This window comes from Bacillus sp. FSL R5-0576, assembly GCF_038004765.1.
Lineage (GTDB): Bacteria > Bacillota > Bacilli > Bacillales > Bacillaceae > Bacillus > Bacillus subtilis.
Map to the genome: position 1 here is coordinate 939,972 of NZ_JBBORU010000001.1, position 922,746 is coordinate 1,862,717.

Genomic DNA, 922,746 nt, shown 5'->3' on the forward strand with positions numbered 1-922,746 from the left:
ACAAGCTTCATCACGTAAACGCACAGCTTCAAGGCGGACACCCGGAGGAACTTGAACTGGCAGATTCCAATACGCTTTCTGAATTGAAAGATAAGCAATTTGTTGAAAATGAAAGAAAAGAGCGGCTGACTGAGGAGATCGAGCGGCTCCGCAGCCAAATCGCACTGCTCTCAGTCAAACAGGAACAATTAGAGGCCTCGGGATTGGTGTCAGACCTCAAGCTTCAAACCGAAATGCAAAAAGAACGTGTAAAAGAAACGGCTAAAAAATGGGCCTCGATACAAATGATCAAACAGGTGATCAGAAACAAATTGGAGCGGCATAAAAAAATCGAGCTTCCGCGCCTTCTAGAGACGGCAGGAGAATTCTTCCGCCCTCTGACTGACGGAAACTACCAAACCATTTATTTTTCCGAAACGGATGATTCGATCATGGTTATGCATCGCGATGGAACTGTCTATCATGCGGAAGAGCTGTCACAAGGGACCTGTGAACAGCTGTATACAGCGATCCGATTTGCTTTGGCCGTTACGCGCCAGGATGGGTCAAAGCTTCCGTTCCAGCTTGACGACAGTTTTGTTCATTTTGATCAGGAAAGGCTGAAACGTGTATTACATGTTCTGTATGATTTATCTGAAGGCGGTAGGCAGATTTTGTATTTTACATGCCATGAGCACGTAAAAGATGCATTTCATAGCAGCCAAATCATCCATTTGGTGTCATAAAAGAGGTTCTATAGCTGAAAATCGGTATGTGATATACTGGTATTATGTAAGATACGGAGGGAGCTTTAATAGAATGGCTAAAGGGATTATGCTACATGAGGTTGGCGAACAGGTGGACCAGTATCTATTGATTAAATCCTCGACGAAAGGGATTGCAAGCAATGGAAAACCGTTTTTGACGCTGATGCTGCAAGACCAGTCAGGCGATATTGAAGCGAAGCTGTGGGATGCCAAGCAAAGTGATGAAGTGACCTATGCGCCGCAGACGATTGTCAAGGTCGTCGGCGATGTTCACCATTATCGCGGACGCACCCAGCTGAAGCTGAGAAATATCAGACCGGTAAGCGAGCAAGAAAACGTCAATATTGATGATTTTTTAGAAACCGCGCCGATTCCGAAAAATGAAATGATGGACACCATCACTCAATATATATTTGAAATGAAAAATCCGAATATCCAGCGAATCACAAGGTTTTTGGTTAAAAAACACGAAGCTGAGTTTATGGATTATCCGGCGGCTACGAAAAACCACCATGAGTTTGTCTCAGGTTTGGCGTATCATGTTGTCTCTATGCTGAACCTGGCGAAAGCAATAGCAGATTTATATCCGTCTCTTGATCGTGATCTGCTTTATGCCGGTGTCATCCTGCATGATCTTGGAAAAGTGAAGGAGCTGTCCGGCCCTGTTTCCACTTCGTACACGGTTGAAGGCAATTTGCTCGGCCATATTTCAATCATGGTGACAGAGCTTTCAAAAGCGGCTGAGGAGCTTCAAATCGATTCTGAAGAGGTGTTAATTCTTCAGCATTTGATTTTGAGTCACCACGGCAAAGCAGAATGGGGCAGCCCGAAACCGCCGATGGTGAAAGAAGCGGAAATTCTTCACTATATAGACAATCTGGATGCAAAAATGAATATGATGGACAGAGCGCTTGAGCGCGTGAAGCCTGGCGAGTATACTGAACGTGTATTTGCACTGGAAAACCGTTCCTTTTATAAACCGACATTTCATAAATAACTTAAAAAGGACTGATGCTGACATATTCAGCTCAGTCCTTTTTGATGCGTCTTTCCCGCACATAACTCGTCTCATTCCCGCATATGGTTAAGAATAAAGAATCTATGCAAAGGGGGAGGAGCCCGTGTTATTTTTTCCATGGTGGGTGTATCTTTGTATTGTAGGCATTATTTTCAGCGCATATAAACTTGTGGCGGCAGCCAAAGAGGAAGAAAAAGTAGACCAGGCTTTTATTGAAAAAGAAGGGCAGATTTATATGGAGAGGATGGAAAAGGAGCGAGAACGCCGCAGTTCTCAGCAGCATGAAGAAGAAAATCAAAACCATTCCATCGCATAAAAAAAGCTGTGCGGCTCAATGAGCCTGCACAGCTTTTTTATTATTTGGAACTGCTTGAAGATGAAGAAGTGCTGTTGCTTGTTGAAGATGTATTAAATGTGTCTTTCAGATCTTTATCTTTTACTTCGATGTCAGCCTTCTTCATGACTTTTTGAACAGCTTCCTGAACGGCATTGCTGTCATTTAGTTTTTGTTCAAGCACTTCAGATTTCAGTTCTTTTTTCATATCATCGTATTTGCCGCGTTCTTCTGTCTTTTTAATGATATGGTAGCCGTATTGCGTTTTGACAGGGTCACTGACTTCACCTGTTTTTAATTTGAATGCAGCTTTGCTGAATGTTTCGTCCATTTGGCCTTCTTTTGCAAACCAGCCTAGATCTCCGCCTTGTGAAGCAGAGCTGTCTGTTGAGTATTCTTTCGCAAGGTCTTCAAACTTCTCGCCTTTTTTCAGCTTTTTCTCTACTTCTTCAGCTGTCTTTTTATCAGCGACAAGGATGTGGCTTGCACGGATTTTGCCTTTTAAGCCTTCCCAGTACTCTTTGATATCGGCGTCTGTTACTTTGATGTTATCTTTAGCCGCTTTTTGTGTCAGCAATTCATATTTTACTTGTTCTTTTAGGTAATCCTTGCCATATTGCTTTTCGAGGGCAGTATATTGATCGCCAAGCTGCGTTTTGTATTCTTTCAGCTTGTTGTCAATTTCTTTATCCGAAACTTTATACTTCTTGTCCAATACTTTTTCTTGCACTAGCTGTGTCAGTACGCTTGCGCCAGCTGTTTTCTTCATGTTTGTGTAAAGCTCGCCTTTTGTGACATCGCCTGCGTCTGTTTTTGCGATGACTTCTTTGTCGCCGCTGCTGCAAGCACTGAGAGCGAGGATGCTTGTAGCAGTGATAGCTGCTATTGCGATTTTCTTCATTGTTTTCAAACACTCCTAATCATTCCAAATTAAATTACCTATGCGTATCATAACATATTGTGGCTTTCTGTAAAAAGATTTTAAATAAAGGGCATTCGTCTAGTCAAACTTTTGCTGATGACATACTTATATATTGATCAAGAAAAGGAGGTATGTAACATGAGCGGAGGATACTCTAACGGATTCGCGTTGCTCGTAGTACTGTTCATTTTGCTTATCATCGTAGGTGCAGCTTACATCTACTAAGCAGCCCGAGGATCGCTTGCAACATAAGCGATCCTTTATTTTCACTAGCGCCTAATCGTTTCAAACATGAATTGCATAACATGTAATTGGTAAATAAAGCTTATTACAGGAGGTGCTTTTTAAGATGGGTGAAGTATTTGCAGGCGGATTCGCTTTATTGGTTGTGTTATTTATTTTATTGATTATCATCGGCGCTTCTTGGCTGTACTAATCAACATAAAAAGCATAGCTGCTTAATCAGCAGCTATGCTTTCTTTCGTATTTACACTGTAAAGGAGATCTCCACAAACGAAGAGATCAGTAAAATTAATATAGATACATTAATAAATCGGAATACCTTATCTTGCCGCTCTTCAGGAATCTCTCTGACAAGGCATAATGTATTGGTGAGCCTGTTTATGAAATATAAAATAAACACGGCAGCCACGATAAAATAGAATAAAATGATGGGAGATTCCCCCTCTCTCTGAACTGTCCCATATTACATTACCAAATATTTATTAAAAAAGATAGAATGCAAATTGAAAAATCGCCATCAGCACCAGGGTTTGACTACTTTTCAACAAGAATATCCAAGCCGTCTGCTTCCTGATCAATAAAAGCGGTTTTCGGTGCTTTTACCAGCTTGAGAGCCAGCAGGAAATCAGGCAGACAGTAGCCGGCGTGAATGCCCGAGATCATGCAGAAATAATGAGCATGATTCGGAAATGCCAGTGCTGCGTAAAACAATACCGGTGTAATTAGCAAGAACGGGCTTACTAGTGAAATGAGCATTGTTGTTTTTGGTATACGTTTCCATGTGCGCATGCGCAATATGTAAAACTTTTTTTCTATTTTTCTTTTTTTGCAGATGATTGGCAGGACATGGATGACTTTATGTACAAATAAAATAACGACGAGCAAACCGCCGAATAAAGATACATATTCATCGCTTAAGCTTGTGCCAGGCCGCAGCAGCTCAAAAGCTAAAAAGGTAGATATAAAAACCAAAATCATAAAACATACAGCAGTTAATATTATGCGAACGGCGCCATAATCCTTCATGAGATTTATGGTCTTCCAGCAATTCATCAAAGTCATCCTTCCATACATCTTGAATAGAATCTCAAAATAATTTACTCCTCCCAAGAGAAAAAATCAATGCTTTTTTAAGAAAAAATATCATCCGGCAGGTATTTTTTTGAAACAAGCAAACAAACTGCGAAATATGGGGTTAGAACTTTCTTCTCAGTGAATTATCAGCTAAAATAAGATTAAAGATAGAAAGAAGTGGTGTGGATGGATTCGATGGATCATCGCATTGAGCGATTAGAATATTACATACAATTATTAGTGAAAACAGTAGATATGGACAGGTACCCCTTCTATGCGCTTCTCATTGATAAAGGGCTGAGCAAGGAAGAAGGGGAAGCGGTTATGAGGATATGCGATGAATTGTCGGAAGAGCTGGCAACACAAAAAGCGCAAGGATTTGTAACCTTTGATAAGCTCCTTGCGCTTTTTGCCGGACAGCTGAATGAAAAATTAGATGTTCATGAAACGATTTTTGCCCTGTATGAGCAGGGGCTTTATCAAGAGCTGATGGAAGTCTTTATCGACATCATGAAGCATTTTGATTAACTGTTTACAGGTTCAAGCTCTTCAGCCGGTTCATCCGCCGCACTGTCCTTTGCTTTTTTCTTCAGTTTTCCGTTTACGCTTTCAAAGTCATTGTCAATATTGGTGAGTGACGTTTCGAAAATTTCCATAAAATCATCGCCGTAGATATGGCGTATCATACACATCATTTCTGCCACTTCAGGAAATTTTCCGAATAAATGATACAAAGGCTGTGACCCTTTAAAAACAGCGTTGCGTGTCGGATCAAATTCCTCAAGCAAGCTCCAGAATACCTCGGTACCTTCCTCAGTCAATTGGACATATGTGTTCCGTTTATCATTCAGCCGTTTGGAGAACCTTAAATATCCCCGTTCTTCCAGCTTTTTTGAAAAGTTGAATGCGGTTGATACGTGCATGACCCCGAACTTCGCGATTTCAGAAATGGAAGCTCCATTCAATTGATACGCAATCCATAAAATATGATGCTCATTAATATTCAGGTCATACGGTTTGAGCCATTGCTGCCAATCCTTCTCGATTGATTTCCAAAGAGCCTTGCTAAGCTGAGCCATTTTCTGGGTGAAGACTAGAGCTTCTTTCACATCATAGGGCGGTTCCACTCGATTCATTACGTCACCTGCTTCTCTTTTTCTTTTTCTCTATTATGCCAATAAAATAAAGATTAATAAAGATGAAAATGTAAGAATTTTTTAATAAATTCACAAACCATTGCGACGAAAGGGTTTTTCGGCCAAAAAAAATACGGGTCCAATTTTGGCCCGCATTTTTTTCTTTTGAATAGGATATTAGTTTTGTAAGGTTTTCTCCAGCTGTCTGATTTTCTCTTCGATATCGGCAATTTCTTTTTGCAGATCCTGCTGGTGAGGCTTGATCTCTTCCTGCCATTTTTTAATTGACGTTTGGAGCTCGCCGCCCACGTCTTTAATAACATCCGTGCTTTCTTTTGCCGCTTTGATCAGCTGGTCTTTTAATGCAAGCCCGTCTGACTTTAAGCGTTTGATTGTTTCTTCAAAAGAATCATAATTGGTTTTCATTTTTTCACGCAGCTGCTTTCCTGAGGAAGGTGCAGTAAGAAGAACCGCTGCTCCTCCGATGATGCCGCCTACGAATAGTCCTGTTAATAGAGAACGTCCGCTCGCCATTACAATCACCCCGTCTTTTTCTTCAAAATAGGATTCATTCAGCATTTTTCATTTTTGTTGAAATCCTGAACTTCTATACATAGCTTGCTTTATTTTAGCATATTTTTTAAGTGAAAAGGAGGGAGAAGGTTGTCTGTCTTTTTGATTGTATTATCCTGCATCACACTTGCCTTCGCTTCAGGCGCTGTTTACTATATCAGACTTCTCAGCCAGGCTGCTTCTTATCCGCCCAAGAGGGTTATCCGGCAGAAAGCGCTTGTTTGTTCAACCGGAACCGCCTTTACACTATGTCTTATCTTTTTCACAAAACTCCTCGCTTAAAACATGCTGACATGCTGCGGGCGCTCTGTTCAAAAAAACCTCTCCCGGAAGCGGAAGAGGTTTTGTGTGACAATTATTTAGCAGCTTCCATAAAGCTTGAACGCCTTAAAATGGTTTGCACAATCGGATAAATAATGATCATTGAGATTGTATTCAGCACAGCGGCCGGCAGAACAACAGCCGCGAACAATGCAGCGAAACCGCCAGGCAAACCGACGATCAATAAAGCTGACGATAGAAACACAATTCCTGATAAGATGGTCCCGATCACTGTCAGCACAGCGGCTGCACCTGTTTTTCGGCTCTTTCTGAACAAGAGAAACAGGGAGAAGAACAGAAACGCTGATACGGGTTTATCAATGATGTTAGGGATCTGTCCGGCTGGAAACGCGGTTGTAAGCGCGGAAATGATTCCGGTCACAATCCCGATGACGAGTACATTTTGCACCCGCGGGAACAGCAGAATGCCCATGAACATCATGATCAGCATCATATCTGGTTTCATGCCGCCTAAAAAGGGCGGAATAATGGAATGAAGCGCTGCGCCGATTGCGGCAAACAGAGCCATAATGACTAACTCTTTTGTTTTCATAACTATGCTCTCCTCTGCTAAGCTTTTTGCCCTCCAATAATATGCTCATCATTTATTGCGAAGGCTTTACAGAATGTATTATGCAAACAGTATACCAAACGGACGGTTTGCATAGCCAGACTTTTTACTCATTTTCCTGCTGGAATTTCTTCATGAACGCAGCTAATTTTTCACAGTCTTCGAGAGAGACCGCGTTATAAATAGAAGCGCGGCAGCCTCCAACCGAACGGTGTCCGCCAAGGCCGATCATCTTCGCATCTTTTGCTTTCTGGACGAATGTTTTCGTTAATTCGTCATCCCGAAGCGTGAAGGTGACATTCATGCGTGAGCGGCTGTCCTTTCTGGCATGTCCTTTATAGAAGCCGTTGCTTTCATCAATACAGCTGTAGAGAACCTGCGCTTTTTGTTCATTGCGCTGTTCAACAGCTTCCACACCGCCGTTTTCCTTGAGCCATTCCAGAACGAGGCTCAGCATATAAATCGCAAATGTCGGCGGAGTGTTGTAGAGTGAATCCGCTTTGACATGTGTGGAATATTTCAGGATTTTTGGGACGTTCGCATTTTCATTTTTCAGCCAGTTTTTTTTCATAATGACTACAGTCACGCCGGAAGGGCCGAGGTTCTTTTGGGCGCCTCCGTAGATCACATCAAATTTGGACACATCGATTTTTCTGCTTAAAATATCGCTGGACATGTCGGCTACGAGCGGAATAGGAGAATTCGGAAACTCCTGCCACTGAGTGCCGAAAATTGTATTGTTGGATGTGATATGTAAATATGCGCCGTCTTTTACATCCGTAAGGTCAACCTCAGGAATATAGCTGTAATTGTCTGTTTCACTTGTAGCGGTGATAGACGTGTTCCCGAACAATTTCGTTTCTGCCAGTGCTTTTTCAGACCAAGCGCCTGTCATGACAAAATGTGCGGTTTTTTCAGGTGTTAAAAAGTTCATCGGAAGCATTGAGAATTGAAGGCTTGCCCCGCCTTGAAGAAACAAGATATCGTAATCTTCCGGAATGCCCATCAGTTCGATTAAGAGGCTTTTCGCTTTTTGGTGCACCGCTTCATACTCTTTGCTGCGGTGGGAAAGCTCCATAACAGACATGCCGGATTCGTTAAAATCAATAAATTCTTTCTGTGCTTTTTGCAGAACTTCCAGTGGAAGCGCTGCAGGACCTGCGTTAAAATTCGTTGTACGTTCCATTATGATCTCTCCCTGTTTTCCACGTTAATGTATAAAATAATACAATTATCCTATCACAAAAATTCAGTTTTTTGATAAAAAATTAGAATTATCAAAAGAAATTGACGGATGTTTGCGAAATGTTCACAAAATAAAATAACCTCATCTTATGATGAGGCCAGGCGTTTTGCGATAGAGGAAGAGATGTTCTGCAGATCCTCCGGTTTATAATCATCAGCATGCGTTTTCCAAACCGCTCCGAATCCATCTCCTTTTCCGTAGCGAGGGATAATATGCATATGGTAGTGGAACACAGATTGTCCAGCTTTTTCGCCGTTATTGTTCAGCGTATTTAAGCCGATCGGTTCAAATTCATCCCGGATAGCGCGGGCGATTTTTGGAACAGCATGGAAATATTGTTTTGCTAATTCATCTGTAAATTCATATACATTCTCAATATGTGTTTTCGGAATGACAAGCGTATGGCCTTTTGTCACTTGGCTGATATCAAGAAAGGCAAGTACATGTTCATCTTCATACACCTTCGCGGATGGAATGTCGCCGGCAATAATTTTACAAAAGATACAATTCTCTGCACAATGCATGAGGGTTCCTCCTTATGAAATTGTTTAGTATGTATACATTCATCGTACCACAGAAATGCAGAAAATAGAAAACAGGATGAACGGCGAGCGTTCACCCTGAATGCAGAGGAAGAGCTTATATGAAGAAAATGTGTTATGCCTTTGGTAAGCACCTCATTTGTCAATAAAATGAAGACTTGTTTAATGCCTAACGATTCCTGCGATAAACACCTCATTTGACAATGCTTCATACATGAAGAATTCATCAATTCAGTGAAGAGAAATGGTTTGAGCATTGGACATGTTTATTTTCTATCCAACTGTTTCTAAGACGTCTTTGACAAACACCTCATTTTTCAGTTGATATGCTTTTCCTCTACAACTATTATGATGTCCAGAACCTGTCTCTTTATGACAGCAAATTCATCATTTGTTAAAAGGGAATTGTTTCAAATCAGGCCTTGTTTTTGGTACTATGAAGAAAAACACTATAAGGGGAGAAACTATGTCTCTGCTATCGGTAAAAGACTTGACCGGCGGATATACAAGGAATCCGGTTTTAAAAAGCGTATCATTCACCCTTGAACCGAATCAAATTGTCGGCTTAATCGGGCTGAATGGTGCTGGTAAAAGTACAACAATCAGACATATCATCGGGCTGATGGACCCGCATAAAGGTTCAATCGAATTAAACGGTAAAACGTTTGCTGAGGATCCGGAAGGCTACCGTTCACAATTTACCTATATACCTGAAACACCTGTTTTATACGAAGAATTGACGCTGATGGAGCATCTTGAACTAACAGCCATGGCATATGGACTGTCAAAAGAAACGATGGAGAAAAGGCTGCCTCCGCTTTTAAAGGAATTCCGAATGGAAAAGAGGCTGAAGTGGTTCCCGGCCCATTTTTCTAAAGGAATGAAGCAGAAGGTTATGATTATGTGCGCATTTTTGGCAGAGCCTGCGCTCTACATTATTGATGAGCCTTTTCTAGGGCTTGATCCGCTTGCCATTAACGCGCTGCTTGAACGGATGAATGAAGCGAAAAAAGGCGGGGCGAGCGTGCTGATGTCAACACACATTTTGGCAACGGCAGAACGCTATTGCGATTCGTTTATTATTTTACATAACGGCGAGGTGCGGGCGCGCGGCACGCTGTCAGAGCTCAGAGAGCAGTTTGGAATGAAGGACGCGGCGCTGGACGATTTGTATCTTGAGCTTACAAAGGAAGACGCTGGCCATGAATAATATGCTTGATATTTGGCAGTCGCGGCTGCAGGAGCATATCAAAGAAACAAGAACATACATGAAATATATGCTCAACGATCACCTCGTCATTGTTTTGATTTTTTTTCTAGCGGGCGCTGCAAGCTGGTACAGCAAATGGATACGGGACATTCCCGCTCACTTTCCGTCCTTTTGGGTGATGGCCGTGCTGTTTTCGCTCGTGTTGACAAGCTCTTATGTGCGAACGCTTTTGAAGGAGGCTGACCTTGTTTTCTTATTGCCTCTTGAAGCAAAAATGGAGCCTTACTTGAAGCAGGCGTTTGTCTACAGCTATGTGTCTCAGCTGTTTCCGCTTATTGCGCTGAGTATCGTTGCGATGCCGCTTTATTTCGAAGTCACACCGGGGGCTTCGCTCGTATCGTATGCCGCGGTCTTTGTCCAACTGTTGCTGCTGAAAGCGTGGAATCAGGTAATGGAATGGCGCATGACTTTCCAAAACGACCGCAGCATGAAACGGATGGATGTCATCATTCGCTTTGCGGCGAATACACTCGTTCTTTATTTTGTTTTCCAATCTGTTTATATGTATGCGCTTCTCGTCTATGTCATTATGGCTGTTCTTTATCTGTATATGTCTTCCGCAGCAAAACAAAAAACATTTAAATGGGAGAGCCATATTGAGTCCGAATTGAGACGAAAGCAGCGTTTCTATCGGATTGCCAACCTGTTTACTGATGTGCCGCATTTGCGAAAGCAAGCCAAACGCAGAGCTTATCTCGACTTTTTGCTGCGGCTCGTGCCGTTTGAACAGCGCAAAACATTTGCCTATATGTTCACCCGCGCCTTTTTGCGTTCGAGTGATTATTTGGGCATTCTTGTCAGATTAACGATCGTTTTCGCGCTGATCATTATGTATATCTCAGCCAGCCCGCTGATTGCCGCGGTTTTGACTGTGTTTGCCATTTTCATTACGGGCATTCAGCTTCTGCCGCTCTTCGGCCACTTTGACCATCTGGCGCTTCAAGAGCTGTACCCTGTGAAAAAAGAAACAAAGCTGAAAAGCTATTTCTCTCTATTAAAAACTGCACTTAGTATTCAAGCGATGCTGATGTCTGTTGCATCTGCCTATGCAGCCGGCTTGACCGGTTTTCTGTACGCGCTGATCGGTTCTGCCGTTCTGATTTTTGTTGTTTTGCCTGCTTATATGACAACCAGGCTGAAAAAGCACGGAAAGCTGTGAACTGAAAAGAGGTAATCAAATGACAGATAATCAGCTGCTGATGCAGGAAGCTTTGGAATGGAAAATGCATTTTTTGCGAAAGGATTCCATGTTTGAACGCTTTTCGAAGCGTGTCCAGACGAAGGTGAATGAACGGATTCCTGAAAAAATCCATACGGTCGTCACCGAGAGTGTGAGAAAAATGGTAGAAGCGACAATGGCCGGCTCCAATATCATCACTTATAAAAAGGATACAAGTGCACTGTCGCTCAGTGAAAAAAATGAATTGGCGAAAAAAACGATTGTTTCTTATCAGAAAGTGGCAGCTGCTGAGGGAGTCGGCACCGGAGCGGGCGGCATTTTTTTAGGCATTGCTGATTTTCCGCTGCTGCTTTCAATTAAGATGAAGTGTTTATTTACCTTGTCTTCCATTTACGGCTTTAATGTCAAGGATGCACAAGAAAGGATGTTTTTGCTGCTCGTGTTTCAGCTTGCGTTTTCGAGTGATGATGGCCGTAAATCGCTTTTTTCTGTCATCGAAAATTGGGAGACGGAGAAAAAGAGCATCGACTGGAGAGTGTTCCAGCAGGAATATCGCGATTATATCGACGTCGTGAAGCTTTTTCAGCTTTTGCCGGGCGTAGGAGCGGCAGTCGGCGGAATTGCCAATTATAAGCTGCTTGCTCAGCTTGGAGAAACGGCAAGACATGTTTTTCATCTGAGGATATTAAAGGAAACAGCCGGAGAATAAACACTCCGGCTGTTTTTTTATAGCTGATGATAGGTGATCGCAGCGCCGGCAAGGACCTTGGCCGCTGTCAGCATGGCTTTTTCGTTGATATCAAATTTCGGATGGTGGTGGGAATAAACTCGGTCTGGCTGTTCGGGAGCGGCACCTGTAAAGAAAAAAGTGCCTTTCACGTTTTGTAGGTAATAAGCAAAATCCTCGCCGCCCATTTGCGGTTCACCGTCAATGACCTGCTGAACGCCCTCGGTATTCTTTGCGGTGCTCACCAAGTGGCTCGTTTCTGCAGGATGGTTCACAACCGCCGGATAACCCTGTTCATAGGTGTACTCATAGGACGCGCCGTGCATGCTGCATATTCCTTTTACAACTGCTTCAATTTCTTTCTCCAGAATGTCCCGGACATTTTCATCAAAAGAACGCGCTGTGCCGATGAGTACTGCTTGGTCTGCGATGACATTAAACGGATTGTCGGCGATGAAGGAGCCTGTCGAAATGACGGCGGATTGAATCGGATTGACTTTGCGGCTGACAATGTGCTGCAAAGAGGTAACGATTTGAGAACCGATTAGGACGGCGTCTTTAGTATCATGCGGATGAGCGCCGTGGCCGCCCTTTCCGAAGACTTTAATCGTAAATCGGTCCGCCGCCGCCATTACGGCGCCGGGGCGGCAAAGAATAGTTCCGAGCGGCTCAGTTGCCCAAAGATGAGTGCCGAATATCACATCCGCGTTTTCGAGACAGCCGTCATCAATCATTGGCTTTGCGCCTCCCGGATAATATTCTTCTGCATGCTGGTGGATCATCACAAATGTTCCCTTCAGTTCATGTCTGTTTTGGTGAAGGACCTTGGCCACTGCGAGAAGAGCTGCGGTGTGGCCGTCGTGGCCGCATGCATGCATGACACCAGGCACTTTGGAGGCGTAAGGGACATCTTTTTCATCTTGAATGGGGAGAGCGTCAAAGTCGGCCCTCAAAGCGACTGTAGGGCTGGGTTCGCTTCCTTCTATATATGCTAAAACCCCTCTGCCGCCAACGTTTGTGCGGATTGGGACTCCTAACGATTCATAATAGGAAGCAATAAATGCGGCGGTTTTTTCTTCTTGAAATGAGAGCTCAGGATACATATGAAAATGGCGCCTGATCTCAACCATTTCTTCAAAACAGCCCTCGAGCTGTTTGTTTATCTCTTTCTGCAGTGTGGATATGGACAAAGCCGCTTCCCCCTTTTCTATGCTTTTCCATGATTGTATAGAAAAAGTCTGAATATTTCAACTCATGCTGTTTCAAAGCATCATCACAGCTGCGAGGGTTGTCACCAAAAGGCCAATCGCGACGGGAATGAAGTTTTTTCTGGCAAGCTCAAAAGGATCAACTTTGCAAATGGCCGCGGCGGGAATCAACGCCCATGGGACCAGTGTGCCTCCGCCCACCCAGATGGCAGAGATTTGTCCGAGCGCGGTCAGAACGGCGGGATCGGCATGGAGAGCGGACGAAAAGAGCTTTGCGATGGAGCCGGCGAGAGAAATGCCAGAAAATCCTGAGCCGTCAAGGCCTGTTATGGCTCCAGCGGCAGTTAATGCAGCGGTGGCAAGCTCCTTTGACATAGGCATCATATGGGATAAAGCAATGCCGAGATCGTTGACAATGCCGTGGGAACCTTTAGGGAGTGAAGTGCCCAGTATGCTCTCATAGCCTGAGTCGCCAAGATAAAAGAAAGCGGCAATCGGGATGACGGGGCCGAAAACCTTAAAACCGAACTTAAATCCGTCAATAAAATAGCCGGTGATTTTTTCAAGCCCTTTATGCTTATACACGAAAAAATGAACGGTAAGGAGGATACAGATTGCAGACCCGCCAATTAACGCGGTGGCATCATTTCCTTGTAGGTTAAACAAGAGCATGCAGGCAATATCTGCAAGAAAGGCAAGCGGAATCAAAAAAGCCAGTATGGACCGCAGGCGTTTTGGCAAGTACAGCGAGTTGTCTTGTTCACCGGAAAGAACGGGGGAAAAAGAAGCTGGAGGCTCCTGTTTTTTGCGTTCGCGCTGAATCATGATAAAGGCAGCGGTTGTTGTTGTCACACCCATAATCAGCACAAGCGGAATGCTGGCCGAGACGACATCACCGACTGGAATGCCTGCTGCATCCGCAGTCAGCTTTGGCGCCGCTTGAATGACAAAGTCTCCTGACAGGGCAAAACCGTGTCCGAATAAGTTCATGGCCATAGCCGCGGCAAGAGGCGTCAAACCGGCACGTGCGGCTGCGGGGAGCAGGACGGCGCCGATCAAAGCGACACCTGGAGAAGGCCAGAAGAAGAGAGAAATGGCGAACATCAGGCCTCCAATCAGCCAATAGGCAGTCACAGGCCCTCTCACAAGGCTTGCAAAGGGAGAAATCATCGCTTCATTTATCCCTGTTTTTGTTAACAAATCACTCATCGAAACGATAAAGCAAATGATGAAAATCGTGGGCAGCAGTTCGCCGGCCGCATAGATAAAGCTGTGGAATAAACTGCTGACAGAAGCTGAAAGTGAATGGCTGGCCCATAGCGATATGATAAAAATGCCGAATAGAGAAATAAATGTCGTGTCTTTTCTCAGCAGCATAAATAGGATAATTGCTCCGATAAAAAACACATACAGAACATGGACAGACAAAATCCCGACTTCCATCATCGATCACTCCTTCCGCTTACAGATTATTCATAGGCGGGCGGAAGGTGCCGGGACAGAGGGGAGGGTTATGATGGAAGATGAACATTGATCTGTTTCAGCTGCTCAATCAGATGATGCCTTAATACTCTATTCGCTTTTTGCAGATGTTTTGGGAAGCATTCAGGAGAAAAAATGATGCACAATTCAGCAAACCAGTTTTTTCTATAGGCGATGATGCTTTCCGATGGTTCTAAATATGAACCATCCTCGTGCTGCATCTCGTAATCAGCAAATTCGAACTGAAAACCGCAGCACGGGCAGATTTCATGAGAATGATTGCCTTCATGATCATATGGCGGTTCAGCCAATCCCTTAAACCCGCAGACTGGGCAAGTATGCTTCATTTTGCTTTCCTCCCAATAAAATAAGCTGCCGGACATGCCGGCAGCTATTCGACAGCGAAATATGTGGTGACATAGGAAGGCCGGGAGAAGATCGACGTTGTGTCAATTCCGGCAGATGTATCGCGTTTTTTGTGGGCTTCTTTGTAAGAACCGGACTGCTGCCAGTCTTGAAAGGCGCTTTCCGTTTCCCACAAGGTCAGAATGACATAGGTGTCACTGTCAAGCGGACGGAGCACTCGAATTGCTTCAAAGCCAGGCTCATTTTCGACTTTTCCCGCTCTGTTTTTAAATCTGTTTTCAAACAGCGGACGCCCTTCCTGAGTGACGGCAATATTGTTCAATACTGCAAAACCGGGATGCTTGATCTCTCCGACTTGGTCAATGACTTCATAAGCGTGTGGTGCCTGGAAAACGGTTTCTCCGTTTGTTTCATGAATCAAAATGGCGTTTTCCTGCCCCTGCATCAAAAGGATATTTTCTGAGGGATACTTTTCTACGATTGTTTTTAAAAAATCGGCTGTCCCATATGTAATATAAACCTTCATATCAGCCACCTCCTGCTTGCTAGTATATCAAAACAATGGTATAAGTTTCTATTGGCGAGTGCTTCGAACATAATTCCAAACAATTTTTCCCATACTACCTTTAGAAAGGCGAGGTGAGTTCATGTTTAAGATAAAGAAAAAGAAACTTTTTATACCTATCATTATTTTAGTGTTAACTGCTTTTCTCGCTTTAATAGGATATATTTCAATTATTTTTCTCGGCCATTATGTCATAGATGAAAAAAAGCTTATTCTTCATGCTTCTTCAAAAATTGTTGATCAAAACGGAGATGAGGTTGCAAGCCTGTATACAGAAAATCGCGAGCCGGTCTCGATCAATGAGATTCCAAAGCAGGTCAGAGAAGCGTTTATCGCTGTTGAGGATAAAAGATTCTATGAGCATCACGGCATTGATGCAAAATCTGTCGGAAGGGCAGTGTATCGCGATATATTAGCAGGCGGAAAGGTGGAAGGCGGAAGCACAATCACCCAGCAGCTTGCCAAAAATATTTTTCTGACACATGACAAAACGTTTCTAAGAAAAACAAAAGAAGTGATCATTGCGATTAATCTTGAACGGGATTACAGCAAGGACAAGCTGCTTGAAATGTATTTAAACCAGCTTTACTTCGGACATGGGGTTTACGGCATACAAGCGGCGTCCCACTATTATTTTAATAAAGAAGTAAAAGATTTGACTGTATCTGAAGGCGCTGTTTTGGCCGCTATTCCGAAGGCGCCTTCTACGTACTCTCCGATTTTGCATCCTGATAAAAATAAGGAGCGGCGTGATACAATTCTAGGTATGATGAATGACCAAGGCTATATTAGTGCGAAAGAGGCTGTCACCGCGCAGGGCCGGACGCTTGGATTGCACGTGAAGAAACAGTCGGAAACACCTTGGTTTGACAGCTACATTGACCTTGTGATCAAAGAGGCGGAAGACAAGTATTCCATTTCCGGAGAGCAGCTTCTTCAAGGAGGATATACGATCAAGGTGCCGCTCGATTCGAAGCTGCAGAAGACGGCTTACCAGGTGATGAAAGAGGGAAGCTATTATCCCGGAACAGATCAGAATGCCGAGGGAAGCGCGGTCTTTATTAATAACAAGACAGGCGGTGTAGAAGCGGCCATCGGCGGAAGGGATTACACATCCAAAGGATATAACCGTGTCACAGCTGTCCGCCAGCCGGGTTCCACATTTAAGCCGCTTGCCGTATACGGACCGGCGATGCAGGAAAAGAAATTTAAGCCGTATTCTCTATTGAAGGATGAGTTGCAGTCCTACGGAGATTATACGCCGAAAAACTACGACAGCCGGTATGAGGGCGAAGTCACTATGTCTGACGCCATTACGTACAGCAAAAACGCGCCGGCTGTCTGGACGCTGAATGAGATCGGCGTTGAAACAGGAAAATCTTATTTGAAAGCAAACGGCATTGATATCCCTGATGAAGGCCTTGCTCTTGCTCTAGGCGGCTTGGAAAAAGGCGTTTCACCGCTCCAGCTTGCGGGAGCATTTCATACATTTGCCGCGAACGGAACGTATACTGAACCCTTCTTTATCTCAAGCATAATAGATGAAGACGGAGAAACAATAGCCGATCATAAAGAAGAAGGAAAGCGGGTATTCAGCAAGCAGACGTCTTGGTATATGACGAGAATGCTGCAGCAGGTAGTCAAAAAGGGAACGGCTACGTCCGGCACCTATCACGGCGACCTGGCGGGAAAAACAGGTTCTACATCTTATACAGGCGTCTCCGGCGCGACAAAGGACGCCTGGTTTGCAGGCTATACGCCGAAAATAACCGGGGCAGTCTGGATGGGCTATGACAAAACGGATCAAAGCCATTATTTGAAAGCCGGGAGCTCATACCCGACGCGGCTGTTTAAGGATATTTTGACACAGGCAGGAGAAACCGGTCATGTGTTCACAAAGCCTAAAAACGTTAAAGAACTGGAAAGCCCGATTGAGCTGAAGCCGGTCAAAACACTCACAGCCGATTACACATTTAAAGCAGCGGGGCTCTTTACTATTGAATTAAAGTGGGACGCTCAAGAGGATGATCGGGCCGTATACAGAATTTATGTAAACAAGGACGGCAAGGAGACGCTTCTTGATTCGGTTGAAGGGAAGGGAAGCTATGAAATTCCTTATGCCAACTTATTTTCGGGCGCGTCTTATAAAATTGTGCCTTATAATACACAGACAAAAAGAGAAGGGGAAGGAACCGATTACGTTCAGCCAAAATTGTTTTCCTCTTAATGGAATTCGGCGATTTTTTGAACTTTGAGCTACATTTCTATACCATTTGCCTAAAACAAGGTATAGTGTAATAAGTCAAGAAATACGAACGTATGGTTGCCGTATGAAAGGTGGAAATCAGATGAGTAAACGAGAAACGTTTAACGAGACGTTTTTAAAAGCTGCGCGGGGAGAAAAAGCGGATCACACGCCTGTGTGGTATATGAGGCAAGCAGGGCGCTCACAGCCGGAATACCGCAAGCTGAAGGAAAAGTACGGATTGTTTGAGATCACACATCAGCCCGAACTTTGTGCGTATGTCACAAGACTGCCGGTTGAGCAATACGGAGTCGATGCTGCAATCCTTTATAAAGATATCATGACGCCGCTGCCGTCAATCGGTGTGGATGTTGAAATCAAAAACGGGATCGGTCCTGTGATTGATCAGCCAATCCGGTCTCTGGCGGACATTGAAAAACTCGGCCAAATTGATCCGGAACAGGACGTGCCGTACGTGCTTGAGACAATTAAACTGCTTGTCAATGAGCAGCTGAACGTCCCGCTCATCGGTTTCTCAGGTGCTCCTTTTACGCTTGCAAGCTATATGATCGAAGGCGGCCCGTCGAAAAACTACAATAAAACAAAAGCCTTCATGTACAGCATGCCGGATGCATGGAATCTGCTGATGTCCAAGCTTGCCGACATGATCATCGTGTACGTGAAAGCGCAGATTAAGGCAGGCGCAAAAGCGATTCAAATCTTTGATTCGTGGGTCGGCGCATTGAATCAGGCAGATTACAGAACATACATTAAACCCGTAATGAACCGGATTTTTTCAGAGCTCGCAAAGGAGAATGTGCCGCTGATCATGTTTGGCGTCGGCGCGAGTCATCTCGCAAATGATTGGCATGACCTTCCTCTCGATGTTGTCGGGCTTGACTGGAGACTCGGCATTGATGAAGCCAGATCAAAAGGAATCACTAAAACAGTGCAGGGCAACCTGGACCCGTCCATTTTGCTTGCGCCATGGGAAGTCATTGAGAAGAAAACGAAGGAAATACTTGATCAGGGTATGAAATCAGACGGCTTCATTTTCAATCTTGGCCATGGGGTATTTCCTGATGTCAGTCCCGAGGTTTTGAAAAAACTGACAGCGTTTGTCCATGAATATTCACAAAACAAAAAAATGGGTCAATATTCCTAAGCATATCTTTTGGTATCTTAATGATATCCTGTCAAAATGTTTGTATCAGATCATTAAAGAGGGTGTAAACAGTGAGTAGAAAGAAAATGGGGCTTCTCGTTATGGCGTACGGCACGCCTTATAAGGAAGAAGATATTGAACGTTATTATACACATATCAGAAGAGGCAGAAAGCCTGAACCTGAAATGCTTCAAGATTTGAAAGACAGATACGAAGCGATTGGCGGCATTTCACCGCTTGCCAAAATCACAGAAGAGCAGGCGCATAATCTGGAACAGCACTTGAATGAAATTCAGGATGAGATTACGTTTAAAGCGTATATCGGACTGAAGCATATCGAGCCGTTTATTGAAGACGCCGTAGCAGAGATGCATAAGGATGGCATTACAGAAGCAGTCAGCATCGTGCTGGCGCCGCATTTCTCCACGTTCAGCGTTCAGTCCTACAACAAACGTGCCAAAGAAGAGGCTGAAAAACTTGGCGGCTTAACGATTACGTCAGTTGAAAGCTGGTACGATGAACCGAAGTTCGTGACATATTGGGTTGACCGAGTGAAGGAAACATATGCGTCAATGCCTGAGGATGAAAGAGAAAACGCGATGCTCATCGTATCCGCACACAGCCTGCCGGAAAAAATCAAAGAATTTGGAGACCCGTACCCGGACCAGCTGCATGAATCGGCGAAATTGATTGCTGAAGGCGCAGGCGTTTCCGAATATGCTGTCGGCTGGCAAAGTGAAGGGAACACGCCTGATCCTTGGCTCGGACCCGATGTTCAGGATTTAACACGTGATTTATTCGAACAAAAAGGCTATCAAGCATTTGTATATGTTCCTGTTGGATTTGTCGCGGATCACTTAGAAGTGCTTTATGATAATGATTATGAATGCAAAGTGGTTACTGCCGATATCGGCGCAAGCTATTACCGGCCGGAAATGCCAAATGCCAAGCCTGAATTTATTGATGCTTTGGCAACAGTCGTATTAAAAAAATTAGGACGTTAAAGAAGGCGATGAACATGAGTGACGGCAAAAAACATGTAGTCATCATCGGCGGCGGCATTACCGGTTTAGCCGCCGCCTTCTATATGGAAAAAGAAATCAAAGAAAAGAATCTGCCGCTTGAGCTGACACTTGTTGAGGCAAGTCCGAGAGTCGGCGGGAAAATCCAGACTGTCAAGAAAGACGGCTATATCATCGAAAGAGGGCCAGACTCATTTCTGGAACGAAAGAAAAGCGCCCCGCAGCTTGTTAAAGACTTAGGTCTTGAGCATTTGCTTGTCAACAATGCGACCGGACAATCCTATGTGCTTGTAAACCGCACCCTGCATCCAATGCCGAAGGGCGCTGTAATGGGGATACCGACAAAAATTGCGCCGTTTGTTTCTACGGGTCTGTTTTCTTTGTCTGGGAAGGCGAGAGCTGCTATGGATTTCATCCTGCCTGCAAGCAAAACAAAGGATGATCAGTCATTGGGAGAATTCTTCCGCAGACGTGTCGGAGATGAAGTGGTCGAGAACTTAATCGAGCCGCTTCTATCAGGGATCTACGCAGGCGACATTGACAAGCTCAGCCTGATGTCGACATTCCCGCAATTTTACCAGACGGAACAAAAGCATAGAAGCCTGATTCTCGGCATGAAAAAAACAAGGCCTCAAGGCTCAGGCCAGCAGCTGACGGCAAAAAAACAAGGGCAGTTCCAGACTCTGTCAACCGGTTTGCAGACCCTTGTAGAAGAGATCGAAAAGCAGTTAAAGCTGACGAAGGTGTATAAAGGCACAAAAGTGACCAAACTCAGCCGTGGCGGCTCTGGCTATTCGCTCGAACTGGATAACGGCGTCACACTTGATGCTGATTCAGTAATTGTGACTGCTCCGCATAAAGCGGCTGCGGGAATGCTTTCTGAGCTTCCTGCCATTTCTCATTTGAAAAATATGCACTCCACATCCGTGGCAAACGTCGCTTTAGGTTTCCCTGAAGGCTCCGTCCAAATGGAGCATGAGGGCACGGGTTTTGTCATTTCAAGAAACAGTGACTTTGCGATCACAGCCTGTACGTGGACGAATAAAAAATGGCCGCACGCAGCGCCGGAAGGCAAAACGCTGCTTCGGGCATATGTTGGAAAAGCCGGAGACGAATCCATTGTCGATCTATCAGATAATGACATTATCAACATTGTGTTAGAAGACTTAAAGAAAGTCATGAACATAAACGGCGTGCCGGAAATGACATGTGTCACCCGATGGCATGAAAGCATGCCGCAGTACCATGTCGGCCATAAGCAGCGTATCAAGGAGCTGCGTGAAGCACTTGCATCTGCATATCCAGGTGTTTATATGACAGGCGCTTCTTTCGAAGGTGTCGGCATTCCCGACTGCATTGATCAAGGAAAAGCTGCCGTGTCTGACGCGCTTACCTATTTATTCAGCTAAAACCTCCGCTTTATCGCGGAGGTTTTTTTGATGTGCAATGGCAATATTGTGTAAAAAAATGATTGAATTGAACAGCAGGTTATGATACATTTGCATATGTACTTAATGACTAAAATGTTCAAACGGTCAGTTTCGAGGTGAATACAATGTCAATAGATCGAAAAAAGCTCATTTTGGAGGCGGCTACAAAGTCTTTCACGCAGTTCGGGTATAAAGCGACGACAATGGATCTTGTCGCAAAACTTGCGAACGTGGGGAAGGGAACCATTTATACTTTTTTCAAAAACAAAGAAGAGCTGTTTGACGAGATTTTCACTACTTTATTAAAGGAAATGAAGCAAAAAGCGGATGAAGCGATGGAGCCGAACCTTCCGTTCCATGAAAATGTGCACAGAGCGCTGTTTGCCATTCTGGAGTTCAGGAAAACACATCAGCTGACGATTAAAATTTTCCAAGAGAATGCCGAGATTGGTACAATGGCAGTTCAGGAAGTGATCCAGAAAATGGAGCGAGCCATACTGTCTTATATCAAAAGCAAGATTGAAGACGGGATCAAAAGCGGCGCAATCAAGCCGTGCGACCCTGAACTGACAGCCTTTGTGATGCTGAAGCTTTATATCGCGCTCATTTTTGACTGGGAAAAACAACACCCCCCGCTTGATAAAGAGACAATTGCGGGACTGCTTGAATTGTATGTTGTCAAAGGATTGTCAGCGAACTAGATAATCCTTTCTCTTTGCAAGAAAATGACCATTTTTCATGATGAGTCAGTTTTAGAATGGAGGCATCAGGATGAACACAATACGAAGTCAGTGGAAAGACATCGTAACAAGTAAAAAATTATTGATTCCCATCATCGCCATTTTGTTTGTCCCGCTTATTTACAGCGGCGTATTCTTAAAGGCTTATTGGGACCCGTACGGCACAGTTGACCAGCTGCCTGTCGTTGTCGTCAACCAAGACAAGGGAGCAACGTATGAAGGAGAAAAACTTCAAATCGGTGATGATCTGGTCAAAGAATTAAAGGATAATAACAACTTTGATTGGCATTTTTCCAATGATCTCGACCAATCGTTAAAGGACTTATTGAATCAAAAATATTATTTAGTTGTCGAGATTCCTGAGGATTTTTCTAAGAATGCCAGCACTGTATTAGACAAAAATCCGAAAAAATTGGATCTGAAATACCACACAAATGCAGGTTCTAACTATGTAGGGGCAACGATCGGCGAAAAAGCGATTGATAAACTGAAAGCCTCTGTTTCAAAAGAAGTGACCGAGCAATATACGAAAGTTATTTTTGATAACTTTAAAGATATCGCAAAAGGTTTGAGCGACGCGAGCAGCGGCGCGAAAAAAATTGATGACGGCACAAAGGATGCGAAAAACGGAAGCGCCCAGCTGAAAGAAAATCTGGCGAAGCTGAAGGAAAGCACCGCTACCATCAGTGACAAAACAGCGCAGCTTGCAGATGGAGCGGCTCAGGTGACGAGCGGCATCCAATCGCTTGACAGCTCGCTCGGTAAATTCCAGGACAGCAGCAACCAGATTTATGATAAATCTGGCCAGCTTGCAGCAGGATCAGGCAAGATAACGGGCAAGCTGAATGAACTGAATGCCGGCCTTCAAAAGGTGCAGCAGGGCTTGCCTAATCTGACAAACGGGCTGGATCAGCTCAACAGTAAAGCGCAAGAAGGTTCTGAGAAAGCAGCAAAAGCGGAAAAACTTATAAATGCGCTCGATTTAACGAAGCTTGAAACAGCTGTGAATAACCTCGAAAAGTCAGAAACAGCGATGAATGAATTTAAAAAACAGCTGTCTGACTTTGAAAACAGCTTAAAAAACCGTGATCAGGCATTTAAAAATATCATCAACTCCAGTGATTTCTTAACAGCGGAGCAAAAGAGCCAGCTGATCAGCTCTGTTGAAAAGCAGCTTCCGAAAGTTGATGCGCCTGATTTTGATGAAATTTTAAGTGGGCTTCCTGCAGCTGATCAGCTGCCTGACATCGCAACGATAAAAAGCTCATTGGAAGACGTGAAAGCGCAGGTTGCCCAGGTGAAGGCATTGCCGGAAGCTACCTCTAAGCTTTATAACGGTGCAAAAGCCACTCAAGACGCGATTGACAAATTAACTGCTGGATCTGAGAAGATATACAATGGTTCACAGCAGCTGACAGAAAACCAAAATAAACTGACAGCGGGTATCGGTGAATATAATAAGCAGTTCGCAAAAGCAAAAGCGGGCTCAGAGCAATTGGTGACAGGAAGCAGCCAAGTATCCGGCGGATTGTTTAAGCTGTTAGACGGGTCTAAACAGGTCCAAAGCGGATCATCAAAACTGGCAGACGGATCTGCATCACTTGATACAGGTTTAGGCAAGCTATTGGACGGCACAGGAGAGCTGTCTAGTAAGCTGAAGGATGCGGCTGACCAAACAGGAGATATCGATGCTGATGATCAAACATATGGCATGTTTGCGGATCCAGTTAAAACCAAAGATGATGCCATTCATTCCGTTCCTAACTACGGTACAGGGCTGACACCTTATATCCTGTCAATGGGCTTATATGTCGGCGGCATCATGCTGACGGTTGTCTTCCCGCTGAAGGAAGCGTCGGGACGTCCGAGAAACGGTTTTGAGTGGTTCTTCAGCAAATTCAATGTCATGATGCTTGTAGGAATCATTCAATCATTGATTGTGGCGACGGTTCTTCTATTGGGAATTGGTCTCGAGGTAGAGAGCACGTGGAGATTTTACGTGTTTACGATCATTACGAGTCTAGCTTTTCTAGCGATAATTCAATTTTTGGCTACAACGATGGGCAACCCGGGACGATTTATCGCAGTCATTATTTTAGTGCTGCAGCTGGGAGCGAGCGGAGGAACCTTCCCGCTTGAATTGCTTCCGCATTTCTATCAGGTCATCCATGGCGCATTGCCGATGACCTACAGCATTAACGGATTCAGAGCAGTCATTTCAAACGGTGACTTTGGCTACATGTGGCAGATGGCCGGCGTCTTAATCGGCATCGCCCTCGTCATGATTGCACTAAGCATTACTTACTTTACAATGTTAAGCCGGAAGGAAGAAACATCAGAAGAACAGCCGGCTTCATAAAGAAAAAGAACTTGTTTCCTTGGAAACAAGTTCTTTTTTTGTTACATTCCCCATTTAATAAGCAATCCTGTATAGGTTAATCCGCCGCCAAACCCGAAAAGCAAAACGATTTGATCTTTTTTCAGCTTCCCGGCTTTCACTGCGAGATCAAGCGCCAAAACAATTGAAACCGAAGATGTGTTTCCGTAGTGCTCAACACTAGTGAGCGTTTTTTCAATCGGGAACGGTGTTTTTTCACAAATTGACTCGATCATGCGCAAGTTCGCGCTGTGAGGAACAAACCAATCGAGATCATCAGAGCTGAGTCCTACTTTATGTAAAAGCCGTTCAAATTCGCCAGGGACAGTTCTTGCGGCCCATTTATATACCTCGCGTCCATTTTGCACCATTTTTCCAGAACCGACAAGCTGCACACCGTTTATTTCATTTCGCAGTCCGGCACGATACAAAATATCGCCGCCGTTCCCGCTTGTTCCTTGTACAGACGCAAGAAATCCCGGCGTTTCTTCATCTCGTTCTACTAACAGCGCACCCGCGGCATCGCCGAACAGTACGCATGTCGTTCGATCGGTATAATCGGTTACCTTTGATAACGTCTCTCCGGCGATGACGAGAATTTTTTGATGAAGGCCAGATGTGATCAATCCATTTGCCAAATGGAGGCCGTATGTCAGCCCGGCGCATGTCGCATTAATATCCAGCGCGCCGGTGCTTTCCCAGCCGAAATATTCCTGTACGCGGCATGCCGTACTCGGAAAGGCGTAATCGGATGTGGTTGTGGCAACGAGGATCATATCGACATCATCAAGTGTTCCTTTATAACGGCTCTTGAGATTCTTCACCGCTTCGATGCATAAATCAGAGGTAAATTGATGTTCATCCGCAATCCGGCGTTCTCTCATTCCTGTGCGCTGAACGATCCATTCATCAGAGGTATCAACGATCTTTTCTAAATCTGCATTGGTTAAGCGTCTGCTCGGCGCATAGGTGCCGATAGCTGTAATTTTTGCTTTTGACATATGAATCACTCCTTATGGTCAGATTATAACACTAGATATTAGTATCTGGTACTAAAAAGAAGGTTTTTTTACAAAAAAAGAGAAGTGTAGAATAGGGAATCTATGAAAAAGAAAAAGGAGGCTGAAAAATGGTCAGTCAAGAAGCAGTAGTCTTTTTGGCATTATCCGGGGCTATTGCGTTTCTGTTGCCAATCGGGCTGATTGTATGGTTTAAGCGAAAGTATGGCGCCTCGCTTAAAGTGTTTTTTATTGGCGCTCTCACGTTTTTTGTCTTCGCACAGCTGCTGGAAGGCGGCGTTCATGTTTATGTACTGCAAGTGAATGAAATGACGAAAGAAGCGATGCAACATCCATTATGGTATGGCATTTACGGCTGCTTGATGGCGGGAATTTTTGAGGAGTGCGGAAGGTATATGATGATGCGATTTTTTATGAAGCGCCATCATACTTGGGCAGATGGTCTGGCTTTCGGGGCAGGCCATGGCGGGCTTGAAGCCATCCTGATTACAGGCTTGTCCTCTATCTCACTTATTGTATATGCATTTGCTATCAATAGCGGGACGTTTGAACAGCTTTTGGTCAATGGCGACATCAAACAGGCGCTTTTGCCGATACAAGAGCAGCTGCTGCATACTCCTTCGTATGAATGGATGCTGGGCGGAATAGAAAGAATCAGTGCCATTGCCGTCCAAATTGGTCTGTCTCTGCTTGTTTTGTACGCGGTTAAAAACCGCCGGCCGCTGTTTTTGTTGTATTCTATTCTTTTACATGCACTGTTTAATGTACCGGCGGTTTTATATCAAAGAGGAATCATAGAGCATGCTGCTGCTGTTGAAATCATTGTTGCTCTTATAGCGGCTTTATCAGTTTATTGGATTGTAAAAGCAAAAAGGGTGTTTCAATAAAAGGTCCAAGCAGCAGCAATGCCCGCTTGGAAAAATGTGAATGGAAATATTCATTAAGCATGGGTTATCAGAATATTTCTGATTCAGTCTTTAGCAATGACAGCAAGAATGTCTGTGTTTTTTACAAGAGAAACAATGGTGTTTCTTTTTCTTCTTCTCGCAAGGGTCATGGCATTCTTTCTTTTTCTTGCAATGGTCGTGGAAATCTTTATCGAACCACTCGTCAAAGAACCAAAAATCATCGAACCAATCGTGACAACGACATTTCTGTTCATGTGAATGACGACAGCACATAGAAATCCCTCCTCTTCCCATGCTCTCTACAGCATATGAGAGATTGATAGGAAAAGATTGGACGGGTCCCTCGGGAAAAGAGTATATTTTAAGTAGAAAATAAAAGGAGGAATGCCCTATGACGTCCGTACGTAAAACGATGGAGCTCATTAAAGAACTTGTATCGATCCCAAGCCCGACAGGAAATACATATGAGGTGATCAATTATATTGAAAGCCTTTTAAAAGAATGGAAGGTAGAAACGGTTCGGAACCACAAGGGCGGCTTAATTGCAACGCTTCCAGGACGCGACACATCCCGGCATCGCATGCTGACAGCGCACGTTGACACCCTCGGCGCTATGGTGAAGGAGATTAAAGCGGACGGCCGGCTGAAAATCGACTTAATCGGCGGGTTCCGCTACAACTCGATTGAGGGGGAGTATTGCCAAATTGAAACCGCCTCGGGAAAAACGTACACAGGCACCATTTTAATGCATCAAACGTCTGTGCACGTATACAAAGACGCGGGAAAGGCTGAGCGGAATCAAGAGAATATGGAGATCCGCCTAGATGAACCAGTTCACTGCCGGAAAGATACGGAGGAGCTGGGCATTGGTGTCGGAGATTTTGTGTCGTTTGATCCCCGTGTCGAGATCACATCAAGCGGATTTATTAAATCGCGCCATTTGGATGACAAAGCAAGCGTCGCCTTATTGCTCCGCTTAATTCATGAAATTCAAACAGAAGACATTGAGCTGCCGTATACAACCCATTTTCTTATTTCCAATAATGAAGAAATCGGTTACGGCGGGAATTCGAATATTCCTCCTGAAACAGTTGAATATTTGGCGGTTGATATGGGGGCTATCGGTGACGGGCAGGCGACTGATGAATATTCAGTATCAATCTGTGTGAAGGATGCGAGCGGGCCGTATCATTATCAGCTCAGAAAGCATTTAGTTCAATTAGCCGAGAAGCATCATATCGACTATAAGCTTGATATATATCCGTACTACGGGTCTGATGCGTCAGCAGCGATCAAATCCGGGCATGATATTGTGCATGGCCTCATAGGGCCGGGAATTGACGCTTCCCATGCATTTGAACGCACCCATAAATCATCTCTTCGCCATACCGCTAAGCTTCTGTATTACTATGTACAGTCACCAATGGTATAAGGGGGAGGACCAATGAAGATTTATAAGCTGAAAAGCACATTCGGCTGGGAAGGTGATGACGGGTTGGGAGAACAGCTGATTCAGCAGATCCTTGCCGGAGAAAAAACCGCCACGTGCGCGCCGAAATCATTGTATTCAAAAGATGAATTGAGGGACGTTTATCAAACAGCGGGTCAGCTTGTTACCGTTTATGATAAACATGACAATCCAAGATGCAATATAAAAGTAACAGATGTCTTTGAAACCACCTTTGGTGCGCCTGATATGAGGTTAGTCAAAGGAGAGGGCAATGGAGACCGAATTGAGGAGTTTCAAGAGGATCATCGGATGGCATGGGCGGAACTGATCCAAAGCGGTGAACTGGAGCTGAATGAGGATACTGTTTTGATTACAGAGCTGTTTGTGCTTGTTAAAGATTAAAAAAAGCCTGCGGGGCAAGAACCCCGCAGGCTTTTCATTAACCAGAAATGGTTGCGTTTTGTTCTGTTTTCGATTGGGACATAACAGTTTCTGCTTTCGCAGGATTAAACATGCCTTCCCATTTAGACATCACAACGGCAGCAAGCGCGTTACCAGTCAGGTTGACAACTGTACGTGCCATATCCATGATGCGGTCTACGCCGGCAATAAAGGCAAGTCCTTCAGCCGGAACGCCGATGGTGCCAAGCGTTGCAAGCAAGACAACAAAAGAAGTACCAGGCACGGCAGCCATCCCTTTGGATGTCACCATTAAGACGAGCACAAGCGTAATTTGGTGCCAAATCGTCAAATCAATGCCATATACCTGTGCTAAAAAGAGTGCGGCAATAGATTGATAGAGAACGGAACCGTCTAAGTTAAACGTGTAACCGATCGGAATGACAAATGAAACAATGCCTTTTGGACATCCGATTTTCTCCATTTTTTCCATGATGCGCGGAAGAACCGTTTCAGAGCTGGACGTACTGAACGCCAGTAAGATTTCGTCCTTCATGTAAGCAAGGAACTTGAAGATGCTGATGCCGGCAATTTTTGCGACAATCCCGAAAATAACAATTAAGAAGAAAGCAAGCGCGACATAAACCAATCCGACGAGCTTTCCGAGAGAGATAAGAGAACCGAGTCCGAATTTAGACACAGTCACTCCGATAAGAGCGAAAACGCCGAATGGCGCCACTTTCATCACAAGGTTTACAACGTGGAACATGGCATGGGATACACCTTCAAAAAAGGCTAATACAGGCTTGCCTCTTTCACCGATCGCGGAAATACCCAATGCAAATAGTACTGTAAAGCAGATGATGGCTAGAAGATCCCCTTCGACCAATGACTGGAAGAAGTTTGTCGGCACAATATGGAGGAACGTTTCCGCCACTGATTTATTACTTTGTTCTTTTTCAGTTTCAACATATTGACTGATGTCCGATTTTTGAGCTTCGTGTATATTAACTCCTGTACCCGGATGGAAGATGTTTGCAAGGGCTAGTCCGAGAATAATGGCAAAAGTCGTGATGATCTCGAAGTACAGAATCGTTCTGAAGCCTAATTTACCGACTTGCTTTCCATTTCCTGCACCGGCTACACCGATGATTAAGCTGGAGACAACAATAGGAATCACTATCATTTTGATTAAGCGTAAAAAGAGATCCCCGATTGGCTGCAGGTAAGTAGGCAATGCTGGGTTGCCATACCAAATGACGCCAACAATGACACCTAGAATAAGTCCAACGAATATTTGTGTGGCTAATCCAAACTTAATTCTTTTCATAGATTACCTCCCAAAAAACAAAGTATCAACATATATCATGAATAGACATATATTTAATCTCACTATTAGATCAAATTATAATAGATAAGAAATCAATTCGTCTATAGTAAATTATATTTCGAAAATAAAGAATATTCAATGACATTATGATAATCACCAGAATTATCTAAAAACAGGTGAGCTTTGACCTAACCTGACTATTATTTCAAAATTAAGAGATATGTGAAAAAATAAGAAAATCCCACGCGTAAGGCGCGGGATTTTCGCTCATTACAAATCGTTTACTTTTATACAGTCATTGCAGATATTACCATAGCACTCATGCTGCTCTTCTATCTTTTTTCCGCATTCCGCACACTTTTTCGAAGGCAGGTTTCTAAAAAATTCTGTGATTTTCCCCAGCATAACCAATCCCTCTTTCCCCTTTGTAGTGATTTCATTGTAATATAACAGATTGCAAAAATCAATAACTGTTTTGATACAATGTTTAAAACATGCTTTTTTCAAGAAAAATGGGTATATTGAAGGAGGATCAATTTTTTTGAAAAGATAGGAGGACATTATGAAAGTTACAGTTATCGGATGCTATGGCGGTTTTCCGGCCGCAAATGAAGCGACGTCAGGCTATTTGTTTCAGTCAGGTGATTACTCTCTGCTTGTTGATTGCGGCAGTGCCGTTTTGTCTAAGCTGTTCGGATATGTGCCGGCGGAAAAGCTGGATGCGGTCGTTCTGTCTCATTATCACCATGACCATATCGCTGATATCGGGCCGCTGCAATTTGCCAAGCAAGTCGGTTCGTTTCTCGGCAAAGGAGAGCATACGCTTCCGATTTACGGACATGATGCTGATATAGAACAGTTTCAAAAGCTTACATATAAAACACATACAAAAGGGATCGCCTATCAGCCGGATCAGCCGCTGACTGCCGGTCCGTTTACGATCACCTTTTTAAAAACGATTCATCCGGTGACGTGCTATGCCATGCGGATTACTGACGGCAGCCACACTGTCGTTTATACTGCTGATTCCAGCTATCAGGATTCATTTATACCGTTTTCGAAAGATGCTGATTTATTGATCTCGGAATGCAATTTTTATGCCGATCAAGACGGAACAAGTGCAGGCCATATGAACAGCCTGGAAGCCGGGCGCATTGCAAAAGAAGCGGGAGCGGGAGAACTGCTGCTGACACATTTGCCGCATTTTGGCGTGCATGACAATCTTCGCAAAGAAGCGAAAACCGTTTTTAACGGTGAAGTGAATATTGCGAAATCAGGTTTTGTGTGGGAAGGATAAAGGAGGAGCACCATGTTATTTATAGACAATCAAAATATCAATGATCCGCGGATCAATCTTGCTATCGAGGAGTACTGTGTCAAGCATTTAGACCCTGAACAGCAATATTTGCTCTTTTATGTGAATCAACCGTCTATTATCATTGGGAAAAACCAAAATACAATAGAAGAAATCAATACAAAATATGTTGAGGAAAACGGGATTATCGTCGTCCGCCGTTTATCAGGCGGGGGCGCTGTGTACCATGATCTGGGGAACTTGAACTTCAGCTTTATTACCAAGGATGACGGGGACAGCTTTCATAACTTTAAAAAATTCACTGAGCCGGTGATTCAGGCGTTACATCAGCTTGGAGTTGAAGCCGAATTAAGCGGCCGGAACGACATTGTAGTGGATGGCCGGAAAATATCCGGAAACGCTCAGTTTGCAACGAAAGGCCGTATTTTCAGCCACGGCACCCTCATGTTTGATTCAGCCATTGATCATGTTGTATCAGCATTAAAGGTGAAAAAGGATAAAATTGAATCAAAAGGCATCAAATCGATCAGAAGCCGAGTAGCAAACATCAGTGAGTTTCTCGATGATAAAATGACCACCGAAGAATTCCGCAGCCATTTGCTTCGCCATATTTTTAACACAAACGACATTGGAAACGTGCCGGAGTATAAGCTGACGGAAAAAGATTGGGAGACCATTCATCAAATTTCGAAAGAGCGCTATCAGAATTGGGATTGGAACTACGGCCGCTCGCCGAAATTTAACCTTAATCATTCGAAACGTTATCCGGTTGGATCGATCGATTTGCGCCTAGAGGTCAAGAAAGGCAAAATCGAGGACTGCAAAATCTTCGGAGATTTCTTCGGTGTCGGTGATGTATCTGAAATTGAAAACCTGCTGGTCGGAAAACAATACGAACGCAGCGTCATCGCTGATGTGCTCGAAGGTGTGAATCTCAAGCATTACTTTGGGAACATTACGAAAGAGGATTTCCTTGATCTGATTTATTAAGGCAAAACACATCGTTTGAAAGAGCGGTTGTGTTTTTGAAATAATGGAGGCAGGAGGGATTCACATGAAAGTGTTTTTAATCGGAGCGAACGGACAAATCGGGCAAAGACTTGTCTCTTTATTCCAAGATAATCCTGATCATTCCATCAGAGCGATGGTCAGAAAAGAAGAACAGAAAGCGTCTCTTGAAGCTGCCGGTGCAGAAGCTGTGCTTGCGAATCTGGAGGGCAGCCCGGAAGAAATCGCCGCTGCGGCAAAAGGCTGTGACGCGATCATTTTCACAGCCGGTTCCGGCGGCAGCACAGGCTATGATAAAACGCTGCTGGTGGATCTTGATGGAGCGGCAAAAGCCATTGAAGCTGCGGACATTGCCGGAATCAAACGGTTTATTATGGTCAGCGCCCTGCAAGCCCATCACCGTGAAAATTGGAATGAGGCACTCAAGCCTTATTATGTGGCCAAGCATTATGCTGATAAAATTCTGGAAGCGAGCGGTTTAACCTATACGATTATCCGTCCGGGAGGCCTTCGCAATGAGCCTGGAACGGGAACTGTTTCAGCAGCGAAGGATCTGGAGCGGGGATTTATTTCCCGTGATGACGTGGCAAAAGCGGTCATTGCCTCTTTAGATGAGAAGAATACGGAAAATCGGGCCTTTGATCTGACAGAAGGAGATACGCCGATTGCCGAAGCATTGAAGAAACTATGACAGTACTGACACTCAGGGCTTTTTGCTCTTGAGTGTTTTTTTCTGTTTCTCTATAATGGAGGAGAAAGCTTGGCTTCAATAATGAATGACTATTCATTCACTTTAAGGGGTGGGAGAATGAATCTTGTTTCAAAATTGGAAGAAACAGCATCTGAGAAGCCCGACAGCATCGCATGCAGGTTTAAAGATCACATGATGACGTATCAAGAGCTGAATGAATATATTCAGCGATTTGCGGACGGCCTTCAGGAAGCCGGTATGGAGAAAGGGGACCATTTAGCTTTGCTGCTTGGCAATTCGCCTGATTTTATCATCGCGTTTTTTGGCGCTTTAAAAGCTGGGATCGTAGTTGTTCCCATCAATCCGTTGTACACGCCGACAGAAATTGGTTATATGCTGACAAATGGCGATGTAAAGGCAATCGTGGGCGTTAGCCAGCTTTTGCCGCTTTATGAGAGCATGCATGAATCGCTGCCAAAGGTTGAGCTCGTCATTTTATGCCAGACGGGGGAGGCCGAGCCGGAAGCTGCGGACCCAGAGGTCAGGATGAAAATGACAACGTTTGCAAAAATATTGCGGCCGACATCTGCCGCTAAACAAAACCAAGAACCTGTACCTGATGATACCGCGGTTATTTTATATACGTCAGGAACGACTGGAAAACCGAAAGGCGCGATGCTGACACATCAGAATTTGTACAGCAATGCCAACGATGTCGCAGGCTATTTGGGAATGGATGAGAGGGACAATGTGGTCTGCGCTCTTCCCATGTTTCACGTGTTTTGTTTAACCGTCTGTATGAATGCACCGCTGATGAGCGGCGCAACTGTATTGATTGAGCCTCAATTCAGTCCGGCATCTGTTTTTAAGCTTGTTAAGCAGCAGCAGGCGACCATTTTTGCCGGTGTGCCTACAATGTATAACTACTTGTTTCAGCATGAAAACGGAAAGAAAGATGATTTTTCTTCGATCCGGCTGTGCATTTCGGGAGGCGCGTCCATGCCAGTCGCGTTGCTGACGGCGTTTGAAGAAAAATTCGGTGTTACCATTTTGGAAGGCTACGGGCTCTCGGAAGCATCACCCGTCACGTGCTTTAACCCGTTTGACAGGGGCAGAAAGCCGGGCTCCATCGGGACAAGTATCTTACATGTCGAAAACAAGGTCGTAGATCCACTCGGACGCGAGCTGCCCGCTCACCAGGTCGGCGAATTGATCGTGAAAGGCCCCAATGTGATGAAGGGCTATTATAAAATGCCGATGGAAACAGAGCATGCATTAAAAGACGGGTGGCTTTATACGGGGGACTTGGCAAGACGGGATGAGGACGGCTATTTTTACATTGTTGACCGGAAAAAAGACATGATCATTGTAGGAGGATACAATGTGTATCCGCGGGAGGTGGAGGAGGTGCTGTACAGCCATCCGGACGTCAAGGAGGCGGTTGTCATCGGCGTGCCGGACCCCCAAAGCGGGGAAGCGGTAAAGGGATATGTAGTGCCGAAACGCTCTGGGGTAACAGAGGAGGACATCATGCAGCACTGCGAAAAGCATCTGGCAAAATACAAGCGGCCTGCCGCCATTACGTTTCTTGACGATATTCCGAAAAATGCGACGGGGAAAATGCTCAGACGGGCACTGAGAGATATTTTGCCCCAATAAAACGAAAAAGCGAAGCGGTTAGCTTCGCTTTTTCATTTTCAATCCTTTGCTTCTTTTTTAATAATATTTAGCAGCGCCTTTGTATCATTTTTGCTCAATTTGTAGTATGTGCCATCCTTCGAAAAAACGGCTTGCTGGCTGCCGTCAATCCATAGTCTGAATGAGTCATACCGGTCTTTATGAAACTTGATTGTCCCTTCGTAATCAGGGGCTGATGTTTTTTCTGTCTTCACCTGTTTTCCCTGATTCATAATATCCAGCATATCTTTGACGTGCTGTCTTTTTTCAATCTCGATATCTTCCTGGCCGCTTGAAGACAGTGTGATCAAATCCGCGTCTACCGATTGATACACATCGCCTGATCGGCTGTAAAGATAAAAAAATGCTATAAACACAAGACCGATTACCACGATGGCTGCCACTATTTTTTTCATTTGCATCACTCCAAACATTGTTAGTTTTCCCAGCGATCGGGTTTTCCATGCTTAAAAGGATGGAAAAGTGCGGAACACAGCTTGGTTCTAAGAATTTGAATTTATGATTACAATAGAAGTAACGGGTTGATGTGAGGAGTGAGGCGTTATGCGCAAGTGGATTGCGGCAGCAGGACTTGCTTACGTGCTGTACGGGCTGTTTTTTTATTGGTATTTTTTCCTGTCGGGTGATTCTGCAATACCGGAAGCCGTGAAAGGGACGCAGGCTGATCCGGCTTCTTTCATGAAGCCGTCTGAGTTGGCAGTGGCCGAGCAGTATTCGAATGTCAAGAATTTTTTATTTTTTATCGGGGTACCACTTGATTGGTTTCTGTTTTTTGTTCTGCTGGTCAGCGGTGTTTCAAAGAAAATCAAGAAATGGATGGAAGCGGCCGTGCCTTTTCGCTTTTTGCAGACCGTTGGTTTTGTGTTTGTGCTTTCGCTGATTACAACATTGGTGACGCTGCCTTTAGATTGGATAGGCTATCAAGTATCGCTTGACTATAACATTTCCACACAGACTACGGCCAGCTGGGCTAAGGATCAGGTTATCAGCTTTTGGATCAGCTTTCCAATCTTTACGCTTTGCGTTCTCGTATTTTATTGGCTGATCAAAAGGCATGAAAAAAAATGGTGGTTATACGCCTGGCTGTTAACAGTGCCGTTTTCGCTGTTTCTGTTTTTTATTCAGCCGGTCATTATCGATCCTTTATACAATGATTTTTATCCGCTGAAAAACAAAGAGCTTGAAAGCAAAATTTTAGAGCTGGCAGATGAAGCCAATATTCCGGCTGACCATGTATATGAAGTGAACATGTCAGAAAAAACAAATGCGCTGAATGCCTATGTTACAGGAATCGGGGCCAACAAACGGATTGTATTGTGGGATACGACGCTGAACAAACTTGACGATTCAGAAATTCTGTTTATTATGGGCCACGAAATGGGCCATTATGTCATGAAGCACGTTTACATCGGTCTGGCTGGCTATTTGCTCGTGTCGCTCGCCGGATTTTATGTCATTGATAAGCTTTACAAGCGGACGGTTCGCCTAACCCGCAGCATGTTTCATTTAGAAGGGCGGCATGATCTTGCGGCACTTCCGCTGTTATTGCTTTTGTTTTCTGTTTTGAGCTTTGCGGTGACGCCTTTTTCTAATGCTGTCTCGCGTTATCAGGAGAATAAGGCTGACCAGTATGGGATCGAGTTGACAGAGAACAGAGAAGCCGCTGTTAAAACGTTTCAGGATTTGGCCGTGACGGGGCTGAGCCAGGTTGATCCTCCGGTGCTTGTGAAGATTTTCAGAGGCAGCCATCCGTCGATCATGGAACGGATTCAACATGCGGAAAAAGAAGAGAATGCGCCGGAACATCAGGATGCTGACAAATAAAAAGAAGCAGGTATGGAGGAACCTGCTTCTTTTTACTATTATTGTGCAGCTGCTTGTACGTTGATTAACCCTTTTCCATAGTAGAAAGAGTTTCCAAGATATGTTGCAGTGCTTTCTAAACGATCACGGACTTGCGCGTTTGTCCAAGTCGGGTGCTTAGAAAGAATTAACGCTGCTGCTCCGGCAACGTGAGGAGTCGCCATGGACGTGCCGTTGTAAGCACCGTAAGTGCCTCCAGGAAGTGTGCTTTGGATGGATACGCCAGGAGCCATCACATCAAGCTCGGAACCTGCGCTTGAGAATGAAGCTCTTTGGTTGCTGCTGTTTACCGCACCTACCGCAATAGTAGAAGGATATTTTGCAGGGTAGCCGACTGTGCTTGAGCTTCCGGACGAACCTTCGTTTCCGGCAGCAGCAGCAACGACGATACCGCTGGAAACGGCTTTATCAACGACTGTTTTCAGCGCTGTAGAACCAGTAGGTCCGCCAAGGCTCATGTTGATAACATCCATATTGTTGGAAATGGCCCACTCAATGCCGTTAATAATCCAGCTATATTGGCCGCTTCCTGTTGAATCAAGCACTTTTACTGCATATAATGATGCGCTTGGCGCTACGCCCAGAACACCGATTGAGTTATTAAGAGCGGCAATCGTACCGGCTACATGCGTACCGTGAGAACTGCCGTCCTGGTATGGGTTTGTTTCAGAAGGTACGAAGCTTGCTCCGCCTCTGACGTTTAAGTCAGGATGAGAAGAGTCAATTCCGCTGTCAATAACAGCTACTTTTACGTTAGAGCCTGTATAGCCTTGAGAGTGAAGAGCCGGCGCTTTAATTTGAGAAATGCCATAAGGAACAGATTGCGCATATTCATGTGCAATATGATCTTCTTCCACATATGCAACGCTCGGATCTTTTTTCAATTCTTTTACAGCTTTTTCATCCAATGTTGCTGCGGCCGCGTTAACATACTTAAATTGCTTTTGAACCTTTCCGCCTTTTTCAGAAATAACATCCTTTTTCTTGGCGGAACTCATGGCACTCATTGTCTGCTTAAATCCGACAATATATTTCTTTTCTGTACTGCTTTTTCCGGCAGCCTGCGCAGACATGTTGCTGAACGCCATCGTAAAGATTAACGTTAACGCAAACAACAAGCTGATCCACAATTTTTTGCTTCTCACTCTTTACCCTCTCCTTTTAAAAAATTCAGAGTAGACTTACTTAAAAGACTATTCTGTGAATTTATTGTAATAGATGGAATAATATTTTAGTAGACCCATTTTTTTGAGATGATTTTATCTCTATTTAGGTATATCATCTCTCGCTATTTCCGTAGAGACTCGAAATAACTATTTTCATACAGAAAAGAACGAAAATAGACATGAGTAAATGTTCATTATGCTGAAATGTCATGCTTTTTTAGGTTAAATGCTCCTGAGTCCCTGCAAATTCCTGTCGAAAAAATTCGTTCAAATGACCTGCATATGCTTCCGTGAGAACAATGGATATTATCGTGATATTTTTTCAAAGCATGATGATAAAAGTATTCTGAAAAATAAACTTTACAGAAAAGGGATAGAATAAAAAAATTATTGAGAGGGAGGAAGAAATGAGATGAACATTCGCCAAGCAAAGACATCAGATGCAGCAGCCCTCGCGCCGCTGTTTAACCAATATCGGGAATTTTATAGACAGGCATCCGATTTGCAAGGGGCGGAGGCTTTTTTGAAAGCTCGTTTGAAAAATCACGAGTCTGTTATTTTGATAGCAGAAGAAAATGGAGAATTCATAGGCTTTACCCAGCTCTATCCAACGTTTTCTTCTGTGTCAATGAAAAGGATCTACATATTAAATGACTTATTTGTCGTTCCTCATGCGCGTACAAAGGGAGCCGGCGGCCGGCTGCTTTCTGCCGCAAAGGATTATGCAGAGGAAAACGGGGCAAAATGTTTAACGCTTCAGACTGAGCACCACAACCGGAAGGCAAGAAGCTTGTATGAGCAAAACGGCTATGAAGAGGATACCGGATTTGTCCATTATTCTCTCAATGTGCCGGCGAAGTGAAAGCTGTGGCTTGATGATTTGGTTTTTTGAACGTTCTTCGGTTACGATATAAATGAAAAGGAGTGTGCCGAATGTCAACGTTATTTCAAGCATTGCAGGCTGAAAAAAATGCCGATGATGTTTCAGTCCATGTGAAAACCATATCAACAGAGGATTTGCCGAAGGATGGTGTCCTGATTAAAGTTGCTTATTCCGGCATCAATTACAAAGATGGTCTGGCCGGAAAAGCAGGAGGCAATATTGTCAGAGAGTATCCGCTTATTTTAGGCATCGATGCTGCGGGTACGGTCGTCTCTTCCAATGATCCGCGTTTTGCGGAGGGGGATGAGGTGATCGCGACAAGCTATGAGCTCGGTGTCTCACGTGATGGCGGATTAAGTGAATACGCTTCGGTGCCTGGTGACTGGCTGGTGCCTTTGCCACAGAATCTTTCGTTAAAAGAAGCGATGGTGTACGGAACGGCGGGATTTACTGCGGCGTTATCAGTGCATCGGCTTGAACAGAACGGTCTGTCTCCGGAAAAAGGCAGCGTGCTAGTTACAGGAGCAACCGGCGGAGTCGGCGGAATTGCGGTATCGATGCTGAACAAGCGGGGCTATGATGTTGTGGCAAGCACCGGAAACCGGGAGGCGGCTGATTATTTGAAACAGCTCGGTGCAAGCGAAGTAATTAGCAGGGAAGATGTCTATGACGGAACGCTTAAGGCGCTGTCCAAGCAGCAATGGCAGGGAGCGGTTGATCCAGTCGGCGGAAAACAGCTTGCCTCGCTTTTAAGCAAAATTCAATACGGCGGATCTGTCGCAGTGAGCGGCTTAACCGGCGGAGGAGAAGTTCCGGCAACGGTGTATCCTTTTATTCTTCGCGGAGTAAGCCTGCTCGGAATCGATTCAGTATACTGTCCGATGGACGTCAGAGCCGCTGTTTGGGAGCGCATGTCTTCTGATCTCAAGCCTGATCAGCTGCTGACCATCGTGGACAGGGAAGTATCATTGGAAGAAACGCCGGGTGCGTTAAAAGATATTTTGCAAAATCGCATTCAAGGAAGAGTGATTGTGAAGCTTTAACAGGATCAGCTTGCAGAGAATGTTATTTTTCTGCAAGCTTTTTTGTGGACAGGATGATCAGCTGCTGAACTGCTGTGTCGCGAAACAAGATTTTCATGTAAGCGGAACTTTCTCTTCTCATTTAAAAAATAATTGGTGATAATGATTCTCATTCCGTGTTATACTACTCTTGGACATCTTAACCATAGAAACTACCAACAGGAGAGACTGGAACATATGAAAAAAACACTGATTATTCTTACAGTTTTACTTCTTTCTGTCTTAACGGCTGCTTGCTCGTCTTCAAGCGGCAATCAAAACAGTAAAGAACATAAAGTGGCGGTAACACATGATTTAGGGAAGACAAATGTGCCCGAGCATCCGAAGCGGGTTGTTGTTCTTGAGCTTGGTTTTATTGATACACTGCTTGATCTCGGCATTACGCCTGTCGGGGTTGCCGATGACAACAAAGCGAAGCAGCTGATCAACAAGGATGTGCTGAAGAAAATTGACGGCTACACATCTGTCGGCACTCGCTCACAGCCAAGCATGGAAAAGATTGCTTCATTAAAACCCGATTTAATTATTGCTGACACGACCCGGCATAAGAAGGTGTACGATCAGCTGAAAAAAATAGCGCCGACGATTGCGCTTAATAATTTAAATGCTGATTATCAGGATACAATTGACGCTTCGCTTACGATTGCAAAAGCAGTCGGCAAGGAGAAGGAAATGGAGAAAAAGCTGACGGCGCATGAAGAAAAGCTTAGCGAGACAAAGCAGAAAATCAGCGCGAACAGCCAGTCCGTGCTTTTGATCGGAAATACAAATGATACGATAATGGCCAGGGATGAAAACTTCTTTACATCGAGACTTTTAACACAGGTCGGCTATCGATATGCAATCAGTACGTCAGGCAATAGCGATTCAAGCAATGGCGGCGACTCTGTGAATATGAAAATGACACTGGAGCAGCTGCTGAAAACAGATCCGGATGTGATCATCCTGATGACAGGAAAAACAGATGACCTCGACGCCGACGGTAAACGCCCGATCGAAAAGAATGTCCTTTGGAAAAAACTGAAGGCAGTGAAAAACGGGCATGTATACCACGTGGACCGTGCGGTGTGGTCTTTGCGCCGCAGTGTAGACGGGGCGAATGCCATTTTGGACGAGCTTCAAAAAGAGATGCCGGCTGCTAAGAAATAAAAGAAAAGACAGGCAAACGCCTGTCTTTTTCTTATTTGATAAAGCCGGATAAGTGGCTGTTGATATTATAGTCTTTTATCCGCCATTTTTCTTCTGCAAATTCAATGTTGCTGAGGCAAGCGTTGACGAGGCGCGTGCTTTGAAGCTCCGGGTCACCGCCCGATATTTCCGTCAGCAGTGCGTGAATTGCCGCACCGTGCGCCACGATCAGTACCTTCTGGTTTGGGTACGCCTGGTTCACTTTTGCCAAACCGCCCATCAGCCTGTCAGTGAGTTCTTCTAACGTTTCCATATTCGGATAGATGTTATCCGGATAGCGCTTTGTCCGTTCCTCCAGCGGCATGCCCTCCGCGTCGCCGTAATCGCGTTCCTTAAAATCATCCATCTCGACAATCGGAAGATGCAAATATTCATTAATAATTTCCGCGGTTCTTTTCGCTCTTTTCAGCGGGCTCGTCACAATAATATCCCAAGAAAAGTCCTTTACATATTCTCCGGTTTCTCTTGCTTGGCGTTCACCTGTTGCGTTTAGCGGAATATCGGTTTTTCCTTGGCATTTTTGCTGCAGGTTCCAATCGGTTTCTCCATGTCTTACTAAGCAAACGGCTGTCATAAAATCCCCTTCCTGACTTTATTCATATCGCTATTATACTAAATCGAAAGCGTGCATCCTATAAAAAAGCCTATGCAAGAACTTCAAATAATAAAGCCAGCCCAATTCCGCCGCCGCTTCCGATGGCTGCAACAGCATATTGACAGTCTGTCCGTCTTTTCGCTTCATAAAACAATCTGGTTACCAGAGCTGCACCTGATGCACCGTATGGATGGCCAAGAGCTAATGCGCCGCCGCGCACATTGATTTTTGAAAAGGGAATGCCGAGTTCTTGCGAGCAGACACAAATTTTGACGGCAAAGGCTTCGTTGATTTCAAATAAACCGATATCATCAGGTGTTACATCGTGTGTATGTAAGAGATTACGGATCGCATCAACCGGTGCCGCGGGCGGATAGTTGGGGTGAATCCCGCTGACTGCGCTGCCGATAAACCGGAGCACAGGCTTAAGTCCCAGGGCTGCCGCTTTTTCTTCTTCCATTACTAAAAGAGCCGCTGCTCCGTCTGCTATGCCGCTGCTGTTGGCTGCTGTGACTGTTCCGGAGCTGGTGTCGAAAACCGGCTTTGCGCGGGGAATAATCGCTTTTATCGGACGTGTTTTCAAAAATGCTTCGTCTGTCTCCAATTCCCCGAGAGGAACAATTTCTTCACGGTAAAATCCTCCATCATGCGCGTTCCTGCTGCGTTGATGGCTGAGAAGCGCGTACTCATCCTGCATGTTTCTGCTGATGGAATAGCGTGCTGCCGTATATTCTGCTGCGATGCCCATGTCGGGATCGCCGATGGCATCTGGAGAAAAGCGGGCCCGTTCTGAAAAAGGGGATTGGCTGCTGCTTTCTGAGCCGCCCGCGATATACACCGTGCCGGCTCCCGCTTGAATAAGGCTGCAGGCATAGCGCACAGCTTCAAGGCCGGAGCCGCACTGTCTGTCAATTGTCATTCCGGGAACCGATAAAGGCAGTCCGGCTTGAAGGGCTGACAGTCTGGCGAGGTTGCCGCCTCTGCCGGTAGCATTTCCGAGAATAACCTCGTCAATTTGATCCTCTAGCTTTCGGCTGAGACAGCGGATGATGGGAGCCGCCAAATCCTCCGGCAGGAAGGGCTTCAGCAGTCCGTTTTGATTTCCAAAGATCGTTCGCTTTGCATCAACAATAACCGCATTCAATTATACTGTACACCCTCTTCCAGCCATTTTTTCACGCTGGAACGGGCAATTTTTCCGCTGCTCGTTTCCGGCAAGCTGTCTGCAAACACCCATTTTTTCGGGATTTTGTAGGAGGCTAATTTCTGTTTACACCAGACTTTCAGTGTTCTGGCATTAGCGTTTCCAAGAATGACAGCTACAGCGATTTCTCCCCAATACTCGTCGGGAATTCCAACGACAGCCACGTTTTCAACCTCTGGGCAGGCGAGAAGCACACGTTCAATTTCTTCTGGGAAAATATTTAATCCTCCGTACACGATCATCCCGTTTTCTCTTCCTGATATGTATAGAAAGCCATCCTCATCAACATAGCCCATATCATCCACTGTTATCCATTCATCTGGTGTGCTGCCGTTAACATAGCCGGAAAAACGCATCGGGCTTTTGACAAATATTTTTCCGATTTCCCCTGGCTGGCAGCGTTCTCCTCCAGCGTTGCGGATTTCGATCCGGACATTATGAAAAGGGCGGCCCGCTGAATGAGGCTTCCGTTTGCTGTCTTCCGGTGAAGAAAACGTAACAAAACTTAGCTCTGATGTGCCGTAAAAATCGTACAGCTTGAGATGAGGCCATGCAGCGGCAAGCTTCTCCTTGGATTCTGCCGGCCAGTCTGCGCCGGATGAAATGATTTTGACGGGACTGTCGGGAAAACCCTCAATCCTTGTGAGGGCGTCTGTCATCGTCGGTACGGTATAGAGAACGCTGATGGATTCACGGCACAGCCATTCCTTCGCTTTGGCAGGAGAAAACTTTTTCAGCAAACAAACGGTTCCTCCGAGAAACAAAGTGCTGACAGCCCCATATAGGAAGTGAGAGGACATTAACGTTCCGGGAATCAGAACCTTATCATCTGATGAAATCGAAAAATCTGTTCCTGTACAGGTAAAGCTCTCTATCCATGAGCGGTGAGATCGCGTAAAGGCCTTCGGTTTTCCTGTCGAGCCCGACGTAAATCCCATATAAAAAGGGTGCTCCGGATCAATGGTAGGCAAGGGATCAGCGGCTGCTTCAGAAATATCTGCCATACAGTTATCCAGCAATACAACAGGTGTCTGGCTATCTGTCAGTTTGTTTTTAAAAAAGGCTAAAGTAACCACAAGATCTGCATTGCTTATGGACAGCCGCTCCTTACATTCAGCCGGGCTCCAGCGTGTGTCGATGGGAATGGCTGTGCATCCAGCCGCTGCGGCTCCGGCAAACAGCTGTAAAAACGCCAGACTATTTGGGAGCAGGATCGCCACACGATTCGGCAAGCTCGGCTGTGACCTCAGCCAATTTGCGGTTTGAAAGACAAGACGAGCCCAATCCTGGTACGTGATTTGCTCCGATTCAGTCTGGATCGCCACACGCCCGGGCGATGTTTCGGCGGTAGATGAATAGGTATGAGTAATTGTCATGTAGTGTCATCCTCCTTTTGTAAACATCGTATCAGAAAGAGACAAGGCTTGAGTGATTTTTATCGCCAGAAATGCAGATGCAGCCGCTTTTATCAAATCACCAGGCACATATGCAAGGCTCATGAAGGCGGCCTGTGACAAATCAATATGCATGATAAAAGCTTGTACCGGTATACCAAGCAGATAAATAAAGATGATGCCGAATACGATATGAGTGAAAAAGAGACGCAATACTGTCACCTTCCGCAGCCTGTTAGCGGCTAAACTGATCAGCCATGAAGCGAGGGGATAAGCAATCAAAAAGCCTGCGCTCGGTCCGAAAAACACACCAAAACCGCCTCGTCCGCCGGGCAACAGCGGCGCTCCGAAGGCGACGAGCAGCAAAAAGACAAGCTGGCTTAAGAAAGCAGACTTTGGCCTGAGGATACTGCCTGCCAACATGACACCAAGCGTTTGCAATGTAATCGGAACGGGTGTAAAGGATAAGAAGAGAGGGGGCATAAAGCCGAGCACTGCCATCAGTGCGGTGAAAATCGCAATATGCATCATGTCGATTAATTTCAGCATGTGAAATCCTCCAAACAGTAATCAAATATGGTTATACAATAAATGCAGGTAATTATCATGTCAACCAATTTTTAATTTTGGTTTACATAATGAACACAGAAAAACCGGCCGTATGGCAGACCGGTTTTTGATGGTTATTCTTCTGTCAGGATGACAAGCGAATCAACGGAAGCGGCCACATGGGAAACGGCGCGGCTGACTTCCTGAAGCCCTCCAAGAAAGGCTTGCAGATCGACGTCGATTTTTCCTGATTGCTCTTTGCTGATTTTCATGCTGTGGACGATTTCATCGAATAAGCGGTTAATTTGCGTCATTTTTTCTTTACTTTCGCTGACTAGCTCATTTACGTCTTTGATATGCTTCGATACAATGTTGATTTGTGTATTCGTATTGTTCACAAGCTCAGAAACAGTAGAGACGGTTTTTTTCGTGTCCTCAGAAAGCTTCCGCACTTCATTTGCCACGACAGCAAAGCCTTTGCCGTGTTCTCCGGCGCGGGCGGATTCAATAGATGCATTGAGCGAGAGAAGGTTTGTTTGTTCAGCTATGCCTGTGACGATGCCGAAGATTTTTTCAATTTGCTGCGCGATTTCATCCAGCTTGACCATTTCTTTTTCGATTTGGACAAGGCTTGTGTCAATTTTGTTCATCTGTTTTTGCTGGACTTCTAGCTCTTTTTTTCCGCCGATCGACTTTTCTTCAACAGTGCTGGATGTTACAGTACCGGCTTTGGATGCTTGAGAAATGCCTTCAGATTTGTCCACAAGCTCTTGAACTGACCTGCTTGTTTCTGAAAACAGATTGGCAATCGATCCAGAGGTTTCTTGAATTTTCTGATGAAGAAGGTTTTTCTTTTCTTCTTGTTCATCACGGGTCTGGTTGTACTCGCTTTGAAACGCTTCAAGGACAAGCTGCTGTTCTAAGTTCAAGATTTTTGTTGTTGCTTTAATGGCTTTTAGCAGTTCTTGCTGATTTGTAATAGACGCTTCATAAATGTCAATCATTGACAAAAGAAGCTCTTGAAACGCACCCATATACCATTTTGGCAAAAGGCCGATTTTTAAATGGATGGAGGCGATTCGGTTACGCTTTTCAATGAATTCATCATCGATAACGCCTGCAAACATTTCCTGAATATGCCGTTTTAACGTTTGTTTTAAGCGGTCAACTGAGCTGTGATCATTAATGATATCCATCAATGAGCTTTCATGGTCAAGGTTTTTATAAAACGCATCGACGATGTATACGATATTTTCTTGAATGAGTGGCTGAAGCTGCTCTAACACGTAAAGCTCAGCATCTCCCAACCTGACCATTTTGAGCTGTTTTTTGACATCTGCATGTTTGTTTGTGAGCTGAATGCGGTTTTTTTGCTGTCCGTTTGAATCTGAAAAGTAAGCTGTTTCTTGTTTTCTGTCTTTTTTAAATAACAATACAATGATCCCCCTTGGGAAAAATATAATTTTTACTTTTTGGCTTTTTAAGCCTTTTTCTTTTTTATCGGCCAAGGGAAACATGAATGAAGCTGCAGATGAAAAATATTTGAAAAACCGTTCATTAAAATGAACGGTTTAATCGAGATCTATTTGTTTTAATGGTTTAATGGCCGGACCCTCTACAACTTCGCCAGATGGCTTAAAGCGTGATCCGTGGCACGGACAATCCCACGTATGCTCACTGTCGTTCCACTCGACCTCGCAGCCTAAATGGGTACAAGTCGTATCAACGAGATGGAGGCAGCCTGTCTCATCCCGAAATGCTCCCGCTCGCCTGCCGTTTATGGTGACGGCTTTCCCTTCTCCTGGCGAAATGTCTTCAAATTGGACATCAGGCTTTTCAAGCTTTCCTTTAATCAAATGCTTGGCGACATCGGCATTGTAGGAAATCACTTTCTGCAACCCGGGATTCAGATGGAAACGGGACGGAGTGAAAATGCTTTCGTATGGATTGTCTTTTTTCTCCACAAGGTCTGACAATAGAGTGGCTGCGACTGCTGAGGACGTCATGCCCCATTTTTTGAACCCGGTCGCTACTAGAATATTGTCCTCATTTTCCGACATCGGCCCGATAAACGGGATTTTGTCGATCGTCACTAGATCTTGGGTGGACCAATAATATGGAATGCTTTCGATGCCGATGGTGCTTTCGGCCAGTTGTCTTAGTGTTTCATAATGTGTAGACATGTCTTTTCCCTGGCCTGTTTTATGGCTTACTCCGCTGAAGAGAATCAGCTTTTCACCGTTTACAACCGTATAGCGGAGCGCCACTGACGGCTGATCGATACTCAAATACATGCCCTCGGGATACTCGATCTTCGGCTTGATGGCAAGGACATAAGATCTGTCGGAGTACATTCTCGCAGCATATAATCCGCCTCCGTCATAAAAAGGGAAGTGGGAACAGCATATGATAAAGCGGCTCTTAATGGCGTGCCGGCTTTTTGTTACCACTTCGGGCCTTTCGCCTTTTTTGATATCAAGCGCAACGGTCTCTTCATAAATTCGGCCGCCTTTTTGAACAATTTGCTCCAGAAGCGCTTTTAAGTATTGAAGCGGGTGAAATTGAGCTTGATTCTTCATGACAAGCGCCAGCTTAGAACCTAAGGGAATTGGAAGGTCCTTGATAAGGTCTCTTTCAATTCCGAGCTTTGTGTATGCCTCATGCTCGGTGCGGATTTTTTGAACAGCGTTTTCATTTGCCGTATAAAGATATGCGTCTTGCTCGATCCATTCGCAATCAATTTGATGTTCATCCACAATGCCTTTTATGTAATCAATTGCGTTTTGGTTTGCTTCATAATAAAGCCTCGCATGGTTTAATCCGAAATGGCGGATAAATTCGTCGTATATCATGTCGTGCTGTGCGGTAACTTTAGCAGTTGTATGCGCAGTGGTTCCGTTAAGAACCTGATTTGCTTCAATCAAAACGACACGGAAGCCTCTCTTCGTAAGTTCATATGCCGTTGTGATTCCCGTAATCCCGCCTCCGATAATGGTGATGTCACATTCAGTGTCCTCTTGAAGCGCAGGAAAAGAAGGCAGGTCAGTTGATGTTTTCCAGTATGTTTCAGGTGCTTCCTTTGCAAAATGTTGATTAGCCAAGCCGTTATACCTCCAATCAGATTTATTCTTAATTTTTCCATATTCTATCTTTTCATACATAGGAAGCAGGCATTGTTCATAACATAATAAGGTTGAAAAGGAGTGATTTCATTGGCGAATCAAAAAAAGAAAACATTACCGCCTCAGCACCAGAACCAGCAGCCTGGTTTTGAATATCTGATGGACCCGCGTCCGGTTTTTGATAAGCCGAAGAAAGCGAAAAAATTAGAGGGCAAAACCGCTATTATTACTGGAGGAGACAGCGGAATTGGACGCGCTGTATCAGTGTTATTCGCAAAAGAAGGGGCTAATGTGGTCATTGTGTATTTGAATGAACATCAGGACGCCGAGGAAACAAAGCAGTATGTAGAAAAGGAAGGGGTAAAATGCCTGCTGATTGCAGGAGATGTCGGGGATGAAGCGTTTTGCAATGATGTGGTCGGGCAGGCAAGCCAAGTGTTTCCATCTATTGATATATTGGTTAACAATGCAGCTGAGCAGCATGTCCAGCCCAGCATTGAAAAAATCACCAGCCACCAGCTGATCAGAACCTTCCAAACAAACATTTTTTCCATGTTTTACTTAACAAAGGCAGTGCTGCCTCATTTAAAAAAAGGGAGCTCTATTATTAATACCGCTTCTATTACCGCCTATAAAGGCAATAAAACGCTGATCGATTATTCAGCGACAAAAGGCGCGATCGTTACGTTTACAAGGTCCCTTTCCCAATCGCTTGTTCAGCAGGGCATACGGGTCAATGCAGTGGCACCGGGTCCCATTTGGACACCGCTTATCCCGGCCAGCTTTGCCGCAAAAGACGTGGAAGTGTTTGGTTCAGACGTGCCGATGGAACGCCCGGGACAGCCGGTCGAAGTGGCGCCAAGCTATCTATACCTTGCCAGCGACGATTCCACATACGTCACAGGACAGACGATTCACGTCAATGGCGGAACAATTGTGAACGGATAATAAAAAGCCAATCCTTGAAGGATTGGCTTATTCGCTCTGCTTGAGCGCTGCATATTCTTTAGAGAGCGTAAGAAACGCATCTTTATCTTTTTCGTCCAAGGCTTTGTTAATTTGGTCCGTCAGCATGGCAAGCCGACGGTTATACAAGGATTCATCGAGCACCATTTGAATGTAAATATCCGTCATTGTGACATCGAATTCTTTTGTTTTTTGCGTGTTGCGGGACTTCATGAGCTCAGTGTACGATTTTTTCTCTTTCATAAAGAATCCCCCCAATGCCTTTTTTATAGTATATGGATAACGGTCGAAAAAATCAATAAATTTTTATAATTTTTAGACAACTAATACTTGGCAATCTATCGACATATCCTGCAAAATGCCGTAAACCGGAAAGTCTTATGAAAGTAAAATCGGTTTATTACTAGTAATTTAGTACCATTAAATATCATTAAAAGATGATTTTATCTTAAATGTTAAAAAAACCTGTCGTTTTATAAAAACAGATGATAGATTATTAGTATAAATTTTGCAGAAAAAGGATGGAGGCCATAATATGAGTCAGAAAACAGACGCACCTTTAGAATCGTATGAAGTGAACGGCGCAACAATTGCAGTGCTGCCAGAAGAAATAGACGGCAAAATCTGTTCCAAAATTATTGAAAAAGATTGCGTGTTTTATGTCAACATGAAGCCGCTGCAAATTGTCGACAGAAGCTGCCGATTTTTTGGATCAAGCTATGCGGGAAGAAAAGCAGGAACTTATGAAGTGACAAAAATTTCACACAAGCCGCCAATCATGGTGGACCCTTCGAACCAAATCTTTTTATTCCCTACACTTTCTTCGACAAGACCCCAATGCGGCTGGATTTCCCATGTGCATGTAAAAGAATTCAAAGCGACTGAATTCGACGATACGGAAGTGACGTTTTCCAATGGGAAAACGATGGAGCTGCCGATCTCTTATAATTCGTTCGAGAACCAGGTATATCGAACAGCGTGGCTTAGAACCAAATTCCAAGACAGAATCGACCACCGCGTGCCGAAAAGGCAGGAATTTATGCTGTACCCGAAGGAAGAGCGGACGAAGATGATTTATGATTTTATTTTGCGTGAGCTCGGGGAGCGGTATTAGAAAATAGAAAGGAGCTGACCCACAGGGCAGCTCCTTTCATAAACCTATGCCGTCGGAATTCCTCCGGTGATTCCATATACCTGAGATGTCACATAGCTTGAATTCTCTGAAGCCAGAAATACATAAACATCGGCCAATTCCACTGGCTGTCCAGCGCGATTTAATGGAGCTGGCGGCGTGGCTTGTCCGAATTTCGGGATGTTTTCCGTCGGCTGTCCGCCGGAAATTTGCAGCGGTGTCCAAATTGGTCCGGGCGCAACTGAATTTACTCTGATGCCTTTGGAAGCAAGCTGTTTTCCCAGTCCGACGGTAAAGCCGATAATGGCGTTTTTCGTTGCTGCGTAATCTAACAGCATCGGGCTTGGATTATAGCCTTCAACTGAGGTAGTTGTGATAATTGAAGCTCCCTCCGGCAAATACGGAAGCGCCGCTTTTACAACCCAGTAAAGGGAAAAGACGTTCACTTCAAATGTTTTATAGATTTGTTCAGTAGGCAGATCTTCGATGTTTTCGACCGCTTGCTGTTTGCCTGCAACGAGCGCTAGCACATCAAGTCCGCCTAGTTCGTGATGCGACTGTTTGACTAGATCTTGGCAAAAGGATTCGTCGCTCAAGTCTCCGGGGATCAGCACTGCTTTTCGGCCTTCTGCTTCAATCAGCTCTTTTACCTCTTCAGCATCTGGCTGTTCCTCGGGCAAGTAGTTAATGGCCACATCGGCACCTTCTCTGGCATAAGCAATCGCGGCAGCGCGGCCGATACCGGAATCGCCGCCCGTGACAAGCGCTTTTCGACCCGTTAGTTTACCTGATCCTTTGTAGCTTTTTTCTCCGCAATCAGGGACAGGCTTCATGTTCTTTTGCAGGCCTGGCGGTTCTTGATATTGTTCGGGAAATTCATCATGAAAAAATGCTTTTATAGGATTCGTAAGATTTGAATCAGACATCAGCAACGCTCCTTTTCTGTTTGGTGTACATTCGTATGTGTACCCCTGAGCATAAGGAGAAAAACATGTTTTGGCAGTTTGAACACTGAAGGACCAAAGAAAACAAGAAAAAACAAACCCTTCTTCCATATTTATCTTGTCAAATAAGACTATATGAATTATGATAAATTCGAGCTATAAATCAACTAAATATTGGGTATTGGGGAGTGAATCGTCATGAAAAAAGCGGCGGCGGTTTTGCTGTCACTCGGTCTCGTTTTCGGTTTTTCATACGGAGCTGACCATGTGGCGGAAGCCAAAACAAAGGTGAAGGTCTATAAGAACTGCAAGGAGCTAAACAAAGTATACAAAGGCGGAGTGGCCCGCACATCGAAGGTGAAAAACAAAGGCGGAAAAACGAAGTACAAGCCTTACGTCTCTAAGGCGCTTTATGATGCCAATAAAAATAAAGACCGCGATAAAGATCTTATCGCCTGTGAACGTTAAACAAGAAAAAGCAATCTGATGACCAGATTGCTTTTTCTATTGCTTAGGCCGCTTGATCGGCCGCAGCGCTTTTCGCCTTCCTTGTCATAAGGCTGACTGCCATCATGACCGTGATATTCAAAAGCAGGGCAACGATGCCTACATTCAAGTCTTTTGCGGCTTGCGGCAGAGCCGGAAATAAAGTGCCGATCGTCGTTTCCGTCATTGTAATATAAGTAACTGCTCCGACACCTGCAATAATGCCGGCGAAGGCTCCTTGCTTTGTCACCATATTATGCTTGAACAGGCTGAACAAAAGGGCGGGGAATAGCTGTGTGACAAGGCTGTAGCCCATCAAAAGCAACGTAACGATGGTATTCCCGCCTTTGAAGGTAAAATACACCGAAATCAACGCAATCACCGGCACTAAAAACTTAGCAAGAGCCGATACCTGTTGTTCTGTCGTGCGGGGCGCAATTACCTTGTACACATTTTTTGCAAACAGCGTGGAGGCGGACATTAAGATCATAGACCCTGGCACAAGTGCTGTCAGCAGTCCGGCAGCACCGATAATTCCGACAAACCAAGGGTCAAATGCTTGCAGAGACAGTTTCAAAAGCGACAAATCCCCGTCTGCGCCTTTCAGATCTGGAACTTGCAGGATAGCCGCGAAGCCGACGAAAAGGACGAAGAGCAGGACCAGCTGGTACAAAGGCATGATGATGGCGTTTTTACGAAACACTTTTGGGTTTTCGGCTGAATACGAAGCGGAAAACGTGTGAGGCCACATGTAAAAACCAAGCGCTGTCAAGAGTACGGTTGAACTGAACCAGGCCACACTTTGTCCCGATTCGGGGAGCGTAAGAAAGCCAGGCTTTGCCGTTTCAATCTGCTGAAACATGTCTTGAAATCCGCCGTAGTAATGAATTGGCAAATACACACCTAAAAACAGAACGACAACCAGAATCATGATGTCCTTCACAACCGATATCCAGGCAGACCCGTGAATGCCTGAAACCATAACATAAACCGTGATGGAAACAGCGCCGATCCAGATGGCAGCGGTCGGGGTGATTTTGCCGTACGAGGTTTCCGATACAATCAGCCCGAGGCCTTTCAGCTGCAGTACAAGATAGGGAATGAGTGCGGCGATGCCGACCAGTGAAACGAGAATGCCAAGCAGCGGACTGTTGTATTTTTTTGTGAAAAAATCAGACTGCGACATCAGTTTATGCTGTTTCGCGTACGTCCAAACTGCTGGAAGAAGCCAGTAAGAAAGGATGTAGGCCAGACATCCGTAGGCGATGATATAAAAGGCTGGACCGCCTTTTCCGTAGGCCCAGCCGCTGCCGCCGAGAAACGTAAAAGTAGTATAAATTTCGCCTGCCATCAAAAGGAAGACGAAAACAGTTCCGAAGCCGCGCCCTCCGACCGTCCACTGCTCCAGGTTCATGTCTTTTCCTTTTTGGGCGCGTATACCGAGAAAAATACTCAAGAGCAGGACACCGAAGATGATGATGAGAGCTGCATTCATTCTGCTTCCTCCTTTTTATTTTCCTTGTCGAGGACATACACAATCGCCATCAGCGCAGAGGTCAAAAGAGCCCACATCACAATATAGGCAAGAATAAACGGCATGCCGAACACATAGGGGGTCACCTTATTTGCAAAAGGGATGCCGAGTAAGATTCCGATAAAGGGCAAAGCGGCAAGAACGTGAATCAGTTTCATAGAATCCTCCTTCTATTTAGGATTGGGGTGTACAAGCCTAAGCGTAATGAAAATGATGTCGCAGATATGGCAGCACATGTCACTTTTTAGGGTGAAAGGCTGTGGTTCGAATTATAAATAAATTTATTTTGTTTGTATAGTGTGAATTGTCTGAAATTAATGATCTGAATCGCCCGAAGAGGGAACGGGCAGTATGATTCAAAAGGCTCGGAGTCTGTCTGGGGCAAATAGATAGTATGTTAATAATTCGCTGACCTGCTCACGGATTCGCGGATTAAAATAGCGATGGTTTTCTTCATAACCGTCGATGACAAATGTATAGAGTGTAAAGGCCTCATCGCGTTCCGTCTCGCGGATTGCAATTTTTCTTTTCCTCAGTTCTTTTCTGACCTCCATCAAATCCTTTTGTGCTATTTTTAATGATTCGCTGATAAGCTGTTTATAAGGATGCTTCAATTTTAATGTGCTTTCTTCAATTCCGGCGAGATCACGGTTAAAAATCGTAATGGCCATGGGCAAAAAGAGAGCCCGTTCAATTAAATCGTATATTTCCTCCTGCAGATTTGGCATGTTGACTCCTTCTTTCTAAGGGAACGTTTGTTCTATTTGTATTCTATATCGGCTGGTGAAATGTTTCAAGACAGAAAAAATCACCAAAACTTTTTAGTTTTCTGCTGATAATGTGTAGAATAAGGATAGACAAACCCGGTAAGGAGTATAAATGTTGGAGCATTTTTTATCCTATTTGACACAAGAACATTTAACTGAATTATTTCAAAGCTATAGGGCTTTCGGTCCGCTCATTGCTGTGCTGCTGCCTTTAATTGAAGCATTTCTCCCGTTTTTGCCGCTGATCGTGTTTGTGGTGGCGAATACGAACTCGTTTGGCTTGTGGGAAGGATTCATCCTGTCCTGGGCGGGATCAACTGCTGGTTCCATTCTCGTCTTTTTGATTGTCCGTCAATACGGACAGAGAAAATTGCTTGGATTTATCCGCAGTCATCCGTCTGTCAGAAAGCTGATGTTATGGGTGGAAAGGCACGGCTTCGGTCCCATGTTTCTTCTGCTTTGTTTTCCATTTACACCGTCAGCCGCAGTGAATGTTGTTGCTGGTTTGTCAAGGATCGGAACGCGGCCGTTTATTTTGGCGGCAGCCTCGGGGAAGCTTGTCATGATTTTTATGATCAGCTTCATCGGATATGATCTGCACGCGCTGATTACACAGCCGATTCGAACGGTCATCGCCGTATTGGTGATCACTGTCTTATGGTATGTCGGCAAAAAGGTGGAGCGGTATCTGTATGTAAGAGCCAGTCAGCGTGAGCATGATGGAGGGAGACAGTAACATGAAAAAACGGTTTTGGTTTCTTGCCGGTGTAGTGTCCGTTGTTCTCGCCATTCAGGTTAAAAATGCTGTCTTTATTGATTACAAGGTAGAAGGCGTCAGTATGAACCCGACCTTCCAGGAAGGAAACGAATTGTTGGTCAATAAATTTTCGCATCGATTTAAAACCATCCATCGTTTTGACATCGTCCTTTTTAAAGGCCCTGATCATAAAGTGCTGATTAAACGGGTAATCGGCTTGCCCGGTGAAACGATCAAATATAAAGATGATCAGCTGTATGTGAACGGAAAGCAGGTTGCTGAGCCATTTTTGAAGCATTTGAAATCTGTTTCTGCCGGCAGCCATGTAACGGGTGATTTTTCTTTGAAAGATGTGACGGGAACAAGCAAGGTGCCGAAAGGAAAATATTTTGTCGTTGGAGATAATCGCATATACAGCTTCGACAGCCGGCATTTTGGTCCGATAAGAGAAAAAAATATTGTCGGTGTGATTTCTGATGCCGAATAAAAAGACGCTAATTGAAGAGGCGTCTTTTTGTATGCCGTTTGGAAAAATGTGTTGAAGAAAAATTTGTAAGGAGCTATAATCAATATTGTTACGCGCGTAACAAAAAAACGGTTGTTTTATGATTATGGGTTGTTTTTATTAGATTTTGTTCGTTTTGTATGAAACAAAAGGAGTGGTGAATGATGATGAAATATGAAGCAGTGATTATAGGAGGAGGGCCGGTCGGATTTATGCTGGCTTCTGAGCTTGCGATGGCCGGAGTAGGAACATGTGTGATTGAACGGCTTGAAAAACCTGTTCCGCATTCCAAGGCGTTGACGCTGCATCCCCGAACGCTGGAGCTTCTTGAGATGAGAGGGATTTTAGAGCGGTTCGTATCCAAGGGAAGCAAGATACCTTCCGGACATTTTTCAATGCTGGATACCCGTCTGGATTTTTCAGGCTTGGATACGAGCTGTCCTTACACGCTTTTGCTCCCGCAGTCAAAAACAGAAAAGCTGCTTGAAGATCATGCACGAAGCCTGGGAACAGAGGTGTTTCGGGGTGCAGAGGCGCTGGCGGTTACGCAAAACGGGGAAGAGGTCCAAACAATTTTTAAGGATCGGGACGGCAGTGTACGGACAATCACAAGCAAGTTTGCCATTGGTGCAGATGGCGCCGGAAGTACCGTCCGGAAACAGGCGAAAATTGAGTTTCCGGGAACAGACAGCACTGTCACCGCTGCGCTTGGGGATGTGGCGCTCCTTTCTCCGCCGCCGTCAGGCGTGCTGTCCCTTTGCACAAAAGAGGGCGGTGTTATGATTGTTCCGTTATCTCCAGACCGATACCGTGTCGTTGTGATCAGTCCTTATCGCACGCAAACGCCGAAAGATGTGCCTGTGACTGAGGAAGAGCTGAAAGCTGACCTCCTGCGAATTTGCGGAACTGACTTCGGTTTAACCGACCCTTCGTGGATGTCGCGGTTCGGGAACGCCGCGCGCCAAGCGAAACGGTATCGGGACGGCAGAATCTTTCTTGCGGGTGATGCCGCGCATATTCATTTTCCAGCGGGCGGGCAAGGACTGAATGTCGGCCTTCAGGATGCAATGAACCTCGGGTGGAAACTGGCGGCGGCCATCAAAGGCTCTGCGCCTTCGTGGCTTTTGGACAGCTACCATGACGAGCGGCATCCGGCAGCGGAAGGGCTCCTCAGAAACACGGAGGCGCAGACAAAGCTGATCGATTTCACTCAAGCAGGTCTCCATTTGCGAAGCATGATGTCGGAGCTGCTGGCCTTCCCTGATGTGAATCGATATGTAGCAGGGCAAATTTCTGCACTCGATGTCAGATATGAAGCTGATCGTACCATGCCGCCGAATCGTTTGAACGGGGCAAGGCTCCCTGACATGGAGCTGATTCTTTCCGACGGCAGTTCGGAATGGCTGTACAGTTTTCTCCAAAACGGGACATTCGTTTTGCTGTCATTGAGGCAGGAAGCTGATGATCATATCGAAGTGAATGGCTTACGTTCGGTAACCGTCTCGCTTGCAGAACCGAATGAAAAGTTGCGGGATGTGCATACCATATTGATTCGTCCCGATGGACATGTAGCCTGGGCGGTGGATGCATCAGCGCCCGATTGTGCCGAGGTGATTCAAAAAGGGATCAGACGCTGGTTTTCCGTCACCAGCCGAGTATAATTCAATTCGATTGTTTCATCTGTAACAAAACGGTATGATAGAAGAAACAATCGAATGAAAAAGGATGGAAGACTCGATGAACACAGATCATACGAAACGCAATCTTTTTGAATTGTATGCGGAGCTCATACATCAGCAGGAGAAATGGGAGGGGCTTATTAAAGTCTTTTTATCTGACGAATTGAGGAAGCTGGATGTAGAGCACGGGAGTAAATCTCAATTGACGATGACAGAAATTCATGTTCTATCCTGTGTCGGGGACAATGAACCAATTAATGTCACGTCGATAGCAGAAAAAATGAATACGACAAAAGCGACTGTATCACGCATCAGCACAAAATTGCTCGGCGCAGGCTTCCTTCACAGAACACAGCTCAGCGATAATAAAAAGGAGGTCTACTTCCGATTGACGCCTGCTGGAAAAAAGCTGCACAGTTTGCACAAATATTATCATCAGAAGGCTGAACAGCGTTTTCTGTCATTTTTTGACCGCTATACCGAGGAAGAGATTCTTTTTGCGGAACGGCTGTTTCGGGATCTGGTGACAAAATGGTATCCGTCGTCAGAAGAAATTGAAGGGGGGCTTCCTAGCATTTTTAAATAAAAAAACACGCACTGCGGTGCGTGTTTTTCACGTTTCTTCTTTCTTTTTCAAGATTGTAACGTAAATCAGATTTCCTCCGACTAAAATCATAAGCGGCAGTCCAGGGGAGCCGGATGTCACCAAATTATAAATCAGCCAGATTCCTAAACATATTCCATAATATAAGTGCATTGCCTTCTCGGGATTGTCGCGCAGCAAACTTCCTTTAATAATCTTTTTCATCATATCGCCCCTATAAATTTTAGGATTTCCCTTTAGTTTACATGCATCTTCGGTTCATCTCAAAATTTGCTCTTTGGCTTTTGATGCTCTCAAAATATTTCGAGGGAATTTTAGAATTATTTTTTTACAGATATGTTTTCTGATAGCTCTGCCCACTTCTATCATCTACTATCTCCCTTGCTAAAACACTGTTTTCTCCATATAAACAAGGAAAGACCTTCTGTAGCAAGCCACCTATTTAGTCCTTTTATTTCCTCTTGGGAGGAATGTCTCACTTTCTATTTCGGCTAATACTCCCATAGAATCAACAAATGTAATACTTGTTTCATTTTCACGCATAAGAATTTTCGTACCCCCACTTAATAGACCCTGTCATTTCTCAGCTAAGTCTGTTGTTAACTTGCCAATATCTTCTGCAGAGATGCCGTACCATCCAACAATTCGTTATGAATCAACCTATTCTGAAATTGGTCAGAGATCTCTAGAATACCCAAGTAACTTGTGATTTTACTTTCTAATAATTGGAACCACTGATCTTTTTCACTCAATGTATCTTCTATATATATAAATTTGTACATGTATTTACCTCAATTCATTCATTTGTTTTATTTTTATTTGAAAAGTAAAAAGAGGACATTAAGTCCTCTTCTTACTTACGATATGTCTATTAGTATCTTTCATTTACACGTGTTTTTGATGCTTTGTTTTCAAATGAAATAGGGTCTTCTGTTTTAGTTCTCCTAATCTTTACAGAAATACCTACTAGAATGACCGCCATAGTTGTAAATATTCCCATGGTTAATAAGATCGTATCCTGATTTAAACTCCATCCAATTAAGAAAGAGATGATCGCTCCTCCGAAACTTGCCGAAGCAATAAATAAACTTGTAACTTCGTCAACGTACTTCTGAATAATGATTGATGCTAGTGTTAAAGCAATGGGAAATATGCCCGCTATACTTAGGCCAATCAAAAATGTACCACTCAATTGAAGTAATGGGTTACTTATATAAGAGAAAGCAATCAACAAAACAATTAAACAACTACAGCTAAAAAGGAGGTATTTAGAAAAATCAAGCCTTCTACTTACGAAACCAATCAATATTCTTCCTATGATGATCCCTACCCAGAAAAAGGAGACACTTATAAGACTAATTTGTTCATTGTCTTGGTTTATCATGATTGAAGGTAAAAAGTTGGCAAAATTTGTTTCAATTCCAGCATATAGGAAAGCGAAAAATACAAAAAAGCCTAATTGCTTTGATTTTTTTCTATCTCCTATAAAGTATTGAAATGCTCCTCCATCTGGAAAGGTCACTTGTTGGTTAGCATTCTTAGCGTACTCTCGGTTCTTAGACAAGAAAATTAACCACCCTACGAATAGGACGAATAAAAAGGTGAATATACAGTAATACGGTAAAAACCAGTTATTGATATCTATGAAGGAATTAATTAATAATGGGAAAGATAAAGCGCCTAATCCAAAGAGAACTTCCAGCTTACTCATTTTTTCTGCATTACTTTCGAAATTAGCAATAACAAATGAACCAACTGTCGTTTCTAATGTGCCTGCCCCATATCCTAAGAGAAAAGCCATTACAACAATATAATACCAATCCTTAGTTAGAAAAAAGATACTTAACGCTACAAGCATTATTGTCAAAGCTAAAGTAAGTGTCCTAAAATGACTGTATTTCTTAATCATTAACGGTGCGATTAATACTCCGCTTAGAAATCCGGTAAACTGAAAGAAGATTATGACCGAAATATCATCTGTTGTCTTGTTAAAAGCCTCTAATAGAAATGGTGTCAAACTCCCTGTTGATATATGGATAATACCTACTGTAAAAAAGAAAGCATATCCGAATAAATATGTCCCTCTTAACATTCATTACACCCCTATATGAAAAAGCAGGAAAGTAAATTCCTGCTTTTTTAGTAACTTCTCTCTTTGAAATACTAGTTGACTGCTGAAACAGACATTGGTTGAGAGTTGCTGTCTTTCTCAAAGAACATTTCTAACACTTCCTGAGATCTAAAACCATCACTAAAAGAAGGGATCTCAACCCAATCATTCTGAGTTGATGCAATCCAATTGATTAACTCGCTTCTAAAAGAATCAGCCCATCCATAAAACTCGTTTGGCGGATCGTTTAATAGGCTTTGCGGTACTGGGCAGTCTACCACGTTCAAGCCATCTATGAGCTTGTAAACGTGAGGATTACCTGTGTGGTATTTAAACTCTTTTTTGTGTCCAACTACCTCAATGCTAAAACCACAGTCTTCAGGTGCAGAACATTTTGATGTGATGATATTTACAAATACCTTGTTCTTCAGCTGGCCATAAATTTCTGCATAGTCATCTACTAGTACCTGTTTATCCTCTTTTGTTTTTACATTTGTGTTCATCTTTGCCCTTACTGATTCTGTGATGAAATCACTCTCAAACAAATACCATACCATGTCGATAAGGTGAATACCCAGATCCCCCAATGAACCACTCGTCTTCCTACTGTTAGCGTCATCTCTCCAAGTAAATTTCTTGCGTCTAAGTGCACTATTTTTCTTGAAGTGTACTTTTATGGACAGGATGTTACCTAGTTCATTATTGATAATTAAGCTTTTTAAGATATTTACGTAAGATAAATATCTATAATTAAATCCCATACTGGCTCTTACGCTCAACCTTTCAGCAGTATCTTTCATTATGCTTGCTTCTTCAAGAGAAATAGCCATAGGCTTTTCACACAAAACATGCTTATGTTTTCCTAATGCTTGCAAAGCATGTTCTTTATGGCAAAAGTTTGGTGATGCTACAATTAAACCTTCTGAGGCATCAATTAGTTCATCTACGTTTTCAAATGACTTCCCGCCGAAAGTTTTCACAAAGCTTTCCGCATTTTGTTGATTTATGTCATATACCCCTACTAACTCTGCATTTTTTATTGTAGATAAAGCAGTTGCATGCGCTCTTGCAATACCACCTGCACCTATGATGCCGATCTTCTTCATTTTTATTTCCTCCTCATGATCCAATTAATTTTTTTAAGGTATTAGTAATTCCTTTTGAGTACTCACTATCAGTTATAAGGTGGTGCAAGTTTTTGGCTTCCTGTGTTGCATTTTTGAGCAGATATCCATTCCCTACTGTCTGTAGCATACGAACATCATTTCCACTATCCCCAAATGCGATAGCTCTTTCGGTATTTAGGTTGTATTTCTCTAACATAAACGTTACAATTTCATTCTTTCCTGTCCCTGTGGGGATAAAATCTACATCATAGCTGTCTTCTGGATCGCCTGCTAAGGGATTACACCGATTTATATTTACTGAAACGCCGTATTCCTCGCAGATTTTTTCAATTGCTAATAGGTTTTTCTTGTCGTTTATTTCATCTTGTTCCTGATAGTAGAAGTTATGCTTATACCGTGACTTTCCTAATTGAGTTTGAGGATTCAAAAGAATGTTATGATTTTCATGTAGCTGTTTCACAAGTTTTTCAACCTTTTCTTTACTAAACCCATCATTTATGCGACTGTTCCACTTATTATCTTGCTGACCGAAGTTATGCTCTGAAAAGTACGTAATTTCAGTTCCAAGATCACTAGCTATAAAATGCGGAAAATATCTAAATTTTCCTCGTCCCATTTTATCGATAATAGATTCTATACTGCTCCCAGTAACCCATCCGATTATTAGTTCCCCATCTTTACTTTTTTGTTCTAGATAGTCTTCGAGTTCATAAATGTCTTGTTGTTTTTGTTCGTCGATTGTATGCGGAAAATACGTTTCATCAAAATCACAAAAAACAATATACTGAGGATGTTCAACCGTGGATAACGTTTTATACTCCGATTTCTTGCTTAATAACATGAAACAGTCCCTCCATTACTCTGTCTTGTTCTTCTAAAGTAAATGACGGATATAAAGGCAAATGCAGTACCTGACTATGAGCCTTTTCCGTATGAACCAATTGGAGTCCTGCATACTTGTCCTGTACTAAAGGAGTTTTTTGCATATGAGACAGTATTGGATAATATACATCTGTTTGAACACCAAAATCTTCATTTAATTTAGTCATGATATCTGCTCTATCTTCTGTTCTCACCTTAATAGGAAACAGATGCCATACATGATCTTCACTTAATTCTGGTAATTCAATAAAGCCTTTATTCTGCAACTCTGCTAATTGGGTAATGTATCTATCCGCCAAGAACAGTCTTTTGAAGTTGTTTAATGAAAGGTACTTCATTCTCTCTAAACCAATTGCTGCCTGTAAATTGTCCATTTTTGAATTAAATCCAAAATTGATGACTTTCTTATTTTTCACATTTACTTCAAAACCATGATAACTAAATTGAATGCATTTTTTAGCGAGTTCTTCATTATCAGTTGCTATTGCCCCAGCCTTGCCACATACACCAAAATTCTTATAGGGATTAAAACTTAATGTAGTGATGTCTGCATACTTTCCTAAGTCTGTCAGTCCAATTCCTTGGCAGGCATCTTCAATTACTTTCAATTTATAACGATTTGCGATTTGTCGGATATGCTGCATGTCTGAATGTTTTCCGTATAAATGCACAGGTAGAATAAACTTTGTATAAGGAGTTATTGCTTCTTCAATTTTGTCAGGATCGATGCAGAATGTTTGTGGGTTAATATCTACATAGATAGGAACGCCTCCCAAAGCTAACACAGCATTTTCAGTAGCTGAAAAGCTATTAGCCGGCATGATAACTTCATCCCCTGGGTTTAACCCTAAAGCCAATAAACCTATCATAATAGCATCGGTTCCACTGCTGGTTGCAATTACATACCTTTTATGTAAATATGTAGATAAAACTTTTTCGAATTGCTCTAAATAGGGACCACTCGTAAATTTTCCAGTTGGCAAAACTTCAGTTAATGTATTTAAGATATCTTCCACTTCATCATTGGTTATTAATCTGTCTACAGGCAAAAAAGGGACTTTACTGATTTCACGATTTTTTTGATAGTTGAAAAGATCATGTTCAATATCTATCTTTTCCTTTAATACTTGTTTCCACTGCTCGTTTACAATACTGTCTTCAATAACAAGTTCTTTTCCTTGTACGTCACCTTTTAAGTGTTTTAATAGTGACATGTTTTCTTTGCTTTTACCTGAAATCTTAACCTGTTTTTGCATGAACAGTACCTCCAATGATTTTATAATCTAAAAATTTATTACAAATTTATCCTAATTTCTGAAATCGGTAACATGTCAACAACTTTTTTAAGGAAGGGAAAATATGCCTACAATTGATGAAATAGCAAAATTATGCAATGTGTCTAAAACCACAGTGTCAAGAGTATTGAATAATCATCCTTATGTGTCGAAAGAAAAAAGAGATATGATCTTAAAGGCTATTAACGAACTTGACTACACTCCCAATTATTTAGCTCGGAATTTTAGGAGAAATAAGACACAAACGATAGCTTTATCGGTTCCGAGTATCGACCATCCATTTTTTGCTCAATTAATAAAAGGGGTCTCTCATGAAGCACTGTTTAAGAATTACAAGGTAATTGTATTTCAGACCTTTTATGACAAACAGACAGAGCTAGAATTATTAGAGTTATTGAAACATAAAGAAGTGGATGGTATTATTCTTGGAACTTTAGAAAATGAATGGGATCAGATATCCCCTTTCTTAAAGTATGGTCCTATCTTATTATGTAATGAATATCATCACTCAGCGGACATCACGATAATTGGGTATGATGAATTTGAAGCTACATACATGGGGGTAGTACATTTAATTGAAAGAGGGCATAAAAAAATTGGGTTTTGTTTTGATACTCCATATAGCGAAGCTCAATGTCAGAGGAAAGAGGGTTACTTGAAAGCTTTACAAGATTACAATTTACATCATAGAAGCGAATGGATATTCGGCGAAATGTTTAATATTGAGGATGGCTTTCGTGTTTTTCATAAGATAAAGGATCTAAAGGACAGACCCTCAGCAATATTTACAGGAAATGATCAAGTCGCCGCAGGGATTATTAAACAGGCGATGAAAAATGGCTTTAAAGTTCCAGAAGACTTAGCTGTAATTGGTTTTGACAACCAATTGATCTGCCAAGTTGTTACTCCGACCATAACAACAATTGATATTCCCGTAATAGAATTAGGCCAACAGGCTGTGTTGAAAATCATCGAGTCCATTTCGGGTAATGCCTCTTTAAACAGAAGAATTATTAAACTGCCAACAAAGCTTATTATAAGAGAATCAACGTAACGATAGATTTCCCTTTATCATTTTATATCTTTATATAAGAAAAAGAGGTTATTCATTTTAACCTCTTTTTCAATAGTAAGTCGTCAATTATTTCTTTCATTTCACCCTCTGGCAGCACTCACTTCAAATCTGATCCATTAACAACGAAATATCCACTTATATTTCCCCATCTCGATGGTTTGCGAATTAAAAGTTCTTGAACCCTTTTTTCAACTAGGCATTACTGCCGCTGATCGAGCTCTTTTTGTCTTTTTTTTCACCATGAAGATGGTGAAGCAGGCGATAAAACGGCGGCAGCAGGGCAATAACCAGAATGACGCGAATGACCTGAACCGCAACGACAAAGGTGGAATCAGCATGTAAGGTAACTGACGTCGTCGCCATCTCTGCAATCCCGCCGGGCGCAAATGCCAGAACAGAAGTGATGAGCGAAATTCCTGTCAGCTCGGAAACGATCACGGCGCTCAAAAACATTGCTGCGATCAAACCGACGGACGAGACAAACCCGACGATGATAATACGGGTGACGCCGGCAAACATGCTTTTGTACATCTTAGAGCCGATCGTTGCCCCGAGAAATACTTGTGATACATGGTTAGCTTGTGACGGCCACCATGCCGTCATGTCGTGCCCTGTCACCGCAGCTCCGCCAACATGTACAATTGCTACACCGAGCATGCTGCCGAGCAGCCATGGAGCTGGAAATTTTAAAAATTTCGCAGCTTTGCAAGCTCCCCAGGCAGCGAGAATAAGAATGACGGTCCACAAAACGGGAGCGAGCCTAAAATCTGTCGTTGCAGAAGAAATCGTCTCTGCTGCGGCACTTGCGGTACGATCTTGTTTTGTATAGATCAGAATGACTAAAAACGGAATGGAAAGCACCACGAGCAGCACACGCATCATTTGAACGAGGCTGACTATAGCGGTATTGGCGCCTACTTCCTGTGCGATGCTCGGCATGGCGGAAAGTCCGCCGGGAGCGGTGCCGACAAAGCTAGTCATCATATCCGTTTTGCTGAAACGCCAAAGCACATATCCTGACAGCATAGCCAGCAGGATAGACAATATCAGCATAACGCCGACTGAAAACCAATGGTCTTTGAGAACAGAGAGAACGGATAAATTCAGCTTTTGGCCCAATTCGATGCCGAGGATCATCTGCCCGAGGGCGAGCCATCGTCGGTTAATTCCTTTTTGGTCTGGTGCCATCATCAGCCATGCCGGCCGTATCATGGCGAGGCAGCAGGCGACAATCAGTGTTCCGATCATCCATCCAATTGATATTCCGGTTAATGAAAGAATAAACCCCCCGGCTGCACTGATTGCGATAAACCATAGATCTTTGAGGAGATTTTCGTCTTTCTTCAATGTAAAACCCTTCTTCCTTTTTCACGTAACACTCCAATTGTTCACGTAGTGAATGTATTTATTACTATAGTATATTTTTGTTGATAAAGAAATTATGAATTATTTTCTATAAGCGATTCACTTTTCTTATGACCTTGTGTTCGAGCTTTTCTATTGTGTAAGTCAGAGATAAACCCGCTGTCAGCAGACACACGGCAAGAGCGTAAAAAATCACTTCTCCGCCAAATGATGTCAGGATCAGCCCGCCTGCCAGCGGTCCGATTGAGCGGGATATATCCCAATGCAGACCATAGACAGCATAAAACCGGCCCAGCAAATGAGGCGGCGCCAATTTCGATATGAAGGTCTGGATGTGGGTTAGCCCGATGCTTTCGCCAACCGTCATCACCGCTGCCGTCACTAAAAGCATTGTCAGGGAGGTTGAGCATGCAAAACCGGCAGCCGCAAGGGAGTAGCAAATATAAGTAATGAAGAGGATCGTTTTCATTGAAAGCTTTTCGGTCCCTTTGACAAGAGGTACTTGGAGAACACAGCTGAATAAAGCTTTTGCTGCTGAATAGATGGTCAGCATGGACAGATAATCAGAAAACATGTTTTTGCTGAACAGCCTGTATGTTGTTTCTGTTTGTGCATATAACATGCTGATGGGGAGAGAAAGCAGCAAAAGAAGCAGGACAGGCCTGTATATCGTAAAGCTCGCGGACATTTTCGGGGTAACAGCTGGGTGTAGCGGCTTTGTCTCAGGCAGTTTCAGTGCAGCGATCAGAAAGTAGATAAACAATGCTGCGGCATCTAATGCGAATATCCACACGGGGTTATGATTGTACAGCAGCATCCCCACTAGCGGCCCTGCCGTCAGTCCCGCCGAATAGATCGCATTGATGACCGCAAACACTTCCGAACGTCTGCTTTCCGGCGTGCTTTCGGCGATTTGGGCGCGGGAAGCGGGAATGTACAACGATCTTCCGATGCCATTCATGACATAGAGAATAGCGAAAACATACGCATGCTCAGCAAATACAAACCCTGTCATTGCCGCTGATTGAAGAAGCAATGCGGTCAAAATCGCTGTGCGCCGCCCAATCCGGTCCGCCGCCTTTCCTGCAGCGAGCGTCAGGAAAATATCAGCAAATGGCTGAAGGCTGATGATCAGCATTGGCATCATGATACTGCCGTTTAATTGTTCATGCAGATACAGCACCATAAAAGGTCCCATCATTGCACCTGTCAGGCTTGTCAGCAATTCGCCGAAAAAGCGGAGCCGAACGGGAGCGGTATATCTCGATTTTATAGAGTGAAAACTGGTCAACATGTGATCGCCGCCTTTCGCTGTTTGATATAGTAGTAGTGTATAGAAGGGGCGGCGGCCCAAAAAGTGAAGAAAAGAAGAGATAAAAGTTCCCCTTTTGTCGGGAGGTGCGGGGATTGAAGCTGATAGAGCACTACGTGGCGCTTGTAAAAACAGGCTGCGCCGAGTATGGGCAAATGAACGAAATGACGCTCACTGAGATTGCTAACTGTTTATTTTGTACAGAAAGAAATGCAAAGCTCATTTTACATAAGCTGGAGAACAACAATTGGATTATCCGGGAAAGCGGGGCGGGGCGCGGCCGTAAATCTAAAATCGCGTTTCTTCGGAGGCCTGAGGAATTGCTTCTTCAAACTGCCAAGGAATATACCATGTCAGGAAAGCTTAAAAAGGCAAAGGAGCTGCTTCAGCAGTATCAGTCCGTGTTTCCAGGGCTTCAAAACGAATATAACATGTGGCTTTCAGAGGTGTTCGGATTTGTGACGGAGACGGGCGAGAATGGGACGAAGGATGTTCTGCGGCTGTTCATCTCGCCTGAATCTGTCAGCAGTTTGGATCCATGCCAAATATTTTTGCGGTCTGAGGGCCATTTCGTCAAACAGATATTTGATACACTCTTGACGTTTGATTCGGATATACAGGAGCTGAAGCCTCATTTGGTTCATGGATGGGAAGAGGTCGAAAAAAAACAATGGAGATTTTTTCTTCGAAAAGGTGTGTCATTTCATAATGGACAGCCGCTGACATCGCGGGACGTTGCGTTTACGTTTTAGCGCTTTTTGGAACTGGGTGACAACCCGTATAAATGGCTTCTGCACGGAGTGAAACAAGTCTTAGAAAAGGGCCCTTATTGTGTGGAGCTCATACTCGATAAGCCGAATGCGCTTTTGCCGTATGCTCTTTGTGATGAACGGCTGTCCATACTGCCGGCAGAACAGGGCGGCGGGAAAAATGGAACAGGGCCTTTTCAGGTGAATCAGCAACACAGCGGGATGCTTGTGCTTGAAGCCAATGAGCGCTACTTCAAGGGACGCCCCTATTTGGATCGCGTTGAGTTTGTGTTTTCTGAGCAAGCCGGAGAGATGAACGGTTTTACCATTCAAGAAAAACAAACATGTCCTGAGCAGCAAACTGTTTTTGATGAGCGGCATGTTCAGTATTTGTCGCTTAATCTGAAAAAGAAGGGGCCTCTTCAGCACCGAAGCTTTAGAAAAGCGCTCCGGCTGCTGATTTCCTCTGAACGGCTCGTTCGTGAAGCGGGAGGGCACCGAAGAATCCCGGTTACGTCCTTTTTGCATCCGAGTCCTTTTGAGTGGGAGGGCGTTTCGCCATCTGAATTGTTGAAGAAAAGCGGATACGAGGGCGAAACAATCGTGCTTTATACCTTTTCGGAAACGGATCATCGTGAGGACGCCGAATGGATTCAAAATATTTGCGCCCAGCACGGTATCAGGCTTACACTTCAATTCTGTGATTCTGCTGATCTGCGACGGCCGGAAATCGTGCAGATGGCGGATATCATTCATGACAGTGCGACGTTTTATCAAGACAGCGAGCTTGGTTTTCTGCATTTGCTGCTGTCGGAGAACAGTTTCTTGTATCAGCATCTATCTGAAAAGCTGACACAGATATGCTCAGGAATGACGGAGCAGATGTTTTCCATGCCTGACCGCTGTTCGAGAATCGACATCCTGCGTGACATTGACCGGCAGATGATACAGGAGCTGAATGCGATTCCGCTGTATCAAAATGTGCTCCAGGTGACATCAAGTAAAAATGTAAAAGGCCTGGTGCTTGATGAAGAGGGATGGATTGATTTGTACTCCGTATGGCTGTCCAAATAAAAAGAGGGTTCTTTTTTGAACCCTCATTTTTACGCTGCCATGCTGCGGCATTGTTCAGCACAGGCGAAGCAGGCTTTCGCACATGCTTGGCAATGATCATGATCGTGCTTTCCGCATTCAGTGCCGCATGCTTCACAAATATCGGCGCAAAGTGCACAAATTTCTTTCATAAACGGGCTGTCCGTTTGCATGGCTTTGACCGCCAGCGCGCAAATATCCGCGCATTCCCTGTCAAGCCGGATGCATCCGCTGAGATGATGCTGCATGCTTTCTTCCAAGCATTTAGTAAAACAATGATTGCAAGCCTTCATACAATCGATGCAAGCCTCAATACAAGCTTCAGAATATTGCTCCATGGTTGATTCCCCCTGTATGACAGTATATGGTTTTATGTTTCCCGGCTGCATTTGAAAAAAACAGGGGAGTGTGTTTTTAGCTGAGGTGATATGTACATATACCCTGAACGGGTATATCTAACGTTCCATCAGATAGTATAGGAACCAGACAGCGTGATTTTGTTCATCACGTGCTGCGCGTGTAAAGACGCCTTTCGCTTTTAAGTTTGACGTTTCCTCGGCCGCACGCAAGTAAAAGTCGACGGTTTCTTGTTCATCTTTAAAAGCGGCGTCCAGTCCTCTTGTGAAATTGTCCGGGCATTCTTCCGTTTGTTTCGGCATGATGTGTTTGCCGGTAATTGAACCATACAGTGTGGAAAATTCACGGAGGTGGCGAATCTCGTCACGCCTGATTTCTTCAATCTGTTTTCTGACCTCATCGCTGTGGGCGAGTTCGGCAAGCTTGCGGTAGCATTGAATTGCACTGAATTCTCCGTTGATGGCCTTCTGCAAATTCCGAATCAAAACAGGATCTTCCCTGTATGGCACCGGATAGGGATAATAGCTGTAATGCAAGGGGATTCAACTCCATTCTTAGGAATTGGGCTTCTGTAAAAGTATATGTTGGGCAGGGAGAGATGTGCGGAGATAATCAGCTTTTTATATGTGAAAAGGCCGTTTTTACCAATAGATCAGATTGGTCATTTTCGTCAACATTCGATAAAATATATAGAGATAAAAAGAGAGGGGTCTTCTAATTTGGGAGCAGAGTTTTTAGTAGGCAGGTCCGGGAGTGGAAAAACGAAGCTGATCATCAATAGCATTCAGGATGAATTGCGCCGGGCTCCATTCGGGAAGCCGATCATTTTTCTAGTCCCGGATCAAATGACGTTTTTAATGGAATACGAGCTTGCTAAAACGCCAGATATGGGCGGGATGATACGCGCTCAAGTGTTCAGTTTTTCACGATTGGCCTGGCGCGTCCTCCAGCATACGGGAGGAATGAGCAGGCCGTTTCTGACGAGCACCGGCGTACAAATGCTCCTGCGGAAGCTCATTGAGGAGCATAAACAGGAGTTCAAAGTCTATCAAAAAGCGAGTGACAAAAGCGGGTTTACCGCACAGGTTGAGCGGATGCTGACAGAGTTTAAGCGCTATTGTCTGGAACCGGAGGATATCCGCCGGATGGCGGAAAGCGGAACGGCTTCCGAGTATCGCGGAGAACGTGTTTTATCTGAAAAGCTCCATGACTTATCAATTCTGTATCAGCAAATGGAAAAAAGCCTCGCAGACCAATATCTTCATTCTGAGGATTATTTGACATTGCTGGCAGAGCATATCCCGCTTGCGGAAGATATAAAAGGCGCCCATATCTATGTGGATGGCTTTTATCAGTTTACACCGCAGGAATTCAGGGTGTTGGAGCAGCTTATGGTTCATGCGGAGCATATCACGTTTTCGCTCACAGCGGACAAGCCGTCATATGAGCGGGAGCCGCATGAACTGGAATTGTTCAGAATGACGGGGAAAACCTATTACCGCCTGCATCAGAAGGCGAAGGAACTGAATCTGGACATTACGTATAAAGAGCTGAGCGGGACTGAGCGGCATACAAAGACGCCGGAATTGGCGCATCTAGAGGCACAGTATGAAGCGCGTCCGGCCGTTCCATACGCAGAAAAACAAGAAGCCCTTACTGTGATGCAGGCCGCAAACAGACGAGCTGAGCTGGAAGGCATTGCCCGGGAAATTCACGCCCTAGTCAGAGAGAAGGGATATCGCTATAAGGATGTAGCAATTCTTGCGCGCCAGCCGGAAGACTACAAGGATATGGTGAAGGAAGTTTTCGCAGATTACGAGATTCCTTATTTCATTGACGGAAAAGCATCTATGCTGAACCATCCGTTAATTGAATTTATCCGGTCAAGCCTTGATGTTCTGAAAGGGAATTGGCGTTATGAAGCGGTGTTTCGCTGCGTGAAAACCGAACTGCTATTCCCGCTCAATGAACCGAAGGCCAAAGTGAGAGAACAGGTCGATCAGCTCGAAAATTACTGTATCGCCTATGGTATTAAAGGCGACCGCTGGACAAAGGGCGATCGTTTCCAATACAGGCGTTTTGTGTCATTGGATGATGATTTTGCACAGACTGATCAGGAAATCGAAATGGAAAACATGTTGAATGACACCCACGATTGGATTGTTCCGCCGCTTTTTCAGCTTCAAAAACGCATGAAAAAAGCGAAGACGGTTCAAGAGAAGGCAGAGGCGCTCTATCGTTATTTAGAAGAGACAGATGTGCCGCTGAAGCTGGATCAGGAAAGGCAGCGTGCTGAGGATGACGGCAGAATCATTGAAGCGCAGCAGCATCAGCAGGCGTGGGACGCAGTCATTCAGCTGCTTGAGGAGTTTGTTGAAATGATGGGAGATGATGAGATTTCTCTTGATTTGTTTCAGCAAATGATAGAAGCCGGCGCGGAGTCGCTTACATTTTCTCTTATTCCGCCTGCGCTTGACCAGGTGTTTGTCGGCAATATGGATTTGTCCAGAATGTATGGCACCTCCTGCACCTTTGTGCTCGGGGCAAACGACGGCGTTCTGCCGGCACGCCCTGATGAAAATGGGGTCCTGTCGGATGATGACCGGGAATGGCTGAAAACGATTGGGGTTGAGCTATCCTCAGGCGGACGGGAGCGTTTGCTTGATGAACATTTCCTCATCTACATGGCGTTTTCAAGTCCGTCTGACCGGCTTTACGTATCGTATCCGATTGCTGATGCAGAAGGAAAAACGCTTTTGCCGTCGATGATCGTTAAGCGGCTGGAAGAACTGTTTCCATATCATAAGGAGCGCCTGTTAACAAATGAACCTGAACAGGTCAGCGATGAGGAACAGCTGATGTATGTCGTGAATAAAAGCGTGGCACAGTCCTTTACCGCGAGCCAGCTCAGGTTATGGACTCGGGAATACGACATCAGCGACGTCTGGTGGAGCACGTACAATGTGCTGATGAGTGAGCCGGACAAGCTGCAATCGAAAAAGCTGTTCTCAAGCCTGTTTTTCCGGAATGAAGTGAAGCAGCTTGAACGCAGCGTGTCGAGACAGCTCTATGGTGAACGCATTCAGGGCAGTGTCTCAAGAATGGAAACCTTTAACGCATGCCCGTTTTCCCATTTTGCGTCACACGGGCTGCATCTGAAGGAACGGCAATTCTTCAAGCTTGAAGCACCGGATATCGGCCAGCTGTTTCATTCCAGCTTAAAGCTGATTTCAGACAGGCTGCGTGAGAAAAAGCTGGATTGGCGCGATTTAACGAAAGAGCAATGCGAGCTGTTTTCCTATGATGCGGTAGAGCGGCTGGCACCGAAACTGCAAAAGGAAATTCTGCTCAGCTCAAACCGGCATTATTATGTGAAGGAAAAACTGCAAAAAATTGTGACACGTGTATCCGGCATTTTAAGCGAGCATGCGAAAGCGAGCGGATTCGTACCGATCGGGCTTGAACTGGGCTTTGGAGGAAAAGGGCCGCTTCCGCCGCTGACCTTTCAACTGAAAAACGGCTGTACGATGGAACTCGTCGGGCGAATTGACCGTGTTGATAAGGCTGAAAGCTCAAAAGGCCTGCTCCTCAGGATTGTCGATTATAAATCAAGCGACAAAGGCCTTGACTTAGCGGAAGTATATTACGGATTGGCACTGCAAATGCTGACGTACCTTGATTTATCGATTACACATTCAGCTGACTGGCTCGGGATGAGGGCGACGCCTGCCGGAGTGCTGTATTTCCATATTCATGACCCGATGATTCAATCTAATCTCCCGCTTGGGCTTGACGAGATTGAACAGGAGATCTTTAAGAAATTTAAAATGAAGGGCTTGCTCCTCGGTGATCAGGAAGTGGTTCGCCTCATGGATACAACCCTTCAAGAGGGACGTTCAAATATCATAAACGCCGGCTTGAAAAAAGACGGATCTCTTAGATCAGACTCGGCCGCAGTCGGTGAAAAGGAATTTGATCTTTTGACAAAGCATGTGCGCCGCACCTTCCAGGAAGCGGGCGAACAAATCACCGACGGACGCGTATCCATTGAGCCTTACAAAATGAAGAACAAGACGCCGTGCACATACTGTGCGTTCAAATCAGTATGCCAATTTGATGAATCACTGGAAGAAAACGAGTATCGCCCATTAAAGGCTGAAAAGGACAAGACGATACTTGAGTGGATAAAAAAGGAGGCGGATGGCAATGAACATTCCTAAACCGGCAGACAGCACATGGACATATGACCAATGGAATGCCATTGTTTCAACCGGCCAGGATATTCTTGTGGCAGCGGCTGCGGGCTCTGGTAAAACCGCTGTGCTCGTTGAACGAATGATTCGGAAAATCACCGCGGAGGAAAACCCAATAGATGTAGACCGTCTTCTCGTTGTGACATTTACAAACGCCTCAGCGGCAGAGATGAAGCACCGAATCGCAGAAGCCTTGGAAAAAGAGCTTGTACAGCGCCCCGGCTCGCTGCATATCAGACGCCAGCTTTCTCTTTTGAACCGGGCCAGCATTTCGACGCTCCATTCCTTTTGCCTGCAAGTGCTGAAGAAATATTACTACTTGATCGATCTTGACCCGGGCTTTCGGATAGCTGATCAGACGGAAGGTGAGCTACTGGGGGATGAAGTGCTTGACGAGCTGTTTGAAGACGAATACGCAAAGGGCGAAAAGGCGTTTTTTGAGCTTGTTGATCGCTATACGACAGACCGGCATGATCTGGATCTGCAATTTCTCGTTAAACAGGTGTACGAGTATTCCCGATCCCATCCCAACCCGGAGGCGTGGCTGGAAAGTTTTGTTCATTTGTATGATGTATCAGAAAAGAGCGCCATCGAGGAGCTGCCGTTTTATCAATATGTCAAAGAAGATATTGCAATGGTGCTTAACGGGGCGAAGGAAAAGCTCTTGCGCGCGCTTGAGCTGACGAAAGCGCCGGGCGGCCCGGCGCCGCGTGCTGACAATTTTCTTGATGATCTTGCGCAGATTGATGAACTGATTCAGCATCAGGATGATTTCATTGAACTATATAAGCGGGTGCCCGCCGTCTCTTTTAAGCGTGCCAAAGCAGTAAAAGGGGATGAGTTCGATCCAGCGCTCCTTGATGAGGCGACAGATTTGAGAAACGGCGCAAAAAAACTGCTTGAAAAGCTCAAAACCGACTACTTCACGCGAAGTCCTGAACAGCACTTGAAAAGCCTAGCCGAGATGAAGCCTGTCATTGAAACGCTCGTACAGCTTGTCATCAGCTATGGAAAACGATTCGAAGCTGCGAAACAGGAAAAATCAATCATCGATTTTTCTGATTTGGAGCATTACTGTTTAGCGATTTTGACAGCTGAGAATGACAAAGGTGAACGTGAGCCGAGCGAGGCTGCAAGGTTTTATCAGGAACAGTTTCATGAGGTGCTCGTTGACGAATATCAGGATACCAACCTCGTGCAGGAATCGATTCTGCAGCTCGTCACAAGCGGGCCGGAGGAGACTGGTAACCTGTTTATGGTAGGAGATGTCAAACAGTCGATTTATCGATTCAGGCTTGCGGAGCCGCTTCTTTTCCTCTCTAAATACAAACGGTTTACAGAGAGCGGAGAAGGCACGGGGCGGAAAATCGATTTGAATAAAAATTTCCGAAGCCGGGCTGATATTTTAGACAGCACAAACTTTTTATTTAAACAGCTGATGGGCGGCAAAATCGGTGAGGTCGATTATGACGAGCAGGCTGAGCTGAAGCTTGGTGCAGCGTATCCGGACAATGAAGAGACGGAAACAGAGCTGCTGCTGATCGACAACGCAGAAGATACGGATGCAAGCGAGGAAGCAGAAGAGCTTGAAACGGTGCAGTTTGAGGCAAAAGCCATCGCTAAGGAAATTCGCAAGCTGATTTCATCGCCATTTAAGGTGTATGACGGAAAAAAGAAAACACATCGCAATATTCAATACCGAGATATCGTGATTTTGCTCCGTTCGATGCCGTGGGCTCCGCAAATCATGGAGGAGCTGAGAGCACAGGGCATACCTGTTTACGCCAATTTAACGTCAGGCTATTTTGAAGCGGTCGAAGTCGCCGTCGCGCTTTCTGTGCTGAAGGTGATTGATAATCCGTATCAGGATATACCGCTTGCCTCTGTGCTGCGCTCACCGATTGTCGGAGCAGATGAAAACGAGCTGTCTTTGATCCGGCTTGAAAATAAAAAAGCGCCGTACTATGAGGCGATGAAAGACTACCTGGCTGCTGGTGACCGGAACGATGAGCTTTATCAAAAGCTAAATACGTTTTACGGACATCTGCAAAAATGGCGCGCGTTTTCGAAAAACCACTCAGTATCTGAGCTGATTTGGGAAGTGTACCGCGACACCAAATATATGGATTATGTCGGCGGGATGCCGGGCGGAAAACAGCGCCAGGCCAATTTGCGTGTTCTTTATGATAGGGCGCGTCAATATGAATCAACGGCATTTCGCGGCTTGTTCCGTTTCCTGCGGTTTATCGAACGCATGCAGGAGCGGGGCGATGATCTTGGTACGGCGAGAGCGCTCAGCGAGCAGGAGGATGTTGTCCGCTTAATGACGATCCACAGCAGCAAAGGGCTCGAATTTCCAGTCGTGTTTGCAGCGGGTCTCGGCCGGAATTTCAACATGATGGATTTAAATAAATCGTACCTGCTGGACAAGGAGCTCGGGTTCGGCACGAAGTATATTCATCCGCAATTACGCATCAGCTATCCGACACTTCCGCTCATTGCGATGAAGAAAAAAATGCGCAGGGAGCTGCTGTCAGAGGAATTGCGTGTTCTCTATGTTGCATTAACGAGAGCGAAGGAAAAGCTGTTTCTGATTGGCTCATGTAAGGATCATCAGAAACAGCTTGCAAAATGGCAGGCATCCGCGTCCCAAACTGATTGGCTTCTGCCAGAATTTGACCGCTATCAGGCGAAAACGTATCTAGATTTCATCGGGCCGGCTCTTGCCAGGCACAGAGACTTGGAGGATTTGGCTGGTGTGCCAGCACACGCTGACATCTCAGATCACCCGGCTCGTTTTGCCGTTCAAATGATCCATTCCTATGATTTGCTTGATGATGATCTGGAAGAAAGAATGGAAGAAAAAAGCGAGCGCCTAGAAGCGATCCGCCGAGGTGAACCAGTTCCCGGCTCGTTTGCGTTTGATGAAAAAGCCCGCGAGCAGCTGAGCTGGACATACCCGCATCACGAGGTGACGCAAATTCGGACAAAGCAATCGGTTTCTGAGATCAAAAGAAAAAGAGAGTACGAGGATGAATACAGCGGCAGGGCCCCTGTAAAGCCGGCTGATGGAAGCATTCTGTACAGACGTCCCGCTTTTATGATGAAAAAAGGCCTGACAGCGGCAGAGAAAGGGACTGCCATGCATACGGTTATGCAGCATATCCCGCTGTCACATGTGCCGTCGATAGAAGAAGCTGAGCAGACGGTTCATAGGCTTTATGAAAAAGAGCTTCTCACTGAAGAACAAAAAGACGCTATTGATATAGAAGAAATCGTGCAATTTTTCCATACAGAAATCGGCGGACAGCTGATCGGTGCTAAGTGGAAGGACCGGGAAATACCATTCAGCTTAGCGCTTCCGGCCAAGGAGATCTATCCTGATGCACAGGAGGCAGATGAGCCGCTTTTAGTGCAGGGTATCATTGACTGTCTCTATGAAACTGAGGACGGATTATATCTATTGGATTATAAGTCGGACCGGATTGAGGGCAAATTCCAGCATGGATTTGAAGGAGCGGTCCCGATCTTGAAGAAACGATATGAAACGCAAATTCAGCTGTACACGAAGGCAGTGGAGCAAATTGCAAAAACAAAGGTAAAGGGATGTGCGCTTTATTTCTTTGACGGAGGGCACATTCTGACATTATAGCGAGATCCATAAGCTCCGGAATTTCAGGCGGAGCGGGTCTCGTTTTCTATATAAAAGAGAGGTGAAAGCATTTGCGGATTTTACATACGGCTGACTGGCATCTTGGAAAAACGCTTGAAGGAAGAAGCAGGCTTAGTGAACAGGCCGATGTGCTGGATGAAATGAATACGATTGTAAAGGATGAGCAGATCGATGCCATTGTAATGGCGGGGGATGCATTTGACACCGTAAACCCGCCGGCTTTAGCCGAGCAGCTGTTTTATGAAAGCCTGTCTGCGCTTAGCGACAGAGGAAAGCGCCCGATCGTAGTCATTGCCGGAAACCACGATAATCCTGACCGTTTGTCAGCCGCTTCACCGCTGACACATGAAAACGGCATTCATTTAATCGGTTATCCGACAACAGAGCCGATTCATATTGAAGTGCCTTCAGCAGGAGAGCTTTTGGCGGTTGGAGCGCTGGCGTACCCATCTGAAGCGCGGTTAAATGAAGTGCTATCCGATACGTTTGATGAAAAGCTGCTCCGTGATCATTATGACGTGAAAATCAGGCAGGCGTTTGAACATATGACAAGCCGGTTCCGGAACGATGCAGTGAAGATTGCCGCAAGCCATATTTATGTGGCAGGCGGAAACCAAACCGATTCAGAGCGGCCGATTGAAGTCGGCGGTGCATACACGGTGGCTGCTGAAAGCCTGCCGGCAGATGCCGCTTACGTGGCGCTTGGCCATTTGCATCGCCCGCAAACGATCAAGCGGGCGCGGACGCTTGCGCGTTATTCAGGATCTCCGCTCGCCTACAGCTTTTCTGAAGCGGGCTACGCAAAATCAGTGACGATTGTGGACGCAAAGCCTGGGGAAGAGGCCACTTGGCAAGAGGTGTTATTATCAAGCGGCAAGCCCCTTGTGAAGTGGAAAGCGGCAAATGGATTAAGTGAGGTGTACAGCTGGCTGGATGAAGGCAGAGATCAGAATGCTTGGATTGACCTGGAAATCCGTGTCACAGACCAGCTGTCACTTGAAGAGATTCACAGGCTGCGGAAGGCGCACCCAGGCTTTATCCATATCAGGCCGGTTTTTGAAGAACAGAACAAAGACCGGGAACGGATCGAGGTTAAACATGTCTCAATCGAGGACCGCTTTAAGAAATTTTATGAAAAACAAACTGGCGGTGCGGTGCCGGATGAAGAAATGGTGAAGCTGTTTTTAGAGCTTGCATCAGGCGTTGAAGAGGAGGATGCGAAATGAAGCCGATCGCTTTAAGCATTAAGGGGCTCCACAGCTTTAGAGAGGAGCAGACGATAGATTTTGAAGGCCTTTCCGGTGCCGGTGTTTTCGGCATTTTCGGCCCGACAGGAAGCGGTAAATCCTCTATACTCGACGCAATGACGCTTGCTTTATACGGAAAGGTGGAACGGGCGGCGAATAATACGCACGGTATCTTAAACCAGGCGGAAGATACGCTGTCTGTTTCCTTTACCTTTGCGCTTCAGACGAATCACCAAATCTCATACAAAGTCGAGCGTGTGTTTAAGAGAACGGATGAAATGAAGGTAAAAACGGCACTTTGCCGCTTCATCGAAATCAAGGATGAGCATACCGTACTGGCTGATAAAGCCAGCGAAGTGAATAAAAGAGTTGAGGAGCTCTTGGGGCTGACGATCGACGATTTTACGAGAGCGGTGGTGCTGCCCCAAGGGAAGTTTGCTGAATTTCTGTCTTTAAAAGGAGCAGAGCGCAGGCATATGCTTCAGCGTTTATTTAATTTGGAGCAATATGGAGACAGGCTTGTGAAAAAGCTGAGACGGCAGGCGCAGGAAGCCAATGCGAGAAAAAATGAAATGCTTGCTGAACAGTCCGGTCTTGGTGAGGCGAGTTCAGAGGCAGTTGAGCAGGCTGAAAAGGCTCTCGAACAAGCGGAAGCCCGGCTGGAAGCGATGAGGAAGAACCGTGATCAGGCGAAGGAGCGGTTTACAGAGCATCAGGAGATATGGAATGTCCAAAAGGAAAAATCCGCTTATGAAGAAGAGGAAAAACGTCTCGCAGAAGAACAGCCGCATATAGACAGCATGCAAAAACGCCTGCTGGAAGCAGAAACAGCAGCAGCCCTTAAGCCCTATGCGGACCGGTACGCAGAAGCGATCCAGCATGAGGAGCAAGCTGAAAAGGAACAAACGCTAGCCCAAAAGGATTTAGCAGACCGGACAGCTTTCTTTCAGCAAAAACATGAAGAGTATGAAGCGTGGCGCCAGCATAAAAGCGAGAAAGAGCCTGAGCTTTTATCCAAACAGGAACAGCTTTCACGCTTGCAGGAAATCGAAATCAAACTGAGTGAGGCCAAGCAAGAGGAAGAGCGCAAAAAGGCTGACCTCCGGCAGAAAGAAGAGGCTCTTCAATCTGTCATGAATGAATTGGAGACCGTAACAGACCGCCTGACACGAGGGCAAAACAGACAGACAGAATTGAAGCAGCAGCTCAAATCCCTGCAGGTGACATCCGATGAGCGAAAAAGCTGCCAGCAGGCCGCAGAAATGGCATTGCGCATCAGACAAACCGAGGAGCAAATCAAAAAAGAGAAAAAACGAAGTGACGAATTGAACCTCGTGCTTCAGAAGATCAATGAAGAGAAGAATACACTCGTTCAAAAGACGGAAGCGGAAGAAAACAACATCATTCAGGCATATGAGGCAGTTCAAACTGTGTACCATTTGGTGTGCGAAACGGAACGCTCATTAACACGTATGACGGAAGAGACTAGAAAGAGCCAACACACGCTTCACTTACAGCGTGAAAAAGCAAGGGTGGCACTGCTGACAAAAGAGTTAGCCCAAAAGCTGACTGCCGGTAAGCCTTGCCCGGTATGCGGTTCAACCGATCATGATCCATCTGCCTCAGTACATGAAACATATGAAGCCGACAGCCATCTTGAAGAGGACATTAAACAGACAGATGTATTATTGACGGAAGCTGCAGCTCTCAGCCAGGAGATTCTTTCAGCCAAAATTACGCTTGAAGAACAGTCCGCGCGCTTTATTGAACAGTGTCCGTTTTTGCAGACAATTCAAGCGCAGAACCTTGAAGCGGCAGCTTCCTTCGAACATCAGCCGGTGTATGAAGCATTTGAAACTGCCAAATTTGAATGGAAACGAATCAAGCAGGACATTCTTTCTGTTAAGACACGAATGGCACAAATGATCGGCGCCTATCAGGAGTCTTTAAAAAAGGCCGAGCAGCTTAATGAAAAAATCGGTTTTGAAAAAAGAGAAGCTGACCGTATTGAAAGCATCATCACCGAGCTTCAATCCTCAATGGACAGCAGTCTGAACATGTTTAAAGAAGCATTTCAGAATCAATCTGTGGACGAAGCAGAAAAATGGCAGCAAGCCATTGAAGAAAAGGACCGGGCTGCAGAAGAATGTGAAAAACGAATTGAGAAGAGTATCGCGTTTCTTGCTGAGCATGAAGCACAAAAGGAAAAACTGCGGGAATCGAGACACCGGCTTGAGCGGGAAAAGCTGGAGCTTCATTATGCGGCTGAACGCATAAAGAGCGTGATAGCTGATTATGAGCACGAACTCGGAGATTATGCAAAAGGAGATTCGATTCAAATCAAACTCCGCTCTGTCCAGCAGGATCTAAAGCTGTTAAAGGAAAAAGAACAATCTTTATATGAAGAACTGCAAAGTGCCCAAATGAAGCTCAACCAGGCGAAAAGCCGCGCTTCTGCAAGCGAGCTCACTCTTCAAGAGGCGAAGGGCAGATTGGAAAAAGCAAAAGCTGCTTGGCTTGAGCATACAAAAAACACCTCCATTACCCGGACTGAGGAGGTTGAACAAAGTCTCATCCCAGCTGATGAACTTGAAAAGATGAAAACCGGCATAGACCAGTTTATGGATAAACTGAAGCAAAATGCTGCAAACTTAAAACGAGTAGCAGAGATACTTGCCGGCAGAGCATTATCAGAGAGCGAATGGAACGAAACCGTTGCAGCATTACAAAAAGCTGAGGACGCATTTGGCGCTGCTATAGAGGAAAAAGGCGCGGCAGCAAAAGCACTGGCTGTCATTCGCGACCATCATAAACGGTTTAATGAAATTGAAGCTGAACTGAAAAAATGGCAGACGCATATCGACAGGCTGGACAAGCTGCAAGCTGTGTTTAAAGGCAATACCTTCGTCGAATTTTTAGCTGAGGAGCAGCTTGAAAGCGTTGCGAGGGACGCCTCAGCAAGACTCAGTATGCTGACAAGACAGCGCTATGCCATCGAAGTGGATTCAGAAGGCGGCTTCGTGATGCGGGATGACGCGAATGGAGGCGTAAGACGCCCGGTTTCCAGTTTGTCTGGAGGAGAGACCTTCCTCACCTCGCTTTCACTTGCTCTTGCGCTGTCTGCGCAGATCCAGCTTCGCGGGGAATACCCGCTTCAGTTCTTTTTCTTAGATGAAGGCTTCGGCACACTGGATCAAGATCTGCTTGATACGGTTGTCACGGCCTTGGAAAAACTTCAGTCAGACAATCTGGCTGTCGGTGTCATCAGCCATGTGCAGGAGCTGCGTGCACGGCTTCCGAAAAAGCTGATCGTCCATCCGGCTGAACCGAGCGGCCGCGGTACGCGGGTATCACTTGAGTTGATGTAAGGGAGGAGCGGATATGGCAAAGCAGACTGCCGGAATATGTGAGCTGTGCGGCCGGAGCGATGTCCAGCTGACAGAGCATCATCTCACACCGAAAGAGGAAGGCGGAGCGTTTTTGCCGACAGCGATGCTCTGTATTCCTTGCCATAAACAGATTCATGCCTTATATACCAATCAAGAGCTCGCTTTACGTTTAAACGGAATGGCTGAACTCAGAAGCGATCCAGAGCTTGCCCGGTTTGTCAAATGGATCAGAAAACAGCCGCCTGAGAAGCTGATCAAAACAAAGAAATCAAATGAACGAAAAAAGAAAAAATGACTAAAAAGCAGCCCTCTCTTTGCAGAGCGGCTGCTTTTATCCGTTTCCAACCATATCCTGATCGTTGACATCGGGGTCTATATAATTTGTCGCGTTGACTGCATTATTTAATAGAAGGAAATCTCCCGTGTTTCCTGCTCCCGAACCGAGCGCAGATTTTGAAGAGCTTTTCGGAGAAAGGTAAAAGGAATCACCAAAGTTTACGACTCCGCCCGATATGGAATTGATAGCTATAGGCCCGACAATTGCTGGCATAAACGACACCCTTTATCGAAGTCTCTGTTTATTATATGTTCTTGGCGGGCGATTGTGAGCGCGGAGACTGAATCTGTCTGATATGTTTGATTCTCGCATCACCGCGGATAAGCGAAGCTGAACCAGCATGTAAAACAGAAGAGGCGGAAACCCCTTGAATTTTGATGCTGCGAACATAAATAGCCGGCACCTCGTGGCAAAATGCGCTTTGTACACCTGTTTCGCGAATCGGCTTCACTGCCTGCTGCTGAAAGATTTGGTACTCCTTTTTGTTAAATGAGCCTTCATTATTGTAAAACGTGGACCGAGAACGCTGAACAGCAAATACTTTTACACTCATATCGATTTCATTTGTGTCGCCAACTTGAAACACACTTGCGATCCCGAGGGAATTAAACTTAACTAGTCTGATGCGTGATATGCGTTTAAGCATTATTCTGGCGCAATCGGAGCAAACGGCCCGATGATAAGAGATTCAGGCGGTGTATCAAAAATAGAAGACAGGTAGATGGATTCAGTGTCTCCGATGTGGAAAACGGAGGAACTGGACACACCGTTCATCCGGATGTCCCCGACTTCCAAGCTGCGGTTGATGACTGTAAAGATCATGCTTGCTCATCTCCTTTCATTTCTGATGGAATATGCTCCAGAAAGTGTTCTACAGCGCGGATGACATCACGCTTCACATGTTCAGCGATATGTTCTGCATATTGTGCAGGCGGTGTATTTTCTTCTTTTTTGATATGGGACATATAATAGTGAATCCGGCTGTCCATTTGTTTTCTGATGTCTTCAATAACATGGTGTCTGTTTGTATCGTCAAGTCTGCTGTCATATTGGTTTTCAAGCTGTTCCAAAATATCTGGGATTTCCTCAGTTAAGTACATGTCGACATTCTGGCGGATCTGCTGCATGAGCTGAGCGCTCTCTTCCTGCTGCATCATCCCGATTTGCGGTGTCGACTGGCTGACTTCAAAGTTTTGGACGCTGTTCGGGTCAGTCGGATTTAAGCCGATATTCAAAGTCCCGTCGAGCCTTTCGATTTTCAGCTGATCAAATTTATACTCCACACGCTCAATGGTAGTGGCCGGCCGCTGTTTCATCGTATTCATTTCAGTTTGAATCTCTTTCAGCTGACGTTCGAGCTGCTGAATGTGAATCGCCTGCTGCTGAACGAAGGAATTCAAGTTTTGCAGGTAAGAGGAAACAGATTGATCATACATGTTCTTCACCTCTTTCATATGATTAACGGCCAGGAGGCTGGAGCGGGACCAATGAACCTGTGTCGGGCTCCTGCAGCTGGAGCGGTTGCCCTGAGCCATAAACTTCTGGTGCCGGTTCTACATAACTCCCTGTATTATACAAATTTGACAGTGACTTGATTGATCCGGCGCTCCCGATTTGCAGAATGGAGGAATTACTGATTGATTCCAGCCGGAGATAGTTGATTTGAATGGTTTGATTAATATAGAAGTTCATGTGCCTCACTCCTTTTACGCATTGGCCACGATCGGCTGATCAACCGCATCATTGTCATACACATTCGTCGCGTTTTGATAATTCATCACCTTGAGGCTGTCGCCGGTATTAAAGCTGCCAGCACCGGCAAACGTTCTGACCTGAGCCTGAGGAGAAATCGTAATGCAGTCCCCGATGTGAACGACTCCGCTCGTACCAATCGCATTAATTTTAAACGCTCCGACAATGGCCGGCATACGAGCACATCCTTTGTTGAAAAATTAAAAAAAGACAGGTAAAGTGAAATAACAATTCTGATTTCAATTGGGCTATTCACGATAGCTTATGACAAACGCACATATGTGTGAGAGAAATTTAAAGGGGACATATCGGCTCTTGATGAAAGCGTTTTATTTTTTCGGGCCGTTATGTTTAAACATGGCAAAAGAGGATGTTGGGTATAAATTGAGCGGAAATGCGGCGAAGGATGCCGCTATCCGCCTATGGTGATTTTTGTTTATTTCTTTGGTGTTTTTGCGTGTAGAATGCTTTTTGGAGTATGTCGTGCTGCGGTATTCGATTTTTGGGCGGGCACATTCTCGCCCTGAGGTATATCCCAGAAGTGCTGAGCAAAAAGCGGAGTTACATGTGGTGTATTCTAAGTGTTATAGAAAATGATTTACATACGGGAGTTTTCAAGATATCTCCCAAAAATCATTTCTTCTTTAATCCGGGTATTCAGCAGGATATCCAGCTCTTGGCTGCATTGAATCGTTTCTTTTGAATTCATGCCATATTTTTGTGCGGTTTCAATTAGTGTGATCCTCATTTCTTCAATTTTACTGTTCATTACGCTATCTCCAATTCTAGATTTTATTTTGATATAAATACAGGATATCGTTAGTATAACCTATTTTGGCTCAAAAGGTTGCCTTTCGTCAATTTGACTAAAAAAGCGACAATTTTTGCTGCGGCCTTTTTTAATGGAGAAAGGACTAAAGTCTTGCTAAGTGTGCTTGCAAAAAGTCCTGCCGTTCCTCAATTTCTCTAAGTATGTTTGTCTGCTCCTTTTCGATCTGAAAGGGGCTTTTTTTGATAAAAGGATCATCAGCAGCACTTTGACAAATGTCAAGGTGCCATTCGTTGATGAGAGGAGATAATCGTTCAATAGTAAACGACCGCTTCAGCACGTTTTTCATTAATGTGTGATATTGCGACCGGAAGGCGGGAATGGATAGAAGCCTTGACGAAAGCGTCTTTCCTTTTGTCAGAAGCGGGTCTTCGTCATACCATTCTTGTACGGCAAGCGATCTTGTCTCTATCGGGGAAACGTAAAGCCGGCCGGATTCGTTTAAACAAAATGTGTAGTAAAAGCCTTGATTGGTGCAGGCGTTGCCGATCAGCCACAAAAAAAACAGCTTGACATCCAGATACAATTTAATCCTTTCAGCCAATTCGTCATCTCCGGCTGTGCGGATCAGTATGAAAAATTCATGTAAGAATGCCGAGGAATCACTGTTAAAAAGGGACAACGGAACCCTTGGATCGGCCGTCTTCACTCCGTAACTCGTTTTACTGGCTGGCTGATGGTTCTTGATGTTCAAATAAATGCCTTCAGGCTGGCCATTGATGGTCAGAAAGCTGTACGAGGCAGCGGGAGCAGGTACGCCGATCTGGTCAAAAAAACAATAGGCGAGTCTGCGCCGCATCAGGGACGGATCATCCTGTTCTGCATTCAAAAAAAGTGTCCTTTCACCAAGCAGAGACTTTTCCCAGCTGATTTCGTAGGATGCCTTTTCCGCTCTGTCACGCTGTGTGAGAAGAATGGGAGAAACAGATCGATCTGTTACGAAAAGCCCCTTGGCAGTACCTTTCCTTTTCAGCTGCTCCCGATGAAAAAATAAATGCACGCGCTCCATATTCTTTCCTCCTTCTCAAAACGACATTTGTATGATATGTAGAGCAAGCCCGTCCTGAAACGAAATGAAAACGGAATTGAGAAAAAGGGATTTCAGCATTCGACAGAGAATACATGAAGGAGCATTCTGATTTAAAAGATGATGGAGGAATAACATGAAATTTGCGACAGGGGAACTTTACAACCGAATGTTTGTCGGCCTGATCATTGACGATGAGAAAATTATGGATTTGCAAAAGGCTGAAAAAAAACTGTTTGAACTTGAGACGATTCCAGGATCGCTGATTGAATGTATCGCAGAAGGGGATAAATTCGTTGCGCATGCAAGGCAGCTGGCCGAGTGGGCAAAGAAACCGAATGATGAGCTGGGATCATTTATGTATTCATTATCTGAGGTGAAGCTCCATGCACCCATTCCGAAGCCATCAAAAAATATCATCTGCATCGGCAAAAACTACCGGGATCACGCGATTGAAATGGGGAGCGAGGCTGATATTCCGGAGCATCCGATGGTATTTACAAAATCGCCGGTAACGGTTACGGGGCATGGTGATATCGTAAAGAGCCATGAAGAGGTTACCTCTCAGCTTGATTATGAGGGAGAACTTGCTGTCGTGATCGGAAAAAGCGGGACTCGCATTTCAAAAGAAGATGCATATGACCATGTTTTCGGATATACGATTGTGAATGATATCACGGCGCGTGATCTGCAAAAAAGGCATAAGCAGTTTTTTATCGGAAAAAGCTTGGATACGACATGTCCGATGGGGCCCGTGCTTGTACATAAATCATCTATTCAGGAGCCAGAGCGCCTCAAGGTTGAAACAAGAGTCAACGGCGAGCTGCGCCAATCCGGTTCGGCAAGCGATATGATCTTTTCCATTCCGGAATTAATTGAAACCCTCTCAAAGGGGATGACGCTTGAAGCGGGCGACATTATTGCCACCGGTACGCCGTCTGGTGTCGGCAAGGGGTTTACGCCTCCAAAATTCTTGCGGTCAGGTGACAAAATTGATATTACAATTGATCCGATCGGAACGCTGTCAAACCAAATTGGCTGAATAAAACTGGAGGGCGGACCCGGACCCGCCCGTTTTTTCTGATAATCATCTTTGTGACAGAGGACAAGTTCATGGTACTATAAGTGGGGTAATTTATCTGATAGGGGGAACATATATGACACACCTACATATTACGACATGGGTGGTAGCGCTGATTCTGCTTTTCGTCAGCTACTCGCTGTATTCGTCAGGAAGTGCAAAGGGCGCAAAAATCACTCATATGATTCTGCGGTTATTCTATATCCTTATTATTTTGACAGGAGCTGAGCTGTTTGTCCGTTTCGCCAACTGGAACGGAGAATACGCCGGCAAAATGATTCTGGGCATTATCACCATCGGCTTGATGGAAATGCTCCTCATCCGCAAGAAAAAAGAAAAATCAACAGGAGGCCTGTGGGTCGGCTTCGTCATTGTCCTTTTGCTGACAGTGCTGCTCGGTCTGCATCTGCCAATTGGTTTTCAATTGTTTTAATAGAAAAACCTATGAACCCGGCTCATTGATAGAGTTGGGTTTTTTTATATTTATCCCCTTATATTCCAAATCATTTAAAATAACCTTAAAATTCCCTGTAAGCGGTATCTCGTCCTTTGAAATTATGATACCTTCAAGGAGATTCATTATTTTGCAGGAGGGATAACATGAAACGCAGAAAATTCAGCTCGTTTGTGGCGGCAGTGCTTATTTTTGCACTGATTTTCAGCCTTTTTTCTCCGGGAACCAAAGCTGCAGCGGCCGGCGCGATCGATCAGGCGGCTGCTCTGGAAAACGGCAAAGAGCAGACAGGCGCCATGAAGGAGCCGGAACAGGTGAAATGGTACAAAGTGACCCCGGGAGCAACGGATATTCAGAAACACTCACATATGGCACTGACCGTAAAGAGTGATTCAGTACTGAATGTATCTGTATATCCAAGTAAGGAAAAAGCGCTTAAAGATGAAACGTTTGAGATGTACCGTTCTTTCACAGCGGAGGATGGAAAAAGCGAAGTCATTTTTCCATACGCGTGGAGCGGCCCTTACTATGTAAAAGTTGAATACCTCGGAGAAGAAGAACCAGAGGACGGCGGAACAACAGAAGCAGTTGCAGAAGCCAAGTATACGATCGGGTATAAAGGCACCAAAAAACAGCCGTCAGATTTAGAAGAGGAAGAAGCTTGCCCGGTTGAAATGAGTGTCGATCAGAAGAAATCAGGAAAAGGCATCCTGGATAAATTGAGAGCGATTCGTGATGAGCAGCTGAGCCAAACAGCAGAAGGCAAAGAACTGACAAGCCTTTATTACAAAGCAGCACCGTTTATCGTTGCAAAGCTCGCACTCAATAAAACAGCAAGAAATGAAATCTATCAGGATCTTGTGACATTAAAGCCGTTATTTGACGATGTGTCAGAAAACGGAGCATCATCTTCGTATAAGATCACTGAAAAGGATCAAAAAGCGATCAACCGGCTATATGATAAAGCTTTACAATCAGTCCCGTCATTCCTTAAAGAGGAGATAAAGAAACAAGCGGACCGACTAAATATGAAGCAGCTGCAAGGCAAAACAGCCGGAGCCATTTTAACAGAAAACAATATTGCAGCAAAAAGTGAAGTTCAGACAACAAAGGTTATTTTCAAGGTGAAGGACAATAAAAGCCTCTCATCCGTACATAATGAAATGAAGGGCTTTTCTGCAAGCGCGCAATCGAAAAAAGACATATCTAATGTGAAAAAGGCAAAGAAACTGTTTGACAATCTGTATTCATTTGAACTTCCGAAAGACGAGAAACAGAACGGCGCATATACGGCAAGCGCCAAAAGGGTCAAAAGCGCTGCTGCGACACTATCCAAGATGTCCAATGTAGAGTTTGCGGAACCCGTGCAGGAATACAAAAGCCTGGCAAACGATATTCAGTACCCTTATCAATGGCCGCTTAAAAACAACGGTGAAAACGGCGGTGTCAAAAACGCGGATGTGAAATATGAGCCTGCCAACACATTGCTGTCCAAACGCAAGCTTAACGATACACTCATTGCAGTAGTAGACACAGGCGTAGACAGCACGCTTGCTGATTTAAAAGGAAAAGTAAGAACAGATCTCGGACACAATTTTGTCGGACGAAATAACAATGCAATGGATGATCAGGGGCATGGGACGCATGTCGCAGGCATTATTGCGGCCCAAAGCGATAACGGCTATTCAATGACTGGATTGAATGCCAAAGCAAAAATCATCCCTGTAAAAGTGCTTGATTCCGCAGGTTCCGGAGATACTGAACAAATTGCTCTCGGCATCAAATATGCTGCTGACAAAGGAGCAAAGGTGATTAATTTAAGTTTAGGCGGAGGCTACAGCCGCGTGCTTGAATTTGCTTTGAAGTACGCGGCTGACAAAAATGTTTTGATTGCCGCAGCCAGCGGGAATGATGGAGAAAATGCCTTATCTTATCCTGCATCTTCTAAATATGTGATGTCAGTCGGCGCAACGAACCGCATGGATATGACCGCTGATTTCTCTAACTATGGAAAAGGTCTGGACATCTCTGCTCCAGGGTCTGATATCCCGAGCTTAGTGCCGAACGGAAATGTCACGTACATGAGCGGAACGTCTATGGCGACGCCGTATGCTGCCGCTGCTGCAGGATTGCTGTTTGCTCAAAATCCTAAGCTGAAAAGAACAGAAGTTGAGGATATGTTGAAAAAGACGGCAGATGATATTTCCTTTGAAAGTGTCGATGGCGGAGAAGAAGAGTTGTATGACGATTATGGCGATCCGATTGAAATTCCGAAGACACCTGGTGTAGACTGGCATTCAGGCTACGGGCGGCTGAATGTCATGAAGGCTGTCAGCGCAGCTGATTTACAGCTTAAGGTCAACAAGCTGGAAAGCACTCAAACAGCTGTCAGAGGGAACGCGAAGGAAGGCACACTTATCGAGGTGATGAACGGCAAAAAGAAACTCGGCAGCGCCAAAGCCGGAAAAGACAATGCGTTCAAGGTTAATATCGCGACTCAAAAACAGGATCAAGTACTGTATGTGAAAGCAACAAAAGGCGATGCGAAAACATCGTATAAAGTTGTTGTCGTCAAAGGAAAACCTTCCGGCACACCGAAAGTAAACGCGGTGAAAACGAAGGATACGGCAGTAAAAGGGAAGGCAAACAGCAAAGCGATGATCAGAGTGAAAAACAAATCAAAGAAGGTCATTGCTTCTGCCAAAGCTGACGCAAAAGGAACGTTTTCGGTGAAAATCAAAAAACAAAAAGCCGGAACGGTGCTGTACGTCACGGCTGCGGATACGGATAAAAAAGAAAGCAAGGAAGCAAAAGTTGTTGTTGAAAAGTAACCAAAAAGCGGTGCTCGATGCACCGCTTTTTTATTTGCGCCCCCGTTGGACTGCTGAATACATAATGGATCGCTTTCCGTTTGAAGCCGTCCATTCAAAACGGTCTCCTGTCCCTTCGCTGCTGTAGTGATGCTGCATCGCGCATTGTGCGGTGTCATTTGAAAAGTGATAAAAGGACACACCCTGCCCCGCCGAAGTATTCGAAAAGACTCCTTTATTATAAGAAAAGACGCAATCGAATACCGATAAGCCGAAGCTGTGCAAGTGCTGTAGAAATGCGAGAAAGGTTTCGTCGTCAAGCGAATCCAAAAGCGCCATGAGCGGCCGCTTGACTGATTTCTCATAGCGGATGCGTTCTCCGCCGGAAAGGGGGATGTTTTCTGCACCGCATGCCAAAACCAACTTGTCCTGAAAGCCGGCTTGCTCCCACTTTCCTTTATGATGGATCCAGATTGGGCTGTGTTGGAGACTGTCCGCCAGCAGTATATCACCTTCTCCGTTTTCGATTAAACAGATGCCGTCTTCGATGAGGATGGTGCCGTATTCCCATTTTCGTTCCCCTGTATATATCAATTGTTTCCGTTTCATCCATGCTGTCTCCTTTTTCTTCATTCCTCTCTTTTCTTTCCAATTCAAGCCTGTCCCATACAACTCTTTTATGGACAAATCAACTATCTGCCTATAGATGCATAAACTTACTAAGGTGCTGAAAGAAACGAAATTGTTACGAAAGAAACGGGATTGGAGCTGATGTCACATGTGTGGAATTACGGGTTGGGTCGATTTTAAAAAGCAGCTCGTCCAGGAAAAACAAACGATGGACAGAATGACAGACACTCTTTCCAAACGAGGGCCTGATGATTCAAACGTTTGGGGGGAGCACCATGTTTTATTCGGACATAAAAGACTTGCGGTTGTTGATATTGAAGGCGGACGCCAGCCGATGGCGTGTACCTATAAAGGGGATACGTACACCATTATTTACAATGGCGAGCTTTATAACACGGAAGATTTGCGCAAAGAATTGCGGGCGCGGGGCCATCAATTCGAGCGTACGTCAGATACCGAGGTGCTTCTGCACAGCTACATCGAGTGGCAGGAAGACTGTGTCGACCATCTCAATGGCATATTCGCTTTCGCTGTGTGGGATGAAAAGCGTAATCTGCTGTTTGCCGCGAGAGACCGTCTCGGCGTAAAGCCGTTTTTTTACACGAAGGAAGGCTCTTCATTTCTCTTCGGGTCGGAAATCAAAGCAATCCTCGCGCACCCTGATATAAAAGCGCGAGTGGACAGAACGGGACTTTCTGAAATTTTCGGTCTTGGACCGTCCAGAACCCCGGGCACTGGCATATTTAAAGGTATAAAAGAAATCCGCCCGGCTCACGCGCTGACATTTTCCAAAGACGGGCTTAATATTTGGCGTTATTGGAATGTTGAAAGCGAAAGACATACGGACAGTTTTGATGACACGGTTGCCAATGTCAGATCATTGTTTCAAGACGCTGTGACACGGCAGCTTGTGTCGGATGTGCCGGTTTGTACGTTCCTATCAGGCGGTCTGGACTCAAGCGCAATTACAGCGATTGCGGCGGGCCATTTTGAAAAGGAAGGAAAAGCACCGCTTCATACTTATTCGATTGATTACGAAGAGAACGATAAATTTTTTCAAGCAAGCGCTTTTCAGCCGAATGATGACGGACCATGGATTGAAAAAATGACAGAGGCTTTCGGCACGACGCACCACAAATGCGTCATCAGCCAAAAGGATCTCGTTGATCACTTGGAGGAAGCTGTACTGGTCAAAGACTTGCCGGGAATGGCGGATGTCGACTCATCCCTGCTGTGGTTTTGCCGGGAAATCAAAAAGGACTTTGTCGTCAGCCTATCGGGAGAGTGCGCGGATGAGATTTTCGGCGGGTACCCGTGGTTCCATACGGCAGATGTTGAGTCTGGCTTTCCATGGATGAGATCAACGGAGGAGCGGATCAAGCTGCTTTCTGACTCATGGCAGAAAAAATTGAATCTGAAAGAATACGTAAATGCCAAATATGAAGAAACCTTGGCAGAAACGCCATTATTAGATGGTGAAACGGGTGTGGATAAAGCAAGAAGACAGCTGTTCTATTTAAATATGCTTTGGTTTATGACGAACCTTTTGGATCGGAAGGATCGCATGAGCATGGGGGCGAGCCTGGAAGTGCGGGTGCCGTTCGCCGATCACCGGCTTGTGGAATATGTTTGGAATATTCCGTGGGAAATGAAAATGCATGATAACCGGGAAAAAGGCATTTTGCGCAAAGCGCTTGAGGGCATTTTGCCTGATGACATTCTGTATCGCAAAAAAAGCCCGTATCCGAAAACACACCATCCGGAATATACAAAAGGCGTCAGCGAATGGCTGAAAACGATCAGAAGCCAAAAGGACTCCGTGCTCCATACCTTGCTGGACAGAAAACAATTAGATCAGCTTTTAGAAACGGAAGGCTCCTCCTTCAAGGTGCCGTGGTTCGGGCAGCTCATGAAGGGGCCTCAGCTGATCGCCCATCTTGCTCAAATTCATACATGGTTTGAAGCGTATCGCATTGATATTGATGAAGGATAAAGAAAAAGCCGATTCTGCTCAAAGGAATCGGCTTTTTCTTCATATACAATTGCGAGAAAACATAATAGACTTGAAGAAGCAGTGATACATAGGAGTGAAAAGAAATGAAAGAGATAATAGAAGCCTATCAGCAATGCGGCCAGATCGTCAGCGCCCGCGAACCAGCCTGTTACAAAGCATTTTCGTTTCTTCCTCTGAAGCAAAGGCAGGCAGCTTGGGCGGTTATGGCGTTTTGCCATACGGCAGCCAATGCGGATGAGAAGGCGTTATCTGCCATTAAAGCTGAGGCGGAAGATGTTTTTTCCGGTACGTATAACGGGAATCATTTTTTGTGGAAGGCTTTCGGCCATGCCTACCAGACATTTACACTGGACAGCGAGCCATTCCGTGAGTTCATTGCCGCACAGAAAGCGGAAGATAAACCGTTTGGAAACCTTGATGAATTGCTCATGCACGCATACCAGACAGGCGGGGCAGCCGGATTGATGCTGCTCCCGATTATGGCGCGCCGGCATCAGAAACAGCTGACACTTGCAGCCGGTTCTCTCGGTTTAGCGATTCAGCTGATTCGGATTCTGAGAGATATCGGCACTGGCCAACAGCAAAAAAGCCGTATCCCTCGGGAAGTGATGCAGCAACTTGGATATACAGAGGACGACCTTCAAAAGGGCGTCGTGAATAAGGCGTTCACAATGACGTGGGAGTATATCGCTTTTGAAGCAGAAGCCTACCTTGAAGAGTGTCAGGATGCCTTGCCGCTATTTCCGCAGTATTCTCAAAAACCGGTGAAAGCCGCTCTTCTTTTGCACCGGGCTGTTTTAGAAAAAATCCGGGCGAAGCAGCACGATGTATTTCAACATCACTTCGCTCTCACAGAGACCGAAGTGAAGCAGATTCTCTCTGATATCTAAAAAAACACCCGGTCTTGATTGAGCCGGGTGTTACGCCATACCTTTTTGAATCCAGATACGTGAGCGCCATCTTCTGTACATTAAGATTCCCCGGACCCATTCATCCGCGATAAAAGAAATCCAAATGCCGGCAAGACCGAAACCGAGGTGGATGCCGAAAAGATAAGCAAGCGGGAGACCGATGCCCCACATTGAAATCATTGCCATGTAAACCGGGAATTTCGCATCCCCCGCGGCCCGCAGAGAGTTAATGATAATGACATTAAACGAGCGGCCTGGTTCAAGGATAATGGTCATGGCAATCAATAGGCTTGCAGTTGCTATAATGTCAGGGCTTTGTGTGAAGAGTCCGATCAGGTCTTTTGAAAAGATCGTCATCAAAACAGAGGTAGCCGCAGCAATTCCGAGTGCCCAATATAAGCTCTTCATGCAGCGCTCATAAGCGGCATCAAATTGTTTGCCGCCGATATAACGGCCGATTAAGATTTGTGTACCCTGGCTGATCGCAGTGCCGAACAGCAAAATAAACATCGTAATATTTTGCGTATACACTTTTGTTGTCAACGCCTGCGCGCCCATGATGGCGATAAAATACGTGACAATCATTTGCGAAAGGTTGTATGAAAGCTGCTCTCCCGCAGAAGGAATGCCGATTTTCAGCAGCTTGCGCAAATGCTCTTTATGCATATGAAAGACTTTTTTCAGCGACATCTTCAGCTGAATGCGTTTGTTGACAATCACAATCATCGCGATTAATCCGATGACGCGGGCGATAGATGTGGACATGGCCACACCGGCAACGCCGAGAACAGGAAAGCCGAACAAACCGAAAATCACAACAAAGTTTCCGGCAATGTTTAAAATGTTCATGCCGATAGTGACAAACATTGTATCTTTTGTGTAGCCGTAGCTTTTTAAGATCGCGCTGAATGTCATGATTAAAGCCTGAATAAAGGACAGACCTCCGACAACTTGTAAAAAGACTTTCGCATCAGGCATCAGTGCGTCTGATAATCCCATCATATGAAGCAGAGGGACAGCCGCGAAAAAGACGACGGCGCTGATGGCCAGGCTGATGAAGAAGTTGGCGCCGATTGACACATAAGCGACTTCCATGGCTTCTTTCTTTTGCCGTGAGCCTAGAAATTGTGAAATGATAACGGTCGTTCCTGTTGCGATAAAGCTGAACATCACGATAATTAAATTTAAAATCTGGTTGCTGACGCCGACTGCTGCCACGCTGTTATCCGAGTATTGGCTGAGCATCAGTGTATCGGCATTACCCATAAACATATATAATGAGACCTCAATAAAGATCGGCCAAGTAAGCGAAAATAATGAGAACGTTTTGTCAGCGGGTTTTTTCAAAGCAGTTGATTTGAAGACAGCTTGTTTCATAGTGTCTAACCCCTTTCGTAAATAAAATCAACGTTTTAAAGTGTACCTCCATTTCCTTATAATAAAAAGGGATAGAAACGATACTTCTTGTAAAAATCCGACTTAAAAAGGAGGATGATTCAAATGCCTCGCATCCTGTTTACAGTCCCGCCTTTTCCGGTATTTATCGCAGCCGGGGAAGGGGTTTTTAAAAAAGGAGAAACCCATGTGAAACGTGTATTCTCCGTGTTTGATCTGATATATGTCAAACAGGGAACGTTATATATAACGGAAAATGAAACATCGTTTTCTGTTGAAGGCGGCGAGTACATCTTGCTTTCTCCCGGTCTTGAACACTACGGGACGAAGGGCAGTGATGAAGCAACCTCCTACTATTGGCTTCACTTCGATGAACATCGTTATGAATTTACGACAAAGGGAGGCAGCAACTGGTCTGAGCTTCAGCAGGAAAAAGGGAGCTTCGAAGAGCCGGCCCGCTACGGATTGGCCTTGCCGAGAAAAGGCAAGGTGCAGCGCCCGCAGTTTATGGCGCAGCAGTTTGAAAAGCTGATCGATTACTCCGCGGAAAACTCTGATTTGCCGCTCAGAAAGCAAATCTTATTTGAGGAGCTGATGCTGCATCTTCAAAAAGAAGCGTTCCAAATACCGTCTGCGAAAGAGCGGGTAGCCTGGGAGGCGGCCCGGTACTTACAGGAGCACTATAAGGAAAAGACGACAATCAAGGATCTGTCGCTCGCCCTTCACTATCATCAGGATTATGTGAGCCGCTGCATGCAGCAGGTGCTCGGCGTAACTCCGGCACAATACACGAACCGGGTGAGAATGACGGAAGCGAAGCGTCTTTTATCCTCTACAAATGATAAAATGGGCGTTATTGCGGAAACGGTCGGAATGGAAGATCCGACATACTTTTCAAAACTCTTTAAGCAGATAGAAGGCATTTCACCAATTGAATACCGGAAAATTGTCAGCCGGAAAGTTCAATAACCAGACGAGGGATGAACATGAAAACAACAATTTACGATGTGGCAAAGGCGGCGGGTGTCTCGATCACAACTGTGTCGCGTGTGATAAACAATACGGGGAGAATCAGCGATAAAACACGGCAGAAGGTCATGAATGTCATGAATGAAATGGCATACACGCCCAATGTCCACGCCGCGGCGTTAACGGGAAAACGAACGAATATGATCGCTCTTGTGGCGCCTGATATTTCAAATCCGTTTTACGGCGAACTGGCTAAAAGCATTGAGGAAAGAGCGGATGAACTCGGTTTTCAAATGTTGATTTGCAGCACCGATTACGATCCGAAAAAAGAAACAAAGTATTTTTCTGTGCTGAAGCAGAAAAAGGTGGATGGCATTATTTTTGCAACAGGGATTGAAAGCCATGACAGTATGTCTGCTTTGGAGGAAATCGCCAGTGAACAAATTCCGATTGCCATGATTTCTCAGGATAAGCCGCTTCTTCCGATGGATATTGTTGTGATAGATGACGTTCGTGGCGGATATGGGGCTGCCAAGCATCTTCTGTCACTCGGCCATACGAACATCGCCTGCATTATCGGAGACGGGTCAACGACAGGCGAAAAAAATAGAATCAAAGGCTTCCGTCAGGCGATGGAGGAAGCGGGCGTGCCCATTGATGAATCACTTATCATCCAGACGCGATTTTCCTTGGAAAGCGGCAAGGAAGAAGCGGGAAAATTGCTCGACAGGAACGCTCCGACTGCTATTTTTGCCTTCAACGACGTATTGGCTTGTGCCGCCATACAAGCTGCGAGAATAAGAGGCATAAAAGTGCCGGATGATCTTTCTATCATTGGTTTTGATAATACGATACTCGCAGAAATGGCGGCTCCGCCCCTGACAACCGTAGCCCAGCCGATAAAAGAGATGGGGAGGAGCGTCATCGAACTGCTGGCAGAAGCAATAGAGGGAAAACGAAAGGCGAAACAAAAAATAGTGCTCCCGCCTGAACTTGTAGTCAGACATTCTACATCACCGCTCAACACATGAGCCCGCTAATGAGCGGGTTTTTTCATTATGACAGTTGAAGCCAAAAAACATATTGCGTGTAAACCAAAGGCAGTGTAAAATGAAACCATCTTTTGAGAAAGCGCTTGCGCAAAATGGTAAAGCGGATAGAACCGCTGTTTTTTTAGCTGTTAAGAGAAAGCGCTTTCTCGAAGCGATCCTGAAATGAGATAAAGGAGAGGATGGGACGTGGAACATCAAGTAAGATGTGCAGTATTGGGATTAGGAAGGCTCGGTTATTATCATGCGAAAAATCTCGTCACCAGTGTGCCGGGGGCAAAGCTGGTTAGTGTCGGTGATCCGTTAAAAGGGAGAGCAGAGCAGGTTGCCAGAGAATTCGGTATCGAAAAATGGTCAGAGGACCCGTATGAAGTGTTAGAAGATCCCGGCATTGATGCTGTCATTATCGTAACGCCGACAAGCACACATGGTGATATGATCATCAAAGCAGCCGAGAACGGCAAACAGATCTTCGTTGAAAAACCGCTGACATTAAGCCTTGAGGAATCAAGAGCAGTTTCTGAAAAAGTGAAAGAGACAGGTGTCATCTGCCAAGTCGGCTTTATGAGACGATTCGATCCCGCATACGCAGATGCCAAACGGCGGATCGACGCTGGAGAAATCGGCAAACCTATCTATTATAAAGGCTTTACGCGCGACCAAGGCGCGCCTCCCGCAGAATTTATCAAACACAGCGGTGGAATTTTTATCGACTGTTCCATCCATGATTATGATATTGCCCGTTATTTGCTAGGGGCGGAAATCACTTCTGTTTCAGGACACGGCAGGATTCTGAACAATCCGTTTATGGAGCAGTATGGCGATGTGGATCAGGCGCTGACGTATATTGAATTTGACTCCGGCGCAGCGGGGGACGTCGAGGCAAGCAGAACCTCTCCATACGGACATGACATCCGGGCGGAGGTTATCGGGACAGAGGGCAGTATTTTCATAGGGACATTGAGACATCAACATGTGACCATCCTATCGGCTAAAGGGAGCAGTTTTGATATCATTCCAGACTTTCAAACTCGTTTTCATGAAGCCTACTGCTTGGAGCTTCAGCATTTCGCCGAGTGTGTCCGGAATGGAAAAACACCGATTGTGACTGATATTGATGCGACGATCAATTTAGAAGTGGGTATCGCCGCAACCAATTCCTTTCGAAGCGGCAGGCCGGTACAGCTAGATGTGAAGCGCGCTTATACAGGTATGTAAAAGCTAATATGTTGCATTTGAGGCTTTCCGCAAAAAAAAGCAAGGACATTTTAGCCCTTGCTTTCTCTTTTCTCATATAAATAGTACATATAATCAGTAGGTATGCCTGAATGGCCCAGCTGTCTCAGCATGGCGGTTACGTTCCCTCTATGGTAAGTCCCGTGATTGACGACATGCAGGATGGTGTCTGCATAGGTTGATTCCAGTGTACCTAGTTTCGGATGCTGCATTGTGAAGGTCTGTTCTAAGTCCGTCTGGCGGCTGAAGAAATCATGATACTGTGACTCCAGCTCGGCAGCGTGCTGTTTAATCGCTGCCATATTACCTTGCGCGGACTCTAATTTGCCTGCGCTGTCTATAATCTCTTGGTAGGCCACTCCAGAAAGAACATTGAGCCAAATGTAGTCAGCCCTGCACATATGAAGCAGCACGTCGCTGACAGAAGGAAATACGCTCTTTACTTCTTGATAGGCAGTTTCCTCCGGCAGGTTTTCGATATGGGTAAATATTTTCTTGTTTGCCCAAGAATGATAGTCATAAAACTGTTTTGCATCAGTCATCAGTATGCCTCCTTTTCTAAGAAATTCGTTTTTTTCATTTGTTTCTCCTTCAATTGCAAAAGAGTGATACCCCAAAATATCCTGCCGCTGCCCACATTACCGCTGCAGAGCATTTGTTTACGATCAGCATAATCCTGCCGCTCGTATCTATCGTCTGAAACAACCGGCCCGCTATTGCAAGGCTGATAAACCAAATCCAAGACACAGCGATGCAGGCGGCCATAAAGAGCCATTTCTCAAGCCCCGAATATTGAAGAGAGCTCGTGCCGATGACGCCGATCGTGTCCAGAATGGCATGCGGGTTTAAAAGAGAAACAGCGGCCGCAAACGCAACTTGCTTTTTTGGTGTGAACGTATGTTTCTCATTTTGGCTTGTGTTCGGACGGCTGTTCCAAGTCACCCAGCCCATATAGAGCAAAAATAAAAATCCGCCGGCCATCATGACTGTCTCAAACACAGGCAGCTCCTGCACAATGACAGATACGCCCGCAACGGCTAATATGATTAACAGGGTATCGCAGACTGAAGCACTGATGACAGCTGGGAGAGCCCGCCAAATATGCTTTTGCCACGCGCCTTGCTGAAAAATAAACACATTCTGCACTCCCAGCGGCAAAATTAAGCCAAACGCGAGCACAATTCCGTGAATGATTGCATTCATGCTGAAAAAGCTCCCTTCACATTTTTTTCAATCATAAGAGAGATTGTCACTAAAGTCTCCAGCCATTTGGTTGGGTTAGGAACCAGCCAAATGTATAATGTGTAAAAAAGGGGGGCATGACCTTGTCTCAATGGCAGCCAAGCCGAAAGTCGGATGTTCCGCTGCATCGGCAGATCGAACAATATATGAAAGACAAGATTCTTCACGGAGAGTGGGCTGTAGGGACGAAAATCCCCTCACAGAGAACGCTGGCCGACATGTTTCAAGTCAACCGCAGCACAGTCACAGCAGCCATAGATGAACTCATGTCTCAAGGCTTGTTAGAGGGAAGAAGAGGCGGCGGTACGAAGGTTGTAAACAGTACTTGGAGCGTGCTGGCGGCTGAGCCTCCGCTTGATTGGAGCGATTACGTCCGTTCGGGCATTCATCGCCCCAATTCTTCCATCATCCAAGCTATTAATCAGAACGAACCAAGAGCGGATATCATCAGATTAGGAACAGGAGAACTATCACCGGATCTGCTGCCTGCTGACACAATGAGCCGGATGTTTCAGCAAATCAATCCGGGCGCCCTGTCTTTAGGATATGAGCAGCCGAAAGGAAATCGTCAGCTGCGGGGGGCAGTGGCCGACCATTTAAAAGGAAAGAAGATCCATGTGTCACCGTCTGCAATTTTAATTGTGTCCGGTGCACTTCAGGCACTTCAGCTCATCTCAATTGGACTTTTAAAACGAGATTCTGTCATTTTGACGGAGAAGCCGTCCTACCTTCAATCCTTGCATGTATTTCAATCAGCGGGGATGCGGCTTCGCGGCTTGCCGATGGATGGTGAAGGGGTCAAAGCGGGGCTTGTTTCTTCTTATCGAAAACAATATGGAGGACAGCTGCTTTACACGATTCCGTCGTTTCATAATCCGACAGGCACAGTCATGTCAGAGCAGCGAAGGAAAGAGATCATCAGCCTGTCAAGAAAAGAGCAGCTGCCCATCATTGAGGATGATGCGTACGGTGATTTATGGTTTGAAGAAAAATCGCCGCAGCCGTTGAAAGCAATGGATCATGAGGGCAATATTCTGTATCTGGGCACGTTTTCAAAAACGGTTAGCCCCGGTCTGCGAATCGGCTGGCTTGCCGGTCCGGAGCCGGTTATTGAAAGGCTGGCGGACATTAAAATGCAGACAGACTACGGATCAAGCGGCCTGTCCCAGTGGGCGGCTGCCGAGTGGCTGTCACAGGGATATTATGAAGAGCATCTGACTTGGGTACGCAGGAAGCTTAAAGAAAGGAGAGACGCCGCCGTTCATTTTCTCGAGCGGTATGCCGGGGACATTGCCACGTGGCGGATTCCCGCAGGCGGCTTTTATATTTGGGTGACATTTCACAAAAACCTGCCTGTCAGCCGTTTCTTTTATGGATTGCTGAAACGGCAGGTGCTTGTGAATCCCGGCTACATTTATGACGGTGAAGACCGAAACAGCATCAGGCTGTCATATTCCTATGCATCTCTTGGAGATTTGGAAACTGGCATTAAAGCGGCAGCTGAAACAGCACGCCGCCTGATGATGTCCTAGGCTTTGGTTATACGATGACAGCTCCCAGTGCCCTGGCGAAGGCAATCGCGTGCTCAGGTGCGATTTTGCAGCCTTTCAATTTGTCGAGGGAGACATGAAGCTGTTCAAAACGGCACGTGCTGATGTCCATGTTTTGAAGGGACGTGCCGGTAAAGCTGGCGCCTTCCAATTCGCACCTGTCAAAGTGTGTCTGCTGGAGCACCGTATTGCTGCATTCACTTTGCATAAGAGCACAGTGATCAAATCGAACTTGTTTCATATTTGAGTACGAAAATGAGCTGAAATGTCCGTGGCATTCCTCGAATGAAACATTCCGCAGCGTTGCTTCCGCCACATTCATTCCAACCATTTTTGACTGCTTAACTGAAGTTCTGTGAATGACAGCCCCGCTGAAATCGGCGTTTGATAAATCGCATTTTTCAAAGATCACATCGGTCAGTTCAATATGCCGAAAAGACACATCGATAAAGACGACATTTCTGAATACCGTTTTTTCCACACAGAGTCTTTCGATATCTTCGCCGCAGATGGTACAATCTTCAAACAAATGCATGCTGATTACATCATCCTGCGTCACGGCATCATGAAAATCTGCGGTTTGCAGGTTTTCCGGTATGTTCGGTTTTTGAATTGCGATTTTATTCATGTGATGACATCCTTTGCTGCCCGAAAAACAGAGGCTTCCGGGTTCAATTTAATAGATCGTTAAGGAAATTGATACATATAGTAAATCGTGAAGAGCCTTTTCTTGGTACAGCAGCCCGCTTGTTTTGTAAGCATAAATGGAAAGCTTCCTATACGTCAAGGCGTTTACAGGCCGAAAAAGCCAAAGGGAACAGGAGGAATGCAGAATGGGGCATTACGTCAAAACCGAGGAGCATGTGACACTGTTTGTAGAGGATATTGGACATGGAAGGCCGATCATCTTTTTGCACGGGTGGCCGTTGAATCATAAGATGTTTGAATATCAAATGAATGAGCTTCCGAAAAGGGGATTTCGTTTTATCGGCGTTGATTTGCGGGGATATGGGCAATCTGACCGCCCTTGGGAAGGCTACGATTATGACACGATGGCCGATGATGTGAAAGCAGTCCTTTATACGCTGCAGCTTGAGAATGCGATTCTTGCCGGTTTTTCAATGGGCGGCGCCATTGCAATCCGTTATATGGCAAGGCATGAAGGAGCCGATGTTGATAAGCTGATTTTACTGTCTGCAGCGGCCCCCGCGTTTACAAAACGCCCGGGTTATCCGTATGGGATGAGGAAGCAGGATATTGACGATATGATTGAATTGTTCAAAGCTGATCGGCCCAAAACACTGGCTGATTTAGGGGAACAGTTTTTTGAGAAAAAAGTGTCTCCAGAGCTTAGGCAGTGGTTTCTCAATCTGATGCTGGAGGCTTCCTCCTACGGGACGATCCACTCGGGCATCGCATTAAGAGACGAAGATCTCAGAAAGGAACTTGCTGCAATCAAGGTGCCGACGCTGATCCTGCACGGGAGAAAGGATAAAATTGCGCCGTTTGATTTTGCGAAAGAATTGAAGCGCGGTATCAAACAGTCGGAATTGGTTCCGTTTGCAAACAGCGGGCACGGAGCATTTTATGAGGAAAAAGAGAAGATCAACAGTTTAATTGCGCAGTTCTCCAACTCATAAGAAAAAACCCGACATTGATCGGGTTTTTTATATAATTCCTCTGTTTTGCAGTGCGTTAATGATGAGATCAGCTCCATCGGAAATAGAGGTCTGGTCTGACTCAATGATGAAATCGGGTGAAAGCGGCGCTTCATACGGAGAATCGATCCCGGTGAAATGTTTGATCTCTCCGTTTCGCGCTTTTTTATAAAGCCCTTTTGGATCGCGCTGTTCACAAACATGCAGCGGGCACTTCACATAAATTTCGAAGAACTCACCTTTAGGAAAGAGTGCTCTAACCATGTCCCGATCCTCTCTGAATGGAGAAATAAAAGCCGTTAAAATCATTTGCCCGCTGTCGACAAACAGCTTCGCCACTTCTCCGATCCGGCGGATGTTTTCAATCCTGTCACCAGTCTGAAATCCAAGGTCTTTGTTTAAGCCGTGGCGGATATTATCACCGTCAAGCACGTAGCTCTGAATGCCCTTGCGGTAAAGCTTTTCATCGACAGCATTGGCCAGCACCGATTTTCCGGAGCCGGACAAACCTGTAAACCAAAGGACGCAGCTTTTGTGTCCGTTTAAGGACTGTCTGTCAGACTTTGAGATGGCAGCGGGATGCCAAATGATGTTCGGATTGTGTGTCATTGCAATTCCCCGCTGTTTTGCTTGATGGCAACAGGCTGTTGGTGAAGTCCCTTGATCAGCACGGCTGCGACCTCAGGGCGGCTGAATTCTTTAGGCGGCTTTTTGCCTTGGCGGAGAAGCTCTCTCACTTTTGTGCCTGATAAGTGGATGTGGTCTCTCGGGCTGTGCGGACATGTTTTGGAGGTGCCCATGTTTCCGCATTTTCGGCAATAAAAGCTGTGCTCAAAAAACAGCGGCTTGATGCCCAGCTCTTCCTCTGTGAATGATTGAAAAATATTTTGGGCGTCGTATGTTCCATAGTAGCTGCCGACACCCGCGTGATCACGGCCTACAATAAAATGGGTGCAACCGTAATTTTTTCGGACGAGCGCATGGAAAATCGCTTCCCGCGGACCTGCATAACGCATGGCGGCAGGGAAAACCGATAACATGACACGATCCTTTGGATAATAGTGATTAAGCAAAGCCTGGTAGCTCTCCATTCTGATATCGCTTGGGATATCGTCTGACTTTGTTTCTCCGACAAGCGGGTGAAGCAGCAGACCGTCGACCGTTTCTAACGCTGTTTTTTGAATGTATTCATGCGCTCTGTGAACAGGGTTCCTGGTTTGAAAGCCGACAATCGTTTTCCAGCCGAGCTTTTGAAAGGCCGCTCTTGTTTCTGCGGGCGTTGCATAAAACTGTTCGAAAGATTTGTCAGGCAGGCGGCTGACCGTGATAGGCCCTCCGATATAGTAATCCGGGCGCGCCAGCAATTTTTTTACGCCTGGGTGGGCAGGATCGTTTGTTTTAAAAACAGACAGTGCTTCTTGTGTTTTATCAGGCTGGTATATATCGGTGACTGTGATCATGCCGTAGGTAACACCGTCTTTCACAAGCTTGACGTGATCTCCGGCAGACAGCTGTCTTGCTGTTTTTTCTCCGACAGGCAGCGTAATCGGCAGGCTCCACGGCAAGCCGTTTGCCAGCCTCATTTCCTTCACAACACGATGATAATCTTTTTCTCCCAAAAAACCTGTTAACGGGCTGTAGCCGCCGATCGCAATAAGCTCCAGGTCGCTCAGTGCAAGCTGATCCAGCTCAGCTTGGCACGCGCACCCTTCAAAACGGCATGCGTGATCACAGCGGTTGATTAATACCCCTCCGTGGGGTTCGTTTCCATTCAACGTGTTCAACCTCCATTTATACGTTTCCTTGTTTTCTTTGCTGCAGTTAATGAAAGTTTGACATCAGCGCCTCAACATCATTTCGACTCTCATAGCCAGAACCTGCCGTCCGCTATTCTTGATGCAGGCCGCATTCTGTTTTCTCCCGTCCGGCCCATCTTCCAGCCCTCTCATCGTTCGGGTCCGGGGAAGGCAATGTACACATTTCACAGCCTATGCTCGGGTAATGTTGATCGTGCAGTTTGTTATAAGGCAAATTGTGCAGGCGGATGTACGTCCAAACGTCATCCCATGTCCAGTGGATGAGCGGGCAAATTTTGATGAGCGCAAACTTCTGGTCCAGGTTTACGTATTGAATATGCTTTCTCGTTGGCGACTGCTCCCGGCGCAGTCCTGAAATCCAAGCTGTCATGCCGGACAGGTGCTTTTTGAGCGGTTCGATTTTCCGCAATTGGCAGCAGAGGTTCGGGTTATGCTTCCACAGCTCTCCTCCGTACTTCGTCCCCTGTTCTGTTAAGCTCAGCTCGGGTTCGAGCATCTGAATTGCAAATCCCGGATATCGCTCTTTGACGGTCTCGATCAGCTCATATGTTTCCTGAAAATGAAGCCCGGTATCCAAAAAGATGATGTGTGCATTTTTGTTGATTTTTGATATTAAGTCGAGAAGCACCATTCCTTCTGCGCCAAAGCTGCAGGCGTACACAATCTTTTCTCCGTACGTTCGGTAAGCCCATTTCAACACATCGAGCTCATCGATCAATTGATCCGTTATCTGTTTGGACAGCATGTCGTTCCATGTGTCATATGTGATGGTTTCGTTCAATGTTTTCCCCCCGTTTGCATCTGCTTTTTTTATCTATTGATCGAGTTATAGGCAGACTATTCATTTTTTGCATAAAGGTTCAGGGTTTTTAGGGGCTGCGCCCGCCTAAAATGAGGTGCGGAACCATTAAGAGCCCGGCTGAATATGCTTTTTAGCAAAATGGTTTTATGCCCAAGGAGAGGTAGTATGCCGATTGCCATTTATCAGGGGCATCATCATTCGCTTGCCCCGGCTGATATTAACATCGTCATTGATGTCATCAGAGCCTTTACGGTCGCCCATTATGCGTTTATCGGCGGGGCGAAAGAGATTTTGTTGGTCCGGACAGCTGATGAAGCCTTTGCGCTGAAAGACGTCTATCCGGATTATGTATTGACGGGAGAGGAAAAGGGGGTCGGTATCAGCGGATTTGATTTAGATAATTCTCCAAAGCGCATGGCTGTGCAGAATATGGCGGATAAAAGCCTGATCCAGAAAACAACAAACGGCGTCACAGCAGCATTGGGGGCGCTGAACGCAAAGCATCTGTTCGTAACTGGATTTACCAATGCCAAAACAACGGCACAGCATGTGAAAAAGCTCGCCGCAAACGATTGTGTCATAAACATTGTGGCTTCCCATCCATCCGGTGATGACGATATGGCGTGTGCGGAGTATATCAAAGGCATCATTGAAGGGACAAATGCGGTAACGGCTGCGGAGGCGATTGAAAGAATAAAACGCTCTTCTGTTGCGGAGAAGTTTTTTGACAGCCGCCAGCCATTGTTTGATCCGGAAGACATCGTTTACTGTACAAAAGAACTGACGGGCGATTTCGTGATGAAAGTGAAACAAGATGGAGAAGTTCCAACGATAGAGAGGGTCATAATATGAATGATTTTTCACTAGAATTGCCAGTGAGAACAAACAAGCCGAGAGAAACCGGACAGTCCATTTTAATTGATAACGGCTATCCCTTGCAATTTTTCAAAGATGTCATAGCCGGAGCGTCCGACTATATTGATTTTGTGAAATTCGGCTGGGGCACCTCATTACTTACGAAAGATCTTGAAGAAAAAATCAGCACACTGAAAGAACATGACATTACATTTTTCTTTGGCGGCACACTGTTCGAAAAGTACGTAAGCCAGAAAAAAGTGAATGAATTTCATCGGTACTGCACCTATTTCGGCTGTGAATATATTGAGATTTCAAACGGTACGCTCCCGATGACAAATAAAGAGAAAGCGGCTTACATTGCTGATTTTTCTGATGAATTTCTTGTGCTCAGTGAGGTGGGCAGCAAGGATGCGGAATTAGCAAGCCGGCAAAGCTCTGAGGAATGGCTTGAATATATCGTTGAGGATATGGAAGCGGGCGCGGAAAAAGTGATTACAGAAGCCAGAGAAAGCGGAACGGGAGGGATCTGTTCCAGCAGCGGCGATGTCAGGTTTCAAATTGTTGACGATATCATTTCCTCGGATATTGATATCAACAGGCTGATTTTTGAAGCGCCTAACAAAATGCTTCAGCAAGGGTTTATTCAAAAAATCGGGCCGAATGTGAATCTGGCCAATATTCCATTTCATGATGCCATCGCGTTGGAAACGCTGCGTTTAGGGCTAAGATCCGATACCTTTTTTCTGTAAAACAGCGGCTGCGGGGCTCTCGTCGTGAAGAGAGCCTCTGCCTATTATTTTTTATGGCGGTACATAGGCGTGAGATAGGGAAGTGAGGTCAGACGGATGTTGTAGATGAAGTCGATGACTCTTGTCGATATCACTTGGCATATCAGGGCTTGAATGACAATGCCCCAGTCAATAATAGACGCGGTGACCATAAAAATGATGCAATTCATGATGAGCAGGATCGTACCAGGATTCCCGCCGCGGTAGATAGAAATCATCAGAGCAAGGGCTCCGAATCCTCCGTTCGAAATTTTATATTTGTATAAAAGTCCGATGCCGAGTCCCAATAACACTGCGCCGCTTGCCAGATCAAGCCACAGATTAGATGTGATATCCGGAAAAACCGCATCAAAGATCAATACCGAGACAGAGGTGACGGTGATAGAAGCGAGGGTGCCGGTGAATGTTCTCATCTCCAGCCATTTTAAAGCGGTAAAAAGCATTGATACATTCACAGCCCACACTGAAAATCCGTGGGGGATTTGAAACAGATAATGCAATAGCACCGCAATACCTGCTGCACCGCCTGTCGGAATATCATGCGGAAATAAAAACAAGGACATGCCGAGTCCTTGTAGTACGCCGCCTACGACAATCATAAACGTAAGTTTTGCTTTCATCAGCAGTTCAGCCATTAAGTCATTTGCTCCTTTATGAAAAGACTTGTCCGCTGTTTTCATTTTATGAGGCTGTCCATGATTTATGTCTCAAAATAAAGAAATGGCCCAGCTTAATATGCTGAGCCATCCCACTTGTAGCGATTGACGATCTCCTTATTGATCTCTGTTCCAATGCCTTTTCCTTTCGGGATATGGACCATTCCTTTTGAAGGCTGCAGGCTGACGAGATCTGTAAAAGGATTCTCCATGACGTCCCACTCGATCGGTTCAATGTGATCGTTCTTCATTTTAGACCATGGGGGCAGACAGGCTTGTGCAAATAAAGCATAGAGCCGTGAGAGCGATCCGTCATATGCATGGGCGGATGCTCTGACGCCAAAATAACGCGCGAGCTGGAGGCAGTCCCGAAACTCATCAATTCCGTTGACATGCATGACATCGGGCTGAATGATATCCAAACAGCGCTGTGAAAGAAGAGGCACATATTGCGCCGGGCCTTTCATATTTTCTCCGCCGGCAACAGGAACAGACAAACGGCTTCGAAGCATAGCGTAATCCTGCGGCTGATCAAAGGGCAAAGGCTCCTCAAGCCAGCCAATGTTCGTCCATTCGGAGAAATAGCGCTCCCATTTAAAAGCCGCAGCGGCATCGTAGCTTTGGTTTGCGTCCAGAATCATCGTAATGGAGCTGCCTGCTGTATGCTGCAGCGCATTGATGTGCCGGACATCCTCCTTGAATGAAGTCCCGCCAATTTTGACTTTGATTTGCTCAAAACCTTTTTTCAACTGGGCTTCAACATTGGAGACTGAGCGGCTGATCCATTGCGGGGAGTCTGAGTACGATTGAAAAGACGCGTACACAGGAATCTCCTCTCTGTATCGCCCGCCCCATAATTCGCAAACCGAACAATCCGCAGCTTTGGCTGCAATCTCTGTCAGCGCCATGCTTACAGCGGAGGCCGCCCGCTGGTGCCATTTTTGAATCGTGCGCACTAATGACAGGCGGCTGCCAGCCTGTTTTCCTAATAGAAACGGGATGATCCGCTTCGTAAAACCGACATGGAGAGCAGGGAGCCAATCAACGCATTCTCCCCAGCCGTCTATCCCGCTTTCGGTGATAATCCTGATGAGATAACAAGTCCGATATCGTTTAAACCCATTGGCATCTCCATATGGCTTTTCTAATCGGTGAAATAGCGGAAAGGTTTCAATCCGTACAATTTTCACACTGGGTGCTACCTTTCCTCAGCGGGCTGTAGCCGATTTCCAGCCATTTTAGTGTCTTCTTTTTCTTTTGTTTCTTCATTGTTTTGCTTCACATGGATGAGCATCATCACAAGAATCCCGACAACGAGAGTCAATCCCGCGATGCTTAAAAACATGCCGGGTCTGGACCATTGCATCAGGCGGCCGAAAATCGGAGGACCGATCGCTACCCCTAAGAAACGTACAGAGCCGTACAGCGAGGTGACAAATCCCCGTCTTTCCTTGCCGACAGCCCCGGTAATAAAACTGTTCACACAAGGAAGGACAAGACCTGAGCCTATGCTGCTCAGTACAAGAACACTGATAAAAAGGACAAGATTTTCAATGAATGACAGTGCCGCGTAGGATACGGTCATGAACGCCAATCCAAGTACGATCAGCTTTTTCATTAACGATTGCTTTTGCCCGATTTTGCTTCCTGTTGTATAGGACGTCACACACATAACCAAAAGCGGGATCGCTAAAATCAAGCCTTTTTTCACGCCGTCGGTGTCGTATGTTTTTTCAAGAACATCTGAGAGATAAAACAGGATGCCGAATAAAGTAAACAAACAGGTCGCACCGGCTAAATAAGCGGTAAACAGCCATCTGCCTTCATGTTTAAAGACACTTAACAGCCCTTTTGCATATTTTCCGATTGGTGGCGGTTCTTTTTCCTTTTTCTTTTCTTTAATAAAAATCCAAGTCAGTACGATCGAAATGATACAAAACACAGGAAAGGCAAAAAACGCGCCATACCAGACAAGCAGGGCGATCAGCGAGCCAATGATCGGCGATAGCACTTTCCCCATGCCGTTTGAAGCTTCAACAAGGCCGAGCACCTTGCTCTCCTGGGCGCCTTTAAACAGATCTCCCGTCAGTGCCATGGCAATTGGGCCGGTTCCGGCTGCCCCGATTCCCTGTAACGCTCGTCCTGCCATGACCCAAGGATAGGCATTGTCAAAAAAACCTGCCGCAAACCCGGCTAACAAACCGCCGGCACCATACAAAATTAAGCAGGGAATAATGATGACTTTCCTTGAGAATCGGTCTGCGAGATAACCGACAATCGGAATCGCAAATGCTGCAATCAAGGAAAATACTGTGATCACGAGACTGACTTGAAATTGTGATAAATGAAGTTCAGATTTCATTTTTGGCAAAATCGGAATAAGCATCGAGTTTCCTAGGGTTAATATTAAAGGGATTGAACCGATTGCTACAATCGTCATTCCATTATTTTGTTTTGATGATTCCATCTCAGAGCACACTCCTTTTCTTCTGCTTAGAATGTCCCTGATGGCTTCGTTTATTCAGCGATCAGACAGCAAAAAACCGAACAGAAGATACCTGTTCGGGAAAAAAGAGGGTTAACCGAGAGCCTGTGAAATCAAAGCATATAAGTGTCCATTTTGAATAGGCGCTTTTTTCTGATAGAACAAAAGCGGAGGTTCATCATCTTTATGAAATCCCATTTCTATCAGGCTGTCATGCAGAGACGTGTGTTCACTCGGTATATCGATTCGCATCGGCCCTTGTTTGCCGGCCGCCAGCCTGTTAATTATTTGTGCTGCAACATCTGATGATGGAGCGATGATGGGGCCGAATTTCAAATTGGCCGGTGTCTGTACAGAAAGTCCGTAGCCAATTAGCTGTCCGTCCTGATTTCGGGCGATGATACATTCGCATGAAGCAGAAATAAGCTGCTGCAAAAGGTTTGATCGATCTCCGCCAAAGGCAGCCAGATCCGCCGCGGTTAAGTCGTGAAAGTCTTGTTCTCTAAAGGATGTCAGTTCAGCATCAAGCTTTTTTGTATAAGGTTGAAAACTGTGACAGCTGTACTTTCGCACTGAACCAGCCGTATGAAAACCTGCTTTTTCATAAAGCGGCAAACCTTCTTTTGTGGCGCAAAGCCTGATGGCGGTGTTTTCATCCGTTTGGGTGATACAGGCGTTTACCATACGCCGGCCGAGACCGAGCCGTTGATATTCCTTGTCAACGATAACGAGGCCGATAGAAGCAAGACTGCCAAACAAAAACAAGCCGATGCAGGAAATAATATCACCGCTGACATTTTGATAGCCGAAAAAGCGTCCTTGCTGGACAAGCAGTGCCAGCTCTTGTTCGCCGTAATCCGGCCACCCGGCTTGCCTGCAAAGCCGCAATAAGCCGGAAACATGTTCTTCATGAAGCTCAATCAGCTCATCCACTACATCCATAAGATCACCTGCTTGTTCCTAGTGTTTTGTACATGACAATATGAGTGCCTATGCCGGGAATCTCAAACGGTTCGCCGAGTTCTTCCCACCCAAGTTTTGAATAGTAGCCTTTCACATGGCTTCTGGCATTGCACCAGACCGCCTGAACGCCGTTCTCCGCCAGTTTCTCTTCCGCGTGTTTGATCAGCGTGCTCCCGCCTTTTTGATCGCGATATCCTTCAAGCGTTGCCATGCCTCTCAGCCGATATGCTGGGGATTCTGTTATTAATGGCTGAATTTGCGGGGAAAAAGAGGCGATGCTGATCAGCTTTCCTTCAAAAAACGCGCCGAGATGAAAGGAGCCTTTTGCATGATCCTCTTCATATTTGCATTGTTCAATGGATTGATGGGGACGCAGAATACGGTGCCGGATTTCATATGTATCTTCCGCGGAAATGGTTTTGACTTCGAGCATAATGTTCCTCCTCATGACTGTTTTTCTATATCGTAACACGAATCCCGTTGAAAAAGACCGCCCGATTGGATCAGACAGTCTTTTAAGGGATTAATGCAAAAAGATATTTTGGCGCTGCTCATCTTTTTGCTGAATATATGAAGTAAGCTCAGCGGTTAAGTCAGATCTGAGGAAAGGCGTTATCAAGTAGATGCCGTTAAACAGCTCGCATGCCGTATCCAGCAGGGAGCGTGCAATCGCAAGGCCTTCCGCCTTTTGTTTTTCTTTATCTTCACCGGCACGGGCCATTTTTTCGCGAATCGTATCAGACAGCTTAATGCCGGGAATTTCATTATGGATGAATTCGGCATTCCGGCTGCTTGTCAGCGGCATGATGCCGATATAGACCGGCGTCTTCAGATGTTTTGTTTCGTTATGGATATCGACAAGCTGCTGCTCGGAATAGACAGGCTGAGAAACAAAATAATCTGCGCCGCAATCTATTTTTTTCTCAAGCCGTTTTACCGCTTTATCCAGATGGCGGACGTTAGGATTAAATGCGGCGGCAACTGAGAAATTCGTTTTCTTGCCGAGCGGTTTTCCAGATAGAGACAGACCTTCATTGAATTGTTTGATCAGCCTGATTAAATCAAAAGATGTTAAATCATATACAGACGTCGCACCAGGAAAATCCCCGATTTTAGAAGGGTCACCTGTAATCGCAAGCACGTCATTCAGCCCTAACGTATCAAGGCCCATTAAATGTGACTGTAAGCCGATAATGTTACGGTCACGGCAAGTAATATGGACAAGGGAACGCATATCGAGCTGCTGCTTGACAAGGGCGCCGCAGGCAACATTGCTGATCCGCGGGGTCGCCAGAGAATTGTCGGCGAGTGTCAGGGCATCGATTCCCGCTTCTTTTAATTCAGCAGCCGCCGATAGAAATTTGTCAAAGCTTAGTTTTTTCGGCGGGTCCAGTTCTACGATAATAGAGCGTTTTTTCGCCGCGATCTCATCCAGGCCGGGCTCGGTTCGCTCGTGATGAACAGAAATGAATTCTTTTGCCCGGGTTTTGACTTCTTTTTCCGTAATCGGAGCCAGCCCGCCAACCGCTTCCGCCATCGCCCTGATGTGATTCGGTGTTGTGCCGCAGCAGCCGCCGATAATCCGCGCGCCTTGCTTACGGAATTCTGACGCGCTGTTTTGAAAATACGTGTCGTCTGTTTCATAGACGAGCCGTCCCTCTTCAAGCGAAGGAAGACTGCTGTTCGGATAAACGGATAAGAATACGTCATCAAAAATCGGCACTTCGCTGAGCGCTTCAATCATGTGATAAGGGCCGAGGCGGCAGTTAATGCCGACAATATCAGCTCCGAGATCCGCAATCGAGCGCAATGCGTCAGAAAGCGGTGTTCCGTCCTGCAATACGCCTTGCTCGTGCATGGAGACATTGAGCATAATCGGAAGATCAGTCTCTTTGCGCGCGATTTTCAGCACTTCACGGGCTTCTTCCAAATCATAATACGTTTCTAACAGCAAGCCATCCGGCTCTTCATGCAGCAGCAGGTACAGCTGCTCGCGGAAGCTGCGCTTAATTTCGTCAAGACTGTACGCGTTTTTATTAAATGTGCGTATGCCGCCCATCGTTCCAAGCACGTATGCATCGCCTGCTGAAGCCCGTGCGATCTTTACGGCCTCCTGATTCATTTTTTTGATGTCATCCTCAAGCCCGTGTCTGGATAATTTAATATAGTTGGCCCCGTACGTATTCGTTTGAATAATGTTGGCTCCCGCTTCAACGTACGCTTTATGTATGCGCTGAATTTCCTCCGGCTTTGAAATATTGAGCTCCTCAAAACACCTGTCAATGCCATAGGAGTAGAGGAGCGTCCCCATGGCGCCGTCACCGATTAACACCTGTCTTTGCAAATCTTCTAAAAGTCCCATTGTCTGCCTCCTTTATTCACATCAGCAAGGAAAAAAGAGAAATAAAAAAAGTCCTCTTAAGAAGAAGACTTTGTCAGTGATTTTGTCTCTTCTTATCTTCCAAGCTGTTCGAGCTTGCTGGATTTAGCACCTTGGTCATGGCTGATCGCCATTACACCGGTTGCTGAAGCTTCGTCGGGCCAGTCCCTCTGCTTCTCTTGATAAGAACGGATATGAAATTTTCGTGTCAGAAAGTGCCAAAAGATACCTGGCGTTTTTCCCTTTCTCCAAATTTACCGAAAATAAAGACAATAATCAATAGGAATCAGAAAATTTATCTGAAATTTATAAATTGAACGTCAACTGGCAAATCTGCTCCCCGCACAGCTGAGATAATCTGCTGCAGGTCATCTTTGTTTTTTCCGGTGACACGCACTTGATCATCCTGCACCTGAGACTTTACTTTCAGTCCGGAGTTTTTGATGATTGTATTGATTTTTTTTGCGTTGTCCTTGTCGATGCCTTGAACAAGCTTTGCACGCTGGCGTACCGTTCCGCCTGACGCGTTTTCAACCTTGCCGTAATCAATGTTTTTTGTCGGAACGTTTCGTTTAATCAATTTGCTGACCAGCACATCTTTCAGCTGGCTTAATTTGAATTCGTCATCGGAAACGAGGACCAGCTCCTCTTTATCTAAAGAAATGTCGCTTTTGCTGCCTTTAAAGTCATATCGGGTACTGATTTCCTTCAGTGCGATTTGGATTGCGTTTTGCACTTCAGGCAATTCCACCTTGGATACAATATCAAATGAACTTTCTTTTGCCATATGAAAACCTCCATAACATTTAACTTATGTGTTGATTATAGTAGAATAAAGAGAAACTTCCAACAGAACAAAGAATCAATTTGTGATGATTGGAAAAAATGTTAACAAAATCCGCAGAGATTAAGCGGAACAGGAAGGACGATAGCATGAGACCAGGGCAGCAATTAACCTTGAGTATAGATCACCAAACCGACTTCGGTTACTTTTTAACCGATGGGGAAGATACGATTCTCTTACATAACAGTGAAATGACTGAGGATATCGAGGACAGAGACGAAGTAGAAGTCTTTATATACGTCGACCAGCAGGAAAGGCTTGCGGCCACGATGAAAATTCCGGTCATCAGCGCGGATGAATATGGCTGGGTTGAAGTGGTGGATAAAGTGGAAGATATGGGCGTTTTCGTTGATGTCGGTTTATCGAAGGACGCACTAGTCGCAACTGAGCATTTGCCGCCGTACGAAGATGTCTGGCCGCAAAAAGGGGACAAACTTTACTGTATGCTGAAGGTGACGAACCGGGGGCGCATGTTTGCGAAACCAGCGCCGGAAGATATCATCAGCGAACTGTTTACCGACGCTTCAGAAGATCTGATGAATAAAGAGCTGACAGGTACGGTGTACAGGCTAATCGCATCGGGTTCATTCGTGATCACGGATGACGGTATCCGCTGTTTTATTCACCCGTCAGAAAGAAAAGAGGAGCCAAGACTGGGTTCAAGAGTCACAGGCCGGGTGATTCAAGTGAAAGAAGACGGTTCAGTCAACTTGTCGCTGCTTCCGAGAAAACAGGATGCAATGTCTGTTGATGCTGAGTGCATTCTAACGTATATGAGAACGAGAAACGGTGCCATGCCGTACAGTGACAAAAGCCAGCCTGACGATATCAGAGAACGTTTTAATATGAGCAAAGCCGCCTTTAAACGCGCACTGGGCCATTTGATGAAAAACGGAAAAGTGTATCAGGAAAATGGATGGACATACGAGAAAAAATAGCATGAAAACGGCTCGCCTGCAGCAGACTGCGGAGCGAGCCGTTTTTTTATGTCTAGTTTAATTCATCAACCAGCGTTCTGATTGCCATTTCGCGATCCACATTGTCTGAAATCGCAATCGGCGTAATATCAATGGCGAGAATGATCAGAATCAGGGCACCTGCTGCAGCAACATAAGAAACATAATAGAAATAGTTAGCGGTATCAACAGTGTTGACAAGCTCGGCCTGAACTCTGGATGTATCATCCTTGGAAGCGGCGATTTCCTTTGCTGCTTCTACTTTTTCTTCAACGATTTGACCTGCTTTTTTCAGCAGTTCATCCACTTTCAATGCATCTTTGCTGTAAACAGCTTTCTTCAGGTTATCAAAAAAGTCAGCATCCTCTTTTTTAATATCAGCGACAACCTGATTGGCAAAAGCCTTTGCCTGTTTTGTGTTGAGTTTGTCTGTCATCGCTTTATTAAAGACCTCTGGAAGCTGTTTGCCAACTTCCCCTTGGGCAAACACAAAGCCTTTAAAAATTTCCTCACCTGAATACTCAAGCTGCTTTGCCTGTGCCACACTTTCTTGCTGCTTCACCAAAAACACAGTCGTCACCAATACAACCGACAAAAATACTAGAAACGCCTTCTTCAAACTGAAACCTCTCCCTTCTTGTGTTTTTTATTCCACAACAGTCTGCGAATATATGTAAATTGAATCGTGGAATCGATAGGAGTGAGATACAATATCAAAATGCCGGCCATGATAATGGAAAAACTGATAAGGCCTAGCATGATTGCAAAAATCTCATGCATAAAAACAGCGATGATCAAAATCAATCTCCAATGCTTCTTCGGCGCAAACAACGCCGCGAAGATGACAATTTGAACCAGCAGCGTCCCCCATGTCGGAATCACCACGAACGGACTTGTTACCATTGGCTTCGTTAACGCCTGAAAAAAGCCGTTGAAGCCAATGGTTTTTTCCTGGGCGAAATAATAGACGGCCGTTCCGTCCACCCATTCCTGCTGAGACAGCTTAGCGACGGTAGAGTGAAAATAAAGCACCGCCACTTGGATTCTGATCACAGAATAAGAAATAAAAGCTGTTATTTTTCCAAGTGTTCTTTTGCCCTCTATAGGTCTCGTGCTCCAATGCCATTTTCTCGGATCGGTCAGCGTGATGGGAAGCAATAAAAAGGTCATGACGGCTGCTGCCTGCTCGCCTCCGTCGATGACGATCAGCGATGACTGCAGGCTGTAACTGACATACCAATGCAGAACCCCGGTGATTCTGGGGCGCCAGCCAATGACAACAAGCACCAGAATGGCAATGCAGACCCATCTGAAAAGATTTAACATCATATAGTTATTTTCGCCGAGGCAAAAGAGACTGAGATTCATTTTACAAGCTGGATAGCTGCTGATCCCGCTGGCTGGCTTCATAATGAGGCTCGGGTGATTGATGAGCAGCGTCAGCAGGCTGGATAGCGCAATGATGCTTCGCGCGAGGCCGTATACATTTGTCCACGGGTTTCTTTCGTCCCATCTGGTGATGGTCTGTTTTATGTTTTCGAGCATGAGATCACAACCTTGACTATGCTTTTTACCTGATAAGACGAAGGGGTGTATTTAGAATAGCTCCAAGGAACAATATCCTCTTTCGTCAAATAGTAGCTGCCACAAAGCAGCGGGCGGGGAGCGGGTGTTTTTAATTGCACGGTTTTGGCTTTGCTTTTGCATGCGCCGAGGTCCTTTTCTTTACATGCTGTCCACTGTTCCTTGCCGACTTGGCTGTAGATCACGCCCATTTCAACGCCTTGTGACCGCCCATACCGATACAGGCCGAATAGGTTGTCAGCCCTCATATTGGGCCATCTGACCTTGGCGCTGGCATTTTCAGCCTCATATAAGCCGATTGCAGTATCACGCGGATTTTTGCTGAAAAAGCCCCAGCCCTGAGGGAGGATGCTGGACATGAGAAATTTGGAGTCCTTTGTCAGCGGAATCGGGGTTGTCCCCAAGCTGCCAATAATAGAAAACAGAAATAGCGAACCCCAAAGGATTGAAAAAATGACAAAAAATGATATCGATTTCTGCATTCGACTGCTCCTTTTAACCTGAAGAATCGTTTTTACACTTTTCATAATATAAAAACATTTATGTGATAAAAAGGTTAAAAAGTATGAGAAATTCCATTTTTGTTAAAAGAAAAAACAGGACATTTTACACTGCTATATGTGATTGATATATAGTGTTTTTTTCGATATATTTAAACCATGAAAACGAATCAAGTTAATGACCGCTGGATTGTTCAATTTCGAAAAGGGATTTTCGAGCTGGCCATCCTATCCCTACTGCGTTCTAAACCGATGTACGGTTATGAGCTGACGTCATCCTTAAAAACCACCTCGGCGCTGGCTATTTCAGAGGGAGCGATTTATCCGATTCTGAAACGTATGACCGAGAAGGGATGGATCGAATTTTTTTGGGAAGATTCACTGGACGGCCCGAAAAGAAAGTATTACAAAATGACGCAAAAAGGAGAAGAAATGTTAAAAGAACGGCTGGAGAAATACCTGGAAACCCATCAAGCCTTACTGTCTTTATCGGGGGATTTGCTATGAATGGACAGCTTATCATTGACCGATACATGGAGGAACTAAATGCAGAGCTGGCGAATATGCCTGATGTAGAGAGAGAAAACGCTATCGACGAATTAAAGGGGCATATCACCGCTTTCGTTCAAGACAGAATCAAAGCCGGCCTTAGTGAAGAGGAACTGCAGGAAGCTGTTGAATCTGAATTTTCTCATCCGAAGGAGCTTGCCGAATTGATGATGGGTGATGGGGGAGAGACGAAAAGGAGGAGGTCTTTATTGGGCAAAAGCTGGATTTCGGTCCTTCTCATTGTCACGATTATCGCCCTGCCGCTGCTGCCGTCCGACTTCAGACATCTGCCGCTGGCTGTTTATTTAATGGTGCTCGCCGGATATGTATGGAAGCGGAAAAAATTGATGATGTTTGCAGGTGTCAGAAAAAACAAAATGCGCTCTCAAAAGGAGATTGTCAAGATTTCGCGAGTCGGTGCGGTTTATCTGCTGTTTTTAGCAGTGCTGCTTCTTTTGAGCCCGTTCCTCAATGCGCTTGTCGTCCTGCTGCTAATTGCAGTAAGCTGCGCCGCTTTTTTTCTTTTTCTTAACATCAAGTAATCTTGTAGGAGGCTGTAAGATGGAAATCAGCATCAATTATCTATTAATTGTCATCGCGCTTTTATTCTTTGTGGTTGCCTATTTTGTCGGAATCAAAAAACAAACCTGGATGCTGGCTGGGTTTAACGAGGCGCGTATACGGGATAAAGACCGGCTGGCCAGAATAGCAGGCTACTTTTTCTTGAATTCCGGTTTGTTCATTTTGCTGAATAGTTTTATCTCATTTCAAGGTCAGGAGCAGCTCATACCTCCGCTTATACTGGCATATGGAGCAGGGGTTATTATTTATGTCAATAAAAAATTAGTAGAGTAGGAAAAGAAGGGCAGAGCGAAATATCTCTGCCCTTCTTTTTTGGGAAAATAAGAACGAAGCACCACATACAAGTTTTTGTATTTTTGATAGGATGAAGAAAAATGGTAGATTCCAAAATAGGAAGGATGTGGTGTTTTGCGCAACCTGACCAAGACATCTCTATTACTGGCCGGCTTATGCACGGCGGCCCAAATGGTTTTTGTAACACATGCCTCAGCTGATCAAAGCATCAAATACGACCATACGTATCAAACCCCTTCATACATCATCGAAAAGTCACCGCAGAAGCCGATACAAAACACAACCCAGAAAGAATCGCTATTTTCCTATCTTGACAAGCATCAAACGCAGTTTAAGCTCAAAGGGAATGCGAACAGCCATTTTCGCGTTTCGAAAACCATAAAGGATCCAAAGACAAAACAAACGTTTTTTAAATTAACGGAGGTTTACAAAGGAATTCCGATTTACGGCTTTGAACAAGCGGTCGCGATAAAGGAAAACAAACAAGTGAAAAGTTTCTTTGGAAAGGTGCATCCGCAAATCAAGGACGTCTCCATCACACCGTCTATTTCTGAGAAAAAAGCAATACATGCAGCAAGGCGTGAGCTCGAGGCTTCCATTGGAAAAATCGAATATCTTGATGGGGAACCAAAAGGCGAATTATATATCTATCCACACGACGGTGAATATGATCTCGCCTACCTTGTCAGACTCTCGACATCTGAACCTGAGCCTGGCTATTGGCATTATTTCATCGATGCCAAAAACGGAAAGGTCATTGAGTCCTTTAATGCCATTCATGAAGCGGCAGGTACAGGAATCGGCGTGTCAGGTGATGAAAAAAGCTTTGACGTCACAGAACAAAATGGGCGCTTTTATTTGGCTGACGAAACAAGGGGAAAAGGGATCAATACGTTTGACGCGAAGAACCTGAACGAAACCTTGTTTACGCTTTTGTCTCAACTGATCGGGTATACGGGCAAAGAAATAGTCAGCGGCACGTCCGTATTTAATGAACCTGCGGCTGTAGACGCACACGCAAATGCGCAAGCCGTTTACGATTATTACAGCAAGACATTTGGCCGTGATTCTTTTGATCAAAACGGAGCAAGGATTACGTCTACCGTGCATGTCGGCAAACAATGGAACAATGCTGCGTGGAACGGTGTCCAGATGGTATACGGGGATGGAGACGGTTCGAAATTTAATCCGCTGTCTGGATCGCTCGACATTGTCGCGCATGAAATCACACACGCAGTCACACAGTATTCCGCCGGTCTTTTATATCAAGGAGAACCCGGTGCATTAAATGAGTCCATTTCTGACATTATGGGCGCGATGGCTGACCGTGATGATTGGGAGATCGGCGAAGATGTCTATACTCCGGATATTGCAGGAGATTCATTGCGGTCATTGGAGGACCCATCTAAGCAGGGAAATCCAGATCATTACTCGAACCGCTACACAGGAACAGAGGATTATGGCGGAGTCCATATCAATTCGTCCATTCACAATAAAACAGCTTATCTTCTTGCAGAAGGAGGCGTGCACCACGATGTACAGGTTGAAGGGATTGGGCGTGAAGCAAGTGAACAAATTTACTATCGGGCTTTAACATATTATGTAACGGCATCTACAGATTTCAGCATGATGAAGCAAGCGGCGATTGAAGCTGCCAATGATTTATACGGTGAAGGCTCGAAGCAATCAGCTTCAGTCGAAAAGGCGTATGAGGCTGTCGGCATTCTATGAGCAAGCAAAAACAGTCAGGACACAGAGTCTGACTGTTTTTGTTTGCTCATTTTCTTAAAAAGAATATCGCCAATGTACCTGGGCCAGCATGCGAGCCGATTGCTGAACTGATTGGATGCATAATGATTTCTTTCGGCTTGAACGCTTCCTCAATCAGGTGTTTCATGTCCGTGGCTTTTTCTTTGTTCGCGGCGTAGCTGATCCCGACGGTTTGATTGCTCCAATCATCCCCGCGCTCTTTCATAAGCTCGATGATCCGTTTGAAAAGTTTCTTCTGTCCGCGAATTTTTTCCAGAGGCACAAGCTTGCCGTCCTCCATCTGAAGCAGCGGTTTAATATTCAACAGGCCGCCGACAAAAGCGGACGTTTTGGATATCCGGCCGCCCCTCGCGAGATATGTTAAATCATCAACGGTAAAAATGTGTTCAAGCTGGCTGCAAAAGTTCTTTACAGACGTTTCAATTTCTTGTATTGTATTCCCGTTGATACAGAGATCGGCAGCATGCCGGACAGCCAGACCGTATCCTAATGAAGCGCATTTGGAATCAATGACCCGCAAATCGAAATCGGGGAATTCCTCCTTCACTTCATTGGCGATCATTACAGCTGTCTGATACGTGCCGGAGAGACCTGAGGAAAAGGCAATGTAAAGAGCGGGATCACCTGTTTCGGCATATTGCAAAAACACATTTTTAATCGTTTGCGGTGAGGCTTGGGACGTCTTAGGCGTTTCTCCATTTTGCATCGCTTCAAATATTTGATCCGCTTGAATTGTGACTGCATCTTCGAATTCTTTATCGCCGAGAGAAACCCTGAGTGGAATAAAGCCAATGCCTTTTTCTTCAAAATAAGAACGAGGCAAATCAGTGGCGCTGTCAGCGATGAGATGAACTGTCATATTGCTTCCCTTCTTTCCGTTATCGCTCGTTATCATGAGAGTTAAGCCAACTATATCATATTAATTTGCCAAAATCGTGTTCAAATATTTGTTTTAAGGGAAAACATAATAAAGAAGAAAGAGCGGAGGAACATGCCATGGTACTAGATCAAACAAAAAAATTACTCATCGTCATCATCGGCGCTTTACTCAATGCTGCCGGGCTGAACTTATTTTTGATACCTGCAGATGTATATGCCAGCGGATTTACAGGTGTTGCCCAGCTTTTATCAAGCGTCGTTGATCAATATGCCCCCTTTTACATATCGACGGGAACGCTCTTGTTCCTCTTAAACATTCCGGTCGGTATTTTAGGATGGCTGAAGGTCGGCAAATCGTTTACAGTGTACAGCATTTTAAGTGTCGCACTCACTACTCTGTTTATGGGGATCCTGCCGGAAACAAGCCTGTCACATGACATTTTGCTGAACGCGGTGTTCGGCGGCGTCATTTCAGCAGTCGGTATCGGCTTAACATTAAAATACGGAGCTTCGACAGGCGGGCTTGATATCGTCGCCATGGTGCTTGCAAAGTGGAAGGATAAACCCGTCGGCACGTATTTCTTCATTCTGAACGGGATTATCATCTTGACGGCAGGATTATTGCAAGGTTGGGAGAAAGCATTATATACCCTGGTTACGCTGTATGTGACAACAAGGGTGATCGACGCCATTCACACTCGCCACATGAAGCTCACGGCAATGATCGTGACGAAAAAGGCGGACGAAATCAAGGAAGCCATTTACGGAAAAATGGTGCGCGGCATCACAACTGTTCCGGCAAAAGGAGCTTTTACGAACGAACAGAAAGAAATGATGATTATCGTCATCACGAGGTATGAACTGTACGATTTAGAAAAGATCGTCAAAGAAGTTGATCCGAAAGCATTTACGAACATTGTTCAAACGACAGGGATTTTTGGTTTCTTTAGAAAAGACTGACGAAAGCAGGTGGAAGTCGTGAAACGGCTGCTTGTGATGCTCCTCCCCGTGCTGCTTTTGATAGGCTGCGGGAAAGATGAGCAGACAGAACCCGATAAGGAGGTATCAGGCGGAATGGAGAATCAAGAGGTTGTTTTATCTATTGACGCAATTCAGGAGCCTGAACAAATCAAGTTTAACATGTCGCTGAAGAACCAAAGCGAACGTGCTATTGAGTTTCAATTCAGCACAGGGCAAAAATTTGAACTTGTCGTGTATGATTCTGAGCACAAAGAAAGATACCGTTATTCGAAAGACAAAATGTTTACGCAGGCTTTTCAAAACCTGACGCTTGAATCTGGAGAAACATATGATTTCTCTGATGTGTGGAAGGAAGTCCCGGAGCCCGGAACCTATGAGGTAAAGGTGACATTTAAGGGCAGGGCGGAAAATCTCAAGCAGGTTCAGGCTGTTCAGCAGTTTGAAGTCAAATAAGAGGCTATGGCGAGTCGCCATAGCCTTTTTTTATTGGAGTTTGTCCAGCTGATTTTGAAATTGATGCAGCTGTTGACGTTCCGCATCTGTCGAATTGGCATACGCAGAAGATACAGCATTTTTGGCTCTCAGAATCGCTTGCTCCTGATCGCCTTCCTCAAAGCCGTTTGTCACCATGACCGCCTGTTGAACAAATGATTTTGCCTGCTGAAACAGTTCATTTCTCATTTAATATTCAACCTGGCTTTCGGCCGAGTCTCGTGCCGCGGCATGCTGGTGAGCTTCTTCTAAAGTAGACCGATATGGAAATCTTGCGGCGTGTAGCCCGATGGAGTCTTTACCCTGCTGAATAAACCTTCTGGATTTGCTTCGTTTACCCATTTTGAGACTGCCCCCTTCCATACTTTGACGAGATGAGTCGTCTTCAATAGTATGGTGGGGCAAAGTAAGGTTTATGAGTGGGAAAAATTAATACGGACCTTCTTTAAAGTGAGAAATATTCTTTCAAAAACCTTGCAACGCCGTCCTCTTCATTTGTAGCCGTTGTTCGGTTGGCAATCTGCTTGACCGCGTCAATTCCATTTCCCATTGCAACGCCGCAGCCTGCAAATTCAAGCATTTCCAAATCGTTATCCTCATCCCCGAAAGCAATGATCCGCTCCCTCGGCACGCCGTAATAATCGCTGATTTTCTGAAGGCCGACCGCTTTATTCATGCCGCTTTTGATAATTTCAATGACATGCCACGGTGCAGCCCATCTTCTATGGTCGATTACCTCGGCATGCACATCTGATAAATATGAGCGTATTGCCGGCACATCCTCTTCTTTTGCATGTATGAGTACAGACGTCACATCTTCACCAAGATTTTCCCGCAAGTCTCCGACCGTTACATTTGTTGTGTTCATGTTAAAGGCATCTATCAGGTGCTCATCATGGTAATGAAAGTATACGTCGTCAATCACTTCAGCAAGCACGTTATGTACGTTGTAGCTCTCGCTGATATCCACGAGCTGTTTGACAACATCAAGCGGCAGTGACGTATGATACCGTCCCCATCTGTCGTCTTGCGGATGATGGACAAATGCTCCGTTAAAATTGACAATTGGCGTTGTCAACTCCATCTGCTGGTAGTACATGGAACTTGAACGATACGGACGGCCTGTTGAGATGCAGACATAATGCCCGTCATCTTTTAGGCGCTGTATCGTATGAAGGGTGTTTTCAGATATGGTTTTATCATCCTTTAATAATGTTCCATCTAAATCTAATGCGATTAAATAGGGTTTTGTCTCCATGAAAAGCTCCTTTAACCTTAGATTTTGCTTGTTTTGCCTTACTTACAGTGTAGCTTTTTACCATCTTTATTGTCTACATGTTACACTTATGATTATGGTTATCCTAAGGAGGGGCACATTGTGATACAAATTGAGAATCAAACCGTTTCCGGTATTCCGTTTTTACATATTGTAAAGGAAGAGAACAGGCACCGCGCTGTTCCTCTCGTGATCTTTATACATGGTTTTACAAGCGCGAAGGAACACAACCTTCATATTGCTTATCTGCTTGCGGAGAAGGGTTTTAGAGCCGTTCTGCCGGAGGCTTTGCACCATGGGGAACGGGGAGAAGAAATGGCTGTCGAAGAGCTGGCGGGGCATTTTTGGGATATCGTCCTTAACGAGATTGAAGAGATCGGCGTACTTAAAAACCATTTTGAAAAAGAGGGCCTGATAGACGGCGGCCGCATCGGTCTCGCAGGCACGTCAATGGGCGGCATCACAACGCTTGGCGCTTTGACTGCATATGATTGGATAAAAGCCGGCGTCAGCCTGATGGGAAGCCCCAATTACGTGGAGCTGTTTCAGCAGCAGATTGACCATATTCAATCTCAGGGCATTGAAATCGATGTGCCGGAAGAGAAGGTACAGGTGCTGATGAAACGTCTCGAATTGCGGGATCTCAGCCTTCAGCCGGAGAAACTGCAACAGCGCCCGCTTTTATTTTGGCACGGCGCAAAAGATAAGGTCGTGCCTTACGCGCCGACCCGGAAATTTTATGACACGATCAAATCCCATTACAGCGAGCAGCCGGAACGCCTGCAATTTATCGGAGATGAAAACGCTGACCATAAAGTCCCGCGGGCAGCTGTGTTAAAAACGATTGAATGGTTTGAAACGTACTTATAAAGCACGAAGTTATTAACAAGGGCTGAATTTACGTTATACTGTAGAAAAAAGGAGTGAGGGAACGTGGAAGAAGCATTAAAAGAAAACATCATGGGCGCCCTAGAACAGGTTGTCGATCCTGAGCTTGGCGTTGATATCGTGAACCTTGGTTTGGTATACGATGTTGACATGGATGAAGACGGCTTAACGCACGTGACGATGACACTGACATCAATGGGATGCCCTTTAGCGCCGATTATCGTGGATGAGGTGAAAAAAGCATTAGCGGACCTTCCTGAAGTGAAAGACACAGAGGTTCACATTGTATGGAATCCGCCTTGGACTAGGGATAAAATGTCCAGATACGCAAAAATTGCGCTTGGCATTCAATAAAACAAAAGAGGACAGCCTGACATGTGAGGCTGTCCTTTTTTACAGCTGAAAGGAGTGAAAGGAAATGATGTACCTGCTGGCAGTTTTATGCCCGCCGCTTGCTGTTTTGTTTTCGGGAAAACCGTTTCAGGCCTTGCTGAATCTCATATTGACCTGTATCTTTTGGCTGCCGGGCGCGATTCACGCCTGCTTTATCGTCGCCGACCGCCGTGCCGAAAAACGGGCAAGAAGATAATTTGGAAAAATGAGGACGCAGTCATGGTATAATGGTCATAAAAACAGCAGGGAGAGCACTATGAAAAAGAAATTGCTTGCATTCGCGCTTTGTACTGGCGCGTATGCGGCCCTGTTTGCGTACTCTGTGAACTCAGAGCAAAAAACAGCCACAAGCGAGATGACGGATGTCAGCCGCCTGATGCCTGTAAAAATAAAGCAGACAGTGAAAGGGCAGGAAGAGGAAACGCTCATTGACACAGTCAAAGAGGCAAATCGAAAAAACATAAAAATTTCAATCGCCGGGGCCCAGCACTCCATGGGCGGCCATACATATTATGAGGACGGCATCGTTCTCGACATGACGGGCTACAACAAAATCCTGTCACTCGATCAAGAGAAGAAAACCATCAGGGTGCAAAGCGGTGCAACGTGGAATGATATCCAGAAATACGTGAATCCATACGGACTCGCGGTAAAAGTCATGCAGTCACAAAACATTTTTACAATCGGCGGATCTCTCAGCGCAAATGCACACGGGCGTGATATTCGCTACGGCTCGCTGATTGATACAGTCAAATCATTCCGGCTTTTAAAAGCTGACGGGACGATTATCACTGTCACTCCAAAAGATGATTTGTTTACGGCGGTCATCGGAGGGTACGGCCTTTTTGGCGTGATTCTTGATGTAACGCTTGAGCTGACAGATGATGAGCTGTATGTCATGAAGACAGAAAAAATGAATTACAGCACATACGCAGACTATTTTTCAAAGCATGTAAAAGGAAATCCAGATGTCCGAATGCACCTGGCGCGAATTTCAACAGCGAAAAAAGGATTTCTGAAAGACATGTATGTCACAAATTACGTATTGGCTGATCATCAGGATCAACTGCCATCATACAGCGATCTCAAAGAAGATGAGTATACGGGAGCCACAAAGTTTGCACTCGGTTTGTCAAGACGGTATGAATGGGGCAGGAATTGGCTGTGGGACACACAGCAATCCTATTTCCTGAGCCAAAACGGCACAGAGATTTCACGCAATAACGTCATGCGGTCCGAATCAAAGTTTCTTGAGTATGAAAACAATGACAACACAGATGTTTTGCAAGAATACTTTGTGCCCGTGAAGGAGTATGGGTCCTATATTGATGACCTGAGACAAACGCTGTCGGACGAAGATCTGAACTTGCTGAACATTACGATCCGCTACGTGCAGAAAAATGAAAAGGCCGACCTTTCCTATGCGAAGGACGATATGTTTTCGCTCGTGCTATTAATAAACGAGGGCTTTTCAAAAGAAGACCAGGCAGATACTGCCCGAATCATCAGGCGCATGACAGACGTTGCCATCAAGCACGGCGGCAGCTATTATCTGCCTTATATGACCTACCAGACAAAAGAGCAAATGAGACAGGCATATCCGAAAAGTGAAGCGTTTTTTCAGAAAAAACGAACCTATGACCCGGATGAGCGCTTTATGAATTACTTTTATCAGAGGTATAAATAATGGGGAAAAACAAATTAAAATGGCTGACATTATCACAAAGCAGCGTGTTTTTCGCAAGCAGCTTAATCTTTCCGTTTTATATTCTGTTTGTGAAAAATATCGGCTCAAGCTACACACAGTTCGGTTTTTCCTACGGATTGTTCGGGTTGAGCGGAGCGCTCATTTACCCGCTCCTCGGACGGCTGTCTGAAAGGTTTGACAGCCGTTATTTTCTGCTTCTGAACTCGTGGGGGATGGCTGTTCTGCTTTTATATGTCCCGCATATCGGAAGCGTCGTTCAAGTGTACATCGTCCAAGTGCTGTTAGGGCTCTTTGGAGCGATGCAAAAGCATGGAGAAAAAGTGCTGATCGCTAATTTTACAGACAGCGGAGAGCGTGGAAAGAAGATTGGAAATTACCATTTTTGGACAGCTGTCTTTTCAGCAGCAGCCATTATGCTCGGGGGCTTTCTCGCTGACTTTTTTACAGTGCAAATGATTTTTTATGCAAGCTCTATTCTATATTTTTTGAGTGGATTGATGATGATGAAAACAGGCTGACGCGGTCAGCCTGTTTTTTTATGCGGCTGAAATGCGGCGCCGCATCAACGTTTTTGTGCTGAAGTCATGCTGATTTTTTTGAGCGGAATTTCCATTGAACAGAAAATTTATAAATGAATAAAAATATTAAATATACGATTGAATTAATTTTTATTCATGTTATAATGTTAAATAATTTCACAAAGACCAAGAGGGTGAACTTGTTTTGAAAATAGGAATTGTAGGTGCTACAGGATATGGAGGCACCGAACTTGTCAGGATTCTTTCGCAACATCCTCATGCAGAGGAATGCATACTTTATTCATCCAGCGGAGAAGGGAATGTCTATAGCGAGGGTTATCCTCATCTTACCGGCTTAGCGGATCAGCAGCTGAAGCCGATTGATATGAATACGATCAAACACGAAATAGATATCATGTTTCTCGCTGCGCCGCCCGGAGTATCAAGTGAATTGACTCCAAAGCTGGCAGACGCGGGAATTCCGGTTATTGATCTGTCAGGTGATCTGAGGATACAAGAACCGGCTGAATATGAAAAATGGTATAAACGGACAGCGGCACCGAAGGCGGTGATTCAAGAGGCGGTATACGGTCTGGCAGAACTGAATCAACAGCAAATTCAACAGGCGAAACTCATTGCCAATCCAGGCTGTTTTCCAACAGCTGTTTTGCTTGGCCTCGCGCCATTGGCTCAAAAGAAACTGCTCGATGAATCTTTCGTTATCGTTGACGCGAAGACGGGTGTTTCCGGAGCGGGAAGAAAAGCATCCATGGGAACCCATTTTTCTGAGCTGAACGACAATTTTAAAATTTACAAAGTCAATGAACATCAGCACACGCCGGAAATTGAGCAGGCGCTGAATGAATGGCAGCCAGGTCTCGGGCCCATTACATTTTCGGCTCACTTGGTTCCGATGACAAGGGGCATCATGGCGACGATGTATACCAGATTAACCTGTGATCTATCCGCAGATGGCCTGCATGATTTATATTCGGAATTTTACCAAGATTCATATTTTGTGAGAGTGAGGCCAAAAGGTCAGTACCCGCAAACGAAAGAAGTGTACGGCAGCAATTTCTGTGATATCGCCGTGACCCTCGATGAGAGAACGAACAGAGTCACGATCGTCTCGGTAATCGATAATTTAATGAAGGGTGCCGCCGGTCAGGCAGTGCAAAACTTTAATTTGATGAATGGCTGGAATGAAGAAACTGGACTCACCATCACGCCAATTTATCCATAGAACGGGAGAGAATCGAACCATGATTCAGTTAAGTGAAGATCAAATTGTAAAAGTAACAGGTGATGTATCCTCGCCAAAAGGGTTTCAGGCAAAGGGTGTGCATTGCGGGCTGCGCTACTCGAAAAAAGACCTCGGCGTCATTATCAGCGAGACACCGGCTGTGAGTGCAGCAGTTTATACCCAAAGCCACTTTCAGGCTGCTCCGATCAAAGTGACACAAGACAGCTTAAAGCACGGACCGACACTGAAAGCCGTCATCGTCAACAGCGCCATTGCCAACGCCTGCACGGGAGAACAGGGCCTAAAGGACGCATACACAATGCGGGAGAGCTTTGCTTCACAGCTTGGCATTGAGCCGGAGCTTGTCGCTGTTTCATCAACGGGTGTCATCGGCGAGCATTTAGACATGGAAAAAATCCACGCGGGGATCGAGCTGCTGAAAGAAACACCTGCGGGATCAGGCGATTTTGAGGAAGCGATCTTAACAACAGATACGGTGATTAAGCAGACGTGCTATGAGCTGGCAATCGGCGGCAAAACAGTCACGATCGGCGGAGCGGCCAAAGGCTCAGGGATGATACATCCGAACATGGCCACGATGCTGGGATTTGTGACAACTGACGCGGCAATTGAAGAAAAAGCGCTGCAAAAGGCGCTTCGGGAAATCACTGACGTTTCATTTAACCAAATCACAGTTGACGGAGAAACATCCACGAACGATATGGTATTAGTTATGGCGAATGGCTGCGCCGAAAACGAGTGCCTGACAGAAGACCATCCAGACTGGCCGGTCTTTAAAAAAGCGCTCTTGCTCACTTGTGAGGATCTGGCTAAAGAGATTGCCAGAGACGGAGAAGGCGCGACAAAACTAATTGAAGCCCAAGTGCAGGGAGCGAAAAACAATCTTGATGCAAACGTCATTGCCAAAAAGATTGTCGGCTCAAATCTTGTAAAAACGGCAGTATACGGAACAGATGCCAACTGGGGGCGGATCATCGGAGCCATTGGACACTCCGCAGCACAGGTGACGGCAGAAGAAGTAGAGGTTTATCTTGGCGGCCAATGCCTGTTTAAGAATAACGAACCTCAGCCATTCTCTGAATCTATCGCCAAGGAATACCTTGAAGAAGATGAAATCACCATTGTCATCAAGATGGATGAAGGGGACGGAAACGGGAGAGCGTGGGGCTGTGACCTGACCTATGACTATATCAAAATTAACGCGAGCTATCGCACGTAATAAAGGGGAGCGAAATGAAGAAAACAATCGTTTTTAAATGCGGGGGAAGTGTCATCCGTGAGCTGTCGGAGGAATTTTTTCAAAATCTGAAAGAGCTGATGGCATCAGGCTGGAAGCTGGCGATCGTACATGGCGGGGGACCGGAAATCACAAATATGCTGAAACGGTTAAATATCAAGACAGAGTTTTCGGGCGGACAGAGGAAAACAACGAAGCCGGTGCTGGAAGTGGCGGAAATGGTTTTATCCGGTTCTGTCAATAAATTTTTCGTTGCTGAGCTTGCCAAACACGGACTGCGAGCCGCAGGCATTTCTGGTAAGGATGGAGGTCTTTTGGAGGCTGATTATCTAGATCCGGAAACATACGGAGAAGTGGGAGAAATCAAAAAAGTCGATGCGTCCATGGTGAACGCGCTGATGGAAAATGGCATCATCCCCGTTATTGCGCCGCTGTCTATGACAAGCGACTGCAAAACGCTGAATGTAAATGCTGATCTGGCTGCTTCAGCAGTCGCCGGAGCGCTTGAAGCCGATAAGCTGATGTTCGTCACGGATGTCGATGGAATCATGAAGGAAAAGCAACGTCTGGACGTCCTGACCCCTAAGGAGATTCAGATGCTGATCAAGCAGGAAGTGATCACCGGAGGGATGATCCCGAAGGTCAATTCAGCCTTGTCAGCTTTATCAGATCAGGTGTCTGAAGTCATGATCGTAAACGGAAAAGGTTCATTCTTCGCAGAACAAACCTTTCAAGGGACAAAAATCGTCAAAGCAAAGGAGGCTGTTTCATGAGCAGCTTGTTTCAAACCTACGGCCGTTGGGATATTGACATCAAAAAAGCAAAGGGAACGTACGTTGAGGATCAAAACGGCAAATCATACCTTGATTTCATTCAGGGGATTGCGGTATCAAATCTAGGACACTGCCATGAAGCGGTGACAGAAGCAGTCAAAAAACAGCTTGACAGCGTATGGCACGTATCCAACCTGTTTCAAAACAGTCTCCAAGAGCAAGCAGCGCAGAAGCTGGCAGCGCATAGTGCAGGAGATCTTGTCTTTTTCTGCAACAGCGGCGCAGAGGCGAATGAAGGTGCGATAAAGCTTGCCCGAAAAGCAACTGGAAAAACAAAAATCATCACTTTTCTTCAGTCGTTCCATGGCCGCACGTATGCAGGGATGGCTGCGACCGGACAGGATAAAATCAAAACAGGCTTCGGCCCGATGCTTGAAGGCTTTCACTACCTGCCATACAATGATCCTTCTGCTTTTAAAGCTCTTGGGGAGGAAGGCGATATTGCCGCGGTGATGCTTGAAACAGTGCAGGGAGAAGGAGGAGTCAATCCGGCGAGTGCTGAATTTTTATCAGCCGTACAGTCGTTTTGCAAGGAAAAGCAAGCCCTTCTCATCATTGATGAAATCCAGACCGGCATCGGACGGACGGGAAAAGGCTTCGCATATGAGCACTTCGGACTCTCACCGGATATCATCACAGTCGCCAAAGGATTGGGAAACGGCTTTCCGGTCGGCGCTGTCATCGGAAAAAAACAGCTTGGAGAAGCGTTTACCCCTGGTTCTCACGGAACGACTTTCGGAGGAAACATGCTGGCGATGGCTGCTGTGAATGCCACATTGCAAATTGTATTCCAGCCTGACTTTTTGCAAGAGGCTGCTGACAAAGGAGCGTTTTTAAAAGGACAGCTTGAGGCAGAGCTAAAGAGCCCTTTTGTTAAACAAATCCGAGGTAAAGGATTAATGCTTGGAATTGAGTGTGATGGCCCGGTTGCTGACATTATTGCTGAATTGCAGACATTAGGCTTGCTTGTATTGCCGGCCGGCCCGAACGTGATTCGGCTGCTGCCGCCGCTCACCGTGACTAAGGATGAAATAGCAGAAGCCGTCAGCAAGCTGAAACAGGCAATCGCTCATCATTCCGCTGTAAACCAGTGATTTTTTTTCGATATAAAGGCATAAAAATTCATTTTTATAATTAATTATTCATCAAGAGGTGGGCTGTTAGATGGAAGGTTATTTAGTGTTAGAAGATGGGACATCGTTCAGCGGCGAGCTGGACGGCCATGAAAACTGTACGGGAGAAGCTGTTTTTTTCACAGGAATGACAGGCTACCAAGAAGTGCTGACAGATCCATCATATAAGGGACAGATTATTGTATTTACCTACCCGCTGATTGGCAACTACGGCATAAATGAAAAGGATTTTGAAAGCAAGAAACCGCAAGTAAAAGCCGCAGTTGTCTATGAGGCGTGTGATCACTTTTCTCATTATGAAGCGGTATACAGCCTCAAGGAGTATTTACAGAAATGGAACATTCCGCTGTTAACCCATGTTGATACGAGGGCTGTCGTGAAGAAAATCCGGGCAAACGGGACGATGGGTGCGTCAGTTACAGCCTCTAAAGAAGGAGCTGAGATTGCCCTTCAACCAGAGAATGTGGCAGAGCAGGCTTCAGCCCAGGAAATCAGCACATTTGGTGACGGGAATAAACATATCGCTCTCATTGATTTTGGCTATAAAAAGTCAATCGCATCATCACTTGTCAAAAGAGGCTGCAAGGTTACCGTGGTGCCATACCAGCAAATGGAGGCCGTATACAACATCAAACCCGATGGCATTGTGCTATCGAACGGACCTGGAGATCCGAAAGCAATCCATCCATATTTAGGAAAGATCAAAAGCATCATCAGCCGCTTTCCGACTCTAGGCATTTGTCTCGGACATCAGCTGATCGCGCTCGCGTTTGGAGGGAATACTTTTAAGCTGCCATTCGGGCACAGGGGAGCTAATCATACGGTCATCGACCGTGAGACGAAACGGGTCTTTATGACAAGCCAAAACCACAGCTATGTGGTTGATGAACAGTCGATTAATGAAGAAGAGCTCACCATCAGGTTTCATCATGTCAATGATACGTCAGTTGAAGGGCTTGCCCATAAAAAACTGCCTGTCATGAGTGTTCAATTCCACCCGGAAGCCCATCCCGGACCTGCGGAAAGCGAATGGATTTTTGATGATTATCTAAAGAATGTGATACCAGCAAGGAGAGAAATCGCGCATGCCTAAAGACACCAGTATTTCAAGCATATTAGTAATCGGCTCAGGCCCGATCATCATCGGGCAGGCGGCAGAATTTGATTATTCAGGCACTCAAGGGTGCATCGCGCTGAAGGAGGAGGGCTATCGGGTCATTCTCGTCAACAGCAATCCGGCGACAATTATGACTGATGAAGCCTTCGCTGATGAAATTTATTTTGAGCCTCTGACAGCAGAAAGCCTGACAGCCATCATTAAGAAAGAACGGCCTGATGGGCTTCTTGCCAATTTAGGCGGTCAGACAGCGTTGAATTTAGCGGTGGAGCTTGAAGAAACGGGTGTTTTAAAAGAGCACGGCGTCAAGCTCCTCGGCACATCCGTTGAAACGATACAAAAAGGAGAGGACCGGGAAAAATTCCGTTCGTTAATGAATGAATTAAAACAGCCCGTGCCGGAGAGTGAAATTGTTGATAACGAGGCCGATGCCCTCCATTTTGCGGAATCCATCGGTTTTCCTGTTATTATCAGACCGGCTTACACATTAGGCGGAAAGGGCGGAGGAATCGCCCCTGATAAAGAAGCCTTTACAGCTATGATTAAGCAGGCGCTATTAGCAAGCCCGATCAATCAATGCCTTGTCGAAAAAAGCATTGCCGGCTTTAAAGAAATTGAATATGAAGTCATGCGTGACAGCAATAACACATGCATTACCGTCTGCAATATGGAAAATATCGATCCGGTCGGCGTGCATACAGGTGACTCTATTGTTGTGGCGCCGTCACAAACATTGACAGACGAAGACTATCAAATGCTGCGGACAGCAAGTCTGACGATCATCTCAGCACTCGATGTTGTAGGCGGCTGCAACATTCAATTCGCGCTTGATCCATTCAGCAAGCAATATTACGTCATTGAAGTGAATCCGCGTGTAAGCCGGTCATCGGCTCTCGCATCTAAAGCGACCGGTTATCCGATTGCGAAGATGGCCGCGAAACTGGCAGTCGGATACACCCTTGACGAGCTGAAAAATCCGCTCACAGGCTCGACTTACGCAAGCTTTGAACCGGCACTGGACTATGTGATCGTCAAATTTCCGCGCTGGCCGTTTGATAAATTCAAAAACGCAGACCGCAAGCTTGGCACAAAAATGAAAGCCACCGGTGAAGTGATGGCGATTGAACGGAATTTAGAAGCGGCGATACAAAAGGCAGCCGTGTCGCTTGAATTAAAAAATATCGGGACACACCTTCCAGAGCTCAGCGGGTTGTCAATTGATACGCTATGGGATTTGGCAATCACTCCGGATGACCGCAGATTTTTCGTTGTCATGGAGCTGTTGAGCCGCAGCGTCTCGATTGATGACATCCATGAAAAAACAAAAATTGATCCGTTTTTCCTTCATACCTTTGACAACATCATCAAATTGGAAAACCGCCTGATGGAAGCAGGGAGCGATCTCTCTTTTGAATTATTGAAGAAAGCAAAGGAAAAGGGATTCTCAGACGCAACGATTGCCTCGCTGATCGGCAAAACAGAAGAAGAGGTGCGCGCGCTTCGCAAGGAGATGGGCATTACGCCTTCCTTTAAAATCGTAGATACATGCGCAGCAGAGTTTGATGCGAAAACAAACTATTTTTACTCCACATATTTCGGAGAGACCGATGGAGACATCAGCCGCAAAGAGAAAAAACGCGCGCTCATTATCGGATCAGGCCCGATTCGGATCGGCCAAGGCGTTGAATTTGATTATAGTGCTGTTCACGGTGTGCTGACACTGCAAGAGCTTGGGTTCGAAACCATCATGATTAACAATAACCCGGAAACGGTCAGCACAGATTATGAAATTGCGGATCGCCTGTATTTTGAACCGATGACAACGGAGCATATTGTAAACGTTGCGGAGCAGGAAAATATTGATTTTGCAATTGTGCAATTCGGCGGCCAAACTGCAATCAATGCTGCTGAAGCGCTCGAAAAAGCCGGCATTACTCTTCTTGGCACATCATTTCAAACGCTCGACGTGCTAGAGGATCGGGATCAATTCTATCAGCTTCTTGACGAGCTGGGATTGAAGCACGCAAAAGGAGAAATTGCTTATACAAAAGAAGAAGCCGCTTCAAAAGCGAGTGAGATCGGCTATCCGGTGTTAATCCGCCCATCTTACGTTATCGGCGGAATGGGCATGATCATTGTTGACTCGCAAGACCAGCTTACTCAGCTGCTGAATGATGAGGACAGCATGCCATACCCGATTTTGATTGATCAGTATGTGTCTGGAAAGGAAGTCGAAATTGATTTGATTTCCGACGGCGAGGATGTCTTTATCCCGACATATACCGAGCATATTGAACGGGCAGGTGTCCATTCAGGGGACAGCTTTGCCATTCTTCCCGGACCGTCCATCACGAGCGGGCTGCAGCAGGGCATGAAAGATGCGGCACAAAAAATTGCCCGAAAACTTTCATTTAAAGGCATCATGAACATTCAATTTGTGATCGACAATGGAAACATACTCGTTCTTGAAGTGAATCCGAGAGCGAGCCGCACGGTTCCTGTCGTCAGCAAAGTAATGGGCGTTCCGATGATTCCGCTCGCCACACGTCTGCTAGCGGGAGCGTCCTTAAAAGATCTAAATCCGGCAGTTCAAAATCATCATGGAGTTGCCGTGAAGTTCCCTGTTTTTTCTTCTCATGCGATCCAGGATGTGGATGTCAAGCTTGGGCCGGAAATGAAATCAACGGGAGAAGGCATGTGTGTCGCATATGATTCTAACAGCGCCTTGAAAAAAATCTATACAAGAGTCTGGAGTCAAAAAGGAAGCATTTATTTGCAAAACGTTCCGGAAGATGTGAGGGAGTTAGCAGAAAACGCAGGTTTTACAATTCATGAAGGGGCATTTGCCTCTTGGATGGAACAGGAAGGGAAATCGCTCCACATCAATCTGAGCGGTTCTGAAGAAGCACGCAAAGAACGTTTGGAAGCCATGACGCACGGCATCCCCGTCTTTACAGAAGAAGAAACCGTGCGGGCGTTTTTACAAAGCGGTTCAGGCCATCCGCAGCCTGTATCTCTCAAAGACCTCTATAAAAAGGAAGTGGCAACATGCACACAGTGACGCAAACCAGTTTATACGGAAAAGATTTATTAACGTTAAAGGACCTTAGTGAAGAGGATATAAACGCCTTGCTCGCAGAAGCCGGTGAGCTGAAACAAAACAAAATTCAGCCTATATTCCATGGCAAAACCTTGGCGATGATTTTTGAAAAATCATCAACGCGGACACGTGTTTCATTTGAAGCGGGCATGGCGCAGCTTGGCGGGAACGCCCTCTTTCTAAGCCAGAAAGATCTGCAGCTGGGGCGCGGTGAGACTGTCGCTGATACGGCAAAAGTGCTGTCAGGCTATGTGGATGCCATCATGATCCGGACCTTTGAACATGAAAAGGTGGAGGAACTTGCCAAAGAAGCTGACATTCCGGTGATCAATGGACTTACTGATAAATACCACCCATGCCAGGCGCTGGCGGATCTCTTGACGATTAAGGAGATAAAAGGGAAGCTTAATGGCGTAAAAGTCGCATACATCGGTGACGGAAATAACGTGGCGCACTCCTTGATGATCGGCTGCGCGAAAATGGGCTGTGATATCTCAATCGCTTCGCCAAAGGGATATGAAGTGTTAGATGAAGCAGCTGAAGCGGCAAAAACATATGCACTTCAATCCGGCTCTTCTATCACGCTGACAGATGATCCGATTGAAGCTGTAAAAGACGCAGACGTGATTTATTCTGATGTGTTTACAAGCATGGGGCAGGAAGCGGAAGAGCAAGAACGTCTTGCTGTCTTTGCGCCTTATCAGGTGAATGCGGCGCTTGTCAGCCATGCCAAGCCTGACTATACATTTTTACATTGTCTCCCTGCGCATCGTGAGGAAGAAGTGACTGCGGAGATTATTGACGGGCCGAACTCTGCAGTGTTCCAGCAGGCGGAAAACCGTCTTCATGTGCAAAAAGCACTGCTGAAGGCCATTTTATACAAAGGGGAATCATCAAAAAACTGCTGAGCCAAACTCAGCAGTTTTTTTGATGGCAACATATTCACAGCCGCTTAGGCGCATACTACAGCAAAAAGGAAAAGGAGGAAAAACAGTGGGACAGCAGCACCAATTCCGGCCCGGACAGAAAGCGCCTAATAACGGTGTCTACGTAGAAATCGGCGAGACAGGGAGCATGGTTAAAAACCCTCAAAAGGTCCATCTGTCAGCAGGGGAAATGTTCCCCGAAACATCAAACCACAACCGGCTGTGGACTTACAAAAGAAAGCCGTGACCACTAAAAAACCCAAAACAATAAATGTTTTGGGTTTTTTGGCTTTTTAATGCTGGCTTGCATTTTTGTTCATAGGCATGATTTCTGCTAAAACCATGATTAAGACATACAGTACAACAGCAATGACAGATGATGTTTTGAAATTATACGTAACGCTGTTCATGCTTGCAACCAAGTAGCATGCCATATGTGATAAAAGGAACGTCCAAATAAAGGCAATAATATATCGCACGTTTCCACCTCGTCCTTCTCATTCTATTCTAAAAGTTATCATACCATACAAAAAGCGAAGGGGGAATCCAATTTTAGCAGAAAGTGAGGTGACAAAAGAGTCTGATTCGTCACACTTTAATGGTAAAATATAAAAAACGTCAATCAGTATAATAGCCAAAAATGTAAAAGGCTAGGACTTTACCTTATTCGTTTCTTTTCTATTTACATAAGATAGCGTGAGATGAAGTGTGAAAGGAGGCGGGCAAGCGATGGGAATAACGGAAAGATACTTTCAACTGGGAACGGAGCATAATGTCATTCATCTGCCCTATCGCCCGAACGGCTTCGGCATCTTTATCTTGGGGGACAGAACCCACTTTGTCGGACATGATTCAAGCTTTTGGCAGCAGCATTACGGCAGAAATCAGCTTCTGAGCATGTTGATGAATGAAGGATATACTCTTTTTAACAGCAATCTGTTCGGAAGGCATTGGGGGGCGGAAAAAGCAGTCACCTATGCCAAACAGCTGATACATTCTGTGCTGAAGCAGGAAATCCTCAATCCGAAGATTCATATTTTAGCAGAAGGCATGGGTGCTCTCGTGGCCGATGAACTGCTTCGTTTTTCCCCGGATCATATCCGCTCAGCCGCAATGTTGAATCCTTGTCTCGATCTTCAGGCACATTATGAATCGGAAAAAGAAAATAAATTTTTCTATAAGCAATTTTTGAAAGAAGTATCGAAAAGCTACGGAATTTCTGAAAAAGAAGCGGAAGCGCTTCGTTATAAAACAATTCAAAGCTACCCGAGCGGCGTACCGGTTCATATATGGCAGCGTATGACCGGATCTCCATATCCCTACAGTGTACATGCAGAAGTTTTCAAGGAAAAACAGCAAAAGCAAGGCTCACCGGTCGACATGACATTTCATTTATTTGAGCATCCAAGCAGAATTTATGCATCAATTTGCAAATTCTTTCACAGTCATGAAAAAGAATTATAGAGAATATAATGACAACAGCCTTCTCTTTTGCGGAGGCTGTTTTGTTTTGGGAAATGAAAAACCGGAAGGGCGGCAGATGCAATGGAATCAACGCTGATTGTAGGTGCGGACGAATTTTTCGGCCTTTCATTATGTGAGCGAATGATGGATGAAGGCATACATGTTGACGTTGTTCTGGCGGAAACAGAAGATAAAATGAGACAAATGTACTTAGAAGAAAGACTCATGTGGCTTGGGAGAAATGAACTCTTTCGCCAGCTTGAACACATTGGAGACCAAAATTATGATACAATTTGTATCCAGTTCGGAAGTTTTTTGCCTTTAGACCAATGTGATTCTCCTTATATTTTAGTATATGAAGAAGACCGAAAAGAATGGGAAAAACGTGAAAAAACAGGCTCGGAAAAAACCGTGATCCTGCCGAAAATGTATGGGCCATGGAAAGAAGAAACAGAGGAAGACGGCTATTACACAAACGACGTCGCTGACGAGTTGCTGAGATTCCTGTTAGAACCAAGCCGTCATAGCAAAGATCAGCTTTTTGAATTGCAAGTCACAGAGAAAATCTCAAAAGAAGAAGCAAAAACAAAAATTATCGAGTGGAAAAGACAATTTTCATCAATTTTCGACAAATATTAAGAAAAACCTTCCATGTTTCGAGTTTTCTAGATACAATAAACGTATAAAAATAAACATGTTATAGCTTGTCAAAAGGAGTTGAACATGACTTGATCACAAGGCTTGTCATGATCTTTTCTGTCCTCCTTTTATTGAGTGGATGTGGACAAACTCCGTTCAAAGGAAAAATTGAGAAGGTCGGCATGCTCTTTCCTGATACGATTAATGACCTCGTATGGGGCACAAAAGGGTATAAAGGATTACTGAATATACAATCCAAATACAATGTGGACGTCTATTATAAAGAAGGCGTTAAAACAGAAGAAGATATCATAAATGCGATTGAGGATTTTCATAAGAGGGGCGTCAATCTGCTCTACGGCCATGGGAGTGAATATGCTGAGGTGTTTAACTTGGTCGGCGAAGATTATCCAGATATGGAATTCGTCATTTCCAATGCGAAAGCGAAAGCTGATAATGTAACGAGTGTCCATTTTAGCGGGGAAGCAATGGGCTTTTTTGGAGGAATGACTGCTGCCCATATGTCGAAAACGAATCAGGTCGGTGTAATTGCCTCCTTTACGTGGCAGCCTGAGGTTGATGGTTTTATCAAAGGGGCCAAGTATGAAAATCCGGATATAGAGGTAAATACGAAATATACGGATCATTGGGATGATGATACAACAGCAGTAAAGCTTTATCAGAAAATGAAGAACGAAGGCGCGGATGTTGTGTATCCCGCCGGAGACGGGTATAATGTTCCTGTTATTCAGCAAATCAAAAAAGACGGTCTTTATGCCATTGGCTACGTCACAGATCAATCGGATCTGGGCGAGAATACCGTATTAACCAGCACGGTGCAAAATGTGGACAAGGCCTATGAAATCATTGCTGAACAATTTAATAAAGGCACCCTTGAGGGCGGCGATCATTACTACGACCTGAATACGGGAGTCGTTGAGATGGGAACATTCAGCCCGCTCGTCGACAAAGACTTTCAGCAAAGAATCGCCAAGCTGATCAAAACATACAACAAAACAGGCGAGCTGCCAAAAAACGAATAATGGAGTGACGTCACATGCAGCACGAAAAATCACTTGAATTCTTGCAAATTGCCATGAAATATCTCCCTGAAGCGAAAGAACAGCTTGAGAAATCAGGCATTGAGCTCTCAATGGAGGCCATCCAGCCGTTTATGAATCTATTTACAACGGTAATGGCGGAAGCTTATGAGCTTGGCAAGTCTGACGCTAAATCTGAAACAGAATAAGAAGAAGCCACTTTTTTGAAAGTGGCTTTTCACATGATTTTCTTTTTAATAGCGGAGAGCATGGGCGCAAGCTCCTTTAAAGCGGGCTTGATTTGATCAAGAGAGTTCATAATTGAACCGATTTGGTCCATAATATGCATGTAATGAATCGTCTCTTCGTCGTTTGTCTGAGAAACCTGAGAAACCTCCTCTTGCTGTTCCTCCTTCTCTTCTGTTGGTTTTGCTGCATCGCCGAACATCATTCTTGAAAACACATCCAACTGCATACGCCTCCTTTCCATATACCATACTCTATGAGTAAGATGAACTGATAGTTTAGACGAATATATTGCCATGTGAAAAAAAATAGGATAGAATTAGTACCTGATACTAATAATTGATCACAACCTGATTGATCTTCTAAATTTAAGATATAAAGGAGTCTTCCCTTATGAAAGCTGGAATACTTGGTGTTGGACGTTACATTCCTGAGAAGGTTTTAACAAATCATGATCTTGAAAAAATGGTTGAAACTTCTGACGAGTGGATTCGTACAAGAACAGGAATAGAAGAAAGAAGAATCGCAGCAGATGATGTGTTTTCATCACATATGGCTGTTGCAGCAGCGAAAAATGCGCTGGAACAAGCTGAAGTGGCTGCTGAGGATCTGGATATGATCTTGGTTGCAACTGTTACACCTGATCAGTCATTTCCTACGGTCTCTTGTATGATTCAAGAACAGCTCGGCGCGAAGAAAGCGTGTGCTATGGATATCAGCGCGGCTTGTGCGGGCTTCATGTACGGGGTTGTAACCGGTAAACAATTTATTGAATCCGGAACCTACAAGCATGTTCTAGTTGTCGGTGTAGAGAAGCTCTCAAGCATTACCGATTGGGAAGACCGCAATACAGCCGTTCTGTTTGGAGACGGAGCAGGCGCTGCGGTAGTCGGGCCAGTCAGTGATGACAGAGGAATCCTTTCATTTGAACTAGGAGCCGACGGCACAGGCGGTCAGCACTTGTATCTGAATGAAAAACGACATACAATCATGAATGGACGAGAAGTTTTCAAATTTGCAGTCCGTCAAATGGGAGAATCATGCGTAAATGTCATTGAAAAAGCCGGACTTTCAAAAGAGGATGTCGACTTTTTGATTCCGCATCAGGCGAACATCCGTATCATGGAAGCTGCTCGCGAGCGTTTAGAGCTTCCTGTCGAAAAGATGTCTAAAACTGTTCATAAATATGGAAATACTTCTGCCGCATCCATTCCGATCTCTCTTGTAGAAGAATTAGAAGCCGGTAAAATCAAAGACGGCGATGTGGTCGTTATGGTAGGGTTCGGCGGAGGACTAACATGGGGCGCCATTGCAATCCGCTGGGGCCGATAAAAAAAGGTGAGGTGCACACAAGATGACTAAAAAAAGAGTAGTTGTTACAGGACTTGGAGCATTATCTCCACTTGGCAACGACGTCGATACAAGTTGGAATAACGCAATCAACGGTGTGTCCGGAATCGGTCCGATCACTCGTGTTGACGCTGAAGAATATCCGGCAAAAGTTGCCGCTGAATTAAAAGATTTTAATGTTGAAGATTATATGGATAAAAAAGAAGCCAGAAAAATGGACCGCTTTACACAATATGCGGTTGTGGCTGCGAAAATGGCGGTTGAAGACGCAGATCTTAACATTACCGATGAGATCGCACCGAGAGTCGGTGTTTGGGTAGGCTCCGGTATCGGAGGACTTGAAACACTAGAGTCTCAATTTGAAATCTTCTTAACAAAAGGTCCAAGACGGGTAAGCCCGTTTTTCGTGCCAATGATGATTCCTGACATGGCGACAGGCCAGATTTCTATTGCATTAGGAGCAAAAGGGGTGAACTCTTGTACGGTTACAGCATGTGCTACAGGAACGAACTCCATCGGTGACGCGTTTAAGGTTATTCAGCGCGGTGATGCAGACGTGATGGTCACAGGCGGAACAGAAGCGCCGCTGACAAGAATGTCATTCGCCGGCTTTAGTGCCAACAAAGCGCTGTCTACTAATCCAGATCCGAAAACAGCGAGCCGCCCGTTCGATAAAAACCGTGATGGTTTTGTCATGGGGGAAGGTGCAGGGATTATCGTTCTTGAAGAACTTGAACATGCCCTGGCCCGCGGCGCTAAAATTTACGGAGAAATTGTCGGCTACGGTTCAACCGGAGACGCTTATCATATCACAGCGCCGGCCCAAGACGGTGAAGGCGGAGCGAGAGCGATGCAAGAAGCCATTAAAGATGCAGGCATTGCACCTGAAGAAATTGATTACATCAATGCTCACGGGACAAGCACATATTACAACGACAAATACGAAACAATGGCGATTAAGACTGTTTTTGGCGAGCATGCGCATAAACTTGCGGTAAGCTCTACAAAATCGATGACAGGCCACCTCTTAGGAGCAGCCGGCGGTATTGAAGCCATTTTCTCTATCCTGGCCATTAAAGAAGGCGTGATTCCGCCGACAATCAATATTCAAACGCCTGACGAAGAATGCGATTTGGATTATGTGCCTGATGAAGCCCGCAGACAGGAACTTAATTATGTTCTCAGCAACTCATTAGGATTCGGCGGACACAACGCAACATTAATCTTTAAGAAATATCAATCATAATCAAGCCAAACCGGCTGCCCTTAAAGGGTAGCCGGTTTTTTTTGTGTGCATAGGATTAAAAGAGGAGGCGATCACATGAGTGTAGAACAAACATATAGCTGGCTCAGGAAGGCTGATTCAATAGATGATTTGGCGCATTATATTATCCCGCTTTTTTCAGGTGCGGAGAAAAAGAACTGGAAGGGCATTCTAGGGCATCTTCAGCATCATGGGATGTTTAAAAACATAAAAGAGGGTATTCAGACTGTTTCCAAGCTGAAGGAAAAAGGTTTTTACGGACATATCCAAAAGGAAGAACAGTACCTCAAAAACAAATGGCAAGGTCCTGATGTACCAATTGTCACGCTGCCGGTTGATGAACGAAACAGGAGAATCCGTTTAGAATTCGGATCAAAATCAGGACTCGCCTTTCAAGACAAAATGTTCCTTTTTCTTTCGTCAGATTTAGATTTTGGGTCAGTATCTGCCCTTATGACGCATGAGTATCATCACGTTTGCCGGTTAGGTCATCTGACAAAAGAGGAAAAGGATGTCACATTACTTGATACAATCATCATGGAAGGGCTGGCGGAATATGCTGTTTATGAGAGGTTCGGCCGAAGTCAAACGGCTGAGTGGACGACTTGGTATACACCGGAGCAGCTTCAGGCTTTATATGAAAAAAAGATTGCGCCCCATCAGGATATCAAACGGGATAATCGATTATTTCCCCAGCTGTTATTCGGCAAAGGATATCAGCCAAAAATGCTTGGATACGCAGTTGGATTCAATATTGTAAAAAAATATTTAACTGCCAGCAAGGCAAGCACCGCAGACGGGCTGTCCATTCCTGCTGAAACCTTTTTGGATGCAATGCTTTAAAAGGATAAAATAATGGAATTTCATTAATAATATTACATTTATCCTAAAAAATTCTTGATTTTGCAAAATGATTGTAATAATATACAACTATAAAATTTTTCGATAATTCAATATTATTTATTATTTCTGAATAAAGGGATTGCTTTCTCTTGAAAACGTTTGACAACAAGAGGGGGGAAAGGGGAGCTAGCATGAGCACACTTTTAGAAGTGAATAATTTAAAGACTTATTTTTTCAGGAAAAAGGAGCCGATCCCTGCGGTTGACGGAGTCGATTTTCACATCAGCAAAGGCGAAACCGTCGCGCTTGTAGGTGAATCGGGCTCCGGAAAAAGCATTACTTCTTTATCAATTATGGGCCTCGTCCAAAGCTCAGGCGGAAAAATCATGGACGGCTCTATTAAACTCGAAGACAAAGACCTCACCTCATTCACTGAAAACGATTATTGCAAAATCCGCGGTAACGAAGTATCCATGATCTTTCAGGAACCAATGACCTCCCTTAATCCGGTGTTAACAATCGGAGAACAAATTACCGAAGTGCTGATTTACCATAAAAACATGAAGAAAAAAGAAGCCCGTCAACGAGCTGTTGAACTCTTGCAGATGGTCGGTTTCTCCCGGGCGGAGCAAATTATGAAGGAGTACCCGCATCGGCTGTCCGGCGGTATGAGACAGAGGGTGATGATTGCCATCGCACTGAGCTGTAATCCTAAACTGCTGATTGCCGATGAACCAACGACAGCGCTGGATGTGACAATACAAGCCCAGGTGCTGGAACTCATGAAAGATCTCTGTCAGAAGTTCAATACATCGATTCTTCTCATCACACACGACTTAGGTGTCGTGTCTGAAGCTGCCGATAGAGTAATTGTCATGTACTGCGGACAAGTCGTAGAAAATGCTACCGTTGATGACTTATTTTTAGAACCGCTTCATCCGTATACAGAAGGCCTGCTTACGTCAATTCCTGTTATAGATGGAGAGATTGATAAATTAAATGCGATTAAAGGCAGTGTGCCTACACCGGATAATCTGCCGCCGGGGTGCCGTTTTGCCCCAAGGTGCCCGAAAGCTATGGATAAGTGCTGGACAAATCAGCCTTCGCTTTTGACACACAAAAGCGGAAGAACGGTGAGATGCTTTTTATATGAGGAAGAGGGTGCCGAACAATCATGACAGCAGCTAATCAAGAAACAATCTTAGAGCTTCGTGACGTAAAAAAATACTTTCCGATCCGGTCAGGCCTTTTTCAAAGAAAAGTCGGTGATGTAAAAGCGGTGGATGGTGTTTCATTTTCGTTAAAAAAAGGAGAAACACTCGGAATCGTTGGAGAGTCGGGCTGCGGAAAATCGACTGCCGGCAGAACGATGATCAGACTGTACAAACCGACAGAGGGCCAAATTCTTTTTAAAGGGCAGGATATTTCCAATCTGTCAGAGGAGAAGCTGCGGAAGAGTGTCCGCAAAAATATTCAAATGGTTTTCCAAGATCCATTTGCTTCGTTAAACCCGAGAAAGACCCTGCGTTCCATCATAAAGGAGCCGTTTAATACGCACAACATGTATACCATGCGTGAACGAAACGAAAAAGTTGAAGAGCTGCTTGCAAGAGTAGGGCTTCACCCGTCGTTTGCCAGCCGTTATCCCCATGAGTTTTCAGGCGGCCAGCGTCAGCGGATCGGCATTGCCAGAGCACTCACTTTGAATCCAGAGCTGATCATTGCAGATGAGCCGGTTTCCGCACTTGATGTATCCATTCAGGCCCAAGTGATTAACTTGATGGAGGAATTACAGGAAGAATTTAATCTTACGTATCTATTTATCTCTCATGATCTGAGTGTCGTACGCCATATCAGCGACAGAGTCGGAGTAATGTATCTTGGCAAAATGATGGAGCTGACCGGCAAGCATGAGCTTTATGACAACCCGCTTCACCCATATACCCAAGCGCTTTTATCCTCCGTTCCAGTTACAAGAAAAAGAGGATCTGTCAAACGTGAACGCATTGTCCTGAAGGGAGAACTGCCTAGTCCGGCCAACCCGCCAAAAGGCTGCGTATTCCACACAAGATGTCCTGTTGCAAAACCGATATGCAAGGAACAAATACCAGAATTTAAAGAAGCTGCTCCCAGCCACTTTGTGGCTTGTCACCTTTATAGCTAATGTTGCCCGCACAGCTTTGAGAGGGGGTATGCACACTACATAAACAACAGCTGAGAAGAACGAACATTTCAAGAGGGGGAATATCTAATGAAAAGACGGAAAACCGCACTGATGATGCTAAGTGTATTGATGGTTCTGGCCATCTTTTTATCAGCCTGCTCGGGATCAAAATCAAGCAACAGCAGCGAGAAAAAATCAGCAGGCAAACCGCAGCAAGGCGGGGATTTGGTTGTTGGTTCAATCGGAGAACCCACACTTTTTAACTCTCTGTATTCTACGGATGACGCAAGTACGGATATTGAAAATATGCTGTACAGCTTTTTAACGAAAACGGATGAAAAACTAAATGTGAAATTGTCACTCGCTGAAAGCATTAAAGAATTAGACGGCGGCCTTGCATATGATGTGAAAATTAAAAAAGGCGTTAAGTTTCATGACGGAAAAGAACTGACTGCAGACGACGTCGTATTTACGTACAGTGTCCCTTTAAGCAAAGATTACAAGGGAGAACGCGGTTCAACATATGAAATGCTGAAATCCGTAGAAAAAAAAGGCGATTACGAAGTCTTGTTTAAGCTGAAATATAAAGACGGTAATTTCTACAACAATGCGTTAGACAGCACAGCTATTCTGCCGAAACATATTCTCGGTAATGTTCCGATTGCCGATTTAGAAGAAAATGAGTTTAACAGAAAGAAACCAATCGGTTCAGGACCATTTAAGTTTAAGGAATGGAAGCAGGGCCAATATATTAAGCTCGAAGCGAATGATGATTACTTTGAAGGAAGACCGTATTTAGATACTGTGACGTATAAAGTCATTCCTGACGCAAATGCTGCCGTTGCTCAGCTGCAGGCAGGCGATATTAATTTCTTTAATGTGCCCGCCACTGACTACAAAACGGCTGAAAAATTCAACAACCTAAAAATCGTTACTGATTTGGCATTAAGTTATGTGTACATCGGGTGGAATGAAAAAAATGAATTATTCAAGGATAAAGAGGTTCGTCAAGCGCTGACAACCGCTCTTGACCGCGAGTCAATCGTCAGCCAAGTATTAGATGGAGACGGCGAGGTAGCTTACATTCCGGAAAGCCCTTTATCTTGGAACTATCCTAAAGATATAGATGTTCCGAAATTTGAGTACAACGAGAAAAAAGCGAAACAGATGCTTGCAGAAGCCGGCTGGAAAGATACGAACGGTGACGGCATTCTGGATAAAGACGGAAAGAAATTCTCGTTTACCCTTAAAACGAACCAAGGAAACAAAGTCCGTGAAGACATCGCTGTCGTCGTTCAGGAACAGCTGAAAAAAATCGGCATTGAAGTGAAAACCCAGATCGTTGAATGGAGCGCTCTCGTTGAACAAATGAATCCTCCGAATTGGGATTTTGATGCAATGGTCATGGGATGGAGTTTATCCACATTCCCGGATCAATATGATATTTTCCATTCAAGCCAGATTAAAAAGGGTTTGAACTACGTTTGGTATAAAAATGCCGAAGCGGATAAACTCATGAAAGATGCAAAATCAATCAGTGACAGAAAGCAGTATTCAAAAGAATATGAGCAAATCTATCAAAAAATTGCGGAAGATCAGCCATATACGTTCTTGTATTATCCTAACAACCATATGGCAATGCCGGAAAATCTTGAAGGATACAAATATCATCCGAAACGTGATTTGTATAATATTGAAAAATGGTGGCTTGCAAAATAAATTTCCCTTAAAGGGGAGGGAGAGCGTTTTCTCCCTCTTCTGTTTTTAATAAGGAAAGTAAAGGGGGACAAGTATATGGCTGCATATATTATCAGAAGAACCTTAATGTCTATCCCGATTTTATTGGGAATTACGATTTTATCATTTGTTATCATGAAAGCCGCGCCCGGAGATCCGATGACATTAATGATGGACCCGAAAATCAGCCAGGCTGACAGAGAGCAGTTTATTGAAAAATACGGTCTGAATGATCCTCAGTACGTTCAATATTTAAAGTGGCTAGGCAACATGGTGCAGGGTGATTTCGGAACGTCTATTGTCAGAAAAGGAACGCCTGTTTCAGAATTGATTATGGCAAGACTACCCAATACGCTCCTGCTGATGCTGGTTTCAACGATTTTGGCTCTTATGATTTCTATTCCGTTCGGTGTCCTGTCGGCAAAGCGGCCGTATTCAAAAATCGACTATGGCATTACATTTACCTCGTTTATAGGCCTGGCTATTCCAAACTTTTGGTTTGGATTAATTTTGATTATGGTGTTATCTGTAAATCTCGGCTGGTTTCCAACCGGGGGTGTCGAGACGCTGAATACCGAATTCAATATATTTGACCGGATTCATCATTTAATTCTGCCTGCATTCGTTCTAGCTACAGCTGACATGGCCGGACTGACGAGATACACGAGATCCAATATGCTTGATGTATTAAATCAAGATTATATTCGCACAGCAAGAGCAAAAGGATTTAAAGAGAACAGAGTGCTATTTAAACATGGATTGAGGAATGCATTATTACCCGTCATTACAATTTTCGGTTTGATGATTCCTTCATTTATCGGCGGATCTGTCGTTGTCGAACAAATTTTCACTTGGCCGGGATTAGGAAAGCTGTTTGTCGATTCAGCATTCCAGCGCGATTATCCGGTTATCATGGCAATGACTGTGATCTCGGCGGTTCTTGTCGTTGTCGGAAACCTCATTGCAGACATCCTTTACTCGATTGTTGATCCGCGGATCGAATATTAAAAGGAGGGAAACAGAGATGTCAGAGCTGCAAACAACTCCCTCGCCGGAGATCAGGCTGAAAGAAAATATTTCGAAAAAGCCAGAAACAATGACAAAGATTTTCTGGGAAAAATTCTCGAAAAACAAACTGGCCATTTTAGGTGCCGTTATTCTTTTTATCATTATTATGTCTGCTGTTTTCGCCCCTTTAATTGCACCTTATCCCCAAGAGCAGCAAAGCCTGCTTGATAAATATAAGGCGCCGGGCCTTGAACATCTGATGGGAACGGATAAATTTGGACGTGATATTTTCAGCCGGATCCTATATGGAGCGCGTGTCTCTTTATTGGTTGGATTTGCGTCCGTAGTCGGTTCGATTTTGATCGGAACTGTTTTAGGAGCATTAGCCGGATATTTCAGAGGAATAGTGGATGCTGTCATTATGCGTGTAGTTGACATTGTGTTATCCATTCCTGATATTTTCTTGTTGATCACGCTGGTCACCATCTTCAAGCCGGGTGTGGACAAACTGATTTTAATTTTCTGTCTCACAGGATGGACCACAACAGCACGATTAGTAAGGGGAGAATTCTTGTCGCTCCGTTCAAGGGAATATGTTCTTGCTGCTAAAACAATTGGAACAAAAACGCACAAAATTATTTTTTCTCATATCCTGCCCAATGCGTTAGGACCGATTATTGTGTCAGCTACGCTGAAAGTAGGGTCTGTTATTCTAGCTGAATCGGCGCTAAGCTACTTGGGCTTTGGAATCCAGCCGCCAATCGCTAGCTGGGGGAACATGCTTCAAGACGCACAGAATTTCACAGTAATGGTTCAAGCATGGTGGTACCCGTTATTTCCCGGGCTATTTATTTTAATGACCGTTTTATGCTTCAACTTTGTCGGTGATGGCCTGCGGGATGCGCTTGACCCGAAAAATATTAAATAAAAATGAATATCATATCTGTGATAAAATATCACCAAATCAGAAAAAAAGCAGGTCTCCTTTTGTTAGAAAATATACAAAGAGATCTGCTTTTTGCGATTCTTACATAAAACTAGTGATTCCAGATTTCCTCAATCTCTTTGGAATAATTTCTCTATCCCTTGCCTATACTGTGGACAACAGTTTTTATAAAAGTGAGGGGTTAGAGATGTTATTTCTTCATGATGTGTGGGTCAATTGGTTTGAAGGGGAAGAAAATGGCTACAATGTATGCCACTTTCACGAATGGCGCAAGGAAGATACGGTTGAGCTTTTGGATCAGGTGCCGCTGTTAAGGGTGCCGTCAGTACTGTTTCATTACATAGAAAACGATTTGTCAGAGCTTCCGAAAGGTTTGCTTGAAGACGTACATCAGAAATCGTACATTCGGAAAAATCATGAGCGGACAAAGCTTGAGTATTGTTTTGTCGTAACAGACGGAATCGGCATTTTAGCTGTCGACACGATCGGCTACACGATCCCTGTCAGAAAAAGCCGTCTGATCCCAAGACAGGAGCAGCTCGTTTATGAAATGGTAAAAGATGTAGAGCCTGAAACATATGAATTTGAGCCAAAGAAGCTGGAATCCTCCAAGGAATATCACATCTTATCATTAGCACCAGAACATGTCAGAGGACTGACAAGAAAAGAACGGCAAATTAAGCAGCTGATGTTTATGGCGCTTGACCAATTAAAAGGGCTGAAAAACCGGGCGGAAATTGGCTACTGGTACACAGAGTGGAATCCGCATATGTATGAACAAATCAAAAGGATGAGCTTTGAAGAGATTTGGGACATGCTGTATAACGAAACAATTGAAGGCTGGTCGGACAAACACCTAGCTTTTTGCGAAAACCTAATAAAAGGACAGCCTTTTTTCGAAAAGTTATGGGAAATGGAAAACGAATCAAAGGTCAACTGAAAAAAACCGCTCTTTGCAAAGAGCGGTTTTTTGATTAGCGTCTTTTTCTTCCAAGACCCATGGCATTCTCCATTTTTTTCAGCATTTTGTTTGCTGTCCGATTCGCTCGTTCCGCGCCTTCATCAAGAATCCGGTCTAATTCTTCAGATTCTACCAGCTCGTAATAGCGGTCCTGGATCGGTTTTAATGCGTTCACCACGACTTCTGCCAAATCACCTTTAAACTCGCCGTAGCCTTTTCCTTCGTATTTTGCTTCAAGCTCTTCAATTGTCGTATTGCCGAGGATTGAATAAATTGTAAGAAGGTTGGAAACGCCCGGTTTGTTTTCCTTATCAAATTTCACAATGCCTTCAGAATCTGTCACAGCGCTTTTGATTTTCTTTTCAAGAAGCTTCGGTTCATCCAGCAGGGTAATATAAGCTTTCTGATTCGGATCAGATTTGCTCATTTTCTTCAGCGGATCATTCAGAGACATGATACGTGCACCGACTTTTGGAATTTTCACTTCCGGAATCGTAAAGATGTCGTTGTATTTTTTGTTGAAGCGTTCTGCAAGATTCCGCGTCAGCTCAAGGTGCTGCTTTTGATCCTCGCCGACAGGTACAAGATCCGTTCCGTACAGCAGAATATCAGCGGCCATCAGCGGCGGATACGTTAACAGGCCGGAGACGACAGCTTCATTGCCTTTGGATTTGTCCTTAAATTGAGTCATCCGCTCAAGCTCGCCGATATATGCGACACACTGCATCATCCATCCGGCCTGCGCATGCGCGGGGACCTCTGACTGAATAAACAATGTTGCTTTTTCTGGATCAAGTCCGACAGCTAAGTAAAGCGCCGCGAGATTGCGGATATTCTTTCTAAGCTCAAGCCGGTCTTGAGGAACGGTTATCGCATGCTGATCGACGATGCAAAAATAGCTGTTATAATCATGCTGCAGCTCGACAAACTGCTTCATTGCACCGATATAGTTGCCGAGCGTCACTGAGCCGCTTGGCTGAATGCCTGAAAAAATCGTTTGTTTCATGAAAACATCAACCTCATTTCTTAAAACATAATAAAAAAGGCTCATTCTTCCCCTGTAAAAAAGGGACGAATGAACCGTGGTACCACCCTGATTATTCCATTAAAATGAAATCACTCTGACGTTTGTAACGGAGACTGCTCCGGCTGAGCCTACTTTTTTCCAGTTCGGTCAGCTGCTCCAAAGTCCATTCCACATTGCCCGTTATCTGCTCTCAGCACCGCAGACTCTCTTCAAACAGGTGAAATGTGTACTACTCTTTTTCATAGCAAGCTTTTCTTTTGATTGCTTCATTATAAATCAATTATAACCAATTGTCATCATGAAAAAACATTCTTTTTTCCAGTAAAATTGTAATAATATAAATAACACGGGTGCTGTAAAATCCTTAAATGATAACTGCTATCATCGTAAAAACAGGCAGATATTATATGTAAAAAGCAATATGGGCAGAAAACACATGAAAAAGTTTTTAATCAATTTATGCTTTAAATGGTAGAAGGATATTATGTTCATGGAAGAAAAACTAACGAAGTTTAAATATTTTAAATTGATAAAATAATATTGCAATAAATTATTTGTTTCATTATAATGAACTTGTTCACTCTATTGTTACAGCTTTTTTACAAAAATAATCAGAAAAGACGGAACAGAATAAAAGTTGTGGAAACTCAGGTTCATTTGTCTGATATTTCTGAGGATTTAGCCGTAAGGAGCTGAAAATTATTATTAGGGGGTTTGCGAATATGAAAAAACGTTGGTCGATTGTCACGTTGATGCTCATTTTCACTCTCGTGCTGAGCGCGTGCGGCTTTAGCGGCAGCGGATCAAACGGTGAGGGGAAAAAGGACAGTAAAGGAAAGACGACACTTAACATTAATATTAAAACTGAGCCGTTTTCCTTACATCCGGGATTGGCAAATGATTCAGTATCAGGCGGTGTCATCCGTCAGACTTTTGAAGGATTGACACGTATCAATGCAGATGGTGAGCCTGAAGAAGGCATGGCTTCTAAAATTGAAACGAGCAAGGACGGAAAGACATATACATTTACCATTCGTGATGGTGTGAAATGGTCTAATGGAGACCCTGTAACAGCACAAGATTTTGAATATGCTTGGAAATGGGCGCTTGATCCTAATAACGAATCGCAATACGCTTACCAGCTCTACTACATAAAAGGTGCTGAAGCGGCGAATACCGGCAAAGGCAGCCTAGATGATGTGGCAGTAAAAGCTGTGAATGACAAAACGCTGAAGGTTGAATTAAATAACCCGACGCCATATTTCACTGAATTAACTGCGTTCTATACGTATATGCCGATCAACAAGAAAATTGCAGAGAAAAATAAAAAGTGGAATACAAATGCCGGAGATGATTATGTATCAAACGGGCCGTTCAAAATGACGGCATGGAAACACAGCGGCTCTATTACTCTCGAAAAAAATGACCAGTATTGGGATAAAGACAAAGTCAAACTGAAGAAAATTGATATGGTTATGATCAACAATAACAATACGGAACTGAAAAAATTCCAAGCTGGCGAACTTGATTGGGCCGGTATGCCGCTCGGACAGCTTCCGACAGAATCCCTGCCGACCCTGAAAAAAGACGGTTCTTTACATGTTGAGCCGATTGCAGGTGTGTATTGGTACAAATTCAACACTGAAGCTAAGCCATTAGACAACGTAAATATCCGTAAAGCTTTAACATATTCGCTTGACCGTCAGTCGATTGTTAAAAACGTTACGCAAGGAGAACAAATCCCGGCAATGGCTGCAGTGCCGCCTACAATGAAGGGATTTGAGGATAACAAAGAAGGATACTTCAAAGACAATGATGTCAAAACAGCAAAAGAATACCTTGATAAAGGCCTAAAAGAAATGGGCTTAAGCAAGGCATCTGATTTGCCAAAAATCAAATTGTCTTACAACACTGATGACGCACACGCGAAAATCGCTCAAGCAGTACAAGAAATGTGGAAGAAAAATTTAGGCGTTGATGTTGAGCTTGATAACTCAGAGTGGAATGTCTATATTGATAAGCTCCACAGCCAAGATTATCAAATCGGCCGTATGGGCTGGCTCGGCGACTTCAATGATCCTATCAACTTCCTTGAATTGTTCCGCGACAAAAACGGAGGAAATAACGATACAGGCTGGGAAAATCCAGAATTCAAAAAGCTTCTGAATCAGTCACAAACTGAAACAGATAAAACAAAACGTGCAGAGCTGCTGAAAAAAGCAGAAGGTATTTTCATTGATGAAATGCCGGTTGCCCCAATCTATTTCTATACTGATACTTGGGTACAGGATGAAAACCTAAAAGGTGTTATCATGCCAGGTACTGGTGAGGTTTATTTCAGAAACGCATATTTTAAATAAAGCTACGTCTGAAAATAAAAGACCTCAAGGTATATGGGGAGAAAAGCCCCATATACCTTTCTTACTGATGGAGTATAAAAATGTAAAAACCATGGAGGTGTTCCCCCTTGCTAAAATATATCGGAAGACGTTTAGTCTATATGATTATCACACTATTTGTGATTGTAACTGTGACATTCTTCTTAATGCAAGCAGCACCGGGCGGGCCATTTTCAGGTGAGAAAAAGCTTCCGCCTGAAATTGAAGCAAATTTAAATGCGCATTATGGCTTGGACAAGCCGCTGTTTGTACAATATGTCAGTTATTTGAAATCAGTTGCAATGTGGGATTTCGGACCGTCATTTAAATATAAAGGTCAGAGTGTTAACGACCTGATCAGTTCAGGTTTCCCCGTTTCATTTACTCTTGGAGCAGAAGCTATTCTCCTCGCTTTAGCGTTAGGTGTATTGTTTGGGGTCATTGCAGCCCTTTACCATAATAAGTGGCAGGATTATACCGTCGCGATTTTAACGATATTTGGTATTTCGGTTCCGAGCTTTATCATGGCGGCTGTTCTGCAATATGTGTTCTCCATGAAGCTTGGGCTGTTTCCGGTCGCGGGGTGGGATTCCTGGGCATACACCTTTTTGCCTTCAATCGCACTTGCTTCCATGCCGATGGCGTTTATTGCCAGACTTTCCCGTTCAAGCATGATCGAAGTGTTAAACAGTGATTATATCCGCACAGCGAAAGCGAAAGGGCTGTCCCGCCCAGCGGTTACAGTGCGGCACGCCATTCGAAACGCGCTTTTGCCGGTTGTTACATATATGGGCCCGATGGCCGCACAGGTCTTAACGGGGAGCTTCATTATTGAAACCATTTTTGGGATTCCGGGGCTTGGTGCACACTTCGTCAACAGTATTACAAACCGTGATTATACGGTCATTATGGGTGTAACGGTGTTCTTCAGTGTCATCTTGCTATTGTGTGTATTAATCGTAGATGTGTTATACGGCATTATTGATCCAAGAATCAAGCTTTCCAAAGCAAAGAAAGGAGCCTAGGCCATGCAGAACATTCCAAAAAACATGTTTGAACCAGCCGCAGCGAATGCCGGCGATGCAGAAAAAATAAGTAAAAAGAGCCTTTCCCTCTGGAAAGATGCGATGCTTCGCTTCCGCAGCAATAAGCTTGCAATGGTCGGGCTTATCATTATCGTACTTATTATCCTTATGGCAATTTTTGCGCCGATGTTCTCAAGGTATGATTATTCAACTACTAATCTCTTAAATGCGGATAAGCCGCCTTCAAAAGATCACTGGTTCGGAACAGATGATCTTGGACGAGACATTTTCGTCCGTACATGGGTAGGGGCTCGAATCTCAATCTTTATCGGTGTTGCAGCTGCTATTCTCGATTTGCTGATCGGCGTCATTTGGGGGAGCATTTCAGGCTTCCGCGGAGGCAGAACGGACGAAATCATGATGCGTATCGCTGATATCCTTTGGGCAGTTCCTTCATTATTAATGGTTATCTTACTGATGGTTGTTCTTCCGAAAGGTCTATTTACGATTATTATTGCCATGACGATTACAGGCTGGATTAATATGGCCAGAATCGTGCGCGGACAAGTGCTGCAGCTGAAGAATCAGGAGTATGTGCTTGCTTCACAGACACTGGGTGCAAAAACATCCCGTCTTCTGTTTAAACATATCGTGCCAAACGCGATGGGTTCTATTTTGGTCACGATGACACTGACAGTTCCTACTGCGATTTTCACAGAAGCCTTTTTAAGCTATTTGGGACTTGGTGTTCCGGCTCCGCTGGCAAGCTGGGGAACGATGGCTTCTGACGGATTGCCTGCATTGACCTATTATCCGTGGCGTTTATTCTTCCCTGCCGGATTTATCTGCATTACAATGTTTGGTTTCAACGTTGTCGGCGACGGATTAAGAGACGCATTGGATCCTAAGTTACGTAAATAAGGGAGTGATACGGGTGACACGCCTATTAGAAGTAAAAGATTTAGCAATTTCATTTAAAACATATGGCGGAGAGGTCCAGGCGATCCGCGGAGTGAATTTCCATCTGGATAAAGGGGAGACGCTGGCCATTGTTGGAGAATCAGGTTCCGGAAAAAGTGTAACCTCTCAGGCAATTATGAAGCTGATTCCAATGCCTCCGGGTTATTTCAAACGCGGTGAGATCCTGTTTGAAGGAAAGGATCTGGTGCCGCTGTCCGAAAAAGAAATGCAAAATGTCCGGGGAAAAGAGATCGGCATGATATTCCAAGATCCGATGACCTCTTTAAATCCAACGATGAAGGTCGGTAAACAAATTACGGAAGTGCTTTTTAAACACGAAAAGATCTCGAAGGAAGCGGCTAAAAAACGCGCGGTTGAACTGCTGGAATTAGTCGGTATCCCAATGCCGGAAAAGCGGGTGAACCAATTTCCGCACGAATTTTCAGGCGGGATGAGACAGAGGGTTGTCATTGCCATGGCGCTTGCAGCGAATCCGAAGCTTCTGATCGCCGATGAGCCGACAACTGCTCTTGATGTAACGATTCAAGCGCAAATTTTGGAATTAATGAAGGATTTGCAAAAGAAAATTGACACGTCCATCATCTTTATCACACACGATCTTGGTGTTGTGGCTAACGTTGCTGACCGGGTCGCTGTCATGTACGCGGGACAGATTGTAGAAACCGGTACGGTAGACGAAATCTTCTACGATCCGAGACATCCGTACACTTGGGGGCTTCTTGCATCCATGCCGACACTGGAAAGTTCAGGAGAGGAAGAGCTGACTGCCATTCCGGGCACACCGCCTGATTTGACAAACCCGCCAAAAGGAGATGCTTTTGCCCTGCGGAGCCCTTATGCGATGAAAATCGATTTTGAACAGGAGCCGCCAATGTTTAAGGTATCTGATACTCATTATGTCAAATCGTGGCTGCTTCATCCCGACGCGCCAAAGGTAGAGCCGCCAGAAGCGGTAAAAGCGAAAATGCGTAAACTGGCAAACACGTTTGAAAAACCTGTCTTAGTGAGAGAAGGTGAATGAATTGACTGAAAAACTATTAGAAATCAAACATTTAAAACAGCACTTTGTCACGCCGAGGGGAACGGTTAAGGCTGTAGATGATTTATCATTTGATATCTATAAAGGTGAAACATTAGGGCTGGTTGGTGAATCTGGCTGCGGTAAATCGACAACAGGCCGAAGCATTATCCGGCTGTACGAAGCAACCGATGGTGAGGTGCTGTTTAACGGTGAAAATGTGCACGGGAGAAAATCGCGGAAAAAGCTGCTGGAATTCAACCGCAAAATGCAGATGATTTTCCAAGACCCCTATGCATCCCTAAATCCGAGAATGACAGTTGCTGATATTATTGCTGAAGGCCTTGATATTCATAAGCTGGCGAAAACGAAAAAAGAGCGGATGCAGCGAGTTCATGAACTATTGGAAACAGTTGGTTTAAACAAGGAACACGCGAACCGCTATCCGCATGAATTTTCCGGCGGCCAGCGCCAAAGAATCGGGATTGCCAGAGCTCTTGCTGTTGATCCGGAATTCATTATCGCGGATGAGCCGATTTCCGCTTTGGATGTATCCATTCAAGCGCAGGTCGTGAATTTAATGAAAGAACTGCAAAAAGAAAAAGGGCTCACATACCTGTTTATTGCCCACGATTTATCGATGGTCAAATACATCAGTGACCGCATTGGCGTCATGTATTTCGGGAAACTGGTTGAGCTTGCGCCGGCAGATGAGCTGTATGAGAATCCGCTTCACCCGTATACAAAATCATTGCTTTCTGCGATTCCGCTTCCTGATCCGGACTATGAGAGAAATCGCGTTCGCCAGAAATATGATCCGTCTGTCCATCAATTAAAGGATGGGGAAACGATGGAATTCCGTGAAGTCAAACCGGGACATTTTGTGATGTGCACGGAAGCCGAATTTAAAGCTTTTTCATGATTTATCAATCCTTCAAGAGAAATCTCTTGAAGGATTTTTTTACGGCATCATAGAAAGTGAGAATGATGACATTTACAATTAGAGGAAAAAAGCGGAGGCGAAATACAATTCAATTTCTGCATAACAAAAATGTTTTTGCGCTATTGCTGTCTCAATCTCTTCAATCTTTAGCAGGAGTCCTCGTCACAATCGTTTTAATGGTCCGGGTCTATCAAATGACTGACTCCGTTTTTTTAGCAAGCCTTATTTTATCGTTCATGTCGTTTGCGAGTATAGCAGCAAGCTTTTGCGTCTCTCCGGTGCTTCGCATTCTCGGTTTTAAAAAGGTGCTTGCGGGAGCGAATCTGCTGAGAGCGGTCTTTACAATCCTGATGGCATACAGCGTCACTCATCACGGACAGGCATTCTTTTGGATTACGCTGCTGTTTGTGTTCTGTTTTTCCTTCGCGGGCGCTTTTTTTCAGCCGGCAAGATTTGCGCTGCTGCCGATTATTGTTCCAAAGAAGCAATATGTAAAAGCGAATGGTGTAATCTCCCTCTCGAATCAATTGTTCTTAACAGCAGGCTGGGGCCTTGGAGGCCTTCTGACGTACGCCGTCCCTTTTGAACCCGTTGTCGGCGCTGCCATTTGCCTGTTTGTTCTATCGGGAGCTTCCATCAGTGTGCTGCATGTAAATGAAGAAGAGGCTGTAGGAACTGCTGAAACAGCATCTGCCAGAAGTATATGGAAGGATTTAATGATCATCCCTATTGTAAGAGACATTACTGTAATGGACATGATAGAAGCTTTGGCGGGTTCCGTATGGTCATCTGCTATTCTCCTCGCATTTACTGCGGCTGTTTTGCACGAAACAGAGGTGTGGTGGGGGATGTTTAACGCTTCCTATTTTATAGGCGCAATTGTCGGCAGTGTGGTTGCCATTCGTTTTTCTTCTTTTTTTGAGCGGAATATGGGCTATGCCATTATGTTCAGCTCGCTTGTAATGTCGGCGCTGACCCTTTTGTTTTCATTTTCTCCAGTCCCATTTTTATGCGCTCTGGCTTGTGCTGCAATGGGGCCTTTTTATCAGGTGCGTGATATTTGCCAGGAAACCATGCTGCAGGAGGTTATTCCCGAGCAGAAACGAATCGGAATCATGGCTGCAAAAAATGCGATTTTGACTCCTTGGTCAGGCGTCACCTACTCCATTATGGGGCTAGTGGCTGATGCTGCTGGTGCGAAAATAGCTTTTATCGCGGCTGCTGCATTATATATCATGACATTTCTGATTGCACTGGCGCAGCCCCGCCTGGTTCATTACAGGCGGGAAAATCGAGTTCAATGAGAAACAATTCAAAATGAACGGAGCAGATGGCTCGGTTTTTGCTGAAAAAAAATGAAACCATGGAGGAAGTTCGCACGTCTTTATAGATGTAAGGCTGTTTAAACAAGAAGAAATGGGGTATATCTAAAAGTATGAAGACAACGAACTCATAAGGAGCAAATCAATGAACTGGTATGAAAAGCTTAGCGAGTACTTTCCAATTGAAGAAATGAAATCAAAAGCGCATATGGAAGCTCTTCTGAAAGAGCGAAGCGATATTTATCATAAAGATGAAGGCAAACATCATATTTTAATGTTTGCGGAATTCGATTCTTTTATCTTCGTTGATTATCTGTATGTGTCTAAGGATGCAAGAGGGCAGGGGCTTGGCGGCAAATTGATCGCGAAGCTGAAAAAGAAAAATAAGCCCATATTGCTCGAGGTGGAACCTGTGGATGAAGATGATACTGATACAGAAAAACGCCTGAGGTTTTATCAAAGAGAGCATTTCAAGCATGCTCAGTCAATTGGGTACCGGCGCCGGTCATTGGCTACGAATGAAGTAAACAAGATGGAGATTCTGTACTGGTCACCAAAAACAGAATCAGAAGAAGAAATTCTTGAAGCCATGAAACAGACATATGAAAACATTCATACTTATAAAGACGAGAAATGGTACGGGGAATCGTACGAAAAAACGGATGAAGTCCTGAAACTCATTGATGAAGAAAAACAAAAAAATATTTTCGATCAGTTAAGCTAATTGAGAATTAGAACATATCATGAACATTAAAAATTTGCTGGATTGACACATTTTTTTCTTAGGATACTGTTCACACTTACTTTTTTATAGTATAATACCTGTAAAGATTCCTTTTTTAGAGTAATTTCAATTTAAGAATAAAATAGATGTTCATCCTACTAATTAGAGGAGTGAAGATGAATGGTTACACTATACACATCACCAAGCTGTACTTCATGCAGAAAGGCGAGAGCGTGGCTCGAGGAGCACGATATTCCATTTGTAGAAAGAAATATTTTCTCTGAACCTTTATCAATTGATGAAATAAAACAAATTCTTCGAATGACTGAGGATGGTACAGATGAAATCATCTCAACCCGTTCAAAAGTATTCCAAAAACTGAATGTGAACGTTGAATCTATGCCGCTGCAAGATTTGTACCGCTTGATCAACGAGCATCCAGGGTTGCTTCGCCGTCCGATCATCATTGACGAAAAACGTTTGCAGGTCGGATATAACGAAGACGAAATCAGACGTTTCCTGCCAAGAAAAGTTCGCTCTTTCCAATTAAGAGAAGCACAGCGTTTGGCAAACTAATAGATCGTATCATCAAAAGAAGGCTGAGTCATCAGCCTTCTTTTTTAGATAGTTGACAAAATCCTAAAACGGTTTTTTGTTTTAGGATTTTGTTACCTTTTCAGTTCAGCGTGATTGAAAACCTTTGAAGTCTAGGAAGGCCGAGCATTGGAGCACAACGAATATGTTTATTCGTGAGCACCGACGCGCAGGTCTGACAAGGAATGCAAAGGTTTGTCGACACGCTGAAAGAAGGCTGAGTCATCAGCCTTCTTTTATTTTTCAACCTGCTGGTAATAAATGCTCGCAAGGATGACAAACGCAACCGTCAAAATGGGGAGGAGCGTTTCAACTGTGCCGTGCTGCGCCATAAAAAGAGACAGCTTTTTGTCTCTGACAATCATTTCTCCGCCAGTATAAGCAAGCAGCCCGCTTCCCGCGTAAATCAGAAGCGGTATTTTCTCTAGTGCAATATGGATGAGTTTGCTGCCCCAAATAATAACCGGAACCGATACACACAAACCTATAACAACGAGAGAAAACTCACCGTGTGAAGCTCCCGCAACTGCGATGACGTTGTCCAGCGACATAAAGAGATCTGCAAGCACAATCGTTCGTATCGCTCTCCACAGGGAGGTGCTGCTTTTAATGTGTTTCGTGTCTTTTTTTTCAATCAGCAGCTGATATCCTAAATACAGCAGGAAAATTCCGCCGGCGCACTGCAAGAACGGAATGTTCAAAAGATATACAGCTGCACTTGTTAATCCGATTCTCATGGCAACGGCAATAAATGTTCCGAGAATAATGGCTTGCTGTCTTTGCTTGTCCGGCAAATGTCTGCTGGCCATGGCAATGACAACCGCATTATCTCCGCCGAGGATCAGGTCAATCCCAACAATGACAAGCAGAGAAATCAGATAGTCATGCTCCATGAAGCGGCACCTCGCTTTCAGTCCTTCGCTTGTACTACTACTATATGAGACAGGTCGTATTTTATGATATCAGCCGCCTGAACTGCCGTTTTTTAGGCAAAGGTGCATTTTTATTTCTTTTGTGACTGTTTTATCATAAAATAGAAATACAAAGGAATTCACACTGGCCTTGGTTAAGGTTAAGATGTGGACGGAATGGGTAAAGTGTAGTAAAGTACAATTAATCGGGAGCTTAGATGTCCCTTCAACATCTTATATAGAAGGGAAGGTTGGCAAATGGAAATTGAAAGAATTAACGAGCATACAGTAAAATTTTATATGTCTTACGGAGATATTGAAGATCGCGGTTTTGACAGAGAAGAAATTTGGTATAACCGTGAGCGCAGTGAAGAACTATTCTGGGAAGTCATGGATGAAGTTCATGAAGAAGAGGAATTCGCTGTGGAAGGCCCACTTTGGATTCAAGTTCAGGCACTGGACAAAGGATTAGAAATCATCGTCACAAAAGCCCAGCTTTCCAAAGACGGACAAAAGCTCGAACTGCCGATTCCTGAGGATAAAAAGCAAGAACCAGCATCTGAGGATCTTGACGCCTTGCTGGATGATTTCCAGAAAGAAGAGCAAGCCGTCAATCAGGAAGAGAAGGAGCAAAAGCTTCAATTTGTCTTGCGATTTGGCGATTTTGAGGATGTTATTTCTCTATCTAAATTGAACGTTAACGGAAGCAAAACGACTTTATATTCGTTTGAGAACCGATATTATTTATATGTAGATTTTTGCAATATGACTGATGAAGAGGTTGAAAATCAGCTAAGCATCCTGCTGGAGTACGCAACTGAATCCTCAATCAGCATACACCGTCTTGAAGAGTACGGCAAGCTGATTATTTCAGAGCATGCTCTAGAAACGATAAAAAAACACTTTGCATCATAGCAAACCGATTTCCTTCCGGAAATCGGTTTTTTTTATGCACGAAAATGCCATTTTAGAGATGTGAAAAATCAAAAACATATAGACAAGCAGAAAATACAGCGAACAGGAGTTGATCATCTTTTCCAGAAAGTATACTTCATCTGGAAAGGAGAGATGACAATTGTTTAGTGCTGTGACTGAAGACGGCCAACTGTTTCACCTTCTAGGCGCTCAGCAAAACCAGAAATTAAAGCGGAGACGGTTCTTCTGTCCGGTATGCGGGGGAGAGCTAGCTGTGAAGCTCGGACTTCAAAAAGCGCCGCATTTTGCCCATAAACAGAACAAGTCCTGCTCCATAGACATCGAACCGGAAAGCGCCTACCACTTAGAAGGAAAAAGACAGCTGTATGTATGGCTGAAAACACAACGGGCTTCACCAATATTGGAGCCGTATATAAGGACAATCAACCAAAGACCGGACGTCATGGCAAGGATCAAGGAGCATATGCTTGCTGTTGAATATCAATGCGCCACTATCGCTCCAGATGTCTTTCAAAAGCGGACAGAGGGCTTCAAACAAGAAGGAATCATCCCGCAGTGGATTATGGGATACAGCCGCTTAAAACGGACTGCTTCGTCCTTTTATCAGCTTTCAGCTTTTCATTGGCAGTTTATCAATGCAAGTCCATACAGAGAGCTGATATGTTATTGTCCTGAAAGGCGTTCTTTTCTCCGGCTCAGCCACATCATTCCATTCTACACAAACCATTCTTATTCCTCAGTCCAAACGATCCCTATCCATCGGGCAGGTGCAGACGATCTTTTTTTCACTGAACCGAAACCCTCAATTCAATATTCAGGCTGGACGAAAGCGATTCACCGTTTTCGCCATAAACCCCATCGGTTTAACTCAAAGGAAACAAATCGCCTTAGGCTGCTGTTTTATGAGAAGCGGCAGACGCCTTTTTCTTTTCTGCCGACTGAAGTGTTTGTTCCTGTTAGAAAAGGGGCAGTTTTTAAGAGTCCGGTTTTTGTGTGGCAGGGGTTTCTTTATTTGTTTATGACGGATCTTGGAGATAAACGTGCGCCAATTCGTTTTTCAGCCGTTTTGCAGCAGTGCAAACTGCACATTCATAATAAGAACATTGCACTCAGGTTCGAATGCAGCGAAGAGTGTCTTTCAGAAGCGGTTAAACAGTATATTGATTTTTTGTGCAAGAAGGGATTTTTAAGGGAGACTCAGAAAGAAGTATATGTACTGAATCAGCCTGAAGGCGGCATACACTCAATGCAGGATCTCATAGAAAGAGACCGCAGCTGTTTTATAGAATGAGTTTGTCTTATTTGGCTCACCCTAAGACAAAGGTGGTGGGCAGGCTGTGAAAGGCACAAAAGGAAAGGTTTTTCGTGTTTTTACTGCTTTTTTGGCATTCGTTCTCTTCATTACTGCATATGATTTGACAAAAGGCAGTGAAAAACCGGAAGATATTCACAACACAAGTTTATTGAGAAACAGCTGTTTTTTCAATTGGCTTGAATCAAAGAAGACGAGGGGGATCACCATGGCTGAGGAAAAAAAAGCAAACCAACTGCCTGACAGAAGTGAGGTAAAGGCAGAAGACACATGGAGACTTGAGGATATTTTTCCTAGTGATGAGGCCTGGAATAAAGAATTTCAAGCTGTAAAAGAATTAATTCCGAATTTATCTAAGTATAAAGGAAAGCTGGCAGATTCAGCTGATCATTTATACGAGGCTCTTACGTATCAAGATAAAGTGATGGAGCGGCTGGGTAGGCTGTACACATATGCGCATATGCGCTCTGACCAGGATACTGGGAACTCCTTTTACCAGGGGCTGAATGACAAGGCGGGAAACCTGTATACACAGGCCGCAAGCGCGACAGCTTATTTGGTTCCGGAGATTTTATCCATAGAAGAAGACAAACTGCAGCAGTTCATTCTTGAAAAAGAAGAATTGAAGCTGTACTCTCATGCGATTGAGGAGATTACAAAGGAACGTCCGCATGTGCTGAGCGAGAAGGAAGAAGCGCTGCTTGCTGAAGCCTCCGAGGTACTGGGGTCATCTTCAAATACATTCAGCGTGTTAAATAACGCAGATATTACGTTTCCGTCCATTAAAGACGAAGATGGGAATGAGAAACAGATCACTCACGGCAACTTTATTAATTTCTTGGAAAGTGAAAACCGTGAAGTCCGCAAAAATGCGTTTGACGCAGTGTATAAAACGTACGGACAATATAAAAACACAATGGCCACGACGCTTAGCGGCACTGTGAAAAAGGACAACTTCTACGCGAGAGTGAAAAAGTACAAGTCCGCGCGTGAGGCTGCGCTTTCTAACAACAGTATTCCTGAGGAAGTATACGATAACCTTGTTAAGACGATTAATAAGCATTTGCCGCTCCTGCACCGCTATATTGCGCTAAGAAAGAAAGTGCTTGAGCTTGATGAAGTGCATATCTATGACCTGTATACACCGCTTGTGAAAGATGCTGGGATGAAGGTGACATACGAGGAAGCCAAAGATTACATGCTGAAAGGCCTCGCACCATTAGGGGAAGAATATGCCTCTATCCTAAAAGAAGGCCTGGAAAACCGCTGGGTGGACGTTTACGAAAATAAAGGCAAACGCAATGGGGCTTATTCATCAGGAGCTTACGGCACGAATCCGTATATTTTGATGAACTGGCATAATAACGTGAATAATCTCTTTACGCTCGTGCACGAGTTTGGACATTCCGTACACAGCTACTATACGAGAAAGCACCAGCCTTATCCATACGGCAATTACAGCATCTTTGTCGCGGAAGTTGCCTCTACGACAAATGAAGCGCTCCTTGGCGAATATTTGCTGAACAATTTAGAGGATGAAAAACAGCGCTTATATATTCTCAACCATATGCTTGAGGGCTTCAGGGGAACGGTCTTCAGACAAACGATGTTCGCTGAATTTGAACATCTGATCCATACAAAGGCGCAAGAAGGCGAGCCGCTTACACCTGAGCTTCTGACAAATGTCTATTACGACCTGAATAAAAAGTATTTTGGAGACGGCATGGTGATTGATAAGGAAATCGGCCTTGAATGGTCGCGTATTCCGCACTTCTATTACAATTACTATGTGTATCAGTATGCGACAGGGTACAGCGCTGCCCAAGCATTAAGCAGCCAGATTTTGAAGGAAGGAAAGCCGGCGGTTGACCGTTATATTGACTTCCTGAAAGCGGGAAGCTCACAATACCCGATTGATGTCCTGAAAAAAGCGGGTGTTGATATGACGTCTCCAGAGCCAATCGAAGCCGCGTGCAAAATGTTTGAAGAAAAACTTGATGAAATGGAAGAGCTGCTGATGAAAGTCAAGCAGTCTTAAAAAAGTAAGCCTGTGCGGAAATGACGCACAGGCTTTTTTAAAACCCTTTAAAGGTTTTCCGGTGATTCAAGCGGTAGAGGGTAAACAAAATAGACAGAAACAGCAGAGGAGAGGTAATATAAAGCGGCAGCATATGCATCATGCCTAAGATATTCAGACAGAAAAAAACGGCAATGCACACAATTGAGATCAAAGTAGACATCATGGCGATCCTCCTCGTCCTTTTTCCTTATAAGGATATGAGTGAATGCACTTCGTTATGTTTTGTGACAAAAATATGAACATTAAGCATAGAGGTTGTCAAAAGTCGACATCTTTTGTTATCATAAGGATGTGAAATTGATCACAAACAAACATTACCCCTTTGTTTGACCGTGAAAAATTTCTCCCATCCCCTTTGTTGTCGTTAAGACATATGAAACCGCGCTTATCCCGGCGCGGTTTCTTTAGCGTTAAAATTAGAACGTATGTTTGGTTCAGGGCGTAAAAAAACAGCCTCAAGCATATGCACGCCTGCGGCTATTTTTCACATGATTGATATTCATCAGAATAAGTGCTGAGAGACTTCCAAAACATTCCGTGTTTGGCTTCCACTTTGGCAACCTTTTTAGCAAACGCCAGTTTTTTCATTTCTTTTTCTACCTCTTCCAAGCTCAGGTCATATACAAGAGCAATTTCCTTCGAGGCAACGAAGCGGAAATATTCAATAAAACATTCTAAAGGCGGTGTTTCCGACGGCTTCGGCTCGTCGCCAAGCATCTCAAATAAAATTTCTTCATATACATCATATGAGTAGCTGCCAGGAACTTTAAGCCCTTCATCCTCATGCTGCGTATTAAAAAACGTCAGTGTCGGATTAACAGAAACATCCATCTCAGCAGCAATTTTCATGTCACATTGAAGCGCCTTGACCGCGCTTTGAGAATGCAGATCTTTTTTGAATTCTTCAAGATCGAGACTTGTATTTTCAGCAATCTCCAAAAGCACGTTTTCATCCGTAATATTTTTCTTTGAAACAAATAGGCTCTCCTGCATATTTCTGAGAAATTGCATGCCGGCTTTTCGTCCTTGCAATTCGGCTGCTTTAAAAGCGAGAGCAGCCATATAAGGCGATGAAAGCGGCTGTTCCTGTTCGAACCAGACATTGCCGTCACATGACATGCCAGAGCGGCTCGCGATCTTTTCCCATGCTTCTGCGAGAAGATGCTTTTTTCGCTTTTTATTTAAAGCGGTAAGGCTTGCGGAAGCGATAATGCGTAAGGTGAAAAAACGTCCGTATCTGATTTTCAGCTTTTTGATGACGGGCTCTAAGGACCAGCATTCAGGACATAAAGGGTCTACAAACATATAAATTTCAAGCGGTTTTTTTGGATGACCGTGGCAATGGGCGAAGTATAGCTCATGCTGATAGTTTGTCAAGATGATCGATCCTCCGCTTCCGTTTGATTCACCATATGCCTTGCTGTCAACTCCAGCCGGCCAAACAAAAACTCACGAATTTCGCCCTCCAGCCCTACATGGTCCATTGCGTCCTTCATACAGCTGAGCCACGCATCAGCTCTCTCGTTTGTAATTGGAAAGGGAAGATGCCTTGCTCTGAGCATAGGATGGCCGTGTTCCTCAGTATAAAGAGGAGGCCCGCCTAAATACTGAGTTAAGAATTGCTTCTGTTTCCTGGCGGTTTCTGTCAAATCGCTTGGAAAAATCGGCTTCAGCAAAGGATGAGACGCGACACGCTCATAAAAAGTATCAACAAGTTGCGATAGAAGTTCCTCTCCAATCGCTTCATAAGGTGCGTTAAACGATTGTCCCATGTTGACTACTCCTTTAAATATGGCTAATAGGAATCATAAATCCTATTGCAAAAAGTAATTTTCTGTATTTCATTGTTTCATCTAGGTTTATTTTAGCAACAAGGCATCATTTCTACAAACAAACTGCCTTTTTTGCGTATGATGACTCATTTCGGCTGACAGCCGGGGTTTGTATTTCATATCATATCACATAAAAATCAGGAATGCGTAAGATTTCACTTCGCAAAAAAACCAGAGGGGAAGCCCTCTGGTTACGCGTAATAAGCTGAAGTTATTTTTTTTACATAGTTTTGCGTTTCTTGAAAAGGAGGAATGCCTCCGTATCGGTCAACATTCCCCGGTCCGGCGTTGTAAGCCGCTAATGCCATAGACACATTGCCGTCGTATTTATCCAGCATTTGTTTTAAATATTTCGTTCCGCCTTCCACATTTTGTTGTGGATCAAGCGGATTGGAAACGCCAAGTGAGCTTGCTGTTGACGGCATCAGCTGCATGAGGCCCATCGCACCTGCTCCGCTGACCGCTTTTGCATTAAAGCCTGATTCTTGTTTGATGACGGCACGGATCAGTTTTTCATCAACGCCATATTTATCAGCGGCTTTTTTAATCGCACTGTCAATAGAGAAGTTACCCGAACTAATCTGATTTGCTTCGTGTTTGTTTGAAGCTGAATCTGCAGCAGCTGTTTTAGTGCTTTCTGCCGCTTTTGTGATTGAACCTGAATTGCTGCTCGTATATGAGTTAAGCCCATACGCTGAAAGCAGTGACGGCGCTGTTGTATTCGCGTTGTTCAGCATGCTGAGCGGGCTTGGCGATGAAGAAGGTGCTGATTGCTGAGATGCCAGACCGTTTGTATATTGGCTGAGCAAAGAACTGAAACTTGAAAGCGGGCTTTCCGTATTCTGAGTGTCCGAGCTGCTGCGTGCATTAGATATGGACTGTAATGCCTGAAGCTGAAGTAATGCTGCCCAATTCGTTACATTCACGATGTCATTCCACCTTATATAGACTTTCGTTTTTCTTCATAAAAACGCAGAATTTTATTTTTGGTTTCGCGCTGAGGAATGCTGAATTGCTGAAGCAGCTTTTCGAAGGCTTGTCTGCCCTCATGCCAATCCGCCGCCTCAAATTCAATTTCATAGTCCTCTTTATTTAAATATCGGCTGTGGTCTAAAACTATTAAGCCTTTTTCTGTTTCTTTTTCCGCACGGTTTGTTGCTAAAGATCCAAAGTATTGAATGGCATCCGTATCGATCTGAAGCTTGTGCAGCTGGTCCTTCACAGGGCCCTCGGGAACTGAAAATCCAGCGAGATCTGATACCTCTGAAAGCTGCTGGTGCGTTTCCAGAAGCCCCACATCAGCCGGCTCCTTTAATGTAAGGACATACTTTCCGTTTTTTCTGCGGATACGAAGCGCAGCATGTTTTTGTTTCAGCGCGAAGCTGTCTGTATCAAAATAATGATTCTTTTGATCTGTAAAATCTTTTTCTGTCAGCTGGAGTGCCGCTGCTATGTTTTTGAATTCTTGTTTGGTCAGCATGTTTTTAAATTCGATTTCAATTTCTTGGCTCATGATGCTCTTCCTTTCCGCCCTGTAAATCTTATTTTTACTATTATCTCTTTAGATGTTAGGTTTATCAATATCGAGCTCGATATGATAAAATGAATCTGTACTTTGTTTAAAAAAGGAGAGCATTATGCAAAACAGAATCGAAATTTTGAATGCAACATTATCGGATGATCAGCTTCGCCTTGCCTGTCAGACAGAAGGAAACGAAGCGGAACGCAAGCCGTCAGGTCAAATGCTTGTTGATTCTGACCACTTTGCTTTTGTATACATACTTGAATTAGCTGATTCTTTTGAATATGTCATTATAAAGGAACATGTATGGCCGGAACTGAAGCAGGCCCATGCACAAAAAATACCGGTTGTTTTAGAGGCAGGAAACCAAACAATTGAACTGGCAGGCCTGCATGAGGAGCTGGAATATCTTTTAGAAAATATAAAAGATAATGCAAACTATGGAGAAGAAATGGAAGAAAAAGTGAAACGCGTGTTTTTATAGAAACTGGTTCGGAATTGGGGGATGTATGATGGATGACAAACAATGGGAGCGTTTTTTAGTGCCGTACCGCCAGGCTGTCGAAGAGTTGAAAGTGAAGCTCAAGGGGATCCGCACACTATATGAATACGAGGACGACCATTCACCGATCGAATTTGTGACCGGACGCGTCAAGCCTGTGGCGAGCATACTTGAAAAAGCGAGACGGAAAAGCATACCGCTGCATGAAATTGAAACCATGCAGGACATTGCTGGCCTTAGAATCATGTGCCAATTTGTCGATGACATCCAAATCGTAAAAGAGATGCTTTTTGCCAGAAAAGATTTCACCGTTGTGGATCAGAGGGATTATATTGCGGAACATAAAGAGAGCGGATACCGGTCATACCATCTAGTTGTGCTGTACCCTTTGCAGACGGTATCCGGAGAAAAGCATGTTCTCGTGGAAATACAGATCCGTACACTGGCGATGAATTTTTGGGCGACCATTGAACATTCATTGAATTATAAATACAGCGGAAACATTCCTGAAAAAGTAAAACTAAGGCTTCAGCGCGCTTCTGAAGCGGCTTCCCGGCTTGATGAAGAGATGTCGGAGATCAGGGGTGAAGTACAGGAAGCTCAAGCTGCCTTTTCAAGAAAGAAAAAAGGAAGCGAGCAACAATAGGTAAAGGGGGAGAAGAGCATGAAATTTGCCGTATCATCAAAAGGAGATCAAGTTTCTGATACGCTGAAAAGCAAAATACAGGCGTATTTATTGGATTTTGATATGGAACTGGATGAAAATGAACCGGAAATCGTTATTTCAGTCGGAGGCGACGGAACGCTTTTGTATGCTTTTCACAGATACAGCGACCGCTTGGACAAAACAGCATTTGTCGGCGTTCACACAGGTCATCTGGGTTTTTATGCCGACTGGGTTCCTCATGAAATTGAAAAACTTGTTCTTGCCATCGCGAAAACGCCGTATCATACAGTCGAATATCCGCTTCTCGAAGTCATTGTGACCTATCACGAAAACGAGCGGGAAGAAAGATACTTAGCTTTGAATGAATGTACGATTAAAAGCATCGAAGGAAGCCTTGTTGCTGATGTGGAAATCAAAGGGCAGCTCTTTGAAACCTTCCGGGGCGACGGCCTCTGCCTGTCAACTCCATCAGGCAGCACAGCCTACAATAAGGCGCTGGGCGGAGCGATTATCCATCCGTCTATCAGGGCGATCCAGCTTGCGGAAATGGCTTCTATTAATAACCGCGTGTTCCGTACGGTCGGGTCACCTCTGCTTCTCCCATCCCATCATGATTGCATGATTAAGCCGAGAAACGAAGTTGACTTTCAAGTGACGATTGACCATTTAACCCTTCTCCATAAAGATGTAAAGTCGATCCGCTGCCAGGTTGCATCCGAAAAAGTGCGGTTTGCGAGATTCCGTCCGTTTCCATTTTGGAAAAGAGTCCAGGATTCGTTTATTGGAAAAGGTGAATAGAAAGAGGACATATCGTGGAGCATTTTTTTATCAGAAAGAACATTACTTCCGCTGAGGACGGGATGACTGTAAAAGAATATGCCGGTGAACTGGGAATTTCGAAACGTCTGCTGACCGATATTAAGTTTGGCGGGGGCGACCTGCAGATTAACGGTGAGCATGTGACGGTCAAATACGTTTTGAAAGAGGGAGATCTTCTTATCGTGAAGTTTCCTGAGGAGCAGGTGAGCGAGACGCTGTTGGCAGAGCCTGTTCCGCTCGATATCCTTTATGAGGATGAACATGTGCTTGTGATAAACAAGCAGCCGTATGTGTCATCAATCCCTTCGAGAGAGCACCCCTCCGGCAGCATTGCTAATGGAATTATTGATCATTATCAAACAACCGGAGTGAGGGCGACAGTTCATCTTGTCACCCGGTTAGACCGGGATACATCAGGTGTCATGCTTGTTGCCAAGCATCGATTTGCCCACTCCATTTTATCGTCTGCGCAAAAAAACGGCCTTGTGAAACGCCGGTATGCGGCAGTGGTTCACGGGCGGATGGCACAGATGGAGGGAACAGTCGATGCTCCGATTGGCAGACATCCTGACAGTATAATTGAACGGACGGTAACGCCAGACGGCCAGAAGGCTGTTACGCATTTTTACGTCACATGTGCAAATGACGATATGACCTCGGTGACGTTGCAGCTTGAGACTGGACGAACCCATCAAATTCGTGTTCATATGAGTTATCTCGGGCACCCGTTGTGCGGCGATACACTGTACGGCGGAACGAGACAGGAAATTGGCCGGCAGGCTCTGCACAGCGAGCATCTTTCGTTTATCCATCCGCTGACACAGGAGAACATGACGTTTCATGCTCCACTGCCTCAGGATATGAGAAAACTGATAAAAGGAGAGAATCATTGATTCTCTCCTTTTTTATATGGGGCGAAATCTTGATTCGTCGTAAGGCAGGGAGCTTGGAACAGAGACGGTTTCTATTTCTGGAAAGCGAAAGCCTGTCAGTTGATTTCCGAACACGCAGCCTGTATCAATGTTGATGGTGCGATTGACCTTCCGAGGCTCTTTCACAGGTGTATGACCGTATACCACCCAAGCCTTTCCGTTATAGGCTGCCGCCCAATCACGTCTGACGGGTCTGCCGTCCGGATATGTTTCACCCGTCACGTCACCGTAAAGCACAAAGTCCTTCACTCTCCGGGTATATTTGCCGATATCGTCAGCTCTTATGCCAGCATGGGCGACAACTAATTCTCCATTATGTAAGATGTCGTAAAGCGGCGCTGTTTCGTACAGCTTCATAAACTGTTCGCTGACTGATTTTCTCTCATCTTTAGAAAGTTCCTCAAGCTCTGCCGCTGTTGTTTCGAGACCATGCATCACTTTTACCGGATTTCCTTTTAAGTAACGATATAATTTATTGCAATGGTTTCCCGGGACATAACGCACAGCGCCTTTTTCGTAAGCGCCGGCTACAAATCGGATGACCTCTATCGATTTGGGCCCTCTGTCAGTTAAATCTCCGGCAAAAACAAGCACCCTGCCTTCTTCATGGACAGGTACTCCATTTTTGATTGTATAGCCAAGCTTTTGGATTAATGCAGTCATTTCGTCATAGCAGCCATGAATATCGCTGATGATATCGTAAGCCATGCGGTATCCTCCTTACCGATTGTTTTATTTATTATGAAGCAAAGTGTTGTGAGTCATCACAAGCTTTTATGTGCAAATTATAGAAGAAGAATCATTTTCTAAACAGGATTAAGACCTTATCACTTTATTTTTCATCATCACCCTTGTTAAAATCGCGTTATGTTTTTTAAAAATGAGGTTTTGTTCTCTGAGTGAGAACTAGCATAACCCTGACTTAAAAAGGAGGTTCTGATTATGGCGCATACATCTGTCGCATCATTAGTTGTTGTACTTATCGTTGCATTTTTGACACCCATCCTTTTGCATCGGTTTAAACTCAGCATCCCGGTTGTTGTTGCTGAAATCATTATGGGGCTGATTATTGGGAAAAGCGGCCTTAATTTAGTTGTGGAGGGTGACACCTGGCTCCAAACACTCTCTATGCTCGGATTTATCTTTTTGATGTTTTTAAGCGGGCTTGAAATTGATTTTTCGTCGTTTGAGAAAGGAAAGAAAAAGCAGTTCCTGCCGAATGGCAAGGAAGCGCCGAATACGTTTGCTGCGGCATCTGTTATTTTCGTCGGTATTTTTATTTTATCATTGCTCTTGTCCTATGGGTTCGTCTTGGCCGGATTTATCCAAAATGCATTTTTGATGACCCTGATTATTTCAACGATTTCATTAGGCGTTGTCGTTCCAACATTAAAAGAAGAACGGATCATGAATTCGAATATCGGGCAGATTATTTTGCTTGTTGCTGTTATTGCTGATTTGGCCACGATGATTCTTCTTGCTGTTTTTTCTTCTTTATACGGAGAGGACAGCGGAAACATGTGGCTCCTGATGATTCTGTTTGCAGCCGGAGTGGTGCTTTACTTTTTCGGCCGGGTCTTTAAACATCGCTCTTTTGTGCAGTCCATGTCAAAAGGGACGATCCAGATCGGGACGCGTGCCATTTTTACGTTAATTATTGTACTCGTTGCCCTGTCTGAATCACTTGGGGCGGAAAATATTCTCGGCGCTTTCTTAGCGGGGGTTCTCGTTTCCCTGCTTTCGCCAAACAAAGAACTTGTTCAGCAGCTGGATTCATTTGGTTATGGGTTCTTAATACCGATTTTCTTCGTGATGGTCGGTGTGAAGCTGGATATTTGGACTCTTTTCCAGGATAAAACAATTTTAATCATGATTCCGCTCCTGCTGCTGGCGCTGTTAGTCAGCAAAATCATTCCTGTCATGTACCTAAAGAAGTGGTATGATAACCGAACCATTTTCGCGTCTGGCTTCTTGCTGACATCTACGCTTTCGCTCGTGATTGCCGCTGCAACAATCGGCCAGCAGCTTCACGTGATCAGCGCAAATATGTCAGGAGCGCTCATTTTAGTAGCCGTCATTGCAAGTATTTTTACGCCGATCTGTTTTAAAAAATTATACAAACGGGAAGAGCAGCCGGAGGAGAAAAAGACGATTACGTTCATTGGCGCCAATCAAATGACTTTGCCTGTTACACTCGAATTGCCAGAGGAAGAGTATGACGTGCGTGTTGTACACGTCTATCAAGAGAATGCGGAGGAAAAGCTGTCAGAATCAGTGTTTGCTGTTGAAACAATTTCTGACTATGAACACGAGACGCTTGAATCACTCGGCATTTTTGAAACGGATATCCTCGTTGTGGCGACAGGAAATGAAGATATGAATGCAGACATTGCTTTACTTGCAAAAGAAAAAGGCACAGAAAGAGTCATTGCAAGCGTAGGATCACCGGAGCATGAAGCAGTTCTGAAGGAGCAGGGAATCAGCATCTTTTCTATTCTGCTGTCGACAAAAACGCTGCTTCGCGCACTGATTGAAGCCCCTGGCGTCATGAAGCTGCTCACGAACCAGGAGTCTTCGCTGTATCAAATTAATATGGAGAACAGTAAATACGACGGTGTGATTTTACGGGAATTCCCTTTAACAGGTGACGTCATCTTTGTCAGGATCTTCAGAGGTGTGGACAGCATCGTTCCTCATGGGGATACAAGGCTGAAACTTGGAGACCGTTTAATTGTCACCGGATCTCGGGGATACGTAACGGATCTTAAGAAAACATTGGAAGGATAAATCTTGACCAAATAAGGATTCGTGTTAATATAGAGGTGCAGAACAATTCAATATGTATTCGTTTAACCACTAGGGGTGTCCTTCATAAGGGCTGAGATAAAAGTGTGACTTTTAGACCCTCATAACTTGAACAGGTTCAGACCTGCGTAGGGAAGTGGAGCGGTATTTGTGTTATTTTACTATGCCAATTCCAAACCACTTTTCCTTGCGGGAAAGTGGTTTTTTTATTTTCAGAGGGGGAATGATTTGTGAAGTTTTCAGAAGAATGCCGCAGCGCAGCCGCAGAATGGTGGGAGGGGAGCTTTGTCCATCCGTTCGTTCAAGGAATCGGTGACGGAACGCTTCCGATTGACCGTTTTAAATACTACGTACTTCAAGATTCCTATTATTTAACGCATTTTGCAAAGGTGCAGTCATTTGGCGCAGCTTATGCGAAGGACCTTTTTACAACGGGGCGGATGGCAAGCCATGCCCAAGGTACATATGAGGCGGAAATGGCGCTTCATCGCGAGTTTGCCGAGCTGTTGGAAATCAGCGAGGAAGAGCGTAAGGCGTTTAAGCCGTCTCCTACAGCGTACTCTTATACATCCCATATGTACCGTTCGGTTTTGAGCGGGAATTTCGCAGAAATCTTAGCGGCCCTGCTGCCATGCTACTGGCTTTATTACGAGGTTGGTGAGAAATTGCTGCATTGCGATCCTGGGCATCCGATTTATCAAAAGTGGATTGGGACGTACGGCGGTGACTGGTTTAGACAACAGGTCGAGGAGCAAATCAACCGCTTTGATGAGCTGGCGGAAAACAGCACGGAGGAAGTACGTGCCAAGATGAAAGAGAATTTTGTCATCTCCAGCTACTATGAATATCAATTTTGGGGAATGGCCTATCGAAAAGAAGGCTGGTCTGACAGCGCCATAAAAGAGGTGGAGGAATGTGGAGCTTCACGCCATAACGGATGACAGCAAGCCGGTAGAAGAGCTAGCGAGAATCATCATTACGATTCAGAATGAAGTTGATTTTATTCATATTCGGGAACGTTCAAAATCGGCGGCGGATATTTTGAAACTGCTCGAGCTTATTTTTGAAGGCGGTATAGATAAACGAAAACTGGTGATGAACGGGCGCGTGGATATTGCGCTTTTCTCTACTATTCACCGCGTGCAGCTGCCAAGCGGCAGCTTTTCACCGAAGCAGGTCAGAGCCAGATTTCCACACCTTCATATCGGGAGATCGGTGCATTCACTGGAGGAAGCGGTTCAAGCAGAAAAGGAAGACGCGGACTACGTGCTGTTCGGCCATGTGTTTGAAACGGATTGCAAAAAGGGTCTTGAAGGCAGAGGAGTATCTTTGCTGTCAGATATCAAACAGCGGATTTCCATCCCGGTTATAGCCATCGGGGGGATGACGCCGGACAGGTTAAGAGACGTAAAACAAGCAGGGGCAGACGGCATTGCTGTTATGTCAGGAATTTTCTCTTCCGCTGAACCTTTGGAAGCAGCCAGACGATATTCCCGCAAGCTAAAGGAGATGCGCTATGAAAAGGCATTATGAAGCAGTGGTGATTGGAGGCGGAATTATCGGTTCCGCAATTGCTTATTATTTGGCAAAGGAAAACAAAAACACCGCATTGTTTGAAAGCGGAACAATGGGCGGCAGAACGACAAGTGCCGCTGCCGGAATGCTGGGCGCCCATGCCGAATGCGAGGAACGTGACGCGTTTTTTGATTTCGCCATGCACAGCCAGCGTCTGTACAAAGGTCTTGGAGAAGAGCTTTATGCATTATCCGGTGTGGATATCAGGCAGCATAACGGCGGTATGTTTAAGCTTGCATTTTCTGAAGAAGATGTGCTGCAGCTGAGACAGATGGACGATTTGGACTCTGTCAGCTGGTATTCAAAAGAAGAGGTGTTAGAAAAAGAGCCGTATGCGTCTGGTGACATCTTTGGTGCATCTTTTATTCAGGATGATGTGCATGTGGAGCCTTATTTTGTTTGCAAGGCATATGTGAAAGCAGCAAAAATGCTTGGGGCGGAGATTTTTGAGCATACGCCCGTCCTGCATGTCGAACGTGACGGTGAAGCCCTGTCCATCAAGACCCCTAGCGGAGACGTATGGGCTAATCATGTTGTCGTTGCCAGCGGGGTGTGGAGCGGAATGTTTTTTAAACAGCTTGGACTGAACAATGCTTTTCTCCCTGTAAAAGGGGAGTGCCTGTCCGTTTGGAATGATGATATCCCGCTGACAAAAACGCTTTACCATGATCACTGCTATATCGTACCGAGAAAAAGCGGCAAACTGGTTGTCGGCGCGACAATGAAGCCGGGGGACTGGAGTGAAACACCGGATCTTGGCGGATTGGAATCCGTTATGAAAAAAGCAAAAACGATGCTGCCGGCTATACAGAATATGAAGGTGGATCGTTTTTGGGCGGGACTCCGTCCGGGAACAAAGGATGGAAAACCGTACATCGGCAGACATCCTGAGGACAGCCGTATTTTATTTGCGGCTGGCCATTTCAGAAATGGGATCCTGCTTGCTCCCGCAACGGGCGCTTTGATCAGTGATCTCATCATGAATAAAGAGGTCAACCAAGACTGGCTGCACGCATTCCGAATTGATCGCAAGGAGGCGGTTCAGATATGATGCTACAGCTGAACGGTAAAGACGTGAAGTGGGAAAAAGACACAGGTACAATTCAAGACCTGCTGGCGTCGTATCAGCTTGAAAATAAAATCGTTATCGTGGAAAGAAATAAAGAAATAATCGGGAAAGAACGCTATCACGAGGTTGAGCTTTGTGATCGTGATGTCATTGAAATTGTCCATTTTGTAGGAGGCGGATGAGCATGTTAACAATTGGCGGAAAATCATTTCAATCAAGATTGCTGCTGGGCACGGGGAAATACCCATCGTTTGACATTCAAAAGGAAGCAGTAGCTGTTTCTGAGTCTGATATTTTAACATTTGCTGTAAGGAGAATGAACATCTTTGAAGCATCTCAGCCAAATTTTCTGGAACAGCTTGATTTATCCAAATATACGCTTTTGCCGAATACAGCGGGCGCCAGCACTGCTGAAGAAGCGGTTCGGATTGCAAGGCTGGCGAAAGCGTCAGGCCTTTGTGACATGATTAAAGTTGAAGTCATCGGATGCAGCCGTTCCTTGCTGCCTGACCCTGTTGAGACATTAAAAGCGTCTGAACAGCTTCTTGAAGAAGGCTTTATTGTGCTCCCGTACACGTCGGATGACGTTGTGCTGGCGAGAAAGCTGGAAGAGCTCGGCGTTCATGCCATCATGCCGGGTGCATCTCCGATTGGATCAGGACAAGGAATCTTAAATCCTTTGAATCTGTCGTTTATTATTGAACAGGCGAAAGTGCCGGTCATCGTGGATGCTGGAATCGGCTCGCCTAAAGATGCGGCATACGCAATGGAGCTTGGAGCAGATGGCGTACTGCTCAATACGGCTGTATCGGGAGCTGACGATCCTGTGAAAATGGCTCGTGCCATGAAGCTCGCGGTGGAAGCAGGACGCCTTTCTTATGAGGCGGGCCGAATCCCGCTTAAGCAATACGGAACGGCAAGCAGTCCGGGAGAAGGTCTTCCTGTATGACGGGCAGGTATTCAAGGCAGGAGCTGTTTGCTCCGATCGGCCCATCCGGCCAGAAAAAATTGAAAGAAGCGCGCGCCGTGATTATCGGCGCCGGCGCGCTCGGAACAGCCAGTGCAGAAATGCTGGTGAGAGCGGGAGTCGGCTCTCTGAAAATTGCCGACAGAGATTATGTTGAATGGAGCAACCTCCAGCGCCAGCAGCTTTATACAGAAGATGATGTCAAAAAAGAAATGCCGAAAGCAGCCGCTGCGGAGCGCCGTCTCCGTTCGATTAACAGCGATGTTGATGTGACCGGCCTTGTCATGGATGTGACAGCAGAAAATATCTTCGAGCTGATTAGGGATGCATCGATTATTGTGGATGCGGCTGATAATTTTGAAACCCGCCTGATCGTAAATGATGCTGCGGTAAAGGAAGAGATTCCTTTTCTTTACGGTGCCTGTGTAGGGAGCTACGGCCTCACCTTTACCGTGGTGCCGGGTTCTACTCCTTGCCTGCATTGCTTGCTCGATACACTTCCGATTGGCGGAGCAACATGTGACACAGCCGGCATCATCAGTCCGGCTGTTTTGCAGGTAGCAGTCTTTCAGGTAACAGATGCACTGAAGCTGCTGACGGGAGAGGAGTGCGAGCCGATGCTGCGCTCCTTTGATTTATGGAAAAATGAGCGGTCAGAAGTGAGAGCAGCCAGTCTCAAACATGACGCATGCCCAAGCTGCGGCACAAAGGATTTTCCGTTTTTGTCATATGAAAATCAAACAAAAGCGGCTGTATTGTGCGGCAGGAACACGGTGCAGATCAGATCATCTATTACGAAAGAAGCGGATCTTGAAGCGCTTGCCGCTCAGCTGAGGCAGGCCGGGCTTGAAGTAGCTGCGAACCCGTATTTAATTTCCTGCCGCTCGGATGATATGAAAATGGTGTTGTTCCGGGACGGCAGAGCTTTGATCCATGGAACAAATGATATTGCCCGGGCAAAATCCATTTATCATAAATGGATTGGGTAATAAAAGGAGTGTAGTGTAATGAGTATATATAAAGCATTGACAATCGCCGGATCAGATTCAGGCGGCGGCGCAGGGATACAGGCTGATATTAAAACCTTTCAAGAGCTTGATGTATTCGGAATGTCTGCGATTACGGCGGTAACCGCTCAAAATACGCTTGGCGTTCATGGGGTGCATCCGCTGACTGTAGAGACGTTGAGACAGCAAATTGACGCTGTTGCTGAGGATTTGAGACCGGATGCAGTTAAGACGGGAATGCTCTGGAATGCCGACATGATTGAAGAAGTGGCAAGAAAAATTGACGAGTACGGATTCAATCGTGTAATTGTTGATCCGGTTATGATCGCAAAGGGCGGGGCATCCTTGCTGCGTGATGAGTCAGTTGCCACCTTAAAGGAGTTGCTCATTCCAAGAAGCTACGCGATTACGCCGAATGTCCCGGAAGCAGAAACGCTGACAGGAATGACAATCAGCTCGCTGGATGACCGGAAAAAAGCAGCAGAGCAGCTCGTCAAGATGGGTGCGCAGCATGTCATTATCAAAGGCGGGCACCAGCCTGAGGACAATCACATTACTGACCTTCTTTTTGATGGCAGCATGTTTATGCAAATCACCCATCCTTATATCAATACGAAGCATACGCATGGCACAGGCTGCACCTTTGCTGCGGCTTTAACGGCCCAAACGGCTAAAGGAGACAGCATCCATCAGGCATTTGAGGTTGCGGCCAACTTTGTCCGTGAAGCGGTGGAAAATACGCTCGGCATCGGATCGGGACACGGGCCGACAAACCATTTCGCTTTTAAACGAAACAGCTTAAATACAAGCCGATGAGATCACCAGCTGATGGTGATCTCTTTTGCGTTTGCTACGGTATGCGCTTTTCATCTGGACAAGGTTATGATATGATAGGAATTAAGATCAGGTACTAATACTATGTCTTTATTAAATATAGGAGGCTTTATACATATGAATTTTTCACTTGAAGGCCGCAACATTGTTGTGATGGGGGTAGCCAACAAACGCAGCATCGCCTGGGGCATTGCGCGTTCTTTACATGAAGCGGGTGCACGTTTGATTTTCACATACGCTGGTGAACGCCTGGAGAAATCCGTTCACGAGCTTGCCGGAACATTAGACCGCAACGATTCCATCATCCTCCCTTGCGATGTTACAAACGACGCAGAAATCGAAACTTGCTTCGCAAGCATTAAGGAGCAGGTCGGTGTAATCCACGGTATCGCGCATTGTATCGCGTTTGCCAACAAAGAAGAGCTTGTCGGCGAATACTTAAACACAAATCGTGACGGCTTCCTTTTGGCTCATAACATCAGCTCATATTCTCTGACTGCTGTTGTCAAAGCGGCACGTCCGATGATGACTGAAGGCGGAAGCATTGTCACTTTGACGTACCTTGGCGGAGAGCTTGTGATGCCAAACTACAACGTCATGGGTGTAGCAAAAGCTTCTCTTGATGCAAGTGTGAAATATTTAGCTGCTGACTTAGGAAAAGAAAATATCCGCGTCAACAGCATTTCTGCCGGCCCGATCAGAACATTATCTGCTAAAGGCATCAGCGATTTCAACTCTATCTTAAAAGACATCGAAGAGCGTGCACCGCTTCGCCGCACGACAACACCTGAAGAAGTGGGCGATACAGCTGCGTTCTTGTTCAGCGATATGTCCCGCGGGATTACAGGTGAAAATCTTCACGTTGATTCAGGTTTCCATATCACTGCCCGCTAAGCAGGATCTATATCAAGCAATCCCGAATAGGGATTGCTTTTTTATTTCTTCTGATTTTCAGCTTTCTGTCATATAGATAGAATATGACACAATCGGAGGGATGAAGATGTCTAATAAGAAAAGAAACGCGGATAAAAAACCGCTCATGTATATTGTTCAGCCGGATTATGCAGAAACTACAAGGTCATCCATGCAGGAGATTGTCATCAAAAGAAAGGCCGACAAACCCGCTCCGCCAAAAGCTGAGGAAAAGCCGGCTTACCATGAGAAGCAGCAGGAGGAAGCCGTGGCACAGGATGTCCTGCAAGAAGACCAAAAGCCTGCAGCCGAACCAGTGAGTCAGCAAATACAAGAGGTGAGAGAGCCAGAGAACATAAAAAGCCAAGAGGAACAGAAAGCAGAGCCGCAGGCCGTAGAAGAAACCGTTGAACACGAGCCCCCGAAAGCAGAAAAAAAGGAAGAGCCTGCACTTGAGGCCCGGAAGCCTGAGAAAGAACCGGAAGCTGTCCATAGTGCCGATAAAGCGGAGGAAAAAGCACCTCCGGCACGAAAAGTGAAAAAACCGATGAGCAAGATGACGATCCACGAAAAAATTGATTTTTTAACAAAGCTGCCTCATAACATGCCGAGAGCGCTTTGTTTGATTGAAGCCAATGGAAGAACGTACAGGGGCGTAATTGTCGGAAGAAGAAATGATTCCGTCCTGCTTCGAACAACAGGAAACGGAGCCCCAACCGAACTGGCAATCGATGATATTACCTCTTTGCACCCGCTCGGTTTTTAACGAAAAAGAAAAAAGCTGCCCGGCTGATGTTGCCGGACAGCTTTTTTACATAGAGAAAAGCCTGCAGGCCTGCAAGCTTTTCCAGCTTATGATTAATGATGATGTGTACGATTGATTAATCGAGGATTTAAGCAGTTGATTGCGCAGAAGCAGTCTAAGTCAACTTCAATACAGTAGTTCGTTTTTTCGAGTCGGAACACTTCACACACCGTATCTTTATCGGTGAAGTCCAAAATGTGTTTGTGTTCGTCAAATGCGATTAATAATGACAGTGTTGCGCAGCTTCCATGCACTCTTTCAACCCTGAAAAATACTGTATTAAAGCAAGGGCCGTTATCGAGTTCGCCGACATTTCCGAAGGCGACTAATGGCGTTGATTTTGATGTAAATATTGCAAAAGGCACTGTGTCGCCTAACGAATGGCTTACAGATAAAAGCTTAGAGTGGCAGCCGGTCGGGCAGTCTTCTTCAACAGCGTTTTGCAGATCTTCAATATTTTCTACAGCTTCACGCACGCAGCTTGATGTTTTCTGGCTCATATTATCCCTCCTGCCTTATAAATTTGAGACTGGCGAAATGATGGAGAGTCAGCTGCCTCACGCTGGAAGCAGCTGAATGATTTGCACCTGTAATAGAGTTTGGAAGGGGATTCCTCTTTACAAGTGTTTATCCATTGTGATGATGCTTTTTATCTTTATGAGGCGATGTTCTGTCAACTAGCTCTGGTGACAGGCACTGAATCGCGCAGAAGCATCCGAGATCGACTTCAATGCAGAAATCTGTTTTTTCTAGCCCGAAGAAATCCGGGTCGCAAGGGTGGCAAACACTTAAGGTATCGCCTTTGACATCGACCGGGCGTAAAATAGAAAGTGTTGCACAGCAATCGCATAATTTTTCGACGCGGAAGAAAATGGATTCAAAGCATTGCATATCATCCACAAATCCCCCTACGTTTCCGAATGTGGAGAACAATCCGCCTTTTTTATCAAAAACGAGAAACGGAATTGTGTCTTTTCCAGCAATCGTAGGGTTTAAAAGGTTGGTATAGCAGCCAGTCGGACACTGTTCTTCAACTGCCTCCTGCTCTGCTAAAATCTTTTCCACTGCATCGCATACACAGTTCTCATGCCGGCCATGGGTTTTTCCGCAGCTCATTGATTTCAGCTCCTTCTTTATAGGGTATTTGACTTTAGTCCTTAACAACATATGTACCCGTGCCCCACTTGGTGTGGGTGAACGTCTATATATTCATCATATGCTTGGAAAATAAGAAAAAGCAGAGCGTTTTTAGCTCTGCTTTTAGGTTCTAGAGGACAAGAGTGATAACTAGGATGGCTACGAGTGTATTTGTTGCTGTAGAGATAAGGGTTGCGATATCGGCATCTACTGTTGTGACGTTTACGCCGCGGGAACATTCGATGAGAAGTTTTTGGCGATTTACTTGTTTGTTGGCTGTAAGCTGTAACAAATCTTGTGCGACTAATTCGGCAATTACGCCGTCTGCAATTGATGTCAGAGTTGCCGTTACGACAGCGGCATTAAGTGCTGTTACAACTGATGTTACGGCTTGAACGTCTGTAGATGTAACATTGATGTCACAAGAATCTCTAATAATAATCGTTTCATCTGATACTTGTTTGTTGAGATTTGCTTGAGCTAGATCTTGGTCGATGAAGGCGTTGTCGTTGCCAAAAAAACCATTGCCATTACAGCAAACGTCGCAATGACATTTTCTTTCGTGTTTTTCTTTATCTTTCTCTTTGTCATCTAACGGATGGTCACAGTCAGGATCAAGTGCAACCCAAGAATATGGTCTGCTTTCCATATCTATTCCTCCTTTTCTTTTACTGTTATTAAATGAGCGAGCCTCTTATTTTGACTGAGTCATATATCCTGATGAAGAACCCTATTTTTTTTTATGATTGGCTAATTGTTATCGTTTTTCCGTCTTTGTCTGATCTGTTCAATGAGCTGCTCTCTGCGGCTTAGCGGTTTTGTGTTTTGCTCTTGCACGGCTGCTTCTTCTTTTTTCTTCTTTTGGTTTTCTATTAGCGCTTGTGATTTAGCTTGTAAGTCTTTTACAAGATTTAAGAGCATTTCTTTTTCTTCGTCTGATACTTTTTTCATTTTGTCTTTCGTGACACCATGTTTAGAAAATATATTTTGGACCAGCATTTTCGTCATTGGATCAACTTCTGGAAGCTTTGCAAGCTCTTCTTTGAATTTATCGTTATCTGACATTTGTTTTCACCTCGTCTTTTAAGTTTGTGAAAAAGAAAGGGTTAAAGGACGTCAAGTTCACTAAGAATGCTGTTTAACACCTGAAGCAAGATTTGTACAAAGGTTATTATCTCGTCGGCAGACAAAGTAATTTTGATGTTGCGGCTGTTGATAATTTTAATGATGGTTCTTTTTTTGATTTGTGAGCTATCGAGAATAAGAATTTCACTTGCCACTGCGTCAGCCAAATCCTCGTCGGCGATGACGAGCTGAGTCGCCACGATAATCATGGTTGTCACAAAGGCTTGTATAGAAAGGGCAGCTGTTATATGTGACGTGTCAATTGTGATATTTTCGCAATCAATCACTTCGATCTGCTGTTCGAATTCGCTTGATAATTGCTCAAATATTGCAGGGTGCAGGGATTCGACTTTTTCTTCAAATGACATAACCTTCACTCCTTTCTTATCCATACTCTATATAATGCAAATGGGGTGCAGAGCGGAATAATAAAAATAACCAATTTTCTGCCGGACAAGATACAATTCATGAAGAATAGGGTTTTCGCATATATGTGAAGGGATCATGATTGGCAAAGGAGTGAACGAGTGGTTATAAATGGGCTGACAATAGTTCTTCTATCGCTTGCGGTCTTTCGGCTCGCCCGCCTGCTTGTGTTTGACACGATTATGGCGCCGCTTCGCAGTCTGTTTCATGAAGAGAAGGAAGAAAAGGATGCGGACGGGAATATTCAAACCTATATCGTGATTAAAGGAACCGGTGTCAGGGCGTTTATTGGTGAATTGCTGAGCTGCTATTGGTGCACAGGCGTGTGGTGCGCCGGCTTTTTGATTTTATGCCAGGCGTTGATCCCGCAAGCGGCGCAGTGGCTGATTTTACTTTTGGCGATCGCCGGCCTTGCCGGCATCATAGAAACGCTCGTATCAAAATGGCTGCAAGAATAAGGCGTTACCACCAGCAACTTTCTGTCAGAATACGCATAAAGTAGCATATATGACATAAGGAAAGGAAGGGGACAAAAATGAATCAACATAATAAACCTTCCCAAAAATCTCCATATACAGATTCATCGTATCAATCAAAAAAGATAAAAAAGAAAGGCTGCGGGTGCGGAAATAAAAAGAAAAAGCCTCAATAGCCTGGCAAAGAAACCGGAGAACTCCGGTTTTTTGTTTTTTTAACGGGGCGGCCTCGCTCAGCATATATCATAAGCGGGGGGATAAAAGTGAATGAGTTTGAAAAATGGATAGAAGGAAGATATGAACCACACGAACAAAAGCAAAAAGAGTATGAAGACACGATGGGCCGTATCAGAAAAGACTTGGATGCATTTGATAAAGCCGGTCTGGAATTTGAAGATGAGATTGAAGAGCTGGCTGAAAAAACGGAGGCCTTACTTAAAAAACATCAAGCTCAATATGATCAATCGTAAATCCGCAAACGCCCTATGCGAATATCCAAGCCGATCCAAGCAGCTCACATAGTGTATAGAGAGTAAAGGAGGTGCTTATCTATGGGCTTTGGATACGGATTCGGCGGCGGCTACGGCGGCGGCTGTTATGGCGGTTATGCTGGCGGTTACGGCGGCGGCTATGGTTCAACATTTGTTTTGTTGGTCGTATTATTCATTCTCCTCATCATCGTAGGTGCATCTTTCTTTTAAGATGTATTGAGGAAGTACGGGTTATAACCCGTGCTTCCTTGCCTTGTGTTTATTTTTAAAAATGTTGGAAAAGCACATTGTATTATGTGCATTCATACAATACCGTATTACTCCGCCAAAAGGAGGCGCATTATGGATAATCAATTTTTTAAGAACATCGAAAAGAAAACAGGTGTGAAGATGCAGGATGTAATGAATCTTGCCGGATCACTCCAAAACGCTAATTTTAAAGATGAAAATACAGTGCGCAGTGTGATTAACCGCGTAGCGCAGATGGCAAACAGACGCGTGCCAAAAGAATTAGAAGATAAAATTGTGGAATCTATTACAAGCGGAAAAGAAAAGCTTGATTTTGGCACGATTTCTAAAATGATGGATAATAAATAAGTGGATGGCCTGGCTGACTCACTGCAGCGGGCCTTTTTTTACAGTAAAAACCCGGCAGTAATCTGCCGGGCTGTTAATGATGCAAGGGCTGTCTTGCTTTCTGTAGCAGGGGATACAAAAATCTTGAGCGGTTGGCTGTTTTGCCGCGCCTGTTAGCGGGGCAAGACAAATATAAATGCTGTTTCGCCCGGGTCATGGCTACATATAAAAGGCGTCTTTCCTCCTCAAGAGCGGCTTCGTCTCCTTTTCTTGCCGTTTCTAATGAGAAATCGTGCGGAATCGAGCCGTCTACAGTGCCTAACACGTAGACTGTTTTGAATTCAAGGCCTTTTGACCGGTGAATGGTCATCAGCTGAACGCCATGTTCATCCGTTCTGTTTTTCTCAGCGGCCCTCATATGGTCTACGTGGGCAAGAAAGTCAGGAATCGTTTTGAACTTCTTGGCGACAACCTTGATGTCGCGCAGGTCATCGGAACCTTTTTCCAGCTTGTTGCCCTCATTGCCCCGCTTTTTTAAATACTCGGAGAAGCCCATTTTTCCTTCTGCAAAGGTGATGGCTTCTACGGGTTTCATTGTGCGGAGGCTTGCGAAAAACGGTACGATTTTCTTGATTTTGTCCAGCTGGAATGGCTTCAGATCAGGCAATTTGGCCAGCGCTTTGATCATGGTACAGTCCTCTGTAATCGAGAGCGCCTTCAGCGTATTCAAAGCGGACTGTTTTAAAAACAAGGCGGGAAGCAAGTGTTTAATCGCCTCGGTGTCATCCTCATTTTGGCTGGCATACAAGTAGGCGAGAATCTGGCGGACGATCCGTCTGCTATAAAACGATTGGACGCCGCGGTCAGCTGTATACGGAATTGATGATTGATGAAGCCTTTCATAAATAGCACGGCCTCCGCTGTTTGTGCGGTAAAGAACCGCAAAGTCATCTGGACTGGCTCCATTTTGAATTTTTTCTTTGATATCGGAAACGACCATTGTGGCTTCTTCCTCTTCATCATAAGGATAAAACAGCACAGGGACCTGAATGTCATCGCGGGCCGCTTCAAGCGTTTTGGCATATCTGTTTTTGTTCTTTTTCACGACGATATCAGCACTAGAGACGATCGGGTGCGTAGACCTGTAGTTCGCAGTTAAATAGATCGTCTTCGCTCCCGGATAATCCTTTTGAAAATCAAGAATGAAAGACGGATTGCTTCCGCGAAACGCGTAGATGGACTGGTCATCGTCTCCGACACAGCACAGGTTTTGCTCCGGGCTGGCGAGCATTTGCATGATTTTGTATTGAACCGGGTTAATGTCCTGAAACTCATCAATTAAGATATACGTAAACCGAGATTGATATTGTTCCAGAAGGTCAGGCCGCTCGATAAACAATTCATAGCAGGCTGAAGCCATGTCATCAAAATCAAATTGGCTGTGTTCTTTTTTCTGGCGTTCATAATGTTCATATAAACGATAAACTTGTTTTTCCCACTCATCTTTTAGAGGGATGCGTTCATTTGGGACATAAGTGTTTTTCCAAAAACCGATCTGCTGCAGGGCTTGGTCAACTGGGAATTCTTTCTCATCGATGCCCTCTTCATAGAGTGCTTTTTTGATATATTGTTCCCGCTGCCACTCCATTTTCAGCAGATGCTCACCGTTCCATTTAGCAGAATTAGAGTGATACAAGATCTTATAAAACAGACTGTGGAATGTTCCTGTCACAAGTCTTCTGACTTTTGCCGGCTGTAATCCGTACTGGTTGGCCATACGCTCTTTCATTTCAGCGACAGCTTTTGTTGTAAAGGTGACAAGCAGCATATTTTCAGGCGGTATGCCTAAGTGTTCGATCATGTGGGCGGCACGGGCTGTCAGCACCCGTGTTTTTCCGCTCCCCGCACCTGCAAGCACAAGCAGCGGGCCCTCTGTTTCCGTGACAGCTTTCAGCTGATCCGTGTTTAAACCGACAGACGGAAAAAGGCTCGTATCGGGTTTTATTGTTTTTGGCACAAATGGTGTTCCTGGTTTAATGCTTCTAGGACGGTGCCATTCCGTAACAGCTGGGGACGGGTCAGCGGCGATCGCTTTTCCCTTGGGTAAACGAATGACACCAGATTCCTGATCGTCTTCTTTTTTTTCCTCTTTAGAGGGCTTCGGTTCGCACGCCTCCTCACATGCCGGAAAATCGCCTGGCTGGCGATGGATAAACTCTGGCGGATCGGCGATGTTAAGCCGTAACAAAACGGGCTTTCCGCAATGAGAACAAAATAAATGTCCTTTTATTCCCTCTTCAAAGAGGAATTGATAATGTTCTCTCGAATATGTATGTAAATGTATGATTCTATCATTCAGTCGGGCGCATTTCAAAAAGGGGTCCTCCCAATCAAAAGGTGTTCATTACAGACAATGACTATCATATCAAAAGAAATGTGTTTCAAAAAGTAAGTTTAAGGGAAAAGAGACAGCAGAGGGGTGGGTATTGTATGATATATGCAGGTCAAATTCAGAACCAGCAATACGCTCAATATGCTAATAGAACGATTGGACATAAGCAGGATTATGCCGGAACCGAAAAAATCAGCTATGTCCCGTTTCAGCGGGTATACAAAGAACTGGAAAAGCAGCAGGAGAATCAAACGGCCGCTGAAAGAAAAGTAAACGAGATGAAACGTAAGCGCTCTCTTTATAAGAGGTTGCGAGAAAAAGGAATGGGCACATATATTAATCGATATGTATAAAAAACCGTTCATACCAGAGAACGGTTTTTTATATGCGAAAAAAATCCGGATCTCAAAAGATCCGGATGCGTTCAGTCCTTCATCATTTGTAAGTGCGGAATGCCGGCATCGAGGAATTCTTTTTCAGAAAGCATGCGATACCCGTGTTTCTTGTAAAACGGCACAGCCTGTGTTTGCGCGTTTAAAATGAAACCGGAAGCGCCTCCGTCTGCCGCGGCTTTTTCGAGCGCTTTCATAATGATGCCGCCGACACCGGCTGAGCGGTGGCTTTTCAGTACGCAAATCCGCTCTAACTTGCCGTAGCCGTCCTTCATGCGCCATCTTCCGGCACCGACAGGCTTTTCACCGTCATACACGACGATATGCTCTGACTCATTTTCAAGTTCGTCAATTTCTTCTTCAGCAGGCACGTTTTGTTCTTTGACAAAGACTTCTTCTCTTACATAGAATGCATCTTTCAATTGTTCTTCATTTTTTGCGATAACTGCTTTCAAACATTATTCTCCTCTGCCTAGCAAGAAGGTTTCATATACTGTCCACGATCCGTTTTCCAGCTGGTAAAGCAAGTGGAAACGGTCAACGATTTCTTCATGCGACACTTCCTGCATTTTTAATTGTCCCAGCACATCTGAATGCTCATCGTCGGAAAGATTTTGGCCGACCGTCACATGCGGAACGAAATTATATTCCTGTTCTCCTGCCAACACACCGGTGTATAGCTTTTCATTGAGTGTTTTTAACTCTTCCGTCGGTTCTGCTTTGATGTAAATGACATTATTGACAGGCGCAAATGAGCTGTATTTTGTCATTTTGAGAACGAGTGGGTGGGACTCTTTTGCGATGTTTCTTAAATGTGATACGAGCTGATCCGCTTTCTCCTCCGCGCATTCAAAGGATGCTCTCAGCGTCAAATGGGGCGGGATCAGAGAGTAGCTTGGGTCATAGCGCTTTCTGTAAGAGTTTGCAAGGTCTTGGAGCTTTTTTGATGGAAATAAAACGATTCCGTATTTCATATTATGTCCCTCCTGGAAATAAAGTATGATAGAGTGTTAAAGCATTTTTTTCAGCGCCGGGGTGATGAGCGGCTGCCAGTATGTCCATTTGTGGTCTCCGTCAAATGGCTCAAAATAATAATCGGAAAGCTTCTTCTCCAGCAGCTGTTTCAGCTCCTGGTTCGGTTCTGTAAAGTCCAGAATGTTCCCGTCTGTCGTGTGGACGTCAGTTTCTTTTGTTCCAATTTGGTGATAAATAGAGAGGTGTTTGATATCATCTGACTGATTCACGGCTTCTAGTATATGTTTGTCAACATAGGGAGACTGCATGATGATGTTGCCAAACATATTCGGATAATCAAGCGCTGTCATAAGTGATACGGTCGCTCCGAGCGAATCACCGATCAGGGTTCGGCCATAACCGATCTGATAGGTTGGATACTCATCATCTGCAAAAGGAACGAGCTCATGGGCGATGAACCGTTTATACGCCGAAAATTTTGAACCCTCCGGATGATAGGTGTTTCTGCGCTCTTTTACATCCTTATAGGGAACACCGATAATAATGCACCGGTCTATTTCGTGTTTCGACAGCAATTCCTCAACCTGTCTGCCGATTCTCCCCAGCCTGAAATAATCGTGGCCGTCCTGCGCGATAATGACATGGTATTTATAAAGCGGGGAGTAGTTGGACGGCAGATAAACAAGCAAGGTCATTTCCTCGTTAAGCTCTTTTGAAAAGAATTTCTTTTCTTGCACTGTGCCGTTTTTCGGTGCCATAAAAACATTCCTCCAGGACATCACTATACTTTCTTGCATTTTCAATTATTGTACCATGAATTATTAGAAATTTCTCTCTTTAAACGGTTCGGAACACGAAGAAAAAAGTGTTGAAATAAACTGTGAATTGCGCTAATATAAAACAATCAGAAAATTGAAATCGATATTTCTTATCGTGAGAGGTGGAGGGACTGGCCCTTAGAAACCTCAGCAACCGGCTTGTTTTGCATGTGCAAAGCGCCAAGGTGCTAAATCCAGCAAGCGTTTTTTATGCTTGGAAGATAAGAAGAAGCGTTAAACCCCTTCTTCTTATGAAGAAGGGGTTTTTATTTTGAAAAGGGAAGGTGTCAGCTATATGTCACAGCACGTTGAAACGAAATTAGCCCAAATTGGGAACCGTAGCGATGAAGTCACGGGAACAGTGAGTGCTCCTATTTATTTATCAACAGCATACCGCCACAGAGGGATCGGAGAATCTACCGGATTTGATTATGTCCGCACAAAAAATCCGACACGCCAGCTTGTTGAGGACGCCATCGCTAACTTAGAAAACGGCGCGAGAGGGCTTGCCTTTAGTTCGGGAATGGCTGCTATCCAAACGATTATGGCGCTGTTTAAAAGCGGAGATGAATTGATCGTTTCATCGGACCTATATGGCGGCACGTACCGTTTATTTGAAAATGAATGGAAAAAATACGGATTGACTTTTCATTATGATGATTTCAGCGATGAGGACTGTTTACGCTCTAAGATTACGCCGAATACAAAAGCGGTGTTTGTGGAAACGCCGACAAACCCCCTCATGCAGGAGGCGGACATTGAACATATTGCCCGGATTACAAAGGAGCACGGTCTTCTGCTGATCGTAGATAATACATTTTATACACCGGTCTTGCAGCGGCCGCTTGAGCTGGGAGCTGACATTGTCATTCACAGCGCAACCAAGTATTTAGGCGGGCATAACGATCTGCTTGCTGGACTTGTCGTGGTGAAGGATGAGCAGCTTGGAGAGGAAATGTTTCAGCATCAAAATGCGATCGGCGCCGTCCTGCCGCCATTTGATTCGTGGCTTCTGATGAGAGGAATGAAGACGCTGAGCCTCAGAATGCGTCAGCATCAGGCAAACGCGCAGGAGCTTGCGGCGTTTTTAGAAGAGCAGGAAGAAATTTCGGATGTGCTGTATCCCGGAAAAGGCGGCATGCTGTCCTTCCGTCTGCAAAAAGAAGAATGGGTCAATCCGTTTTTAAAAGCACTGAAGACCATTTGTTTTGCAGAAAGCCTCGGCGGGGTGGAAAGCTTTATTACATACCCTGCGACCCAGACGCACATGGATATTCCTGAAGAGATCCGCATCGCAAACGGGGTGTGCAATCGGTTGCTGCGCTTTTCTGTCGGAATTGAATATGCGGAAGATTTAAAAGAGGATCTAAAACAGGCATTATGTCAGGTCAAAGAGGGAGCTGTTTCATTTGAGTAAACATAATTGGACGCTGGAAACCCAGCTCGTGCACAATCCATTTAAAACAGACGGCGGAACCGGGGCGGTCAGTGTACCGATTCAGCACGCCTCGACTTTTCACCAATCTTCATTTGAAGAGTTCGGGGCATATGATTACAGCCGCTCTGGCACGCCGACAAGAACAGCTCTTGAAGAAACAATTGCCGCACTGGAAGGCGGAACAAGAGGATTTGCTTTCAGTTCAGGCATGGCTGCCATCTCAACAGCATTTTTACTGCTGTCACAGGGTGATCACGTTCTTGTGACAGAAGATGTATACGGCGGAACCTTCCGTATGGTGACAGAGGTGCTGACTCGGTTTGGCATTGAGCATACGTTTGTCGACATGACGGATCGTAGTGAAGTGGCGCGGAGCATCAAGCCGAACACAAAGGTCATTTATATGGAGACGCCATCAAATCCGACACTTGGGATTACGGATATTAAAGCAGTTGTTCAGCTTGCAAAAGAAAACGGCTGCCTGACCTTTCTGGACAATACATTCATGACGCCGGCACTGCAGCGTCCGCTTGATCTCGGCGTGGATATTGTACTTCACAGCGCGACAAAATTCTTAAGCGGACACAGCGATGTGCTCTCAGGTTTAGCTGCTGTCAAAGATGAAGAGCTTGGGAAGCAGCTGTATAAGCTGCAAAACGCGTTCGGCGCCGTCCTTGGCGTGCAAGATTGCTGGCTCGTGCTGCGCGGCTTAAAAACGTTGCAGGTCCGTTTAGAAAAAGCGAGCCAAACAGCGCAGCGGCTTGCGGAATTTTTCCAGAAGCATCCGGCGGTCAAGCGCGTGTATTATCCGGGACTGGCTGATCATCCCGGCGCTGAAACCCATAAAAGCCAGTCAACGGGAGCGGGCGCCGTGCTATCTTTTGAGCTTGAAAGCAAAGAGGCCGTTAAGAAGTTAGTCGAGAATGTGTCACTGCCGGTCTTCGCTGTCAGCCTTGGCGCCGTGGAATCGATTTTGTCCTATCCGGCAACGATGTCTCACGCGGCAATGCCTAAGGAAGAGCGTGAAAAACGCGGTATCACTGATGGCCTGCTCCGTCTGAGTGTGGGCGTCGAACATGCAGACGATTTAGAACACGATTTCGAACAAGCGCTGAAAGAAATTGCTCCAGTTGCGGTTCGTTAAAAAAGAAGCCGGGGATGGCCCGGCTTCTTTTATTATTGTTCGTCATCAGGATTCAGAATCGCGAGGACTTGATGATCCTCCCAAACGCCATTAATTTTCACATTTTTTCGGGCGATGCCTTCTTTATGAAATCCCGCTTTTTCTAAAACACGCATGGACCCGAGATTACGGGGCATCACACCGGCTTCAATCCGATGCAGTTTCAATTCGTGGAACGCATAATCAACAACCAATCTGACTGCCTCTGTCATAATGCCCTTTCCATTATGGGCTTTGTCTAAAAAATACCCGATGAACGCAGTTTGCAGCGCGCCACGGATGATTTGAAAGAGCGAAACCGTCCCGATTAATCTATCGTCTGACGCTGTAAAGATGCCAAAATGATATTCTTCATCTTTCTCAAGTCTTTCCTGATACTCGGTTATTCGTTTTCTTTGCCCCTCAACCGTATAGTAATCGTCTGCGCGTATCATAGAAAACTGTTCGAAAAAATCCCGATTTTCGCTTTGCAGCCGCAAATTTTCTTCGGCATCCTTTCCTTCTAAAGGTCTAACATAAATGGTTTTTCCTTTTAACATACAGTGATCTCTCCGTTCTCATGTCAGCATTCCTCTTACATTATTCTCAGGGAAATACAAATATCCTTTTTATAAGAAGGAAGAAAACCAATTTCCAATAAAAGTGCCAACATAGTTGCCGATTAAGTAGCCGAGCGTACCGACAAGCATGATCGGGGCGACAAGCTCCCGCCATCCCTTGGCAATTGCCATCGCAGCCGCAGTCGTCGGTCCCCCGACAGTAGCGTTGACGGCGAGCAGAATTTCTTCAAGCCGCACGCGGAACAATTTTCCGGCAGCTAAGGAAACTGCTAAATTGCTGATCGCAATGATAAACACGAATAATAGAATAAGAGGCGCATTCGTGACGATTAAGCGGAGATCTGCAGGAATGCCGATCACCACAAAAAACAAATAAATCAAAAAGGTTCCAAGTTCCTGAGATCCATTGAGCCTTTCAAAAAAACGCGGGAAAAGAAAAATGATAAGAACAGTTAAAGACGTAAGCACCAGGTACTGATCGCCAAGCGTACCGGTCAGCAGGGGATGAGAAAAAATGCTTTTAAAATAACCGGAAACCTTCATACTAACCGCAACAAGTGCGAAAGCGGCACCGGCATTAAAAGCGATATCCTTTAAGGAAATATCCTTCCGTTTCCAATAGCTTTCAGCACTGTTTCCGCTGTTTTCATCGGCTTTTACCTTCTCTTCAAACGGCATGGCATAATGCCGCTGAAACCATTTGAGTGCAGGAATGCTGATTAAAATAAAAAACAAAAGCGCCATCATAAAATTATCAGCCACAACGGTAGCCGACACATATTCACCAGGCGTCTCAAATTTTGCCGCCATCGCCGCAAAGTTGACCCCGCCGCCGATATAAGAGGCGCTGATCATCCCGCCGATTTTATCGAGATAAGGAATATGCTGTTTGAGAAGAAAAAAAGCTAGAATGCTCCCAAGGACAGTGCCAGCGGAGCTAATCAGAAAAATAAACAGCAAACGCCTGCTTTCCTTAAAAATTTGCCGAACATTGATCTGAAACAATAAAAGTGGTATCGCCAGCGGCACCACATAAGACCACACAGTATCATACACAGGCGACTCAACAGGAAGCACTCCTACATTTGTAAACACCATAGCACCTGCCAGCGCGATAATAGCACCCGACACAGCGGACGCCCACTTAAAGCGCTGCTCCAGCCCGATGCTCACTGCCGCCCACACCGCAATAAACCCCCACAATACCCATGCATCATCAGAAGAAATCAAAGAATGCAAAACCCCATCACCTCTATTGTTAGAAAATTAAGACATATTATAATAGCCGGGGAACGGAACAGCAAGTCCAAAAAAAGTTTTTCTAAAAAAGCAGTTGACGAATAGAAGGGAAGGATATATAATAGAACTTGTCAGAAAGACAACAACATACCCAGCAACACATACATATCATGATTCCGTAGCTCAGCTGGGAGAGCGCTACCTTGACAGGGTAGAGGTCGCTGGTTCGAGCCCAGTCGGAATCATAGCTTAAACCCTTGCGTAGCAAGGGTTTTTTACTTTGCTTATTTATTGATTTTGTCATCATTCATCGAGTTGGGGACGAATTGGGGACGAAATTAATTTTTTGAGCTGATTTTGAAGGGGAATTCAAAATCAACTCTGTTTTTGTGTTAGGTTTCTAGGATCAAACTGGTTAAAGTGTTTTACTGTGCTATTTTCGAGTTTCTCGATAACGTGACCATAAATATCACTAGTTGTTCGAGCACTGGCATGTCCAGCTCTTCTTGAATAGCACTGAGACTTTCGCCAGCTTCCATAAGGAGCGCCACCATAGTATGCCGCAAGTCATGAAGACGAACATCTTTTAGGCCGTACTATTTTTTAATTTTAGTCCATTTTGCGGTAGGGGTTGTATAGTAGTAAGGTTTTCCTTTACCACTGTGAAATACATATTGATGTTCTCCGCCTTCCCAGGCATCGCCAAGCAACAATTTTTCCACTTGTTTCCTAAAAAGACAATCAAGCGCTTAAGTAATTATATCTTCAATATCCAATTATCTATTCTATCGTCTCTTTCCATATTAAAATCAACTCTAAAAACTCATCAGTTTCTATAATACTTTCAAAAGGCTCATCAACCCGGCAATGATGCTCAGCTATTGTCATGTTTTTCTTAATTATTATACTTGTAGCATTCAACGTAATTTCAAAGTCTTCATAATCTCCTGTTAAAACCTTCTTAACGTATCCAATATACTCGTCTGCTTCCTCTTTTGTTGAAATATCCTCAAAAACGTCCGAGAAAACAGTTAATTTTTCCGGTAGTATTATTCTTGTGATACCAAATGGATCTTTTTTAAATTCATATGAATATCTCATCTTGTTTTTCACCTTCTATGCTATTTATTATACAAAGGATAAGCAGTGGCTATTGAACCATCCTTATTTAAGAACATTTCTATTTTAATTCCTGTTGAATTTTCACCTATAAACTTATTAGCACCTATCTTTTTTTTATTTTGATACGCTTCATCAATAGCCTTTAACACATCTACACGATTCCATTCCTTCGGAAAAAAACTAGATTTGGCTATTTTTCTCTTCCCACTGATTTCAACATTGGCTTCATAGACACCATTTTTATTGGTGTTTTCTCGGATCCAGGTATAATTTTTCCACCCATCATACTTTCATGATGATATCCAACCGCTTTACCGCGTCTATTAATTCACCATGGTAAATGTGTTTTATCGTTCCCGTATTATATTTACCCGTATCCTTATTGTTAGAACGTTCAGATCTTCTGAGAACACTCTCTTTTTTATCTTCTGCAATGCTTTTTAGCAGCGGAATATTTTTCACGTTAATGGTTTTCTCAGCATCTTGAAGGATTCCTTCTAATGCAGGAGTATATCGGTTAACAGGAGATTTGACAAACTGTTTTACGGACTGACCACCTTTCAATAACAGAAGACTTCCGCCCAAATAAGTAACATAGTGCAGCCGTGTGTATGCATCCCCGTGTATCATTTTTGTATTCCAATTATCCTTCAATGTGTCAACCATACTTTGAAAGGCAGCTTGATAGTCGTATTCCAAAACGGTATCCAGCACTTTTTGAGGATCCTTGTTTAAGTTATCAATTGTCCAACTGATATTCCATCCGAATTGAATAGCTCCTTCACCGGTATCCTTAGCAAGATCGTATAAACCAACAATCGCACCTTTAGCGCTATCACCTATGATTTGCAACACTTCTTTTCCGTTATTCATGAAAGCTTTACGCTGTTCAAGGAATAAAACAAATTCAAGCTGTTCAGGGGTAAGATTCTCATATCCGACTTTCTTGGCAATTTTTAAGTATTCGTCCGGATCCGTCACTCCGTCAGCTAGCTTCTTCTTTAGCTCTTTGATTTCTCGTTCTTTCGCTTCATCTTTCTTGATCTTCAAATAAGCTTCAGTCTGTTTCTCGATATCGCCTTTTTTCTTATGTATATCACTTTCTCGATAAGCTTTGGTATTGTAATGGATTGGTGTAGCATTCTTGCCTTTGCCTGTGGATTCCTCAAGTTTTTGGAAGTCTTTCTTGATGAATTGCTCGTTTGGCTCTGACTGGGCATATTCAGTAACAAGTGCTTCGTCCACACTACCTAGTTTGTCGACTGTTTTTTTGCGTTTGTCCTCTGCATCTGCAAGTTCGTCTTTAAAGTCTTCAGTTGAAAACAGATCAAGCGGAAGGATATCGTCGATATTATGTAAGATATCTTTCATGGCTTTCTTTTGTTCAGACATAATAGATTTTGATTTTGTGTAGGCGTTAGCCAGCTCGTGTTCTAAGAAGGATTCTTCTATATAAGCATCAGATAAGCTGGCGTCCTCTAGAGTGCCTGAAATGCTTGTCAAGAAAGCAATTTTCATATCAAGTAAGTCAATCCAATTGTCAGCTACACCTGCATGGTCTTGATAAAATGCTTTAATGTTGTCGGCGCCTTTGCCGGAAAACTCACTGTCATCTAAATCAGCTACAGCTTTAAAAGCCTTTTTTAGATTGACCATCTGACTTCTTAATTCTTTGTATTCCTTTGCACGTCTATCTGCTTCTGAAAGCAGTGATTTGGCTTCAAATACTTTCATGATCATATCCTTTCGTTTGAATAGCTCCAACAAGATTTTACCATGGGAAAATGAAGAAATAGACAGCGATATAATTCAAAAGTGTGGAATGAATAATTTGATCTGTGTCAATTTACCTATTCGGATTATTTGTTTGGAAACTAATGACGCAGTAAGACGATTCCAGTTGATGAATGGTTTAAATCCTAATGGCATTTATGGCCCGAAAACTAAAGCGAAGCTCGAATCCCTTCTTAAATAAAAAAGCCCTTCCCGATTGGGAGGGCTTTTTCTCTTATTTAATAGATACGTGATGTGTATACCAGTTTCCGGTTGCAGTGAATCGTAATTCCATATGGCCGTGGCGGTTACCTCCATACTTTACAAACGTGTAATCAGAATTGGCGATTGCATCCTTAGCCGTTTTGTCAATGTTTGCAATTTTTTTGGAAGTAATTTTACCATTCCAGCCAGCAAAACCTGAAGCGGATGCACTTGGCGGACTTTCCCACTTTGTTATTTTCTTTCCATATTCGTATGAATAGTTGTCACTTACTCGAATATCATATAATTTTATCCCTGTAAACTTTACAGCGTAATATCCACTTGCAGTTTTATTTTGGGTGGCCTGTGTTGTTATCTTTTCCAATCCCATATCTGTACTGACGCCCATTTCCACAGTGAAACCATTACCGAGATCAATTTCTTGATATGGATGATCTTTGCTGACATGCATACTGTTTAAAGCCTTATTCACTTCTTTAACAGTTGGGATTTTCTCAGATGAAAGGGTTCTCAAGTTTTTTTGTTTTGTTACCTCGTAAAAGGTCGCCTTATCAATAATCAGATCAGAATTCTTGTCCACTTTTTCGGCAGCATTTGCGCTTTGGAGACTAAACAGAGATGAAAAACTCAAAGCTAGGGCAAAAACCACACCCACAAGTAACTTTTTCATTTTATCCCTCCTTAATGTTTTCGTCCCCATCTTATCCCGGTGTATAATATTGGTAAAAGAGACAAAAGTAACAAATGATGCTATTGATTAAAGTATTAGGCTTGGAAGGAAAGGGAAGATCGAAAAGTAAATGAATGGTTTTACCCATTTAAACAACCATATATCAGGTGTATATTGGATTGTAGGGGAGGGATATCATGGTCAAGATTATATTGGCATTTGTTTATCTATTTGGCTTCGTTGTGTTGAGCAATTGGGCTTTCGACGGAATATTTTCAGAGAGCTATTTCTCGCCGATCGGTTTCCTTTGGTCTATTTTATTTACATTTTTCACAGGGGTTTATACCGGCTTGCCTTTAATCTACAAAAAGTTTACTCAATCAAGCCGTTTGACTTTGAAAAGTAAAAAGCCAATTTATTTCACTATCGGTACAGCTGTTATTCTCTTTGGGCTTTATTTTCTCAAAAACGAAATCGCCCCCTATTTTATGCTATGTGGCTATTTTTTAACTCTGGCATCAGGTATAGCCCTGACCATCTTATTACAGCCCAAAACCAACAACTGTAAAACAGTATAACCAACAAGAATTAATTAAAAGCCCGTCGTTTTTTAGGCGGGCTTTATACAAATTTAATCAAAAAGGAATATTTTTAATCAGAAACTTATGTAAGAAAACCCTATAAAATAGGGTTTGGGAATAAAACGTCTGTTCGTGTCAGAACATAATCTCTACCTTGTGACAGGGTAGAGATCCCTGGTTCGAGCCCAGTCGGAATCATAGCTTAAACCCTTGCTGCGCAAGGGTTTTTTACTTTTTATAGGGGCTGTCGGTTTATTAATGCAGTATATGATTTAAATGAAAACTCAGGAATAATATTGAGTTGAGAAGATAAAATAAAAACCCCATTTCTAAAGTCCAAAATGGGGTTATTTCTTAATATCATATTAAGTTGCTGCTCTATCTGCGACCTTATAAGTGGACTGCTCAGAAAGAGCGTATGAAGCGCTGGATACTCCAACAATGCCAAGCAAGAGCGCTAAACAAATTGCAATTTTACATTTTTTCATTTAAATGTTTCCCCCTTTGAATTTGTTTACGTGCTTCAATTGCCATTTGATAAAAATCGACCGCATCATGTCTGTCTTCTTTGTTGGTCAAAAAATCAGCAACAGCAACAGCGTATTCTTCCATATCACCATAAAGGTTTTTCTCTTTGAAGAACTTGAACACTTCTCTAAGTGTTTGTAAGTCAAATGATAAATAAAGACCTTTAACCAGTTTTAATTTCTCGGTTACTTCCTGGTTGTTGTGTCGGGCAGCAACCTTCTGACCTTCCTGGTATAATTCTAACGCAGCCTTTAAATCATTCTTCTTTGCTTTGACATACGCCAGATTAAAAATCGCTTTGGACTCATAAATGTGCTTTCGATTCTTATGAATTTCATAGGCGATTTGAAAATGTTTCTCAGCATTGTCAAGTTCTTCAAGATTATTATAACATAATCCCACATTAAAATGAGCTGAACCAATTAAATGTTGTTCCCCTATTTTTATAGCATCATTTAAGGCTTTTTCAGCTGTTTCTAAAGCGTCCTCATAACACATTTTATCTAGCCAGTTCCCAAAGATAACAAACTGACATTGAACCATTTCCTTGCCATATGTAAGGTTCCCCTGAGCATCTTTTTGCTCTTTAAATATAGAGTATGCTCGCTGGGCATAATTCATTGAAAAATGAGTCTCTTTCATATAGTAATAGACTTCTGACATTTTGAAATAGAACTCTGCCTTATCTGTATTTGCGTTCTTATCTAATAAATCAAGATATTTTTCGGCTTCGCGATAATATGTTAAAGCAATAACTAAATCTCTCGTTCTAAAATGATACATGCCGGTAAAAAAATGATAAAAGAACTCTATTGTATTGGTGAGGGATGCACTCGAAGTCGTCTAATGATTTATAAATGGCATCTATCTTTTTCAAGAAAATGTTATAATGAAAAGCCATAAAATGATAGGAGGGGGAATTTCGATGCATTACATAACGGCATGTTTAAAAATCATCAGTGATAAAGACCTTAATGAGATAATGAAGGAATTCAAAAAACTTGAGGAAGAAACGAACAAAGAAGAGGGGTGTATTACATTCCATGCTTATCCGCTTGAGCCATCAGAACGTAAAATAATGCTTTGGGAGATTTGGGAAAACGAAGAAGCTGTGAAAACCCATTTCACGAAAAAACACACAATAGACGTTCAAAAACAAGAATTAACGGAAGTAGAATGGTTAATGAAAAGCAATGTGAATGATTGAAAGGCTCTTTAAAAAAAAGACATTCAATGACTTAGAATCAGCCACTTGTGATTAAGTAGTAAATTGTTGTCCAACTCTTATTTTTTTCTATTTAATATTTTTTGAGACGAAAATGTTTTTTTGAGCTGATTTTGAAATGTATTCAAAGTCAGCTCTGTTTGATTTAAAGGATTATATTCTTTGGATAACTTGTTACCATCATAATGGAGATACTCCGTATAAATTGGAGGTTAAAATAATGAGTCATTCTCAAGAAAAAATTGCACTAATTACAGGAGCAAGCAGTCAAGGGGATATTGGTACGGCTATTTGTCGTAAGTTAGCCTCACAGGGTATACATATCTTCTTTACTCACTGGAATTCTGATACGGCCTGGATAGAAGAATTTCAACAAGAAATTTTACGTATGGGTGTCCGCTGTGAGGCAATGAAAATTGATTTATCAGATGCACATGCTGCATTCACAATACATGAAAAAATTTCAGATAAATTAGGATATCCTTCCATCCTTATTAATAATGCAGCTCATTCCGCAAGTGATAATTATGTATCGTTAGATGCTAAATCACTTGATGAGCATTATGCGGTTAATATGAGATCGAATTTTCTTCTTTGTGTTGAATTCGCCCGTCGGTTTAAAAAATCTAATTTAATATCAGGAAGAATCATCAATATGACATCAGGGCAGGATTTAGGTCCTTTGCCTGGGGAGTTAGCGTATGCAGCTACTAAAGGAGCTATTTCTGCCTTTACTAGGTCGTTATCACAAGAACTTGCACCATTGGGCATCACTGTTAACGCCGTAAACCCAGGTCCAACAGATTCTACATGGATGACAGATGAAATAAGAAATTTTCTTTCACCTAAATTTCCAATGGGGCGTATTGGCACACCAGATGATGCAGCACGAATGATTGCTTTTCTTGCAAGTGATGAGGCTGAATGGATAACTGGACAAATTATTCATTCAGAAGGTGGATTTATTCGGGGCTAAGCTACTGAAACACAATATACACCAATGTATGATGTATTCCCAAAACTAAATCTAAACTTGAAGCGCAATTGAAATAAAATAAGGTCCCTTCTCTTTTTAGAGGGGGACCTTATTTTATTCATGCATGTTTTGCATCCAGAAAATCTGGCGGATAAGAGATTAATAAACCGTTACATATACTTTTCCGAATACTGCAGTACCTTTAAACAAAGTAATCGTGGCTTTCCCTTTTGATTTAGCCGTCACTAAACCATTTTGATCGACTTCAGCAACTTTTTGGTTATCAGTCCAATAACGAGTAGCTGAATTATTTTTAACAGAATAGGTTTCTCCAACTTTTAGAGGTAAATTATAGTCTTGAATCTTGATAACATGTGTAGGTGAAATAGAAATGTTCTTTACTTCAGTAGGTGTGGAGTTTATTTCATGAGCTGAAGCTACCCCGCTGACCGACAGAGCTAACGCAGAAATCGATAAAGCAGAAACAACAGTTTTTTTGAAATTCATTTTGAAACACTCCTTTAAAGTTTTTTGTCTTGCACTATAACAATTCAATAAAAGTAATTATTTTCCTTGTAAATAAATGTTAATAATATGTGAACGATCAATTGATTTGAGCTAAGAATATTGTGTGCGCTGCACAGAGTTTGTATTTATGATTGAAAATTGCTGAGAGAGAATGGCCATCCTTAAAATGTTAATAGCACACATTTGAAGGGTATTAGTTTGTTGAGCGTGTGGGAATTTTGTTACCTGCACTTTATCCCCGAAGATACCAAATCATTTTTCTTCATCATGTTCTTACTTTCGTACTCATACATTAGAAAATCTTCGTTCTAAATAGGTGAAGAATTGGAGTATTTTTATGAATTTCTGCTGAATATACATTACATAGCAAACTCAAAGAGTATAAAAATCGCTTTTTTCCGGAAGCTTCGGTAAAAAACAAAACTTTTGTCTCTATGATTTTATTTTATAATGTAAACGGTTTCTTATATATTATACTTATACTATCAATTTGCTCAAGTAGATACTGACAGGAAGGATAGAAAAACAGATGGAATACATAAATACAAGACAAAAAGAGATTTTGTATCTGTTGTTATCTGAACCTGATGACTATTTAGTTGTGCAAGATTTCGCAGATAGGGTACAGTGTTCTGAAAAAACAATCCGGAATGATTTGAAAGTGATCGAGGATTATCTCAATGAGCATTCTCATGCACAGCTTATTCGAAAACCAGGGTTGGGCGTTTATTTACATATAGAAGAACAGGAGAGGACCTGGCTAAGCCAACAATTACATACTGATCATTTTTCTTCTAGGCAGCGGACCGATGAAGAAAGAATGCTGCACATTGCTTATGATTTATTAATGAATCCGAAGCCTGTTTCCGCAAAAGAAATTGCCGCTCGGCATTTTGTCAATCGATCTTCCATTAAAAAGGATTTATACGCAGTAGAAGAGTGGCTGAAGCGTTTTGATCTCACGCTCGTTTCTAGGCAGCGGCTTGGATTAAAGGTTGAAGGGAACGAAAGAAATAAAAGAAAGGCATTGGCAAGAATATCTGATTTGATTCACAATACAGAGTTTACGAGCCAATTTATTAAAAGTAAGTTTTTACATTATGAAGTAGATTTTGTGACGAGAGAAATCAAATCATTACAAAAAAAGCATTCTCTCTATTTCACAGATGAATCGTTTGAGAGTTTGCTGCTGCATACATTATTAATGGTCCGCCGGATCAAAATGAAGCAGCCGATCTCGTTGTCCCCGAAAGAAATGGCGGCAGTAAAAAAGAAGAAAGAATATCAATGGACATTTGCTTGTTTGCAACGGCTCGAACCGGTTTTTGCAATCCGTTTTCCAGAAGAAGAAGCCGTGTATTTAACATTACATATATTGGGCGGTAAAGTTCGTTATCCATTACAGAAAGAAGAAAACTTTGAAAATGCTGTGCTTCCTAAGGTTGTAGAGCATTTAATCAATCGTGTTTCAGAGCTGAAAATGATGGATTTTCATAAAGACCTGGATTTGATCAATGGTTTGAACATTCATCTCAATACAGTGTTACAGCGGCTGAGCTACGATCTTTCAGTATCAAATCCTATGCTGAATGATATTAAAAAGATGTATCCTTATTTGTTTCATCTTATCATTGACGTTTTGGAAGACATCAATCAAACATTTGATCTTCATATTCCTGAGGAAGAGGCAGCATATTTGACACTGCATTTTCAAGCAGCCATCGAACGGATGCAGTGCAGCAGCGAGGCACATAAAAAGGCGATCGTCGTCTGCCACATGGGAATTGGGATGTCCCAATTGCTGCGGACGAAAATTGAACGGAAATATCACCAAATCGCTGTAATGGCTTGTATTGCAAAGGCCGATTTAAAGGATTATATCAAAAAGCATGAGGATATCGATCTTGTCATATCCACCATTGCGCTGGAGAATATAACGGCCCCCCATATTGTTGTGTCTCCGCTGTTAGAGCCTGGCGAAGAGAAGAAATTAAGTGCATTTATACGTCAGCTGGGCGAACCACACCGCCAAAAACAAAAAACGTTTCAGATGCTGAACAATACGACTCCTTTTTTGGTTTTTTTGCAGCAGGAGGCGGAGCATCGCTACAAGTTAATTGAACAGCTGGCGACAGCTTTGTTTGAGAAAGGCTATGTTGAAAAGGACTATGCGGTTCATGCGGTGATGAGGGAAAAAATGTCGGCGACAAATATTGGGTCAGGCATTGCCATTCCTCATGCGAACGCTAAATTTATTAAACAATCAGCAATCGCGATTGCCACATTAAAGGAGCCGCTTGAATGGGGAAATGAAAAAGTTTCGCTTGTCTTTATGCTGGCTGTCAAACACGAGGATCAAACCATGACAAAGCAGCTGTTTAGCGAGCTCTCATATCTTAGCGAGCAGCCGGCCTTTGTCCAAAAGCTGACGAAAGAAACCAATGTCATGTCATTTTTATCTCATTTGGATTATTAAAAAGCAGGGATTATTCCTTGCTTTTTTTTGTTATAGGGAAAAATGCCTTTATTTCCGGAACCTATGGTAAAAAAAGCGATTTTTAAGTGCTGATTTCGGTATACAGTTGAGACAAGATCTGATTATTCACACTTTAAAGGAGGTTTCCTATGAAACTGTTAGCGATTACTTCTTGTCCGAACGGAATCGCCCATACGTATATGGCAGCGGAAAATCTGCAAAAAGCTGCTGACAGAATGGGCGTCAGCATCAAAGTTGAGACCCAGGGGGGAATTGGTGTCGAAAATAAGCTAACCGAAGAGGAAATTCGCGAAGCGGACGCAATCATTATTGCTGCAGACCGCTCGGTAAACAAAGACCGGTTTATAGGCAAAAAACTGCTATCTGTCGGGGTACAGGACGGCATCCGCAAACCGGAAGAATTGATTCAAACCGCTCTTAACGGGGATATGCCGGTCTATCGTTCCGCTGCAAAATCGGAATCTGGCAATCACCAGGAGAAGAAGCAAAATCCTATTTACCGTCATTTAATGAACGGCGTTTCATTTATGGTTCCTTTCATTGTCGTCGGTGGATTATTGATAGCGGTTGCATTAACGCTTGGAGGGGAGAAAACACCTAAAGGCTTAGTTATTCCGGATGACTCCTTCTGGAAAACGATTGAACAGATCGGCAGTGCTTCATTTTCATTTATGATTCCGATTTTAGCCGGCTATATCGCCTATAGCATCGCTGATAAACCGGGGCTTGTGCCAGGGATGATCGGCGGTTATATTGCGGCGACTGGAAGTTTTTATGACAGCGCAAGCGGCGCCGGATTCCTCGGGGGGATTATTGCCGGGTTTTTGGCCGGATATGCTGCACTTTGGATAAAAAAATTAAAAGTTCCAAAAGCAATCCAGCCAATTATGCCGATTATTATTATTCCGGTGTTTGCATCACTGATTGTAGGTTTAGCGTTTGTGTTTTTGATCGGCGCGCCTGTAGCTCAAATTTTCGCCTCTTTAACAGTTTGGCTGGCGGGGATGAAAGGCTCGAGCTCGATCCTTCTGGCATTGATTTTAGGTGCGATGATCTCATTTGATATGGGCGGTCCCGTAAATAAGGTCGCATTTCTGTTTGGATCGGCAATGATTGGAGAAGGAAATTATGAAATTATGGGACCAATTGCTGTCGCCATTTGTATCCCGCCGATTGGCCTTGGTGTTGCAACGTTTTTAGGAAAAAGAAAATTCGAGACATCCCAAAGAGAAATGGGGAAAGCGGCATTTACGATGGGACTCTTCGGTATTACTGAAGGAGCGATTCCATTTGCGGCGCAGGACCCTCTGCGCGTCATTCCAAGTATTATGGCAGGCTCAATGACAGGTTCTGTGATAGCCATGATTGGCAATGTGGGAGACAGAGTGGCGCACGGCGGACCTATCGTTGCAGTGCTTGGCGCAGTTGATCATGTCTTGATGTTTTTTATTGCTGTGATTGCAGGATCTCTTGTCACTGCTCTGTTCGTCAATGTACTAAAAAAGGATATTACGGCGTCTCCTGTGCTCAGTGAAACTGCACCGCCCTCCGCGCCAAGTGAAGCTGCGGCAGCAAATGAAATAAAGCAGCCAATCCAAAGCCAAAAAGCTGAGATGTCGGAATTTAAAAAACTGACAGACATTATCAGCCCGGAATTAATTGAACCAAATTTATCGGGGGAAACGAGGGATGACATCATAGATGAATTGATTCAGAAATTGTCCCGAAGAGGTGCGCTGCTTTCAGAGAGCGGGTTTAAACAAGCCATTTTGAATCGTGAACAACAGGGAACAACGGCGATTGGCATGAATATCGCGATTCCGCACGGAAAGTCTGAGGCGGTCAGGGAGCCGAGTGTTGCCTTTGGGATCAAACGATCAGGCGTTGATTGGAATAGCCTGGATGGATCAGAAGCTAAATTAATCTTTATGATTGCTGTACCGAAAGAGAGCGGGGGAAACCAGCATCTCAAAATACTGCAGATGCTATCTCGAAAGCTAATGGATGACAATTATAGGGAGCGGCTGCTCTCCGTGCAAACAACAGAAGAAGCCTACAAGCTGCTAGAAGAAATCGAATAAAGCGGGGGATTTTCATGACGACTGAACCGTTATTTTTCAAGCCTGTTTTCAAAGAAAGAATTTGGGGCGGGACCGCTTTAGCTGATTTTGGCTATACCATTCCATCACAACGAACAGGAGAGTGCTGGGCTTTTGCCGCGCATCAAAATGGTCAAAGCGTTGTTCAAAACGGAATGTATAAGGGGTTCACGCTCAGCGAATTATGGGAACATCACAGACATTTATTCGGACAGCTTGAAGGGGACCGTTTCCCTCTGCTTACAAAAATATTAGATGCTGACCAGGACTTATCTGTTCAGGTGCATCCGAATGATGAATATGCCAACATACATGAAAACGGTGAGCTTGGAAAAACAGAATGCTGGTACATTATTGATTGCCAAAAAGATGCCGAGATTATTTATGGCCACAATGCAACAACAAAGGAAGAACTAACTACCATGATAGAGCGTGGAGAATGGGATGAGCTCTTGCGCCGTGTAAAGGTAAAGCCGGGGGATTTTTTCTATGTGCCAAGCGGTACTGTTCATGCGATTGGAAAAGGAATTCTTGCTTTGGAGACGCAGCAGAATTCAGACACAACCTACAGATTATATGATTATGACCGAAAAGATGCAGAAGGCAAGCTACGCGAGCTTCATCTGAAAAAGAGTATCGAAGTGATAGAGGTCCCGTCTATTCCAGAGCGGCAAACAGTTCACCATGAACAAATTGAGGATTTGCTTACAACGACATTAGTTGAATGCGCTTACTTTTCGGTGGGGAAATGGAACTTATCAGGATCAGCAAGCTTAAAGCAGCAAAAACCATTCCTTCTTATCAGTGTGATTGAAGGGGAGGGCCGTATGATCTCTGGTGAGTATGTCTATCCCTTCAAAAAAGGAGATCATATGTTTCTGCCTCACGGTCTTGGAGAATTTAAACTCAAAGGATATGCAGAATGTATCGTCTCCCATCTGTAACATGGCAGGGCTTGAGAAATAAATTTGCGAGTGAAGACGCCTATTCTCCAGCAATGATCTAACTAAAATAAGAGTTTAATAGTTGGAGAAGAAATGTTACACTCTTTTCTGTATATGGTAAAGAATGAAAAAACACGATTCGGTTGGTAGTCCGGATGCATGATTGATCATGTCAGTAACCTTCCCCTCCTCGGGATGTCCATCATTCTTTAATATCTTTTATGAGGAGGGAATCGTTATGAAATTAACGGTTTACTATGATGGTCAGTTTTGGGTAGGCGTTGTTGAAGTTGTGAACAATGGAAAGCTAAGAGCCTTTCGTCATCTTTTTGGCACAGAGCCGAGGGATTCTGAAGTATTAGAGTTTGTTCATAACCAACTCCTGAATATGTTGGCCCAAGCTGAGCAGGAAGGAGTTTGTTTACAAGGCAGACGTCAAAAAAAGATCAATCCAAAAAGATTGCAGCGCCAGGTTTCAAAAGAGTTGAAAAACGCCGGAGTAGCTTCTAAAGCTCAAGAGGCGATAAAGCTAGAGCTTGAAGCAAGAAAGCAAGAGAAAAAACAAATAATGAAAGAACAACGAGAACATGTAAAAGAGCAAAGGTATATGCTCAAAAAGCAAAAAGCGAAAAAGAAGCACAGAGGTAAATAATCCAAACAAAAGCAGGCGCAGTGCCTGCTTTTGTAATTAAGGACTCTACTTCGTAACATATATCCAATGTTTATAATCCGCTGATTTATGATCCAATATAAACCCTAACTTCTCCAAGGTTTTTTGTGAGCCTAGATTATCATGTTCACATCTTGCGGTGATCCGGGATACTGTTTCTTGGCTTAATGCCCAGTTTATTAGTTTTTGGGCGGCTTCCACACAATAACCTTTGCGGCGATGACTTTTATTTGTTGCAAAACCGATTTCAATCATGCCATTTTCGTCTGGGTCACCTAAAAATCCAGTTCCCCCAACAATTTCATGACTGTCCTTCTTTACAATAATCCATGAATCAAATCCTTTTGTTCCATTGTTTTTGACTAAAATCTCGCGGAAATAAGGTATCGCTTCAAAAAAATCAGAATTTGGCCATTCACCATTTGTTTCATAACCTAAGTCTTTGATAGCCTGATGATCTTGTTTAGACGCGGCGTCAAGAAGGGGAATATCAATCGTTTTTAAACGTAATCGATTCGTTTCAAGGAGAACCATATATCTAATCCTCTTTTCTTTTTACTGGGAATAATGATAACATATAACAATTTTCTCTGATACCTTGGCAGTAGAGAAAGATGAAAAAATTGAGGGGGATTGAAAGAGTGACAGGTGAGAGTTTGCCCAGCCCAAAAACGGGTAGGAAAATGCTGATGTTAATGTGTCCCTACCCGTTTTTCTGTTCCTGAATGCAGGGTTTCTGATAACATGTTGTGCTACCTTTTCGCAATCAAATAAAGCGATATGGCTCTTTGGGTTTGCACAGGATTATGAATGATAATGACCCATTGGTTTCTTCGTCTTGGAAAGCTTGCTACCGCATACAATGGAGCAGTATCGCGCGGAGTGAACCCACCATTTATCACGTTGATATCTCTTCCTTCTAGATGACAAACTAAGTATTCACCTGGATTGATGACCTGTTGGTTCGTCCATGCGTAAGAATAAAAGCCGTCTCTAAGATCTTCGGTGGAAGATGGGGGGACAAAGCCATCCACAGTCAATGTGATTTCTCTTCTTCGCTGTCTTTCTGAAAAGTCTGGACTTCTTTGAGGGTTATGAGTATGTGAAAAGTAAGGAATTAACGCAGGGCCATAAAAGTAATGATACAAAGCAACCACTCCTTTATTTTCCATTCATACAAATTGTATGTGGGAGTTATTTGTTCATTCCTGTTTTGTTCCATGTAGACTAATAATGGGCTATAGGTGTCCAAGGTAATCAATTTGTCCTTTCGTTGTTCAATGCTAGTAACCTTGAAAATGCAGGTTAGGATGATAGAATTTACATATTACTGCAAGAAGTTAGACATACATCATTTTGATAGTGGGTGAAAACGATGGCGAAAAAAATGGCAAAAACAAATGCGGTTCGTCTGATAGAACAGCAGAACATCTCTTATGAGTTATTAGGGTATAAAACAGACGGCCAGCCTGTAGATGGCATCTCTGTTTCGGAAAAAATCGGTTATCCTGTGAAATATGTATATAAAACGTTGGTTGCAGCAGCAGGAACAAATCATTATTATGTCTTTGTTGTACCCGTTGCAGAAGAGTTAGATGTAAAAAAGGCAGCAAAGGTGACAGGGGAAAAGAAAATAGAAATGATTGCAATGAAGGAGCTATTAGCGGTAACAGGCTATCTTCGCGGCGGCTGCTCGCCAATTGGCATGAAAAAATTGTTCCCGACCTATATTGATGCATCTGCAGAAACGCTTGATTTTATCATTGTCAGTGCAGGGAAAATCGGTATGCAGCTAAAGTTGGCGCCACAAGATTTAGCCAAATCATGTGATGCCGCATTTGCAAAAATTGTATAGATGCAGATATAGGGGAAACGAAAAAGCTTAGTCATATCGATTAAGCTTTTTCCGTATCTCTTTCAAATATGATTTCAAAATAAGCAGCTGCCCCATACCCATCTATACTGGGAGCGAAAATCTGAACGAATCTCCAGCCTCTTTTCGCATAATCATGGATGATTTGCTGGTAGTCTTCTTTAGGCCTTCTTCTCATCGTGCTCAGCTCAACTCTTACGAATTCATATTCTTTCATTGTTTGATCCCTCCTATTAAGGTATACGCATAATTGAGCAAGAAGTTCCGAAAACCTAGGTTAAGGTCCGAAAGTATATTTCGCTCACTAAACAAATACATTTATGCCAGATGCCTGCATGCATCTGGGAAGAGTTAAGGGGCTATAAAAACGAATTTTACCGGGTCAGCAGTTCAAATAAATCTCTTGCTTATTGCATTTGACTGAGTATATAAGTAAAAAAAGAGCGGCCAGAACATATAAGAAGGAGATGATCATTAACGCACTCATAACAGGGTAGTGTTTAGCGGAGTAGATGAAAAAATCAAGCTGTGAAATTTGTTTGGGGCTGCTGACGGCATCAATTCCATTTAGCAGTTTTGAGAGTTTAGCAGTATAGTTCCAATCAAATCGATCTGAAACAAGCTCGCTTCCTTGATACCAATTAACAGCAGCTAAAAACAGAAATATCATAATAGAAAATCCAAGCTGAACAACTAAAAATATTCCCTTCACTTTTATATGACCTCCAAATCTATGAATATGGGAAAATCAAACAATATATTACCACCGTATGGGTTATTCTTGCAATTTCACTTTCATACAACTCAAACGCAAGTCTATTTTTTTGTTTGTTTTTGGCTTATAATACCTGATGATGGAAAAAGAATGCGGGTTTATAGATTAGAGAAACAAATGTATTTCTTAGCATTTTTTATTTGTGGAGAGAGTATAGAAGCATTCGATTAGATCTGCTTTTTCACAGAAACGGTTTTCATCTGTTTGCCTGAGCTTTACAATTGGCTGGCAGAAAAACAATGATTTCTTTCAATCAAAACATGCAACGATGCGACACATTTTATATCTTGATGACTTATCTCATTGCCTTTAAGTCATCCTATCGAGAAAGCGATGGTATTTTATGAACAAAGAAACCCTAAAAAACATACTCATGATTTTTTCAATATGCGCAACCCTCCGAGAAACCGATGGTATGCGCATAGCTGATAGCTGGATTTTGAGTGAGATTATACGATTTTTGATTTGCATGGCTGTGTTTTTTGCCGTGACATTTCTATTAGATGCTGTTTTTCCAAACAAAAAAGAGTCACATTAATGTGTGGCTCTTTTTGCATCATCTGATCAGAAACATCATAAATGAATCGATCATCATGATGAAGAACAGCAAGCAAAAATAAATAAGCGAGTAGACAAACATATCCTTTGCCCACTTCACGTCATCGTCTGTTTTGAATCCCTTGATGCTTTTTTTGATCCATATGCCTCCGAGAACCAAGGCGGCTAAGAAATAAAATGGGCTTATATGGCCGGTGCCGAGAGAGAAAGGGAATAATAGCGTGACCGGCACCAGGACGGCAATATATTGCATCATTTTTATTTTTGTTACATGGTTGCCTTTGACTACTGGCAAGAGCGGAACGCCAGCGGCACGATATTCTTCTTTGCGTCTTATCCCAATCGCCCAAAAATGCGGCGGCTGCCACAGAAACATAATCGTGTACAACAGCACTGCTGTCATACTGAAGTCACCGGTTACGGCACAATACCCCATCAATGGCGGCGCAGCTCCTGGGAAGCTCCCGACAAATGTGCTCCACACAGACGTTCGTTTCACCCATACCGTATAGATGATCGCATAAAAAATAAAGGCGGCCAGTCCGAGAAAGGCCGTTAATGGATTGAGGGAATAAAGCATGGCAAGACCTGTGATTCCTAAAACAGATCCATATGTTAAGATCATGGCTGGCGGCATTTTCCCTGTGACCGAGGCCCTGCTGCGAGTGCGTGCCATTTTTGCGTCCATATGCCGATCAAAATAGTTGTTATAGACAGTGCCGGAAGCCATCACAAACGCGGTTCCCAACATTGCTGTCACCATTGTCATCAAAAAAGCCATTCCGGTTAACGTTTTTTCTGCGCTTGCAAACGCGATCCAAAACCCGCCGAAGGCTGCTATCGAGTTTGATATGATAATGCCGGGTTTTGCAAGTTTGATAAAATCGTAAATGGTTACCCGGTTCGAAGCTTTTATGTATTTTGTTTCAGATATGGCTGCAGAATCCCTTGTATTCTCCAAAAATAGACGCCTCCCCCAAAACTGCATGCTTTTGTTATCGTAACAAGAGGGAGACGGAATCACAATTATTTCCTATATTTGTCATGATATTGTCATTTTTAAAATAAAAAAATGGGGAGCTGGACTGCCCCCATTTTGATATGCGGCGACTAGTAACCGTAACCTCCGCCATATCCTCCGCCATAACCGCCGCCGTAACCGTACCAAGGGTAGTAAGGCGGTCTCGGGCGCGGGTAGTAATAAGGCGGGCGCGGATAAAACGGGTAGAACGGATAATACGGTCTTGGATAATAAGGCGGATAAAATGGCGGTCTCGGACGCGGATAATAATAAGGCTGTCTTTCATCATAAGGGGTAATTTGTTCAAATGGCTGTTCATTCAAAGGGTAATCCAAGAGGAAAACCTCCCTAGCTTTTTTTATTCCTTTTACTATATTCTTGATGCTTAAGTTGGGTGTATGTACATTCATGAAACTCGGTTTTTTTTATGATGAAATTCCTTAAAAAGGATTGACATGAACTTCTAAATCTCATAGTATTACAAATGTGAAATAAATGTTACTACAATGTTACAAAATCATTTCTAAATAGATACAGTTCCAACTGATGAAGAGTAAATCGAAATGGCTACGAAAGAAGGAGTTTTTGTTGTTGGCAAAAAGAATCAAATGGTTTCATGTATTAATAGCAGTTGTATGTGTGGTGGGCCTTATCGGCTTTTTCCATAATCATTCATTGAAAAAAGAAACGGTCATGAATAAAGTAAGAACTGATTCTCAATATGGGAATGTTGAGATCGCAACGCTTGTGAATGACGGGAAAACTTTTAATTACGCGGTTAACTATCCCGTTTTCAAAAATGAAAAAATGGATTCGGCATTAAAAAGATTCGCAGAAAAAGAGGTTCGTCAATTTCAAAAGGAAACAAAAGACGTTGACCAAGAGCATACGACAAAACGCAACGAATTAAATGTTGATTATAAAATTGTCCATTATGCCAAACAGACAGTGGCGATTGTATTTAATGAATATAAATACATCGGCGGGGCACACGGGCAAACCGTGAAAAAAACGTTTAACTATGATTTTAGTAAACAAGCGTTTCTTTCCATTGATGATATTTTCAAAGAGGACGCTGACTACTTACATAAGCTTTCGTTAATCGCTTATCACGAACTGAAAAAGAATAAGGACATTGCAGCGGACGATGCACTGTTAAAGGAAGGGACGGCTCCGAAAAAAGAAAATTTCAGCCGCTTTGCCATCAAGGAGGATTATATCGAACTTTACTTTGACACATATCAGGTTGCAGCAGGCTATCTTGGAGAGCAATCGATTGCCATTAAGAAAAGTCTTTTGAAAGACATTCTGAAAGAACAATATATTGATAAAGCAAAAAATAAAAATAAAATCAAAGAACAAAAGCCGAAGCATGAAGTGATTTCTTTACCCAAAGAGGAAACGGTTGATCCAAATCAAAAAGTCATTGCGCTTACTTTCGACGACGGCCCGAATCCTGCGACAACAAATCAGATTCTAGACTCCTTGAAGAAATATAAGGGTCATGCCACGTTTTTTGTTTTGGGGAGCAGGGTTCAATATTATCCGGAAACGCTAATAAGAATGCTGAAAGAAGGAAATGAGGTGGGGAACCATTCATGGAGCCATCCGCTTCTCACAAGGCTTTCAGTGAAAGAAGCGTTAAAGCAGATCAATGATACGCAAGACATCATTGAAAAAATAAGCGGATACCGTCCGACGCTTGTAAGACCCCCATACGGCGGCATTAATGATGAACTGCGGAGTCAAATGAAAATGGATGTTGCGTTATGGGATGTTGACCCGGAAGATTGGAAAGACCGTAACAAAAAAACAATTGTTGACCGTGTCATGAATCAGGCGGGAGATGGAAGAACCATTTTGATTCACGATATTTACCGCACCTCTGCTGATGCGGCCGATGAAATTATGAAAAAGCTCACCGATCAAGGCTATCAATTGGTGACAGTTTCTCAGCTTGAAGAGGTTAAAAAACAAAGAGAAGCGAAATAAATTAAAAAAGGCTGTCCGTACGGACAGCCTTTTTTCTATTTAATAAGAGCCTGTGGTGGCCCAAACATTTAAGTTTGGCCCTGAATACTTGCCGAAAGCGTAAGAAGTCCTTGGATCTAAATCATATACCATCGGTGTATAGCAAGACTTTTGGCCGGCCACCGCTTTTCCATTGCCGCCTGCAGAATCACAATTATATCTCTTGCCGTCCGTGTTTCGGGTAATCTCCGCATTTGCTTCAAAGCCAGACGTCAATGTATTATTCATCGTGATTTTTGCCCAAGCCGTTTTACATGTACTGCTGAATTTAAGCTCGACTACTCCGATGACTTGATTGCTTGCATTCACTAAGTTTGAGGATTTTTTTGTAGAGCCGCTGGACGCACAATCATTGTAATAAGGGCTTTTTCCATCGTAGGCATGGGTTTCCGCATTGGCGGGTACACCTTTGACGGCAAAAACAAATACTACTGCGAATAACACCAATGAAGCCTTCGTAAACAGTCTTTTCATATCCTTTATGACCTCCTTAATATGGCAAACAATAAATCATACGGAGGAACAATCAAAACATGCATGCTTTTTTGTGAACAATAAAGGCGGCCGGGAGGATGGAGTTATTGGCCGCCTTTGGTGTGAGGTTAAGCTTTTACATCAATGGTTTGTCCGAGAGTCGGATGCTGAATCATCTTTAAGGTTTGATCGGCATTTTGCTGGGCGGTGTCCAGCATTTTTTTCGTTAAAGCGATATTAACATTCTGGGCAAGGGATGCTTGATGCATTGCAACTGATAAAGCAGGAATATCCATCGTTCCACCTCCTATGTCTTACCTATCGGCGGCTTTGTATCATTTTACAGTGAAAAATGGCTTAATTTCTCCTGTTGACCCTTACGCTAGAGCATACCGTATGTTTTTGACAAGGAGGGATCAGGATGAATCTTGTAATGGAAAAGACCTTTGAGCAATACGAAAAGCTGTTTTCAATGGAAGAACAGAAAAGAGAAGATGAATTTCGGTATACGATGATGAGGCCGTTTGAAAAGATGTGGACCGCCATCCAAGTTCCGCTGAAAGCGAAGGAGCCAAACGGCTATGATGTGATCATGGCTGCGAAAATGCTGGGCTATTTGGATGTCCGTGATGCTGAAAGCGGGCAGAAAGCACTGCAAATACTGAAAGAATCACATGTTTCAGAGACAGCTGAGTCTGCACTTCGGCAATGCATATTTTTTGCTGAGCGCGAACAGCTGCGGGTGAATGCAGAGGAGATCAAATTCGGCCTTTATATCGCTGATCCAAATAAACTTCAGCTGCAAAAAGGCTACTGCGGGTTTGGCGGGATACCGGGCTTTATTCATGTATGGATTGATCCGAACCGTTATAACCTGCCAAGGATTCCTTCAATTATTGCTCATGAGTTTCATCATAATGTGCGGTTTTCGTATATAGATTTTCATCATGGCTCTGTAAGTGTCGGGGATTATCTTGTGATTGAAGGATTGGCGGAATCATTCGCCAGAGAGCTGTTTGGCACGGAACGATTGGGCCCTTGGGTAACTCGTTTTGATCATGAGGATTTGCAATATTCCATTGATGTGATTAATGAGGTGCTGGATGTGAAAGGATTTTCGGAAGTCAGCCGTTATATGTTTGGTGATCCAATTGCTAACGACCAAGGCTTTAAGCCTGCAGGTTTATCGGCTTTTGCGGGTTATGCAGTTGGCTATCATGCCGTTCAGTCATTTATGAATCAACATCATATCACGATAAGCGAGGCCACGCGTTTGGATGCGAAGACCATTCTTTCTCAGTGCGGATTGTTTTCCAAATGAAAAAAAGCGTCACATACAGCGGCGCTTTTTGATTCCCAAAACCAGCAGTTCTATGGCGGCACAGGCGGCAATTCCGATTGTATATGCTTCGATATCGCTCCATAAAAAACCGTACCCCAGTACAAGTCCGCCAAGAGAAGTATCCCTAATCTGATCGATCCATTCGGCATGATAGAGCTGGCTGAATTCAATGACAAAACAGAAAGAAAGACTGATAATGCCCGTTATCATTGTCTTCAGCTTCCGAAATAGAAATCCGCATCCCGTAAAGATCATGGCGGCCCACAACGAGTCCCCAAGATAAGTATTGAGGGTATCAGGAAGAACCCTGGAGTATGCTCTGGATCCAAGCCCCAGCCCAATGATCAGTAAGGTGAAAACTGCATATATCCAACGATTTCGCTTCATTGCGAATTGATACCCCGTCTCTGCTTCATCTCCCTGTATTGTAAGGAATATAGCTTTTATTTGTCCACTAAAAAAGCGGCTGAATAGCCGCATAGGGTGTTTATTTTGCTTTTAGGTTTACATGGTCGGCTGTCTGATCCGTGCCTATTACAAAATGGAGTTCATAGCGGCCTGTATCATATACATAATCGATTTCATCGGTAAACGGGACGGTTAACACCCGATTTGCTGGCCCTAATTGCTTCTGCAGCACTTCCGGCGTAACTCCGCCTAAATTCAGCTGCCGTTCCACACCGGTTCCAAAGTAGCGGATTTCTGAAATTGTCATGTCTTTATGATAGGAAAATCCGTAGCCCGGCTGTCCCATATTCCAGTGATATAAATCAAATCGATTGTCTCCCCCGACTGGTCTTTCCGGTTCCCCAAACGCAGCGTGGACATCCCCTTTTGTGCTTTTGTTAATGGTAAGGCCTTGCGCCTGCTGAGGCATTTCCCCTTTGTAGGCGGTGTTGTAAAGGTTTTTGACGAGCTCAGTGGCTGATTGGTTTGTATTTTCATAGAGTGTATTTGTTTGAGCTGCGGCCTTTGCCGGTGCTGAAAAGGACGCAGCCCCAAAGCCGGTAAAACAGCTTGTTACTGCTGCCGCAGCGGTAATAGCAGACATTGTCTTTTTCATGTTGATCCCTCCTTATTGATCTACCATCCCGTTTCCCGGTGTTAGTGCAATAAAACATGTGAGTGCGCTTTGTATGTTTTATTGAGTTGTTGTAAGGGAACTGAAATAGGTAATTCGGTATATAAAGCAAGAAAGGGGAATGGAGATGCCTGGCAAGAAAAAAATCACAATAAACGGCGTTGAAATGGAAGCGTCCGAGGAACAGACGGTGCTGCAGCTTTTGAATAACAGCTCGATTGAAGTGCCGCAAGTTTGCTATCATCCAAGCTTAGGGCCGATTGAAACATGTGATACGTGCATCGTCAGCATCAATGGTGAGCTGAAGAGGTCGTGCTCCGCTGAATTAAAGGATGGGGATATCATTGATACGCTCTCACCTGACGTGAAAAAAGCGCAGGTCATCGGGATGGACAAGATTTTATATAATCATGAGCTTTATTGTACAGTTTGCGATTACAACAATGGGGGATGCGAAATACATAATACGGTGAAGGAAATGAAAATCAATCACCAAAGCATTCCGTTTGATCACAAGCCATACCATAAGGATGAATCCCATCCGTTTTATCGGTATGATCCAGATCAATGTATATTGTGCGGACGCTGTGTTGAAGCATGCCAGGACGTTCAGGTAACTGAAACGCTGACCATTGACTGGGAGCGGAAACGCCCGCGCGTCATTTGGGATAACGACGTGCCGATCAATGAGTCGTCATGTGTGTCATGCGGCCATTGTTCAACGGTCTGTCCGTGCAACGCGATGATGGAAAAAGGAATGGAAGGGGAAGCCGGATATTTAACAGGCATCAATAACGAAACGCTGCGACCGATGATCGAGATCACGAAAGGCGTAGAGACAGGCTACGGCTCGATTCTCGCGATTTCTGATATGGAATCTGCTATGTTCGATGAACGAATCAAAAAAACGAAAACCGTCTGCACGTATTGCGGCGTCGGCTGCAGCTTTGATGTCTGGACAAAGGGCAGAGACATTCTGAAAGTAGAGCCACAGGAGGAAGCGCCAGCCAACGGCATTTCTACTTGTGTGAAAGGCAAGTTCGGCTGGGATTTCGTTAACAGCGAAGAACGCCTGACAAAGCCGCTGATCCGTGAAGGTGACCATTTCCGTGAAGCAGAGTGGGAGGAGGCGTTATCGCTGATCGCCAGCAAGTTCACGGAATTAAAAGAGGCGTTTGGCCCGGATTCTCTCGCTTTTATTACATCTTCTAAATGTACAAATGAAGAATCCTATCTTATGCAAAAGCTGGCCAGAGGGGTCATTGGCACAAATAATGTGGACAACTGCTCTCGCTATTGCCAATCTCCTGCGACTGCCGGCCTGTTCCGGACAGTCGGCTATGGCGGTGATTCAGGATCAATTACAGATATCGCGCAAGCGGACCTTGTTTTGATTATCGGTTCGAACACGTCTGAGTCGCATCCAGTCTTATCCACTCGCATTAAACGGGCTCATAAGCTAAGAGGGCAGAAAGTGATCGTCGCCGATATCAGAAAACACGAAATGGCAGAACGCTCCGATTTATTTGTCCAGCCGCGTGCCGGATCGGATATCGTCTGGCTGAATGCGATCGCCAAATATTTAATAGAAAACGGCAAGGCCGATGAACGATTTTTGAGAGAAAGAGTGAACGGACGAAATGAATATGTAAAAAGCCTCGCGCCGTACACACTTGAATATGCTGAGGAGAAAACCGGGATTGATCGAGAAACCCTTATCCAAATGGCAGAGATGATCGGGCAAGCTGACAGTGTGTGCGCATTGTGGGCGATGGGCGTGACACAGCACATTGGAGGAAGCGACACGAGCACGGCGATCTCTAATCTGCTGCTTGTGACAGGAAACTACGGAAAACCGGGAGCAGGTTCTTACCCATTGCGCGGCCATAATAACGTGCAGGGAGCAAGTGACTTCGGAAGCATGCCTGACAGAATGCCGGGCTATGAAAAAGTGACGGACGAACAAGTCCGCCAAAAATACGAGCGGGCGTGGGGCGTGCCGCTGCCGAAGGAGCCGGGTATGACCAACCACGAAATGATTGAAAAAATCCATTCCGGACAGCTGAAAGCGATGTATGTAAAAGGTGAAGAAATGGGCCTGGTGGATTCCAACATCAATCATGTACACACCGCATATGAAAAGCTTGATTTCTTTGTGGTGCAGGACATTTTCCTTTCACGTACAGCGGAGTTTGCTGATGTGGTTCTTCCTGCGAGCCCAAGCCTTGAAAAAGAAGGAACCTTTACAAACACAGAACGCCGGATTCAACGTTTGTATCAGGTGTTTGAACCGCTGGGCGAATCAAAGCCGGATTGGCAGATTATTATGGAGGTTGCCAATAAGCTTGGCGCCGGCTGGCACTATGAGCATCCTGCAGACATTATGGAGAAAGCAGCCAAGCTGTCGCCGTTTTATGCCGGTGTCACCTATGAACGTCTTGAGGGCTATAATTCCCTGCAATGGCCTGTAAACGCTGATGGAAAGGATTCGCCTTTACTCTTTACAGAGCGCTTCCCTTTCCCGGACGGCAAGGCCATTCTCTACCCTGTCCAGTGGACAGAGCCTAAGGAATTCGGTGAGGAATATGATATCCATGTCAACAATGGGCGGCTCTTGGAGCACTTCCACGAAGGGAACCTGACTTACAAATCAAAAGGGATTTCGGAGAAAACACCGGAAGTGTTCTTAGAAATTTCTCCTGAGCTTGCGGCAGAACGAGGGATTCAGGGCGGAACCCTCGTCAGACTCACATCGCCTTTCGGAAATGTCAAAGTGAAGTGCCTGATTACTGATCGAGTCAAAGGGAAGGAAGTATATCTGCCAATGAACGATTCAGGGGAAGCGGCGATCAACCTGTTAACAGGCAGCCATGCCGATAAGGATACCGATACGCCTGCTTACAAAGAAACATCGGCCAAGATGGAAATTTTGAAGCACGACGGAATCAGCCCGCTGCCTAAGATCAACCACCGCAACGGCAATCCGCAGCCGCAAATCGGTGTGCAGGTTCAAAAGAAATGGGCGCGGAAGGATTATATTTTCCCTGGTGACGCCGTGAAAAGGGGGATGGGCCATAATGGCTAAAGCGATTAAACAAATCCAGAAAATCGAGGTAACCGAGGAGGATCAGCGAAAGCGTGATTTACGGGAAATTGAAGATGCTCTAGTTGATCACAAAGAAGCGATTCTCGAAACCTTGCATATGCTGGGCCATATGAACGAGCGCGGTGTCCTGCCGTTGCTCCGCGGCCTTTTTGGCCAAGGGGATAAAGTTCTTGATATCCTGGTGAAAAAGGCAGATACAGAGGAAACAGCCAATACGCTGAAAAATCTGCTTCTTCTGTTTGGAACACTCGGCATGCTGGACGTGAAGGAGCTGGAGCCTCTCATTTTGAAAGTGAATGCGGGTGTGGCAAGCGCTGTAGAGCAGAAAAACAGCGAAGAAAAGACAGGTTATTTTGATATTATCCGCTCGCTAAAAGACCCGGAAATCAATAAATCAATTACACTGCTCTTTTCCTTTTTAAAAGGAATGGGACAAGATACAAAGGAGCTGGAACGCACGACGCAGCCTCCGGAACACCAAAAACATCATCAGGAACCCCGAGAGAAAAGAGGAATGAACAAGCGAGATTGACCTCCCACCCGAGCCGGCTTCAGCCAGCTCGGGTTTTTTTATGAGGTGAGTCTTAGGAACTAGGATGAAATATCTAATTCAGAAACAAGACAAAGTAGCTTTGATTTTGGAAAAATGAAATGACAGCATAGGCCCGTCCAGTATTTTTTCAGTAGAGGATAGATATCTATATCATTGGCTGACCTATAATATGACTGGAAATGATAGAGTAATTTGTTACTTTGTTCTCTGTTAAGAAAAGGAAAAGCGTGATTATAATAGAAAACGATTACTTTAGATGGAGGAACAGCAATGAAAAAAGCATTATTCATTTTGTTTGTGCTAGCGATTGGCTTTGCGCTTTCTGCGTGCAGCAAGTCAAGTGATGCGTCAGCTGAGCAAAAGACAGCAAAGAAAGAAGCAACAGCAACGGAAAAGAAAACAGAGGAAAAAAACGAAACCAAAACGGACGAAAAGGTGCATAAAGTAGGCGAAACTTTTAAAGCTTCCAGCACAAATTTCTCGGTCAATAAAGTATATACGACGGCAGAACAAGGTGAATATAAGGCGAAAATAGGAGATAAAGAAAAAACAATAAATCAAAAGGAAGAATTTTTAATAGCTGAGGTATCGATCGAAAATACAAGTGACAAGCCTTTCAATTATACGAGTGGCGGTTTTGAATTGAAAGACAGCAAGGATGAATCGATCAGAGCAAACATAGTATCTACTGCTGACCTGAAAACAAGCCTAAAATCAGGGAAGTTAGCCTCGGGTAAAAAGGTATCAGGCACAGTCAGTTTTGTGATTCCAAAAGGAGAAAAAAACCTTACTCTATCATATAATCCATCATTTTTAAATTTTGAAACAGAGGATATTACATATTTGGTAAAATTGAATTAAGGTATCTTTTGAGCATGTCACCGGAAGATCGGAACATGCTTTTTTTATTTCAAAGAGACTTATGGTATAAAATGGTAGTGAGGTGATCGATTATGCAAACCAAATGGCTGGAACGGGCACAGCGGATTCGGGCGATCGCCCAGGCGGGGCTTGCTTTTTCCAAGGATGTGTACGACAGGGAGAGGTACGAAGAGCTAATGAAGCTTAGCGCGGAAATGATGGCGGATTACTCACAGACGGACATTGAAGTTATCACTGATTTATGGAAAAGGGAGAGCGGCTATCCGACACCGAAAGCGGATGTTCGCGGCGCAGTATTCCGAGAGAATCAGATTTTGCTTGTCCGGGAGAAGCATGATGAGCTGTGGTCGCTGCCGGGTGGATTTTGCGAGATTGGTTTATCGCCAGCTGAAAACGTCGTCAAGGAAATCAAAGAAGAGTCGGGGTACGATACAGAGCCGTCTCGATTGCTGGCCGTGCTAGACAGCCATAAACACTCTCATCCCCCTCAGCCTTATCACTATTATAAAATCTTCATCGCATGCAGCATGACGGGCGGGCAGGGGGAAACAGGGATCGAGACGAATCATGCCGCTTTTTTTCCGGAAGACAGACTCCCGCCGCTTTCTCCTAAACGAAACACCCCCTCACAGCTTAGCATGCTGTTTGACTTTTTGCGCCATCCGGACAAGAAAACGATATTTGACTAAAAAATAAAGAGCCTATGGGCTCTTTATTTTTTATAATGTAATGTGTTTTTCGTTGGCGAGTTTCAGAAGGGTCAAAATAGAATCGGCTTGTTTATGGCCGAGTTTTTGCTTTAATTTGTTTTCTTCAACTAATCGGCTGCCATAAATTTTGACAGAGGCTTTGTCGACGACAGTATGCCAGTTTTCCTGTTTTTTTCCCTCAACAAGCGGTTTTTCATGTCTCTCAGAAAAAGAGAATACAAACAGTACGAATGCAAGTGAAAGTAGGATGCCGACAACTTGTTTTTTGTAATCAGTCTGTGCTGCCACGTTGTTCTCTCCTTCACCTTTTACCTTCTATTTAATCATAGAATCAGCTTATTTTACATAATGGGAAAGTCATTTTTGGAGTTAGTGCATTTGGTTGAAAACAGAGGCGTTTTTTGAGCGGAGCGGTGCAATTGAATCCATATTGGATTTGCGTGCTTATGCCTAAGGTCACGTTGTGAGCCAAAACAGCAGTGCAGAATAGAAAAAAATTGAAAGATTATGGTAAGATGAACGAAATTCGAGGGGGAATATATGATGCCTGCATCGAACATCGTGATAGCCTGCCTGCTGTTATCAATTTGCTTATATGTGGTAGTCCCTCTCTTTTTCGAAAGCGGGAGGTGAAGTGGAACATTCATTGCTGAATTCTTTCAAGGGAGTGACCATAATGAGTGTGTTAAACCGCCGGCAAGCCTTGCAGCGAGCGCTGCTCAATGGGAAAAACAAACAGGATGCGTATCATCCGTTTCCATGGTACGAATCGATGAGAAAGGATGCGCCTGTTTCCTTCGATGAAGAAAACCAAGTGTGGAGCGTTTTTCTTTATGATGATGTCAAAAAAGTTGTTGGGGATAAAGAGCTGTTTTCCAGTTACATGCCGCAGCAGACAAGCTCTATTGGAAATTCCATCATTAACATGGACCCGCCGAAGCATACAAAAATCCGTTCAGTCGTGAATAAAGCCTTCACTCCGCGCGTGATGAAGCAATGGGAACCGAGAATTCAAGAAATCACAGATGAACTGATTCAAAAATGTCAGGGGCGCAGTGAGTTTGACCTTGTTCACGATTTTTCATACCCGCTTCCGGTTATTGTGATATCTGAGCTGCTGGGAGTGCCTTCAGCGCATATGGATCAGTTTAAAGCATGGTCTGATCTTCTGGTCAGTACACCGAAGGATAAAAGTGAAGAAGCTGAAAAAGCCTTTTTGGAAGAACGAGATAAGTGTGAGGAAGAACTGGCTGCGTTTTTTGCCGGCATCATAGAAGAAAAGCGAAACAAACCGGCACAGGATATTATTTCTATTTTAGTGGAAGCGGAAGAAACAGGCGAGAAGCTGTCCGGTGAAGAGCTGATTCCGTTTTGCACGCTGCTGCTGGTGGCCGGAAATGAAACCACTACAAACCTGATTTCAAATGCGATGTACAGCATATTAGAAACGCCAGGCGTTTACGAGGAACTGCGCAGCCATCCTGAACTGATGCCTCAGGCAGTGGAGGAAGCCTTGCGTTTCAGAGCGCCCGCCCCGGTTTTGAGGCGCATTGCCAAGCGGGATACGGAGATCGGGGGGCACCTGATTAAAGAAGGTGATATGGTTTTGGCGTTTGTGGCATCGGCAAATCGTGATGAAGCGAAGTTTGACAGGCCGCACATGTTTGATATCCGCCGCCATCCCAACCCGCATATTGCGTTTGGCCATGGCATCCATTTTTGCCTTGGGGCTCCGCTTGCCCGTCTTGAAGCAAATATCGCGTTAACGTCTTTGATTTCTGCTTTTCCTCATATGGAGTGCGTCAGTATCACTCCGATTGAAAACAGTGTGATATACGGATTAAAGAGCTTCCGTGTGAAAATGTAATAGATAAGGAGACTGGAGATTCATGAAAAAGTACCATATTTCGATGATCAATATCCCGGCATACGGACATGTCAATCCTACGCTTGCTTTAGTAGAGAAGCTTTGTGAGAAAGGGCACCGTGTCACGTACGCGACGACTGAGGAGTTTGCGCCCGCTGTTCAGCAAGCCGGTGGAGAAGCATTGCTCTATCATACATCCTTGAATATTGATCCTAAGCAAATCAGGGAGATGATGGAAAAGAATGACGCGCCCCTCAGCCTTTTGAAAGAATCACTCAGCATTCTGCCGCAGCTTGAGGAGTTATATAAGGGTGATCAGCCTGATCTGATCATCTATGACTTTGTTGCGCTGGCTGGTAAATTGTTTGCTGAAAAGCTTAATGTTCCGGTCATTAAGCTCTGTTCGTCATATGCCCAAAATGAATCCTTTCAGTTAGGAAATGAAGACATGCTGAAAAAAATAAGAGAAGCAGAGGCTGAATTTAAAGCCTACTTGGAGCAAGAGAAGTTGCCGGCTGTTTCATTTGAACAGTTAGCTGTGCCGGAAGCATTAAATATTGTCTTTATGCCGAAGTCTTTTCAGATTCAGCATGAGACGTTCGATGACCGTTTCTGTTTTGTCGGCCCCTCTCTCGGAGAACGGAAGGAAAAAGAAAGCTTGTTGATTGACAAGGATGATCGCCCGCTTATGCTGATTTCTTTGGGTACGGCGTTTAACGCATGGCCGGAATTTTACAAGATGTGCATCAAGGCATTTCGGGATTCTTCATGGCAAGTGATCATGTCGGTTGGGAAAACGATTGATCCAGAAAGCTTGGAGGATATTCCTGCTAACTTTACCATTCGCCAAAGTGTGCCGCAGCTTGAGGTGTTAGAGAAAGCTGATTTGTTCATCTCTCATGGCGGGATGAACAGTACGATGGAAGCGATGAACGCAGGTGTGCCGCTTGTCGTCATTCCGCAAATGTACGAGCAAGAGCTCACTGCAAATCGGGTTGATGAATTAGGCCTTGGCGTTTATTTGCCGAAAGAGGAAGTGAATGTTTCCAGCCTGCAGGAAGCGGTTCAGGCTGTATCCAGTGATCAAGAGTTGCTCAGCCGCGTCAAGAATATGCAAAAGGATGTAAAAGAAGCTGGCGGAGCGGAGCGTGCGGCAGCTGAGATTGAAGCGTTTATGAAAAAATCCGCTGTCCCGCAGTAAAAACATAAAAACCGAAATCAATTTGATTTCGGTTTTCTGTTTAAATATTTTTTTTCATCCCGCATCTCCGGCATTCTCTAAGAAATTTTCCGCCTTTTACAGAGCTTTTGAACAGTGTGTAATCACAGTTGTCGCAGCGCCCGCTGCGGGCGTCCGGATATTCATTGAATTCGTAAACAATCGATGTATCGTAGCCTTTTGTTTCATATTCTTCTTTTTTTGTTTCCATGTCGATCCTCCGTTACAAGACGTGTCTGCTGTTTATCTTACAGCAAGCTTCCGGCGTATTCAATGGATTTTAGGAGTTTGGGTTTATCTTGATTTCTCCCTTGGTTTGCGCCAAAATAGCTTTAATAAGCTTGTATACATAAAAAGCCTATGCAAAGAGGAGAGGAAACGGGTATGGGAAAAGGGTTACTTGGAAAACGCGTGGCAATCGGTGGCTCACGAAAAACGGAAGAAATCAGTACAATCATTGAAAAACAGGGCGGAATACCTGTCATCCGGCCTCTCCAAGGTACAGTTTACTTAGCAGAGAAGCAGGTGGAGCCGGATTTGCGGACGTTTGCGGAAGAAAAAGCTGACTGGGTCATTTTCACGACAGGCATCGGGCTGGAGACTCTTGTCGATATGGCAGAGAAAATTGGACTGAAAGATGAGTTTCTGCAGGCCATTTGCCAAGCGAAAGCGGCATGCCGGGGATACAAAACGCTGTCTGCGCTGAAAAAGCTTGGAATCACACCGGAAGCTTCGGATGAAGACGGGACAACAAGAGGCTTAATCCGTTCTTTGGAGCCTCACGACTTTTCAGGAAAAACAGTCCTGGTGCAGCTTCATGGCGAAAAAGCGTCGGCTCTCATGGCATTTCTTGAAGAAAAAGGCGCGTCTGTCCTGCCGATTCTGCCTTATCAGCACATCCCGCCGGAGGAGGAAACGGTGGAGCGATTATGCCGAGAGCTGATGAACGGTGAGATCGATGCCGTTTGTTTTACAACGGCCATTCAGGTTCGTTCCCTGTTTGATTTTGCTAAGGGGCGAGGTTATATCAATGAAGTGAAGAAGGTATTCGAAGAACGCGCCATCGCAGCTGCTGTCGGAAAAGTGACTGCTGAAGCACTGCGGGAAGAGGGCATTACGAGACTGCTTGCGCCAGAGATTGAGCGGATGGGTGCAATGATTGTTGAGCTGGCCAAGTATTATGAAGAAAAGGAATAACAAGTACAAAAAGCCGCTTTTCCCTCGGAAAGCGGCTTTTGTCTGTCATTCATTCTGCTTCAGCTGCTGATGAACGGTGAATAATGATGGGTATGTCAGCACGCTTAAGATTACACAAGTCAGCGCGGCTGAGGCCATCGTTGTAAACACGATTAAGAGCTGAAAGCGTACTGCCTGAATCGGGTCCGCGCCGGCTAGAATCTGGCCAGTCATCATGCCGGGAAGCTGGACAAGACCCAGTGTTTTCTGGCTTTCGAGCGTCGGGATCATACTCATTTTCATCGCTGAGGTAAGAATGCGCTGTATGGATTGCTTCGGTGTGCCGCCAAGTGACAATATTAATTGAATTTCTTCTTTGCGAACGCCGACTTCTGAGTTAAGCCGGTTTAGAAACAAACTTGAGAGCACCATCGAATTTCCGATGACCATCCCGCTGATCGGAATGACATATCGTGCCGTAAGCGGAATGATATGAAGAGACAGCAGAATTCCCTGCGTCACAATTTCTACGATTGCTAACGCGGCAAACACCCTCCAAAACGAACCGATAGTATTTTTCTTTCGCTTGATGACATTTTGCGCCGCCACCGCGAGCATTAACAGCACCATCAGCAGGATAAAAACAGGGTGGTCTCCGCGAAAAATCAGCGACAAAACATAACCGATGATAAGCAGCTGCACCGCGGCCCGGATGGTGGCGATGATCATGTCTTTTTCTACACCGGCTTTAAAGGATTTTGATAAAAACAAGGCGATCAAAACAAAGATCATCGTTAAAGAGAGAGAAAGGTAATCCATTACCGAGTGCCTCCCTTCAAAAATTCTTTCGCTGCTTCATGCTGCGGAGCGGAGAAAAATGTTTCGGTTTCAGCGATTTCAAGCAGCCGGCCATCTGCCATAAACCAAATGGTATCGGCTATTCGTTTTGCCTGCTCCATATTATGAGTGACCCACATGACTGTCCATTTTTTCTCTTGATGCTGACGTTTGATCAGTTCTTCAATCTCAAGAGCAGAAACCGGGTCCAAGGCCGATGTGATTTCGTCCAACAATAGAATGGAGGAAGGATTTGAGAGCGTTCTGGCCAGTGACAGTCTTTGCCGCTGCCCGCCCGATAAGTCTCTGGCGCTTCTGTCTAACAGCTCTGGCGGCAGCCCTGCAAGAGAAGCCAGCTTTTCAGGAGAGTACAGCTGGGATTGATGCAGCCTTTGTACAAGACTTAAATTGTCACGCACTGTCCCGTCGAGCACGGGAGCCGATTGAAACGCGAGGGCTGCCGTTCGCCTCAGCTCATTGACATTCCATTCTCTGACTTCCTTTCCATATATGTTGACTTCGCCGCTGTCAGGCGTTCTCATTAAATTACACATAGAAAGGAGGGTGCTTTTGCCTGAGCCGGAAGGGCCTAAAACGGCTACGATTGCGCCCTGTTGAATGTCTCCGGTGACATCCTGCAGCACATCATAGGTTTGTCCATCTTGTTTATAGCTTTTTCTGACTGATCTGAAGGAGATGGCTGGTATGTTTTGTGTTTGATCGTTTGCTTCCATTACAATAATCACCTTTCAATATAAGTAGGCTGACATTATATTTAACTATAACGTGAAACAGATTCCTTTTGGTAGCACAAATAAAGGAGAACAGGCTTTCACCCATTCTCCTGCAGATGCTACGCAGTCAGATTTGACTGTGCTTTCTTTTTCGGTTTTCTCGGCTGTGAAGCGAAGGTATGTAACATCATCCCTGCTATTATAATGAATAAACCGGCAAATGATAAAAGAGATGGGAAAACGCCTGACAGCAGAACAATTTCACCAAGCAGCGCGAAAATCACTTCACCGGATTGAGTGGCTTCAACAGCTGCGAGTTTTTGAGGATTGTCTCTTACCATATCAGTGGCCCAGAAAAATAAAATCGTCGCAATGATGCCTGAGCTGATGGCAACGATAAGGATTGAACGGTTTGACTTGCTGTGGAAGGCCATCTGACCACCAGCCGTAAGCTGCTAATATAAGCCAGAATGGAAGGCTTGCCAATGTCATTCCAAGCACGCGCTGAAATGTATCAAGCCGGCCTCCGTATTCTTCGAGCATTCTCCTGTTTCCTAACGGATAGGCAAAAGCCGCAATGACAACCGGCAGCACACTGAAAAGAAGAGTGAAGCCAATATTCCGATAACGATAGCTTTCATGATATCCCTCATTCTGGCATTATTTTTTTATACTATACAATTCGGTATCATGCAGATCAATGGAATCATGAGAAAAACATCATGTTTTGAGAACCGCTATGTGTGGAAGACAAAAAAGGGAGGTGAAATTGATGGAAAAAGAGACACAGACATACTTCTTTCCGGATGACGGCAGGATTCCGAATCACCCTGATTTTCCGCTCGTGGTGTATCAAAACGCGCTTAAGGACACCGGACTGGCAGAGCGGATCGTCATCCGGCATGGCTGGTCAAACAGCTGGTCAGGGAGTGTTTTTCCATACCATCATTATCACAGCAATACGCATGAAGTCCTGATTGCCCTTAGGGGAGAGGCTGTGATTCAGTTTGGGGGAGAAAAAGGGGCTGCCATCCCTTTCAAATCAGGCGACGCAGTCGTGATTCCAGCCGGAGTCGGACATAAAAAGCTCAGCTCAAGCCCCGATTTTACTGTCCTTGGCGCCTATCCCGGTGGCGTTCAGTATGATATGAAGACGGGGAAACCGAATGAGCGGGAGGAAGCGCTCAAACAGATTAAGCAGGCGGCGTTGCCGGCGAATGATCCGATCACAGGAAAAAGAGAGCCTCTATTGGAAATATGGGTAAAGTGAAGGGGAGAAATTGCTGGATTGTCAATAACTAGTGCCGCAGAAACGATATGACATGAGCTCCATATAAATTAATTTCATAATCGAAGCAATTCACGTTCAAATTTTGTTCAAAAAGTGTTATCATATAGAAGGTAATCGAATTGGAGTTTTTTGTGTTTGCTATTTTCAGAGAGAGTAAAGGATTTTGACTTATTCAATTGTTTATTTTTAGATAAAAATAATACTGAATATGGCAAGATGAAAAACTGGGTAGTAAACATTTATTTTTGTAAATGATTGTGCACGAATTCACAATCCTTATTCTTATGCCTTAAAAGCGTGAGACAGGGAGAGGCACTACCCTTTCCAAAAAAATCAGCAAACTGCTTATAGTAAAGGAGAATTGGATATGCCAGAAACAATCGATCAAACAAATGCGTCTGTCAGCCAAAGCCAGCAAGATCTTATTGATCAGCTATTAAAGCCAGAAGTTCAAGAATCATTGACTGTTTTAGTTGACCAGCTTCCGAAGCTGACTGAGTTAGTGAATATTTTAACGAAGTCTTATGATTTCGCTCAGTCTGTAGCGACTGACGAAGTGTTAAAGAGCGACACAGTCGGTGCGATCACTGAAATTCTCGAGCCTGTAAAAGAAACAGCGAAAGAAGTAGCTGCGACTGCGATCGAAGCAAAAGACCGCGCGGAAGCAAGCAACGAAACAATTGGACTTTTCGGCCTTCTTCGCATGCTGAAAGATCCTCAAGCTCAAAAGCTGTTCCGTTTTGCTAACAGCTACCTTGAAGTCATGAACGAACGCGAAAACCAAAAATAATCTCAGATTCAAATTGATATAAAGGACGGAGGATATACGATGTCAAAACATATTGTCATTCTAGGCGCTGGTTATGGCGGAGTTCTTTCTGCTCTAACAGTTCGCAAACATTACACAAAAGAACAAGCACGCGTGACAGTGGTAAACAAATACCCTACTCACCAAATCATTACGGAATTACACCGCCTTGCTGCAGGCAACGTGTCTGAAAAAGCGGTTGCAATGCCATTAGAAAAACTTTTCAAAGGCAAAGACATTGATCTTAAAATTGCGGAAGTAAGCTCTTTCTCTGTTGATAAAAAAGAAGTTGTGCTTGCTGACGGTTCTACATTAACTTACGATGCGCTTGTTGTAGGTCTTGGTTCTGTAACGGCTTACTTCGGCATCCCAGGTCTTGAAGAAAACAGCATGGTATTGAAATCTGCTGCTGATGCGAACAAAGTCTTTCAACATGTTGAAGATCGTGTGCGCGAGTACTCTAAAACGAAAAACGAAGCAGATGCAACAATCCTTATCGGCGGCGGCGGCTTAACAGGTGTTGAGCTTGTTGGTGAGCTTGCTGACATCATGCCGAACCTTGCGAAAAAATACGGCGTGGACCATAAAGAAATCAAATTGAAACTTGTTGAAGCAGGTCCGAAAATCCTTCCTGTTCTTCCGGATGATCTTATCGAGCGTGCGACTGCAAGCCTTGAAAAACGCGGCGTTGAGTTCTTAACAGGTCTTCCTGTTACAAATGTAGAAGGAAACGTAATTGATCTGAAAGACGGATCTAAAGTTGTTGCCAACACATTTGTTTGGACTGGCGGCGTACAAGGTAACCCATTAGTCGGTGAATCAGGTCTAGAAGTGAACCGCGGACGCGCGACTGTAAATGACTTCCTGCAATCTACATCTCATGAAGATGTATTCGTTGCTGGAGACAGCGCAGTTTACTTCGGTGCAGACGGCCGTCCATACCCGCCAACTGCACAAATCGCATGGCAAATGGGTGAGCTGATCGGTTACAACCTATTCGCTTACCTGGAAGGCAAAACGCTTGAAACATTCAAGCCAGTAAACTCTGGTACACTTGCAAGCCTTGGACGCAAAGACGCGGTTGCCATCATTGGTGCAAATTCTACACCGCTTAAAGGTCTTCCTGCTTCCTTGATGAAAGAAGCAAGTAACGTACGCTACTTAACACACATTAAAGGACTTTTCAGCCTGGCTTACTAATCCTTTTTATGAATTTGACATTGCCAAAAGCGTTCCTTTCCGGGTGCTTTCTGGCAATGTCTTTTTTTGTTTATATGCTAACGTTAACATTTCATTTTCAAAAAAGAGATTGATCCCAGAGGAATATAAAGGTAAAATAGATACAAATCAAAATGTTAACGTTAACATTTTGAAATAGAATGAAAGACGGTGAGGACATGGAACCCTTCATGGGCGAAAACTTTTTATTGAAAAATGAAACCGCTGTCAGCCTCTATCATAATTATGCGAAAGACATGCCAATTATTGATTACCACTGCCACTTAAGTCCGAAAGAAATCTATGAAAATAAGACATTTCAAAACATCACGGAAGCCTGGCTGTATGGTGACCATTATAAATGGCGCATCATGAGAGCCAATGGAATTGAGGAGACATACATCACCGGAGATGCGCCTGATGAGGAGAAATTTATGGCTTGGGCGAAAACCGTGCCGATGGCGATTGGCAATCCACTCTACAATTGGACTCACTTAGAATTGCAGCGTTTTTTTGGCATTTATGAGATTTTAAACGAGAAGTCCGGGCCGGCTATATGGAAACGGACAAATGAACTGCTCAAAGGGGAGGGCTTCGGGGCAAGGGATTTAATCGTGAAATCAAATGTAAAGGTTGTGTGCACCACGGATGACCCTGTCGATTCTCTTGAATACCATCTATTATTAAGAGAAGACAAAGACTTTCCTGTCAGCGTGCTGCCTGGATTTCGGCCGGATAAAGGACTTGAGATCAATCGTGAAGGCTTTACTGAGTGGGTGCAGGCGCTTGAAGATGCCGCCGCCATATCCATTACAACCTATGGTGAGTTTTTAAAGGCGTTGGAAAAACGAGTGCGATTCTTCCACTCAGCCGGCGGCAGAGTTTCTGATCACGCGATAGATTCAATGGTATTTGCCGAAACAACAAAAGAAGAAGCTGGACGGATTTTTTCTGACAGATTACAAGGAACAGAGGTTTCTTATGAAGATGAGAAGAAATTTAAGACATATACGCTTCAGTTTCTTTGCGGTTTGTATGCGGAGCTCGATTGGGCGATGCAGTTTCATATCAACGCTTTAAGAAACACAAATACAAAAATGATGAAAAGGCTCGGACCTGATACAGGCTATGATTCAATGAACGATGAAGAAATTGCCAAGCCTTTATACAAGCTGCTGAACTCAGTTGAGATGAAGAACCAGCTGCCGAAAACGATTTTATATTCACTGAATCCAAATGATAACTATGTCATCGCCAGCTTGATCAACAGTTTTCAGGACAGTATTACCCCGGGAAAAATACAATTCGGCACAGCCTGGTGGTTTAACGATACTAAAGACGGGATGCTCGATCAAATGAAAGCGTTATCAAATGTTGGCCTTTTCAGCCGTTTTATCGGCATGCTCACCGATTCCAGAAGCTTTCTTTCGTATACGCGTCACGAATATTTCAGGCGGATCGTCTGCAATTTGATTGGAGAATGGGTGGAAAACGGCGAAGTGCCGCGCGATATGGAACTTCTGGGAAGCATCGTTCAGGGGATTTGCTATGACAATGCGAAACACTACTTTCAATTTCAAGAAGAGAAAGCAAACGTGTAACAAAGTATCCGCTCAGTATCCCTGAGCGGATCACTATCCGAAAATTCTTAAGACACAGAGGTGGAACATGCGAACTGAACTGGCAAATAAGGTTGTGTCGGTCGAAACGGAAAAAAGGCTTTCATTGAAAGAGAAAATGTCCTATGGTTTTGGTGATTTTGGCAATGGTTTTATGTTTGATCTCGGCCAGATTTATTTATTGAAGTATTTCACTGATGTAGCGGGAATCCCCGCTGCGATGGCCGGCGGCATTTTTTTAGTCAGTAAGCTGTTTGCAGCGATAACAGATCCAATTGTCGGCTCATCAATCGATTATCGCAAAAACATCGGCAAACGGGGGAAATTCAGGCCTTATCTATTAATCGGCAGCATCGTGCTTGCGGTGCTTACTGTTCTTATTTTTCTGTCTCCCAATGTATCAACGACCGGAAAACTGATTTATGCATATGCATCCTATATGATTTGGGGCATCGGCTATTCGTTTGTGAATATTCCGTACGGCTCATTAGGGGCAGCGATGACTCAAAATTCTGAGGACCGGACCTCCATTTCGACGTTCCGCCAAATCGGATCACTTGGCGCCTTGTTTATCACAAGTGTTGCCGTGATGCCGCTGCTCATCAAGTTTGATAATCCGAAGGTCGGCTACCCGGTGGTCATGGGCTTGTTCGCTGCACTCGGTGTGCTTTGGTTTTATATTTGCTACCGCAACTGCAAAGAGCGCATTGTCATATCGGAAGCACCCAAAGAAAAATTAACACTCTCATCTGTCGTCAAAACATTTATTACAAATAAACCGCTGTTAACCCTTGTCCTGATGACGGTTTTTTCAATTTCCGCATACAACATTAAATCCGCCATGCTCGTCTATTTCGCACAATATAACCTGGGCAATGTTGAATTAATGGCTTATATGAACTTCATAATTATCGGTTCTTCCTTTTTGGGCGTCGTATTCCTTCCAAAGCTCGTCAAGATGTTTGGAAAGAAACGAACGGCAATGATCGGCTTCGGCATCAGTGTGGCCGCGGATCTGATCAACTTTATGCTTCCATCTAACGTTTATGTGTTTACAATTCTCGCCAGTATCGCCTTTATTGGAATCAGTATCCCAAATGGCATCACGTGGGCTCTTGTCTCCGATATTATCGACTATGGCGAATGGAAATCCGGTGAACGGAAGGAAGCAACGACATATTCACTTTTCAATTTCTCCAGAAAGCTTGCTCAATCTTTGTCTGGCTTTCTCTCGGGGATCGGTTTGGGGATTATCGGCTATGTTCCGAATGCAGTCCAGACAGCACAGGCGCTGATTGGCATCAAAGCGCTGCTTCTTCTGTATCCGGCCATTGCTTTGGCATTAGCGATGATCATTATCGGCTTTCTTTATAAACTCACAGACCAGCAGCATGCTCAGATCGTTCAGGATCTTCATCAAAAGTACTGACAATATAATATAAAGAATATTTAAAATAATTTGTAAATAAAATGTGTTTGTAGGGGTTTCGCTAGGGGAGTGCCCAAAAAACTGAAAAGGAAGGAGGCACTTGTTTGAAAACGATAACAATTGCAGCTGAAGAAGCAAAGGGACTCGTTCGACAAAAGCTGGCCGGTGCCGGTTTGAATGAACGAGATGCTGAAAAAGTAGCAGATGTTCTCGTGCACGCTGATTTGCGCAATGTACATTCGCATGGCGTGCTGCGCACAGAACACTATGTGAACAGGCTTTTAGCGGGAGGGATCAATCCTGGGGCACAGCCTGTTTTTAAAGAAACGGGGCCTGTGACCGGGGTGCTTGACGGAGACGATGGTTTCGGTCATGTGAATTGCGACATGGCGATGGACCATGCAATTGACATGGCGAAGAAAAAAGGAGTCGGCATGGTCACGGCCGTAAACAGCAGCCATTGCGGAGCGCTAAGCTATTTTGTGCAAAAAGCGGCTGACGAAAAGCTGCTCGGAATGGCAATGACGCATACAGACAGTATCGTTGTCCCGTTTGGGGGGAGGACTCCTTTTTTAGGGACAAACCCGATTGCTTACGGTGTTCCGGCTAAGCATAAAAAACCGTTTATCCTAGATATGGCGACATCCAAAGTGGCTTTTGGGAAGATTCTGCAGGCCCGTGAAGAGGGCAAAGAAATTCCTGAAGGATGGGGAGTCGATGAAAACGGAGAAGCAGTAACTGATCCTGACAAGGTCGTCTCACTTTCAACATTCGGCGGCCCGAAAGGCTATGGACTATCGATTGTGGTGGATGTATTTTCAGGATTGCTGGCGGGCGCGGCTTTTGGCCCTCATATTGCCAAAATGTACAGCGGCCTTGATCAAAAAAGAAAGCTGGGGCATTACGTTTGCGCGATCAATCCAGCCTTTTTTACTGACTGGGATACGTTTTTAGAGCAGATGGATGCCATGATTGATGAACTGCAGCAATCACCGCCGGCTGTTGGATTCGAAAGAGTGTATGTGCCCGGCGAGATCGAGCAGCTGCATGAAGTAAGAAATAAGAAAAACGGAATTTCTATCGCCCGGAGCGTGTATGAATTCTTAAAAAGCAGGTGAGTAAAATGAAAGCGGTTCAAGTGCGAAAAGCGTATGATCTGGTGACAGCGGAGGTGAAGAAGCCAGTTCTTTCAAAGGATGATGAAGTGCTCGTGAAAGTCAAGCGAGTCGGCATTTGCGGTTCAGACATGCACATTTATCATGGAACGAATCCGCTCGCTACCCTCCCGAGAGTTATCGGACACGAGGTAACTGGACAAGTGGAGGCAGTTGGTGCGAATGTACAGAGCCTAAAACCCGGTGATCATGTGGTGATTGAGCCGATTTCTTATTGCGGATCGTGCTATGCCTGCCGCAAAGGGCGGCCGAATGTTTGCGCCAAGCTTTCTGTATTTGGCGTACATGAGGACGGAGGCATGCGGGAATATATTGTGCTTCCGGAAAGGCAGCTTCACGCGGTCTCAAAGGACTTGCCTTGGGAGGAAGCAGTCATGGCCGAGCCTTATACGATAGGCGCCCAGGCAGTGTGGAGAGGCCAGGTGGAAAAAGGTGATACCGTCTTGATCCAGGGAGCGGGGCCCATCGGGATCTGTGTGTTAAAAATGGCAAAGCTGGCGGGCGCTGCTGTCATGATGACTGACTTGAACAACGAGCGGCTGGCATTTGCGAAAGAAAACGGCGCCGATGCTGTTGTAAATGTCCAAGCAGAAAATGTTGCCGAGCGGGTCCTTGAATGGACTGGGAATGAAGGAGCAAACGTGGTCATTGATGCTGTTTGCCTGCCGGAGACATTTGCGCTTTCAATTGAGGCCGTATCACCGGCGGGACATGTGGTTGTGCTTGGATTTGATGAAAGAGCGGCTCAGATTTCTCAGCTGCCGATTACAAAAAAAGAAGTCACGATAACCGGATCCCGATTGCAGACCAATCAGTTTCCAAAAGTAGTAGAGCTTTTGAATAGAGGCCAGTTAGTGCATAACGGGCTGGTGACCCATACATTTTCAGTTGATGACGTTCATCATGCATTTCAGTTTATTAAGGAGCATCCAGATCAGGTGCGGAAAGCCGTCATCACGTTTGATTAAATGACTGAATCCGGAGGTGCGAGCATGAATATGACATTCCGATGGTATGGACGAGGCAACGATACAGTCACACTTGAACACGTGAAGCAAATTCCCGGTGTCAAAGGCATCGTTTGGGCTCTCCATCAAAAGCCCGTCGGCGACGTGTGGGAAAAAGAAGAAATCAGAGCCGAGACTGAATATATTCAATCCTATGGTTTTCATGCTGAAGTTGTAGAAAGCGTGAATGTTCACGAAGCGATTAAACTTGGGAACGAAGAACGCGGCCGGTATATTGAAAACTACAAGCAAACGATCCGCAACCTTGCCGGATTTGGCGTGAAAGTGATCTGCTATAATTTTATGCCGGTTTTTGACTGGACACGCACGGACATGTTCAAGCCGCTAGAAGATGGATCGACCGCTCTGTTTTTTGAAAAGGCCAAGGTGGAAAGCCTTGATCCTCAAGAGCTGATTCGGACGGTGGAGGAAGCATCCGACATGACGCTGCCGGGGTGGGAGCCCGAAAAATTGGCTCGGATCAAAGAGCTTTTTGCTGCCTACAGAACGGTCGATGAAGAAAAGTTATGGGACAATTTATCATTCTTTTTGCAGGAAATTCTTCCTGTTGCTGAGGCCTATGGTGTTCAAATGGCCATTCATCCGGATGACCCGCCGTGGTCGATTTTCGGACTGCCGCGCATTATCACAGGAGAGGCAAGCTATAAGAAGCTGCGGGCGATATCAGATTCACCGTCTAATTGTATCACCCTTTGTACAGGTTCAATGGGAGCCAATCCCGCTAACGACATGGTGGAGATCGCTAAAACGTATGCCGGCATCGCTCCATTTTCACATATTCGCAATGTGAAAATTTATGAGAATGGCGATTTTATTGAAACATCTCATTTAACAAAGGATGGTTCGATCAACATTCAAGGCGTGATGGAAGAACTGCATAAGCAGGATTACGAAGGATATGTCAGACCGGATCATGGGCGCCATCTTTGGGGCGAGCAATGCCGCCCGGGATATGGCTTATACGATCGGGCACTTGGCATCATGTATTTGAACGGGCTGTGGGACGCCTATGGAGTAATGGCAAAAAAAGAGGTGGGCGTATGATCCCGCTGCATGAGAACCTGGCTGGTAAAACGGCTGTCATCACTGGCGGCAGCGGCGTGCTTTGCTCTGCGATGGCCCGGGAGCTAGCCCGTCATGGCATGAAGGTGGCGATATTGAATCGGACGGCTGAAAAAGGCCAAGCGGTCGTGAAGGAGATAACGGCGGCTGGCGGCACAGCGTGCGCTGTTGCTACGGATGTGCTGGACAGGATGTCACTGGAACGGGCAAAGGAAGACATCCTTGGCCAATTTGGCGCTGTTGATCTGTTAATTAACGGGGCTGGCGGCAATCATCCTGACGCGATAACCGATGTGGAGACATATGAAGAAGCGGGAGAAGGCCAATCTTTTTTTGATATGGATGAGAGGGGCTTTCTAACTGTATTCTCCACCAATTTCACCGGTGCGTTTCTGGCCTCGCAAGTGTTTGGAAAAGAGCTGCTGAAAGCCGATTCACCGGCGATCATCAACCTTTCTTCCATGAGTGCTTATTCACCTATGACGAAGGTTCCGGCATACAGTGCCGCGAAAGCATCCATCAATAATTTTACGATGTGGATGGCTGTTCATTTTGCTGAAACCGGGCTGCGGGTCAATGCGATTGCCCCAGGCTTCTTTCTGACAAAACAAAATCATGATCTGCTGATCAACCAAGACGGAACGTTCACCAGCCGATCTCACAAAATTATTGCGGGAACACCGATGAAGCGCTTCGGAAAACCCGAGGATTTGCTCGGTACGCTTCTTTGGCTGGCGGATGAATCCTATTCCGGTTTTGTCACTGGGATCACCGTTCCTGTCGATGGAGGATTTATGGCTTATTCAGGTGTGTAACGAAAGCGGTGCAACAGAAACTGAACCAACATAGGGGTGAGGTTGAGATGTTTTCAAAAGATAAGCTTCCCGTTATCCTTTTTTTGTTCCTGGCAGGGGTGATTAATTACCTGGATCGCTCGGCGCTTTCCATTGCAGCTCCTTTTATTCAGGATGATCTCACATTGTCTGCCACGCAAATGGGCTTGATTTTCAGCAGTTTTTCGATTGGTTATGCGATTTTTAACTTTCTTGGGGGCGTGGCATCCGACCGCTATGGGGCAAAGCTGACCTTGTTTGTCGCGATGGTTGTTTGGTCGCTGTTTAGCGGAGCAGTCGCCCTCGCTTTTGGCTTTGTCAGCCTGCTGATTATACGCATTCTCTTCGGAATGGGAGAAGGCCCGCTTTCGGCGACCATCAACAAAATGGTGAACAACTGGTTCCCGCCGACCCAGCGGGCGTCTGTTATCGGTGTAACCAACAGCGGCACGCCGCTCGGGGGAGCCATTTCCGGCCCGATAGTCGGCATGATCGCAGTGGCGTTCAGCTGGAAGGTATCCTTCGTTCTCATTATGATTATTGGATTGATATGGGCAGTGCTCTGGTTCAAGTTTGTCAAAGAAAAGCCGCAAGAGACGATCAAGGAAGCACCGGCAATAAAAGCAGAAACGTCTCCCGGAGAAAAAATTCCGCTCACCTTTTACCTGAAGCAAAAAACGGTCCTGTTCACGGCGTTCGCTTTTTTCGCTTACAACTACATCCTCTTCTTCTTTTTGACGTGGTTTCCGAGCTATCTTGTCGACGAGCGGGGATTAAGTGTTGAATCGATGAGTGTCATCACGGTCATACCGTGGATTTTAGGATTTATCGGGCTGGCTGCAGGGGGATTTGTTTCTGACTATGTGTACAAAAAAACGGCCCGAAAAGGTGTGCTGTTCTCGCGCAAGGTTGTGCTTGTCACGTGTTTGTTTTCATCAGCTGTCCTGATTGGTTTTGCCGGGCTTGTGGCAACGACTGCGGGGGCTGTCACTCTTGTCGCTCTGTCAGTGTTCTTTCTTTATTTGACCGGTGCTATCTATTGGGCTGTCATTCAAGATGTGGTTGATCAAAACAATGTCGGTTCTGTTGGCGGCTTCATGCATTTCCTCGCCAACACGGCAGGAATTATCGGCCCGGCTTTAACCGGATTTATTGTTGACCAAACAGGCACGTTTTCTGGAGCATTTTTGCTTGCCGGAGGGCTGGCTGTCTTCGCTTCACTTGCTGTGATTCGTTTTGTCCGTCCAATCATCGGCAAGACAGCGGGAACAGAAGCGGAAAACCCTGTGTCTTATTAATCTGGAAATACAGTGGGAGAGGCGGTATGTTTGATGATACAATATACAGTAAATAATCGCAGCCGGTATGATAAGGAAGGGAATTAGATGGTAACCATAAAAGATATCGCAAAACTCGCAAACGTATCCCACACAACCGTTTCCAGAGCACTCAACAACAGCCCTTACATCAAAGAACATACGAAGAAAAAAATATTAGAGCTAGCAGAGCAGCTCAACTATACACCAAATGTAAATGCGAAAAGTCTGGCGATGCAAAAGTCGCATACGATCGGGCTTTTCTTTACAAGCATTACAAACGGAACCTCACACAGCTTCTTTGCAGACACAATCAAAGGCGTCAATCAAGCCATAAGTGAGGATTACAATCTGTATGTGCGCGGCATTGATGATCTGAAAAACTATGACTCCGTTACACCGATGAGATATGACGGCATCATTTTAATGAGCCAAAGTGACATTGATAATTCTTTTATTTACCATATTCGCGAAAAAAACATTCCGCTTGTCGTGCTGAATCGTGATATTGATGATCGCACCATCACGAATATTTTGTCCAATGACAAGGAAGGCTCTCAAGAAGCTGTAGAATACTTCATTCAGTCCGGACATCAAGACATCGCCATCATCGAGGGGATCGAAGGCTTTAAATCCTCTCAGCAGCGAAAGGAAGGCTACTTATCTGCACTGATTCAACATCATATTCCGATCAAGCATGAATACAGTGTCAAAGGACAGTACGATATGGAAAGCGGCTTTCAAGCGATGGAGCGGCTGCTGGCACTGCCGAATCCTCCAACCGCTGTTTTTTGTTCGAATGATGACATGGCAATCGGAGCGATGAATGCGATATTCGCAAAGGGCCTGCGCGTCCCTGATGATATTTCGGTGATCGGGTTTGATGATATTGGGTTTTCACAGTACATCACGCCAAGGCTTTCAACAGTAAAGCGCCCAGTGGAGAAAATCAGCGTGCTTGGCGCGCAAAAACTCTTGTCTCTGATCAGCAAGCCCGAAACAAAAGCAGAAAAAATCTTGGAAAACACAGAATTTATGGTGCGTGATTCAGTCAGACGATTGACGACGTGATGTCCCGTTTTTCAGCGGGCATTCTTTATACAGAAAAATGTTAACGTGTGCATAAAAAGAGGGAGGCAATAAGGGTGCAGAAGCTGAATAAAAATGTGTACGATCACTATACTCAGTATCCAGAAAAAATTCTCCAATTCGGAGAAGGAAACTTTCTTCGGGGATTTATCGATTGGCAGATTGATCAATTGAATCAACACACTGATTTTAATGGGAGTGTGGCGGTTGTTCAGCCAAGGGGTTCAGAAAAAATCAAACGATTAAATGAGCAAGATGGATTATATACGCTTTTTTTACAAGGAATGAAAGATGGAGAAGCGGTAAACGAGCATATGATTATCAACTCAATCAGCCGGGGAATTGACCTGTTTTCTGATTATGAAGCATACAAAGAATTGGCATCAAGCGAAGAGCTTCGGTTTATCATCTCCAACACCACTGAGGCTGGGATTGTATGTGATGAAAAAGATCGTTTAGAGGATAGGCCGCAAAAAACATTCCCTGGGAAATTAACTGCATTTCTCTACTTCCGCTATCAGGCTTTTAAAGGAGATCAGACAAAAGGGTGTGTCCTAATCCCATGTGAGCTGATCGAGAAGAACGGTGAAAAGCTGAAGGAAACGGTTATTCATTATGCAGGTCTGTGGAAGCTTGAGGAAGGATTTACACAGTGGATTCATGAGGCCAATACGTTTTGTAATAGTTTAGTAGACCGGATTGTTCCGGGTTTTCCCGTCGACAGCATTGATGAGATCACGGCAGATCTTGGCTATCAGGATGATTTGATAGTTGTGGGAGAGCAATATTATTTATGGGTTATCGAGGGGCCTGATTGGATTGGAAAAGAACTTCCCTTTGCGGCTGCAGGGCTGCATACAAAGATCGTCAGCGACCTCACCCCATACCGGACTAAAAAAGTAAGAATTTTAAATGGCGCTCATACAGCAATGACGCCAGTGGCTTTATTATACGGCTTGAAGACTGTTAGGGATGCAGTGGAGCATCCGGAAGTGGGGCGATTTATAAGAGAGCTGATTGATGACGAAATTCTTCCTGTTTTAAAAATGGAAGGTCTTTCTCAGTATGCTGACGATGTGCTGAACCGTTTTAAAAACCCGTATATTAAGCATTACCTGGAAAGCATTGCATTGAACGCCATTTCCAAATTCAAAACGAGAAACCTGCCGACTCTTAAGGAATATGCTGAACAAAAGGGACAGCTTCCTGAACGCTTGGTGTTTTCTTTCAGCGCTCTTCTGTATTTTTATCATAATAATGAGACATTGCAGGATGATCCGGCAGTGCTTCAATTTTTCAAAGAGGTTTGGTGTCAGGAGGATGACGACATGCTTCGGATTGCATCAAGAGTGTTAGGCGAACAGCGGCTGTGGGGGGCAGATCTCAATGAGATACCGAAGCTGACTGATAGAGTCGCTGTTTACTTGAATCATATTCATGAGCTGGGCATGCAGAGGGCTCTTGAACAATACTGCATACAAGGGGGAGAGGTACGTTGAAGTCGTTTATAAAGATTCATAAGCAAGATAATGTCCTTCTCGCTCTGCGGGATATTCAAAAGGGAGAGAGGCTGTATGCGGACGGCGTGTCGCTTGAAGTAAAGGATGATATAAAAAGAGGCCACAAGATTGCATTGCAGCCTATTAAAGAAAATGACAGCATCATCAAGTACGGGTTTCCAATTGGGCATGCAACACAAGATATCTCGATCGGAGAGCATATTCATGTCCATAATACGAAAACAAACCTGTCTGATATCCAATCATACAGCTATACACCGAGATTTGATGAAAATCCGTATTCTAATGAGAACCGGACGTTTAAAGGTTTTAGAAGAGAAAACGGAGATGCGGGTGTACGGAATGAATTGTGGATTGTCCCAACTGTCGGCTGTGTCAATGGAATAGCAGAAAAAATGCTGCAGCGTTTTGTCAGAGAAACAGGGGATATCACTCCATTTGATAACGTACTGGTGTTAAAGCATCAATACGGATGCTCGCAGCTTGGCGACGATCATGAAAATACGAAGCAAATCCTGCTGAATGCTATTCGCCATCCAAATGCCGGCGGCGTCTTGGTGTTAGGGCTTGGCTGTGAAAACAATGAGCTGGCAAGAATGAAGGAAGCACTGCAAGATGTGAACTTGAAGCGGGTGAAGTTTCTGGAATCCCAGTCGGTGACCGACGAAATGGAGGCAGGCGTTGCTTTGCTGAAGGAAATTCATGAAGCGGCCAAAGGAGATAAGAGAGAAGACATTCCGCTGTCTGAACTGAAGATCGGGCTGAAATGCGGAGGTTCGGACGGTTTTTCCGGCATAACCGCAAACCCGCTGCTTGGACGTTTTTCAGATTATCTCATTGCACAGGGAGGGAGTACTGTGCTGACGGAAGTACCGGAAATGTTCGGAGCAGAAACCATCCTGATGCAGCGGTCTGCCAATGAAGAAGTGTTTCATAAGATAGTCGATTTAATCAATGATTTCAAACAATACTTTATTAAACATGATCAGCCGGTGTACGAAAATCCCTCACCGGGCAACAAAGCGGGCGGCATTTCTACACTTGAGGATAAATCGCTGGGCTGTACGCAAAAAGCGGGGATTTCTCCTGTCACGGATGTCTTGAAATACGGTGAAGTGCTCAAGACAAAAGGACTGACGCTTTTGAGCGCGCCAGGCAATGATTTGATCGCCTCCTCCGCATTGGCTGCTGCCGGCTGTCAAATTGTCCTCTTTACAACGGGAAGAGGCACGCCGTTTGGCACCTTTGTCCCGACGGTGAAAGTAGCGACAAACACCGAGCTGTATGAGGCGAAGCCGCATTGGATTGATTTTAACGCAGGCCTTTTAGCAGAGGATGATGTTCATGAGGAATATGTGCTGCGTGAGTTTATCCACTATATGATTGAGGTGGCAAGCGGCCAGCTTGTGAACCATGAAAAAAATGATTTCAGAGAACTCGCCATTTTTAAATCGGGTGTGACGCTATAATAAGAAAAGGCTATCCTTCAAGCGGATAGCCTTCTTCATTAAATCAATTTTAAACCGCTGACTAAAATAATGGACGCCATAATAAATTGCAGTGGACGCGGGGAGAATCGAGGCGAAAGATGGCTTCCGATCAGCACGCCGGGAATTGAACCAATGAGCAGATTAGCTGCCAGCATGTAATCCACGCTTCCGAAGCTTGCGTTCAAAATGCCTGCTGCCGTAACAAGAAGAAATGCATGCGCGATATCGGTTCCGACAATCTGTGACGCTTTCATGTTAAATAAGTAAATCATGGCGATTGCAAATAATGAGCCGGAACCGATTGATGTTAATCCGACGATAAACCCAAACACAACACCAATAAGAATTGTCAGCGCCCTCTTATTTTCAAGCGGCATCAGCTGCCAGCGGTTGGGGCGAAGTTTTCTGTCCAAAAACAAACGAACGATGATTGAAATGGCAACCAGCGTTAACACATATCCTAGAGCGTGCTTAATAATTTCTTCCTGATGCTGGTGAAAGGCGGGGAACAAATGCAATATGCCAATGGCTAGCGAAGCACTCGGAATACTGCCGATGGCCAAGTATTTTACCAATTTAAAGTTAATCGTTTTCTGCCGCCAATGGGAGGCAACGCCAAACAGCTTTGTGATCGAGTTATATACAAGATCTGTACCGACCGCGATGGAAGGATTAATTCCAAGCACAATTAAAAGGGGAGTTAATAAGGCCGCTCCACCTACTCCCGTCAATCCGACTAAGGCTCCGACAAACAAACCCATCAATATGATGCTTACACTCATGATAAAGGCCTCCTGAAAACCCGACTATTTTTATCAGATTATATATGATTAGGACGCGTTAATCAATTAAATTTTTTGAATTTTTGCACGTCAGCTGCTTGGAATTTTGGTATGCTCAATATCTCTATTCATTTGCCCTATAATGAGTGTCTGGACGAAATCGAGAAGTACTAAAGGCGCAAAAAAAAGATACCTCTTAACAGGTATCTTTTTTCTTGTTTACGCTACATGCGCTGCTGATAGAAAGGAAGCTCAGTGTGGCCCATTTCCCGCACATACACGAACAGGTTGCCTTTATGGTGAATTTCATGCTCCATTGCAAGCTGAAGCAGCGCGCGGCCTGTGACTTTTCTGCCGAAAGCGGATGTCAGATCAATTTCTCTGTCCAGCTGCTCTTCAGTCAGCTGTTCAAGGATAGCGGCCGTTTTTTCTGTATATGTTTTTGCCAGAACATTGAGATCTGTTTCTGTTTCTTCCTGCTTGTTTTGAAATGGTGAGGCATTGCCTTCCTTAATGACATTTGCGAACAAGTGGAAAGACGTAAGAATGTGTTTGACCAGCTCTTCTGCTGACATTGATGTTTCTGCCGGTTTGTAGCTGTAATGGTCTTTGCTGATTTTTTCGGCAAGCTCATTGGTCACGTTTCGATGGGATAAAAAATGGCTGACAATTTGATTGGATTGGCTCATTATGATCTCCTCCATATGTAAAAATAAATGGTGCAATGAAATCCTATATCAACGGTTATGAATTCACAAGTAATATGCTGTGGGATGAAACAAAATGCTATGTCAATCGTATATATAACGTTCACAAAACATGAAATGGAGTATAAACATGACTAATATACCTTTCATTTATCAGTACGAAGAAAAAGAGAATGAAAGAGCTGCGGCGGGCTACGGCACTTTCGGTTACCTTATCACACGGATTGAAGAAACGCTTTATGATCAATACGGTGTATTCTATGAGCTCTATGCCAGTGATGATCCAAATACGGAATACTGGGAGCTTCTTGTAGAAGATGTCCGCAGCGGTTCATTGGAGCCTGAGCATGTGGCATATATATTTGAAAAGCTTGAAAAGAAAACCTTTGCTTACGATGAAGATGAGAAAGAACCGGATTATACCGTCCATAAGTCTATAAGAAACAGTGTATACGCATATCCTGAAAAGGGAGTTGCTTTTGCCAGAATTCCATATTTTCAAGATGGGAGCATTATGAGTTTTGATTGTCTGTTTGCGGTTAACGATGAAAAGATGCGTGCATTTCTGGAGGGAGTCAGACCGCGTCTTTGGGAAAAAAGCAAGCGAAAAGTGACCGTGTTTACGGATGGAGATGGAGGGACTTCAAGAGAGCAGGAAGCCATTGTCAGAGAGGTTCAGCGGAGTCAAGTCATCATGAATCCGCTATTGAAAAAGGAGATATACAGATCAATTGATCAGTTTTTTCATAGTGATAAATCGTTTTATCAAACATATGACATCCCTTACAAGCGCGGCATTCTGTTATATGGACCTCCTGGAAACGGAAAGACGACGTTAGTGAAGTCGATCGCAGGCAGTATCGATGCACCTGTTGCTTATTGGCAAATTACTGAATTTACGTCGAGCGAGACAATAGAAGAAGTCTTTCAGGCAGCGAGACGCCTCGCTCCTGCAGTTCTGGTCATCGAGGATATAGATTCGATGCCGGAAGATGTGCGGTCCTTTTTTCTCAATACGCTGGACGGCGCGACATCAAAAGAGGGGCTATTTCTCATCGGTACGACAAACTATCCCGAAGAGATCGATCCAGGTTTGATGAATCGTGCAGGGCGATTTGACCGTGCCTATGAAATCGGGCTTCCGGATGAAGAGCTGCGGCTGGAATATATGAAAATGAGAGGCTTTGGCATCTTTTTGAGTGAAGGAGAAATAAAAAACGCCGCAAAACTTACAGAAGGCTTTTCCTTTGCACAGCTGGGAGAATTATATGTATCTTCAGCCCTTCAATGGCACCAAGAAGGGAATCATCATATTGAAACCATGGTGAAAGACATGACAGGAGAGCAAAGAAAAAGCCAGCGGGGAAGCTGGATGGAAAGAAACAAAGTCGGTTTTCACTAAAAGAAAGCACGGGTGTTTGAAAAACCCGTGCTTTTTTGTTGCGGTTAGCCGAAATTCGACAATTGCGGTTATTTTGCGTTCTTCTTTTTCTTGCAAATATGATAAAATATGACATATCTCGGGTAATTCAAAAAGGGGGGATTAATTGAGGATGAAGCAGACGATTCCGTCCTCTTATGTCGGGCTTAAAATTAATGAATGGTATACTCATATCCGGCAGTTCCACGTCGCTGAAGCCGAACGGGTCAAGCTCGAAGTAGAAAGAGAAATTGAGGATATGGAAGAAGACCAAGATTTGCTGCTGTATTATTCTTTAATGGAGTTCAGGCATCGTGTCATGCTGGATTACATTAAGCCTTTTGGAGAGGACACGTCGCAGCTAGAGTTTTCAGAATTATTAGAAGACATCGAAGGGAATCAGTACAAGCTGACAGGGCTTCTCGAATATTACTTTAATTTTTTTCGAGGAATGTATGAATTTAAGCAGAAAATGTTTGTCAGTGCCATGATGTACTATAAACGGGCAGAAAAGAATCTTGCCCTCGTCTCGGATGATATTGAGAAAGCCGAGTTTGCTTTTAAAATGGCCGAGATTTTTTACAATTTAAAACAAACCTATGTTTCGATGAGCTACGCCGTTCAGGCATTAGAAACATACCAAATGTATGAAACGTACACCGTCCGCAGAATCCAATGTGAATTCGTTATTGCAGGTAATTATGATGATATGCAGTATCCAGAAAGAGCATTGCCCCACTTAGAACTGGCTTTAGATCTTGCAAAGAAAGAAGGCAATCCCCGCCTGATCAGTTCCGCCCTATATAATCTCGGAAACTGCTATGAGAAAATGGGTGAACTGCAAAAGGCAGCCGAATACTTTGAGAAATCTGTTTCTATTTGCAAGTCGGAAAAGTTCGATAATCTTCCGCATTCTATCTACTCTTTAACACAAGTTCTGTATAAACAAAAAAATGACGCCGAAGCGCAAAAAAAGTATCGTGAAGGATTGGAAATCGCCCGTCAATACAGTGATGAATTATTTGTGGAGCTTTTTCAATTTTTACATGCGTTATACGGAAAAAACATTGACACAGAATCGGTCTCACACACCTTTCAATTTCTTGAAGAACATATGCTGTATCCTTATATTGAAGAGCTGGCGCATGATGCTGCCCAATTCTATATAGAAAACGGACAGCCCGAAAAAGCACTTTCATTTTATGAGAAAATGGTGCACGCACAAAAACAAATCCAGAGAGGAGATTGTTTATATGAAATCTAAATGGATGTCAGGTTTGTTGCTCGTTGCGGTCGGGTTCAGCTTTACTCAGGTGATGGTTCATGCAGGTGAAACAGCAAACACAGAAGGGAAAACATTTCATATTGCGGCACGCAATCAAACATGATGCATAAAAAAGACCCTTAAGGGTCTTTTTTATTTCTTCAGCTTCCATTCTTTTATCGTCAGCTCAGGAGATCCACTTGCCACCAGCGGATCCGCATGCCCGATTTCCGCTGCCTCTTCCAGTGAACCTGCTTCGATGACATACGCTCCGCCTGTGGCGTCGCTGAATGGTCCAAACATTTTTAAACGCTTTTCTGCCTGTAAACGATCCAGAAATTCATAGTGCCCAGCCACATGCTCCTGATTAAATTTCTCCGTTCTCATTGTCAGCATTAAATATGTATACATATTCAGACCCTCCATGAACTTCAGTTTAACACATTTATCCATATTACGGTGATAGATGATATGAGCTTTTCGTCCTACGAATGCCACCTATTTATGAAAAAAGAAAAGGAGAGATGATAGGTGAGCATTCCAGTAAAGAAAAATTTGGTTTCTGAGGCGAAATACGCGTTGAAGTGTCCGAATGCAATGTCCGCTGAATACATTACCATTCACAACACGGCAAACGATGCGTCAGCGGCCAATGAAATCAGCTATATGATCGGGAACACAAGCTCGACAAGCTTTCATTTTGCGGTCGATGATCAAGAGGTGATTCAAGGTCTGCCGCTTAACCGAAACGCCTGGCACACAGGTGACGGCACAAACGGTCCGGGAAACCGCAAATCAATTGGCGTTGAGATTTGCTACAGCAAATCGGGAGGCCCGAAGTATGAGGCAGCTGAAGCCTTGGCGATTTCATTTGTAGCACAGCTTTTGAAGGAGCGCGGCTGGGGCATCGATCGGGTGAGAAAGCACCAGGACTGGAACGGAAAGTATTGCCCGCACCGCATTTTATCAGAGGGGCGCTGGGATCAAGTGAAGGCGGCAATTGAAAAGGAATTAAACGGGGGCGTATCAGCTAAAAAAGCTGCAGTCTCTTCTTCAGCGTCTGAATATCATGTGAAAAAAGGCGACACATTGTCAGGGATTGCCGCATCACACGGAGTCAGTGTGAAAACGCTGCAAAGCATCAATCATATCACTGACCCGAACCACATCAAAATCGGACAGGTGATCAAACTGCCTCAGACGGCATCTGCTTCTAAAAGCCATGCCGCATCCTCATATCCGCTCCCATCCGGCGTGATCAAAGTGACAAGCCCGCTGACGCAAGGGACAAAAGTAAAGCAGGTGCAGACTGCTTTAGCCGCTCTTTATTTTTATCCTGATAAAGGAGCGAAAAATCACGGCGTTGACGGCGTTTATGGCCCGAAAACAGCTAATGCAGTGAAACGTTTTCAGTCTGTCAGCGGTTTAACGGCTGATGGGATTTACGGTCCGAAAACGAAAGCGAAGATGGAGGAAAAGCTGTAAATGAAAAGACGGAAGCTGTGAAGCTTCCGTCTTTTCGCCTTACATACAAACTGCGGCAAGCACCTTTTGAATATCATAAATGCTTTCATCTTTTTTAAACTGCTTTGAGACAGCGGGAAGTTCCGCGCCGGAGATCCAAATTTTCAGCTCTGAATCAAGGTCAAAGCGGCCGGCAGTTTCCACGCTGAATCTGGAAATGCTTTTGTACGGAATCGATTGAAATTCCGTTTTCTTGCCTGTAATTCCCTGTTTATCTACAAGGATAAGCCGCTTGTCAGTAAAGACAATCAAATCGCGAACCAGCTTAAACGCGGCTTCAACCTTCTCACCCTCAAGTAAAATATGGGCAAGCTCTTCTTTCACAGCTGCCGTTGACAGTGTTGATGCATTGCCGAGTAATCCATCAATAAACCCCATCATATACCTCCTCTGCGTATTCTATCAAATCATACTATAAAAAAGGTTTTCATTCATAGATGAGTAGAGTAAACTGGTGCTGACTGGTAAAGGGGGGCGTTCAAGATGGAAGATATGTATGACAGCTTTGCGGCCCTTTCTGCTTCTGAGTCGGAGTACCGGATTATTTATGAGGAGAAAAACGGAAGTGAGCTTATCGTCCTCGGTCCTCACGGCGGCAGAATTGAGCCTGGCGTCAGTGAACTGGTGCGGGCATTTTCGGATCGATGTTCCATCTATTTGTTTGAGGGTCTAAAGCAGCGAAACAACCGTTCCTTGCATCTCACTAGCATTCGTTTTGATGAGCCGCTGGCTTTAGAAAAAGTGAATGACCACCATTACGCATTAGCGTTTCACGGGTATTATGATCCGAAAATCCCGCATACATTGGTCGGCGGGGCGGATCGTAAAAAAGCCAAGCTCATTTGTGAGCGTCTGAATGAAGCGGGTTTCAGCGCCGAGCTCACTAATGAGAAAGACCGCCTGGCAGGTGTACACCCAAGCAATATTGTCAATCGGACGAAAAGAGAAATGGGACTGCAATTGGAGGTAAGCACGGCACAGCGAAACGCGCTATTCCGCAATTTTGGGTGCCGTGATAAAAGCTACATACAAAACGATTTGTTTGATCGATATGTGGAAGCCGTCAAGCTTGGCTTTTATAAATAAAACTAGACGGGACCTGCACGGTGGGCCTATTCCTTCATACGCTGGGGTTGTGCGAAAGTGTGGGGAGGAATGATTCATGTTTTATCATATAAAAGAGCTTCAATATCAAGCAAAGCCAGCTCATCCTGATCCGGTTTATGCGAAAAAACTTCAAGAGGTGCTCGGCGGCCAATTCGGTGAAATTAGCGTCATGATGCAGTATTTGTTTCAAGGGTTTAACTGCAGGGCGGATGCTAAGTATAAAGATTTGTTATATGATGTGGGGACCGAAGAGATTGGGCACGTAGAAATGCTGGCAACGATGATTTCCAGACTTCTGGACAATGCACCCGCGGATGTACAGGAGGATGCTTATAAAAGCAATCCCGCTATTGCAGCAGTCATGTCAGGTATGAATCCTCAGCACGCGATTGTGTCCGGATTGGGGGCGATGGCATCAGATAGTGAGGGCTATCCGTGGAATGCAAAATACATTATCTCAAGCGGAAACCTGCTGGCCGATTTTCGCGCTAACTTAAATGCGGAGGCCCAAGGACGCCTTCAGGTGACACGGCTTTATGCCATGACCGATGATCCAGGGGTAAGAGATATGCTGTCATTTTTGATTGCAAGGGATACCTATCATCAAAATATGTGGTACGCGGCCATTAAAGAGCTGGAGGAAAGAGAACGGGATATTGTCGTCCCGACGACGTTTCCGCGTGAGCTCGAAAAGCAGGAAGTCTCCTATGACCTGTTTAACTTTTCCAGGGGAGATGAAAGCTCGCAAGGAAGATGGGCACATGGGGAAGCCTTTGACGGCCGGGGTGAATTCAGGTATATCCCGGCTCCGATTGCGTTCGCATCTGCGCCTCATCTTAAACCGGCGCCCATGTGGCTGCATAATACAGTTCCCCCAATGTCGAAATGTTAGGTTCTCTTCTGGGCTGAGGAATATATCCTCAGCCCTTATTTGATCAGATGTTTTTACCAATATGATATAACGCTTTTTCCTCAGCGACCTGCAAGTGCTGCTGATCGCCTTCCTCGTACGCATGTGGCCGCTTGTGAGATAATAAATAAGCGAGCCGCTTCTGAAATTGAATACCTGCTTTACGCCGTTCAAACATGTCAAGCCTTTTATCAGCAAATTCCTTTGTTACCCGGAATACCGCCGCAATTGTGGCGAGTGCCTGGCTTCTCCATTGCGGCAGTTCCATCTGCAACAGCATAAAGGTTGGCACACAGAAGTGGTACATAAATTGATTTGCCTGGAATTCCTGAAGCTCTCTGAAGAGCTTGTTCATCTGAAAATGATTGCCTGCATGCTTTAACACGTGGCACAGCTCATGGCCAAAATCCTCCCATTGCTCTTCCCGTGACTTTTTTTGGTTCAATACGATACTGTACATGCCGTCGTATTTCACCATCATGCTCCCCATATCCTCAAAATGCACCCAAATATCCAGATCCTTTGCGATTTTCAGCATGTCAATGTGATGAGGGGATGTGATGCCCAGCCGGCCGTATAAATTTTTAACGTATTCCTCCAGATGTGATAAGTAATCGCCCAATTGAATACTCCCTTTCGAACATTTGTTCTGTTTTTAGCGAGAAAGAAAAGCCCGTATAGGACTGGAAAGTAGTGTAGAAATCTTTCCCTTTTCTTTAAAAAATAAACACTTTTTTCTTTATATCGGTCTACTTTTTATATGTTTTAGAGAACAGAGAACGATTTATTTATTTTTCGGTTTGCGGTTTTTCTCTTTTTCTTTTAAATAGTTGATAAATTCGATGGCCTGCTGTTTGCTTTCTGGGGAAAAATCCTGCATATCGCGGTATGCAAGCTGCAGGTCCGGATCTGAGAACACATCGTCATCGGATTTTTTGTCTTTTCCCGTTAATAAGTAATCAGTCGTTACTTGAAAGTAATCAGCCAGCTTTTGGAGTGTGTCGTAATCAGGTTCGCTTCGCCCATTTTCATAGTGGGAATATCGTGCCCGTGACACACCGATGTGTGATGCGATTTCTTCCTGTGTCCTTTTCCCTCTGAGACTCTTCAATCTGCCGCCTATCATACTATGACCTCTCTTTTTTAAACTCCCTAAGTTACTTATGATTATAGATACAATATGTATCAAAATAAAGTTATGATAAAAAAAGTATCAAAAATAACTTGATGATACAGAACGTATCGTTTATACTTGGTAACAGCTGATACAAAATGTATCAAAAAAAGATCAGGAGAGTGATCACATGTATCCGATCCAAATCGTTTTTAGTGAAAATCCCATAGATCAGCGCCATCTCGGACAATCCGGCGGCACCATTTCGTTTACCGCATGCGGCCTTCCGGTGTTTCACTTTGAAACGCAGGAACAGTTTCAAGCATACATGATGTTAAAAGGAGAAGCGGCGTCCAATGAAAAACGATAAAAGCTATCCTTTTCCGACGTATTCAGGGTTATTGAATTCAGAACATTATGACAAAATTGGCCCGGCGCTATGGCTGTTTCTCTGGTTTATCAGCTCAACAACAAAAGAAATCGAAAAAGACGGCGTAAGCTGGGGCATCGTACTCGGCCATAAGCCGTTAAAAGCGAGAGAAATGGCGGCAGTCTTCGGCGTAAGTGAAAAAACCGTCAGAAGATGGCTGGAGCTTCTCGAAAACCATGATTACATAAAGGCCGTCCGTGCGCCATACGGACTGATGATTTCGCTCAAGCATTCCAAAAAATTCAGCTTCAGATCGGACAATACTGTACACGGGAGTCTAAAAGAACGGCCATTTTCGCCGCAGACACCGGACACAAACGACCGTACAGATATAGATAAAACAAACAAATATACTGCTGCTGATGATGCAGTGGATCACATTGCGAAGCGGTTTACACAATTACGGTCGGCTCAAGAAGGACGCACCGTGTATCCTTCCTCAAGAGATTATCAAGCCATCGCCCGCATTGTTGCCATCGGCGTTCCTGTCACGCAAACAATCAAATGGCTTGAAGAATGCTTTCAGGCTTTTGAAAACCGGCGGACCGCCGCTTCTGAAACAATCAAGGCTTTTCGCTACTGCTCGAAATTCATTGAAGATCGATTTTTCGCGCAGCAAGCCAAAAAGACTGCTGCAATTCAGCATGAGAGGATGAAAAAACATGACAAAACGAACAATCGAACAGATTTTGGACGAGCTGAGAAGAGGGAGACGTCCATTACTGGCGGACAAACCGGCCGAATCAGACGCAAGCAGGTATGATTGCCTGCGCTGCAAGGATCAGGGAGGTTATCTCGTCAGGCAGAATGGCCTGGAAGTCTGGACGATGTGCAGCTGCATAGCAGAACGGAAAGTGAAGAGGCTGCTGGGTGCAAGTGAGATTACCCACGCTTTCAGACAGCTCGGCTTCAAGGAATTCCGCACGGAGGGAAAGCCGCAGGCCATAAAAGACGCATTTGAGTGTACAAAAGAGTATGTTGCCGATTATGAACAAATCAAGGATTGCCGAAAAAACAGCATTGCTCTTTTAGGACAGCCTGGATCAGGGAAAACACACCTTTTGACTGCCGCTGCCAACGAATTAATGAGAACATGCTATGTGCCTGTCATTTATTTTCCGTTTGTGGAGGGCTTTACTGATCTGAAAAATGATTTTGCCCTATTAGAAGCGAAGCTGAACCGGATGAAGCAGGCGGATGTGCTGTTCATAGATGACCTGTTTAAACCGGTTAACGGCAAACCCCGCGCTACAGATTGGCAATTAGAGCAAATGTATTCGGTACTCAACTATCGCTACTTAAATCATAAACCGATTTTGCTTTCGAGCGAGCTGACAATTGAAGCACTTGTACGGGTCGATGAAGCGCTCGGCACGAGAATCTATGAGATGTGCAGTGACTATTTAGTGATTATCAAAGGAGCAGCCTACGAGCTTAACCATAGATTGGAGGGCGTCAGATAATGTGCAAGCTTTGTCAAACAAAGAAAGTCATTGTGGAACATACCGGTATTGGAGTCGTTTTTCATCCATGTCCGAACTGCCGGTCCGGCACTGACTTAACGCCTGTCATTCAAAAGCTGGAGCAAATGCTGACAGCGGGAAAAGCGAGGCTGAATATCTATGATTAAACAGCTGACTGCACTAATCGCTTTGCTGTTTCGGGCAAAGCGAACAGAAAAAAACATTGAACAATGGTATAAGGACGACGGGAAGTGAAAGTGTTGGCAAAGACAAAACAGGCAGAGAAAAGCCCTGCGCCGTGGCGTGCTGTCCCGTGCGGGGATACGAAACCGATCTATATTTATTCAGCTTACAGTGAAGAAGAAAAAGAAAGATTCCCATATTCAAACGGACGGCTGATTGCCGCTGTATTTGACCTTAGCTCTTATTCGCAAAAAAGCAATGCCGCTTTGATGGCCGCTGCGCCTGAATTGCTGGAAGCGTCTAAAGCAGCACTTGATTTTCTGAAAGGGAATTCTGTTCATTCAAAGGAGCGCATCATTCAGCTATTAGAAAAAGCTGAAGCAAGCGCTGCACCGAAAAGGGGAGGAAATAAAACATGATTCATCCTAAAAAACTGCTGCATATCGATTCCGTCACGCTTAAGAGCCAGCTGGAGGACGGGAAAATCCGTGTCATTATTGTGGATGGCATCAAGCAAGAAGCATGGATCACAGAAGCGCCCGAGCATGGAAAAACGCTCGTCGAAACAAGAAAGGGCGACCTTGCCCGAGTGGAATTTGAAATCGGCTACAAATTAAATTAAAGCGAAAACAGAATACGTCCAAGACGGAAAGCCTGCGGACACTGATCAACTGCACAGCATTTGTGCGTTGATTGGTGTCCGTTTTTTATTTGCCAAAAATGAGGAGGATCATAGAATGCAAGACTTACTATTTGAATATAAACGAACGCTCAAACAAACAAGAAACCAATATAAACCGCTCGCTGAGACAGATGAATCCGTGCTCTCAGCTGAAGAGCTGAAGGATAAAAAAATCATTAGAAATATGATTACTGATCTTGAATATGTAACAGAATGGCTTGAAAAAGGAAGGCAGCCCGGCATCAGACGGGCGATTGACCGGCGTGATGCTTACCAGCGGCTGATGATCAAGGACCCGAGAATCATCGAATCATTTTCCAGCGCTATGATGTTTGAGCCGGACGGACAGGTATCAGAAGAAGACAGAGATAGAATTCGAGAAGCATTAGCCCTGTTAACGGACAGAGAAAAGGAAATGTTTTTGCTGCATAAGGTAGAATGTTTTTCTTATGAACGGATCGCCGATCTTCTCGGCGTGAAAAAATCGACAGTGCAAACGACGATCAAACGGGCAATCGTAAAGATGCAAAGACAGCAGGAAGACATGAATCGATCACTTGCATGAAAGCTTGTCATACGTTTGCCACCTATAAGTGAATAGCATGACACATAAGCGGCTGGCTGATCAGCCGCTTTTATGAATAGACAACCATGCTGGAGGTGGCGGTGATGCCGTAGCATGAAAACACAACTTCGCGAACAAGCATTAGCAATCTATCAACAACATCAAGGAAAGATCACAAATCGGGCGATTGCGGACACAATCGGTGTTTCCGCGAAAACAATCGGCATCTGGAAAAAACAAGACAAATGGAAAGAGGCGCTGTTTTCTGCGTCCAAAAACGAACAAAAACAGCGCCCTATAGACAACGATGAATTAAATGAACGCCAGCGGCTGTTTTGCCTGTATTACGTCAAAAGCTTCAATGCCACACAGTCAGCAATCAAAGCGGGCTATTCTCCTGACAGCGCTCATGTGACGGGCAGCCGGCTCTTAAAAAACGAAAAGGTTGCTGCTGAAATCAGACGCATTAAAAAAGAAATGGTCAATGAAATGTTTATTGAAGCGATGGACGTGCTGCAGGTTTATATCAAGATCGCGTTTGCGGATATTACGGACTATGTGACCTTCGGAAAAAAAGAGGTTCAGGCTGTCGGGAAATCAGGTCCGCTGTTTGATGAAGATGATAACCCGATTATGAAGGAAATCAGCTTTGTCGATGTCAAAGACTCCGGGCTCGTTGATGGCACCATTGTAACGGAAGCAAAGCTTGGCAAAGAAGGCATTGCCATCAAGCTTGCAGATAAAATGAAGGCGCTTGAGAAGCTATCCTTATATTTTGATTTGTTTCCAGATCAATTTAAACAAAAAATAGAAAATGAGAAATTGAAGCTTGCCAAACAAAAAGCGGAGAAAACAGATGACAGCCAAGAGCCGATTGAAATTATGATCAAACGAAAAGAGCGCAAGTCATGATTGTAAAAGAAATCAACCCACATTTCGAAGATTACGTGTTCAATTGGGAGCAGACGTACCAGTTTCTTGTCGGCGGCTACGGCTCATCCAAAAGCTATCATACCGCATTGAAAATCGTGCTAAAGCTGCTGAAGGAAAAACGGACGGCCCTTGTGATCCGGGAGGTGTTCGATACCCATCGGGATTCGACCTTCGCCTTGTTTCAAGAGGTGATCGAAGAGCTCGGTCTCACAAAGGCCGTGGCATCTCTTTCTTCCCCGCTGCAGCTGCGATTTCACAATGGCAGCCGGATCATGTTCAAAGGAATGGACAATCCGGCAAAATTAAAATCGGTTCATAACATTTCATTAATATGGATTGAAGAGTGCTCAGAGGTGAAGTATGAGGGGTTCAAGGAGTTAATCGGACGTCTTCGCCATCCTGAGCTAAAGCTTCATATGATCTGTACCACCAATCCCGTCGGCACCTCCAATTGGACGTATAGGCATTTTTTTCGGGATGAACGCAAGAAACGGTTTGTGCTGGATGACAGCGAACTTTACGAAAAGCGGACGATTGTAAAGGGAGATACGTATTACCATCATTCCACCGCTAACGACAATCTTTTTCTCCCGGAAAGCTATCTGAAACAGCTTGACGGACTCAAAGAGTATGATCCCGACCTGTACCGGATTGCCCGCAAAGGACGATTCGGCGTCAACGGGATCAGGGTGCTGCCGCAGTTCGAGGTACTCCCGCATGATCAAGTGAAAAAATGTATCGCAGCCATCAGCAAGCCAATCTTTCGTACAGGCATGGATTTTGGATTCGAGGAATCCTATAATGCCGTCGTCCGGCTTGCTGTAGATCCTGAAAAAAAATACCTCTACATTTATTGGGAGTATTATCAAAATAAAATGACAGATGATAGGACGGCTGAGGAGCTGCGTGAGTTTATTGAGACACAGGAATTGATCAAAGCCGACTCGGCTGAGCCGAAAAGCATCCAATATTTCCGCCAGCAGGGCTTTCGGATGGTTGGAGCCAGAAAGTTTCCCGGCTCCAGGCTTCAATATACCAAAAAGGTAAAACGGTTCAAAAAAATCTTCTGTTCGGACCGCTGTGAAAATGTCATCTATGAGCTCAAGACACTTACGTATGCCAAAGATAAAAACGGAGCTCTGATTGAGGATGAATTCACAATTGACCCGCATACGCTTTCTGCCATTTGGTATGCGCTTGATGATTATGAGGTTGCTGATATGAAAGAGACAGCACACAAACGAATCCGGCCGAACCGAGAAAGGAGGAGGTCATAAATCATGCACAATCAAACAGTCAGAGCAACTGTATTTAAAGCCAATGCCGCCGCTCCTCAGACAAAGCAAATCTATGAAGATGACTTTTCTGAGCTGTACGGAGAGGACATTATCGCTCCGCCCTACAATATCATCGAGCTCAAAACCATTGCCGAATACTCGACCATTCTTCAGCAATGCATTGATGCGTACAGAGTGAATATTACAGGCTTTGGATTCGATGTTGAGTACACATTTGATGTCAACGCAAGTGATGTCGATCAGGCAAAAAAGAAAAGAGCGGAAAAAGACTGGGCCAGACTCGAAGCCTTTTATAAATGTCTTCACTTTGATGAATCAGCTGAAATGATTTTAGGCTATGCCATCGAAGACAGAGAAAAAACAGGCAACGGATTTATGGAAGTGCTTCGCGACGGGGCGGGAAAACCTGCCGGCATCGAATATTTAGATGTGAAATATATGCGTGTATGCGGAGCTGGCGAGCCTGTTGAGGTCTCATTTATATATGAAGAAAACGGGAAAATGAAAAGGATCAAAAGGCAAAAACGCTTCCGAAAATATGTGCAGATGATTAATGGAAAGAAAGTATTTTTTAAAGAATACGGCGATCCGCGAAAAATGGATATGCGTACAGGTGAATATGTAAACACATTGGCAGAGAAGTATCAAGCAAATGAAGCCATTCACCTCAAAATCGGAAGCGGCGTATACGGTGTACCCCGCTGGATCGGCAATATTGTCAATTTATACGGAGCCCGAAAAGCAGAAGAGCTCAATTTTATGTATTTTAAGCAGGGGCGTCACGTCCCCGCTGCGATTACAGTGGAAAACGGGATGCTGTCTGAAGCTTCTTACCGGGAGCTGCAGGAATACATGAATGATCTTGAAGGCGTGGAAAACGCCCATAAATTTCTCCTGATCGAAGCGGAAGGAATCGCAAAAGAAAAGGATCTCCACGGAGGCGAGGATATTACGCCGGTTTCCGTGGAAATCAAATCCTTGGCGGAAATTCTCCAAAACGACGCCTTGTTTCTTGAATACGATGAAAAAAGCAGAAATAAGCTGCGTTCCGCGTTCCGCCTCCCGCCGCTGTATACAGGCGAGGCCCAGGAATACAACCGGGCGACAGCGGATACCGCTAGAAAAATTACGGAGGAGCAGGTCTTTCAGCCGGAGCGAAAAACGCTCGTGAATAAACTGAACACGCTGCTTTTGCCGGAGCTGAATATCCATGACGTCAGGCTGACATTAAAAGGACCGGACTTTCGTGATCCGCTTGAGATTGCGAAGGTGCTCGGTCCCTTTATTACAGCCGGAGCAGTCTCGCCGAATGATTTACGCGACCTTGCCGGACGGGTGCTTGGCAAAACACTTGAGGAGTGGCCGGAGGACATTTATAAACGGCCTGCAGGACAGGATGCGGAAAAGACAAACCTGACTGCGCTCATGCAGGAGCTGAAAGAAAGCATCGAAGATATCAAAACGTCCTGAAGGGAGGTGAATCAAGCAGGTGGCGCGAGAATTAAGAAATGCCAAAATCAGCTTTGTCAGTTATGTGGACAAGGCGGCTAACCAGACAGAATTTTTCTTTACGAAGTCAGCCGAACCTCCGTCATTTGAAAAAAAGGTTCGGCTGTTTACAAAAAGTGAGCAGGATGAACAAAAGCTCGTGTACGGAATCGTGTATGAGCCTGATGTTCCTGATGCCCACGGCGATTTTATGACCGCCGAGGAAATTGAAAAAGCAGCGCACGGTTTTCTCGCGGAGGCACGGGAAATTGATATCAATCACAGCTTTGAGGGCGGAACCGGCGTCGTGGTCGAGTCCTATGTGGCGCCCGATGATTTTATGATCGGGTCAAAGCGGATTACAAAGGGCTCATGGGTGCTCGTGACAAGAGCGTCTGACGAGGTGTGGGAACAGATTAAGGCTGGAATCATCACCGGCTACAGCATGGCGGGCACTGCAGATGTGTATGAAGAAGAACCGGTCGAAAAAGCAGGGTTCTTCAGTGTATTCAAGCAAATGCTTGCTGACAAAACAGGGAAGGAGACTGAAGAAATGAGAAAAGAAGACATGAGAGAATCATTCGAGCATGCGCTTTACCCTCTGCTCAAACGGCTTGAGCGGATTGAAAAAAACACAGACACGGAGGAAAAGCCGGAGCAGACGGGTGATGACGAGCGTCTGAAAAAGCTCGTTGAAGACATGCTTGCCCCGCTGATCGAACGCATCGAGGCTTTGGAAAAAGCGCGAGGCGCGTCTAAGCAGACAGCGGACGATACGGGCGGCAATACAGAGCAAGTCAAAAAATCAATCTGGAGCGGACTGCTGTAAAACCAGTCAAGGAGGAGGAAATCAATTGAGAAATCAAGAGATCATTCGGAAAGCGGAAATGTCGCTTTCTGCTTTAAAAAGCGGCGGGCTTATGAACCCTTCGCAAGCATCGGCTTTTATCCGCATGGTGCAAAACACGCCGACCATTTTCAGTGAATCCCGCGTGATTCAAATGGAAAACGATTCGCAAAAATTTGAAAAAATCGGCTTCGGCCAGCGTATTCTGCGGGCTGCGCAAGAAGGAAAAGCACTGTCAAACGACGAGCTGACAGTTCCAACGACAAGCACGGTCCAATTGAACACGAAGGAAGTCATTGCGGAAATTAACATTACGTATGACACACTCGAAAACAATATTGAAAAAGACGGCCTGCAGCAGACGATCATGCAGATTTTAGCAGAGCGCGCAGCAGTTGATATTGAAGAGCTGATTGTAAACGGCGATACAGCATCAGCTGATCCGTATCTGGCGCAGCTGGACGGTATCCGCAAACAAGCGGTGTCCCACATCGTTGACATGAATGGTGAAGAACTGTCCAGAGCGACATTCAAGAAAGGCTTAAAGGCTGTTCCGCCAAAATATTTGCGCATCCCTCAGGAATTCAGATTCTATACGTCGCACGGCTTAGAAGTTGAATGGAAGGACCGCGTGGCGGACCGCCAGACAAACCTTGGGGACCAGGCTGTTCAGGGCGGTTTGTCCACAGCATTCGGCGTGCCGGTCAAAGGGGTATCCAATATTCAGCCGTACACAGTCGGTGAGGGAGACGCGCAATATGACGCTTCTGATATCATTCTCACACATCCGAAAAATATCATTCTCGGCTTCTCCCGCAATATCCGAATTGAAGTCGACAAAGACATCCGCTCCCGTAAATTCATTATTGTCTTAACGGCCAAGCTGGACAGCAAGTTCGAGGAAGAGGATGCCTGCGCGAAATTAATTAACGTAAAAGAATAATAGAAACGAGGTGGTCAGCTCATGCTCATTGAACCGACTGACGTAGCCTCCTATTCGGTCTATGATCGGGTGAAAAACAGGCCGGAAGAGCTGCTGGCGCAGGATATCATCGAGGCGGAGGCAGAAGCGGTTCTCATCACGGGCCACCGCTTTGAAGACAGCTTGTATGATCCGCTGCCCGGCAAGGTGAAGTTGGCTTTGCTTAAGCTTGCCCAGTATTTTGCGCTTGTCAACAGCGATGAATCTGCCTCATCAAGCTATCAGTCTGAGAAAATGGGGGATTATTCCTACACGGTTTCCGGAGAAGGCGGGATTCAGCGGCCTGAGGTGTATCATTTGCTCGAAGAGTTTATCAAGCCGGGCTACGTCCCTGAATCCTCCAGACTGAAGGTGAGATCTTTATGAGCTACAAGCAGATGCTCATTCACCGTTGCGACATTTATCATGAAGCAGCGCAAGCGCCGTCTGCAGGCCGATTTGGGATTCCGGCAGACAGGCTGCAGCCGGTGATTTCATATCCGGAGACACCCGATGAACAAGATGTCCCTTGTTATTTTACCGAAAAAACGCAGCAGCTGATTCAGGAGGAGCCGGATCAAACTGTATATCATAGCTTTCTCGTCCATTTTCCGTTGTCAGCGGACATCCGCGTGAACGATAAAATCATTTGGGAGAATCATAAATATATACTAAAGCTGCCGAAAAGGATCAGACATCATCATTGGGAGGTCATCGCAGTCAGGGATGAAAGCTTATGAAAATAGCGGGATTGAAACAGCTGAACACGGCATTAAAAGAAGCGGCTTCAGGCGGTTTTTCCAGACAGGCGTCCCGGTGGCTTGAGGAGTGCGGGCAAGATTTTCTGGAGATCGTCCAATCTGAACTCATCAGCGCACAAACGATTGATACAGAAAAACTGCTCAGTTCCTTTGAGAAAGGCGCAGAGGACAATCTCTGGATTGTGCAAAGCGGCGGGCTTTCGCTTGAGGTGGGGACACAGCTTGATTACGCCTCATTTCTTAATGACGGCCATTGGACGTCAAAACAAGATGTGAGATGGGTGCCGGGGCGTTTTCAAGGCTCACGGTTTATTTATGATCCAGCGGCTTCAACGGGAATGGCGCTCAAGAGAAAATGGATACCGGGCACGAGCTACTGGGATCATGCACTGCTTTTATATGAACAGCTGTTTGAAAAATCGCTGGAAAGCAAACTGCGCCAGTGGCTGAAGAAGCTGTAAAGGAGGAGCAGGATGAACAGTGAAACAGGATCGATCATGGCGTTTTTGTACAGCCGGTGGTCTGTTCCCATTTATGAACGCGAGCTTCCTGATCACTTTCAGGTGCCGTCGTTATACGTCCCGCCACCATCTGTTTTCGAGGAAACAGATACGGTCTCCACATTTAAAAAAACCTACAGTCTCAATGTAAAACTGTTTCATCTGGACTCCGTTCAGGCGCTGGATGAAGCGGACAGGCTCGCGGATGCCATAAGAGAAGCGAGAAATATGATTCCGCTGCTGAGTGAATCCGGCGAGAAGACGGGGGATATGGTTCGCATCTCCCAAATCGAGACAAGAGTAGGAGACAGGGGCGAGGCGGCCATGGTGATCAGGTGGAGCAGCCGATATTATTATCACAAAATAGAACAGCCTGTCTTACAGGATATCGACATGAACAGCGGGGTGAAATAAACGGTGTCAAAGGACAAACAACAGAAGAAGGCTGTACATACAAAGAGCCGGGAAGCTCTATTTGATACAGCGGATTTGATTAAGCACGCGAAGGAACTGTTCGGCGTTAAGCCGGATATTCTTCAGGGGGCTTTATTTGGCGTGGATCAACCACGTATGACGAAATCAGAAGCCAACCAATTGATTCAAACATTTCTAACCAAGGAGGTCATGTCATCATGAATGGCGGAACATTTACAACAGGCAAAGAAAAAGAACGTGCAGGCATTTATTTTAACTTTAAAACGACGGCACAGGAGCGGGTATCACTCAGTGAACGGGGAACAGTCGCACTTCCGGTCGCATCAAGCTGGGGCGAAGCGAAAACGTTCGTCTCCATTTCCAGCGTTGAAGACCTGAACAAAAAAGTGGGTCTCAGCATTGATGACCCGTCTTTATTGCTGCTGCGTGAAGCGAAGAAAAATGCGAAAACGGTATTGATGTACCGTCTAACCGAAGGTGTCCGAGCGTCTGCTGATATTGCTGAAGGCGTCAAAGCAACTGCAGTATATGGCGGAACAAAAGGAAATGACATTATCATCCGCATCAATCAAAATGTGCTGGATGCTAATTCTTTCGATGTGACAACATATATGGACGAATCAGAGGTTGATAAACAGACTGTCAAAAAGGCTGAAGAATTAACAGCTAACGGCTATGTCACTTTTACCGGAACAGGCGATCTTTCTTCAACGATTCCTCTCACTGGATCAGAAGGAGACACTGCAGCTGAGACGCTGAATGCATCCGCGGGAATCCGTTTATCTGGCGGTACGGATAAAGCCCCTGTCAACTCTGACTATACAGATTTCTTAGCCGCGGCTGAAACGGAGAGCTTTGATGTGATTGCATTGCCTGTTGCAGAAGGTGACCAGTTGAAGGCGACGTTTGCTGCTTTCATTAAACGCCTTCGCGACGGCCAAGGACAAAAAGTGCAAGGCGTCACAGCCAATTATGCTGGTGATTATGAAGGCATAATCAACGTAACAGAGGGTGTGCTGCTTGAAGATGGCACGGAAGTTACACCGGACAAAGCAACAGCTTGGGTAGCTGGAGCGAGTGCAGGAGCAACCTTTAACCAATCACTCACATTTGTAGAGTACGAAGGCGCCGTTGATGTGTTACACCGCCTCGACCACGATACGATTGTTGAACGTCTGGGCAAAGGTGAATTTTTATTCACATTCGACGCCCGCGATAAATCCGTCAGTGTAGAAAAGGACATTAACTCACTCGTGACGTTCACAGCTGAGAAAAACAAGAAATTTGCGAAAAACAAAATCGTTCGTGTCCTGGATGCTGTGAATAATGATTTAACACGCGAGCTGAAAGCCTTAATTAAATCAAGAAAAGGCAGCGGAAGCGATATCCCGGCATCTGAAGACGGACTGCAGTATGTAAAAACGATGATCACGCAATACATGACAACACTTCAGGATGCAGGCGGCATCACTGGCTTTGATTCCGATGAAGATATCACAATTTCAATGAATGAAGATCGTGACGGCTTCTTGATTGACCTGGCTGTACAGCCTGTCGATGCAGCAGAAAAATTCTACTTTAATGTGGAGGTAAACTAATATGGCATTAAAAGCACAAAACACAATCTCAGGAAAAGAAGGCCGCTTATTTCTCGATGGTGAGGAAATGGCGCACATCAAAACATTTGAAGCAAACGTTGAGAAAAACAAATCCGAAGTCAACATTATGGGCCGCCGCATGACAGGCCATAAAACAACAGGGGCAAACGGAACTGGAACAGCAACGTTTTATAAAGTCACATCAAAATTCGTGATCCTGATGATGGACTATGTCAAAAAAGGCAGCGACCCATACTTCACACTCCAAGCCGTGCTGGATGATCAATCCTCAGGCCGGGGCACAGAGCGAGTCACGCTGTACGACGTCAACTTTGACTCTGCCAAAATCGCAAGCCTTGATGTCGATTCAGAAGCGTTAGAGGAAGAAGTTCCATTTACATTCGAAGACTTCGACGTCCCTGAAAAGCTGTCTGACACGTTTTAATAAAAGGCGCATACGCAGACCTTTCTCAGAAAGGTCTGTTTTTTTACAGGATCAAACTAAACAATAGACAAGGGAGTTTTTTACATGAGCGAGAAGAACGAAAACGTATATGATCTTTCCTTTTTTATGCCGGGAAAAACAATTGAAGCTGAGGAAATCAAAGTGCCAATCTCAAAGCGTTTTGTTGATAAAAAAGGGAACATCGTGCCATTTATTTTTAAAGCGATCACGACGGAGCGCATTGATGAATTGGAGAAAGAAACAACAACGTATAAAAATGTCAAAGGCAGAGGCCGTGTAAAAGATTTAGACAGCCAACGCTTTTATGCCCGAATCGCAGTTGAATCAACCGTTTATCCGGACTTCCGTTCAAAAGAGCTTCGAGAAGCTTACAAAACGGCTGACCCGGTAGAAGTTGCGAAACGCGTGCTCTCAGTTGGAGGCGAGTATGCGAACTGGTTAAACAAAGCGATTGAGATTAATGGATTTGAAGATGAATTAGAGGATCTGGAAGAAGAAGCAAAAAACTAATCAAGGATGGGCATAAAGAAGCCGTGTATCTCTACTATGCGATGCACGAGCTTCACTATTCCCCATCAGATTTATTGGCGCTCTACGAAGCGCCCAGAAACTATAAAGCGCTGTTGTATGGAATGATCGGATATAAGCTCGATCTCCTTGAAAAACAAGCAAAGAAAGGAGGGGCATCGTAATTGGCAAAGCTGACAGCAAGGTTTGAAATGGAAGACCGTGTAAGTAAAAAGTTAAGAAAGATCCAGAATGAGTTTAGAGCACTTGAAAAGTATAGAAAAATGGTGCAGCGAAAAAGCGCTATTGATGTTCGAAAAGAAAGCAAAACTGTATTAAGGACAATTGATCGCATACAAAAATCATTAAAGAAAAAGCTTGGCGCCCAAATGATCTCCATTTCAACTGAGGATAAAGCCAGCAGTGTCATTCAGCAGGTTAATGTTCAATTGCAGAGATTGCCGTCATCTGTATCTATAAAAATAGATGCTAGTGACCAAGCAACCGAAAAGTTTGAACGATTAAGAGAGCTCGTGGCAGGTTTTAAAGGCTTTACGATTATGCTGAGTGCAGAAGATCAAGTGTTGCCGGCTGTGCAAAAAATACAGCGCTATATGGAAACTGCACTTAAAAATGGTTACTCTGTTACGATACGCGTGATTGATCACGTCATGAAAACAGTCGGTCGTATTTCTGCTGGTATTGATGCCTTAACAGGAAAAGACAACAAACTTGAGCTCGCTATTAATGACAGGGTGTCAAATAAGCTGGATTCATTGCAGAAAAGAATTGACAGCATGGGAAGCTCAGGTCCCTCCGAGAAAGGAGCGCCTTCATCAGGAGGAAATACAGGAGATATTGCGAGCATGTTTGATCCAGAAACGATTTTGACAGCACTGGACAAATTTGCTGCTTCTTTCATGGAAAAGGTGGATGAAATCGCCACAAAGTTCAGCCCGGAAACAATCTTAACAGAGCTGGATAAATTTACGACATCGTTCATGAATAAGGTGGATGAAGTCGCCACAAAGTTTAGTCCAGAGACAATTTTGTCGCAGCTGGATAAGTTCACAACATCGTTCATGAGTAAAGTGGACGCAATTGCAACGAAGTTCAGTCCAGAAACGATTCTGGCACAGTTGGATAAGTTTACAACATCGTTCATGAGTAAAGTGGACGGAATTGCGACGAAATTCAGTCCAGAAACGATTTTGTCACAGCTGGATAAATTTACAACATCGTTCATGAATAAAGTGGACGCAATTGCAACGAAGTTCAGTCCAGAAACGATTCTGGCACAGTTGGATAAGTTTACAACATCGTTCATGAGTAAAGTGGACGGAATTGCGACGAAATTCAGTCCAGAAACGATTTTGTCACAGCTGGATAAATTCACAACATCGTTCATGAGTAAAGTGGATGCAATCGCAAGTAAATTCAGTCCAGAAACGATTTTGTCGCAGCTGGATAAATTCACAACATCGTTCATGAGTAAAGTGGACGCAATTGCGACGAAATTCAGTCCAGAAACGATTTTGTCCCAGCTGGATAAATTCACAACATCGTTCATGAGTAAAGTGGATGCAATCGCAAGTAAATTCAGTCCAGAAACGATTTTTAAGCAGCTTGACAAGTTTACAGATTCCTTTATGAAAAAAGTGGATGCAACCGCAAGTAAATTCAGTCCAGAAGCGATTTTTAAGCAGCTTGACAAGTTTACAGATTCCTTTATGAAAAAAGTGGATGAAATCGCAAGCAAATTCAGTCCAGAAGCGATTTTTAAGCAGCTTGATAAGTTTACAGATTCCTTCATGAAAAAAGTGGATGATATCGTAAGTAAATTCAGCCCGGAAACAATCTTTAACGAGCTTGACAAGTTTACAGATTCCTTCATGAAAAAAGTGGACGATGTCGTAAGTAAATTCAGCCCGGAAACGATTTTAAACGAGCTTGACAAGTTTACAGATTCCTTTATGAAAAAAGCAGATGATGTCGCCAGCAAATTCAGTCCAGACGCCATTATTACTAAAGCGGAAGACTTTGTAACAAATATTGTTGACAAAATTTTAGAGAAATTTAATTTCCTGAACCCGGATAAAATCGCTAATAAAGCAGAAAAGTTTGTTGATAACATTGTTTCAAAAATCGCCAAGAAATTCGAGAAATTCAGCCCTGATAAAATTATTGAAAAAGTGGGAGAGTTTTTTGAAAAAATTATAAAAGGCATTGCTGAGAAGCTGGGGAATCTGGATATTGGCGGGTTGTTTGGCGGCAAATCCAGCGGAAGCAAAGGCAAACAAAAAGCTTCAAAAGCCAATACAAAGAACTCAACTTCTAACAATTCAAACCGCACTAAAAAACCTTCTATGAACCAAAAATCTTCAGGTTCAAAATCGAAAAAGTCAGGCGGCAAATGGGGCGGGGCTTGTGGTTGCTGCTGTGCCGGAATCAGTACAGGCAAAAGCAAAAAAGTCAAAAATAGAAACGGTTCATCAACAAAAGGGAATAAAACAAATCCTGTGAATACACCTAAATCTGCTAAAGGAGCAGCAGGCAAAGGTTTTTCAGGCCTTCTGAAAACATTGGGTGAATCAAAAGGCTTAAAAGGCGGACTAAAGGGCTTAAAAGGAGCTGCAAAAGGAATACCGGGATTAGGCGAAATACTGTCCCTTACTGACTTAGCCGGTATCAATAAGAATAATGCTGGTGAAAAAGTAGGTTCAGCCGGCGGAGGTTTAGCAGGAGCCGCTGCAGGAGCGGCTATTGGAAGCGTTGTGCCGGGAGTCGGGACTGCTATTGGCGGTGTTGTAGGAGGAATTGCCGGTACTTTCGGCGGTGAAAGTTTAGGTAAGGCAATTGATGCCGGCGCTCTAGAAGATACATGGAACAGCATTACAGAGGGTGCGCAAAATGCCTGGTCAGCCATTCAGGATACTTGGGGAACTGTATCAACATGGTTTATGGATAATGTCTGGACGCCAGTGTCAACCGCAGTTGTGGGTGTAGCAACAAGCATATGGTCCAACATCGTGAATGCTTGGACAACGATCCAAACGATATTCAGTACTGTATCAACATGGTTTATGGACAATGTCTGGACGCCGGTTTCATCAGCAGTTGTGGGTGTAGCAACAGCAATATGGTCTAAAATCGTAAATGCATGGACGACAATTAAAAATGTGTTCAGTACAGTTGCTTCATGGTTTATGAGTAATGTGTGGGGGCCAGTCAAATCAGCTGTAATAGGAGCGGCAACTACAATCTGGGATAAAATGACCGGTGCTTGGAATAAGATTAAGAGTGTTTTCAGTACGGTATCGGGATGGTTCATGGATACAGTTTGGAACCCGGTCAAAAATACAGTCTCAGATGTAGGTAAGGGAATCTCAGATGCTTTCAAAAAAGCGATAGACACCGTTAAGAACATTTGGAAAGGCCTGAGCGGCTGGTTTAAAAAGAATATTCAAGAACCTCTTACAAAGGTGGGAGAAGCGATTTCAGATGCTTTTTCTAAAGCGTTCGGCTGGGTGAAGCAAATCTGGGATAAAGCTGGCGGCGTAGCTAGTAAAGTAATTAATTTTGTAACCGGCGGCGGTGATCCGAATAAAGGTAAGGATCCGGATAAAAATGCCACAGGCGGCTACATCACCAAACCAACCATCTCGTGGATCGGTGAAGCCGGCAAGGAATTCGTTATCCCGGTTGATAACAACCGAGGCCGGGGGAAGATGCTTCTTTCACAAGCGGCGTCTAAGCTGGGTATGCAAGTTGTAGACGACATGGGAGCAGCTTCGTCTTCTGGCGGAAGTCCAGCATCTGTTTCAGGAGGAGCAGCTGTCAGTCCTCTATCAGGCTCAGCCTCCCCAGCAATGAACACTGCAAATCTTACAGGCCAAGCGTCCACACTCGGACAGCAATTTTCAGAAGGCTTTGGTAAAGGCATCAGCGATCAGCCGGTCAAAATGGAAGACTGGAAAAAGAAAAACATCAATACGCCATTTACACAAATGATTTCTGCTTCACCAAATTACGGTAAACAAATGGTAAGCGGGTATGCCAAGGGTCAAAACGGCACTGCAACCGGAACGGACGGCTTTTTGCAATCAAAAGTTAAAACGCCGTACCAAGCCACTGTGAACAAATCGTCTTCATGGGGCACAGGAACGGTCAAAGGCTTTGCGCAAGGACAAAACTCAACCCAAACAGGGACTGCACAGTATGTGAGTACACATGTTGACAAACCGTTCCTGCGTTCAAAAGACACATCGAACAGCTGGGGTTCAGGCATGATCGGAAACTTTGTGACAGGCATGAATTCTAAATCCAGTGAAGTAAAACAAGCGGCAAAGGATATGGCCAAGAGAGTGGAGCAGGCTTTCCGTGAGGAATTAGATATCCATTCACCTTCCCGTGTCATGATGAGCTTGGGGCGTTTTGCTTCAATTGGTGTTGTCAAAGGCCTTGGCTCAGTAGATGTAAAGAAATATGCTGAAAAACAAGCCGGATCACTGGCGGCTGCCTATTCCGGAATGGGAGCCATGGGCGGGAACGTAAAACAGTGGATTATGGCCGCTCTCATGGCCACCAAGACACCAATGAGCTGGCTTCCGGGTCTCTTGACGATTGCGCAGCATGAATCCGGAGGCAATCCGAACGCAATCAACCTGTGGGACAGCAACGCAAAAGCGGGGCATCCGTCACAAGGGCTGATGCAGACGATCCCAAGCACTTTTAATGACCATAAAGCACCGGGTATGGGTAACATTAAAAACCCGATTCACAACGCAGCTGCTGCGATCGGCTACATTAAAAGCAGATATGGATCAATCAACAATGTGCCGGGTATTAAAAGCCTGAATCATGGCGGACCGTATGTCGGTTACGCAAACGGCGGGCTGATTACAAAAGAACAAATTGCCCGTGTCGGAGAAGGAAACAAGCGGGAATGGATCATTCCGGAGGAGCGAGGCATCCGCGGCCGCTACCTCCTTCAGAGAGCTGCGCAAGCTCTTGGTATGGAAGTGACAGATCCGTCTCAATCCCAGCAGTCTGAGCTTTCTTCAGGACAAGTTTCAGCAGTTACATCCGGTACACGGCAAACGATACAAACAGCCGGAACGAAAGAAATAAAGATTGAGTTTAACGGCGATCAGCATTTCCATAATGGACAGGATGCTGATGGCCTGGTTGCGAAAATCAAGCAGGCATTACTTGATGAATTACAAAATGACATTAACACCGGAACAAAGGGGGTCGTGGCTTTTGACTAAGTCTATCTATGAATTTTGGATATCACAGGGGAAAGAAAAGCTGCGATTCCCTGTTCTTCCTGAAGCGATTGATATAGCGAATAGTGTACAAAATGACTCAGTAAAGATAACGGGATTGGGTGAACTAACGTTTATTGAAGAACCCGGAGCAAAAGAAATTTCATTTTCTTCTTTTTTTCCAAAAAAGTATACGCCGATAGCTGAATATCAAAATCTCCCGTCTCCGGAAAATGCCATTGCGAAAATTGAAAAATGGATGAAGGCAAAAAAGCCTGTTCAATTTTTAATTACGGGAACAAAAATCAATATGACATGCAGTATTGAAAGCCTTAAATATAGTGAGGGAGACAATGAAATAGGAGATCGGGATTTTGATATTGTATTAAAAGAATACAAAACCGCTTCCCCGCGGAAAATCAAGCAGAAGAAAAAAACAAAGGCAAAACGTCCGTCGAAGGCTGCGCCGAAGACGTACACAGTGAAAAAGGGAGACACGCTATGGGACATTGCAGGCAGATTTTACGGGAACAGTACTCAATGGCGCAAAATTTGGAACGCCAATAAAACAGCAATGATCAAACGAAGCAAACGGAACATCAGGCAGCCGGGCCACTGGATTTTTCCCGGCCAAAAATTAAAGATACCGCAATGAAACAGGTGATGTATGATGATAGAACTGTTCGTCATTAAAGACACAGAGTGGCTTGAGCTGGTTGCAGAAAGCGTATCGCTTGAAGGCCATCGTTATCAGGCGCCGCGCTCCATTGAAGCGACCATCGTCACCAAACAGGGCGACCAGACGTATTACAGTGTCTCAGAAGGAGATACGGTCTTGTTTAAATGGAAGGGAAAAGAGCTTTTTCGGGGCATTGTTTTTGCAAGAACCCCGGACGAGCATACGCTTGCCTTCAGCGCTTATGACATGCTTCAATACCTGGTCAAAAACCAGGATATGTACGTGTTTTCCAATCAGCGGGCCGACCAGATCATCAGAAGGATTGCTAGTGACTTCCAGATACCGACAACCTCGATCGCAAACACAGGCCATACGATCAAAAGTCTTGTCATTAAAAATGATACGACATTGTATGACATCATATTAAAAGCGCTGAAACAGACGAAAAGCCAGACAGGACGACATTACCAGCTGTATTCGGAAAAAGGAAAGCTCGGTCTGCGCGCTTGGCCAGATCCGTCAGAGGTATGGGTGCTTGAAACGGGCGTCAATATCACGGGCTACCAATACAGCACTTCTATAAACGACACTGCTACTCGGGTGGTGCTTCGCCGGCAGAAGGACAATAAGACATATAAAGCCTCTGCCAAGGACAGTTCAGGCTTAAATAAATACGGTGTGCTTCAATATACGGAAACGGTCACAGATGACATCAACCAGGCACAGCTTCAGCAGCGGGCAGATGTACGGCTTGCTGAAAAAAAGGGCGTGAAAAAAGAACTGAAAAATATTCAGGCAGTGGGCATCCCGGAAGTGCAGAGCGGCTTGCCTGTCTATATTTCTATTCCGGAGGCCGGCATCAAGAAAACCTATTGGGTAGATACGGACCGGCACGAATTTAAAGGAACGAAACATACGATGACGATCGATGTTGTCGAAAAGAATACGATGCCGGAAGGAGTTTCCTGATGAGATTAAGTGAGGCTATAAAACATTTGGCAGTCGGCGCAGTTGACGCTGAGTCTCCGGTAGAACTGCTCCCGGCTGAAGTCGTTTCGGTTTCTCCTGTGGAAATCAAATTAAAAGAAAACAGCAAACTGATCATACCGGAAGACGCCATCATTATCCCAAAACGAATGCAGTCCGGAGGAGACGATGCACTCGAGCCGGGGGATCGCCTCATGACCGCGGCTCTGACTGGCGGGCAATCGTTTTTTATTTTAGATAAGGTATAGACAAAACCGCTTCAGTACGAAGGGGTTTTTATTTAGCATGTAAAAGGAGTGGGCATCATGGCCCTGACACCAGAAGTGGAGTTTGAAGATATTGAAGTTGAGAGCGAAGTCATTGAAACCTCGCAAACGTACAAAATAGATTTTGAAAACGGAAGAATTACGAATGAGCTGATTACCGGGCTTGAAGCGATCAGGCAGTTCGTGTATATCGCCTTACAGACAGAACGCTATGCATATTCCATATACAGCCATAATGTCGGAAACGAGCTTCAGGACGTGCTGACAGATCATGAGACGACTGATGCGTATAAAAAGATGGAGATTCCGAGACTGATAGAAGAGGCGCTGGTTTATGATGACCGGATATCGGCTGTAACAGATTTTGAGATTGAAAAACAAGGCGACGCGTTTCATGTGTCCTTCGTGGTGGAGACGGATGAAGGAACGCTTGAGATTGAGGAGGTGATTGGCGAAGATGTTTGAAGATCAGACTTTTGAAGCGATTATGGAGCGTATGCTGAACAGCATTTCCGCAGATATTGACACAAGAGAAGGCAGCGTCATTTATAATGCGTTAGCCCCGGCGGCGGCCGAGCTTGCGAAGTCTTATATATGGCTGGATACTGTACTTGAGCTCGTTTTTTCTGATACCGCACAAGGCGAATTTTTAGACAGGCGTGCAGCGGAAGCGGGAATTGAACGGACAGCCGCGACAAAGGCGGTCAGAGCGGGAGAGTTTACATCTGGAGTTACTATTCCTGTCGGCTCCCGCTTTTACGTGGATAATCTTTATTTTCAATATACGGCAGACGGGACGCTCATCTGTGAAACACCTGGTGAAGCGGGAAACGCCAATCTGACCGGACGCAATTTACTGTCATTGGATACCATTCCCGGTTTAGAAACGGCCATTGTCAAAGAAATCCTGATTCCGGGGCGCGAGGAAGAGGGAGATGACAGCTTGCGAGAACGGTATTTTACAAGGGTTCGGCGTGAGGCCGTCAGTGCCAATAAAATGCATTATAAAGAGTGGGCTGAGGAAGTGGACGGTGTGGGAAAGGCAAAGATCTTCCCGCTTTGGAACGGTGAAGGCACGGTCAAAATTGTCGTCACCAATGCGAATCTTGAGCCCGCTTCTCCTATTTTAATTCAAAAAGTGAAAGATTATATCGACCCTGAACCAGGACAGGGAGAGGGACAGGCGCCAATCGGAGCCGTTGTCACGGTGGAAAGCGCGGTCTGGAAGGAAGTTGAGATTTCTGCCGAAGTGCTGCCGGAGATCAATCACTCAATTGATGAAGTGAAGTCGGAAATTGAGGAAGGCGTTTTAAACCTCTTTAAAAAAATGGCGTTTGAAGACAACGTTATCCGCCTTTCTCAAATTAACAATATCGTCTATAATTCACCATCAGTCAGTGACTACTCCAATATTCAAATCAACGGCACGTCTGAAAATCTGGTGCTGAGCAACGTGGAAATTCCTAAGCTTGGGCAGGTGAAGATCATTGAGCAAACAAGATGACATGCGAGCTTATCTGCCGCCGTTTCTCACCAGCCTTAAAGAAATGGCCGAGCTGCTGAAAGCGGAAGCGCCTGAGTTTGATAAACAAAATGACAGCATATTTGATCTGACGGATCAGTTATTCGTACCGACGGCGACTTGGGGGCTCAGCCGCTGGGAAAAAATTTTAAACGTCCCGCGGGAATCAGGCGACACTGATGAGATCAGACGATTGCGGCTCATTTCCAAAATGTCGAACATCCCGCCAATCACATACAGGGCCATTGAGCAGGCGGTAAACCGTTTCTTGAAAAACCCGTCTGCACAGGTCCGCCTGCTTCCCGGCGAATACCGATTTAACGTCGATATCAATGTTGATGACCTCCAGCACATGAATGAGCTGATCGAAGCGATAGAAAACATGAAACCCGCTCATTTGGCGTATACGCTCAGAGGCGGATTGAATGAGACGCTGCAAATCAAAGATACAGTCATCCTGAATCACCGCAGATACCGAACGGCCAGTGAGCTCAAGGTCGGTTATTCTGTCACTCTTAACAACAATGAGGTGGTTTTAACTTGATTTCAACCATATACAGAGAACGCACAGCGGCTGATCTAAAAAGCAGAATCGATCACGTGCTGCTCAACGGCCAAAAAACAGAAATAGTAGAGCTCGCCATTGACGGTGCGACCGTCACCGTTCTGACAAAACGTGAGGAAGACATTAAGCATATCGAAACGGTACAAATTTTTGACGAGCTGGGCAACATCATCACAGAGAGAAAGACTGACCTGGACGTCAGCGAAAACAGAACACTTGATTTCAGATTTACTTTTGAGGTGGTGTAAACATGACATACGAAGAAAAAACAGACTGGCTTCCGGACGACCCCATCAACGAAGATGACGTCAACCGCTGGGAAAAAGGCATAAAAGACGCCCACACAGACATGGCTGCCCACAAAAACGACATGAACAACCCCCACAACACAACAAAGGCGCAAATCGGGCTGGGGAATGTGGATAATGTGCAGCAGGCGGCGAAGAAGGATTTTGACAAGCATGAGCAAGATCAGGTGCGGCATGTTACAGAGGAAGAGCGAGAGAAATGGAATGGGGGTCAGTTATCGAAGATTACAAAAGATGATGGCTCAGTCTTTATCAACATAGACAATGGACAAGATTTTAACAAAGCAGCTGCTGAGCAAAGGAAGTCATTTACTTTTCACACAGAAAATACAGGAGTGAATACACCTCCACAATCAACGAAAGGCATTTATTTATACTTTTCCGAAAACGACGGGGAAGCGATTGCTATGACAAATGACGGGGGAATTTGGAGAAAAACATTAACGAGCGGAGTGTGGTCCGAATGGGTATCATTCGAGACAGAAGCAGGATCTAAGAGTAAGTCTGAACAGGCTGAGGAAAATGCTAAAAATTATATAGACAAACATATTGGTAATAGCAACATTCATATCACTAATGATGAACGTGTGAAATGGAATGGTGCTCAACTCAAAAAATTGACCAAAGATAATGGTAGAAGAACTAGGGTACCTGATGGGACAGATATTCTATCATTATCAACCGGTTTTTATTATGCATTAGGTAAAAATATAGTAAACAACCCAGTTGAAGGAGATAATGCTTGGTATAACTATGATGTCATAGAGGGGGAGAGCAGCAGAAAAACAATTGTTGCTTACCAAAGCTATGAAGTGACCATGTGGATCGGAATGGTTCATACTGACGGTGAGTTCAGAGGATGGAAGCGGCTGATTACTTCAGAAGAATTAAAAAGTGAAAATATCAATAAAATTGCTGATGAGTCACTGTATCAAGATGCAGCATATTCAGGTAACAATTATCCAATCGGTATTACCACCGTCAGTATTCTCCAAGGGTCTACAGGTTATCCCTATGAATTTGGTGAAGTGCTGAATATAAAATCGAGCATATATCGATTTGCACAGTTTTTCTTTTATGCCGGAAACGCAGGTCAAAAGAAAATATTTATTCGTCACTGGTATGATAGCACAGGCTGGACTGAGTTTATTACGATCCCTTCATCAGATGAACTAGAAACTGTTTTAAATACAGCAAAGCTTTATACGGACAGTCATGCTAATAACACGGAAATCCATGTCACGCAGAACGATAAAACTAAGTGGAATAACAGTCAGATTTTCAAATTGACTCAAGATGATGGAACGTTGGGAAAATTCTACAATGAAGATTTAAATAATATAATTAAAACAGGATTTTATTATATTTATTCTTCTACGACTGAATTAAATGCTCCTATTAATAGAAATGGGTATTTGCTTGTATATAATGTTGGTACCTATCCGTATCAAGAATTTACTACTTATTCGGGAGAAACAGCTTCTATTCCAGACAATAGAAGAAAATTTATCCGAAATAAAAAGCAAGATTCAGAAGAATGGACTCCGTGGATGGAGATTGAAAATTCACAAGGAGCACAGGCAAAAGCAGACAAAGCTTTAGCTGATGCTAAAACCTATGTAGATACAAATTATACAAATCAAAAATTAACCAAACTTTCAGGCTCTGATGCAATAACAGATGCTAGAACTGGAGGGGATGAGTATCCTCAGGGATTAACTTTAATAGATATTGGTCAAGGAAATAATACCGGTTACCCGCTTCGTTACGGCTTCGTGAAAAATGAGAAACACAGTGATTTTAGATTTGTTCAATATTTTTATGGCACTGGAAATGAATCTGGCAGTTACATTGATAGTACTGGTACATGGATAAGGCATTGGTGGAGTGGGTCAGGCTGGACAGCTTGGCATAAAATTTCTGGATTTGCTCATGCAAATATAGGAACTACAGGCATACAGTATTTGGATAAAAAAGCCCACACAAAAATTCAATTTAACCGCAAAAGAAAAGATAGTCACAATGCATTTGATACAAAAAATAGTAGATTCGTTGCTCCTAATGATGGAATGTTTTTAGTAGGAGTGGGGCTGTATATGATAAATACACCGGCTTACATCAATTTTCATCTGAAACTCTATCTAAATGGATCATTGTATAAACCAATTGACCATAAGAGAGGGGACTTTGTTGATAAGCAAAATGAAATGTACCTTGGATTAAATGGTAATGTAACCGTTCCTATGAACAAAGGTGACTATATAGAGATCTATTGTTATTGCAATTATAGCGGTGATGATAGAAGAGGTGTATCCGATTTTAACGAACTATACAACTATATAGACGTCCAAGAACTTGGAGGACTTAACTATCCTACAGTATAAGATAGGAGGCAAAATGATGATCGCAGAAGCAATCATGTTTAAATACCCCAGTGCAGACCCAACAAGAGATTTTATCGTTCAGAATGACGGGGAAGGGTCTTATATAGCTGAATGGAATCTGCGCTCGCCCATCCCAACACAAAAAGAACTCGAAACCTGGTGGGAAGAGCTGCAAAAAAATCCGCCGTACGAGCCGCCTGATCAGGTGGAGCTTCTCGCTCAAGAATTGTCACAAGAAAAGCTGGCACGCAAGCAGCTTGAAGAGCTGAACAAAACTTTGGGAAGCGAGTTGTCAGATATAAAGCTATCATTACTTTCCTTGAAAGGAGATCTTGCCGAATGAATTATTGGGTGCTAGCCCTTTATTATGAGTGGGCGACAGCAGATATGGTAAAACAAGCATTAGCATATAAAGACTGTTCAATTGAGGAGCTGGCAGAGGGTGTGAACAAAAAGCTGATCACAGCTGACCAGTATAAAGAAATTACCGGTAAAGCCATGTAAGGCTTTTTTATTTTGCCTGTTTTTAGATCAAAGGAGGATGAAGATGGTGAAGTATCAATATGAATTTCCTCTCGATAAGGCTGGAAAAGCCGGCGCTGTAAAGCCCTATCGAGGAGGAAAAAATGATTTTGTGACACCTGTTTCGAATTTGTCAGGCGTAGCGGAGATTTTAACAAATGCTGCTTTAAAGGCGACTGAGGCATACAGTCAGCTCGGGCAGGACAGGCTTGGCGCAGTTCTGATTTCGAAAGTGAAGGGCTGGGCGTATGCAGATCGTGAAGGTACGCTCTTTATAGAAGAAAGCGACAACAACAATGTTTGGACAACGACAGCAGCAGTTAATGTCGCAGCAGGCGTCCTGACAGCGACGGACTGGGTATATCTTTCTAAACGCTATTACCGTTTCCGCTATGTGAACGGGAATCTTCAGCAATCTGAGTTTGTATTATACCAATCAGTCGGTGCGGGTGAGATGGATGTGCGTGTCAATGAAAAAACGCCTTTACAGATTGACTTTGCGGAGAATCAAACACACGATGGACGGCTGAAAGTCGAGGCTCGCAAAACATTTGACTTTGTCTTTCATGAAAATGCAGAGTCCGCCGGCGAGGGGGCTGCTTTACCTGTTGACGGTGCCGCGCATTTACTCGTTGAAGTCTACGGCACAGCAGAAATGAGCGAAGTCAAATTTTGGGGCAAATCGGTGTCAGGACAGAAACTGCCGATCAGAGGCGTGAAAACTGATGATGCTACCACTGCCTCCAGTACATTAGGAAAAGCTGAGGCATGGGCCTTTGATATTAAAGGGTTTAAGGAGATCATCATGGAGATTATCAGTATCACCGGCGGTACTCTTTCGGTAAAAGGGACCGCGGTTTCATAATAGTCTCGGCCCTCGGAAGGGAGGTGATCTGCATGTGAAGGAGGAGTGAGAGATGCAGCAAGAGGCAGACGTGAATGTGTTTCAGCAGGATTTAGCAGACATGAAAGGCGAGCACAAAGCACTTGAGCAGAGGGTTTCCGCATTAGAACGCGTGTCTGACCGGCAAGACCAGCAAATCATGACGCTGAACGAAAAATTAAACAAAATTGAAGAAAACACCACGTGGATTAAACGCACCATCACAGGTGCCATCATTACAGCAGTGTCTACAGGCATCATTGGCGGAGCCATCGCCATTATGTACAGCCTGCTGCAGCATTAAAGGGGGATTTTTATGAACACGTTTGACAAGGGCACGGTCATCAGGACGGTGCTTCTTTTAATTGCTTTAATCAACCAGACCATGCTGATGCTCGGCAAATCACCATTGGACATTCAGGAGGAGCAGGTCAATCAGCTCGCTGACGCTCTTTATTCAGCCGGTTCCATCGCATTTACAATTGGAACGACACTTGCCGCTTGGTTTAAAAACAACTATGTAACAGAAAAAGGGAAAAAACAGCGCGACTTGTTAAGGGACAATAATCTGACGAAATAAGGAGAGATGAAAATGGTTAACATTATTCAAGACTTTATTCCGGTTGGCGCAAATAACCGTCCAGGCTACGCAATGACGCCGCTTTACATTACGGTGCACAATACAGCGAATACTGCAGTAGGAGCGGATGCTGCGGCCCATGCCCGCTATTTGAAAAATCCTGATACGACGACAAGCTGGCATTTTACAGTTGATGATACAGAAATTTATCAGCATCTGCCTTTGAATGAAAACGGCTGGCATGCGGGAGACGGAAATGGCAGCGGCAACCGGGCTTCTATCGGAATTGAAATTTGCGAAAATGCTGATGGAGATTTTGCAAAAGCAACAGCAAATGCCCAGTGGCTCATCAAAACATTAATGGCTGAACATAATATCAGTCTCGCCAATGTCGTCCCTCATAAGTATTGGTCAGGGAAGGAATGTCCGCGAAAATTATTAGATACGTGGGATTCGTTCAAAGCAGGAATTGGGGGAGGCGGCAGCCAAACTTACGTCGTGAAACAGGGCGACACACTTACATCCATAGCGAGAGCATTTGGTGTTACGGTTGCTCAGCTGCAAGAGTGGAACAATATCGAAGACCCGAATCTTATTCGCGTTGGTCAAGTATTAATTGTAAGTGCTCCATCGTCCGCTGAAGAACCCGAGCTCTATCCGCTCCCTGATGGTATCATTCAATTGACAACACCTTATACCTCAGGAGAACACGTCTTTCAGGTGCAACGAGCACTTGCGGCTCTGTATTTTTACCCTGATAAAGGCGCTGTTAACAACGGAATTGACGGCGTTTACGGACCGAAAACAGCTGACGCAGTTGCCCGTTTTCAGTCTGTTAACGGTTTAACTGCTGACGGTATCTACGGGCCTCCGACGAAAGCGAAGATCGCAGCGCAATTAAGCTGATCAAAGACCATAAAAATCCCGGAGCCGCTCCGGGATTTATTTTTTCTTCTTCAACTTTTTAATAATTCCAGCACTGCGCTCCCTCACCCGAAGCGAGTACCCGGAAAGCCCAAACCTTCCGTAATCAACAAACTTCACACGCCTCACCAATTTTTTCACTGTATCACCTGACATTATCCTCTGTTTGTATTTATTATATGTAATCCTTTAAGAAAAGGAATAAGGACAAGAGCTTTTTCCCTTGTCCTTTTAGTGTGATCATGCTTTTTTTCGTTTATACTCGTCAATCAGCCGTTCGTTTTCTTTGAAGATTCTTGCTGTATGCGGACTGACTTGATAGCTTGCGACACTGGTGGTTGAACGTTTTTTCAGGATTTTAAACGGCTTCGCCGCTCTGGGCTCGCATCTGTTTTGAAACGCACGTTCCATTATCCTTCACCTTCCTCCTCAATTGGCAGCACCAAATCATATATGCTCGTTAATGACGTAAATAGCAAATAATCAAATTCCGTGACAATGCTGTCAGACGTCAGCTTGATGACATAGTTCTGTGTCTCGATGGTAAAAGGGATGAGAACCACTTTTCCGTATTGGTCGTAATAAACATCCTTTCGATCGAGCCGTGTTTGTACATCTGCCGGATCATCCATATGCTCGGTTAACCGGTCTTTATCAGCCTGTGTCGAATAGTGGCAAAGAGAAGCCGTTAAGTTCATTTTATCAGCATAGGTTTTCAGCAGCTTATCAATACCTTCAGCATAAGCATCTATACTTCCATAATAAACATGGATCGGTTCGTTTTTCAATAGGTATTGGTATGTTTTCAGCCGATTGAGATACATGTGGAGCATTTCGTTGTTTTCTTCAAGAATTTCTCTTGTGTCTGTTTCAAGCTCGCTGCCGGCCAGTTTTTTGACGTATGCACTTAAGAAGATAAAAGCATCAATCAAAGCAAAACTGACTGCGACAATGAGATACCGTTCCCAGTGGGTAAATAGGGAAGTGGGCTCATATGTCCAGTATACCATAGCACCCAGAACAAACAGCAAATACCAAGTTTTCCGGATGGCGGACATTTTTTCTTTGACCTTCGCTTCGAAACGCCACGTGGCATACACGTATAACCCCAGTCCGGCCACGATGCACCAGACCATGATCTGAAAGAATAAAACCATATTCGAATCCCTCACATCTGAAATAGGTTCTGCTTATTGTATTCGAGAGATCCGGATGGTTTTCCTGTTCCATCAAAAAAACCGCTCCTTTGACAGAAGCGGTGTGACATTAAAATATCATATTTAAAATAAAGTAGGCGATGGCACCAAGTGTCGCTGAAATCGGAAGCGTGATGACCCATGTAATGAGCATTCGCTTGGCCGTACCCCAGTTTACGCCTTTTACCCGGTGTGACGCACCGACGCCAAGAATTGATGAAGAAATGACGTGGGTTGTACTGACCGGCAAATGAATAAATGTGGCGCCGAAAATAATGGCTGCTCCGGTTAAGTCAGCGGAAACACCGTTTACCGGGCGGATTTTCATGATCTTTCCGCCAACGGTTTTGATGATTTTCCAGCCGCCGATTGATGTTCCGAGACCCATGGCTGTCGCGCAGGCGAATTGCACCCAGGTAGGAATATCATTAGCAGAAGTATGTAAATTCGCTGTGATGAGAGCCATTGTGATAATTCCCATTGCTTTTTGCGCATCGTTTGTTCCGTGTGTATACGATTGCAGGGCAGCTGTTACAATCTGCACTCTGCGGAATTGCTTATTCGTTTTCGCCAAGTTGCTGTCTTTGAAAATCAGCTTAACGATGCTATAAAGAATAAAACCAAGGACAAAGGCAATAATTGGTGATAGAATCAGTGCTTCAATGATTTTAATGAAGCCCTTATAGTTTAACGCTGCAAATCCGGCTGCCGCAATGGCTGCACCGGCAATAGCGCCGATGATGGCATGGGATGAGCTGCTTGGGATACCGTAGTACCATGTGATAAGGTTCCAGGCAATTGCAGCGAGTAGCGCAGCCAAAATGACAACAGAGCCATTTTCCAGCGTATAAGGATCTACGATGTCTTTCGTAATGGTTTTGGCAACACCTGTAAACGTCATTGCTCCGACAAAGTTCATCACAGCAGCCAATATAATGGCATGGCGTGGTTTTAACGCTTTTGTTGATACCGAAGTCGCAATTGCGTTTGCCGTATCATGAAACCCGTTGATGAAATCAAACGCCAGAGCACAAATGACTATTAGTATCGTTAATATTAATAGAATATCCATTTTTACCCCTCGTTACGCGTTTTTCATAATGATGGTTTCAAGATTATTGGCAACACTTTGACAAGAGTCGGCGATTTCTTCAAGCGTTTCGTATATTTCACGATATTGAATGACTTTGATTGGATCTGTTTCATTTCCGAAAAGATTCTTTAATGATTTTCTGTGCAAGTTGTCACAACTGTGCTCATATTCTTTAATTTTGATTGCGTGAGGCTGAATATCTTTTAAGCGATTTTCTGCCAGCAGCTCGATCGTAATCAAAATCTCTTTCGCACATTCTCTGATATATCCGCTGAATTTATCAATATGCTCGTCTGATGAAGTAATTGAGAAAATCTCCATCATGGCAGAGAAATGTTCGATTCCGTCAAGCACATCATCCAAGCTGTTTGTCAGCTGAAGGATATCTTCGCGCTCAATAGGAGTGATGAACGCTTTGTTAAGCTCTTTAATCATGACATGAACATGATTGTCACCTTTTGTTTCATATTCCTTTAACGTATCTGCAAATTCTTTAAGAGTCGTTTGGTTAGTGACCTTAAAATTCACAAAATATTCTGCAGTTTCGTCTATGTTCTTTGCAATTTCTGTTAAAAGGAGTGAGAACTTATCTTTTTTTCTTCTTATCATTAAAAACCCTCCATAGTTTGAATGAACAATGCACACATCAAATTATTATATAGCCTTTTGTCGAAAAAAAACAGGTAAAGTCGAAAAAAACGTATCTTGACTTTTTTGATAAATCGTGTCTCCTTATTTTGACCTACTTCGCTTTAAAAAAACGACCCAAGTTTGCAAAAACTTTCTGCTTAACGTAAAAAGTATATCAAAAGTTGTGTTTTTCCTGTCAACTTTTATCTTCTGTTTCACCAAAAAACGGTTCCCTAAACAAGGGAACCGTTTTATCAGCTTGCTTTTCGTTTTTTCATCCCGTAATAGACAGGCAGTCCGGCAAGGCCGATGAGGATGGATAATCCGCAGCTCATTGTATCTGTAATGAGTGTGCTGCCTAACACAAAGAAGGAGCCCGCGATTGCCAGAATTGGCATAAATGGATAAAGCGGAACACTGTAGGCGCGCTTTTCTCCCTTTGCTCGCTTGCGGAGAATAAACACTGCAAAAAAGGCCATCACATAAAAAATGTAGATCATGAAAATGGAGATTTCTGAGAGCTTATCAGGGTTGCTGATCAGCATCATAATCAAAGCCAAAGCAATTTGAAAAGAAATCGCAATCCATGGTGTGCGGAACGACGGGTGTACATGTGACAGTTTTTCAGCAAATGGAAGCTGTTTGCGTTCCGCCATTGCAAATGAAACACGCGGGAAAGAAAGCACCTTTCCATTTAAGCACCCAAAGATGCTGACGATAATCCCTACACTGATCAGCTTTCCGCCAATTGAACCGAACAGCATGGTTGCAGCGGTGCTTGTCGCATTTTCACCAAGCGTGACAATTTCGTTCGCTGACAGGATGTGAAGCAATGCAAAATTAATGAAAATATAGATCGCCGTTACAATTAATAATCCGCCCGTCATAGCGCGTGGCAGCAGCTTTTCGGGATTTTTCATTTCTCCGCCGAGAGCGGCAAGGAGAATCCATCCGTCATAAGCAAACAACGTAGCTAAAATAGCCGCCCCGAAGTTCATATCAGAAATGCTTTCGTTTACTGCTGTGAAGATGTGCTGATCGCCTTTCCAAAGGCCAAAGATGATGATGCAGGCAATCGGAATCAGTTTTCCGATCGTTGTCAGCGTTTGGACAAAACCGCCGTATTTTGTACCGATAATATTAATGACGCATAAAAAGAGAACTGCTATAATTCCAATGACTTTTGATAGTCCAGATCCCCAGCCGAAAAGATTCGCCATTAAAGATCCAAAATATAAACCCAGCGCGCCGATAATCGCCGGGCCGTAAATGATAATCTGCACCCAGCCGCACAAAAATCCCCAAAACTCGCCGTACACTTCTTCAAGGTACGTATAAAGCCCGCCGGTTTTTGGAATCTGCGTTCCGATTTCCGCGATTGTCAAACCGCCCGCCAGTGTTAAAATACCGCCTAACAGCCAGGCGAAAAGCGCCGTTTTTGAATCACCTGAATAAGCAAGCACAGCGCCGGGCTTCATAAAAACACCAGAACCGATAATGGTTCCGATGACAAGAGTAAGGGCAAACAAGAGGCCTATCTCTTTTTTCAAACCGTTGTCTTCAGTATGCATGTCCTTAACCTCCTATGATGTTGAAGCTTCATGTTGAAGAATCTATTTTTTCATATTGTAAACCCTATTTTAGAAAAGTGAAATAAAATAAATTTTCTGATTTTCGAAATTTGCTTTGTGTACAGCAAATAAAACTGTAAAAACGCCTGTTTTAACAATCTATAAACGAATAAACTTCGTGATTTTTATTTATAAAGTTCGTGTTTTATGTATTAGGATTTTAGCCGGTACAGAGGGGAGGTGAGAATTCAGAAAATGAACGAACCTTCGGTGAAGCTGATATGTTGACTTTCTCATGCGAATAAAATACTTTGTTATTAGAACAATAAATATACAATTATGATATGATATCTCGAAATCGAGATAAAATAACCTGGAGGGACACATATGAAAGTTAACGGCATTCACCACGTATCGGCATTAACGGCCGACGCACAAAAAAACTTGGATTTCTATAAGAAAGTATTAGGATTAAAGCTCGTGAAAAAATCCGTCAATCAGGATGAACCGACAATGTACCATCTGTTCTACGGAGATGAAGTGGCAAACCCGGGAACTGAGCTGACGTTTTTCGAGATTCCCCGCATTGCACCGTTTCATGCGGGAACAAACAGTATTTCTTCTATTGGATTGCGCGTTCCAAGCACAGAAGCCCTGCATTACTGGAAAGAACGTTTTGAAGAGCAGCAAGTAACGCACAGCGGTATATCCAAAAGAGCTGGACGTGACATATTGGCATTTCAAGATCATGAAGGGCAGCGACTTGTGCTGACTGCTGATGAGGAAGGAAAAGGATATGGCCTGCCTGTTAAACAGAGCGGCATTCCGGAAGAATTTTCGTTTCGCGGGTTAGGGCCGATTGAACTGACTGTGCCATATGCTGAACCAACCTTACACGTATTAACGAATATTCTTGGATTTACAGAAATCAGCCGTGAACCAGTCGAAGGGCAAGGAACCGCCGTTATTCTGGAATCAGGAGAAGGCGGTGCTGCAACGGAAATCCATTTAATAGAAAGAAACGATCTTCCGCGCGAGCGTCAAGGCAAAGGAAGTGTTCACCACGTCGCATTTCGGGTAAGAGATGAAGAAGAACTTGCCGGGTGGCACCGGATCATTAGCCGGGAAGGCTTTAGCAATTCCGGCATTGTGGAGCGCTACTATTTCAAGGCGCTGTATTTCAGAGAACCGAACGGCATTTTGTTCGAGTTATCAACAGACGGACCGGGCTTTATGGTAGATGAGAATCTTGATGAGCTTGGCCAAACGATCGCTCTTCCGCCGTATCTTGAGCATCGAAGAGCTGAAATTGAAGCGAAATTGAAACCGATCCAATAAATTGTGATTCATTTGCCTTCCGGCGCGGCCGGAGGGCTTTTTTTATTACCATAATTAATTTTGACCTAAACAGCATGCCTTATTAGGGAGGAAATATCAGATGCTGATTGGGAGAAATGGCTTGAAACCCTTTGCAAATATGGGTGATTGGTATGGAATGGCCTCGGCAAAAATATTGTCTTTGTTTATTAATAGTTTATTCATATTTGCTTGTTACACTATTTCCAAGTTAGACAAAAAGGAGTGAAAAATAAGTGGAAAAGAAAAAACGCGAGCTGGATATTTTCCTCATCCTCATTTTGCTCGCATCTGCATTCTTAAATATCTATAACATCTGGAATGATGATACGGTGAATCCTTATTACACCGCTGCAGTCACAAGTATGATGCAAAGCTTTCATAATTTTTTCTATGCCTCATTCGACGCGGCGGGGTTTATAACGGTTGATAAACCGCCCATTACGTTCCAGATACAAACCATCAGCGCACTTATATTCGGTATGCACGGCTGGAGCGTCATCCTGCCTCAGGCACTTGCTGGTGTAGGTTCTGTCCTTTTAATGTATCTGTTAATAAAACCGACATTCGGTAAGACAGCAGCAAGAATTGCCTCTTTCATCATGGCATGTACACCGATTGCTGTAGCTGTAGCACGTACAAACAATGTTGATGCATTACTGGTATTTTTCTTATTGCTTGCTACATGGCTTCTCTTTAAAGCGATCAGAAAAGGAAAGCTGATCTGGCTGTTAGCAGCATTTTTCGTTGTTGGAGTAGGTTTCAATACAAAAATGCTGCAGGCTTACATGATTTTACCGGCTTTCTTATTGTTCTATCTGATTGCGGCAAACGCCACAATCAAGAAAAAAATCGTTTCATTGGTAAGTGCGTTAGCCGTATTAGCAGCCGTTTCGTTATCGTGGCCGCTCATTGTCGACAATATCCCTGCAAGCAAGCGGCCTTATATCGGAAGCAGCCAAACCAACTCTGTTTTGGAATTGGCTTTCGGCTATAACGGAATCCAGCGGCTGACAGGCCAAAATTCAGGCGGCGGCCAGGGTGCGCCAAACAAAGACGCTTCAAAAGAAATGTCTTCTTCTGATAACACTCAAGCACCGCCTAATCAGTCATCAAGCAGCAGCTCATCAAATGATGACAAATCTTCAAATGGCAATATGGCGGCGCCTCCATCCAATGGCCAAATGCCAAGCGGCGGTCAAGGAGGCCCTCCAAGCGGCGGAGATGGCGGCCAAGGCGGACCTGGCGGAGACGGAGGGAAAGGCGGTACAGGAACCGGTTCGAAAATGCAATCAGGTTCAGGGATGTTTGGAACGGGAACACCTGGTCCACTGCGGCTTTTCCAAACAGAGTTATCTGATCAAATCAGCTGGCTTCTGCCATTTGCGATATTTGGAATCGCAGGCTTACTGATCGCAGGCGCGAGAGAAAGAAGAAGATTATCTATAGAGCAGAAGGAAACGGTGTTCTGGGTTGCGTGGCTTGTACCGATTGCCGGATTCTTCAGTGTCGCAGAATTTTTCCATCATTATTATCTCATCATGCTGGCACCGCCGATTGCGGCTCTTGTCGGTGCGGGGTGGGTTGCTCTTGTTCATCTGTACCGCAATCAGACAGGCTGGAAAGCATGGCTTCTGCCGGGAGCAATTATTGCGACAACTGGATTTGAATTGTTTATTCTCAGAAACTACAACGATCAAATCGGTGTTGGATGGAGTATCGGGGTAGGTGTTATCGGCGCGTTGTCAGCGATTGCTTTGCTGCTGTTTAAACAGCGCCAAAAACCGTTCAGTTATTATGTTTCACTTGCAGCTCTCCTCGCATTGCTGGTGATGCCGATTTATTGGGCAAGTACGCCACTTCTGTACGGAGGCAACAGCTCACTGCCTGAAACAGGCCCTCAGCTCGCATCAATGAGCGGAAAAGGCATGGGAATGTCTGATGCGACTGTAAATGAAAAACTGATCAAATATCTAGAGGAGAATAACTCCGGAGCTGAATACCTATTCGCCACAACCGATTCGAACACAGCGGCACCATATATCATTAAAACGAAAAAAGCTGTCATGGCTATTGGCGGATACAGCGGTTCTGACCCGGCAATCACACTGACTCAATTCAAAAAACTTGTAAAAGAAGGAAAAGTGAAATACTTCTTGGCTTCTGGAATGGGAAGAGGCGGAAACAATGACATTGTTGAATGGGTTGAGAAAAATGGAAAAGAAGTAGCATCAGAAAAATGGCAATCAAGTTCTGATCAAAAAACAGGAAATACTGATTCGACTGATACATCAAGCAGCAAGGCTTCAGGTGAAAACGGCAAAATGGGCGGACCTGGCGGAATGAATCAGTCAGCAACATTATACGAACTACATGCTGATGAATAGGAGGCAAAAACATGAGCAGACATATTCAATATTCAATTGTTGTACCTGTGTATAACGAAGAGCTTGTCATTCATGAAACCTATCAGCGCTTAAAAGAGGTCATGGATCAAACGAAGGAAAACTACGAGCTGCTTTTTGTCAACGATGGCAGCAAAGACCGCAGTATTGAGATTTTAAGAGAGCACAGCCTGATCGATCCGAGAGTGAAAATTATTGATTTTTCAAGGAATTTTGGACACCAGATCGCCATTACGGCGGGTATGGATTATGCACAGGGGAATGCAATCGTCGTCATTGACGCCGATTTGCAGGACCCTCCTGAACTGATTTTAGATATGATTGAAAAGTGGAAGGAAGGCTATGAGGTCGTGTACGCCGTGCGGACTAAACGAAAAGGGGAAACCTTTTTCAAAAAACAAACCGCGGCTATGTTTTACCGGCTTCTCAGCGGTATGACAGATATTGATATCCCGATTGATACGGGGGATTTTCGTCTCATGGACAGAAAAGTCTGTGATGAAATGAAGAGATTAAAAGAAAAAAATCCATTTGTCAGAGGGCTAGTCAGCTGGGTGGGCTTTAAACAGACAGCGGTCGAGTATGTACGTGATGAAAGGCTTGCCGGAGAAACAAAGTACCCGCTCAAGAAAATGCTGAAGCTGTCAATGGACGGCATCACGACATTTTCACATAAACCGCTGAAGCTGGCAAGCTATGCGGGGATTTTAATGTCAGGTGCTGGATTTCTGTATATGTTTATCGTGCTGTATCTGAAGCTATTCACAGACAGCACGATTACCGGCTGGTCATCACTTATTGTGATCCAGCTCCTGTTCAGCGGCATTGTCCTTCTGATTTTGGGCGTGATCGGCGAATATATCGGCAGAATCTACGATGAAGCCAAAGACAGGCCGCTTTACATCGTCCAAAAATCGTATGGAATTGAAAATAAAAGACTCTATAGAGACCAGCATATGTCATAACCTCAAACCCCCTGTCCGTAATGGACAGGGGGTTTTTATGCTCTGAGCACGATCTAAAGCAAAAGATGCTGATAGATATATGGAAATTGGGTAAAGAAGAGATTGTGAGCTTGTACTGCGGTTCAGTCATGCTGAAATAAAAACAGAAAAACTTAAAGATTTCGTCCTCGGCTTTGCTGCATGTCAGCTGTTATATTGGAGGGCTTTTAAGAAACGCATGATTAGAGCCGTACCAGTTATGTTTAATAGAATACTGGTACCCAATACAATTCCCCACGTCAACGTCGATTCAGAGAGAAGAAAGCTCAGCAAAAGAAAAGCCAATCCTGCGCAGATCATACCCAGTCCCCACGGTTTGCATGTTCATGCCTCCTAGCAAACGATGTTTCTAGCATCTGATGTGAATGATGTCAATCTGTATGATATACGGATATCTCGTCAGAAAGTTTCATAGAACAATTAGGTCTTTTATCTAATAAAAAGCCTCAGACCGCTTTTACGGCCTGAGGCATTATGTCTTACGAAGTTTTCTCTTCTTTTTGATCCAGTTTAATTTTTTTCGTCATTTCTTTGCCGTTTCGGAGAATTTTCACTTCAACGGTATCACCGATCTTTGCGTCTTTATATAAGATATTGCGCAATTCACTGCCTGTATCAATTTCTTTACCTTTTAGGCCGATGATAATATCCTCCGCTTTTAATCCGGCCTTTTCAGCAGGAGAGCCTGAAGCGACCTCACGGATGTAAACACCTTTATTCAGCTGGCTGCCGAACAGGCCGAGTGTGCCTTCTTGGTAATTTTGCGGCACTTGCTCTAGATCAAGCATGCTGACACCGATATATGGACGTTCAATTTGTCCTTTAGACAGCAATTCTTCAGCAATCGGTTTTACGTCATTGCTTGGAATGGCGAATCCGATACCCTCAACATCATCCTCACTGATTTTCATACTGTTAATGCCGACAATTTTGCCGTCTGTATTTAACAAAGGACCGCCGCTGTTACCTGGATTAATTGCTGCGTCTGTCTGAATGACGTTAATGCTCGTTTCGCCGGCTGATGTAGACATTGAAACCGTTCTGTCCACGCCGCTTACAATTCCTTGTGTTACTGTGCGGGACAGATCTTTTCCAAGCGGATCCCCAATCGCAATAACGGTCTCGCCTGTTCTGAGATCAGATGAATCACCGAAGTTTGCCACTTTTGTGACGTGGTCATCACTGATTTGGAGGACGGCTAAATCAGTTAACGAGTCACTGCCTACCAGCTTTGCAGTAACCTCAGTGCCGTCATATAAAGATACCTTCAGTGATGATGCCCCTTCTACGACGTGGTTATTTGTAATGATATAAGCCTTGCCATTCTCTTTTTTGAAAATGACACCTGACCCTGAACCGCTTTCTGTATCTTCGCTGGAATCAGAAGAACTAGAGCCGAACAAAGAGCTGTTTGATTGTGCCTGAAGATTTGTAATACCGACAATCGCTGGTGAAAGGTCTTCTACCATATCTGAGATTTTAGAAGAGTCCTCGCTCTTGAATGCAGATGAGCTGCTTGAGCTTGATGAGCTTTTTTTAGATTCAGAGGAGGTGCTTGTTGCTGTAACAGATTGCGTTTGCTGCTGGCTGGATGATTGTTTTGCAGTGTCCTGAGAATCATGGTCGCCAAGCGGTGTAAACGTGTAAATGCCAAGGGCGAGACTGCCGCCGATCACTCCGCCAAGCAACGGTCTGAACCATCCGAATCCTCGTTTTTTCTTCTCCTGATCATGAATGACATTGCGGGCCGAGTAGGAGGCGCTCTGATTGTTCTCTTTCGTTAAAAAGACCTCATTCTCATTACCTTTCGTTCTGTTTTCATCACGATAGTTATCCATCATGTTCACTCCGTTTCTCTATTTTCACATGTCTATTTATATTGATAGGTTTATGACTTGAGTTTATCATAAACAAAAACTGTGGGATAAAAATGAAAAGATTATGGGAAATTGTGAAAAAGTGCGGAAAACGGTACACTTCATATTGTATATGAAAGGACTGAGTCGATGGAACAGATTGGATTGATTGGATATGGCAGCATGGCGGATATGATCGCCAGACAGCTGTTGAAACATGAACAAATAAAAGAGAATGAGCTATTTATTGAGACGAGAACGAAGGGGGAGCGGCTGCGGGCACTCATGTCAGATTATCCAAACGTATCGGCTGATCCGTTGGAGAATTGGGCAAATACGTGCCAATTGATTTTGATATGCGTCCCGCCGCTCCATGTCATCGAAACAATGCGCCGTCTGCACCCATATGTGAACAGAAATACTCACATCGTATCCATAGCTGCCGGTGTGCCGCTGCGTCTTTTGGAGGCAGAAACAGAAGCCGGTGTATCACGTGTTATTCCTGCCATTACGTCCGAAGCAGAAGCTGGCATCTCACTTGTCGTTCACAGTGAAGCACTGGCTGCGGAGAAGAAAGAGCATCTGAATGAATTGTTATCGGTTTTCAGCCGTGTTCGAGAAATTAAAGAATCGAATGTTGATGCGGCCAGCAATTTAACGAGCTCGGCACCGGGATTCATAGCTGCAATCTTTGAAGAGCTGGCACTGTCTGCCGTCAGAAACAGCAGCCTGTCCAAAGAAGAAGCCTTTGATTTTCTGATTCATTCGCTATACGGAACTGGCAAGGTGCTGATCGAAAAAAATATGTCTTTCGAGGAGACGCTGGAACGTGTCGCAACCAAAGGCGGAATAACGGGAGAGGGAGCTGAGGTGATACGCGCCTCTGTGCCGGACGTTTTTGATGAGGTGTTTGAAAGAACCCTGAAAAAATATGAACTGCTTACAGAACAGGTTGGTAAACAGACATGAATCCTTGAAAGAGGATTCTTTTTTTATCACTGAATGATTGAGATTTTTCCCAGTTATATTGCATTTTTCCTCTTTTTTTAATATAATCTGTTAGAATATTCATAATTTAGTAAAAAAGGAGGAGCGTTATGAAATTGTACATGTCAGTAGATATGGAAGGTATTTCGGGTCTTCCGGACGATACCTTTGTGGATTCCGGCAAGCGGAATTATGAACGCGGACGGCTTATCATGACTGAAGAAGCAAACTACTGTATTGCTGAAGCGTTTAACAGCGGGTGTACCGAGGTGCTGGTCAATGACAGTCATTCGAAGATGAATAATCTGATGGTTGAAAAGCTTCACCCTGAAGCAGACTTGATTTCTGGTGACGTCAAACCATTTTCAATGGTGGAGGGACTGGATGATACGTTTACAGGCGCTTTGTTTCTCGGTTATCATGCGAGAGCCTCGACTCCTGGTGTCATGTCACACAGCATGATTTTCGGCGTCCGTCATTTTTACATAAACGATCGGCCTGTCGGTGAGCTTGGATTAAATGCATACGTTGCCGGTTATTATGATGTCCCGGTATTAATGGTAGCCGGGGATGACCGGGCGGCGAAGGAAGCAGAAGAGCTTATCCCGAACGTGACGACAGCCGCAGTCAAACAAACCATTTCAAGATCCGCAGTGAAGTGCTTGTCGCCTGCGAAAGCCGGACGGCTGTTGACAGAAAAAACCGCATTTGCCCTGCAAAACAAGGACAAAGTCAAGCCGCTCACACCGCCTGACAGGCCAGTTCTGAGCATTGAATTCGCCAATTATGGCCAAGCAGAATGGGCGAATCTGATGCCGGGAACGGAAATCAAGACGGGAACTACAACCGTTCAATTTCAGGCGAAGGACATGCTTGAAGCCTATCAGGCGATGCTTGTCATGACTGAGCTTGCGATGCGGACATCATTCTGCTAAAGGGGTGTTTTAGGCTTTGGCGCGATACATGATAAAGCGTTTTTGGGCAATGGCAGCTACGATTTTGGTGATTACCACCCTGACTTTTGTTCTCATGAAGGTCATTCCCGGATCTCCTTTTAACGAGGAGAGAGGCACAAATGAAGCCGTTCAAAAAAATCTCGAAGCCTACTATCACTTAGACGATCCTCTCATTTTCCAATACATTTTCTACTTAAAATCCATCATTACATTCGATTTCGGACCTTCAATTAAAAAACCGTCGGACAGCGTAAATGATATGCTGGAACGCGGATTTCCCGTTTCCTTTGAGCTTGGGATGACAGCGATTGTCATTGCTGTGATTTCTGGGCTGGTGCTGGGCGTAATCGCTGCACTCCGCCGCAATGGGTTTTTGGACTACGCCGCGATGAGTCTTGCAGTACTCGGCATCTCCATCCCGAATTTTATTCTGGCAACATTGCTCATTCAGCAATTTGCTGTCAATCTCAAACTATTTCCCGCTGCGACATGGACGAGTCCGATTCATATGGTGCTTCCGACCGCAGCGCTTGCTGTAGGGCCAATGGCGATCATTGCCAGGCTGACACGGTCGAGCATGGTCGAAGTTCTGACACAGGATTATATCCGCACAGCAAAAGCAAAAGGGCTTTCTCCGTTCAAAATTATCGTAAAACACGCACTCAGAAATGCACTCATGCCCGTCATTACCGTCCTGGGCACACTCGTCGCCAGCATCTTAACAGGAAGCTTTGTCATTGAAAAAATCTTTGCCATTCCGGGAATGGGAAAATATTTTGTTGAAAGCATTAATCAGCGGGACTACCCCGTGATTATGGGAACGACCGTTTTTTACAGCGTCATTCTGATTATCATGCTGTTTTTGGTCGATTTGGCCTACGGTCTCTTAGACCCGCGCATTAAACTGCATAAGAAAGGGTGAAGCGTGTGAATCTCCCTGTACAAACGGATGAACGCCAGCCAGAACAGCACAATCAGGTGCCTGATGAGTGGTTTGTCTCGAATCAGGAAAAAAATCGGGAAGCCGATTCGGTCAAGCGGCCGAGTTTGTCATACACGCAGGATGCCTGGAGGAGGCTGAAAAAAAATAAATTAGCGATGGCCGGACTCTTTATTCTTTTATTTCTTTTTGTCATGGCAGTTATCGGGCCCTTTTTATCGCCCCATAGTGTCGTACGCCAATCGCTGACAGAACAAAATCTTCCGCCCTCAGCCGATCATTGGTTCGGCACCGATGAACTCGGCCGGGATGTGTTTACCCGAACATGGTATGGCGCGAGAATCTCGTTGTTTGTCGGCGTGATGGCAGCACTGATTGATTTTTTGATCGGTGTCATTTACGGAGGCGTTGCCGGCTATAAAGGCGGCAGGATTGACAGCATTATGATGCGGATTATCGAAGTGCTGTACGGGCTGCCGTACCTGCTTGTTGTCATTTTGCTGATGGTGCTCATGGGGCCGGGACTGGGCACTATTATTGTGGCGCTTACTGTGACCGGGTGGGTCGGCATGGCGAGAATTGTAAGAGGCCAGGTGCTTCAGATTAAAAATTATGAATATGTACTCGCCTCGAAAACCTTTGGCGCGAAAACCTTTCGCATCATCCGGAAGAATTTGCTGCCGAATACTATGGGAGCGATCATCGTACAAATGACATTAACCGTACCTGCCGCCATATTCGCAGAATCATTTTTAAGCTTTCTCGGCCTCGGCATACAGGCTCCGTTTGCAAGTTGGGGCGTGATGGCGAATGACGGCCTGCCTACGATTTTATCTGGGCATTGGTGGCGCCTGTTTTTTCCGGCCTTTTTCATATCTCTGACGATGTACGCGTTTAATGTGCTGGGGGACGGATTGCAGGATGCGCTTGACCCTAAGCTGAGGAGGTAGCTGTATGAAAAAAGTTCTGTCAGTCCAAAATCTGCACGTGTCTTTTACGACTTACGGCGGGACGGTTCAGGCGGTCAGAGGGGTGAGCTTTGATTTGTATAAAGGAGAAACCTTTGCGATCGTCGGCGAATCCGGCTGCGGCAAAAGCGTTACCTCCCAAAGCATCATGGGCCTGCTTCCGCCTTATTCGGCGAAGGTGACAGACGGCAGCATTCTATTTAAAAACAAAGACCTTTGCCGTCTCTCTGACAAAGAAATGAGAGGTATAAGGGGAGCCGACATTTCTATGATTTTTCAAGACCCGATGACGGCGTTAAACCCTACGCTGACTGTCGGCGACCAGCTGGGGGAAGCGCTATTGCGCCACAAAAAAATGAGCAAAAAAGCGGCACGGAAAGAGGTGCTTTCCATGCTGTCATTGGTTGGTATTCCAGATCCCGAAGAGCGCCTAAAGCAATATCCCCACCAATTCAGCGGCGGTATGAGACAGCGGATTGTCATTGCGATGGCGCTGATTTGCGAGCCTGATATCTTAATTGCGGATGAACCGACCACCGCCCTGGATGTAACCATTCAGGCACAGATTTTAGAGCTGTTTAAAGAGATTCAGAGAAAAACGAATGTGTCTGTCATTCTGATTACGCACGATTTAGGGGTTGTTGCCCAGGTAGCTGACAGAGTCGCAGTCATGTATGCCGGGAAAATGGCGGAAATCGGCACAAGAAAAGATATTTTTTATCAGCCGCAGCACCCATATACAAAAGGCCTGCTGGGCTCTGTCCCGCGGCTGGATTTAGATGGCGCTGAGCTGACCCCGATTGACGGAACGCCGCCGGATTTATTTTCGCCTCCGCCGGGCTGCCCGTTTGCCGCTCGGTGTCCGAACAGGATGGTTGTGTGTGACAGGGTGTACCCGGGCCAGACGATCAGATCTGACTCGCACACCGTCAACTGCTGGCTGCAGGATCAACGAGCAGAGCATGCGGTGCTGTCAGGAGATGCGAAGGATTGAACATGAAAAGGGGGAAGAGGATGAAACGAGTGAAAAAGCTATGGGGCATGGGTCTTGCATTAGGACTTTCGTTTGCGCTGATGGGGTGCACAGCTAATGAACAGGCCGGAAAAGAAGGCAGTCATGATAAGGCAAAAACCAGCGGAGAAAAGGTGCTGTATGTAAATAATGAAAATGAACCGACTTCATTCGATCCGCCGATCGGCTTTAATAATGTGTCATGGCAGCCGTTAAATAACATCATGGAGGGGCTGACGCGTCTTGGCAAAGATCATGAGCCCGAGCCGGCAATGGCGGAGAAATGGTCTATTTCGAAAGATAATAAAACTTACACATTTACGATTCGGGAAAATGCGAAATGGACAAACGGAGATCCTGTAACAGCCGGAGACTTCGAATACGCGTGGAAGCGGATGCTTGATCCGAAAAAAGGCGCTTCATCGGCATTCCTAGGTTATTTTATTGAAGGCGGCGAAGCATATAACAGCGGGAAAGGGAAAAAAGACGATGTGAAGGTGACGGCAAAGGATGATCGAACCCTTGAAGTTACACTGGAAGCACCGCAAAAATATTTCCTGAGCGTTGTGTCCAATCCCGCGTATTTTCCGGTAAATGAAAAGGTCGATAAAGACAATCCAAAGTGGTTTGCTGAGGCAGATACATTTGTCGGAAACGGCCCGTTTAAGCTGACGGAATGGAAGCATGATGACAGCATCACAATGGAGAAAAGCGACACGTATTGGGATAAAGATACAGTGAAGCTTGATAAGGTGAAATGGGCGATGGTCAGTGACAGAAATACAGATTACCAGATGTTTCAATCAGGGGAACTTGATACCGCTTATGTCCCTGCTGAGCTGAGTGATCAGCTGCTTGATCAGGATAACGTCAATATTGTTGACCAGGCGGGTCTCTATTTCTATCGATTTAATGTCACCATGAAGCCGTTTCAAAATGAAAACATCAGAAAAGCCTTTGCGATGGCTGTGGATCAAGAGGAAATTGTAAAGTACGTCACGAAAAATAATGAAAAACCGGCGCGCGCCTTTGTATCGCCTGGATTTACACAGCCTGACGGCAAAGATTTCCGTGAAGCAGGCGGAGACCTGATCAAGCCTAACGAAAGCAAAGCGAAGCAGCTGCTCGAAAAGGGCATGAAGGAAGAAAACTATAATAAGCTTCCTGCGATCACGCTTACTTACAGCACAAAGCCGGAGCATAAAAAGATTGCCGAAGCTATTCAGCAAAAATTGAAAAATAGCCTTGGAGTCGATGTGAAGCTGGCCAATATGGAATGGAACGTATTTTTAGAGGATCAAAAAGCGCTGAAATTCCAATTCTCTCAAAGCTCATTTTTGCCTGATTATGCGGACCCTATCAGTTTTCTGGAAGCCTTCCAAGCGGGAAATTCGATGAACCGCACAGGCTGGGCCAATAAAGAATACGATCAGCTGATCAAAAAGGCAAAAAATGAAGCCGATGAAAAAACACGGTTCTCTCTTATGCATCAAGCTGAAAAGCTACTCATCGATGAAGCGCCGATCATTCCGGTTTATTTTTATAATCAGGTTCACCTGCAAAATGAACAAGTGAAGGGAATTGTCCGTCACCCTGTCGGCTATATCGATTTAAAATGGGCAGATAAAAACTGATGGAGGTGATTGAGGAAATACTGCTTCTTTATGCGAAGGAGCGGTATTTTTTCTCTTTCTTGCACGTATACGTAGGGTGCAGAGCAAATGAAAGGAGTGTTTTCGTTGAATTACAAGCCGAAAGCGCTGAAAAAGGGTGATACAGTCGGAGTGATCGCGCCTGCAAGTCCGCCGGATCCAAAAAAGCTTGACACCGCGCTTTTATTTTTAGAAGAGCTCGGTCTTCAGGTTAAGTTGGGCAAGGCACTGAAAAACCAGCACGGCTATTTAGCGGGACAGGATGATGAGCGGCTGGCGGATCTCCATGAGATGTTCAGAGACGATGAGGTAAAAGCAGTGTTGTGCGCATGCGGGGGTTTTGGGACAGGACGTATCGCCGCGGGCATTGATTTCAGCTTGATCCGCAAACACCCTAAAATCTTTTGGGGATACAGCGATATTACGTTTTTACATACTGCCATTCATCAAAACACAGGTCTTGTCACTTTCCATGGCCCGATGCTCAGCACGGATATTGGCCTTGACGACGTTCACCCGCTGACAAAAGCGTCATATAAGCAGCTCTTCCAGGAGACGGAATTCACCTATGCAGAAGAGCTTTCTCCGCTGACCGAGCTTGTTCCTGGAAAAGCGGAAGGCGAGCTTGTCGGGGGAAATCTGTCTTTGCTGACGTCTACACTGGGCACGCCATTTGAAATTGATACGAGAGGAAAGCTTTTGTTTATTGAAGATATTGACGAGGAGCCTTATCAAATCGACCGAATGCTGAATCAGTTGAAAATGGCGGGGAAGCTGACGGACGCGGCCGGAATTCTAGTTTGTGATTTTCACAATTGTATCCCGGTGAAGCGAGAGAAGTCTCTCTCGCTTGAGCAGGTGCTGGAAGACTATATTATTTCTGCGGGCAGGCCTGCTCTGAGAGGATTTAAAATCGGCCACTGCTCGCCAAGTATTGCCGTTCCGATCGGTGCGAAAGCTGCTATGAATACAGCAGAAAAAACAGTCGTAATAGAGGCGGGCGTTTCAGAAGGGGCGCTGAAGACATGAAAATCATTCGAATCGAAACAAGCCGAATCGCCGTTCCGCTGACAAAGCCATTTAAAACCGCGCTTCGCACTGTGTATACGGCTGAATCAGTCATAGTAAGGATTACTTATGACAGCGGTGCAGTCGGATGGGGAGAGGCACCCCCGACGTTAGTGATTACAGGAGACAGCATGGATAGCATTGAAAGTGCCATTCACAATGTTTTGAAACCGGCATTGCTTGGAAAAAGCCTGTCCGGCTGTGAGGCCGTTCTGCACGACATCCAGCATCTTCTTACAGGAAATATGAGCGCGAAGGCTGCTGTAGAAATGGCGCTATACGACGGCTGGGCGCAGATGTGCGGGCTGCCGCTTTATCAAATGCTTGGCGGATATCGAGATACGCTGGAAACAGATTATACCGTCAGTGTCAACTCACCTGAAGAGATGGCAGCTGATGCCGAGAATTATCTCAAACAAGGCTTTCAAACGCTGAAAATAAAGGTCGGAAAAGATGATATTGCAACAGATATCGCCCGTATCCAGGAAATCAGAAAACGTGTCGGATCAGCTGTGAAACTGCGTTTAGACGCTAATCAGGGGTGGAGGCCGAAGGAAGCGGTAACTGCCATTCGGAAAATGGAGGATGCGGGTCTAGGCATTGAGCTTGTCGAGCAGCCTGTCCATAAAGATGATCTCGCTGGGCTTAAAAAGGTGACAGATGCAACAGATACGCCGATTATGGCTGATGAAAGTGTTTTTACACCGCGGCAGGCGTTCGAAGTTCTGCAAACCCGGAGCGCAGACTTGATCAATATTAAATTGATGAAAGCGGGCGGCATCAGCGGAGCAGAGAAAATTAATGCCATGGCGGAAGCCTGCGGGGTGGAGTGTATGGTCGGCAGCATGATCGAAACGAAGCTGGGCATTACGGCCGCGGCGCATTTTGCGGCAAGCAAGAGAAACATCACGCGCTTTGATTTTGACGCGCCGCTGATGCTGAAAACAGATGTATTCAAAGGCGGCATAACATATCGCGGCAGCACGATTTCGATGCCTGGCAAACCGGGCCTCGGAATCATCGGGGCTGCGCTTTTGAAAGGGGAAAAAGAGCAATGATGCACACTGTCATATCAGCAGTGGCCAACATCTGGACAGCGCCTGATTCACCTCGTCCGTCTGATCAATTCATGCTTCAACCGACTGTAATGATCAGAGACTGGCTCGAGCGCATGACGTATGATGAACGGCTTGGATTATGTACAGACAATGTAATCCAAACTCAGGTTCTCTTTGGCGAAAAGGTACTTGTGACGGCGGAACAGGGGGAATGGGTTTCTGTGATCGTGCCTAGCCAGCCATCCCGAAAGGATCCGCGCGGATACCCGGGCTGGATGAAAAAGTACCAGCTGGAAAAAACAAAGCCCATCCATACACAACACGATGTGATGATCAGCAAACCTGCTGCCTTTTTGTACAGAAGCAATGGGGAAAAGGAGATCGAATTAAGCTTTTTGACGGTTCTCCACCTCATTGCAAAAGAAAACGGATATTTTAAGGTTTCGACCGTTTTTGGGGAAAGGTTTGTGAGGCAAAGTGATGCAGTGCCTGTCAGCCAACAGAAAGGGACTGCTGAAGACATCATTCAAACGGGTGCGTTTTTTCTTGGCCTTCCCTACCTGTGGGGAGGGATCAGCGGGTTTGGGTTTGATTGCTCCGGGTTTATGTACAGTATATTTAAGGCCAATGGATACCGCATCCCCCGTGATGCGGGAGATCAGGCTAAGGCGGGGAAGGATGTCCCGCTTGATGATATGAAGGCTGGTGACCTGCTGTTTTTTGCTTATGAGGAAGGAAAAGGAGCGATTCATCACGTCGGTCTCTCTGTTGGCGGCGGGAAAATGCTTCATTCTCCAAAGACGGGAAAATCAATCGAAATCCTTACATTAAAAGAAACAATCTATGAAAAAGAACTTTGTGCGGTGCGCCGCTGTTTTTCAGAATAAGGAGGGAGACAAATGACGCCACTGCCTTTGTTAGAGGTCAGCAAGCTAAAAATGCATTTTGACGCAGGGAAAAAGCGGACAGTCAAAGCCGTCGACGGGGTTACCTTTCAGATTCGTGAAGGAGAAACGTTCGGGCTAGTCGGGGAATCAGGGTGCGGGAAATCAACCTTGGGGAGAGTGCTGATGCGCCTCTATCAGCCTACAGAAGGAAGTGTGGTATACCGCGGCACAAATCTTCATGTACTAAGTGAAAAAGAGCAGTTTGCCTTCAACCGCAAACTGCAGATGATTTTTCAGGACCCCTATGCTTCATTGAACCCGCGCATGACCGTTCGAGAAATTATTTTGGAGCCGATGGAGATTCACAATCTCTACAATACCCATAAAGCGCGGCTTCTCGTCGTGGACGAGCTCCTTGAGGCAGTTGGGCTTCACTCCGATTTTGGCAGCCGTTATCCGCATGAATTCAGCGGCGGGCAAAGACAGAGAATCGGGATTGCGAGAGCACTGTCGCTGAATCCTGAATTTATCGTGGCGGACGAACCGATTTCTGCTCTTGATGTCTCGGTTCAAGCGCAGGTGGTCAATCTGCTGAAGCGGCTTCAAAAAGAAAAAGGGCTCACATTTTTATTTATTGCCCACGATCTTTCGATGGTGAAGCATATCAGTGACAGGATCGGTGTCATGTACTTAGGGCACATGATGGAAATTACAGAGAGCGGCACTTTGTATCGTGAGCCGCTACATCCCTATACAAAGGCGCTTTTATCCTCGATTCCGATTCCGGATCCCGAATTGGAGGACAAGCGTGAGCGTATTCTCTTGAAAGGGGAGCTGCCGAGCCCAGTCAATCCGCCGAGCGGCTGCGTGTTTCGGACCCGTTGCCCGGAGGCGATGCCTGAATGCGGGGAATCCCGTCCCCAGCTTCAAGAAATCGAACCCGGCCGCTTTGTCGCTTGCCATTTGTATCGAACTGCTGAAACGAAGGAAAAAGTGAGATAAATAAAAAGAGTGGCTCCTTTTTACTAGAGCCACTCCATTTGATTATACTTGATGTAAAAACTTTACACAAACCGGGTAAGGGACAGAAACCGTTGATGGGAGGAGTGTCAATCGGCCGGTTTCTTTGTCTCTTTCAAACAAGACAAGGTTGCCTGTTTCTTCATTTGAAGCAACGAGGAACCCTTCCGTTGGGTCAAATACAAAGTCACGAGGCCAGTTTCCTTCTGTCGACACTCTTTCTACGAAGGCCAGCTCTCCTGAATATTGATTCACTTCAAATACGGCGATACTGTCATGGCCGCGGTTTGCGACATAAACAAAACGTCCGTCCTGCGTGACATGAATTGCGCTTCCCTGGCTGTTATCTGTAAAATCATCAGGGATGGCAGAAACGACTTGGATTTCTCTAAATTCGCCGGCTGTCGGGTTGTATTCAAGCGCAATCACTTCATTGCTTAATTCTGTCATGACATAAGCGTATTTTTCTTTCGGATGAAAAGCGATATGGCGAGGTCCTGCACCGGGAGCGAAGGAATGGCTTCCGGATTCAGTCAATACGCCGTCTTTCATCTTATAGGTGTACAGCTTATCTATACCTAAATCAACCGCTACCACATAATTGTGTTCAGGTGTGAACCCCGCGTAGTGTGTATGCGGTTTTTCTTGTCTTTCGTGCGGCCCTCTTCCTGTGTGAGCGGCCTCTGAAACAGGTGATTGCAAACTGCCGTCTTCCTGAACCGGAAAAACGTGTACCTTCCCGCTGTGATAATTGGCAGTCAGTACGAATTGATTTTGATCATCAACGCTTACGTGGCATGGCGAAGGGCCATCAATTAACTGATGATTCAGAAATGTCAATTCGCCGCTGTTTTTATCGATTTGATAGGCAGCAACTCCGCCTTGGCCGTCTGCTTTTTCGATGGAGTAAAGGATGGTGTTGTTTTTATTCGGCGCCACATATGTCGGGTTGCCCAGCTTAGCGGCCAGCTTTGGCTCGCTCAATGCTTTTTTCTCAGTATCAAGCTCAAATGAATAAATTCCTTCGCTTCCGCCTTTTGTATATGTTCCCACATATCCTATGTATTTTGTCATGCGATTTCCCCCTTAAAAATGATGTCACCTCTATATTAACGTATCTTGCTAAAATAAGCTGTTCAAAACATGAAAAAGGGGAAGATTCTTCAATCGCCTCGAATCAGCGGCATTGTGCAGCACCTGAAGGAGCCGCCCGATTTAATAATTTCTGACAGGTCAATTTCGATAATGTGATAGCCTCTTTTCGATAGCTGTTGATTGACATGGCGGTTGCCAGGGAGACTGATGATCGTTTTTTTTTCGATTGAAAGGACGTTGGTGCCAAGCGTAAATTGTTCGTCCTCGGGCACCTCAATAAGATCATAACGTTTTGCCAGCATATCGGCTGCCTTTGGCTCAATGGCTTGTGGATAAATTAACGCTTCGCTTTCAGATACAATGTTAAATACGCAGTCCAAATGCAAAAATTTTTCATGCAGCTTCACTGGAACGATCGTGTATTCAGGAAGTGCCTCTTCCAGCTGGCCGATAGCTGAAATGTCGGTGCGCTGGCTGATTCCGACATAGACAATGTCATCATCGATAATGACGTCTCCGCCTTCAATACTCGTATCAAGCATGCGGGTGTAAGAGATACCTTGGCTGTGAAAAAAATCTTTTATAACGGCTTCTTCTCCTTGGCGAATCGGTTCAGTCATGCTCGACAGAAAGGCTTTTTCTCCGATGACAAACCCTATATCCCTAGTAAAAACCTGTTCTGGGAGTCCGTCGCGAACGGGCAAAAGGACGACCTCAACGTTGTGTGACCTAAGTGCCTCCACTAAACGGCTGTGCTGGTCGTTGGCGGTTTTTACATGAATATTGTCATCTTCAAAATGTTTTTGTGTTTCGTTTATAACATCTTTTATGGTCATGTGCTCAGGTTTGCATAAGATCACTTTCTGAAGTGTGCCGTATTCCGTTCGGCATACTGTTTTGTGCTGAGTTTTCGGGATGGATACGTCCATTTGTTTTTCCTCCTAAAGTGTGAAGAATACATTTATTATTCCCTCATCATGAAAATCATTAAACCATTTTAAATTTTAGACAAATGGAAGAGAATATTGTTTAATAGGAGAATATAAGTGCATTTAGCTAAAAGATCAGACATCAAAGGGGAGAAAGGTATGGAAACACCGGAAACAAGATTTTGTAAAGAGTCAAAGGTTGTAAAAACCAGCAGGGTGTTCCCGCTTGACACGAACAACCATAATACGCTGTTTGGCGGAAAATTAATGAGCTACATCGATGACATTGCCTCTATTTCCGCGGCGCGCCATTGCAGACGTGAAACCGTAACGGCTTCAATGGATTCTGTAGATTTTTTAAAGCCGATCGGGCAAAAGGATTCTGTCTGCCTAGAGTCATATGTGACATGGGTCGGCACATCTTCTATGGAAGTATTTGTGAAAGTCATTAAGGAGCATTTGATGACTGGCGAACGGGAACTCGCTGCCACATCCTTTTTGACATTTGTCGCATTAGATTCAAATGGCAAGCCGGTGCCTGTGCCGAGAGTTGTACCGGAAACAGAAGAAGAAATCATGCTTCATAATACAGCAGTACAGCGCGCTAATGAACGAAAGAACCGCAAGAAACACAGCCAGGCGCTTGCAAATGCGCTCGGAACTGATAAACCTTGGTGACGTTAAACCCAAAACATAAGTTGTTTTGGGTTTTTTTGTACTTTTCAATGGTGATTATTACAATGGTTAGTCCGTTTTTGCTAGGGGATTCTATAAAAAAGTAACAAATGTCATGTTAAATTGATAATTTTGTGACAACTTTATTAAAGATTCATTTTAGATATATCTTTTATTCCTAAGATCATGTATTTTAAAGATATATTCTAAATACATCTTTTCGAAAGGATTGTTTATACAATGTTAGATAACAAAACAATCGAAATTATTAAAAGCACTGTACCCGTATTGCAACAGCATGGAGAAACAATCACTGGCCGTTTTTACGATCGGATGTTTCAAGACCATCCAGAGCTTTTGAACATTTTTAATCAAACAAACCAAAAGAAAAAAACACAGCGAACTGCACTGGCAAATGCCGTTATTGCAGCTGCGGCAAACATTGACCAATTAGGAAACATCATTCCGGTTGTCAAACAAATCGGCCACAAGCACCGCAGTATCGGAATTAAGCCTGAGCACTACCCAATCGTCGGTAAATATTTACTGATTGCGATTAAAGATGTATTGGGAGACGCTGCAACCCCTGACATTATGCAGGCATGGGAAAAAGCGTATGGAGTCATTGCTGACGCGTTCATCGGAATTGAAAAAGACATGTATGAACAGGCTGAAGAGCAAGCCGGCGGCTGGAAAGAGTATAAGCCATTCGTAATCGCAAAAAAAGAGCGGGAAAGCAAAGAAATTACATCCTTCTATTTGAAAACGGAAGACGGCAAGCCGTTACCTGAATTCCAAGCAGGGCAATATATCAGCATCAAAGTGCGGATTCCTGATTCTGAATATACGCATATCCGCCAGTACAGCCTGTCTGATATGCCGGGAAAAGACTATTATCGAATTTCCGTGAAGAAGGATGGTGTCGTGTCTTCCTACTTACACGATGGGCTGCAGGAGGGAGATTCAATAGAGATCAGCGCACCGGCAGGGGACTTTATTTTAGATCCTGCATCACAAAAAGATCTCGTTTTGATCAGTGCCGGAGTTGGCATTACACCAATGATCAGCATGCTGAAAACATCTGTTTCCAAACAGCCTGAACGGCAAATTCTGTTCATTCATGCGGCGAAAAACAGTGAATATCATGCATTGCGCCATGAGGTAGAAGAAGCAGCAAAACATTCTGCTGTTAAAACAGCATTTGTGTATCGCGAGCCGACAGAGGAAGACCGTGCAGGTGATCTGCATTTTCATGAAGGACAGATTGATCAGCAATTCCTCAAAGAACTGATTGCCAACACAGATGCGGATTACTATATTTGCGGTTCACCGTCGTTTATTACGGCAATGCATAAGCTTGTATCAGAGCTCGGATCAGCGCCGGAGTCTATCCATTACGAGCTATTCGGTCCGCAATTAAGTTTGGCGCAGTCCGTTTGAACACATACATGAAACTCTTCTCCTTTCAGAGAAGAGTTTTTTATTGAGATATAAGTAGGTAGACAAACGCCGGTTTCTACATCCGGACAATCACAGACCCGCCGCCATTTGTGCATACACGGTTTTGCTGTTCTTGCATTGTTCTCAGCAATTCATTGTTTACCTCAATCGCTCTAATTAGTTGCTCCATCCTTAGCTCCAAACCGGCCAGCCTGTCGATTGTTTGCTGCTGGTAGCCCGTGGGTTGGGAAGCCAATGGCAGCTCAAAGGGCCAAAGGGTATTCGACTTCTGATTTTTCATATTGCGTATTGCGCCTCCAATCGGTGTCACTTTCTATTATGTTATGTTCAGGCGAGGTGCACGTTCGCCTATTTAGACACTGATGCATAGAGGGCCTGCCAAGGGGCACAATAGGCTCAATATGACCAGCGGATGGAGGTAAAGATCGGTGTTATGGATGATATGGGTATTTTTACTGAAGCCAGTTATCGTATTTTCGATTGCATATATTTTATTTCGGCTTGCCGGTAAAAAAGCTGTGTCACAAATGAACAATTTTGATCTGCTTTTGACCTTCGCAATCGGAACCATTATCAGTGAGCCGATCCTTACATCCAAGCTGCCGATGTCAATTTATTATGCGGGTGCTTTTTTGGTGCTTTATCTTATCATGAGCAAGCTCTCTTTATCTAATAAATGGCGATGGCTCCTAGTCGTGAGCCCGACTGTCCTTATCCGGAACGGGGATATTGATGAACGCGGCCTTCGTAAAGAAAGGCTGACTGTTAATGAACTGCTCGGAAAGCTGAGGGAAAAGGGCTATGCCGACCCGGCTGACATTGATCTTGCTATCATTGAAGAAACGGGAGAAGTAAGCGTCATCCCGAAAGAGGAAGCGAGAGCGGTACAGGTGCGGGATTTGAATATGGAAGCTGAACGGAATTTTATCCCGATTCCGCTCATACTGGATGGCGAAATCCTTGATCATAATTTGAAATATCTCCAAAAAAACCGATCCTGGCTGTTTGAGAAGCTTGAGGAAAAAGGGTACAGCCCCAAACTGCTGTCTTCGATCACCTTAGGCACGATGAATGCGCGAGGTGATATATCCCTTGATTTAAATACCTCTAATGACCCGCAGCATGATCCTTACTTATATAAACCGGGAAATAACAATTAAGATGGCTCTCTCTTGTAATGAGAGCTTTTTTCTTTTTTAAAGGGAATTTTTGTTTGGTGTCAAATGTACCTAGTTAGGAGGGGAACTGAACATGAAGGACTTATCCATAAGAAACGACATGGCGCCAACGGTTAGTCTGCTGTATTCCGCAGTGGAAGAAAATAGTCTCCGTCTGGCTTCTATCGTAAGCCATATGACACACAGTGAACTTTACTATAAGGGGCGCTGCCAAACAAAAAACAGCACGGCTCAGCTTTTGCACCATATCACAAATGTTGATATCAGATGGGTCTGGCGTATCAAGGAAAATCGGATACCTAACCATATTGAACAGGCATACGGCCCCATGACAGATGAAAGCGGACGGCTGCCTGAACCGGTGAATCAGCCAGACTTAGATGAACTCCTGAAAAGACATCAGCATGTAGTAGACGAGCTGAAATCGGTATGCTTCACTTTAACTGAAAATGCTTTGAACCAGCCGCTTTCTTTCGAAGGTGACACCGCGACGATACGATGGGGAATTTGGCATATGGCAGATCATAACCGCTATCATCAGGCACATATTGAAGCTCTCAAAAAAGAATGGAAGCAGGATGTGGCGAAGTATGAACGCTAAAACGAAGCTTGTGACCGATCGAATTCGTTTGCGCTGTATGGAAGATCGGGATCAAGCCAATTTGTTTAGGCTGCTTTTTAATGATCCTGACGTCATGAAATATTATTCCGATTTAAAAGATAAGAGGCAAACCCGCGAGTGGATCAATTGGAACCAACGAAATGAAAAAGGGTACGGCGTTAGTCTGTGGATCGCCGAAGATAACCGGACAGGGGAGTTTTTGGGGCAATGCGGCATCGTTCCCCAGCAGATCGAAAATCAAACCGTAATGGAAATTGGCTATATGTTTGCCCGCCGCCACTGGGGGAACGGCTATGCGCAAGAAGCGGCTCGGGCCTGTCTGGACTATGGCTTTAACGAGCGGCAGTTCGGCAAAATGGCAGCTTTGATTGATCCGGGTAACAAAGCGTCCATACGGGTAGCGGAGAAAATCGGCATGCATTACAGCAAAACGACCAGAAAATGGAATAAACCGATCGCGGTATATGAAAGAAAATCTTACAATTGAAAGATAGAGCTGAGTTTAGTATCATGATATCATGTAAAGTTTTCTAGGGTTCCGCATGTCAATTGACATGGACTGGTCCGAGAGAAAACACGTACGCGTAAATAGAAGCGCGTATGCACACGGAGGGAAAAAAGCCCGGGAGAGTCAATCTCATGTGAGACGACTGTCCGGGGTTTTTTTGTTTTCGGAGAATCCTAATAGATAGAAAGGAATGACTCAAAATGAAATGGGGATTGGTCGTGCTTGCCGCTGTTTTCGAGGTTGTTTGGGTGATAGGCTTAAAGCACGCTGACTCAGCCTTAACATGGAGCGGCACTGCCATCGGCATCATATTCAGCTTTTACCTTCTAATAAAGGCGACTCACATTCTGCCTGTTGGTACCGTGTATGCCGTCTTTACCGGGCTCGGCACAGCGGGAACAGTACTTAGTGAAATCGTTCTGTTTCATGAACCGATTGGATGGCCGAAGCTATTGTTAATTGGCGTGCTCTTAATCGGTGTAATCGGGTTGAAGCTTGTGACACAGGATGAGACAGAGGAAAAAGGAGGCGAGGCATAATGCTGCACTGGATCAGTTTACTGTGCGCGGGCTGTTTAGAAATGGCCGGCGTGGCCCTTATGAATCAATATGCGAAAGAAAAAAGCGTGAAATGGGTGCTGTTGATCATTGTTGGTTTTGCCGCTTCATTTTCCTTGCTGTCGTACGCAATGGAAACCATTCCGATGGGAACGGCTTACGCGGTCTGGACAGGAATTGGCACCGCTGGCGGGGCGCTTGTCGGCATCCTCTTTTACAAGGAGCAGAAAGACGCCAAACGGATCTTCTTTATCGCGTTGATTTTATGCTCAGCGGTTGGTTTAAAAATTCTGTCATAAATTGATTTTTATCAAATCTTCAGTATAATGGATAAATAGTTTAGACTTACAAAGATAAGAGGGATTATTCATGAAATCATATATGACTCAGCGGTTGGACGAATACCGTGACGGAAATGAGGATAAAGGGCGGCTCTTGGTCAGCTGCCCCGATCAGCCGGGTATCGTCTCTGCAGTTTCTGCGTTTTTATTTGAACACGATGCCAATATTATAGAATCAAATCAATATACGACAGACCCTGAAGGCGGCCGGTTCTTCCTGAGAATCGAATTCGACTGCGCGGGCATTCGTGAGAAAAAAGCATCTCTTCAGGCGGCGTTTGCCTCTGTAGCGGAAAAATTCGACATGACATGGAGCTTAACTTTGGCAAGTGAATTGAAGCGTGTCGCCATTTTTGTTTCAAAGGAGCTTCATTGCCTGCATGAGCTGATTTGGGAATGGCAAACCGGCAACCTGATGGCGGAGATCGCTGTTGTCATCAGTAACCATGAGGAAGCGAGAGAGCTGGTTGAGCGCCTGAACATTCCATTCCACTATATGAAAGCGAACAAAGACATCAGAGCGGAAGTCGAAAAGAAGCAGCTTGAACTGCTGGAGCAGTACGATGTTGATGTCATCGTGCTTGCACGCTATATGCAGATTCTAACTCCTGATTTTGTTTCGGCTCATCCGAATCGCATCATCAATATCCACCATTCATTTCTGCCTGCTTTTATCGGTGCGAATCCGTACAAACGGGCTTACGAGCGCGGCGTGAAACTGATCGGTGCGACATCTCACTATGTGACAAACGATCTTGATGAAGGACCGATCATTGAACAGGATATTGAGCGTGTGGACCACCGCGATAATGCGGAAGCGCTGAAAAACATCGGAAGAACAATTGAGCGCAGCGTGCTTGCCCGTGCTGTGAAATGGCATTTGGAAGACCGTGTCATCGTTCATGAAAATAAAACAATCGTCTTTAACTAGACTGAAAGAGGCCCGCGCAAAGCGGGCTATTTTTGATGACAAAAAACCTTGACAAGTGTCTTTTTTCTTTGCATAATATAAAAAAATCATTGAGCGTTGAAGAGGATTAGTAAGCAGATCTTTCTGTGACAGAGAGCAAAATGAATCGCTGAAACATTTTGCCGCATGAAACCTGCCGAACCTGCCTTGGAGTCCTAGGGGGAAAACCTAGGCGCATAACCTGGCGTTACAGGAGAGCGGAGCGTGCACAAGCGCGTTCAATCAAGGTGGTACCACGGAAACCCATTTCGTCCTTATGAATCAGGATGAAATGGGTTTTTTTATTGTAGAAGAGCCGCGGAGGAGAATAAATGAAAAAACAAAGAATAGTAGTGAAAATAGGAAGCAGTTCGCTCACAAATAGCAAAGGAAGCATTGATGAGGCAAAAATCAGAGAGCATGTTCAGGCGATTTCCGTGTTAAAAAAAGCGGGGCATGAAATGATTCTGATTACCTCGGGTGCCGTAGCGGCGGGGTTTTCCAGCCTCGGATATCCGTCCCGTCCCGTTACCATCAAAGGAAAACAGGCGGCGGCCGCGGTCGGACAAACACTGTTAATGCAGCAATATATGAATCAATTTAAACAATACTCACTGACTCCGGGACAAATCCTTTTAACGAGAAATGATTTTTCGAAAAGAGAACGGTATCGAAACGCGTATGCTACGATAATGGAATTATTGGAACGCGGCGTCATTCCGATTATCAACGAGAACGATTCTACATCTGTTGAAGAATTGACATTCGGAGATAATGATATGCTTTCTGCGTTAGTCAGCGGATTGATTCACGCGGACCAGCTCATGATTCTCACCGACATTAACGGACTGTATGATGCCAATCCAAATGAAAATCCTGAGGCGAAACGATTTGATTATTTGCCGGAGATCACGCCTGAATTGCTTGGATATGCAGGTTCAGCCGGATCAAAGGTCGGAACCGGCGGAATGAAATCAAAGCTGTTAGCCGCACAAACCGCGCTGTCTCTGGGAGTGAAAGTATTCATTGGAACTGGCAGCGGAGAGCAAAAACTTGCGGACATTTTGGACGGCAGGGGAGACGGCACTTATATCGGAGACAAAGAACTATCTTCGGTTAACAACACAAGGCAGTGGATTCAGTTCCACTCGCCGATATCGGGAGAAATTATCATTGATGCGGGTGCCGAGGAGGCGATAATCCATAATGGAAGCAGCCTTTTGCCCGCTGGCGTTGTGGGTGTGAACGGAAGCTTTCCGAAAGGGGCGGTTGTGGAAGTCAGGGGACCGGGCGGCGTGATCGGCAAAGGCCAAACCCATTACTCCTCTGAGGAGATTATGGAAGCCAAAGGCAAACGCAGTGACGAACTTGATTTTGAGAAAACGTTTGAGGTTATTCATAGGAATGACTGGGTCAATGTAAACGACTAGGAGGCGGAAAAATGAGTGAAGTTTCTGTAAAAGCGAAGCTGGCGAAAGAAGCAGCAGCCGAAATGATCATGAAAACAACAGCCGAGAAGGATGAGGCGCTCAGCCTCATTGCAAACGGACTCCGCAAAGAACTTGATTTTCTCTTGGCGGAGAATGCAAAAGACATTGAGAACGGAAAAGAGAATGGTTTAACACCGGACATCATTGACCGTCTCACATTGGATGAGAAACGGATACGCGATATCGCGGACGCGGTGGAGCTCTTAATCGACTTAGCGGACCCGGTCGGCGACTCTCTTGAAACGATTGAAAAAGAAAACGGCCTGTTTATTGAAAAAATCCGTGTGCCGCTCGGTGTCGTAGGAATGATTTATGAGGCGAGGCCAAACGTCACAGTTGATGCAGCTACCCTTTGCCTGAAGACAGGGAACGCGGTTGTTCTGCGGGGAAGCTCCTCAGCCATCCATAGCAACAAAGCGCTCGTCAGTGTCATTCACAGAGCACTTGAGCAATCAGCGCTTCCGATTCACGCTGTGCAGCTGATTGAGGATACGAGCAGAGAGACAGCAAAAGAGCTCTTTACGTTAAATGATGGTTTAGACGTATTGATTCCGCGCGGAGGCAAGAAACTGATTGATCTCGTTGTGAGAGAATCAACAGTTCCTGTACTAGAAACGGGAGCAGGAAACTGCCACATATTCATTGACAAAACAGCCAAACCGCAAATGGCAGAAAAGGTTGTCGTAAATGCCAAAACGCAGCGCCCTTCTGTATGCAACGCGATTGAATCATTGCTGATTCACAAGGCTTGGGCGAGACAGCACGGGAAAGAATTGCTGGACCAGCTGGAAAACGCGGGAGTTGAAATTCGCGGTGATGAATTGGTATGTGAACTTCATCCTTCAAGCAAACAAGCATCAAAAGAAGATTGGGAAACCGAATTTTTAGCGCCTGTCCTCAGCGTAAAGACGGTTGAAAACGTCCGAGAAGCTGTAAAGCATATCCAACAATACGGCACCAATCATTCTGAAGCGATTTTAACTGAAAATGACAAAAACGCGGCATATTTTCAAACGGCTGTCGATGCTGCCGCTGTCTATCATAACGCGTCAACCCGCTTTACCGACGGCTTTGAATTCGGCTACGGAGCCGAAATCGGCATCAGCACGCAAAAGCTTCATGCAAGAGGACCGATGGGGCTTCCTGCACTGACTTCTACAAAATACATCATTAAAGGAACTGGGCAAATCCGTGAATAGCGGGGCAATGTTCAATGAAAAAGCTTATCTCGTAATGAGATAAGCTTTTTTATACGTGAAAAATTGACATACCAAAATTAATTGTGTACAATTTAATTGTATAAAATATATTGGGGGAATGAAAAATGAGTCAGCCATTATTTACAGCAACTGTTTCAGCGGTAGGAGGAAGAGAAGGAAAGGTCATTTCATCAGACCGCGTTCTTGAGCTTGATGTCGCAATGCCGGGGACACCGAGAGCCAAGAAATTAGAAAAAGCGACAAATCCAGAGCAGCTGTTTGCAGCAGGTTATGCAGCTTGCTTTGACAGCGCATTGCAGCTTGTCGCAAGAACAGAACGGGTAAAAGTAGAGACAGAGGTTACAGCGAATGTAAGCCTGTTAAAGGATGAAGCGGACCAGGGCTACAAGCTGGGTGTGACACTGCAGGTAAAAGGAGAAGGAGTCAGTGCATCAGAATTGGAGGCGCTTGTGAAAAAAGCGCACGGCGTCTGCCCGTATTCAAAAGCAACCTCCGGAAATATAGATGTGACACTTGAGGTTACTGAATAAATAAAAAGAGGATGCCTTGTACAAGGCATCCTCAATTTTTTTGATGAAGTGTTTCCAGCAATGTATATAGAGCGGACTTTAACTGTTTGAGATCCTCCCCAGACTGCTTTGAGAGCCCCAGAATTGTCTCTGGAATGTCAACCGCTTTTTCTTTTAATAACGCTCCGTCCTCTGTCAGGCTGATCAACACGGACCGCTCATCCTCTTCAGATCTTTTTCTCGTAATCAAACCCTGTTGTTCCATTCGTTTAAGCATCGGAGTGAGCGTCCCTGAATCTAAATACAGCTGTTCGCCCATTTTTTTGACAGTAAGCGTTTCATGTTCCCATAACAATAACAAAGCCAAATATTGGGGGTATGTTATATTCAGCTTATCAAGCAGCGGCTTGTATTGCTTTGTCATTTCCCGCGAACTCGCATATAGCAAAAAACAAAGCTGATTCTCCAATTTCATATGATCAAATTTATTTTCCATTTTGTTCACCAACTCTTTTTGTCATTCGATTCTATTGTATCTGAAAAACCTCACTTTTCCTATTCTCGGCAAACATAGCATGTTTAAAAAGATCAGAAAGGGAAATATAACAACTAGATACAAATAAGGAGGTTGGGAAATATGGCACTATTTACAGCAAAAGTAACCGCGCGAGGCGGACGGGCAGGACATATTACATCAGATGACGGTGTTCTTGATTTTGATATTGTCATGCCAAATGCCAAAAAAGAAGGACAAACCGGCACAAATCCGGAACAGCTCTTTGCGGCAGGGTATGCTGCATGCTTTGGCGGCGCGCTCGAACACGTAGCCAAAGAGCAGAATATCGAAATTGATTCGGAGATTGAAGGGCAGGTCAGCCTCATGAAGGATGAGAGCGACGGCGGCTTTAAAATCGGTGTCACACTTGTTGTGAACACGAAAGATTTAGATCGGGAAAAGGCACAAGAGCTTGTCAACGCCGCTCATGAATTCTGTCCTTACTCAAAAGCAACCAGAGGAAATGTTGATGTAAAACTAGAATTAAAATAATGACCGGCATCCTGAGTGTTCTCAGGATGTTTTTTGGTGTCGGAGCGGGTGTGATCTTTTCGAAGTCTGAGACATTTCTTATAAATGGATTTAGACTTATATCCATTATGAATTGACGCGGAACGGGGTAGGGGTGGGCACAGAAATTGATAAAACGTCAGAGAAGCGATCACAGCGTTTAAAGCCTGCAAAAGTTACAGATGAAGGGGGCGGCTGGCTCGGTGTCTGCCAAGCTGAATTCCGGCGCGCATAATTGCTGTTTTGTATTTGCACAGGGCATAGCGCTACTTGGAGAAATAACAAGGACCAGGCCGCGCATGCCTGATCCTTTTAATATTCTTTCTTATTGGCGAAGTTCCGCCATGCTTGAAAAGGGGATAAATGCTCTGTTAGTGTCACTTGATAAAAGGGGATCGTTCTTTCTTCATCAGGTTTATCAATTTCTTTATAAATGAATGAATCATCAAACCCGGCTTCGGCAGCGTCTGTGTGCTCAGCTGCATAGAAAACGGCTTTAGGCCGGGCCCAGTAGATAGCGCCCAAGCACATTGGGCATGGTTCACAGCTCGTATACAAAATGCAGTCATCAAGCTGGTATGCTCCTAGCACCTTACAGGCTTTTCGAATAGCTGTGACTTCCGCGTGGGCAGTCGGATCATTGCTTGTTGTGACGTTGTTCTGTCCCTCTGCAATAATGGCTCCGTCTTTCACGATAACGGCTCCAAAAGGCCCGCCGATTCCTGCATTCACTCCTTCACATGCGAGAGTGACAGCCCGTTTTAAGAACGTTTCATGATTCATCCCAATCCCTCCTGTCAATAGAGTGTTATTAGTATAGCCGAAAAAAATGCAAAGAACATTCTTAAAAAAGTGCAAAATAAACAAAGTAATTGGGGGATTTGCTAAAATAAGAAACTATTGTGGCTGTATTATAGAAAAAAACCATCTGCCAAATGCAGATGGTTTTTTCAAATTATACTAGCTGTGTCTGCTGTGCTCTTGCCTGTTTTGCAGCTTCAACCATGTTTTTCAATGCTGCAACCGTTTCTTCCTGCTGTCTTGTTTTCAATCCGCAGTCTGGATTTACCCAGAAGCGGTCAGTCGGACAGACGGCAAGCGCATCAACGATAATATTGTACATTTCTTCAGTTGACGGCACACGAGGGCTGTGAATGTCATATACACCAAGGCCAAGCCCTTTCAAATACGGGTGGTTTTTTAAGTAATCTAAAAATCCTCCGTGGCTTCTGCTATGTTCGATTGTAATCACATCGGCATCAAGATCATTGATTGTATCAACGATATCTTCGAAGTTGCTGTAGCACATATGTGTATGAATTTGTGTCTCGTTTTTCACGGAAGAAGTGGTTAATCTGAAAGCTTCTGCCGCCCAAGTCAAATACTCATCCCAATCGCGGGTTTTCAATGGAAGGCCTTCACGCAACGCTGGTTCATCGACTTGAATGATTTGAATGCCTGCGTCTTCAAGCGCTTTAACTTCTTTGCGAAGGGCAAGCCCGATTTGGAAGGCGATTTCTTTCCTCGAGATGTCGTTTCGAGGGAAAGACCAGTTTAAGATTGTAACCGGGCCCGTCAGCATTCCTTTTACATGCTTGGAAGTCAATGACTGTGCGTAGACTGTGTCTTTCACTGTCATCGGTTCAATAAATTCAACATCTCCGTAAATGACTGGCGGGCGGACACAGCGTGAGCCGTATGATTGAACCCAGGCATATTTAGTGAAGGCGAAACCGGCCAGCTTTTCACCGAAGTATTCGACCATGTCTGTCCGTTCAAATTCGCCGTGAACAAGGACATCAAGCTCCAATTCTTCCTGAATATCAATCCATCTTTTTGTTTCCGCATTGATAAAGTTTTGATACTGTTCATCGGACCACTCAGCTTTCCGCCATTTTTGGCGTGCGCTCCGCACTTCAGCAGACTGCGGGAAGCTGCCGATCGTTGTCGTCGGCAAAAGCGGAAGGCCGAGAGATTCATTTTGCAGGGCTAAACGTTCTTCAAACGGAATCGGGCGCTTGAAGTCTTTATCAGTTAATTGCTCAAGCTCTTTCTTTTGTTCAGAATTGGCGCCTGTTGCAAACTGTTTAAGCGCCTGGATATCAGCCTTAGCCTGCTGAATCTCTTCGCTGATCGCCGCTTTTCCTGATACTAAGCCTTCTTTCAAAGCTGTCAGCTCGGCCAGCTTTTCTTTTGCGTAGGATAATCCGTTCAATAGGTCTTTTTCCAAATGCTCATCAGGGTGTTTCGCTACCGGAACATGCAGCAGGCTGCTGGAAGGCTGAATCCACAGTTCATCAACTTTTGCAATGCTGAGAATATCAAGAACGGCATCGAGACGCTCTTCAAGGTCCGCTTTCCAAATGTTGCGTCCGTCGATAACACCGGCTGCCAGCACTTTGTCTGTCGGAAAGCCATGTGTTTTAAGCTGTTCCAGGTTTCTGCCTTTGTCGTGAACGAAATCAAGGCCAATACCCTGAACCGGGTAAGAGATCAGCTCTTCATAAGCATCAACAGAATCAAAATACGTCTGCAAAAGCACATTCAAGGATGAAAGCTCACTTGTAATGCTTTCAAATAATTCTTTTGCACCGCGGACATCTTCACTAGAGGCGGTAACGAGCGCCGGCTCATCGATTTGAACCCATTTTACGCCTTCTTCTTCAAGCTCTTTCAAAAGCTGTACATATAATGGCACAAGGCGTTTTTGGATCGCTTTTGCTTCAGACGGTTCATAGCCTTTAGCAAGCGTAACGAACGTATAAGGGCCGACAATCACAGGCTTTGTTTCCACACCGTATTCCTGTTTGATCCGGCGATAATCTTCGAGTTGTTTGTTTCTTGTCAGACGGAACTCAATGCTCTCGTCATATTCCGGAACGATGTAATGGTAATTTGTATTAAACCATTTTGTCATTTCACTAGATACGGCGTCTTTGATTCCGCGGGCGATAGCGAAGTATGTATCGGTAGCGTCAGTCAAATGTCTAAAACGTTTCGGAATCCAGTTGAAGCTGACTGCTGTGTCGAGTACATGGTCATACTGTGTGAAATCAGAAACAGGCACAACATCAATCTGCTGGTCAATTTGTGTTTTTACTGCGGATAAAAATAGTTCGTCGATTTGCTTCAAAAACGTATCTTTATCAGTACTGCTTTTCCAATACGCTTCAAGTGCTTTTTTCCATTCCCGGTTCAGTCCGATTCTCGGAAATCCTAAATTCGATGTTTTGATGGTTGTCATTGTTTCTCCTCCTTTATATGTAAAACACTCTCTTTAACCCGCGGATACAGGCTGCTAAGAGGTTTTCTCACAACAAAAAGCCTCTTTCCCATGAGAGAAAGAGGCTTTTCTACGTAAAACACTGCCTCTCTCATCTCTCAGACACAATCTGATGGAATTAGCACCGTGCCTTATGAGACATCAGTCTCGGCGCGAAAAGCAGTGCGCCCCATTTCACAATGGTATTACGGTCGGTTGCTGTTGGGGTCAAAAGGCCAATCCCTCGCCCAACTCTCGATAAGAGAAAATGTTATTAATTTTTTGAAAAGTTGAATCATTTGTTGGTAATCTTAACAGTAATTCAAATTCATTGTCAACATAGAATTTGAAATTTTTATTTATATGATGTGGTGTATATTATATAAGAAAAATAATCTTATAGGGTCAACAAATGTGATTGCTCTGCTTTTTCTGCGAGCTCATCAGGAGCTGTTAAATACAGGAATCCATTGCCTGCCAGCGTTTTTGCAATTTCAAGAGGAAGTGTCCTGCGGATTAGCTGTGCGAAAACTTCAGATTCAGAAAGCTTTCTTTGAAATGATTCTTCTTCATAGCTTTTGATTAAAGCAAGCGCTCCGCTGACATGAGGGGCAGCCATTGAAGTGCCGGTCAGCTTACCGTACTTCTTGTTGGGAAGGGTGGATAAGATATTTTCTCCTGGTGCCACAAGGTCAATCTCTTTATTCGCGTTAGAAAATTCTGATAATTCTCGCGCTACTGAAACAGATCCAACTGCAATGACTTCGTTATAAGCTGCGGGGTAGGAAAGCTCTTCTGTGCGTTCGTCGCCGTCACCCTCATTTCCCGCTGCACAAACGACAAGCACTCCGTTTTTGACTGCGTTTTTCACTGCTTCTTCCAGCTCTGGCACATCGCTTGGCCCTCCAAGGGACATTGAGATGATGTCGACTTTCTGTTCCACCGCGTAGTTGATGCCGTTGATTATCCATTCGTATTGTCCGCTGCCGTTCTCGCCGCCAAGAACCTTCACAATCAATAGGCTTGCCTCAGGCGCGACTCCGGCAATGCCTCCGTTTGAATCATTAGCTGCAATCGTTCCGGCGACGTGTGTGCCGTGTCCGTTGTAGTCGGAAATCGCATCTTCCTTGCCGCCGTCGTCATCCGTGAAGTTCTTTCCGCCGATGATTTGATTTTTTAAATCAGGGTGGCTTGTGTCGCAGCCCGTGTCTAATACAGCAACTTTAATATTTTTGCCTTTTACCCCTTTTGCCCACATTTCTGGCGCCTTAATCACTTTAATGCCCTCAGGAAGCTCGTTTACATCCATGATCTTCTCATTCGTCACATACGGGATCAAGCGGATTTCACCATTCATAAAAAAGCCCTCCTTTTTTATGCTTTCAAGTGGATTCAAGGGTGTTGCCTCATATTATATGAAAAAAGCAAGCGCTCGGACAGAGCCATTTGAAGCATTTTGAAAAAATAGGATACACACCAAAGAATTAGTAATCTTCAAAATATTGGATGGCTTCGGCGTGTATGACTGGGATTCAACTGTAAGTCAAGTTATAATAGTGTTGGGGAAAGGAGCAGTGTCATGAAACTGAATGAAAAATTATATGCATTTTTTTCAGAGCATGTGGAACAAATGGCCGAGGAATGGATTGAAACGATGGAGGAAAGTGATCCGAATTCGCTTTACGCCCTACATAATGCAACAGTAACGGAAGAATTGAAAGAGCAGGACAGAGAATTTTACCGGCATCTGAATTACATGTATGTTTTACCGGAAAAACAATTTCTCGAAGAGTTTCAAGAGTGGGTCATTGAGCTGACCAACGATCAAAAACATCTTGACACACCGGTTCAGTATGTCATTCGGGAGTTTATGAGAAACAGGAGATTATATACGAAGTATTTTGAGAAGTTCGCAGAAGAAAATGAGTCAGCGTTTGAACCGGGAGAGAAGCAAAAATGGGCAGATTTGATTGTAAAAGTATTTGATTTCACCATTTATACATTCGTTGATCACGCTGAAATGAATACCAAGCAGCAATTAAACGCCCAAAGAGAAATGATATTGGAATTAAGCTCACCTGTCATTACCCTGAGCAAATCAACAGCTCTGCTGCCGCTTGTCGGTGACATTGATACCGAACGGGCGAAGTTTATTCTGGAAAACACGCTTCAAGCTTGTGCGAAAAGACGTGTGGAGCATCTGTTAATCGATCTGTCAGGTGTTGTTGTGGTGGATACGATGGTGGCGCACCAGATCTTTAAATTGATTGAGGCGCTTAATCTGATCGGTGTCCGGTCAACCCTGTCAGGAATCAGGCCTGAAATTGCGCAAACTGCTGTACAGCTGGGGATTGACTTTTCGAATATTACCATTAAAACCAACCTTGCCCAAGCATTAAACTATCATCAATAAAAAAATCCGCTATCTGTGATAGCGGATTTTTTATGATGCGAAACATAAAGATACGAGAAAGGATCCCGCAAATAATAAGAGGACGAGGCAAAAGAACACCCAGTCGTGCCGGTTCACGCTCAATGTCCTGTAATATGTCCGGTTTCTGCTTCCAGTAAAACCTTTCGATTCCATCGCAAGCGCTGTCCGTTCCGCTTTTCTGATGGCGCTTGCCAATAGCGGTATGGTATATCGTTTTAACGCACTGATTTTCTTAATGATGCCGCTCTCCGCCGCTCCTCCTCTGATTTTATGAGCCTGCTGAATCAGCTGGATCTCATCCTTTAACAGCGGAAGAAAGCGAAAGCCTGCAATGACACCGTACGCGAGCTTTGGTGAGAGCCTGCACTGCTGGACAAGGCTCAGCATAAATAAAATCGGATCGGTTGTAAAAACAAACATCATCGATAAGGCGGAAAAGCATAAAATACGAAACCCAAGGGAGATGCCGACAGACACATTATCGCTGTTAATTGAGATAGGGCCTGCTTGAAACAAAAAATTATCCGGTGTTGTCGGCACCTTTCCAAAAACTGCGGCTGTCCACACGCACCCGAATGCTAAAATCAAAAACGGAATCGTAAACAACAACCATTTTTTCAATGGGATTCCGGCCGCCAGTAGAACGCCCGCAACGATGATGATATAAAAACATGCCGGAGTGTAAGGGTTGTAAATAAACGACAGCATGACGACACAACAAAAAACCGCCGCCGCTTTCACAGTCGGATTAATGAGATGTAACGGCTGCTTCATCACGCACCTCCTCTTGATATGCCATCCATTCATATAGAAGAGGAAGGGTGAGCTTTGCTTTTTGGACAAGCCCTGTTTCTTGAGAAAACAACTGCGCTGGAGATCCGTCAAAGGCCAGGCCCGTATCGTGAAGCACAAGCACGCTGTCAGCATACGAAGAGACTAGCTCCATATCGTGTGTAATCATAAGGACAGCGGTTCCCTCTGCCTTGATACGCTGAATCATTTCCATACATTCAGCCGCCGTGCGGGCATCCTGGCCAAAGGTTGGTTCGTCTAATAATAAAACCTTTACGTCATGCATGAGCATAGTAGCTACGCTCAGTCGCCGTTTTTGTCCTTGGCTGATCGCAAACGGATGATGATCAGCCAAATGCGCAAGACCAAAACGCTGCAGCAGGTGTTGCGCTTTTTTCTCAGTTTCAGCATTTGCTTTCTGGCCGAACAGAAGCTCATCATACACCGTATCGGTGACGAATTGATGCTCAGGGTTTTGAAAAACAAATCCCATCCGTTTACGCAATTCTTTTTCTTTATATTTCTGCAGCGGCTGGTCATAAAGAAGGATTTTGCCGCTTTGCGGTTTCATGAGACGGGCCAGAACTGATAAGAGCGTCGATTTTCCAGTGCCGTTCGGACCGACAAGCGCCGTTAAAGAGCCTCCGCGCAACGAAAAGCTGATGTCTTTGAAAATCGTCTGCTGTCCTCTCGCGAACGAAAGGCTGCTGACTTCAAGCACACTCTCCCCAGAAGGAGCTTCCTTCTTTTTGGCATGCCCGGCAGGAATAGGCTCTTTGAATAGCATTTCTTTTGATAAAGTAAACGGCATACTCAGCTTTTCCTGCAGATGACAGACCTTTGGAATGGCGATGCCCAATTTCTTTAGTGTCTCCGCTTCATGCTGAAATAGATTTTTCGTCAGGCCATCCAGCGCCTTTTTGCCTGATTTGTCGAGTACGATCGTTCTCTCAATCCAAGGCGCCCATTCATCAAGCTGGTGCTCAATGACGAGGAGGCTGAAACCTTTTTCCCGCTGAAGATCCTTCATCAGATGAACGAACTCCCGCGCTGAGAAAGGGTCTAAAAGAGAGGTCGGCTCATCTAAAATAATAAGCTCAGGCTCCATCGCCAAAATACAGGCGAGAGCCACTTTCTGCTTTTGTCCTCCTGAAAGGGTTGAGATCGTTTTTTCTTTTAAATGGGTAATGCGTAATTTTTCTAATACGGCGTTGATTTTCTCTGTCATTGCTTCTTTTGGAATTTGCAGATTTTCCAGCCCGAACGCAATTTCATCCTCTACCGTCAGCATGCAGAACTGCTGATCAGGATCCTGAAAAACGACCCCGGCATGCTGAGCAATCGTTTCGGAGGTTTCAGCATCTGTGACCGGCTTTTGAAATAGAAAGACATGTCCGGACTGAATGCCGTCGCAAGCCTCCGGATATAGACCGTTTAAACAAAGGGCGAGCGAGCTTTTACCGCATCCGCTCGGTCCTAATAATAAAACACATTCTCCTTTTTGAAGCTCAAACGAAATGTCTTGAAAAACCGGTTTCTCGTCTTCTTCATAAGAGAAGCTGAGCTGCTCAACCGTCAGAAGCTCATCAAAGGCTTGCATGTTCTGACGCCCGCTTCCGTTTCTTTTTCAGTTCCTTTCCGAGTGCCATTCCGTTTAACACACCTGTATAAGCGAGAGAATCGCTGACAGCTTTTCCGAGAAGCCCCGCCAAAAGCGCGCCGGAAATGAGGCGGATCACAAGCATAATGAGCAGATAACCTGGTGAATAGGCTGCATAGCCAGAAACAAAGAGATCATAGATAAAGCTGGCTACTGAAGACCCCATACCGGCCAGCATAAGGACAGGGAGAGAGTATGCTTTCCAGCGTGTTGCAAGAAATACAGCCTCAGCCCCGAGCCCTTGAACAATGCCAATGACGATGACCATCGGGCCAGACGGATTTCCCAGCAGGCACTCAACGAGAGCGGCAATGATTTCAGAAACGAGCGCCGCACCCGGTTTTTGAATCATGTACGCGGCGATCACAGAAACGATAAACCAAATGCCGTAAATCGGTTCATAGGCGATTGGCCCAAACATACCTGCAAGCACGTTTCCGAAATGTGTAAATAATAAATAAACAACGGCAAATACGATACTGATAACGGACATGATGACAATTTCTTTTACTTTCCAGCTTTTCATTTTATCCCTGCTTTCTGTTTTTTCTTGATGGACTGTTAGCCGAAAGATTCACAGTCATGGTGATGTGGTTTGTTTGCTGCTCAGCCATGCGGAAAACGGCTTCCAATGTGCTGAATACGTCATGCGCATCCCCGTCAAGCTCGCTCGCGTAATGGACACCCTGTACGAAAGTGCCTTGGGCTTTTGCAATGTCGACAGCCTTCATAATCAATCCCATATAATCCGGCTCGTTCATTGGATAAAGGGCAAATTGGCACGGCGCTTCCGCCTTCAAGCCTCGGACAGCATCTTCATTGACACGCTTATCACCTTTGGAAAGATATGTATCCCCCTGTGTGTCACCCGGGCATCCAATGGAAAACGTGCCGTTCATGACGATGTGTTGTTCGCTGTTTGCTGCATGAAGGTAAATGGCTTTTGCAGCATCGAATACATGATCAATCGATCCGCGTAACACCGTGCTGATATGGTCGGTTTTCGTCCATACCTTGGATGTATCTGTTTTTTTCAGCGCAGACTTGATCACACTGATAAAATCATCCGTCATCGGATATAAAGAGAAGCGAAAACCGGCGATTCTGCTTGTACCGCAAATATGCTCCATTTCTCCGACCTCCTGTTTTTTTGGTAAAATAAAAAACTGCATATCCTAAGGGAATATGCAGTCATAGATCGATTAAGCGCACAAAAAAATACACCATTCGGTCAACCTGCACTTCCCCACGCTGGTATTATCCAGATCGGGTCATAAGGGATCAAAGCGCGTTTCTTCCGCGCTTTATCTCAGCCAAAACAGCACCCCTAGTGCTTTCCGTATACAATTTTTTATTTTGACATCATAATAGATGATAAGAATCATTTTGTAAACAACGAAATCATTTTTTTCATATAGGGACGGGAGAGGATGATCAAATTTGGAAAAAGGACACATATTAATTGTGGAAGATGAAGAAAAAATCGCCAGGGTTCTTCAGCTTGAATTGGAATATGAAGGATACAGCGTCACCATCAAACACAATGGCACAGAAGGTCTGGATGCGGCAGCGAAAGGCGGGCATTCCTTGGTGCTTCTTGATGTCATGCTTCCGGGGCTTAGCGGACTGGAAGTGCTGCGCCGCTTGAGAAAAACGGATCCGCAGACACCGGTCATATTATTAACGGCGCGAGACAGTATTCCTGATAAGGTAACAGGTCTGGACATCGGTGCGAATGACTATGTCACCAAGCCGTTTGAAATCGAGGAATTGCTTGCGAGAATCAGGGCGGCGCTGCGGCAAAATGGAACAAAAACGGAAGATATCGGCACCTTTCTTACATATGACGATTTGCGGGTGAACGAAAAAACCCGTGAAGTGAGACGCGGAGACAAAGAGGTGGAATTAACGCCGCGGGAATTTGATCTACTCGTCTATATGCTAAAGCATCCGCAGCAAGTGCTGACACGGGAGCAAATTCTAAGCTCGGTATGGGGATTTGATTATATCGGTGATACAAATGTCGTGGACGTCTACATAAGATACATCAGAAAAAAACTGGACTATCCTTACGAAAAACAGCTGATCCATACGATTCGCGGGGTCGGCTATGCCATTAAGGGGTAAACGATGAAGCTGAAGACCAAGATTCATCTATACACATCAATATCACTGTTGATTTTATTAATTTTGGTGCATACCGCAGTCTATCTCATTTTTTCGTCTGCGCTGACATCAAAGGATGCATCCCGGCTTGCTGATGAGACGGATAACATTGCCGAAGCGCTGCGTGCCGCTGAAACAGAAGGAGTGGCTTTGCAGGATATGCTGCAGGCCTATCTTCCGGCAAATGGCATGGTGCGTGTAGTGAATGGTGATCAAAAAGCCGTTATGACGATCACAAAAGAAAAAGCCTATAAAGATTTTCCTCTCTCTTTTCATAGCGGAGAAACGGCAGATGTGAGGAAACATGACGGCAAGCTGTTTGCCGAGGCTGCTGTTCCGGTAATTTGGACCGATGGACAAGTGGTTTCTCTTCAGCTGGTTGAAAGGCTTGAGAACACAGAAGAGAGTCTGTTTCTGCTGAAAATCATCTTAATCGCTGCAAGTGCTGCTGTCTGCATTGCTTCTTTTTTTGCAGGCAGCTTGCTAGCCCGCCGAATCATCAATCCGATCAGACGATTAATGATCACAATGAAAGACATACAGCGAGACAAAAAATTTAAAACGATTTCTTTAGAAGGACAGTCCAACGATGAATTGTATCAAATGGGGCTGACATTTAATGAAATGGCAATGATGCTGAAGGAGCACTATGATAAACAGCAGCAATTTGTTCAAGATGCTTCACACGAATTGAAAACGCCGCTCACCATTATAGAAAGCTACAGCAGCCTGATGAAGCGGTGGGGGGCAAAAAAGCCGGAGGTGCTTGAGGAGTCGATAGAAGCCATTCACTCAGAAGCGGTGCATATGAAAAAACTGACCAATCAGCTTTTGGCGCTGGCCAAAAGTCATCAAGAGCTTGATCTTGATCTGAAAACAATCGATCTGATTGAAGCGGCGCGCGCGGTTATGCAAACGCTCCAGTCCGTTTATCAGCGTGACATATTTCTTGAAACAGATAAAGAGAGCCTGCTTGTAAAGGCTGATGAAGAACGCATCAAGCAGCTGTTGACCATTTTGCTTGATAATGCAATAAAGTATAGTGAAAAGCCTATTGAGATGTCAGCTGGAACGAGGAATGGACGGCCATTTTTATCAGTGAGGGATGAAGGCATCGGAATACCTGAGGAGCATATCCCGCATTTGTTCGAACGGTTCTACCGGGCAGATGAAGCACGAAACAGAAAAACAGGCGGAACGGGTTTAGGCCTTTCCATTGCCAAGCAAATCGCCGATGAGCATGGCATTGAGCTGTCTGTCAAAAGCAAGCCGGGACAAGGAACAGCTGTCACCATGCAATTCAGCGAACAGAATGGGGGAGGCCGATGACTAAAACAATAAAAACAGTATCTTTTGCCGCAGCAGCCATTTTAGTTGTCATCATCTGTACGTTTCTCATCATTCGGCAAACCCATGAGAACGTATTGTCAAAGGAGACTGTCGTAAAAAAAGTCGAATCCTCTTATGAAGGCAAGGTCACGAAAGCAACACAATCAAAGGATAAAAAAACATATGATATAACGCTTGAAAATCAAAAGGGAACTTACTTTGTAAAAGCAGACGCAATATCGGCTGACATTCTTTCAATGAATAGAGTAAAAGCAGTGAATCCATCTGCCATGACAGAAAAAGAAGCCGAGCATCTCGCGCTTGAGCGGGTGCCGGGAACCGTCAAAAAACAAACACGGCAAAGTCGAGTTGCCACTTATACCATACAAAAAGAAGATGGGAAAACATACGAAGTGAAGGTAGACATGCAGGCAAAAACAGTCTTGTCTGCCGATCAAATCAGCAGCAAAGATCAACAAAAAACGCCGATTACGAAAAAAGAAGCCAAAACAATTGCTGAGCGAGAAACGGGAGGAACAGCGGATGACGCAGATCTCGAAGAAAGTGAGGGCACTCTCATCTTTGAAGTGGACGTTGATCTTCCTGATAGCAAGGAAGCGACAGTGAAAATCAATGCCTACACAGGAAAGGTAGCTAACATTGTGTATGAAGACTGACGGTTTCTCATCAAATTCTCATCTTGCTCTCGTTTTCCTTTCATGTTGAGTGTGTAAACTGTACTCATACAAAACAAAGGAGGACTCACAAATGCTCAAGAAAAAATGGATGGTCGGTCTTTTAGCAGGGTGCCTAGCGGCCGGAGGATTCAGCTACAACGCGTTTGCCAAAGAAAACAATGAAAACAGACAGGCTTCTTCTAAGACGGATGCACTCACTGAACAAGAAGCAGAAGCAATTGCTAAAACAGTTGTTGACGGCACAGTAGAAGACATTGACAGAGACCTTTACAACGGCAAAGAAGTCTATGAAGTGGAGATTGAAAAAGAAGGTGAAGACTACGACGTTTATGTAGATATTCATACAAAACAAGCGCTTAATGACCCGTTAAAGGAGAAAGCAGAACAAGTCGCCATAACCAAAGAAGAAGCTGAAGAAATTGCTTTAAAGCAAACAGGTGGAACCGTAACAGAAAGTAAGCTTGACGAAGATGACGGTGCTTACATCTATGAAATGGAAATCCAAACGAAGCAAGGAACTGAGACAGAATTTGAAATTTCCGCAAAAGATGGACGCATTATCAAACAGGAGATAGATGACTAATCAAAACCCCCGCTGCAGCGGGGGTTTTTCATGATAAGAAACCTTCTTTTGGACAATCTAAGTAGAAAAGGAGGCGAAACGCATGGAAAAGAAAGAGGAGCAATACATCAATCAGGCTGAATATGTCCCTCATCCGACGAAGGAAGGAGAGTACGCCTTATTTCTTCATGAAACGTATCATTTGCTTTCTGAAGATGACGAGACACAAACAACAGAATAAGGGCTTTGGCCCTTGTTTTGTTCCGTAATTGTGATGTAAGCGCATTTATTACTTTTTTGAGTTGACACAGCTTGTTTTTTTCTGTAATCTCAGTGTGTCAATTCAATTAGGAACTTCGTTAGGTGAGGCTCCTGTATGGAGATACGCTGCTGCCCAAAAATGTCCAAAGACGCCAATGGGTCAACAGAAATCATCGACATAAGGTGATTTTTAATGCAGCTGGATGCTTGTCCTATGCCATACAGTGCTAAAGCTCTACGATTGAAGGCGCCCGCACGCTTTTTTTGCCGTGCTTCTTTCACCTTCAATCCCGAAGGCTTTTTTTATGCCTTTAAAACGAAACCAATCAAAGGAGGTGCGGAGTATGGATTCTCCCCATTCGAGTCAATCTGAAGAAGTACCCATATACTATGACAGCAAGACAATTGATTACACGATGAGGAGACGAACTGCCGCACCTTCTGGCGAGGCCGGCACGTCTCCGTAGAGGAGGTACGAGTCCCGATGGTTCAAAACATGACCTATGACGAACTCATTTTACGCATCATTATTTTACTGCGAGACGGGAAAATCAGGGATTTCAGAAGTGTTATTGATGAGCTTCAGCCCTATGACATGGCATTTATTTTTAAAGAAATGCCGGAAAAACACCGCGCCCGCTATTTATCTTATTTAACTGTAGACGATATCACTGATATGATCGGGGAGCTGGAACGCGAATTTCAGCTTGTCGTCTTAAATAAAGTCGGAAAAACAAAAGCAACACTGGCGATGAATAAAATGGACAACGATGACCTCGCTCAATTGCTTGAAGAAATGGACGAAGAACTGAAGGAACAGCTTTTGTCCAGCATGGAAGCGTCAGAATCAAAAGCTGTACAGCTCTTGATGAATTACCCGGCTGATTCAGCGGGACGCATGATGACAAACCGGTATGTGTGGATTCCTCAGCATTACACGGTAAAAGACGCGGTCGTCAAACTGAAAAGCTTCGCTGAAATAGCTGAATCGATCAACTACTTATATGTTATTAATGAAAGCAAACAGCTGGTTGGGGTTCTTTCCTACCGCGATTTGATTCTGGGTGAACCTGAAGAAAAGGTGCAGGATTTAATGTTTACCCGCGTCATATCAGCAGATGCTCTTCAGGACCAGGAAGAAGTTGCCCGCCTGATTGAACGTTACGATTTTTTGGCAATACCGGTTGTAGAAGAAAACAACGTGCTTGTCGGCATTGTGACGGTCGATGATATTATCGACGTCGTTATTCGGGAAGCTGATGAGGATTACGAAAAATTTGCCGCTTCCGGTAAAGACATCACCTTTGACACAAAAGCTTACGTGGCGGCATACCGGCGCCTGCCATGGCTGATTTTACTCTTGTTTATCGGACTGATTTCAGGAAGCATTATCAGCTATTTTGAAGACGCGCTGAAGCAGGTTGTCGCGCTTGCGTTTTTCATGCCGATGGTATCAGGGATGACAGGAAATACGGGAACACAATCTCTCGCGGTTGTCATCAGAGGTTTGTCTAAAGAAGAAATGAACAAAAAAACGATTGTGCGCCTGATCTTCCGGGAGTTCAGAACAAGCATTTTTATCGGAGCGGTTTGTTCTGTGCTGATTGCGATTGTCTCCATCATATGGCAGGGGAATGCGCTTTTGGGATTTGTTGTCGCCTCTTCACTGTTCTTAACCTTAATCATCGGCACGATGTCAGGAACGATTATCCCTATTATTTTACACAAACTGAAAGTAGACCCGGCAATTGCTTCTGGACCGCTGATTACAACGTTAAACGATATTTTATCTTTATTAATCTACTTTGGCATTGCCACTGCATTCATTCACTCTTTATAAACGTAAAAAGTCCGTCTCAACTGCGAGCCGGACTTTTATTATTTAACGGTTTTTGTACCGAAAGTGAGCATTAAGCTGCCCCTCCAGCATTTTTTTCCGCACTTGCGGATCGTTTTTTAACATCTGTTCTTTTTTGCGCATATCCTTTAAAATCTCTGCCGTCTGTACGCCGTCTTCACGTTTATTGGCGATATCCATCAGCCGCTCTACATCAGCAAAGGAGTATTTTCTTGTCCCCCTTGAAGAACGCTGCGGGTAAATGAGCTTTCGTTCCTCATAATACCTGATCTGTCTTACGGACAATCCTGTCAATTCACTCACAATTCCGATTGAAATCACTTTTTTGTCTTTATAAGAATGATCTTCTGTGGTCATTTTTCCACCCCTGGATGTCTTTTGATAATAGTATATAAAAAACAAAGAGAAAAAACCTGACGCTTGTCATATTTTCTAACATCAAATAGAAGATTTTTGAAAAAATACGGAAGAAAAATTAACAAGAATAATGCGTAACACCCAAGCGCGTTTTATCCTTTATGTAACGAATCAAACGAGGAGGAAGGATAATCATGGAGGAAGAAAAAGCGGTCTCACTGGCAAAAGAAATTATAGAGTTGGATATCAAGCGTGATGAAATGCTGGAGACGTTTATGCAGCTTGCCGGAGAACAGGCTTTTCAATTATTAAGATCGGTTCAAAACGGACAATACCGAAAATCTTCGTAAACATAAATTCTTTACATTAGATTCATACCACGTTCATTTAAAAAGAGTATCTTTTGTATAGGATACCTCAAAATGAAGGAGGACGCTATGAGTAATTTATTGAAATCCGCTTTAGAAAAAGAACGACGCCATTATTCTGAAAAACTCTATCAGATTGGGGTTTATAATAAAGAGGTCATGAACAAAATGACGATTTCTGAGCTTCGGAAAGAATACGCTTATTTCTTTCGAAGCATTACAAATCATAAAAATTATCCTTATACAAGATAATGTATAAGGATTTTTTTGCTTTTAGAAGGAATTTCTCGAATTATAGCGAATACGTATAGTAAGGGACTGAACTCTTATTATATGTAAGGGTTTTCATTATTTTTTTATAAAAATCCTATATACGAGGTAGATATGATGAGATTATCGTTTAACGAAGAAGAAGTTGAGCGTGCGATGAATTTGTACAGAGTTTTTGCAAGGGCTTTCAAAAGTGTGTCCGAACATAGTATCCGTGATAGCAAAGAGCACGGTTTTAATCCCACTGAATTTGCTGTACTGGAGCTCCTGTACACAAGAGGCCCGCAAAAATTACAGCAAATTGGGTCGAGACTTCTGCTTGTAAGCGGAAACGTCACATATGTTATTGACAAACTAGAAAGAAACGGGTTTTTAGTAAGGGAGCAGGACCCAAAAGATAAACGCTCTGTTTACGCACATTTAACTGACAAGGGAAATGAGTATTTGGATAAAATTTATCCGATTCATGCACTGCGTATTGCGAGAGCGTTTTCAGGTCTTTCGCCTGATGAACAGGACCAGCTGATCGTCCTGCTCAAGAAAGCAGGCATACACAGCCAGCATTTGCTGTTTCGTTAACTATTCTACACTCTCTATTTCAGGAGAGTGTTTTTTTGTTTCCATATGACTCTTTTTAAAACATCTTCAATCTTCCTATCAGACATTTCGCCAAGGTATCCATTGACGTGTTTTTTATACTCCTTCATCTGTTCGTTCGATTGAAAAAATACCGCGATATACTCTTCTGCTTTCTGCATGTCCCAGTTTCTCATATCTGTTACGAGCTTCCTTTCATGTAGAAGGTTTAAATTCATTTCCTCCTGTCCCGGCAGTGCATGATAAATAAATACCGGAAGCCGTTACTGTAAGCATTCACTGATGGTCACGCCTCCGGGTTTAGTCATGATGCCTGTCGCCTGTTCGTACAAACGGTTCATCTCTGCTTTGCTGTGAAGGTAAGGAATCGCCTCAATCAAGGGGTGGTGTAAACTTTTGACATAGGAGTAGAGCTTTTCGTTTCTGCCGCATAATATTTTGTATAAGATCTTTCCGCCTGGCGACAGTTCCTGCACCCATTTTAAAATCCCACCGACCCCCATACTGCCCCCTGTGATGATGATGGTATATGGCGGGTGGTGCTGCAAGGTATCTGCTGATTCCATTTCAAAATTTCGGTGAACTGGAATGCCGGTCAAGTATATGTTGTTCTGATCGATCCCCTCTGATATTAGCTGCTTCTTTACTTCCGTGCTCGGAACAAAATGGTAATCAATGTTCTTCCGTCCCCATAATTGATTCACGAAAAAATCAGTGTATACATTCACTACCGTCAGATTCGGATATTCAGGCTTTAGTCGGTTCAGCAGATAAGAAGGCAGCGCATGTGTGCAGAAGGCGATATCAGGCTGTTTTTCTTGGAGGATGTGCCTCATTTGCTGTGTGAACAGCCATTCGTACATGAAATAGCGTTTGTCATGCTGAAATTCTCCGCAGGCGAGGAGCCTGTAAATGCCGCTGTACGTTTTCGGGAAATATTGAATCCATTTTAAATAAGCCACGGAGGACAATTTTTCTAAACGGCTATACGCATGTGAAAAGATATCAATCTTTTCAGCTGCCAGCCCTTGAGACTCTAATTCAGCCTGCAATGCATCAGCCACATGATGATGGCCGGTGGAAATGCTTAAAAAAGGAAAAATGAGAATGTTTTTCATGACAGTCCTCCTAAAAAAATATGGCAACTATATTTTGAGGAGAACGTTCACAAAATATAAGGGTGTTTTTGATCATAAGGAAGGTGAAAAGATGAAAACTTGTTTCCTTTCCATATGGAGAGTGGTTGACCCGATTTATTTCTTTTTTTCAAGGCTAAGCTTGATTGACAACGATCAAAAAAGCGTTTTTCGAGTCAGGCTGACGAAGTATAAAGGACATCATGTCGTACTGAGCGATGGAACGCATATTAGAAAAAATGATGTGCTCGTTAAAATTCATCTGCACAATATTAAGCTGATAAGAGAACTGCAAAGCATTGAGAGCGCGGTCAGAAAAGGAATCATTATTTATCAGAAAGTATATCAATCGATGCCGCTTCTTCTTGACTATATCAACAATCATAAAAAAAGCGAGAAAATTAAAGGAATCATTGGGATTACAATGCTTGACAAAGGTGTGGAAAGGCTCGGCTTTGATGTGATCACCCCGGTGAACCCTTTTTACAGATGCTTTAAAAAAGTGTCCCATGTGCCGATTTTATATTTGACTTCAAAGCCTGTGAGCTTGCGGCATTTACCGAATTCATCCTATTTGTTTATCTCAAAAGAAAAGCTGCAGAAAACCTATCAAAAAAAAGACTGATGCCTCGGTCAGCACAGTCTTTTTTGATTAAATCTGATGAAATGTTACTTCAGGGCGGCTTCCGACACGGATATTTACGCCGGTTTGTCCCAAGCCCTCGCTGATATAAAATGGTTTATCGTAATGATAATGAAGGCCTTTAATCATGTTCATTCGCACGAGCTTGCCCATTTTCACCAAATGATACGGTTTTGGCCAGTGAATTTGCCCGCCGTGAAAATGCCCTGACAGCAGGTAATCATAATGAACATCTTTCATATCCAGAATAATATTTGGGTCATGTGTTAAGACAAGATGATAGCCATTTTCCAGACTTTGATAAGAGCCGGTGATATTACTCCGATTCGTACTGTAATCATCAATGCCGATAATATTGACTGGCCCTGCAGCCGTCTCGATTCGAACATGTTCATTTTGCAGCGTAATACAGCCGTTTTCCTCTAAAACTCGCTTTAATCTCCGAAAGTCCTCTTCTTTCAATACATAATCGTGGTTACCGAACACCGCGTACATTCCATATGCAGGCTTCAGCTTTTGCAAGGCGTTCAAGTAACCTGCCAGCTTCGGAATATTACGTTTCCGATCAAGAAAATCCCCGGTAAGAGCAATGATGTCCACAGGCTGATCTTTTGTTAAATGATACAGCTCCTCAGGTGAGACAGAAATGTTTTCCAAGTGAAGATCTGATAAATGAAGGATATTTAATTTTTTTCTGGCTGGAAGGCCGTCTTTTTGGTCGATTGAAATGGTGTTGACTTTCACATCTTTTGTATTGCGGTTCGCTTTATATAGAAATGGCACAAATACGAGTATGGCCAATGAAAGTAAGATTGTAAACAAAATATATCCCCTCCCTTCTATCAGTATAGTAAGTGATCAAGCCCTATGGATAGCGGGAATTAATGGGTAGAGACAGGCTGAAAAACGGATTGTCATATGATGAATGATTTGGAAGGGAAAAGGGATAATAAATTTTGACACATGAGGCAGAACATGCCGATGGAGTCAGAATAACAAATGGATGTGTAAGCAATGTTACGATTGATGAGACAACAAAAAAAAGAAACATATTATCTCTGGATCGCATTATTTCTTCTTTTATTGTATGTATCCCCGCTTTTTATTTTAAAGGAAGATGCCCATATCCGGGTCCACGATAATTTAGATTCCAACATCGCTTGGTACAAGGTTCTGGCCGATAGCGGAGAAATCGTCGGCAAGGTTGACGCTGCCATTCCCCAAATCATTAACGGGCTGCCCCGGGATGCCTTTGGCACCGAGTGGAGCGGAATTGTTTGGCTCCATGCTTTCTTTTCTTCCATGACCGCCTATGCAATAAGCCAGACGGTTACAAGAGTTGTCGCTTTTTTTGGAATGTATGTGCTGCTGAAGAAACATATAATCCCGGAACCAAAAGCGGCTTTCATCCGAATTGGCGTATCGCTTGCATTTGCCTTAACACCGTTCTGGCCTTCGGGAATGCTGAGTACGCTTGGGTACCCTTTGGCACTGTGGGCTTTTTTAAATATCCGAAAAGGGGATATCTCATGGAGAGAGTGGCTGACGCTGGGCTTGCTTCCTCTATACTCAAGCTTTGTTCTAGGCTTCTTCTTTTTCCTGACAGGGATGGCGTGTTTTTGGCTGTATGATGCCATTACAAATAGAAGATGGAATTTGATGTTCTTAGGCAGTATTGCATTTATGACGAGTATTTATCTTTTCGTTGAATATCGGCTTGTCTATTCGATGCTGTTTGAACACGCACCGATGCATCGTATCGAATTTATCTCATCCAGGCATGACGTTTGGCAGTCTCTTCGGCTATCCGTAAAAAACTTTGTCTATGGCCATAATCATGTGATGACCGTTCATACCGTTGTCATCCTCCCGATCCTGCTGGTCGTATTTGCTGCTCTGCTGTTCAAACGAAATCGGACAAAGCCAGAAAATGTTTATCTGTTTTTATGTGTGCTTAATTACGGGTTGTCATTATGGTATGCGTTTTGGTTCAACAAAATTTGGGCTGTTCCAAAGCAGAAATTTGCTTTTTTAGCAGAATTTAATTTTGCCCGTTTTCATTTTCTTCGGCCGCTTGTTATATACGTGAGCTTTGCGCTTGCTTTATATCTCATTTGGCGGATGGGGAAAGGATGGAAATGGCTTGTGTACGCCGCAGTCGCTGCACAGCTGATGGTGTTGGCGCCTTTTAATGAAGAATATACGTATGGCGTTCATTACAACGCGCCGACATTCAAGGAGTTTTATGCATCGGAACAATTCAAAGAGATTAAGGAATATATCGGACGTCCGCAAGATTCGTACAGGGTGGCGAGCATCGGACTGCATCCGTCTATCGCCCAATATAACGGGTTTTATACGTTAGATACGTATAACAATCTGTATCCGCTCTCATATAAATATGAATTTAGGAAAATCATCGAAAAAGAGCTGGAAAAAAATTCTCGGCTGAAACAATACTTTGATGAATGGGGCAGCCGCTGCTACCTTTTTGTCGATGAACTCGGTAAACGATATGATTTCAAAAAGAACTCGAAGAAAACGATCAACAACCTTCAATTAAATACAGATGTATTTAAAAAAATGGGCGGACGGTACATTTTTTCTTCAGTTCCGATCATGAATGCTGAACAAAACCATCTCGCGCTCGTAAAGACGTTTGACCATAAAGATTCCGCCTGGCGCATTTATTTATATGAAACAAGATAAGGAGGATATCGATTGAAACAGTCACAGCCAGTATTAACCATCGTCGTCCCGTGTTTCAATGAAGAGGAAGTGTTTCAAGAAACAAGCCGTCAGCTGACAGAGGTTGTAGATGATTTAATTGAAGAAAAATTAATTGCTGAAGACAGTAAAATTCTGTTTGTCGATGATGGCAGCAAAGACCGCACTTGGGCTTTGATTGCTATGGAGAGCATAAGAAACAAGAAGGTTACCGGCTTAAAATTAGCCTGCAATGTCGGCCACCAAAAAGCGCTTTTAGCCGGACTGCATAAAGCGAAGAATAGGTCAGACTGCGTCATTTCGATCGATGCTGATCTTCAGGACGACATCTCTGTGATCCGGGATTTTATGCTGAAATATCATGAGGGCTGCGAGATCGTTTACGGTGTACGCCGGAGCAGAAAAACCGATACCTTTTTCAAGCGCACGACCGCGTTAGGGTTTTATCGTCTCATGAATAAGCTTGGGATTAAATTAATTTATAATCATGCTGATTTTCGTTTAATGAATAAAAGGTCCCTCGAAGAGCTTGAGCGTTATCCGGAAGCGAATCTGTTTTTAAGAGGTATTGTCCCTATGATCGGCTTTAAATCGGCCGAAGTTTTGTATGACCGCAAGGAACGCTTTGCTGGCAAAACGAAATATCCGCTGAAAAAGATGCTATCCTTCGCTTTTAACGGGATTACTTCATTCAGTGTCGCACCAATTCGATTCTTTACGCTTTTAGGGTTTGTTTTGTTTTTCCTCAGCGCTGTGGCAGGGATTGGCGCGTTTATTCAAAAGCTGCTCGGCCATACGAATGCAGGCTGGGCGTCTCTCATCATATCCATTTGGTTTTTGGGCGGGTTGCAATTGATGGGAATTGGCATCATCGGAGAGTATATTGGAACGATTTTTTCTGAAGTGAAAAGACGGCCGAAATACGCGATTGATATTGATTTGTATAATGAGCAGCTGAGCCCGCTCCAGCGCCAGGAAAAAGAGCGGTTAGAAAAAAAGTACAGTTAAACGGAAAGAGCTGACTTCATTAGTCAGCTCTTTTTCTTTAACTGATGCAATATGGCGCTAAGCGGTTCGTCTTGCGGGTTGCGGTAAAAATCAAAAAATGGGCAGCCCTGCTTCTTAATTCGATCGATGACCGTATCAATTGTAAACAGAGCGGGTGTTAAAGATGATTGCACCTCATGCCAGTAGAGCGGGGCTGCGACAGTCCCAAGCTCATTTCCTCTCGTCGAATAGGGACAGATAATCGTTTTTCCTTCTGCGTGCTGCAAATAATCAAGATACAATTTGCCGTGTCTGTTTTTAATCAAGCGTTCAGTGGTAAAGAGCTCGGGAAATGCATTGGTGCAGTACTCTGCGATCAGCTGTGTAAATTGGCGTGTTTCTTCATACGTAAATGCCTCGGGAGACAAGGGAATATAAAGCTGGATGCCTTTGTTGCCGGACAGCTTCGGGTACGATGTGATGCCAAAGGAATCCAACAGCCGCTTCAGTTCATTTGCGGCCTGCACGGCCATAAGAAAGTCATCTCGCGAAGGAGGGTCTAAATCAATGACAATCTCAGCCGGACGCCTGCTTTTAATGGTTTGAAAAGGAACGTGAAACTCCAAAGCAAGCTGGTTGCAAAGCCATAGCAATGTAGACATATCCTCACAGACAATATGTTCATGGCTTCCATCATAGAAAGATTGAACAAAATCCGGCGCATAGTCCGGCTTGTTTTTTTGGAAAAATGATTCGCTCCTAGATCCATGCGGATAGCGGATGACGGTGACAGCCCGGTTTTTCAGAAATGGGAGCAGATAGTCACTGACTTCAATCATATACTGAATAAAATCTTCTTTTGTTTTTTTATTCTTTTCAAATATGATTTTATCTAGGCTTGTGAACTGGAGCTTTGGGTGAACCGGTTTGGAGTGTCGTATGACTTGCGCATACGTGCATTCGGTCCAGTCCATTTGGAATTCGAAACCGATAAACGATACCTCTCTTAATGTGCCTTGGAGAATTGTTAAGTATTGAACAGATGCACAAATCGAAGGTTCAAGACTAAATTCGCCTGAGGGTGTTTGATGTCCGTGCTGTTCCATAATCTCGCGTATAGCGCTTTTTTCCTCATCGCGCATTCCGTGCGAGACAGAGGCAATCGGTGTCATTATTCCGTTTTTTAACACAGATACCGTCAGAAACCCGTTGTTAGGGTTGAACCCTGTTATGCAAACATAAGCTTGTTTAAAGTTTTTATATTTGAGCCAATCGGACGACCGCTTCTTTTCAAGCCATTTGCTGTTTGTTTTCTTCGCTACAATTCCTTCTCCGTCATATTTTATTACCATCTCCCAGAGTTGATCAAAATGATCATAACAGGGAATGGATTGAATGGTTTCTTTTGCGTAAGGATCTGGAGATGCAGGAAGCTTTGCTGCGGATATGAGTTCACGCAGCGATTTTTTGCGGTCTAAATACGAAAGAAGCGTTACATCTTCTCCGCTTCGCTCTAACAAATCAAAGGCGAGAAAGCAGCACGGCCGCGCGTGTGCCGATTCCTGAATCTTGTCTGGCCTTTTCAAACGCCCCCGCACTTGAAGGTGTTCAAAATCTGCACGACAGGGATTCACCAAACATACGATTTCACCGTCAAGTGTCAGCGGAAGCTCTTTTTCTAGGTGCTGAAAGGCAGTTTTGGCGAATTGTGTGATTTCAGGGAAGGTGCTGCTGAGCTCCACACCATTTCTGCTGGTTAAGGTCACACCTGAAGAATAGATGCGGAGAATACAGCGGTACCCATCATATTTTACTTCGTAACGCCATTCTGCTCCGATTGGCGGTGACGAAGTTAAGACCGGCTGCATGGTAAACGCCATGCGCTATGATGTGCCGGAGGCTTTTTTTCTAGTTGTTTTTTGTTTTTTATCTCCGGCTCCTTTCGGTTCAGCGGCTTGTGCAGGTGCGGCAGCCGGTGTCTCCCGGTTCGGCCTTCTGGTTCTGTCGATGCTGGCTTGCAGAGCGCTTACCAGGTCAATGACATCTTCACGAGGTGGCGCTTTATCAGGAGTCACAGCCGTTTCTTTATTTTCTAGCTTGTCGTTGACTCTTTGCAGCAGCGCCTGTCGGTACGTGTCTTCATATTTCTCAGGCTCAAACTCAGCAGTCAGTTCATCTATTAATGTGATAGCAGTTTGCAGTTCCTTATCGTTTACATTCGATTGATCAGGTACACCTGGGACATGAGCGGCGCTTCTGACCTCATCGGGATAATGGATAGACTCCATGACGATACAATTTTCATAAACACGGAGAATCGCCAGCTGCTGCTTTGACCTGATTGTCATATTGGCGATACCGATCTTTCCGGTTGAGCGCAGCGCCTCACGCAGCAGGGTATAGGCCTTCGTCCCATTATCCCCGGGGCCGACAAAGTAGGAGCGGTTAAAATAAATCGGATCAATTTCCTGAAGCTGAACAAAGTCAACAATCTCAACTGCTTTCTCCTCATGCTCCTGTTTTAAGCTTTTTAAATCTTCGTCCGTCAGCACTACATATTTTCCTTTTACATATTCATATCCCTTCACAATTTCATCAGGACTAAGAGTTTTTTCGCAATTTGTGCAAACTTTCTCGTATTTGATTGGTGCGTGATCCTCTTTATGGAGGCTGCGCAGTTTAATATCTTTATCTTCTGTGGCCGCATATAGCTTGATGGGGATGTTTACTAATCCGAAGCTGATCGATCCCTTCCACATTGTATGCATATCGATAAACCCCTTTTTTTCTTTAGTGTGAAGAGAAGGATTACGATTCATGTGTAGTAACTTATGGGTGAAAAAAAGCCGGCGCTGTTATTGCGACGGCTGTTCAATAATGAATTGTTCGAATTGTTCCGGAGGTATTGGCCTGCTGAAAAAGAAGCCCTGTAAATGGTCGCAGCCTTTTTCAAAAAGAAGCTGCTTTTGAGCTGCATTTTCCACACCTTCGGCAATCACCTGCAAAGACAGCTGATGCCCCATGGCAATAATAGCTCCGGTAATTTGCTCTGATTTAGGATGGGTCTGAATATCGTCAATAAATGATTTGTCAATCTTCAGCCTGTGAATCGGGAAGTCCTTCAAATAGCTAAGAGAGCTGTGACCAGTACCGAAATCGTCAATACTGATTCTGATTCCTAATTCTGTTAGGGATGATAAAACCTTTTTGGAGTGATCGAGATTGTCCATTGTCATGCTTTCCGTCACCTCCACTTCAAGAAGCTGCGGGGGAAGCTGGTATTTATTAAGCGTATCCTTGATGAGGGGAATCAGATCTTTGGATTGGAACTGTCTGGCGGAAATATTAATGGCGACAGAAAGATCATAGCCTTTGTCATGCCAAATCCTTGCCTGCTTGCATGCTTCATCTATAATCCACTTTCCGATATCAATAATAAGTCCCGTTTCTTCTGCAACACCAATGAATTCTCCGGGCGGACGCAGCTGCCCGTCTGGTGTCACAAGGCGTATCAGTGCTTCTGCTCCTGTCATTTTTTGTTTTTTTACACTGAATTGCGGCTGATAATGCAACACAAATCTATCGTTTTCGATTGCTTCTCTGAGTACCATCTCTTGGTTAAGCTTGACGGTTTCTTTGTTGCCGATTGAAAAAGAATAGTATCTGTATTTGCTTTTGTTTCGTTCTTTAGCCGCATACATTGCCATATCAGCCTTTTTCATCAATTCAAGTCCATCCGTCCCGTCTTTTGGAGATATCGCAATCCCGATACTGACAGATGTGACAAGGATGTGATCTTGAATTTTGAAAGGTTTTTTGAATTTTTGGATAATTTTTCTTGCCAAAACATCTGCTTCGCCTGTTCCTGTATTGGCGTCTGTTAATATAATAATAAATTCATCACCGCCAAGACGGGCGATAAATCCGTTATCAGGGACTACAGATGACAGGCGTTTAGCTGCAAACTGAAGCAGTTGATCACCGACATTATGCCCTAATGCATCGTTAATCACTTTAAACCGGTTTAAGTCGAGAAAGAATACAACGGTGTTATAATGCAAGGAATGCTCGCGATTCAGCACCTTTGTTAGATGAGAGATGGCATGCCTTCTGTTAGGTAAGTCTGTAAGTGAATCATAATGAGCCATTCTATGGATTTCTTTTTCTGCTTTGTACTGCTTCGTCATGTCTTTGCAAATGACATAAATGCTGTCTAGTTCCTGATTGACCTCAACAGGTATAAGCGTAATATTTAAGTGGAACTGGCCTTTTTCAGTGATAAGATCGCTATCGCTGTTCATCGCTTGTTTATCTTTTTTAACTTGCTCAAAAAGGCGCTTAATCTTCTGTGATGTATAATTCCTCCAGTCATGCATGCTGAAGCCAAATTTGCTGATCATTTCCTCACCAGCGTGATTGGAAGATATTATGTCTCCTTCTAATGATAAAATAAAGATTGCATCAATATTGTGGACAATTAAAGACTGAAATCGTTGTTCGTTATCCTTTATGCGTTCGCTCTGTTTAATAAATTTTCGATCTGCATGGGAACTGAATAACAATAACGTTTGGATACAAAAAATAATTAAAGTAACAAAAATTGACCAATGAAACGTTTGCACCTCCATATGGCTTCCGGGCGGAGCCATGTTCTTATGGAAAGTTGCCGCAAGCATCCCTGTGTAGTGCATGCCCGAAATCCCAATACCCATTACAATTGAACTGACGACTTTATAGATTATAAGATGCTCAGAATGTTTTTTCACGGCCAAGTCAAAGAATATTTTTAACGAGACGAAAGAGGCTGCGATCGCAATGATAATTGAAACTGTAAATAAAATCGGTTCGTAAATAATCATTACCCGGGAAATGGCAGACATTCCGATATAGTGCATAGAAGCAATAGATGCGCCAAGCACAACTGATCCGATAAGCAGTCTGTAATATGTAAGAATGTGCCGGCTGACAAAATATAATGACACAAATGATCCCGAAACAGATGCGCCAATGGCTGCCATTAAAGGCATGAATTCATATTCCATCGGCATTTCCATATGGACGGCCATCATCCCTACAAAATGCATTGACCAAATACCGAATCCCATAATAAGTGAGCCGCCGATCAGCCAAATTTTACTTTTTAAGCCTGTGTTGATGGTGACTTTCCTGGAAAGTTCAAGGGAAATATACGAGGCGGTACAGGCAATTAGAATAGATAAACATATGAGCGTCGTATTATATGTAACGTGTATTTCCAAATGGAGATTCCCCCCGTATCGTGTGTTCCAGTCTTGTTGACTCTCTTTATTATCGGCTGCTTAACCGCAGAGTTTCAGCCTTCAAAACGATAGAAATACGAGGGAGATCTATTTTTAGTTCAACTGACCGTGAAAAATGTGTTAAAATCATCTTGACGTTTTCCGAAAAAACAAAAATGTATGATACATAAACATGAGACAAGGGAGTTGGTGGCTATCGAAGAGCTGGTTATGTCATGGATAGAAGCATTTAAAAGCTTATCTTATTTTGGAATATTTCTAGCGCTCAGCATTGAGTTTATTCCAGCCGAAGTCGTCTTGCCGCTTGCGGGCTATTGGGTATCTAAAGGCGATATGACACTTGCCGGCGTTGTTTTGGCAGGATCGCTTGGAGGAGTGGCCGGTCCGCTTACGCTGTATTGGATAGGCCGGTACGGAGGAAGGCCGTTTCTTGAACGTTTTGGGAAGTATCTCTTTATTAAACCTGAAGCGCTTGATAAGTCAGATAATTTTTTCAAAAAACATGGGGGCTTTGTCGCCTTCAGCGGCCGTTTCTTGCCTGGCATCAGGACATTGATTTCCATACCGTGCGGAATTGCAAAAATGAATGTTTGGGTGTTTTCGCTTTATACATTCATTGCTATGCTTCCGATTACATTTGTATATGTTTATCTCGGTGTGAAGCTCGGTGAAAATTGGAAGGAAGTCGGCTCTATTCTTGATCAATATATGCTTCCGATCGGGATAGCGATTTTGGCGCTGTTCCTGCTCTACTTACTGATGAAAAAGAGGAAGAAACGCACGCATTCCGAACAATTATCTGTATTTTTAAAAAATAAGCGTTGACAAATCATTGCGCTGCGCATATCATTGACGTATAAAATCATATTTCTTGAAATCCCAAAGGGGAGTAGCGTCCGGAATGTATTCCGGAAACAAAGTCGTCATTTCATGGATTGTATCCATCGGCTTTGTTGGCATGCCTGAATTCATGTCTAGCAAGACCTTTGCCTTATGTCGGCAAAGGTCTTTTTTGCATGGTCCGGCCGGCATAAGATCGGATGAAGAGAAAGAAAACAACTTTTTTGGGAGGGTATCGTTTATGGATGCAGCATTATTATTAGAGTATGGTTGGGTTCTTCTCGTCTTGATCGGGCTGGAAGGGATTTTAGCCGCCGATAACGCGCTGGTTATGGCGGTAATGGTAAAACATTTGCCGGAGGAAAAAAGAAAAAAAGCGTTATTTTATGGATTGGCAGGGGCTTTTGTTCTGCGATTTGGCTCTTTATTCGCCATTTCATTTTTGGTCAACGTATGGCAGGTTCAAGCGATTGGCGCGATCTATTTGCTGTATATCTCAGCAAGCCACTTATTGAAAAGATATGTATTTAAGAAAGAAGATACACATAAAGAGACGAAGCAAAGCGGTTTTTGGCCGACTGTTTTAAAAGTTGAACTGGCAGATATCGCGTTTGCTGTTGATTCCATCTTAGCAGCAGTAGCGCTGGCGGTTACACTTCCTGGGACATCACTCCCGAAGATCGGCGGACTTGACGGAGGACAATTTCTCGTCATTTTGGCCGGCGGTATCATCGGACTGGTGATCATGCGGTTTGCGGCTTCCATGTTTGTGAAGTTATTAAAGGAACGTCCAAGCCTAGAAACAGCAGCCTTTGTGATTGTCGGCTGGGTCGGAGTGAAGCTTGCTTTATATACGCTTGCCCATCGCGACATAGCGGTTGTTTCTGAGCACTTTATTCATTCTGGAACATGGAAGCTGATATTCTGGGGTGTCTTAGCAGCAATCGCGGTTTGCGGCTGGTTTATGTCAGGTGGGAAAAAACAGCCGGAGGGCGCACAAAACGAGCAAAAAAACAGCACCCGTGAACGGGCGTAATCTGAAAGACTCTGCTTAAAAGCAGAGTCTTTTTGTGTTTGAAGCGTTTTCATAAGCGAAATAAAATAACATTTTTATAACATCTTTGTTACAAAAAACACGCATAAAACCCCCTTAATTCTTTAGAAAGGCACGAAATCATGTATAGGACGTCAGAATGGTTTGTCATAATTGAGACATTGGAAATCAATATTTCTTTTTCTCCTTTGCGAATCCCTATCAAATTAGCTATCATTAATGAGTAGTTATAGGGAGGAACTGAGGTGAAACCAGTGCTTAGCCTTTTGTTTAAATTGGGAAAAAAGAAGCAAACACTTGAAAAAGCTGTTGAGAGTATACAAAAAGGCAATAAAGATCTGCAAAATGAATTAATACAGCAATATAAGCCATTTATCGCAAAGACGGTTTCATCCGTTTGTAAACGATATATAGATGAAAAAGACGATGAGTTCAGTATTGGACTGATCGCGTTTAATGAAGCTATAGAAAAATATTCACCTGAAAAAGGAAATTCTCTGCTCGCATTTGCTGAGCTTATTATAAAAAGAAAAGTCATTGATTACATTAGAAAAGAAGCCAGAAGCGCACAAAATATAAATATTGATTTACAGGAAGGAGACGATCAGGAGTCATCACAAAGCCTGATTGAAGCCGAGCTTTCCATTGATGAATACCGCCGTCAGATTGAACAGGAGCAGAGGCGGGAGGAAATCCTCTATTTTCAAAAGCAGCTCAAGGATTATGGTTTATCGTTTAAAGAACTGCTTGAAAATTCTCCAAAGCACACGGATGCAAGGCAAAACGCCATAAAGGTGGCAATGACGCTTGTTGAACATGAAGAATTGGCCGCTATCCTGTATACAAAGAAGCAGCTTCCGGTCAAACAGCTTGAACAGCTTGTCTCTGTAAGCCGAAAAACGATTGAGAGAAACAGAAAATATATTATTGCGATGTGTATTATCATTACGGGTGATTATATTTATTTAAAAGATTATCTTAAAGGGGTGCTGCACTCATGAGAAGAGGGATTATAGTAGAGAAAAATAAAAAATTCGTCACGTTGCTGACCCCTGACGGACAATTTTTAAAAGCCAAAAATGATCGACACAGCTATGAAATCGGTGAAGAAATCATGCTTCCGAGTGAAACACGCATGGGCAGAAGGGCCAGCTTTTTTGATTTTTTTAAACTGCGCCCTTTCAAAATGGGGATTTTTACGATGACTGCTATTATGCTTTTTATTTTTATAGTTCTCCCCGTTTTTTCTAATAATAAGGCCTATGCGTATATGACAATCGATATCAATCCAAGCGTCGAAATGGCGTTAAACAGCGATTATGAAGTGATTGAACTGACACCTCTAAACGATGAGGGACAGAAAGTCGTGAATGATATAGATGATTGGGAGAAGACTGATTTTAAAAAGGTGATTGACGATATTATAACCGACTGCAGTGAACACGGGTATGTAAAGAAGTCGAAAGAAATATTGATTTCCACTGTTTATGAAAACACAGAAGACAATACATATAAAAAGGCTGTGAAAAAACAGCTGAATGATGTGACTGAAAAATATAAAACGACATACCGCATGGAATCTCTCGAGTCAGATATGCAAACGAGGGAAAAAGCGAAGAAAGAAGGCGTCTCAACAGGCAGCTACATCAAATCAAATGAAAAGAATGACAATAAAGATTTAAAAGATGACTCCAGCAAACCATCCGGGGAAGAGGATCAAAAGAGTGATGAAAATGAGGCTGAAAACACCGATCAAACTGACACCCAGGACAGCAAGCAAGGAGATAATGAACAGCTGAATGATGCGGATTCCGGAGACCAGAAAGAAGATAAAGCGGATGACCAGATTGATGATAGTGACAAAGATAAAAAAATAAAGGAATCAGATGAAAACACAAATACCGAAAAAGATGGGGACCATGAGCAAACCCCAATACAAGATCCTCAAGATAAAGGAAATGAAAATAACGGCGCTGACAAGGGCCAAAGCCAATATCACAGAGACTGGAACAATGGTGAACAAGGCAAGAACCGTTCTTCGTCCAGAAGGGATAACGCTTCAGACCGACGTAATCCAAACGGCTACAGCAGTGATAATAATTCAGCTCAAAATGAAGATTCGCCGAGTGCCCCCGGCGAATAAAGACCTGAATTTATTTAGTTGTGCCATTTAATTGTGATTGTGCTTGCTGTACCAGCCGCTTTGTCATTTCTCCGCCTACAGAGCCGTTAGCGCGTGCGACTGTATCAGAACCAAGGTTCACACCGAATTCTTGAGCCACTTCGAGTTTAAATTGGTCTAGTGCCTGCTCCACCCCTGGAACAACGAGTTTATTTCTGCTCGCCATCTTTTTCATCTCCTTTTTCGATAAAGAAATTCTTAACGCGTATTTAGTTTGAAATATACGGGGTTTATTTATGCTGGCAATTGTTGTGGAGAAAAATAAAACCCCGGCCTCTGAGCCGGGGTGGCGCAGACTATAGAATGTCTGCTGTCATTTTATGTGCGGTTGCCTGAATATGGAATGTCAAAATGGAGAGGACTGTAATGGCGATAATCTGTCTGATTTTAAGCCATTGGCTGTCATTCAGTTCTTCAAAACGGTGACGGAGACGCTCTGTCTCCTGTTCGGCGATCTCCTGCAGATTTGATTCTTTCATGGAAGGAGTATCTTGGTGATGGATGGCATCAAGCACATATGCGCAGCTTTCATAATAAGCAATCGGGCTGATGACATCATCAGATCTGTCTGAGATTGTGTTAAAGGCCACTTTTAAAATAGCCCGTATGTGTTCAAAGTCATAAATGGATTTTAAATCACGTACAATTAAAAGAATAACTGCCTGTTCAATTGAGTATTTTTTGCCCAGCTCAGGGTGTCCGATCAGATCTTTGATATCACGCTTTACCCAGTTTTGAATCGCGGTTGACTTTAACGAAGTCAGCTCGCATAAGTTGCCAAGCTCTACGATTTCATTTGTAGACAGACCGTATTCTTTTTTCTGTTTTTTTCGTTCGTATCTTGTAAGAAATTCAGGAATTTCTAGATGATTGGCTGCTTTTTCTGCTGACATGTTCGCTGATTGGACGAGAATGTCGAGCGGGCTATGTTCTCCTTGTCCTTTTAGGGAATAGAGCAGCCGCACCATATCGGTTCGAGAGAGTTTAAAAATGTTCATTGTTCACCTCTTTAAACAATTTGACGCGGATATAGGTCTATGTATAAGTTCAAAATTCAAGCGTCAGCAAATTACATTAACATCATACGTCGAATTCCTTGCATTTTCAAATGGATGTTTTATAATTTAAATATACGAGTTCTTTTGAACTTAAAATAACGGAGGTTGTTATGGCGAAAAGAATTTTTCTGTTTATTCTAACGAATATTTTGGTGCTTACAACAATCGGGATCGTTTTGTCTGTTTTAAGCTCTGTTACAGGAGTCGGGACGTACTTTACAGCTGATGGCGGTATCGATCCAATGGCGCTTCTTGTGTTCAGTTTAGTCGTTGGATTTGTCGGTTCCTTTACGTCTTTTGCGATGTCCAGATGGATGGCAAAGACGATGATGGGCGTCAGAGTGCTGAATCCGAAAAAACACTCGCTCAGCTATGAGGAACAGCAATTGGTTGATCGTGTTCACAGATTAAGCCGCTCTGCCGGTTTAACGAAAATGCCGGAAGTCGGGATTTACCGTTCACCTGAAGTAAACGCGTTTGCGACTGGACCGTCAAAACGCCGTTCACTTGTCGCAGTATCGTCAGGGCTGCTGGATCAGATGGATGACGCAGCGGTTGAAGGTGTGCTTGCCCACGAGGTCGCGCATATCACAAATGGTGATATGGTAACAATGACGCTTTTACAAGGTATCGTGAATACCTTTGTCGTCTTTTTATCGCGTATCGCCGCTTGGATAGCAAGCCGTTTTGTCAAAGAAGATCTAGCGCCGATCGTTCATTTTATTGCAATGATTATTTTTCAGATTGTCTTTTCGATACTTGGCAGCCTGGTTGTGTTTGCGTATTCACGCCATCGTGAATTCCATGCTGACAGAGGAGGAGCGGATCTTGCCGGCAAGGACAAGATGATTCATGCGCTACGGACGCTTAAAAGCTATTCTTCCCGGATTATGGAAGACGATCAGACAGCTGTCCAAACGTTAAAGATTAATGGCAAGAAGCGCTCTTCACTTTTCTCTACTCACCCTGATTTAGATGAGCGAATCAGACGGCTGGAAGCTAAATAATACAAACACATTGTTCCTCTGAGAGAATTCTCAGAGGTTTTTTATTTTATCCATTGACTAAAATCATAAAAAAATAAGCAAGTTAAGAAAATGTTTCGTAAAAGCCTTTAAAAATGGACCTAATATCTTTAGAATAATTACCGTACTTAAAAAGAGAGGCAGAAGGATTTTACATGAGATTAAAGTTTGGAAAATTGATACAGGCCTTGTCACCGGCCCAGCTGATCGCATTATATTATTTTCTTGCTGTTACTGTGGCCGTTATATTGCTGAGTTTGCCGGCGGCCCATAAACCGGGGGCGGATTGGGCGTTTATTGATGCGCTTTTTACAGCTGTCAGTTCAGTCAGTGTAACGGGGCTGACGGTTGTTGATACAGCTGATACATTCAGCACAATAGGGATTTTTATATTAGCATTTGTTCTGCAATTTGGCGGAATCGGAATTATGACGCTCGGAACGTTCATTTGGCTGATCATGGGAAAACGAATCGGGCTGAAAGAACGGAAACTGATTATGGTTGATCAAAACCAATCCCAGTTTTCAGGAATTGTCAATCTGATGAAGCAAGTACTGTTTCTGATCTTGTGGATTGAATTTTTTGGCGGGCTGATACTCGGCACATATTTCTTAACCTACTATGACTCCTATCAGGAAGCTTATTTACACGGATTTTTTGCCAGTATCAGTGCAACGACAAACGGCGGATTTGATATTACCGGTAATTCGATGATTCCATTTCGCCACGATTATTTTGTGCAGTTTATTACAATGCTTTTAATTATATTTGGAGCGATTGGATTTCCCGTGCTTGTTGAAGTAAAGGATTTCCTGTTTTCAAAGCATCGGCGTTATCCATTTACGCTTTTTACAAAGATCACGACGATTACATTCGGCTCACTTGTCTTGTTTGGAGCCATTGGCATCTTTGCCCTGGAAGCAAACCATGCGTTCGCAGGAAAATCATGGCATGATATTTTGTTTTTGTCCCTGTTTCAATCAACGGCAACCCGAAGCGGGGGACTGGCAACAATCGATATCAGCCAATTATCAGATTCCACACTCTTTTTTATTTGTGCGCTGATGTTTATCGGAGCATCGCCAAGCTCAGTTGGGGGAGGCATACGGACAACGACTTTTGCTTTGAACCTTCTTGCGCTGTTTCATTTTGCCCGCGGCAATAAGGCCGTAAAGGTATTCAAACGGGAGCTTCACCCTGCTGACTTGATGAAGTCGCTTGTTGTCACGATGATGGCGATCCTGCTCGTTTTTGGCGCGACCCTCATTCTGACCATTACAGAAAAGCATTCCCTGCTGGAGCTTTTGTTTGAAGTGTGCTCGGCATTCGGTACAACCGGCCTGTCGCTTGGAATTACGGCAGATTTGAGCAGTGTTGGAAAATGTGTCATTATGATTGTCATGTTTATCGGGCGAATCGGCATCCTGACCTTCCTGTATCTGATCGGAAGAAAGGAAATTGAAGCGAATTATCACTATCCAAAGGAAAGAGTGATTATCGGATAGGCAAAACACCGCATATTTTGCGGTGTTTTTTGATTGCCAAAAAAAAGATGTGTGCCTCCTGTTCAGTTGGAGAACCTAACTTCGACAGGTGCAATTAACGCTCCTGCATCTTGAAGTGAGTAAAATGTCTGAAAACTGGCGAGGAGGATTCGTATGAAGCGTAAAGCTGAAGTGAATGAAGCCATTAAAAATAACAATACACCTACCGAGAGCATGGACCCCAATTCATATAAGACACAATATCATGACGACCCCAATTTTAGAGGGGCAAACCGCAATTCCAAACAGGGCCAGCAGGGAGGCATGTAATTGTGAAGAAAAACCGTCATAGCAGAGACATGCAAAATCATAAAAAGCCTATGAATAAAAAGGTGCTGGAGGAAGAATTCTCAAGTGAACTTGGGGATTACAATGCCGGAAAGATCATCGAAACGCTGGAAGTCACTAAGCCTGAAAAGAAAAAAGAAAAAAACAAAAATAAAAAACAACAATAAAAAAGACCTCTTAGGCGGCGTCCGCTTAAGAGGTGCTTTTCTATTTTAAATAAGCATTTTTGCCCGTTCCTCTGACAAATTGCAATAAGCTGGTCATCCTCAGCTCAATGAAGGGCTGAGCGACTGTCTTAACAAAGTTGCTGGAGAGGACTGATGTAAGGGCTGCTGTTAAAAGCAAGAGGATCACTAAGCTTTGATAGTCAGTAAGCCAATCCTCAAGCCCGACCTGCCGTAATGTTTTAATAATAAACCCGTGAAGCAGATACACGTAAAATGTCCGGGTTCCCCATCTGGTAAAGAAATACCGTTTTTGCGGAACAAGCGCTAAAAAGCTGAAGGTTGCCCCAAAGGCGAGTACATACCAGCCGATTCGGGATAGTCCGCTTACAAGGGTAACGTCTCCAAATGAAGAATACGGTTTTGAACCAAACAGAAAAGAATAGTCAAAATCGATGCCCCAGCAGATGACGAATACTGCGGAAAGCACTCCGAGCGCAATTTGTTTGCCGCGTTTTGATCTCAATAGATCAAAATGATGTTTATTTAAATAAAAACCGACAAGGAACATCGGTAAGAATACGAATGTCCGTGACAAGCTCAGCGTGCTGCTGACAAAGTCCAGATAACCGATCAGCACGGCGATTCCGCAGCTGACAAACAGCGCCCACTGCTTTGAAAGCTTTGAAAAAGGATATAGGAGCAGGTTCCAAAAGAATAAGCTTACAAGAAACCATAACGACCATTGCGGATCAATCGGGTTCACATTTGCCATGCTTTCATCTTGCATAATGTAATAAAAGACGGAATAAATGATTTGGAAAATCAAATACGGAATAATCAGCTTGACCGCCAGCTTTTTTACATATCCCGCCCGTTTAAAGCCTTTCGCGAAATAACCGGATACAAGAATAAATGCAGGCATATGGAATGTGTAAATGAACTTGTAGAGGTAGAGCATAAAATGATTATCATTAATAAAGGAACGAAGGATATGACCGAATACAACAAGGAATATCAATAAAAATTTTGCGTTATCGAAATAACTGTCCCGCGATTTACTCATAGCATCACCTTCTCTTTCATCAGTCACTAAGAGATTATTCCCTGCTGGTACATATTTTAAAATAAAAGATGAAAAAGGAATCTAAAAAAATGCTGATTGTTAGGTCGATGTAAAGTGACGGTAAGGATCGTAGAAAATGTCTTCGTAATGTAATGGCGCTGAAATTTTCTGAAATTTATAGGGCAAATGAAGGAAGTTCCCGCATTTTGTAGAAATATTGAGGGATAGGTTTTGAAGAAGGAGTGTACATGCATGGAAACTCTTGGTGTCCAGACAAACTCGGAGCTGCGAGAGGAACTGAATCGCCTCAAAGAAGAAAACGCGCGACTGAAAAAGGAATTGAATCAGCATCAAGTGATTGTCAACAATACGCTCGATGCTATTTTTATTTGTGATAACGAAATGCGGATTGTTCAGGCAAATGAAGCAACAGAAAGGATGCTTCAAGTTGACTCGGAAGATTTGAAAAAGCGTTCTGTTTTGGATTTTTTGTTTTCAATCCCAAAGGATGAACTGAATCTTTCCGTAAAGAAGTTTTTTAAAAAAGGCTTTCTGTGGAAGGAGGTTCCGGTCAGGCTTGATTGCGGGGCAACAAAATACATAGAGTTTCTGGCCAAAAGAGGCATTGGTGAGGATTTCTTTTTTGTTGTCATGAGGGACATATCTTCTAAGAAGATTCTGGAGCGGGAATTCTCTATGAATGAACAGCTTTTTAAGGACTTGTTTGACAGAGCAGTTGACGGAATCGTCCTGTTTGATAAAGATGGCGGTTTTATTGATGCCAATTTGTCCTTTTGTAAAAGCTTTGAAATCAATCATAATGAGCTGTCTCATTTATCGTTGTATGAGTTCATAGACAGCGGCTCACGAAAAGATTTCGACAATATCTGGAAGGCGCTCAACCGCAAGGGAAAAGCGAAGGGGGAGCTGCCTGTCAAGCTTCGTTCAGGAGTTCAAAAACTATTTGAATTCACGATTACATCAAACATCATCAGCGGTTTTTATATGTCCATTATGAGGGATATCACAGAGAAGCGGTCTATGGAGCTGCAGCTCTTTAAAAGTGAGGAGCGCTTCAGAGAAATCTTTGAAAATGCAATGGACGCCATCATCATCTGGTCGAATGACGGAAGAATCGTAAAAGCGAATCAATCAGCCTGTAAAATTTTTGAGCTGCCGATGAATTTGCTGTTGAAAAGAAAGCTGTGTGATTTTCTCGTTGACTCGCAGCAGAAATACAGCATAACGAAAAGGAAATACGCAAAATACGGAGAGATCAGAGAAGAGCTGCTGTTTCAAATGGGGAACGGGCAATTCAAAGAGCTTGAATTTACTTCAAAACGGACAATCCTTGAAAATCAGCATTTGACGATCTTAAGAAATGTAAGCGACAGAAAGCGGATGGAAAAGGAGCTTCGGGAAAGCGAGCTGAAATTCAGAAAAGTGTTCAACGGCTCAATGGACGGCAATGTATTGTTCGACAATCAATACAGGATCATCGACGCCAACCCATTAGCAAGCCATATTTTGGGACTGTCACATGAAGAGATCAAACAGCACAGCCTGTTAGATATTATTTCTGCTTATGAAATAGAAAATCTGGCATCACCAGCAAGGCAGATTAATTTTGATGAAATGGACAACGAAATTCCATTTTTGCTGAGCAGCGGTGATAACAGAAAACTCGAATTCTCATTTAAACGGAATATTATTCAAAATATGAACTTGGCTATCTTTAAAGACGTAACAGAGCGAAAAGAATTGGAGGAACGCCTGCGCAAATCAGATACCCTTCATGTTGTCGGCGAACTTGCAGCCGGCATTGCTCATGAAATCAGAAATCCGATGACTGCTCTTAAAGGCTTCATTCAGCTTCTGAAAGGGAGTGTCGAGGGAGACTACGCCCTTTACTTCAACGTGATCACCTCAGAACTAAAGCGCATCGAATCCATCATCACCGAATTCTTGATTTTAGCTAAGCCCCAGGCCATTATGTATGAGGAAAAACATGTTACCCAAATTATGAGGGACACGATAGACCTTCTAAATGCGCAAGCCAATCTCAGCAATGTACAAATGCAACTTGATTTAATTGACGACATTCCCCCGATTTACTGTGAACCGAATCAGCTGAAACAGGTTTTTATCAATATATTAAAAAACGCCATCGAAGTGATGCCTGACGGCGGAAATATTTTTGTAACGATAAAGGCATTGGATCAAGATCATGTTCTTATCTCCTTAAAAGACGAGGGAATCGGAATGACAGAAGATAAATTAAAGCGACTTGGTGAACCGTTTTATACGACAAAGGAACGGGGAACTGGACTCGGGCTTATGGTAAGCTATAAAATTATTGAAGAACATCAAGGCGAGATTATGGTAGAAAGTGAAGAAGGGAAGGGCACCGTTTTCCATATTACGCTTCCTGTCAGACAGAATGCTGAAGAAAGAAGGAATGATGAATGAACTACTATACGACAGCCGAAACGCCGCTCGGTGAACTTATCATTGCCGAAGAGGAGGACCGGATCACTCGTCTATTTCTCAGTCAGGAAGATTGGGTGGATTGGAAAGAAACGGTTCAGAATACTGAGCACAAGGAAACACCTAATCTTGCAGAAGCGAAACAACAGCTTCAAGAATATTTCGTAGGCGAAAGGAAGACATTCTCCCTGCCGCTCAGCCAAAAGGGCACTCCTTTTCAGCAAAAAGTGTGGCAGGCGCTGGAGAGGATTCCATATGGCGAATCCCGAAGCTATGCGGATATTGCCGCTGCGGTCGGCAGTCCGAAAGCGGTGCGCGCTGTCGGACAGGCTAATAAACGTAACGACCTGCCGATTTTTGTCCCGTGCCACAGAGTGATCGGCAAAAACCGTGCGTTAACAGGATACGCCGGAAGCAAAACGGAGATCAAAGCATTTTTGCTAAACATCGAGCGAATCTCCTATAAAGAAAAATAAAACATATGGCACGTTCCCTTTTTTTCACGGCCGACATATCATTTTATTAAGTTAAAAAAGTTGGTCTGATGAAAAAGGAGGACAAAGCAATTGAAGCCGAGCCGCTCTGAGAAACTTGCCGTTTTTGCCGAACTGTTTGTGAAACTGCATATCTTATCAAGCGCTCAAAAAGATGAAATCATCAATGTTAACAAAAAGAAACAAAAAAACCGCTGACTCGGCTCCAAATGAGCAAAGTCCGGCGGTTTTTTAATGCACCTTTTCTCCTCTAAACAGCTGTTCAATCTCTTCTTCATAGTTTCCGGTCATAATCCCTTTTTCTGTGATGATTCCTGAAATGAGATCATGAGGTGTAATGTCGAAAGCGGGATTAAAGACAGGCACATTGGATGGAGCGGTCCGAACTCCGGAAATCTGCCTGACTTCCTCGGGATCCCGTTCCTCTATCGGGATATCAGCGCCGCATTTGACCTTTGTATCAAATGTAGATAAAGGTGCGGCGACAAAAAACGGAATATCAAAGGCGTTTGCTAAAATAGCAAGACCGTATGTGCCGATTTTATTTGCCGTATCACCGTTCTTTGCAATTCGGTCGGCTCCGACGATAACAGCGGAAATTTGTTTTTCCTTCATCGTATGGGCGGCCATGCTGTCTGTGATCAGAGTGACATCAATGCCCCCCTGCATCAGCTCCCAAGCAGTAAGGCGTGAACCTTGCAGGACAGGCCTTGTTTCACAGGCATAAATGTGCAATCCCAAATCTTTTTGTTTGGCCAAGTAAAACGGAGCTAGCGCCGTTCCATAGCGGCTTGTCGCGATTGAGCCGGCATTGCAGATTGTCATGATCCTGTCGCCTTTTTTGAAAAGCTGCAGGGCGTTTTGGCCGATCAACCGGCACGTTTCCTCATCCTCGACCTGAATCTGAATGGCTTCATGGACAAGGTTTGTTTTTGCTTCATTTACGGAAATCGCGTTTTCGACCGAATGACTCAGTCTCTCAAGCGCCCATGACAAATTAATGGCGGTAGGCCGTGAACTGTTTAAATATTGTTTGATGTCTTCCAGTCTGCGGCGGAATTCCGTGACATTATCTGTTTCAATGTTTTTGGCAGCAAGCGCCAGTCCGAAGGCAGCCGTAATGCCGATCGCCGGAGCGCCCCTTACTTTGAGCGTGACAATCGCATCAAATACATCCTCTTTCGTCGTCAGCTCCAAATATTCCGTCTCATCAGGAAGCTTTTGCTGATTTAAAATGGTAATAGCTGTTTCTTTCCATTCAACAGAACGTGGAACAGCAAATGAATGGGTCATGAATGGATCATTCCTTTACAAGTAACTTAAATAATTCAATAACATCTGTTATCGTTTTGAATTCCGAACGTTTTTCGATAAAGGCTGTGCCGGTTTCGAGCGCCAGGCGTTTTCTGCCGATTCGTTTATCAAACGGCACGATCGTATCCAGGTCAGCTACATGGGCAAGGCCGATCGTGCGTCGTATCAGCTCACAGCCCGCAAATCCGATTGCTTCTTCAAAAATATGGCTGAGCGTATCAGTGAGGTAACCGTCGATGTTGGCGTAAACATCCAGACTGTCATTCTGCCAGGCTTCACTAAACGTCTCTTCAAACGTTTCCCAGACCTGGTTGACATGTTCATATAACGGCTCTCTGTCAGCCCCGTCACGGCTGAGTGCGTTCAAAAATAAGTTGGCGATAAATTGCCCTACATCAAAGCCGATCGGTCCGTAAAAAGCAAACTCAGGATCAATCACCTTTGTTTCGTGCTCACTTGCGAAAATGCTTCCTGTATGCAAATCACCATGAATCAACGTTTCTGCAGACGTTAAAAATGACTTTTTCAGCTTAGCGGCTTCGATTTTAACGCTGTCATTATTCCAAAGCTTTTCGACAAAAGGACGAAGCTCTTCTTCAAAATCATTTGTGTCATGGTCGAAGAAAGGATCTGTAAAAACAAGTCTTTCCGTAATGTCGCATAGCTCTGGATTTGTAAACTGTTTAACAAGCTGTTTTTTCACCTTAGGTTCAAGCGCGTAATCTGATGAGTAGAAAAGTGTTTTTCCTAAAAATTCACCGATGTGCTGCGACAGATGAGGATAGTTTTCACCCTCAATGAGTCCTTTTCTTGCGATCTTGAGGTGAGAGAGATCCTCCATGACGGTAACCGCCATTTCCGTATCAGAATAAAAAACTCTTGGAACCAGGTGAGGCACATGCTCGCCCTGACGGATGAGAGCGCTGCTTTCGATTCTTGCACGGTCGATTGTCAGCGGCCAGCTTTCTCCCACCACTTTTGCATACGGAACCGCCTGTTTAATGATCAATGCTCTGTCATGTTCTTGATCATAAATATGAAAAACGTAATTTAAGTTGCCGTCTCCGATCTCCTGGCATGTCAGCGTGCTTTTGCTTGGAAATAGGCCAAGCTTCACCGCCAACGCCACAGCGGAGCTTTCATTTAATGTTTCGTATAAAGGTGTTTTTGTGACTCCCATCATCATAACCTCCAATTATGTAATCACTTAATATGTGGCCGTAAAAAAGCCTCCTTCTCAGAGAGAAGGAGGCTTAACATCTATGTCCGCCTCTCTTATCTCTCAGATCAGATCTGAATGGAATTAGCACCGTGCCTTAAGAGACCAGCGTCTCGGCGCGAAAAAGATGCGCCCCATTTCACAATGGAATTACGGTCGGTTGCTGTTGGGGTCAAAAGGCCAAATCCCTCGCCCAACTCTCGATAAGAGAATATATTCACTTGTTTGACAATTCTAATTTATCAGTTGATGAACATGGTAACAGGTAATTTAGTTAGTTGTCAATATATTTTTTAATATAAATCTTTTCTGATATCATCGAAAACAGGAATGCTCTCCCGAACTTCTGCGCTTTCTTGAAGGTCGATTTCCGCTCGGACTATGCCTTCTTCCCGGCTGCCTTCAGCAAGTACACGCCCCCATGGATCAATAATTAGGCTATGTCCTGCAAATTCATTATCCGGATTTGAACCGGTACAATTGCAGGCTGCGACAAAGCATTGGTTTTCAATGGCCCGCGCAATAAGCAGGCTTTTCCAATGATCAAGGCGGGGAAGAGGCCATTCCGCAGAAATAAACAGCACGTTGGCGCCTTTTGTCGTATGTTTTCTGATCCATTCCGGAAAACGGATATCGTAACAGATCAATCCTGAGCTTTTGACGCCGTCAAGCTCAAAGTATCCGTCTTCGGAACCGGCTGATAAATACAGATGCTCATCCATCAGCTGAAAAAGATGGGCTTTTCTGTACTCTTTAATGATTTGCCCTTCCTTATCCGCGATGTACATTGTATTATAAACATCAGAATTCTTCCTGACAGCGACCGATCCGGCGACAATATGAACACCATGTTTTTTTGCCGTTTTCTTCAGCCAGCTCTGAGCGGAGCGGCCGTCTTCATCAGCGAGTTCATCAAGATTGGCCAGGTCATATCCGGTCGTCCATAATTCAGGCAGAACAAGAACATCAGCATGTTTGCTTTCTTTTTCGATGAAAAATTCAGCCTTTTTTATATTTTCCGAAGGTTTTCCGTATGAAATATCAAATTGAAGACAAGATATCGTCCATTTCATCTTTTTAACACCCCAAATTTTTCTTTACTTTTTTCATTTAACCATATATGATGATGGACTATCATTTCAAGATTTTTTTAGAAGGTGAGAATAGATGAAATTTGAACAGTCTCATGTATTGAAGGAATTGCCTAAACAATTCTTCGCTTCTCTGGTGCAGAAAGTGAACCGAAAGCTCGCAGAAGGACATGACGTTATCAATCTAGGACAGGGAAATCCAGATCAGCCGACTCCTGAACATATTGTCGAGGAGATGAAACGAGCTGTTGCTGATCCTGAGAATCATAAATATTCGTCTTTTCGCGGCTCATACCGTCTGAAGTCAGCGGCTGCTGCATTTTACAAAAGAGAGTACGGCATTGATCTGGATCCGGAAACCGAAGTCGCTGTATTATTCGGCGGAAAAGCCGGTCTTGTCGAGCTCCCGCAATGCTTGTTGAATCCCGGTGATACGATCTTAGTTCCCGATCCGGGTTATCCAGATTACTGGTCGGGTGTCACACTTGCAAAAGCAAAGATGGAAATGATGCCGCTCGTAAAGGACAGGGCGTTTCTCCCTGATTACAGCAGCATAACCGCTGAAGTAAGGGAACAGGCGAAATTGATGTATTTGAATTATCCGAATAATCCGACCGGAGCTGTTGCTACTTCCGAGTTCTTTGAAGATACCGTGCGTTTTGCGGCTGAAAACGGAATCTGCGTCGTTCATGATTTTGCTTACGGTGCTGTAGGATTTGACGGCTGCAAGCCTTTAAGCTTTTTGCAGACTGAAGGTGCGAAGGATATCGGCATTGAAATTTACACGCTGTCAAAAACGTATAATATGGCAGGATGGCGGGTTGGCTTTGCCGTCGGAAACGCTTCGGTCATTGAAGCGATCAATCTTTATCAAGACCATATGTTTGTCAGTCTTTTCAGAGCGACTCAGGAGGCTGCAGCAGAGGCACTGTTAGCCGATCAGACGTGTGTGGTAGAGCAAAATGCCAGGTATGAGAGCAGGAGAAACGCTTGGATCACGGCATGCCGGGAAATCGGCTGGGATGTAACAGCTCCCGCAGGTTCTTTTTTTGCATGGCTGCCTGTGCCTGAAGGCTATACTTCTGAGCAGTTCTCAGATCTTTTGCTGGAAAAAGCGAATGTGGCAGTTGCGGCTGGAAACGGCTTCGGTAAATATGGCGAGGGCTACGTCAGAGTCGGACTTTTAACAAGTGAAGAAAGACTTAAGGAAGCCGCTTATCGAATTGGCAAACTGAACCTGTTTACCCAAAAAAGCATTGACAAGACCCTATAACGATGGGATAATTCAAAATAATTTATAAAATCTATATTTTCTTATCAAGAGCAGGCAGAGGGACGAGCCCGATGAAGCCCGGCAACCGACTTATGAAGCACGGTGCTAATTCTTGCAGCTAGCGGCTGAGAGATAAGATTCGGACGAGAAACGAAACCTCTTTAGACGCGATTGCAGTTTGAAGAGGTTTTTTGATATGGATGAAAATGAAAGGAGCTCTGGCATGAGTGAGTTATTAGCGACATATCTCCTGACCGAACCGGGAGCCGATACAGAGAAGAAAGCAGAACAAATCGCAACAGGATTGACAGTAGGCTCCTGGACTGATCTGCCCCTTGTAAAACAGGAGCAAATGCAAAAGCATAAGGGGCGGGTGATAAAAGTTGAGGAGAGAGAGGGAACTGCTGCATCAGAAAAACAAGCGGTCATCACAATTGCCTATCCTGAAATCAATTTCTCTCAGGATATTCCGGCTTTGCTGACAACAGTGTTTGGCAAGCTGTCGCTGGACGGAAAAATCAAATTGATCGATCTTCACTTCTCTGAAGCATTTAAGCGTGCACTGCCGGGACCGAAGTTTGGCGTATACGGCATCCGGAAGCTGCTGGGAGAGTTTGAGAGACCGCTGTTAATGAGCATATTTAAAGGCGTAATCGGAAGGGACCTGAGTGATATTAAAGAACAGCTCCGGCAGCAGGCGCTTGGCGGAGTTGACTTGATTAAAGACGATGAAATTTTCTTTGAGACAGGTCTAGCGCCTTTTGAAACAAGAATTGCAGAAGGAAAGCAAATATTGAAAGAAACGTATGAGCAAACCGGACATAAAACGCTGTATGCGGTGAATTTGACCGGACGTACGGCTGATCTGAAAGACAAAGCTAGACGCGCCGCCGAGCTGGGAGCGGATGCGCTTTTGTTTAATGTCTTCGCTTACGGCTTGGACGTTATGCAAGGCCTTGCAGAAGATCCTGAAATCCCAGTTCCGATTATGGCGCATCCAGCAGTCAGCGGAGCGTTTACGTCTTCTCCGTTTTACGGTTTTTCTCACGCTCTTTTACTCGGAAAATTAAACCGATATTGCGGTGCTGACTTCAGCCTCTTTCCGTCTCCATATGGTTCGGTTGCGCTTCCAAGAGCAGACGCACTGGCGATTCATGAAGAATGTGTGAGAGAGGATGCTTTTAACCAAACATTTGCGGTTCCGTCAGCAGGCATTCATCCCGGCATGGTTCCGCTATTAATGCGTGATTTCGGCATAGACCACATTATTAACGCCGGAGGAGGCGTACATGGACATCCGAACGGTGCCCAAGGCGGAGGGCGAGCGTTCAGAGCCATTATTGATGCGGTCCTAGAGGCCCAGCCGATTGATGAAAAAGCCGAACAATGCAAGGATCTTAAGCTTGCGCTAGATAAATGGGGAAAGGTTGAAGCCGTATGACGACTCGAAAACCTTTTATTATTTGTGATTTTGACGGAACTATCACGATGAACGACAACATTATAAATATCATGAAAACATTTGCTCCCCCAGAGTGGGTGGCATTAAAAGACGGCGTACTTTCCAAAACGCTGTCGATCAAGGAAGGTGTCGGGCGGATGTTCGGCCTTCTGCCCAGCCGTTTAAAAGAAGAGATTACAAGTTTTGTATTAGAAGATGCAAAAATCAGGGAAGGCTTTCGGGAATTTGTAGCATTTATCAATGAGCACGAGATTCCGTTTTATGTTATAAGCGGTGGAATGGACTTCTTTGTATATCCTTTGCTTGAAGGCATTGTGGAGAAAGACCGCATTTATTGCAACCATGCTTCATTTGACAATGACTATATCCATATTGACTGGCCTCATTCCTGCAAGGGCACATGCAGCAATCAATGCGGGTGCTGTAAGCCGTCGGTCATCCATGAACTTTCTGAACCGAACCAATATATCATCATGATCGGTGATTCGGTTACAGATGTGGAGGCAGCAAAGCTGTCTGACCTATGCTTTGCAAGGGATTATTTATTAAACGAATGCCGGGAGCAAAACCTCAATCATCTTCCGTATCAAGATTTTTATGAGATCAGAAAGGAAATTGAGAATGTAAAGGAGGTACAGGAATGGCTGCAAAACAAGAACGCTGGCGAGAGCTCGCTGAAGTAAAAAGGGAATTGGCAGAGAGAGATTGGTTTCCGGCGACTAGCGGCAATCTGTCAATTAAGGTTACAGATGATCCTTTAACATTTCTCGTCACTGCAAGCGGAAAAGATAAACGCAAAGAGACGGTTGAAGATTTTCTGCTGGTTGATCAAAACGGAGAGCCTGCTGAAAGCGGGCATTCTCTGAAACCGTCAGCAGAAACGCTTTTGCATACACATTTGTACAATAAAACCAATGCCGGATGCTGCCTGCATGTCCATACGGTAAACAATAATGTGATTTCAGAGTTATACGGAGACCAAAAGAAAATCACATTCAAAGGCCAGGAAATTATAAAAGCACTCGGCTTGTGGGAAGAGAACGCAGAAGTGACCATTCCGATTATAGAAAATCCGGCACATATCCCGACGCTTGCGGCACTGTTTGCGGAAGAGATTTCAGAAGATTCAGGAGCTGTTCTGATCCGAAATCATGGTATTACGGCTTGGGGGAAAACAGCATTTGAGGCAAAAAGAGTGCTTGAAGCGTATGAATTTTTGTTCAGCTACCATTTGAAATTGAAAACACTCCAGCATCAGCTGGTTAAATAAAAGGAGGAATTGAAATGGCTACAATTCGAATTCATGATGAGGCAAATACAACGATTGAAAATCAAGAGGAAGTGGCAAGCTTTCTGGACAGTCAAGAGGTTATTTATGAGCAATGGGATATCACGAAGCTTCCGGAACATCTCTCAGAGAAATATGACCTGACAGAAGAAGAAAAACAGCAAATTCTTGATACCTTCGAAACTGAAATTAAAGATATCTCAACCCGCCGCGGCTATAAAGCCCAGGATGTTATTTCATTGTCAGACAGCAATCCGAAACTTGATGAACTGCTTGAAAACTTTAAAAGAGAGCATCACCATACAGACGATGAGGTTCGTTTTATTGTAAGCGGTCACGGTATTTTTGTCATTCAAGGCAAGGGCGGCACGTTTTTTGATGTCCGTTTAAACCCTGGAGATTTAATCTCTGTGCCTGAGAATATCCGCCATTACTTCACGCTTCAGGAGGACCGCAAAGTTGTCGCGGTGAGAATTTTTGTCACAACTGAAGGCTGGGTTCCGATTTATGAAAAAGACAGCGTGAATCAATAAGCATGAGAAAGCCCCGTTCATCGAACGGGGCTTTTTATATTTATTGCAAACGCCACTTTTCATACTGTGACAGTTCTTTTTTAATCAGTGTCCAAATCAAACTTAAAACAGCTGCATCGTCAATGAACCCAAGACCGAGGATTACGTCTGGAATGATATCGAGCGGCATGACGATATACAGGATTGCGGCAGTTAACAGCAAAAGTGTTTTAACCTGTGAACGAGGGTAGTCGCCATTTCGCCAATCGCGAAGCATCTGAAAAAAAGTAGTGATGTGCTGAATACATTTTTTTCGGTTTTTCCTTTTCAAAATTGCTTTTCCGCCTGCCGCTCCGAGCATAATTGCTTTCTTTTTCTTCATTGGGCATACCTCCTGCCTGGCGGCGTGTTTAAGATATTCTTCACCTGGGTATTGTTCTTCTAATCCTATCAATATATCTATTATACCTGAAAAATTAACTTATTTAATGAAAATATGTTTACAAATAAAGTATAATCTGTAATAATGCACAATAACCCAATCAAACTTGTTTCCTATTTCTTAGCGGCGAGGGGTGAAGTGAATGGGCGGTTCTTCTGAACAAGAAAGATTGTTGGTGTCTATTGATGAAAAAAGAAAGTTAATGATAGATGCCGCTAGAAAGCAGGGATTTACAGGGCATGACACGATCAGGCACAGTCAGGAGCTGGATTGTTTAATAAATGAATATCACCAGCTTATGCACGAAAACGAACATTCCCAAGGGATTCAAGGCCTTGTAAAGAAATTAGGCTTGTGGCCCCGCAGAGATGTTATGCCAGCATATGATGCAAATAAATAGCGGCCTATCAGATGCATATATAAAGAGAGAGCTTTTCGGAAGCGCTCTTTTTTTCTGGAAAAAATTCATATGAAAGAGGGAACTAATGAAAGAACTGGCGATTCTCATTACCGAAATGGTCAATCAATTTCATGATGCTTTTATTTCCTTATGCGGAATATTTGGCATTCATTTAACTGACAAAGAAATGCATTTTTGGGTGATCGGCATTTTTGGCATATTCTTTTTCGGCGTCACTCACGCTGTGTTTACATGGCTTTCTAAATGGAGTATGACAGCCTTGTCCTTTATCTATACCGTTACAGTCATCATTGTCATCGTATTTGCGATTGAGATTCAGCAAAAGGTGACGGGGAGAGGGAATATGGAGTTTTTAGATGCCACGGAAGGTATAAAGGGTTTTTTAGTATTTTTTATGTTTTTTTTGCTTTTGAAAATGCTGTTGCGTTTCATCAAAGTCCTTTTTTCTGGAAGACCAGCAAGCAAATCGAATGGCAATGCCCGATCACGAAGATAAAAAACCCTCCTGACATGGTCAGGGGGGCTATGAAGCGGATACGGGGAGGGTGATTGTCACCTCTGTGCCTCTTCGCACTTCACTTTCAATATGAATAGAGCCTCCGTACATCAGCACGATCCGTTTACAAACAACAAGGCCGAGCCCGGTTCCTTTTTCTTTAGAAGTAACAAAGGGAAGGAAGATGTGATCCAGCATTTCCTGAGAAATCCCTTCACCGTTATCCACAACTTTGATTATGGCTTTTTTATCTAAAGCTCCCAGGGAAATCGTTAGTTTGCCTCCTTCAGGCATTGACTCGAGGCCATTTTTTGCTACATTTAAAATCACTTGTTTAATATGATCTTTTGTACATTTTACGAGTAAGGGCTGCTCGGTTAAATACTGTAATTCGACTTCAACATTGTATAGATTGCCCTCAGAATAAATGATCGGCATAATCTCTCCGATAATGTCCTGAAGTGAGTTCAGCTCCCATTTTTCAGCTGTCGGCTTGCCGAGAACGAGAAACTCACTCACTATTTGATTGATGCGCTTTATCTCCTGTTCGATAATGGAGAAGTAAAGCTGATCTTCCTCACCTTTATATTTCTTTTGCAACAGCTGAATAAAGCCGCTTATCCCGGTGAGGGGGTTACGGATTTCATGGGCTGTGCTGGCAGCAAGCGTCCCGATCAGCTCTAATTTTTGCGCCTCGTTTTCTGAGCGCTCCAGCTGGGTCTGCCGCTTCAGCAAATAATACAGCACGAGAATAAAAAGGATATTCAGCAGAACAATAATACATGAAAGCGGAAGCACTAGGCTTTTCGTCAGTTCTTCTATTGTGACCGGGTTCGGATAGACTTTCATATTCCAGCTGATATCATCCAGATATCCGCTGACAGGTTTCTGATCCTCTGCATGAGAGGCTTGTCCGCTCGCAAAAATCATTTTCCCGTCTTGGTTTACAACTTCAATATAAACATCAGGGCTTAGTAAGTTAATGAGATTTTTCAAATAATCAATTTGAATAGCTGCGACAAGATAATCTGTCACATTACGTTTTGAGTCCAAAACAGGGACACAAATTGTGAAAATTGGCTGACCAGTAATTCTGCTCGAATAACTATCTGAAATGACTGTCTTTTTAGTTTCCTTTGCTTTTGTAAAAAAAGATCTGTCGGCCAGGTTTACTTTCGTTTTTAATTCGGTTGTGCTTGCGGTGACGTCTCCTTTGGCATTGAGAAAATAGAGACCGGAAAATCTCGGCTCTGAATCAAAGGTCTTTTCCAAAATTGACTGCATTTTCTTTATATCAACCGGTCTGTCGATGGCGATGGACAAGGAGGTCATTCTCGCCATTGTTTCTCCGATTAAATAATTGATTTTGTTGCGGTGAAGGTTTAGCAGGACACTTGCTTCTTGTTTATGTTCTGCAGCTATTGTATCTTTTTCTTTTTCATATACGAAAAAGCTGATGACGATTGCCGGAATCACGACCAGTATGATATAAAGTTTGACTCTCCCGCAGGCGCCTTTTAGTATTTTCAATTTGCATCGCTCCAACATACACCTGATTAGAGGTATTATATCATTGTTTCTTCTTCTTTAATAAGAAAAAATAACCAAAAAAATTAGAAAAAGATGTTGGCAAGCTTACATTTTAAAAAAGAAGAGAAATATTGGAAAGATTTTTATTGACATTTTGGTCTTTGTTTATTAATGTTTCTCTGTAACGGTTTCTAAAAGGATGATTGAGACATGACAGAAAAATCACTGAAGTTATTTATCGTGCTGTCGCGCGCGTATCGGTCTATTAACGATCATATGAATAAGCATATTCATAAGCATGGGCTGAATCCGACTGAATTTGCTGTGCTAGAGCTTTTGTACCATAAAGGCGATCAGCCGCTGCAGCAGATAGGAGATAAAATTCTCTTGGCTAGCGGGAGCATCACATACGTTGTAGATAAGCTGGAGCAAAAAGAACTTCTCATTCGGAAAGCGTCTCCTACAGACAGACGAGTGACATTTGCGCAAATTACTGAAAAAGGCATCGGTCTTTTGAACGATATTTTCCCTGATCACGCTGCTGAAATTGATGAAATGATCAGCGTATTAAGCGAAGAAGAGGTAGAGATGTGCACCGAAATGTTAAAAAGAGTAGGATTAAACGCAAAACAGTTTCATAATAAGTAAAAAAAGGAAGCCTGATATGTCACAAGGCTTCCTTTTTTGCTATTTTTCATTTGTTTCCGCTGCGCCTCTCGGCAAAATGAGAACTTCAACCCGCCGGTTTTTGCTTCGGCCTTCCGCAGTTTTATTGGAAGCCACCGGTTTATACTCGCCATAACCCTTGGCGCTGAACACTTTTGCATCGAGCTTGGGGTTTTCAATCAGGAGCCCCATAAAGTTTACCGCTCTCATGACGCTTAAATGCCAGTTTGATTGGAATTCAGAATTTTTAATTGGCATATTATCAGTATGTCCGCTGATAATGATATTTCTTGGCGGGTTAATCACAAGAAGATTTGAAATCTCTTTTGCAAGCGGCACATCTTCCTTACGGATGGTCGCTTTTCCAGAATCAAAGAAGATGCTGTCTTTAATCGTAATCAGAAGGCCTTCACTAGTCATCTTCGTCTCCAGCTGATGTTCCAGCTTTTTATCTTTGATGAACTTTTCCACCTGGCTCTTCACATTTTCAAGTTCTTCTTGATCAGCTGCTTTTTCTTTTTCTTTCTTGTTTTTCTCTTTCTCTTCTTTTTCCTTTTTCACTTCATCGATGCCGTCTGACTCGTTTTCAGGAGGAGTGACACTGGAGTAGTCCAGTACACCGGTGCCGCCTGTAAAAACTTCATTAAATGATTTTGAGAGCATTTGAAACTTAGCTGCGTCAATCGAGCTGCTCGCGTACAGCACAATAAACAATGCCAGGAGAAGAGTAAGGATGTCGGCGTAAGGAACGAGCCATGATTCATCAACGTGCTCGTCCTCATGCTTCTTCTTCTTTTTTCTCGCCATTTTGCGCCTCTCCTTGTTCTGCAAATTTCAAGCGGTCCTTCGCAGGAAGATACATTAAAAGCTTTTGTTCGATGACTTTCGGTGCTTGTCCTTCTAAAACGGATAAAACACCCTCAATCATGACCTCACGCAGTTTTACTTCTTGTTTTGATTTTCGTTTTAATTTATTTGCGAAAGGATGCCATAACACATACCCTGTAAAGATACCGAGAAGTGTGGCAACAAAGGCGGCACTGATGGCGTGTCCAAGCTCATCTGTATTGTCCATATGAGAGAGAGCGGCAATCAGCCCGATTACAGCGCCGAGTACTCCAAGTGTCGGGGCGTACGTTCCCGCTTGTGTAAAAATAGCGGCTCCGGCTTGGTGCCTGTCCTCCATTGCTTCGACTTCCTCTGTCATAATATCTCTGATAAATTCCGCGCTTTGCCCGTCAACAGCCATGCTGAGCCCGTTTTTCAAGAAAGCATCATCTACATCCTCAATGCTTGCTTCTAAAGCAAGCAGACCTTCGCGGCGTGCAAGCTGAGCCCATTCAGAGAACATAGGAATGAGTTCCTCTATTGTGAGCTGTTTATTTTCCTTAAATAACACTCGAAACAGCGCAGGCACTTTTTTAATTTCTTTTGTTGGGAACGCAATAACGACTGCTGAGATTGTCCCGGCGATAATAATTAAAATGGCAGCGGGGTTTGCAAGGGCGCTGAAACTGACGCCTTTCAGAACCATCCCGACGCTCAATGCTACAAAAGCAAGAATAATACCGATTAACGAAGTTTTATCCATAGTTTTCACCAAATCCTTTTTTACTAGCTTGTCTATGGTTAATATCGGTTTTGGTGCCCGGAACTTTAGGGACATTGTGAATTTGTTCATGAAATATTCAAGGAAGAGGCATAGAAGGGAGAAATAAACAAAAACGGGCTCTCCAAAATTGAAAAGCCCGGGGGTCTACTGAAATTGGCAGCTTTCTTGCAAGCTGTCCTTCAGATGGTATTCGTATAATAGTAGAAATACATATTCACTGTATATAAACATGTTCCATCCCTCCTTAAAAAAAGTGTAAAGGATGAAGGGAAGTAGCGCTTCAGGGAAAGGGACCGTATTTTCTAAGTCAAGAGTATGAAAGCATAAAAAAAGCGGCTTCCTTTAAGGAAACCGCTGATTGTTATTTCGCTCGCACTTTGATTTTATCATCTTCTAAAATCACGTGAAAACTTGTGATCTCGCCATTATCAAGCAGCAGATCGGTCATTTCATCCTCAACCCATTCTTGGATGGTTCTTCTAAGCGGACGTGCACCGAATGAAGGGTGGTAGCCCAGCTCAGCGATTTTTTCTTTCGCTTCATCTGTCACATTCAAGCTAATGCCCCGTTCAGCCAATGTTTCTTCAAGTTCTCCAAGAAGAAGGCTGACGATTTTGACAAGATGTTCTTTTTCCAATGAGCGGAACTCAATAATGCTGTCAAAACGGTTGAGGAACTCAGGTTTAAAGAACATGCTCAGTGAATCAATTAATGTTTGTTCTTCGATGACACTGTCATCTGATTGGAAACCGACTTTCGTTTGTTTCTCACCAGCACCCGCATTACTTGTCATGATGATCACTGTGTCTTTGAAGCTTACGGTTCTGCCTTGGCTGTCTGTCAGACGGCCATCCTCCATAATTTGCAGGAACATATGCTGAACGTCTGGGTGTGCTTTTTCAATCTCATCCAGCAACACAATGCTGTAAGGATTGCGGCGCACTTTCTCAGTTAATTGTCCAGCTTCCTCATGGCCGACATATCCAGGCGGTGAACCGATAATTTTAGATACGGCGTGTTTCTCCATGTATTCGCTCATATCGAGTCGGATAATAGCGTCTTTTGTGCCGAATAATTCATCTGCCAGTGTTTTAGAAAGCTCTGTTTTCCCTACGCCGGTAGGACCTACGAAGAGGAAGGAGCCGACTGGTCTGTTTTTGGATTTTAATCCGGCGCGGCTTCGTCTTACCGCTTTTGCCACTTTTTGAACAGCGGCTTCTTGTCCGATCACGCGTTCATGAAGTTTTGCTTCAAGCTCTTTCATTTTCGTTTGTTCGTCTGCCTGCAGTTTGCCGACAGGGATGCCTGTTTTTTGTTCAATAATTTCCTGAATGTGCTCAGCTTCCACAGTGACAGCGGTATGAGCGGAGGAGCTGTTCAGTTTTTTCTCCAATGCGAGTTCTTCATCACGGAGTTTTGCCGCCAGTTCGTAATTTTCTTCTTCCAGGGCTTTTGTTTTTTCGGCTTCAATTGCAGTTAAGCGTTCAGCGGCATCCTCATCATTCAGTTCATCAATTAACAGGTTGGCTTTTGAACCTGCTTCATCTAATAAATCAATTGCTTTATCCGGCAGGTGTCTGTCCTGAATGTAGCGGGATGATAAAGTGACACACGCTTTGATTGCTTCATCACTGAATGTTACGCTATGGTATGCCTCGTATTTGTCTTTAATCCCTTGCAGAATGAGGATAGCCTGTTCAATTGAAGGCTCCTGCACCATGACAGGCTGAAAACGTCTTTCCAGCGCGGCATCTTTTTCGATTTGACGATATTCTTTCAGTGTTGTCGCGCCAATGACTTGCAGTTCGCCTCTGGCTAGGGCCGGTTTGAGAATGTTGCCGGCGTCCATTGATCCTTCTGCAGAGCCTGCGCCGACGAGAAGGTGAATTTCATCAATGAACAGAATGACATTTTTTCGTTCCTTCAGCTCAGTGATCAGCTGTTTCATTCTCTCCTCAAATTGGCCTCTGATCCCTGTGTTTGCAACAAGGGATGCAACATCAAGCAAATATAGCTCTTTGTTTTTCAGTTTGTTTGGAACATCACCTTCAGCAATTTTTAAAGCGAGCCCTTCAGCGATGGCAGTTTTCCCTACACCCGGCTCACCAATAAGAACCGGATTGTTTTTGTTCCGGCGGTTTAGAATTTCGATCACTCGCGCCACTTCATCATCACGGCCGATGACGGGGTCAATGAGACCGGCTTTTGCACCGTTTGTAATATTTTGAGCCAGCTCATCAAGCAACCCTTTTTTTTCGCTTTGTTTTGCTGCGCTCTGTTCTTTCGGCTGGAATGCCTGTTCAAACGGAAATCCGAAAGATTGAGGACCCATACTCATTGAAGGTTTACGGGTCAGTTCGTTATAGCAAGTTTCACAAAGAACCATCTGTTTATGAACGGAATTTATTTGCATGTTAAGGCGAATCGTCGCCTCGTTTTGATGACAATGTTGACAACGCATTTGCCAAAACCTCCTTAATAATTTGATCATCTTTGACCAATGAAAGTGAATAAAAAGGTCTATTGGATTTGACCTTCTTTGACTATTAGTATACGGCAAACTTAACGGCATTCAAACCAATATGCTCAAAGCAGACTGAATATTTGACTATCTTTGACCAATTGATTTTTAAAAAAGGCCGGTTTGTTTGACCAACTTTGATTAATAGTATACTCTGACTATCTTTGACTTTCAAGTCTTATGCACAAAAATTTTTGATTTGTTACAAAGTAAAACATGTTTTCTTCGTCTTTTCAAGGAACTTGTCTCATAGGTTATAAAAAGGCATATATGGACAAAACTGCGGTTCGTTCGGAGGGAAGAAATGGAACAATCAAAAGGGTCTGCAAGTCAGCTTGCTTTTGTGTATGTCGGCACAGTAGTCGGAGCTGGATTTGCGACTGGGAGGGAAATTGTTGAGTTTTTTCTGAAGTTCGGCTGGTTCGGTTTATTCGGCATTCTCGTCAGCGGCGGAATGTTTACGTTACTGGGGGCCAAGCTGATGATCATTTCAAAGCGAATCAATGCCAAGTCATATCAAGAAATGAACATATTTTTGTTCGGGGCGACGGCTGGGCGGATTATCAATGTATTTATGCTGTTTGTTCTCCTTGGAGTTACATCTGTTATGCTTTCAGGGGCAGGGGCGCTTTTTGAGGAACAGCTGGGGATGTCCGCTCAGATTGGGATGCTCATTACAATCGGTCTGAGCTTAATTGTGATGACTAGAGGAGTAAAGGGCATTTTCGGTGTCAATGTGTTTGTTGTTCCTCTTTTAATCATCTTTTCAATGATTGTGGTGGCCGACTCTTTTATATTCAGCGAATCACGTAACGCAGCTCAGTGGGTCTGGCCACATCGCTGGGATTGGCTGTTATCAGCAGTTTCTTACGGGGCTTTAAATTTATCGCTTGCCCAAGCTGTTTTGGTTCCGCTGGCGAATGAAATGTCATCGGAGAAAGTGATAAAAAAAGGCGCTTTAATCGGAGGCACGATGCTGACGATTGTGCTGTCCGCGAGTTTTCTGTCTTTGTCGACTCTTCCGGATGTATTTTTGTATGATATACCGATGGCGCAAGTGGTTTATCTCTTTGCACGATCTGTCCATTTGATTTACTTACTCATTATTTTCGGAGAAGTGTTTACATCAGTTATCGGTAATCTATATGGATTAGAAAAACAAGTGCAAAGCTTTCTTCCAGTGAAAAGCAAATATATCTTTGCAGCCATTATGATCACGGCTTATATTACGAGCCAAATAGGGTACGGCAGGCTTATTTCAACGATTTATCCCTTGTTTGGCTATGTGAGCCTGGCCTTCATAGGCGCTTTGCTTTGCAAAAAAGCTCCTCGGCGGCGCAGTTTATAAATATATATAATGAAACGAACCGTCACTATAGAGCGATAATTGATCTAGGAACCGGGGACTGACTTTTTTATTGTCAAGAAAAACAACATTATGGTAAGATAGCAGAAGTGAAAAAATTGAAGAAAATCCGTGCGATATGCGGGAGAGGTTCTAGCTACACCCTCTATAAAAAACTAAGGACGAGCTGTATCCTTGGATACGGCCTTTTTTATGTTTTTCTAGAGCACCTTCCGAAAAAAGGTGTTTTTTTGCGTGAATTAGCTGTAGCGATATCTCTCGCCGACGTTTTTATTGCGGAGAAGGAGAGGAATCATGAAAAAAGAAAAAGCAATTGTCGTATTTAGCGGCGGTCAAGACAGCACAACATGCTTACTGTGGGCCTTAAAAGAATTCGAAGAAGTCGAAACGGTGACTTTTCATTATAATCAGCGACATTCGCAGGAAATTGAAGTGGCAAAATCCATTGCGGAAAAGCTTGGTGTGAAAAATCATTTGCTTGATATGTCACTTTTAAATCAGCTTGCACCGAATGCCCTGACTAGAAATGATATTGAGATAGAAGTAAAAGACGGAGAACTGCCATCCACATTCGTTCCAGGCCGCAATTTGGTTTTCTTATCCTTTGCGTCTATCCTGGCTTACCAAATTGGCGCGCGCCACATTATTACAGGAGTTTGCGAGACAGACTTCAGCGGTTATCCTGACTGCCGTGACGAATTCGTGAAATCTTGCAATGTCACGGTAAATCTGGCAATGGAGAAGCCGTTTGTGATCCACACGCCTCTCATGTGGCTCAATAAGGCGGAAACGTGGAAGCTTGCAGATGAGCTTGGCGCGCTGGATTTTGTGAAAAACAACACGCTGACATGCTATAACGGCATCATCGCAGACGGCTGCGGCGAATGTCCGGCATGTCACCTTCGTTCAAAAGGTTATGAAGAATATATGATGATGAAAGGAGAGCGTGCATAAATTGTTATCTCAAATTTATCCGCAGGCCCAGCATCCATATTCGTTTGAACTGAATAAGGACATGCATATCTCAGCCGCTCATTTTATCCCTCGGGAAAGTGCGGGAGCGTGCAGCAGGGTTCACGGGCATACGTATACCGTAAATATAACCGTTGCCGGCGACGAACTTGACGATTCAGGCTTTCTTGTCAATTTCAGCGTACTCAAAAAACTGGTGCACGGAAACTATGATCATACGCTATTAAATGATCATGAAGATTTTTCTCAGGATGACCGGTATTCGCTGCCGACAACTGAAGTCGTGGCGAAAACGATTTATGACAAGGTGCAGGCTTATTTAGACACTTTGGAGAATAAGCCGACCTGTGTACAGGTGTTTGTCCGTGAAACACCGACAAGCTACTGTGTCTACCGTCCGAAAAAGGGTGGTTTGAATGGCTAAAGGAATTCCTGTATTAGAAATTTTCGGCCCGACGATTCAAGGAGAAGGCATGGTGATTGGACAGAAAACGATGTTCGTCCGGACAGCCGGCTGCGATTATTCCTGCAGCTGGTGTGACTCCGCCTTCACTTGGGACGGGTCTGCTAAAAAAGATATTCGCTGGATGACGGCGGAGGAGATTTTTGCGGAGCTTAAGGACATTGGGGGAGACGCGTTTTCTCATGTAACGATCTCAGGCGGCAACCCGGCCCTGTTAAAACAGCTGGATGCTTTTATTGAACTGCTGAAGGAAAATAACATCCGTGCAGCGCTTGAAACTCAAGGGACCGTTTATCAGGATTGGTTTACGCTGATTGATGACCTGACAATTTCTCCAAAACCGCCAAGCTCAAAAATGGTAACGAACTTTCAAAAGCTTGACCACATTTTAACTTCACTTCAAGAGAATGATAGACAGCATGCTGTCAGCTTGAAGGTTGTCATCTTTAATGATGAAGATCTGGAATTTGCTAAAACTGTGCACAAGCGGTATCCGGGAATCCCGTTTTATTTACAAGTCGGAAATGATGACGTGCATACGACAGATGATCAGTCACTGATTGCACATTTGCTTGGAAAATATGAAGCGCTTGTTGATAAGGTAGCTGTCGATGCGGAGCTGAATCTCGTCAGAGTGCTCCCGCAGCTGCACACCCTGTTATGGGGCAACAAACGCGGAGTATAATAGAAAGGAAGATGAACATGACGACAAGAAAAGAATCAGAATTAGAAGGTGTAACATTGCTAGGCAATCAAGGTACAAATTATTTGTTCGAATATGCACCGGACGTGCTGGAATCCTTCCCGAATAAACATGTAAACCGTGATTACTTTGTAAAATTCAATTGCCCGGAATTCACATCTTTATGTCCTAAAACAGGCCAGCCTGACTTTGCGACAATCTACATCAGCTACATTCCTGATGAAAAAATGGTTGAAAGCAAATCATTAAAGCTGTATCTATTCAGCTTCAGAAACCATGGTGACTTCCACGAGGACTGCATGAATATCATCATGAATGACTTGATTGAATTAATGGACCCGCGCTACATCGAAGTATGGGGCAAATTCACGCCAAGAGGCGGAATTTCCATCGATCCGTACACAAACTACGGAAAACCTGGCACGAAATATGAGAAAATGGCCGAGTACCGCATGATGAATCATGATTTGTATCCGGAGACGATTGATAATCGTTAATTATTCCGTTGTGTGATACGGAGTGTGAAACGAAGTGGAGTCACAGTAAAATCCGAACATTCAGTGCTAATTTTCAGCGGAATTGTGACCGAGTCACAGCGAATTGTGACCGGAGTGTGACCCGCACTAAGCTCAATAAAAGTGGGAAAAGTCAAACCTGAAAATGGCTCTACTCATGGAAATTGTATTAAAAAGTGTCACCTGAGGTGCAACCTGAACTGTGACTTTTATGCAGTGAAAAATTGATAGTACAGAAGCAGATTAAGGCGTACAATTTGTACGTCTTTTCTTTTTTATCCGAATGAAAAAATGCCTATCTAGAGATCATAGGCATTAAATATTATTATCAATATCTTCATTTATTTTTTGGCTAAGTTTCTGAACCTTCTCTTTAACATTTGAAACAGCTCTTTTTTGAATTTCATCAAAGTTCTCCTGAATATAGTCGATGACACTTCTTATTAGAACTTCACTTTCAAAATTGAATATCTCATTTATTTCTGACTGTTCTTCATCTGTTAGGTGATGGTATTGAAGTTGTTTAGCATTTACTTCAGCAGCTACATCAATACTAACTTAGTTGTTCTGGTTGTACAATTTCATATTCACCTTCTGTATACTCTTGCTCTGCATAATGGCTTCCCCATTGACAGAGCTCCTGCAAGATAGGTTTAAGAGATTCTCCAAGTTCAGTGGATGAATATTCAACCTTCGGCGGTACTTGATTATACATCTTTCTGCTCACAAGTCCACTGGCTTCAAGCTCTCTAAGTGTTTGAATCAGCATTTTCTGAGTTATATTTGGGATAATGCGCTTTAATTCACTCGTTCTCTTTGGTCCATTCATTAAAAAGTATAATACAAGGCCTTTCCATTTTCCGCCAATAACTTCCTTTGTCACTTCAAACCCACAACTAAATTTTTTCATTGTCTAAAGCTCTCCATTCCACATTTATTACTTTTTAGTTACTATATCACAAAAAAGTGGGTACTTCCGATAATGTGCTTACTGAAGGATACTATATCTTGTAAGTTGTTCTTCAAGTACTTAAAGGTACTAGACATAAAATAAAATTAATTCTAAAGGAGTGTTAAGTATGGGTAAATTTGAAGGTAAAATAGCACTTGTAACGGGTGGAACAAGTGGGATTGGTCTTGCTACAGCACAAAAATTTGTAAACGAAGGTGCATATGTTTATATCACGGGACGTAGACAAAACGAACTTGATAAAGCTGTTAACCAAATTGGCAAGAACGTAACCGGTGTTCAAGGTGATATTTCTAAGCTTGAAGACTTAGACAAACTATATGACATTATAAAGCAGGAAAAAGGTAAGTTGGACATTCTTTTTGCTAATGCAGGCATCGGCAACTTCCTTCCATTAGGTGAAATTACTGAAGAGCAGGTTGATAGAACGTTCGACATTAACGTTAAAGGAACCATCTTTACTGTTCAAAAAGCGTTATCACTATTCCCGAACAAAGTAGGTTCTATTATTGTAACGGGCTCTACTGCTGGATCAATTGGCAACCCAGCGTTTAGTGTATATGGAGCATCTAAAGCAGCATTAAGAGCACTGGTTCGCAACTGGATTCTTGACCTAAAAGGTACTGAAATCCGTGTAAATGTGGTTAGTCCAGGAGGTATTCTTACACCTGCCTACGATGAGCTTTTTGGTGATGCACTTGAAGAAGTAATGGAAAATAGCAGAAATACTGTTCCAGCTGGAAAAGTTGGGACACCTGAAGAAGTAGCAAACGCTGTATCTTTCCTTGCTTCAGACGAAAGCAGTTACTTGACGGGTGTTGAATTGTTCGTAGATGGCGGGCTAGCACAGGTATAATTTCACTGCACAGAGATTACAAATAGTCCCCAAAAAAGGTTAATGGGGATTTACTTGAAGAAGTCGCATAAAAAAGTCGTTTTCCTTAAAGGACAGGGAATTCGACTTTTTTATGTTTGAATTTGATTAACGTTGTAAATTCGCATTTTCCTGGGGCTACCACTAAATGACCTGTAAAAAAGATTACTTTGTGAATAAATGTACTTAAAGTAACGGGGGCTCTTGACTTTTAATAAAAAATAATATCCCTGTCCTTGTATTCTAATACTTTTGAAAATATTTAAAGGAATCCTTATGTCCTGAATAACCACATAGGAAAATATGTTGTAGGTTGCTTTCTTTTTTTGGGGGGCATCCCACACAAGCTATCACGTGATCTCACACCTGAACGTTTTTTTATAGACTAGTACCGCGACAAGTTATATTACATATACATACCAATAAAGTAGACATTAAAAAGTGAAAGAGAGGATGGAAATGTGTGAAAATTCTTTTCCTTGAGAGTCATCCCATGTGGCTCTATGGTTTACCGAATGGGTTTAGGGAAGCAGGACATACCGTAATGATTTCCGGTCCTGTAAGTCGGGAAAATATCACTGAAATGATAGACGAATTTAAACCAGATCTAATAGTATCTATGGGATGGACACCAGAGCATTCAAGGGAAAAGCAGGCCTGGATTCGCAGCGCTACTAAAAAGGTGAATATCCCTCTCGTTTATTGGGCAACTGAAGACCCGCTGCACACTCAAAACTTTACTATCCCGTTAATTAAAAAGATGAAACCGGATTTTGTTTTCACGGTTACGCCTTCTCTGTGTAAAACTTATGAAAGCATGGGGATTAAAGCAGCTCACTTAGACTTTGCATTTCACGAAAGTATACATCACCAGATTAAACCATTAGCAAAATACAGTTGTGATATAGCGGTGGTGGCTAATGCTTACCCTAATTTTCTTGAAGAACATCCGGATGTGTTCCGTTCGTCCTCTTTAAAAACGCTTATTCGTCCTCTTATACGGAAAGGTATTCGTATTGATTTTTGGGGGAGAAACTGGGAAAAAATGAGTAAATATATAGGAAGAGAAATTCCCCGCAATTGGATCCATGGATACCTTGATTATACTGAAGCATATAAAGTTTACAGTTCAGCAAAAATCATTATCGGTTTGCAAAACTGTGAAAGCCAACTTACGCAACGCACCTATGAGATTCTTGGTTCCGGGGGGTTTTTATTGACATCGGCTACACCAGCAGTTCGAGGTAAATTCAAACCTGGCCGCGATCTCATCGTTTCTTCCTCCCCAAAAGAAACATTGGAAAAGGTTAAATACTATTTGAATCATGATAGCGAGAGAAAAAAGATTCAGATAAACGGTAAAAAGGCTGTAAAGAATGATTCCTATCGGCATAGAGCCGAGAGAATGCTTGAGGTGCTAAAAAGCAGAGGAATTATAAGAAACTTAGGGGAAACCATTCATTATGTAGATGTTCTCAAAGAAAAATACGTGATCCATCATGTTACTCCCGGTGAAACATTATCAATAATTTCCAGGAAGTATAACGTTTCCCTGCAGCAACTCATGGAGCTTAATCATTTCAAATCAGATCAAATATATGCTGGACAAATCATTAAGATTAGAGAGAAACTGTTTAGAAATATTAATAACAAATTTTTCTAAAGGAGAGTAATATGAATGAAGGGGAAAATACCAAAAATAAGAAATCAAGCGAATAAAGTAAAAAGAACGCCTCGTTATATGGAATTTCCAGTGACATACGAAGTATATCATGTGGAATCCGGCGATACATTATGGACGATTGCCAAATCCTTTAAAATTCCAGTACAACAACTTATGAATCTTAATAAGCTTTCTTCAGATAGAATTTATCCTGGACAAATTATAAAGATAAGAGAAAGATAATCTTTGAGGTTTCGGAAACGAATCAAATTGAAATGACAATCCTCATTTTTTTATTTGTGGGGAACTTGATATTTTTGGGGATGAAGGGGTTATGAGATGTTTCAAATGAGCTATTTCTATTCTGGATTAGGATGGGATTTTATTCAACACGTTGATCAAACGAACGGAGTATTAAATGTTGTGTCTCCTGATTTTTTCTATATCAGAAAAGATGGATCATTACTTCTCCGTTCAGCTAATCCCGATGTGATTAAAGCTCTTCATAGAAGAAAATTAAAAGTAGTTCCTTTTCTAAGCAATCATTGGGATCAGGATTTGGGACGATTTGCATTAATGAACCGAGTTCTTTTAGCTAAACAAATTTCTCATGCAATAGAAGAACTGGATTTGGACGGAGTTAATATCGATATAGAAAACCTTACAGAAAAAGATCGGAATCTATTTACAGATTTTATTAGATTAGTAAGGAAAAGTATTCCTAGACATAAAGAAGTATCAGTTGCAGTGGCGGCAAATCCTTTTGGCTGGACGAAGGGCTGGCACGGATCATATGATTACGAGTATTTAGCTAAATATGCAGATTATCTTATGGTTATGGCCTATGATGAAAGCCGTCTTGCTGGGCCTACCGCAAGTGTAGGATGGGTGGAAAAGTCCATTCAATATGTTCTGACCCAAAAAATCTCTCCTCAAAAACTAGTTTTAGGATTGCCATTCTATGGCCGCTGCTGGATGGAAGGCCAATCTGCCTCTCAAGCCATTCCCCTTTACCTTGTTGACTCCTTAGTAAAAAGGCATAGCGGGACAATTATTTTTGACACCAAGAGTCAATCTCCAAAAGCTATTTTTACTGTCAATCACAATAACAAGGGGCCGTTGCCTTCGGGAACATATACATTATGGTTTGAAAATGAACAGTCACTCAGAGCAAAAATAAAACTCGCTCAAAAATATAATCTGAAAGGTCTTGGCAGCTGGAGTCTTGGACAAGAAGATGTGTCAGTCTGGAATACAGTGTTTAAAAATATATAATGATTTATAGTTCAGAAAAAAATTCGAAGATAATTGCAATGAATCTCTAAATGGACATACTGAAAGGAGTTTATTACGGGTGCGGGTAAAACAGTGAGGGCATTCCATAGGCCCTTCTCCCGAAATGTTCTATACGAGGCATTACATTGGGCTTGAAATACACATTCAAACTTATGTTATAGTACGCATTTCAAGTAATTACGGATGTGTTGAATTTATTCTGCTTCCATGATTCAAGTCATACACATGCTACCTTGATAGCAGGATTATTGCGTTTCATTCAGAATTGTTCAGGATCGATATGGAAGCGCACGAATAACTAGAACTTTAAAAGCATACACTCATATACTTCCTGAATGGATGCTGGTTTATCTAAAAAACATGATGAGAATTGATTGACCGCTCTCATTAAAGGATGGGGAAATCCAAGGCGCCAAGGTACGCATGGTGAAACATGACTTGTTGATAATCGACCATATAGTTTCTCCTTAGAAATGAGGCGGTTTTTACATAAAAAAGACGAGCGAATCCGGGGGGGAATTCCACTCGCCGCTTTCTAATGAAAAGACGGGATGCTGGATGGCAGCTCGTCTGTTTTATTATAATTTAACGAACGTATGTTTGTAAAGATGTCTTTTCGAATGAATTGGTTCATATAACCGTTAAGAACAGATTCATTGTAAACATTCGCTAAGGTATGCTAAGATGCATGGACTATAAAGGAGTGATATGAAGTGAAGACATTGCGGTTAAACAATGTAACGTTAGAAATGGCTGCATATCAAGAGGAGAGCGAGCCGAAGCGAAAAATTGCATTTACCTTAAACGTTACGAGTGAGACTTACCATGATATCGCTGTCCTGTTGTATGAAAAAACGTTTAATGTCGAGGTTCCGGAACGCGATCTTGCCTTCCGGGGGGAAATGACAAATTATTCAACATCATTGACCAACCTGTACGAACCAGGGGCCGTCAGCGAGTTCTATATAGAAATAACGGAAATAGACAAAAACGCCGATTCATGATCGGTGTTTTTTATGTAAAAAAGCTGCCGGCCGGCAGCTTTTGAGAAAGCGAATTTCATATGTAAGGTGTTAAATTGTCCGTCTTGCAGTTTTTTGAATAAATGTGGAAATAAGGAGGTTTTAATAGGAGTCTCTGATGATCTTATAATTTTTATGATTAACAACTGTCAATGAATCTAACTCAAGATCCCGATAGTTATCCATGATCGTCACATCAACGATAACAGAATTCTCATTTACTTTTTCAACAACACCGGTTAATCCGTTTTTAAATTCAATGACATTCCCAACCTTAGCGATTTTCACAAGCTTCCTCTCCTTTAAACATAATAATGCCTTTTGAAAGTATTTTGCAGTATTTTCATTGAGAAGTAAAGCGATAAGGAGTTTTATCTCCCTTATGAATTGTTCTGTCGCTATAAAGATGATATATTGATTTTCGTCAATAGAAAGAAAAGGGGGGAATTTTTGTTGCGACCCGAAGAAATAACAGAAATGATTGAACAGCTGCGCACCGGCGCCATAAACGAACTGAGAGTCCAGAAAGAGCATTTTCTTGATTTCAGGGCCGTGTTATCTAAACAAGATGATTTTAAACATTTCCGAGGAATTGCCCAGCAAGGCGGAGATGTTATTTTTCAATACTTAGAACAGCCAAGAAGCTGAAGGTTTCTCATACGTGAGAAGCCTTTTTATCATATATGACAGAATACAAGCCTTTTATTACAGCTGTCTGTAACAGGTGTAAATAAAATGTAAAGTGTCAAAGATGGATAAACATGTTTTAATTTTACAATATTTATAGAATTTCAGACTGTTTTTTTGCCATTAAGCAGTGAGTCATCCTCTTTATTCCATCCTGATACCTCCTTGGGAGAGTTGGAAAATCTTTTTCCGTGAAAATGAATGGATCTCTTGTTAAGGTTATGAAGTGTTTTTTGGAGCACTTTAAGGAGGAAACTGTATGACAACGAAATTCACTGCTCTGGCTGTTTTTCTTCTTTGTTTCATGCCTGCAGCCAAAATTGAGCATACACAAGCTTCACTACTGAGCGCAAAGAAGACAAAACATGAAGAAGCGAAATGGCTTACACATATAGATCGAAATACGAATGAATCTTTCCCTTCACTGTCTGCTGATAAAGACAAGAAAATAAAACCGATTAAGCTATCAGCACACACTGAAAAGAAAGAGAAAGATAAACCGAACAAAACAAATGATGAGAAAGAAACATATACACAGTCTGAAAAAGAGTTGCTGTCCCGTCTCGTTCACGCAGAGGCCAAAGGAGAATCATATAAAGGCAAGGTCGCTGTAGCAAGCGTTGTACTGAACAGGACGGAGAAAAAAGGTTTTCCTGATACGATAAGAGGAGTTATTTATCAGAAAAACGCCTTTGAACCGGTCGCAAACGGGAGCATTAACCAAAAGCCTGATAAAGAATCGATTGAAGCTGCCGAAGAAGCGCTGTCCTCAAAAAATAGAGAAACAGATGCCATATTCTTTTATAATCCGAAAACAGCGTCAGATAATTGGATTCGTTCAAGAAAAATCGTAGAAAAAATCGGCAGACACGTTTTTGCCGTCTAAGCATAGAAGAGACAATTTGTCTCAGCTGTGCTTTTTTTCATATAAAGAGTAAAAATAAAATAATTTTTGAACTTGTCTCATATGATGTTGGTAGTACAAGAGACAAGGAGAGACATCATGAATCGATTTGTGAAAGGGATCATTCTTTTATCCATTGCCGCCTTTTTCGCTGAATGCCTTGAATTTGTCGTCAATATGATTTTGGCGCGGGAGCTTGGCGAGCATGGGATGGGGCTTTACATGAGTATTTTGCCCACGATCTTTTTAATTATTGTCATCGCGAGCCTGGAACTGCCGATATCCATTTCTAAATTCATTGCCGAGTCAAATCCTAAGCTTCATGAAAGCATGCTGAGGCACGCTTTCAGAATGACAGCCATTTTTACTGCTTTTTCTACTGCTGCCGCTAGTATTGCGCTTCCGTTTATTCCGGTATTTGATACATACCACCCGTTTATTAAAGGGATTGTCATCGGCTTAATTCCTGTTGTCGCCTTTACTTCAATCGCCAGGGGCTACTTTATGGGTGTGCAGAAAATGGGGAAGATCGCAATTGCCAATGTGCTGAAAAAAATCATCCAGCTCTTGTGCTTATTCCTCTTTTTTCAATGGTACTCATTTGAATTGGACATGGCCGTGCTGATTTCCTTGTTTGTTCTGGTCGTGAGTGATGTGGTCGTGCTTGTTTATTTATATTCACAATTTATCATGGCAAGGCGGGCGTTATCCGGCCAGCAGCACATTCATTTGCGCGGAAAGGATGTAAGGAAAAGACTGCTTGCTGTTTCAATTCCTACAACAGGACTGCGTATTTTTCATGCGGTTGTCAATGCAATTGAACCCTTTTTAGTAAAAGGAGCTCTTTTGGCTGCGGGTGTTGCCGGGACAGCGGCGATCGATCAATACGGAATGCTGGCAGGAGTGGCTGTGACGATAGGGTCGTTCCCTGCTTTTATTGCCCATTCGTTAATGGTCGTCATGATACCGAGTATTTCGGAAGCTTATGCACTTTCTCAGTATGACATCGTGTTAAAAAGGCTGAAGCAGTCGATTTTCATTACATTAGGTTACGGTATACCTGCCGTCTGGGTCATGTTCCAGTTTGCGGGACCTCTCACGCATTTGTTTTTTCACTCTCCTGAAGCGCAGTATTATTTGCAGCTGTTGTGGCCTTACTTTCTCTTTCATCTGTTTGTCATGCCGCTGCAGGCGTGCTTAATCGGGATGGGTTTTGTGAAAGAGGCTTTTTATCACAATGTATGGAGCCATATCGTTGCGCTAAGTATGATGTATGTACTGGGATCAATGGAGAATCTGCAAATGCTCGGGATTATCCTTGGAATGAACACTGGCATGATTCTTTTGACGAGCCTGCACTATGCCACGATCTGCAAAGCATTGAAGGTATCCGTATTCCTTACGGGAGGGACCAGAACGCCGCGAATTGAAGGATGATATAGGAACTGCAGGGGCAAGCTAATTGAAAAGCATGAAAGGAAGATTCCATGTTGACGAAGCGCTTGCTTACTATATACATTATGTTATTAGGGTTGATTGCATGGTTTCCAGGTGCGGCACAAGCTGAGGAAAAACAGCCTGCTGTTCCCGCTGTTTTTCTTATGAAAACGATAGAAGGGGAGGACATTTCGATTCCGAATAAAGGGCAAAAAACAATTCTCCATTTTTGGACGTCATGGTGTCCGCCCTGCAAAAAGGAGCTTCCCCAGTTTCAATCGTTTTATGATGCCCATCCATCTGACAGTGTAAAGCTGGTAACGGTGAATTTAGTGAATTCGGAACAAAATCAGCAAGTCGTTGAAGACTTTATTAAAGCAAACAAGCTGACGTTCCCGATTGTCCTTGACTCAAAAGGGGAATTGATGAAGGAGTATCATATCATTACGATCCCAACATCATTTTTGCTGAATGAAAAGGGAGAAATTGAAAAAACAAAAATTGGCCCGATGACGGCGGAACAACTGAAGGAATGGACGGAAGAATAGCTGAGAGCATAGACTCTCAGCTTTTTTCATATAGAGAAGAAGTGAATAAACATTAATGATAATTATTATCAAAAAGAAATTAAAATAATTATAATTGAAATTCTCTTCGTGCGTGCTATAATAAAGGAAGACATCAAGAAATAACTGACGATAAAGCTGCCTTTTGGGCAGCGATTTTGTTTTTATAAGAGAAATGAAGATGATTTACGTTCTCAATTAGAGAGGAGAATTCGATATGAATGAACAAGTTATCGTTCAACGCGACCCGCATGAGCCATTGAAAACAGACAAGAGGGAAAAAAACTGGGCACAGCACGCGGAGCTTATTGCAGCACTTGTATCAGGCGCTCTTATTTTGGCAGGCTGGCTCTTATCCGGATATCAGGTATTATCCATAATACTTTTCTTGCTGGCTTTTGTGATCGGCGGATTTGCTAAAGCAAAGGAAGGAATCGAAGAAACACTCGAATCCAAAACGCTGAATGTAGAACTTTTAATGATTTTCGCTGCCGTTGGTTCCGCCTTGATCGGATACTGGGCAGAGGGTGCTATTTTAATATTTATTTTTTCCTTAAGCGGAGCTTTAGAAACATACACGATGAATAAAAGCAGCAGAGATTTAACGTCTTTAATGCAGCTTGAGCCTGAAGAAGCGACATTGATGGTCAATGGTGAAACCAAAAGAGTTCCGGTTTCAGACTTGCAGGCCGGTGATATGATCGTGATCAAACCTGGAGAACGCGTAGCGGCAGACGGTATCATTGAATCGGGCTCGACAAGTCTTGACGAGTCGGCTTTAACAGGTGAATCAATGCCTGTAGAAAAAAACACAGGCGACACTGTATTCACAGGAACGGTGAATCGCAATGGCTCCTTGACTGTCCGTGTCACGAAAGCAAATGAAGATTCGTTATTCAGAAAAATTATCAAACTGGTTGAATCAGCGCAAAATAGTGTTTCACCCGCTCAGGCTTTCATCGAACGATTTGAAAATGCTTATGTGAAAGGTGTGCTAATTGCGGTGGCGCTCCTTTTATTCGTCCCGCACTTTGCGCTGGGCTGGAGCTGGAGTGAAACCTTCTACCGCGCAATGGTGTTTATGGTTGTCGCGTCACCTTGTGCGCTTGTCGCCTCTATTATGCCGGCGGCGCTGTCCCTGATTTCAAATGGCGCCCGCAACGGTATGCTTGTGAAAGGAAGCGTCTTTCTTGAACAGCTGGGCTCAGTGCAAATGATCGCCTTTGATAAAACCGGAACTGTAACAAAAGGCCAGCCTGCCGTAGAGACGATCAGAATAGCAGAAGGATTCAGTGAAGCGGAAGTTCTTGAGGCTGTCTATGCCATCGAAACGCAATCAAGCCATCCGCTCGCCCAAGCCATAACGGCGTACGCTGAAAGCCGCGGCGTGAATCAGTCCGGCTACATATCTATAGAAGAAACCTCAGGGTTTGGCGTTATGGCAGAAGTGTCGGGTGCGAAATGGAAGGTCGGTAAAGCAGGTTTTATCGGCGAGGAAATGGCAGCACAATTTATGAAACAAACAGCATCAGATGTCATTCAAAGCGGTCATACAATTGTATTTGTGAAAAAGGATGATCAAATAGCAGGCTGTATCGCACTGAAGGACCAAATCAGGCCTGAAGCAAAAGAGGTCATGGAAGAACTGAACCGACTTGGGATTAAAACGGCCATGCTGACAGGAGATCACGAAGACACGGCTCAAGCGATTGCCAAGGAAGCCGGCATGACAACTGTCGTGGCAGAATGCCTGCCTGACCAAAAAGTGAATGAAATCAAACGGTTAAAAGAAGAATTCGGAACGATTGCAATGGTGGGTGACGGAATCAATGATGCGCCGGCACTCAAAGCGGCGGATGTCGGCATTGCGATGGGCGGCGGAACAGATGTAGCACTTGAGACCGCTGATATGGTCCTCATGAAAAACGATTTGAAAAAGCTCGTAAACATGTGCCGCTTGTCTCGGAAAATGAACAGGATCATCAAACAAAATATCGTGTTTTCTCTAGCTGTAATCTGCCTGCTGATTTGTGCAAACTTTTTGCAGGCGATGGAATTGCCATTTGGCGTGATTGGTCATGAGGGCAGCACGATTTTAGTCATACTAAACGGTTTAAGACTCCTAAAATAAAACCAGCAGCCTAATCAGGCTGCTGGCTTTTTATGTATCAAGCTTTCCCTTCATTTTTGTCTTTATCAGATCTTTTCATAACTAGGATGAGAGCGAGGATGCAGCAAAGGAAACCCGCTGCACAGCCTATGATAGAGCTGTAATAATAAAAGCCCACCATCTTCATCCCGATAAAAGGAGCGGAAATTCCCAAAACCGTTAAGAGCATAACTGCTTTTCGTCTGAAAAAATTCATCAGCAAACGGAACAACCCCCCTGCGATTGAACGTTACTGTCAGTATACAGGAAGAGGAGCAGGAAATAAAATGCATTAGAAAATGAAGGCGTCGTGAAAGGCAAACACCGGTAAAACCTGTTACAATGGAAGACAGAACAATGCATTGCAAATGGCAGGGAGGAACAAGAAGTGAATAGAATACAACGCGTCTCTTCATGGCTGAAGGAAGCGGGGCATACTGCCGCATTTATTCATACGAAAGAAAATGTTTTTTACTTAACCGGTTTTTACACAGAGCCGCATGAAAGATTAATGGGGTTATTTATTTTTCAAGAAGAGGAGCCTTTCTTTGTTTGTCCAGGAATGGAAGCAGGACAGGCCCGCAACGCAGGCTGGAATCATGAAATCATTGGCTATGCGGATCACGAAAATCCGTGGGAGCTGATAGAGAAGGCTTTGAAAAAGCGAAATATCAGCATACATATGCTTGCGGTAGAAAAGGATTCAATCTCGCTGTCACGTGCAGAACAGCTGAAGCATGCGACGGGCGGGGCTCAATTTGTTTCAGCAGAAGAAACACTCAATCAATTTCGACTGATTAAAGATGACAATGAGATTCGTTTGCTGAAAGAGGCGGCAAAGCTTGCAGATTACGGTGTTGAAGTCGGCACAGCCGCTTTGCGTGAAGGCATCAGTGAAGTGGAAGTGCTCGCTCAAATTGAGTATGAGCTGAAGAAAAAAGGAATTCAGGGCATGTCTTTCTCTACAATGGTTTTATTCGGAGAAAAATCTGGCCAGCCTCATGGAAATCCTGGTACAGCCACGTTGAAAAAAGGTGATTTTGTTTTATTTGATCTCGGTGTTATTCTTGATGGCTATTGCTCTGATATTACAAGAACGTTTGCATACAAAACCATCAATCCGAAGCAGGAGGCCATTTACGAGACTGTGCTTCAAGCGGAAAAAGCCGCGATTGAGGCAAGCAAACCCGGTGTGAGAATCGGAGATCTGGATTTAACTGCCCGCGGAATCATTGAAAAAGCGGGATACGGTGATTATTTTCCTCACCGGCTTGGGCATGGACTCGGAATTTCTGTCCATGAGTATCCATCAATGAGCCAGGCCAACGATACACTGCTGCAGGAAGGCATGGTCTACACGATCGAACCGGGGATTTATGTGCCTGAGATCGGCGGCGTGCGCATTGAGGATGACGTTCACGTAACAAAGGACGGAGCAGTTGCTCTGACCCAATATCCAAAGGAATTAATCATACTGCCGTAATAGAAATAAAAAAGGACTTTGTTCTCGACATCGTCCTTTTTTATCTGCATTAAATAAAAAAATCATCAAATGTTCGAAAGGGTTTAATTTCATGTTTTTGGTTGAGAGGTTTTACAGCAAGACAGCTGCCACCGAGAACAGTGAGACATAACCCAATTAAAATGAAGAAACCCATGTGATCTTCTCCTTTCAGCTTAAAACACAAAAAGATATCTGGTACGTCCATATCATATTGTATGAAACGCATTCCAGATCAAGGGGATTTAGAAAGAAGGGAATCTATGGCTAATATTAAAGACATTGCAGAAAAAGCCGGTGTCTCTGTTACAACGGTTTCCCGAGTCATAAACAATCATCCATACGTCAGTGAAGACAAACGAAAAAGAGTGTTTGAGGCAATGGAATCATTGGAGTACACGAGAAATATTCACGCTGTACATTTGTCGAGAGGATTTTCAAACATGATTGGTGTTGTCTTGCCGACGGTTAATCTGCCATATTTTGCAGAGCTGATTGCAGGAATAGCCGACGCAGCCGCGGAATCCGGGGTTCACCTCTCTTTATTCCAAACAAACTATGAGGTACAAAAAGAAATCTTTGCGCTGTCCCAATTAAAGCAGCGCCAGGTTGACGGCCTGATTTTTTGCTCAAAGGCGCTTGCTGATGAGAAACTCATGGAATGGGAGGGCCCGATTTTGCTTTGCCAGAATTCAGATAATGCCCGCTTCCCAACCATCAGCATTCCTCATCGAGAAGCATTTCGGAACGGCTTGGACTATTTAATTGCCAAAGGGCACAAAAAAATAGCCATCTGTTTGGCAAGAAAAAAAGGCATGAACAGTCATTTTCGAATCAAAGCCTACAAAGAGGCATTGGAAGAGATCGGCGAGGCATTTCGTGAAGACTGGGTAATTGAGAAAGCGATTACAATCAATGATGGGAAGGCGCTTTTTCATAAATGGAATACGTGGAAGGAAAAGCCGACGGCTATTTTTGTTGCCAATGACCAAGTCTCAGCAGGGCTTTTTCTTGAAGCAAAGAACCAGCGGGTGTCAGTACCGGATGAGCTTGCAATCTTAAGCGTTGATAACCACGAAATCAGCCAAGCGCTTGGGATCACAACGATCGATATTCAGACAAGGGAAATGGGAAAGCAGGCATTTGCCATACTGGAAAAAAGAATTCAAGGACAGCCGATTGAAAGGAAAGTTCTGGATTACCGTCTCGTCGAAAGATCGACTGTTTAGTGAATGCATTGAAAAAAGGTTTGACGTGCATTCTGTTCGTTATGTACGATATGAGGTATTGAATGACAAAGGAGCTGAGGATCGTGAATGGGTCCTTCACAGTGAAAAAGGTACTGAATAATAACGTATTAATTGCTTCTCATCATAAATACAGCGAAGTCGTTTTAATCGGAAAAGGTATTGGTTTCGGAAAAAAACAAGATGATGTCATTGAAGATAAAGGCTACGATAAAATGTTCATTTTAAAAGACGAGAAGGAACAAAAGCAGTTTAAAAAGCTCCTTGACTATGTTGATGAAAAGCTCGTTGATATTTCAAACGATGTCATCTATCACATAAGCAATAGGACTAATCACTCATTAAATGAACATATTCACATTGCGTTGACAGACCATATCGCATTTGCGATCAAAAGGCAGCAGCAGGGATTTGATATGAAAAATCCATTTCTAATGGAGACTCAGTCACTATATCCTGAGGAGTACCAAATTGCCAAAGAAGTCATAGATATGATCAATGAAAAAGCGGGAATCTGCCTTCCGGAAGGGGAGATTGGTTTTATCGCTCTGCATATCCATTCAGCGTTGACAAACCGTCCGCTGTCCGAGGTCAATCAGCACTCTCAGCTCATGGCGCAGCTTGTCGAGGTGATTGAAGACTCATTTCAAATGAAAGTAAATAAGGAAAGTGTCAACTATTTGCGGCTGATCCGACATATCAGATTTACAATAGAAAGAATTAAAAAAGAAGAACCGACTAAAGAACCAGAAAAATTAATGTTGTTATTGAAAAATGAATATCCGCTATGCTACAATACAGCTTGGAAATTGATTAAAATCTTGCAGCAAACATTGAAGAAACCAGTTCATGAGGCGGAAGCGGTTTACCTAACGCTTCATCTGTACCGATTAACCAATAAAATTTCATAAATTCAGTTTATCCTTATAACGTGTTACTGATTCGATCAGGCATGAGTGATTGAGGGAAAAAAACGGGAAGTTCATTCTCGTTCTTTTGCGCACCCAATTTTGCTCATGCCTTTTTGTTGTGTAAAAGGGCAAATGTAAACGGTTAAACTGGAAGGCTTACGCCTGTGAATTCGTTGTCATGATTTTTAGCTGTAAGGTCAGACTAGTAAAAAGAGGAGGTCAATTCTTATGTTTAAAGCATTATTCGGCGTTCTTCAAAAAATTGGGCGTGCGCTTATGCTTCCAGTTGCGATCCTTCCGGCTGCGGGGATTTTGCTTGCGATCGGGAATGCGATGCAAAATAAGGACATGATTCAGGTCCTGCATTTCTTGAGCAATGACAATGTTCAGCTTGTAGCAGGTGTGATGGAAAGCGCTGGGCAGATTGTTTTCGATAACCTTCCGCTTCTTTTCGCAGTAGGTGTAGCCATCGGGCTTGCCAACGGTGATGGAGTTGCAGGGATTGCAGCAATTATCGGTTATCTTGTAATGAATGTATCCATGAGTGCGGTTCTTCTTGCAAACGGAACCATTCCTTCGGATTCAGTTGAAAGAGCCAAGTTCTTTACGGAAAACCATCCTGCATATGTAAACATGCTTGGTATACCTACCCTGGCGACAGGGGTGTTCGGCGGTATTATCGTCGGTGTGTTAGCTGCATTATTGTTTAACAGATTTTACACAATTGAACTGCCGCAATACCTTGGTTTCTTTGCGGGTAAACGTTTCGTTCCAATTGTTACGTCAATTTCTGCACTGATTCTGGGTCTTATTATGTTAGTGATCTGGCCTCCGATCCAGCATGGATTGAATGCCTTTTCAACAGGATTAGTGGAAGCGAATCCAACCCTTGCTGCATTTATCTTCGGGGTGATTGAACGTTCGCTTATCCCATTCGGATTGCACCACATTTTCTATTCGCCGTTCTGGTATGAATTCTTCAGCTATAAGAGTGCAGCAGGAGAAATCATCCGCGGGGATCAGCGTATCTTTATGGCGCAGATTAAAGACGGCGTACAGTTAACGGCAGGTACGTTCATGACAGGTAAATATCCATTTATGATGTTCGGTCTGCCTGCTGCGGCGCTTGCCATTTATCATGAAGCAAAACCGCAAAACAAAAAACTCGTTGCAGGTATTATGGGTTCAGCGGCCTTGACATCCTTCTTAACGGGGATCACAGAGCCATTGGAATTTTCTTTCTTATTCGTTGCTCCAGTCCTGTTTGCGATTCACTGTTTGTTTGCGGGACTTTCATTCATGGTCATGCAGCTGTTGAATGTTAAGATTGGTATGACATTCTCCGGCGGTTTAATTGACTACTTCCTATTCGGTATTTTACCGAACCGGACGGCATGGTGGCTTGTCATCCCTGTCGGCTTAGGGTTAGCGGTCATTTACTACTTCGGATTCCGATTTGCCATCCGCAAATTTAATCTGAAAACACCTGGACGCGAGGATGCTGCGGAAGAAACAGCAGCACCTGGGAAAACAGGTGAAGCAGGGGATCTTCCTTATGAGATTCTGCAGGCAATGGGTGACCAGGAAAACATCAAACACCTTGATGCTTGTATCACTCGTCTGCGTGTGACTGTAAACGATCAGAAAAAGGTTGATAAAGACCGTCTGAAACAGCTTGGCGCTTCCGGAGTGCTGGAAGTCGGCAACAACATTCAGGCTATTTTCGGACCGCGTTCTGACGGGTTAAAAACACAAATGCAAGACATTATTGCGGGACGCAAGCCTAGACCTGAACCGAAAACATCTGCTCAAGAGGAAGTAGGCCAGCAGGTTGAGGAAGTGATTGCAGAACCGCTGCAAAATGAAATCGGCGAGGAAGTTTTCGTTTCTCCGATTACCGGGGAAATTCACCCGATTACGGATGTTCCTGACCAAGTCTTCTCAGGAAAAATGATGGGTGACGGTTTTGCGATTCTCCCTTCTGAAGGAATTGTCGTATCACCGGTTCGCGGAAAAATTCTCAATGTGTTCCCGACGAAACATGCGATCGGCCTGCAATCCGACGGCGGAAGAGAAATTTTAATCCACTTTGGTATTGATACCGTCAGCCTGAAGGGCGAAGGATTTACGTCTTTCGTATCAGAAGGAGACCGCGTTGAGCCTGGACAAAAACTTCTTGAAGTTGATCTGGATGCAGTCAAACCGAATGTCCCATCTCTCATGACACCGATTGTATTTACAAACCTTGCTGAAGGAGAAACAGTCAGCATTAAAGCAAGCGGTTCAGTCAGCAGAGAACAAGAAGATATTGTGAAGATTGAAAAATAAGGGTGTTAGTACGCCGTGCTTGTCAGATGACAAGTACGGTTGTATGATATAATATTGTGAAGTAATTAAGCTTTAAGTTAAAAGGAGAATGATAAAAATGGCACAAAAAACATTTAAAGTAACTGCAGATTCTGGAATCCATGCTCGTCCTGCGACAGTTCTTGTACAAACTGCTAGCAAATACGACGCTGACGTTAATTTAGAATATAACGGCAAAACAGTTAACCTTAAATCTATTATGGGTGTTATGTCTTTAGGTATCGCTAAAGGCGCTGAGATCACAATCTCTGCTTCCGGAGCTGACGAAAACGATGCTCTTAACGCTTTAGAAGAAACAATGAAAAGCGAAGGACTCGGCGAGTAATGCAAGAATTAAAAGGGATTGGCGCTTCAGCCGGCATCGCGATTGCAAAAGCATACCGGCTTGAAGAGCCAGATTTAACGGTTGAAAAGAAAAACATCTCTGATTCTGAAGCGGAAGTAAGCCGTTTTGATGAAGCGATTGCACGTTCAAAAGAAGAGCTCGAAAAAATCAAAGAGCACGCTTTGAAAGAACTGGGTCAGGATAAAGCTGATATTTTTTCTGCTCACCTTTTAGTTCTCAGTGACCCTGAGCTTCTGAACCCTGTGAAAGAAAAAATCAGCACTGATTCAGTGAACGCTGAATTCGCTTTAAAAGAAACGTCTTCTATGTTCGTTACCATGTTTGAATCTATGGACAACGAATATATGAAAGAGCGTGCGGCAGATATCCGCGATGTAACAAAACGCGTAACCGGCCACCTGCTTGGCGTCGAAATTCCAAACCCAAGCATGATCTCAGAAGAGGTTATTATTGTAGCTGAAGACTTAACACCGTCTGACACAGCTCAATTAAACCGTGAGTTTGTAAAAGGATTCACTACTGATATCGGCGGACGCACATCTCACTCTGCCATCATGGCACGTTCTCTTGAGATTCCAGCAGTTGTTGGAACGAAAGCGGCTACAGGCACGATCCAAAACGGCGTGACTGTTATCGTTGACGGTATCAATGGCGATGTCATTATTGACCCATCTGCGGAAACTGTAAAAGAGTATGAAGAAAAACATAATGCTTATTTGGCTCAAAAAGCTGAGTGGGCGAAGCTTGTCAATGAACCGACTGTCTCAAAAGACGGACATCATGTAGAGCTTGCAGCGAACATCGGTACCCCTGATGATGTAAAAGGTGTTCTTGAAAACGGCGGAGAAGCAGTTGGCCTTTACCGTACAGAATTCCTTTACATGGGAAGAGATCAGCTGCCTACAGAAGATGAGCAGTTTGATGCTTACAAAACGGTTCTTGAGCGTATGGAAGGAAAATCAGTCGTCGTGCGGACACTTGATATCGGCGGAGACAAAGAGCTTCCTTACCTGCAGCTTCCTAAAGAAATGAACCCGTTCCTGGGATATAGAGCGATTCGTCTTTGCCTTGAAGAGCAAGAAATCTTCAGAACACAGCTTCGCGCGCTGCTTCGTGCAAGTACATACGGAAACTTGAAAATCATGTTCCCTATGATTGCGACAGTTAACGAATTCAAAGAAGCAAAAGCGATCCTTCTTGAAGAGAAAGAAAAGCTCGTAAAAGCGGGACAGGCTGTATCTGACGATATTGAAGTCGGAATGATGGTTGAGATTCCGTCAACTGCAGTCATCGCTGATCAGTTTGCTAAAGAGGTTGATTTCTTCAGTATCGGAACAAACGATTTGATCCAATACACAATGGCAGCTGACCGTATGAATGAACGTGTATCTTACCTGTATCAGCCATACAACCCGGCAATCCTTCGCTTAATTACACTGGTAATTGAAGCAGCACACAAAGAAGGAAAATGGGTTGGCATGTGCGGAGAAATGGCAGGAGACGAGATTGCGATTCCGATCCTTCTCGGCTTAGGCTTAGATGAGTTCTCAATGAGCGCAACGTCTATCCTTCCGGCAAGAACACAAATCAGCAAATTGTCTAAACAAGAAGCTGAGTCATTCAAAGAGAAAATCTTATCTATGAGCACGACAGAAGAAGTTGTCGCGTTCGTAAAAGAAACATTCAAGTAATGTACAAAAACCAGACGGCCTCCGGCCTGTCTGGTTTTTTTCATAAGTAAGGGTATAGAAGGACACAATAACATGGCTAGGAGGGATAGTATGTCAAACCAATTTAACGCAGGAGATACTGTTTATGTGATCTACAGAAATCCGCACGCCGCCAATGTAGCCCACATAAAGGAAGCCGAAATTGTGCACCATCCATACCATGAAGGCGAGCTTTCCCTGTTTATTTATGAAACCTATCATCCGTTCGCAGAGGACGATGCTGTGTTTGCAAGCTATGAAGAAGCTAAATCGCTTTACAAAGAACTCTTTGATATTGATCCGTATGAGTAACAAGGAAATCATTACAACTCATATCCTTTCCGCCTAGTGAGAAAAGTAACGTTAGTAAAGGAAAAGGATGTGGCATCATGCAGAACCCATTTGTTCCGCAGCTTGTATATATAGAACCGAGGGCGCTGGAATATCCACTAGGCCAAGAATTACAAGATAAATTTGAGAATATGGGCATTGAAATCAGAGAAACAACATCCCACAATCAGGTGCGTAATATTCCTGGGAAAAATCATCTTCAGCAATATCGCAATGCGAAATCAACTTTAGTTATCGGTGTCCGGAAAACATTAAAGTTTGATTCATCCAAACCCTCGGCCGAATATGCCATTCCGTTTGCAACAGGCTGCATGGGGCATTGTCATTACTGCTACCTGCAAACAACCATGGGATCAAAGCCGTATATCAGAACTTATGTAAACGTCGAAGAGATTTTGGATCAGGCAGATAAGTATATGAAGGAGCGCGCACCAGAGTTCACAAGGTTCGAAGCATCATGTACGTCAGACATTGTAGGAATTGATCATCTGACACACACGCTGAAGCGCGCCATTGAACATTTTGGCCAAAGTGATCTCGGAAAGCTCCGATTTGTAACGAAATTTCATCATGTCGATCACCTATTAGACGCAAAGCATAACGGGAAAACGAGATTCAGATTCAGTATTAATGCCGACTATGTGATTAAAAACTTTGAGCCGGGAACTTCACCTCTTGATAAGCGGATAGAAGCGGCAGTAAAAGTTGCAAAAGCAGGCTACCCGTTAGGCTTTATTGTTGCTCCGATATATATTCATGAAGGCTGGGAAGAAGGATACAGACATCTGTTTGAAAAGCTTGATGCTGCTTTGCCGCAGGACGTTAGACATGACATAACGTTTGAATTAATTCAACACCGTTTTACAAAACCGGCCAAACGAGTGATAGAGAAAAATTATCCGAAGACGAAGCTCGAATTAGATGAAGAAAAGCGCCGTTATAAATGGGGCCGTTACGGGATCGGAAAATATATTTATCAGAAAGATGAAGAGCATGCACTTCGAGAAGCACTTGAATCCTATATTGATACCTTTTTCCCTAACGCGAAAATTGAATATTTCACTTAAACGGGCTGTTGTGATCAACAGCTCTCTTTTTATAAAAAGGATTTTTCCATTCCATCAAAACGCCGTAATTCAATGATTCTTTATCCTCTACATAATTGCTGACTACACGAATAGGTGAACGCCCGCAACGGAGGAGAAAGGACAGCACAGGGTCGTTTTTCCTGCCTTCCATCACATCTTCAACGTACTGAACAGCGCTGATCTCGTGTGCGTATTTATGATATAAAGGAATGCGGCCGCCGCCGAGAAGGCGCTCCAGTCTCTTATCAACAGTCAGCTCATACATCGTATTCATCAGCCATTTTCCGATTCCAAGCTTTCGATAATGAGGAGAAACAGAAATATCCACTACATATAAAGTATTTCCATGAGGTTCATGGTTTTTAATCGATCCGTTGTCTGTTGCTTGTGCCCATGTATGATCAGGAGATTCAGGCTCAAATTGTACAATAAGAGCAGTCATGGAACCGATAATTCTGCCATTGATGAGCGCGCATAAAGCGCCTTCTGGAAAGGTTTTGATATAGCTGGCAAGCTGGTCCTCTGACCACAGCAATTCCTGGGGAAACGGAGGAGGGAAACATTCTTTTTGAAGAGAAATCAGCCTCTCGATGTCAGTCTCAGTGTAGTTTCTGATGGTCAGAGCCTCAAATTTTCTGCCGTCGTGCACATACATTTGTTTTAGTATGATCATCACTCTCCTTATGTTGTTTCATTATAACGAAGATTGAATTTTCAGTAAATATATTCCGGTTTTCTTATAATTTATTTTTTGATTATTCATTTTTCAAACGAAAGGGCCGATATAGAAATTAGGAGGGGATTGGTTTGTTTAAAAAACTTCACATGAAGATTGCTGTTTTTGTTTCGATTATGTTAATCGTCACAGTTGTTCTTTTAATGCTGTCTTCTTATTTGACGCTAAAACCGATGATTACAGAGGATGGGAAAAATACAACTCAAAACGTGACGCAGTCACTTGAACAAAATATTGCATTGCAATTAAAGAGTTATGCCATTTCGTTATCAAGATTGGCTAATGGGGAATTAACGCATACATTTATAACGAAACCAAGTAAAGAAGCTTCTCGGCTGTTTCACGATGACATTAAGCAAATCAAAGAAAACGATGATTATGTTGCGATGGCTTACATAGGCACCGCAAAAAAAGAAATGTTTACATATCCAAAAGCGGATTTCGCTGAGGATTATGATCCAACATCAAGACCATGGTATAAGCTTGCAGCTGAAACCCCGGATCAAGTTGTTTGGACGGAACCTTATAAAGATGTCGTGACAGGAGACATGATTGTTACTGCATCGAAAGCGATCTTAGACGGGCAAAAAGTGATAGGGGTTGCCAGCTATGACTTGAAACTCTCTGCTATCCAGAGTATGGTCAATAAACAAAAGGTGCCTTACAATGGATTTGCCTTTTTAGCTGATACGAGCGGCAATCTTTTAGCCCATCCGTCAAATCAAGGAAAAAATATATCAAAGGATCAAACACTGCAAACCATCGCATCCGAGAAACAAGGGATACAAGATGTGAATGGAAAAATGGTTGTGTACCAAACGATTGGCGAAACGGACTGGAAGGTCGGAACGCAATTTGATACCGATCAATTAATGTGGATTTCAGATAAAATGAATCGGGCAAATCTTTGGATATCATTGCTTGCGCTTATCATAACAATTATTCTCAGCTACTTCCTGGCCAAAACGATAACCGGTCCGATACAGCAGTTGATCGCAAAAACGAAAGCTGTTTCCGCAGGCGATTTAACAGTGCGCGCGGAATCAAAATCTAAGGATGAAGTCGGTATTTTAACAAGAGATTTCAATCTGATGGTTGAAAATATGAAGGAAATGGTTGAGCAAGTGAGACTCTCTTCAGGGAAAGTATCTGACACCTCTGAACAACTAACGGCTGTCTCTGCCGAAACAAATGAAACAAGCGGACAAATTGCAAAAGCGATTGAAGAAGTAGCCGCAGGGGCATCGGAACAGGCTTCTGAAGTTGAAACCATTAATGAAAAATCGGAAAGCTTGTCAACGAAAATCAGGCAAATCGCTGAGGAGGCAGGCGGAATTAAAGAACGCTCTAAATCGTCCGAGGATGCAAGCTATAAAGGACTTGACGCGCTCGGCCAGCTGCTGATGAAATCAAACGAAGCCAATATGGAAACGAAAAAGGTTGAAACGATGCTGCTGGATTTGGAAAATCAAACTAAGAATATTGAAGAAGTCGTTACAGCGATTTCAAACATATCTGATCAAACCAACTTGCTTGCCTTAAATGCCAGTATTGAGGCAGCCAGAGCCGGAGAAAGCGGGCGCGGTTTTGCCGTCGTAGCCGATGAAGTGCGGAAGTTAGCTGAGCAATCAGCCCTTTCTACAAAGCATATCAGCGAGACTGTGAAGCTTATCCAGCTTGAGACAAAAGAGGCCTCTCACGCAATGGTTGAGGCAAGCAGAATGAATGATGAACAAAATAGTGCCATTCACGAAACTGGAGAGGTATTAAATACGATAACTGCAGAAATGCAGTCACTGGTACAAGGTATTGATCACATTTACGCGGAAATTCAAAGAATGAGTGAAGAACAGCTTGCGATATCTGAAGCTATTCAAAGCATTTCAGCCATATCACAGGAATCAGCTGCCGCAGCAGAGGAAGTGAACGCATCAACCGATGAACAGCTTGTCACCCTTGATAAAGTCAAACACTCAACGGAAACACTAAAACATGCAAGCCAAGAGCTTATGAACACAATTGCAAAATTCACATTGTAATCCAATTACATCCCCAAACATCATTTGTTTTGGGGATTTTTTATTTTATAAGATGAATAGATATGGTAGTCTAGAAAATGAAGGAAAAATGATAAATTTTAACTAAAATCTAAACGAAACATCTGGGAGGAATGACCTTGAAAAAAACAATTGGTTTTATCGGTCTTGGAGTAATGGGAAAGAGCATGGCATCACATATTCTGAATGACGGCCACCCTGTTTTGGTGTACACCCGGACAAAAGAAAAAGCAGAAAGCATACTTCAAAAAGGCGCGATCTGGAAAGATACGGTCAAAGATCTTTCGAAAGAAGCGGATGTTATCATCACAATGGTCGGCTATCCCAGTGATGTTGAAGAAGTGTATTTCGGAAGCAATGGAATTATTGAAAACGCAAAAGAAGGCGCATATCTTATTGATATGACGACATCTAAGCCTTCGCTTGCGAAGAAGATTGCTGAAGCGGCCAAAGAAAAAGCATTGTTCGCTTTAGACGCTCCTGTTTCCGGTGGAGACGTCGGTGCACAAAACGGAACACTCGCGATTATGGTCGGTGGAGAAAAAGAAGCTTTTGAAGCCTGCATGCCGATTTTCTCTTTAATGGGAGAGAATATTCAGTATCAAGGACCGGCTGGAAGCGGACAGCATACCAAGATGTGCAATCAGATTGCAATTGCAGCCGGTATGATCGGTGTTGCTGAAGCGATGGCTTATGCTCAAAAATCAGGCCTAGAGCCGGAAAATGTTCTGAAAAGCATCACAACGGGCGCAGCCGGAAGCTGGTCATTGTCAAATCTTGCTCCCCGTATGCTGCAAGGCAACTTTGAACCGGGATTTTATGTGAAGCATTTTATTAAGGATATGGGAATTGCACTAGAGGAAGCAGAATTAATGGGGGAAGAAATGCCAGGCTTGTCGCTCGCAAAATCCTTATATGACAAGCTAGCTGCTCAAGGTGAAGAAAACAGCGGAACACAGAGTATATATAAGCTTTGGGTGAAATAAAAAGACTGCTTGTATCCTGCAGGCAACCATCAGGCTGTCGTGAAAATCTCGACAGCCTTTTTTTGGACTATAAGTGCGTAAAAGAGAAAAATACCACTTGTTTTAAATAATTGACAAAAAGGAGACAGTATTTTACTGTTGCCTTAACGAAAAACGAAAGGGTGAAAATAAGAACATGATTCTATAATTCTAGCTTTAAGAAAGAATCAATAGCTTAACCTATACATTCAACATCAGTGACTATTTTTCTGATGATCTGAATGGCTTATTTGTTTTGTTTATTGATTTATTCTCTGAGATAGGATTATGGGGTAATGTTCTTATTACTAAAGCGGCTTTGGAGTGAAGTCGATTTAGCATTGCCTCCTATCTCAGAAAAGTGAGTATAGGAGGCTTTTTTTGTAGATTATTATTGATGGGAGTATTGATATGAAGCTTGAACAGCAAGAAATAAATATTTTACATTCTGATTCTGGTCCATATGGGATAGCCATTTCACCCGAAGGAAAGGTATGGTTTACTCAACATAAAGCTAACAAGATCAGCTGTCTTGATAAGACGGGCCAAATTCAAGAGTATATTGTTCCGACACCTGATGCTGGAGTCATGTGTTTAACGGTGTCTTCAGAAGGTGATATTTGGTTTACAGAAAATAGGGCTAATAAGATAGGGAAACTGACAGCAAAACGGCAATTTATAGAATATCCATTGCCGCATCAACATTCAGCCCCATATGGGATTACGGAAGGTCCAGGCGGAGATACCTGGTTTACTGAGATGAATGGAAATCGTATAGGTAAATTGACATCAGAGGGCAAAATTCATGAATACGAACTGCCTAATGAAGGATCGTACCCTTCTTTTATTACGTTGGGTTCAGATCACTCACTTTGGTTCACTGAAAACCAGAATAATGCTATCGGCAAAATAACTGAATCAGGTGAGTTAACGGAGTTTCCAATTCCTACACCAGCAGCAGGACCAGTAGGCATTACAAAAGGGCATGATGATGCACTTTGGTTTGTAGAGATAATGGGTAATAAGATAGGTAAGATTACGGTTTCCGGTGAAATAACTGAATATGATATCCCTACACCAAATGCACGACCTCACGCTATCGCTGCAGGTGTAAAATCTGATTTATGGTTTACCGAATGGGGGGGAAATAAAATCGGAAGGCTGACAAGTGATCAAACAATTGAGGAATATACAATCAACACACCTCATGCTGAGCCTCATGGAATAGGATGCGATAATGATGGCACAGTTTGGTTTGCATTAGAATGTAACAAAATAGGGAAATTAAAATTAACTAAATAATGGGAAATGAGCTCCTTTGCACCTCATGCGAAACCCTAAGTTGCTCAACCTGACTCAAAAATTTCTCCTTTATTATAAAAAGTCAAATCTATCAATGGCATAAATCTATTGCAGCAGCTTTGCTATTGAAGGTGAAAGAAAAACGGATTTAGTGAACAAGTTCCCCTCACAGCCGGGTGAAGAAGACTGCCTTAACTTAACCTTGCTTGGCTGGGGGTCTGGCAGCTTTTTTCTGTTTCTCCATACATTTAGATGAATACAACAAAAAAGCTTGTAGAAAAAACATGGTTTTCTCTACAAGCTGAAGATTACCTGTATCGTACAGGGAATTTTTTTTGTTATTTTCCGATGAATTGTTGTGTCCAGATGCTTCCAGACTCAACGTAGCCAACACCGATGTGAGTAAAGTTAGGGTTTAGAATGTTTTTTCTGTGTCCTTCACTGTTCATCCAAGCTTTTACTACTTCTTCTGGTGTCTTTTGGCCCTTCGCAATGTTTTCACCTGCTGTTTTGTAGCTGATTCCGAAAGATTTCATCATATCAAACGGTGAGCCGTATGTTGGGCTTTGGTGATCAAAGTAGTTTTTGTCCTTCATATCCTGAGATTTTGCGCGTGCAGATTTGCTTAACGTTTCATCAATTTGAAGCGGCTTTAATCCTTGTTTTTGTCTTTCTGCATTTGTAAGTTCAACAACTTTTTTCTCATATGCACTTACAGATGAAGGTGCAGATGTTGTTGTGTTTGTTTTTTCAGCAGTTGCAGGTGCTTTAGAAGCAGTGTTTTGATCAGCAGCTGCTTTTTCAGTAGTCTTTTGTGCAGGTTTTGCCGTTTCTGTCTTTTGAACATCCTGAACTTTCACGTTAGATTGCTTCGCATGTTTTTGAAGAAGCTGCTTAATCTCTTTTTCGTTTGCAGCGTTTAACGTTTTGATATTTGTGTTAATATGCAGTTTTTTCACTGCATCGTTAAGTGACATGTTTTGTACTGTGTTCCCCGTTTTTACTGTAACCACAGGCTGGCAGGAGAGTTCTTTCGCTGATGCTTGCTGTACGCCCCCGAATGTGAATAAGCCAACCGCAGCGGCAGCAGATAAAATAAATGCTTTCTTCATTAGTTCGTAACCTCCTAGAGTTGTTTGTTTCTACAGAAAAATCATAACATAGCTTTTTTGTCATAAAGGTTCCAGCACTTTCCTTTGACAAATAGAGATTGTCATTTTCGTAAAGTAAATCCGTTGAATCACTAAGAATAAGGGAATCAGCGGTATATATGATTTTATCGTACCGTTACATATCTTCCTTTTTTTTGAACCGTTAGTTATATTTTAATGTGTTTTTATATTGACAGCTTTTTTTACTCCTTTTCGCTGTAACAACTATTACAAAGGTGTTACAATTAATCTCAGTATATGTAAATATATTGAATGATTTGAGAGGGGTAACCAGAAGTGACTGAAATAGGACGTGAACCAAAGAAAAAGAGCAAAGGAAACAGAGCAATCAGAATGAACCTTTTTTTCCTAGCTGTCTTTGTTCTATTCACTGCATTAATTTTTAAGCTCGGGGTTGTTCAAATTGTTGAAGGCGAACAGCATGAAGAAGACGCTGAGAAATCAAATGCAAAAACAGCTTACTATCCTGCGCCTCGCGGGAAGATGTACGACAGAAACCAGAAAGTTGCTGTCGACAACCAGAGCGTTCCAGAAATTGTGTATGTATCAACATCTAGCACAAAAACAGAAGATAAAATCAAAACAGCGAAGCGGCTTGCTTCTTTCATTCATATTGATACTGAATTTTTGAAGGAAAGGGATCTTCGTGATTACTGGATCGCAGCTCATCCGAAAAAAGCCGCCGCTCTGCTTAAGGAATCAGAAAGCAATCTGAAAGGAGACCAGGCTTACAAGCTTCAAATAGAGCGTGTTCCGGATCAAGAATTAAAGGCTATTCAGCAAGATGACGAAGAAATGGAAACTGCTGCGATATATACAAGGTTTTCAAGCGGAAATGCTTACGAACCTCAAATCGTAAAGGCAATGAATCCAAATAAGAGCAATAGCAATGGAAAAAACGGAGCGCTGCTTGATGAGAAGAAAAACTCCTCGCAAAGACCAAAAAATGACTTAACATATGATGAAATTTCCATTGTTTCTGAGCATTTAGAAGAACTTCCGGGAATCGATATCGTAAACGATTGGACACGAAAATATCCTTATGACAAAACCCTTTATTCTGTTTTCGGGGGCGTCACGACACCTGATCAGGGCCTGCTGAGCGACCGGAAAGATTTCTACTTAACAAGAGGCTATGCGAATAATGACAGGGTGGGAAAAAGTTATTTAGAGTATCAATATGAAGAATATTTAAATTCGCATAAAGAAAAAGTGGAATACGTAGAAGATAATAAAGGAAATGTCGTCAGCCAAAAAACCATTGATAAAGGCAGCAGGGGATACGATCTTCAGCTTGCTTTTGACATGGAGCTTCAGGCAAAGGTAGAAAAGATCATTGAAGAAGAAGTAAGAAACAGCCGTGCACGCGGAAATTACATGCTTGACAGAGCCTTTGCCGTGATGATGGACCCGAATAACGGCGATATTTTATCGATGGCAGGGAAAAAGATAGATTTAAAAACCAACAAAATTGAAGATTATGCGATAGGGGCATTTACCACCCAATATGAAATGGGATCAGCAGTAAAGGGGGCCACCGTGCTAGCCGGCTATCAGGACGGGATCCCGCATTATAAATATTTTGTTGATACACCTCTTTATTTAGCAGGATACGGTAACAAACCGAAGAAATCCTACATGAACATGGGAACCATCAATGAATTAACCGCTCTGCAAAAAAGTTCAAACGTATATATGTTTAATGTTGCCATGCACATTGCCGGTGTCACATACAAGCCGTATGGACCTCTTCCTGCTGACCAGAAGGATTTAAACAAAATGAGAAATTACTACAGCCAATTTGGCCTGGGAGTAAAGACAGGTATTGATCTTCCGCAGGAATCAGCCGGAATGCAAACTACACCTGATGCGGTAGGGGGGTTAATTTTAGACTTGGCCATTGGACAATACGATACATATACACCGCTTCAAATGGCACAGTACATCTCATCAATTGCCAATGGGGGCTACCGTGTTCAGCCAAGAATTGTTACAAGTATCCATGAGCCCAGCAAAAAAGAAGGCCTTGGGAAGACCATTGAACAAAGAAAGCCAAACATTCTCAACAAAATTAACAACTCAGAAAGTGACATTCAGCAGGTGAAGACCGGAATGAAGCTAGTTACCACTTCAGGGACAGCAAAAAATACGTTTACAGAAGATGTATCAGGGAAAACGGGAACAGCGGAAACATTTTACTACGGCACGAATCGCAACTGGTGGGGGGAAAAAACATACAATCTGACTTTTGTCGGCTATTACCCATCGAAAAATCCAAAAGTGGCTTTTAGTGTTGTTGTTCCATCAGTAAATGATGATGATAAGATCAATAAAATTATTGCCAAAAGAGCTATACACGCCTACGCAGAGCTCGAAAAAAAACACAGTAAAAAATAAAAAACAGGGTGCACAACGAAAAGATTGTGTGCCCTTTCTTTTATTCAAAAATTGACGTTCACCATAAGAATAGAAGGAGAATACTCATTTTCTAGCGAATCATACTAGGTAAAAGTCAATCTGTATATGTCGAAACACGATGATCATGCAAAGGAGGGATTCTGTGGAACAGGATACGCAGCATGTTAAACCACTTCAAACAAAAACCGATATTCATGCAGTCTTGGCCTCTAATGGACGCATCATTTATATATCTGCCAACTCCAAACTGCATTTGGGCTATCTCCAAGGAGAGATGATCGGATCATTCCTCAAAACGTTTCTGCATGAGGAAGACCAATTTTTGGTTGAAAGCTATTTTTATAATGAACATCATCTGATGCCGTGCACCTTTCGTTTTATTAAAAAAGATCATACGATTGTGTGGGTGGAGGCTGCGGTAGAAATTGTTACGACAAGAGCTGAGCGGACAGAACGGGAAATCATTTTGAAAATGAAGGTTCTTGAAGAAGAAACAGGCCATCAATCCCTAAACTGCGAAAAACATGAAATCGAACCTGCAAGCCCGGAATCGACTACATATATAACGGATGATTATGAACGGTTGGTTGAAAATCTCCCGAGTCCGCTATGCATCAGTGTCAAAGGCAAGATCGTCTATGTAAACAGCGCGATGCTTTCAATGCTGGGAGCAAAAAGCAAGGATGCTATTATTGGAAAATGGTCCTATGAATTTATTGAAGAAGAATATCATGATATCGTGAAAAACAGGATTATACGAATGCAAAAAGGAATGGAAGTCGGAATGATTGAACAGACGTGGAAAAGGCTTGATGGCACACCTGTTCATTTAGAAGTGAAAGCATCCCCGACCGTCTACAAAAACCAGCAGGCTGAGCTGCTGCTGCTGATCGATATCTCTTCAAGGAAAAAATTCCAAACCATCCTGCAAAAAAGCCGTGAACGATATCAGCTGCTGATTCAAAATTCCATTGATACCATTGCGGTGATTCACAATGGAAAATGGGTGTTTATGAATGAATCGGGAATTTCCCTGTTTGAAGCGGCTACCTATGAGGACTTAATTGGCAAAAACATATACGATCAGCTGCATCCTTGCGATCACGAGGATGTAAAAGAGAGAATCCAAAATATCGCCGAGCAAAAAACAGAATCTGAAATTGTCAAGCAATCCTGGTTCACCTTTCAGAACAGGGTCATCTATACGGAGATGGTCTGCATTCCGACGACCTTTTTTGGTGAAGCGGCCGTCCAGGTCATTCTTCGGGACATTTCAGAGAGAAAACAAACAGAAGAATTGATGCTGAAATCGGAAAAATTATCAATCGCAGGGCAGCTCGCGGCGGGAATCGCCCATGAGATCCGCAACCCTCTTACAGCGATCAAAGGATTTTTACAGCTGATGAAACCGACAATGGAAGGCAACGAACATTACTTTGATATTGTGTTTTCTGAACTCAGCCGTATCGAATTAATACTCAGTGAACTGCTCATGCTGGCGAAACCTCAGCAAAATGCTGTCAAAGAATATTTGAACTTGAAAAAATTAATTGGTGAGGTTTCAGCCCTGTTAGAAACGCAGGCGAATTTAAATGGCATTTTTATCAGAACAAGTTATGAAAAAGACAGCATTTATATAAACGGGGATCAAAACCAATTAAAGCAGGTATTCATTAATTTAATCAAAAATGCAGTTGAATCAATGCCTGATGGGGGAACAGTAGACATAATCATAACCGAAGATGAGCATTCTGTTCATGTTACTGTCAAAGACGAAGGGGAAGGTATACCTGAAAAGGTACTAAACCGGATTGGAGAGCCATTTTTAACAACAAAAGAAAAAGGTACGGGGCTTGGATTAATGGTGACATTTAATATCATTGAAAACCATCAGGGAGTTATACATGTGGACAGCCATCCTGAAAAAGGCACAGCGTTTAAAATTTCATTTCCAAAAAAATAAAACAACGGCTTAAACGCCGTTGTTTATCGTCTGCATGGCTTCACGTTTTTTTAATACAAATAATTCTAAACGGTCCAGGCCTTCTCTCAGCGTGTCCAGCGAGTACGCAAAAGACAATCTTACATATCCTTCACCATATGTTGAGAACGAGCTGCCCGGCACGAGTGCCACACCAGCGTCTTCCAAAAGAGCCATACTAAAATCAAATGAAGTCATTCCAAATGATTTAATAGAAGGGAAGATATAAAACGCACCGGACGGTTTAACTACGTCAAGTCCCATGGAAACAAGACGGTCATAAACATAGTCCAGACGTTTTTTGTATTGTTCTCTCATAATCAATGCGTCGTCAAAGCCGTTTGTGACAGCTTCAAGCGCGGCTTTTTGAGAAATGGATGAGGCGCACGACACATTGTATTGATGAACCTTTAAAATGTGCTTTGCAATGTCTTTCGGTGCGAATAAAAATCCAATTCTCCAACCGGTCATGCTGTGTGATTTTGACAAGCCGTTAATGACAATTGTTTGATCCCGCAAATGGTTTGCGATGGAGTAATGCGGTCTGTCATATGTTAATTCACTGTATATTTCATCAGACAATACGAAGACATTTCTGCCTTTTAAAAGGGCTGCGATGCTTTTCAGTTCTTCTTCAGATAAAGTCACGCCGGTAGGATTTGACGGATAAGGAAGCACGACACACTTGGTGTTGGGTGTCAGAGCATCTTCAATCAGCCGGGCGGTAAGCTTAAAGCCGTGTGACGTAGTATCAACAATGACAGGCTTGGCCCCGCACAAATTGATAATAGGTTCATAGCCCGGATAAATAGGCCCTGGCATAATGACTTCATCACCGGGAGATAAAATCGTCCGGAATGCAGCATCAATGGCTTGGCTTGCGCCTGTTGTGATGATAATTTCAGATTCAGCATCATAGTTGAAATCCGCTTTTTTCTTCATATAAAGCTGCACAGCTTGTCTCAGCTCCAGGTAGCCGGCATTCGGAGTATATGACGTCACGTTTTCATCAATGGCTTTTTTTGCGGCAGCTTTCACATGATGCGGTGTGAAAAAATCAGGCTGGCCGATTGTAAGTGAAATGACGTCTTCGTGTTGGGCTACAAGATTCGAGAATTTGCGTATTCCTGAAATTTCGATCTCTCTTGCTTTCGGATTCAGCAAATGTTCCATAATTCATCACCTTAACAAATATAATGAGTTTATCCTATTTTACCACTAGCTGATCATTTGTCACCTTTTTAACTGATATATTTCGATTGTATGCGCCTTTTTTCTAAACATACCTTTCTTTTCAGAAAAAAAGAAGACAACCAGCGATTTGATTGTCTTTATTGTATCATGTTCTATTATTGTTTATATGTGCCAATTTCATTAATAGCCATAATCAAAATGAAGGTCTTCGTGCCAAATCAGATACGGAGGATGCTCTTCTTGAAGGTCAGCTGATTCTTTCTTCATATTCAGGTAAGTTTCTTCACTGATATCCTCTAAAACAGTCATTTCGTTTTCTTTAAATATTACTAAGGTACCCATTATTTACACCCTTCTTTGGAAAAATCCTTGACTATTTTATCACTGTTAGTTGGAAAGTCAATGGTTATTAGGAAAAAAGTTTCTTTTTTGAGGAACGCGGCTTGTTGCCTTCGGAATTCGATTTTGAAGAGCTGCCATTCACTTTTTACAAATTACGCCGATATATACAGTACAATACTGAATGCGAATAGCGAGGGATTGAATTGTCGTTACAACAATACGAAATTTTATTGGATTCTGGTACAAATGAATTAGAAATTGTGAAGTTTGGCGTGGGTGAAAATGCTTTCGGAATTAACGTCATGAAGGTAAGAGAAATTATTCAGCCTGTCGAGGTGACATCAGTGCCTCACTCCCATCAGCATGTAGAAGGAATGATTAAACTCAGAGGAGAAATCCTCCCTGTGATCAGTCTCTTCTCATTTTTTGGAGTAGAGCCTGAAGGATCAAAAGATGAGAAATATATCGTGACTGAATTTAATAAACGGAAAATTGTTTTTCATGTCGGCTCTGTTTCTCAAATTCACAGAGTATCCTGGGAAGCGATTGAAAAGCCGACATCGTTAAATCAAGGAATGGAGCGGCACCTTACCGGGATTATTAAGCTCGAAGACCTGATGATCTTTTTGCCTGACTATGAAAAAATTATTTATGACATTGAATCAGATTCAGGTGTTGACACGTATAATATGCACACCGAGGGCTTCGATGAAAGAAGAACTGATAAAAAGCTAATCATTGTAGAGGACTCACCGCTTTTGATGCGCCTCTTGCAGGATGAATTAAAAGAAGCAGGGTACAACAATATCGCTTCGTTTGAAAATGGAAAAGAGGCATATGAATACATTATGAACCTTGCTGAAAACGAAACTGATTTATCAGAACAGATTGATATGATCATCACTGATATTGAAATGCCAAAAATGGACGGACACAGGCTCACAAAGCTGCTGAAGGAAAATCCGAAAAGCTCAGATGTGCCGGTTATGATTTTCTCATCGTTAATTACGGATGATCTGCGTCACCGCGGCGAAGTTGTAGGCGCAGATGAGCAAATCAGCAAGCCTGAGATCAGTGATTTGATTAAAAAAGTGGATACGTATGTTATTGAATAAATAAAAACAGCCGTTGCCAGAAAGAGGCACGGCTGTTTTTATTTTAAAAGTAACTCTCGCCAAGTTTTTTAAAGACCGGTTTATGGTAAGCTGGCTGCTGGCGATTTGGCACTAGCGGCTTTTCTTTCATGCCGACATATTCTTGCAATAGGTGTTTCGCTTTTGTTAAAGACATTTGAGCTTTAGGATTTCGGTACGATTGATTAAGTGTACCTAAATGCGGAAGATGTTCGAAGTCTTCTTTAGTTGGAGGCATGTGAAAATAGTAGTCTCCGATTGAGATAAGCACGTCCGATTGCTGTTGGCTGAACCTTGGATTTTTTGAAAAATGAAGCCCTATTTTCTTTCCTTTACCTTCTTTGACAAGCTTTTGCAAAGCCCGTTTTTTCAGCAGATATAGGTATTTAGGGTTGGGGGCGGTTTTTGCATGGCGGTTCACAGTGTAAACTGCTTTTGAAAGATTTTCTACGGTTGGCTGCAGATCTTTCGCATATGCATGGTCGTCCATTATTTCTCTCCTTTGCTCTTATCAATTTCTATATGTTTAGATTATACTTTTTTAAAGTTGAAATGCAAATATTGAATGTAAAAATGCGCTTTTTTCTAAGAAAAAAAGCGCATTTTTAACCTGCATTATACAGATCTTGCCTTCTTTTTCGGCTGTTCTTGAAATGCTTCCTGAACATTTACTTCCACAGCCTGAGCACTGTATTTTGGCAGTGCAATAAAATAAAAAATAAAAACGAGCAGGATAATAACACCCATGCCGTAATAAAGATAATCAATGTTTGAAACAAACTTAGGGAATAACAGTGCGACTAAGCCAAGTGTCAAAGACTGTGCAAACATCATAAAAGGGTCCTGCATGCCGCTTACACGTCCCATCAGTTTTGGATGAACAATTTTGGGCATCCACCCTCCGATTGCAATGTTGATCGGTCCGATGCACATTCCCAGTGCAAAAGCTGCCGCGTAATACACCCATAAAATATTGGTGTAGCCGAGGACGAAGATCAGCAAACCTGCAATGAAAATCGGTATCGACATTAAAAAGTGCGGCTTCACTTTTTTAGAGATGATCGTGCCGATTACGCTGCCCGCCAGCAGCCCAAACCCGAGTGCGATCGTAAATACAGACGTATGCCACTCATAACGGTCAGGCGCCAATCCATATTTCATTGTAAACATCGGCAATACGGCGAATCCTCCATTGACAAATCCAAAAATGAAGAAGCCAAAAATAAGAGATGCCAGCAATTTGTTTTTTAAAATATAGAGGATGCCTTCTCTAAAGTCATTTATTGAATCCTTAACAGAAGTCTTTCTCCAGCTGAATGCACCGTTTGGCTGTCGGGCTTCTTTTGGAATCCTGCAGCTGCGGATCAGCAGCCCGGAAATGATAAAGCTGACAAAATCAAGAATAATGGCGCCTTCAATACCGATGGTGTTGTACATAAACGCGCCTATACCGACTCCAAACACCATAAAAATGCTAAAAAGCATCTGATTAAGCCCTGCCGCTTTCGCATAATGCTCCTTCGGCAGAATGGCTTGTACCAAACTGTTTTCTGCCGGAAAGAAAAACTTTGTTACAGCGCTTCTGATAAATAAGATACAAAAAACAAGAGGAATATTGCCGGTAAATAAAGTGAAAAAAAGCACGACAGTCAGGCCTGCTCTGATCCAATCACAATTTTCTGCCACCTTTTTTCTGTCAAACCGGTCCGCGACGACTCCCACGATCAGAAATACAAATATGGTCGGAAGAGAATACATCAGCTCCGCCAAGGTCGTATATGAAGGCTGGCTGCTGAATCGGTCCAGCAAAAAAAAAGCAAAGGCCATGTTGCCTACTGTCGTGCCCATTTGAGAAGCGAGTGCTGCGAAAAATAGACGAACAAAATTACGATTTTTAAATATATCCATAAAAACGCTCCTTACCCTAAAGGTCCCACTTTATCATATTATAAACCGCCTGTTTTTGAAACAAATAAGAAAACATTACCGGTTAATCGTGACTCTTGTTCCGTTTGGCACAATTGAAGCAAGTTCGATCACGTCTTTGTTATGCATGCGAATGCAGCCTTTAGAAACAGCCTTACCAATCGAAGCGGGATTATTCGTCCCATGTATTCCGTAGTGCTGCTTTGAAAGGCTCAGCCAATAAGCGCCAAATGGGCCGCCGGGATTGCGCTGGCGGTTAATAATGTAAAACTCGCCAGTAGGCGTTTGCGTTAGTATTTTACCAACGGCGATGGGATAGGTTTTCATTACCCGATTATTTAGGAACAGCGTAAGGGTCTTCGCTCCGATTGAGACTGCGATATGATACGGAATTGTATAAGGGTCCGGCAGTCCGGGGATGACTATGGACTGTCCCGCAGTGAGCCCTGCCTGCAGTGACGGATTAGCCTGGAGTAATGCAGCCGTGCTGATTCTGAAATCAGCCGCGATGCTGTTCAGTGTATCACCTTGCTTCACCTGGTACGTAAGCAGTTTCCTCATCCTCCTTTTTTACTTATAAGTATTGATGAGGAGCCCATCCTGCTACATTAATTTGTGCTTTTTAAGGTGAAGACAGTGATTTCAGGCTTGGCCAGAAACCGCAAAGGCAGCCTGGTCATCCCGAGGCCTCGGTTTACGTAAATATGAGTGCTGCCCATTTGATACATTCCCTCTGTGTAGACTTTTCCATATGGAGGCGTAATAATCGGTCCGTAAAAAGGCAGCTGAATCTGGCCGCCGTGTGTATGACCGGAAAGCTGAAGGTTCACGGGATAATCTGTTGTTTTCAAGGCTGCATCAGGTTCATGGACGAGAAGAATGGAAAAAAGCCTGTCGCTCAGCCTTGAAAGGGTGCCTTCATAATCTGGGTTTCCCAGCATTAAGTCATCAAGCGAAGCAATCTCGATTTTGCTGCCATCTGCGAGTGACAATGTTTGATAGCCATTGCGATATACCGTGAAACCTCCGGCCGTCATCAGGCTTTTGTAAACGGCAGTTCCATAGCCTCCGTGATCATGATTGCCGTAAATACAAAGCTTGCCGAATGGAGCATTAAGCTTTCTCAATAATGGAATGACTGCCTGGTGGTGCTGGTACGTATCAGGATTATCAATAATATCACCTGTAAAAACAATGAGATCAGGTTTAGATTCATTAATTGTAAGAATGACAGTTTTTAAATCTTCGAGAGTAAAGTAATCACTCAAGTGTGCATCGCTGAACTGCACGATTTTAAAACCGTCAAATCCGTGCGGGATGAGAGAGCTTTTTATTGTGTGTTCGGTTGTCTCGATCATATGCGGCTCGAGATACCTGGCATAGCCATATCCCCCGCCGGCCGTTAAAGCCCCGGCAGCAAGAGCGCCGAACATTCCTTTTAGAAATTGTCTTCTGGACATCTTTTTCATTTCAAACCAACCTTTAATAGAGTTTTTCTATTATATCATCTGTATCTGATAAAAATCTCATATGAGCATGTGCTGACAGAGGCAGGGATATAATGATAGAATATTATTGAATGAATACTCATTCACAATTGGAGGGATAAACATGGAAAAAAAGGCTGTAATTATTACCGGCGGGTCAAGCGGCATGGGAAAAGCGATGGCAAAAAAACAGGCTGAATTAGGGTGGCACGTTATGGTGACAGGGAGGAACCATGAGGCACTTGAGGAAACAAAAAAAGAAATTCAGACCTTTGAGGGACAGGTCGCTTGTTTTCAAATGGATGTCCGTTCCGATTCCGCCGCTTCAGACATGATTAAAGAAGCGATAAAAGCCTTTGGCCGGCTTGACGCGCTGATTAACAACGCAGCCGGAAACTTTATTTGTCCGGCAGAAAAGCTGACGCCCAATGGATGGAAAGCCGTTATTGAGATTGTTTTAAACGGCACATTTTTTTGCAGCCAGGCAGCGGCAAGGCATTGGATTGACCAGAAGCAGCAGGGTGTCATTTTAAATATGGCAGCCACGTACGCTTGGGGAGCGGGAGCGGGGGTCGTTCATTCCGCTGCAGCCAAAGCGGGGGTATTGTCATTGACAAGAACGCTGGCCGTTGAATGGGGGAGCAAATACGGCATTCGCACAAACGCGATAGCCCCCGGACCGATTGAACGAACAGGTGGTGCGGAGAAGCTATTTGAATCGGAAAAAGCGATGGCCCGCACGATGAACAGTGTGCCGCTCGGCCGATTGGGCACACCGGAGGAAATCGCCGCTTTGGCAGCGTTTTTGCTTTCTGATGAAGCATCCTATATAAACGGGGATTGTATCACAATGGACGGAGGGCAATGGCTGAATCCTTATCCGTTTTAAAGAATATTAATCTTTGGATTCAATGTGGTATAATCAGACAAAGATAGAGAAGCAGGTGATAACATGTTGGATCCACTTGATATTTTAACGAACATTGATGATGTCCTTCCATATTACCAGGCGATTTTCAGTGCCGAGGAACAGAAGGTTGTCGGATATGAGGTGCTTGGACGAATTTTGGCAGATTCAGAAATCCAAAGTCTCGGACCCTTCTTTTTAGATGCAGGGATACCCGAAGAATATAAATTAGAGGTTGATAACAGAATTATCCGCCAGGCTCTTGACCGCTTTTTAGAGGCGGATTCTGATCTGCTGATTTTTATGAATCAGGATGCCAATCTGCTGATGTTGGATCATGGTGAAAGCTTTCTGGAGCTTCTGAAAGAATATGAAGCGAAGGGAATCGAACTCCACCGTTTTGTTCTTGAAATTACAGAGCACAATTTTGAAGGGGATATTGAGCAGCTCTACCATATGCTTGCATACTATCGTACATACGGAATTAAAATCGCAGTTGACAACATCGGAAAAGAAAGCAGCAACTTGGACCGAATCGCGCTGCTCTCACCAGATCTGTTAAAAATCGATTTGCAGGCGCTGAAAGTGTCACAGCCGTCACCGTCATATGAGCATGTGCTGTACAGCATATCTTTATTAGCAAGAAAAATCGGTGCGGCGCTGCTGTATGAAGACATTGAGGCGAACTTCCAGCTTCAGTACGCCTGGAGAAACGGAGGCCGCTATTTTCAGGGCTATTACTTAGTGTCTCCATCTGAAACGTTTCTAGAGAGAGATGTATTGAAACAAAGACTTAAAACTGAATTTCACCAATTTATCACACATGAGAAAAAGAAACTGGAGACCGTCTATGAGCACTCTGAACAGTTTTACAAACGAGTGCATCAGGCTGTGACCTCTTTGAGAAAAAACAATCTGTCTTCTGATGATGACTTTATTAAAAAGCTGGCGGAAGAGCTGACAGATTGCAGCTTCAGGATTTACATGTGTGATGAAGAAGGCGATCAGCTGACGGGAAATGTGTTTAAGCAAGACGGAGAATGGATTTATCAGCCGGAATATGCTGAAAAGAACTGGAGCTGGCGCCCTTATTTTCTGGAGAACATTATGAGAATGAGAAATCTCAGAAAAGGTTTTTTCAGTGATCTGTACAGTGATTTGGAAACAGGTGAAATGATCAGAACGTTTTCATATCCGATGGATGATCAGATGTATTTATTTATAGACTTGCCTTATTCTTATTTATATGAGCAGGACGGACTGATTTAACGGCTGAAAGGCCGTTTTTTTATGAAATGAAAAAAATATCAAAAAACGATTGACATTGATACTGAGAATCATTATCATTTAATTATAGAGAGAAGCTACTCTCTGTTCCCCAACCCCTCTATCAGATCAAGATCCGAAAAAACTTGGCGCTACCCCCGCCAAGTTTTTTATTTGTCAAAGCATAGGACAATCCAATGAAACAATAAACCTAACTAGTGGTAAATGTTTAACACGGGGAGAAACATTCAGTGCTGAACACCCCTGACACTGCTGCACGGGTAAGGAGGAAAATTCGTTCTGAAATGATTATTTATTTCAGTTCCGTTGTTTACCTCTATCCAGCATGACTCCCATTGATTATGGCCACGCGGGACTTCACCATAAAATTCAAAAGAAGGTTTTGACAAAATTGCAAAAAGGCATTCTTAATGCTGCCAAAGATTCGAAAAAAATTATAATTGTGTGCATGACATTCAAAAAAAGCCTCAAACTAAAGAAAAATAGTTTTTTTCACTTTTTTTCTTTGCTTAAATTCAGCAGTGAAAATGCCATCCTGTCCGACTTTATGGTATGATGCTCAATAGAACTTGTATTATAATAAATACTTGTTGATTTGAAGTTGCTTTTTGAAAGGAGTCTTTTTTTAGAATGTCACAATTAATGGGTATCATCACACGGCTGCAAAGTCTGCAAGAAACAGCGGAAGCGGCTAACGAGCCAATGCAGCGTTATTTCGAAGTGAATGGTGAGAAAATATGCAGTGTTAAATATTTCGAAAAAAATCAAACGTTTGAACTGACGGTTTTCCAAAAAGGTGAAAAACCTAACACATATCCGTTTGATAATATCGACATGGTTTCCATCGAAATCTTTGAACTTCTTCAGTAAGATTCCTGAAATAGGGGGAACAAGCTTCCGCCTTTGCAAAAGTAATCGAAATAAACGGTAAGGAACATACTTGTTTCATGGTTGTAAATCCTTGAAAAGGAGTGTCGTGATGGCTGATTCTTTTCTGTTTTATAATCTTTCAGAAGCACAGATGACCTTTCAAGATGTGATGGAACGGCTTAAAGCCTTTGTTCAAAAGGACCCCCGTTCTTCTTATGTGTTATCGATCGGAACCGATTCACAGGTTTACCGCGATTACACAAAGTTTATTACCGCATTGCATTTGCATCGTACAGGCAAGGGAGCTTGGGGCTGCTTGAAAAATCATACAGTCGACAGACCCATACATAGCCTTCGGGAGAAGATTTCGTTAGAAACGGCGTACAGCCAAGAAACGGCCGCTCATATTCTTGATGGACACTTAATGGATATTACCGATCTGCTCCTGCCCTTTACCGGTGAGGGGGCGGATCTTACCTTTGAAGTTCACTTGGATATTGGGAAAAAAGGGCTTACAAAAGATCTGATCCAAGAAATGACTGGACGTATTACCTCCATGGGGATTGAGGCCAAAATAAAGCCGGATTCATACACTGCCTTCAGCTATGCAAATCGTTTCACAAAATAATTTGGCTGAAAAAGCCAAGGTAAATGTCGAATTATGCGGTTGACGTTTGTTATCTGATTACTTATTCTAGCGGTAGAGCTGAAAGTAAGTTGTCTTGCTTTCAGAGGTATTCAGTATAAAACAGGGGGCCTGATTGCGAATGAGTCTTATCGGTGAACGATTTACAGAAGAAGAACAAAAACTTCTGCTGAATATCCTGATCAACCATGAGTATGCCATCGAGCTATTAAGCAGTGAGATCAACGATATAGAGACAGGGACCAAAAACGTTGACGGAACCACCTACAAAAAACTTGTAACGCTATACGACCGATTTCGATTTGAAAATTAATGGGACACCCTATAATTGATACTCCACAAAGAGTATCTTTTTTATTGAAAGGAAACTTTTCGACAAATACTGATAAAGTTTATATTATTGCAATATAGGGAATGTATTGATGATGAAAATGAAAAGGGGTCGAAAACATGATAAGCTTACAATCAGATCAACTTCTTGAGGCAACAGTCGGACAATTTATGATTGAGGCGGACAAAGTAGCGCACGTGCAAGTCGGAAATAACCTTGAGCACGCATTATTAGTATTGACAAAAACCGGATACACAGCCATCCCGGTTCTGGATCCTTCCTATCGTTTACATGGCTTAATCGGGACAAATATGATCATGAACAGTATTTTTGGACTTGAGCGAATTGAGTTTGAAAAGCTTGACCAAATCACTGTTGAGGAAGTCATGCTGACCGACATTCCGCGCCTTCATATCAATGATCCGATTATGAAGGGATTCGGCATGGTCATTAATAACGGATTTGTCTGTGTTGAAAATGACGAGCAGGTATTTGAAGGGATTTTTACGAGAAGAGTCGTTTTAAAGGAATTGAATAAGCATATACGCTCGTTGAATAAGTAGGCTGTACGGCCTATTTTTATTATATAGCCAGAGCGAAAAAAAGAAAGCGCATACATAATTTAAACGAGAATAGGGCTTGAATAAGAAACTAAGATTTTATTAGAATGGGAGATAAGAAAAACTTATTGATAACAAAAAGGAGGACGACATGCAGCTTCAAGAGCTTCATATGCTCGTAGTTTTAGCTGAGGAATTAAATATGAGAAAGGCGGCAGAACGGCTTTTTGTATCTCAGCCGGCTTTATCTCAGCGCTTACAAACCATTGAAAAGGCGTGGGGAACAAAAATCTTTTTAAGATCACAAAAAGGATTAACGGTAACGCCCGCCGGTGAGAAAATCATTCAGTTTGCGAATGATGTGACATTAGAGCAGGAAAGAATAAGAGAAAATATTGACGAGCTTGAAGGTGAAATTCACGGCACATTGAAGCTTGCCGTCGCCTCCATAATCGGTCAGCATTGGCTCCCTAAAGTCCTGAAGACGTATGTGGAAAAGTATCCGAATGCAAAGATCTCGCTCATAACCGGGTGGAGCAGCGAAATGCTGAAAAGCTTGTATGAGGATCAGGTTCATATCGGCATTATAAGAGGCAACCCTGAGTGGAAGGGGCGCAAAGATTACTTAATGACAGATCATCTGTATTTAGTGGATACTGAAATTTCCTGCATCGAAGATATTGCCCATACAGAACGGCCGTTTATCCAGTTTAAAAGTGACAGCACTTATTTTCAGGAAATTCAGCACTGGTGGCATCAAAAATTTAAAACGTCGCCGAAACAGACGATATTGGTTGATCAGATTGAAACGTGCAAACAGATGGCGCTGCACGGAATCGGTTATGCTATTTTGCCGTCTGTTACCCTTCAAAATGAAGATAAAGTGAATAAAATGCCTCTTTTAGACATGAAAGGGCATCCGATCGGTCGGGATACATGGTTATTAGGCTATGAGCCTGCCTTTGAACTGAAACAAGTTCAAGCTTTTGTACAAGTGATAAAGGATATGCTGGATCAGGAAAATCCATTTTAAAGACAGCGAGGTGCTGTCTTTTTTTTATTTATCTGTTGACAATGAAAATCATTATCATTTAAAGTGATACATATGATATTGAAAATCATTATCAATTAATGGGGTGATAACATGGCTAAAGCCTTGATTACATATGCCAGCATGTCAGGAAATACAGAAGACATTGCCTTCATAATAAAAGATACGCTTCAGGAATATGCGTTGGATATCGATTGTGTCGAGATAGACGATGCGGATGCGTCTTGTTTAACCTCCTATGATTATGTACTGATTGGCACCTATACGTGGGGGGACGGCGATTTGCCCTACGAAGCGGAGGATTTTTTCGAAGAGGTCAAACAGCTTCAGCTTAATGGTTTAAAAACAGCCTGCTTCGGGTCTGGCGATTATTCTTATCCAAAGTTTTGCGAAGCGGTGAATTTGTTCAATGCCATGCTGCAAGAGGCGGGAGCTGCTGTTTACCAGGAAACACTAAAAATTGAATTAGCGCCTGAAACAGATGAAGATGTGGAAAGCTGCCGAGCGTTTGCGAGAGGTTTTCTTGCATGGGCAGATTATATGAACAAGGAAAAAAGCCATGTTTCATAAAGGAGCAACTGCTGTTACGGCATCGGCGTTTTCTGGATATTTTGTGGCGGTACAAAGAGAAGGCATTTTTCATTATTCTTTGGAGCAGGGCTGGAGAAAGCTTTTTCGTTTGAAAAGTAAGATACACTGTATCAGCTACATAGGGCCTTACTTATTTGGCGTTGGTGAAAAGGGAACAGTCATTCGTTCGGCTGATGAAGGGAAAACCTGGACGATGTCGAGCTTTCCGACAAATGCAACAGTGTGGGCGATTACCGGCAGAAACAACGGGTTTGTCTGCGCCCACGGTAAGCATTGTATTTATGTATCGGATGATTTTGGTGTCTCATGGCGCGTAGCCAAACCTTTTGCCGAATTTCATAATCCCCCTGTTATCCGGTCGCTATGTCTTCACGGGGGCAATCTTTTTATTGGCACGCAAATACACGAATATTTTGGCGGCATTTGGGCTTACGACATTAAGCGTGACAATGTCCAAATTGTCAAAAAAGAAAAAAACCGGATGACGGCATCCATGCTCGTGTTCAATGAAAATTGGCTGGTGGCGGCGATGGGTTCTGTGAAAGGAAAGCACGGTGCTGTCACTGTACGGAATCTTTTGAATGGTGAAGAATTCATCATTCAATCCAGCATGATCAGAATAGAAGAATCATTTCTTGATCTTTCAGAGGATGATGGCATTATATATGTCACTACAACACAAGATGAAAATGGTTTTTCAAGAATTTACCAGGTTGATCTCGAAGCCCGATCGTTAAAATGGTTCGATACCATTAAGGGGCATGGATGGAGAGTGGCCAATCAGAAAGAGAATTTCTTTTGCGCAGGCTTGTATGAATGTAAATTTGTCCAGCCGTACGAAGTTTCAGCAATGATTCATTAGAGGAGGAACAAGGAATTGGCGAAGATTTTGCTCGTTTATGCAACAATGTCAGGCAACACTGAAGCAATGGCAGATTTGATTGAAAAGGGGCTTCAGGAGGCGGAAGCAGAAGTAGACCGTTTCGAAGCAATGGATATTGATGATGCCCAGCTGTTTACCGATTATGACCATATCATAATGGGAACCTACACATGGGGAGACGGAGATCTGCCTGATGAATTTTTAGATCTGGCTGAAGACATGGGGGAGATTGATTTTTCCGGAAAAACTTGCGCTGTATTCGGTTCCGGTGATACAGCATATGAATTTTTCTGCAGAGCGGTTGATACGCTAGAGGCAAAAATAAAAGAACGCGGTGGAGACATTGTGCTGCCTTCGGTAAAAATCGAAAATAATCCAGAAGGTGAAGAAGAGGAAGAATTAATAAACTTCGGGAGACAATTCGCAAAGAAAAGCGGGTGCGCTGTCTGATCACTAACTGGGAACTGCTAAAACGGCTGTTCCTTTTTTTCTTGTCTTTGTATCTTTCCTTTGATACAGTAATGAGGTAGAAAATCAGGAGGAGGACTATACATATGAAAATGATGGACGCAAATGAAATTATTTCATTTATTCAAAATAGTACAAAATCTACACCTGTAAAGGTTTACGTGAAAGGTGAGCTGGAAGGAATCAATTTCGGCGAATCTGCGAAAGCTTTTATCAACGGAAACACTGGTGTCGTTTTCGGTGAGTGGAGCGAAATCCAAACAGCAATCGAAGAAAACCAAAGCAAAATCGAAGACTATGTGGTTGAAAATGACCGCCGCAATTCTGCGATCCCAATGCTTGATCTTAAAAACATCAAAGCGCGTATCGAACCGGGCGCGATCATCCGCGACCAAGTTGAAATTGGTGATAACGCAGTCATCATGATGGGTGCTTCTATTAATATCGGTTCAGTCATCGGCGAAGGCACAATGATTGATATGAACGTTGTGCTTGGCGGACGAGCTACTGTCGGAAAAAACTGCCATATCGGCGCGGGTTCTGTACTTGCGGGCGTTATTGAGCCGCCATCCGCTAAACCGGTTGTGATTGAAGACGACGTCGTAATCGGCGCAAATGCTGTTGTGCTTGAAGGCGTAACAGTAGGTAAAGGAGCTGTTGTTGCTGCGGGAGCGATCGTGGTAAACGACGTTGAGCCATACACTGTCGTTGCAGGCACACCAGCTAAAAAAATCAAAGACATTGATGAAAAAACAAAAGGCAAAACTGAAATCAAGCAGGAATTACGCCAGCTGTAAGGAAAAGTTTGATAAAAAAGGCGTGGATAATATATCCACGCCTTATTCGTATAGGCAGGAGGAATAGAAATGAAGAAAGAGGAGCTCATCGCAATTCGCAGAGATCTGCATCGTATACCGGAGCTTGGATTTCAGGAGTTCAAAACCCAGCAGTATTTATTAAATGTCTTGGAACAATATCCGCAAGACAGAATTGAAATTGAGAAATGGCGAACAGGGCTTTTTGTAAAAGTGAACGGGACGGCGCCGGAAAAAATGCTGGCGTACAGAGCGGATATCGATGCGCTTTCTATAGAAGAGCAAACCGGTCTTCCATTCGCATCAGAGCATCACGGCAACATGCACGCCTGCGGTCACGATTTGCATATGACGATTGCACTCGGCATTATTGATCATTTTGTTCACCACCCAGTCAAACATGATTTGCTTTTTCTGTTTCAGCCGGCAGAGGAAGGGCCTGGCGGTGCGGAACCAATGCTTGAGAGCGATGTATTAAAAAAGTGGCAGCCTGATTTCATCACTGCGCTTCATATTGCTCCAGAGCTTCCGGTAGGCACCATTGCGACAAAAAGCGGCCTTCTATTTGCGAATACATCAGAGCTAGTCATCGATCTGGAAGGCAGAGGGGGACATGCGGCATATCCGCATTTGGCTGAGGATATGGTTGTAGCGGCAAGTACACTTGTCACTCAGCTGCAAACGATTATCTCTAGAAACACAGATCCGCTAGACAGTGCTGTTATTACAGTTGGTACCATTACCGGAGGCTCGGCACAAAATATCATTGCGGAAACGGCCCACCTGGAAGGCACAATCCGCACGCTTTCTGAAAAATCGATGAAACAGGTAAAGGAACGGATTGAAGATGTGGTGAAAGGAATCGAAATCGGATTCCGCTGCAAAGGAAAAGTGACATATCCGTCTGTCTATCACCAAGTTTACAATACGAGCGGATTAACAGAAGAATTTATGTCTTTTGTTGCTGAACATCAACTGGCGACAGTAATTGAAGCAAAAGAAGCAATGACTGGGGAGGATTTTGGCTATATGCTGAAAAAATATCCCGGCTTCATGTTCTGGCTCGGCGCTGATTCTGAACATGGGCTTCATCACGCTAAGCTGAATCCCGATGAAAATGCGATAGAAACAGCGGTTAATGTCATGACAGGTTATTTTTCTGTTTATGCCAATTAAGTACAAATGAAAGAATAAAATTCCATAAAATGAGCACTCTAGTAAACGGAGGTGTTCAAAAATGGCTAAAAAAATTGGAATTGAACAATCGTTATCAGATGTAGAAGCTGCTTTAAAAGAAAAAGGATATGACGTTGTAATGATGAAAAGCCCTGCTGACGCTCAAGGCTGTGACTGCTGTGTCGTAACAGGTCTTGATAATAATGTGCAAGGGATAGCCGATACGGTAACACAAGCACCTGTCATTACAGCTTCCGGGATGACGGCTGAAGAAATTTGCAGCGAAGTTGAAAGCAGAATTCAGTAATAAAAAAACCGAAGCAAAAAGCTTCGGTTCTTTTATTTATTCTGTTTCTTTAGGGAAAGCGCGGTCGAACGCGTTCTTTATTTCTTTTCTCAACACTCGTTCGACTCGCCACTGTTCCATATTTTCTGTTTTGGCAATGACCCTGATCACAATTTCAGAAGTCCCCAGTTCTTGAATCCCGATGACATTTGGGCCTTCTTTTATTTGTGGAAGAGCCGCTGCCGTCTCATCACAAACCTGCTGTAAAATATGAATCATTTCATCAATGTTTCTTTCAGCCGGCACTTTAATATCAACAAGAGCCTGCATGGTACCACGAGAATGATTACTCACGTTTGTGATGTTTCTGTTGGGGATGTAATGCAATGTTCCGTCAAAGCTGCGGATTTGAGTTGTTCTTAAGCCAACCTGCTCGACAATTCCGTCAAAGGTGGAAACGGTAATATAGTCTCCGACATCCAATTGTTTCTCAAGCAAAATAAAAAAACCTGTCACGATGTCACTGACAAGCCCTTGGGCGCCAAATCCGACAGCCAGGCCGACGATTCCTGCCCCCGCTAAAAGAGCGCTTGGATCATAATGAAACAAATCTAGAACCATGACGAAGAATATAAAAATCAAAGTATAAGCAAATATGTTAAGAGTCAGGCTTCGGAGCGTATGTGCACGTCCTATAGACAAGCTATTCTGCTCCTCGAATTTTGCAAACAGATGTTTAATGATTTTCATGCCTAATGATCGAACGATAAAATAGAGCAATATCATAATGGCGAGTTTAATGAGCAGAACACCGGCATTTGTAATCAGTCCCGCCCAATCATATTGTTTAATAAAGTCCATGTTGAGCTCCTTTTCTAATTGATGGCTGCACATTGAGGCTAGTTACCCTGTACATGACCATGTTAAACGTTTTATTCAAAAATGTCGAAGCCAAAGACATGCATGATTTGTTAAAAATTGACTCAGGAAATCTGCTTTTATATAATGGCATTGCAATATAACTAAAAATGGTTAATAACCCTTTATTTTCAAGCTATTTCGACTTTTAAGCCAAACAATAAATTGGAGGGATACATATGGCAGAACGTATGGTAGGTAAACAAGCTCCTCGTTTTGAAATGGAAGCAGTCCTTGCAAGCAAAGAATTCGGCAAAGTAAGTCTTGAGGAAAACATGAAAAACGACAAATGGACAGTGCTGTTCTTCTATCCAATGGACTTTACTTTTGTTTGTCCGACAGAAATTACAGCAATGTCCGACCGCTATGACGAGTTCGAAGATCTTGATGCAGAAGTCATCGGGGTTTCAACTGATACCATCCATACTCATTTAGCTTGGATCAATACAGACCGCAAAGAAAACGGTCTTGGCCAGCTGAAATACCCGCTTGCTGCTGATACAAACCATGAGGTATCCCGGGAATATGGCGTTTTAATCGAAGAAGAAGGTGTGGCTTTGCGCGGATTGTTTATTATTAATCCTGAAGGGGAGCTCCAATACCAAACTGTTTTCCATAACAACATTGGACGTGATGTTGATGAAACGCTTCGTGTTCTCCAGGCGCTGCAAACTGGCGGACTCTGTCCGGCTAACTGGAAACCAGGCCAAAAAACACTTTAATTCTTTCCAAGAACGAAAAGCGGTCTAGCATATTCGTTAGGCCTTTCTGTTAAATAGGAGGGAAAAGCAATGAAATTACGTCAGCCCATGCCGGAATTGACGGGAGAAAAAGCTTGGTTAAATGGTGAAGTGACGAGAGAGCAATTGATTGGGGAAAAGCCGACGCTTATTCATTTCTGGTCCATCAGCTGCCACTTGTGCAAAGAAGCGATGCCGCAAGTGAATGAATTTCGTGATAAATATAAAGATCAGCTGAATGTTGTAGCTGTGCATATGCCTCGTTCCGAAGATGATCTTGACCTTGGTAAAATTAAAGAAACAGCCGCTGAACACGATATCACTCAGCCGATTTTTGTTGACAGTGACCATGCTTTAACCGATGCATTTGAAAATGAATACGTACCTGCGTATTATGTGTTTGATAAAACAGGACAGCTCCGTCACTTCCAAGCCGGCGGGAGCGGTATGAAAATGCTTGAAAAACGTGTGAACCGCGTTCTGGCTGAAACGGAATAGGTATCTGACTAAATAGTATTTCCTAAAAACCTGATCACATCAGGTTTTTTATTTGTGCAAAAAGCAATGGAAGAAGAGTAAGAAGCTTATTTTTCCAAATTTGGGTATAGGAATTGATGATTTGTTTGATTGATACGCTAAAAAACACAGCTAATTTTTGATGTTTTTCCTCAATTTTAGATAAATCTCATATCTCGTAACTCGAAAATTGTAGATATTACACTAAATTTCTTTAAAGAAGTAAGTAAAATATATATTTTCAACATTATACCAAATAAACTAGAAAGACCCTTGACCCCTTGAGAACAAAGGACTCTTTTGAAAAATAAAACTTTTTCAGAAAATAAGGAATTTTTCATAGAGTAAATATAATAGTAAAATGCTAAAATAATAGTTGATAAAATTACTTTTGTAATCTAATATCTTAATTAAAGATGTTAATTTTGATAGGGGGTACATTGAGGAATGTTTAATGAAAGAGAAGCTTTGCGCTTGCGGTTAGAACAATTAAATGAAGCTGAAGTGAAAGTCATTCGTGAATATCAAATTGAACGTGATAAAATATACGCAAAATTAAGAGAGCTGGACAGAAATGGAAGCCCTTCCGAAATCAAAAAGGATTTCCGTTCTGAAAAAAAACCTGACTCTCTGCCGGTTCTCGCTGAGCTTGCGGCTCAGGAAATCAGAAGCTATCAGCCGCAATCACAGCAGCAGTCTGTTCAGCCTCAGCTTCAATCTATTTCCTCTCTTCCTGCCGGTATACCAGACGGAACAACACGAAGAAGAAGAGGAACGGCAAGACCGGGATCAAAAGCAGCTAAGCTGCGTGAAGCTGCTATTAAAACATTAAAACGCCACAACGCGGCGATTAAGAGCTCGGAGCTTCAAAAAGAGATTGAAAAAGAAAGCGGTCTTGAAATCCCTAATATGACAACGTTTATGCAAAGCTTAATTAAAATGTACCCGGAAGTGAAAAAGCCATATCGCGGGCAGTACATTTTAGAGGGTGAAATCGAATCTGCAGAATCAGCAAACGAGTAAATATAAAGAAAAACTGCTTGGCATCGCTCAAGCAGTTTTTTTATTGAGGTTTTTTCTGTGAAGGTTTGTTTTCTTTTTCAAGATTAAGCTTATACACCCACTTTTGATAAGGCTTTTCTTCAGCGGCTCTGTTTTTCAGCTCTTCGATTGTATGGCTCTTGGCCTGGTCTGATGATTGGGCGTGGGCAAGCTGTTTTTGAAGCACATGTATCTGTTTGGTGACATCTTCAAGGATGGTCTCTACATGATTTGGCTGCGCGTATACCGCTGGAGCTTCTTCTTCCGTTTTTTCTTTTTGTTTTGTGCCGCCATCAATATCGGCAAAATGAGAAGCAATCCAGGCATCGCTTTCATCAAGCTGCCGTTTATACGATATAATAGTTTCGTGAAATAATTTTTCTTTCGTTTTTTCTATGTCTAGCAGTCTTTCTTTCGTTTCTATGATTCGATCTTTCATATGATCAACTTCTATTTTAATATGTTTTAGCTGATATTCTTTTTCTACCATTTGCTCTTTTAGACGCCCGTTTTCGGCTTTTATCAATTCGGCTTGCTGTTTTGCCTGAAGCAGTGCATTTTGTTCCTGCTCAATTGAGGCTTGAAGTTCGCTGATCCGTTTATGAAGATTTTTATTTTCTTCTTCGATTTTGACTTTAGCAATATGAAGTTTATGTTTTTCTTCGATTTCGGCTCTGCGTTTATAGGTTTCAGCAGATAGAAGCTCCTGCAAAACAACGATTTTATCAAGCAGTTCAGCTCTTATTTGGTGCAGGGTTTGGCTGGTGTGGGAGGCATGTTTTTCTTTTGTTGACATATGTGTTAATTCGGCAGACAGCTGCTGGAGCTTTTCTTTCATATCGTTATTTTCTTTGAGCAGTTTGTTATTTTTCTGATGAAAGTAGCTTGCTTCAAGTTCAGAAATCAGCTTATGGCACCTTGAAAGCTCGGATTTTAAATAAAGGTTCTCCTGAGACACGTCGTGGAAAAAAGGACCTGATCTTTTCATTCGAACCATCTCCCTCATGATGTTAACACTACAATATGCAAATACTGAACAGCTATTCCTCTTTAATAAACAGACAAGCAGTAGCGTTGAGCCTTTGCTTTTGCTATGCTTTTAACGAAACTAGAGGTGAGATGATATGAAGGATGTAAACGTACTGCTGGCAGGGGGAGCCTCGCGGCGATTTGGAGAACCGAAGGCGTTTGTCAAATGGAAGGGCAGGATGCTTTACGAATGCGCTAAAGAGGCACTTGGAGAACAAACGGTTATCATCAGCCGTCCCGAATTTATTGATAGATTTCAAGAAAACGGTGAAAATGAAGTGTATCAAGATGCTAAGCCATTTCAAGGCATGGGGCCATTGGCTGGTATATATACCGCTTTTAAAAAGACAAACGGTGATCTTTATACTGTTCTTTCCTGTGACACACCGCTGATACAAAGAAGGACGATGCTGGAGCTCAAACGTCTGATGACTGCCGGTGCGGACGCGGTAGTCCCAATTTCAGACGGACAAGTGCAGCCATTGATTGCGATTTACCACAAACGTATCATGCCAGTTCTATACGATCAGCTTTCTGAGAAGAGGTTGAGAATATCAGATTTATTAGGCAGAATTTCGGTTTGTTACGTACAGGCTGAAAATATCGGAGCAAACCCGGCAGAGTTTATCAACATTAATACACGTGATGATTTTAGCTGTTTGGAAGAAAAATCGAACTCCCTCAAGCGGGACTGACGGGGCAATAACATGATAAGATGACATAAAAGATAAGGAGAACAGGTTTGATGGAGGAACGTTATTCACGGCAAATCAGATTTAAGCAAATTGGGGAAGAGGGCCAGAAAAGACTGGCAGACAGCCATGTGCTGATTGTCGGAGCGGGAGCGCTCGGCACTGCAGGAGCTGAAGGGCTTTCGAGAGCGGGAGTCGGTACGATTACCATTATTGACCGTGACTATGTGGAGTGGAGCAATCTTCAAAGGCAGCAGCTTTATACAGAAAGCGATGCCAAACTCCGCATGCCGAAAGCCATGGCTGCCAAAGAGCATCTATCAGCGATTAACAGCGAGATACATATTGAGGCGTATGTTACCGAAGGAACAGCCGAAACGCTTGAGCCGCTGATTGAAAAAGCAGATGTCGTGATTGACGCGACAGATAATTTTGAAACCCGCATGCTGATAAACGATCTTGCCCAGAAAACAAAGACACCTTGGGTCTATGGCGCCTGTGTAAGCAGCCAGGGAATGTTCATGACTGTCATTCCCGGAGAAACCCCTTGTCTGTCTTGTTTGTTTGATCAAATTCCTGTTGGCGGGGCGACGTGTGATACTGCCGGCATTATTCCGCCTGCTGTGCATATCGTTTCAGCATATCAGCAGGCTGAGGCATTTAAGCTGTTAACCGGCCAAATAGAAGCAATACAGCGGGGTTTTGTGACATTTGATGTCTGGAACAATTCGCATATGAAGATTAACGTTAATCATGTACGCCGTGAGGATTGCCCATCTTGCGGAGCAAATGCGGTATATCCTTATCTTCAGGATTGGAATACACCAAAAGCTGCTGTATTATGCGGCCGTGATACAGTGCAGGTAAGGTCAGAATCATTAAAAAGAATCCCGAAACAGGAACTCATTAAGCGGCTGAAAACAATCGGCAAGGTCGAGGCTAATGCGTTTTTGCTGCATATTTTTTACGAGGATTTCAGAATTGTCATTTTCAATGACGGACGGGCACTGGTGCATGGAACAAATGATGTGAAAGAAGCCAACTCCGTGTTGGCAAGAGTGATTGGACTGTAACAACAGGAGGGGTCAGAATGCTGGAGAAAAGAACACCGATACCGGTAGACGAGGCAGTTCGGCGTGTCTGCCATTTTCAAAAACAAGGTGAAACAGAATGGGTGGCGCTTGAAGACAGCCTTCATCGGTTTTTAGCCGAAGATATAACTGCGGATCACCACGTCCCTGCGTTTGACCGTTCGCCATACGATGGTTTTGCTGTCAGAGCGTGCGATACGGCATATGCATCACGTGAAAACCCAGTTCGGTTTGAAGTTATTGACCATATTGGAGCTGGGGCAGTATCTGAAAAAGAACTTGGCCCGTTTCAGGCCGTGCGGATTATGACTGGCGCGCAAATCCCTGAAGGGGCAGATGCAGTCGTCATGATTGAACTGACTCAAACCTTTGAGGAGAATGGGAAGTCATTTATGTCTTTAAAACGCCGCTTTCAGACGGGGGATAATATTTCAAAAACAGGTGAGGACGCTCAAAAAGGGAGTGTTTTACTGACAAAGGGTACCCGGGTGACACCAGGAGTGACGGCTCTTTTGGCAACATTCGGATACGCATCTGTGCCTGTCGTGAGAAAGCCTGTAGTCGGGATTATCGCAACCGGTACCGAATTGCTGAATGTCAGTGATCCGCTGGAACCGGGAAAAATCCGCAACAGCAATGCGAGTATGGTATATGCGCAAGCGATAGAAGCAGGCGCAACACCGCTTTATTTAGGGAAAATCTCTGATGAACTGGATAAAAGCTTTGCTGCAGTTAAAGAAGCGATGAAAAAGGTGGACTTCCTGATCACAACTGGCGGTGTGTCAGTCGGTGACTTTGACTTTTTGCCTGCGATCTATGAAAAACTCGGAGCGGACGTGCTGTTTAATAAAGTTGCCATGCGCCCGGGCAGCGTGACAACGGTGGCGCATGCAAACGATATGCTGCTGTTTGGCCTTTCAGGTAATCCTTCGGCATGCTATGTCGGTTTTGAACTGTTTGTCAAACCGATAATCCAGACATGGCTGCTCAATGAAACACCGCATTCGATTTGTGCGGAAGCTGTTTTGACCAAGGATTTTCCGAAGCCGAACCCATTTACCCGATTTGTTCGTGCGCTCGTGCACCATCAGGAAGGGAAGCTGTTGGCGACACCCGTCGGATTAGATAAGTCGAGCTCCGTCACATCACTTGCAGATGCCAATGCATTTATTATCCTGCCGGGCGGCACGCGAGGCTACGAAACTGGCAGAACGGTTCAAGTGCTGCTCATCAGAGAAGAGAATGGAAGTGAATGGCCTTGGTCCGTCCTTTCCCGATCGTCCAAGTTGTAGGATTTCAAAACAGCGGGAAAACAACGTTTATTGAGCGCATTCTTGAAAAAGCCTCTGAACAGGGAGTCTATTTGGGCTGCCTGAAGCATCATGGTCACGGCGGTGAACCGCAAGCGCTCACGGAAGGAAAAGACACGGACCGTTACAAGGCGGCAGGTGCTGATGTAACAGCGGTAGAAGGTGCTGGTGTGTTACAGCTGACTGCCCGCCGCAATTGGGATTTGGCACGGCTGATCGAGTTATACCAATTTCTCGAAACAGACTGTCTTCTGATTGAAGGCTTTAAAAAAGCCCCTTATCCTAAAGTGGTAATTCTAAGTGAAAAGGAAGATCTGGAAGCGCTGCAAGCAGTAAATATAATCGCCATCATCTATAGAAAAAAAGAGCATATGACAGAGCATCAGGGATTACCCGTTTTTCATGCGGATGATCCGGTTGCCGTGGATTTTGTGCTTTCACAGCTGAAGGAGGAATCTGCATAATGGAACGGTTTGAGATTACGAAAACACCCATTAATACTGAAGACATCATCAAAAAAGTGGAGAAACGGGAAGCAGGAGCCATTACGACATTTATTGGTACGGTTCGGGAATGGACAAACGGAAAAAGAACGGTTCGGCTTGAATATGAGGCATATGAACCGATGGCCGTGCAAATGCTTGCTCAAATCGGCGCTGAAATCGAAGAAAAATGGGAAGGTGCCTCAGCTGCGATCACGCACCGTATAGGTGTGCTCGATATCGGTGAAGCAGCGGTGGTGATTGCTGTATCTTCTCCCCATCGAAAAGCCGCATATGAAGCCAATGAGTATGCGATTGAACGCATTAAACAGATTGTGCCGATTTGGAAAAAAGAAATTTGGGAAGACGGTGAGCAATGGATCGGCGACCAGCTAGAAACAACAGCTTATCCGAACGGAAAACCAGACCTAAGCGAGGGAGAGCAGCATGATTAAAATTCTTTTATTTGCAGGGCTTGCTGAACAGGCCGGTACACAAGCAATAGAAATAGATATGGAACAAGCAACCACAGATGAAATAAAAGCGAGTCTAAAAGAACAATACGGTCTTGAATCTATTGATACGGCTATGATTGCCGTTAACGAAAGCTATGTAAAAGAAAATACCTCTGTATCTTCAGGTGACACGGTAGCCATCATATCGCCGGTCAGCGGGGGATGAAAACCGGACGGCATTTCAGCCGTCCGGTTTTTCTGTATTTCATTGGCATATCCCCAAGTATCCCCAGCATACAATGATTTTCTGTAAGCGTTTATTCTACATATGGTACTCCCTATAAAGTAAGAGACTCATTCCATAATTAGACTGAAATTTTGAAAAATAATAGAAATTTATTTCGGGTATCGATATAGTAAAGATGATAAATGTTGGAAAGGTGCTGGATATGGAGACATTTAAAAGATTAAAAATGTATTATTGGCCGTATAGAAAAGTGTTTATGTGGTCGCTTCTAGCCATGCTTTTGATGACTGCAATTACTGTCGTTTATCCGATTATCCTGCAAATTACGATTGATGAGATCGTGCTGGGACGGCAGTATCAGCTTGCGGCGTGGGTCAGCTTAGGATTTATTGCGGTAATGGTTTTGAAAGGAACGGCTACCTTTTTTCATCAGTATTTAGGTGATATGTTCGGGATCAAATCCGTTTATCGGCTGAGAAATGGTCTGTATGAAAAACTGCAGCGGCTTTCTTTTTCTTACTATGATAACGCGAAAACAGGAGATTTGATGTCCAGGCTGACTGCTGATGTTGAAGGGCTTCGTTTTTTCTTATCATACGGTCTCGCTGAGCTCATTCGATTCGGCCTGCTGGTAGCCATCAGCCTGTCGGTTATGTTTTACTATTCTGTTCCTCTCACGCTTGTGACAATAGCTGTTCTGCCATTTCTCGCGGTTGCGGTATACCGGTTTGACAAAAGAGTCCATCCCGCCTTCAGAGGCATCCGCAAATCGTTTGCGAAACTCAATACAAAAGTCCAGGAAAATATCAGCGGCATTAATACGGTTAAATCTCTTTCCAGGGAAGATTTTCAGATCAGCACTTTCAATAAAGCCAATGCAGAATACAGGGCGCAGTATTTACAAACATCATCCATCTGGTCTGCGTATTTCCCTTTAATGGAGTTCATTGGTAACATTTGTATTGTAGCTCTTCTCTCATACGGCGGTTACTTGGTTATGCAAAATCAGCTCAATCCCGGCGAGCTTGTTGCTTTCTTCAGCCTTGTCAATTATATGATGTGGCCCATTATGAACTTAGGTTTTGTCATCAATATGTTCTCTCAAGCAAAAGCGTCAGGGGAACGCCTGCTCGACATTCTGGAAAAAGAAGAAGACATTACAGATCATCCTCATGCTTTGCATAAACAAAAATTAACCGGAGATGTCCATTTCAAAAATGTTTCTCTTGCATACGGGAAAGAACAAACAAACGCGCTGTGCAATGTAAGCTTTGAGGCAAACAGCGGGAAGGTAATCGGACTGTTGGGCCCGACAGGTTCAGGCAAAAGCTCAGTGACACAGCTTCTCACCAGATTTTACAGTCCTGTTAGCGGAATGATTACCATTGATCACAAACCCATCACAGAGTATTCGTTAAAAACCCTTCGTTCCAATATCGGGGTCGTACTTCAAGAATCCTTCCTGTTTTCATCTACGATTAGATCAAATATTTCGTATGGGCGGCCGGATGCCTCAATGGAAGACGTCATCGAAGCGGCAAAAAGGGCGCAGGCTCATAACTTTATTATGGAGCTTCCTGATGGGTATGACACCATGCTGGGAGAGAGGGGAATGGGGCTTTCCGGCGGGCAGAAACAGCGAATTGCCATTGCGAGAGCCATTTGCTTGAACCCGAGCATTTTAATATTGGATGATGCCACAAGTGCAGTAGATATGCAAACGGAGCACAGCATACAGCTTGCCTTAAAAGAAGTCATGAAAAACCGCACAACCTTTATCGTCGCTCACCGCATTTCTTCACTGAAACACGCCGATGAAATTCTCGTTTTTAATAAAGGACGCATTCGTGAAAGGGGAACACATCATGAGCTTCTTGAAAAAGGCGGCTACTATAAAAAGATTTACGATTTGCAATACCGTGATGTCAAAATGATTAATGAGCCGCATGAGGTCGGATAGGGAGGGGCCAAATGAAACAAGCGAAAAAACAGGGGATTTTAGAGCGTTTCTATTACTCTTCAGATGAAATTATTGAAAAGCCGTTTAACTGGGCTCAAATGTGGCGGCTGCTGAGCTATGTCAAACCATATCGAAAAACAATTTTGCCGCTTTCTTTTCTCACCGTATTGATTGGCACTGCTGTGAAGCTTGTGATCCCCATTCTGATCGGCGTTTATGTTCTTGATCAAGCGATTACAGGGAGAAACTCGGAGCTGCTGATTCAGCTCATTTTTATTATTAGCGGTTTATATGTCCTCAATTACGCCGCCAATGTGTTAAGAATCAGGTGGATGAATCAGCTTGGCCAGCATGTCATTTACGATTTGCGACAGCATTTATTTACCCATGTGCAGCGCTTATCCCATCGATTTTTTGATCAGCGGTCGGCGGGATCGATCTTAGTCAGGATCATGAATGATATTAACTCTCTTCAGGAGCTCTTTACAAGCGGAGTCATCAATTTGTTGACCGACTTGCTGCTTCTGGCCGGCGTGATTATCATTTTGTTTACGCTGAGCCCTGAGCTGACTATAGCCATCATGGTGACATTGCCGATTATGTTTTTTATTTCAACAAGTCTCAGAAAAAAAATACGCCGATCCTGGCAAACGGTACGGCTGAAGCAATCGAAGCTCAACTCTCATCTAAATGAAAGCATTCAGGGCATCCGGGTCACACAGGCATTTACGCAGGAAGAAGAAAACATGGCGTATTTTGACGGTGTCAATCAGGAGAACTACGAATCATGGCGGGAAGCAACTAGAAAAAATGCCATGTTCCGTCCGCTGGTAGAAATGACGAATGCGATTGGGACGGCTGTCTTGATTTGGTATGGAGCCACACTCATCATGAATGAAACCATTACGATTGGCGTCTTCGTTTCTTTTGCTTTCTATCTGGGAATGTTTTGGGAACCAATTTCGAGACTGGGTCAGGTCTATAATCAGCTGTTAATGGGGATGGCATCATCAGAACGGATTTTTGAGTTTCTGGACGAACAGCCAAATGTCAAGGAGAAGCCGAATGCCATTCATAAGGAAAAGATAAATGGGGAGATCAGTTTTGAAGAGGTTGAATTTTCGTATGATGAAAAACGAAAAGCCCTTCACGCCGTTTCTTTCTCTATTCCTGCAGGCTCGACGCTTGCGCTTGTCGGGCATACAGGGAGCGGGAAGACGACGATTGCCAATTTAATCAGCCGATTTTATGATGCGACCGGAGGCACCATTAAAATAGACGGTATACCGATTAAGGATCTTTCCCTTGCCAGTCTGCGCTCTCAAATCAGCATTGTCCTGCAAGATACATTTATTTTCTCTGGGACCATCATGGAAAATATTCGTTTTGGAAGGCCAAATGCTTCGGATGAAGAGGTGATGAAAGCGTCCCAAGCGGTCGGAGCGGATGAGTTTATTTCCGATTTAGCGGAAGGATACGCAACAGAGGTGGAGGAAAGGGGCAGCGTACTGTCTGCCGGTCAGCGTCAGCTCATTTCCTTTGCAAGAGCATTGCTCGCCGATCCGGCTATTATCATCCTTGACGAAGCAACGGCAAGCATTGATACAGAGACAGAAGTGAAAATTCAGCAGGCCCTAAAAACGCTTCTGAAAGGGCGTACAGCAGTGATGATTGCTCACAGATTGTCTACGATCCGCGATGCCGACCGCATCATTGTTCTTGATCACGGCAAGAAAATAGAAGAAGGAAACCATGAGCAGCTGCTCGCTAAAGAAGGCGTTTATGCCGGACTTGTGAAAGCGCAATACAGCACAGCGATAGAATAATATGAAAAGCCTTCAGTATAAATTGAAGGTTTTTGGAAATTTATTAGAAAAACATGAAACTTTTTAATATCCTTCCCGTACTATTGGTTAGATATTCTCAAGGAGGTTTTGAAATGGAAACGAATGTAGAAAAAAACAGTGGAACGGCGGCTGAAAAGCCTTCACTTTTCGGAGTGATCACAAGTCCATCCGTTCAATTTGAAAGAATTAGAGAAAGGCCGGCTGTATGGGGACCGCTTTTGATTGTCGCAGCAATTATCATCGTCGGTGCTGTGCTGCAATCACTCGGTACGGATTATAGTGAGCTTTTGAAAAGCCAGGATACGCAAGGGCTATCAGCTGAACAAAAGGAGGCTGTCGCAACAATAACCAAATTTGGCGGAATGGCAGGCGCTATTATCGGCGGTATCGCAGCATTATTTATTGCCCCTCTTATTTATTGGCTCTGTGTAAAAGCATCAGGCGGTGTTACGACATATAAAAAAATGCTTTCTCTCGGTCTGTTTGTCTCTTTGATTAGCAGTCTCGGATTATTGGTTAATGGAATCGTTGCTTTTACGACTGACGTGAATCCTCTTTACAGCACGACGTCACTGGCAGGGATTATCCCATCTGACGGGGCTCTTGCCAGCGTGTTAAATACCTTTGAAATTTTCAGCATCTGGAGCTTTGTATTATTAGCAATCGGACTTCACAAAACGGGAGGCATCTCCAAAAAAGCCGGGTGGATTTCAGCAATCATTCTATTCGGAATTTTAGTTGTATTTTCGCTCTTTTCAGGTTTAATCAATTCTGTGGCGGGTGCATAGGCTCATGAAAAAAGTCTGGATCGGAATTGGAATCGCAGTTATAGTCGCTCTTTTTGTTGGAATCAATATATACCGGTCTGCCGCTCCAACAAGCGGCAGCGCCGGCAAGGAGATACAGACGGGGAGCGTTGAAGAAAATGAAATCTCATCAACGGTTATGGTTCCTGGCACGCTAAAATTTTCAAATGAACAGTATGTTTTTTATGAAGCGGATAAAGGGACATTAGAAGACATTAAAGTAAAGGAAGGTGATAAAGTTAAAAAGGGCACGCCTTTAGTCACCTATACAAATGAGCAGCTGAGCCTGGAAAAAGAACAGAACCAGTTAACGTCTGAATCCAACCGGCTTCAAATTGACCAAATTCAAGAAAAGTTAAAAGCCTTAGACAGCAAAGAAAGAGAACTGGAAAAACAGGTAGGAAAGAAAGAAGCAGAAAAACAAATCGAATCTGAACGAACAGAGCTTCAAATGCAGAAAAAAACAGCGGAGATCGAATTAAAACAAACCGAGCTTCAGCGACAGTCACTTGCCAACCGGGTATCAGATTTAGAAGTGAAAAGCGAAATTGAAGGCACCGTTATTTCTGTCAACCAAGAAGCGGCATCCAAAAAGTCAGATATTCAAGAGCCTGTCATACATATCGGCAACCCAAAAGACCTTGTCGTCTCAGGGAAATTGTCTGAATACGATACATTGAAAGTCAAAAAAGGCCAGAAGGTCACACTCACTTCAGATGTAATACAGGGTAAAACATGGAAAGGCACGGTTTCCGCAGTCGGGCTTGTTCCGGATCAGCAGGAGAGCGCTGCGGCACAAGGAACAGAACAGGCGGTCCAATACCCGCTTCAAGTGAAAATAAAAGGAAATCTTCCAGAAGGAAAGCCAGGCTTTAAATTTATCATGAATATTGAAACAGATAAACGGAAAGCAAATACGCTTCCTTCAAAGGCAGTCAAAAAAGAAGATGACCAATATTATGTGTATACAGTAAAAGACGGAAAAGCAAAGCGAGTTGATGTCAAAATCGGCGAAGTGACAGATGACCTGACAGAAATTAAAGAGGGGCTTTCCCAAGATGATCAAGTCATTTTGAATCCATCTGATCAGGTGACTGACGGAATGGAAGTGAAATCTTAAATGATTCAGCTTTCTAATGTGCGAAAAAGCTACCAGATCGGAAAGGAAACGTTTGATGTTCTCCATTCTATTGATTTGGACATTCATCAAGGTGAATATGTCTCGATTATGGGGCCGTCAGGATCAGGGAAATCGACGATCATGAATATTATCGGCTGTCTTGATCGGCCGACTTCCGGTACATATCAATTGGACGGCGAAGACATTTCTTCATATAAAGATAAAGAACTGGCGGCAGTCCGTAACCGGTCCATCGGTTTTGTATTTCAGCAATTTCAGCTTCTTCCGCGGCTGAACGCAAAAAAAAATGTCGAGCTGCCGATGATTTATTCCGGGATAGGCAAAAAAGAACGTCAAGAGCGGGCTGAGAGAGCATTGGAAAAGGTCGGGTTAGCCAATCGAATGCTCCACATGCCCAACGAGCTGTCGGGTGGGCAGAAGCAGCGGGTGGCGATTGCGAGGGCGATCGTGAATGAGCCGAAATTGATTTTAGCTGATGAACCGACCGGTGCGCTGGATACGAAAACAAGCGAGGCGATTATGGATCAGTTTACAGCATTAAATGCCGAGGGAACGACAATCGTTCTGGTTACTCACGAGCCTGAAGTAGCTGATTGCACGAATCGGATCGTCATGGTGCGTGACGGAAACATTGTTCCTGCCAGCTCCGGACAAAGGAGTGTGGGAGAATGAGCCTGTTAGAAAACATCAGAATGGCTCTAAGCTCTGTCCTTGCCCATAAAATGCGTTCGATCTTAACGATGCTCGGCATTATCATTGGTGTAGGCTCTGTCATTGTTGTCGTTGCGGTAGGACAGGGCGGCGAGCAAATGCTGAAGCAGTCGATCAGCGGCCCAGGAAATACTGTGGAGCTGTACTATATGCCTAGCGACGAGGAGCTTGCAAGCAACCCGAACGCCGCAGCTGAATCTACGTTTACAGAAAACGATATTAAAGGTTTAAAAGGAATAGAAGGTATTAAACAAGTCGTTGCTTCGACTTCTGAAAGTATGACAGCGCGTTATCACGAAGAAGAAACCGATGCTACGGTTAACGGAATGAATGATGGATACATGAATGTCAATTCTTTAGAAATCGAAAGCGGCAGAACATTTACCGACAATGACTTTCTCGCGGGGAATAGAGCCGGAATCATCTCTCAAAAGATGGCTGAAGAACTGTTCGATAAAACCTCCCCTTTAGGTGAAGTTGTCTGGATAAACGGACAGCCCGTTGAAATTATCGGCGTGCTGAAAAAAGAAACAGGCTTGCTTTCTTTCGATTTAAGTGAAATGTATGTGCCATTTAATATGATGAAATCCTCTTTTGGCACAAGTGATTTCAGTAACGTATCATTGCAGGTCGAATCAGCAGACGACATAAAATCGGCTGGAAAAGAAGCGGCACAGCTGGTAAATGACAATCATGGCACAGAGGATTCGTATCAAGTGATGAACATGGAAGAGATTGCGGCCGGAATTGGCAAGGTAACGGCAATTATGACGACGATTATCGGCTCAATTGCAGGTATTTCCCTTTTGGTCGGCGGAATCGGTGTCATGAATATTATGCTCGTATCAGTCACAGAACGGACGCGGGAAATCGGAATCAGAAAATCACTTGGTGCGACGAGAGGACAGATTCTGACTCAGTTTTTAATTGAATCAGTCGTATTGACGCTGATTGGCGGACTGATCGGGATTGGTATTGGATACGGAGGGGCCGCGCTTGTTTCAGCCATTGCGGGCTGGCCGTCACTCATATCCTGGCAGGTTGTATGCGGGGGCGTGCTGTTCAGTATGCTCATTGGTGTTATTTTCGGCATGCTTCCTGCAAATAAAGCCGCAAAGCTTGATCCCATTGAAGCGCTGCGTTATGAGTAGCCTCATGCAACATGCATGAGGTTTTTTTATGTTTAGTGATTTCTACTATGAATATAAAAGACTTTTTTCATTAAAATAAGAAGAAAATGTCGTACAATTGTCCTTATTTTTGTCGAATTTACAGTTTACAAACCCTATAGACATACGTTAATATGGAGAAACGTGAAAGATTTTGATAGTTATTGAATGAATTTGAATGATTTTAGTTGCCTAAACCGAAAATAGCGTTTACAATGAAATTGTATTCAAAATGAATACGTTTTCATTAGGAGGTGAAGCATGCTAACTCCTGAACGGCATCAATTGATTATTGATCAAATAGAAAAGCATGATGTGGTAAAGATTCAAGAGCTTATAAATCTGACTAATGCTTCTGAATCAACAATCAGAAGAGATTTATCGACACTTGAAGAACGCGGTTTTTTAAAGCGCGTTCATGGTGGAGCGGCCAAGCTTTCCGATATCAGACTTGAACCCGATATGCTTGAAAAATCATCCAAAAACCTTCACGATAAACTGAAGATTGCTGAAAAAGCAGCTTCTCTTTTAGAAGAAGGGGATTGCATTTACCTTGATGCAGGCACGACGACATTGCACATGATTGATTTTATGGATAAAACCAAAGATATTGTCGTTGTCACAAACGGGGTAATGCATATCGATGCATTAATAAGGAAAGAAATTTCTTTTTATCTGCTTGGAGGATACGTAAAGCACAGAACGGGCGCGATTATTGGAGGCGCTTCACTGATTGCCATGGACCAGTACAGATTTGACAAGAGTTTTCTGGGGACAAACGGTGTCCATACAGAGGCTGGATTCACAACGCCGGACCCTGATGAGGCCCTTTTAAAACAGAAAGCGATCAAACAGGCAAAACACGCTTACGTCTTAGCAGACCCTTCGAAGTTCGGAGAAATTTCATTTTCGGCATTCGCCGGAATAGGCGACGCAACAATCATTACGACTGACGCTGAAGAGCTTACATTCGATAATTACCAAGAAAAAACTGTCGTAAAGGTAGTGAAACCATGATTTACACTGTAACACTTAATCCATCTGTCGATTATATTGTTCACGTTGAAGATTTTACTGTAGGAGGCCTGAACCGTTCTTCGTATGATACCAAGTATCCAGGGGGCAAAGGCATCAACGTATCGAGACTGCTGAAAAGACACCATGTGGCGTCTAAAGCGCTCGGATTCGTCGGCGGATTTACCGGAGAATATATCAAAACATTTTTACGGGAAGAAAACCTGGAAACAGCTTTTTCTGAAGTAAAAGGGGATACCCGTATCAATGTAAAGCTGAAAACTGGTGATGAAACTGAAATTAACGGGCAGGGACCGACAATTTCGGATGAAGATTTCAAAGCCTTTTTAGAACAGTTCCAATCTTTGCAAGAGGGAGATATCGTTGTTCTTGCAGGAAGCATTCCATCTTCACTCCCTCACGATACTTATGAAAAAATCGCAGAGGCCTGCAAACAGCAGAACGCACGAGTTGTTCTGGATATCTCAGGCGAGGCTCTTTTGAAAGCAACAGAAATGAAACCATTTTTGATGAAGCCAAATCACCATGAGCTTGGAGAAATGTTCGGCACGACCATTACATCTGTTGAGGAAGCCGTTCCTTATGGGAAAAAGCTTGTAGAACAAGGCGCTGAACATGTAATCGTATCAATGGCCGGAGACGGAGCGCTTCTGTTTACGAACAAAGCTGTTTATTTTGCTAACGTGCCAAAGGGGAAATTGGTAAACTCAGTCGGAGCAGGGGATTCCGTTGTTGCAGGTTTCCTTGCCGGAATTTCCAAACAGCTGCCGCTTGAAGAAGCATTCCGCTTAGGAGTTACTTCAGGCAGTGCTACCGCGTTCTCTGAAGAACTTGGAACAGAAGAATTTGTCCAGCAGCTTCTTCCTGAAGTTAAGGTCACACGTCTATAGAGGAGGAAACACAAGTGAAAATAACTGAGCTTTTAACGAAGCATACGATAAAGCTTAATATTGAGAGCAAAGAAAAAGAAAATGTTATTGACGAAATGGTCACTGTTCTTGATAAGGCTGGAAAGTTAAATGACCGACAAGCCTATAAAGAAGCCATTTTAAATCGCGAAAGCCAAAGCTCCACGGGTATCGGTGAAGGAATCGCTATCCCCCATGCGAAAACGGCAAGCGTTATCAACCCGGCGATCGCGTTCGGACGTTCAAAAGACGGCGTCGATTATGAATCATTAGACGGCCAGCCGGCTCACTTAGTGTTCATGATCGCGGCAACTGAAGGCGCAAACAACACTCACCTTGAAGCATTGTCAAGACTTTCAACGCTGTTAATGCGTGAAGAAATCCGTAAGCAGCTCCTTGAAGCTGAGTCTGAAGATGCCATCATCGACATTATTAATCAGCACGATAAAGATGATGACGAAGAGGAAGAAGAAGAAGCGGCACCAGCACCTGCCGGAAAAGGGAAAATTTTAGCGGTTACTGCATGCCCGACAGGTATTGCCCATACATTCATGGCTGCGGATGCCCTTAAAGAAAAAGCGAAAGAGCTTGGTGTGGAAATTAAGGTCGAAACAAATGGGTCAAGCGGCATTAAGCACAAGCTCACTGCCCAAGAAATCGAAGATGCACCTGCAATCATTGTCGCAGCGGACAAGCAGGTTGAAATGGAACGTTTTAAAGGCAAGCGCGTACTTCAAGTTCCTGTAACGGCGGGTATCAGACGTCCGCAAGAGCTTATCGAAAAAGCGATGAATCAAGATGCGCCGATTTATCAAGGCAGCGGCGGCGGTTCTGCAGATTCAAACGACGATGAAGAAGCGAGAGGCAAGTCTGGAAGCAGTATCGGAAACGCGTTTTATAAGCACCTGATGAGCGGTGTCAGCAACATGCTTCCGTTCGTAGTCGGCGGCGGTATTCTCGTTGCGATTTCATTCTTCTGGGGAATTCACTCTGCTGATCCGAATGATCCTAGCTACAACACGTTTGCAGCAGCATTAAACTTTATCGGCGGCGACAATGCATTAAAACTGATTGTTGCAGTTCTGGCCGGTTTCATTGCGATGAGTATTGCAGATCGTCCTGGTTTTGCGCCTGGTATGGTCGGAGGATTTATGGCAACTCAAGCGAATGCTGGATTCTTAGGCGGCTTAATTGCCGGATTCCTTGCCGGTTATGTCGTGATTTTACTGAAAAAAGTATTTACGTTTATCCCTCAGTCACTTGATGGATTAAAACCTGTTTTGATTTACCCGCTGTTCGGTATTTTTATCACTGGCGTATTAATGCAATTTGTCGTTAATACACCTGTAGCGGCATTTATGAATTTCTTAACAAACTGGCTTGAAAGCCTTGGTACTGGAAACCTTGTGTTAATGGGTATTATCTTGGGCGGCATGATGGCGATCGATATGGGCGGCCCGCTTAATAAAGCAGCCTTTACGTTCGGTATCGCCATGATCGATGCAGGCAACTATGCGCCTCATGCAGCAATCATGGCCGGCGGTATGGTTCCTCCGCTTGGTATCGCACTTGCAACAACCATTTTCAGAAACAAATTCACTCAGCGTGACCGTGAAGCTGGTATTACATGCTATTTCATGGGAGCTGCTTTCGTAACAGAGGGAGCGATCCCATTTGCTGCGGCTGATCCGCTTCGCGTCATACCAGCTGCTGTAGTCGGTGCAGCTGTTGCCGGCGGATTAACTGAATTCTTCCGAGTAACGCTTCCGGCGCCTCATGGAGGAGTATTCGTAGCTTTCATTACAAACCATCCGATGCTTTACCTTTTAAGTATCGTGATCGGTGCTGTCGTGATGGCAATTATCCTCGGTATCGTCAAAAAACCTGTTACAGAAAAATAAGAAAAAAAGCGTCCTTGGTTCGAAAGGACGCTTTTTCTTATCCGGCCGGCAGGGAGCGCGGTTAAGTTATGTATTTTATTCTTTTTTATGATAAAGTAAAAGAAGAGAAACAACTGACATAGCAATTGTCTAGGAGGAAACACTTTGACCGAGGAAAAAAATACGAATACTGAGAAAACGGCGAAGAAAAAAACCAATACGTACCTGGAATGGGGTAAAGCGATTGTCATCGCTGTTCTGCTGGCTCTCCTGATCCGTCACTTTTTGTTTGAACCGTATTTAGTTGAAGGTTCATCTATGTATCCCACATTACATGACGGAGAAAGGCTGTTTGTGAATAAAACAGTCAACTATATCGGCGAGCTGAAGCGCGGAGATATCGTTATTATCAACGGTGAAACTTCTAAAATCCATTATGTAAAAAGATTGATCGGAAAGCCTGGAGAAACCGTTCAAATGAAGGATGACACGCTTTATATAAACGGTAAAAAAGTAGCCGAGCCTTACTTGTCTAAAAACAAGAAGGAAGCAGAAAAACTTGGTGTCAGTCTGACAGGAGACTTTGGACCGGTTAAGGTTCCGAAAGGCAAATACTTTGTCATGGGAGATAACCGGCTGAATTCTATGGACAGCCGAAACGGGCTGGGACTGATCGCGGAAGATCGAATTGTCGGCACATCGAAGTTTGTCTTTTTCCCGTTTAACGAAATGCGTCAAACAAAATAAAAACGCCTTGCTGGCCTTTGGACAGCAGGCGTTTTTATTTTGAAAAAGAAGCGACTAATGCAATGCATAAAACCGTGATGAACACTGAACCGATAATAGCTAGCACACTGAAGAAAAGGTGAACCTGTTTGTTCTCTTTTCCGCGCTTTTCTAAAAGCCGTTTAGAAAAAATGTGCGAAAATATGTAAATAAGGGCTATGCCTATATATAAGCCGATATCTTTGGCGGTAAAGCCTGTTACGGCAAGGTAAAAGCCCGTAAAAAAGATCAGTAAGCAATATTCAGTAAGTGTTAAAAGCCTCAACGTGTTCCTCCATGAGAGTGTGTAATTTTCCAGGCGGATGCATTCTCTCTCTTTAATTGTAACACAGCTGGCTGGTTTGGGTGTATAAGTGTTTTCTCTCTGTTTTATCAGGGAATCATTTCTCTTGCCCTGCATTCATGGTATACTTTTATTGATGATAGACATGATGGAGGATAATAAATGATTGCTGTAAATAATGTAAGCTTGCGGTTTGCGGATCGCAAGTTATTTGAAGATGTTAATATTAAATTTACCCCAGGCAACTGCTATGGGTTAATTGGTGCAAACGGTGCCGGTAAATCAACGTTTCTAAAGGTGCTGTCAGGCGAAATCGAGCCTCAGACAGGCGACGTGCATATGAGTCCTGGCGAGCGTCTTGCCGTCTTGAAGCAGAACCATTTTGAGTACGAAGAGTATGAAGTGCTGAAAGTGGTTATTATGGGCCACAAACGCCTGTATGAAGTCATGCAGGAGAAAGACGCTATTTACATGAAGCCTGATTTCTCAGATGAGGATGGGATTCGTGCTGCTGAGCTAGAAGGTGAATTTGCGGAACTGAACGGTTGGGAAGCGGAAAGTGAAGCTGCGATCCTGTTAAAAGGTCTTGGTATCTCAGAAGATCTGCACACAAAAAAGATGGCAGACCTCGGCGGTTCGGAGAAGGTAAAAGTTCTCTTGGCACAGGCATTATTCGGCAAGCCGGATGTTCTGCTGCTCGATGAGCCGACGAACCACCTGGACCTTCAGGCAATCCAGTGGCTTGAAGAGTTTCTGATTAACTTTGAAAACACAGTTATTGTCGTATCCCATGACCGTCACTTCTTAAATAAAGTATGTACGCACATTGCCGACCTTGATTTTAACAAAATTCAAATCTATGTCGGAAACTATGATTTCTGGTACGAGTCAAGCCAACTGGCGTTAAAGCTTTCTCAAGAAGCGAACAAGAAAAAAGAAGAGCAGATTAAACAGCTTCAAGAGTTTGTCGCTAGATTCAGCGCCAATGCGTCTAAATCTAAGCAGGCTACATCAAGAAAGAAACTTCTCGAAAAAATCACGCTGGATGATATTAAACCGTCTTCCCGCCGCTATCCTTATGTTAACTTCACGCCGGAACGGGAAATCGGAAATGATGTTCTTCGCGTGGAAGGCTTAACAAAAACAATCGATGGCGTAAAGGTGCTTGACAATGTCAGCTTTATTATGAATCGAGAAGATAAAATTGCTTTCACTGGCCGAAACGAACTTGCTGTTACTACGCTGTTTAAAATCATTTCCGGGGAAATGGAAGCTGACAGCGGAACGTTTAAATGGGGTGTTACCACATCTCAGGCGTATTTTCCAAAAGACAACAGCGAATATTTCGAAGGCAGTGATCTGAACCTTGTAGACTGGCTTCGCCAATATTCTCCACACGACCAAAGTGAGAGCTTTTTACGCGGTTTCTTAGGACGCATGCTGTTCTCTGGAGAGGAAGTCCACAAAAAAGCAAACGTACTCTCCGGGGGAGAAAAGGTCCGCTGTATGCTGTCGAAAGCGATGCTTTCTGGCGCCAATATTTTAATTTTGGATGAGCCGACCAACCATTTAGACCTAGAGTCCATTACAGCGCTCAATAACGGCTTAATCAGCTTTAAAGGCGCTATGCTGTTTACTTCCCATGACCATCAGTTTGTTCAGACCATTGCCAACAGAATTATAGAAATTACACCTAACGGCATCGTCGATAAGCAAATGAGCTATGACGAGTTCCTTGAAAATGCTGATGTGCAGAAAAAATTGACTGAACTATACGCGGAATAAAAAAGCAGAGATTTCTCTGCTTTTTTTGATACCTAAATATGAAAGGAGATCACAACATGAAATTTTTGGTTGTCGGAGCAGGTGGAGTAGGCGGGTATATTGGCGCACGGCTTTCGGAGAAAGGAAATGATGTGACATTTCTTGTGCGCCAAAAAAGAGCTGAGCAGCTGAAAGAAACCGGGCTTGCCATCCATAGTGAAAAAGGGAATGTATCATTTCAGCCTGAACTAATCAGTGCCGGAGAAACAGGGCAATTTGATGTCGTTATCATTGCTTCTAAAGCATACTCGCTTGGTCAAGTGATAGACGATGTCAAACCATTTATCCATCAGGAATCTGTCATTATCCCTTTCTTAAACGGGTACCGCCACTATGAGCAGCTATTTACGGCATTTTCAAAAGAACAGGTGCTGGGCGGCCTGTGTTTTATAGAAAGTGCTTTAGACAACAAAGGAGAAATTCATCATACGAGCGCATCACATCGTTTTGTATTTGGAGAATGGAACGGCGAGCGTACGGAGCGAATAAGAGCGCTTGAAGAGGCATTTTCAGGTGTGAAGGCTGAAGTCATCATTAGCGGGCATATCGAGAAGGACATTTGGAAAAAGTATCTCTTTATTGCAGCGCAAGCGGGGATCACAACGTTATTTCAACGACCGCTTGGCCCAATCCTCGCCACAGAAGCCGGACGTCACACGGCCCAAACTCTTATTGGGGAAATTTGCGCTGTTTTACGAAAAGAAGGTGTTCCGGCTGATCCGGCTCTTGAGGAAGAGAGCTTTCGTACGATGACCAGCATGTCTTACCATATGAAGTCCTCCATGCTTCGGGATATGGAAAACGGCCAAACGACAGAAGGCGACCACCTGCATGGATTTTTGCTTGAAAAAGCAAAACGTTTATCTCTCGCAGCACCAGTATTAGAAACCGTTTATGCGAATCTGCAAATGTATGAAGCAGAAAAATAAAAAAAGGAGGCGAAAAAGCCTCCTTTTATTTACTTAAAAAGCCCAATTTCCGTTTCTGAAGATAGGCTCTCTTTTCCCGTCTGCCGTAATTCCGTCAATATTCATATCCTTAGAACCGATCATAAAGTCCACGTGTGTAATGCTTTCATTTAGGCCTTCTTTGACAAGCTCTTCACGAGACATCTGCTTTCCGCCTTCAATATTAAAGGCATAGGCGCTTCCGATCGCCAAATGATTTGACGCGTTTTCATCAAACAGCGTGTTATAGAAAAGAATGTTTGATTGTGATATAGGCGAATCGTAAGGAACAAGTGCCACTTCACCTAAATAGTGAGAACCTTCATCTGTTTCCACCAGTTCTTTTAAAATATCCTCACCTTTTTCAGCTTTAATGTCGACTATACGGCCATTTTCAAATGTCAGGGTGAAATTTTCAATAATATTTCCGCCGTAGCTTAATGGTTTTGTGCTTGATACCACTCCGTCAACCCCGTCTTTTTGCGGCAGCGTGAACACTTCTTCTGTCGGCATATTGGCCATAAACTCATGGCCGTTTTCATTCACACTTCCCGCACCTGCCCAAACATGCTTCCTAGGCAGCTTAATTGTTAAATCAGTTCCTTCAGCTTGATAATGTAAGGCAGCGTAATGTCTCTCGTTCAAATGGTCAACTTTTTCATGAAGATTTTGGTCATGATTGATCCACGCCTGAACCGGGTTGTCTTCATTTACGCGCGTCGCTTTAAAAATTTCTTCCCACAGAAGGTGGATCGCTTCCTCCTCTGATTTGCCAGGAAACACCTTGTGAGCCCAGCCTGCTGATGCCGCACCTACGACAGTCCAGCTGACTTTGTCTGATTGAATATATTGTCTGTATGTATGTAATGCTTTGCCTGCTGCTTTTTGGAATGCCGCAATCCGTTTGGAATCTATACCTTTTAGCAAGTCTGGGTTTGACGACACAACTGAAATGAAAGCAGCTCCATTTTTGGCAAGCTCTTCTCTGCCTTTTGCTTCCCATTCAGGATATTCTTCAAATGCTTCAAACGGCGCTAATTCGTATTTTAATTTGGCGACTTCGTCATCCTGCCAATTCACGGAGACGTTTTTTGCGCCCTTTTCATATGCGTGTTTTACAATTAAACGAACAAAATCCCGGACGTCTGTTGAAGCATTGACGACTACATACTGGCCTTTTTGGACATTAACGCCGACTTCTACCGCCAGCTGTGCATATGTATTTAATTTCTGTGAAAATGAATCCATGAATCATTCCTCCAAGCTTTTTTCTCATCATATCAAATATGATCCTATAAAGGAAAGAAGGAGCCCAAAGTGAAAAACCCAAAACGACACGTCTTGGGTTTTTTCAATATTATGGATGATTCAGTTTTACAGTGCCGCCTGCAGGCGAATGGGGCATATTTGCCAAAGAAATGCTCATGCCTCCAAGAATAATTCCGCTTAAAATGGCTGCGATCGCTACTCTTCTTCCTAAATCTCTTAGCATCTGTTTCCTCCTTAACGTTTCTCCATTTCCCACAATATGAAGGAAGTGAGGAAAAAAGAAGCAAGAAATTTGCCGCGTGTGAGAATTTTGCGGGTAAAGACTATTTAATTGCCTTTTGCAGCTTATCAATCACTTCTAAAGAACGGCCCGTGCCGATTGCTACAGATTCAAGCGGGTTTTGCGCCACGTGTACAGGCACGACAATCTCTTCTGTGAGCCATTCTTTAATTCCATTAAGGAGCGCGCCGCCGCCTGTTAAAATAACGCCGCGATCAACAATATCTCCGCTCAATTCAGGCGGGCAGTCCTCAAGTGTCGCTCTGATGGCTTCAAGGATATGCAGAAGGGATTCACGCATTGCATCTTGAATTTCGTTGGATTGAAGCATAATGGTTTTTGGAAGACCTGTCACGAGGTCGCGTCCCCGAATTTCCATTGCCTCTGGTATATGTTCAATCAGAGCATGGCCAATTTCCATTTTTACCTGCTCAGCTGTGCGTTCGCCGATCAGCAAATTGTATTTTTTACGGACGAAAGAAACGATATCCTCATCAAGCTGGTCTCCGCCGATCCTGATAGAATGGCAGGAAACAACGCCACCGAAGGAAATAATAGCGACCTCTGTCGTCCCTCCGCCGATATCTACTACCACATTGGCAACCGGCTCATCAACCGGTAAATCCGCTCCGATGGCAGCTGCGACTGGCTCTTCGATTAAATGAACGTTTTTCGCGCCGCAATTTTTCACTGCGTCACTGATGGCGCGGCGTTCTACTGCTGTTGAGCCTGACGGTGTGCAAACGACTACGTTCGGTTTTCTGAACGACATGCCGATGCTTTTTGCGGCTTTTTTCATAATGTGCTTTAGCAGATCAGTTGTCATATCATAGTCTGCGATCACGCCATCTTTCATCGGTCTGACAGCGACAATTTTTCCCGGTGTTTTACCGATCATGTTTTTCGCGTCAGCTCCGATTGCAAGCACTGATTTTGTCGTCGTATCCACTGCGACAACAGATGGTTCATTTAGGATAATCCCTTTATTTTTGCTGTAAACAAGTATATTAGCTGTTCCTAAGTCAATCCCGATTTCAGTTGATTGAAACATGTTTTCACCCAATCTCTATCCTAATTTAATATGATTCTACATTTAAAGTTTCTCAGAAATACTGCGATTTTTGGGGGTGTGCGTCGGTAAAGAAATGTTTTTGTAAAAAATCAAGGAACTGTGTAACAGAAGTAATACATTTTTCGGTTTTATGGAAAAAATATCTTGTAATTCTTATAGAAAGCGGGAAACTTTTTCAAAGTTTCATTCGTCTACGATATATTGAGGTACATCCTTAAAACATTACATGAGAAAAGAAACATTTAAAGGAAGAAGGGTTTTTATGAAATCAATAGGTGTTGTGAGAAAAGTAGATGAATTAGGCCGCATTGTCATGCCGATTGAGTTGAGACGGGCATTGGATATTGCCATAAAAGACAGCATTGAGTTTTTTGTTGACGGAGATAAAATTATCTTGAAAAAGTACAAACCTCATGGCGTTTGTTTAATGACTGGAGAAATCACTTCAGAAAATAAAGAATACGGCAACGGTAAAATTACGCTAAGCCCTGAGGGTGCACAGCTGCTTCTCGAAGAAATTCAAGCCGCTTTAAAAGAATAAAATTATGCTAAAAAAGGCGGAGCGATATCATCTCCGCCTTTTTTGCGTATCAATTTTTGATTACCGCCGCCTAAGATAAGACATCAAGATATTTGGTAATGAATGATTTGGGATACTTTACATATTTTACTCAATTATTTGTCGAAGAATGGTACAATAAGTAGAGAAACACAAGCGGCAGGTGGTCATATGAGAAAATATCAAGCTCGTATCATTTCCATCATTTTGGCAATGATTTTTATAATGTTTTGGGATTATTTATTTTATTTTATAGGCAAAAACCCGATTAATTGGCCTGTTGATATTGTGTATACTGCAGTCACGCTGGTAAGTGTCTGGATGTTGGCTTATTATATTGATGAGAAACAGCAGCTGGTTAAGAAAATGAAGGATAACGAATGGAAGTATAAACAGCTTTCTGAAGAAAAAAACCGCATCATGGATAATTTGCAGGAAATCGTATTTCAAACAAATGCAAAAGGTGAAATTACATATTTAAACCAAGCGTGGGCATCTATAACCGGCTTTTCAATCAGTGAATGTATGGGAACAATGTATAACGATTACTTCATAAAAGAAAAGCACGTAGCCGACCACATTAACACCCAAATCCAAAACAAAGCGTCTTCTGGCATGTTTACGGCAAAATACGTGACAAAGAACGGCACGATTTTTTGGGGAGAAGTTCATTATAAACTTTACTATGACCGGGATGACCAATTTACAGGCAGCCTGGGTACAATGTCAGATATCACTGAGCGGAAAGAGGCTGAAGATGAGCTCATTGAGATTAATGAACGGCTGGCGAGGGAATCCCAGAAACTATCAATCACAAGTGAACTTGCCGCAGGTATTGCTCATGAGGTCAGAAACCCTTTAACATCTGTCAGCGGTTTCCTCCAGATTATGAAAACACAATATCCGGACAGAAAAGACTATTTTGACATCATCTTTTCAGAGATTAAAAGAATCGATTTAGTGCTCAGCGAGTTGCTGCTGCTTGCAAAACCGCAGGCAATCACATTTAAAACACACCAGCTTAATGAGATCTTGAAACAAGTCACGACATTGCTTGATACCAATGCCATTCTGTCCAATATCGTCATAGAGAAAAATTTCAAAGAGACAGATGGCTGTATGATTAATGGAGACGAAAATCAGCTGAAGCAGGTCTTTATCAACATCATTAAAAACGGAATTGAGGCAATGCCAAAGGGCGGTGTCGTAACCATTTCAACTGCTAAAACCGCCTCTCATGCAGTGATAAGCGTAAAGGATGAAGGAAACGGCATGCCGCAGGAAAAGCTGAAGCAGATTGGCAAACCTTTTTATTCAACAAAAGAAAAGGGCACTGGACTGGGGCTTCCCATTTGTTTGAGAATCCTGAAGGAACATGACGGGGAATTGAAAATCGAAAGTGAAGCTGGAAAAGGCAGCGTCTTTCAAGTGGTTTTGCCTTTAAAATCAGACAGCTGAGAGGAGAAAAATAAAGTGAACTCGCTTCTGTTTGTATACGGGACATTAAGAAAGCATGAAAAAAACCATCATTTGCTGGCACAATCGGCATGTATCAATGAGCAGGCGAGAACAAAGGGAAGTTTGTTTGCTGCAAAAGAGGGGCCCACAGTTGTTTTCAATGATGAAGATGAAGGCTATATATATGGCGAAGTATATGAAGCAGATGAATTGTGTATACATAAGCTCGATCAATTTTTTCAAGGATATCATAAACAAACGGTGTTTGTAGAAACGGATGTCGGGATTAAAATTGCGCTTATTTATTTTATGAACAAAGACGGGTGTGCCGGTTTTACGAAAATAAGCAGCGGCGACTGGAAAGAACATCAGATGATCAGCAAATCGAAAAATCCCATTTATTATTTTGCCTATGGATCATGCATGGATAATGCCCGCTTTCAAAAAGCGGGAGTCGATCACTATTTTCAAGATCCAGTAGGAAGAGCTGTTTTAAAAGGATACACAACCCGCTTCACGCTAAAAAGGGAAGACGGTTCAAGAGCGGACATGTTGGAAGACGGAGGAACAACAGAAGGCGTTTTATACCGTATCCCTTATTCTGCTCTCTCCTATCTATATAAAAGGGAGGGCGTCGAATCTCTTACGTATCGGCCGGCATTTGTAGACGTTGAAGCTGGCGGAAGGCACTACAAAGACTGTTTAACCTTTCTCGTCCTCCAAAAAGAAGCGGAAATTGCCCCGCCTCAGCACTATCAGATTGAAATCGAACGCGGAGCGGAGCTGTATTTGTCGCCTGAGTTTACTGAAAAGCTCAAGCGGCATATGAATTCGCTGCCAAAAGGATAACACTGTAACAAAAGAATATGATAAAATTTGATCAATATCATGTCATATAAAGGAGCACCACGATGAAAAAAGAATTTGCGGTAATTGGGCTGGGCCGTTTTGGTGGCAGTATTTGCAAAGCATTAAGCGAAGAAGGCGTCGAGGTTATGGCAATGGATATCGATGAAGATAAAGTCAACGAGTATGCCAAGATTGCATCTCACGCAGTTATCGGTGATTCGACAGACGAATCTGTCCTGAAAAATTTAGGCCTGCGAAATTTTGACCACGTTATTGTAGCAATCGGGGAAAATATTCAAGCGAGTATTTTAACGACACTCATTCTGAAAGAACTTGGCGTCCATACGATTACAGTTAAAGCGCAGAACGATTATCACGAAAAAGTGCTGTCTAAAATTGGTGCGGATCACATCGTCCACCCGGAACGCGATATGGCAAAACGAATTGCGCATAATATCGTGTCCAACAATGTACTTGACTATTTGGAGCTGTCTGAAGAGCATAGTCTTGTTGAAATCGTAGCTAACAGCCGCCTGGCTGGAAATACGCTTCTCGATTTAGATATTCGCGCAAAATACGGTATTAACATCGTAGCCATAAAAAGGGGCAAGGAAGTCATCGTATCACCGCTTGCAACCGAAGTCATCCACCAAGAAGATATACTCATTGTTATTGGATCAGTTACAGACATCTCCCGTTTCGAAAAAAGAGTTCTTCATACAAAATAGCAGGCAAATAAGCCGTCCTCAAAGGGCGGTTTTTCATATTATCAGAATATAACAACTTTAATGAACTGAGCGTCAATTTCTTAAAATTTCATTGACTAAGCACAGGCGTTCCGATAGCATATTGTACCATATAATAAAAAAAGGAGGGGCCTATTTGAATAAAGAAGCGCTAGTCAATAGGCTGAATGCTTCAGCCAAAAGACAAAAAGCTGATATCGTCATTAAAAACGGAAAAATCATGGACGTATATAATCAAGAATGGATATATGAAGATATTGCGATTACAGATGGAGTTATTGTAGGCCTCGGTGAGTATGAAGGCGAAAATATCATTGATGCAGAGGGACAAATGATTGTTCCGGGTTTTATTGATGGACATGTACATATTGAGTCGTCAATGGTTACACCGATTGAGTTCGCTAAAGCAGTGTTGCCTCATGGCGTGACGACGGTTGTTACAGATCCGCATGAGATCGCGAATGTGTCTGGTGAAAAAGGGATTGAGTTTATGCTTGAACAAGCTCGGCATACACCGCTGAATATCCATTTTATGCTTCCTTCCAGTGTGCCTGCCGCAAGTTTTGAGCGATCAGGCGCAATTCTCAAAGCTGCCGATCTCAAGCCTTTTTATGAAGAAGAAGAAGTATTAGGGCTGGCTGAAGTTATGGATTATGTGTCGGTTCAGCAGGCTGAAGAAGACATGGTTCAGAAACTGCTTGATGCCCGTGTGGCAGGAAAAAGGATAGACGGTCATTTAGCTGGTTTATCAACAGACCTCATTAACATTTACAGAACCGCATTTGTCTTAAACGACCATGAAGTAACATCGAAGGAAGAAGCCCTTGATCGTATCAGAAGGGGCATGTATGTCATGATGCGTGAAGGATCAGTCGCCAAAAACACGCTCAATGTGCTGCCGGCGGTGAATGAAAAGAACGCACGCCGGTTCTTTTTCTGTACGGATGATAAGCATGTGGATGATTTATTGTCAGAGGGAAGTGTAAACCATCAGGTGAAAATGGCGATTCAAGCCGGACTTAATCCGTTTTTAGCCTATCAGCTAGGAAGCCTCAATGCAGCCGAATGCTACGGATTAGATACAAAGGGAGCGATTGCCCCGGGTTTTGACGCTGATTTGCTTTTTGTATCTGATCTGGAAAATGTCACTGTCACAATGACGATGGTAAAAGGGCAGACTGTTGCTGAAGACAGCAAAGCGGTCTATCAGGATCATGCTTCAACTGCAGCACCAGATCAGGCACTGCTTGATTCTGTTAAGCTTGCTGCTCCTCTTCACAAACAGGATTTTCATATGCCAATCGATTCAGAGCAGCAGATCAATGTCATTCAAATCATACCAAATCAGCTTGAAACACGATTAGTACAAGTTCCGGCTCCTGTTGCCCGCGAATTTGAGCCTGACACTGAGCTTGATTTGTTAAAGATTGCAGTTGTCGAGCGGCATAAAGGATTAAAAGAAACCGGACTTGGTGTTGTGAAAGGTTTTGGATTCAAGAGCGGAGCGATTGCCACAACCATTTCACACGACTCCCATAATATTATTGCCGTCGGAACGAATGATGAGGATATCGCGGCGGCAGTTAATAAGCTGCAGGAAATTGGCGGAGGATTAACAATTATAAAAAATGGGGAAGAGCTCCATTCAGTACCGCTGCCGATTGCAGGGTTATTATCCGACCAATCTGCAGAGCAAGTGAATCAAAGCTTGCTGACGCTTCATGATAAATTGCCGTTAATCGGTTTCACAGGCGGATTTAATCCATTTTTGACATTGTCGTTTTTAGCTTTGCCTGTCATTCCTGATATTAAAATGACGACTACGGGATTATTCGATGTAAAATCATTTCAACACATATCACTGCAATAAAAAGAGGCACTCCCTTAGGGAGTGCCTCTTTTTTTTAAACCTCCATAATGATCGGCAGGATCATTGGACGGCGCTTTGTTTTTTCGTACAAGAAAGGTGCAAGAGTGTCTGTAATCTCGTTTTTGATTTCAGACCATTGAGTCGTTTTTCGTTCCATTACTTTTTGTAAGTGATTTGAAATGAGCTCTTGAGCATCGTTGATCAAGTCGCCAGATTCTCTCATGTACACAAATCCTCTGGAAATCAAATCAGGACCCGCTGAAATCTTGAAGTCGTCCATGTCAATGCTGACAACAACAATGACAAGTCCTTCTTCAGAGAGAATTCTGCGATCACGAAGTACGATATTGCCAATATCACCGATACCGCTTCCGTCAATGTACACTGAACCGGACGGGATTTTTCCTGCAACTGAAGCCTCATCGCCTTTAAGCGCTAATACTTCACCATTATCCATGATAAAGCAGTTTTCCTCTGGGATGCCACAATCTGTTGCAAGTTTGACATGCATCTTTTGCATTCTGTACTCACCGTGAATCGGCATGAAGAATTTAGGCTTGATTAAACGAAGCATCAGCTTCTGTTCCTCCTGTCCGCCGTGACCGGATGTATGGATATCGTTAAGAGGGCCGTGAATAACCTCAGCACCCGCACGATACAGCTGGTTGATTGTTCGACTCACGCTGATTGTGTTGCCTGGGATAGGGGATGAAGAAAATACGACTGTATCCCCAGGATTGATTGAAATTTGGCGGTGTGTGCCGTTTGCAATTCTTGATAACGCCGCCATTGGTTCCCCTTGGCTTCCTGTACATAAAATTGTTACTTTATTAGCAGGCATACGATTGATTTCGTTATGCTCAATAAACGTATTTTTAGGACAGTTAATATAACCGAGTGTCTGTCCAATTTCGATAGCCGATTCCATACTGCGTCCAAATACGGCAACTTTTCTTCCATTTTGTACAGCAGCTTCAATTACCTGCTGCAAGCGGTGAATATTCGACGCAAATGTGGCGAAGATAATTCGGCCGTCCACCTTGCGGAAAATGTCATGAATGCTTTCTCCTACACGGCGCTCAGACATGGTAAACTCCGGATTTTCACTGTTTGTGCTGTCTGAAAGAAGGCACAAAACGCCTTCTTTACCGATTTCGGCCATTTTCGTTAAGTTTGCCGGCTCGCCGACTGGAGTAAAGTCGAATTTGAAATCCCCAGTATGTACGATGTTTCCGGGCGGCGTTTTTACAACAATGCCGTAGGAATCCGGAATACTGTGTGTTGTTCTAAAGAATGACACAGCCGTTTTGCGGAACTTTACAATATCATCCTCGCCGATAATGTTCAGTTTCGTCTGTCTCAATAATCCATGCTCTTCAAGTTTATTCCGAAGTAAGCCGATCGCGAGTTTTCCGCCGTATACAGGAATATTCACTTGTCTGAGCAGGTATGGAATACCGCCGATGTGGTCTTCGTGCCCGTGGGTGATAAAAAGCCCTTTAATTTTATCTTCGTTTTTGACTAAATACGTATAATCAGGGATGACGTAGTCAATTCCGAGCAGTTCGTCCTCGGGAAACTTGATCCCCGCATCAATCAGTACAATTTCATCCTGGAATTGCACCGCGTACGTATTTTTACCGATTTCGCCCAAACCTCCGAGGGCGAAAACAGCAGTCTGATCATTTTTTACAAATTTCATACCGCTCATAACTCCAATACTTTAAAATTTTCGCTCTGTTGTTCATATTCTAAGAATGCACCATCAACAGGTGTAATAAACTCAATATTAAATTTCTTTTCTTTCAGCTTTGTTCTGACGTCACGCTCAGATACGCCTTCAATATAAAGTGAATCTGTCTTTTCCCGAACAGGTACTTCGTCAGCCTTCTCTTGATAAAATACCTTATAAATCATTCCAAATCTCTCCTTAAATGCCGTATGTTAGACTCGCTCATTCTATTATATTCGAAAACGGAATATAAGGAAAGCCTTGAGCAAAATAAGGATCTCTCAAAAAGTGAAAGATCCCTTGTCAGGCAATTGCTTTCTTACGGAGCATTCCGTTCCATTGTCTTCTGAGTTTCTTTCTTAATTTACGCAGCATTAGCCAGTCCCTCCTTTAATGAAAAATTTGTCCCAGAGTTCTTTTATACAAATAGTATACGGAGATTGAGGAAGACTTTTCGTGGTTATTAATGGAATTTAATATGATTTTTGAACGAAATTGTTTGCTGAATGACAATCTTTTTGTATGATGAGGGTGGGAATTGCAGACCAAGACGATAAAGGGGAAGTTGCGATGGATTCTAAATTAATCTTTTTTGATATTGACGGCACAATATATGATCATGATAAGAATATACCGGAAAGTACGAGAAAAACCGTGGCGGAGCTGCAGCGCCAAGGGCATCATGTGTTTATTGCCAGCGGCCGGTCTCCATTTTTGGTTAAGCCGATTTTGGAGGAGCTGGGCATCCACTCATTTATTTCCTACAATGGACAGTTTGTTGTCTTTGAAAATCAAGTGATTTATAAAAATCCGCTGCCTGAAGATGCAATCAGGCGATTATTAAAGCAGGCGGATGAAGGCAAGCATCCTGTTGTGTTTATGGCTGAGGACACGATGAAAGCGACTGTTGCGGATCACCCTCATGTTCTCGAGGGAATCGGCAGCCTTAAAACCGATTACCCAGAGACCGATGACCTTTTTTATGAAGGAAAAGAAATTTTTCAGCTTCTTTTATTTTGTCAGGATGAAGAAGAAAAAGCTTATGCCGCTTTTCCTGAGTTTGATCTAGTTCGCTGGCATGAGCTATCGACTGATGTTCTGCCGCACGGAGGTTCGAAGGCAGAAGGAATCAAAAAAGTGATTGAGCGTCTTCCGTTTGATATCGGCGATACATATGCTTTCGGCGACGGATTAAATGATCTGCAAATGATTGAATATGTAGGGACAGGCGTTGCTATGGGAAATGCTGTTCCCGAACTGAAAGAAATCGCGGACTTTGTAACAAAGCCGGTGGACGAGGATGGAATTGCATACGCTGTCAAAGAATTGGGCCTTTTAAAATAAAGAAATGGCTGGCATTGTGCCAGCCGTTTTCTCTTTTAGCGCTCAATTGCGATTGCATTTTCAGGTTCTTTGAAAGGATTTTCCTTGTCAATATGATCATAGAACATAACGCCGTTCAAATGATCGATCTCATGCTGAAACACAATAGCCGGAAATCCTTTTAAACGAATATCAATATTTTCGCCTTCTAGTGTTGTTCCTTTTACTCTGATGCGAGCATAGCGGGGAACATAACCGGGAATCGCTTCATCCACAGAGAGGCAGCCCTCGCCGCTTGTTAAGTAGCTTTTTTCAACTGAATGGCTGACGATCTTAGGATTAAACAGAGCATAGCTGTATAATTTACCGGAAGCATCTTCCGCATGAACGGCGATCATTCGTTTTTTGATATTAATTTGAGGAGCTGCGAGTCCTACGCCAGGGCGCAGCTTGTATTTTTCGGCTAATTCCGGATTTTGGCTGTTTTTAACAAATTCGATCATGTCGGCCAGCTGCTGTTTTTCTGCATCAGTTGGAGGCAGCTCAACAGGTTCGGCAGTCTCTCTGAGGGCTGGATGGCCGTCACGTACGATGTTTTCCATAGTAATCAAGAAACTTCACTCCTAAAGCTTAATATGTAAATTATATCGGATTTCTTCACAAAGGTGCAACGAAACGAATGACCAGCCGTATATGGCTGGTCAATTTCATGCTGTGTGGTTAGCAACAGCCTCCGCCTAAATAAGCAGCTCCGACAATGATTAACAGAATGAATAAAACAACGATTAGCGCAAAGGTGCGGCCGTAGCCATATCCGCAGCCACCATATCCGTAACCACCATAACTGCAGCAGCCTCCGCCGTAACCATATCCATACATATTACATAACCTCCTCTTTTAATTACGCCAGAGCCTTTATAAGTAGGCATAGCGTCTAATATAACCTATGTAAAAACAAAAAAGTTGTATGGTCATCTGTCCTGATTTTTCACTTTTTTGATTTAATTTCAGTATTGCATTTATACAGCACGGCTATTGCCAAATGTCCCCATGGATTCTATAGTAGAAATTGTCAAGATTGGGGGATTTAACGTGAAAGACGCAATAAAACGGCGGCCTGGAATGAAGATCGGAGCTTTTTGTGCCATGGCACTGATATTAACAGGATGCATGGGACAGGACCCGGTTGATTCACTTCATCATTCATTAGAAAAAGCCGCGGAATCGGAAAAGCCGTTTCAAGAAGAACAAAACACACTCAAAGAATTAGAGGCCAAAGAAAATCAGCTTTACGATAGTGTTATGAAGCTCAATATGGATGATTATAAAAAAATTGTTGCTTTATCTAATAAGGCGCTTGAAAATGTCAGCAAGCGCGAAGAACACCTAAAGCGTGAAAATGACAGCATGAAAAAATCGGAAACAGAATTTGAGGAAGCAAAAACGTCAGCGGAACATATTAAGGAAAAAGACATAAAAGAAAAGGCCGATGCCGCAGCAAACCATATGGAGAAAAGATATACATCATATGGCACCATGTATAAAGAGTATAAAAAAGCGCTTGAGCTTAATAAAAAACTGTATATGCAGCTGAAAGACAAAGACTTGACAAGAGATGATCTGGATCAGCAGATCGATAAAGTCAATGCTTCTTATGAAAAGATCCTTAAATATAGCGGAGAATTTAATGAACAAACCGAAAAATATAATAAAGCCCGGGAAGATTTATATGATGCTGCAGGCTATCGTGTGAAAAAGAGCTGACTCGATCAGCTCTTTTTTTGAATATATGCGATACAGATTTCGTTCAAAATTTTCATTTCTATTGTAGTACAGCATAGTAAGGTATACTAGTACAGTTTTGGGTGCGGTTGGCATCTGTTTTTTTGCTGAAAATGTAAAGCGAATACATTTATTGAAAATCAGCGATGAAAACGATTGACGGTTCTTCTTTATTTGGTGTAAACTAATCCATGTTAAGCGGTGTTGTATTAGTTTTTTACAACTTCGAAATAATACAGTTCAAAGCAGAGTGTAACTATCCTACTAAAAGGTTTTGGCAAACTGGGGATCGGCTAAAATATAATACGACTTACTGCTGATACTTTAGGGTACCCTAAGTTTGTATGTATAAAAGGAATGCACGTCTAATGACTGTTTAAAAGAAAGGAAGAGGTGACTTAGTATGGCTGCAAAAACGAAAAAAGCTATCGTTGACAGTAAGAAGCAATTTGATGCCATTAAAAAGCAGTTCGAAACGTTCCAAATTTTAAATGAAAAGGGAGAAGTCGTGAATGAAGCGGCGATGCCTGATTTAACTGATGATCAATTAAAAGAGCTAATGCGCCGCATGGTATTTACGCGTGTGCTTGACCAACGCTCTATCTCATTAAACCGTCAAGGACGTCTCGGATTTTACGCTCCTACTGCGGGTCAAGAAGCTTCTCAGATTGCAACGCATTTCGCGCTTGAAAAAGAAGACTTTGTTCTTCCTGGATACCGTGATGTGCCTCAGTTAATTTGGCACGGCCTTCCATTATATCAAGCGTTTCTTTTCTCTCGCGGACATTTCAGAGGAAACCAAATGCCTGATGATGTGAATGCCCTTTCTCCACAAATCATTATCGGTGCTCAATACATTCAAACTGCCGGTGTTGCGCTAGGTCTTAAAAAACGCGGTAAGAAAGCTGTCGCAATCACTTACACTGGTGATGGCGGAGCTTCTCAAGGGGACTTCTACGAAGGAATTAACTTTGCTGGAGCTTATAAAGCACCTGCAATCTTCGTGGTGCAAAACAACCGTTACGCGATTTCAACTCCTGTTGAAAAACAATCTGCAGCTGAAACAATTGCACAAAAAGCTGTAGCTGCCGGTATTGTCGGCGTACAAGTAGACGGAATGGATCCGCTTGCTGTATACGCAGCAACTGCTGAAGCACGCGAGCGCGCAATCAACGGCGAAGGTCCAACACTAATTGAAACACTTACATTCCGTTATGGCCCGCACACAATGGCTGGTGACGATCCTACTAAATATCGTACAAAAGAAATCGAAAATGAGTGGGAACAAAAAGATCCGCTTGTACGTTTCCGTGCGTTCCTTGAAAACAAAGGCTTATGGTCTGAAGAAGAAGAAGCAAAAGTAATTGAGGATGCGAAAGAAGAAATTAAGCAAGCGATCAAAAAAGCTGATGCTGAACCGAAGCAAAAAGTAACTGATTTAATGAAAATCATGTACGAAAAAATGCCTCACAACCTTGAGGAGCAATTTGAAATTTATACACAGAAGGAGTCGAAGTAAGCCATGGCGCAAATGACAATGATTCAAGCAATCACGGATGCGTTACGCACAGAACTGAAAAATGACGAAAATGTCTTAGTTTTCGGAGAAGACGTTGGTGTAAACGGCGGCGTATTCCGTGCGACAGAAGGATTGCAAAAAGAATTCGGTGAAGACCGTGTGTTTGACACGCCACTTGCTGAATCTGGTATCGGCGGTCTTGCCCTTGGTTTAGGCTTAAACGGCTTCCGTCCGGTAATGGAAATCCAATTCTTCGGATTTGTTTATGAAGTAATGGATTCAGTTTCTGGCCAAATGGCTCGTATGCGCTACCGTTCTGGCGGACGCTGGACTTCACCTGTAACAATTCGTTCTCCATTCGGCGGCGGTGTTCATACTCCTGAACTTCACGCTGACAGCTTGGAAGGTCTTGTTGCACAACAGCCTGGTATCAAAGTTGTTATTCCATCAACTCCTTACGATGCCAAAGGACTTTTAATTTCTGCGATCAGAGACAATGATCCTGTTGTCTTCTTAGAGCATATGAAGCTTTACCGTTCTTTCCGTCAGGAAGTTCCTGAAGAAGAATACACAATTGAGCTTGGAAAAGCTGACGTGAAACGTGAAGGTACTGATCTTTCAATCATCACTTACGGCGCAATGGTTCATGAATCATTAAAAGCTGCTGAGGAGCTTGAAAAAGACGGCATTTCTGCTGAAGTTGTCGACCTTCGTACAGTAAGCCCACTTGATATCGATACAATTATCGCTTCTGTAGAAAAAACAGGACGCGCGATTGTCGTTCAAGAGGCACAAAAACAAGCCGGTATTGCTGCAAACGTAGTTGCAGAAATTAATGACCGTGCGATCCTGAGCTTGGAAGCACCTGTACTTCGCGTTGCAGCGCCAGATACAGTATTTCCTTTCTCTCAAGCGGAGAGCGTATGGCTTCCAAACCATAAAGACGTTCTTGAAACAGCAAGAAAAGTGCTTGAATTTTAATCAAACTGCATAATCGAGAGGGAAGATGAACTTTTCCCTCTATTATATATCTGTTTTCAATGCTTACGATGTAAACTTTAAAATTGCTTAATCAAACTAGGAGGTCGAGAACTGTGGCATTTGAATTTAAACTTCCAGATATCGGGGAAGGTATCCACGAAGGCGAAATCGTAAAATGGTTTGTCAAGCCTAACGACGAGGTAGACGAAGATGATGTACTGGCTGAAGTCCAAAATGATAAAGCAGTAGTAGAAATTCCTTCACCTGTTAAAGGAAAAGTATTAGAATTAAAAGTTGAAGAGGGAACGGTTGCAACTGTTGGACAAACGATTATTACGTTTGATGCACCTGGTTACGAAGATCTTCAATTTAAAGGCAGCGACGAGTCTGACGATGCGAAAACTGAAGCACAAGTTCAGTCAACTGCAGAAGCTGGACAAGACGTTGCGAAAGAAGAGCAAGCTCAAGAGCCTGCAAAAGCTACTGGCGCAGGACAGCAGGATCAAGCTGAAGTTGACCCGAACAAACGCGTGATCGCTATGCCTTCCGTACGTAAATATGCTCGTGAAAAAGGCGTAGACATCCGTAAGGTTACTGGTTCAGGCAACAACGGACGTGTTGTAAAAGAAGATATCGACAGCTTTGTAAACGGAGGAGCGCAAGAAGCTGCACCGCAAGAAACAGCTGCACCACAAGAAACAGCTGCTAAACCGGCTGCTGCACCAGCTCCAGAGGGCGAATTCCCAGAAACACGCGAAAAAATGAGCGGTATCCGTAAAGCAATTGCAAAAGCGATGGTTAACTCTAAACACACTGCTCCTCACGTAACGTTAATGGACGAAGTGGACGTAACAAACCTTGTTGCACATCGTAAACAGTTCAAACAGGTTGCTGCTGATCAAGGAATCAAGCTGACTTACTTGCCTTACGTTGTAAAAGCTCTTACATCTGCACTGAAAAAATTCCCTGTTTTAAACACGTCAATTGACGATAAAACAGATGAAGTCATCCAAAAACATTACTTCAACATCGGTATCGCTGCTGACACTGAAAAAGGCTTGCTTGTACCGGTTGTGAAAAATGCAGATCGTAAATCTGTCTTTGAAATTTCTGATGAAATCAATGGCCTTGCAACAAAAGCTCGTGAAGGCAAGCTTGCTCCAGCTGAAATGAAAGGCGCATCTTGCACAATTACAAACATCGGTTCTGCCGGCGGACAATGGTTCACTCCGGTTATCAACCATCCAGAAGTTGCGATTCTTGGTATCGGACGCATTGCAGAAAAAGCGATTGTTCGTGATGGCGAAATCGTAGCAGCTCCAGTCTTAGCTCTTTCTCTCAGCTTCGACCACCGTATGATCGACGGAGCAACTGCGCAAAATGCATTAAATCACATCAAGCGTTTACTGAACGATCCACAATTAATTTTAATGGAGGCGTAATGTTATGGTAGTAGGAGATTTCCCTATTGAAACAGATACTCTTGTAATTGGTGCGGGACCTGGCGGCTATGTAGCTGCCATCCGCGCTGCACAGCTTGGACAAAAAGTAACAGTCGTTGAAAAAGCAACTCTTGGAGGCGTTTGTCTGAACGTTGGATGTATCCCTTCAAAAGCGCTGATCAATGCAGGTCACCGTTATGAGAATGCAAAACATTCTGATGACATGGGAATCACTGCTGAGAATGTAACAGTTGATTTCACAAAAGTTCAAGAATGGAAAGCTTCTGTTGTCAACAAGCTTACTGGCGGTGTAGCAGGTCTTCTTAAAGGCAACAAAGTAGATGTTGTAAAAGGTGAAGCTTACTTTGTAGACAGCAATTCAGTTCGTGTGATGGATGAGAACTCTGCTCAAACATACACGTTCAAAAACGCAATCATCGCTACTGGATCTCGTCCTATCGAATTGCCAAACTTCAAATATAGTGAGCGTGTCCTGAATTCAACTGGCGCTTTGGCTCTTAAAGAAATTCCTAAAAAGCTCGTTGTTATCGGCGGCGGATACATCGGAACTGAACTTGGAACTGCGTATGCTAACTTCGGTACTGAACTTGTTATTCTTGAAGGCGGAGATGAAATTCTTCCTGGCTTCGAAAAACAAATGAGTTCTCTTGTTACACGCAGACTGAAGAAAAAAGGCAACGTTGAAATCCATACAAACGCGATGGCTAAAGGCGTTGAAGAAAGACCAGACGGCGTAACAGTTACTTTCGAAGTAAAAGGCGAAGAAAAAACTGTTGATGCTGATTACGTATTGATTACAGTAGGACGCCGTCCAAACACTGATGAGCTTGGTCTTGAGCAAGTCGGTATCGAAATGACGGACCGCGGTATCGTGAAAACTGACAAACAGTGCCGCACAAACGTACCTAACATTTATGCAATCGGTGATATCATCGAAGGACCGCCGCTTGCTCATAAAGCATCTTATGAAGGTAAAATCGCTGCAGAAGCTATCGCTGGAGAGCCTGCAGAAATCGATTACCTTGGTATTCCTGCGGTTGTTTTCTCTGAGCCTGAACTTGCATCAGTTGGTTACACTGAAGCACAGGCGAAAGAAGAAGGTCTTGACATTGTTGCTGCTAAATTCCCATTTGCAGCAAACGGCCGCGCGCTTTCTCTTAACGAAACAGACGGCTTCATGAAGCTGATCACTCGTAAAGAGGACGGTCTTGTGATCGGTGCACAAATCGCCGGAGCAAGTGCTTCTGATATGATTTCTGAATTAAGCTTAGCGATTGAAGGCGGCATGACTGCTGAAGATATCGCGATGACAATTCACGCTCACCCAACATTGGGCGAAATCACAATGGAAGCTGCTGAAGTTGCAATCGGAAGTCCGATTCACATCGTAAAATAATTTTCATATCAAAAACAGCCCTCGCTCAAAGCGGGGCTGTTTTTTTATTTTGACAGCACATGCTGTAATGGTTTAATGATGTCTTCTTTCTTTTTCACACATCCCTCGATTTTAACCACGACATGGCGCTGATCAACAACCATAAGGGTAGGGACAGTTTCAATCTCATCTTCCCAGCCTTCTTTTTTATCATAGACCTTCATTTTATCTATTTGCTCGGGATAATCTTTTTCTAAATCAAGCAGTGCATCGTAATAAGGCGCTTCCTGGTCTATTTGGTTCTCATCAGAAAAAAACAGGATTTGTGTATGATGAATGTTGTCAATCCGGCTTTTTTTCATCGGATTGATGGTGGAAAGCGTACAGCCCGATAAAGCAAATACTATTATCAGCATGGGGAATACCGCGCGATATCGCATCTATCTTCTCCTCTGTATAAACAGTAGTTAACTAGCTTTAGTTTATCACGAGAGGCGGCTTGATCTGCTTCTTGTTACCTAATTGTTATATAATTGAAACCGTTTTTAAAGTGAGATTACATATTATATCAATCGTTTAAAATAGCAACCTGGGGTATATTGAATTTTTTGCTGCATTCTTGGATGAAAGTTCAAGAAAACGTGAAATTACATTATGTGCTGTGGCATATATATCGAGTAAAGCTTCTGTATGAAGAAGATATTGTATGATGGAAAATGGAAAAACAAGGTGAATATGATGAGATAAAATAAAATGTGTTATACAGTTTGTTGTTGACATTTTAAATGTGACATATTAATATAATAACAACAAAAGAAATTAAGCGTTTTCAAATTTCAAAGAAATGGGGAATAAGAGATGGGTACGATTGTTTGCCAAGATTGCAACGAAGCCATTCATTACTTTGAAGATGAGAAAGTGACAACATTATACGGAACATGCTGCGGACAATGTCAATGTCCTGTTGATGAAGAGTAAAAAAAGCATGCGGCTTTAAGCCGCATGCTTTTTATTTTTTATTGAATTGCTTTTTGTTCTTTGATGACTCGGATCATATGTAAAGTCGAGTCCTCAGGTCCTTGAACAGGGAGGCCTGCGTCAAGGTTTTTAAAAATGTAGCTGATGTTTTCTTCTGTAATAATTTCTCCTGGAATGAAGATTGGAATACCAGGCGGATATACCATGACAAATTCAGCGATAATCCGTCCGGATGCTTCTTTTAATGGGATGACTTCCGTATTTGCATAAAAAGCATCACGCGGAGTCATTGCCAATAAAGGTATTTCTGGAAGCAGAACCTCAGTTTGCTGATGTGTTACATCTTGTTCTGACATTTGCTGTGCGATCTCAGTTAAAGCCTCTACAAGCCGGTCTGCATCATTTTGGCTGTCACCAGGAGTGAAAATACACAAAATATTGTACAGATCAGAAAGCTCAACCTCAATATTAAAGGATTCACGAAGCCATTTTTCCACGTCATGTCCTGTCAGGCCAAGACTTTTCACAGAGATAATCAATTTTGTCGGATCATAGCTGTAAGCTGCTTTCGACCCAAGAATCTCAGAACCGACACAATAAATGCCTTCAATCTGATTGAGGCGATCTCTCGTCTGATTGGCAAGCTTGAGTGTTTCCTCAGCAAGCTGGTGGCCTTCTGTTGCAAGGCGTTTTCTGGCAACATCCAAAGAAGCGAGAAGCAAGTAAGAAGTTGACGTAGTTGTCAGCATGCTCAGGATGGATTGCACTCTGTCTTTAGATACAAGGCCTTCTCTCATGTTTAAAATAGAGCTTTGTGTCAGTGATCCGCCCAGTTTGTGGACACTTGTCGCTGCTATGTCCGCTCCTGCCTGCATAGCCGATAGCGGCAATTCGTCGTGAAAATGAATGTGAACGCCGTGTGCTTCATCCACAAGCACTGGCACATCAAACGAATGAGCGAGTTCTACGATGCTTTTTAAGTCGGCTGCAACACCGAAATATGTCGGGTTGATGACGAGAAGCCCTTTTGCATCCGGATGTTCGGTAAGCGCCCGTTTAGCAGATTCAAGTGTAATGCCGTGGGAGATGCCCAACTCATTGTCAATTTCAGGATGAATAAAAATTGGAACCGCTCCGGAAAATACAATAGCTGTCATAATTGATTTATGAACATTTCTTGGAATAATAATTTTATCGCCAGGTCCGCAAACAGCCATTACCATTGTCATAATGGCGCCGCTTGTTCCTTGAACAGAAAAAAATGTGTGATCCGCGCCAAATGCTTCAGCAGCCAGATCTTGTGCTTGTTTAATAATGCCTTTTGGCGCGTGCAGATCGTCTAATGGTTCAATATTAATCAAATCTATGCTTAACGCGTTTTCACCGATAAATTGTCTGAATTCTGGGTCCATTCCTGCCCCTTTTTTATGGCCGGGAATGTGGAATTGAACAGGCTGTCTGCTTGCATGCTTTTTCAGTCCTGTGTATAAGGGTGTTTCATGTTGCGACAATTGTTTTCCCACCTTTGTAATCATACCTATGCATAATAGTGTGTATTAAAATCAGTTTCTCAACCGTTTTTTAGACGTAAAACAAATGAATTATATTATGAACTTGAAAGAATGTAAAGAACAATTTATGATCAAATGAAGATGCTTTCTCTTAAGGGAAGTAAATCTACAAGGAGTGAAGAAAATGGAGTATCAATATCCGATGAATGAAGATTGGACAACCGAAGAAGCAGTGGATGTGATTGCATTTTTCCAGCAGGTTGAGCTTGCATATGAAAAAGGGGCGGATCGTGAACAACTGCTTAAAGCTTACCGCCGTTTCAAGGAAATTGTACCGGGGAAGGCCGAGGAAAAAAAGCTATGTGGCGAGTTTGAGGAACAAAGTACATATTCTCCTTATCGCACGGTCAAACAGGCGAAAGAATCTGATCAGGCGAAGATTAAGATGTAGGAAAAAGAGCCGGGGATGTCCCGGCTCTTTTTTATGCTTGTGATACTTTTTGGGTAAGACGGTACAGAAAAGCAAGCTGCTTAAAGGCATCGTCGATACGCTGAAGGAATTCCTGGTTATTCATATTCAGCACTTCTTCTTTTTGGAGCTGGATGCCGCATAACAGCTCGGCTTTCTTTACAGTCTGCAAACGCTCAAACAGTGTCTTCAGCTGTTCCTTGTCCATTTCAGACTGTTTATGTACTCCCGGTTTTGTGTGATCTGCAGACCAAACGAAGCTGTCAGGGATATTTTTCGTAATGGTTTCTTGGTTCACTTCAAGCAATTTGCCGTATTCTTCTTTGATAGGGGATTCATAAATAATCGCGAACCATACAAAGACGTGGCTTTCCCATAAACCAATTTGGAAATGCGGCAGTTTTTTATAGCCTCTTTTGCTGTTTGCGAACGCCACCCAGCTGTCAGCCGGGGGATTGACGGATCTTCTTGCGTGCTTCGCCACATGCGGAAACATTTCATCTCCGGTTAAAGCTGATAAAGTTGGGGCAAAATGTTCGCCTAGAGCTGTAAGCTTCGGACGGACCGTCTCTTTTAATACTTCCATGCGCGCGTCTAAGCCTTCTATTGTAAATGTGTTAAAGTCTTCTTCAGTGAAACGCATTTGTGTCATGATTTTCCTCCTTCATGCTAAGTATACATATTTTATCACAGTTCATACGAGCTTCAAAAAGATTGAGCGCGTTTGAAGTAAGGGGAAATGTGGTAATAAACGAGTAGGTAAACACACAATTTTCAGAATCATGTTGCGCGTAAATAGAACAATCATACGATATAAGAAGTAATCATTGTTGAATGGCAAAATGGGATGCTTTTTTACAAACAAATGATCTCTGGAAGGGGCGAAAGACAATGAGGCAAGTTGTAAAAGAGGGATTTAAGGAAGAGAAAAACAATCGTGTTGCTGTCTGGAGACTAGAGGTTGATTATGAATTGGCAACCCTATATGAAGCAATGCAGAAAGAAAATGAAGAGCAGATTGAACAAAGCAAAAACAAACTTGAGCGACTTAGAAAAGAATGGATTCGTCTTAACGGGTAAAAAAGCGATAGTGAAAACGAACCGCATGAATGGTTCGTTTTTACGTGAGAAGGGATATTTTTCATTTTCCTTGCTTTTTCATTGCCGTTATCAGTATCCTATAAAATAAAAGGTCTACATAGAAGAGAGGTACGAACGAATGACAAATTGGACGGAAATTGATGAGATTGCAAAGAAATGGATAAGAGAAGCAGGCGCGAGAATTAAACAATCCATGCATGAAAGCCTGACAATTGAAACGAAATCAAATCCGAATGATTTAGTCACCAATATTGACAAAGAAACCGAAAAGTTTTTCATTGATCGAATTCAAGAAACATTTCCGGGACATCGGATACTCGGTGAAGAGGGGCAAGGAGACAAAATCCACTCACTTGAGGGAGTCGTATGGATTATTGATCCGATTGATGGGACGATGAATTTTGTGCACCAGCAAAGAAATTTTGCGATTTCCATTGGGATTTTTGAAAACGGTGAAGGGAAAATCGGTTTAATTTATGATGTGGTGCACGATGAGTTGTATCACGCATTTAGCGGCAGAGGAGCTTATATGAATGAAACGAAGCTGGCTCCATTAAAAGAAACCGTCATTGAAGAAGCGATACTTGCCATTAATGCAACATGGGTAACGGAAAACAGAAGAATTGATCAAAGTGTGTTAGCGCCACTTGTGAAAAGAGTCAGAGGCACACGCTCCTACGGTTCTGCCGCTTTAGAGCTGGCAAATGTCGCGGCAGGAAGAATAGATGCTTACATCACGATGCGGCTTGCGCCATGGGACTACGCAGCCGGCTGTGTGCTGTTAAATGAAGTAGGAGGCACCTATACGACCATTGAAGGAGAGCCGTTTACCTTTTTAGAAAACCACAGTGTGCTAGCCGGAAACCCATCTATACATAAAACGATATTTGAAGAGTATCTTCATGCTCGGAAGTAGGCCATTTGAGCAGGATGATCTCAGCTTGTTAGAAAAGCTCGCGGAGGCTCATCCTGTATGGAAAGAGGAGGAGTTTGGAGATAAAGATGCAGAAGACTATATCATTTCCTACTCCATGTACAACGGTTCATGGCTTGTATGGGAAAAAGACGGTATGCCTGTTGCCGTCAGCTACCATCTCGAGTGGTCTCCTTCAAACGGTAAGCCGTGGCTCGGAACGGTCCTGATTGACCCGGTTGAAGAAAAAAAGGGGCATGCGAAGATGATCATTGAACAGATCAGCAAATTGCTTAGAGCGAAACATAAAGCGATGTTTGCGGGAGTTCCCATTGAGCGCAGGGAATGGATACTGTTTTTAAGCCAATGCGGCTTTGAACAGCTGAAAACGGAAAAAGATGAGAAAGGCAAATCATTTATGATCCTGGTGAAGCCTTTAGCAGAAGCTGCCATATGATAATGGCAGCTTATTTGCTGCATGCGGGTTCAATAAAAAGCCTCTCAAACATTGAGAGGCTTCTGATAATTTGAAAATTATTTTTTTACCGCATGAATATAATGAATCGTTTCAAACGCTGACAAATTGTCTTTTCGATTACTAAAGAAAAGGTCATTAATGTCGTCTGGTGATAGATGTTCATAGATCAGTAAACCAGATGACTCTAACAGATGTTCAATCTCTTGATAAGTGAAACATGATTTCATCGGTTCCCCGCTTGCGGCAGCCATCTTCACCATATGTTCAACTCGATTTGACGTCCCTTTTGCTGTAAAAAGTGTTTCGTCCGCATAATCAAAAACAATAGAGCTTCCAGGCGGGACATGAGAAAATAAATTACTGATCAAGCTTGCATTTTCTTCCCGTGTTACATAATAAGACACTCCGAGAAGGCTGAAGAATGTTTTTGTGTTTTTAAATCCTTCTTCTAAGAGAGGATCATACGAAAACGTTTTGGTGAAATCCATAGGAACAAAATGAAGATGACCCGGAATTGTCAGATTTGCATCCTTCAGCTTATTTTTTTTGAATTGCTGTGTAGCCGGATGATCAACCTCGAAAACCTGTAAGCTGTTTTCTAATTCTGGATGCCGAAAGCAGAAAGTATCCAGACCCGCTCCAAGAATGACATACTGTTTTGCCCCCAGGATTAATTCGTTGTGCAAGACTTTTTCACAATAAGAAGCACGTGCTAGGGGCGTGGGAGACAGCTGGATTTGTGCAACCCATTTTAATATTTTTTCAGGATCATTTTGAAGACGTTCGGCGATCTCTTTGTTGAAAAACGATATTCCTTGAATCATATTTTTACTGATGTCGATAAACTCTTTTTCGTTAATGAGATCTTTTGCGATAAAATCATCAAAAATAAGAGGTGTGTCATATCGGCTGTGATATGCACGGGCAAAAGCTGAAATTAGAGACGTTAAGCTGGGCTCATTTTTCCTCATGAAATGATCCTCCACAAAAAATAAGATTCCCCTGGCCAGGAGAATCTTATTATACATACAAATATATTAATAGTAAATTTTAGCATAAATAAATTTTTTTGTCAATGTTTTTGCTCTTAACTGGACGCGCGATCCTTCACATAGCCACGTGACCTGTAGCAGAATTCGTCTATCAATTATGTGGACTGAATCATTAGCTTTTATAAAATGCGCACTTGTGGCTGCATCCCTCTTTTGCAAATCAGGAGCGGTTTCTGTCTCATGGCAGCATCTTTTCGTCGTTTCTGCTGAGAGAGAAATCAAGATATGTAACAAAAAAAGCCTGAGGGATCTCAGGCTTTTTCTAATATTACAATCCAACAGCATTCCAGGCTGCTTCAACTTTAGCGGCATCAGTTGAGCCGTAGAGGTCACGGGCAGACTGAATGAGAGCTGCCTTGGCATCTTTGAACGTGGAAGAAGGCGTGAGGTACGTTGTTAACGCACGGTAATAGATTTGCTGTGATTTAGATACACCAAGTTTTGTGATGGTGTTGTAAGCGGCTTTGTTTGGAATTCCGCTGTTTGTGTGTACACCGCCATAATCGCCTTCATCTGTGTTTGGAAGGTTTCTGTAATTGGCGTAATTGTCAGGCTGGTTGTATTTTGTAGGGTTGGACAGGCTGCGAAGAGCAGGCTGGCTGACCGTAATGTCTTCACCGATGTCCCAGTCTTCTGTATCGTTAAAATACCCGAATACGTCAGAGAAAGACTCGTTTAATGCACCTGGCTGATTTTCATAAATCAAGTTGGCTGTTTCTTGGGTGACGCCATGTGTCATTTCATGCGCTGTCACATCTAATGAGCCGGAAAGCGGAGAGAAGAATGAACCGTCGCCATCACCGTAAATCATCTGGTCTCCTGTCCATGCAGCGTTATTGTATTGAGTGCCATAGTGAACGGAAGAAACGATTTTACTGCCTTTGTTATCATAGCTGTTTCGTTTAAAGTTTGAATAAAAATAATCGTACACTTTACCGAGGTTATAGTGTGCGTCAACGGCTGCCCGCTGTGATGAAGATGTAAATGTTTTCGTTGTGCTTGAGACAAGCGTTCCCGGAAGGCGGCTTTGTCTGTTTTGCAAGTCATATGTGATGATTTGGGTGCCAGTTGGTTTTGAAAGATCTCTTAGAACATATTTTCCGCCTTCATAAGAGATGTTCAATGGAACAGTTGCGCCCTTTAGAGTTGTTCCGCTTCCAGTGGCGGCGGCATGTTCTACTTTATTTTGCTGTTTTAAAATGCTGCCTGTTTCGGCGTCAACTAAGACTTCCCAGTTTGCAGGTTCAGGCTCGACATAGCGAATCGTCACGTCGTAAGCAAGACGATAGCTGCCGTCTTTTGTTTCTATCGCTTTCAATTCGGCTTTATTGCTGTTTTTGGCCGCTCCGTTAGAAACAGCGTCTGGTGATTTGCCGATAGCTTTGAAAGCGAGTGCCAGCGCTTTTTCAGAAGAGACTTTTTGGCTGTTATCTGTTTTTGCAGCAGATTGATTGTGTAATTCACCATTGACCGCATAGACATTATCGGATTTATCGACGTGAACGATCACTTGCGAATCTTTAATTGGCACTCCGTTAACGACAGGCGCATATCGAAAGTGCTTGTACCCAAGGGCATCAGTCGTGCTTTCAACAAGCTTCAGCCTTTTGGAAGGATCACCTTTAAAAATGTTGCTGTTCTTTTTCAAAAACTGCTTGACAGCCTTGTCATTTGGTGCAGAGAGTTCTGATTGCGCAATCGCATTTTTGGAGAGGAAATTTGTTTGATTCTCTTTAAGCTGATGACCTTCAGCAGCCTGAACACCTGGCAGGCTGATTGATAAACTCATAAACGAAGCAGCGACAGCAACAGACAATTTCTTACCTAAACCCACAATAAATCCCCCTTTTTGAAAATACTGAAAACTTTATATTGTTATATTAAACTAGCATTCTGGAATACTCAACAAAAACTAACATAACTAGACAAAATTGATAGTATTGTCCTGTGTTTGTTTTTGTTGAATAATATCAAGATGAGTCAAGTGTCATGTGGTGGTTCATTCAAGAGTTATGTTTTTTGCATATCAAGGGGAAGATGAGATATTTTTGTTTCATCTTGAAACTTTTTGAAAAGTCCGCTGTCTAACCGAATGAGGCCTTAATAAGAAGTAAAGGATTGTTGTTCGTGTTGGAGTTATTCAGTCATTATGTATTGCATTTCGAACGTTATTTTATATTAAGCAGACAAAGCACCCTGCTGATTCAATGGTCAATTGTTGTTCTGGCGGGCTTATATCTTTTGGTGCATCATCCCAAAATGAACCGGCAGCGCACAATGTTCTTGGCGGGTGTTATATTGCGGATTGTGCTGCTGGCGGGAGTGTCTGTTGAACTTATTCACCAGGTGCAATCAACAAACTTCACCAGCGCTTACTTAAGAGAGGACGGAAAAGAACTGCTGCCGCTGCTGCATTTTTTGTTATACGGATTTGTGCTGCTGACGGCTTTTCACTATATGCTGATGCCGCGTGATCATGGCGGAAAGGGTATGTTTTATACGTTCGACCTCGCCGTTGTCAGTTTGCCGATCGTACAAATGATTTTTAGTTTCTTTTCGTATTGGAAGGAATACCCGGATGGGATGGAGCCGATTGCATTCGTGTTTCTGTTTTTCATCATCACTCTTCCCATTGCGTTGAATGTAGTGTTTTTCAAGCTGTATTGGAGAACGGATAAGATCTTACTAGGCTTATTTTATACGCTGATTATCGGACTGCTTGTCTTGCTGCTTGCGCCATATCCCAATCAAATCTCAAAAAATTATGGTGCAGTAATGCCATATACGATTTATTTGGCAATGGCGGGATTTTTGATGAGCTATCATCTGTTCCAAAAGTCAGGAAAGGTTTATGTGCGTGTGAATAAGTGGGTGACGATGGCTGTTCTGGTGTTTTTTGTCCTGCTGTTAAATCCGATATATAACATAGGAACGGCTGCTTTCGCTGTATCAAAGCCAGCAAATGTCCATGATTCATTCAATTTTGTCGGGGAGCACATTTCATCAGAAAAAGCGGAACAGATACTAAAGTCATTTTTTCCTACGGATGAAACACTTTATTTGCACGATACAAACATGGATGTGCATTATTTCTACTCATTTGAAAGCAAAGGTTATAAAGCTGAGGTAGATGAAGTATCGCAACTGATTCGTAATTATGAATACTTACAAAAAGCACATGGGAAAAAGCTAACGAATCAGGAGTACAAGCGAAAGTCCATCGCTTTCCTTGAGCGACACGGACGTGTGTTACATAAGGATCATATCGAAACAAAGGTATCTCAAGAAGACGGCCAGACAGTCGTACGTATTTACCTGAAAAATCAACTTCATAAAAAAGATCCTGCTGATGATGGCACGGTATTTTATTGGGAAAAGGAAACCTTAATGGGGTTTAGTGAAGATCCTTCGATTTATCAGCTTGACTCTCTTCTGCATGTTCATATAACAGAACAAGACATTCATGACAAAGTGGAACAAATGTTTACAGCACTGAACATCTCAAAACAGCCTTATCAGATCACTGATATTGAAAGCAATAGCCTGCTCGGAAGCATGGTGAGAGTGGAAACAAAAGGTGGAATTGTTTTGGAATTTGAGGGCGAATCCGGTTGTTTACATAGTCTTTCGCTTCCGATGAAAAAGAATATCTCAATGGCTAACAGCCGGCTGCAGCATCAGATATTATCGATCTTCGATGCTCGTGGATCAGAAAAGAAGAAAAAAAGCAGTCAGGGTGACATGGTGATGTATACTGATTCTTCTAAAACATATGAGTTTTTTGAAGATCAAGGTCAGCTAAACGTTTATGTATACAGCGATACACCTGATCAGTCATTCCCCTATACATATCGTAATGGAACATTGGCTTACGAAAAAGTAGCTTCTCTATATCAGGATGTCATTTACAAAAAGCGTATGCGCCCGATTATCGTTCAAAGAGGGGATGAACGGCATTATGCATGGCTGATCATTATTCAGCCGTTTGGTTCAAATCGCCATGATGCCTATGTAGTGGATGGAGAAACACAAGAGGTGAAAAGTCTTTATGAATCATAAAGAAAAAGAGTCTGTTTTTGTAGACCTATACGACCTGTATAAAGAAGGAGAGCTAGAGGATGAATCAATGGAATGGATGAAACAGCATGAATCCCAATTCCAAAAGAATGCGGAAGACTTAAAGAGTAAAACTTGTTTAAAGAGAAGTCCCGGTGCTGAAGAAGAAAGCCAAATCAGATATATGAAAGTATACCTGTCTTCCATGTATATCTGTTTCATTTTATTGGCCATTTGGATGACGGTGTGGTTTTACTTTTAATGAAGCATAGGGATTCCATTGAGGAGTTGTATCGACAGTATTATCAAGAAATTTTAAATTATTTATTCAGAAGGACTCATCATCTTGAAACAGCCAAGGACTTAGCGCAGGACACGTTTGTGAAAGCTCTTAACGGTCTGGCTTCGTTTAGGGGGCATTCTTCCATCAGAACATGGCTCTACACCATTGCGCATCATACCTTTATCAATTGGTACCGCAGGGATGTCAAATACCAATTTACTGATATCAGCAAAAATGAAGGGTTAACGCAAACAACTTATGAGCAGCCTGAACAGTATCTGTCACGGACGGTGAAAAGCGAAACACTGCGGCAGGAGCTCCTGAAGTTAAAAAATCAGCATCAATCCGTTTTGATTTTAAGAGAATTCCAAGAGCTTTCTTATGAAGAAATCGCTGAGATATTAGGTTGGAGTCTTTCTAAGGTGAAAACCACATTGCACCGGGCTAGATTAGAGCTAAAGAAAAACATGACGAAAAGTAGAGAGGAGGAGCGGATATGACCTGCTTTCTAGTAAGAGACCTGCTTCCTCTGTATCTTGAAGGTGATTGTAAAAGAGAAACGGAACACGTTATAGAAGAGCATTTAAAAATGTGCAGCAGCTGCAGAGACATGTATGACACGATGGCTGAGCCATTTGAATTGGAAAGCGAACAGGCCGTTGAGGAGGCTTTTCTGCCGGAAGAAGAACTGCGTTTTAAACAGAGGTACTATGGATTACTGATTATGAAAGCCGCCTGCTGGTTTGGAGCGGCGGTTGCCGTGATGCTGATCATCAAACTGCTGATATAAAAAAAAGCGCTTGTCCGATTCCGGCAAGCGCTTTTTCACATTAAGCCTGGGGATGAATCATATCGTAAATAGCGGCAAGCTGTTCTTGTGACAGGGCACTGAAGAGTTTTTCATAAACGTCAGCTTGCAGTGGCGTTGCACCTGCTTGTAGCGCTGCGTCTTTATCATAGCTGTACACATCATCTTGTAGCACAATGGCTGCTTGAAGAATGTGAATCTTGAGAGAAACAGCGGAGAAAAATTGTTCAAGTGCAAGTGCTTCTTTTTCTGTGAAGCCAAGTTCAACTGCTTTTTCTGTATCAAATTTGTAATTTCCATCCTCGAGATACACACATTGTGAAACAATGCTGAAAAATTCTGATGTCGATTCCCAGAGTGTAGCAATTACCTGAGCCTCTTCTTTTGTCATTCCTAACTCGACAGCTTTTTCGCTGTCAAAATAATATACACCGTCTTGTTCGTATATACATTGATTTAATATATCAATGAATGTATTGAGATCTTCATTAGTGCTCGCCTGATGCTGGAGTTGAACAGCAGTGTTATCAACCAGTGTTTTTGCGCTGGCTGCATCAGGACCGAACGTTAATAGAGCAGCTGAGGTTATTGCGGCAGTCGTTAACATAGCTTTTTTTACAAATGTTTTCTTCATGTTTCTTCTCTCCCTTTTGTGAATTGTGCTACAAATTCCATTATAGGGAGTAGTTTCCGGTGGAGGAATAGGCGCTATGGTATTTTATGCGTATCGTTGCCGAACTACTTTTTGAAGGCTGCACGTGTGACCGTTAGAACGATTGTCTATGTATGTAGGCTGTTTTGCATCTTCCTGACTAAGAAACAGGGGAGATAAGGCTTAAAGAAATGAAAAACACCGCTTTCTTTGCGGTGTTTTTTGATTACAATGTCGCCGGCGGGGCAATGCTTTTAATCAAGCAAGCCTTGTTCGCGCATTTTCTTTTTTAATGTAAATCCGCCGCCCATGACAGCGCAAACAAGTACAATGCTGGCGATAATGCCTGCAGGGCTTTTTTCAGCGATAAAGACGCCGATCAGCATAATGCTGAAAACCGCTGCAAATGCAAATAATAGTAAAAGCCAATTCATTTTTTTCATAATTTCCATCCCCTTTTACGTCTTATATTAAGTTTACAGAAAAACGTGACGCTTTTAAAGAGGATGTGTGATATAATATGAAAGTTATCTAATTTTTTTAGGAGATGAAAAAGTGAAACTTCGAAATGATCTTCGCAACATCGCGATTATTGCCCACGTTGACCATGGGAAAACGACTCTAGTCGATCAGCTTTTACATCAGGCTGGTACGTTCCGTGCCAACGAACAGGTTGCTGAACGCGCAATGGACTCTAATGATCTTGAACGCGAACGCGGCATTACAATATTGGCGAAAAATACTGCGATTAACTATAAAGATACACGTATCAATATTTTGGACACCCCTGGACACGCAGACTTTGGGGGAGAAGTAGAACGGATTATGAAAATGGTTGACGGCGTAGTGCTTGTCGTTGACGCATATGAAGGCTGTATGCCTCAAACTCGTTTTGTTCTGAAAAAAGCTCTTGAGCAAAACCTGAACCCTGTTGTTGTTGTAAACAAAATTGACCGTGACTTTGCTCGTCCAGAGGAAGTTATCGATGAAGTTCTGGATCTGTTCATTGAGCTTGATGCTAATGAAGAGCAGCTCGAGTTCCCAGTGGTATATGCTTCCGCGATTAATGGAACAGCGAGTCTTGATCCGAAACAACAGGATGAAAACATGGAAGCTTTATATGAAACCATTATTAAGCATGTTCCGGCACCTGTTGATAATGCAGAGGAGCCGCTTCAATTCCAAGTTGCCCTTCTTGACTACAACGACTATGTAGGCCGTATCGGAATTGGACGCGTATTCCGCGGCACAATGAAAGTCGGACAGCAGGTTTCTCTTATGAAGCTTGACGGAACGGCAAAGTCATTCCGTGTTACAAAGATTTTTGGTTTCCAAGGCTTAAAGCGTGTGGAAATTGAAGAAGCAAAAGCGGGAGACCTCGTTGCGGTTTCCGGGATGGAAGATATCAACGTTGGTGAAACGGTATGTCCTGTAGACCATCAAGATCCGCTTCCGGTGCTTCGCATTGATGAGCCGACACTTCAAATGACATTTGTCGTGAATAACAGTCCGTTTGCAGGCCGTGAAGGCAAATATGTAACGGCCCGCAAAATCGAAGAGCGTCTTCAATCACAGCTTCAGACGGATGTGAGCTTGCGTGTTGAGCCAACAGCTTCTCCTGATGCTTGGGTTGTTTCAGGACGCGGTGAGCTGCACTTGTCAATTTTAATTGAAAATATGCGTCGTGAGGGCTATGAGCTTCAAGTGTCAAAACCTGAAGTTATTATCAAAGAAATCGACGGCGTACGCTGTGAGCCTGTTGAACGTGTGCAAATTGATGTTCCTGAAGAGCATACTGGCTCTGTCATGGAATCAATGGGTGCCCGCAAAGGCGAAATGGTTGATATGATCAACAACGGAAACGGCCAAGTCCGTCTCATCTTTACAGTCCCTTCCCGCGGATTGATCGGTTACTCTACAGAATTCCTATCATTAACACGCGGATTCGGTATTTTGAACCATACGTTTGACAGCTACCAGCCGATGCAGGCAGGCCAAGTCGGCGGACGCCGTCAAGGTGTACTTGTGTCAATGGAAAACGGAAAAGCAACATCATACGGTATTCAAGGAATTGAAGACCGCGGTGTCATCTTCGTTGAGCCGGGTACTGAAGTATACGAAGGAATGATCGTTGGAGAGCATAACCGTGACAACGACCTTGTTGTTAACGTCAGCAAAATGAAACAGCAAACAAACGTCCGTTCTGCAACAAAGGATCAGACAACTACAATTAAAAAAGCGCGCATCATGTCTCTTGAGGAGTCTCTAGAGTACTTAAACGAAGATGAATATTGTGAAGTAACACCTGAATCCATCCGTTTAAGAAAGAAGATCCTCAATAAGAACGAACGTGAAAAAGCAGCTAAAAAGAAAAAAACAGCAGGATTGTCTTAATCTCGTGCAGAATTTGAAAAGATAGAACCCGTACGTTTACAGGGGAGGGAATCTTTTTGAATGACGTAAGCGAACGCCTGTCGTTCTTCGCCGCTCTATATCAAGTAGACCGGCAGCCTGCGGCAGGCATGTGGCTGCTGTACGGCACGATTTTTGTGTTGGCCGTTATTGTATTTAAGCTTGGATTTGCTAAACGGCTTCCTGTATTAAAATCTGCAGTGGTGTATGTATTTTTGGCTTTGGGCTGCACTGTTTTGACTTTTTTAGGGGTGTTTTTGCCCGTGGCAGAAGGATTGGTCGTCGCTGCGCTGATTTTAATCATTTACAAAATCCGGCTGTATCAGTCGAAAAAAGGACAGTCTGCAAAATCATAAAAGACTCAGCTGAAAGCTGAGTCTTTTTTGTGTTCTGTATGGTTAAGCGGCCGCTTTATTTTTTGACTTTTTCTTTTTTCTGCTGTCCCGGGTGAAAAGTAAATTTTCCCGTTTTCAGCCGTTCCTCTGTTTTTTTGGCAATCCGATCGTGGCATTCCTGGCACATATATGTATGGATCGGGCGGTTTCGAAGCCGTTTCGCGATCAGGGTATCATCATCAATTGTTTCAATTTTATCGCAAATAGAACATTTGACCCTCATCATATCACCTCTTTCACTAACATGTATTATACCACGGATCAGAAGCTGTCCAAAATAAGAAAAAGCTAAAGCGCAAGGCTATAGCTTAGTCATTGTTGTTCTTTTTCATATGATGATCAGATTGATCGTTTTGCTCCTTCTCCATTTCCTGTTGATGTTTTCTATTTAATTGGTCATTTTGCTGCTTTGTTTGCGGTTCGTCTTCATTGTCAATCACATCGTTAGGCACTTCGGGAAGCACTCGGCCGACAATTGCAGCTAATTCATCCAGTATACCTGTTACCGGATGGCCCTCGCTGATTTCTCTGCTCATTTCGCGAAGGCGGCTGACCGTATCGGGATCAGCAATGACTACTGCGTTGGCGCCATATCGATCATTCTTTAGCGCCTGAGCTACAGAATATTTAATGGTTTCCACTTTGCTTCTGTCCAAAGTATCATCGACATCAATCCCAACAACAGCATAGCCTCCCAGCACAACGGCTGTTGCATCCTTGACGTCGGGGTTTTTTTCAGCAACGCTGACAAGATGCTTGGCAATATCCGTTCTTGTTCCATTGTCTTTTGTTTCTTGAGTTGTGTCCTTTACGTGAATCGGTTTAGTCTCCTGCTGTCTTGTTGATTCTTTTTCAACATTCTGGCCCTGTTTTCCTTGTTGATAGGCACAAGCGGACAGGATAAGTGTCAGCTGTATGATAATGAAAAGAATTCGCACTTGCGGGTTCCCTCCTTGAAATGCTTTCATTAATTTTATTGTTGAATTAACCTTCTATCTTTATGCACAAAAACATATATTTTAGCAGGCATTCACCTTTTTCATCAAAAGAGAAGCAGGAAGAACTTTGACCCTTATATCAGGAGGCTGAGACTTGAGTAAAATTTATGTGTTAGATACGAATGTGTTATTACAGGATCCTAACGCGATATTTTCTTTTGAAGAAAATGAGGTTGTCATCCCTGCTGTCGTTTTAGAAGAGGTTGATTCAAAAAAACGGTATATGGACGAAGTTGGGAGGAATGCAAGGCACGTATCTAAGCTAATCGATGCGCTAAGACAAAAGGGCAGGCTGCATGAGCATGTACCGCTTGACACCGGCGGCACACTGAGAATTGAACTGAATCATCGTTCGTTTCACCAGCTGCAAGAGATCTTTATTGAAAAGACGAACGATAATCGCATATTAGCCGTTGCGAAAAACTTAAGCCTCGAGGAAGAAACCAAGGAAAATGGCAGGCCGGTTATCCTCGTCAGTAAGGATGTACTGGTCAGGGTTAAAGCCGACGCAATCGGACTGCTTGCTGAAGATTTCTTGAATGACCGGGTTGTGGACAATGATGAAATGTACAGCGGCTATAAAGATTTATATATCAGCCAGCAGCTGTTCAGCTCTTTTTACGGGAAAAATCAAATTTCAGTAAACGATGTGAAACAGCATGCGTTTTATCCGAATCAGTTTGCTTTAATGAAGGATGAGCTAGGAGGATCCTCCTCGGCAATCGGAATTGCAGATAAAACCGGAACGGTATTAAAAAGACTCGTATTTGATGATGAACATATATGGGGAATCAGGCCGAAAAATGTACAGCAGACAATGGCATTAGAGCTTTTGCTGCGGGAAGATATTCCGCTTGTCACCCTGATCGGCAAAGCGGGAACCGGCAAAACGCTCTTAGCTTTGGCGGCAGGGCTATTACAGACAGAAGACTTGGGAATATATAAAAAGCTGGTTGTCGCAAGGCCGATTGTTCCTGTTGGCAAGGACATCGGGTATTTGCCAGGCGAAAAAGAGGAAAAGCTAAAGCCTTGGATGCAGCCGATTTTTGACAACTTAGAGTTTCTGTTTAATGCGAAAAAACCAGGGGAGCTTGATGCTATTTTGGCGGGAATTGGCTCAATTCAGGTAGAGGCGCTGACTTATATCAGAGGGAGAAGCATTCCAGATCAATTTATTATCATTGATGAAGCGCAAAATTTGACCAGGCATGAGGTGAAAACTTTGCTGACGAGAGTCGGTGAGGGCAGTAAAATTGTCTTAATGGGTGACCCTGAACAAATTGATCACCCATATTTAGACAGTCTGAACAATGGTTTAGCCTATGTGGTTGAGCGGTTTAAAGGACAACCCATCTCAGGCAGCGTGAAGCTGTTAAAAGGTGAGAGATCAGGTCTCGCCCAGCTCGCAGCTGATTTGCTGTAACATTAAATAATTTCGATCTCTTTTACGTCGGTAATCGGCTGTTTGTGATGAATCGGGTCTTCAAAGTAAATATGCACGGGGCCGCCTTCTTGAATCGGCTTGCCTGCCTCACTGAAATGGACAATACTGTTCAGAGCGGTTTCCAGAGAAACGGCGGCCTTTCCCGAACTTGTGACAAATACACATTGTGTCGCAGAGCTGTTCGGCTCAGCATTTTTCAGGACAGTCCCAAGTCTCATTGCGAAACTGCCGTTCATCAGTTTTTGCTTCTCATATTGTTTTTCCGTCTTTAATGTAGGCGGCGCAATTCGCCCCTCTCTGATGACGCGTTCCGGATCAAGGTCGGATTCATCCCCGGCTGATTGTAAATATGTGTCTTGACTGTCCCCTTTGCGGTCAAACGAAAATTTGCGATCATCAAAAATCCATACGCTTGGATCAATGGTAATTGGATATGTAACATTGCCTTTTACTTGGATAACGCTCATGATATGACCCCCTTCTCTCAAAATTATAAAAGTTTTCGCATGAATTGTCACTTTGTGTACAAATTATGTGTATTGAAATGCTGAGGGAACGAGGGTGTTTGCATGGTATGCCGGCATAATGATGAGCTTGAAGCCTTAGTGAAAAAGGCGAAAAAAGTAACGGACAAGGGGGAGGTAGCCAGCTATATTCCCGCCTTGGCAAAAGCTGATAAACACGACCTGTCAGTGGCGATTTATTATTCCAATAATGTTTGTCTGTCAGCAGGTGACGTAGAAAAAACATTTACGCTTCAAAGTATATCGAAAGTCCTTTCCCTTGCTTTGGTGTTAATGGAATACGGCAAAGATAAGGTCTTCAGTTATGTTGGACAGGAGCCGACCGGTGATCCGTTTAATTCAATTATCAAGCTCGAAACAGTGAATCCGAGCAAGCCGTTAAACCCTATGATTAATGCCGGGGCATTGGTAGTGACAAGTCTGATAAGAGGAAGAACGGTGAAAGAGAGACTTGATTATTTGCTTTCTTTTATCAGAAGGCTGACAAACAACCAAGAGATTACATACTGCCGGGAAGTGGCTGAATCTGAATACAGCACTTCAATGATTAATCGGGCGATGTGTTATTATATGAAGCAGTACGGCATTTTTGAAGATGATGTAGAAGCAGTAATGGATTTATATACGAAGCAATGCGCGATTGAGATGAACAGCTTGGATTTAGCGAAAATCGGATCTGTATTTGCATTGAACGGCAGACATCCAGAGACTGGGGAGCAAGTCATCTCAAAAGATGTCGCTAGAATTTGCAAAACGTTTATGGTGACGTGCGGAATGTACAATGCAAGCGGGGAATTCGCAATTAAGGTCGGAATTCCTGCGAAAAGCGGCGTATCCGGCGGGATTATGGGCATTTCGCCTTACGATTTCGGGATCGGCATATTCGGCCCCGCATTAGACGAAAAAGGGAACAGCATTGCAGGTGTAAAGCTTTTGGAAATAATGTCTGAGATGTACAGGCTGAGTATTTTTTAATTTATGTCATATGCTTAAATCCTCTTGCATTTTCTGTTGATACCCTTTATGATAAATAGAAGAATTAGGTACTCGCCTGGGGAACGGAGGGATACTTTTGGCTTCAGAGATGATAGTTGACCATCGGCAAAAAGCTTTTGAACTCTTAAAAGTGGACGCTGAGAAGATTTTGAAGCTGATCCGAGTACAAATGGATAACTTAACGATGCCTCAATGTCCTCTATATGAAGAGGTTTTAGATACTCAAATGTTCGGGCTTTCGAGGGAAATCGATTTTGCTGTCCGCCTGGGATTGGTTGATGAAAAAGACGGTAAAGACCTTTTATACACATTGGAACGCGAATTGTCTGCTTTACATGACGCGTTTACAGCTAAATAAATGATAAAACTCAAACTTATTAACAGTTTGGGTTTTTTTATAACCGCTATTTTTCTCTCATCTCATAAAAGACGGTCTTTTTTTACACATTCCTTCCGAATCGTATAGAGATTCTTCGTCTCGTTTGATAAATTGTAGTAAAATAAAAAAGATAAATACATAAAAACCATAGATAATGGAAGTTAGAAGCAGGGAAGAGGATGTTATGTTAAAAAAAATGCTAAAATCTTATGATTACTCACTGATATTCGCAATCGTTTTATTATGCGGATTCGGTTTAGTGATGGTATACAGCTCAAGCATGATTACGGCTGTCTCCCGGTATGGAGTAAGCAGTAATTTTTTCTTCATGCGGCAGCTGTTTGCTTTAATTGCGGGTGGCGCTCTATTTATTCTCATGGCGTTGTTTCCTTATAAAGCACTGGCCCATCAAAGGTTTCAGAAGGGGATACTGCTTGTATCTGTTCTTGCGCTTATCTCACTGTTTGTATTCGGGCATGTTGCCGGAAACGCGCAAAGCTGGTTTAAAATCGGCGGAATGAGTATTCAGCCGGGGGAGTTTGTGAAACTGGTCGTGATTTTATACCTCGCAGCCGTATATGCAAAAAAACAAAGCTATATTGACCATCTATTAACGGGTGTAGCTCCTCCCGTAGTCATGACGCTTGTGATTTGCGGGTTAATTGCCATGCAGCCTGATTTCGGTACAGCCATGATTATAGGGCTGATTGCGACGTGCATGATCTTGTGCTCCGGCTTCAGCGGAAAGACGCTGGTGAGGCTGCTTTTGCTCGGCGGAATTGTTTTCATTTTAGTCAGCCCGATTCTCTATTTAAATCAGGATCAAATTTTAACTAAAGGCCGTTTGGCGCGTTTTGAGAGTCTTGAAGACCCATTTAAGTATGCAAATTCATCAGGTTTGCAAGTGATCAATTCTTATTATGCGATCAGCTCAGGCGGCATTTTCGGCCTGGGGCTCGGTGAAAGTATCCAAAAATACGGATATCTGCCTGAATCACACACTGACTTTATTATGGCTGTCATTGCTGAAGAGCTCGGCATTTTTGGGGTTTTGTTTGTGATTTTCCTATTGGGTTTTGTCGTCATTAAAGGTTTTTATATAGCCAGAAAGTGCGAGGACCCGTTTGGAAGTCTTCTGGCGATCGGCATTTCAAGTATGATTGCCATCCAGTCGTTTATTAACCTTGGCGGTGTCAGCGGATTAATTCCGATTACAGGGGTTACGCTGCCATTTATCAGTTACGGGGGCTCTTCTTTGGTGCTGCTGCTGGGGAGTATGGGGATATTAGCGAATATCAGCATGTTTGTGAAATATTCAGAGAATAAGAAAAAGAAAGAGCCCTTGGCGCCGAAGGGAATGAAAAAGAAACAGCTCAAAAAAACTGTTTATCAGTAAAAAACAAGTGTGTACAGGGGAAGGATATTCCGCTATGATAGATTATATTCCATTCGGGTAAGGGGGAGAAAAGTTTGTCTCAGCAATCGATACAAAAAGTATTAGTAGCAAACAGGGGAGAAATTGCAATCCGAATATTCCGGGCGTGTACCGAGTTGAATATTCGTACAGTTGCGGTCTATTCAAAAGAAGATTCCGGTTCCTACCATCGGTACAAAGCGGATGAAGCATACTTGGTCGGTGAAGGGAAAAAACCGATTGATGCTTACCTGGATATTGAAGGTATCATTGATATTGCGAAAAGAAACAAAGTCGATGCAATTCATCCGGGATACGGTTTCTTATCTGAAAATATTCATTTTGCGAGACGATGTGAAGAAGAAGGCATCGTATTCATAGGGCCAAAATCCGAGCATCTCGATATGTTTGGTGACAAGGTAAAAGCGCGTGAGCAGGCAGAAAAAGCGGGAATCCCCGTGATTCCGGGAAGCGACGGTCCTGCCGAAACGCTTGAAGCCGTCGAACAATTTGGACAAGCTAACGGTTATCCGATCATCATTAAAGCCTCGCTTGGCGGCGGCGGCCGCGGTATGCGGATTGTCAGATCTGAAAGTGAAGTCAAAGAAGCATATGAGCGTGCTAAATCAGAGGCGAAAGCAGCCTTTGGCAATGATGAAGTTTATGTAGAAAAATTAATTGAGAATCCAAAACATATTGAGGTTCAGGTCATTGGAGACAAGCAGGGCAATGTCGTCCATCTTTTTGAGAGGGATTGTTCCGTTCAAAGACGCCATCAAAAGGTCATTGAAGTGGCGCCGAGTGTCTCGCTGTCACCTGAATTAAGGGACCAAATTTGTGAGGCGGCAGTTGCGCTTGCCAAAAATGTAAACTATATAAATGCGGGGACGGTCGAATTCCTTGTTGCAAACAACGAGTTTTACTTTATTGAAGTAAACCCTCGCGTACAAGTTGAACACACGATAACAGAAATGATTACTGGTGTCGATATTGTTCAGACTCAGATCCTTGTTGCCCAAGGGCACAGCCTTCACAGCAAAAAAGTAAATATTCCTGAGCAAAAGGACATTTTTACAATCGGCTATGCCATTCAGTCACGGGTTACGACTGAGGATCCGCAAAATGATTTCATGCCTGATACAGGAAAAATCATGGCTTACCGCTCAGGCGGCGGTTTTGGTGTCCGTCTTGATACCGGAAACAGCTTCCAGGGTGCCGTGATCACACCATACTATGATTCACTTCTCGTTAAGCTTTCAACTTGGGCTTTAACGTTTGAACAGGCAGCTGCCAAAATGGTGCGAAACCTTCAGGAGTTCAGAATCAGAGGCATAAAAACGAACATTCCGTTCCTTGAGAACGTTGCAAAACATGAGAAGTTCCTGACAGGGCAATATGATACGTCTTTCATTGATACAACGCCTGAATTATTTAATTTCCCTAAACAAAAAGACCGCGGAACGAAAATGCTCACTTACATCGGCAATGTGACAGTAAACGGCTTCCCCGGAATCGGGAAAAAAGAAAAACCGGCGTTTGACAAACCGTTAAGCGTAAAGGTAGACGTTGATCAGCAGCCTGCCAAAGGAACAAAGCAAATTCTCGATGAAAAAGGTGCAGAAGGGCTTGCAAATTGGGTTAAGGAGCAGAAATCTGTCCTTTTAACTGATACGACATTCAGGGATGCCCACCAATCGTTATTGGCAACTAGAATCAGATCGCATGATTTGAAAAAAATCGCAAATCCGACGGCTGCGTTATGGCCTGAACTATTCAGTATGGAAATGTGGGGAGGCGCGACCTTCGATGTAGCCTACCGATTCCTGAAAGAAGATCCGTGGAAGCGTTTGGAAGATCTTCGCAAAGAAGTGCCGAATACCTTATTCCAGATGCTGCTTCGCTCATCAAATGCGGTCGGCTATACGAATTATCCGGACAATGTGATTAAAGAATTTGTGAAGCAATCAGCTCAATCCGGTATTGATGTGTTTCGTATTTTCGACAGCTTAAACTGGGTAAAAGGGATGACGTTAGCCATTGATGCCGTTCGGGATACCGGCAAAGTGGCAGAAGCTGCGATTTGTTATACGGGAGATATCCTTGACAAGAACCGGACGAAGTACGATCTTGCTTATTATACATCGATGGCGAAGGAGCTTGAGGCGGCCGGAGCCCATATTCTCGGGATTAAAGATATGGCAGGGCTGTTAAAACCGCAGGCTGCATATGAACTTGTTTCTGCGTTGAAAGAAACGATCGACATTCCGGTTCACCTTCATACGCATGATACGAGCGGAAACGGTATTTATATGTATGCGAAAGCTGTTGAAGCCGGCGTTGATATCATAGACGTGGCGGTCAGCTCAATGGCGGGATTAACGTCACAGCCTAGCGCGAGCGGATTTTATCATGCGATGGAAGGCAACGACCGCCGTCCGGAAATGAATGTCCAAGGCGTTGAATTGCTGTCCCAATATTGGGAGTCGGTGCGTAAATATTATAGTGAATTTGAAAGCGGAATGAAGTCTCCGCATACTGAAATTTATGAGCACGAAATGCCAGGGGGCCAATACAGCAACCTGCAGCAGCAAGCCAAGGGAGTAGGCCTTGGCGACCGCTGGAACGAAGTCAAGGAAATGTACAGACGCGTGAACGATATGTTCGGTGACATCGTCAAGGTAACGCCTTCCTCAAAAGTAGTCGGAGATATGGCACTCTACATGGTGCAAAACAATCTGACTGAAAAAGACGTTTACGAAAAAGGCGAATCTTTAGATTTCCCTGATTCTGTCGTGGAGCTTTTCAAAGGAAATATCGGCCAGCCTCATGGCGGATTCCCGGAAAAACTGCAAAAGCTGATCTTAAAAGGGCAGGAGCCGATTACAGTCAGACCGGGCGAACTGCTTGAGCCGGTGTCATTTGAAGCGATCAAACAGGAATTTAAAGAGCAGCATAACTTGGAAATTTCAGATCAGGATGCTGTGGCGTATGCCCTTTATCCTAAAGTCTTCACTGATTATGTGAAAACGACAGAAAGCTACGGAGACATTTCGGTATTAGATACACCGACATTCTTCTACGGTATGACATTAGGTGAAGAGATAGAAGTTGAAATTGAGCGCGGCAAAACGCTGATCGTTAAGCTGATTTCAATCGGTGAGCCTCAGCCTGACGCCACTCGCGTCGTTTATTTCGAACTGAACGGGCAGCCGCGTGAAGTAGTCATTAAAGATGAAAGCATTAAGTCTTCCGTTCAGGAAAGGCTGAAAGCAGACCGGACAAATCCAAGCCACATCGCAGCTTCCATGCCTGGAACCGTTATTAAGGTATTGGCTGAAGCAGGCACAAAAGTCAATAAAGGTGATCATTTGATGATTAATGAAGCGATGAAAATGGAAACAACGGTTCAGGCGCCTTTCTCAGGAACAATCAAGCAGGTTCATGTGAAAAATGGCGAGCCGATCCAAACGGGAGATCTGCTTCTCGAAATTGAAAAAGCATAAAAAAAACAAGAGTGTATATCAATGATATACACTCTTGTTTTTTATATAGAAAATGTGGAGTGAAACAGATGGTTAGAAGAGATATAAGGGGACTTCAGAGATTATAGAGTACTGTCACAAGCCCAAAATAAAAAGAGGCTTATATACCACCAATTTTTTAGATGCTTTGTAGTAGTCCATGCATATTTCTTTAAGCACTATCTGATTTTCCAATGGCCAAAAGGCTTTAATACTTATGTTCGCGGACTACATATGAAATTTCTATAATACGATGAGAAAGGGACAGACTGAAGTGAGCCGCTCACTGATCATCAAGTTCAGCGAAGGCTGGCCATTGAAACAATAAAGCGCCAAAACAAGACATGAAAAAAGACCAAAGCCGCCTAAGGCTTTGGTCTTGAGTCCTTATGATTGCCTGGATTCATAACGGAAACGAGCAATCAATAATAAGAAGTAGCATAGAACGCCAAACAGACAGGCAATAAAGAACGAGTGGGCAAGTGCAAAGCCCAGAGCCAGTTCAGAGTATACGATCATAATACCGGACAGTGCCTGTAATGTAATGAAAATAAGACATGAGATCCATCCCCAAAAGATCTGTTTTTGATCTTTATAGGAAGTAATAGCATGAACAGCGGCAACAATAATCCATACAAATAACAGTAAGGCTGCTGCTCTGTGGCCCATTTGCACCCATTCATGGAATTGGGTCGGAAGTCCATTGTTCAGCGGGCTGCACAGCGGCACATCAGGACATGCCAGACTTGATTCAGTGTGTCTTACATATGCGCCTGTATACACAACGATATAGGAATATATCAAAATTCCTATCATGTGAAATTGCATCTTTTTGCCGATTTGAAGCGGCTTAACCAGTGTTCTGACTGATTTATCAGCTTCAAATATGAGCAATGTTAAAATAAGCACTGAAGCAAAAGAAATTAATGAGATGCCGAAGTGAAGTGCCATAATCAGCGCGTTCGAACCGAATACGACAGCCAATGCGCCAAGCAATGCCTGAAGAAATAAAAAGATAATTGACATGATCGCGAGAAACGTTGTTTCACGAAAAATCGGCGTGATTTTTCTCCATGACCAAAACGCAAGGCTTAGCACAAGGATAATAGAGATTCCGCTTGCGAATCGGTGGCTCCATTCAATAATTGAAGCCGGATTCAGTTCAGGGAAAAAACGGCCGTGACACAGCGGCCACTGTCTGCCGCATCCTTGGCCGGAACCTGTTTTTGTAACGAGGGCACCCCCGATTAAAACAATTAGCATGACAAATGTCGTCAGAACACCGAGAGCTTTTAATGCTTTATTCATACAATATTCACCTTCTTAACATACTGCTGCAATTTTATATACGTTCCAAGTGTAAGCGAATATGTGTTTTGTGGCAATTCCCAGAGCCTTTTGTTCACAAAAATATAATAGAATGACGGCTTCTGGAAAATGTACACTTGATTATTCATGCCGGGTCTGATAGAAATAAGGTAAACGCAATGCCGATTTGGAGATTGCCTTCATCTTTGGTAAAATTCATAAAAAGTTCACAAATAAATTCCTGTTTGTCGTTTAATATTTAATAGGATGTTTTTTTACAAGATGTTATCTTGTATGATAGAGTTGCAGGTTATTTTATTCTCCTGCGTTAGGTTTGTAAGGGAGGTTTACGTTATGGCTAACTCCAGAATCTTAAATGATACAGCTATAGACGGACAAATTGAAGAAACAACGGCATGGAAAGATTTTCTGTCCCTTATTAAAATAGGGATCGTCAATTCTAACCTCATCACGACTTTCACTGGAATGTGGCTTGCACTGCATATATCCGGTTTAAGTTTTTTAGGCAATATAAACACCGTTCTTCTTACGTTAATCGGGTCTTCACTGATTATTGCGGGCTCCTGCGCGATCAATAACTGGTATGACCGGGACATTGATCATCTTATGGAGCGTACGAAAGTAAGACCGACGGTTACGGGTAAAATTCAGCCGAGTCAGGCGTTATGGTCTGGAATTTTGCTGGTTGCTTTAGGATTGATCATGCTGCTGATGACAACTGTCATGGCTGCTGTTATCGGTTTTATCGGAGTCTTTACGTATGTTGTATTGTACACAATGTGGACGAAACGCCGCTATACGATTAACACAGTAGTAGGAAGCGTTTCCGGTGCAGTGCCGCCGCTTATTGGATGGACGGCAGTGGAAGGGAATATCGGTGTCGTAGCATGGGTGTTATTCATGATTTTATTTATTTGGCAGATTCCTCACTTCTTAGCATTGGCTATTAAGAAAACTGAGGATTACAGAGCTGCAAATATTCCGATGCTTCCTGTCGTATACGGATTTGAAGTGACAAAAAGACAAATTATTGTGTGGGTTGCGTGCCTGATGCCGCTTCCGTTTTTCCTTGGTAGTCTGGGTCTTCCGATTGTCATTCTCGGCTTGCTGTTAAATATCGGCTGGCTGATTCTTGGCTTAATGGGATTCCGCTCCAAGAATATCATGAAGTGGGCAACGCAGATGTTCGTTTACTCGCTTAACTACATGACAATCTATTTCGTTGCCATGGTTGTCTTGACGCTTTTCTAAAAAATAGATATGATGCTTGTTTTATCGCTTCAAAATAAACGATGACAACTAGTAAATGCCGCCTTGACCTCTTGTTTAATCAGGCGGCTTTACTTTTATACATAGATGGCATTTTGAGTAAAAAAACTCATAATTTAAGAGAAGAGGAAATGTAAGTGCTTTATTGGTGATAGGTTGGATGGCGATAGATTTCGATCCGCTTTCCGCCTTTGTATTGACCAGAAAAGGGGTTGGGTGAAATGGTAAAGCATTGGCGTCTTATTTTATTATTAGCCTTAGTGCCGCTTCTATTAAGCGGATGTGGAAAACCTTTTTTATCCACGCTCAAGCCTGCTGGCGAGGTGGCTGATAAACAGTATGACCTGACAGTGCTCAGCACATTGATTATGGTGGTTGTTGTTGCAGTAGTATCTGTTATCTTCTTTTATGTGATTGTGAGATTCAGAAGATCACGGGTCGGTGAGAACACGATACCGAAACAGGTAGAGGGGAATAAATTTTTAGAAATCACATGGACCGTGATCCCGATTTTGCTGCTCATTATTCTTGTGATTCCTGTTGTATTATATACGCTGGAGCTAGCGGACACATCACCAATGGATAAAAAAGGCCGCAAAGCTGAGGATGCTCTTGTAGTCAATGTTAGGGCAAATTTATACTGGTGGGAGTTTGAGTACCCTGATTACGGCATTATCACAAGCCAGGAGCTGATTGTACCGACAGATCAGCGTGTATATTTTAATTTAAAAGCCTCTGATGTAAAACATTCCTTCTGGATTCCTTCAGTTGGAGGAAAACTTGATACGAATACGGATAATGAAAATAAGTTCTTCCTGACATTTGATTCAAAACGAAGCAAAGAGGCAGGAGATATGTTTTTTGGGAAGTGTGCAGAGCTTTGCGGCCCTTCACATGCGCTGATGGATTTTAAGGTGAAGACGATGTCTGCAAAAGAATTTCAGGGCTGGACAAAAGAAATGAAGAACTATAAGTCTACAGCAGAGAGCGATTTGGCTAAGCAGGGTGAAGAACTGTTTAAAGAGAAAAACTGCCTGAGCTGCCATGCGGTAGAGCCGAATGATAAGCGTGCAGAAGCCGCTAGAACGGCACCTAACTTGGCGACCTTCGGTGAAAGGACAAAAGTGGCAGGGGTGAAAGAGGCCAACAAAGAAAATGTGAAGGCTTGGCTGAAGGACCCTGACAGCATAAAGCCGGGGAACAAAATGACAGGCACATATCCAAAGCTCTCAGACAGCGAAACAGATGCGCTTTATGAATACTTAAAAGGCTTAAAAGCGGAAAGCAAGTAGGGAAGAAAGGGAGATATTGGGGGAGGTCACATATGTTGAATGCGCTTACAGAAAAGCGGACGCGCGGATCTATGCTTTGGGATTATTTGACGACGGTGGACCATAAAAAAATCGCGATTCTTTATTTAGTGGCAGGGGGATTCTTCTTTCTTGTCGGGGGAATTGAAGCGATGTTTATCAGAATTCAGCTTGCAAAGCCGGAAAATGCGTTTCTCAGTGCTCAAGCGTACAATGAAGTAATGACTATGCACGGAACGACGATGATCTTTCTTGCTGCGATGCCGCTCTTATTTGCCTTGATGAATGCGGTTGTGCCTTTGCAGATCGGGGCTCGGGACGTTTCGTTTCCATTTTTAAACGCGCTTGGTTTTTGGCTCTTCTTTTTCGGGGGCATTTTCTTAAATCTAAGCTGGTTTTTGGGCGGAGCGCCAGATGCGGGCTGGACGTCATATGCCTCACTTTCGCTTCATTCTAAAGGGCACGGCATAGACTTTTTCGTCCTCGGACTCCAAATATCGGGGCTCGGGACGCTGATAGCCGGGATTAACTTTTTGGCCACGATTATCAACATGAGGGCTCCGGGCATGACGTATATGAGGCTGCCTTTGTTTACATGGACGACATTTGTGGCCTCGGCATTGATTTTGTTTGCGTTTCCGCCGCTTACGGTCGGATTGGCTCTCATGATGCTGGATCGGCTGTTCGGAACCAATTTCTTTAATCCGGAGCTTGGCGGAAATACGGTCATTTGGGAACATTTATTTTGGATCTTCGGCCACCCGGAGGTTTATATCCTAATTTTGCCTGCATTCGGTATTTTTTCTGAGGTCATCCCTGTGTTCGCCAGAAAGCGTTTGTTTGGCTATTCTTCAATGGTTTTTGCAATCGTGCTCATTGGCTTTCTGGGCTTTATGGTTTGGGTGCACCACATGTTCACGACTGGTCTCGGCTCGATTGCAAATGCGATTTTTGCGGTTGCAACAATGGCTATCGCGATTCCGACCGGGATTAAGATTTTTAACTGGCTGTTGACGATTTGGGGAGGAAATGTGAAGTATACAACCGCTATGCTGTATGCTGTCTCATTTATTCCATCCTTTGTGCTCGGCGGTGTGACGGGAGTCATGCTGGCAGCTGCTGCGGCTGATTATCAGTTTCATGATACGTATTTTGTGGTTGCGCACTTCCACTACGTCATTATTGGCGGCGTTGTATTCGGCCTTTTAGCCGGTGTTCATTTCTGGTGGCCGAAAATGTTCGGTAAAATTCTGCATGAAACGATGGGGAAAATTTCATTTGTATTGTTTTTTATCGGCTTTCACCTCACGTTTTTCATTCAGCATTTTGTCGGCTTAATGGGGATGCCGCGCCGGGTTTATACGTTTTTGCCAGGACAGGGTCTGGAAACCGGCAACTTGATCAGTACAATCGGGGCGTTTTTTATGGCGGCAGCTGTTATTCTTCTGCTGGTCAATGTCATATGGACATCGGTAAAAGGTGAATATGTAGGTGCTGATCCATGGCATGACGGACGTACGCTGGAATGGACCGTTTCTTCACCGCCGCCGGAGTATAACTTTAAACAGCTTCCTTTTGTCAGAGGACTTGATCCGCTTTGGATCGAGAAGCAGGCAGGGCACAAATCAATGACGCCGGCGGAACCGGTTGATGATATTCATATGCCAAACGGCTCAATCCTGCCGCTCATCATTTCCTTCGGCCTTTTTGTCGCAGCGTTCGGGCTGCTGTACAGAAGTGATTACGCTTGGGGTCTGCCGGTGATCTTTATCGGGCTCGGCATCACATTTATTACGATGCTGCTTCGTTCAGTAATTGATGATCACGGCTATCATATTCATAAAGAGGAACTGCCGAACGATGATAAAGGGGTGAAGGCATAATGCAAGTTCAAGAAAAATTCACCGCAGAAACCTTTCCAGCTTCTCCTGAAAAAGTAACCCTGGAAGGGAAAAATAAATTTTTAGGCTTTTGGCTTTTTCTTGGCGGAGAGACTGTTCTGTTTGCGTCTCTCTTCGCCACGTTTCTTGCGCTTCGGAATTCAAATGCCGGTGATCCGCCTACGACGGAAATGTTCGATGTGACACTTGTATTCATTGCCACAATGCTTCTATTAACGAGCAGTTTAACGAGTGTGTACGCGATGTACCACATGAAGAACTTTTCCTTCGGAAAGATGCAGCTTTGGCTGGGAATTACGATTTTATTGGGGGCGGGCTTTTTAGGACTGGAAATCTATGAGTTCAAGCATTACACCCATGAATTTGGCTTTACTATCACAAGCTCTGCCCTTGGTTCTGCGTTTTACACGCTTGTCGGTACACACGGCGCCCACGTGGCATTTGGGCTTATGTGGATCAGCACGCTTATGATCCGCAATGCCAAGAGAGGGCTGAATCTGTATACGGCGCCTAAGTTTTACGTTGCCAGCCTTTATTGGCACTTTATTGATGTCGTGTGGGTCTTCATCTTTACCGTTGTATATTTAATGGGGATGGTGGGATAAACATGGTCGATAAAAAAAGCAGAGGGCATATCAATAGCGACCTTGAATTTAAGAAAAAAAAGCATGCCCGGGAGATGAAATATCAAGTTCTGTCTTTTGGTTTAATGATCGGTCTTACGATTGTTGCATTTCTGACTGTGGCCACGGACGGTGTCGGCAGCTGGTTTACGATTCCTTTCATTATTTTGCTAGCTGCAATTCAAGTCATCTTTCAGCTGTATTATTTCATGCATATGAATCAGAAAGGGCATGAGGCGCCGGCACTGTTTTTGTATTCAGGGGTGTTTGTCGCGTTTATCACTGTGCTTGCGTTTGTGACAATTATATGGTGGTAATTTGAACAGCCGCCGGAGGTGAAGAAATGAATCAGTTGGAGATATTTGGGTTTCGCGCGATGTGGAGCCCTTATCTTTTTTGTATCCTGTTAGGCATTACGGCGCTTTATCTCTATTTTTACAGGCGAATGTCTTCAAAGCCGAATCGAATAACTGGTAAAGAGATGGTGTGCTTTCTGTCGGCGATGCTGTTTTTATATGCAGCCGAGGGAAGCCCGGTTGATCTGCTCGGACATATTATGTTCAGTGCGCATATGGTGCAGATGGCCGTCCTGTATTTGGTTGTCCCGCCGCTTTTGATCGCGGGAATTCCTGCATGGCTCTGGGAAAAAATCATTTTCAGGCCTTCAATCAAACCGGTTTTTTCCTTTTTTACGACGCCTTTAATTGCTTTGCTTTTGTTTAACGGCATTTTTTCTTTATATCATGTACCGCTTATATTTGATACTGTCAAAACCGATCCGTTTTACCATACATTAATCACTTGGCTTATCTTTGTGCTTGCGTTCTTCATGTGGTGGCCGCTTGTTCATAAGGTTGAGCGTCTACGGCAGCTCAGCGGCTTGATGAAGCTGGGTTATATTATGGCGGACGGTATGCTGCTCACACCTGCTTGCGCCTTGATCATGTTCAGCGGTGCACCGTTATACGCTACCTATACAGATCCGGCTGTATGGGCTGAGGCAATGAGGCTTTGCGTGCCAGCGGATATGATGGGGCAGGTCCCATTAACAGGGCCAGAGATGTTGAATACACTGCCTTTGTTAGAGGATCAGCAGCTCGGAGCAGTCATGATGAAAATCATTCAGGAAATTGTGTACGGTACTTTTTTGGCCATTATTTTTTTCCAATGGGTGAAGAAAGAAAGGGAAAAGGATGGGCAGGAGGAGCCGCCGTATATTCAGCAGACGATATCATAAAAGGTACAGCGAAATATGCTGTACCTTTTCGTTACATTTGAACTGTTTTTAACATGTTGGCTATGTCCTGAATCAGTGCCTTGCTTTTTGTCACAACCTGTACGGGAAACTCTTCCGTTTCTCCATATTCTACTCCATGAGGGTAGTAATGCTTTCCTAGGAGAGGGGACATTAATTGAATCACGGCGCGCCCGCTTCCGACATCGCCTTCTGCCGCAATACCTTGTATCCGCAGGTAAAACGTACCCTCAATCGTCGAAAACTTCTTGTCATAGGTGACTCTCTCGTAATCCCATTGACCCGCTCTGATAAGACCTTTGCTTTCCATTAAGTCGTCTAGCCAGCTGAGCTCAGCCTTAACCCCTTCAAGTCCGCTTTCAGTAAACTTCAACACTGACCCCTCCTTATAAAAATTACCTTTCCTGACAATCATAGTATGAAAGCGTTAAACTTTCAATGAATCTTCTTCTTTTGAAAGTATGCAAAAATTAAATTTTGACGACAATAGCACTAGACTAAAGGAGGTTAAACGGATGACAAAAATAAAAGATCTGATGACAGCCGACTTGCAATATTGCACGGTATTAGATAATGTATATGAAGCTGCAGTAAAGATGAAGGACGCAAATGTAGGAGCGATTCCGGTAGTTGATGAGGACGGGGAAACATTGGTCGGCATCGTAACCGACCGCGATCTCGTATTAAGAGGAATCGCCATCAAAAAACCGAACTCGCAAAAAATCACTGACGCGATGACTGAAAAACCTGTCAGTGTGGAGGAAGATGCTTCAGTCGATGAGGTTCTTCATTTGATGGCATCGCATCAGCTCAGAAGGATACCAGTTACAAAAAATAAAAAACTGACTGGAATTGTCACGCTTGGTGATCTTTCTTTATCTGAGCAAACGAATGAACGTGCCGGCAGCGCCTTATCGGATATTTCCGAAGGCGATAATAGAGAAGAAGGCTTTTTTCATTAACACATAAATCTTTGACATGTTAAATAGGCTGTATTGTAATGGGATGTAAACAAGAGATTGTGAATCGCCACGGGGGTGATAGATTGAAAAATATATTGAGAGCAATGGTTATCCTCTTGATTATTTGCGGAACTTATGTTCTGTTTATTCAATATGGATCTGTTCCTGAAAAGAAATCAAATGACAGCGAGCCTCAGGTGTCAAATGAGGAAGCGCAAAGCGGCAAACGAATACATATGCCGACCTCAGGATTATTGTCCTTCATGGGCAAGTCCGCCGATGAAGTAACGAAAAAGCTTGGGGAACCTGAACGCATTGACCCTTCAGCTTATGATTACGATTGGTGGGTATACAATCAAGGTAAGGACCAATATATCCAGATCGGGGTATTAAACAATAAAGTGGTCACATTATTCGCTGCTGGGAATGATATTAACGCCAAGCCTTTCAAAATTGGAGAATCAACTGGCGAAGTATTCAAGACCACCCAGGTGGCACCATTTGTGAATGTAGAGTATAAAGGAAATTCCTATCGGTTTGAATTTTCTGAAGAAGATATCAATACAAGACCGACTGTAAAGGTAGGAAAGATGTATGTCCAGCTGTATATGGACAAATTTGAGGGGAAGCTATCCAGCATCAGGGCGTTTGATGCGCAAACCTTTGTAAAGCAAAGACCTTATGAGGTAGTGTACCGCGGGGAATTAATTAAACCGAAAGCCGTTTCAGATGAGAAATGGAAAAAGATCCAAACAACGAGCGAAAAGCAAATCCTTGATTTGACGAATGTCATACGCTTTAAACATGGACTTGCGAAGCTTGAGTGGGATCAGCCAACGGCGGAGGTGGCATTTGGACATAGTGAGGATATGAAGGAAAATAATTATTTCTCCCATGTCTCTAAAAAATACGGCTCGCTGAAAGACCGCTTAGAAGAAGGGCATGTTGACTTTCAGCAAGCGGGAGAAAATATCGCATACAATTATGTGGACGGTCCGGCTGCTGTAGAAGGCTGGCTGAATAGCGAAGGCCATCGAAAAGCGCTTCTGAATTCAGATTATACGCATCTTGGTGTCGGAGTAGACCGGAAATATTACACCCAAAATTTTATTAAGCGATGGTAATGAAAGCCGCGGACGAATGGTCCCGGCTTTTTCTATTTCCATACAAACTGGTCTGAATGAATGTGCTGATAGCTTACAGATAAGGCCGTTTCTCATTCCTTCAGTCAGGCTTTTTCACCAGTGTATAGGGATATCGGTTAAAATTCATTTGGGAATGAATATAGGCGAACACAATGCCCGACAAAACGATACATTGTAGTAGGTAACGATTTTCGGAGGGGGTGAGGATTGTGGCGAATCAACATGCCAATCATTCAATCAATGACTTTAAACAATTCGTCAAAAAGCATCCCAAGCTGATAAAAGAAGTGCGCAAAGAACAAAGAAGCTGGCAGGACGTATATGAAAATTGGGTCCTCTTCGGGGAGAGCGACCCGATTTGGGATCCGTATCGGGAACCGGAAGCAGCTGCTGAAGCTGTGCCTGAAACACCGCAAAAAAATGATTTTATCTCGAAAATGGTGACAGCGGTGAAAAAGATGGATGTCAATCAAATGAACGAACAAATCAATAAAATGAGCCAGTCGATCTCATCGTTGCAAAGCCTTCTTAATACATTTTCCGGAAGCGGACAGAAGCATTCTCAGCCAGGTTCTGGACAGCATCCTTTTTCTTTTCGAAAGGATTAAAAAAGGGGAGCTCATATGCGCAAAGAGGTTCAGGAATATATTTTAGCAAACGAAGAACGGAAACGATTCATCAGAGAACAGCCGATATGGTACCGCAGGCTTTCAAGAAAACCGGATGATCTGTCCTCCTTTCAGCTTGAAATGATGAATTTTTATGAAAAAACCATTCCGCATCGGGTGAATCAGTTTACGAACGGGATTCAAATGGCGCAAATGATGATGCAAATGTTTCAAGCGATGCGGACAAAAGATTAAAAGACCCTGAAAAAGGGTCTTTTTTCATGCGGTCATAAGGTTTTGTTGGCGGCTGCGGTTAAGCATTTTCCAATTGGCTGGTTTCATGGTAAACTAACAACTGGAGGTGCATGTTATGTATGCGACGATGGAATCCGTGCGGCTTCAAAGTGAAGCTCAGCAGCTTGCCGAGATGATTCTGCAGTCGGAGACGGCTGAGAACTACCGCAATTGTTACAAGCGTCTCCAGGAAGATGAAGAGGCAGGTCGGATTATTCGTTCTTTTATCAAAATAAAAGAGCAGTATGAGGATGTACAGCGTTTTGGCAAATATCATCCTGACTATAGAGAAATATCCCGGAAAATGAGGGAGATCAAACGTGAGCTGGACCTGAACGACAAGGTGGCTGACTTCAAGAGAGCTGAAAATGAGCTCCAGTCCATTCTTGATGAGGTCAGCGTTGAGATTGGGACAGCTGTTTCGGAGCATGTGAAAGTTCCGACTGGGAACCCTTATTTTGACGGTTTGTCTTCATGCGGAGGCGGCTGCGGTTCAGGCGGAAGCTGCGGATGTAAAGTGTCCTGACGAGACTGGCCGTCTCGTCTTTTACATATAAGAGAAAACAGGCAGGTGATTGTATTGGAGAATAGGCGCCAGGGCATGGTTGTGTATCTGCACTCCCTAAAGCAGAGCAAAATGCTGAGGAAGTTCGGGAATGTGCACTATGTATCAAAACGATTAAAATATGTCGTACTGTACTGTGATATGAACCAAATTGAAAAAACAATGGACAAGATTGCATCTTACTCATTTGTGAAAAAAGTGGAGCCTTCTTATAAACCGTTTTTAAAATTGGAATTCGAGTCAAAGCTTGATAAGGCAAAAGAATACGATTATAAAATCGGCATATAGCTATAAAAAAATCCCCGCAGGCATCTGCGGGGTCCTTCTATTCCTTAATATGTTAAGGAGAAGGCAAAGGGAGAGGAGAAACCGGAGGAAGAACTTATGGGGAAACGTAAGTCTTCTCCGCGGTTGGCAACAACATCCTCTAGATGCTGTTGCTTATAGTATGGACAAGGATGATTCTGCTTATACACCTGTTTATCAAGATTAGCGTTCATTGTTTGGAAGAATGCTTTATGTTAAGATAGGATTGATTTTTTTCTATGTACATAGCGGCGTCCGGCCGAATAAAGAAACAAAATAGCTTTTAGAAAAAGTGGTGTGGAACATGAGAGTAATTTCTGGATCAAAAAAAGGCCGTTCACTAAAGGCTGTACCCGGAACATCAACAAGACCGACAACCGACAAAGTGAAGGAATCCATTTTCAATATGATTGGCCCTTATTTTGACGGGGGCAGGGGACTTGACTTATTCGCAGGGAGCGGAGGACTTGGAATCGAAGCGCTTTCACGCGGGTTTGAGCATTGTATATTCGTTGACCGTGATTTTAAAGCGATTCAAACGGTAAAATCTAATTTGAAAACGCTGGAGCTTACAAAACATGCGCAGGTATACCGCAATGATGCGGAACGTGCTTTGCACGCTGCTGCTAAAAGAGAAACCGGCTTTCGCGGCATTTTTCTCGATCCGCCGTATAAGGAACAAAAGCTGAAAGCACTTTTAACGATGATTGACGAATATCAAATGCTGGAAGAAGACGGCTTTATCGTCGCTGAGCATGACAGAGAGGTCGAGCTTCCCGAAACCGTAGGAGATCTTGTGATGACAAGAAAAGAAACCTATGGGTTAACAGGTGTGTCGATTTATAAAAAGAGGGGGTAGTGAGGTGGCGAGTATAGCTGTCTGTCCCGGCAGTTTTGATCCGGTGACCTACGGGCATCTGGACATCATCAAACGCGGGGCGCATATTTTTGAACAAGTGTATGTATGTGTGCTGAATAATTCTTCAAAAAAGCCTTTGTTCAGTGTGGAAGAACGGTGTGAGCTTCTGAGAGAAGTGACAAAAGACATTCCGAACATAACAGTTGAAACATCGCAAGGCCTGTTAATCGATTATGCAAAAAGAAAAAATGCGAAAGCGATTTTAAGAGGCTTGAGAGCTGTATCTGATTTTGAATACGAGATGCAGGGGACATCAGTAAACCGTGTGCTTGATGAATCTATTGAGACATTTTTTATGATGACAAACAATCAATATTCGTTTCTAAGTTCAAGCATCGTAAAAGAAGTGGCAAGATACAACGGCTCGGTATCAGAGTTTGTACCGCCGGAAGTAGAGCTGGCGCTTCAGCAAAAATTCAGACAAGGATGAGGGTTTTGACTCATCCTTTTTTTGTTCCGTTTGTCAGTCTGTAAGAAAAAATGATAATGTACGTAAACAGCGCGCATAGTGTGACAGCAGGTCCGATCTGCACAAGCAGATTCCAGCCGTTTATAAAGGCAGTTGGCATGTCACTGCTGTTAAGAGATTTAAATACATACTGATACGGATCATGCCATGCCGTGTAAAGAGGTTTCCATAAAAGCATGACGAAGACAGCGGCATAAACGCCCTGCAGCAAACGTGCGATAAAGAATGGTTTAAATCTAATGTCGGTTTCCGATAAAATACCTGCCACCTGAGCTTGTACGGAAAAGCCGCTAAACCCGAGAATAAAGCTGACGATAATGGCTTTTTGCAGAAGAGAAACATCTGTCTCGCTGACAAGCTTGCTGCCTAATGTAATTTCAAACATCCCTGATAAAAGCGGAATGTCCAATTGAGTCGGAAGCTGAAACAAAGTCAGTGCTCCTTTTGTGAAAACAGACAAAACATCAGTCAACTGGACCACTGACAACAGCCGATTGAAGACAGAAAATAAAATAATAAAGCCGCCTACCATAAGAAGCGTTTGAACAGAAGACGTCACGGCGTCGCCTAAAATTTTACCCAAGGGCCGTTTTTCTGCAAGTCTGGCGGTATGAAGAGCGTGTAAAGCATCTTTGACTGAAGGGAAAGGTATCGTTTTCTTTCTTCTGAGATGCTGCTCTTCCTTGCGGCCATAGGAACGCATTGTTAAACCGACGGCAAGATTCCCCAAATAGTGTGCAGAAGCTAATAAAATGCCTAGTGATGCGTTTTGAAAGAAACCGACGGCAACAGCGCCGAAAATAAAGAGCGGGTTTGAAGAATTGGTAAACGACGCGAGCCGTTCTGCTTCTACTCTTGAAATCTGATTTTCCTGCCGCAGACGGGCAGTGAGTTTTGCGCCCGCTGGGTTTCCTGATGCCATTCCCATAGCAAGAACGAAGCCGCCGACACCCGGCACGCGAAAGATCGGCCGCATAAAAGGCTCAAGCAAAACACCGACAAACCGCACAATGCCAAAGCCGATTAAGAGTTCGGACAGAATAAAAAATGGCAGCAATGACGGAAACACAACCTCCCACCACATAGACAGCCCGGTTTTAGAGGCTTCGAATGAGGCCTGTGGATGTGAGATGACAGTCGCTGTTAAAAAAAGAAAAAACGAGGCAATCAAAAGTGTATTAATCTTCGACAAGTTCATTCTTACCTCCCCGATGCTAAAAATGCCCAATGACATGTATATCATGATAAAATAATGTATGATGTAAAACGGCCAAGCAGTACCTGTCCTCTTGATTCTTTGTACTAATATACGAGCATAGGGGTTCAGTTTAGACCATAGAATTCGGTATACAGGGAATTCAGGCAGGAGGTTAACGCTTTGGCCAAACCTAAAATCGGGTTAGCGTTAGGATCGGGAGGGGCCAGAGGGCTTGCTCATCTCGGTGTGCTTTCCAGTTTACATAAGCACCAAATTGAAGTGGATATGATTGCAGGAAGCAGCATGGGCGCTTTGGTGGGCAGTTTTTACGCCGCCGGACATGACGTGGCAACGATGAAAAAAGTAGCCAAAGCCTTTAAACGAAGGCTTTATGCTGATTATACGGTGCCGAAGCTCGGTTTTTTAAAAGGTGACCGCGTCAGACAGCTTGTGCATGCTTATACATTCGGAAAACCGATTGAAGAGCTCCAAATCCCGCTGGGCATTGTTGCGTGTGATCTACAGACGGGAGAAAAGATTGTGTTCCGAAAAGGATCAGTGTCAGATGCAGTGAGGGCCAGCATCAGCATCCCGGGTATCTTTATTCCGCAGCGGCTGGACGGACGCCTTCTTGTAGACGGCGCGGTCGTCGATCGAATTCCGGTTTCTGTTGTGAAAGACATGGGAGCTGATATTATCATCGCTTCGGATGTTTCCAGGGTTCGAAAAACTGAAACAGCAGTGCATATTTTTGATGTGATTATGCAAAGTATGGATATACTGCAAAATGAATTAGTGCGGCATCAAACAATTGCCGCAGATATCATGATTCGCCCTTCCCTTGAAACATACAGCTCAAGCTCGTTTGCCAATATTGAAGAAATGATATCGGCAGGCGAAGAGGCGACAAACCGAATGATCAGCAAGATAAGAAAAGAAATAGAGAATTGGGAGGGCTCATAATTTGCTACGTAAAAAACATTTTAGCTGGATGCTCGTCATCCTCATACTGATCGCCGTTTTATCATTTATAAAACTTCCATACTATATTACAAAACCGGGAGAAGCGACAGAGCTTGCTTCATTGATAAAAGTGGAGGGAGGCTACCCGGAAAAAGGAAGCCTGTCCTTAATGACTGTTAAAGTGGGACCGGCTAATCCGTTTACATATGTGTGGGCAAAGATGCACCCTTATTATGAAATTGTTCCTGATGAGAGCATTAAGGAGGAAGGCGAATCAGATAAGGAGTATATGAAAAGACAGCTCCAAATGATGAAAAGCTCGCAAGAAAATGCGGTTATAGCCGCCTATCAAAAGGCAGGAAAAAAAGTCAGCTATTCCTTTAACGGCATATACGCAAGCTCAGTTGTAGAAAACATGCCGGCAAAAGAGAAAATAGAAGTCGGTGATAAAATCATCAGCGCAGACGGCAAAAACTATCAGTCTGCTGAAAAGCTGATTGATTATATCAGCAGCAAAAAAGCGGGAGATAAAGTCACGTTAAAGATCGAAAGAGAAGAAAAAGAAAAGCGTGTCACCCTTACGTTAAAACAATTTCCTGATGAGCCGGATCGGGCAGGAATCGGAGTTTCGCTTTATACAGACAGAAACGTGAAGGTAGAGCCTGATATTGATTTTGAAATCGAAAATATTGGCGGCCCGTCAGCAGGGTTAATGATGTCCCTTGAAATTTATAATCAGCTGACAAAACCAGACGAAACAAAAGGCTACGATATTGCGGGAACAGGTACCATTGATGTTGATGGAAAAGTAGGCCCGATCGGCGGCATTGATCAAAAAGTCGTCGCCGCAGACAAAGCCGGAAAAGACATTTTCTTCGCGCCAAATCAAAACGGCGCCAGCAATTCCGATTATAAGAACGCAGTAAAAACAGCAAAAGATATTGATTCAAATATGAAGATTGTGCCTGTTGATACCATGCAGGATGCGATTGATTATTTGAATAAGCTGAAAGCGAAAAGCACCTGATTCTCAGGTGCTTTTTCTATACATTTAAAAAGTGTTGTTCATCTTCGTCATATCGAATCGGTGCATGTCCGTATTCCTTCAGGTCAAACTCAGTTCTCAGCGGCTCTTCTATCGGCAGGCTGTAAATCCTGCTTGCTTTTACGTCCAGATCGAGAGCTGGATGGGAGAAAGAGGACAGTTTGCTGACAAGCGGAACAGACAGTGCTTTTTTCTTTTCGGATAAATAAGCCTGTCCTTTTTTCGTCATGCCGAGAAGCCTGATATACGGCACCTTATCGTTGTCAAGCAGCTTTTGCATATCCAGTTTTTTTGTTCTGGTTAAAATGTGTGTATTCATCCGCTGGAGCCTTGTCCACGTATAGCGTTTTGTTTTCAGCAGCTCCATAAATTCCTGATAGGAGCTGGATTTTCTGATCGAACGAAGAATTCTGTGCTCTAAACCTTCCTCCACCTCGTATACTTGCTGTAATTCCTGTGCTGTTACAGTTGAAAGGCTGTATTTTAAGTAAGAAAAGTAGCTCTCAGGTGTATGCCACAATCCGAAAGATTTGCGGTAAGCTGCTAATTCACGTGCAGATGCAGCAGGGATAAAACGAAGGCAAGCTTCGAGATTCTGGCCAGTCATCGCTTTTCTAATGCTTGTGGCGCTTGCGATATGGTTTTCGCCTTCAGGGAGATCGGCATCATGATAGTCCGAAGAGATTCGTGCCGTAGTATAAGGTTTCATAGGATATCCCCCGGTTAGAATCGAGGTCACATACTGGCATCCCAAAATGTTATTTGGTTTTGACAAGTCAAGTGCACTTTCAGTATGCAAAATGGAGCTGAAGGCGCTAGCCGCCGCTGCTGGGTAACTGGCCCCCTTTTTAAGTTCTTCTTTAATTCGGTCATTCAATATATGTTTATGCTCATCAATAAGCTGTGCTGTTTCTAAAAAAGGCTTGATATCCCCATTTTCACTCCCGAAAAACAGCGCCTCACATTCAAGTTCGTTCAGGATTGAAACACTGCCGCGTGCAAAAATGTCTGCTTTTTGCACGGCATAAAGATAAGGCAGCTCAATGACAAGATCAACTCCGCTTTGCAGCGCCATTTTTGTTCGGGCCCATTTTGATACAACAGCGGGCTCCCCGCGCTGTAAAAAATGCCCGCTCATGACCGCGACAGCCGTGTCACATCCGGTTTGCCGCTTTGCTGTTTGGGCATGATAAAGGTGACCGTTATGAAAGGGATTATATTCAACCACCAATCCGACAGCTTTCATATTTTTTCCGCCTTTCTTGCTATGTTTAAAAACGTATGGTACATTTGCAAATGAAAACTCTTACGCCTTATTTTTGTTTTAAGTGTATGCATAGCATATTCCGCTGTCAACGATACTTCAATGGCAGCATTATGCTGTAAAGAAAAAATATTGACAAAAACAATCTTAAAAGCTATAATCATGTTTGTTGCTTTCCTGAGGTGATACAAATGAAATGGACGATTTATCAGCTGCATCAAATGCCAAAACAAAGTTTTGAGTTTGATGAAACAGTTGAGTTAAATGAGCTGACAAAGCTGAATTCTGACATTCGCCGCATTTCTCCCGTCCGGGTGAAGGGCAGAGCGGATATCAAATCCAAACAGGTTTCGTTTGATTTTACAATTTCAGGCGAAATGATTTTGCCATGCTCAAGAACACTCGTTGATGTCCCGTATCCATTTGAAATTTCAACAAAAGAACTGTTTATATTTCATCACACGGATGATATAGAAGATGATGACGTTCACATTGTTGAGGACGATACTATCGACTTAACTCCGATCGTGAAAGAAGAAATTCTTTTAGAAATCCCTATGCAAATCTTTTGTGAATCTGAACAAGAAAAAGGAGCTGCTCCTCAAGAAGGAAAGGATTGGCAAGTTATTTCGGAAGAAGACAAGAAGAATCAAGTTGATCCGAGACTTGCAGCCCTTGAAAAGCTCTTAAAACAAGATGATGAATCTTAACTCTTTAAGGAGGTGGGAATAATGGCTGTACCTTTTAGAAGAACTTCTAAAATGAAGAAAAGATTGCGCCGTACACATTTCAAACTTAATGTACCTGGTATGACAGAATGTCCGTCATGCGGAGAGATGAAGTTGTCTCACCGTGTATGCAAAGCATGCGGATCATACAACGGCAAAGACATAAATGTAAAAAGTAACTAATAAGAAAAGCGCGGGGTGAAAGCCCTGCGCTTTTTCTTTTTCTCTTCCTGTCAGCTTGCGGAAAATTTGTGAGTGCAAATAGTCTATCTAATCTATTACCGGCATATGTATGAGATAAATAAGCTGACATGGAGGGAGATTGAATTTGACCATTACAAGACAAGATGCTTGGACTCAGGATGAGGATTTGCTGCTGGCAGAAGTGGTGCTTCGTCATATTCGAGAGGGAGGAACACAGCTTTCTGCCTTTGAGGAGGTTGGAAGGGCGCTGACCAGAACCGCGGCAGCCTGTGGGTTCAGGTGGAACTCGTATGTGAGAAAACAATACCAGTCAGGTATAGAGCTTGCAAAAAAGCAAAGGAAAGAACTGAGAAAGCAAATCGGCGTTCATTCGGTCAATATGCCGAATTCCATGAAGCAGACTGCCTCGGCATCGTCGGAAGGAAAACGAGATTTGTCCATTCAGGATGTCATTCAATTTCTCGAACAATTCAAAGAAGCACCGTCTGCACAAGAATTTCAGCTTGAAAGGGAAAAATTGAAGGAGCAAATCCAATCGCTGCAAAAAGAGCTTGAGGATTTGCGGAGTGAAAATCAGACATTGCGGAATCAGCTAGAGATGACAGAAGAGGATTACAAGGCACTGATCGATATCATGGATCGGGCCAGAAAAATGGTTGTTTCGAAGGAAGACGGAAGAATGAAAAAAGCGGCTCAAGAAACATAAAGAAACGCCTGAAATGAACCGGCCCTATAGTAAGAATAGGCCGGTTGTTTTTATTTCTATGCAGACTCTCCCGGTGTCATTTCGCGATCCATATCAGGATGCCAGATGAGCGGGTTTTCCCCTTTGTCCCGCGCCATATCATACTTAACAGTTTTAAAGTTCATTTTGTTCCAAAATTCCGCTGATTTCATTCTCGGATTTGTCCGGATCGGCATTTTGAATGATTTTGCAAATTCAACCAAGGCTCTCCCGTATCCCCTGTTCTGGTAGCCCGGAAGAACCTCAAGCTTCCACAGCTCCAAATAATCCTGGCGGTTGTCAAAATAGGGATTCGATTTGCCGTTAACTTGATACAGACTCATTCGTGCTACAAGTTTATCGCCAAAATAAATCCCGTAAAAAGGCGAGGTGCTGTCATTTTCAATAATATTATCCTGAAGTTCTTCAAGCATTGAAAGCTCCTGAATGCCGTATTCTTTGAATTTCTTGAATTCTTCCAGCGTTTTATAGTTGATAAGCAGACGTTCTACCTTTGTCAAACAAATCTCCCCCTTTGGTGTTTCTATATATATTGTAAACGCTTTATTTAAAAAATCCAAATATTTAAACTTTAATTTTAAGCACATGGGATCTTTGAGAAGTAATTTCTTCTTACTTCTGCTATGATAATACGTAAATGCTAAATTGGGTGTGACATCATGAAAATTGGAATTATCGGCGGAGGCTCCGTCGGTCTTTTATGCGCCTATTATTTGTCACTTTATCACGACGTGACTGTTGTGACGAGGCGGCAAGAACAGGCTGCGGCCATTCAGTCTGAAGGAATCCGGCTTTATAAAGGCGGGGAGGAATTCAGGGCTGATTGCAGTGCGGACACGAGTATCAATTCGGACTTTGACCTGCTTGTCGTGACAGTGAAGCAGCATCAGCTTCAATCTGTTTTTTCGTCGCTTGAACGGATCGATAAGACGAATATATTATTTTTGCAAAACGGCATGGGGCATATCCACGACCTAAAAGACTGGCACGTTGGCCATTCCATTTATGTTGGAATCGTTGAGCACGGAGCTGTAAGAAAATCGGATACAGCTGTTGATCATACAGGCCTAGGTGCGATAAAATGGAGCGCGTTCGACGATGCTGAACCAGACCGGCTGAACATCATGTTTCAGCATAACCATTCGGATTTTCCGATTTATTATGAGACGGATTGGTACCGTCTGCTGACGGGCAAGCTGATTGTAAATGCGTGTATTAATCCTTTAACTGCGTTATTGCAGGTGAAAAATGGAGAACTGCTGACAACGCCAGCTTATCTGGCTTTTATGAAGCTGGTATTTCAGGAGGCATGCCGCATTTTAAAACTTGAAAATGAAGAAAAGGCTTGGGAGCAGGTTCAGGCTGTTTGTGGGCAAACGAAAGAGAATCGTTCATCAATGCTGGTTGACGTCATTGGAGGCCGGCAGACGGAAGCTGACGCCATTATCGGATACTTATTGAAGGAAGCAAGTCTTCAAGGTCTTGATGCCGTCCACCTAGAGTTTTTATATGGCAGCATCAAAGCATTGGAGCGAAATACAAACAAAGTCTTTTGAGCTTTTTCGGTAACATGCTATACTCATTTCGGATCACTAACTATTTATTGGAGAAAGGAAGTTCTAGAAGATGCAGCTAACTGAACTTTCCATCAAAAATCAGAATGTGTTTGTACAGCACTATATAGATGGCAAAGAAGAAATGTCTTCTTTTTTTGATTACAGTATTCATCATAAGGACATGTGGCGCGAAAGACTGGAAGACTTATCTTCCCGGTTTTTCGCAAGAGAGGAATTGGCGGCGTACTTAACCTCTTACCATAATAAATTCGGTTCAAGTGCGATGCAGTCTGCTATTGAGAAGCTGAAGGACCCGTCAAGTGCCGCTGTAGTCGGCGGACAGCAGGCAGGACTTTTAACAGGACCGCTTTACACCATACATAAAATCATTTCAATCATTGTTTTAGCAAAGCAACAAGAAAAGGAACTGCAAATGCCTGTCATACCAATCTTCTGGGTGGCTGGAGAAGACCACGATTTGGATGAGATTAATTTTGTTCACACATCTGAAGAGAATGGGCCTGTGAAAAAAAAGCTGCCTCAGTCTTATTGGAAGAAATCATCAGCAGCGAGTACATCGCTTGATCAGGAAAAGTGTGCCGCGTGGATAGATGATGTTTTTGCCGCTTTTGAAGAAACAGACCATACGAATACACTTCTCGACAATGTGAAACGATGTTTAAGGGAATCTGTTACGTTTACTGACTTCTTTGAACTGCTGATCGCGGATTTGTTCCAAGAAGAGGGCTTAGTTTTATTAAATTCTGGAGATCCGGGGATTAAAAAGCTGGAAACGGCCATGTTCCAAAAGATTCTTCGAGAAAATGATGAACTCGCCCGGGCTGTATCAGATCAGCAGGCCTTCATGCGTCAAGCAGGCTACAAACCGATTATCGAGTCCGGAAAAGAGCAGGCGAATCTGTTTTATGAATACGAAGATGAGCGTTTTTTAATTGAAAAAGATAACGGCCGATTTGTCATCAAAGAGCTTGATCTAGGATGGACGATGGATGAACTTCATACACATATGGAAGAACATCCAGAGCGTTTCAGCAACAATGTTGTAACGAGACCGTTAATGCAGGAATTTCTCATTCCGACTTTAGCATTTATTGCAGGGCCTGGAGAAATCAATTATTGGGGCGAGCTCAAACAGGCTTTTGCGGTGATGGGCTTCAAAATGCCTCCTGTCATGCCAAGGCTGAACATTACGATACTTGAGCGGCATATTGAGAAAAAACTGGCTGAACGGAATATCTCGTTACAAGACGCGATTGAGCGCGGAACGGAGAATCAAAGAGAGACATACTTCGAGCGCCAGATTCCGGAAGAGTTTACGGCGGTGATGGATCAGGCGAAAAGCCAAATTGAAGCGATTCACAAAACGGTCCGGCAGGAGGCGTTAAAGGTTGATCAAAGCATGGAACCTTTACTCCTGAAAAATGCCGCTTTTATTCAGGATCAGCTTCAATTCTTAGAGCGCACGGTGACGAAGCGAATTGAAGAAAAAGAAGGCTACGTTTTGAAGGATTATGAAAGAATTCAAAATAGCATTAAGCCGCTTCTTGCGCCGCAGGAACGGATTTGGAATATTATGTATTATTTGAACAGGTACGGTCCAAAATTCTTCACGACATTCAAGAATCTGCCATTTTCTTTTCAAAATCAACATCAAGTTGTCAAACTTTGAAATAAAGTTTTAAAGAACCCTGAATAGTTCAGGGTTTTTTTTTATGGGTAAACAGTGTAAAATGAAGTTGTGGAGCGAAGTGGTGAATAGTGGTGAGTTAAGGAGAGAAAGTGGGGCAAGAGATCATGTTTATGGGTGAATATCAGCATACCATCGATGCGAAAGGCCGCATGATCGTACCCGCTAAATTCAGAGAAGGCCTGGGTGAGCAATTTGTGCTGACTAGAGGACTTGACCAATGTCTCTTCGGCTACCCTATGGACGAATGGAAACAAATTGAAGAAAAACTAAAAGCTCTTCCTCTCACAAAGAAAGATGCCCGCGCGTTTACCCGTTTCTTCTTTTCAGGGGCGACTGAATGCGAACTGGACAAGCAAGGCAGGGTAAATATCGCATCATCTCTATTGAATTACGCCAAACTGGAAAAAGAATGTGTTGTTATCGGGGTTTCTAATCGAATTGAATTGTGGAGTAAAGTAATTTGGGAACAATACACAGAAGAGCAAGAAGATTCATTTGCTGAAATTGCTGAAAACATGATTGGGTTTGATATATAATGATTCTTCGTGTATAACACTCTAAAAACAATTTCAATTCATCCTGATAAAAGGTGGGACCAACACAATATGTTTCAACACAAGACAGTACTTCTTCGTGAAACCGTAGACGGACTCAATATTAAGCCGGACGGTACATATGTAGACTGCACACTCGGCGGAGCTGGGCACAGTACATACTTATTGCAGCAGTTATCCGAGAAGGGGCGTTTAATCGCTTTTGACCAAGATGATACGGCATTACAGCATGCTAAAGAAGTGTTGTCCGACTATAAAGGACAGCTCATTCTGATTAAAAGCAATTTCAGGTATTTAAAAGAATGTTTGAATGAACAAGGCATTACAGAAGTAGACGGTATTTTATTTGATTTAGGGGTGTCCTCTCCGCAGCTGGATACACCGGAGCGCGGATTCAGTTACCATCATGACGCACCGTTGGACATGAGGATGGACCAGTCGGCTACGCTTACGGCGAAAGAAGTCGTTAATGAGTGGCGCTATGAGGATCTCGTCCGTATTTTCTTTAAATACGGAGAAGAGAAGTTCAGTAAACAGATCGCCAGAAAAATTGAGGAGGCAAGAATGAAGTCTCCTATTCAAACTACGGGCCAACTGGTCGATCTAATAAAAGACGCGATTCCCGCTCCAGCGAGAAGGAGCGGCGGACATCCCGCTAAACGCGTGTTTCAGGCAATCAGAATTGCCGTAAACGATGAACTTAGGGTGTTTGAAGAAGCTTTGGAGCAGGCAATTGAGGTTCTGAAGCCAGGGGGCAGGGTATCAGTCATTACCTTCCACTCGCTAGAAGACAGAATTTGCAAAACCACTTTTAAAGAAAAGTCGTCGCTTCCGGAACTTCCTCCGGGACTTCCTGTTATACCGGAAGAGTTTGAACCGGAGCTGAAGCTCATCACACGAAAACCGATTACGGCATCTCAAGAAGAGCTTGAAGAGAACAACCGGGCTCGTTCTGCCAAGCTTCGGATTGCTGAAAAAAGAAAATAACGAAACGCGAACGCAAAATTAAAAGGAGGTCATCAGCCTATGAGCAATTTAGCTTACCAACCAGAGAAACAGCAGCGGCATGCGATCAGTCCTGAGAAAAAAGTGATTGTCAAGAAAAGGGCTTCCATTACTCTCGGAGAAAAAGTGCTTCTTGTCCTCTTTGCTGCGGCGGTGCTCAGCGTATCGCTTTTGATCGTATCGAAGGCGTATGCGGCATATCAAACCAATATTGAGGTGCAAAAGCTTGAGGAGCAAATTTCATCCGAAAATAAGCAAATTGGTGACCTCGAAAAAAGCGTTGCTGATTTAAGCAAACCGCAGCGCATTATGGACATTGCGAAAAAGAACGGCTTGAATTTAAAAGATAAAAAAGTGAAAAACATACAGGAATGATTCAAATGCCAAAAAAGAATAAATTTATGAATAGAGGAGCAGCGATTCTAAGTATTTGTTTCGCTCTCTTTTTCTTTGTCATCCTGGGGAGAATGGCATATATTCAAATAACCGGAAAAGCGAACGGCGAAGTGCTTGCGACAAAAGCGACAGAGCAGCATGAAAAGAAACGGACCATCGAAGCGAGCCGCGGCTCGATTTTAGACCGAAAAGGAAAAGTCATTGCAGAGGACACAGCGACGTATAAACTGATTGCGATTCTCGATAAAAAAATGACCACTGATGTCAAGCATCCTCAGCATGTTGTAAACAAAGAAAAAACGGCGGAAGCATTGTCTAAAGTGATAAACTTGGACAAGGCCGACATCCTTGATATCTTAAATAAAGATGCAAAACAAGTCGAGTTTGGCTCAGCTGGCCGGGATATTACGTATTCACAAAAGCAAAAAATCGAAAAAATGAAACTCCCGGGCATTTCATTTTTACGGGATACAAAACGCTACTATCCAAACGGAGTATTTGCATCTAATCTAATCGGCTATGCCGAGGTTGATGAAGAAACAAATGAAATTTCCGGCGCGATGGGATTAGAAAAAGTGCTGGATAAGTATTTGAAGGAGCGCGACGGATATGTGACATATGAAAGCGATAAATCCGGCTGGGAGCTCCCGAACAGCAAAAATAAAATTACAGCGCCAAAAAATGGTGACAATGTATATTTAACCATTGACCAGAAAATTCAAACCTTTTTGGAAGACAGTATGACAAAAGTGGCGCAAAAGTATAATCCGAAAAAAATCATGGCCGCAGTTGTTGATCCGAAAACAGGCAAAGTGCTTGCCATGGGACAGCGCCCAAGCTTTGATCCGAACAAGCGCGATGTGACAAACTACTATAATGATTTGATTTCATATGCGTATGAGCCCGGATCCACGATGAAGATTTTTACACTCGCTGCTGCGATGCAGGAAAACGTGTTTAATGCGAATGAACAATATAAATCAGGGACCTATAAAGTTGGCGGCGGAAAAGTATATGACCATAACGGGGGTGTGGGCTGGGGTCCCATATCTTTCAAAGACGGGGTGCTTAGATCCTCTAACGTTGCTTTTGCCAAATTAGCAAATGAAAAATTAGGTTTTGATCGTTATAATGAGTATTTGCATAAATTTGGTTTTTATCAAAAGACAGGAATCGATCTGCCGGGAGAAGCATCAAGTAAAATGAACTTTAAGTATGATTACGATAAAGCTTCAACTGCATACGGCCAAGCATCTGCAGTCACCCCGATTCAGCAACTAGAAGCAGCGACTGCCGTCGCAAATGATGGCAAAATGATGAAGCCTTATGTCATTGATCATATTGTTGATCCTGATACGAAGAAAACCGTTTATCAAAATAAACCGGAATCTGCAGGAACACCGATCTCTGCCAGTACAGCTAAAAATGTGCGTGATATCCTGGGAGACGTCGTTTCATCAGACATTGGAACCGGACGCCCTTATAAAATTGAGGGCTTTGACGTGGCTGGGAAAACAGGTACAGCACAAATTGCAGGAACGAATGGTTATTTAAAGGGACGGGATAACTATATTTTCTCATTTATGGGAATGGCTCCTAAAGATAATCCTGAGTTGTTGATTTATGTTGCGGTACAGCAACCGCAATTAGAGGATGATGAAACTGGCTCTGATCCAGTATCAGAAATCTTCAATCCAACAATGAAAAATAGCCTGCACTACCTAAACATCGAACCAACTGAAAAATCTGACTCAGATAAGGAAGAAACAAAAGCGCAGACAATGCCTGATTTAACAGATCAAACGGTAGCTGCTGCTCAAAAGAAAGCAAAAGAGGAGAATCTCACACCAATTGTCATCGGCAGTGATGTCGCTGTAAAAGAACAGTATCCGAAAGCGGATGAGGAAGTTCTCACCAATCAAAAGGTCTTCCTGAAAACGGGCGGCAAAATCAAAATGCCTGATATGACAGGCTGGTCGAGAAGAGAGGTTCTGCAGTACGGCGAGCTCGCGGGAATTCATATTGAAGTAAGCGGACAAGGCTACGCTGTCAACCAAAGTGTTAAGAAAGACAAAGAAATCAAAGACAAAACCGTAATCAAGGTTAAGTTTAAAAATCCTGATTAAAAAGAAAGCCTGCGTTATGCAGGCTTTCTTTTTTTATGCCTTCAGAGGAGCATCGTTCTACCTGTCCAATTTCAGGCATAAAATGAAACAAGCCTAAATAAGGAGTGAACGGTCTCTTGCGCGTCTCGAATGTAACGGTTAGAAAACGTTTATTATTTGTTTTGCTTTTTGGCGTGATCGTGTTTCTGATCATTGATACAAGGCTGGGGTATGTTCAGTTTGTGATGGGCGAAAAACTGACTTCGCTAGCGAAAGATTCCTGGAGCCGGAACTTGCCGTTTGAGCCGGAGAGAGGCGAGATTCTGGATCGGAATGGTGTGAAGCTCGCAACAAATAAAAGTGCGCCGACCGTATTCGTCGTGCCGCGCCAAGTTCAGAATCCGATGAAAACGAGCAAGCAGCTTGCGGCGGTGCTCAATATGTCAGAAGAAAAAGTATATAAACATGTGACAAAAAAAGCGTCAATCGAAAAGATCACTCCTGAAGGGAGAAAAATTTCAAATGAGAAGGCGAAAGAAATCAAAGCGCTTGATTTAAAAGGTGTGTATGTTGCGGAGGACAGTATCCGTCATTACCCGTTCGGCAGCTTTTTATCTCATGTGCTTGGATTTGCAGGAATTGACAACCAAGGGCTCCTTGGACTTGAAGCCTATTACGACGATGATTTAAAAGGGGAAAAAGGTTCTGTTAAGTTTTATACAGATGCCAAGGGGAAGAAGATGCCTGATGAAGCGGATGACTATACGCCGCCTAAGGATGGGCTTGACATGAAGCTGACGGTTGATTCAAAGGTCCAGACGATAATGGAAAGAGAGCTTGATAACGCTGAGGCCAAATATCATCCGGACGGCATGATTGCCGTAGCCATGAATCCGAAAAACGGAGAAATTTTGGGGATGTCTAGCAGGCCTGACTTCGATCCTGCTGATTACCAATCTGTTGATCCGTCCGTCTACAATCGAAATCTGCCAGTATGGAGCACGTATGAACCGGGATCTACCTTTAAAATTATTACACTTGCAGCAGCCCTTGAAGAGCAAAAAGTAAATTTGAAACGGGATCAATTTTATGATAAAGGGCATGCGGAAGTGGACGGAGCGAGACTGCGGTGCTGGAAAAGAGGCGGGCACGGGCTGCAGACGTATCTGGAAGTTGTGCAGAACTCCTGCAACCCGGGGTTTGTTGAATTAGGCGAGCGCTTAGGAAAGAAAAAGCTTTTCAAATATATCAAAGACTTTGGTTTTGGACAAAAAACGGGGATTGATCTCCAAGGCGAGGGAACAGGCATCTTATTCCCGCTTGAGAGAGTGGGCCCGGTGGAGCAAGCAACTACGGCTTTCGGACAGGGAGTATCCGTCACGCCGATTCAGCAGGTTGCAGCAGTATCCGCCGCTGTAAACGGAGGAACGCTCTACACACCTTATATTGCAAAGGAATGGATCGATCCTGTTACGAAGAAAACGGTCAAAAAACAATCACCAATCGCAAAGAAACAAGTCATTTCTGAGGAAACATCCAAACAAATCCGCTATGCTCTAGAAAGCGTCGTCGCAGAAGGCACTGGCCGCAATGCATTTGTAGAAGGATATCGTGTCGGAGGAAAAACGGGAACTGCACAAAAGGTTAAAGATGGAAAATATCTTGAAAACAACCATATTGTATCATTTATTGGTTTCGCGCCCGCCGATGATCCGAGTCTAGTCGTCTACGTTGCGGTGGATAACCCGAAAGGCACGATTCAGTTTGGCGGAACGGTTGCAGCGCCTATTGTCGGAAATATTATGAGAGACAGTCTGCCGGAACTTGGTGTGAAGCCCCGGAAAAATCAAATCGAGAAAAAATACCAATGGAACGACACAAAAACAATAGAAGTTCCGAATGTTGTAGGGATGTCTGTCTCAGATCTTGAGTCACTATTGGTGAATCTCAATGTGGATGCTTCCGGGAAAGGGAGCAAAATCGTTAAACAATCGCCAGCTGCCGGAACGAAAGTAAAAGAAGGCTCAAAGATACGCGTGTATTTGACTGAAGAAGATGAAAAGGAGGCAGCCGATTGATTCGGACTGCCTATTCTTTTATTGCAGAAAAAATGCTGATATCTTTCAAGATTAGCTGGATGTATCCTTTTATTTACGCTAAAATATGAACTGTATGCTTAAAATCATTACCACATCATTTGATGTGACTTCAATGATAAAAAGAACGAATTAGAATGTTGAGAGGTTTGATACGATGAAACTTACAAAGCTGCTTACATACTTAACAACCGAACCTTCTGTAAACGACTCACAAGACCCTGAAATAACTTCAATTGAGATGGACTCCAGGGAAGTAAAGAAAGGGAGTCTTTTTGTATGTGTAAAAGGGTATACGGTGGATGGCCACGATTTTGCGCAAAAAGCAGTAGAAAACGGTGCAGCGGCTATTGTGGCAGAAAGAGAGGTCGATGTGAATGTTCCTGTTATTATTGTCCGGCAGTCACTTCGCGCGCTCAGCGTTTTGTCTGATGCGTTTTACGGACAGCCGACGAAGAAGCTTCAGCTGATTGGGATAACAGGGACAAACGGCAAAACATCAACGACCCACATGGTCGATGAGATTCTGAAAAAAGCGGGAAAACGCACAGGCTTGATCGGTACAATGTACATGAAAATCGGAGACGAAACACTTCCTGTTAAAAACACGACTCCGGAAAGCGTCACGCTGCAGAAAACGTTTAAGAAAATGAATGACAAGCACGTTGACACTGCTATCATGGAGGTTTCTTCCCACGCTTTGTCTTTAGGACGCGTCCATGGCTGTGATTATGATATTGCCGTGTTTACGAATTTAACACAGGACCATCTGGACTATCATAAAACGATGGATGAGTACCGGCATGCAAAAAGCTTGCTCTTTTCCCAACTTGGCGGGGCTTTCAACCATGAACATCCAAAGCGTGCCGTACTGAATGCTGACGATGAGGCGAGCGCTTATTTTGAAAAGGTAACAGCTGCGCATATCTCTACATACGGAATTAAAAACGATGCTGATGTGATGGCGAAGAACATCAGTATCACTGCACAGGGCACAAGCTTTGATCTCGTGACAAACAAAGGCACGAAGCACATCACGATGTCTCTCGTCGGACAATTTAATGTGTATAACGTGCTGGCCGCTGTTGCAACATGTATTGCAGCAGGCATACCGTTTGAAATCATCACTGAGGCTGTTGAAGAATTGCATGGTGTAAGAGGACGTTTTGAATTGGTCAATCAGCAGCAGGAGTTTCCTGTCATTGTAGACTACGCGCACACACCGGACAGCCTTGAAAATGTGCTGGAGACATGCAGAGACATGACGGAAGGAAAGCTATTTGTCGTTGTCGGCTGCGGAGGAGACAGAGATAAGACGAAGCGCCCGAAAATGGCTAAAATTGCTGTGGAGCTGGCTGACGAGCCGATTTTCACGTCAGATAACCCGAGAAGCGAAGATCCTCGCGCGATTTTAAGAGATATGGAAGCCGGAGTAGAGAACGCATACTATCACAGTATTGCAAACCGCGAGCAGGCGATCTTTTTCGCAATTGCCAATGCCAAAAAAGGCGACGTTGTCCTCATTGCCGGAAAAGGACATGAAACCTATCAGCAGATCGGAAATGAAACTTTCGATTTTGATGATGCTGAAGTAGCGGCGAGAGCCATTGTTGAACTCAATAAGAATAAGACGAATTCATAGGAAAGAGATGTTACTGAATAATGGAGCTTAAAAAGATTTTTCATATGGAAAAAAATCATGAATATGATAACTACGTATGTCGTTTGAAAGAAACAGGAGGAGAATAGGACAATGCTTGAGCAAGTCATTCTGTTTACAATTTTAATGGGGTTTTTAATTAGTGTTCTGCTCTCTCCGATTCTTATTCCGTTTTTAAGAAGATTAAAATTCGGCCAGAGTATTAGAGAAGAAGGACCGAAATCACATCAGAAAAAATCAGGGACACCGACAATGGGCGGGGTCATGATCATACTTTCTATCATAGTGACAACAATTGTTATGACACAGAAGTTTTCAGAAATAAGCCCCGAAATGGTGCTGCTTCTGTTTGTTACGCTAGGCTACGGTTTGCTTGGCTTTTTAGATGATTACATCAAGGTTGTCATGAAGCGCAATCTTGGGTTGACATCAAAGCAAAAGCTGATCGGACAAATTATTATTGCAGTTGTATTTTACGCTGTGTATCATTACTACAATTTTGCGACGGATATTCGCATTCCTGGAACTGACTTATCATTTGATCTTGGCTGGGCTTACTTTATCCTTGTGCTCTTTATGCTAGTCGGCGGATCAAACGCAGTTAACCTGACTGACGGCCTTGACGGGTTATTATCCGGTACTGCGGCGATTGCCTTTGGCGCCTTTGCCATTCTGGCATGGAATCAGTCTCAATATGACGTAGCGATTTTCTCAGTTGCCGTTGTCGGTGCAGTTCTGGGCTTCCTTGTATTTAATGCTCATCCGGCCAAAGTTTTTATGGGAGATACGGGATCGCTTGCATTGGGAGGAGCCATCGTTACCATTGCCATTTTAACGAAATTAGAGATCCTGCTGGTTATCATCGGCGGTGTATTCGTTATCGAGACATTATCCGTTATTTTGCAGGTCATCAGCTTTAAAACGACAGGTAAACGAATCTTTAAAATGAGTCCGCTTCATCACCATTATGAGCTTGTCGGCTGGTCTGAATGGAGAGTAGTCGTGACGTTTTGGGCTGCGGGACTTTTGCTTGCCGTTTTAGGAATTTACATCGAGGTGTGGTTATAAGTGGAAAATGATCAATTTTTACAGAAACAGCATTTTTTAATCCTTGGGCTTGCGAAAAGCGGATATGCGGCGGCCTCCATTCTTCATGAAAAAGGCATTTATGTTGCAGTCAATGATCAAAAGCCTTTTGAAGAAAATGAACCGGCACAAAAGCTTTCTGAAAAAGGAATCGAAGTTGTTTGCGGAGAGCATCCAGTTTCTCTGTTCGATCAGCATCAAATCACGATTCTGATCAAAAACCCGGGAATTCCTTATGAAAATATCATGGTTCAGGAAGCAGAGAAACGAGGCATTCCGGTTTGGACGGAAATTGAGCTCGCTTACTACCTGACCAGCGCCAAGTTTATCGGGATTACCGGATCGAACGGTAAAACGACCACGACAACGCTAATTTACGAAATGCTCAAGGCTGACTCGCAAAAAGCACTGATTGCCGGAAACATCGGCACAGTCGCAAGTGAGGTTGCCTATCATGCTGATGGAGATGAATGGATCGTTACCGAACTGTCTTCGTTTCAGCTGATGGGAACACACGCTTTCAGACCGGAAATCAGCCTGATTTTAAATGTATTTGACGCCCATCTGGATTATCACCATACGCGCGAAAACTATGAAAAAGCGAAACAGAAAGTGTACCTTCATCAGACTGCTTCAGATAAAGCCATTGTCAACCAGGATGATGAAACCGTCGTGCGTCTTGCTGAAGCCGGAAAAGCCGAAATCGTCCCATTTTCAGTCAGCAAAACGCTTGAACAGGGCGCATATGTAAAAGACAGTATGATTATGTTTAACGGCGAAGCCATTCTTCCTCTGGAAGAGGTTGTACTGCCCGGTGCTCATAACCTGGAGAACATTTTAGCAGCTATTGCAGTTGTGAAAACGGCAGGAGCATCCAATGAGGCGGTTAAAAAGGTGCTGACAAGCTTTACTGGTGTGAAGCACCGCCTCCAATATGTCACAACTGTGAATGGCCGCAAATTTTATAACGACAGTAAAGCAACAAACATTCTGGCGACAAGCAAGGCGCTTTCAGCTTTTGATAAGCCGGTCATTCTGCTTGCGGGCGGACTGGATCGCGGAAATGGTTTTGATGACTTGAAACCTTATATGAAGCATGTCAAAGCAGTGCTTACATTTGGCCAGACAGCGCCAAAACTCGAGAAACTCGGCAATGAACTGGGAATACAACATGTCAAACGTGTCGATAATGTTGAACAAGCAGTATCTGCGGCGTTTGCGATCTCAAATGAAGGAGATGTCATCCTGCTGTCACCCGCGTGTGCGAGCTGGGATCAATTCAAAACATTTGAAGAACGCGGTGACATGTTTATAGATGCCGTGCATATGCTTAAGTAAGGGCTTGTCTTGAAGTAAATCGGCAGCCCTAATGACTTTAAGCTTGGGGTGTCGATTGCTTTGACTACTAAAAAAACATCGCCTGATTTGTTATTGGTCATCATTACGTTATTATTATTAACAATCGGATTAATTATGGTGTACAGTGCGAGTGCGGTATGGGCGGATTATAAATTTGACGACTCATTCTTTTTCGCGAAACGGCAGCTTTTGTTTGCGGGAATCGGCGTCATTGCTATGTTTTTTATCATGAATGTCGATTATTGGACTTGGAGGACATGGTCCAAATTGCTGATGGTTATCTGCTTTTTCCTTCTGGTGCTTGTTTTGATACCAGGCGTCGGAATGGTGCGGAACGGTTCAAGAAGCTGGATCGGAGTCGGTGCATTCAGCATACAGCCTTCAGAGTTTATGAAGCTTGCGATGATTGCATTCCTTGCTAAATTTCTCTCTGAAAAACAAAAAAACATCACATCGTTCAGACGGGGGTTCGTCCCCGCACTTGGCATCGTGTTTTCAGCATTTTTGATTATCATGTGCCAGCCTGACCTCGGAACGGGGACAGTTATGGTCGGAACTTGTATTGTCATGATTTTTGTAGCCGGCGCACGGATCGCCCATTTCGTCTTTCTCGGGCTGATCGGCCTCAGCGGATTTGTCGGGCTCGTACTATCGGCTCCATATCGGATAAAGCGGATTACCTCATACTTAAATCCATGGGAAGACCCGCTCGGAAGCGGATTTCAGATCATTCAATCGCTTTATGCAGTGGGGCCCGGCGGGTTGTTCGGAATGGGGCTCGGACAAAGCAGACAGAAATTCTTTTATCTGCCTGAGCCGCAAACAGACTTTATTTTCGCCATCTTGTCAGAGGAGCTGGGCTTTATCGGGGGAACACTTATTTTGCTCCTCTTCAGCATCCTGCTGTGGAGAGGAATCAGAATTGCGCTTGGTGCGCCTGATCTGTACGGAAGCTTTGTCGCAGTCGGCATTATTTCAATGATTGCCATTCAAGTCATGATAAATATCGGCGTAGTCACGGGCCTGATTCCTGTAACAGGCATCACGCTCCCGTTTCTGAGCTACGGAGGCTCTTCATTGACTCTAATGCTGATGGCAGTTGGTGTGCTGCTGAATGTAAGCCGCTACTCGAGGTATTAACGAATGTATGTCCAAGCTTCCTGTCTAACATGAAGCTTGGAAACAATTGATGCGATAACCCTGTCCAACAAAACAGGGTTATCGTTATGTTATAGAGAAACTTAGACTGGGGGAAAAGAAATGCGAATTGCAATAAGCGGAGGCGGTACAGGGGGACATATTTATCCTGCGCTTGCTTTTATTAAAGAAGTGCAAAGACGTCATCCTAATGTGGAATTTTTATATATCGGAACAGAAAACGGGCTGGAGAAAAAAATTGTTGAGCGGGAGAATATACCGTTTCGTTCAATTGAAATTACAGGATTTAAAAGAAAATTGTCATTTGAAAATGTCAAGACTGTGATGCGTTTTCTGAAGGGCGTCAAAAAGAGTAAATCGTATTTAGCGGAATTTAAGCCCGATGCCGTAATTGGAACGGGCGGTTATGTATGCGGGCCAGTTGTCTATGCCGCTGCGAAAATGGGAATTCCGACTATTGTCCATGAACAAAACAGCCTGCCGGGTATCACGAATAAGTTTCTTTCAAAATATGTTAATAAAGTAGCGATTTGTTTTGAAGAAGCGAAATCACATTTTCCTAGCGAGAAAGTTGTATTTACGGGAAACCCGAGAGCCTCTGAAGTCGTCTCAATAAAGACGGGACGATCAATGGCTGAATTTGGGCTTTCTGAAGACAAAAAAACGGTCTTAATTTTCGGCGGAAGCCGAGGCGCTGCACCGATTAACCGCGCTGTCATTGACATGCAGGATGCGCTGAAAACAAGAGACTATCAAGTGCTGTATATCACCGGTGAAGTTCACTATGAAAAAGTAATGAATGAGCTGAAAAGCAAGGGTGCCGCTGATAATATGGTCACAAAGCCGTTTCTTCATCAAATGCCTGAGTATTTAAAGGCCATTGATGTCATTGTGGCCAGAGCCGGTGCGACAACGATTGCCGAAATTACTGCTCTCGGAATCCCAAGTGTTCTGATCCCGAGTCCATATGTGACAGCGAATCACCAGGAGGTCAATGCGAGATCTCTCGGCCAGCATGATGCGGCGATTGTACTGAAAGAAACAGAGCTCAGCGGGGAGAAGCTGATTGAAGCGCTAGACCGGATTGTACTGAATGAGCAAACGTTAAAGGAAATGAGCGAACGAACAAAGTCACTCGGTGTTCCTGACGCGGCTGCCCGTTTATACAGCGTACTCGAGGAATTAAAAAAATAGTAGAAAAGCAAATGGAATGCGGAGGTTTACGATGGAGAAAGTGATACAGGAATTAAAAGAACGCGAAGTCGGCAAGGTTCTTGCAAATGAACCGCTCGCGAATCATACAACGATGAAAATCGGCGGACCTGCGGATGTATTGGTCATTCCAAGCAGTGTAGATGCTGTTAAAGACATCATGGACGTGATTAAAAAATATGATGTGAAGTGGACAGTCATCGGCCGCGGATCAAATCTTCTTGTTTTAGATGAAGGAATTAGAGGCGTAGTAATCAAGCTGGGTGCGGGTCTTGACCATTTGGAGCTTGAAGGGGAGCAAGTAACAGTCGGAGGCGGTTATTCAGTGGTCCGCCTTGCTACATCATTGAGCAAAAAAGGCCTGTCCGGTTTGGAATTTGCTGCCGGCATTCCAGGATCAGTCGGCGGAGCGGTTTATATGAATGCCGGCGCTCACGGTTCTGATATGAGCGAGATCCTCGTCAAAGCGCATATTTTATTTGAAGACGGAACGATTGAGTGGCTGACAAATGAGCAGATGGATTTCAGCTATAGGACATCTGTACTGCAAAAGAAACGCCCGGGCGTTTGCCTTGAAGCTGTTTTACAGCTGGAGCAGAAGGATAAGGAATCAATCGTTCAGCAAATGCAAAGCAATAAAGACTATAGAAAAAATACACAGCCGTATTCAAGCCCTTGTGCGGGAAGCATATTCAGAAATCCGCTTCCGAATCATGCCGGGAACCTTGTAGAAAAAGCAGGCTTGAAAGGATATCAAATCGGCGGTGCAAAGATATCGGAGATGCACGGAAACTTCATCGTCAATGCGGGGGGAGCATCAGCAAAAGATGTGCTTGATCTCATTGACCATGTGAAAAAGACAATCCGTGAAAAATACGAGATTGATATGCACACAGAGGTTGAAATCATCGGCGGAAATCGCTGATTCAAGTTCTGACTGAAGCTGTTCATATGATATACTGTAAGCAAACGACAAACGGCATCATAGTATGCCGTTTGTTTTGGAATAGACAGACTTTTAACAGCTGTTTCATTTGAATGAGGTGAACAGGCAATGAACCCGGGTCAAGACCGAGAAAAAATCGTTAACATTGAAGAGCGGATCCCTAAAATTAAAGAGCAGAGGAAACAAAAGGCAAACCGCCGTCTCATTTCATTTATTATGCTCTTTTTTATTATGGTGCTGATCATTGTGTACCTGCAAACACCAATCAGTAAAGTATCAACAATCTCTGTTACAGGGAATGAAAATGTATCAAAAAAGGAAATTATCGACCTTTCCGATATTAATAGCGGAGATACTGAGTTTTGGAGTTTGGACAAGCAAAAAACAGAAAAGAAGATTCAGCAAAATAAATTAGTGAAAAAAGCGGAGATCAGCAAATCGCTTCCTAATAAAATCAACATTGCAATCGAAGAATATAAAGCGATTGCTTATTTAGAAAAAGACGATGTGTACTATGAAGTGCTTGAAAACGGCTCAGTTCTGCCAAACGAAGTAACGCCAGATGATGCCGGACCGATTTTAGTGAATTGGACAAACGCGAAGAAGCGGTCTCAAATGGCCAAGCAGCTCGATGCGTTGTCAAATTCGTTAAAACAGTCGATTTCAGAAATTTATTATACGCCTGTAAAAATGGATGAAAACCGTATTAAGTTGTACATGAACGACGGTTATGTTGTTACTGCATCTATTAAAACGTTTGCAGACCGAATGAAGACGTATCCTTCTATCATCTCACAGCTAAGCAGCAATAAAAAAGGAATCATTCATTTAGAAGTTGCCACCTATTTTGAAGAGTTTGGAAAAAACGATAAAGCTGCTAAAAAGGAAGATGAAAATTGAGGGGCAAATCAGCAGTCCTTCTTTCCTTGATTATGCTTATCGCAGGCTTTTTGATTTCATTTTCTTTTCAAATGACAAAAGAAAACAACAAAAGCGCGGCTGAGACGGAAGAGTGGAAAAAAGAATATGCGCTGAGAGATGAACTTCTGAAACAAGAGAAAGAAAATAAGAAGCTTGAAAAAGAATTATATCAAAAGCAAAACAAAGTCCGCCAGGCGGAAAATAAGCTGAAGAAAGAGAAGACGGAATACTATAATGTCCTCGAAGATACAGAAAAATACAGGATGTATATTGGGGAAGTCGGTGTGCAGGGAGAAGGCGTTGAGGTGACATTGGAAGATGCGTCATACATACCTGAAGGGGAGAATGTGAATAGTTACATCGTTCACGAAAGCCATATCTTCCAAGTAGTAAACGAACTGTATATCTCAGGAGCGGCGGCTGTCGCCGTTAATGGGCAGCGTTTGACGCATGATTCGTATATCAAATGCAATGGTCCTGTGGTAACGGTAGACGGGGTGCAGCATCCCGCTCCGTTTACGGTATCCGCTATTGGAGATCCAGATGTCCTGCTGCCCTCGTTAAATATCGCAGGAGGCCTAATTGATCAGCTGTCAATGGATCATATTTCTGTTTCGGCAGAAAAAGAGAAAAATGTACAAATGAAACCGATTCTGAAAACGAAGGAATGACTGAAAAAGCGGGTGAAATAGATTGAAAATAAAGCGTTCCTTCATAAGCATCAGTGTGCTTATGGTCATCTTCGGCCTGATGATATCTGTTCAGTTTAATTCGTTAAAACACCCCAAAGTCCGGGATACAAGAGATATGTGGGATATTAGGGAAGAGCTGACATCAGAGCAGAAGAAGCAGGAAAAGCTGCTGGCTGAAATAAACAAATATGACAAACTGCTGAATAGCTATTCGCAAACGAAAGAAATGACAAAAGAAACCGCGCTAAATAATACCTTGCAATCCTTAAAAAAAACAGCCGGCATGACCGATATAACAGGTAGCGGAATTGTCATTACGATTTCCCCGCTTTTTTCTGAAAGCTTAACAGGAGAGCCGATCGAAAATCCGCCTCCGGATTTGCTGAAAAAGCTGATTAATGAACTCAACTCCTACGGTGCAGAGCATATCTCGATTAACGAGCGAAGAGTTGTGAATCATACAGTCATCAGAGATATAAACGGCACTACAAAAATAGACGGATACGCCCTTGACGATTATCCTTTAACAGTAAAAGTGCTTGCCAAAGATCCGGACATGTTACACAGCAGAGTGAAGGGGTCAGGCCTTGAGGATCTTTTTGCATCTGAAAATTTAGCATTAAAAGCCGGTAAATCTGAAAGCAAACTAACATTAAAAGCATATGACAGACCACTGGACGTACAACAGCTGAAACTGCTTAAAGACTGAAAAGGAGGAGAATTGTCATGTGGCTGCCCGTGTTGGGACTGGTGCTCGGAATAGCGATTGGACTAATGACAAACTTAACGATACCGAGTGAATACTCAAACTATTTATCGCTTGCGGTGCTTGCCGCACTTGATACATTAATCGGTGGAATCAGGGCGCATTTACAAGGTACATATGATGAAATGGTATTTGTTTCCGGTTTCTTTTTTAATATTATATTGGCAATAAGTTTAGCTTTTCTGGGAGTCCATCTTGGTGTAGACTTGTATTTAGCAGGTATATTCGCATTTGGAGTCAGATTATTTCAGAATATAGCCGTTATCAGAAGAAATCTACTAACAAAGTGGACTCTTTCTAAAAAAAATAAAAAAAATGTGATATAAAAGAGGATATACATAGGATATAACGAATATTTTCAATAAACATAAAATGTGAAAAGCACATAAAAATATTCTGTTGTTATTTTTTGTTACACACTTGTAAAGCCACATTCATTGTATTGTTGTTCCGCAAATAATAGAATAGAAATGATCGAAATGTGAGGAGGTGCCATAGAATGAACAACAATGAACTTTACGTCAGTCTTGACATCGGTACGTCCAATACAAAAGTGATCGTCGGAGAAATGACAGATGATTCCCTTAATATTATCGGTGTGGGAAATGTACCGTCTGAAGGGTTGAAAAAAGGCTCAATCGTTGATATAGATGAGACCGTTCATTCTATAAGAAAAGCGTTTGACCAAGCTGAAAGAATGGTAGGTTTTCCGCTTAGAAAAGCTATTGTCGGCGTTAATGGAAATTATATCAATATTCAAGATACAAACGGTGTTGTAGCAGTTTCCAGTGAAAATAAAGAAATTCAGGTTGAAGACGTACGCCGTGTCATGGAGGCGGCACAGGTTGTTTCAGTACCGCACGAACAGCTGATTGTCGATGTCATTCCTAAACAGTTTATCGTAGATGGAAGAGATGAAATCACCGACCCGAAAAAAATGCTGGGGGTGCGTTTAGAAGTAGAGGGCACCTTGATCACCGGTTCAAAAACAATCTTACATAATTTACTCCGCTGCGTTGAAAGAGCTGGTATTGAAATAACTGATATTTGCCTTCAGCCGCTGGCAGCCGGTTCTGCTGCATTATCAAAGGACGAGAAAAACCTTGGTGTGGCTCTCATTGATATAGGGGGAGGGTCAACAACCATTGCCGTATTCCAGAACGGACATCTCACTTCTACCCGTGTCATTCCTCTCGGAGGCGAAAATATCACCAAAGATATCTCCATCGGATTGAGAACGTCAACAGAAGAAGCAGAACGCGTGAAAAAGCAATTTGGACATGCCTACTATGACGAAGCCTCGGAAGATGAAATATTTGAGGTAACCGTTATAGGCACCAATCAAAAACAAACATTTACACAGCAAGAAGCAGCGAATATCATTGAAGCGAGAGTAGAAGAAATTCTTGAAATTGTTTCAGAAGAGCTTCGCAGTATGGGAATTACCGATCTGCCGGGAGGCTTCGTGCTGACAGGAGGACAAGCAGCTATGCCGGGTGTCATGTCTTTGGCACAGGATGTGCTGCAAAACAATGTCAGAGTGGCAAGCCCGAATTATATCGGTGTAAGAGATCCTCAATATATGACGGGAGTGGGCCTGATCCAATTCGCCTGCCGGAATGCAAGAATCCAAGGCAGAAAAATAGGCTTTAAGATGCCTGAAGAAGCGATACAGGAAATCGCAGTCTCATCATCTGAGGAACAAGAGCAGCATCATCACCAAAATGAGGTGCAGCAGCGGCCAAAAGGAAAACAAAAAACACAAGCCGAACATAATAAACAGAGCAAAATGAAAAAACTATTAAGCATGTTTTGGGAATAGATAGATAGTCATTCGGCAGATTAGGAGGATTTAGCATGTTGGAGTTCGAAACAAACATAGACGGCTTAGCATCAATTAAAGTAATCGGAGTAGGAGGCGGCGGAAACAACGCCGTTAACCGAATGATTGAAAATGAAGTGCAAGGAGTAGAGTATATCGCGGTAAACACGGACGCTCAAGCTCTTAACCTGTCAAAAGCAGAAGTGAAAATGCAAATCGGCGCAAAGCTGACTAGAGGATTGGGAGCAGGTGCGAATCCGGAAGTCGGGAAAAAAGCCGCTGAAGAAAGCAAAGAGCAGATTGAAGAAGCACTTAAAGGTGCTGACATGGTATTCGTGACAGCTGGTATGGGCGGCGGAACAGGAACAGGTGCCGCACCGGTTATCGCACAAATCGCGAAAGACTTAGGCGCATTAACTGTCGGCGTTGTGACAAGACCGTTTACCTTCGAAGGACGCAAAAGACAGCTTCAGGCTGCAGGCGGAATCTCGGCAATGAAAGAAGCGGTGGATACACTGATCGTGATCCCGAACGACCGTATCCTTGAAATTGTTGATAAAAACACACCGATGCTTGAAGCATTCCGTGAAGCGGATAACGTACTTCGCCAAGGGGTTCAAGGTATTTCTGACTTGATTGCTACACCTGGTCTTATCAACCTTGACTTTGCTGATGTGAAAACAATCATGTCAAACAAAGGATCTGCTTTGATGGGTATCGGTATTGCTACTGGGGAAAATCGCGCGGCAGAGGCAGCAAAAAAAGCAATTTCCAGCCCGCTTCTTGAAGCGGCCATTGACGGTGCGCAAGGTGTCCTCATGAACATCACTGGGGGAACTAACCTCAGCCTATATGAGGTTCAGGAAGCAGCAGACATTGTCGCTTCGGCATCTGATCAAGACGTAAACATGATTTTCGGTTCTGTTATTAATGAAAATCTAAAAGATGAGATTGTGGTGACAGTGATTGCAACCGGCTTTATCGAACAAGAGAAGGACGTGACGAAGCCTCAGCGTCCAAGCTTAAATCAAAGCATCAAAACACACAACCAAAGTGTTCCGAAGCGTGAGCCAAAACGTGAGGAGCCTCAGCAGCAGAATACAGTAAGCCGTCATACTTCACAGCCGGCTGATGATACGCTTGACATCCCGACATTCTTAAGAAACCGTAATAAACGCGGCTAATGTAAAGGACAAAATCGTTTTCGATTTTGTCCTTTTTTGTTTTTCTCTTCACACTTTCCTTCTTATAAAGTCTTTTTCCCTATTGCTTCCTTCGCTTAGTAACAAAACAGATAATTAGACCTATTTATTTTTGTGACATTTTTATCATTTTCATATATATGGAAATTGAATGACATGAAACGACAATATCTGTAATTCAGATTGTCTACAGTTAATATACAGCGATGTTCTGACAAACCATTCATTATTAAAAGGAGGGACGACACTTTTTTTAAAAAGCATGTTGAAAAAGGGGGATGAAAATGAAGAAAAAAACGAAAAACAGACTCATCAGCTCTGTTTTAAGTACAGTTGTCATCAGTTCACTGCTGTTTCCGGGAGCAGCCGGGGCAAGCAGTAAAGTCACCTCACCTTCTGTTAAAAAGGAGCTTCAATCTGCGGAATCCATTCAAAACAAGATTTCGAGTTCATTAAAGAAAAGCTTTAAAAAGAAAGAAAAAACGACTTTTCTGATTAAATTTAAAGATCAGGCTAACACAGAAAAAGCGGCAAAAGCGGCTGTTAAAAAAGCGAAATCGAAGAAGCTGTCTGCCGCTAAGGCGGAATATCAAAAGCGTTCTGCTGTTGTGTCATCTTTAAAAGTCACAGCCGATGAATCCCAGCAAGATGTCCTAAAATACTTGAACACCCAGAAAGATAAAGGAAATGCAGACCAAATTCATTCTTATTATGTGGTGAACGGGATTGCTGTTCATGCCTCAAAAGAGGTTATGGAAAAAGTGGCGCAGTTTCCCGAAGTGGAAAAGGTGCTTCCTAATGAGAAACGGCAGCTTTTTAAGTCATCCTCCCCATTTAATATGAAAAAAGCACAGAAAGCTATTAAAGCAACTGACGGTGTGGAATGGAATGTAGACCAAATCGATGCCCCAAAAGCTTGGGCACTTGGATATGATGGAACTGGCACGGTTGTTGCGTCCATTGATACCGGGGTGGAATGGAATCATCCGGCATTAAAAGAGAAATATCGCGGATATAATCCGGAAAATCCTAATGAGCCTGAAAATGAAATGAACTGGTATGATGCCGTAGCAGGAGAAGCAAGCCCTTATGATGATTTGGCTCATGGAACCCATGTGACAGGCACGATGGTGGGCTCTGAACCTGATGGAACAAATCAAATCGGTGTAGCGCCTGGCGCAAAATGGATTGCTGTTAAAGCGTTCTCTGAAGATGGCGGCACTGATGCTGACATTTTGGAAGCTGGTGAATGGGTTTTAGCACCAAAGGACGCGGAAGGAAATCCCCACCCGGAAATGGCTCCTGATGTTGTCAATAACTCATGGGGAGGGGGCTCTGGACTTGATGAATGGTACAGAGACATGGTCAATGCCTGGCGTGCGGCCGATATTTTCCCAGAGTTTTCAGCGGGGAATACGGATCTCTTTATTCCCGGCGGGCCTGGTTCTATCGCAAATCCGGCAAACTATCCAGAATCGTTTGCAACTGGAGCGACTGATATCAATAAAAAGCTCGCTGACTTTTCTCTTCAAGGGCCATCTCCATATGATGAAACAAAGCCGGAAATATCTGCACCGGGCGTAAATATTCGTTCATCCGTTCCCGGTCAGACATATGAGGATGGATGGGACGGCACATCAATGGCAGGGCCGCATGTATCCGCTGTTGCTGCACTGCTAAAACAGGCGAATGCCTCACTTTCTGTTGATGAGATGGAGGATATATTAACCAGCACGGCTGAACCGCTCACGGATTCAACATTTCCTGATTCACCGAATAACGGATATGGCCATGGTCTGGTGAATGCTTTTGATGCTGTATCCGCTGTTACAGATGGTTTAGGGAAAGCGGAAGGACAAGTTTCTGTAGAGGGGGATGACCAAGAGCCTCCTGTCTATCAGCATGAGAAAGTAACTGAAGCCTATGAAGGCGGCAGCCTGCCATTGACATTGACAGCTGAAGACAATGTGAGTGTGACGTCTGTAAAGCTGTCCTACAAGCTTGATCAAGGTGAATGGACAGAAATAACGGCTAAACGAATCAGCGGTGATCATCTAAAAGGAACGTATCAGGCAGAGATCCCAGATATAAAAGGAACTAAACTAAGCTATAAGTGGATGATTCACGATTTTGGCGGTCATGTGGTTTCGTCTGACATATACGATGTAACAGTGAAACCAAGCATCACGGCGGGATATAAGCAGGACTTTGAAACTGCACCCGGCGGCTGGGTTGCGAGCGGAACAAATAATAACTGGGAATGGGGAGTTCCGTCAACTGGCCCAAATACAGCAGCATCCGGAGAAAAAGTATATGGAACGAATTTGACAGGAAATTATGCCAACTCAGCAAACATGAACCTTGTTATGCCTCCTGTTAAAGTACCTGATTCAGGAAGTTTGTTTCTTCAATTTAAAAGCTGGCACAATTTAGAGGATGATTTTGATTACGGCTACGTTTTTGTTCTTCCGGAAGGTGAAAAGAATTGGGAGCAGGCTGGTGTCTATAACGGAAAGACATCAAGCTGGACGGAAGAAGAAATTGATTTATCGGCTTATAAAGGCCAAAACATTCAAGTGATGTTTAACCTTCAATCAGATGAAAGCATTGCAAAAGAGGGCTGGTACATTGATGATGTAGTGCTTTCTGACAAATCAGCCGGAAAAACAGTCAAAAAGAATAAGCTGGGCGTCGAAAAGCCGTCTGGAAAGCAAAAGAAAAAGCCAGTAAATCCGAAAAAGGCTAAGCCATCTGCAAACACAGCGGTAAAACATCAGAACAAGGCTATACAGCCTCAAGTTTTGCCGCTCAGGGCACAAGTCAGTGTAGTGGAAACAGGAAAATCAACATATTCAGATCAATCCACAGGGCAGTACACGCTGAAGCACAAAGCGGGAGACTATACGCTTATGGCAGAAGCATATGGTTATCAGTCGAAAACACAAAAAGTGTCTTTAAAGACGGATCAGACGACACAAGCTAATTTTACGTTAGAAGAGATGAAGAAGGGCACATTAAAAGGCACGGTCATCAATAAAACGACAGGAGAGCCGGTAAAAGGCGCTTCCGTTTATGTTGTAGAGGATGCTGCGGTGGAACCGGCTATGACAAACGATAAAGGTGAATATACGCTGGAGGCCTATGAAGGCGCTTATACGATTAAAGTCGCTGCACCGGGTTATTACAGTGATGAATTTTCCGTTGAGTTAAAAGGTGATGTTACAAAAGAAACTGCATTGAAGCCTTTCGTCGGTTATCCGGGTGAAATTGCATATGATGACGGAACAGCGGAGAATGCCAATTCCTATTTTGCTGCCGGTAACGGATGGGCGGTAAAAATGACGCTGGCTGACGGCAAGGACAAAGGCATGCTTACAGGAGGGCTGTTCAGATTCTGGGATACAGAGTTCCCAGATCCAGGCGGTACAGAGTTTAAGGTTGAGGTATATGATGCTACAGGAAAAGACGGAGCACCGGGCAAGAAAATTGCCGGGCCATTTAACGCTGAAGCTCTTCGCAATGGCGAGTGGACTAAGGTAGATCTCAGTTCAAAAGGGATTATGGTCGATAAAGACTTTTATCTCGTATATATCCAGTCGAAACCTGACCCGTATTCACCTGGACTGGCAATGGATGAAACCGGCAAGAATTCCGGCCGCAACTGGCAGTATATAGGTGGACAATGGGAGCCGGGTGACGAAGCAGACGGCAACTATATGATTCGCGCATTAGTTAATTATGAAGCTGCTGTACCTGAGATTACTTCACCGACAGACAAATCATACACAAATAAGGATAGCGTCACTGTAAAAGGAAACGCTTCTCCTGGTACAACGGTACACATTTATAATGGAGAGAAAGAGGCAGGAGAAACGAAAGCTGCTGCGGATGGCACGTTCCATGCAGGCATCACACTCAACAAGGGTGAAAATGAGCTGACGGCAACTGCAGCAACTGACAACGGAACAACAGATGCCTCCAGCCCAATCACGGTCACGCTTGATCAAGAAAAGCCTGAGTTAACGCTGGACACTCCAAAGGATGGCGGGAAAACAAATAAAGAAACGCTGACTGTCAAAGGGGCTGTATCCGATGACAATCTGAAAGACGTCAAGGTGAATGGCAAAAAAGCAACAATAACCGATGGTTCATACTCAGCCCGGATTCTTTTGGAGAATGGAAGCAATGAAATCAAGGTGATTGCTACAGACTTAGCAGGCAACAAAACGACGAAAAAGGCTGTCATTGATGTCAATTTTGATAAGCCTGTCATTTCCGGCTTAATTCCGGGAGAGGATAAAAACTTAAAAGCCGGTGAATCTGTGAAAATCGCTTTCTCAAGCGCTGAGGATTTAGATGCAACGTTTATCATTCGTATGCCGCTGACCAATGCAAGAGCGAGTGTGCAAAATGCCACCGAACTCCCGTTAAGAGAAATTTCTCCGGGAAGATATGAAGGCTATTGGACAGCCACTTCTTCTATTAAAGCAAAAGGAGCAAAAGTAGAAGTGATCGTACGAGATGATTATGGAAATGAAACAAGAAAAACTGCGAATGGAAAACTTAATATCAACACAGAAAATTAAGTGGAAAAAAAGCTGCCGTCATTGGCAGCTTTTTTATATATCCTCTCATTACACTTCCTCGACAAATTAAGCAGATTTCCCTGAAAAATTGTATTTTCCTCTCAACATTAATTGACAGACTTTCCCACAGAGCTTGCTTTATACTTATGAAGCAAGAAGGGGAACAGCGTGAGGCAAGAAAGAAAGGAGTCAGATGTGAAAATCTATTTAGATGTCATTTGGCTGTTAAACTTTTGTTTTGATGCACTTTTGCTTTTGCTCACGGCATTTATTTTAAAAAGGCATGTAAAAAAAAGAAGACTGGTAGGCGGAGCGTTCATCGGTTCCAGTATTGTCCTTTTGATGTTTACTCCTTTTTCGCCGATTGTTGAACATCCGGCTGGGAAGCTAGCTTTTTCAGTTGTGATTGTGGTGGTGACATTTGGCTTTAAAAGATTTCGGTTTTTCTTTCAAAATTTGTTTTCCTTTTATTTTGCCACTTTTTTAATGGGGGGAGGAATTATAGGAGCCCATTCTTTGCTGCAGTCAAATTCTATTGTTCAAAACGGTGTCATGATTACCAATCAAACAGGGTTTGGAGACCCGATCAGCTGGCTGTTTATTGTTGGTGGCTTTCCAGCATTATGGTTTTTTTCTAAAAGAAGAATTGAAGATATTGAAACAAAAAACATTCAATATGAGGAACGAGTCAGCGTGCAGGCAGATTTGGGCAGCCAAACACTTCATGTCAGAGGCCTGATTGATTCCGGTAATCAGCTGTACGATCCTCTTACAAAAACACCGGTAATGATCATTTACATTGATAAACTGGAGCCGATTTTCGGAACAGCCGAAACGATGATCATTCGAAACACAGACCCATTGGAAGCCATCGAACAGCTCGATGATTCCTTTCGCTTTTTAGATAAAATGAGGTTGATTCCATACAGGGGAGTTGGTCAGCAAAATCAATTTTTATTATGCGTTAAACCGGATCACGTAACGATTATGACAAAAGAAGAAATGATCTCTGCAGATAAATGTTTAATCGGCATCAGCACAACAAAGCTGTCGGCAGATGGAGAGTTTGACGCGATTATTCATCCGAAAATGCTTTCGGGCAAGGCTGTCAAACACGTTTCATAATGTTCGCAAATGTCCGTTACTTATCATACTCAAACGGCGTGACATTTAGAAGGGAGAGGAAGATGAAAAAACTGAAATTACGGTTGACGCACCTCTGGTATAAGCTGCTGATGAAACTTGGGCTGAAAAGTGATGAAGTCTATTACATAGGCGGGAGTGAAGCCCTGCCGCCTCCATTATCTAAAGATGAGGAGCAGGTTTTGTTAATGAAGCTCCCAAACGGCGATCAGGCGGCGCGCGCCATTCTAATTGAACGCAATTTGCGTCTGGTCGTATATATCGCCCGTAAATTTGAAAATACGGGAATTAATATAGAGGATTTAATCAGCATCGGTACCATCGGTCTAATCAAAGCTGTGAATACATTCAATCCAGAAAAGAAAATCAAGCTTGCTACCTATGCCTCCCGGTGTATAGAAAATGAAATCCTGATGTATTTAAGAAGAAATAACAAAATCCGTTCAGAGGTTTCCTTTGATGAACCGCTTAATATTGATTGGGACGGCAATGAGCTTTTGCTTTCTGATGTGCTCGGCACTGACGATGACATCATCACTAAAGACATAGAAGCTAACGTCGATAAAAAGCTTTTGAAAAAAGCGCTTGAACAGCTTAATGAGAGAGAAAAGCAAATCATGGAGCTGCGGTTTGGGCTTGTCGGTGAAGAAGAAAAAACCCAAAAGGATGTAGCGGATATGATGGGGATTTCTCAGTCTTATATTTCGCGGCTTGAGAAAAGAATTATAAAAAGATTGAGAAAAGAGTTCAACAAAATGGTGTAAAAAAATTTATGGTTAGAACCCCTTGATTTTACAGGGATTTCCTGATTTCGACAGTTTTTCGGTCTGAGTGCAGTGCATATTTTTCCCACCCAAGGAGATACTTAACGTTGTACAGCAGCTCCTGTAGGGAGGGAAAAAAGTGTCGAGAAATAAAGTCGAAATCTGCGGGGTGGATACCTCCAAATTACCAGTACTCAAGAATGAAGAGATGAGAAAGCTGTTTAGACAGCTGCAGGATGAAGGCGATGATTCAGCAAGAGAAAAGCTTGTAAACGGGAACTTGCGTCTTGTCTTAAGTGTCATTCAACGATTTAATAACAGAGGGGAGTATGTTGATGACTTATTTCAAGTCGGCTGCATCGGACTAATGAAATCCATTGATAATTTTGACCTAAGCCACAATGTTAAGTTTTCAACATACGCTGTACCTATGATTATCGGAGAGATCCGCAGGTATTTACGCGATAATAACCCGATCCGTGTCTCAAGATCACTCCGGGACATCGCTTACAAGGCGCTTCAGGTAAGAGAGCGGTTAATCAGTGAGACAAGCAAGGAGCCGACTGCAGAAGACATCGCAAAAGTTCTTGAAGTACCGCATGAGGAAATTGTATTTGCGCTTGATGCCATCCAGGATCCGGTTTCTCTATTTGAACCGATCTATAACGACGGCGGAGACCCGATCTATGTGATGGACCAAATCAGTGATGAGCGTAATACAGATTCACAATGGATTGAAGAGCTGGCTTTAAAAGAGGGCATGAGAAGGCTGAACGATAGGGAAAAAATGATTTTGAGAAAGCGATTCTTCCAAGGGAAAACCCAAATGGAAGTCGCCGAGGAAATCGGAATTTCCCAGGCGCAGGTGTCCAGACTTGAAAAAGCGGCTATCAAACAAATGAATAAAAATATTCATCAATAATGAAAAGCCTTTAAAACGATGTTGTTTTAAAGGCTTTTCTATTGATTACGGATGGTTTACGTTTTGGAAAAAGTAAGGTATCCTAGTTCGTACAAAGTTTTATGAAAATTAAAACAATTATAAAAGGCAATAAAGAGGAGGACCACGATGATTTTGCAGCTTGACAATGTCTCACTAAAACGGAATGGGAAATGGATACTGAGAGATATTCATTGGAAGGTGGAAGAAAAGGAAAATTGGGTGCTTTACGGCCTAAATGGCGCCGGGAAGACAGCGCTGTTAAATATGCTTTGTTCATATTATTTTCCAACATCAGGCGAGATGCAGGTGCTTGGCCATGAATTTGGCAAAACAGAGCTTGGGGAAAAGCTCAGACGTAAAATTGGCCTCGTCTCAGCAGCTCTTCAGCAAAAATTGTATCCGGCAGATTCAGCCTTTGAAATTGCTTTGAGCGGAGCTTACGCTTCGATTGGGTTATATGAAACGCCAAGTAAGGAAACCAGGGAAAAAGCGATTGGTTTGTTAGAGGACTTGGGAGCAATTGAATATGCCGATCGCCGCTATGAAACCCTTTCTCAAGGGGAAAAACAAAGAGCGTTGATTGCTAGAGCACTAATGGCCGATCCGGAGTTGCTGATACTGGATGAACCAGTCACAGGGCTGGATTTTATTGCCCGGGAAAAGTTGTTAGATACGATTACATACATTGCAAACAAAGAAAATGCACCATCTATCCTTTATGTGACTCATCATGCTGAAGAAATTTTACCTGTCTTTGATAAAGCCCTTTTATTAAAACAGGGAGAGGTCTTTGGATCCGGAGAAATAAAGGAAATGCTTACTGATCAAATACTTTCCGCTTTTTTTGATATGCCAATCCATGTATTATGGAATCAGGATCGGCCGTTTTTAACAAGAGCTGAGCCGATAACGAATGCCTGACAAACATATATAGATTCATCCTAGGGGTGCTTTACGAAGCTGAGAGAGACTTTGTCTCAACCCTTTTGACCTGATCTGGATCATGCCAGCGGAGGGAAGCGGTGAAAAGCGGAGTACATCGGACTCCGTTTGTTTTTATTAAGCCGTTTCATCACATTTGAAACGGCTTTTTTGATTTTAAAGAATAGGAGCGGATTTACATTGGATCAACAAATAGACTCTTTGCAAAAAAAAGTGGAAGAACAAAAGGAGGAGCTTATTCAGCTTGCTAAAACACTGATTTCTTATCAAACACCCGCTCCGCCTGCAAGAAATACAGAGGGCATTCAGTCATGGATTGCGGGATTTTTAAATGAATTGGGATTCTCGATCGACAAATGGGATGTGTACCCTGGAGATCCCAATGTTGTCGGCAAGCTAAAGGGAACAGATTCAGCAGATTATTATAGCCTGATTATCAATGGTCATGTAGATGTGGCAGAGGTAAAAGAGGATGAAGAATGGAAGCACGATCCGTTTCATCCCATTGAAAAAAACGGTCTCTTAATCGGGCGAGGCGCTTCCGATATGAAGGGCGGAATGGCTTGTGTGCTGTTTGCTGTCAAATTATTTCGTGAAGCCGGCATTGAGCTTCCAGGTGATCTGATTCTGCAATCGGTTATTGGGGAGGAAGTTGGAGAGGCCGGCACACTTGAATGCTGCAAGAGGGGCTACCACGCTGATTTTGCAATTGTCGCGGATACGAGCGATATGCATATTCAAGGCCAAGGCGGTGTCATTACAGGCTGGATCGAAATCAAAAGCAGTCAAACATTTCATGATGGAACGAGACGGAATATGATTCATGCAGGCGGAGGAACATTCGGAGCAAGCGCAATTGAAAAAATGGCAAAAATCATTGCGGGGCTCGGTGAACTTGAGCGCCACTGGTCTATTATGAAAAGTTATCCCGGTTTTAAACCCGGCACAAATACGATTAACCCGGCAGTTATAGAAGGCGGCAGACATGCGGCTTTTATAGCGGACGGATGCCGGCTGTGGATCACAGTCCATTTTTATCCGAATGAAACCCATGACCAAGTGGCAGCGGAAATAGAAGATTACGTCAATCGGCTGAGTGACAGTGATATTTGGCTTAGGGAAAACCGCCCTGTATTCAAGTGGGGAGGCTCATCTATGATAGAAGACAGAGGAGAAATTTTTCCGGCATTGGAAGTTGACCCTGGCCACCCAGGCGTCTTAGCGCTAACTGCCTCTCATGAGAAAGTGAAACGGGAGTGTCCAATTATTGACGTTTCTCAATCAGTTACAGATGGCGGATGGCTGTATGATGCCGGTATTCCATGCGTAATATACGGTCCTGGAGATCTGCACAATGCACACTCTGTGAACGAGAAGGTATCGATTGAGCAGCTAGTAGAGTATACAAAAATTATACTCGATTTTATCATCAGCTGGTGCAGCCGGAAAAAAGAACAATGACATGAAAATTTCTTCTTGCTGACAAGGTTCAGCCTGCCCGTTCATATACTTGAACAAAAGGACGGAAAAAGGACGTGATGGAATGATCAGCATTTCAGAATTTCAGGTAAAGGATGTCGTCAATGTCTCAAACGGAAAAAAGCTGGGGAGTATTGGTGATATTGATATCAATGTGACTACTGGAAAAATTCAGGCGATCATACTCGGAGGAAATGGGAAAGTTCTCGGATTTTTTGGAAAAGAAGAGGAATTGGTCATTCCATGGCGAAATATAGTAAAAATCGGGGAAGATGTAATCTTAGTCCGATTAAGTGAACCGCATGCATAAACCTGCTTCTCTGCCGCAGATTGGCAAATGCCGGAAGTCTCGATTCTTCCGGCACATTTCATTTAGAAATATGCAAATCGGCGCTCAACGAATGCAGTAAGATGTGGTAAAATAAGTGGGAAATTCCGCTTTTTTAAATGTTTGTCGAAAGGTTGGATCATCATGAATACATATCACCCATTCAGTCTTACCACACCCTCGACACTCATGATACAAGACTGGGCTCAAACGAATCAAAACAACAAAGAGGTCATTGCCGGATTTACGACAAAAAACGGCGGTGTCAGCCAAAAGCCTTTTGAATCGTTAAATACAGGATTGCACGTTCATGACAAAGATGCAGATGTAGTTAAAAATCGTGAATATATTGCCGATATGTTTAATACTGATTTGCAGTCTTGGGTATTCGCTGATCAGACACATGATAATCGCGTTCAGAAAGTGACGCAGAGGGATAGGGGAAAAGGCACCCGTGAGTATCACACGGCTCTAAAAGCAACGGACGGGCTCTATACAAATGAAAAAAATGTATTTTTAGCATTATGCTTTGCTGATTGTGTGCCTCTTTTCTTTTATGATCCGGTTAAGTCGCTTGTCGGAGTCGCCCATGCCGGGTGGAAAGGCACCGTCAAACAGATTGGCAGAGAAATGGTGAAGCAATGGACTGAGAAGGAAGGTTCAAATCCCTCAGATATTTACGCTGTTATTGGCCCGTCTATCAGCGGAGCATGCTATACGGTAGACGACCGCGTCATGGATGCTGTTCGTGCATTGCCGGTTTCAGCAGACCTTGCCGCCAATCAGACGGCAAAGGCACAATATCAGCTTGATCTGAAAGAGCTGAACCGTCTTATACTGATGGACAGCGGTTTGGCAAGTGAACAAATTTCTGTCAGCGGTTTATGCACGGAAAGCGAGCCGTCTCTTTTCTATTCTCATCGCCGCGATCAGGGGAAAACTGGACGGATGATGTCCTTTATCGGAATGAAGGAGGCATAAAAGATCTTGCGTGTTGTTGATAATTTACGACATATAAACGAACGAATAAACGAAGCATGTAACAGATCGGGCCGCAGCTCCGATGAAGTTACGGTTATTGCAGTCACAAAATATGTATCACCTGAAAGAGCACAGGAGGCAGTAGATGCTGGCATCACCTGCCTCGGAGAGAATCGGGATGCGGAACTGCTCCGCAAACAGGAATTGATGAAAGGGAATCCGGAATGGCATTTTATCGGCAGTTTGCAATCAAGAAAAGCAAAATCTGTCGTCAATGCGGTTTCCTATATCCATTCCCTAGACCGGCTCTCATTAGCGAAAGAAATTGAAAAACGGGCTGAAGGTACTGTACGATGCTTTGTGCAGGTCAATACCTCTCTTGAGCCTTCTAAACACGGCATGAAAAAAGAAGAAGTCATTCCATTCATACAGGAGCTTTCCGGTTTCGAACATATCCTTGTTGCCGGACTGATGACAATGGCTCCGCTGACTGATGATCAAGATCAGATCAGAAGCTGTTTCAGGTCGCTGAGAGAACTCCGTGACCAGGTTCAGAAGCTGAACCAGCCGAACGCTCCGTGTACTGAACTGTCGATGGGCATGTCAAATGATTTTGAAATTGCAATTGAAGAAGGAGCTACTTATATTAGAATCGGCTCATCGTTAGTCGGAAATGAAACAGGGGGTGTACAGCAATGAGTATGAAAAATAAACTGAAAAACTTTTTCTCAATGGAAGATGAAGAATACGAATATGAATATATTGAGACAGAGCGGGAATCTCATGAGGAGCATGAGCAAAAAGAAAAGCCGGCTTATACGGGGAATAAACCTTCGGGCAAACAGAATGTAGTGAGCTTGCAAAGTGTTCAGAAATCCTCTAAAGTGGTGTTGAGTGAGCCGCGCGTTTATGCGGAGGCGCAGGAAATAGCCGACCATTTGAAGAACCGGCGGGCAGTTGTCGTCAATCTTCAGCGGATACAGCATGACCAGGCGAAGCGGATTGTTGACTTTTTAAGCGGAACCGTTTATGCCATCGGCGGCGATATTCAAAGAATCGGCTCAGATATTTTCCTCTGCACGCCTGACAACGTAGATGTATCAGGCACAATTTCTGAGCTCATATCTGAAGACGAACATCAGAGGTGGTAAAGCGAGATGATCCTTTATCAAGTTTTTTCGGTTTTAAGCTTATTAATCACAATATACTCATTTGCCCTGATCATATATATTTTTATGTCATGGGTGCCGAGTACGAGGGAAACAGCAGTCGGGCGTTTTTTGGCTTCGATTTGTGAACCATATCTCGAACCATTCAGAAAAATCATCCCTCCGATTGCAATGCTGGATATTTCACCAATCGTAGCAATACTTGTGCTTCGGTTTGCGACAACCGGCTTGTGGGGACTTTATCGCATGATTGCGTTTTAATGTGACAGTTTGATAGTGGCTTGGCAGCAGCCAAGCCTCTTTACATAGAAGGGAAAGACGATGAGCGATATATATCAGCACTTCAGAAAAGACGAGCGGGCCTTTATTGATCAGGCGCTCGAATGGAAAAGAATTGTCCAGGAGCAGTACCGGATGAAGCTGACCGACTTTTTAGACCCCCGAGAGCAGGTCATCCTCTCTGCTGTTACGGGACAGGCAGATGTCGGGCTTGCTTTTTCCGGCGGTTATGACAGAGCGGAGCGGAAACGGGCGATTCTGTTTCCAGAGTACATTACTCCGGAAGAATCAGATTTTGAACTGCAGGCGTTTAACGTCCGTTATGCTGACAAGTTTGTCTCAGTAGATCATCGTTCTCTGCTTGGTGCATTAATGGGCATAGGATTAAAGCGGCAAAAATTCGGTGACATCGTGTTTTCTGAGACAGCAGTGCAATTGATTGTCTCAGCCGATACCGCTGATTTTGTGGCTGCACAGCTGATCCAAGCAGGCAAAGCGGCGGTCAGCCTAGAGAAAATTGACTTGTCAGACCTTAACATTCCAGCAGTTGATGTCGAAATAAGAGATGACACGGTTTCTTCTTTAAGGCTTGACGCCGTCTGCGCCTCTATGAGCAGGCAATCCCGCCAGAAATCACAGACGCTTGTGAAAAACGGCCTTGTGAAAGTGAACTGGAAGGTGGTTGAAGATCCTTCATACATAGTCGCGGAAGGGGACATGCTGTCAATCAGAGGTTTTGGCCGGTGCAGCTTAACAAAAATCGAAGGAAAAACCAAAAAAGACAAATGGAGAGTTACGTTTGAACGACAAAAATAGTCGGTTTTTCAGTTTTTTTCTCCATCTGTGCGAAATTTGTTTTATAATGTGAACTAGATAACCGTACTGAAATGTAAAAATGGAGGTGGCATCATGCCATTAACGCCAAATGATATTCACAACAAGACGTTTACAAAAAGTTTTCGCGGATATGATGAAGATGAAGTAAATGAATTCCTAGCCCAAGTCAGAAAAGATTACGAAATTGTTCTCCGCAAGAAAACTGAGCTTGAAGCGAAAGTCAATGAGCTTGATGAAAGAATCGGACACTTTGCCAATATTGAGGAGACATTGAATAAATCAATTTTAGTTGCTCAAGAAGCGGCTGAAGACGTAAAACGCAATTCTCAAAAAGAAGCAAAGCTGATCGTTCGGGAAGCGGAGAAAAACGCTGATCGCATTATCAACGAATCGTTATCAAAATCAAGAAAAATTGCAATGGAAATTGAAGAGCTGAAAAAACAGTCTAAAGTGTTCAGAACACGTTTCCAAATGCTGATTGAAGCTCAGCTTGATCTTCTGAAAAATGACGATTGGGATCATCTCCTTGAGTATGAAGTCGACGCTGTATTTGAGGAAAAGGAATAAATTCTCTGATTATCTTGACATTTTCTTAGCTTGTCGAATATAATACGTTCATAAATTCAGATGAAAAAACGGTTGAAAGGGACAGTCATGTTTCCTTCAGGCCTTCATAGCGACCCGGAGATGGTGAGAGTCCGGGATGGCCGGAATCATGTAGATCAGCCCTTTAGTTTCCTTGCTGAACTCACAGTAGGTTAGGACGTTCATCACGTTACGATGCTCAAGAGGAAAAAGTGTATGCTTGCTTTTTCTAAAAGGGTGGTACCGCGAGATAAGCTTTCTCGTCCCTTATGGGATGAGAGGGCTTTTTTTATTTTCTGAAAAAATGCAGTGGAGGAATGAAAATGGATTTTAAAGACACGCTCTTAATGCCGAAAACAGATTTCCCGATGCGTGGAAATTTGCCAAACCGTGAGCCTGACATTCAAAAAAAATGGGAGGAAGAAGATATCTACCGTCTTGTTCAGGAACGGACGAAAGACCGCCCGAAATTTGTTTTACATGACGGACCTCCGTATGCAAACGGCGACATCCATATGGGCCATGCACTTAACAAGATTTTGAAAGACTTCATTGTCCGCTATAAATCAATGAGCGGCTACAACGCACCGTATGTGCCGGGCTGGGATACACACGGATTGCCAATTGAAACAGCTCTGACAAAAAACAAAAAGGTCAACCGCAAAGAAATGTCAGTAGCGGAATTCCGCAAACTGTGCGAAGAGTACGCTTGGAAGCAAATCGAGGGACAGCGTGAGCAATTCAAACGTCTTGGTGTCCGCGGTGACTGGGAAAACCCATATGTGACATTAAAACCGGAATACGAAGCGCAGCAAATCCGCGTATTTGGTGAAATGGCAAAACGAGGCTACATTTACAAAGGCCTTAAACCGGTTAACTGGTCACCTTCAAGTGAGTCTGCTCTGGCTGAAGCCGAGATCGAATATCAAGACAAACGTTCAGCATCTATTTACGTCGCTTTTGGTGTAAAAGACGGAAAAGGCGTTCTTGAAAATGGCGAGCGCATCATTATTTGGACAACAACGCCTTGGACAATTCCGGCGAACCTCGGAATTTCAGTGCACCCTGATCTTGAGTACAGCGTGATTGCAGTAGGTGAAGACCGCTTTGTCGTAGCAAGTGCCTTAGTCGAAAATGTTGCATTGGCATGCGGATTTGATCAGTATGAAGTGACAAGAACGGTCAAAGGAAAAGACCTTGAGAACATTATCGCTGAACACCCGCTATATGGCAGAGACTCTCTCGTTATGCTTGGTGAACACGTAACAACTGATGCCGGAACAGGCTGTGTTCATACAGCGCCTGGACATGGGGAAGATGACTTTATCATCGGCCAAAAATACGGTTTAGATGTGCTTTGCCCGGTCGATGAAAAAGGTGTAATGACAAGCGAAGCCCCTGGCTTTGAAGGTATGTTCTATGATGATGCAAACAAAGCGATCACACAGCAGCTTGATGAAAAAGGCGCACTTGTGAAGCTTGAATTCATTACTCACTCTTATCCGCATGATTGGAGAACAAAAAAACCAACCATTTTCAGAGCGACAGCGCAATGGTTTGCGTCTATTAAAGATTTCAGATCAGACCTGCTGGATGCCATTAAAGAAACCAAATGGGTTCCTGAATGGGGCGAGCAGCGTTTGCACAACATGGTTCGGGACCGCGGAGACTGGTGTATTTCCAGACAGCGTGCGTGGGGTGTGCCGATTCCGGTATTTTACGCTGAAAACGGAGAACCGATTATTACAGATGAAACCATTGAACATGTTTCTGAATTGTTCAGACAGCACGGATCAAACATTTGGTTTGAAAAAGAAGCAAAGGATCTTCTTCCGGAAGGCTTTACGCATCCTGGCAGCCCGAACGGCACATTTACAAAAGAACAGGATATCATGGATGTTTGGTTTGATTCAGGCTCTTCACATCAAGCAGTGCTTGAAGAACGTGATGACCTCGTTCGCCCGGCTGATTTATACTTAGAGGGATCTGACCAATATCGCGGCTGGTTTAACTCTTCTCTTTCTACAGCAGTAGCCGTAACAGGGAAAGCGCCGTATAAAGGTGTGCTCAGCCATGGGTTCGCACTGGATGGAGAAGGACGCAAGATGAGTAAATCAATCGGTAACGTTGTTGTTCCGGCTAAAGTTATGAAACAGCTTGGTGCCGACATCTTAAGATTATGGGTATCTTCAGTGGATTATCAGGCGGACGTTCGCGTGTCTGACGCCATTCTGAAGCAGGTTGCGGAAGTATATCGTAAAATCCGCAACACGTTCCGTTTCCTTCACGGCAACCTTTTCGATTTTGATCCAAAAACAAATGCGGTGGCTGTCGAAGATCTTCGCGAAGTGGATCAGTATATGCTGATTAAGCTGAACAAGCTGATTGATAAAGTGAAAAAAGCGTATGATGAGTACGAATTTGCGGTTGTGTATCACAGCATTCATAATTTCTGCACAATCGAATTGAGCTCATTCTACCTTGATTTTGCAAAAGATATTGTCTACATCGAGCATGCGGATCATCCGGATAGACGCAGCATGCAGACAGTATTCTACGAAACGCTTCTTGCATTAGTGAAGCTTTCAGCGCCTATCCTTCCACATACGGCAGACGAATTGTGGTCTCATTTAACATTTGTTGAAGAGCAGAGCGTTCAGCTGACCGATATGCCGGAAACAATCGCGGTTCCAAACAGTGAAGCGACTGAAGAAAAATTTGACCGCTTTATGGCTCTTCGTGATGACGTGTTAAAAGCATTAGAAACTGCGCGAAATGAAAAAATTATCGGTAAATCTTTGGAAGCAAACCTGAAATTGTATCCAAACAAAGAAAACAAGGAGCTCTTGGCTTCCATAAAAGAAAACCTTTCTCAGCTGTTTATTGTGTCTGAACTGACAATCAGCGAAGAAAATGAAGCGCCGAACGATGCGCAAAGCTTTGCGACAGGTAAAATCGCTGTCGAGAAAGCTGAAGGCGAAATGTGTGAGAGATCTCGTGTGATTTCAAAAGATGTAGGGGCAAATCCGAAATATCCTACACTTTCATTACGCAACGCTGAAATCGTTGAAAAATACTATCAAAAATAATGCAAAAGAGCCCGGCTTAAAAGCCGGGCTTTTTTTGTGCCAAGAGTGACATCCTTTAGAACGACAGGAAAAATCTTATGGGCTTTAGATCATCATTCGCAGGCAACAATAAAGATACTACGTTAAGAGCAGGAGTTGTGAAGAATGAATGATCAACTGACCGCAATTTATACGGAACTTCTTCTGATGAAAGAAGAATTACAGTCCAGATTATTTGAGTATTCTTGCTTTCAGGTTTCTACAAGCCCGCAAGCAGCAATCAATCAAAAACAAAAAGCAACTCTGATCTATCATATTAAAGAAGAACTTCAAGACGTTCTCCTTGCATTGTCCAAAATCGAAAACGGCACATTCGGATACTGTGAAGAAACCGGGGCTCCCATTCCTCTTGCAAAGCTGGCAGTGCTGCCGACGGCCCGAACAGCAAACGATTTTCTTTATTCTGTCCAATTTGAGAAAAAAACGCTTCCGATATGGAAATCAACGGATATCGAATATGGTCAGGCACTGTATGAATAACAGTGTCTGGCCGGTTATTATGCCTGATATTTCTTTACTCCAGTGCTTTTTATTGATAAAATGCATAATGGATTAAAGTAACCGTAAACTGGAGGAACGTTTGTGCTGTATTATATGATTGCACTACTTATTATTGCAGCCGATCAATTGACAAAATGGCTAGTTGTTAAGAACATGGAACTTGGCCAAAGCATTCCGATCATTGATCAGGTATTCTATATCACCTCCCATCGCAATACGGGTGCTGCATGGGGGATATTAGCGGGTCAGATGTGGTTTTTCTACCTCATAACAACCGCTGTTATTATTGGTATTGTTTATTACATACAGCGTTATACAAAAGGACAAAGGCTTCTTGGTGTTGCCCTCGGACTTATGCTTGGCGGTGCCATCGGCAACTTTATCGATCGGGCTGTCAGACAGGAAGTTGTGGATTTTATCCATGTTATTATTGTCAATTACAATTACCCGATATTTAACATCGCGGACTCTTCACTATGTGTCGGCGTAATGCTTTTATTTATACAAATGCTGTTGGACAGCGGGAAAAAGAAAAAGGAGCAATAGCATGAATCAAATTGATATAACCGCTTCAGAAGAACAAAAAAGTGAGCGGATTGATAAATTTTTGGCATCGACTGAGAATGATTGGTCAAGAACCCAGGTTCAGCAATGGGTAAAAGACGGACAGGTTATCGTGAACGGAAGCGCGGTGAAAGCGAATTATAAAATTCAGCCGGGTGATCAGGTGACCGTCACTGTACCTGAACCGGAAGCGCTCGACGTCCTGGCAGAGCCTATGGATCTGGATATTTATTATGAGGACCAGGATGTGCTGGTCGTCAACAAACCTCGCGGAATGGTTGTTCACCCAGCACCCGGGCATCTTACGGGCACACTTGTAAACGGCCTTATGGCTCATTGCACAGACCTTTCCGGAATAAATGGCGTGATGCGTCCGGGTATTGTTCACAGAATCGATAAGGACACGTCCGGTTTATTAATGGTGGCGAAAAATGATATGGCGCACGAGTCACTTGTAAACCAATTGGTCAACAAAACGGTCACGCGGAAATATACGGCAGTTGTCCACGGGCTTATTTCTCACGATGATGGCACAATTGACGCGCCGATCGGACGAGATAAGAAAGACCGTCAAAGCATGACTGTGACACGTGATGGCAAAAACGCTGTCACTCATTTTCATGTACTAGAGCGTTTTCAGGATTTTACGTTAGTGGAATGCCAGCTTGAAACAGGGAGAACCCATCAAATTCGTGTTCATATGAAATATATCGGATTCCCATTAGCAGGCGATCCGAAATACGGCCCAAGAAAAACAATCGACTTTAATGGCCAAGCGCTTCACGCGGGAGTTTTAGGTTTTGACCATCCACGAACAGGAGAATATGTCGAATTTGAAGCGCCGCTTCCCGAGGATATGGCAGAATTAATCGAAAACCTTAGAAAAAACGGTTGACAGAGGGTTTCTTTTCTGAAATAATAAACGAAGCTGAATAGATTCTTTAAAACAGTCCAGAGAGGCTGAGAAGGATAACGGATAGACGGGATGCGTGTACAGGCGCGCACCTTGTCCTAAAACCCCTCTATGCTCTGGCAGGAGGGGTTTTTTCTTCTATATGAACTGTGAGGTGTCACACATTGAATCAAAAAGCTGTCATTCTCGACGAACAGGCAATCAGACGGGCGCTGACCAGGATTGCTCACGAAATGATCGAACGCAATAAAGGAATGAATAACTGCATTCTTGTCGGCATTAAGACAAGAGGGATTTACCTGGCAAAACGCCTTGCGGAACGCATTGAACAGATTGAGGGAAATCCTGTTACAGTCGGTGAAATTGATATTACTCTTTACAGAGACGATCTTTCTAAAAAAACGAGCAACGATGAACCGCTTGTAAAAGGTGCAGATATTCCGGTAGATATTACAGATCAAAAAGTCATTCTCGTTGATGATGTTCTGTATACCGGAAGAACAGTCAGAGCAGGAATGGATGCGCTTGTTGATGTAGGCAGACCTTCCTCCATTCAGCTTGCAGTGCTTGTGGACAGAGGACACCGGGAGCTGCCGATCCGAGCGGATTATATCGGGAAAAACATCCCGACATCAAAGTCTGAAAAGGTTATGGTTCAGCTTGATGAGGTAGACCAAAACGATCTCGTCGCCATTTATGAAAACGAATAATAGATCACCTTTTTAAGGGCAATCCAGAGAGGTTGCAAAGAGGTGCACAACAAAGGCCCAAAAAGTATTCGGCAGGTCTTTGTATGCCTCTTTGCGTAAAAAAGCAAAGAGGTTTTTTTATACAGTCATTGAGTCATCCTAAAATGAAAGTCAACAATCAGGGGGAAATCATCATGAGTAAGAAAAAAGTAAATTTAGGGGTCAGGGATGTCCCGACACCTTTCTCTTGGGTTTCATTCAGCCTTCAGCATTTGTTTGCCATGTTTGGCTCAACCATTTTGGTTCCGAAGCTCGTCGGAATGAGTCCTGCTGTGGCGTTGGTGACAAGCGGCATCGGAACACTGGCGTACCTTCTTATTACGAAAGGGCAAATTCCGGCGTATCTCGGTTCATCCTTCGCCTTTATTTCTCCGATCATTCTGGTAAAAGCGACCGGCGGGCCGGGAGCGGCAATGGTTGGAGCGTTTCTTGCAGGGCTGGTGTACGGGCTGATTGCCTTATTGATCAGGCAGCTTGGAACAGGATGGCTGATGAAGATTCTCCCGCCTGTAGTCGTAGGGCCTGTTATTATCGTCATCGGGCTGGGACTGGCAAGCACTGCGGTAAACATGGCGATGTATGCTGATCCAAACGCGAGTGAGTTGGTCTACAGCTTAAAGCACTTTAGTGTCGCAGGAGTTACGCTGGCAATCACGATTATTTGTGCGATTTTCTTACGAGGATTTTTAAGCCTGATTCCGGTTCTGATCGGAATCATCGGCGGATACCTGTTCGCCCTTACTCAAGGGATTGTCAACTTCCAGCCGGTGCTTGATGCGAAATGGTTTGCAGTGCCTGAATTTATCATTCCGTTCAAAGATTATTCACCGTCAGTTACACTCGGCATCGCAGCCGCAATGGTTCCTGTCGCATTTGTCACCATGTCAGAGCATATCGGCCACCAAATGGTGCTGAGCAAGGTTGTCGGACAAGATTTCATTAAAAAGCCAGGTCTTCATCGCTCTATTATGGGTGACAGTGTGGCGACAATCCTCGCTTCCCTGATCGGCGGTCCGCCGACAACGACTTACGGAGAAAACATTGGCGTGCTGGCCATCACAAGAGTATTCAGCGTCTTTGTCATCGGAGGAGCGGCAGTGATTGCCTGTTGCTTCGGCTTTATCGGCAAAATTTCAGCGCTGATCAGTTCAGTGCCGTCAGCGGTCATGGGAGGCGTCTCCTTCCTGCTGTTCGGAATCATTGCTTCAAGCGGCCTGAGAATGCTGATTGACAACAAAATTGATTATGAAAACAACAGAAACCTCATTATTACATCAGTTATCCTTGTCATCGGTGTAGGAGGCGCTTTTATCCAAGTATCTCAAGGCGGATTCCAAGTGTCAGGAATGGCGCTTGCCGCAATTGTCGGTGTCATCTTAAACCTGATTCTTCCGCAGGCGAAGGAAGAGCAGACAGACACATCTGAACAACATCATATCTAAAACCTTTTAATGAAAGTCCAGAGAGGCTTGGAAGGGTTATGAAGAGAAGGAAGCTTCAATGCTGCCCTCTATTTAACCATACCCCGAGTCTATCTTAGACCGGGGTTTTTTTCAGCCTTAAGTTGAAAAGAGAGGGGAAAGAACATGAAGCATTTAACGACGATGAGTGAACTCGGCACTGAGGAAATCAAAGATTTGCTTCAAACAGCACAAGACCTTAAAAGCGGAAAAACAGACAATCAGCTTACAGGAAAGTTTGCCGCAAACCTGTTTTTCGAACCGAGCACGAGAACGCGGTTCAGCTTTGAGGTCGCAGAAAAAAAGCTGGGCATGAATGTGCTTAACCTTGATGGAACAAGCACAAGCGTGCAAAAAGGCGAAACCTTATATGACACGATCCGGACGCTCGAATCAATCGGTGTGGACGTCTGCGTCATCAGGCACAGTGAGGATGAGTATTATGAAGAGCTTGTCAGCCAGGTGAACATTCCGATTCTGAATGCGGGAGACGGGTGCGGCCAGCATCCAACACAATCACTGCTTGATTTAATGACGATTTATGAAGAGTTCAATACGTTCAAAGGGCTTACCGTCTCCATTCACGGCGACATCAAGCATAGCAGAGTGGCAAGGTCAAATGCGGAAGTGTTGACAAGATTAGGTGCCCGGGTCCTATTTTCCGGCCCTTCGGAATGGCAGGATGAAGAAAATACATTCGGCACGTATGTCTCAATAGATGAAGCAGTTGAGTCTTCCGATGTCGTCATGCTGCTGCGCATTCAAAATGAACGACATCAGTCCGCTGTCAGCCAGGAAGGCTATTTAAACAAATACGGCTTGACCGTAGAACGGGCTGAGCGTATGAAGCGGCATGCGATCATCATGCATCCTGCTCCGGTAAACAGAGGAGTGGAGATTGATGACAGCTTAGTAGAAAGCGAAAAATCAAGAATCTTCAAGCAAATGCAAAATGGCGTATTTATCAGAATGGCAGTGATACAGCGTGCCTTACAAACCAATGTGAAAAGAGGAGAAGCAGCATATGTCATATCTCATTAAAAACGGCTGGATACTAAACGAAAATGGTGAAAAAACAGAAGCGGATATCCGAGTGACTGGAGAAACCATCACCGCAATCGGCAAGCTTGATGCAACGGATAATGAAACGGTAATTGATGCAAAAGGTTTGCTCGTTTCACCTGGGTTTGTTGATCTCCACGTGCATTTCAGAGAGCCGGGTGGAGAGAAAAAAGAAACTATTGAAACCGGGGCCAAAGCGGCGGCACGCGGCGGCTACACTACAGTAGCAGCAATGCCGAATACGCGGCCGGTTCCTGATACAAAGGAGCAGATGGAATGGGTGCAAAACAGAATTAAAGAAACATCATGCGTCAGAGTTCTTCCATATGCATCCATTACGATCAGACAAATCGGCGATGAAATGACAAACTTTGAAGCGTTAAAAGAAGCCGGGTCATTTGCTTTTACAGATGACGGCGTTGGTATACAGACAGCAGGAATGATGTATGAAGCGATGAAACGGGCAGCCGCAATTGACAAAGCGATTGTTGCACATTGCGAGGACAACTCCTTAATTTACGGAGGAAGCGTACATGAGGGGACATTCTCCAAAGCGAACGGGCTCAACGGCATACCTTCTGTGTGTGAATCGGTTCATATTGCCCGCGATGTGCTGCTGGCTGAGGCGGCAAACTGCCATTATCATGTATGCCATATCAGCACGAAAGAATCTGTCAGGGTTGTACGCGATGCGAAAAAAGCGGGAATCAGAGTGACAGCAGAAGTGTCGCCGCATCATTTGCTGCTTTGTGATGAGGACATCCCGGGGCTGGATACAAACTATAAAATGAATCCTCCGCTCCGCAGTGCAGAAGACAGAGCTGCTTTAATTGAAGGTCTTTTAGACGGAACAATTGATTTTATCGCAACAGACCATGCACCGCATACGGAAGAAGAGAAAAACACAGAAATGAAACTGGCGCCATTCGGAATTGTCGGCTTAGAAACAGCATTTCCGCTTCTTTACACACACTTTGTCAAAAATGGCAGCTGGTCGCTAAAGCAGCTGATTGACTACATGACAATCAAGCCATGCGAAGCGTTCGGTCTCCCATATGGAACATTACAAACGGGGCAAGCTGCGGACATTACGTTAATCGATTTAGAAAAAGAAGCAGTTATAGACAAAGACACGTTTTTATCAAAAGGAAAAAATACACCATTCAACGGCATCAGCTGCACCGGCTGGCCGGTCGCTACAATTGCGGCAGGGAAGCTTGCTTATGAAGAGGGGAGACTTGTCAAATGAAGAGACGATTAGTACTGGAAAACGGAGCGGTATTCGAGGGGGAAGCCTTCGGAAGCTTAGAACACAACATGGGAGAAGTCGTTTTTAATACTGGGATGACAGGCTATCAGGAAATTTTATCTGACCCTTCTTACTGCGGACAGATCGTAACATTAACATACCCGCTTATCGGAAATTACGGCATTAACCGTGATGATTTTGAATCTATTACCCCTTTTGTGAAAGGGCTGATCATCAAAGAATTATGTGAGCTGCCTTCCAACTGGCGTTCAGCATACACCTTAGACGAGTATTTAAAAATGAAAAACATTCCCGGACTCCAGGGGATTGATACAAGGAAGCTGACAAGAATGATCCGCACGGCAGGCGCGCTAAAAGGAACATTCGCTTCATCTGATGAAGATATCGAAGCAGTTCTGAAAAGACTGAACGAAACGGAATTGCCAAGAAATCAAGTATCCCAAGTATCAGCAAAAACAGCATATCCGAGCCCGGGAAGAGGCAAACGCATCGTCTTGGTTGACTTCGGCATGAAACACGGAATTCTAAGAGAGCTGAACAAACGGAAATGTGACGTCATCGTTGTGCCTTACAACATTACAGCGGAAGAGGTGCTTCAGCTGAAACCGGACGGTATCATGCTTTCTAACGGACCTGGAGACCCGAAGGATGTGCCTGAAGCGATTGAAATGATTAAAGGTGTTCTTGGAAAAGTGCCATTATTCGGAATATGTCTTGGCCACCAATTATTCGCGCTGGCGTGCGGGGCGAATACTGAAAAAATGAAATTCGGACACAGGGGCTCAAACCACCCGGTAAAAGAGCTGGCTACAGGAAAAGTTGCCTTAACATCTCAAAACCATGGATACACAGTTTCGTCTATCAGTAAAACAGAACTGGAAGTGACGCATATCGCAATTAACGACGATACGATTGAAGGGCTGAAGCATAAAACATTGCCGGCATTTACGGTTCAATATCATCCCGAAGCCTCACCTGGTCCTGAGGATGCCAACCACCTATTTGACAGATTCATCGAAATGATCGAAACAACAGAGAAAGAAGGGGAAGCGGTATGCCAAAACGCGTAGACATTAACAAAATTTTAGTAATCGGATCTGGACCGATCATCATCGGCCAAGCAGCAGAATTTGACTATGCGGGAACACAAGCCTGTCTTGCTTTGAAAGAAGAAGGTTATGAAGTCATCCTTGTCAACTCAAACCCTGCCACGATCATGACAGATACAGAAATGGCTGACCGGGTTTATATCGAACCGCTCACACCTGAATTCTTGACAAGAATCATCAGAAAAGAGCGACCAGATGCCATTCTTCCTACACTCGGAGGCCAAACCGGTTTGAATCTTGCGGTTGAGCTTTCTGAAAGAGGTGTTCTGGCAGAATGCGGCGTCGAAGTGCTTGGCACAAAACTGTCTGCGATTCAGCAAGCTGAAGACCGTGACTTGTTCAGAACATTAATGAATGAACTGAATGAACCGGTGCCTGAAAGTGAGATTATTCACTCCCTCGAAGAAGCGGAAAAATTCGTCAGTCACATTGGATTCCCTGTCATTGTCCGCCCGGCATATACATTAGGCGGAACAGGCGGAGGCATCTGCTCGAATGAGACAGAGTTAAAAGAAATCGTTGAGAACGGCTTGAAATTAAGCCCGGTACACCAATGTCTGCTTGAAAAAAGCATCGCCGGCTATAAAGAAATCGAGTATGAAGTCATGAGAGACAGCCAGGATCACGCCATTGTCGTTTGTAACATGGAAAACATTGATCCAGTTGGAATCCATACTGGAGACAGTATTGTTGTCGCGCCGAGCCAAACGCTCAGTGATCGCGAATATCAGCTCTTGCGGAATGTATCGTTAAAACTGATTCGCGCGCTTGGAATCGAAGGCGGATGTAACGTACAGCTCGCTTTAGATCCAGACAGCTTCCAATATTACATTATTGAAGTAAATCCGCGTGTCAGCCGTTCATCTGCCCTTGCATCAAAAGCAACGGGGTACCCGATTGCAAAGCTCGCTGCTAAAATTGCAGTCGGACTTTCATTAGATGAAATGATGAACCCGGTGACAGGAAAAACATATGCAGCATTTGAACCTGCTCTTGACTATGTCGTATCCAAAATTCCGCGCTGGCCGTTTGATAAGTTTGAATCAGCAAACAGAAAGCTTGGCACGCAAATGAAAGCGACAGGTGAGGTCATGGCGATCGGCCGCACGCTTGAAGAGTCATTGCTGAAGGCAGTGCGATCACTGGAAGCGGATGTGTATCATCTTGAATTGAAGGATGCCGCTGACATTTCAGATGAGCTTCTTGAAAAGCGAATTAAAAAGGCCGGTGATGAACGCTTATTCTACTTAGCTGAAGCGTACAGAAGAGGCTACACGGTAGAAGACCTCCATGAATTTTCCGCTATCGATGTTTTCTTCTTGCATAAGCTGTTCGGAATCGTACAGTTTGAAAAAGAATTGAAGGCGAATGCGGGCGATACAGATGTGCTGAGACGGGCAAAAGAACTCGGCTTCTCTGATCAGTACATCAGCCGCGAGTGGAAAATGAAAGAATCTGAGCTTTACAGCTTGAGAAAACAAGCGGGGATTGCGCCGGTATTCAAAATGGTAGATACATGTGCGGCGGAATTTGAGTCAGAAACGCCATACTTCTATAGCACATATGAAGAAGAAAATGAATCTGTCGTTACAGATAAGAAAAGTGTGATGGTGCTTGGTTCGGGTCCGATTCGAATCGGTCAGGGTGTCGAGTTCGACTATGCGACGGTTCACTCTGTATGGGCAATTAAACAAGCAGGCTATGAAGCCATTATTGTCAATAACAACCCGGAAACCGTTTCAACAGACTTCAGCATCTCAGACAAGCTGTATTTTGAACCGCTTACGATTGAAGATGTTATGCACATCATTGACCTCGAACAGCCAATGGGCGTTGTCGTACAATTTGGCGGACAGACTGCGATTAACCTTGCTGACGAGCTTTCTGCACGCGGAGTGAAAATCCTTGGAACTTCATTAGAAGATTTAGACCGTGCAGAAGACCGGGATAAATTTGAACAAGCGCTTGGAGAACTTGGTGTTCCTCAGCCGCTTGGCAAAACAGCGACATCAGTTGATCAGGCGGTAAGCATCGCGAGTGATATCGGTTATCCGGTACTGGTGCGTCCTTCCTATGTACTTGGCGGCCGGGCGATGGAGATTGTGTATCATGAAGAGGAGCTGCTTCATTACATGAAAAACGCAGTTAAAATCAATCCGCAGCACCCTGTATTAATTGACAGATACTTGACAGGAAAAGAAATTGAAGTCGATGCAGTATCCGACGGTGAAACAGTCGTCATTCCGGGAATTATGGAGCACATTGAACGTGCGGGCGTTCACTCCGGAGACTCAATCGCTGTTTATCCGCCTCAGTCTCTCACAGAGGACATTAAGAAAAAAATTGAACAATACACGATCGCATTGGCTAAAGGGCTGAATATTGTCGGTTTGCTCAATATTCAATTCGTCTTGTCGCAAGGTGAGGTGTACGTGCTAGAAGTGAATCCGAGATCAAGCAGAACCGTACCGTTTTTAAGCAAAATTACGGGTATCCCAATGGCGAATCTCGCAACAAAAATCATTCTTGGTCAAAAGCTGGCTGCGTTTGGCTATACAGAGGGCCTTCAGCCTGAACAGCAAGGTGTATTTGTAAAAGCGCCGGTCTTCTCCTTTGCCAAGCTGAGAAGAGTGGACATTACGTTAGGGCCTGAAATGAAATCAACAGGTGAAGTCATGGGGAAAGATTCGACACTTGAAAAGGCGCTCTACAAAGCCTTGATTGCTTCAGGTATTCAAATCCCGAACTACGGTTCCGTGCTCTTAACAGTAGCTGATAAGGACAAAGAAGAAGGGCTTGCGATTGCTAAGCGGTTCCACGCGATCGGCTACAACATTTTAGCGACGGAAGGAACGGCAGGCTACCTGAAAGAAGCTTCCATTCCAGCGAAGGTCGTCGGAAAAATCGGCCAGGATGGCCCGAACTTGCTTGATGTCATCAGAAACGGTGAAGCGCAGTTTGTCATCAATACGCTGACAAAAGGAAAGCAGCCGGCAAGAGACGGTTTTAGAATCAGACGTGAATCAGTAGAAAATGGTGTTGCCTGCCTAACATCTTTAGATACGGCAGAGGCGATATTACGAGTGCTGGAAAGCATGACATTCCGTGCTGATCAAATGCCGGCAGTCAACACAAATCAGGAGGCGGCAGTCACTATATGAAAAAAGCGTATTTGACAGTATGTTCTAACCAGCAAATTGCAGACCGGGTGTATCAAATGGTTCTGAAAGGGGAGCTTGTCCAAGGGTTTACAACCCCGGGACAGTTCCTTCATCTTAAAGTGAGCGAAGCGGTTACGCCTCTTTTGAGAAGGCCGATCAGCATCGCAGATGTCAACTTTGAAAAAAATGAAGTCACCATCATTTATCGGGTAGATGGGGAAGGGACAAGACTCTTGTCACTGAAGCAGCAGGGAGAACTTGTGGATGTCCTCGGGCCTTTGGGAAATGGCTTTCCTGTTAATGAAGTTCAACCCGGAAAGACGGCTTTGCTGGTAGGAGGCGGAGTAGGTGTGCCGCCTCTCCAAGAGCTGTCGAAACGCTTGAATGAAAAAGGGGTTAATGTCATCCACGTTTTAGGATTCCAATCGGCAAAGGATGTTTTTTACGAGGAAGAATGCAGGCAGTACGGAGACACGTATGTGGCAACAGCTGACGGAAGCTACGGGGAAACCGGATTTGTCACAGATGTGATTAAACGGAAAAATCTAGAGTTTGATATCCTCCTCAGCTGCGGGCCGACACCGATGCTCAAGGCGTTAAAACAGGAATATGCCCATAAAGAAGTATATCTGTCCATGGAGGAACGAATGGGCTGCGGAATCGGCGCATGCTTCGCGTGTGTGTGCCATACAAACGAAAGTGAGACATCCTATGTAAAAGTATGTCTCGACGGGCCTGTATTTAAAGCTCAGGAGGTGGCGCTGTAATGCTAGAGGTGAAATTGCCGGGACTTGATTTGAAAAATCCAATCATTCCTGCATCAGGCTGCTTCGGGTTTGGAAAAGAGTTTTCACGTTTTTATGATTTGTCTTGTCTTGGAGCTATCATGATTAAGGCTACGACAAAGGAGCCGCGCTTCGGGAATCCGACGCCGCGGGTAGCTGAGACTGGTGCTGGAATGCTCAATGCGATCGGTCTCCAAAATCCGGGGCTGGATAGCGTGTTGCATCATGAGCTGCCGTGGCTTGAGCAGTTTGATACGCCGATCATTGCCAATGTCGCAGGTTCTCAAGTCGAGGATTATGTTGAAGTCGCAGAGCATATCAGCAAAGCGCCTAATGTTCATGCTCTTGAATTGAATATTTCCTGCCCGAATGTGAAAACAGGCGGAATCGCTTTTGGCACGAATCCTGAAATGGCTGCCGATTTGACAAAAGCGGTGAAAGAGGTTTCGGATGTACCCGTTTATGTGAAGCTTTCCCCGAACGTGGCTAATATCACAGAAATTGCCTTAGCGATCGAGGAAGCGGGAGCGGACGGTCTTACGATGATCAACACACTAATCGGCATGAGACTCGATTTAAAAACCGGCAAACCGATATTAGCGAATAAAACAGGGGGACTTTCAGGCCCTGCTGTGAAGCCGGTTGCCATTCGCATGGTGTATGAAGTCAGCCAGGCGGTCAACATCCCGATTATCGGAATGGGAGGCGTGCAAACGGCTGAAGATGCCCTGGAATTTCTTCTCGCGGGAGCAAGCGCAGTCGCTGTCGGAACAGCAAACTTTGTGAATCCTTTTGCATGTCCAGAGATTATTGAACAGCTCCCATCTGTTTTGCTCCAATACGGCTATCAATCAATTGAAGAATGCATCGGAAGGAGCTGGAATCATGAAAAACAACCTGCCCATCATCGCGCTTGATTTTGCGTCAGCTGAAGAAACACTTGCGTTCTTAGCGCCTTTTCAGCAAGAACCGTTATTTGTAAAGGTTGGGATGGAGCTTTTTTATCAAGAAGGGCCATCTATCGTGAAACAACTAAAAGAAAGAAACTGCGAGCTATTTTTAGATCTAAAGCTTCATGACATCCCGACTACTGTAAACAAAGCGATGAAGCGCCTTGCCAGTCTTGGAGTAGACCTCGTCAATGTTCATGCTGCCGGGGGCAAAAAAATGATGCAGGCAGCTCTCGAAGGCTTAGAAGAAGGTACGCCGGCTGGAAAAAAACGTCCGTTACTTATCGCGGTAACCCAGCTGACAAGCACATCTGAACAAATTATGAAAGATGAACTGCTGATCGAAAAGTCTCTGATTGATACGGTTGTGCACTACAGCAAACAGGCGGAAGAAAGCGGACTGGATGGAGTGGTCTGCTCTGTTCATGAAGCAAAAGCCATTTACCAAGCGGTGTCGCCTTCATTTCTGACTGTCACTCCGGGGATCAGAATGTCAGAGGACGCTGCGAATGACCAAGTCCGCGTAGCGACGCCTGCCATTGCAAGAGAGAAAGGTTCATCAGCGATTGTAGTAGGACGCTCGATTACAAAAGCGGAAGACCCGGTAAAAGCCTATAAGGCTGTCAGACTTGAATGGGAGGGAATCAAATCTTGAAACAAATCATCGCAAAACATCTATTAGACATCCAAGCTGTATTTTTACGCCCGAACGAGCCGTTCACATGGGCAAGCGGCATTTTATCACCGATCTACTGTGACAACCGCCTTACGCTATCTTTCCCAGAGGTCAGAAACGATGTTGCTTCAGGTATCAGCAAGCTTGTCAAAGAGCATTTTCCTGAAGCTGAAATGATTGCGGGAACAGCAACTGCTGGTATTCCTCATGCTGCTCTTGCGGCTGACCGTTTGAATCTTCCGATGTGTTATGTGAGGAGCAAGCCGAAGGCGCACGGAAAAGGCAATCAGATTGAGGGAGCTGTGCAAGAAGGGCAAAAAACAGTTGTCATTGAAGACTTAATTTCCACAGGAGGCAGTGTGCTTGAAGCTTGTGCAGCTTTACAAGCGGCCGGCTGTGAAGTGCTTGGTGTCGTCTCAATCTTTACGTACGGACTTCCTAAAGCGGAGGAAGCCTTCGCAAAGGCAGAACTGCCATACTACTCATTAACTGATTATGATACGCTCACAGAGGTCGCGCTTGAAAACGGAAATATTCATTCAGATGATCTAAAAAAGCTGCAAACATGGAAACAAAATCCCGAGTCAAAAGATTGGTTTAAAAAATAAAAAATAAATTCAAATGATGTAAAGAGGCTTCAAAGCCTTGATGTACTTGAAAACAGGCTGTGAGGCCTGTTTTTTTATTAATCCTATAAAAAAAGTCGGGTTGACTTATGTTAGAATTGTGCTAAAATTTACTACAAATCTAAAAACTTATCAAGAGCGGCTGAGGGACTGGACCTATGAAGCCCGGCAACCTGCATAGTTTGTAAGGTGCTACTTCCAGCAAAATGAATTCCATTTTGAAAGATAAGGGCTACATGCTGTTCCTGTCTTTCTTTCCGCCGGATTGAAAGTTTTTTATTTTAAGAGGTAAAAAGGCTATCTGTATATCAGCAGCCGCGAATCACATTACATGGGAAAAGACAACCGGCAGAAAGCTACTGTTTGTTTGTCTCCGAAAGGAGGAAAGAAGAAATGTTAACGTATGATAATTGGGAAGAACCAACGATTACATTTCCGGAAGACGATCCTTATAAAGGAGCGCTGTCAGTTTTAAAATGGGCATACGGCCATTACGGCGATCAGCTTGTTTATGCCTGCAGTTTCGGAATTGAGGGAATCGTTCTGATTGACTTAATTTATAAAGTGAAAAAAGACGCAGAGATTGTGTTTCTTGATACAGGACTTCATTTTAAAGAAACCTATGAAACAATTGAACGAGTGAAAGAGCGTTATCCGGGTCTTAATATCATCCTGAAAAAACCAGACCTCACCCTTGAGGAACAAGCCGAAGAACATGGTGACAAACTATGGGAAAGAGAGCCGAATCAGTGCTGCTATCTTAGAAAGGTCGTTCCTTTAAGAGAGGCGCTTTCAGGACATCCAGCCTGGCTTTCCGGCCTGCGCCGTGATCAAGGGCCAAGCCGTGCCAATACGAATTTCTTAAACAAAGATGAAAAATTCAAGTCAGTAAAAGTTTGCCCGCTTATCCATTGGACTTGGAAAGACATTTGGAGATACACATCCCGGAATGAACTGGACTACAATCCGCTTCATGACCAAGGATATCCAAGTATTGGATGTGCGCCTTGCACTGCTCCCGCTTTTACAGCAGAGGATTTGCGCTCAGGCAGATGGAATGGTATGGCGAAAACAGAATGCGGACTGCATGAATAAGGAGCTGCAAAATGGAATTAGCCGCTATTTTATTTAGCTTGTTTTTCGCGATGAATATTGGTGCAAGCGGCGCTGCAGCTTCGATGGGGGTTGCTTACGGCTCCGGAGCCATCAAAAAGAAAACCTACGCTTTGATCCTATGCGCAGTCGGTGTCTTTACCGGGGCGGTCATTGGCGGAGGCGAGGTTGTAAAAACAATCAGCTCCGGCATTATTCCTGAGCAGACGATTACACTGACGATTGTTTGCATCATTATTGGAGCTGCTGCCCTGTCGCTCTTTACTGCTAACCTGCTCGGTATTCCTTTGTCGACAAGTGAAGTAACAGTCGGCGCGGTTGTCGGCGTGGGAGTGGCTTATAAAGTATTGTTTGTGAACAATCTTCTGATCATTGTGTCATTTTGGGTTTTTGTCCCGCTGTTCGCTTTCGGCTTCACCTATTTCGTATCTAAGCTGTTTCGTTATTTTAAGATTGAAGTAAAATCTTCTAAAAAGCAAAAAATCCTCGGCATTGTTTTGTTAGTTGCCGGATTTTTCGAAGCATTCTCTGCCGGCATGAATAACGTGGCGAATGCTGTTGGCCCGTTAGTAGCTGCCGATGTGCTTGATGTCGGAAAAGGAACCTTGTATGGAGGAGCTTTTGTTGCTCTTGGCGCACTGTTATTAGGCCGGCGAGTGCTAGAAACAAACGGGAAGAAAATTACGAGATTCTCCAAAGGGGAAGGCATTCTCTTATCCGGTACAGGAGCGGGACTGGTGATCATCAGTTCTGTATTTGGGATGCCGGTGCCCTTGGCGCAAGTCACGTCATCGTCTATTATCGGAATAGGCATGGCAAAAAACGGTCCGAACGTGTTCCATAAACAAGTTGTTCAAACGATGCTGAAGGTATGGATCGTATCGCCGTTTTTATCTTTATCGATTTCTTATCTGCTTGTATCCTTGTTTTTAAAAGCAGATTATTATTCGATCTTTATCATGGTAAGTGTGCTTTTAGCGGCGGGCGGTGCCGTCAGCCTGACAAAGGCCATTCGTAAAGAGAGACGCTCAGTCCACGAACAAGGCGGGGGAATCTGATCATTAATCTGAGTAAATTTATAAGTTAACTAGGAGGAGATGGATATTATGAGCTTAGCACCACACGGAGGAACATTAGTAAACAGAGTAGATGAATCATATGATGTGAGCGGCATTCAAAAAGAAATTGAACTTGATTTAATTTCTTTCGCGGATTTGGAATTGATCGGTATCGGTGCATACAGCCCGATTGAAGGTTTCTTTAATGAAAAAGATTACGTATCTGTTGTCGAAAACATGCGTCTTTCTTCCGGCGTTGTCTGGTCTCTTCCAATCACGCTTCCGGTCGATGCGCAAAAAGCAGCGGAACTGTCAGTTGGTGAAACGGTAAAATTAGCGTATGAAGGAGAAACATACGGCGTTATCCAAATCGAAGACCTGTACGTGCCTGACAAACAAAAAGAAGCTGTCAATGTGTACAAAACAGATGAACAGGAGCATCCTGGTGTTAAAAAGCTGTTCAGCCGCGGCAATACATATGTCGGCGGGCCGATTACGTTGATTAAAAAAGCTTCAAAACAGTTCCCTGAATTTACATTTGAACCGTCAGAAACGAGACGCCAGTTTGCGGAAAATGGCTGGGAAACCATTGTCGGTTTCCAAACAAGAAACCCTGTTCACAGAGCGCATGAATACATTCAAAAAACGGCTCTTGAAACAGTAGACGGCTTGTTCTTGAATCCGTTAGTAGGTGAAACAAAATCTGATGACATTCCAGCTGATGTACGGATGGAAAGCTACCAAGTGCTTCTTGATCATTACTACCCGAAAGATCGCGTTTTCCTTGGTGTCTTTTTAGCGGCGATGCGTTATGCAGGCCCGAGAGAAGCAATTTTCCACGCGCTTGTCAGAAAGAACTACGGCTGCACACATTTCATCGTCGGCCGTGATCATGCAGGTGTAGGTGACTATTACGGAACATACGAAGCACAGGAGCTGTTTGACACATTTAAACCTGAAGAACTCGGGATAACGCCGCTGAAATTCGAGCACAGCTTCTTCTGTAAAAAATGCGGAAATATGGGAACCGCGAAAACATGCCCTCATGGCAGAGAGCATCACGTCATTTTATCAGGCACTAAGGTAAGAGGCATGCTGAGAGACGGTGTGCTGCCGCCTGCTGAATTCAGTCGAAAAGAAGTCGTAGAAGTGTTAATCAAAGGGATGAAGAAAAAAGAAGAAGTAGGCGTATCTTAAGGAGGACTGACAGTGACAAATCGCGATATTGTATGGCATGAAGCCTCTATCACAAAAGAAGAGTATCAGCAAAAAAATAAGCATAAAAGCTCCATTCTCTGGCTGACAGGGTTAAGCGGCTCAGGCAAATCAACCATTGCCAACGCCGCTGCAAGAGAATTGTTTGAGCAAGGCTACCAAGTGATTGTGCTGGACGGGGATAATATCCGTCACGGCTTAAATAAGGATCTTGGTTTTTCTGATGAAGACCGAAAAGAAAACATCCGCCGAATCGGAGAGGTGGCAAAGCTTTTTGTTCAGCAGGGAACCATTGTGATTACTGCTTTTATCTCTCCTTTCCGCGAGGACAGACAACAGGTTCGCGAGCTTGTGGAAGCGGGCGAATTTAATGAAGTCTACATTAAATGCGACCTTGATATTTGTGAACAAAGAGATCCGAAAGGGCTTTACAAAAAAGCAAGAAACGGCGAGATTCCGTTTTTTACAGGAATTGATTCTCCTTATGAAGAACCGGAAGCTCCAGAGCTCGTTCTTGATTCAGGACAACATGACCGTGAAGCGTGTAAAAATCAGCTGATCGAGTTTGTTAAACAAAAATTGAGCTGAATATGATCTGCTGCGTTCTTCTCAGATGCCGGAATGCAAGCGAGAACATCATCACAGCGAATGCTCTGGAAGAACTCGAATAGATCGGGGGAAATACGATGGGGAAAGTATATATTGTAGGAGCGGGTCCTGGTGACCCTGATCTGCTGACAATTAAAGCGCTGAAAGCCATTGAAAAAGCTGATGTCATCTTATATGACAGATTAGTAAATAAAGAGATTTTACAATATGCCAAAGAGCAAGCAGACCTGATCTACTGCGGGAAGCTTCCAGATTTTCATACGATGAAGCAGGAAACCATCAATCGATTTCTTGTGAAGTATGCGCAAAAAGGGAAAATGGTTGTCAGACTGAAAGGCGGAGACCCTTTTGTGTTCGGCAGAGGAGGGGAAGAAGCGGAATGCCTCTCTGAAAATGGAATTCCGTTTGAAATCATCCCCGGCATTACGTCTGGAATCGCGGCAGCCGCTTATGCCGGGATTCCTGTTACTCATCGGGAGGCGGGCTCTAACGTCGCTTTTGTAACGGGTCATTATAAAAAAGAAGAAGATTTTGAGGAAAAGTGGAAAGCGCTGGCTACAGGAATTGATACACTTGTCATCTATATGGGTATCAAAAACGTGCAGCAGATAGAAAGAAAACTCCTTGAAAACGGCCGGGACGGTTCTACGCCGGCAGCCTTTATTCATTGGGGAACAACGGACAAGCAAAAATCTGTTTTTTGTACAGTTGACACCCTTTCAGAAACGGTGATAAAAGAAAACATTACAAATCCGAGTTTAATTGTCATTGGAAATGTTGTAAATTATCACTATAAGCTGGAATGGTTTGAATCTGAACTGAAAAAACAAGATTTAAGCGAGGCGTTGTAATAATGAAACAAGCAATTTTATATGTCGGCCACGGCAGCCGGGTCAAAAAAGCGCAGCAAGAAGCCGCAGCCTTTTTGGAAGGATGCAAGGCCCACATCTCTGTGCCAGTACAAGAAATCAGCTTTTTAGAGCTTCAGGAGCCGACAATTGAGACAGGATTTGAAGCATGTGTGAAGCAAGGCGCCACTCATATCGCAGTGGTGCCTCTGCTTCTTTTAACAGCTGCGCATGCAAAACATGATATTCCGGAAGAAATTGCGCGTGTTGCATCTCGATATCCGTCAATCCGCATTTCATACGGAAAGCCGATCGGGATTGACGAAGAAGTAGTCAAGGCTGTATATCACCGAATGAAAGACATAGGTGTTCCATATGAAAATGCCAGAGTGGTACTCATCGGAAGGGGAAGTTCAGATCCAGATGTCAAAAGAGACGTAACCGGTATTGCTAATCTTCTTCAGGAAATGATTCCAGTCAAGGAAGTCATTCCGTGCTTTTTGACAGCATGCGGCCCTAATTACAAAGAGGTTTTTTCAGAACTTAAAAAAGATGACGGCATAACAACCTTTATCGTTCCATATTTGCTCTTTACGGGAATGCTGATGAATGAAATCGAACGAGAGGTTCAGAAATTAAAAGCTCATAATCCGAACGTCTACCTCTCTTCCTATATCGGTTTTCATCCTCATGTGAAAAACGCATTTTTGAACCGTGTGAGAGAAACTGCGGCAAATCCTGAGGGGCAATTTGATTTTGATGGAGGTTCATATGCTTCCGCTGCACATTAGCCTGGAAAAGAAGAAGGTTGTGATTGCGGGGGGCGGCAGCATCGCTCTCAGAAGGCTGAAAACGGTGATTTCTGAGGGAGCTGATATAACGCTCGTCAGTCCGGATGTTGAACCGGAAATCAAGCAAATGGCAGAAGAGCGACGTATCAAATGGGAAAAACGGACAATTGAAAAAGAAGATTATCTCAATGCTTTCTTAATTATTGCTGCGACGGATAATGCGGCAGTGAACAAAGAAATTGCCCAATCCGCTTCGCCTTTTCAGCTTGTCAATTGTGTCAGTGACGCTGAGCTTGGCAATGTATATATGCCGAAAATCGTCAAAAGAGGGCATGTCACTGTGTCTGTTTCTACAAGCGGAGCCAGTCCAAAGCACACGAAAGAGCTTGCTGAAAACGTGGATAAGCTGATTGACGGCGATTTTGTTGCTGAAGTGAACAGGCTTTATCAGGTGAGAAGAAAGAAATAAGCCAGAGCATACAAATGCTCTGGCTTTTCTTTATGCGGCTCAGCTTTTTTTGAGCTTGATGACAGTATCAGCATCAGGCGTGACAAAGACGGTATGCTGGCTGTCATAGGTGACGAAACCGGGTTTCGCGCCGTTTGGTTTTTTGACATGCCTGATTTTTGTATAATCTACAGGCACTGAACTTGAATCTTTAGCTTTTGAAAAATAAGCTGCAATTGTCGCGGCTTCCATGATTGTTTGCTCATCCGGTTCGCTGCTTCTGATCACAACGTGGGAGCCTGGAATGTCCTTCGTGTGAAGCCAGATATCGTCTCTGGCCGCCACTCTTGTCGTTAAATATTCATTTTGACGATTGTTCTTACCCACTAAAATTGTCAGCCCTGAGGTGGATTCATATGTTTCTAACACCGGATTGTGCGGTTTTTGCTTTTTCTGGCCTTTTTGCTGCTTAGGGCGTAAATATTTGCCCTCTACGAGCTCTTCCCTGATTTCGCTGATATCCCGGGGAGAAGCGGACGAAAGCTGCTGAATCAGCTGATCAAAATATTCGATCTCTTCCTGTGCCAGCCTGATTTGCTCCTCGACAACTGCGACCGAATTTTTCGCTTTCTGATACTTCGTGAAATAGGCCTGTGCGTTTTCAGAAGGCGTTTTGTTCGGGTTTAAAGGAATCGTGATTGTCGGGCTTTCTTCATCATAATAATTGATGACCTCAGCCTGTTTATCACCTTTTTTCAGCATATATAAATTAGCGGTTAAAAGCTCCCCGTAAAGCTGAAATTCCTTCGCGTTTTCCGAATACTCCAAGGTTTTCTCTAATTTTTTAATTTTGTTGGCATTCTTCTTCCGTTCGTTCACAACAAAACGCTCAAGATCCTGAGCCTGCTGTTTGACCCGGTCTCGTTCAGCTTTTCCGAAATAAAAACGGTCGAGCAGTTCGCTTAATGAATCAAAACGGCGCGCTTCGCCCTTTAGATGAGTCAGCTCCAGCAGATAAAAATATTCCTTTCCGTTTACAGTCGTAATGTTGGGAATGAAACGGTGCTCTTTCACTTCGGCAAACAGTGCCAGCAACGCTTTTGGCAGTGTGACTTTGTTAGCAAGGCCTGCTCTGTGAACTGCTTCTTTGGCGAAAAGCGGAGACACGCCTGAAAAGTGGTCGACAATTTGTTTATCAAGCCTTCCTTCTTGAAAGCTGAGGTGACGCAAAATATCATCTTCTGACACCTCAAGAGGCGATATTTTGTCCTGAGCAGGCGGAAGCTTATAATCTTGGCCGGGCAGTACTGTACGGTAGCTGTTCATTGACGGTGATAAATGCTTAAGTCCGTCGATAATCACATTTTCTGCTGCGTCAGTCAAAATGATATTGCTGTGGCGGCCCATAATTTCTACATAAAGCTTTCGTACGGTTTCATCGCCAATTTCGTTTCGGCTTTTGATATGAAAAATCATGATGCGGTCTAAGCCCGCTTGTTCAATTTTCTCAATGAATCCGCCTTCGATATGCTTTCTCAGCAACATGCAAAACATTGGCGGTTCGCTTGGATTTTCATAAGCTTGTGCCGTGATATGCACCCGTGAATAGCTCGGATGTGCCGATAATAATAGTTTTTGGTTTTTTCCCTTGGCACGGATGTGGAAAATCACATCGTGCTTATATGGCTGATGGACTTTTGTAATTCGTCCGCCCATTATTTTTTCATTAAGTTCGTGTGTCATTCCGTATGTAAACATGCCATCAAACGACATATGCAATACACCCTCTCATTCTTCCTGCATTCGATAATTATAGCATGAAATGGGACGAGTCAGAATAAGCATGCTTATAGAGTGATATCTCTATAAGAGAGCAGGGGAGTGGACGAGCGGAATGAAGTTTCATGAAATGGGACAAACAGATTTACTAGAGGCAACCAATACGTCCATGAAACAAGGATTAACTGAAAAAGAGGTAAAAAAACGTCTTGACAAGCATGGACCAAACGAGCTGCAAGAAGGGAAAAAAACTTCAGCGCTTCTCTTGTTTTTCGCGCAGTTCAAAGATTTTATGGTGCTTGTTCTTCTGGCGGCAACGTTAATCTCAGGTTTTCTTGGTGAATATGTAGATGCGGTTGCGATTATTGCGATTGTGTTTGTGAATGGCATACTCGGTTTCTTTCAAGAAAGGCGTGCTGAGCAATCTCTTCAGGCTTTAAAAGAGCTTTCAACACCGCATGTCATGGCACTCAGGGAAGGAAGCTGGACAAAGATTCCTTCTAAGGAACTTGTGCCGGGGGATATTGTGAAATTTACGAGCGGGGACAGAATTGGCGCAGACGTTCGAATTGTTGAAGCGAGAAGCCTTGAAATAGAAGAATCAGCGCTGACCGGGGAATCAATCCCGGTTGTGAAGCATGCTGATAAATTGAAAAAACCGGATGTTTCACTTGGCGATATTACCAATATGGCATTTATGGGAACGATTGTGACCCGCGGCAGCGGTGTCGGGGTTGTCGTCGGGACAGGAATGAATACGGCTATGGGGAAAATTGCCGACATGCTTGAATCGGCAGGGACATTGTCAACCCCGCTGCAAAGAAGACTGGAGCAGCTCGGGAAGATTTTGATTGTTGTTGCATTGCTTCTGACCGTACTTGTCGTTGCTGTCGGTGTTATTCAGGGTCATGATCTGTACAGTATGTTTTTAGCAGGTGTCTCGTTAGCGGTAGCCGCTATTCCGGAGGGGCTGCCGGCGATTGTGACAGTGGCGCTTTCGCTTGGTGTACAGCGGATGATTAAACAAAAATCCATTGTTAGAAAGCTTCCTGCTGTTGAAACGCTTGGGTGTGCGTCTATCATTTGTTCAGATAAAACAGGGACAATGACCCAAAACAAAATGACGGTGACACATGTCTGGTCCGGAGGGAAAACATGGAGAGTGGCAGGGGCCGGCTATGAACCGAAAGGAAGCTTCACACTAAACGAAAAAGAGATCAGTGTCAATGAACATAAGCCGCTTCAGCAGATGCTTCTGTTCGGAGCGCTTTGTAACAACTCCAATATTGAGAAAAGAGACGGCGAATATGTGCTTGACGGAGATCCGACAGAGGGAGCGCTGCTCACCGCGGCAAGAAAAGGCGGTTTTTCAAAGGAGCTTGTTGAATCAAACTACCGGGTGATCGAAGAATTTCCGTTTGATTCTGCACGGAAAATGATGACTGTCATCGTAGAGGATCAAGACAGAAAGCGTTATATCATTACAAAAGGTGCACCGGATGTACTGATGCAGCGATCTTCCCGTATTTATTATGACGGCTCAGCGGCTCTTTTTTCAAATGAAAGAAAAGCAGAAACAGAGGCGGTATTAAGACATTTGGCATCACAGGCGCTCAGAACGATAGCGGTCGCCTACAGGCCAATAAAAGCAGGCGAAACACCGTCAATGGAACAGGCGGAAAAAGATCTGACCATGCTTGGCCTTTCAGGTATCATTGATCCCCCGCGGCCGGAAGTCAGACAGGCGATAAAAGAATGCCGTGAAGCAGGAATTAAGACCGTTATGATAACAGGTGATCATGTAGAAACCGCTAAAGCGATAGCGAAAGACTTGCGCCTCCTTCCGAAAAGCGGCAAAATCATGGACGGCAAGATGCTGAATGAACTTTCTCAAGAAGAGCTTTCTCATGTGGTGGAGGATGTATATGTATTTGCCCGCGTTTCCCCTGAACATAAACTAAAAATCGTAAAAGCCTATCAGGAGAACGGGCATATTGTGGCGATGACGGGAGACGGCGTCAATGATGCTCCTGCCATTAAACAAGCTGATATCGGCGTCTCTATGGGTATTACCGGGACAGATGTGGCCAAAGAAGCATCATCTCTTGTTCTCGTAGATGATAATTTTGCGACGATTAAATCAGCGATAAAAGAAGGCAGGAACATCTACGAAAATATCAGGAAGTTTATCAGATACCTGTTGGCGTCTAACGTCGGAGAAATCCTTGTCATGCTGTTTGCGATGCTGCTGGCCCTTCCTTTACCGCTCGTTCCGATTCAGATTTTGTGGGTCAACTTGGTGACGGACGGATTGCCGGCAATGGCGCTCGGCATGGATCAGCCGGAAGGAGACGTCATGAAGCGCAAGCCCCGTCATCCGAAAGAAGGGGTATTTGCCCGCAAGCTAGGATGGAAGGTCGTTTCCAGAGGATTTTTAATCGGAGTTGCCACTATTTTAGCGTTTATCATTGTGTACCACCGCAATCCGGAAAACTTGGCTTATGCCCAGACGATCGCGTTTGCCACATTGGTGCTCGCTCAGCTTATTCACGTGTTTGACTGCCGCAGCGAAACTTCTGTTTTCTCTAGAAATCCGTTTCAAAACCTGTATTTAATCGGCGCGGTATTGTCATCCATTTTGCTGATGCTTGTAGTAATCTACTATCCGCCGCTTCAGCCGATTTTCCATACTGTAGCCATCACGCCGGGGGACTGGATGCTCGTCATCGGTATGTCCGCCATCCCTACTTTTTTGCTGGCGGGGTCACTTTTAACAAGAAAAAAATAAATTCATATGATATAATCTTAGGGGTAATAGCGTGTCTATTGCCCTTTTATTATGAGAACAGGGAAGAATTGGGTGTTTTAAAATGATACGAAGTATGACAGGCTTCGGCAGTGCAAGCAAAACACAAGACGATCTCTCTGTAAGCGTTGAACTTAAATCTGTGAACTACAGATTTAAAGAAGTGAACGCTCGTTTGCCAAGGCCTTTGCTATATTTTGAAGATAAGCTGAAACAGACCATTCTGCAGCATATTCAGCGCGGAAGAATTGAGCTTTTCGTATCCGTTGACAGCGATATGCTTGTTGAGAAAAGGCTTGAAATTGATTGGCCGCTGCTCGATGAGTTTGTCGCAGCCGCGAGAGATATGAAGAAGCGGTATCAATTGTCTGCAGAGCCCGATGTAATGGATTTCTTTAAGCTTGATCATGTCGTCCAGGTTCATGAAGAACAGACGCAAAATGACAAGCTGGAGGCGTTGATCATCGATGCTGCAGAAGAAGCGGTAAAAGGTCTCTGTGAAATGCGTGAAAAAGAGGGGCTGCTCTTAGCGAAAGACTGCCTGATGCATATTGATCAGCTTGAAGAGCTGGTGAGAGAAACTGAATTGCTGGCTGCAGATGTCGTATCTCGTTATCGGGAACGGCTGTACGCCAGAATCAAAGAATGGACTGAAGACGTATTAGACGAGAGCCGGCTTGTAACAGAATGCGCTATTTTTGCAGACCGCTCTGATATCACTGAAGAGATTACAAGACTGAAGAGCCACTTCGCCCAGTTTCGTGATATATTAGCTAGTGGCGGAGCTGTCGGGCGCAAACTCGACTTTCTTGTTCAGGAGCTCAATCGGGAAGCAAATACGATTGGCTCAAAAGCAAATGATCATCAGATCACAAAGCTTGTCGTTGAAATGAAAAGTTCTATTGAAAAAATAAAAGAACAAGTGCAAAATATAGAATAGTGACTGTGCGTATTGTTTACAGACGGTCTTACTAGGCTAAACTAGAGACGTCTATTTTACAGGGGGAACGTAGAAGATGACGATTAAACTGATTAATATCGGATTTGGCAATATCATCTCCGCCAATCGGATGATTTCGATTGTCAGCCCGGAGTCTGCGCCAATCAAACGGATGATTCAGGATGCAAGAGACCGCGGAATGCTAATTGACGCTACATACGGACGAAGAACCCGTGCAGTTGTCGTCATGGATAGTGATCACATTATCTTATCTGCCGTCCAGCCTGAGACAGTTGCACACAGACTTTCTGTTAAAGAAGAAATTATGGATGAAGGGCAGGGGTAATTGCCGCATGAAAGAAAGAGGGTTATTAATCGTTCTCTCAGGTCCCTCAGGAGTTGGTAAAGGAACGGTTCGACAAGCAATCTTTTCGCAGGAAGACACAAAATTTGAATATTCGATTTCAGTAACCACAAGAAGTCCAAGAGAGGGCGAAGTGAACGGAGTCGATTATTTTTTCAAAACAAGAGACGAATTCGAACAAATGATTGCGGACAACAAGCTGCTTGAATGGGCAGAGTATGTCGGCAATTATTACGGCACGCCAGTCGATTATGTTGAACAGACGCTTCAAGATGGAAAAGACGTCTTTTTAGAAATTGAAGTTCAAGGGGCTCTTCAAGTGAGAAATGCTTTCCCGGAAGGCCTGTTTATTTTCCTTGCGCCTCCAAGCCTTTCTGAACTGAAAAACAGAATCGTGACACGAGGCACAGAAACAGACGCTCTGATTGAAAATCGAATGAAAGCCGCAAAAGCTGAGATCGAAATGATGGATGCTTATGACTATGTCGTTGAAAACGATAATGTCGAAACGGCTTGCGATAAAATCAAAGCAATCGTTCTTGCTGAACATTTGAAGCGTGAACGCGTTGCACCAAGATATAAGAAAATGCTGGAGGTTGAATAATCAATGTTAGATCCGTCAATTGATTCTTTAATGAATAAATTAGATTCAAAATATACGCTGGTGACTGTTTCTGCGAGACGCGCACGTGAAATGCAAATCAAAAAAGACCAAATGATTGAACATACGATTTCACACAAATATGTAGGCAAAGCTTTAGAAGAAATTGATGCAGGCCTGCTTTCGTTTGAAAAGGAAGACCGCGAATAGTAGCACAAGTAGCAACCTATATCATGTAGGTTGTTATTTTTTTCCGTGCGGTTTTGTAAAGTGCAGAGGGGGAGAATTCATTGCTAAACAATCGAAATGTGTTACTTTGCGTGAGCGGAGGCATCGCTGTTTATAAAGCCTGTGCGTTAACGAGCAAGCTGGTTCAGGCAGGAGCAAATGTCAAAGTGATTATGACTGAATCCGCTTGCCGATTCGTTTCACCGCTGACATTTCAGGCATTGAGCCGCCACGAAGTCTATACAGATACATTTAAAGAACAAAATCCAAGCGTTATTTCTCATATTGATGCCGCAGACTGGGCCGACTTGATTATCGTAGCGCCGGCTACAGCTAATGTGATTGGAAAACTGGCAAACGGCATCGCTGATGATATGCTGACGACAACATTGTTGGCAGCAACGGCTCCCGTTTGGATCGCGCCGGCAATGAACGTTCACATGTATGACCACCCGGCAGTCAAACGAAATATTTCTGTTCTTTATCAGGACGGTTATCGTTTTATTGAGCCAAGTGAGGGCTATTTAGCATGCGGTTATGTAGGAAAAGGCAGATTGGAAGAGCCGGAAAACATCGTAAAGCTGGCCGAAAAACATTTTGCTGAAGAAACATCCGCTCCTTTAGAAGGCAAGCATGTGGTCGTTACAGCCGGCCCAACGCGGGAAGCGGTTGATCCTGTCCGGTTTTTTACCAATAAATCGACGGGCAAAATGGGCTACGCATTAGCGGAGGCTGCTGTTCAGCTCGGCGCACGGGTAACCTTAATTTCTGGGCCTGTTTCACTTGATCAGCCTAAAGGCCTTGCTGAGTTTATCCCTGTTCAATCGGCTGCGGATATGCGCGAAGCTGTGCTCTCTGTGTATGACGCAAGCGATATAGTCATTAAAACAGCTGCGGTAGCCGATTTTACGCCGAAAACAGTATTTGACCATAAAATGAAAAAACAAGACGGCGGCATGACCTTAGAACTGAAAAGAACAGTCGACATTTTGAAAGAATTGGGCGAGAAAAAGAAAGAGCAGATTTTGGTCGGATTTGCCGCCGAAACACAAGACATTGAACACTATGCACGTAAAAAGCTCGCCGCTAAAAACCTTGATTTGATTGTGGCAAATGATGTGAAAGCAAATGGGGCCGGTTTTGGTGCTGATACGAATATCGTGACAATCTTTTTCAAAGACGGGCATAAACGCGAACTCCCGATCATGTCTAAGCTCGATGTTTCTTTTGAAATCCTTCAGGAGATCGCAGCCCTCTCAAAACAAACCGGAGAGCGCTCATGAATTTTGCAGAAGTCATCGTTGATGTCAGCACCAAAAATATAGACAGGCCTTTTGATTATAAAATCCCAGACCATCTCAAGGGCATGATCAAAACGGGGATGCGGGTCATTGTTCCATTTGGCCCCCGTAAGATTCAAGGGTTTGTGACAGCAGTCAAAGAAACATCTGACCTATCGGGGAAATCTGTCAAGGAAGTAGAGGATTTATTAGATCTTACACCTGTTCTGACAGAAGAGCTTATGGATCTGTCATCATGGCTGTCAGACAAAACGCTGTCTTTTAAAATAACGGCGCTTCAAGCAATGCTGCCTGCCGCCTTAAAGGCGAAATATGAAAAAGAATTAAAAATTGCACACGGCGCCGATCTTCCGCCGCAAGTGGAACGGCTGTTTTCTGAAACAAAGACGCTGCTGTATTCAGATATACCCGATCATGATACGCTGAAACTGATTCAAAGGCATGTTCAAAAAGGGGACATTGACGTGACGTATAAAGTCGCGCAAAAAACCAATAAAAAAATGGTCAGGCATATTCAGGCAAATGCGAGTAAAGAAGAGCTTGCTAAGCAGGCTGAGGGATTGTCTCGCCAAGCAGCAAAACAGCAGGCGATTCTTCACTTTCTCATCTCTGAGCCGGAAGGTGTGAAAATTCCTGCGGCGCAATTGTGCAAAAAAACGGACACGAGCTCTGCAACCATCAAAACCCTTATCCAAAAAGGGCTTTTGAAGGAAAGCTATGAAGAGGTTTATAGAGATCCCTATCAGGACAAAATGTTCAAAAAAACAGAGCCCCTGCCGCTGACAGACGAACAGAGGGCTGCCTTCGAGCCCATACGCGAGACATTGGACAGCGATGAGCATAAAGTGTTCCTCCTTCACGGCGTGACAGGAAGCGGAAAAACGGAAATTTATCTGCAATCAATTGAAAAAGTACTGGCGAAAGGAAAAGAAGCCATCGTCCTCGTACCCGAAATATCGCTGACGCCGCAAATGGTCAACCGCTTCAAGGGCCGCTTCGGCTCCCAGGTGGCAGTCATGCACAGTGGTTTATCCACAGGAGAAAAATATGACGAGTGGCGTAAAATCCACCGGAAGGAAGTACGGCTTGTCGTCGGTGCCAGATCCGCCATTTTTGCTCCGTTTGAAAATCTCGGAATGATAATCATCGATGAAGAACACGAGTCTTCCTATAAACAGGAAGAAATGCCGCGCTATCATGCGAAAGAGGTGGCAATCAAGCGGGCTGAGCATCACAGCTGCCCGGTTGTATTAGGGAGTGCTACGCCGACATTAGAATCATATGCAAGAGCGCAAAAGGGCGTATACGAGCTTCTTTCACTGAAGCACCGTGTTAACCATCGGGTGATGCCCGAGGTTTCGCTTGTCGATATGAGAGAGGAGCTTAGAAACGGCAATCGCTCGATGTTTTCGGTTGAATTGATGGAAAAGCTTGAAGAAACGATTGCAAAGGGTGAGCAGGCGGTGCTGTTTTTAAATAAGAGGGGCTATTCTTCCTTTGTGATGTGCAGGGATTGCGGCTATGTCCCGCAATGCCCGCACTGCGACATTTCCATGACGTATCATCGTTACGGCCAAAGGCTGAAATGCCATTATTGCGGACATGAAGAGCCTGTGCCGCACACTTGTCCTGAATGCGCAAGCGAGCATATCCGCTTTTTCGGAACGGGAACACAGCGAGTGGAGGAAGAGCTGACAAAAGTGCTGCCAAGTGCGAGAGTGATTCGGATGGATGTTGACACGACATCACGGAAAGGCGCCCATGAAAAATTACTGTCAGCTTTCGGAGAAGGAAAAGCGGATATTCTTCTCGGAACGCAAATGATCGCGAAAGGGCTTGATTTTCCGAATGTCACGCTTGTCGGAGTGTTAAGTGCTGATACAACACTTCATATTCCTGATTTCAGATCGGCTGAAAAAACATTTCAGCTGTTAACGCAAGTCAGCGGCCGGGCAGGCAGGCATGAAAAGCCCGGCCATGTCATCATTCAAACGTATACACCGTCTCATTACAGTATCCAGCTGACGAAAACACACGATTATGAAACGTTCTATCAGCATGAAATGGCGCACAGGAGAGAGCAATCCTATCCGCCATACTACTATTTGGCTCTTGTGACTGTTTCTCATGAGGAAGTGGCGAAAGCAGCGGTTACAGCTGAAAAAATCGCTCATTTTTTGAAAGCAAACTGCGGAGCTGACACGAAAATTCTCGGACCAAGCGCGTCGCCGATAGCCAGGATCAAAGATAGATATCGCTATCAATGCGTGATAAAATACAAACAGGAAACCCAGTTATCTGCTTTATTGAAGAAGATACTGGAACATTATAAACGCGAAATTGAACAAAAACATGTAATGATTTCAATTGATATGAATCCTTATATGATGATGTAAGATCTCACGTCTTGGAGGGTAACAAATTGGCAGTAAAAAAGGTCGTCACACATCCTGCGGAGGTTTTGGAAACACCTGCGGAAACCGTGACTGTTTTTGATAAAAAGCTAAAAAAACTGCTTGATGATATGTACGACACCATGCTTGAAATGGATGGTGTCGGACTGGCAGCGCCGCAAATCGGCATTTTAAAAAGAGCGGCCGTTGTAGATATCGGGGATGACAGAGGGAGAATTGATCTCGTTAATCCTGAAATTTTAGAAAGAAGCGGCGAGCAAACCGGAATTGAAGGATGCTTGAGCTTTCCTGGCGTCTATGGTGATGTCAAACGTGCCGATTATGTCAAAGTGCGTGCGTTTAACCGTCAGGGAAAACCGTTCATTCTGGAAGCGCGAGGCTTTTTAGCAAGAGCCGTGCAGCATGAAATGGACCACTTAGACGGTGTGCTGTTTACATCTAAAATAAGTAAATACTATACAGAAGATGAACTAGCGGATATGGAAGGATGATTTGATGACGAGAATCGTATTTATGGGAACGCCGGATTTTTCAGTTCCTGTTTTAAGAACCCTGATTGAGGACGGATATGAAGTAGTGGGGGTCGTCACACAGCCGGACCGTCCGAAGGGCAGAAAAAAAGTCATGACACCTCCTCCGGTCAAGGAAGAGGCATTGCGTCACGGCATCCCGGTTCTTCAGCCGGAAAAAGTCAGATTGACAGAAGAAATTGAGAAAGTGCTGGCATTAAAGCCTGACCTGATTGTAACGGCGGCATTCGGACAAATTTTGCCTAAAGAGCTTCTCGACAGTCCAAAGTACGGCTGCATTAACGTTCACGCATCCCTTTTGCCGGAACTGCGCGGCGGTGCTCCGATTCATTATTCCATTCTGCAGGGAAAGAAGAAAACCGGGGTTACCATTATGTATATGGTAGAAAAATTGGATGCGGGCGATATGATCTCAAAAGTGGAAGTGGACATTGAAGAAACCGACAATGTCGGAACACTGCACGATAAATTAAGCGCGGCTGGCGCGAAGCTATTGTCTGAAACGGTTCCAAACGTTATTGCCGGCAGCATTTCACCTGAAAAGCAGGATGAAGAGAAAGCGACATACGCGCCTAATATCAAAAGAGAGCAAGAGCTGCTCGACTGGTCCAGAACGGGCGAAGAGCTTTACAACCAGATCCGCGGCTTAAATCCATGGCCTGTTGCTTATACGACTCTAAACGGACAAAACTTGAAAATATGGGCGTCGAAAAAAATAGCGGCACCAACAACAGCTGAGCCCGGCACAGTCGTTGCAGTTGAAAAGGAAGGAATTATCGTTGCCACAGGTAATGATACGGCCCTGTTATTAACCGAACTTCAGCCGGCCGGCAAAAAACGAATGAAAGGCGAGGACTTTGTGCGAGGCGCTCATGTTGAAGCCGGTGATGTGTTAGGAGTAAACAATGAAAAAAACTAGTGTTCGTGACATCGCCCTTGAGGCGCTGATCAAATTAGAACAAAACCAGGCATATAGCAACCTGCTGCTGAAATCGGTCATTAAATCAAATGAACTGAGTGATCAGGACAGAGGGCTTTTGACTGAACTTGTCTATGGTACATTACAAAATAAGATCGCGCTTGATTATATGCTTAAACCGTTTATCAATAAGCCTCAAAAGGTAAAGGCGTGGGTGATTCAGCTACTTCGCCTATCCTTATATCAAATGGAGTATTTAGAGAAGATTCCAGACAGGGCAGCCATCCATGAAGCGGTTGAGATTGCTAAAATCCGCGGACACAAAGGCATTGCTTCATTTGTCAACGGCGTGCTCCGTTCTATTCAGCGCGAAGGTGTTCCATCCTTTGACGCGATCGAAGATCCTGTACGCCGGCTGGCGACAGAAACAAGCCATCCGGAATGGCTTGTGAAAGAGTGGGCGGATGCGTATGGATTTGAAGCTGCGGAAAAGATTTGCCGCATCCATCTCATTCCGCCGAAGCAGACGCTGCGTGTCAATGAAATGAAAGCAGACAGAGCTGAGCTGCTTGACCAAATGGCTGCTGAGGGAATCGAAGTTGAAAAAGGCGACCTCGCTGAAGATGCTGTGAAGCTCTTAAAGGGAACAATTGCCGGAACTCATTTCTTCCAAAACGGCGAAGTTTCCATCCAGGATGAGAGCTCCATGCTCGTCGCCCGCGCCCTTGACCCTAAGCCTGATGAAACAGTGCTTGACGCGTGTGCGGCGCCTGGCGGAAAGTCGGCTCATATCGCAGAATTAATGAAGAACAAGGGGAGCGTTACGTCGCTTGATCTTCACAAACATAAAGTGAAGCTAATCAAAGAAGCGGCAGATCGGCTTGGCCTGACAATCATTCATGCGGAAACAATGGATGCAAGAAAAGCAGGGGAAACGTTTGAAAACGAACAGTTTGACCGAATATTGGTCGATGCCCCGTGCTCAGGTTTCGGTGTTATCAGAAGAAAGCCGGACATGAAATACACGAAAAAGCCTGACGACAGCGCCCGTCTAGCTGAAATCCAGCTGTCGATCTTGAGGGAAATCGCACCATTAGTAAAAAAAGGTGGCACTCTTGTCTACAGTACGTGTACAATGGACCGGACAGAAAATGATGAAGTAATACATGCGTTTATACAAGAACATCCTGATTTTGAACCCGATTTGTCTCTTGAAAAGCGGCTGCCTGAAAAGGTGAGACCCTTTGTTCGGGATGGAAGGCTTCAAATCCTTCCTCATTATTTCGGAACAGATGGTTTCTTTATTTGCAGCATGAGAAAGAAGGGATAAGCAATGGCAGAACTTAATAAAACAAAAGTAAGAAAAGAATTGCGGACAGAGCGTCCGTCTATTTATTCTTTTGAATTAGATGAAATTAAACAATGGCTGACAGACAACGGAGAGAAACCGTTCCGTGCGGCTCAGATCTTTGAATGGCTATATGAAAAACGCGTATCTTCTTTTGAAGAAATGACAAACCTCTCAAAGGATCTGCGTGAGAAATTAAACACTCACTTTGTGTTAACAACGCTGAAAACGGCTGTTAAACAAACTTCTCAAGACGGTACGATGAAGTTTTTGTTTGAGCTTCATGACGGTTATACCATCGAAACCGTTTTAATGAGACACGAGTATGGCAATTCTGTATGTGTAACGACACAAGTCGGCTGCCGTATTGGCTGCACATTCTGCGCGTCAACGCTTGGAGGCTTAAAACGAAACCTTGAAGCAGGGGAAATTGTCGCTCAAGTAGTCAAAGTGCAAAAAGCTCTTGATGAAACGGATGAACGCGTCAGCTCTGTCGTGATCATGGGAATCGGCGAACCTTTTGATAACTTTAACGAAATGCTCGCTTTCTTGAAAATCATTAACCATGACAAGGGCCTGAATATCGGTGCTCGCCATATTACGGTCTCTACGAGTGGAATCATCCCGAAAATTTACGAATTTGCTGATCAGCAAATGCAGATTAACTTTGCAATTTCTCTGCACGCGCCGAACACAGAAATCAGAAGCCGTTTGATGCCGATTAACAGAGCATATAAACTGCCTGATCTAATGGAAGCCGTTAAATATTATATTAATAAAACGGGACGCCGCATCAGCTTTGAATACGGGCTGTTCGGAGGTGTAAACGACCAGGTGGAACACGCCGAAGAGCTTGCCGACTTGCTGGAAGGAGTCAAATGCCACGTGAACTTGATTCCGGTAAACTACGTGCCTGAACGGGACTATGTGCGCACACCGCGTGATCAGATTTTTGCTTTTGAAAAAACGCTGAAATCCCGCGGAGTAAATGTCACAATCCGAAGAGAGCAAGGACATGACATTGACGCAGCCTGCGGTCAGCTTCGCGCGAAGGAGCGTCAAGACGAGACGAGGTGATGAGGGTTGTTAACAGCCTTAAAAACAGATACAGGAAAAATCCGCCAGCATAATGAAGATGATGCGGGGATATTCAAGGGGAAAGATGAATTTATATTAGCGGTTGTCGCTGATGGCATGGGCGGCCATCTTGCTGGAGATGTTGCGAGCAAGATGGCTGTGAAAGCCATGGGGGAGAAATGGAATGAAGCAGAGACGATTCCAACTGCGCCCTCGGAATGTGAAAAATGGCTCATTGAACAGATTCTTTCGGTAAACAGCAAAATATACGATCACGCTCAAGCCCACGAAGAATGCCAAGGCATGGGGACGACGATTGTATGTGCGCTTTTTACGGGGAAAACGGTTTCTGTTGCCCATATCGGAGACAGCAGATGCTATTTGCTTCAGGACGATGATTTCGTTCAAGTGACAGAAGACCATTCGCTTGTAAATGAACTGGTTCGCACTGGAGAGATTTCCAGAGAAGACGCTGAACATCATCCGCGAAAAAATGTGTTGACGAAGGCGCTTGGAACAGACCAGTCAGTCAGCATTGACACCCGTTCCTTTGATATAGAACCCGGAGACAAACTGCTTCTATGTTCTGACGGACTGACGAATAAAGTGGAAGGCACTGAGTTAAAAGACATCCTGCAAAGCGATTCAGCTCCTCAGGAAAAAGTAAACCTGCTTGTGGACAAAGCCAATCAGAATGGCGGAGAAGACAACATAACAGCAGTTTTGCTTGAGCTTGCTTTACAAGTTGAAGAGGGTGAAGATCAGTGCTAATCGGCAAGCGGATCAGCGGGCGTTACCAAATTCTCCGCGTTATAGGTGGCGGGGGAATGGCCAACGTGTATTTAGCTGAGGATATCATTCTAGACCGTGAAGTCGCAATTAAAATCCTGCGGTTTGACTATGCAAATGACAATGAATTTATCAGACGTTTCCGCAGAGAAGCCCAATCCGCATCAAGCCTCGATCACCCGAATATTGTCAGCATTTACGATTTGGGCGAGGAAGATGATATTTATTATATTGTCATGGAATACGTTGAAGGCATGACGCTTAAAGAATACATAACAGCAAATGGGCCGCTTCACCCTAAAGAAGCGCTGAACATCATGGAGCAAATAGTCTCAGCCATCGCTCATGCCCATCAAAACCAGATTGTTCACAGAGACATCAAGCCGCATAACATTTTGATTGATCATATGGGAAATATCAAAGTAACGGATTTTGGAATTGCGACGGCACTAAGTTCGACCACAATCACCCATACCAATTCAGTTCTGGGCTCGGTCCATTACTTATCACCTGAACAGGCCCGGGGCGGCTTAGCCACAAAAAAATCGGATATTTATGCGCTTGGAATCGTTCTATTTGAGCTTTTAACCGGCCGTATTCCGTTTGATGGAGAGTCAGCAGTCAGCATCGCCTTGAAGCATCTTCAAGCGGAAACTCCTTCGGCAAAAAGGTGGAATCCATCGGTCCCCCAAAGCGTTGAAAACATCATACTCAAGGCAACTGCCAAAGATCCTTTTCATCGCTACGAAACGGCTGAAGACATGGAAGCAGACATAAAAACAGCTTTTGATGCCGACAGACTCAATGAAAAGAGATTTACGATTCAAGAAGATGAAGAAATGACAAAAGCGATACCTATCATTAAAGATGAAGAACTCGCTAAAGCTGCTGGCGAAAAAGAAGCTGAAGTGACAACCGCACAAGAAAACAAAACAAAGAAGAACGGCAAAAGAAAAAAGTGGCCGTGGGTTTTGCTCACGATATGCCTCGTTTTTATCACAGCTGGAATTCTTGCTGTCACTGTTTTTCCGTCGCTTTTCATGCCTAAGGATGTCAAAATACCTGATGTCTCCGGAATGGAATACGAAAAAGCCGCAGGGCTCTTGGAAAAAGAAGGTTTACAGGTTGATTCCGAGTTGTTGGAAATCTCAGATGAAAAAATTGAAGAGGGCCTGATGGTAAAAACGGATCCTAAAGCGGATACCACAGTCAAAGAAGGCGCCACGGTCACCCTTTATAAGAGCACCGGAAAAGCAAAAACGGAGATCGGTGATGTGACAGGCCAAACGGTCGACCAGGCAAAAAAAGCGTTGAAGGACCAAGGGTTTAAACATGTAACAGTAAATGAAGTGAATGACGAGAAAAATGCGGGCACTGTCATTGACCAAAATCCTTCAGCAGGGACTGAGCTTGTCCCGAGTGAAGATCAAGTCAAACTTACAGTCAGTATCGGACCCGAAGACATTACGCTTAGAGACTTGAAAACCTACAGTAAAGAAGCAGCGTCTGGATATCTGGAGGACAACGGATTGAAGCTTGTAGAAAAAGAAGCATACTCAGATGATGTTCCAGAAGGACAGGTTGTCAAACAAAAACCAGCAGCAGGTACGGCAGTAAAGCCCGGAAACGAAGTTGAAGTGACATTCTCTCTCGGACCAGAGAAAAAACCTGCGAAAACAGTGAAAGAAAAGGTCAAGATCCCCTACGAACCAGAAAATGAAGGGGACGAGCTTCAAGTGCAAATCGCGGTTGACGATGCGGATCACAGCATCTCTGACACTTACGAAGAATTTAAGATAAAAGAGCCGACTGAACGAACGATCGAACTAAAGATTGAACCCGGCCAAAAAGGGTACTATCAAGTAATGGTAAACAATAAAGTTGTCAGCTACAAAACCATTGAGTATCCGAAAGATGAATAACAAGGAGGGAAAATATGCCTGAGGGCAAAATTATTAAGGCGCTAAGCGGCTTTTACTATGTACTGGATGAATCAGAGGATTCAGATAAAGTAATACAATGCAGAGGAAGAGGCATTTTCAGAAAAAACAAAATTACCCCTCTTGTCGGTGATTATGTTGTGTATCAAGCTGAAAATGACAAAGAAGGATATTTAATGGAAATTAAAGAAAGAACCAACGAGCTTATCAGGCCGCCAATTTGCAACGTTGATCAAGCGGTCCTTGTTTTCTCAGCGGTTCAGCCTTCTTTCAGCACGGCATTGCTCGACCGCTTCCTGGTTCTCGTTGAGGCCAATGATATTCAGCCGATTATATGCATTACTAAAATGGATCTGATTGAAGATCAAGATACAGAAGATACGATACAAGCCTATGCAGAAGACTATCGGAATATTGGTTATGACGTATACCTTACCTCCTCTAAGGACCAAGACAGTTTAACGGACATCATCCCGCATTTTCAGGATAAAACAACGGTATTTGCCGGTCAGTCCGGTGTTGGGAAATCCTCGCTTCTCAACGCGATCAGTCCGGAGCTCGGATTGAGAACCAACGAGATTTCCGAGCATTTGGGCCGCGGGAAACACACAACCCGCCACGTGGAGCTGATTCACACGTCCGGAGGTTTGGTTGCAGATACGCCGGGATTCAGCTCGCTTGAATTTACAGACATTGAGGAAGAAGAGCTGGGCTATACCTTCCCTGATATCAGAGAAAAAAGCGCTTCATGCAAATTTAGAGGCTGTTTACATCTGAAAGAGCCGAAATGCGCGGTGAAACAAGCTGTTGAAGACGGGGAATTAAAGCAGTATCGCTATGACCATTATGTTGAATTTATGACGGAGATTAAAGACAGAAAGCCGAGGTATTAGCATAATGATAAAGGTTGCACCATCTATTCTTTCCGCTGATTTTGCCGCTTTAGGCAATGAGATTAAAGATGTAGAAAGAGGCGGAGCCGATTGTATTCATATTGATGTTATGGACGGCCATTTTGTCCCGAATATCACAATCGGTCCGCTGATTGTAGAAGCGGTCCGACCGGTAACGGATCTGCCGCTTGATGTCCATTTAATGATAGAAGAGCCGGATCGTTATATCCCGGCTTTTGCGAAAGCAGGCGCAGATATCCTGTCTGTGCATGCTGAGGCATGTCCGCACCTGCACCGTACCATCCAGCTCATTAAAGAGCAAGGAGTGAAGGCCGGAGTAGTTCTAAACCCGCATACCCCTGTACAAGTCATCGAGCATGTTTTCGACGATCTCGATCTTGTTCTTTTAATGACGGTGAACCCGGGCTTCGGCGGGCAGAAATTTATTCATTCAGTCCTTCCTAAGATAAAAGAGGTTAAGCGAATGGCGGATGAAAAAGGAAAAAAAGATCTGTTAATTGAAGTAGACGGCGGCGTCAACAAAGAAACCGCTCCGCTCGTCATTGAAGCGGGCGCAAATTTACTCGTTGCCGGTTCAGCTGTTTATGGGCAGTCTGACCGCAAAAAAGCAATTTCTGAAATCAGAGGAAGCAAATAAGCAGCTTTAGAAAAGAGCTGGGCATACAATAGCCTAAGCTCTTTTTCCTGTATGCAGAGAAAGGAATCAGAGATGAAAACAATTAATATCGTTGCGGGAGGCCCGAAAAATCTCATTCCCGATCTAACCGGCTATACGGATGCACACACGCTTTGGATCGGTGTTGACAAAGGCAACGTCACTCTCTTAGATGCAGGGATCATACCTGTTGAAGCCTTCGGAGATTTTGACAGCATAACCGAGCAAGAACGCCGGCGAATAGAAAAAGCCGCTCCCGCCCTTCATGTGTATCAAGCAGAAAAAGATCAAACAGATTTAGACCTCGCCCTTGATTGGGCGCTGGAAAAGCAGCCGGATATTATTCAGATTTTCGGCATTACAGGCGGCAGAGCTGATCATTTTTTAGGAAACATTCAGCTTCTGTATAGAGGTGTAAAAACGAACATAAAAATTAGGCTGATAGACAAACAAAATCATATTCAAATGTTCCCTCCTGGTGAATATGATATTGAGAAGGATGAAAATAAGCGATATATCTCCTTCATACCGTTTTCCGAAGACATACATGAGCTGACCCTGACCGGTTTTAAATATCCTCTAAATAATTGTCATATTACGCTCGGTTCAACACTATGTATTAGTAACGAACTCATTCATTCACGAGGTACTTTTTCGTTTGCAAAAGGCATATTAATAATGATAAGAAGCACGGATTAAGCATGTGCTTTCATTCAATTGCTGAAAACAATGAACAAGGCGGTTACGGGACGTTATAGGAGGGGACAAAAATGAAATTTTACACCATTAAATTGCCGAAGTTTTTAGGAGGAATTGTCCGGGCGATGCTGGGCTCATTTAGAAAAGATTAAGGCCCAGGGGTTCAAAGCCCTCTTTCACCACATAAAAACGCCTGCCACATATCGGGGCAGGCGTTCATTTTGTTATACACGCTCAACTTTACCGGATTTCAAAGCTCGAGCAGATACATATACTTTTTTAGGTTTTCCGTTCACAAGGATACGAACCTTTTGAAGATTCGCGCCCCAAGTGCGCTTAGAAGCGTTCATTGCGTGAGAACGGTTATTCCCAGCTGTTGTTTTTTTACCTGTGATAACGCATTTACGTGCCATTTGTTTCCCTCCTCACTTGCACAAAACATCTACTTTTTAACATTCATATAATCTTAGATGCTTTCGATATGGATACTTTAAATAATTTACCACAGCTAAAAAACGTTTGCAACTATTGTTTCATCATCTTTCAAGAAAATTCACTTGACATCTTGCGGAAACAGCAGCGCTATAGTATATGTAGAGGTACGGCCAGCGATTATTGCCTGGTCTTTTCATAATGGAAACCATATAGTAGAATAGCTGTAACTCTATGCATTCGAAGGAGGAACTAGTGTGTCCATTGAATTAAGAACGAAGTACGGACAGATTGATATATCTAATGAAGTCATCGCGATGGTTGCAGGAGGCGCGGCGGTTGACTGTTACGGCATTGTCGGCATGGCCTCTAAAAACCAGATTAAAGACGGACTGACTGAAATCCTTCGGAAAGAGAATTTCAGCAGGGGTGTCCAAGTTCGCCAAGAAGGAGAACAGATACATATCGACATGTATATCATTGTCAGCTACGGCACGAAAATTTCTGAAGTGGCACATAATGTCCAAACAAAAGTAAAGTACACAGTAAATCAAACCATCGGACTGGCAGTGGATTCTGTCAATATTTATGTCCAAGGCGTACGAGTGACGAACCCGTAGTTAGGAGGAGTAGGATTGTCTATCAGAACATTAGACGGCAGAACCTTTGCCGAGATGATTCTTGCGGGAGCGCAGAATCTGTCTCAAAACGCCAGTGCAGTTGATGCACTGAACGTGTTTCCGGTGCCGGACGGTGATACGGGAACAAATATGAACCTGTCGATGACTTCCGGAGCAAGAGAAGTTGAACAAATGGATACGGATGATATCGGGAAGGTGGGCTCCGCGTTATCTAAAGGGCTGCTCATGGGAGCACGCGGAAATTCAGGAGTTATCCTATCCCAATTGTTCCGCGGATTTAGCAAAAACATTGAAACGAAAAAAGAAATTAATGCACTTGAGTTTGCCGCTGCGCTGCAAGCAGGTGTAGACATGGCGTATAAAGCTGTCATGAAACCTGTAGAGGGCACCATTTTAACAGTTGCAAAAGACGCTGCAAAAAAAGCAATGATCTTAGCAGAAAAAGAAACCGATATCACTGCGCTGATGACTGCAGTGACAGAAGAAGCAGAGGCGTCTTTAAACCGCACCCCTGAATTGCTACCTGTCCTAAAGGAAGTAGGAGTTGTCGATAGCGGGGGCAAAGGCCTGCTCTGTGTGTATGAAGGTTTTCTTGCTTCATTAAAAGGTGAAACTGTACCTCAGAAAGCAGTTCTTCCGTCACTTGACGACATGGTCAGCGCAGAGCATCACAAGAGCGCGCAAAGCATGATGAATACCGAAGATATTGAATTTGGATTCTGTACCGAAGTGATGGTTAGGCTTGATCAGACAAAAAGAGAGTTCGACGAAGGCACGTTCAGGCAAGACCTCAGCCAGTTCGGAGATTCTCTGCTTGTGATTGCGGATGAATCGCTGGCGAAGGTTCATATTCATGCTGAAGAGCCGGGAAACGTGTTAAACTACGCCCAGCATTACGGTGAATTGATCAAAATAAAAATAGAAAATATGAGAGAACAGCATACCTCTATCATCAGTCAAGAAAGCAAACCTGCAGACAACGAAACACCGCCGGCAAAACAGCCGTATGGCATTGTGACTGTAGCGATGGGAGAAGGAATTGCAGACCTATTTAAAAGCATTGGCGCTTCTGTTGTGATTGAAGGCGGCCAGACCATGAACCCAAGCACTGAGGATATTGTTGATGCCGTGAAGTCTGTAAATGCAGATACGGTATTTATCCTGCCTAACAACTCCAACATTATCATGGCTGCTAACCAAGCGGCCAGCGTAGTGGATGAACAGGTTTTTGTCATTCCTGCTAAAACGGTTCCGCAAGGGATGTCAGCCCTGCTGGCTTTTAACCCGGATCAAGCAGCTGAAGCGAACGAGGCCAATATGCTAAGCGCCATTCAGCAAGTAAAAAGCGGACAGGTGACGTTCTCAGTCAGAGATACTCATATTGATGGTAAAGATATTAAAAAAGGCGACTTTATGGGCATTCTGAATGGAACGATTATCGGCACTTCTGAAAATCAGCTGTCAGCCGCGAAAATGCTGCTGTCAGAAATGATCGGAGAAGATGATGAAATCGTGACCATTCTATATGGTGAGGATGCGTCTCAGGAAGAAGCTGAGCAGCTTGAAGCGTTTCTCAGTGAAAAGTACGAGGAGATTGAGGTTGAGATCCACAATGGGAAACAGCCTCTGTATTCGTATATAGTTTCTGCAGAATAGAAGGGCAAATTGCCCTTCTATTCTTATGTCTGCTTTTAAGTGCGGCAGCGCTGTAACGCGTCCGCTTGCCATTTTATATCTGATCAATTAGTCTAGAAGCAAAGCGCTAATAAGCTCTGGTTCATAAGGAGGAATAGCATGAAATACAGAAGCGTTTTTGATATTATCGGCCCGGTTATGATCGGTCCGTCCAGCTCTCATACAGCGGGAGCTGCTAGAATCGGGAGAGTGGCCAGAAGTTTATTTGGCAGAGAGCCTGAGCGCATCATTGTATCTTTTTACGGCTCGTTTGCGGAAACGTATAAGGGCCACGGCACAGATGTCGCGATTATCGGCGGATTGCTTGATTTTGATACATTCGATGAACGGATTAAAACCGCTATACAAATTGCAGAAACTAAAGGAATTGATATAGAGTTTCGGGTAGAAGACGCAGTCCCGGTCCATCCGAACACAGCAAAAATCACCATTTCTGATGAAAAGGGTGAGCTTGAACTGACGGGTATTTCGATTGGCGGAGGAAAGATTGAAATCACAGAATTGAATGGTTTTGAGCTCCGGCTGTCAGGAAATCATCCGGCCATATTAGTTGTTCATAATGACAAGTTTGGCACAATTGCCGGTGTTGCCAATGTTCTGGCGAAATTTTCAATCAACGTAGGACATATGGAAGTAGCCCGGAAAGATATCGGCCAGCTTGCGCTGATGACAATAGAGGTCGACCAAAATATTGACGACCACATTCTCGACGAGCTGTCGAAACTGCCGAATATTATTCAAGTGACAAAGATTGCTGACTAGCGAAAAGGGTCAGGAGGAGCCAGTTATGTTTCGTAATGTAAAAGAATTAATTGAGATTACTAAAGAAAAACAAATATTGATCTCTGATGTGATGATAGCTCAAGAGATGGAAGTAACAGAAAAAACAAAAGAGGACATTTTTCAGCAGATGGATCATAACCTGTCTGTTATGGAAGCGGCGGTTCAGAAAGGACTCGAGGGAGTTACGAGCCAAACGGGCTTAACAGGCGGAGATGCCGTTAAATTGCAGGCCTATATTCGATCAGGAAAAAGCCTGTCTGGCCCGCTGATTTTAGATGCTGTATCGAAAGCCGTTGCAACAAATGAAGTAAATGCAGCCATGGGAACCATCTGTGCGACACCGACTGCAGGTTCTGCCGGTGTGGTGCCCGGTACGTTATTTGCTGTAAAAGAAAAGCTGAATCCAACAAGAGAACAAATGATCCGCTTTTTGTTTACAGCCGGGGCTTTCGGATTTGTCGTGGCTAATAACGCAAGCATTTCCGGCGCCGCCGGAGGATGTCAGGCAGAGGTTGGATCAGCTTCAGGCATGGCGGCTGCGGCCATTGTTGAAATGGCAGGAGGAACACCCGAACAAAGCGCGGAAGCCATGGCCATTACATTAAAAAATATGCTAGGCCTCGTGTGCGACCCTGTTGCAGGGCTTGTTGAGGTGCCTTGCGTGAAACGGAATGCGATGGGCGCGTCAAATGCGATGATTGCCGCTGATATGGCATTGGCGGGCATTACAAGCCGTATTCCATGTGATGAGGTGATCGATGCCATGTATAAAATAGGCCAAACGATGCCAACTGCACTTAGAGAAACAGGCCAGGGCGGTTTAGCGGCAACACCGACAGGAAGAGAATTAGAGAAAAAAATTTTCGGAGGAGCGCTAGGTTCACGTGATACAACATCAGCAAACTAGTATAGCTAACATTAAGGGTATTGGGCCGGAAACAGAAAAAACATTGAATGAACTCGGTATTTATGACATTTCTGATCTTCTGAATTATTTCCCTTATCGCTATGATGACTACGAGCTGAGGGATTTAGAAGAAGTAAAGCATGATGAAAGAGTCACAGTCGAAGGGAAGGTTCATTCAGAGCCTTCTCTTACCTATTACGGAAAAAAACGAAACAGGCTGACATTCAGGCTTCTGGTCGGCCACTATTTAATTACAGCCGTATGTTTTAACCGGCCTTATTTGAAGAAGCAGCTTTCGCTCGGCTCTGTGGTGACGGTTTCAGGTAAATGGGACAAGCACCGCCAAACCATCTCTGTTCAGGAGTTGAAAAACGGGCCGCATCAAGAAGACAAAAGCATTGAACCAGTGTATTCTGTGAAAGAAAATGTTACCGTCAAAATGATGAGGCGCTTTATTCAGCAGGCGCTGACCCAATATGCAGACTCACTTCCTGATCCTCTTCCGGAAAAGCTAAGAAAAAGCTATAAACTGCCTGACTATTATCAAGCGTTAAAAGCAATGCACCAGCCTGAAACAAGGGAAGCATTAAAGCTTGCCAGACGGCGGTTTGTTTATGAAGAATTTTTGTTGTTTCAGTTGAAAATGCAGGCGTTCCGAAAGGCGGAAAGAGAGCAGACACAAGGGATACGGCAGCGTTTTTCAAACGAAGAACTCATGAGATTTATCAAAAGCCTCCCGTTTCCCCTCACAAACGCCCAGTCACGCGTTCTTCGCGAAATAACAGCAGACATGTCTTCTCCATACAGAATGAACCGTCTTCTTCAAGGGGACGTTGGATCAGGAAAAACAGCAGTCGCCGCCATTGCACTGTATGCCGCGATCCTATCCGGATACCAAGGAGCGCTCATGGTGCCGACAGAAATTCTGGCCGAGCAGCATGCTGATTCGCTCGTTTCGCTATTTGAAAAATGGGACGTCAGCGTTGCTCTTTTGACAAGCTCTGTTAAAGGAAAGCGGCGAAAAGAACTGCTTGAGCGTCTTGCGGCGGGTGAGATTGATATTCTTGTAGGAACCCACGCTTTAATCCAAGACGAGGTGGAGTTTAAGGCGCTGAGTCTCGTTATTACAGATGAACAGCACAGATTTGGAGTTGAGCAGCGCAAAAAGCTTCGGAACAAAGGGCAGGATCCCGATGTTCTCTTTATGACAGCCACTCCAATCCCAAGAACATTAGCGATCACAGTGTTCGGTGAAATGGATGTATCTGTCATTGATGAGATGCCGGCTGGACGAAAGCGAATCGAAACCTATTGGGTAAAACATGACATGCTGGATCGTATTTTGGCATTTGTCGAAAAAGAATTAAAGCAAGGCAGGCAGGCTTATATCATCTGTCCGCTGATTGAAGAATCAGACAAGCTTGATGTGCAAAACGCCATTGACGTGTACAATATGCTTTCTGATATTTTTCGGGGAAAATGGAAGGTCGGCCTTATGCATGGGAAGCTGCATTCCGATGAAAAAGACCAGGTCATGAGAGAATTCAGCGCAAATCACTGTCAAATTCTCGTATCAACCACTGTTGTGGAGGTTGGCGTGAATGTTCCGAATGCAACGATTATGGTGATTTATGACGCCGACCGTTTCGGACTATCACAGCTTCACCAGCTGCGCGGCCGTGTTGGACGGGGTGAGCATCAATCTTTCTGTATTCTGATGGCTGATCCAAAATCAGAAACAGGGAAAGAACGGATGAGGATCATGTCGGAGACCAATGACGGTTTCGAGCTGTCTGAAAAGGATCTGGAACTGAGAGGTCCCGGTGATTTCTTCGGAAAAAAACAAAGCGGAATGCCGGAATTTAAAGTGGCGGACATGGTTCATGATTACAGAGCGCTTGAAACGGCAAGGCAGGATGCTGCGAATCTTGTGGCTTCTGACGCGTTCTGGAAGGAGCCGGAATACGCTGTGTTAAGAGATGAATTGCTGAAGAGCGGAGTAATGGACGGGGAAAAATTAAGCTGAGTATCAGAAGTTTTTGGTGTTCAGCCAGAAACAATCGTTGCATTCCAATCTATGAAATTATATACTACTATTAGTACCTAGTCTTAATTGTCCGGATGGTGTTTAGATATGAGAAGAAATAAGAGAGAACGCCAGGAATTACTTCAGCAGACGATTCAAGCAACCCCCTTTATTACAGATGAAGAACTAGCGGGTAAATTCGGGGTGAGCATCCAGACGATACGTTTGGACCGCTTAGAGCTTTCCATACCTGAACTGAGAGAAAGAATTAAGAACGTGGCAGAGAAAACACTTGAGGACGAAGTGAAGTCCCTGTCACTTGATGAAGTTATCGGAGAAATTATTGACCTTGAGCTGGATGATCAGGCGATATCCATTTTAGAAATAAAACAGGAGCACGTGTTCAGCCGGAATCAGATTGCGAGAGGACACCATTTATTTGCACAGGCGAATTCTTTGGCCGTTGCAGTCATTGATGACGAGCTGGCGCTGACTGCAAGTGCAGACATCCGCTTTACAAGACAGGTAAAGCAGGGTGAACGTGTCGTAGCAAAAGCGAAAGTGACGGCTGTCGAAAAAGAAAAAGGAAGAACGGTTGTCGAAGTGAACAGCTACGTTGGCGAAGAAATTGTTTTTTCTGGACGCTTTGACATGTATCGTTCAAAACATTCATAAAGGTGGAGCATGCATGAGAATAGCTGTAGATGCAATGGGAGGAGACCACGCTCCCAAAGCTGTTATTGACGGAGTTATAAAAGGTATAGAGGCATTTGATGATCTCCATATCACACTTGTCGGTGACAAAACAACGATAGAATCACATTTAACAACTACATCAGATCGCATCACGGTGCTGCACGCAGATGAAGTGATTGAGCCTACGGATGAACCGGTCCGTGCCGTGCGAAGAAAAAAGAACTCATCTATGGTTCTTATGGCGCAGGAGGTTGCGGAAAACAGAGCTGACGCCTGCATTTCAGCGGGAAATACCGGTGCATTAATGACAGCCGGTCTCTTTATTGTCGGGAGAATTAAAGGAATTGACCGTCCGGCGCTTGCCCCGACACTTCCGACTGTTTCGGGAGACGGATTTCTTCTCCTTGATGTCGGCGCCAATGTTGATGCCAAACCGGAGCACCTCGTTCAATATGCCATCATGGGTTCTGTTTATTCTCAGCAAGTGCGCGGTGTCACTTCACCGAGAGTCGGACTTTTAAATGTCGGAACAGAAGATAAAAAAGGAAACGAACTGACGAAGCAGACGTTTCAAATTTTAAAAGAAACAGCAAACATCAATTTTATCGGAAACGTGGAAGCGCGAGACCTTTTAGATGATGTGGCGGACGTTGTAGTAACAGACGGCTTTACCGGGAATGTTACACTCAAAACGCTGGAAGGCTCTGCGTTGTCTATTTTTAAAATGATGAGAGACGTAATGACGTCTACTTTGACATCCAAGCTTGCAGCAGCTGTGCTGAAGCCAAAATTGAAAGAAATGAAAATGAAAATGGAGTATTCGAATTATGGCGGAGCAAGTCTTTTTGGCTTAAAAGCGCCTGTGATCAAGGCGCACGGCTCTTCAGATTCAAATGCTGTATTCCATGCGATTCGGCAAGCAAGAGAGATGGTCAGCCAAAATGTGGCTGCGCTCATTCAGGAAGAAGTGAAAGAAGAAAAAACAGATGAGTAGTCTGGAGGTTTTTACATCATGAGTAAGATTGCATTTTTATTCCCTGGTCAGGGATCACAATTTATCGGCATGGGAAAAGAGCTTTATGAGCAGGTGCCTGCTGCAAAGCGTCTGTTTGATGAAGCCGATGAAACGTTGGAAACAAAACTCAGCTCGCTTATTTTTGAGGGGGATGCTGAAGAATTAACACTTACATACAATGCGCAGCCTGCTTTGCTTACGACAAGCATCGCTGTTCTTGAGAAATTTAAAGAATCTGGCATTACACCTGATTTCACAGCAGGACACAGCCTTGGTGAATATTCTGCACTGGTTGCGGCTGGCGCTCTGTCTTTCAAAGATGCTGTTTATACCGTCAGAAAACGCGGAGAGTTTATGAATGAAGCGGTACCGGCTGGCGAAGGAGCAATGGCTGCGATTCTCGGCATGGATGCTGAAGCATTAAAGCAAGTAACCGATAAAGTCACAGAGGAAGGCAACCTTGTACAGCTTGCGAATCTCAACTGTCCTGGCCAAATCGTCATTTCCGGAACAGCTAAAGGGGTTGAGCTTGCATCTGAACTGGCAAAAGAGAACGGCGCAAAACGCGCAATTCCGCTTGAAGTAAGCGGTCCGTTCCATTCTGAACTGATGAAACCGGCTGCTGAAAAGCTGAAAGAGGTATTGGACGCCTGTGACATAAAAGACGCTGACATTCCGGTCATCTCAAATGTTTCTGCTGACGTGATGACTGAAAAAGCAGATATCAAAGAAAAACTTATTGAGCAGCTTTACTCTCCGGTTCGTTTTGAGGAAAGCATTAACAAGCTGATCGCAGAGGGTGTTACGACTTTTATTGAAATCGGTCCCGGAAAAGTGCTTTCAGGCCTTGTGAAAAAAGTAAATAGACGGTTAAAAACAATTGCTGTATCAGATCCGGAAACGATCGAGCTGGCAATTCAAACGCTTAAGGAGGAGAATGATAATGCTTAATGATAAAACGGCTATTGTCACTGGCGCATCCCGCGGAATCGGCCGCTCAATCGCCCTTGATCTGGCAAAAAGCGGAGCAAATGTTGTCGTGAACTACTCCGGCAATGAAGCGAAAGCAAATGAAGTGGTAGATGAAATCAAATCAATGGGCAGAAAAGCAATTGCTGTAAAAGCGGATGTATCAAATCCCGAAGATGTACAAAACATGATAAAAGAAACATTGTCTGTTTTTTCTACGATTGACATTCTGGTTAATAATGCGGGAATTACAAGAGACAATCTCATCATGAGAATGAAAGAAGACGAATGGGATGACGTCATTAACATTAACCTGAAGGGTGTTTTCAACTGCACAAAAGCTGTTACAAGACAAATGATGAAACAGCGTTCAGGCCGCATTATTAACGTATCGTCTATCGTCGGCGTCAGCGGAAACCCTGGACAGGCCAACTACGTGGCTGCAAAAGCCGGCGTCATCGGTTTAACCAAGTCTTCTGCTAAAGAGCTCGCCAGCCGAAATATTACGGTAAACGCAATAGCGCCAGGATTTATCTCAACTGATATGACAGATAAACTTGCAAAAGACGTTCAAGACGAAATGCTGAAACAAATTCCGCTCGCGCGCTTTGGTGATCCTAGCGATGTCAGCAGTGTTGTCACGTTCCTAGCTTCAGAGGGAGCTCGTTATATGACAGGCCAAACGCTTCATATTGACGGCGGAATGGTGATGTAAGTTTTTTCTCGAAAATTTCATCATAGTTTCTCTAGTTTTTTAAAAACGAATCCACTATAATACTTGAGGGGAGGTGAATTGCTATGGCAGACACATTAGAGCGTGTAACGAAAATCATCGTAGATCGCCTTGGCGTTGATGAAGCAGACGTCAAACTTGAAGCTTCTTTCAAGGAAGACTTAGGTGCTGATTCCCTAGATGTAGTTGAGCTTGTTATGGAACTTGAAGACGAGTTTGATATGGAGATTTCTGACGAAGATGCTGAAAAGATTGCAACAGTCGGCGACGCTGTGAACTACATACAAAACCAGCAATAAGCTGATGCTAAAAGTCCCGCCGAAACGCGGGGCTTTAGCCCTTTATTCGTGCAGTTATTACAGCATGCCGCTTTTACGCGCGCTGTATCCGGTTTAGTCAGAGAAGCGCGGTGAACCTGATGTGCCTATGGAGGTTACTATGTCAAAACACTCACATTATAAAGATAAAAAAAAGTTCTATAAAAAAGTAGAACAATTTAAAGAGTTTCAAGAACGGATTTCGGTTCACTTTCAAAATGAAAAGCTTTTGTATCAAGCATTTACACATTCATCTTATGTGAATGAGCATCGGAAAAAGCCGTATGAAGATAATGAAAGGCTTGAATTTTTAGGTGACGCTGTTTTGGAACTGACGATCTCCAGATTCTTATTTGCCAAATACCCGGCTATGAGTGAAGGAGATTTGACGAAATTGAGAGCCGCAATTGTTTGCGAACCGTCTCTCGTTTCATTGGCTCACGAGCTGTCATTCGGCGATCTTGTCCTGTTGGGTAAAGGCGAGGAAATGACAGGCGGAAGAAAGCGTCCTGCTCTATTGGCGGATGTTTTTGAGGCATTTATCGGAGCCTTGTATCTTGACCAAGGATTAGAGCCGGTCGAAAGTTTCTTAAAAGTTTATGTGTTCCCTAAAATTAACGATGGTGCTTTTTCTCATGTGATGGATTTCAAAAGCCAGCTGCAGGAATACGTGCAGCGGGACGGCAAAGGCTCTCTGGAGTACAAAATCTCCAACGAAAAAGGACCTGCGCACAACCGTGAATTTGAAGCCATCGTATCTCTAAAAGGTGAACCACTCGGAGTCGGAAACGGCCGTTCAAAGAAAGAAGCCGAACAGCACGCTGCTCAGGAAGCTTTAGCTAAATTGCAAAAACACCATACGAAACAATAAAATCCCCCTTATGACTCAGGGGGATTTCAGTATGTATGCCGTCTTATTTCACCAATGTTTATGATAGAATTGAAATACTTATTACATAAGGAGGATCGCTATGTTCCTCAAACGTTTAGACGTTATAGGATTTAAATCATTTGCAGAACGGATTTCCGTAGACTTCGTTAAAGGCGTGACAGCAGTTGTCGGGCCGAACGGAAGCGGAAAAAGCAACATCACGGATGCCATTCGCTGGGTTCTCGGCGAACAATCGGCACGCTCTCTTCGCGGCGGAAAAATGGAAGACATCATTTTTGCCGGGAGTGATTCAAGAAAGCGATTAAATCTAGCTGAAGTTACGCTTACTCTTGATAATGATGATCATTTCTTGCCAATTGACTTCCACGAGGTGAGTGTCACAAGACGTGTGTACAGATCAGGTGAGAGTGAGTTTCTGATTAACAATCAGCCGTGCCGGTTGAAGGATATTATTGATTTATTTATGGACTCTGGCCTTGGTAAAGAAGCATTTTCTATTATCAGCCAAGGGAAAGTGGAAGAGATCCTGAGCAGCAAAGCGGAGGATCGCCGCAGTATCTTTGAAGAAGCGGCCGGGGTGCTTAAATATAAAACGAGAAAGAAAAAAGCAGAAAATAAACTGTTTGAGACACAGGACAATCTAAATCGGGTAGAAGATATATTACATGAGCTTGAAGGACAGGTTGAACCTCTTAAAATTCAAGCTTCAATAGCGAAAGACTACCTTGAGAAAAAGAAAGAGCTGGAGCATGTTGAAATTGCGCTGACTGCCTATGATATCGAAGAGCTGCATGGTAAATGGTCGACTCTTAAAGAGAAAGTGCAGATGGCAAAAGAAGAAGAGCTTGCTGAATCGTCTGCTATTTCTGCGAAAGAAGCAAAGATTGAGGATACAAGGGACAAAATACAAGCGCTTGATGAGTCAGTAGATGAGCTCCAGCAAGTTTTACTGGTAACTAGTGAAGAGCTGGAAAAGCTTGAAGGCCGTAAAGAAGTCCTGAAAGAACGAAAGAAAAACGCTGTGCAAAACCAAGAACAGCTTGAAGAAGCCATCGTTCAGTTCCAGCAAAAAGAAACGGTTCTGAAAGAAGAGCTTTCGAAGCAGGAAGCTGTCTTCGAAACGCTTCAGGCTGAGGTGAAGCAGTTAAGGGCGCAAGTAAAAGAAAAACAGCAGGCTCTCAGTCTTCACAATGAAAATGTCGAAGAGAAAATCGAGCAGCTGAAAAGTGATTATTTTGAGCTGTTAAACAGCCAGGCTTCGATACGCAACGAACTCCAGCTTCTTGATGACCAGATGTCCCAATCCGCTGTCACATTGCAGAGACTCGCGGACAACAATGAAAAGCACCTGCAGGAACGGCGTGATATTTCTGCGCGTAAAGCCGCATGTGAAACGGAATTTGCCCGAATTGAGCAGGAGATTCACAGTCAAGTCGGTGCATATCGTGATATGCAGACAAAATATGAGCAGAAAAAGCGCCAATACGAAAAAAATGAATCCGCTCTGTATCAGGCATACCAATACGTTCAGCAAGCGAGAGCAAAAAAGGACATGCTTGAGACGATGCAGGGAGATTTCTCCGGCTTTTATCAAGGTGTTAAAGAAGTGCTGAAAGCGAAAGAGCGCCTTGGCGGAATTCGCGGAGCGGTTCTTGAGCTGATTTCTACAGAACAGAAGTATGAAACGGCCATTGAAATAGCGCTCGGCGCTTCTGCTCAACACGTCGTGACCGACGATGAACAGTCTGCCCGCAAAGCGATTCAATATTTAAAGCAGAATTCCTTCGGCCGGGCGACGTTTCTGCCTCTTTCTGTTATTAGAGACCGCCAGCTTCAAAGCCGTGACGCGGAAACAGCCGCCCGGCATTCATCATTTCTCGGGGTTGCCAGTGAACTTGTCACATTTGATCCTGCGTATCGAAGCGTCATCCAGAATCTTCTTGGAACCGTTCTGATCACAGAGGACTTAAAGGGTGCAAACGAGCTTGCGAAGCTTCTCGGGCACCGGTACCGCATCGTAACCCTTGAGGGAGATGTTGTGAACCCCGGTGGTTCAATGACGGGCGGCGCGGTTAAAAAGAAAAATAACTCCCTCCTTGGAAGAAGCCGGGAGCTAGAAGATGTGACGAAACGGCTCGCTGAAATGGAAGAGAAAACGGCACTGCTTGAACAAGAGGTCAAAACTCTTAAGCACTCCATTCAGGATATGGAGAAAAAACTGGCTGACTTAAGAGAAACCGGGGAAGGCTTAAGGTTAAAGCAGCAGGATGTGAAAGGCCAGCTGTACGAACTTCAAGTTGCCGAGAAAAATATCAATACCCATTTAGAGCTCTATGACCAAGAAAAATCTGCTCTGTCAGAAAGCGATGAAGAGAGAAAAGTGCGCAAACGCAAGCTTGAAGAAGAGCTCTCTGCCGTATCTGAAAAGATGAAACAGCTTGAAGAGGACATAGACAGACTGACAAAACAAAAACAAACGCAATCCTCAACGAAAGAGTCTCTCTCCAACGAGCTGACTGAGCTGAAGATCGCAGCGGCCAAAAAAGAGCAGGCTTGCAAGGGGGAAGAGGACAACCTTGCCAGATTAAAGAAAGAGCTCACTGAAACAGAGCTTGCGTTAAAAGAAGCAAAAGAAGACTTAAGCTTCTTAACGTCAGAGATGTCATCTAGCACCAGCGGCGAAGAAAAGCTGGAAGAAGCAGCAAAACATAAATTGAATGACAAAACGAAAACGATCGAACTGATTGCATTAAGGCGCGATCAGCGCATCAAGCTTCAGCATGGGCTTGATACGTATGAGCGTGAGCTGAAAGAAATGAAACGCCTGTATAAACAAAAAACAACGCTCTTAAAAGACGAAGAAGTCAAACTTGGACGAATGGAAGTCGAGCTTGATAATTTACTCCAATACTTACGGGAGGAATACAGCTTGTCCTTTGAGGGGGCAAAAGAGAAATATCAGCTTGAAACTGATCCAGAGGAAGCCAGAAAGCGCGTGAAGCTGATTAAACTCGCAATTGAAGAGCTGGGTACCGTGAACCTCGGAAGCATAGATGAGTTTGAGAGGGTCAACGAACGGTACAAGTTTCTGTCGGAACAAAAAGAAGATTTAACAGAAGCGAAAAATACCTTGTTCCAAGTGATTGAAGAAATGGATGAAGAAATGACGAAACGCTTTAACGACACATTCGTCCAAATCCGCTCACACTTTGATCAAGTTTTCCGCTCCTTATTCGGAGGAGGGCGAGCTGAACTGAGGCTCACTGATCCTAACGATCTGCTTCATTCAGGAGTCGAGATTATCGCTCAGCCGCCGGGGAAAAAGCTGCAAAACTTAAACCTCCTGTCAGGCGGAGAGCGTGCGCTTACTGCTATAGCGCTCTTATTCTCAATCCTAAAGGTTCGTCCTGTGCCGTTTTGCGTCCTTGACGAAGTAGAGGCTGCGCTCGACGAAGCGAATGTGTTCCGGTTTGCGCAGTATTTAAAAAAATACAGCAGTGATACCCAGTTTATTGTGATTACCCACAGAAAAGGAACGATGGAGGAAGCGGATGTGCTTTATGGCGTAACCATGCAGGAATCCGGTGTTTCCAAGGTAATCTCAGTTAAGCTGGAAGAAACAAAAGAATTCGTTCAGTAACGAGGAAAGAGGTTAAAAGATGAGCTTTTTTAAAAAATTAAAAGAGAAAATCACAAAACAGACAGATTCCGTATCTGAAAAGTTTAAGGACGGCCTTGAAAAAACAAGAAACTCCTTTCAAAACAAAGTGAATGATCTTGTATCCCGTTACCGTAAAGTGGATGAGGATTTCTTCGAAGAGCTTGAAGAGGTTCTTATCAGCGCTGATGTCGGTTTTACAACCGTTATGGAATTAATAGATGAGCTGAAAAAAGAAGTCAAACGCAGAAATATTCAAGATCCAAAGGAAGTCCAGTCAGTGATTTCTGAGAAACTGGTCGAGATTTATAACAGTGGAGATGAGCAAATTTCAGAACTGAACATCCAGGATGGGCGTTTAAACGTAATCCTTCTGGTAGGTGTAAACGGCGTCGGGAAAACAACAACGATCGGAAAGCTTGCTCATAAAATGAAACAAGAAGGAAAATCTGTCGTACTTGCCGCCGGAGACACTTTTAGAGCGGGGGCCATTGAACAGCTGGAAGTGTGGGGAGAGCGTACAGGAGTGCCTGTCATTAAGCAGACGGCCGGAAGCGATCCGGCGGCTGTCATCTACGATGCTGTTCATGCTGCGAAAGCAAGAAATGCCGATGTATTAATTTGTGATACGGCAGGTCGTCTCCAAAACAAAGTAAATCTCATGAAAGAGCTTGAAAAAGTGAAACGTGTTATCGAAAGAGAAGTTCCTGAAGCTCCGCATGAGGTGCTGCTTGCCCTTGATGCCACGACCGGCCAAAATGCAATGGCTCAGGCAAAAGAGTTCTCTAAAGCAACAAATGTTACCGGCATTGCTTTAACGAAGCTTGACGGTACGGCAAAAGGCGGTATCGTCCTTGCGATTCGCAACGAGCTTCACATCCCGGTTAAACTAGTCGGTTTAGGAGAAAAAGTTGATGATCTTCAGGAATTTGATCCAGAATCCTATGTGTACGGACTCTTTTCAGATTTAGTGGAAAAAGCCGACGATTAAGAAAAAGGCCCCAACATCTTGGGGCCTTTTCTTTTTTATCTTCTTACTTGATAGGCGAAATGATAAAGGCTGTTATCAGTGGATACCAGTCTTGATTCACCAGAAAAAACTCTGAATGGGATGATGTCATAGTAATGAACGGAAACAGATGTGTAATACGTATAGTAACCAGCAGCTGGCCCCAAATACATTGGAACCTCAAATGTTCCGTTTGCATCAGTGGTTCCTGAAGCAGTTTGTGTTGTGTTTCCGACCTTCGTGTCCGCTTCAAATCTTACGGGCGCGTTTGGCACTGGCTGTCCGTTTTGGTCGAGTAATTTGCCGCTTACTGTAATATTGTACTTGACTCGCCAATATTGACCTTGTCCGTAATTGATTTTACCGTAAACCCCTCCATCTGTGCTGATATTTGTGATCGAAGCCTTATAAGGTGCCTCAGCAGCGTCTGCTTGCTGTGCCGGAAAACCTATTGTAAACAGGGCTGCCAGACATAACATAAACAATAAACCGATTTTTTTCATAAAAATCCTCCTTTAAATAGGGTTCATATACAATATCGGAATAAATTGGATGATATTTAGCGTATTTTGGAAAAAGTTAATCACCGCTTTGACAAGATAAAAACTTGACAGTGTCAATAAAACCGTGTAAACTAAGTTATCGTAAAGGGATTTGACTTAACAAAGGGGAGAGCTCAAATGTCACTCGAAAAGACAACGAGAATGAATTATCTGTTTGATTTTTATCAGTCGTTGTTGACGTCAAAACAGAAGAGCTATATGTCGCTTTATTATTTGGACGATTTCTCCCTAGGCGAAATAGCCGAAGAATATGAGGTTTCAAGACAAGCTGTTTATGATAACATCAAACGAACAGAAGCAATGCTTGAACAATATGAAGAAAAGCTGCTCCTTTTGAAAAAGTTTCAGGAGCGTAAAGAGATGTTTAATAAGCTGAAGGAGCTTGCTTCCGGTTCAAAAGAAGAGGAAGAAATTACAGCTCTGATTGAAGCGCTTGAGAAATTAGATTAGGAGGCGGCAAACTATGGCATTTGAAGGATTAGCCGACCGACTGCAGCAGACGATTTCTAAAATCCGCGGAAAAGGGAAAGTCAGCGAACAAGATGTAAAAGATATGATGCGTGAGGTTCGCCTTGCGCTGCTTGAGGCTGACGTTAACTTTAAAGTAGTCAAAGATTTTGTCAAAAAAGTAAGTGAACGCGCTGTAGGCCAAGACGTCATGAAAAGTCTGACGCCCGGCCAGCAGGTCATTAAAGTTGTTCAAGAGGAACTGACTGAGCTGATGGGCGGCGAAGAGAGCAAAATCGCCGTCGCAAAAAGGCCGCCGACTGTTATTATGATGGTCGGTCTCCAAGGTGCCGGTAAAACGACAACAAGCGGTAAGCTTGCGAATCTGCTGCGCAAAAAGCATAATCGCAAACCGATGCTGGTTGCTGCCGATATTTACCGCCCAGCCGCAATTAAGCAGCTGGAAACACTCGGCAAACAGCTTGATATGCCTGTTTTCTCTCTTGGCGATCAGGTCAGTCCTGTAGAAATAGCTAAACAGGCTATTGAGAAAGCCAAGGAAGAACATTATGACTATGTCATTTTGGATACGGCAGGGCGCTTGCATATCGACCATGAACTGATGGATGAACTGACCAACGTCAAAGAAATCGCGAATCCGGAAGAAATTTTCCTGGTTGTCGATTCAATGACCGGTCAGGACGCTGTGAATGTTGCCAAAAGCTTTAATGAACAGCTCGGTTTAACCGGTGTTGTGTTAACTAAGCTGGATGGAGACACACGCGGCGGAGCTGCGCTTTCTATTCGCGCTGTCACAAACACGCCAATTAAGTTCGCAGGTTTGGGCGAAAAGCTTGATGCGTTAGAGCCGTTCCATCCTGAACGCATGGCATCAAGGATTCTCGGCATGGGCGACGTGCTGACATTGATTGAAAAAGCACAGGCCAGCGTTGATGAAGACAAAGCCAAAGAGCTGGAACAAAAAATGAGAACGATGAGCTTCACATTGGACGATTTTCTGGAGCAGCTCGGGCAAGTCAGAAACATGGGGCCGCTTGATGAGCTTCTGCAAATGATGCCGGGTGCAGGTAAAATGAAAGGTCTGAAAAACATCCAAGTTGATGAAAAACAGCTGAATCATGTGGAAGCAATCATCAAATCAATGACTGTTCTTGAAAAAGAACAGCCGGATATTATCAATGCCAGCCGGCGGAAGCGGATTGCAAAAGGAAGCGGGACATCCGTACAGGAAGTCAACCGTTTGCTTAAGCAGTTTGATGAAATGAAAAAAATGATGAAGCAGATGACAAACATGTCAAAAGGCAAGAAAAAAGGGTTTAAGCTACCTTTTATGTAATCGGTTATACATGATAAAACCGTTGTTAAGAAAAAACACTTTACAAACACTTTTATCATTGTTAATATACTATCTTGTTGAAATATTTTCGGAGGTGCTAGTAAAATGGCAGTAAAAATTCGTTTAAAACGTATGGGAGCAAAAAAATCTCCTTTCTATCGTATTGTTGTAGCAGATTCTCGTTCACCACGTGACGGCCGTTTCATCGAAACAGTCGGAACTTACAACCCGGTTGCAAAACCAGCGGAAGTAAAAATTGACGAAGAGCTTGCTCTTAAATGGCTTCAAACTGGAGCGAAACCATCTGATACAGTTCGCAACTTGTTCTCTAGCCAAGGAATCATGGAAAAATTCCACAACGCTAAACAAGGCAAGTAATGACTGATCAACACTTGGAAGATTTGATTGTCCACATTGTGACGCCGCTTGTTGATCATCCAGATGACATTCGCGTCATAAGAGAAGAAACCGATCAAAAGATTGCGCTGCGCTTATCTGTCCATAAGTCAGATACCGGTAAAGTTATCGGAAAGCAAGGCCGGACTGCAAAAGCGATTCGAACAGCTGTATTTGCAGCTGGCGCACAGTCTTCTAAGAAAGTTCAATTTGAAATATTTGACTAAAAGGGAGAGGGCCGGCACCTCCCCTTTTTTTACACGCAAAAAAAGGGTAAACTGATAGAAGCTTAGGCAAAATAGAAAAGCCTGGGCGAGAAAAAGTTTTAAAAGCGGGGAGCTTGGTGCGATGCAAATTATTCACCGTGTAGCCGTTATGCAAGTCTTAACCGAGCGCAGTAAAGAAAAGCTTTTAGCTTCTTTTGCCGAAAAGAAACAAATGCTTGAACGAGAATGCAGCCAGCTCTATTTTCAGCTTAGAAAACATGAGAAAGAACAGCAAAACCCTGATATGATTGAACAATTTAAAAAGGCAATAGGAAAGCGAAAAGATGATATAAAAATCATTGATTTTCAAATTGCTCAAGTACATACATTGCCGCTTGGCAGTGAGTTGAAAGAAAAGGAAGTCGATGCGCTGCTGACGATTGAAGCCGGGGATGACTGGCATGAGAAAACAGCAGCGAACACCATCGTCATAAAAGACGGAAAAGTAATTGAAATTCGCCAGAGGTGATCATATGACAAAGCGATGGTTTAATGTAGGCAAAATCGTAAATACCCACGGAATCAAAGGCGAAGTGCGGGTGATTTCAAAAACAGATTTTGCCGAAGAACGATACAAGCCGGGAAACACGCTGTATTTGTTTATGGACGGCCGTAACGAACCAGTGGAGGTAACGGTAAACACACATAGACTGCATAAGCAATTTCATCTCCTGCAGTTTAAAGAAAGACAAAACCTAAATGAAGTAGAAGAGCTGAAAAACGCAATCATTAAAGTTCCTGAAGAAGAATTAGGAGAGCTGAATGAGGGTGAATTTTATTTCCACGAAATTATTGGGTGTGAAGTATTTACTGAAGAAGGCGAACTCATCGGAAAGGTCAAAGAAATTTTGACGCCTGGAGCCAATGACGTTTGGGTCATCGGAAGAAAAGGAAAAAAAGACGCACTCATTCCTTACATTGAATCAGTGGTCAAACATATCGATGTCAAGGAAAAGAAAATTGAGATTGAACTCATGGAAGGGTTAATAGACGAATGAAAATCGACTTTTTGACGCTGTTTCCCGAAATGTTTGAAGGCGTGCTCGGCTCATCGATTCTTCAAAAAGCCCAGGAAAAAAATGCGGTGCAGTTTCAAGTCGTAAATTTCCGGGAGTACTCTGATAACAAGCACAATACTGTTGATGATTATCCTTATGGCGGCGGGGCAGGCATGGTTCTCAAGCCCCAGCCTGTTTTTGACGCGGTCGAGGACCTGACATCAAAGGCAGCCGCTGCTCCGCGTATTATCCTCGTATGCCCGCAAGGTGAGCGTTTTACCCAAAAAAAAGCTGAACAATTAGCAAAGGAAGAGCATTTGCTGTTCATTTGCGGCCATTATGAAGGCTATGATGAACGCATTCGCGAGCACTTGGTAACGGATGAAATATCAATTGGCGACTTTGTTCTGACGGGCGGTGAGCTCCCTGCAATGATGATCGCAGACAGTGTGGTCAGACTGCTTCCGGGTGTACTTGGTAAAGAGGCTTCCCATATTGAGGATTCATTCAGCACCGGACTCTTAGAGCACCCGCATTATACAAGACCGGCAGATTACAAAGGTTTAAAAGTGCCTGAAACACTCTTGTCAGGAAACCATGCAAAAATTGAAGAATGGCGGAATAAAGAATCGATCAGAAGGACCTACCTAAGACGTCCGGATCTGTTGAAAGACTACCCGCTTACAGAGCAGCAAAGAAAGTGGATTTCTGAATGGGAAAAAGAATAGATTTTATTGCATAGGCTATGAAATTGTGATAAGATACTACTTGTGGCTTAAGCGGGCTTATCCGCTGCAAGCTTGAAAACGATGTTCCGCTGTGCCGGTTTTTGTGGCCAAGAGCATCTGTTGGAAGGAGTTGAAAACGATGCAAAAACTAATTGAAGATATCACAAAAGAACAGCTTCGTACTGATCTTCCTGCGTTCCGTCCTGGTGACACTTTACGTGTACACGTTAAAGTTGTTGAGGGTAACCGTGAGCGTATCCAGATCTTTGAAGGTGTTGTGATTAAGCGTCGTGGTGGTGGAATCAGCGAAACGTTCACAGTTCGTAAGATTTCTTACGGTGTTGGCGTTGAACGTACTTTCCCAGTACACACACCAAAAATCGCGAAAATCGAAGTTGTACGTTACGGTAAAGTACGCCGTGCTAAACTTTACTACCTGCGTGAACTTCGCGGAAAAGCGGCTCGTATTAAAGAGATCAGACGATAATGATAACGAACGAAAAGAGCTTGTTACCTGTAACAAGCTCTTTTTTTATACAGAATTTGAAAATGCCGGACAGGCATCGTAAAATACATAAAGGACAACAATGAATCATGCATACTGAAGATAAAGGCGGTGTTCGTGTCACATGACAATTCAATGGTTCCCGGGCCATATGGCAAAAGCAAGAAGGGAAGTAACCGAAAAATTAAAATTAATCGATATCGTATATGAATTGGTAGATGCCAGAATTCCAATGTCATCAAGAAACCCAATGATTGAAGATATTCTAAAAAACAAGCCGCGAATTATGCTGTTAAACAAGGCTGACAAAGCAGATGCGGCAGTTACACAGCGGTGGAAAGAGCACTTTGAGAAGCAGGGGATCCGCTCTCTGTCTATTAATTCTGTAAATGGACAAGGGTTAAATCAAATTGTGCCTGCATCAAAAGAGATCCTCCAAGAAAAATTTGACCGGATGCGTGCGAAAGGTGTGAAACCGAGAGCGATTCGCGCTTTGATTATCGGCATTCCAAACGTCGGAAAATCAACGCTCATCAACCGGCTTGCAAAGAAAAACATAGCAAAAACGGGAGACAGACCTGGCATTACGACTTCTCAACAGTGGGTCAAAGTTGGGAAAGAATTAGAGCTATTAGATACACCGGGGATTTTGTGGCCTAAATTTGAGGATGAGCTTGTCGGTTTGAGACTTGCAGTCACTGGGGCTATTAAAGACTCGATTATCAATTTGCAGGACGTGGCCGTGTTTGGTCTTCGTTTTCTCGAAGAACATTACCCAGAACGGCTTAAAGAGCGTTATGGCCTTGAGGAGATCCCAGAGGACATTGCCGAGCTGTTTGATGCAATAGGTGAAAAGCGGGGCTGTCTCATGAGCGGTGGGCTCATTAACTACGATAAGACGACTGAAGTCATCATTCGAGATATTCGCACTGAAAAGTTCGGCAGGTTGTCATTTGAACAGCCGACGATGTAAAGGCGCGCAGAAATGCGGGTCTTTATTTCTTCTTGGCTGAACCGATACATACAGTAAGGGAGAAGAGAAAGTGAATACATTAACCGTAAAGGACATTAAAGACCGTTTGCAGGAAGTGAAGGATGCACAAGACCCATTTATTGCCCAATGCGAAAACGACCCGAGAAAAAGCGTTCAAACGCTTGTAGAGCAATGGCTTAAAAAGCAAGCGAAAGAAAAAGCGCTGAAAGAACAATGGGTGAATATGACTTCCTATGAAAGGCTGGCAAGAAACAAAGGATTTCGCTTGATTGCAGGTGTTGACGAGGTCGGCCGGGGGCCATTGGCAGGACCAGTTGTCGCCAGCGCAGTCATCCTTCCAGAGGAATGTGAAATACTTGGGCTGACAGACTCCAAAAAGCTTTCAGAGAAAAAACGCGAGGAATATTACGAGCTTATTATGAAGGAAGCACTGGCGGTCGGGATAGGAATTGTAGAAGCTACTGTGATTGATGAGATCAATATATATGAAGCTTCAAAAATGGCAATGGTGAAAGCGATACAGGATTTGTCGGATACACCTGATTATTTGCTTGTTGACGCAATGACACTTCCGCTTGATACGGCTCAGGCGTCAATTATAAAAGGCGATGCCAAAAGCGTGTCTATTGCGGCAGGTGCGTGTATCGCAAAAGTGACGAGGGACCGAATGATGAGCGCTTATGCCGAAACGTACCCCATGTACGGCTTTGAAAAAAATAAAGGCTATGGGACAAAAGAACATTTGGAAGCTCTCGCTGCATACGGCCCAACTGAATTGCACCGCAAAACTTTCGCTCCTGTTCAATCTTTCAGATAAATCACATGGACAAGGAGGCACCTTTTTAAAATGAACATACGAAATGATGTGCAAAAGGCGCTGCAGCACCTTTTTGGGCGTACAGCCGTCCCGCAGGAAACATCAAAAGTAAACGAAGCGCTAAACGGGGAGAAGCGTCTCCTCTTAGGAAAAGTGCTTCGCTTACTAGGAGATCAGCATGCCCTGATCCAAGTCGGCAATCAAACTGTTCAGGGAAAACTTGAAGCCCAGCTTCGTCCTCAGGCATACTATTGGTTTTCCTACGAAAAAAAAACGGCAGAACAAACAGGCCGTCTTCAGGTCGTTCAAAGCTTTGACCAAAATCCTAAAACCATTCAGGATGCAGCTGGCAAGCTTTTAAATGCCATATCAGTGAAGACGTCAAACGCAGCTCTCATGATGACAGGAGCGATGCTGAAGAGCAAAACACCCGTAACAGAAAATGATATCAAAACAGCCGTCCGCTGGATGGACACGCTGCCTTCGCAAGACACAAAAAAAGCAGTTGAAACGGTTCTCTTCGCTTTAAAGCGTGATCTTCCCATTCACTCCGAGATTTTGAATGGTGTTCACGCTGTGAAATCGCCTGTTCCGTTGCATCAGCACGTATCCCAGCTGCTTCAGGCAATCGACCAAAACCCTCAGCAGAGCCAAATGATGTCAAAGCTAAAGGAAGCAGTTACGGTGCTTTTAAATAGTGAAATCGATGTCCATGCAGAACGGCTGATTGATAAGCTTATTTCTTTAACCGACAATACGAAAGCACCTTCTCCGGCGAATACAGCTGGAAGCAGGGAGCTTAGCACACCAGTTGGCTCCCCCGGAAAAGCAAGCTTGCCGGTTGCAAATCACACAGCAGAACAGAGAAGCATACAAGAAGAGTCTGTTAAAACAGCAGCAGACATTCCAATTAAAGAAGCCCGCCAGCTGCTGATGAAGCTGACGGAATCTGCTGAAAAAAACAGTCTCCAAATTGTGAAAGAAGCAGCAAATTGGATTAAAGCGGCTGCTTCATCGGGTGATAGTAAGTCACTTGCAGCTTCAGCTGTTTTACAGGCAGCACAAGTCACAGACCAGGAAGCCGAAGTCTTTTTAAAGGCTGTTCAGCAGACAGCACCCCATTTGGCGGATAAGGCAGATGTTCTTTCTTTCTTATCCAAAGTGAAAACGGCAATCGGCGCAAGGGACGAGGTTGCGTTCATTAAAGCGTTTGAACAAGGAAGCGCAGTCACATCTGGCGAAATGCAATCCATCAAGCTGGCTCTTTCTGCCTTAAGAGCATCGCATGAGGTAGCCGAACCAGTCAAACAAGAAGCCGATCAGCTTTTTCATAAATTAAATGGCCAGCTTTTCATGCAGCATGACCATCCGTCATACAGCCAAATTGTAATGTCATTTCCGATGTTTTCGAAGTCAGGGGTTCAGGACATGACTGTTCTGTTTAAAGGAAAGAAAGGAGCGGATGGAAAGCTTGATACTTCCCATTGCCGCCTTTTGTTTTTGCTGCAGCTTGATACACTAAAAGAAACCGTCGTTGATTGCTTGGTACAGCAAAAAGTCATGACCATTACAATAGAGACTGATTTCGAGCTGCAGGCTGCGATCGATCCGATGGTGCCCGCGCTTAAACAGGGGCTAAAGGAAATGGGGTACAGCCTTTCAGGGGTAAACGCTAAAAAAAGGGTTCACACCGAAGAAAAGGCTTCAATCGATCAATATATAACAAGTATCAGTGATCAGGAAGTGGATGTGAAAATATGAAAGAGCAGACACCGATCAGAAAAGCTGTTGCTCTCCATTATGACGAACAAAAAGACAAGGCGCCGAGAGTGATTGCCACAGGAAAGGGCCATGTAGCTGACAACATTATCAAAGAAGCAAAAAAAGCAGGGGTCCCGATTCAAGAAGATCGGACTCTTGTCGAATTAATGCGCCATTTGACGGTAGATGATCAAATTCCTGAAGCTCTTTATGAAACGGTAGCCGAGATTTTTTCATTCATTTACAAATTGGACGAAAGCGTAAAAAACAAAAAATAGCTAAAATATTCCCCATCCTCCTTTGAAATTTATGTTTTTAATAAAGTAAAAGTTTGAATGTTTAGAAGGATTAAAAGATTTTGCATCGAACTGTAGACAATTCTTCCAGTAATATTATAGAATGAAAGCGCAGTCTATTTTAGTTTTGTTACATAAGTTAGGAGGATGGGAAATGAATATCCATGAGTACCAGGGAAAAGAAGTCCTCAGAAAATATGGGGTATCTGTTCCTGAAGGTAAAGTGGCTTTTACAGCAGAAGAAGCAGTTGAGAGTGCAAAGAGCTTATCCAGCTCGGTTTATGTCGTAAAGGCTCAAATTCATGCTGGCGGTCGAGGCAAAGCTGGTGGGGTAAAAATAGCAAAATCATTAGACGAAGTAAAAGCGTATGCCGAAGAACTATTAGGGAAGACCCTAGTTACACATCAGACGGGTCCGGACGGCCAAGTAATAAAACGCTTACTTATTGAAGAAGGCTGCGATATTAAAAAAGAATATTACATCGGTCTAGTGCTTGACCGCGCCACTTCAAGAATCGTTTTGATGGCTTCTGAAGAAGGCGGAACGGAAATTGAAGAAGTTGCGGAGAAAACACCGGAAAAAATCAAAAAAGCTGTCATTGATCCGGCTGTCGGCCTTCAAGGCTATCAAGCCAGAGAAATTGCATTCGCTATTAATATTCCAAAAGAGCTCGTGGGAAAAGCTGCTAAATTTATGCTTGGACTATATAAAGCGTTTGTTGAGAAAGACTGCTCAATCGCCGAAATCAATCCGCTTGTTGTTACCGGCGACGGAAATGTGATGGCGCTTGATGCAAAATTGAATTTTGACAGCAATGCGTTGTACCGACAAAAGGACATTATGGAATACAGAGATTTGGATGAAGAAGATCCGAAAGAAATTGAAGCGTCCAAATATGATCTAAGCTACATTTCCCTTGATGGAAATATCGGCTGTATGGTAAACGGCGCGGGGCTTGCAATGTCCACGATGGATATTATCAAGCATTATGGAGGAGAACCGGCCAACTTCCTTGATGTGGGCGGCGGTGCAACCGCGGAAAAAGTCACGGAAGCATTTAAAATCATTCTTTCTGATCAAAACGTTAAAGGGATTTTTGTCAACATTTTCGGCGGCATTATGAAATGTGATGTCATCGCAGAAGGGGTTGTTGAAGCGACTAGACAAGTTGGTTTGACATTGCCGCTTGTCGTCCGTCTTGAAGGCACAAACGTAGATCTAGGGAAGAAAATCCTTAGTGAATCAGGATTAAACATTACATCTGCGGAATCAATGGCTGACGGCGCGCAGAAAATCGTATCCTTAGTTTAAGAAAGAATGAAAGGCAGGGGACCAAATAATGAGTGTTTTCATTAATAAAGATACAAGAGTTATTGTGCAAGGGATTACAGGTTCTACCGCTTTATTTCATACGAAGCAGATGCTCGAATACGGCACAAATATCGTTGGCGGTGTAACACCTGGAAAAGGCGGAACAGAAGTGGAAGGTGTTCCTGTATTTAATACAGTGGCTGAAGCAGTTCAAACGACCGGCGCTAACGCGTCTGTTATATATGTGCCCGCACCGTTTGCAGCTGATGCGATTATGGAAGCGGTAGATGCGGAGCTTGATCTCGTGATTTGTATCACAGAACATATCCCGGTTTTGGATATGGTGAAGGTCAAACGCTTCATGGAAGGTAAGAAAACGAGACTGATAGGGCCGAACTGTCCTGGTGTCATTACGCCTGAAGAATGTAAAATCGGCATTATGCCCGGATACATCCATAAAAAGGGTCATGTAGGCGTTGTATCACGTTCAGGAACATTAACATACGAAGCAGTGCACCAGCTCTCAGAAGCGGGTGTAGGGCAATCTACAGCTGTTGGAATCGGCGGCGACCCTGTAAATGGAACAAACTTTATTGACGTTTTAAAAGCGTTTAACGAAGATCCTGACACACACGCAGTCATCATGATTGGCGAAATCGGCGGTACTGCCGAAGAGGAAGCGGCAGAGTGGGTAAAAGCCAACATGACAAAACCGGTAGTCGGTTTTATCGGCGGTAAAACAGCACCTCCTGGGAAGCGCATGGGGCATGCAGGCGCCATTATTTCCGGCGGAAAAGGGACAGCTGATGAAAAAATCAAAACCCTCAATGCATGCGGAATCGAAGTTGCAGAGACACCTTCTGTCATGGGTGAAACCTTAATTAAGGTGCTGAAAGAGAAGAACTTGTTCGAAACTTGTAAAACGCATTAATAAAAAAGGGACAGCCGTCAAGGCTGTTCCTGCTTTTTCTAACAAAAGGAGGTCAATCTATTGGATCAGGCCGCTGCCTGCCTAACGATTTGCAGAATCAATCAATTATTATCCCCATCCCTTCTATTAAAATGGTGGAAAGCCGATCCGTCTATGTCGCTGACATCACCCGTGTTACAAACGGTTACTCGTGATCAAATAAAAGCAGCTGCATTAAAAAACGAAATAGAACAACTTTATCCAAAGCTCCAGCGTGTACTTGCTGCTTATCGTGAGCAAGGCATTAACACCATCCCTATTTCTTCAAAGCAATATCCTTTCTGGCTTAAAAGCATTTATGATCCCCCCGCCGTACTGTTTGCAAAAGGTGATATGACTCTTCTTTCGAAAGGGAGAAAAATTGGAATTGTAGGGACAAGAAATCCAACAGCTTATGGGAAACAAGTTGTCAATCATCTTACAAAAGTGATCTGTCGTAAAGGTTGGGTGATTGTCAGCGGACTGGCGTCTGGGATAGACGGAATGTCCCATGCTGCAAGTATTAAGGCGAAGGGGCGGACAATTGGCGTCATTGCAGGCGGATTTCAGCACATTTATCCCCGAGAAAACCTTCAGTTAGCAGATCACATGGCTAAACACCATATCCTGCTGTCAGAGCACCCACCTGAAACTAAACCCCAAAAATGGCATTTCCCTATGAGAAACCGTATTATCAGCGGACTAAGTGAAGGCGTTATTGTCGTTCAGGGCAAAGAAAAAAGCGGTTCACTGATTACTGCCTATCAAGCATTGGAACAAGGGAGAGAGGTATTTGCCGTACCCGGTTCATTATTTGACCCTTACGCCGGAGGTCCTATAAAACTGATCCAGCAGGGGGCTAAAGCCATATGGTCAGCAGAGGATATTTTCGAGGAACTTCCTGAGAGAAACGTTCAATATACGGAACCCTTTTGAATTATCGTTTGACAAACGGTATTGTAATATTTAATAATAGTGAGGATTTAAAGTTGCATATTGTTTTCTATTTAATTAATGACGTTCATGATAAAGAATGAAATGTTGAAAGCCAAATAAAGACAGCTGCAAAAATAAAATTGAAATATCTTGAAAAGAGAGAGAACACCTCTTGAGGGGGATGAAAATGTCTGATTATCTAGTCATCGTGGAATCGCCCGCTAAGGCGAAAACGATTGAACGTTACTTAGGTAAAAAATATAAAGTAAAAGCATCAATGGGACATGTCCGGGATCTTCCAAAAAGTCAAATGGGAGTTGACATAGAACAGAATTTTGAACCGAAATATATTACCATTCGAGGTAAAGGCCCGGTATTAAAAGAGCTGAAAACGGCTGCGAAAAAAGCCAAAAAAGTGTATCTCGCAGCCGACCCCGACAGAGAAGGGGAAGCGATTGCATGGCATTTGGCACACAGTCTTGATTTAGATCTCAACTCAGACTGCCGTGTGGTGTTTAACGAAATTACAAAAGACGCTATTAAGGAATCGTTTAAGCATCCCCGCATGATCAATATGGATTTAGTGGATGCACAGCAAGCGAGACGTATTTTAGACAGACTTGTCGGATATAAAATCAGTCCAATCTTATGGAAAAAAGTCAAAAAAGGGCTTAGCGCAGGACGCGTGCAATCCGTTGCCCTCCGTTTGATTATTGACCGTGAAAAAGAGATTAACGACTTTAAGCCTGAGGAATATTGGACAATTGACGGTACGTTCTTAAAAGGTCAAGAAACCTTTGAAGCGAGCTTTTTCGGGAAAAACGGCAAAAAACTTCCTTTAAATAGTGAAGCCGATGTAAAAGAGATTCTTTCTCAGCTCAAAGGGAATCAATATACAGTTGAAAAAGTAACCAAAAAGGAACGCAAACGTAATCCTGCTTTGCCTTTTACCACTTCTACCCTGCAGCAGGAAGCGGCTCGCAAGCTCAATTTCAGAGCGAAGAAAACGATGATGATTGCACAGCAATTATATGAAGGAATTGATTTAGGAAGAGAAGGAACGGTTGGTCTGATCACGTATATGAGAACGGATTCAACCCGTATTTCAAATACGGCTGTTGATGAAGCAGCTGCATTTATTGATCAGACTTATGGAAAAGAGTTCCTAGGCGGAAAACGGAAGCCTGCGAAAAAGAATGAAAATGCCCAGGATGCCCACGAAGCAATTCGGCCGACATCAGTTCTTAGAAAACCAAGTGAATTAAAAGCAGTCCTCGGCAGAGACCAAATGAGACTGTATAAATTAATTTGGGAGCGTTTTGTTGCCAGCCAAATGGCACCGGCTGTTCTCGATACAATGAGTGTCGACCTGACAAACAACGGTTTGACATTTCGTGCAAATGGAAGTAAAGTCAAGTTTTCCGGGTTTATGAAGGTGTATGTTGAAGGAAAAGACGATCAAATGGAAGAAAAAGACCGGATGCTGCCTGACTTACAAGAAGGCGACACGGTATTATCAAAAGATATAGAACCTGAGCAGCATTTTACCCAGCCGCCTCCGCGATATACTGAGGCCCGGCTTGTTAAAACCCTTGAAGAACGCGGTATCGGCCGTCCATCCACATATGCTCCGACACTTGATACTATTCAGCGGCGCGGCTACGTGGCATTGGATAATAAACGTTTCGTTCCGACTGAATTAGGTCAGATCGTTCTTGACTTGATCATGGAGTTTTTCCCTGAGATCATTAACGTTGAGTTTACAGCTAAAATGGAGAGAGATCTTGATCATGTTGAAGAAGGAAATACCGAATGGGTCAAGATTATCGATAATTTCTACACCGATTTTGAAAAACGCGTCAAAAAAGCCGAATCGGAAATGAAGGAAGTTGAGATTGAACCAGAGTATGCTGGAGAGGATTGTGAATTGTGCAGTTCTCCAATGGTATATAAAATGGGACGATACGGTAAATTCTTAGCTTGCTCCAACTTCCCTGACTGCCGGAACACGAAACCGATTGTGAAACAAATCGGTGTGAAGTGCCCGAGCTGCGGAGAAGGAAACATTGTTGAGCGAAAATCGAAAAAGAAACGGGTGTTTTACGGCTGTGACCGTTATCCGGACTGTGAATTCGTATCATGGGACAAACCAATTGAACGAAAATGCCCTAAATGCGGAAAAATGCTCGTCGAGAAAAAACTCAAAAAAGGCATACAAGTCCAATGCGTGGAATGCGATTATAAGGAAGAACCACAGAAGTAGCGGTGAGCAGGGTCTTGCTCACCTTCTTTGTGTGTTAAAAGAAGGCCTTGAATAATAAACTAGGAGATGTGAAAGATGAACCAACAAACAGTGAATGTAATCGGAGCCGGACTCGCAGGAAGTGAAGCAGCATGGCAGCTTGCCAAACGGGGGATTCAAGTCAAATTGTATGAAATGCGGCCAGTTAAACAAACGCCTGCGCACCATACAGATAAATTTGCAGAGCTTGTCTGCAGCAATTCTCTTCGCTCTAATACACTTGCTAACGCTGTCGGTGTATTAAAGGAAGAAATGCGTGCGCTTGATTCAGCCATTATCGCTGCGGCTGACGAATGTTCGGTGCCTGCCGGGGGCGCTCTTGCAGTAGACCGTCATGAATTTGCCGCAAGTGTGACAAATCGGGTGAAAAATCATCCAAACGTAACCGTTATTAATGAAGAAGTGACTGAAATTCCTGAAGGCCCTACTATCATCGCAACGGGTCCGTTAACATCTGAATCGCTGTCTGCCCAGCTGAAGGAGTTGACTGGAGAGGACTATTTATATTTTTATGACGCAGCGGCGCCAATTGTAGAAAAAGACAGCCTTGATATGGATAAAGTGTACCTGAAATCCCGTTATGATAAAGGTGAAGCAGCATATTTGAACTGCCCGATGACAGAAGAAGAGTTTGACCGTTTTCATGAAGCATTAACATCAGCAGAAACAGTGCCGTTAAAAGAATTTGAAAAAGAGATTTTCTTTGAAGGCTGCATGCCGATTGAAGTCATGGCAAAACGGGGTAAGAAAACAATGCTTTTCGGTCCGATGAAACCGGTTGGTCTAGAGCATCCTGTTACAGGAAAACGCCCTTATGCCGTCGTTCAGCTCAGACAGGATGATGCTGCGGGAACACTTTATAATATTGTAGGATTCCAGACTCATTTAAAATGGGGAGACCAAAAGGAAGTTCTCAAGTTGATTCCAGGACTTGAAAATGTAGAAATCGTCAGATATGGCGTGATGCACAGAAACACATTTATTAACTCTCCAAGCCTGTTAAAGCCGACTTATCAATTTAAAAACCGCAGTGATCTGTTCTTTGCAGGCCAAATGACGGGAGTAGAAGGATATGTGGAATCAGCTGCCTCAGGACTTGTAGCAGGCATTAATGCGGCGAAGCTTGTATTGGGAGAAGAGCTTGTGATCTTCCCTCAGGAAACAGCAATTGGCAGTATGGCACATTATATTACAACAACAAACCAGAAGAACTTCCAGCCGATGAATGCAAACTTTGGGCTTTTAAAAGAATTGCCAGTTAAAATTAAAAATAAAAAAGAACGAAATGAACAATACGCGAACCGTGCGATTGAAACAATTCAAACAATTTCGAAAACAATATAGGTATTGATTGCAACCTGAGCGCGATTTGTGATACCATTTAAAAGCCCTTCCTGGGGAGGTATTAGGCATGGAGAATGTTAAGAATTTCGTAAAGTTATTCGTTGAATATTTACAAATTGAAAAAAATTATTCACAATATACTATTGTGAATTATGTGGATTCAATTGAAGAATTCGAGACTTTCCTGCGCGTTCAAGGTATAAATGGATTTGAAGAAGCTGCATATCAAGATACTAGGATTTTTTTGACAGAAGCCTATGAAAAAGGTTTATCGAGAAGAACAATAAGCAAAAAGATATCTGCATTAAGAAGCTTTTATAAGTTTCTGATACGGGAAAAGCTTATTGAAGAAAATCCGTTTCAGCTTGTTCATCTGCCAAAACAGGAGAAACGGATACCGAAGTTTCTATATCAAAAAGAGCTTGAGGAGCTGTTTGAAGTTTCAGATATAAGCCAGCCGGCCGGAATGAGGGATCAAGCGCTGTTAGAGCTGCTCTATGCCACCGGAATGAGGGTCAGTGAATGCTGTTCCATAACTATTAACGACGTTGATTTATTTATGGACACTGTGCTTGTTCACGGTAAAGGCAAGAAGCAGCGCTATATCCCCTTTGGGTCTTATGCCCGCGAAGCGTTGAAGGTATACATGAATAGCGGAAGACAGTGCTTGCTGATGAAGGCAAAAGAACCTCATGATCTATTATTCGTAAATCAAAGAGGCGGACCGCTTACAGCCCGTGGCATCAGACATATTTTAAGCGGGCTTGTTCAAAAAGCGTCAAGCACTTTACATATCCATCCGCATATGCTTCGACATACGTTCGCCACGCATCTGTTAAATGAAGGAGCGGATTTGAGAAGCGTTCAAGAACTGCTCGGGCATTCCAATCTGTCTTCTACACAGATATACACGCACGTTTCGAAGGAAATGTTGAGAAACACATATATGTCTCACCATCCAAGAGCATTTAAGAAAAATTAAAGGAGGCCCTTTATGTCATCTTTTCATGCGACCACAATATTTGCCGTACAGCATAAAGGACGAAGCGCTATGTCCGGAGACGGCCAAGTAACATTTGGTCAGGCTGTTGTCATGAAACACACGGCACGGAAAGTGAGAAAACTGTTTAACGGCAAAGTTCTTGCTGGCTTTGCGGGATCTGTTGCAGACGCTTTCACTTTATTCGAAAAGTTTGAAGCTAAGCTTGAAGAATATAACGGCAACTTAAAACGGGCGGCTGTTGAGCTTGCGAAGGAATGGCGCAGCGATAAAGTGCTAAGAAAGCTCGAAGCCATGCTGATTGTTATGAATCAGGATACTTTGCTTCTCGTATCGGGAACAGGCGAGGTGATCGAACCAGATGACGGCATTCTCGCGATTGGATCAGGAGGCAATTACGCTTTGGCAGCGGGAAGAGCATTGAAAAAGCATGCCGGTGAAAGCATGTCTGCAAGTGAGATTGCCAGAGCCGCGTTAGAAACAGCAGGCGAAATTTGTGTTTACACGAACGATCAAATCATACTGGAAGAGCTTGAATAGAAAGGACTTGAGGCGCATGGAAAAAAACCGTTAACTCCTAGACAGATTGTAGATCGGTTAGACCAATATATTGTCGGTCAGCAAAATGCGAAAAAAGCTGTCGCCGTGGCATTAAGAAACCGCTATAGAAGAAGTCTTCTGGATGAAAAGCTGAAGGACGAGGTCGTTCCGAAAAACATTTTAATGATGGGTCCTACCGGCGTCGGGAAAACTGAAATTGCCAGACGAATCGCTAAGCTTTCAGGTGCGCCATTTATCAAAATTGAAGCTACTAAATTTACCGAAGTCGGCTATGTAGGCAGAGATGTTGAATCAATGGTCAGAGATCTTGTGGAGACTTCTGTTCGGCTTATAAAAGAAGAGAAAATGAATGAAGTAAAGGAACAGGCAGAAGAAAATGCAAACAAACGCATTGTTCGTCTGTTAGTTCCCGGGAAGAAAAAACAATCTGGCGTTAAAAATCCGTTTGAAATGTTTTTTGGAGGCAGCCAGCCGAATGGTGAAGATGAGGCGGAGAGCCAGGAAGAAGCAAACATCGAAGAAAAAAGAAAACGAATGGCGCATCAGCTGGCTTTAGGAGAGCTCGAAGACTACTATGTAACAGTAGAAGTCGAAGAGCAGCAGCCTTCTATGTTTGACATGCTGCAGGGCTCGGGTATGGAGCAGATGGGTATGAACATGCAGGATGCGCTGAGCGGATTAATGCCAAAGAAAAAGAAACGGCGCAAAATGACAGTCAGAGAAGCCAGAAAAGTCCTGACGAATGAAGAAGCAAGCAAACTCATCGATATGGATGAAGTCGGCCAGGAAGCTGTTCAGAGAGCAGAAGAGAGCGGGATTATCTTTATTGATGAGATTGATAAAATCGCAAAGAACGGCGGTGCATCTTCTTCTGCCGATGTTTCAAGAGAAGGCGTTCAGCGGGATATCCTGCCGATTGTTGAGGGTTCAACCGTTGTTACAAAATATGGTTCTGTAAAAACAGACCATGTATTATTTATTGCAGCAGGAGCGTTTCATATGGCCAAACCGTCTGATTTGATTCCTGAGCTGCAGGGGCGTTTCCCAATTCGTGTAGAACTGAACAAACTCACGGTAGACGACTTCGTGAGAATTTTGGTTGAGCCGGATAATGCGCTGCTGAAACAATATCAGGCATTATTGCAGACAGAAGGTATATCTCTTGAATTTTCTGACGAAGCTATTCATAAGATTGCTGAAGTTGCTTATCATGTGAACCAGGACACAGATAATATCGGTGCGAGACGCCTTCATACAATACTTGAACGCCTATTAGAAGATTTGTCGTTTGAAGCTCCAGATGTAACGATGGAGAAAATAACGATTACACCACAGTATGTCGAAGAAAAGCTCGGAACGATAGCCAAAAACAAAGATTTAAGTCAATTTATATTGTGAAAAATTTAATATGAGGAATGTTTAGGAGGATTATTTATCATGGCTTTATTACAAAAAACAAGAATTATTAACTCCATGCTGCAAGCTGCGGCAGGGAAACCGGTAAACTTCAAGGAAATGGCGGAGACGCTGCGGGATGTAATTGATTCCAATATTTTCGTTGTAAGCCGCAGAGGGAAACTCCTTGGGTATTCTATTAACCAGCAAATTGAAAATGATCGTATGAAAAAAATGCTTGAGGATCGTCAATTCCCTGAAGAATATACGAAAAATCTGTTTAATGTCCCTGAAACATCTTCTAACTTGGATATTAATAGTGAATATACTGCTTTCCCTGTTGAGAACAGAGACCTGTTTCAAGCTGGTTTAACAACAATTGTGCCGATCATCGGAGGCGGGGAAAGATTAGGAACACTTATTCTTTCACGTTTACAAGATCAATTCAATGACGATGACTTAATTCTAGCTGAATACGGCGCAACAGTTGTCGGAATGGAAATCCTAAGAGAAAAAGCGGAAGAAATTGAAGAGGAAGCAAGAAGCAAAGCTGTCGTACAAATGGCTATCAGCTCGCTTTCTTACAGTGAGCTTGAAGCAATTGAGCACATTTTTGAGGAGCTTGACGGAAATGAAGGTCTTCTTGTTGCAAGTAAAATTGCTGACCGTGTCGGCATTACCCGTTCTGTTATTGTGAACGCACTCAGAAAGCTGGAGAGCGCCGGTGTTATCGAGTCTAGATCATTAGGAATGAAAGGTACTTATATCAAGGTACTAAACAACAAATTCCTAATTGAATTAGAAAATCTAAAATCTCATTAATCACAAAAAGAACCCTTTTTGAGGGTTCTTTTTTTATTTCAAATAAAGGAAATCAATAAGCTTTATTTCCTGGGTTGAAAGTCTTTCTATGTAATAATTTTAATAAATTTTGCATTTTTCTTCAAAAAGTTTCAAAAATGCCGAAAAGAAAGGAGAAAAAACAGAAATTCTGCTATTTTCAGGCTTATATCAAGGCGAGAAATGTAGTTCTAACAATCTAGGACTTTATACCCAGTTACAAAATAGATAATTGTGAGGACATTTTTTTACACGAACTTCATAGACTTTATGCCTGTTATTTCTTACAATAAGCATATAGTTTTACAATTCTCGACAAGGATATTGAGGGTGAAAAAAACTGAAATGGAGGTAAGTGGATTTGAGCTTATTTTCTGGAACGATACAAAATCTTGAAAATGCCTTGAGCAGAGCGGATATTAAGCAAAAAGTCATAACTAATAATATCGCCAATATAGATACACCGAACTATAAGGCAAAAAAAGTCTCTTTCCAAAATTTATTAGATCAAGAATCCTCGCGTCTTGAAGCGATAAAAACAGACTATCGTCATGTTGATTTTTCTGATACTGATTCGAATTATTCAATTGTTGCGAGCGGAGATACATCGTATCAGCAAAACGGAAACAATGTTGATGTTGACAAAGAGATGACAGAATTGGCGCAAAATCAAATCAACTATCAAGCTTTGGTTGAAAGAATGAACGGTAAATTTAATTCGCTGAAGACCGTATTAACAGGAGGAAAATGATGACAGCTTTTCATAGCTTAAATGTTTCAGCATCGGCTTTAACAGCTCAGCGAGTCAGAATGGACGTTGTATCATCTAACTTAGCAAATATGGATACGACAAGAGCTAAGCAGGTGAATGGAGAGTGGGTGCCTTACAGAAGAAAAATGGTCTCCCTTCAGTCAAAAGGTGAATCGTTCTCTTCCATTCTCAATTCTCAAATGAGCGGAAGCGGGAATGCTGGAAACGGTGTGAAGGTTTCAAAAATTACAGAGGATGATTCGGATTTTAATCTTGTCTATGATCCGACAGACCCTGATGCAAACGCTGATGGATATGTACAAAAGCCTAATGTTGATCCATTAAAGGAAATGGTTGATCTTGTCAGCAGCACCAGATCATATGAGGCGAATGTCACGGCGATGAATGCCACAAAGGGAATGCTGATGAAGGCGTTAGAAATCGGAAAGTAGGTGAATGAATGTGATTAATGCAATTTCTCCTTTTCAGGTTCAAAATACTCAAAACACTCAAAATGCAACAAATCAAGTAAACAATAGCCAAAAAACAGATTCTTCAAATCAAACAAGCTTTTCGGAGCTTTTAAAAAACTCTATTAGTTCGTTAAATGAGTCCCAAGTAGCTTCTGACAACATGACTAATGCCTTGGCTGCAGGAAAAGATGTAAATCTTGATGAGGTCATGATCGCTGCTCAAAAAGCTAGCATCTCTCTAACTGCAGCAACAGAGTTCCGCAATAAAGCTGTGGAAGCTTATCAGGAGATTATGAGAATGCAAATGTAGGGGGTCTGACGATTTAGAGAAAGAGTGGAATGACCGGGGGTTAACATGAATCGTACTCTAATGCAAATGAAAAACAAAACGAGTGAGTTTTGGAAAAATAGATCTAAATTACAAAAGATTTTAATGGTTAGTGCTTTAGCGGCAATTATTATTATTGGAATTATTATTAGTGTTTTTGCTTCAAATTCTAAAATGGCGCCGCTGTACAAAGATTTGTCTGCCGAAGAAGCAGGACAAATCAAAGAAGAATTGGATGCAAAAAAAGTGCCAAACGAACTTTCGAATGGCGGTACAGTGATTAGTGTTCCGGAGGATCAGGTTGATTCTTTGAAAGTGCAGATGGCTGCAGAAGGACTTCCTAAAACCGGATCAATTGATTATTCATTTTTTGGACAGAATGCCGGCTTTGGTTTGACAGACAATGAGTTTGATATGGTGAAAGTAAAAGCTACACAGACAGAACTGTCAAACTTGATCAATGAAATGGACGGTATTAAAAGTTCAAAAGTAATGATTAATCTCCCGAAAGACGCGGTGTTTATCGGTGAAGAGCAATCTGCAGCATCTGCATCAATCGTTTTGCAGATTCAACCGGGTTATACACTTGATCAAAGCCAGATCAACGGATTATATCATCTGGTATCTAAAAGCGTGCCGAACCTAAAAGAAGATAACATCGTCATCATGGATCAAAATTCTACATACTACGACAAATCAGACAGTGATGCAGGGTCCTACGCGGATAGTTATTCTTCTCAGCAAGGAATTAAGTCTCAAGTTGAAAAAGACATTCAAAAACATGTACAGTCACTTCTTGGTACGATGATGGGCCAAGATAAAGTCGTTGTCTCCGTTACAGCAGACATTGATTTCACAAAAGAAAATCGGACAGAAGACATTGTCGAACCTGTGGATAAAGAAAACATGGAAGGCATTGCAGTCAGCGCTGAAAAGGTATCTGAAACATATCAGGGCGACGGTGCAGCCAACGGCGGAACTGCCGGAACCGGCGAGGAAGATGTAACAAATTATAAGGCTGACGGTGAAAATACCGAAAGCGGGAACTACGAAAAAAACAGCAACAAAATCAATTACGAGGTTAACCGAATTCATAAAGAAATCGCTGAAAGTCCTTATAAGGTCAGAGATTTAGGGATTCAAGTAATGGTAGAGCCGCCTGATGCCAAAAACACAGCGTCGCTATCAACTGAAAGACAGGATGATATACAAAAAATCCTTTCAACTGTAGTCAGAACATCTTTGGATAAAGATGAAACGCAAAACCAGAATTTATCTGATGCTGATATCAATAATAAGATTGTTGTCTCCGTACAGCCATTCGACGGAAAAGTCAATTTGGATACAAATACGGAAAAATCCTCAGGTATCCCGCTGTGGGCATATATTGTAGGCGGTGTTTTAATCGCAGCGATCATTGTTCTGATCATTATGCTTATCAGAAAGAAACGGGCGCAAGAGGATGAATTTGAGGAATATGAGTATGAGGTTCCTCAAGAACCAATCAATTTGCCTGATATCAACGAAGAGGAAAATGAAACAGCGGAATCAGTCAGACGAAAACAGCTTGAAAAGATGGCGAAAGACAAGCCGGAAGATTTTGCAAAACTGCTGAGAAGCTGGCTGGCCGAGGATTAGGAGGAATTAGAAATGGCGAGACGTGATCAAGATAAGCTTACAGGAAAACAAAAAGCAGCCATTCTCATGATTTCCTTGGGGTTAGATGTGTCAGCTTCTGTCTATAAGCACTTAACCGATGAAGAAATTGAAAGGCTTACTCTGGAAATATCAGGTGTTCGAAGCGTCGATCATCAAAAAAAGGATGAAATCATAGAAGAATTTCATAATATAGCCATTGCGCAAGATTATATTTCTCAAGGCGGTTTAAGCTATGCAAGACAAGTTCTGGAAAAGGCGCTTGGAGAGGATAAGGCGGAGAACATTCTAAACAGGCTGACTTCTTCTTTGCAGGTTAAACCATTTGATTTTGCCAGAAAAGCGGAGCCAGAACAAATTTTGAATTTTATCCAGCAAGAGCATCCGCAGACGATGGCGTTAATCTTGTCTTATTTAGATCCAGTGCAGGCCGGGCAAATTTTATCCGAGCTGAACCCTGAAGTGCAGGCTGAGGTTGCGAGAAGAATCGCGGTCATGGATAGAACGTCTCCAGAAATAATTAACGAGGTAGAACGGATTCTGGAACAAAAATTATCTTCTGCATTTACTCAGGATTATACACAAACAGGCGGAATTGAAGCTGTTGTGGAAGTGTTAAACGGGGTAGACAGAGGGACAGAGAAGACGATCTTGGATTCATTGGAAATTCAGGATCCCGATCTTGCTGAAGAGATTAAAAAGCGGATGTTTGTCTTCGAAGATATTGTCACACTTGATAACCGTGCAATTCAGAGAGTCATTCGCGATGTTGAGAACGACGATTTGCTCCTTTCATTAAAGGTTGCAAGCGAGGAAGTCAAAGAAATTGTGTTCAACAATATGTCACAGCGTATGGTTGAAACCTTCAAAGAAGAAATGGAATTTATGGGCCCTGTACGCTTGAAAGATGTAGAAGAAGCACAATCGAGAATTGTAAGCATCGTCAGAAAGCTTGAAGAAGCCGGTGAAATTGTGATAGCAAGAGGCGGAGGGGATGATATTATTGTCTAATATCATTAAACAAGAATCATCTATTTCTCCACAAAAGGAAAAAAGAAAACTTTCTATACAAGAGGTGCGTATTGATCATTCTCACCTTTTGCAGGCTGAAGAGAACCCGGAGGCGCTTATGGCCCGAGTGAAAGAGGAAGCTGACCGGATTTCTGAGCAGGCAAACAGTCATATAGAAAATATTCGCCGTCAAATTGAGCAGGAGAAAAACGATTGGGCGGCTGAAAAACAGAAGCTTATTGAAGAAGCAAAAACCGAGGGCTTTGAACAAGGAGTAGCGCTGGGCAAAGCTGAGGCAATGAAACAGTATGCCGAACTGATCGGCCAAGCAAACAGTATAACTGAAATGTCCAGAAAAGCTGTTGAGGACAAGCTTGAAGACGCTAATGAAGAAATCGTTGAGCTTGCCGTTGCCCTAGCAAAAAAAGTTTGGCAGCAAAAGTCTGATGATAAAGAGGCTTTTCTCCTGCTTGTACAACAGGTTATAAACGAAGTGAAGGAATATGACGATATATCAATTTATGTTGATCCATATTACTATGAGACAATCTTTCAGCAAAAAGATGAAATCCAGCAGCTTCTTTATAAAGAATGCCGGCTTGGCATATATGCTGATGAAAAAGCTCAAAAAGGAACCTGTTATATTGAAACTCCTTTTGGCAGGGTAGATGCGAGTGTTGACACACAATTGATGCAATTGAAAGATAAACTTCTGACAGCGCTGGAAGCAGGTGCAGCTGAATGAAGACACAGAGTCTGATAGATTGTATAGAAATGACAGACTCGTATAAACGGTACGGAAAAGTCAAGCGGGTAATCGGCCTGATGATTGAATCAAAAGGGCCAGCAAGCTCAATTGGCGACGTGTGCCTGATTTATGCAAAAGGACAATCTGGGAAAGTCATTAAAGCTGAGGTAGTCGGCTTCCAGGAAGAAAATATTTTGCTTATGCCTTATTTAGAGGCTGCGAGCATTGCACCTGGCAGCATTGTAGAAGCTACTGGGGAATCACTTCGGGTTAAAGTTGGAACCGGACTGATCGGACAAGTCATCGATGCTTTTGGAGAACCCCTTGACGGAAAGCTTCTGCCGAAAGGGCTTTCGCCTGTATCAACGGAGCAATCACCGCCCAACCCGATGAAACGGCCGCCTATCCGTGAAAAGATGGGTGTTGGAGTCAGATCAATTGACAGCTTGCTGACAGTCGGTAAAGGCCAGCGGATTGGAATTTTTGCAGGAAGCGGTGTCGGAAAAAGCACCTTAATGGGGATGATCGCCAAGCAGACAGAGGCTGACTTAAACGTCATTGCACTTGTCGGAGAACGCGGACGAGAGGTTCGGGAGTTTATTGAAAAAGATCTGGGGAAAGAGGGGCTGAAACGATCGATTGTAGTCGTTGCCACCTCAGACCAGCCAGCATTAATGAGATTGAAAGCGGCATATACAGCGACTGCCATTGCCGAGTATTTCCGAGATAAAGGCCAAAATGTCATGTTTATGATGGATTCTGTTACAAGGGTGGCAATGGCGCAGCGAGAGATTGGACTGGCTGCTGGGGAGCCTCCGACGACAAAAGGCTATACACCTTCAGTGTTCGCTATTTTACCTCGTTTACTAGAACGAACGGGTGCAAACGAGCATGGAACCATTACGGCATTTTATACAGTGTTGGTAGACGGGGATGACATGAATGAGCCGATTGCCGATACCGTACGCGGAATTTTAGATGGACATATTGTGTTGGACAGGGCGCTTGCCAATAAAGGCCAGTTTCCTGCAGTTAACGTACTAAAAAGCATCAGCAGGGTGATGTCAAACATTTCAACAAAACAGCATCTGGATGCGGCAAATAAATTCCGTGAACTTTTATCGACATATCAAAATTCGGAAGATCTCATTAATATCGGAGCTTACAAAAGAGGATCATCCAGAGAAATTGATGAAGCGATACAATTTTATCCGCAGCTTATTCAATTTTTAAAGCAGGGAACAGACGAACCGGCTTTATTGGAAGAAAGCATTGCTGCATTAACTAGTTTGACAGGAAATGAGGAATAAACGTGGCTTATCAATTTAGATTCCAAAAGCTGCTGGAACTAAAAGAAAATGAAAAAGACCAATCCTTATCCGAGTATCAGCAATCAGTTTCTGAATTTGAAAACGTTGCTGAAAAATTATATGAGAATATGAGCAAAAAAGAATTGCTGGAACAAAATAAGGAAAAGAAATTAAAAAGCGGCATGAGTGTACAGGAAATGAGGCACTACCAACAATTTGTCTCAAATCTTGATAATACGATCTATCACTATCAAAAGCTTGTCATTATGAAAAGAAATCAAATGAATCAAAAACAAGAAATTTTGACAGAGAAAAACATTGAAGTGAAAAAGTTTGAAAAAATGCGTGAAAAACAGTTTAAAATGTTTGCTCTTGAAGATAAAGCTGCAGAAATGAAAGAAATGGACGATATTTCGATTAAGCAGTTTATGATTCAAGGCCATTAGGAGCGAATGTAATGTCCGGCAAAAAGAAAGAATCAGGTAAGTTCCGTTCGGTTTTGCTTATCATTATCCTCCCGCTGATGTTTCTATTAATCGCAGGGGGGATTGTTCTTTGGGCTGCTGGTATCAATGTCTTAAAGCCGATACAGGATGCTGCGGCAAAAACGCCGGTTCTTAAAGAATTGGTCCCTGAAACCGAAAATAAAAAAGGCGCAGCATCAAGTAAGGATAGCAGTAATACGGCAGCTCTGGAAAAGACCATTAAGGATCAAAAAAGTGAAATCAGTATATTGAATAAAGATTTAGAAACAAGCAAATCAGAAATCGACAGGCTCAATCAAAAGATCCGTTCACTTGAAAAGACGGCTGAGGATCAAAAAAAGTCATCAGAAGATCATACTGAAGGATCAGCAGACTCGAAAGCTTCTTCTGAAAATGACAAAGTGATCAGTGTGTACAAAAGCATGGACAGCGGAAAGGCTGCTAAAATTATTGCCCAATTAAAGGAGCAAGAAGCACTGAAAATATTGAATGGCCTAAGCAAAAAGCAGCTTGCTGACATATTGGCGAAAATGACTCCTGAGCAAGCAGCAACCTATACAGAAAAAATTGCTGCCAGCCAAGAATAGGGGGAATGAAAGGTGAAGCTGCTTGAATTAGCCGGACCTTTACTGCAAACCACAACGGGTTCTGCCGCTAAAAACATGAAAAGTAGCCAGGGAGTTTTTCAAAACTGGCTTATGTCTGAGACTGGATTGAAGGAACTTTCAGAACAAGGAAAGGGAACTTCTAATTCCGAAGATCAGCTTTTAGCAGATGCGCTTAAAAAGATCGGTGAATGGCTAAATGCAAGTCCTGAAGTTCAAGACAAACAAAATGCGGATCTTTTGCAAACATTAAGCAAACTGACAGGGAAGCAATTGGATGCGAATGCTCTGCAAATGTTGCAAAATCTTTTGCAAGCAGTTGAATCAAAAATGTCAGGCGGGACGGATCAATTGCTCACAGAAACGGAGAAAATTTTTTCAGAAGCTAAAACGGCTCTGAGTGCCAATGATTCTGCTTCTGACATTAATGGAGCACTGAAGTCTGATACAGAGCAATCAAATCAGGAAAATGAAGTATCCGAGGCTGCTAAAGAGCTCATCTATATCCAGATGTTCATTAGCCAGCTCGTAGAAGGGAATAAGCTGACTGATCGCGGGAATGGCAATGAAGCTCATGCCATTTACCAAAATGGAGATCAATTCCTTTCTGCATTAGAAAAGAAGGGTGTATCTCAACAACTAATTCAGGATCTTAAACAGCAAATATTCACTAAAGCTGAGTCAAGTTCAAAACTTCACTCGATGACAGCGTCAGAGCTGAAAAGCTTTCAAAGCTTAATGGATCAAATGTCTATGCTTCCTCAAAAAGGGACCAAAGAATGGAGTTTAGCTGAAAGCCAGCTGAAAGCCTTCTTGTTATCGAAATCATCCGAATCATCACAAGACTTTGGGAAGCGTGTTCTCACACCGCTCTCGCAGAGTTCATCCAGCACAAATGCATCGGATGTTTCTGGAAGTATTCAGCCTATAGATAGTAAATCAGGACTCCAAATGCTGTTTTCGGGGTATCGGAGCATAGGAGGAGTTCAAACACTTGATCTGCAGCAGATGTCATCTGATATACCAAATGCCGAAACAAAAACGGTGGCTGATCAAGTGATTAATGCGTGGAAGCAGATGAAATATACGCCTTTCGGCAGATCGACGGGAAGTTTCACTATTCGGCTGAACCCTGAACATTTAGGATTTGTCACAATCAAGCTGACAAATGAAAATGGAATGTTTCAGAGTAAAATCATAGCATCTAGCCAATCAGCAAAAGAATTGCTTGAACAGCATCTTCCTCAGCTGAAGCAATCATTGCCGAATATGGCCGTCCAAATTGACCGTTTTACTCTTCCGGTCCAAAGCGGGGATCAGCCGATATACGGCCAGCTTGCTGATGAACAGAAACAGCAGCAAGAGGGGCAGAGACAGCAAAGACAGAAAAAGCAATCAAATGATTTTGGCGATCTGCTCGATGAAGTGTCGATGGTTGAAATGGAGGAAGAAGAATGACTTCTATAAGTTCAGAATATAAACTGCCTGAAAAAACGAACACTGTGTCGACGAACAACAGCAGCTTGGGGAAAGACGAGTTTTTAAAAATATTAATGACTCAAGTTCAAAACCAAGATCCGCTTAACCCGGTTGACGATAAAGAATTTATCAGCCAGATGGCGACTTTTTCAAGCTTGGAGCAAATGATGAATCTGAATACGACAATGACTCAATTCGTTGAAAACCAAGATCCGTTTACAACGTATGTTGATTGGATGGGAAAAGAAGTATCTTGGACTGATGGCAAAAGTGCAACAGATAAAACAGGCACAGTAAGCTCTGTTAAACATTTTAAAGGAAATTATTATCTCGTTCTTGATGATGGGACCGAGATCAGTCCTGCGAATGTCATGTCTGTGGGACAATCATCTAAATAAAAACATCTGGGGGAATATATTATGTTACGTTCACTTTATTCTGGAATCAGCGGTATGAAAAACTTTCAAACAAAGCTTGACGTAATCGGCAATAACATTGCCAACGTAAATACAGTAGGATTCAAAAAGAGCCGGGTTACCTTTAAAGATATGGTAAGCCAAACGATTGCCGGCGGTTCTGCTGCTGGTGCAACAATCGGCGGAACAAACTCTAAGCAAATCGGTTTAGGTTCATCATCTGGCACAATTGATACAATTCATTCAACAAGCGCGACACAAAGCACAGGAAGAACACTTGATTTAGCAATTGACGGCGACGGTTACTTCCGAATTGATACAGGTGACGGGACAGCTTATACAAGAGCAGGGAACTTCTATTTAGATAATACCGGAACATTGGTTACAGGTGATGGCTACCATGTACTAAATATGAATGGCGGAACAATTAAAATTCCTACTGATGCACAAAGTTTCACTATCGGTTCTGATGGCAAGGTATCGATCGTTGATGCCGGTGGTCAATCACAAGACGGCGGACAAATCGGGATTGTGACTTTTGCCAACAGTGACGGATTGGATAAAATCGGGAGCAACTTATACCGTGAATCTTTAAACTCTGGTACGGCCAGTGCAGCGAACCAGCCCGGTGATGGCGGAACAGGTTCCCTTAAAGTAGGATTTCTCGAAATGTCTAACGTCGATTTAACTGACGAATTTACTGAAATGATCGTAGCCCAGCGCGGATTCCAATCAAACTCAAAAATTATTACAACATCTGATGAAATCCTTCAAGAACTGGTTAACCTTAAACGTTAAGGAGGGAGGGGAGGCGAGTAATCGCTTCTCCGCTGTTTTATGATTAAAGTAACCCGTTTGAACGGGCAGCCCTTTACACTGAATGCGCTATTTATTGAACAGATTGAATGTTTTCCGGATACTACAATTACTCTGTCAAATGGTAAGAAGTTTGTAGTAAAAGAAGATGAAGAAGCTGTTCTGGAAAAGATCGCAGCTTTCTACCGAAAAATACAAATATTTGCAATGGATCAAGGAATAGAGGAACCGGAATGAAGAAAAAGTTAATGATCATATTACTAATTATTCTTATCGTAATTGGTGCTCTCGGGGCGGCGGCTTATTTTGTTTTAGGCGGAAAGTCCGAAAAAAGTGAAGCGAAAAAAAGTATTGATGAAATCGTTGCGTCTTCTGTTGATGTAGAAGAGATCACAACAAATTTAAAGTCTGATAACATTATCCGTCTTGCTATTAAACTTGAAACTGATTCTGATAAATCAAAAGAAGAACTTGAGAAACGTGATTTCCAAGTGAAAGACGCTGTTATATCACTGCTGGCTGATACGAATGCTGATCAGATTGAGGGAGACAAGGGAAAAGAAACCTTTAAGAAGGAACTAAAAGATAAAATAAATAGCTACCTCCAAGAAGGAAAAGTAGAAAAAGTGTATATTACCTCCTTTAATCTGCAATAAAGCATAATTTGACAGAATACGGAGGTGAGGAAAATGTCAGGAGAAGTTCTCTCCCAAAATGAAATAGATGCACTGCTTTCTGCAATATCAACTGGTGAAATGGACGCTGAAGAGCTGAAAAAAGAAGAAAAAGAGAAGAAAGTCAAGGTTTATGATTTCAAACGTGCGCTGCGGTTTTCTAAGGATCAGATTCGCAGTTTAACGAGAATTCATGACAATTTTGCAAGACTTCTTACCACTCATTTTTCTGCTCAGCTCAGAACCTATATTCACATATCTGTCAGTTCTGTTGATCAGGTTCCGTATGAGGAATTTATCAGATCGATTCCAAACATGACGATTCTAAATCTATTTGATGTTCATCCGATGGAAGGAAGAATTATGATGGAGGTCAACCCCACGATAGCTTATACGATGATGGATCGAGTCATGGGCGGGATTGGAATCAGTCATAACAAGGTTGACAGTTTGACAGAAATTGAAACAAAAATCATTTCTAATTTATTTGAAAATGCACTGGGTAATTATAAAGAAGCTTGGCAGTCAATTGCTGATATTGAACCGGAAATGACTGAGTTTGAAGTGAATCCGCAATTTGTTCAGATGGTATCTCCTAATGAAACAGTCGTGGTGATCTCGCTCAATACTCAAATTGGTGAAATCAGCGGTGTCATTAATCTCTGTATCCCGCATATTGTACTCGAGCCGCTCATACCGAAGCTTTCAGTCCACTATTGGATGCAATCAGACCGAAATGAGCCAAAGCCTGAGGAAACAAAGTCGCTTGAAAAACGTATCATGACAGCACAAATACCTGTCGTGGCCGAGCTCGGCACATCTGAACTGACGATAGAAGAGTTTTTAAGTTTAGAAGTCGGAGACTGCATAACTTTGGACAAATCAGTCACGGATCCTCTTACTGTATTGGTCGGAGATAAGCCGAAATTTTTAGGACAAGCCGGCCGGGTGAATCGAAAACAGGCAGTGCAAATTTTAGATCACGACATAAGAGGTGAACAAGATGGAGAATAATAGATTATCTCAAGATGAGATTGACGCGCTTCTTAACGGTACTGGCAGCACGCTTGATGAGCCAGAGGTTCCGGAAGTAGATGACTTATCGGAAATGGAGCGTGATGCGATCGGTGAAATCGGTAATATTTCATTCGGCAGTTCTGCGACAGCACTGTCAACGCTTTTAAATCAAAAGGTCGATATTACGACTCCAAGCGTAACGGTCATTCCAAGAAGTAAAATCAGCGATGCGTTTCCTGAACCGTATGTAGCGATTGAAGTGAATTATACGGAGGGCTTCAGCGGAAGCAACCTGTTAGTCGTGGAACAAAGTGACGCGGCGATCATTGCTGACTTAATGATCGGGGGAGACGGAAAAGGTGCGGACCCTTCACTGGGTGAAATCCATTTAAGTGCGGTTCAAGAAGCAATGAACCAAATGATGGGATCGGCTGCCACATCAATGTCTACTGTATTCAGTAAAAAAATTGATATTTCACCTCCTCGGGTTGAATTGCTGGATGTTACTGAAGAAAAGGGTACAGACCGTATTCCTGATGATGAAATGCTGGTGAAAGTTTCTTTCAACTTAAAGGTGGGAGAATTAATAGATTCCAGCATTATGCAGCTTTACCCATTGACATTTGCGAAAGATTTAATTTCAAGCCTTATGAACTCAGAAAGTGCAGAGGAAGAAGAAACGGTGCAGCCTGAAGTTACATACGAACAGCCGAAAGAGCCTGTGACGCCAGAGCCGCGTATTGAACCGAAGCAACAGCAGCAGCCGCCAAAAAGGCAGGGAACAGCAAAAAAAGCAGCGCCAGTTCAGGTTTCACCGGTGGAATTTTCAGCGTTTGATCCAAACGAAGCTGTACAAGCCCCTATTCATAATCTGGATATGCTTTTGGATATCCCGCTTTCAATTACTGTTGAGCTTGGCAGAACGAAGAGAAGCGTAAAAGAGATTTTAGAGCTTTCTGCCGGAAGTATTATCGAGCTTGATAAATTAGCCGGTGAGCCTGTAGATATTTTAGTTAATCAGCGTATCGTTGCCAAAGGCGAGGTCGTTGTCATTGAAGAAAACTTCGGAGTAAGAGTCACTGACATTTTAAGCCAGGCAGAGCGCATTAATAATTTAAAATAACGAAACACAAGGAGAGAGATAGATTATGGCACATAGAATTTTAATTGTAGATGACGCAGCATTTATGCGAATGATGATTAAAGATATTTTGGTTAAAAATGGTTTTGAAGTTGTGGCGGAAGCTGAAAATGGAGCACAAGCGGTAGAGAAATATAAAGAGCATTCACCTGACCTTGTTACTATGGATATCACGATGCCAGAAATGGATGGTATTACAGCATTAAAAGAAATTAAACAAATTGATGCGCAGGCAAGAATCATCATGTGTTCTGCTATGGGACAGCAATCAATGGTTATTGATGCCATTCAGGCCGGCGCTAAGGATTTCATTGTGAAACCTTTCCAGGCTGACCGTGTGCTTGAAGCAATCAACAAAACATTAAGTTAAAGGGTGTACGACTGTTGAAAAAGAGTCAATATTTTATCGTTTTTATTTGTTTTTTCGTTTTATTCAGTGTACATCCGATTGCTGCTGCCGCGGCAGACTCTGATAATTCAACTGTAAACGAATGGTTTCAAAAGAAAGATGAAAAAACTGCGGATAAGTCAGAGCAAAAGAAAGAAAAAACAACAAAAACTGCTGATGAGACGGAGGGAGCGGCTGCTCCTTCTGTCTCAGCTTTTGATTTTGTAAAGATGATTTTCGCTTTACTGTTTGTTATCGTGCTGATTTACGGGCTGGTTAAGCTCATGAACAAAAGAAATCGGCTCCTAAAGCCTTTTCAATATGTTGAAAATATTGGCGGCACATCGGTCGGCCAGAACAGATCCATACAATTGATCAAGGTCGGGAAAAGTGTGCTCGTCGTCGGTGTAGGAGAGACGATCCAGCTGCTGAAAGAAATTGAGGATGAAAAAGAGATTGAAGTCATTCTCAGTCAGCATGAAGAGGCAATGTCAAGCAAAATAGAGTGGCAAAAGTTTGTGAAGCCGCATAAGAGTTCTGAACATCAGCCGCAGCAAAAACTGCCTTCATTTTCAAAAGCATTAAAAGAGCAACTTGAAGAGTTAAAACAAAACCGTTCTGAAGGAAAGAAGAAAGGCCCACGTCATCATGAATGAGTTTATAAATATTTTCAGTTCAAGCGATCCGGAAAACGTAAGTTCAACTGTTAAATTACTATTATTGTTAACTGTATTTTCAGTGGCGCCTGGAATATTGATTCTTATGACTTGTTTTACTCGCATCGTCATTGTTCTGTCATTTGTCAGAACTTCACTTGCGACGCAATCTATGCCCCCAAACCAGGTTCTTATCGGGCTTGCGCTGTTTTTAACATTTTTTATTATGGCTCCTACTTTTTCAGAAATTAATAAAGAAGCGCTGACCCCATTAATGGACAACAAAATCAGCTTGGATGAAGCGTATACGAAAGCTGAGGAACCGATTAAAGAATTTATGAGTAAACACACAAGGCAGAAGGATCTGGCGCTGTTTATGAATTACGCGAAAATGGATAAACCTGAATCATTAAAGGATATTCCGCTAACAACAATGGTTCCGGCTTTTGCCATATCGGAGCTTAAAACAGCATTTCAAATAGGTTTTATGATTTTTATCCCTTTTTTAATTATAGATATGGTAGTGGCGAGCGTCTTGATGTCAATGGGAATGATGATGCTGCCTCCAGTTATGATTTCTCTGCCCTTTAAAATATTACTTTTTGTTTTGGTAGACGGCTGGTATTTAATTGTGAAATCTTTGCTTCAGAGCTTTTAGGGTAGGTGCTAAACGTGAGTTCAGAATTTGTAATTTCTATGGCGGAAAAAGCCGTATACGTAACGCTGATGATCAGCGGGCCATTATTGGCTATTGCTTTACTGGTCGGTTTAATTGTCAGCATATTTCAGGCGACAACTCAAATCCAGGAACAGACTTTGGCGTTTATTCCGAAAATCGTGGCGGTTCTCCTGGCTCTCATTTTTTTTGGTCCGTGGATGCTGTCGACGATTCTTTCATTTACAACAGAGCTGTTTTCTAATTTAAATCGTTTTGCAGGGTAATGTAGAGATGAATTCAATTATTGACTTATTTCCTGCTTTTTTATTGGTTTTTATTAGAATCTCTGCTTTTTTTGTAACGATTCCGCTATTTGGACATCGGAATGTGCCAGCTGTTCATCGCATAGGATTTGCTTTTTTTCTTGCAGTCATTTGTTTCAGCACCATTGATAAACCGCCCTCTTTGGAGATAGATGAGCACTATATGCTCTTGGCGTTTAAAGAAGCTTTGGTCGGCCTATGTCTGGGTTTAATTGCTTATATGATGATTGCCGCAGTGCAGATTGCCGGCTCGTTTATTGATTTTCAAATGGGATTTTCAATAGCAAACGTTATTGATCCGCAAACCGGTGCACAAAGTCCGTTGATTGGCCAGTTTATCTATACGATGGCACTTTTGTTTATGCTGAGTGTCAATGCCCACCATTTGCTGCTAGACGGTATTTACTACAGCTTTCAGTATATTTCAGTTGATCAGGCATTTCCGAATTTCGGCGATGAAAAGTTTGCCTATTTTATCGCGAAAAGCTTTAATGCAATGTTTATTATCGCTTTTCAAATGTCAGCGCCGGTTGTGGCCAGTTTGTTTCTAGTTGATTTAGCATTAGGTATCGTGGCTCGAACTGTTCCGCAGTTAAATGTATTTGTGGTCGGTCTGCCTTTAAAGATCGCTGTCAGTTTCATCATGCTCATTGTATGTATGTCCGTTATCTTCGTCGTTGTCCGGAATGTTTTCAGTTTAACGATTGAAACGATGCGGAATCTTTTAGCATTGGTCGGTGTTTCTTAATGAAGCTTAGAGTTGACCTGCAGTTTTTTGCGGGAGAGAAGACAGAAAAAGCCACTCCGAAAAAACGGAAGGATACGCGAAAAAAAGGGCAAGTAGCCAAAAGCTCGGATGTCAATACCGCCGTTTCTTTACTGGTAATATTCCTTTCGCTTATTGCAATTGGTCCGTATATGAGAGACAGGCTGCTGTCATTCATAGAAACATTTTATACCGAATCTCTCACAATGAAGCTCTCAGAATCAAATGTGCATACATTGTTTGTCAGCTTATTAAAGGATATGGGCATGATACTCGCACCGATCTTGCTTGTTGCTCTTGTTGCAGGAGTCGTAAGCAACTATATGCAGGTTGGGTTCTTATTTTCTGCTGAAGTGATACAGCCTAAGCTTGAAAAACTGGATCCGATCAAAGGCTTTAAACGAATATACAGTATGAGGGCGATTGTAGAGCTGATTAAATCAATTTTGAAAATCGTAGTCGTCGGTTTTGCGGCTTTTGCTGTGCTTTGGCTGCATTATGGAGAAATTCTCCGGCTTCCTCTCCTGACACCCGAAGAGGCACTTTCTTTCGTTTCAAAACTCACTTTGTGGATGGGACTAAGCGGTGCAGGTGCATTGTTGATTCTTGCGGGTCTCGACTATTTATATCAGAGATTTGACTATGAGAAAAATATCAAAATGTCAAAACAAGATATAAAAGATGAGTACAAAAAATCTGAAGGAGACCCGATTATCAAGTCTAAAATTAAACAAAGACAGCGGGAAATGGCGATGAGGCGGATGATGCAGGAAGTTCCAAAAGCAGATGTCATTATCACAAACCCGACTCACTATGCGATTGCTTTGAAATATGATGAAGAAAAAATGGACGCACCTTATATTGTTGCAAAAGGCGTCGACCACCTTGCGTTAAAAATCAGGAAAATTGCTAAAGAGCATGATGTCATGATGGTAGAAAACAGACCGCTTGCCCGTGCGTTATATGATCAAGTGGAAATTGACCAGGCAGTGCCGGAAGAATTTTTTAAAGTTTTAGCAGAAATTCTGGCTTACGTATATAAAACAAAACAAAAAGTATATTGAATTTTTCGATTTAAAAGGAGAGAAAAAACAGCATGTCAACAAGAGATTTATCCGTTTTAATAAGTGTTGTCCTCATTGTGGCGATGCTGGTGATTCCATTTCCTCCATGGCTGTTAAGTATTTTGATCATTATTAATATTTCTCTTGCGTTGATCGTGCTTCTCACCACAATGAATATGCAGGAAGCGCTTCAGTTTTCGATTTTTCCGTCACTGTTGCTGCTTTTGACCCTATTTCGTTTGGGCTTGAACGTCTCAACTACCCGTTCAATTCTTTCACACGGTGAAGGAGGGAAAGTCGTCGAGACTTTCGGAAATTTCGTTGTCGGCGGAAATGTATTAGTTGGACTCGTTGTATTTATCATCCTTATTATTATTCAGTTTATCGTCATTACAAAAGGTGCTGAACGTGTTTCCGAGGTTGCAGCAAGGTTTACGCTGGACGCAATGCCGGGGAAGCAGATGAGCATTGATGCTGATTTAAACGCAGGGATGATTACCGAACAGGAAGCGAAGCATCGCCGCGAAAAAGTGGCAAGAGAAGCAGACTTTTATGGAGCAATGGACGGTGCCAGTAAATTTGTAAAAGGTGACGCCATTGCCGGAATCATCATTGTGATGATCAATATTATTTTCGGAATCGTGATCGGAATGCTTCAGCAGGGCATGTCCATTCAAGAGGCTGCTTCACACTTTACGATGCTGACTGTAGGGGATGGAATTGTTTCGCAAATCCCGGCACTGTTAATTTCTACGGCTACGGGTATTGTGGTCACAAGAGCTGCCTCTGAAGGAAACTTAGGGCATGACATTACAGGCCAGCTGTTTGCGTATCCAAAGCTTTTGTACGTCGCAGCAGCTACGATCATGCTTTTAGGTATTTTCACTCCGATCGGCATCCTTCTGACGGGGCCGCTTGCGGGATTGCTTGCTTTTGGCGCATATACACTATCTAAATCAGGTAAGGAAAAAGAAGAAGTGGATGAGATTCTTGAGGAAGAGGCTGAGGTGGACGAGCTTAAAAGCCCTGAAAGTGTTGTTCAGCTTCTACATATAGATCCGATAGAATTTGAGTTTGGATATGGCCTGATACCGCTTGCTGATGCCAATCAAGGCGGTGATTTATTAGACCGAATTGTTATGATACGCCGTCAGTTGGCTTTGGAACTCGGGCTTGTCATTCCTGTCGTGCGAATCAGAGATAATATAGCGTTGCAGCCTAATGAATACCGATTGAAAATTAAAGGAAACGAGGTAGCAAAAGGCGAGCTGTTGCTTGATCATTATTTAGCGATGTCGCCTACTCCTGAGGACGATCTCATTGAAGGGATTGAAACAGTGGAGCCTTCATTCGGACTGCCGGCTAAATGGATTAGCGAAGCGGTAAAGGATGAAGCCGACATGCTTGGTTATACAGTAGTTGATCCTGCATCAGTCGTTTCAACGCATATTACGGAGAAAATTAAGCAGCATGCCCACGAATTGATCGGAAGGCAGGAGACAAAACAGCTGATCGATCACTTGAAAGAATCGTATCCAGTCCTGGTTGAAGAGGTTACGCCGAATCCATTGTCTGTCGGTGAAATTCAGAAAGTGCTTGCTAAGCTTTTAAAAGAAAAAGTTTCAATTCGAAACTTAGTAACGATTTTTGAAACACTTGCTGACTATGGGAAATTAACAACAGATTCTGATCTCTTGACAGAGTATACAAGACAAGCGCTTGCTAAACAAATTACAGCCCAGTTTGCCAAAGAAAATGAAGTGTTGAAGGTTGTTACTTGTTCGGGCCGTGTAGAAAAAGCAATAGCAGACGGTGTGCAGCAGACGGAACACGGGAACTATTTATCACTTGAACCAGATATTTCAGAAAGTATAGTACGCTCTGTCGCCAAAGAAGCTGAACAGCTCTCATTACGTCAGGAAACCGCGATTCTTCTTTGCTCGCCGCCTGTCAGAATGTATGTGAAGCAGCTTCTGGAACGGTACTTCCCTGATCTTCCGGTACTCTCTTATAACGAACTTGAGGCGAATGTTGAGGTACAAAGCATTGGAGTGGTGGATATTTAATGAAAATAAAAAAATTTACTGCTGCTTCAATGCAAGAAGCGGCACTTCTCATCAGAAAAGAGTTAGGTAATGAAGCGGTCATATTAAATTCGAAAAAAATTAAAAAGCGAAAATGGTTTGGCCTCGTCAACAAGCCTGCTGTTGAAGTAATCGCCGTATTGGATCAGGACTTTCTTGAGAAAAAAACGCCTCAGAAGGCAGCTGAACCGAAACAAACATTAAAAACTCCGGTCAGCAGTCCGAAAATAGAGGAGAGAACATATCCCCCTCAAATTCCGGCGCAACAGGAGCTAGGTGATTTTTCAGCATATCAATCTGTACTTCCTGAGCCGCTGCGAAAAGCAGAAAAGCTTTTGCAAGAAACAGGGATCAAAGAGTCTACGAAAACGAACACTCTGAAAAAATTGCTTCGCTTCTCTGTTGAAGCAGGCGGCTTGACTGAAGAAAATGTTGTCGGCAAACTTCAGGAAATACTATGCGATATGCTGCCCGCAGCAGACAAGTGGCAGGAGCCAATTCATTCAAAATATATCGTTCTCTTTGGTTCAACAGGGGCTGGTAAAACAACTACACTTGCTAAACTCGCAGCCATATCTATGCTTGAAAAACATAAAAAAATCGCTTTTATTACAACAGATACGTATCGTATTGCAGCTGTTGAACAGTTGAAAACATACGCTGAACTGCTGCAGGCTCCTCTGGAAGTTTGCTATACAAAAGAAGAATTTCAGCAGGCGAAGGAGTTATTTTCTGAGTATGATCATGTGTTTGTTGATACAGCCGGAAGAAACTTCAAGGACCCACAATACATTGATGAACTAAAAGAAACGATTCCTTTTGAGAGCAGCATTCAGTCATTTCTTGTTTTATCCGCGACTGCAAAATATGAAGATATGAAGCATATTGTCAAACGGTTTTCATCCATCCCTGTTAATCAGTATATTTTTACGAAAATAGATGAAACGACTTCCTTAGGTTCTGTATTTAATATACTGGCAGAATCAAAAATAGGTGTCGGGTTTATGACAAACGGACAGAATGTGCCTGAGGATATACAGACTGTATCTCCACTTGGTTTTGTGAGGATGCTGTGCAGATGAACAGATATGACCAAGCAGCAACTTTACGGGCGAAAATGGAAAAACGTGAGCGCGTTCTGCCGATGATTTATTCACAAAAAGCGAAGACACTTGCTGTCATTAGCGGCAAGGGCGGTGTCGGAAAATCCAATATTACCTTAAATATGGCACTTGCGCTGCAGGATAAAGGTAAGAAGGTGCTGCTCATCGACCTTGATATCGGGATGGGAAACATTGATATATTAATGGGAAATTCATCGTCTGCCACGATAATCGATGTTTTAACCGATCGTAAGCCTTTGCTGCAGTCATTATCCGTTGGCCCAAAGGGTTTGCGGTATATATCAGGGGGAACCGGTCTTGATGTGATGTTTCAGCTCGATCAGAGAAAATGGACGTTTTTTGCCAATGAACTTTCTCATGCATTAAGCCAGTTCGATTATGTGCTGTTTGATATGGGAGCGGGCTTATCAAAAGATCAACTGCCTTTTATTTTATCAGCAGAAGATATTTTGATTATAACAACTCCCGAGCCGACGGCCATTATGGACGCATACAGCGCTGTCAAGCACTTGGTTTTGACAGAAAATAAGCTTTCAATGAAGGTGGCTGTCAATCGATGCCGTGACCAAAAGGAAGGGCTTGACGCTTTTGCCCGCCTCTCCCGTACAATTCATATGTTTTTGGATGTTCAGGTTCAGTTTGCCGGTTCCGTTTCTGACGATGTGATCGTGAGCAAAGCGGTTGTCGAACAGGTTCCTTTTTTCATAAAAAGCCCTCAGGCAAAAGCCAGCCGGTCAGTCCGTATTTTAGCGGACGCCTTGTTTGAAAGAGAAGAAACGAGACACAAAGAAGACAAACAGACATTTATTGAGAAATTATCTTCTTTTTTAATGAGGAGGGCTTAATTTGATTCGTGTGCTTGTAGTTGATGATTCAGCTTTTATGAGAAAAATGATAAGTGATTTTCTGACCGAGGAAAAGCAGATAGAAGTAATCGGAACTGCGAGAAACGGAGAAGAAGCGCTTAAGAAGATTGAATTATTAAAACCGGATGTTATTACTCTTGATGTTGAAATGCCGGTCATGAATGGGACAGATACGCTCCGCAAAATTATTGAGATTTATAACTTGCCGGTCATTATGGTGTCTAGCCAGACCGAGAAAGGTAAAGAATGCACAATTAATTGTTTGGAGATCGGTGCCTTTGACTTTATCACAAAGCCATCAGGCTCAATATCTCTGGATCTATACAAAATTAAAGAACAATTAGTTGAGCGTGTCGTCGCGGCAGGACTTTCCGGCAAGCAGAAACGTCCTGTTTCCCAGACAGTTCGGCCCGAACCTATTGTGCGTGCTGTCGTTAAGCCTGAATTAAGCAAACCGAAACCTGGCACGGGCAGACAAATTGTGTGTATCGGCACATCAACAGGCGGTCCACGGGCGTTACAAAAGGTGATACCGAAGCTCCCTAAGGATTTGAACGCACCAGTGGTTGTCGTTCAGCACATGCCTGAAGGGTTTACTGCTTCTTTGGCTGATCGGCTGAATCATTTATCTGACATTCAGGTAAAAGAAGCAAAAGATGGTGAAGCAGCTCTTAACGGCTGTGTTTACATAGCACCGGGCGGAAAAAACATATCCGTTATTAAAAACAGCGAAGGACTCCAGATTGTGCTTGATAACCATGACACACCAAGCCGTCATAAACCATCTGCTGATTATTTATTCCGTTCTGTCGGGAAACTGACAGATTATGAAAAAGTAGCGGTTATCATGACCGGAATGGGCAGTGACGGCACTGCTGGGCTAAAGGACATGCTAACAGCCGGCAATGTGAAAGCCATTGCGGAGTCTGAAGAATCTTGTGTCGTATACGGGATGCCAAAAGCTGCTGTTAAAGCGGGTCTCATTCATGAGATTAAACATGTGGAAGATATCGCAGCATCCATCACAAGCTGTGTGAAAAAAGAGAGGGTGTGATTCAAATGGATATGAATCAGTATTTAGATGTCTTTATTGATGAGAGTAAAGAACATTTACAAACATGTAATGAAAAGCTTCTCCTTTTAGAGAAAGACCCGACTGATCTTCAGCTCGTACATGATATATTCAGGGCTGCCCATACATTAAAAGGAATGAGCGCAACGATGGGCTACACGGATTTAGCACATCTAACCCATCTGCTTGAAAACGTGCTGGATGCAATCCGAAACGGAGACATGGCAGTCACCTCAGACTGGCTGGATATTTTGTTTGAAGCTCTGGATCACCTGGAAGCAATGGTTCAGTCTATTATTGATGGCGGGGATGGTAAAAGAGATATCTCAGAAGTGAGTGCCAAGCTTGATGTGAATGGTGCGCACGCTGAATCCGCCGCCTCCGCGGAACCTGCAGAAGCACAGAGTTCAGCATCTGATTGGGAATATGATGAATTTGAACGTACAGTTATACAAGAAGCGGAGGAGCAAGGCTTCAAACGTTATGAAATCAAGATTTCTCTGAACGAAAACTGTATGTTAAAAGCAGTTCGTGTCTATATGGTGTTTGAAAAACTAAATGAAGTCGGAGAAGTAGCCAAAACAATTCCAAGTGCTGAAGTGCTTGAAACAGAAGATTTTGGAACTGATTTTCAAGTTTGTTTCTTAACACATCAATCAGCGGAAGACATTGAACAATTAATCAATGGCGTGTCGGAAATTGAGCATGTTGAAGTCATTCAAGGGGCTCCTTTAACATCAGCTGAAAAGCCTGAAGAATCTAAGCAAGAAGATTCACCAGCAGCAGTTGTACCTGCGAAGCAGGAGAAACAAAAACAGCCTGCTAAAAACGATGAACAGGCGAAGCATTCAGCCGGCGGATCTAAAACAATTCGTGTCAACATTGACAGGCTTGATTCTTTAATGAACTTATTTGAAGAGCTTGTCATTGACCGCGGGCGTCTCGAGCAGATTGCAAAAGAGCTTGAGCACAATGAACTGACTGAAACGGTTGAACGAATGACGAGAATTTCCGGAGATTTGCAATCGATTATTCTGAATATGAGAATGGTCCCGGTTGAAACCGTTTTTAACAGATTCCCGAGAATGATTCGCCAGCTTCAGAAAGAGCTGAATAAAAAAATTGAACTCTCGATCATCGGTGCGGAAACTGAACTGGATCGTACAGTAATTGATGAAATCGGAGATCCACTCGTTCACTTGATCAGAAACAGTATTGACCATGGTATCGAGGCGCCGGAAACACGTTTGCAAAAGGGAAAACCGGAATCAGGAAAAGTTGTGCTTAAAGCTTATCACAGCGGCAACCATGTCTTTATCGAAGTAGAGGATGACGGCGCAGGCCTTAATCGCAATAAAATTCTGGAAAAAGCGCTTGAGCGCGGGGTCATAACGGAAAAAGAAGCTGAAACCTTAGAAGACAACCAAATTTACGAATTGATTTTTGCTCCGGGGTTCTCAACTGCTGACCAAATTTCTGATATTTCCGGCCGCGGTGTCGGACTTGACGTTGTAAAAAACAAACTGGAGTCTCTTGGCGGTTCAGTCAGTGTGAAATCAGCCGAGGGTCAAGGCTCTCTATTCAGCATCCAGCTGCCGCTTACCTTGTCTATTATTTCAGTTCTGCTGATTAAGTTGGAAGAAGAGACATTTGCCATTCCGATTTCTTCAATCATTGAGACAGCAGTTATTGACAGAAAAGACATTTTGCAAACGCATGACCGTGAAGTGATTGACTTTAGAGGGCATATTGTCCCTGTCGTTTATTTAAAAGAAGAGTTTAAAATAGAAGATACAAGAAAAGATGCGGAACAGCTCCATATCATTGTCGTGAAAAAAGGCGACAAACCTACTGCATTTGTGGTGGACTCCTTTATTGGCCAGCAGGAAGTTGTGCTGAAATCACTCGGAGATTATTTAACAAACGTCTTTGCAATTTCCGGAGCTACTATTTTAGGAGACGGAGAAGTAGCGCTCATTATTGATTGTAATGCACTGATTATTTAACCATTCGAGGAGGTGTCTCACATGACTGCAGAAATTAAAACAGGCGAAAAAATGATAGTCTTTATGGTAAATGGCAAAGAATATGCCATTTCCGTCACTCAGGTGAAATCAATTGAAAAATGGCAAAAGCCAACGAGGGTACCTGGCGTCGAACCATATATTTGCGGGGTAATCAATTTACGCGGGGTGGTGACTCCGGTTATTGATTTAAGAAAACGCCTGAATTTGCCAGAGTATGAAATTACCGATGAAACACGAATTATCATTATTGCTTATCGTGATATTGAAGTCGGCTGGATTGTGGATGAAGCGAATGATGTGATTACCGTACACGAAAGTGAAATAGAATCTGCTCCAGAAGGCGTTCAGAAAGATACGGATGTGTCGATCGAACAGATTGTGAAACAAGAGAACAGACTCTTAAATATTATTGATGCGAACGCGGTTTTGGATAAGGAATCATCTCAGTCCGCTGTGCCCGATCAAGCTTAATCTTAAAGGGGTTATGACATGAGTATTTTTAATGGAATCAAAGAAGAGCAGATGGACATTTTGCGGGAAGTCGGCAATATAGGCGCCGGCCACTCCGCCTCTGCAATGGCCCAGCTGTTAAATAGAAAGATAGATATGGAAGTCCCATTTGCAAAGCTGCTGTCTTTTGATGAGCTTGTTGATTTTTTCGGCGGTGCCGATGTCCCGGTTGCCAGTATCTTTTTAAGAATGGAAGGCGATTTAACGGGTTCAATGTTCTTTATAATGCCTTTTTTTCAGGCGGAGCAGTTTATCAGAGAACTGATTGGAAACCCCGACTTTGACATAGAGGACTTAGGTGAAGACCACATGAGCTCATCCGCTTTGCATGAACTGGGCAATATTTTAGCGGGGTCATATTTAACAGCTTTGGCGGATTTGACGAAACTCCAGCTCTATCCAAGTGTTCCTGAAGTCTCATTGGACATGTTCGGAGCTGTGATCAGCGAAGGGCTGATGGAGCTCAGTCAGGTTGGAGAACACGCCATTGTTGTCGACACGTCAATTTTTGACCAAAGCCATCAGCAGGAGCTGAAAGCGCATATGTTTATGCTGCCGGACTATGATTCATTTGAAAAGCTCTTTGTCGCCTTAGGTGCATCATTATGAGTACAACTGAGGCTGTTGTTATAAAGGTTGGGATTGCTGACGTGAAGATCGCCCGCTTCCCGGATACCATTCGGACCTCTGGGTTGGGCTCATGTGTGGGGCTGGTGCTTTATGATAAAGAAAAGCAAACGGCGGGTCTTGTTCATGTCATGCTTCCGGATTCGACGTTATCGAAAACTGCCGAGCTCAACCGGGCTAAGTACGCTGACACCGCCGTAAAGACCACGATTGATATGCTGATAGAAGCGGGATGCCGGAAATTTGCATTAAAAGCAAAGCTGGCCGGCGGATCAGAGATGTTTAAATTTAAATCGACAAATGATTTGATGAAGATCGGACCGAGAAATGTATTAGCGATAAAAGAACAGCTGTCTTTATTTAATATTCCTATTATTAGTGAAGATACGGGCGGCTCAAGCGGCCGGACGATAGAATTTGAACCGAAGTCCTGCATGCTGCATATTCGAACTGTTAAACAAGGTGAAAAAACGATTTAATTAAGGTATTAGGGGGATAACAATGCAATCCTTGAATTATGAAGATCAGGTGCTTTGGACGCGCTGGAAAGAGTGGAAAGATCCTAAAGCCGGTGACGACTTAATGCGCCGTTACATGCCGCTTGTCACATATCATGTAGGCAGAATTTCTGTCGGGCTGCCGAAATCAGTGCATAAAGACGATCTTATGAGCCTTGGTATGCTTGGTTTATATGATGCCCTTGAAAAATTTGACCCCAGCCGGGACTTAAAATTTGATACCTACGCCTCGTTTAGAATTCGCGGCGCAATCATAGACGGGCTTCGTAAAGAAGATTGGCTGCCCAGAACCTCACGCGAAAAAACAAAGAAGGTTGAAGCGGCAATTGAAAAGCTTGAACAGCGGTATCTTCGGAATGTATCGCCCGCGGAAATTGCAGAGGAACTCGGAATGACGGTACAGGATGTCGTGTCAACAATGAATGAAGGTTTTTTTGCAAATCTGCTGTCAATTGATGAAAAGCTCCATGATCAAGATGACGGGGAAAACATTCAAGTCATGATCAGAGATGACAAAAATGTTCCGCCTGAAGAAAAGATTATGAAGGATGAACTGATTGCACAGCTTGCGGAAAAAATTCACGAACTCTCTGAAAAAGAACAGCTGGTTGTCAGTTTGTTCTACAAAGAGGAGTTGACACTGACAGAAATCGGACAAGTATTAAATCTCTCTACGTCCCGCATATCTCAGATCCATTCAAAGGCATTATTTAAATTAAAGAATCTGCTGGAAAAAGTGATACAATAATGAATTTCATGGTTAGCGAGTGAAAAACATGTCAACACTATTATGGCTTTTAAGCTTTACGCTCCACGGCGTTCTTCTGTACGCTGTCATTATCCTGTATACGAGGCTCGCTGCAGTGAAAGAAACAGAAAAACAGCAAAAACAGATACTTGAAGAGACGGAAAACACCTTGGCGGCATTTCTGCTTGAATTAAAAGAAGAAAATGAGAAACTGATAGAAAATAAAGCTTCATCTGCAAGTCAATCAGATGAAGAATCCCAAAAACCAGGCATTCAGCACTCTGAAACATATCAAGAGCGGGATCCAGTTCAAGAGGCAGAGAATCTTCCTGAACATATTGAAGGTCTGATTACAGAGGTTGACCGTCGGGAAGAGATCGTAAACAGTGAGGTCCAATCATTTGAAGACCAGGTCATAGAATTATATGAACAGGGATATTCGGCAAGTCAGATTGCCCAGAAAATGAAGAGCGGAAAGACAGAAATCGAGCTATTTTTAAAATTTCGCTCCAAAGGTGTAAAGGATTCTTGATTGTCGGATAAAGCTGTGTTATATTATGTCTTGGTGTTAAATACACACGCTTAACGATTTATGCAGAGGGTGCTGCAGGCGGCAGTTCTGCACAAAAATGACCTAAGCGGAGGAAAAAAACCATTATATTAGGAGGAAATAACATGTCAGTCATTTCTATGAAGCAATTGCTTGAAGCTGGTGTTCACTTCGGTCACCAAACACGCCGTTGGAACCCAAAAATGAAGCGTTACATTTTCACGGAGCGTAACGGAATCTACATCATTGACCTTCAAAAAACAGTCAAAAAAGTAGAGGAAGCTTACAACTTCACTAAAAATCTTGCTGCTGAAGGCGGAAAAATCCTTTTCGTCGGAACAAAAAAACAAGCTCAAGATTCTGTTAAAGAAGAAGCTCAACGCTCTGGCATGTACTATGTCAACCAACGCTGGTTGGGCGGTACATTAACAAACTTTGAAACAATCCAAAAACGTATTAAACGTCTTAAAGACATTGAAAAAATGCAAGAAAACGGTACGTTTGATGTACTTCCTAAAAAAGAAGTCGTTCAATTGAAAAAAGAATTAGAGCGTCTTGAAAAATTCCTAGGCGGAATTAAAGATATGAAGGATCTTCCTGATGCATTATTCATCATCGATCCTCGCAAAGAGCGCATCGCTGTTGCGGAAGCTCGCAAATTAAACATCCCTATCATCGGTATCGTAGATACTAACTGTGATCCAGATGAAATCGATGTTGTTATCCCAGCGAACGATGACGCTATCCGCGCTGTTAAACTTCTAACTTCTAAAATGGCAGATGCAATCTTAGAAGCGAAGCAAGGCGAAGAAGAAGCGGAAGTTGCTGAAGAAACTGCACCAGAAACAGAAACAACAACTGCGTAACCTATTCAAAAGGTGATAAGAGGGACTGCCTTTTATCACCTTTTTTCAAGAAAAATGTGTAATATACATACTCTTGTTTAAACATATAAGGAGGAATACAAATGGCAATTACTGCACAGCAAGTAAAAGAACTGCGTGAAAAAACTGGCGCGGGCATGATGGATTGTAAAAAAGCGTTAACTGAAACTGACGGAGATATGGACAAAGCAATTGACCTTTTAAGAGAAAAAGGGATTGCAAAAGCAGCGAAAAAAGCTGACCGTATCGCAGCAGAAGGTTCTACTCTTATTAAAACTGACGGTAACAAAGGCGTTATCCTGGAAGTAAACTCTGAAACTGATTTCGTTGCGAAAAACGAAGGCTTCAAAGAGCTTCTTAACACTTTAGCTGACCACCTTCTTGCAAACACGCCAGCAGATGTTGAAGAAGCAATGGGTCAAAAAATGGAAAATGGCTCAACTGTTGAAGAGTACATCACAAGCGCAGTTGCTAAAATCGGTGAGAAAATCACTCTTCGTCGCTTTACAGTTCTTACAAAAGACGAAAGCTCTGCATTCGGTGCGTACCTTCACATGGGCGGCCGCATTGGTGTATTAACTGTTCTCAACGGTACAACTGATGAAGAAACTGCGAAAGATATCGCAATGCACGTTGCTGCAGTTAACCCTCGTTACATTTCTCGTGATCAAGTATCTGAAGAAGAAACAAATCATGAGCGTCAAATCTTAACTCAGCAAGCCCTCCAAGAAGGCAAACCTGAAAACATCGTAGCGAAAATGGTTGAAGGCCGTCTGAACAAATTCTTCGAAGAAATTTGTCTATTAGACCAAGCGTTCGTTAAAAACCCAGATGAAAAAGTGAAACAAGTTATTGCAGCGAAAAACGCTACTGTTCAAACTTTTGTCCGCTATGAAGTTGGAGAAGGCATCGAAAAACGTCAAGAAAACTTTGCTGAAGAAGTAATGAACCAAGTGAAAAAATAATGGTGAAAAGATTTCGCGGCTAAGTCGCGTCTTTTCAGGCAGTATAGGGGACACATTTTGTGTTCCCTATTTTTAAAACTATATTTACAAACCTTTTTTTCTCTTGCATAATAGAAAACGGCAATGTTTACACTTGGAGGTTATCATGGAAAAACCAAAATACAAACGTATCGTATTAAAGCTTAGCGGGGAAGCATTGGCAGGAGAACAGGGAAATGGAATTAACCCGACTGTCATTCAATCCATTGCAAAGCAAGTGAAGGAAATCGCTGAGCTTGAAGTCGAAGTGGCTGTTGTAGTAGGCGGCGGCAACTTATGGCGCGGAAAAACAGGAAGTGACCTGGGCATGGACCGCGCGACTGCTGACTATATGGGAATGCTGGCGACAGTAATGAATTCGCTTGCTCTTCAAGACAGCTTGGAAACACTCGGAATCCAGTCCAGAGTGCAAACATCCATTGAAATGAGACAAGTTGCTGAACCGTACATAAGAAGAAAAGCGATACGCCACTTAGAGAAAAAACGTGTCGTTATTTTCGCTGCGGGCACAGGAAACCCATATTTCTCAACTGATACGACAGCTGCACTGCGGGCTGCTGAAATTGAGGCAGACGTTATTTTAATGGCTAAAAATAACGTTGACGGTGTGTATAATGCTGATCCTAGAAAAGATGAATCAGCTGTTAAGTATGAATCACTTTCTTATCTTGACGTTCTTAAAGACGGCCTGGAAGTCATGGATTCAACAGCTTCCTCTTTATGTATGGACAATGACATTCCGCTTATCGTCTTTTCTATTATGGAAGAAGGAAATATCAAACGTGCCGTTATCGGTGAATCAATCGGAACGATCGTGAGGGGGAAATAACGTGTCAAAAGAAGTATTAACTCAAACAAAAGAAAAAATGGAAAAAGCAATTGCTGCTTATCAGCGCGAATTGGCTACTGTACGCGCAGGCCGTGCAAATCCATCATTATTAGATAAAGTAACGGTTGAATATTACGGAGCGCAGACACCTTTAAATCAGTTGTCTTCTATTAACGTGCCTGAAGCTCGTATGCTCGTTATCACGCCATACGACAAAACAGCAATCGGCGATATCGAAAAAGCAATTTTAAAAGCTGATTTAGGTCTTACACCAACAAGTGACGGCAATATGATTCGGATTGCAATTCCGGCACTAACAGAAGAGAGACGGAAAGAATTAGTGAAAGTTGTAAAAAAATATGCTGAAGAAGCAAAAGTAGCTGTTCGTAACGTTCGCCGTGATGCTAACGATGATCTCAAAAAACTTGAGAAAAACGGAGACATTACTGAGGATGAACTGCGTGCTTCCACTGAAGACGTTCAAAAACTGACAGATGAATATGTGTCAAAAATTGACAGTGTCACAAAAGACAAAGAAAAAGAAATCATGGAAGTTTAATGAAAAACTATGTACAATAGATAATAGTGAAAAGACCCTCTCATGTTTACAGGGGGTTTTTTTGTTAATACTGTTGATTACATTGATTATCAGCAGGGAATGTAACCTTTTTGGGTGACGGAGGAATCTCATGCTCAACATACTCAAAAATTGGAAGAATCAGCAAACTGCGGCTTCCAACTTAGAACGTTATACAAAAGAAGACATACTTAAGGGAGAAATTCCCGAACACATCGCCATTATCATGGATGGAAATGGCCGTTGGGCTAAAAAACGCTCTCTTCCCAGAATTGCAGGCCACCATGAAGGGATGAAGGTGGTAAAAAGGACCACGAAGCTCGCAAACGAATTAGGTGTCAAAGTACTGACATTGTATGCATTTTCAACAGAAAACTGGAAAAGACCGAAAATGGAAGTCGATTTTTTAATGAAGCTTCCGGAAGAATTTTTGAATACGTATCTTCCAGAGCTTGTTGAGGAAAATGTACAGGTTCGGATCATTGGGGATGAAACGGCTTTGCCGGCGCACACATTACGTGCGATTGAAAAAGCTGTACAGGACACGGCGCAAAACGACGGAATGATCCTTAATTTTGCTCTTAACTATGGAGGCCGTACTGAAATTGTCAGTGCTGCAAAATCACTCGCGGAAAAAGTGAAGGAAGGCTCTTTGAATATTGAAGACATTGATGAATCGCTTTTTTCTACTTATTTGATGACTGAATCTTTGCAGGATCCTGAACTTTTAATTCGAACGAGCGGCGAGATAAGGCTGAGTAATTTTATGCTATGGCAGGTTGCCTACAGTGAATTTGTCTTTACTGACGTCTTGTGGCCTGACTTTAAAGAAGACCACTTCTTGCAGGCGTTAGGAGAGTTTCAGCAGAGAGGCCGGAGGTTTGGCGGAATTTAGAGGATGGTGGACATGAAACAAAGAATTTTGACAGGTGTTCTGGCAGCAATTGTATTTTTATTTTTGGTTATTGTCGGGAAATTGCCGTTCACCATATTAATTTATGCTATGGGCAGTGTGGCGCTTTTTGAACTTTTACGGATGAAAAAGCTGAAGCTGGTTTCACTGCCGGGTTTGATCGGTCTTTTATTATTGTGGATGTTCTTATTGCCAAGCCAGTATTCGTTTTTTGAAGCGGACGGAATTTCCAAAATGGAAATCGCTTTATTTGCGGTATTGCTATTGCTGACTTACACAGTGTTGGTCAAGAACACCTTTACTTTTGATGAAGTCGGATTTATTACGCTTGCAGCAATTTACATCGGAATGTGTTTTCATTATTTTATCGAAATCAGAAATCTTGACCAATACGGATTAACATACATTTTTTATGCGTGTGTTGTCATTTGGTCCACCGATTCCGGTGCCTATTTTGTCGGTAAATCGCTTGGGAAGCGGAAACTGTGGCCTGAAATCAGTCCGAATAAAACAGTGGAAGGGTTTGCAGGCGGAATTGTCATCGCACTTGTATTGGCGACGATTTTTCAGCTTGTTGCACAACTTCCGATCCCGTATATCTATCTGCTGTTGATCACGCTGTTTTTGTCTGTTTTTGGACAACTGGGAGATTTAGTGGAATCCGCGTTGAAAAGACATTACGATGTAAAGGATTCTGGGAATATTCTTCCTGGGCATGGCGGTATATTAGACCGTTTTGACAGTTTCTTGTTTGTCATGCCTTTCTTGTACTTTCTGCTTGCCCTTTTTTCATAAAAAAGTCTAGTATGAATATGAGACTGATCATGCAGCAATAAGAATAGGAGTAGTGGCAACTTTGAAAAATATTTGTCTTTTAGGAGCAACAGGATCAATCGGCGAACAGACTCTTGATGTACTGCGTGCACATCAAGATCAATTTCAGCTGGTATCTATGTCGTTTGGCAGAAATATTGATAAGGCCGTTCCAATGATTGAGGTCTTTCAGCCGAAGTTTGTCTCTGTCGGTGATCTGGATACATATCATAAATTAAAACAAATGTCTTTTTCTTTTGAATGCCAAATCGGGCTGGGAGAAGAAGGACTGATAGAAGCAGCAGTGATGGAGGAGGTTGACATTGTTGTCAACGCTTTGCTTGGAAGCGTCGGCCTTATCCCGACGTTAAAGGCAATTGAACAGAAAAAAACAATTGCGCTTGCAAATAAGGAAACTCTTGTCACTGCAGGGCATATAGTAAAAGAACATGCTAAGAAATATGATGTTCCGCTGCTGCCTGTTGACAGTGAGCATTCAGCCATTTTTCAAGCTCTTCAAGGCGAACAGACTAAAAACATTGAACGCCTCATCATTACGGCATCCGGCGGAAGTTTTCGGGACAAGACGCGGGAGGAGCTCGAATCAGTAACAGTTGAAGATGCATTAAAACATCCAAACTGGTCAATGGGTGCAAAAATTACAATTGATTCGGCTACAATGATGAATAAGGGATTAGAGGTGATCGAGGCACACTGGCTTTTCGATATACCTTATGAACAAATTGATGTGGTTTTACATAAGGAGAGCATCATCCATTCAATGGTTGAGTTCCATGATAAAAGTGTGATCGCACAGCTCGGAACTCCGGATATGAGAGTCCCCATTCAATATGCGCTCACTTATCCTGACCGATTGCCATTACCAGATGCGAAAAGGCTTGAATTATGGGAAATCGGCAGCCTTCATTTTGAGAAAGCTGATTTTGACAGGTTCCGATGCTTACAATTTGCTTTTGAATCAGGTAAAATAGGAGGAACAATGCCGACAGTGCTAAATGCGGCAAATGAAGTAGCTGTCGCTGCCTTTTTAGCTGGCAAGATACCGTTTTTGGCTATTGAAGACTGTATCGAAAAGGCACTAACCCGCCATCAATTACTGAAAAAACCGAGCCTGGCGGACATTCAAGAAGTGGACAAAGATACCCGGGGATACGTCAATTCAATACTCACATAAGGTGGTATGTTCGTGAATACAGTTATAGCGTTTATCATTATTTTCGGAACGCTCGTTTTCTTCCATGAACTGGGCCATTTATTGCTAGCCCAAAGAGCGGGAATTCTCTGCCGTGAATTTGCGATCGGCTTCGGTCCAAAGATTTTTTCTTTCAAAAAAAATGAAACAGTTTATACGATCAGGCTGCTTCCGGTCGGCGGGTTTGTTCGTATGGCCGGCGAAGATCCGGAAATGATTGAGGTGAAACCCGGATACACGGTCGGGCTTCTCTTTAATAAAGAAGATCAAGTTGAGAAAGTCATCATCAATCAAAAGGAAAAATATCCGGATGCTTTAGTCATTGAAGTGGAAACAGCGGATCTAGAGCATGACATGAAGATCACAGGTTATGAACAGGGGAAAGAGGACGAACTTTCCAGCTTTACTGTCAGCGAAACATCCTTTTTTATTGTAGACGGAGAAGAAGTGCAGATTGCGCCGTATAATCGCCAATTTGGTTCCAAACCTGTGTGGCAGCGGATTAAAGCAATTGCTGCAGGGCCGATTATGAACTTTATTTTAGCTTACGTCATTTTAGTGATGCTTGGGCTGATTCAAGGCGTACCGTCAAATGAACCTATGCTCGGGCAGCTGACAGACAATGGACGGGCGGCTGAAGCAGGGCTAAAAGAAGGGGATTATATCCAAAGCATTAACGGAGAGAAAATGAGGTCTTGGACTGACATTGTCTCCGCTGTAAAAGAAAACCCGGATAAAGAAATGGACGTTGCAGTAAAAAGAGATAACAAAACGCTTCATATTTCAGTGACTCCGGAAGCTGTTAAAGATGAGAACAAAAAAACAATCGGACGTTTCGGTTCCTATGCGCCGACTGAAAAAGGCGTCCTCTCAGCAGTTGCTTACGGCGCGACATCAACAGTTGATGTCACTAAAGCGATTTTAACCAATCTGAGCAAATTAGTAACAGGCCAATTTAAACTCGATATGCTGTCAGGTCCTGTCGGCATATATGATATGACAGACCAAGTGGCGAAAACAGGGATCGTGAACTTATTTCAGTTTGCGGCGTTTTTAAGCATTAACCTTGGGATTGTCAATCTGCTTCCGATTCCGGCACTTGACGGAGGAAGACTGTTGTTTCTATTTATTGAAGCGATTCGGGGCAAACCGATTAACAGGGAAAAAGAAGCATTTGTTGTGTTTATCGGAGTAGCTTTCTTAATGCTTCTTATGCTGGTTGTCACATGGAACGATATCCAGCGGCTGTTTTTGTAAACGAAAAGTAAATCAATCAGAGGTGCGAAGAAATGAGACAAAGCTTGACGCTTATTCCTACGCTCCGTGAAGTTCCAGCTGATGCCGAAGCAAAAAGTCATCAGCTTCTTCTGAGAGCAGGATTTATCAGACAGAATACGAGCGGGGTATACAGCTATATGCCTCTGGCGTATAAGGTGATTCAAAACATTCAGCAGATTGTTCGAGAGGAAATGGAGAAAATTGATGCCGTAGAAATGCTCATGCCCGCATTGCAGCAGGCAGAGACATGGCAGGAATCAGGCAGATGGTATACGTATGGTCCCGAACTGATGAGGCTAAAAGACCGTCATGGCCGTGAATTTGCTTTAGGGGCAACGCATGAAGAGGTTATCACTTCGCTTGTTCGCGATGAGGTTAAATCTTATAAGCGTCTCCCTCTGACTCTTTATCAAATTCAGTCTAAGTTCAGAGATGAAAAACGTCCTCGCTTCGGTTTGTTAAGAGGCCGCGAATTTATTATGAAGGATGCGTACTCTTTCCATGCATCTGCAGAGAGTCTGGATGAAACGTATCAAAAAATGTACGAAGCCTATTCTAATATTTTTGCCCGCTGCGGCATTAATGTAAGACCTGTTATCGCTGATTCAGGCGCAATGGGAGGAAAGGATACGCACGAATTTATGGCACTTTCTGCGATCGGAGAGGATACGATTGCGTATTCTGATGAATCACAGTACGCGGCTAATATCGAGATGGCTGAAGTTCTTCACCAGGAAGTTCCTTCAGATGAAGAGCCTAAAGCTCTAGAGAAGGTTCATACGCCTAACGTGAAAACAATCGAAGAACTGACTGCGTTCTTGCAGGTTTCGGCTGAAGCGTGCATTAAGTCAGTATTGTTTAAAGCTGATGACCGTTTTGTCTTAGTGCTTGTAAGAGGGGATCATGAAGTTAACGATATTAAAGTGAAAAACTTGCTTCATGCAGAAGTTGTAGAGCTTGCCACACATGAAGAGGTCATTCAGCAGCTCGGAACAGAGCCAGGTTTTGTAGGCCCTGTCGGTATTCATCAGGATGTGGAAGTATATGCCGATCAAGCTGTGAAAGCAATGGTTAATGCTGTTGCCGGGGCAAATGAAGGAGATCATCATTATAAAAATGTCAATGTGAATCGTGACGCGCAAATTAAAGAATTTGCTGATCTTCGTTTTATTAAAGAAGGTGATCCTTCACCAGACGGCAAGGGAACGATCCGTTTTGCTGAGGGAATCGAAGTCGGACAAGTCTTTAAGCTCGGAACACGCTATTCAGAAGCGATGAATGCGACATATTTAGATGAAAACGGACGCGCGCAGCCAATGCTGATGGGCTGTTACGGAATCGGTGTGTCAAGAACGCTTTCTGCTATTGCTGAACAGCATCACGACGAAAAAGGCTTAATATGGCCAAAAAGCGTTGCGCCGTACGATCTTCATATTCTTGCATTGAACATGAAAAACGATGGGCAAAGAGAGCTTGCTGAAAAGCTGTATGCCGATTTAAAAGCGGAAGGCTATGAAGTGCTCTATGACGACCGTGCTGAGCGTGCCGGCGTAAAATTCGCTGATTCAGATCTAATCGGCCTTCCAATCCGCATCACTGTCGGAAAACGGGCTGACGAAGGAATCGTCGAAGTGAAAATTCGCCAAACTGGTGAGTCAACTGAGATTTCAGTAGACGAATTATCTGCGTTTATCAGCAAGCAGTAATCACCATAACGATTTATCAAAAAACATGTTAAAATAGAAATAATAGAAGGTACCTCATTGCCTGAGGTACCTTCACTTATGATGTTTTTAGGGAGGGATACTGTCTTAATGGAACAGTTATCAGTAAACAGAAGGCAGTTTCAAATTCTTCTGCAGCAGATTAATATGACAGATGATACCTTCATGACATACTTTGAACATGGCGAGATTAAAAAGCTGACAATTCACAAAGCTTCTAAGTCTTGGCATTTTCATTTTCAATTTAAATCTTTGCTGCCTTTTCAAATATATGACACATTAACAACGAGGCTGACGCAATCGTTTGCCCACATAGCAAAAGTGACATCTTCAATTGAAGTTCAGGATGCCGAGGTCAGTGAAAGTATCGTTCAAGACTACTGGTCACGCTGCATTGAAGAACTGCAGGGCATTTCGCCGCCGATTATCAGTCTTTTAAACCAGCAAAAACCGAAGCTGAAGGGCAATAAACTGATTGTCAAAACCAAAACGGATACAGAAGCGGCTGCGCTAAAAAACAAATACAGTTCCATGATTCAAGCAGGCTACCGTCAATTTGGCTTTCCGGATCTTCAGCTTGATGCTGAAATATTTGTATCCGAGCAGGAAGTTCAAAAGTTTCGGGAACAAAAGCTTGCGGAAGACCAAGAGCGGGCGATGCAGGCCTTGATTGAAATGGAGAAGAAAGATAAAGAAAGTGATGAAGACCAAGCACCATCTGGTCCTCTTGTTATCGGTTATCAAATTAAAGATAACGAGGAAATCCGGACACTTGACAGCATCATGGACGAAGAACGGAGAATTACGGTCCAAGGTTATGTGTTTGATGTGGAGACGCGCGAGCTGAAGAGCGGGCGCACGCTGTGTATCTTCAAAATTACAGACTATACAAATAGTATTTTGATCAAAATGTTTGCACGTGAAAAAGAAGATGCGGCACTGATGAAGTCTCTGAAAAAAGGAATGTGGGTAAAAGCACGCGGAAGCATTCAAAATGATACATTTGTCAGAGACCTTGTCATGATCGCAAATGACGTAAACGAAATAAAAGCAAAAACCCGTGAAGATTCAGCACCTGAAGGAGAAAAAAGAGTGGAATTGCATCTTCATTCCCCAATGAGCCAAATGGATGCTGTTACGGGTATCGGAAAGCTTGTCGAACAGGCGAAAAAATGGGGGCATGAGGCCATCGCTTTGACTGACCATGCTGTCGTTCAATCCTTCCCTGATGCGTATTCTGCGGCAAAAAAGCATGGAATTAAAATGATTTACGGGATGGAAGCGAATCTCGTGGATGATGGCGTGCCAATTGCTTATAATGCCGCACATCGTCTGCTCGAAGAAGAAACATATGTTGTTTTTGACGTTGAGACGACAGGATTGTCTGCTGTATACGATACCATTATTGAACTGGCTGCAGTAAAAGTAAAAGGCGGAGAAATTATTGATAAATTTGAGGCGTTTGCGAACCCGCATCGTCCGCTTTCCGCCACAATCATAGAGCTGACAGGGATCACTGATGATATGCTACAAGACGCTCCGGATGTCGTAGATGTAATAAGAGATTTCAGAGAATGGATTGGCGATGATATCCTTGTCGCTCATAATGCAAGCTTTGATATGGGATTCTTAAATGTAGCCTATAAAAAGCTTCTTGAAGTCGATAAAGCTAAAAACCCAGTCATTGATACGCTTGAACTTGGACGTTTTCTCTATCCGGAATTTAAGAACCACCGGTTGAACACACTTTGTAAAAAGTTTGATATCGAACTCACACAGCATCACCGTGCGATCTATGATACTGAGGCAACCGCTTATTTGCTTCTGAAAATGCTGAAAGACGCAGCTGAAAAAGGCATTCAGTACCATGATGAGTTGAATGAAAATATGGGTCAGTCCAATGCTTATCAAAGATCAAGACCGTATCATGCAACATTACTTGCCGTGAACAGCACGGGACTTAAAAATTTATTTAAGCTTGTGTCACTTTCTCATATTCATTATTTTTACAGAGTGCCGCGTATTCCGAGATCTCAGCTTGAGAAATACAGGGAAGGGCTGCTGATCGGTTCTGCCTGTGACAGGGGAGAGGTTTTTGAGGGAATGATGCAAAAATCGCCTGAAGAGGTGGAAGATATCGCGTCATTTTATGATTACCTTGAGGTTCAGCCGCCTGAAGTGTATCGTCACTTGCTGGAGCTTGAACTGGTCCGTGATGAAAAAGCGCTGAAAGAAATTATTGTGAATATCACGAAGCTGGGGGAAAAGCTTAATAAACCGGTTGTTGCGACGGGAAATGTCCATTACTTGAATGATGAGGATAAAATCTACAGAAAGATTTTAATATCCTCACAAGGCGGGGCAAATCCGCTGAACAGGCATGAACTGCCGAAAGTGCATTTCAGAACGACAGACGAAATGCTTGAAGCTTTTTCTTTCTTAGGTGAAGAAAAAGCGAAGGAGATCGTAGTCACCAATACCCAAAAGGTTGCTTCTTTAGTTGATGACATCAAGCCGATTAAAGATGATTTATATACGCCGAAAATCGAAGGCGCTGATGAAGAGATCAGAGAAATGAGCTATCAGCGTGCAAGAAGCATTTACGGGGAAGAGCTGCCTGAAATTGTCGAAGCGCGGATTGAAAAAGAGTTAAAGAGTATTATTGGCCACGGATTTGCTGTTATTTACTTGATCTCTCACAAACTTGTAAAACGTTCACTAGATGACGGGTATCTCGTTGGTTCCCGTGGTTCCGTAGGATCTTCATTAGTTGCGACACTTACTGAGATTACTGAGGTAAACCCGCTGCCGCCGCACTATGTTTGTCCTGAGTGCCAGCATTCTGAGTTCTTTAATGACGGTTCTGTCGGTTCTGGTTTTGACCTGCCTGACAAGACATGCCCTCATTGCGGAACGCCTTTGAAAAAAGACGGCCATGATATTCCATTTGAAACGTTCTTAGGATTTAAAGGGGACAAAGTACCTGATATCGATTTGAACTTCTCAGGGGAATATCAGCCGCAAGCACACAATTACACAAAAGTATTGTTCGGAGAAGACAATGTATATCGTGCGGGAACAATAGGCACGGTGGCAGAAAAAACAGCCTACGGTTATGTAAAAGGCTATGCCGGAGACAACAATCTTCATATGCGCGGTGCCGAAATAGATCGGCTCGTACAGGGATGCACAGGTGTAAAACGTACAACTGGACAACACCCTGGCGGTATTATTGTAGTTCCGGATTATATGGATATTTATGATTTTTCACCGATCCAGTTCCCGGCAGATGCCACAGGTTCAGAGTGGAAAACGACTCATTTTGATTTCCACTCCATCCATGACAACCTGTTAAAACTTGATATTCTCGGACACGATGACCCGACTGTTATTCGGATGCTTCAAGACTTAAGCGGAATAGATCCGAAAACAATTCCGACGGATGATCCTGAAGTGATGAAGATCTTCCAGGGAACCGAATCACTCGGTGTGACTGAAGAACAGATTGGCTGTAAAACGGGTACTCTTGGAATTCCTGAATTCGGAACCCGATTTGTCCGGCAGATGCTTGAAGATACAAAGCCGACCACTTTTTCTGAGCTCGTTCAGATTTCAGGCTTGTCTCACGGAACTGATGTATGGCTTGGCAATGCACAGGAGCTCATCCACAATAATATTTGTGAGCTGAGTGAGGTTATCGGCTGCCGTGATGACATTATGGTTTATTTAATCTATCAAGGCCTTGAACCGTCCCTTGCCTTTAAAATCATGGAATTCGTGCGTAAAGGAAAAGGATTAACGCCTGAATGGGAAGAAGAAATGAAAAATAACAATGTCCCAGACTGGTATATTGATTCCTGTAAAAAGATTAAATACATGTTCCCGAAAGCCCATGCCGCGGCATATGTCTTAATGGCAGTCCGCATTGCTTACTTTAAAGTGCATCATGCTCTTTTGTATTATGCGGCTTATTTTACCGTTCGTGCAGATGACTTTGATATCGATACAATGATCAAGGGCTCTACAGCAATCAGAGCGGTAATGGAGGATATAAACTCTAAAGGACTTGATGCTTCACCGAAGGAAAAGAACCTTCTGACTGTTTTAGAATTAGCGCTTGAGATGTGTGAGAGAGGCTATTCATTCCAAAAAGTCGATTTATATCGCTCCAGCGCTACAGAGTTTATTATTGACGGCAACAGTCTTATTCCGCCGTTTAACTCTATTCCAGGATTAGGGACGAACGCTGCTTTGAACATTGTAAAAGCTCGCGAAGAAGGCGAATTCCTCTCAAAAGAAGATTTGCAAAAGAGAGGGAAAGTATCAAAAACGATTTTAGAGTACTTAGATCGCCATGGCTGTCTGGAATCACTGCCTGATCAAAACCAATTGTCATTGTTCTAATATGGAAAGCAGAATTTCTCAGAAATTCTGCTTCTATGCATACATAAGCGCAAAAAGTGCCATCGTAATATTAGAGTTTCTGTACTTGCTTAGGTATGAAGGTAAGCGTATATCCATTTGCAATAAAAATATGGTTATGGTATAGTTTTATTGGAAATGCTAACGATTACCGAGGCAAAGAGTGGGGAAACCCGCTCTTTTGTATTGAACAGGAGAATTTTGTCTCGACATGTTCATCGTTTACTTTTTAGCCCCTGCTCTTTTGAAGCAGGGTTTTTATGCAGAGTGACGAGACGAATATGAGATCGACAGCACAAGGAGGAAGAACATGAGCAAAAAAGTGACTGACACCGTTCAAGAAATGGCTCAGCCAATCGTAGACAGCCTTCAGCTGGAACTCGTTGACATTGAATTTGTCAAAGAGGGCCAAAGCTGGTTCCTTCGCGTGTTTATTGATTCCGATGACGGTGTGGATATTGAGGAATGTGCCAAAGTAAGCGAAGCTTTAAGCGAAAAGCTTGATGAGGCAGACCCAATCAGCCAAAATTACTTTCTTGAAGTCTCATCTCCAGGAGCTGAGCGTCCGCTAAAGAAAAAAGCCGATTTCGAAAAATCACTAGGAAAAAACGTATACATTAAGACGTATGAGCCTATTGACGGCGTAAAAGTGTTTGAAGGTGAACTGGCTGAATTTGATGGACAAACAGTGACAGTTGAGATCACGATCAAAACAAGAAAGAAACGGATCAATATTCCGTATGAAAAGATAGCTAATGCAAGATTAGCTGTTACATTCTAATGAATACAAATGTTTTAAGGGGGGAGACCGTTAAATGAGCAGTGAATTATTAGATGCTCTCACGATTCTTGAAAAAGAAAAAGGCATCAGTAAAGAAATTATCATCGAAGCAATCGAAGCTGCGTTAATTTCTGCTTATAAGCGGAATTTTAATCAAGCGCAAAATGTACGGGTGGATCTAAACCGTGAAACTGGCTCCATCCGTGTATTTGCAAGAAAAGATGTCGTTGACGAAGTATACGACCAGAGATTAGAGATCTCAATTGAAGAGGCGCAGGGCATCCATCCGGAATATATGGTCGGCGATGTCGTCGAAATCGAAGTTACACCTAAGGATTTCGGGCGCATAGCTGCTCAAACAGCGAAGCAGGTCGTCACACAGCGTGTGCGCGAAGCTGAGCGCGGTGTGATTTATTCTGAATTTATCGACCGTGAAGAAGACATCATGACAGGGATCGTCCAGCGTCTGGACAATAAATTTATCTACGTGTCTTTAGGCAAAATAGAAGCCTTGCTGCCGGTTAATGAGCAAATGCCGAATGAAAGCTACAAGCCCCATGACCGCATTAAGGTATATATCACAAAAGTAGAAAAAACAACGAAGGGCCCGCAGATTTATGTGTCAAGAACACATCCAGGCCTGTTAAAGCGTTTGTTTGAAATTGAAGTGCCTGAAATTTATGATGGAACTGTCGAGCTAAAATCTGTTGCCAGAGAAGCCGGCGACCGTTCAAAAATTTCTGTTCGCACAGATGATCCTGACGTGGATCCTGTCGGTTCATGCGTAGGGCCTAAAGGCCAGCGTGTGCAAGCAATCGTCAATGAATTAAAAGGTGAAAAAATTGACATTGTCAACTGGTCCAGTGATCCTGTAGAATTTGTCGCGAATGCGCTCAGCCCTTCCAAAGTGCTTGATGTCATTGTTAATGAAGAAGAAAAAGCGACAACTGTTATTGTTCCTGATTACCAGCTGTCTCTGGCAATTGGCAAAAGAGGACAAAACGCACGCTTAGCTGCTAAACTGACAGGCTGGAAGATTGATATTAAGAGCGAAACGGACGCAAGAGAACTTGGAATCTATCCGAGAGAACTTGAAGAAGATGATGAGCCGCTCTTTACGGAGCCTGAAACTGCTGAATCGGATGAATAAGAGGTGACTTTAGGTGAATAAACACAAAAAGATCCCATTACGCAAATGTGTAGTGACTGGTGAAATGAAGCCTAAAAAGGAACTGATCCGAGTTGTACGGTCGAAAGAAGGCGAAATCTCAGTAGACCCGACCGGAAAAAAGAATGGGCGGGGTGCTTATTTAACGCTGGATAAAGAGTGCATCTTAGCAGCAAAAAAGAAAAACACTTTGCAAAATCAATTTCAATCACAAATCGATGACCAGATTTTCGATGAATTGCTGGAACTGGCGGAAAAGGTGAAAAAATAAAATGTCTGGAATGGAATGGTTTCCCTTGCTGGGTCTGGCCAATCGAGCTCGTAAGGTCGTGTCAGGCGAAGACTTGGTAATAAAAGAAATCAGGAATGCGCGTGCAAAGCTTGTCCTGCTTACAGAGGATGCATCATCTAACACAGCAAAAAAAGTAACTGACAAGTGCAATTATTATAAAGTCCCTTATAAAAAAGTCGAGAGTCGCGCGGTTCTTGGACGCTCTATCGGTAAAGAAGCCCGTGTCGTTGTCGCCGTCACTGACCAAGGTTTTGCGAATAAGCTGATCAGCTTGCTCGATTAATATTTTTGGGGGTGAACGAATGGCTAAAATGAGAGTATACGAATATGCAAAAGCGTTAAATGTTTCAAGTAAGGAAATTTTGACCGCACTGAAGAACATGGATTTAGAAGTGAATAATCACATGGCCATGCTTGAAGAAAAGGCCATTAAAAAGCTTGATGCCAAATATAAAAAAGGCGGCGCAGCTGCTAAATCTCAAAAGCCAGCAGAAACGAACAAAAACAAACAGCCACAAGGGGTTAATCAGCAATCAGCTGGAAATCAACCAAATAAAATTCGAGACGGAAAGAAGAATGACGTGCAGAATAATCAATTTAACAAAAACAAGAAGAATAACAACAACAAAAAAAATAAACGCAACAACAACAACAATAAAAACCAACATCAGCAAAAGCCTGTAAAGCCGAAAAAAGAGCTTCCTGAGAAAATTACATTCTCTGGCACTTTAACAGTTGGCGCACTTGCTGAAGAGCTTGGCAAAGAGCCTTCAGAACTCATTAAAAAGCTGATGCTTCTTGGCGTAATGGCTACCATTAACCAAGAGCTTGATAAAGACACAATCGAACTCATTGCATCAGAATATGGTGTTGAAACAGAAGAGGTCATTGTGCTTGAAGAAACAGAGCTGGAAAAATACGAAGAGCCTGATAATGAAGAGGATCTTGAAATTCGTCCTCCTGTCGTGACAATCATGGGCCACGTTGACCATGGGAAAACAACGCTTCTTGACAGCATCCGTAAAACAAAGGTTGTTGAAGGAGAAGCAGGCGGAATCACTCAGCATATCGGCGCTTATCAAATTGAAGAGAACGGCAAGAAAATCACGTTCTTGGATACACCGGGCCACGCCGCATTTACAACAATGCGTGCACGCGGTGCAGAAGTAACTGATATTACGATTCTTGTCGTAGCTGCCGATGACGGTGTCATGCCGCAAACAGTTGAAGCGATTAACCATGCAAAAGCAGCAGAGGTTCCAATCATCGTAGCTGTGAATAAAATAGATAAAGAATCCGCAAACCCTGACCGTGTGATGCAAGAACTGACGGAATACGGACTTGTCCCTGAAGCTTGGGGCGGAGAAACCATTTTTGTGCCGCTTTCTGCTTTAACTGGAAAAGGCATTGATGAGCTCGTTGAAATGATTTTGCTTGTCAGTGAGGTAGAGGAACTGAAAGCGAATCCGAACCGTCAGGCAAAAGGAACGGTTATTGAAGCTGAACTCGATAAAGGCAGAGGGTCAGTTGCGACGTTGCTCGTACAGACTGGAACACTGCATGTCGGTGATCCGATCGTAGTCGGCAATACATTTGGCCGTGTCCGTGCAATGGTCAACGACATTGGCCGCCGTGTGAAAACTGCCGGCCCATCAACTCCGGTTGAAATTACCGGTTTGAATGATGTCCCTCAAGCAGGAGACCAATTCCTTGTCTTTAAGGATGAAAAAACAGCTCGTTCTGTCGGTGAAGCCCGTGCTTCGAAACAGCTTGAAGAGCAGCGCAGCGATAAAGCGAAGCTCAGTCTTGATGATTTATTCGAGCAAATTAAGCAAGGTGATGTAAAAGACATCAACCTCATCGTAAAAGCTGACGTTCAAGGATCTGCTGAAGCTTTAACGGCTGCGCTTCAAAAAATTGAAGTAGAAGGCGTTAAAGTGAAAATCATCCATACAGGCGTTGGTGCGATTACTGAATCTGACATTATCTTGGCATCTGCTTCCAATGCAATTGTTATTGGGTTTAATGTGAGACCGGACGGAAATGCTAAGAGTACGGCTGAAGCTGAAAATGTAGATATTCGACTTCACCGTATCATTTACAAAGTAATCGACGAGATTGAAGCTGCCATGAAAGGTATGCTTGATCCTGAATATGAAGAAAAAGTAATTGGTCAAGTAGAAGTACGCCAAACATTCAAAGTATCTAAAATCGGTACAATTGCCGGCGGATATGTTACTGAAGGAACCATTACGCGCGACAGCGGCCTCCGTTTAATTCGTGACGGCGTCGTCATCTTTGAAGGCGAAGTAGATGTTCTGAAACGCTTTAAAGACGATGTGAAAGAAGTTTCACAAGGCTATGAATGTGGTATTACAATTAAGAAATACAATGACATTCGTGAAGGTGACATCCTAGAAGCGTTTGTCATGCAAGAAATTGAAAGAACGTGATCGGATTTGCGGAGTGTGAATGCATCATTTATGATGCAGGATCGCTAAAAGAAAAGCGTGCCGTTCTGAAGCGGATTTTAACCAGGGTTCAAAACAAGTTCAATGTTTCGATTTCGGAGATTGGCTATCAGGACACCTGGCAAAGAACCAGCTTCGGAATCGCCGCTGTTTCTTCCTCTCGCGTTCAAACAGAAAAAGAACTGCAGCGCGTCCTAGCGTTTATCGATTCTTTTCCTGAAATTGAACGGACGATCACTAGGACAGAGTGGTTTTAACTTAGAGGTGATTGAATTGAGTATGAGAGCAAACCGTGTCGGCGAGCAGATGAAAAAAGAACTCGGTGATATTATCAGCCGCAAGCTGAAAGACCCGAGAATTGGTTTTCTGACAGTAACGGATGTACGTGTATCAGGTGATTTGCAAATTGCAAAGGTGTATATCTCGGTTCTCGGTGACGAGAAAAAACGGGAAGAAGCGCTGAAAGGACTGGCAAAAGCGAAAGGATTTATCCGATCCGAAATCGGCAGCCGCATCAGACTTCGAAAAACGCCTGAAATTGAATTTGAGTTCGATGAATCAATCGATTACGGGAATCGGATCGAAACACTGATTCACGAATTACATTCAGAGAAACCATCTGAATAAAAAATGAGAGGATAGGCGTATATCGTCTGTCCTCTTTCTTCGTTTAAAAGAAAAAAGTTAAAAAAGAAGGAGTGAAAGGCAAATGGTTAACGGAGTTCTCCTTTTACATAAACCTGTTGGCATGACATCGCACGACTGTGTCATGAAGATCCGAAAGCTGTTAAAAACAAAAAAAGTAGGACATACAGGAACGCTCGATCCGGAAGTGTCAGGCGTGCTTCCGATTTGTGTAGGAAGAGCGACAAAAATAGTCGAATACTTAACTGAAAAATCTAAAACGTATGATGCAGAAATAACGCTTGGCTTTTCAACCACAACAGAGGATCAAACCGGAGAAACGGTGGAAACAAAGCCTGTCAATCACGACATTGATAAAGCGGATGTAGAAAAGGTTTTAAACAGTTTAAAGGGGAAACAAGAACAAATTCCGCCCATGTATTCCGCTGTAAAAGTAAACGGCAAAAAATTATACGAATACGCAAGAGCGGGGATTGAAGTAGAACGTCCGAAACGTATGATAACCATTGAAGACATTGCCCTGACGACAGAGATTAAACATCATGGAGAAACCGCAAGCTTCCGGTTTACAGTGACTTGCTCCAAAGGGACCTATGTAAGGACGCTGGCGGTCATGATCGGAGAAAAGCTCGGATATCCGGCTCATATGTCTCATTTAATCCGTACGGCATCCGGAGATTTTTCTCTCGACGAATGCTTTACTTTTGATGAGCTCGAAGCACAGGCCCAATCCGGAACCGTGGAAGAGCATACAGTTCCTATTGAACGTGCGCTCAATCATTTGCCGAAATGGATCATAAGTGATACATTAGCTAAGAAAGTAGAAAATGGGGCTTTGCTTGAGACGCCCGAGCAGTTTTCTGAAATGACAAGTGAAGACCGTATCGCCGTCTTTACTGAATCCGGAACCTGTTTGGCGATCTATTTCCCTCATCCTGCAAAAAAAGGGCTGTTAAAGCCGGCAAAAGTATTGATGCAAAAAAGCGAACAATAGAAAAAAGGTGACCGTTCTGTGAAGACGATACATATTACACATCCTCATCATTTAATAAAAGAGGAGCAGGCAAAATCAGTGATGGCGTTAGGATATTTTGACGGCGTTCATCTCGGGCATCAAAAGGTAATCTGCACAGCGAAGCAAATAGCCGAAGAAAAAGGTCTGACATTGGCTGTGATGACCTTTCATCCCCATCCTTCTCACGTGTTGGGCAGAGATAAGGAACCTAAGGATCTGATTACGCCTCTTGAAGACAAAATAAATCAAATTGAACAATTAGGTACAGAAGTTCTGTATGTCGTTAAATTTAATGAAGTGTTTGCTTCTCTTTCTCCTAAGCAGTTTATAGACCAGTATATTATCGGCCTTAATGTGCAGCACGCAGTGGCAGGCTTTGACTTTACGTACGGCAAATACGGCAAGGGAACAATGAAGACCATGCCGGATGATTTAGACGGAAAAGCTGGGTGCACAATGGTAGAAAAATTAACGGAGCAGGATAAAAAAATCAGTTCTTCGTATATCCGTACCGCGCTTCAAAACGGAGATGTTGAATTGGCGAATGTCTTGCTTGGACAACCTTATTTTATTAAAGGAATTGTCATTCATGGTGATAAAAGAGGGCGGACCATCGGGTTTCCGACAGCGAATGTCGGTTTAAATAACAGCTATATCGTCCCGCCCACAGGTGTATATGCCGTAAAAGCGGAAGTGAACGGCGAAGTTTACAATGGCGTTTGCAATATTGGCTATAAGCCGACGTTTTATGAAAAGCGCCCTGAGCAGCCTTCCATCGAGGTCAATCTGTTTGATTTCGATCAAGAGGTATATGGAGCCGCTATAAAAATCGAATGGTACAAACGGATTCGGAGCGAGCGGAAATTCAATGGCATCAAAGAATTAACAGAGCAAATTGAGAAAGATAAGCAGCAAGCCATCCGTTATTTCAGCAATTTACGGAAATAACTTGCAACGCACGCAAATTTTATTCTAAAATATTTGCATATAGGCACGATTTTTAGTATGATAGTTTTCGTAGTCTTAAAACCATTGCTTGGCAATCCGAAGTCACCGACGGTTGCTAGGTAACTGGGGCTAAATATGATTTGGAGGTGAAACAGGATGGCAATTACTCAAGAGCGTAAAAACCAACTCATCAATGAGTTCAAAACACACGAATCTGATACTGGATCTCCAGAAGTTCAGATCGCTATCCTAACTGACTCAATTAACAACTTGAACGAGCATTTACGTACTCACAAGAAAGACCACCACTCACGTCGCGGTCTTCTTAAAATGGTAGGTAAGCGTCGTAATCTTCTTACGTATCTGCGTAATAAAGACGTAACTCGTTACCGTGAGTTAATTAACAAACTAGGCTTACGTCGATAATCGTAAAAAGCGGGAGGATTCCCGCTTTTTTATCGTATTAAAGCGAAATTTCTTATAACAAATCATTGAAATCCTTTTACATACTACTTTGACATTGATATGTTCAATTCATTTCGTTCATAATAGGAGTAATTGATTATTTCACACAACGAAGAGAGGAGTTCGTAATTGTATGGGACAAGAAAAACATGTCTTTACCATAGATTGGGCCGGAAGAACGCTTACTGTTGAAACCGGCCAGCTTGCCAAACAGGCAAATGGTGCTGTGATGATCCGCTACGGTGATACAGCAGTACTTAGTACAGCAACCGCTTCAAAAGAACCTAAACCGCTTGATTTCTTCCCTCTTACTGTAAACTATGAAGAAAGATTATATGCGGTAGGGAAAATTCCGGGCGGATTTATTAAAAGAGAAGGACGTCCAAGTGAAAAAGCGGTTCTTGCCAGCCGTTTAATTGACCGTCCGATCCGTCCTTTGTTTGCCGATGGATTCCGTAATGAAGTTCAAGTCATCAGCATTGTCATGAGTGTTGACCAAAACTGCTCTTCAGAAATGGCTGCCATGTTCGGTTCATCTCTTGCACTTTCTGTATCGGATATTCCGTTTGAAGGACCGATTGCAGGGGTTACTGTCGGACGCATTGATGATCAATTTATCATTAACCCGACAGTCGATCAGCTTGAAAAAAGCGACATCAATCTTGTCGTTGCCGGCACGAAAGATGCGATTAACATGGTAGAAGCGGGAGCGGACGAAGTTCCTGAGGAAATCATGCTTGAAGCCATTATGTTCGGCCATGAAGAAATTAAACGCCTGATTGCATTCCAAGAAGAAATTGTTGCAGCAGTCGGCAAAGAGAAATCTGAAATTAAGCTCTTTGAAATTGATGAAGAGCTTAATGAAAAAGTAAAAGCTTTGGCAGAAGAGGATCTGCTGAAAGCCATCCAAGTTCATGAAAAGCATGCCCGTGAAGATGCCATTAACGAAGTGAAGAACGCAGTTGTGGCAAAATTCGAGGATGAAGAACATGATGAAGACACAATCAAGCAAGTGAAGCAGATTTTATCCAAGCTGGTGAAAAATGAAGTTCGCCGCCTGATTACTGAAGAGAAAGTAAGACCGGACGGCCGCGGTGTCGATCAAATCCGCCCGCTCTCTTCAGAGGTTGGCCTCTTGCCAAGAACGCACGGTTCAGGTCTATTTACAAGGGGACAAACTCAGGCCCTCAGCGTATGTACGCTAGGTGCTCTGGGAGATGTGCAAATCCTTGACGGCTTAGGTGTCGAAGAGTCGAAACGGTTTATGCATCATTACAACTTCCCGCAATTCAGCGTTGGGGAAACAGGACCGATGCGCGGACCGGGACGTCGTGAAATCGGACACGGAGCACTGGGTGAGCGTGCGCTTGAGCCAGTTATTCCGTCTGAAAAAGACTTCCCTTATACTGTCCGTCTTGTTTCAGAAGTGCTTGAATCAAACGGTTCTACATCTCAAGCAAGCATTTGCGCAAGCACACTTGCAATGATGGATGCCGGTGTACCGATTAAAGCGCCAGTTGCTGGTATTGCGATGGGTCTTGTCAAATCAGGCGAACATTACACTGTCTTGACTGACATCCAAGGCATGGAAGACGCGCTCGGAGATATGGACTTTAAAGTAGCGGGAACTGAAAAAGGCGTAACGGCCCTGCAAATGGACATTAAAATTGAAGGCCTTTCCAGAGAGATTCTTGAAGAAGCGCTTCAGCAGGCGAAAAAGGGCAGAATGGAAATCCTCAACAGCATGCTTGCAACATTAAGCGAATCAAGAAAAGAGCTTTCTCGATATGCGCCTAAGATCTTAACAATGACCATTAATCCTGATAAAATCCGCGATGTCATCGGACCAAGCGGAAAACAAATCAATAAGATCATCGAAGAAACCGGTGTTAAAATTGATATTGAGCAGGACGGCACAATCTTTATTTCCTCTACAGATGAAAGCGGCAACCAAAAAGCGAAAAAAATCATCGAAGACCTTGTTAGAGAGGTTGAAGTCGGCCAACTTTACCTAGGTAAAGTGAAACGGATTGAAAAATTCGGGGCTTTCGTTGAAATTTTCAGCGGAAAAGACGGCTTGGTGCACATTTCAGAGCTTGCGCTTGAACGCGTAGGGAAAGTTGAAGATGTTGTAAAAATCGGAGACGAGATTCTTGTCAAAGTCACTGAAATTGATAAACAAGGACGAGTGAATTTATCCCGCAAAGCGGTGCTCCGTGAAGAGAAAGAAAAAGAAGAACAACAATCTTAAATGAAAACATAAAAGGAGCCTGGGAGACCCGGCTTCTTTATTTTGAAGCTTTTCAAAAGCAGGCGGGTTCTACCTTGTCCTTCTCCTTCATAATGTGAGGTGAGGGGGGACAGAACATGTACAAAAAATTTGTACCGTTTGCCGTTTTTTTATTTCTTTTTTTTGTCTCATTTGAGATGATGGAAAATCCGCATGCACTTGATTATATAGGGGCAATGAAAAAAGATACGGTGACTGTCACGGCGTCAAAAGACCCGTTATATGAAGAATTGCTTCAAAAAGCGCCGGAGTACGAAGTTAAGCCCCAGAATGCAAGAATTGATAAAGTGTGGAAAAGCATTCCCGGCTACAATGGATTAAAGGTCAATATTGAACAATCATATAAAAAAATGAAAAAGCATGGTGAGTTTCGGGAAAAAGATTTGGTGTACAGTCAAGTAAAACCAAGTGTTCATCTTGAGTCACTTCAGCCTGAGCCTATTTATAAAGGAAATCCTGACAAACCGATGGTGGCTTTTTTAATCAATGTGGCATGGGGAAATGAGTATTTGGAAAAAATGCTCCCTATTCTGCAAAAGCACCAGGTTAAAGCTACGTTCTTTTTAGAAGGCAATTGGGTGAGAAACAATGTACAGCTCGCTAAGAAGATTGCAAAAGACGGACATGAAATCGGAAATCATTCATACAATCATCCGGATATGAGCAAACTGACTACAGGAAGAATTTCCGAGCAGCTCGACAAGACTAATGAACAAATAGAACAAACGATCGGTGTTAAGCCAAAGTGGTTCGCTCCGCCAAGCGGAAGTTTCAGAAAAGCGGTTATCGACATTGCAGCAGAGAAACAGATGGGAACAGTCATGTGGACAGTTGATACAATCGATTGGCAAAAGCCGGCTCCGTCTGTACTTCAGACGAGAGTGTTAAGCAAGATACATAATGGTGCCATGATTTTAATGCATCCGACTGACCCTACGGCGGAAAGTCTTGAAGCGCTGATTACACAGATAAAAGACAAAGGATATGCGCTTGGAACAGTCACTGAACTAATGGATGAAACAAGACTATTGAAGTAACAGATGAAGGCAGCTTGTCTTTGAATAGGAGGAACAAATTTGATTAAACGATATACGTGTCAAAATGGTGTAAGAATTGTGCTGGAAAATAACCCGACAGTCCGTTCTGTTGCGATCGGCGTATGGATCGGCACAGGTTCGAGACATGAAACGCCGGAGATAAACGGAATTTCTCACTTTTTAGAGCACATGTTCTTTAAAGGGACGAGCACAAAATCTGCACGCGAGATAGCAGAATCTTTTGATCGTATTGGCGGCCAGGTCAATGCGTTTACTTCAAAGGAATATACCTGCTACTATGCAAAGGTGCTTGACGAGCATGCGAATTACGCGCTGGACGTATTAGCAGATATGTTCTTTCATTCAACGTTTGATGAAAACGAGCTGAAAAAAGAGAAAAATGTAGTATATGAAGAAATTAAAATGTATGAAGATGCGCCGGACGACATTGTACATGATTTATTGAGCAAAGCCACTTACGGCAATCATTCTTTAGGCTACCCAATTCTAGGCACGGAAGAAACGCTTGCTTCCTTTAACGGTGACTCTCTCAGACAATACATGCATGATTATTATACGCCGGACCGAGTGGTGATTTCGGTAGCGGGCAATATATCTGACAGTTTTATCAAAGATGTAGAAAAATGGTTCGGGTCATACGAGGCGAAAGGTAAAGCGACAGGCCTTGAGAAGCCTGAGTTCCACACGGAAAAACTGACGAGAAAAAAAGAAACAGAGCAGGCTCATTTGTGCCTTGGATTTAAAGGCTTAGAGGTTGGCCATGAACGTATTTATGATTTAATCGTCCTCAACAATGTGCTCGGAGGCAGCATGAGCAGCCGGCTGTTCCAAGATGTGCGTGAAGATAAAGGACTTGCTTATTCTGTTTACAGCTATCACAGCTCATATGAGGACAGCGGAATGCTAACGATTTACGGCGGAACGGGTGCAAATCAGCTTCAGCAGCTGTCGGAAACAATTCAAGAAACCCTTGCCACATTAAAACGTGACGGCATTACCTCGAAAGAACTGGAAAACAGCAAAGAGCAAATGAAGGGAAGCTTAATGCTGAGCTTAGAAAGCACAAACAGCAAAATGAGCCGAAACGGAAAAAATGAACTGCTGCTCGGCAAACATAAAACATTAGATGAAATCATCAATGAATTAAACGCCGTGAACTTAGAGCGTGTTAACGGCCTTGCCAGACAATTGTTTACCGAAGACTATGCATTAGCACTTATCAGCCCTTCCGGCAATATGCCGTCTTAAAAAGGAAAGCCTGCTCCATAATGGAGCAGGCATTTTTTAATCCCTTTCATCATACATAGTACAAGGGGGTGACAGACATGCGGCTCAGTGAATTATCAGGAAAGGAAATTGTAGACATCAAAAGAGCTGAACGGCTCGGAGTGCTCGGCCAGACCGATTTGGAAATCAATGAACAGGATGGACAGATTACAGCACTCCTCATTCCCACAGTTAAGTGGTTTGGTTTGAGAAAGCAAGGTCATGACATTCGTGTCCCATGGCACCATATTCAAAAGATCGGTTCAGATATGATTATATTAGATGTACCTGAGGAAATGCCTCCTCGACAAGAGTAAATAGCCCAATTGACTGTGAAGCGGGCTCTAAAGAAAACATCTGAAACATCGGCTGCCGGAGCCGATGTTTTTTTATATGGAAAAAGCGCATCTTTTATATTCACCAGTATTTTCTTTTGATCATAAGATGAAGGGGAGCTTAACAACTAGAGATCCAGTATATACAAAGAAGGTGAACGTTTAGAATGTTAACCGGATTGAAAATTGCAGTTATCGGCGGTGACGCAAGACAGCTCGAAATTATAAGAAAGCTCACTGAACAGCAGGCTGACATCTATCTTGTCGGTTTTGACCAATTGGATCACGGTTTTACCGGGGCAGTAAAATGCAATATTGATGAAATTCCTTTTCAGCAAATAGACAGCATCATTCTTCCAGTATCCGCGACAACAGGAGAAGGTGTCGTATCAACTGTATTTTCTAATGAAGAAGTTGTGTTAAAACAGGACCATCTCGACAGAACGCCTGCACATTGTGTCATTTTCTCAGGCATTTCTAACGTCTATTTAGAAAACATTGCAGCTCAGACAAAAAGAAAACTTGTTAAACTGTTTGAGCGGGATGACATTGCGATATACAACTCTATTCCGACAGTAGAAGGAACGATCATGCTGGCTATTCAGCACACGGATTATACGATACACGGATCACAGGTGGCCGTTCTCGGTCTGGGGCGCACCGGGATGACGATTGCCCGTACATTTGCCGCGCTCGGGGCGAATGTAAAAGTGGGGGCAAGAAGTTCAGCGCATCTGGCACGTATCACTGAAATGGGGCTCGTTCCTTTTCATACCGATGAGCTGAAAGAGCATGTAAAAGATATAGATATTTGCATTAATACCATACCGAGTATGATTTTAAATCAAACGGTACTTTCTAGCATGACACCAAAAACCTTAATATTGGATCTGGCCTCACGTCCCGGGGGAACGGATTTTAAATATGCCGAGAAACAAGGGATTAAAGCACTTCTTGCTCCCGGGCTTCCAGGGATTGTCGCTCCTAAAACAGCTGGGCAAATCCTTGCAAACGTCTTGAGCAAGCTTTTGGCTGAAATACAAGCTGAGGAGGGGAAATAAGGATGTCGTCACTAAAAGGAAAAAGAATCGGGTTTGGGCTGACCGGGTCGCATTGCACATATGAAGCGGTTTTCCCGCAAATTGAGGCGTTGGTCAATGAAGGAGCTGAAGTCCGTCCGGTTGTCACATTTAATGTAAAATCCACAAATACCCGATTTGGAGAGGGCGCAGAATGGGTTAAAAAAATTGAAGACCTGACTGGATATGAGGCCATTGATTCGATTGTAAAGGCAGAACCTCTTGGGCCGAAGCTGCCCCTTGACTGCATGGTCATTGCGCCTTTAACAGGCAATTCAATGAGCAAGCTGGCAAATGCCATGACGGACAGCCCGGTGCTGATGGCGGCAAAAGCGACAATCCGGAACAATCGGCCTGTCGTTCTGGGTATCTCGACAAATGATGCTCTTGGTTTAAACGGAACAAATTTAATGAGGCTCATGTCAACAAAAAATATCTTTTTTATTCCATTCGGGCAAGATGATCCATTTAAAAAACCGAATTCAATGGTAGCCAAAATGGATCTGCTACCGCAAACGATTGAAAAGGCACTCATGCACCAGCAGCTTCAGCCGATTCTAGTTGAGAATTATCAGGGAAATGACTAAATTTACAGAAAATCTTTCCCAAACTAAAAAATTCGGTCATCACCCGCATATTCTATGGTAAAATAAAACGTAAAATCATAGTCAAATCAATTCAATGAAGCTGATTGGCGGAAGGAGTTTTACAGATGGGAAGAGGTTTACACGTAGCTGTTGTCGGAGCGACAGGGGCTGTGGGACAACAAATGCTTAAAACACTTGAAGACAGAAACTTTGAAATGGACACACTTACATTGCTATCTTCAAAACGCTCTGCGGGGACAAAAGTCACGTTTAAAGGCCAAGAACTGACTGTTCAGGAAGCTTCTCCTGAGAGCTTTGAAGGGGTAAATATTGCTTTGTTCAGCGCCGGCGGAAGCGTATCACAAGCATTGGCACCAGAAGCTGTAAAACGCGGCGCTATTGTTATAGATAATACGAGCGCGTTCCGCATGGATGAAAATACACCGCTTGTTGTGCCAGAAGTGAATGAGGCAGACTTGCATGAACACAACGGCATTATTGCCAATCCAAACTGCTCTACAATCCAAATGGTTGCGGCACTTGAACCGATCCGCAAAGCATATGGCTTAAACAAGGTCATCGTATCAACTTACCAGGCAGTATCAGGAGCGGGTAATGAAGCTGTAAAAGAGCTTTACAGCCAAACACAGGCGATTTTAAATAAAGAAGAAATAGAGCCTGAGATCATGCCTGTAAAAGGTGACAAAAAACACTATCAAATCGCCTTCAACGCGATTCCGCAAATCGATAAATTCCAAGATAACGGCTATACGTTTGAGGAAATGAAAATGATAAATGAAACGAAAAAAATCATGCACATGCCTGACCTTCAAGTTGCGGCTACATGTGTGAGACTGCCAATCCAAACTGGGCACTCAGAGTCCGTCTACATTGAGGTAGACCGTGATGACGCTACAGTTGAAGATATTAAAAATCTATTGAAAGAAGCTCCGGGCGTGACACTTCAGGATGATCCAAGCCAGCAGCTTTATCCGATGCCTGCTGATGCTGTCGGCAAAAACGATGTGTTTGTGGGCCGCATTCGCAAAGACTTGGACAGAGCAAACGGTTTTCATTTATGGGTTGTTTCTGATAACCTATTAAAAGGCGCGGCATGGAACTCTGTTCAAATTGCAGAAAGCCTGAAAAAACTAAACCTCGTATAAAAGAGAGAATTTTCTAAAGACGAATAGAAGAGAGTAAGGCGCTATCAGCCTGCTCTCTTCTGTTACGTCCGAATAATTTGGAGTGAAAACAGTGAAGATAATTGTTCAAAAGTTCGGCGGAACATCAGTAAAAGATGATAAAGGCCGCAAACTGGCTTTAGGGCATATTAAAGAAGCAATCAGTGAAGGATATAAGGTTGTCGTTGTCGTTTCAGCGATGGGCCGAAAAGGAGACCCGTATGCAACAGATTCTTTGCTCGGGCTGCTTTACGGCGATCAGTCAGCGATTTCTCCTAGGGAACAGGATTTGCTTTTATCTTGCGGAGAGACTATTTCCTCTGTCGTCTTTACAAGCATGCTGCTTGATAACGGTGTGAAAGCAGCTGCGCTGACAGGGGCTCAGGCTGGCTTTTTAACGAATGATCAGCATACCAATGCAAAAATCATTGAAATGAAACCGGAGCGTTTATTCAGTGTGCTCGCCAATCATGATGCGGTAGTCGTCGCAGGCTTCCAGGGCGCAACTGAAAAGGGTGATACAACAACAATCGGCAGAGGGGGCAGCGATACGTCTGCAGCCGCACTCGGAGCAGCTGTTGATGCGGAATACATCGATATTTTCACCGATGTAGAAGGCGTGATGACTGCTGACCCAAGAGTGGTGGAAAATGCAAAACCGCTTCCTGTTGTGACGTATACAGAAATCTGCAACCTGGCGTATCAGGGGGCCAAGGTCATTCATCCGCGTGCTGTGGAAATCGCAATGCAGGCCAAGGTTCCGATCCGCGTCCGTTCGACTTATTCGAATGATAAAGGTACATTGGTGACATCACATCACTCTTCCAAGGTCGGCAGTGATGTTTTTGAAAGGCTGATTACGGGAATCGCCCATGTCAAAGATGTCACGCAGTTCAAAGTGCCTGCGAAAATCGGCCAGTATAACGTTCAGACTGAAGTGTTCAAGGCTATGGCAAACGCTGGAATCAGTGTCGATTTCTTTAACATTACACCTAGTGAAATCGTCTATACGGTAGCCGGAAATAAAACAGAAACAGCTCAGCGTATTTTAATGGATATGGGCTATGATCCAATGGTGACGAGAAACTGCGCGAAGGTATCGGCGGTCGGCGCGGGCATTATGGGTGTTCCCGGTGTTACGTCCAAAATTGTATCGGCTCTTTCAGAAAAAGAAATTCCGATCCTTCAGTCGGCTGACAGCCATACGACGATATGGGTGCTCGTCCATGAAGCGGATATGGTTCCTGCTGTAAACGCTTTGCATGAAGTGTTTGAACTTTCGAAGTAAATGTGATTGAATCATGATGAGGTGAATAAAATGAATTTCGGAAATGTGTCTACAGCGATGATTACACCCTTTGACAATAAAGGGAACGTAGACTTTCAAAAACTGTCTACACTGATTGATTACTTGTTGAAAAACGGAACGGATTCTTTAGTAGTAGCGGGAACAACTGGAGAATCTCCGACCCTTTCAACTGAAGAAAAAATTGCGCTTTTTGAATATACGGTAAAAGAAGTAAACGGACGGGTGCCCGTTATCGCTGGTACTGGAAGCAACAACACGAAAGATTCCATTAAGCTGACAAAAAAAGCTGAGGAAGCGGGCGTGGACGCTGTTATGCTTGTTACCCCGTATTACAATAAACCTTCTCAAGAAGGAATGTACCAGCATTTTAAAGCAATTGCGGCAGAGACATCTCTTCCGGTTATGCTCTATAATGTTCCTGGCCGTACGGTTGCTTCTCTTGCTCCTGAAACGACGATCCGTTTGGCGGCGGACATTCCGAATGTGGTTGCGATTAAAGAAGCAAGCGGAGACCTCGAAGCGATTACAAAAATTATTGCTGAAACACCGGAAGACTTCTATGTCTATTCAGGGGATGACGCTCTGACGCTTCCTATTCTTTCAGTTGGAGGAAGAGGAGTTGTATCAGTGGCGAGCCATATTGCAGGCTCTGATATGCAGCAAATGATCAAAAATTATACGAATGGGCAAACAGCTAATGCGGCACTGATCCATCAGAAACTGCTGCCGATTATGAAGGAACTGTTTAAAGCGCCTAATCCTGCTCCAGTCAAAACAGCGCTTCAGCTGAGAGGTCTTGATGTCGGTTCTGTGCGTCTGCCTCTAGTCCCGTTAACTGAGGATGAACGTCTGAGCTTAAGCAGCACGATCAGCGAACTGTAAGAAAATTTCATACAGTGAAACAAACGCGGTCATTCTCACATTCAGCTGAGTTTGACCGTTTCTTTTACATATTGGTTTTCCCTAAACCTTCTGCTTTATCTTGTTTTCTAAATTTACTTTCAGTTATAATAGGAACAAGTGATGATGGACGGGTATGAGACTAGGAGGATATAGATTTTGAAAAAGAAAAATACAGAAAACGTTAGAATTATCGCCCTTGGCGGTGTCGGAGAGATTGGGAAGAACCTTTATGTCATTGAAATTGACTCAGACATATTTGTCGTTGATGCCGGCCTTATGCATCCAGAAAACGAAATGCTCGGTATTGATGTAGTGATTCCTGACATATCATATTTGATTGAACGGGCTGACCGCGTCAAGGCAATCTTTTTAACGCACGGGCACGATGAAAATATCGGCGGCGTTTTTTACTTATTAAACAAGCTGTCCGTTCCAGTGTACGGAACAAAACTGACGCTTGCACTGTTAAGAGAGAAATTAAAACAATACGGACATAACCGAAAAACTGATTTAAGAGAAATTCACTCAAAATCTGTCATTACATTTGAATCAACAAAAGTATCGTTCTTTAGAACGATTCACAGCATTCCTGATTCTGTAGGTGTGAGCTTTAAAACATCACTTGGATCTATTGTATGCACGGGAGACTTCAAATTTGACCAAACACCTGCACTTAATCAGACGTGCGACATTGGCGAGATCGCCAAGATCGGCAATAGCGGCGTGCTCGCTCTGCTTTCTGACAGTGCAAATGCGGAACGGCCGGGTTACACCCCTTCGGAAGCGGCTGTCAGCGGAGAAATTTCGGATGCGCTGTATAATTCACAGAACCGGGTGATTATTGCTGTTTTCGCATCCAATATTAACCGGATTCAGCAAGTCATTCATGCAGCGGCTCAAAATGGCAGAAAGATTGCCGTAGCCGGAAAAAATCTTCAATCTGTCCTGCAGCTGGCGAGAAAGTTAGGATACATTGAAGCAGATGATGAATTGTTTATTTCTGTACAGGATGTCAAAAAATATCCGAAGCGCGAAGTGGCCATTATTACAGCCGGAAGCCAAGGTGAACCATTAGCTGCTTTGACAAGAATGGCAAACAAAGCTCACAAACAGCTGAACATTGAAGAAGGGGATACGGTGGTCATTGCGTCAACTCCGATTCCCGGGCAGGAACTCATTTACTCTAAAACAGTAGATCTTCTTGCGAGAGCCGGTGCACAAGTCATCTTTGCCCAAAAGCGTGTTCATGTATCAGGCCACGGCTCACAAGAAGAGTTAAAGCTGATGATCAACCTGCTTAAACCAAAATATTTGATTCCTGTAAACGGCGAATACAGAATGCAAAAAGCTCATTCAAAAATCGCTGAAGAAACCGGCATGAAGCGCAGTGACATCTTCTTAATTGAAAAAGGCGACGTCGTTGAATTCCGCGGCCAAAACGTAAAAATTGGGGATAAAGTTCCTTACGGCAATATTTTAATTGATGGTTTAGGTGTCGGTGATATCGGCAATATCGTATTGAGAGACCGCCGCTTGCTTTCACAGGACGGAATTTTAATCGTTGTCATTACACTTGATAAACAAAAGAAACATCTTGTATCAGGACCAGAAATTATCACTCGCGGCTTTGTTTATGTAAGAGAGTCTGAAGGTCTTATCGTACAGGCTACTGAGCTTGTCCGGTCCATCGTGACAGAAGCGACTGAAACATCAAATGTCGAATGGTCAACGTTGAAGCAGGCAATGCGGGATGCTTTGAACCAATTCCTTTATGAAAAAACGAAACGTAAACCGATGATCATCCCAATTATTATGGAAGTATAATGACTGACTAAAGACCGGAGCTGCTCCGGTCTTTATTTTTTGTCCTTCAAGCCGGGATTGAATGAAGTATCTTTGTTCATAATACAAAGAGAAACTCGGAAAGGATGAAAGCGAGATGGATCATCGTATGGAAAACACAGAAGAAGAGCGTCCTGAAAAAAATGATGCGAAGGACAGCATTATGAATAAAATACAGCAGCTTGGTGAAACGACGCTTCCGCAGCTGCCCCAAGATACAAATATTCATTGTCTGACCATTATCGGACAAATTGAAGGCCATGTTCAGCTTCCTCCGCAAAACAAAACAACAAAATATGAACATGTCATCCCGCAGATTGTGGCAATTGAACAAAATCCTAAAATTGAAGGCTTGCTGATCATATTAAATACTGTCGGAGGAGATGTTGAAGCTGGTCTTGCAATAGCGGAAATGCTTGCATCTTTATCGAAACCGACCGTTTCTATCGTGCTTGGCGGGGGGCATTCAATCGGCGTTCCGATTGCTGTATCCTGTGATTACAGCTATATCGCCGAAACAGCAACGATGACGATTCATCCAGTTAGGCTCACCGGGCTGGTCATCGGGGTACCGCAAACGTTTGAATACCTGGATAAGATGCAAGAAAGAGTTGTTAAATTTGTGACAAGCCATTCCAATATAACCGAAGAGAAATTTAAAGAGCTAATGTTTTCAAAAGGAAACTTAACACGGGATATCGGAACAAATGTGGTCGGTAAGGACGCAGTTAAATACGGATTGATCGATCACGCAGGCGGTGTCGGACAGGCAATCAATAAACTGAATGAGCTCATCGACGAAGCAAGGAAAGAAGAAGGACGGATGATTCAATGATTCTTTATACCGTGATGCCGCAGGAAATTGTGTTTGCAGAACAGAACCAAGAGACAAGCGCACATGAGCAAATTGAATATAAAGGTGTACCGCTTCTAGTCGAAATGAAAGGGAATGAAGCGGAAGTCATTCAAATCATGAGCACCAATCCAATGCATTTTCTGCATCCGGACATTTCACCGGGACAAAAGCTGAAATTAAACGTATAAGAATCCAACCCTTTTTAAAGGGCAAAATATGCTATAATAGGGGAATCCTACAGAAAAAACGCAGCCTGTAAACGGCTGCTTTCTTCATTATGTATGAACTTACATTTTTTAACGCAGTAAGGTGATGAGTATGGCAAAGAAAAAACGAAAATTAAGAAAAAAACAGGCGAAACAGCTCAATATAAAATACGAGCTCAACGGATTGCTGTGTATAGCCATTTCAATTATCGCAATCTTGCAGCTGGGGGTAGTCGGGCAAACGTTTATCTATTTGTTCCGCTTTTTTGCTGGAGAGTGGTTTATTTTATGCTTGTTAGGTTTATTGGTGTTAGGAGTCTCACTGTTTTGGAAGAAAAAAACCCCAAGCCTTTTAACGAGACGAAAGGCCGGGTTGTACTGTATTATCGCAAGTATATTGCTGCTTTCTCACGTGCAGCTATTTAAAAATTTGACGCACAAAGGGTCTATTGAGTCTGCAAGCGTGGTGCGCAATACGTGGGAATTGTTTTTAATGGACATGAATGGCAGCTCTGCTTCACCTGATTTAGGCGGAGGAATGATCGGTGCGCTGCTGTTTGCGGCTTCACACTTTTTGTTTGCGTCGACTGGTTCTCAGATCATGGCAATTGTCATGATTTTGATCGGAATGATTTTAGTAACAGGACGCTCGCTACAAGAAACGCTAAAAAAGTGGATGAGCCCGATTGGACGTTTTATAAAAGAACAATGGTTAGCATTTATTGATGATATGAAATCCTTCAAATCAAATATGCAGTCATCGAAAAAAACGAAAGCGCCGAGCAAAAAACAAAAACCGGCCCGCAAAAAACAGCAAATGGAACCGGAGCCTCCTGATGAAGAGGGGGATTATGAAACAGTATCGCCTCTTATTCATTCAGAGCCGATTATCTCAAGCTTTTCTGATCGTAATGAAGAGGAAGAGTCTCCAGTTATAGAAAAGCGCGCCGAACCTGTGTCGAAGCCGCTTCAGGACATCCAACCGGAGACAGGTGATCATGAAACTGTTTCTGCTCCTCCTATGACCTTTACAGAGCTCGAAAATAAGGATTACGAGATGCCGTCACTGGATTTGCTGGCAGATCCGAAGCATACCGGCCAGCAGGCTGATAAAAAGAATATTTATGAAAATGCGAGAAAGCTTGAACGCACATTCCAAAGCTTTGGCGTAAAGGCGAAAGTCACACAGGTTCATCTCGGACCGGCCGTAACAAAATATGAAGTATATCCTGATGTCGGAGTGAAGGTTAGCAAAATTGTCAATTTAAGCGATGATTTAGCGCTTGCGCTTGCTGCGAAGGATATCAGGATCGAAGCGCCTATACCAGGCAAATCAGCAATCGGAATTGAAGTTCCAAACGCAGAAGTGGCAATGGTTTCGCTGAAGGAAGTGCTGGAGTCTAAATTGAATGACAGACCGGATGCGAAGCTGTTAATTGGACTCGGCCGCAATATTTCAGGTGAAGCTGTATTGGCTGAGTTAAACAAGATGCCCCACCTTTTGGTCGCAGGCGCAACCGGTAGCGGGAAAAGTGTCTGTGTCAACGGCATTATTACAAGTATTTTAATGCGCGCGAAACCGCATGAAGTGAAAATGATGATGATCGATCCTAAAATGGTAGAGCTCAATGTCTACAATGGGATTCCGCATTTGCTTGCTCCGGTTGTAACCGATCCGAAAAAAGCGTCGCAGGCTTTGAAAAAGGTTGTCAATGAAATGGAGCGGCGGTACGAATTATTTTCTCATACGGGTACAAGAAATATTGAAGGATACAATGATTATATAAAACGCGCCAACAATGAAGAAGGAGCGAAACAGCCAGAGCTGCCCTATATTGTTGTCATTGTGGACGAGCTTGCCGATCTCATGATGGTCGCTTCATCCGATGTGGAAGATTCGATTACGAGATTGTCCCAAATGGCGCGGGCTGCCGGCATCCATCTTATTATTGCGACACAGCGGCCATCGGTGGATGTTATCACAGGGGTGATCAAAGCGAACATTCCGTCACGAATCGCGTTCAGCGTATCTTCACAGACGGATTCAAGGACCATTCTTGACATGGGTGGCGCTGAGAAGCTTCTTGGCCGCGGCGATATGCTGTTTTTACCTGTAGGGGCTAACAAACCTGTCCGTGTGCAGGGAGCATTTTTGTCGGATGACGAAGTGGAGAAGGTCGTCGACCATGTGATTACGCAGCAAAAAGCGCAATATCAAGAAGAAATGATCCCTGAGGAGACAACGGAAACTCATTCCGAGGTTACTGATGAACTTTATGATGAAGCTGTTGAATTAATTGTCGGCATGCAGACGGCATCTGTTTCAATGCTGCAAAGAAGATTCAGAATCGGCTATACGAGAGCGGCGCGCCTGATTGACGCAATGGAGGAACGCGGTGTTGTCGGACCGTATGAAGGCAGCAAACCTAGGGAAGTATTATTATCAAAAGAGAAATATGATGAGCTCTCTTCTTAATGAAGGGAGTTCCGCTTTCTATAGTCGTCAATAATAACATTATGTAAACTGATCACCTTTCTATTTATTTTTTCGACAAAACATGATATAGTTGTCCCAATTGTTCAATAATTTTTATCGAAAGTGGTTTACGGAGGGGAAACATGTCTACAAAAGCTGATAATCGGCACTTGTATTTGAAAGTAATTGAACGAATTAAAGAGGATATAAAAAATGGGATCTACACTGAGAAGGAAAAGCTGCCTTCTGAATTTGAGCTTTCCAAAAAGCTTGGTGTCAGCAGAGCGACGCTAAGAGAAGCCTTGCGGATACTGGAAGAAGAGCATGTGATTATCAGAAGGCATGGTGTAGGCACTTTTGTCCATTCTAAGCCGTTATTTCTTTCGGGCATTGAACAGCTAAACAGTGTAACGAAGATGATAGAACAGGCGAATATGACCCCTGGCACGATTTTTCTATCATCACAAGTGCTTATGCCGTCTGAAGATGATACGAAGAGATTTCATTTGGCAGAAGGGCAAGAACTTTTTTACCTTGAACGAGTCAGGACAGCTGACGGACAGCCGATTGTGTATTGTATAGACAAAATTCCGATGAATATTTTGCCGAATTCTTTTTCTCATCAGCAAGAATCTATGTTTGACCTGCTTGAGAAAAATTCAGGCTCCGTAATCAGCTATGCAGTAACTGATATAGAACCGATCGGCTATCACGATACCATTTCTCCCGTACTTGAATGCGATCCGGAAACAGCTCTTTTGCTGTTAAAACAAACCCATTACGATCAGCACGATAAACCGGTGCTTTATTCTTTAAATTATTTTAGAGCGGATAAATTCAGATTTCATGTTTTGCGTAAACGATTCTAAAAACGGACGCCTGTATGTGTCTGTTTTTTTATTTGCACTGATTCATGTTTCTTTGTACATACTTTCATTCCGGTTAACGCAATATATAAGGGATGACAAGAAAGTGAATGGGTGAAAATGTTGAGAGAGAAAAATGGAATGAAAAATATTATTGCATTGTCTTCCGTCCCGCTTGTGATGACACTCGGGAACTCCATGCTGATTCCTGTTCTTCCGATGATGGAGAAAAAGCTGTCTGTGACTTCATTTCAAGTGTCTTTAATCATTACTGTATACTCAGTAGTAGCAATTATTTGCATTCCGATTGCCGGATATTTGTCGGATCGTTTCGGGAGAAAAAAAATATTGCTTCCATGCCTCCTCATTGCAGGATTGGGGGGAGCCGTAGCTGCTTTTGCCTCGACCTATATGAAAAATCCTTATGCTATGATCTTGGCGGGGCGGGTTCTTCAAGGCATTGGTTCTGCAGGTGCCGCTCCGATCGTCATGCCGTTTATCGGCGACTTGTTTAAAGGAGACGATGAAAAGGTCAGCGCTGGTCTTGGCGATATTGAAACCGCCAACACGTCAGGGAAGGTACTGAGTCCCATACTTGGAGCCTTGCTGGCTTCTTGGTATTGGTTTGTACCGTTTTGGTTTATTCCGTTTTTCTGTTTGATCAGCTTTTTGCTCGTATTGTTTTTGGTGGCCAAGCCTGAAGAAGATGAAGATGCGCCTGCTGTTTCTGAGTTTATTAAGAGTGTGAAGAAAATCTTTAAACAAGATGGTCGTTGGCTTTATACGGTCTTCATTATCGGGTGCGTCATTATGTTTTTGTTATTTGGCGTATTATTTTATTTATCAGATACGCTGGAGAACAAGTATGCCATTGACGGAGTAGCTAAAGGCGGATTACTGGCAATCCCACTTTTGTTTTTGTCAACCAGTTCTTTTATAGCTGGCAAAAAGATCGGTAAAGATAAAGGCCGAATGAAATTTTGCGTTGTTACAGGAATGATTCTGTTAACCCTTTCGTTTATTGCCTTGTGGTGGAACCACAGTTTTTATTTTTTATTTGTCTTTTTAAGCTTTGGCGGGATTGGGATTGGAATGGCTCTTCCTGCTTTAGATGCACTGATAACCGAAGGGATTGAAAGTGAACAATGCGGAACCATTTCCTCCTTCTACAATAGCATGCGCTTTATAGGAGTAGCTCTCGGTCCACCTGTTTTTGCTGCATTAATGTCTAATGCAAACTGGATTATTTTCATACTCTCGGCGTTTTGCAGCATCGTTTCTTTATTTTTAGTGCTCTTTACTGTAGATGCTAAAAAAAGTGAAGAAGAAGAAAAAAACTTAGGGACGGTCTAGCCAGCCGTCTTTTTTTGCGCTTTCTTGCACAGTTTACAACTGTACCTATACAGCATTCGGAGGTTATTGTTTCCTTATAAATCCTACAGTTGCTATAATTACATGAAAGAGTGTTTCTGCGAATGCTGAAAATTGGTCATAATACATACTAATTAAGAAATGAACGAAGGAGGTTCCATATGTCATATGTTAATGAACTCAAATCAAAGCACGGCGGTTTAACCGCACACATTGTAGAAACAGAAAAATTCAAAACCGTCTCGCTTATTTTTAAGATGCTGGCACCGCTGACAAAGGATCAAGTCACCAAAAGAGCGCTGCTTCCGCATGTGCTTCTTCGCGGAACGAAAAGCCATCCGAAAACCGCAGAATTGCGTTCATACCTGGATGAGCTGTACGGCACGTCAGTATCGGCTGATCTTACGAAAAAAGGAGAGCGGCACGTCATTACGTTCAGGCTTGAAATCCCGAATGAAAAATATTTAAAAGACCAAACGCCGCTACTTGAGAAAGGGCTCCAGCTTCTTGCAGAAATCGTCTTTTCACCTGCTTTAGAGGGAGACGCTTTTCAGTCACAATATGTGGCTCAAGAAAAACGGACGCTTAAGCAAAGAATCCAAGCCGTCTATGATGATAAAATGCGCTATTCGAATTTAAGGCTGATACAGGAAATGTGCAAAAATGAGCCTTATGCGCTTCATGTCAATGGTGAAATCGACGATGTCGATGACATTACGGCAGAGCAATTATACGAAACATACCAAAGCGCTATCCAAAAAGACCAGCTTGATCTATATGTTGTTGGCGATGTGGACAGTAACCAGGTACAATCGGCAATCGATAAGTATTTCAAAACAGAAGAGCGCACTCTTGGCACGATTGAAAACAATCACGCTGATGAAAAAGTTCAGCCAAAAGAAGTAATTGATGAAGAGGATGTCAAGCAAGGAAAGCTGAATATCGGCTACCGCACCAGTATCACTTATACAGATCAGGATTATCCTGCTTTACAAGTGTTTAACGGATTGTTCGGCGGATTCTCTCATTCTAAACTTTTCATTAATGTTCGGGAAAAAGCCAGTCTTGCTTACTACGCGGCTTCCCGTATAGAAAGTTTTAAAGGCTTGTTAATGGTGATGTCAGGCATTGAAGTGAAAAATTTTGAACAGGCTGTTTCGATTATTGCTGAGCAATTCCAGGCAATGAAAAACGGCGATTTCAGTGAGCAGGATATAGCACAGACAAAGGCCGTCATTCGAAATCAAGTGCTGGAAACGATTGATACAGCATACGGTTTATCTGAATTTTTATATCAGCAGGCCGCTGCTCAAGTCGAGATTCCTATCGAAGACTTTCTTGCCAATATTGAGAATGTCACAAAAGAGGATATCATTAAAGCCGGCGAAAAGATTCAGCTTGATACGACTTATTTCTTAAAAGGGACGGAGGGTGCATCTTGATCAAACCAATCGAATATGAACAGCTTCAGGAGACGCTGTATCATGAAAAAATGTCCAACGGCCTTGATGTTTACGTTTTGCCGAAAAAAGGCTTCAACAAGACATATGCGGTCTTTACAACAAAGTACGGCTCGATAGATAACCGGTTTGTCCCTTTAGGTAAAAATGAGATGGTTCACGTGCCGGACGGGATTGCTCACTTTCTTGAGCACAAGCTGTTTGAAAAAGCGGACGGAGACGTTTTTCAAGATTTCAGCAAACAGGGGGCTTCTGCCAATGCGTTTACGTCATTTACAAGAACAGCTTACCTTTTCTCAAGCACATCAAATGTTGAACGCAATTTAGAGACGCTTATCGATTTCGTACAGGACCCATATTTTACTGAAAAAACGGTTGAAAAGGAAAAAGGGATTATCGGGCAGGAGATTAATATGTACGACGATAACCCTGATTGGAGGCTTTACTTCGGGGTCATTGAAAACATGTACAAAGAGCATCCTGTCAGAATTGACATAGCGGGAACAGTGGAAAGCATTTCACATATTACAAAAGACCTTCTTTATGAATGCTATGAAACGTTTTATCACCCGAGTAACATGCTCCTTTTCATTGTCGGACCTGTAGATCCTGAAGCGATTATTACTCAGGTAAGAGAAAACCAGGAGAAAAAGCCGTATACCGATCAGCCGGAGATCAAACGGGAAGAAGTGAAAGAGCAAGAAGCGGTTTTCCGAAAAGAAAAAGAGATCAAAATGAACGTGCAGGGACCGAAATGCCTTGTCGGGCTGAAATCCAAAAAGCCGTTTAAATTAGGCAAAGAGCTCTTAAAGCATGAACTTTCAATGAACTTATTGCTTGAAGCTCTTTTTGGCAAAAGCTCTGCCCAGTATGAATCACTTTATGAAAAAGGATATATTGACGAAACGTTCAGCTTTGATTTTACTGCTGAATATGGGTTCGGTTTTGCGGCGATCGGCGGAGATACGCCTGAGCCTGATCAATTGGCTGAAGACATTTCAAGCATGCTTTTGCGCGCCGGTGAACTGATTACTGCTGAAAAGATTGAACTTGCCAGAAAGAAAAAGATCGGCACATTCTTAAAAGCGCTGAATTCCCCTGAATACATCGCCAATCAATTTACCCGTTATGCGTTCTTGGATATGAGCCTGTTTGACGTTGTAACCGTACTCGAGCAGATTACCCTCGAGGATGTCCAGAACGTAATACAAGAGGAAATTTCTGCAGACAGACTGACTGTCTGCAAGGTTGTTCCTAAATCATAAACAAAACATCCCTCCAGTGTGAGGGGTGTTTTTCTGCGGAAAGAAGGAAAGAGGATGAACAAAACAGCACTAATCACCGGAGCAAGCGGCGACATTGGCAAAAGCATCAGCGAAACCCTTGCAGCTAGAGGGTACAATCTGCTGCTGCATTACAATACAAATCAAAACGCGGCAGCGGAGCTTGCTGAAAAACTAAGTGAGATGTTTGGCGTAAATGCTGAGATATTACAAGCTGATCTGTCCGCGCAAGATGGGGCAGATAAGCTGACAAGTTCAATTGTTCAGCCGATTGATGCGATTGTTTTAAACAGCGGAAGAAGCCATTTTGGGCTGATTACGGATGTAGATAACGCAACGGTCCAGGAAATGGTTCAGCTTCATGTGGCGAGTCCGTATATGCTGACGAGAAACCTTCTGCCAGGCATGATTCGGAATAAATCGGGAGCGATTGTGGCTGTCAGCTCGATTTGGGGAGAGACTGGAGCATCCTGTGAAGTGCTGTACAGCATGGCAAAAGGAGCTCAGCATTCGTTTGTAAAAGGATTGGCTAAGGAGCTGGCGCCAAGCGGAATCAGAGTAAACGCCGTAGCGCCGGGCGCAGTTGATACAAATATGATGAATCAATTTTCCCCGGCTGAAAAAGAAGAGATCGCTGATGAGATTCCGATCGGCCGGCTGGCCCGGCCGCAAGAAATTGCGGATGCAACAGCTTTTCTCCTGTCTGAAAAAGCGTCATATATCACCGGCCAAATTCTGTCGGTCAATGGCGGCTGGCACTGCTGATCCGAAAATATTCGGTGTATAGTTTCTTTTGCGAAGGACACAATAATCTTGTAACTTCACATGAAATGGAGGAAACAAGCATGTCAGTATTAGAAAACTGGGATAGCTGGAAAAACTTCCTTGGCGACCGTCTGAACTATGCGCAAGATAAAGGTATGAGCCAGGATACGATTACAGATCTTGCGACAGAAATCGGCAGCTACTTGGCTAATGAAGTGGAATCTAAGAACGAGCAGGAAAAAGTGCTGGCAGATCTTTGGAGTGTAGCATCAAAAGATGAACAGCACGCCATTGCCAATATGATGGTTAAGCTTGTTGAAAATAACAGCACTCACTAGGAAGAGAGGGGATTTTTCCTCTCTTTTTTATGTTTTCCTCATCACAGCAACATTCTTCTTTCTAATTAGAGAAAAATGCTTTATGATAAAGGAAGGTAAAATTTTGCCACAATGAAGGGGGTATATCATTTGGCAAAGCTCGAATGGTATTTTGAATATGAAATTCAAGTGAACCGCCCCGGACTGCTCGGGGATATTTCGTCTCTTCTTGGGATGCTTTCTATCAACATCGTAACGATAAACGGCGTCGATCTTTCCAGAAGGGGAATGCTCCTCAGGTGCCGCCATATAGATCAAATTAAACGATTAGAATCAATCTTAAAAACGATGGAAACAATTAAAGTAACGAAGCTTAGAGAACCGAGGCTTCGCGACCGTCTTGCCGTACGCCACGGCCGTTATATTCAACGGGATGCCGATGACAAGAAAACGTTCCGCTTTGAACGGGACGAGCTTGGCTTATTAGTCGATTTTATGGCCGAATTGTTCAAAAAAGAAGGCCATAAATTAATCGGAATCAGAGGTATGCCGCGTGTCGGGAAAACGGAATCGATTGTAGCCTCTAGTGTGTGTGCCAGCAAAAGGTGGCTGTTTGTGTCATCAACCTTGCTGAAGCAGACGATAAGAAGCCAGCTGATTGCCGATGAATACAGCACTGAAAATGTCTTTATCGTTGACGGAATTGTGTCAACACGAAGAGGATCGGAACGCCATCTCCAGCTGGTCCGAGAAATCATGCGGCTTCCGGCAACAAAAGTGGTGGAGCATCCGGACATATTCGTTCAAAATACAGAGTATACACTAGATGACTTTGATTATATTATTGAACTGAGAAATGACCCTGATGAGGTTATTACATATGAACATGCCGAGGAACCCCAAATGTTTGATCAATCCGGGTTTTCAAGCTTTGATTTTTAAAATTGGAAGGTGTTTGTTGTGACTGAACTAGGAATCCGGCTCAAAGAAGCCAGAGAGGAAAAAGCAATGTCATTGGATGATCTCCAAGCGGCAACAAAGATTCAAAAAAGGTATTTAACCGCCTTGGAGGAAGGGAACTATGACATTATTCCGGGGAAGTTTTATGTTCGGGCATTCATCAAGCAATATGCAGAAGCCGTTGGGCTTGATGCGGATCAACTGTTTGAGGAGCATAAAAAAGATATCCCTAATACGTATCATGACGATGTGTCTGAAAAGATCTCCGGCATGAATCTTCAAAAGGAAATGCCAAAGCCAGCATCTAAGGCGCTGGAGCTGCTGCCAACGATACTTGTTATTCTCGGCGTGATTGTCGTGATTGCCATTGTGTACGCGATCATTCAGTTTGCGAATCACAAAAGCAGTGATGATCACAATGCGGCATCAGAAAAAGCAATTACGCAAAGTGAGAGCAAGTACGAAATCCCTAAAGATTCAACGCTGAAAGAGAATCAAAAGAACAGCTCTGAAAAAGAGACAGACACTAAAAAAGAAACGAAAGAAAACGAAAATAAGAAAGAAGAAAATGACAGTGATAAGCTGGAGATTAAAGCTGCTGGCACTGAAGGATCGTTAACGACTTATGAAGTATCCGGCGCTGATAAAATCGAGCTGGAACTGAAGGCATCAGACAGCTCCTGGATTCGAGTGCGCGATGAAAACAGCAGCTCTTTAAAAGAAGGAACGCTGAAAAAAGACGAAACCTATAAAAAAGACATAACTGATCAGAAACAAGTTGATATCCGCACTGGATATGCACCTAATCTGAAAATAAAAATCAACGGTAAGGTTCTTTCATATGAACTTGATCCGAAAAAAGTGATGGCACAAACCATAAAGATTGTAAATAAAAAGGAAGAAAAGTCATCTTAATTACCAGATGACTTTTCTTCACGTCCGAGTATGAAATTGGAGGGGCTTTATGTTTAACTTACCAAATAAAATCACACTAGCTAGAATCGCATTAATCCCAATCTTCATGATTATCATGCTGGCGCCGTTTGACTGGGGCAGGCTCGAAGTTGGAGACGAATCGATCCCGGTCGCACATTTGGCGGGGGCCATTCTATTTATTATTGCATCTACAACAGACTGGGTGGACGGGTATTATGCCCGAAAATTGAATCTCGTAACAAACTTCGGGAAATTTCTTGATCCGCTTGCGGACAAACTGCTCGTATCCGCAGCGTTAATTATCCTTGTTCAATTTGATCTCGCTCCAGCTTGGATGGTCATTGTGATTATCAGCAGGGAGTTTGCCGTGACAGGTTTAAGGCTTGTCTTAGCCGGAACAGGAGAAGTCGTAGCTGCTAACATGCTTGGTAAAATCAAAACCTGGGCACAGATTATTGCGGTATCCGCATTGCTTCTTCATAATCTTCCATTTGAACTTGTGTCATTCCCGTTTGCAGACTTGGCGCTGTGGGTAGCCGTCTTCTTTACTGTCGTCTCAGGCTGGGAATATTTCTCTAAAAATTGGGAAGCGTTAAAAACATCTAACTAAGAAAGAAGGACTTCGTCATGGAATTTCCAAAAAAAGCAGAAATAATTGCAGTCGGTTCAGAGTTGCTGCTTGGTCAAATCGCCAATACAAATGCTCAATTTATCAGCAAACAGCTCGCTGAAATCGGGGTCAACGTATTTTATCATACAGCGGTCGGAGATAACCCGGAGCGGCTGAAGCAGGTCATCAGCATTGCTGAAGAACGCTCTGACTTCATTATTTTTTCAGGAGGGCTTGGACCCACAAAAGATGATCTGACGAAAGAAACGATTGCAAATACGCTGGGACGTCCGCTTGTGTTAAATGATGAGGCATTCCAATCCATTGAGGACTATTTCAAACGAACAAAACGCACGATGTCACCTAATAACCGAAAACAGGCGCTTGTGATCGAAGGCTCTGACGTGCTGGCGAATCACTTTGGAATGGCCCCGGGAATGCTCACAGAGCATGAATCGCGCTATTATATGCTTCTTCCTGGACCGCCGAGCGAATTGCGTCCAATGTTTGAAAACGAGGCAAAGCCTCTTCTGCTGAAAAAGATGGGTTCAAATGAAAAAATTGTGTCAACCGTTCTTCGCTTTTTCGGTATCGGTGAATCTCAGCTTGAAGCCGATTTGGAAGATATTATTGATGCACAAACCAATCCGACAATTGCGCCTTTGGCGGCTGATGGAGAGGTGACTCTGCGTCTGACAGCCAAACACGCCGATGAAAAGGAAACAGAGCGTCTGTTAAAAGAAACAGAGGCCGTTATCTTAGAGCGTGTCGGTGAATTTTTCTATGGTTACGATGATACTTCTCTTGTAAAAGAGCTATCTATAGCGTGTAAGGAAAAAGGCATAACAATTTCTGCGGCAGAAAGCTTTACCGGAGGGCTGTTTTCTGAATGGCTGACGGATCATAGCGGTGCCTCAAAATTATTTGCCGGGGGCGTTGTTTGCTATACAAACGACGTGAAGCAGAATGTGCTTGGTGTCAAGAAGGAAACATTAGATCGTTTTGGGGCGGTCAGCAAGGAGTGCGCATCCGAACTGGCTAAGGGTGTTCAAAAACTCACTGGCAGCGATATCGGCATTAGCTTTACTGGTGTAGCAGGACCTGATGCTCAAGAAGGGCATGAGCCTGGGCATGTGTTTATCGGCATTTCCGCAAATGGTAAAGAAGAGGTTCACGAGTTTCACTTTGCGGGCTCCAGAACGGGGATCAGAAAACGCGGCGCTAAATACGGCTGCCATTTAATCTTAAAGCTTTTAGAGCAAAAATAATATTTTCAGCACATTATCCTCCTAAGAAAACATGATTTCTCTGATACATTATGATATTTTGATAGGAATCACGCCAAGAAAAAATCCGAATATGCGTTCGCTTTTTTCTTGGCAAATCCCTTCAAACAGGGTATAGTATATGTAGTGGTAACATAAAGGAGGAAAAAATAGAATGAGTGATCGTCAGGCAGCCTTAGATATGGCTCTTAAACAAATAGAAAAACAGTTCGGCAAAGGTTCCATTATGAAACTGGGAGAAAAGACAGATACAAGAATTTCTACTGTACCAAGCGGCTCCCTCGCTCTTGATACAGCACTGGGAATTGGCGGATATCCTCGCGGACGGATTATTGAAGTATACGGTCCTGAAAGCTCAGGTAAAACAACTGTGGCGCTTCATGCGATTGCTGAAGTTCAGCAGCAGGGCGGACAAGCCGCGTTTATCGATGCGGAGCATGCGTTAGATCCGGTATACGCGCAAAAGCTCGGTGTTAACATCGAAGAGCTTTTACTGTCTCAGCCTGACACAGGCGAGCAGGCGCTTGAAATTGCGGAAGCATTGGTTCGAAGCGGGGCAGTTGACATTGTCGTTGTCGACTCTGTAGCCGCTCTCGTTCCGAAAGCGGAAATTGAAGGCGACATGGGAGATTCGCATGTCGGTTTACAAGCACGCTTAATGTCTCAAGCGCTTCGTAAGCTTTCAGGGGCCATTAACAAATCGAAGACAATCGCGATTTTCATTAACCAAATTCGTGAAAAAGTCGGCGTTATGTTCGGGAACCCAGAAACAACTCCTGGCGGCCGTGCGTTGAAATTCTACTCTTCCGTGCGTCTTGAAGTGCGCCGTGCTGAACAGCTGAAACAAGGCAACGACGTAATGGGGAACAAAACGAAAATCAAAGTCGTGAAAAACAAGGTGGCTCCGCCGTTCCGTACAGCCGAGGTTGACATTATGTACGGAGAAGGCATTTCAAAAGAAGGCGAAATCATTGATCTAGGAACTGAACTTGATATCGTGCAAAAAAGCGGTTCATGGTACTCTTATGAAGAAGAGCGTCTTGGCCAAGGCCGTGAAAATGCAAAACAATTCCTGAAAGAAAATAAAGATATCATGCTGATGATCCAGGAGCAAATTCGCGAACATTACGGCTTAGATAATAACGGAGTAGTGCAGCAGCAAGCTGAAGAGACACAAGAAGAACTCGAATTTGAAGAATAAAAATAAAATAAGTTTCAAATGATACAAAAGGCTGAGTGAAAAACTCAGCTTTTTTGTATTTTGCAAAAAAATGATAAAAATATTGCTTTTTTTGACAACTTTTTTATGGCTTTATTCGTCTAACAAAACGTGTGCAAAATGGAATTTATTTTGGGAGGAAAAAATGAATGACAAGCCCAACCCGCAGAAGAACTGCGAAACGCAGACGGAGAAAACTAAATAAAAGAGGAAAACTGTTGCTTGGTCTTTTAGCAGTGATGGTTTGCATTACGATTTGGAATGCTCTTCATCGAAATAGTGAAGAAAACGAACCATCTCAAGAAACTGCAGCGGTTTCAAATACCGATCAGAAAAAAGAGGTCAAAAAGAAAACTGCCAAAAAATCAGAGGAACAAATCAAAACAGTGGATCGAAACCAAAAAATCAGCAATTATTTAGAAGAGATCGGTTTCAGCGGAACAGCCATGATTGTCAGAAATGGAGAAATTGTAACAAATAAAGGTTTTGGCTATGCTGACCGTAAACACTACATTCAAAATAATCCATTGACATCTTTTTATGTCGGTTCATCACAAAAAGCGCTGATTGCAACTGCTATTTTGCAGCTTGAGGAAAAGGGGAAACTTCAGACAAGTGATCCGGTAAGTACGTATTTACCTCATTTTCCTAACGGACAAACGATTACTTTGAAGAATCTGCTTACACATACATCGGGGATAAACGGACATATTGAAGGAAACGGCGCCATTACGCCGGACGATTTAATAAAAGACATAGAACTGCAGGGAATCAAACGTCAGCCGGGCGTATGGGACTACAAGGATTCCAACTATTCTGTTCTCGCTTATATTATTGCTGAAGTAAGCGGTGAGTCCTATGAACAGTACATAAAGAATCATATTTTTAAACCTGCGGGAATGACGCATGCAGGCTTTTACAAAACATATGAAAAAGAACCTTATCCTGCTGTCGGGTATAAGATGAAGGGCGGCAAAACAGTTACACCGTATATACCTGATCTATCTCAGCTGTATGGAGCCGGTGATATTTATATGAGCGCTATAGATATGTACAAATTTGACCAAGCGCTGATAGACGGAAAACTGTATTCGCAAAATAGCTATGAAAAGATGTTTACGCCAGGGAGCAGCTCCACATACGGCATGGGATTTTATGTTGCTCCCGGAAGCTATTCAAACCATGGTGTTATGCCGGGCTTCAATATCTTGAACAGCTTTAGCAAATCTGGGCAAACCATTGTTATTTTGTTCTCAAACATTCAAAATAATGCTAAATTGGGCCAAGTGAACAATAAAATATACCAGCTTCTGAATCAAGAATGATTGGCGTTCTTCTTTTGGATGAATTGCATTCGGAACGTGAAAAGACGACTGGCCTGCAAACGTTAAGATGGCAAGCTTGACAAGTATTTCCGACACATTTACAATGAAGTTGTAACATTTGTTTTTTTAACATGATTGTTAAACCATTTAAACTTGACAAGGGCGATGAACACACTCATTCCCTGTGAAGGTTCTGTATGTTGAGAAAACTAGACAATGTACATGCCGACACTTTTTAAGCAACAACCAAGTTCATAGCAAGAGGAGGTGAAAGTATGACCCCAATTATGATGGTTCTCATCTCCATTTTGCTGATTCTACTCGGTTTAGTTGTTGGCTACTTTGTTCGTAAAACCATTGCCGAAGCGAAAATTGCGGGCGCACGCGGTGCAGCCGAGCAAATTCTTGAAGATGCGAAGCGTGATGCTGAAGCACTGAAAAAAGAAGCTCTGCTTGAAGCAAAGGATGAAATCCACAAACTTCGAATAGATGCTGAACAGGAAGTTCGTGAAAGACGAAATGAGCTTCAAAAACAAGAAAACCGTTTACTCCAAAAGGAGGAAAACCTTGATCGCAAACATGAGGGAATTGATAAACGGGAAGCGATGTTGGAGAAGAAAGATCATTCTCTGAATGAACGACAACAACATATTGAAGAGATGGAAAGCAAAGTGGATGAGATGATTCGTATGCAGCAGTCAGAGTTGGAACGAATTTCGAGTCTGACTCGTGATGAAGCAAAACAAATCATTCTTGAGCGGGTTGAAAACGAGCTTTCACATGACATCGCCATCATGACAAAAGAAACTGAAAACCGTGCGAAAGAAGAGGCGGATAAGAAAGCGAAAAACATTCTTTCACTCGCCTTACAGCGCTGCGCAGCGGACCACGTTGCCGAAACAACGGTATCAGTTGTCAATCTTCCAAATGATGAGATGAAAGGACGTATCATCGGACGGGAAGGGCGTAACATTCGTACGCTTGAAACGCTGACAGGAATTGACCTGATTATTGATGATACGCCTGAAGCTGTCATTCTTTCCGGATTTGATCCGATCAGACGTGAGACAGCCAGAATTGCTCTTGATAAACTCGTTCAGGATGGCCGTATTCATCCGGCACGGATTGAAGAAATGGTTGAAAAATCTCGCCGCGAGGTCGATGACTATATTCGTGAGATGGGTGAGCAAACGACATTTGAGGTTGGCGTTCACGGCCTCCACCCAGATCTCATCAAGATCCTCGGCCGCTTAAAGTTCCGTACAAGCTACGGTCAAAATGTGCTTAAGCATTCCATGGAAGTCGCATTCTTGGCCGGTCTAATGGCATCGGAGCTTGGTGAAGACGCAAAGCTTGCTAAACGTGCGGGTCTTCTTCACGACATCGGGAAAGCAATTGACCATGAAGTAGAAGGAAGCCACGTTGAAATCGGGGTAGAGCTTGCGACCAAATATAAAGAGCACCCAGTCGTGATTAACAGTATTGCATCACACCACGGGGATGAGGAGCCGACTTCCATTATCGCTGTGCTGGTAGCTGCAGCAGATGCGCTTTCCGCTGCAAGACCTGGCGCAAGAAGTGAGACGCTCGAGAATTATATTCGAAGACTTGAAAAACTCGAAGAAATTTCTGAGTCCTACGAAGGTGTTGAAAAATCATTTGCCATTCAGGCTGGACGCGAAGTGCGTATTATGGTGAAGCCGGATTCAATTAATGATCTTGAGGCTCATCGACTGGCGCGAGATATCCGCAAGCGAATTGAGGACGAGCTCGATTATCCAGGTCATATTAAGGTGACAGTAATCAGAGAGACTCGAGCCGTAGAGTATGCAAAATAAAGTGATGCGCTAAGCATCACTTTATTTTTTTGACGACAAGGAATTTTCAAGAAGAAAGGATTTACAAAATGAGAATTTTATTTATCGGAGATGTTGTCGGTTCACCGGGCCGTGACATGGTCAAAGAATATGTACCAAAGCTAAAAACAAAATATAAGCCTCACTTTACCATTATTAATGGTGAAAACGCCGCACATGGAAAAGGCCTGACGGAAAAAATTTATCACAGCCTAATCCAGTCCGGCGCAGATGCAATCACAATGGGGAACCACACATGGGACAAAAAAGAAATATTTGATTTTATAGATGACGTTCCGAACTTGGTTCGCCCGGCAAACTTTCCTGAAGGAACACCGGGGAAAGGGATCACATATGTGAAAGCAAACGGCAAAGAACTAGCAGTCATTAATTTGCAGGGACGTACGTTTTTGCCGCCGCTTGATGACCCGTTTTTAAAAGCGGACGAATTGATCGCAGAAGCTGCGAAAAGAACACCGTACATTTTTATCGACTTTCATGCCGAAGCGACAAGTGAAAAGCTCGCACTTGGCTGGTACACGGATGGGAGGGCGTCGGCTGTAGTAGGAACTCATACACACGTGCAAACAGCGGATAACCGCATTTTGCCGAAGGGAACGGCATATATTACTGATGTGGGAATGACTGGCCCGTATGATGGTATACTGGGGATGGACAGAGAGACGATTATTAAGCGATTCAAAACGAACCTTCCAGTCCGGTTTACTGTCGCTGAAGGAAAAACAACGCTCAGCGGAGTTGTCATTGACATTGACGATCAAACGAAAAAAGCCGTGAAAATTGAGCGTATTTTAATCAACGATGATCACATGTTCTTTGAATAGTTGAACATATGGTTATTTTATAAAAATATTAAAAAGAAAAGCAGGAATATAGCAACTCCTTAGTGAATATAGTAAAAATGGAAGGTAGCCCGCTATTTTTGAAAAGCATTGTGGGGATGGCTTTTTGGATAGCAACATCTAATAATGATTGTTCTAATGAACACTCACTTATCCATTGTAAAACTAAGGGGGAGCAGAAATGGAAATCTTAAAAGTTTCAGCAAAATCGAGTCCAAATTCAGTGGCAGGTGCGCTTGCAGGCGTGTTGAGAGAGCGAGGAGCCGCCGAGATTCAAGCGATCGGAGCGGGTGCATTAAACCAGGCTGTAAAAGCTGTGGCGATTGCCAGGGGATTTGTGGCGCCTAGCGGCGTTGATTTGATTTGTATTCCGGCTTTTACAGATATTCAAATCGATGGGGAAGAAAGAACAGCGATTAAATTAATCGTGGAGCCTCGCTAAAAACAAATAAAGCATTCTCAACCTGTTTGCGTAATGCAAACAGGTTGTTTTTCATTTATTGTGATATTTTCTCCCAATAGTATTTTTAGCACATAAATGAGCGAATATACAAAATCAGAAATGAGCTAAAACGTTTCAAAAAAAATTCCGCTCATTTTTCAAGACAGATACTTTTGTCCTTCTGGAGAAGACAGTGCTGTTTACGCTTATTCCATATCATGGTACAATCCGAATATAACAAGAATTTTTCAAGGAGGATTGTACATGCAGAGTGGAAAGATGAAAGCTCTAATGAAAAAGGACGGGGCGTTCGGTGCTGTGCTGACTGAAGTTCCCATTCCTGAGATTGATAAACATGAAGTCCTCATAAAAGTGAAAGCCGCTTCCATATGCGGCACGGATGTCCACATTTATAATTGGGATCAATGGGCACGTCAGAGAATCAAAACACCCTATGTTTTCGGCCATGAGTTCAGCGGCATCGTAGAGGACGTGGGAGAGAATGTCAGCAGTGTAAAAGTGGGAGAGTATGTGTCTGCGGAAACACACATTGTCTGTGGTGAATGTGTCCCTTGCCTAACAGGAAAATCTCATGTGTGTACCAATACTGCTATAATCGGAGTGGACACGGCAGGCTGTTTTGCGGAGTATGTAAAAGTTCCAGCTGATAACATTTGGAGAAATCCCGCTGATATGGACCCGTCGATTGCTTCCATTCAAGAGCCTTTAGGAAATGCAGTTCATACCGTACTCGAGAGCCAGCCTGCAGGAGGAACGACTGCAGTCATTGGATGCGGACCGATTGGTCTTATGGCTGTTGCGGTTGCAAAAGCAGCAGGAGCTTCTCAGGTGATAGCAATTGATAAGAATGAATACAGGCTGAGGCTTGCAAAACAAATGGGAGCGACTTGTACTGTTTCTATTGAAAAAGAAGACCCGCTCAAAATTGTAAGCGCTTTAACGAGTGGGGAAGGAGCAGATCTTGTTTGTGAGATGTCGGGTCAGCCCTCAGCGATTGCCCAAGGTCTTGCGATGGCTGCGAATGGCGGAAGATTTCATATTCTCAGCTTGCCGGAACATCCGGTGACAATTGATTTGACGAACAAAGTGGTATTTAAAGGGCTTACCATCCAAGGAATAACAGGAAGAAAAATGTTTTCAACATGGCGCCAGGTGTCTCAGTTGATCAGTTCAAACGTGATCGATCTTGAACCTGTTATTACCCATCAGTTTCCGTTAGAGGAGTTTGAAAAAGGTTTCGAACTGATGAGAAGCGGCCAGTGCGGAAAAGTAATTTTAATTCCATAAAGGGGGATAAACATGACGAAGGAATTTGATTTTTTAAAAGCAGAGCTTGATAGTATGAAAGAAAACCATACATGGCAAGACATAAAACAGCTTGAATCTATGCAGGGTCCATCTGTCACAGTGAATCACCAAAAAGTCATTCAGCTATCTTCTAATAATTACCTCGGATTCACTTCACATCTTAGACTCATCAATGCCGCACAGGAGGCCGTTCAGCAGTATGGAGCCGGCACCGGATCAGTGAGAACGATTGCCGGTACATTTACAATGCATCAAGAGCTTGAGAAAAAGCTGGCAGCCTTTAAAAAAACGGAGGCGGCACTTGTATTCCAATCAGGCTTCACAACAAACCAAGGCGTACTTTCAAGTATTCTATCAAAAGAGGACATTGTCATCTCAGATGAATTGAACCATGCCTCTATTATTGACGGAATTCGACTGACAAAGGCGGATAAAAAGGTGTATCAGCACGTCAATATGAGTGATTTAGAGCGGGTGCTGAGAAAGTCAATGAATTATCGGATGCGTCTGATTGTGACAGACGGCGTATTTTCCATGGATGGCAACATAGCTCCTCTGCCTGATATTGTAGAGCTCGCTGAGAAATATGACGCATTTGTGATGGTGGATGACGCCCATGCATCCGGAGTACTTGGCGAAAACGGCAGGGGAACGGTGAATCACTTCGGCCTTGACGGCAGAGTTCATATTCAGGTCGGAACATTAAGCAAGGCAATCGGAGTGCTCGGCGGCTACGCTGCAGGTTCAAAGGTGCTGATCGATTATTTGCGCCATAAAGGCCGTCCATTTTTATTCAGCACATCTCATCCGCCGGCTGTCACTGCAGCTTGTATGGAAGCAATTGATGTCTTGCTTGAAGAGCCGGAGCATATGGAGCGCTTGTGGGAGAATACTGCCTATTTTAAAGCAATGCTTGTGAAAATGGGCCTGACTCTCACGAAGAGTGAAACGCCGATTCTTCCTATTTTAATAGGTGATGAAGGTGTGGCAAAGCAATTTTCAGATCAGCTCCTTTCTCACGGTGTTTTTGCCCAAAGTATCGTTTTCCCGACTGTAGCAAAGGGAAAAGCCAGAATTCGCACGATTATAACTGCAGAGCACACCAAAGATGAACTGGATCAGGCGCTTGATGTCATCGAAAAGACGGCAAAGGAGCTCCAGCTATTGTAACAAGAGGAAGAGTTTACTCTTCCTCTTTTGATTCCTTATTGATTATTATTCTCAATGAGTGTACAATGATAGGTTGCCAGTTGTGCAGAGCTTCAATAACCTTTATACTGAAGGGTGGAAGTTTGGTTTGAAAGGAGAAAATATGACATGAATGAAAAACAAAAATTAGAGAGCGGACAAGTTAATCCATCGGACAAAAAATCCGAGAAGGATTACAGCAAGTACTTTGAAGCTGTTTACATTCCGCCTTCTTTAAAAGACGCGAAAAAACGAGGCAAGGAAGCCGTTACTTATCATAATGACTTTAAAATTTCTGAACAATTTAAAGGATTGGGAGACGGAAGAAAGTTCTATATCCGTACGTACGGCTGCCAAATGAATGAACACGATACAGAGGTTATGGCAGGGATCTTTATGGCGCTCGGTTACGAAGCGACAAACTCTGTTGACGATGCCAATGTCATTTTGTTAAATACATGTGCAATCCGTGAAAATGCTGAAAACAAGGTGTTTGGTGAGCTCGGGCACTTAAAAGCACTGAAAAAAAACAATCCCGATCTGATTTTAGGCGTGTGCGGCTGTATGTCCCAAGAGGAATCAGTCGTGAACCGTATTTTGAAAAAACATCCGTTTGTCGATATGATTTTCGGAACGCATAACATTCATCGCCTGCCGGAGCTTTTGTCAGAAGCATACCTTTCAAAAGAAATGGTTGTAGAAGTTTGGTCTAAGGAAGGGGACGTTATTGAAAACCTTCCGAAAGTCCGAAATGGAAAAATTAAGGGCTGGGTCAATATCATGTACGGCTGTGACAAATTCTGTACGTATTGCATTGTGCCTTACACACGCGGAAAAGAAAGAAGCCGCCGCCCTGAGGATATCATTCAGGAAGTGAGAAGGCTTGCAAGTGAAGGCTATAAGGAAATTACACTGTTAGGCCAAAATGTAAACGCGTATGGAAAAGACTTTGAAGATATGACTTACGGACTTGGTGATTTGATGGATGAACTGAGAAAAATCGATATCCCGAGAATCCGTTTTACAACGAGTCATCCGCGCGACTTTGACGACCGCCTCATTGAAGTGCTGGCAAAAGGCGGAAATCTGCTTGATCACATTCATCTTCCGGTTCAATCAGGAAGCTCAGAAGTTCTCAAGCTGATGGCCCGCAAATATGACAGAGAGCGTTACATGGAGCTGGTGCGAAAAATTAAAGAAGCAATGCCAAACGCTTCATTGACAACGGACATTATCGTCGGATTTCCAAATGAAACGGACGAACAGTTTGAAGAAACGCTTTCTCTATACCGTGAAGTGGAGTTTGACAGCGCCTATACGTTCATTTACTCTCCGCGTGAGGGCACTCCGGCTGCTAAGATGAAAGATAATGTACCGATGCGTGTGAAAAAAGAACGCCTGCAGCGTCTGAACGCGCTGGTGAATGAAATTTCTGCTAAAAAAATGAAGGAATACGAAGGCAAGGTTGTCGAAGTATTAGTTGAAGGTGAAAGCAAAAATAACCCTGATATTCTTGCCGGCTATACTGAAAAAAGCAAGCTCGTCAATTTCAAAGGGCCGAAGGAAGCCATCGGCAAAATCGTCCGCGTGAAAATCCAGCAAGCGAAAACATGGTCGCTTGACGGAGAAATGGTAGGAGAAGCAATCGAGGTGAAATGAGATGACGCTCTACTCAAAAAAAGACATTGTGCAGCAGGCACGAAACCTTGCAAAAATGATCTCTGAAACAGAAGAGGTTGATTTTTTCAAACGGGCTGAAGCGCAAATCAATGAGAATGACAAAGTGTCCACAATCGTTAATCAGATTAAAGCCCTGCAAAAGCAGGCTGTCAATCTGAAGCATTATGAAAAGCATGAAGCGCTCAAACAAGTAGAAGCAAAAATTGACGCGCTGCAAGAAGAGCTTGAAGAGATTCCTGTTATCCAGGAATTCAGAGACTCGCAGATGGAGGTAAATGACCTACTGCAGCTCGTTGCACACACCATTTCCAACCAAGTCACAAATGAAATCATCACATCAACCGGAGGCGACCTGCTGAAAGGGGAAACCGGTTCAAAGGTGAAGCATTCAAATAACAGCTGTTCTCTCTAAACACGGTGCCTTTACAGGCCCGTGTTTTTTTATCATTTGTGCGGTTAAAAATGAACTAAATAATCTATGTACCAAATGTTCAATTGGTTTTTCTGTGCTCAGCCGCGTATAAACTTTATCGCACTTATAAGTAAAGTTTCTAGGCACCCCTGCATACAATGGAACAGAAACTTTGTATTTTTATATTTTATTTATAAAAATGCACACTAGACAAATGCCCAGCATAAGATAACACGAAGAAGAACAAGGAGGCATGCCGGAATGTCTGAATACAGGGAAATTATTACGAAGGCAGTAGTAGCGAAAGGCCGAAAATTCACCCAATGCACCAACACCATCTCGCCTGAGAAAAAACCGAGCAGCATTTTGGGTGGTTGGATTATTAACCACAAGTATGACGCTGAAAAAATTGGAAAAACGGTAGAAATTGAAGGGTATTATGATATAAACGTATGGTACTCTTACGCGGACAACACAAAGACAGAGGTTGTCACAGAACGGGTAAAATATGTAGATGTCATTAAACTCAGATACAGAGACAATAATTACTTAGATGATGAGCATGAAGTGATTGCCAAAGTGCTTCAGCAGCCAAACTGCCTTGAAGTGACCATTTCACCGAATGGAAATAAAATCGTTGTGCAGGCAGAAAGAGAATTTTTGGCGGAAGTGGTAGGGGAAACAAAGGTAGTTGTTGAGGTCAATCCTGACTGGGAAGAGGATGACGAGGAAGATTGGGAAGATGAGCTTGATGAAGAGCTTGAAGACATCAACCCGGAGTTTTTAGTGGGAGATCCTGAAGAATAAAAAAGGGACTAGGGGAGACAGTACCCCCCAAGTCTCTTTTTTATATTGATATATCATTCTTTTATCACTTTTTGTTTATGTTATAATGAAGGTTGGAAAATAGAAACGTTGATACATAGTGAGGGATTAAACAATGGCCGGTTATACGCCTATGATACAGCAATATTTAAAAATAAAGGCAGAGCACCAGGATGCCTTTTTATTTTTTCGCCTGGGTGATTTTTATGAAATGTTTTTTGAGGACGCCAAAAAAGCGTCACAAGAGCTGGAAATTACGTTAACGAGCAGAGACGGCGGTGCGGCTGAAAAAATACCGATGTGCGGTGTGCCGTATCATTCTGCTTCCGCGTATATCGAACAGCTTATTAAAAAAGGCTACAAAGTGGCGATCTGTGAACAGACGGAAGATCCGAAAGCCGCAAAGGGCGTTGTGAAAAGAGAAGTGGTTCAGCTTATTACGCCCGGAACTGTAATGGACGGCAAAGGCATCCATGAATCGGAAAATAACTTTATCGCATCTGTTTCAGCCTGCTCGAACGGATACGGACTTGCGCTGTCTGATTTAACAACGGGAGAAAATTTGGCTGTTTTGATTGAACGGCTTGAAGACGTCATATCAGAAATTTATTCCGTCGGCGCACGGGAAATCGTGGTTTCAGGAAGCTTGGATGCCGATACAGTGGCACAGCTGAGAGAGCGGTGCGGTGCAACGATTTCAATTGAAGACGGAGAAACAGACGAACACGTAACGATCATTGAGCACTTAAATAATGAAGATATAACAAAAACATTTCTGCGCTTATATACGTATTTGAAAAGAACCCAAAAGCGCAGCCTTGATCATCTTCAGCCCGTGCAGGTGTATGAGCTTGAGGAAGCGATGAAAATTGACTTGTACTCAAAGCGTAATCTGGAGCTGACCGAAACGATCCGTTCAAAAAATAAAAAAGGCTCCCTTTTGTGGCTGCTGGATGAAACAAAAACGGCAATGGGAGGCCGGCTGCTTAAACAGTGGATTGACCGGCCGCTTATCAGAGTCAATCAAATCGAAGAGCGCCAAGAAATGGTGGAAACATTGATGTCCCATTTCTTTGAACGGGAAGATCTGCGTGAACGTTTAAAAGAAGTATATGACTTAGAACGCCTTGCCGGACGCGTTGCATTCGGAAATGTCAATGCCCGGGATTTGATTCAGCTGAAGGAATCGTTAAAGCAAGTTCCTGGCATCAAACAGCTGGTTGCTTCACTGGCTCATGACAAGGCCAAGGAACGTGCAGAGCGCATTGATCCTTGCGGGGATGTACTTGAACTGCTGGAAGAAGCGCTGTACGAAAACCCTCCTTTATCTGTAAAAGAAGGGAACCTGATTAAAGATGGTTATAATCAAAAGCTTGATGAATATCGTGATGCAAGCAGAAACGGAAAAGACTGGATTGCCCGCCTGGAACAGCAGGAGCGGGAATACACAGGCATTCGCTCTTTAAAGGTCGGCTTTAATAAAGTTTTCGGTTATTACATTGAAGTGACTAAAGCAAACTTGCATTTGCTTGAGGAAGGGCGTTATGAGCGGAAGCAGACATTAACCAATGCAGAGCGCTACATTACCCCTGAATTAAAAGAAAAAGAAGCGCTCATTTTAGAGGCGGAAAATAACATCTGTGAGCTGGAGTACGAGCTGTTTACCGAGCTGCGCGAGAAAGTGAAGCAGTATATTCCGCGGCTACAGCAGCTTGCAAAACAGATGAGCGAGCTGGACGCACTGCAATGCTTTGCGACAATCAGTGAAAATCGTCACTACACGAAACCGGAGTTCTCTAAAGATGAAGTCGAAGTGATTGAAGGCAGACACCCGGTTGTTGAAAAAGTCATGGACAGCCAGGAATATGTCCCGAACAACTGTATGATGGGCGATAACAGACAAATGCTTCTCATTACAGGTCCAAACATGTCAGGGAAAAGCACGTATATGAGACAAATCGCGCTCATTTCCATTATGGCGCAAATCGGCTGCTTTGTACCCGCGAAAAAAGCGGTGCTTCCGATTTTTGATCAAATTTTTACACGAATCGGGGCTGCAGATGATTTGATTTCCGGACAAAGTACATTTATGGTAGAAATGCTTGAAGCGAAAAATGCGATTGTCAACGCGACGAAAAACAGCCTCATTCTGTTTGATGAAATCGGGCGGGGAACGTCCACTTATGACGGCATGGCGCTGGCACAGGCGATTATTGAATATGTTCACGATCATATCGGCGCCAAGACGCTGTTCAGCACACACTATCACGAGCTGACCGTTCTTGAGGACAAGCTGCCCCAGCTGAAAAACGTTCATGTTCGCGCTGAAGAATATAACGGAACGGTTGTCTTTCTTCATCAAATTAAAGAAGGTGCCGCTGATAAAAGCTATGGTATCCATGTAGCTCAGCTTGCCGAACTGCCGGGAGATCTGATTGCGCGCGCTCAAGATATTTTAAAAGAGCTTGAACATTCAGGAAACAAACCGGAAGTGCCGGTGCAGAAACCTCAGGTGAAAGAAGAGCCGGCACAGCTGTCCTTTTTTGACGAAGCGGAAAAGCCGGCTGAAACACCAAAGCTTTCAAAAAAAGAAAAGCAAGTGATCGATGCTTTCAAATCACTTAATATACTGGATATGACACCGCTTGAAGCGATGAATGAAATGTACAAGCTGCAAAAGAAATTACATTAAAACGGGGTGATGAATGTGGCAAAAGTCATCCAGCTGTCAGATGAGCTTTCAAATAAAATAGCGGCGGGCGAGGTTGTGGAACGGCCCGCCTCAGTCGTCAAAGAATTGGTGGAAAATGCGATCGACGCTGACAGCACAGTCATTGAAATCGATATTGAGGAAGCAGGCCTTGCATCCATTCGGGTCTTGGATAACGGCGAAGGAATGGAGAATGAAGATTGCAAGCGAGCTTTCCGCCGCCACGCAACGAGTAAAATAAAAGATGAAAATGATTTATTCAGGGTGAGAACGCTCGGTTTCAGGGGAGAAGCTCTGCCGAGTATCGCGTCAGTCTCTCATCTGGAGATTACAACAAGCACTGGTGAAGGAGCTGGGACGAAGCTCGTCCTCCAAGGAGGAAACATCATTTCCGAATCGCGTTCCTCAAGCAGGAAGGGAACTGAAATTGTCGTTTCCAACCTGTTTTTTAACACACCGGCCCGTTTGAAATATATGAAAACCGTTCATACAGAGCTTGGAAACATTACAGATGTGGTTAACCGTATTGCTCTGGCGCATCCAGAGGTATCGATCCGCCTGCGCCATCATGGGAAAAACCTGCTTCAAACGAACGGAAACGGAGATGTGCGCCATGTACTGGCAGCGATTTACGGCACGGCTGTCGCCAAAAAAATGCTTCCGCTGCATGTGAGCTCCTTGGATTTTGAAGTAAAGGGATATATCGCCCTCCCAGAGATTACACGGGCGTCGAGAAACTATATGTCGTCTGTGGTCAATGGCCGTTACATTAAAAATTTCCCGCTCGTCAAAGCGGTTCATGAAGGCTATCATACGCTTCTGCCGATCGGACGCCATCCGATTACTTTTATAGAAATTACGATGGACCCGATTTTAGTCGATGTCAACGTGCATCCATCGAAGCTTGAGGTCCGGCTCAGCAAGGAAACAGAGCTTCATGACTTAATACGTGACGGAATTAAAGATGTGTTTAAACAGCAGCAGCTGATTCCTAGTGCCCAGGTCCCGAAAAAATCAGCACCTGCCATCAAAAATGAGCAGCAGTTTATAACCTTTGATGAAAAGCCTCCGGAAAAAAAAGTTCCGGAAAAATCGACTGCGCCATCTTATTCACCAATGAAGCTCAGCTCAGTCGTGAAAGAGCTGGTTGATGTGGAGGAAGAATTGCCTCCTCTCCAATTTGATGCTCCACCTATCGTTGATCAGGAACAAACCCTTGAGGTGTCCGATGTTTCAGAAGAACAGCCTGAAACATTTGAGCAGGAATGCCATGAGGAACAGCAGCCAGCGTCTGAGCGGGTTCCAATTATGTACCCGATCGGCCAGATGCACGGGACTTATATATTGGCACAAAACGAAAACGGCCTATATATTATCGACCAGCACGCCGCCCAAGAACGTATTAAATATGAGTACTTTCGTGAAAAGGTGGGGGAGGTTGAGCCTGAGGTGCAGGAGATGATTGTACCGCTGACGTTCCACTACTCCACAAATGAGGCTTTGATTATTGAACAGCACAAACAAGAGCTCGAAAGCGTCGGTGTCTTTTTAGAGTCATTCGGCTCTAACAGTTACATCGTCCGCTGCCACCCGGCCTGGTTTCCAAAGGGAGAAGAAGCAGAGCTCATAGAAGAAATCATTCAGCAGGTGCTCGACTCCAAAAATATAGATATTAAAAAACTCCGTGAGGAAGCGGCGATTATGATGAGCTGCAAAGGCTCCATCAAAGCAAATCGCCACCTCAGAAACGACGAAATCAAAGCGCTTCTGGACGACCTCCGAAGCACATCAGACCCATTTACATGCCCGCACGGCCGCCCGATCATCATTCACCACTCGACATATGAGATGGAAAAGATGTTCAAACGCGTGATGTAGCGGGGGTGGTAGGCATTGATCCATTCTCTGAATGGATCAATGCTTTTTTTGTACTCCTTCGAGTGTCAGATTATAAGAAACGGTTGTAAACGTGTGAGCAGTGTTAATGCATTATACTTCATGGTCCCTCCGTATAACAAAATTTCCATTTACAGGCAATTGGAATTAATGTATATTTTGGATGAGGGGGTGGAAACACATGGCATGTGGTCCGAAGATCATTATCTTTTTGGATGAACTTGATGATCCGAATGTAAGAATCATTTTAGAATGCAGAATTTAAATTACAACATTGTGTTTTGCTCCCTGTTCGTGTGAACAGGGAGTTTTTTCGTTTATATAACTGGTGATGTCCAAATATAAGGTGTTATGAATTCTCCATATCTGCCATCGGCATTTTAAGCTGCTTCTCTATTAGGCTGGTCATCAAAAGCAAGTTCAGTGAAAGCCATCACTGCTGATATCACAACAAGCAAGATATCTGGAATATAAATAGACTGCATAAAGTAATCTGCAAAACAGATCGTTATAAGATTGCTGATAAAATACAGTATAAAAGCAAAAAGTGCAGTCTTTTTCAATGAAAGTGATTTTGCCAAAATGATAGAGATAATCTTTGTGAGTGGGTCTATGATTAAACCTACAGCAAAGCAGGCTAAAATAAATAAAGCTAATGTTTGATTAGAAGCGTATGTGATGCCCAGTATGGAGAATAAGCCTTTCATCCCGAAGAAAAAGCCGCCGAAGATGACTGCAAGCGCAATGGCCGCGATAAAAGTGATAGATACAATTCCGATTAATTTTGATCTGAGGTTAAAATCTTTAGAGTGCTCGTTCTGTTCTTTATGGTTCAAGTATGACACTCCCTTCACCTGCTTACTCATACAAACAGCACCCTTGAATCAGCCCAAAATATCTATAAGTCTGTTTTCTGACGAAAATAGTATAGCATATTTTAACAAAACCAAAAAAGGCCCTTTCCACTGGGGAAGGGCCTTTTTCATCATGTTAACTCCTGAGATTCGCCGAAGCTTTCTCTTTTTTTGGCCAAATAAAATAGCTGGCTGTAATGAGAAAGTCAATTCCTATAATGACAGTCCACAGTTTAAGAATGCCGCTCAATGCTTCGGTTCGGGCAGAGTCATTGATAAAATAGATCATCCCTGCCAATAGTCCCGCACCAATTAAGTAGGCCAGCACATGTCTTAGCCAGCCTTTCGCACCGTGCTTGGCATGGTCCATTCCAAAACGTTTCAGTGGTTTTGTTCCTTTTTTTGTCACATAATATTGAAACTTTTCATCTGCCCATTGAATCATTTGTTTCCCATAAGCGATCGATATACCGATGTAAACAGCTGCAATCCCATGGGCTGCGGTCGCTGAGGCTCCGCGGTAAAGGTCCACACCAGTTGCCGCTAACAAGATCAAATCGATAACTGGAGTTAAGGCAAGGAATAGCAGTCCTAATGTATGTCGTTTGAATACGTAGCGTACAGCAAGCCCCAAAACAATGACAACCCAAAACGCAATTTCACAGAAAACAATCATCCATGCGATACCGTTCAATCCATTCCCCTCTTTTCAATACAGTTGTATTATTTAAATAATATGTTACCATCTTTATTTTTGTAACACAACTGTATTATAAAAATTGCTCTCTCATTTTTTTCTTGTTACAATAAAGCTATGCCAAAACAAATTGACCATGAGAAAAGAAGAAAACAAATTGCAGAAGCAACGTGGCGCGTCATTTTAGAACGAGGGATGGAGGGAGCATCAGCCAGGAACATTGCAAAGGAAGCAGGATTGTCATTAGGTGCGCTGCGCCATTATTTCTCTACACAGGATGAATTGCTTGCTTTTGCAATGAAACTTGTCCAAGAAAAGGTGACTGACCGAATTAAGGACATTGCAGTGAGGGATTTGCTCCCTAAGGAAAAAGTGTTGCAAATTTTGCTTGAAATGGTCCCAACGAATGAAGAAACGATTAGAGAGATGGAGGTTTGGTTTGCTTTTACTGCTTACGCCAGACATAAAAAGGATATGTTTGATGCGAGTCATGACGGGATTTTCAGCGGCATGCGGAATTTGATTGCCTATTTAGATGAATCCGATTTACTGAAGCAGAATGCTGATAAAGACATTGAAGCTGAGAGACTTTACGCGCTTGTTGACGGCTTGGCTTTACATGCCATGCTTGACCCTGTGCGCGTGAATAAAGACCGAATCAAGCGGGTCATTATGCAGCATGTAGAGTCAATTTGCGTGGAAGATACACGTGAGACACAAAAACGACATCCTTAAGGCACTAGTGCGAAAAGCGATTCTTGTTGGGCATGCGTCCAAAAGAGTCGCTTTTTTATTTTCAAAGAACAAGGATCTCTGAAAAAAATGGAAAACAATCATGCTGTTTGGTAAAGTGGAATGAAAGACGGACTGAGGGGTGAACACTGGTCCATCGTTTAAGAACTTTACATGATAGGGATGGTATAAATGAATCTTACTTACAAGGTGCATCCAATTAAAACAAGGTATCAGGGCTGGACGAATTATTGCTATATCATTGAAGATATTGTAAGCAGATCTGCAATTGTTGTTGATCCCTCATGGGAATTGAGTAAGATAACCACTACACTTTCTGAACTCGAAGCGGAATTAAAGGCAGTCGCATTGACACACTCTCATTATGATCATGTAAATCTGGTAGACCCGCTGACGAAGATGTTTAACGCTCAAGTTTATATGTCAAAAAAAGAAATTGATTATTATCAATTCCGATGCAGAAATTTAATTAGCCTAGATGATCATCAGACAATCAGCATAGGAAACACAAGAGCACAATGCCTTCTCACACCGGGGCATACAGCCGGCGGAATGTGTTATTTGTTTTCTGAGAGTATTTTTACCGGAGATACGGTGTTTACAGAAGGGTGCGGCATATGTGAGGATGATGGCAGCTCTGCGGAAGAGATGTTTGATAGCATTCAAAGAATAAAGTCGGAGGTTTCACCCCATGTACGGGTGTATCCTGGTCACTCATTTGGCAAATCGCCCGGCCATTCGATAAAGGATCTTTATCAGCATAATATTTACTTTCAAATTGATAAAAAAGAATATTTTGTGAAATTTCGCACTCGTAAAAACCAAAAAGGTATTTTTGATTTTAAATAATCCTTCTGAATCTATTATCCTATTTTTCTTCGAATATCTAAATAATTTTTATTTTCGAAAATGATTACATAGAAGGTGTTATTTATTTTGAAAACTCATTTGAAAGAAAATGAAGCGCATTATCATGATATGGCGCCCTATACGTGATCCGGGTCTTTTTTCTTATGTTCTGTTATATCTCCTGATCCTTTATTCCTCAATGGAAAAAAGCAGAAAAACAATGGGGCAAACTGTAGGAAAAATTAACTTGACGGATAATATTTACAGAGGTTACCATCAACATGAACATGCTACTATTTATCCGGTCATCACTATTATAAAATCATACAGAAGTGAAACACATCTACTAATCGGAAGGGTGGCTTTGAGAGAATGATCACATATGTTTTTCCAGGTCAGGGTTCACAAAAACAGGGAATGGGCAGCGTCCTATTCGATGAATTTAAAGAACTGACGGATCAGGCAGATGAGATCTTAGGATATTCTATCAAACGTCTTTGCCTGGAAAATCCTTATTCCAATTTAAACAAAACGCAATTTACTCAGCCGGCATTATATGTGGTAAACGCACTAAGCTATCTGAAAAAAATCAAGGATGAAGAAGTTAAGCCTGACTTTGTCGCCGGGCACAGCTTGGGTGAATACAATGCGTTATTTGCAGCTGAAGCCTTTGATTTTGAGACAGGTTTACAGCTTGTCAGAAAAAGAGGCGAGCTGATGAGTCTGATAAGCAACGGCGGTATGGCAGCTGTTATGGGACTAAATGAAGAGCAGGTTGCAAAGGCTCTGAAAAAATATCATTTACATGATGTTGATATCGCTAATGTGAATGCCCCATATCAAATTGTAATTTCAGGAAAAAAAGATGAGATTGAAAAAGCCGCATCTCTTTTTGAAGCGATGACTGAAGTTACAATGGTACTCCCCTTAAACGTAAGCGGCGCGTTTCATTCCAGATACATGAATAAGGCAAAAGAAGAATTTGAGGAGTTCCTTCATGCCTTTTATTTTTCGCCTCCGTCTATCCCGGTTATTTCTAATGTGTATGCCAAACCGTATACATACGAATTCATGAAACAGACGCTGGCTGATCAAATTAATCATTCAGTGAAATGGACTGACAGCATAAGCTACTTAATGAAAAAAGGCCATATGGAGTTTGAGGAGGTAGGGCCTGGAAATGTTTTAACTGGGTTAATTCATCGCATAAAGAAAGATGCGGAAGCAATGCCCCGCTAAAGCATTTGCCCCTATGGCCATGTATCTCATCAATCAGGTCTAAACACAGATTTCCTTTCATTTAAGGTATAAAGTTTTAAAGATTCAATCGTTCGATTGACACTGTTTCTAATTGAATAACTTTATATACTGTTACATAAAGAGGCTCATAAATTAAGTTAGACATTTGAACTATGTCAGCCGGTCTGTCAAACCATCGCTCCCACATCTAGATGGTCCTTTTTTTAACCGCACCCACCAATCATAGAGTCGATGTTCTTTGCTGATCCTGTTATCATGTTACATCAATTTTGAGATATCAACATACATCTACGATCACGTCATAAATGAACCGCATCCAGAGCACCAATAGCAATCCTTCCAAGTTGAATCTCCTTTACTTTTTCACATATGTCTTTTCCATTTATTAATTTCATTTCAATCGCTGCTATGTGCTTTAACAACATGCATGGAAATGAGAAATCCAATAGCCGTCATAAATATAAAAAAAGAAGGTTATACACATGAATGAACCGCTTGTTTTTATGTTTTCCGGGCAAGGTTCCCAATACTATCACATGGGGAAAGAACTATTTAAGGAAAATACCGTGTTTCGCCAATCAATGCTTGAAATGGATGCCATTGCAGCACGGCGAATCGGCACATCCATTGTTGAAGAAATCTACCATCAAGGTAAACGTGTGTCAGATCCGTTTGACAGTATTCTTTTTTCCCACCCCGCCATTTTTATGATTGAGTATTCCTTATATAAGGTTTTGGAAGACAGGGGAATTTATCCTGATTACGTATTGGGATCAAGTCTGGGAGAATTCGCAGCAGCGGCAGTTTCTGGTGTGTCAGACGCAGAGGATATACTGGATTGCATACTTGAACAGGCTATTATCATCCAGAATTCCTGCGATAAAGGAAAAATGCTGGCCATTCTTGACAAACCGCAATTGCTGAATGATCATCCGCAACTGTTTGGAAATAGTGAACTCATTTCTATCAATTATGATTCGCACTTCGTCATTTCTGGTGAAGAAGATCATATAAGGAAGATTATGGAGGATTTAAAGGAGAAGCAGATTCTTTGCCAGCTGCTTCCTGTGTCCTATGCCTTTCATTCTTCGCTTATTGATCCGGCAGAGAGTGCCTATGCAGAATTTTTAAGATCAAAATCTTTTCAAAAACCGTCAATACCGATTGTATCGAGCTTAACGGGAAGCTGCCTTCACGTAATGGACGAGAATTTCTTTTGGAATGCGGTCAGAAAGCCAATGATGTTTCGTGAAGCGATTCGATATTTGGAAAGCCAGCATACATGCAAGTTTATCGATTTAGGGCCATCCGGCACCTTAGCTGCTTTTGTGAAACAGCTGATTCCGGGTGATTCAGCTGACCGTTGCTGCTCAATCATAACACCATTTCATCAGGAGCTGAAAAATCTGAATACGGTTGAGTATTTCCGTACACCAGAAAGGAAGTTTACAAGATGATTACATATGTCTTTCCAGGGCAAGGCTCCCAGCAAAAGGGGATGGGACAAGGGCTATTTGAACAGTATCAGCATTTGACAGATCAAGCAGATCAAATATTGGGCTATTCAATAGAGAAGCTATGTACCGAAAAATCATATCTGGATGTAAATCATACTGAATACACGCAGCCGGCTTTGTATGTTGTTAATGCACTCAGTTACTTGAAGAGAGTGGAGGAGACCGGCAGAAAACCTGATTTTGCGGCAGGACACAGCTTAGGAGAATACAATGCGCTGATGGCAGCCGGTGCATTTGATTTTGAAACCGGATTAAGGCTCGTCAAAAAAAGAGGAGAATTGATGGGACGAATTACAGGGGGCGGAATGGCTGCTGTGATCGGCCTGAGTAAGGAACAAGTTACAGCCGTTTTAGAAGAGCACCGTCTTTATGACATTGATGTGGCAAATGAAAATACGCCCTGGCAAATTGTGATTTCTGGCCCGAAAAAAGAGATTGAAAAAGCTCGGGCTGTTTTTGAAAACACCAAGGATGTAAAGCTGTTTCATCCATTAAATGTGAGCGGAGCTTTTCATTCCAGATATATGAATGAAGCCAAACAGGTATTTAAGCAATATATTGACTCATTCCAGTTTGCACCTTTGGCGATCCCGGTTATCTCCAATGTCTACGCAGAGCCATACCATCAAGACAGATTAAAAGATACATTATCTGAACAAATGGACAACACAGTGAAATGGACGGACAGCATTCGTTTCCTGATGGGAAGAGGAGAAATGGAGTTTGCAGAGATTGGGCCTGGAACTGTTTTAACCGGTCTCATTCATCGGATTAAAAATGAAGCTGAACCATTGACATATATACCGAAAAAGAACCCCGCGATCAGTGCGCATCTAAAGGAGCAACGCAATGTTCAAGCTGGGATTACGGCAGAATCTTTAGGAAGTGCTGAATTTAAACAAGATTATCATCTTACATATGCTTATCTTGCAGGAGGAATGTACCGCGGTATTGCTTCGAAAGAAATGGTAGTAAAGCTGTCAAGAGCGGGAATGATGGGGTTCTTTGGCACAGGAGGTCTGAGCCTGAAAGAGGTTGAAGATGCGATCCATGCTATACAAGGTGAATTAGGAAAAGGACAAGCCTACGGCATCAATCTGGTCCACAATATGAAACATACTGAATCAGAAGAAAAAATGATCGATCTTTTATTGAGGAATCAAGTGAGCATTGTGGAGGCTTCAGCATTTTTAAGTGTCACTCCTGCATTAGTAAGGTACCGCGCAAAAGGAGTGAAACGAAATCAAAATGGTGACGTTATATGCTCAAATCGTCTCATAGCAAAAATATCACGGCCGGAAGTTGCAGAATCATTTCTGAGTCCTGCGCCTGAGAATATGCTGCAAAAGCTTTTAGGAGAAAATAAAATCACTATGAACGAAGCTGAGTTGTTGCGGTGCATTCCGATGGCTGACGATATTTGTGTAGAAGCTGATTCAGGCGGTCATACAGATGGCGGTGTGGCATACAGCCTGATGCCGGCGATGACATCTTTAAGAGATGAAATGATGAAAAAATATCAATACCGGAAAAAAATAAGAGTTGGTGCAGCTGGAGGGATTGGAACACCTGAGGCAGCGATGGCGGCTTTTATGCTAGGGGCTGATTTTATTCTAACAGGCTCAATCAATCAATGTACGGTTGAGGCGGCAACAAGTGATAAAGTAAAGGATTTGCTTCAGCAGATGAATGTACAAGATACAGCCTATGCGCCTGCAGGTGATATGTTTGAATCGGGCAGTAAAGTGCAGGTGCTAAAGAAAGGCGTGTTCTTTCCCGCACGGGCAAACAAGTTATATGAACTGTATCAGCGGTATGGGTCTATACGTGAGCTGGATGCAAAGATGCTGGCCCAGCTTGAGGAGAAATACTTTAAACGCAGTATAGAAGACATATATAAAGATATTGCATTGCATTATCCCGCGGCAGACATTGAGAAGGCTGAACAAAACCCGAAGCATAAAATGGCTTTGATTTTCCGATGGTACTTCAGATACAGTTCAAAATTGGCAATCAGCGGAAGCGAACATTCGAAGGTCGATTATCAAATTCACTGCGGTCCCGCGCTGGGAGCCTTTAATCAATGGGTTAAAGGGTCGCAATTAGAAAATTGGCGAAACCGCCACGTGGATGAAATCGGGAAAAAATTAATGACAGAAACGGCAGTATTGCTTCATGAACGGATGCAATCGATGTATCAGCCGTCGCATGAAACAGACAACATAAAAATAAAAGTTTGAATATTATGAAAATATACCTATAAAAATCATTAAAATAATCCCTTGAAGGAGAGAGCGCATTATGGATAAACAGAGAATCTTTGAAGTACTAATCACCAATATTTGCGAGGTGCTTCCTGAATTAGACGGACACAGATTTGAGCCTGAAGATCAGTTAGTTGAGTTAGGAGCTGACTCTGTAGACAGAGCTGAAATTATCACGATGGTGCTAGAGGATTTATCGTTAAAAATCCCTCGCATTGAGCTATCCGGGGTGAAAAACATCGGTGAATTAGCTGAGGTGCTTTATGACAAAGTGCAATCTGCCTGAGGTGGTGGTGACCGGTGTAGGCGTCACGGCCTCTATCGGTCAAGGGAAAGAGGACTTTGCTTCCTCGCTGCTGTCCGGCAGACATGCCTTTGATGTCATGAAGCGTTCAGGCAGACAAAAAGACAGCCGGTTTATCGGAGCCGAAATTGCGTCATTGTCTTATCCTGACCGACTCTCCAAAAAAATGTTGCGAAAAGCATCATTCTCCAGCCGCGCTGCATTGGTAACTCTCACAGAGGCTTGGGAGGAGGCTGAATTGGACGATGCAGATTCCTCACGTATCGGACTGGTTGTTGGCGGATCAAATTTTCAGCAGAGAGAAACCTTTGAAGTTTATGAAAGGTATCAAGACCGCTCCGGTTTTATTTCGCCGGCGTATGGTCTGTCTTTCATGGATAGCGATCTTTGCGGGATATGTACAGATCAGTTTGGCATCACGGGATTAGCATATACGGTGGGAGGAGCCTCGGCCAGCGGCCAGTTAGCAGTCATTCATGCGATTCAGCAAGTCCTGTCAGGCGAAGTTGATACTTGCATAGCACTTGGTGCTTTAATGGATCTTTCTTATATGGAATGCGAGGCGCTAAGGGCTTTAGGCGCTATGGGGACGGACAAATATGCTGATGAACCTGAAAAAGCGTGCCGTCCCTTCGATCAAAACAGAGACGGGTTTATCTATGGAGAATCGTGCGGTGCATTGGTAATAGAACGAAAGGAGACGGCTTTACGAAGAGGTCTCAAACCTTATGCAGAATTGTCTGGCTGGTCAATCAAACTGGACGGAAACCGGAATCCTGATCCTTCATTAGAAGGAGAGGTTCATGTCATCCAGAAGGCACTGGAGCGTGCCAGGCTTTTACCAGAAGATATTGATTATATTAATCCTCATGGAACAGGCTCTTTTATTGGAGATGAAATAGAATTAAAGGCGCTCCGTGCATGCCGGCTTTCCCATGCTTATATCAATGCAACAAAATCGATAACCGGACACGGGCTTAGTGCGGCGGGCATCGTAGAGATTATTTCTGTTTTGCTGCAAATGAAAAAATCTGCCCTGCATCCGAGCAGGAATTTGGATCATCCAATCGATGATTCCTTTCATTGGGTAAATGAGAAATCGATTTCATACCGCATCAAAAATGCGCTGAGCTTAAGCATGGGGTTTGGCGGAATGAACACCGCGGTTTGTATACAAAACATTGAGAAATGTGGAGGCGAATCATAAATGGTTTCAGCCGGAATAGAAGCGATGAATGTCTTTGGCGGAACGGCATACCTTGATGTCATGGAGCTGGCCAAATACAGACACTTAGATACTGCGAGATTTGAAAACTTATTAATGAAAGAAAAAGCGGTAGCACTGCCTTATGAAGATCCCGTGACCTTCGGAGTCAATGCAGCTAAGCCGATTATTGATGCTTTATCTGAAGCAGAGAAGGACCGGATTGAATTGCTGATCACTTGCTCTGAATCCGGGATCGACTTTGGGAAATCGTTAAGTACATATATCCATGAATATTTAGGTCTCAACCGCAACTGCCGTTTGTTTGAGGTTAAACAGGCGTGTTATTCAGGGACAGCGGGATTTCAGATGGCGGTGAATTTTATATTATCCCAGACTTCTCCGGGTGCTAAAGCACTGGTTATCGCCAGTGATATTTCACGTTTTTTAATCGCTGAGGGCGGAGACGCTTTAAGCGAAGATTGGTCTTATGCGGAACCGAGCGCCGGAGCGGGAGCGGTGGCCGTTTTAGTTGGCGAAAATCCCGAGGTGTTTCAAATAGATCCCGGAGCAAATGGTTATTACGGCTATGAAGTGATGGACACGTGCCGCCCCATTCCCGACAGTGAAGCGGGAGATTCTGATCTGTCTTTAATGTCATATTTGGATTGCTGCGAACAGACCTTTCTGGAATATCAAAAGCGTGTACCGGGTGCCAATTATCAGGACACGTTTCAATATCTTGCTTACCATACGCCCTTTGGCGGGATGGTGAAAGGTGCGCACCGGACAATGATGCGTAAGGTGGCGAAGGTGAAAACATCCGGGATTGAGACGGATTTTTTAACTCGGGTAAAACCAGGTTTAAACTACTGTCAACGGGTTGGAAATATTATGGGGGCAGCCTTGTTTCTGGCATTGGCCAGCACGATAGACCAAGGGAGGTTTGATTCGCCTAAACGAATTGGCTGTTTTTCCTACGGATCCGGCTGCTGTTCTGAATTTTACAGCGGAATTACAACTCCGCAAGGCCAGGAGCGTCAGCGAACATTTGGTATTGAGAAGCATTTGGATCGCCGGTATCAGCTCTCCATGGAAGAGTATGAGCTATTGTTTAAGGGGAGCGGGATGGTGCGGTTTGGGACGCGCAATGTAAAGCTGGACTTTGAGATGATACCGGGCATCATGCAGTCCACTCAAGAGAAGCCGCGCTTGTTTTTAGAAGAAATTTCTGAGTTTCATCGGAAGTACAGGTGGATCTCGTGACCTATCAAACGATAAAGGTCCGCTTTCAAGCGTCGGTTTGCTATATTACCTTTCACCGTCCTGAAGCGAATAATACGATTAATGACACGCTGATAGAAGAATGCTTGCAAGTGTTAAACCAATGTGAAACATCAACGGTGACGGTTGTCGTTTTAGAGGGGCTTCCCGAGGTGTTTTGTTTCGGAGCTGATTTTCAAGAAATCTATCAGGAAATGAAAAGGGGCAGAGAACAGGCAAGCTCCCAAGAGCCTCTCTATGATTTGTGGCTGAAATTGCAGACCGGCCCTTATGTCACGATATCTCATGTCAGGGGAAAAGTGAATGCCGGCGGTCTTGGATTTGTATCTGCCACAGATATTGCCATTGCTGATCAGACGGCGTCATTCAGTCTCTCTGAGCTGCTATTCGGCTTGTACCCTGCTTGTGTTTTACCGTTTCTGATCCGCCGTATCGGCTGGCAGAAAGCGCATTATATGACGCTTATGACAAAGCCGATTTCCGTTCAGGAAGCCAGTGAATGGGGGTTAATAGATGCTTTTGATGCTGAAAGTGACGTGCTGCTGAGAAAGCATTTATTGCGTTTGCGGAGGCTGAATAAAAAAGGAATCGCACATTATAAACAGTTTATGAGCTCACTTGATCATCAAGTCAATCGTGCGAAAGCCACCGCGTTAACTGCAAATCAAAACATGTTTTCTGATCCTCAAAACCAAATGGGAATCATCAGATATGTTGAAACAGGGCAATTCCCATGGGAGGATCAGTAACCGTTTAAAAATGACAATCAGAACCGTTAGGAGGACATCATGACGCATTCTGTTGTAGAGCTTATCGAAATTGAATCCGCCATTATTCAGGTAAAGATGCAAGATCGCACTCATAAAAACGCGTTTTCACAAGAACTTACAGACGGTTTAATTCAAGCGTTTGAATACATACGGCAGAACCCAAAATACAAAGCGGTCATTTTGACAGGATATGATAATTATTTTGCTTCAGGAGGAACGCAAGAAGGACTGCTTCGAATTCAACAGGGATTGACCAAGTTCACAGATGACAATCTTTATTCTCTGGCGCTGGATTGTGAGATTCCAGTTATTGCGGCAATGCAGGGCCATGGAATTGGAGGCGGCTTTGTCATGGGGCTCTTCGCTGACATAGTCATTCTGAGCAGAGAAAGCGTGTATACGGCTAATTTTATGAAATACGGATTTACGCCTGGAATGGGCGCTACCTTTATCGTTCCTAAAAAACTGGGTTTCAGCCTGTCCCAGGAAATATTATTGAATGCGGGCAGCTACCGCGGAGCTGATCTTGAAAAAAGAGGGGTTCCTTTTAAGGTGCTGCCCCGTGCAGAAGTGTTAGATTATGCAGTGGAGCTGGCGCAAGAACTGGCGGAAAAGCCGAGAAACTCACTGGTTACACTGAAAGATCATTTGGTTGCCCCGCTTCGCGATCAGCTGCCGCGCGTCATTGAACAGGAATTGATGATGCATGAGAAAACATTTCATCATGAAGAAGTCAAAAGTAGAATCAAAGGTTTATATGGTAATTAACTGAAAATATATATATAAATTTTGCAGGTGAAATGGAGGCAGCGTGATGAGAAATAATGATAATATCCGCATATTAGCTAATCCTTCTGTCAGTCATGGTGAGCCTTTACATATATCTGAAAAGCAGCCGGCAACAATACCTGAAGTTTTATACAGAACGGCGGCAGAGCTTGGGGATACAAAGGGAATCATTTATTTGCAGCCGGATGGAACTGAAGTTTACCAATCATACAGACGATTATGGGATGATGGACTGCGCATTGCAAAAGGGCTTCGCCAATCAGGCCTGAAAGCAAAACAAAACGTGATTTTGCAGCTTGGTGACAATTCACAGCTTCTCCCTGCGTTCTGGGGGTGTGTGTTAACAGGGGTTGTTCCGGCTCCATTAGCCGTTCCGCCAACGTATGCTGAATCGAGCAGCGGCACTCAAAAGCTGAAAGACGCATGGACGCTTCTTGACAAGCCGGCGGTGATTACGGACCGGGGGATGCACCAGGAAATGCTCGATTGGGCAAAAGAACAAGGGCTTGAAGGGTTCAGGGCAATTATTGTAGAGGATCTGCTCAGCGCTGAAGCGGACACAGATTGGCATCAATCCAGTCCTGAAGACTTAGCGCTTTTATTGCTGACTTCAGGCAGTACGGGAACGCCCAAAGCAGTTATGCTTAATCATCGTAACATTATGAGCATGGTGAAAGGGATTATTCAAATGCAAGGCTTCACCAGAGAGGATATTACGTTTAACTGGATGCCGTTTGACCATGTCGGAGGGATCGGAATGCTGCATTTGCGGGATGTTTATCTTGGCTGTCAGGAAATTAACGTCTCAAGCGAAACAATCTTAATGGAGCCGTTGAAATGGCTGGATTGGATTGATCATTACCGAGCTTCTGTTACGTGGGCGCCGAATTTTGCGTTTGGTCTGGTTACTGATTTTGCAGAAGAAATAAAAGATAGGAAATGGGATCTGTCTTCAATGCGATACATGCTCAATGGCGGTGAAGCAATGGTAGCCAAGGTAGGGCGCAGAATACTTGAGCTTTTAGAACCACATGGACTGCCTGCTGACGCCATCCGACCTGCATGGGGAATGTCCGAAACTTCATCGGGCGTTATTTTTTCTCATGAATTTACCCGGGCTGGAACAAGTGATGATGATCATTTTGTTGAAATAGGCTCTCCAATCCCCGGCTTCTCTATGAGAATTGTGAATGACCGTAATGAATTGGTTGAAGAGGGCGAGATCGGCCGTTTTCAAGTCTCGGGTCTTTCTGTTACTAGCGGTTATTACCAGCGGCCTGATTTGAATGAGAGTGTGTTTACAGAAGACGGCTGGTTTGAAACCGGAGATCTTGGCTTTTTGCGAAACGGGCGCTTAACCATAACAGGCCGTACGAAAGATGCAATTATCATTAACGGCATTAATTATTACAGTCATGCAATTGAGTCTGCAGTTGAAGAATTATCTGAAATTGAAACTTCTTATACTGCTGCTTGCGCTGTCCGTCTGGGCCAGAATTCAACAGATCAGCTGGCTATCTTCTTTGTTACTTCCGCAAAATTAAATGATGAGCAGATGTCTCAGCTTCTTAGAAACATACAATCCCATGTCTCACAGGTGATCGGAGTCACCCCGGAATATTTGCTGCCTGTACAAAAAGAAGAGATTCCAAAAACGGCTATCGGAAAGATCCAGCGCACCCAGCTAAAAACTTCATTTGAAAATGGAGAGTTCGACCACTTGCTACATAAACCCAATCGGATGAACGATGCAGTCCAGGATGAGGAGATGCAGCAAGCAGACCAGGTGAAAAGAGTAAGGGAAGAAATACAGAAGCATCTGCTCACCTGTTTGACTGAGGAGCTGCACGTTTCCCGCGATTGGGTGGAGCCAAATGCAAATATCCAAAGTCTTGGTGTGAATTCTATCAAGATGATGAAGCTCATTCGATCGATCGAGAAAAACTACCATATCAAACTAACAGCCAGAGAGATACATCAATATCCTACAATTGAACGCTTAGCCAGCTATCTATCAGAACATGAAGACCTCAGCAGCTTGTCTGCTGACAAAAAGGGCACGGACACATATAAAACCGAACCGGAAAGGAGTCAGGCAACTTTTCAGCCTCTCTCTGAGGTTCAAAAAGGATTATGGACATTGCAAAAAATGTCACCCGAAAAAAGTGCATATCACGTACCCCTCTGTTTTAAATTTTCGTCAGGGCTTCACCATGAAACATTCCAGCAGGCTTTCGGCCTTGTATTGAATCAGCACCCAATCTTAAAGCACGTCATCCAAGAGAAAGACGGAGTGCCATTTCTTAAAAATGAGCCAGCACTTTCAATTGAAATCAAGACAGAAAATATCTCAAGTATGAAAGAGTCTGATATTCCTGCTTTTCTTAGAAAGAAAGTAAAGGAACCGTATGTAAAGGAAAACAGCCCGTTAGTGCGTGTCATGAGCTTTTCCAGATTTGAACAAGAGCATTTTTTATTAGTTGTCATTCACCATTTGATTTTTGACGGAGTTTCGTCTGTCACATTTATACGCAGTCTGTTTGATACCTATCAGCTTCTTTTAAAAGGACAGCAGCCGGAAATAGCTGTTTCTCCTGCCATTTATCATGATTTTGCGGCATGGGAGAAAAACATGCTTGCCGGCAAAGACGGTGTGAAGCATCGTACATATTGGCAGAAACAGCTATCGGGAACTTTGCCGAATCTTCAGCTGCCTAAGGTCAGCGCAAGTTCAGTCTCTGAGTTTAGAGAGGATACATACACCAGGCGGCTGTCCAGCGGCTTCATGAATCAGGTCAGAATGTTTGCGAAAGAGCATTCTGTAAATGTCACGACGGTATTCTTAAGCTGCTATATGCTGCTGCTTGGCCGTTACACCGGCCAAAAGGAACAGATCGTCGGCATGCCGGCCATGGTGAGGCCGGAAGAAAGATTTGATGATGCCATTGGACATTTTCTCAATATGCTCCCGATTCGGAGTGAGCTGAACCCGGCAGACACTTTTTCTAGCTTTATTTCAAAATTGCAATTAACGATATTGGATGGACTTGATCATGCAGCATATCCTTTTCCAAAAATGGTGAGGGATCTGAATATTCCTCGCAGTCAAGCAGGTTCACCGGTATTTCAAACCGCTTTTTTCTATCAGAATTTTCTTCAATCCGGAAGCTATCAAAGCTTGCTGAGCCGCTATGCTGACTTCTTTTCTGTCGATTTCGTTGAGTGTATTCACCAAGAGGGCGAATACGAATTAGTATTTGAACTGTGGGAAACAGAAGAAAAAATGGAGCTGAACATCAAGTACAATACTGGGCTGTTTGATGCGGCTTCTATATCCGCCATGTTCGACCATTTTGTTTATGTAACAGAGCAGGCGATGTTGAATCCATCTCAGCCTTTAAAAGAGTATTCTTTATTACCTGAGGCAGAGAAGCAGATGATTCTCAAAACATGGAACGCCACAGGAAAAACGTATCCATATATAACTTTTCATGAGTTGTTTGAGCAGCAGGCGAAAAAGACGCCTGATAGAACGGCTGTCAGCTATGAAGGTCAAACATTGACGTATCGGGAGCTTGATGAGAAAAGCACACAGCTGGCCATTTATTTGCAGGCGCATGGAGTGGGTCCTGACCGTCTGGCGGGAATCTATGTGGATCGATCGCTGGATATGCTAGTGGGTTTATTAGCGATCCTCAAGGCTGGGGGAGCGTATGTGCCGCTAGACCCGTCCTATCCGGCTGAACGATTAGAATACATGCTTGAGGACAGTGAAGTTTTCATTACACTGACGACATCGGAATTAGTAAATACGTTGAGTTGGAACGGTGTCACAACAGCTCTTTTAGATCAAGATTGGGATGAAATTGCTCAAACAGCCTCTGATCGAAAAGTGCTTACACGCACTGTCACGCCGGAGAACTTGGCATATGTCATTTATACATCCGGCAGCACAGGAAAGCCAAAAGGTGTCATGATACTGCATAAAGCTTTGACAAACTTTCTCGTTTCGATGGGGGAAACACCAGGTCTTACTGCAGAGGATAAAATGCTTGCTGTCACAACCTATTGTTTTGATATCGCAGTTCTGGAATTATTTTTGCCTTTAATAAAGGGCGCACACTGCTATATTTGTCAAACGGAGCATACAAAAGACGTTGAAAAACTGAAACGGGACATCCGCACGATCAAACCGACAGTGATGCAGGCAACCCCCGCTACGTGGAAGATGCTCTTTTATTCAGGCTGGGAAAATGAAGAGAGCGTGAAAATTTTATGCGGAGGCGAAGCATTGCCTGAGACATTAAAACGATATTTCTTAGATACGGGCAGCGAAGCCTGGAATATGTTCGGGCCAACCGAAACAACTATCTGGTCAGCGGTTCAGCGCATTAACGATGAATGCTCTCATGCCACGATAGGAAGGCCAATCGCCAATACACAAATCTATATTACGGATTCTCAGCTCGCGCCAGTGCCGGCAGGTGTCCCGGGTGAGCTGTGCATTGCAGGAGACGGTGTGGCGAAGGGCTACTACAAAAAGGAAGAATTAACGGACTCGAGATTCATTGACAACCCTTTTGAGCCTGGGTCTAAGCTTTATAGAACGGGAGACATGGCCCGCTGGCTTCCGGGAGGGCGAATTGAATATATAGGCCGCATCGATAATCAAGTAAAAATCCGCGGATTCCGTATTGAACTTGGTGATATTGAAAGCAGGCTTAGTGAGCATCCCGGCATTCTGGAATGCGTTGTGGTCGCAGATATGGATAACCTGGCTGCCTATTATACAGCTAAACATGCAAATGCTTCTCTCACAGCGAGAGAGCTGCGTCATTTTGTGAAAAACGCTTTGCCTGCCTTTATGGTGCCTTCTTATTTTATTCAGCTTGATCATATGCCGTTAACTCCGAACGGAAAGATAGATAGAAACAGCCTTAAGAATATCGATTTATCAGGGGAGCAGCTAAAGCAAAGGCAGACCTCTCCTAAGAACATTCAGGATACTGTTTTTACCATTTGGCAGGAAGTGCTGAAAACGAGTGACATTGAATGGGATGACGGATTTTTCGATGTGGGCGGGGATTCGCTTCTCGCGGTCACTGTGGCTGATCGTATCAAACATGAACTATCCTGTGAGTTTTCTGTCACAGACCTGTTTGAGTATTCAACGATTAAAAATATCAGCCAGTACATCACTGAACAGCGAATGGGCGATGCAAGTGACCATATGCCGACAGACCCGGCAGCTCATATAGAAGATCAGTCTACCGAGATGAGTGATCTCCCAGACTATTATGACGATAGTGTAGCGATTATTGGCATATCGTGTGAATTTCCAGGGGCAAAAAATCATGATGAATTTTGGGAGAACCTCAGAGACGGCAAGGAAAGCATAGCGTTTTTCAATAAAGAAGAGCTTCAGCGCTTTGGCATTTCAAAGGAGATAGCGGAGAATGCCGACTATGTCCCTGCTAAAGCTTCAATTGAGGGGAAAGACAGATTTGATCCAAGCTTCTTTCAAATCTCTCCTAAAGACGCTGAATTTATGGACCCTCAGCTTCGGATGCTGCTGACTCATTCATGGAAAGCAATAGAAGATGCCGGTTATGCTGCGAGACAGATTCCGCAAACCAGTGTTTTTATGTCGGCAAGCAATAATTCTTATCGCGCGCTGCTGCCGTCAGATACAACAGAGAGCCTGGAGACGCCGGACGGCTATGTTTCGTGGGTGCTTGCACAGAGCGGGACGATCCCGACAATGATTTCTCATAAGCTCGGGCTGAGAGGGCCAAGCTATTTCGTTCATGCCAACTGCTCATCATCTCTGATTGGATTGCATTCTGCCTATAAAAGCCTCCTGTCGGGTGAATCTGATTATGCTTTAGTTGGCGGTGCAACGCTGCATACCGAGTCAAATATCGGATATGTGCATCAGCCGGGGCTGAACTTTTCGAGTGATGGACATATTAAAGCTTTTGACGCTTCAGCTGACGGAATGATAGGCGGTGAGGGCGTTGCTGTTATATTGCTGAAAAAAGCAGCTGATGCAGTAAAGGACGGGGATCATATCTATGCCTTGCTGAGAGGCATTGGTGTAAATAACGACGGCGCTGACAAAGTCGGCTTTTATGCTCCAAGCGTTAAAGGCCAGGCTGACGTGGTCCAACAGGTCATGAATCAAACGAAGGTACAGCCTGAATCCATCTGCTATGTAGAAGCACACGGGACCGGAACGAAGCTGGGGGACCCGATCGAGCTGGCGGCTTTAACAAACGTTTACAGGCAATATACAAATAAAACGCAATTTTGCGGCATTGGGTCGGTGAAAACCAATATCGGACATTTAGATACAGCCGCCGGTCTTGCGGGCTGCATTAAGGTTGTGATGAGTCTTTATCATCAAGAGCTTGCACCGAGTATCAATTATAAGGAGCCGAATCCAAATACAGACTTAGCCAGCTCTCCTTTTTACGTCGTCGATCAAAAGAAAACGTTAAGCCGTGAGATCAAAACGCACAGGGCTGCACTTAGCTCGTTCGGGCTTGGCGGGACAAATACCCATGCCATTTTTGAACAATTCAAAAGGGATTCAGATAAGGGAAAGATAGACGGAACCTGCATCGTCCCGATCTCGGCGAAAAATAAAGAGAGGCTGCAAGAGTATGCAGAAGACATTCTGGCCTATTTAGAAAGAAGAGGGCTTGAGAACAGCCAGCTGCCTGATTTTGCGTATACCCTTCAGGTGGGGCGCGAAGCGATGGAGCATCGCGTTGTCTTTATTGCCGATCATGTAAATGAGTTAAAACAGAGGCTCACAGATTTTATCAATGGAAATACAGCGATTGAAGGCTGTTTTCAAGGAAGTAAGCACAATGCCAGAGAGGTTTCATGGCTGACGGAGGATGAGGACAGCGCTGAACTCATACGTAAGTGGATGGCCAAAGGAAAAGTAAACAAGCTTGCAGAAATGTGGAGCAAGGGAGCGCATATAGATTGGATGCAGCTTTACAAGGGAGAGCGCCCAAACAGAATGAGTCTGCCGACTTATCCATTTGCAAAGGAACGATACTGGCCGTCGCAGGATGACCGCAAACCGGTGGCGCAGATATCCGGAAATCAGACAGGGATCGGCTCTATTCATCCATTGCTTCATCAGAATACATCTGATTTTTCTGAACAGAAATTCAGTTCGGTTTTCACTGGTGACGAATTTTTCCTGAGAGACCATGTGGTAAGAGGAAAGCCTGTGCTTCCTGGTGTTGCGTACCTTGAAATGGCGTACGCGGCTATAAACCAGGCGGCAGGAAGTGAAATTGGCCAAGATGTCAGAATCAGATTGAATCATACAGTCTGGGTTCAGCCTGTTGTGGTTGACAGACATTCAGCTCAAGTGGATATCAGTCTCTTTCCTGAAGAAGATGGAAAAATCACCTTTGACATTTACAGTACACAGGAAGACGGGGACGACCCTGTTATTCATAGTCAAGGCAGTGCGGAGCTGGCATCTGCCGCCGAAACGCCAGTCGCAGATCTCACTGAAATTTCACGCCGCTGCGGCAAAGGAAAGATGTCGCCTGATCAATTTTACGAAGAAGGCAGAAGCAGAGGAATGTTCCATGGTCCGGCCTTTCAAGGAATTAAGAATGTGAATATAGGAAACAGAGAGGTTTTGGCGCAGCTGCAGCTTCCAGAAATCGTTTCTGGAACGAATGAACAGTTTGTGCTGCACCCAAGTATCATGGATTCCGCCTTGCAGACAGCAACAATATGTATCATGCAGGAATTGACGGATCAAAAGCTGATTTTGCCATTTGCGCTTGAGGAGCTTGAGGTGATCAAAGGGTGTTCTTCTTCTATGTGGGCTTATGCCCGCTTAAGTGACAGCGATCACTCCGGAGGGGTTGTTCAGAAAGCGGATATCGATGTCATTGACGAGAGTGGAAGCGTATGTGTCAGGATCAAAGGATTCTCAACGAGAGTATTAGAAGGGGAGGTTCATACTTCAAAGCCTTCAACACGGCACGAACGCTTAATGCTTGAACCGGTGTGGGAAAAACAGAATGAAGAACGAGAGGACGAAGATCCTTCGTACACGGAGCATATCATTGTTCTCTTCGAAACTGAACGAAGTGTCACAGACAGCATTGCCTCCCACATGAAAGATGCCCGTGTGATTACTCTAAACGAAGCTGTAGGACATATTGCTGAACGTTATCAATGTTACATGCAGAACATTTTTGAACTCCTGCAAAGCAAGGTCCATAAGCTTTCTGCAGGCCGTATCATCATTCAAGCGATTGTTCCGCTGGAAAAAGAGAAGCAATTGTTTGCCGGCGTTTCCGGTCTGTTTAAAACAGCAGAAATAGAGTTCAGCAAACTGACTGCTCAGGTCATCGAAATTGAGAAACCTGAAGAGATGATAGACCTTCACCTCAAGCTGAAAGACGACAGCCGGAGACCATTTGACAAACAGATTCGATATGAGGCTGGACACCGTTTTGTGAAAGGCTGGAGGGAAATGGTGCTTCCTTCAGCTGATACGCTTCACATGCCGTGGAGAGACGAAGGCGTTTATCTAATCACAGGCGGAGCAGGAAGCTTAGGCCTTCTGTTTGCAAAGGAAATTGCCAATCGAACTGGCCGGTCTACTATTGTGCTGACGGGACGATCTGTTTTAAGTGAGGATAAGGAAAACGAACTGGAGGCTCTTCGAAGCATCGGAGCGGAGGTTGTCTATCGAGAGGCTGATGTAAGTGATCAGCATGCGGTTCATCATCTTTTTGAGGAAATCAAAGAAAGATATGGCACTCTCAATGGAATTATTCACGGTGCAGGCAGCATTAAAGATCACTTCATCATTCATAAAACGAATGAAGAGTTTCAAGAAGTATTGCAGCCAAAAGTGAGCGGGTTGTTACATGTAGACGAATGCAGCAAGGATTTCCCATTGGACTTTTTCATTTTCTTCTCATCTGTTTCGGGATGTTTAGGAAACGCTGGACAAGCCGATTATGCGGCAGCCAATTCGTTTATGGATGCATTTGCTGAATACCGCCGTTCTCTTGCGGCATCAAAAAAGAGATTCGGCTCCACCATTTCCTTCAATTGGCCGTTATGGGAAGAAGGCGGTATGCAAGTCGGCGCTGAAGATGAAAAGAGAATGCTGAAAACGACGGGAATGGTCCCGATGCCGACAGATAGTGGCTTGAAAGCATTTTATCAAGGGATAGCATCTGATAAGCCGCAAGTTTTTGTGATGGAAGGACAGCTTCAGAAAATGAAACAAAAACTGCTTTCCGCAGGATCGAAAGCCAAGCGGAACGATCAGAGAAAGACGGATCAGGATCAAGGACAAACTAGAAAATTGGAAGCAGCCTTAATCCAAATGGTTGGCGCAATTTTGAAAGTAAACACTGACGATATCGATGTCAACACAGAGCTGAGTGAGTACGGATTCGACTCAGTTACATTCACTGTCTTTACAAACAAGATCAACGAAAAATTTCAGTTGGAGCTAACACCGACCATTTTCTTTGAATATGGCAGCGTCCAAAGCCTGGCCGAATATGTAGTTGCTGCGTATCAGGGCGAATGGAATCAAGATGCTACTGCTAAAGGCATAGATGAAAGAACAAACTCATTGCACAGTTTAAACAGCCTGGAGGCATCATTAAGCAACATGGTCAGTGCAATTTTAAAAGTAAATAGTGAAGATATTGATGTCAATACAGAGCTGAGTGAATACGGATTTGATTCCGTTACATTTACGGTCTTTACAAACAAGATTAACGAAGAATTTCAGTTGGAGCTAACGCCGACCATTTTCTTTGAATATGGAAGTATCCAAAGCCTGGCTGAGTATTTGACTGCTGAACATGAGGACACCCTGGTTCAGGAGCGCGAAAAACCAGAGGGGCAGGAAGAGTTACAGACAAAATCCCCTGAAGCGCCGAAAATCACATCACGTAGAAAGCGCCGCTTTACACAGCCTGTTATTGCAAAAGCAGAAAGAAACAAAAAGCAGGCTGCCGATTTTGAGCCGGTTGCAATTGTCGGCATCAGCGGCCGATTCCCTGGCGCTATGGATATAGATGAATTTTGGAAAAACCTAGAAGGAGGGAAAGACAGCATCACAGAAGTTCCAAAAGATCGATGGAATTGGCGGGAGCATTATGGAAACCCAGACACTGACGTCAATAAAACTGACATCAAATGGGGCGGGTTTATTGATGGTGTCGCAGAGTTTGATCCGTTGTTTTTTGGTATTTCGCCGCGAGAAGCTGATTATGTAGACCCTCAGCAGCGCTTGTTAATGACATACGTGTGGAAGGCACTGGAAGATGCGGGTTGCTCGCCGCAAAGCCTTTCGGGTACAGGGACCGGTATCTTTATCGGTACGGGAAACACCGGTTATAAAGATCTATTCCATAGAGCGAATCTTCCAATTGAAGGCCATGCTGCTACAGGTCATATGATTCCTTCGGTAGGCCCGAATAGAATGAGTTATTTTTTAAATATTCATGGTCCGAGCGAACCAGTAGAGACGGCCTGTTCCAGTTCTCTTGTAGCCATTCACCGTGCTGTGACTGCGATGCAAAACGGTGATTGTGAGATGGCGATCGCTGGAGGCGTGAATACGATCTTAACCGAGGAGGCGCATATTAGCTACAGCAAGGCGGGTATGCTCAGCAAAGACGGCAGGTGTAAAACCTTCTCCGCCGATGCGAATGGCTATGCCAGAGGCGAAGGGGTCGGAATGGTCATGTTGAAAAAGCTGGAAGATGCCGAGCGCGACGGAAATCATATTTATGGCGTTATTCGGGGCACGGCGGAAAATCACGGCGGAAGAGCCAATACCCTGACATCGCCTAATCCGAAAGCACAAGCTGATTTGTTGGTGCGTGCATATCGCCAAGCAGGCATAGATCCAAGCACTGTCACATATATCGAAGCACATGGAACAGGGACGGAATTGGGCGATCCGATTGAAATAAATGGGCTGAAAGCCGCGTTTAAGGAACTATCCAATATGAGAGGCGAGAGCCAGCCGGTTGTTCCGGATCACCGTTGCGGCATCGGCTCAGTTAAAAGCAATATCGGTCATTTAGAGCTAGCAGCCGGTATTTCCGGTTTGATCAAAGTGCTTTTGCAAATGAAGCATAAAACGTTAGTGAAAAGCCTGCATTGCGAGACGCTTAATCCTTATCTTCAGCTGACTGACAGTCCGTTTTACATCGTTCAGGAAAAACAGGAATGGAAGTCTGTCACAGATCGTGACGGAAACGAGCTTCCGCGCCGTGCCGGAATCAGTTCGTTTGGGATTGGCGGAGTGAACGCGCATATTGTGGTTGAAGAATATATGCCAAAAGCCAATTCAGAACACACGGCTACAGGACAGCCAAACGTGATTGTGCTGTCGGCTAAAAATAAAAGCAGGCTGATAGATCGTGCTTTGCAATTGCTTGAGGCGATTCGCAATAAAAAATATACAGATCAGGAGTTGCACCGCATCGCTTACACCCTGCAGGTCGGGCGCGAAGAAATGGATGAGCGTCTGGCGTGTGTTGCGGGGACAATGCAGGAACTTGAAGAGAAACTGCAGGCGTTTGTTGACGGTAAGGAAGAAACAGACGAATTTTTCCGGGGACAGTCTCATCGAAATAAAGAGACCCAGACTATTTTTACAGCAGATGAAGATATGGCGTTGGCACTTGATGCTTGGATCAGAAAAAGAAAATACGCCAAACTTGCTGATTTATGGGTCAAAGGGGTCTCAATCCAGTGGAACACATTATACGGAGAGACCAAACCGCGCCTGATCAGCCTCCCTTCATATCCGTTTGCGAAGGATCACTATTGGGTGCCGGCAAAGGAACGTTCAGAAAGAGACAAAAAAGAACTGGTTAATGCGATTGAAGATCGGGCTGCATGCTTTTTGACGAAACAATGGAGTTTGAGTCCAATTGGCTCAGCAGTGCCGGGGACAAGAACCGTTGCCATCCTGTGCAATCAAGAGACAGCAGATTTAGCAGCAGAATTGTCTTCGTATTTTCCGAATCATCTCTTATTAGATGTGAGCCGGATAGAAAATGATCAGTCAGACATTGATTGGAAAGAGTTTGACGGCCTAGTGGATGTCATCGGATGCGGTAGGGATGATGAGGGCCGGCTGGATTGGATTGAATGGGTGCAAAGACTGGTTGAATTCGGGCATAAAGAGGGGCTCAGGCTGCTTTGTGTGACGAAGGGGCTCGAATCGTTTCAAAACACATCTGTCCGGATGGCTGGCGCCTCACGGGCTGGGTTGTATCGAATGCTCCAATGCGAGTACAGCCATCTTATATCAAGGCATATGGATGCTGAGGAGGTTACTGATCATCGCCGTCTCGCGAAGTTGATCGCTGATGAGTTTTATTCCGATTCTCATGATGCCGAGGTTTGCTACAGAGATGGTTTACGGTACCAAGCTTTTCTAAAAGCTCATCCGGAAACAGGTAAGGCCACGGAACAAAGCACGGTCTTCCCGAAAGATCATGTACTTCTCATTACAGGCGGCACACGAGGCATCGGACTATTATGCGCCCGTCATTTTGCAGAGTGCTATGGAGTGAAAAAACTGGTGCTGACCGGACGAGAACAGCTTCCTCCGCGAGAGGAGTGGGCGCGTTTTAAGACATCAAACACATCATTGGCAGAGAAAATCCAGGCAGTGCGGGAGCTGGAAGCGAAGGGTGTACAGGTGGAGATGCTGTCGCTGACGTTATCTGATGATGCTCAGGTTGAGCAAACGCTGCAACATATCAAGCGAACATTAGGACCGATTGGCGGTGTCATTCATTGTGCAGGTCTGACGGATATGGATACGCTGGCATTTATCCGAAAAACTTCAGATGATATCCAGCGGGTGATGGAACCTAAGGTGTCAGGTCTTACAACGTTATATCGCCATGTGTGTAACGAGCCTTTACAGTTTTTTGTCTTATTTTCTTCTGTTTCAGCCATTATTCCGGAGCTTTCGGCGGGACAAGCTGACTATGCGATGGCCAATAGCTATATGGATTATTTTGCAGAAGCACATCAGAAACATGCGCCGATCATCAGTGTTCAGTGGCCGAACTGGAAAGAAACCGGTATGGGTGAAGTGACAAATCAAGCGTATCGGGAAAGCGGCTTGTTGAGCATTACGAATTCAGAAGGCTTACGTTTTCTAGATCAAATTGTATCGAAAATGTTCGGACCGGTTGTTCTCCCTGCGATGGCGAATCAAACAAACTGGGAGCCGGAACTGCTGATGAAGAGGAGGAAACCGCATGAGGGCGGTTTGCAGGAAGCTGCTTTACAGAGCCCGCCAGCCAGAGACATTGAAGAGGCCGATGAAGTTTCCAAATGTGATGGGTTATTATCTGAAACACAGTCCTGGCTAGTTGATCTGTTTACCGAAGAGCTGAGAATAGATCGTGAAGACTTCGAGATTGACGGGGTGTTTCAGGATTATGGCGTGGATTCGATCATTTTGGCACAAGTGCTCCAGCGTATAAACCGCAAATTAGAAGCAGCACTCGATCCATCGATTCTATATGAATACCCGACAATTCAAAGGTTCGCAGATTGGCTGATCGGTTCTTATTCCGAAAGGCTGTCCGCTTTATTCGGAGGCAGGATATCGGATGCATCAGCACCTTTGGAGAACAAAATAGAGGCGGAGGCATCTGTTCCTGCGGAGGATCGAGCTCTTACACCTCAGATTCAGGCGCCAGTGATTTTGTCACCGGACTCTCATGCAGAAGGTATTGCCGTTGTCGGACTCTCTTGCCGATTCCCTGGGGCAGATACATTGGAGTCATATTGGTCGTTACTATCCGAGGGGCGTTCGTCAATCGGCCCGATTCCGGCAGAGCGTTGGGGCTGTAAGACGCCATATTATGCCGGCACGATTGATGGCGTCAGCTATTTTGATCCTGATTTCTTTTTGCTTCACGAAGAAGACGTAAGGGCGATGGATCCGCAAGCACTGCTCGTGTTGGAAGAGTGTCTGAAACTCTTGTATCACGCCGGTTATACACCTGAGGAAATAAAGGGCAAGCCCGTCGGTGTTTATATCGGAGGCAGAAGCCAGCACAAACCTGATGAAGAGAGCCTTGATCATGCCAAGAATCCGATCGTGACAGTCGGTCAAAATTATTTAGCGGCTAATCTTTCACAATTTTTTGATGTCCGCGGCCCGAGTGTTGTAGTTGACACCGCATGCTCGTCAGCTTTGGTCGGCATGAATATGGCCATTCAGGCGCTGCGTGGCGGAGATATTCAATCCGCCATAGTCGGCGGTGTCAGCTTACTGAGCTCAGATGCCTCTCACAGGCTGTTTGACCGGCGCGGCATTTTAAGCAAGCATTCATGCTTCCATGTGTTTGATGAGCGTGCTGATGGAGTTGTGTTAGGTGAAGGCGTCGGAATGGTCATGTTAAAAACGGTAAAACAGGCACTGGAAGACGGAGATACCATATATGCTGTTGTGAAAGCGGCCTCGGTCAATAATGACGGAAGAACGGCGGGGCCTGCAACACCTAATCTGGAGGCGCAAAAGGAAGTCATGAAAGATGCGCTTTCCAAAAGCGGAAAAAAACCAGAGGACATCAGCTATCTTGAGGCAAACGGGTCAGGTTCAATCGTAACCGATCTCCTTGAGCTAAAAGCGATCCAATCAGTGTACCGTTCTGGGCACTCATCGCCTCTTTCTCTTGGCTCAATCAAGCCGAACATCGGGCATCCGCTATGTGCTGAAGGGATCGCCAGCTTCATTAAGGTTGTGCTTATGCTGAAAGAGCGCCGCTTTGTCCCATTTTTATCAGGTGAAAAAGAGATGGCGCATTTCGATCAACAGAAAGCGAACATCACGTTCAGCCGAGCCCTGGAAAAATGGACAGATTCGCAGCCTACTGCGGCTATTAACTGCTTTGCCGATGGGGGGACGAATGCCCATGTCATCGTAGAGGCGTGGGAAAAAGATGAAAAACACGCCATCAAGCGCAGTCCAATATCGCCTCCTCAATTAAAGAAACGAATGCTTTCGCCAGGCGAGACAAAGCTGGAAGCGGAGACTTCGAAAATGACTGCGGCAAACATATGGGATACTTATGAGGTGGAGGTCTAACGTGAAAAAGATAACGAAACAACTCACATTATCGTTAAAAAATCCGTTTATTTATCACCATGTGGTTTACGGACAAAATGTCCTGCCGGGATTGGCTTATATCGATATAATCTACCAGATATTCAGAGAACACGGCTTCTCCTGCTCAGAGCTTCAGCTGCGGAATTTATCTATCTATCAGCCATTGACGACGGAACAGGATGCAGTAATTGTTCTGAATATCCAATGCGCGGAGAAAAAAGAAGGAAAGTGGCAAATCACAGCCAAGGGAATTGAAAAACGTGACGGGAAAGAAGCTTCGGAAGAAAAGCTCTATATGAAGGCTGACATGCACGCAGACTCCCCAGCCATATTTGAAGAAACACTGGATTTCAGTCAAATCAAAGCATCTGCACAGAACGTTGTTCAGCTTGATGATGTATATGAACAATGCAGACGTCAGGAATTGGTGCACAGCGAATATATGAAAGCAAAAGGCTGCATCTATGAAGAGGAAGACGGCGTTCTTCTTGAGCTTTCTCTCGGTTCGGAAGCCATGCTTCACGCAGAAGGCTTTATGTTTCACCCGACTCTCATAGACGGGAGCGGGGTGGGTGCCAATCATTTGCTCACATCTTTGCTTAAAGGAGAACAGAGGCTGTATTTGCCTCTGTTCTATGAATCCTTTTCCGCTTCTGCACTTTTGCAGTCGGATTGCATGACAAGAATTAAGCGCTCCTCCGTCCGGCGGGAAAAAGAGCTGATTTATGTAACACTTGAATTTTTTAATGCGTCGGGAGAAAAAGTGGCTGAGTTGAAAAACTTTACAAGCAAATTGGTGCGAGAAGCGGAGCTGATTAGCGGAAAACATCAAGATGCACAGGAGACACAGATGACAAGAGCGGACACTGTTGAGCGTGATAAACCTGCTGACATGGTTTCTTCTCCCGTTGATTCCTACAGCGGGGCTGAACAGTTCGTAAGCCAATTAATTGCAGAGAAAATCAATAAGCCGGTAGAACAAGTTGAAAAACAGGTCGGTTATTACCAAATGGGACTGAATTCATCGGGCTTGCTTGAGGTGGTAGAAACGATCAGTGATAAGATCGGTGAGAGCCTTTCGCCGACTCTTCTGTTTGAGCATACCACCATAGCGGAGCTGTCAGCGTTTCTTGCCGAGGAATATGCTGAGCATTTTAGTGCCGCTGGTTCCCTTGGCCTTGGCCAGAATGAAAGAGCACGCGTTTCCGACACAATAAACGATCGTAAGACTGTTGAAGCTTCTCGTCCTGCACCTGTTGAGGCAGCAGGCGATATTGCGATTATCGGCTTGGCGGGCAGGTATCCGAAGGCAGCCAATATTCATGAATTTTGGAACAATCTGAAAGAGGGGAAGGACTGCGTTAGCGAGATTCCTGAGTCGCGCTGGGATTGGCAGCGACTTGAAGGAATCACATCTCCTTCGGGTAAGGACATTTCGAAATGGGGAGGATTTATTGATGATCCCGACTGCTTCGATCCCCAATTTTTCAGAATCACGCCAAGAGAAGCGGAGACAATGGACCCTCAAGAGCGGCTGTTTTTAGAAACATGCTGGGAAACGATTGAGGATGCGGGCTATACGCCAAAGACGTTGGCCAAGCCTAAAGGACGAAATAAAAGGCAGCATGTAGGAGTTTTTGCCGGTGTCATGCACAAGGATTATACATTAGTCGGAGCTGAAGAAGCATCAGCAGAAAACGTGTTTCCTCTCTCGCTCAACTATGCGCAAATCGCCAACCGTGTTTCTTACTTTTGTAATTTCCACGGTCCGAGTATGGCTGTCGATACGGTATGTTCATCCTCTTTGACCGCAGTGCACTTGGCGTTGGAAAGCATACGTCACGGTGAGTGCGATGTTGCGTTAGCAGGCGGAGTGAACCTGTCTTTGCACCCGAATAAATATATGACATACGGGGTCTGGGATATGTTTTCCACTGACGGGCACTGCCGTACGTTTGGAAAGGATGGGGACGGTTATGTGCCTGCCGAGGGTATAGGCGCGGTTTTATTAAAGCCTTTGCGCCAGGCGGAGAAAGACGGAGATCGCATTTATGCAGTTATTAAAGGAAGTGCTGTGAATCATGTGGGCACTGTAAGCGGCATTTCAGTGCCGAGCCCTGTTTCTCAAGCTGATCTGATTGAGACATGCTTGGAGAAAACGGGAATCGACCCGCGGACGATCAGTTATGTGGAAGCCCATGGAACCGGCACGTCCTTAGGAGATCCGATCGAAATACAGGGATTAGTGAAAGCGTTCCGCCAATATACGCAGGATCGGCAGTTCTGTTCAATCGGTTCTGTAAAGTCAAACATTGGGCACGCCGAATCCGCCGCGGGGATCAGCGGTTTAAGCAAGGTTGCCCTTCAGCTTCACCATCAAAAACTTGTGCCTTCTTTGCATTCGGAAGAACTGAATCCGTACGTTGATTTTGAAAAGTCTCCATTTTATGTACAGCATGAAACAGAAACGTGGAAGCAGCCTGTTATCAAGGAGAATGGGGAAGAGGTCCCTTATCCGCGGCGGGCGGGTATCAGTTCCTTCGGAGCAACTGGTTCAAACGCACATATTATCCTTGAGGAATATATTCCTCAAACAGCGGAGCAGGACGTTTCTTTGTCCTCAGATTCTGACATATCCGCAGTTATTCCGCTTTCTGCCCGTAATCAAGAACGTCTTCGTGTATATGCAAAACGTCTCTTGGATTTTCTTCATGATGGGATTCAGATTAGAGATTTGGCGTATACATTGCAGGTAGGCCGTGAACCGATGGAAGAACGGGTTTCTTTCTTAGCATCCGGAATTCAAGAATTGAGCGACCAATTGAAGGCTTTTATAGAAGGACGAAAAACCATTCAGCATTGCTGGAAGGGCCGCGTGTCAAGAGGAAGCGAACCATCGCGTCCCGGCGAATCGGTACATAAATTGCTGGAGCAAAGAAAACTCGATCAAATTGCGGAGCAGTGGGCGAACGGATCTGGTGTTGACTGGAAGCTGCTTTACGAGGGAAACAAACCAAAGCGGATCAGCCTGCCGACTTACCCATTTGAGAGGGTGCGTTATTGGGTGCCGAAAGCGGAGAAAAAGACTGATCGTTTAAAGGAGGAGCGACACATCCTGCATCCTCTTCTGCATCAAAATGTGTCCGACATATCGGGTGTCCGCTTCCGTTCAGCGTTTACAGGACGTGAATTTTTCTTGAAGGATCATGTCATAAAGGGCGAACACGTTTTACCTGGCGCAGCTTTATTGGAGATGGTTCGGGCAGCTGTGGAAAGGGCAGCTGCGGATCAGTTCCCGACAGGATTCCGGCTCCGGAATATCGTCTGGGTCCGGCCGTTCGCCGTCACAGAACAGCAGAAAGATATAGATGTACGTCTATATCCTGAGGACAATGGTGAGATTACATTTGAAATCTGCCGGGACCCTGAAAGCGCAGAGGAGTCGCCGATTGTATATGGGCAAGGGAGTGCAGTGCTTTGTGAGGCTGGTGAAAATCCGGTCATCAACATTGAAGAACTGAAGGCAAGCTATAATGGCCGGACGCTGTCACCTTTTGATTGCTACGAGGCTTATACAGAAATGGGTATTCATTATGGTGACAGCCACAGAGCGATCGACAGCCTATATGCCGGCGAAAACGGAGTTCTAGTGAAATTGACGATGCCTCCTGTAATCTCTGATACAGAAGACCATTATATTCTGCATCCGAGCATGATAGATTCGGCATTTCAAGCATCTATCGGTTTGAGGCTGGGAGGAGCTACGAGTTTAGAAGACAGAAAGGCAATGCTGCCTTTTGCCATACAGGATGTCCAAATCTTCAAAGGCTGCGAGGCATCTATGTGGGCGCGGATCACATATAGCGAGGGCAGTACAGCTGGGGATCGTATGCAGAAGCTTGATATCGATTTATGCAATGAAGAGGGGCAGGTTTGCGTGCGATTGACGGGCTATTCTGCAAGAGTGTTAGAAATAGATCAAGAAGGTCCTTCTGAAGCGACTGACACGCTATTGTTCGAACATATTTGGGAAGAACGTGCTACAGAGAGGCAAGAGCTCATAGAGTACGACACACATAAAGTCGTTGTCTGTGATGTTGGAGAACAAATGGAAAGCCTCCAAAATCATCTTGACTGTACAGTTCTGCAGCATGATACAGAGACAATTGATGAACGGTTTGAAGGTTATGCCATACAGTTATTTGAAGAAATCAAACAGCTAATGCACTCAAAAACAGGGGGACATACATTCATTCAAGTGGCGGTGCCTGCGTTGGACGAGCCTCAGCTATTAAGCGGCTTAACTGGATTGCTCAAAACGGCTGAACTGGAAAATCCAAAACTGACAGGACAGTTGATCGAAATAGAAACCGGGATGTCAGCTGGTGACCTATTCGAAATATTGGAGGAAAACAGACGCTATCCGCGTGACACGCATATCCGGCACTGGCAAGGGAAGCGATTTGTAAGCAAGTGGAAAGAAGTGTCTGGTGAGCACCTAAGTGCTGACATGCCATGGAAGGATAAAGGCGTGTATCTGATCACAGGCGGTGCGGGCGGTCTTGGATTCATCTTTGCAACTGAAATTGCAAACCAAACGAATGATGCGGTTGTGATCCTGACAGGACGCTCTCCGCTTGATGAAAGGAAGAAGAAGAAGCTTAAAGCCTTACAGAAACTTGGCATCCAAGCGATTTACAGACAAGCTGATCTGGCTGACAAACAAACGGTTGATGCCTTATTAAAAGAAACCCAAAACGTTTATGGAGACTTAGATGGCATCATTCACAGCGCCGGTTTAATAAAAGATAATTTCATTATGAAGAAAAAGAAAGAAGAGGTTCAAACCGTTCTTGCTCCAAAGGTAGCAGGACTGATTCACCTTGACGAAGCAACGAAAGATATTCCGCTCGATTTCTTTATCCTTTTTTCCTCAGGTGCCGGAGCAGTAGGAAGCGCGGGACAGGCTGATTACGCAATGGCCAATGCATTTATGAATGCATTCAGCGAATATCGCAATGGCCAAGCAGAGCTGCACAAGCGTTACGGAAAAACTCTTTCAGTGTGCTGGCCGCTGTGGAAAGACGGGGGCATGCAAATTGATGCGGAAACTGCAAGGATGCTGAAAAGAGAAACAGGCATGGTGGCCATGGAAACAGATCGTGGGATTCAGGCGCTATATCATGGCTGGACGTCAGGAAAGCCGCAAGTGTTAGTTGCTTCCGGTGTTACTGATCGGATTCGTGCATTTTTACATGAAACGGGACATGGCAAAGGCCAATCTCACGATATCAAAAAAAGCAGTCTCAATCAGGAGGCAGAAAAAGCAGACATGATCGGGGAAATTGATGAAGAAATACTAAGAGAAAAAGCGGAGAACTATTTTAAACAGGTGCTTTCTTCGGTGATTAAGCTGCCAGCCGGCCAGATTGATGCTGAAGCTCCTCTCGAGGATTACGGGATCGATTCTATCATGATCATGCATGTAACGGGTCAATTAGAAAAAGTATTCGGTTCTTTGTCCAAGACGTTGTTCTTTGAATATCAGGATATTCGCTCATTAACACGGTATTTTATTGGTTCCCGCAGAGAAAAACTGCTGGACATCTTGGGAATTGAAACAGGAAAACCTTCTGTTGAAAGAAAATCAGAACCTGAAAAACAAGAAATCCCAGTTACCCTAAGAAAGTCTGGATTTCTTCCTTTGCGAGATAAAGAGCAGAAGCAGTTAAGAGAGAAGGAAACGGAAGAAATCGCGATCATCGGTATCTCAGGTCGCTATCCACAGGCAGACAACATTGATGAATTGTGGGAAAACCTGAGAGACGGTCGAGACTGTATTACTGAAATTCCTGCAGACCGCTGGGATCACAGTCTTTATTATGATGAAGATAAAGACAAGCCTGGAAAAACCTACAGCAAGTGGGGAGGCTTCTTGAAGGATGTAGACAAGTTTGATCCTCAGTTTTTCCATATATCGCCGCGTGAGGCAAAATTTATGGACCCGCAAGAGCGTTTATTTTTGCAGTGCGTGTATGAAACGATGGAAGACGCAGGCTATACAAGAGAGCACCTCGGCCGTAAGCGTGATGCTGAGCTTGGCGGAAGCGTCGGTGTTTACGTCGGTGTCATGTACGAAGAATATCAGCTGTACGGGGCACAAGAGCAGGTGCGGGGAAGGTCTCTGGCTTTAACGGGAAATCCATCATCCATCGCGAACCGGGTATCTTATTATTTTGATTTTCACGGACCGAGTATTGCTTTAGACACCATGTGTTCTTCTTCTTTAACGGCTATCCACTTGGCCTGCCAAAGCCTGCAGCGCGGAGAGTGTGAGGCGGCATTCGCGGGCGGCGTGAATGTGTCAATCCATCCAAATAAATATTTGATGCTCGGGCAGAACAAATTTATGTCCAGCAAAGGCCGATGTGAAAGCTTCGGACAGGGCGGAGACGGCTATGTGCCGGGGGAAGGCGTTGGAGCAGTGCTTTTGAAGCCATTGTCTAAAGCAGTTGAAGATGGTGATCACATTTATGGAATCATTAAGGGGACAGCCATCAACCACGGGGGAAAAACAAACGGGTACTCAGTGCCCAATCCGAATGCCCAAGCAGATGTCATCAAAAAGGCGTTTGTGGAAGCGAAGGTTGATCCGCGGACAGTCAGTTACATCGAAGCCCACGGCACGGGAACCTCTCTCGGTGATCCTATTGAAATCACAGGGCTGTCCAAAGTGTTTACGCAAGAAACCGATGACAAACAATTTTGTGCAATAGGGTCAGCCAAATCAAATATCGGGCACTGTGAGAGTGCGGCAGGTATCGCAGGAGTAACGAAGGTATTGCTCCAAATGAAATACAGGCAGCTTGCGCCTTCCCTGCATTCAAACGTGCTGAACCCGAATATTGATTTCCTTAACTCGCCGTTTAAAGTACAGCAAGAGCTAGAAGAGTGGAAGAGGCCGATCATCAGTGTCAATGGCAAAGACATCGAATTACCGAGAATCGCAGGAGTCTCTTCATTTGGTGCCGGAGGTGTGAACGCCCATATTTTAATAGAAGAGTATGCTCCGGAACCTGTGGAGGAACGTTTACCAGCGAGGAAACAGCCGGCTGTCATTGTGCTCTCAGCAAAAAATGAGGAAAGACTTCAGAAACGCGCGGAGCGATTGCTGCATGCCATTCGTGAACAAACATATGTTGAAGCAGATTTACACCGAATTGCCTATACGCTGCAAGTCGGCCGGGAAGCGATGAACGAACGGCTGGCGTTCGTTGCGGAAACGATGCAGGAGCTTGAAGAAAAGCTGTATGAATGTATCTCCGGAACAGAAAATCGTGAATATGTCTATCGCGGACAAGTAAAGAGCAACAAAGAAGCCATTGCTGCTTTTGCTGCTGATGAGGATATGTCAAAAACAATTGAGGCATGGCTGCAAAAAGGAAAATATGCGAAGGTTTTAGACCTGTGGGTAAGAGGTTTGCGAATCGACTGGAGCACGCTATATCAGGATCAAAAACCGCGGCGCATCAGTTTACCTGCCTATCCTTTCTCAAGAGATCGCTATTGGATAGACGTACATGCAAAGGCTGAGGTAAAAAGAACGGAGGAGCCATTCGCTCCAGTACAGCCCGTTATTCCAAAGCCGTCTGTAGACAGAGAAGCCAGCGGCAAGCCTGCCAATATTACGTTACAGCCTTTAATGACCAATCAGGATCGTTTGGAGCGGACAGCATCTCTGGTTCCATCAGATACAGAAACAGAGACGATCACGGCGGAGACCTTGTGCGATGAACTGACAGCGAGCTTAGCGGAAGTGCTGTACATGGACCAAAACGAGATTGATCCAGACGAAGCATTCATAGATATCGGTATGGACTCGATTACCGGGCTCGAATGGATAAAAGCAATAAATAAACAGTATGGCACATCACTAAATGTCACAAAGGTATATGATTATCCGACCACACGTGATTTCGCTGTTTACTTAGCACACGAGTTAAGCACACAAGCTGGGGAGAAAAAACAAACGGAGACGTACACGCCGATCAGACAAAAAACAGCGGTACCTGCTGCTAAACCGGCTAATATATCTCTGCAGCCGTTAGAACATCATCAGCCAGTGCAAGAGGAAGCTGAAGAAACGATTCAATATGCAGCGGCAGAAATATCTGCATCAAGACAATATGCTGTAGCAATTGAAACGCTGCATGAAAACTTGAGGGAAAGCATAGCAGACGTGTTATACATGGAGCCATACGAGGTGGATATTGACGAAGCGTTCATAGATATCGGAATGGACTCGATTACCGGACTCGAATGGATAAAAGCGGTGAACAAGCAATACGGAACGTCTTTTACGGTAACCAGGGTATATGATTATCCAACGATACGTGATTTTGCTGAAATGCTAAAGTCCGAGCTTGGAACTCATCTTGATAGAAAGATAGAGCATACTGACTCTTTCGAAGCAGCCCAGCAAAAGCCAGCAGCACCATCTCATCCAAAGCTGGCAGAACGGCCCCTTCAGCCTGTTCAACATCCAATAAAGAAAGAACATGAGAAGAAAACGGTTCCTGTTCATCAAGACCGCCCGGAGGATGCGATAGCGATTGTCGGGATGTCGGGAAGATATCCGGGCGCTCGTAATGTAAGAGGGTACTGGGATAACCTGGTTCATGCGAGAAATGCCATTCGGGACATTCCAACATCACGGTGGGATGTTGACAAATACTATGATCCTGTCCTCAACAAAAAAGGGAAAGTCTATTGCAAATCAATGGGGATGCTTGATGATATTGAACATTTTGATCCGTTGTTTTTTAATATTCCGCCGTCAGAAGCTGAACTGATGGACCCGCAGCATCGAATCTTTTTGCAGGAAGGCTATAAAGCCTTTGAGGACGCTGGGTACAACGCCCGAACTTTAAATGAGAAAAAATGCGGTGTATATCTCGGCATTATGAGCAATGAATACGGGGTCATGCTGAACCGGCAGGCAAGAGCAAATGCCACCGGGAACAGCTTTGCGATCGCTGCGGCGCGTATTCCATATTTTCTTAATTTAAAAGGGCCTGCGATTCCTATTGACACCGCTTGTTCATCTTCATTGGTCGGCACACATTTAGCGCGGCAGGCACTTATAAACAAAGAAATTGATATGGCGCTGGTCGGCGGGGTCAGCTTATACCTGACGCCGGAATCTTACATCAGTATGTGTGAGGCCGGCATGCTTTCACCTGATGGACAATGTAAAGCATTTGACAATGGCGCGAATGGTTTTGTGCCCGGCGAGGGTGCGGGTGCGCTGGTTCTGAAAAGGCTGAAAGATGCGGAAGCGGACCGTGACCATATTTATGGCATCATCATTGGCTCGGGTATTAATCAGGACGGGAAAACAAACGGAATCACGGCACCGAGTGCGAAAAGCCAAATGGATCTGGAAAGAGACATATATGAAACATACGGCATACATCCTGAGAGTATCAGTTATGTCGAGATGCACGGCACAGGAACAAAACAAGGCGATCCAATTGAATTAGAAGCTCTGTCCACCGTATTTCAAGAAAAAACAGACAAAAAGCAGTTTTGTGCAATCGGTTCCGTCAAAAGCAATATTGGCCATACATCCGCGGCGGCAGGAGTAGCCGGGGTTCAAAAAGTGTTATTGTGCATGAATCATAAAACACTTGTGCCGACATTGAACTTCACGACACCGAATGAGCATTTTGAATTTGAGCATTCTCCTTTATACGTAAATACGGAGCTTAAGCCTTGGGAAACGACTGATGGAAAACCGCGGAGAGCATGTGTGAGCTCTTTCGGATATAGCGGAACGAATGCCCATATTGTGATAGAGGAATATCAGCCTGACAAGAGGAACGATCGATTAACAAAGCAGCACCGCTCAGCATTATTTGCACTCTCAGCGAAAAAAGAGAAGCAATTGAAGGCCTATGCGGAAGCAATGAAAGATTTCGTAACTTCCAATGAAGATATCGATCTGGAGGATATGGCATACACACTTCAGACGGGCCGGGAAGCAATGGATTATCGGCTTGCGTTTTTGACGGATTCGAGAGAAATGCTGATCAAAACTTTAGATGATTATTTGGCTGAGAAGCCGAACAGCAGCATATTTGCTGCTCACGTGAAAACGAAGAAGAGCGAAATCAAGCTGTTTGAAACGGATCATGATGCCAAAGCATTGCTGCAAACATGGATAGAGAAAAAAAGGCTGGAGAAAGTAGCAGAGCTATGGGTGAAAGGGCTGCAGATAGATTGGAACAAGCTTTATGGGGAATACACGCCTCGCCGAATCAGCCTGCCTGCTTATCCGTTCGCGGAAGAGTATTACTGGCTGCCAACTCAAGAAGGTGAACCCGAAACCATTGCTACAGCACTCCCTCATTCCGAACTGATGCCAAAGCGCTGCTTTCTGCGTAAACAGTGGCAGCCTTGTCCGATTGAACCGGCAGAAATGACGAATCAAACCGTCGCCATTTTGGCAAATGAGGAGACAATGGCATTAGCGGAAGAGCTTTCGACGTATTTCTCGACATACCGTATATTTGACATCCAAGAGCTGGAGCGGGTATCTGCTGCTGACTATGAACACGTTGCTGGAGCAATCGATCTGATCGGGTGCGGAACGAGCCATGAGCATTCTATGGGCTGGATAAACTGGCTCCAAAAGCTGATCGAGCAAGGACGTGCAAGCAAGCATCATTTGACGGTCTTGGGTGTAACAAAGGGGCTGGAGGCCTACGCAAATGAGGGTGTTCTTTTGTCTGGTGCTTCACGGGCCGGTTTATACCGCATGCTTCAAAGTGAGTACAGCCATCTTACTTCAAGACATGCAGATATGGAATGCGAAGCCTCTTTTGAGGAGCTGGCCAGACTGATTGCAGCGGAGTTTTATGCCAAGAGCACAGAAGCAGAAGTCTGTTATCGAAACGGACAGCGATATCGAGCATATTTGGCAGAGCAGCCAGCAGAAGCCGCTCTAAGTCATAAGCAAGTATCGTTTTCAACAGACAAAGTCCTGCTCATTACAGGCGGGACAAGAGGTCTCGGCTTGCTGTGTGCGCGGCATTTTGTGAAAACATACGGCGTTAAGCGGCTGGTCCTTATCGGCCGTGAAGAGCTTCCGCCGCGTGACCAGTGGAATTCGGTAAAAATTTCCTCGCTTGCCGAGAAAATAAAAGCCGTTCAAGAGCTAGAAGACATGGGTGCGCAAGTTCAGGTGCTGTCTCTGGATCTCACAGACAGGGTTGCTGTCGAACAGAGCCTGAAGACAATACACGAAACAATGGGGGCGATTGGCGGAGTCATCCATTGTGCCGGGATGGTGAACAAACAAAACCCGGCTTTTATCAGAAAATCACGAGAAGAGATCGGACAGGTGCTTGAACCGAAAGTCGAAGGTCTGCAAACGTTGTTTGACCTGCTTCAGGATGAACCATTGGCGTTTTTCACCTTGTTTTCATCAGTATCAGCGGCCATCCCTGCACTAGCAGCAGGACAAGCTGATTACGCGATGGCAAATGCTTTTATGGATTATTTTGCGGAGGCTCATCAAGATAAATGTCCCATTGTAAGCATTCAGTGGCCTAACTGGAAGGAGACCGGTTTAGGCGAGGTTCGAAGCAAAGCTTTAGAACAAACTGGATTGATCAGTTTGACAAACGACGAGGGATTACAGCTGCTTGACCAGATTCTATCAGACAGACAGTATGCTGTCGTGCTGCCGGCAGTACCAGATACAAACGTTTGGAAGCCGGATAAGCTGATGCAGCCGTCACTGCCTGTCGAAGCTCTCTCGCATCCTGAGACGAAAGAGCAAACCGGCACTCGCAACCTGTTCCCTGAAACAGTCGACTGGCTCGTAACTCTTTTTTCAGATGAACTGAAAATAGCTGCAGAAGACTTTGAAACGGATGAACCTTTCCAAGAATACGGAATCGACTCGATTATATTGGCCCAGCTGGTACAGCAGATGAACCAACAATTAAATGGAGATATTGATCCGTCAATTTTGTTTGAATACCCGACAATAGAATCCTTTGCACACTGGCTCATTTCGAAATATGACATATCAGCTGTTTTACAGCCATCTGTTTCTGAGAAACAGACACCTGTCAAGCCGCAATCAGCAATGAAACAGAAGCCGGTGCCAGAACAGCGGCCGCAACAGATAAGCCATGAAAAAACGGCACTTCTTGCTGAGGACATCGCTATCATCGGTCTTAGTTGCAGGTTCCCGGGAGCGGAAACCCTAGAGGAATACTGGGAACTAATACGTGATGGACGGTCTGCGATTGCGCCTGTTCCGCCTGAACGATTCGGGAACTCCAGCTCGAATTACGCGGGCCTCATTGATGAAATGAACCGATTTGATCATGATTTCTTCATGATGTCCGAAAGCGATGTCAGAGCGATGGACCCTCAAGCTTTGGCTGTATTGGAGGAAAGCTTGAAGCTGTGGTATCACGCGGGTTATACAGAGAAAGAAGTGAAAGGCATGAGGGCTGGTGTTTATATAGGAGGCCGCAGCCAGCACAAGCCTGATCCGGCCAGTCTTTCAAAAGCAAAAAATCCGATAGTCGCTGGCGGACAAAACTATTTAGCAGCTAACATCTCACAATTTTTTGACTTGAAGGGACCGAGTATTGTCCTGGATACCGCTTGTTCCTCTGCACTGGTGGGGCTGAATATGGCCATTCAGGCTCTGCGAAGCGGAGATATTGAGGCAGCGGTTGTAGGCGGCGTCAGTTTGCTTGATGCTGATGCGCATCGAATGTTTCATGAGCGCGGACTTTTATGTGACAAGCCGTCATTCCATATTTTTGATAAGCGGGCAGACGGTGTCATTTTAGGAGAAGGCGTGGGCATGGTTCTCGTCAAAACCGTCAGCCAAGCGCTTGAAGACGGAGATTCCATATATGCAGTCATTAAGGCTGCTGCGATTAATAATGATGGAAGAACGGCTGGCCCATCATCTCCGAATCTCGAGGCACAAAAGGACGTCATGCTGTCAGCGCTTGAAAAAAGCGGCAAAAAGACTGAAGAGATCAGCTATCTCGAAGCGAACGGCTCGGGGTCGGCAGTAACAGATTTACTTGAATTAAAGGCAATCCAGTCCATTTACCGTTCTGAATCAAAGGCTCCGTTAGGGCTGGGATCGGTGAAACCTAACATCGGCCATCCATTATGTGCAGAGGGGATTGCGAGCCTGATTAAAGTAGCTCTAATGCTGAAGCATAGACAATTGGTTCCGTTCCTGTCAGGTAATGAAAATATGCCGTATTTTGATATAGAAAAAACAGATTTGTATTTCAGCAGATCGCAAGCCGAGTGGAAGGAGACAACGCCGGCTGCGGCTATTAATTGTTTTGCAGATGGCGGAACGAACGCCCATCTCATTATAGAAGCCTGGAATGAATCGGTTGCTCGTCCAATTAGAAGAAAACCTCTGCCTTTGCCGGAATTAAATAGGCAGCCCGTTTTAATCAAACCATCAGCTCAAAACGTGCAGGAAAAAGTGCATTCAGACACAGGGGCTTCTAAAGATATGTTTTGGAAAACTTTCAAATAAGAGAGGAGTGGGAAAATGATAACTGAACAACTGCACATTTCATTAAATAATCCAATCATGTCCAACCACAAGGTATATGGACAAGCGTTATTACCCGGCCTTGCTTATATAGATTTAATCTACCAAGTATTCCAGGAACATGGTTATGCATACCAAGAGCTTGAATTAAAAAACCTGACCATTTTTTACCCTTTGATCGCAGATGAGTCATATGACATTGCCCTGACCATTCACGTGTCTGAAAGAAAGGAAGGGACATGGTCCATCATCATCGACGGACAAAAACAGCATGGAGAATCACTATCTGACAAGAGACAATATGTGACTGCTGACATGCATCGTAAAGAGCAAACCGCTTTTGCCGAATCAATAGACCTTAATCAGTGGAAAAGTACAGCTGACAGGATTCTGAATTTAGATGAAATCTATGAACAATGCCGATCTCAAGAGTTAGTGCATACCGGCATGATGAAGGCGGAAGGACAGATTTATGAAGCCAAAGAGGGGGCTTTAATTGATTTAGCAGTTGGACAGGAAGCGTTGCGTCATTCTGATGCTTTTCTGTTTCATCCGACGCTTATTGACGGCAGCGGCATAGGTTCAAGCTGCCTGATCTCAGATCAAACGATGTACCTGCCATTGTATTATGAATCGTTTTCTGCTTCAGAACGATTGCAAAAAGGATGTACAGCACGGATCCTCTCCTCATCTGTGCACCAAAAGAAAGAACTCACTTATATGACGATTGAATATTTTAATTCAGCAGGACAAAAAGTGGCCGAGCTGAAACAATTTGCAGGCAAATCTGTACGGAATGGGTCAGCCTTTCATTCCGCAAAAGAAATTCAAGAAGAAAGAGCTGCTGTCTCTCAGAACATCAGTCAGGACTATCCCGCATTTGAAATGTATTTGCGTCAGTTGCTTGCTAAGCAGCTTGAAAGGCCGGCAGAACAAATGGATATCCACGCTGGGTACTATGAGCTTGGTCTGGATTCTCCGTCATTGCTTACCGTGGTTCAGGAAATTGGAGATAAGGTTGGAGCGGATCTTGCTCCGACACTGCTGTTTGAATTTACAACAATTGCAGAACTAGCTGCTCATCTTGCTGCTCACTATTCAATTGGAGAGGCGGACGATGCTGTCCGCCAATCTCCTTCACCAATGAAGGATTCTCCTGATGGTGTTACCTCTTCACCAGAGATCGGGGAGGACATTGCCATTATCGGAATGGCGGGACGCTATCCTAAGGCAAAAACAATACAGGAATTTTGGGAACATCTTAAAGCGGGTACCGACTGCATCACAGAGATTCCAAACTCACGCTGGGAGTGGAAAGAAAACAATGGACTGGATTCACCTGCAGGCAAGCCACTCTCGAAATGGGGCGGGTTTATCGAGGAGGCTGATTGCTTTGATCCTCAATTTTTCAGAATCTCTCCGCGTGAAGCGGAAATGATGGACCCTCAGGAACGGTTATTTTTAGAGACATGCTGGGAAGCTATTGAAGATGCGGGTTATACACCAGAGAAAATTGCTTCACCGCAGGGAGAAAATAAAAGACAGCATGTCGGTGTGTTTGCCGGCGTAATGCATAAGGACTATTCCCTTATAGGGGCTGAAGCTCTATCAGAACACAATCCATTTCCTTTATCGCTGAATTATGCGCAAATCGCCAACAGGGTCTCTTACTATTGTAATTTCCACGGCCCAAGCATGGCGGTGGACACGGTCTGCTCTTCCTCATTAACTGCGGTTCATCTGGCAATAGAGAGCATCCGGAATGGAGAATGCGAGGCCGCGCTTGCCGGAGGCGTCAATTTGTCATTGCATCCGGCTAAATATATCAGCTATGGCAGTGTAGGAATGCACTCAAGTGACGGCTATTGCCATACTTTCGGCAAAGACGGAGATGGCTACGTATCTGGAGAAGGTGTCGGGACAGTATTGCTAAAACCGCTGCGAAAAGCTGAACAGGACGGTGACCGAATCTATGCTGTCATCAAAGGAAGTGCGATAAATCATGTAGGAAAAGTAAGCGGAATTACAGTACCGAGCCCGGTAGCTCAAGCTGATGTTATCGAAGCGTGTCTAGAAAAAACAGGAATTGATCCGCGCACCATCAGCTATGTTGAAGCCCATGGCACTGGCACCTCATTGGGAGATCCGATTGAAATACAGGGGTTAGTAAAAGCTTTCAGCCGCAATACGCAGGACAAGCAATTCTGTTCAATCGGTTCTGTTAAATCGAATATTGGCCATGCTGAAGCTGCAGCCGGCATTAGCGGCTTAACGAAGACTGTCCTGCAGCTGCATCATAAAACCTTGGTGCCGTCATTACATTCAGAAGAGCTGAATCCTTATTTGAAGCTTGATCAAACCCCATTTTTTGTCCAGCATGAAACAAAGGAATGGGAGCAGCCATCTTTTACAGAAAACGGGGTGGACGTCACATATCCCCGCCGTGCTGGTTTAAGTTCGTTTGGCGCTTCAGGATCAAATGCGCATCTTATTTTGGAAGAATATATTCCGGCCGAGAGCCATTCTGAAACGATTTTAACGAAAAATGAAGAAATAGTGATACCTTTGTCTGCGAGAAACAAAGATCGTCTGCAGGCTTACGCTCTTAAACTTCTTGATTTTCTTAGCGAGGACGTCAATCTTTTAGCGTTAGCTTATACTATGCAGGCAGGACGGGTTGAAATGGAGGAGCGTGCGGCCTTCATTGTAAAAGACATAAAAGATTTAACGGCTAAACTTCGGGCGTTTGCCAATGGAGAAGAAGAGATCGAGGGCTGCTGGACCGGACGAGCCAAGGAGAATCAGGAGGCGGCTGGGCTAGCATCGGTAAATGCGCTGAATAACAATTTGATAACAGACAGTGAAATGATGGAAATGGCGAAAGCATGGGTTCAAGGAAAGCGGGTCACCTGGGACGACCTATACGGCGATCGCAAGCCGCTTAAGATCAGTGTTCCGACCTATCCGTTTGCAAGGGAGCGCTACTGGATCCCGGTTCCTGAAATGAAAACCAGCACTGTGAATCATATCTTACATCCGCTGGTGCACCGCAATACATCAGACTTTACTGAGCAGCGCTTTAGCTCTGTATTTACAGGTGCGGAATTTTTCCTTTCTGATCATGTTGTACAGGGACAGAAGATTTTGCCGGGCGTTGCCTATTTAGAGATGGCAAGGGAAGCAGCGGAAAAAGCTGCAGGCGATCTGGACGGCGAACAAAGAGTGGTGTCGCTTAAAGACATTGTGTGGGTGCGTCCTATCACGATAGAAAGTGAACCAAAAGAAATACATATTGGCCTTTTTCCTGAGGATAACGGGGACATTTCCTTTGACATTTATAGCAGCTCTGAACATAAAGAAGAAGCCCTGACGATACACTGCCAAGGCCGCGCTGTCATTTCAGATGAAGCGGACACTTCCATTTTAAACCTTTCATCAATACAGACAGAATGCAGTTTGGACACAGTGACGTCAGAACAATGCTATGCAGCGTTTCGAAAGATTGGGCTTGACTATGGAGAGGGCTATCAAGGGATTGAAAAAGTCTATGTCGGCAAAGATCAATTGCTTGCAAAAATCTCGTTACCCGCTTTTCTAAAAAACGACAAGCAGCATTTTACGCTCCACCCGAGTTTGATGGATTCCGCGTTCCATGCCACAGTCGGTTTTATCGTTAACTCAGTCAATGCCGCTGGACAAGCTCAGACGCTGTCTCTTCCATTTGCGTTGCAGGAGGTTGATATTTTCAGCCCATGTCCAGAGAATATATGGTCTTATATTCGATATAGTTCAGACAGTAAAGCGGAGGACAAAGTCAGAAAGTATGATATTGATTTATGTGATGAGAACGGACACGTTTGTGTGCGAATGAAGGGTGCCTCGATGCGGGCACTTGATGGAGAGCAGCACTCAATGCCGCAACTATCAACTGATTCTCAGATGACCGGGCATACGATGATGATCCCTGTCTGGGAACCGGTTTCTTCAGATACGGAGGATAATGCTTCGTTTGCTGGTACACGAGCTGTTTTATGCGGTGCTGCTGAAGCTGATCGGGCATTCATAAAGCATCATTATCCGCAAGTTTCCTTTATCGATATCCGGCCTGCAGATGACATTGAGGGAATAGCGGTCAAACTGCAAGCGTACGGAAGCATTGACCATGTATTGTGGATTGCCCCGTCACATCGGGGAAGTATAGATAGTGATGGACAAGGAGAAGCTGTTCTTCACTTATTTAAGCTTGTGAAAGCTTGCCTGCAATTAGGCTATGGCGAGAAACAACTTGAATGGTCTCTTGTGACCGTCCAAGCGCAGCCGGTTACGCAACATGAGGCAGTACAACCCGCCCATGCAAGCATTCATGGGCTTGCCGGCACAATGGCAAAGGAATATCCACACTGGAAAATCCGTCTTCTCGATCTTGAAAAAGGCTGCACATGGCCGGTAAATCACATGTTTGCGCTCCCAGCTGACCGCCTTGGCCATGCTTGGGCCTATCGTAATCAGCAATGGCATCAGCAGCAATTGATCCCATATCGGCACTCACTGTCAGGCGACACGCTATATCGGAAAGGCGGAGTCTATGTGGTCATCGGAGGAGCCGGGTATATCGGAGAGGCGTGGAGTGAGTACATGATCCGCCGCTACCAGGCGCAAATCGTTTGGATTGGGCGAAGTCAACTTAATGCTGCCATCCAGTCAAAAATAGACCGACTTTCGGCGCTTGGCCCTGAGCCTTTCTACATTGCAGCCGATGCAGCCGATAAGCATTCATTGCAGCAGGCTTATGAACAAGTGAAAATGCGCCATCCTCATATTCACGGGATTGTTCACTCTGCGATGGTTTTATTTGAGCAAAGCCTGGAAAAAATGAAGCCGGAAGAATTCACCGCTGGACTGGCGGCGAAGATCGATGTCAGTATTCGGATGGCCCAAGTGTTCCGCCAGGAGAATGTAGATTTTGTTTTATTCTTCTCTTCGCTTGTAGCCCATATCAAAAATGTGAAGCAAAGCCATTATGCCTCTGGCTGTACATTTGCAGATGCTTTTGCTCACCAGCTTTCTCAGAGCTGGGCATGCCCTGTAAAAGTCATGAACTGGGGGTATTGGGGGAATAGTGAAGCGGCTGAGGATGAACATTATGTACAGCTCATGAATCAAATCGGCTTAGGTTTAATTGAGCCTGCGGAGGCTATGAAGGCGCTGGAAGCACTGCTTTCTGGGCCAGTCAGCCAAACAGCTTTCATTCATACGACAAAGCCTGTAGCAGTCGAAGGCGTGAATCAGAATGAATTCATCACTCTTTATCCAGAGCAACCTTCAGCAGATGCAGAGAGCCTGATGGAGCGTCTGCCGACTACGGGACGATTTCAAAGAGTGACACATGAAGAGCTTGATGATCTTCTTTACAGGCTGTTGTTAGGACAGCTGCAAACAGCCGGGCTGTTTGATGGTTATACATTATCGGTTGAACGTCTTCAACAATATAAGACTCGTGAATTTTATGGAAAATGGATTCGGCAAAGCAGCGAATTTCTCTTGCAGCATGGCTATCTTAAGAAAGTTGGAGATTCATTGGTGAGGAAGGACCAAGCAGAGGATATCGAGCTGCTTTGGCTAGAATGGAACGCGAAAAAAGAAAAGTGGCTTAAAGACAGCGAGACAAAGGCGATCGTTGTATTAGCAGAGGCCATGCTGAAAGCATTACCGGATATTTTGACAGGGAAAGTCCCTGCAACAGATATCATGTTCCCGCATTCCTCGATGGAACTTGTGGAAGGCATTTATAAGCATAACCAAGTGGCAGACTATTTTAATAAAGTGCTTGCCGATACATTAATAGCTTATCTGGATGAACGTCTGAAGCACGACCCTGAGGCATCGATTCGCATTATGGAAATAGGCGCAGGCACAGGCGGCACGAGTGCCGGAATCTTTGAAAAACTGAAACCATATCAAAAGCACATCAATGAATATTGCTATACAGATCTGTCTAAAGCATTTTTGCTGCATGCAGAAAAGGAATATGGGGCGGAAAATCCGTACCTGACATATCAGCTTTTTGATGTGGAAAAACCGATTGATCAGCAGGAATTTGAAGCGGGAGGCTATGATGTCGTCATTGCCGCTAATGTCCTTCACGCAACAAAAAATATCCGTCAAACACTGCGGCATACAAAAGCGGTAATGAAAAACAACGGAATGCTGCTGCTGAATGAAATGGCGGGAAACAGCCTGTTCCCTCACATCACCTTTGGTCTTTTGGAAGGCTGGTGGCTGTATGAAGATCCTGCAGTGCGGATTCCCGGCTGTCCAGGCTTACATCCTGACAGCTGGAAAGCGGCACTTGAAAGCGAAGGCTTTGAATCTGTCTTTTTCCCGGCTGAGGCGGCACATGATCTGAGTCACCAAATCGTCGCAGCCTCAAGCAACGGGCTGGTTCGCCGTATGATGAAAAATGTGATCTTGCCGGAGAAGGTTGTTTCACAAGCGTCTAATCAGGAGCCATCCTACATTCATACCATAGATTCAGAGGAAGCTGGACAATCAAAACATGCTCTCCTAAGAGAAAAAAGCACAGAATATATGAAAAAACTAATCGGGGAAACGTTGAAAATTCCTGCAAGCAAAATTGAGTCAGCTGAACCGCTTGAAAAGTACGGGATTGATTCTATCGTCGTTGTCCAGCTGACAAATACATTACGTAAAGAATTTGACCATGTAAGCAGCACTTTATTTTTCGAGTACCAGACCATTGACGCATTAGTTGATCATTTCATCAAAACAAAAACAGAAGCGCTGATGAAATTAACAGGTCTTGACCGTCAAGTTCAACAACAGACACCGGCCGAAAGCAGAACCCAATCCTCACAGAAACCTGATCAGGCCGCTAAAAGAACACGGCGCTATCGCAAGCTTGGCTTCAGCGGGGAGAAAGAAACACCGACAAACACTCTTGCAAGTCGTGACGTTGCCATTATCGGCATTTCTGGACGCTATCCTCAGGCGGAAACAGCAGAAGACTTTTGGAACAACCTAAAAGAAGGAAGAAATTGTATTGAGGAAATTCCGAAAGATCGCTGGGATTGGAAAGCTTATTACGATAAAGAAAAAGGAAAAGAAGGATCAATTTATACGAAATGGGGCGGATTTATCAAGGATATGGACAAGTTTGACCCATTATTCTTTCAGATTTCTCCGCTTGAGGCAGAAAGAATGGACCCTCAGGAGCGATTATTTCTGCAAACCGCTTATGCAAGTATTGAAGATGCGGGATACACGCCTGACTCGCTCTGTTCAAGCAGAAAAATCGGCGTCTTTGCCGGAGTCATGAACAAAAATTATCCGACCGGCTACGGCTATTGGTCTATCGCCAACAGAATATCCTATTTACTGAATTTCCAAGGCCCGAGTCTTGCAGTCGATACAGCCTGCTCATCCTCCCTGACAGCGATTCATTTAGCGCTGGAAAGCATCTATAGCGGATCGAGTGATTGTGCCATTGCCGGCGGTGTCAATTTAGTTGTCGACCCGGTTCACTATCAGAATTTATCTGTCATGAATATGCTCTCTGCTAGTGATACATGTAAATCATTCGGCGATGATGCAGATGGATTTGTCGACGGTGAAGGCGTAGGCGCCATTGTGTTAAAGCCGCTGCAGCAAGCAATAGCGGACGGTGACCATATTTACGGTGTGATAAAGGCAAGTGCCATTAATAGCGGAGGAAAAACAAATGGATACACGGTTCCAAATCCTCATGCACAGGCACAGGTGATTAAAGAAGCAATGGAGCGCGCCGACATTCCTGCCCGAACCATCAGTTATTTAGAGGCGCATGGAACAGGCACTGCATTAGGAGATCCGATTGAGATAGCGGGGTTAACAAAAGCATTCGAGAAAGATACGCAGGAGAAACAGTTTTGTGCGATCGGCTCCAGCAAATCAAATATCGGTCATTGTGAAAGTGCAGCCGGAATTGCAGGGCTGACAAAAATACTTTTTCAGTTTAAATATGGCCAAATTGCGCCATCATTGCATGCTCAGCGGTTGAATCCGAACATCGAGTTCAGCCATACTCCATTTGTCGTTCAGCAGCAACTTGGTGAATGGAAACGCCCGGTGATTGGCGGGCAAGAGGTGCCTAGGCGCGCTGGCTTGAGCAGTTTTGGCGCCGGAGGGTCCAATGCCCATATCATCCTGGAAGAATATATTCCAAGAACGGGGGCGCAAACGCCGAAAGAACATCCTCCAGCGCTGATTGTGCTGTCGGCCAAAAACATGGAACGCTTGCAAGAAAAAGCGGAACAGCTGCTTACAGCCATCAAACAAAAAAGGTACCGCGAAACAGACCTGATCAGGATTGCCTATACCTTGCAAACAGGCCGTGAAGCAATGGAGGAACGGCTGGCCTTTATAGCGGAATCACTAGAGGATCTTGAGAGAAAGCTGAACGATTTTATCGAAAACAAAGCAGACAGCCTGTATCTGGATCGCATCGATGATAACAAAAAAGCGTTAGCAGTTTTATCAGCGGATGAGGATACGGAAAAAATCATAGAAGCATGGATGAGAAAGGGGAAATACACGAAACTGCTGGATCTTTGGGTGAAAGGCTTGTCTTTCGACTGGGGCATGCTGTACGGCACCCAAACGCCTGTCCGGATCAGTCTTCCGGCATATCCATTTGCAAAAGAACGTTACTGGGCACCAGGCGCGGCAAAGGCTCCGGCGTCTATAGAACAGGATCATGATCAGCAAACAGAAGAACCTTTCAAGATTATGACTTTTCAAGAAGTGTGGAAAGAAGAGCCGGCGACTCTCACATCGAAACGTATCAAAACGCTCATCTGTTTTCTGACTGAAAGAGAAAAGCAAAACGCATTTGCTTCAGTCCTGAAAAACGTTGATCAAGACACCAAGGTCATTTTTATATCACAGGGCGAAGTGTACAGCAAACAGTCTGAATATAGTTACCAGATTGTGCGGCAAGAACCCGTTACTTTTGAAAAGGCCTTCCAGAGCATTAAAGAAGAACTTGGAGAGCCAGATGCAATCCTCTATATGTGGCCTATGGAAGACAAGCGCTGTATAAAGGACCATTCCTGTATTGTTTACCTATTACAAGGTATGTCCGCAGCAAAGCTTCATCCTTCACGACTGCTGCTGGCAGGATGTTTTGAAGATAGTCTTGACCGAAGTTATCTGGAATCATGGATTGGCTTCGAACGTTCACTCGGGCTTGTCCTTCCGCACACAAAAGTAACTGGAATCTTTCAGCCCGCGGAACAAGGATCGATGGATGATTGGACACGTAATATATGGGCAGAATTACAGGCTTCAGCTGAACAAACGGTTTTGTATCAGAATCTGAAACGATATGTAAATCATATTGAACAGACAACGATACAACCGGACAACAGCAAATTGAAGTCTGGCGGTACTTACCTGATTACAGGCGGTGTAGGAGGGCTTGGTTATTTATTTGCCAAGCATTTGGCCAAAAACTATGCCGCAAACCTGATTTTGACAGGGAGGTCGCCTTTTAATGATGAGAAGCAAAAGCAAATAAAAGAATTAAAGGATCTAGGCGGCGAAGCGATGTATGCAGAAGCAGATGTGTCTGATCCTATCGCAATGGGAGACTGCGTAAAAAGAGGGAAAGACCGATTCGGTGCCATCAACGGTGTTATTCATGCAGCCGGGATCGAGAGCGACTCTGCTATTTTTGACAAAAAGATCGAAAGCTTCCAGCGCATCATTGAACCGAAAATCAACGGCACGATAGCGCTTGATGAATGGCTTAAAAATGAAGACCTTGATTTTATGTGTTATTTTTCTTCTTCTTCTGCGGTTTTAGGGGATTTTGGATGTTGTGATTATGCGATTGGCAACAGGTTTCAGATGGCTTACGCACAATACAGAAATGAGCTGCATAACGGTAAAACGTTTGTCATCAACTGGCCTGTATGGAAGGATGGCGGAATGAAGATCGGTGATGAAGGAACAACTGGTATGTACCTGAAATCAAGCGGCCAACGCTTCCTAGAAGCCGAGGAAGGCATCCGTATGTTTGAGCACATCCTAGCTCAGCAGGATGCTCAGCATCTCGTGATAGCCGGTCAGCCCAGCCGTGTCAGCAGATTTTTAGGAATGACTGAACCAGCTATTCCAGAACCGGCCACTCAAGCCCCTCTAGCACAAGAAAACAAGGATAAGGTAAAAACACTAAGCATTGAAAAGCGTTTAGAACACGACTTGAAAGAGCATATTCACACATTGCTTAAGATTTCAAAGGACAAGCTGAATTTGAACAAAAATTGGGCCGACTTCGGATTTGATTCGATCTATTTGGCTAAATTCTCGAATGTGTTATCAAAGCATTTCAACATCGAAGTGACACCGGCTTTATTTTTCGGCTATTCGACTTTACAAGAATTGATCGGCTTTTTCTTAACCGATCATAAAGAGCTGATTGAAGCATTTTACCGGGATGATGCATCAGAGGCGCAAAAGCCCCCTGAAGCTTATGCAGCAATTCCTGTAGCTTTAGAACCGGAAACCAGTAAACAAAGCATTCGGCAGGTTCACGATGAGCCTATTGCCATTATCGGCATGAGCGGCAGGTTCCCTCAAGCTGATTCGGTCCATGAGCTGTGGGATAATCTGAAAAACGGTAAATCGTGTATCTCTGACATTCCGGGCGAACGCCGGGACTGGGGGAGAGCTAACAGAGATCCAGAAAAAGCAGTGCCAAGGTGGGGTGCATTTTTGAAGGACATAGACCGGTTTGATCCGCTGTTTTTTCAAATATCGCCTAAAGAAGCCGAAAGCATGGATCCGCGCCAGCGCATTTTTCTAGAGGAAGCATGGCACACGTTTGAAGACGCCGGCTATATGGGAGATCGGATAAAAGGAAAATCCTGCGGTGTTTATGTAGGTGTGGAAGAAGGGGAATATGCGCACCTAACCGGAGATTCGGATTACATTAACGGAACACAAAACGCCACATTGTCTGCGAGAATCGCATACGCATTGGATTTAAAAGGGCCTAATATGGCTTTGACAGCAGCATGTTCATCTGGACTTGTGGCGATTCACCAGGCATGTTCAGCTCTGCGTCAGGGGGATTGTGAAATGGCTTTAGCGGGCGGCGTCAGCTTGAATATTTCTCACATGTCTTTTGAGGCGCTGACAAGGGCCGAAATGCTGTCTCCGAACGGACAATGCAAAGTGTTTGACCAGGATGCCAATGGTCTTGTGCCAGGTGAAGCGGTGGCTGCTGTTCTCTTGAAACCATTATCAAAGGCAATTGAAGATAAAGATCATATTTATGGCTGCATCAAGGCCAGCGGCGTGAATTACGATGGCAAAACCAACGGCATTACTGCGCCAAATCCTTTTAGCCAGGCAGAATTGATCGAAAATATTTATGAAAAAAATGAAATCAATCCGCTCGATATTCAATATGTGATGGCGCACAGTACCGGCTCGAATCTTGGTGATCCGCTTGAGGTCCAAGCGTTAACGAGCGTGTTCGGCAAATATACGAAGCAGAAGCAATTCTGTATGATCAGCTCAATTAAACCTTTAATCGGACACACATTTGCAGCGTCAGGAACGGTTGCTTTAATCAGTATGCTGATGGCTATGAAAAACCAGATCATTCCGGCCACTCATCACTGTGAATCGGAAAACCAGTATATTCCGTTTAAAGAAAGCCCATTTGTGCTTTGCAAAGAAAACCGTTCGTGGATCAGAAAAAATCAGAAGCCGAGGATGGGAACGATCAGCACGACTGGAATCAGCGGCACCAATGCACATGCAGTCATTGAAGAATACATTCCGGAAGATCAGCCGCCCACACAGCGGCATCAAGGGTCACCGCAGGTCATCGTGCTTTCAGCCCAAAATGACGATCGGCTTCAGGATGCTGCCTGCCGCATGATTGCGTATCTGGAGCAGAATCATAACCTTTCTTTACCTGATGTGGCATATACGCTTCAGGTTGGGAGAAAAGCCATGGAAGCAAGGCTAGCGATCGTTGCAAACAATCAGGAGCAATTAGTGCGAAAATTGAAGGAATATGTGGAAGCAATGAAGAATGGTGGGATATCGGGCCAACAGAGATCCCTTTATACAGGATATACAGAAGGGATATTAGAAGAACAAGATGAAGCAGTTCTGCAGGCTCTCGCAAAAGAAAGAAATTTGGAAAACATCGCGGAATGCTGGGTGAAAGGATATCAGATTCCTTGGGAACTCCTTCATGATGGCGATCACGTTCGAATGGTTTCTTTACCTGGTTATCCATTTGCAAGGGAGCGGTATTGGGTTTCGTCAGGCACCCAGCAATCAGTGGCCGTTAAACAGCATTCACAAGATATGAAAACAGAGATTGACGAGCCGAATGGCAAAACCCATATTCAAAAGATCATTGTTCAATTTTTAGCACGAGAATTGGGCATATCTGAGGATCGAATCAATTTCAAAAGAAACTTTTTGGATTATGGGATGGATTCAATTCTTGGCCGAAAATTGATGCGGCATATCGAAAAAACCACGCAGCTGAAGATGGCCGGTCGGGAAATCCTTGAATGTCAGACAGTCCAAGCTCTATCTGACCATTTGGCCTTAAAAGCGGAAAAACAAAATCATAGCGCAGCAGCACATCACATAAAGGACACGTATACAGACGAGCAAATCATCGGATTAATGCAAGAGGTGGCGATAGGGAAATTGGATTTTAAGAGTGTGCAAAACATCATAGAAGGGAGTAAATCGTATGAATCATAAAGAAATTCTCGATGCCTTCAGATCAGGAGAATTAACCATTTCTGAGGTGGAAGAACATCTTAAAGGCATGAAGCGGCAGTTGAAAAGCCCGCTTTCAGAAGGGCAAAAAGGGCTGTGGATGCTTCAAAAAATGTCTCCTGGGATGAGTGCATATCATATTCCTTTATGCTTTCGCTTCAGCAAACCAATACATGCAGAGACGTTCAAGAAAGCCCTTCTGTTTGTACAGAGACAATATCCGGTCTTAGCCAGTGTGATTCAAGAAGAGAATGGCATTCCATTTCAATCGGTTCAGTTATCAAAGGATCTTTATTTTGTGGAAGAGGATATATCAGCAATGAAATCAGCAGATATTTTGCCTTTTCTAAAAGAAAAAGCAAAAGAACCTTTCCAGTTGGAAGCTGGTCCGTTATGGCGCACACATCTTTTTCAACGGTTAGAAGAAGAATGCATTGTTCTTCTAACAATTCACCATATCATATTTGATGGTGTGTCGATGCTGACATTGATATCGGCGCTATTTGAAGCGTATCGACAATTGCTGAATGGGATTGAGCCCTTGCAGCAGCCATTAACAGCTGATTATTACGATTTTGTCGATTGGGAAAAACGGATGCTGACTGGCAGAGAAGGGGAAGAGCATCTCGCTTACTGGAAAGAACAGTTGTCTGGGAGTCTGCCAGTTCTTGATTTGCCTGCTGACCGTCCGCGGTCTTCAGCACGAAAATTCAAGGGGCAAGCTTATAAAAGCTTGCTCCCTCATCACCTGAAAAATCAAATTAAATCGTTTGCCCGCACCAATCATGTGAATGAATCGGTTGTTTTTCTCTCCATTTACAAAGTGTTGCTGCATCATTATACAAAACAAAAGGATATCATTGTTGGCGTTCCGACAATGGGTCGGCAAGAAGACAGATTTGAAACCCTAATCGGTTATTTTATCAATATGATGGCTGTTCGGAGCAAGAATATCGGATCTCAGCCATTAACAGCATTTATTCGGGAACTTCAGCTGACAGTGGCTGACGGCCTGGATCATGCGGCGTTTCCGTTCCCTGCATTGGTAAGAGAGCTGAATGTAGACCGCTCGGCCCCGGATTCTCCGGTTTTTCAAACAGCTTTTCTGTACCAAAACTTTTTTCAGGCAACAGGCTTGCAAAAAGTGCTCGAACCGTATCAAACGCTTGGCATCGAATATATTGAAGACATTCGGCAAGAGGGTGAATTTGAGCTGGCGCTCGAAATATATGAGCAAGAAAATGAAACAGTGCTTCATCTTCTGTACAACCCTGATTTGTATGAACTGTCCTCCATTGAAAGCATGATGGAGAACTATATGAAGCTCGCGCAACACATGATGGATGACCCGTCTTTGCCGCTTGAAGCCTACTCTTTGCGATTAAATCAAGAACAAACTAATTTGGTGGAACAATGGAATGCGACAGGGACAAACATCGCAAATGACAAGTGTATACATGAGGTGTTTGAGGAAAAAGCGAAACAAACCCCCGATGCGGTTGCTGTGATGTTTGAAGACAGATCACTTACATATAAAGAAGTAGATGAAAAAAGCACATCTGTGGCAGTCTACCTTCAACATCAGGGTGTTAGACCTGAACAGCCCGTTGGCATTTGTGCAGAGCGTTCGTTTGATATGATCATCGGAATTTTAGGAATACTGAAAGCTGGCGGAGCGTATGTGCCGTTAGATCCAAGTTTTCCGCAAGAACGATTAGAGTACATGCTCAAAGACAGTCAGGCATCCATTGTCCTCACCCAACCTAACGTTCATGATAGGATCATCGGATTAACTGGCAGCCATGTAAAAGCGATCAATATCGAGTTAGCTTGCCGAAACGGTTATACAGACCAGCAAAGCAGCGGTTTAAAGCGGGAAGTAAAACCGGAACACCTCGCTTATATTATATATACATCGGGAAGCACCGGAGAGCCTAAAGGGGTTATGGTAGAGCATCGGAGCATTATGAATACCCTGAATTTTCTTGAATCTCACTATCCTGTAACGGCTGAGGATGCATATTTATTGAAGACGAACTATGTGTTTGATGTATCGATCTCAGAATTATTCGGATGGTTTATTGGAGATGGCCGTCTAGTGATTCTTCCGCCTAATGGGGAGAAATCACCGCAGCTTTGCATGGATTATATTGAAACATATAAAGTGACTCACATTAATTTTGTGCCGGCCATGCTGCATGTTTTTTTAGAAATGGCGAAAGACAACAAGCGATTCACAGAGGACGGTCCGCTGAAGTATATGATGGTTGCAGGTGAAGCCTTCCCTAAAGAATTAGTGAAAAAGGCGGTATCGCTCTTTAAAAACTGCCGTGTTGAAAATATATACGGACCGACGGAAGCCTCCATTTACGCTGCGTATTTCGGATGCGGAAAAGGAGATATCGCAAGTCACCATACACCGATTGGAAAGCCTGTTTCCAACACGAAAATTTATATTGTGGACCAGCATTTGAAACCTGTCCCGATCGGAAAGCCTGGTGAGCTTTGCATCGCTGGAGCCGGCTTAGCAAGAGGCTATTTTAAAAAGCCGGGGCTTACGGCTGAAAAATTTATTGATAATCCCTTTGAACCAGGGACGAAGCTATATAAATCGGGTGATTCAGCAAGGTGGCTTCCTGACGGCAACATAGAATACTTGGGACGGATTGACAGCCAAGTCAAAATACGCGGTTTTCGCGTCGAGCTGGGCGCAATAGAAACAAAGCTGAGTGAATTTCCGGGCATTTTAGATCAGGCGGTAGTGGTGAAGCAGCTGGAGGGCCATCAACAGCTCGCTGCTTATTATACAGAGGAAAGCGGACATGCCTCTGCCAATCCAAAAGATTTGCGCCTTCATCTAAAATCGAGTCTGCCTGAATATATGATACCTTCACACTTTATCCGCTTAGATGAGCTTCCATTATCGCCCAGCGGAAAAGTGAACCGTAAAGAATTAGAAAAACGCGAGATCGTGTTCAACAGAAGGAAACCAAATCACTTGCAATTAACGGAAATAGAGGATCAGGTGCTGCGCATTTGGGAGGAAACGCTCAAGGTCAGCGGATTTGGGCCGGAAGACGGATTTTTCGATGCGGGCGGCGATTCGCTTCTGGCTGTAGCTGTGGCTGAACGAATCAAAAAAGAATTCGATTGTGAGTTTCATGTTACTGAGCTGTTTGAGTTTTCCACGATCCGTGCAATCAGTGAATACATTTTGGAGATGAAAAACTCAGATCTAGCCGGGACACAAAATGAAGATCATTATGATATCAAAAAAGATAGAAAACACCTAGAACAGAAGATTCCCCCTTATTTTGATGACAGTGTTGCGATTGTGGGGATATCTTGCCAGTTCCCGGGTGCGAAAAATCATCATGACTTCTGGAACCACATCAAAGAAGGCAAAGAAAGCATACGATTCTTTTCTGAAGAAGAGCTTCGCGCAAATGGAGTTCCCGAAGAATTGATACAGCATCCTGACTATGTGCCTGTGCAATCTGTGATCGAAGGGAAAGACTTATTCGATCCCGGTTTCTTTCAAATCTCGCCAAAAGATGCTGAGTATATGGACCCTCAGCTCCGCCTCTTATTGCTGCACTCCTGGAAAGCGATTGAAGATGCAGGATATGTGGCTAAGGAGATTCCGGCAACAAGTGTATATATGTCTGCAAGCAGCAATTCATATAGAACGTTATTGCCGAAGGAGACAACAGAAGGACATGAATCACCGGATGGCTATGTCTCATGGGTTTTAGCCCAAAGCGGAACCATTCCCACAATGATCTCACATAAGCTCGGATTAAAAGGGCCAAGCTATTTTGTTCATTCTAACTGTTCTTCATCACTAGTCGGTTTATATCAAGCATACAAAAGCCTGACATCGGGCGAATCACAATATGCGCTTGTCGGAGGCGCAACATTGCACGCACAATCAGCGATCGGCTACGTGCACCAAAACGGGTTGAATTTTTCAAGCGACGGGCATGTAAAGGCGTTCGATGCTTCGGCGGACGGAATGGCCGGAGGTGAAGGCGTAGCAGTCATCCTGCTGAAAAAAGCTGTGGATGCCGTAAAAGACGGAGACCATATTTATGCCATTATGCGCGGAATAGGCATCAATAATGATGGGGCAGAGAAGGCAGGCTTCTATGCGCCTAGTGTAAAAGGCCAAACAGAAGTGATACAGCATGTATTGGATACAACCAAGATCCATCCTGAAACGGTCAGTTATATTGAAGCACACGGGACGGGAACGAAATTAGGCGATCCTATTGAAATGTCTGCTCTAAATAAAGTGTACAAGCAATACACCGACAAAACACAATTTTGCGGAATTGGTTCAGTGAAAACGAATATTGGCCATTTGGATACAGCTGCGGGGTTAGCCGGATGCATTAAAGTTGCGATGAGTTTATACCATAATGAACTTGCACCGACCATCAACTGTACGGAGCCGAATCCGGATATAAAGTTTGAAAGCTCTCCTTTTTATGTTGTCCGTGAACGAAAATCGTTAGAGAAACACGCAGGTGTCCATCGGGCGGCTCTGAGCTCATTCGGCCTTGGCGGAACTAACGCCCATGCAATATTTGAGCAATATGAAAACATTTCTGATGCAGGTACCGAAAACGAAGGCAATCAGCCTTACATCATTCCTATATCAGCAAAAAATAGTGAACGGCTCCAAGTATACGCGAAGGAAATGCTGTCCTATATCAGTCAAGACGAGCAAAGGCATTTCTCTTTAAGAGATATTGCATATACCTTCCAAGTCGGCCGTGAAGCAATGGATAACAGGATCGTTTTTATAGTGAACGATCTGGAAGAGTGGAAACATCAGCTGGAAGCTTTTGTGACTGGAAAGCCGCTCGCAGAAGGCTGTATTCAAGGAGAAAAAACGAGAATGACATCCGCTGAACAGCTGCTTGGAAATGCTGAAGCAGATGATATGGCTTCATCGCGGATATCAAAAGAAGAATTGAGAAAGCTTGCCGAGATGTGGGCAAATGGCTTTCACGTTGAATGGCGCAGGCTCTATCCAAATATAAAGCCACGCCGCATCAGCTTGCCGACATACCCTTTTGCCGAAGAACGATACTGGCCTGAAAGCAGCACCGGCGCTATCACAACAATTGAACCATCTCGTTTGCATCCTTTGGTGCACCATAATACATCGGTTCTGTCAGAGCAGCGTTTCAGCTCCATTTTCACAGGACAAGAGTATTTTATTGCCGAGCATATCATTAAAGGCATGGCGATTTTGCCGGCGGCGGTCACGCTTGAAATGGCAAGAGCCGCTATAGAACAAGGAATTGGCGGATTGGAGGATCATGAAACTGGAATCAGGCTGAAAAATGTCGTGTGGGTTCGCCCGGTTGTAGCAGGAAGTGAGCCGGTTCAGGTAAATATCGGACTTTACGATGAAGATGGCGGACACATTGCTTATCGGATGTATGGTGAGCCGGAATCCGCTGATGCAGAACCAGTTGTATATAACCAGGGTATAGCGGAATTGATTCAGTTAAAGCGAGAAAAAGCACTGGATCTTTCTAAGATCAAGAAACAATGTGATCAAAGCAGAATGGATGCTGCCTCGTTTTATGAAGGGATGATCGGCGCCGATTACGGTCCAGGTTACAAGAGTGTAGAGGCCGTATATAAAGGTGACGGCCAGCTGCTTGCAAAATTATCACTGCCAGAATCTGTTGCACATACGTTGGGCGATTATGTTCTTCATCCAAGTGTAATGGACGGGGCGTTACAGGCGGCTGAATATTTGCAAAATGTCGTCAGAGCGGAACTTTCAGACACTGAAGACTTTAAGGCAGCACTGCCATTTGCCCTGGAGGAACTTGAGGTCTTTCGTCAGTGCGTTTCTGATATGTGGGTTTATGTTCAATTCAACTCGAAAAACAAACCAGGAGATTTGATACAGAAAGTCGATATTCACCTATGCGATGAGCATGGCATGATCTGCGTGCGGCTGAAAGGATTTTCGACGAGGGTGATGGAGGCAGATATACAAACCGAACCATCAAAAATGAACGCTGAAACTTTATTGCTTCAGCCCGTTTGGCAAGAACAAAAGGCTGCTAACAGCTTAGCTGCAAAAAAATATGCAGAGCATCTCGTGTTCCTCTGTGAATATGACAATGAGACGAGAGAACAGATTGAAGCAGCCATCGAGGATGTCCATGTATACAGCCTGGAAGCAAGGCCTTCTTCAGTAGATGGGCGTTTCCATTCTTATACAGAACAAGTGTTTAAAAAGGTACAAGAGATCATTCGTACGAAACCGAAAGACGGCATTCTCGTTCAGATCGTGACCTCTGCCGAGGGAGAACAGCAATTGTTTTCAGGGTTGACAGGACTGCTGAAAACAGCTTGTCAGGAAAATGCCAAACTAACCGGCCAAATGATTGAAGTCAGCAGTGAAGAAAGTGGAGGAAGCATTGCTGGCAAACTGTTAGAAAATCAAATGAGCAGCGATTCATATGTCAAATATCAAAACGGGACACGGTATATTGCTGATTGGCGTGAAATCAAACAGGCAAAAGGAGACGGCAGCAAGCCGTGGAAAGACAATGGCGTTTATCTCATTACAGGAGGTGCCGGCGGACTAGGTCATATTTTTGCAAAGGAAATTGCGGAACAAACGAAAAATGCGACAGTCATTCTGGCGGGCCGCTCACCTCTTAGCGAAAGCAAAAGCAAAAAGCTGGAAGAGCTTCATAGCAAGGGGGCTGACATCACCTACCGGCAAACAGATGTTACCAATAAAATTGAAGTCTATCAGCTCATTGACGACATTCAAAAAAGATATGGCCGTCTGAACGGTATCCTTCATAGTGCCGGAATCATCAAGGACAGCTACCTGGTTAATAAACAGGCAAAAGATCTGCACGATGTACTGGCGCCTAAAGTAAAAGGGCTTGTTTATCTAGACGAAGCGAGCAAGGATTTGCCTTTAGACTTCTTTATTCTCTTTTCATCTCTTTCAGGAAGTTTAGGGAGCATTGGCCAGTCTGACTATGCGGCAGCCAATGTATTTATGGATATGTATGCAGGCTATCGAAATCGGCTTGCCGACCTCAGCCAGCGGCATGGAAAGACGCTTTCTGTAAACTGGCCTTTATGGAGAGATGGAGGCATGCAGGTCGATCAAGAAACTGAGAAAAGGCTTGTACAACTTGCCGGTATTGTTCCTATGAGGGCAGAAAAAGGAATTCAGGCATTATATCAAGCACTTCATTCAGAGGCAAACCAAGTAATGGTGATCGAAGGCGATGTGCAGAAAATAAAACAAAACACGCTGGCCAAAAACGCCTCAGCACCTATGGAAAAGAAGGAAGCAGAACACATGACTGAACAAATAAATAGCATTGATACAGACAGTTTGCTGGATAAAGTAAAGGCGATGTTAAAGCGAGAGATCGCCAAGCTGTTAAAGGTCAAGCTTGAAACGATTGATGATCATGCCGAGATGACGGTGTATGGTTTTGATTCTATCTCCATGACTGAATTCACCAACCATATCAATCGCGCCTATCAGTTAGAGCTGACGCCAACCGTATTTTTTGACCACCCGACGATTCATGCGTTTGGCAAGCATTTGTCAGAAGAATATCAATCGGTATTTGCGAAGACATTTGCTGTGCGCGCTGCATCGGCTCAGCTTCAGCCTGCTGCGAAACAGGAACAAGCCGTGCGTGCCAAAGCTAAAAGACGCAGAAAGCAGCAAGTCATGCTGCCAAACGCCATACAGAGTGATGCAGGGCCTGAGCCAATTGCCATTGTGGGCATAAGCGGGATTTTCCCTATGGCGAAAGATGTTGAGGCGTACTGGAACATCTTAAAAGAGGGCAAAGACTGCATGACGGAAATCCCGAAAGATCGCTGGGATTGGCGTAAATATGAAGGTGATCCGGCGAAGGAAGTCAATAAAACGAACGTGAAATGGGGCGGCTTTATTGACGGTATTGCAGATTTTGATCCATTATTCTTTGGCATTTCCCCGCGTGAAGCTGAACAAATGGAACCACAGCAGCGCTTACTGCTGACTTACGCCTGGAAAGCGATCGAAGATGCAGGATATTCGGCGAAAAGGTTGTCAGGCACAAAGACCGGCGTCTTCATCGGAACGGGAAATACAGGATACAGCTCTCTTCTATCTAAAGCGAACTCGGCAATAGAAGGATCAGCGGCAGCCAATACGAGCCCATCGGTCGGTCCGAACCGGGTCAGTTATTTCCTTAATCTGCACGGGCCGAGCGAACCGATTGATACAGCGTGCTCAAGTTCACTAGTGGCAATCCACCATGCCATCTCTTCAATTGAAGAAGGCACTTGTGACATGGCATTAGCCGGCGGTGTAAATACGATTATCCTTCCTGAGGTGTATATCAGCTTTGATAAGGCGGGAGCACTGAGCAAAGAAGGAAAATGCAAGACGTTTTCAAATCAAGCCGATGGTTTTGCGCATGGGGAAGGTGCCGGCATACTGTTCCTGAAAAAATTAAAAGCGGCTGAAGAAGCGGGAGACCACATTTACGGAGTCATAAAAGGCAGTGCAATCAATCACGGCGGCCGTGCAGCCTCTTTAACGACTCCCAATCCGAAGGCGCAGGCAGATGTTATTCAGTCGGCATATCAAAAAGCGGGAATCGATCCGAAAACCGTGACCTACATTGAAGCCCACGGAACCGGGACGGAGCTTGGAGACCCGGTTGAAATTAACGGTTTGAAATCAGCTTTTAAAGCATTGGGTGTAAATGAAGGAGACACATCAGTCAATCCTTACTGCGGTTTAGGTTCTGTAAAGACAAACATTGGCCACTTATCGCTGGCAGCCGGTGCAGCAGGAGTTATTAAAATATTATTGCAGCTTAAGCATAAAACCTTAGTGAAAAGTCTGCATTGCGAAACCGTGAATCCATACATTCAGCTGAAAAACAGTCCGTTCTATATCGTACGGGAAACGGAAGAATGGAAAGCGCTGAAAAATGAACGGGGAGAAGAGCTTCCTCGTCGGGCAGGTGTCAGTTCATTTGGAATCGGCGGGGTAAACGCCCACGTGATTATCGAGGAATATATTCCGGAAGCATCCGATGAGAATATACCATCCATCACGCCGGAACATCCGGGTATCTTCGTTTTATCGGCTAAAAATAAAGCGCGGCTAAAAGAACATGCACAGCAGCTGGCAGATGCGCTTGATAAGCAAACATATAGTGACGTAAATCTCGCCCGAATCGCTTATACACTGCAAGCCGGACGGGATGCGATGGAAGAACGTCTCGGGATTATTTCCGGTTCCATTGAGGATTTACAGCAAAAGTTAAAAGACTTTGCAGCGGAGAAAAGCGGTGTGGAGGATGTATTTAAAGGCAGGATTGATAAAGGCACACTCCAAATGCTGACAGAGGACGAAGAGATTCAAGAAGCCGTCGAGAAATGGATGGAACGGGGAAAGTATGCAAAATTGCTTGAATTATGGGTAAAAGGGCTTGATGTAGACTGGACGAAATTGTATGGCGAGAATCTGCCAAAGCGCATCAGCTTGCCGACGTATCCTTTCGCAAAAGACCGTTATTGGATCTCTGATCATATTGAAAAAAGCGGCAGCATTGATGCAAATCAAGCAGCCTCCCGCCTTGGCGGAGCCGTGCTGCATCCATTAATGCATCAAAACACATCGAATCTCTCGGAACAAAGGTTTAGCTCTATTTATACGGGAGAAGAGTTTTTCCTTGCTGATCATGTTGTGAAAGGCCAACGGATTTTGCCGGGAGTGGCTCATCTTGAATTGGCGCGGGCAGCTGTTGAGCAGGCCGCAGAGGTACAAGGTGTACCGTGTACCATGAAGCTAAAGAATGCGGTGTGGGTGCGGCCTATTGTTGTAGAGGATCAGCCGCAGCAAGTACACATTAGGCTTTTACCGGGAGAAAATGGTGAGATCTCTTATGAAATCTATGGTCATTCAGACGTTACTGGCGAACAGTCAATCGTCTACAGTCAAGGCAGCGCGATATTGAATCCTGCTGAAAATCTGCCGGCGGTTGATTTGCAATCTCTGCGGGAGCAGTGTCAGGAAAGCCATTTCAGCGTAAACGAAGTATACGACACCTATCGAATGATTGGATTTGAATATGGTCCTGCTTATCGCGGAGTGAAAAAAATCTATACAGCTGAACAATTTGTTTTGGCAAAATTGTCATTGCATCCGTCAGCTGCAGATACGCTCAGCCAATACAAAATGCACCCTGGGCTGATGGATTCTGCTTTGCAGGCGTCAAGCATTTTGACAGGCGCCGGGGATAACCAGCTGACACTGCCTTTTGCGGTCCAGGAGCTTGAAGTCTTCGGAGCATGTTCGTCAGAAATGTGGGTATACGCAAGATACAGCCAAGGCAGCAAGGCAACTGATAAGGTGCAAAAGCGCGATATTGATATTTTAGATGAGAGCGGCAATGTTTGCGTACGGATGAAAGGATTATCTTTCAGAGCAGCGGAAGGCGGCTCTGGATCGGCGGAATCTGATCAAACGCTGGAAACCCTGATGTTTGAAGAAAAATGGGTGCCTAAGGATTTTAAAAAAGAAAGTCCTGAGCCTCATTACGAACGGCACATTGTCATGCTTTGTGACATGAATGGCCTCTCAAAAGATCGCATTGAATCAAGATTGACAGGAGCGGAATGCATCGTTTTGGAGTCATTCCGCGAAGGACCTGCAGAGAGGTTCCAAGATTATGCCGAACAAGCGCTTGAGACGGTTCAGGGTCTTCTCAAAAGCAGACCTCAGGGCAATGTTCTGATCCAGCTGCTTACCTCTGCACAAAGAAAGCAGTACTCATTCTCAGGGCTATCGGCGCTCCTTAAAACTGCCGGCCTGGAGAATAAAAAACTAATCGGCCAGACGATTGAAATCGATTTACATGAAAATATTGAAAGTGTGATAGAAAAACTGAAAGAGAATAAAAGGCACACAGAAGATCAGCACATCAAATATGAAAAAGGCAAACGGTACATCAATGATCTGGATGAAATGCAAATAGATGATCGGGAAATAAGCATGCCGTGGAGAGATAAAGGTGTATACCTCATCACGGGTGGCGCAGGAGGACTTGGGTTTATTTTTGCAAAAGAGATTGCTCGTCAAGCCGAACAGCCTGTGCTCATTCTGACAGGCAGATCCGCGTTGAATGCGGATCAGCAGGCGGAGCTTAACGAACTTCAGCAATTAGGGGCTCGCGCAGAATACAGGCAGGTTGACGTGACACAAACCGAAGCAGCCTCCGAGCTTATCACAAGCATTACGTCTGATTACGAAGACTTGAATGGTGTCATTCACAGCGCTGGGCTGATTAAAGATAACTATCTTATGAGCAAAACCAATGAAGAGCTGACACAAGTTCTCGCTCCAAAGGTGAAAGGGCTTGTGAATGTGGATGAGGCAACCGAGCATCTTGCGTTAGATTTCTTTATCCTCTTTTCTTCAATATCAAGTGTTGCCGGCAGCGCGGGACAGGCCGATTATGCAATGGCTAATGCATTTATGGACAGTTATGCTGCTTATCGGAATGCGCTTGTAACCGCCATGTACAGGCACGGACAAACGTTGTCAATCAATTGGCCGCTCTGGAAAGAAGGCGGCATGCGCGCGAATAAAGAAATTGAAAACATGACGTTGAAAAACACAGGTGTGACTCCAATGCGGACCGAGATCGGCATTCAAGCGCTGTATAAAGCTTTGGCATTTGGCAAAGATCAAGTCATCGTCATGGAAGGAATCAAAGACATGATGAGGGAAAAGCTGACTCAAAAGCCGTCTTCTGATGATGTACCAATGAAAACAGTGCAAGTACCGGTGACATCTGAAGCAAGAATGGATCAAGGGAATATGTTCGACCACATTCAAGAAGTTTTAAAGCAAACAATCTCTCAATTGCTCAAAATCAAACCTGAAGAGATTGACCCGGACATGGAGTTTAATCAATATGGATTTGATTCGATTACGTTAACTGAATTCGCAAATACACTGAATGAGAAGTACAAGCTGGATCTTACGCCTACGATCTTCTTTGAGCACGCAACTGTTTATGCATTTGCAGGGTTTCTGTCAGAAGAATATCCAAATGCTTTTACAGCTCAAACGCCTGCCAAAGCTGAGGTGCTGATGCAGCCTGTCGAACAGAATATAAAAAACATGACGTTTTCGACTGAAAACCGCTTTGTAAAACCTTCGGTAACACCAATGCAAAAGGAAGCTGATCACAAGCCTGAGCCTATTGCGATTGTTGGGATGAGCGGCGTTTTCCCAAAGGCAAAAGACGTTGAGGAATATTGGAAGAACCTGTCATTGGGCACGGATTGTATTACAGAGGTTCCAAAAGACCGCTGGGATTGGCAGGAGTATTACGGAGACCCTCTGAAAGAAGCGAATAAAACAAACGTCAAATGGGGCGGTTTTATTGATGAAGTAGCTGACTTTGATCCATTGTTCTTCGGCATATCTCCGCTGGAGGCTGAGCAGATGGAGCCTCAGCAGCGCCTGTTAATGACCTATGCGTGGAAGGCGGTAGAAGAAGCGGGACACTCAGCTAGAAGCCTGGCAGGAACCAAAACGGGCATCTTCATCGGGACAGGAAACACAGGGTACAGTTCACTTCTGTCAAATGTAGACATCGAAGGCTCAGCGGCTGCGAATATGAGTCCTTCTGCAGGACCGAATAGAGTCAGTTATTTCCTGAACATTCATGGACCGAGTGAACCGATCGACACTGCGTGCTCAAGCTCTTTGGTCGCCATTCATCATGCGGTTTGCGCCATTGAAAATGGAAACTGTGAAATGGCGATTGCGGGAGGGGTCAACACGGTCGTAACTCCGCAAGGCCATATCGCCTATGATAAAGCCGGGGCGCTGAGCAAAGAAGGAAGATGCAAAACATTTTCTGACAAAGCCGATGGATTCGCAGTCAGTGAAGGTGCCGGCATTCTCTTTCTGAAAAAGCTGACAGCGGCTGAACGAGACGGTGATCATATTTACGGTGTCATTAAAGGAAGTGCGGTAAACCACGGTGGCCGCGCAAATTCTCTAACGACTCCTAATCCGAAAGCTCAGGCGGATGTCGTAAAAACAGCATATGAAAAAGCGGGAATTGATCCAAGAACCGTAACTTATATTGAAGCGCATGGGACTGGAACCGAGCTGGGCGATCCAGTAGAAATCAACGGCTTAAAAGCGGCATTTAAAGAGCTGTATGAAAAAACGGGGGACCCGGCTGTTCATGGCAGCCATTGCGGACTTGGGTCAGCGAAAACAAACATCGGTCACTTATCGCTGGCGGCCGGTGTGGCGGGTGTCATTAAAGTGTTATTGCAGCTCAAGCATAAAACACTTGTCAAAAGTCTGTACAGTGAAACTGTTAATCCATATATCAGACTGGATGACAGCCCGTTTTATATTGTGCAGGAATCGAGAGAGTGGCAGGCGCTTCGGGATGAAGCCGGCCGAGAGCTGCCGCGCCGCGCAGGCATCAGTTCGTTCGGGATAGGCGGCGTCAATGCCCACGTGGTCATTGAGGAATATATTCCGAAAGAAACAACCCATCCTGCAACAGCACCAGCTGTGACAGCACAGCACCCGGGCATCTTTATTTTGTCGGCAAAGGATGAAGATCGTCTGAAAGACCAAGCCCGGCAATTAGCAGACTTTATCAGCAAGCGATCTATCACTGCTCGTGACCTCACTGATATTGCTTATACACTCCAAGAGGGGCGTGATGCAATGGAGGAGAGATTAGGGATCATCGCTGTCTCGACTGGAGACTTGCTGGAAAAACTGAACCTCTTTATAGAAGGGGGCACCAATGCGAAGTACATGTACAGAGGCAGAGCAGAAAAAGGTATCGCACAAACATTGAGATCAGATGACGAAGTACAGAAAACGCTCAACAATAGCTGGGAGCCTCACATATATGAAAGACTGCTTGATTTATGGGTAAAAGGCATGGAAATAGGCTGGAGTAAACTGTATGACGGCAAACAGCCGAAACGCATCAGCCTCCCTACCTATCCATTTGCGAAAGAACGCTACTGGATAACGGATACGAAAGAGGAGGCAGCCGCCCATCAAACAGCTTTAAAAACAGTCGAATCAGCAGTTTTGCATCCATTGATACATGTCAACACATCTGATTTGTCAGAGCAGCGTTTCAGCTCGGCCTTTACAGGTGCTGAGTTCTTTTTCGCCGATCATAAGGTGAAGGGAAAACCGGTTATGCCGGGCGTGGCATATCTTGAGATGGTTCATGCTGCCGTTACAAGAGCAGTGAGAAGAACCGAAGATCAACAATCCGTTATTCACATCAAAAATGTTGTGTGGGTGCAGCCGATTGTGGCGGACGGCCAGCCTGTTCAAGTGGATATCAGTCTAAATCCCCAGCAGGACGGCGAGATTGCTTTTAACGTCTATACAGAGGCTGCACACAATGATCGAAAGATACATTGTCAAGGCAGTGCTTCAATCCGCGGGGCAGGAGACATTCCAGTCCAGGATATCAGCGTGCTTCAAGACCAATGCAGTTTAAGCACACTCTCACACGACCAATGTTATGAATTGTTTAAGGCGATCGGCATTGACTACGGACCTGGTTTTCAAGGGATAGCTCGGCTTTACATCGGCCGCAATCAAGCCTTGGCAGAGCTTTCTCTGCCTGCTGGTGTAACTCACACACTGAATGAATTCGTTCTTCATCCAAGTATGGCCGATTCTGCTTTACAAGCATCGATCGGGCTAAAGCTGAATTCCGGTGACGAGCAGCTTTCTCTGCCTTTTGCGCTGCAAGAGCTAGAAATATTCAGCCCGTGTACAAGTAAAATGTGGGTGTCTGTGACATCTCGTCCTAATGAGGACAAAATACAGAGACTGGATATTGATTTGTGTGATGAACAAGGCCGAGTGTGTGTAAGAATCAAGGGGATTACCTCAAGGCTGCTGGAAGAAGGCATACAACCGCCAGACGGGCCGACATCACTAGGAAACTCCAAAGCAACTCTTAACGGAGCGCCTCTTATGGCGCCGATATGGGATCGAGTGCAGCTGGAGAAGAGGATCATTTCGCCTGCTGATGAGCGTGTTGTCATCCTCGGAGGGGATGACAACAGCAGAAAAGCTGTTCAAAGGCAGATCCCATTTGCCAAGGAGCTGTACATTGAGCCGAACGCATCAATTCATAGAATTGCAGGACAGCTTGAAGCACTCGGATCGTTTGACCACATCGTGTGGATGTCTCCTTCTCGTGTGACAGAGTGCGAAGTCGGCGATGAAATGATTGAAGCCCAAGATCAAGGCGTCATTCAAATGTATAGGCTCATTAAGGCAATGCTTTCTTTAGGCTATGGACAGAAGGAGATAAGCTGGACGGTCGTGACGGTGAACACACAATATGTTGATCAGCATGATATTGTCGACCCGGTCGATGCCGGGGTGCACGGCCTGATCGGTTCAATGTCAAAAGAATATCCAAATTGGCAGACAAAGCTGTTCGATGTTAAAAAATACGAAGACCTGCCGTTATCTCAACTCCTTTCCTTGCCTGCCGATCAAGAAGGGAATACGTGGGCCTATCGAAACAAGATTTGGCATAAGCTTCGTCTAATTCCAGTACACAACAATCAACCGGTGCACACGAAGTATAAGCACGGAGGTGTTTATGTTGTCATAGGCGGAGCTGGTGGTATTGGTGAGGCGTGGAGTGAATATATGATCAGAACATATCAGGCGCAGATCGTTTGGATTGGCAGAAGGAAAAAGGATGCAGCCATTCAAAGCAAGCTGGACAGACTTGCACGTCTAGGGCCAGCCCCGTATTACATTCAAGCAGATGCGGCTAACCGAGAGGAATTAGAACGCGCGTATGAAACAATGAAACAAACGCATCGAGAAATCAACGGTGTCATTCATTCTGCGATTGTCTTACAAGACCGAAGCCTGATGAATATGAGTGAGGAATGTTTCAGAAACGTTCTTGCTGCAAAAGTTGATGTAAGCGTGCGAATGGCCCAAGTTTTCCGGCATGAACCACTGGATTTTGTTTTGTTTTTCTCTTCCGTACAATCGTTTGCAAGAGCTTCCGGACAAAGCAATTACGCTGCGGGCTGCAGTTTTAAGGATGCTTTTGCACAGCGGCTATCTCAAGTATGGCCTTGTACAGTGGCTGTGATGAATTGGAGTTATTGGGGGAGCATTGGTGTTGTTTCATCACCGGATTACCAGAAGAGAATGGCTCAGGCAGGCATTGGCTCAATTGAAGCCCCTGAAGCAATGGAAGCTTTGGAATTGCTGCTTGGGGGACCGCTAAAGCAGCTAGTGATGATGAAAATGGCAAACGAAACGAATGATGAAGCGGAACAGACAGACGAAACAATTGAAGTGTACCCGGAAACTCACGGCTCCGCCATTCAAAAGCTGCGAAGCTATCACCCGGGTGACAGCACAAAGATTCAACAACTGTTATAGGAGGGGAAGCGCCAATGCTGAACACAGAAGACATTCTCTGTAAAATGCTTTTCGCACAATTACAGTCCATAGGGTTTTTCACAGAAAGTAAATCCCAGCCGGTATTGGAGAATTTCTATGGCAGATGGTTCGAAGAAAGCCAATCAATTTTAGAACGGCAGCAATTTTTGAAGCGAACGGAGAACGGATATGTTCCAACACGCTCAATAGGCACCATGAGCGAGCTTTGGAAAGAATGGAATGAACAAAAATCTGACCTGCTTCAAGACAATAATATGAAAGCCATGGTGACATTGGTGGAGACAGCACTTAAAGCCTTGCCGGAGATTCTGACCGGCAAGGCGTCAGCCACCGATATCCTGTTTCCGAATTCATCTATGGATTTAGTAGAAGGGGTCTATAAAAACAATCAAGTCGCAGACTATTTTAATGATGTGCTTGCAGATACGTTAACAGCCTATCTGCAAGAACGTCTGAAGCAAGAGCCTGAGGCGAAGATTCGAATATTAGAAATCGGAGCTGGGACCGGCGGGACAAGCGCGGCTGTTTTTCAAAAATTGAAAGCATGGCAGACACATATAAAAGAATATTGTTATACAGATCTGTCTAAAGCTTTTTTAATGCATGCAGAAAATAAGTATGGTCCTGACAATCCATATTTGACATATAAACGATTTAATGTCGAGGAGCCGGCGTCTGAACAGCATATTGATGCGGGAGGCTACGACGCGGTCATCGCGGCAAATGTGCTTCATGCCACAAAAAATATCCGGCAAACATTGCGAAATGCAAAAGCAGTTTTGAAAAAGAACGGGCTGCTCCTTTTAAATGAAATAAGTAATCATAATATATATTCGCATTTGACGTTCGGCCTTTTAGAGGGCTGGTGGCTGTATGAGGACCCTGATCTCCGCATACCGGGCTGTCCGGGCCTGTATCCGGATACTTGGAAAACGGTGCTTGAGAGTGAAGGATTTCGCTATGTTTCCTTTATGGCTGAACAATCGCATCAGCTCGGCCAGCAGATCATTGCCGCTGAAAGTAACGGAGTCGTCCGTCAAAAGAAGAGAACGGGGGCAGAAGAAGATCCAAGCCATATACAAATGAATGCTGAAATCGATCATTCACAGGAAAGCGATTCTCTCATCGAACAAACGGCACAATTTGTGAAGCATACGCTGGCAAAATCAATCAAACTATCACCAGAACGTATTCACGAAGATACGACATTTGAGAAGTATGGAATTGATTCGATTTTGCAGGTGAATTTCATTCGTGAATTAGAAAAAGTGACGGGAGAGCTTCCAAAAACCATTTTATTTGAACATAACAACACAAAAGAACTCGTCGAATATTTAGTAAAGGGGCATGAAAATAAGCTCCGGACAGCATTGTTAAAGGAAAAAACGAAGCCTGCAAAAAATGAAGCTCCACTTCAAACAGAGCGTACAGATCCTAATAAGCCATTTACTTTTCATACACGCCGCTTTGTTACAGAGCAGGAAGTCACTGAAACTCAGCTAGCAAATACCGAACCACTAAAAAAAGAAAAGACAAGTAATTTGCAAGGAACACATTTTAATGATTCTAGTACAGAAGATATCGCAATAATCGGGGTAAGCGGGCGCTATCCGATGTCTAACAGTTTAGAAGAGCTTTGGGGGCATTTAATCGCCGGAGACAATTGTATTACAGAGGCACCGGAATCCAGATGGCGCACATCTTTATTGAAAACATTATCAAAAGATCCAAAAAAGCCGGCAAATAAGAAACGCTATGGCGGATTTTTACAAGATATAGAGGCATTTGACCATCAGCTTTTTGAGGTGGAGCAAAACCGGGTGATGGAAATGACACCGGAACTCCGTTTATGTTTAGAAACCGTCTGGGAAACGTTTGAGGACGGCGGCTATACGCGAACCCGGCTGGATAAATTGCGGGATGATGACGGAGTAGGTGTTTTTATAGGGAATATGTATAACCAGTATTTTTGGAATATCCCATCTTTAGAGCAGGCAGTCCTCAGCTCAAATGGGGGAGACTGGCACATTGCAAATCGCGTTTCCCACTTTTTTAACCTGACCGGACCGAGTATCGCTGTCAGCTCAGCATGCTCTAGTTCATTAAACGCCATACATCTTGCGTGTGAAAGCCTGAAATTGAAAAACTGCTCAATGGCGATTGCTGGAGGCGTCAATTTAACACTCGATCTCTCTAAATATGATTCTTTGGAGCGTGCCAATCTGCTGGGAAGCGGCAATCAAAGCAAAAGTTTTGGCACAGGAAACGGGCTTATTCCCGGGGAAGGCGTCGGAGCTGTCCTGTTAAAACCGCTTTCGAAGGCGATGGAAGATCAGGATCATATTTACGCTGTGATCAAAAGCAGTTTTGCTAACCATAGCGGCGGAAGACAGATGTATACAGCTCCAGATCCGAAGCAGCAAGCAAAGTTAATTGTCAAGTCGATTCAGCAGTCGGGCATTGATCCAGAGACTATCGGCTATATTGAATCGGCGGCAAATGGTTCGGCGCTGGGCGATCCTATTGAAGTAATTGCCTTAACAAACGCGTTTCAACAATATACAAACAAGAAACAGTTTTGTGCGATAGGCTCTGTCAAATCCAATCTGGGGCATTTAGAGGCGGCTTCCGGTATTTCTCAGCTGACAAAAGTGCTGCTGCAGATGAAGAAAGGGACGATGGTGCCGACAATTAACGCGATGCCTGTCAATCCAAATATTAAGTTGGAACACACGGCTTTCTATCTTCAGGAACAAACAGAGCCATGGCATCGCTTGAATGATCCTGAAACTGGAAAACAATTGCCACGCAGAAGCATGATCAATTCCTTCGGAGCGGGGGGAGCCTATGCCAATCTTATTATAGAAGAATATATGGAGACGGCCCCTGAGAAAGAACATATCGCTCCCCGCCAGCAGGAATTCACTGCCGTTTTTTCAGCCAAAACAAAATGGAGCCTGCTTAGCTATCTAGAAAATATGCAATTGTTTTTAGAGAAGGAAGCTTCTCTGGATATTGAACCCGTTGTACAGGCTTTACACAGGAGAAACCATAATTTAGAGCATAGGGCTGCATTTACAGTGACATCGACTCAAGAGCTGTTCGAAAAACTAAAGGTGTTCCGAACATCAAGAGAAAGCTCACTCCAGCAAGGCATCTATACATCATTCGATTTACAGCCATGTGCGGAATCAGCATCTAGGGATAGAGAAATAAACGCAGCAGAGCAATGGGTACAAGGGGCATCGATTGCTTTTAAAGAAGCTGATATAGGGAACCGAACAGGCTGGGTTCATCTGCCTCACTATGCATTTGACCATAATACATCATTTCATTTCGATGTATCGTCTATCAATGAGAAATCGTCAGATGTTGAAGACAATATTAATCAGCCGGTCATTCAAGATCAATTCACTTATGATGAGCCTTACGTTCAAGGACACGTCTTCAACAATGAACGGGTGCTTGTCGGTGCCACATATGGCAGTCTGGCCATTGAAGCATTTTTTAACCTGTTCCCTGAGGAAAACAGCGGCCGTATCAGCAAATTAAGTTATACCAGTCCAATTGTCATCAAACAAGGCGAGACCATTGAACTTCAGGCAAAGCCGCTGCAAAAAGATCAAGTCATAGAACTGCAAATCATGTATCGCGAGCCGTCCTCTGGTTTGTGGAAGCCTGCCGCAATCGGACAATGCGGAATCGGTTCTTTTGAGCCAAAAAAAGTCAATATCGAGAACGTTAAGCATTCATTAACTAAGCTTCATCACATCGATCAGATGTATAAAACCGGAAACGGTCCTGAATGGGGAGAGTTATTTAAGACAATTACTCATCTTTACAGAGACCACAAGTCTATACTGGCAAAAATTCGCCTGCCCCAAAGCGGGCTGGCAAACGGGCACCATTACACTGTAAGCCCATTGATGACAAACAGCGCGTACTTGGCTATCCTCAGTTTCTTGGAGCAGTTTGACATGACAGGCGGCTTCCTGCCGTTTGGAATCAATGATATCCAGTTTACAAAGCAAACGATAAAAGAGGATTGCTGGCTTTTGATTACATTGGTTAAGAATACAGGTGACATGCTGCTGTTTGATGTAGATGTGATCAATGAGTCGTCAGAAACAGTGCTGCACTACTCGGGCTACTCGCTTAAACAGCTTCGTATTTCGAATCAAAGAGGAAATCAAAATAAGGCCATCAAAGCCAGCAATCTGAAAGATCGTATCAGAAGCTATGTAACAGATAAACTGGCAGTAAACATGGCCGATCCGTCAAAATTGTCTCTTGCAAAAGCGCATATCATGGATTTTGGAATCGATTCTTCTCAATTGGTTTCATTGACAAGGGAGATGGAAGCAGAGACAAAGATCGAATTAAATCCGACTCTGTTTTTTGAGTATCCGACTATTCAAGAGCTAATCGACTTTTTTGCGGACAAACATGAAGCATCATTTGCTCAGCTGTTTGGTGAAGCTCATCAGCAGGAAGAACGCCCAGCTCAAATCGAAAACCAAATGAAACAGATTCCGGCATACGAGACGAACACGGATAAAACAATCGAACACGCAGCAGACGGCATAGCCATTATCGGCATGTCGGGACAGTTTCCGAAAGCAAACAGCGTAACGGAATTTTGGGATAACCTTATCCAAGGAAAGAACTGTGTCTCTGAAGTGCCGAAAGAACGCTGGGACTGGCGCAAATATGCCGCAGCCGATAAGGAAGGGCAATCAAGCCTTCAATGGGGCGGTTTTATAGAAGGAATAGGTGAGTTTGATCCCCTGTTTTTTGGCATATCGCCTAAAGAAGCGGCGAATATGGACCCACAGGAGTTTCTGCTCTTGATACATGCATGGAAGGCGATGGAAGATGCAGGCTTAACAGGGCAGGTTGTATCCAGCCGCCCGACAGGAGTATTTGTCGCAGCCGGCAATACGGATACAGCTGTGATTCCTTCCCTAATTCCAAACCGTATATCCTATGCACTTGATGTAAAAGGGCCAAGTGAATATTGTGAAGCTGCCTGTTCCTCAGCTCTAGTGGCTTTGCACAGAGCTATACAATCCATTCGAAACGGCGAATGTGAGCAAGCCATTGTCGGGGCTGTGAATTTGCTGCTTTCACCAAAAGGCTTTATTGGCTTCGACTCAATGGGCTATTTGAGTGAGAAAGGACAGGCCAAATCCTTTCAAGCAGATGCAAATGGCTTTGTCAGAAGTGAAGGAGCGGGAGTTCTCATCATTAAACCATTGCAAAAAGCCATTGAAGATTCTGATCATATTTATTCGGTTATTAAAGGTTCAGGTGTATCGCATGGCGGCAGGGGAATGTCACTTCACGCGCCAAATCCGGCCGGCATGAAGGATGCAATGCTGAAGGCTTATCAAGGAGCACAAATTGATCCCAAAACGGTGACCTATATAGAAGCGCATGGGATCGCCTCTCCATTGGCAGACGCGATAGAAATAGAGGCGTTAAAGTCTGGCTGCAGTCAGCTCGAATTGGAACTTCCACAGGAAGTACGGGAGGAAGCGCCATGTTATATCAGCAGCTTAAAGCCGAGCATCGGACACGGTGAACTCGTCTCAGGCATGGCTGCTCTTATGAAGGTCAGCATGGCGATGAAGCATCAAACAATACCAGGCCTATCCGGATTTTCGTCTTTGAATGACCAGGTGTCAATAAAGGGCACCCGTTTCCGAGTGACTGCCGAAAATCAGCAATGGGGGGATTTAAGTGACGATGCAGGCAAAAAAATTCCGCGCAGAGCGAGTATCAACAGCTATAGCTTTGGAGGCGTAAATGCGCACGTCATTTTAGAAGAATATATTCCTTTACCAAAACCACCGGTTAGTATGAGTGAGAATGGTGCCCACATTGTAGTTCTTTCTGCAAAGAATCAAGACAGGCTAAAAGCAATTGTTCAACAGCAGCTTGACTATGTGAATAAACAACAAGCACTGTCATTACAAGATTATGCTTATACACTCCAAACCGGCCGAGAGGAAATGGAAGATCGCCTAGCGCTCGTCGTCCGCAGTAAAGAAGAACTGGTAATCGGCTTGCAAGCCTGCTTAGCAGAAAAAGGCGATAAGCCGAAGAGTTCTGTACCTGTCTTTAGCGGAAATGCAGAAAATGGCTCGTCAGATATCGAAGCCTTGCTGGATGGTCCATTAAGAGAAATGGTGATCGAGACTTTGTTGTCTGAAAACAACCTTGAAAAGATCGCGTTTTGCTGGACAAAAGGGGTGCAAATCCCATGGGAGAAGCTTTATCAAGGAAAAGATGCCCGCAGAATACCGTTGCCAACCTATCCATTTGAAAAGAGAAGCTGCTGGAACGGCTTTCAAGCAGTAGAGAGTACGCCTTCTGTTTCACAGGATGAGCGTATCAACAACAGCAGCGATCATCACATATTAGCAACTGTACTAGGGATGGATCCGGATGAACTGCAGCCTCATAAGCCATTGCAGCAGTATGGATTTGATTCAATTTCTTGCATACAGTTATTACGGCAATTGCAATCAAAGGTGGACCCTCTCATTGCCTTGACGGAGCTTCAAGCATGCCATACTGTTCAGGACATGATGGACTTGATCGCAAAGAAACAGAAGGATACATCCTTACAAAATGATCAAGCTCGCACGTTTCCGGAATTGATACCGTTAAATGACGGCAAGCGGGGGCGCCCTGTCTTTTGGTTCCATGGCGGAGTAGGAGGAGTTGAAATCTATCAGCAATTTGCACAAAAGAGCCAGCGCCCTTTTTACGGCATTCAAGCCAGAGGATTCATGACTGATTATGCTCCTTTGCACGGAATTGAACAAATGGCTTCCTATTATATAGAGATCATTCGATCCATACAGCCTGAAGGTCCTTATGATGTAGGCGGATATTCCTTAGGCGGGATGATTGCATATGAAGTCACTCGCCAGCTGCAAAGCCAAGGCCTTGCTGTCAAAAGCATGGTGATGATTGACTCCCCATATCGTTCTGAGACAAAAGAGAATGAGGCATCTATGAAAACGTCAATGCTGCAAACAATTAATATGATGCTGGCATCGATTGCGAAACGGGAAAAGCTTACGGATGTTCTCATCAGCCGTGAAGAGGTGGACATAAGCTTAGAGGATGAAGAATTCCTGTCTGAGTTGATTGACTTGGCAAAAGAACGAGGGCTAAACAAACCAGATAAGCAAATACGTGCGCAGGCTCAGCAAATGATGAAAACACAGCGCGCCTATGATTTGGAGTCGTACACTGTTAAGTCTCTCCCTGATCCTGAGACGGTAAAATGTTATTATTTCCGCAACAAAAGCAGGTCTTTCTTTGGTGATTTAGACACTTATTTCACTTTATCAAATGAAAAAGAACCGTTTGATCAAGCTGCCTATTGGGAGGAATGGGAGCGGCAAATTCCCCATTTCCACCTGGTGGATGTCGATTCAAGCAACCACTTCATGATATTAACCGAACCGAAAGCGTCAACAGCCATGTTAGAATTTTGCGAAAAGCTCTATTCAAACAGGGGAGTAGTGAATGCGAATTTCCTTAAGGCTTTCCGGAAGAAACATGAAGCGAGGGAAGAAAAAGAAACAGATGAATTGGTGAAGCGCTAAAAACACAAACGCCCCCTCTTTTAAAAGGGGGCGTTTTGAATGTTATTTTGAAAGAGAAACAGGGAGACTTTCTAATCCTCTTAAAAAGACATTTTTTCTCCATTGAATGTCATCAGGCGCAACCGCAAGTTCAATATCAGGAAATCTCTTCAAAAGTGCGTTAAATGCAATGTGGCCTTCCAGCCTGGCAAGAGGCGCTCCTAAGCAGAAATGAATGCCAAAACCGAAAGAAATATGTCTGTTAGGCGACCGATTTATATTTAATATTTCGGGGTTCTCAAAAAAATTCGGGTCGCGATTGGCCGATCCGATCCCTATAAAAATCATGTCTCCTCTTTTGATCGAATGCCCCTTATATGTAAAGTCTTCGATGACCCACCGATTTGCCATCATAACGACAGGTGAGGTGTATCGCAGCAATTCTTCAACCGCTGTAGCGATCATTTCAGGATGCTGCTTGAGCTTCTCACATTCCTTCTTGTGCTGCAGCAATGCGAGGGTGCCTGAGCCGAGTAAGTTAACAGTCGTCTCAAGGCCTGCTACAACGAGCAAGAACAGCATCGAATAGAGCTCTTTTTCGCTTAACTTGCTGCCGTTTTCCTCAGCATGCACAAGTTTGCTGATTAAATCGTCTCTTGGCTTTATTCTTCTGTCATGGATCAGCTTGGAGATATAATCTTTAAATTCACGAAGAGCCTGATTTGTCAGCTCTCTGTTACCTTCAGAGGTATCAACCATCGCATTGGTCCAGATTTGAAACTGTGACCGATCTTCTTTTGGGATTCCCATCAATTCAGATATAACAATAAAAGGCAAAGGGGAAGCGAAGGATTTCATGATATCCGCTTTATTTTCTTTTTCCATTTCATCTAAAAGCTGTTCAGCAATTTGTTCAATGCTGCCGCGCAGATTTTCAATGGTTCGGGGAGTAAATGCTTGATGAACAAGTGATCTCAGGCGGGTATGGTCAGGTGTGTCTTTTGCCAGCATATGATCGGATACAAAATCGATATCTTCACTAACGTTGAGCATTTTGATTTGTTCTTGGTTCATCACATTTTTTACGTCTCTTGTAATTCGATTGTCTTTTAAAAAGGCCATACAATCATCGTATCGGGTAATTAACCAGGCCGGATATGTGGCTCCGAACCGTTTTAATTCAAATCGGTGAATGGGCTCTTCCTCTCTAAATCGTCCTAAAACTGAAAAAGGATTGTGATGAAACTCTTTACCATGCGGATGAAACATCAATTTTTCCATTTGCATTCTCCTCGCCTAATAGGGTAAATAGATGAATCAAATTGCTGAACTAGTTTACAAAAAACAGAATGATTTGAAATGTAATCCTGTCTCTAAAACTATATATCTATTTTAGGAGTCATTCAATAGGGTGAAGAACGAAAAAAGTGAAAAAACGGCTCGATATAAAGCAGCGCCTTTGAACGAAAGCTCAAAGGCGCTACGCTGTATTATTTTGATGAAAGTGGCTTTCAGCTGTGCTGGATATCAATTGTATATACTGCACGATCTGTTATGACCTTCAATCCTTCGTTTTCTTGGTGAATATGAATGTCACCTAATAAAGGAATCTCATAGGCATTTTGCGGAAGCGGTACGTTTCCGTCCTCAGTGAATGTTGTTCCTTCGCCTTCTAAAACGAGCTCTTCTTTCGCAACATAATCATCAGGATGATTCGTACTGCGTATAGCCACTTTTTGAAGGTGGAGAACAATCTGATCCAAGTCTGATATCTCTTCATCATGGGTCAATTCACCTTTTCTAATATCAAGCGTCTGGCCGACTTTTGATTCCAGCCATTGAGAAAGCTGTTTATTCGTGTGTGCCATCAATATTCCTCCTTTTGATCTACACGATACTATTCCCAATTGCTGCATCTTTTACACGGAAAAGAGCCGCCTCACTCTTTATGTATGAAACAATTCGCTGTTGAGAGCCTTGATATAGCGTACGGCAGAACGCTGGACCGCTTCGCCGGCATTTTCTTTGACAACTTTAGAAAAAGCATTGTAAAGCCGGTTGAATTGAAGCGGTTTTACTTTGGCTGCTATTTCTTCAACTTTGGAGGCGGGAAGGGGAATGAGATTTGGGTAGCTGTACATAAAGCTGACCCAGTTTCGGTCCGCCGCAACCGTAATGATATCTCCGGTCAATAGACAGCCTTTCCCTTCATTGCCCTTGCTCCAATGCAAAACAGCACCGCCTTTAAAATGTCCGCCCAGTCGGTAAAGGTCCAGTCCCGGCTTCACGTTGAGCGTTTCCCCTGACCAGAAGTGAATGTGATTGCTTGGCCTTGTCACCCATTCTTTATCATCCTCATGGATATAGATCGGCGCCTGAAACGCTTCAGCCCACTCAACTTGAGTAGAGTAATAATGTGGATGAGACAAGGCGATGGCTTGAATACCGCCTAATTCGTTGATTTGGTCAATTGTCTTTTGGTCAAGATATGTCATGCAATCCCACAGCACATTGAAGCCCTTATGCTGGATAAGATGAGCTGTTTGTCCGATCGCAAACTCTGGTTCAGTTTTGATGCTGTAAAGATGCTCTTCTTCCTTTTTGAGGATGTTTTGAAGGTTTCCTTTCTCACGCATGTCTTCAAGGGTTGTCCAACTTTGTCCATCGGGATGAATATACTGCCTTTCATCCTCGCAAATCAGACACGAGTTGGGCGGATCTACAGTCTGTGCATGTTGCACACCGCATGTGTTGCAGATATAATATGGCACTTTCTTCACTTCCTTCATCTATTTTCCATTATTTTACCTTATGATTATGAATATTCAAACAAAAAACCGGCAGTTCTGCTGAGAGAGAATTGCCGGCTTTTGATGATGTTTATTGGCCGGGAACGGAATTTTCTGCGTTGACAGCGCCCGCTCCGTACACATTTGGATCTTCATCTTTCCATTTGTCCGTGCCGTTTTTCAAAAGCTCTTTTACTTCATCAGGGGTAAGATCCGGGTTGTGCTGAAGAATTAAAGCTGCGATTCCTGCGCAAATCGGTGTTGCCATCGAGGTTCCTGACATTGTAAAGTACTGAGACCCTACACGGCTTGACTTTTGGAGCTTATCAATATAAGAATTCGGAGAGCGAAGGGAAATAATATTAACACCCGGCGCTAAAATATCGGGCTTTTCTTTCCCATATACTGTCGGGCCGCGGCTTGAGAAGGAAGCGACAGTATCATCATCGCTGCTTGCAGTATTGTTATCGTCAAGCGCACCTACTGTAATCACCTTTTCGCTCACGCCCGGGCTTGCAATGGTCTGCGAATCAGGGCCTGAGTTTCCGGCAGCGACACAGACGACAATCCCTGCGTTCCACGCTTCTTCAACCGCTCTGACTAACGGATCTTCCTGTTCATGATCATATCTAAGGGCATCGCCCCCGAGCGACATGCTAATAATATCAATCGGTTCATCGGGGTTGTCCTCATTGTATTGAATACACCACTCAACACCCTCTATAATATCTGCTAACGTTCCTGAACCCTGCTTGTTTAATACCTTTACGCCGATGAGATTGGCTTCCGGTGCAGGTCCGCGGTATTGGCCGGAAGAGGATGCGCCGCTGCTTGCAACATCACCTGCACAGTGTGTGCCATGACCATTATCATCGTACGGCTCTGTTTTTTGATTGACCATGTCCGCGAATCCGATAATTCTGCCTTCTAGATCAGGATGCGGGTAGATTCCTGTATCGACAACAGCGACAGTAACACCTTTTCCTGTCAGGGTTTGCCCGTTTCTGACGACTTCCTTCGCATGGCTTGCTTCGGTTGCCGTGTCTAAAAGCGCTTTGACTTCGCGGTTTAAATACACTTTACGGATATTGCTGCATTCAGAGAGAAGGGAATGTAATGCTGAAGGAGTAACCTCGGCGCTGCAGCAGTTGATTTTGTTGAAGCGGCTTTTTAGCTTGCTGCGTTTTTCTTTTTGCAGCACCTCTCCAGCCATTTGAAAGCCGGTCTCGTGACAGCCTTCCTCAAATTCGATAATGACTGACATTTTTTTTCTGTTTTGCAATTTGGTTTCGAAAAATTTATGCAAGAAGCAAGGAGTCCATTTGAAGGGCTTGTAAAGCTGCAATACGGTTTCCCGTAACGGCCAATCTAGCTTGTGAGCATTTGCTCTCACCATTTGTACCATAGAGTACCCAAACATGTATTTTCCTCCTATTATAAGGTTCTCTGTATACTCTATGAACAGATGATAGGTTTGGTAAGTTTGTTTGTCCTCTGTAAGAGACAGACAAGAGTTTGTTTTTCTGAATCTTTCGCATTAGATACGATAGATTCAGAAGCTGAGGAAATCATTGGGGATTGAAAAAGAACGTTTGTTCGTATTATAATGTGATCATATCAAACTGGGAAGGGGAGAGCAACCGTATGAATTTCTACTTGCACCGATCTTTGGAAAGCCAAATGCCAATCAGCATTATATATATGAAGAAAGACGGAACGATTAGTAAAAGAACGATTATTGTGAGACAGAAAAGCAAAACGAAAATCAAAGCATTTTGTTTTTCGAAACAACAGATCAGAACATTTTTATTGGACTCTATCCTCTCCTGTGATTTTGTGAGAACAAATAAGCAAAATCTCTATTCTGCAGGCCGGTAACAGCTGTCCGTCTCAGCAACCGGGCAGCCTGTTACTAAAACCCTCCTTAAACCTATATACATTTATTTGCCAAGTGAGGTTGTTCCTACCTTTTTTGTCTTTCCTCTCAACCTTTTTTCACTCTTATTTGAAATGAACCGCTAATAACCGTGACAATCAATTGATTTTTTGAAACCGGGAACTTTTTCACTGATGATATTGTGTATACAATGGTAAGATAAAACCTATTGGCTAAACCTCATATAATGAACCGCGCCATTCTTATGAAAGGAGTTAAACATGAGAAGATTTTTACTAAATGTCATATTAGTCTTAGCCATTGTCTTGTTCTTGAGATATGTTCATTACTCATTGGAACCTGAACCATCAAATCAGCCTGATACATATTCAAATTTCAGCAGCTTGGCAGAGAATGAGAGCCCAGCCGATTACGATATTTCATATAATGAGAAAAAAGGAAGCAAAGTCTTAATTATGTCTCCGCATGGCGGAAGAATTGAAGGCGGAGTAAGTGAGCTTGTGCGTTATTTCAATAATGAATACTCTACATACCTGTTTGAAGGGTTGAAGTCCCACGATAACCAAACGCTGCACATTACAAGCACCAACTTTGATGAGCCATTGGCTAAAAAGAAAATCAAGGAGCATCAATATGTGGTGGCTTTTCACGGATATAAAGGAGAGAACAAGAATACGCTTGTAGGGGGAACAGACCGAAAGCGAGCGAAAATGATTGTGAGAGCCCTTGAGCGGAGAGGGTTTTCCGCTGAGTTAGCGTCGTCTAAAAGCGGTCTTGCTGGATTGAATGCCGAAAACATTAATAACCAAGGGGAAACGGGGCTAAGTATCCAGCTGGAAATCAGCCGTGAGCAGAGAGAAGCATTTTTTGATGATTTTTATTATAAAAATAGAAAATACACAAAGAACAGTGAATTTTATGCTTATGTCAGTGCGATCAAAGGTGTCCTGGAAAAAGAGTATTCGTAACAAGCAGATCAGAAGACAAAATAAGAGAAGATCAGTAGACTGAAATAGGATAAAAAAGGAGGCAAAACAATGGCAGATCATCATTTTTATTTAAAAGCGAATTGGCCGGGTAACCGCAATGATGTCGGTACGATTGAAAGCGGAAACCTGATCACATCGATTTCCATTCCTAAAGAAATGGATGGCCCGGGAGAAGGGACCAACCCAGATGAAATGCTTCTCGGGGCGGCAGCGACCTGTTACATTATTACACTTGCAGCGATGATGGAGAGAAGCGGGCTGGAAAAAGAAGACTTACAGATGGAGTCAGAAGGCATTGTCGACGTCACAAAAGGAGTCTTTACATACAAAAAGATCATTCACCGTCCCTCTGTCGTGCTTAAACATGATGCTTCACAAGACGACGTCGCATTGGCGCACAAGCTTTGTAAAAAAGCGGAGTCGTCATGCATGATTTCGCGTGCAATTCAAGGAAATGTCGAGCTGCAGCTTGAAGCCTCTGTGAAACTGGGTGGAGAATAAAGAAAACAGACGGTCACTCACAGACCGTCTGTTTTTTATCTTCAGCGTGGGCTTTCGATTGATTTAGCACGACCACGCCTGCAATGACAAGCGTGAGACCGAATACACCTTTTAAACTGATGGTTTCGCCAAAAAGCAAAAACCCGACAATTGCTGTAAGCGCGGTACCAACGCCCGACCATGTTGCATACGCGCTTGATAAGTCAATTGTTTTTAAAGAAAAGCTTAGAAACGTAAAAGCAGAAAGAAATCCGACTATGACTCCGGCAATGGGCCAGGCTTGTGTAAATCCTTCTGAAAGCTTCAGCATCGTGCTCCCAAACACTTCAGATACAATGGCGAGAGCCAAATAAAGCAATCCTCTCATCTTCATCACTCCTTTACTGCCAATTAAGTAACACGACCCCTGATAGTAATAAAAGAATCCCGATAAGCCCTTTGGCATTCAGATCTTCCTTGAACCATTTTACTCCGATCACTGTCGTCAGCACCGTGCCCGCCCCGCTCCAAGTCGCATAGGAGAGGCTCAGGGGAATATGGTTTAAAGTCAGGGACAGCATATAAAAGGCGAGGGAATAGCCAATGACGACCAAAGCACTTGGCTTCCACTTTTTGAAGCCATCAGATACTTTCAGCATGGCTGCTCCTATCGATTCCGAACATATGGCAATCGTGAGGAATATATATCCTATCAACATCATAAATTCTCCTCACTATATTTTTAGATTAGAAAAAAACTTCAGCTAGAAAAATAGTAGTGTATGCCTATGTATGAGTCAAGAGATTCATTTTCACACACTTAAAAAGACCCCTTTTTAAGGGGCCTTTTGCGTTTAATAATAATAAGGGAACGGGGCATACGGATAATAGGGGTATCCGCCATAAAAATAAGGATTAAATAAAGCGCTTCCTATAAGCCCGCCTGCAAGGCCGCCGATAAACGGTCCTCCAAAAAATCCGAATGGCCGGCCAAACCCATAACCAAATCCGGGTCTTCCAAATCCGTAACCGAACCCGAACGGTCTTCCAAACCCAAATGGTCTCCCGAATCCGAACGGTCTTCCAAATATTCTTGTATCTTCAGGGCTGAAATGCTCTAACTCGTTCATGTTTTCTTTCCTCCTGTAATAAAGTGTAGATGATGCAGTGTATTCACCCTGCCCGGATTTGATTGGGCGAATCGAGGAAAAGGAGGATGTGAACACATTGGGCCTGTATCAGTCTGACTGGTCAAAAGCACCGCCCCACGCACATGCCTATCATGTCAAAACAACGAGAGAACAGGGCCATTATCATCTCATTGAAGGGTTTACTCAGCCGGCAAACGGATCAAATACCGATCAGCATACACATTACTATACAGGGATCACTTCATTTGAAAACGGCCATTTTCATCGGTATTACGGAATCTCAGGGCCGGCAATTCCCTTAGCAGATGGCACACATTATCATGAAATCGAAGAAACGACGTATCTGGCCTACAACGAGCCGATTGAGATCCAGTACGGAGGGGTTGTGTACGATCCCGGAGATGACAGAAGAAAAACGCATCGTCATACCCTGAAAGGAAAGACAAGGGAAATTGTCGGCAATGAGCCGCTTGGCTGGTAGAAGGATGTTTACCGATGCAAAAAAAGGGCAAAATGGATAGGTGGTTGTCCATGTTGAATGCTATAATGGGGGGAGATTTATAAAAGAGAGTGATACATATTGAATAATACGAAGCAGCCCGTTGTCATTTTAGTCGGACCGACGGCAGTGGGGAAAACCAATTTAAGTATTCAGCTAGCCAAATCCTTAAACGCGGAAATTATCAGCGGAGATTCGATGCAGATTTATAAAGGGATGGATATTGGAACAGCTAAAATTACCGAACAGGAGATGGAGGGAGTGCCCCATCATCTGATTGACATTTTAGATCCCCAAGACTCCTTCTCTACCGCCGATTATCAAAGCTTAGTAAGAAATAAAATCAGCGAGATTGCAAATAGAGGAAAGCTTCCGATGATTGTCGGCGGTACAGGGCTTTATATACAATCTGTGCTTTACGATTATACATTTACGGAAGAGGCAAATGATCCCGTGTTTCGAGAGAGCATGCAAATGGCTGCTGAGCGGGAAGGCGCTGACTTTCTTCATGCCAAACTTGCCGCAGCAGATCCCGAGGCAGCAGCTGCGATTCATCCGAATAATACAAGAAGAGTCATTCGCGCACTGGAAATTTTACATACGTCCGGAAAAACGATGTCCCAGCATTTGAAGGAACAAAAACGAGAACTTCTGTACAATGCAGTGTTAATTGGCCTGACAATGGATAGAGACACGCTTTACGAAAGAATTAATCGGCGGGTCGATATGATGATGGAGGCAGGCCTTCTTCCGGAAGTGAAGCGCTTATACGACAAGAACGTGAGAGACTGTCAATCAATACAGGCGATAGGCTATAAAGAGCTGTATGCATATTTTGACGGTTTTGTGACACTTTCTGATGCTGTCGAACAGCTAAAGCAGAACTCGAGGCGGTATGCGAAACGCCAGCTGACGTGGTTTCGCAACAAAATGCAGGTCACATGGTTCGATATGACACCGCCTGTTGATATGGAGCTGAAAAAAAAGGAAATTTTCACACATATAGCAGGAAAACTCGAACTTTAATCGAAACTGTATGATATAGAGAATCAAGGAGGACGAAACATGAAACCGATTAATATTCAGGATCAGTTTTTGAATCAAATCCGGAAAGAAAATACGTATGTCACTGTTTTTTTGCTGAACGGCTTTCAGTTGCGTGGCCAGGTGAAAGGCTTTGATAACTTTACCGTATTGTTGGAATCGGAAGGTAAGCAGCAGCTTATATATAAACATGCGATCTCAACGTTTGCGCCGCAAAAAAACGTCCAGCTTGAACTCGAATAGATCAAAAAATGCCATGTCAAGACATGAGGAAAGGCTGCCGGGGGTTCCCGGCGGCCATTTTTAACATGAATCCACTTTTGCTCCAAGCTTTTTGTGTAAGCTGACCATGCCAAGGCACGGTCTTTTTTTATGAGAACAACATACGGAAGTGAAAATGGTATATTATGTATAAAATGAATTTGGGAGTGATCGACCTTGTTTGAAAGTGAAGCAGAACTGAGACGAATCAGGATTGCACTTGTATGGATAGCTGTCTTTTTACTGTTCGGGGCGTGCGGGAATCAAGATACCATTATTGAAACAGACAGCGGCAATTCAGACTATGAAACGCCTCAGCCCACCTCGTTTCCACTTGAACATAACCATTTTGGCGTTATGGAGGACGGCTATATCAAAATTTATGAGTATAATGAGTCCCGCAATGAGGTAAAGCTGAAGAAAGAATACGCGGATGATGAGCTTGAATAAAATTCACAAGCATTCGAATTTACAAAGCGGATTCCAGCCGCTAAACTAAATACAGACACAGATCAAACAGAGGGTGAAAACATGAAGCATAAAGTGATCGTGAATCATTGGGAAGAAATTTGCGAAGATGATTCTTGCTATGAATACGGAACAAGTATCATTGTGAACGGAAAAGAATTAATCAGAGAAGCGTCAATTATCACTGCTTTGAAGGCGGTTTTAGAAGAGATCGGCGCGGATGTTGAAATAGAAGAAACAGTAGAGAGCGAAAAATGCTGTGATAGCTTAAGAAAAAAAAATCTAGACTACTAAGCAGTTTTTTTTCATGTTATGATAAACATCGGCTAAAAAACGACACCCCGAGTAGGACGAGAGATGATTCTCGTTCTGCTCTCTTTTTTGGGCCCTAATGAGTCTGCCCATTTGCCTGATTTGATCAAAATATGAATTTTTCATAAAAACGAATCTATATATTGTGTTTTTGCTAGAGGGTAGTATACTATATATAGTGTTAGTGATGAGAGATTCATATTTTTTGATAGGTCGTGATAAAACGTGGTACAAATCATATTTGATTCGAAAACAGGGAATGTTCAGCGGTTTGTGAATAAAACAGGTTTTCAGCAGATACGCAAGGTGGACGAAATGGACCACGTGGACACTCCGTTTGTTTTGGTCACCTACACGACAAACTTCGGCCAGGTACCGGCATCAACACAATCATTTCTCGAAAAATACGCCCATCTCTTATTAGGAGTCGCTGCGAGCGGCAACAAAGTATGGGGCGATAACTTTGCAAAAAGCGCCGATACCATTTCAAGACAATATCAGGTGCCGATCTTGCACAAATTTGAACTCAGCGGCACATCTAAAGACGTTGAATTGTTTACTCAGGAGGTAGAAAGAGTTGTCACAAAATCAAGTGCCAAAATGGATCCAGTTAAATAACGAAATCATGATCCAAAAAGATGGAAAATTCCAGTTTGATAAGGATAAAGAGGCTGTACATAGCTATTTTGTAGATTATATCAATCAAAACACAGTCTTCTTTCACGATTTAAAAGAGAAGCTGGATTATTTGGTTGAAAACCAATACTACGAAGAGGAATTCTTAAGCCTTTATTCTTTTGAAGACATTAAAGAAGTGTTTAAGACAGCTTACGCTAAGAAGTTTCGTTTTCCTTCCTTCATGAGTGCGTTTAAATTCTATAATGACTATGCTTTGAAAACGAATGACAAGAAAAAAATCCTCGAGCGTTATGAGGACCGGATCTCAATTGTTGCGCTGTTCTTCGCTAACGGCGACACTGAGAAAGCAAAAGAATATGTAAACCTGATGATCAATCAAGAATATCAGCCGAGCACACCGACATTTCTGAACGCCGGCAGAAAACGCCGCGGTGAACTTGTGAGCTGCTTCTTGCTGGAAGTCAATGATTCCTTAAACGACATTTCAAGAGCGATCGATATCTCCATGCAGCTTTCTAAGCTTGGCGGCGGGGTTTCTCTTAACCTGTCCAAGCTTCGCGCGAAAGGTGAAGCCATTAAAGATGTTGAGAATGCGACAAAAGGCGTTGTAGGCGTCATGAAGCTTCTTGATAACGCGTTCCGTTACGCTGACCAAATGGGACAAAGACAAGGATCCGGCGCAGCGTATTTAAACATTTTCCACCGCGATATCAATGATTTTCTTGATACGAAAAAGATTTCTGCGGATGAAGATGTGCGTGTCAAAACGCTTTCGATCGGTGTTGTCATTCCGGATAAGTTCGTTGAGCTTGCACGCGAGGACAAAGCGGCTTATGTATTCTACCCGCACACGATTTATAAAGAGTACGGCCAGCACATGGATGAGATGGACATGAACGAAATGTACGACAAGTTTGTCGACAACCCTCGGGTGAAAAAGGAAAAAATCAACCCGCGGAAACTGCTTGAAAAATTGGCGATGCTTCGTTCTGAATCAGGCTATCCATACATCATGTTCCAAGATAACGTCAATAAAGTGCATGCGAATAACCATATTTCCAAGGTCAAATTTTCTAACCTTTGCTCTGAAGTGCTGCAGGCATCTCAAGTTTCTTCATACACAGACTATGATGAAGAAGATGAAATCGGTCTGGATATTTCCTGCAACCTGGGTTCGCTTAACATTCTCAATGTCATGGAGCATAAATCAATCGAAAAGACAGTCAAGCTTGCGACAGACTCTTTAACACACGTTTCTGAAACAACTGACATCCGTAATGCGCCTGCTGTAAGACGGGCAAACAAAGCGATGAAATCAATCGGCCTCGGTGCTATGAACCTTCACGGCTACCTTGCGCAAAACGGCATTGCGTATGAAAGCCCGGAAGCGCGTGACTTTGCAAACACGTTCTTTATGATGGTGAACTTCTACTCCATCCAGCGTTCTGCGGAAATCGCAAAAGAGAAGGGCGAAACGTTTGATCAATATGAAGGCTCAACCTATGCGACAGGTGAATACTTTGACAAATACGTTTCTACTGATTTCTCACCGAAATACGAAAAAATCGCCAACCTGTTTGAGGGTATGCATATCCCGACGACAGAGGACTGGGAAAAGCTAAAAGCATTTGTCGCTGAACACGGCATGTATCACAGCTACAGATTATGCATTGCGCCGACAGGCTCTATCTCATACGTCCAATCAAGTACGGCGTCTGTTATGCCGATTATGGAACGCATTGAAGAACGAACATACGGCAACTCAAAAACGTACTACCCAATGCCTGGGCTTGCATCTAATAACTGGTTCTTCTATAAAGAAGCCTACGATATGGACATGTTCAAGGTTGTGGATATGATCGCCACTATCCAGCAGCACATTGATCAGGGAATCAGCTTTACATTGTTCTTAAAAGACACAATGACGACCCGTGATTTAAACCGAATCGATCTGTATGCACATCATAGAGGAATTAAAACCATTTACTATGCAAGAACGAAAGATACTGGGCAAGACAGCTGCCTTTCTTGTGTTGTTTGATTAAAGGAGAGTTTATAGTGACAAAAATTTATGACGCAGCAAACTGGTCAAAGCATGAAGACGATTTTACCCAAATGTTCTATAACCAAAACGTGAAACAGTTCTGGCTTCCGGAAGAGATTGCTTTAAACGGCGATCTCCTCACATGGAAGTACCTTGGGAAAAATGAGCAGGACACTTATATGAAGGTACTGGCCGGACTTACGCTTCTTGATACAGAGCAGGGGAATACGGGGATGCCGATCGTGGCTGAACACGTAGATGGCCACCAGCGGAAAGCGGTGCTGAACTTTATGGCGATGATGGAGAACGCTGTCCATGCGAAGTCGTACTCTAATATTTTCATGACCCTTGCACCGACTGAAACGATTAATGAAGTATTTGAATGGGTTAAACAAAATAAATATTTGCAGAAAAAAGCGCAAATGATTGTCGGGCTTTACAAAGCCATTCAAAAAGATGATGAAATTTCACTGTTCAAAGCGATGGTTGCTTCCGTCTATCTGGAAAGCTTCCTTTTCTACAGCGGTTTCTATTATCCGTTATATTTCTACGGACAAGGAAAACTGATGCAAAGCGGTGAGATCATTAACCTGATCCTTCGTGACGAAGCGATTCACGGCGTGTATGTCGGTCTCCTTGCTCAGGAAATTTATAATAAACAGACAGAAGAGAAAAAAGCAGAGCTTCGTGAATTTGCGATCGACCTTCTGAATCAGTTATATGAAAATGAGCTTGAGTATACAGAGGACTTGTACGATCAAGTCGGACTCTCACACGATGTAAAGAAATTCATCCGCTATAATGCGAATAAAGCGCTGATGAATCTTGGATTTGATCCATACTTCGAAGAGGAAGATATTAATCCGATCGTATTAAACGGATTAAACACAAAAACAAAATCACATGACTTCTTCTCTATGAAGGGGAATGGTTATAAAAAAGCGACAGTTGAGCCGCTCAAAGATGATGACTTTTATTTTGAAGATGAAAAAGAGCAGATATAATATCTGCTCTTTTCGGCTTGAAGGTTCAAATGAGGAGGACGCAGTACCCATGGGAAAAATGGACGAAATGATTTTAGTTGCCCCGCGCGATGATGTGTTTAAGAAAGAAAGCTTAACCTTCCAGGGCGTGTACAGTGAAGATAGCAGAGTAGCCGAAATCATGGCTCAGATTGAAGCGGCCTATCGTGAAATGAGAAGAGGGGACGCAGAAGAAGATCCGCGTTTCAAGCAGCCGATACCTTATGTCGTCATTAAGCGTGAAGATGAAGTTTTTCTTTACGAGCGGCTGGCTGGCGGCGGTGAATCACGACTGCACAACAAGCTTTCTCTCGGCTTTGGCGGTCATATGAACGCCATCGAAGGGGCAGCTTCATTTGCTGAAGTCTTAAAGCTGAACACAGACCGTGAGCTTGAGGAAGAACTGCAAATAAATGAAGAAGATAAACAGGCGATTGTCACACTGGGATTGATCAATGATGATGAAAACAGTGTTGGCAAAGTGCATATCGGTATTCTTTCTGCGCTTCAATTAAAGCCTGGCGCACAAGTGGAAGTGAAGGAGAAAGAACAAATTGCGGGTAAATGGATGAAAGTTTCTGAATTAAAACAGGATGACATCTATAACCGTCTGGAAACATGGTCACAGTTTGTTGTTGATATTCTTGAATAAAAAGACCCGGTTTCTCGCGATGAGGAGCCGGGTTTTTTTATGAGACGCTCGTCCCCGTCTCGGCTATTCTAGGATCACAATAGCGTCAAAGCCGGCATTTTTCGCTCTGGCAGCGAGGGTGTCTGCATTGTCTTTGGATGAAAATGCGCCAATCTGCACTTTGTATAATCCGTCCTTTAAAAGGACAATCGAGTCAAAACCTTTGGCTTCGGCTTTACTTGCGAGCGAGTCGGCATTCGCTTTGACTTTAAATGCGCCGATTTGAACCTTATATAACCCTGAGCTGGAAGTCTTTTTAAGGTTAAAGGCTTGCTCCAGCCCGTTTGCATGTCCTCTCGCTAAGCTTTGAATAAAACTGCTCGTTTTCAGCTTATTTGCATCGGCAACGGTATCAATGAAACCGTTCTCGGTCAAGAGGGCAGGCATTGCCGACTCCCTTAGGACGTGGAAATTCGCTGTTTTTTTGCCGCGATCGGCAAAGTCGACAGCTTGTATCACTTCAGAGTGAATTGTCGATTGATAAGTCGTCGTCGGGGCTCCTACATCTGGATAAATATAGCTTTCAAAACCTGTGCCTCCCCCGGAATTAACGTGAATGGACAAAAAGAAATCTGCTCCCCAGTTATTTGCGGCATTTGTCCGGTCGTTTAAGCTGACATATTGGTCGCTTGTCCGGCTCAGCAGCAGAGAAACGCCTTCATATTCATTAGTTAATATCGTACGTAAGGCTAAAGCGATTTGCAGGGTTAACGTTTTCTCCTGAAGGCCATTACCTGTTGCGCCTGGATCAGACCCGCCATGGCCAGGATCAATAAAAATTTTAACCATTTTTCATCACCTCATTACAGGATATGAAAAAACACGGCTTCTGCTTGTACGATTATCATTCAACTGAAAAATGAGGAAATAACCCTTTCAAATTCGGAAATTATTTCTCGGGAAAGCGCACAATTCAACATGAAGCGACAACAGATACGATCCGACATGAAATCTGTGCATACGCCATATGTTTGTATGTACTATGGGTTCGGTTAACCTGCACTGATTCCTGCTGGTTTTAAGCTTTGCGTTCATATTAAATCAAGCATTTGAAACGTTAATTGATGAGAAAAGCTCCTTTCATTAAAGATACCACTTTATAAATCGAAAAAAAGAAAAACACTTCAGGTATCTTACGGAGGGTAATACGCTTCATACAAAAAAACAGCCCGTTGCATGAAAAAAGGATTGGCGAATGGAGAAAATAATGAGAAAGAAGCTCACTATAATACTCTGACAAAATGATTAAAAACAAAATATCATGGTTTGTCCACCCCATGTCCGTGAATACAATAAGAAATAAAGTATTTCTCGGGAAAGCGCAGGATTCCTTATTGTTCCCGAAAGAAGCAATTGTTTCGACACATGATAGGCGTTTGTCACAATCGGCATCCGCTTGAATATCATATAGAGAGAACAGAGAGGTGAAGATGTTGGAGCGCGCTGTGACTTATAAAAACAACGGACAGATCAACATTATTCTGAACGGGCAAAAGCAGGTGCTGACGAATGCTGAGGCAGAGGCGGAATATCAGGCTGCATTGCAAAAAAACGAAGCAAAGCACGGCATTTTGAAGGAAATCGAAAAAGAGATGAGCGCCTTAGTTGGGATGGAGGAAATGAAACGCAACATCAAGGAAATATACGCCTGGATTTTTGTGAACCAAAAACGCGCGGAGCAAGGCTTGAAGGTTGGAAAGCAAGCGCTGCACATGATGTTTAAAGGAAATCCGGGAACGGGAAAAACGACGGTTGCACGGCTCATCGGCAAGCTGTTCTTTGAAATGAATGTCCTGTCAAAAGGCCACTTAATAGAAGCGGAGAGGGCTGACCTGGTCGGGGAGTATATCGGACACACCGCCCAAAAGACGAGAGATTTAATCAAAAAGTCATTAGGTGGCATTTTGTTTATAGACGAAGCCTACTCGCTGGCAAGAGGCGGCGAAAAGGACTTTGGGAAAGAAGCGATCGACACACTTGTAAAGCATATGGAAGACAAACAGCATGAGTTTATTTTGATACTCGCCGGATATTCACGGGAAATGGATCATTTTCTCTCGTTAAATCCCGGACTCCAATCAAGATTTCCCATCTCCATTGATTTTCCGGATTACTCTGTGACCCAGCTCATGGAGATTGCGAAACGAATGATCGATGAAAGGGAATACCAGCTCAGTCAAGAAGCTGAATGGAAATTGAAAGATTACTTAATGACAGTGAAAAGCACGACAAGTCCCATTAAATTCAGCAATGGACGTTTTGTCAGAAATGTGATCGAAAAATCGATCAGAGCACAAGCCATGAGGCTTTTAATGGGAGACCAATACTTAAAAAGTGACTTGATGACCATCAAAAGCCAAGATCTTTCCATTAAAGAAGAAGCATCTGGATCTGCATAGACCTCTCTGTTTTTGAGAGGTCTGTTTTTTGCTCGTATTTCCGCTTTTCAAAGCAATCGATTTGTGGTATACACATGCAGGGTTTGGTATGATAATACTACTGCCCAATATGCAAAAGAAAGGAACATCCATTTGAACGAACAAGAAACGATTCAGGAGAAAGCCATTTTAGTCGGATGTCAGCTGCCGCATATCACGGATGAGCATTTTGAAAATTCTATGGAAGAGCTAGCATCTCTGACAAAAACAGCAGACGGAAAAGTACTGACCAGCGTCACACAAAAACGGAACAGGGCTGACGCCGCTACATATATAGGAAAAGGGAAGGTAGAAGAGCTGAAGGCACTGGTGGAAGAGCTTGAAGCTGATCTCCTCATCTTTAATGATGAACTGTCGCCAAGTCAGCTGAAGTCATTGGCAACAGCAATTGAAGTGAAGATGATTGACCGCACGCAATTGATATTAGATATTTTTGCAAAGCGGGCGAGAACGAGAGAAGGCAAACTTCAAATTGAGCTGGCTCAGCTGCAATATGCACTGCCGCGTCTGACGGGACAAGGGATCAATCTCTCCCGGCAAGGCGGAGGAATTGGGGCAAGAGGTCCCGGGGAAACGAAACTGGAAACCGACCGCCGCCATATCAGAAATCGCATTCATGAAATCAACACGCAGCTTTCCACTGTCATTCGCCATAGAAGCCGATACCGTGAAAGAAGAAAGAAAAACGGTGTGCTTCAAATTGCGCTTGTCGGCTATACAAACGCAGGGAAATCAACATGGTTCAACCGCCTGACGAGTGCTGACAGCTATGAAGAAGATCTCCTGTTTGCCACGCTGGACCCGATGACCAGAAAAATGGTCCTGCCAAGCGGCTACAGTGTTCTTCTTTCAGATACAGTAGGATTTATTCAGGATCTTCCGACGACATTGATTGCTGCATTCCGCTCAACGCTTGAGGAAGTAAAAGAAGCGGATTTGATCCTGCATTTAATTGATTCTTCAAATGAGGATTATGCGGGACATGAAAAAACAGTGCTTGGGCTTCTCGAGGAGCTTGAAGCAGATGATATCCCGATGCTGACGGCTTACAATAAACGTGATCAAAAACTGCCTGATTTTATACCGTCCGCCGGAAGGGATCACATTATGGTCAGTGCGAAATTTGAGGACGACGCTGCAGCCTTTAAAGAAGCGATTCAGCGCTATTTGCGCCAAGAACTGCTAACGTCTTTTGAAGCACATGTGCCGGCAAGTGAAGGGAAGCTCCTTTCCAGAATCAAATCGGAAACGATGGTAGACCGCTTCTATTTTAATGAAGAAAATGAACAGTATGACATATCCGGCTATGTCCAAGAAGAGCAAAGTATCATCGGTGAATTAAAGAAGTATATGTAGGAAGGAAATATAAAGACATGTTTGACACATTAACACACGGAGAATTATTGAAGAAAACGGCAATGGAAGTGGAAGCGGACATTGCCGGCATTCATAAACAAATAGAAGAAATCAGCGAGCGAAATGAGTGGAGAGTGCTTCAAAGCTATAGAAAACACAAAGTAAGCGACACTCATTTCACGCCGTCTACTGGATACGGCTATGATGATATCGGAAGAGACACGCTTGAAAGCATATATGCGGATGTGTTTGGCGGAGAAGCGGGGCTTGTAAGGCCGCAAATCATTTCAGGCACACATGCCATCTCAATTGCTTTGTTCGGTGTCCTCAGACCGGGGGACGAGCTCCTTTATATCACGGGCAAGCCGTATGATACGCTAGAGGAAATTGTGGGCGTCAGGGGTGGAGAAAACGCTGGATCGTTAAAGGATTTTCAAATCGGCTATAATGCGGTTGATCTGACGAAAGACGGAAAGATAGACTATGATGCAGTCGCCGCTGCGATCAATCCGAAGACAAAAGTAATCGGCATTCAGCGCTCAAAAGGATATGCGAATCGCCCTTCTTTCTTAATTAGTGAAATAAAAGAAATGATCCGTTTTGTAAAAGAAATCAATGAAAATCTGATCGTCTTTGTGGACAACTGTTACGGAGAATTTGTGGAAGAGCTTGAGCCTTGCCATGTCGGAGCCGACCTGATGGCGGGATCTCTCATTAAAAATCCCGGCGGCGGCCTTGCGAAAACAGGCGGCTACCTCGTCGGAAAAGCGAAATGGATTGAAGCTTGCTCATACCGTATGACGTCACCCGGCATCGGCAGAGAAGCGGGGGCATCTCTTTACTCGCTCCAAGAAATGTACCAAGGCTTCTTTTTGGCGCCTCACGTTGTGTCTCAAAGTCTAAAGGGAGCGGTGTTTACAGCGAGATTCCTTGAAAAACTCGGCTTCACTTCAAACCCGAAATGGGATGCGAAAAGAACGGATTTAATACAATCCGTTGAGTTTTCTGACAGAGAAAAGATGATTGCTTTTTGCCAGGCTATTCAATTTGCATCGCCAATCAATGCTCATGTGACGCCTTATCCAGCCTACATGCCTGGATACGAGGATGATGTCATTATGGCAGCAGGGACGTTTATTCAAGGAGCAAGCATCGAATTATCAGCTGATGGCCCTATCCGCCCGCCGTATGTAGCGTATGTTCAGGGAGGATTAACCTATTCGCATGTGAAGAATGCCATATGCAGTGCAGTGGATTCATTGATGGAAAAGCAATTAATTTAAATTTTTTAAAAATTTCTCTGGATTTGATGTTAAGAATCCTTACATCGTATTGACACATAATATAACATCACCTATAATGAAACTAAGTTAAGAAAAGGAGGAAATTGAGATGAGTGATAATATTCGCCGCTCAATGCCTTTATTTCCAATAGGAATTGTCATGCAGTTAACTGAGTTATCAGCAAGACAAATTCGATATTATGAGGAAAATGGACTGATATTTCCAGCCAGAAGTGAAGGAAATAGACGATTATTTTCATTTCATGATGTAGATAAACTGTTAGAAATCAAGCACCTGATAGAACAAGGTGTAAACATGGCAGGAATTAAACAGATTCTGGCGAAAGCCGAAGCCGAGCCAGAACAAAAACAAAACGAGAAGACGAAAAAACCAATGAAACATGATCTGTCCGATGACGAACTGAGACAGCTCCTGAAAAACGAGCTCATGCAAGCCGGCCGTTTTCAAAGAGGGAATACATTCCGTCAAGGCGACATGTCCCGCTTCTTTCATTAATCCGTTAGCAACTGTTTTGCTATATACATTTACCTTTTAAGAGGAGGAATTTTACCAAATGGCAAAGTACACTAGAGAAGATATCGAAAAATTAGTAAAAGAAGAAAACGTGAAGTATATCCGTCTTCAATTTACTGACATTCTTGGAACAATCAAGAATGTTGAGATTCCTGTAAGCCAGCTTGGAAAAGCGCTTGATAATAAAGTCATGTTTGACGGTTCTTCTATTGAGGGATTCGTTCGTATTGAAGAGTCAGACATGTACCTGTATCCAGATCTAAATACATTTGTTATCTTCCCATGGACAGCTGAAAAAGGTAAAGTAGCACGTTTCATCTGTGATATTTATAATCCGGATGGCACACCTTTCGAAGGTGACCCGCGAAACAACTTAAAACGGATTCTGAAAGAAATGGAAGACCTCGGCTTCAGTGATTTTAACCTTGGACCTGAGCCTGAATTCTTCTTATTCAAATTGGACGAAAAAGGCGAGCCAACGCTTGAACTAAACGACAAAGGCGGATATTTTGACTTAGCTCCAACTGATTTAGGAGAAAACTGCCGCCGCGATATCGTACTTGAGCTTGAAGAGATGGGCTTTGAAATCGAAGCGTCTCACCACGAAGTAGCACCTGGTCAGCATGAAATCGACTTTAAATATGCTGGAGCAGTCCGCTCTTGTGATGACATCCAAACATTTAAACTAGTTGTCAAAACAATTGCCCGCAAACACGGCCTGCATGCGACATTTATGCCAAAACCATTGTTCGGTGTGAACGGTTCAGGTATGCACTGCAATCTATCACTCTTCAAAAATGGTGTTAACGCATTCTTTGACGAAAACGCAGATCTTCAGTTAAGTGAAACAGCGAAACACTTTATTGCAGGTATCGTGAAGCACGCAACAAGCTTTACAGCAGTAACAAACCCGACAGTAAACTCTTACAAACGTCTTGTTCCTGGCTATGAAGCACCTTGCTATGTAGCATGGAGCGCGCAAAACAGAAGCCCGCTTATCCGTATCCCGGCTTCTCGCGGCATCAGCACACGTGTTGAAGTACGCAGCGTTGACCCAGCTGCAAACCCATACCTTGCACTTAGCGTATTGCTTGCTGCAGGATTAGACGGAATCAAAAACAAACTGGAAGCGCCGGCTCCAATCGACCGCAACATCTATGTGATGAGCAAAGAAGAGCGCATGGAAAACGGAATCGTTGACCTTCCCGCAACACTTGCGGAAGCACTAGAAGAATTCAAATCAAACGAAGTCATGGTCAAAGCGCTGGGCGAGCACCTATTCGAACACTTCATCGAAGCAAAAGAAATCGAATGGGATATGTTCCGCACGCAAGTACATCCTTGGGAACGCGAACAGTATATGTCTCAATATTAATCTCTCAATCCCTTGGCACTATTGGTGTCAAGGGATTTTTTGATTTATTAAACAATTTAATAATTTAATATAGACCATGTAACACCAGACAAAAGGGCGAAGAAAAACGGCATTGCCGGCGTGTATGGTCCGAAAACAGCAAACGCGGTCCAACGGTTCCAGTCAGTATGTGGCCTTTCTGCTGACGGCATTTATGGACCTAAGACTAAAGCGAAAATTGAAGCGAAATTGAATTAATAAAAGAAGCCCTTCTTAAAAGAGGGCTCTTTTTCTAGCTATGTTGTTTTAAGGTGTTTTCTAATTTGTTCAGTGACTTGCTTAAGCCATTCCAAGGGTGTTATACCATCTTCAGGAAAGTATATACCATCCGCTGCTTCCTCTATAAATTCATTCTTGTCTTCTTCTGAATAATCACTATTTAAAAACTCAGTTAGTACTATTAAATCTCTTTCTTTTAGTTTTTGTGATGCTTCATTTAGATATTCATTAAGAGCATCTTCAGGAGATTCTATATCTTGGTGGAAATGTCAGCCGAGAAATCTAAATACAGGATCAGAAACTTTAATTTCAATCATTGCTTATATAGCCTCTTTTATTTCTATAATTACTTTTTTCAACCATTGTAAAGGAGTTAAATCGATTGCCGGAAAATAAATCTCCGTATATGATTTTATAAAACTTTCTTTCTCTTGATCAGATATGTTTTCATTTAAAAACTCTTCACAAAATTTTATTGTGAAAACTAAGCATTCTTTACTTGATTCAGCTATAAATTCTTTCAAAGCTTGTTCTGGTGAACCCATGTCCTGGTGAAATGTTCCTTCTAAAAAATCACTTAATTCTTCCAGAGTATCATAATTCTCGTACATTGTTATTCAGAACTCCTTTTATTTTGTAGGATAGCCAGTTAAAATAAATTCCCCATTTTTACTCTTTTTCAATACTATTGTAGCGTTGGTAGCATCCTTAGCAACATTTGAACCTTTTTCTACTCTTCTGCCGAGAACTTCTCCATCACCTTTGTATCTTAAAGGAAGAGTACGTCTACTGTTAGGATTAGAGAGCCATTTTTTTATTTTAGTAATGTTTTTTGGATCACTTAGAACTGAACTGGCGACTTTTTCTGCAGTAGCTCTATCTTTAAATGAAGAAGACCCAGAGATTTCTGTATCTTTTATTAAACGTTGAAATAATTCGCCATCAGTCTCCCCGACATGTCTTTCTATAAGATGCCCGCCTTTTGCTTCATGAGCAGCTAACCCGCCGCCAGGTGCGAGAGGGGTACTATCACCTTGTTTGACATTACCTATACCTATGTTGTTAGAAGTTTCAGATTTTCTGAGAACACTCTCTTTTTTATCTTCCGCAATACTTTTTAGCAACGGAGTATTTTTCACGTTAATGGTATTCTCAGCATCTTGAAGGATCCCTTCTAATGCAGGAGTATACCGATTTACAGGAGATTTGACAAACTGTTTTACAGATTTACCGCCTTTTTTAATTGTGCCACCAGTTGCTTTCCCAACTTTAGCAAGATCTTTCGAGCCTGTTGAGACAGAGGACTTTCCACCTTTCAACAACAGGAGACTTCCGCCCAAATAAGTAACATAGTGCAGCCGTGTGTATGCATCCCCGTGAATCATTTTTGTATCCCAATTATCCTTCAATGTGTCAACCATACTTTGAAAGGCAGCTTGATAGTCGTATTCCAAAACGGTATCCAGCACTTTTTTAGGATCCTTGTTTAAGTTATCAATCGTCCAACCGATATTCCATCCAAATTGAATGGCTCCTTCACCGGTATCCTTGGCAAGATCGTATATACCAACAATCGCCCCCTTGGCGCCATCACCTATGATTTTCAACACTTCTTTTCCGTTATCCATGAAAGCTTTACGCTGTTCAAGAAATGAAACAAATTCAAGCTGTTCAGGGGTAAGATTCTCATAGCCGACCTTCTTGGCAATTTCTAAGTATTCATCCGGATCCGTCACTCCGTCAGCTAGCTTCTTCTGTTTCTCGTTCTTTCGCTTCATCTTTCTTGATCTTCAAATAAGCTTCAGTCTGTTTCTCAATATCGCCTTTTTTCTTATGTATGTCACTTTCACGGTACGCCTTGGCGTTGTAGTGAATGGGCGTAGCGTTTTTCCCTTTTCCTGTGGACTCCTCAAGCTTTTGGAAGTCTTTCTTGATGAATTGTTCGTTTGGCTCAGACTGGGTGTATTCACGCTGCCTAATTTATCAACTGTTTTTTTACGTTTGTTTTCCGCATCAGCAAGTTCGTCTTTGAAGTTTTCTGTCGAGAACAAATCAAGCGGAAGAATATCGTCGATATCATGTAAGATATCTTTCATGGCTTTCTTTTGTTCAGACATAATTGATTTTGATTTTGTGTAGGCGTTAGCCAGCTCGTGTTCTAAGAAGGATTCTTCTATATATGCATCAGATAAGCTGGCGTCTTCTAAAGTGCCTGAAATGCTCGTCAAGAAAGCAATTTTCATATCAAGTAAGTCAATCCAATTGTCAGCCACACCTGCATGGTCTTGATAAAATGCTTTAATGTTGTCGGCGCCTTTGCCGGAAAACTCACTGTCATCTAGATCAGCTACAGCTTTAAAAGCCTTTTTTAGATTGACCATCTGACTTCTTAATTCTTTGTATTCCTTTGCACGTCTATCTGCTTCTGAAAGCAGTGATTTGGCTTCAAATACTTTCATGATCATATCCTTTCGTTTGAATATCTCCAACAAGATTTTACCATGGGAAAATGAAGAAATAGACAAGGATGTGATTCAAAAGTGAGAAATGATTAATTTGATCTGTGTCATTTTACCTATCTGAATTAATTGAAGACCGTTTACGCAGTCAGGCGGTTTCAGTCCATGCATGGATATCGCATAACAAAAATAGCCCTTTAGCACCTTACTTTTTTTGTTAAAATGATGAAAACAGCAAGGGGAGATAATATGGCATTACTACGCTTTATAAGTTTATATGGAATAGCCATCATTATACTGATGGTCATAGCGAATTTTGCTCCTTTTTTGGCGATGCCATTATACTATGTTGCCATGGCTACATTAGTCTTTCTGATTGTTTATCTGATATATCATTATTCCCAAAAGTTTAGAGGGGGGAAAAAGTAAACAAGCAAAAAGAATTCCAAATATTTTTTTGCGCAAATTTCGCACAAAAATATGGTTATAAATCCTATTAAATCAATTATTTAATAGGGGTGATAAACTCCCTCCTAGGTAGTAAGCATATTATTCATAAAACATGCTTTTGACCAAAATTAAGACCAAAATTTGACCAAAAAAATTAACTAATCATACTTAATGTAATACAAATCTCAACGAATGAATTTGCTGAAACGCTTGATAAGTAAGGGTTTTGATTGTTATAGATTAGCTATTTTATCTAAAGAATCATGTTCCGCACGCAAGTACATCCTTGGGAACGCGAACAGTATATGTCTCAGTATTAATCTTTCAATCCCTTGTCACTAAAGGTGTCAGGGGATTTTTTATGTTAATAGGTAATAAATTATGGAGCGGCACTGCTAAAAAGCAGGGTCACTTTTAGTCTATGTCACTAATAATTCTATGTACTAAATTTTCAATTAGGGAAATAATTCCACGCTTAAGGAAGCAATACGCATAAATAATTCGACAAATTCTGTGATAATTCCATTGTTCAATACTTCTACCAGCAATAATAAGATGAGTAAGGTAGATGTTTATCATTGACATCATAACCAAATGAATCCATAATTACGTTGAAATCTAAATCAATTTTCAAAAAGGAGATTTCTATGAAAAAATTGACTATCTTCTCCGGGGGATTAGGAGCGGTTTTTTCTGTACTGGCTCAACTGTTTGCGGTTATAGATGACTCTTACACTTTGGGGAATTTATGGTTTTTAGGTGCTTTGGCGGGAATTATAACCATGCTTGCTTCAATCCAGACAAATAATAAACCAGTCTTCAGCATATTATTAATTGCTAGTTCAGTAATAGGTCTACTTGGAACTGGTCTTGTATACATCATACCAACACTTTTCAATATAATAATAATTTATAAATTTTCAAAAGTAAGCCAATGGTAAAATAAAGGTTCTTTTTTTATTTAGTATCCCTTTGACAAGGTCGGTAATGAATCGCAGAATGTTGCAGCTAGGGCTTCCGTGGGCATGATTATCGAACGCCATGTTTCTAGGATACCGGAATTGAAACATTTGCTGAGACATTTCGTGAAGCTGATCACCAAATGACCATTTTCATAGAGGCACGTCTAAAGAAGCTATCATAGGAGGACAATACTGTGTGGAAAGCTTTAAGTCAATTACTCAAGAAACAGAAAAATCAAAGTCCAAGCGATGAAGATTATATACAGATTCCAGAATTAGAAGTAAAAGTTTTGGGGATGCTTCACAGTATCAATATAGACTTGGTTAATTTAATAGCTCAAGCAGAAAAGTCTAAGGAGTTTATAGGACAAATCGAAGGCATCTGGCATTCTATAGCAAATCAATTTTATTCACTCGCCCAAGGGTTTGAGAATGAGGATATCAATAAGCTTTCTGCGGATCTTGATCATGCTGCCGCCACTTGGGAAACTGTTGCTAATAAAGCAAAAGAGTTTGTAACAAATTCATACCATGGGTAAAAGAAAAATAAGGGCCTGAAAGGGCTCTTTTGCTTATAGTCATATTTCCCGTAAGTATTACTTTTTGGATGTATTAAATTTTAAAGCGTGTTTGTTTCACTGAATTCATAGTCAAAAGGGGAATGTTTTTATGCTTGGAATCAACGTTGAAAAATCAAATGAAAACTTAATTATCAATTGGCAGCTATCCAAAATTGAAATTCCAATCAAAGAAATCAATGATGTATTTCTTGATCCAAACTATGGGGGAGAGGAGAAAAGCGCAGTAAGGATTAGGTTTCCTTATGGCTCAACAGATAGGGTAGTAATTAAAACAGCATATAACACTTACATTTTGTTCACCACTAATCCTGCTTTAATTATGAGTAAAATTGTTTCTTAATAAACAGTTTATGTCCCTTTTAAATTTATCTTAATGTTCTGTGTGGTAAAATTTAGTGAGATGATTTAAGGAGGAGGAGCATTTATGGAAGAAGGAAAGTTAGTTCACATGACATTAGATGGTATTAAGAAAGCAGTTACTAAATATGGTACATTTCCTGTGTTCCATCATGGGGGTTATGTCTTGGAAGATGCTACTTTTCATTTCAAAAATCCAGCAACTCCTCAAGAAATTAGCGGCTTAGAAAAGAAATTAGGTGTTACTTTTCCTAATGACTTTAAAGAGTTTTTGTTACAACACAATGGGATGGAAATGTTTGATGGCATTGAAATACTTAGCTTAGAGGGAATCGTTGAATATAATGAGGTTCAAGATTTCCCAGAGGGATACTTATTAATAGGATATCATTTTGATGGAAGGTATGTCATAGACACAAACAAATCAAAAAAAGGATTAGGTTATATGTTATATCTAGACTCAATTGACGATATTGAAGATGCGATTAACTTAAATTCTAATTTCGAGATATGGTTTGATATGCTAGTGTCTTCTAATAGAACGAAATATTGGGAAGTAAATCCGAATCTCCAAGAGTATTATAAACTGGTTTCAGAATAACACTTCGGCAAAAGAAAAAATTATGACTAATTTCAACAACCAAAGATTCTGCTATTTGAGGGAAGTATAATGACAATTTACGAGCAAATTAAAGATGCTTTAAAAAATAAGATCAATGAGTTGCTTTCACCTCAAGAAGTAAAGAAAACCCTTCAAGAAAAATACGGAACTAACGGATAGCATTATTTTATCAGATTATTGTTATAACCGGTATAATAAGGGGATTTCTTTTAATAAGCACCTCTTTGAATATGTGAATAGAAGTTCTTACAAATACTTAGGTGAAAACTCTCTTTATACAGGACTTATTTTCAGAAAATCAAAAGGGGAAGATAAGGAAGTTATCGTAGGCGAATGGGTAAACGGTGTTAAATCACTCCGAGAAGTACCTATTACTAATAACCAAATACATGATCAAGCCGAAATCATTAGTAAAGAACAACTTGTAAACCTTTATAATGAATATAACCAAATCTTGAGATATGAAATGAATGTATTGAACTGTAAGCCCACAGAATTGAGGCATTTAATTGGCAGAATCGGTGAATTCATTTGTGCAATCCAAACCAACGGCACTCTGGCACGTCAAACTAATCAGCATGGATTTGATGTTGTGAGTGATGGCAGGCGGATTAGTGTAAAAACAACAGCTCAATCAAGTGGTTTTATTTTGATAAATAAAAATACATTTGATGATTTTGATGTTTTTTTTGTAGTTCAATACGTAAATGATGATTTTAAAGTTATTTTCTTCGGCTCAAAGGAAGAAGTGCAAAAAATAAGCAGAGTTTATGGAAGCCAATACGAAGTTGAAATTTCACTTCTTAAAAAGCTTAATAAGGAATACCAATTAAATTAAACAATCTTGTTGATAACAAACATTCTCTTACTTATTGTAAGGGGATGTTTGTTTAATCCTTATTTTATCTTCGCAATCTGGCTTACGAGTTGCATCCACAGTAAATGATCTTACTTCGTCTTTTCCCCGTGTTACTTTTTTCTATTGAGATAACCATTGATTTTAATGCCGCTCATTGGGTTTACCTCATAATCATCAGTGTAATCGTAATCAATTGATTCAATATCTTTATCGTTTGTTTTAATAAAGCCAAGCCAGTCATTAGCCAATGAATACAACTCTTCTTTTTGCAGAGCTACTTGGACTTCCATTTTTTGTTGTGTTGTTCCTTCATAATTGTCCCTCAGAGAAGGGTAAGGGAATTATTTTTGAGAATCATATTCCATTGCTTGTTCACAGTCAGAAATCCTTGAGTTGTTCTAGCAAGAGGCAATATTGTTGAATAAGGATAGTTTTAAAGAGGTTATTGTTGTCTTCATATTGAAATAAAGATTAAGTATATTAGAGGGGAGTTGCTTTAATGCACATAACAACAAAAAGGTTATTGATACGTGAATTTGAATTCAAAGATTGGCAGGCTGTATATGAGTATACATCTGATATTAATGTGATGAAGTATATACCTGAAGGGGTTTTTACTGAAGAAGATGCAAAGGCATTTGTAAATAAAAACAAAGGTGATAACGCTGAAAAATTCCCTGTCATACTAAGAGATGAAGACTGTCTTATAGGCCATATTGTTTTTTATAAGTATTTTGGTGAACATACATATGAAATTGGGTGGGTGTTTAATCCGAATTATCAAAATAAAGGGTATGCTTCTGAGGCAGCCCAAGCTATCTTGGAATATGGATTTAAAGAAATGAACTTACATAGGATTATAGCTACGTGTCAACCTGAGAATATTCCTTCATACCGAGTTATGGAGAAGATTGGAATGAAAAGAGAAGGATTTTTTAAAAAATGTATTCCAAAAGGCAATGAATGGTGGGATGAATATTATTACGCTATTTTAGAGGAAGAGTGGAATTGTAAGAGGGATAATGCAGGAAATTGAAACCATAACAGCTATAGAACGTATAGTGATAGTAGGGCTTATAGTGCTTAATATGAATGATGTGAGAGGGGTATCCAAATGCAAATTCATCTCACCAAAAGCGGAAAACAAGACAATCATCATAAATGGTTAGGAACTGTCTTGCTCAGTTGGGGAACATTCGTATTTGCTTTGTTTTTTGCTACTTTAGTTGGTTCAATGGCTAGCCAAGCAGGAGCTTCCAAGCTTTTGAAGCATGGCATCCAAGCTGGTTTAGTCACATTAATAACTGTCCCGTTGCTCTACATTCTTCTTAAACGGATGTCTAGTAGACCCTTTTATTCTATAGGACTGTCTGGGTGGCGGCAAGCTATTCCGAAAGCCATTATGGGAGCAATATATGTGATTGTATTATCCGGGTCTGGTTTCGCTATCGCCCATTTATTAGGCTGGATCAAAGTTACACAATTTCACTTCTCTGTCCATTTAGTGACAGCATTGCTCTTAAATATGATTATCGCTTTCTTTTATGAAGCTTTTCCAGAGGAATTAACTTTTCGGGGGACGGTGTACTATGCTCTAAATAAGCGTTGGAACTGTTTTATGGCCTTACTCCTACAGCCGATCCTGTTTGTGCTTGCACCAATAACTGTAAGTGGCTTGCAATATATAGCTGGAATTGAATCACCTGCTATCACATTAGATTACATCGTTTTATTGTTGACTTTTGGATGCATCCTTCAACTCCTCCGTATTGTAACAGGAAGCTTATGGACGTCTATCGCTTTTCATCTAGCCTTTCTTGAAAATTCTCGGTTCTTCGTCCTGCAGGGGGAGGAGCGCTTTATTACCTATGAAGAAATTGTTCCGGGAACAGGTTCGCTGTTTGTGATCTTTTTTATGTTGCTTATTGTCGGTACTCTACTATTAATACCTGTTGCAATAACTCGCCGAAATACTATTCAATGGCGGAAGAATGAGAAATGCGACCAAGATGTTTAATTTCTGAGTAGAACAGTAGTTTTAAAGTGATTTTAAGGAGGATCTAGACAATGTTGAAGAAGCATTCCTGATGAAAGATTAGTAGATTTTGATTCTCAAGGTGGAAACCTTATTAGTTTTTTTTTAGTTACTCACTGTGAGTTATCTGATCAATCGTATAAAAATGTATTAAGCTTTAATGATGATCTTTTGGGTATGAAGCATAACTGTTCGTATGCAATGGATATTCTAAGCGTTAAAGAGGAATTTGATTTCGATTTCCCATTTAATATGCTTGCAATAAAAAGCTACGTACAAGAATTAATAAAAATGTTAGGGATTGATATAACTCTGCCTGAAATGAAAGAAAGAGATTTTGACAAACTTTCTCAAGATTAAATAAAACTACGATTTTAAAGAGAACGGAGACTTGCTTTCAATATGAATGTTAAAAAAACTGCAGCTATTTTTTCAATCACGATTCCAATTATCTCAGCTATCCTAATTATTAATTTTTTTACGGGAGTTATGTCAATTCCATGGCAAGGAATGCCGGTGTTTTTTCCATTATTGCTTTCTCCTATAGGAATCATTTTAGCGTTCGTTTCAATGAAGACAAATAAACGGTGTGCTGTATATGGGATTGTCTTAAATGCAATTATGTTTCCATTTCCTTTTTTCTGGTTTATCGGAGGGGCTTTGTTATTTGGAGTTTAATCCATTAGGCATTACGCTTATACATTGGTATTTTCGAGCTTGTCAAAAGAAGGAATAAAAAATTTTCAGAATTGCTTGGCTTTACTTTATTTTGAAAGGGGTCGAGTAAGATGGATAGGAAAAAGGATGAAATACAAAGAAAATATAAGGAACAAATGAGGGAGAAGAAAGAACGAGAAAAAGAAGATGGCAGTTCACATACTTTTGAAATTGTTGTTGTGCTAGCCATTATCATTTTGATGTTTTTCTTTAATTCAGTTTTCAAGGCTTTTTAGATATTGTACAGATGACTTTCAGGATGTTTGAAAAATAACCCTTTGAGATATATACCACATGAAAGTATTGAAGGACTTATGAAAATTCAAGAGCCAGTTGAATCTTAATAATTAATCACCAAATAATGGGGATGTAAAATGAAATTGTATAATGAATTTATCAATATAGCTAAAACGTTTAATAAAGAGTTAGACATAATTCCATTATTATATGGATCTTTAGGTCTTGAAAAGGTAACTGGGTTAGACTTTTCCCCAGAAGATATTGATATCCTTATTCCTTTAATTTTTTTAGAGGAAAAGTGGGAAAAACTAAAAAAAGTGATGGAACTGCATGGATACAAAATGGTTGATTTACATGAGCATGAATTTAAGAAAACTAATACAAAAATAGGCATTGCTTACATTGAGGATTTAAAACCATTTGCAGATGTAGACTATAATAACCTAGAGGTTTTTGAAGATGGCGGAGCGAAATATCATTTGCTAACGATTGATGATTACCTCAAGGTTTATAAAAAGTCTTTATTAGATGGTTATAGAAGAAGGAAGAAGAATCATAAAGACCAAAGTAAAATTAACATATTGAATAAATTAATACGGAATTAATTTCTGTATTCTCTTTTGTTTCCAGTCTCAATTAAAATTTTTAAGATTAAAATAAGTTTGAAAGGATAAATCATAGTGTTTAACACAGCCATTAATCCTCAGACAGTCAAAAAGCCATTTCTACTCCGGTTGAAAGCTTCTCAATTTTTGCTTCTTATTTATCTTTCCTGTATTGATATATGTATGTAGGGTTGGACTTATAACATAAACTATTCTGCCATTCCTGTTCTTTCAATTCATGACCGGGCTTGCCATCAGCATAAATCTAGGATAACAGTCTCCATACATCCTGTGATCACCTTTATCAAACTCTTAAATGCAACTTACCACTAACCAATTCCTTATTTCGCATAGATCATCTTTGTCATGTGTTTACACAAGAATCTGTTTTGGACTAATCGTCGTTAACTGATACATGACATTCGCAAATATTTGAGACACTGAATATAACGAAACAGTCAAAAATCAATATTTAATTCATTCTGTTTAAACTTTCTGAAAAAGATGTTGAAAAAGTCGAGAGGATTTTATAATATTAAATCAAGTTAGTTTGTTCGATCGACAAACTAACAAGATGAACTTTCATTGTCCACAAGATAAGGTCTTACTGAATATGGATGGAAGGGGATAAGAGGGTCGATTTAATGGAGCTAAACAATATAAGAAACGAAAGAATGAGGCTTTTATCCTTTTCCAGGTATATAAGGTATGACGAAAAAAGATGAATTTTCTGCTTGCTGATCACCATATTTTTTTGCACTGTTTTGAAAGCGCTTTTATAAAAGTTTACTGACCGTAAATTCGAGAAATTGTTATACCGTTTCACACTGTTCCATATTAAAGGATCGAAAAGGGGAGAAATCATGCTCAGTGAAAATGTAAAGAAGATTAGCATGGTTGAAAAAGTTGGATATGCGTCTGGAGATTTTGCTTGTAATTTAATTTATGCAACAGTGTCTACTTATCTTTTGTTCTTCTATACAGATATTTTTGGTTTATCGGCAGCAGCAGCCGGTACTATGTTTTTAGTGGTTAGAATAATCGACGCTCTCGCTGATCCTTTTATCGGAACAATAGTTGACAGAACGAACAGCAGATTTGGACGCTTTAGACCGTATCTTTTATTCGGAGCTTTTCCATTTGTCATACTGGCAATACTCTGTTTTACAACACCAGACTTTTCGGATATGGGGAAATTAATATATGCCTATATAACCTATGTTGGCTTGTCGCTTACATACACAACGATAAACGTTCCATATGGCGCGTTAACTTCTGCAATGACTAGAAATAATCAAGAAGTGGTTAGTATAACTTCTGTTCGCATGTTATTTGCGAATCTTGGGGGACTTGTCGTTGCATTTTTTGTTCCCTTACTGGCTGCTTATTTAAGCGATACTTCCGGCAACGAGTCTCTTGGCTGGCAACTAACCATGGGTATTTTGGGAATGATAGGCGGGTGCCTTTTAATCTTTTGTTTTAAAAGCACAAAAGAGCGGGTCACTCTTCAAAAATCCGAAGAGAAAATTAAATTTACGGATATATTTGAGCAGTTTCGTGTTAATCGTCCACTTGTTGTATTAAGTATTTTCTTTATTATTATTTTTGGAGTGAATTCCATCAGTAATTCGGTTGGCATTTACTACGTAACGTATAACTTAGAAAGAGAGGATTTGGTGAAGTGGTACGGTTTGATAGGAAGCTTGCCCGCTTTGGTCATTTTACCGTTTATTCCAAGGCTTCATCAATTTTTGGGGAAAAAGAAATTACTAAACTATGCATTATTACTGAATATTATCGGCCTCTTAGCTTTACTGTTTGTTCCGCCAAGTAATGTTTACCTCATACTTGTCTGTCGATTAATCGCTGCTGCTGGAAGTCTCACTGCCGGGGGATATATGTGGGCGCTTATTCCTGAAACAATAGAATATGGAGAGTACAGGACTGGGAAAAGAATGGGTGGGCTCATTTACGCTATCATCGGATTTTTCTTTAAGTTTGGTATGGCCTTAGGAGGAGTTGTTCCGGGTCTGGTTCTTGATAAGTTTGGATATGTGGCAAATCAGGCACAAACCCCGGCGGCATTAATGGGGATTTTAATTACAACAACCATTATTCCCGTGTTCTTGCTGGTTCTAGCTTTAATTGATATTAATTTCTATAACTTAGATGAGAAAAAATATAAAAACATGGTTCGAGAATTAGAGAATAGAGACAAAGTTTATTTGGACCATATTGATGATTTCAAGGCTTAAAAAAGAAAATAAACTGAGGAGGAGTCCCAAATGAAGATTACCAATCCAGTACTCAAAGGATTCAATCCCGATCCAAGTATTTGTAGGGCAGGAGAGGATTATTATATCGCTGTATCTACATTTGAGTGGTTTCCGGGAGTCCAGATACACCACTCAAAAGATTTAGTAAATTGGCACTTAGTTGCACATCCATTACAGAGAGTTTCACAATTAGACATGAAAGGAAATCCAAATTCAGGTGGGGTTTGGGCACCATGTTTAAGCTATAGTGATGGGAAGTTTTGGCTGATCTATACGGATGTTAAGGTAGTAGATGGCGCATGGAAAGATTGTCACAATTATTTAGTTACTTGTGAAACGATTAATGGTGATTGGGGGGAGCCGATTACATTAAATAGCTCGGGGTTTGATGCTTCTTTGTTCCATGATACGGATGGAAAAAAATATTTATTAAATATGTTATGGGATCACCGTATTGATCGGCACTCATTTGGAGGAATTGTTATACAGGAATATTCTGATAAAGAGCAAAAATTAATCGGTAAACCAAAAGTTATATTTGAAGGAACTGATAGAAAACTGACAGAAGCTCCGCACCTTTATCATATCGGGAACTATTATTATTTATTAACTGCAGAAGGAGGAACACGGTACGAACATGCTGCTACAATTGCCCGTTCTGCAAATATTGAGGGACCATATGAAGTTCATCCCGATAATCCAATCTTAACGTCATGGCATGACCCAGGAAATCCATTGCAAAAATGTGGTCATGCATCCATTGTTCAAACACATACAGATGAGTGGTATTTAGCTCATTTAACGGGACGTCCTATTCATCCTGACGATGATTCAATTTTTCAGCAGAGAGGATACTGTCCTTTGGGCAGAGAAACAGCTATTCAAAAACTTTACTGGAAAGATGAATGGCCCTATGTAGTAGGTGGAAAAGAAGGAAGCTTGGAGGTAGATGCACCTTCTATACCCGAAACAATATTTAAAGCAACGTACCCGGAAGTTGATGAATTTGAGGATTCAACATTAAATATAAATTTTCAAACTTTAAGGATTCCATTCACGAATGAATTAGGTTCATTGACTCAAGCGCCAAATCATTTACGATTATTCGGTCATGAATCATTAACTTCGACATTTACTCAGGCATTTGTAGCCAGACGCTGGCAAAGTCTCCATTTTGAAGCGGAAACTGCTGTTGAGTTTTATCCGGAAAATTTTCAACAAGCCGCTGGATTGGTGAATTATTACAATACAGAGAACTGGACGGCTCTTCAAGTCACGCATGATGAAGAACTGGGCCGCATTCTTGAATTAACAATATGTGACAACTTTTCTTTTTCACAGCCATTAAATAATAAAATTGTTATTCCTCGTGAAGTAAAGTATGTATATTTAAAAGTAAATATTGAAAAGGACAAATATTATTATTTCTATTCTTTTAACAAAGAAGTTTGGCACAAAATTGACATTGCACTGGAATCGAAAAAATTATCAGATGATTACATCCGTGGGGGAGGATTCTTCACAGGGGCCTTTGTAGGGATGCAATGCCAAGATACCAGCGGTAATCATATACCGGCCGACTTTAGATATTTTCGTTATAAAGAAAAATAATTTGCACATGAAAAAGGAGATTTCTATTTTAGAACTCCTTTTTCATATGAGAAGGTGCCTATATCAATATTGCTTCAGAAATACTCCTAGAATAAAAAAGCTCATCTTTAAAGATGAGCTGTACATTCCATTAAAATTACATTGTAACCATGTCCAGAAAATGATCAATCACAATGGAGGACATTCCTAATGCCGGCGCATTCTGTCCTAAGGAAGATGGCAATAATTCATAGCTATTGCCTAAATGGGAATAAACCCTTGACGATACTTCACTTCTCATTGAATTTAAAACCATAGGATGCGATTCAATTATGCTATTTCTTAAAATTACGGCTTGTGGGTTGAAAGTATTTAGAATATTGGTAAGGCCTATTCCTAAATAGAATCCAAAATTTTGTAATGCATTTAAGGTTCCGATATCATTCAGATGGGCGAGGTTTATGATATCTTGATAGGACAGTTTTTTCTCTTTAGTCTGAAGAGATTTTAATAAAGCCTTCTCTGAAGCATACAATTCCCAGCAGCCTCGGTTTCCGCAACTGCATTTAGGACCATTAAAGTCTATTGTCATATGTCCCATTTCTCCAGAGAAGCCGCTTACTCCTCTATATAAATGATTGTTGATAATAACACCGATCCCTATCCCTGTGCTGATACTTACGTAAATAATGTTATCGTGATTTTTTGCAGCTCCAAATACTTTCTCTCCATATGCGCCAGCATTTGCCTCATTTTCAATAAAAACAGGCACATTGTACTTCTCTTGTATCGAAGATTTTAAGTCAATATCTCTCCAGTTGGAGTTCGGAGTGAAAACAATTTTTTGATCTTTATCAACGAGTCCAGGCACGCAAATACCTATACCAATAAGCCCGTACGGAGATTGGGGCATATGCGTCATAAAGTGATGAATCATATCAATCAAAATGTCTTTCGTTATTTCTGGAGAATTGGATTCCAAATGGCAGTATTGATCAAGAACGATCGTTCCTTCGAGGTCTGTTAAAATGCCATTGATATAATCCACACCAACATCTATTCCTACGGAGTATCCTGCCTTTTTATTAAAAACAAGCATGACAGGTCTTCTTCCGCCACTTGATTGTCCTTGACCTATTTCAAATACCAGATTTTCTTTCATTAACGTGTTTACCTGTGATGAAACAGTTGATTTATTTAATCCAGTCATTTCAGATAATTTTGCTCTTGAAATAGGTGAATTTTTAAGGATTTCTTTTAATAATAACTTTTGATTTACTTTTTTGACAAAGGTTTGATCAGCGATATCCACTTCATCCACTCCATTTGTTTAATCTTTAAATTAAGTATGAACATAGTACATAGCGAATCTTCCCTTTATTATATCTAATGTGTTCATAAAAAACTAAAAAAATATTGAAAATACTGATGAGGTTATATAAGATGAAAATAAGTTAGTTTGTTTAAACAACAAACTAATAGGTAACTTACAATATGAAATAAAATGCATTTGTATTTGAATGATCATGTTTTGAATTTATTTTTGAGGGGGAAATCACATGGCTCAATCTCATTCCAGTTCAATTAACTATTTTGGAAGCGTAAACAAAGTGGTTTACGAAGGGAAAGATTCGACTAATCCTTTAGCATTTAAATATTATAATCCTCAAGAAGTAATCGGCGGAAAAACGATGAAAGAGCATTTGCGATTTTCTATTGCCTATTGGCATACATTTACTGCTGATGGTACAGACGTTTTTGGAGCAGCTACGATGCAAAGACCATGGGATCACTATAAAGGCATGGATCTAGCGAAGATGAGAGTAGAAGCAGCATTTGAGATGTTTGAAAAACTAGATGCACCATTCTTTGCTTTTCATGACAGGGATATTGCACCAGAAGGCAGTACGCTAAAAGAGACAAACCAAAATTTAGATATGATCGTGGGCATGATTAAAGATTACATGAGAAATAGCGGCGTTAAACTATTATGGAATACCGCAAACATGTTTACGAATCCCCGTTTCGTCCATGGTGCCGCGACTTCTTGCAATGCAGATGTGTTTGCGTATGCTGCAGCACAAGTGAAAAAAGGGTTAGAAACAGCAAAAGAGCTTGGCGCTGAGAACTATGTATTTTGGGGCGGCCGTGAAGGATATGAAACATTGTTAAATACCGATTTAAAATTTGAGCTTGATAATTTGGCTAGATTTATGCATATGGCAGTGGATTATGCGAAGGAAATCGGGTACACAGGGCAGTTTTTGATTGAGCCAAAACCAAAAGAGCCGACCACCCATCAATACGATACAGATGCAGCAACAACCATTGCCTTTTTGAAGCAATATGGCTTAGACAATCATTTTAAATTAAATCTTGAAGCCAATCATGCCACATTAGCTGGGCATACATTCGAACATGAATTGCGCATGGCAAGAGTATATGGTCTGCTTGGCTCTGTTGACGCAAACCAGGGTCATCCTCTTTTAGGCTGGGATACGGATGAATTTCCGACGGATTTATATTCTACGACATTAGCAATGTACGAAATCCTGCAAAATGGCGGCCTAGGAAGCGGCGGATTAAACTTTGACGCGAAGGTCAGAAGATCTTCTTTTGAGCCTGATGATCTAATATATGCCCATATTGCAGGGATGGATGCATTTGCAAGAGGATTGAAAGTTGCCCACAAATTAATCGAAGATCGTGTGTTTGAAGATGTGATTCAACATCGTTACCGCAGCTTTACTGAAGGGATTGGTCTTGAAATTATAGAAGGAAGAGCTAATTTCCAAACACTTGAGCAATATGCGCTAAATCATAAATTAATTAAAAACGAATCTGGAAGACAGGAGCAATTAAAAGCGATATTGAACCAATACATTTTAGAAGTATAACAGGATAAGCTCCAGATCCTGCTATCAATACCAAGTCACTGAATTACCCGTCATGATTCCTTTCCTATTGCTTGTTGTTATGACGGGTAACTTCTATAATTAGGATTTATTTAGAGTGAATGGTTTTTTAAAAGGGCAAGGAGTGAAAAAATGAAGTATGTCATTGGAATAGATCTTGGAACGAGTGCTGTTAAAACCATTTTAGTTAATCAAAACGGCAAGGTTTGTGCAGAAACGTCCAAAAGGTACCCGCTCATCCAAGAAAAGGCGGGATATAGTGAGCAAAATCCTGAAGACTGGGTGCAGCAAACAATTGAAGCATTGGCTGAATTGGTTTCTATATCCAATGTTCAAGCCAAGGATATTGACGGGATAAGCTATTCGGGACAAATGCATGGATTAGTACTGCTTGATAAAGATTGTCAGGTGTTACGTAATGCAATTCTTTGGAATGATACCAGAACAACGCCTCAATGTATAAGGATGACCGAGAAATTTGGCGATCATCTTCTTGACATCACAAAAAACCGTGTTTTAGAAGGGTTTACATTACCTAAAATGTTATGGGTGAAGGAACATGAACCTGAACTTTTTAAAAAAACTGCTGTTTTTATGCTTCCGAAAGACTATGTGAGATTCCGTATGAGCGGTGCCATTCACACCGAATACTCCGATGCAGCAGGAACTTTACTTTTACATATTACTCGCAAGGAGTGGAGCAATGATATTTGCAATGAAATTGGTATTTCTGCAGATATTTGTCCTCCGCTTGTTGAATCTCATGATTGTGTAGGATCACTGCTTCCGCACGTTGCCGAGAAGACCGGACTATTAGAAAAAACAAAAGTGTACGCTGGGGGAGCAGATAATGCTTGCGGCGCTATTGGAGCAGGTATCCTTTCTTCCGGAAAAACTTTATGCAGTGTTGGGACCTCAGGGGTCATACTTTCCTACGAAGAAGAAAAAGAAAGAGACTTTAAAGGGAAAGTCCACTTTTTTAATCATGGAAAAAAGGATTCTTTTTATACGATGGGCGTCACGCTCGCTGCAGGTTACAGCTTGGACTGGTTTAAAAGAACGTTTGCACCAAACGAATCGTTTGAGCAATTATTGCAGGGGGTGGAAGCTATTCCGATAGGAGCCAATGGACTGCTATACACTCCTTATTTAGTTGGTGAAAGAACGCCGCATGCTGATTCTTCTATTCGGGGAAGCTTGATCGGAATGGATGGAGCTCACAATAGAAAGCACTTTTTGAGGGCAATAATGGAAGGTATCACATTCTCTTTACATGAATCAATTGAGCTATTCCGCGAAGCGGGAAAATCAGTTCATACTGTTGTTTCTATTGGTGGAGGAGCTAAAAATGATAAGTGGCTGCAAATGCAAGCTGATATTTTCAATGCGAGGGTGATTAAGTTAGAAAATGAACAAGGGCCAGCTATGGGAGCTGCAATGCTGGCTGCATTTGGAAGCGGTTGGTTTGAATCCCTTGAAGAATGTGCAGAGCAGTTCATTCGTGAGGCTGCTGCATTTTATCCAAAGGCACAAAATGTTCAAAAATATAAAACACTATTTGATTTGTATAAGAACATTTACACTCACACAAAGGATCTCAATACAGCTTTGAAGAGCTTTCGAAAAAACTAATGATGTTATTGTCTGGAGATCAACCGACGAACAATTAATGATCAATCATCATCAAAGGCCTTTGATGACATGGCTGCCTTCTTTTGAAAAGATGGTGAGAATAAGGTATCGCAACCTTTAAACAGTATTGGAGTGTCCAGCAGACAAAACGAACGAGCGGAACTGTATTCTGTCAGCGAACACTTCAAGAAGTGAGAAAGCTTAGGAATGCCAATGGGTAAGATGTATGAAACCGCGCTAACGACGGTAGAGGGATCTCTTGATTTATGATGAAATAGGAAGGATGTTTACACACAAATAACCCCCTCACATTGACGTGAAGGGGTGTTTTTTATTGTTACTATACAGCGGAAATTTTACAGGCTAGTTGCATGATTTTAGCTTGATAAGCAGAATGGAAACTAGACACGCCATCATCTCTTTCTCATTCTTTGGAAACTGCATTCTGCTAGGTTTGCTGCTTTTTTTAACAAACAGTGTTTTTCTATTTCACACAGCCATTAAATCCTCTGTTTGTCACATAACCGCTCTTACTCCAAATTGACAGTTTATCTGATTTTGCTTCTTGCTCATCTAGTCTGAATTGGTCTATGTATTTTGTGTTAGGCTCATATACATATGCTACTCTGGCCAATCCCTCTTTCAATAATGTCTCTTGAACAGATTTGCCGTCAACATAAACATATGCTAACAGTCTTCCATACTTATCTCTGCGATCGCCTTTATCAAATTCCAGCTGTAGCTTACCGCTGTTGACCAATTCTTTATTTCGTTTCGACGCATCCTCACCGTATGGTTGAACACAAGAATTTGGTTTCTTCGTCTCAGGTGTATCAACGAGCAAGTAGCGAACTGTGTCTTTCTTTCCGTTGTAAATAACCTTAATCGTATCTCCATCTATTGCTCTATCTAATGTAACATTGACCAATTTCTTCTGCTTTTTTGAATGAGGCGTGCCGGCCTTTTGTTCTGTCTGATTATATTCATTAGATTGAGTATCTTGAGAGACTTGCTCCGTCCCATTAGAATCTGAATGGTTTTTGGCTGCGTGATGTGATCCGCAAGCTGCCAAAGTAATACTTAAAACGATTGCGATCATACTGATCAAAATCTTCTTCATATTGATTCCCTCTTTATCATTTTCTCTTTTCGCGATTAAACATCATCATTATAACGATATGGACATTTTTTGTGAATGGAAAACTTCAAGGGAACTTATAACACTCAAATTGCCAATAGTTAACTTCACAACGAGATGATCAAAACATCACCATCACATAGCGGAAATAAATAATCCTGAAAATAATATTGATTGAAAATGCTTTTGGAATTATGATAATATGAGAAATGACAATAATGTGACAAAAATATTACTACAACATAACAACTAATAGCTTAGGTTTATTCTACTGTCTAAAAATGTAAACGGTTACAAATCCAGAGGCGAAAATCTAAGATAGAGATGACTTTAGTTTTGACTCAATATCCACACTGAAAGAGCTTATTAAGTATTCTTAATAAAGGCAGGGGAAATGGATATGAATGAACATCGAAATCGAAGGTTGAAATTAATAATGATTTCAGCAACTTTTGGAGGGCTTCTCTTTGGATATGACACCGGAGTTATAAATGGAGCTTTACCTTTTATGGCAAGGCCAGATCAGCTTGATTTAACACCGGTTACAGAAGGGCTTGTTACGAGTATTCTTTTATTAGGTGCCGCATTTGGAGCGTTGTTATGCGGAAGATTGGCTGATCGATATGGCCGACGTAAAATGATCCTTAATCTTTCCTTTTTATTTTTCCTGGCATCACTGGGAACAGCGTTAGCACCTAATGTTTTCATCATGGCGGCCTTTCGTTTTTTACTGGGGCTGGCTGTTGGAGGAGCCTCGGCGATGGTGCCGGCCTTTTTAGCAGAAATGGCACCGCATGAAAAGAGAGGGCGTATGGTAACCCAAAATGAACTAATGATTGTTGGCGGGCAATTTTTAGCATATGTTTTTAATGCGATCCTCGGTGTAACAATGGCAAATACGGGACATGTTTGGAGATACATGCTAGTCATTTGTGCTGTTCCGGCTATCATGTTATTTGCCAGTATGCTTAAGGTCCCAGAAAGCCCGCGATGGCTAATCTCCAAAGGCAAAAACAGTGAGGCGCTGCGAGTTCTTAAACAAATTCGAGAAGATAAACGTGCAGAAGCTGAATGTAGAGAAATTCAAGAAGCGGTAGAAAAAGATACAACACTAGAAAAGGCATCACTCAAGGACTTTTCTACACCATGGCTGCGCCGTCTTTTATGGATTGGAATCGGTGTTGCCATAGTGAATCAAATTACAGGTGTGAACTCGATTATGTATTATGGCACACAAATCCTTAAAGAATCTGGTTTTGGTACAAAAGCGGCTTTAATTGCTAATATTGGAAATGGGCTGATATCAGTTATTGCAGTTATATTTGGGATTTGGCTGGTAGGAAAAGTAAGACGGCGTCCAATATTATTGATTGGTTTGGCGGGGACGACTACAGCGCTCCTATTGATTGCGATTTTCTCAATTGTGCTTGATGGATCTATGGCACTTCCTTATGTAGTGCTTTCTTTGACCGTTTTATTTCTTGCCTTTATGCAAGGGTGTGTAGGACCTGTGACTTGGCTTGTCATAGCGGAAATCTTCCCTCAAAGGTTAAGAGGGCTTGGTTCTGGGATAAGTGTTTTTTTCCTTTGGATATTAAACTTTGTGATCGGTTTTGCTTTCCCGATCTTGCTTAGCTCTGTAGGTTTGTCTTTTACATTCTTTATATTTGTGGCTTTAGGTGTATTGGCAATCGGTTTTGTATACAAATTCATGCCGGAAACAAAGGGGCGTACACTTGAAGAGTTAGAAGAGCATTTTCGTTCTCGACACGATCATAATACTCCTGAACAATCAGTTATTGAGGTATAAATATGTTGAAAATCTCTCTTCTTATAGGAGGGATTTTTTTAGTTTCAGAAAAAACAAAATCCCCCTGGTAGAGGGATCTTGATTCAGCATTTTAAGATGTTCTACACGTATAATACTGGAGTTGATACTTTAAAAATCTCGCCATCTCTTATATAAAAACGAGGGATGCGGCGGCTTAATGTAGACACGACTTCATAGTTAATCGTATTGAGCATTTCAGCCACTTCATCAACGGAAATCTCGGCTCCTTTTTGCTTACCGTAAATCACGACTTCTTCTCCTTGTTTACCTTCACCGTTTTCTCCTAAACTGACCATGATCATATCCATTGTTACTCTTCCCGCCACTGGCACTCGTTTTCCGCGATGAAGAACAAACCCGCGATTGGAAAGAGCACGAGAATAGCCGTCAGCATAGCCAATCGGGAGTGTAGCAATTACTTCATTAGGTTCTGCGATGTATGTAGCACCATAGCTAACGGTTCGGGGTTCTGTCCGCATGGTTTTCACATAAGCGATGCGTGCCTTTAAACTTAACGCAGGTTCAAGCTTAACGAGATTTAGTTGTTTAATATAGGCTGAAGGATATAAACCATACAAGCCGATACCTAAACGGATCATATCAGCGCTAAATTCCGGAAATGCGATAGCTGCAGCAGTGTTGCACATATGCACGGTGGGCAGCTCAATCCCCTGTTTTTTTAAAAAGCTGAGAAAACTGATGAATTTTTCGTGCTGCAGCTTTGTGAGTGTTGTGTCCGGTTCATCAGCTGTCGAAAAATGTGTGAAAATCCCTGTCCATCTGAGGAATTTACTTGCCTTTAAGGCTTTCACTACTTCTAAAAGTTCTTCCTTTGTGCGTACACCTAATCGTCCCATGCCGGTATCCGCGTTAATATGAATGGCCAGCCGGTTAGCACTCGCTTCTTTTTCCAATATCTCGTTTGCTTCTTTCATCCAATCAACCTGGAATGCTGATAATGTTATATTCCAAGCTGCTGACTTCTTTACACAACTAAGGGATGTAAAACCAAGCACAAGGATAGGTGCTGTAATCCCAGCTTTTCGTAAAACGATTCCTTCCTCCACACTGGCAACAGCGAGCTCACTCGCCCCGTGTTCCAGTGCATGGCGTGCCACTTCGATAGACCCGTGACCATAACCGTTCGCTTTTACGACAGCCATAATTTTGCTCTTATGTGGAATATGACGGCGGATCGCTCGCAAATTCTTTTTAACGGCATCAAGATTGACTTCGATCCAAACTTCTCGGCAAAGCTTTATCATCAACGCTTCCTTCCTTCTTATGGATTATAAATACCACCTATTGCCGCAAGTAAATGTTAATTGTTGGATGATTCGATCTTATTTTATTCAACTTTATTTGAAATCATTCAACAGCAAATCCATGTGATACGAGAAGGTGCCTATCAATGTTCGAATAATAGCAAGTACGGGATACATGAGGCTTGTAAGTGGGGTGTTAATGGGTACGGCGACCGAGGATTACAAAAATGATTATTTGTTTCGGGACATTTTTTTCTAAGGGTAGATGATAACGAGAAATCTAATCAGGAAAAACTTACCGTTCATCAATACAAAGGATACAGGTTAGAATTAGTGATGTTTGCAGTATAGAAGCACAGAAAAAAGCAAGGAAGTAACAGCAAGCTTCCTTGCTCCATTGTATTCCTATTAGAGAGCACGCACTTTTGCAAAAGCTTTTATCTTAGCTCCATCATCATTTTGACAGCGAATATAATATGTTCCGGTTTTATAGTGTGATACGTCAAGAGTTAGAGTTACACTTTTGCCAGGTTTAACTGTATAGCCGGAAGCGATTGTTCCACCACCTGGTTTTACAATTTTGAATTCAAATGGATTGCTTCCTGTATTCTCAACAAAAACTCTGATTTCGCCATCTTCACTTCCATAATAATCAAAATAAAATTTTCCGTCACCTCTAAACGTTTCTTCCTCTTCCAGTATAATATCGGATTGTGCGGCTGCAAACGCAGAGGCTTTTTTAGGTGTGTGGTCAATTGATGCAGCTGAAGCATAAGTAGAGCTTAATCCTGTAATTGAACTAACTAAAATCGAACCTACCACAATTTTCTTAAACACTTTTCTTCATCTCCTATATAAGAAATAAATTACAAATTTATACATTCGGTAAAGAGTTGGAAAGACCTTTGGGAAATCCTATAATTCACAAGAAATACAAAAAGGGTATGTTTATTTCTGGTGAATATTTATGACGGAGTAAACATGTCATAATATGAGGATGATTAAAGCGTAATCAAGTACGGTCTGAGACAAGCAGGACACTACATATGAAGGCACTGACTGGCTAACTTTTCTCGACAAAGACAAGAGAACAAGAGGGCGTCTATTGTTATGAACATTGGAAGAACCTTTTAAATGAGAAGGGCTGAGGAAATTCTGTAAAAGATAATCGGTTGAAAAGGCAGTCGATTCCTTGTTCCATAAACCTAACATCAGAGTATATAATTAAACTCGTATTCACAAAAATCGTTTAAGTAAGGGGTATACATGAATAGGGGAGTTAGTTTTCAAATACCGAATGAATATGGAAATTTTCTATGGAGAATACTGCAGCCGGTAGAAATAGCTAATTATAGGTGGCAAACGAGTGGGGAATCTTATTTTGTTGTAGAAGGAGAGCTCGATAATGAGGAGCTTTTTCATGACTATGCAATTGTTGAAGGGGCAGTTTTTGAGCAACAATTAAAAACGAATCAGTACTATACCATTTTCGTTGAACTGAAAGCATTTCCATATGGAAAAATGGTTAATCAAGTCAATATATATGAAGAGTTTGCTGACAGTGATTGCGAACTTGTCCTTTTGATAGCAGATAATAGCTACGTTTCGATTTACTGTAAAAACAAAAAAATCATTGAAAAACTGTACTTCAATGCTTTACAGAATGATTTTGAAGACGTTCAATTTATAACTGATGAAAATGACACAAGAACAAGCCTTACTGTATGATAGTCAATAAAAATTAAAGGAGCTAGTACATGACAATGCAAATTAAAATCAAGTATCTAGATGAAACACAAACAAGAATCAGCAAAATTGAGCAGGGAGACTGGATTGATCTTCGGGCAGCTGAAGATGTAACAATCAAAAAAGATGAATTTAAGCTTGTCCCATTAGGTGTTGCAATGGAGCTGCCTGAAGGTTACGAAGCACATGTCGTCCCTCGTTCAAGTACATACAAGAACTTTGGCGTTATTCAAACAAATTCAATGGGTGTTATCGATGAGTCATATAAGGGAGACAACGATTTCTGGTTCTTTCCTGCTTATGCATTGCGTGATACTGAAATTAAGAAGGGTGATCGTATCTGCCAGTTTAGAATCATGAAGAAAATGCCGGCGGTTGAATTGGTTGAAGTCGAGCATTTGGGAAACGAGGATAGAGGAGGACTCGGTTCAACAGGTACGAAGTAAACAAAATAAATCCTTGGCTGTCTTCATGCTGTGTGATTGATCAATGGAGGTTTCAGCCAAGGTACATATAAATATTATGTATAAAATGAATATTTTAATACGAAGGATTTAATTAAAAACAAATTTTAAAAAGGGAAGTTTTGAAAAAGTGAAATAGTAATAACTAAAGTCGATAAAGAACCTAAAGATGTCAAAGAAACAATTTTTCTGGTGCTTTGCTTTTTTGAAGGTTTACTTAGCTCGTGGATAACTGCCCCCCATAAAAGCATGGATGCTAAAATTATAATACTTATATACATATAGATGCTCCTTTTATTATATTTACAGTTTTTACATTTTTATTGATTTTACCACTTTAGGATTGAGTTGTCGATGAAACAAGCATCTCTATAAAGAAATACTTTTATCTAAATTTTTATAAATAGGGGAAGGCAACTAAAAACTAGTAATGCCACTAATAATAAGCCAAGTTAAATGACTTGTGTTCATTAATAATTGAATTTTACAGCAGCCATGAGCACAAAAAAATCTGAGTTCGTCGATAAATATCATAAAAAAGCCCCCGGTATGTCGCCAGGGAATAAATAGACGTTTAAGAGATTTAGTGATGTTTTTTATATGATTCGACAAAATCATAATAATGATCATCGTCATCATAATACTTTTTTTCGTAATGATAATCGTGATCATCGTAATATTTTTTATCATGGTCATCATACTTTTTGTCGTAATCATAATGTTTTTTATCATGATCATAATACTTGTCGCAATCATAATGCTTCTTATCATTGTCGTAATACTTTTTGTAATATGTTTTTTTCCAAGTGTAATACTCTTCTTTATATTTTTTATAATAACCCAATTAAATTCCTCCTTTATGTTATTCGAATTTAATTTATGAAGTTTAAATGATATGGTATGGTCAAATGAAATAAGAATAGTAAAAAGAGGCTGTTTAAAACACTTTCTGAAAAACAAAACGGATAGCTGTTTATGAAAATAAGAGCGAGAGAGAGCACTCAATCACTGTAAAATAATAGTAAAGTGTATAGAGAAGATTAATATACGTAAAAAGGGACTTTCTCATTGAAGAATATTTGAACGTTATGGTCAAGATTCAAGAGCTCTATGATATGATTTTTAATACTGCTTTTGAAGGATTTAGAGTTAGACATCAAAAACAAACAGCAAAACCGGTTAGAAACAGATCATATAAGGAATGAACCGCTGCCAAATATCATAAAAAAGTTGTTAATGATCAAATGAATGAAATTAGAGAGAATTTATTTTAAAGAAAGCCCAATTGCACATGGACAAATGACAATTGATATTCAGGTAAAATACAATGCATTAAATCAGAAAAAGCTATTGGAGGATTTAATGTGTTTAGACAATTTCCAATTTGGTATACACAAACACCTAACTATTTGAATTTTTATGTGCCGCAATATCAAACCATTTCTTATAATCCTCAACAATGTTATCAACGGTGTATGTACCAAACTGGCGGTAACTATGAGCTATGTGACAGACTATGTTATGGAGAAATACAGGTGTAAAAGAGGGGGGATTAACTCCTCTTTAAACACACAGTGAGTGGAATAAGATCCTCACTTTATCTGCAAGTGCTTAGTATTTGCGATAATATTGCATTCGTAATAAATTATGCTTAGCAACTGAAAATGAAAGAAGGATATGAATAGTCATGACGCAATTCGATAAACAATACAATTCAATTATAAAGGATATTATCAATAATGGAATCTCAGACGAAGAGTTTGATGTAAGAACCAAGTGGGACTCAGATGGAACACCGGCACATACTCTAAGTGTAATCAGTAAGCAAATGAGATTCGACAACTCAGAGGTTCCGATTTTAACGACAAAAAAGGTTGCCTGGAAAACAGCCATTAAAGAGTTGCTCTGGATTTGGCAGCTGAAATCTAATGATGTTAATGATTTAAACAAGATGAGCGTACATATTTGGGATCAATGGAAACAAGAAGACGGCACCATCGGACATGCATATGGATTTCAGTTGGGGAAGAAAAACAGAAGTCTAAATGGAGAAAAAGTGGATCAGGTAGACTATCTTCTTCATCAATTGAAGAACAATCCATCTTCACGCAGACATATTACAATGCTGTGGAATCCTGATGAATTAGACGCAATGGCCTTAACGCCATGTGTATACGAGACACAATGGTACGTTAAACATGGGAAACTCCACCTTGAGGTAAGAGCACGGAGCAATGATATGGCATTGGGAAATCCATTCAATGTATTCCAGTATAATGTGTTGCAGCGCATGATTGCTCAAGTGACTGGTTATGAGCTTGGTGAATATATCTTTAACATTGGGGATTGCCATGTGTACACACGTCATATAGACAATTTGAAAATTCAAATGGAAAGAGAACAGTTTGAAGCACCTGAACTATGGATCAATCCTGAAGTGAAAGATTTTTATGACTTTACCATTGATGATTTCAAGTTAATCAACTATAAACATGGGGACAAGCTTTTATTTGAGGTAGCGGTTTAATGCTGCCTTTTTATTGTGCAGTGAATAGATAGCAGGTATCCTAATTTCATTAAGCAATCTGGAAGATGAATAAAAATTGAAGGACAAACACGTATAATACATAAAAAAGATTAACTCTACAGTTAATCTTTTTTATTCAGAAGAAAATATCCTAACTTTGAAACTAAATACAAAGTAAAAGCAATCATTACAGTTCTAGATATTACAATTCCATGAATAGCTAGATCATATCCAGCAGGTATCAACGCATTTGTATTACACATAAAATATATAGATATTAGAAGTGCTACAATAACTAAAATCATTCCAAAAAGACTTGTTTTTTCATATTTCATACCAATTTCCACCCTTATTAAAGTTAGGTTTAAACAAAAGAGCTGAAGAAACGAACTATGACCAGTATGCTCCAAGGAAAACCGCCAGACAATGCTGGCGGCTTTTTGCTGCTTCGTTTATTTATTAACAGAGATCGTAACGTTATTTCCTGCAACTGAAACCTTTGCGAAATCCTGTGTATCTACCACAGGAGTAACGGCTTTATTGTCGATAGTGATGTTGTTAAAAGAGGTCGAAAAGGTTGCTTTGATCGCATCACGCTGGCTTTCATACGAAACAGCCGCGGTAGCAAGGGTTTTCCATTTTGAAATCGTGCCGATGTTGGTTCCTTGAATTTCTGTGATAATCCGTCCAGTATAGCCGTCATTGTTCGTTCCCCAAAGGGTCATGCGCGTATTGCCGCTTAAATTTTTATAGATTGTCATTTGGACTGTGCTTCCAGGGCGGAAGCCTTTATTGTATGTGAATTTGTCTTTTCCTTCGATGTACGTTTCTTCATTTTTGGACCCAACCTTCATGAGGGGCTTCCAGACGTTGTATTGTTTGCTGTACTGAAGCCCGATATCGGCCTCAGTTCCGCTTGTTGCCCTAAATCCTGAATAAATATAAGGAGTAGAGACCGTATCATATTTTACAGTGTCAGGAAGATTGATTTTAGCTGTAAAAACGGCGCCTGTACTATTCAGATAGGCGCGGCCGCCGATTCCCTTAGGCAGCTGTGATGCTGCTTTTGCGACTTGAGCATCTGCCGCGGGCAAGCCTGGTATACCTGATGGAAGTGTTCCGAAAAGAATGGCTGTTCCTACTGCACTTGCAATCAATATTTTTTCACTCAAATTCCCCCTTTTGATAGTGATTTCGTCATTTATTATACCTTATTTTGGAACTGGATTGATGTATATAAATAAACAAAATATTTCATTTTGAGTGATGTAAGGGACGAAACGCTTCTCCAATCTGAAAGCTATGTAACTTTATCAGAGGAAAGAACGAGATCACAATCGTTTTAACCGATTTGAAATTTTCCCCAAAATAAAAGTACAAATGCTTAAAGAAACGATCATTAAAAGAATGCCCGCTATCGTTTCCCAGCCTGTAAAAAAGAGGTGACGTTTCATCAATGTCTGTCCTTGTAAAATGATAAAAGCACAGATACCGACTAAGAAAAGAAAACAAATACTTAGGATTGCTAACGCTTTACGTGAGTATGTTTTCATTTCATCTTTAAAATACAGCAATACGAAAACAAAGCAGATAACATTGGCTATTGTTCTTATCACCTCAAATCTTTTCATGACAACTGATATAAAAAGACAAAGTAAAATGAGATAAAATACGATGTTTCTATACAAAAAACCTCTCCTTTTATGTATGATCCTCAAAGAGTTTATAAAAGTTTCTTTGTAACTGCAATAAACTGAATGCGCTCATTTATGAACTAACTAAACTATGTACTAAATATTCATTATTCTTTTTTAGATTCAGTCACCAAGGTTTTCATAGAAAGGGAAGCTTCAGAAATATACATATAGTGCATAAACAAAAAAGACCCGGCAATAGCCGGGGGAAAGTAAAAACGAGGAGATGTGAATGGCGTTTAGTAGTGTTTTTTATGCTTTTTATACTCTACAACATAATCATAGTCTTTTTTATCGTGATCATAATATTTTTTATCATAATCATCATATTTTTTGTCGTAATCACAGTCATAATATTTTTTATCATATTCGTAATACTTCTTATAATACGTTTTTTTGACCGTATAATACTCTTCTTTGTATTTTTTGTAATAACCCATATTTACTCCTCCTTTATTTTTACTACGCTTTATTATACGGCGAGTAGATTTTGCGGCTTGGACAGTTAAAATCATAGAAGGAAAAAAGGGCTGTCCAAATGATAAAAAAAAGGCAGATGACACAGAAACAAATCAAAATAAAGAGCCGATTTTTCATCGGCCCAAACGATTTATCCTATATTTGTTTGTCTTCTTTGTTTTCTGAGTCACTTTTTCTGATATCCTGAGTCAGTCCGCTTGTTGCTTGTTTAAATTCTGATAAGGCTTTTCCTGCTGCACGGCCAAGCGCTGGCAGTTTATCAGGTCCAAATACTAAAAAACCTACAAACAAAATAACGAGTATTTTTGTGAAGCTTAATTCCATATCCTTTTCCCCCTGATTGAAGTACAACCTTTTAAACAAATTATAAGAGATAGCAGTACAAATGGGAATGCATTTATTTTTAACATTTTAAAACCAGCACAAAGACGGATTCATAAAACGGCTGCTGCTGAATATAATGTCCAATGCCACCTGCCTAAGAAGCAGGGAGGCAGGATGGATCAATTATGTAGCTCTGCCGGAAATGATACAAACGTATCTGCGGCTATCATTGAAATAGAGGAGTGGTGTAGCTGATGAGATTCACTAAGGTAGTTGGATTTTTGTCTGTTTTAGGGTTGGCTGTGGTTTTTCCATTAACGGTACAAGCAGAAAAAGCTGGAACTGCTGGGGCTGGAGAGTGGGATAAGTTGGGGACTTACACATATACTTACTCAAGTCCGACGGTATACTCAACCGGAGGAGATTTTAGAGTGTGCCTTTCAGGAAGCACTCCTTTTTCTGTCTCACTGCACTTATATGAGGATGATCCCGGTGACAATCCTGATGATTATGTAGGGGCAAACTATTTTTCACCCGGAGAATGCCACACATTTGGCAGTATTGGAAAATTTGTAGATGGGAGCAATAACAAGGCCGAGTTCTATGTTACCGATTACTCTGGTAAATCTAAAACTGTTACGTTTTATGATTGATGGACTCAAATTGTGAAGTATAACCCTTGGGAAAGAACAAAAAAGAGAGATACCTCTCTCTTTTTTATGCTTCGACAGCCTTACGAAGCCTTTCATTTACAATGCCAGTCCAGCCGCCATCCATCTTGCCGCGAACGACGGAGCTTTTCTCGTTTGCTTTGCCGATCACTTCATTCGGCTCTTTCCAGCCGCTGTGAATAAGGGTAAACCCTGTCTTTTCCCCCAAGTCTTCTAATTGAAAGGTAACGACCCATCCTTCTGTATCCCATTCAAAAGAAAGTTCAGTTGGAGCTTGAACAGCCAAAACTTTACAAGGGGACGGCCCAAACGGTGATTGTAAGTGAAATTCTTGTCCTTCTTTGAGCTGAAAGTCATTGGGCATAAACCACTTGGCAATGCCTTCCGAAGTAGAGACTGTCTCCCAGACTTTCTGAATGGGAGCCTCCAGGGTAATGCTTTTTGTAATATCCGGTAATGCATTTTCGTTGTTTTGAGCCATTTCGTTTACCTCTTGACATATGATGTTTTTTTCAATTCAATCATATAATAACTAATAAGATCATGTCCATAGCGTGCATTATTTATGCTAGAGCTGCTGTTGAACAGCGTGTCAGTCGCCAGTCTGATCTGTGAATGGGAGAATTCTGCATGCGCGAAAAAGAGAGAGGTGTATGTTGTCATTTCGTTCATTCTTGTTTGCTCGCCGCAACTGCTATGTTTGAACCGGAATTCCTGTTCAGGCAATTTATTTTGCGATTTTTGTTTTAATAGTAAATGTGCCATTTTCTAAAACAGGAGGTTTTTTATGCTTGGAAAAATCAAAGCAGCCATTGATAACAGTCCAGGGAAGCCGGCCAGAATTATAGTTAGTGAAAAAGTGTTTCAGCAATTAGAGGAAGAAATGCGCTTTGTTTACGTATCCAAACCGAAAACGATAATGGGGATTCCTGTGGAAGTTTCAGATCAGGCAGAAAGCTTCAAGCTGGAATTTTAGTTTATCCCAGACTGCTAAAAGGCTCATTTTGTGTTTAATAATGCAAAATGGTCAGGTTGATTTCTTTAAAAGCATGATGAAATGTTCATCATGCTTTTTTTATTGAGAAAAAAGACGAACATAAAAAATAGGTATACGGGAAAAATAATCCTATTAGAGAGAGGGGAACTGACAGATGGATAACATGATATCAACACTTACTGACTGGAATGTGTGGTTTCAAGCGTTAGTAGTATTTCTCGTTCCATATGCAATCTATAAAGTGTTTACTTGGATTCATGTATAAGAAGGTGCAATGATGAGGTGGCGGAGCAATCAGTACAAAACACAGAAGCAGCATAAATCAGATCATTCAACAGCTGAAAAGGATCAGGATGTGTTAACCGGTAACATCGGATACGATTTAGAACATGTAAAAAGAAAAATAGGACATAACGGGGACGTTCACTTCCGTGAGCTTGAAATCACTCATTTACATGTGAAAGCGGCATTGATCTTTGTTGAAGGACTGTCTGATCAGGATTTGATTAATAAAGGATTATCAGTGTTATTCATGAATCAACCTAATCAGGTAAGCGATGAAATTTCTCAATCCGGCAAAGGTATTTTAACTTCGAAACAGATAAAAAATCAAATCATATCAATCGGTGATGTCATAGAATCAGAGAAAATCAGTGATATCGTGTTGAATGTTTTCATGGGTTCGACAGCGCTTCTCATCGATGGAATACCGCAGGCCTTTCTTCTGGGAACTGTAAAAAAACAAAATCGAAGTATCGAGGAGCCGCTTTCAGAAGCGCTTGTCAGAGGGCCGCGCACAGGCTTTACAGAAGAGTTGAGTACGAATACAGCTCTTTTGAGACAGCAAGGAAAAAATGATCAATTAACATTGCAGAGATTTGAAGTAGGAACACGATTAAAAAAGGATTTAATTATCGCTTATATGAATGACATTGCAGATCCAAAAGTAGTCGAGGAAGTAAGAAAAAGAGTGAGAGGGATTGAGATCGATCATTTGCCGGAGTCAGGCTACGTTGAACAGTTAATTGAGGATAATTATTTGAGCCCGTTCCCGCAAGTACAGAGTACAGAACGTCCTGATCGCGTCATAAGCGGATTAATGGAAGGAAGAGTAGCCATTCTGCTTGACGGCACTCCGTTTGCTTTGATTGTTCCAGTCACTTTCAGCATGATGCTTCAATCGCCTGAAGATTATTATGAACGGTGGTTCCCGAGCTCGCTCATCAGATTGCTGAGGTTCATCGCAGCAATGATAACGTTATTCGCACCCGCTTTATATATATCATTTATTTCTTTTCATCCGGGGTTAATTCCGACCAAGCTGGCGATTTCAATTTCCGGGACGCGCCAGGGTGTTCCGTTCCCATCCCTCATTGAAGCCTTATTTATGGAAGTCGCGATCGAAATTTTAAGAGAAGCGGGGCTTCGTCTGCCAAAACCGATTGGACCCGCAATTGGCATAGTTGGCGGATTAATCATCGGGGAAGCAGCTGTGCAGGCGGGGATTGTCAGTCCAATCATGGTCATTGTTGTTGCGCTCACAGCAATTTCTTCATTTGCCATCCCGCATTATAGCACAGGTATAGCACTTCGGATGCTTCGGTTTGGCGCGATGTTTTGTGCGGCGGTGTTTGGATTGTTTGGAGTCATTATGTATTATCTGCTGCTAAGCAGCCATGTCGTAAAGCTAAAGAGCTTTGGTGTGCCATACGCAAGTCCGGCAGTGCCCTATCACTTAAAAGATTGGAAAGACTTTGTTATCAGAATGCCTCTTTTAGTCATGAAGCGCCGGCCTAAAATGATGAATACAGATAATACAAAACGGGTGAAGTGATGAACTCGACAGGATGGTGATAAAGTCTCATGTTCAGCCCAACCAGTAAAATCACAACCGCTCAGGCAACGATTATCATCATTAATTATATGCTTGCTGCCGGAGTTCTTACGCTCCCTCGGACAGTAACAGAACAAACACAATCTCCTGATGGATGGATTTCAATTTTATTAGGCGGGGTCCTAGCGGTAATAGCCGGGATGATTATAGTTAAATTAAGCCAGCAGTATCCTAAGGAGACCTTTTATGAATACTCCCGACATATTGTAGGAAAATGGCTCGGGCATCTGATCAGTATTGTTTTTATTGCTTATTTTCTGGCACTCGGTGCATTTGAAGTCAGAGTCATGTCCGAAATCGTGGATTTTTTTCTCCTCGAAGGGACACCGTCTTGGGCCATCATTATGACAGTTCTTTGGATTGGGCTTTATTCAATTACACAAGGCCTAGATCCGATTGCACGGCTTTTTGAAATGATTTTTCCGATTACGGTCATCATCTTTTTAACGATAGCCCTCATGAGTTTAGGCATATTTGAAATCAACAATTTGCGCCCTGTATTAGGAGATGGAATCATGCCGGTTCTCAGAGGAGTAAAGACAACGAACCTTTCATTTACATGTTCAGAAATTATGCTCATTTTAGTAGCATTTATGAAAAAGCCGAAAAATGCTCTGAAAGCGGTTGTGATTGGGACAGGCGTTGTGACCAGTTTTTATATGATTACGCTGATTATGGTCATCGGTGCACTATCAGTTGAGGGAGTTGTGACGAGAACATGGCCGGGGCTTGATCTGATGAGAAGTTTTGAAATACCTGGTTTAATATTTGAACGGTTTGAATCATTTCTGCTTGTGATTTGGATTATGCAGCTTTTTGCCACGTTTATTATCACTTTTTATGCAGCTTCCCTGGGAGTCTCACAGGTTTTTAAAAAGAAACCCCTTTCATGTATGTTTGGGCTGCTTCCTGTTATTTATATCCTCTCTTGCATGCCGAAAAATGAAAATGACGTCTTTATATTGGGCGATACGGTCAGTCATATCGCTTTGTATATATTTGGCGCTTTGCCGATTTTGCTGTTAGTCATTTCGAAATGGAGGAAAAGAGGTGAAAAGTAAACTAAAACGTCAAGTGCCTGCTATGGTCATAGTATGTCTGGTGATGGTTTGCGTAACAGGATGCTGGAGCAGCCGGGAAATAGAAGATCTGGGTCTCACATTCGCTATCGCAATTGATAAAGGAAAAGAAACGAACACTGAAAAAGAGTTAAAAGAAGAGGGCGGGAGCTATCCGAAAAAAGACAACATTACGCTGACCTATCAATTTGTTAATGAAAAAGCGGCAGGCGCGGGCACTGGCGGGGGAGGCGGTAGCGGACAAGGAGTGCAAAAAGCGTATATTAATATAAGTGAAACAGGGGATTCATTACAGCAGATCGGAAGTGAGGTTGCACTAAGACGGGACCGAGAAGTGTTTAGCCCGCATTTAAAAGTTGTTGTCATGAGTGAAGATGTGCTGCACACATTTCCTATCGACGAAATGCTGGATCAATTTTTTCGTGATAATGAAATCAGGCTAAGCTGTCTTGTTTTATCTGCTAAAGGGGAAGCAAAAGAAGCTCTCCAGCTGAAAGAGAACGGAGAAATTCCGGCTTTTCGACTGATTGGATTAGGTGAAAATGAACATAAGGTTTCCAAAATTCTTCCCCCTGTGACACTCGCGAAACTAATTGGAAAACTGCATTCTGGCAGCAGCTTTTTACTGCAAAATGTGGTTGCGGCGAATGGAGCGGTCAAGTATTCCGGAGCAGCTGTAATCAACGGAAAATCGAAAAAAATGATAGGCACTTTAAATGAATATGAAACTGAGGGGATTACATGGATTAGAGGAGAAGGGAAAGGCGGAGTTGTCAAAAGTCATGATAAAAAGAGCCAACAGACGTTAGCGTACGATATCAATAAAATCAAAAGCAAAATTCAGCCAATCGTAAAAGGGACGGATATTTCATTCCATGTCGATATTGAATCAGAAGGCGATTTGGTTGAAAACTGGAACACAAAAGAGGCGTTGGACACCCAGTTTATAGATCGTCTCGAAACGACTATTGAAAACGAGGTAAAGATAATAGTTGGTCAGGTATTAAAAAAAATTCAGCATGATTATAAAGCAGATGTTGCGGGTTTTGATGAATCTTTTAGACTTACATATCCTCACTTATGGAAAAGGGTGAAAAATAACTGGGATGACACCTTCAGTAAAGCCGACATCACATACAGTGTGAACGTCACAATTACTCATTTCGGCACGGTTAAAACTCAGTAATGAATCCCAAGGAAGAGAAGGAAACCTCTCTTCTCTTTTTTATGCATTTTTTAGGATAAAGATACATTTTTTGGAGAGATATACACTTTTCAAATCGACCAATATGCTAATATAGGAATTGCTTGAAATAGAAGGGAGAAGGGGCTGTGAGGCAGAAACCGATTTATGTAGAAATCGAAATGAAATCTGATCTGGATACACTCTGGGAATATACACAAAACCCATCACTGCATAAGGAATGGGATCTCCGGTTTTCAAATATTACGTATTTGAATAGTCAGCCATGCGAAAAACAGAAGTTTCTTTACGAAACAAGGGTAGGCTTTGGATTAAAGGTGTCAGGTACAGGAGAAACCGTCGGTGTTTTCAACAAATGTTCATCTGAAAGGTCTTCTTCACTGGCTTTTGGCTCTAATCATCCGTTATCTCTGATTCGGCATGGAAGCGGCTACTGGAAGTATATACAGAGAGAAAATGGGAAAATGACGTTTTTAACACAGTATCAATACAAAACAGCCTACGGACTGCCGGGAAGATGGATCGATCGTTTATTATTTCGGCCGCTGCTTGGCTGGGCGACTGCCTGGAGCTTTGATGCATTAAGGCTTTGGGTTGAGCAAAATAAACATCCGAAGCGCTTCATTCGATCTGCTATCATCTATGTGTTCATGTGTCTGTTTTTCAGCCTGTTTTGGTTCTATCAAGGCTTTGCAAGTGTTGAGACAAGCATATTGGCAGGAACAGCGGAGATAGGCTTAGCTATTTTGTGGCTGATTCCTTTAAAAAGAAAATGGATCATTCATGGTGTCCAGGCTTGTATCTTTGCGGGGTTTGCTTGTCTAGGTTCCGAAATATTCATGTGGGTTCTGTTGAGTGTGTTTTCCGCAGCAAGCGGCGCTCTTAGCCTGCAGCTCCCCAGTGCCAGGCGCACAAAACGAAAGAGAAAGAAGTGACATTGTGAGTTCGATTTATGAAAAATCAATTATTAACTATCATTTGCTGCATCCCAAGCTGCGGAAACGGTACCAATTAGACGGGTCTCAAACATTCAGCGGGACGGGAACGATGTCAGAAATAAGCGGAGGCTCTTTTCTGGTTAGAATGCTGTTAAAGCTGGGTGTTTTTTTCAGATGCTTCTTTTCAGAAAGAGGCAAAGACATTCCATTTACAATACAAAATAGAACTTGTCTTTTGAAATCGCAACATACAGGAATAGAATGGAATCGTACATTTTTCTTTAAAGGCAAAAAACGTTTCTTTGACGCGATAATGATATATGACGAGAAAGAAAATAGAATACTTGATTTCTTCGGCAAACCTCATCTGCTGCTGTCTGTTTTGACGTTCGAGGCATCTCATGACGGCTCTCTTACGATCACATCGGGAAAGCAATGGCTATTGATATGCGGAAAAAGAATCCCGCTGCCGAAATGGCTGACCGGTACATCCGAAGTTTGCGAAACGTTTGATGAAAAAAAGAATTGTTTCACCATTGAAGTGCATGTGCAAAATACAATTCTTGGCACTCTTTTCTTTTATAAAGGAACGTTTCAGGAGAAAGAGAGAGAATCATGAAACGAAATGGCATAGTCAGTGCGCTTTGTTTTATAGGATTTCTTGCAGCGGAAGCACCGGATATTTCAGTGGCAGAGGCACTCGTTTTGTTATCCATTCTATTTTTCGTGCCGGGAATTTTTCCTTTTGTTTTTCGTCAATCTCCGGTTCGTGCTGCTCAGTTTATGGAATATGGGCTAATCCAGTGCTACCCTGTAGCCGCATTCTTTGCAGTGTTGGCTCTTGTGACGGAGGTTGGGGGTTTCGCACTTATCTGGTGGATGTACACAGTTTTTATTGCATTGTATGCGATCTTCCGCCTTTGGGAAACAAAGATACATAGAATCGAAGAGACATCAGTTTTGTTCGGTCTTATTTATTTGGCGGGAGGAGGATTTTGGTTTTTTGCTTATGCTGCCCATTTGCAGATCATGCAATTTGGCCCTCTCATCATTTTGCTGACTGCTGTCCACTTTCACTATTCTGCTTTTCTGATCCCGATCTTCAACGGCTTACTCGGCAGAACCATTAGAAAACATCGGATGTTGTATAGTTGGATAACATGGGTGATTTTGCTTTCGCCCCTTCTTATCGCACTGGGCATCACATATTCAAAAACACTTGATGTCATTGCGGTTAGCATTTATATGGCGGCGATTTATCTTCATGCATTTTTGGTGTTCACGGCAGCTTTTCGCACCAAGACGGGGACATTTCTTATTCGGCTTTCTTCCGCTGTTTTAATGATAACGATTGCTTTCTCGATGATTTATTCATTTGGTGTATTTCGGCAAGAAGTTACATTGACCATCAATCAGATGATTTGGATTCACGGTTTTGTCAACGCGTTTGGTGTTATCTTGCCCGCTCTCATAGGGTGGAGAATAGAGGATCCGAAGCCTTTTGATGCAGACAGTGTAAAGACATTCAGCCGTATCTACGGAAAAAGAAAGATGGGAGAAGAATTTTTAGCTAACATTCAAGCTGAAAATAACGCTCGGTACAGCGGACTTGTGGATGATATGGGCAGCCTGCGTTCAAAAGATTTTTCACCAGAAAAACTGGCGCCGCTCATTCTTTCGTTTTATGAACAAACCATCGAATATAATATTAAAGCAAAAGTAACATGGAGCACGTGGTTTCGGCCGCTTGCAATTATTTACGAATGGTTCAGCAGAAGAATCGGCCAAATACATCTTTCGACGTACCCTGACTGGTACAGGATGTACAGCAAGATAAAAGGTGTTCATTCTAAAAAAGACGGAAGGGAAAGAGTACGTGCCTGGATTAGAACAAATGAAAAAAACGAAACCATTTTTACCGCTCTTTATTCAGTGTATCGTTCAAATGGAGAAGGGTATATGAATATTTCTTTACCGCTTCCATTCAGCAGCATGACAGGTATTTTAAAACCATATCATCATCAGGAGAAGCTGGTTTTAACAAGCAGGCGGAGAAAAAGCAGAGCGGGGGATGAGGGGATTTATCTGCAAACAAGAGCGGGAACTTGTCCGCTTCCTTTATCTGAAACCTTTCTGATAGAAGCTGTACATGACAACAAATTAACCGCTGTTCATCATATGTGGCTGTTTGGAATAAAATTTCTAACTGTTCATTACAGCATTACACATATTAACCAGCCTATTGAAAGAACCTAACACAAAGAAGAAGCTTCGTCTGCCAGTTGTAATGAGATGAACTGTTTTAAAATTCTGCACCGCATAAAGACAGGAAAGGAAGGGTTTATGGTGTTTTATATCAGTTTATTTCTGATTCTTTGGCTGGCTGCTGGGTTTGCAGTGGGAATGAAACAAGTGTATGTCGATCAGCTGTTTGATAAAGCTGTGATCGAAAGACTGGAAAAAGAAGCGAATGATCATGGACATGCTGACCGGATGATCAAACAGCGCGTCCTTTATATTGCAGCAGTGACAGTAAGCGGGTTTATTTCTGTTTATTATGAAATGAAAACAATCCCGCAAAGGCGAAACATAAGAAAAATTGAAAAAAACATCATGAAATTAAATCAAGCAAAAAAACGAAGAATGAAGAAAAAATAAAAAGTGCACAGGCCAAAGGGCAGGTGCATTTTTGTTTTGTATGGAAAATGGGGGAGGTGGTGCCAGCTTACTTTTCATAAATTCAAAAATGAGAAGAACAGCGCCCGGGCTAATGGTATATAATATTGTGAATTTAACAAAAATTTAACAAGGAGGACGAGAGAATTCGTGCTAAAGCCTCAAAGAGACCTACATTCTGTTGATTTGGACTTAGAGGCGGAGTAGATGAAACCGGCCAAAGTATCCCTGCTCCGCCGTTTGCTCCATTCCTTGAAGCATGTTGATTGTAACATAGCCAAACGTTTTCCATCAACTATTAAAATTGTAAAATTATTGTTGATTTTTATGGTGTTTACTCCGATTTCTTCAATTTATGCTGAAGATGTATATCAGAATTTTGAGGAATTAAAAAACAATGAAGATCCTTCTGATTACGGCGTTGTTACGAAAGAAACCGGAAGCTCTGTTCTTGTTTTAGCTATTCACGGAGGAGGTATTGAAGGCGGGACAAGTGAAGTAGCGAGAGAGCTCAGCAAAGAGTACTCGATGTATTTATTTGAAGGCTTAAAATCGACAGGAAACTCAGTCCTGCACATTACGAGCACACACTTTGATGAACCTCGGGCCCTTAAAATGACGGGAAATCATGAATATGTCATTTCATTACACGGGTACGCAGAAGAAGATCAGCAGATCGAAGTCGGCGGTACAGATCGCGTAAGAGCGGCAGATTTAGTTGAGAAATTGCAACATGCCGGTTTTCCTGCTGTATTGCTCAATATGGACCATCCGCATGCGGGCGTTAGTCCGAATAACATTGCAAATAAATCAAAAACAGGTTTAAGTATTCAGATAGAAATGAGCACAGGGTTTCGAAAGTCTTTGTTCGGCATCTTTTCTTTAAAAAGCAGAGCTGTTACTCAAAATGAGAGGTTTTATGAGTTTACAGAAGTGATGTTCCGTTTTCTCAAAAATAGCTACTGAAAAATAGGAGGCGATAAGACAGCCTCCTATTCCTTATGCTTCTCTTTCGTTTCGGGAAACAGCTCGTCCGCGGCTTCCGTTTGATACTGCAACGTGTTATCTCTCGCTGACAGTTCATTTCGGAAATTTTCATCAAGCACATTTTTCAGTAAATACCGATGAAAAAAGTATTCAAAAACAGTAAGACAGGCAGCGGAAAGGAGAGCTGCTCCAAATGGTGAGAAATCGTTTCTTGTTTGGGTTAAAACAAATACCCAAAGAATAACGAATGAAAGGCCAAAGTCAGCTAATGAAGCTGTAATATTGTTTGTTCTGGGTAAGACGAGCATGTCACCAGAAAGATAGGAAACAAAACCTAAGAAAAGTGCAATAAACATCACACTTAAAAAGGATGCGTGATAGACTCTGTCCAAAATCACATATAAAAGGGCGAGAGTGAAAGCAATCTTTGAAGCAAGCGCAATGATATGTTTCATTTGACCACCTAAATTGTTATTTTTTGAAGAAAATTCTTGGGCGTAAACAAACGATAAATAATGCAATTCAAAACCATTCATAATGGTCATGTTACTATTTTAAACAGTCCGTTTTTGTTTACACTGGTATTTTTTTTCAGCTGTATGAAACTTTCTTATGAAAAAGTCGTATATGTGGATGATCAGCTTTCAAGGGGGGAATGATTTGTGGAGATAAAAGGAATCAATCACTTGCTATTTTCAGTTTCGCATTTGGATACATCGATTGATTTTTATCAAAAAGTGTTTGGTGCAAAGCTTTTGGTAAAGGGAAGAACAACTGCATATTTTGACATGAACGGCATCTGGCTAGCTCTTAATGAAGAACCAGACATCCCGAGAAATGACATTAAGCTTTCTTATACCCATATTGCTTTTACAATTGAAGATCATGAATTTGAGGAGATGTCAGCTAAATTAAAAAGACTTCATGTCAATATTCTGCCTGGCAGAGAACGAGATGAACGCGATCGAAAATCAATTTATTTTACCGACCCTGACGGCCACAAATTTGAATTTCATACCGGAACCCTTCAAGACAGGCTTCGATATTACAAACAAGAAAAAACGCATATGCACTTTTATGATGAAACGGCCTTTTGATAGCACAACCATATTTCATATAAGGTTAAATTTAAAGAAGGGTGTTGGTGGAGACTTTATGTTTGGGGAAGGTTTCTACCCGACTTGTTCAACGATGCCATATATTTTGAACTGTACAAGTGATTGGGTGAAGGTGAAATTGAAATACACATTACATTTTATATGAAGAAAGCGAGCTGTTTTATCAGAATGTTGAACTAATTAAACTATGTACTAAATTTTCAGTATATTTCAATTGCTTCGCCCCTTAATAAATATGAAACCGTATCCTTCCACGACCTAAAAAATGAAACGTTTTTAAGAAGATGGCGTCTAATATTCTAAATGTTCATATTTTGATAAAAGTTTCCTAAAGGAAAGAAAATTTCTTGACTTCAACAATCTTTTGGTGGATAATTATGGTGTAAACATGATGTTCTTTTTCCTCCTATTCGGGCTCGCACCCAAAAGTCAGGGCGAGCCTGCTTTTTTTGAACAACAAACCCCCTCTCCGTAAAGGAAGAGGGGGTTATTTTATGCATCTGATAGATCAATAGATTAATGGACGGTTCTGAACACGCCAATCACTTTCCCTAGAATGCTGACATTCTGCAAAATGATAGGTTCCATCGTTGGGTTCTCAGGCTGCAAGCGAATGTGTGTATCCTCTTTATAGAATCGTTTTACAGTTGCTTCATCATCTTCTGTCATCGCAACTACAATTTCCCCATTGTTCGCTGTGTTTTGCTGTTTAACGATGACATAGTCCTTATCGAGAATACCAGCATCTATCATACTGTCTCCCATAATCTCCAGCATAAATACATGCTCGTCTGGAGGAACCATGCGGTCAGGGAGCGGAAAATATTCTTCAATATTTTCTACTGCTGTAATAGGAGATCCCGCCGTGACTTTCCCGATGACCGGTACATTAACGACCTGGCTTTGCGGAATGTCTACTTCTTCATCAAGAATTTCTATTGCTCTTGGTTTTGTCGGATCTCGTCTGATCAGCCCTTTTGTTTCCAAGCGGGCCAAATGGCCGTGGACAGTAGAACTGGACGCAAGCCCGACAGCCTCTCCGATCTCTCTCACGGAAGGCGGATATCCTTTTGATTTAACCTCTGCTTTAATAAAACGGAGGATATCAAGTTGCCTTTTTGATAGCTTCGTCATTTTTCGCACCTCAAAACGTCGATTTTAAGAAGATTATAGCATGATTTTCCTTACAGTACAAACATAGGTTCGAAAAAACAATTGACAGAAACGTTTGTTCGTATATACTGAAATTATAAAAATGCGAACAAACATTCCTGTTGGAGGTTATGATCATGAGTAAAGAATCTATTATTTTTGTCGGTCTGTTCACAGTGATTTTGAGCGCGGTTATCTTTATGCTGTCATATACAAGCAGCGGCCAGGAGCTTAATCAGTATGTTAAAATAGAAGTCCAGCAAGGCGACACACTTTGGTCAATTGCTGATCAGGTAGCAGATACAAAAAAGATAAACAAAAATGATTTTATTGAATGGGTAGCTGATAAAAATCAACTACAAACATCTGATATCCAGCCGGGTGATGAGTTAGTGATCCCATTGAAAAAGAAGCATCAGGATGCATATGAATTGGCAACTGTAAGATAGAGAGGAAAGAGAGATAAAATGAAAGCACTCATTTATGCCCGTGTAAGCACAAATAAAGAACAGCAGGAAACGTCATTAAAGCGGCAGGAAGAGGAGCTTACGGCCATTGCTGCGGAGAACGGCATGGAAGTCGTCAAAGTGATTTCAGAAAAAGCCAGCGGATATGAAATGGATCGGGATGGTGTATTTGAGCTGCTTGATGAGATTAAGATCGCTGGAATTGATGTCATTTTGGTTCAAGACGAGACAAGGCTCGGGCGGGGAAACGCAAAAATCGCACTGCTTCATTGTATTTACAGAGAAGGTGTGAAAGTCTATACAACGGCTCATAGAGGTGAACTGGAGTTATCGGAGGCTGACTCAATGGTCTTGGAAATCGTCAGCATTGTGGAAGAGTATCAGCGAAAGATTCACAACATGAAAATCAGACGGGGAATGAAGCGTGCAGTAAAAAACGGTTTTAAACCGCAAAAAAACTTAAAAAACCAACATGAGAACAGTGGAAAAGAAAAAATAGAGGTGCCAATCTCTGAGATCGTCCGCCTAAGAGCGAATAAACTAACGTTTGCTGAAATCGCGGCTACCCTAAGAGGGTTTGGCTATGATGTCTCTAAAGCAACCGTTCACCGGCGTTTTCAGGAATACATAGAGAAAGAAGAGACAGCAGAGTGAATCAGTTGTAAAACTTTTTTTGATCTAGTACTATATAGACAAAATGCAATAAAGGAGTTTAACATGATTTCAAACGCGAAAATTGCCAGAATTAATGAGCTTGCTGCCAAAGCTAAAGCTGGCGTTATTACAGAAGAAGAAAAAGCCGAACAGCAAAAGCTCCGTCAAGAGTACTTGAAAGGTTTTCGTTCTTCTATGAAGAACACGTTAAAAAGCGTGAAAATCATTGACCCAGAAGGCAATGATGTAACACCAGAAAAGCTAAAAAGAGAAAAAAGAAATAGCAAACTTCACTAATATAAGAGGAATACGGCAATATCGTATTCCTCTTTTGCATATACTATAATCAAAACTCTTATGTGACAAAATTCAACAAGTTTCTCTCAAATTTAAGCTGAAACAGTTGAGAAAAAGTCGTCAGACATTTATGATGTAAGGGTACAACACATAAGGAAGGGGATTTTTATGGATACAATTGAAAAGAAATCAGTTGCTACCATTCGCACACTGTCAATAGACGCTATTGAAAAAGCAAATTCTGGTCACCCAGGGATGCCGATGGGAGCCGCTCCAATGGCATACACGCTGTGGACAAAATTTATGAACGTAAGTCCGGCAAACCCTGGCTGGTTTAACCGTGACCGTTTTGTTTTATCTGCTGGACACGGGTCAGCACTATTATACAGCATGCTTCATTTAAGCGGGTTTGATCTTAGTATTGAAGATCTTAAGGGATTCCGCCAGTGGGGCAGCAAAACACCTGGACACCCGGAATTCGGACATACTGCCGGTGTTGATGCTACAACAGGTCCGCTTGGCCAAGGAATTGCCATGGCAGTCGGTATGGCAATTGCTGAACGCCATTTAGCGGAAACATACAACCGCGATTCATTTAACGTAGTCGATCATTATACATACAGTATTTGCGGTGATGGTGATTTAATGGAAGGTATTTCTTCTGAAGCCGCTTCACTCGCAGGCCATCTTCAGCTTGGCCGTCTGATCGTACTATACGATTCTAATGACATCTCTCTTGATGGAGACCTCGACCGTTCATTCTCTGAAAACGTGAAACAGCGTTTTGAGGCAATGAATTGGGAAGTTCTTTATGTTGAGGATGGAAACAATATTGAAGAATTAACAGCGGCTATCGAAAAAGCACGCCAAAATGAAAAGAAACCTACATTAATTGAAGTGAAAACGACAATCGGATTCGGTTCACCTAACCGTGCCGGTACATCCGGTGTTCACGGTGCACCGCTTGGTAAAGAGGAAAGCAAATTAACAAAAGAAGCTTACGCGTGGACGTATGAAGAAGACTTCTACGTTCCGTCAGAAGTTTATGAGCATTTCGCTGCAGCTGTTAAAGAATCAGGTGAGAAAAAAGAACAAGAATGGAATGCTCAATTCGCTAAATATAAAGAAGTTTATCCTGAACTTGCTGAACAGCTTGAACTGGCAATCAAAGGAGAGCTTCCGAAGGACTGGGATCAAGAGGTTCCTGTGTATGAAAAAGGAAGCAGCCTGGCATCCCGTGCATCTTCCGGTGAAGTTCTCAACGGACTTGCGAAAAAAGTTCCTTTCTTTGTCGGAGGTTCTGCTGACCTAGCGGGATCGAACAAAACGACAATTAAAAATGCCGGTGATTTTACAGCGGTTGATTACTCAGGCAAAAACTTCTGGTTTGGTGTACGTGAATTTGCGATGGGTGCAGCCTTAAACGGTATGGCGCTTCATGGCGGTCTTCGTGTATTCGGCGGAACTTTCTTTGTCTTCTCTGATTACCTGCGTCCTGCGATTCGCCTTGCAGCGTTAATGGGCCTTCCTGTGACATATGTCTTCACACATGACAGTATTGCGGTAGGTGAAGACGGTCCGACGCACGAGCCTGTTGAACAGCTTGCTTCACTCCGTGCGATGCCTAACCTTTCTTTGATCCGTCCAGCAGACGGAAATGAGACAGCAGCAGCATGGAAGCTTGCAGTGCAAAGCACTGACCACCCAACAGCGCTAGTGCTTACACGTCAAAACCTTCCTACCATCGATCAAACATCTGAAGAAGCATTGGCAGGAGTAGAAAAAGGTGCATATGTCGTTTCTAAATCTAAAAACGAAACACCTGACGCTCTTCTCATCGCTTCCGGATCAGAGGTAGGTCTTGCAATTGAAGCGCAGGCTGAATTGGCAAAAGAAAATATCGATGTTTCTGTTGTCAGCATGCCTTCAATGGACCGTTTTGAGAAACAATCTGATGAATACAAAAACGAAGTCCTTCCTGCAGATGTGAAAAAACGTCTTGCAATTGAAATGGGCTCATCATTTGGATGGGGCAAATACACGGGGCTTGAAGGTGACGTTCTCGGCATAGACCGATTCGGTGCATCTGCTCCAGGTGAAACCATCATTAACGAATACGGCTTCTCAGTTCCGAACGTAGTGAATCGAGTTAAGGCATTAATCAATAAGTAAGCTTTTGAAAGAGGATGAGTCAAATCATCCTCTTTTTCTTGTTTATCCGACAAAAATAGTATTGGCGGTTTAACAGTAATAGACAATTCTTTCTTTTCTTCTTTTGTATAATAGAGAGCAAATGAAATGCTGCTGGAAAAGGGGATGAAAAGATGGAACGTCACTACTATACGTACCTGATCAAAGAGGAATTTGCCAATCACTATTTCGGCCGGGAATCGGTTATGTTTGAGCTGTTTCAAGACTATCATTGGACAAGCCTTGAAAAGCAGCAGTATGAAATGACAGAGAAACAGATTCAATATATTACACAACCAATCCCGATTTTACATATGCATCAGCGGTTAAAAATGAATTTAAACAAGACGGATTACAGGCAGCTGGATTATATTTATAGAATAGCTTTGCCGAAAGCAAAAGGCCACGCGACGTTTATGATGAAGGAGCACATGATAGAAATTGTGGCTTCGGGAGATTACGAGGCAGAAACGATATTCTTTGAAGTGTTAAGAAAAGTTAGCCCTTGCTTTTTAGCAATGGATTTCAATTCGAAGCGTTACGGATGGCTAAATCCGGTGAAAGAAAGAAATTTTGTCTAAAACCGAAGAAAAAGAGATGTAAATGTTGTATAATAGCTTTTGGTTTAGTACACTTTAAACTAGACAACATGAAGGAGGAAATAAAATGACTTTATGGGTTGGCATCCTAGTGGGCGTTGTTGCATTGCTCATAGGTGTTGCACTCGGGTTTTTTATTGCTCGTAAATATATGATGAGCTACCTGAAAAAGAATCCGCCTATTAATGAACAAATGTTACGCATGATGATGATGCAAATGGGAATGAAACCTTCTCAAAAGAAAATCAATCAAATGATGAAAGCCATGAATAATCAAACGAAATAATACGTAAAGATTATGATATAGAGAAACATGGTTATAAAATAAAAAACCCTTATACGGGTTTTTTATTTTGCAATCATTCATCACCCGCTACTGCTCGAAGGCGCTGCTTTTGATATTGTATGAGAAGATGGTCAAGCTCCTGACTGAGCTCTATCGTAATATGAGATGTCATTCCGTTCGCCATGACAATTTGCAGCAGCTCTGCTCTTTTTTTTTCAATTTCTTTTAATAGATGCTCTCTAATCACAGGGATGTATCCTTTCATACATTAGATCTTCAAAGTGAATGTTTATATTATATCCATATTTATACTAATTTTCAAATGAGAAGGAGTATAATGTCTCAATGTCAAATTAAATTATATAAGTTTTTTCTGAAAATAGAAATCCTTCAAGTGAAAGTGTTAAAAAAATGAAATGATTTTGTCATAACTTGAAGGAATGTCAAATCATGAAGGGATGATGACATGGGAGACGTGAATTATTTTTTGACATTCGGAGCGGGGTTTTTATCCTTTATTTCGCCTTGCTGCCTGCCGCTTTACCCAGCTTTTTTGTCATATATTACAGGGGTCAGCATGGACGATGTAAAAACAGAAAAGCTGCTGCTGCAGAAAAGAAGCCTGTTTCATACTTTGTGTTTTTTGCTTGGCTTTTCAGTCATTTTTATTGCTTTAGGCTATGGAACATCTTTTATTGGCAGCCTGTTTAGGGATTATCATGATGCGATTCGGCAAATTGGCGCGTTGCTTATTATTTTGTTCGGTTTCATTACACTCGGTGTGTTTCGGCCTGAGGCTATGATGAAAGAGCGGAGAATCCATTTTAAGCATAAACCAAGCGGGTTTTTAGGGTCGGTCTTAATCGGAATGGCATTTGCAGCTGGATGGACACCATGTACCGGTCCGATATTAGGTGCTGTTATCACACTTGCAGGCACCAATCCGGGTTCAGCGGTGCCATACATGATGTTATATGTACTCGGTTTTGCGGTACCGTTTCTTTTATTGTCTTTTTTTATCACAAAGCTGAAGTGGATAAGGAAGAACCAGCTTTTCATTATGAAAGCTGGCGGCGTTTTGATGATTGTGATTGGTGTGCTGTTATTCTTTAATTGGATGAGCCTGATCATTATTTTGCTGTCAGATCTTTTTGGAGGCTTTACTGGTTTTTGACGGTAAATTACTTTCGTACTACTACTAATCCTTTTGTTTTTGGTACAATAAGACTATTATCTGAGGAAATCGATTGTTGGAGGGGAATATGACAAGAGTTTTAGTTGTAGACGACGCCAAGTTCATGAGAGTGAAAATCAGAGAGATCTTGGAAGATGCAAATTACATAATCGCAGGCGAAGCGGCGGACGGTGAACAAGCAGCGGACCTGTATAAAAAACTGCGACCGGACCTTGTGACAATGGATATTACAATGCCGGTGAAAAACGGCATAAAAGCGCTTCGTGATATCTTAACCTTTGATCCTAAAGCGAAGGTCATCATGTGCACCGCCATGCGCCAGCAAAGAATTGTAACGGAAGCAATTGAGCTGGGGGCAAAGGATTTTATTGTTAAGCCGTTTGAGGAAACAAAAGTGCTGGAAGCTGTAAGCCGCGTTATGGGACATTAAAGTCATTTCTTTTCAAAATGGTTTTTTTTATTGTTTTGGAGTATAGTATATAGTATCAACACTCCGAGAAACAAAGGAATGATAAGTATGATGATTATAGTTTCATCGATTATTGCTATGTTAATGGCTGTAGCTGTGATGGTGGTCAGAATAAAGTCCTCTGACAAGCCTGTTTCACCAAAAAAAATCATTCTTCCGCCGATTTTTATGAGTACGGGAGCGTTAATGTTTTTATTTCCGGTATTTTGGGTAACTGGTGCAGAGTTTTTGGAAGCATTCACTTTAGGTGTGATTTTCTCTATTTTTCTAATCAAAACTTCTAAGTTCGAAATTAAAAATAATGAAATTTACATGAAACGCTCTAAAGCATTTGTTTTTATATTAGTCGGTCTTTTGGTGATCAGAATCGTGATGAAATCCATCTTGAGCACATCAATCGATTATGGTGCACTGAGCGGAATGTTTTGGATTCTGGCTTTCGGTATGATTGTGCCTTGGAGAATCGCCATGTATTTATCATATCGAAAACTTCATAACGAGCTGCAGTCAGCTAATATTCAAATGAATTAAAAAACCTTTCCTCTTGTCAGGAAAGGTTTTTTATTTGAGAAGGGTCTGATAAGGTTCCAAATCGATTTTTTTGTCCCGCAGATGCCTTTTTAAGAAGGTATGGTCTCTTTTAGGAGTTGCGAGAATATAGCCTTTGATCATAAGTTGCTGATCAATCTTTGCTACCTTTTCTTTTAATGCAAGCTCACCGATTTTGCCTGCGATTTTAGCTTTTGCTGCATCTCTGAACAGTTCTGGCACCGGCGCAGTCAATTCATCTAGAAACTGTTTGTTTTCATCGTTCCATAAATGTCTGCTGTTTTCAATATAGTAATCCTGCCAATCAAGCTCTGATCTGCCGTCCTCTTTTGGTAAACGCTTTAAAAACTTTCGAAACATGAAAAAACCGCCGATTGATAATAAGACTACCATCATGATCACCCAAAACAGAATAAACCATAAAAACCATCCTTCCAGCATCAAGCATTCCCCCTTATTCTAACCATATTGTATACGAAGAGAGATTAGAAGAACACAGTAAAAAAAGAATAGAAAAAAGTGATAGACGTCTAGTCAAAAGAGATAGTAGATCATATTCTATTGTATAGTGAATCTGCTATTTGGCCATGGGAGAGTCACTAGAGGGTATTTGACGATAAATGGACGGAAAAAAAAAGTCACTTTCATAGTAGGGGATGAAAGTGACTTTTTATGTTTAGCTGAGAGGAAATTGAAGAGAAAAAGAAGAGCCATCTTCTGTTTCTTTATTGACGGCGACTGTGAGTATTTGATTTTCGCATTCGGCTTGAATGGTTTTGTCATTAAAATAAAAAGGAAGCATCATTTGTTTTTCAAAAGTCTGTCCTGACGATTTGACAGTTAAGATGAACTCGCATCCAGAAAGGGTAACTGTTACTTGTGTAGGCTGTAAAAAAGTCAGATCCGCTTCTATAATATACTGCTGACTAGTTTCATATAAATCAATAGGCAATGTTTCGTCGTACCAGGCGAAGGGGTCTTCAAAAAATTGCCGAAGCCATTCATCCATACTATCGAAATCATTTGCATCGTTGCGTTTTGAATGGTCCATGGAAGCATTCCTCCACATATCAACCTTGCTTTACATCATATGCGGTGGATTATAATGGGTGAACGCATAAAAAAACAGACACTAAGGTCTGCTTTTCTTACATATCATGGCTTGAGTTGTGCTTTTGTCTTGTATGGTTTCGGTTCTTTACTTTTTTGCTTCCGCTTAGAGGCTCAGGTTGGCCGGGATTGTGTCCTTTAGGGGCGTTTTTATGCATATCTTTACTTGTATTCTTATTGGTCATAAAATGAGAACCTCCTTAAAAGAGTTCTGTGTTATTGATTGGTTTTTCTTTTTTTGTTATTTTGGCGTTCTGCTTCAGTCAGTACAAGCTGGTCGTTTTCAATATAGCCGGCGCCTTTGCCTTGGCTTTTTGCGTCATTCATTCCGTTAATGACGTGATTCGCTTTTCTTTTGACCATCATTATCACCTCAATCATAATATGGCTCCTTTTATTGTGTTATATGAGAGAGCGTAAACAGTAAAAATTACCGGTACATTTTTCTCATAAGTCGAACTTATTGTATTTAATAAAAACATTGATATTTACTTATGTATGATTTTGTTTTAATATGAAATTGTGAGAAAATTGTGATGGAATGTAATGTTCATCTGAGAATGATCTGATCTGAAGGGGGATTTTGGAGAATGGCAAACGAGCAAAAAACTGCAGCAAAAGACGTTTTCCAAGCGAGAAAAACGTTTACTACAAATGGGAAAACATATCATTACTACTCTTTAAAAGCGTTAGAAGATTCAGGTATAGGAAAGGTTTCGAAGCTTCCTTATTCCATCAAAGTTCTTTTAGAATCAGTATTGCGTCAAGTTGACGGCTTCGTTATCAAAAAAGAACACGTGGAAAATTTGGCAAAATGGGGAACTGCCGAATTAAAGGATATCGACGTTCCGTTCAAACCGTCTCGTGTTATTTTACAAGACTTCACAGGGGTTCCGGCAGTAGTAGATCTGGCTTCACTGCGTAAAGCAATGGCAGCTGTCGGCGGAGATCCTGATAAAATCAACCCTGAAATTCCTGTTGATCTCGTTATCGACCACTCTGTACAGGTAGATAAAGCTGGTACAGAAGATGCATTAGCAGTAAATATGGACTTGGAATTCGAAAGAAATGCAGAGCGCTACAAATTTTTAAGCTGGGCAAAGAAAGCGTTTAACAATTATCAGGCAGTGCCGCCTGCAACAGGTATTGTGCACCAGGTCAACCTTGAGTTCTTGGCAAGTGTTGTCCATGCCATTGAAGAAGACGGCGAGCTTGTAACGTATCCTGATACGCTTGTCGGAACAGACTCACACACAACAATGATTAACGGTATCGGTGTTCTCGGCTGGGGTGTCGGTGGAATTGAAGCTGAAGCGGGAATGCTTGGACAGCCTTCTTACTTCCCAGTTCCAGAGGTAATCGGCGCGAAACTTGTCGGCAAGCTTCCAAACGGAACAACAGCTACTGACTTGGCGTTAAAAGTAACACAAGTGCTGCGTGAAAAAGGCGTTGTCGGTAAATTTGTTGAATTCTTCGGACCGGGAATTGCTGAACTGCCGCTTGCAGATCGCGCAACAATTGCGAATATGGCTCCGGAATACGGTGCTACATGCGGATTCTTCCCAGTAGATGAAGAAGCGCTTAACTACCTGCGCCTGACTGGCCGTGATCCTGAACATATTGATGTTGTTGAAGCATACTGCAGAAGCAATGGCTTGTTCTACACTCCAGATGCGGAAGACCCTCAATTTACTGATGTGGTTGAAATTGACCTGTCTCAAATTGAAGCAAACTTATCGGGTCCAAAGCGTCCTCAGGATTTGATCCCGCTATCTGCTATGCAGGAAACGTTTAAAAAGCACTTAGTCAGCCCTGCAGGTAACCAAGGATTCGGTTTAAATGCTGAGGAAGAAAATAAAGAAATTAAGTTTAAACTCCTTAACGGTGAAGAAACAGTTATGAAAACGGGTGCGATCGCCATTGCTGCGATTACAAGCTGTACAAATACATCAAACCCATACGTTCTGATCGGCGCCGGACTGGTAGCGAAAAAAGCGGTTGAGTTAGGGCTTAAGGTGCCTAATTACGTGAAAACGTCACTTGCACCGGGTTCTAAAGTTGTTACAGGATATCTTGTGAATTCAGGCCTTCTTCCATACATGAAAGAGCTTGGCTTTAACCTCGTTGGGTACGGCTGTACAACATGTATCGGGAACTCAGGTCCGCTTTCACCGGAAATTGAAGAAGCGGTTGCGAAAAATGATCTTCTGATTACGTCTGTCCTTTCCGGAAACCGTAACTTTGAAGGACGTATTCACCCGCTTGTTAAAGGCAACTATCTTGCTTCACCGCCGCTTGTTGTGGCATATGCGCTGGCTGGAACGGTAAACATTAACTTGAAAACCGATCCAATTGGTGTGGGCAAGGATGGTCAAAACGTATACTTTAATGATATTTGGCCGTCAATGGACGAAATCAATGCACTTGTTAAGCAAACTGTTACGCCAGAGCTATTCCGCAAAGAGTATGAAACAGTATTTGATGACAACAAGCGCTGGAACGAAATTGAAACAACAGATGAAGCTTTATATAAATGGGATAGCGAGTCAACTTACATTCAAAATCCGCCATTCTTCGAAGAAATGTCTGTTGAGCCAGGCAAGGTTGAACCATTAAAAGGTTTGCGTGTTGTCGGTAAATTCGGCGATTCAGTCACAACTGACCATATTTCTCCTGCGGGGGCAATCGGAAAAGATACGCCTGCCGGAAAGTACTTGCAAGAAAAAGGTGTTTCTCCTCGTGACTTTAACTCCTACGGTTCCCGCCGCGGAAACCATGAAGTCATGATGAGAGGAACATTTGCAAACATTCGCATCAAAAACCAAATTGCACCGGGTACAGAAGGCGGATTTACAACGTACTGGCCGACTGGTGAAGTAACATCCATCTATGATGCGTGCATGAAATACAAAGAAGATAAAACTGGTCTTGTTGTATTAGCAGGAAAAGACTATGGTATGGGATCTTCACGTGACTGGGCTGCAAAAGGAACAAACCTTCTCGGCATCAGAACGGTCATTGCAGAGAGCTTCGAAAGAATTCACAGAAGCAACCTTGTATTCATGGGTGTGCTGCCGCTTCAGTTTAAACAAGGTGAAAATGCGGATACACTCGGCTTAACGGGTAAAGAAGTCATTGAGGTAGATGTTGATGAAACAGTCCGTCCTCGTGACCTTGTGACTGTAAGAGCAATCAATGAAGACGGCAATGTAACAACTTTTGAAGCAGTCGTACGCTTTGATAGTGAAGTTGAAATTGATTACTACCGCCATGGCGGCATCCTTCAAATGGTGCTTCGTGAAAAAATGAAGCAGTCCTGATGAATCAATAGGAAGAGAAGGCATTTCGCTTTCTCTTCTTTTTATGACACAATGTGCTGCGGAGGTGGCATATGCTGAAAAAATGGCTCGCAGGGATCCTGCTTATCATGCTTGCTGGTTATACGGGATGGAATTTATATCAAACATACAGCAAAAAAGAAGTCGGAATTCAAGAGGGGAAACAAGCACCTGATTTTACTTTGAAAACGCTGTCAGGAGAGAAAAGCTCTTTACAGGATGCAAAAGGCAAAAAAGTGCTGCTCAATTTTTGGGCAACTTGGTGTAAGCCGTGCCGTCAGGAAATGCCTGCGATGGAAAAGCTGCAAAAAGAGTACGCCGACAAACTTGCGGTTGTTGCGGTAAATTTCACTTCAGCTGAGAAAAGTGAGAAACAGGTCAGAGCGTTTGCTGATACGTATGATTTAACGTTCCCCATTCTGATTGATAAAAAAGGGATCAATGCTGACTATAACGTGATGTCATATCCAACGACATATATCTTAGATGAAAAAGGTGTTATCCAAGACATACACGTTGGCACCATGACAAAAAAAGAAATGGAACGAAAACTGGATCTTGATTAGATTCAGTTTTTTTATGCTCAAATATGCTTACAAGTTTTCAGAATTGGAAAAAATAAAAGAATATGCGGAGGTGAGAAGCGTGAAGAAGATGAGAAAACGTTCTTTTCATGAGCTCGTCATGGAAAACAAAAAAGAGCTGATGACCAATACAGAGTATTTAAATCAGCTTGAGGAAAAGCTTGAACAGCGATTTAAGCAAAAATAACCTTTAATTTGTATTCATGTTTACCCCTCCTTTTGAGAAACCTATCTGTTGAGGAGGGATAAACATGGGAAACAACAAGAAAAACGGTCAGCCTCAATATGCTCCAAGCCACTTGGGTACAAAGCCTGTAAAATATAAAGCCAATAAAGGGGAAAAAATGCATGATACTTCAGGTCAGCGGCCGATCATCATGCAGACAAAAGGCGAGTAGCGAAAAATCGAGTTTATTTCTAGGAGGTACATCCGAATGACAAAGAACCAAAATCAATATCAGCAGCCTAATCCTGATGATCGCTCTGACAATGTGGAAAAATTGCAGGATATGGTTCAAAATACAATTGAAAATATAGAAGAAGCAGAAGCATCAATGGAGTTTGCTTCAGGAGAAGATAAACAGCGTATCAAAGAAAAAAATGCAAGGCGCGAACAGAGCATTGAAGCGTTTCGTAATGAAATACAGGACGAATCTGCAGCGAGACAAAACGGATACCGTTCTTAAAAAACCAGGGAAACCTGGTTTTTTTCTTTCTGATTTGATTATGGTAAAATGGGGCTAAATTGACGTTAAGGGAGCAGAGTAATCTTGCATGTATCAAAAAAAGAAATAGAAGTGCGTTATGCAGAAACAGATCAAATGGGAATTGTTTATCACGCAAATTATCTTGTGTGGATGGAGGTCGGCAGAACGGCCTTAATTAAGGACTTAGGCTTTTTATATAGTGATATGGAAAAAAGAGGCGTTCTGTCCCCAGTCGTTGATATCAACATTTCCTATAAAAAGCCGCTTCATTACGGAGAAACCGCGGTTGTACATACATGGATAGAGGAATATAACGGCTTTAAAACCGTCTATGGTTATCACATTTATAATCCGGCCGGTGAGCTTTCCATCAAAGCCACCTCATCTCATATTTGTGTGGATAAAGAAAGCTTTAAGCCAATTCAATTCCGCAAAGCTTTTCCTGATTGGCACACAGCATATGAAAAGGCCAAAAAATAGGGAAGTGAACGGGATATGGCGTTTGGTGTGAAACGGGAGGAACTTAACCGGTGGAAACAAGCAGTGAAAAGAGGAGAAATCGCTTTTTTAACACATTACTGGCTGGATGACCGATTTCCAGAAGCAAGGACTGTGACAAAAGCCGGCTGTGCAGACATTGATAAGCTGGTTCAGTGGGGAGCGGCGTACGGGTTAAAAAAAGAATGGCTCCATAAGAAAAGTGAATTTCCTCACTTCGATCTGCTGGGGGAAACACAAAAATATATTTTGGAACAAGAAAACCTAACCGATCATCTAATACGATTTCATTTGTAAAAAAAGAACGCACATGATGTGCGTTCTTTTTTATTGGTATTCAAAAACCGGTTCATCAGCGTCTTCTGAATAGCTGACGAGAAGGTCGTGGTTATCAAAGTACCATAAATCACTTTCTTCAATAAAGAAGGTAATGCCGTCAACTTCTGCAGTGACTCCAGCCTCTTGTGGCGCATCTTTCGCTACACCGAGAGAAAAACCCTTTTGAACGTTGCTGCAGCCTCCATAGCGGACGAAAAAGCGAACCTGGTCTCCGCTTTCCAAATCGAGTTCTTCTTTATACCAGTTCAATGCGTCTTCGTTAATTGTCATATTCATAACAGAACACCCCTTTGTTCTTCATTTGAATTTTCTCTATTATAAACGTATTAGGCTATTCTGTGTCAAAAGAGAAGTTTTTTAAGCTTATAACCATTTTACTTTAGGTTCTGTTTTATTGATAATTCGTTTAATGTTCGCTCGGTGTCTGTATATCACAAAAATAGTGAGCAGGGTAACGACAATCAATAAATACGTATCATGGACAAAGAAACTATATATAACAGTATAGATCCCTGTTAACATCGATGAGAGAGAAACAAATTTAGTCAAGTATAAAAAGATGAAGAATACCGCAACCATCGTGATAAATAACAGGGGTGCGTAAAATAGCAAAACGCCTCCTGATGTCGCCACGGCTTTACCGCCTTTAAATTTGGCGAAGATGGGAAACACGTGGCCTAAAACCGCAAAGACTCCTGCAAGAAGCGGGTGAATATCAACATGCATGAGAAAAGGCAATGCAGTTGCCAGTGTCCCTTTCAAAATATCTCCGGCTATGACGACCGAACCAGCTTTTACACCCAATGTACGGAATGCATTGGTAGCGCCTAAGTTGCCGCTTCCGTGCTCCCGAATATCAATTCCCTTGGCAAGCTTGCCCACAATTAAGCCAGATGGAATGCTGCCTATCAAGTAGGCCAAAATAATCAATAAAGCAATTAACATCTACATTTCTCCTTTTTCAAATTCCCTTCTTTTTATTTTAACATGAGATGTCATGATCTGATGATAAGTTTTTTTGTAAAGTTTGCTTACAAATCCAATCAAACATGCATCATATTTTGATTTCTCCTGTTTTGATCGTGTAAAATAAGTGGAAAAGGAGTGACACACGATGCAAAACCCTTCTAAAGCGGAAATTAAAGAGATTCTTCAAAGAAGCAAACGTATAGCCGTAGTAGGGCTTTCAGACCGTCCGGATAGAACATCACATATGGTTTCAAAAGCAATGCAGGACGCGGGTTATGAAATTATCCCTGTGAACCCGACAATTGATGAGGCGCTAGGTGTCAAAGCCGTTTCATCTTTAAAAGAGATAGACGGTCCGATTGACATCGTAAATGTATTCCGGCGCTCAGAACAGCTTCCTGGAGTGGCGGAAGAGTTTTTAGAGACAGATGCGCCAGTCTTTTGGGCACAGCAAGGGCTAGTTAATGAAGAAGCATACCAGATGCTAAAAGAAAAAGGCAGAACGGTTATCATGGATCTGTGCATAAAAGTGGCACACGCTGTAACAAAATAGGTGCAGAACTGCAAAAATCCTTGTAAATTCAAGGATTTTTGCTTTTTAATTTTAAGATATTGTTTGCGTATTACGGTGAAACAGATACAATAAAGCTTGAACAGCTTTTTTTGAATACCTTGTCCAGCTGGGTTTCGGCCGTTCGATTTGCGAAGGTCTGCTGCTTTATATATAATAAACAAACATACGTTCTCATGGTGTAAAAACAGCACTAGCCTATGTTTTGAGAAGAACTGATTCGTTAGCTCTATGTTGCGATTGCAAACATATTGGTTATAATGAGGAGTCCAAGGCAGTACTGGCTCGAGGCGAGGTTTATAAAAAATATCTTATATACAAATGATGTGTAACACTGAAAAAGAGAAAGACAATGTTAGTTTTTGAAAGGGGTTTGTACGTTTGGCTAGAAAACAGCAATTTGATTACAACGAAGATGCCATACAGGTGCTCGAAGGCCTTGAGGCTGTCAGGAAAAGGCCGGGTATGTATATTGGCTCTACTGACGCGCGGGGTTTGCACCACTTGGTTTATGAAATTGTAGATAACTCTGTCGACGAGGTGCTTGCCGGCCATGGAGATCACATAATCGTCAAAATACATAAAGACAATAGTATTTCTGTACAGGATAGAGGCCGCGGCATGCCGACCGGAATGCATAAGCTCGGCAAACCAACCCCTGAAGTGATTTTAACGGTGCTTCATGCCGGAGGGAAATTCGGCCAAGGCGGCTATAAGACAAGCGGCGGGCTCCACGGAGTTGGTGCATCAGTCGTGAATGCTTTATCTGAATGGCTGACGGTTACCATTGAGCGGGACGGTTTTGTCTATCAGCAGCGATTTGAAAATGGAGGAAAACCGGTTACATCTCTCGAAAAGATCGGCAAAACAAAAAAGACGGGAACTCTTACACACTTTAAGCCAGATCCAACGATGTTCAGCACAACCACTTATAATTTTGAAACGCTCTCTGAGCGCTTAAGAGAGTCTGCGTTTTTGTTAAAAGGACTGAAAATTGAGCTGATTGATGAACGCAATGACCAGCGTGAGGTCTTTTATTATGAAAACGGCATAGAAGCGTTTGTTGCTTACTTAAATGAAGAAAAAGACGTCTTGTCTGAAGTGGTCTCGTTTGAGGGTGAGCATCATTCTATAGAAGTGGACTTTGCGTTCCAGTTTAACGATGGTTATTCTGAAAATATTTTGTCGTTTGTCAACAATGTCAGAACAAAAGACGGCGGGACGCATGAGTCAGGTGCAAAAACTGCAATGACGCGTGCTTTTAATGAATATGCGCGAAAAGTGGCTTTGCTGAAAGAAAAGGATAAGAACCTTGAAGGCACCGATATAAGGGAAGGGCTTTCAGCCATTATTTCTGTCCGCATTCCTGAGGAGCTTCTTCAATTTGAGGGACAAACAAAAGGAAAGCTCGGTACCAGTGAAGCAAGATCAGCGGTGGATGCGATTGTTTCAGAGCAGCTTGCTTACTTTTTAGAGGAAAATCGGGACACCGCAACGCTTCTTGTCAAAAAAGCAATCAAGGCGAGCCAGGCGCGCGAAGCGGCACGCAAAGCCCGTGAAGAAGCAAGAAGCGGCAAAAAACGAAAAAAATCAGAAGCGACTTTAAGCGGAAAGCTGACGCCTGCGGGTTCAAGAAACCCGGCAAAAAATGAATTGTATCTCGTTGAGGGAGATTCAGCAGGCGGGTCAGCCAAGCAGGGACGAGACCGCAGATTCCAGGCGGTTCTGCCTTTACGCGGTAAAGTCATTAATACAGAAAAAGCTAAGCTTGCTGATATCTTTAAAAATGAAGAGATCAATACGATCATTCATGCGATCGGCGGGGGAGTCGGGGCAGATTTCTCAATCGATGACATCAACTACGACAAAATCATCATTATGACCGATGCCGATACTGACGGCGCCCATATTCAAGTGCTGCTTCTTACCTTTTTCTATCGCTATATGAAACCACTCATTGAGCATGGCAAGGTGTTCATTGCGCTGCCACCTTTATATAAGGTCAGTAAAGGAAGCGGGAAGAAGGAAATCATTGAATATGCATGGTCTGATGAAGAGATGGGTGATGTCCTGAAAAAAGTCGGCAAAGGCTATACCATTCAACGATATAAGGGTCTTGGAGAGATGAACGCAGACCAGCTGTGGGAAACGACGATGAATCCGGAGTCCCGCACACTTGTTAGGGTCAAAATTGACGATGCGGCACGTGTAGAGAGACGTGTGACGACGTTAATGGGAGACAAAGTAGAGCCGCGCAGAAAGTGGATTGAGAAAAACGTCGCTTTCGGCTTAGATGAAGAAAGCAATATTTTAGAAAATGAAAACTTATCGGTCGCTGAGGAGGTTTAATGATTGTCACAGCCAGAATTATTTCATGATTTACCATTAGAAGAGGTGATCGGCGACCGTTTTGGACGCTACAGTAAATATATTATTCAAGACAGGGCGCTGCCCGATGTGAGAGACGGATTAAAGCCGGTACAGCGCAGAATTCTGTATGCGATGCATACAGATGGAAACACGTTTGATAAAAACTTCAGAAAAGCGGCCAAAACGGTCGGTAACGTCATCGGTAACTATCATCCGCACGGTGACAGCTCGGTTTATGAAGCAATGGTGCGGATGAGCCAGGATTGGAAAGTTCGTAATGTGTTAATCGAAATGCATGGAAACAATGGAAGCATCGACGGAGATCCCCCGGCAGCCATGCGTTATACAGAGGCACGATTATCTCCGATTGCATCTGAGCTTCTTCGGGATATTGACAAAAACACGGTTGAATTTGTGCCGAACTTTGATGATACAAGCAAGGAGCCTGTCGTACTCCCGGCGATGTTTCCTAACCTATTGGTCAACGGATCTACCGGGATTTCAGCAGGATACGCGACCGACATTCCCCCTCATCATCTGGGAGAAGTCATTGATGCTGTCATTAAGCGTATTCAAATGCCATCTTGCTCTGTTGATGAACTCATGGAAGTCATTAAAGGGCCTGATTTTCCGACAGGCGGTATTATTCAGGGCGTTGACGGGATAAGAAAAGCTTACGAAACCGGAAAAGGAAAAATCATTATCCGCGGAAAGGCTGAAATTGAAACAATCAGAGGCGGACGAGAACAAATTGTCATTACTGAAATTCCATTTGAAGTAAATAAAGCAAACCTTGTAAAAAAAATGGACGAGTTCCGTATTGATAAAAAGGTTGAAGGCATCTCAGAGGTTCGTGATGAAACGGATCGAACAGGGCTGAGAGTGGTCATTGAACTGAAAAAAGAAGCTGATGCCAAAGGTATTTTGAATTTCTTATACAAAAACACTGATTTGCAGATCACATATAACTTCAATATGGTGGCTATCCATAACCGCCGTCCGATGCTGATGAGCCTGCCGTCTATTTTGGATGCATATATCGGACACCAAAAGGAAGTTGTCACAAACCGTTCCGTTTACGAGCTTCAAAAAGCAAAAGACAGACATCATATCGTAGAAGGGCTCATGAAAGCTTTGTCTATTTTGGATGAAGTGATTGCAACAATCCGTTCTTCTAGCGATAAACGTGACGCTAAAAACAATTTGATCGCGAAATATGAATTTACGGAGCCTCAGGCTGAAGCCATCGTGTCATTGCAGCTATATCGTTTAACCAATACCGATATCACAGCGCTTAAGGAAGAGGCAGAAGAGCTCGGTAAAAAAATTGAAGAGCTCGAATCTATTCTGAGCAATGATAAAAAACTGCTAAAAGTGATTACAAACAGCTTAAAAGCACTGAAAAAGAAATATGCAGATACGAGACGCTCCGTGATTGAAGAAAAAATTGAAGAAATTAAAATCAATCTCGAAGTCATGGTTGCATCTGAGGATGTATATGTAACCGTTACGAAGGATGGTTACCTAAAACGGACGAGCCAGCGCTCATTTGCCGCTTCCAACGGTCAGGATTTCGGAATGAAAGATACGGACAGGATGCTGCATCAGTTTGAAATGAATACGACAGACGTGCTGCTGCTCTTTACGAACAAAGGAAGCTACATCTATTGTCCTGTTCACCAGCTGCCTGATATCAGATGGAAGGACATGGGCCAGCATTTTTCAAATCTGATCACTATTGACCGTGATGAAACGATTGTAAAGGCCATACCGATAAAAGAATTTGATCCGTCGGCATATCTTCTATTCTTTACGAAAAACGGGATGGTGAAAAAGACAGAGCTCACCCATTATAAAGCACAGCGTTATTCTAAGGCGCTTGTGGCCTTAAATCTGAAGGGTGAAGATGAACTGATTGATGTACATGTAACAAATGGGGAAAGCCAGATCTTTATGGCCACTCACTTAGGGTACGGTCTATGGTTTGGAGAAGACGAAGTGAATGTAGTTGGCGCGCGTGCGGCAGGTGTCAAAGGGATTAACTTAAAAGAGGATGACTTTGTTGTCTCCGGTGAGATCCTTCAGCAATCTGATTCAATTGTCTTGTTCACACAGCGGGGAGCGGTAAAACGCATGAGTCTTTCTGAGTTCGAGAAGACATCCCGCGCAAAACGCGGTGTCGTAATGCTAAGGGAACTGAAAAAGAATCCTCACCGTGTTGTAGCACTGTTCGCTTGCGGTCTTGAACAGCGACTAATGGCAGAAACAGAAAAAGGCGACAGAAAAGAACTGCAGGCAAAAGAGTTGCGGACAAACGACAGATACAGCAATGGCTCTTTCTTTTTTGATGAAGAGGAATCAGGTAAGGTTACAGCTGTTTGGCGCCTTCATACAGAACAATAATAAAAAACCCGCTCATACTATATGAGCGGGTTTCGTTTGTTTTTTATCAGCTTTCATGGTTGGTGAATAGATCTGTTACAGCATGAATGACTTCAATCCCCTGCCATACAAATAAATTCAGCGCTGTGAAAGAAAATAAGCCTAAAATCACCATTCTTAAGATAAACAACATGTTTAACAGCCTCCTCATATTTTCGTTACATAATCGGGTGATGTTGAACATGAAGTTTGCCGAAATAAGACGATTGATAAAATTTGGCCAGTATAAAGCTTTTTTTCCGCTGACGTCTGCGGGAGTATCCCGTACTTTTGCTTTCAGCGGTCAGCAGCAGAACAGCCATTGCCCATAAAGCGGTCAGCGTAAATGCCCCTGTGATGGATTTCTTCTCATCATCAGCATTTTGGCCGGCTTTCATCTCATGCATTTCCTGCTGGTCGGCTACGGCTTTATAATGATGGCCGATATCAAAGGCGTGGGGAATTGAGAACAAATGAAAACTGGCAATCGCCAAGAATAAGATGGATGCTTTCAATATCGTTACTTTTTTCAAATGATCTCCCCCTCCTTTAATATTACTGAATATTTTTATAATAATACCCCGATCCATCCTAAAAGTAAACCTGATTTATTAAATTTAAAAATAAATTTAACCTTGTTAAGTATATATCTTTTTGCTTATTTTTGAAAGAGAAAACTTCTTTTATTAGCGTATGTATACCTGGTTTATGGTGTGAATAAAAACATATTTTAAATGATATGTTTGTTGTTTAGGGTTTATTACTTTATTTATGTGCTAAATCAAAGGGAAAGGCAAGAGAATGGGAAGAAATGATTACATTGTTAATAGGACACTCTTTTTTAAAAGCCAGCTTGCAAGGAATGTTTTTATTCGTAGGAAAATAATAGAGAAGGGGTCGACAGAGTAACATCTGGCTATGACAATATTCTTCTCGAAAAAACTTCCTAATTCGTCATATTGTGATATAATAAAACTCGTTATGTTAAAAAATCTAACATCAAAATCGAATTCGTGTTGAATTGATGAAAACGGGAGGTAAATATGGAGTCTTTTTTCAATAGTTTAATTAATATTCCAAGTGATTTCATCTGGAATTACCTATTTTATATTTTAATAGGGCTTGGATTATTTTTTACCATACGTTTTGGTTTTATCCAATTCCGTTATTTTATTGAAATGTTCAGAATAGTAGGGGAGAAGCCGGAAGGAAATAAAGGTGTTTCATCTATGCAGGCATTCTTTATTTCGGCCGCATCCCGAGTCGGCACAGGGAATTTGACTGGTGTAGCCTTAGCAATTGCGACAGGCGGACCAGGCGCTGTATTTTGGATGTGGGTAGTAGCTGCAGTAGGTATGGCTTCAAGCTTTGTTGAGAGTACATTAGCGCAGCTTTATAAGGTGAGAGACGGGGAGGATTTCCGCGGAGGCCCGGCTTACTACATTCAAAAGGGTCTTGGAGCGAGATGGCTTGGCATCGTTTTTGCTGTCTTAATTACCGTCTCATTCGGCTTGATTTTTAACGCTGTTCAAACAAATACAATTGCTGGAGCATTGGATGGCGCATTCCATGTGAATAAAATAGTTGTAGCCATAGTTCTGGCGGTTTTAACTGCGTTTATCATTTTCGGCGGTTTAAAACGTGTTGTCGCTGTTTCACAGCTAATTGTGCCGGTTATGGCAGGCATTTATATTCTTATCGCTTTATTTGTTGTCATCACGAATATTACGGCTTTCCCTGGCGTGATCGCTACAATTGTTAAAAATGCTTTAGGTTTTGAACAAGTCGTCGGCGGCGGAATAGGCGGCATCATCGTTATCGGTGCGCAGCGCGGACTTTTTTCAAACGAAGCAGGAATGGGGAGCGCACCAAACGCGGCTGCGACGGCTCATGTATCCCATCCGGCAAAGCAAGGCTTTATTCAAACATTAGGCGTATTTTTCGATACATTTATCATATGTACATCCACAGCATTTATTATTTTGCTGTACAGTGTAACACCAAAAGGCGACGGCATCCAAGTAACACAGGCTGCTCTTAACCATCACATTGGAGGCTGGGCGCCGACTTTCATCGCAGTCGCAATGTTCTTGTTTGCATTCAGTTCAGTTGTCGGCAACTATTATTATGGCGAGACAAACATTGAATTTATTAAAACAAGCAAAACATGGCTGAACATTTACCGTATCGCTGTTATTGCTATGGTTGTGTATGGATCTTTATCAGGCTTCCAAATCGTTTGGGATATGGCGGACCTCTTTATGGGTATCATGGCGCTGATCAACTTAATTGTGATTGCGCTGCTGTCAAACGTTGCTTACAAAGTGTATAAAGATTACGCGAAACAGCGTAAGCAAGGACTTGATCCTGTGTTTAAAGCGAAAAACATCCCAGGGCTGAAAAACGCTGAAACATGGGAAGATGAGAAACAAGAAGCATAATATAAATATAAAACAAAGCTGCATTCAATAGTTGAATGCAGCTTTTTCATTATTGGAAATAAATTTAATTTATCGACTCGAATGAAAAATGACGTGTAAAGTCCCAATTCAGTCCAGTTTTCTTTGTTCTATATGTGTCATGTGTGTCTTATTCAATGGAGATAGAGTAAATTGACAGGCTTTTAAACCTCCCAAAAACAAGAAATTAGGTTGATAGACAATCATGAGAAAGATTTTTACAATGAGTTCGTGCTCATAAGAAGTGAAGAGCCAAAATGATGCGAAGGAGGAAAAGATCAGATATGAAACGGTCAATCTCTATTTTTATTACGTGTTTATTGACTACGTTATTGACAATGGGCGGCATGATGGCTTCGCCGGCATCAGCAGCAGGGACAAAAACGCCAGTAGCCAAGAATGGCCAGCTTAGCATAAAAGGTACACAGCTCGTTAACCGAGACGGTAAAGCGGTACAGCTGAAGGGGATCAGTTCACACGGATTGCAATGGTATGGAGAATATGTCAATAAAGACAGCTTAAAATGGCTGAGGGACGATTGGGGTATCACCGTTTTCCGTGCAGCGATGTATACGTCAGATGGCGGTTATATTGACAACCCGTCCGTGAAAAATAAAGTAAAAGAAGCGGTTGAAGCGGCAAAAGAGCTTGGGATATATGTCATCATTGACTGGCATATCTTAAATGACGGTAATCCAAACCAAAATAAAGAGAAGGCAAAAGAATTCTTCAAGGAAATGTCAAGTCTTTACGGTAACACGCCAAACGTCATTTATGAAATTGCAAACGAACCAAACGGTGATGTGAACTGGAAGCGTGATATTAAACCGTATGCGGAAGAAGTGATTTCCGTTATCCGCAAAAATGATCCAGACAACATCATCATTGTCGGAACCGGTACATGGAGCCAGGATGTAAATGATGCTGCCGATGACCAGCTAAAAGATGCAAACGTTATGTACGCACTTCATTTTTATGCCGGCACACACGGCCAATTTTTACGGGATAAAGCAAACTATGCACTCAGCAAAGGAGCACCTATTTTTGTGACAGAATGGGGAACTAGCGACGCGTCTGGCAATGGCGGTGTATTCCTGGACCAGTCGCGGGAATGGCTGAAATATCTCGACAGCAAGACCATCAGCTGGGTGAACTGGAATCTTTCTGATAAGCAGGAATCATCCTCAGCTTTAAAGCCGGGGGCATCTAAAACAGGCGGCTGGCGGTTGTCAGATTTATCTGCTTCAGGAACATTCGTTAGAGAAAACATTCTCGGCACCAAAGATTCGACGAAGGACATTCCTGAAACGCCAGCAAAAGATAAACCCACACAGGAAAACGGTATTTCTGTACAATACAGAGCAGGGGATGGGAGTATGAACAGCAACCAAATCCGTCCGCAGCTTCAAATAAAAAATAACGGCAATACCACGGTTGATTTAAAAGATGTCACTGCCCGTTACTGGTATAAAGCGAAAAACAAAGGCCAAAACGTTGACTGTGACTACGCGCAGATTGGATGCGGCAATGTGACACACAAGTTTATGACGTTGCATAAACCAAAGCAAGGTGCGGATACCTATCTGGAACTTGGATTTAAAAACGGAACGCTGGCACCGGGAGCAAGCACAGGGAATATTCAGCTTCGTCTTCACAATGATGACTGGAGCAATTATGCACAAAGCGGCGATTATTCCTTTTTCAAATCAAATACGTTTAAAACAACGAAAAAAATCACATTATATGATCAAGGAAAACTGATTTGGGGAACAGAACCAAATTAGTTAAGCTTTTTTTGGCGGACATCAGTAACGATGTCCGTTTTTATCATCTAATAGGAGGTTTGCGTTGTGGATGAAATACTGAAACAGTATATGGTGCTGTACAAAAAAATGAGTAATATGATAAATGGTCCGGACTATCCAGGTAAGGAAAAAGACATCCAGCATCAAAAAGATCAGATCGAAGTTTACGAAAAACAGCTGCAGCAAGGATTTTCTACAGATTATGACTATGATGTGTTTGCTGATTCTGTTATCAAATGCGCATATGGCGATATGACGCTGGAGGATTTAGAAGCAGTTTATTATGGATTGACAACACCATTTTTTTGATTTGTCATTCAGCAGTAAAATTTCAAAATTTCAATTTCTGTCTCACTAACTTAAGTATACTTTGATATTGAGACAGAAATTTATTTATTTTAATTACTTCCTAGAATATATATTATGTAAACTAAAAAGCGGATTCTTTTAATAGTTATTAACTCTTGGCCTTCCACCTTTTCTTCCTCTAGCTCTAGCTGCTTTAAGCCCAGACAATGTTCGTTCACGAATAATGTTCCGTTCAAACTCGGCCAGAAACGATTACATACCAAAATGCTTTACCAGGCTGCGTACTTGTATCTAAAACATCTTGTATACTAATAAATTCGCCACAAATAGACAAGAGCTTGTATCACTTAGATACTAGCTCTTTTTGTACTAAAGCCCTCCTTAATTGAATTAACCGCGTGTTCTTATGTGACGTTGGATTCAACGGCTAACTCTTTGATATGCGTTTATCACAGCCTCTCGGTTATGTCACTTGTTGCTGGTCTTCTTGATCAAGTCCACGCCATCGTATGCCAGACTTTCCACACTTGCAGCCTTCTGCAGTAAGTAATGATCAAAAAAGCTTTTCGTGTAGTCTGTAACAAGATTTCGCATCTCCATAGCATCCCGTTTGCCTCTGAGTTCCTCATTAACACTGGTAAACACGATGTCGCAGTAATCTAAATGCGCAGCACGATCAACAGAGAAATAATAGGTTTCCATGCTATTGTTAGCGCCAATTATCGCACTCATGTTATAGTTAGGTTCACAAAACAGTAGCAAGAAGGGTTTCTTAAGGTCGCTGTCGAGAAGGCCGAACGCACCGCTATCCAAGCCTATCCCGCAGGCGAACCGTTCGTCGTCCCGGCAAACTATCGCCGTCGTAGGCCCTCCATAAGAATGTCCGACTATGCCCATGCCGATATTAAGCCATAATCTGCCCTTAAAGATGGAATTCAGTTCTCCAGAGTCCAGTTTGAAAAGATAATCGGCTACATACCTTATATCTTCTGCCTGTAATTCGCTATACTCTGTTAACTTGGCAAGTATCGGCAGTGTAAGCACATTTTGACACATCTCAATGGCCGTTTCATCGTCAGGCCGCATCTCCATCTTACCAGCCAACTCCACCATCTCCGGATCTTCAGAAAACGCCATAATGACATCCGAAAAATCCTTTGATACATTAAACAGGCGCCCATCTTTACGCTTATACATCGTGCTATTCTGATGGCCGATGCTTACCACTACATATCCCATGCTTGCCAAGTCTGTACAGATCACAGTACCCCATTCTGGAGAACCGCCCCCGCCGCAAACATAGAATAACACCGGATAGCGCTTTTCCTTCCCGGAGAGAGCAAGGTCGTCGTAACACTGGGTCTTGATATCGATAGAGTAAGCATCCTTCAACGCTGTGAGAAGCGGCTGCTCATTCAACATCTCGTAGACTTCAGGAAACATGTACGTTGATGTAGTCTTACCTTCGCTACTGTCGGACGGATAGTACACAAACGCCGTCAGTTCTCTTTTTGAGTGATCTGATGCCGTGTACTCAAAATCCATCTGGGTTCGACCGACAGTATAGCCGCCAATTGGTTCGGGAAATGCGTCATAAGTTATCACTTTCTTCTTCCCCCTTAATTAATAAAAGTGGCGAATGAAACTACATACATTGCGCTTTAAGCGCTTTTCAAAACTGTGAAACTATTACATCCATCTTCAGTGAATCATATCTACTCCTTGGCTATCTTGAGATCGTCAGAAAATTTATGATCTTCAAGCAGCCCATGACTCAAGCGTTCTACATTTCCCCTTCCATGAATATTCATAATATCTCAGTAATAGTGCACCAGTCGTGTTGATGCCCTCCTACATTTAAAAACCTTGAATCATGCGTCTTTAAAACGACGTACGACACGAAAAAAGCGATTTTCTGATCGGAAAATCGCTTTTTTCAGACTTCGACTTTTTTATTCCCGTGCAGGGTTTAGATTCGTATCCGCTCCAATGCGGTACCGCTTGTCTTGGTGTCCTTAACGATTTACAACAAATGTTGTCACGCTTTGAGCTGGAAGATGGGCCCAAAAATGATTGCCTGATACAGTGAGATTCGTTCCAGGTTGTAGATTGCTGCTGCTGCTCGTGATCCATCTAGATACGTTTGAAGCAGATCCATTCTGCAAAACAAAGTTTTGGTTGACTCCTGTGTTGCTTTTATTGATGGCAACAATAACGACCTTGTTGTCACCTTTATAGGCTGACACGTAAACGTTCGCATTAGGGTTTTTCGTTGCATCAATCCTTACATAGCCGGGACGCACAAACTTTGAGAAATGAGCCATATTGTAGCCGCGTTTGCTGATCGTGCCGTCTTCTTTCATAGGACCGTATGATCTTCGGATGTACCACCAAACATAAGCTTGAAAATCTCCCTCTACCATCGAACTGTGAATATGATGTGAAACATCCAATGCCTCAGGCCATCGATCCGCCGAGTTGTTATCACTGTTCGGATAGTATACTTCCGTCATCCAAAGGTCCTTTCCTGCTCCTTTTTGTTTGAAAAGAGGATAAGGGAATTGACTGACCTGAGTGCCGTACAGGTGAGTTCCGAGAATATCCATATTGCCAAGAGCCTGCGGATCGTTTAAAATTGGGTCCGACAAATTCTTCAAGTATTGAAATGACTCAGGCGCAATGACGCGGGCATTGATCGAGCCGGCGTTTTCTCTCATAAAGTGAAGTATTTCTTGCGGCGTCCACCACGTCCACTCGTGAGCGTAATCAGGCTCGTTTTGTACCGAAATCGCGTAAAGATTCACACCATTATTCTTCATGAAGGTAACAAAATCGTTAAGATGCTGCGCGTATGCTGCGTACTTGTTGTATTTCAGCCGTTTAGCCGATGTGTCACCATTACGATTAAAGGTCTCAACCATATCACTTGGAGGATTCCAAGGAGAAGCAAAAACGATTGCTCCATGTTTGACCGCACTCTTTGCAGTCTCCACCTCTTTATACCAATTATTTCGATTTTCATCTACATGAATTCTTAAGATTGAAAATCCTAACTGGTTCTGTCCATTGCCAAAAGCAGTTTCTCTTTGAGCTGCTGTAAGATCCCCAATCCAAGCCGGGTGATTCATCCCTCCAAAACCGCGAATCACTTGTTTCTCTGCAGATACATTAACTGTTACATCACTGGCTGCCAAAACTTCAGTAGCGCCTGGCCCTAACATGACTGGCAACATAGTGAAACATACTAATAATACACAAATTGTTTTTTTAATGCGTGGAATCATTTATTCCTCTCCTTCGTCATGTGTCTTTTACGGTATTAAAAATCTGCATGGCATATCGGGCTGTTCCGGTGCTGGCCCGTACTTCACCCGCCTCGTTTTTAAGCGGTCCCATTACGAGTACTATCTTTGCGTAAACTGCCAGTAATCAAAATTAAGCAAGTTTCCTGTACCTGTTCCGGTAAATACAAAGAATACTTTGTGCACACCGGTTGCCCCGCTTACTGGAGTTTCTATTTCTCTCCACGTTTGCGCTCCACCTGTGGAAGGTACATTTAGGGTTCCTACAAGTTTACCGTCTGCACTGTCGAGGCGCACTTCTATTTTCCCGCCTATAGTGGATGCTACATTTGCTTTAAATGTCCTGGCACCGCCCGCTCCGAAGTCTGCATTTCCTACAGCAATCCAGTCTCCATTTTGAATGCTTGTTACATGCTGATTATTTACTGGCCCGCCGGGTGCTGTCGATTTCTCTGTCAAAATGCGTCCATTCCAAGCAAACGTTTCAGCTTCTACCCGGTTATATGGGTTTAAATTGGAAAGCTGTGTTACACCTGCATAATTTGCCGCTACCTCTTGAATAGATCCATCTGCATTATGCACCAGCTTATTAATATGTGGAGAACGGTATCCTTTGCCGGCCCCGAACAAAGCGGAACTGACAGTTTGAGCATGGTACACTGCATACCACTCGTTTTTAAAATTGAAAACAGCATGATGGTTGTTTCCGCCGCCTCCGAAAAATGCACCCGGATTTTTCAGGAAATGCCCTCTATATGTAAAGGGGCCCATGGGACTTGAACTTGTCATGTAGCCGATCTCACCCGGGGGTTTATCGGCCGGATGCGTGCCGCCGAAATTGATGCAATAGGAGTAATAATATGTTCCGTTATACTTGTGCAATCCCGAATCTTCAAACATGAAAGGCGCATCAATTGTAGATGCACTTCCAACAACACTCGTCATATCAGATCCCAATTTTATGACTCTAGCCGTTTTAGGATTGGCCCATTGTGCCTGCGTTGGATTTGAACCGCCAGGAACGCCTCCGCCGGCATACAGGTAACCGGTTCCGTCATCATCTACAAATACTGCCGGATCAAAAAGCCATACAACACCAGACATTCCTGGCGTACTTGGCGTTACGAGCGGTTTTCCGATTGGGTCGGTCCATGGACCAATCGGGCTGTCTGCGGTGAGAACCCCGATACCTCCGCCGCTGTTTGCGAAATAAAGGAAGAATTTATCCTTGCCATTGATTTTTTTAACTGCGATTGACGGTGCCCATGACGCACCTGCCCATTTTGCAATTCCACGGCCTCCATTAGCTCCATTGACACCTGCTACCGGAATGGCTCCGTGGTCTGTCCAGTTCACCATATCCGCTGAAGATATGACGAATACTCTATTCAAATTGGCAAATGAATTATCTTTAATTGTTCCGTTGCTATTATATTCATAGTCATCACTTGACATATAGATGTAGACTCTTCCGTTATAGGTCAGCGCAACCGGATCCGCTCCCAAATGATGGTCGATAAGCGGGTTTGAATTCCCTATATGTTTTGCAATTGTAGTATTTGTGGCAGCATACGCAGACTTCCCAGCTAAGCAGCTCAAAAGTAAAGCAAGAACCCATAAACATACGCTATACTTTTTGCTCATCACTTCACATCCTCCCTTTTCCAAAATAGGGTATTTCCTTTTGAAATTTTGATGACAACAGGTCACGAAGAACGCACGCATAAAGTAGCCGGAAGCTGTTTAGCCTGGAAAATTAATTTTGCATACATGGATCGAATGTTCCCAGTTCCTGTTCTGAAAGCTCATCTTCATGTGTTTCCATTCTCTCCTTCCTTCGAGGAGATCGCACCACTCCTTCAAAATTGTTCAAAAAAATTTCCCCATTCCTAGCGACCATTGTCCAGAAAATAAAAAGACAGGATTGTTCATGGCCTCCCACTAATCACATTGAACGGAAATTACATCATTATCCAAGATATCCCTTTATCTAACATCCTACATCATTAAAAAAATTGTGTATAGAAACTTTTGGAGGAGTTAGTGTTCGATTCTACAAAGGAACTGGATACATTTATTCATTGATAAGATGGGGCTAACACTCCGTTTATATTTGTATGTAAAGATAGTTTTCAGACACAAAAAAACAGCCGTCAATGCGGCTGTTTTTTCAAGAGTATAAGAACTATTGAGCGGTATACCCGCTTTTTCATGTTTTGTTCATATTTTATTAATTGTTTATTCAACACTGTCCGCTATAGTAATCCATATCAACAAATATGACTGCCACTCGCATCTTTTATGAAGGGAGGTTCGTTACGCTGAAAGAAAAAATAAAGACATTAGGCCGTTTTTGCACCGTAGGCGTCGGCAATACGCTGATAGATTTTGGTGTCTTCTTTCTTCTTACCGCTTGTCACGTCTCTTATCTGCCGGCGCAGATCTGCTCCTATACTGCAGGTATCGTCAACAGCTATGTGTGGAACCGGAATTGGACGTTTTGTGTGAAAGGTAAGGCTGACGGGAAAGAGATCGTGCGTTTTCTCATGATTAATATTGCCGCGTCAGGGATCACCTTTTTGCTGCTTTATTTGTTTCAAAACTGTGGCTGTTCGCTATTGGTGAGCAAGCTCGCCGCCACTATCGGCGGAATGATGATGAATTTTATTGGAAACCGAATCTGGGTATTTGGAGATTCGCTGAAAAACATACAGGATCAGGAGTGAGGATGAATGAGAAAAAAAGTGAGAAAAGCGGTTATTCCCGCAGCGGGTTTAGGAACGAGATTTCTGCCGGCGACAAAGGCGCAGCCTAAAGAAATGCTCCCAATCGTCGACAAACCGGCGATCCAATATATTGTAGAAGAGGCCGCAGAGTCAGGAATTGAAGATATATTGATTATTACAGGGAGAAACAAACGCTCAATTGAAGATCATTTTGATCGGTCGGCGGAATTGGAATTCAATCTTCGGGAAAAAGGCAAGACGGAGACACTTAAGGAAATGCAGCAGATTGCCGATTTGGCCAACATTCATTACATCCGCCAGAAAGAACCGCTCGGATTAGGCCATGCGGTGCTGTGTGCGGAGCATTTTATCGGAGATGAGCCTTTTGCCGTTCTCTTAGGTGATGATATTATGGTGTCTGAAACACCGGCTCTTCGGCAATTAATGGATGTATATGACGTTTATGGCACAGAGGTTGTCGGTGTACAGTCAGTTCTCCCTGAGGATGTCAGCAAATATGGTATTATAAATACATCAGGGTCTCAAGGGCATGTATACGAAGTGAACGATTTAGTGGAAAAGCCTTCTCCTGAAGAAGCACCTTCGGAAATCGCAGTAATGGGACGTTATGTGCTGAATTCTTCGATCTTCTCCGTTTTGAAGACAATTGGCAGAGGCGCGGGCAACGAAATTCAGCTGACAGATGCGCTTCGTGAGGTTTGCCGTAAGGAGCCGATCCACGCCCGGCTGCTGGAAGGAAATCGATATGACATTGGCGATAAGCTAGGCTGTTTTAAAGCGAGCACCGAAATCGGCTTAATGCGTTCCGAAATGAGATCTCAGCTTTTGGCCTATTTAGAAGATGTGATCAAACGGGAAACGAAAGAAATGCTGCGGTAAAAAAATTGTAACCATCTTGCTCGTCAATCAGTCATATAATAGTGAAAAAGATTAGGACAGGTTGTGAAGAATGTGGGCAGTTTGATAAACGAAATTTTAACATGGCTGACGAACATGGGATATGCGGGTATTGCGATTGGGTTAATGATTGAAATCATTCCGAGTGAGATTGTATTAGCTTATGGCGGCTATATGGTATCGGAAGGCACGATTGGATTTATTGGCGCAATTATTGCGGGTGTTATTGGGGGTACCATTGCCCAGATCTTTATTTACTGGATCGGTCGCTATGGCGGCAGGCCATTTCTGGACAAATACGGGAAGTATTTATTGATTAAAAAGCATCATATCGACATGTCGGAAAACTGGTTTCAGAAATACGGCGCCGGAGTTGTCTTCTCGGCTCGTTTTATACCGGTTGTCAGACATGCCATATCCATTCCGGCAGGTATTGCCAGAATGCCTTTTCTCAAATTTGTGGTACTGACTGTGCTTGCTATCATTCCATGGTCTATTCTGTTTGTTTATTTAGGCATACAGCTAGGAAGCCAGTGGGATGATGTTGAGAATATAGCGGGCACTTATACAACACCGATTATGATATTGGCTGTTGTCGTGATAGCCCTTTATTTTGTGATTAAGAAACGTACAGCCATATTTAAACGATAGCTAGCGGATATGCATAGGGGTGACTGACGCTCCCCTATGCATATTTTTTTACTTCCGATGTTGATTTGCCAGCTTCAGATTCTCCGCTAAAAATGCGACAAACACTTCATCCCGCACGAGCGATGCGGCATAATTTCTCTTAATAAACCATTCTGCCTCTTCAAACGCTGCGAATGTTTCGTCTTGGGTTTCTCCGTTAATTTGAATATTCCATTCGTTGTCTATAGGGAAAAGAAAAAATCTCATTTGTGCGCGATTTTCATATAATGATCCATTCGCAGATCCCTTTAGATTATAGATGTTACGGAAGGCATCCGGCCGTACAGGATCAATACGGAAAGCTTCAGCTACAAACAACTCGTATACTTCATCGGTTATTGAACAGCCGGACGCTTTTGCATGCCCTCCGCCGCCATATCGGCCGGCGATTTCTGACACATCGATGTAATCATGAATGGTGCGGAGACTGACTCGTTTTGACCCCATGCTCAAAATCGCAATGTAATCGAGGTGCGGATTATCTTTCCCTAGCCTGTTCCCCAGCTCTGAATGGTACGATTCAGCGTGAACGATGCCTACACAGTGTTCGTGAACAAAGGTTTGTACCATTTCCCTTTTCTTTCTGCGGAGGTAGCGCTCGATTTTTTCGTCTTCTAAATCAAGCAGTTTTTCTTCAAAATCATCGAAGAAAAATTCGTCATGCGCGGAAAGGCGCTGGATCATTTTTGCTTCAAATTCATCGATTGACAGCAAAAAGAAAAGATCATTAAGCCGCTTCGCCTGTTTTTGATCGTACCGCTCCCACTCCCATGTATCGTATTGGCGGACGAGCTCTGTGAATTGATCTAAGGCATTTGTCGGTTTCATGAAGCCATTTTCAACGAGATAACCATATAAAAGCGATGTCGCGGATGTGAGCCTTCCATCATCGTATTCCACCTGGACAAATCCCCATTCATGCTCATTCAAATGAAGAGCTGTTTTATGATGGTCAATGAGCTTCACTTTGCCCCCTGCATGAACATACTCATTCAATCTCTCTTCGTTTTCTTCATTGACGGCGAGATCGGTGATGAATAACGCGTCCTGTCTGTTGCTCTCCTTCGCTTTTTCTAAAAAGTACTGCACCTGTGCGTTTAAGCCGTTGACAGAGTTATACCGGACCTCTACGTCTTTTCCGAACGCCAATTTTGCTACGATTCCGCATCCTACTCCGTCCAAGTCGTTATGTGAATATAAATGATACATAATGTAGGCCCCTTTTTATGATAAACTGACAATTGCCGCTAGAGGTGCGGCAGCCTTTATTTACTATTCTAAAAAACAAAGCGTTTTATGCAAAGGTAATTAGTTGACATAATGTTGTTATTGTAAATATATAAAGGAGCGCTTTTTTTGCGCTCCTAAGTTCTTGCTTTTACACTGGATAAACCGGATGCTTTCGATTGGTAAATGTCATTTCCTTTGTCATGTATGCCTTGAGCCGTTTGGCCAGCTCATCACGCAGCGAATTGGCTGGGATAACAGCATCAATGATCATTTCTGAAGCCAGACGGTAGATATTGATGTCCTCTTTGTATTCCTCCCGTTTGCTGCTGATAAATGCGGCTCTCTCTTCTTCTGGCAGCTCGGCGATTTTTTTAGCGTAGACAGCGTTTACAGCTGCCTCAGGGCCCATGACGGCGATTTGGGCGGTTGGGAGCGCTAGACAGCAATCCGGTTCAAATGCCGGCCCTGCCATTGCATACAACCCCGCCCCGTAAGCTTTTCGGACAATGACAGAGAGTTTTGGAACAGTTGCCTCTGACATCGCAGAAATCATTTTCGCTCCGTGTCTGATAATCCCAGCCTGTTCTACTTTTGTGCCAATCATAAAACCCGGGATATCGGCTAAGAACAGCAATGGGATATGAAAAGCGTCACATAAGGTAATAAACTTAGCCGCTTTGTCTGCTGAATCGTGGAATAAGACGCCTCCTTTTACCTTCGGCTGGTTTGCAACAATGCCGACAGGCTGTCCGTGGATTCGTGCGAGGCCCGTCAATAATTCCGGTGCAAATAAGGCTTTGATCTCAAAAAATGAGTCTTCATCTATGACCCGCTCAATCAGCTCATGCATATCAAATGGTGCGTTTTGATTTTGCGGAATGACGTCGGCAAGCGGAGTTTCGAAGTGTTTTGGCGGGCGTTTCTCATGAATAGGCGCTTTTTCTTGAAAATTTGTCGGAAAGTAGGACAAATAAGCCCGCGCCAGCTGTATGGCTTCTACTTCAGTTTCTGCAAGAATATCTCCGCAGCCGGAGATTGAGCAATGCATACGGGCGCCACCCATTTCTTCAAGAGACACTTTTTCGCCAATAACCATTTCCGCCATCCTTGGCGAGCCTAAATACATGGAGGCGTTACCGTCTACCATAACGACGATATCACAGAAGGCCGGAATATAAGCGCCACCTGCTGCAGATGGTCCGAAAAGCAGACAGATTTGCGGAATGCGTCCCGATAATTTGACTTGATTGTAAAAAATTCTTCCTGCACCGCGTCTCCCTGGAAAGACATTGATTTGGTCGGTAATTCGGGCGCCTGCCGAATCGACTAAATAAATGAGCGGACAGTTTAATTTTTCGGCGGTTTCTTGAATTCTGATGATTTTTTCAACTGTTTTAGCTCCCCATGACCCCGCTTTCACTGTTGAATCATTCGCCATGACGCAAACAGTTTGGCCGCCGATTTTGCCGATAGCGGTGACAACTCCGTCAGCGGGAAGCCCGTCTGACATACATTCCGCAAAAAAAGCGTCTTCTAGCTCAATGTCATCGTCAAAGAGAAGGGAAAGCCGCTCTCTGACAAAGAGCTTGCCTTTTTCCCGATTGCTTTGATGATACTTTTCCGCTCCGCCTTTTCGAATCCGTTCAGCCCGTTCTGTTCGTTCCTTTTCATAATCCATGAGCATTGCCTCCCTTTTATATTCCCTTGTATACGGCCCGTCTTTTTTCTTGAAAGGCCTGAAGCCCTTCTCTCCTGTCTTTTGTCGGGATGGTTTGTTCATACGCTTTTTGTTCAATCGCAAGGCCTGTAGCGAGATCTGTCTCCAATCCTCTATTGATTGCAAATTTAGCCTGACGGACAGCGATCGGCCCGTTGGCAGAAATGGCTGCGGCCAGTTCCTTTGCTTTTGGCATAAGGTCACAAGGAGCGGTGACATGCTCTACAAGGCCGATTTCTTTTGCTTCGTGTGCGGTCACGCGTCTGCCTGTATAAATGAATTCTTTTGCTTTTCCTCTGCCAATCAGCCGGGGCAGCCTTTGGGTCCCTCCAGCGCCCGGGATAATAGCTAACCCTGTTTCCGGAAGTCCCAGCACAGCTGATTCAGTTGCGATTCGAAGGTCGCATGCCAATGCCAATTCTAGTCCGCCGCCTAATGCGCTTCCATTTATCGCAGCTATGACCGGCTGCGGCAAGGCATCAAGTAAAGCCGCCGTTCTTTGAATGAGAGATACACTTTCCAGAACCTGATCTTCTTTCAGTTTTATCCGTTCCTTTAGGTCTGCCCCTGCACAAAACGCTTTTTCACCGGTGCCTGTGAGGATGACGCAACGGATGTTTGAGTTAAATTCAATTTCCTGGATAATCATTTGCAGGTTTCTAAGCATTTCCGCTGAAAGAGCATTTGCTGCCTGAGGCCTGTTTAAGGTGATCAACGCAATATGTTCATTTTTAACAGTAAAAAGAATAGAATCTCCCATTGTATGCGTCCTCCCTTTTATCAAGATGATTTAAACACCTGTAAATTTCTGCTCGGCAGCGGTTTGCCCATTTTTTCTTCAATCCATTTGGCCGCAGATAGCAGTTTTTCTAGCTTTACATTTGTTTTGATATCCATCTGTTCAAGCATGTACACGATATCCTCAGTTGCGGCGTTTCCTGATGAACCTGGCGCATATGGGCATCCCCCAAGCCCGCCTGCCGAGCCGTCGAACACCGTGATGCCCATTTGGAGTGCTGTGACCATGTTGGCCAGAGCGGTTCCTCTCGTATCATGAAAATGCAAGGCAATTTGATTAGCCGGGAATCGTGCCAAAAGAGCTTCAAGTACAGTTTCCACTTGGGCGGGATTAGCCGCTCCAATCGTATCTCCAAGCGAAAGTTCAGAAATCCCAAATTCAAATAGAGCTTCTGAAAGGCGAATGACTTGTTCAATGGGGACATCTTTTTCGTACGGACAGCCGAAAACAGTCGAGAGGTAGGCTCTTGTTGTGAGGTTTGCTTTTTGTGCGTCGTTGTTTACTTGTTTGAGTATATGAAGGGATTCAGAAGTGGATTTATTGATGTTTTTTCTGTTGTGCGTCTCGCTGGCGGACATAAAAACGCAAGCCTCGTTAATGCCTCCTTCAAGTGCATTCTCCAGTCCTCTTTGATTCGGGACAAGTGCCGCGTACGTTACCCCTTTTTCTCGGTCGATGCCTTTTGCTACATCGATAGCATCTCGAAGCGCCGGAATCCATTTCGGGTGAACGAAGGATGTGATTTCAATATAAGAAAGCCCTGTCCTGGAAAGCTGGTTGATCCAGGTTATTTTATCCTCTGTTGAGATCCATACGGGCTCGTTTTGTAAGCCGTCACGCGGGCCGACTTCTTTGATTGTCACTTTTTTAGGATATGTCATGGTCTTCCTCCAAATTATTGAGTGGAATCGCTCAGTTCGAGCAGTACGTCTCCTTCATTTACAAAGTCGCCTTCATTTTTTTTGACTTCTTTTACGATTCCGCTTCTATCTGCAACGATCGGGATTTCCATTTTCATCGATTCCAAAATGGCTACCTCCTGGCCCTTTTCGATTTGGTCGCCGGCTTTGACGTGGACTTTCCACAGGTTTCCTGCCATTTGTATGTTAACCGTCATGACAACTGCCTCCTTTATAGGTGTTGTTTCAAAAAGTCAGTCGTGACATCCCCTTCTTTAAATGCCTTTGTTGCCGCAGCCTGTATGAGAAGCGGAAGATTTGTTTTGATTCCCTCTACACGATAGTCGCGAAGCGCTGTCTCTAGTTTTTCAATTGCTTCTGTTCTGGTTTGGCCTTTGACAATCATCTTAGCGATCATCGGGTCATAAAAAGGGGTAACGGTGCTGTCTTTTGCTACCGCACATTCGTGTCTGACTCCTTTTTGGTCAGGAAGTGAAAACGCAGTGATCGTACCTGGTGACGGGAAGAAGGTCTTGGGATCTTCCGCGTATATTCGAACCTCTATCGCATGCCCGTTCCGTTGGATGTCTTTTTGGGAGAATGTGAGTGTATGGCCCGCAGCAATCCGCAGCTGCTGCTCAACTAAGTCCAGGCCTGTTATTTCTTCAGTCACGGGGTGTTCAACTTGCAGTCTCGTATTCATTTCGAGGAAATAAAAATTTTGCTTCTGGTCAACTATAAATTCGATGGTGCCTGCGTTCGTATAGCCGATTGCCTTCGCTGCTTTTACCGCTGTTTGCCCGATCTTCATTCTTAGTTCATCGTCTACAAATGGAGACGGTGCTTCTTCAATGACTTTTTGGTGGCGCCTCTGAACAGAGCAATCACGTTCAAACAGATGTACTGTATGGCCGTGTTGATCGGCCAAAAGCTGAACCTCGATGTGACGCGCATGTTCAATAACTTTTTCTATATACATCGACCCGTCACCGAAAAAATCTGCTGCGCGTTTTTTGTTTCCCTCGTACGCTTTTTTTAATGCTTCTTCATTTTCAACACGCTGCATTCCGATGCCGCCTCCGCCCGCTGAAGCTTTCAGCATGACAGGATAGCCGATTTGACTTGCGGTGCGGCAGGCTGCCTCTATATCTCCGAGGGATTCAGAAACGCCCGGCACCACAGGGACTCCTGCAGCCTCCATTGCTTTTCGCGCTTCAATTTTGCTGCCCATCTTTGCGATGATATCAGGGGAAGGCCCGATAAACACGATGTTTTCTTGCTTGCAGCGTTCAGCGAATCGGCTGTTTTCTGATAACAATCCATATCCAGGGTGGATCGCGTCGGCATTTGCTTTTTTCGCCGTTTTTATGATTCTCTCTATATTTAAATAACTTTCACTGACTCTCGATTCCCCGATCAAATAAGCCTCTGTAGCGGCTTTTGTATGGGGCGCGTCCTTGTCTGCTTCTGAATAAACCGCGACCGTTTTAATGCCGAGACGGCTGCATGTTCGGATAATTCTCATTGCAATTTCACCGCGGTTGGCGATCAGTACTTTTGTAAACATGATTTCACCTCATTGACTTGATGATAAGTTGAACATTTCAATCGTTTTTTCTCGCAGTTTATATTTTTGAATTTTGCCTGAGGCCGTCATCGGATAGTCATCCGTAAAAATAACATAACGCGGAATTTTGTGGCGGGCGATTTTCCCTTTGCAATAGGCTTTAAGCTCATCAGGTGAAACGCTTTTACCGTCTTTCAGTTTAATCCAGGCAGCAGCTTCCTCCCCGAATTTGGCGTCAGGCACACCAACGACCTGTACATCTAAAACAGCGGGATGCCGGTATAAAAATTCTTCAATTTCCCGCGGATAAATGTTCTCGCCGCCTCTGATGAGCATATCTTTTAATCTTCCGGTGATGCGGCAGTACCCGTCTTCATCCATGACAGCAAGATCTCCGGTAAACAGCCATTCGTCGTGATTGATTGCTTTTCTGGTCGCTTCTTTGTCTTTATAATAGCCTTTCATGACGTGATAGCCGCGGGTGCACAGTTCTCCCTGCATGCCTCTTTGAACTTCTTGACATGTCCCGGGTTCTACAATTTTCACTTCAGTATGTGGCAGGGCGCGGCCGGTTGTTTCGACTCTTCTTATGAAGGAATCATTTGCTCTCGTTTGCGTAATGACTGGCGAGGCTTCGGTTTGTCCATAGGCGATCGTAATGTCTTTCATGCCCATCCTTTCAATCACAGCTTTCATCACTTCACTTGGACAAGGAGAGCCGGCCATGATTCCTGTTCGGAGCGTCGATAGATCATATGCATCAAAATCCGGATGATGCAGCTCGGCGATAAACATGGTAGGCACACCATGGAGCGCCGTGCATTTCTCTTTTTCTACCGTTTTAAGGACGGTAACGGGATCAAATTCTTGCACGGGTATCATGGCTGCCCCGACGGATACACATGCTAAAACCCCAAGCACGCATCCAAAGCAGTGAAAAAACGGAACCGGGATGCACATGCGGTCTTGAGAGGTTAAAACCATACATTCAGCGATATTAGCAGCGTTATTGATGACATTGAAATGGGTCAGCATCACGCCTTTTGGAAACCCTGTCGTTCCTGATGTGTATTGCATATTAATCACATCGTCTTTATCCAGGCTGTTCATTCTCTCTTCAAGCTCAGCATCTGTCACTGTTTTCGCCAATATCTCTGTATCGTCCCAATGATACATGCCAGGCAACCGTTTATTGCCAATATAGATCAGCGTTTTTAAAAAGGGATAGCGTTCTGATTTCAGTTGGCCGGGCATTGCTTCTTGCAGTTCTGGTATTAAACTGTTCACGATGTCTGGATAAGAAGTGCCTCTGTATGAATCCATGATGATAAGTGCCGCGGCATCCGATTGCTTTAACAAGTAATCAAGCTCGTGTGCTTGATAATTGGTATTGACGGTTACGAGCACGGCTCCGATCTTTGCAGTTGCGAACTGGACGGCAAGCCATTCAGGGATATTAGAAGCCCATATGGCGACGTGATCTCCTTTTCCAATCCCCATCCGCATGAGACCTTTAGCGGTTTGACGGCAAAGATTGTCAAATTGGGCGTACGTATAGCGGATATTTAGGTCTGGATAAACAACCGCTTCTCGATCGGGATGCGCTTCAGCTGTTTGTTCCAGCAGCCTGCCGATTGTGGAATGGATGAGTTCAGCCATTGCTTGTTCCTCCTTTCTTAATGATGGGAAAGCGTTTACATTTTTATTTTAAAAGCTGTCTGGCGATCACGAGACGCTGAATTTCAGATGTGCCTTCACCGATTTCCATTAATTTTGCGTCCCGCAGCATCCGTTCCACCCCATACTCTTTCATATAGCCTGAACCTCCATGGATTTGAATGGCTTGATTGCAAGCTCTTGTCGCCATTTCAGATGCGAATAACTTGGCGTACGCCGCTTCTTTGGTGAACGGGCGGTTATGGTCTTTCAGCCAGGCGGCTTTTAACACCATTTGCCGTGCCAGATCAATTTCCATCGCCATGTCAGCAAGCTTAAATTGAATCGCTTGAAAGGAAGAAATCGGCTGTCCAAACTGCTTTCGTTCTTTCGCATATGCCAATGATGCGTCAAGGGCCGCTTGAGCAATGCCGACTGCAAGAGCAGCGATGGAGATTCGACCACCGTCCAGCGTATATAGAAACTGTTTAAACCCTTTTGTTGGATCGCCGAGTAAGTTGGCCGCAGGCACTCTTACATCCTCAAGCAAAATTTCCGCTGTATTCGAACCGCGGACGCCCATTTTATCGTACGGGCTCGTAATCGTAAGTCCTGGTGTGTCAGTTGGCACGATTAATGCGGAGATGATGTTTTTTCCATCTTTGTTTTTGCCTGTTACTGCAGTCACAATAACTGTGCGTGCGTAGCTTGCATTAGTGATCCAGCACTTTTCGCCGTTGATTACATATTCGTCACCATTTGAAATCGCTTTTGTTTGAGTGCCTCCTGCATCTGAGCCGGCATTTGGCTCCGTCAGGCCGAATGATCCGAGTGCTGTGCCTGAAGCCAGCGGCGTCAAATGCGTCCGTTTTTGCTCTTCTGTTCCGAAGTAGTATAGAGGGCTTGCGCCTAGCGAGACCGCTGCAGCATAGCTTAATCCAGTACTGCCGCAGGCTTTGCCGACTTCTTCAACCGCTAAAGCATATGAAATCGTATCACCGCCAGATCCGCCGTATTCTTCTGGAAATGGAATACCCATCAGACCGAGTTCACCCATTTTTTTAAATGTTTGCATCGGGAACTCGCCTGTTTGATCTACATGTTCAGCGTGAGGAGCAATTTCTTTTTTCGCAAAATCTTTTACCATTTCACGCACCATTTGTTGTTCTTTTGTCAGCTCAAAATTCACATCGTTTCCTCCTTCACATCTTTGTAACATCCTATTAGGCGAGTTCTATAATCATTCCCTGACAAGAAAAGTCTGAAAATTAAAACTGAATCATTTTTTATGTGATAATTTCAGCGGAATGAGCAAATACATGCAGTAGGCGCATACCATCCATATCGCAAACGCAATAACTTGGCCCTTTGATAAAGCCGGGAATATGAGGGGATGATTCCAAAGGGAAATCGTATCCATCAATAAACCGACCGCTGATCCCCATATACCTAGCTTGATCACCGCGAACTGTGATTGATCGAGTTTTTGATAGAGAAAGAACACAAAGCATAAAACAAGAGCGGTGCCCGCTCCCAAGAGAAGAAAGTTCGGCAAAAAGGCTTCTTCAGCCGGATCAGTCAAACAGCATCTCCGAACAGCACAAAAAATAATGTGGCACCTAACCAGACTAGAAATGAAAACGTAAGGACAAGTCTCAATTGATGAGTAAACATGTTCGATCTCCTTTCGTGTTACATCATGTTTTCAGTCAGCTTCACCAGCATCCATTCAAGCTCCTGGTAGACATCTTCCGTTGTAAAATCATCAGTGACGAGAGACTGGATGGCAAGCCCGTCAATTAAAGCATTCAGCATGATTCCCCATGTTGTTAAGGAAACGCCGTCAATTGGAGATGTGCCCCACAATCGAGTGAGCTCTTCTGTCAGATATTGATTTTCGGATTGTAACAGATGACTTAGCTGCTCTTTGATCCGTTCATTTTGAAATCCTGTAACGGTCAGCTTCTAAATTAGTTAGTTCAATAACTATAACTCTTGTAATTACAATAATATGGAATGGTCAAGAATGCCGTAGATTACTAAATCGACAACGCCCTTGCCAGACCAATATTGCCCGATGACGCCAATCATTTTATGTACTGTCTTTATGTTATGTTTTGGGATGATCCGGCAGTAATCGAATACTTTGCGATTATCATATATCGAAGAGAAACACGTCCTGTACGTGTTTCTCTTCGATTTTACTTAGTACTAGTTTCTCAGATTCCAATAATGGAAAATGTCCAAACACCGCCTACAGCGGCTTACTATCGTTTCCTGTCTCCAAAATCACTTTTAAAAAAAGACGACTTAGAAAGCCGTCCTTCTCATTTCTTATTTTGTTGTTCGTTTGGAAGCCTTGCTTTCGTTATGAAGCCGGTCTGCTGAAGTGACATAATACGTATATTTCTTGTTGGGATCTGCCGTGTTATCTAAGAAGGTTTGCTGCTCATGTGTTTTTCTTTGCGTTGCCAGCAATGTTCTCTGCTTTTTCCCTTCGGCTCTGTATATCGCATAATAGGCTGTTTCTTTCGTTTTTTGATTTGATGGGTGATCTTTAATCTGCAGAAGATTGCCGTTTTTGTCTTCGGTGACTTTCGTAAGCTTCGGTTTTTTTGGGGCGGTATTGTCAAGCCAAGGCATTTGCGGAACCAGTGCCGGCTTGCTGTAAAGATCGGTGCTGAGCCTGTCTTTGATGCCAAGCGGATTTTTGTTGAGGTCCTTGAGGCTGAAATGCATGCTTCCTTTCACCAGTTCAAGCTGGTAGTTCAAAGTGATTTGCCGCACATATTCCTCAGGATCGGACCAAGGCGGATCAAAATTGTTATTGATTTTATATGCTGCCTGGCCAATATATAAGTGAACAGGCCTATTTTTGACTTCATTGCTCCACCAATCAGCCAGCACGTCGTAAGCCGCTGCGTTAAAGCCGATACTCCAATAAATTTGCGGAGCAATATAATCGATGTCGCCTTCTTGGATCCAATGCCTTGTGTCTGCATATAGATCGTCATAATTTCTGACGCCTGCTTTTGTATTCGATCCGGTCGGGTCATCTGCGGCGTTTCTCCATACTCCAAAGGGACTGATGCCGAATTTGACATACGGTTTTGCAGCTTTAATTGTTTGGTTGATTTGTTTGACAAGCTGGTTCACATTGTCCCGCCGCCAGTCATCGATATTAGAAAAAGCGTCTTTTCCGTATTGTTCATACTGTGCTTGATCAGGAAATTCCTGTCCCGCTATTTTATAAGGGTAAAAATAATCATCCATATGAACAGCATCGATATCATAATGTTTTACGACTTCTTCAATGCCTTTGACGATAAAATCTCTCGCTTCTGGAATGCCTGGATGATAATACAGCTGGTTTCCGTAGGCGGCAACCCAATCTGGATGTTTTCTTGCCGGGTGATCCTCAGACAATTTATTAAGATCTGTATGATTCATTGTAATACGGTAAGGATTAAACCACGCGTGAAATTCCAAATTTCGTTTATGGGTTTCTTCAATTATAAATGCAAGAGGATCATAGCCCGGGTCCTTCCCTTGGACACCGGTTAAGTATTCTGACCAAGGCCCGTAAGCTGACGGATAAAAGGCATCAGCCGTCGGTTTAATCTGAACGATAACGGCATTCATTCCCATTTTTTGCACATCGTTCAGCAGTTTGATATACTCCTGTTTTTGCTCTTTCACAGATAACCCTTTTTTGGACGGCCAATCAATATTTAATACGGAAGCAATCCATACGGCTCTCAGCTCCCTGTCAGACTGCGCATTGGCCATAAACGGAACGGAAATGACAAACGTTCCGATGATCAAGCTGACAAGGAAACGGACAATCGACTTTTGGCAAACCTTCATTCTGTTTCTTCTCCCCCATTACATCACTTTCACTATTCGCTATTACGGTATTCCCGGGCTTTAAAAGGGTGATTAACAGAATGTCTATCTCACTAAATAAACGAAAAAAGTCCTAAAGCATGTTGTGAACCGCTTTTAGGACTTTTTATCATTCATCATGGTTTGCAGACTTTTTAACACATCAATAAGTTTTACGCCGACACCGACAGCCGTTTCAAGGATCGCTTGTGCTCCGGCAATGGCTAAAATAAAGATCAGCGGTATTGCAATACGAGGCAAAAAAAGATAGCCAAGTCCGATCAAGATGGCACACCAAACACCGGCACACCAGTAGCAATTGAGCATGTATCCAAAGTTAGAAGCCGGCACGCTTTTTTCATCTACATGCCCGTTTTGATCAACAATCCTTTTCTTTTTCATAAAAGGTTTTCGGATAAATTCTGTGATTTTGTCGAATACAATCAAATGTGTCAGCCTGTAACTGGCTAGAATCAGCATGATAAACGTAAGAAAAGATAAATGATCCATGACAAGCCTCCAAGAAAAAGGATGATGTTATCATTCCCTAGTGTCATCGATCCATTCTTTGATACAAAAAGAAGCGGACAGAGAATGCCTCTGTCCGCGAATCCGCTCTATTGTTTGTGCGGGATTGCTTTATTTGAAGTGATCTTTTCTAAAATGTCTAGGATGATGTCAGCATTCTTTTCAGCATATGTTCCTTCCAGCATGTCTTTATGAGCGCCAAAACCCGTGTACTCACTATAGTTTCCACAGGTGCCTTCCCATTTCGTTAAGCTTGTATGCCCGCTGGTTTCGGGGTGGATTCCAGCTTCGATGAAATGAATGCTTGCTTTGATGTGCCCTTCATTCAGCAATTGTGCCCAATATGCCTGATAGTTTCTTTTTTTCTTCATCACCTTTTCTCTGACTGCTTCAGGCAGATATGCTGCAGATTCGTCATTTCCGGTATCGATAGGCAAAGGCTGTTCTTTTAGATAAGCGTCCACGATAATGAAATCGCTGACTTCCAATCCTTTGCGCTCCATAGCCTGTGCCACTTCAAAAGCCAGGTTTCCGCCTGCAGAGTAGCCTAATAAAACGTATGGGCCCTCAGGCTGTATGTCCGTCATGCAATTAACATATTGTTCAATGCGGGTGTCTTGTTCAATAAAGTGAAACCCGTATACGGCTGCCTTCTCATTCAGCAATAAAGCAAGATCTTTAAAATAAATGCCAAATCCAGATATCGGCGGGAAGCAGAAAAGATTTTGCGCGCCGTGCTGGTTCAGTTTGATCACATGCTGTTCATCTGTCGCTCTCAGCTGTTTAGAATAAAGTTTTTCGGCAAGCTGAGCGATTGTCGGATGTTCGAACAAGAAATCAATCGGTATGTCAATGTTCTGCTGATGTTTTAGTGTATGTATGACTTGCAGTGCTTTTAGTGAATGTCCGCCAATAGCAAAGAAGTCATCATCAATACTGATTGTGTTAACACCGAGGACTTGCTTCCAAATGTTCGCCAATTCTTCTTCAACCAAGTTTCTTGGCAATATGATGTCCTGTCGTTTGGCAGACTTATTTTCTGGAATAGGCAGCGCGCTGCGGTCTATTTTTCCGTTTCCGGTAAGCGGCATCCGCTCCACACGCACCCAGTGCTGCGGGATCATATAGTCTGGAAGCACACGCGCCAAATCGGCGCGAAAATCCGTATCTGTTTTTTTGTGATCGCCGACGTAATGAGTGTACAGCTGCGCCTCTCCATCTTTTTCTCTCAATGTCACTGCTGCTTCTTGAACGCCTTCCATTTCTAACAGGCGCGCTTCTATTTCGGCAGGCTCAATTCGTTTTCCGCGGATTTTCATTTGCCTGTCAATTCTGCTGATGTATTCTAAGTTTCCATCAGGCAGCCAGCGCGCCAAATCACCGGTACGGTATATTCTTTCACCAGGCAAGAAAGGATGAGGAGAAAAAACAGCATTTGTCAGGTCATCTCTGTTCAAATAGCCTTTAGCGACACCATCACCGCCAACACAAAGCTCGCCGGGAACGCCTATTGGCAAAAGACGTCCTTTTGTATCTAAGATGTAAGCGGTGCTATTGCTGATTGGTTTTCCAATCGGAATCGGCCCCGCATAGTCTCTCTTCATTTCAAAAAAGGTTGAAAAAGTCGTGTTTTCCGTAGGCCCGTAAATATTATGAAGCGCGAGATCTGGACAGGCGTGCCTGACGGCATTCATCAGGGCAGGAGAGAGTGCTTCTCCTCCGACATATAACGTATGGAGTCCGCGAAACATGTCAGCTCGTACCTGTGCCAGCTGATTAAAAAGAGCCGTCGTTAAAAATAGCACTGTGATGTCATTTTCAAGCAAATACGCTCCAAACCGATCAGGTGACAGCATTGTCGATTTATCAATGATATGAAGGCTTGCGCCATTTAAAAGTGCCCCGAACATTTCAAAGGTGACGGCGTCAAAGCTGATAGATCCAGTAAGAATAAACCGGTCATCACCGGACGCAGACGTGTAATTGCTGTTGCTGACAAGGGACACGACATTGCGATTCGTGATCATGACCCCTTTCGGCCGGCCTGTTGATCCTGAGGTATACATGATATATGCAAGATCATCTGGACTGGAGCTGCTGTTGATAGGAAAATGATTCTCTTCCATCAATGCCTGCGCATCTGCAATCATACATGTTCCTGAGAACGCAGCATTTTGCTCCAATCCCTTTTGAACAATCAGCATTTTTGCTTGCGTTTCCTCAAGCATAAAGCTGACTCGTTCAGGCGGAAGCTCCGCATCAAGCGGGAGGTATGCTCCCCCTGCTTTTAATACGGCAAGCACACTGATCATGAATTCGGGAGAATGTGCAGCCAATATTCCGGCTGTCTCGTTTATCCGAAATCCCTTTTGAATTAACTCTCTGGCGAGCGCATTAGAGTGTTTATCAAGCTCTTTATACGAAATAGACATATTGCCATACACAAGTGCGGTATGGTCTGGCGTCTTTTCTGCTTGTTCGCGAAATAAATCCATAATTGTATGATTCTTTGGATACTCCGTTTTTGTATTGTTGAACTGTGTGACAATCTGCTCTTTTTCTGTTGCATCAAGAAAAGAAAAATCAGCAATTGGCATATGAGGGTGCTGTGCCGCTGTGCTAAGCGCTTGCGTAAATTGCCTCTTGATACAGCTGATCCAGGCAGCATCGTAAACAAACGCATTATAGCTGAACTTGATGACAAGCTCTTCACCGGGAGCAACGACAAGATTAAAATTATATCCTGATTGCTCGGATACTTGAACTTGATCGATTTGCAGCGGTGAATCGGTTTGATCAGCGGAATCGGCGATTTTCTGCTGTAACGGATAGTTTTCAAAGACGATAATGTGATCAATCAGTTCCTGTTTTAATGCGGTGTTTGCCTGAATATCAAATAAAGGTTGGCAGATAAACGGCTCAGCTTCCAGCATTTCTTTCTGGCAGCGTATGAGCAGCTCGTGAAACGTTTCGTCTTGATGTGTTTTAATTCGAATCGGTATGGTATTGATAAACAACCCTATCATTTGCTCCACGCCCGGGATTTCTGACGGTCTTCCTGATACAACTGCGCCAAACACAACGTCGTCTGTGCGGTTATATTGCTGCAGCATCACACCCCAGACCGTCTGAATAAGGGTAGCGAGCGTGACGCCATGTTGTTTGGCAGTCTCTTTGAGCTTGTCTGTCAGTGGTTTATTTAATGAAAATATCAAATCTTCACGGTGATAACCTTCTTTTGTTTCTTTATCAGACACACGAGGCAGAGGTGATGGAGTGCTGTAGTTTTTTAAATAGGTATCCCAGTAGGCCGCTGCTTTTTCTTTGTCTCGGTTTGTCAGCCAGGAAATATAGGTGCTGTACGGACGGACAGGGTCTAATGAAAGCGGCTTTCCTGCATGAATCGATTGATAAATTTGCATAAATTCCTGCATAACAATACCTAGGCACCATCCGTCCATTAAAATATGATGGTGACTCCAGATACAGACATGCTCATCTTTAGCTGTTTTGAATAGAGAAATCCGCATCAGCATGTCTTTTTGCAGATCAAAGCCTTTTTGCTTGTCCTTCTCCTTAAAGCGTTCAATATACTCATTCTGGTCGTTTGTTGGCAGATGAGAAATGTCTTCGCTGTACAAATGGAATTCACGTTCTGTCATCACGACTTGCCGAGGTCCCGACAAATGCGGGACGTGCGGCAAAAACACAGTTCTGAAAATATCATGGCGGTCGATAATGGCTTGAATGCTGCGCTGAAACCATTCATAGCTGAGGCTTCCTTTAATGGTGAAGAGCGACTGCTCAACGTAAGCCCCCTCCTCTTTACGGAGGAAGGAATGAAACAGCATCCCCTCCTGCATGTGACTCAGAGGATAAATGTTCTTGATTTTTTTAATGTTATCCATAGTGTCTGCACCTTTCTTCACGGATTCATTAGTGAAAACTGAGCATATCAGCGATCTCTTGCAGCGCGTCCTCGGTCAGTTCTTGATCATCATAATCACTGATCGTCTTTTCTGTTTCGCTTTTGTTCTGGCAGTGTTCGATCAGTTGTAATAAAAATTGACGGCATGTTTCGCTAAGCTGTTCGATGGTTTTGCGCTGAAAGCGGGCATTGTCATAAGTCATATTGACAGTCAATTTTCCTTCTGCAGCGATTGCGCTGATATCCAGCGACTGTTCACGGTTCCATGTTGTGCTGATATCACCTCCGGCACCCAGCGGAGAGAATGAGAAGGTGTCCTCCTCAGGTACTTCAGCTGTGCGGCCGCTTTCAAATTGACCAAGATAATTAAAGCTGATTTCTGGTGCACCTGTGAAATCGATGTCTTTTTTGCCAGGCGGAGTCAAATATTTGATGACACCGTAGCCGAATCCTTTGTCAGGTACACGTCTCAGTGTATCTTTTGTTGTTTTTAGCACATGAACCATGCCTTCTTCCGAATCTGGCAAGTCTGCGTTCAGTTTAATCAATAACGGATAAATGGCGGTAAACCATCCAATCGTCCGGCTCACATCTATTCCTTCTAATACATCCTCTCGCCCGTGGCCCTCTAATGATAGTTTGAAGGCGGATTGATTGGTCCAATGGCGCAGCGCAAGAATGACAGAAGCGAGCAGCATGTCCTGCGTATCAGTGTTGTATGCGTTGTTGGCGTCTTTTAAGAGTGCTGCTGTCTCTTTATCGTTTAAGGTAAACGAAATTGTGGACCGTTGTCCCTCGTGTGCTCTAGTTCCATCGATTTGATCAAAAGGCAATGCCTTTGTTTGATACTCTTCGGCTTCGCGCCAATACTTGAGCTGTTTCATTAGCTGCTGGCTTTCAGCGTAGTCAGAGAGCTTTTTCGCATACGCTTTAAACGAGCTTGTTTTAGGCGGCAGTTTGATATCCTCCCCGCCAGCAGCTTGGCGATACCCTAAAGCCAAATCTTCAAGCAGAACCCGCCATGAGATGCCGTCAACGACGAGGTGATGAGCAGATAAAAATAAGAAATCACCGTCAATTGTGTGGAAAAGACCGGCTTGCAGCAGCGGACCATTCTTCAAATCCATTTTCTGCTGAATATCAAGTACATGGCGTTTGATAATAGGCTCATACGCTCTATTTCCATCAGTGCATAAATCAATCATCTGAAGGCCGTACAACGCGTCGTCCGAATGACTGAGCGGCCGATTATATTGAGCCCACTTTCCTTGTTCATTCTGTGTAAACACCATTCGCAGCGCATCATGATGACACGTTATTGCTTTTAACGTTTTTCGCAGTGCGTCTTCTTGTACAGAGGTGCTTCGATGCAGCATTACGGACTGATTAAAATGGTGTTTTTCTTTTATATCTTGAGAAAGAAACCATTTTTGAACAGGCGACCATTGTACGTCTCCCTCAACCGCAGCTTGGCTGGAACTTGTATCTGAATCTCGGATATAAGCTGCCAATTCTTGAATGGTCGGATGGCTAAACAAATCTTTCACTGCCATTTGCTTGCCTATCCGGTGAAGCCGCGCAGATACCTGTAACGCTTTGATCGAATCTCCTCCAAGCTCAAAGAACGAATCAGCTGTTCCGATTTTTTCTGCACCCAGTACATCCTTCCATATATCCGCCAGTATTTGTTCCATTTTGCTGGCTGGCGGGAGGAATGGACGTTCACCTTCGCGATTGTGTACAGGTCTTGGAAGTGCTCCGCGATCCAGCTTGCCGTTTGGTGACAATGGAAGTGAGTCCAGTTTTTCAATAAACGCAGGGTGCATAAACACCGGCAGCTTGTTTTGTAATTCTGAACGTACAGCATTTGTGCTCAACTCTGGTTTTGTCACCACATAAGCACTTAATTCGGTTTGTCCTGACGCTGTTACATGAGCAACTACTGCGGCGTCTTTTACACCATTTATACATCGGATGACCGATTCAATTTCTTTCGTTTCTACACGGTATCCTCTGATTTTGACTTGATCATCGATTCTTCCGAGATATTCGAGTGTACCGTCGGCCATCCATCTGGCGGCGTCTCCTGTTCGATACATTCGTGCTTCGGGTTTAAATGGATTCTGCGTGAATGCTCTCTCTGTCAGTTCTGGAAGATTGACGTACCCTCTTGCAAGCCCTGTTCCTGCTATACAAAGCTCTCCCGCAACACCGATTGGCTGAAGCTGATGATTGCTATTTAAAATCAGCACTTGAGTCCCGTCAATCGGCTGGCCGATGCTTACGTATGCCTGCTTTTCCATATGTCTCATGACGGTAGTCGCCACGCTGTTTTCTGTCGGTCCATATTCGTTGGCGAGTTCGGTATGCGGACATATAGCTAAGCTGAGGTCGATCAATTCGCGGTCAGCCGCTTCTCCCGCCAGTGTGACGACTCTAAGCGTCTTTACATCTTCCGGCTGCACTACGTCCAAAAGCGCTCGATATAAAACAGGCACAATAATCATATGTGTAATCCGTTGACGAGACAGCTGATGCTTAATGGTCAGAATATCCTTCGCTTCCTCTTCATGAAGCAAAACGGCTTTTGCACCTGACAAAAGCGGTGTAAACATACTAGTTATAAAGCCGTCAAATGAGAAAGAAAAGAGCTGCAGAATGGTATCTGTCTCGTTGAATGCATAAGCGTTTCTCCGCCACTGAAGAGTGTTGGCAATACCTTTATGCTCGACCATTACCCCTTTTGGACGGCCCGTCGTTCCAGAAGTATAAATGATATAAGCCAAATGATGGGCAGACGACATTTGCGGCAGCGGCGATTTGTCGTCTTCCTCTACGCTTTCTATCGTCAAGATCTCTCCTTCAAAGTCAGCAATTACTCCCCGATCCGCTTCATTTATTGTCATCAGCAGTTTCGTTCCGCTGTCGCTGAGGATATAGCGTTTCCGTTCTGTCGGGTATTCAGGATCAATGGGAACGTAACAGCCTCCGGCTTTCCACACACCAAGTATGGATGCTATCATACTGAACGAACGATGCATCATGATGCCTACTGGTGTGTCCGGCTTAACACCTCGGCTGCGCAATGCACGTGCGATTCCATTGGACCACTCGTCCAACTCTTGATACGTCAGTGTTTTGTCTTCGCTGACAAGTGCAGAAGCTTTTGGTGTTCGTGCAGCTTGCTGCTCAAACAATTGACTGATTGTTTGAACTCCGTATTGATTCGCTTGCCCGGTGTTAAACTCATTAAGCAGCTGGTGCCGCTCTTCTTGGGTCAGGATGTCGATCTGGTTAAGTGTCACCTCCGGGTTTTTACCGATGATGCTAAGTACATTTGTTAAATGCGATGCCCAGCGTTCAATGGTGGTTTTCTCGAACAATGCGGTTGAATATTCAAAAAGGAAATGAATGTTTCCGTCGCCCTCAGATGCCTGTAGTGTCAAATCGAATTTAGAAACGAGATGAGAAACTTGTGCCGGCTTCATTTGCAAATCATGAAGATGCAATGGCTCGTAATCATTATTTTGAACAACTAACATCGCATCAAACACTGGATTTCGGCTCATATCCCGTGTCAATTCAAGCTTATCGACAAGTTCTTCGAACGGGTAATCCTGATGCTCAAAGGCTTCCAATGCTGTCTCACGCACTTCCTGCAAATACTGTACGAATGGCTTCCCGCCCTCCGGGCGCGTCCGAAGCGCCAGCGTGTTCACAAACATGCCGAGTATCGGCTCAAGATCCTTGTGCGGCCGGCCGGCAATTGGCGAGCCGACGATGATATCTTCCTGTCCGCTTAAGCGTGACAAGAACGCGGTGTAAGCCGCAAGGAGCACCATGTACAGTGTGCTTCCGTTTTCTCGTGCCAGCTTGTGAAGGCCTGATGCAACCTCTGGTTCCAGCGTAAATGAGACCTTGTCACCCGCGAAGCTTCGCACCGGTGGGCGGGCATGATCAGCCGGAAGATCCAGCACAGGCAGCTCGCCCTCGAGCTGCTTCAGCCAGTACGTCTCCTGCGTTTTGTACGCGTCTCCTGTTTTGAATTCTTCTTGCCATACGGCGTAGTCTTTATATTGAATGCGCAGCGCAGGAAGATTCCGATTATTGTACAGCTCGCCGAATTCCCGAATCAGAATGTTGACGGAAACACCGTCTGAAATGATGTGATGCATATCAACCAGCAACAGGTGCCGCTCATCTGATACCTTTACGATTTGGGCACGGAACAGCGGCGCTTGGCTGAGATCAAACGGTTTGATAAATGCGGCTGTGGCCTCCTGTTCGGTTCGTGCGCCGAGAACTGTAGTCTGTAGCGTAAACGGCGCCTCGTCATGGATGCGCTGCACCGGATCGCCTCCTGCGTCCTGTTCGAAGGAGGTCCGAAGCGACTCATGGCGCTTGATCAGCTCTTTGAAAGCTCTGTCCATCCTTTCAGGGTTGAGCTTCCCTTCGAGCTCTAACACAGCCGGCATATTGTAGCCTGTCCCTCCGTCCTCCAGCTGCTGAAGGACATAAATCCGCTTTTGGGCAGAGGAAACCGGATAGGTTTCCTGTTTTTCAGCGGGCTTAATCGCTTCATATGGACTGTCCGTTCCTTCACGGATAACGGTAGCCAGCCCTTCTACTGTCGGATGGGCAAACACCTCTTTTAGCGGCACCTGTACATCGAATTCTTTTGAGATCCGTGAGACAAGCGCCGTTGCTTTTAAGGAATGTCCCCCGCGGTCAAAAAAGTTGTCGTGAATCCCGACAGGGCCATTTTTCAGCACGTCCTCCCACAGCTGAGAAAGCTTCATCTCAGTCACGTTTCTCGGCGCTGTGTAGGTCTCCGCATCTGCCGCTCCGCCAGGAGCTGGCAGGGCGTTTCGGTCGAGCTTTCCGCTTGGCGTAACCGGCCACTGTTCCATCTCTATCATATAGGCTGGGACCATGTAGCCCGGCAACAGTCTCTCAAGCTGCGCTCGGATTTCGTTTCTTTGGAGCCCTTCTACATAAGCGCATAATTCCGGCTCGCCGCTGTCTGTCCGTACGGTAACGGCCGCCTCCCTTACGCCTTTTATGCTTCTTAGTGCCGCTTCAATTTCTCCCGGTTCAATCCGGTAGCCGCGGATTTTCACCTGATCATCCGTACGCCCGAGAAATTCAACATTCCCGTCAGGGAGCCAGCGCGCCACATCGCCGGTTTTGTACATGCGTTCCCCCGGGTAAAACGGGTCTTCAAGAAAACACTCCTCCGTTAATGCCGGCCGATTCAAATAACCTCTGGCAACACCCGCTCCGGCAATGTATAGTTCGCCGATACATCCAACAGGCAGCATCCGCTGATTCTGATTCAGGATATATAATCTGACATGATGAACAGGTTTTCCAATTGGAATCCGTTCAAGTTTTTCATGTGGCGGACAATCAAAGAATGCAGCTTCTACGGTTGCTTCCGTTGGCCCATAGGAATTGGTTATTGAAACATTTGGAAGCAACTCGTAAAATCGGGAGACAAGATGGGTCCCCAGCTGTTCTCCCCCAGAAAACACTCGCTTGAGTCTGTTTGTCTTAATCGGTACAGAGCGATATTTTATATGTTCTAAAAATGCATGGAGCATTGAAGGCACAAAATGCATAGCTGTGATCTTTTGTTCTTCTATGGCCTTCACGATCACTTCAGGTTCTTTTTCGCCTCCCTGAGGAAGCAGATAAACAGAAGCTCCGGCATAAGGCCACCAAAACAGCTCCCATATTGAAGCATCGAATGAATAGGATGTTTTGTGCATAATCATGTCTGAATGCTTTAGCTGATAGCGGGACTGTAGGGAATTCAAAAAATTCACCGCTGATCGATGTTCAATTTCAACACCCTTAGGCATCCCGGTAGAGCCGGATGTATAGATGACATAGGCTAAAGATTGCGGGAGAACGTTCACATTCGGATTGGACAAACGATGTGCCAGTCCGCTATTTGTCTGATTGAGATAGACAATCTCTCCTGTAAATGCCGGAATATGAAGGCTGGCAGACTGAAGCAGGAGAATGTTTGTACCGCTGTCCTCCAGCAGAAAGCTGATTCGTTCTTCCGGATAATCCGGGTCGATGGGCAGATAAGCGCCGCCAGCTTTAAGAATGCCATAAATGCCAAGCAGCATTTCAGGTGAACGCTTTCCTATAATGGCAACAGTCGTTTCGGGTTTTACCCCCCGTCCAATTAGCTCCCAGGCGATACGGTTAGCCCGTTCGTTCAATTCTTTATAGGTCATCACTCCATCTTCGAAGATAACGGCCGCCTGATCAGGCGTTTTTGCTGCCTGCTGTTCGAGTGCATAGTGGAGCGTTTGATTCATTGAATAGCCCGTCTCCTCATACGGATGGCATGATTCAATGAAATCTCTCTCTTCTTCTTTTGTTAAGATTGGAATATCGTCCAATTCTGTTTCAGGGCTGGCAGCTGTATGTTCCACAAGCGTGGTGAAAAGGCTGGCCCACCTTTGGATGGTTTCTTTCTCAAACAAAGCTGTACTGTATTCAAACTGACAGAAAAGCTCGGAATCATGCTCTGTAACGTATAGGGAAATATCAAATTTTGATATTGGGTGCTCCAAGTCGTTCCACTGAAGCTGTACATCATTCATTTTTAGCTTTTGCTGTTCCATATTCTGAAGGACTAGCGTTGTGTCAAACAAAGGATTCCGGCTCATTTCCCGCTGCACACCGAGTTTGTCCACAAGCTCTTCAAACGGGTAATCCTGATGCTCATACGCTTCTAGTGCCGTCTGTCTGACTTCTTTTAGAAATTCCTCAAATGTCTTATTACCCGCCGGGCGTGTGCGGAGAGCCAATGTATTGACGAACATCCCAAGAACAGCTTCAAGGTCGGCATGGGGCCGCCCGGCGATAGGTGAACCAATCACGATATCATCCTGACCGCTTAACCGAGACAAAAAGGCTGAATACAAAGCGAGAAGCGTCATATAAAGCGTGCTTCTGTTTTTATGGGCGAGCCGCTTTATGCGGGCCGTGATCTCTTTGTCCAATTGAAAGGTTACTTTTCCGCCTATGAATTGCCGTTCTGCCGGACGTCGTTTATCTGTTGGAAGCTCCAGTATAGGAAGGTCCCCGCTAAACTGCTGCTGCCAGTAAGTCTCCTGCTTTTGGTACGAGTCTCCCTTTTTAAATTTCTGTTGCCATACGGCGTAATCTTTATATTGGATCCGCAATGGCTTAAGCTGCCGGTTTGCATAAAGATCGGTAAATTCTCGGATTAGGAGCTGAACGGATACGCCATCTGAAATGATATGGTGCATATCCACCAGCAATACATGCTTCTCGTTTGACACTTCTATAAGGCCTGCTCTAAATAATGGCGCCTGGCTGAGATCAAAGGGACGGACAAATCCCTCGATAGTGGTCTCTTTACTTAACGTAAACGGCACTTCGGTGTGGATACGCTGAACCGGCTCGTCATCAGCTCCGGATACAAAGGAAGTTCGAAGCGGCTCATGCCGATTGATCAGTTCTTTACATACAGCAGACAGTTTGGCGACATCCAGTGCACCTTCCAGTTCTAAGACCGCAGGCATGTTATAGGCGACACCCTCATCAAGCTGTTGAAGCACATACATTCGTTTTTGGGCCGAAGATACAGGATATGTACCCCTTTCTTCTGCTGGTTCAATTGCTGCATACGGATTTTGTTCTGCCTCTCGAATGATTGAAGCTAATCCTTCAACAGTCGGATGAGCAAAGATGTCCTTAAGCGAAACTTGCACATGGAATTCCTTTGCGATCCGTGACATAAGCACTGTTGCTTTTAACGAGTGGCCGCCATGGTCAAAAAAGTTGTCTTGGATGCCTATATGGCCATTATTCAGTACATCTTCAAATAGTTGTGAAAGCTTTGCCTCTAACAGATTTCGAGGGGCAGTATATGGGTTTCCGCTGATTGAAGCATCTGGCCCCGGAAGTGCTGCGCGATCTACTTTTCCATTTGGGGTAAGAGGTATGCTGTCAACCCATATCCATTTCGCCGGAATCATGTATTCTGGGAGCTCACTAGCCATATAACTGCGTAAATCTATTGCGTTCAGCTTTTGTACACTGCAATAGTAAGCGCATAATTCATGTTCACCGTTTTGATCTTGCCAGATGAGAATGGCAGCCTCACTAATGTCCGGGTGATTCATTAACGTGACTTCGATTTCTTGCGGCTCAATTCGATAACCTCTGATTTTCACTTGATTGTCTGCCCGTCCGATATATTCGATGTTGCCGTCTTCAAGCCGTCTGGCCAAATCACCTGTCCGGTACATGATCACACCAGGCTTGAATGGATCGGATGAAAATTTGTCGCTTGTCAGTTTATCGTGATTGACATATCCTCTGGCAACACTTGCGCCGGAAATATAGAGTTCGCCTGGTACGCCGCATGGCTGAAGCTGTTTTTGATGATTCAAAATATATAGATCAGTACAGCCTATCGGTTTACCGATTGGCGGAAGCTCAGGAATAGGGTCTCCAGGATGAATGGTATACGTAGATACCACATGAGTTTCTGAAGGTCCGTAATGATTGTGCAGGTGTATGCCGCGTTCACGCAACACATCTTGGAAAAGGTCTGAAATCATTAATTGTTCCCCGGCTGCGATCAGGTGTTTGACGCCATCAGGAAACGAGTTCGCAAGTTCTCGCTCGCTGAAAATCATTTTGATAAAAGCAGTTGGGAGAAACACAATATTCGTCTGATGCTTGTTTATAAATGCAAACAGCTGAGGCACATCTCTTTTTATGGCTTCTGGCACGATGTGGAGTGTGCCGCCTTTCAGAAGCGCAGAAAATATTTCTTGATAGCAGACGTCGAAGGAAGGTGTAGCAAATTGCAGAACATCTGCTTCAAAGTCAATGCCGGAGTGAGTATATTCGAACTTCAGCAAGTTAGCCATGTTTCGATGCTCAAATTGAACACCCTTTGGTTTACCTGTTGTGCCTGATGTATAAATCATATACAGCAGATCGTCAGCATTGTTGACTGACTTTATGTTACTGCCGTCTACTTTGCTTTCGATATCTTCTGGATGAGTGATAATGTAATTGTCTTCTAACGATGAGGAAAGGTGCGCTTGTGAAACAACATGCGAACAGCCGCAATCATGCAGAATATAACGGATTCTGTCAGCCGGGTAATGCGGATCAACCGGAACAATGGCGCCGCCTGCCTTTAAGATTCCAAGAACGCCGGTGATAAACGCCGCAGAGCGTTCCATCATAATCGCAACGGGTTCCTGTCTCACAACGCCTTTCATTCGTAAATGCCGTGCCAATCTGTTAGCCGCTTTATTCAGTTCTCTGTATGTTAATGAGCAGGCTTGATCAATTACAGCATGAGCATCTGGTGTCTTTTCCGCTTGCTTTTCAAACATGGCATGGATGGTTTCGTAAACTGGTGTTCGATCTGTGATTTCTCCAATCAGCTGCCGCTTTTCAGTATCTGTCGTGATATCGATTTCTTCAGGTGGAAGATTCGGATTATTTAAGATTTGCGATACAGCATTCAGAAGATGCTCTTTGACAGAGAGCACAAAAGACCGATCGTGCTGCTCCGCATCATAGTTCATTTTGATATGAATTTCTTCCCCTGGCGCCACCATAAGATAAAAGCTGTAGTTGGTTTCATCTGCGACAGTGAAATTATGAATCTGAAAAAGATCAGAAGCATGTTCCTGTTTGTTCAGCATTTGAATCTCTTGCTGCACCGGATAGTTTTCAAATACGAGAATATGATCAATCAGCCCTTGTTTAACAGCTGAGCGGGATTGAATCTCATATAAAGGATGGTAGCTGTACGCTTCAGCGGCAAGACGGTCTTTTTGCATATCTTTTATAAGTTGAAGAAAAGGCGTTTTTGCCCCCTGCACCCGAACCGGCATCGTATTAATGAAAAGACCTACCATATGTTCAATGCCTTCGATTTCTGCGGGTCTTCCTGAAATGACAGAACCGAATACGGCGTCATCGTTATTATTATATTTTTGCAGCAGAATGCCCCAAATGGTATGAAAAATCGTACTGAGTGTCACTTCTTCTCTAGCAGCAAGCTCTGAAAGCCTGCTGCTTTCTTCCTTAGAGAATGAAAATGTAACGTGTTCCTGCCTGCTTTTTCCCTTTGTTTTTTTCTGCTTCGGGAGCACGGTTTGCTGTTCGTGGCCGGAAAGATAATGGTCCCAATAAGAAACCGCCTGCTCTTTGTCTTGCTCCATCAGCCATTTGATATACTTTCCGTATGGCTGGACCGGCTCCAATGTTATTGGGGATGCATTTACATAAGATGCGTAAATATGCAGAAACTCCTTTAGCACAATGCTGAGGCACCAACCGTCCATCATGATATGATGAAAGGTCCAAATGCAAGTGTACTGGCTCTCTCCTGTTTGAATAAGAGCGATGCGCATGAGCACATCCTTTTGCAAATGAAACCCCCGGTCCCGGTCTTTTTCTTTCCATTGCTCGATAAACTGTGATTGCTCCGCCTCGTTTAGATGAGTAATGTTTTCTTCCAGTACGATGACATTTCGTTGTCTCAGAACAACCTGCTGAGGAGAGGAAACATTTTGGCTGATAAAAATCGTTCTGAAAATATCATGTCTTTCTACAAGAGCGTTGATGCTGTTTTGAAAAAACTGCGGGTTGACTTTTCCTTCTATTGTAAAAGAAGCTTGCTCAACATACGCCTGTGAATCTTTTTGCAGGAGGGAATGGAAAAGCATCCCTTCCTGCATGTAAGACAGCGGATAAATATCCTGAATTGAATTCGCTTTTGTCATGTTCATGTCTCCCTGTCACGATTTTCTACAATTCTTCCACCAAGCTGGATATGCTGTCCAAGTCCTCTGCCGTTAATGATTGACTGCTGAAATCGCTCAGTGTCTTTTCTGCTTTCTGTTGACCGGCGCAGTGTTTCATAATGTCCAGCAAAAAGTGTTCAATCCTGTTAATAAGCTGCTCCATTGTGTTTCTGTGAAAGCGGGCTGGCGGATAACTAAGATTGAAATGGAGCTTTTTGTCTGCTGCCATTGCGCTCATCTCGATAATTTGCTCGCGCTTCCATGTATGAGTGATATCCTTTCCGCTACCAAGGCTTGATGGGCGGAAGGTGTCCTGTCTTTCGATGTCGTTGAACTGGCCCAAATAGTTAAAGCTGATTTCAGGTGTTTTTGAAAACGTAATGCTTTTATTTTCAGGGTGTGTAAGGTATTTCAGCATACCGTAACCTACCCCTTTGTTTGGTATCCGGCCCAGTGTATCTTTAACGGTTTTTACTGCGGTTCCGAGCTCATCCCTATGATTTTCAAAGCTTATGAGGGCCGGATACATGGATGTAAACCAGCCGACCGTCCTGCTGATATCTAACTCTGGCAGAATGTGTTCTCTCCCGTGTCCTTCCATAGCGATACGGAGCTTACTTCCTCCTGTCCATTCACAAATCGCCAAGGATGCTGCGGTTAACAGAATATCTTGTGTATCTGTGCCATAGGCGTAATTGACGTTTTGCAGCAAGACGGCGGTGTCTGCTTCAGTCAGTGAAAAGCTTAATGAGTCCCTTTTGCTGGAGTCGATGTTCAGATGATGCGGTATTTCATATGGCAGTTCTGCGGCTTGCTGTTCTTCTACACTTCGCCAATACGCCTCTTCGCGAATCAGCTTACTGCTTTGGGCATATTCCTGTATGCGTCTTGCGTATTCCTGATAGGAATCAGTTTTAGGCGGAAGCTGGATCGTCTGGCCAGCAGCAGCTTGTTGATATCCTGCTGACAAATCCTCCAGCAAAATCCGCCATGAGACACCATCAACGATAAGGTGATGGATCGCAAGGAACAAGTAATCTCCGGTCAGTGTTTTAAACAAAGCGGCGTGCAACAATGGTCCTTCCTGCAAATTGATGCTTTGCTGAAGATCTGCAACTTCTTGTTTGATTTGCGTCTCCCAGCCGCTTTCTGACTGTGAAAGATCAGAGGTTCTTAAGCTGTATAGCTGTGACTCATGAATGCCTTGGTTGATTTGAATCCATCGCCTGCCATCGTTGCGATAAACCATCCGAAGCGCATCATGATGCTCCGCCAGTTTTTTCAAGGCTGGTCTAAGGGCGTTTTCAGACAAACGTCCAGAATGGAATAGCATGACAGACTGATTGAAATGGTGTCTTTCTTCAATATCTTGTGAAAAAAACCATTGCTGAACAGGCGTCCAAGGAACGTCTCCCTGAACGGGTCCTTGCTCTATGATTCTCTCTGACTTACGGATAAATGGTGATAAGTCCTTTATCTTTGGATGACGGAATAAATCACTTACCTGCAAGCTTAGCCCATAGCGCCCAAGGCGTGCAGAAACTTGAAGCGCTTTGATTGAATCTCCGCCCAATTCAAAAAACGAATCCTCTATTCCGATCCTCTGGATGCCGAGAACCTCCTGCCAGATCAACACAAGTTGGTCTTCAAGGTCATTTCGAGGCGGAGCGTACGTTTGTTTAGATGTGAAATTTGGTTCAGGAAGTGCTTTTCGGTTCAATTTGCCGTTTGATGTGAGCGGAAGAGTCTCCATTTCAATAATGTACGCCGGGATCATATAGTTTGGCAGCGAACGCGCGAGAAGTGAACGCACTTGTTCAGCATTCGTGCCTGCTTTTACGCTGATATAGCCAAACAGCTCTTTGCTCCCGGTCTGGGCTGTACGTGCTAACACTGCGGCTTCTTTGACCCCGTCTATTTGACGAAGTGCTGATTCGATTTCACCCAGCTCCACCCGATAGCCTCTGACTTTTACTTGATCATCAATACGCCCAACGTACTCAATTGTGCCATCAGGAAGCCAGCGCGCCAGATCACCTGTGCGATACAGTCGATCGCCAGGTGCAAATGGATGTGGGACAAATTTCTCTTTCGTTAAATCAGGACGGCCCAAATATCCTCTGGCGACGCCATCTCCGCCGACACAAAGTTCACCGACAGCTCCGACCGGCTGCAGCACTCCCCATTGATTTAAGATAAAAGCGGTGGAATTACCAACCGGCCGCCCGATCGGAATGGAAAGTTCATATGTTTTTTGAATGTGAAGGCATGTCGAAAAAGTTGTATTTTCGGTAGGGCCATATCCATTCCATATAGATACTTCAGGGCAGACATTTCTGATTCGATTGACGTGGCTCGGCGACAAAGCTTCTCCGCCTATAATCAAATGTTTCAGCTGTGAAAATGTTTGTTCATTTTGTTCTGTCAAATGATTGAATAGAGAAGATGTCAGCCAAATCGTTGTGATTCCTTGATGTTCTATGTACCTCTTAAGCTGATGGGAATCGAGAAATGTTTGTTGATCGGACAGATGCAAAGCGGCACCATTTAGCAGCGGTCCGAAAATTTCAAATGACCCAACGTCGAAACCGATTGATGATGTCATAAGAAGGCGGTCTTCAGGTGTAAATGTAATATAATTGCTGTTTTTTACAAGACGAATTACACTTCGCTGCTCAATCATGACACCCTTTGGTTTACCGGTTGATCCAGAAGTATAAATGATATATGCGAGTGAATGTGGCCCTGCTGAAGAATCAACGTTCTTCGTTTTTCCTTGCTTTTGAATATCTTCGATTATGATTTGTTCACATTCAATGTCTAATAGTTGTTTTTCTGTTTTTTCAGATTGAAGGAGTAATGCCGCCCCGCTGTCTGACAGCATATAAGCTATTCGTTCAACAGGCAGATCAGAAGCAATAGGCAGATAGGCTCCCCCGGCTTTTAGAATGCCCAGCATTCCTGCAATGAGTTCTGGTGTTCTGCCTGTCAACAAGGCTACAACACTATCAGGCCCTACGCCCTTAATCTGTAGAACTGAGGCAATTTGATTTGCCCAGCTGTTCAGGTCCTCGTAAGTAAATACTTGGGTGTCGCTGACAATTGCTACAGCATTAGGCGTTTGTTCAGCCTGCATTTCAAAGAGTCTGCTGATGGTTTCATTTCTTGGATAATCTATTTTTGTACGATTGAGCTCGTGGATAAGGTAATGGGTCTCATCCTCATTCAGGATATTTATTGTTCCGAGAGCGGCTTTGTTGTCTTTGATGATGGAGAGTAACATATTGATGAAGTATTGAAGCCACTTTTCTATCGTTTTTTTCTTATATAAGTCAGTACTAAACTCCATTTGGAACGTCAGCAAACCGTGGAGCTGTTCCTGGGCATATAGGGTTAAATCAAATTTGGACGTTTGATGCCCATTGTTTGCTGCAGGTTTGAGACAAAGTTCATCCAGCTCCAACGATTCCTGATCCATGTTTTGAAGAACAAACATTACGTCAAACAGCGGATTTCTGCTCATATCCCGTGTCAATTCAAGCTTATCAACAAGCTCTTCGAACGGGTAATCCTGGTGCTCAAAGGCTTCCAATGCTGTCTCACGCACTTCCTGCAAATACTGTACGAATGGCTTCCCGCCCTCCGGGCGTGTCCGAAGCGCCAGCGTGTTCACAAACATGCCGAGTATCGGCTCAAGATCCTTGTGCGGACGGCCGGCAATTGGCGAGCCGACGATGATATCTTCCTGTCCGCTTAAGCGTGACAAGAACGCGGTGTAAGCCGCAAGGAGCACCATGTACAGTGTGCTTCCGTTTTCTCGTGCCAGCTTGTGAAGGCCTGATGTAACCTCTTGATCCAGCGTAAATGAGACCTTGTCACCCGTGAAGCTTCGCACAGGCGGGCGGGCATGATCAGCCGGAAGATCCAGCACAGGCAGCTCGCCCTCGAGCTGCTTCAGCCAGTACGCCCCCTGCGTTTTGTACGCGTGCCCTGTTTTAAATCCTTCTTGCCATACGGCATAATCTTTATATTGAATGCGCAGTGCCGGAAGCTTCCGATTATTGTACAGTTCGCCGAATTCCCGAATCAGAATGTTGACGGAAACACCGTCTGAAATGATGTGATGCATATCAACCAGCAATAGGTGCCGCTCATCTGATACCTTTACGATTTGGGCACGGAACAGCGGCGCTTGGCTGAGATCAAACGGTTTGATAAATGCGGCTGCGGCCTCCTGTTCGGTTCGTGCGCCGAGAACTGTAGTCTGTAACGTAAACGGCGCCTCGTCATGGATGCGCTGCACCGGATCGCCTCCTGCGTCCTGTTCGAAGGAGGTCCGAAGCGACTCGTGGCGCTTGATCAGCTCTTTGAAAGCTCTGTCCATCCTTTCAGGGTTGAGCTTCCCTTCGAGCTCTAACACAGCCGGCATATTGTAGCCTGTCCCTCCGTCCTCCAGCTGCTGAAGGACATAAATCCGCTTTTGGGCAGAGGAAACCGGATAGGTTTCCTGTTTTTCAGCGGGCTTAATCGCTTCATATGGACTGTCCGTTCCTTCACGGATAACGGTAGCCAGCCCTTCTACTGTCGGATGGGCAAACACCTCTTTTAGCGGCACCTGTACATCGAATTCTTTTGAGATCCGTGAGACAAGCGCCGTTGCTTTTAAGGAATGTCCCCCGCGGTCAAAAAAGTTGTCGTGAATCCCGACAGGGCCATTTTTCAGCACGTCCTCCCACAGCTGAGAAAGCTTCATCTCAGTCACGTTTCTCGGCGCTGTGTAGGTCTCCGCATCTGCCGCTCCGTCAGGAGCTGGCAGGGCGTTTCGGTCGAGCTTTCCGCTTGGCGTAACCGGCCACTGTTCCATCTCTATCATATAGGCTGGGACCATGTAGCCCGGCAACAGTCTCTCAAGCTGCGCTCGGATTTCGTTTCTTTGGAGCCCTTCTACATAAGCGCATAATTCCGGCTCGCCGCTGTCTGTCCGTACGGTAACGGCCGCCTCCCTTACGCCTTCTATGCTTCTTAGTGCCGCTTCAATCTCTCCCGGCTCAATCCGGTAGCCGCGAATTTTTACCTGATCATCCAACCGTCCCAGGAATTCAATATTCCCGTCAGGGAGCCAGCGCGCCACGTCTCCTGTTTTGTACATGCGTTCCCCCGGGTAAAACGGGTCTTCAAGAAAACGCTCCTCCGTTAATGCCGGCCGATTCAAATAACCTCTGGCAACACCCGCTCCGGCAATGTACAGTTCGCCGGCGACACCGGAAGGCTGTACGGCTAAATGCGGATCTAAAACATACAAACGCGCACCGGGTACGGGCTTCCCAATCGGAATCCGCAAGCGGTCCCTGTCCCGTTCTGGATCCAATACGTAAAATGCCGCGTCTACCGTTGCTTCTGTCGGCCCGTAGCCATGGATTAATGATACCTGCGGCAATACAGAAGCAAAACGGGCTGCCGTACGCGGCGCAAGCGGTTCACCTCCGGCGAATACACGCTTTAGGTTTGTCCCGTCACCGAGCGCTAACATTTCCGCTTGATCGAGAAAGCTGTTCAGCATAGCCGGAATAAAATGAGCCGTTGTCACTTTTTCCTGATGAATGGCTTGTACGATCAACGCGGGGTCTTTTTCCCAGCCGGGCGGAAGCAGATACGCCGAAGCACCGGAAAGAGCCCACCAAAACAGCTGCCACACAGACGCATCAAAGGAAAAAGAGGTTTTCACCATGACAATGTCATCTTCCGAAAGCGGAAACTGGTACTGCATGCCGGTCAGAAAGGAAACAGCCTGGCGGTGCTCAACGGCCACTCCTTTCGGCTGCCCGGTAGAGCCCGATGTATAGATGACATAGGCGAGAGATCCGTCGCTAACAGAAGCAGACACATGACGTTTTACTTCTTCACGATCAAGAGATGTCATGTCAACTTCAAGCGTCTCTCCAGAAAAGCTCGGTGCGGAGCATCCCGGCTGTGTCAGCAAGAGTGATGCCCCGCTGTCTTTCAACATGTAGCTCAGCCGCTCTTCCGGATACGCAGGATCAAGCGGTAAATAGGCCCCTCCAGCCTTCAAGACAGCAAGGACAGCGATCAGCATGTCAGGTGAGCGTTCGGACAGGACACCGACGATACTTTCGTTTGTGACGCCGCGTGCCGCAAGGTGCGCAGCCAGCCGGCTGGCGTACATATCAAGCTCAGCGTATGTCAGCGAACCGTCGGAAAATCGGATAGCCGGCCGCTCCGGTGTGACTGCCGCCTGTCGCTCAAACAGACCATGCAAGGTTGGGGCTTCAGGTGAAACAGATACTGTCCTGTTATTTTGAGAAACGATTTTCCGTGTTTTGTCCTCATCTAGCAATGTCATCTTTGACACAGGAAGAGATGGATCAGAGATGACGTCAGAGATCATGTGCTGTAAATAATCTTTTATTTCAGACATCATATTTGGTTGATAAGCGCCTGTATGAAAATGAATCCGAACGTACAAAGTACGCCCTGGGATCACTTTGACACTGCATCTATAATTAGTTACCTCTTCCATCTCAAAATCTTTCACGGAGAAATCAAATGATCCAGCTTGATTCAGCTCTTCAATCTCTTGTTGAGTAGGTGTATTTTCAAAGACGATAATATGATCAATCAGCTCTTGTTTAAGAGCGCTCTGCGCCTGAATGTCATATAAAGGGAAGTAACTATACGCTTCTGCTTCAGTCATGTCCTTTTGCATTCCACTGACTAGGTCAGAAAAAGACAGAAAATCACTTTGGACTCGAATAGGAATGGTATTGATAAAAAGTCCGACCATGTTTTCCACATCTTTTAGCTCAGAAGGTCTGCCTGATATAACTGATCCGAACACAGCATCGTCGCGGCGATTGAACTTTTGGAGCATGATTCCCCATAAAGCTTGGAAAACAGTGTTAAGTGTCGCACCACATGCTGCAGCGATTTTCTGTAATTCGGAGGTTTCTTTTTCAGGAATGGTAAACGTGATCTGTTGTAATGTCCCATCCGACATTTGATCTGTTCTTTTAGGCAGAGGCGAAGCTTTTTCGAAATGCTGAAGCCTCTTTTTCCAATACTCAGCTGCTTCTTCCCGGTCTTGCTGCATCAGCCATTTAATATACGTCCCGTACGGCTGTACGGGAGGCAAATTAGGAAACTGCCCTTTTCCAAGCGCTTGATAAATATGGAGAAAGTCTTTAATGACGATGCCTAAACACCAGCCATCCATTAAAATATGATGGTGGCTCCAGATACAGACATAATGATCAGGCGCCCATTTTAAAATAGATATTCTCATCAGTACATCCGTTTGGAGATCGAAGCCTTTGGATTTATCCTGCTCTTTGAATGCCTCTGTACAATGTTCTTTATCTTTTTCATTGAGATGAGAAATGTCTTCAACATGAACATGGCAATGACGTTGCTTGAGCACGACTTGGCGAGGTTTGGCTACATTTTTATAGATGAATGCTGTTCGAAAGATATCGTACCTGTCAAAAACAGCATCCATACTTTTCTGAAAACGCTCCAAGTCAAGCTGTCCATGGATCGTAAAAGAAGCCTGTTCAAAATAAGCTCTCGACTGTTCATCATACAGTGAGTGAAAAAGCATCCCTTCCTGCATAAATGACAAAGGGTATATATCCTGTATTTCGGGTTGCTGCGGCATCAGTGAATCTCCTCTCCCTATAGTTTGTTGACGGCTCCCATAATCTCACTCAATTCATCAAGCGTTAAGTCTTCATCAGTGAAATCAGATGCGCTCCATTCTCGGTTTTCTTTGCCCGTACAATGCTCAATGATGTTTTCCAGTGTCTGTTTAAAATGCCCGGCAAATGTTTGGATTGTTTTTTCTTCGAATTGCAGCCTGTTATAGATGATGTGCATGTTCAGGCACCCCGAAGAAACGGCGCCGCTGATATCCAGTGCATAAGGACGCTCCCAGTTCGGGCTGATCTCATTTCCTGGCTTGATGTCAGACACCTCAAAGGCATTTGATTGAATATCCTGATCAAACTGGCCTAAATAATTAAAGCTGATTTCTGGGCTGTTTTTCTCAGAGCCCCATCTTTTGCTGATATATTTCAGCACGCCGTAGCCCGCGCCTTTATGCGGTATACGGTGCAGCATATCTTTTGTCTGTTTAATAAGGTGGCCCAGCCGCTCTTCTTTGTCCTTATGATCGGAATCTCTCATATCAAGCCACACAGGATAAATGGAGGTGAACCAGCCAACAGTTCTGCTAATATCGATGTCCTCAAGATATGATTCCCTTCCATGGCCCTCCATGCTGATTTTAAATTGGTTATTTCCCGTCCATTTCTGCAAAGCAAAACCTAAAGCTGTCAGAAGGATATCATTCATCTCCGTGCTGTAAGCTTTATGTGCAGCCGTTAATAGTAATTCTGTGTGATGGCGAGATAGCTCAAAATCAATCACTTCTGTATCTATGAATGTGTTAGATGCTGCGTCATTGTCTTTTGGAACAGGCTGGATGTGACGGTTCTCGCACTCATCCCAGTACGCTGCTTCGCGCTGCATCTGGCGGCTTTTAGAGTAGTCAACTATTCTTTGAGAATACGTTAAATATGAATCTGTTTTTTGCGGCAGTTTAATAGATTCTCCTGAGACTGCCTGTTTGTAAGCAGCTGAAAAATCCTCGAACAAAATTCGCCAGGAAACCGCATCAACAACTAAGTGATGAATCGTCAGAAATAAATGGTCACCATTCTCGGTTCTAAACAATCCAGCATGAAGCAAGGGGCCGGTTTCCAAACGAATATGTTCTTGCATCCGGCTGGCTGCTTCCTCAATCGTGTACCGTGCTTCTGTTAGGCTATCCTTTACATCAAACAGTTCAAGTGCATATAGCTCCTCATCTGAAAGATCTATCCCTCTGTTTATCTGCACCTGCCTGCCATCTTCATGCCGGCATACGATTCTCAGTGCATCATGATGAGTCACAAGGCTTTTTAGTACTTTTCTAAGCGCAGCCTCATCAAATCGTTCAGCCCGGTAGATCATAACGGACTGGTTAAAATGATGGCTTTCCAGAGATTGCGAGAAAAACCACTGCTGGATAGGTGTCCAAGTAATCTCGCCTTCGACCGGGCCTTGGTCAATGGCGCGTACGTCTTTTCGAACCCGGGCGGACAGTTCACCAAGAGTCTGATATTCAAACATCTCACGTACTGTCGTTTCAAATCCGCGCTGCTTCAGTCTGGCACAAACCTGCAGCGCTTTAATAGAGTCTCCGCCAAGCTCAAAGAAATTGGCGCCTACACCCAACTCATTCACATTAAGAAGCTCCTCCCAAATTTCAGCCATCACCGTTTCAATCTCATTTCTAGGACTGATATCATCAGCTGTATAAGCGTGTTTTTCAGGTTCTGGCAGGGCTTTCTGATCGAGCTTTCCATTAACAGTCACCGGGATGCTGTCAATTTGTATCATACGGGCAGGCAGCATAAAGTCAGGCAAGGCGTTTTTTAGGTAAGCCCGGATGTCTGATATATTCGCAGCCTGTTGATCTCTTATCACCATATAAGCATATATAGCTGTTTGCCCTTGCTCGTCTGCTCTGGTAATGACAGCCGCCTCTTTAATCATTGGATACTGAAGAAGTGCCGCTTGGATTTCGCCTAACTCAATACGATGCCCTCTGACTTTCACCTGCTCATCAATGCGGCCTAAATATTCCAGCTCGCCATTTGACAGGCG

The 922,746-nt window shown here is 43.6% G+C and carries 876 protein-coding genes, 1 tRNA gene, 20 pseudogenes, 13 riboswitches and 3 other annotated features (2 of these 913 running past the window's edge); of the genes and pseudogenes, 646 read left to right on the forward strand and 251 right to left on the reverse strand.

The genetic code is table 11. The annotated features are described in order from the left end of the window. The 3 genes from sbcE to yhaL form a co-directional block, all read left to right on the forward strand. On the forward strand, positions 1-725 hold the end of the coding sequence (gene sbcE, locus NX903_RS04805) for a DNA repair/recombination ATPase SbcE (RefSeq protein ID WP_086344580.1). Its footprint begins 2,167 nt before the window's first position; 725 of the gene's 2,892 nt are visible here — the last part of the coding sequence; its start codon lies beyond the left edge, outside the window; the stop codon is at positions 723-725. A 73-nt stretch (positions 726-798) separates the two neighbouring features. Continuing rightward, positions 799-1,743 carry a 3'-5' exoribonuclease YhaM gene (yhaM, locus tag NX903_RS04810; protein ID WP_003245698.1) on the forward strand — a complete coding sequence of 315 codons (945 nt, stop codon included), beginning with the start codon at positions 799-801 and terminating at the stop codon, positions 1,741-1,743. Positions 1,744-1,867: 124 nt separating this feature from the next. Then, positions 1,868-2,080, forward strand: a complete 213-nt coding sequence (yhaL, locus tag NX903_RS04815; RefSeq protein ID WP_003233252.1) for a sporulation protein YhaL — start codon at positions 1,868-1,870, stop codon at positions 2,078-2,080. Positions 2,081-2,120: 40 nt separating this feature from the next. Here yhaL and prsA read toward each other — a convergent pair whose 3' ends face one another. Then, positions 2,121-2,999, reverse strand: a complete 879-nt coding sequence (gene prsA / locus NX903_RS04820) for a peptidylprolyl isomerase PrsA (RefSeq protein ID WP_024571668.1) — start codon at positions 2,997-2,999, stop codon at positions 2,121-2,123. A 159-nt stretch (positions 3,000-3,158) separates the two neighbouring features. On the opposite strand from prsA, the gene yhzE1 reads away from it, so the two are divergent. After that, positions 3,159-3,245, forward strand: a complete 87-nt coding sequence (yhzE1, locus tag NX903_RS04825) for a sporulation protein YhzE1 (protein ID WP_003327753.1) — start codon at positions 3,159-3,161, stop codon at positions 3,243-3,245. Between the two features lie 124 nt (positions 3,246-3,369). Next, complete coding sequence (gene yhzE2 / locus NX903_RS04830) at positions 3,370-3,456, forward strand: sporulation protein YhzE2 (RefSeq protein WP_003155248.1); 87 nt, start codon at positions 3,370-3,372, stop codon at positions 3,454-3,456. Positions 3,457-3,507: 51 nt separating this feature from the next. Here yhzE2 and NX903_RS04835 read toward each other — a convergent pair whose 3' ends face one another. After that, the gene (locus NX903_RS04835) at positions 3,508-3,690 is read right to left on the reverse strand and encodes a hypothetical protein (protein ID WP_024571667.1); all 183 of its coding nucleotides are present in this window, start codon (positions 3,688-3,690) and stop codon (positions 3,508-3,510) included. A gap of 107 nt (positions 3,691-3,797) precedes the next feature. Next, positions 3,798-4,316 (reverse strand): DUF3267 domain-containing protein, encoded by a 519-nt coding sequence (locus NX903_RS04840; RefSeq protein WP_024571666.1) that lies wholly within the window; start codon positions 4,314-4,316, stop codon positions 3,798-3,800. 207 nt (positions 4,317-4,523) lie between these two features. Here NX903_RS04840 and NX903_RS04845 point away from each other — a divergent pair, with 207 nt between their 5' ends. Beyond that, positions 4,524-4,865: a YhaI family protein gene (locus tag NX903_RS04845; RefSeq protein ID WP_009966921.1), complete on the forward strand. Its 342-nt coding sequence runs from the start codon at positions 4,524-4,526 to the stop codon at positions 4,863-4,865. Here the strand turns inward: NX903_RS04845 and NX903_RS04850 are convergent. After that, positions 4,862-5,473, reverse strand: a complete 612-nt coding sequence (locus tag NX903_RS04850; RefSeq protein ID WP_003239501.1) for an HTH-type transcriptional regulator Hpr — start codon at positions 5,471-5,473, stop codon at positions 4,862-4,864. The two genes, NX903_RS04845 and NX903_RS04850, sit on opposite strands and share 4 nt — an antisense overlap. Before the next feature lie 177 nt (positions 5,474-5,650). Next, positions 5,651-6,007: a YtxH domain-containing protein gene (locus NX903_RS04855; protein WP_003245875.1), complete on the reverse strand. Its 357-nt coding sequence runs from the start codon at positions 6,005-6,007 to the stop codon at positions 5,651-5,653. A gap of 129 nt (positions 6,008-6,136) precedes the next feature. On the opposite strand from NX903_RS04855, the gene NX903_RS04860 reads away from it, so the two are divergent. Further along, positions 6,137-6,328, forward strand: coding sequence for a hypothetical protein (locus tag NX903_RS04860; protein WP_024571664.1), 192 nt, complete (start codon positions 6,137-6,139; stop codon positions 6,326-6,328). Between the two features lie 73 nt (positions 6,329-6,401). Here NX903_RS04860 and trpP read toward each other — a convergent pair whose 3' ends face one another. The 3 genes from trpP to NX903_RS04875 form a co-directional block, all read right to left on the reverse strand. Beyond that, complete coding sequence (gene trpP / locus NX903_RS04865) at positions 6,402-6,920, reverse strand: tryptophan transporter TrpP (RefSeq protein WP_003233236.1); 519 nt, start codon at positions 6,918-6,920, stop codon at positions 6,402-6,404. A 124-nt stretch (positions 6,921-7,044) separates the two neighbouring features. Then, the gene (serC, locus tag NX903_RS04870; RefSeq protein ID WP_024571663.1) at positions 7,045-8,124 is read right to left on the reverse strand and encodes a 3-phosphoserine/phosphohydroxythreonine transaminase; all 1,080 of its coding nucleotides are present in this window, start codon (positions 8,122-8,124) and stop codon (positions 7,045-7,047) included. A gap of 146 nt (positions 8,125-8,270) precedes the next feature. Beyond that, a complete protein-coding gene (locus NX903_RS04875; protein WP_003233231.1) occupies positions 8,271-8,708 on the reverse strand; it encodes an HIT family protein in 438 nt (145 codons plus the stop codon). A gap of 484 nt (positions 8,709-9,192) precedes the next feature. Here NX903_RS04875 and ecsA point away from each other — a divergent pair, with 484 nt between their 5' ends. The 3 genes from ecsA to NX903_RS04890 are packed head-to-tail and all read left to right on the forward strand — an operon-like array spanning position 9,193 to position 11,885. Then, positions 9,193-9,936 carry an ABC transporter ATP-binding protein EcsA gene (gene ecsA / locus NX903_RS04880; RefSeq protein ID WP_017695370.1) on the forward strand — a complete coding sequence of 248 codons (744 nt, stop codon included), beginning with the start codon at positions 9,193-9,195 and terminating at the stop codon, positions 9,934-9,936. Next, positions 9,929-11,155 carry an ABC transporter permease EcsB gene (gene ecsB, locus NX903_RS04885; RefSeq protein WP_086343648.1) on the forward strand — a complete coding sequence of 409 codons (1,227 nt, stop codon included), beginning with the start codon at positions 9,929-9,931 and terminating at the stop codon, positions 11,153-11,155. The genes ecsA and ecsB overlap by 8 nt, the downstream gene beginning before the upstream one ends. Positions 11,156-11,174: 19 nt before the next feature. Beyond that, on the forward strand, positions 11,175-11,885 hold the full coding sequence (locus NX903_RS04890; RefSeq protein ID WP_024571661.1) for an EcsC family protein: 711 nt from the start codon (positions 11,175-11,177) through the stop codon (positions 11,883-11,885). A gap of 17 nt (positions 11,886-11,902) precedes the next feature. On the opposite strand, the gene sndC is transcribed toward NX903_RS04890, so the two are convergent. From sndC to hmoB, 4 genes and pseudogenes are all read right to left on the reverse strand, one after another. Beyond that, the gene (sndC, locus tag NX903_RS04895; RefSeq protein ID WP_086343649.1) at positions 11,903-13,093 is read right to left on the reverse strand and encodes an N-acetyl amino acid acetylase SndC; all 1,191 of its coding nucleotides are present in this window, start codon (positions 13,091-13,093) and stop codon (positions 11,903-11,905) included. A gap of 72 nt (positions 13,094-13,165) precedes the next feature. Then, positions 13,166-14,557 carry a hypothetical protein gene (locus NX903_RS04900; protein WP_086343650.1) on the reverse strand — a complete coding sequence of 464 codons (1,392 nt, stop codon included), beginning with the start codon at positions 14,555-14,557 and terminating at the stop codon, positions 13,166-13,168. A 65-nt stretch (positions 14,558-14,622) separates the two neighbouring features. After that, positions 14,623-14,940 (reverse strand): annotated as a pseudogene (locus NX903_RS04905) (hypothetical protein). Between the two features lie 44 nt (positions 14,941-14,984). Then, on the reverse strand, positions 14,985-15,485 hold the full coding sequence (hmoB, locus tag NX903_RS04910; RefSeq protein WP_086343651.1) for a heme-degrading oxygenase HmoB: 501 nt from the start codon (positions 15,483-15,485) through the stop codon (positions 14,985-14,987). A 121-nt stretch (positions 15,486-15,606) separates the two neighbouring features. On the opposite strand from hmoB, the gene NX903_RS04915 reads away from it, so the two are divergent. From NX903_RS04915 to NX903_RS04940, 6 genes are all read left to right on the forward strand, one after another. Beyond that, on the forward strand, positions 15,607-17,751 hold the full coding sequence (locus NX903_RS04915; protein WP_086343652.1) for a transglycosylase domain-containing protein: 2,145 nt from the start codon (positions 15,607-15,609) through the stop codon (positions 17,749-17,751). Positions 17,752-17,872: 121 nt separating this feature from the next. Continuing rightward, a complete protein-coding gene (hemE, locus tag NX903_RS04920) occupies positions 17,873-18,934 on the forward strand; it encodes a uroporphyrinogen decarboxylase (RefSeq protein WP_086343653.1) in 1,062 nt (353 codons plus the stop codon). Between the two features lie 71 nt (positions 18,935-19,005). Then, positions 19,006-19,938: a ferrochelatase gene (gene hemH / locus NX903_RS04925; RefSeq protein WP_086343654.1), complete on the forward strand. Its 933-nt coding sequence runs from the start codon at positions 19,006-19,008 to the stop codon at positions 19,936-19,938. Between the two features lie 14 nt (positions 19,939-19,952). Further along, positions 19,953-21,365 (forward strand): protoporphyrinogen oxidase, encoded by a 1,413-nt coding sequence (gene hemY / locus NX903_RS04930; protein WP_086343655.1) that lies wholly within the window; start codon positions 19,953-19,955, stop codon positions 21,363-21,365. A gap of 146 nt (positions 21,366-21,511) precedes the next feature. Further along, positions 21,512-22,087: a TetR/AcrR family transcriptional regulator gene (locus NX903_RS04935; protein WP_014479348.1), complete on the forward strand. Its 576-nt coding sequence runs from the start codon at positions 21,512-21,514 to the stop codon at positions 22,085-22,087. A gap of 70 nt (positions 22,088-22,157) precedes the next feature. After that, a complete protein-coding gene (locus NX903_RS04940; protein ID WP_144486589.1) occupies positions 22,158-24,485 on the forward strand; it encodes a YhgE/Pip domain-containing protein in 2,328 nt (775 codons plus the stop codon). Positions 24,486-24,526: 41 nt separating this feature from the next. Here NX903_RS04940 and fabHB read toward each other — a convergent pair whose 3' ends face one another. Further along, positions 24,527-25,504, reverse strand: a complete 978-nt coding sequence (gene fabHB / locus NX903_RS04945) for a beta-ketoacyl-ACP synthase III FabHB (RefSeq protein ID WP_086343657.1) — start codon at positions 25,502-25,504, stop codon at positions 24,527-24,529. A gap of 128 nt (positions 25,505-25,632) precedes the next feature. Here fabHB and NX903_RS04950 point away from each other — a divergent pair, with 128 nt between their 5' ends. The 4 genes from NX903_RS04950 (at position 25,633) to NX903_RS04965 (ending at position 28,282) form a co-directional block, all read left to right on the forward strand. Further along, complete coding sequence (locus NX903_RS04950) at positions 25,633-26,409, forward strand: YhfC family intramembrane metalloprotease (RefSeq protein ID WP_086343658.1); 777 nt, start codon at positions 25,633-25,635, stop codon at positions 26,407-26,409. A gap of 114 nt (positions 26,410-26,523) precedes the next feature. Further along, on the forward strand, positions 26,524-26,688 hold the full coding sequence (locus tag NX903_RS04955; RefSeq protein WP_170295641.1) for a hypothetical protein: 165 nt from the start codon (positions 26,524-26,526) through the stop codon (positions 26,686-26,688). Between the two features lie 133 nt (positions 26,689-26,821). Then, entirely contained in the window at positions 26,822-27,862 is a 1,041-nt protein-coding gene (locus NX903_RS04960; protein ID WP_014479351.1) for a M42 family metallopeptidase, read from the forward strand. A gap of 12 nt (positions 27,863-27,874) precedes the next feature. Beyond that, positions 27,875-28,282, forward strand: coding sequence for an ASCH domain-containing protein (locus tag NX903_RS04965; RefSeq protein WP_086343659.1), 408 nt, complete (start codon positions 27,875-27,877; stop codon positions 28,280-28,282). 37 nt (positions 28,283-28,319) lie between these two features. Here the strand turns inward: NX903_RS04965 and gltT are convergent, their stop codons facing one another. Both gltT and yhfH read right to left on the reverse strand, forming a co-directional pair. Further along, positions 28,320-29,609 carry a glutamate/proton symporter GltT gene (gltT, locus tag NX903_RS04970; RefSeq protein ID WP_003245579.1) on the reverse strand — a complete coding sequence of 430 codons (1,290 nt, stop codon included), beginning with the start codon at positions 29,607-29,609 and terminating at the stop codon, positions 28,320-28,322. Between the two features lie 270 nt (positions 29,610-29,879). After that, entirely contained in the window at positions 29,880-30,014 is a 135-nt protein-coding gene (gene yhfH / locus NX903_RS04975) for a protein YhfH (protein ID WP_003244802.1), read from the reverse strand. A 157-nt stretch (positions 30,015-30,171) separates the two neighbouring features. On the opposite strand from yhfH, the gene NX903_RS04980 reads away from it, so the two are divergent. The 4 genes from NX903_RS04980 (at position 30,172) to lcfB (ending at position 34,282) form a co-directional block, all read left to right on the forward strand. Beyond that, positions 30,172-30,906 (forward strand): MBL fold metallo-hydrolase, encoded by a 735-nt coding sequence (locus tag NX903_RS04980; RefSeq protein ID WP_003233185.1) that lies wholly within the window; start codon positions 30,172-30,174, stop codon positions 30,904-30,906. Between the two features lie 12 nt (positions 30,907-30,918). Beyond that, the gene (lplJ, locus tag NX903_RS04985; protein WP_014479356.1) at positions 30,919-31,914 is read left to right on the forward strand and encodes a lipoate--protein ligase LplJ; all 996 of its coding nucleotides are present in this window, start codon (positions 30,919-30,921) and stop codon (positions 31,912-31,914) included. A 64-nt stretch (positions 31,915-31,978) separates the two neighbouring features. Beyond that, on the forward strand, positions 31,979-32,623 hold the full coding sequence (locus NX903_RS04990; protein ID WP_038829134.1) for an SDR family oxidoreductase: 645 nt from the start codon (positions 31,979-31,981) through the stop codon (positions 32,621-32,623). 117 nt (positions 32,624-32,740) lie between these two features. Next, a complete protein-coding gene (gene lcfB / locus NX903_RS04995) occupies positions 32,741-34,282 on the forward strand; it encodes a long-chain-fatty-acid--CoA ligase LcfB (RefSeq protein ID WP_003244686.1) in 1,542 nt (513 codons plus the stop codon). 38 nt (positions 34,283-34,320) lie between these two features. Here the strand turns inward: lcfB and NX903_RS05000 are convergent, their stop codons facing one another. Further along, the gene (locus NX903_RS05000) at positions 34,321-34,716 is read right to left on the reverse strand and encodes a hypothetical protein (RefSeq protein WP_014479359.1); all 396 of its coding nucleotides are present in this window, start codon (positions 34,714-34,716) and stop codon (positions 34,321-34,323) included. A gap of 148 nt (positions 34,717-34,864) precedes the next feature. Between NX903_RS05000 and NX903_RS05005 the strand changes: the two genes are divergently transcribed. After that, positions 34,865-36,145: a M48 family metallopeptidase gene (locus tag NX903_RS05005; protein WP_086343660.1), complete on the forward strand. Its 1,281-nt coding sequence runs from the start codon at positions 34,865-34,867 to the stop codon at positions 36,143-36,145. A gap of 38 nt (positions 36,146-36,183) precedes the next feature. Here NX903_RS05005 and aprE read toward each other — a convergent pair whose 3' ends face one another. After that, positions 36,184-37,329: a subtilisin AprE gene (gene aprE, locus NX903_RS05010; RefSeq protein ID WP_029726299.1), complete on the reverse strand. Its 1,146-nt coding sequence runs from the start codon at positions 37,327-37,329 to the stop codon at positions 36,184-36,186. A gap of 433 nt (positions 37,330-37,762) precedes the next feature. Between aprE and NX903_RS05015 the strand changes: the two genes are divergently transcribed. From NX903_RS05015 to NX903_RS05025, 3 genes are all read left to right on the forward strand, one after another. Next, on the forward strand, positions 37,763-38,212 hold the full coding sequence (locus NX903_RS05015; protein WP_024573577.1) for a GNAT family N-acetyltransferase: 450 nt from the start codon (positions 37,763-37,765) through the stop codon (positions 38,210-38,212). A 71-nt stretch (positions 38,213-38,283) separates the two neighbouring features. After that, positions 38,284-39,276: an NADPH:quinone oxidoreductase family protein gene (locus tag NX903_RS05020; RefSeq protein WP_003233163.1), complete on the forward strand. Its 993-nt coding sequence runs from the start codon at positions 38,284-38,286 to the stop codon at positions 39,274-39,276. 216 nt (positions 39,277-39,492) lie between these two features. Then, positions 39,493-40,464 (forward strand): ABC transporter substrate-binding protein, encoded by a 972-nt coding sequence (locus NX903_RS05025; RefSeq protein ID WP_003233159.1) that lies wholly within the window; start codon positions 39,493-39,495, stop codon positions 40,462-40,464. 31 nt (positions 40,465-40,495) lie between these two features. Here NX903_RS05025 and phoE read toward each other — a convergent pair whose 3' ends face one another. The 7 genes and pseudogenes from phoE to NX903_RS05055 form a co-directional block, all read right to left on the reverse strand. Beyond that, entirely contained in the window at positions 40,496-41,077 is a 582-nt protein-coding gene (phoE, locus tag NX903_RS05030) for a phosphatase PhoE (protein ID WP_014476350.1), read from the reverse strand. 70 nt (positions 41,078-41,147) lie between these two features. Beyond that, positions 41,148-42,242: an acetyl-CoA C-acyltransferase gene (locus NX903_RS05035; protein WP_086343661.1), complete on the reverse strand. Its 1,095-nt coding sequence runs from the start codon at positions 42,240-42,242 to the stop codon at positions 41,148-41,150. After that, positions 42,239-43,678 (reverse strand): acyl-CoA synthetase, encoded by a 1,440-nt coding sequence (locus NX903_RS05040; protein ID WP_144486593.1) that lies wholly within the window; start codon positions 43,676-43,678, stop codon positions 42,239-42,241. The genes NX903_RS05035 and NX903_RS05040 overlap by 4 nt, the downstream gene beginning before the upstream one ends. Before the next feature lie 6 nt (positions 43,679-43,684). Further along, entirely contained in the window at positions 43,685-44,245 is a 561-nt protein-coding gene (locus NX903_RS05045; RefSeq protein WP_029945989.1) for a biotin transporter BioY, read from the reverse strand. A 134-nt stretch (positions 44,246-44,379) separates the two neighbouring features. After that, positions 44,380-44,895, reverse strand: a complete 516-nt coding sequence (locus tag NX903_RS20950; RefSeq protein ID WP_326255844.1) for a methyl-accepting chemotaxis protein — start codon at positions 44,893-44,895, stop codon at positions 44,380-44,382. A gap of 240 nt (positions 44,896-45,135) precedes the next feature. Beyond that, positions 45,136-45,762 (reverse strand): annotated as a pseudogene (locus NX903_RS20955) (protoglobin domain-containing protein); the annotation flags it as partial. 54 nt (positions 45,763-45,816) lie between these two features. Further along, the gene (locus tag NX903_RS05055; RefSeq protein ID WP_014476355.1) at positions 45,817-47,346 is read right to left on the reverse strand and encodes an FAD-dependent oxidoreductase; all 1,530 of its coding nucleotides are present in this window, start codon (positions 47,344-47,346) and stop codon (positions 45,817-45,819) included. Between the two features lie 111 nt (positions 47,347-47,457). Here NX903_RS05055 and NX903_RS05060 point away from each other — a divergent pair, with 111 nt between their 5' ends. After that, a complete protein-coding gene (locus NX903_RS05060) occupies positions 47,458-48,315 on the forward strand; it encodes an SDR family oxidoreductase (RefSeq protein ID WP_003245662.1) in 858 nt (285 codons plus the stop codon). 27 nt (positions 48,316-48,342) lie between these two features. On the opposite strand, the gene NX903_RS05065 is transcribed toward NX903_RS05060, so the two are convergent. Beyond that, entirely contained in the window at positions 48,343-48,576 is a 234-nt protein-coding gene (locus tag NX903_RS05065; RefSeq protein WP_003233142.1) for an IDEAL domain-containing protein, read from the reverse strand. A 292-nt stretch (positions 48,577-48,868) separates the two neighbouring features. On the opposite strand from NX903_RS05065, the gene comK reads away from it, so the two are divergent. Beyond that, positions 48,869-49,447 carry a competence transcription factor ComK gene (gene comK / locus NX903_RS05070; protein WP_003245329.1) on the forward strand — a complete coding sequence of 193 codons (579 nt, stop codon included), beginning with the start codon at positions 48,869-48,871 and terminating at the stop codon, positions 49,445-49,447. 44 nt (positions 49,448-49,491) lie between these two features. Here the strand turns inward: comK and NX903_RS05075 are convergent, their stop codons facing one another. Then, the gene (locus NX903_RS05075) at positions 49,492-50,391 is read right to left on the reverse strand and encodes an SDR family oxidoreductase (RefSeq protein WP_086343663.1); all 900 of its coding nucleotides are present in this window, start codon (positions 50,389-50,391) and stop codon (positions 49,492-49,494) included. 216 nt (positions 50,392-50,607) lie between these two features. Between NX903_RS05075 and NX903_RS05080 the strand changes: the two genes are divergently transcribed. Continuing rightward, positions 50,608-50,877 carry an excalibur calcium-binding domain-containing protein gene (locus NX903_RS05080; protein ID WP_021479615.1) on the forward strand — a complete coding sequence of 90 codons (270 nt, stop codon included), beginning with the start codon at positions 50,608-50,610 and terminating at the stop codon, positions 50,875-50,877. 43 nt (positions 50,878-50,920) lie between these two features. Here NX903_RS05080 and NX903_RS05085 read toward each other — a convergent pair whose 3' ends face one another. The 3 genes from NX903_RS05085 to NX903_RS05095 form a co-directional block, all read right to left on the reverse strand. Then, positions 50,921-52,390, reverse strand: coding sequence for a sodium:solute symporter family protein (locus NX903_RS05085; RefSeq protein ID WP_086343664.1), 1,470 nt, complete (start codon positions 52,388-52,390; stop codon positions 50,921-50,923). Then, entirely contained in the window at positions 52,387-52,587 is a 201-nt protein-coding gene (locus tag NX903_RS05090) for a DUF3311 domain-containing protein (protein ID WP_003224377.1), read from the reverse strand. Before NX903_RS05090 ends, NX903_RS05085 begins: the two co-directional genes overlap by 4 nt. Positions 52,588-52,785: 198 nt before the next feature. Further along, positions 52,786-53,157: a hypothetical protein gene (locus tag NX903_RS05095; RefSeq protein ID WP_014476361.1), complete on the reverse strand. Its 372-nt coding sequence runs from the start codon at positions 53,155-53,157 to the stop codon at positions 52,786-52,788. A 151-nt stretch (positions 53,158-53,308) separates the two neighbouring features. Here NX903_RS05095 and NX903_RS05100 point away from each other — a divergent pair, with 151 nt between their 5' ends. The 4 genes from NX903_RS05100 to NX903_RS05115 all read left to right on the forward strand — a co-directional run bounded on the left by NX903_RS05100 (position 53,309) and on the right by NX903_RS05115 (position 56,723). Then, positions 53,309-53,932, forward strand: coding sequence for a TVP38/TMEM64 family protein (locus NX903_RS05100; protein WP_014479375.1), 624 nt, complete (start codon positions 53,309-53,311; stop codon positions 53,930-53,932). 1 nt (position 53,933) lies between these two features. Then, positions 53,934-54,440, forward strand: coding sequence for a signal peptidase I (gene lepB / locus NX903_RS05105; protein WP_003233128.1), 507 nt, complete (start codon positions 53,934-53,936; stop codon positions 54,438-54,440). Positions 54,441-54,619: 179 nt separating this feature from the next. Beyond that, complete coding sequence (locus tag NX903_RS05110) at positions 54,620-56,119, forward strand: monooxygenase (protein WP_086343665.1); 1,500 nt, start codon at positions 54,620-54,622, stop codon at positions 56,117-56,119. A 76-nt stretch (positions 56,120-56,195) separates the two neighbouring features. Beyond that, positions 56,196-56,723, forward strand: coding sequence for a MarR family transcriptional regulator (locus NX903_RS05115; RefSeq protein ID WP_041335554.1), 528 nt, complete (start codon positions 56,196-56,198; stop codon positions 56,721-56,723). Positions 56,724-56,750: 27 nt separating this feature from the next. Here the strand turns inward: NX903_RS05115 and NX903_RS05120 are convergent, their stop codons facing one another. From NX903_RS05120 to ntdA, 5 genes are all read right to left on the reverse strand, one after another. After that, positions 56,751-56,948, reverse strand: a complete 198-nt coding sequence (locus tag NX903_RS05120; RefSeq protein WP_014479377.1) for a hypothetical protein — start codon at positions 56,946-56,948, stop codon at positions 56,751-56,753. A gap of 664 nt (positions 56,949-57,612) precedes the next feature. Further along, positions 57,613-58,833: a glucose/mannose transporter GlcP gene (gene glcP / locus NX903_RS05125; RefSeq protein ID WP_086343666.1), complete on the reverse strand. Its 1,221-nt coding sequence runs from the start codon at positions 58,831-58,833 to the stop codon at positions 57,613-57,615. Positions 58,834-58,904: 71 nt separating this feature from the next. Further along, positions 58,905-59,957 carry a glucose-6-phosphate 3-dehydrogenase NdtC gene (gene ntdC, locus NX903_RS05130; protein WP_086343667.1) on the reverse strand — a complete coding sequence of 351 codons (1,053 nt, stop codon included), beginning with the start codon at positions 59,955-59,957 and terminating at the stop codon, positions 58,905-58,907. A 13-nt stretch (positions 59,958-59,970) separates the two neighbouring features. Further along, positions 59,971-60,819, reverse strand: a complete 849-nt coding sequence (gene ntdB / locus NX903_RS05135) for a kanosamine-6-phosphate phosphatase (protein WP_086343668.1) — start codon at positions 60,817-60,819, stop codon at positions 59,971-59,973. Further along, positions 60,791-62,116 carry a 3-dehydro-glucose-6-phosphate--glutamate transaminase gene (gene ntdA / locus NX903_RS05140; RefSeq protein WP_063335002.1) on the reverse strand — a complete coding sequence of 442 codons (1,326 nt, stop codon included), beginning with the start codon at positions 62,114-62,116 and terminating at the stop codon, positions 60,791-60,793. The genes ntdB and ntdA overlap by 29 nt, the downstream gene beginning before the upstream one ends. Before the next feature lie 103 nt (positions 62,117-62,219). Here ntdA and ntdR point away from each other — a divergent pair, with 103 nt between their 5' ends. Continuing rightward, the gene (gene ntdR / locus NX903_RS05145; protein WP_086343669.1) at positions 62,220-63,209 is read left to right on the forward strand and encodes an NTD biosynthesis operon transcriptional regulator NtdR; all 990 of its coding nucleotides are present in this window, start codon (positions 62,220-62,222) and stop codon (positions 63,207-63,209) included. Between the two features lie 213 nt (positions 63,210-63,422). Here the strand turns inward: ntdR and NX903_RS05150 are convergent, their stop codons facing one another. Beyond that, positions 63,423-64,577, reverse strand: a complete 1,155-nt coding sequence (locus tag NX903_RS05150; protein ID WP_015383286.1) for an AbrB family transcriptional regulator — start codon at positions 64,575-64,577, stop codon at positions 63,423-63,425. Between the two features lie 106 nt (positions 64,578-64,683). Then, positions 64,684-65,889, reverse strand: a complete 1,206-nt coding sequence (locus tag NX903_RS05155; protein WP_123373348.1) for an MDR family MFS transporter — start codon at positions 65,887-65,889, stop codon at positions 64,684-64,686. Positions 65,890-66,002: 113 nt separating this feature from the next. Between NX903_RS05155 and NX903_RS05160 the strand changes: the two are divergent. Then, positions 66,003-67,730, forward strand: a pseudogene (locus NX903_RS05160) (ABC transporter substrate-binding protein). Positions 67,731-67,759: 29 nt separating this feature from the next. On the opposite strand, the gene NX903_RS05165 reads toward NX903_RS05160, so the two are convergent. Both NX903_RS05165 and NX903_RS05170 read right to left on the reverse strand, forming a co-directional pair. Then, positions 67,760-68,086, reverse strand: a complete 327-nt coding sequence (locus tag NX903_RS05165) for a four-helix bundle copper-binding protein (RefSeq protein WP_086343670.1) — start codon at positions 68,084-68,086, stop codon at positions 67,760-67,762. A 117-nt stretch (positions 68,087-68,203) separates the two neighbouring features. Next, on the reverse strand, positions 68,204-68,641 hold the full coding sequence (locus NX903_RS05170) for a ferritin family protein (RefSeq protein WP_003245806.1): 438 nt from the start codon (positions 68,639-68,641) through the stop codon (positions 68,204-68,206). Positions 68,642-68,824: 183 nt separating this feature from the next. Between NX903_RS05170 and addB the strand changes: the two genes are divergently transcribed. From addB to hlpB, 5 genes are all read left to right on the forward strand, one after another. Then, complete coding sequence (gene addB, locus NX903_RS05175; protein WP_086343671.1) at positions 68,825-72,325, forward strand: helicase-exonuclease AddAB subunit AddB; 3,501 nt, start codon at positions 68,825-68,827, stop codon at positions 72,323-72,325. After that, positions 72,312-76,010 (forward strand): helicase-exonuclease AddAB subunit AddA, encoded by a 3,699-nt coding sequence (gene addA / locus NX903_RS05180; protein WP_086343672.1) that lies wholly within the window; start codon positions 72,312-72,314, stop codon positions 76,008-76,010. Before addB ends, addA begins: the two co-directional genes overlap by 14 nt. A gap of 71 nt (positions 76,011-76,081) precedes the next feature. Next, positions 76,082-77,257, forward strand: a complete 1,176-nt coding sequence (gene sbcD / locus NX903_RS05185) for an exonuclease subunit SbcD (protein ID WP_086343673.1) — start codon at positions 76,082-76,084, stop codon at positions 77,255-77,257. Further along, a complete protein-coding gene (gene sbcC / locus NX903_RS05190) occupies positions 77,254-80,646 on the forward strand; it encodes an exonuclease subunit SbcC (RefSeq protein ID WP_086343674.1) in 3,393 nt (1,130 codons plus the stop codon). The genes sbcD and sbcC overlap by 4 nt, the downstream gene beginning before the upstream one ends. 13 nt (positions 80,647-80,659) lie before the next feature. Beyond that, positions 80,660-80,962 (forward strand): HNH nuclease-like protein HlpB, encoded by a 303-nt coding sequence (hlpB, locus tag NX903_RS05195; protein ID WP_086343675.1) that lies wholly within the window; start codon positions 80,660-80,662, stop codon positions 80,960-80,962. Positions 80,963-80,998: 36 nt separating this feature from the next. Here the strand turns inward: hlpB and NX903_RS05200 are convergent, their stop codons facing one another. From NX903_RS05200 to NX903_RS05235, 8 genes are all read right to left on the reverse strand, one after another. Continuing rightward, positions 80,999-81,217, reverse strand: a complete 219-nt coding sequence (locus NX903_RS05200) for a spore germination protein (protein ID WP_003233096.1) — start codon at positions 81,215-81,217, stop codon at positions 80,999-81,001. Between the two features lie 31 nt (positions 81,218-81,248). Further along, positions 81,249-81,650 (reverse strand): spore germination protein GerPE, encoded by a 402-nt coding sequence (locus NX903_RS05205; RefSeq protein ID WP_032679918.1) that lies wholly within the window; start codon positions 81,648-81,650, stop codon positions 81,249-81,251. Further along, positions 81,650-81,826: a spore germination protein GerPD gene (gene gerPD, locus NX903_RS05210; protein WP_014476380.1), complete on the reverse strand. Its 177-nt coding sequence runs from the start codon at positions 81,824-81,826 to the stop codon at positions 81,650-81,652. The genes NX903_RS05205 and gerPD overlap by 1 nt, the downstream gene beginning before the upstream one ends. Continuing rightward, complete coding sequence (locus tag NX903_RS05215; protein ID WP_014476381.1) at positions 81,823-82,440, reverse strand: spore germination protein GerPC; 618 nt, start codon at positions 82,438-82,440, stop codon at positions 81,823-81,825. Before NX903_RS05215 ends, gerPD begins: the two co-directional genes overlap by 4 nt. 22 nt (positions 82,441-82,462) lie before the next feature. Then, positions 82,463-82,696 (reverse strand): spore germination protein GerPB, encoded by a 234-nt coding sequence (gene gerPB / locus NX903_RS05220; protein WP_144486599.1) that lies wholly within the window; start codon positions 82,694-82,696, stop codon positions 82,463-82,465. A 14-nt stretch (positions 82,697-82,710) separates the two neighbouring features. Further along, entirely contained in the window at positions 82,711-82,932 is a 222-nt protein-coding gene (locus tag NX903_RS05225) for a spore germination protein (protein ID WP_003233088.1), read from the reverse strand. A gap of 422 nt (positions 82,933-83,354) precedes the next feature. Next, entirely contained in the window at positions 83,355-83,525 is a 171-nt protein-coding gene (gene yisI / locus NX903_RS05230) for an aspartyl-phosphate phosphatase YisI (protein WP_003233086.1), read from the reverse strand. Positions 83,526-83,670: 145 nt separating this feature from the next. Beyond that, positions 83,671-84,594 (reverse strand): CotH kinase family protein, encoded by a 924-nt coding sequence (locus NX903_RS05235; protein WP_086343677.1) that lies wholly within the window; start codon positions 84,592-84,594, stop codon positions 83,671-83,673. A 154-nt stretch (positions 84,595-84,748) separates the two neighbouring features. On the opposite strand from NX903_RS05235, the gene NX903_RS05240 reads away from it, so the two are divergent. The 3 genes from NX903_RS05240 to wprA all read left to right on the forward strand — a co-directional run bounded on the left by NX903_RS05240 (position 84,749) and on the right by wprA (position 88,978). After that, on the forward strand, positions 84,749-85,654 hold the full coding sequence (locus tag NX903_RS05240; RefSeq protein WP_003245441.1) for a fumarylacetoacetate hydrolase family protein: 906 nt from the start codon (positions 84,749-84,751) through the stop codon (positions 85,652-85,654). 115 nt (positions 85,655-85,769) lie between these two features. Beyond that, positions 85,770-86,126, forward strand: a complete 357-nt coding sequence (locus tag NX903_RS05245; protein WP_003244937.1) for a YisL family protein — start codon at positions 85,770-85,772, stop codon at positions 86,124-86,126. Positions 86,127-86,293: 167 nt separating this feature from the next. Beyond that, positions 86,294-88,978: a cell wall-associated protease WprA gene (gene wprA / locus NX903_RS05250; protein ID WP_086343678.1), complete on the forward strand. Its 2,685-nt coding sequence runs from the start codon at positions 86,294-86,296 to the stop codon at positions 88,976-88,978. 30 nt (positions 88,979-89,008) lie between these two features. Here the strand turns inward: wprA and NX903_RS05255 are convergent, their stop codons facing one another. Beyond that, positions 89,009-89,590 carry a DUF2777 domain-containing protein gene (locus NX903_RS05255; RefSeq protein ID WP_144486601.1) on the reverse strand — a complete coding sequence of 194 codons (582 nt, stop codon included), beginning with the start codon at positions 89,588-89,590 and terminating at the stop codon, positions 89,009-89,011. Positions 89,591-89,735: 145 nt separating this feature from the next. On the opposite strand from NX903_RS05255, the gene asnB reads away from it, so the two are divergent. Together asnB and NX903_RS05265 are read left to right on the forward strand one after the other, a co-directional pair. Continuing rightward, positions 89,736-91,580 carry an asparagine synthase (glutamine-hydrolyzing) gene (gene asnB, locus NX903_RS05260; protein WP_086343679.1) on the forward strand — a complete coding sequence of 615 codons (1,845 nt, stop codon included), beginning with the start codon at positions 89,736-89,738 and terminating at the stop codon, positions 91,578-91,580. Positions 91,581-91,661: 81 nt separating this feature from the next. Continuing rightward, a pseudogene (locus NX903_RS05265) lies at positions 91,662-92,491 on the forward strand (phytoene/squalene synthase family protein). A gap of 30 nt (positions 92,492-92,521) precedes the next feature. Here the strand turns inward: NX903_RS05265 and NX903_RS05270 are convergent. After that, the gene (locus NX903_RS05270) at positions 92,522-93,889 is read right to left on the reverse strand and encodes an MATE family efflux transporter (RefSeq protein ID WP_003233074.1); all 1,368 of its coding nucleotides are present in this window, start codon (positions 93,887-93,889) and stop codon (positions 92,522-92,524) included. Positions 93,890-94,012: 123 nt separating this feature from the next. Here NX903_RS05270 and NX903_RS05275 point away from each other — a divergent pair, with 123 nt between their 5' ends. The 3 genes from NX903_RS05275 (at position 94,013) to iolX (ending at position 97,143) form a co-directional block, all read left to right on the forward strand. Next, entirely contained in the window at positions 94,013-94,876 is an 864-nt protein-coding gene (locus NX903_RS05275) for an AraC family transcriptional regulator (RefSeq protein ID WP_015715646.1), read from the forward strand. Between the two features lie 17 nt (positions 94,877-94,893). After that, a complete protein-coding gene (gene degA, locus NX903_RS05280) occupies positions 94,894-95,907 on the forward strand; it encodes a transcriptional regulator DegA (protein WP_086343680.1) in 1,014 nt (337 codons plus the stop codon). Positions 95,908-96,114: 207 nt separating this feature from the next. Beyond that, positions 96,115-97,143, forward strand: coding sequence for a scyllo-inositol 2-dehydrogenase (iolX, locus tag NX903_RS05285; RefSeq protein WP_086343681.1), 1,029 nt, complete (start codon positions 96,115-96,117; stop codon positions 97,141-97,143). 50 nt (positions 97,144-97,193) lie between these two features. On the opposite strand, the gene NX903_RS05290 is transcribed toward iolX, so the two are convergent. Together NX903_RS05290 and NX903_RS05295 are read right to left on the reverse strand one after the other, a co-directional pair. Continuing rightward, positions 97,194-97,703: a DinB family protein gene (locus NX903_RS05290; RefSeq protein ID WP_038428145.1), complete on the reverse strand. Its 510-nt coding sequence runs from the start codon at positions 97,701-97,703 to the stop codon at positions 97,194-97,196. A gap of 49 nt (positions 97,704-97,752) precedes the next feature. After that, positions 97,753-98,414: pseudogene (locus NX903_RS05295) on the reverse strand (LysE family transporter). A 66-nt stretch (positions 98,415-98,480) separates the two neighbouring features. Between NX903_RS05295 and NX903_RS05300 the strand changes: the two are divergent. After that, positions 98,481-99,935 carry an aminotransferase-like domain-containing protein gene (locus NX903_RS05300; RefSeq protein WP_086343683.1) on the forward strand — a complete coding sequence of 485 codons (1,455 nt, stop codon included), beginning with the start codon at positions 98,481-98,483 and terminating at the stop codon, positions 99,933-99,935. 7 nt (positions 99,936-99,942) lie between these two features. On the opposite strand, the gene NX903_RS05305 is transcribed toward NX903_RS05300, so the two are convergent. Beyond that, positions 99,943-100,581, reverse strand: a complete 639-nt coding sequence (locus NX903_RS05305) for a pentapeptide repeat-containing protein (protein WP_015383309.1) — start codon at positions 100,579-100,581, stop codon at positions 99,943-99,945. Between the two features lie 205 nt (positions 100,582-100,786). Between NX903_RS05305 and NX903_RS05310 the strand changes: the two genes are divergently transcribed. Continuing rightward, positions 100,787-101,593: an alpha/beta fold hydrolase gene (locus NX903_RS05310; protein WP_086343684.1), complete on the forward strand. Its 807-nt coding sequence runs from the start codon at positions 100,787-100,789 to the stop codon at positions 101,591-101,593. A gap of 27 nt (positions 101,594-101,620) precedes the next feature. Here NX903_RS05310 and cysC (NX903_RS05315) read toward each other — a convergent pair whose 3' ends face one another. From cysC (NX903_RS05315) to NX903_RS05325, 3 genes are all read right to left on the reverse strand, one after another. Beyond that, positions 101,621-102,220, reverse strand: a complete 600-nt coding sequence (cysC, locus tag NX903_RS05315) for an adenylyl-sulfate kinase (protein WP_003245829.1) — start codon at positions 102,218-102,220, stop codon at positions 101,621-101,623. Further along, positions 102,217-103,386: a sulfate adenylyltransferase gene (sat, locus tag NX903_RS05320; protein WP_086343685.1), complete on the reverse strand. Its 1,170-nt coding sequence runs from the start codon at positions 103,384-103,386 to the stop codon at positions 102,217-102,219. Before sat (NX903_RS05320) ends, cysC (NX903_RS05315) begins: the two co-directional genes overlap by 4 nt. A 112-nt stretch (positions 103,387-103,498) precedes the next feature. Then, positions 103,499-104,209, reverse strand: coding sequence for a phosphoadenylyl-sulfate reductase (locus NX903_RS05325; RefSeq protein WP_086343686.1), 711 nt, complete (start codon positions 104,207-104,209; stop codon positions 103,499-103,501). A gap of 186 nt (positions 104,210-104,395) precedes the next feature. On the opposite strand from NX903_RS05325, the gene NX903_RS05330 reads away from it, so the two are divergent. Together NX903_RS05330 and NX903_RS05335 are read left to right on the forward strand one after the other, a co-directional pair. After that, positions 104,396-105,082 (forward strand): 2-phosphosulfolactate phosphatase, encoded by a 687-nt coding sequence (locus tag NX903_RS05330; protein ID WP_086343687.1) that lies wholly within the window; start codon positions 104,396-104,398, stop codon positions 105,080-105,082. Beyond that, complete coding sequence (locus tag NX903_RS05335; RefSeq protein WP_086343688.1) at positions 105,079-105,837, forward strand: phosphosulfolactate synthase; 759 nt, start codon at positions 105,079-105,081, stop codon at positions 105,835-105,837. Before NX903_RS05330 ends, NX903_RS05335 begins: the two co-directional genes overlap by 4 nt. A 44-nt stretch (positions 105,838-105,881) precedes the next feature. Here the strand turns inward: NX903_RS05335 and NX903_RS05340 are convergent, their stop codons facing one another. The 7 genes from NX903_RS05340 to NX903_RS05370 form a co-directional block, all read right to left on the reverse strand. Next, positions 105,882-106,511 (reverse strand): YitT family protein, encoded by a 630-nt coding sequence (locus tag NX903_RS05340; RefSeq protein WP_009966972.1) that lies wholly within the window; start codon positions 106,509-106,511, stop codon positions 105,882-105,884. A 95-nt stretch (positions 106,512-106,606) separates the two neighbouring features. Next, positions 106,607-107,722 carry a mandelate racemase/muconate lactonizing enzyme family protein gene (locus NX903_RS05345; protein ID WP_069964096.1) on the reverse strand — a complete coding sequence of 372 codons (1,116 nt, stop codon included), beginning with the start codon at positions 107,720-107,722 and terminating at the stop codon, positions 106,607-106,609. Between the two features lie 8 nt (positions 107,723-107,730). Next, entirely contained in the window at positions 107,731-108,999 is a 1,269-nt protein-coding gene (locus NX903_RS05350) for an MFS transporter (RefSeq protein ID WP_086343689.1), read from the reverse strand. 111 nt (positions 109,000-109,110) lie between these two features. Beyond that, positions 109,111-109,959, reverse strand: a complete 849-nt coding sequence (locus tag NX903_RS05355) for a GNAT family N-acetyltransferase (RefSeq protein ID WP_086343690.1) — start codon at positions 109,957-109,959, stop codon at positions 109,111-109,113. A gap of 4 nt (positions 109,960-109,963) precedes the next feature. Then, on the reverse strand, positions 109,964-110,413 hold the full coding sequence (locus NX903_RS05360; RefSeq protein ID WP_128737738.1) for a GNAT family N-acetyltransferase: 450 nt from the start codon (positions 110,411-110,413) through the stop codon (positions 109,964-109,966). Positions 110,414-110,503: 90 nt separating this feature from the next. Continuing rightward, positions 110,504-112,342, reverse strand: coding sequence for a bifunctional homocysteine S-methyltransferase/methylenetetrahydrofolate reductase (locus tag NX903_RS05365; RefSeq protein WP_032721324.1), 1,839 nt, complete (start codon positions 112,340-112,342; stop codon positions 110,504-110,506). Positions 112,343-112,431: 89 nt separating this feature from the next. Beyond that, a riboswitch (SAM riboswitch) is annotated at positions 112,432-112,549 on the reverse strand. A 106-nt stretch (positions 112,550-112,655) separates the two neighbouring features. Further along, positions 112,656-113,147: a YajQ family cyclic di-GMP-binding protein gene (locus tag NX903_RS05370; protein WP_024572207.1), complete on the reverse strand. Its 492-nt coding sequence runs from the start codon at positions 113,145-113,147 to the stop codon at positions 112,656-112,658. Positions 113,148-113,245: 98 nt separating this feature from the next. Between NX903_RS05370 and NX903_RS05375 the strand changes: the two genes are divergently transcribed. Next, positions 113,246-114,142, forward strand: coding sequence for a CvfB family protein (locus NX903_RS05375; protein ID WP_080262610.1), 897 nt, complete (start codon positions 113,246-113,248; stop codon positions 114,140-114,142). Positions 114,143-114,194: 52 nt separating this feature from the next. Here the strand turns inward: NX903_RS05375 and NX903_RS05380 are convergent, their stop codons facing one another. Genes NX903_RS05380 through NX903_RS05390 form a run of 3 tightly spaced genes read right to left on the reverse strand, consistent with a single transcriptional unit; the run spans position 114,195 to position 116,226 of the window. Beyond that, a complete protein-coding gene (locus NX903_RS05380; RefSeq protein WP_003244950.1) occupies positions 114,195-114,779 on the reverse strand; it encodes a sporulation delaying protein family toxin in 585 nt (194 codons plus the stop codon). Then, on the reverse strand, positions 114,776-115,705 hold the full coding sequence (locus NX903_RS05385; RefSeq protein ID WP_086343691.1) for a sporulation-delaying protein SdpB family protein: 930 nt from the start codon (positions 115,703-115,705) through the stop codon (positions 114,776-114,778). Before NX903_RS05385 ends, NX903_RS05380 begins: the two co-directional genes overlap by 4 nt. Continuing rightward, the gene (locus NX903_RS05390) at positions 115,690-116,226 is read right to left on the reverse strand and encodes an SdpA family antimicrobial peptide system protein (protein ID WP_003245405.1); all 537 of its coding nucleotides are present in this window, start codon (positions 116,224-116,226) and stop codon (positions 115,690-115,692) included. Before NX903_RS05390 ends, NX903_RS05385 begins: the two co-directional genes overlap by 16 nt. A 177-nt stretch (positions 116,227-116,403) precedes the next feature. Between NX903_RS05390 and NX903_RS05395 the strand changes: the two genes are divergently transcribed. From NX903_RS05395 to nprB, 4 genes are all read left to right on the forward strand, one after another. Then, entirely contained in the window at positions 116,404-116,751 is a 348-nt protein-coding gene (locus NX903_RS05395) for a PadR family transcriptional regulator (RefSeq protein WP_003245674.1), read from the forward strand. Continuing rightward, the gene (locus NX903_RS05400; protein ID WP_086343692.1) at positions 116,748-117,335 is read left to right on the forward strand and encodes an HAAS signaling domain-containing protein; all 588 of its coding nucleotides are present in this window, start codon (positions 116,748-116,750) and stop codon (positions 117,333-117,335) included. Before NX903_RS05395 ends, NX903_RS05400 begins: the two co-directional genes overlap by 4 nt. 19 nt (positions 117,336-117,354) lie before the next feature. Beyond that, a complete protein-coding gene (locus NX903_RS05405) occupies positions 117,355-117,648 on the forward strand; it encodes a DUF3784 domain-containing protein (RefSeq protein ID WP_003233021.1) in 294 nt (97 codons plus the stop codon). A gap of 135 nt (positions 117,649-117,783) precedes the next feature. Then, positions 117,784-119,400: a neutral protease NprB gene (gene nprB, locus NX903_RS05410; protein WP_086343693.1), complete on the forward strand. Its 1,617-nt coding sequence runs from the start codon at positions 117,784-117,786 to the stop codon at positions 119,398-119,400. Positions 119,401-119,446: 46 nt separating this feature from the next. Here the strand turns inward: nprB and NX903_RS05415 are convergent, their stop codons facing one another. Continuing rightward, positions 119,447-120,298 (reverse strand): DegV family protein, encoded by an 852-nt coding sequence (locus tag NX903_RS05415; protein ID WP_015252379.1) that lies wholly within the window; start codon positions 120,296-120,298, stop codon positions 119,447-119,449. Positions 120,299-120,435: 137 nt separating this feature from the next. Between NX903_RS05415 and NX903_RS05420 the strand changes: the two genes are divergently transcribed. Together NX903_RS05420 and NX903_RS05425 are read left to right on the forward strand one after the other, a co-directional pair. Then, positions 120,436-121,278, forward strand: a complete 843-nt coding sequence (locus NX903_RS05420; protein ID WP_003245017.1) for a YitT family protein — start codon at positions 120,436-120,438, stop codon at positions 121,276-121,278. A gap of 18 nt (positions 121,279-121,296) precedes the next feature. Then, positions 121,297-121,752 (forward strand): BsuPI-related putative proteinase inhibitor, encoded by a 456-nt coding sequence (locus NX903_RS05425; protein WP_014479419.1) that lies wholly within the window; start codon positions 121,297-121,299, stop codon positions 121,750-121,752. A 30-nt stretch (positions 121,753-121,782) separates the two neighbouring features. Here the strand turns inward: NX903_RS05425 and NX903_RS05430 are convergent, their stop codons facing one another. The 3 genes from NX903_RS05430 to yitU form a co-directional block, all read right to left on the reverse strand. Further along, positions 121,783-121,980: a DUF3813 domain-containing protein gene (locus NX903_RS05430; RefSeq protein ID WP_003245613.1), complete on the reverse strand. Its 198-nt coding sequence runs from the start codon at positions 121,978-121,980 to the stop codon at positions 121,783-121,785. Next, positions 121,981-122,133, reverse strand: a complete 153-nt coding sequence (locus NX903_RS05435; protein ID WP_017695668.1) for a hypothetical protein — start codon at positions 122,131-122,133, stop codon at positions 121,981-121,983. A gap of 103 nt (positions 122,134-122,236) precedes the next feature. Beyond that, positions 122,237-123,049, reverse strand: coding sequence for a 5-amino-6-(5-phospho-D-ribitylamino)uracil phosphatase YitU (yitU, locus tag NX903_RS05440; protein ID WP_086343694.1), 813 nt, complete (start codon positions 123,047-123,049; stop codon positions 122,237-122,239). 120 nt (positions 123,050-123,169) lie between these two features. Between yitU and NX903_RS05445 the strand changes: the two genes are divergently transcribed. The 13 genes from NX903_RS05445 (at position 123,170) to NX903_RS05505 (ending at position 136,431) form a co-directional block, all read left to right on the forward strand. Further along, positions 123,170-123,937, forward strand: coding sequence for a prolyl oligopeptidase family serine peptidase (locus NX903_RS05445; protein WP_086343695.1), 768 nt, complete (start codon positions 123,170-123,172; stop codon positions 123,935-123,937). Between the two features lie 63 nt (positions 123,938-124,000). Further along, positions 124,001-124,309, forward strand: a complete 309-nt coding sequence (locus NX903_RS05450; RefSeq protein WP_014479422.1) for a metal-sulfur cluster assembly factor — start codon at positions 124,001-124,003, stop codon at positions 124,307-124,309. A gap of 64 nt (positions 124,310-124,373) precedes the next feature. Next, on the forward strand, positions 124,374-124,544 hold the full coding sequence (locus NX903_RS05455; RefSeq protein WP_003232996.1) for a YqaE/Pmp3 family membrane protein: 171 nt from the start codon (positions 124,374-124,376) through the stop codon (positions 124,542-124,544). A 60-nt stretch (positions 124,545-124,604) separates the two neighbouring features. Further along, positions 124,605-126,035, forward strand: coding sequence for an FAD-binding oxidoreductase (locus NX903_RS05460; RefSeq protein ID WP_029946354.1), 1,431 nt, complete (start codon positions 124,605-124,607; stop codon positions 126,033-126,035). Further along, positions 126,035-126,574, forward strand: a complete 540-nt coding sequence (locus tag NX903_RS05465; RefSeq protein ID WP_003232993.1) for an MFS transporter — start codon at positions 126,035-126,037, stop codon at positions 126,572-126,574. Before NX903_RS05460 ends, NX903_RS05465 begins: the two co-directional genes overlap by 1 nt. Positions 126,575-126,779: 205 nt before the next feature. After that, entirely contained in the window at positions 126,780-127,817 is a 1,038-nt protein-coding gene (gene argC / locus NX903_RS05470; protein ID WP_086343696.1) for an N-acetyl-gamma-glutamyl-phosphate reductase, read from the forward strand. A 19-nt stretch (positions 127,818-127,836) separates the two neighbouring features. Beyond that, the gene (gene argJ / locus NX903_RS05475; protein WP_086343697.1) at positions 127,837-129,057 is read left to right on the forward strand and encodes a bifunctional ornithine acetyltransferase/N-acetylglutamate synthase; all 1,221 of its coding nucleotides are present in this window, start codon (positions 127,837-127,839) and stop codon (positions 129,055-129,057) included. Between the two features lie 14 nt (positions 129,058-129,071). Next, positions 129,072-129,848, forward strand: coding sequence for an acetylglutamate kinase (gene argB, locus NX903_RS05480; RefSeq protein WP_014476417.1), 777 nt, complete (start codon positions 129,072-129,074; stop codon positions 129,846-129,848). After that, on the forward strand, positions 129,845-131,002 hold the full coding sequence (locus NX903_RS05485) for an acetylornithine transaminase (protein WP_024571946.1): 1,158 nt from the start codon (positions 129,845-129,847) through the stop codon (positions 131,000-131,002). The genes argB and NX903_RS05485 overlap by 4 nt, the downstream gene beginning before the upstream one ends. Before the next feature lie 70 nt (positions 131,003-131,072). Next, entirely contained in the window at positions 131,073-132,134 is a 1,062-nt protein-coding gene (locus NX903_RS05490; RefSeq protein WP_086343698.1) for a carbamoyl phosphate synthase small subunit, read from the forward strand. Beyond that, a complete protein-coding gene (locus tag NX903_RS05495; RefSeq protein WP_086343699.1) occupies positions 132,127-135,219 on the forward strand; it encodes a carbamoyl phosphate synthase large subunit in 3,093 nt (1,030 codons plus the stop codon). The genes NX903_RS05490 and NX903_RS05495 overlap by 8 nt, the downstream gene beginning before the upstream one ends. Beyond that, positions 135,207-136,166 (forward strand): ornithine carbamoyltransferase, encoded by a 960-nt coding sequence (argF, locus tag NX903_RS05500; protein ID WP_086343700.1) that lies wholly within the window; start codon positions 135,207-135,209, stop codon positions 136,164-136,166. Before NX903_RS05495 ends, argF begins: the two co-directional genes overlap by 13 nt. An 85-nt stretch (positions 136,167-136,251) precedes the next feature. Continuing rightward, on the forward strand, positions 136,252-136,431 hold the full coding sequence (locus NX903_RS05505; protein WP_003245356.1) for a YjzC family protein: 180 nt from the start codon (positions 136,252-136,254) through the stop codon (positions 136,429-136,431). A 46-nt stretch (positions 136,432-136,477) separates the two neighbouring features. On the opposite strand, the gene NX903_RS05510 is transcribed toward NX903_RS05505, so the two are convergent. Continuing rightward, positions 136,478-136,663: a YjzD family protein gene (locus tag NX903_RS05510; protein WP_003245236.1), complete on the reverse strand. Its 186-nt coding sequence runs from the start codon at positions 136,661-136,663 to the stop codon at positions 136,478-136,480. A 250-nt stretch (positions 136,664-136,913) separates the two neighbouring features. On the opposite strand from NX903_RS05510, the gene NX903_RS05515 reads away from it, so the two are divergent. From NX903_RS05515 to comZ, 4 genes are all read left to right on the forward strand, one after another. Further along, positions 136,914-137,648: a hypothetical protein gene (locus NX903_RS05515; protein ID WP_033883595.1), complete on the forward strand. Its 735-nt coding sequence runs from the start codon at positions 136,914-136,916 to the stop codon at positions 137,646-137,648. 81 nt (positions 137,649-137,729) lie between these two features. Further along, entirely contained in the window at positions 137,730-138,287 is a 558-nt protein-coding gene (locus NX903_RS05520; protein WP_038428783.1) for a hypothetical protein, read from the forward strand. A gap of 89 nt (positions 138,288-138,376) precedes the next feature. Beyond that, on the forward strand, positions 138,377-139,330 hold the full coding sequence (gene med / locus NX903_RS05525; protein ID WP_014476425.1) for a transcriptional regulator Med: 954 nt from the start codon (positions 138,377-138,379) through the stop codon (positions 139,328-139,330). A gap of 14 nt (positions 139,331-139,344) precedes the next feature. After that, positions 139,345-139,536, forward strand: coding sequence for a ComG operon transcriptional repressor ComZ (comZ, locus tag NX903_RS05530; RefSeq protein ID WP_003224559.1), 192 nt, complete (start codon positions 139,345-139,347; stop codon positions 139,534-139,536). A 29-nt stretch (positions 139,537-139,565) separates the two neighbouring features. Here the strand turns inward: comZ and yjzB are convergent, their stop codons facing one another. Beyond that, positions 139,566-139,802: a spore coat protein YjzB gene (gene yjzB / locus NX903_RS05535; protein ID WP_072173825.1), complete on the reverse strand. Its 237-nt coding sequence runs from the start codon at positions 139,800-139,802 to the stop codon at positions 139,566-139,568. 164 nt (positions 139,803-139,966) lie between these two features. Here yjzB and fabH point away from each other — a divergent pair, with 164 nt between their 5' ends. From fabH to NX903_RS05580, 9 genes are all read left to right on the forward strand, one after another. Next, the gene (fabH, locus tag NX903_RS05540; RefSeq protein WP_003232971.1) at positions 139,967-140,905 is read left to right on the forward strand and encodes a beta-ketoacyl-ACP synthase III; all 939 of its coding nucleotides are present in this window, start codon (positions 139,967-139,969) and stop codon (positions 140,903-140,905) included. A 22-nt stretch (positions 140,906-140,927) separates the two neighbouring features. Beyond that, complete coding sequence (fabF, locus tag NX903_RS05545; RefSeq protein ID WP_003244890.1) at positions 140,928-142,169, forward strand: beta-ketoacyl-ACP synthase II; 1,242 nt, start codon at positions 140,928-140,930, stop codon at positions 142,167-142,169. Positions 142,170-142,244: 75 nt separating this feature from the next. Further along, complete coding sequence (locus tag NX903_RS05550) at positions 142,245-143,030, forward strand: DUF2268 domain-containing protein (protein WP_086343701.1); 786 nt, start codon at positions 142,245-142,247, stop codon at positions 143,028-143,030. A 191-nt stretch (positions 143,031-143,221) separates the two neighbouring features. Beyond that, complete coding sequence (gene appD, locus NX903_RS05555; protein WP_003232965.1) at positions 143,222-144,208, forward strand: oligopeptide ABC transporter ATP-binding protein AppD; 987 nt, start codon at positions 143,222-143,224, stop codon at positions 144,206-144,208. Then, complete coding sequence (appF, locus tag NX903_RS05560; RefSeq protein WP_014476428.1) at positions 144,205-145,194, forward strand: oligopeptide ABC transporter ATP-binding protein AppF; 990 nt, start codon at positions 144,205-144,207, stop codon at positions 145,192-145,194. Before appD ends, appF begins: the two co-directional genes overlap by 4 nt. A gap of 87 nt (positions 145,195-145,281) precedes the next feature. Beyond that, positions 145,282-146,913, forward strand: coding sequence for a peptide-binding protein (locus NX903_RS05565; RefSeq protein ID WP_086343702.1), 1,632 nt, complete (start codon positions 145,282-145,284; stop codon positions 146,911-146,913). Between the two features lie 75 nt (positions 146,914-146,988). Continuing rightward, positions 146,989-147,939, forward strand: a complete 951-nt coding sequence (gene appB / locus NX903_RS05570; RefSeq protein ID WP_086343703.1) for an oligopeptide ABC transporter permease AppB — start codon at positions 146,989-146,991, stop codon at positions 147,937-147,939. Between the two features lie 16 nt (positions 147,940-147,955). Further along, positions 147,956-148,867 (forward strand): oligopeptide ABC transporter permease AppC, encoded by a 912-nt coding sequence (gene appC, locus NX903_RS05575; RefSeq protein ID WP_086343704.1) that lies wholly within the window; start codon positions 147,956-147,958, stop codon positions 148,865-148,867. 205 nt (positions 148,868-149,072) lie between these two features. After that, positions 149,073-149,825 carry a YjbA family protein gene (locus NX903_RS05580; protein WP_003239298.1) on the forward strand — a complete coding sequence of 251 codons (753 nt, stop codon included), beginning with the start codon at positions 149,073-149,075 and terminating at the stop codon, positions 149,823-149,825. Between the two features lie 34 nt (positions 149,826-149,859). Here NX903_RS05580 and trpS read toward each other — a convergent pair whose 3' ends face one another. Next, positions 149,860-150,852 (reverse strand): tryptophan--tRNA ligase, encoded by a 993-nt coding sequence (trpS, locus tag NX903_RS05585; RefSeq protein WP_086344582.1) that lies wholly within the window; start codon positions 150,850-150,852, stop codon positions 149,860-149,862. A 58-nt stretch (positions 150,853-150,910) separates the two neighbouring features. Beyond that, positions 150,911-151,125, reverse strand: a binding site (T-box leader). Positions 151,126-151,595: 470 nt separating this feature from the next. Between trpS and oppA the strand changes: the two genes are divergently transcribed. The 8 genes from oppA to spx all read left to right on the forward strand — a co-directional run bounded on the left by oppA (position 151,596) and on the right by spx (position 159,840). After that, positions 151,596-153,233 carry an oligopeptide ABC transporter substrate-binding protein OppA gene (gene oppA / locus NX903_RS05590; RefSeq protein ID WP_086343705.1) on the forward strand — a complete coding sequence of 546 codons (1,638 nt, stop codon included), beginning with the start codon at positions 151,596-151,598 and terminating at the stop codon, positions 153,231-153,233. Between the two features lie 107 nt (positions 153,234-153,340). After that, the gene (gene oppB / locus NX903_RS05595; protein ID WP_003245554.1) at positions 153,341-154,276 is read left to right on the forward strand and encodes an oligopeptide ABC transporter permease OppB; all 936 of its coding nucleotides are present in this window, start codon (positions 153,341-153,343) and stop codon (positions 154,274-154,276) included. Positions 154,277-154,279: 3 nt separating this feature from the next. Continuing rightward, positions 154,280-155,197 carry an oligopeptide ABC transporter permease OppC gene (gene oppC / locus NX903_RS05600; protein WP_015252359.1) on the forward strand — a complete coding sequence of 306 codons (918 nt, stop codon included), beginning with the start codon at positions 154,280-154,282 and terminating at the stop codon, positions 155,195-155,197. Between the two features lie 4 nt (positions 155,198-155,201). Continuing rightward, the gene (gene oppD / locus NX903_RS05605; RefSeq protein ID WP_072173823.1) at positions 155,202-156,278 is read left to right on the forward strand and encodes an oligopeptide ABC transporter ATP-binding protein OppD; all 1,077 of its coding nucleotides are present in this window, start codon (positions 155,202-155,204) and stop codon (positions 156,276-156,278) included. A 1-nt stretch (position 156,279) separates the two neighbouring features. Then, a complete protein-coding gene (gene oppF / locus NX903_RS05610; RefSeq protein ID WP_003245567.1) occupies positions 156,280-157,197 on the forward strand; it encodes an oligopeptide ABC transporter ATP-binding protein OppF in 918 nt (305 codons plus the stop codon). A gap of 107 nt (positions 157,198-157,304) precedes the next feature. Beyond that, positions 157,305-158,522, forward strand: a complete 1,218-nt coding sequence (locus tag NX903_RS05615; protein ID WP_086344583.1) for an MFS transporter — start codon at positions 157,305-157,307, stop codon at positions 158,520-158,522. 163 nt (positions 158,523-158,685) lie between these two features. Next, positions 158,686-159,264: a GNAT family N-acetyltransferase gene (locus NX903_RS05620; protein ID WP_003224597.1), complete on the forward strand. Its 579-nt coding sequence runs from the start codon at positions 158,686-158,688 to the stop codon at positions 159,262-159,264. Positions 159,265-159,444: 180 nt separating this feature from the next. Beyond that, the gene (gene spx / locus NX903_RS05625) at positions 159,445-159,840 is read left to right on the forward strand and encodes a transcriptional regulator Spx (protein WP_014476435.1); all 396 of its coding nucleotides are present in this window, start codon (positions 159,445-159,447) and stop codon (positions 159,838-159,840) included. Positions 159,841-160,094: 254 nt separating this feature from the next. Here the strand turns inward: spx and NX903_RS05630 are convergent, their stop codons facing one another. Next, positions 160,095-160,751, reverse strand: coding sequence for a TerC family protein (locus tag NX903_RS05630; RefSeq protein WP_003232944.1), 657 nt, complete (start codon positions 160,749-160,751; stop codon positions 160,095-160,097). 169 nt (positions 160,752-160,920) lie between these two features. On the opposite strand from NX903_RS05630, the gene NX903_RS05635 reads away from it, so the two are divergent. Together NX903_RS05635 and mecA are read left to right on the forward strand one after the other, a co-directional pair. Next, complete coding sequence (locus NX903_RS05635) at positions 160,921-161,061, forward strand: hypothetical protein (protein WP_119122854.1); 141 nt, start codon at positions 160,921-160,923, stop codon at positions 161,059-161,061. Next, positions 161,028-161,684, forward strand: coding sequence for an adaptor protein MecA (mecA, locus tag NX903_RS05640; RefSeq protein ID WP_003245194.1), 657 nt, complete (start codon positions 161,028-161,030; stop codon positions 161,682-161,684). The genes NX903_RS05635 and mecA overlap by 34 nt, the downstream gene beginning before the upstream one ends. On the opposite strand, the gene NX903_RS05645 is transcribed toward mecA, so the two are convergent. After that, positions 161,679-161,801, reverse strand: coding sequence for a hypothetical protein (locus NX903_RS05645; protein WP_003245684.1), 123 nt, complete (start codon positions 161,799-161,801; stop codon positions 161,679-161,681). The genes mecA and NX903_RS05645 overlap by 6 nt on opposite strands. 73 nt (positions 161,802-161,874) lie before the next feature. On the opposite strand from NX903_RS05645, the gene coiA reads away from it, so the two are divergent. Continuing rightward, positions 161,875-162,996 carry a competence protein CoiA gene (gene coiA / locus NX903_RS05650; RefSeq protein WP_250621149.1) on the forward strand — a complete coding sequence of 374 codons (1,122 nt, stop codon included), beginning with the start codon at positions 161,875-161,877 and terminating at the stop codon, positions 162,994-162,996. A gap of 229 nt (positions 162,997-163,225) precedes the next feature. Beyond that, positions 163,226-165,055 (forward strand): oligoendopeptidase F, encoded by a 1,830-nt coding sequence (gene pepF, locus NX903_RS05655; RefSeq protein ID WP_003245178.1) that lies wholly within the window; start codon positions 163,226-163,228, stop codon positions 165,053-165,055. Between the two features lie 37 nt (positions 165,056-165,092). Here the strand turns inward: pepF and NX903_RS05660 are convergent, their stop codons facing one another. The 5 genes from NX903_RS05660 to NX903_RS05680 all read right to left on the reverse strand — a co-directional run bounded on the left by NX903_RS05660 (position 165,093) and on the right by NX903_RS05680 (position 168,442). Then, positions 165,093-165,260, reverse strand: a complete 168-nt coding sequence (locus NX903_RS05660; protein WP_003244944.1) for a hypothetical protein — start codon at positions 165,258-165,260, stop codon at positions 165,093-165,095. A 314-nt stretch (positions 165,261-165,574) separates the two neighbouring features. Further along, positions 165,575-166,474, reverse strand: a complete 900-nt coding sequence (gene spxH, locus NX903_RS05665; protein WP_024573348.1) for a protease adaptor protein SpxH — start codon at positions 166,472-166,474, stop codon at positions 165,575-165,577. Then, positions 166,471-166,869, reverse strand: a complete 399-nt coding sequence (locus NX903_RS05670) for a globin domain-containing protein (protein WP_003232928.1) — start codon at positions 166,867-166,869, stop codon at positions 166,471-166,473. Before NX903_RS05670 ends, spxH begins: the two co-directional genes overlap by 4 nt. A 251-nt stretch (positions 166,870-167,120) precedes the next feature. Continuing rightward, the gene (gene cwlQ / locus NX903_RS05675; protein ID WP_017695685.1) at positions 167,121-167,855 is read right to left on the reverse strand and encodes a bifunctional muramidase/murein lytic transglycosylase; all 735 of its coding nucleotides are present in this window, start codon (positions 167,853-167,855) and stop codon (positions 167,121-167,123) included. Between the two features lie 14 nt (positions 167,856-167,869). After that, entirely contained in the window at positions 167,870-168,442 is a 573-nt protein-coding gene (locus NX903_RS05680) for a CYTH domain-containing protein (protein WP_015252351.1), read from the reverse strand. 124 nt (positions 168,443-168,566) lie between these two features. Between NX903_RS05680 and NX903_RS05685 the strand changes: the two genes are divergently transcribed. The 4 genes from NX903_RS05685 to NX903_RS05700 are packed head-to-tail and all read left to right on the forward strand — an operon-like array spanning position 168,567 to position 171,332. Beyond that, a complete protein-coding gene (locus tag NX903_RS05685) occupies positions 168,567-168,935 on the forward strand; it encodes a UPF0738 family protein (protein WP_024573346.1) in 369 nt (122 codons plus the stop codon). Positions 168,936-168,963: 28 nt separating this feature from the next. Beyond that, positions 168,964-169,599 carry a GTP diphosphokinase gene (gene yjbM / locus NX903_RS05690; protein WP_003245294.1) on the forward strand — a complete coding sequence of 212 codons (636 nt, stop codon included), beginning with the start codon at positions 168,964-168,966 and terminating at the stop codon, positions 169,597-169,599. A gap of 18 nt (positions 169,600-169,617) precedes the next feature. Further along, positions 169,618-170,418 carry an NAD kinase gene (locus NX903_RS05695; protein ID WP_003232918.1) on the forward strand — a complete coding sequence of 267 codons (801 nt, stop codon included), beginning with the start codon at positions 169,618-169,620 and terminating at the stop codon, positions 170,416-170,418. Positions 170,419-170,432: 14 nt separating this feature from the next. Continuing rightward, positions 170,433-171,332: an RluA family pseudouridine synthase gene (locus NX903_RS05700; RefSeq protein WP_014476443.1), complete on the forward strand. Its 900-nt coding sequence runs from the start codon at positions 170,433-170,435 to the stop codon at positions 171,330-171,332. A 12-nt stretch (positions 171,333-171,344) separates the two neighbouring features. Here NX903_RS05700 and prpE read toward each other — a convergent pair whose 3' ends face one another. Then, positions 171,345-172,079: a bis(5'-nucleosyl)-tetraphosphatase PrpE gene (gene prpE, locus NX903_RS05705; protein ID WP_024573345.1), complete on the reverse strand. Its 735-nt coding sequence runs from the start codon at positions 172,077-172,079 to the stop codon at positions 171,345-171,347. Positions 172,080-172,313: 234 nt separating this feature from the next. On the opposite strand from prpE, the gene NX903_RS05710 reads away from it, so the two are divergent. The 10 genes from NX903_RS05710 to cotO all read left to right on the forward strand — a co-directional run bounded on the left by NX903_RS05710 (position 172,314) and on the right by cotO (position 181,306). Continuing rightward, a complete protein-coding gene (locus tag NX903_RS05710; RefSeq protein WP_038828799.1) occupies positions 172,314-174,158 on the forward strand; it encodes a monovalent cation:proton antiporter family protein in 1,845 nt (614 codons plus the stop codon). A 61-nt stretch (positions 174,159-174,219) separates the two neighbouring features. Next, positions 174,220-174,328: riboswitch (TPP riboswitch) on the forward strand. A gap of 78 nt (positions 174,329-174,406) precedes the next feature. After that, positions 174,407-175,117, forward strand: coding sequence for a thiaminase II (tenA, locus tag NX903_RS05715; protein WP_014476446.1), 711 nt, complete (start codon positions 174,407-174,409; stop codon positions 175,115-175,117). Continuing rightward, positions 175,092-175,709 (forward strand): thiazole tautomerase TenI, encoded by a 618-nt coding sequence (gene tenI, locus NX903_RS05720; protein ID WP_015715674.1) that lies wholly within the window; start codon positions 175,092-175,094, stop codon positions 175,707-175,709. Before tenA ends, tenI begins: the two co-directional genes overlap by 26 nt. After that, entirely contained in the window at positions 175,693-176,802 is a 1,110-nt protein-coding gene (gene thiO, locus NX903_RS05725; RefSeq protein ID WP_029726273.1) for a glycine oxidase ThiO, read from the forward strand. Before tenI ends, thiO begins: the two co-directional genes overlap by 17 nt. Next, entirely contained in the window at positions 176,802-177,002 is a 201-nt protein-coding gene (thiS, locus tag NX903_RS05730) for a sulfur carrier protein ThiS (RefSeq protein ID WP_072173897.1), read from the forward strand. Before thiO ends, thiS begins: the two co-directional genes overlap by 1 nt. Next, positions 176,999-177,769, forward strand: a complete 771-nt coding sequence (gene thiG, locus NX903_RS05735; RefSeq protein ID WP_010886483.1) for a thiazole synthase — start codon at positions 176,999-177,001, stop codon at positions 177,767-177,769. The genes thiS and thiG overlap by 4 nt, the downstream gene beginning before the upstream one ends. Further along, a complete protein-coding gene (thiF, locus tag NX903_RS05740; protein WP_086343709.1) occupies positions 177,766-178,776 on the forward strand; it encodes a thiazole biosynthesis adenylyltransferase ThiF in 1,011 nt (336 codons plus the stop codon). The genes thiG and thiF overlap by 4 nt, the downstream gene beginning before the upstream one ends. 18 nt (positions 178,777-178,794) lie before the next feature. After that, positions 178,795-179,610: a bifunctional hydroxymethylpyrimidine kinase/phosphomethylpyrimidine kinase gene (gene thiD, locus NX903_RS05745; protein ID WP_003245050.1), complete on the forward strand. Its 816-nt coding sequence runs from the start codon at positions 178,795-178,797 to the stop codon at positions 179,608-179,610. 135 nt (positions 179,611-179,745) lie between these two features. Continuing rightward, on the forward strand, positions 179,746-180,522 hold the full coding sequence (gene fabI, locus NX903_RS05750) for an enoyl-ACP reductase FabI (protein WP_003232896.1): 777 nt from the start codon (positions 179,746-179,748) through the stop codon (positions 180,520-180,522). Between the two features lie 100 nt (positions 180,523-180,622). Next, positions 180,623-181,306, forward strand: coding sequence for a spore coat protein CotO (gene cotO, locus NX903_RS05755; RefSeq protein ID WP_080265338.1), 684 nt, complete (start codon positions 180,623-180,625; stop codon positions 181,304-181,306). A 92-nt stretch (positions 181,307-181,398) separates the two neighbouring features. On the opposite strand, the gene cotZ is transcribed toward cotO, so the two are convergent. From cotZ to cotV, 5 genes are all read right to left on the reverse strand, one after another. Then, positions 181,399-181,845 (reverse strand): spore coat protein CotZ, encoded by a 447-nt coding sequence (cotZ, locus tag NX903_RS05760; RefSeq protein ID WP_003244982.1) that lies wholly within the window; start codon positions 181,843-181,845, stop codon positions 181,399-181,401. 127 nt (positions 181,846-181,972) lie between these two features. Then, positions 181,973-182,461: a spore coat protein CotY gene (gene cotY, locus NX903_RS05765; protein WP_003239243.1), complete on the reverse strand. Its 489-nt coding sequence runs from the start codon at positions 182,459-182,461 to the stop codon at positions 181,973-181,975. Between the two features lie 151 nt (positions 182,462-182,612). After that, positions 182,613-183,131 (reverse strand): spore coat protein CotX, encoded by a 519-nt coding sequence (cotX, locus tag NX903_RS05770; protein WP_003244668.1) that lies wholly within the window; start codon positions 183,129-183,131, stop codon positions 182,613-182,615. A gap of 101 nt (positions 183,132-183,232) precedes the next feature. Then, the gene (gene cotW / locus NX903_RS05775; RefSeq protein WP_024572403.1) at positions 183,233-183,547 is read right to left on the reverse strand and encodes a spore coat protein CotW; all 315 of its coding nucleotides are present in this window, start codon (positions 183,545-183,547) and stop codon (positions 183,233-183,235) included. Between the two features lie 41 nt (positions 183,548-183,588). Then, a complete protein-coding gene (cotV, locus tag NX903_RS05780; protein ID WP_003244871.1) occupies positions 183,589-183,975 on the reverse strand; it encodes a spore coat protein CotV in 387 nt (128 codons plus the stop codon). 159 nt (positions 183,976-184,134) lie between these two features. Here cotV and yjcA point away from each other — a divergent pair, with 159 nt between their 5' ends. The 4 genes from yjcA (at position 184,135) to spoVIF (ending at position 185,597) form a co-directional block, all read left to right on the forward strand. Then, positions 184,135-184,491 (forward strand): sporulation protein YjcA, encoded by a 357-nt coding sequence (gene yjcA / locus NX903_RS05785; RefSeq protein WP_003232879.1) that lies wholly within the window; start codon positions 184,135-184,137, stop codon positions 184,489-184,491. 281 nt (positions 184,492-184,772) lie between these two features. Beyond that, positions 184,773-184,979, forward strand: a complete 207-nt coding sequence (locus tag NX903_RS05790) for a hypothetical protein (RefSeq protein WP_017695696.1) — start codon at positions 184,773-184,775, stop codon at positions 184,977-184,979. A gap of 81 nt (positions 184,980-185,060) precedes the next feature. Further along, a complete protein-coding gene (gene yjcZ, locus NX903_RS05795; RefSeq protein WP_003232872.1) occupies positions 185,061-185,210 on the forward strand; it encodes a sporulation protein YjcZ in 150 nt (49 codons plus the stop codon). Between the two features lie 132 nt (positions 185,211-185,342). Further along, positions 185,343-185,597 carry a sporulation-specific transcription regulator SopVIF gene (gene spoVIF / locus NX903_RS05800; RefSeq protein WP_003232870.1) on the forward strand — a complete coding sequence of 85 codons (255 nt, stop codon included), beginning with the start codon at positions 185,343-185,345 and terminating at the stop codon, positions 185,595-185,597. A 73-nt stretch (positions 185,598-185,670) separates the two neighbouring features. Here the strand turns inward: spoVIF and NX903_RS05805 are convergent, their stop codons facing one another. Beyond that, positions 185,671-187,950, reverse strand: a complete 2,280-nt coding sequence (locus NX903_RS05805) for an ATP-dependent helicase (protein WP_128473817.1) — start codon at positions 187,948-187,950, stop codon at positions 185,671-185,673. A gap of 116 nt (positions 187,951-188,066) precedes the next feature. Between NX903_RS05805 and NX903_RS05810 the strand changes: the two genes are divergently transcribed. After that, positions 188,067-188,321, forward strand: a complete 255-nt coding sequence (locus NX903_RS05810) for a hypothetical protein (RefSeq protein WP_003232866.1) — start codon at positions 188,067-188,069, stop codon at positions 188,319-188,321. Between the two features lie 71 nt (positions 188,322-188,392). Here the strand turns inward: NX903_RS05810 and NX903_RS05815 are convergent, their stop codons facing one another. Genes NX903_RS05815 through NX903_RS05825 form a run of 3 tightly spaced genes read right to left on the reverse strand, consistent with a single transcriptional unit; the run spans position 188,393 to position 190,093 of the window. Next, the gene (locus NX903_RS05815) at positions 188,393-188,815 is read right to left on the reverse strand and encodes a GNAT family N-acetyltransferase (protein WP_086343710.1); all 423 of its coding nucleotides are present in this window, start codon (positions 188,813-188,815) and stop codon (positions 188,393-188,395) included. A 3-nt stretch (positions 188,816-188,818) separates the two neighbouring features. Further along, positions 188,819-189,334 carry a YjcG family protein gene (locus NX903_RS05820; protein WP_003232861.1) on the reverse strand — a complete coding sequence of 172 codons (516 nt, stop codon included), beginning with the start codon at positions 189,332-189,334 and terminating at the stop codon, positions 188,819-188,821. A gap of 36 nt (positions 189,335-189,370) precedes the next feature. After that, positions 189,371-190,093: an esterase family protein gene (locus NX903_RS05825; RefSeq protein WP_086343711.1), complete on the reverse strand. Its 723-nt coding sequence runs from the start codon at positions 190,091-190,093 to the stop codon at positions 189,371-189,373. 167 nt (positions 190,094-190,260) lie between these two features. Beyond that, a riboswitch (SAM riboswitch) is annotated at positions 190,261-190,381 on the forward strand. A 67-nt stretch (positions 190,382-190,448) separates the two neighbouring features. Here NX903_RS05825 and metI point away from each other — a divergent pair. After that, on the forward strand, positions 190,449-191,570 hold the full coding sequence (metI, locus tag NX903_RS05830; protein WP_086344585.1) for a cystathionine gamma-synthase/O-acetylhomoserine thiolyase: 1,122 nt from the start codon (positions 190,449-190,451) through the stop codon (positions 191,568-191,570). Beyond that, positions 191,563-192,735 (forward strand): cystathionine beta-lyase, encoded by a 1,173-nt coding sequence (metC, locus tag NX903_RS05835; protein ID WP_041345444.1) that lies wholly within the window; start codon positions 191,563-191,565, stop codon positions 192,733-192,735. The genes metI and metC overlap by 8 nt, the downstream gene beginning before the upstream one ends. Before the next feature lie 32 nt (positions 192,736-192,767). On the opposite strand, the gene NX903_RS05840 is transcribed toward metC, so the two are convergent. Both NX903_RS05840 and NX903_RS05845 read right to left on the reverse strand, forming a co-directional pair. Then, the gene (locus NX903_RS05840; RefSeq protein WP_015252328.1) at positions 192,768-193,313 is read right to left on the reverse strand and encodes a GNAT family N-acetyltransferase; all 546 of its coding nucleotides are present in this window, start codon (positions 193,311-193,313) and stop codon (positions 192,768-192,770) included. A 69-nt stretch (positions 193,314-193,382) separates the two neighbouring features. Next, the gene (locus NX903_RS05845) at positions 193,383-194,573 is read right to left on the reverse strand and encodes a DUF819 family protein (protein ID WP_076457850.1); all 1,191 of its coding nucleotides are present in this window, start codon (positions 194,571-194,573) and stop codon (positions 193,383-193,385) included. A 172-nt stretch (positions 194,574-194,745) separates the two neighbouring features. On the opposite strand from NX903_RS05845, the gene NX903_RS05850 reads away from it, so the two are divergent. Further along, positions 194,746-194,818: transfer RNA gene (locus NX903_RS05850), tRNA-Val, on the forward strand. Positions 194,819-194,948: 130 nt separating this feature from the next. Here the strand turns inward: NX903_RS05850 and NX903_RS05855 are convergent. From NX903_RS05855 to NX903_RS05865, 4 genes and pseudogenes are all read right to left on the reverse strand, one after another. Continuing rightward, positions 194,949-195,292 (reverse strand): annotated as a pseudogene (locus NX903_RS05855) (tyrosine-type recombinase/integrase); the annotation flags it as partial. 61 nt (positions 195,293-195,353) lie between these two features. Next, positions 195,354-195,674 (reverse strand): tRNA-Val4, encoded by a 321-nt coding sequence (locus NX903_RS05860; RefSeq protein ID WP_124059732.1) that lies wholly within the window; start codon positions 195,672-195,674, stop codon positions 195,354-195,356. A gap of 20 nt (positions 195,675-195,694) precedes the next feature. After that, entirely contained in the window at positions 195,695-195,955 is a 261-nt protein-coding gene (locus NX903_RS20960; protein ID WP_342819673.1) for an EndoU domain-containing protein, read from the reverse strand. Positions 195,956-196,129: 174 nt separating this feature from the next. After that, positions 196,130-197,429, reverse strand: a pseudogene (locus tag NX903_RS05865) (ribonuclease YeeF family protein); the annotation flags it as partial. A 136-nt stretch (positions 197,430-197,565) separates the two neighbouring features. On the opposite strand from NX903_RS05865, the pseudogene NX903_RS05870 reads away from it, so the two are divergent. Next, a pseudogene (locus NX903_RS05870) lies at positions 197,566-197,670 on the forward strand (peptidoglycan-binding domain-containing protein); the annotation flags it as partial. Positions 197,671-197,703: 33 nt separating this feature from the next. On the opposite strand, the gene NX903_RS05875 reads toward NX903_RS05870, so the two are convergent. Beyond that, positions 197,704-198,363, reverse strand: a complete 660-nt coding sequence (locus NX903_RS05875; protein ID WP_137200723.1) for a hypothetical protein — start codon at positions 198,361-198,363, stop codon at positions 197,704-197,706. Between the two features lie 197 nt (positions 198,364-198,560). Between NX903_RS05875 and NX903_RS05880 the strand changes: the two genes are divergently transcribed. Beyond that, positions 198,561-198,941 (forward strand): hypothetical protein, encoded by a 381-nt coding sequence (locus NX903_RS05880; protein ID WP_137200725.1) that lies wholly within the window; start codon positions 198,561-198,563, stop codon positions 198,939-198,941. 477 nt (positions 198,942-199,418) lie between these two features. Here NX903_RS05880 and NX903_RS05885 read toward each other — a convergent pair whose 3' ends face one another. Beyond that, positions 199,419-200,114 carry a tetratricopeptide repeat protein gene (locus NX903_RS05885; RefSeq protein WP_250635009.1) on the reverse strand — a complete coding sequence of 232 codons (696 nt, stop codon included), beginning with the start codon at positions 200,112-200,114 and terminating at the stop codon, positions 199,419-199,421. A 247-nt stretch (positions 200,115-200,361) separates the two neighbouring features. Here NX903_RS05885 and NX903_RS05890 point away from each other — a divergent pair, with 247 nt between their 5' ends. Both NX903_RS05890 and NX903_RS05895 read left to right on the forward strand, forming a co-directional pair. Beyond that, positions 200,362-200,679 (forward strand): putative quinol monooxygenase, encoded by a 318-nt coding sequence (locus NX903_RS05890; protein ID WP_015252322.1) that lies wholly within the window; start codon positions 200,362-200,364, stop codon positions 200,677-200,679. A 238-nt stretch (positions 200,680-200,917) separates the two neighbouring features. After that, a complete protein-coding gene (locus tag NX903_RS05895) occupies positions 200,918-201,673 on the forward strand; it encodes an SDR family oxidoreductase (RefSeq protein WP_003245148.1) in 756 nt (251 codons plus the stop codon). Positions 201,674-201,832: 159 nt separating this feature from the next. Here NX903_RS05895 and NX903_RS05900 read toward each other — a convergent pair whose 3' ends face one another. After that, on the reverse strand, positions 201,833-202,180 hold the full coding sequence (locus NX903_RS05900) for an Ig-like domain-containing protein (RefSeq protein ID WP_003232839.1): 348 nt from the start codon (positions 202,178-202,180) through the stop codon (positions 201,833-201,835). 550 nt (positions 202,181-202,730) lie between these two features. Between NX903_RS05900 and manR the strand changes: the two genes are divergently transcribed. The 4 genes from manR (at position 202,731) to NX903_RS05920 (ending at position 208,393) form a co-directional block, all read left to right on the forward strand. Next, positions 202,731-204,677, forward strand: coding sequence for a mannose transport/utilization transcriptional regulator ManR (gene manR, locus NX903_RS05905; RefSeq protein WP_086343712.1), 1,947 nt, complete (start codon positions 202,731-202,733; stop codon positions 204,675-204,677). A 149-nt stretch (positions 204,678-204,826) separates the two neighbouring features. Beyond that, on the forward strand, positions 204,827-206,779 hold the full coding sequence (gene manP, locus NX903_RS05910) for a PTS mannose transporter subunit IIABC (protein WP_086343713.1): 1,953 nt from the start codon (positions 204,827-204,829) through the stop codon (positions 206,777-206,779). 14 nt (positions 206,780-206,793) lie between these two features. Then, positions 206,794-207,741, forward strand: coding sequence for a mannose-6-phosphate isomerase, class I (manA, locus tag NX903_RS05915; protein WP_086343714.1), 948 nt, complete (start codon positions 206,794-206,796; stop codon positions 207,739-207,741). A gap of 169 nt (positions 207,742-207,910) precedes the next feature. Further along, positions 207,911-208,393 (forward strand): YjdF family protein, encoded by a 483-nt coding sequence (locus tag NX903_RS05920; protein WP_086343715.1) that lies wholly within the window; start codon positions 207,911-207,913, stop codon positions 208,391-208,393. 45 nt (positions 208,394-208,438) lie between these two features. Here NX903_RS05920 and NX903_RS05925 read toward each other — a convergent pair whose 3' ends face one another. Next, positions 208,439-208,945, reverse strand: coding sequence for a GNAT family N-acetyltransferase (locus NX903_RS05925; protein ID WP_086343716.1), 507 nt, complete (start codon positions 208,943-208,945; stop codon positions 208,439-208,441). 218 nt (positions 208,946-209,163) lie between these two features. Further along, positions 209,164-209,559 carry a hypothetical protein gene (locus NX903_RS05930; RefSeq protein ID WP_086343717.1) on the reverse strand — a complete coding sequence of 132 codons (396 nt, stop codon included), beginning with the start codon at positions 209,557-209,559 and terminating at the stop codon, positions 209,164-209,166. 227 nt (positions 209,560-209,786) lie between these two features. Between NX903_RS05930 and ybaK the strand changes: the two genes are divergently transcribed. Continuing rightward, a complete protein-coding gene (ybaK, locus tag NX903_RS05935; RefSeq protein ID WP_086343718.1) occupies positions 209,787-210,266 on the forward strand; it encodes a Cys-tRNA(Pro) deacylase in 480 nt (159 codons plus the stop codon). Positions 210,267-210,306: 40 nt separating this feature from the next. On the opposite strand, the gene NX903_RS05940 is transcribed toward ybaK, so the two are convergent. The 4 genes from NX903_RS05940 to cotT all read right to left on the reverse strand — a co-directional run bounded on the left by NX903_RS05940 (position 210,307) and on the right by cotT (position 212,973). Then, entirely contained in the window at positions 210,307-210,501 is a 195-nt protein-coding gene (locus NX903_RS05940; RefSeq protein WP_024572451.1) for a DUF4177 domain-containing protein, read from the reverse strand. Positions 210,502-210,666: 165 nt separating this feature from the next. Further along, positions 210,667-210,996, reverse strand: coding sequence for a YjdJ family protein (locus NX903_RS05945; protein WP_086343719.1), 330 nt, complete (start codon positions 210,994-210,996; stop codon positions 210,667-210,669). A 619-nt stretch (positions 210,997-211,615) separates the two neighbouring features. Then, entirely contained in the window at positions 211,616-212,605 is a 990-nt protein-coding gene (cyoE, locus tag NX903_RS05950) for a heme o synthase (RefSeq protein ID WP_086344586.1), read from the reverse strand. Between the two features lie 122 nt (positions 212,606-212,727). Continuing rightward, a complete protein-coding gene (cotT, locus tag NX903_RS05955; RefSeq protein WP_029946224.1) occupies positions 212,728-212,973 on the reverse strand; it encodes a spore coat protein CotT in 246 nt (81 codons plus the stop codon). Positions 212,974-213,226: 253 nt separating this feature from the next. On the opposite strand from cotT, the gene pdaC reads away from it, so the two are divergent. Continuing rightward, positions 213,227-214,630, forward strand: a complete 1,404-nt coding sequence (pdaC, locus tag NX903_RS05960; protein WP_038428808.1) for a peptidoglycan-N-acetylmuramic acid deacetylase PdaC — start codon at positions 213,227-213,229, stop codon at positions 214,628-214,630. Between the two features lie 39 nt (positions 214,631-214,669). Here pdaC and NX903_RS05965 read toward each other — a convergent pair whose 3' ends face one another. Together NX903_RS05965 and NX903_RS05970 are read right to left on the reverse strand one after the other, a co-directional pair. Then, positions 214,670-215,143 carry a YjfA family protein gene (locus NX903_RS05965; protein WP_014663593.1) on the reverse strand — a complete coding sequence of 158 codons (474 nt, stop codon included), beginning with the start codon at positions 215,141-215,143 and terminating at the stop codon, positions 214,670-214,672. Between the two features lie 128 nt (positions 215,144-215,271). After that, the gene (locus tag NX903_RS05970) at positions 215,272-215,439 is read right to left on the reverse strand and encodes a YjfB family protein (protein ID WP_014476499.1); all 168 of its coding nucleotides are present in this window, start codon (positions 215,437-215,439) and stop codon (positions 215,272-215,274) included. Between the two features lie 125 nt (positions 215,440-215,564). Here NX903_RS05970 and NX903_RS05975 point away from each other — a divergent pair, with 125 nt between their 5' ends. Beyond that, positions 215,565-216,464, forward strand: coding sequence for a DUF2268 domain-containing protein (locus NX903_RS05975; protein WP_032725487.1), 900 nt, complete (start codon positions 215,565-215,567; stop codon positions 216,462-216,464). A 9-nt stretch (positions 216,465-216,473) separates the two neighbouring features. Here the strand turns inward: NX903_RS05975 and NX903_RS05980 are convergent, their stop codons facing one another. Continuing rightward, entirely contained in the window at positions 216,474-216,872 is a 399-nt protein-coding gene (locus NX903_RS05980) for a ribosomal maturation YjgA family protein (protein WP_086344587.1), read from the reverse strand. A gap of 100 nt (positions 216,873-216,972) precedes the next feature. Next, entirely contained in the window at positions 216,973-217,548 is a 576-nt protein-coding gene (locus NX903_RS05985) for a YjgB family protein (protein WP_086343720.1), read from the reverse strand. A gap of 145 nt (positions 217,549-217,693) precedes the next feature. Between NX903_RS05985 and fdhF the strand changes: the two genes are divergently transcribed. The 4 genes from fdhF (at position 217,694) to NX903_RS06005 (ending at position 222,796) form a co-directional block, all read left to right on the forward strand. Further along, positions 217,694-220,651 (forward strand): formate dehydrogenase subunit alpha, encoded by a 2,958-nt coding sequence (gene fdhF, locus NX903_RS05990; protein ID WP_086343721.1) that lies wholly within the window; start codon positions 217,694-217,696, stop codon positions 220,649-220,651. After that, positions 220,644-221,204 carry a DUF1641 domain-containing protein gene (locus tag NX903_RS05995; protein WP_086343722.1) on the forward strand — a complete coding sequence of 187 codons (561 nt, stop codon included), beginning with the start codon at positions 220,644-220,646 and terminating at the stop codon, positions 221,202-221,204. The genes fdhF and NX903_RS05995 overlap by 8 nt, the downstream gene beginning before the upstream one ends. A gap of 291 nt (positions 221,205-221,495) precedes the next feature. Continuing rightward, positions 221,496-222,086 (forward strand): DUF4352 domain-containing protein, encoded by a 591-nt coding sequence (locus NX903_RS06000; protein ID WP_134983139.1) that lies wholly within the window; start codon positions 221,496-221,498, stop codon positions 222,084-222,086. Between the two features lie 92 nt (positions 222,087-222,178). Next, positions 222,179-222,796 carry an NUDIX hydrolase gene (locus tag NX903_RS06005; protein ID WP_086343723.1) on the forward strand — a complete coding sequence of 206 codons (618 nt, stop codon included), beginning with the start codon at positions 222,179-222,181 and terminating at the stop codon, positions 222,794-222,796. A gap of 30 nt (positions 222,797-222,826) precedes the next feature. Here the strand turns inward: NX903_RS06005 and NX903_RS06010 are convergent, their stop codons facing one another. Next, complete coding sequence (locus NX903_RS06010) at positions 222,827-223,105, reverse strand: hypothetical protein (protein WP_003232791.1); 279 nt, start codon at positions 223,103-223,105, stop codon at positions 222,827-222,829. 388 nt (positions 223,106-223,493) lie between these two features. Here NX903_RS06010 and yjiB point away from each other — a divergent pair, with 388 nt between their 5' ends. Both yjiB and NX903_RS06020 read left to right on the forward strand, forming a co-directional pair. Then, positions 223,494-224,684, forward strand: coding sequence for a monooxygenase YjiB (gene yjiB, locus NX903_RS06015; RefSeq protein WP_086343724.1), 1,191 nt, complete (start codon positions 223,494-223,496; stop codon positions 224,682-224,684). A gap of 22 nt (positions 224,685-224,706) precedes the next feature. Beyond that, positions 224,707-225,885 carry a glycosyltransferase gene (locus NX903_RS06020; RefSeq protein ID WP_086343725.1) on the forward strand — a complete coding sequence of 393 codons (1,179 nt, stop codon included), beginning with the start codon at positions 224,707-224,709 and terminating at the stop codon, positions 225,883-225,885. Between the two features lie 40 nt (positions 225,886-225,925). Here the strand turns inward: NX903_RS06020 and NX903_RS06025 are convergent, their stop codons facing one another. Beyond that, positions 225,926-226,114 (reverse strand): hypothetical protein, encoded by a 189-nt coding sequence (locus tag NX903_RS06025; RefSeq protein ID WP_003232781.1) that lies wholly within the window; start codon positions 226,112-226,114, stop codon positions 225,926-225,928. Positions 226,115-226,287: 173 nt separating this feature from the next. Here NX903_RS06025 and NX903_RS06030 point away from each other — a divergent pair, with 173 nt between their 5' ends. After that, a complete protein-coding gene (locus tag NX903_RS06030) occupies positions 226,288-227,100 on the forward strand; it encodes a uroporphyrinogen-III synthase (protein WP_086343726.1) in 813 nt (270 codons plus the stop codon). Between the two features lie 45 nt (positions 227,101-227,145). On the opposite strand, the gene NX903_RS06035 is transcribed toward NX903_RS06030, so the two are convergent. The 3 genes and pseudogenes from NX903_RS06035 to NX903_RS06045 form a co-directional block, all read right to left on the reverse strand. Continuing rightward, positions 227,146-227,898 (reverse strand): ABC transporter permease, encoded by a 753-nt coding sequence (locus tag NX903_RS06035; protein ID WP_003232776.1) that lies wholly within the window; start codon positions 227,896-227,898, stop codon positions 227,146-227,148. Further along, positions 227,898-228,650 carry an ABC transporter ATP-binding protein gene (locus NX903_RS06040; RefSeq protein WP_041333936.1) on the reverse strand — a complete coding sequence of 251 codons (753 nt, stop codon included), beginning with the start codon at positions 228,648-228,650 and terminating at the stop codon, positions 227,898-227,900. The genes NX903_RS06035 and NX903_RS06040 overlap by 1 nt, the downstream gene beginning before the upstream one ends. Before the next feature lie 119 nt (positions 228,651-228,769). Then, positions 228,770-229,265 (reverse strand): annotated as a pseudogene (locus NX903_RS06045) (multidrug resistance efflux transporter family protein); the annotation flags it as partial. 157 nt (positions 229,266-229,422) lie between these two features. On the opposite strand from NX903_RS06045, the gene NX903_RS06050 reads away from it, so the two are divergent. The 13 genes from NX903_RS06050 to NX903_RS06110 all read left to right on the forward strand — a co-directional run bounded on the left by NX903_RS06050 (position 229,423) and on the right by NX903_RS06110 (position 244,507). Beyond that, positions 229,423-229,920, forward strand: a complete 498-nt coding sequence (locus tag NX903_RS06050; RefSeq protein ID WP_033884358.1) for a cupin domain-containing protein — start codon at positions 229,423-229,425, stop codon at positions 229,918-229,920. A gap of 388 nt (positions 229,921-230,308) precedes the next feature. Beyond that, on the forward strand, positions 230,309-230,731 hold the full coding sequence (locus NX903_RS06055) for a DUF1641 domain-containing protein (RefSeq protein WP_003220510.1): 423 nt from the start codon (positions 230,309-230,311) through the stop codon (positions 230,729-230,731). A 39-nt stretch (positions 230,732-230,770) separates the two neighbouring features. Continuing rightward, entirely contained in the window at positions 230,771-231,949 is a 1,179-nt protein-coding gene (locus NX903_RS06060; RefSeq protein WP_086343727.1) for an NAD(P)/FAD-dependent oxidoreductase, read from the forward strand. Positions 231,950-232,146: 197 nt separating this feature from the next. After that, positions 232,147-233,568: a glucuronate isomerase gene (gene uxaC / locus NX903_RS06065; protein ID WP_086344588.1), complete on the forward strand. Its 1,422-nt coding sequence runs from the start codon at positions 232,147-232,149 to the stop codon at positions 233,566-233,568. Positions 233,569-233,635: 67 nt separating this feature from the next. After that, positions 233,636-235,015: an MFS transporter gene (locus NX903_RS06070; protein WP_086343728.1), complete on the forward strand. Its 1,380-nt coding sequence runs from the start codon at positions 233,636-233,638 to the stop codon at positions 235,013-235,015. A 104-nt stretch (positions 235,016-235,119) separates the two neighbouring features. After that, positions 235,120-236,133, forward strand: a complete 1,014-nt coding sequence (gene allD, locus NX903_RS06075) for an ureidoglycolate dehydrogenase (protein WP_086343729.1) — start codon at positions 235,120-235,122, stop codon at positions 236,131-236,133. A 5-nt stretch (positions 236,134-236,138) separates the two neighbouring features. Further along, complete coding sequence (locus NX903_RS06080) at positions 236,139-237,158, forward strand: zinc-binding alcohol dehydrogenase family protein (protein WP_086343730.1); 1,020 nt, start codon at positions 236,139-236,141, stop codon at positions 237,156-237,158. A gap of 24 nt (positions 237,159-237,182) precedes the next feature. Continuing rightward, on the forward strand, positions 237,183-238,262 hold the full coding sequence (gene uxuA / locus NX903_RS06085; RefSeq protein WP_086343731.1) for a mannonate dehydratase: 1,080 nt from the start codon (positions 237,183-237,185) through the stop codon (positions 238,260-238,262). After that, positions 238,259-239,095: an SDR family oxidoreductase gene (locus tag NX903_RS06090; RefSeq protein WP_086343732.1), complete on the forward strand. Its 837-nt coding sequence runs from the start codon at positions 238,259-238,261 to the stop codon at positions 239,093-239,095. The genes uxuA and NX903_RS06090 overlap by 4 nt, the downstream gene beginning before the upstream one ends. Positions 239,096-239,142: 47 nt before the next feature. Continuing rightward, positions 239,143-240,411 (forward strand): MFS transporter, encoded by a 1,269-nt coding sequence (locus tag NX903_RS06095; RefSeq protein ID WP_029946346.1) that lies wholly within the window; start codon positions 239,143-239,145, stop codon positions 240,409-240,411. Positions 240,412-240,498: 87 nt separating this feature from the next. Beyond that, entirely contained in the window at positions 240,499-241,500 is a 1,002-nt protein-coding gene (locus tag NX903_RS06100; RefSeq protein ID WP_015383414.1) for a LacI family DNA-binding transcriptional regulator, read from the forward strand. A 74-nt stretch (positions 241,501-241,574) separates the two neighbouring features. Further along, a complete protein-coding gene (locus tag NX903_RS06105) occupies positions 241,575-243,017 on the forward strand; it encodes a tagaturonate reductase (protein WP_086343733.1) in 1,443 nt (480 codons plus the stop codon). Next, on the forward strand, positions 243,014-244,507 hold the full coding sequence (locus NX903_RS06110; protein WP_086343734.1) for a UxaA family hydrolase: 1,494 nt from the start codon (positions 243,014-243,016) through the stop codon (positions 244,505-244,507). Before NX903_RS06105 ends, NX903_RS06110 begins: the two co-directional genes overlap by 4 nt. Before the next feature lie 38 nt (positions 244,508-244,545). Here the strand turns inward: NX903_RS06110 and NX903_RS06115 are convergent, their stop codons facing one another. Next, entirely contained in the window at positions 244,546-245,310 is a 765-nt protein-coding gene (locus NX903_RS06115; protein WP_014476525.1) for a sulfite exporter TauE/SafE family protein, read from the reverse strand. Positions 245,311-245,534: 224 nt separating this feature from the next. After that, positions 245,535-245,999, reverse strand: a complete 465-nt coding sequence (locus NX903_RS06120; RefSeq protein WP_014479541.1) for a DinB family protein — start codon at positions 245,997-245,999, stop codon at positions 245,535-245,537. 148 nt (positions 246,000-246,147) lie between these two features. On the opposite strand from NX903_RS06120, the gene yjoB reads away from it, so the two are divergent. The 3 genes from yjoB (at position 246,148) to phrA (ending at position 248,825) form a co-directional block, all read left to right on the forward strand. After that, positions 246,148-247,419 (forward strand): ATPase YjoB, encoded by a 1,272-nt coding sequence (yjoB, locus tag NX903_RS06125; RefSeq protein ID WP_003245490.1) that lies wholly within the window; start codon positions 246,148-246,150, stop codon positions 247,417-247,419. A gap of 145 nt (positions 247,420-247,564) precedes the next feature. Beyond that, positions 247,565-248,701, forward strand: coding sequence for a response regulator aspartate phosphatase RapA (gene rapA / locus NX903_RS06130; protein WP_015252291.1), 1,137 nt, complete (start codon positions 247,565-247,567; stop codon positions 248,699-248,701). Continuing rightward, entirely contained in the window at positions 248,691-248,825 is a 135-nt protein-coding gene (gene phrA, locus NX903_RS06135; protein ID WP_003245487.1) for a phosphatase RapA inhibitor PhrA, read from the forward strand. The genes rapA and phrA overlap by 11 nt, the downstream gene beginning before the upstream one ends. Positions 248,826-248,854: 29 nt before the next feature. On the opposite strand, the gene NX903_RS06140 is transcribed toward phrA, so the two are convergent. Beyond that, entirely contained in the window at positions 248,855-249,112 is a 258-nt protein-coding gene (locus NX903_RS06140; protein WP_041344765.1) for a YciI family protein, read from the reverse strand. A 120-nt stretch (positions 249,113-249,232) separates the two neighbouring features. Here NX903_RS06140 and NX903_RS06145 point away from each other — a divergent pair, with 120 nt between their 5' ends. Beyond that, positions 249,233-250,186 carry an N-acetylmuramoyl-L-alanine amidase gene (locus NX903_RS06145; RefSeq protein WP_017695144.1) on the forward strand — a complete coding sequence of 318 codons (954 nt, stop codon included), beginning with the start codon at positions 249,233-249,235 and terminating at the stop codon, positions 250,184-250,186. Positions 250,187-250,225: 39 nt separating this feature from the next. On the opposite strand, the gene NX903_RS06150 is transcribed toward NX903_RS06145, so the two are convergent. Then, on the reverse strand, positions 250,226-250,603 hold the full coding sequence (locus NX903_RS06150) for a PH domain-containing protein (protein ID WP_014479546.1): 378 nt from the start codon (positions 250,601-250,603) through the stop codon (positions 250,226-250,228). A 105-nt stretch (positions 250,604-250,708) separates the two neighbouring features. On the opposite strand from NX903_RS06150, the gene NX903_RS06155 reads away from it, so the two are divergent. Both NX903_RS06155 and NX903_RS06160 read left to right on the forward strand, forming a co-directional pair. Then, positions 250,709-251,311 (forward strand): poly-gamma-glutamate hydrolase family protein, encoded by a 603-nt coding sequence (locus NX903_RS06155; protein ID WP_041344770.1) that lies wholly within the window; start codon positions 250,709-250,711, stop codon positions 251,309-251,311. A 76-nt stretch (positions 251,312-251,387) separates the two neighbouring features. Next, positions 251,388-252,224, forward strand: coding sequence for a manganese catalase family protein (locus NX903_RS06160; protein WP_003245071.1), 837 nt, complete (start codon positions 251,388-251,390; stop codon positions 252,222-252,224). A 43-nt stretch (positions 252,225-252,267) separates the two neighbouring features. On the opposite strand, the gene NX903_RS06165 is transcribed toward NX903_RS06160, so the two are convergent. Continuing rightward, positions 252,268-252,864 carry an ImmA/IrrE family metallo-endopeptidase gene (locus NX903_RS06165; RefSeq protein ID WP_015715727.1) on the reverse strand — a complete coding sequence of 199 codons (597 nt, stop codon included), beginning with the start codon at positions 252,862-252,864 and terminating at the stop codon, positions 252,268-252,270. 162 nt (positions 252,865-253,026) lie between these two features. After that, on the reverse strand, positions 253,027-253,368 hold the full coding sequence (gene xre, locus NX903_RS06170) for an HTH-type transcriptional regulator Xre (protein WP_017695142.1): 342 nt from the start codon (positions 253,366-253,368) through the stop codon (positions 253,027-253,029). Between the two features lie 178 nt (positions 253,369-253,546). Between xre and NX903_RS06175 the strand changes: the two genes are divergently transcribed. The 36 genes from NX903_RS06175 (at position 253,547) to NX903_RS06350 (ending at position 281,342) form a co-directional block, all read left to right on the forward strand. Continuing rightward, the gene (locus NX903_RS06175; RefSeq protein ID WP_015715728.1) at positions 253,547-253,726 is read left to right on the forward strand and encodes a hypothetical protein; all 180 of its coding nucleotides are present in this window, start codon (positions 253,547-253,549) and stop codon (positions 253,724-253,726) included. Beyond that, entirely contained in the window at positions 253,713-254,549 is an 837-nt protein-coding gene (locus NX903_RS06180; RefSeq protein ID WP_086343735.1) for a phage portal protein, read from the forward strand. Before NX903_RS06175 ends, NX903_RS06180 begins: the two co-directional genes overlap by 14 nt. Then, positions 254,449-255,249, forward strand: a complete 801-nt coding sequence (locus tag NX903_RS06185; RefSeq protein WP_080009791.1) for an ATP-binding protein — start codon at positions 254,449-254,451, stop codon at positions 255,247-255,249. Before NX903_RS06180 ends, NX903_RS06185 begins: the two co-directional genes overlap by 101 nt. Next, positions 255,249-255,416 carry a hypothetical protein gene (locus tag NX903_RS06190; protein ID WP_003245588.1) on the forward strand — a complete coding sequence of 56 codons (168 nt, stop codon included), beginning with the start codon at positions 255,249-255,251 and terminating at the stop codon, positions 255,414-255,416. The genes NX903_RS06185 and NX903_RS06190 overlap by 1 nt, the downstream gene beginning before the upstream one ends. An 84-nt stretch (positions 255,417-255,500) precedes the next feature. Beyond that, complete coding sequence (xkdD, locus tag NX903_RS06195) at positions 255,501-255,851, forward strand: phage-like element PBSX protein XkdD (RefSeq protein ID WP_021479479.1); 351 nt, start codon at positions 255,501-255,503, stop codon at positions 255,849-255,851. Continuing rightward, a complete protein-coding gene (gene xtrA, locus NX903_RS06200) occupies positions 255,848-256,054 on the forward strand; it encodes a phage-like element PBSX protein XtrA (protein WP_003244900.1) in 207 nt (68 codons plus the stop codon). The genes xkdD and xtrA overlap by 4 nt, the downstream gene beginning before the upstream one ends. Before the next feature lie 115 nt (positions 256,055-256,169). Next, a complete protein-coding gene (locus NX903_RS06205) occupies positions 256,170-256,679 on the forward strand; it encodes a sigma-70 family RNA polymerase sigma factor (protein ID WP_086343736.1) in 510 nt (169 codons plus the stop codon). Positions 256,680-256,793: 114 nt separating this feature from the next. Then, complete coding sequence (gene xtmA / locus NX903_RS06210) at positions 256,794-257,591, forward strand: phage terminase small subunit (protein WP_019712461.1); 798 nt, start codon at positions 256,794-256,796, stop codon at positions 257,589-257,591. Next, positions 257,588-258,889 (forward strand): PBSX family phage terminase large subunit, encoded by a 1,302-nt coding sequence (locus tag NX903_RS06215; RefSeq protein ID WP_019712462.1) that lies wholly within the window; start codon positions 257,588-257,590, stop codon positions 258,887-258,889. Before xtmA ends, NX903_RS06215 begins: the two co-directional genes overlap by 4 nt. A 3-nt stretch (positions 258,890-258,892) precedes the next feature. After that, positions 258,893-260,380: a phage portal protein gene (locus tag NX903_RS06220; RefSeq protein WP_029317667.1), complete on the forward strand. Its 1,488-nt coding sequence runs from the start codon at positions 258,893-258,895 to the stop codon at positions 260,378-260,380. A 19-nt stretch (positions 260,381-260,399) separates the two neighbouring features. Next, positions 260,400-261,227, forward strand: coding sequence for an XkdF-like putative serine protease domain-containing protein (locus tag NX903_RS06225; RefSeq protein ID WP_015483125.1), 828 nt, complete (start codon positions 260,400-260,402; stop codon positions 261,225-261,227). 25 nt (positions 261,228-261,252) lie between these two features. Next, positions 261,253-262,188: a phage major capsid protein gene (locus NX903_RS06230; RefSeq protein ID WP_024572591.1), complete on the forward strand. Its 936-nt coding sequence runs from the start codon at positions 261,253-261,255 to the stop codon at positions 262,186-262,188. Positions 262,189-262,209: 21 nt separating this feature from the next. After that, entirely contained in the window at positions 262,210-262,593 is a 384-nt protein-coding gene (gene yqbG / locus NX903_RS06235; RefSeq protein ID WP_086343737.1) for a protein YqbG, read from the forward strand. After that, the gene (locus tag NX903_RS06240) at positions 262,590-262,946 is read left to right on the forward strand and encodes a YqbH/XkdH family protein (protein WP_086343738.1); all 357 of its coding nucleotides are present in this window, start codon (positions 262,590-262,592) and stop codon (positions 262,944-262,946) included. The genes yqbG and NX903_RS06240 overlap by 4 nt, the downstream gene beginning before the upstream one ends. Further along, positions 262,943-263,428 carry an HK97 gp10 family phage protein gene (locus NX903_RS06245; protein WP_024572797.1) on the forward strand — a complete coding sequence of 162 codons (486 nt, stop codon included), beginning with the start codon at positions 262,943-262,945 and terminating at the stop codon, positions 263,426-263,428. The genes NX903_RS06240 and NX903_RS06245 overlap by 4 nt, the downstream gene beginning before the upstream one ends. 12 nt (positions 263,429-263,440) lie before the next feature. Then, positions 263,441-263,881, forward strand: coding sequence for a hypothetical protein (locus NX903_RS06250; RefSeq protein ID WP_024572798.1), 441 nt, complete (start codon positions 263,441-263,443; stop codon positions 263,879-263,881). Positions 263,882-263,884: 3 nt separating this feature from the next. Continuing rightward, a complete protein-coding gene (locus NX903_RS06255; protein ID WP_003232679.1) occupies positions 263,885-264,103 on the forward strand; it encodes a hypothetical protein in 219 nt (72 codons plus the stop codon). Beyond that, entirely contained in the window at positions 264,100-265,500 is a 1,401-nt protein-coding gene (locus tag NX903_RS06260) for a phage tail sheath family protein (protein ID WP_003245369.1), read from the forward strand. Before NX903_RS06255 ends, NX903_RS06260 begins: the two co-directional genes overlap by 4 nt. A gap of 1 nt (position 265,501) precedes the next feature. Next, positions 265,502-265,945: a phage tail tube protein gene (locus NX903_RS06265; RefSeq protein ID WP_003239114.1), complete on the forward strand. Its 444-nt coding sequence runs from the start codon at positions 265,502-265,504 to the stop codon at positions 265,943-265,945. A gap of 84 nt (positions 265,946-266,029) precedes the next feature. Further along, positions 266,030-266,476 carry a phage tail assembly chaperone gene (locus NX903_RS06270; protein ID WP_015715734.1) on the forward strand — a complete coding sequence of 149 codons (447 nt, stop codon included), beginning with the start codon at positions 266,030-266,032 and terminating at the stop codon, positions 266,474-266,476. Between the two features lie 41 nt (positions 266,477-266,517). Continuing rightward, positions 266,518-266,658: a hypothetical protein gene (locus NX903_RS06275; protein ID WP_129138065.1), complete on the forward strand. Its 141-nt coding sequence runs from the start codon at positions 266,518-266,520 to the stop codon at positions 266,656-266,658. 1,140 nt (positions 266,659-267,798) lie between these two features. Then, complete coding sequence (locus NX903_RS06280; protein ID WP_445662049.1) at positions 267,799-271,743, forward strand: transglycosylase SLT domain-containing protein; 3,945 nt, start codon at positions 267,799-267,801, stop codon at positions 271,741-271,743. After that, entirely contained in the window at positions 271,736-272,395 is a 660-nt protein-coding gene (locus tag NX903_RS06285) for a LysM peptidoglycan-binding domain-containing protein (RefSeq protein WP_038828716.1), read from the forward strand. Before NX903_RS06280 ends, NX903_RS06285 begins: the two co-directional genes overlap by 8 nt. Before the next feature lie 15 nt (positions 272,396-272,410). Beyond that, entirely contained in the window at positions 272,411-273,388 is a 978-nt protein-coding gene (locus NX903_RS06290; protein WP_003245730.1) for a phage-like element PBSX protein XkdQ, read from the forward strand. Further along, the gene (locus NX903_RS06295) at positions 273,388-273,654 is read left to right on the forward strand and encodes a DUF2577 family protein (protein ID WP_003244812.1); all 267 of its coding nucleotides are present in this window, start codon (positions 273,388-273,390) and stop codon (positions 273,652-273,654) included. Before NX903_RS06290 ends, NX903_RS06295 begins: the two co-directional genes overlap by 1 nt. Before the next feature lie 57 nt (positions 273,655-273,711). Then, positions 273,712-274,137: a DUF2634 domain-containing protein gene (locus NX903_RS06300; RefSeq protein ID WP_003232671.1), complete on the forward strand. Its 426-nt coding sequence runs from the start codon at positions 273,712-273,714 to the stop codon at positions 274,135-274,137. Next, positions 274,130-275,176, forward strand: a complete 1,047-nt coding sequence (locus tag NX903_RS06305; protein WP_024573155.1) for a baseplate J/gp47 family protein — start codon at positions 274,130-274,132, stop codon at positions 275,174-275,176. Before NX903_RS06300 ends, NX903_RS06305 begins: the two co-directional genes overlap by 8 nt. After that, positions 275,160-275,738: a YmfQ family protein gene (locus tag NX903_RS06310; RefSeq protein WP_014476551.1), complete on the forward strand. Its 579-nt coding sequence runs from the start codon at positions 275,160-275,162 to the stop codon at positions 275,736-275,738. Before NX903_RS06305 ends, NX903_RS06310 begins: the two co-directional genes overlap by 17 nt. Further along, entirely contained in the window at positions 275,735-276,007 is a 273-nt protein-coding gene (locus tag NX903_RS06315) for a hypothetical protein (RefSeq protein WP_015715738.1), read from the forward strand. Before NX903_RS06310 ends, NX903_RS06315 begins: the two co-directional genes overlap by 4 nt. Positions 276,008-276,009: 2 nt before the next feature. After that, positions 276,010-278,451, forward strand: coding sequence for a pyocin knob domain-containing protein (locus NX903_RS20965; RefSeq protein WP_144486612.1), 2,442 nt, complete (start codon positions 276,010-276,012; stop codon positions 278,449-278,451). Between the two features lie 13 nt (positions 278,452-278,464). Beyond that, positions 278,465-278,794, forward strand: a complete 330-nt coding sequence (locus tag NX903_RS06325) for an XkdW family protein (protein WP_144482533.1) — start codon at positions 278,465-278,467, stop codon at positions 278,792-278,794. After that, complete coding sequence (locus NX903_RS06330; RefSeq protein ID WP_041850927.1) at positions 278,791-278,955, forward strand: XkdX family protein; 165 nt, start codon at positions 278,791-278,793, stop codon at positions 278,953-278,955. Before NX903_RS06325 ends, NX903_RS06330 begins: the two co-directional genes overlap by 4 nt. 43 nt (positions 278,956-278,998) lie before the next feature. After that, complete coding sequence (gene xepA, locus NX903_RS06335; protein ID WP_041850926.1) at positions 278,999-279,838, forward strand: phage-like element PBSX protein XepA; 840 nt, start codon at positions 278,999-279,001, stop codon at positions 279,836-279,838. Between the two features lie 52 nt (positions 279,839-279,890). Then, the gene (locus NX903_RS06340) at positions 279,891-280,160 is read left to right on the forward strand and encodes a hemolysin XhlA family protein (protein ID WP_003232655.1); all 270 of its coding nucleotides are present in this window, start codon (positions 279,891-279,893) and stop codon (positions 280,158-280,160) included. Between the two features lie 12 nt (positions 280,161-280,172). Further along, positions 280,173-280,436, forward strand: coding sequence for a phage holin (locus tag NX903_RS06345; protein ID WP_003232653.1), 264 nt, complete (start codon positions 280,173-280,175; stop codon positions 280,434-280,436). A gap of 12 nt (positions 280,437-280,448) precedes the next feature. Then, positions 280,449-281,342 (forward strand): N-acetylmuramoyl-L-alanine amidase, encoded by an 894-nt coding sequence (locus NX903_RS06350; protein WP_041850925.1) that lies wholly within the window; start codon positions 280,449-280,451, stop codon positions 281,340-281,342. A 36-nt stretch (positions 281,343-281,378) separates the two neighbouring features. Here NX903_RS06350 and spoIISC read toward each other — a convergent pair whose 3' ends face one another. From spoIISC to steT, 6 genes are all read right to left on the reverse strand, one after another. Then, on the reverse strand, positions 281,379-281,516 hold the full coding sequence (gene spoIISC / locus NX903_RS06355) for a three component toxin-antitoxin-antitoxin system antitoxin SpoIISC (protein WP_003232648.1): 138 nt from the start codon (positions 281,514-281,516) through the stop codon (positions 281,379-281,381). A gap of 84 nt (positions 281,517-281,600) precedes the next feature. Then, positions 281,601-281,771, reverse strand: coding sequence for a three component toxin-antitoxin-antitoxin system antitoxin SpoIISB (gene spoIISB, locus NX903_RS06360; RefSeq protein ID WP_003232646.1), 171 nt, complete (start codon positions 281,769-281,771; stop codon positions 281,601-281,603). Then, positions 281,771-282,517, reverse strand: coding sequence for a toxin-antitoxin-antitoxin system toxin SpoIISA (spoIISA, locus tag NX903_RS06365; RefSeq protein ID WP_003244695.1), 747 nt, complete (start codon positions 282,515-282,517; stop codon positions 281,771-281,773). Before spoIISA ends, spoIISB begins: the two co-directional genes overlap by 1 nt. 109 nt (positions 282,518-282,626) lie before the next feature. Then, positions 282,627-283,628, reverse strand: coding sequence for an inorganic phosphate transporter (locus tag NX903_RS06370; RefSeq protein ID WP_003232642.1), 1,002 nt, complete (start codon positions 283,626-283,628; stop codon positions 282,627-282,629). A 12-nt stretch (positions 283,629-283,640) separates the two neighbouring features. Continuing rightward, on the reverse strand, positions 283,641-284,258 hold the full coding sequence (locus tag NX903_RS06375; protein ID WP_003218470.1) for a DUF47 domain-containing protein: 618 nt from the start codon (positions 284,256-284,258) through the stop codon (positions 283,641-283,643). A 275-nt stretch (positions 284,259-284,533) separates the two neighbouring features. Beyond that, positions 284,534-285,850, reverse strand: a complete 1,317-nt coding sequence (steT, locus tag NX903_RS06380) for a serine/threonine exchanger (protein WP_041850924.1) — start codon at positions 285,848-285,850, stop codon at positions 284,534-284,536. 387 nt (positions 285,851-286,237) lie between these two features. Here steT and NX903_RS06385 point away from each other — a divergent pair, with 387 nt between their 5' ends. From NX903_RS06385 to NX903_RS06400, 4 genes are all read left to right on the forward strand, one after another. Beyond that, positions 286,238-287,188: a ring-cleaving dioxygenase gene (locus NX903_RS06385; RefSeq protein WP_041344800.1), complete on the forward strand. Its 951-nt coding sequence runs from the start codon at positions 286,238-286,240 to the stop codon at positions 287,186-287,188. Between the two features lie 100 nt (positions 287,189-287,288). Continuing rightward, entirely contained in the window at positions 287,289-287,435 is a 147-nt protein-coding gene (locus tag NX903_RS06390; protein ID WP_003244977.1) for a hypothetical protein, read from the forward strand. Positions 287,436-287,442: 7 nt separating this feature from the next. Further along, positions 287,443-289,593: a glycosyltransferase family 39 protein gene (locus tag NX903_RS06395; RefSeq protein WP_086343740.1), complete on the forward strand. Its 2,151-nt coding sequence runs from the start codon at positions 287,443-287,445 to the stop codon at positions 289,591-289,593. Positions 289,594-289,604: 11 nt separating this feature from the next. Further along, positions 289,605-290,576, forward strand: coding sequence for a glycosyltransferase family 2 protein (locus tag NX903_RS06400; protein ID WP_015715747.1), 972 nt, complete (start codon positions 289,605-289,607; stop codon positions 290,574-290,576). 518 nt (positions 290,577-291,094) lie between these two features. Here the strand turns inward: NX903_RS06400 and htrA are convergent. Next, positions 291,095-292,453 (reverse strand): serine protease HtrA, encoded by a 1,359-nt coding sequence (gene htrA, locus NX903_RS06405; protein WP_017695113.1) that lies wholly within the window; start codon positions 292,451-292,453, stop codon positions 291,095-291,097. 168 nt (positions 292,454-292,621) lie between these two features. Between htrA and proG the strand changes: the two genes are divergently transcribed. From proG to NX903_RS06455, 10 genes are all read left to right on the forward strand, one after another. Continuing rightward, complete coding sequence (proG, locus tag NX903_RS06410) at positions 292,622-293,440, forward strand: pyrroline-5-carboxylate reductase ProG (protein WP_086343742.1); 819 nt, start codon at positions 292,622-292,624, stop codon at positions 293,438-293,440. Positions 293,441-293,568: 128 nt separating this feature from the next. Further along, complete coding sequence (gene dppA, locus NX903_RS06415; RefSeq protein ID WP_014479576.1) at positions 293,569-294,393, forward strand: D-aminopeptidase DppA; 825 nt, start codon at positions 293,569-293,571, stop codon at positions 294,391-294,393. A 16-nt stretch (positions 294,394-294,409) separates the two neighbouring features. Beyond that, positions 294,410-295,336, forward strand: coding sequence for a dipeptide ABC transporter permease DppB (gene dppB, locus NX903_RS06420; RefSeq protein WP_003245446.1), 927 nt, complete (start codon positions 294,410-294,412; stop codon positions 295,334-295,336). A gap of 5 nt (positions 295,337-295,341) precedes the next feature. Further along, positions 295,342-296,304, forward strand: coding sequence for a dipeptide ABC transporter permease DppC (dppC, locus tag NX903_RS06425; protein ID WP_014476568.1), 963 nt, complete (start codon positions 295,342-295,344; stop codon positions 296,302-296,304). Between the two features lie 4 nt (positions 296,305-296,308). Next, positions 296,309-297,316, forward strand: coding sequence for a dipeptide ABC transporter ATP-binding subunit DppD (gene dppD, locus NX903_RS06430; protein ID WP_086343743.1), 1,008 nt, complete (start codon positions 296,309-296,311; stop codon positions 297,314-297,316). A gap of 2 nt (positions 297,317-297,318) precedes the next feature. After that, positions 297,319-298,968, forward strand: a complete 1,650-nt coding sequence (gene dppE / locus NX903_RS06435) for a dipeptide ABC transporter substrate-binding protein DppE (RefSeq protein WP_086344589.1) — start codon at positions 297,319-297,321, stop codon at positions 298,966-298,968. Positions 298,969-299,055: 87 nt separating this feature from the next. After that, positions 299,056-300,015 carry a S66 peptidase family protein gene (locus tag NX903_RS06440; RefSeq protein ID WP_086343744.1) on the forward strand — a complete coding sequence of 320 codons (960 nt, stop codon included), beginning with the start codon at positions 299,056-299,058 and terminating at the stop codon, positions 300,013-300,015. Further along, complete coding sequence (gene ykfB / locus NX903_RS06445; RefSeq protein ID WP_086343745.1) at positions 300,012-301,112, forward strand: L-Ala-D/L-Glu epimerase; 1,101 nt, start codon at positions 300,012-300,014, stop codon at positions 301,110-301,112. The genes NX903_RS06440 and ykfB overlap by 4 nt, the downstream gene beginning before the upstream one ends. Then, positions 301,109-301,999: a gamma-D-glutamyl-L-lysine dipeptidyl-peptidase gene (eepC, locus tag NX903_RS06450; protein WP_086343746.1), complete on the forward strand. Its 891-nt coding sequence runs from the start codon at positions 301,109-301,111 to the stop codon at positions 301,997-301,999. Before ykfB ends, eepC begins: the two co-directional genes overlap by 4 nt. A gap of 12 nt (positions 302,000-302,011) precedes the next feature. Continuing rightward, positions 302,012-303,001, forward strand: coding sequence for an ABC transporter ATP-binding protein (locus NX903_RS06455; RefSeq protein ID WP_086343747.1), 990 nt, complete (start codon positions 302,012-302,014; stop codon positions 302,999-303,001). A 42-nt stretch (positions 303,002-303,043) separates the two neighbouring features. On the opposite strand, the gene pgl is transcribed toward NX903_RS06455, so the two are convergent. Both pgl and NX903_RS06465 read right to left on the reverse strand, forming a co-directional pair. Then, a complete protein-coding gene (pgl, locus tag NX903_RS06460) occupies positions 303,044-304,093 on the reverse strand; it encodes a 6-phosphogluconolactonase (protein ID WP_024573560.1) in 1,050 nt (349 codons plus the stop codon). An 89-nt stretch (positions 304,094-304,182) separates the two neighbouring features. Beyond that, positions 304,183-305,043 (reverse strand): dimethylarginine dimethylaminohydrolase family protein, encoded by an 861-nt coding sequence (locus NX903_RS06465; protein WP_086343748.1) that lies wholly within the window; start codon positions 305,041-305,043, stop codon positions 304,183-304,185. A 159-nt stretch (positions 305,044-305,202) separates the two neighbouring features. Between NX903_RS06465 and NX903_RS06470 the strand changes: the two genes are divergently transcribed. Continuing rightward, entirely contained in the window at positions 305,203-305,721 is a 519-nt protein-coding gene (locus NX903_RS06470) for an acyl-CoA thioesterase (protein WP_003232595.1), read from the forward strand. A 225-nt stretch (positions 305,722-305,946) separates the two neighbouring features. Then, a complete protein-coding gene (gene hmpA, locus NX903_RS06475; RefSeq protein ID WP_326237698.1) occupies positions 305,947-307,158 on the forward strand; it encodes an NO-inducible flavohemoprotein in 1,212 nt (403 codons plus the stop codon). Positions 307,159-307,234: 76 nt separating this feature from the next. On the opposite strand, the gene NX903_RS06480 is transcribed toward hmpA, so the two are convergent. Further along, complete coding sequence (locus NX903_RS06480; RefSeq protein ID WP_017695103.1) at positions 307,235-307,459, reverse strand: hypothetical protein; 225 nt, start codon at positions 307,457-307,459, stop codon at positions 307,235-307,237. Positions 307,460-307,607: 148 nt separating this feature from the next. Here NX903_RS06480 and NX903_RS06485 point away from each other — a divergent pair, with 148 nt between their 5' ends. The 9 genes from NX903_RS06485 (at position 307,608) to NX903_RS06525 (ending at position 314,574) form a co-directional block, all read left to right on the forward strand. Continuing rightward, complete coding sequence (locus NX903_RS06485) at positions 307,608-308,339, forward strand: DUF421 domain-containing protein (protein WP_017695102.1); 732 nt, start codon at positions 307,608-307,610, stop codon at positions 308,337-308,339. A 91-nt stretch (positions 308,340-308,430) separates the two neighbouring features. After that, positions 308,431-308,958, forward strand: coding sequence for a DinB family protein (locus NX903_RS06490; RefSeq protein ID WP_086343750.1), 528 nt, complete (start codon positions 308,431-308,433; stop codon positions 308,956-308,958). Continuing rightward, entirely contained in the window at positions 308,948-309,466 is a 519-nt protein-coding gene (locus tag NX903_RS06495) for a GNAT family N-acetyltransferase (protein WP_086343751.1), read from the forward strand. The genes NX903_RS06490 and NX903_RS06495 overlap by 11 nt, the downstream gene beginning before the upstream one ends. 32 nt (positions 309,467-309,498) lie before the next feature. After that, positions 309,499-309,610: riboswitch (guanidine-I (ykkC/yxkD leader) on the forward strand. A 77-nt stretch (positions 309,611-309,687) separates the two neighbouring features. After that, complete coding sequence (gene ykkC, locus NX903_RS06500; RefSeq protein ID WP_017695099.1) at positions 309,688-310,026, forward strand: multidrug efflux SMR transporter subunit YkkC; 339 nt, start codon at positions 309,688-309,690, stop codon at positions 310,024-310,026. Next, positions 310,026-310,343, forward strand: coding sequence for a multidrug efflux SMR transporter subunit YkkD (ykkD, locus tag NX903_RS06505; RefSeq protein ID WP_014476583.1), 318 nt, complete (start codon positions 310,026-310,028; stop codon positions 310,341-310,343). Before ykkC ends, ykkD begins: the two co-directional genes overlap by 1 nt. Before the next feature lie 70 nt (positions 310,344-310,413). Further along, positions 310,414-311,316, forward strand: a complete 903-nt coding sequence (gene purU / locus NX903_RS06510) for a formyltetrahydrofolate deformylase (protein ID WP_014479590.1) — start codon at positions 310,414-310,416, stop codon at positions 311,314-311,316. 87 nt (positions 311,317-311,403) lie between these two features. Continuing rightward, positions 311,404-311,614: a binding site (T-box leader), on the forward strand. Positions 311,615-311,666: 52 nt separating this feature from the next. Next, positions 311,667-312,764, forward strand: a complete 1,098-nt coding sequence (gene proB, locus NX903_RS06515) for a glutamate 5-kinase (RefSeq protein ID WP_086343752.1) — start codon at positions 311,667-311,669, stop codon at positions 312,762-312,764. An 11-nt stretch (positions 312,765-312,775) separates the two neighbouring features. Beyond that, positions 312,776-314,023, forward strand: coding sequence for a glutamate-5-semialdehyde dehydrogenase (gene proA / locus NX903_RS06520; protein WP_086343753.1), 1,248 nt, complete (start codon positions 312,776-312,778; stop codon positions 314,021-314,023). A gap of 125 nt (positions 314,024-314,148) precedes the next feature. Continuing rightward, positions 314,149-314,574, forward strand: a complete 426-nt coding sequence (locus NX903_RS06525) for an organic hydroperoxide resistance protein (protein ID WP_024572767.1) — start codon at positions 314,149-314,151, stop codon at positions 314,572-314,574. Between the two features lie 31 nt (positions 314,575-314,605). Here the strand turns inward: NX903_RS06525 and ohrR are convergent, their stop codons facing one another. Beyond that, positions 314,606-315,049, reverse strand: coding sequence for an organic hydroperoxide resistance transcriptional regulator OhrR (ohrR, locus tag NX903_RS06530; protein ID WP_014476587.1), 444 nt, complete (start codon positions 315,047-315,049; stop codon positions 314,606-314,608). A gap of 141 nt (positions 315,050-315,190) precedes the next feature. On the opposite strand from ohrR, the gene NX903_RS06535 reads away from it, so the two are divergent. After that, a complete protein-coding gene (locus NX903_RS06535; RefSeq protein ID WP_003232570.1) occupies positions 315,191-315,601 on the forward strand; it encodes an organic hydroperoxide resistance protein in 411 nt (136 codons plus the stop codon). A gap of 330 nt (positions 315,602-315,931) precedes the next feature. Here NX903_RS06535 and guaD read toward each other — a convergent pair whose 3' ends face one another. The 3 genes from guaD to isp all read right to left on the reverse strand — a co-directional run bounded on the left by guaD (position 315,932) and on the right by isp (position 320,238). After that, a complete protein-coding gene (gene guaD, locus NX903_RS06540) occupies positions 315,932-316,402 on the reverse strand; it encodes a guanine deaminase (RefSeq protein ID WP_021479438.1) in 471 nt (156 codons plus the stop codon). Between the two features lie 172 nt (positions 316,403-316,574). Continuing rightward, entirely contained in the window at positions 316,575-318,863 is a 2,289-nt protein-coding gene (gene metE / locus NX903_RS06545; RefSeq protein WP_086343754.1) for a 5-methyltetrahydropteroyltriglutamate--homocysteine S-methyltransferase, read from the reverse strand. 127 nt (positions 318,864-318,990) lie between these two features. Further along, a riboswitch (SAM riboswitch) is annotated at positions 318,991-319,146 on the reverse strand. A gap of 132 nt (positions 319,147-319,278) precedes the next feature. Next, positions 319,279-320,238 (reverse strand): serine protease Isp, encoded by a 960-nt coding sequence (isp, locus tag NX903_RS06550; protein WP_029727028.1) that lies wholly within the window; start codon positions 320,236-320,238, stop codon positions 319,279-319,281. Positions 320,239-320,460: 222 nt separating this feature from the next. Between isp and rsbRB the strand changes: the two genes are divergently transcribed. After that, entirely contained in the window at positions 320,461-321,294 is an 834-nt protein-coding gene (gene rsbRB / locus NX903_RS06555; protein ID WP_086343755.1) for an RsbT co-antagonist RsbRB, read from the forward strand. Between the two features lie 30 nt (positions 321,295-321,324). Here rsbRB and thiX read toward each other — a convergent pair whose 3' ends face one another. The 4 genes from thiX to thiU are packed head-to-tail and all read right to left on the reverse strand — an operon-like array spanning position 321,325 to position 324,897. Further along, positions 321,325-322,089, reverse strand: coding sequence for an HMP/thiamine ABC transporter permease ThiX (thiX, locus tag NX903_RS06560; RefSeq protein WP_086343756.1), 765 nt, complete (start codon positions 322,087-322,089; stop codon positions 321,325-321,327). Further along, a complete protein-coding gene (locus NX903_RS06565) occupies positions 322,064-323,707 on the reverse strand; it encodes an ABC transporter ATP-binding protein (protein ID WP_086343757.1) in 1,644 nt (547 codons plus the stop codon). Before NX903_RS06565 ends, thiX begins: the two co-directional genes overlap by 26 nt. After that, the gene (locus tag NX903_RS06570) at positions 323,694-324,293 is read right to left on the reverse strand and encodes an ECF transporter S component (protein WP_029946399.1); all 600 of its coding nucleotides are present in this window, start codon (positions 324,291-324,293) and stop codon (positions 323,694-323,696) included. Before NX903_RS06570 ends, NX903_RS06565 begins: the two co-directional genes overlap by 14 nt. A 1-nt stretch (position 324,294) precedes the next feature. After that, a complete protein-coding gene (thiU, locus tag NX903_RS06575) occupies positions 324,295-324,897 on the reverse strand; it encodes an HMP/thiamine ABC transporter substrate-binding protein ThiU (protein ID WP_015252237.1) in 603 nt (200 codons plus the stop codon). Positions 324,898-324,993: 96 nt separating this feature from the next. Then, positions 324,994-325,106, reverse strand: a riboswitch (TPP riboswitch). A gap of 101 nt (positions 325,107-325,207) precedes the next feature. Between thiU and ykoG the strand changes: the two genes are divergently transcribed. From ykoG to mgtE, 7 genes are all read left to right on the forward strand, one after another. Next, complete coding sequence (gene ykoG / locus NX903_RS06580; protein WP_086343758.1) at positions 325,208-325,894, forward strand: two-component system response regulator YkoG; 687 nt, start codon at positions 325,208-325,210, stop codon at positions 325,892-325,894. A 3-nt stretch (positions 325,895-325,897) separates the two neighbouring features. Continuing rightward, positions 325,898-327,262 carry a two-component system sensor histidine kinase YkoH gene (gene ykoH, locus NX903_RS06585; RefSeq protein WP_086343759.1) on the forward strand — a complete coding sequence of 455 codons (1,365 nt, stop codon included), beginning with the start codon at positions 325,898-325,900 and terminating at the stop codon, positions 327,260-327,262. Beyond that, the gene (locus NX903_RS06590) at positions 327,259-327,939 is read left to right on the forward strand and encodes a PepSY domain-containing protein (protein WP_086343760.1); all 681 of its coding nucleotides are present in this window, start codon (positions 327,259-327,261) and stop codon (positions 327,937-327,939) included. Before ykoH ends, NX903_RS06590 begins: the two co-directional genes overlap by 4 nt. A 91-nt stretch (positions 327,940-328,030) precedes the next feature. Continuing rightward, the gene (locus NX903_RS06595; RefSeq protein ID WP_014479606.1) at positions 328,031-328,543 is read left to right on the forward strand and encodes a PepSY domain-containing protein; all 513 of its coding nucleotides are present in this window, start codon (positions 328,031-328,033) and stop codon (positions 328,541-328,543) included. A gap of 82 nt (positions 328,544-328,625) precedes the next feature. Next, positions 328,626-328,763, forward strand: a complete 138-nt coding sequence (locus NX903_RS06600; RefSeq protein ID WP_003218541.1) for a transcriptional regulator SplA domain-containing protein — start codon at positions 328,626-328,628, stop codon at positions 328,761-328,763. Positions 328,764-328,870: 107 nt separating this feature from the next. Continuing rightward, a riboswitch (M-box (ykoK) riboswitch) is annotated at positions 328,871-329,036 on the forward strand. A gap of 91 nt (positions 329,037-329,127) precedes the next feature. Beyond that, positions 329,128-329,250 (forward strand): hypothetical protein, encoded by a 123-nt coding sequence (locus tag NX903_RS06605; protein WP_009967087.1) that lies wholly within the window; start codon positions 329,128-329,130, stop codon positions 329,248-329,250. Between the two features lie 17 nt (positions 329,251-329,267). Continuing rightward, a complete protein-coding gene (gene mgtE, locus NX903_RS06610) occupies positions 329,268-330,623 on the forward strand; it encodes a magnesium transporter (protein WP_003232543.1) in 1,356 nt (451 codons plus the stop codon). A gap of 42 nt (positions 330,624-330,665) precedes the next feature. On the opposite strand, the gene tnrA is transcribed toward mgtE, so the two are convergent. After that, positions 330,666-330,998 (reverse strand): MerR family transcriptional regulator TnrA, encoded by a 333-nt coding sequence (gene tnrA / locus NX903_RS06615; protein WP_003232541.1) that lies wholly within the window; start codon positions 330,996-330,998, stop codon positions 330,666-330,668. A gap of 194 nt (positions 330,999-331,192) precedes the next feature. Here tnrA and NX903_RS06620 point away from each other — a divergent pair, with 194 nt between their 5' ends. The 3 genes from NX903_RS06620 to NX903_RS06630 all read left to right on the forward strand — a co-directional run bounded on the left by NX903_RS06620 (position 331,193) and on the right by NX903_RS06630 (position 332,215). Further along, positions 331,193-331,348 carry a hypothetical protein gene (locus NX903_RS06620; RefSeq protein WP_003232538.1) on the forward strand — a complete coding sequence of 52 codons (156 nt, stop codon included), beginning with the start codon at positions 331,193-331,195 and terminating at the stop codon, positions 331,346-331,348. Between the two features lie 87 nt (positions 331,349-331,435). Beyond that, entirely contained in the window at positions 331,436-331,618 is a 183-nt protein-coding gene (gene ykoL / locus NX903_RS06625) for a stress response protein YkoL (RefSeq protein WP_003245766.1), read from the forward strand. Between the two features lie 132 nt (positions 331,619-331,750). Beyond that, complete coding sequence (locus NX903_RS06630; protein ID WP_003232536.1) at positions 331,751-332,215, forward strand: MarR family winged helix-turn-helix transcriptional regulator; 465 nt, start codon at positions 331,751-331,753, stop codon at positions 332,213-332,215. Positions 332,216-332,229: 14 nt separating this feature from the next. Here the strand turns inward: NX903_RS06630 and NX903_RS06635 are convergent. Beyond that, positions 332,230-333,351, reverse strand: a pseudogene (locus NX903_RS06635) (MGDG synthase family glycosyltransferase). Positions 333,352-333,442: 91 nt separating this feature from the next. On the opposite strand from NX903_RS06635, the gene NX903_RS06640 reads away from it, so the two are divergent. Beyond that, entirely contained in the window at positions 333,443-333,994 is a 552-nt protein-coding gene (locus NX903_RS06640; protein WP_003245777.1) for a YkoP family protein, read from the forward strand. A gap of 27 nt (positions 333,995-334,021) precedes the next feature. On the opposite strand, the gene NX903_RS06645 is transcribed toward NX903_RS06640, so the two are convergent. After that, positions 334,022-334,834 (reverse strand): metallophosphoesterase, encoded by an 813-nt coding sequence (locus tag NX903_RS06645; protein ID WP_086343761.1) that lies wholly within the window; start codon positions 334,832-334,834, stop codon positions 334,022-334,024. A gap of 192 nt (positions 334,835-335,026) precedes the next feature. Here NX903_RS06645 and NX903_RS06650 point away from each other — a divergent pair, with 192 nt between their 5' ends. Further along, complete coding sequence (locus tag NX903_RS06650) at positions 335,027-336,721, forward strand: DUF6044 family protein (protein ID WP_086343762.1); 1,695 nt, start codon at positions 335,027-335,029, stop codon at positions 336,719-336,721. Positions 336,722-336,733: 12 nt separating this feature from the next. Further along, a complete protein-coding gene (locus tag NX903_RS06655; RefSeq protein ID WP_015252230.1) occupies positions 336,734-337,747 on the forward strand; it encodes a glycosyltransferase family 2 protein in 1,014 nt (337 codons plus the stop codon). Between the two features lie 23 nt (positions 337,748-337,770). On the opposite strand, the gene NX903_RS06660 is transcribed toward NX903_RS06655, so the two are convergent. The 3 genes from NX903_RS06660 to NX903_RS06670 form a co-directional block, all read right to left on the reverse strand. Then, positions 337,771-339,606, reverse strand: a complete 1,836-nt coding sequence (locus NX903_RS06660) for a DNA ligase D (protein WP_086343763.1) — start codon at positions 339,604-339,606, stop codon at positions 337,771-337,773. A 3-nt stretch (positions 339,607-339,609) separates the two neighbouring features. Beyond that, positions 339,610-340,494 carry a non-homologous end joining protein Ku gene (ku, locus tag NX903_RS06665; protein ID WP_024572505.1) on the reverse strand — a complete coding sequence of 295 codons (885 nt, stop codon included), beginning with the start codon at positions 340,492-340,494 and terminating at the stop codon, positions 339,610-339,612. A gap of 87 nt (positions 340,495-340,581) precedes the next feature. After that, on the reverse strand, positions 340,582-342,984 hold the full coding sequence (locus NX903_RS06670; protein ID WP_137200740.1) for an EAL domain-containing protein: 2,403 nt from the start codon (positions 342,982-342,984) through the stop codon (positions 340,582-340,584). Positions 342,985-343,164: 180 nt separating this feature from the next. Here NX903_RS06670 and NX903_RS06675 point away from each other — a divergent pair, with 180 nt between their 5' ends. From NX903_RS06675 to rsgI, 4 genes are all read left to right on the forward strand, one after another. Beyond that, entirely contained in the window at positions 343,165-343,830 is a 666-nt protein-coding gene (locus tag NX903_RS06675) for a DedA family protein (RefSeq protein ID WP_024572507.1), read from the forward strand. Between the two features lie 47 nt (positions 343,831-343,877). Further along, a riboswitch (yybP-ykoY riboswitch) is annotated at positions 343,878-343,981 on the forward strand. Positions 343,982-344,086: 105 nt separating this feature from the next. Further along, positions 344,087-344,881: a TerC family protein gene (locus tag NX903_RS06680; protein ID WP_003245669.1), complete on the forward strand. Its 795-nt coding sequence runs from the start codon at positions 344,087-344,089 to the stop codon at positions 344,879-344,881. 263 nt (positions 344,882-345,144) lie between these two features. Continuing rightward, on the forward strand, positions 345,145-345,900 hold the full coding sequence (gene sigI / locus NX903_RS06685; RefSeq protein ID WP_003245855.1) for an RNA polymerase sigma factor SigI: 756 nt from the start codon (positions 345,145-345,147) through the stop codon (positions 345,898-345,900). Then, positions 345,897-347,042, forward strand: a complete 1,146-nt coding sequence (gene rsgI, locus NX903_RS06690) for an anti-sigma-I factor RsgI (protein WP_042974380.1) — start codon at positions 345,897-345,899, stop codon at positions 347,040-347,042. The genes sigI and rsgI overlap by 4 nt, the downstream gene beginning before the upstream one ends. A 10-nt stretch (positions 347,043-347,052) precedes the next feature. Here rsgI and sspD read toward each other — a convergent pair whose 3' ends face one another. Both sspD and htpK read right to left on the reverse strand, forming a co-directional pair. Further along, the gene (gene sspD / locus NX903_RS06695) at positions 347,053-347,247 is read right to left on the reverse strand and encodes an acid-soluble spore protein SspD (protein ID WP_003218568.1); all 195 of its coding nucleotides are present in this window, start codon (positions 347,245-347,247) and stop codon (positions 347,053-347,055) included. 130 nt (positions 347,248-347,377) lie between these two features. Then, positions 347,378-348,079: a transcriptional regulator HtpK gene (htpK, locus tag NX903_RS06700; RefSeq protein WP_003245220.1), complete on the reverse strand. Its 702-nt coding sequence runs from the start codon at positions 348,077-348,079 to the stop codon at positions 347,378-347,380. Between the two features lie 170 nt (positions 348,080-348,249). Between htpK and htpX the strand changes: the two genes are divergently transcribed. From htpX to NX903_RS06720, 4 genes are all read left to right on the forward strand, one after another. Further along, positions 348,250-349,146 carry a protease HtpX gene (gene htpX, locus NX903_RS06705; RefSeq protein ID WP_086343764.1) on the forward strand — a complete coding sequence of 299 codons (897 nt, stop codon included), beginning with the start codon at positions 348,250-348,252 and terminating at the stop codon, positions 349,144-349,146. 173 nt (positions 349,147-349,319) lie between these two features. After that, the gene (gene ktrD, locus NX903_RS06710; protein ID WP_086343765.1) at positions 349,320-350,669 is read left to right on the forward strand and encodes a Ktr system potassium transporter KtrD; all 1,350 of its coding nucleotides are present in this window, start codon (positions 349,320-349,322) and stop codon (positions 350,667-350,669) included. Between the two features lie 153 nt (positions 350,670-350,822). Further along, on the forward strand, positions 350,823-350,978 hold the full coding sequence (locus NX903_RS06715) for a hypothetical protein (protein WP_003232510.1): 156 nt from the start codon (positions 350,823-350,825) through the stop codon (positions 350,976-350,978). A gap of 2 nt (positions 350,979-350,980) precedes the next feature. Further along, complete coding sequence (locus NX903_RS06720; protein ID WP_015252223.1) at positions 350,981-351,163, forward strand: hypothetical protein; 183 nt, start codon at positions 350,981-350,983, stop codon at positions 351,161-351,163. Positions 351,164-351,203: 40 nt separating this feature from the next. Here NX903_RS06720 and NX903_RS06725 read toward each other — a convergent pair whose 3' ends face one another. After that, positions 351,204-352,226 carry an acyltransferase family protein gene (locus NX903_RS06725; RefSeq protein WP_086343766.1) on the reverse strand — a complete coding sequence of 341 codons (1,023 nt, stop codon included), beginning with the start codon at positions 352,224-352,226 and terminating at the stop codon, positions 351,204-351,206. A 252-nt stretch (positions 352,227-352,478) separates the two neighbouring features. Here NX903_RS06725 and kinE point away from each other — a divergent pair, with 252 nt between their 5' ends. From kinE to NX903_RS06740, 3 genes are all read left to right on the forward strand, one after another. Next, a complete protein-coding gene (gene kinE / locus NX903_RS06730) occupies positions 352,479-354,695 on the forward strand; it encodes a sporulation two-component system sensor histidine kinase KinE (RefSeq protein WP_086343767.1) in 2,217 nt (738 codons plus the stop codon). Further along, positions 354,692-355,189: a methylated-DNA--protein-cysteine methyltransferase gene (ogt, locus tag NX903_RS06735; protein ID WP_086343768.1), complete on the forward strand. Its 498-nt coding sequence runs from the start codon at positions 354,692-354,694 to the stop codon at positions 355,187-355,189. The genes kinE and ogt overlap by 4 nt, the downstream gene beginning before the upstream one ends. A 90-nt stretch (positions 355,190-355,279) precedes the next feature. Continuing rightward, complete coding sequence (locus NX903_RS06740) at positions 355,280-355,405, forward strand: hypothetical protein (RefSeq protein ID WP_003232500.1); 126 nt, start codon at positions 355,280-355,282, stop codon at positions 355,403-355,405. Positions 355,406-355,438: 33 nt separating this feature from the next. Here the strand turns inward: NX903_RS06740 and mtnA are convergent, their stop codons facing one another. The 3 genes from mtnA to NX903_RS06755 all read right to left on the reverse strand — a co-directional run bounded on the left by mtnA (position 355,439) and on the right by NX903_RS06755 (position 358,813). Then, a complete protein-coding gene (gene mtnA, locus NX903_RS06745) occupies positions 355,439-356,500 on the reverse strand; it encodes an S-methyl-5-thioribose-1-phosphate isomerase (RefSeq protein ID WP_021479417.1) in 1,062 nt (353 codons plus the stop codon). A 7-nt stretch (positions 356,501-356,507) separates the two neighbouring features. After that, positions 356,508-357,701: an S-methyl-5-thioribose kinase gene (gene mtnK / locus NX903_RS06750; RefSeq protein ID WP_134981880.1), complete on the reverse strand. Its 1,194-nt coding sequence runs from the start codon at positions 357,699-357,701 to the stop codon at positions 356,508-356,510. 92 nt (positions 357,702-357,793) lie between these two features. Further along, positions 357,794-357,950, reverse strand: a riboswitch (SAM riboswitch). Between the two features lie 83 nt (positions 357,951-358,033). Next, on the reverse strand, positions 358,034-358,813 hold the full coding sequence (locus NX903_RS06755; RefSeq protein ID WP_015715783.1) for a carbon-nitrogen family hydrolase: 780 nt from the start codon (positions 358,811-358,813) through the stop codon (positions 358,034-358,036). 94 nt (positions 358,814-358,907) lie between these two features. On the opposite strand from NX903_RS06755, the gene mtnE reads away from it, so the two are divergent. The 5 genes from mtnE to mtnD all read left to right on the forward strand — a co-directional run bounded on the left by mtnE (position 358,908) and on the right by mtnD (position 363,387). After that, on the forward strand, positions 358,908-360,104 hold the full coding sequence (gene mtnE, locus NX903_RS06760; RefSeq protein WP_086343769.1) for a methionine-glutamine aminotransferase: 1,197 nt from the start codon (positions 358,908-358,910) through the stop codon (positions 360,102-360,104). A 38-nt stretch (positions 360,105-360,142) separates the two neighbouring features. Then, positions 360,143-360,243, forward strand: a riboswitch (SAM riboswitch). Positions 360,244-360,327: 84 nt separating this feature from the next. Next, positions 360,328-361,545 (forward strand): 2,3-diketo-5-methylthiopentyl-1-phosphate enolase, encoded by a 1,218-nt coding sequence (mtnW, locus tag NX903_RS06765; RefSeq protein ID WP_015483161.1) that lies wholly within the window; start codon positions 360,328-360,330, stop codon positions 361,543-361,545. Then, the gene (mtnX, locus tag NX903_RS06770) at positions 361,542-362,249 is read left to right on the forward strand and encodes a 2-hydroxy-3-keto-5-methylthiopentenyl-1-phosphate phosphatase (protein WP_003232486.1); all 708 of its coding nucleotides are present in this window, start codon (positions 361,542-361,544) and stop codon (positions 362,247-362,249) included. Before mtnW ends, mtnX begins: the two co-directional genes overlap by 4 nt. Then, positions 362,207-362,836: a methylthioribulose 1-phosphate dehydratase gene (locus NX903_RS06775; RefSeq protein WP_086343770.1), complete on the forward strand. Its 630-nt coding sequence runs from the start codon at positions 362,207-362,209 to the stop codon at positions 362,834-362,836. The genes mtnX and NX903_RS06775 overlap by 43 nt, the downstream gene beginning before the upstream one ends. 14 nt (positions 362,837-362,850) lie before the next feature. After that, complete coding sequence (gene mtnD, locus NX903_RS06780) at positions 362,851-363,387, forward strand: acireductone dioxygenase (protein ID WP_086343771.1); 537 nt, start codon at positions 362,851-362,853, stop codon at positions 363,385-363,387. Positions 363,388-363,427: 40 nt separating this feature from the next. Here the strand turns inward: mtnD and NX903_RS06785 are convergent, their stop codons facing one another. Beyond that, positions 363,428-363,748, reverse strand: a complete 321-nt coding sequence (locus tag NX903_RS06785) for a YkvA family protein (protein ID WP_086343772.1) — start codon at positions 363,746-363,748, stop codon at positions 363,428-363,430. A 202-nt stretch (positions 363,749-363,950) separates the two neighbouring features. On the opposite strand from NX903_RS06785, the gene spo0E reads away from it, so the two are divergent. Both spo0E and NX903_RS06795 read left to right on the forward strand, forming a co-directional pair. Then, complete coding sequence (gene spo0E / locus NX903_RS06790) at positions 363,951-364,208, forward strand: aspartyl-phosphate phosphatase Spo0E (RefSeq protein WP_003232480.1); 258 nt, start codon at positions 363,951-363,953, stop codon at positions 364,206-364,208. Between the two features lie 85 nt (positions 364,209-364,293). Beyond that, positions 364,294-364,725 carry a hypothetical protein gene (locus NX903_RS06795; protein WP_029726990.1) on the forward strand — a complete coding sequence of 144 codons (432 nt, stop codon included), beginning with the start codon at positions 364,294-364,296 and terminating at the stop codon, positions 364,723-364,725. Between the two features lie 27 nt (positions 364,726-364,752). Here the strand turns inward: NX903_RS06795 and kinD are convergent, their stop codons facing one another. Continuing rightward, complete coding sequence (gene kinD, locus NX903_RS06800; protein ID WP_072557174.1) at positions 364,753-366,273, reverse strand: sporulation kinase KinD; 1,521 nt, start codon at positions 366,271-366,273, stop codon at positions 364,753-364,755. A 192-nt stretch (positions 366,274-366,465) separates the two neighbouring features. Between kinD and mhqR the strand changes: the two genes are divergently transcribed. Beyond that, on the forward strand, positions 366,466-366,903 hold the full coding sequence (gene mhqR / locus NX903_RS06805; RefSeq protein WP_003232475.1) for a MarR family transcriptional regulator MhqR: 438 nt from the start codon (positions 366,466-366,468) through the stop codon (positions 366,901-366,903). A gap of 39 nt (positions 366,904-366,942) precedes the next feature. Here mhqR and motB read toward each other — a convergent pair whose 3' ends face one another. The 3 genes from motB to clpE all read right to left on the reverse strand — a co-directional run bounded on the left by motB (position 366,943) and on the right by clpE (position 370,994). Next, positions 366,943-367,728 carry a flagellar motor protein MotB gene (gene motB / locus NX903_RS06810; RefSeq protein ID WP_003232473.1) on the reverse strand — a complete coding sequence of 262 codons (786 nt, stop codon included), beginning with the start codon at positions 367,726-367,728 and terminating at the stop codon, positions 366,943-366,945. Further along, positions 367,700-368,512, reverse strand: coding sequence for a flagellar motor stator protein MotA (gene motA, locus NX903_RS06815; protein WP_003238984.1), 813 nt, complete (start codon positions 368,510-368,512; stop codon positions 367,700-367,702). Before motA ends, motB begins: the two co-directional genes overlap by 29 nt. 382 nt (positions 368,513-368,894) lie before the next feature. Beyond that, positions 368,895-370,994, reverse strand: coding sequence for an ATP-dependent protease ATP-binding subunit ClpE (gene clpE, locus NX903_RS06820; protein ID WP_086343773.1), 2,100 nt, complete (start codon positions 370,992-370,994; stop codon positions 368,895-368,897). A 364-nt stretch (positions 370,995-371,358) separates the two neighbouring features. On the opposite strand from clpE, the gene NX903_RS06825 reads away from it, so the two are divergent. The 5 genes from NX903_RS06825 to queF all read left to right on the forward strand — a co-directional run bounded on the left by NX903_RS06825 (position 371,359) and on the right by queF (position 375,055). Further along, complete coding sequence (locus NX903_RS06825) at positions 371,359-372,402, forward strand: YkvI family membrane protein (protein ID WP_015383514.1); 1,044 nt, start codon at positions 371,359-371,361, stop codon at positions 372,400-372,402. 138 nt (positions 372,403-372,540) lie between these two features. Next, positions 372,541-372,585, forward strand: a riboswitch (PreQ1 riboswitch). Between the two features lie 129 nt (positions 372,586-372,714). Continuing rightward, on the forward strand, positions 372,715-373,374 hold the full coding sequence (gene queC / locus NX903_RS06830; RefSeq protein ID WP_032725593.1) for a 7-cyano-7-deazaguanine synthase QueC: 660 nt from the start codon (positions 372,715-372,717) through the stop codon (positions 373,372-373,374). Next, complete coding sequence (gene queD, locus NX903_RS06835) at positions 373,367-373,816, forward strand: 6-carboxytetrahydropterin synthase QueD (RefSeq protein ID WP_080009794.1); 450 nt, start codon at positions 373,367-373,369, stop codon at positions 373,814-373,816. The genes queC and queD overlap by 8 nt, the downstream gene beginning before the upstream one ends. Beyond that, positions 373,809-374,540 (forward strand): 7-carboxy-7-deazaguanine synthase QueE, encoded by a 732-nt coding sequence (gene queE / locus NX903_RS06840; protein ID WP_003232460.1) that lies wholly within the window; start codon positions 373,809-373,811, stop codon positions 374,538-374,540. The genes queD and queE overlap by 8 nt, the downstream gene beginning before the upstream one ends. 17 nt (positions 374,541-374,557) lie before the next feature. Further along, positions 374,558-375,055, forward strand: coding sequence for a preQ(1) synthase (gene queF, locus NX903_RS06845; protein WP_003218613.1), 498 nt, complete (start codon positions 374,558-374,560; stop codon positions 375,053-375,055). 571 nt (positions 375,056-375,626) lie between these two features. Here queF and NX903_RS06850 read toward each other — a convergent pair. Beyond that, positions 375,627-375,983 (reverse strand): winged helix-turn-helix transcriptional regulator, encoded by a 357-nt coding sequence (locus NX903_RS06850; RefSeq protein ID WP_086343774.1) that lies wholly within the window; start codon positions 375,981-375,983, stop codon positions 375,627-375,629. A gap of 169 nt (positions 375,984-376,152) precedes the next feature. On the opposite strand from NX903_RS06850, the gene NX903_RS06855 reads away from it, so the two are divergent. The 5 genes from NX903_RS06855 to NX903_RS06875 all read left to right on the forward strand — a co-directional run bounded on the left by NX903_RS06855 (position 376,153) and on the right by NX903_RS06875 (position 380,880). Continuing rightward, positions 376,153-376,899 carry an SDR family NAD(P)-dependent oxidoreductase gene (locus tag NX903_RS06855; protein WP_086343775.1) on the forward strand — a complete coding sequence of 249 codons (747 nt, stop codon included), beginning with the start codon at positions 376,153-376,155 and terminating at the stop codon, positions 376,897-376,899. Between the two features lie 481 nt (positions 376,900-377,380). Beyond that, the gene (gene ykvP, locus NX903_RS06860) at positions 377,381-378,580 is read left to right on the forward strand and encodes a spore protein YkvP (protein ID WP_086343776.1); all 1,200 of its coding nucleotides are present in this window, start codon (positions 377,381-377,383) and stop codon (positions 378,578-378,580) included. A 15-nt stretch (positions 378,581-378,595) separates the two neighbouring features. After that, complete coding sequence (locus NX903_RS06865; RefSeq protein ID WP_017695061.1) at positions 378,596-378,823, forward strand: LysM peptidoglycan-binding domain-containing protein; 228 nt, start codon at positions 378,596-378,598, stop codon at positions 378,821-378,823. Between the two features lie 96 nt (positions 378,824-378,919). Continuing rightward, positions 378,920-379,855: a glycosyl hydrolase family 18 protein gene (locus NX903_RS06870; RefSeq protein WP_124059804.1), complete on the forward strand. Its 936-nt coding sequence runs from the start codon at positions 378,920-378,922 to the stop codon at positions 379,853-379,855. A 734-nt stretch (positions 379,856-380,589) separates the two neighbouring features. Further along, a complete protein-coding gene (locus NX903_RS06875) occupies positions 380,590-380,880 on the forward strand; it encodes a YkvR family protein (protein ID WP_003245399.1) in 291 nt (96 codons plus the stop codon). A gap of 120 nt (positions 380,881-381,000) precedes the next feature. On the opposite strand, the gene NX903_RS06880 is transcribed toward NX903_RS06875, so the two are convergent. Next, positions 381,001-381,186 (reverse strand): YkvS family protein, encoded by a 186-nt coding sequence (locus NX903_RS06880; RefSeq protein WP_003232446.1) that lies wholly within the window; start codon positions 381,184-381,186, stop codon positions 381,001-381,003. Positions 381,187-381,351: 165 nt separating this feature from the next. On the opposite strand from NX903_RS06880, the gene NX903_RS06885 reads away from it, so the two are divergent. The 5 genes from NX903_RS06885 (at position 381,352) to pfeT (ending at position 386,623) form a co-directional block, all read left to right on the forward strand. After that, the gene (locus NX903_RS06885) at positions 381,352-381,546 is read left to right on the forward strand and encodes a hypothetical protein (RefSeq protein ID WP_003218622.1); all 195 of its coding nucleotides are present in this window, start codon (positions 381,352-381,354) and stop codon (positions 381,544-381,546) included. Between the two features lie 298 nt (positions 381,547-381,844). Then, a complete protein-coding gene (locus NX903_RS06890) occupies positions 381,845-382,471 on the forward strand; it encodes a cell wall hydrolase (protein ID WP_015252205.1) in 627 nt (208 codons plus the stop codon). A gap of 117 nt (positions 382,472-382,588) precedes the next feature. Next, complete coding sequence (ykvU, locus tag NX903_RS06895) at positions 382,589-383,926, forward strand: sporulation protein YkvU (protein ID WP_003245552.1); 1,338 nt, start codon at positions 382,589-382,591, stop codon at positions 383,924-383,926. A 50-nt stretch (positions 383,927-383,976) separates the two neighbouring features. Further along, a complete protein-coding gene (gene stoA, locus NX903_RS06900) occupies positions 383,977-384,474 on the forward strand; it encodes a sporulation thiol-disulfide oxidoreductase StoA (protein ID WP_003245444.1) in 498 nt (165 codons plus the stop codon). 235 nt (positions 384,475-384,709) lie between these two features. Next, positions 384,710-386,623 carry a metal-transporting ATPase PfeT gene (gene pfeT / locus NX903_RS06905; RefSeq protein ID WP_086343778.1) on the forward strand — a complete coding sequence of 638 codons (1,914 nt, stop codon included), beginning with the start codon at positions 384,710-384,712 and terminating at the stop codon, positions 386,621-386,623. A 37-nt stretch (positions 386,624-386,660) separates the two neighbouring features. Here the strand turns inward: pfeT and NX903_RS06910 are convergent, their stop codons facing one another. Next, positions 386,661-386,864 carry a hypothetical protein gene (locus NX903_RS06910; RefSeq protein WP_014476643.1) on the reverse strand — a complete coding sequence of 68 codons (204 nt, stop codon included), beginning with the start codon at positions 386,862-386,864 and terminating at the stop codon, positions 386,661-386,663. A gap of 165 nt (positions 386,865-387,029) precedes the next feature. On the opposite strand from NX903_RS06910, the gene papB reads away from it, so the two are divergent. From papB to splB, 8 genes are all read left to right on the forward strand, one after another. After that, entirely contained in the window at positions 387,030-388,124 is a 1,095-nt protein-coding gene (gene papB / locus NX903_RS06915; RefSeq protein ID WP_033884222.1) for a di/tri-peptidase, read from the forward strand. Between the two features lie 281 nt (positions 388,125-388,405). Next, positions 388,406-389,371, forward strand: coding sequence for a LacI family DNA-binding transcriptional regulator (locus NX903_RS06920; RefSeq protein WP_144486614.1), 966 nt, complete (start codon positions 388,406-388,408; stop codon positions 389,369-389,371). Between the two features lie 62 nt (positions 389,372-389,433). After that, a complete protein-coding gene (glcT, locus tag NX903_RS06925) occupies positions 389,434-390,300 on the forward strand; it encodes a glucose PTS transporter transcription antiterminator GlcT (RefSeq protein ID WP_003218635.1) in 867 nt (288 codons plus the stop codon). 228 nt (positions 390,301-390,528) lie between these two features. Beyond that, on the forward strand, positions 390,529-392,628 hold the full coding sequence (ptsG, locus tag NX903_RS06930) for a PTS glucose transporter subunit IIABC (protein ID WP_086343780.1): 2,100 nt from the start codon (positions 390,529-390,531) through the stop codon (positions 392,626-392,628). Positions 392,629-392,725: 97 nt separating this feature from the next. Continuing rightward, positions 392,726-392,992: a phosphocarrier protein HPr gene (locus NX903_RS06935; RefSeq protein ID WP_003154654.1), complete on the forward strand. Its 267-nt coding sequence runs from the start codon at positions 392,726-392,728 to the stop codon at positions 392,990-392,992. Continuing rightward, positions 392,992-394,704, forward strand: a complete 1,713-nt coding sequence (ptsP, locus tag NX903_RS06940; protein ID WP_003218638.1) for a phosphoenolpyruvate--protein phosphotransferase — start codon at positions 392,992-392,994, stop codon at positions 394,702-394,704. Before NX903_RS06935 ends, ptsP begins: the two co-directional genes overlap by 1 nt. A gap of 90 nt (positions 394,705-394,794) precedes the next feature. Continuing rightward, positions 394,795-395,034, forward strand: coding sequence for a splAB operon transcriptional regulator SplA (gene splA, locus NX903_RS06945; RefSeq protein WP_003218644.1), 240 nt, complete (start codon positions 394,795-394,797; stop codon positions 395,032-395,034). Positions 395,035-395,111: 77 nt separating this feature from the next. Beyond that, positions 395,112-396,140: a spore photoproduct lyase gene (gene splB, locus NX903_RS06950; protein WP_003245173.1), complete on the forward strand. Its 1,029-nt coding sequence runs from the start codon at positions 395,112-395,114 to the stop codon at positions 396,138-396,140. Here the strand turns inward: splB and NX903_RS06955 are convergent. Continuing rightward, positions 396,133-396,834, reverse strand: a complete 702-nt coding sequence (locus NX903_RS06955) for a GNAT family N-acetyltransferase (protein ID WP_086343781.1) — start codon at positions 396,832-396,834, stop codon at positions 396,133-396,135. The two genes, splB and NX903_RS06955, sit on opposite strands and share 8 nt — an antisense overlap. Before the next feature lie 134 nt (positions 396,835-396,968). Here NX903_RS06955 and mcpC point away from each other — a divergent pair, with 134 nt between their 5' ends. The 3 genes from mcpC (at position 396,969) to NX903_RS06970 (ending at position 401,260) form a co-directional block, all read left to right on the forward strand. Continuing rightward, a complete protein-coding gene (mcpC, locus tag NX903_RS06960) occupies positions 396,969-398,936 on the forward strand; it encodes a methyl-accepting chemotaxis protein McpC (RefSeq protein ID WP_086343782.1) in 1,968 nt (655 codons plus the stop codon). Between the two features lie 137 nt (positions 398,937-399,073). Continuing rightward, a complete protein-coding gene (locus NX903_RS06965; protein WP_015715802.1) occupies positions 399,074-399,940 on the forward strand; it encodes an NAD(P)-dependent oxidoreductase in 867 nt (288 codons plus the stop codon). 429 nt (positions 399,941-400,369) lie between these two features. Further along, the gene (locus NX903_RS06970; protein ID WP_124059806.1) at positions 400,370-401,260 is read left to right on the forward strand and encodes a Vgb family protein; all 891 of its coding nucleotides are present in this window, start codon (positions 400,370-400,372) and stop codon (positions 401,258-401,260) included. 338 nt (positions 401,261-401,598) lie between these two features. On the opposite strand, the gene NX903_RS06975 is transcribed toward NX903_RS06970, so the two are convergent. After that, positions 401,599-402,372, reverse strand: coding sequence for a CAP domain-containing protein (locus NX903_RS06975; protein ID WP_024573418.1), 774 nt, complete (start codon positions 402,370-402,372; stop codon positions 401,599-401,601). Positions 402,373-402,708: 336 nt separating this feature from the next. Here NX903_RS06975 and NX903_RS06980 point away from each other — a divergent pair, with 336 nt between their 5' ends. Together NX903_RS06980 and kinA are read left to right on the forward strand one after the other, a co-directional pair. Continuing rightward, positions 402,709-404,829, forward strand: a complete 2,121-nt coding sequence (locus NX903_RS06980) for a peptidoglycan D,D-transpeptidase FtsI family protein (RefSeq protein ID WP_124059807.1) — start codon at positions 402,709-402,711, stop codon at positions 404,827-404,829. Positions 404,830-404,992: 163 nt separating this feature from the next. Beyond that, positions 404,993-406,813 (forward strand): sporulation histidine kinase KinA, encoded by a 1,821-nt coding sequence (gene kinA / locus NX903_RS06985; protein WP_015252197.1) that lies wholly within the window; start codon positions 404,993-404,995, stop codon positions 406,811-406,813. A gap of 9 nt (positions 406,814-406,822) precedes the next feature. On the opposite strand, the gene NX903_RS06990 is transcribed toward kinA, so the two are convergent. Together NX903_RS06990 and NX903_RS06995 are read right to left on the reverse strand one after the other, a co-directional pair. Continuing rightward, positions 406,823-408,004, reverse strand: coding sequence for an aminotransferase A (locus NX903_RS06990; RefSeq protein ID WP_014476653.1), 1,182 nt, complete (start codon positions 408,002-408,004; stop codon positions 406,823-406,825). 201 nt (positions 408,005-408,205) lie between these two features. After that, positions 408,206-408,367 (reverse strand): hypothetical protein, encoded by a 162-nt coding sequence (locus tag NX903_RS06995; RefSeq protein ID WP_003245246.1) that lies wholly within the window; start codon positions 408,365-408,367, stop codon positions 408,206-408,208. Between the two features lie 203 nt (positions 408,368-408,570). On the opposite strand from NX903_RS06995, the gene cheV reads away from it, so the two are divergent. Then, on the forward strand, positions 408,571-409,482 hold the full coding sequence (cheV, locus tag NX903_RS07000) for a chemotaxis protein CheV (protein ID WP_014476655.1): 912 nt from the start codon (positions 408,571-408,573) through the stop codon (positions 409,480-409,482). Positions 409,483-409,525: 43 nt separating this feature from the next. Here the strand turns inward: cheV and NX903_RS07005 are convergent, their stop codons facing one another. From NX903_RS07005 to NX903_RS07020, 4 genes are all read right to left on the reverse strand, one after another. Continuing rightward, positions 409,526-409,990 (reverse strand): YkyB family protein, encoded by a 465-nt coding sequence (locus tag NX903_RS07005; protein ID WP_086343783.1) that lies wholly within the window; start codon positions 409,988-409,990, stop codon positions 409,526-409,528. A 125-nt stretch (positions 409,991-410,115) separates the two neighbouring features. Then, positions 410,116-411,408, reverse strand: a complete 1,293-nt coding sequence (locus NX903_RS07010) for an MFS transporter (RefSeq protein WP_014479656.1) — start codon at positions 411,406-411,408, stop codon at positions 410,116-410,118. A 75-nt stretch (positions 411,409-411,483) separates the two neighbouring features. Continuing rightward, complete coding sequence (locus tag NX903_RS07015; RefSeq protein ID WP_072174092.1) at positions 411,484-411,978, reverse strand: L,D-transpeptidase family protein; 495 nt, start codon at positions 411,976-411,978, stop codon at positions 411,484-411,486. Between the two features lie 56 nt (positions 411,979-412,034). After that, positions 412,035-412,895 (reverse strand): metallophosphoesterase, encoded by an 861-nt coding sequence (locus NX903_RS07020; RefSeq protein WP_024573035.1) that lies wholly within the window; start codon positions 412,893-412,895, stop codon positions 412,035-412,037. Between the two features lie 142 nt (positions 412,896-413,037). On the opposite strand from NX903_RS07020, the gene fadH reads away from it, so the two are divergent. The 13 genes from fadH (at position 413,038) to NX903_RS07085 (ending at position 422,805) form a co-directional block, all read left to right on the forward strand. Further along, a complete protein-coding gene (gene fadH / locus NX903_RS07025) occupies positions 413,038-413,802 on the forward strand; it encodes a 2,4-dienoyl-CoA reductase (RefSeq protein ID WP_015383534.1) in 765 nt (254 codons plus the stop codon). 63 nt (positions 413,803-413,865) lie between these two features. Continuing rightward, positions 413,866-415,089 carry an EAL domain-containing protein gene (locus tag NX903_RS07030; RefSeq protein WP_003232391.1) on the forward strand — a complete coding sequence of 408 codons (1,224 nt, stop codon included), beginning with the start codon at positions 413,866-413,868 and terminating at the stop codon, positions 415,087-415,089. A gap of 648 nt (positions 415,090-415,737) precedes the next feature. Next, positions 415,738-415,977, forward strand: a complete 240-nt coding sequence (locus tag NX903_RS07035) for a YkuJ family protein (protein WP_003218671.1) — start codon at positions 415,738-415,740, stop codon at positions 415,975-415,977. A gap of 109 nt (positions 415,978-416,086) precedes the next feature. Next, positions 416,087-416,605, forward strand: coding sequence for a ribonuclease H-like YkuK family protein (locus NX903_RS07040; protein ID WP_003232389.1), 519 nt, complete (start codon positions 416,087-416,089; stop codon positions 416,603-416,605). 133 nt (positions 416,606-416,738) lie between these two features. Then, positions 416,739-416,936, forward strand: coding sequence for an AbrB antirepressor AbbA (abbA, locus tag NX903_RS07045; protein ID WP_010886502.1), 198 nt, complete (start codon positions 416,739-416,741; stop codon positions 416,934-416,936). Positions 416,937-417,073: 137 nt separating this feature from the next. Then, positions 417,074-417,517 carry a cyclic-di-AMP-binding protein CbpB gene (gene cbpB / locus NX903_RS07050; protein ID WP_003218674.1) on the forward strand — a complete coding sequence of 148 codons (444 nt, stop codon included), beginning with the start codon at positions 417,074-417,076 and terminating at the stop codon, positions 417,515-417,517. A 148-nt stretch (positions 417,518-417,665) separates the two neighbouring features. Continuing rightward, the gene (gene ccpC, locus NX903_RS07055; protein WP_003232387.1) at positions 417,666-418,547 is read left to right on the forward strand and encodes a transcriptional regulator CcpC; all 882 of its coding nucleotides are present in this window, start codon (positions 417,666-417,668) and stop codon (positions 418,545-418,547) included. 111 nt (positions 418,548-418,658) lie between these two features. After that, complete coding sequence (locus NX903_RS07060) at positions 418,659-419,135, forward strand: flavodoxin (protein ID WP_086343784.1); 477 nt, start codon at positions 418,659-418,661, stop codon at positions 419,133-419,135. Then, the gene (locus NX903_RS07065) at positions 419,125-420,018 is read left to right on the forward strand and encodes a WD40/YVTN/BNR-like repeat-containing protein (protein WP_086343785.1); all 894 of its coding nucleotides are present in this window, start codon (positions 419,125-419,127) and stop codon (positions 420,016-420,018) included. Before NX903_RS07060 ends, NX903_RS07065 begins: the two co-directional genes overlap by 11 nt. Before the next feature lie 15 nt (positions 420,019-420,033). After that, on the forward strand, positions 420,034-420,489 hold the full coding sequence (locus tag NX903_RS07070; RefSeq protein WP_086343786.1) for a flavodoxin: 456 nt from the start codon (positions 420,034-420,036) through the stop codon (positions 420,487-420,489). Between the two features lie 104 nt (positions 420,490-420,593). After that, positions 420,594-421,304 carry a 2,3,4,5-tetrahydropyridine-2,6-dicarboxylate N-acetyltransferase gene (dapD, locus tag NX903_RS07075; protein WP_003218680.1) on the forward strand — a complete coding sequence of 237 codons (711 nt, stop codon included), beginning with the start codon at positions 420,594-420,596 and terminating at the stop codon, positions 421,302-421,304. A gap of 69 nt (positions 421,305-421,373) precedes the next feature. Beyond that, on the forward strand, positions 421,374-422,498 hold the full coding sequence (locus NX903_RS07080; protein WP_046380993.1) for an N-acetyldiaminopimelate deacetylase: 1,125 nt from the start codon (positions 421,374-421,376) through the stop codon (positions 422,496-422,498). A gap of 61 nt (positions 422,499-422,559) precedes the next feature. Beyond that, a complete protein-coding gene (locus NX903_RS07085; RefSeq protein WP_003232382.1) occupies positions 422,560-422,805 on the forward strand; it encodes a YkuS family protein in 246 nt (81 codons plus the stop codon). A gap of 36 nt (positions 422,806-422,841) precedes the next feature. Here the strand turns inward: NX903_RS07085 and mscT are convergent, their stop codons facing one another. Then, positions 422,842-423,645, reverse strand: coding sequence for a small-conductance mechanosensitive channel protein MscT (mscT, locus tag NX903_RS07090; RefSeq protein ID WP_003244994.1), 804 nt, complete (start codon positions 423,643-423,645; stop codon positions 422,842-422,844). A 236-nt stretch (positions 423,646-423,881) separates the two neighbouring features. Here mscT and ahpA point away from each other — a divergent pair, with 236 nt between their 5' ends. The 3 genes from ahpA to rok all read left to right on the forward strand — a co-directional run bounded on the left by ahpA (position 423,882) and on the right by rok (position 425,981). Next, the gene (ahpA, locus tag NX903_RS07095; protein WP_003245371.1) at positions 423,882-424,424 is read left to right on the forward strand and encodes a biofilm-specific peroxidase AhpA; all 543 of its coding nucleotides are present in this window, start codon (positions 423,882-423,884) and stop codon (positions 424,422-424,424) included. A gap of 69 nt (positions 424,425-424,493) precedes the next feature. After that, a complete protein-coding gene (gene ykuV / locus NX903_RS07100) occupies positions 424,494-424,940 on the forward strand; it encodes a thiol-disulfide oxidoreductase YkuV (RefSeq protein ID WP_014476671.1) in 447 nt (148 codons plus the stop codon). A 465-nt stretch (positions 424,941-425,405) separates the two neighbouring features. Beyond that, positions 425,406-425,981, forward strand: a complete 576-nt coding sequence (rok, locus tag NX903_RS07105) for a transcriptional regulator Rok (protein ID WP_003232378.1) — start codon at positions 425,406-425,408, stop codon at positions 425,979-425,981. 40 nt (positions 425,982-426,021) lie between these two features. On the opposite strand, the gene cse15 is transcribed toward rok, so the two are convergent. Beyond that, positions 426,022-426,987, reverse strand: a complete 966-nt coding sequence (cse15, locus tag NX903_RS07110; RefSeq protein WP_024571970.1) for a spore protein Cse15 — start codon at positions 426,985-426,987, stop codon at positions 426,022-426,024. Between the two features lie 136 nt (positions 426,988-427,123). Here cse15 and NX903_RS07115 point away from each other — a divergent pair, with 136 nt between their 5' ends. The 16 genes from NX903_RS07115 (at position 427,124) to sipT (ending at position 443,509) form a co-directional block, all read left to right on the forward strand. Next, complete coding sequence (locus NX903_RS07115) at positions 427,124-427,723, forward strand: molybdenum cofactor guanylyltransferase (protein WP_086343787.1); 600 nt, start codon at positions 427,124-427,126, stop codon at positions 427,721-427,723. 50 nt (positions 427,724-427,773) lie between these two features. Further along, positions 427,774-428,793 (forward strand): molybdopterin-synthase adenylyltransferase MoeB, encoded by a 1,020-nt coding sequence (locus tag NX903_RS07120; protein ID WP_086343788.1) that lies wholly within the window; start codon positions 427,774-427,776, stop codon positions 428,791-428,793. A gap of 17 nt (positions 428,794-428,810) precedes the next feature. Next, positions 428,811-430,103 (forward strand): molybdopterin molybdotransferase MoeA, encoded by a 1,293-nt coding sequence (locus NX903_RS07125; protein ID WP_086343789.1) that lies wholly within the window; start codon positions 428,811-428,813, stop codon positions 430,101-430,103. Further along, on the forward strand, positions 430,064-430,585 hold the full coding sequence (gene mobB / locus NX903_RS07130; RefSeq protein WP_086343790.1) for a molybdopterin-guanine dinucleotide biosynthesis protein B: 522 nt from the start codon (positions 430,064-430,066) through the stop codon (positions 430,583-430,585). Before NX903_RS07125 ends, mobB begins: the two co-directional genes overlap by 40 nt. Then, complete coding sequence (locus NX903_RS07135; protein WP_015715811.1) at positions 430,585-431,058, forward strand: molybdenum cofactor biosynthesis protein MoaE; 474 nt, start codon at positions 430,585-430,587, stop codon at positions 431,056-431,058. The genes mobB and NX903_RS07135 overlap by 1 nt, the downstream gene beginning before the upstream one ends. Then, a complete protein-coding gene (gene moaD / locus NX903_RS07140) occupies positions 431,051-431,284 on the forward strand; it encodes a molybdopterin converting factor subunit 1 (RefSeq protein ID WP_341109502.1) in 234 nt (77 codons plus the stop codon). Before NX903_RS07135 ends, moaD begins: the two co-directional genes overlap by 8 nt. A 223-nt stretch (positions 431,285-431,507) precedes the next feature. Continuing rightward, complete coding sequence (locus NX903_RS07145; protein WP_086343791.1) at positions 431,508-433,265, forward strand: ABC transporter ATP-binding protein; 1,758 nt, start codon at positions 431,508-431,510, stop codon at positions 433,263-433,265. 11 nt (positions 433,266-433,276) lie between these two features. Further along, positions 433,277-435,091, forward strand: coding sequence for an ABC transporter ATP-binding protein (locus NX903_RS07150; protein WP_086343792.1), 1,815 nt, complete (start codon positions 433,277-433,279; stop codon positions 435,089-435,091). A gap of 113 nt (positions 435,092-435,204) precedes the next feature. After that, the gene (yknW, locus tag NX903_RS07155; RefSeq protein ID WP_086343793.1) at positions 435,205-435,900 is read left to right on the forward strand and encodes a toxin SDP protection protein YknW; all 696 of its coding nucleotides are present in this window, start codon (positions 435,205-435,207) and stop codon (positions 435,898-435,900) included. A 4-nt stretch (positions 435,901-435,904) separates the two neighbouring features. Next, positions 435,905-437,038 carry an efflux RND transporter periplasmic adaptor subunit gene (locus NX903_RS07160; protein ID WP_015715815.1) on the forward strand — a complete coding sequence of 378 codons (1,134 nt, stop codon included), beginning with the start codon at positions 435,905-435,907 and terminating at the stop codon, positions 437,036-437,038. Next, entirely contained in the window at positions 437,039-437,731 is a 693-nt protein-coding gene (gene yknY / locus NX903_RS07165) for an ABC transporter ATP-binding protein YknY (RefSeq protein ID WP_014479679.1), read from the forward strand. Then, entirely contained in the window at positions 437,728-438,921 is a 1,194-nt protein-coding gene (skiZ, locus tag NX903_RS07170) for a sporulation-delaying-protein transporter subunit SkiZ (protein WP_086343794.1), read from the forward strand. Before yknY ends, skiZ begins: the two co-directional genes overlap by 4 nt. A 279-nt stretch (positions 438,922-439,200) precedes the next feature. Beyond that, positions 439,201-439,956: a DeoR/GlpR family DNA-binding transcription regulator gene (locus NX903_RS07175; protein ID WP_014476685.1), complete on the forward strand. Its 756-nt coding sequence runs from the start codon at positions 439,201-439,203 to the stop codon at positions 439,954-439,956. Beyond that, complete coding sequence (gene pfkB / locus NX903_RS07180) at positions 439,953-440,864, forward strand: 1-phosphofructokinase (RefSeq protein WP_086343795.1); 912 nt, start codon at positions 439,953-439,955, stop codon at positions 440,862-440,864. The genes NX903_RS07175 and pfkB overlap by 4 nt, the downstream gene beginning before the upstream one ends. A gap of 14 nt (positions 440,865-440,878) precedes the next feature. After that, positions 440,879-442,783 carry a PTS fructose transporter subunit IIABC gene (locus NX903_RS07185; protein ID WP_086343796.1) on the forward strand — a complete coding sequence of 635 codons (1,905 nt, stop codon included), beginning with the start codon at positions 440,879-440,881 and terminating at the stop codon, positions 442,781-442,783. A gap of 144 nt (positions 442,784-442,927) precedes the next feature. Continuing rightward, positions 442,928-443,509 (forward strand): signal peptidase I sipT, encoded by a 582-nt coding sequence (gene sipT, locus NX903_RS07190; RefSeq protein ID WP_003232348.1) that lies wholly within the window; start codon positions 442,928-442,930, stop codon positions 443,507-443,509. A 34-nt stretch (positions 443,510-443,543) separates the two neighbouring features. Here sipT and NX903_RS07195 read toward each other — a convergent pair whose 3' ends face one another. Then, positions 443,544-443,813 carry a hypothetical protein gene (locus NX903_RS07195; protein ID WP_003232345.1) on the reverse strand — a complete coding sequence of 90 codons (270 nt, stop codon included), beginning with the start codon at positions 443,811-443,813 and terminating at the stop codon, positions 443,544-443,546. 180 nt (positions 443,814-443,993) lie between these two features. Between NX903_RS07195 and NX903_RS07200 the strand changes: the two genes are divergently transcribed. Together NX903_RS07200 and NX903_RS07205 are read left to right on the forward strand one after the other, a co-directional pair. After that, positions 443,994-445,616, forward strand: coding sequence for an ABC-F family ATP-binding cassette domain-containing protein (locus NX903_RS07200; RefSeq protein ID WP_003232344.1), 1,623 nt, complete (start codon positions 443,994-443,996; stop codon positions 445,614-445,616). 56 nt (positions 445,617-445,672) lie between these two features. Then, positions 445,673-446,584: a ketopantoate reductase family protein gene (locus tag NX903_RS07205; RefSeq protein WP_086343797.1), complete on the forward strand. Its 912-nt coding sequence runs from the start codon at positions 445,673-445,675 to the stop codon at positions 446,582-446,584. A gap of 33 nt (positions 446,585-446,617) precedes the next feature. Here the strand turns inward: NX903_RS07205 and NX903_RS07210 are convergent, their stop codons facing one another. The 3 genes from NX903_RS07210 to mreBH form a co-directional block, all read right to left on the reverse strand. Next, the gene (locus NX903_RS07210) at positions 446,618-447,850 is read right to left on the reverse strand and encodes an aminopeptidase (protein WP_086343798.1); all 1,233 of its coding nucleotides are present in this window, start codon (positions 447,848-447,850) and stop codon (positions 446,618-446,620) included. A gap of 109 nt (positions 447,851-447,959) precedes the next feature. Beyond that, complete coding sequence (locus NX903_RS07215) at positions 447,960-448,094, reverse strand: protein YkpC (RefSeq protein WP_003238865.1); 135 nt, start codon at positions 448,092-448,094, stop codon at positions 447,960-447,962. Between the two features lie 100 nt (positions 448,095-448,194). Further along, a complete protein-coding gene (gene mreBH, locus NX903_RS07220) occupies positions 448,195-449,202 on the reverse strand; it encodes a cell shape-determining protein MreBH (protein ID WP_024572115.1) in 1,008 nt (335 codons plus the stop codon). A gap of 283 nt (positions 449,203-449,485) precedes the next feature. Here mreBH and abhA point away from each other — a divergent pair, with 283 nt between their 5' ends. From abhA to ade, 5 genes are all read left to right on the forward strand, one after another. Beyond that, entirely contained in the window at positions 449,486-449,764 is a 279-nt protein-coding gene (gene abhA, locus NX903_RS07225; RefSeq protein WP_003244728.1) for a transcriptional regulator AbhA, read from the forward strand. 189 nt (positions 449,765-449,953) lie between these two features. Next, on the forward strand, positions 449,954-451,240 hold the full coding sequence (kinC, locus tag NX903_RS07230) for a two-component sensor histidine kinase KinC (RefSeq protein ID WP_003232333.1): 1,287 nt from the start codon (positions 449,954-449,956) through the stop codon (positions 451,238-451,240). Positions 451,241-451,255: 15 nt separating this feature from the next. Then, a complete protein-coding gene (locus tag NX903_RS07235) occupies positions 451,256-452,089 on the forward strand; it encodes a gamma-glutamylcyclotransferase (RefSeq protein WP_003245146.1) in 834 nt (277 codons plus the stop codon). A 62-nt stretch (positions 452,090-452,151) separates the two neighbouring features. Continuing rightward, positions 452,152-452,817, forward strand: a complete 666-nt coding sequence (ktrC, locus tag NX903_RS07240; RefSeq protein ID WP_003222311.1) for a Ktr system potassium transporter KtrC — start codon at positions 452,152-452,154, stop codon at positions 452,815-452,817. Positions 452,818-452,971: 154 nt separating this feature from the next. After that, a complete protein-coding gene (gene ade / locus NX903_RS07245; protein ID WP_086343799.1) occupies positions 452,972-454,705 on the forward strand; it encodes an adenine deaminase in 1,734 nt (577 codons plus the stop codon). 34 nt (positions 454,706-454,739) lie between these two features. On the opposite strand, the gene rnjA is transcribed toward ade, so the two are convergent. Both rnjA and rnpZA read right to left on the reverse strand, forming a co-directional pair. Further along, on the reverse strand, positions 454,740-456,407 hold the full coding sequence (gene rnjA / locus NX903_RS07250; protein WP_003245660.1) for a ribonuclease J1: 1,668 nt from the start codon (positions 456,405-456,407) through the stop codon (positions 454,740-454,742). A 5-nt stretch (positions 456,408-456,412) separates the two neighbouring features. After that, positions 456,413-456,622 carry an RNA polymerase subunit omega 1 gene (gene rnpZA, locus NX903_RS07255; protein ID WP_003222303.1) on the reverse strand — a complete coding sequence of 70 codons (210 nt, stop codon included), beginning with the start codon at positions 456,620-456,622 and terminating at the stop codon, positions 456,413-456,415. Between the two features lie 385 nt (positions 456,623-457,007). Here rnpZA and NX903_RS07260 point away from each other — a divergent pair, with 385 nt between their 5' ends. Next, positions 457,008-457,781, forward strand: coding sequence for a Cof-type HAD-IIB family hydrolase (locus tag NX903_RS07260; protein ID WP_015252170.1), 774 nt, complete (start codon positions 457,008-457,010; stop codon positions 457,779-457,781). 35 nt (positions 457,782-457,816) lie between these two features. Here the strand turns inward: NX903_RS07260 and def (NX903_RS07265) are convergent, their stop codons facing one another. Next, on the reverse strand, positions 457,817-458,371 hold the full coding sequence (gene def, locus NX903_RS07265; protein ID WP_003245474.1) for a peptide deformylase: 555 nt from the start codon (positions 458,369-458,371) through the stop codon (positions 457,817-457,819). Between the two features lie 109 nt (positions 458,372-458,480). Continuing rightward, the gene (locus tag NX903_RS07270; RefSeq protein WP_003232317.1) at positions 458,481-458,639 is read right to left on the reverse strand and encodes a YjcZ family sporulation protein; all 159 of its coding nucleotides are present in this window, start codon (positions 458,637-458,639) and stop codon (positions 458,481-458,483) included. A gap of 213 nt (positions 458,640-458,852) precedes the next feature. Between NX903_RS07270 and NX903_RS07275 the strand changes: the two genes are divergently transcribed. The 5 genes from NX903_RS07275 to lpdA all read left to right on the forward strand — a co-directional run bounded on the left by NX903_RS07275 (position 458,853) and on the right by lpdA (position 464,901). Beyond that, on the forward strand, positions 458,853-459,524 hold the full coding sequence (locus NX903_RS07275; RefSeq protein WP_086343800.1) for a YkyA family protein: 672 nt from the start codon (positions 458,853-458,855) through the stop codon (positions 459,522-459,524). 421 nt (positions 459,525-459,945) lie between these two features. Beyond that, complete coding sequence (pdhA, locus tag NX903_RS07280) at positions 459,946-461,061, forward strand: pyruvate dehydrogenase (acetyl-transferring) E1 component subunit alpha (RefSeq protein WP_003222294.1); 1,116 nt, start codon at positions 459,946-459,948, stop codon at positions 461,059-461,061. A 3-nt stretch (positions 461,062-461,064) separates the two neighbouring features. After that, positions 461,065-462,042, forward strand: coding sequence for a pyruvate dehydrogenase complex E1 component subunit beta (pdhB, locus tag NX903_RS07285; protein WP_014113660.1), 978 nt, complete (start codon positions 461,065-461,067; stop codon positions 462,040-462,042). A 113-nt stretch (positions 462,043-462,155) separates the two neighbouring features. Further along, positions 462,156-463,484, forward strand: coding sequence for a pyruvate dehydrogenase complex dihydrolipoyllysine-residue acetyltransferase (gene pdhC, locus NX903_RS07290; RefSeq protein WP_003232311.1), 1,329 nt, complete (start codon positions 462,156-462,158; stop codon positions 463,482-463,484). A gap of 4 nt (positions 463,485-463,488) precedes the next feature. Then, positions 463,489-464,901 carry a dihydrolipoyl dehydrogenase gene (gene lpdA / locus NX903_RS07295; protein WP_003232309.1) on the forward strand — a complete coding sequence of 471 codons (1,413 nt, stop codon included), beginning with the start codon at positions 463,489-463,491 and terminating at the stop codon, positions 464,899-464,901. A gap of 44 nt (positions 464,902-464,945) precedes the next feature. On the opposite strand, the gene slp is transcribed toward lpdA, so the two are convergent. Then, positions 464,946-465,320 carry a peptidoglycan-associated lipoprotein Slp gene (gene slp / locus NX903_RS07300; protein WP_003245672.1) on the reverse strand — a complete coding sequence of 125 codons (375 nt, stop codon included), beginning with the start codon at positions 465,318-465,320 and terminating at the stop codon, positions 464,946-464,948. A 418-nt stretch (positions 465,321-465,738) separates the two neighbouring features. Here slp and NX903_RS07305 point away from each other — a divergent pair, with 418 nt between their 5' ends. Then, on the forward strand, positions 465,739-465,858 hold the full coding sequence (locus tag NX903_RS07305) for a GapA-binding peptide SR1P (RefSeq protein ID WP_003232305.1): 120 nt from the start codon (positions 465,739-465,741) through the stop codon (positions 465,856-465,858). 38 nt (positions 465,859-465,896) lie between these two features. Here the strand turns inward: NX903_RS07305 and speA are convergent, their stop codons facing one another. Next, positions 465,897-467,369: an arginine decarboxylase gene (speA, locus tag NX903_RS07310; protein ID WP_014479695.1), complete on the reverse strand. Its 1,473-nt coding sequence runs from the start codon at positions 467,367-467,369 to the stop codon at positions 465,897-465,899. Positions 467,370-467,553: 184 nt separating this feature from the next. Between speA and NX903_RS07315 the strand changes: the two genes are divergently transcribed. Then, a complete protein-coding gene (locus NX903_RS07315; protein WP_086343802.1) occupies positions 467,554-467,820 on the forward strand; it encodes a UPF0223 family protein in 267 nt (88 codons plus the stop codon). Between the two features lie 31 nt (positions 467,821-467,851). On the opposite strand, the gene NX903_RS07320 is transcribed toward NX903_RS07315, so the two are convergent. Further along, positions 467,852-468,490 (reverse strand): YktB family protein, encoded by a 639-nt coding sequence (locus NX903_RS07320; RefSeq protein WP_015252167.1) that lies wholly within the window; start codon positions 468,488-468,490, stop codon positions 467,852-467,854. A gap of 239 nt (positions 468,491-468,729) precedes the next feature. On the opposite strand from NX903_RS07320, the gene NX903_RS07325 reads away from it, so the two are divergent. The 3 genes from NX903_RS07325 to NX903_RS07335 all read left to right on the forward strand — a co-directional run bounded on the left by NX903_RS07325 (position 468,730) and on the right by NX903_RS07335 (position 470,309). Then, the gene (locus NX903_RS07325) at positions 468,730-468,918 is read left to right on the forward strand and encodes a hypothetical protein (protein ID WP_009967148.1); all 189 of its coding nucleotides are present in this window, start codon (positions 468,730-468,732) and stop codon (positions 468,916-468,918) included. A 139-nt stretch (positions 468,919-469,057) separates the two neighbouring features. Further along, positions 469,058-469,855, forward strand: a complete 798-nt coding sequence (gene suhB, locus NX903_RS07330; RefSeq protein WP_086343803.1) for an inositol-1-monophosphatase — start codon at positions 469,058-469,060, stop codon at positions 469,853-469,855. 25 nt (positions 469,856-469,880) lie between these two features. Next, positions 469,881-470,309: a GNAT family N-acetyltransferase gene (locus NX903_RS07335; RefSeq protein ID WP_086344594.1), complete on the forward strand. Its 429-nt coding sequence runs from the start codon at positions 469,881-469,883 to the stop codon at positions 470,307-470,309. A gap of 77 nt (positions 470,310-470,386) precedes the next feature. Here the strand turns inward: NX903_RS07335 and NX903_RS07340 are convergent, their stop codons facing one another. Then, a complete protein-coding gene (locus NX903_RS07340; protein WP_086343804.1) occupies positions 470,387-471,301 on the reverse strand; it encodes a class I SAM-dependent methyltransferase in 915 nt (304 codons plus the stop codon). A 349-nt stretch (positions 471,302-471,650) separates the two neighbouring features. Continuing rightward, on the reverse strand, positions 471,651-473,216 hold the full coding sequence (gene nprE, locus NX903_RS07345) for a neutral metalloprotease NprE (protein ID WP_003245026.1): 1,566 nt from the start codon (positions 473,214-473,216) through the stop codon (positions 471,651-471,653). A gap of 284 nt (positions 473,217-473,500) precedes the next feature. Between nprE and NX903_RS07350 the strand changes: the two genes are divergently transcribed. From NX903_RS07350 to sigQ, 4 genes are read left to right on the forward strand one after another with little or no spacing between them, the layout of a single operon-like run. Then, on the forward strand, positions 473,501-475,441 hold the full coding sequence (locus NX903_RS07350; RefSeq protein WP_086343805.1) for a hypothetical protein: 1,941 nt from the start codon (positions 473,501-473,503) through the stop codon (positions 475,439-475,441). Next, positions 475,431-475,700 (forward strand): hypothetical protein, encoded by a 270-nt coding sequence (locus NX903_RS07355; protein ID WP_024572390.1) that lies wholly within the window; start codon positions 475,431-475,433, stop codon positions 475,698-475,700. The genes NX903_RS07350 and NX903_RS07355 overlap by 11 nt, the downstream gene beginning before the upstream one ends. Beyond that, positions 475,700-476,221 carry an RNA polymerase sigma factor YlaC gene (gene ylaC, locus NX903_RS07360; RefSeq protein WP_086343806.1) on the forward strand — a complete coding sequence of 174 codons (522 nt, stop codon included), beginning with the start codon at positions 475,700-475,702 and terminating at the stop codon, positions 476,219-476,221. The genes NX903_RS07355 and ylaC overlap by 1 nt, the downstream gene beginning before the upstream one ends. Beyond that, on the forward strand, positions 476,218-476,511 hold the full coding sequence (gene sigQ / locus NX903_RS07365; protein ID WP_014476710.1) for an anti-SigP sigma factor SigQ: 294 nt from the start codon (positions 476,218-476,220) through the stop codon (positions 476,509-476,511). Before ylaC ends, sigQ begins: the two co-directional genes overlap by 4 nt. A 40-nt stretch (positions 476,512-476,551) precedes the next feature. On the opposite strand, the gene NX903_RS07370 is transcribed toward sigQ, so the two are convergent. Beyond that, on the reverse strand, positions 476,552-477,163 hold the full coding sequence (locus NX903_RS07370) for a hypothetical protein (RefSeq protein ID WP_086343807.1): 612 nt from the start codon (positions 477,161-477,163) through the stop codon (positions 476,552-476,554). A gap of 272 nt (positions 477,164-477,435) precedes the next feature. After that, a complete protein-coding gene (locus NX903_RS07375; protein ID WP_003245500.1) occupies positions 477,436-477,624 on the reverse strand; it encodes a YlaF family protein in 189 nt (62 codons plus the stop codon). A 112-nt stretch (positions 477,625-477,736) separates the two neighbouring features. Here NX903_RS07375 and typA point away from each other — a divergent pair, with 112 nt between their 5' ends. Together typA and NX903_RS07385 are read left to right on the forward strand one after the other, a co-directional pair. Further along, positions 477,737-479,575: a translational GTPase TypA gene (gene typA / locus NX903_RS07380; RefSeq protein WP_003232278.1), complete on the forward strand. Its 1,839-nt coding sequence runs from the start codon at positions 477,737-477,739 to the stop codon at positions 479,573-479,575. Between the two features lie 56 nt (positions 479,576-479,631). Next, positions 479,632-479,949, forward strand: coding sequence for a YlaH-like family protein (locus NX903_RS07385; protein WP_003232274.1), 318 nt, complete (start codon positions 479,632-479,634; stop codon positions 479,947-479,949). A 55-nt stretch (positions 479,950-480,004) separates the two neighbouring features. Here NX903_RS07385 and NX903_RS07390 read toward each other — a convergent pair whose 3' ends face one another. Further along, the gene (locus NX903_RS07390) at positions 480,005-480,214 is read right to left on the reverse strand and encodes a YlaI family protein (protein ID WP_003232271.1); all 210 of its coding nucleotides are present in this window, start codon (positions 480,212-480,214) and stop codon (positions 480,005-480,007) included. Positions 480,215-480,296: 82 nt separating this feature from the next. Then, positions 480,297-480,926 (reverse strand): YhcN/YlaJ family sporulation lipoprotein, encoded by a 630-nt coding sequence (locus tag NX903_RS07395; RefSeq protein WP_144486619.1) that lies wholly within the window; start codon positions 480,924-480,926, stop codon positions 480,297-480,299. Between the two features lie 154 nt (positions 480,927-481,080). Here NX903_RS07395 and NX903_RS07400 point away from each other — a divergent pair, with 154 nt between their 5' ends. After that, on the forward strand, positions 481,081-482,409 hold the full coding sequence (locus NX903_RS07400) for a PhoH family protein (protein ID WP_086343808.1): 1,329 nt from the start codon (positions 481,081-481,083) through the stop codon (positions 482,407-482,409). 2 nt (positions 482,410-482,411) lie between these two features. On the opposite strand, the gene NX903_RS07405 is transcribed toward NX903_RS07400, so the two are convergent. Then, entirely contained in the window at positions 482,412-482,897 is a 486-nt protein-coding gene (locus tag NX903_RS07405; RefSeq protein WP_015383578.1) for a hypothetical protein, read from the reverse strand. A 102-nt stretch (positions 482,898-482,999) separates the two neighbouring features. Between NX903_RS07405 and glsA the strand changes: the two genes are divergently transcribed. The 4 genes from glsA to pyc all read left to right on the forward strand — a co-directional run bounded on the left by glsA (position 483,000) and on the right by pyc (position 489,246). Then, positions 483,000-483,929: a glutaminase A gene (gene glsA, locus NX903_RS07410; RefSeq protein WP_003232263.1), complete on the forward strand. Its 930-nt coding sequence runs from the start codon at positions 483,000-483,002 to the stop codon at positions 483,927-483,929. Positions 483,930-484,026: 97 nt separating this feature from the next. Continuing rightward, entirely contained in the window at positions 484,027-484,308 is a 282-nt protein-coding gene (locus tag NX903_RS07415; protein ID WP_003245286.1) for a YlaN family protein, read from the forward strand. Between the two features lie 205 nt (positions 484,309-484,513). Continuing rightward, positions 484,514-485,725 (forward strand): cell division protein FtsW, encoded by a 1,212-nt coding sequence (gene ftsW, locus NX903_RS07420; RefSeq protein WP_076457751.1) that lies wholly within the window; start codon positions 484,514-484,516, stop codon positions 485,723-485,725. A 74-nt stretch (positions 485,726-485,799) separates the two neighbouring features. Continuing rightward, positions 485,800-489,246 (forward strand): pyruvate carboxylase, encoded by a 3,447-nt coding sequence (gene pyc / locus NX903_RS07425; protein ID WP_032725637.1) that lies wholly within the window; start codon positions 485,800-485,802, stop codon positions 489,244-489,246. Positions 489,247-489,651: 405 nt separating this feature from the next. Here pyc and ctaA read toward each other — a convergent pair whose 3' ends face one another. Beyond that, the gene (ctaA, locus tag NX903_RS07430; protein ID WP_015483190.1) at positions 489,652-490,572 is read right to left on the reverse strand and encodes a heme A synthase CtaA; all 921 of its coding nucleotides are present in this window, start codon (positions 490,570-490,572) and stop codon (positions 489,652-489,654) included. Between the two features lie 354 nt (positions 490,573-490,926). On the opposite strand from ctaA, the gene cyoE (NX903_RS07435) reads away from it, so the two are divergent. The 6 genes from cyoE (NX903_RS07435) (at position 490,927) to ctaG (ending at position 496,933) form a co-directional block, all read left to right on the forward strand. Beyond that, a complete protein-coding gene (cyoE, locus tag NX903_RS07435; RefSeq protein WP_003232250.1) occupies positions 490,927-491,844 on the forward strand; it encodes a heme o synthase in 918 nt (305 codons plus the stop codon). Between the two features lie 239 nt (positions 491,845-492,083). Continuing rightward, positions 492,084-493,154 carry a cytochrome c oxidase subunit II gene (coxB, locus tag NX903_RS07440; protein ID WP_014663859.1) on the forward strand — a complete coding sequence of 357 codons (1,071 nt, stop codon included), beginning with the start codon at positions 492,084-492,086 and terminating at the stop codon, positions 493,152-493,154. Positions 493,155-493,186: 32 nt separating this feature from the next. Continuing rightward, positions 493,187-495,055: a cytochrome c oxidase subunit I gene (gene ctaD, locus NX903_RS07445; protein ID WP_086343809.1), complete on the forward strand. Its 1,869-nt coding sequence runs from the start codon at positions 493,187-493,189 to the stop codon at positions 495,053-495,055. Continuing rightward, on the forward strand, positions 495,055-495,678 hold the full coding sequence (gene ctaE, locus NX903_RS07450; protein WP_003232244.1) for a cytochrome c oxidase subunit III: 624 nt from the start codon (positions 495,055-495,057) through the stop codon (positions 495,676-495,678). The genes ctaD and ctaE overlap by 1 nt, the downstream gene beginning before the upstream one ends. A gap of 2 nt (positions 495,679-495,680) precedes the next feature. Further along, the gene (ctaF, locus tag NX903_RS07455; protein ID WP_003232242.1) at positions 495,681-496,013 is read left to right on the forward strand and encodes a cytochrome c oxidase subunit IVB; all 333 of its coding nucleotides are present in this window, start codon (positions 495,681-495,683) and stop codon (positions 496,011-496,013) included. Between the two features lie 26 nt (positions 496,014-496,039). Next, positions 496,040-496,933, forward strand: coding sequence for a cytochrome c oxidase assembly factor CtaG (gene ctaG, locus NX903_RS07460; RefSeq protein ID WP_046664162.1), 894 nt, complete (start codon positions 496,040-496,042; stop codon positions 496,931-496,933). Between the two features lie 31 nt (positions 496,934-496,964). Here the strand turns inward: ctaG and NX903_RS07465 are convergent, their stop codons facing one another. After that, positions 496,965-497,327, reverse strand: coding sequence for a YugN family protein (locus NX903_RS07465; RefSeq protein ID WP_003232238.1), 363 nt, complete (start codon positions 497,325-497,327; stop codon positions 496,965-496,967). Between the two features lie 139 nt (positions 497,328-497,466). On the opposite strand from NX903_RS07465, the gene NX903_RS07470 reads away from it, so the two are divergent. From NX903_RS07470 to coaD, 8 genes are all read left to right on the forward strand, one after another. Next, positions 497,467-497,913: a CBS domain-containing protein gene (locus NX903_RS07470; protein ID WP_003221362.1), complete on the forward strand. Its 447-nt coding sequence runs from the start codon at positions 497,467-497,469 to the stop codon at positions 497,911-497,913. Positions 497,914-497,996: 83 nt separating this feature from the next. Further along, entirely contained in the window at positions 497,997-499,037 is a 1,041-nt protein-coding gene (locus NX903_RS07475; RefSeq protein WP_032725641.1) for a CAP domain-containing protein, read from the forward strand. A 230-nt stretch (positions 499,038-499,267) separates the two neighbouring features. Beyond that, positions 499,268-499,666 carry a YlbD family protein gene (locus NX903_RS07480; RefSeq protein WP_086343810.1) on the forward strand — a complete coding sequence of 133 codons (399 nt, stop codon included), beginning with the start codon at positions 499,268-499,270 and terminating at the stop codon, positions 499,664-499,666. 15 nt (positions 499,667-499,681) lie between these two features. Then, positions 499,682-499,921, forward strand: coding sequence for a YlbE-like family protein (locus NX903_RS07485; protein ID WP_003232231.1), 240 nt, complete (start codon positions 499,682-499,684; stop codon positions 499,919-499,921). A gap of 115 nt (positions 499,922-500,036) precedes the next feature. Further along, complete coding sequence (gene ricF, locus NX903_RS07490) at positions 500,037-500,486, forward strand: regulatory iron-sulfur-containing complex subunit RicF (RefSeq protein WP_003221370.1); 450 nt, start codon at positions 500,037-500,039, stop codon at positions 500,484-500,486. 54 nt (positions 500,487-500,540) lie between these two features. Continuing rightward, positions 500,541-500,813, forward strand: a complete 273-nt coding sequence (locus NX903_RS07495) for a YlbG family protein (RefSeq protein ID WP_015715839.1) — start codon at positions 500,541-500,543, stop codon at positions 500,811-500,813. Positions 500,814-501,135: 322 nt separating this feature from the next. Beyond that, the gene (gene rsmD, locus NX903_RS07500) at positions 501,136-501,690 is read left to right on the forward strand and encodes a 16S rRNA (guanine(966)-N(2))-methyltransferase RsmD (protein WP_086343811.1); all 555 of its coding nucleotides are present in this window, start codon (positions 501,136-501,138) and stop codon (positions 501,688-501,690) included. A 4-nt stretch (positions 501,691-501,694) separates the two neighbouring features. Next, positions 501,695-502,180: a pantetheine-phosphate adenylyltransferase gene (coaD, locus tag NX903_RS07505; protein WP_003245283.1), complete on the forward strand. Its 486-nt coding sequence runs from the start codon at positions 501,695-501,697 to the stop codon at positions 502,178-502,180. 10 nt (positions 502,181-502,190) lie between these two features. Here the strand turns inward: coaD and spoVV are convergent, their stop codons facing one another. Further along, a complete protein-coding gene (gene spoVV, locus NX903_RS07510) occupies positions 502,191-503,417 on the reverse strand; it encodes a dipicolinic acid transporter SpoVV (protein ID WP_015252149.1) in 1,227 nt (408 codons plus the stop codon). 180 nt (positions 503,418-503,597) lie between these two features. Between spoVV and NX903_RS07515 the strand changes: the two genes are divergently transcribed. Next, positions 503,598-504,380 carry a patatin family protein gene (locus NX903_RS07515; protein ID WP_003232221.1) on the forward strand — a complete coding sequence of 261 codons (783 nt, stop codon included), beginning with the start codon at positions 503,598-503,600 and terminating at the stop codon, positions 504,378-504,380. A 1-nt stretch (position 504,381) separates the two neighbouring features. Beyond that, entirely contained in the window at positions 504,382-505,407 is a 1,026-nt protein-coding gene (gene ddcP / locus NX903_RS07520) for a protease DdcP (protein ID WP_086343812.1), read from the forward strand. A 16-nt stretch (positions 505,408-505,423) separates the two neighbouring features. Here ddcP and NX903_RS07525 read toward each other — a convergent pair whose 3' ends face one another. Together NX903_RS07525 and NX903_RS07530 are read right to left on the reverse strand one after the other, a co-directional pair. Next, positions 505,424-506,671, reverse strand: coding sequence for a nucleotidyltransferase (locus tag NX903_RS07525; protein WP_086343813.1), 1,248 nt, complete (start codon positions 506,669-506,671; stop codon positions 505,424-505,426). Next, entirely contained in the window at positions 506,668-506,853 is a 186-nt protein-coding gene (locus tag NX903_RS07530) for a hypothetical protein (protein ID WP_003232215.1), read from the reverse strand. The genes NX903_RS07525 and NX903_RS07530 overlap by 4 nt, the downstream gene beginning before the upstream one ends. Before the next feature lie 27 nt (positions 506,854-506,880). Between NX903_RS07530 and NX903_RS07535 the strand changes: the two genes are divergently transcribed. From NX903_RS07535 to gerR, 3 genes are all read left to right on the forward strand, one after another. After that, positions 506,881-507,399 (forward strand): YceD family protein, encoded by a 519-nt coding sequence (locus NX903_RS07535; RefSeq protein ID WP_014479718.1) that lies wholly within the window; start codon positions 506,881-506,883, stop codon positions 507,397-507,399. Between the two features lie 21 nt (positions 507,400-507,420). Next, positions 507,421-507,600 (forward strand): 50S ribosomal protein L32, encoded by a 180-nt coding sequence (rpmF, locus tag NX903_RS07540; protein ID WP_003154457.1) that lies wholly within the window; start codon positions 507,421-507,423, stop codon positions 507,598-507,600. Positions 507,601-507,745: 145 nt separating this feature from the next. Further along, positions 507,746-508,327 carry a sporulation specific transcriptional regulator GerR gene (gene gerR, locus NX903_RS07545; protein ID WP_015383592.1) on the forward strand — a complete coding sequence of 194 codons (582 nt, stop codon included), beginning with the start codon at positions 507,746-507,748 and terminating at the stop codon, positions 508,325-508,327. A gap of 56 nt (positions 508,328-508,383) precedes the next feature. Here the strand turns inward: gerR and NX903_RS07550 are convergent, their stop codons facing one another. Next, the gene (locus tag NX903_RS07550; RefSeq protein ID WP_003244940.1) at positions 508,384-508,866 is read right to left on the reverse strand and encodes an N-acetyltransferase; all 483 of its coding nucleotides are present in this window, start codon (positions 508,864-508,866) and stop codon (positions 508,384-508,386) included. Between the two features lie 159 nt (positions 508,867-509,025). On the opposite strand from NX903_RS07550, the gene NX903_RS07555 reads away from it, so the two are divergent. The 53 genes from NX903_RS07555 (at position 509,026) to sirC (ending at position 567,706) form a co-directional block, all read left to right on the forward strand. Next, a complete protein-coding gene (locus tag NX903_RS07555; RefSeq protein WP_086343814.1) occupies positions 509,026-509,922 on the forward strand; it encodes a 2-dehydropantoate 2-reductase in 897 nt (298 codons plus the stop codon). Positions 509,923-509,992: 70 nt separating this feature from the next. Next, positions 509,993-511,612, forward strand: a complete 1,620-nt coding sequence (gene bshC, locus NX903_RS07560; RefSeq protein WP_086343815.1) for a bacillithiol biosynthesis cysteine-adding enzyme BshC — start codon at positions 509,993-509,995, stop codon at positions 511,610-511,612. 125 nt (positions 511,613-511,737) lie between these two features. Continuing rightward, positions 511,738-512,169 (forward strand): division/cell wall cluster transcriptional repressor MraZ, encoded by a 432-nt coding sequence (gene mraZ, locus NX903_RS07565; RefSeq protein ID WP_086344595.1) that lies wholly within the window; start codon positions 511,738-511,740, stop codon positions 512,167-512,169. Positions 512,170-512,238: 69 nt separating this feature from the next. After that, a complete protein-coding gene (rsmH, locus tag NX903_RS07570; RefSeq protein ID WP_015715844.1) occupies positions 512,239-513,174 on the forward strand; it encodes a 16S rRNA (cytosine(1402)-N(4))-methyltransferase RsmH in 936 nt (311 codons plus the stop codon). 39 nt (positions 513,175-513,213) lie between these two features. Continuing rightward, positions 513,214-513,567, forward strand: coding sequence for a cell division protein FtsL (gene ftsL / locus NX903_RS07575; protein WP_003232200.1), 354 nt, complete (start codon positions 513,214-513,216; stop codon positions 513,565-513,567). 5 nt (positions 513,568-513,572) lie between these two features. Beyond that, complete coding sequence (gene pbpB / locus NX903_RS07580) at positions 513,573-515,714, forward strand: penicillin-binding protein 2B (RefSeq protein ID WP_434736147.1); 2,142 nt, start codon at positions 513,573-513,575, stop codon at positions 515,712-515,714. Between the two features lie 116 nt (positions 515,715-515,830). After that, a complete protein-coding gene (locus NX903_RS07585) occupies positions 515,831-517,771 on the forward strand; it encodes a stage V sporulation protein D (RefSeq protein WP_086343816.1) in 1,941 nt (646 codons plus the stop codon). A 175-nt stretch (positions 517,772-517,946) separates the two neighbouring features. After that, positions 517,947-519,431, forward strand: coding sequence for a UDP-N-acetylmuramoyl-L-alanyl-D-glutamate--2,6-diaminopimelate ligase (locus NX903_RS07590; RefSeq protein WP_003245326.1), 1,485 nt, complete (start codon positions 517,947-517,949; stop codon positions 519,429-519,431). Positions 519,432-519,542: 111 nt separating this feature from the next. Further along, entirely contained in the window at positions 519,543-520,517 is a 975-nt protein-coding gene (mraY, locus tag NX903_RS07595) for a phospho-N-acetylmuramoyl-pentapeptide-transferase (protein WP_003232192.1), read from the forward strand. Beyond that, complete coding sequence (gene murD, locus NX903_RS07600) at positions 520,518-521,873, forward strand: UDP-N-acetylmuramoyl-L-alanine--D-glutamate ligase (protein ID WP_015383601.1); 1,356 nt, start codon at positions 520,518-520,520, stop codon at positions 521,871-521,873. 60 nt (positions 521,874-521,933) lie between these two features. Continuing rightward, positions 521,934-523,034, forward strand: coding sequence for a stage V sporulation protein E (spoVE, locus tag NX903_RS07605; protein WP_086343817.1), 1,101 nt, complete (start codon positions 521,934-521,936; stop codon positions 523,032-523,034). A 120-nt stretch (positions 523,035-523,154) separates the two neighbouring features. Continuing rightward, positions 523,155-524,246, forward strand: coding sequence for an undecaprenyldiphospho-muramoylpentapeptide beta-N-acetylglucosaminyltransferase (gene murG, locus NX903_RS07610; RefSeq protein ID WP_015383602.1), 1,092 nt, complete (start codon positions 523,155-523,157; stop codon positions 524,244-524,246). Between the two features lie 31 nt (positions 524,247-524,277). Further along, the gene (gene murB, locus NX903_RS07615; RefSeq protein ID WP_003232182.1) at positions 524,278-525,189 is read left to right on the forward strand and encodes a UDP-N-acetylmuramate dehydrogenase; all 912 of its coding nucleotides are present in this window, start codon (positions 524,278-524,280) and stop codon (positions 525,187-525,189) included. A gap of 129 nt (positions 525,190-525,318) precedes the next feature. Then, positions 525,319-526,110 (forward strand): cell division protein DivIB, encoded by a 792-nt coding sequence (gene divIB / locus NX903_RS07620; protein ID WP_003232178.1) that lies wholly within the window; start codon positions 525,319-525,321, stop codon positions 526,108-526,110. Further along, complete coding sequence (locus NX903_RS07625) at positions 526,107-526,802, forward strand: DUF881 domain-containing protein (RefSeq protein ID WP_014476745.1); 696 nt, start codon at positions 526,107-526,109, stop codon at positions 526,800-526,802. The genes divIB and NX903_RS07625 overlap by 4 nt, the downstream gene beginning before the upstream one ends. 22 nt (positions 526,803-526,824) lie before the next feature. Then, a complete protein-coding gene (locus tag NX903_RS07630; RefSeq protein WP_009967184.1) occupies positions 526,825-527,532 on the forward strand; it encodes a DUF881 domain-containing protein in 708 nt (235 codons plus the stop codon). A 17-nt stretch (positions 527,533-527,549) separates the two neighbouring features. Further along, on the forward strand, positions 527,550-527,915 hold the full coding sequence (locus NX903_RS07635; RefSeq protein WP_003238683.1) for a small basic family protein: 366 nt from the start codon (positions 527,550-527,552) through the stop codon (positions 527,913-527,915). Positions 527,916-528,088: 173 nt separating this feature from the next. After that, positions 528,089-529,411: a cell division protein FtsA gene (gene ftsA / locus NX903_RS07640; RefSeq protein ID WP_003232169.1), complete on the forward strand. Its 1,323-nt coding sequence runs from the start codon at positions 528,089-528,091 to the stop codon at positions 529,409-529,411. Positions 529,412-529,446: 35 nt separating this feature from the next. Continuing rightward, positions 529,447-530,595, forward strand: coding sequence for a cell division protein FtsZ (gene ftsZ / locus NX903_RS07645; protein ID WP_003232167.1), 1,149 nt, complete (start codon positions 529,447-529,449; stop codon positions 530,593-530,595). Between the two features lie 302 nt (positions 530,596-530,897). Continuing rightward, complete coding sequence (locus NX903_RS07650; RefSeq protein WP_086343818.1) at positions 530,898-535,199, forward strand: bacillopeptidase F; 4,302 nt, start codon at positions 530,898-530,900, stop codon at positions 535,197-535,199. Positions 535,200-535,394: 195 nt separating this feature from the next. After that, positions 535,395-536,324: a sigma-E processing peptidase SpoIIGA gene (gene spoIIGA, locus NX903_RS07655; protein WP_003232163.1), complete on the forward strand. Its 930-nt coding sequence runs from the start codon at positions 535,395-535,397 to the stop codon at positions 536,322-536,324. Between the two features lie 62 nt (positions 536,325-536,386). Further along, a complete protein-coding gene (sigE, locus tag NX903_RS07660; protein WP_003221446.1) occupies positions 536,387-537,106 on the forward strand; it encodes an RNA polymerase sporulation sigma factor SigE in 720 nt (239 codons plus the stop codon). Between the two features lie 139 nt (positions 537,107-537,245). Next, positions 537,246-538,028, forward strand: coding sequence for an RNA polymerase sporulation sigma factor SigG (gene sigG, locus NX903_RS07665; protein WP_009967190.1), 783 nt, complete (start codon positions 537,246-537,248; stop codon positions 538,026-538,028). 147 nt (positions 538,029-538,175) lie between these two features. Further along, positions 538,176-538,970: an ABC transporter ATP-binding protein gene (locus NX903_RS07670; RefSeq protein WP_086343819.1), complete on the forward strand. Its 795-nt coding sequence runs from the start codon at positions 538,176-538,178 to the stop codon at positions 538,968-538,970. Positions 538,971-538,982: 12 nt separating this feature from the next. Next, positions 538,983-539,084: riboswitch (TPP riboswitch) on the forward strand. A gap of 87 nt (positions 539,085-539,171) precedes the next feature. Then, positions 539,172-540,452, forward strand: coding sequence for an N-formyl-4-amino-5-aminomethyl-2-methylpyrimidine deformylase (ylmB, locus tag NX903_RS07675; RefSeq protein ID WP_086344596.1), 1,281 nt, complete (start codon positions 539,172-539,174; stop codon positions 540,450-540,452). An 82-nt stretch (positions 540,453-540,534) separates the two neighbouring features. After that, on the forward strand, positions 540,535-540,780 hold the full coding sequence (locus NX903_RS07680; protein ID WP_003232153.1) for a YlmC/YmxH family sporulation protein: 246 nt from the start codon (positions 540,535-540,537) through the stop codon (positions 540,778-540,780). Between the two features lie 162 nt (positions 540,781-540,942). Further along, positions 540,943-541,779, forward strand: coding sequence for a peptidoglycan editing factor PgeF (gene pgeF, locus NX903_RS07685; RefSeq protein WP_086343820.1), 837 nt, complete (start codon positions 540,943-540,945; stop codon positions 541,777-541,779). Positions 541,780-541,785: 6 nt separating this feature from the next. Beyond that, positions 541,786-542,478, forward strand: coding sequence for a YggS family pyridoxal phosphate-dependent enzyme (locus NX903_RS07690; protein WP_014479734.1), 693 nt, complete (start codon positions 541,786-541,788; stop codon positions 542,476-542,478). Then, positions 542,475-542,930 (forward strand): cell division protein SepF, encoded by a 456-nt coding sequence (gene sepF / locus NX903_RS07695; protein WP_014479735.1) that lies wholly within the window; start codon positions 542,475-542,477, stop codon positions 542,928-542,930. The genes NX903_RS07690 and sepF overlap by 4 nt, the downstream gene beginning before the upstream one ends. A 6-nt stretch (positions 542,931-542,936) precedes the next feature. Further along, on the forward strand, positions 542,937-543,209 hold the full coding sequence (locus NX903_RS07700; protein ID WP_003221463.1) for a YggT family protein: 273 nt from the start codon (positions 542,937-542,939) through the stop codon (positions 543,207-543,209). Positions 543,210-543,269: 60 nt separating this feature from the next. Then, complete coding sequence (locus tag NX903_RS07705; protein ID WP_086343821.1) at positions 543,270-544,043, forward strand: YlmH family RNA-binding protein; 774 nt, start codon at positions 543,270-543,272, stop codon at positions 544,041-544,043. A 93-nt stretch (positions 544,044-544,136) separates the two neighbouring features. After that, the gene (gene divIVA / locus NX903_RS07710; protein ID WP_003221468.1) at positions 544,137-544,631 is read left to right on the forward strand and encodes a septum site-determining protein DivIVA; all 495 of its coding nucleotides are present in this window, start codon (positions 544,137-544,139) and stop codon (positions 544,629-544,631) included. Positions 544,632-544,693: 62 nt separating this feature from the next. Next, positions 544,694-544,920 (forward strand) — a binding site (T-box leader). 52 nt (positions 544,921-544,972) lie between these two features. Then, positions 544,973-547,738 (forward strand): isoleucine--tRNA ligase, encoded by a 2,766-nt coding sequence (gene ileS, locus NX903_RS07715; RefSeq protein WP_086343822.1) that lies wholly within the window; start codon positions 544,973-544,975, stop codon positions 547,736-547,738. 144 nt (positions 547,739-547,882) lie between these two features. Next, entirely contained in the window at positions 547,883-548,257 is a 375-nt protein-coding gene (ylyA, locus tag NX903_RS07720) for a sporulation-related RNA polymerase-binding protein YlyA (protein WP_003245479.1), read from the forward strand. Positions 548,258-548,359: 102 nt separating this feature from the next. Then, positions 548,360-548,824: a signal peptidase II gene (gene lspA, locus NX903_RS07725; RefSeq protein ID WP_003245047.1), complete on the forward strand. Its 465-nt coding sequence runs from the start codon at positions 548,360-548,362 to the stop codon at positions 548,822-548,824. A gap of 1 nt (position 548,825) precedes the next feature. Continuing rightward, complete coding sequence (locus NX903_RS07730) at positions 548,826-549,737, forward strand: RluA family pseudouridine synthase (protein WP_086343823.1); 912 nt, start codon at positions 548,826-548,828, stop codon at positions 549,735-549,737. A 182-nt stretch (positions 549,738-549,919) separates the two neighbouring features. Continuing rightward, positions 549,920-550,465, forward strand: a complete 546-nt coding sequence (pyrR, locus tag NX903_RS07735) for a bifunctional pyrimidine operon transcriptional regulator/uracil phosphoribosyltransferase (protein WP_003232127.1) — start codon at positions 549,920-549,922, stop codon at positions 550,463-550,465. Positions 550,466-550,638: 173 nt separating this feature from the next. After that, positions 550,639-551,946: a uracil permease PyrP gene (gene pyrP / locus NX903_RS07740; RefSeq protein ID WP_076457736.1), complete on the forward strand. Its 1,308-nt coding sequence runs from the start codon at positions 550,639-550,641 to the stop codon at positions 551,944-551,946. Positions 551,947-552,090: 144 nt separating this feature from the next. Then, complete coding sequence (locus tag NX903_RS07745) at positions 552,091-553,005, forward strand: aspartate carbamoyltransferase catalytic subunit (RefSeq protein ID WP_086343824.1); 915 nt, start codon at positions 552,091-552,093, stop codon at positions 553,003-553,005. Further along, positions 552,989-554,275 (forward strand): dihydroorotase, encoded by a 1,287-nt coding sequence (locus tag NX903_RS07750; RefSeq protein ID WP_086343825.1) that lies wholly within the window; start codon positions 552,989-552,991, stop codon positions 554,273-554,275. Before NX903_RS07745 ends, NX903_RS07750 begins: the two co-directional genes overlap by 17 nt. Beyond that, positions 554,272-555,366 carry a carbamoyl phosphate synthase small subunit gene (locus tag NX903_RS07755; RefSeq protein ID WP_003232115.1) on the forward strand — a complete coding sequence of 365 codons (1,095 nt, stop codon included), beginning with the start codon at positions 554,272-554,274 and terminating at the stop codon, positions 555,364-555,366. Before NX903_RS07750 ends, NX903_RS07755 begins: the two co-directional genes overlap by 4 nt. Further along, complete coding sequence (gene carB / locus NX903_RS07760; protein WP_042975731.1) at positions 555,351-558,566, forward strand: carbamoyl-phosphate synthase (glutamine-hydrolyzing) large subunit; 3,216 nt, start codon at positions 555,351-555,353, stop codon at positions 558,564-558,566. The genes NX903_RS07755 and carB overlap by 16 nt, the downstream gene beginning before the upstream one ends. Next, entirely contained in the window at positions 558,563-559,333 is a 771-nt protein-coding gene (gene pyrK, locus NX903_RS07765) for a dihydroorotate oxidase B electron transfer subunit (protein ID WP_017694839.1), read from the forward strand. Before carB ends, pyrK begins: the two co-directional genes overlap by 4 nt. Then, a complete protein-coding gene (locus NX903_RS07770; RefSeq protein WP_024572824.1) occupies positions 559,333-560,268 on the forward strand; it encodes a dihydroorotate dehydrogenase in 936 nt (311 codons plus the stop codon). The genes pyrK and NX903_RS07770 overlap by 1 nt, the downstream gene beginning before the upstream one ends. Then, positions 560,237-560,956, forward strand: a complete 720-nt coding sequence (gene pyrF / locus NX903_RS07775) for an orotidine-5'-phosphate decarboxylase (protein ID WP_041351105.1) — start codon at positions 560,237-560,239, stop codon at positions 560,954-560,956. The genes NX903_RS07770 and pyrF overlap by 32 nt, the downstream gene beginning before the upstream one ends. After that, positions 560,953-561,585, forward strand: coding sequence for an orotate phosphoribosyltransferase (gene pyrE / locus NX903_RS07780; protein WP_015483212.1), 633 nt, complete (start codon positions 560,953-560,955; stop codon positions 561,583-561,585). The genes pyrF and pyrE overlap by 4 nt, the downstream gene beginning before the upstream one ends. Before the next feature lie 144 nt (positions 561,586-561,729). Continuing rightward, positions 561,730-561,835: riboswitch (SAM riboswitch) on the forward strand. Between the two features lie 161 nt (positions 561,836-561,996). Then, entirely contained in the window at positions 561,997-562,698 is a 702-nt protein-coding gene (locus tag NX903_RS07785; protein ID WP_029317783.1) for a phosphoadenylyl-sulfate reductase, read from the forward strand. An 11-nt stretch (positions 562,699-562,709) separates the two neighbouring features. Further along, complete coding sequence (gene cysP, locus NX903_RS07790; RefSeq protein WP_086343826.1) at positions 562,710-563,774, forward strand: sulfate permease; 1,065 nt, start codon at positions 562,710-562,712, stop codon at positions 563,772-563,774. A 48-nt stretch (positions 563,775-563,822) separates the two neighbouring features. Then, on the forward strand, positions 563,823-564,971 hold the full coding sequence (gene sat, locus NX903_RS07795; protein WP_076457731.1) for a sulfate adenylyltransferase: 1,149 nt from the start codon (positions 563,823-563,825) through the stop codon (positions 564,969-564,971). Positions 564,972-564,983: 12 nt separating this feature from the next. After that, positions 564,984-565,577 carry an adenylyl-sulfate kinase gene (gene cysC, locus NX903_RS07800; RefSeq protein ID WP_015252120.1) on the forward strand — a complete coding sequence of 198 codons (594 nt, stop codon included), beginning with the start codon at positions 564,984-564,986 and terminating at the stop codon, positions 565,575-565,577. 98 nt (positions 565,578-565,675) lie between these two features. Continuing rightward, positions 565,676-566,449 carry a uroporphyrinogen-III C-methyltransferase gene (cobA, locus tag NX903_RS07805; protein WP_029946173.1) on the forward strand — a complete coding sequence of 258 codons (774 nt, stop codon included), beginning with the start codon at positions 565,676-565,678 and terminating at the stop codon, positions 566,447-566,449. 2 nt (positions 566,450-566,451) lie between these two features. Next, positions 566,452-567,237: a sirohydrochlorin chelatase gene (gene sirB, locus NX903_RS07810; protein WP_086343827.1), complete on the forward strand. Its 786-nt coding sequence runs from the start codon at positions 566,452-566,454 to the stop codon at positions 567,235-567,237. Continuing rightward, a complete protein-coding gene (sirC, locus tag NX903_RS07815; protein WP_021479316.1) occupies positions 567,218-567,706 on the forward strand; it encodes a precorrin-2 dehydrogenase in 489 nt (162 codons plus the stop codon). The genes sirB and sirC overlap by 20 nt, the downstream gene beginning before the upstream one ends. A gap of 39 nt (positions 567,707-567,745) precedes the next feature. Here sirC and rqcH read toward each other — a convergent pair whose 3' ends face one another. After that, the gene (rqcH, locus tag NX903_RS07820; RefSeq protein WP_172401333.1) at positions 567,746-569,458 is read right to left on the reverse strand and encodes a tRNA modification protein RqcH; all 1,713 of its coding nucleotides are present in this window, start codon (positions 569,456-569,458) and stop codon (positions 567,746-567,748) included. Between the two features lie 121 nt (positions 569,459-569,579). On the opposite strand from rqcH, the gene NX903_RS07825 reads away from it, so the two are divergent. The 17 genes from NX903_RS07825 to spoVM all read left to right on the forward strand — a co-directional run bounded on the left by NX903_RS07825 (position 569,580) and on the right by spoVM (position 587,141). Next, complete coding sequence (locus tag NX903_RS07825; RefSeq protein WP_341109538.1) at positions 569,580-572,252, forward strand: calcium-translocating P-type ATPase, SERCA-type; 2,673 nt, start codon at positions 569,580-569,582, stop codon at positions 572,250-572,252. Positions 572,253-572,334: 82 nt separating this feature from the next. Continuing rightward, positions 572,335-573,210 (forward strand): YicC/YloC family endoribonuclease, encoded by an 876-nt coding sequence (locus tag NX903_RS07830; protein ID WP_009967215.1) that lies wholly within the window; start codon positions 572,335-572,337, stop codon positions 573,208-573,210. Positions 573,211-573,286: 76 nt separating this feature from the next. After that, complete coding sequence (gene remA, locus NX903_RS07835) at positions 573,287-573,556, forward strand: extracellular matrix/biofilm regulator RemA (RefSeq protein WP_003154355.1); 270 nt, start codon at positions 573,287-573,289, stop codon at positions 573,554-573,556. A gap of 7 nt (positions 573,557-573,563) precedes the next feature. Then, the gene (gene gmk, locus NX903_RS07840) at positions 573,564-574,178 is read left to right on the forward strand and encodes a guanylate kinase (RefSeq protein WP_003232083.1); all 615 of its coding nucleotides are present in this window, start codon (positions 573,564-573,566) and stop codon (positions 574,176-574,178) included. 3 nt (positions 574,179-574,181) lie between these two features. Beyond that, positions 574,182-574,385: a DNA-directed RNA polymerase subunit omega gene (gene rpoZ / locus NX903_RS07845; protein WP_003221520.1), complete on the forward strand. Its 204-nt coding sequence runs from the start codon at positions 574,182-574,184 to the stop codon at positions 574,383-574,385. Positions 574,386-574,465: 80 nt separating this feature from the next. Then, positions 574,466-575,686, forward strand: a complete 1,221-nt coding sequence (gene coaBC, locus NX903_RS07850; RefSeq protein ID WP_086343829.1) for a bifunctional phosphopantothenoylcysteine decarboxylase/phosphopantothenate--cysteine ligase CoaBC — start codon at positions 574,466-574,468, stop codon at positions 575,684-575,686. Continuing rightward, positions 575,683-578,100, forward strand: coding sequence for a primosomal protein N' (gene priA, locus NX903_RS07855; RefSeq protein ID WP_024573069.1), 2,418 nt, complete (start codon positions 575,683-575,685; stop codon positions 578,098-578,100). The genes coaBC and priA overlap by 4 nt, the downstream gene beginning before the upstream one ends. 26 nt (positions 578,101-578,126) lie before the next feature. Beyond that, positions 578,127-578,609, forward strand: a complete 483-nt coding sequence (def, locus tag NX903_RS07860) for a peptide deformylase (protein ID WP_014479759.1) — start codon at positions 578,127-578,129, stop codon at positions 578,607-578,609. A 4-nt stretch (positions 578,610-578,613) separates the two neighbouring features. After that, positions 578,614-579,567: a methionyl-tRNA formyltransferase gene (fmt, locus tag NX903_RS07865; RefSeq protein ID WP_086344597.1), complete on the forward strand. Its 954-nt coding sequence runs from the start codon at positions 578,614-578,616 to the stop codon at positions 579,565-579,567. Then, positions 579,554-580,897 carry a 16S rRNA (cytosine(967)-C(5))-methyltransferase RsmB gene (gene rsmB / locus NX903_RS07870; protein ID WP_086343830.1) on the forward strand — a complete coding sequence of 448 codons (1,344 nt, stop codon included), beginning with the start codon at positions 579,554-579,556 and terminating at the stop codon, positions 580,895-580,897. Before fmt ends, rsmB begins: the two co-directional genes overlap by 14 nt. Before the next feature lie 3 nt (positions 580,898-580,900). Then, complete coding sequence (rlmN, locus tag NX903_RS07875) at positions 580,901-581,992, forward strand: 23S rRNA (adenine(2503)-C(2))-methyltransferase RlmN (protein WP_014476780.1); 1,092 nt, start codon at positions 580,901-580,903, stop codon at positions 581,990-581,992. Positions 581,993-581,998: 6 nt separating this feature from the next. Then, positions 581,999-582,763, forward strand: coding sequence for a protein-serine/threonine phosphatase PrpC (gene prpC, locus NX903_RS07880; protein ID WP_014479762.1), 765 nt, complete (start codon positions 581,999-582,001; stop codon positions 582,761-582,763). After that, positions 582,757-584,703 (forward strand): serine/threonine protein kinase PrkC, encoded by a 1,947-nt coding sequence (gene prkC, locus NX903_RS07885; protein ID WP_014479763.1) that lies wholly within the window; start codon positions 582,757-582,759, stop codon positions 584,701-584,703. The genes prpC and prkC overlap by 7 nt, the downstream gene beginning before the upstream one ends. Positions 584,704-584,717: 14 nt before the next feature. Then, entirely contained in the window at positions 584,718-585,614 is an 897-nt protein-coding gene (gene rsgA, locus NX903_RS07890) for a ribosome small subunit-dependent GTPase A (protein WP_038828213.1), read from the forward strand. A gap of 4 nt (positions 585,615-585,618) precedes the next feature. Beyond that, positions 585,619-586,272, forward strand: a complete 654-nt coding sequence (rpe, locus tag NX903_RS07895; protein ID WP_014476784.1) for a ribulose-phosphate 3-epimerase — start codon at positions 585,619-585,621, stop codon at positions 586,270-586,272. Positions 586,273-586,344: 72 nt separating this feature from the next. After that, positions 586,345-586,989: a thiamine diphosphokinase gene (locus NX903_RS07900; RefSeq protein WP_077670724.1), complete on the forward strand. Its 645-nt coding sequence runs from the start codon at positions 586,345-586,347 to the stop codon at positions 586,987-586,989. A gap of 71 nt (positions 586,990-587,060) precedes the next feature. Further along, on the forward strand, positions 587,061-587,141 hold the full coding sequence (gene spoVM / locus NX903_RS07905; protein ID WP_003221545.1) for a stage V sporulation protein SpoVM: 81 nt from the start codon (positions 587,061-587,063) through the stop codon (positions 587,139-587,141). Positions 587,142-587,213: 72 nt separating this feature from the next. Here the strand turns inward: spoVM and rpmB are convergent, their stop codons facing one another. After that, positions 587,214-587,402, reverse strand: coding sequence for a 50S ribosomal protein L28 (gene rpmB, locus NX903_RS07910; protein WP_003221548.1), 189 nt, complete (start codon positions 587,400-587,402; stop codon positions 587,214-587,216). A gap of 276 nt (positions 587,403-587,678) precedes the next feature. On the opposite strand from rpmB, the gene NX903_RS07915 reads away from it, so the two are divergent. The 13 genes from NX903_RS07915 (at position 587,679) to ftsY (ending at position 602,744) form a co-directional block, all read left to right on the forward strand. Next, positions 587,679-588,041: an Asp23/Gls24 family envelope stress response protein gene (locus tag NX903_RS07915; protein WP_003232054.1), complete on the forward strand. Its 363-nt coding sequence runs from the start codon at positions 587,679-587,681 to the stop codon at positions 588,039-588,041. A gap of 15 nt (positions 588,042-588,056) precedes the next feature. Beyond that, complete coding sequence (locus NX903_RS07920) at positions 588,057-589,718, forward strand: DAK2 domain-containing protein (RefSeq protein WP_086343831.1); 1,662 nt, start codon at positions 588,057-588,059, stop codon at positions 589,716-589,718. A 138-nt stretch (positions 589,719-589,856) separates the two neighbouring features. Further along, positions 589,857-590,519 (forward strand): L-serine ammonia-lyase, iron-sulfur-dependent subunit beta, encoded by a 663-nt coding sequence (gene sdaAB, locus NX903_RS07925; RefSeq protein ID WP_072175954.1) that lies wholly within the window; start codon positions 589,857-589,859, stop codon positions 590,517-590,519. 25 nt (positions 590,520-590,544) lie between these two features. Next, entirely contained in the window at positions 590,545-591,447 is a 903-nt protein-coding gene (gene sdaAA, locus NX903_RS07930; protein ID WP_032725684.1) for an L-serine ammonia-lyase, iron-sulfur-dependent, subunit alpha, read from the forward strand. After that, positions 591,425-593,473: an ATP-dependent DNA helicase RecG gene (gene recG / locus NX903_RS07935; RefSeq protein WP_064671372.1), complete on the forward strand. Its 2,049-nt coding sequence runs from the start codon at positions 591,425-591,427 to the stop codon at positions 593,471-593,473. Before sdaAA ends, recG begins: the two co-directional genes overlap by 23 nt. 108 nt (positions 593,474-593,581) lie before the next feature. Continuing rightward, a complete protein-coding gene (gene fapR / locus NX903_RS07940) occupies positions 593,582-594,148 on the forward strand; it encodes a transcription factor FapR (RefSeq protein ID WP_003232044.1) in 567 nt (188 codons plus the stop codon). Between the two features lie 13 nt (positions 594,149-594,161). Beyond that, positions 594,162-595,163 carry a phosphate acyltransferase PlsX gene (plsX, locus tag NX903_RS07945; RefSeq protein ID WP_003232041.1) on the forward strand — a complete coding sequence of 334 codons (1,002 nt, stop codon included), beginning with the start codon at positions 594,162-594,164 and terminating at the stop codon, positions 595,161-595,163. Between the two features lie 18 nt (positions 595,164-595,181). Next, a complete protein-coding gene (gene fabD / locus NX903_RS07950; RefSeq protein ID WP_064671373.1) occupies positions 595,182-596,135 on the forward strand; it encodes an ACP S-malonyltransferase in 954 nt (317 codons plus the stop codon). Next, positions 596,128-596,868 carry a 3-oxoacyl-[acyl-carrier-protein] reductase gene (fabG, locus tag NX903_RS07955; protein WP_042975760.1) on the forward strand — a complete coding sequence of 247 codons (741 nt, stop codon included), beginning with the start codon at positions 596,128-596,130 and terminating at the stop codon, positions 596,866-596,868. Before fabD (NX903_RS07950) ends, fabG begins: the two co-directional genes overlap by 8 nt. 83 nt (positions 596,869-596,951) lie before the next feature. Beyond that, positions 596,952-597,185 carry an acyl carrier protein gene (gene acpP, locus NX903_RS07960; protein ID WP_003154310.1) on the forward strand — a complete coding sequence of 78 codons (234 nt, stop codon included), beginning with the start codon at positions 596,952-596,954 and terminating at the stop codon, positions 597,183-597,185. Between the two features lie 139 nt (positions 597,186-597,324). Continuing rightward, positions 597,325-598,074: a ribonuclease III gene (rncS, locus tag NX903_RS07965; protein WP_003232030.1), complete on the forward strand. Its 750-nt coding sequence runs from the start codon at positions 597,325-597,327 to the stop codon at positions 598,072-598,074. Between the two features lie 100 nt (positions 598,075-598,174). Continuing rightward, the gene (gene smc / locus NX903_RS07970) at positions 598,175-601,735 is read left to right on the forward strand and encodes a chromosome segregation protein SMC (protein ID WP_086343832.1); all 3,561 of its coding nucleotides are present in this window, start codon (positions 598,175-598,177) and stop codon (positions 601,733-601,735) included. A gap of 19 nt (positions 601,736-601,754) precedes the next feature. Further along, positions 601,755-602,744: a signal recognition particle-docking protein FtsY gene (gene ftsY / locus NX903_RS07975; RefSeq protein WP_003232026.1), complete on the forward strand. Its 990-nt coding sequence runs from the start codon at positions 601,755-601,757 to the stop codon at positions 602,742-602,744. A gap of 35 nt (positions 602,745-602,779) precedes the next feature. On the opposite strand, the gene NX903_RS07980 is transcribed toward ftsY, so the two are convergent. Next, positions 602,780-603,265: an Ig-like domain-containing protein gene (locus NX903_RS07980; RefSeq protein WP_003245834.1), complete on the reverse strand. Its 486-nt coding sequence runs from the start codon at positions 603,263-603,265 to the stop codon at positions 602,780-602,782. A 177-nt stretch (positions 603,266-603,442) separates the two neighbouring features. On the opposite strand from NX903_RS07980, the gene NX903_RS07985 reads away from it, so the two are divergent. The 108 genes from NX903_RS07985 to mutL all read left to right on the forward strand — a co-directional run bounded on the left by NX903_RS07985 (position 603,443) and on the right by mutL (position 711,834). Then, entirely contained in the window at positions 603,443-603,775 is a 333-nt protein-coding gene (locus NX903_RS07985; RefSeq protein ID WP_003238590.1) for a putative DNA-binding protein, read from the forward strand. A 13-nt stretch (positions 603,776-603,788) separates the two neighbouring features. Then, the gene (gene ffh / locus NX903_RS07990; RefSeq protein ID WP_014479771.1) at positions 603,789-605,129 is read left to right on the forward strand and encodes a signal recognition particle protein; all 1,341 of its coding nucleotides are present in this window, start codon (positions 603,789-603,791) and stop codon (positions 605,127-605,129) included. Positions 605,130-605,234: 105 nt separating this feature from the next. Next, the gene (rpsP, locus tag NX903_RS07995; protein ID WP_003220815.1) at positions 605,235-605,507 is read left to right on the forward strand and encodes a 30S ribosomal protein S16; all 273 of its coding nucleotides are present in this window, start codon (positions 605,235-605,237) and stop codon (positions 605,505-605,507) included. After that, positions 605,507-605,752, forward strand: coding sequence for a KH domain-containing protein (locus NX903_RS08000; RefSeq protein ID WP_014476792.1), 246 nt, complete (start codon positions 605,507-605,509; stop codon positions 605,750-605,752). The genes rpsP and NX903_RS08000 overlap by 1 nt, the downstream gene beginning before the upstream one ends. A gap of 121 nt (positions 605,753-605,873) precedes the next feature. Then, positions 605,874-606,260, forward strand: coding sequence for a YlqD family protein (locus tag NX903_RS08005; protein ID WP_015383649.1), 387 nt, complete (start codon positions 605,874-605,876; stop codon positions 606,258-606,260). A 4-nt stretch (positions 606,261-606,264) separates the two neighbouring features. Then, complete coding sequence (gene rimM / locus NX903_RS08010; protein WP_024572420.1) at positions 606,265-606,789, forward strand: ribosome maturation factor RimM; 525 nt, start codon at positions 606,265-606,267, stop codon at positions 606,787-606,789. After that, positions 606,786-607,517 carry a tRNA (guanosine(37)-N1)-methyltransferase TrmD gene (gene trmD / locus NX903_RS08015; protein ID WP_014663952.1) on the forward strand — a complete coding sequence of 244 codons (732 nt, stop codon included), beginning with the start codon at positions 606,786-606,788 and terminating at the stop codon, positions 607,515-607,517. Before rimM ends, trmD begins: the two co-directional genes overlap by 4 nt. Positions 607,518-607,656: 139 nt before the next feature. Beyond that, positions 607,657-608,004, forward strand: a complete 348-nt coding sequence (gene rplS / locus NX903_RS08020; RefSeq protein WP_003220825.1) for a 50S ribosomal protein L19 — start codon at positions 607,657-607,659, stop codon at positions 608,002-608,004. A gap of 142 nt (positions 608,005-608,146) precedes the next feature. Continuing rightward, a complete protein-coding gene (gene ylqF, locus NX903_RS08025) occupies positions 608,147-608,995 on the forward strand; it encodes a ribosome biogenesis GTPase YlqF (protein WP_046381020.1) in 849 nt (282 codons plus the stop codon). Positions 608,996-609,065: 70 nt separating this feature from the next. Next, positions 609,066-609,833 carry a ribonuclease HII gene (gene rnhB, locus NX903_RS08030; RefSeq protein WP_003245658.1) on the forward strand — a complete coding sequence of 256 codons (768 nt, stop codon included), beginning with the start codon at positions 609,066-609,068 and terminating at the stop codon, positions 609,831-609,833. A gap of 30 nt (positions 609,834-609,863) precedes the next feature. Then, positions 609,864-611,594 (forward strand): hypothetical protein, encoded by a 1,731-nt coding sequence (locus tag NX903_RS08035; protein WP_086343833.1) that lies wholly within the window; start codon positions 609,864-609,866, stop codon positions 611,592-611,594. Then, complete coding sequence (locus NX903_RS08040; protein WP_003232001.1) at positions 611,591-611,872, forward strand: FlhB-like flagellar biosynthesis protein; 282 nt, start codon at positions 611,591-611,593, stop codon at positions 611,870-611,872. The genes NX903_RS08035 and NX903_RS08040 overlap by 4 nt, the downstream gene beginning before the upstream one ends. 172 nt (positions 611,873-612,044) lie before the next feature. Next, entirely contained in the window at positions 612,045-613,202 is a 1,158-nt protein-coding gene (sucC, locus tag NX903_RS08045) for an ADP-forming succinate--CoA ligase subunit beta (protein WP_003244732.1), read from the forward strand. 28 nt (positions 613,203-613,230) lie between these two features. Next, positions 613,231-614,133, forward strand: coding sequence for a succinate--CoA ligase subunit alpha (sucD, locus tag NX903_RS08050; protein WP_024572248.1), 903 nt, complete (start codon positions 613,231-613,233; stop codon positions 614,131-614,133). Between the two features lie 60 nt (positions 614,134-614,193). Further along, positions 614,194-615,087 (forward strand): DNA-processing protein DprA, encoded by an 894-nt coding sequence (gene dprA / locus NX903_RS08055; RefSeq protein ID WP_086343834.1) that lies wholly within the window; start codon positions 614,194-614,196, stop codon positions 615,085-615,087. A gap of 187 nt (positions 615,088-615,274) precedes the next feature. After that, entirely contained in the window at positions 615,275-617,350 is a 2,076-nt protein-coding gene (gene topA, locus NX903_RS08060; RefSeq protein WP_003245599.1) for a type I DNA topoisomerase, read from the forward strand. A gap of 75 nt (positions 617,351-617,425) precedes the next feature. Beyond that, positions 617,426-618,733 (forward strand): FADH(2)-oxidizing methylenetetrahydrofolate--tRNA-(uracil(54)-C(5))-methyltransferase TrmFO, encoded by a 1,308-nt coding sequence (gene trmFO, locus NX903_RS08065; protein WP_003244725.1) that lies wholly within the window; start codon positions 617,426-617,428, stop codon positions 618,731-618,733. A 67-nt stretch (positions 618,734-618,800) separates the two neighbouring features. After that, a complete protein-coding gene (gene xerC / locus NX903_RS08070; RefSeq protein ID WP_086343835.1) occupies positions 618,801-619,715 on the forward strand; it encodes a tyrosine recombinase XerC in 915 nt (304 codons plus the stop codon). A gap of 12 nt (positions 619,716-619,727) precedes the next feature. Beyond that, positions 619,728-620,273 carry an ATP-dependent protease subunit ClpQ gene (clpQ, locus tag NX903_RS08075; RefSeq protein ID WP_003238555.1) on the forward strand — a complete coding sequence of 182 codons (546 nt, stop codon included), beginning with the start codon at positions 619,728-619,730 and terminating at the stop codon, positions 620,271-620,273. Positions 620,274-620,318: 45 nt separating this feature from the next. Continuing rightward, entirely contained in the window at positions 620,319-621,692 is a 1,374-nt protein-coding gene (gene hslU, locus NX903_RS08080; protein WP_052589141.1) for an HslU--HslV peptidase ATPase subunit, read from the forward strand. A gap of 39 nt (positions 621,693-621,731) precedes the next feature. After that, positions 621,732-622,511, forward strand: a complete 780-nt coding sequence (codY, locus tag NX903_RS08085; protein ID WP_003220850.1) for a GTP-sensing pleiotropic transcriptional regulator CodY — start codon at positions 621,732-621,734, stop codon at positions 622,509-622,511. A gap of 379 nt (positions 622,512-622,890) precedes the next feature. Next, the gene (flgB, locus tag NX903_RS08090; RefSeq protein ID WP_003245656.1) at positions 622,891-623,280 is read left to right on the forward strand and encodes a flagellar basal body rod protein FlgB; all 390 of its coding nucleotides are present in this window, start codon (positions 622,891-622,893) and stop codon (positions 623,278-623,280) included. Then, positions 623,280-623,732 (forward strand): flagellar basal body rod protein FlgC, encoded by a 453-nt coding sequence (gene flgC / locus NX903_RS08095; RefSeq protein ID WP_014479779.1) that lies wholly within the window; start codon positions 623,280-623,282, stop codon positions 623,730-623,732. Before flgB ends, flgC begins: the two co-directional genes overlap by 1 nt. Before the next feature lie 10 nt (positions 623,733-623,742). Continuing rightward, positions 623,743-624,063 carry a flagellar hook-basal body complex protein FliE gene (gene fliE, locus NX903_RS08100; protein ID WP_003238544.1) on the forward strand — a complete coding sequence of 107 codons (321 nt, stop codon included), beginning with the start codon at positions 623,743-623,745 and terminating at the stop codon, positions 624,061-624,063. Positions 624,064-624,108: 45 nt separating this feature from the next. Beyond that, positions 624,109-625,719 carry a flagellar basal-body MS-ring/collar protein FliF gene (gene fliF, locus NX903_RS08105; RefSeq protein WP_052476550.1) on the forward strand — a complete coding sequence of 537 codons (1,611 nt, stop codon included), beginning with the start codon at positions 624,109-624,111 and terminating at the stop codon, positions 625,717-625,719. A 12-nt stretch (positions 625,720-625,731) separates the two neighbouring features. Further along, a complete protein-coding gene (gene fliG, locus NX903_RS08110) occupies positions 625,732-626,748 on the forward strand; it encodes a flagellar motor switch protein FliG (RefSeq protein WP_003231981.1) in 1,017 nt (338 codons plus the stop codon). Next, positions 626,741-627,493, forward strand: a complete 753-nt coding sequence (gene fliH, locus NX903_RS08115; protein ID WP_024572494.1) for a flagellar assembly protein FliH — start codon at positions 626,741-626,743, stop codon at positions 627,491-627,493. Before fliG ends, fliH begins: the two co-directional genes overlap by 8 nt. Beyond that, positions 627,490-628,806: a flagellar protein export ATPase FliI gene (gene fliI, locus NX903_RS08120; protein WP_015715886.1), complete on the forward strand. Its 1,317-nt coding sequence runs from the start codon at positions 627,490-627,492 to the stop codon at positions 628,804-628,806. Before fliH ends, fliI begins: the two co-directional genes overlap by 4 nt. 2 nt (positions 628,807-628,808) lie before the next feature. Beyond that, positions 628,809-629,252, forward strand: coding sequence for a flagellar export protein FliJ (gene fliJ / locus NX903_RS08125; protein WP_003231977.1), 444 nt, complete (start codon positions 628,809-628,811; stop codon positions 629,250-629,252). Positions 629,253-629,263: 11 nt separating this feature from the next. Then, positions 629,264-629,878, forward strand: a complete 615-nt coding sequence (locus NX903_RS08130) for a MotE family protein (RefSeq protein ID WP_003231975.1) — start codon at positions 629,264-629,266, stop codon at positions 629,876-629,878. Positions 629,879-629,890: 12 nt separating this feature from the next. After that, entirely contained in the window at positions 629,891-631,354 is a 1,464-nt protein-coding gene (locus NX903_RS08135; RefSeq protein WP_086343836.1) for a flagellar hook-length control protein FliK, read from the forward strand. Then, complete coding sequence (gene flgD, locus NX903_RS08140) at positions 631,351-631,773, forward strand: flagellar hook assembly protein FlgD (protein ID WP_014479786.1); 423 nt, start codon at positions 631,351-631,353, stop codon at positions 631,771-631,773. Before NX903_RS08135 ends, flgD begins: the two co-directional genes overlap by 4 nt. A gap of 21 nt (positions 631,774-631,794) precedes the next feature. Beyond that, positions 631,795-632,589 carry a flagellar basal body rod protein FlgG gene (flgG, locus tag NX903_RS08145; protein WP_024572497.1) on the forward strand — a complete coding sequence of 265 codons (795 nt, stop codon included), beginning with the start codon at positions 631,795-631,797 and terminating at the stop codon, positions 632,587-632,589. A 39-nt stretch (positions 632,590-632,628) separates the two neighbouring features. Further along, positions 632,629-632,844 carry a swarming motility protein SwrD gene (gene swrD, locus NX903_RS08150; RefSeq protein WP_003231966.1) on the forward strand — a complete coding sequence of 72 codons (216 nt, stop codon included), beginning with the start codon at positions 632,629-632,631 and terminating at the stop codon, positions 632,842-632,844. Beyond that, positions 632,841-633,263: a flagellar basal body-associated protein FliL gene (gene fliL / locus NX903_RS08155; RefSeq protein ID WP_003231964.1), complete on the forward strand. Its 423-nt coding sequence runs from the start codon at positions 632,841-632,843 to the stop codon at positions 633,261-633,263. The genes swrD and fliL overlap by 4 nt, the downstream gene beginning before the upstream one ends. A 33-nt stretch (positions 633,264-633,296) precedes the next feature. After that, entirely contained in the window at positions 633,297-634,295 is a 999-nt protein-coding gene (fliM, locus tag NX903_RS08160) for a flagellar motor switch protein FliM (RefSeq protein WP_003220879.1), read from the forward strand. Then, the gene (gene fliY, locus NX903_RS08165) at positions 634,285-635,421 is read left to right on the forward strand and encodes a flagellar motor switch phosphatase FliY (RefSeq protein WP_014479788.1); all 1,137 of its coding nucleotides are present in this window, start codon (positions 634,285-634,287) and stop codon (positions 635,419-635,421) included. The genes fliM and fliY overlap by 11 nt, the downstream gene beginning before the upstream one ends. A gap of 25 nt (positions 635,422-635,446) precedes the next feature. Next, entirely contained in the window at positions 635,447-635,809 is a 363-nt protein-coding gene (gene cheY / locus NX903_RS08170) for a chemotaxis protein CheY (RefSeq protein WP_014476812.1), read from the forward strand. Positions 635,810-635,823: 14 nt separating this feature from the next. Continuing rightward, positions 635,824-636,483 (forward strand): flagella biosynthesis regulatory protein FliZ, encoded by a 660-nt coding sequence (gene fliZ / locus NX903_RS08175; protein ID WP_076457714.1) that lies wholly within the window; start codon positions 635,824-635,826, stop codon positions 636,481-636,483. After that, positions 636,476-637,141: a flagellar type III secretion system pore protein FliP gene (gene fliP / locus NX903_RS08180; protein ID WP_003245692.1), complete on the forward strand. Its 666-nt coding sequence runs from the start codon at positions 636,476-636,478 to the stop codon at positions 637,139-637,141. The genes fliZ and fliP overlap by 8 nt, the downstream gene beginning before the upstream one ends. Positions 637,142-637,155: 14 nt before the next feature. After that, positions 637,156-637,425: a flagellar biosynthesis protein FliQ gene (fliQ, locus tag NX903_RS08185; protein ID WP_003220888.1), complete on the forward strand. Its 270-nt coding sequence runs from the start codon at positions 637,156-637,158 to the stop codon at positions 637,423-637,425. A 7-nt stretch (positions 637,426-637,432) separates the two neighbouring features. Then, complete coding sequence (fliR, locus tag NX903_RS08190; RefSeq protein ID WP_003245510.1) at positions 637,433-638,212, forward strand: flagellar biosynthetic protein FliR; 780 nt, start codon at positions 637,433-637,435, stop codon at positions 638,210-638,212. Then, positions 638,212-639,294, forward strand: coding sequence for a flagellar biosynthesis protein FlhB (flhB, locus tag NX903_RS08195; RefSeq protein ID WP_003231949.1), 1,083 nt, complete (start codon positions 638,212-638,214; stop codon positions 639,292-639,294). The genes fliR and flhB overlap by 1 nt, the downstream gene beginning before the upstream one ends. 32 nt (positions 639,295-639,326) lie before the next feature. Continuing rightward, on the forward strand, positions 639,327-641,360 hold the full coding sequence (gene flhA, locus NX903_RS08200) for a flagellar biosynthesis protein FlhA (RefSeq protein ID WP_033883352.1): 2,034 nt from the start codon (positions 639,327-639,329) through the stop codon (positions 641,358-641,360). After that, positions 641,360-642,460, forward strand: a complete 1,101-nt coding sequence (gene flhF / locus NX903_RS08205; protein ID WP_086343837.1) for a flagellar biosynthesis protein FlhF — start codon at positions 641,360-641,362, stop codon at positions 642,458-642,460. The genes flhA and flhF overlap by 1 nt, the downstream gene beginning before the upstream one ends. Beyond that, on the forward strand, positions 642,451-643,347 hold the full coding sequence (gene flhG / locus NX903_RS08210; protein ID WP_086343838.1) for a flagellum location/number ATPase FlhG: 897 nt from the start codon (positions 642,451-642,453) through the stop codon (positions 643,345-643,347). Before flhF ends, flhG begins: the two co-directional genes overlap by 10 nt. Before the next feature lies 1 nt (position 643,348). Next, positions 643,349-644,422 (forward strand): protein-glutamate O-methylesterase CheB, encoded by a 1,074-nt coding sequence (gene cheB, locus NX903_RS08215; RefSeq protein ID WP_024571387.1) that lies wholly within the window; start codon positions 643,349-643,351, stop codon positions 644,420-644,422. A gap of 5 nt (positions 644,423-644,427) precedes the next feature. Beyond that, positions 644,428-646,446: a chemotaxis protein CheA gene (gene cheA / locus NX903_RS08220; protein ID WP_144486626.1), complete on the forward strand. Its 2,019-nt coding sequence runs from the start codon at positions 644,428-644,430 to the stop codon at positions 646,444-646,446. A 21-nt stretch (positions 646,447-646,467) separates the two neighbouring features. Beyond that, positions 646,468-646,938, forward strand: a complete 471-nt coding sequence (cheW, locus tag NX903_RS08225) for a chemotaxis protein CheW (RefSeq protein WP_003231938.1) — start codon at positions 646,468-646,470, stop codon at positions 646,936-646,938. Positions 646,939-646,956: 18 nt separating this feature from the next. Further along, positions 646,957-647,586, forward strand: a complete 630-nt coding sequence (gene cheC, locus NX903_RS08230; RefSeq protein WP_003231935.1) for a CheY-P phosphatase CheC — start codon at positions 646,957-646,959, stop codon at positions 647,584-647,586. Further along, positions 647,583-648,083: a chemoreceptor glutamine deamidase CheD gene (gene cheD, locus NX903_RS08235; RefSeq protein ID WP_014476818.1), complete on the forward strand. Its 501-nt coding sequence runs from the start codon at positions 647,583-647,585 to the stop codon at positions 648,081-648,083. The genes cheC and cheD overlap by 4 nt, the downstream gene beginning before the upstream one ends. Positions 648,084-648,105: 22 nt before the next feature. After that, a complete protein-coding gene (gene sigD, locus NX903_RS08240; RefSeq protein ID WP_003220911.1) occupies positions 648,106-648,870 on the forward strand; it encodes an RNA polymerase sigma-28 factor SigD in 765 nt (254 codons plus the stop codon). 28 nt (positions 648,871-648,898) lie between these two features. Then, positions 648,899-649,402, forward strand: coding sequence for a swarming motility protein SwrB (gene swrB / locus NX903_RS08245; protein ID WP_046160407.1), 504 nt, complete (start codon positions 648,899-648,901; stop codon positions 649,400-649,402). A gap of 143 nt (positions 649,403-649,545) precedes the next feature. Continuing rightward, the gene (rpsB, locus tag NX903_RS08250) at positions 649,546-650,286 is read left to right on the forward strand and encodes a 30S ribosomal protein S2 (protein WP_003220918.1); all 741 of its coding nucleotides are present in this window, start codon (positions 649,546-649,548) and stop codon (positions 650,284-650,286) included. A 101-nt stretch (positions 650,287-650,387) separates the two neighbouring features. Beyond that, positions 650,388-651,269 (forward strand): translation elongation factor Ts, encoded by an 882-nt coding sequence (gene tsf, locus NX903_RS08255; RefSeq protein ID WP_086343840.1) that lies wholly within the window; start codon positions 650,388-650,390, stop codon positions 651,267-651,269. A 145-nt stretch (positions 651,270-651,414) separates the two neighbouring features. Then, positions 651,415-652,137, forward strand: a complete 723-nt coding sequence (gene pyrH, locus NX903_RS08260) for a UMP kinase (protein WP_003220923.1) — start codon at positions 651,415-651,417, stop codon at positions 652,135-652,137. Position 652,138: 1 nt separating this feature from the next. Continuing rightward, entirely contained in the window at positions 652,139-652,696 is a 558-nt protein-coding gene (frr, locus tag NX903_RS08265; protein ID WP_003231927.1) for a ribosome recycling factor, read from the forward strand. 130 nt (positions 652,697-652,826) lie between these two features. Continuing rightward, positions 652,827-653,609, forward strand: coding sequence for an isoprenyl transferase (locus tag NX903_RS08270; protein ID WP_003231925.1), 783 nt, complete (start codon positions 652,827-652,829; stop codon positions 653,607-653,609). A 3-nt stretch (positions 653,610-653,612) separates the two neighbouring features. Then, positions 653,613-654,422 carry a phosphatidate cytidylyltransferase gene (gene cdsA / locus NX903_RS08275; protein WP_003231924.1) on the forward strand — a complete coding sequence of 270 codons (810 nt, stop codon included), beginning with the start codon at positions 653,613-653,615 and terminating at the stop codon, positions 654,420-654,422. A gap of 61 nt (positions 654,423-654,483) precedes the next feature. Then, a complete protein-coding gene (gene dxr, locus NX903_RS08280) occupies positions 654,484-655,635 on the forward strand; it encodes a 1-deoxy-D-xylulose-5-phosphate reductoisomerase (protein ID WP_086343841.1) in 1,152 nt (383 codons plus the stop codon). A gap of 6 nt (positions 655,636-655,641) precedes the next feature. After that, the gene (gene rseP, locus NX903_RS08285) at positions 655,642-656,910 is read left to right on the forward strand and encodes an RIP metalloprotease RseP (protein WP_080332235.1); all 1,269 of its coding nucleotides are present in this window, start codon (positions 655,642-655,644) and stop codon (positions 656,908-656,910) included. Between the two features lie 32 nt (positions 656,911-656,942). Then, positions 656,943-658,637, forward strand: a complete 1,695-nt coding sequence (gene proS, locus NX903_RS08290) for a proline--tRNA ligase (protein ID WP_003231918.1) — start codon at positions 656,943-656,945, stop codon at positions 658,635-658,637. 108 nt (positions 658,638-658,745) lie between these two features. After that, positions 658,746-663,059: a PolC-type DNA polymerase III gene (locus tag NX903_RS08295; protein ID WP_086343842.1), complete on the forward strand. Its 4,314-nt coding sequence runs from the start codon at positions 658,746-658,748 to the stop codon at positions 663,057-663,059. Between the two features lie 328 nt (positions 663,060-663,387). Further along, entirely contained in the window at positions 663,388-663,858 is a 471-nt protein-coding gene (gene rimP / locus NX903_RS08300; RefSeq protein ID WP_003231915.1) for a ribosome maturation factor RimP, read from the forward strand. Positions 663,859-663,892: 34 nt separating this feature from the next. Next, positions 663,893-665,008 (forward strand): transcription termination factor NusA, encoded by a 1,116-nt coding sequence (gene nusA, locus NX903_RS08305; protein WP_003231912.1) that lies wholly within the window; start codon positions 663,893-663,895, stop codon positions 665,006-665,008. Positions 665,009-665,021: 13 nt separating this feature from the next. Further along, positions 665,022-665,297, forward strand: coding sequence for a glucose-induced regulator RulR (rulR, locus tag NX903_RS08310; RefSeq protein WP_009967250.1), 276 nt, complete (start codon positions 665,022-665,024; stop codon positions 665,295-665,297). Position 665,298: 1 nt separating this feature from the next. Further along, positions 665,299-665,601, forward strand: coding sequence for a YlxQ family RNA-binding protein (locus NX903_RS08315; RefSeq protein ID WP_003220946.1), 303 nt, complete (start codon positions 665,299-665,301; stop codon positions 665,599-665,601). A 19-nt stretch (positions 665,602-665,620) separates the two neighbouring features. Then, complete coding sequence (gene infB, locus NX903_RS08320) at positions 665,621-667,771, forward strand: translation initiation factor IF-2 (protein WP_003231906.1); 2,151 nt, start codon at positions 665,621-665,623, stop codon at positions 667,769-667,771. Then, a complete protein-coding gene (locus NX903_RS08325) occupies positions 667,768-668,046 on the forward strand; it encodes a DUF503 domain-containing protein (protein WP_003220950.1) in 279 nt (92 codons plus the stop codon). The genes infB and NX903_RS08325 overlap by 4 nt, the downstream gene beginning before the upstream one ends. 16 nt (positions 668,047-668,062) lie before the next feature. Beyond that, entirely contained in the window at positions 668,063-668,416 is a 354-nt protein-coding gene (rbfA, locus tag NX903_RS08330) for a 30S ribosome-binding factor RbfA (RefSeq protein WP_009967251.1), read from the forward strand. 82 nt (positions 668,417-668,498) lie between these two features. Then, positions 668,499-669,428, forward strand: a complete 930-nt coding sequence (truB, locus tag NX903_RS08335) for a tRNA pseudouridine(55) synthase TruB (protein ID WP_015252083.1) — start codon at positions 668,499-668,501, stop codon at positions 669,426-669,428. Between the two features lie 18 nt (positions 669,429-669,446). Next, on the forward strand, positions 669,447-670,397 hold the full coding sequence (ribF, locus tag NX903_RS08340; RefSeq protein WP_049140022.1) for a bifunctional riboflavin kinase/FAD synthetase: 951 nt from the start codon (positions 669,447-669,449) through the stop codon (positions 670,395-670,397). 156 nt (positions 670,398-670,553) lie between these two features. Next, a complete protein-coding gene (gene rpsO / locus NX903_RS08345) occupies positions 670,554-670,823 on the forward strand; it encodes a 30S ribosomal protein S15 (protein WP_003220957.1) in 270 nt (89 codons plus the stop codon). 172 nt (positions 670,824-670,995) lie between these two features. Further along, on the forward strand, positions 670,996-673,113 hold the full coding sequence (pnp, locus tag NX903_RS08350; RefSeq protein WP_003231897.1) for a polyribonucleotide nucleotidyltransferase: 2,118 nt from the start codon (positions 670,996-670,998) through the stop codon (positions 673,111-673,113). A gap of 116 nt (positions 673,114-673,229) precedes the next feature. Then, a complete protein-coding gene (locus NX903_RS08355; RefSeq protein ID WP_064671390.1) occupies positions 673,230-674,189 on the forward strand; it encodes a polysaccharide deacetylase family protein in 960 nt (319 codons plus the stop codon). Between the two features lie 39 nt (positions 674,190-674,228). Beyond that, a complete protein-coding gene (locus NX903_RS08360) occupies positions 674,229-675,458 on the forward strand; it encodes a M16 family metallopeptidase (RefSeq protein WP_003245717.1) in 1,230 nt (409 codons plus the stop codon). 77 nt (positions 675,459-675,535) lie between these two features. Continuing rightward, on the forward strand, positions 675,536-675,793 hold the full coding sequence (locus tag NX903_RS08365; protein WP_003231890.1) for a YlmC/YmxH family sporulation protein: 258 nt from the start codon (positions 675,536-675,538) through the stop codon (positions 675,791-675,793). A 185-nt stretch (positions 675,794-675,978) separates the two neighbouring features. Continuing rightward, complete coding sequence (dpaA, locus tag NX903_RS08370) at positions 675,979-676,872, forward strand: dipicolinic acid synthetase subunit A (RefSeq protein ID WP_086343843.1); 894 nt, start codon at positions 675,979-675,981, stop codon at positions 676,870-676,872. Between the two features lie 2 nt (positions 676,873-676,874). Beyond that, positions 676,875-677,477 (forward strand): dipicolinate synthase subunit B, encoded by a 603-nt coding sequence (gene dpaB, locus NX903_RS08375; protein ID WP_003231884.1) that lies wholly within the window; start codon positions 676,875-676,877, stop codon positions 677,475-677,477. 125 nt (positions 677,478-677,602) lie between these two features. Then, positions 677,603-678,643, forward strand: a complete 1,041-nt coding sequence (gene asd, locus NX903_RS08380; protein ID WP_014479807.1) for an aspartate-semialdehyde dehydrogenase — start codon at positions 677,603-677,605, stop codon at positions 678,641-678,643. A 91-nt stretch (positions 678,644-678,734) separates the two neighbouring features. Next, a complete protein-coding gene (gene dapG / locus NX903_RS08385; RefSeq protein ID WP_015483233.1) occupies positions 678,735-679,949 on the forward strand; it encodes an aspartate kinase in 1,215 nt (404 codons plus the stop codon). A gap of 30 nt (positions 679,950-679,979) precedes the next feature. After that, on the forward strand, positions 679,980-680,852 hold the full coding sequence (dapA, locus tag NX903_RS08390) for a 4-hydroxy-tetrahydrodipicolinate synthase (protein ID WP_014476832.1): 873 nt from the start codon (positions 679,980-679,982) through the stop codon (positions 680,850-680,852). A 177-nt stretch (positions 680,853-681,029) separates the two neighbouring features. Continuing rightward, positions 681,030-682,697: a ribonuclease J2 gene (gene rnjB / locus NX903_RS08395; protein WP_003231875.1), complete on the forward strand. Its 1,668-nt coding sequence runs from the start codon at positions 681,030-681,032 to the stop codon at positions 682,695-682,697. 115 nt (positions 682,698-682,812) lie between these two features. Then, positions 682,813-683,550, forward strand: a complete 738-nt coding sequence (tepA, locus tag NX903_RS08400; protein WP_003245712.1) for a translocation-enhancing protein TepA — start codon at positions 682,813-682,815, stop codon at positions 683,548-683,550. Further along, positions 683,547-683,759, forward strand: coding sequence for a TepA modulator TepJ (gene tepJ / locus NX903_RS08405; RefSeq protein ID WP_003231871.1), 213 nt, complete (start codon positions 683,547-683,549; stop codon positions 683,757-683,759). The genes tepA and tepJ overlap by 4 nt, the downstream gene beginning before the upstream one ends. 130 nt (positions 683,760-683,889) lie before the next feature. Next, entirely contained in the window at positions 683,890-686,253 is a 2,364-nt protein-coding gene (gene spoIIIE / locus NX903_RS08410; protein ID WP_134981730.1) for a DNA translocase SpoIIIE, read from the forward strand. A gap of 143 nt (positions 686,254-686,396) precedes the next feature. Next, on the forward strand, positions 686,397-687,122 hold the full coding sequence (locus NX903_RS08415; RefSeq protein ID WP_003245732.1) for a GntR family transcriptional regulator: 726 nt from the start codon (positions 686,397-686,399) through the stop codon (positions 687,120-687,122). A 138-nt stretch (positions 687,123-687,260) separates the two neighbouring features. Then, positions 687,261-688,472, forward strand: coding sequence for a bacillibactin exporter BcbE (gene bcbE, locus NX903_RS08420; RefSeq protein WP_031600514.1), 1,212 nt, complete (start codon positions 687,261-687,263; stop codon positions 688,470-688,472). Positions 688,473-688,651: 179 nt separating this feature from the next. Further along, positions 688,652-689,932 carry an EF-P 5-aminopentanol modification-associated protein YfmF gene (gene yfmF / locus NX903_RS08425; RefSeq protein ID WP_086343845.1) on the forward strand — a complete coding sequence of 427 codons (1,281 nt, stop codon included), beginning with the start codon at positions 688,652-688,654 and terminating at the stop codon, positions 689,930-689,932. Beyond that, positions 689,929-691,215 carry an EF-P 5-aminopentanol modification-associated protein YfmH gene (gene yfmH / locus NX903_RS08430; protein ID WP_086343846.1) on the forward strand — a complete coding sequence of 429 codons (1,287 nt, stop codon included), beginning with the start codon at positions 689,929-689,931 and terminating at the stop codon, positions 691,213-691,215. The genes yfmF and yfmH overlap by 4 nt, the downstream gene beginning before the upstream one ends. A gap of 54 nt (positions 691,216-691,269) precedes the next feature. Further along, positions 691,270-691,998, forward strand: coding sequence for an elongation factor P 5-aminopentanone reductase (ymfI, locus tag NX903_RS08435; RefSeq protein ID WP_086343847.1), 729 nt, complete (start codon positions 691,270-691,272; stop codon positions 691,996-691,998). An 80-nt stretch (positions 691,999-692,078) separates the two neighbouring features. After that, positions 692,079-692,336 (forward strand): DUF3243 domain-containing protein, encoded by a 258-nt coding sequence (locus NX903_RS08440; RefSeq protein WP_003245199.1) that lies wholly within the window; start codon positions 692,079-692,081, stop codon positions 692,334-692,336. Positions 692,337-692,465: 129 nt separating this feature from the next. Beyond that, a complete protein-coding gene (locus NX903_RS08445; RefSeq protein ID WP_003220998.1) occupies positions 692,466-693,257 on the forward strand; it encodes a DUF3388 domain-containing protein in 792 nt (263 codons plus the stop codon). An 18-nt stretch (positions 693,258-693,275) separates the two neighbouring features. Continuing rightward, a complete protein-coding gene (rodZ, locus tag NX903_RS08450) occupies positions 693,276-694,190 on the forward strand; it encodes a cell shape determination protein RodZ (RefSeq protein WP_024571398.1) in 915 nt (304 codons plus the stop codon). 49 nt (positions 694,191-694,239) lie between these two features. After that, positions 694,240-694,821, forward strand: coding sequence for a CDP-diacylglycerol--glycerol-3-phosphate 3-phosphatidyltransferase (pgsA, locus tag NX903_RS08455; RefSeq protein ID WP_003244753.1), 582 nt, complete (start codon positions 694,240-694,242; stop codon positions 694,819-694,821). Between the two features lie 17 nt (positions 694,822-694,838). Further along, entirely contained in the window at positions 694,839-696,089 is a 1,251-nt protein-coding gene (locus NX903_RS08460; protein ID WP_086343848.1) for a competence/damage-inducible protein A, read from the forward strand. 172 nt (positions 696,090-696,261) lie between these two features. Then, entirely contained in the window at positions 696,262-697,308 is a 1,047-nt protein-coding gene (gene recA, locus NX903_RS08465) for a recombinase RecA (protein ID WP_003245789.1), read from the forward strand. Between the two features lie 167 nt (positions 697,309-697,475). Next, positions 697,476-698,651 carry a serine hydrolase domain-containing protein gene (locus NX903_RS08470; protein WP_032725712.1) on the forward strand — a complete coding sequence of 392 codons (1,176 nt, stop codon included), beginning with the start codon at positions 697,476-697,478 and terminating at the stop codon, positions 698,649-698,651. Positions 698,652-698,926: 275 nt separating this feature from the next. Next, positions 698,927-700,489, forward strand: a complete 1,563-nt coding sequence (gene rny, locus NX903_RS08475) for a ribonuclease Y (protein WP_003221010.1) — start codon at positions 698,927-698,929, stop codon at positions 700,487-700,489. Positions 700,490-700,557: 68 nt separating this feature from the next. After that, positions 700,558-701,352 carry a 2',3'-cyclic-nucleotide 2'-phosphodiesterase gene (gene ymdB / locus NX903_RS08480; RefSeq protein ID WP_003245138.1) on the forward strand — a complete coding sequence of 265 codons (795 nt, stop codon included), beginning with the start codon at positions 700,558-700,560 and terminating at the stop codon, positions 701,350-701,352. Positions 701,353-701,551: 199 nt separating this feature from the next. Beyond that, positions 701,552-701,812 (forward strand): stage V sporulation protein SpoVS, encoded by a 261-nt coding sequence (gene spoVS / locus NX903_RS08485; protein ID WP_003154135.1) that lies wholly within the window; start codon positions 701,552-701,554, stop codon positions 701,810-701,812. 264 nt (positions 701,813-702,076) lie between these two features. Beyond that, positions 702,077-703,120: an L-threonine 3-dehydrogenase gene (tdh, locus tag NX903_RS08490; RefSeq protein WP_049140039.1), complete on the forward strand. Its 1,044-nt coding sequence runs from the start codon at positions 702,077-702,079 to the stop codon at positions 703,118-703,120. Between the two features lie 12 nt (positions 703,121-703,132). Continuing rightward, the gene (locus tag NX903_RS08495) at positions 703,133-704,311 is read left to right on the forward strand and encodes a glycine C-acetyltransferase (RefSeq protein ID WP_086343849.1); all 1,179 of its coding nucleotides are present in this window, start codon (positions 703,133-703,135) and stop codon (positions 704,309-704,311) included. A gap of 147 nt (positions 704,312-704,458) precedes the next feature. Then, positions 704,459-705,988 (forward strand): tRNA (N6-isopentenyl adenosine(37)-C2)-methylthiotransferase MiaB, encoded by a 1,530-nt coding sequence (miaB, locus tag NX903_RS08500; RefSeq protein WP_014664026.1) that lies wholly within the window; start codon positions 704,459-704,461, stop codon positions 705,986-705,988. A 1-nt stretch (position 705,989) separates the two neighbouring features. Beyond that, positions 705,990-706,421: a regulatory iron-sulfur-containing complex subunit RicA gene (gene ricA / locus NX903_RS08505; RefSeq protein ID WP_003231834.1), complete on the forward strand. Its 432-nt coding sequence runs from the start codon at positions 705,990-705,992 to the stop codon at positions 706,419-706,421. 261 nt (positions 706,422-706,682) lie between these two features. Further along, positions 706,683-707,228, forward strand: a complete 546-nt coding sequence (gene cotE, locus NX903_RS08510; protein ID WP_003231833.1) for an outer spore coat protein CotE — start codon at positions 706,683-706,685, stop codon at positions 707,226-707,228. 133 nt (positions 707,229-707,361) lie between these two features. Next, the gene (mutS, locus tag NX903_RS08515) at positions 707,362-709,938 is read left to right on the forward strand and encodes a DNA mismatch repair protein MutS (RefSeq protein ID WP_003231832.1); all 2,577 of its coding nucleotides are present in this window, start codon (positions 707,362-707,364) and stop codon (positions 709,936-709,938) included. 15 nt (positions 709,939-709,953) lie between these two features. Further along, the gene (gene mutL / locus NX903_RS08520) at positions 709,954-711,834 is read left to right on the forward strand and encodes a DNA mismatch repair endonuclease MutL (protein ID WP_086343850.1); all 1,881 of its coding nucleotides are present in this window, start codon (positions 709,954-709,956) and stop codon (positions 711,832-711,834) included. Between the two features lie 398 nt (positions 711,835-712,232). Here the strand turns inward: mutL and NX903_RS08525 are convergent, their stop codons facing one another. Both NX903_RS08525 and NX903_RS08530 read right to left on the reverse strand, forming a co-directional pair. Next, the gene (locus tag NX903_RS08525; protein WP_080481313.1) at positions 712,233-712,688 is read right to left on the reverse strand and encodes a regulatory YrvL family protein; all 456 of its coding nucleotides are present in this window, start codon (positions 712,686-712,688) and stop codon (positions 712,233-712,235) included. A gap of 154 nt (positions 712,689-712,842) precedes the next feature. Continuing rightward, entirely contained in the window at positions 712,843-713,400 is a 558-nt protein-coding gene (locus NX903_RS08530; RefSeq protein ID WP_086343851.1) for a hypothetical protein, read from the reverse strand. Positions 713,401-713,520: 120 nt separating this feature from the next. On the opposite strand from NX903_RS08530, the gene NX903_RS08535 reads away from it, so the two are divergent. From NX903_RS08535 to NX903_RS08610, 16 genes are all read left to right on the forward strand, one after another. Beyond that, positions 713,521-714,138, forward strand: a complete 618-nt coding sequence (locus NX903_RS08535) for a TetR/AcrR family transcriptional regulator (RefSeq protein ID WP_003231827.1) — start codon at positions 713,521-713,523, stop codon at positions 714,136-714,138. Positions 714,139-714,327: 189 nt separating this feature from the next. Then, positions 714,328-715,005, forward strand: a complete 678-nt coding sequence (locus tag NX903_RS08540) for an MBL fold metallo-hydrolase (RefSeq protein WP_003231824.1) — start codon at positions 714,328-714,330, stop codon at positions 715,003-715,005. A gap of 109 nt (positions 715,006-715,114) precedes the next feature. Continuing rightward, positions 715,115-715,381 carry a hypothetical protein gene (locus NX903_RS08545; RefSeq protein WP_144486628.1) on the forward strand — a complete coding sequence of 89 codons (267 nt, stop codon included), beginning with the start codon at positions 715,115-715,117 and terminating at the stop codon, positions 715,379-715,381. Further along, positions 715,378-716,244, forward strand: a complete 867-nt coding sequence (fabD, locus tag NX903_RS08550; protein ID WP_086343852.1) for an ACP S-malonyltransferase — start codon at positions 715,378-715,380, stop codon at positions 716,242-716,244. The genes NX903_RS08545 and fabD (NX903_RS08550) overlap by 4 nt, the downstream gene beginning before the upstream one ends. A 503-nt stretch (positions 716,245-716,747) precedes the next feature. Then, positions 716,748-717,722 (forward strand): acyltransferase domain-containing protein, encoded by a 975-nt coding sequence (locus NX903_RS08555; RefSeq protein WP_086343853.1) that lies wholly within the window; start codon positions 716,748-716,750, stop codon positions 717,720-717,722. Further along, positions 717,719-720,022 carry an ACP S-malonyltransferase gene (fabD, locus tag NX903_RS08560; protein WP_086343854.1) on the forward strand — a complete coding sequence of 768 codons (2,304 nt, stop codon included), beginning with the start codon at positions 717,719-717,721 and terminating at the stop codon, positions 720,020-720,022. Before NX903_RS08555 ends, fabD (NX903_RS08560) begins: the two co-directional genes overlap by 4 nt. Before the next feature lie 61 nt (positions 720,023-720,083). After that, on the forward strand, positions 720,084-720,332 hold the full coding sequence (locus NX903_RS08565; protein WP_003231809.1) for an acyl carrier protein: 249 nt from the start codon (positions 720,084-720,086) through the stop codon (positions 720,330-720,332). After that, a complete protein-coding gene (gene pksF, locus NX903_RS08570; RefSeq protein ID WP_086343855.1) occupies positions 720,310-721,557 on the forward strand; it encodes a polyketide biosynthesis malonyl-ACP decarboxylase PksF in 1,248 nt (415 codons plus the stop codon). Before NX903_RS08565 ends, pksF begins: the two co-directional genes overlap by 23 nt. Beyond that, positions 721,558-722,820, forward strand: a complete 1,263-nt coding sequence (gene pksG / locus NX903_RS08575; RefSeq protein WP_024573082.1) for a polyketide biosynthesis 3-hydroxy-3-methylglutaryl-ACP synthase PksG — start codon at positions 721,558-721,560, stop codon at positions 722,818-722,820. Continuing rightward, a complete protein-coding gene (locus tag NX903_RS08580; RefSeq protein ID WP_086343856.1) occupies positions 722,808-723,587 on the forward strand; it encodes an enoyl-CoA hydratase/isomerase in 780 nt (259 codons plus the stop codon). The genes pksG and NX903_RS08580 overlap by 13 nt, the downstream gene beginning before the upstream one ends. A 39-nt stretch (positions 723,588-723,626) precedes the next feature. Beyond that, positions 723,627-724,376, forward strand: coding sequence for a polyketide synthase (locus NX903_RS08585; RefSeq protein ID WP_015383709.1), 750 nt, complete (start codon positions 723,627-723,629; stop codon positions 724,374-724,376). A 46-nt stretch (positions 724,377-724,422) separates the two neighbouring features. Then, positions 724,423-739,551: a polyketide synthase PksJ gene (gene pksJ, locus NX903_RS08590; RefSeq protein ID WP_086343857.1), complete on the forward strand. Its 15,129-nt coding sequence runs from the start codon at positions 724,423-724,425 to the stop codon at positions 739,549-739,551. Beyond that, positions 739,535-753,169, forward strand: a complete 13,635-nt coding sequence (gene pksL / locus NX903_RS08595; RefSeq protein WP_144499908.1) for a polyketide synthase PksL — start codon at positions 739,535-739,537, stop codon at positions 753,167-753,169. The genes pksJ and pksL overlap by 17 nt, the downstream gene beginning before the upstream one ends. Before the next feature lie 15 nt (positions 753,170-753,184). Then, positions 753,185-765,985, forward strand: coding sequence for a polyketide synthase PksM (pksM, locus tag NX903_RS08600; protein ID WP_144486632.1), 12,801 nt, complete (start codon positions 753,185-753,187; stop codon positions 765,983-765,985). 67 nt (positions 765,986-766,052) lie between these two features. After that, positions 766,053-782,522, forward strand: a complete 16,470-nt coding sequence (locus NX903_RS08605; RefSeq protein ID WP_086344599.1) for a non-ribosomal peptide synthetase — start codon at positions 766,053-766,055, stop codon at positions 782,520-782,522. A gap of 14 nt (positions 782,523-782,536) precedes the next feature. Then, positions 782,537-790,168 (forward strand): beta-ketoacyl synthase N-terminal-like domain-containing protein, encoded by a 7,632-nt coding sequence (locus tag NX903_RS08610; protein ID WP_086343858.1) that lies wholly within the window; start codon positions 782,537-782,539, stop codon positions 790,166-790,168. A 42-nt stretch (positions 790,169-790,210) separates the two neighbouring features. Here NX903_RS08610 and NX903_RS08615 read toward each other — a convergent pair whose 3' ends face one another. The 4 genes from NX903_RS08615 to aprX all read right to left on the reverse strand — a co-directional run bounded on the left by NX903_RS08615 (position 790,211) and on the right by aprX (position 794,356). Further along, positions 790,211-791,428 carry a cytochrome P450 family protein gene (locus NX903_RS08615; RefSeq protein WP_086343859.1) on the reverse strand — a complete coding sequence of 406 codons (1,218 nt, stop codon included), beginning with the start codon at positions 791,426-791,428 and terminating at the stop codon, positions 790,211-790,213. A 230-nt stretch (positions 791,429-791,658) separates the two neighbouring features. After that, a complete protein-coding gene (locus NX903_RS08620) occupies positions 791,659-792,015 on the reverse strand; it encodes a hypothetical protein (protein ID WP_086343860.1) in 357 nt (118 codons plus the stop codon). 78 nt (positions 792,016-792,093) lie between these two features. Further along, entirely contained in the window at positions 792,094-792,918 is an 825-nt protein-coding gene (locus NX903_RS08625) for an MBL fold metallo-hydrolase (protein WP_080479557.1), read from the reverse strand. Positions 792,919-793,027: 109 nt separating this feature from the next. Next, a complete protein-coding gene (gene aprX, locus NX903_RS08630; protein ID WP_077670754.1) occupies positions 793,028-794,356 on the reverse strand; it encodes a serine protease AprX in 1,329 nt (442 codons plus the stop codon). Between the two features lie 224 nt (positions 794,357-794,580). Between aprX and NX903_RS08635 the strand changes: the two genes are divergently transcribed. The 3 genes from NX903_RS08635 to NX903_RS08645 all read left to right on the forward strand — a co-directional run bounded on the left by NX903_RS08635 (position 794,581) and on the right by NX903_RS08645 (position 796,323). Then, the gene (locus NX903_RS08635; protein ID WP_014476869.1) at positions 794,581-794,814 is read left to right on the forward strand and encodes a hypothetical protein; all 234 of its coding nucleotides are present in this window, start codon (positions 794,581-794,583) and stop codon (positions 794,812-794,814) included. Between the two features lie 279 nt (positions 794,815-795,093). Next, the gene (locus NX903_RS08640) at positions 795,094-795,801 is read left to right on the forward strand and encodes a poly-gamma-glutamate hydrolase family protein (protein ID WP_003245758.1); all 708 of its coding nucleotides are present in this window, start codon (positions 795,094-795,096) and stop codon (positions 795,799-795,801) included. A 69-nt stretch (positions 795,802-795,870) separates the two neighbouring features. After that, positions 795,871-796,323, forward strand: a complete 453-nt coding sequence (locus NX903_RS08645) for an OsmC family protein (RefSeq protein WP_003231775.1) — start codon at positions 795,871-795,873, stop codon at positions 796,321-796,323. Between the two features lie 13 nt (positions 796,324-796,336). Here the strand turns inward: NX903_RS08645 and ebrB are convergent, their stop codons facing one another. From ebrB to NX903_RS08660, 3 genes are all read right to left on the reverse strand, one after another. Next, entirely contained in the window at positions 796,337-796,690 is a 354-nt protein-coding gene (gene ebrB / locus NX903_RS08650) for a multidrug efflux SMR transporter subunit EbrB (RefSeq protein WP_014476870.1), read from the reverse strand. Positions 796,691-796,703: 13 nt separating this feature from the next. Then, positions 796,704-797,021: a multidrug efflux SMR transporter subunit EbrA gene (ebrA, locus tag NX903_RS08655; protein WP_015483253.1), complete on the reverse strand. Its 318-nt coding sequence runs from the start codon at positions 797,019-797,021 to the stop codon at positions 796,704-796,706. A gap of 135 nt (positions 797,022-797,156) precedes the next feature. Then, the gene (locus tag NX903_RS08660; RefSeq protein ID WP_029317825.1) at positions 797,157-797,432 is read right to left on the reverse strand and encodes a hypothetical protein; all 276 of its coding nucleotides are present in this window, start codon (positions 797,430-797,432) and stop codon (positions 797,157-797,159) included. An 88-nt stretch (positions 797,433-797,520) separates the two neighbouring features. Here NX903_RS08660 and NX903_RS08665 point away from each other — a divergent pair, with 88 nt between their 5' ends. From NX903_RS08665 to NX903_RS08705, 9 genes are all read left to right on the forward strand, one after another. Then, positions 797,521-797,934, forward strand: a complete 414-nt coding sequence (locus NX903_RS08665; protein WP_003231769.1) for a YmaF family protein — start codon at positions 797,521-797,523, stop codon at positions 797,932-797,934. A gap of 99 nt (positions 797,935-798,033) precedes the next feature. Next, positions 798,034-798,978: a tRNA (adenosine(37)-N6)-dimethylallyltransferase MiaA gene (miaA, locus tag NX903_RS08670; protein WP_086343861.1), complete on the forward strand. Its 945-nt coding sequence runs from the start codon at positions 798,034-798,036 to the stop codon at positions 798,976-798,978. 39 nt (positions 798,979-799,017) lie between these two features. Continuing rightward, positions 799,018-799,239, forward strand: a complete 222-nt coding sequence (gene hfq, locus NX903_RS08675) for an RNA chaperone Hfq (RefSeq protein WP_003221097.1) — start codon at positions 799,018-799,020, stop codon at positions 799,237-799,239. A 195-nt stretch (positions 799,240-799,434) separates the two neighbouring features. Then, positions 799,435-799,707, forward strand: coding sequence for a YmzC family protein (locus NX903_RS08680; protein WP_014479841.1), 273 nt, complete (start codon positions 799,435-799,437; stop codon positions 799,705-799,707). 81 nt (positions 799,708-799,788) lie between these two features. Then, a complete protein-coding gene (locus NX903_RS08685) occupies positions 799,789-800,019 on the forward strand; it encodes a hypothetical protein (RefSeq protein WP_003245262.1) in 231 nt (76 codons plus the stop codon). A gap of 243 nt (positions 800,020-800,262) precedes the next feature. Beyond that, positions 800,263-800,655, forward strand: a complete 393-nt coding sequence (nrdI, locus tag NX903_RS08690; protein WP_003231758.1) for a class Ib ribonucleoside-diphosphate reductase assembly flavoprotein NrdI — start codon at positions 800,263-800,265, stop codon at positions 800,653-800,655. Next, positions 800,615-802,717: a class 1b ribonucleoside-diphosphate reductase subunit alpha gene (nrdE, locus tag NX903_RS08695; RefSeq protein WP_038828297.1), complete on the forward strand. Its 2,103-nt coding sequence runs from the start codon at positions 800,615-800,617 to the stop codon at positions 802,715-802,717. Before nrdI ends, nrdE begins: the two co-directional genes overlap by 41 nt. A 17-nt stretch (positions 802,718-802,734) precedes the next feature. After that, entirely contained in the window at positions 802,735-803,724 is a 990-nt protein-coding gene (nrdF, locus tag NX903_RS08700) for a class 1b ribonucleoside-diphosphate reductase subunit beta (RefSeq protein WP_003231754.1), read from the forward strand. Positions 803,725-803,773: 49 nt separating this feature from the next. Further along, positions 803,774-804,394, forward strand: coding sequence for a hypothetical protein (locus NX903_RS08705; protein WP_003245105.1), 621 nt, complete (start codon positions 803,774-803,776; stop codon positions 804,392-804,394). A gap of 63 nt (positions 804,395-804,457) precedes the next feature. Here the strand turns inward: NX903_RS08705 and cwlC are convergent, their stop codons facing one another. Then, on the reverse strand, positions 804,458-805,222 hold the full coding sequence (gene cwlC, locus NX903_RS08710; protein ID WP_086343862.1) for a sporulation-specific N-acetylmuramoyl-L-alanine amidase: 765 nt from the start codon (positions 805,220-805,222) through the stop codon (positions 804,458-804,460). A 641-nt stretch (positions 805,223-805,863) separates the two neighbouring features. Here cwlC and spoVK point away from each other — a divergent pair. From spoVK to NX903_RS08740, 6 genes and pseudogenes are all read left to right on the forward strand, one after another. Beyond that, positions 805,864-806,832, forward strand: coding sequence for a stage V sporulation protein K (spoVK, locus tag NX903_RS08715; RefSeq protein WP_003231746.1), 969 nt, complete (start codon positions 805,864-805,866; stop codon positions 806,830-806,832). A 132-nt stretch (positions 806,833-806,964) separates the two neighbouring features. Continuing rightward, complete coding sequence (gene hflX / locus NX903_RS08720) at positions 806,965-808,227, forward strand: GTPase HflX (protein ID WP_029317828.1); 1,263 nt, start codon at positions 806,965-806,967, stop codon at positions 808,225-808,227. Between the two features lie 17 nt (positions 808,228-808,244). Next, entirely contained in the window at positions 808,245-809,510 is a 1,266-nt protein-coding gene (locus NX903_RS08725; protein ID WP_029317829.1) for a methionine gamma-lyase family protein, read from the forward strand. Positions 809,511-809,619: 109 nt separating this feature from the next. After that, on the forward strand, positions 809,620-810,027 hold the full coding sequence (glnR, locus tag NX903_RS08730; protein ID WP_003238341.1) for a transcriptional repressor GlnR: 408 nt from the start codon (positions 809,620-809,622) through the stop codon (positions 810,025-810,027). A 58-nt stretch (positions 810,028-810,085) separates the two neighbouring features. Next, positions 810,086-811,420: a type I glutamate--ammonia ligase gene (gene glnA / locus NX903_RS08735; protein WP_003231737.1), complete on the forward strand. Its 1,335-nt coding sequence runs from the start codon at positions 810,086-810,088 to the stop codon at positions 811,418-811,420. 84 nt (positions 811,421-811,504) lie between these two features. Continuing rightward, a pseudogene (locus tag NX903_RS08740) lies at positions 811,505-811,657 on the forward strand (peptidoglycan-binding domain-containing protein); the annotation flags it as partial. A gap of 38 nt (positions 811,658-811,695) precedes the next feature. Here the strand turns inward: NX903_RS08740 and NX903_RS08745 are convergent. The 3 genes and pseudogenes from NX903_RS08745 to NX903_RS08755 form a co-directional block, all read right to left on the reverse strand. After that, a pseudogene (locus NX903_RS08745) lies at positions 811,696-811,995 on the reverse strand (contact-dependent growth inhibition system immunity protein). 3 nt (positions 811,996-811,998) lie between these two features. Next, the gene (locus NX903_RS08750; RefSeq protein ID WP_069839412.1) at positions 811,999-812,289 is read right to left on the reverse strand and encodes a contact-dependent growth inhibition system immunity protein; all 291 of its coding nucleotides are present in this window, start codon (positions 812,287-812,289) and stop codon (positions 811,999-812,001) included. A gap of 18 nt (positions 812,290-812,307) precedes the next feature. Continuing rightward, positions 812,308-814,137: pseudogene (locus NX903_RS08755) on the reverse strand (ribonuclease YeeF family protein). Between the two features lie 1,097 nt (positions 814,138-815,234). Between NX903_RS08755 and NX903_RS08760 the strand changes: the two are divergent. From NX903_RS08760 to NX903_RS08780, 5 genes and pseudogenes are all read left to right on the forward strand, one after another. After that, positions 815,235-815,528, forward strand: a complete 294-nt coding sequence (locus tag NX903_RS08760) for a hypothetical protein (protein ID WP_015715927.1) — start codon at positions 815,235-815,237, stop codon at positions 815,526-815,528. 215 nt (positions 815,529-815,743) lie between these two features. After that, entirely contained in the window at positions 815,744-816,088 is a 345-nt protein-coding gene (locus NX903_RS08765; RefSeq protein ID WP_086343863.1) for a hypothetical protein, read from the forward strand. A 130-nt stretch (positions 816,089-816,218) separates the two neighbouring features. Then, positions 816,219-816,470, forward strand: a complete 252-nt coding sequence (locus NX903_RS08770) for a SunI/YnzG family protein (RefSeq protein ID WP_086343864.1) — start codon at positions 816,219-816,221, stop codon at positions 816,468-816,470. A gap of 183 nt (positions 816,471-816,653) precedes the next feature. Continuing rightward, positions 816,654-817,088 (forward strand): SMI1/KNR4 family protein, encoded by a 435-nt coding sequence (locus NX903_RS08775; RefSeq protein ID WP_086344600.1) that lies wholly within the window; start codon positions 816,654-816,656, stop codon positions 817,086-817,088. 69 nt (positions 817,089-817,157) lie between these two features. Next, a pseudogene (locus tag NX903_RS08780) lies at positions 817,158-817,947 on the forward strand (DUF7225 domain-containing protein). Positions 817,948-818,078: 131 nt separating this feature from the next. On the opposite strand, the gene NX903_RS20970 reads toward NX903_RS08780, so the two are convergent. Continuing rightward, positions 818,079-818,258, reverse strand: a complete 180-nt coding sequence (locus NX903_RS20970; protein WP_370125243.1) for a hypothetical protein — start codon at positions 818,256-818,258, stop codon at positions 818,079-818,081. Positions 818,259-818,467: 209 nt separating this feature from the next. Here NX903_RS20970 and NX903_RS08790 point away from each other — a divergent pair, with 209 nt between their 5' ends. From NX903_RS08790 to xynB, 8 genes are all read left to right on the forward strand, one after another. Then, a complete protein-coding gene (locus NX903_RS08790) occupies positions 818,468-819,004 on the forward strand; it encodes a GNAT family N-acetyltransferase (protein ID WP_042975846.1) in 537 nt (178 codons plus the stop codon). A 78-nt stretch (positions 819,005-819,082) separates the two neighbouring features. Continuing rightward, on the forward strand, positions 819,083-819,985 hold the full coding sequence (locus tag NX903_RS08795) for a CPBP family intramembrane glutamic endopeptidase (RefSeq protein ID WP_144486637.1): 903 nt from the start codon (positions 819,083-819,085) through the stop codon (positions 819,983-819,985). A gap of 63 nt (positions 819,986-820,048) precedes the next feature. Further along, the gene (locus NX903_RS08800) at positions 820,049-820,363 is read left to right on the forward strand and encodes a hypothetical protein (protein ID WP_128737881.1); all 315 of its coding nucleotides are present in this window, start codon (positions 820,049-820,051) and stop codon (positions 820,361-820,363) included. A 42-nt stretch (positions 820,364-820,405) separates the two neighbouring features. Further along, complete coding sequence (locus NX903_RS08805) at positions 820,406-820,681, forward strand: hypothetical protein (RefSeq protein ID WP_086343865.1); 276 nt, start codon at positions 820,406-820,408, stop codon at positions 820,679-820,681. Positions 820,682-820,791: 110 nt separating this feature from the next. Then, positions 820,792-820,956, forward strand: coding sequence for a hypothetical protein (locus NX903_RS08810; protein ID WP_086343866.1), 165 nt, complete (start codon positions 820,792-820,794; stop codon positions 820,954-820,956). A gap of 138 nt (positions 820,957-821,094) precedes the next feature. Continuing rightward, a complete protein-coding gene (locus NX903_RS08815) occupies positions 821,095-821,565 on the forward strand; it encodes a hypothetical protein (protein WP_042975853.1) in 471 nt (156 codons plus the stop codon). Positions 821,566-822,428: 863 nt separating this feature from the next. Continuing rightward, positions 822,429-823,820 (forward strand): MFS transporter, encoded by a 1,392-nt coding sequence (locus tag NX903_RS08820; protein ID WP_086343867.1) that lies wholly within the window; start codon positions 822,429-822,431, stop codon positions 823,818-823,820. Between the two features lie 30 nt (positions 823,821-823,850). Further along, a complete protein-coding gene (xynB, locus tag NX903_RS08825) occupies positions 823,851-825,452 on the forward strand; it encodes a xylan 1,4-beta-xylosidase (RefSeq protein ID WP_086343868.1) in 1,602 nt (533 codons plus the stop codon). Positions 825,453-825,588: 136 nt separating this feature from the next. On the opposite strand, the gene xylR is transcribed toward xynB, so the two are convergent. Further along, positions 825,589-826,743 carry a transcriptional repressor XylR gene (xylR, locus tag NX903_RS08830; RefSeq protein ID WP_086343869.1) on the reverse strand — a complete coding sequence of 385 codons (1,155 nt, stop codon included), beginning with the start codon at positions 826,741-826,743 and terminating at the stop codon, positions 825,589-825,591. 247 nt (positions 826,744-826,990) lie between these two features. Between xylR and xylA the strand changes: the two genes are divergently transcribed. The 3 genes and pseudogenes from xylA to NX903_RS08845 form a co-directional block, all read left to right on the forward strand. Then, positions 826,991-828,328 carry a xylose isomerase gene (gene xylA / locus NX903_RS08835; RefSeq protein ID WP_086343870.1) on the forward strand — a complete coding sequence of 446 codons (1,338 nt, stop codon included), beginning with the start codon at positions 826,991-826,993 and terminating at the stop codon, positions 828,326-828,328. Positions 828,329-828,478: 150 nt separating this feature from the next. Continuing rightward, a complete protein-coding gene (xylB, locus tag NX903_RS08840) occupies positions 828,479-829,978 on the forward strand; it encodes a xylulokinase (protein ID WP_086343871.1) in 1,500 nt (499 codons plus the stop codon). A gap of 104 nt (positions 829,979-830,082) precedes the next feature. Next, a pseudogene (locus NX903_RS08845) lies at positions 830,083-830,248 on the forward strand (glycoside hydrolase family 11 protein); the annotation flags it as partial. 214 nt (positions 830,249-830,462) lie between these two features. Here NX903_RS08845 and yncB read toward each other — a convergent pair. After that, entirely contained in the window at positions 830,463-831,098 is a 636-nt protein-coding gene (gene yncB / locus NX903_RS08850; protein ID WP_017697666.1) for an endonuclease YncB, read from the reverse strand. A gap of 412 nt (positions 831,099-831,510) precedes the next feature. Between yncB and NX903_RS08855 the strand changes: the two genes are divergently transcribed. After that, a complete protein-coding gene (locus NX903_RS08855) occupies positions 831,511-832,926 on the forward strand; it encodes a sugar porter family MFS transporter (RefSeq protein WP_086343872.1) in 1,416 nt (471 codons plus the stop codon). 101 nt (positions 832,927-833,027) lie between these two features. Here NX903_RS08855 and alr read toward each other — a convergent pair whose 3' ends face one another. Together alr and NX903_RS08865 are read right to left on the reverse strand one after the other, a co-directional pair. Continuing rightward, positions 833,028-834,212: an alanine racemase gene (gene alr, locus NX903_RS08860; protein WP_086343873.1), complete on the reverse strand. Its 1,185-nt coding sequence runs from the start codon at positions 834,210-834,212 to the stop codon at positions 833,028-833,030. A 408-nt stretch (positions 834,213-834,620) separates the two neighbouring features. Further along, positions 834,621-835,049, reverse strand: a complete 429-nt coding sequence (locus tag NX903_RS08865) for a hypothetical protein (RefSeq protein ID WP_024572377.1) — start codon at positions 835,047-835,049, stop codon at positions 834,621-834,623. Between the two features lie 429 nt (positions 835,050-835,478). Between NX903_RS08865 and NX903_RS08870 the strand changes: the two genes are divergently transcribed. Together NX903_RS08870 and dutA are read left to right on the forward strand one after the other, a co-directional pair. Next, on the forward strand, positions 835,479-835,940 hold the full coding sequence (locus NX903_RS08870) for a DUF2691 family protein (RefSeq protein ID WP_086343874.1): 462 nt from the start codon (positions 835,479-835,481) through the stop codon (positions 835,938-835,940). Between the two features lie 29 nt (positions 835,941-835,969). After that, entirely contained in the window at positions 835,970-836,404 is a 435-nt protein-coding gene (gene dutA / locus NX903_RS08875) for a dUTP diphosphatase DutA (RefSeq protein WP_003245820.1), read from the forward strand. Between the two features lie 601 nt (positions 836,405-837,005). Here the strand turns inward: dutA and cotU are convergent. Next, the gene (cotU, locus tag NX903_RS08880) at positions 837,006-837,266 is read right to left on the reverse strand and encodes a spore coat protein CotU (RefSeq protein WP_003231648.1); all 261 of its coding nucleotides are present in this window, start codon (positions 837,264-837,266) and stop codon (positions 837,006-837,008) included. 404 nt (positions 837,267-837,670) lie between these two features. Here cotU and NX903_RS08885 point away from each other — a divergent pair, with 404 nt between their 5' ends. Next, positions 837,671-837,835 carry a hypothetical protein gene (locus NX903_RS08885; RefSeq protein ID WP_134983653.1) on the forward strand — a complete coding sequence of 55 codons (165 nt, stop codon included), beginning with the start codon at positions 837,671-837,673 and terminating at the stop codon, positions 837,833-837,835. A gap of 274 nt (positions 837,836-838,109) precedes the next feature. Beyond that, on the forward strand, positions 838,110-838,949 hold the full coding sequence (locus tag NX903_RS08890; protein WP_024572380.1) for a thymidylate synthase: 840 nt from the start codon (positions 838,110-838,112) through the stop codon (positions 838,947-838,949). A 122-nt stretch (positions 838,950-839,071) separates the two neighbouring features. Here the strand turns inward: NX903_RS08890 and NX903_RS08895 are convergent, their stop codons facing one another. The 5 genes from NX903_RS08895 to tatAC all read right to left on the reverse strand — a co-directional run bounded on the left by NX903_RS08895 (position 839,072) and on the right by tatAC (position 841,447). Beyond that, positions 839,072-839,359 (reverse strand): hypothetical protein, encoded by a 288-nt coding sequence (locus tag NX903_RS08895; protein WP_119123060.1) that lies wholly within the window; start codon positions 839,357-839,359, stop codon positions 839,072-839,074. A gap of 42 nt (positions 839,360-839,401) precedes the next feature. Continuing rightward, positions 839,402-840,121: a YrpD family protein gene (locus NX903_RS08900; RefSeq protein ID WP_128737889.1), complete on the reverse strand. Its 720-nt coding sequence runs from the start codon at positions 840,119-840,121 to the stop codon at positions 839,402-839,404. A 159-nt stretch (positions 840,122-840,280) separates the two neighbouring features. Further along, entirely contained in the window at positions 840,281-840,637 is a 357-nt protein-coding gene (locus tag NX903_RS08905; RefSeq protein WP_086343876.1) for a YoqO family protein, read from the reverse strand. A 245-nt stretch (positions 840,638-840,882) separates the two neighbouring features. Next, positions 840,883-841,083: a spore coat protein CotC gene (locus NX903_RS08910; RefSeq protein ID WP_024573164.1), complete on the reverse strand. Its 201-nt coding sequence runs from the start codon at positions 841,081-841,083 to the stop codon at positions 840,883-840,885. Between the two features lie 175 nt (positions 841,084-841,258). Next, positions 841,259-841,447, reverse strand: coding sequence for a twin-arginine translocase TatAC (gene tatAC, locus NX903_RS08915; RefSeq protein ID WP_014476920.1), 189 nt, complete (start codon positions 841,445-841,447; stop codon positions 841,259-841,261). A 75-nt stretch (positions 841,448-841,522) separates the two neighbouring features. Between tatAC and NX903_RS08920 the strand changes: the two are divergent. Next, positions 841,523-841,685, forward strand: a pseudogene (locus NX903_RS08920) (hypothetical protein). Positions 841,686-841,701: 16 nt separating this feature from the next. Further along, positions 841,702-842,100, forward strand: a complete 399-nt coding sequence (locus NX903_RS08925) for a hypothetical protein (protein WP_086343877.1) — start codon at positions 841,702-841,704, stop codon at positions 842,098-842,100. 64 nt (positions 842,101-842,164) lie between these two features. On the opposite strand, the gene NX903_RS08930 is transcribed toward NX903_RS08925, so the two are convergent. Beyond that, a complete protein-coding gene (locus NX903_RS08930) occupies positions 842,165-842,599 on the reverse strand; it encodes an SRPBCC family protein (RefSeq protein ID WP_086343878.1) in 435 nt (144 codons plus the stop codon). 306 nt (positions 842,600-842,905) lie between these two features. Between NX903_RS08930 and NX903_RS08935 the strand changes: the two genes are divergently transcribed. The 9 genes from NX903_RS08935 (at position 842,906) to pghL (ending at position 851,872) form a co-directional block, all read left to right on the forward strand. Next, positions 842,906-843,094 (forward strand): hypothetical protein, encoded by a 189-nt coding sequence (locus tag NX903_RS08935; RefSeq protein WP_014476925.1) that lies wholly within the window; start codon positions 842,906-842,908, stop codon positions 843,092-843,094. Between the two features lie 295 nt (positions 843,095-843,389). After that, entirely contained in the window at positions 843,390-844,949 is a 1,560-nt protein-coding gene (locus NX903_RS08940; protein WP_086343879.1) for a spore germination protein, read from the forward strand. Positions 844,950-844,978: 29 nt separating this feature from the next. Then, positions 844,979-846,070, forward strand: coding sequence for a spore germination protein (locus NX903_RS08945; RefSeq protein WP_024573203.1), 1,092 nt, complete (start codon positions 844,979-844,981; stop codon positions 846,068-846,070). Beyond that, positions 846,060-847,274 (forward strand): Ger(x)C family spore germination protein, encoded by a 1,215-nt coding sequence (locus NX903_RS08950; RefSeq protein WP_086343880.1) that lies wholly within the window; start codon positions 846,060-846,062, stop codon positions 847,272-847,274. Before NX903_RS08945 ends, NX903_RS08950 begins: the two co-directional genes overlap by 11 nt. 146 nt (positions 847,275-847,420) lie before the next feature. Continuing rightward, complete coding sequence (locus tag NX903_RS08955; protein ID WP_086343881.1) at positions 847,421-848,227, forward strand: hypothetical protein; 807 nt, start codon at positions 847,421-847,423, stop codon at positions 848,225-848,227. Positions 848,228-848,231: 4 nt separating this feature from the next. Next, positions 848,232-848,849, forward strand: coding sequence for a DUF4166 domain-containing protein (locus NX903_RS08960; protein ID WP_024573200.1), 618 nt, complete (start codon positions 848,232-848,234; stop codon positions 848,847-848,849). After that, positions 848,846-850,486, forward strand: a complete 1,641-nt coding sequence (locus NX903_RS08965; protein ID WP_086343882.1) for a YndJ family protein — start codon at positions 848,846-848,848, stop codon at positions 850,484-850,486. Before NX903_RS08960 ends, NX903_RS08965 begins: the two co-directional genes overlap by 4 nt. Before the next feature lie 87 nt (positions 850,487-850,573). Further along, complete coding sequence (locus NX903_RS08970; RefSeq protein WP_170948349.1) at positions 850,574-850,888, forward strand: hypothetical protein; 315 nt, start codon at positions 850,574-850,576, stop codon at positions 850,886-850,888. 225 nt (positions 850,889-851,113) lie between these two features. After that, on the forward strand, positions 851,114-851,872 hold the full coding sequence (gene pghL, locus NX903_RS08975; RefSeq protein WP_086343883.1) for a gamma-polyglutamate hydrolase PghL: 759 nt from the start codon (positions 851,114-851,116) through the stop codon (positions 851,870-851,872). Between the two features lie 26 nt (positions 851,873-851,898). Here pghL and NX903_RS08980 read toward each other — a convergent pair whose 3' ends face one another. Beyond that, on the reverse strand, positions 851,899-852,348 hold the full coding sequence (locus NX903_RS08980; RefSeq protein WP_003245454.1) for a YndM family protein: 450 nt from the start codon (positions 852,346-852,348) through the stop codon (positions 851,899-851,901). Positions 852,349-852,555: 207 nt separating this feature from the next. Between NX903_RS08980 and fosM the strand changes: the two genes are divergently transcribed. After that, a complete protein-coding gene (gene fosM / locus NX903_RS08985; protein ID WP_003231604.1) occupies positions 852,556-852,990 on the forward strand; it encodes a FosM family fosfomycin resistance protein in 435 nt (144 codons plus the stop codon). Further along, positions 852,899-853,241, forward strand: a pseudogene (locus NX903_RS08990) (hypothetical protein). Before fosM ends, NX903_RS08990 begins: the two are co-directional and overlap by 92 nt. Positions 853,242-853,527: 286 nt before the next feature. On the opposite strand, the gene lexA reads toward NX903_RS08990, so the two are convergent. Then, positions 853,528-854,145 (reverse strand): transcriptional repressor LexA, encoded by a 618-nt coding sequence (lexA, locus tag NX903_RS08995; RefSeq protein WP_003238209.1) that lies wholly within the window; start codon positions 854,143-854,145, stop codon positions 853,528-853,530. Positions 854,146-854,294: 149 nt separating this feature from the next. Between lexA and yneA the strand changes: the two genes are divergently transcribed. From yneA to NX903_RS09025, 6 genes are all read left to right on the forward strand, one after another. Beyond that, positions 854,295-854,612: a cell division suppressor protein YneA gene (gene yneA, locus NX903_RS09000; protein WP_080332241.1), complete on the forward strand. Its 318-nt coding sequence runs from the start codon at positions 854,295-854,297 to the stop codon at positions 854,610-854,612. A gap of 18 nt (positions 854,613-854,630) precedes the next feature. Then, positions 854,631-855,284 (forward strand): YneB family resolvase-like protein, encoded by a 654-nt coding sequence (locus NX903_RS09005; RefSeq protein ID WP_086343884.1) that lies wholly within the window; start codon positions 854,631-854,633, stop codon positions 855,282-855,284. A 63-nt stretch (positions 855,285-855,347) separates the two neighbouring features. Further along, the gene (locus NX903_RS09010) at positions 855,348-855,581 is read left to right on the forward strand and encodes a DUF896 domain-containing protein (protein WP_086343885.1); all 234 of its coding nucleotides are present in this window, start codon (positions 855,348-855,350) and stop codon (positions 855,579-855,581) included. Positions 855,582-855,749: 168 nt separating this feature from the next. Next, positions 855,750-857,753, forward strand: a complete 2,004-nt coding sequence (gene tkt, locus NX903_RS09015) for a transketolase (RefSeq protein WP_086343886.1) — start codon at positions 855,750-855,752, stop codon at positions 857,751-857,753. Between the two features lie 152 nt (positions 857,754-857,905). Beyond that, positions 857,906-858,352 carry a sporulation inhibitor of replication protein SirA gene (sirA, locus tag NX903_RS09020; RefSeq protein WP_003231591.1) on the forward strand — a complete coding sequence of 149 codons (447 nt, stop codon included), beginning with the start codon at positions 857,906-857,908 and terminating at the stop codon, positions 858,350-858,352. 85 nt (positions 858,353-858,437) lie between these two features. Beyond that, complete coding sequence (locus tag NX903_RS09025) at positions 858,438-858,656, forward strand: YneF family protein (RefSeq protein ID WP_003221221.1); 219 nt, start codon at positions 858,438-858,440, stop codon at positions 858,654-858,656. Positions 858,657-858,729: 73 nt separating this feature from the next. On the opposite strand, the gene ynzD is transcribed toward NX903_RS09025, so the two are convergent. Beyond that, positions 858,730-858,903, reverse strand: coding sequence for an aspartyl-phosphate phosphatase YnzD (gene ynzD / locus NX903_RS09030; RefSeq protein ID WP_010886518.1), 174 nt, complete (start codon positions 858,901-858,903; stop codon positions 858,730-858,732). Positions 858,904-859,122: 219 nt separating this feature from the next. Between ynzD and ccdA the strand changes: the two genes are divergently transcribed. The 3 genes from ccdA (at position 859,123) to NX903_RS09045 (ending at position 860,851) form a co-directional block, all read left to right on the forward strand. Further along, entirely contained in the window at positions 859,123-859,830 is a 708-nt protein-coding gene (gene ccdA, locus NX903_RS09035) for a cytochrome c-type biogenesis protein CcdA (RefSeq protein WP_015383767.1), read from the forward strand. 88 nt (positions 859,831-859,918) lie between these two features. After that, positions 859,919-860,281, forward strand: a complete 363-nt coding sequence (locus tag NX903_RS09040; protein WP_014476939.1) for a response regulator — start codon at positions 859,919-859,921, stop codon at positions 860,279-860,281. Between the two features lie 78 nt (positions 860,282-860,359). Next, the gene (locus NX903_RS09045) at positions 860,360-860,851 is read left to right on the forward strand and encodes a CcdC family protein (RefSeq protein WP_086343887.1); all 492 of its coding nucleotides are present in this window, start codon (positions 860,360-860,362) and stop codon (positions 860,849-860,851) included. Between the two features lie 30 nt (positions 860,852-860,881). Here NX903_RS09045 and yneK read toward each other — a convergent pair whose 3' ends face one another. From yneK to sspO, 4 genes are all read right to left on the reverse strand, one after another. Further along, entirely contained in the window at positions 860,882-861,310 is a 429-nt protein-coding gene (gene yneK, locus NX903_RS09050; protein ID WP_003231580.1) for a DynA interaction protein YneK, read from the reverse strand. 235 nt (positions 861,311-861,545) lie between these two features. Further along, positions 861,546-861,938 carry an outer spore coat protein CotM gene (cotM, locus tag NX903_RS09055; protein ID WP_072174018.1) on the reverse strand — a complete coding sequence of 131 codons (393 nt, stop codon included), beginning with the start codon at positions 861,936-861,938 and terminating at the stop codon, positions 861,546-861,548. A gap of 79 nt (positions 861,939-862,017) precedes the next feature. Further along, positions 862,018-862,164: a small acid-soluble spore protein P gene (locus NX903_RS09060; RefSeq protein ID WP_003221237.1), complete on the reverse strand. Its 147-nt coding sequence runs from the start codon at positions 862,162-862,164 to the stop codon at positions 862,018-862,020. Between the two features lie 31 nt (positions 862,165-862,195). After that, positions 862,196-862,342, reverse strand: coding sequence for an acid-soluble spore protein SspO (gene sspO, locus NX903_RS09065; protein WP_003244839.1), 147 nt, complete (start codon positions 862,340-862,342; stop codon positions 862,196-862,198). A 227-nt stretch (positions 862,343-862,569) separates the two neighbouring features. On the opposite strand from sspO, the gene acnA reads away from it, so the two are divergent. From acnA to NX903_RS09100, 7 genes are all read left to right on the forward strand, one after another. Next, positions 862,570-865,299 carry an aconitate hydratase AcnA gene (acnA, locus tag NX903_RS09070; RefSeq protein ID WP_021479772.1) on the forward strand — a complete coding sequence of 910 codons (2,730 nt, stop codon included), beginning with the start codon at positions 862,570-862,572 and terminating at the stop codon, positions 865,297-865,299. A 71-nt stretch (positions 865,300-865,370) separates the two neighbouring features. Then, entirely contained in the window at positions 865,371-865,883 is a 513-nt protein-coding gene (locus tag NX903_RS09075; RefSeq protein WP_021479773.1) for a redoxin domain-containing protein, read from the forward strand. Positions 865,884-865,962: 79 nt separating this feature from the next. After that, positions 865,963-866,088, forward strand: a complete 126-nt coding sequence (locus tag NX903_RS09080) for an FbpB family small basic protein (RefSeq protein WP_003244964.1) — start codon at positions 865,963-865,965, stop codon at positions 866,086-866,088. A gap of 64 nt (positions 866,089-866,152) precedes the next feature. Then, entirely contained in the window at positions 866,153-866,299 is a 147-nt protein-coding gene (gene sspN, locus NX903_RS09085; RefSeq protein ID WP_003231569.1) for an acid-soluble spore protein SspN, read from the forward strand. Between the two features lie 36 nt (positions 866,300-866,335). After that, positions 866,336-866,587, forward strand: a complete 252-nt coding sequence (gene tlp / locus NX903_RS09090) for a small acid-soluble spore protein Tlp (RefSeq protein ID WP_003231568.1) — start codon at positions 866,336-866,338, stop codon at positions 866,585-866,587. Between the two features lie 84 nt (positions 866,588-866,671). Beyond that, complete coding sequence (locus NX903_RS09095; RefSeq protein WP_017696516.1) at positions 866,672-867,088, forward strand: YbgC/FadM family acyl-CoA thioesterase; 417 nt, start codon at positions 866,672-866,674, stop codon at positions 867,086-867,088. A gap of 15 nt (positions 867,089-867,103) precedes the next feature. Further along, the gene (locus NX903_RS09100; RefSeq protein ID WP_015383773.1) at positions 867,104-867,403 is read left to right on the forward strand and encodes a hypothetical protein; all 300 of its coding nucleotides are present in this window, start codon (positions 867,104-867,106) and stop codon (positions 867,401-867,403) included. Between the two features lie 30 nt (positions 867,404-867,433). On the opposite strand, the gene NX903_RS09105 is transcribed toward NX903_RS09100, so the two are convergent. Further along, positions 867,434-867,721 (reverse strand): HesB/YadR/YfhF family protein, encoded by a 288-nt coding sequence (locus tag NX903_RS09105; protein WP_341109589.1) that lies wholly within the window; start codon positions 867,719-867,721, stop codon positions 867,434-867,436. Between the two features lie 87 nt (positions 867,722-867,808). Beyond that, positions 867,809-868,390, reverse strand: a complete 582-nt coding sequence (gene plsY / locus NX903_RS09110) for a glycerol-3-phosphate 1-O-acyltransferase PlsY (protein WP_003231560.1) — start codon at positions 868,388-868,390, stop codon at positions 867,809-867,811. Between the two features lie 169 nt (positions 868,391-868,559). Here plsY and NX903_RS09115 point away from each other — a divergent pair, with 169 nt between their 5' ends. The 3 genes from NX903_RS09115 to parC all read left to right on the forward strand — a co-directional run bounded on the left by NX903_RS09115 (position 868,560) and on the right by parC (position 873,758). Then, positions 868,560-868,967 (forward strand): CoA-binding protein, encoded by a 408-nt coding sequence (locus NX903_RS09115; RefSeq protein WP_003245606.1) that lies wholly within the window; start codon positions 868,560-868,562, stop codon positions 868,965-868,967. A gap of 399 nt (positions 868,968-869,366) precedes the next feature. Continuing rightward, complete coding sequence (gene parE, locus NX903_RS09120) at positions 869,367-871,334, forward strand: DNA topoisomerase IV subunit B (RefSeq protein ID WP_003231552.1); 1,968 nt, start codon at positions 869,367-869,369, stop codon at positions 871,332-871,334. A 3-nt stretch (positions 871,335-871,337) separates the two neighbouring features. Further along, the gene (parC, locus tag NX903_RS09125; RefSeq protein WP_086343888.1) at positions 871,338-873,758 is read left to right on the forward strand and encodes a DNA topoisomerase IV subunit A; all 2,421 of its coding nucleotides are present in this window, start codon (positions 871,338-871,340) and stop codon (positions 873,756-873,758) included. A gap of 46 nt (positions 873,759-873,804) precedes the next feature. Here parC and NX903_RS09130 read toward each other — a convergent pair whose 3' ends face one another. After that, entirely contained in the window at positions 873,805-873,930 is a 126-nt protein-coding gene (locus NX903_RS09130) for a hypothetical protein (protein ID WP_003231548.1), read from the reverse strand. A gap of 25 nt (positions 873,931-873,955) precedes the next feature. After that, the gene (locus NX903_RS09135; protein ID WP_003245190.1) at positions 873,956-874,309 is read right to left on the reverse strand and encodes a hypothetical protein; all 354 of its coding nucleotides are present in this window, start codon (positions 874,307-874,309) and stop codon (positions 873,956-873,958) included. Between the two features lie 510 nt (positions 874,310-874,819). Here NX903_RS09135 and NX903_RS09140 point away from each other — a divergent pair. The 3 genes from NX903_RS09140 to NX903_RS09150 all read left to right on the forward strand — a co-directional run bounded on the left by NX903_RS09140 (position 874,820) and on the right by NX903_RS09150 (position 878,349). After that, positions 874,820-876,217 (forward strand): alanine/glycine:cation symporter family protein, encoded by a 1,398-nt coding sequence (locus NX903_RS09140; protein WP_086343890.1) that lies wholly within the window; start codon positions 874,820-874,822, stop codon positions 876,215-876,217. 302 nt (positions 876,218-876,519) lie between these two features. Further along, positions 876,520-878,019, forward strand: a complete 1,500-nt coding sequence (gene eglS / locus NX903_RS09145) for an endo-1,4-beta-glucanase EglS (protein WP_086343891.1) — start codon at positions 876,520-876,522, stop codon at positions 878,017-878,019. A gap of 66 nt (positions 878,020-878,085) precedes the next feature. Continuing rightward, positions 878,086-878,349 carry a YnfE family protein gene (locus NX903_RS09150; protein WP_003231535.1) on the forward strand — a complete coding sequence of 88 codons (264 nt, stop codon included), beginning with the start codon at positions 878,086-878,088 and terminating at the stop codon, positions 878,347-878,349. A 147-nt stretch (positions 878,350-878,496) separates the two neighbouring features. Here the strand turns inward: NX903_RS09150 and NX903_RS09155 are convergent. The 4 genes and pseudogenes from NX903_RS09155 to xynD form a co-directional block, all read right to left on the reverse strand. Further along, positions 878,497-878,668, reverse strand: a pseudogene (locus NX903_RS09155) (recombinase family protein); the annotation flags it as partial. A gap of 149 nt (positions 878,669-878,817) precedes the next feature. Further along, a complete protein-coding gene (locus tag NX903_RS09160) occupies positions 878,818-879,954 on the reverse strand; it encodes an alpha/beta hydrolase (RefSeq protein ID WP_144486638.1) in 1,137 nt (378 codons plus the stop codon). A 410-nt stretch (positions 879,955-880,364) separates the two neighbouring features. Continuing rightward, complete coding sequence (gene xynC / locus NX903_RS09165) at positions 880,365-881,633, reverse strand: glucuronoarabinoxylan endo-1,4-beta-xylanase XynC (protein WP_086343892.1); 1,269 nt, start codon at positions 881,631-881,633, stop codon at positions 880,365-880,367. A gap of 120 nt (positions 881,634-881,753) precedes the next feature. Beyond that, entirely contained in the window at positions 881,754-883,295 is a 1,542-nt protein-coding gene (gene xynD / locus NX903_RS09170; RefSeq protein WP_086343893.1) for an alpha-L-arabinofuranosidase, read from the reverse strand. A 635-nt stretch (positions 883,296-883,930) separates the two neighbouring features. On the opposite strand from xynD, the gene NX903_RS09175 reads away from it, so the two are divergent. The 3 genes from NX903_RS09175 (at position 883,931) to NX903_RS09185 (ending at position 885,946) form a co-directional block, all read left to right on the forward strand. Beyond that, complete coding sequence (locus tag NX903_RS09175; RefSeq protein WP_046381058.1) at positions 883,931-884,377, forward strand: GtrA family protein; 447 nt, start codon at positions 883,931-883,933, stop codon at positions 884,375-884,377. 6 nt (positions 884,378-884,383) lie between these two features. Next, entirely contained in the window at positions 884,384-885,277 is an 894-nt protein-coding gene (galU, locus tag NX903_RS09180; RefSeq protein WP_014479952.1) for a UTP--glucose-1-phosphate uridylyltransferase GalU, read from the forward strand. 72 nt (positions 885,278-885,349) lie between these two features. After that, on the forward strand, positions 885,350-885,946 hold the full coding sequence (locus NX903_RS09185; protein WP_086343894.1) for a DedA family protein: 597 nt from the start codon (positions 885,350-885,352) through the stop codon (positions 885,944-885,946). Positions 885,947-885,994: 48 nt separating this feature from the next. Here the strand turns inward: NX903_RS09185 and nrnB are convergent, their stop codons facing one another. The 18 genes and pseudogenes from nrnB to ppsB all read right to left on the reverse strand — a co-directional run. Further along, the gene (gene nrnB, locus NX903_RS09190) at positions 885,995-887,194 is read right to left on the reverse strand and encodes an oligoribonuclease NrnB (RefSeq protein WP_086343895.1); all 1,200 of its coding nucleotides are present in this window, start codon (positions 887,192-887,194) and stop codon (positions 885,995-885,997) included. A 169-nt stretch (positions 887,195-887,363) separates the two neighbouring features. After that, a complete protein-coding gene (locus NX903_RS09195; protein ID WP_080263048.1) occupies positions 887,364-888,899 on the reverse strand; it encodes an acyl-CoA carboxylase subunit beta in 1,536 nt (511 codons plus the stop codon). 10 nt (positions 888,900-888,909) lie between these two features. After that, positions 888,910-889,692 (reverse strand): enoyl-CoA hydratase, encoded by a 783-nt coding sequence (locus NX903_RS09200; protein WP_086343896.1) that lies wholly within the window; start codon positions 889,690-889,692, stop codon positions 888,910-888,912. A gap of 20 nt (positions 889,693-889,712) precedes the next feature. Next, positions 889,713-890,612 carry a hydroxymethylglutaryl-CoA lyase gene (gene ldeG / locus NX903_RS09205; protein ID WP_086343897.1) on the reverse strand — a complete coding sequence of 300 codons (900 nt, stop codon included), beginning with the start codon at positions 890,610-890,612 and terminating at the stop codon, positions 889,713-889,715. Positions 890,613-890,626: 14 nt separating this feature from the next. Beyond that, positions 890,627-890,848: an acetyl-CoA carboxylase biotin carboxyl carrier protein subunit gene (locus NX903_RS09210; RefSeq protein WP_021479784.1), complete on the reverse strand. Its 222-nt coding sequence runs from the start codon at positions 890,846-890,848 to the stop codon at positions 890,627-890,629. Positions 890,849-890,862: 14 nt separating this feature from the next. Next, positions 890,863-892,197 carry an acetyl-CoA carboxylase biotin carboxylase subunit gene (locus NX903_RS09215; protein WP_086343898.1) on the reverse strand — a complete coding sequence of 445 codons (1,335 nt, stop codon included), beginning with the start codon at positions 892,195-892,197 and terminating at the stop codon, positions 890,863-890,865. A 9-nt stretch (positions 892,198-892,206) separates the two neighbouring features. Further along, complete coding sequence (locus NX903_RS09220) at positions 892,207-893,856, reverse strand: AMP-binding protein (RefSeq protein ID WP_086343899.1); 1,650 nt, start codon at positions 893,854-893,856, stop codon at positions 892,207-892,209. Positions 893,857-893,899: 43 nt separating this feature from the next. Beyond that, positions 893,900-895,042: an acyl-CoA dehydrogenase gene (locus NX903_RS09225; RefSeq protein WP_024572330.1), complete on the reverse strand. Its 1,143-nt coding sequence runs from the start codon at positions 895,040-895,042 to the stop codon at positions 893,900-893,902. A 90-nt stretch (positions 895,043-895,132) separates the two neighbouring features. Beyond that, entirely contained in the window at positions 895,133-895,435 is a 303-nt protein-coding gene (locus NX903_RS09230) for a DUF5367 family protein (RefSeq protein ID WP_086343900.1), read from the reverse strand. After that, positions 895,433-895,498, reverse strand: a pseudogene (locus NX903_RS09235) (hypothetical protein); the annotation flags it as partial. The gene NX903_RS09230 and the pseudogene NX903_RS09235, both read right to left, overlap by 3 nt. Positions 895,499-895,545: 47 nt before the next feature. Then, positions 895,546-895,719 (reverse strand): hypothetical protein, encoded by a 174-nt coding sequence (locus NX903_RS09240; RefSeq protein ID WP_250540171.1) that lies wholly within the window; start codon positions 895,717-895,719, stop codon positions 895,546-895,548. A gap of 304 nt (positions 895,720-896,023) precedes the next feature. Then, positions 896,024-896,104: pseudogene (locus tag NX903_RS09245) on the reverse strand (GNAT family N-acetyltransferase); the annotation flags it as partial. Between the two features lie 83 nt (positions 896,105-896,187). Then, positions 896,188-897,720, reverse strand: coding sequence for a glycoside hydrolase family 10 protein (locus NX903_RS09250; RefSeq protein ID WP_086343901.1), 1,533 nt, complete (start codon positions 897,718-897,720; stop codon positions 896,188-896,190). Between the two features lie 135 nt (positions 897,721-897,855). Further along, positions 897,856-898,248 (reverse strand): DUF1360 domain-containing protein, encoded by a 393-nt coding sequence (locus NX903_RS09255; RefSeq protein WP_014476970.1) that lies wholly within the window; start codon positions 898,246-898,248, stop codon positions 897,856-897,858. Positions 898,249-898,355: 107 nt separating this feature from the next. Then, positions 898,356-902,195, reverse strand: a complete 3,840-nt coding sequence (gene ppsE, locus NX903_RS09260) for a plipastatin non-ribosomal peptide synthetase PpsE (protein WP_086343902.1) — start codon at positions 902,193-902,195, stop codon at positions 898,356-898,358. A 7-nt stretch (positions 902,196-902,202) separates the two neighbouring features. Next, positions 902,203-913,002: a plipastatin non-ribosomal peptide synthetase PpsD gene (gene ppsD / locus NX903_RS09265; protein ID WP_341109606.1), complete on the reverse strand. Its 10,800-nt coding sequence runs from the start codon at positions 913,000-913,002 to the stop codon at positions 902,203-902,205. 25 nt (positions 913,003-913,027) lie between these two features. After that, positions 913,028-920,695 (reverse strand): plipastatin non-ribosomal peptide synthetase PpsC, encoded by a 7,668-nt coding sequence (ppsC, locus tag NX903_RS09270; protein WP_217020845.1) that lies wholly within the window; start codon positions 920,693-920,695, stop codon positions 913,028-913,030. A gap of 17 nt (positions 920,696-920,712) precedes the next feature. After that, a protein-coding gene (gene ppsB / locus NX903_RS09275; RefSeq protein ID WP_086343905.1) for a plipastatin non-ribosomal peptide synthetase PpsB crosses the window boundary here: on the reverse strand, positions 920,713-922,746 show its final stretch. 5,649 nt of this gene lie beyond the right edge of the window; the window shows 2,034 of its 7,683 coding nt (coding positions 5,650-7,683); the start codon falls outside the window, past its right edge; its stop codon occupies positions 920,713-920,715.

Bases quoted from the DNA above. Each gene is read 5' to 3' on its own strand.
- cwlC (WP_086343862.1), bottom strand. From the start codon at position 805,222: ATGGTTAAAATTTTTATTGATCCTGGCCATGGCGGGTCTGATCCAGGC.
- rseP (WP_080332235.1), top strand. From the start codon at position 655,642: ATGTTCGTGAATACAGTTATAGCGTTTATCATTATTTTCGGAACGCTC.
- eepC (WP_086343746.1), top strand. From the start codon at position 301,109: ATGATGCACACTGTCATATCAGCAGTGGCCAACATCTGGACAGCGCCT.
- NX903_RS07355 (WP_024572390.1), top strand. From the start codon at position 475,431: ATGAATCATAAAGAAAAAGAGTCTGTTTTTGTAGACCTATACGACCTG.
- flhF (WP_086343837.1), top strand. From the start codon at position 641,360: ATGAAAATAAAAAAATTTACTGCTGCTTCAATGCAAGAAGCGGCACTT.
- NX903_RS06630 (WP_003232536.1), top strand. From the start codon at position 331,751: ATGATGAGATTATCGTTTAACGAAGAAGAAGTTGAGCGTGCGATGAAT.
- NX903_RS05215 (WP_014476381.1), bottom strand. From the start codon at position 82,440: ATGTATGATCAATCTGTTTCCTCTTACCTGCAAAACTTGAATTCCTTC.
- NX903_RS06005 (WP_086343723.1), top strand. From the start codon at position 222,179: ATGCAAACCAAATGGCTGGAACGGGCACAGCGGATTCGGGCGATCGCC.
- NX903_RS08585 (WP_015383709.1), top strand. From the start codon at position 723,627: ATGACGCATTCTGTTGTAGAGCTTATCGAAATTGAATCCGCCATTATT.
- fliF (WP_052476550.1), top strand. From the start codon at position 624,109: ATGAATCGTACTCTAATGCAAATGAAAAACAAAACGAGTGAGTTTTGG.
- NX903_RS05110 (WP_086343665.1), top strand. From the start codon at position 54,620: ATGATGATGAAATATGAAGCAGTGATTATAGGAGGAGGGCCGGTCGGA.
- pyrP (WP_076457736.1), top strand. From the start codon at position 550,639: ATGAGTAAGAAAAAAGTAAATTTAGGGGTCAGGGATGTCCCGACACCT.
- ctaG (WP_046664162.1), top strand. From the start codon at position 496,040: ATGAATCAGTTGGAGATATTTGGGTTTCGCGCGATGTGGAGCCCTTAT.
- NX903_RS08130 (WP_003231975.1), top strand. From the start codon at position 629,264: ATGTCCGGCAAAAAGAAAGAATCAGGTAAGTTCCGTTCGGTTTTGCTT.
- NX903_RS09195 (WP_080263048.1), bottom strand. From the start codon at position 888,899: ATGCTCATGGATTATGAAAAGGAACGAACAGAACGGGCTGAACGGATT.
- NX903_RS07085 (WP_003232382.1), top strand. From the start codon at position 422,560: ATGGCTAAAAAAATTGGAATTGAACAATCGTTATCAGATGTAGAAGCT.
- NX903_RS07040 (WP_003232389.1), top strand. From the start codon at position 416,087: ATGGCTGATTCTTTTCTGTTTTATAATCTTTCAGAAGCACAGATGACC.
- sepF (WP_014479735.1), top strand. From the start codon at position 542,475: ATGAGTATGAAAAATAAACTGAAAAACTTTTTCTCAATGGAAGATGAA.
- yjzB (WP_072173825.1), bottom strand. From the start codon at position 139,802: ATGCAGTTGGATGTGTTTTCAAGAATGATGTTCGGCGATGCAGCAAAA.
- NX903_RS08820 (WP_086343867.1), top strand. From the start codon at position 822,429: ATGCTCAGTGAAAATGTAAAGAAGATTAGCATGGTTGAAAAAGTTGGA.
- NX903_RS06785 (WP_086343772.1), bottom strand. From the start codon at position 363,748: ATGAAGAAAAAGAAAGCAATTATGCTCGGAGCGGCAGGCGGAAAAGCA.
- fliG (WP_003231981.1), top strand. From the start codon at position 625,732: ATGGCGAGACGTGATCAAGATAAGCTTACAGGAAAACAAAAAGCAGCC.
- phrA (WP_003245487.1), top strand. From the start codon at position 248,691: ATGAAATCTAAATGGATGTCAGGTTTGTTGCTCGTTGCGGTCGGGTTC.
- NX903_RS05490 (WP_086343698.1), top strand. From the start codon at position 131,073: ATGGAAGGTTATTTAGTGTTAGAAGATGGGACATCGTTCAGCGGCGAG.
- NX903_RS07125 (WP_086343789.1), top strand. From the start codon at position 428,811: ATGCTGGAGAAAAGAACACCGATACCGGTAGACGAGGCAGTTCGGCGT.
- ileS (WP_086343822.1), top strand. From the start codon at position 544,973: ATGGATTTTAAAGACACGCTCTTAATGCCGAAAACAGATTTCCCGATG.
- swrD (WP_003231966.1), top strand. From the start codon at position 632,629: ATGATTAAAGTAACCCGTTTGAACGGGCAGCCCTTTACACTGAATGCG.
- NX903_RS05580 (WP_003239298.1), top strand. From the start codon at position 149,073: ATGTTATTTCTTCATGATGTGTGGGTCAATTGGTTTGAAGGGGAAGAA.
- manR (WP_086343712.1), top strand. From the start codon at position 202,731: ATGGAATACATAAATACAAGACAAAAAGAGATTTTGTATCTGTTGTTA.
- dppA (WP_014479576.1), top strand. From the start codon at position 293,569: ATGAAATTGTACATGTCAGTAGATATGGAAGGTATTTCGGGTCTTCCG.
- yhaM (WP_003245698.1), top strand. From the start codon at position 799: ATGGCTAAAGGGATTATGCTACATGAGGTTGGCGAACAGGTGGACCAG.
- NX903_RS07160 (WP_015715815.1), top strand. From the start codon at position 435,905: ATGAAAAAAGTCTGGATCGGAATTGGAATCGCAGTTATAGTCGCTCTT.
- rnjA (WP_003245660.1), bottom strand. From the start codon at position 456,407: ATGAAATTTGTAAAAAATGATCAGACTGCTGTTTTCGCCCTCGGAGGT.
- NX903_RS07200 (WP_003232344.1), top strand. From the start codon at position 443,994: ATGATTGCTGTAAATAATGTAAGCTTGCGGTTTGCGGATCGCAAGTTA.
- NX903_RS06215 (WP_019712462.1), top strand. From the start codon at position 257,588: ATGATTGTAAAAGAAATCAACCCACATTTCGAAGATTACGTGTTCAAT.
- NX903_RS05880 (WP_137200725.1), top strand. From the start codon at position 198,561: ATGGTCAAGATTATATTGGCATTTGTTTATCTATTTGGCTTCGTTGTG.
- xylA (WP_086343870.1), top strand. From the start codon at position 826,991: ATGGCTCAATCTCATTCCAGTTCAATTAACTATTTTGGAAGCGTAAAC.
- NX903_RS08910 (WP_024573164.1), bottom strand. From the start codon at position 841,083: ATGGGTTATTACAAAAAATACAAAGAAGAGTATTATACGGTCAAAAAA.
- NX903_RS05065 (WP_003233142.1), bottom strand. From the start codon at position 48,576: ATGAAAGAGAAAAAATCGTACACTGAGCTCATGAAGTCCCGCAACACG.
- acpP (WP_003154310.1), top strand. From the start codon at position 596,952: ATGGCAGACACATTAGAGCGTGTAACGAAAATCATCGTAGATCGCCTT.
- thiS (WP_072173897.1), top strand. From the start codon at position 176,802: ATGCTACAGCTGAACGGTAAAGACGTGAAGTGGGAAAAAGACACAGGT.
- guaD (WP_021479438.1), bottom strand. From the start codon at position 316,402: ATGAATCATGAAACGTTCTTAAAACGGGCTGTCACTCTCGCATGTGAA.
- NX903_RS05080 (WP_021479615.1), top strand. From the start codon at position 50,608: ATGAAAAAAGCGGCGGCGGTTTTGCTGTCACTCGGTCTCGTTTTCGGT.
- yknY (WP_014479679.1), top strand. From the start codon at position 437,039: ATGATTCAGCTTTCTAATGTGCGAAAAAGCTACCAGATCGGAAAGGAA.
- NX903_RS05415 (WP_015252379.1), bottom strand. From the start codon at position 120,298: ATGACAGTTCATCTCATCGCTGACAGCGCCACTGATTTGCCTCGTTCT.
- lexA (WP_003238209.1), bottom strand. From the start codon at position 854,145: ATGACGAAGCTATCAAAAAGGCAACTTGATATCCTCCGTTTTATTAAA.
- mobB (WP_086343790.1), top strand. From the start codon at position 430,064: ATGGCCTTGGTCCGTCCTTTCCCGATCGTCCAAGTTGTAGGATTTCAA.
- xepA (WP_041850926.1), top strand. From the start codon at position 278,999: ATGGTGAAGTATCAATATGAATTTCCTCTCGATAAGGCTGGAAAAGCC.
- xynC (WP_086343892.1), bottom strand. From the start codon at position 881,633: ATGATTCCACGCATTAAAAAAACAATTTGTGTATTATTAGTATGTTTC.
- NX903_RS06725 (WP_086343766.1), bottom strand. From the start codon at position 352,226: ATGAGTAAATCGCGGGACAGTTATTTCGATAACGCAAAATTTTTATTG.
- NX903_RS05340 (WP_009966972.1), bottom strand. From the start codon at position 106,511: ATGGCTGAACTGCTGATGAAAGCAAAACTTACGTTTATGATTGTCGTA.
- NX903_RS06990 (WP_014476653.1), bottom strand. From the start codon at position 408,004: ATGGAACATTTGCTGAATCCGAAAGCAAGAGAGATCGAAATTTCAGGA.
- fadH (WP_015383534.1), top strand. From the start codon at position 413,038: ATGGAAAAAAAGGCTGTAATTATTACCGGCGGGTCAAGCGGCATGGGA.
- mreBH (WP_024572115.1), bottom strand. From the start codon at position 449,202: ATGTTTCAATCAACTGAAATCGGGATTGACTTAGGAACAGCTAATATA.
- asnB (WP_086343679.1), top strand. From the start codon at position 89,736: ATGTGTGGAATTACGGGTTGGGTCGATTTTAAAAAGCAGCTCGTCCAG.
- cotW (WP_024572403.1), bottom strand. From the start codon at position 183,547: ATGTCAGATAACGATAAATTCAAAGAAGAGCTTGCAAAGCTTCCAGAA.
- NX903_RS06250 (WP_024572798.1), top strand. From the start codon at position 263,441: ATGAACAGTGAAACAGGATCGATCATGGCGTTTTTGTACAGCCGGTGG.
- pksM (WP_144486632.1), top strand. From the start codon at position 753,185: ATGATAACTGAACAACTGCACATTTCATTAAATAATCCAATCATGTCC.
- cheD (WP_014476818.1), top strand. From the start codon at position 647,583: ATGAGTACAACTGAGGCTGTTGTTATAAAGGTTGGGATTGCTGACGTG.
- NX903_RS07900 (WP_077670724.1), top strand. From the start codon at position 586,345: ATGAAAACAATTAATATCGTTGCGGGAGGCCCGAAAAATCTCATTCCC.
- yisI (WP_003233086.1), bottom strand. From the start codon at position 83,525: ATGAACAGTAAAATTGAAGAAATGAGGATCACACTAATTGAAACCGCA.
- ykoH (WP_086343759.1), top strand. From the start codon at position 325,898: ATGAAGCTGAAGACCAAGATTCATCTATACACATCAATATCACTGTTG.
- NX903_RS04845 (WP_009966921.1), top strand. From the start codon at position 4,524: ATGGATTCGATGGATCATCGCATTGAGCGATTAGAATATTACATACAA.
- ftsW (WP_076457751.1), top strand. From the start codon at position 484,514: ATGTTAAAAAAAATGCTAAAATCTTATGATTACTCACTGATATTCGCA.
- tatAC (WP_014476920.1), bottom strand. From the start codon at position 841,447: ATGGAATTAAGCTTCACAAAAATACTCGTTATTTTGTTTGTAGGTTTT.
- rnpZA (WP_003222303.1), bottom strand. From the start codon at position 456,622: ATGATTTATAAGGTATTTTATCAAGAGAAGGCTGACGAAGTACCTGTT.
- NX903_RS06055 (WP_003220510.1), top strand. From the start codon at position 230,309: ATGCCAGAAACAATCGATCAAACAAATGCGTCTGTCAGCCAAAGCCAG.
- smc (WP_086343832.1), top strand. From the start codon at position 598,175: ATGTTCCTCAAACGTTTAGACGTTATAGGATTTAAATCATTTGCAGAA.
- acnA (WP_021479772.1), top strand. From the start codon at position 862,570: ATGGCAAACGAGCAAAAAACTGCAGCAAAAGACGTTTTCCAAGCGAGA.
- NX903_RS06035 (WP_003232776.1), bottom strand. From the start codon at position 227,898: ATGGATTACCTTTCTCTCTCTTTAACGATGATCTTTGTTTTGATCGCC.
- ktrD (WP_086343765.1), top strand. From the start codon at position 349,320: ATGAGATTAAAGTTTGGAAAATTGATACAGGCCTTGTCACCGGCCCAG.
- NX903_RS08005 (WP_015383649.1), top strand. From the start codon at position 605,874: ATGCAAATTATTCACCGTGTAGCCGTTATGCAAGTCTTAACCGAGCGC.
- NX903_RS05860 (WP_124059732.1), bottom strand. From the start codon at position 195,674: ATGAGATATTCATATGAATTTAAAAAAGATCCATTTGGTATCACAAGA.
- NX903_RS07205 (WP_086343797.1), top strand. From the start codon at position 445,673: ATGAAATTTTTGGTTGTCGGAGCAGGTGGAGTAGGCGGGTATATTGGC.
- NX903_RS06290 (WP_003245730.1), top strand. From the start codon at position 272,411: ATGATAGAACTGTTCGTCATTAAAGACACAGAGTGGCTTGAGCTGGTT.
- flgG (WP_024572497.1), top strand. From the start codon at position 631,795: ATGTTACGTTCACTTTATTCTGGAATCAGCGGTATGAAAAACTTTCAA.
- NX903_RS05620 (WP_003224597.1), top strand. From the start codon at position 158,686: ATGAACTGGTATGAAAAGCTTAGCGAGTACTTTCCAATTGAAGAAATG.
- sdaAB (WP_072175954.1), top strand. From the start codon at position 589,857: ATGAAATACAGAAGCGTTTTTGATATTATCGGCCCGGTTATGATCGGT.
- NX903_RS06300 (WP_003232671.1), top strand. From the start codon at position 273,712: ATGGCCCTGACACCAGAAGTGGAGTTTGAAGATATTGAAGTTGAGAGC.
- NX903_RS05005 (WP_086343660.1), top strand. From the start codon at position 34,865: ATGCGCAAGTGGATTGCGGCAGCAGGACTTGCTTACGTGCTGTACGGG.
- yqbG (WP_086343737.1), top strand. From the start codon at position 262,210: ATGCTCATTGAACCGACTGACGTAGCCTCCTATTCGGTCTATGATCGG.
- cotE (WP_003231833.1), top strand. From the start codon at position 706,683: ATGTCTGAATACAGGGAAATTATTACGAAGGCAGTAGTAGCGAAAGGC.
- NX903_RS05225 (WP_003233088.1), bottom strand. From the start codon at position 82,932: ATGCCGGCCATTGTCGGAGCGTTTAAAATTAATGCGATTGGTACGAGC.
- cdsA (WP_003231924.1), top strand. From the start codon at position 653,613: ATGGTGGACATGAAACAAAGAATTTTGACAGGTGTTCTGGCAGCAATT.
- NX903_RS07005 (WP_086343783.1), bottom strand. From the start codon at position 409,990: ATGGACGACCATGCATATGCGAAAGATCTGCAGCCAACCGTAGAAAAT.
- NX903_RS07215 (WP_003238865.1), bottom strand. From the start codon at position 448,094: ATGCTAAGAGATTTAGGAAGAAGAGTAGCGATCGCAGCCATTTTAAGC.
- ccdA (WP_015383767.1), top strand. From the start codon at position 859,123: ATGGGAGACGTGAATTATTTTTTGACATTCGGAGCGGGGTTTTTATCC.
- NX903_RS05205 (WP_032679918.1), bottom strand. From the start codon at position 81,650: ATGCTTAAACGCATATCACGCATCAGACTAGTTAAGTTTAATTCCCTC.
- NX903_RS06260 (WP_003245369.1), top strand. From the start codon at position 264,100: ATGAATGGCGGAACATTTACAACAGGCAAAGAAAAAGAACGTGCAGGC.
- manA (WP_086343714.1), top strand. From the start codon at position 206,794: ATGACGACTGAACCGTTATTTTTCAAGCCTGTTTTCAAAGAAAGAATT.
- spoVS (WP_003154135.1), top strand. From the start codon at position 701,552: ATGGAAATCTTAAAAGTTTCAGCAAAATCGAGTCCAAATTCAGTGGCA.
- fabD (WP_086343852.1), top strand. From the start codon at position 715,378: ATGATCACATATGTTTTTCCAGGTCAGGGTTCACAAAAACAGGGAATG.
- NX903_RS07315 (WP_086343802.1), top strand. From the start codon at position 467,554: ATGGAGTATCAATATCCGATGAATGAAGATTGGACAACCGAAGAAGCA.
- dapD (WP_003218680.1), top strand. From the start codon at position 420,594: ATGAAAATGATGGACGCAAATGAAATTATTTCATTTATTCAAAATAGT.
- NX903_RS07635 (WP_003238683.1), top strand. From the start codon at position 527,550: ATGTGGCTGCCCGTGTTGGGACTGGTGCTCGGAATAGCGATTGGACTA.
- NX903_RS06470 (WP_003232595.1), top strand. From the start codon at position 305,203: ATGGAAACACCGGAAACAAGATTTTGTAAAGAGTCAAAGGTTGTAAAA.
- cotV (WP_003244871.1), bottom strand. From the start codon at position 183,975: ATGTCATTTGAAGAAAAAGTCGAATCCCTGCACCCTGCAATATTTGAG.
- ahpA (WP_003245371.1), top strand. From the start codon at position 423,882: ATGGCAGAACGTATGGTAGGTAAACAAGCTCCTCGTTTTGAAATGGAA.
- yncB (WP_017697666.1), bottom strand. From the start codon at position 831,098: ATGAAGAAGATTTTGATCAGTATGATCGCAATCGTTTTAAGTATTACT.
- NX903_RS05685 (WP_024573346.1), top strand. From the start codon at position 168,567: ATGCAAAACAGAATCGAAATTTTGAATGCAACATTATCGGATGATCAG.
- divIVA (WP_003221468.1), top strand. From the start codon at position 544,137: ATGCCATTAACGCCAAATGATATTCACAACAAGACGTTTACAAAAAGT.
- NX903_RS06920 (WP_144486614.1), top strand. From the start codon at position 388,406: ATGGCTAATATTAAAGACATTGCAGAAAAAGCCGGTGTCTCTGTTACA.
- NX903_RS20965 (WP_144486612.1), top strand. From the start codon at position 276,010: ATGACATACGAAGAAAAAACAGACTGGCTTCCGGACGACCCCATCAAC.
- NX903_RS06070 (WP_086343728.1), top strand. From the start codon at position 233,636: ATGCGAACTGAACTGGCAAATAAGGTTGTGTCGGTCGAAACGGAAAAA.
- sigQ (WP_014476710.1), top strand. From the start codon at position 476,218: ATGACCTGCTTTCTAGTAAGAGACCTGCTTCCTCTGTATCTTGAAGGT.
- NX903_RS06680 (WP_003245669.1), top strand. From the start codon at position 344,087: ATGGATGCAGCATTATTATTAGAGTATGGTTGGGTTCTTCTCGTCTTG.
- htrA (WP_017695113.1), bottom strand. From the start codon at position 292,453: ATGGATAACTATCGTGATGAAAACAGAACGAAAGGTAATGAGAATGAG.
- NX903_RS08295 (WP_086343842.1), top strand. From the start codon at position 658,746: ATGGAACAGTTATCAGTAAACAGAAGGCAGTTTCAAATTCTTCTGCAG.
- NX903_RS07080 (WP_046380993.1), top strand. From the start codon at position 421,374: ATGAAGAAAGAGGAGCTCATCGCAATTCGCAGAGATCTGCATCGTATA.
- NX903_RS05015 (WP_024573577.1), top strand. From the start codon at position 37,763: ATGAACATTCGCCAAGCAAAGACATCAGATGCAGCAGCCCTCGCGCCG.
- remA (WP_003154355.1), top strand. From the start codon at position 573,287: ATGACGATTAAACTGATTAATATCGGATTTGGCAATATCATCTCCGCC.
- NX903_RS07065 (WP_086343785.1), top strand. From the start codon at position 419,125: ATGTTTCATAAAGGAGCAACTGCTGTTACGGCATCGGCGTTTTCTGGA.
- NX903_RS20970 (WP_370125243.1), bottom strand. From the start codon at position 818,258: ATGGAAGTCCAAGTAGCTCTGCAAAAAGAAGAGTTGTATTCATTGGCT.
- rpsP (WP_003220815.1), top strand. From the start codon at position 605,235: ATGGCAGTAAAAATTCGTTTAAAACGTATGGGAGCAAAAAAATCTCCT.
- purU (WP_014479590.1), top strand. From the start codon at position 310,414: ATGAAATCATATATGACTCAGCGGTTGGACGAATACCGTGACGGAAAT.
- NX903_RS07755 (WP_003232115.1), top strand. From the start codon at position 554,272: ATGAAGAGACGATTAGTACTGGAAAACGGAGCGGTATTCGAGGGGGAA.
- NX903_RS07305 (WP_003232305.1), top strand. From the start codon at position 465,739: ATGGGTACGATTGTTTGCCAAGATTGCAACGAAGCCATTCATTACTTT.
- fdhF (WP_086343721.1), top strand. From the start codon at position 217,694: ATGCCTGGCAAGAAAAAAATCACAATAAACGGCGTTGAAATGGAAGCG.
- NX903_RS05405 (WP_003233021.1), top strand. From the start codon at position 117,355: ATGGAAATCAGCATCAATTATCTATTAATTGTCATCGCGCTTTTATTC.
- NX903_RS07670 (WP_086343819.1), top strand. From the start codon at position 538,176: ATGATTTTGCAGCTTGACAATGTCTCACTAAAACGGAATGGGAAATGG.
- cheW (WP_003231938.1), top strand. From the start codon at position 646,468: ATGACTGCAGAAATTAAAACAGGCGAAAAAATGATAGTCTTTATGGTA.
- tepA (WP_003245712.1), top strand. From the start codon at position 682,813: ATGGATCATCGTATGGAAAACACAGAAGAAGAGCGTCCTGAAAAAAAT.
- ntdA (WP_063335002.1), bottom strand. From the start codon at position 62,116: ATGCAAAAACAGGTTAAGATTTCAGGTAAAAGCAAAGAAAACATGTCA.
- ctaE (WP_003232244.1), top strand. From the start codon at position 495,055: ATGCAAGTTCAAGAAAAATTCACCGCAGAAACCTTTCCAGCTTCTCCT.
- NX903_RS05630 (WP_003232944.1), bottom strand. From the start codon at position 160,751: ATGGAGCATGACTATCTGATTTCTCTGCTTGTCATTGTTGGGATTGAC.
- NX903_RS08945 (WP_024573203.1), top strand. From the start codon at position 844,979: ATGTTCAGCCCAACCAGTAAAATCACAACCGCTCAGGCAACGATTATC.
- hlpB (WP_086343675.1), top strand. From the start codon at position 80,660: ATGGCAAAGCAGACTGCCGGAATATGTGAGCTGTGCGGCCGGAGCGAT.
- pgl (WP_024573560.1), bottom strand. From the start codon at position 304,093: ATGACAAAATACATAGGATATGTGGGAACATATACAAAAGGCGGAAGC.
- NX903_RS09140 (WP_086343890.1), top strand. From the start codon at position 874,820: ATGGAGTCTTTTTTCAATAGTTTAATTAATATTCCAAGTGATTTCATC.
- argB (WP_014476417.1), top strand. From the start codon at position 129,072: ATGAAGAAAACAATCGTTTTTAAATGCGGGGGAAGTGTCATCCGTGAG.
- xerC (WP_086343835.1), top strand. From the start codon at position 618,801: ATGGAGAATGTTAAGAATTTCGTAAAGTTATTCGTTGAATATTTACAA.
- NX903_RS04935 (WP_014479348.1), top strand. From the start codon at position 21,512: ATGTCAATAGATCGAAAAAAGCTCATTTTGGAGGCGGCTACAAAGTCT.
- NX903_RS06495 (WP_086343751.1), top strand. From the start codon at position 308,948: ATGAACGCTAAAACGAAGCTTGTGACCGATCGAATTCGTTTGCGCTGT.
- argF (WP_086343700.1), top strand. From the start codon at position 135,207: ATGCACACAGTGACGCAAACCAGTTTATACGGAAAAGATTTATTAACG.
- truB (WP_015252083.1), top strand. From the start codon at position 668,499: ATGGTTAACGGAGTTCTCCTTTTACATAAACCTGTTGGCATGACATCG.
- thiG (WP_010886483.1), top strand. From the start codon at position 176,999: ATGAGCATGTTAACAATTGGCGGAAAATCATTTCAATCAAGATTGCTG.
- fliM (WP_003220879.1), top strand. From the start codon at position 633,297: ATGTCAGGAGAAGTTCTCTCCCAAAATGAAATAGATGCACTGCTTTCT.
- NX903_RS06605 (WP_009967087.1), top strand. From the start codon at position 329,128: ATGGATTCTCCCCATTCGAGTCAATCTGAAGAAGTACCCATATACTAT.
- pksJ (WP_086343857.1), top strand. From the start codon at position 724,423: ATGAGAAATAATGATAATATCCGCATATTAGCTAATCCTTCTGTCAGT.
- pfkB (WP_086343795.1), top strand. From the start codon at position 439,953: ATGATTTACACTGTAACACTTAATCCATCTGTCGATTATATTGTTCAC.
- miaB (WP_014664026.1), top strand. From the start codon at position 704,459: ATGAATGAAAAACAAAAATTAGAGAGCGGACAAGTTAATCCATCGGAC.
- NX903_RS05115 (WP_041335554.1), top strand. From the start codon at position 56,196: ATGAACACAGATCATACGAAACGCAATCTTTTTGAATTGTATGCGGAG.
- hemE (WP_086343653.1), top strand. From the start codon at position 17,873: ATGAGTAAACGAGAAACGTTTAACGAGACGTTTTTAAAAGCTGCGCGG.
- recA (WP_003245789.1), top strand. From the start codon at position 696,262: ATGAGTGATCGTCAGGCAGCCTTAGATATGGCTCTTAAACAAATAGAA.
- trpP (WP_003233236.1), bottom strand. From the start codon at position 6,920: ATGAAAACAAAAGAGTTAGTCATTATGGCTCTGTTTGCCGCAATCGGC.
- metI (WP_086344585.1), top strand. From the start codon at position 190,449: ATGTCACAGCACGTTGAAACGAAATTAGCCCAAATTGGGAACCGTAGC.
- spoVK (WP_003231746.1), top strand. From the start codon at position 805,864: ATGTTGGAGCGCGCTGTGACTTATAAAAACAACGGACAGATCAACATT.
- NX903_RS08925 (WP_086343877.1), top strand. From the start codon at position 841,702: ATGAGATTCACTAAGGTAGTTGGATTTTTGTCTGTTTTAGGGTTGGCT.
- ccpC (WP_003232387.1), top strand. From the start codon at position 417,666: ATGCAGCTTCAAGAGCTTCATATGCTCGTAGTTTTAGCTGAGGAATTA.
- NX903_RS08705 (WP_003245105.1), top strand. From the start codon at position 803,774: ATGGGAAAAATGGACGAAATGATTTTAGTTGCCCCGCGCGATGATGTG.
- ybaK (WP_086343718.1), top strand. From the start codon at position 209,787: ATGGCGAAAAAAATGGCAAAAACAAATGCGGTTCGTCTGATAGAACAG.
- NX903_RS08855 (WP_086343872.1), top strand. From the start codon at position 831,511: ATGGATATGAATGAACATCGAAATCGAAGGTTGAAATTAATAATGATT.
- NX903_RS06755 (WP_015715783.1), bottom strand. From the start codon at position 358,813: ATGAAATGGACGATATCTTGTCTTCAATTTGATATTTCATACGGAAAA.
- rok (WP_003232378.1), top strand. From the start codon at position 425,406: ATGTTTAATGAAAGAGAAGCTTTGCGCTTGCGGTTAGAACAATTAAAT.
- spoIISC (WP_003232648.1), bottom strand. From the start codon at position 281,516: ATGTCAGGTGATACAGTGAAAAAATTGGTGAGGCGTGTGAAGTTTGTT.
- sdaAA (WP_032725684.1), top strand. From the start codon at position 590,545: ATGTTTCGTAATGTAAAAGAATTAATTGAGATTACTAAAGAAAAACAA.
- oppC (WP_015252359.1), top strand. From the start codon at position 154,280: ATGCAGAACATTCCAAAAAACATGTTTGAACCAGCCGCAGCGAATGCC.
- NX903_RS05040 (WP_144486593.1), bottom strand. From the start codon at position 43,678: ATGACAATTACTCATACCTATTCATCTACCGCCGAAACATCGCCCGGG.
- NX903_RS08315 (WP_003220946.1), top strand. From the start codon at position 665,299: ATGTCTGGAATGGAATGGTTTCCCTTGCTGGGTCTGGCCAATCGAGCT.
- eglS (WP_086343891.1), top strand. From the start codon at position 876,520: ATGAAACGGTCAATCTCTATTTTTATTACGTGTTTATTGACTACGTTA.
- NX903_RS08035 (WP_086343833.1), top strand. From the start codon at position 609,864: ATGAACATACGAAATGATGTGCAAAAGGCGCTGCAGCACCTTTTTGGG.
- manP (WP_086343713.1), top strand. From the start codon at position 204,827: ATGAAACTGTTAGCGATTACTTCTTGTCCGAACGGAATCGCCCATACG.
- motA (WP_003238984.1), bottom strand. From the start codon at position 368,512: ATGGATAAAACTTCGTTAATCGGTATTATTCTTGCTTTTGTAGCATTG.
- NX903_RS08810 (WP_086343866.1), top strand. From the start codon at position 820,792: ATGGATAGGAAAAAGGATGAAATACAAAGAAAATATAAGGAACAAATG.
- dppD (WP_086343743.1), top strand. From the start codon at position 296,309: ATGAAAAAAGTTCTGTCAGTCCAAAATCTGCACGTGTCTTTTACGACT.
- rsmD (WP_086343811.1), top strand. From the start codon at position 501,136: ATGAGAGTAATTTCTGGATCAAAAAAAGGCCGTTCACTAAAGGCTGTA.
- NX903_RS08545 (WP_144486628.1), top strand. From the start codon at position 715,115: ATGAAGCGCATTATCATGATATGGCGCCCTATACGTGATCCGGGTCTT.
- cysC (WP_003245829.1), bottom strand. From the start codon at position 102,220: ATGACACACAATCCGAACATCATTTGGCATCCCGCTGCCATCTCAAAG.
- splB (WP_003245173.1), top strand. From the start codon at position 395,112: ATGCAGAACCCATTTGTTCCGCAGCTTGTATATATAGAACCGAGGGCG.
- fmt (WP_086344597.1), top strand. From the start codon at position 578,614: ATGACGAGAATCGTATTTATGGGAACGCCGGATTTTTCAGTTCCTGTT.
- NX903_RS05355 (WP_086343690.1), bottom strand. From the start codon at position 109,959: ATGGATGTAGTGGATGAGCTGATTGAGCTTCATGAAGAACATGTTTCC.
- NX903_RS05165 (WP_086343670.1), bottom strand. From the start codon at position 68,086: ATGGAGCAATATTCTGAAGCTTGTATTGAGGCTTGCATCGATTGTATG.
- NX903_RS08540 (WP_003231824.1), top strand. From the start codon at position 714,328: ATGAATCTTACTTACAAGGTGCATCCAATTAAAACAAGGTATCAGGGC.
- NX903_RS05515 (WP_033883595.1), top strand. From the start codon at position 136,914: ATGGGAATAACGGAAAGATACTTTCAACTGGGAACGGAGCATAATGTC.
- pfeT (WP_086343778.1), top strand. From the start codon at position 384,710: ATGAATGAACAAGTTATCGTTCAACGCGACCCGCATGAGCCATTGAAA.
- NX903_RS04850 (WP_003239501.1), bottom strand. From the start codon at position 5,473: ATGAATCGAGTGGAACCGCCCTATGATGTGAAAGAAGCTCTAGTCTTC.
- cbpB (WP_003218674.1), top strand. From the start codon at position 417,074: ATGATAAGCTTACAATCAGATCAACTTCTTGAGGCAACAGTCGGACAA.
- comK (WP_003245329.1), top strand. From the start codon at position 48,869: ATGAGTCAGAAAACAGACGCACCTTTAGAATCGTATGAAGTGAACGGC.
- fliR (WP_003245510.1), top strand. From the start codon at position 637,433: ATGAATTCAATTATTGACTTATTTCCTGCTTTTTTATTGGTTTTTATT.
- NX903_RS05240 (WP_003245441.1), top strand. From the start codon at position 84,749: ATGAAATTTGCGACAGGGGAACTTTACAACCGAATGTTTGTCGGCCTG.
- ymfI (WP_086343847.1), top strand. From the start codon at position 691,270: ATGAACAAAACAGCACTAATCACCGGAGCAAGCGGCGACATTGGCAAA.
- bcbE (WP_031600514.1), top strand. From the start codon at position 687,261: ATGAAAAATATTATTGCATTGTCTTCCGTCCCGCTTGTGATGACACTC.
- NX903_RS06100 (WP_015383414.1), top strand. From the start codon at position 240,499: ATGGTAACCATAAAAGATATCGCAAAACTCGCAAACGTATCCCACACA.
- NX903_RS05565 (WP_086343702.1), top strand. From the start codon at position 145,282: ATGAAAAGACGGAAAACCGCACTGATGATGCTAAGTGTATTGATGGTT.
- ykfB (WP_086343745.1), top strand. From the start codon at position 300,012: ATGAAAATCATTCGAATCGAAACAAGCCGAATCGCCGTTCCGCTGACA.
- NX903_RS06220 (WP_029317667.1), top strand. From the start codon at position 258,893: ATGCACAATCAAACAGTCAGAGCAACTGTATTTAAAGCCAATGCCGCC.
- mtnA (WP_021479417.1), bottom strand. From the start codon at position 356,500: ATGACCCATTCATTTGCTGTTCCACGTTCTGTTGAATGGAAAGAAACA.
- wprA (WP_086343678.1), top strand. From the start codon at position 86,294: ATGAAACGCAGAAAATTCAGCTCGTTTGTGGCGGCAGTGCTTATTTTT.
- NX903_RS05200 (WP_003233096.1), bottom strand. From the start codon at position 81,217: ATGCCAGCAATTGTCGGGCCTATAGCTATCAATTCCATATCGGGCGGA.
- nrnB (WP_086343895.1), bottom strand. From the start codon at position 887,194: ATGTATCATTTATATTCACATAACGACTTGGACGGAGTAGGATGCGGA.
- NX903_RS05645 (WP_003245684.1), bottom strand. From the start codon at position 161,801: ATGATCAACTCCTGTTCGCTGTATTTTCTGCTTGTCTATATGTTTTTG.
- spo0E (WP_003232480.1), top strand. From the start codon at position 363,951: ATGGGCGGTTCTTCTGAACAAGAAAGATTGTTGGTGTCTATTGATGAA.
- NX903_RS07825 (WP_341109538.1), top strand. From the start codon at position 569,580: ATGAAGTTTCATGAAATGGGACAAACAGATTTACTAGAGGCAACCAAT.
- NX903_RS06060 (WP_086343727.1), top strand. From the start codon at position 230,771: ATGTCAAAACATATTGTCATTCTAGGCGCTGGTTATGGCGGAGTTCTT.
- NX903_RS05305 (WP_015383309.1), bottom strand. From the start codon at position 100,581: ATGAATAAAATCGCAATTCAAAAACCGAACATACCGGAAAACCTGCAA.
- NX903_RS05925 (WP_086343716.1), bottom strand. From the start codon at position 208,945: ATGGTTCTCCTTGAAACGAATCGATTACGTTTAAAAACGATTGATATT.
- NX903_RS05895 (WP_003245148.1), top strand. From the start codon at position 200,918: ATGAGTCATTCTCAAGAAAAAATTGCACTAATTACAGGAGCAAGCAGT.
- mtnX (WP_003232486.1), top strand. From the start codon at position 361,542: ATGACGACTCGAAAACCTTTTATTATTTGTGATTTTGACGGAACTATC.
- mecA (WP_003245194.1), top strand. From the start codon at position 161,028: ATGGAAATTGAAAGAATTAACGAGCATACAGTAAAATTTTATATGTCT.
- NX903_RS06190 (WP_003245588.1), top strand. From the start codon at position 255,249: ATGTGCAAGCTTTGTCAAACAAAGAAAGTCATTGTGGAACATACCGGT.
- NX903_RS09060 (WP_003221237.1), bottom strand. From the start codon at position 862,164: ATGACCAATAAGAATACAAGTAAAGATATGCATAAAAACGCCCCTAAA.
- NX903_RS07020 (WP_024573035.1), bottom strand. From the start codon at position 412,895: ATGAAAAAGATGTCCAGAAGACAATTTCTAAAAGGAATGTTCGGCGCT.
- cheY (WP_014476812.1), top strand. From the start codon at position 635,447: ATGGCACATAGAATTTTAATTGTAGATGACGCAGCATTTATGCGAATG.
- NX903_RS07035 (WP_003218671.1), top strand. From the start codon at position 415,738: ATGTCACAATTAATGGGTATCATCACACGGCTGCAAAGTCTGCAAGAA.
- NX903_RS08640 (WP_003245758.1), top strand. From the start codon at position 795,094: ATGAGAAGATTTTTACTAAATGTCATATTAGTCTTAGCCATTGTCTTG.
- NX903_RS09210 (WP_021479784.1), bottom strand. From the start codon at position 890,848: ATGACGGTTAACATACAAATGGCAGGAAACCTGTGGAAAGTCCACGTC.
- NX903_RS08750 (WP_069839412.1), bottom strand. From the start codon at position 812,289: ATGTACGAGAATTATGATACTCTGGAAGAATTAAGTGATTTTTTAGAA.
- NX903_RS06385 (WP_041344800.1), top strand. From the start codon at position 286,238: ATGAAAGTTAACGGCATTCACCACGTATCGGCATTAACGGCCGACGCA.
- NX903_RS06000 (WP_134983139.1), top strand. From the start codon at position 221,496: ATGAAAAAAGCATTATTCATTTTGTTTGTGCTAGCGATTGGCTTTGCG.
- NX903_RS06865 (WP_017695061.1), top strand. From the start codon at position 378,596: ATGAAGGGGAAAATACCAAAAATAAGAAATCAAGCGAATAAAGTAAAA.
- NX903_RS07120 (WP_086343788.1), top strand. From the start codon at position 427,774: ATGGAGGAACGTTATTCACGGCAAATCAGATTTAAGCAAATTGGGGAA.
- NX903_RS07210 (WP_086343798.1), bottom strand. From the start codon at position 447,850: ATGGATTCATTTTCACAGAAATTAAATACATATGCACAGCTGGCGGTA.
- NX903_RS08685 (WP_003245262.1), top strand. From the start codon at position 799,789: ATGAAGCATAAAGTGATCGTGAATCATTGGGAAGAAATTTGCGAAGAT.
- sigD (WP_003220911.1), top strand. From the start codon at position 648,106: ATGCAATCCTTGAATTATGAAGATCAGGTGCTTTGGACGCGCTGGAAA.
- NX903_RS06240 (WP_086343738.1), top strand. From the start codon at position 262,590: ATGAGCTACAAGCAGATGCTCATTCACCGTTGCGACATTTATCATGAA.
- NX903_RS05430 (WP_003245613.1), bottom strand. From the start codon at position 121,980: ATGAGAAATGAACTGTTTCAGCAGGCAAAATCATTTGTTCAACAGGCG.
- NX903_RS05360 (WP_128737738.1), bottom strand. From the start codon at position 110,413: ATGCTCGAAGTCAAAACCATTTCCGCGGAAGATACATATGAAATCCGG.
- NX903_RS06140 (WP_041344765.1), bottom strand. From the start codon at position 249,112: ATGTATACATATTTAATGCTGACAATGAGAACGGAGAAATTTAATCAG.
- argJ (WP_086343697.1), top strand. From the start codon at position 127,837: ATGATTCAGTTAAGTGAAGATCAAATTGTAAAAGTAACAGGTGATGTA.
- NX903_RS06325 (WP_144482533.1), top strand. From the start codon at position 278,465: ATGATGATCGCAGAAGCAATCATGTTTAAATACCCCAGTGCAGACCCA.
- NX903_RS07525 (WP_086343813.1), bottom strand. From the start codon at position 506,671: ATGAAAGCTGTCGGATTGGTGGTTGAATATAATCCCTTTCATAACGGT.
- NX903_RS07980 (WP_003245834.1), bottom strand. From the start codon at position 603,265: ATGAAAAAAATCGGTTTATTGTTTATGTTATGTCTGGCAGCCCTGTTT.
- NX903_RS06160 (WP_003245071.1), top strand. From the start codon at position 251,388: ATGTTTTATCATATAAAAGAGCTTCAATATCAAGCAAAGCCAGCTCAT.
- yhfH (WP_003244802.1), bottom strand. From the start codon at position 30,014: ATGCTGGGGAAAATCACAGAATTTTTTAGAAACCTGCCTTCGAAAAAG.
- NX903_RS05255 (WP_144486601.1), bottom strand. From the start codon at position 89,590: ATGAAGAAAAAGGAGACAGCATGGATGAAACGGAAACAATTGATATAT.
- sirC (WP_021479316.1), top strand. From the start codon at position 567,218: ATGCTTCCGCTGCACATTAGCCTGGAAAAGAAGAAGGTTGTGATTGCG.
- pksF (WP_086343855.1), top strand. From the start codon at position 720,310: ATGACAAAGTGCAATCTGCCTGAGGTGGTGGTGACCGGTGTAGGCGTC.
- NX903_RS05980 (WP_086344587.1), bottom strand. From the start codon at position 216,872: ATGAAGCGAAATCGTTGGATATATGCAGTTTTCACCTTACTGATCATT.
- ftsL (WP_003232200.1), top strand. From the start codon at position 513,214: ATGAGCAATTTAGCTTACCAACCAGAGAAACAGCAGCGGCATGCGATC.
- hmoB (WP_086343651.1), bottom strand. From the start codon at position 15,485: ATGAAGGTTTATATTACATATGGGACAGCCGATTTTTTAAAAACAATC.
- ku (WP_024572505.1), bottom strand. From the start codon at position 340,494: ATGCATACAATGTGGAAGGGATCGATCAGCTTCGGATTAGTAAACATC.
- NX903_RS06650 (WP_086343762.1), top strand. From the start codon at position 335,027: ATGTTACGATTGATGAGACAACAAAAAAAAGAAACATATTATCTCTGG.
- cotZ (WP_003244982.1), bottom strand. From the start codon at position 181,845: ATGAGCCAGAAAACATCAAGCTGCGTGCGTGAAGCTGTAGAAAATATT.
- NX903_RS05550 (WP_086343701.1), top strand. From the start codon at position 142,245: ATGAGTGTAGAACAAACATATAGCTGGCTCAGGAAGGCTGATTCAATA.
- proS (WP_003231918.1), top strand. From the start codon at position 656,943: ATGAGACAAAGCTTGACGCTTATTCCTACGCTCCGTGAAGTTCCAGCT.
- NX903_RS06535 (WP_003232570.1), top strand. From the start codon at position 315,191: ATGGCACTATTTACAGCAAAAGTAACCGCGCGAGGCGGACGGGCAGGA.
- appB (WP_086343703.1), top strand. From the start codon at position 146,989: ATGGCTGCATATATTATCAGAAGAACCTTAATGTCTATCCCGATTTTA.
- NX903_RS06245 (WP_024572797.1), top strand. From the start codon at position 262,943: ATGAAAATAGCGGGATTGAAACAGCTGAACACGGCATTAAAAGAAGCG.
- NX903_RS06715 (WP_003232510.1), top strand. From the start codon at position 350,823: ATGAAGCGTAAAGCTGAAGTGAATGAAGCCATTAAAAATAACAATACA.
- NX903_RS05095 (WP_014476361.1), bottom strand. From the start codon at position 53,157: ATGCCAAATCTGCAGGAGGAAATATACGATTTAATTGAACGGGCTCTC.
- mgtE (WP_003232543.1), top strand. From the start codon at position 329,268: ATGGTTCAAAACATGACCTATGACGAACTCATTTTACGCATCATTATT.
- NX903_RS05335 (WP_086343688.1), top strand. From the start codon at position 105,079: ATGAATGATTTTTCACTAGAATTGCCAGTGAGAACAAACAAGCCGAGA.
- spoVIF (WP_003232870.1), top strand. From the start codon at position 185,343: ATGGATAATCAATTTTTTAAGAACATCGAAAAGAAAACAGGTGTGAAG.
- NX903_RS07555 (WP_086343814.1), top strand. From the start codon at position 509,026: ATGAAAATTGGAATTATCGGCGGAGGCTCCGTCGGTCTTTTATGCGCC.
- spoIIIE (WP_134981730.1), top strand. From the start codon at position 683,890: ATGGCAAAGAAAAAACGAAAATTAAGAAAAAAACAGGCGAAACAGCTC.
- NX903_RS08760 (WP_015715927.1), top strand. From the start codon at position 815,235: ATGAAAAAATTGACTATCTTCTCCGGGGGATTAGGAGCGGTTTTTTCT.
- ftsY (WP_003232026.1), top strand. From the start codon at position 601,755: ATGAGCTTTTTTAAAAAATTAAAAGAGAAAATCACAAAACAGACAGAT.
- ppsD (WP_341109606.1), bottom strand. From the start codon at position 913,002: ATGACAAAAGCGAATTCAATTCAGGATATTTATCCGCTGTCTTACATG.
- NX903_RS05875 (WP_137200723.1), bottom strand. From the start codon at position 198,363: ATGAAAAAGTTACTTGTGGGTGTGGTTTTTGCCCTAGCTTTGAGTTTT.
- ptsP (WP_003218638.1), top strand. From the start codon at position 392,992: ATGCAAGAATTAAAAGGGATTGGCGCTTCAGCCGGCATCGCGATTGCA.
- NX903_RS06180 (WP_086343735.1), top strand. From the start codon at position 253,713: ATGAAAAACGATAAAAGCTATCCTTTTCCGACGTATTCAGGGTTATTG.
- motB (WP_003232473.1), bottom strand. From the start codon at position 367,728: ATGGCGAGAAAAAAGAAGAAGAAGCATGAGGACGAGCACGTTGATGAA.
- NX903_RS08980 (WP_003245454.1), bottom strand. From the start codon at position 852,348: ATGAAACATATCATTGCGCTTGCTTCAAAGATTGCTTTCACTCTCGCC.
- fliI (WP_015715886.1), top strand. From the start codon at position 627,490: ATGAAGACACAGAGTCTGATAGATTGTATAGAAATGACAGACTCGTAT.
- NX903_RS06600 (WP_003218541.1), top strand. From the start codon at position 328,626: ATGGAAAAGAAAGAGGAGCAATACATCAATCAGGCTGAATATGTCCCT.
- NX903_RS05275 (WP_015715646.1), top strand. From the start codon at position 94,013: ATGCCTCGCATCCTGTTTACAGTCCCGCCTTTTCCGGTATTTATCGCA.
- infB (WP_003231906.1), top strand. From the start codon at position 665,621: ATGGCTAAAATGAGAGTATACGAATATGCAAAAGCGTTAAATGTTTCA.
- NX903_RS06090 (WP_086343732.1), top strand. From the start codon at position 238,259: ATGATCCCGCTGCATGAGAACCTGGCTGGTAAAACGGCTGTCATCACT.
- rpoZ (WP_003221520.1), top strand. From the start codon at position 574,182: ATGTTAGATCCGTCAATTGATTCTTTAATGAATAAATTAGATTCAAAA.
- NX903_RS06440 (WP_086343744.1), top strand. From the start codon at position 299,056: ATGAAAGGAGTGTTTTCGTTGAATTACAAGCCGAAAGCGCTGAAAAAG.
- flhA (WP_033883352.1), top strand. From the start codon at position 639,327: ATGTCAACAAGAGATTTATCCGTTTTAATAAGTGTTGTCCTCATTGTG.
- NX903_RS05075 (WP_086343663.1), bottom strand. From the start codon at position 50,391: ATGTCTGATTCAAATCTTACGAATCCTATAAAAGCATTTTTTCATGAT.
- NX903_RS06295 (WP_003244812.1), top strand. From the start codon at position 273,388: ATGAGATTAAGTGAGGCTATAAAACATTTGGCAGTCGGCGCAGTTGAC.
- fabI (WP_003232896.1), top strand. From the start codon at position 179,746: ATGAATTTTTCACTTGAAGGCCGCAACATTGTTGTGATGGGGGTAGCC.
- NX903_RS05520 (WP_038428783.1), top strand. From the start codon at position 137,730: ATGGAATCAACGCTGATTGTAGGTGCGGACGAATTTTTCGGCCTTTCA.
- NX903_RS07150 (WP_086343792.1), top strand. From the start codon at position 433,277: ATGAAACAAGCGAAAAAACAGGGGATTTTAGAGCGTTTCTATTACTCT.
- NX903_RS06955 (WP_086343781.1), bottom strand. From the start codon at position 396,834: ATGATCATACTAAAACAAATGTATGTGCACGACGGCAGAAAATTTGAG.
- rny (WP_003221010.1), top strand. From the start codon at position 698,927: ATGACCCCAATTATGATGGTTCTCATCTCCATTTTGCTGATTCTACTC.
- gmk (WP_003232083.1), top strand. From the start codon at position 573,564: ATGAAAGAAAGAGGGTTATTAATCGTTCTCTCAGGTCCCTCAGGAGTT.
- ykkC (WP_017695099.1), top strand. From the start codon at position 309,688: ATGAAATGGGGATTGGTCGTGCTTGCCGCTGTTTTCGAGGTTGTTTGG.
- ftsZ (WP_003232167.1), top strand. From the start codon at position 529,447: ATGTTGGAGTTCGAAACAAACATAGACGGCTTAGCATCAATTAAAGTA.
- NX903_RS07485 (WP_003232231.1), top strand. From the start codon at position 499,682: ATGCGCAAAGAGGTTCAGGAATATATTTTAGCAAACGAAGAACGGAAA.
- NX903_RS06570 (WP_029946399.1), bottom strand. From the start codon at position 324,293: ATGAAAAGCTGGAAAGTAAAAGAAATTGTCATCATGTCCGTTATCAGT.
- NX903_RS08890 (WP_024572380.1), top strand. From the start codon at position 838,110: ATGACGCAATTCGATAAACAATACAATTCAATTATAAAGGATATTATC.
- NX903_RS06155 (WP_041344770.1), top strand. From the start codon at position 250,709: ATGGAAGATATGTATGACAGCTTTGCGGCCCTTTCTGCTTCTGAGTCG.
- sspO (WP_003244839.1), bottom strand. From the start codon at position 862,342: ATGGTCAAAAGAAAAGCGAATCACGTCATTAACGGAATGAATGACGCA.
- tsf (WP_086343840.1), top strand. From the start codon at position 650,388: ATGGCAATTACTGCACAGCAAGTAAAAGAACTGCGTGAAAAAACTGGC.
- yfmF (WP_086343845.1), top strand. From the start codon at position 688,652: ATGTCATATGTTAATGAACTCAAATCAAAGCACGGCGGTTTAACCGCA.
- NX903_RS06620 (WP_003232538.1), top strand. From the start codon at position 331,193: ATGGAGGAAGAAAAAGCGGTCTCACTGGCAAAAGAAATTATAGAGTTG.
- pyrF (WP_041351105.1), top strand. From the start codon at position 560,237: ATGAAAAACAACCTGCCCATCATCGCGCTTGATTTTGCGTCAGCTGAA.
- NX903_RS07390 (WP_003232271.1), bottom strand. From the start codon at position 480,214: ATGATGAGGGTCAAATGTTCTATTTGCGATAAAATTGAAACAATTGAT.
- NX903_RS06275 (WP_129138065.1), top strand. From the start codon at position 266,518: ATGCACGAGCTTCACTATTCCCCATCAGATTTATTGGCGCTCTACGAA.
- NX903_RS08565 (WP_003231809.1), top strand. From the start codon at position 720,084: ATGGATAAACAGAGAATCTTTGAAGTACTAATCACCAATATTTGCGAG.
- spx (WP_014476435.1), top strand. From the start codon at position 159,445: ATGGTTACACTATACACATCACCAAGCTGTACTTCATGCAGAAAGGCG.
- NX903_RS06375 (WP_003218470.1), bottom strand. From the start codon at position 284,258: ATGATAAGAAGAAAAAAAGATAAGTTCTCACTCCTTTTAACAGAAATT.
- NX903_RS06995 (WP_003245246.1), bottom strand. From the start codon at position 408,367: ATGGGTACCTTAGTAATATTTAAAGAAAACGAAATGACTGTTTTAGAG.
- pksL (WP_144499908.1), top strand. From the start codon at position 739,535: ATGAGGTGGAGGTCTAACGTGAAAAAGATAACGAAACAACTCACATTA.
- NX903_RS06350 (WP_041850925.1), top strand. From the start codon at position 280,449: ATGGTTAACATTATTCAAGACTTTATTCCGGTTGGCGCAAATAACCGT.
- NX903_RS05370 (WP_024572207.1), bottom strand. From the start codon at position 113,147: ATGGCAAAAGAAAGTTCATTTGATATTGTATCCAAGGTGGAATTGCCT.
- prpE (WP_024573345.1), bottom strand. From the start codon at position 172,079: ATGGCTTACGATATCATCAGCGATATTCATGGCTGCTATGACGAAATG.
- trmD (WP_014663952.1), top strand. From the start codon at position 606,786: ATGAAAATCGACTTTTTGACGCTGTTTCCCGAAATGTTTGAAGGCGTG.
- plsY (WP_003231560.1), bottom strand. From the start codon at position 868,390: ATGTTAATTGCTTTATTGATTATTTTGGCCTACTTGATAGGCAGCATT.
- trmFO (WP_003244725.1), top strand. From the start codon at position 617,426: ATGAACCAACAAACAGTGAATGTAATCGGAGCCGGACTCGCAGGAAGT.
- NX903_RS07270 (WP_003232317.1), bottom strand. From the start codon at position 458,639: ATGTATGGATATGGTTACGGCGGAGGCTGCTGCAGTTATGGTGGTTAC.
- prsA (WP_024571668.1), bottom strand. From the start codon at position 2,999: ATGAAGAAAATCGCAATAGCAGCTATCACTGCTACAAGCATCCTCGCT.
- NX903_RS05460 (WP_029946354.1), top strand. From the start codon at position 124,605: ATGAAAAAGAAATTGCTTGCATTCGCGCTTTGTACTGGCGCGTATGCG.
- yitU (WP_086343694.1), bottom strand. From the start codon at position 123,049: ATGGAGACAAAACCCTATTTAATCGCATTAGATTTAGATGGAACATTA.
- fabH (WP_003232971.1), top strand. From the start codon at position 139,967: ATGAAAGCTGGAATACTTGGTGTTGGACGTTACATTCCTGAGAAGGTT.
- NX903_RS07260 (WP_015252170.1), top strand. From the start codon at position 457,008: ATGGATTCTAAATTAATCTTTTTTGATATTGACGGCACAATATATGAT.
- fliY (WP_014479788.1), top strand. From the start codon at position 634,285: ATGGAGAATAATAGATTATCTCAAGATGAGATTGACGCGCTTCTTAAC.
- NX903_RS07135 (WP_015715811.1), top strand. From the start codon at position 430,585: ATGGAACGGTTTGAGATTACGAAAACACCCATTAATACTGAAGACATC.
- rsgI (WP_042974380.1), top strand. From the start codon at position 345,897: ATGAGAAGAGGGATTATAGTAGAGAAAAATAAAAAATTCGTCACGTTG.
- NX903_RS09255 (WP_014476970.1), bottom strand. From the start codon at position 898,248: ATGGATCATTTATCTTTTCTTACGTTTATCATGCTGATTCTAGCCAGT.
- thiX (WP_086343756.1), bottom strand. From the start codon at position 322,089: ATGAAGCAGCCGTTACATCTCATTAATCCGACTGTGAAAGCGGCGGCG.
- NX903_RS08870 (WP_086343874.1), top strand. From the start codon at position 835,479: ATGAATAGGGGAGTTAGTTTTCAAATACCGAATGAATATGGAAATTTT.
- clpE (WP_086343773.1), bottom strand. From the start codon at position 370,994: ATGCGTTGTCAACATTGTCATCAAAACGAGGCGACGATTCGCCTTAAC.
- sucC (WP_003244732.1), top strand. From the start codon at position 612,045: ATGAATATCCATGAGTACCAGGGAAAAGAAGTCCTCAGAAAATATGGG.
- sat (WP_076457731.1), top strand. From the start codon at position 563,823: ATGAGCTTAGCACCACACGGAGGAACATTAGTAAACAGAGTAGATGAA.
- NX903_RS08555 (WP_086343853.1), top strand. From the start codon at position 716,748: ATGAATGAACCGCTTGTTTTTATGTTTTCCGGGCAAGGTTCCCAATAC.
- NX903_RS04855 (WP_003245875.1), bottom strand. From the start codon at position 6,007: ATGGCGAGCGGACGTTCTCTATTAACAGGACTATTCGTAGGCGGCATC.
- ebrA (WP_015483253.1), bottom strand. From the start codon at position 797,021: ATGTTGATAGGATATATATTCCTCACGATTGCCATATGTTCGGAATCG.
- NX903_RS04965 (WP_086343659.1), top strand. From the start codon at position 27,875: ATGAAGATTTATAAGCTGAAAAGCACATTCGGCTGGGAAGGTGATGAC.
- fabG (WP_042975760.1), top strand. From the start codon at position 596,128: ATGCTTAATGATAAAACGGCTATTGTCACTGGCGCATCCCGCGGAATC.
- NX903_RS08885 (WP_134983653.1), top strand. From the start codon at position 837,671: ATGAAATTAGAGAGAATTTATTTTAAAGAAAGCCCAATTGCACATGGA.
- ctaF (WP_003232242.1), top strand. From the start codon at position 495,681: ATGGTCGATAAAAAAAGCAGAGGGCATATCAATAGCGACCTTGAATTT.
- pdhA (WP_003222294.1), top strand. From the start codon at position 459,946: ATGGCTGCAAAAACGAAAAAAGCTATCGTTGACAGTAAGAAGCAATTT.
- asd (WP_014479807.1), top strand. From the start codon at position 677,603: ATGGGAAGAGGTTTACACGTAGCTGTTGTCGGAGCGACAGGGGCTGTG.
- sucD (WP_024572248.1), top strand. From the start codon at position 613,231: ATGAGTGTTTTCATTAATAAAGATACAAGAGTTATTGTGCAAGGGATT.
- alr (WP_086343873.1), bottom strand. From the start codon at position 834,212: ATGATAAAGCTTTGCCGAGAAGTTTGGATCGAAGTCAATCTTGATGCC.
- NX903_RS07010 (WP_014479656.1), bottom strand. From the start codon at position 411,408: ATGGATATATTTAAAAATCGTAATTTTGTTCGTCTATTTTTCGCAGCA.
- rsmB (WP_086343830.1), top strand. From the start codon at position 579,554: ATGAAAAAAACTAGTGTTCGTGACATCGCCCTTGAGGCGCTGATCAAA.
- NX903_RS07985 (WP_003238590.1), top strand. From the start codon at position 603,443: ATGTCACTCGAAAAGACAACGAGAATGAATTATCTGTTTGATTTTTAT.
- dppE (WP_086344589.1), top strand. From the start codon at position 297,319: ATGAAAAGGGGGAAGAGGATGAAACGAGTGAAAAAGCTATGGGGCATG.
- xtrA (WP_003244900.1), top strand. From the start codon at position 255,848: ATGATTCATCCTAAAAAACTGCTGCATATCGATTCCGTCACGCTTAAG.
- NX903_RS06795 (WP_029726990.1), top strand. From the start codon at position 364,294: ATGAAAGAACTGGCGATTCTCATTACCGAAATGGTCAATCAATTTCAT.
- NX903_RS05900 (WP_003232839.1), bottom strand. From the start codon at position 202,180: ATGAATTTCAAAAAAACTGTTGTTTCTGCTTTATCGATTTCTGCGTTA.
- NX903_RS06080 (WP_086343730.1), top strand. From the start codon at position 236,139: ATGAAAGCGGTTCAAGTGCGAAAAGCGTATGATCTGGTGACAGCGGAG.
- NX903_RS05680 (WP_015252351.1), bottom strand. From the start codon at position 168,442: ATGAGCCAAGAAATTGAAATCGAATTTAAAAACATGCTGACCAAACAA.
- NX903_RS04940 (WP_144486589.1), top strand. From the start codon at position 22,158: ATGAACACAATACGAAGTCAGTGGAAAGACATCGTAACAAGTAAAAAA.
- proG (WP_086343742.1), top strand. From the start codon at position 292,622: ATGGAACAGATTGGATTGATTGGATATGGCAGCATGGCGGATATGATC.
- stoA (WP_003245444.1), top strand. From the start codon at position 383,977: ATGTTGACGAAGCGCTTGCTTACTATATACATTATGTTATTAGGGTTG.
- flhB (WP_003231949.1), top strand. From the start codon at position 638,212: ATGAAGCTTAGAGTTGACCTGCAGTTTTTTGCGGGAGAGAAGACAGAA.
- kinC (WP_003232333.1), top strand. From the start codon at position 449,954: ATGAGAAAATATCAAGCTCGTATCATTTCCATCATTTTGGCAATGATT.
- mhqR (WP_003232475.1), top strand. From the start codon at position 366,466: ATGACAGAAAAATCACTGAAGTTATTTATCGTGCTGTCGCGCGCGTAT.
- NX903_RS04960 (WP_014479351.1), top strand. From the start codon at position 26,822: ATGACGTCCGTACGTAAAACGATGGAGCTCATTAAAGAACTTGTATCG.
- serC (WP_024571663.1), bottom strand. From the start codon at position 8,124: ATGGAACGTACAACGAATTTTAACGCAGGTCCTGCAGCGCTTCCACTG.
- rqcH (WP_172401333.1), bottom strand. From the start codon at position 569,458: ATGTCGTTTGATGGCATGTTTACATACGGAATGACACACGAACTTAAT.
- glcT (WP_003218635.1), top strand. From the start codon at position 389,434: ATGACAAAGGAGCTGAGGATCGTGAATGGGTCCTTCACAGTGAAAAAG.
- NX903_RS07145 (WP_086343791.1), top strand. From the start codon at position 431,508: ATGGAGACATTTAAAAGATTAAAAATGTATTATTGGCCGTATAGAAAA.
- NX903_RS06480 (WP_017695103.1), bottom strand. From the start codon at position 307,459: ATGAAAAATCAGAAGTCGAATACCCTTTGGCCCTTTGAGCTGCCATTG.
- pgsA (WP_003244753.1), top strand. From the start codon at position 694,240: ATGTTTAACTTACCAAATAAAATCACACTAGCTAGAATCGCATTAATC.
- NX903_RS06590 (WP_086343760.1), top strand. From the start codon at position 327,259: ATGACTAAAACAATAAAAACAGTATCTTTTGCCGCAGCAGCCATTTTA.
- NX903_RS08460 (WP_086343848.1), top strand. From the start codon at position 694,839: ATGGAATTTCCAAAAAAAGCAGAAATAATTGCAGTCGGTTCAGAGTTG.
- NX903_RS06935 (WP_003154654.1), top strand. From the start codon at position 392,726: ATGGCACAAAAAACATTTAAAGTAACTGCAGATTCTGGAATCCATGCT.
- NX903_RS06175 (WP_015715728.1), top strand. From the start codon at position 253,547: ATGTATCCGATCCAAATCGTTTTTAGTGAAAATCCCATAGATCAGCGC.
- ohrR (WP_014476587.1), bottom strand. From the start codon at position 315,049: ATGGAAAATAAATTTGATCATATGAAATTGGAGAATCAGCTTTGTTTT.
- tlp (WP_003231568.1), top strand. From the start codon at position 866,336: ATGACAAAGAACCAAAATCAATATCAGCAGCCTAATCCTGATGATCGC.
- xre (WP_017695142.1), bottom strand. From the start codon at position 253,368: ATGATAGGCGGCAGATTGAAGAGTCTCAGAGGGAAAAGGACACAGGAA.
- NX903_RS04915 (WP_086343652.1), top strand. From the start codon at position 15,607: ATGTTTAAGATAAAGAAAAAGAAACTTTTTATACCTATCATTATTTTA.
- ldeG (WP_086343897.1), bottom strand. From the start codon at position 890,612: ATGACATATCCTAAAAAAGTGACAATCAAAGAAGTCGGCCCGCGTGAC.
- tdh (WP_049140039.1), top strand. From the start codon at position 702,077: ATGCAGAGTGGAAAGATGAAAGCTCTAATGAAAAAGGACGGGGCGTTC.
- ecsA (WP_017695370.1), top strand. From the start codon at position 9,193: ATGTCTCTGCTATCGGTAAAAGACTTGACCGGCGGATATACAAGGAAT.
- NX903_RS05885 (WP_250635009.1), bottom strand. From the start codon at position 200,114: ATGAAAGAGACTCATTTTTCAATGAATTATGCCCAGCGAGCATACTCT.
- NX903_RS05350 (WP_086343689.1), bottom strand. From the start codon at position 108,999: ATGGAATCATCAAAACAAAATAATGGAATGACGATTGTAGCAATCGGT.
- ricF (WP_003221370.1), top strand. From the start codon at position 500,037: ATGTATGCGACGATGGAATCCGTGCGGCTTCAAAGTGAAGCTCAGCAG.
- spoIISB (WP_003232646.1), bottom strand. From the start codon at position 281,771: ATGGAACGTGCGTTTCAAAACAGATGCGAGCCCAGAGCGGCGAAGCCG.
- queC (WP_032725593.1), top strand. From the start codon at position 372,715: ATGAAAAAAGAAAAAGCAATTGTCGTATTTAGCGGCGGTCAAGACAGC.
- ktrC (WP_003222311.1), top strand. From the start codon at position 452,152: ATGAAAAAAGAATTTGCGGTAATTGGGCTGGGCCGTTTTGGTGGCAGT.
- NX903_RS05155 (WP_123373348.1), bottom strand. From the start codon at position 65,889: ATGTTGACCAGTTTTCACTCTATAAAATCGAGATATACCGCTCCCGTT.
- mutS (WP_003231832.1), top strand. From the start codon at position 707,362: ATGGCCGGTTATACGCCTATGATACAGCAATATTTAAAAATAAAGGCA.
- NX903_RS06890 (WP_015252205.1), top strand. From the start codon at position 381,845: ATGACAACGAAATTCACTGCTCTGGCTGTTTTTCTTCTTTGTTTCATG.
- NX903_RS05120 (WP_014479377.1), bottom strand. From the start codon at position 56,948: ATGATGAAAAAGATTATTAAAGGAAGTTTGCTGCGCGACAATCCCGAG.
- steT (WP_041850924.1), bottom strand. From the start codon at position 285,850: ATGCATACTGAAGACAACGGTTTGAAAAAAGAGATAGGCCTCTTGTTT.
- pyrH (WP_003220923.1), top strand. From the start codon at position 651,415: ATGGAAAAACCAAAATACAAACGTATCGTATTAAAGCTTAGCGGGGAA.
- NX903_RS07700 (WP_003221463.1), top strand. From the start codon at position 542,937: ATGATCCTTTATCAAGTTTTTTCGGTTTTAAGCTTATTAATCACAATA.
- NX903_RS06095 (WP_029946346.1), top strand. From the start codon at position 239,143: ATGTTTTCAAAAGATAAGCTTCCCGTTATCCTTTTTTTGTTCCTGGCA.
- NX903_RS07770 (WP_024572824.1), top strand. From the start codon at position 559,333: ATGCTAGAGGTGAAATTGCCGGGACTTGATTTGAAAAATCCAATCATT.
- NX903_RS05710 (WP_038828799.1), top strand. From the start codon at position 172,314: ATGGCGCATACATCTGTCGCATCATTAGTTGTTGTACTTATCGTTGCA.
- NX903_RS07705 (WP_086343821.1), top strand. From the start codon at position 543,270: ATGAGCGATATATATCAGCACTTCAGAAAAGACGAGCGGGCCTTTATT.
- NX903_RS06280 (WP_445662049.1), top strand. From the start codon at position 267,799: ATGAGTAAAGTGGACGGAATTGCGACGAAATTCAGTCCAGAAACGATT.
- cobA (WP_029946173.1), top strand. From the start codon at position 565,676: ATGGGGAAAGTATATATTGTAGGAGCGGGTCCTGGTGACCCTGATCTG.
- NX903_RS05365 (WP_032721324.1), bottom strand. From the start codon at position 112,342: ATGGGACTTTTAGAAGATTTGCAAAGACAGGTGTTAATCGGTGACGGC.
- sspD (WP_003218568.1), bottom strand. From the start codon at position 347,247: ATGGCGAGCAGAAATAAACTCGTTGTTCCAGGGGTGGAGCAGGCACTA.
- NX903_RS07535 (WP_014479718.1), top strand. From the start codon at position 506,881: ATGAAATGGACGATTTATCAGCTGCATCAAATGCCAAAACAAAGTTTT.
- fabD (WP_086343854.1), top strand. From the start codon at position 717,719: ATGATTACATATGTCTTTCCAGGGCAAGGCTCCCAGCAAAAGGGGATG.
- NX903_RS05965 (WP_014663593.1), bottom strand. From the start codon at position 215,143: ATGAAAAGACTGTTTACGAAGGCTTCATTGGTGTTATTCGCAGTAGTA.
- htpX (WP_086343764.1), top strand. From the start codon at position 348,250: ATGGCGAAAAGAATTTTTCTGTTTATTCTAACGAATATTTTGGTGCTT.
- NX903_RS06150 (WP_014479546.1), bottom strand. From the start codon at position 250,603: ATGGGGTTTATTGATGGATTACTCGGCAATGCATCAACACTGTCAACG.
- NX903_RS08770 (WP_086343864.1), top strand. From the start codon at position 816,219: ATGCTTGGAATCAACGTTGAAAAATCAAATGAAAACTTAATTATCAAT.
- NX903_RS09025 (WP_003221221.1), top strand. From the start codon at position 858,438: ATGACTTTATGGGTTGGCATCCTAGTGGGCGTTGTTGCATTGCTCATA.
- cotY (WP_003239243.1), bottom strand. From the start codon at position 182,461: ATGAGCTGCGGAAAAACCCATGGCCGGCATGAGAACTGTGTATGCGAT.
- clpQ (WP_003238555.1), top strand. From the start codon at position 619,728: ATGTCATCTTTTCATGCGACCACAATATTTGCCGTACAGCATAAAGGA.
- NX903_RS07745 (WP_086343824.1), top strand. From the start codon at position 552,091: ATGAAGCATTTAACGACGATGAGTGAACTCGGCACTGAGGAAATCAAA.
- gerPD (WP_014476380.1), bottom strand. From the start codon at position 81,826: ATGATCTTTACAGTCATCAACCGCAGCTTGGAAGTCGGGGACATCCGG.
- rlmN (WP_014476780.1), top strand. From the start codon at position 580,901: ATGGCAGAACTTAATAAAACAAAAGTAAGAAAAGAATTGCGGACAGAG.
- NX903_RS08795 (WP_144486637.1), top strand. From the start codon at position 819,083: ATGCAAATTCATCTCACCAAAAGCGGAAAACAAGACAATCATCATAAA.
- dpaA (WP_086343843.1), top strand. From the start codon at position 675,979: ATGTTAACCGGATTGAAAATTGCAGTTATCGGCGGTGACGCAAGACAG.
- appD (WP_003232965.1), top strand. From the start codon at position 143,222: ATGAGCACACTTTTAGAAGTGAATAATTTAAAGACTTATTTTTTCAGG.
- swrB (WP_046160407.1), top strand. From the start codon at position 648,899: ATGTCAACACTATTATGGCTTTTAAGCTTTACGCTCCACGGCGTTCTT.
- rsbRB (WP_086343755.1), top strand. From the start codon at position 320,461: ATGAAACTGAATGAAAAATTATATGCATTTTTTTCAGAGCATGTGGAA.
- sbcC (WP_086343674.1), top strand. From the start codon at position 77,254: ATGAAGCCGATCGCTTTAAGCATTAAGGGGCTCCACAGCTTTAGAGAG.
- mtnE (WP_086343769.1), top strand. From the start codon at position 358,908: ATGAAATTTGAACAGTCTCATGTATTGAAGGAATTGCCTAAACAATTC.
- NX903_RS05920 (WP_086343715.1), top strand. From the start codon at position 207,911: ATGTCAGTAACCTTCCCCTCCTCGGGATGTCCATCATTCTTTAATATC.
- rsmH (WP_015715844.1), top strand. From the start codon at position 512,239: ATGTTTCAACACAAGACAGTACTTCTTCGTGAAACCGTAGACGGACTC.
- kinD (WP_072557174.1), bottom strand. From the start codon at position 366,273: ATGTTGGAGCGATGCAAATTGAAAATACTAAAAGGCGCCTGCGGGAGA.
- mtnD (WP_086343771.1), top strand. From the start codon at position 362,851: ATGGCTACAATTCGAATTCATGATGAGGCAAATACAACGATTGAAAAT.
- ykkD (WP_014476583.1), top strand. From the start codon at position 310,026: ATGCTGCACTGGATCAGTTTACTGTGCGCGGGCTGTTTAGAAATGGCC.
- galU (WP_014479952.1), top strand. From the start codon at position 884,384: ATGAGAAAAAAAGTGAGAAAAGCGGTTATTCCCGCAGCGGGTTTAGGA.
- fliL (WP_003231964.1), top strand. From the start codon at position 632,841: ATGAAGAAAAAGTTAATGATCATATTACTAATTATTCTTATCGTAATT.
- yjbM (WP_003245294.1), top strand. From the start codon at position 168,964: ATGGATGACAAACAATGGGAGCGTTTTTTAGTGCCGTACCGCCAGGCT.
- glsA (WP_003232263.1), top strand. From the start codon at position 483,000: ATGGTATGCCGGCATAATGATGAGCTTGAAGCCTTAGTGAAAAAGGCG.
- NX903_RS06050 (WP_033884358.1), top strand. From the start codon at position 229,423: ATGGAAAAAGAGACACAGACATACTTCTTTCCGGATGACGGCAGGATT.
- rplS (WP_003220825.1), top strand. From the start codon at position 607,657: ATGCAAAAACTAATTGAAGATATCACAAAAGAACAGCTTCGTACTGAT.
- NX903_RS06825 (WP_015383514.1), top strand. From the start codon at position 371,359: ATGGAACAATCAAAAGGGTCTGCAAGTCAGCTTGCTTTTGTGTATGTC.
- NX903_RS04900 (WP_086343650.1), bottom strand. From the start codon at position 14,557: ATGATGGAAGTCGGGATTTTGTCTGTCCATGTTCTGTATGTGTTTTTT.
- tnrA (WP_003232541.1), bottom strand. From the start codon at position 330,998: ATGACCACAGAAGATCATTCTTATAAAGACAAAAAAGTGATTTCAATC.
- NX903_RS06595 (WP_014479606.1), top strand. From the start codon at position 328,031: ATGCTCAAGAAAAAATGGATGGTCGGTCTTTTAGCAGGGTGCCTAGCG.
- NX903_RS08645 (WP_003231775.1), top strand. From the start codon at position 795,871: ATGGCAGATCATCATTTTTATTTAAAAGCGAATTGGCCGGGTAACCGC.
- oppA (WP_086343705.1), top strand. From the start codon at position 151,596: ATGAAAAAACGTTGGTCGATTGTCACGTTGATGCTCATTTTCACTCTC.
- NX903_RS05330 (WP_086343687.1), top strand. From the start codon at position 104,396: ATGCCGATTGCCATTTATCAGGGGCATCATCATTCGCTTGCCCCGGCT.
- NX903_RS05985 (WP_086343720.1), bottom strand. From the start codon at position 217,548: ATGAAAAAGACAATGTCTGCTATTACCGCTGCGGCAGCAGTAACAAGC.
- hemY (WP_086343655.1), top strand. From the start codon at position 19,953: ATGAGTGACGGCAAAAAACATGTAGTCATCATCGGCGGCGGCATTACC.
- carB (WP_042975731.1), top strand. From the start codon at position 555,351: ATGCCAAAACGCGTAGACATTAACAAAATTTTAGTAATCGGATCTGGA.
- NX903_RS05465 (WP_003232993.1), top strand. From the start codon at position 126,035: ATGGGGAAAAACAAATTAAAATGGCTGACATTATCACAAAGCAGCGTG.
- NX903_RS05810 (WP_003232866.1), top strand. From the start codon at position 188,067: ATGATATATGCAGGTCAAATTCAGAACCAGCAATACGCTCAATATGCT.
- ctaA (WP_015483190.1), bottom strand. From the start codon at position 490,572: ATGAATAAAGCATTAAAAGCTCTCGGTGTTCTGACGACATTTGTCATG.
- proB (WP_086343752.1), top strand. From the start codon at position 311,667: ATGAAAAAACAAAGAATAGTAGTGAAAATAGGAAGCAGTTCGCTCACA.
- cotX (WP_003244668.1), bottom strand. From the start codon at position 183,131: ATGGAAAGCAGACCATATTCTTGGGTTGCACTTGATCCTGACTGTGAC.
- spoVV (WP_015252149.1), bottom strand. From the start codon at position 503,417: ATGAACTTGTCGAAGATTAATACACTTTTGATTGCCTCGTTTTTTCTT.
- mraZ (WP_086344595.1), top strand. From the start codon at position 511,738: ATGTTTATGGGTGAATATCAGCATACCATCGATGCGAAAGGCCGCATG.
- NX903_RS07650 (WP_086343818.1), top strand. From the start codon at position 530,898: ATGAAGAAAAAAACGAAAAACAGACTCATCAGCTCTGTTTTAAGTACA.
- NX903_RS07030 (WP_003232391.1), top strand. From the start codon at position 413,866: ATGTTGGATCCACTTGATATTTTAACGAACATTGATGATGTCCTTCCA.
- NX903_RS05395 (WP_003245674.1), top strand. From the start codon at position 116,404: ATGAAAACGAATCAAGTTAATGACCGCTGGATTGTTCAATTTCGAAAA.
- lcfB (WP_003244686.1), top strand. From the start codon at position 32,741: ATGAATCTTGTTTCAAAATTGGAAGAAACAGCATCTGAGAAGCCCGAC.
- NX903_RS05660 (WP_003244944.1), bottom strand. From the start codon at position 165,260: ATGATGTCTACTTTGATCTCAATTGTGTGCATTGCCGTTTTTTTCTGT.
- NX903_RS08610 (WP_086343858.1), top strand. From the start codon at position 782,537: ATGCTGAACACAGAAGACATTCTCTGTAAAATGCTTTTCGCACAATTA.
- NX903_RS06660 (WP_086343763.1), bottom strand. From the start codon at position 339,606: ATGGCGTTTACCATGCAGCCGGTCTTAACTTCGTCACCGCCAATCGGA.
- mscT (WP_003244994.1), bottom strand. From the start codon at position 423,645: ATGGACTTTATTAAACAATATGATTGGGCGGGACTGATTACAAATGCC.
- rpmB (WP_003221548.1), bottom strand. From the start codon at position 587,402: ATGGCACGTAAATGCGTTATCACAGGTAAAAAAACAACAGCTGGGAAT.
- flgC (WP_014479779.1), top strand. From the start codon at position 623,280: ATGACAGCTTTTCATAGCTTAAATGTTTCAGCATCGGCTTTAACAGCT.
- NX903_RS05840 (WP_015252328.1), bottom strand. From the start codon at position 193,313: ATGTTAAAAGGAAAAACCATTTATGTTAGACCTTTAGAAGGAAAGGAT.
- NX903_RS09130 (WP_003231548.1), bottom strand. From the start codon at position 873,930: ATGTTGTTTATCTTAAGAATGGTGATTTTAGGCTTATTTTCTTTCACA.
- glnR (WP_003238341.1), top strand. From the start codon at position 809,620: ATGAGTGATAATATTCGCCGCTCAATGCCTTTATTTCCAATAGGAATT.
- slp (WP_003245672.1), bottom strand. From the start codon at position 465,320: ATGCGATATCGCGCGGTATTCCCCATGCTGATAATAGTATTTGCTTTA.
- NX903_RS08965 (WP_086343882.1), top strand. From the start codon at position 848,846: ATGAAACGAAATGGCATAGTCAGTGCGCTTTGTTTTATAGGATTTCTT.
- NX903_RS05235 (WP_086343677.1), bottom strand. From the start codon at position 84,594: ATGGAGCGCGTGCATTTATTTTTTCATCGGGAGCAGCTGAAAAGGAAA.
- sirB (WP_086343827.1), top strand. From the start codon at position 566,452: ATGAAACAAGCAATTTTATATGTCGGCCACGGCAGCCGGGTCAAAAAA.
- NX903_RS08815 (WP_042975853.1), top strand. From the start codon at position 821,095: ATGAAATTGTATAATGAATTTATCAATATAGCTAAAACGTTTAATAAA.
- addA (WP_086343672.1), top strand. From the start codon at position 72,312: ATGAACATTCCTAAACCGGCAGACAGCACATGGACATATGACCAATGG.
- NX903_RS05270 (WP_003233074.1), bottom strand. From the start codon at position 93,889: ATGAAACAAGCTGTCTTCAAATCAACTGCTTTGAAAAAACCCGCTGAC.
- tkt (WP_086343886.1), top strand. From the start codon at position 855,750: ATGGATACAATTGAAAAGAAATCAGTTGCTACCATTCGCACACTGTCA.
- NX903_RS08620 (WP_086343860.1), bottom strand. From the start codon at position 792,015: ATGGCACACACGAATAAACAGCTTTCTCAATGGCTGGAATCAAAAGTC.
- rimM (WP_024572420.1), top strand. From the start codon at position 606,265: ATGACAAAGCGATGGTTTAATGTAGGCAAAATCGTAAATACCCACGGA.
- NX903_RS06850 (WP_086343774.1), bottom strand. From the start codon at position 375,983: ATGAAAAAATTTAGTTGTGGGTTTGAAGTGACAAAGGAAGTTATTGGC.
- rpe (WP_014476784.1), top strand. From the start codon at position 585,619: ATGATAAAGGTTGCACCATCTATTCTTTCCGCTGATTTTGCCGCTTTA.
- appC (WP_086343704.1), top strand. From the start codon at position 147,956: ATGTCAGAGCTGCAAACAACTCCCTCGCCGGAGATCAGGCTGAAAGAA.
- NX903_RS06120 (WP_014479541.1), bottom strand. From the start codon at position 245,999: ATGAGCCAATCCAATCAAATTGTCAGCCATTTTTTATCCCATCGAAAC.
- NX903_RS06205 (WP_086343736.1), top strand. From the start codon at position 256,170: ATGCAAGACTTACTATTTGAATATAAACGAACGCTCAAACAAACAAGA.
- cheA (WP_144486626.1), top strand. From the start codon at position 644,428: ATGGATATGAATCAGTATTTAGATGTCTTTATTGATGAGAGTAAAGAA.
- lpdA (WP_003232309.1), top strand. From the start codon at position 463,489: ATGGTAGTAGGAGATTTCCCTATTGAAACAGATACTCTTGTAATTGGT.
- cse15 (WP_024571970.1), bottom strand. From the start codon at position 426,987: ATGAAAAGATCAGGTCCTTTTTTCCACGACGTGTCTCAGGAGAACCTT.
- skiZ (WP_086343794.1), top strand. From the start codon at position 437,728: ATGAGCCTGTTAGAAAACATCAGAATGGCTCTAAGCTCTGTCCTTGCC.
- appF (WP_014476428.1), top strand. From the start codon at position 144,205: ATGACAGCAGCTAATCAAGAAACAATCTTAGAGCTTCGTGACGTAAAA.
- mraY (WP_003232192.1), top strand. From the start codon at position 519,543: ATGCTTGAGCAAGTCATTCTGTTTACAATTTTAATGGGGTTTTTAATT.
- NX903_RS07680 (WP_003232153.1), top strand. From the start codon at position 540,535: ATGATCAGCATTTCAGAATTTCAGGTAAAGGATGTCGTCAATGTCTCA.
- ricA (WP_003231834.1), top strand. From the start codon at position 705,990: ATGACGCTCTACTCAAAAAAAGACATTGTGCAGCAGGCACGAAACCTT.
- rpsO (WP_003220957.1), top strand. From the start codon at position 670,554: ATGGCAATTACTCAAGAGCGTAAAAACCAACTCATCAATGAGTTCAAA.
- cheC (WP_003231935.1), top strand. From the start codon at position 646,957: ATGAGTATTTTTAATGGAATCAAAGAAGAGCAGATGGACATTTTGCGG.
- NX903_RS04875 (WP_003233231.1), bottom strand. From the start codon at position 8,708: ATGCATTGTGCAGAGAATTGTATCTTTTGTAAAATTATTGCCGGCGAC.
- rpsB (WP_003220918.1), top strand. From the start codon at position 649,546: ATGTCAGTCATTTCTATGAAGCAATTGCTTGAAGCTGGTGTTCACTTC.
- thiO (WP_029726273.1), top strand. From the start codon at position 175,693: ATGAAAAGGCATTATGAAGCAGTGGTGATTGGAGGCGGAATTATCGGT.
- NX903_RS08355 (WP_064671390.1), top strand. From the start codon at position 673,230: ATGTACAAAAAATTTGTACCGTTTGCCGTTTTTTTATTTCTTTTTTTT.
- plsX (WP_003232041.1), top strand. From the start codon at position 594,162: ATGAGAATAGCTGTAGATGCAATGGGAGGAGACCACGCTCCCAAAGCT.
- pyrK (WP_017694839.1), top strand. From the start codon at position 558,563: ATGAAAAAAGCGTATTTGACAGTATGTTCTAACCAGCAAATTGCAGAC.
- NX903_RS08415 (WP_003245732.1), top strand. From the start codon at position 686,397: ATGTCTACAAAAGCTGATAATCGGCACTTGTATTTGAAAGTAATTGAA.
- NX903_RS09250 (WP_086343901.1), bottom strand. From the start codon at position 897,720: ATGAAGGTTTGCCAAAAGTCGATTGTCCGTTTCCTTGTCAGCTTGATC.
- ykvU (WP_003245552.1), top strand. From the start codon at position 382,589: ATGAATCGATTTGTGAAAGGGATCATTCTTTTATCCATTGCCGCCTTT.
- fabHB (WP_086343657.1), bottom strand. From the start codon at position 25,504: ATGTCAAAAGCAAAAATTACAGCTATCGGCACCTATGCGCCGAGCAGA.
- NX903_RS08000 (WP_014476792.1), top strand. From the start codon at position 605,507: ATGACTGATCAACACTTGGAAGATTTGATTGTCCACATTGTGACGCCG.
- ntdR (WP_086343669.1), top strand. From the start codon at position 62,220: ATGCCTACAATTGATGAAATAGCAAAATTATGCAATGTGTCTAAAACC.
- NX903_RS05020 (WP_003233163.1), top strand. From the start codon at position 38,284: ATGTCAACGTTATTTCAAGCATTGCAGGCTGAAAAAAATGCCGATGAT.
- NX903_RS07785 (WP_029317783.1), top strand. From the start codon at position 561,997: ATGTTAACGTATGATAATTGGGAAGAACCAACGATTACATTTCCGGAA.
- ftsA (WP_003232169.1), top strand. From the start codon at position 528,089: ATGAACAACAATGAACTTTACGTCAGTCTTGACATCGGTACGTCCAAT.
- rsgA (WP_038828213.1), top strand. From the start codon at position 584,718: ATGCCTGAGGGCAAAATTATTAAGGCGCTAAGCGGCTTTTACTATGTA.
- NX903_RS06970 (WP_124059806.1), top strand. From the start codon at position 400,370: ATGAAGCTTGAACAGCAAGAAATAAATATTTTACATTCTGATTCTGGT.
- ykoL (WP_003245766.1), top strand. From the start codon at position 331,436: ATGAGTAATTTATTGAAATCCGCTTTAGAAAAAGAACGACGCCATTAT.
- NX903_RS08605 (WP_086344599.1), top strand. From the start codon at position 766,053: ATGAAGCGGCAGTTGAAAAGCCCGCTTTCAGAAGGGCAAAAAGGGCTG.
- NX903_RS07590 (WP_003245326.1), top strand. From the start codon at position 517,947: ATGAAACTTACAAAGCTGCTTACATACTTAACAACCGAACCTTCTGTA.
- thiF (WP_086343709.1), top strand. From the start codon at position 177,766: ATGACGGGCAGGTATTCAAGGCAGGAGCTGTTTGCTCCGATCGGCCCA.
- uxuA (WP_086343731.1), top strand. From the start codon at position 237,183: ATGAATATGACATTCCGATGGTATGGACGAGGCAACGATACAGTCACA.
- rimP (WP_003231915.1), top strand. From the start codon at position 663,388: ATGAGCAAAAAAGTGACTGACACCGTTCAAGAAATGGCTCAGCCAATC.
- fabF (WP_003244890.1), top strand. From the start codon at position 140,928: ATGACTAAAAAAAGAGTAGTTGTTACAGGACTTGGAGCATTATCTCCA.
- NX903_RS20950 (WP_326255844.1), bottom strand. From the start codon at position 44,895: ATGAACAAAATTGACACAAGCCTTGTCCAAATCGAAAAAGAAATGGTC.
- NX903_RS08970 (WP_170948349.1), top strand. From the start codon at position 850,574: ATGGTGTTTTATATCAGTTTATTTCTGATTCTTTGGCTGGCTGCTGGG.
- pbpB (WP_434736147.1), top strand. From the start codon at position 513,573: ATGCCAAAAAAGAATAAATTTATGAATAGAGGAGCAGCGATTCTAAGT.
- NX903_RS09215 (WP_086343898.1), bottom strand. From the start codon at position 892,197: ATGTTTACAAAAGTACTGATCGCCAACCGCGGTGAAATTGCAATGAGA.
- ptsG (WP_086343780.1), top strand. From the start codon at position 390,529: ATGTTTAAAGCATTATTCGGCGTTCTTCAAAAAATTGGGCGTGCGCTT.
- NX903_RS06025 (WP_003232781.1), bottom strand. From the start codon at position 226,114: ATGGAAACAAAAAAAGAAGAATATGAAACAAAAGGCTACGATACATCG.
- suhB (WP_086343803.1), top strand. From the start codon at position 469,058: ATGACAAATTGGACGGAAATTGATGAGATTGCAAAGAAATGGATAAGA.
- ppsC (WP_217020845.1), bottom strand. From the start codon at position 920,695: ATGCCGCAGCAACCCGAAATACAGGATATATACCCTTTGTCATTTATG.
- pdhB (WP_014113660.1), top strand. From the start codon at position 461,065: ATGGCGCAAATGACAATGATTCAAGCAATCACGGATGCGTTACGCACA.
- cotM (WP_072174018.1), bottom strand. From the start codon at position 861,938: ATGTGGAGGAATGCTTCCATGGACCATTCAAAACGCAACGATGCAAAT.
- NX903_RS08470 (WP_032725712.1), top strand. From the start codon at position 697,476: ATGACAAGCCCAACCCGCAGAAGAACTGCGAAACGCAGACGGAGAAAA.
- ebrB (WP_014476870.1), bottom strand. From the start codon at position 796,690: ATGAGAGGATTGCTTTATTTGGCTCTCGCCATTGTATCTGAAGTGTTT.
- ogt (WP_086343768.1), top strand. From the start codon at position 354,692: ATGAACTACTATACGACAGCCGAAACGCCGCTCGGTGAACTTATCATT.
- mtnK (WP_134981880.1), bottom strand. From the start codon at position 357,701: ATGGGAGTCACAAAAACACCTTTATACGAAACATTAAATGAAAGCTCC.
- NX903_RS06185 (WP_080009791.1), top strand. From the start codon at position 254,449: ATGACAAAACGAACAATCGAACAGATTTTGGACGAGCTGAGAAGAGGG.
- NX903_RS07320 (WP_015252167.1), bottom strand. From the start codon at position 468,490: ATGACACAAATGCGTTTCACTGAAGAAGACTTTAACACATTTACAATA.
- NX903_RS06400 (WP_015715747.1), top strand. From the start codon at position 289,605: ATGAGCAGACATATTCAATATTCAATTGTTGTACCTGTGTATAACGAA.
- sspN (WP_003231569.1), top strand. From the start codon at position 866,153: ATGGGAAACAACAAGAAAAACGGTCAGCCTCAATATGCTCCAAGCCAC.
- NX903_RS04990 (WP_038829134.1), top strand. From the start codon at position 31,979: ATGAAAGTGTTTTTAATCGGAGCGAACGGACAAATCGGGCAAAGACTT.
- NX903_RS05290 (WP_038428145.1), bottom strand. From the start codon at position 97,703: ATGACTGATGCAAAACAGTTTTATGACTATCATTCTTGGGCAAACAAG.
- NX903_RS08930 (WP_086343878.1), bottom strand. From the start codon at position 842,599: ATGGCTCAAAACAACGAAAATGCATTACCGGATATTACAAAAAGCATT.
- cyoE (WP_086344586.1), bottom strand. From the start codon at position 212,605: ATGCAGTTTTGGGGGAGGCGTCTATTTTTGGAGAATACAAGGGATTCT.
- uxaC (WP_086344588.1), top strand. From the start codon at position 232,147: ATGGAACCCTTCATGGGCGAAAACTTTTTATTGAAAAATGAAACCGCT.
- NX903_RS06030 (WP_086343726.1), top strand. From the start codon at position 226,288: ATGGGAAAAGGGTTACTTGGAAAACGCGTGGCAATCGGTGGCTCACGA.
- NX903_RS08660 (WP_029317825.1), bottom strand. From the start codon at position 797,432: ATGAACGAGTTAGAGCATTTCAGCCCTGAAGATACAAGAATATTTGGA.
- NX903_RS08940 (WP_086343879.1), top strand. From the start codon at position 843,390: ATGATGAGGTGGCGGAGCAATCAGTACAAAACACAGAAGCAGCATAAA.
- NX903_RS09220 (WP_086343899.1), bottom strand. From the start codon at position 893,856: ATGGCTGAACTCATCCATTCCACAATCGGCAGGCTGCTGGAACAAACA.
- NX903_RS06265 (WP_003239114.1), top strand. From the start codon at position 265,502: ATGGCATTAAAAGCACAAAACACAATCTCAGGAAAAGAAGGCCGCTTA.
- nusA (WP_003231912.1), top strand. From the start codon at position 663,893: ATGAGCAGTGAATTATTAGATGCTCTCACGATTCTTGAAAAAGAAAAA.
- ntdB (WP_086343668.1), bottom strand. From the start codon at position 60,819: ATGTTATTAAGCAAGAAATCGGAGTATAAAACGTTATCCACGGTTGAA.
- NX903_RS06330 (WP_041850927.1), top strand. From the start codon at position 278,791: ATGAATTATTGGGTGCTAGCCCTTTATTATGAGTGGGCGACAGCAGAT.
- NX903_RS09005 (WP_086343884.1), top strand. From the start codon at position 854,631: ATGAAAGCACTCATTTATGCCCGTGTAAGCACAAATAAAGAACAGCAG.
- yjcZ (WP_003232872.1), top strand. From the start codon at position 185,061: ATGGGCTTTGGATACGGATTCGGCGGCGGCTACGGCGGCGGCTGTTAT.
- NX903_RS06675 (WP_024572507.1), top strand. From the start codon at position 343,165: ATGATACATAAACATGAGACAAGGGAGTTGGTGGCTATCGAAGAGCTG.
- NX903_RS07060 (WP_086343784.1), top strand. From the start codon at position 418,659: ATGGCTAAAGCCTTGATTACATATGCCAGCATGTCAGGAAATACAGAA.
- NX903_RS05820 (WP_003232861.1), bottom strand. From the start codon at position 189,334: ATGAAATACGGAATCGTTTTATTTCCATCAAAAAAGCTCCAAGACCTT.
- NX903_RS05890 (WP_015252322.1), top strand. From the start codon at position 200,362: ATGAAAAGCCATAAAATGATAGGAGGGGGAATTTCGATGCATTACATA.
- divIB (WP_003232178.1), top strand. From the start codon at position 525,319: ATGAACCCGGGTCAAGACCGAGAAAAAATCGTTAACATTGAAGAGCGG.
- NX903_RS05695 (WP_003232918.1), top strand. From the start codon at position 169,618: ATGAAATTTGCCGTATCATCAAAAGGAGATCAAGTTTCTGATACGCTG.
- NX903_RS07375 (WP_003245500.1), bottom strand. From the start codon at position 477,624: ATGAAAAAAATGAATTGGCTTTTACTATTATTTGCATTTGCAGCGGTT.
- NX903_RS04950 (WP_086343658.1), top strand. From the start codon at position 25,633: ATGGTCAGTCAAGAAGCAGTAGTCTTTTTGGCATTATCCGGGGCTATT.
- NX903_RS07830 (WP_009967215.1), top strand. From the start codon at position 572,335: ATGATACGAAGTATGACAGGCTTCGGCAGTGCAAGCAAAACACAAGAC.
- coxB (WP_014663859.1), top strand. From the start codon at position 492,084: ATGGTAAAGCATTGGCGTCTTATTTTATTATTAGCCTTAGTGCCGCTT.
- spoVM (WP_003221545.1), top strand. From the start codon at position 587,061: ATGAAATTTTACACCATTAAATTGCCGAAGTTTTTAGGAGGAATTGTC.
- NX903_RS08805 (WP_086343865.1), top strand. From the start codon at position 820,406: ATGAATGTTAAAAAAACTGCAGCTATTTTTTCAATCACGATTCCAATT.
- hfq (WP_003221097.1), top strand. From the start codon at position 799,018: ATGAAACCGATTAATATTCAGGATCAGTTTTTGAATCAAATCCGGAAA.
- NX903_RS05090 (WP_003224377.1), bottom strand. From the start codon at position 52,587: ATGAAACTGATTCACGTTCTTGCCGCTTTGCCCTTTATCGGAATCTTA.
- pgeF (WP_086343820.1), top strand. From the start codon at position 540,943: ATGAATACATATCACCCATTCAGTCTTACCACACCCTCGACACTCATG.
- NX903_RS05455 (WP_003232996.1), top strand. From the start codon at position 124,374: ATGATGTACCTGCTGGCAGTTTTATGCCCGCCGCTTGCTGTTTTGTTT.
- yhzE1 (WP_003327753.1), top strand. From the start codon at position 3,159: ATGAGCGGAGGATACTCTAACGGATTCGCGTTGCTCGTAGTACTGTTC.
- NX903_RS06020 (WP_086343725.1), top strand. From the start codon at position 224,707: ATGAAAAAGTACCATATTTCGATGATCAATATCCCGGCATACGGACAT.
- NX903_RS09045 (WP_086343887.1), top strand. From the start codon at position 860,360: ATGATAAGTATGATGATTATAGTTTCATCGATTATTGCTATGTTAATG.
- NX903_RS05940 (WP_024572451.1), bottom strand. From the start codon at position 210,501: ATGAAAGAATATGAATTCGTAAGAGTTGAGCTGAGCACGATGAGAAGA.
- degA (WP_086343680.1), top strand. From the start codon at position 94,894: ATGAAAACAACAATTTACGATGTGGCAAAGGCGGCGGGTGTCTCGATC.
- NX903_RS05375 (WP_080262610.1), top strand. From the start codon at position 113,246: ATGTTAACAAAATCCGCAGAGATTAAGCGGAACAGGAAGGACGATAGC.
- NX903_RS06775 (WP_086343770.1), top strand. From the start codon at position 362,207: ATGGCTGCAAAACAAGAACGCTGGCGAGAGCTCGCTGAAGTAAAAAGG.
- NX903_RS06490 (WP_086343750.1), top strand. From the start codon at position 308,431: ATGAAGGACTTATCCATAAGAAACGACATGGCGCCAACGGTTAGTCTG.
- bshC (WP_086343815.1), top strand. From the start codon at position 509,993: ATGCAGCTAACTGAACTTTCCATCAAAAATCAGAATGTGTTTGTACAG.
- ylqF (WP_046381020.1), top strand. From the start codon at position 608,147: ATGACAATTCAATGGTTCCCGGGCCATATGGCAAAAGCAAGAAGGGAA.
- NX903_RS05975 (WP_032725487.1), top strand. From the start codon at position 215,565: ATGAATCTTGTAATGGAAAAGACCTTTGAGCAATACGAAAAGCTGTTT.
- NX903_RS08270 (WP_003231925.1), top strand. From the start codon at position 652,827: ATGCTCAACATACTCAAAAATTGGAAGAATCAGCAAACTGCGGCTTCC.
- NX903_RS05970 (WP_014476499.1), bottom strand. From the start codon at position 215,439: ATGGATATTCCTGCTTTATCAGTTGCAATGCATCAAGCATCCCTTGCC.
- NX903_RS06270 (WP_015715734.1), top strand. From the start codon at position 266,030: ATGAGCGAGAAGAACGAAAACGTATATGATCTTTCCTTTTTTATGCCG.
- glnA (WP_003231737.1), top strand. From the start codon at position 810,086: ATGGCAAAGTACACTAGAGAAGATATCGAAAAATTAGTAAAAGAAGAA.
- isp (WP_029727028.1), bottom strand. From the start codon at position 320,238: ATGAATGGTGAAATCCGCTTGATCCCGTATGTGACGAATGAGAAGATC.
- pnp (WP_003231897.1), top strand. From the start codon at position 670,996: ATGGGACAAGAAAAACATGTCTTTACCATAGATTGGGCCGGAAGAACG.
- NX903_RS04890 (WP_024571661.1), top strand. From the start codon at position 11,175: ATGACAGATAATCAGCTGCTGATGCAGGAAGCTTTGGAATGGAAAATG.
- fliP (WP_003245692.1), top strand. From the start codon at position 636,476: ATGAATGAGTTTATAAATATTTTCAGTTCAAGCGATCCGGAAAACGTA.
- pepF (WP_003245178.1), top strand. From the start codon at position 163,226: ATGGCTGAGGAAAAAAAAGCAAACCAACTGCCTGACAGAAGTGAGGTA.
- NX903_RS05400 (WP_086343692.1), top strand. From the start codon at position 116,748: ATGAATGGACAGCTTATCATTGACCGATACATGGAGGAACTAAATGCA.
- NX903_RS09175 (WP_046381058.1), top strand. From the start codon at position 883,931: ATGACTGCCACTCGCATCTTTTATGAAGGGAGGTTCGTTACGCTGAAA.
- NX903_RS09040 (WP_014476939.1), top strand. From the start codon at position 859,919: ATGACAAGAGTTTTAGTTGTAGACGACGCCAAGTTCATGAGAGTGAAA.
- splA (WP_003218644.1), top strand. From the start codon at position 394,795: ATGTCAAACCAATTTAACGCAGGAGATACTGTTTATGTGATCTACAGA.
- ykuV (WP_014476671.1), top strand. From the start codon at position 424,494: ATGAAATTACGTCAGCCCATGCCGGAATTGACGGGAGAAAAAGCTTGG.
- yjoB (WP_003245490.1), top strand. From the start codon at position 246,148: ATGACTAATATACCTTTCATTTATCAGTACGAAGAAAAAGAGAATGAA.
- proA (WP_086343753.1), top strand. From the start codon at position 312,776: ATGAGTGAAGTTTCTGTAAAAGCGAAGCTGGCGAAAGAAGCAGCAGCC.
- NX903_RS09075 (WP_021479773.1), top strand. From the start codon at position 865,371: ATGCTGAAAAAATGGCTCGCAGGGATCCTGCTTATCATGCTTGCTGGT.
- NX903_RS06370 (WP_003232642.1), bottom strand. From the start codon at position 283,628: ATGGATATTCTATTAATATTAACGATACTAATAGTCATTTGTGCTCTG.
- NX903_RS05435 (WP_017695668.1), bottom strand. From the start codon at position 122,133: ATGGGTAAACGAAGCAAATCCAGAAGGTTTATTCAGCAGGGTAAAGAC.
- NX903_RS07730 (WP_086343823.1), top strand. From the start codon at position 548,826: ATGAATCAAATTGATATAACCGCTTCAGAAGAACAAAAAAGTGAGCGG.
- NX903_RS05100 (WP_014479375.1), top strand. From the start codon at position 53,309: ATGTTGGAGCATTTTTTATCCTATTTGACACAAGAACATTTAACTGAA.
- mtnW (WP_015483161.1), top strand. From the start codon at position 360,328: ATGAGTGAGTTATTAGCGACATATCTCCTGACCGAACCGGGAGCCGAT.
- rncS (WP_003232030.1), top strand. From the start codon at position 597,325: ATGTCAAAACACTCACATTATAAAGATAAAAAAAAGTTCTATAAAAAA.
- yjiB (WP_086343724.1), top strand. From the start codon at position 223,494: ATGAGTGTGTTAAACCGCCGGCAAGCCTTGCAGCGAGCGCTGCTCAAT.
- NX903_RS09115 (WP_003245606.1), top strand. From the start codon at position 868,560: ATGCAAAACCCTTCTAAAGCGGAAATTAAAGAGATTCTTCAAAGAAGC.
- NX903_RS08440 (WP_003245199.1), top strand. From the start codon at position 692,079: ATGTCAGTATTAGAAAACTGGGATAGCTGGAAAAACTTCCTTGGCGAC.
- ylaC (WP_086343806.1), top strand. From the start codon at position 475,700: ATGAAGCATAGGGATTCCATTGAGGAGTTGTATCGACAGTATTATCAA.
- NX903_RS05300 (WP_086343683.1), top strand. From the start codon at position 98,481: ATGACCTTGTCTCAATGGCAGCCAAGCCGAAAGTCGGATGTTCCGCTG.
- NX903_RS08615 (WP_086343859.1), bottom strand. From the start codon at position 791,428: ATGGAAAAATTGATGTTTCATCCGCATGGTAAAGAGTTTCATCACAAT.
- metE (WP_086343754.1), bottom strand. From the start codon at position 318,863: ATGACAACCATCAAAACATCGAATTTAGGATTTCCGAGAATCGGACTG.
- topA (WP_003245599.1), top strand. From the start codon at position 615,275: ATGTCTGATTATCTAGTCATCGTGGAATCGCCCGCTAAGGCGAAAACG.
- ctaD (WP_086343809.1), top strand. From the start codon at position 493,187: ATGTTGAATGCGCTTACAGAAAAGCGGACGCGCGGATCTATGCTTTGG.
- fabD (WP_064671373.1), top strand. From the start codon at position 595,182: ATGAGTAAGATTGCATTTTTATTCCCTGGTCAGGGATCACAATTTATC.
- NX903_RS05000 (WP_014479359.1), bottom strand. From the start codon at position 34,716: ATGAAAAAAATAGTGGCAGCCATCGTGGTAATCGGTCTTGTGTTTATA.
- NX903_RS07750 (WP_086343825.1), top strand. From the start codon at position 552,989: ATGTCATATCTCATTAAAAACGGCTGGATACTAAACGAAAATGGTGAA.
- NX903_RS06455 (WP_086343747.1), top strand. From the start codon at position 302,012: ATGACGCCACTGCCTTTGTTAGAGGTCAGCAAGCTAAAAATGCATTTT.
- gerPB (WP_144486599.1), bottom strand. From the start codon at position 82,696: ATGAACTTCTATATTAATCAAACCATTCAAATCAACTATCTCCGGCTG.
- NX903_RS06525 (WP_024572767.1), top strand. From the start codon at position 314,149: ATGAGTCAGCCATTATTTACAGCAACTGTTTCAGCGGTAGGAGGAAGA.
- yhzE2 (WP_003155248.1), top strand. From the start codon at position 3,370: ATGGGTGAAGTATTTGCAGGCGGATTCGCTTTATTGGTTGTGTTATTT.
- NX903_RS07470 (WP_003221362.1), top strand. From the start codon at position 497,467: ATGACAAAAATAAAAGATCTGATGACAGCCGACTTGCAATATTGCACG.
- yneA (WP_080332241.1), top strand. From the start codon at position 854,295: ATGATCATGAGTAAAGAATCTATTATTTTTGTCGGTCTGTTCACAGTG.
- cyoE (WP_003232250.1), top strand. From the start codon at position 490,927: ATGGCTAACTCCAGAATCTTAAATGATACAGCTATAGACGGACAAATT.
- xylB (WP_086343871.1), top strand. From the start codon at position 828,479: ATGAAGTATGTCATTGGAATAGATCTTGGAACGAGTGCTGTTAAAACC.
- NX903_RS06975 (WP_024573418.1), bottom strand. From the start codon at position 402,372: ATGAAGAAAGCATTTATTTTATCTGCTGCCGCTGCGGTTGGCTTATTC.
- NX903_RS05245 (WP_003244937.1), top strand. From the start codon at position 85,770: ATGACACACCTACATATTACGACATGGGTGGTAGCGCTGATTCTGCTT.
- tepJ (WP_003231871.1), top strand. From the start codon at position 683,547: ATGATTCTTTATACCGTGATGCCGCAGGAAATTGTGTTTGCAGAACAG.
- NX903_RS05995 (WP_086343722.1), top strand. From the start codon at position 220,644: ATGGCTAAAGCGATTAAACAAATCCAGAAAATCGAGGTAACCGAGGAG.
- NX903_RS09010 (WP_086343885.1), top strand. From the start codon at position 855,348: ATGATTTCAAACGCGAAAATTGCCAGAATTAATGAGCTTGCTGCCAAA.
- pksG (WP_024573082.1), top strand. From the start codon at position 721,558: ATGGTTTCAGCCGGAATAGAAGCGATGAATGTCTTTGGCGGAACGGCA.
- ymdB (WP_003245138.1), top strand. From the start codon at position 700,558: ATGAGAATTTTATTTATCGGAGATGTTGTCGGTTCACCGGGCCGTGAC.
- NX903_RS08725 (WP_029317829.1), top strand. From the start codon at position 808,245: ATGTTTGACACATTAACACACGGAGAATTATTGAAGAAAACGGCAATG.
- NX903_RS05420 (WP_003245017.1), top strand. From the start codon at position 120,436: ATGGTACTAGATCAAACAAAAAAATTACTCATCGTCATCATCGGCGCT.
- NX903_RS09200 (WP_086343896.1), bottom strand. From the start codon at position 889,692: ATGGGAGATTCTATTCTTTTTACTGTTAAAAATGAACATATTGCGTTG.
- thiU (WP_015252237.1), bottom strand. From the start codon at position 324,897: ATGGAGCATATTTGCGGTACAAGCAGAATCGCCGGTTTTCGCTTCTCT.
- NX903_RS06390 (WP_003244977.1), top strand. From the start codon at position 287,289: ATGCTGATTGGGAGAAATGGCTTGAAACCCTTTGCAAATATGGGTGAT.
- ylyA (WP_003245479.1), top strand. From the start codon at position 547,883: ATGAATGATCAACTGACCGCAATTTATACGGAACTTCTTCTGATGAAA.
- NX903_RS06115 (WP_014476525.1), bottom strand. From the start codon at position 245,310: ATGAGTGTAAGCATCATATTGATGGGTTTGTTTGTCGGAGCCTTAGTC.
- sigE (WP_003221446.1), top strand. From the start codon at position 536,387: ATGAAAAAACTGAAATTACGGTTGACGCACCTCTGGTATAAGCTGCTG.
- NX903_RS05390 (WP_003245405.1), bottom strand. From the start codon at position 116,226: ATGCAGAAATCGATATCATTTTTTGTCATTTTTTCAATCCTTTGGGGT.
- dpaB (WP_003231884.1), top strand. From the start codon at position 676,875: ATGTCGTCACTAAAAGGAAAAAGAATCGGGTTTGGGCTGACCGGGTCG.
- NX903_RS06340 (WP_003232655.1), top strand. From the start codon at position 279,891: ATGCAGCAAGAGGCAGACGTGAATGTGTTTCAGCAGGATTTAGCAGAC.
- NX903_RS06870 (WP_124059804.1), top strand. From the start codon at position 378,920: ATGTTTCAAATGAGCTATTTCTATTCTGGATTAGGATGGGATTTTATT.
- queF (WP_003218613.1), top strand. From the start codon at position 374,558: ATGACGACAAGAAAAGAATCAGAATTAGAAGGTGTAACATTGCTAGGC.
- yknW (WP_086343793.1), top strand. From the start codon at position 435,205: ATGGAAACGAATGTAGAAAAAAACAGTGGAACGGCGGCTGAAAAGCCT.
- NX903_RS05085 (WP_086343664.1), bottom strand. From the start codon at position 52,390: ATGAATGCAGCTCTCATCATCATCTTCGGTGTCCTGCTCTTGAGTATT.
- NX903_RS07405 (WP_015383578.1), bottom strand. From the start codon at position 482,897: ATGAGCGTTATCCAAGTAAAAGGCAATGTTACATATCCAATTACCATT.
- abhA (WP_003244728.1), top strand. From the start codon at position 449,486: ATGAAATCAATAGGTGTTGTGAGAAAAGTAGATGAATTAGGCCGCATT.
- NX903_RS06640 (WP_003245777.1), top strand. From the start codon at position 333,443: ATGAAAACTTGTTTCCTTTCCATATGGAGAGTGGTTGACCCGATTTAT.
- xynD (WP_086343893.1), bottom strand. From the start codon at position 883,295: ATGAGCAAAAAGTATAGCGTATGTTTATGGGTTCTTGCTTTACTTTTG.
- NX903_RS08935 (WP_014476925.1), top strand. From the start codon at position 842,906: ATGCTTGGAAAAATCAAAGCAGCCATTGATAACAGTCCAGGGAAGCCG.
- ntdC (WP_086343667.1), bottom strand. From the start codon at position 59,957: ATGAAGAAGATCGGCATCATAGGTGCAGGTGGTATTGCAAGAGCGCAT.
- aprX (WP_077670754.1), bottom strand. From the start codon at position 794,356: ATGTTTGGGTACTCTATGGTACAAATGGTGAGAGCAAATGCTCACAAG.
- sirA (WP_003231591.1), top strand. From the start codon at position 857,906: ATGGAACGTCACTACTATACGTACCTGATCAAAGAGGAATTTGCCAAT.
- NX903_RS05670 (WP_003232928.1), bottom strand. From the start codon at position 166,869: ATGGGACAATCGTTTAACGCACCTTATGAAGCGATTGGAGAGGAACTT.
- NX903_RS09105 (WP_341109589.1), bottom strand. From the start codon at position 867,721: ATGAATATGACAATTAACGAAGACGCATTGAACTGGTATAAAGAAGAA.
- priA (WP_024573069.1), top strand. From the start codon at position 575,683: ATGAATTTTGCAGAAGTCATCGTTGATGTCAGCACCAAAAATATAGAC.
- NX903_RS05310 (WP_086343684.1), top strand. From the start codon at position 100,787: ATGGGGCATTACGTCAAAACCGAGGAGCATGTGACACTGTTTGTAGAG.
- NX903_RS05825 (WP_086343711.1), bottom strand. From the start codon at position 190,093: ATGGCACCGAAAAACGGCACAGTGCAAGAAAAGAAATTCTTTTCAAAA.
- NX903_RS08495 (WP_086343849.1), top strand. From the start codon at position 703,133: ATGACGAAGGAATTTGATTTTTTAAAAGCAGAGCTTGATAGTATGAAA.
- xtmA (WP_019712461.1), top strand. From the start codon at position 256,794: ATGAAAACACAACTTCGCGAACAAGCATTAGCAATCTATCAACAACAT.
- glcP (WP_086343666.1), bottom strand. From the start codon at position 58,833: ATGTTAAGAGGGACATATTTATTCGGATATGCTTTCTTTTTTACAGTA.
- ecsB (WP_086343648.1), top strand. From the start codon at position 9,929: ATGAATAATATGCTTGATATTTGGCAGTCGCGGCTGCAGGAGCATATC.
- lplJ (WP_014479356.1), top strand. From the start codon at position 30,919: ATGTTATTTATAGACAATCAAAATATCAATGATCCGCGGATCAATCTT.
- dapA (WP_014476832.1), top strand. From the start codon at position 679,980: ATGAATTTCGGAAATGTGTCTACAGCGATGATTACACCCTTTGACAAT.
- comZ (WP_003224559.1), top strand. From the start codon at position 139,345: ATGCAGCACGAAAAATCACTTGAATTCTTGCAAATTGCCATGAAATAT.
- NX903_RS05025 (WP_003233159.1), top strand. From the start codon at position 39,493: ATGAAAAAAACACTGATTATTCTTACAGTTTTACTTCTTTCTGTCTTA.
- NX903_RS09100 (WP_015383773.1), top strand. From the start codon at position 867,104: ATGGCGTTTGGTGTGAAACGGGAGGAACTTAACCGGTGGAAACAAGCA.
- NX903_RS05385 (WP_086343691.1), bottom strand. From the start codon at position 115,705: ATGCTCGAAAACATAAAACAGACCATCACCAGATGGGACGAAAGAAAC.
- NX903_RS08790 (WP_042975846.1), top strand. From the start codon at position 818,468: ATGCACATAACAACAAAAAGGTTATTGATACGTGAATTTGAATTCAAA.
- NX903_RS06565 (WP_086343757.1), bottom strand. From the start codon at position 323,707: ATGCAAGCCTTTGATGAGCTTCTGACGGTTGAGCAGCTCAGCTTCTCT.
- phoE (WP_014476350.1), bottom strand. From the start codon at position 41,077: ATGACAGCCGTTTGCTTAGTAAGACATGGAGAAACCGATTGGAACCTG.
- NX903_RS08365 (WP_003231890.1), top strand. From the start codon at position 675,536: ATGCGGCTCAGTGAATTATCAGGAAAGGAAATTGTAGACATCAAAAGA.
- rpmF (WP_003154457.1), top strand. From the start codon at position 507,421: ATGGCTGTACCTTTTAGAAGAACTTCTAAAATGAAGAAAAGATTGCGC.
- NX903_RS07175 (WP_014476685.1), top strand. From the start codon at position 439,201: ATGCTAACTCCTGAACGGCATCAATTGATTATTGATCAAATAGAAAAG.
- trpS (WP_086344582.1), bottom strand. From the start codon at position 150,852: ATGAAACAAACGATTTTTTCAGGCATTCAGCCAAGCGGCTCAGTGACG.
- dutA (WP_003245820.1), top strand. From the start codon at position 835,970: ATGACAATGCAAATTAAAATCAAGTATCTAGATGAAACACAAACAAGA.
- NX903_RS07340 (WP_086343804.1), bottom strand. From the start codon at position 471,301: ATGAGGAAAAATGAGCCCAGCTTAACGTCTCTAATTTCAGCTTTTGCC.
- spoIISA (WP_003244695.1), bottom strand. From the start codon at position 282,517: ATGGTTTTATTCTTTCAGATCATGGTCTGGTGCATCGTGGCCGGACTG.
- flgD (WP_014479786.1), top strand. From the start codon at position 631,351: ATGACTTCTATAAGTTCAGAATATAAACTGCCTGAAAAAACGAACACT.
- NX903_RS07325 (WP_009967148.1), top strand. From the start codon at position 468,730: ATGAGGCAAGTTGTAAAAGAGGGATTTAAGGAAGAGAAAAACAATCGT.
- pghL (WP_086343883.1), top strand. From the start codon at position 851,114: ATGAAACCGGCCAAAGTATCCCTGCTCCGCCGTTTGCTCCATTCCTTG.
- fapR (WP_003232044.1), top strand. From the start codon at position 593,582: ATGAGAAGAAATAAGAGAGAACGCCAGGAATTACTTCAGCAGACGATT.
- NX903_RS06465 (WP_086343748.1), bottom strand. From the start codon at position 305,043: ATGGACGTATCCATCCCGAAAACTCAGCACAAAACAGTATGCCGAACG.
- NX903_RS08040 (WP_003232001.1), top strand. From the start codon at position 611,591: ATGAAAGAGCAGACACCGATCAGAAAAGCTGTTGCTCTCCATTATGAC.
- lepB (WP_003233128.1), top strand. From the start codon at position 53,934: ATGAAAAAACGGTTTTGGTTTCTTGCCGGTGTAGTGTCCGTTGTTCTC.
- NX903_RS07530 (WP_003232215.1), bottom strand. From the start codon at position 506,853: ATGATTATAGCTTTTAAGATTGTTTTTGTCAATATTTTTTCTTTACAG.
- NX903_RS05495 (WP_086343699.1), top strand. From the start codon at position 132,127: ATGCCTAAAGACACCAGTATTTCAAGCATATTAGTAATCGGCTCAGGC.
- xynB (WP_086343868.1), top strand. From the start codon at position 823,851: ATGAAGATTACCAATCCAGTACTCAAAGGATTCAATCCCGATCCAAGT.
- NX903_RS06345 (WP_003232653.1), top strand. From the start codon at position 280,173: ATGAACACGTTTGACAAGGGCACGGTCATCAGGACGGTGCTTCTTTTA.
- queE (WP_003232460.1), top strand. From the start codon at position 373,809: ATGGCTAAAGGAATTCCTGTATTAGAAATTTTCGGCCCGACGATTCAA.
- moaD (WP_341109502.1), top strand. From the start codon at position 431,051: ATGATTAAAATTCTTTTATTTGCAGGGCTTGCTGAACAGGCCGGTACA.
- yneK (WP_003231580.1), bottom strand. From the start codon at position 861,310: ATGCTGGAAGGATGGTTTTTATGGTTTATTCTGTTTTGGGTGATCATG.
- NX903_RS06855 (WP_086343775.1), top strand. From the start codon at position 376,153: ATGGGTAAATTTGAAGGTAAAATAGCACTTGTAACGGGTGGAACAAGT.
- NX903_RS04980 (WP_003233185.1), top strand. From the start codon at position 30,172: ATGAAAGTTACAGTTATCGGATGCTATGGCGGTTTTCCGGCCGCAAAT.
- NX903_RS08535 (WP_003231827.1), top strand. From the start codon at position 713,521: ATGCCAAAACAAATTGACCATGAGAAAAGAAGAAAACAAATTGCAGAA.
- murB (WP_003232182.1), top strand. From the start codon at position 524,278: ATGGAGAAAGTGATACAGGAATTAAAAGAACGCGAAGTCGGCAAGGTT.
- thiD (WP_003245050.1), top strand. From the start codon at position 178,795: ATGAGTATATATAAAGCATTGACAATCGCCGGATCAGATTCAGGCGGC.
- NX903_RS06040 (WP_041333936.1), bottom strand. From the start codon at position 228,650: ATGGAAGCAAACGATCAAACACAAAACATACCAGCCATCTCCTTCAGA.
- cotO (WP_080265338.1), top strand. From the start codon at position 180,623: ATGAAGATGTCTAATAAGAAAAGAAACGCGGATAAAAAACCGCTCATG.
- htpK (WP_003245220.1), bottom strand. From the start codon at position 348,079: ATGAACATTTTTAAACTCTCTCGAACCGATATGGTGCGGCTGCTCTAT.
- NX903_RS04840 (WP_024571666.1), bottom strand. From the start codon at position 4,316: ATGAATTGCTGGAAGACCATAAATCTCATGAAGGATTATGGCGCCGTT.
- NX903_RS05485 (WP_024571946.1), top strand. From the start codon at position 129,845: ATGAGCAGCTTGTTTCAAACCTACGGCCGTTGGGATATTGACATCAAA.
- gltT (WP_003245579.1), bottom strand. From the start codon at position 29,609: ATGAAAAGAATTAAGTTTGGATTAGCCACACAAATATTCGTTGGACTT.
- codY (WP_003220850.1), top strand. From the start codon at position 621,732: ATGGCTTTATTACAAAAAACAAGAATTATTAACTCCATGCTGCAAGCT.
- NX903_RS05045 (WP_029945989.1), bottom strand. From the start codon at position 44,245: ATGCTGAAATTAATCGACATGATGCATATTGCGATTTTCACCGCACTG.
- kinE (WP_086343767.1), top strand. From the start codon at position 352,479: ATGGAAACTCTTGGTGTCCAGACAAACTCGGAGCTGCGAGAGGAACTG.
- NX903_RS07115 (WP_086343787.1), top strand. From the start codon at position 427,124: ATGAAGGATGTAAACGTACTGCTGGCAGGGGGAGCCTCGCGGCGATTT.
- ffh (WP_014479771.1), top strand. From the start codon at position 603,789: ATGGCATTTGAAGGATTAGCCGACCGACTGCAGCAGACGATTTCTAAA.
- NX903_RS07370 (WP_086343807.1), bottom strand. From the start codon at position 477,163: ATGAAGAAAACATTTGTAAAAAAAGCTATGTTAACGACTGCCGCAATA.
- cysP (WP_086343826.1), top strand. From the start codon at position 562,710: ATGGAATTAGCCGCTATTTTATTTAGCTTGTTTTTCGCGATGAATATT.
- murG (WP_015383602.1), top strand. From the start codon at position 523,155: ATGCGAATTGCAATAAGCGGAGGCGGTACAGGGGGACATATTTATCCT.
- NX903_RS06305 (WP_024573155.1), top strand. From the start codon at position 274,130: ATGTTTGAAGATCAGACTTTTGAAGCGATTATGGAGCGTATGCTGAAC.
- NX903_RS08635 (WP_014476869.1), top strand. From the start codon at position 794,581: ATGAATTTCTACTTGCACCGATCTTTGGAAAGCCAAATGCCAATCAGC.